This is a genomic window from Terriglobus roseus, assembly GCF_900102185.1.
In the GTDB taxonomy this organism is placed as follows: domain Bacteria; phylum Acidobacteriota; class Terriglobia; order Terriglobales; family Acidobacteriaceae; genus Terriglobus; species Terriglobus roseus_A.
Map to the genome: position 1 here is coordinate 861,779 of NZ_LT629690.1, position 922,746 is coordinate 1,784,524.

At 55.8% G+C, this 922,746-nt stretch carries 744 protein-coding genes, 3 tRNA genes and 8 pseudogenes (2 of these 755 only partly in view); 372 read left to right on the plus strand and 383 right to left on the minus strand.

Going from position 1 to position 922,746, the window contains the following annotated elements:
- From BLT38_RS03805 to BLT38_RS03825, 5 genes are all read right to left on the minus strand, one after another.
- On the minus strand, positions 1 to 566 hold the 5' end (the start) of the coding sequence (locus BLT38_RS03805) for a TonB-dependent receptor (protein WP_083343990.1). Its footprint begins 2,143 nt before the window's first position; only the first 566 of its 2,709 coding nucleotides appear in the window; the start codon lies at positions 564 to 566; its stop codon lies beyond the left edge, outside the window.
- 60 nt (positions 567 to 626) lie between these two features.
- On the minus strand, positions 627 to 1,394 hold the full coding sequence (locus BLT38_RS03810) for a phosphatase PAP2 family protein (protein ID WP_083343991.1): 768 nt from the start codon (positions 1,392 to 1,394) through the stop codon (positions 627 to 629).
- A 176-nt stretch (positions 1,395 to 1,570) separates the two neighbouring features.
- Positions 1,571 to 2,959, minus strand: coding sequence for an ATP-binding protein (locus BLT38_RS03815; protein WP_083343992.1), 1,389 nt, complete (start codon positions 2,957 to 2,959; stop codon positions 1,571 to 1,573).
- Entirely contained in the window at positions 2,956 to 3,654 is a 699-nt protein-coding gene (locus tag BLT38_RS03820) for a response regulator transcription factor (protein ID WP_083343993.1), read from the minus strand. The genes BLT38_RS03815 and BLT38_RS03820 overlap by 4 nt, the downstream gene beginning before the upstream one ends.
- A gap of 27 nt (positions 3,655 to 3,681) precedes the next feature.
- On the minus strand, positions 3,682 to 4,263 hold the full coding sequence (locus BLT38_RS03825) for a hypothetical protein (protein ID WP_197674928.1): 582 nt from the start codon (positions 4,261 to 4,263) through the stop codon (positions 3,682 to 3,684).
- Between the two features lie 153 nt (positions 4,264 to 4,416).
- Between BLT38_RS03825 and BLT38_RS03830 the strand changes: the two genes are divergently transcribed.
- The 3 genes from BLT38_RS03830 (at position 4,417) to BLT38_RS03840 (ending at position 11,243) form a co-directional block, all read left to right on the plus strand.
- The gene (locus BLT38_RS03830) at positions 4,417 to 5,022 is read left to right on the plus strand and encodes a protoglobin domain-containing protein (RefSeq protein ID WP_083343994.1); all 606 of its coding nucleotides are present in this window, start codon (positions 4,417 to 4,419) and stop codon (positions 5,020 to 5,022) included.
- Positions 5,023 to 5,649: 627 nt separating this feature from the next.
- The gene (locus BLT38_RS03835; protein ID WP_231966722.1) at positions 5,650 to 9,102 is read left to right on the plus strand and encodes a TonB-dependent receptor; all 3,453 of its coding nucleotides are present in this window, start codon (positions 5,650 to 5,652) and stop codon (positions 9,100 to 9,102) included.
- Positions 9,103 to 9,233: 131 nt separating this feature from the next.
- Positions 9,234 to 11,243, plus strand: a complete 2,010-nt coding sequence (locus BLT38_RS03840; protein ID WP_083343996.1) for a glycoside hydrolase family 97 protein — start codon at positions 9,234 to 9,236, stop codon at positions 11,241 to 11,243.
- Between the two features lie 50 nt (positions 11,244 to 11,293).
- On the opposite strand, the gene BLT38_RS03845 is transcribed toward BLT38_RS03840, so the two are convergent.
- The 8 genes from BLT38_RS03845 to BLT38_RS03880 all read right to left on the minus strand — a co-directional run bounded on the left by BLT38_RS03845 (position 11,294) and on the right by BLT38_RS03880 (position 28,202).
- Positions 11,294 to 13,666, minus strand: coding sequence for a glycosyl hydrolase family 95 catalytic domain-containing protein (locus tag BLT38_RS03845; RefSeq protein ID WP_083343997.1), 2,373 nt, complete (start codon positions 13,664 to 13,666; stop codon positions 11,294 to 11,296).
- Positions 13,663 to 15,888, minus strand: coding sequence for an alpha-galactosidase (locus tag BLT38_RS03850; protein WP_083343998.1), 2,226 nt, complete (start codon positions 15,886 to 15,888; stop codon positions 13,663 to 13,665). Before BLT38_RS03850 ends, BLT38_RS03845 begins: the two co-directional genes overlap by 4 nt.
- Positions 15,889 to 16,140: 252 nt before the next feature.
- Positions 16,141 to 17,085 (minus strand): hypothetical protein, encoded by a 945-nt coding sequence (locus BLT38_RS03855; RefSeq protein WP_083343999.1) that lies wholly within the window; start codon positions 17,083 to 17,085, stop codon positions 16,141 to 16,143.
- Positions 17,086 to 17,144: 59 nt separating this feature from the next.
- The gene (locus BLT38_RS03860) at positions 17,145 to 18,233 is read right to left on the minus strand and encodes a LacI family DNA-binding transcriptional regulator (RefSeq protein ID WP_083344000.1); all 1,089 of its coding nucleotides are present in this window, start codon (positions 18,231 to 18,233) and stop codon (positions 17,145 to 17,147) included.
- Between the two features lie 111 nt (positions 18,234 to 18,344).
- Entirely contained in the window at positions 18,345 to 19,778 is a 1,434-nt protein-coding gene (locus BLT38_RS03865) for a sugar porter family MFS transporter (protein WP_083344001.1), read from the minus strand.
- Between the two features lie 2 nt (positions 19,779 to 19,780).
- On the minus strand, positions 19,781 to 23,191 hold the full coding sequence (locus BLT38_RS03870) for a DUF5107 domain-containing protein (protein ID WP_231966723.1): 3,411 nt from the start codon (positions 23,189 to 23,191) through the stop codon (positions 19,781 to 19,783).
- A gap of 246 nt (positions 23,192 to 23,437) precedes the next feature.
- Positions 23,438 to 24,910 carry a sulfatase-like hydrolase/transferase gene (locus tag BLT38_RS03875; protein WP_083344002.1) on the minus strand — a complete coding sequence of 491 codons (1,473 nt, stop codon included), beginning with the start codon at positions 24,908 to 24,910 and terminating at the stop codon, positions 23,438 to 23,440.
- Positions 24,911 to 24,986: 76 nt separating this feature from the next.
- Positions 24,987 to 28,202, minus strand: coding sequence for a TonB-dependent receptor (locus tag BLT38_RS03880; RefSeq protein ID WP_172838135.1), 3,216 nt, complete (start codon positions 28,200 to 28,202; stop codon positions 24,987 to 24,989).
- 315 nt (positions 28,203 to 28,517) lie between these two features.
- On the opposite strand from BLT38_RS03880, the gene BLT38_RS03885 reads away from it, so the two are divergent.
- Complete coding sequence (locus BLT38_RS03885; protein WP_083344004.1) at positions 28,518 to 29,828, plus strand: hypothetical protein; 1,311 nt, start codon at positions 28,518 to 28,520, stop codon at positions 29,826 to 29,828.
- A 73-nt stretch (positions 29,829 to 29,901) separates the two neighbouring features.
- Entirely contained in the window at positions 29,902 to 30,693 is a 792-nt protein-coding gene (locus BLT38_RS03890) for a DeoR/GlpR family DNA-binding transcription regulator (RefSeq protein WP_269456843.1), read from the plus strand.
- On the opposite strand, the gene BLT38_RS03895 is transcribed toward BLT38_RS03890, so the two are convergent.
- The 12 genes from BLT38_RS03895 to BLT38_RS03950 all read right to left on the minus strand — a co-directional run bounded on the left by BLT38_RS03895 (position 30,690) and on the right by BLT38_RS03950 (position 48,507).
- On the minus strand, positions 30,690 to 31,640 hold the full coding sequence (locus BLT38_RS03895) for an ROK family protein (protein WP_083344006.1): 951 nt from the start codon (positions 31,638 to 31,640) through the stop codon (positions 30,690 to 30,692). The genes BLT38_RS03890 and BLT38_RS03895 overlap by 4 nt on opposite strands.
- 4 nt (positions 31,641 to 31,644) lie before the next feature.
- Positions 31,645 to 32,649 (minus strand): L-rhamnose/proton symporter RhaT, encoded by a 1,005-nt coding sequence (locus tag BLT38_RS03900; protein WP_083344007.1) that lies wholly within the window; start codon positions 32,647 to 32,649, stop codon positions 31,645 to 31,647.
- A 15-nt stretch (positions 32,650 to 32,664) separates the two neighbouring features.
- Entirely contained in the window at positions 32,665 to 35,550 is a 2,886-nt protein-coding gene (locus BLT38_RS03905; RefSeq protein ID WP_083344008.1) for a glycosyl hydrolase-related protein, read from the minus strand.
- A gap of 2 nt (positions 35,551 to 35,552) precedes the next feature.
- On the minus strand, positions 35,553 to 37,337 hold the full coding sequence (locus BLT38_RS03910) for a class I mannose-6-phosphate isomerase (RefSeq protein ID WP_083344009.1): 1,785 nt from the start codon (positions 37,335 to 37,337) through the stop codon (positions 35,553 to 35,555).
- Between the two features lie 324 nt (positions 37,338 to 37,661).
- Entirely contained in the window at positions 37,662 to 38,177 is a 516-nt protein-coding gene (locus tag BLT38_RS03915; protein ID WP_083344010.1) for a Dps family protein, read from the minus strand.
- Between the two features lie 152 nt (positions 38,178 to 38,329).
- Positions 38,330 to 39,286 (minus strand): MBL fold metallo-hydrolase, encoded by a 957-nt coding sequence (locus BLT38_RS03920; RefSeq protein ID WP_083344011.1) that lies wholly within the window; start codon positions 39,284 to 39,286, stop codon positions 38,330 to 38,332.
- Positions 39,287 to 39,825: 539 nt separating this feature from the next.
- On the minus strand, positions 39,826 to 41,487 hold the full coding sequence (locus BLT38_RS03925) for a TIGR03118 family protein (RefSeq protein ID WP_083344012.1): 1,662 nt from the start codon (positions 41,485 to 41,487) through the stop codon (positions 39,826 to 39,828).
- A 459-nt stretch (positions 41,488 to 41,946) separates the two neighbouring features.
- Entirely contained in the window at positions 41,947 to 43,431 is a 1,485-nt protein-coding gene (locus BLT38_RS03930; RefSeq protein WP_083344013.1) for a Dyp-type peroxidase, read from the minus strand.
- Between the two features lie 15 nt (positions 43,432 to 43,446).
- Positions 43,447 to 44,739, minus strand: a complete 1,293-nt coding sequence (locus BLT38_RS03935) for a hypothetical protein (protein WP_083344014.1) — start codon at positions 44,737 to 44,739, stop codon at positions 43,447 to 43,449.
- Entirely contained in the window at positions 44,736 to 45,974 is a 1,239-nt protein-coding gene (locus tag BLT38_RS03940) for a hypothetical protein (RefSeq protein ID WP_083344015.1), read from the minus strand. The genes BLT38_RS03935 and BLT38_RS03940 overlap by 4 nt, the downstream gene beginning before the upstream one ends.
- Before the next feature lie 69 nt (positions 45,975 to 46,043).
- Positions 46,044 to 46,484 carry a hypothetical protein gene (locus BLT38_RS03945; protein WP_083344016.1) on the minus strand — a complete coding sequence of 147 codons (441 nt, stop codon included), beginning with the start codon at positions 46,482 to 46,484 and terminating at the stop codon, positions 46,044 to 46,046.
- A 133-nt stretch (positions 46,485 to 46,617) separates the two neighbouring features.
- Entirely contained in the window at positions 46,618 to 48,507 is a 1,890-nt protein-coding gene (locus BLT38_RS03950) for a GMC family oxidoreductase (RefSeq protein ID WP_083344017.1), read from the minus strand.
- Positions 48,508 to 48,730: 223 nt separating this feature from the next.
- Here BLT38_RS03950 and BLT38_RS03955 point away from each other — a divergent pair, with 223 nt between their 5' ends.
- From BLT38_RS03955 to BLT38_RS03970, 4 genes are all read left to right on the plus strand, one after another.
- Positions 48,731 to 51,181, plus strand: a complete 2,451-nt coding sequence (locus BLT38_RS03955) for a hypothetical protein (protein ID WP_083344018.1) — start codon at positions 48,731 to 48,733, stop codon at positions 51,179 to 51,181.
- 221 nt (positions 51,182 to 51,402) lie between these two features.
- Positions 51,403 to 52,743 carry a TolC family protein gene (locus tag BLT38_RS03960; RefSeq protein ID WP_083344019.1) on the plus strand — a complete coding sequence of 447 codons (1,341 nt, stop codon included), beginning with the start codon at positions 51,403 to 51,405 and terminating at the stop codon, positions 52,741 to 52,743.
- A gap of 1 nt (position 52,744) precedes the next feature.
- Positions 52,745 to 54,007 carry an efflux RND transporter periplasmic adaptor subunit gene (locus BLT38_RS03965; RefSeq protein WP_083344020.1) on the plus strand — a complete coding sequence of 421 codons (1,263 nt, stop codon included), beginning with the start codon at positions 52,745 to 52,747 and terminating at the stop codon, positions 54,005 to 54,007.
- Positions 54,007 to 57,123, plus strand: a complete 3,117-nt coding sequence (locus BLT38_RS03970) for an efflux RND transporter permease subunit (protein WP_083344021.1) — start codon at positions 54,007 to 54,009, stop codon at positions 57,121 to 57,123. The genes BLT38_RS03965 and BLT38_RS03970 overlap by 1 nt, the downstream gene beginning before the upstream one ends.
- Positions 57,124 to 57,191: 68 nt before the next feature.
- Here the strand turns inward: BLT38_RS03970 and BLT38_RS03975 are convergent, their stop codons facing one another.
- The 3 genes from BLT38_RS03975 to BLT38_RS03985 all read right to left on the minus strand — a co-directional run bounded on the left by BLT38_RS03975 (position 57,192) and on the right by BLT38_RS03985 (position 60,362).
- Positions 57,192 to 58,202: a YncE family protein gene (locus BLT38_RS03975; protein WP_083344022.1), complete on the minus strand. Its 1,011-nt coding sequence runs from the start codon at positions 58,200 to 58,202 to the stop codon at positions 57,192 to 57,194.
- A gap of 79 nt (positions 58,203 to 58,281) precedes the next feature.
- The gene (locus BLT38_RS03980; RefSeq protein ID WP_083344023.1) at positions 58,282 to 59,682 is read right to left on the minus strand and encodes a sensor histidine kinase; all 1,401 of its coding nucleotides are present in this window, start codon (positions 59,680 to 59,682) and stop codon (positions 58,282 to 58,284) included.
- On the minus strand, positions 59,682 to 60,362 hold the full coding sequence (locus tag BLT38_RS03985; RefSeq protein ID WP_083344024.1) for a response regulator transcription factor: 681 nt from the start codon (positions 60,360 to 60,362) through the stop codon (positions 59,682 to 59,684). The genes BLT38_RS03980 and BLT38_RS03985 overlap by 1 nt, the downstream gene beginning before the upstream one ends.
- A 147-nt stretch (positions 60,363 to 60,509) precedes the next feature.
- On the opposite strand from BLT38_RS03985, the gene BLT38_RS03990 reads away from it, so the two are divergent.
- Positions 60,510 to 61,667: a hypothetical protein gene (locus BLT38_RS03990; RefSeq protein ID WP_083344025.1), complete on the plus strand. Its 1,158-nt coding sequence runs from the start codon at positions 60,510 to 60,512 to the stop codon at positions 61,665 to 61,667.
- On the plus strand, positions 61,664 to 62,869 hold the full coding sequence (locus BLT38_RS03995; RefSeq protein ID WP_083344026.1) for a hypothetical protein: 1,206 nt from the start codon (positions 61,664 to 61,666) through the stop codon (positions 62,867 to 62,869). Before BLT38_RS03990 ends, BLT38_RS03995 begins: the two co-directional genes overlap by 4 nt.
- 35 nt (positions 62,870 to 62,904) lie before the next feature.
- Here BLT38_RS03995 and BLT38_RS04000 read toward each other — a convergent pair whose 3' ends face one another.
- From BLT38_RS04000 to BLT38_RS04025, 6 genes are all read right to left on the minus strand, one after another.
- On the minus strand, positions 62,905 to 64,533 hold the full coding sequence (locus BLT38_RS04000; protein ID WP_231966725.1) for a DUF5597 domain-containing protein: 1,629 nt from the start codon (positions 64,531 to 64,533) through the stop codon (positions 62,905 to 62,907).
- A 24-nt stretch (positions 64,534 to 64,557) separates the two neighbouring features.
- Positions 64,558 to 66,009 (minus strand): tetratricopeptide repeat protein, encoded by a 1,452-nt coding sequence (locus BLT38_RS04005; protein WP_172838136.1) that lies wholly within the window; start codon positions 66,007 to 66,009, stop codon positions 64,558 to 64,560.
- Between the two features lie 88 nt (positions 66,010 to 66,097).
- A complete protein-coding gene (locus BLT38_RS04010) occupies positions 66,098 to 69,538 on the minus strand; it encodes a TonB-dependent receptor (RefSeq protein WP_231966726.1) in 3,441 nt (1,146 codons plus the stop codon).
- Between the two features lie 395 nt (positions 69,539 to 69,933).
- On the minus strand, positions 69,934 to 71,667 hold the full coding sequence (locus tag BLT38_RS04015; protein ID WP_197674929.1) for a glycoside hydrolase family 35 protein: 1,734 nt from the start codon (positions 71,665 to 71,667) through the stop codon (positions 69,934 to 69,936).
- A 226-nt stretch (positions 71,668 to 71,893) separates the two neighbouring features.
- Positions 71,894 to 73,465 (minus strand): sodium:solute symporter family transporter, encoded by a 1,572-nt coding sequence (locus BLT38_RS04020; RefSeq protein WP_083344030.1) that lies wholly within the window; start codon positions 73,463 to 73,465, stop codon positions 71,894 to 71,896.
- Positions 73,462 to 74,490 carry a LacI family DNA-binding transcriptional regulator gene (locus BLT38_RS04025; protein ID WP_172838137.1) on the minus strand — a complete coding sequence of 343 codons (1,029 nt, stop codon included), beginning with the start codon at positions 74,488 to 74,490 and terminating at the stop codon, positions 73,462 to 73,464. Before BLT38_RS04025 ends, BLT38_RS04020 begins: the two co-directional genes overlap by 4 nt.
- 175 nt (positions 74,491 to 74,665) lie before the next feature.
- On the opposite strand from BLT38_RS04025, the gene BLT38_RS04030 reads away from it, so the two are divergent.
- The 3 genes from BLT38_RS04030 to BLT38_RS04040 are packed head-to-tail and all read left to right on the plus strand — an operon-like array spanning position 74,666 to position 79,374.
- Positions 74,666 to 76,471, plus strand: coding sequence for a CRTAC1 family protein (locus tag BLT38_RS04030; RefSeq protein WP_231966727.1), 1,806 nt, complete (start codon positions 74,666 to 74,668; stop codon positions 76,469 to 76,471).
- Positions 76,472 to 76,486: 15 nt separating this feature from the next.
- On the plus strand, positions 76,487 to 78,826 hold the full coding sequence (locus tag BLT38_RS04035) for a tetratricopeptide repeat protein (RefSeq protein ID WP_083344033.1): 2,340 nt from the start codon (positions 76,487 to 76,489) through the stop codon (positions 78,824 to 78,826).
- Positions 78,826 to 79,374, plus strand: a complete 549-nt coding sequence (locus BLT38_RS04040) for a hypothetical protein (RefSeq protein ID WP_083344034.1) — start codon at positions 78,826 to 78,828, stop codon at positions 79,372 to 79,374. Before BLT38_RS04035 ends, BLT38_RS04040 begins: the two co-directional genes overlap by 1 nt.
- 27 nt (positions 79,375 to 79,401) lie before the next feature.
- On the opposite strand, the gene panD is transcribed toward BLT38_RS04040, so the two are convergent.
- Positions 79,402 to 79,764 (minus strand): aspartate 1-decarboxylase, encoded by a 363-nt coding sequence (panD, locus tag BLT38_RS04045; protein WP_083344035.1) that lies wholly within the window; start codon positions 79,762 to 79,764, stop codon positions 79,402 to 79,404.
- A 179-nt stretch (positions 79,765 to 79,943) separates the two neighbouring features.
- Here panD and panB point away from each other — a divergent pair, with 179 nt between their 5' ends.
- The 3 genes from panB to coaBC are packed head-to-tail and all read left to right on the plus strand — an operon-like array spanning position 79,944 to position 82,935.
- Entirely contained in the window at positions 79,944 to 80,858 is a 915-nt protein-coding gene (panB, locus tag BLT38_RS04050) for a 3-methyl-2-oxobutanoate hydroxymethyltransferase (protein ID WP_083346907.1), read from the plus strand.
- Positions 80,849 to 81,721: a pantoate--beta-alanine ligase gene (gene panC, locus BLT38_RS04055; protein WP_083344036.1), complete on the plus strand. Its 873-nt coding sequence runs from the start codon at positions 80,849 to 80,851 to the stop codon at positions 81,719 to 81,721. The genes panB and panC overlap by 10 nt, the downstream gene beginning before the upstream one ends.
- Positions 81,718 to 82,935 (plus strand): bifunctional phosphopantothenoylcysteine decarboxylase/phosphopantothenate--cysteine ligase CoaBC, encoded by a 1,218-nt coding sequence (coaBC, locus tag BLT38_RS04060; RefSeq protein ID WP_083344037.1) that lies wholly within the window; start codon positions 81,718 to 81,720, stop codon positions 82,933 to 82,935. The genes panC and coaBC overlap by 4 nt, the downstream gene beginning before the upstream one ends.
- A 6-nt stretch (positions 82,936 to 82,941) precedes the next feature.
- Here the strand turns inward: coaBC and BLT38_RS04065 are convergent, their stop codons facing one another.
- From BLT38_RS04065 to BLT38_RS04080, 4 genes are all read right to left on the minus strand, one after another.
- Positions 82,942 to 84,327, minus strand: coding sequence for an APC family permease (locus BLT38_RS04065; RefSeq protein WP_083344038.1), 1,386 nt, complete (start codon positions 84,325 to 84,327; stop codon positions 82,942 to 82,944).
- Between the two features lie 71 nt (positions 84,328 to 84,398).
- Positions 84,399 to 85,877, minus strand: coding sequence for an argininosuccinate lyase (argH, locus tag BLT38_RS04070; RefSeq protein WP_083344039.1), 1,479 nt, complete (start codon positions 85,875 to 85,877; stop codon positions 84,399 to 84,401).
- A 79-nt stretch (positions 85,878 to 85,956) separates the two neighbouring features.
- Positions 85,957 to 88,821 carry a TonB-dependent receptor gene (locus tag BLT38_RS04075; RefSeq protein WP_083344040.1) on the minus strand — a complete coding sequence of 955 codons (2,865 nt, stop codon included), beginning with the start codon at positions 88,819 to 88,821 and terminating at the stop codon, positions 85,957 to 85,959.
- 99 nt (positions 88,822 to 88,920) lie between these two features.
- A complete protein-coding gene (locus tag BLT38_RS04080) occupies positions 88,921 to 90,183 on the minus strand; it encodes an ROK family transcriptional regulator (protein ID WP_231966728.1) in 1,263 nt (420 codons plus the stop codon).
- A 246-nt stretch (positions 90,184 to 90,429) separates the two neighbouring features.
- Here BLT38_RS04080 and BLT38_RS04085 point away from each other — a divergent pair, with 246 nt between their 5' ends.
- The gene (locus BLT38_RS04085; protein ID WP_156785006.1) at positions 90,430 to 93,186 is read left to right on the plus strand and encodes a PIG-L family deacetylase; all 2,757 of its coding nucleotides are present in this window, start codon (positions 90,430 to 90,432) and stop codon (positions 93,184 to 93,186) included.
- A 34-nt stretch (positions 93,187 to 93,220) separates the two neighbouring features.
- Here the strand turns inward: BLT38_RS04085 and BLT38_RS04090 are convergent, their stop codons facing one another.
- Positions 93,221 to 94,054: a glycerophosphodiester phosphodiesterase family protein gene (locus tag BLT38_RS04090; protein WP_231966729.1), complete on the minus strand. Its 834-nt coding sequence runs from the start codon at positions 94,052 to 94,054 to the stop codon at positions 93,221 to 93,223.
- A 215-nt stretch (positions 94,055 to 94,269) separates the two neighbouring features.
- Between BLT38_RS04090 and BLT38_RS04095 the strand changes: the two genes are divergently transcribed.
- Together BLT38_RS04095 and BLT38_RS04100 are read left to right on the plus strand one after the other, a co-directional pair.
- On the plus strand, positions 94,270 to 95,463 hold the full coding sequence (locus tag BLT38_RS04095) for a sialidase family protein (RefSeq protein WP_172838138.1): 1,194 nt from the start codon (positions 94,270 to 94,272) through the stop codon (positions 95,461 to 95,463).
- 77 nt (positions 95,464 to 95,540) lie between these two features.
- Positions 95,541 to 95,945: a carboxymuconolactone decarboxylase family protein gene (locus BLT38_RS04100; RefSeq protein ID WP_083344043.1), complete on the plus strand. Its 405-nt coding sequence runs from the start codon at positions 95,541 to 95,543 to the stop codon at positions 95,943 to 95,945.
- 109 nt (positions 95,946 to 96,054) lie between these two features.
- Here the strand turns inward: BLT38_RS04100 and BLT38_RS04105 are convergent, their stop codons facing one another.
- Complete coding sequence (locus BLT38_RS04105) at positions 96,055 to 97,368, minus strand: TlpA disulfide reductase family protein (RefSeq protein WP_083344044.1); 1,314 nt, start codon at positions 97,366 to 97,368, stop codon at positions 96,055 to 96,057.
- A 507-nt stretch (positions 97,369 to 97,875) separates the two neighbouring features.
- Between BLT38_RS04105 and BLT38_RS04110 the strand changes: the two genes are divergently transcribed.
- The 6 genes from BLT38_RS04110 (at position 97,876) to BLT38_RS04135 (ending at position 102,821) form a co-directional block, all read left to right on the plus strand.
- Positions 97,876 to 98,397: a CHRD domain-containing protein gene (locus tag BLT38_RS04110; protein ID WP_156785007.1), complete on the plus strand. Its 522-nt coding sequence runs from the start codon at positions 97,876 to 97,878 to the stop codon at positions 98,395 to 98,397.
- Between the two features lie 10 nt (positions 98,398 to 98,407).
- Positions 98,408 to 98,836, plus strand: coding sequence for a CHRD domain-containing protein (locus tag BLT38_RS04115; RefSeq protein WP_083344046.1), 429 nt, complete (start codon positions 98,408 to 98,410; stop codon positions 98,834 to 98,836).
- On the plus strand, positions 98,833 to 99,270 hold the full coding sequence (locus tag BLT38_RS04120) for a c-type cytochrome (protein WP_083344047.1): 438 nt from the start codon (positions 98,833 to 98,835) through the stop codon (positions 99,268 to 99,270). The genes BLT38_RS04115 and BLT38_RS04120 overlap by 4 nt, the downstream gene beginning before the upstream one ends.
- A 4-nt stretch (positions 99,271 to 99,274) precedes the next feature.
- Positions 99,275 to 99,736 (plus strand): protein-disulfide reductase DsbD N-terminal domain-containing protein, encoded by a 462-nt coding sequence (locus BLT38_RS04125; protein ID WP_083344048.1) that lies wholly within the window; start codon positions 99,275 to 99,277, stop codon positions 99,734 to 99,736.
- Between the two features lie 240 nt (positions 99,737 to 99,976).
- Positions 99,977 to 101,404, plus strand: a complete 1,428-nt coding sequence (locus BLT38_RS04130) for a hypothetical protein (RefSeq protein ID WP_083344049.1) — start codon at positions 99,977 to 99,979, stop codon at positions 101,402 to 101,404.
- On the plus strand, positions 101,397 to 102,821 hold the full coding sequence (locus tag BLT38_RS04135) for a TlpA family protein disulfide reductase (RefSeq protein ID WP_083344050.1): 1,425 nt from the start codon (positions 101,397 to 101,399) through the stop codon (positions 102,819 to 102,821). The genes BLT38_RS04130 and BLT38_RS04135 overlap by 8 nt, the downstream gene beginning before the upstream one ends.
- A gap of 69 nt (positions 102,822 to 102,890) precedes the next feature.
- Here the strand turns inward: BLT38_RS04135 and BLT38_RS04140 are convergent, their stop codons facing one another.
- Positions 102,891 to 104,360 (minus strand): sulfatase, encoded by a 1,470-nt coding sequence (locus tag BLT38_RS04140; RefSeq protein ID WP_083344051.1) that lies wholly within the window; start codon positions 104,358 to 104,360, stop codon positions 102,891 to 102,893.
- A gap of 200 nt (positions 104,361 to 104,560) precedes the next feature.
- Positions 104,561 to 105,871 (minus strand): hypothetical protein, encoded by a 1,311-nt coding sequence (locus BLT38_RS04145; RefSeq protein WP_083344052.1) that lies wholly within the window; start codon positions 105,869 to 105,871, stop codon positions 104,561 to 104,563.
- 343 nt (positions 105,872 to 106,214) lie between these two features.
- Here BLT38_RS04145 and BLT38_RS04150 point away from each other — a divergent pair, with 343 nt between their 5' ends.
- Positions 106,215 to 109,664, plus strand: coding sequence for a TonB-dependent receptor (locus BLT38_RS04150; RefSeq protein WP_231966730.1), 3,450 nt, complete (start codon positions 106,215 to 106,217; stop codon positions 109,662 to 109,664).
- Positions 109,665 to 109,730: 66 nt separating this feature from the next.
- Here BLT38_RS04150 and BLT38_RS04155 read toward each other — a convergent pair.
- The 3 genes and pseudogenes from BLT38_RS04155 to BLT38_RS04165 all read right to left on the minus strand — a co-directional run bounded on the left by BLT38_RS04155 (position 109,731) and on the right by BLT38_RS04165 (position 112,955).
- Positions 109,731 to 111,085, minus strand: a pseudogene (locus tag BLT38_RS04155) (gluconate:H+ symporter).
- A gap of 3 nt (positions 111,086 to 111,088) precedes the next feature.
- Positions 111,089 to 111,481 (minus strand): RidA family protein, encoded by a 393-nt coding sequence (locus BLT38_RS04160; RefSeq protein WP_083344054.1) that lies wholly within the window; start codon positions 111,479 to 111,481, stop codon positions 111,089 to 111,091.
- A 22-nt stretch (positions 111,482 to 111,503) separates the two neighbouring features.
- Entirely contained in the window at positions 111,504 to 112,955 is a 1,452-nt protein-coding gene (locus tag BLT38_RS04165; protein ID WP_083344055.1) for an N-acyl-D-amino-acid deacylase family protein, read from the minus strand.
- An 84-nt stretch (positions 112,956 to 113,039) separates the two neighbouring features.
- Here BLT38_RS04165 and BLT38_RS04170 point away from each other — a divergent pair, with 84 nt between their 5' ends.
- The gene (locus BLT38_RS04170; RefSeq protein ID WP_197674930.1) at positions 113,040 to 114,296 is read left to right on the plus strand and encodes an amino acid deaminase; all 1,257 of its coding nucleotides are present in this window, start codon (positions 113,040 to 113,042) and stop codon (positions 114,294 to 114,296) included.
- A 48-nt stretch (positions 114,297 to 114,344) separates the two neighbouring features.
- Here BLT38_RS04170 and kdpC read toward each other — a convergent pair whose 3' ends face one another.
- The 7 genes from kdpC to BLT38_RS04205 all read right to left on the minus strand — a co-directional run bounded on the left by kdpC (position 114,345) and on the right by BLT38_RS04205 (position 122,266).
- Positions 114,345 to 114,899, minus strand: coding sequence for a potassium-transporting ATPase subunit KdpC (gene kdpC, locus BLT38_RS04175; protein ID WP_083344057.1), 555 nt, complete (start codon positions 114,897 to 114,899; stop codon positions 114,345 to 114,347).
- Between the two features lie 22 nt (positions 114,900 to 114,921).
- The gene (gene kdpB / locus BLT38_RS04180) at positions 114,922 to 116,964 is read right to left on the minus strand and encodes a potassium-transporting ATPase subunit KdpB (RefSeq protein WP_083344058.1); all 2,043 of its coding nucleotides are present in this window, start codon (positions 116,962 to 116,964) and stop codon (positions 114,922 to 114,924) included.
- 19 nt (positions 116,965 to 116,983) lie between these two features.
- Entirely contained in the window at positions 116,984 to 118,747 is a 1,764-nt protein-coding gene (gene kdpA / locus BLT38_RS04185; protein WP_083344059.1) for a potassium-transporting ATPase subunit KdpA, read from the minus strand.
- A gap of 2 nt (positions 118,748 to 118,749) precedes the next feature.
- Positions 118,750 to 118,836 (minus strand): K(+)-transporting ATPase subunit F, encoded by an 87-nt coding sequence (gene kdpF, locus BLT38_RS21100; RefSeq protein ID WP_083344060.1) that lies wholly within the window; start codon positions 118,834 to 118,836, stop codon positions 118,750 to 118,752.
- Positions 118,837 to 118,941: 105 nt separating this feature from the next.
- The gene (locus tag BLT38_RS04195; RefSeq protein WP_172838139.1) at positions 118,942 to 120,351 is read right to left on the minus strand and encodes an outer membrane beta-barrel protein; all 1,410 of its coding nucleotides are present in this window, start codon (positions 120,349 to 120,351) and stop codon (positions 118,942 to 118,944) included.
- A gap of 80 nt (positions 120,352 to 120,431) precedes the next feature.
- Positions 120,432 to 121,127, minus strand: a complete 696-nt coding sequence (locus tag BLT38_RS04200; RefSeq protein ID WP_083344062.1) for a response regulator transcription factor — start codon at positions 121,125 to 121,127, stop codon at positions 120,432 to 120,434.
- A complete protein-coding gene (locus tag BLT38_RS04205) occupies positions 121,124 to 122,266 on the minus strand; it encodes a universal stress protein (RefSeq protein ID WP_231966733.1) in 1,143 nt (380 codons plus the stop codon). Before BLT38_RS04205 ends, BLT38_RS04200 begins: the two co-directional genes overlap by 4 nt.
- A gap of 35 nt (positions 122,267 to 122,301) precedes the next feature.
- Here BLT38_RS04205 and BLT38_RS04210 point away from each other — a divergent pair, with 35 nt between their 5' ends.
- Both BLT38_RS04210 and BLT38_RS04215 read left to right on the plus strand, forming a co-directional pair.
- Positions 122,302 to 123,726, plus strand: a complete 1,425-nt coding sequence (locus tag BLT38_RS04210; RefSeq protein WP_231966862.1) for a sensor histidine kinase — start codon at positions 122,302 to 122,304, stop codon at positions 123,724 to 123,726.
- A gap of 154 nt (positions 123,727 to 123,880) precedes the next feature.
- Positions 123,881 to 123,955: transfer RNA gene (locus BLT38_RS04215), tRNA-Val, on the plus strand.
- 113 nt (positions 123,956 to 124,068) lie between these two features.
- Here BLT38_RS04215 and BLT38_RS04220 read toward each other — a convergent pair.
- Both BLT38_RS04220 and BLT38_RS04225 read right to left on the minus strand, forming a co-directional pair.
- A complete protein-coding gene (locus BLT38_RS04220) occupies positions 124,069 to 126,858 on the minus strand; it encodes a sensor histidine kinase (RefSeq protein ID WP_172838140.1) in 2,790 nt (929 codons plus the stop codon).
- A 429-nt stretch (positions 126,859 to 127,287) separates the two neighbouring features.
- Entirely contained in the window at positions 127,288 to 127,899 is a 612-nt protein-coding gene (locus tag BLT38_RS04225) for a response regulator transcription factor (protein WP_083344066.1), read from the minus strand.
- A 251-nt stretch (positions 127,900 to 128,150) separates the two neighbouring features.
- On the opposite strand from BLT38_RS04225, the gene BLT38_RS04230 reads away from it, so the two are divergent.
- On the plus strand, positions 128,151 to 128,609 hold the full coding sequence (locus BLT38_RS04230) for a DUF4126 family protein (protein ID WP_083344067.1): 459 nt from the start codon (positions 128,151 to 128,153) through the stop codon (positions 128,607 to 128,609).
- Positions 128,606 to 129,985, plus strand: coding sequence for an FAD-containing oxidoreductase (locus BLT38_RS04235; RefSeq protein ID WP_083344068.1), 1,380 nt, complete (start codon positions 128,606 to 128,608; stop codon positions 129,983 to 129,985). Before BLT38_RS04230 ends, BLT38_RS04235 begins: the two co-directional genes overlap by 4 nt.
- Positions 129,986 to 130,090: 105 nt before the next feature.
- Here the strand turns inward: BLT38_RS04235 and BLT38_RS04240 are convergent, their stop codons facing one another.
- Entirely contained in the window at positions 130,091 to 130,714 is a 624-nt protein-coding gene (locus tag BLT38_RS04240) for an RNA polymerase sigma factor (protein ID WP_083344069.1), read from the minus strand.
- Between the two features lie 777 nt (positions 130,715 to 131,491).
- Here BLT38_RS04240 and BLT38_RS04245 point away from each other — a divergent pair.
- Positions 131,492 to 132,223 carry a sugar transferase gene (locus BLT38_RS04245; protein WP_231966863.1) on the plus strand — a complete coding sequence of 244 codons (732 nt, stop codon included), beginning with the start codon at positions 131,492 to 131,494 and terminating at the stop codon, positions 132,221 to 132,223.
- 161 nt (positions 132,224 to 132,384) lie between these two features.
- Here the strand turns inward: BLT38_RS04245 and BLT38_RS04250 are convergent, their stop codons facing one another.
- Together BLT38_RS04250 and BLT38_RS04255 are read right to left on the minus strand one after the other, a co-directional pair.
- Positions 132,385 to 135,855 carry a TonB-dependent receptor gene (locus BLT38_RS04250; RefSeq protein ID WP_083344071.1) on the minus strand — a complete coding sequence of 1,157 codons (3,471 nt, stop codon included), beginning with the start codon at positions 135,853 to 135,855 and terminating at the stop codon, positions 132,385 to 132,387.
- A gap of 69 nt (positions 135,856 to 135,924) precedes the next feature.
- The gene (locus BLT38_RS04255; protein WP_172838141.1) at positions 135,925 to 137,274 is read right to left on the minus strand and encodes a polysaccharide pyruvyl transferase family protein; all 1,350 of its coding nucleotides are present in this window, start codon (positions 137,272 to 137,274) and stop codon (positions 135,925 to 135,927) included.
- A gap of 174 nt (positions 137,275 to 137,448) precedes the next feature.
- Here BLT38_RS04255 and BLT38_RS04260 point away from each other — a divergent pair, with 174 nt between their 5' ends.
- Positions 137,449 to 138,792, plus strand: a complete 1,344-nt coding sequence (locus tag BLT38_RS04260) for a hypothetical protein (protein WP_083344073.1) — start codon at positions 137,449 to 137,451, stop codon at positions 138,790 to 138,792.
- 69 nt (positions 138,793 to 138,861) lie between these two features.
- On the opposite strand, the gene BLT38_RS04265 is transcribed toward BLT38_RS04260, so the two are convergent.
- From BLT38_RS04265 to BLT38_RS04275, 3 genes are read right to left on the minus strand one after another with little or no spacing between them, the layout of a single operon-like run.
- Positions 138,862 to 142,032, minus strand: coding sequence for an efflux RND transporter permease subunit (locus BLT38_RS04265; protein ID WP_083344074.1), 3,171 nt, complete (start codon positions 142,030 to 142,032; stop codon positions 138,862 to 138,864).
- A gap of 23 nt (positions 142,033 to 142,055) precedes the next feature.
- Positions 142,056 to 143,234 carry an efflux RND transporter periplasmic adaptor subunit gene (locus BLT38_RS04270; RefSeq protein ID WP_231966734.1) on the minus strand — a complete coding sequence of 393 codons (1,179 nt, stop codon included), beginning with the start codon at positions 143,232 to 143,234 and terminating at the stop codon, positions 142,056 to 142,058.
- A 37-nt stretch (positions 143,235 to 143,271) separates the two neighbouring features.
- Positions 143,272 to 144,504 (minus strand): TolC family protein, encoded by a 1,233-nt coding sequence (locus tag BLT38_RS04275; RefSeq protein ID WP_231966735.1) that lies wholly within the window; start codon positions 144,502 to 144,504, stop codon positions 143,272 to 143,274.
- 298 nt (positions 144,505 to 144,802) lie between these two features.
- Between BLT38_RS04275 and BLT38_RS04280 the strand changes: the two genes are divergently transcribed.
- From BLT38_RS04280 to BLT38_RS04290, 3 genes are read left to right on the plus strand one after another with little or no spacing between them, the layout of a single operon-like run.
- Entirely contained in the window at positions 144,803 to 145,504 is a 702-nt protein-coding gene (locus BLT38_RS04280; RefSeq protein WP_083344077.1) for a response regulator transcription factor, read from the plus strand.
- A complete protein-coding gene (locus tag BLT38_RS04285) occupies positions 145,504 to 146,928 on the plus strand; it encodes a sensor histidine kinase (protein ID WP_083344078.1) in 1,425 nt (474 codons plus the stop codon). The genes BLT38_RS04280 and BLT38_RS04285 overlap by 1 nt, the downstream gene beginning before the upstream one ends.
- 36 nt (positions 146,929 to 146,964) lie before the next feature.
- Positions 146,965 to 147,276 carry a PqqD family protein gene (locus BLT38_RS04290; protein WP_083344079.1) on the plus strand — a complete coding sequence of 104 codons (312 nt, stop codon included), beginning with the start codon at positions 146,965 to 146,967 and terminating at the stop codon, positions 147,274 to 147,276.
- A 60-nt stretch (positions 147,277 to 147,336) separates the two neighbouring features.
- On the opposite strand, the gene BLT38_RS04295 is transcribed toward BLT38_RS04290, so the two are convergent.
- From BLT38_RS04295 to BLT38_RS04310, 6 genes and pseudogenes are all read right to left on the minus strand, one after another.
- Positions 147,337 to 150,219 carry a TonB-dependent receptor gene (locus tag BLT38_RS04295; protein ID WP_083346910.1) on the minus strand — a complete coding sequence of 961 codons (2,883 nt, stop codon included), beginning with the start codon at positions 150,217 to 150,219 and terminating at the stop codon, positions 147,337 to 147,339.
- Positions 150,220 to 150,291: 72 nt separating this feature from the next.
- Positions 150,292 to 150,681 carry a hypothetical protein gene (locus BLT38_RS04300; RefSeq protein WP_083344080.1) on the minus strand — a complete coding sequence of 130 codons (390 nt, stop codon included), beginning with the start codon at positions 150,679 to 150,681 and terminating at the stop codon, positions 150,292 to 150,294.
- A gap of 60 nt (positions 150,682 to 150,741) precedes the next feature.
- The gene (locus BLT38_RS21105) at positions 150,742 to 150,939 is read right to left on the minus strand and encodes a helix-turn-helix domain-containing protein (RefSeq protein ID WP_419865769.1); all 198 of its coding nucleotides are present in this window, start codon (positions 150,937 to 150,939) and stop codon (positions 150,742 to 150,744) included.
- Positions 150,906 to 150,980: a hypothetical protein gene (locus tag BLT38_RS21110; protein ID WP_419865770.1), complete on the minus strand. Its 75-nt coding sequence runs from the start codon at positions 150,978 to 150,980 to the stop codon at positions 150,906 to 150,908. The genes BLT38_RS21105 and BLT38_RS21110 overlap by 34 nt, the downstream gene beginning before the upstream one ends.
- A 235-nt stretch (positions 150,981 to 151,215) precedes the next feature.
- Positions 151,216 to 152,142, minus strand: a pseudogene (locus BLT38_RS04305) (sigma-54-dependent transcriptional regulator); the annotation flags it as partial.
- Positions 152,139 to 153,245 (minus strand): sensor histidine kinase, encoded by a 1,107-nt coding sequence (locus BLT38_RS04310; protein WP_231966737.1) that lies wholly within the window; start codon positions 153,243 to 153,245, stop codon positions 152,139 to 152,141. The pseudogene BLT38_RS04305 and the gene BLT38_RS04310, both read right to left, overlap by 4 nt.
- Positions 153,246 to 153,707: 462 nt before the next feature.
- On the opposite strand from BLT38_RS04310, the gene BLT38_RS04315 reads away from it, so the two are divergent.
- The 3 genes from BLT38_RS04315 to BLT38_RS04325 are packed head-to-tail and all read left to right on the plus strand — an operon-like array spanning position 153,708 to position 159,186.
- A complete protein-coding gene (locus BLT38_RS04315) occupies positions 153,708 to 154,859 on the plus strand; it encodes a TolC family protein (protein ID WP_156785011.1) in 1,152 nt (383 codons plus the stop codon).
- Positions 154,856 to 156,013: an efflux RND transporter periplasmic adaptor subunit gene (locus BLT38_RS04320; RefSeq protein WP_231966738.1), complete on the plus strand. Its 1,158-nt coding sequence runs from the start codon at positions 154,856 to 154,858 to the stop codon at positions 156,011 to 156,013. The genes BLT38_RS04315 and BLT38_RS04320 overlap by 4 nt, the downstream gene beginning before the upstream one ends.
- Before the next feature lie 2 nt (positions 156,014 to 156,015).
- The gene (locus tag BLT38_RS04325; RefSeq protein ID WP_083344085.1) at positions 156,016 to 159,186 is read left to right on the plus strand and encodes an efflux RND transporter permease subunit; all 3,171 of its coding nucleotides are present in this window, start codon (positions 156,016 to 156,018) and stop codon (positions 159,184 to 159,186) included.
- 93 nt (positions 159,187 to 159,279) lie between these two features.
- Here BLT38_RS04325 and xylA read toward each other — a convergent pair whose 3' ends face one another.
- The 9 genes from xylA to BLT38_RS04370 form a co-directional block, all read right to left on the minus strand.
- On the minus strand, positions 159,280 to 160,602 hold the full coding sequence (xylA, locus tag BLT38_RS04330; protein WP_083344086.1) for a xylose isomerase: 1,323 nt from the start codon (positions 160,600 to 160,602) through the stop codon (positions 159,280 to 159,282).
- Between the two features lie 23 nt (positions 160,603 to 160,625).
- Positions 160,626 to 162,125 carry a xylulokinase gene (gene xylB / locus BLT38_RS04335; RefSeq protein WP_083344087.1) on the minus strand — a complete coding sequence of 500 codons (1,500 nt, stop codon included), beginning with the start codon at positions 162,123 to 162,125 and terminating at the stop codon, positions 160,626 to 160,628.
- Between the two features lie 198 nt (positions 162,126 to 162,323).
- Positions 162,324 to 163,571: an ROK family protein gene (locus tag BLT38_RS04340; protein WP_083344088.1), complete on the minus strand. Its 1,248-nt coding sequence runs from the start codon at positions 163,569 to 163,571 to the stop codon at positions 162,324 to 162,326.
- A gap of 52 nt (positions 163,572 to 163,623) precedes the next feature.
- Entirely contained in the window at positions 163,624 to 164,772 is a 1,149-nt protein-coding gene (locus tag BLT38_RS04345) for a Gfo/Idh/MocA family protein (protein ID WP_083344089.1), read from the minus strand.
- 18 nt (positions 164,773 to 164,790) lie between these two features.
- A complete protein-coding gene (locus BLT38_RS04350; protein WP_083344090.1) occupies positions 164,791 to 165,843 on the minus strand; it encodes a sugar phosphate isomerase/epimerase family protein in 1,053 nt (350 codons plus the stop codon).
- A 28-nt stretch (positions 165,844 to 165,871) separates the two neighbouring features.
- On the minus strand, positions 165,872 to 166,897 hold the full coding sequence (locus BLT38_RS04355; RefSeq protein WP_083344091.1) for a ThuA domain-containing protein: 1,026 nt from the start codon (positions 166,895 to 166,897) through the stop codon (positions 165,872 to 165,874).
- Between the two features lie 17 nt (positions 166,898 to 166,914).
- Entirely contained in the window at positions 166,915 to 168,495 is a 1,581-nt protein-coding gene (locus BLT38_RS04360; RefSeq protein ID WP_083344092.1) for an acido-empty-quinoprotein group A, read from the minus strand.
- Between the two features lie 13 nt (positions 168,496 to 168,508).
- Complete coding sequence (locus tag BLT38_RS04365; RefSeq protein WP_083346911.1) at positions 168,509 to 169,357, minus strand: c-type cytochrome; 849 nt, start codon at positions 169,355 to 169,357, stop codon at positions 168,509 to 168,511.
- A 258-nt stretch (positions 169,358 to 169,615) separates the two neighbouring features.
- Positions 169,616 to 172,906: a carboxypeptidase regulatory-like domain-containing protein gene (locus BLT38_RS04370; RefSeq protein WP_083344093.1), complete on the minus strand. Its 3,291-nt coding sequence runs from the start codon at positions 172,904 to 172,906 to the stop codon at positions 169,616 to 169,618.
- Between the two features lie 488 nt (positions 172,907 to 173,394).
- Here BLT38_RS04370 and BLT38_RS04375 point away from each other — a divergent pair, with 488 nt between their 5' ends.
- Both BLT38_RS04375 and BLT38_RS04380 read left to right on the plus strand, forming a co-directional pair.
- Complete coding sequence (locus BLT38_RS04375; protein WP_083344094.1) at positions 173,395 to 175,131, plus strand: sodium:solute symporter family protein; 1,737 nt, start codon at positions 173,395 to 173,397, stop codon at positions 175,129 to 175,131.
- Positions 175,132 to 175,145: 14 nt separating this feature from the next.
- Positions 175,146 to 175,415: a hypothetical protein gene (locus tag BLT38_RS04380; RefSeq protein WP_052201051.1), complete on the plus strand. Its 270-nt coding sequence runs from the start codon at positions 175,146 to 175,148 to the stop codon at positions 175,413 to 175,415.
- 261 nt (positions 175,416 to 175,676) lie between these two features.
- Here BLT38_RS04380 and BLT38_RS04385 read toward each other — a convergent pair whose 3' ends face one another.
- The gene (locus tag BLT38_RS04385; RefSeq protein WP_083344095.1) at positions 175,677 to 176,201 is read right to left on the minus strand and encodes a low affinity iron permease family protein; all 525 of its coding nucleotides are present in this window, start codon (positions 176,199 to 176,201) and stop codon (positions 175,677 to 175,679) included.
- 71 nt (positions 176,202 to 176,272) lie between these two features.
- Between BLT38_RS04385 and BLT38_RS04390 the strand changes: the two genes are divergently transcribed.
- Complete coding sequence (locus BLT38_RS04390; RefSeq protein WP_083344096.1) at positions 176,273 to 176,875, plus strand: TonB family protein; 603 nt, start codon at positions 176,273 to 176,275, stop codon at positions 176,873 to 176,875.
- Positions 176,876 to 176,917: 42 nt separating this feature from the next.
- Here the strand turns inward: BLT38_RS04390 and BLT38_RS04395 are convergent, their stop codons facing one another.
- From BLT38_RS04395 to BLT38_RS04410, 4 genes are all read right to left on the minus strand, one after another.
- Entirely contained in the window at positions 176,918 to 177,592 is a 675-nt protein-coding gene (locus tag BLT38_RS04395; protein ID WP_083344097.1) for an endonuclease/exonuclease/phosphatase family protein, read from the minus strand.
- Positions 177,593 to 177,693: 101 nt separating this feature from the next.
- Positions 177,694 to 178,422, minus strand: coding sequence for a class I SAM-dependent methyltransferase (locus BLT38_RS04400; protein WP_172838142.1), 729 nt, complete (start codon positions 178,420 to 178,422; stop codon positions 177,694 to 177,696).
- A 135-nt stretch (positions 178,423 to 178,557) separates the two neighbouring features.
- Positions 178,558 to 181,362, minus strand: coding sequence for a DNA polymerase I (gene polA, locus BLT38_RS04405; protein WP_083344099.1), 2,805 nt, complete (start codon positions 181,360 to 181,362; stop codon positions 178,558 to 178,560).
- A gap of 95 nt (positions 181,363 to 181,457) precedes the next feature.
- On the minus strand, positions 181,458 to 181,793 hold the full coding sequence (locus BLT38_RS04410) for a winged helix-turn-helix transcriptional regulator (protein WP_083344100.1): 336 nt from the start codon (positions 181,791 to 181,793) through the stop codon (positions 181,458 to 181,460).
- A 93-nt stretch (positions 181,794 to 181,886) separates the two neighbouring features.
- Between BLT38_RS04410 and BLT38_RS04415 the strand changes: the two genes are divergently transcribed.
- A complete protein-coding gene (locus tag BLT38_RS04415; protein ID WP_083344101.1) occupies positions 181,887 to 182,318 on the plus strand; it encodes a DUF1772 domain-containing protein in 432 nt (143 codons plus the stop codon).
- A 65-nt stretch (positions 182,319 to 182,383) separates the two neighbouring features.
- Positions 182,384 to 183,367 (plus strand): DUF6607 family protein, encoded by a 984-nt coding sequence (locus BLT38_RS04420; protein WP_083344102.1) that lies wholly within the window; start codon positions 182,384 to 182,386, stop codon positions 183,365 to 183,367.
- 73 nt (positions 183,368 to 183,440) lie between these two features.
- Here BLT38_RS04420 and BLT38_RS04425 read toward each other — a convergent pair whose 3' ends face one another.
- The 4 genes from BLT38_RS04425 to queA all read right to left on the minus strand — a co-directional run bounded on the left by BLT38_RS04425 (position 183,441) and on the right by queA (position 189,051).
- A complete protein-coding gene (locus tag BLT38_RS04425) occupies positions 183,441 to 185,357 on the minus strand; it encodes an LVIVD repeat-containing protein (RefSeq protein ID WP_083344103.1) in 1,917 nt (638 codons plus the stop codon).
- Between the two features lie 3 nt (positions 185,358 to 185,360).
- Positions 185,361 to 186,041: a DUF305 domain-containing protein gene (locus tag BLT38_RS04430; RefSeq protein WP_083344104.1), complete on the minus strand. Its 681-nt coding sequence runs from the start codon at positions 186,039 to 186,041 to the stop codon at positions 185,361 to 185,363.
- 205 nt (positions 186,042 to 186,246) lie between these two features.
- Complete coding sequence (locus BLT38_RS04435) at positions 186,247 to 187,896, minus strand: S53 family peptidase (protein WP_083344105.1); 1,650 nt, start codon at positions 187,894 to 187,896, stop codon at positions 186,247 to 186,249.
- Between the two features lie 63 nt (positions 187,897 to 187,959).
- A complete protein-coding gene (queA, locus tag BLT38_RS04440; RefSeq protein ID WP_083344106.1) occupies positions 187,960 to 189,051 on the minus strand; it encodes a tRNA preQ1(34) S-adenosylmethionine ribosyltransferase-isomerase QueA in 1,092 nt (363 codons plus the stop codon).
- Positions 189,052 to 189,224: 173 nt separating this feature from the next.
- On the opposite strand from queA, the gene BLT38_RS04445 reads away from it, so the two are divergent.
- On the plus strand, positions 189,225 to 190,040 hold the full coding sequence (locus BLT38_RS04445) for a TIGR03435 family protein (protein WP_172838143.1): 816 nt from the start codon (positions 189,225 to 189,227) through the stop codon (positions 190,038 to 190,040).
- Positions 190,041 to 190,064: 24 nt separating this feature from the next.
- On the opposite strand, the gene BLT38_RS04450 is transcribed toward BLT38_RS04445, so the two are convergent.
- Complete coding sequence (locus BLT38_RS04450) at positions 190,065 to 190,505, minus strand: GNAT family N-acetyltransferase (protein ID WP_197674931.1); 441 nt, start codon at positions 190,503 to 190,505, stop codon at positions 190,065 to 190,067.
- Positions 190,506 to 190,587: 82 nt separating this feature from the next.
- On the minus strand, positions 190,588 to 191,235 hold the full coding sequence (locus BLT38_RS04455) for a response regulator transcription factor (RefSeq protein WP_083344108.1): 648 nt from the start codon (positions 191,233 to 191,235) through the stop codon (positions 190,588 to 190,590).
- A gap of 197 nt (positions 191,236 to 191,432) precedes the next feature.
- Here BLT38_RS04455 and BLT38_RS04460 point away from each other — a divergent pair, with 197 nt between their 5' ends.
- Positions 191,433 to 193,076 carry an FAD-dependent oxidoreductase gene (locus tag BLT38_RS04460; RefSeq protein WP_083344109.1) on the plus strand — a complete coding sequence of 548 codons (1,644 nt, stop codon included), beginning with the start codon at positions 191,433 to 191,435 and terminating at the stop codon, positions 193,074 to 193,076.
- A 2-nt stretch (positions 193,077 to 193,078) separates the two neighbouring features.
- Complete coding sequence (locus BLT38_RS04465) at positions 193,079 to 194,524, plus strand: ATP-binding protein (RefSeq protein ID WP_083344110.1); 1,446 nt, start codon at positions 193,079 to 193,081, stop codon at positions 194,522 to 194,524.
- A 66-nt stretch (positions 194,525 to 194,590) separates the two neighbouring features.
- On the opposite strand, the gene sdhB is transcribed toward BLT38_RS04465, so the two are convergent.
- From sdhB to BLT38_RS04490, 5 genes are all read right to left on the minus strand, one after another.
- On the minus strand, positions 194,591 to 195,394 hold the full coding sequence (gene sdhB, locus BLT38_RS04470; protein ID WP_083344111.1) for a succinate dehydrogenase iron-sulfur subunit: 804 nt from the start codon (positions 195,392 to 195,394) through the stop codon (positions 194,591 to 194,593).
- A gap of 75 nt (positions 195,395 to 195,469) precedes the next feature.
- Complete coding sequence (locus BLT38_RS04475) at positions 195,470 to 195,676, minus strand: hypothetical protein (RefSeq protein ID WP_083344112.1); 207 nt, start codon at positions 195,674 to 195,676, stop codon at positions 195,470 to 195,472.
- A gap of 16 nt (positions 195,677 to 195,692) precedes the next feature.
- Positions 195,693 to 197,471, minus strand: coding sequence for a succinate dehydrogenase flavoprotein subunit (gene sdhA, locus BLT38_RS04480; protein WP_083344113.1), 1,779 nt, complete (start codon positions 197,469 to 197,471; stop codon positions 195,693 to 195,695).
- Between the two features lie 76 nt (positions 197,472 to 197,547).
- Positions 197,548 to 198,399: a succinate dehydrogenase gene (locus BLT38_RS04485; RefSeq protein WP_083344114.1), complete on the minus strand. Its 852-nt coding sequence runs from the start codon at positions 198,397 to 198,399 to the stop codon at positions 197,548 to 197,550.
- A 202-nt stretch (positions 198,400 to 198,601) separates the two neighbouring features.
- On the minus strand, positions 198,602 to 199,210 hold the full coding sequence (locus BLT38_RS04490) for a non-canonical purine NTP pyrophosphatase (RefSeq protein ID WP_083344115.1): 609 nt from the start codon (positions 199,208 to 199,210) through the stop codon (positions 198,602 to 198,604).
- A 244-nt stretch (positions 199,211 to 199,454) separates the two neighbouring features.
- On the opposite strand from BLT38_RS04490, the gene BLT38_RS04495 reads away from it, so the two are divergent.
- The gene (locus BLT38_RS04495) at positions 199,455 to 200,792 is read left to right on the plus strand and encodes an inositol-3-phosphate synthase (protein ID WP_083346913.1); all 1,338 of its coding nucleotides are present in this window, start codon (positions 199,455 to 199,457) and stop codon (positions 200,790 to 200,792) included.
- A 273-nt stretch (positions 200,793 to 201,065) separates the two neighbouring features.
- On the opposite strand, the gene BLT38_RS04500 is transcribed toward BLT38_RS04495, so the two are convergent.
- On the minus strand, positions 201,066 to 201,866 hold the full coding sequence (locus BLT38_RS04500; protein ID WP_083344116.1) for a 3-keto-disaccharide hydrolase: 801 nt from the start codon (positions 201,864 to 201,866) through the stop codon (positions 201,066 to 201,068).
- 146 nt (positions 201,867 to 202,012) lie between these two features.
- Between BLT38_RS04500 and glgX the strand changes: the two genes are divergently transcribed.
- Both glgX and BLT38_RS04510 read left to right on the plus strand, forming a co-directional pair.
- Complete coding sequence (gene glgX / locus BLT38_RS04505) at positions 202,013 to 204,142, plus strand: glycogen debranching protein GlgX (protein ID WP_083344117.1); 2,130 nt, start codon at positions 202,013 to 202,015, stop codon at positions 204,140 to 204,142.
- A 92-nt stretch (positions 204,143 to 204,234) separates the two neighbouring features.
- Entirely contained in the window at positions 204,235 to 205,236 is a 1,002-nt protein-coding gene (locus tag BLT38_RS04510; protein WP_231966739.1) for a ThuA domain-containing protein, read from the plus strand.
- A gap of 96 nt (positions 205,237 to 205,332) precedes the next feature.
- On the opposite strand, the gene BLT38_RS04515 is transcribed toward BLT38_RS04510, so the two are convergent.
- Positions 205,333 to 205,836: a TlpA family protein disulfide reductase gene (locus BLT38_RS04515; RefSeq protein ID WP_231966740.1), complete on the minus strand. Its 504-nt coding sequence runs from the start codon at positions 205,834 to 205,836 to the stop codon at positions 205,333 to 205,335.
- A gap of 22 nt (positions 205,837 to 205,858) precedes the next feature.
- Here BLT38_RS04515 and BLT38_RS04520 point away from each other — a divergent pair, with 22 nt between their 5' ends.
- The 4 genes from BLT38_RS04520 to folE all read left to right on the plus strand — a co-directional run bounded on the left by BLT38_RS04520 (position 205,859) and on the right by folE (position 208,628).
- Positions 205,859 to 207,040, plus strand: a complete 1,182-nt coding sequence (locus BLT38_RS04520; protein WP_083344120.1) for a glycosyltransferase — start codon at positions 205,859 to 205,861, stop codon at positions 207,038 to 207,040.
- Between the two features lie 71 nt (positions 207,041 to 207,111).
- The gene (locus BLT38_RS04525; RefSeq protein WP_083344121.1) at positions 207,112 to 207,525 is read left to right on the plus strand and encodes a 6-pyruvoyl trahydropterin synthase family protein; all 414 of its coding nucleotides are present in this window, start codon (positions 207,112 to 207,114) and stop codon (positions 207,523 to 207,525) included.
- Positions 207,525 to 207,983: a 6-carboxytetrahydropterin synthase gene (locus tag BLT38_RS04530; protein WP_083344122.1), complete on the plus strand. Its 459-nt coding sequence runs from the start codon at positions 207,525 to 207,527 to the stop codon at positions 207,981 to 207,983. The genes BLT38_RS04525 and BLT38_RS04530 overlap by 1 nt, the downstream gene beginning before the upstream one ends.
- A 24-nt stretch (positions 207,984 to 208,007) precedes the next feature.
- Positions 208,008 to 208,628: a GTP cyclohydrolase I FolE gene (gene folE, locus BLT38_RS04535; protein ID WP_083344123.1), complete on the plus strand. Its 621-nt coding sequence runs from the start codon at positions 208,008 to 208,010 to the stop codon at positions 208,626 to 208,628.
- A 64-nt stretch (positions 208,629 to 208,692) separates the two neighbouring features.
- Here the strand turns inward: folE and BLT38_RS04540 are convergent, their stop codons facing one another.
- On the minus strand, positions 208,693 to 212,115 hold the full coding sequence (locus BLT38_RS04540) for a carboxypeptidase-like regulatory domain-containing protein (RefSeq protein WP_083344124.1): 3,423 nt from the start codon (positions 212,113 to 212,115) through the stop codon (positions 208,693 to 208,695).
- A 375-nt stretch (positions 212,116 to 212,490) separates the two neighbouring features.
- Positions 212,491 to 213,165: a PadR family transcriptional regulator gene (locus BLT38_RS04545; protein ID WP_083344125.1), complete on the minus strand. Its 675-nt coding sequence runs from the start codon at positions 213,163 to 213,165 to the stop codon at positions 212,491 to 212,493.
- 163 nt (positions 213,166 to 213,328) lie between these two features.
- Between BLT38_RS04545 and truB the strand changes: the two genes are divergently transcribed.
- On the plus strand, positions 213,329 to 214,204 hold the full coding sequence (gene truB, locus BLT38_RS04550) for a tRNA pseudouridine(55) synthase TruB (protein ID WP_083344126.1): 876 nt from the start codon (positions 213,329 to 213,331) through the stop codon (positions 214,202 to 214,204).
- Positions 214,205 to 214,214: 10 nt separating this feature from the next.
- On the opposite strand, the gene BLT38_RS04555 is transcribed toward truB, so the two are convergent.
- Positions 214,215 to 214,952 carry an arylesterase gene (locus BLT38_RS04555; protein WP_231966741.1) on the minus strand — a complete coding sequence of 246 codons (738 nt, stop codon included), beginning with the start codon at positions 214,950 to 214,952 and terminating at the stop codon, positions 214,215 to 214,217.
- Between the two features lie 66 nt (positions 214,953 to 215,018).
- Here BLT38_RS04555 and BLT38_RS04560 point away from each other — a divergent pair, with 66 nt between their 5' ends.
- Together BLT38_RS04560 and BLT38_RS04565 are read left to right on the plus strand one after the other, a co-directional pair.
- A complete protein-coding gene (locus BLT38_RS04560) occupies positions 215,019 to 215,741 on the plus strand; it encodes an ABC transporter ATP-binding protein (RefSeq protein WP_419865771.1) in 723 nt (240 codons plus the stop codon).
- Between the two features lie 3 nt (positions 215,742 to 215,744).
- Entirely contained in the window at positions 215,745 to 218,321 is a 2,577-nt protein-coding gene (locus tag BLT38_RS04565) for an ABC transporter permease (protein WP_083344128.1), read from the plus strand.
- Between the two features lie 3 nt (positions 218,322 to 218,324).
- On the opposite strand, the gene BLT38_RS04570 is transcribed toward BLT38_RS04565, so the two are convergent.
- On the minus strand, positions 218,325 to 219,347 hold the full coding sequence (locus tag BLT38_RS04570; protein WP_083344129.1) for an LLM class flavin-dependent oxidoreductase: 1,023 nt from the start codon (positions 219,345 to 219,347) through the stop codon (positions 218,325 to 218,327).
- Between the two features lie 81 nt (positions 219,348 to 219,428).
- Entirely contained in the window at positions 219,429 to 220,106 is a 678-nt protein-coding gene (locus tag BLT38_RS04575) for a MarC family protein (protein ID WP_083344130.1), read from the minus strand.
- 231 nt (positions 220,107 to 220,337) lie between these two features.
- Between BLT38_RS04575 and BLT38_RS04580 the strand changes: the two genes are divergently transcribed.
- Genes BLT38_RS04580 through BLT38_RS04590 form a run of 3 tightly spaced genes read left to right on the plus strand, consistent with a single transcriptional unit; the run spans position 220,338 to position 223,744 of the window.
- A complete protein-coding gene (locus BLT38_RS04580; protein ID WP_083344131.1) occupies positions 220,338 to 221,816 on the plus strand; it encodes a sodium:solute symporter family protein in 1,479 nt (492 codons plus the stop codon).
- A 17-nt stretch (positions 221,817 to 221,833) separates the two neighbouring features.
- Entirely contained in the window at positions 221,834 to 222,601 is a 768-nt protein-coding gene (locus BLT38_RS04585) for a 6-phosphogluconolactonase (RefSeq protein ID WP_083344132.1), read from the plus strand.
- A gap of 9 nt (positions 222,602 to 222,610) precedes the next feature.
- Entirely contained in the window at positions 222,611 to 223,744 is a 1,134-nt protein-coding gene (locus BLT38_RS04590; RefSeq protein ID WP_083344133.1) for an N-acetylglucosamine-6-phosphate deacetylase, read from the plus strand.
- 41 nt (positions 223,745 to 223,785) lie between these two features.
- On the opposite strand, the gene BLT38_RS04595 is transcribed toward BLT38_RS04590, so the two are convergent.
- From BLT38_RS04595 to BLT38_RS04610, 4 genes are all read right to left on the minus strand, one after another.
- A complete protein-coding gene (locus BLT38_RS04595; protein ID WP_083344134.1) occupies positions 223,786 to 224,715 on the minus strand; it encodes a sugar phosphate isomerase/epimerase family protein in 930 nt (309 codons plus the stop codon).
- Between the two features lie 55 nt (positions 224,716 to 224,770).
- Entirely contained in the window at positions 224,771 to 226,039 is a 1,269-nt protein-coding gene (locus tag BLT38_RS04600; RefSeq protein WP_172838144.1) for a hypothetical protein, read from the minus strand.
- A gap of 274 nt (positions 226,040 to 226,313) precedes the next feature.
- Complete coding sequence (locus BLT38_RS04605; RefSeq protein ID WP_083344136.1) at positions 226,314 to 229,583, minus strand: TonB-dependent receptor; 3,270 nt, start codon at positions 229,581 to 229,583, stop codon at positions 226,314 to 226,316.
- Between the two features lie 252 nt (positions 229,584 to 229,835).
- Positions 229,836 to 231,203 carry a hypothetical protein gene (locus tag BLT38_RS04610; protein WP_083344137.1) on the minus strand — a complete coding sequence of 456 codons (1,368 nt, stop codon included), beginning with the start codon at positions 231,201 to 231,203 and terminating at the stop codon, positions 229,836 to 229,838.
- Positions 231,204 to 231,497: 294 nt separating this feature from the next.
- On the opposite strand from BLT38_RS04610, the gene BLT38_RS04615 reads away from it, so the two are divergent.
- The 5 genes from BLT38_RS04615 to BLT38_RS04635 all read left to right on the plus strand — a co-directional run bounded on the left by BLT38_RS04615 (position 231,498) and on the right by BLT38_RS04635 (position 236,757).
- Positions 231,498 to 232,718, plus strand: a complete 1,221-nt coding sequence (locus tag BLT38_RS04615) for a glycoside hydrolase family 99-like domain-containing protein (protein WP_083344138.1) — start codon at positions 231,498 to 231,500, stop codon at positions 232,716 to 232,718.
- Complete coding sequence (locus tag BLT38_RS04620) at positions 232,696 to 233,142, plus strand: DUF302 domain-containing protein (protein WP_231966742.1); 447 nt, start codon at positions 232,696 to 232,698, stop codon at positions 233,140 to 233,142. Before BLT38_RS04615 ends, BLT38_RS04620 begins: the two co-directional genes overlap by 23 nt.
- 206 nt (positions 233,143 to 233,348) lie before the next feature.
- Positions 233,349 to 234,263: a helix-turn-helix transcriptional regulator gene (locus BLT38_RS04625; RefSeq protein WP_083344140.1), complete on the plus strand. Its 915-nt coding sequence runs from the start codon at positions 233,349 to 233,351 to the stop codon at positions 234,261 to 234,263.
- 837 nt (positions 234,264 to 235,100) lie between these two features.
- A complete protein-coding gene (locus BLT38_RS04630; RefSeq protein WP_231966743.1) occupies positions 235,101 to 235,784 on the plus strand; it encodes an alpha/beta fold hydrolase in 684 nt (227 codons plus the stop codon).
- A 121-nt stretch (positions 235,785 to 235,905) separates the two neighbouring features.
- The gene (locus BLT38_RS04635) at positions 235,906 to 236,757 is read left to right on the plus strand and encodes an alpha/beta fold hydrolase (RefSeq protein ID WP_231966744.1); all 852 of its coding nucleotides are present in this window, start codon (positions 235,906 to 235,908) and stop codon (positions 236,755 to 236,757) included.
- Between the two features lie 175 nt (positions 236,758 to 236,932).
- On the opposite strand, the gene BLT38_RS04640 is transcribed toward BLT38_RS04635, so the two are convergent.
- The 4 genes from BLT38_RS04640 to BLT38_RS04655 all read right to left on the minus strand — a co-directional run bounded on the left by BLT38_RS04640 (position 236,933) and on the right by BLT38_RS04655 (position 242,869).
- Positions 236,933 to 239,839: a glycosyl hydrolase family 28-related protein gene (locus BLT38_RS04640; protein WP_172838145.1), complete on the minus strand. Its 2,907-nt coding sequence runs from the start codon at positions 239,837 to 239,839 to the stop codon at positions 236,933 to 236,935.
- Positions 239,840 to 240,042: 203 nt separating this feature from the next.
- The gene (locus BLT38_RS20435; RefSeq protein ID WP_156785013.1) at positions 240,043 to 240,306 is read right to left on the minus strand and encodes a hypothetical protein; all 264 of its coding nucleotides are present in this window, start codon (positions 240,304 to 240,306) and stop codon (positions 240,043 to 240,045) included.
- Positions 240,279 to 240,773, minus strand: a complete 495-nt coding sequence (locus tag BLT38_RS04650) for a hypothetical protein (protein WP_083344143.1) — start codon at positions 240,771 to 240,773, stop codon at positions 240,279 to 240,281. The genes BLT38_RS20435 and BLT38_RS04650 overlap by 28 nt, the downstream gene beginning before the upstream one ends.
- Positions 240,774 to 241,018: 245 nt before the next feature.
- On the minus strand, positions 241,019 to 242,869 hold the full coding sequence (locus tag BLT38_RS04655; RefSeq protein ID WP_172838146.1) for a tetratricopeptide repeat protein: 1,851 nt from the start codon (positions 242,867 to 242,869) through the stop codon (positions 241,019 to 241,021).
- A gap of 179 nt (positions 242,870 to 243,048) precedes the next feature.
- Here BLT38_RS04655 and BLT38_RS04660 point away from each other — a divergent pair, with 179 nt between their 5' ends.
- From BLT38_RS04660 to BLT38_RS04670, 3 genes are all read left to right on the plus strand, one after another.
- Positions 243,049 to 243,780, plus strand: coding sequence for a hypothetical protein (locus BLT38_RS04660; protein ID WP_083344145.1), 732 nt, complete (start codon positions 243,049 to 243,051; stop codon positions 243,778 to 243,780).
- A gap of 48 nt (positions 243,781 to 243,828) precedes the next feature.
- Complete coding sequence (locus BLT38_RS04665; protein ID WP_083344146.1) at positions 243,829 to 244,455, plus strand: hypothetical protein; 627 nt, start codon at positions 243,829 to 243,831, stop codon at positions 244,453 to 244,455.
- 381 nt (positions 244,456 to 244,836) lie between these two features.
- Positions 244,837 to 245,826, plus strand: a complete 990-nt coding sequence (locus BLT38_RS04670) for an amidohydrolase family protein (protein WP_083344147.1) — start codon at positions 244,837 to 244,839, stop codon at positions 245,824 to 245,826.
- A gap of 505 nt (positions 245,827 to 246,331) precedes the next feature.
- Here BLT38_RS04670 and BLT38_RS04675 read toward each other — a convergent pair.
- Positions 246,332 to 247,084: a TetR/AcrR family transcriptional regulator gene (locus BLT38_RS04675; protein WP_083344148.1), complete on the minus strand. Its 753-nt coding sequence runs from the start codon at positions 247,082 to 247,084 to the stop codon at positions 246,332 to 246,334.
- A gap of 138 nt (positions 247,085 to 247,222) precedes the next feature.
- Here BLT38_RS04675 and BLT38_RS04680 point away from each other — a divergent pair, with 138 nt between their 5' ends.
- Positions 247,223 to 250,519: a TonB-dependent receptor gene (locus BLT38_RS04680; RefSeq protein WP_083344149.1), complete on the plus strand. Its 3,297-nt coding sequence runs from the start codon at positions 247,223 to 247,225 to the stop codon at positions 250,517 to 250,519.
- Positions 250,519 to 251,874 carry a lipase gene (locus BLT38_RS04685; RefSeq protein ID WP_083344150.1) on the plus strand — a complete coding sequence of 452 codons (1,356 nt, stop codon included), beginning with the start codon at positions 250,519 to 250,521 and terminating at the stop codon, positions 251,872 to 251,874. The genes BLT38_RS04680 and BLT38_RS04685 overlap by 1 nt, the downstream gene beginning before the upstream one ends.
- Before the next feature lie 379 nt (positions 251,875 to 252,253).
- Here the strand turns inward: BLT38_RS04685 and BLT38_RS04690 are convergent, their stop codons facing one another.
- From BLT38_RS04690 to BLT38_RS04705, 4 genes are read right to left on the minus strand one after another with little or no spacing between them, the layout of a single operon-like run.
- Positions 252,254 to 253,369 (minus strand): XdhC family protein, encoded by a 1,116-nt coding sequence (locus BLT38_RS04690; RefSeq protein WP_083344151.1) that lies wholly within the window; start codon positions 253,367 to 253,369, stop codon positions 252,254 to 252,256.
- Positions 253,370 to 253,394: 25 nt separating this feature from the next.
- Positions 253,395 to 255,680: a xanthine dehydrogenase family protein molybdopterin-binding subunit gene (locus BLT38_RS04695; RefSeq protein WP_083344152.1), complete on the minus strand. Its 2,286-nt coding sequence runs from the start codon at positions 255,678 to 255,680 to the stop codon at positions 253,395 to 253,397.
- Positions 255,681 to 255,694: 14 nt separating this feature from the next.
- On the minus strand, positions 255,695 to 256,699 hold the full coding sequence (locus BLT38_RS04700) for an FAD binding domain-containing protein (protein WP_083344153.1): 1,005 nt from the start codon (positions 256,697 to 256,699) through the stop codon (positions 255,695 to 255,697).
- A 13-nt stretch (positions 256,700 to 256,712) separates the two neighbouring features.
- The gene (locus BLT38_RS04705; RefSeq protein WP_083344154.1) at positions 256,713 to 257,375 is read right to left on the minus strand and encodes a (2Fe-2S)-binding protein; all 663 of its coding nucleotides are present in this window, start codon (positions 257,373 to 257,375) and stop codon (positions 256,713 to 256,715) included.
- Positions 257,376 to 258,244: 869 nt separating this feature from the next.
- On the opposite strand from BLT38_RS04705, the gene BLT38_RS04710 reads away from it, so the two are divergent.
- The 4 genes from BLT38_RS04710 to BLT38_RS20875 all read left to right on the plus strand — a co-directional run bounded on the left by BLT38_RS04710 (position 258,245) and on the right by BLT38_RS20875 (position 261,001).
- On the plus strand, positions 258,245 to 259,282 hold the full coding sequence (locus tag BLT38_RS04710; protein ID WP_083344155.1) for a LysR family transcriptional regulator: 1,038 nt from the start codon (positions 258,245 to 258,247) through the stop codon (positions 259,280 to 259,282).
- A gap of 165 nt (positions 259,283 to 259,447) precedes the next feature.
- A complete protein-coding gene (locus BLT38_RS04715; protein WP_419865772.1) occupies positions 259,448 to 259,759 on the plus strand; it encodes a hypothetical protein in 312 nt (103 codons plus the stop codon).
- Between the two features lie 14 nt (positions 259,760 to 259,773).
- Entirely contained in the window at positions 259,774 to 260,037 is a 264-nt protein-coding gene (locus BLT38_RS04720; RefSeq protein WP_047497119.1) for a VirB3 family type IV secretion system protein, read from the plus strand.
- The gene (locus tag BLT38_RS20875; RefSeq protein ID WP_156785015.1) at positions 260,018 to 261,001 is read left to right on the plus strand and encodes a hypothetical protein; all 984 of its coding nucleotides are present in this window, start codon (positions 260,018 to 260,020) and stop codon (positions 260,999 to 261,001) included. The genes BLT38_RS04720 and BLT38_RS20875 overlap by 20 nt, the downstream gene beginning before the upstream one ends.
- 37 nt (positions 261,002 to 261,038) lie before the next feature.
- On the opposite strand, the pseudogene BLT38_RS21065 reads toward BLT38_RS20875, so the two are convergent.
- From BLT38_RS21065 to BLT38_RS04755, 5 genes and pseudogenes are all read right to left on the minus strand, one after another.
- A pseudogene (locus BLT38_RS21065) lies at positions 261,039 to 264,200 on the minus strand (sensor histidine kinase); the annotation flags it as partial.
- A 460-nt stretch (positions 264,201 to 264,660) separates the two neighbouring features.
- Positions 264,661 to 267,246, minus strand: a pseudogene (locus tag BLT38_RS04735) (error-prone DNA polymerase); the annotation flags it as partial.
- Positions 267,247 to 267,385: 139 nt separating this feature from the next.
- Positions 267,386 to 268,417, minus strand: coding sequence for a recombinase RecA (locus BLT38_RS04740; protein WP_083344160.1), 1,032 nt, complete (start codon positions 268,415 to 268,417; stop codon positions 267,386 to 267,388).
- 668 nt (positions 268,418 to 269,085) lie between these two features.
- Positions 269,086 to 269,757 carry an SOS response-associated peptidase gene (locus BLT38_RS04750; RefSeq protein WP_083344162.1) on the minus strand — a complete coding sequence of 224 codons (672 nt, stop codon included), beginning with the start codon at positions 269,755 to 269,757 and terminating at the stop codon, positions 269,086 to 269,088.
- 1,525 nt (positions 269,758 to 271,282) lie between these two features.
- Entirely contained in the window at positions 271,283 to 271,498 is a 216-nt protein-coding gene (locus BLT38_RS04755; protein WP_083344163.1) for a hypothetical protein, read from the minus strand.
- Between the two features lie 120 nt (positions 271,499 to 271,618).
- Between BLT38_RS04755 and BLT38_RS20665 the strand changes: the two genes are divergently transcribed.
- The gene (locus BLT38_RS20665) at positions 271,619 to 271,873 is read left to right on the plus strand and encodes an AbrB/MazE/SpoVT family DNA-binding domain-containing protein (protein WP_083344164.1); all 255 of its coding nucleotides are present in this window, start codon (positions 271,619 to 271,621) and stop codon (positions 271,871 to 271,873) included.
- A complete protein-coding gene (locus BLT38_RS04765) occupies positions 271,870 to 272,325 on the plus strand; it encodes a type II toxin-antitoxin system VapC family toxin (protein WP_083344165.1) in 456 nt (151 codons plus the stop codon). Before BLT38_RS20665 ends, BLT38_RS04765 begins: the two co-directional genes overlap by 4 nt.
- A gap of 35 nt (positions 272,326 to 272,360) precedes the next feature.
- Here BLT38_RS04765 and BLT38_RS04770 read toward each other — a convergent pair whose 3' ends face one another.
- The 4 genes from BLT38_RS04770 to BLT38_RS04785 form a co-directional block, all read right to left on the minus strand.
- Entirely contained in the window at positions 272,361 to 272,855 is a 495-nt protein-coding gene (locus BLT38_RS04770; RefSeq protein ID WP_083344166.1) for a hypothetical protein, read from the minus strand.
- 34 nt (positions 272,856 to 272,889) lie between these two features.
- Positions 272,890 to 273,606: a hypothetical protein gene (locus tag BLT38_RS04775; protein WP_083344167.1), complete on the minus strand. Its 717-nt coding sequence runs from the start codon at positions 273,604 to 273,606 to the stop codon at positions 272,890 to 272,892.
- Between the two features lie 143 nt (positions 273,607 to 273,749).
- Positions 273,750 to 273,950: a DUF3738 domain-containing protein gene (locus tag BLT38_RS21115; RefSeq protein ID WP_083344168.1), complete on the minus strand. Its 201-nt coding sequence runs from the start codon at positions 273,948 to 273,950 to the stop codon at positions 273,750 to 273,752.
- A gap of 16 nt (positions 273,951 to 273,966) precedes the next feature.
- Positions 273,967 to 274,518 carry a DUF417 family protein gene (locus tag BLT38_RS04785; RefSeq protein WP_083344169.1) on the minus strand — a complete coding sequence of 184 codons (552 nt, stop codon included), beginning with the start codon at positions 274,516 to 274,518 and terminating at the stop codon, positions 273,967 to 273,969.
- 119 nt (positions 274,519 to 274,637) lie between these two features.
- Between BLT38_RS04785 and BLT38_RS04790 the strand changes: the two genes are divergently transcribed.
- The 5 genes from BLT38_RS04790 (at position 274,638) to BLT38_RS04810 (ending at position 279,045) form a co-directional block, all read left to right on the plus strand.
- Positions 274,638 to 275,456, plus strand: a complete 819-nt coding sequence (locus BLT38_RS04790; RefSeq protein ID WP_083344170.1) for an AraC family transcriptional regulator — start codon at positions 274,638 to 274,640, stop codon at positions 275,454 to 275,456.
- Between the two features lie 414 nt (positions 275,457 to 275,870).
- Entirely contained in the window at positions 275,871 to 276,260 is a 390-nt protein-coding gene (locus BLT38_RS04795) for a DoxX family protein (RefSeq protein WP_197674933.1), read from the plus strand.
- 579 nt (positions 276,261 to 276,839) lie between these two features.
- On the plus strand, positions 276,840 to 277,535 hold the full coding sequence (locus BLT38_RS04800) for a TetR/AcrR family transcriptional regulator (protein ID WP_083344171.1): 696 nt from the start codon (positions 276,840 to 276,842) through the stop codon (positions 277,533 to 277,535).
- A 241-nt stretch (positions 277,536 to 277,776) separates the two neighbouring features.
- Positions 277,777 to 278,568, plus strand: a complete 792-nt coding sequence (locus tag BLT38_RS04805) for a hypothetical protein (RefSeq protein WP_083344172.1) — start codon at positions 277,777 to 277,779, stop codon at positions 278,566 to 278,568.
- Between the two features lie 120 nt (positions 278,569 to 278,688).
- Positions 278,689 to 279,045, plus strand: coding sequence for a cupin domain-containing protein (locus BLT38_RS04810; protein WP_083344173.1), 357 nt, complete (start codon positions 278,689 to 278,691; stop codon positions 279,043 to 279,045).
- A 189-nt stretch (positions 279,046 to 279,234) separates the two neighbouring features.
- Here BLT38_RS04810 and BLT38_RS04815 read toward each other — a convergent pair whose 3' ends face one another.
- Positions 279,235 to 279,747, minus strand: a complete 513-nt coding sequence (locus BLT38_RS04815) for a ferritin-like domain-containing protein (RefSeq protein WP_083344174.1) — start codon at positions 279,745 to 279,747, stop codon at positions 279,235 to 279,237.
- A gap of 341 nt (positions 279,748 to 280,088) precedes the next feature.
- Between BLT38_RS04815 and BLT38_RS04820 the strand changes: the two genes are divergently transcribed.
- From BLT38_RS04820 to BLT38_RS04835, 4 genes are all read left to right on the plus strand, one after another.
- Positions 280,089 to 280,979 carry a manganese catalase family protein gene (locus BLT38_RS04820; RefSeq protein WP_083344175.1) on the plus strand — a complete coding sequence of 297 codons (891 nt, stop codon included), beginning with the start codon at positions 280,089 to 280,091 and terminating at the stop codon, positions 280,977 to 280,979.
- Between the two features lie 124 nt (positions 280,980 to 281,103).
- Positions 281,104 to 282,087 (plus strand): transaldolase, encoded by a 984-nt coding sequence (gene tal / locus BLT38_RS04825; RefSeq protein WP_083344176.1) that lies wholly within the window; start codon positions 281,104 to 281,106, stop codon positions 282,085 to 282,087.
- A gap of 488 nt (positions 282,088 to 282,575) precedes the next feature.
- Entirely contained in the window at positions 282,576 to 284,078 is a 1,503-nt protein-coding gene (locus tag BLT38_RS04830; RefSeq protein ID WP_231966746.1) for an ATPase domain-containing protein, read from the plus strand.
- Between the two features lie 543 nt (positions 284,079 to 284,621).
- Complete coding sequence (locus tag BLT38_RS04835) at positions 284,622 to 286,127, plus strand: PAS domain-containing sensor histidine kinase (protein WP_231966747.1); 1,506 nt, start codon at positions 284,622 to 284,624, stop codon at positions 286,125 to 286,127.
- Positions 286,128 to 286,270: 143 nt separating this feature from the next.
- Here the strand turns inward: BLT38_RS04835 and BLT38_RS04840 are convergent, their stop codons facing one another.
- Complete coding sequence (locus BLT38_RS04840) at positions 286,271 to 286,462, minus strand: hypothetical protein (protein WP_083344178.1); 192 nt, start codon at positions 286,460 to 286,462, stop codon at positions 286,271 to 286,273.
- A gap of 29 nt (positions 286,463 to 286,491) precedes the next feature.
- Complete coding sequence (locus tag BLT38_RS04845; protein ID WP_083344179.1) at positions 286,492 to 286,902, minus strand: exo-beta-N-acetylmuramidase NamZ domain-containing protein; 411 nt, start codon at positions 286,900 to 286,902, stop codon at positions 286,492 to 286,494.
- Between the two features lie 1,229 nt (positions 286,903 to 288,131).
- Between BLT38_RS04845 and BLT38_RS04860 the strand changes: the two genes are divergently transcribed.
- The 3 genes from BLT38_RS04860 to atpH all read left to right on the plus strand — a co-directional run bounded on the left by BLT38_RS04860 (position 288,132) and on the right by atpH (position 292,889).
- Positions 288,132 to 290,465 (plus strand): glycosyltransferase family 4 protein, encoded by a 2,334-nt coding sequence (locus tag BLT38_RS04860; RefSeq protein WP_083344182.1) that lies wholly within the window; start codon positions 288,132 to 288,134, stop codon positions 290,463 to 290,465.
- Positions 290,462 to 291,496 (plus strand): glycosidase, encoded by a 1,035-nt coding sequence (locus BLT38_RS04865; RefSeq protein ID WP_197674934.1) that lies wholly within the window; start codon positions 290,462 to 290,464, stop codon positions 291,494 to 291,496. Before BLT38_RS04860 ends, BLT38_RS04865 begins: the two co-directional genes overlap by 4 nt.
- A gap of 844 nt (positions 291,497 to 292,340) precedes the next feature.
- Positions 292,341 to 292,889 carry an ATP synthase F1 subunit delta gene (atpH, locus tag BLT38_RS21120; RefSeq protein ID WP_172838148.1) on the plus strand — a complete coding sequence of 183 codons (549 nt, stop codon included), beginning with the start codon at positions 292,341 to 292,343 and terminating at the stop codon, positions 292,887 to 292,889.
- 752 nt (positions 292,890 to 293,641) lie between these two features.
- On the opposite strand, the gene BLT38_RS04880 is transcribed toward atpH, so the two are convergent.
- Both BLT38_RS04880 and BLT38_RS04885 read right to left on the minus strand, forming a co-directional pair.
- Positions 293,642 to 294,079 carry a response regulator gene (locus tag BLT38_RS04880; RefSeq protein WP_083344184.1) on the minus strand — a complete coding sequence of 146 codons (438 nt, stop codon included), beginning with the start codon at positions 294,077 to 294,079 and terminating at the stop codon, positions 293,642 to 293,644.
- Positions 294,076 to 294,615 (minus strand): hypothetical protein, encoded by a 540-nt coding sequence (locus BLT38_RS04885; protein ID WP_047497074.1) that lies wholly within the window; start codon positions 294,613 to 294,615, stop codon positions 294,076 to 294,078. The genes BLT38_RS04880 and BLT38_RS04885 overlap by 4 nt, the downstream gene beginning before the upstream one ends.
- Positions 294,616 to 295,109: 494 nt before the next feature.
- On the opposite strand from BLT38_RS04885, the gene BLT38_RS04890 reads away from it, so the two are divergent.
- Complete coding sequence (locus BLT38_RS04890; RefSeq protein WP_047497072.1) at positions 295,110 to 295,823, plus strand: Crp/Fnr family transcriptional regulator; 714 nt, start codon at positions 295,110 to 295,112, stop codon at positions 295,821 to 295,823.
- 289 nt (positions 295,824 to 296,112) lie between these two features.
- On the opposite strand, the gene BLT38_RS20885 is transcribed toward BLT38_RS04890, so the two are convergent.
- Positions 296,113 to 296,592, minus strand: coding sequence for a hypothetical protein (locus tag BLT38_RS20885; protein WP_231966903.1), 480 nt, complete (start codon positions 296,590 to 296,592; stop codon positions 296,113 to 296,115).
- Between BLT38_RS20885 and BLT38_RS20890 the strand changes: the two genes are divergently transcribed.
- Together BLT38_RS20890 and BLT38_RS04900 are read left to right on the plus strand one after the other, a co-directional pair.
- The gene (locus tag BLT38_RS20890; RefSeq protein ID WP_231966866.1) at positions 296,482 to 296,709 is read left to right on the plus strand and encodes a Crp/Fnr family transcriptional regulator; all 228 of its coding nucleotides are present in this window, start codon (positions 296,482 to 296,484) and stop codon (positions 296,707 to 296,709) included. The genes BLT38_RS20885 and BLT38_RS20890 overlap by 111 nt on opposite strands.
- Positions 296,710 to 297,098: 389 nt before the next feature.
- Positions 297,099 to 297,812: a Crp/Fnr family transcriptional regulator gene (locus tag BLT38_RS04900; protein WP_047497068.1), complete on the plus strand. Its 714-nt coding sequence runs from the start codon at positions 297,099 to 297,101 to the stop codon at positions 297,810 to 297,812.
- A 425-nt stretch (positions 297,813 to 298,237) separates the two neighbouring features.
- On the opposite strand, the gene BLT38_RS04910 is transcribed toward BLT38_RS04900, so the two are convergent.
- The 3 genes from BLT38_RS04910 to BLT38_RS04925 all read right to left on the minus strand — a co-directional run bounded on the left by BLT38_RS04910 (position 298,238) and on the right by BLT38_RS04925 (position 301,078).
- Complete coding sequence (locus BLT38_RS04910; RefSeq protein WP_083346919.1) at positions 298,238 to 299,080, minus strand: acyl-CoA desaturase; 843 nt, start codon at positions 299,078 to 299,080, stop codon at positions 298,238 to 298,240.
- A gap of 817 nt (positions 299,081 to 299,897) precedes the next feature.
- Positions 299,898 to 300,599 carry an RES family NAD+ phosphorylase gene (locus BLT38_RS04920; protein WP_083344187.1) on the minus strand — a complete coding sequence of 234 codons (702 nt, stop codon included), beginning with the start codon at positions 300,597 to 300,599 and terminating at the stop codon, positions 299,898 to 299,900.
- A 32-nt stretch (positions 300,600 to 300,631) separates the two neighbouring features.
- A complete protein-coding gene (locus BLT38_RS04925; RefSeq protein WP_083344188.1) occupies positions 300,632 to 301,078 on the minus strand; it encodes an antitoxin Xre-like helix-turn-helix domain-containing protein in 447 nt (148 codons plus the stop codon).
- A gap of 420 nt (positions 301,079 to 301,498) precedes the next feature.
- Here BLT38_RS04925 and BLT38_RS04930 point away from each other — a divergent pair, with 420 nt between their 5' ends.
- Entirely contained in the window at positions 301,499 to 302,695 is a 1,197-nt protein-coding gene (locus BLT38_RS04930; protein ID WP_231966748.1) for a Gfo/Idh/MocA family protein, read from the plus strand.
- A gap of 31 nt (positions 302,696 to 302,726) precedes the next feature.
- On the opposite strand, the gene BLT38_RS04935 is transcribed toward BLT38_RS04930, so the two are convergent.
- Entirely contained in the window at positions 302,727 to 303,896 is a 1,170-nt protein-coding gene (locus BLT38_RS04935) for a PQQ-dependent sugar dehydrogenase (protein WP_083344190.1), read from the minus strand.
- A 136-nt stretch (positions 303,897 to 304,032) separates the two neighbouring features.
- Here BLT38_RS04935 and BLT38_RS21125 point away from each other — a divergent pair.
- The 6 genes and pseudogenes from BLT38_RS21125 (at position 304,033) to BLT38_RS04965 (ending at position 310,320) form a co-directional block, all read left to right on the plus strand.
- A pseudogene (locus BLT38_RS21125) lies at positions 304,033 to 306,716 on the plus strand (excinuclease ABC subunit A).
- Positions 306,646 to 307,050 (plus strand): inorganic diphosphatase, encoded by a 405-nt coding sequence (locus BLT38_RS21130; RefSeq protein WP_083344191.1) that lies wholly within the window; start codon positions 306,646 to 306,648, stop codon positions 307,048 to 307,050. Before BLT38_RS21125 ends, BLT38_RS21130 begins: the two are co-directional and overlap by 71 nt.
- Before the next feature lie 273 nt (positions 307,051 to 307,323).
- Positions 307,324 to 308,079 (plus strand): PIG-L deacetylase family protein, encoded by a 756-nt coding sequence (locus tag BLT38_RS04950; RefSeq protein WP_172838149.1) that lies wholly within the window; start codon positions 307,324 to 307,326, stop codon positions 308,077 to 308,079.
- Entirely contained in the window at positions 308,076 to 308,660 is a 585-nt protein-coding gene (locus BLT38_RS04955) for a class I SAM-dependent methyltransferase (protein ID WP_083344193.1), read from the plus strand. The genes BLT38_RS04950 and BLT38_RS04955 overlap by 4 nt, the downstream gene beginning before the upstream one ends.
- The gene (locus BLT38_RS04960) at positions 308,657 to 309,388 is read left to right on the plus strand and encodes a glycosyltransferase (protein ID WP_083346920.1); all 732 of its coding nucleotides are present in this window, start codon (positions 308,657 to 308,659) and stop codon (positions 309,386 to 309,388) included. Before BLT38_RS04955 ends, BLT38_RS04960 begins: the two co-directional genes overlap by 4 nt.
- Positions 309,389 to 309,504: 116 nt before the next feature.
- Positions 309,505 to 310,320: a hypothetical protein gene (locus BLT38_RS04965; protein ID WP_231966752.1), complete on the plus strand. Its 816-nt coding sequence runs from the start codon at positions 309,505 to 309,507 to the stop codon at positions 310,318 to 310,320.
- 7 nt (positions 310,321 to 310,327) lie between these two features.
- On the opposite strand, the gene BLT38_RS04970 is transcribed toward BLT38_RS04965, so the two are convergent.
- Entirely contained in the window at positions 310,328 to 310,699 is a 372-nt protein-coding gene (locus tag BLT38_RS04970) for a response regulator (RefSeq protein WP_083344195.1), read from the minus strand.
- A gap of 361 nt (positions 310,700 to 311,060) precedes the next feature.
- Here BLT38_RS04970 and BLT38_RS04980 point away from each other — a divergent pair, with 361 nt between their 5' ends.
- Positions 311,061 to 312,260, plus strand: coding sequence for a DUF2252 family protein (locus BLT38_RS04980; protein ID WP_083344197.1), 1,200 nt, complete (start codon positions 311,061 to 311,063; stop codon positions 312,258 to 312,260).
- 175 nt (positions 312,261 to 312,435) lie between these two features.
- On the opposite strand, the gene BLT38_RS04985 is transcribed toward BLT38_RS04980, so the two are convergent.
- The 3 genes from BLT38_RS04985 to BLT38_RS04995 all read right to left on the minus strand — a co-directional run bounded on the left by BLT38_RS04985 (position 312,436) and on the right by BLT38_RS04995 (position 315,333).
- Complete coding sequence (locus BLT38_RS04985; RefSeq protein WP_083344198.1) at positions 312,436 to 313,269, minus strand: hypothetical protein; 834 nt, start codon at positions 313,267 to 313,269, stop codon at positions 312,436 to 312,438.
- Between the two features lie 60 nt (positions 313,270 to 313,329).
- Positions 313,330 to 313,902, minus strand: a complete 573-nt coding sequence (locus BLT38_RS04990; RefSeq protein ID WP_083344199.1) for a ferritin-like domain-containing protein — start codon at positions 313,900 to 313,902, stop codon at positions 313,330 to 313,332.
- 123 nt (positions 313,903 to 314,025) lie between these two features.
- A complete protein-coding gene (locus BLT38_RS04995) occupies positions 314,026 to 315,333 on the minus strand; it encodes an NRAMP family divalent metal transporter (protein WP_197674935.1) in 1,308 nt (435 codons plus the stop codon).
- A gap of 289 nt (positions 315,334 to 315,622) precedes the next feature.
- Here BLT38_RS04995 and BLT38_RS05000 point away from each other — a divergent pair, with 289 nt between their 5' ends.
- The 5 genes from BLT38_RS05000 to BLT38_RS05020 all read left to right on the plus strand — a co-directional run bounded on the left by BLT38_RS05000 (position 315,623) and on the right by BLT38_RS05020 (position 321,956).
- Complete coding sequence (locus BLT38_RS05000; protein WP_083346922.1) at positions 315,623 to 317,371, plus strand: thiamine pyrophosphate-dependent enzyme; 1,749 nt, start codon at positions 315,623 to 315,625, stop codon at positions 317,369 to 317,371.
- An 82-nt stretch (positions 317,372 to 317,453) separates the two neighbouring features.
- The gene (locus BLT38_RS05005; RefSeq protein WP_231966753.1) at positions 317,454 to 318,524 is read left to right on the plus strand and encodes an enolase C-terminal domain-like protein; all 1,071 of its coding nucleotides are present in this window, start codon (positions 317,454 to 317,456) and stop codon (positions 318,522 to 318,524) included.
- Positions 318,525 to 318,526: 2 nt separating this feature from the next.
- Positions 318,527 to 319,483, plus strand: coding sequence for a hypothetical protein (locus BLT38_RS05010; RefSeq protein ID WP_231966754.1), 957 nt, complete (start codon positions 318,527 to 318,529; stop codon positions 319,481 to 319,483).
- Entirely contained in the window at positions 319,483 to 320,202 is a 720-nt protein-coding gene (locus tag BLT38_RS05015; protein WP_083344201.1) for a gluconate 2-dehydrogenase subunit 3 family protein, read from the plus strand. The genes BLT38_RS05010 and BLT38_RS05015 overlap by 1 nt, the downstream gene beginning before the upstream one ends.
- Entirely contained in the window at positions 320,199 to 321,956 is a 1,758-nt protein-coding gene (locus BLT38_RS05020) for a GMC family oxidoreductase (RefSeq protein ID WP_231966755.1), read from the plus strand. Before BLT38_RS05015 ends, BLT38_RS05020 begins: the two co-directional genes overlap by 4 nt.
- 62 nt (positions 321,957 to 322,018) lie before the next feature.
- Here BLT38_RS05020 and BLT38_RS05025 read toward each other — a convergent pair whose 3' ends face one another.
- Positions 322,019 to 322,912 (minus strand): SDR family oxidoreductase, encoded by an 894-nt coding sequence (locus tag BLT38_RS05025; RefSeq protein ID WP_083344202.1) that lies wholly within the window; start codon positions 322,910 to 322,912, stop codon positions 322,019 to 322,021.
- 208 nt (positions 322,913 to 323,120) lie between these two features.
- Between BLT38_RS05025 and BLT38_RS05030 the strand changes: the two genes are divergently transcribed.
- From BLT38_RS05030 to BLT38_RS05040, 3 genes are all read left to right on the plus strand, one after another.
- Entirely contained in the window at positions 323,121 to 323,789 is a 669-nt protein-coding gene (locus BLT38_RS05030; protein ID WP_083344203.1) for an HAD family hydrolase, read from the plus strand.
- 87 nt (positions 323,790 to 323,876) lie between these two features.
- On the plus strand, positions 323,877 to 324,620 hold the full coding sequence (locus BLT38_RS05035) for an SRPBCC family protein (protein WP_083344204.1): 744 nt from the start codon (positions 323,877 to 323,879) through the stop codon (positions 324,618 to 324,620).
- 38 nt (positions 324,621 to 324,658) lie between these two features.
- Entirely contained in the window at positions 324,659 to 325,882 is a 1,224-nt protein-coding gene (locus tag BLT38_RS05040) for a zinc-dependent alcohol dehydrogenase (RefSeq protein WP_083344205.1), read from the plus strand.
- Between the two features lie 102 nt (positions 325,883 to 325,984).
- Here the strand turns inward: BLT38_RS05040 and BLT38_RS05045 are convergent, their stop codons facing one another.
- Positions 325,985 to 326,401 (minus strand): response regulator, encoded by a 417-nt coding sequence (locus BLT38_RS05045; RefSeq protein ID WP_083344206.1) that lies wholly within the window; start codon positions 326,399 to 326,401, stop codon positions 325,985 to 325,987.
- 125 nt (positions 326,402 to 326,526) lie between these two features.
- On the opposite strand from BLT38_RS05045, the gene BLT38_RS05050 reads away from it, so the two are divergent.
- From BLT38_RS05050 to BLT38_RS05075, 6 genes are read left to right on the plus strand one after another with little or no spacing between them, the layout of a single operon-like run.
- A complete protein-coding gene (locus BLT38_RS05050) occupies positions 326,527 to 327,387 on the plus strand; it encodes an STAS domain-containing protein (RefSeq protein ID WP_083344207.1) in 861 nt (286 codons plus the stop codon).
- Positions 327,388 to 327,404: 17 nt separating this feature from the next.
- Positions 327,405 to 327,821 carry an STAS domain-containing protein gene (locus BLT38_RS05055; protein WP_083344208.1) on the plus strand — a complete coding sequence of 139 codons (417 nt, stop codon included), beginning with the start codon at positions 327,405 to 327,407 and terminating at the stop codon, positions 327,819 to 327,821.
- 31 nt (positions 327,822 to 327,852) lie between these two features.
- On the plus strand, positions 327,853 to 328,209 hold the full coding sequence (locus BLT38_RS05060; RefSeq protein WP_231966756.1) for an anti-sigma regulatory factor: 357 nt from the start codon (positions 327,853 to 327,855) through the stop codon (positions 328,207 to 328,209).
- A complete protein-coding gene (locus tag BLT38_RS05065) occupies positions 328,197 to 329,177 on the plus strand; it encodes a SpoIIE family protein phosphatase (protein ID WP_083344210.1) in 981 nt (326 codons plus the stop codon). Before BLT38_RS05060 ends, BLT38_RS05065 begins: the two co-directional genes overlap by 13 nt.
- On the plus strand, positions 329,170 to 330,945 hold the full coding sequence (locus BLT38_RS05070) for an ATP-binding protein (protein ID WP_083344211.1): 1,776 nt from the start codon (positions 329,170 to 329,172) through the stop codon (positions 330,943 to 330,945). Before BLT38_RS05065 ends, BLT38_RS05070 begins: the two co-directional genes overlap by 8 nt.
- Positions 330,946 to 330,947: 2 nt before the next feature.
- The gene (locus BLT38_RS05075; protein WP_083344212.1) at positions 330,948 to 332,426 is read left to right on the plus strand and encodes an ATP-binding protein; all 1,479 of its coding nucleotides are present in this window, start codon (positions 330,948 to 330,950) and stop codon (positions 332,424 to 332,426) included.
- Positions 332,427 to 332,545: 119 nt separating this feature from the next.
- Here the strand turns inward: BLT38_RS05075 and BLT38_RS05080 are convergent, their stop codons facing one another.
- The 3 genes from BLT38_RS05080 to BLT38_RS05090 are packed head-to-tail and all read right to left on the minus strand — an operon-like array spanning position 332,546 to position 337,205.
- Positions 332,546 to 333,313, minus strand: a complete 768-nt coding sequence (locus BLT38_RS05080; protein WP_231966757.1) for a LytR/AlgR family response regulator transcription factor — start codon at positions 333,311 to 333,313, stop codon at positions 332,546 to 332,548.
- The gene (locus tag BLT38_RS05085; RefSeq protein ID WP_083344214.1) at positions 333,313 to 334,428 is read right to left on the minus strand and encodes a sensor histidine kinase; all 1,116 of its coding nucleotides are present in this window, start codon (positions 334,426 to 334,428) and stop codon (positions 333,313 to 333,315) included. Before BLT38_RS05085 ends, BLT38_RS05080 begins: the two co-directional genes overlap by 1 nt.
- 44 nt (positions 334,429 to 334,472) lie before the next feature.
- Positions 334,473 to 337,205, minus strand: coding sequence for a TonB-dependent receptor (locus BLT38_RS05090; RefSeq protein ID WP_083344215.1), 2,733 nt, complete (start codon positions 337,203 to 337,205; stop codon positions 334,473 to 334,475).
- A gap of 746 nt (positions 337,206 to 337,951) precedes the next feature.
- Here BLT38_RS05090 and BLT38_RS05095 point away from each other — a divergent pair.
- Positions 337,952 to 338,137, plus strand: coding sequence for a type II toxin-antitoxin system HicB family antitoxin (locus tag BLT38_RS05095; RefSeq protein WP_083344216.1), 186 nt, complete (start codon positions 337,952 to 337,954; stop codon positions 338,135 to 338,137).
- 484 nt (positions 338,138 to 338,621) lie between these two features.
- On the opposite strand, the gene BLT38_RS05100 is transcribed toward BLT38_RS05095, so the two are convergent.
- Positions 338,622 to 342,152, minus strand: coding sequence for a carboxypeptidase-like regulatory domain-containing protein (locus BLT38_RS05100; protein ID WP_083344217.1), 3,531 nt, complete (start codon positions 342,150 to 342,152; stop codon positions 338,622 to 338,624).
- 177 nt (positions 342,153 to 342,329) lie between these two features.
- On the opposite strand from BLT38_RS05100, the gene BLT38_RS05105 reads away from it, so the two are divergent.
- The gene (locus BLT38_RS05105) at positions 342,330 to 343,841 is read left to right on the plus strand and encodes a sensor histidine kinase (protein WP_231966758.1); all 1,512 of its coding nucleotides are present in this window, start codon (positions 342,330 to 342,332) and stop codon (positions 343,839 to 343,841) included.
- 33 nt (positions 343,842 to 343,874) lie between these two features.
- Entirely contained in the window at positions 343,875 to 344,540 is a 666-nt protein-coding gene (locus BLT38_RS05110) for a response regulator transcription factor (RefSeq protein WP_231966759.1), read from the plus strand.
- Between the two features lie 422 nt (positions 344,541 to 344,962).
- Here BLT38_RS05110 and BLT38_RS05120 read toward each other — a convergent pair whose 3' ends face one another.
- Positions 344,963 to 346,555 (minus strand): outer membrane beta-barrel protein, encoded by a 1,593-nt coding sequence (locus tag BLT38_RS05120; protein ID WP_083344221.1) that lies wholly within the window; start codon positions 346,553 to 346,555, stop codon positions 344,963 to 344,965.
- A gap of 80 nt (positions 346,556 to 346,635) precedes the next feature.
- Between BLT38_RS05120 and BLT38_RS05125 the strand changes: the two genes are divergently transcribed.
- The 5 genes from BLT38_RS05125 (at position 346,636) to BLT38_RS05145 (ending at position 354,501) form a co-directional block, all read left to right on the plus strand.
- Positions 346,636 to 347,847, plus strand: a complete 1,212-nt coding sequence (locus BLT38_RS05125) for a sensor histidine kinase (RefSeq protein ID WP_083344222.1) — start codon at positions 346,636 to 346,638, stop codon at positions 347,845 to 347,847.
- Complete coding sequence (locus BLT38_RS05130) at positions 347,832 to 348,563, plus strand: response regulator transcription factor (RefSeq protein WP_083344223.1); 732 nt, start codon at positions 347,832 to 347,834, stop codon at positions 348,561 to 348,563. Before BLT38_RS05125 ends, BLT38_RS05130 begins: the two co-directional genes overlap by 16 nt.
- A gap of 567 nt (positions 348,564 to 349,130) precedes the next feature.
- Positions 349,131 to 349,631: a MarR family winged helix-turn-helix transcriptional regulator gene (locus BLT38_RS05135; RefSeq protein ID WP_083344224.1), complete on the plus strand. Its 501-nt coding sequence runs from the start codon at positions 349,131 to 349,133 to the stop codon at positions 349,629 to 349,631.
- A gap of 57 nt (positions 349,632 to 349,688) precedes the next feature.
- Positions 349,689 to 350,579 carry a hypothetical protein gene (locus BLT38_RS05140; RefSeq protein WP_156785016.1) on the plus strand — a complete coding sequence of 297 codons (891 nt, stop codon included), beginning with the start codon at positions 349,689 to 349,691 and terminating at the stop codon, positions 350,577 to 350,579.
- 307 nt (positions 350,580 to 350,886) lie between these two features.
- Entirely contained in the window at positions 350,887 to 354,501 is a 3,615-nt protein-coding gene (locus tag BLT38_RS05145; protein WP_172838151.1) for a carboxypeptidase-like regulatory domain-containing protein, read from the plus strand.
- Positions 354,502 to 354,664: 163 nt separating this feature from the next.
- Here the strand turns inward: BLT38_RS05145 and BLT38_RS05150 are convergent, their stop codons facing one another.
- Positions 354,665 to 355,102, minus strand: a complete 438-nt coding sequence (locus BLT38_RS05150; RefSeq protein WP_156785017.1) for a DUF6152 family protein — start codon at positions 355,100 to 355,102, stop codon at positions 354,665 to 354,667.
- A gap of 473 nt (positions 355,103 to 355,575) precedes the next feature.
- Here BLT38_RS05150 and BLT38_RS05155 point away from each other — a divergent pair, with 473 nt between their 5' ends.
- The 4 genes from BLT38_RS05155 to BLT38_RS05170 all read left to right on the plus strand — a co-directional run bounded on the left by BLT38_RS05155 (position 355,576) and on the right by BLT38_RS05170 (position 358,005).
- Positions 355,576 to 356,466 carry a hypothetical protein gene (locus BLT38_RS05155; protein WP_083344227.1) on the plus strand — a complete coding sequence of 297 codons (891 nt, stop codon included), beginning with the start codon at positions 355,576 to 355,578 and terminating at the stop codon, positions 356,464 to 356,466.
- Between the two features lie 67 nt (positions 356,467 to 356,533).
- A complete protein-coding gene (locus BLT38_RS05160; RefSeq protein WP_083344228.1) occupies positions 356,534 to 357,025 on the plus strand; it encodes a DUF6644 family protein in 492 nt (163 codons plus the stop codon).
- 13 nt (positions 357,026 to 357,038) lie between these two features.
- Positions 357,039 to 357,509: a DUF6644 family protein gene (locus tag BLT38_RS05165; protein ID WP_083344229.1), complete on the plus strand. Its 471-nt coding sequence runs from the start codon at positions 357,039 to 357,041 to the stop codon at positions 357,507 to 357,509.
- 25 nt (positions 357,510 to 357,534) lie between these two features.
- On the plus strand, positions 357,535 to 358,005 hold the full coding sequence (locus tag BLT38_RS05170; protein WP_083344230.1) for a hypothetical protein: 471 nt from the start codon (positions 357,535 to 357,537) through the stop codon (positions 358,003 to 358,005).
- Between the two features lie 43 nt (positions 358,006 to 358,048).
- On the opposite strand, the gene BLT38_RS05175 is transcribed toward BLT38_RS05170, so the two are convergent.
- A complete protein-coding gene (locus BLT38_RS05175; RefSeq protein ID WP_083344231.1) occupies positions 358,049 to 358,672 on the minus strand; it encodes a cytochrome c in 624 nt (207 codons plus the stop codon).
- A 20-nt stretch (positions 358,673 to 358,692) separates the two neighbouring features.
- Positions 358,693 to 362,190, minus strand: coding sequence for a TonB-dependent receptor (locus BLT38_RS05180; protein ID WP_231966760.1), 3,498 nt, complete (start codon positions 362,188 to 362,190; stop codon positions 358,693 to 358,695).
- A gap of 243 nt (positions 362,191 to 362,433) precedes the next feature.
- On the opposite strand from BLT38_RS05180, the gene BLT38_RS05185 reads away from it, so the two are divergent.
- Entirely contained in the window at positions 362,434 to 363,852 is a 1,419-nt protein-coding gene (locus BLT38_RS05185) for a sensor histidine kinase (RefSeq protein ID WP_083344233.1), read from the plus strand.
- Positions 363,853 to 363,854: 2 nt separating this feature from the next.
- Here the strand turns inward: BLT38_RS05185 and BLT38_RS05190 are convergent, their stop codons facing one another.
- Positions 363,855 to 364,511 carry a response regulator gene (locus tag BLT38_RS05190; RefSeq protein WP_231966761.1) on the minus strand — a complete coding sequence of 219 codons (657 nt, stop codon included), beginning with the start codon at positions 364,509 to 364,511 and terminating at the stop codon, positions 363,855 to 363,857.
- A gap of 264 nt (positions 364,512 to 364,775) precedes the next feature.
- Between BLT38_RS05190 and BLT38_RS05195 the strand changes: the two genes are divergently transcribed.
- From BLT38_RS05195 to def, 3 genes are all read left to right on the plus strand, one after another.
- Positions 364,776 to 366,089: a TlpA disulfide reductase family protein gene (locus tag BLT38_RS05195; RefSeq protein ID WP_083344235.1), complete on the plus strand. Its 1,314-nt coding sequence runs from the start codon at positions 364,776 to 364,778 to the stop codon at positions 366,087 to 366,089.
- Between the two features lie 86 nt (positions 366,090 to 366,175).
- On the plus strand, positions 366,176 to 367,063 hold the full coding sequence (locus BLT38_RS05200; protein ID WP_083344236.1) for an alpha/beta hydrolase family protein: 888 nt from the start codon (positions 366,176 to 366,178) through the stop codon (positions 367,061 to 367,063).
- Between the two features lie 50 nt (positions 367,064 to 367,113).
- Positions 367,114 to 367,731: a peptide deformylase gene (def, locus tag BLT38_RS05205; RefSeq protein WP_083344237.1), complete on the plus strand. Its 618-nt coding sequence runs from the start codon at positions 367,114 to 367,116 to the stop codon at positions 367,729 to 367,731.
- A 91-nt stretch (positions 367,732 to 367,822) separates the two neighbouring features.
- Here the strand turns inward: def and BLT38_RS05210 are convergent, their stop codons facing one another.
- Positions 367,823 to 368,320, minus strand: a complete 498-nt coding sequence (locus BLT38_RS05210; RefSeq protein ID WP_083344238.1) for an Lrp/AsnC family transcriptional regulator — start codon at positions 368,318 to 368,320, stop codon at positions 367,823 to 367,825.
- A gap of 227 nt (positions 368,321 to 368,547) precedes the next feature.
- On the opposite strand from BLT38_RS05210, the gene BLT38_RS05215 reads away from it, so the two are divergent.
- Entirely contained in the window at positions 368,548 to 369,462 is a 915-nt protein-coding gene (locus BLT38_RS05215; RefSeq protein WP_083344239.1) for a family 2A encapsulin nanocompartment shell protein, read from the plus strand.
- Entirely contained in the window at positions 369,449 to 371,326 is a 1,878-nt protein-coding gene (locus tag BLT38_RS05220; RefSeq protein WP_083344240.1) for a family 2A encapsulin nanocompartment cargo protein cysteine desulfurase, read from the plus strand. Before BLT38_RS05215 ends, BLT38_RS05220 begins: the two co-directional genes overlap by 14 nt.
- Positions 371,327 to 371,505: 179 nt before the next feature.
- On the opposite strand, the gene BLT38_RS05225 is transcribed toward BLT38_RS05220, so the two are convergent.
- Together BLT38_RS05225 and BLT38_RS05230 are read right to left on the minus strand one after the other, a co-directional pair.
- A complete protein-coding gene (locus tag BLT38_RS05225; protein WP_083344241.1) occupies positions 371,506 to 372,522 on the minus strand; it encodes an LLM class flavin-dependent oxidoreductase in 1,017 nt (338 codons plus the stop codon).
- Between the two features lie 7 nt (positions 372,523 to 372,529).
- Positions 372,530 to 373,531 (minus strand): ATP-grasp domain-containing protein, encoded by a 1,002-nt coding sequence (locus BLT38_RS05230; RefSeq protein WP_083346925.1) that lies wholly within the window; start codon positions 373,529 to 373,531, stop codon positions 372,530 to 372,532.
- A 275-nt stretch (positions 373,532 to 373,806) separates the two neighbouring features.
- On the opposite strand from BLT38_RS05230, the gene BLT38_RS05235 reads away from it, so the two are divergent.
- The 7 genes from BLT38_RS05235 to BLT38_RS20910 all read left to right on the plus strand — a co-directional run bounded on the left by BLT38_RS05235 (position 373,807) and on the right by BLT38_RS20910 (position 380,928).
- Entirely contained in the window at positions 373,807 to 374,811 is a 1,005-nt protein-coding gene (locus BLT38_RS05235; protein ID WP_172838152.1) for a methionine ABC transporter ATP-binding protein, read from the plus strand.
- Positions 374,808 to 376,292, plus strand: a complete 1,485-nt coding sequence (locus tag BLT38_RS20670) for a MetQ/NlpA family ABC transporter substrate-binding protein (RefSeq protein ID WP_172838153.1) — start codon at positions 374,808 to 374,810, stop codon at positions 376,290 to 376,292. Before BLT38_RS05235 ends, BLT38_RS20670 begins: the two co-directional genes overlap by 4 nt.
- A gap of 875 nt (positions 376,293 to 377,167) precedes the next feature.
- Positions 377,168 to 377,329 (plus strand): hypothetical protein, encoded by a 162-nt coding sequence (locus BLT38_RS20450; protein ID WP_156785020.1) that lies wholly within the window; start codon positions 377,168 to 377,170, stop codon positions 377,327 to 377,329.
- 502 nt (positions 377,330 to 377,831) lie between these two features.
- Positions 377,832 to 378,740, plus strand: coding sequence for a manganese catalase family protein (locus tag BLT38_RS05250; RefSeq protein WP_083344244.1), 909 nt, complete (start codon positions 377,832 to 377,834; stop codon positions 378,738 to 378,740).
- A gap of 358 nt (positions 378,741 to 379,098) precedes the next feature.
- Positions 379,099 to 379,488, plus strand: a complete 390-nt coding sequence (locus BLT38_RS05255; RefSeq protein WP_083344245.1) for a hypothetical protein — start codon at positions 379,099 to 379,101, stop codon at positions 379,486 to 379,488.
- Between the two features lie 395 nt (positions 379,489 to 379,883).
- Positions 379,884 to 380,480, plus strand: coding sequence for a hypothetical protein (locus tag BLT38_RS20905; RefSeq protein WP_231966762.1), 597 nt, complete (start codon positions 379,884 to 379,886; stop codon positions 380,478 to 380,480).
- A complete protein-coding gene (locus tag BLT38_RS20910) occupies positions 380,422 to 380,928 on the plus strand; it encodes a transglutaminase-like domain-containing protein (RefSeq protein ID WP_231966763.1) in 507 nt (168 codons plus the stop codon). The genes BLT38_RS20905 and BLT38_RS20910 overlap by 59 nt, the downstream gene beginning before the upstream one ends.
- Positions 380,929 to 381,034: 106 nt before the next feature.
- Here the strand turns inward: BLT38_RS20910 and BLT38_RS05265 are convergent, their stop codons facing one another.
- The 3 genes from BLT38_RS05265 to BLT38_RS05275 all read right to left on the minus strand — a co-directional run bounded on the left by BLT38_RS05265 (position 381,035) and on the right by BLT38_RS05275 (position 383,737).
- Positions 381,035 to 381,574, minus strand: a complete 540-nt coding sequence (locus tag BLT38_RS05265; RefSeq protein WP_083344246.1) for a DUF417 family protein — start codon at positions 381,572 to 381,574, stop codon at positions 381,035 to 381,037.
- Positions 381,575 to 381,668: 94 nt separating this feature from the next.
- A complete protein-coding gene (locus tag BLT38_RS05270) occupies positions 381,669 to 382,586 on the minus strand; it encodes an MBL fold metallo-hydrolase (RefSeq protein ID WP_083344247.1) in 918 nt (305 codons plus the stop codon).
- A 254-nt stretch (positions 382,587 to 382,840) separates the two neighbouring features.
- Positions 382,841 to 383,737 (minus strand): helix-turn-helix domain-containing protein, encoded by an 897-nt coding sequence (locus BLT38_RS05275; RefSeq protein WP_083344248.1) that lies wholly within the window; start codon positions 383,735 to 383,737, stop codon positions 382,841 to 382,843.
- 266 nt (positions 383,738 to 384,003) lie between these two features.
- Here BLT38_RS05275 and BLT38_RS05280 point away from each other — a divergent pair, with 266 nt between their 5' ends.
- The 3 genes from BLT38_RS05280 (at position 384,004) to BLT38_RS05290 (ending at position 386,343) form a co-directional block, all read left to right on the plus strand.
- Positions 384,004 to 384,402 carry a hypothetical protein gene (locus BLT38_RS05280; RefSeq protein WP_083344249.1) on the plus strand — a complete coding sequence of 133 codons (399 nt, stop codon included), beginning with the start codon at positions 384,004 to 384,006 and terminating at the stop codon, positions 384,400 to 384,402.
- Positions 384,403 to 384,475: 73 nt separating this feature from the next.
- Positions 384,476 to 385,531 (plus strand): radical SAM protein, encoded by a 1,056-nt coding sequence (locus BLT38_RS05285; RefSeq protein ID WP_231966764.1) that lies wholly within the window; start codon positions 384,476 to 384,478, stop codon positions 385,529 to 385,531.
- 29 nt (positions 385,532 to 385,560) lie between these two features.
- Positions 385,561 to 386,343, plus strand: coding sequence for a class II aldolase/adducin family protein (locus BLT38_RS05290; protein ID WP_231966765.1), 783 nt, complete (start codon positions 385,561 to 385,563; stop codon positions 386,341 to 386,343).
- Between the two features lie 67 nt (positions 386,344 to 386,410).
- Here the strand turns inward: BLT38_RS05290 and BLT38_RS05295 are convergent, their stop codons facing one another.
- The 6 genes from BLT38_RS05295 to BLT38_RS05325 all read right to left on the minus strand — a co-directional run bounded on the left by BLT38_RS05295 (position 386,411) and on the right by BLT38_RS05325 (position 391,796).
- A complete protein-coding gene (locus tag BLT38_RS05295) occupies positions 386,411 to 386,941 on the minus strand; it encodes a cupin domain-containing protein (protein ID WP_156785022.1) in 531 nt (176 codons plus the stop codon).
- A gap of 168 nt (positions 386,942 to 387,109) precedes the next feature.
- Positions 387,110 to 387,916 carry a GAF domain-containing protein gene (locus BLT38_RS05300; protein WP_083344251.1) on the minus strand — a complete coding sequence of 269 codons (807 nt, stop codon included), beginning with the start codon at positions 387,914 to 387,916 and terminating at the stop codon, positions 387,110 to 387,112.
- Between the two features lie 169 nt (positions 387,917 to 388,085).
- Positions 388,086 to 388,778 carry a VOC family protein gene (locus BLT38_RS05305; protein ID WP_197674936.1) on the minus strand — a complete coding sequence of 231 codons (693 nt, stop codon included), beginning with the start codon at positions 388,776 to 388,778 and terminating at the stop codon, positions 388,086 to 388,088.
- 1,302 nt (positions 388,779 to 390,080) lie between these two features.
- Complete coding sequence (locus BLT38_RS20455) at positions 390,081 to 390,233, minus strand: hypothetical protein (protein WP_156785023.1); 153 nt, start codon at positions 390,231 to 390,233, stop codon at positions 390,081 to 390,083.
- Positions 390,234 to 390,339: 106 nt separating this feature from the next.
- Positions 390,340 to 391,011: a DUF1345 domain-containing protein gene (locus BLT38_RS05320; protein WP_231966766.1), complete on the minus strand. Its 672-nt coding sequence runs from the start codon at positions 391,009 to 391,011 to the stop codon at positions 390,340 to 390,342.
- Between the two features lie 17 nt (positions 391,012 to 391,028).
- On the minus strand, positions 391,029 to 391,796 hold the full coding sequence (locus BLT38_RS05325; RefSeq protein WP_231966767.1) for a transporter: 768 nt from the start codon (positions 391,794 to 391,796) through the stop codon (positions 391,029 to 391,031).
- Positions 391,797 to 392,803: 1,007 nt separating this feature from the next.
- Between BLT38_RS05325 and BLT38_RS05330 the strand changes: the two genes are divergently transcribed.
- Complete coding sequence (locus tag BLT38_RS05330; protein ID WP_083344216.1) at positions 392,804 to 392,989, plus strand: type II toxin-antitoxin system HicB family antitoxin; 186 nt, start codon at positions 392,804 to 392,806, stop codon at positions 392,987 to 392,989.
- Positions 392,990 to 393,542: 553 nt separating this feature from the next.
- Here the strand turns inward: BLT38_RS05330 and BLT38_RS05335 are convergent.
- Together BLT38_RS05335 and BLT38_RS05340 are read right to left on the minus strand one after the other, a co-directional pair.
- Positions 393,543 to 394,376, minus strand: a complete 834-nt coding sequence (locus BLT38_RS05335; protein WP_172838154.1) for a TIGR03435 family protein — start codon at positions 394,374 to 394,376, stop codon at positions 393,543 to 393,545.
- Between the two features lie 428 nt (positions 394,377 to 394,804).
- On the minus strand, positions 394,805 to 395,098 hold the full coding sequence (locus tag BLT38_RS05340) for a putative quinol monooxygenase (protein WP_083344256.1): 294 nt from the start codon (positions 395,096 to 395,098) through the stop codon (positions 394,805 to 394,807).
- 567 nt (positions 395,099 to 395,665) lie between these two features.
- Here BLT38_RS05340 and BLT38_RS05345 point away from each other — a divergent pair.
- From BLT38_RS05345 to uvrA (BLT38_RS05370), 6 genes are all read left to right on the plus strand, one after another.
- Positions 395,666 to 396,412 carry an SRPBCC family protein gene (locus BLT38_RS05345; RefSeq protein WP_083344257.1) on the plus strand — a complete coding sequence of 249 codons (747 nt, stop codon included), beginning with the start codon at positions 395,666 to 395,668 and terminating at the stop codon, positions 396,410 to 396,412.
- A gap of 85 nt (positions 396,413 to 396,497) precedes the next feature.
- Positions 396,498 to 397,691: a zinc-dependent alcohol dehydrogenase gene (locus BLT38_RS05350; RefSeq protein ID WP_083344258.1), complete on the plus strand. Its 1,194-nt coding sequence runs from the start codon at positions 396,498 to 396,500 to the stop codon at positions 397,689 to 397,691.
- 214 nt (positions 397,692 to 397,905) lie between these two features.
- On the plus strand, positions 397,906 to 398,232 hold the full coding sequence (locus BLT38_RS20460; RefSeq protein ID WP_156785024.1) for a hypothetical protein: 327 nt from the start codon (positions 397,906 to 397,908) through the stop codon (positions 398,230 to 398,232).
- 63 nt (positions 398,233 to 398,295) lie between these two features.
- Positions 398,296 to 398,796, plus strand: coding sequence for a type 1 glutamine amidotransferase domain-containing protein (locus tag BLT38_RS05360; RefSeq protein WP_197674937.1), 501 nt, complete (start codon positions 398,296 to 398,298; stop codon positions 398,794 to 398,796).
- Positions 398,797 to 398,938: 142 nt separating this feature from the next.
- Positions 398,939 to 399,796, plus strand: a complete 858-nt coding sequence (locus BLT38_RS05365; protein ID WP_083344260.1) for an aldo/keto reductase — start codon at positions 398,939 to 398,941, stop codon at positions 399,794 to 399,796.
- A gap of 64 nt (positions 399,797 to 399,860) precedes the next feature.
- Positions 399,861 to 402,374: an excinuclease ABC subunit UvrA gene (gene uvrA, locus BLT38_RS05370; RefSeq protein ID WP_197674966.1), complete on the plus strand. Its 2,514-nt coding sequence runs from the start codon at positions 399,861 to 399,863 to the stop codon at positions 402,372 to 402,374.
- Between the two features lie 192 nt (positions 402,375 to 402,566).
- On the opposite strand, the gene BLT38_RS05375 is transcribed toward uvrA (BLT38_RS05370), so the two are convergent.
- Positions 402,567 to 403,163, minus strand: a complete 597-nt coding sequence (locus BLT38_RS05375; RefSeq protein ID WP_172838155.1) for a response regulator — start codon at positions 403,161 to 403,163, stop codon at positions 402,567 to 402,569.
- 212 nt (positions 403,164 to 403,375) lie between these two features.
- On the opposite strand from BLT38_RS05375, the gene BLT38_RS05380 reads away from it, so the two are divergent.
- On the plus strand, positions 403,376 to 403,942 hold the full coding sequence (locus BLT38_RS05380) for a TetR/AcrR family transcriptional regulator (RefSeq protein ID WP_083344263.1): 567 nt from the start codon (positions 403,376 to 403,378) through the stop codon (positions 403,940 to 403,942).
- Between the two features lie 93 nt (positions 403,943 to 404,035).
- Entirely contained in the window at positions 404,036 to 404,824 is a 789-nt protein-coding gene (locus BLT38_RS05385) for an SDR family oxidoreductase (protein WP_083344264.1), read from the plus strand.
- 392 nt (positions 404,825 to 405,216) lie between these two features.
- On the opposite strand, the pseudogene BLT38_RS05390 reads toward BLT38_RS05385, so the two are convergent.
- The 7 genes and pseudogenes from BLT38_RS05390 to BLT38_RS05415 all read right to left on the minus strand — a co-directional run.
- Positions 405,217 to 405,930: pseudogene (locus tag BLT38_RS05390) on the minus strand (YoaK family protein); the annotation flags it as partial.
- A gap of 132 nt (positions 405,931 to 406,062) precedes the next feature.
- A complete protein-coding gene (locus tag BLT38_RS05395; RefSeq protein ID WP_083344266.1) occupies positions 406,063 to 406,632 on the minus strand; it encodes a TetR/AcrR family transcriptional regulator in 570 nt (189 codons plus the stop codon).
- 90 nt (positions 406,633 to 406,722) lie between these two features.
- Positions 406,723 to 407,109 carry a glycine cleavage system protein GcvH gene (gene gcvH / locus BLT38_RS05400; RefSeq protein WP_083344267.1) on the minus strand — a complete coding sequence of 129 codons (387 nt, stop codon included), beginning with the start codon at positions 407,107 to 407,109 and terminating at the stop codon, positions 406,723 to 406,725.
- An 83-nt stretch (positions 407,110 to 407,192) separates the two neighbouring features.
- Positions 407,193 to 407,498: a hypothetical protein gene (locus BLT38_RS20745; RefSeq protein ID WP_197674938.1), complete on the minus strand. Its 306-nt coding sequence runs from the start codon at positions 407,496 to 407,498 to the stop codon at positions 407,193 to 407,195.
- A 38-nt stretch (positions 407,499 to 407,536) separates the two neighbouring features.
- A complete protein-coding gene (locus tag BLT38_RS20750; RefSeq protein WP_197674939.1) occupies positions 407,537 to 407,869 on the minus strand; it encodes a DJ-1/PfpI family protein in 333 nt (110 codons plus the stop codon).
- 92 nt (positions 407,870 to 407,961) lie between these two features.
- On the minus strand, positions 407,962 to 408,387 hold the full coding sequence (locus BLT38_RS05410; protein WP_083344268.1) for a DUF4437 domain-containing protein: 426 nt from the start codon (positions 408,385 to 408,387) through the stop codon (positions 407,962 to 407,964).
- Positions 408,388 to 408,448: 61 nt separating this feature from the next.
- Positions 408,449 to 409,012, minus strand: coding sequence for a carboxymuconolactone decarboxylase family protein (locus tag BLT38_RS05415; protein ID WP_083346929.1), 564 nt, complete (start codon positions 409,010 to 409,012; stop codon positions 408,449 to 408,451).
- Positions 409,013 to 409,144: 132 nt separating this feature from the next.
- Here BLT38_RS05415 and BLT38_RS05420 point away from each other — a divergent pair, with 132 nt between their 5' ends.
- Positions 409,145 to 409,453: a hypothetical protein gene (locus BLT38_RS05420; protein WP_231966769.1), complete on the plus strand. Its 309-nt coding sequence runs from the start codon at positions 409,145 to 409,147 to the stop codon at positions 409,451 to 409,453.
- Positions 409,420 to 409,593 carry a GreA/GreB family elongation factor gene (locus BLT38_RS20915; protein ID WP_231966867.1) on the plus strand — a complete coding sequence of 58 codons (174 nt, stop codon included), beginning with the start codon at positions 409,420 to 409,422 and terminating at the stop codon, positions 409,591 to 409,593. The genes BLT38_RS05420 and BLT38_RS20915 overlap by 34 nt, the downstream gene beginning before the upstream one ends.
- Before the next feature lie 854 nt (positions 409,594 to 410,447).
- Here the strand turns inward: BLT38_RS20915 and BLT38_RS05430 are convergent.
- The 4 genes and pseudogenes from BLT38_RS05430 to BLT38_RS05445 form a co-directional block, all read right to left on the minus strand.
- A pseudogene (locus tag BLT38_RS05430) lies at positions 410,448 to 410,942 on the minus strand (SOS response-associated peptidase).
- A gap of 281 nt (positions 410,943 to 411,223) precedes the next feature.
- The gene (locus BLT38_RS05435; RefSeq protein WP_083344270.1) at positions 411,224 to 412,264 is read right to left on the minus strand and encodes a hypothetical protein; all 1,041 of its coding nucleotides are present in this window, start codon (positions 412,262 to 412,264) and stop codon (positions 411,224 to 411,226) included.
- A complete protein-coding gene (locus BLT38_RS05440) occupies positions 412,249 to 412,998 on the minus strand; it encodes an ABC transporter ATP-binding protein (protein ID WP_331711421.1) in 750 nt (249 codons plus the stop codon). The genes BLT38_RS05435 and BLT38_RS05440 overlap by 16 nt, the downstream gene beginning before the upstream one ends.
- 381 nt (positions 412,999 to 413,379) lie before the next feature.
- Positions 413,380 to 413,952: a hypothetical protein gene (locus BLT38_RS05445; protein ID WP_172838156.1), complete on the minus strand. Its 573-nt coding sequence runs from the start codon at positions 413,950 to 413,952 to the stop codon at positions 413,380 to 413,382.
- 222 nt (positions 413,953 to 414,174) lie between these two features.
- Between BLT38_RS05445 and BLT38_RS05450 the strand changes: the two genes are divergently transcribed.
- From BLT38_RS05450 to BLT38_RS05460, 3 genes are all read left to right on the plus strand, one after another.
- The gene (locus BLT38_RS05450) at positions 414,175 to 415,671 is read left to right on the plus strand and encodes a winged helix-turn-helix domain-containing protein (RefSeq protein ID WP_083344273.1); all 1,497 of its coding nucleotides are present in this window, start codon (positions 414,175 to 414,177) and stop codon (positions 415,669 to 415,671) included.
- Between the two features lie 205 nt (positions 415,672 to 415,876).
- Positions 415,877 to 416,425 (plus strand): hypothetical protein, encoded by a 549-nt coding sequence (locus BLT38_RS05455; protein WP_083344274.1) that lies wholly within the window; start codon positions 415,877 to 415,879, stop codon positions 416,423 to 416,425.
- 392 nt (positions 416,426 to 416,817) lie between these two features.
- Positions 416,818 to 419,409 carry a hypothetical protein gene (locus tag BLT38_RS05460; protein WP_156785025.1) on the plus strand — a complete coding sequence of 864 codons (2,592 nt, stop codon included), beginning with the start codon at positions 416,818 to 416,820 and terminating at the stop codon, positions 419,407 to 419,409.
- A 48-nt stretch (positions 419,410 to 419,457) separates the two neighbouring features.
- Here the strand turns inward: BLT38_RS05460 and BLT38_RS05465 are convergent, their stop codons facing one another.
- A complete protein-coding gene (locus BLT38_RS05465) occupies positions 419,458 to 419,757 on the minus strand; it encodes a hypothetical protein (RefSeq protein WP_083344276.1) in 300 nt (99 codons plus the stop codon).
- A 1,374-nt stretch (positions 419,758 to 421,131) separates the two neighbouring features.
- Between BLT38_RS05465 and BLT38_RS05475 the strand changes: the two genes are divergently transcribed.
- Complete coding sequence (locus BLT38_RS05475; protein WP_156785026.1) at positions 421,132 to 421,542, plus strand: hypothetical protein; 411 nt, start codon at positions 421,132 to 421,134, stop codon at positions 421,540 to 421,542.
- 699 nt (positions 421,543 to 422,241) lie between these two features.
- Here BLT38_RS05475 and BLT38_RS05480 read toward each other — a convergent pair.
- Both BLT38_RS05480 and BLT38_RS05485 read right to left on the minus strand, forming a co-directional pair.
- Positions 422,242 to 423,192: a 2-hydroxyacid dehydrogenase gene (locus BLT38_RS05480; RefSeq protein ID WP_083344279.1), complete on the minus strand. Its 951-nt coding sequence runs from the start codon at positions 423,190 to 423,192 to the stop codon at positions 422,242 to 422,244.
- A complete protein-coding gene (locus tag BLT38_RS05485; RefSeq protein WP_083344280.1) occupies positions 423,192 to 423,656 on the minus strand; it encodes a PaaI family thioesterase in 465 nt (154 codons plus the stop codon). Before BLT38_RS05485 ends, BLT38_RS05480 begins: the two co-directional genes overlap by 1 nt.
- 87 nt (positions 423,657 to 423,743) lie before the next feature.
- Here BLT38_RS05485 and BLT38_RS05490 point away from each other — a divergent pair, with 87 nt between their 5' ends.
- Complete coding sequence (locus tag BLT38_RS05490; RefSeq protein ID WP_083344281.1) at positions 423,744 to 424,646, plus strand: LysR substrate-binding domain-containing protein; 903 nt, start codon at positions 423,744 to 423,746, stop codon at positions 424,644 to 424,646.
- Positions 424,647 to 424,698: 52 nt separating this feature from the next.
- Here the strand turns inward: BLT38_RS05490 and BLT38_RS05495 are convergent, their stop codons facing one another.
- A complete protein-coding gene (locus BLT38_RS05495) occupies positions 424,699 to 425,262 on the minus strand; it encodes a TetR/AcrR family transcriptional regulator (protein ID WP_083344282.1) in 564 nt (187 codons plus the stop codon).
- 108 nt (positions 425,263 to 425,370) lie between these two features.
- Between BLT38_RS05495 and BLT38_RS05500 the strand changes: the two genes are divergently transcribed.
- Positions 425,371 to 426,780: an amidase gene (locus tag BLT38_RS05500; protein ID WP_083344283.1), complete on the plus strand. Its 1,410-nt coding sequence runs from the start codon at positions 425,371 to 425,373 to the stop codon at positions 426,778 to 426,780.
- Between the two features lie 104 nt (positions 426,781 to 426,884).
- Here BLT38_RS05500 and BLT38_RS05505 read toward each other — a convergent pair whose 3' ends face one another.
- Entirely contained in the window at positions 426,885 to 427,352 is a 468-nt protein-coding gene (locus BLT38_RS05505) for a MarR family winged helix-turn-helix transcriptional regulator (protein ID WP_083344284.1), read from the minus strand.
- A 75-nt stretch (positions 427,353 to 427,427) separates the two neighbouring features.
- Between BLT38_RS05505 and BLT38_RS05510 the strand changes: the two genes are divergently transcribed.
- Positions 427,428 to 427,841: a cupin domain-containing protein gene (locus BLT38_RS05510; protein WP_083344285.1), complete on the plus strand. Its 414-nt coding sequence runs from the start codon at positions 427,428 to 427,430 to the stop codon at positions 427,839 to 427,841.
- A gap of 69 nt (positions 427,842 to 427,910) precedes the next feature.
- Positions 427,911 to 429,617 carry an SDR family oxidoreductase gene (locus tag BLT38_RS20755; protein WP_197674940.1) on the plus strand — a complete coding sequence of 569 codons (1,707 nt, stop codon included), beginning with the start codon at positions 427,911 to 427,913 and terminating at the stop codon, positions 429,615 to 429,617.
- Positions 429,618 to 430,003: 386 nt separating this feature from the next.
- On the opposite strand, the gene BLT38_RS05525 is transcribed toward BLT38_RS20755, so the two are convergent.
- Entirely contained in the window at positions 430,004 to 430,546 is a 543-nt protein-coding gene (locus BLT38_RS05525; protein ID WP_083344286.1) for an integrase core domain-containing protein, read from the minus strand.
- A 128-nt stretch (positions 430,547 to 430,674) separates the two neighbouring features.
- On the opposite strand from BLT38_RS05525, the gene BLT38_RS05530 reads away from it, so the two are divergent.
- Positions 430,675 to 431,775: a hypothetical protein gene (locus BLT38_RS05530; protein ID WP_083344287.1), complete on the plus strand. Its 1,101-nt coding sequence runs from the start codon at positions 430,675 to 430,677 to the stop codon at positions 431,773 to 431,775.
- Positions 431,776 to 432,126: 351 nt separating this feature from the next.
- On the opposite strand, the gene BLT38_RS05535 is transcribed toward BLT38_RS05530, so the two are convergent.
- Entirely contained in the window at positions 432,127 to 433,233 is a 1,107-nt protein-coding gene (locus BLT38_RS05535) for a hypothetical protein (protein WP_083344288.1), read from the minus strand.
- 237 nt (positions 433,234 to 433,470) lie between these two features.
- Here BLT38_RS05535 and BLT38_RS05540 point away from each other — a divergent pair, with 237 nt between their 5' ends.
- Complete coding sequence (locus BLT38_RS05540; protein ID WP_083344289.1) at positions 433,471 to 434,448, plus strand: hypothetical protein; 978 nt, start codon at positions 433,471 to 433,473, stop codon at positions 434,446 to 434,448.
- Between the two features lie 80 nt (positions 434,449 to 434,528).
- Here the strand turns inward: BLT38_RS05540 and BLT38_RS05545 are convergent, their stop codons facing one another.
- Positions 434,529 to 435,272 (minus strand): hypothetical protein, encoded by a 744-nt coding sequence (locus tag BLT38_RS05545; RefSeq protein WP_172838157.1) that lies wholly within the window; start codon positions 435,270 to 435,272, stop codon positions 434,529 to 434,531.
- A gap of 334 nt (positions 435,273 to 435,606) precedes the next feature.
- Between BLT38_RS05545 and BLT38_RS05550 the strand changes: the two genes are divergently transcribed.
- The 8 genes from BLT38_RS05550 (at position 435,607) to BLT38_RS05590 (ending at position 445,469) form a co-directional block, all read left to right on the plus strand.
- Positions 435,607 to 435,846 (plus strand): hypothetical protein, encoded by a 240-nt coding sequence (locus BLT38_RS05550; protein ID WP_083344291.1) that lies wholly within the window; start codon positions 435,607 to 435,609, stop codon positions 435,844 to 435,846.
- Positions 435,847 to 436,456: 610 nt separating this feature from the next.
- Positions 436,457 to 437,374, plus strand: coding sequence for a thioredoxin domain-containing protein (locus BLT38_RS05555; protein WP_083344292.1), 918 nt, complete (start codon positions 436,457 to 436,459; stop codon positions 437,372 to 437,374).
- A gap of 168 nt (positions 437,375 to 437,542) precedes the next feature.
- On the plus strand, positions 437,543 to 438,568 hold the full coding sequence (locus BLT38_RS05560; protein WP_269456835.1) for a PapG chaperone-binding domain-containing protein: 1,026 nt from the start codon (positions 437,543 to 437,545) through the stop codon (positions 438,566 to 438,568).
- Between the two features lie 23 nt (positions 438,569 to 438,591).
- Entirely contained in the window at positions 438,592 to 440,298 is a 1,707-nt protein-coding gene (locus BLT38_RS05565) for an aspartyl/asparaginyl beta-hydroxylase domain-containing protein (protein ID WP_083344294.1), read from the plus strand.
- A gap of 48 nt (positions 440,299 to 440,346) precedes the next feature.
- Complete coding sequence (locus tag BLT38_RS05570; protein WP_156785030.1) at positions 440,347 to 441,270, plus strand: hypothetical protein; 924 nt, start codon at positions 440,347 to 440,349, stop codon at positions 441,268 to 441,270.
- Positions 441,271 to 441,845: 575 nt separating this feature from the next.
- Complete coding sequence (locus tag BLT38_RS05580) at positions 441,846 to 442,145, plus strand: SDR family NAD(P)-dependent oxidoreductase (protein WP_172838160.1); 300 nt, start codon at positions 441,846 to 441,848, stop codon at positions 442,143 to 442,145.
- 428 nt (positions 442,146 to 442,573) lie between these two features.
- A complete protein-coding gene (locus tag BLT38_RS05585) occupies positions 442,574 to 444,148 on the plus strand; it encodes a hypothetical protein (RefSeq protein ID WP_083344298.1) in 1,575 nt (524 codons plus the stop codon).
- 388 nt (positions 444,149 to 444,536) lie between these two features.
- The gene (locus tag BLT38_RS05590; RefSeq protein ID WP_156785031.1) at positions 444,537 to 445,469 is read left to right on the plus strand and encodes an HNH endonuclease; all 933 of its coding nucleotides are present in this window, start codon (positions 444,537 to 444,539) and stop codon (positions 445,467 to 445,469) included.
- 254 nt (positions 445,470 to 445,723) lie between these two features.
- Here BLT38_RS05590 and BLT38_RS05595 read toward each other — a convergent pair whose 3' ends face one another.
- The 5 genes from BLT38_RS05595 to BLT38_RS05615 form a co-directional block, all read right to left on the minus strand.
- Positions 445,724 to 448,786 (minus strand): DEAD/DEAH box helicase, encoded by a 3,063-nt coding sequence (locus BLT38_RS05595; protein ID WP_083344300.1) that lies wholly within the window; start codon positions 448,784 to 448,786, stop codon positions 445,724 to 445,726.
- Positions 448,787 to 449,337: 551 nt separating this feature from the next.
- Complete coding sequence (locus BLT38_RS05600; RefSeq protein ID WP_083344301.1) at positions 449,338 to 450,030, minus strand: hypothetical protein; 693 nt, start codon at positions 450,028 to 450,030, stop codon at positions 449,338 to 449,340.
- Positions 450,018 to 450,506: a DUF1254 domain-containing protein gene (locus BLT38_RS05605; RefSeq protein ID WP_231966771.1), complete on the minus strand. Its 489-nt coding sequence runs from the start codon at positions 450,504 to 450,506 to the stop codon at positions 450,018 to 450,020. The genes BLT38_RS05600 and BLT38_RS05605 overlap by 13 nt, the downstream gene beginning before the upstream one ends.
- A 210-nt stretch (positions 450,507 to 450,716) precedes the next feature.
- A complete protein-coding gene (locus tag BLT38_RS05610; protein WP_083344302.1) occupies positions 450,717 to 451,223 on the minus strand; it encodes a hypothetical protein in 507 nt (168 codons plus the stop codon).
- Positions 451,224 to 451,255: 32 nt separating this feature from the next.
- A complete protein-coding gene (locus BLT38_RS05615; RefSeq protein WP_231966772.1) occupies positions 451,256 to 451,666 on the minus strand; it encodes a sulfatase-like hydrolase/transferase in 411 nt (136 codons plus the stop codon).
- A gap of 436 nt (positions 451,667 to 452,102) precedes the next feature.
- On the opposite strand from BLT38_RS05615, the gene BLT38_RS05620 reads away from it, so the two are divergent.
- Positions 452,103 to 453,881 (plus strand): ATP-binding protein, encoded by a 1,779-nt coding sequence (locus BLT38_RS05620; RefSeq protein ID WP_172838161.1) that lies wholly within the window; start codon positions 452,103 to 452,105, stop codon positions 453,879 to 453,881.
- A 44-nt stretch (positions 453,882 to 453,925) separates the two neighbouring features.
- Here the strand turns inward: BLT38_RS05620 and BLT38_RS05625 are convergent, their stop codons facing one another.
- The 3 genes from BLT38_RS05625 to BLT38_RS05635 form a co-directional block, all read right to left on the minus strand.
- The gene (locus BLT38_RS05625) at positions 453,926 to 454,321 is read right to left on the minus strand and encodes a response regulator (protein WP_083344305.1); all 396 of its coding nucleotides are present in this window, start codon (positions 454,319 to 454,321) and stop codon (positions 453,926 to 453,928) included.
- A gap of 580 nt (positions 454,322 to 454,901) precedes the next feature.
- The gene (locus tag BLT38_RS21135; protein ID WP_197674941.1) at positions 454,902 to 455,132 is read right to left on the minus strand and encodes a HipA N-terminal domain-containing protein; all 231 of its coding nucleotides are present in this window, start codon (positions 455,130 to 455,132) and stop codon (positions 454,902 to 454,904) included.
- Positions 455,129 to 455,452 carry a helix-turn-helix domain-containing protein gene (locus tag BLT38_RS05635; protein ID WP_083344306.1) on the minus strand — a complete coding sequence of 108 codons (324 nt, stop codon included), beginning with the start codon at positions 455,450 to 455,452 and terminating at the stop codon, positions 455,129 to 455,131. Before BLT38_RS05635 ends, BLT38_RS21135 begins: the two co-directional genes overlap by 4 nt.
- Before the next feature lie 510 nt (positions 455,453 to 455,962).
- Here BLT38_RS05635 and BLT38_RS05640 point away from each other — a divergent pair.
- Together BLT38_RS05640 and BLT38_RS05645 are read left to right on the plus strand one after the other, a co-directional pair.
- Positions 455,963 to 459,160 carry a TonB-dependent receptor gene (locus tag BLT38_RS05640; RefSeq protein ID WP_083344307.1) on the plus strand — a complete coding sequence of 1,066 codons (3,198 nt, stop codon included), beginning with the start codon at positions 455,963 to 455,965 and terminating at the stop codon, positions 459,158 to 459,160.
- Positions 459,161 to 459,186: 26 nt separating this feature from the next.
- Positions 459,187 to 460,428: an exo-beta-N-acetylmuramidase NamZ domain-containing protein gene (locus tag BLT38_RS05645; protein WP_083344308.1), complete on the plus strand. Its 1,242-nt coding sequence runs from the start codon at positions 459,187 to 459,189 to the stop codon at positions 460,426 to 460,428.
- Between the two features lie 255 nt (positions 460,429 to 460,683).
- Here BLT38_RS05645 and BLT38_RS20920 read toward each other — a convergent pair whose 3' ends face one another.
- Entirely contained in the window at positions 460,684 to 460,938 is a 255-nt protein-coding gene (locus BLT38_RS20920) for a helix-turn-helix domain-containing protein (RefSeq protein ID WP_269456836.1), read from the minus strand.
- 305 nt (positions 460,939 to 461,243) lie between these two features.
- On the opposite strand from BLT38_RS20920, the gene BLT38_RS05655 reads away from it, so the two are divergent.
- Both BLT38_RS05655 and BLT38_RS21140 read left to right on the plus strand, forming a co-directional pair.
- Complete coding sequence (locus BLT38_RS05655; RefSeq protein WP_231966775.1) at positions 461,244 to 461,990, plus strand: VIT1/CCC1 transporter family protein; 747 nt, start codon at positions 461,244 to 461,246, stop codon at positions 461,988 to 461,990.
- Positions 461,991 to 462,703: 713 nt separating this feature from the next.
- Positions 462,704 to 463,051, plus strand: coding sequence for a helix-turn-helix transcriptional regulator (locus BLT38_RS21140; protein WP_083344310.1), 348 nt, complete (start codon positions 462,704 to 462,706; stop codon positions 463,049 to 463,051).
- Positions 463,052 to 463,152: 101 nt separating this feature from the next.
- On the opposite strand, the gene BLT38_RS05670 is transcribed toward BLT38_RS21140, so the two are convergent.
- From BLT38_RS05670 to mutS, 5 genes are all read right to left on the minus strand, one after another.
- Positions 463,153 to 464,382 (minus strand): tyrosine-type recombinase/integrase, encoded by a 1,230-nt coding sequence (locus BLT38_RS05670; RefSeq protein ID WP_083344311.1) that lies wholly within the window; start codon positions 464,380 to 464,382, stop codon positions 463,153 to 463,155.
- 205 nt (positions 464,383 to 464,587) lie between these two features.
- A tRNA-Gln gene (locus BLT38_RS05675) sits at positions 464,588 to 464,661 on the minus strand.
- Between the two features lie 108 nt (positions 464,662 to 464,769).
- On the minus strand, positions 464,770 to 466,299 hold the full coding sequence (locus BLT38_RS05680; RefSeq protein ID WP_083344312.1) for an ABC transporter substrate-binding protein: 1,530 nt from the start codon (positions 466,297 to 466,299) through the stop codon (positions 464,770 to 464,772).
- Positions 466,296 to 467,483: an anhydro-N-acetylmuramic acid kinase gene (locus BLT38_RS05685; protein WP_083344313.1), complete on the minus strand. Its 1,188-nt coding sequence runs from the start codon at positions 467,481 to 467,483 to the stop codon at positions 466,296 to 466,298. Before BLT38_RS05685 ends, BLT38_RS05680 begins: the two co-directional genes overlap by 4 nt.
- The gene (gene mutS / locus BLT38_RS05690; protein WP_083344314.1) at positions 467,480 to 470,155 is read right to left on the minus strand and encodes a DNA mismatch repair protein MutS; all 2,676 of its coding nucleotides are present in this window, start codon (positions 470,153 to 470,155) and stop codon (positions 467,480 to 467,482) included. Before mutS ends, BLT38_RS05685 begins: the two co-directional genes overlap by 4 nt.
- Before the next feature lie 104 nt (positions 470,156 to 470,259).
- Here mutS and BLT38_RS05695 point away from each other — a divergent pair, with 104 nt between their 5' ends.
- From BLT38_RS05695 to BLT38_RS05710, 4 genes are all read left to right on the plus strand, one after another.
- A complete protein-coding gene (locus BLT38_RS05695) occupies positions 470,260 to 471,078 on the plus strand; it encodes a cytochrome C assembly family protein (protein ID WP_083346933.1) in 819 nt (272 codons plus the stop codon).
- Complete coding sequence (hemA, locus tag BLT38_RS05700; RefSeq protein ID WP_083344315.1) at positions 471,075 to 472,325, plus strand: glutamyl-tRNA reductase; 1,251 nt, start codon at positions 471,075 to 471,077, stop codon at positions 472,323 to 472,325. The genes BLT38_RS05695 and hemA overlap by 4 nt, the downstream gene beginning before the upstream one ends.
- Positions 472,326 to 472,413: 88 nt before the next feature.
- Complete coding sequence (locus tag BLT38_RS05705) at positions 472,414 to 472,671, plus strand: hypothetical protein (protein WP_083344316.1); 258 nt, start codon at positions 472,414 to 472,416, stop codon at positions 472,669 to 472,671.
- A gap of 4 nt (positions 472,672 to 472,675) precedes the next feature.
- Positions 472,676 to 472,894 (plus strand): hypothetical protein, encoded by a 219-nt coding sequence (locus BLT38_RS05710; RefSeq protein WP_083344317.1) that lies wholly within the window; start codon positions 472,676 to 472,678, stop codon positions 472,892 to 472,894.
- A 73-nt stretch (positions 472,895 to 472,967) separates the two neighbouring features.
- Here the strand turns inward: BLT38_RS05710 and BLT38_RS05715 are convergent, their stop codons facing one another.
- Positions 472,968 to 474,611: a hypothetical protein gene (locus tag BLT38_RS05715; RefSeq protein WP_083346934.1), complete on the minus strand. Its 1,644-nt coding sequence runs from the start codon at positions 474,609 to 474,611 to the stop codon at positions 472,968 to 472,970.
- A 141-nt stretch (positions 474,612 to 474,752) separates the two neighbouring features.
- On the opposite strand from BLT38_RS05715, the gene hemC reads away from it, so the two are divergent.
- The 3 genes from hemC (at position 474,753) to BLT38_RS05730 (ending at position 477,346) form a co-directional block, all read left to right on the plus strand.
- Positions 474,753 to 475,850, plus strand: a complete 1,098-nt coding sequence (gene hemC / locus BLT38_RS05720) for a hydroxymethylbilane synthase (RefSeq protein WP_156785032.1) — start codon at positions 474,753 to 474,755, stop codon at positions 475,848 to 475,850.
- Between the two features lie 3 nt (positions 475,851 to 475,853).
- Entirely contained in the window at positions 475,854 to 476,603 is a 750-nt protein-coding gene (locus tag BLT38_RS05725) for a uroporphyrinogen-III synthase (protein WP_083344319.1), read from the plus strand.
- Positions 476,604 to 476,698: 95 nt separating this feature from the next.
- Entirely contained in the window at positions 476,699 to 477,346 is a 648-nt protein-coding gene (locus BLT38_RS05730; protein WP_231966776.1) for a sigma-70 family RNA polymerase sigma factor, read from the plus strand.
- Positions 477,347 to 477,398: 52 nt separating this feature from the next.
- Here the strand turns inward: BLT38_RS05730 and BLT38_RS05735 are convergent, their stop codons facing one another.
- Genes BLT38_RS05735 through BLT38_RS05745 form a run of 3 tightly spaced genes read right to left on the minus strand, consistent with a single transcriptional unit; the run spans position 477,399 to position 479,327 of the window.
- Positions 477,399 to 478,256, minus strand: coding sequence for a menaquinone biosynthesis family protein (locus BLT38_RS05735; RefSeq protein ID WP_083344320.1), 858 nt, complete (start codon positions 478,254 to 478,256; stop codon positions 477,399 to 477,401).
- 52 nt (positions 478,257 to 478,308) lie between these two features.
- The gene (locus BLT38_RS05740) at positions 478,309 to 478,887 is read right to left on the minus strand and encodes a biotin transporter BioY (RefSeq protein WP_083346936.1); all 579 of its coding nucleotides are present in this window, start codon (positions 478,885 to 478,887) and stop codon (positions 478,309 to 478,311) included.
- 53 nt (positions 478,888 to 478,940) lie between these two features.
- Complete coding sequence (locus BLT38_RS05745) at positions 478,941 to 479,327, minus strand: hypothetical protein (protein ID WP_083344321.1); 387 nt, start codon at positions 479,325 to 479,327, stop codon at positions 478,941 to 478,943.
- Between the two features lie 125 nt (positions 479,328 to 479,452).
- Here BLT38_RS05745 and BLT38_RS05750 point away from each other — a divergent pair, with 125 nt between their 5' ends.
- A complete protein-coding gene (locus BLT38_RS05750) occupies positions 479,453 to 479,863 on the plus strand; it encodes an FtsB family cell division protein (RefSeq protein WP_231966777.1) in 411 nt (136 codons plus the stop codon).
- Between the two features lies 1 nt (position 479,864).
- Here the strand turns inward: BLT38_RS05750 and BLT38_RS05755 are convergent, their stop codons facing one another.
- The 4 genes from BLT38_RS05755 to BLT38_RS05770 all read right to left on the minus strand — a co-directional run bounded on the left by BLT38_RS05755 (position 479,865) and on the right by BLT38_RS05770 (position 482,025).
- The gene (locus BLT38_RS05755; RefSeq protein ID WP_231966778.1) at positions 479,865 to 480,455 is read right to left on the minus strand and encodes a hypothetical protein; all 591 of its coding nucleotides are present in this window, start codon (positions 480,453 to 480,455) and stop codon (positions 479,865 to 479,867) included.
- 73 nt (positions 480,456 to 480,528) lie between these two features.
- Positions 480,529 to 480,939 carry a hypothetical protein gene (locus BLT38_RS05760; protein ID WP_083344323.1) on the minus strand — a complete coding sequence of 137 codons (411 nt, stop codon included), beginning with the start codon at positions 480,937 to 480,939 and terminating at the stop codon, positions 480,529 to 480,531.
- Positions 480,940 to 481,166: 227 nt separating this feature from the next.
- The gene (locus tag BLT38_RS05765) at positions 481,167 to 481,514 is read right to left on the minus strand and encodes an STAS domain-containing protein (RefSeq protein WP_047486594.1); all 348 of its coding nucleotides are present in this window, start codon (positions 481,512 to 481,514) and stop codon (positions 481,167 to 481,169) included.
- 70 nt (positions 481,515 to 481,584) lie between these two features.
- A complete protein-coding gene (locus tag BLT38_RS05770) occupies positions 481,585 to 482,025 on the minus strand; it encodes an ATP-binding protein (RefSeq protein ID WP_083344324.1) in 441 nt (146 codons plus the stop codon).
- Positions 482,026 to 482,207: 182 nt separating this feature from the next.
- On the opposite strand from BLT38_RS05770, the gene BLT38_RS05775 reads away from it, so the two are divergent.
- From BLT38_RS05775 to BLT38_RS05795, 5 genes are read left to right on the plus strand one after another with little or no spacing between them, the layout of a single operon-like run.
- Entirely contained in the window at positions 482,208 to 483,479 is a 1,272-nt protein-coding gene (locus tag BLT38_RS05775) for a magnesium transporter MgtE N-terminal domain-containing protein (protein WP_083344325.1), read from the plus strand.
- A gap of 3 nt (positions 483,480 to 483,482) precedes the next feature.
- Entirely contained in the window at positions 483,483 to 484,535 is a 1,053-nt protein-coding gene (locus tag BLT38_RS05780; protein WP_083344326.1) for a CgeB family protein, read from the plus strand.
- Positions 484,532 to 486,088 (plus strand): GMC oxidoreductase, encoded by a 1,557-nt coding sequence (locus BLT38_RS05785; RefSeq protein ID WP_083344327.1) that lies wholly within the window; start codon positions 484,532 to 484,534, stop codon positions 486,086 to 486,088. Before BLT38_RS05780 ends, BLT38_RS05785 begins: the two co-directional genes overlap by 4 nt.
- Positions 486,089 to 486,130: 42 nt before the next feature.
- Positions 486,131 to 487,114, plus strand: a complete 984-nt coding sequence (locus BLT38_RS05790; protein ID WP_083344328.1) for an aldo/keto reductase — start codon at positions 486,131 to 486,133, stop codon at positions 487,112 to 487,114.
- The gene (locus BLT38_RS05795) at positions 487,111 to 488,361 is read left to right on the plus strand and encodes an Nramp family divalent metal transporter (protein WP_083344329.1); all 1,251 of its coding nucleotides are present in this window, start codon (positions 487,111 to 487,113) and stop codon (positions 488,359 to 488,361) included. Before BLT38_RS05790 ends, BLT38_RS05795 begins: the two co-directional genes overlap by 4 nt.
- A gap of 64 nt (positions 488,362 to 488,425) precedes the next feature.
- On the opposite strand, the gene BLT38_RS05800 is transcribed toward BLT38_RS05795, so the two are convergent.
- The 3 genes from BLT38_RS05800 to BLT38_RS05810 all read right to left on the minus strand — a co-directional run bounded on the left by BLT38_RS05800 (position 488,426) and on the right by BLT38_RS05810 (position 491,177).
- Positions 488,426 to 489,754, minus strand: a complete 1,329-nt coding sequence (locus tag BLT38_RS05800) for a M48 family metallopeptidase (RefSeq protein ID WP_083344330.1) — start codon at positions 489,752 to 489,754, stop codon at positions 488,426 to 488,428.
- 151 nt (positions 489,755 to 489,905) lie between these two features.
- The gene (locus BLT38_RS05805) at positions 489,906 to 490,394 is read right to left on the minus strand and encodes a (deoxy)nucleoside triphosphate pyrophosphohydrolase (RefSeq protein ID WP_083344331.1); all 489 of its coding nucleotides are present in this window, start codon (positions 490,392 to 490,394) and stop codon (positions 489,906 to 489,908) included.
- Positions 490,395 to 490,454: 60 nt separating this feature from the next.
- Positions 490,455 to 491,177, minus strand: a complete 723-nt coding sequence (locus BLT38_RS05810; RefSeq protein ID WP_083344332.1) for an HAD family hydrolase — start codon at positions 491,175 to 491,177, stop codon at positions 490,455 to 490,457.
- Positions 491,178 to 491,342: 165 nt separating this feature from the next.
- On the opposite strand from BLT38_RS05810, the gene trxA reads away from it, so the two are divergent.
- The gene (gene trxA, locus BLT38_RS05815) at positions 491,343 to 491,675 is read left to right on the plus strand and encodes a thioredoxin (RefSeq protein WP_047486616.1); all 333 of its coding nucleotides are present in this window, start codon (positions 491,343 to 491,345) and stop codon (positions 491,673 to 491,675) included.
- 78 nt (positions 491,676 to 491,753) lie between these two features.
- On the opposite strand, the gene BLT38_RS05820 is transcribed toward trxA, so the two are convergent.
- Positions 491,754 to 492,368, minus strand: a complete 615-nt coding sequence (locus BLT38_RS05820; RefSeq protein WP_083344333.1) for a nitroreductase family protein — start codon at positions 492,366 to 492,368, stop codon at positions 491,754 to 491,756.
- A 138-nt stretch (positions 492,369 to 492,506) separates the two neighbouring features.
- Between BLT38_RS05820 and BLT38_RS05825 the strand changes: the two genes are divergently transcribed.
- Together BLT38_RS05825 and BLT38_RS05830 are read left to right on the plus strand one after the other, a co-directional pair.
- Positions 492,507 to 493,505, plus strand: coding sequence for a YpdA family putative bacillithiol disulfide reductase (locus BLT38_RS05825; protein ID WP_083346938.1), 999 nt, complete (start codon positions 492,507 to 492,509; stop codon positions 493,503 to 493,505).
- A 21-nt stretch (positions 493,506 to 493,526) separates the two neighbouring features.
- Positions 493,527 to 495,434 carry a sensor histidine kinase gene (locus BLT38_RS05830; RefSeq protein WP_083344334.1) on the plus strand — a complete coding sequence of 636 codons (1,908 nt, stop codon included), beginning with the start codon at positions 493,527 to 493,529 and terminating at the stop codon, positions 495,432 to 495,434.
- A gap of 68 nt (positions 495,435 to 495,502) precedes the next feature.
- Here BLT38_RS05830 and BLT38_RS05835 read toward each other — a convergent pair whose 3' ends face one another.
- Together BLT38_RS05835 and BLT38_RS05840 are read right to left on the minus strand one after the other, a co-directional pair.
- Positions 495,503 to 496,750 carry an efflux RND transporter periplasmic adaptor subunit gene (locus tag BLT38_RS05835; RefSeq protein WP_083344335.1) on the minus strand — a complete coding sequence of 416 codons (1,248 nt, stop codon included), beginning with the start codon at positions 496,748 to 496,750 and terminating at the stop codon, positions 495,503 to 495,505.
- A 63-nt stretch (positions 496,751 to 496,813) separates the two neighbouring features.
- Positions 496,814 to 500,119: an efflux RND transporter permease subunit gene (locus BLT38_RS05840; RefSeq protein WP_083344336.1), complete on the minus strand. Its 3,306-nt coding sequence runs from the start codon at positions 500,117 to 500,119 to the stop codon at positions 496,814 to 496,816.
- Between the two features lie 188 nt (positions 500,120 to 500,307).
- On the opposite strand from BLT38_RS05840, the gene BLT38_RS05845 reads away from it, so the two are divergent.
- The 3 genes from BLT38_RS05845 to glyS all read left to right on the plus strand — a co-directional run bounded on the left by BLT38_RS05845 (position 500,308) and on the right by glyS (position 503,723).
- Positions 500,308 to 500,556: a hypothetical protein gene (locus tag BLT38_RS05845; protein WP_052200138.1), complete on the plus strand. Its 249-nt coding sequence runs from the start codon at positions 500,308 to 500,310 to the stop codon at positions 500,554 to 500,556.
- A gap of 66 nt (positions 500,557 to 500,622) precedes the next feature.
- Positions 500,623 to 501,609 (plus strand): glycine--tRNA ligase subunit alpha, encoded by a 987-nt coding sequence (locus BLT38_RS05850; RefSeq protein ID WP_083344337.1) that lies wholly within the window; start codon positions 500,623 to 500,625, stop codon positions 501,607 to 501,609.
- The gene (glyS, locus tag BLT38_RS05855) at positions 501,609 to 503,723 is read left to right on the plus strand and encodes a glycine--tRNA ligase subunit beta (RefSeq protein ID WP_083344338.1); all 2,115 of its coding nucleotides are present in this window, start codon (positions 501,609 to 501,611) and stop codon (positions 503,721 to 503,723) included. The genes BLT38_RS05850 and glyS overlap by 1 nt, the downstream gene beginning before the upstream one ends.
- A 67-nt stretch (positions 503,724 to 503,790) precedes the next feature.
- Here glyS and BLT38_RS05860 read toward each other — a convergent pair whose 3' ends face one another.
- Positions 503,791 to 504,423: a hypothetical protein gene (locus BLT38_RS05860; protein ID WP_083344339.1), complete on the minus strand. Its 633-nt coding sequence runs from the start codon at positions 504,421 to 504,423 to the stop codon at positions 503,791 to 503,793.
- 87 nt (positions 504,424 to 504,510) lie between these two features.
- On the opposite strand from BLT38_RS05860, the gene lptC reads away from it, so the two are divergent.
- The 12 genes from lptC (at position 504,511) to BLT38_RS05920 (ending at position 519,013) form a co-directional block, all read left to right on the plus strand.
- Positions 504,511 to 506,808, plus strand: a complete 2,298-nt coding sequence (lptC, locus tag BLT38_RS05865; RefSeq protein ID WP_083344340.1) for an LPS export ABC transporter periplasmic protein LptC — start codon at positions 504,511 to 504,513, stop codon at positions 506,806 to 506,808.
- A gap of 53 nt (positions 506,809 to 506,861) precedes the next feature.
- On the plus strand, positions 506,862 to 507,680 hold the full coding sequence (gene lptB, locus BLT38_RS05870; protein ID WP_231966779.1) for an LPS export ABC transporter ATP-binding protein: 819 nt from the start codon (positions 506,862 to 506,864) through the stop codon (positions 507,678 to 507,680).
- Between the two features lie 33 nt (positions 507,681 to 507,713).
- Positions 507,714 to 508,628: an NADP-dependent oxidoreductase gene (locus BLT38_RS05875; RefSeq protein WP_083344341.1), complete on the plus strand. Its 915-nt coding sequence runs from the start codon at positions 507,714 to 507,716 to the stop codon at positions 508,626 to 508,628.
- Positions 508,629 to 508,799: 171 nt separating this feature from the next.
- Positions 508,800 to 510,308 (plus strand): RNA polymerase factor sigma-54, encoded by a 1,509-nt coding sequence (rpoN, locus tag BLT38_RS05880; protein WP_083344342.1) that lies wholly within the window; start codon positions 508,800 to 508,802, stop codon positions 510,306 to 510,308.
- Positions 510,309 to 510,470: 162 nt separating this feature from the next.
- The gene (hpf, locus tag BLT38_RS05885) at positions 510,471 to 510,926 is read left to right on the plus strand and encodes a ribosome hibernation-promoting factor, HPF/YfiA family (protein WP_083344343.1); all 456 of its coding nucleotides are present in this window, start codon (positions 510,471 to 510,473) and stop codon (positions 510,924 to 510,926) included.
- A gap of 99 nt (positions 510,927 to 511,025) precedes the next feature.
- Entirely contained in the window at positions 511,026 to 511,940 is a 915-nt protein-coding gene (rapZ, locus tag BLT38_RS05890) for an RNase adapter RapZ (RefSeq protein ID WP_083344344.1), read from the plus strand.
- Between the two features lie 45 nt (positions 511,941 to 511,985).
- Positions 511,986 to 512,447 carry a DUF1569 domain-containing protein gene (locus BLT38_RS05895; RefSeq protein WP_083344345.1) on the plus strand — a complete coding sequence of 154 codons (462 nt, stop codon included), beginning with the start codon at positions 511,986 to 511,988 and terminating at the stop codon, positions 512,445 to 512,447.
- A gap of 136 nt (positions 512,448 to 512,583) precedes the next feature.
- Positions 512,584 to 514,446, plus strand: a complete 1,863-nt coding sequence (locus BLT38_RS05900) for an ABC transporter ATP-binding protein (RefSeq protein ID WP_083344346.1) — start codon at positions 512,584 to 512,586, stop codon at positions 514,444 to 514,446.
- A gap of 27 nt (positions 514,447 to 514,473) precedes the next feature.
- A complete protein-coding gene (gene gmk / locus BLT38_RS05905) occupies positions 514,474 to 515,160 on the plus strand; it encodes a guanylate kinase (RefSeq protein WP_083344347.1) in 687 nt (228 codons plus the stop codon).
- Positions 515,161 to 515,247: 87 nt separating this feature from the next.
- Positions 515,248 to 515,478: a DNA-directed RNA polymerase subunit omega gene (gene rpoZ, locus BLT38_RS05910; RefSeq protein WP_047486656.1), complete on the plus strand. Its 231-nt coding sequence runs from the start codon at positions 515,248 to 515,250 to the stop codon at positions 515,476 to 515,478.
- 74 nt (positions 515,479 to 515,552) lie between these two features.
- The gene (locus BLT38_RS05915; protein WP_083344348.1) at positions 515,553 to 516,566 is read left to right on the plus strand and encodes a uracil-DNA glycosylase; all 1,014 of its coding nucleotides are present in this window, start codon (positions 515,553 to 515,555) and stop codon (positions 516,564 to 516,566) included.
- Between the two features lie 110 nt (positions 516,567 to 516,676).
- Positions 516,677 to 519,013: a TonB-dependent receptor gene (locus tag BLT38_RS05920; protein WP_083344349.1), complete on the plus strand. Its 2,337-nt coding sequence runs from the start codon at positions 516,677 to 516,679 to the stop codon at positions 519,011 to 519,013.
- On the opposite strand, the gene BLT38_RS05925 is transcribed toward BLT38_RS05920, so the two are convergent.
- The gene (locus BLT38_RS05925) at positions 519,010 to 519,912 is read right to left on the minus strand and encodes a LysR family transcriptional regulator (protein ID WP_083344350.1); all 903 of its coding nucleotides are present in this window, start codon (positions 519,910 to 519,912) and stop codon (positions 519,010 to 519,012) included. The genes BLT38_RS05920 and BLT38_RS05925 overlap by 4 nt on opposite strands.
- A gap of 83 nt (positions 519,913 to 519,995) precedes the next feature.
- On the opposite strand from BLT38_RS05925, the gene BLT38_RS05930 reads away from it, so the two are divergent.
- Together BLT38_RS05930 and priA are read left to right on the plus strand one after the other, a co-directional pair.
- Positions 519,996 to 520,487, plus strand: coding sequence for a GNAT family N-acetyltransferase (locus BLT38_RS05930; RefSeq protein WP_231966780.1), 492 nt, complete (start codon positions 519,996 to 519,998; stop codon positions 520,485 to 520,487).
- Positions 520,488 to 520,797: 310 nt separating this feature from the next.
- Positions 520,798 to 523,278 (plus strand): replication restart helicase PriA, encoded by a 2,481-nt coding sequence (priA, locus tag BLT38_RS05940; RefSeq protein WP_156785263.1) that lies wholly within the window; start codon positions 520,798 to 520,800, stop codon positions 523,276 to 523,278.
- A 7-nt stretch (positions 523,279 to 523,285) separates the two neighbouring features.
- Here the strand turns inward: priA and BLT38_RS05945 are convergent, their stop codons facing one another.
- Positions 523,286 to 523,579: an HU family DNA-binding protein gene (locus BLT38_RS05945; protein WP_047486668.1), complete on the minus strand. Its 294-nt coding sequence runs from the start codon at positions 523,577 to 523,579 to the stop codon at positions 523,286 to 523,288.
- A gap of 192 nt (positions 523,580 to 523,771) precedes the next feature.
- Between BLT38_RS05945 and dcd the strand changes: the two genes are divergently transcribed.
- The 5 genes from dcd (at position 523,772) to BLT38_RS05970 (ending at position 529,296) form a co-directional block, all read left to right on the plus strand.
- Positions 523,772 to 524,326: a dCTP deaminase gene (gene dcd, locus BLT38_RS05950; RefSeq protein WP_083344352.1), complete on the plus strand. Its 555-nt coding sequence runs from the start codon at positions 523,772 to 523,774 to the stop codon at positions 524,324 to 524,326.
- Positions 524,323 to 524,964 (plus strand): response regulator transcription factor, encoded by a 642-nt coding sequence (locus BLT38_RS05955; RefSeq protein ID WP_083344353.1) that lies wholly within the window; start codon positions 524,323 to 524,325, stop codon positions 524,962 to 524,964. The genes dcd and BLT38_RS05955 overlap by 4 nt, the downstream gene beginning before the upstream one ends.
- A gap of 363 nt (positions 524,965 to 525,327) precedes the next feature.
- A complete protein-coding gene (locus BLT38_RS05960; protein ID WP_083344354.1) occupies positions 525,328 to 525,987 on the plus strand; it encodes a lipid-binding SYLF domain-containing protein in 660 nt (219 codons plus the stop codon).
- 112 nt (positions 525,988 to 526,099) lie between these two features.
- Positions 526,100 to 527,104 carry a VTT domain-containing protein gene (locus BLT38_RS05965; protein ID WP_083344355.1) on the plus strand — a complete coding sequence of 335 codons (1,005 nt, stop codon included), beginning with the start codon at positions 526,100 to 526,102 and terminating at the stop codon, positions 527,102 to 527,104.
- Between the two features lie 149 nt (positions 527,105 to 527,253).
- Complete coding sequence (locus BLT38_RS05970; RefSeq protein ID WP_083344356.1) at positions 527,254 to 529,296, plus strand: M1 family metallopeptidase; 2,043 nt, start codon at positions 527,254 to 527,256, stop codon at positions 529,294 to 529,296.
- A 65-nt stretch (positions 529,297 to 529,361) separates the two neighbouring features.
- Here the strand turns inward: BLT38_RS05970 and BLT38_RS05975 are convergent, their stop codons facing one another.
- A complete protein-coding gene (locus BLT38_RS05975) occupies positions 529,362 to 530,138 on the minus strand; it encodes a TIGR03435 family protein (protein WP_172838162.1) in 777 nt (258 codons plus the stop codon).
- Positions 530,139 to 530,372: 234 nt separating this feature from the next.
- Between BLT38_RS05975 and BLT38_RS20760 the strand changes: the two genes are divergently transcribed.
- Together BLT38_RS20760 and BLT38_RS05985 are read left to right on the plus strand one after the other, a co-directional pair.
- Positions 530,373 to 530,675: a DUF2809 domain-containing protein gene (locus BLT38_RS20760; protein ID WP_269456846.1), complete on the plus strand. Its 303-nt coding sequence runs from the start codon at positions 530,373 to 530,375 to the stop codon at positions 530,673 to 530,675.
- A gap of 119 nt (positions 530,676 to 530,794) precedes the next feature.
- On the plus strand, positions 530,795 to 531,808 hold the full coding sequence (locus BLT38_RS05985; RefSeq protein ID WP_083344358.1) for a metallophosphoesterase: 1,014 nt from the start codon (positions 530,795 to 530,797) through the stop codon (positions 531,806 to 531,808).
- A gap of 58 nt (positions 531,809 to 531,866) precedes the next feature.
- On the opposite strand, the gene BLT38_RS05990 is transcribed toward BLT38_RS05985, so the two are convergent.
- Positions 531,867 to 533,162, minus strand: a complete 1,296-nt coding sequence (locus tag BLT38_RS05990; protein WP_083344359.1) for a cytochrome P460 family protein — start codon at positions 533,160 to 533,162, stop codon at positions 531,867 to 531,869.
- 93 nt (positions 533,163 to 533,255) lie between these two features.
- Complete coding sequence (locus tag BLT38_RS05995) at positions 533,256 to 533,930, minus strand: response regulator transcription factor (RefSeq protein ID WP_083344360.1); 675 nt, start codon at positions 533,928 to 533,930, stop codon at positions 533,256 to 533,258.
- A 351-nt stretch (positions 533,931 to 534,281) separates the two neighbouring features.
- Here BLT38_RS05995 and BLT38_RS06000 point away from each other — a divergent pair, with 351 nt between their 5' ends.
- Together BLT38_RS06000 and BLT38_RS06005 are read left to right on the plus strand one after the other, a co-directional pair.
- Positions 534,282 to 536,522, plus strand: a complete 2,241-nt coding sequence (locus BLT38_RS06000; RefSeq protein ID WP_083344361.1) for a transferrin receptor-like dimerization domain-containing protein — start codon at positions 534,282 to 534,284, stop codon at positions 536,520 to 536,522.
- Between the two features lie 114 nt (positions 536,523 to 536,636).
- Complete coding sequence (locus tag BLT38_RS06005) at positions 536,637 to 537,158, plus strand: superoxide dismutase family protein (protein WP_231966781.1); 522 nt, start codon at positions 536,637 to 536,639, stop codon at positions 537,156 to 537,158.
- Positions 537,159 to 537,214: 56 nt separating this feature from the next.
- On the opposite strand, the gene BLT38_RS06010 is transcribed toward BLT38_RS06005, so the two are convergent.
- Positions 537,215 to 538,654 carry a phytoene desaturase family protein gene (locus BLT38_RS06010; protein WP_231966782.1) on the minus strand — a complete coding sequence of 480 codons (1,440 nt, stop codon included), beginning with the start codon at positions 538,652 to 538,654 and terminating at the stop codon, positions 537,215 to 537,217.
- Between the two features lie 43 nt (positions 538,655 to 538,697).
- Here BLT38_RS06010 and BLT38_RS06015 point away from each other — a divergent pair, with 43 nt between their 5' ends.
- Positions 538,698 to 539,504: an ABC transporter ATP-binding protein gene (locus BLT38_RS06015; RefSeq protein ID WP_331711405.1), complete on the plus strand. Its 807-nt coding sequence runs from the start codon at positions 538,698 to 538,700 to the stop codon at positions 539,502 to 539,504.
- Between the two features lie 48 nt (positions 539,505 to 539,552).
- On the opposite strand, the gene BLT38_RS06020 is transcribed toward BLT38_RS06015, so the two are convergent.
- The 8 genes from BLT38_RS06020 to BLT38_RS06055 all read right to left on the minus strand — a co-directional run bounded on the left by BLT38_RS06020 (position 539,553) and on the right by BLT38_RS06055 (position 547,712).
- Positions 539,553 to 540,107, minus strand: a complete 555-nt coding sequence (locus tag BLT38_RS06020) for a GNAT family N-acetyltransferase (protein ID WP_083344363.1) — start codon at positions 540,105 to 540,107, stop codon at positions 539,553 to 539,555.
- Positions 540,094 to 541,521 carry an argininosuccinate lyase gene (argH, locus tag BLT38_RS06025; protein ID WP_083344364.1) on the minus strand — a complete coding sequence of 476 codons (1,428 nt, stop codon included), beginning with the start codon at positions 541,519 to 541,521 and terminating at the stop codon, positions 540,094 to 540,096. Before argH (BLT38_RS06025) ends, BLT38_RS06020 begins: the two co-directional genes overlap by 14 nt.
- The gene (gene argG / locus BLT38_RS06030; RefSeq protein ID WP_083344365.1) at positions 541,521 to 542,858 is read right to left on the minus strand and encodes an argininosuccinate synthase; all 1,338 of its coding nucleotides are present in this window, start codon (positions 542,856 to 542,858) and stop codon (positions 541,521 to 541,523) included. The genes argH (BLT38_RS06025) and argG overlap by 1 nt, the downstream gene beginning before the upstream one ends.
- A 137-nt stretch (positions 542,859 to 542,995) precedes the next feature.
- Entirely contained in the window at positions 542,996 to 544,096 is a 1,101-nt protein-coding gene (gene argF, locus BLT38_RS06035) for an ornithine carbamoyltransferase (RefSeq protein ID WP_083344366.1), read from the minus strand.
- Positions 544,089 to 545,393, minus strand: coding sequence for an aspartate aminotransferase family protein (locus tag BLT38_RS06040; protein ID WP_419865739.1), 1,305 nt, complete (start codon positions 545,391 to 545,393; stop codon positions 544,089 to 544,091). Before BLT38_RS06040 ends, argF begins: the two co-directional genes overlap by 8 nt.
- Positions 545,390 to 546,172: an acetylglutamate kinase gene (argB, locus tag BLT38_RS06045; RefSeq protein ID WP_083344367.1), complete on the minus strand. Its 783-nt coding sequence runs from the start codon at positions 546,170 to 546,172 to the stop codon at positions 545,390 to 545,392. The genes BLT38_RS06040 and argB overlap by 4 nt, the downstream gene beginning before the upstream one ends.
- Positions 546,169 to 547,278, minus strand: coding sequence for an N-acetyl-gamma-glutamyl-phosphate reductase (gene argC / locus BLT38_RS06050; protein WP_083344368.1), 1,110 nt, complete (start codon positions 547,276 to 547,278; stop codon positions 546,169 to 546,171). Before argC ends, argB begins: the two co-directional genes overlap by 4 nt.
- Positions 547,275 to 547,712, minus strand: coding sequence for an arginine repressor (locus BLT38_RS06055; RefSeq protein WP_083344369.1), 438 nt, complete (start codon positions 547,710 to 547,712; stop codon positions 547,275 to 547,277). The genes argC and BLT38_RS06055 overlap by 4 nt, the downstream gene beginning before the upstream one ends.
- Before the next feature lie 275 nt (positions 547,713 to 547,987).
- Here BLT38_RS06055 and BLT38_RS06060 point away from each other — a divergent pair, with 275 nt between their 5' ends.
- The 3 genes from BLT38_RS06060 (at position 547,988) to BLT38_RS06070 (ending at position 554,880) form a co-directional block, all read left to right on the plus strand.
- Positions 547,988 to 552,517 carry a glutamate synthase-related protein gene (locus BLT38_RS06060; protein ID WP_083344370.1) on the plus strand — a complete coding sequence of 1,510 codons (4,530 nt, stop codon included), beginning with the start codon at positions 547,988 to 547,990 and terminating at the stop codon, positions 552,515 to 552,517.
- Between the two features lie 200 nt (positions 552,518 to 552,717).
- Complete coding sequence (locus BLT38_RS06065) at positions 552,718 to 554,478, plus strand: AMP-dependent synthetase/ligase (RefSeq protein WP_083344371.1); 1,761 nt, start codon at positions 552,718 to 552,720, stop codon at positions 554,476 to 554,478.
- 147 nt (positions 554,479 to 554,625) lie between these two features.
- On the plus strand, positions 554,626 to 554,880 hold the full coding sequence (locus tag BLT38_RS06070; protein WP_083344372.1) for a helix-turn-helix domain-containing protein: 255 nt from the start codon (positions 554,626 to 554,628) through the stop codon (positions 554,878 to 554,880).
- A gap of 1 nt (position 554,881) precedes the next feature.
- Here BLT38_RS06070 and BLT38_RS06075 read toward each other — a convergent pair whose 3' ends face one another.
- Positions 554,882 to 555,757: a metallophosphoesterase gene (locus tag BLT38_RS06075; RefSeq protein WP_083344373.1), complete on the minus strand. Its 876-nt coding sequence runs from the start codon at positions 555,755 to 555,757 to the stop codon at positions 554,882 to 554,884.
- A gap of 22 nt (positions 555,758 to 555,779) precedes the next feature.
- Here BLT38_RS06075 and BLT38_RS06080 point away from each other — a divergent pair, with 22 nt between their 5' ends.
- The 3 genes from BLT38_RS06080 to accC are packed head-to-tail and all read left to right on the plus strand — an operon-like array spanning position 555,780 to position 558,861.
- The gene (locus tag BLT38_RS06080) at positions 555,780 to 556,934 is read left to right on the plus strand and encodes a M24 family metallopeptidase (protein WP_231966783.1); all 1,155 of its coding nucleotides are present in this window, start codon (positions 555,780 to 555,782) and stop codon (positions 556,932 to 556,934) included.
- Between the two features lie 30 nt (positions 556,935 to 556,964).
- Positions 556,965 to 557,459: an acetyl-CoA carboxylase biotin carboxyl carrier protein gene (gene accB / locus BLT38_RS06085; RefSeq protein WP_331711406.1), complete on the plus strand. Its 495-nt coding sequence runs from the start codon at positions 556,965 to 556,967 to the stop codon at positions 557,457 to 557,459.
- A gap of 10 nt (positions 557,460 to 557,469) precedes the next feature.
- Complete coding sequence (gene accC, locus BLT38_RS06090) at positions 557,470 to 558,861, plus strand: acetyl-CoA carboxylase biotin carboxylase subunit (RefSeq protein ID WP_083344376.1); 1,392 nt, start codon at positions 557,470 to 557,472, stop codon at positions 558,859 to 558,861.
- Positions 558,862 to 559,241: 380 nt separating this feature from the next.
- On the opposite strand, the gene BLT38_RS06095 is transcribed toward accC, so the two are convergent.
- From BLT38_RS06095 to BLT38_RS06110, 4 genes are all read right to left on the minus strand, one after another.
- On the minus strand, positions 559,242 to 562,004 hold the full coding sequence (locus tag BLT38_RS06095) for an FG-GAP-like repeat-containing protein (RefSeq protein WP_083344377.1): 2,763 nt from the start codon (positions 562,002 to 562,004) through the stop codon (positions 559,242 to 559,244).
- 179 nt (positions 562,005 to 562,183) lie between these two features.
- Entirely contained in the window at positions 562,184 to 562,609 is a 426-nt protein-coding gene (locus BLT38_RS06100; protein WP_083344378.1) for a recombinase family protein, read from the minus strand.
- 169 nt (positions 562,610 to 562,778) lie between these two features.
- A complete protein-coding gene (locus BLT38_RS21145) occupies positions 562,779 to 563,714 on the minus strand; it encodes a TIGR03435 family protein (protein ID WP_083344379.1) in 936 nt (311 codons plus the stop codon).
- Positions 563,715 to 563,813: 99 nt separating this feature from the next.
- Positions 563,814 to 564,773 (minus strand): LysR family transcriptional regulator, encoded by a 960-nt coding sequence (locus tag BLT38_RS06110; RefSeq protein WP_083344380.1) that lies wholly within the window; start codon positions 564,771 to 564,773, stop codon positions 563,814 to 563,816.
- Between the two features lie 142 nt (positions 564,774 to 564,915).
- On the opposite strand from BLT38_RS06110, the gene BLT38_RS06115 reads away from it, so the two are divergent.
- A complete protein-coding gene (locus BLT38_RS06115; RefSeq protein ID WP_083344381.1) occupies positions 564,916 to 565,617 on the plus strand; it encodes an alpha/beta fold hydrolase in 702 nt (233 codons plus the stop codon).
- Positions 565,618 to 565,691: 74 nt separating this feature from the next.
- On the opposite strand, the gene BLT38_RS06120 is transcribed toward BLT38_RS06115, so the two are convergent.
- Together BLT38_RS06120 and BLT38_RS06125 are read right to left on the minus strand one after the other, a co-directional pair.
- A complete protein-coding gene (locus BLT38_RS06120) occupies positions 565,692 to 566,141 on the minus strand; it encodes a VOC family protein (protein ID WP_083346945.1) in 450 nt (149 codons plus the stop codon).
- A 14-nt stretch (positions 566,142 to 566,155) separates the two neighbouring features.
- Positions 566,156 to 567,097, minus strand: coding sequence for an aldo/keto reductase (locus BLT38_RS06125; protein WP_231966784.1), 942 nt, complete (start codon positions 567,095 to 567,097; stop codon positions 566,156 to 566,158).
- Between the two features lie 256 nt (positions 567,098 to 567,353).
- On the opposite strand from BLT38_RS06125, the gene BLT38_RS06130 reads away from it, so the two are divergent.
- Positions 567,354 to 568,835, plus strand: coding sequence for an outer membrane beta-barrel protein (locus BLT38_RS06130; RefSeq protein ID WP_083344382.1), 1,482 nt, complete (start codon positions 567,354 to 567,356; stop codon positions 568,833 to 568,835).
- Between the two features lie 49 nt (positions 568,836 to 568,884).
- The gene (thiE, locus tag BLT38_RS06135; RefSeq protein ID WP_231966785.1) at positions 568,885 to 569,487 is read left to right on the plus strand and encodes a thiamine phosphate synthase; all 603 of its coding nucleotides are present in this window, start codon (positions 568,885 to 568,887) and stop codon (positions 569,485 to 569,487) included.
- 81 nt (positions 569,488 to 569,568) lie between these two features.
- Here the strand turns inward: thiE and BLT38_RS06140 are convergent, their stop codons facing one another.
- Positions 569,569 to 570,891 (minus strand): acetamidase/formamidase family protein, encoded by a 1,323-nt coding sequence (locus BLT38_RS06140; protein WP_083344384.1) that lies wholly within the window; start codon positions 570,889 to 570,891, stop codon positions 569,569 to 569,571.
- A 258-nt stretch (positions 570,892 to 571,149) separates the two neighbouring features.
- On the opposite strand from BLT38_RS06140, the gene BLT38_RS06145 reads away from it, so the two are divergent.
- Together BLT38_RS06145 and BLT38_RS06150 are read left to right on the plus strand one after the other, a co-directional pair.
- A tRNA-Met gene (locus BLT38_RS06145) sits at positions 571,150 to 571,226 on the plus strand.
- A gap of 338 nt (positions 571,227 to 571,564) precedes the next feature.
- Positions 571,565 to 575,683, plus strand: coding sequence for an Ig-like domain-containing protein (locus BLT38_RS06150; RefSeq protein WP_083344385.1), 4,119 nt, complete (start codon positions 571,565 to 571,567; stop codon positions 575,681 to 575,683).
- Between the two features lie 158 nt (positions 575,684 to 575,841).
- Here BLT38_RS06150 and BLT38_RS06155 read toward each other — a convergent pair whose 3' ends face one another.
- The gene (locus BLT38_RS06155; protein ID WP_083344386.1) at positions 575,842 to 578,265 is read right to left on the minus strand and encodes an ABC transporter permease; all 2,424 of its coding nucleotides are present in this window, start codon (positions 578,263 to 578,265) and stop codon (positions 575,842 to 575,844) included.
- Positions 578,266 to 579,256: 991 nt separating this feature from the next.
- Between BLT38_RS06155 and peaA the strand changes: the two genes are divergently transcribed.
- From peaA to BLT38_RS06185, 6 genes are all read left to right on the plus strand, one after another.
- The gene (peaA, locus tag BLT38_RS06160) at positions 579,257 to 580,891 is read left to right on the plus strand and encodes a quinohemoprotein amine dehydrogenase subunit alpha (RefSeq protein WP_197674943.1); all 1,635 of its coding nucleotides are present in this window, start codon (positions 579,257 to 579,259) and stop codon (positions 580,889 to 580,891) included.
- Positions 580,888 to 582,315 (plus strand): quinohemoprotein amine dehydrogenase maturation protein, encoded by a 1,428-nt coding sequence (gene peaB / locus BLT38_RS06165; RefSeq protein WP_083344388.1) that lies wholly within the window; start codon positions 580,888 to 580,890, stop codon positions 582,313 to 582,315. Before peaA ends, peaB begins: the two co-directional genes overlap by 4 nt.
- Entirely contained in the window at positions 582,312 to 582,656 is a 345-nt protein-coding gene (gene qhpC / locus BLT38_RS06170; RefSeq protein ID WP_083344389.1) for a quinohemoprotein amine dehydrogenase subunit gamma, read from the plus strand. Before peaB ends, qhpC begins: the two co-directional genes overlap by 4 nt.
- Positions 582,657 to 582,711: 55 nt before the next feature.
- Complete coding sequence (locus BLT38_RS06175) at positions 582,712 to 583,860, plus strand: YncE family protein (protein WP_083344390.1); 1,149 nt, start codon at positions 582,712 to 582,714, stop codon at positions 583,858 to 583,860.
- 88 nt (positions 583,861 to 583,948) lie between these two features.
- The gene (locus tag BLT38_RS06180) at positions 583,949 to 585,718 is read left to right on the plus strand and encodes an ABC transporter ATP-binding protein (RefSeq protein ID WP_172838164.1); all 1,770 of its coding nucleotides are present in this window, start codon (positions 583,949 to 583,951) and stop codon (positions 585,716 to 585,718) included.
- Entirely contained in the window at positions 585,715 to 586,389 is a 675-nt protein-coding gene (locus BLT38_RS06185; protein ID WP_083344392.1) for a S8 family serine peptidase, read from the plus strand. Before BLT38_RS06180 ends, BLT38_RS06185 begins: the two co-directional genes overlap by 4 nt.
- Before the next feature lie 6 nt (positions 586,390 to 586,395).
- On the opposite strand, the gene BLT38_RS06190 is transcribed toward BLT38_RS06185, so the two are convergent.
- Together BLT38_RS06190 and BLT38_RS06195 are read right to left on the minus strand one after the other, a co-directional pair.
- A complete protein-coding gene (locus tag BLT38_RS06190; protein ID WP_083344393.1) occupies positions 586,396 to 587,424 on the minus strand; it encodes a hypothetical protein in 1,029 nt (342 codons plus the stop codon).
- A gap of 116 nt (positions 587,425 to 587,540) precedes the next feature.
- Positions 587,541 to 590,984, minus strand: coding sequence for a TonB-dependent receptor (locus BLT38_RS06195; protein ID WP_083344394.1), 3,444 nt, complete (start codon positions 590,982 to 590,984; stop codon positions 587,541 to 587,543).
- A gap of 899 nt (positions 590,985 to 591,883) precedes the next feature.
- Here BLT38_RS06195 and BLT38_RS21150 point away from each other — a divergent pair.
- The 5 genes and pseudogenes from BLT38_RS21150 to BLT38_RS06215 form a co-directional block, all read left to right on the plus strand.
- A pseudogene (locus BLT38_RS21150) lies at positions 591,884 to 592,072 on the plus strand (c-type cytochrome domain-containing protein); the annotation flags it as partial.
- 6 nt (positions 592,073 to 592,078) lie between these two features.
- On the plus strand, positions 592,079 to 595,159 hold the full coding sequence (locus tag BLT38_RS06200) for a DUF1553 domain-containing protein (RefSeq protein ID WP_231966787.1): 3,081 nt from the start codon (positions 592,079 to 592,081) through the stop codon (positions 595,157 to 595,159).
- Between the two features lie 13 nt (positions 595,160 to 595,172).
- Positions 595,173 to 596,720 (plus strand): DUF1501 domain-containing protein, encoded by a 1,548-nt coding sequence (locus BLT38_RS06205; RefSeq protein ID WP_083344396.1) that lies wholly within the window; start codon positions 595,173 to 595,175, stop codon positions 596,718 to 596,720.
- Between the two features lie 6 nt (positions 596,721 to 596,726).
- Entirely contained in the window at positions 596,727 to 598,133 is a 1,407-nt protein-coding gene (locus tag BLT38_RS06210; protein ID WP_083344397.1) for a c-type cytochrome domain-containing protein, read from the plus strand.
- Positions 598,130 to 599,179, plus strand: coding sequence for a hypothetical protein (locus BLT38_RS06215; RefSeq protein WP_083344398.1), 1,050 nt, complete (start codon positions 598,130 to 598,132; stop codon positions 599,177 to 599,179). The genes BLT38_RS06210 and BLT38_RS06215 overlap by 4 nt, the downstream gene beginning before the upstream one ends.
- Before the next feature lie 60 nt (positions 599,180 to 599,239).
- Here the strand turns inward: BLT38_RS06215 and BLT38_RS06220 are convergent, their stop codons facing one another.
- The gene (locus BLT38_RS06220; protein WP_083344399.1) at positions 599,240 to 600,334 is read right to left on the minus strand and encodes a tyrosine-protein phosphatase; all 1,095 of its coding nucleotides are present in this window, start codon (positions 600,332 to 600,334) and stop codon (positions 599,240 to 599,242) included.
- A gap of 65 nt (positions 600,335 to 600,399) precedes the next feature.
- Positions 600,400 to 603,867 (minus strand): carboxypeptidase regulatory-like domain-containing protein, encoded by a 3,468-nt coding sequence (locus BLT38_RS06225; RefSeq protein WP_083344400.1) that lies wholly within the window; start codon positions 603,865 to 603,867, stop codon positions 600,400 to 600,402.
- A gap of 237 nt (positions 603,868 to 604,104) precedes the next feature.
- Here BLT38_RS06225 and BLT38_RS06230 point away from each other — a divergent pair, with 237 nt between their 5' ends.
- On the plus strand, positions 604,105 to 606,255 hold the full coding sequence (locus tag BLT38_RS06230; RefSeq protein WP_172838166.1) for a PD40 domain-containing protein: 2,151 nt from the start codon (positions 604,105 to 604,107) through the stop codon (positions 606,253 to 606,255).
- A gap of 76 nt (positions 606,256 to 606,331) precedes the next feature.
- Here BLT38_RS06230 and BLT38_RS06235 read toward each other — a convergent pair whose 3' ends face one another.
- Positions 606,332 to 607,237: a sugar phosphate isomerase/epimerase family protein gene (locus BLT38_RS06235; protein ID WP_083344402.1), complete on the minus strand. Its 906-nt coding sequence runs from the start codon at positions 607,235 to 607,237 to the stop codon at positions 606,332 to 606,334.
- A gap of 595 nt (positions 607,238 to 607,832) precedes the next feature.
- On the opposite strand from BLT38_RS06235, the gene BLT38_RS06245 reads away from it, so the two are divergent.
- From BLT38_RS06245 to BLT38_RS06270, 6 genes are all read left to right on the plus strand, one after another.
- Complete coding sequence (locus BLT38_RS06245; RefSeq protein WP_156785033.1) at positions 607,833 to 609,722, plus strand: PQQ-binding-like beta-propeller repeat protein; 1,890 nt, start codon at positions 607,833 to 607,835, stop codon at positions 609,720 to 609,722.
- A gap of 72 nt (positions 609,723 to 609,794) precedes the next feature.
- Positions 609,795 to 611,699: an FG-GAP-like repeat-containing protein gene (locus tag BLT38_RS06250; RefSeq protein WP_083344405.1), complete on the plus strand. Its 1,905-nt coding sequence runs from the start codon at positions 609,795 to 609,797 to the stop codon at positions 611,697 to 611,699.
- A 481-nt stretch (positions 611,700 to 612,180) separates the two neighbouring features.
- The gene (locus BLT38_RS06255; protein ID WP_083344406.1) at positions 612,181 to 615,933 is read left to right on the plus strand and encodes a TonB-dependent receptor; all 3,753 of its coding nucleotides are present in this window, start codon (positions 612,181 to 612,183) and stop codon (positions 615,931 to 615,933) included.
- A gap of 84 nt (positions 615,934 to 616,017) precedes the next feature.
- Entirely contained in the window at positions 616,018 to 618,258 is a 2,241-nt protein-coding gene (locus BLT38_RS06260) for a PQQ-binding-like beta-propeller repeat protein (protein ID WP_083344407.1), read from the plus strand.
- Positions 618,259 to 618,290: 32 nt separating this feature from the next.
- A complete protein-coding gene (locus BLT38_RS06265) occupies positions 618,291 to 620,438 on the plus strand; it encodes a transketolase C-terminal domain-containing protein (protein ID WP_083344408.1) in 2,148 nt (715 codons plus the stop codon).
- The gene (locus BLT38_RS06270; protein ID WP_083344409.1) at positions 620,416 to 620,802 is read left to right on the plus strand and encodes a cupin domain-containing protein; all 387 of its coding nucleotides are present in this window, start codon (positions 620,416 to 620,418) and stop codon (positions 620,800 to 620,802) included. The genes BLT38_RS06265 and BLT38_RS06270 overlap by 23 nt, the downstream gene beginning before the upstream one ends.
- Before the next feature lie 54 nt (positions 620,803 to 620,856).
- On the opposite strand, the gene BLT38_RS06275 is transcribed toward BLT38_RS06270, so the two are convergent.
- The 3 genes from BLT38_RS06275 to BLT38_RS06285 all read right to left on the minus strand — a co-directional run bounded on the left by BLT38_RS06275 (position 620,857) and on the right by BLT38_RS06285 (position 624,520).
- Positions 620,857 to 622,398, minus strand: a complete 1,542-nt coding sequence (locus BLT38_RS06275) for a CoA-acylating methylmalonate-semialdehyde dehydrogenase (RefSeq protein WP_231966788.1) — start codon at positions 622,396 to 622,398, stop codon at positions 620,857 to 620,859.
- A 171-nt stretch (positions 622,399 to 622,569) separates the two neighbouring features.
- Positions 622,570 to 623,595 carry an SMP-30/gluconolactonase/LRE family protein gene (locus BLT38_RS06280; protein ID WP_083344411.1) on the minus strand — a complete coding sequence of 342 codons (1,026 nt, stop codon included), beginning with the start codon at positions 623,593 to 623,595 and terminating at the stop codon, positions 622,570 to 622,572.
- A 133-nt stretch (positions 623,596 to 623,728) separates the two neighbouring features.
- Positions 623,729 to 624,520 (minus strand): IclR family transcriptional regulator, encoded by a 792-nt coding sequence (locus tag BLT38_RS06285; RefSeq protein WP_083344412.1) that lies wholly within the window; start codon positions 624,518 to 624,520, stop codon positions 623,729 to 623,731.
- A 455-nt stretch (positions 624,521 to 624,975) separates the two neighbouring features.
- Here BLT38_RS06285 and BLT38_RS06290 point away from each other — a divergent pair, with 455 nt between their 5' ends.
- The 5 genes from BLT38_RS06290 to recR all read left to right on the plus strand — a co-directional run bounded on the left by BLT38_RS06290 (position 624,976) and on the right by recR (position 630,549).
- Positions 624,976 to 625,752, plus strand: a complete 777-nt coding sequence (locus BLT38_RS06290; RefSeq protein WP_083344413.1) for an SDR family NAD(P)-dependent oxidoreductase — start codon at positions 624,976 to 624,978, stop codon at positions 625,750 to 625,752.
- Positions 625,753 to 625,798: 46 nt separating this feature from the next.
- Positions 625,799 to 626,551, plus strand: a complete 753-nt coding sequence (locus BLT38_RS06295; protein WP_172838167.1) for an SDR family NAD(P)-dependent oxidoreductase — start codon at positions 625,799 to 625,801, stop codon at positions 626,549 to 626,551.
- Positions 626,552 to 626,757: 206 nt separating this feature from the next.
- Positions 626,758 to 627,855 carry a sialidase family protein gene (locus tag BLT38_RS06300; RefSeq protein ID WP_172838168.1) on the plus strand — a complete coding sequence of 366 codons (1,098 nt, stop codon included), beginning with the start codon at positions 626,758 to 626,760 and terminating at the stop codon, positions 627,853 to 627,855.
- 9 nt (positions 627,856 to 627,864) lie between these two features.
- Entirely contained in the window at positions 627,865 to 629,862 is a 1,998-nt protein-coding gene (locus BLT38_RS06305; protein WP_083344416.1) for a right-handed parallel beta-helix repeat-containing protein, read from the plus strand.
- Positions 629,863 to 629,943: 81 nt separating this feature from the next.
- The gene (gene recR / locus BLT38_RS06310; protein ID WP_083344417.1) at positions 629,944 to 630,549 is read left to right on the plus strand and encodes a recombination mediator RecR; all 606 of its coding nucleotides are present in this window, start codon (positions 629,944 to 629,946) and stop codon (positions 630,547 to 630,549) included.
- Here recR and BLT38_RS06315 read toward each other — a convergent pair.
- The 3 genes from BLT38_RS06315 to BLT38_RS06325 form a co-directional block, all read right to left on the minus strand.
- Complete coding sequence (locus BLT38_RS06315) at positions 630,546 to 630,854, minus strand: hypothetical protein (protein ID WP_083344418.1); 309 nt, start codon at positions 630,852 to 630,854, stop codon at positions 630,546 to 630,548. The genes recR and BLT38_RS06315 overlap by 4 nt on opposite strands.
- A gap of 230 nt (positions 630,855 to 631,084) precedes the next feature.
- The gene (locus BLT38_RS06320) at positions 631,085 to 632,968 is read right to left on the minus strand and encodes an ATP-binding protein (protein ID WP_083344419.1); all 1,884 of its coding nucleotides are present in this window, start codon (positions 632,966 to 632,968) and stop codon (positions 631,085 to 631,087) included.
- Positions 632,965 to 634,404, minus strand: a complete 1,440-nt coding sequence (locus BLT38_RS06325) for a sigma-54-dependent transcriptional regulator (RefSeq protein ID WP_083344420.1) — start codon at positions 634,402 to 634,404, stop codon at positions 632,965 to 632,967. Before BLT38_RS06325 ends, BLT38_RS06320 begins: the two co-directional genes overlap by 4 nt.
- A gap of 75 nt (positions 634,405 to 634,479) precedes the next feature.
- Between BLT38_RS06325 and BLT38_RS06330 the strand changes: the two genes are divergently transcribed.
- On the plus strand, positions 634,480 to 634,806 hold the full coding sequence (locus BLT38_RS06330) for a rhodanese-like domain-containing protein (RefSeq protein ID WP_331711407.1): 327 nt from the start codon (positions 634,480 to 634,482) through the stop codon (positions 634,804 to 634,806).
- Between the two features lie 30 nt (positions 634,807 to 634,836).
- Here the strand turns inward: BLT38_RS06330 and BLT38_RS06335 are convergent, their stop codons facing one another.
- The 4 genes from BLT38_RS06335 to BLT38_RS06350 all read right to left on the minus strand — a co-directional run bounded on the left by BLT38_RS06335 (position 634,837) and on the right by BLT38_RS06350 (position 638,566).
- Positions 634,837 to 635,961 carry a VWA domain-containing protein gene (locus BLT38_RS06335; protein ID WP_083344421.1) on the minus strand — a complete coding sequence of 375 codons (1,125 nt, stop codon included), beginning with the start codon at positions 635,959 to 635,961 and terminating at the stop codon, positions 634,837 to 634,839.
- A 45-nt stretch (positions 635,962 to 636,006) separates the two neighbouring features.
- Positions 636,007 to 636,933, minus strand: a complete 927-nt coding sequence (locus BLT38_RS06340) for a TIGR03435 family protein (RefSeq protein ID WP_172838169.1) — start codon at positions 636,931 to 636,933, stop codon at positions 636,007 to 636,009.
- A gap of 96 nt (positions 636,934 to 637,029) precedes the next feature.
- Positions 637,030 to 637,776: an ABC transporter permease gene (locus tag BLT38_RS06345; protein WP_083344423.1), complete on the minus strand. Its 747-nt coding sequence runs from the start codon at positions 637,774 to 637,776 to the stop codon at positions 637,030 to 637,032.
- Between the two features lie 4 nt (positions 637,777 to 637,780).
- The gene (locus BLT38_RS06350; protein ID WP_083344424.1) at positions 637,781 to 638,566 is read right to left on the minus strand and encodes an ABC transporter ATP-binding protein; all 786 of its coding nucleotides are present in this window, start codon (positions 638,564 to 638,566) and stop codon (positions 637,781 to 637,783) included.
- Positions 638,567 to 638,740: 174 nt separating this feature from the next.
- On the opposite strand from BLT38_RS06350, the gene BLT38_RS06355 reads away from it, so the two are divergent.
- The 3 genes from BLT38_RS06355 to BLT38_RS06365 are packed head-to-tail and all read left to right on the plus strand — an operon-like array spanning position 638,741 to position 642,558.
- Complete coding sequence (locus BLT38_RS06355; RefSeq protein ID WP_083344425.1) at positions 638,741 to 640,324, plus strand: ribulokinase; 1,584 nt, start codon at positions 638,741 to 638,743, stop codon at positions 640,322 to 640,324.
- A gap of 33 nt (positions 640,325 to 640,357) precedes the next feature.
- Positions 640,358 to 641,836, plus strand: a complete 1,479-nt coding sequence (gene araA / locus BLT38_RS06360) for an L-arabinose isomerase (RefSeq protein WP_083344426.1) — start codon at positions 640,358 to 640,360, stop codon at positions 641,834 to 641,836.
- 11 nt (positions 641,837 to 641,847) lie between these two features.
- The gene (locus BLT38_RS06365; RefSeq protein WP_172838170.1) at positions 641,848 to 642,558 is read left to right on the plus strand and encodes an L-ribulose-5-phosphate 4-epimerase; all 711 of its coding nucleotides are present in this window, start codon (positions 641,848 to 641,850) and stop codon (positions 642,556 to 642,558) included.
- Here BLT38_RS06365 and trxC read toward each other — a convergent pair.
- Both trxC and BLT38_RS06375 read right to left on the minus strand, forming a co-directional pair.
- On the minus strand, positions 642,555 to 642,989 hold the full coding sequence (gene trxC, locus BLT38_RS06370; RefSeq protein WP_083344427.1) for a thioredoxin TrxC: 435 nt from the start codon (positions 642,987 to 642,989) through the stop codon (positions 642,555 to 642,557). The two genes, BLT38_RS06365 and trxC, sit on opposite strands and share 4 nt — an antisense overlap.
- Positions 642,990 to 643,109: 120 nt before the next feature.
- Entirely contained in the window at positions 643,110 to 646,454 is a 3,345-nt protein-coding gene (locus tag BLT38_RS06375) for a TonB-dependent receptor (protein ID WP_231966789.1), read from the minus strand.
- A gap of 259 nt (positions 646,455 to 646,713) precedes the next feature.
- On the opposite strand from BLT38_RS06375, the gene BLT38_RS06380 reads away from it, so the two are divergent.
- From BLT38_RS06380 to BLT38_RS06390, 3 genes are all read left to right on the plus strand, one after another.
- On the plus strand, positions 646,714 to 647,421 hold the full coding sequence (locus tag BLT38_RS06380) for a FadR/GntR family transcriptional regulator (RefSeq protein WP_231966869.1): 708 nt from the start codon (positions 646,714 to 646,716) through the stop codon (positions 647,419 to 647,421).
- A 91-nt stretch (positions 647,422 to 647,512) separates the two neighbouring features.
- The gene (locus BLT38_RS06385) at positions 647,513 to 648,598 is read left to right on the plus strand and encodes a sugar kinase (protein ID WP_083344430.1); all 1,086 of its coding nucleotides are present in this window, start codon (positions 647,513 to 647,515) and stop codon (positions 648,596 to 648,598) included.
- A gap of 22 nt (positions 648,599 to 648,620) precedes the next feature.
- A complete protein-coding gene (locus BLT38_RS06390) occupies positions 648,621 to 649,274 on the plus strand; it encodes a bifunctional 4-hydroxy-2-oxoglutarate aldolase/2-dehydro-3-deoxy-phosphogluconate aldolase (RefSeq protein WP_083344431.1) in 654 nt (217 codons plus the stop codon).
- Here the strand turns inward: BLT38_RS06390 and BLT38_RS06395 are convergent, their stop codons facing one another.
- Together BLT38_RS06395 and BLT38_RS06400 are read right to left on the minus strand one after the other, a co-directional pair.
- Positions 649,275 to 650,600, minus strand: coding sequence for an MFS transporter (locus BLT38_RS06395; RefSeq protein ID WP_231966790.1), 1,326 nt, complete (start codon positions 650,598 to 650,600; stop codon positions 649,275 to 649,277).
- A gap of 83 nt (positions 650,601 to 650,683) precedes the next feature.
- Positions 650,684 to 652,549: an amino acid transporter gene (locus BLT38_RS06400; RefSeq protein WP_083344432.1), complete on the minus strand. Its 1,866-nt coding sequence runs from the start codon at positions 652,547 to 652,549 to the stop codon at positions 650,684 to 650,686.
- 179 nt (positions 652,550 to 652,728) lie between these two features.
- Between BLT38_RS06400 and BLT38_RS06405 the strand changes: the two genes are divergently transcribed.
- The 4 genes from BLT38_RS06405 to phoU all read left to right on the plus strand — a co-directional run bounded on the left by BLT38_RS06405 (position 652,729) and on the right by phoU (position 656,382).
- The gene (locus BLT38_RS06405; RefSeq protein ID WP_083344433.1) at positions 652,729 to 653,460 is read left to right on the plus strand and encodes a winged helix-turn-helix domain-containing protein; all 732 of its coding nucleotides are present in this window, start codon (positions 652,729 to 652,731) and stop codon (positions 653,458 to 653,460) included.
- A gap of 17 nt (positions 653,461 to 653,477) precedes the next feature.
- Positions 653,478 to 654,836 carry a sensor histidine kinase gene (locus tag BLT38_RS06410; RefSeq protein WP_231966791.1) on the plus strand — a complete coding sequence of 453 codons (1,359 nt, stop codon included), beginning with the start codon at positions 653,478 to 653,480 and terminating at the stop codon, positions 654,834 to 654,836.
- A gap of 122 nt (positions 654,837 to 654,958) precedes the next feature.
- On the plus strand, positions 654,959 to 655,717 hold the full coding sequence (pstB, locus tag BLT38_RS06415; RefSeq protein ID WP_083344434.1) for a phosphate ABC transporter ATP-binding protein PstB: 759 nt from the start codon (positions 654,959 to 654,961) through the stop codon (positions 655,715 to 655,717).
- A 2-nt stretch (positions 655,718 to 655,719) separates the two neighbouring features.
- Positions 655,720 to 656,382 carry a phosphate signaling complex protein PhoU gene (gene phoU / locus BLT38_RS06420; RefSeq protein ID WP_047488150.1) on the plus strand — a complete coding sequence of 221 codons (663 nt, stop codon included), beginning with the start codon at positions 655,720 to 655,722 and terminating at the stop codon, positions 656,380 to 656,382.
- Positions 656,383 to 656,388: 6 nt separating this feature from the next.
- On the opposite strand, the gene BLT38_RS06425 is transcribed toward phoU, so the two are convergent.
- From BLT38_RS06425 to BLT38_RS06445, 5 genes are all read right to left on the minus strand, one after another.
- On the minus strand, positions 656,389 to 658,293 hold the full coding sequence (locus BLT38_RS06425) for a type II secretion system protein GspD (RefSeq protein WP_083344435.1): 1,905 nt from the start codon (positions 658,291 to 658,293) through the stop codon (positions 656,389 to 656,391).
- Between the two features lie 18 nt (positions 658,294 to 658,311).
- The gene (locus BLT38_RS06430; protein WP_047488143.1) at positions 658,312 to 658,602 is read right to left on the minus strand and encodes a helix-turn-helix domain-containing protein; all 291 of its coding nucleotides are present in this window, start codon (positions 658,600 to 658,602) and stop codon (positions 658,312 to 658,314) included.
- A complete protein-coding gene (locus tag BLT38_RS06435) occupies positions 658,599 to 659,216 on the minus strand; it encodes a CvpA family protein (RefSeq protein WP_083344436.1) in 618 nt (205 codons plus the stop codon). Before BLT38_RS06435 ends, BLT38_RS06430 begins: the two co-directional genes overlap by 4 nt.
- Positions 659,217 to 659,218: 2 nt before the next feature.
- Positions 659,219 to 660,112 carry a phosphoribosylaminoimidazolesuccinocarboxamide synthase gene (locus BLT38_RS06440; RefSeq protein ID WP_083346950.1) on the minus strand — a complete coding sequence of 298 codons (894 nt, stop codon included), beginning with the start codon at positions 660,110 to 660,112 and terminating at the stop codon, positions 659,219 to 659,221.
- Between the two features lie 84 nt (positions 660,113 to 660,196).
- On the minus strand, positions 660,197 to 660,637 hold the full coding sequence (locus BLT38_RS06445) for a MarR family winged helix-turn-helix transcriptional regulator (RefSeq protein WP_083344437.1): 441 nt from the start codon (positions 660,635 to 660,637) through the stop codon (positions 660,197 to 660,199).
- A 57-nt stretch (positions 660,638 to 660,694) separates the two neighbouring features.
- On the opposite strand from BLT38_RS06445, the gene BLT38_RS06450 reads away from it, so the two are divergent.
- Positions 660,695 to 661,834 (plus strand): FAD-dependent oxidoreductase, encoded by a 1,140-nt coding sequence (locus BLT38_RS06450; RefSeq protein ID WP_083344438.1) that lies wholly within the window; start codon positions 660,695 to 660,697, stop codon positions 661,832 to 661,834.
- Positions 661,835 to 661,914: 80 nt separating this feature from the next.
- Here BLT38_RS06450 and smc read toward each other — a convergent pair whose 3' ends face one another.
- Complete coding sequence (gene smc / locus BLT38_RS06455; protein ID WP_083344439.1) at positions 661,915 to 665,772, minus strand: chromosome segregation protein SMC; 3,858 nt, start codon at positions 665,770 to 665,772, stop codon at positions 661,915 to 661,917.
- 403 nt (positions 665,773 to 666,175) lie between these two features.
- Here smc and BLT38_RS06460 point away from each other — a divergent pair, with 403 nt between their 5' ends.
- Both BLT38_RS06460 and BLT38_RS06465 read left to right on the plus strand, forming a co-directional pair.
- A complete protein-coding gene (locus BLT38_RS06460; protein ID WP_083344440.1) occupies positions 666,176 to 667,480 on the plus strand; it encodes a hypothetical protein in 1,305 nt (434 codons plus the stop codon).
- Between the two features lie 71 nt (positions 667,481 to 667,551).
- Complete coding sequence (locus BLT38_RS06465) at positions 667,552 to 667,884, plus strand: hypothetical protein (protein WP_083344441.1); 333 nt, start codon at positions 667,552 to 667,554, stop codon at positions 667,882 to 667,884.
- Here the strand turns inward: BLT38_RS06465 and BLT38_RS06470 are convergent, their stop codons facing one another.
- Positions 667,885 to 668,679, minus strand: a complete 795-nt coding sequence (locus tag BLT38_RS06470; protein WP_083344442.1) for a TIGR00282 family metallophosphoesterase — start codon at positions 668,677 to 668,679, stop codon at positions 667,885 to 667,887. It lies immediately after the preceding gene.
- 51 nt (positions 668,680 to 668,730) lie between these two features.
- Complete coding sequence (locus BLT38_RS06475) at positions 668,731 to 670,374, minus strand: sensor histidine kinase (RefSeq protein ID WP_083344443.1); 1,644 nt, start codon at positions 670,372 to 670,374, stop codon at positions 668,731 to 668,733.
- A 150-nt stretch (positions 670,375 to 670,524) separates the two neighbouring features.
- Between BLT38_RS06475 and carA the strand changes: the two genes are divergently transcribed.
- Both carA and carB read left to right on the plus strand, forming a co-directional pair.
- Complete coding sequence (gene carA, locus BLT38_RS06480) at positions 670,525 to 671,673, plus strand: glutamine-hydrolyzing carbamoyl-phosphate synthase small subunit (protein WP_083344444.1); 1,149 nt, start codon at positions 670,525 to 670,527, stop codon at positions 671,671 to 671,673.
- A gap of 80 nt (positions 671,674 to 671,753) precedes the next feature.
- A complete protein-coding gene (carB, locus tag BLT38_RS06485) occupies positions 671,754 to 675,032 on the plus strand; it encodes a carbamoyl-phosphate synthase large subunit (RefSeq protein ID WP_083344445.1) in 3,279 nt (1,092 codons plus the stop codon).
- Positions 675,033 to 675,104: 72 nt separating this feature from the next.
- Here the strand turns inward: carB and BLT38_RS06490 are convergent, their stop codons facing one another.
- Positions 675,105 to 675,590 (minus strand): hypothetical protein, encoded by a 486-nt coding sequence (locus BLT38_RS06490; RefSeq protein ID WP_083344446.1) that lies wholly within the window; start codon positions 675,588 to 675,590, stop codon positions 675,105 to 675,107.
- 89 nt (positions 675,591 to 675,679) lie between these two features.
- On the opposite strand from BLT38_RS06490, the gene BLT38_RS06495 reads away from it, so the two are divergent.
- Positions 675,680 to 676,747, plus strand: coding sequence for a dihydrodipicolinate synthase family protein (locus tag BLT38_RS06495; protein ID WP_083344447.1), 1,068 nt, complete (start codon positions 675,680 to 675,682; stop codon positions 676,745 to 676,747).
- Between the two features lie 22 nt (positions 676,748 to 676,769).
- On the opposite strand, the gene BLT38_RS06500 is transcribed toward BLT38_RS06495, so the two are convergent.
- The 6 genes from BLT38_RS06500 to BLT38_RS06525 form a co-directional block, all read right to left on the minus strand.
- Positions 676,770 to 677,744 (minus strand): tetratricopeptide repeat protein, encoded by a 975-nt coding sequence (locus BLT38_RS06500; RefSeq protein WP_083344448.1) that lies wholly within the window; start codon positions 677,742 to 677,744, stop codon positions 676,770 to 676,772.
- Between the two features lie 92 nt (positions 677,745 to 677,836).
- Positions 677,837 to 678,592 (minus strand): OmpA family protein, encoded by a 756-nt coding sequence (locus BLT38_RS06505; protein ID WP_156785036.1) that lies wholly within the window; start codon positions 678,590 to 678,592, stop codon positions 677,837 to 677,839.
- A 35-nt stretch (positions 678,593 to 678,627) separates the two neighbouring features.
- Entirely contained in the window at positions 678,628 to 679,965 is a 1,338-nt protein-coding gene (locus BLT38_RS06510; protein WP_083346951.1) for a PD40 domain-containing protein, read from the minus strand.
- Positions 679,966 to 680,069: 104 nt separating this feature from the next.
- Positions 680,070 to 680,846, minus strand: a complete 777-nt coding sequence (locus BLT38_RS06515; RefSeq protein ID WP_231966792.1) for a TonB family protein — start codon at positions 680,844 to 680,846, stop codon at positions 680,070 to 680,072.
- 30 nt (positions 680,847 to 680,876) lie between these two features.
- Positions 680,877 to 681,287, minus strand: coding sequence for an ExbD/TolR family protein (locus BLT38_RS06520; RefSeq protein ID WP_083344451.1), 411 nt, complete (start codon positions 681,285 to 681,287; stop codon positions 680,877 to 680,879).
- A 21-nt stretch (positions 681,288 to 681,308) separates the two neighbouring features.
- On the minus strand, positions 681,309 to 682,091 hold the full coding sequence (locus BLT38_RS06525) for a MotA/TolQ/ExbB proton channel family protein (RefSeq protein ID WP_083344452.1): 783 nt from the start codon (positions 682,089 to 682,091) through the stop codon (positions 681,309 to 681,311).
- Positions 682,092 to 682,334: 243 nt separating this feature from the next.
- On the opposite strand from BLT38_RS06525, the gene recN reads away from it, so the two are divergent.
- The 11 genes from recN (at position 682,335) to BLT38_RS06580 (ending at position 694,088) form a co-directional block, all read left to right on the plus strand.
- On the plus strand, positions 682,335 to 684,107 hold the full coding sequence (gene recN, locus BLT38_RS06530) for a DNA repair protein RecN (RefSeq protein ID WP_083344453.1): 1,773 nt from the start codon (positions 682,335 to 682,337) through the stop codon (positions 684,105 to 684,107).
- A gap of 367 nt (positions 684,108 to 684,474) precedes the next feature.
- Positions 684,475 to 685,485 carry a 4-hydroxy-3-methylbut-2-enyl diphosphate reductase gene (locus BLT38_RS06535; RefSeq protein ID WP_083344454.1) on the plus strand — a complete coding sequence of 337 codons (1,011 nt, stop codon included), beginning with the start codon at positions 684,475 to 684,477 and terminating at the stop codon, positions 685,483 to 685,485.
- 80 nt (positions 685,486 to 685,565) lie between these two features.
- A complete protein-coding gene (gene shc, locus BLT38_RS06540) occupies positions 685,566 to 687,599 on the plus strand; it encodes a squalene--hopene cyclase (RefSeq protein WP_083344455.1) in 2,034 nt (677 codons plus the stop codon).
- A 59-nt stretch (positions 687,600 to 687,658) separates the two neighbouring features.
- Positions 687,659 to 688,810 (plus strand): adenosyl-hopene transferase HpnH, encoded by a 1,152-nt coding sequence (gene hpnH / locus BLT38_RS06545; RefSeq protein WP_083344456.1) that lies wholly within the window; start codon positions 687,659 to 687,661, stop codon positions 688,808 to 688,810.
- A 2-nt stretch (positions 688,811 to 688,812) separates the two neighbouring features.
- The gene (locus tag BLT38_RS06550) at positions 688,813 to 689,265 is read left to right on the plus strand and encodes a hypothetical protein (protein ID WP_083344457.1); all 453 of its coding nucleotides are present in this window, start codon (positions 688,813 to 688,815) and stop codon (positions 689,263 to 689,265) included.
- 4 nt (positions 689,266 to 689,269) lie between these two features.
- A complete protein-coding gene (locus tag BLT38_RS06555) occupies positions 689,270 to 689,647 on the plus strand; it encodes a DUF6334 family protein (protein ID WP_083344458.1) in 378 nt (125 codons plus the stop codon).
- A gap of 72 nt (positions 689,648 to 689,719) precedes the next feature.
- Positions 689,720 to 690,202 carry a hypothetical protein gene (locus BLT38_RS06560; RefSeq protein WP_083344459.1) on the plus strand — a complete coding sequence of 161 codons (483 nt, stop codon included), beginning with the start codon at positions 689,720 to 689,722 and terminating at the stop codon, positions 690,200 to 690,202.
- Positions 690,199 to 691,203, plus strand: coding sequence for a hopanoid-associated sugar epimerase (gene hpnA / locus BLT38_RS06565; protein WP_083344460.1), 1,005 nt, complete (start codon positions 690,199 to 690,201; stop codon positions 691,201 to 691,203). Before BLT38_RS06560 ends, hpnA begins: the two co-directional genes overlap by 4 nt.
- Positions 691,200 to 691,889: a nucleoside phosphorylase gene (locus BLT38_RS06570; protein ID WP_083344461.1), complete on the plus strand. Its 690-nt coding sequence runs from the start codon at positions 691,200 to 691,202 to the stop codon at positions 691,887 to 691,889. The genes hpnA and BLT38_RS06570 overlap by 4 nt, the downstream gene beginning before the upstream one ends.
- Before the next feature lie 163 nt (positions 691,890 to 692,052).
- The gene (locus BLT38_RS06575; protein ID WP_083344462.1) at positions 692,053 to 693,132 is read left to right on the plus strand and encodes a zinc-dependent dehydrogenase; all 1,080 of its coding nucleotides are present in this window, start codon (positions 692,053 to 692,055) and stop codon (positions 693,130 to 693,132) included.
- 32 nt (positions 693,133 to 693,164) lie between these two features.
- On the plus strand, positions 693,165 to 694,088 hold the full coding sequence (locus tag BLT38_RS06580; RefSeq protein WP_083344463.1) for a diacylglycerol/lipid kinase family protein: 924 nt from the start codon (positions 693,165 to 693,167) through the stop codon (positions 694,086 to 694,088).
- Between the two features lie 4 nt (positions 694,089 to 694,092).
- Here the strand turns inward: BLT38_RS06580 and BLT38_RS06585 are convergent, their stop codons facing one another.
- The 7 genes from BLT38_RS06585 to BLT38_RS06615 all read right to left on the minus strand — a co-directional run bounded on the left by BLT38_RS06585 (position 694,093) and on the right by BLT38_RS06615 (position 703,278).
- Entirely contained in the window at positions 694,093 to 694,968 is an 876-nt protein-coding gene (locus tag BLT38_RS06585; protein WP_083344464.1) for a GNAT family N-acetyltransferase, read from the minus strand.
- A 65-nt stretch (positions 694,969 to 695,033) separates the two neighbouring features.
- The gene (locus BLT38_RS06590; RefSeq protein WP_083344465.1) at positions 695,034 to 696,158 is read right to left on the minus strand and encodes a hypothetical protein; all 1,125 of its coding nucleotides are present in this window, start codon (positions 696,156 to 696,158) and stop codon (positions 695,034 to 695,036) included.
- Positions 696,159 to 696,426: 268 nt separating this feature from the next.
- Positions 696,427 to 696,864, minus strand: a complete 438-nt coding sequence (locus BLT38_RS06595) for a VOC family protein (RefSeq protein WP_083344466.1) — start codon at positions 696,862 to 696,864, stop codon at positions 696,427 to 696,429.
- 64 nt (positions 696,865 to 696,928) lie between these two features.
- Positions 696,929 to 697,318 (minus strand): group III truncated hemoglobin, encoded by a 390-nt coding sequence (locus tag BLT38_RS06600; RefSeq protein WP_197674944.1) that lies wholly within the window; start codon positions 697,316 to 697,318, stop codon positions 696,929 to 696,931.
- A gap of 300 nt (positions 697,319 to 697,618) precedes the next feature.
- On the minus strand, positions 697,619 to 699,040 hold the full coding sequence (locus BLT38_RS06605) for a sigma-54-dependent transcriptional regulator (RefSeq protein WP_083344467.1): 1,422 nt from the start codon (positions 699,038 to 699,040) through the stop codon (positions 697,619 to 697,621).
- Entirely contained in the window at positions 699,033 to 701,948 is a 2,916-nt protein-coding gene (locus BLT38_RS06610) for an ATP-binding protein (protein ID WP_083344468.1), read from the minus strand. Before BLT38_RS06610 ends, BLT38_RS06605 begins: the two co-directional genes overlap by 8 nt.
- A gap of 301 nt (positions 701,949 to 702,249) precedes the next feature.
- A complete protein-coding gene (locus BLT38_RS06615; RefSeq protein ID WP_083344469.1) occupies positions 702,250 to 703,278 on the minus strand; it encodes a M20/M25/M40 family metallo-hydrolase in 1,029 nt (342 codons plus the stop codon).
- A gap of 24 nt (positions 703,279 to 703,302) precedes the next feature.
- Here BLT38_RS06615 and BLT38_RS06620 point away from each other — a divergent pair, with 24 nt between their 5' ends.
- The gene (locus tag BLT38_RS06620) at positions 703,303 to 704,007 is read left to right on the plus strand and encodes an alpha/beta hydrolase (RefSeq protein WP_231966793.1); all 705 of its coding nucleotides are present in this window, start codon (positions 703,303 to 703,305) and stop codon (positions 704,005 to 704,007) included.
- A gap of 257 nt (positions 704,008 to 704,264) precedes the next feature.
- Here the strand turns inward: BLT38_RS06620 and BLT38_RS06625 are convergent, their stop codons facing one another.
- The 4 genes from BLT38_RS06625 to pdxT form a co-directional block, all read right to left on the minus strand.
- Entirely contained in the window at positions 704,265 to 707,015 is a 2,751-nt protein-coding gene (locus BLT38_RS06625; protein WP_083344470.1) for an ABC transporter permease, read from the minus strand.
- A 12-nt stretch (positions 707,016 to 707,027) separates the two neighbouring features.
- Complete coding sequence (locus tag BLT38_RS06630; protein WP_047488051.1) at positions 707,028 to 707,360, minus strand: PadR family transcriptional regulator; 333 nt, start codon at positions 707,358 to 707,360, stop codon at positions 707,028 to 707,030.
- Positions 707,361 to 707,603: 243 nt separating this feature from the next.
- Positions 707,604 to 708,383, minus strand: a complete 780-nt coding sequence (locus BLT38_RS06635) for a cytochrome c oxidase subunit 3 (RefSeq protein ID WP_083344471.1) — start codon at positions 708,381 to 708,383, stop codon at positions 707,604 to 707,606.
- Positions 708,384 to 708,462: 79 nt separating this feature from the next.
- Entirely contained in the window at positions 708,463 to 709,068 is a 606-nt protein-coding gene (gene pdxT / locus BLT38_RS06640) for a pyridoxal 5'-phosphate synthase glutaminase subunit PdxT (RefSeq protein ID WP_083344472.1), read from the minus strand.
- A gap of 112 nt (positions 709,069 to 709,180) precedes the next feature.
- Here pdxT and BLT38_RS06645 point away from each other — a divergent pair, with 112 nt between their 5' ends.
- Positions 709,181 to 709,816, plus strand: a complete 636-nt coding sequence (locus BLT38_RS06645; RefSeq protein ID WP_419865742.1) for a nitroreductase family protein — start codon at positions 709,181 to 709,183, stop codon at positions 709,814 to 709,816.
- Entirely contained in the window at positions 709,813 to 710,784 is a 972-nt protein-coding gene (locus BLT38_RS06650) for an alpha/beta fold hydrolase (protein WP_083344473.1), read from the plus strand. Before BLT38_RS06645 ends, BLT38_RS06650 begins: the two co-directional genes overlap by 4 nt.
- A 1-nt stretch (position 710,785) precedes the next feature.
- Here the strand turns inward: BLT38_RS06650 and BLT38_RS06655 are convergent, their stop codons facing one another.
- Complete coding sequence (locus tag BLT38_RS06655) at positions 710,786 to 711,415, minus strand: UbiX family flavin prenyltransferase (RefSeq protein ID WP_269456837.1); 630 nt, start codon at positions 711,413 to 711,415, stop codon at positions 710,786 to 710,788.
- A gap of 130 nt (positions 711,416 to 711,545) precedes the next feature.
- Between BLT38_RS06655 and BLT38_RS06660 the strand changes: the two genes are divergently transcribed.
- Together BLT38_RS06660 and BLT38_RS06665 are read left to right on the plus strand one after the other, a co-directional pair.
- Complete coding sequence (locus BLT38_RS06660; RefSeq protein WP_083344475.1) at positions 711,546 to 712,601, plus strand: hypothetical protein; 1,056 nt, start codon at positions 711,546 to 711,548, stop codon at positions 712,599 to 712,601.
- 73 nt (positions 712,602 to 712,674) lie between these two features.
- Positions 712,675 to 713,727, plus strand: coding sequence for a linear amide C-N hydrolase (locus BLT38_RS06665; protein ID WP_083344476.1), 1,053 nt, complete (start codon positions 712,675 to 712,677; stop codon positions 713,725 to 713,727).
- A gap of 3 nt (positions 713,728 to 713,730) precedes the next feature.
- Here the strand turns inward: BLT38_RS06665 and BLT38_RS06670 are convergent, their stop codons facing one another.
- Complete coding sequence (locus tag BLT38_RS06670; RefSeq protein WP_083344477.1) at positions 713,731 to 714,315, minus strand: YkgJ family cysteine cluster protein; 585 nt, start codon at positions 714,313 to 714,315, stop codon at positions 713,731 to 713,733.
- 9 nt (positions 714,316 to 714,324) lie between these two features.
- Entirely contained in the window at positions 714,325 to 715,644 is a 1,320-nt protein-coding gene (gene purB / locus BLT38_RS06675; RefSeq protein WP_083346954.1) for an adenylosuccinate lyase, read from the minus strand.
- Positions 715,645 to 715,712: 68 nt separating this feature from the next.
- On the opposite strand from purB, the gene BLT38_RS06680 reads away from it, so the two are divergent.
- A complete protein-coding gene (locus BLT38_RS06680) occupies positions 715,713 to 716,906 on the plus strand; it encodes a tetratricopeptide repeat protein (protein ID WP_083344478.1) in 1,194 nt (397 codons plus the stop codon).
- A complete protein-coding gene (locus BLT38_RS06685) occupies positions 716,903 to 718,627 on the plus strand; it encodes a chloride channel protein (protein WP_231966794.1) in 1,725 nt (574 codons plus the stop codon). Before BLT38_RS06680 ends, BLT38_RS06685 begins: the two co-directional genes overlap by 4 nt.
- Positions 718,628 to 718,676: 49 nt before the next feature.
- On the opposite strand, the gene BLT38_RS06690 is transcribed toward BLT38_RS06685, so the two are convergent.
- The 9 genes from BLT38_RS06690 to BLT38_RS06730 all read right to left on the minus strand — a co-directional run bounded on the left by BLT38_RS06690 (position 718,677) and on the right by BLT38_RS06730 (position 725,156).
- Complete coding sequence (locus tag BLT38_RS06690; protein WP_083344479.1) at positions 718,677 to 718,937, minus strand: glutaredoxin family protein; 261 nt, start codon at positions 718,935 to 718,937, stop codon at positions 718,677 to 718,679.
- Between the two features lie 23 nt (positions 718,938 to 718,960).
- On the minus strand, positions 718,961 to 719,737 hold the full coding sequence (locus BLT38_RS06695; protein ID WP_083344480.1) for a glucose 1-dehydrogenase: 777 nt from the start codon (positions 719,735 to 719,737) through the stop codon (positions 718,961 to 718,963).
- A 22-nt stretch (positions 719,738 to 719,759) separates the two neighbouring features.
- A complete protein-coding gene (gene tadA / locus BLT38_RS06700) occupies positions 719,760 to 720,206 on the minus strand; it encodes a tRNA adenosine(34) deaminase TadA (RefSeq protein WP_083344481.1) in 447 nt (148 codons plus the stop codon).
- Positions 720,207 to 720,218: 12 nt separating this feature from the next.
- On the minus strand, positions 720,219 to 720,806 hold the full coding sequence (locus BLT38_RS06705) for a cytochrome P460 family protein (protein ID WP_083344482.1): 588 nt from the start codon (positions 720,804 to 720,806) through the stop codon (positions 720,219 to 720,221).
- A gap of 125 nt (positions 720,807 to 720,931) precedes the next feature.
- Complete coding sequence (locus BLT38_RS06710) at positions 720,932 to 721,969, minus strand: agmatine deiminase family protein (protein ID WP_083344483.1); 1,038 nt, start codon at positions 721,967 to 721,969, stop codon at positions 720,932 to 720,934.
- 10 nt (positions 721,970 to 721,979) lie between these two features.
- Positions 721,980 to 722,357, minus strand: coding sequence for a DUF6188 family protein (locus BLT38_RS06715; protein ID WP_083344484.1), 378 nt, complete (start codon positions 722,355 to 722,357; stop codon positions 721,980 to 721,982).
- Between the two features lie 17 nt (positions 722,358 to 722,374).
- Positions 722,375 to 723,286: a carbon-nitrogen hydrolase gene (locus tag BLT38_RS06720; RefSeq protein WP_083344485.1), complete on the minus strand. Its 912-nt coding sequence runs from the start codon at positions 723,284 to 723,286 to the stop codon at positions 722,375 to 722,377.
- Positions 723,287 to 723,446: 160 nt separating this feature from the next.
- Positions 723,447 to 724,493 carry a low specificity L-threonine aldolase gene (locus BLT38_RS06725; RefSeq protein WP_083344486.1) on the minus strand — a complete coding sequence of 349 codons (1,047 nt, stop codon included), beginning with the start codon at positions 724,491 to 724,493 and terminating at the stop codon, positions 723,447 to 723,449.
- Between the two features lie 99 nt (positions 724,494 to 724,592).
- Positions 724,593 to 725,156 (minus strand): pyruvoyl-dependent arginine decarboxylase, encoded by a 564-nt coding sequence (locus tag BLT38_RS06730; RefSeq protein ID WP_231966795.1) that lies wholly within the window; start codon positions 725,154 to 725,156, stop codon positions 724,593 to 724,595.
- A 308-nt stretch (positions 725,157 to 725,464) separates the two neighbouring features.
- On the opposite strand from BLT38_RS06730, the gene BLT38_RS06735 reads away from it, so the two are divergent.
- Positions 725,465 to 726,895, plus strand: coding sequence for a glutamine synthetase family protein (locus tag BLT38_RS06735; protein WP_083344487.1), 1,431 nt, complete (start codon positions 725,465 to 725,467; stop codon positions 726,893 to 726,895).
- Between the two features lie 110 nt (positions 726,896 to 727,005).
- On the opposite strand, the gene BLT38_RS06740 is transcribed toward BLT38_RS06735, so the two are convergent.
- Positions 727,006 to 727,587, minus strand: a complete 582-nt coding sequence (locus BLT38_RS06740; RefSeq protein WP_083344488.1) for a hypothetical protein — start codon at positions 727,585 to 727,587, stop codon at positions 727,006 to 727,008.
- Positions 727,584 to 729,539: an Ig-like domain repeat protein gene (locus tag BLT38_RS06745; RefSeq protein ID WP_172838171.1), complete on the minus strand. Its 1,956-nt coding sequence runs from the start codon at positions 729,537 to 729,539 to the stop codon at positions 727,584 to 727,586. The genes BLT38_RS06740 and BLT38_RS06745 overlap by 4 nt, the downstream gene beginning before the upstream one ends.
- A 540-nt stretch (positions 729,540 to 730,079) precedes the next feature.
- Here BLT38_RS06745 and BLT38_RS06750 point away from each other — a divergent pair.
- Positions 730,080 to 730,793, plus strand: a complete 714-nt coding sequence (locus tag BLT38_RS06750; protein WP_172838172.1) for an EAL domain-containing protein — start codon at positions 730,080 to 730,082, stop codon at positions 730,791 to 730,793.
- Between the two features lie 20 nt (positions 730,794 to 730,813).
- Here the strand turns inward: BLT38_RS06750 and uvrB are convergent, their stop codons facing one another.
- The 3 genes from uvrB to BLT38_RS06765 form a co-directional block, all read right to left on the minus strand.
- Positions 730,814 to 732,799, minus strand: coding sequence for an excinuclease ABC subunit UvrB (gene uvrB / locus BLT38_RS06755; protein ID WP_083344491.1), 1,986 nt, complete (start codon positions 732,797 to 732,799; stop codon positions 730,814 to 730,816).
- An 83-nt stretch (positions 732,800 to 732,882) separates the two neighbouring features.
- Positions 732,883 to 735,540 carry an ABC transporter permease gene (locus tag BLT38_RS06760; protein WP_083344492.1) on the minus strand — a complete coding sequence of 886 codons (2,658 nt, stop codon included), beginning with the start codon at positions 735,538 to 735,540 and terminating at the stop codon, positions 732,883 to 732,885.
- Positions 735,537 to 735,878, minus strand: coding sequence for a PadR family transcriptional regulator (locus BLT38_RS06765; RefSeq protein WP_083344493.1), 342 nt, complete (start codon positions 735,876 to 735,878; stop codon positions 735,537 to 735,539). The genes BLT38_RS06760 and BLT38_RS06765 overlap by 4 nt, the downstream gene beginning before the upstream one ends.
- 217 nt (positions 735,879 to 736,095) lie before the next feature.
- On the opposite strand from BLT38_RS06765, the gene BLT38_RS06770 reads away from it, so the two are divergent.
- A complete protein-coding gene (locus BLT38_RS06770) occupies positions 736,096 to 737,508 on the plus strand; it encodes a DUF418 domain-containing protein (protein ID WP_172838173.1) in 1,413 nt (470 codons plus the stop codon).
- Between the two features lie 12 nt (positions 737,509 to 737,520).
- Positions 737,521 to 738,975, plus strand: coding sequence for a DHA2 family efflux MFS transporter permease subunit (locus tag BLT38_RS06775; protein WP_083344495.1), 1,455 nt, complete (start codon positions 737,521 to 737,523; stop codon positions 738,973 to 738,975).
- On the opposite strand, the gene BLT38_RS06780 is transcribed toward BLT38_RS06775, so the two are convergent.
- Together BLT38_RS06780 and lexA are read right to left on the minus strand one after the other, a co-directional pair.
- Positions 738,972 to 739,685: an HAD hydrolase-like protein gene (locus BLT38_RS06780; RefSeq protein ID WP_083344496.1), complete on the minus strand. Its 714-nt coding sequence runs from the start codon at positions 739,683 to 739,685 to the stop codon at positions 738,972 to 738,974. The genes BLT38_RS06775 and BLT38_RS06780 overlap by 4 nt on opposite strands.
- Positions 739,678 to 740,283 (minus strand): transcriptional repressor LexA, encoded by a 606-nt coding sequence (gene lexA, locus BLT38_RS06785; protein WP_083346957.1) that lies wholly within the window; start codon positions 740,281 to 740,283, stop codon positions 739,678 to 739,680. The genes BLT38_RS06780 and lexA overlap by 8 nt, the downstream gene beginning before the upstream one ends.
- Positions 740,284 to 740,508: 225 nt before the next feature.
- Between lexA and BLT38_RS06790 the strand changes: the two genes are divergently transcribed.
- The 12 genes from BLT38_RS06790 to BLT38_RS06850 all read left to right on the plus strand — a co-directional run bounded on the left by BLT38_RS06790 (position 740,509) and on the right by BLT38_RS06850 (position 753,959).
- Positions 740,509 to 741,252 (plus strand): response regulator transcription factor, encoded by a 744-nt coding sequence (locus tag BLT38_RS06790; protein WP_083344497.1) that lies wholly within the window; start codon positions 740,509 to 740,511, stop codon positions 741,250 to 741,252.
- Positions 741,249 to 741,491, plus strand: coding sequence for a hypothetical protein (locus BLT38_RS06795; RefSeq protein WP_083344498.1), 243 nt, complete (start codon positions 741,249 to 741,251; stop codon positions 741,489 to 741,491). The genes BLT38_RS06790 and BLT38_RS06795 overlap by 4 nt, the downstream gene beginning before the upstream one ends.
- The gene (locus tag BLT38_RS06800; RefSeq protein WP_083344499.1) at positions 741,488 to 742,744 is read left to right on the plus strand and encodes a sigma-54 dependent transcriptional regulator; all 1,257 of its coding nucleotides are present in this window, start codon (positions 741,488 to 741,490) and stop codon (positions 742,742 to 742,744) included. The genes BLT38_RS06795 and BLT38_RS06800 overlap by 4 nt, the downstream gene beginning before the upstream one ends.
- A gap of 122 nt (positions 742,745 to 742,866) precedes the next feature.
- The gene (flgK, locus tag BLT38_RS06805) at positions 742,867 to 744,219 is read left to right on the plus strand and encodes a flagellar hook-associated protein FlgK (protein WP_083344500.1); all 1,353 of its coding nucleotides are present in this window, start codon (positions 742,867 to 742,869) and stop codon (positions 744,217 to 744,219) included.
- Positions 744,220 to 744,242: 23 nt separating this feature from the next.
- Entirely contained in the window at positions 744,243 to 745,124 is an 882-nt protein-coding gene (locus BLT38_RS06810) for a flagellin (RefSeq protein WP_083344501.1), read from the plus strand.
- A gap of 256 nt (positions 745,125 to 745,380) precedes the next feature.
- Positions 745,381 to 746,595 carry an endo-1,4-beta-xylanase gene (locus tag BLT38_RS06820; protein ID WP_231966796.1) on the plus strand — a complete coding sequence of 405 codons (1,215 nt, stop codon included), beginning with the start codon at positions 745,381 to 745,383 and terminating at the stop codon, positions 746,593 to 746,595.
- A gap of 85 nt (positions 746,596 to 746,680) precedes the next feature.
- A complete protein-coding gene (rpsO, locus tag BLT38_RS06825; protein ID WP_047487890.1) occupies positions 746,681 to 746,947 on the plus strand; it encodes a 30S ribosomal protein S15 in 267 nt (88 codons plus the stop codon).
- A 290-nt stretch (positions 746,948 to 747,237) separates the two neighbouring features.
- Positions 747,238 to 749,631: a polyribonucleotide nucleotidyltransferase gene (gene pnp / locus BLT38_RS06830; RefSeq protein WP_083344502.1), complete on the plus strand. Its 2,394-nt coding sequence runs from the start codon at positions 747,238 to 747,240 to the stop codon at positions 749,629 to 749,631.
- Positions 749,632 to 749,777: 146 nt separating this feature from the next.
- Positions 749,778 to 751,529, plus strand: coding sequence for a hypothetical protein (locus tag BLT38_RS06835; protein ID WP_156785041.1), 1,752 nt, complete (start codon positions 749,778 to 749,780; stop codon positions 751,527 to 751,529).
- A gap of 20 nt (positions 751,530 to 751,549) precedes the next feature.
- Positions 751,550 to 752,725 (plus strand): glycosyltransferase family 2 protein, encoded by a 1,176-nt coding sequence (locus BLT38_RS06840; RefSeq protein ID WP_197674946.1) that lies wholly within the window; start codon positions 751,550 to 751,552, stop codon positions 752,723 to 752,725.
- Between the two features lie 51 nt (positions 752,726 to 752,776).
- On the plus strand, positions 752,777 to 753,187 hold the full coding sequence (locus BLT38_RS06845; protein WP_083344504.1) for a hypothetical protein: 411 nt from the start codon (positions 752,777 to 752,779) through the stop codon (positions 753,185 to 753,187).
- Positions 753,188 to 753,206: 19 nt separating this feature from the next.
- Positions 753,207 to 753,959: a dienelactone hydrolase family protein gene (locus BLT38_RS06850; RefSeq protein ID WP_083344505.1), complete on the plus strand. Its 753-nt coding sequence runs from the start codon at positions 753,207 to 753,209 to the stop codon at positions 753,957 to 753,959.
- Position 753,960: 1 nt separating this feature from the next.
- On the opposite strand, the gene BLT38_RS06855 is transcribed toward BLT38_RS06850, so the two are convergent.
- The gene (locus BLT38_RS06855) at positions 753,961 to 754,767 is read right to left on the minus strand and encodes an ABC transporter ATP-binding protein (RefSeq protein WP_083344506.1); all 807 of its coding nucleotides are present in this window, start codon (positions 754,765 to 754,767) and stop codon (positions 753,961 to 753,963) included.
- Positions 754,768 to 754,772: 5 nt separating this feature from the next.
- Positions 754,773 to 755,552, minus strand: a complete 780-nt coding sequence (locus BLT38_RS06860; protein WP_083344507.1) for an MlaE family ABC transporter permease — start codon at positions 755,550 to 755,552, stop codon at positions 754,773 to 754,775.
- A 122-nt stretch (positions 755,553 to 755,674) separates the two neighbouring features.
- Between BLT38_RS06860 and BLT38_RS06865 the strand changes: the two genes are divergently transcribed.
- The 6 genes from BLT38_RS06865 (at position 755,675) to BLT38_RS06890 (ending at position 763,677) form a co-directional block, all read left to right on the plus strand.
- Positions 755,675 to 756,742 carry a zinc-binding dehydrogenase gene (locus BLT38_RS06865; RefSeq protein WP_083344508.1) on the plus strand — a complete coding sequence of 356 codons (1,068 nt, stop codon included), beginning with the start codon at positions 755,675 to 755,677 and terminating at the stop codon, positions 756,740 to 756,742.
- Positions 756,739 to 757,689 carry a squalene synthase HpnC gene (gene hpnC / locus BLT38_RS06870; protein ID WP_083344509.1) on the plus strand — a complete coding sequence of 317 codons (951 nt, stop codon included), beginning with the start codon at positions 756,739 to 756,741 and terminating at the stop codon, positions 757,687 to 757,689. The genes BLT38_RS06865 and hpnC overlap by 4 nt, the downstream gene beginning before the upstream one ends.
- Before the next feature lie 2 nt (positions 757,690 to 757,691).
- Positions 757,692 to 758,669, plus strand: a complete 978-nt coding sequence (locus BLT38_RS06875) for a phytoene/squalene synthase family protein (protein ID WP_083344510.1) — start codon at positions 757,692 to 757,694, stop codon at positions 758,667 to 758,669.
- Positions 758,666 to 760,051 (plus strand): hydroxysqualene dehydroxylase HpnE, encoded by a 1,386-nt coding sequence (gene hpnE / locus BLT38_RS06880; RefSeq protein WP_083344511.1) that lies wholly within the window; start codon positions 758,666 to 758,668, stop codon positions 760,049 to 760,051. Before BLT38_RS06875 ends, hpnE begins: the two co-directional genes overlap by 4 nt.
- A 141-nt stretch (positions 760,052 to 760,192) precedes the next feature.
- The gene (locus BLT38_RS06885; RefSeq protein WP_083344512.1) at positions 760,193 to 762,403 is read left to right on the plus strand and encodes a DUF1800 domain-containing protein; all 2,211 of its coding nucleotides are present in this window, start codon (positions 760,193 to 760,195) and stop codon (positions 762,401 to 762,403) included.
- Between the two features lie 26 nt (positions 762,404 to 762,429).
- Positions 762,430 to 763,677: a DUF1501 domain-containing protein gene (locus BLT38_RS06890; protein ID WP_083344513.1), complete on the plus strand. Its 1,248-nt coding sequence runs from the start codon at positions 762,430 to 762,432 to the stop codon at positions 763,675 to 763,677.
- A gap of 320 nt (positions 763,678 to 763,997) precedes the next feature.
- On the opposite strand, the gene BLT38_RS06895 is transcribed toward BLT38_RS06890, so the two are convergent.
- The 3 genes from BLT38_RS06895 to BLT38_RS06905 form a co-directional block, all read right to left on the minus strand.
- Entirely contained in the window at positions 763,998 to 764,420 is a 423-nt protein-coding gene (locus BLT38_RS06895) for a DoxX family protein (RefSeq protein ID WP_083344514.1), read from the minus strand.
- Between the two features lie 53 nt (positions 764,421 to 764,473).
- On the minus strand, positions 764,474 to 765,256 hold the full coding sequence (locus tag BLT38_RS06900) for a serine aminopeptidase domain-containing protein (RefSeq protein WP_231966797.1): 783 nt from the start codon (positions 765,254 to 765,256) through the stop codon (positions 764,474 to 764,476).
- A 669-nt stretch (positions 765,257 to 765,925) separates the two neighbouring features.
- On the minus strand, positions 765,926 to 767,158 hold the full coding sequence (locus BLT38_RS06905) for an arylsulfatase (protein ID WP_197674947.1): 1,233 nt from the start codon (positions 767,156 to 767,158) through the stop codon (positions 765,926 to 765,928).
- Positions 767,159 to 767,285: 127 nt separating this feature from the next.
- Here BLT38_RS06905 and BLT38_RS06910 point away from each other — a divergent pair, with 127 nt between their 5' ends.
- Complete coding sequence (locus BLT38_RS06910) at positions 767,286 to 767,594, plus strand: Rieske (2Fe-2S) protein (RefSeq protein WP_083344516.1); 309 nt, start codon at positions 767,286 to 767,288, stop codon at positions 767,592 to 767,594.
- 72 nt (positions 767,595 to 767,666) lie between these two features.
- Here BLT38_RS06910 and lysS read toward each other — a convergent pair whose 3' ends face one another.
- From lysS to BLT38_RS06925, 3 genes are all read right to left on the minus strand, one after another.
- Positions 767,667 to 769,415, minus strand: coding sequence for a lysine--tRNA ligase (gene lysS, locus BLT38_RS06915; protein ID WP_083346961.1), 1,749 nt, complete (start codon positions 769,413 to 769,415; stop codon positions 767,667 to 767,669).
- A 267-nt stretch (positions 769,416 to 769,682) separates the two neighbouring features.
- Entirely contained in the window at positions 769,683 to 769,886 is a 204-nt protein-coding gene (locus tag BLT38_RS06920; RefSeq protein WP_156785042.1) for a hypothetical protein, read from the minus strand.
- Between the two features lie 60 nt (positions 769,887 to 769,946).
- Positions 769,947 to 770,303 carry a hypothetical protein gene (locus BLT38_RS06925; protein WP_083344517.1) on the minus strand — a complete coding sequence of 119 codons (357 nt, stop codon included), beginning with the start codon at positions 770,301 to 770,303 and terminating at the stop codon, positions 769,947 to 769,949.
- Positions 770,304 to 770,413: 110 nt separating this feature from the next.
- On the opposite strand from BLT38_RS06925, the gene BLT38_RS06930 reads away from it, so the two are divergent.
- The 4 genes from BLT38_RS06930 (at position 770,414) to BLT38_RS06945 (ending at position 772,339) form a co-directional block, all read left to right on the plus strand.
- Positions 770,414 to 770,662, plus strand: a complete 249-nt coding sequence (locus tag BLT38_RS06930) for an ATPase (RefSeq protein ID WP_083344518.1) — start codon at positions 770,414 to 770,416, stop codon at positions 770,660 to 770,662.
- On the plus strand, positions 770,663 to 771,103 hold the full coding sequence (locus tag BLT38_RS06935; protein ID WP_231966798.1) for an ATP synthase subunit I: 441 nt from the start codon (positions 770,663 to 770,665) through the stop codon (positions 771,101 to 771,103). It abuts the gene before it with no gap.
- A 47-nt stretch (positions 771,104 to 771,150) separates the two neighbouring features.
- Complete coding sequence (gene atpB / locus BLT38_RS06940) at positions 771,151 to 771,882, plus strand: F0F1 ATP synthase subunit A (protein WP_083344519.1); 732 nt, start codon at positions 771,151 to 771,153, stop codon at positions 771,880 to 771,882.
- A gap of 151 nt (positions 771,883 to 772,033) precedes the next feature.
- Positions 772,034 to 772,339: an ATP synthase F0 subunit C gene (locus tag BLT38_RS06945; protein ID WP_083344520.1), complete on the plus strand. Its 306-nt coding sequence runs from the start codon at positions 772,034 to 772,036 to the stop codon at positions 772,337 to 772,339.
- Positions 772,340 to 772,409: 70 nt separating this feature from the next.
- Here the strand turns inward: BLT38_RS06945 and BLT38_RS06950 are convergent, their stop codons facing one another.
- A complete protein-coding gene (locus BLT38_RS06950; RefSeq protein WP_083344521.1) occupies positions 772,410 to 773,111 on the minus strand; it encodes a phosphatase PAP2 family protein in 702 nt (233 codons plus the stop codon).
- A 318-nt stretch (positions 773,112 to 773,429) separates the two neighbouring features.
- On the opposite strand from BLT38_RS06950, the gene BLT38_RS06955 reads away from it, so the two are divergent.
- Entirely contained in the window at positions 773,430 to 775,976 is a 2,547-nt protein-coding gene (locus BLT38_RS06955) for an ABC transporter permease (protein ID WP_083344522.1), read from the plus strand.
- 75 nt (positions 775,977 to 776,051) lie between these two features.
- Here the strand turns inward: BLT38_RS06955 and BLT38_RS06960 are convergent, their stop codons facing one another.
- The 11 genes from BLT38_RS06960 to BLT38_RS07010 all read right to left on the minus strand — a co-directional run bounded on the left by BLT38_RS06960 (position 776,052) and on the right by BLT38_RS07010 (position 788,792).
- A complete protein-coding gene (locus tag BLT38_RS06960; protein ID WP_172838174.1) occupies positions 776,052 to 776,879 on the minus strand; it encodes a TIGR03435 family protein in 828 nt (275 codons plus the stop codon).
- A 144-nt stretch (positions 776,880 to 777,023) separates the two neighbouring features.
- The gene (locus BLT38_RS06965) at positions 777,024 to 778,574 is read right to left on the minus strand and encodes an NADH-quinone oxidoreductase subunit N (protein ID WP_083344524.1); all 1,551 of its coding nucleotides are present in this window, start codon (positions 778,572 to 778,574) and stop codon (positions 777,024 to 777,026) included.
- A gap of 1 nt (position 778,575) precedes the next feature.
- A complete protein-coding gene (locus BLT38_RS06970; RefSeq protein ID WP_083344525.1) occupies positions 778,576 to 780,201 on the minus strand; it encodes a complex I subunit 4 family protein in 1,626 nt (541 codons plus the stop codon).
- A 17-nt stretch (positions 780,202 to 780,218) separates the two neighbouring features.
- A complete protein-coding gene (gene nuoL, locus BLT38_RS06975; RefSeq protein ID WP_083344526.1) occupies positions 780,219 to 782,267 on the minus strand; it encodes an NADH-quinone oxidoreductase subunit L in 2,049 nt (682 codons plus the stop codon).
- Between the two features lie 21 nt (positions 782,268 to 782,288).
- A complete protein-coding gene (nuoK, locus tag BLT38_RS06980) occupies positions 782,289 to 782,591 on the minus strand; it encodes an NADH-quinone oxidoreductase subunit NuoK (RefSeq protein ID WP_047487821.1) in 303 nt (100 codons plus the stop codon).
- 4 nt (positions 782,592 to 782,595) lie between these two features.
- A complete protein-coding gene (locus tag BLT38_RS06985; RefSeq protein WP_083346963.1) occupies positions 782,596 to 783,102 on the minus strand; it encodes an NADH-quinone oxidoreductase subunit J in 507 nt (168 codons plus the stop codon).
- A 100-nt stretch (positions 783,103 to 783,202) separates the two neighbouring features.
- On the minus strand, positions 783,203 to 784,255 hold the full coding sequence (gene nuoH, locus BLT38_RS06990) for an NADH-quinone oxidoreductase subunit NuoH (protein WP_083344527.1): 1,053 nt from the start codon (positions 784,253 to 784,255) through the stop codon (positions 783,203 to 783,205).
- A gap of 21 nt (positions 784,256 to 784,276) precedes the next feature.
- The gene (locus tag BLT38_RS06995; RefSeq protein ID WP_083346964.1) at positions 784,277 to 786,643 is read right to left on the minus strand and encodes a molybdopterin-dependent oxidoreductase; all 2,367 of its coding nucleotides are present in this window, start codon (positions 786,641 to 786,643) and stop codon (positions 784,277 to 784,279) included.
- A 13-nt stretch (positions 786,644 to 786,656) separates the two neighbouring features.
- Positions 786,657 to 787,979 carry an NADH-quinone oxidoreductase subunit NuoF gene (gene nuoF, locus BLT38_RS07000; protein ID WP_047487815.1) on the minus strand — a complete coding sequence of 441 codons (1,323 nt, stop codon included), beginning with the start codon at positions 787,977 to 787,979 and terminating at the stop codon, positions 786,657 to 786,659.
- A gap of 1 nt (position 787,980) precedes the next feature.
- A complete protein-coding gene (gene nuoE, locus BLT38_RS07005; RefSeq protein WP_047487812.1) occupies positions 787,981 to 788,490 on the minus strand; it encodes a complex I 24 kDa subunit family protein in 510 nt (169 codons plus the stop codon).
- On the minus strand, positions 788,487 to 788,792 hold the full coding sequence (locus tag BLT38_RS07010; protein WP_231966799.1) for a transcriptional regulator: 306 nt from the start codon (positions 788,790 to 788,792) through the stop codon (positions 788,487 to 788,489). The genes nuoE and BLT38_RS07010 overlap by 4 nt, the downstream gene beginning before the upstream one ends.
- A gap of 154 nt (positions 788,793 to 788,946) precedes the next feature.
- Between BLT38_RS07010 and BLT38_RS07015 the strand changes: the two genes are divergently transcribed.
- On the plus strand, positions 788,947 to 789,300 hold the full coding sequence (locus BLT38_RS07015) for a VOC family protein (RefSeq protein WP_083344528.1): 354 nt from the start codon (positions 788,947 to 788,949) through the stop codon (positions 789,298 to 789,300).
- 3 nt (positions 789,301 to 789,303) lie between these two features.
- Here BLT38_RS07015 and BLT38_RS07020 read toward each other — a convergent pair whose 3' ends face one another.
- From BLT38_RS07020 to BLT38_RS07055, 8 genes are all read right to left on the minus strand, one after another.
- Positions 789,304 to 789,729 (minus strand): hypothetical protein, encoded by a 426-nt coding sequence (locus BLT38_RS07020; protein WP_083344529.1) that lies wholly within the window; start codon positions 789,727 to 789,729, stop codon positions 789,304 to 789,306.
- Positions 789,730 to 789,861: 132 nt separating this feature from the next.
- Positions 789,862 to 790,380, minus strand: a complete 519-nt coding sequence (locus BLT38_RS07025) for a dihydrofolate reductase family protein (RefSeq protein WP_083344530.1) — start codon at positions 790,378 to 790,380, stop codon at positions 789,862 to 789,864.
- 39 nt (positions 790,381 to 790,419) lie between these two features.
- Positions 790,420 to 790,917: an AAA family ATPase gene (locus BLT38_RS07030; RefSeq protein ID WP_083344531.1), complete on the minus strand. Its 498-nt coding sequence runs from the start codon at positions 790,915 to 790,917 to the stop codon at positions 790,420 to 790,422.
- Positions 790,918 to 790,998: 81 nt separating this feature from the next.
- On the minus strand, positions 790,999 to 792,252 hold the full coding sequence (gene nuoD, locus BLT38_RS07035; protein WP_083344532.1) for an NADH dehydrogenase (quinone) subunit D: 1,254 nt from the start codon (positions 792,250 to 792,252) through the stop codon (positions 790,999 to 791,001).
- Between the two features lie 65 nt (positions 792,253 to 792,317).
- Positions 792,318 to 792,800: an NADH-quinone oxidoreductase subunit C gene (locus BLT38_RS07040; protein WP_083344533.1), complete on the minus strand. Its 483-nt coding sequence runs from the start codon at positions 792,798 to 792,800 to the stop codon at positions 792,318 to 792,320.
- The gene (locus tag BLT38_RS07045; RefSeq protein WP_083344534.1) at positions 792,801 to 793,211 is read right to left on the minus strand and encodes an NADH-quinone oxidoreductase subunit A; all 411 of its coding nucleotides are present in this window, start codon (positions 793,209 to 793,211) and stop codon (positions 792,801 to 792,803) included. It abuts the gene before it with no gap.
- 83 nt (positions 793,212 to 793,294) lie between these two features.
- Positions 793,295 to 793,522, minus strand: a complete 228-nt coding sequence (locus BLT38_RS07050) for a helix-turn-helix transcriptional regulator (protein WP_083344535.1) — start codon at positions 793,520 to 793,522, stop codon at positions 793,295 to 793,297.
- The gene (locus BLT38_RS07055; protein ID WP_083344536.1) at positions 793,522 to 793,944 is read right to left on the minus strand and encodes a hypothetical protein; all 423 of its coding nucleotides are present in this window, start codon (positions 793,942 to 793,944) and stop codon (positions 793,522 to 793,524) included. Before BLT38_RS07055 ends, BLT38_RS07050 begins: the two co-directional genes overlap by 1 nt.
- Before the next feature lie 144 nt (positions 793,945 to 794,088).
- Here BLT38_RS07055 and BLT38_RS07060 point away from each other — a divergent pair, with 144 nt between their 5' ends.
- On the plus strand, positions 794,089 to 794,739 hold the full coding sequence (locus tag BLT38_RS07060) for a hypothetical protein (protein ID WP_083344537.1): 651 nt from the start codon (positions 794,089 to 794,091) through the stop codon (positions 794,737 to 794,739).
- Between the two features lie 10 nt (positions 794,740 to 794,749).
- On the opposite strand, the gene BLT38_RS07065 is transcribed toward BLT38_RS07060, so the two are convergent.
- Entirely contained in the window at positions 794,750 to 795,667 is a 918-nt protein-coding gene (locus BLT38_RS07065) for a prepilin peptidase (RefSeq protein WP_083344538.1), read from the minus strand.
- Positions 795,668 to 795,772: 105 nt separating this feature from the next.
- Between BLT38_RS07065 and BLT38_RS20675 the strand changes: the two genes are divergently transcribed.
- Together BLT38_RS20675 and BLT38_RS07070 are read left to right on the plus strand one after the other, a co-directional pair.
- Complete coding sequence (locus tag BLT38_RS20675; protein ID WP_172838175.1) at positions 795,773 to 795,922, plus strand: hypothetical protein; 150 nt, start codon at positions 795,773 to 795,775, stop codon at positions 795,920 to 795,922.
- 158 nt (positions 795,923 to 796,080) lie between these two features.
- Positions 796,081 to 796,779 carry a hypothetical protein gene (locus BLT38_RS07070; RefSeq protein ID WP_083344539.1) on the plus strand — a complete coding sequence of 233 codons (699 nt, stop codon included), beginning with the start codon at positions 796,081 to 796,083 and terminating at the stop codon, positions 796,777 to 796,779.
- Positions 796,780 to 796,785: 6 nt separating this feature from the next.
- On the opposite strand, the gene BLT38_RS07075 is transcribed toward BLT38_RS07070, so the two are convergent.
- Positions 796,786 to 797,007 carry a DUF3185 domain-containing protein gene (locus tag BLT38_RS07075; protein WP_083344540.1) on the minus strand — a complete coding sequence of 74 codons (222 nt, stop codon included), beginning with the start codon at positions 797,005 to 797,007 and terminating at the stop codon, positions 796,786 to 796,788.
- Positions 797,008 to 797,492: 485 nt separating this feature from the next.
- Here BLT38_RS07075 and BLT38_RS07080 point away from each other — a divergent pair, with 485 nt between their 5' ends.
- The 3 genes from BLT38_RS07080 to BLT38_RS07090 all read left to right on the plus strand — a co-directional run bounded on the left by BLT38_RS07080 (position 797,493) and on the right by BLT38_RS07090 (position 799,305).
- Positions 797,493 to 797,972, plus strand: a complete 480-nt coding sequence (locus BLT38_RS07080) for a carboxymuconolactone decarboxylase family protein (RefSeq protein ID WP_083344541.1) — start codon at positions 797,493 to 797,495, stop codon at positions 797,970 to 797,972.
- Positions 797,972 to 798,457, plus strand: a complete 486-nt coding sequence (locus BLT38_RS07085) for an RrF2 family transcriptional regulator (RefSeq protein ID WP_083344542.1) — start codon at positions 797,972 to 797,974, stop codon at positions 798,455 to 798,457. The genes BLT38_RS07080 and BLT38_RS07085 overlap by 1 nt, the downstream gene beginning before the upstream one ends.
- 77 nt (positions 798,458 to 798,534) lie before the next feature.
- On the plus strand, positions 798,535 to 799,305 hold the full coding sequence (locus BLT38_RS07090; RefSeq protein WP_047493231.1) for a thiazole synthase: 771 nt from the start codon (positions 798,535 to 798,537) through the stop codon (positions 799,303 to 799,305).
- A 13-nt stretch (positions 799,306 to 799,318) separates the two neighbouring features.
- On the opposite strand, the gene BLT38_RS07095 is transcribed toward BLT38_RS07090, so the two are convergent.
- From BLT38_RS07095 to BLT38_RS07105, 3 genes are all read right to left on the minus strand, one after another.
- Positions 799,319 to 800,593 carry a hypothetical protein gene (locus BLT38_RS07095; protein WP_083344543.1) on the minus strand — a complete coding sequence of 425 codons (1,275 nt, stop codon included), beginning with the start codon at positions 800,591 to 800,593 and terminating at the stop codon, positions 799,319 to 799,321.
- Entirely contained in the window at positions 800,590 to 801,741 is a 1,152-nt protein-coding gene (locus tag BLT38_RS07100; protein WP_156785043.1) for a glycosyltransferase family 2 protein, read from the minus strand. The genes BLT38_RS07095 and BLT38_RS07100 overlap by 4 nt, the downstream gene beginning before the upstream one ends.
- Before the next feature lie 150 nt (positions 801,742 to 801,891).
- Positions 801,892 to 802,755, minus strand: coding sequence for an IclR family transcriptional regulator domain-containing protein (locus tag BLT38_RS07105; protein ID WP_231966800.1), 864 nt, complete (start codon positions 802,753 to 802,755; stop codon positions 801,892 to 801,894).
- A 161-nt stretch (positions 802,756 to 802,916) separates the two neighbouring features.
- Between BLT38_RS07105 and BLT38_RS07110 the strand changes: the two genes are divergently transcribed.
- The gene (locus BLT38_RS07110) at positions 802,917 to 804,650 is read left to right on the plus strand and encodes a bifunctional transaldolase/phosoglucose isomerase (protein WP_083344546.1); all 1,734 of its coding nucleotides are present in this window, start codon (positions 802,917 to 802,919) and stop codon (positions 804,648 to 804,650) included.
- Between the two features lie 80 nt (positions 804,651 to 804,730).
- Here BLT38_RS07110 and BLT38_RS07115 read toward each other — a convergent pair whose 3' ends face one another.
- Positions 804,731 to 805,399 carry a peroxiredoxin family protein gene (locus tag BLT38_RS07115; protein WP_083344547.1) on the minus strand — a complete coding sequence of 223 codons (669 nt, stop codon included), beginning with the start codon at positions 805,397 to 805,399 and terminating at the stop codon, positions 804,731 to 804,733.
- Positions 805,400 to 805,448: 49 nt separating this feature from the next.
- Here BLT38_RS07115 and BLT38_RS07120 point away from each other — a divergent pair, with 49 nt between their 5' ends.
- Positions 805,449 to 806,027: an HD domain-containing protein gene (locus BLT38_RS07120; RefSeq protein WP_083344548.1), complete on the plus strand. Its 579-nt coding sequence runs from the start codon at positions 805,449 to 805,451 to the stop codon at positions 806,025 to 806,027.
- On the opposite strand, the gene BLT38_RS07125 is transcribed toward BLT38_RS07120, so the two are convergent.
- The 4 genes from BLT38_RS07125 to ffh all read right to left on the minus strand — a co-directional run bounded on the left by BLT38_RS07125 (position 806,028) and on the right by ffh (position 809,635).
- Positions 806,028 to 806,480: a VOC family protein gene (locus BLT38_RS07125; RefSeq protein WP_083344549.1), complete on the minus strand. Its 453-nt coding sequence runs from the start codon at positions 806,478 to 806,480 to the stop codon at positions 806,028 to 806,030.
- Between the two features lie 103 nt (positions 806,481 to 806,583).
- Entirely contained in the window at positions 806,584 to 807,510 is a 927-nt protein-coding gene (locus BLT38_RS07130; protein WP_083344550.1) for a dienelactone hydrolase family protein, read from the minus strand.
- Positions 807,511 to 807,695: 185 nt separating this feature from the next.
- Positions 807,696 to 808,067: a nuclear transport factor 2 family protein gene (locus BLT38_RS07135; protein WP_083344551.1), complete on the minus strand. Its 372-nt coding sequence runs from the start codon at positions 808,065 to 808,067 to the stop codon at positions 807,696 to 807,698.
- Between the two features lie 173 nt (positions 808,068 to 808,240).
- Positions 808,241 to 809,635: a signal recognition particle protein gene (ffh, locus tag BLT38_RS07140; protein ID WP_083344552.1), complete on the minus strand. Its 1,395-nt coding sequence runs from the start codon at positions 809,633 to 809,635 to the stop codon at positions 808,241 to 808,243.
- An 89-nt stretch (positions 809,636 to 809,724) separates the two neighbouring features.
- Here ffh and msrB point away from each other — a divergent pair, with 89 nt between their 5' ends.
- From msrB to BLT38_RS07155, 3 genes are all read left to right on the plus strand, one after another.
- Positions 809,725 to 810,264, plus strand: coding sequence for a peptide-methionine (R)-S-oxide reductase MsrB (gene msrB, locus BLT38_RS07145; RefSeq protein ID WP_083344553.1), 540 nt, complete (start codon positions 809,725 to 809,727; stop codon positions 810,262 to 810,264).
- A gap of 8 nt (positions 810,265 to 810,272) precedes the next feature.
- The gene (locus BLT38_RS07150; protein ID WP_083344554.1) at positions 810,273 to 810,788 is read left to right on the plus strand and encodes a DinB family protein; all 516 of its coding nucleotides are present in this window, start codon (positions 810,273 to 810,275) and stop codon (positions 810,786 to 810,788) included.
- A 66-nt stretch (positions 810,789 to 810,854) separates the two neighbouring features.
- Positions 810,855 to 811,691, plus strand: a complete 837-nt coding sequence (locus BLT38_RS07155) for a TIGR03435 family protein (RefSeq protein ID WP_172838176.1) — start codon at positions 810,855 to 810,857, stop codon at positions 811,689 to 811,691.
- 49 nt (positions 811,692 to 811,740) lie between these two features.
- Here the strand turns inward: BLT38_RS07155 and BLT38_RS07160 are convergent, their stop codons facing one another.
- Entirely contained in the window at positions 811,741 to 811,947 is a 207-nt protein-coding gene (locus tag BLT38_RS07160; RefSeq protein WP_083346966.1) for a DUF3311 domain-containing protein, read from the minus strand.
- A gap of 39 nt (positions 811,948 to 811,986) precedes the next feature.
- On the opposite strand from BLT38_RS07160, the gene mazG reads away from it, so the two are divergent.
- From mazG to menC, 3 genes are read left to right on the plus strand one after another with little or no spacing between them, the layout of a single operon-like run.
- Positions 811,987 to 812,796, plus strand: coding sequence for a nucleoside triphosphate pyrophosphohydrolase (gene mazG / locus BLT38_RS07165; RefSeq protein WP_083344556.1), 810 nt, complete (start codon positions 811,987 to 811,989; stop codon positions 812,794 to 812,796).
- Positions 812,793 to 813,542 carry a GNAT family N-acetyltransferase gene (locus BLT38_RS07170; RefSeq protein WP_083344557.1) on the plus strand — a complete coding sequence of 250 codons (750 nt, stop codon included), beginning with the start codon at positions 812,793 to 812,795 and terminating at the stop codon, positions 813,540 to 813,542. The genes mazG and BLT38_RS07170 overlap by 4 nt, the downstream gene beginning before the upstream one ends.
- A 9-nt stretch (positions 813,543 to 813,551) precedes the next feature.
- On the plus strand, positions 813,552 to 814,661 hold the full coding sequence (gene menC / locus BLT38_RS07175; RefSeq protein ID WP_083346967.1) for an o-succinylbenzoate synthase: 1,110 nt from the start codon (positions 813,552 to 813,554) through the stop codon (positions 814,659 to 814,661).
- On the opposite strand, the gene BLT38_RS07180 is transcribed toward menC, so the two are convergent.
- Entirely contained in the window at positions 814,651 to 815,511 is an 861-nt protein-coding gene (locus BLT38_RS07180) for a hypothetical protein (protein ID WP_083344558.1), read from the minus strand. The two genes, menC and BLT38_RS07180, sit on opposite strands and share 11 nt — an antisense overlap.
- Before the next feature lie 135 nt (positions 815,512 to 815,646).
- Between BLT38_RS07180 and BLT38_RS07185 the strand changes: the two genes are divergently transcribed.
- Both BLT38_RS07185 and BLT38_RS07190 read left to right on the plus strand, forming a co-directional pair.
- Positions 815,647 to 815,982 (plus strand): bactofilin family protein, encoded by a 336-nt coding sequence (locus BLT38_RS07185; protein WP_083344559.1) that lies wholly within the window; start codon positions 815,647 to 815,649, stop codon positions 815,980 to 815,982.
- A 182-nt stretch (positions 815,983 to 816,164) separates the two neighbouring features.
- Positions 816,165 to 816,665 (plus strand): class I SAM-dependent methyltransferase, encoded by a 501-nt coding sequence (locus BLT38_RS07190; protein WP_231966801.1) that lies wholly within the window; start codon positions 816,165 to 816,167, stop codon positions 816,663 to 816,665.
- Positions 816,666 to 816,721: 56 nt separating this feature from the next.
- Here BLT38_RS07190 and BLT38_RS07195 read toward each other — a convergent pair whose 3' ends face one another.
- The 3 genes from BLT38_RS07195 to BLT38_RS20465 form a co-directional block, all read right to left on the minus strand.
- The gene (locus BLT38_RS07195) at positions 816,722 to 816,973 is read right to left on the minus strand and encodes a hypothetical protein (RefSeq protein ID WP_083344561.1); all 252 of its coding nucleotides are present in this window, start codon (positions 816,971 to 816,973) and stop codon (positions 816,722 to 816,724) included.
- A gap of 118 nt (positions 816,974 to 817,091) precedes the next feature.
- Positions 817,092 to 819,455 (minus strand): APC family permease, encoded by a 2,364-nt coding sequence (locus BLT38_RS07200; RefSeq protein ID WP_083344562.1) that lies wholly within the window; start codon positions 819,453 to 819,455, stop codon positions 817,092 to 817,094.
- Between the two features lie 110 nt (positions 819,456 to 819,565).
- Positions 819,566 to 819,730 carry a hypothetical protein gene (locus BLT38_RS20465; RefSeq protein ID WP_156785045.1) on the minus strand — a complete coding sequence of 55 codons (165 nt, stop codon included), beginning with the start codon at positions 819,728 to 819,730 and terminating at the stop codon, positions 819,566 to 819,568.
- A 71-nt stretch (positions 819,731 to 819,801) separates the two neighbouring features.
- Between BLT38_RS20465 and lnt the strand changes: the two genes are divergently transcribed.
- From lnt to BLT38_RS07230, 6 genes are all read left to right on the plus strand, one after another.
- On the plus strand, positions 819,802 to 821,343 hold the full coding sequence (lnt, locus tag BLT38_RS07205; protein WP_172838177.1) for an apolipoprotein N-acyltransferase: 1,542 nt from the start codon (positions 819,802 to 819,804) through the stop codon (positions 821,341 to 821,343).
- A 7-nt stretch (positions 821,344 to 821,350) separates the two neighbouring features.
- Positions 821,351 to 822,479 (plus strand): peptide chain release factor 2 gene (gene prfB / locus BLT38_RS07210; RefSeq protein ID WP_172838178.1). Its coding sequence is split into 2 segments (ribosomal slippage): positions 821,351 to 821,419 and positions 821,421 to 822,479, totalling 1,128 coding nucleotides; the frame shifts between segments, so codons are not numbered across the junction.
- A complete protein-coding gene (locus BLT38_RS07215) occupies positions 822,466 to 822,939 on the plus strand; it encodes an acetyltransferase (protein WP_231966802.1) in 474 nt (157 codons plus the stop codon). The genes prfB and BLT38_RS07215 overlap by 14 nt, the downstream gene beginning before the upstream one ends.
- A 34-nt stretch (positions 822,940 to 822,973) precedes the next feature.
- Complete coding sequence (locus BLT38_RS07220) at positions 822,974 to 823,516, plus strand: DinB family protein (protein WP_231966803.1); 543 nt, start codon at positions 822,974 to 822,976, stop codon at positions 823,514 to 823,516.
- A gap of 23 nt (positions 823,517 to 823,539) precedes the next feature.
- On the plus strand, positions 823,540 to 823,914 hold the full coding sequence (locus tag BLT38_RS07225; protein WP_231966871.1) for a CoA-binding protein: 375 nt from the start codon (positions 823,540 to 823,542) through the stop codon (positions 823,912 to 823,914).
- Positions 823,915 to 823,942: 28 nt separating this feature from the next.
- A complete protein-coding gene (locus BLT38_RS07230) occupies positions 823,943 to 826,051 on the plus strand; it encodes a protein-disulfide reductase DsbD family protein (protein ID WP_231966804.1) in 2,109 nt (702 codons plus the stop codon).
- Between the two features lie 495 nt (positions 826,052 to 826,546).
- Here the strand turns inward: BLT38_RS07230 and BLT38_RS07235 are convergent, their stop codons facing one another.
- The 5 genes from BLT38_RS07235 to hpt all read right to left on the minus strand — a co-directional run bounded on the left by BLT38_RS07235 (position 826,547) and on the right by hpt (position 833,076).
- Positions 826,547 to 827,065: a hypothetical protein gene (locus tag BLT38_RS07235; protein ID WP_156785046.1), complete on the minus strand. Its 519-nt coding sequence runs from the start codon at positions 827,063 to 827,065 to the stop codon at positions 826,547 to 826,549.
- Between the two features lie 1,395 nt (positions 827,066 to 828,460).
- On the minus strand, positions 828,461 to 829,768 hold the full coding sequence (locus tag BLT38_RS07240) for a carboxypeptidase-like regulatory domain-containing protein (protein ID WP_083344566.1): 1,308 nt from the start codon (positions 829,766 to 829,768) through the stop codon (positions 828,461 to 828,463).
- Positions 829,769 to 829,774: 6 nt separating this feature from the next.
- Entirely contained in the window at positions 829,775 to 830,182 is a 408-nt protein-coding gene (locus tag BLT38_RS07245) for a hypothetical protein (RefSeq protein WP_083344567.1), read from the minus strand.
- Positions 830,183 to 830,198: 16 nt separating this feature from the next.
- Entirely contained in the window at positions 830,199 to 832,415 is a 2,217-nt protein-coding gene (locus tag BLT38_RS07250) for a penicillin acylase family protein (protein WP_083344568.1), read from the minus strand.
- Between the two features lie 103 nt (positions 832,416 to 832,518).
- Positions 832,519 to 833,076, minus strand: coding sequence for a hypoxanthine phosphoribosyltransferase (gene hpt / locus BLT38_RS07255; protein WP_083344569.1), 558 nt, complete (start codon positions 833,074 to 833,076; stop codon positions 832,519 to 832,521).
- Between the two features lie 62 nt (positions 833,077 to 833,138).
- On the opposite strand from hpt, the gene BLT38_RS07260 reads away from it, so the two are divergent.
- Positions 833,139 to 833,966 carry a prolipoprotein diacylglyceryl transferase gene (locus tag BLT38_RS07260; RefSeq protein ID WP_083344570.1) on the plus strand — a complete coding sequence of 276 codons (828 nt, stop codon included), beginning with the start codon at positions 833,139 to 833,141 and terminating at the stop codon, positions 833,964 to 833,966.
- A gap of 13 nt (positions 833,967 to 833,979) precedes the next feature.
- Here BLT38_RS07260 and BLT38_RS07265 read toward each other — a convergent pair whose 3' ends face one another.
- The 7 genes from BLT38_RS07265 to ileS form a co-directional block, all read right to left on the minus strand.
- Positions 833,980 to 834,603 carry a M48 family peptidase gene (locus BLT38_RS07265; RefSeq protein ID WP_231966872.1) on the minus strand — a complete coding sequence of 208 codons (624 nt, stop codon included), beginning with the start codon at positions 834,601 to 834,603 and terminating at the stop codon, positions 833,980 to 833,982.
- An 89-nt stretch (positions 834,604 to 834,692) separates the two neighbouring features.
- A complete protein-coding gene (locus BLT38_RS07270) occupies positions 834,693 to 835,238 on the minus strand; it encodes a hypothetical protein (protein ID WP_083344572.1) in 546 nt (181 codons plus the stop codon).
- A gap of 7 nt (positions 835,239 to 835,245) precedes the next feature.
- Positions 835,246 to 835,758, minus strand: coding sequence for a hypothetical protein (locus BLT38_RS07275; protein ID WP_083344573.1), 513 nt, complete (start codon positions 835,756 to 835,758; stop codon positions 835,246 to 835,248).
- 36 nt (positions 835,759 to 835,794) lie between these two features.
- Positions 835,795 to 837,117 (minus strand): tetratricopeptide repeat protein, encoded by a 1,323-nt coding sequence (locus BLT38_RS07280; protein ID WP_083344574.1) that lies wholly within the window; start codon positions 837,115 to 837,117, stop codon positions 835,795 to 835,797.
- Positions 837,114 to 840,080: an excinuclease ABC subunit UvrA gene (uvrA, locus tag BLT38_RS07285; protein WP_231966873.1), complete on the minus strand. Its 2,967-nt coding sequence runs from the start codon at positions 840,078 to 840,080 to the stop codon at positions 837,114 to 837,116. Before uvrA (BLT38_RS07285) ends, BLT38_RS07280 begins: the two co-directional genes overlap by 4 nt.
- 55 nt (positions 840,081 to 840,135) lie before the next feature.
- A complete protein-coding gene (lspA, locus tag BLT38_RS07290) occupies positions 840,136 to 840,690 on the minus strand; it encodes a signal peptidase II (protein WP_083344576.1) in 555 nt (184 codons plus the stop codon).
- A gap of 5 nt (positions 840,691 to 840,695) precedes the next feature.
- The gene (ileS, locus tag BLT38_RS07295) at positions 840,696 to 843,560 is read right to left on the minus strand and encodes an isoleucine--tRNA ligase (RefSeq protein ID WP_083344577.1); all 2,865 of its coding nucleotides are present in this window, start codon (positions 843,558 to 843,560) and stop codon (positions 840,696 to 840,698) included.
- A 400-nt stretch (positions 843,561 to 843,960) separates the two neighbouring features.
- Between ileS and BLT38_RS07300 the strand changes: the two genes are divergently transcribed.
- A complete protein-coding gene (locus BLT38_RS07300; protein WP_083344578.1) occupies positions 843,961 to 844,935 on the plus strand; it encodes an energy transducer TonB in 975 nt (324 codons plus the stop codon).
- Between the two features lie 68 nt (positions 844,936 to 845,003).
- Here the strand turns inward: BLT38_RS07300 and BLT38_RS07305 are convergent, their stop codons facing one another.
- Genes BLT38_RS07305 through BLT38_RS07315 form a run of 3 tightly spaced genes read right to left on the minus strand, consistent with a single transcriptional unit; the run spans position 845,004 to position 852,641 of the window.
- Complete coding sequence (locus BLT38_RS07305) at positions 845,004 to 848,708, minus strand: UvrD-helicase domain-containing protein (protein WP_083344579.1); 3,705 nt, start codon at positions 848,706 to 848,708, stop codon at positions 845,004 to 845,006.
- Positions 848,705 to 851,458, minus strand: a complete 2,754-nt coding sequence (locus BLT38_RS07310; protein WP_083344580.1) for a PD-(D/E)XK nuclease family protein — start codon at positions 851,456 to 851,458, stop codon at positions 848,705 to 848,707. Before BLT38_RS07310 ends, BLT38_RS07305 begins: the two co-directional genes overlap by 4 nt.
- Before the next feature lie 7 nt (positions 851,459 to 851,465).
- Entirely contained in the window at positions 851,466 to 852,641 is a 1,176-nt protein-coding gene (locus BLT38_RS07315; protein ID WP_083344581.1) for an MFS transporter, read from the minus strand.
- A gap of 72 nt (positions 852,642 to 852,713) precedes the next feature.
- Here BLT38_RS07315 and BLT38_RS07320 point away from each other — a divergent pair, with 72 nt between their 5' ends.
- Both BLT38_RS07320 and BLT38_RS07325 read left to right on the plus strand, forming a co-directional pair.
- Positions 852,714 to 853,613 carry an SCO family protein gene (locus tag BLT38_RS07320; protein WP_083344582.1) on the plus strand — a complete coding sequence of 300 codons (900 nt, stop codon included), beginning with the start codon at positions 852,714 to 852,716 and terminating at the stop codon, positions 853,611 to 853,613.
- Between the two features lie 54 nt (positions 853,614 to 853,667).
- Positions 853,668 to 855,557 (plus strand): ABC transporter ATP-binding protein, encoded by a 1,890-nt coding sequence (locus tag BLT38_RS07325; protein WP_083344583.1) that lies wholly within the window; start codon positions 853,668 to 853,670, stop codon positions 855,555 to 855,557.
- 22 nt (positions 855,558 to 855,579) lie between these two features.
- Here the strand turns inward: BLT38_RS07325 and BLT38_RS07330 are convergent, their stop codons facing one another.
- Entirely contained in the window at positions 855,580 to 857,763 is a 2,184-nt protein-coding gene (locus tag BLT38_RS07330) for a S9 family peptidase (protein ID WP_419865743.1), read from the minus strand.
- 69 nt (positions 857,764 to 857,832) lie between these two features.
- Here BLT38_RS07330 and BLT38_RS07335 point away from each other — a divergent pair, with 69 nt between their 5' ends.
- The 4 genes from BLT38_RS07335 (at position 857,833) to BLT38_RS07350 (ending at position 860,835) form a co-directional block, all read left to right on the plus strand.
- On the plus strand, positions 857,833 to 858,345 hold the full coding sequence (locus tag BLT38_RS07335) for a DUF4142 domain-containing protein (RefSeq protein ID WP_083344584.1): 513 nt from the start codon (positions 857,833 to 857,835) through the stop codon (positions 858,343 to 858,345).
- A gap of 100 nt (positions 858,346 to 858,445) precedes the next feature.
- Complete coding sequence (locus tag BLT38_RS07340) at positions 858,446 to 859,291, plus strand: TPM domain-containing protein (protein WP_083344585.1); 846 nt, start codon at positions 858,446 to 858,448, stop codon at positions 859,289 to 859,291.
- 109 nt (positions 859,292 to 859,400) lie between these two features.
- Positions 859,401 to 860,024 (plus strand): LemA family protein, encoded by a 624-nt coding sequence (locus tag BLT38_RS07345; protein WP_083344586.1) that lies wholly within the window; start codon positions 859,401 to 859,403, stop codon positions 860,022 to 860,024.
- 403 nt (positions 860,025 to 860,427) lie between these two features.
- On the plus strand, positions 860,428 to 860,835 hold the full coding sequence (locus tag BLT38_RS07350) for a YybH family protein (RefSeq protein WP_083344587.1): 408 nt from the start codon (positions 860,428 to 860,430) through the stop codon (positions 860,833 to 860,835).
- A gap of 40 nt (positions 860,836 to 860,875) precedes the next feature.
- On the opposite strand, the gene BLT38_RS07355 is transcribed toward BLT38_RS07350, so the two are convergent.
- Positions 860,876 to 861,274 (minus strand): arsenate reductase ArsC, encoded by a 399-nt coding sequence (locus BLT38_RS07355; protein WP_083344588.1) that lies wholly within the window; start codon positions 861,272 to 861,274, stop codon positions 860,876 to 860,878.
- A gap of 20 nt (positions 861,275 to 861,294) precedes the next feature.
- Positions 861,295 to 862,173, minus strand: coding sequence for an arsenite methyltransferase (gene arsM / locus BLT38_RS07360; protein ID WP_083344589.1), 879 nt, complete (start codon positions 862,171 to 862,173; stop codon positions 861,295 to 861,297).
- A gap of 73 nt (positions 862,174 to 862,246) precedes the next feature.
- On the opposite strand from arsM, the gene BLT38_RS07365 reads away from it, so the two are divergent.
- The gene (locus BLT38_RS07365) at positions 862,247 to 862,657 is read left to right on the plus strand and encodes an ArsR/SmtB family transcription factor (protein WP_083344590.1); all 411 of its coding nucleotides are present in this window, start codon (positions 862,247 to 862,249) and stop codon (positions 862,655 to 862,657) included.
- Positions 862,657 to 863,751 carry an ACR3 family arsenite efflux transporter gene (arsB, locus tag BLT38_RS07370; RefSeq protein ID WP_083344591.1) on the plus strand — a complete coding sequence of 365 codons (1,095 nt, stop codon included), beginning with the start codon at positions 862,657 to 862,659 and terminating at the stop codon, positions 863,749 to 863,751. The genes BLT38_RS07365 and arsB overlap by 1 nt, the downstream gene beginning before the upstream one ends.
- Positions 863,752 to 863,875: 124 nt before the next feature.
- Here arsB and BLT38_RS07375 read toward each other — a convergent pair whose 3' ends face one another.
- A complete protein-coding gene (locus BLT38_RS07375) occupies positions 863,876 to 864,697 on the minus strand; it encodes an oxidoreductase (protein WP_083344592.1) in 822 nt (273 codons plus the stop codon).
- A gap of 109 nt (positions 864,698 to 864,806) precedes the next feature.
- On the opposite strand from BLT38_RS07375, the gene BLT38_RS07380 reads away from it, so the two are divergent.
- Positions 864,807 to 865,202: a winged helix-turn-helix transcriptional regulator gene (locus BLT38_RS07380; protein WP_083344593.1), complete on the plus strand. Its 396-nt coding sequence runs from the start codon at positions 864,807 to 864,809 to the stop codon at positions 865,200 to 865,202.
- Positions 865,203 to 865,343: 141 nt separating this feature from the next.
- Here BLT38_RS07380 and BLT38_RS07385 read toward each other — a convergent pair whose 3' ends face one another.
- Complete coding sequence (locus BLT38_RS07385; RefSeq protein WP_197674948.1) at positions 865,344 to 867,158, minus strand: arylsulfatase; 1,815 nt, start codon at positions 867,156 to 867,158, stop codon at positions 865,344 to 865,346.
- Positions 867,159 to 867,296: 138 nt separating this feature from the next.
- Between BLT38_RS07385 and BLT38_RS07390 the strand changes: the two genes are divergently transcribed.
- The 3 genes from BLT38_RS07390 to BLT38_RS07400 all read left to right on the plus strand — a co-directional run bounded on the left by BLT38_RS07390 (position 867,297) and on the right by BLT38_RS07400 (position 869,172).
- Entirely contained in the window at positions 867,297 to 867,884 is a 588-nt protein-coding gene (locus BLT38_RS07390) for a TetR/AcrR family transcriptional regulator (protein WP_083344594.1), read from the plus strand.
- 113 nt (positions 867,885 to 867,997) lie between these two features.
- Positions 867,998 to 868,801 (plus strand): SDR family NAD(P)-dependent oxidoreductase, encoded by an 804-nt coding sequence (locus BLT38_RS07395; RefSeq protein ID WP_083344595.1) that lies wholly within the window; start codon positions 867,998 to 868,000, stop codon positions 868,799 to 868,801.
- 74 nt (positions 868,802 to 868,875) lie between these two features.
- The gene (locus BLT38_RS07400; protein WP_083344596.1) at positions 868,876 to 869,172 is read left to right on the plus strand and encodes a putative quinol monooxygenase; all 297 of its coding nucleotides are present in this window, start codon (positions 868,876 to 868,878) and stop codon (positions 869,170 to 869,172) included.
- A 58-nt stretch (positions 869,173 to 869,230) separates the two neighbouring features.
- Here the strand turns inward: BLT38_RS07400 and BLT38_RS07405 are convergent, their stop codons facing one another.
- The 4 genes from BLT38_RS07405 to truA form a co-directional block, all read right to left on the minus strand.
- On the minus strand, positions 869,231 to 870,886 hold the full coding sequence (locus BLT38_RS07405) for a trypsin-like peptidase domain-containing protein (RefSeq protein WP_083344597.1): 1,656 nt from the start codon (positions 870,884 to 870,886) through the stop codon (positions 869,231 to 869,233).
- Between the two features lie 104 nt (positions 870,887 to 870,990).
- Positions 870,991 to 871,926 (minus strand): DMT family transporter, encoded by a 936-nt coding sequence (locus tag BLT38_RS07410; RefSeq protein ID WP_083344598.1) that lies wholly within the window; start codon positions 871,924 to 871,926, stop codon positions 870,991 to 870,993.
- Entirely contained in the window at positions 871,923 to 873,176 is a 1,254-nt protein-coding gene (locus BLT38_RS07415; RefSeq protein ID WP_083344599.1) for a M20/M25/M40 family metallo-hydrolase, read from the minus strand. Before BLT38_RS07415 ends, BLT38_RS07410 begins: the two co-directional genes overlap by 4 nt.
- Positions 873,173 to 874,027, minus strand: a complete 855-nt coding sequence (gene truA, locus BLT38_RS07420) for a tRNA pseudouridine(38-40) synthase TruA (RefSeq protein WP_083344600.1) — start codon at positions 874,025 to 874,027, stop codon at positions 873,173 to 873,175. Before truA ends, BLT38_RS07415 begins: the two co-directional genes overlap by 4 nt.
- Positions 874,028 to 874,288: 261 nt before the next feature.
- Here truA and BLT38_RS07425 point away from each other — a divergent pair, with 261 nt between their 5' ends.
- Together BLT38_RS07425 and BLT38_RS07430 are read left to right on the plus strand one after the other, a co-directional pair.
- Positions 874,289 to 876,445: a TolC family protein gene (locus BLT38_RS07425; RefSeq protein WP_231966805.1), complete on the plus strand. Its 2,157-nt coding sequence runs from the start codon at positions 874,289 to 874,291 to the stop codon at positions 876,443 to 876,445.
- Between the two features lie 84 nt (positions 876,446 to 876,529).
- The gene (locus tag BLT38_RS07430; RefSeq protein WP_083344601.1) at positions 876,530 to 878,650 is read left to right on the plus strand and encodes a thioredoxin domain-containing protein; all 2,121 of its coding nucleotides are present in this window, start codon (positions 876,530 to 876,532) and stop codon (positions 878,648 to 878,650) included.
- A gap of 68 nt (positions 878,651 to 878,718) precedes the next feature.
- On the opposite strand, the gene BLT38_RS07435 is transcribed toward BLT38_RS07430, so the two are convergent.
- From BLT38_RS07435 to BLT38_RS07445, 3 genes are read right to left on the minus strand one after another with little or no spacing between them, the layout of a single operon-like run.
- The gene (locus tag BLT38_RS07435) at positions 878,719 to 880,122 is read right to left on the minus strand and encodes an efflux transporter outer membrane subunit (RefSeq protein ID WP_083344602.1); all 1,404 of its coding nucleotides are present in this window, start codon (positions 880,120 to 880,122) and stop codon (positions 878,719 to 878,721) included.
- A complete protein-coding gene (locus BLT38_RS07440; protein ID WP_083344603.1) occupies positions 880,122 to 883,319 on the minus strand; it encodes an efflux RND transporter permease subunit in 3,198 nt (1,065 codons plus the stop codon). The genes BLT38_RS07435 and BLT38_RS07440 overlap by 1 nt, the downstream gene beginning before the upstream one ends.
- 3 nt (positions 883,320 to 883,322) lie before the next feature.
- Positions 883,323 to 884,570, minus strand: a complete 1,248-nt coding sequence (locus BLT38_RS07445; RefSeq protein ID WP_231966806.1) for an efflux RND transporter periplasmic adaptor subunit — start codon at positions 884,568 to 884,570, stop codon at positions 883,323 to 883,325.
- Positions 884,571 to 884,745: 175 nt separating this feature from the next.
- On the opposite strand from BLT38_RS07445, the gene BLT38_RS07450 reads away from it, so the two are divergent.
- Complete coding sequence (locus BLT38_RS07450) at positions 884,746 to 885,294, plus strand: TetR/AcrR family transcriptional regulator (protein WP_083344604.1); 549 nt, start codon at positions 884,746 to 884,748, stop codon at positions 885,292 to 885,294.
- On the opposite strand, the gene BLT38_RS07455 is transcribed toward BLT38_RS07450, so the two are convergent.
- From BLT38_RS07455 to BLT38_RS07475, 6 genes are read right to left on the minus strand one after another with little or no spacing between them, the layout of a single operon-like run.
- Positions 885,291 to 886,472 (minus strand): YncE family protein, encoded by a 1,182-nt coding sequence (locus BLT38_RS07455; RefSeq protein ID WP_231966807.1) that lies wholly within the window; start codon positions 886,470 to 886,472, stop codon positions 885,291 to 885,293. The genes BLT38_RS07450 and BLT38_RS07455 overlap by 4 nt on opposite strands.
- A gap of 1 nt (position 886,473) precedes the next feature.
- Positions 886,474 to 886,599, minus strand: a complete 126-nt coding sequence (locus BLT38_RS21020) for a hypothetical protein (RefSeq protein ID WP_269456838.1) — start codon at positions 886,597 to 886,599, stop codon at positions 886,474 to 886,476.
- A gap of 2 nt (positions 886,600 to 886,601) precedes the next feature.
- Positions 886,602 to 887,294, minus strand: a complete 693-nt coding sequence (gene ccsA / locus BLT38_RS07460; RefSeq protein ID WP_083344605.1) for a cytochrome c biogenesis protein CcsA — start codon at positions 887,292 to 887,294, stop codon at positions 886,602 to 886,604.
- Between the two features lie 41 nt (positions 887,295 to 887,335).
- Entirely contained in the window at positions 887,336 to 888,016 is a 681-nt protein-coding gene (locus tag BLT38_RS07465; protein ID WP_083344606.1) for a heme exporter protein CcmB, read from the minus strand.
- Entirely contained in the window at positions 888,013 to 888,498 is a 486-nt protein-coding gene (ybaK, locus tag BLT38_RS07470; protein ID WP_083344607.1) for a Cys-tRNA(Pro) deacylase, read from the minus strand. The genes BLT38_RS07465 and ybaK overlap by 4 nt, the downstream gene beginning before the upstream one ends.
- Positions 888,495 to 889,184, minus strand: coding sequence for an ABC transporter ATP-binding protein (locus BLT38_RS07475; protein ID WP_083344608.1), 690 nt, complete (start codon positions 889,182 to 889,184; stop codon positions 888,495 to 888,497). Before BLT38_RS07475 ends, ybaK begins: the two co-directional genes overlap by 4 nt.
- Before the next feature lie 66 nt (positions 889,185 to 889,250).
- Between BLT38_RS07475 and BLT38_RS07480 the strand changes: the two genes are divergently transcribed.
- Positions 889,251 to 889,781, plus strand: a complete 531-nt coding sequence (locus tag BLT38_RS07480; RefSeq protein ID WP_156785048.1) for a hypothetical protein — start codon at positions 889,251 to 889,253, stop codon at positions 889,779 to 889,781.
- Between the two features lie 2 nt (positions 889,782 to 889,783).
- Here BLT38_RS07480 and BLT38_RS07485 read toward each other — a convergent pair whose 3' ends face one another.
- Positions 889,784 to 890,269: a cytochrome c maturation protein CcmE gene (locus BLT38_RS07485; protein WP_083344610.1), complete on the minus strand. Its 486-nt coding sequence runs from the start codon at positions 890,267 to 890,269 to the stop codon at positions 889,784 to 889,786.
- A gap of 121 nt (positions 890,270 to 890,390) precedes the next feature.
- On the opposite strand from BLT38_RS07485, the gene thiC reads away from it, so the two are divergent.
- The 3 genes from thiC to BLT38_RS07500 all read left to right on the plus strand — a co-directional run bounded on the left by thiC (position 890,391) and on the right by BLT38_RS07500 (position 897,058).
- Positions 890,391 to 891,884, plus strand: a complete 1,494-nt coding sequence (gene thiC / locus BLT38_RS07490) for a phosphomethylpyrimidine synthase ThiC (RefSeq protein ID WP_255347728.1) — start codon at positions 890,391 to 890,393, stop codon at positions 891,882 to 891,884.
- Positions 891,885 to 892,581: 697 nt separating this feature from the next.
- Positions 892,582 to 894,111, plus strand: coding sequence for a serine hydrolase domain-containing protein (locus BLT38_RS07495; protein WP_083344611.1), 1,530 nt, complete (start codon positions 892,582 to 892,584; stop codon positions 894,109 to 894,111).
- A 61-nt stretch (positions 894,112 to 894,172) separates the two neighbouring features.
- Positions 894,173 to 897,058: a PD40 domain-containing protein gene (locus BLT38_RS07500; RefSeq protein ID WP_083344612.1), complete on the plus strand. Its 2,886-nt coding sequence runs from the start codon at positions 894,173 to 894,175 to the stop codon at positions 897,056 to 897,058.
- Positions 897,059 to 897,122: 64 nt separating this feature from the next.
- On the opposite strand, the gene BLT38_RS07505 is transcribed toward BLT38_RS07500, so the two are convergent.
- Positions 897,123 to 898,478 (minus strand): replication-associated recombination protein A, encoded by a 1,356-nt coding sequence (locus tag BLT38_RS07505; protein ID WP_083344613.1) that lies wholly within the window; start codon positions 898,476 to 898,478, stop codon positions 897,123 to 897,125.
- Positions 898,475 to 899,242 carry a TrmH family RNA methyltransferase gene (locus BLT38_RS07510; RefSeq protein ID WP_083344614.1) on the minus strand — a complete coding sequence of 256 codons (768 nt, stop codon included), beginning with the start codon at positions 899,240 to 899,242 and terminating at the stop codon, positions 898,475 to 898,477. The genes BLT38_RS07505 and BLT38_RS07510 overlap by 4 nt, the downstream gene beginning before the upstream one ends.
- 197 nt (positions 899,243 to 899,439) lie before the next feature.
- Between BLT38_RS07510 and BLT38_RS07515 the strand changes: the two genes are divergently transcribed.
- The 3 genes from BLT38_RS07515 (at position 899,440) to BLT38_RS07525 (ending at position 902,215) form a co-directional block, all read left to right on the plus strand.
- A complete protein-coding gene (locus BLT38_RS07515; protein WP_083344615.1) occupies positions 899,440 to 900,084 on the plus strand; it encodes an L-threonylcarbamoyladenylate synthase in 645 nt (214 codons plus the stop codon).
- 10 nt (positions 900,085 to 900,094) lie between these two features.
- Entirely contained in the window at positions 900,095 to 900,760 is a 666-nt protein-coding gene (locus BLT38_RS07520) for a YdcF family protein (protein WP_083344616.1), read from the plus strand.
- 165 nt (positions 900,761 to 900,925) lie between these two features.
- Positions 900,926 to 902,215: a YncE family protein gene (locus BLT38_RS07525; RefSeq protein WP_172838180.1), complete on the plus strand. Its 1,290-nt coding sequence runs from the start codon at positions 900,926 to 900,928 to the stop codon at positions 902,213 to 902,215.
- A 69-nt stretch (positions 902,216 to 902,284) separates the two neighbouring features.
- Here the strand turns inward: BLT38_RS07525 and BLT38_RS07530 are convergent, their stop codons facing one another.
- Positions 902,285 to 903,223 carry an anti-sigma factor domain-containing protein gene (locus BLT38_RS07530; protein ID WP_083344618.1) on the minus strand — a complete coding sequence of 313 codons (939 nt, stop codon included), beginning with the start codon at positions 903,221 to 903,223 and terminating at the stop codon, positions 902,285 to 902,287.
- A complete protein-coding gene (locus BLT38_RS07535) occupies positions 903,220 to 903,909 on the minus strand; it encodes an RNA polymerase sigma factor (protein ID WP_231966808.1) in 690 nt (229 codons plus the stop codon). Before BLT38_RS07535 ends, BLT38_RS07530 begins: the two co-directional genes overlap by 4 nt.
- Before the next feature lie 83 nt (positions 903,910 to 903,992).
- Between BLT38_RS07535 and BLT38_RS07540 the strand changes: the two genes are divergently transcribed.
- From BLT38_RS07540 to BLT38_RS07575, 8 genes are all read left to right on the plus strand, one after another.
- Positions 903,993 to 904,769, plus strand: a complete 777-nt coding sequence (locus BLT38_RS07540; protein WP_083344619.1) for a TlyA family RNA methyltransferase — start codon at positions 903,993 to 903,995, stop codon at positions 904,767 to 904,769.
- 88 nt (positions 904,770 to 904,857) lie between these two features.
- Positions 904,858 to 905,712 carry an NAD(+)/NADH kinase gene (locus BLT38_RS07545; RefSeq protein WP_083344620.1) on the plus strand — a complete coding sequence of 285 codons (855 nt, stop codon included), beginning with the start codon at positions 904,858 to 904,860 and terminating at the stop codon, positions 905,710 to 905,712.
- Positions 905,713 to 905,845: 133 nt separating this feature from the next.
- On the plus strand, positions 905,846 to 907,774 hold the full coding sequence (locus tag BLT38_RS07550; RefSeq protein WP_083346977.1) for a M61 family metallopeptidase: 1,929 nt from the start codon (positions 905,846 to 905,848) through the stop codon (positions 907,772 to 907,774).
- A 200-nt stretch (positions 907,775 to 907,974) separates the two neighbouring features.
- On the plus strand, positions 907,975 to 909,366 hold the full coding sequence (locus tag BLT38_RS20765; protein ID WP_083344621.1) for a BON domain-containing protein: 1,392 nt from the start codon (positions 907,975 to 907,977) through the stop codon (positions 909,364 to 909,366).
- Between the two features lie 166 nt (positions 909,367 to 909,532).
- Positions 909,533 to 911,527, plus strand: coding sequence for a peptidylprolyl isomerase (locus BLT38_RS07560; RefSeq protein ID WP_083346978.1), 1,995 nt, complete (start codon positions 909,533 to 909,535; stop codon positions 911,525 to 911,527).
- A 163-nt stretch (positions 911,528 to 911,690) separates the two neighbouring features.
- On the plus strand, positions 911,691 to 913,301 hold the full coding sequence (gene malQ, locus BLT38_RS07565) for a 4-alpha-glucanotransferase (RefSeq protein ID WP_083344622.1): 1,611 nt from the start codon (positions 911,691 to 911,693) through the stop codon (positions 913,299 to 913,301).
- Between the two features lie 43 nt (positions 913,302 to 913,344).
- Positions 913,345 to 913,527, plus strand: a complete 183-nt coding sequence (locus BLT38_RS07570) for a hypothetical protein (protein ID WP_083344623.1) — start codon at positions 913,345 to 913,347, stop codon at positions 913,525 to 913,527.
- Between the two features lie 6 nt (positions 913,528 to 913,533).
- A complete protein-coding gene (locus tag BLT38_RS07575; protein ID WP_231966809.1) occupies positions 913,534 to 914,061 on the plus strand; it encodes a 3-hydroxyacyl-CoA dehydrogenase NAD-binding domain-containing protein in 528 nt (175 codons plus the stop codon).
- A gap of 64 nt (positions 914,062 to 914,125) precedes the next feature.
- Here BLT38_RS07575 and BLT38_RS20475 read toward each other — a convergent pair whose 3' ends face one another.
- The 3 genes from BLT38_RS20475 to lpxB form a co-directional block, all read right to left on the minus strand.
- Positions 914,126 to 914,284, minus strand: a complete 159-nt coding sequence (locus tag BLT38_RS20475) for a hypothetical protein (RefSeq protein WP_156785051.1) — start codon at positions 914,282 to 914,284, stop codon at positions 914,126 to 914,128.
- Positions 914,285 to 914,585: 301 nt separating this feature from the next.
- Positions 914,586 to 916,574, minus strand: coding sequence for a M1 family aminopeptidase (locus BLT38_RS07580; RefSeq protein WP_083344625.1), 1,989 nt, complete (start codon positions 916,572 to 916,574; stop codon positions 914,586 to 914,588).
- A gap of 95 nt (positions 916,575 to 916,669) precedes the next feature.
- Positions 916,670 to 917,845, minus strand: a complete 1,176-nt coding sequence (gene lpxB / locus BLT38_RS07585) for a lipid-A-disaccharide synthase (RefSeq protein ID WP_231966810.1) — start codon at positions 917,843 to 917,845, stop codon at positions 916,670 to 916,672.
- 154 nt (positions 917,846 to 917,999) lie between these two features.
- On the opposite strand from lpxB, the gene BLT38_RS07590 reads away from it, so the two are divergent.
- Positions 918,000 to 919,064, plus strand: coding sequence for a YXWGXW repeat-containing protein (locus tag BLT38_RS07590; RefSeq protein WP_083344626.1), 1,065 nt, complete (start codon positions 918,000 to 918,002; stop codon positions 919,062 to 919,064).
- Positions 919,065 to 919,139: 75 nt separating this feature from the next.
- Here the strand turns inward: BLT38_RS07590 and BLT38_RS07595 are convergent, their stop codons facing one another.
- From BLT38_RS07595 to BLT38_RS07605, 3 genes are all read right to left on the minus strand, one after another.
- Positions 919,140 to 920,222 carry an inorganic phosphate transporter gene (locus BLT38_RS07595; protein ID WP_083344627.1) on the minus strand — a complete coding sequence of 361 codons (1,083 nt, stop codon included), beginning with the start codon at positions 920,220 to 920,222 and terminating at the stop codon, positions 919,140 to 919,142.
- Between the two features lie 3 nt (positions 920,223 to 920,225).
- Entirely contained in the window at positions 920,226 to 920,849 is a 624-nt protein-coding gene (locus BLT38_RS07600) for a DUF47 domain-containing protein (protein WP_172838181.1), read from the minus strand.
- 118 nt (positions 920,850 to 920,967) lie between these two features.
- On the minus strand, positions 920,968 to 922,746 hold the 3' portion of the coding sequence (locus BLT38_RS07605; RefSeq protein WP_083344629.1) for an ABC transporter ATP-binding protein. 219 nt of this gene lie beyond the right edge of the window; only the last 1,779 of its 1,998 coding nucleotides appear in the window; the start codon falls outside the window, past its right edge — the gene reads right to left on this strand; it ends in the stop codon at positions 920,968 to 920,970.

The window sequence follows — 922,746 nt, forward strand, 5'->3', positions numbered from 1 at the left end:
CTCGACTGTCCAAGGCCAACACCATTGCTGTTCGTGGTGAAGGTTCCTGGGGCCATCTGTACGGCTTCTCCAAAGTCGGACACCGGCGACGTAAAGTTCTGAATGAAGTGTTGTGTGATTGATGTACGTGCTGAGCGTGCATCCAGAGATGCATCCATAGGAGCGAGCGCTGCCGCGATGGAGTGTGTTGCATCTGCCTCGACATTCACCTCAGTAGAAACTGAACCGACTTGAAGAGTGACTGGCAGGTTCGCAGTCTGTCCGTTGACGATGCTGACTTGGCGCGAAGTGAGAGCAAACCCGTTTGCGACAAACTCCAAGGTATATGTGCCAGGGTTCAATCCTGAGATGCTGTAGCGGCCCAGCGTGTCTGTGGTGACGGTACGGCTGTTAGTGCCGCCCTCCGACGTGACGCGAACGGTTGCCGTCGTGATAACTGTCCCTTTCGCATCAAGAACAGTGCCAGTAACGGTTCCGTTCGATTGAGCCAACAAGGACGCTGTAAATAGCGTTGTCGCGCATGTTGCGAGCAGTGCAGCCTTGGAATGCGATTTCAGGATGTTCATGAGGTCTCCAAAAAGATGAAACGAACTCGATTGGCCCGATTCAATTCGGGCGAGATTTTGCTAGCGCGATGCGACTGCGGTAGGAAACTTTGCGTGTAGTTCCTCCCGCGCTGCATCCAGTCGTTGGCGAAACGCCGGGTTTGACATCAGGGAACCAAATAGGACGGCAGCAAGCTGACGGCCTGCAGCAAGATCGCTGGCATAATGCACGCCACAGACCAGGCGGTTGTGTGCGTAGTCGTCGGTGCGTGCAAGAATCTCGTCCCTGCGGCTAGGGATGAGTTCGGCCAACGTGTAGCCTTCGAGGTAGCCGGAAAGCGTATGCCCGCTCGGGTATGAGTTTGACGCCTCGGTGAGCTTGCACACCGGATGCAGGGTTTTGTCAGCCTGGTATGGCCGAGGGCGAGAGAACACAGTCTTCAGAGGCACGCTGGCCACGCTCTCTTCGTTGTGAACATCCGTTGAGAGTGCCGCAAGTATCGGAAGGTTTTTCGCTGTGAAAGACGCGCCAAAGATCGTGTGATAAACGAAGATGTCTTCTTCCGCGTCGTCTGCCTGAGCCGCGGCAACTTGTGCGTTTGTACGGTGGCTCTCAATCGCATGAAGTTCGCGAAGCTCGGAATCTGTAATAGTCGAATTTTGAGCAGGTGGATCTGCAATCAGCACGTTCAGGTTTAGGGTTGCGAGGTCGAGAAAACGCGAGGCATGGACTGCCTTGGTGTGCCCCGTCATCGAGTTATCAGTGCCAGTTCGGATCTCTTCTTGTGCGTGTAGTGCACCGCACAGAAGAAGGCTGGTGAACAATGAAATCGTTGTAAGTTGACGCATGACTGGAGCCGAAACTAGATTCCAATGTTGAACAAACAGAGAGTTATCAGTTACAGGAGCGTGAAAAGGCCGATGGCACAGGTATAGGAAGGCAGAATTCTGTTGAATTTAAGGTAGATTTCAGGTCTATTTCAGACCCTCTTAAGACCTCGCTCCGCTCGCGGAGTCGGCTGTAATCAGATGATTTCTACCGGTTGAACTGGGAAGCGGATGAAAAACGTAGAGCCGCGCTGTGGTTCGCTTTCCACTGTCAGTTCGGCGCCGTGCGCATCGGCAATCCAAAGTCCAATCGACAAGCCTAGACCGTTGCCTGCGCGTGATTTTCTTTCACGTAGGTCCGCCTGATAGTAGCGATCAAACACACGACGTCGTACAGACTCGGTCATCCCGACTCCGGTATCGCGCACGATTACGGATGGTTTGTTATCGGTGAGTAATACTTCAGCTCGGATTTCACCATCCTGTGGCGTGTAGCGGATGGCATTGTCCAGCAAGATGCCGAGTAACCGCTGTAACAGTACTTCGTCGCCTTCGACCACGACGGGCGTATCGGGAAGATACCAATCAAGCACAATACCGCTGGATTCCGCGAGATCCTCAAGGCGTCGACAACTACTCACTACGAGATCGCAGAGATCAAGACGTTTGAACTGCGCCTCGTGAATGAAATTGTCACTCTGCGACAGCGTGAGAAGTGCGTCAAGTAGCGTGGTTGCGGTACGGCATTCCACGACGATCCCCTCAAGATCTCGGCGATATTCCTCGTCCGTCCGAGGCCGGTTCAATGAGAGTTGGGCAGTGGCAAGCATCACCGTGATGGATGTACGAATGTCATGGGATGCATCGGCTGAGAACCGACTGAGACGCGATACCGCCGCCTCGAGGCGAGACAGCAACTGGTTCCAAGCAATGGCGAGTCTCTGGATTTCATCGCGCCCTTCGGGGACAGGGAGACGTTTCGATAGGTTTCCGATGCCAATCTCAAGCGCTGCGCTGGTCATTCGATCCACCGGTTTGAGCGCATGGCGGCTGAGAAAATAGCCGCTCACGACAGAGAGCATCATGAGCACCGGGAGGAGAAGGAACAATGCATTGCGATATTTGCGCAGAATGAAGAATTCTTCATCCATGGCTCCGCCGATGTAGAGCAATACCGAGCGACCGTTGAGCGTGAAGATGTGACACAGGACAAGAGCCTGTTCGCCGTTCAGGGTTACAGAACTGTACGTACGATCAATACAAGACTGCGCCGTTGAAAGCTTCCAGTCCGGCGCGTGATTTGTGGGGAAGAGCCATGTCCCATCCGAATTCCGGATAAAGATCAGGTTGCCCTCATGCGTGGCGGCGGTGAAGCTCCGAAGTAGTTCCTGCTCATCAGTGCCACTTCGGGTATGTAGCAGAGCTTTGAGACGATCTTCGCGACCTATGAGGTGGGTTTCTTTTCCTTGGACTGCAGCATAGTAAAGGATGCCGTAGGTCAGAGCTCCAAAAAGCACCAGGCCCGTGAAGGCAACAGCGGTATAGAGCAGCGCAAGGCGCGCACGAACAGAGATGCTGCCAATCAATGGGGAAGGCCTTCAACGGGGATTGCCTCAAAGATGTATCCGATCCCGTGAACGGTTCGAATGAGTGTCGAATCGGCATCTGTAGGGCGCTGCAGCTTTGTGCGCAGGCCGTGAATGTACACGTCCAACGTGTTTTCCTTCACGTCAGCGATGTCTCCCCAACCGGCCTCAATAAGCTGTTCACGTGATGTAATCAAGCCTTTCCGTCGCATCAGTGTTTCCAGCAACGCAAACTGCTTTCGTGTGAGTGAGATTTCCCTGCCGTCACGCATGGCAATTCGACGACTGCGATCCAATGTGACATCGCCAACATTCAGGATCGGAGGTTCGTTGCGAATGGTTCGCCGTGCAAGCGCTGTAACGCGAGCTAAAAGAATTTCTAGGATGAACGGCTTGACCAGATAATCATCGGCCCCAAGGTCAAAAGCACGCAGCACTTTGGGGACAGCATCTACCGCAGTAAGTACCAGAACGGGCGTCTTGCATTGTTTATTCCGGGCGCGTTCCAGCACGCTAAAGCCATCAATGCCGGGCAGAAGAATATCGAGTAGCGCGACATCGAAGACTCCATTGACGAGTGTGTCTACGCCGTTGCGTCCGTCATAGCAGATTGTCACGCGATGGCCTTCTTCGCGTAGTGCGCGTTCCACTAGCGCTGCGATCCGTGTGTCGTCTTCGATGACGAGAATGTTCATGCTGCACTGAGCCTTTGCGTCACAGAATTACTGCGGAGCAATCGTAAGATTTTCGTGAATCAGTTCTTGGGAATCGAGTTTCCCGGTCTTGTCAAAGTGCAAAACGACGACCCAGTCAAAGACCTCATCGGGCCATTTGGCCTCGGGCAGCAACTGAGCGGGTGATGCACCAAAAGCCTCCAGTAGCGATGGGATCTGTCCATGACGCCAGGAGATAAGCGGATACTTGCCGTGTTGTGTGGTCCGTAGTTCCGCCACAAGTCGTGGACTTTCCTTGGTACCAATGGTGGAGTGCAATTCCATGCCAGTAGAAGCATGTAGCGGCTCTAGCGTGAGTCGAGGCCGCATGCTCTCCTCTGAGTCGGCGCCGGCGTAAAGGCCGTCGATTCCGAAGCTCTCATCATGATTATGAAAATGCTGAAAGTACTGGACATATGCCCTGGCGCGAGCCTCTCCCTGAGGTGTTAGTTCTCGTCCCTTGAGGGGCTTCTCCGCATGCCGAACGATCAAGACAGTATTGTTTGCAAGGAAGTCAGGCGTTGATTGTGCAGCCGTGGTCGATGCTGAGATAAGAAAAGCAATTGCCACAGGTAGTAGGCGCGTGAGCATCAAGGTAGAACTCCAACACGGACAAAAGACCGATATTGGATTCTAGGAATGCTTTCCTTAAGCATTCCTGAAATCAGCTCACTGGAAACATGAAAAGACCATGAATATGTTTGTGTGCTGAAGGGGAGGAATTTAACTGTCCTGGAGACTTCAATGCAGAAGATTGCGGATTCGATTCCTGGATACGACTACGACACGCGTTCTATTCCAAAGAGTTCAGTCACTCTTCAAGAACTTGAGGCGCTCAAGGTTACCGCCGGGTTCACTGATGAGGATGTCCATTTCCTTCGGATGGCAGGAGATGTATTACAAGATCAGACCGAAGCGATTGTTTTGCACTGGCGTAGCGGCATCATTGCTGGCATTCCGAACCTTGCCAGACACTCTAGGAGTCTGGATAACGAGCCACTGCCGGACTACCTCGCAAAGAGCAACCTCCGTTTCAGACAGTGGATTCTGGATACGTGCTTCCGCGAATATGACCAGGAATGGTTGAACTATCAGGAAGAGATTGCGGTTCGCCACACGAGCTTGAAGAAGAACGCCGTTGATGGCGTTGAATCGACGCCATTCGTTCCTTACCGTGACATCGTTGCCTTTGTCCCCGTGCTTAACGAGACGATCCGTCCTTACCTGATTGCGAAAGGGCATCCCGATGACATCGTGACGCGGATGCACCTGGCTTGGCAGCGTTCTTTGCAACTACAGATCGCCCTTTGGTCAAAGATATATATGGGCCTCCAGACCTCCGAGTGGTAGCGCTCTCTTGAAGTGACTCGCAGCTAGCTGCGCCTCTCGACATCAGGTGTGGATCATCCATATCTGTTTCCGTTCGTTGGCTGATTGGGCGAGCCGAGGCTTGATCGTCAGCCTACAAAGAGTACATGCGAAGCAATAAACATCATCAGCCATACATCGCCGCCAAATGCTCGCATGCATAGATGGCGATACCCGCGTAGCGGTCCTCCCACAGATCCCTAACTCGATCCAAACCCCATGGATTCAGAGCCGGAGCGATCCATCCTGGACGGGGATGGACCACGTCCGGACATTCCCTCGATTTACTTCTGGACTTGCAGATTAGTCGGTGAGATTTTAGTAAACGTTATCGTACACGTAGAAATGCGAGCGAGATTACCCAATAATTTAAGAATCTAGTGATTCTTATTGACACTGTATTGCGTTAACGTATACGTTTTCCGGCTATGAGTGGTTGCCAAGATGCGCAGGCGTCCACTTTGAGAGGCCACCATGCAGACATTGATAACTCAGAGGTGCGAAGCGGCGCAGACCTTGTGTTTGGGCCTGTTGTTCGCATTTTTCGCGATCCTCCTCCCCACGGGGAAACTCCTGGCCCAGGTAGACCAAGGAGCAGTTACGGGAATCGTGTACGATTCCGAAGGTCGCGTCGTTCCTGGTGCCACGGTCACCCTGACCGCAGTGGATACCGGGCTTGCGCTTACGCAAACGACAAACTCGGCGGGGCTTTACACCTTCCAACCGGTAAAGATCGGTAGCTATTCCATCACCGCAGCCGCTGCCGGATTTGCGACGACCACACAACAAAACATCAAGGTAGATATTCAGTCTCGCGTGGGAGTCAATCTGTCTTTGAAGGTTGGTGGAGCGTCAGAGACGGTGACAGTTTCAACGGCTCCTCCTCTTCTCGAGACGCAGACGGGTGCCGTCGGCCAGGTTGTTGAAGCTAAGACAATCAACGAAACCCCTCTCAACGGCCGCAACTGGGTGTTCATTGCACAGCTAACGAATGGCGTCACTCCTTCGCTTGGTAATACACGCGGATCGGGTAAGGGCGATTTCATTGCCAACGGACAGCGTGCCACGCAAAATAACTTCATCCTTGATGGCGTCGATAACAACACGAACCTAGTGGACTTTCTGAACGGCGCCACGTTTGTGCAGCGGCCCCCACCGGATGCGTTGGCTGAGTTCAACATCCAGACGAGCAACTATTCCGCAGAGTTTGGACACTCCGCCGGCGCTGTGATGAACGCCAGCATCAAGTCTGGAACGAACCAGCTCCACGGCAATTTCTGGGAATACTTTCGTAGCGACAAGATGAATGCAAAGGATTGGAATGCCCTTTCCGTTCCGCGCTTTCATCAGAACCAGTTCGGTGCGACCATCGGGTTCCCGCTTATCAAAAACAAGCTGTTCTACTTCGGTGACGTTGAGGCAAACCGGATCACTAATGCGCAGGTGAATCGGCTTATGGTGCCATCTGCGTTGGAGCGGCAGGGCAACTTCACAGAGTTGCTGAATCCAACCGTCAGCGGTTTCAACCAGCCGATTCACCTGAAGCAACCGAACACCAACGGGGCGGCACCTTTGGGTGCTCCATGCGGAAACGCAGAAAACGTAATGTGCGCCGCAGATATCGATCAGAACGCGTTGAAGATTTTGAATATGTATCCCACTCCGAATAACGGATCGGGACTTCAACAGAACTATGTTCAGAATGTGCCGCGTCTGGACAGCACCACGCAATTTGATCAACGTGTCGACTGGAATGCTAGCCCAAAAGATCTGTTGTACGGACGCTTCAGCTATGTCCATCAGATCGTGAAGAGCGCCCTTCCTCTTGGTCCTGTTCTTGATGGCAGTGGTTACGGCGGATATATCCAGAGCAATCTTGCTGAGAACGGTATGGGGTCTTATACGCATACCTTCACACCGTCGTTGATCAATGAATTCCGGTTTGGTTACAACTGGGGCGTCTTCAACTTCGACACACCGAACGGCTTCAACGGAACCATCGCTAGCTCGCTGGGTTTCGGCAATGTTCCTTGCGTTCCCGGATTCTGCGGTCTTCCGTTGGTGCAGATCGGCGGTGCCGTTGGCCTGTCGCAATTCGGTTCCACCGGCACATCGCGCGAATCGCAGAACGTGTACCAGATTCTGGATAACCTGACCTACATCAAAGGCAAGCATTCGATGAAGTTCGGCGTGGCATTCCAGAATGTTCGTTTCTATTACACCTATGCGGACAGTCCTCGTGGGAACTTCACCTTCAACGGTCACTACACGAAGATCCCAGGAACGTCTTTGAGTTCCGGTGTCGCGGATTTCTTATCTCGACGTGTGGCCAGCGCGTACATCACGAACGCTCCAGGCATTCATGATCAGCAGTGGTACAACTCCGCGTATGCGCAGGATGATTGGCGTCTTACGCCGAACCTAACACTCAACATCGGTTTGCGTTGGGACTTTTATCAACCTTTGGCGGAGTCGCGGGATCGTCAGGCGAACTTCATTCCCACTGCGATTGGACAGGGGACTGGGGCGGGCGTATTCCAGTTGCCAACGTCGCAGAAGAGCGTGACGCTTGCACCGGAATTCATCAACACTCTGGCTGCAAACAATGTGCAGATTCAGTATGTGGGGAATAATCGCCTAGTTACCTCGCAGAACACAAACTTCGCACCTCGTTTTGGATTCTCATACAAGGCGAATGAGAAGACTGTTCTGCGCGGTGGTGTAGGTATCTTCTATGGTGGATTGGAGAGCAACGGCAACGGAAATTTGGGAGCAAACTATCCCTATAGCCTTTCCCAGAGCTTTCCTGAGCAGAGCTGCACCGTAGGGAACTGCTCGACACCATTCCCCTACACGTTGGAAACAGGGTTGCCGACGTTGACACCTGTTACTGCGGCAACAGGTTTTCCTGGTTTCCATTCCACTCCTGCAAGCCTGCAGACGCCATACACGCAGAACTACAGCCTGTCAGTGCAGTATGCGTTGTCCAACAACTTGGTTAGCTCGATTGCGTACGTCGGCAATGAATCTCGCCATCTGACAACCTACTTCGCGCAAAACTCCAATGTCGCGCTGTATCAGGCAGGATTGAATACACAGCCGTATCAGCCCTTCCCAACATTGGGCGGCATTGGTGCGACGGTGTACACCGGTTACAGCAGTTACAACTCGCTTCAAGCCAAACTGGAAAAGCGTTTTTCCAATGGGTTGAACTTCTTGGCCACTTATACCTGGGGCCATGCGATGGACAACACAAGTTCTTCAGGCGGCCTATCCACGGCTGTTGGAACCCGTACGTATTACCTGCTTGGTGGGCCTAAGTTCGAATACACCAACTCGTCGTACGACGTGCGCAATCGCGTCACGCTGAACGGTCATTACGAGCTTCCATTCGGACGTGGCCGGAAGTACATGAAGAGCAACCGCGCAGTGGATCTTGTGCTGGGTGGGTGGGAGATTAGCGACACCTTTACTGCACAAGGTGGAACGCCCTTCGGCATGGGAACAACTACATCCAATGTCGCCGGTGCAGGCTCTCGTCCGGTACTTGTAACCGATCCATTCCGTACGGGAGATCCAGGCATTCCGGGAACACTGGGAAGTAGCAGTACGCCATGCCCCACGCAAACGAAGACCAAGGCGCATTGGTATAACCCATGCTCATTGGCGGAGCCAATGGGGATGCTGAACGCGGGTAACTTGATCTGCGCTCCGGGATCGCCTGTTGGTACGGTGCAAAGCGGTGTGGCTTGCCGTTATGCATCGGGTGTAACTGATCCCAACCTGGTGGCACAGTTCCTTGGCGGCAAACAGAACATCGTCTATGGCCCTGGCTATTGGCGGAATGACGTATCGCTGTTCAAGAACTTCACCATCTGGCGTGAGCAGAGTCTCCAGTTGCGCGCCGATGTTTTCAACGTATTCAACCACCCAACCTGGGGCAATCCGGGCGTCCAGAACGATGACCCAGTATCAGGTGGCCGCATTGACGGTCCCAAGAGCTTCGGTGCAAACACTCCGGATGCTCGCTTTATCCAGCTTGCGGCGAAGTTCTACTTCTAAGCAGGAGTACCTCCAACTTGGGACAGAACGTAACGAGTTACGTTCTGTCCTTTCTTTGTGGTGGAATGCAAGTCAGTTTCTGCAACTGCTCCGACTTTATATAGCAACTGCGCAACGTGAGAGGACACGCAATGACGAAACACTGGGTTTTGATTGGATTATTTGCCTTGGGGGCGGTGCAGCAGACACATGCCCAGGCCAATCGTTTGCAGTCACCCGATGGGCGATTGGTTATGACGTTTTCTGTAAACACCTCGAAGCCGCTTTCAACGCAGGGAAGCGGACAGCTTCAGTATTCGGTTACGTTCAAGGGAAAGCCAATCATCGATGCTTCGGCAATGGGACTTGCACTGGATGATCAGCTTTCGTTGGGAGAGAACGTAACAATTGCAGATACAAAGTCATCGAGTGGGATCGACGACTATCCGCTCATGTTTTCAAAGGTGAGCCATGTTCACGATGCCTATAACGTGCTTTCGCTGACGGTGAGAGAACCCGGTTCGAACGGGCATGGCCGCAGTCTTGTTGTGGAGGCGCGCGCATACAACAGCGGTATTGCTTTCCGTTATCTGCTTCCCGCTCCGCCGCGTGGCAATACAGAGCTTCGTCTGCGGGATGAAGAGACGGAGTTTCGCTTTAGCCAGGACGACACCGCATGGGTATTGGCGCTACCGAATTATCGATCCAGCTACGAAAGCGAATATGTTCGCTACAACCTATCCGCGCTGAGCAATCAGGGCGGCGTTTCTAGCCACTTCCTCATCGGCATGCCTACGTTGCTGCACCAACCGGGTGATGCATGGATTTCATTGATGGAAGCTGATTTGGAAGGGAACAGCTCAGCCTACGTTACAAATCCCACTGGGAATTGGGCGGGACATATGCTGCGTGTGAAGTTATCTCCGCGATGGGATGATCCGTCATTTGCTGTTACCGGAACGCTACCTCATCATTCCGCGTGGCGCGTGCTTGGTATCGCTGATACACCGGGAGAACTGCTGGAGAGCAATCTGCAAACAGATTTGAATCCACCTAGCCGTGTGAAGGATACAAACTGGATCCAGCCAGGTAAGGCTTCGTGGAACTGGTGGGTTGATAACGTGAACGCCAAAGGCGAATCCGGAAATTCGCAGTTCACCACAGAGACGATGAAGTATTACGTGGATTTTGCTGCGAAGTCTGGCTTCCCGTATTTCTTTCTGGATGCAGGATGGTCTGGTGGAGACATCACCAAAATGAACGGAAAAGTCGATATCCCAGAGTTGGTGAAGTACGCAGCGACGAAGCACGTGAAGGTGTGGATCTGGCTCTACTCCACTGCTGTTATGGAACAGATGAAAGAAGCATTTCCTCTCTACGAGAAGTGGGGCGTTGCGGGCATGAAAATTGACTTTGTCAATCGTGACGATCAGGAAGGCATTCAGTTCTTCTACGACGTGGCACGCGAAGCGGCCGCTCATCATCTGATGGTGGATTTTCATGGATGTCATACGCCGTGGGGTATTATGCGCACCTATCCCAACGTGATGAGCTATGAGGCAGTACTAGGACTCGAGAACAATAAGGTGGGCAGGCGCGACAGCCCCGTGGATCGATCAGTTTTTGCATGGACGCGAGCCCTAGTGGGCCCCTTGGACTACACAGCGGGCGCATTCGACAGCCAGACAGAAGCCAGCTTTGTTGCACGCAATGCATCGCCTCAGGTGATGGGAACGCGTGCGCAGCAGCTTGCGTTGTATGTCGTGTATGAAAATCCTGTACCGATGGTGTCCGACAGCCCACAAAACTATGAAGGCGAAGCCGCTGCCGCGTTCCAGTTTTTGAAGGATGTTCCTACAACGTGGGATGAAACTCGCGTTTTAGGTGGAGATGTTGGCGAATACTCTATCGTTGCGCGACGCCACGGCAGCGAGTGGTATCTGGGCAGCACGACCAACTGGACACCGCGAGAGCTGAAGGTGCCACTGAAGTTTCTTGGCAACGGCAACTATACGGCTGAGGTGTACGAAGATGGCGCCGATGCGGCAACGCAACCGAAGCATGTCAACATCCGCAAGGCTTCCGTCGCATCGAATTCAACGCTCAATCTGAACCTTGCGCCAGGTGGCGGAGCGGCAATACGCTTCATTCCTGCAAAGTGAAGTTAGAGTGCCACGACAGAAAAGCGCGGCTTTAGGGCCGCGCTTTTCTGTTACTTGAACATCGTGGGACGCAGTCGTAGCGTCTCGTTTGCCGTTATATTGAACGATTTCACTGAGTCACGATAGCGAACGGGGATAGCTTCAGGAAAGCGGCTGCGAATGGCTGCATGGATCAGCGCGCCGTTCTGCCACGCAATGTCGACGGTATAACCTCCGCGTGCACATAGCCCTCGCACTTCGCCGTCGGGCCATGCGTCTGGCAGAGCGGGCAGAAGTTCAATTTCGCCTCGTTGCGATTGCATCAGCATCTCTGCCATTGCGGCTGTTCCACCGGTATTGCCATCGATTGCGAAAATGTTTTGTTCAGCCCCAGCGACACCGCCCTGAGAGAAGGTCAGCAAGTTATTGCCCGTGGCATGCGAGAGCAAATCGTTAAGATAGTGAACTGACTCATCACCCTTCAACAGCCGAGCATAGAACGCCATGAAATTGGCGCGACCCCATTCCGTCTGTTCCCAGTCTGGCGCCGCGACACGACGTTGAATTGTTATTTCTGCTGCGTGCGCCAGCGCGGGAGTGGTTCGAACATCCACTTGCGATTCCGGATAGAGAGACGTCAAGTGCGATGTATGGCGATGATTCGGATAGGCATCCTCAACGTCATGCAACCATTCTTGCAATTGACCATGGCTGCCAATTTGGAGCGGAGGTAGCTTTGCCTTTGCAGTCTTTACCCGTTCGGCGAGTGGCATATCGAAATTAAGAACCTTGCATGTTTGCTCGCAGATATCGAAGAGCGCAAACGTCATCACTCGATCCACAGTGGGCATCATGCTTTCACTGGCGTTGCCGCCACGCGGGTCTTTGAAAGCGTTTTCTGGCGATTCAGATGGTCCTGTTACCAGCCATCCATGCGTTGGCTCTGTAGCCATATATGCCAGGAAGAATTCGGCTGCGTCGCGAAAGATAGGGAAGGCCGTTTGCCGCAGGAACATTTTGTCATTAGTGAAGCGATAGTGTTCCCACAGTTGCAGCGAAAGCCAGATACCCGCAACAGGAAAATTGCCCCATCCCACGTCGCCCGGAGCAGTGTAGCCCCATGGGTTGGTAACGGTATGTGCAATCCAGCCAGGAGCGTCATACATCTCTCTTGCCGGTTTCTGACCCGCGCTGCGCAGGAACTCGAGGAAGCGGAAGAGCGGCGCCTGACACTCTGATAGATTGCAGACTTCCGCGGCCCAGTAATTCTGTTCTGTATTGATATCCAGGTGGAAGTCATCGGTCCACCCCATCGCAGCAGCGAGACCGTCATTCCAGATGCCCTGCAGAGCCAGCGGAAGATGTGAGTCAGCACGTGATCCTGCGATTGTGAGATAGCGCCCAAATTGAAAGAAGAGTGCGTGCAATCCAGGATCGCTTGCTCCCTTCTTCACATTGCTGATTCGCATATCTGTGGGCTTGTTGGCGTTTGGATCGTTGCCCAAGCGGAACGACATCCGTCGGAAGAGCGGCGCATAATCTGCGATGTGTGCTTCTTTCAGCTTCTCGTATGACAAGCTGCGCGCGGCTGTCAGAGTTTGTCGGCAGGCTGCGTTTGGATCGTTGCCACGGAAGGAAGTTGCGATCGCGATAAGGATGGTTGCAGTACGGGCTTCCTTGACCGTTATGCCATTGGTGTTACGTTCGGTATGTCCGTCTTGTGTGATGACTTCTACATGGATTTCGAAATCAACGCCAGACTTTCCGTCGCTATGCTTGGTTTCAACCGCCCTGCCGAGCAAGACCAAACGATTGCCTTCGGTGTGCGCCGTGAACGGGAGTTGTGACGCGGCGAAGTGAACGCGGAACGAGCTAGGATGCGCGATGCGATAGGCAATCAGCCTGTGAGCATGCGATGCAAATGCTTCTCGCGAGTGACTCTGTCCTCCCGATCGGAAGGATACTTCTGCCACGGCATCATGCAGAGTGAGTGTGCGGCGGTAATCCGTAATGGGATGAGACGGCGATTCGAAGTCGATTAACACATCGGGAAGCGGTAAGTTCGTGCCGAAGTTTGTAGCGCGGCCTGCGATATATTTGCGGCTTAGCTGCGTCGCTTCGACATATTTCCCATCAAACAGCAGCTGCCTAATCTCAGCAATATGCGCCTTCGCTTCTTGATTGACAGAATGCTCGTTAGGAGCCCCGGACCAAGCAGTGGAGTCGGAAAGCGCAAGCCGCTCTGTCGTTACGCCGCCGAAGATCATGGCGCCTTGATTGCCATTGCCCAGCGGCAAAGCCTCCAGCCACTGTTTTGCTTCCTGGCTGTACCAAAGGGTAGTTGCTGGGTTTGCGCTGGATGATGCTGGCGCTTGAAATGGCTTACCTGTGGCAATTGCGGCCGTAGCCGCAGCGCCTGCAATGAATTCGCGGCGCGTACTCAATGGCTTACTCCCTGCAATACAAATGCAGCTGCTTGAAAGTCGCCACGCAGCTCAATGTTGATTCCATGGTGCATCCAGTATGAACCCGTTGCTGATGCAGGCGTTTCGTCGCTAGCTTTGCCATAGATCGAACTAAGGCTATAAATACGATCCGGATCCAGGCCACGAAGAAAGACGCGCGGATAGGGATAGAGTTCCGTGCTCGAATGCAAAAAGGTAAAGAGGACTGCCTGCTGCTTGTCGCGCGACACGGATTCGGTAACTGCTTCTTCGCTGCCATCGGTGGGGTATACCAGGCGATAAAGCTCGCCTCGCTGCGCGGTCTCGCGGATGTTTTTGTACTCGGCAATCATCTTCTGCGAAGTGTTTAACTCTTCGGGCGTGAACTTCGTAAGGTTCGCACCAATGCCAAGCGAACCTTGCATCGAAGAAAGGAAGCGATAGGGGAGCGATAGTGTGCGTTGGTTTACCCATGTGGGCGAATCCGTAACCCAGGCCATCATGATGCCAGGAGCATACGCTTGGGTGAACCCATTCTGAATCCGCAGACGGTCGAAAGCATCCGTGTTGTCCGAAGGCCAGACTTCATCTGTTAAGCCAATCACTCCCAGATCCACGCGACTGCCACCGCCGGAGCACGATTCGATCTCGACATTTGGATGCTTCTTCCTTAGTTCCGCGAGGATGCCATAAAAGTTGTGAATGAAGTCCACATAGACATTCTTCTGTTCCTCTGGAGCAACAGCGGGCCAGCCGGGCTCAGACCAATTGCGGTTGTAATCCCACTTAAGGAAGGCAATATCATTCTCTGTAAGCAGCTTGTCGAGAAATGTGAAGACATACTGCCGCACGTCTTCGCGTGCAAGATTCAACACAAGCTGATTGCGGCCTTCGGTACGTGGTCGTCCGGAAAAGTTCAACGCCCAGTCAGGATGTTTGCGATACAAATCGCTATCAGGATTCACCATCTCTGGCTCGACCCACAGCCCAAAGTCCATGTGCAGAGAATGAACCTTATCGATCAGCGGTTTCAGGCCGTTGGGAAACTTCTGCGGGTTCACTGTCCAATCGCCTAGCCCAGCATGATCGTTGTTACGCGCTCCGAACCAACCATCATCCATGACGAAGCGTTCCGCTCCTATGGCTGCAGCTTTCTCCGCGAGTGCTTCCTGTCCGGCTTCGTCCACCTTGAATTCGGTTGCTTCCCACGAGTTGTACAGCACCGGTCTCAGTTTCTCGTGCGGTGCATGAGGAACCAGCGTATCCATCTCAAGACGGTGCATTCTTCGTGATGCATCGCCCAGTCCGTGTGAGGTATGACCCGCGTAGAACCACGGTGTTTCCAGTGTTGCGCCTGCCTTCAGGTGATAACCGAAGTCGAAGGGGTTATAGCCACCGGTGACGCGCACTTGTTGTACGGCATCCTGTTCCACCGCGATCTGCCACGAACCACCCCAGGCGAGGCCACCAAACCACACTTCGCCGTTCTCTTCCGTTGTGTCGTTCCTACGGATGGAAAACCACGGATTGTTCTGCGCACCGGTGGTCCCGCGACGGCTTTCGAGGATTGTCTTTCCTGGTTTTACATTCTGGTCGTTCACTGTCCACTCCCCAGCCCAGCGGCCAGAGAGATATCGCAGAATGTAGTTTGTCCCGCGTGGCAGGTTCCACGTCGCAGAGCTTGCAGATTCTATGATGAATGGCTTGCCCGTTCCGTTTTCAATGAGAGCGCGACGCCCCACAATGCCCGTTGCATCATCCACCTTGTACTGCAGCGTAACGACTACTGTCAGAGAAATATCTTTCATCTGCACGGAGAGCACACCATCATGCATGCTATGGCTTACGTAGCGTAGGTCAAGGTCGCGATTGCCGTCCGGGAAGGTGATCTTCAGATCTGGTTCGACATAAAGTCCACCACCCCATGCACCGAATTCCTGAGGCGTGGTATTCCGCGACGAATCGAAGGACGACATTCCCTGGGACGCCTTCGGAGACTGCGGATGATCCTTCTCAGATAGATGCTCTCCCCAGTAGATCGTCTGGAGGCGCTTGTCTTCATTCACTCCGAACTCATATGTCATGTCTCCTGCGTCAATGCGAAAGACATGACTCACGTCGTCCACGTGAATGGCGTCGGTTGGGCGCTGAGCGCATGCAGTGGTTGCAAGAGAGGCAAGGCAGGCAAAAGAGCAAAAACGGGCGGCAAATCTGCGGTGCATGAAAGCTCCTGTACGATCGTTCCGCTTTTGCGTAAGAGGAACGGTAACGTACACAATAATCCGACAGCATAACGCTAGACAACCACTTTCAGGTAAAAGTGCGTATGTCTGATATCACCGCTTCGTTTCGGCTAGCGGGCTTTCGAGTAATAGGTATCTCAAGCTTTCAGTGCTAGCCGTGTTCGTACACGATAAAGACCGAACTCTCGCGGTGGCTCTGGTGAAAAACAACCTGCCCAAAGGGTTATTTCATCATTTTGGAAACCGCTCAGGAGTATTGCGCACACCGAACGAGATCGAAAACTTGAATGCTTCTCCCGGCCGGAGGGACTTCGCCGCTTGCGCCTGTTGAGCTGCATTCAGGCTGTTGTGTGGTGATGTAGTAGGTTCTAGTGCTACGGCATATTGACGGTTGTCGCTTGCATTGTCCGGCCATCCACCATAGCAGAGCCAGATGCCAAGATAGGGAAGCGTTCCCGGATCGAACAGAACTTCAAGTGACTGTCCTGTGGAGTGGCGAAGGATGCTGCAGATCCCGTTGTCTACGGGCTCCGTGTAGAGCATGTCAGCGTGTCCTGTGTCTGCACTGCCGACTCGATCCAGCCTGACTCCTGATGCTGTAACGGGCCACGAAACCACATCGCCGCGGTTTCCCAGTCTGTTGCCGCGCGAGTAATCGAGCCGCAATGAGTGGACTCCAGTTGGCAACACGATGTGGTCACCTTGGTCCACCGCAAACAAGGGGTGGCAAGCGTAAACGAAGGATTGTGACCTACTGCCGACGTTCGTTACGAAATAGTCCACACGGAGCGTATCGTCGTTGACCGCAAGATGCTTCGTGAAACGCAGTGTGCGGCTGAAGCCGTCGGCAGAAAGCGTGATGCTGCGGTCGTCGGTATGTTTCACATCCCAAGGGAGCTGCCAGAAGTCGCCATGGTCAGGGGCAGCTCCTCCTTCCGTGGAAGCATCGCAACGAGCTACCGTAGGAAGGCATTCCTCAATTCCGGCGCATGGACCATTGCGAAATTCCGCATTCAGGCTTGGCTCAGGCGGTATGTGGTCCGGCTGCGTTTGCGTAAGAAATTCCAGCCCGGAGTAGGGGCTGCGCAATGATGCGATACGACCACCTTCTCGCGGTCGCACTTCGATTGCGAGGTGATCCGATTGCAGTATGTGGCGATCGACTTGAGATGGCATGGAGAGCTTTCACATACAGATGGCTGAACACAGCGACAGCCCGGTTACGACGTGAAGTATTACGGCAATTCGCTTTCGATCTCTTCGTCAATATCGACAATGTGGCCGGAGAAGAGCGGGAGATTGCTGCGGAAGACTACATGCGGAGCAAGTCGCACATATGGGTGTGACTTGTCATCGCCTCGTAGATAGCGGAGCAGCGCTTCAAATGCGACTTTGCCTTGTGTATAGGGGCGTTGGTAGAGCGTGGCCATTACCTTGCCAAACTCGATCAGCGGGATCAATTCCTGAAACAGATCCGTTGTAACGATCTGCACCTTGCCGAGCAGATTCAATTCGTCAAGCGCCTTAAGCACGGGCATGCTGTTCGCCGTGCTGAGATAGATACCCTGCGGATGATCCTTGCCGCGCATCAATGCAAGCGCTTGCTGGTACGCCTGCTTTGGTTGTTCATGGCTTTCCAATGCTGGCAGCAGCATCAAATGCGGAGCCTGTACCGCGAGCGTTGCTGCAAATCCGCGCAACTTCTCTGCGTGATCCATCGTGAACAAGTCGCCACTGAAAACCGCTACATTAGAGCGTTGTGGCAGTTTCATCGCCAGTAACTCTGCTGCGATGGAGCCGCTAACGTAAGCGTGTGCAGCTACCGATCCCATGCGGTCTGTGTTCGGGGCATCGCTCCCCACGCACATCATGGCAGTGCCACTACGCGAGAGCGTACGGATTAGCGAATCGAACTTGCGCGTGTCGCCAGGGAGAAAGATGATGCCATCGTAGTGGCGTTTCAGAGCACCTTCAAATGCTTCCACATCGCCTACGCCCAGCCGTGGATACTCGTGGAACTCAACGGAAACCTGAACGCCAACCGTCGCTGCCGCAGCAGCGCGAATACCTGCACGCACAGGGTCGAAGAAGTGCGAAATATGTTTAGGAAGAATCGCTGCAATGGAAAGTTTGCGATTTAGCTTCAACGCCTGTGCGGCGAGATTGGGCGTGTAGCCCATACGCTCCGCCATCTGCAACACGCGTGTCTTTGTCTTTTCACTAACGCCGGTTCGGCCGTGCAATGCGCGGTCCACCGTGCCGATGGACACATTGAGTGCTCGCGCAATTTCTTTGATTCCGGCTGTTCCTTTTGATTCAGACATGCTCTTCCTTGCTTACATAGCAATTGACAGGATGGGTGACATTGTCTCATTCCGCCAGAGAAGATATCTCGAAATTTCGATTCCCGAGATCTAAAGTGCCAAGGGCGATTCTCACTGTCGGGCCAGCGCCTGCTCAATCTGTTCCAGGCTGCGTCCTCTGGTTTCAGGGACGAAGAAAAACACCAGCGCCCATCCCAGAAGGCAGATCACGCCGTAGGTCCGGAAGATGCCGCCCGTCCCCAATGCCCGGTTCAACAAAGGGAAGGTATACGTCAAGGCGAAGGAGGCAAGCCATAGCGCGCTGACTGCTATGGAGACAGCCTGCGAGCGAACACGATTCGGGAAGATTTCTGCGATCAAGACCCAAGTTACTGGGGCAAGGGTCAGAGCATAACAAGCGATGGCGCTGAGTGTCAGAAACAAAATTGCGATGGCGGGCCAATGAGCCGTGTACGCGAACGAACATGCCAGGTGCGATATGCCGATGCCGACGCAGCCAAACAGCATCAACCAACGGCGTCCCACACGGTCTACCAACAGCATCGCGATGATGGTAAACACCAGATTGATTGCACCTGTGATGACGATGTTCAGCAGAATGTCATTCGCGCCATAACCTGCACTCTTGTAAACATCTGCTGCGTAGTTGAAAAGGACGTTGATACCTGTCCACTGCTGCAGAACGGCTAACGCGATGCCAATGAAAACAATGCGACGCACAGAACTATGGAGGAGTTCACTCCAGGTGGAAGGTCCGGCTGCACTTTCTTGCTTGATGGCAGTCTGAATGTTGAAACATTCAGCTTCTGCGTATGATCTGCCACCGATCTTCGCGAGTGTCTCCAGTACTTCTTTGTTGCGTCCACGAGTCAGCAGCCAGCGCGGGCTCTCCGGTATAACGAGCGATGCTACGGTGAACACCAACGACGGTATCACCACTGCCGTAAACATCCATCGCCAGCCATACTGAACATTCCATGAGGTCATCAGTTGTGCTGCGCTCAAGCCCGCGGGAATGGGACGAGCGATGCGCCAGTTCACGATCTGCGCTAGCAGAATGCCGATGACAATCGCAAATTGGTTGAGGCTCACCAATCTGCCGCGGAGGTGCGCGGGGCTGATCTCAGCGATGTACAGCGGCGAAACATTGGAGGCGAGACCAATGGCAACGCCACCTACGATGCGCCACGTGATGAAGGCCGACAGTGAATAAGACCATCCGGTTAGGGCAGACGAGACTGCGAACAGCACCGCTGCGACAAGGAGAAGGGGTTTGCGTCCCAGCCGCTCAGCGAGGGAACCTGCTGCAAGCGAGCCGATGAGGCATCCTACAAGTGCACAACTGTTCACCCATCCAATCAGCGAAGGGGATACGAGATGGAAGTACATCTCGTAGAACTCGCGTGCGCCACCAATGACAACCCAGTCATAGCCAAAGAGAAGTCCGCCAAGCGCCGCAACGATCGCAATAACCCAGACGTAGATGCTACGTGCCGCTGGTACAAGGATGGAAGACTCTGTTGTGTGTATGGCGGGACCTTGCATACTCAGCCTTCTTCCGATGCAAGGGTTGCAAGAAGATCAATTGCACCAGAGTGCGCACGATCTTTTGCGAGAACTTCTTCTAAAAGATGTTTTGCTTGCGCCTTGTTGCCCAATCCAAGCTGTGCTTGCGCATGCAGAAACTGTGCCGTGATGTTCTGGCGTTCCTTCAAATCTTCCTCAAAGAGCAGCATTGCCGGAAGTGAAGTTGCGAAGTAATCGATCTTCGGCGTCTCTGACTCGAGCTTCGTCGCATAGCCATCGATTGAATGAAAGATGTTGGCTGCCTCTCGCTCGCGTCCCAGCTCACACAATGCATTGGCAGTCCAGTATGTTGTTTCAGAGATGGATTGCACCTGCATTTGTTGGAAGTCACCCTTGTGATTCGCTGCTCGTTCCAGTGCGCAGGTTGCGCGTGCGGTATCTCCCGCAGCCGCCAGCGCAATGCCCATCCAGTAATCGATCATGCTCAGGTTCATCAACAGATGCTTGGCTTCACTCAGATTTTGCGGCGGGTTTGCTGCGAGTTCCAGCAGAGCGACTGCAGTGGAAGCCTTCCCATCGTTGAGGGCTTGTTTCGCCAACAGAAGGTTGGAGCGGACGTACTGCGTCAGCACCTGGCCTTCGCCACCCTCCCAAGGGCCGAAGCTACGACCCAGTAACAGATCGAGTGCACGCGTGGGGTGGCCGGTACTGTTTAGCAGCGTGGCTAACTCGTTGGAAAGGTCATCGCGCTGCTCTACCAGATCTGTGTGATCGAGAAGATTCTTCAGGCGTTCTTCCAACGGTGTGCCGATACGCTTCCACAACTGATCCTGCTCGTATGCGATACGAGCATCGTGGGGTGCTAGCGCACGGGCGTGCGCAAATGCGTTAACCGCACCCGCAGCGTCATGCTTCACGTTGAATCGTGCGAAGCCAAGGTTGCGCCAGGAAGTCGGAAACACAGGATCAAACTCCGTAGCGCGTTCCCAATGTGCGATCGCTTCGTCGTAACGGCGACGGTCATATAGAAAATTGCCAAGATAGTAGTAGGCATGCGCATTAACAGGGTTTTCAGCGATGACGCGCTGAAAGAGGAGCAGCTCTTCCAAGCGATTAGGGAAGACATAAGAAGGATCAGCGAGAGCTGCGTGCAGACTTGTTGCTTTCGCTTCGTCCTCACGGCCAAGTTGTCGGAGAATATCTGCACGCAGATACAGGCGAAGCGTGGAGCCGCCGTCGAAGTGATCCGGAACGTCTTCGTTGATTACTCGAAGAGCTTCTTCTAAGAGGCCAGCGCGCATCCAGTCGAATGCCAGATCGATCTGGCGTTGTGCGTCGGATGGTGCATGCCCGGATTGCAGAAAGCGGCTTGTTTCATCCAATGGATCGAGCGAACGTACCTGCGCAATGAGTGCCGCGGCTTCGTCAGAGCGGTTCAATCGCTGCAGTACGACAGCTTTTAGATTGAGCGCGTTTAGATTGTCACCTTCGGCAAGCAAGGAACGGTCAAGATGATCCAGCGCCTTTGCCCATTCCTTCCGAGTGCAATCGATCTCCGCCAGACGAAGATAGCCCGGACCGCGCCATGCTGCATTCCAGGTGCTCTTATAGAAGGCATCATAGGCTTCGTTGGTTCGGTCCTGGTATCGCAGCGTAAGTCCCAGGTTGTAGAAAGGCTCGCTATCACCTGGATTTGGGTTGCGTTTGGTTAAGCGAGCAATCGAGGTGCGCAGATATGCTTCTGCACGTTCAAACTCGCCGCGGCGCATGCAGGAACGACCAAGCGCGTGATTTGAGCGGCTGTCGCCGGGATCGCGCCGGATAGCTTCCAGCCAATATGGTTCAGCAGCACGTGTGGGATGACGATACTGTTCCAGGTGAAGGCCATTCAGAAAGAGTTCGTCACTGCTGATTACGTCTTGCGGTAGCGGTGGTTCCGTGGCAACGTCTGGTTGTTCTACCGGAACAATTTCTGCCGGGGCATACCGCATGAAGACGTTGTTGCTTTGCGATACGCGGACCTCAAGTGCATCGACAGCACCGTCTACTGCGGAGTGAAAGTGTCGGGGCTTTGTCGTGAGAAGATCAGCATCCCAGGCTGCTAATTCGACACCTTCTCGAAGCACGGAGATTCTGCTTGCAGGACGATCGGAAGTCACTTGCACATGAACGGTGACATTCTGGAGGTTCGTTTCCAGACGCAACGCTCCGTCGAGATTTGCAAGGTCCGGTGTGCCGATTTCGCTGATGGGATACCAGAACTGGCTAAAGGTTTTCGTCTCCCCGGGAGCGAGAAAGCTGAAGTCTGGTTGGTTGTCGGTATACACGCCTGACATTAATTCGATGTACGGCCCATCGCTATTCGTCAAGCTGCGATCCCACGCATATCCGAATTCGTGATTGCCCCACGTCCACTGCTTTTTACCGGGAGAGATATGGTGATTCGCGTAGGCCACGGTGCCTGTGTCTTCGGAATGGTCGTAGCCTCCGAAGAAGTCTTCGCGCGATCCTACGATCATGTAACTGGTAGGAACTGGGATGTTGGCATACCAGCCGAGATCGTTCGGAGGGTATGAGCCATCTGGTATGAACTGCGAGGGAAGTTCGTCAACGGGAACACCATTGCGTGCTCGCTCTGCGTAATCCACACCGTAGTAATGGCCTTTGCTGAGTGGATATTCCGTGATGGCGCGTTTGGCGTGGTCTGCAGCAAATCGCACATCGTGCGGAAAGAACGATTGATACTTCTCGTGCACACGCGTGGCCACGTTTGCCCACCACAAGAATGTCTGCGTGTCCTGCGTGCGGTTATAAAGACGAACCTTGACCTCAACATATGCCTTGCCAGGATGAAGGCAGATACCGTGTATACCCTTCATTCGTGCCATGGGGTCATGGTCACTGCACCAGATGGTCACTGAGCCGTCGTCGGACCGTTCGATGGAAACTTCCACCGGCATGAAGGTGGCAGGGCGGTGATGCTGTGGCCAGTTGAACTCCACGCCGCCGGAAATCCATGGGCCTGCAAGTCCCACGAGGGCAGGTTTGATCACATTCTGGCGATAGAAGAAGTCGTAGCCTGTGCGTTTGTCCAGACCGACGTGGATACGACCGCCGATCTCCGGCATGACCATCAAGCGCAGAAATTCGTTCTCGATGTGAACAGCCTGCCAGGATCGCATCTCCGGCTTCGTTGAGACGGAGTCAATCACGGGCAGGGGATACACACGTCCGCTGCTGCCTTGATACACGCGCTTCTCAAGGAATAGTGGATTGGTATCTGGCTTTGCCGGGAGATAGGTGAGCATGTCGACCGGCTCACTCCAAGCCTTCACCTTGCCTTGCTCTGATGATGGGGCGAGGGGCAGTTCAAGCTTTCCCGCAGTAATGGAGTCAGGCGACATCTCCTGGTTGAAGATCCGTTGCGTCATCGTTCAGAGACCTTCCCAAGTGCCAAAATCAATCCAGCCAGTTTCCAAGAAAGTACTCGGAAACGCACGTTATTCCAGAGCGTGTACGTTACCGTTAGCTGACTATAGGAGGTGGTCGTCGCACGTGTCAAGAAGAAAGCAGGGGCTTCCCATATTTCCTACGGGCGTTATCTGAACATGGATTGAAGAAATCTTTGTTTCTAAAGGCGAAAAGGAACGCACCCCATGCGTTCCTTTTTTCGTTTCTCAATCACGACGGTTTTCTGGCTCCCATGCCCATGATGGCAATGGACCTTTTACGATTCTCGGAACGGCTCCCGGGGGGGTCGTAACACTGCATACGCGGCCTTGCATCTCTTGCCACGCTTTGATGACATCGTCCGGGAATGTTGGGATAAGCGACTTTAACTCTCCCTGCAATCGCGCGACCACATCGGGGTGCTTCTTCGCCACGTCGTACGCTTCTGTTGGATCCAGATCAAGGTTGTACAACTCCGGATGAGGTAGCAGATAGTTTGTTGTAGAGCCGGGCCGGTCATTGATGTAAATCTGGCCGTCCGACTGCGCTACCCGCAGCTTCCACGATCCCACGCGGATGCAGTGAATATTCGCGTTCCCCACGGTTGAGAAGTAGATCACTGGCTTCTCTGGAGCAGGCGCACCGTGCAGGAAGAGTGCACTCGAATCCACGCCATCCAGTGGCAATTTTGGCTTTTGTAGGCCGCACCACGCACTCAACGTAGGCAGCAGGTTCAAGTGATTCGACCACTCCTGACTTACTGCTCCCGATGGTACATGCCCTTTCCATCGCATTAGGAAGGGAACTCGTGAGCCGCCTTCGAATGTAGAGGCTTTACGACCGCGTACCAGCCCCGGATTGCCTTGAAACCACGGTCCATGATCACTGGTGAAGATCACCACGGTGTTGTCGAGTTGGCCGTTGGTCTTCAATGTGTTCATCAATTGGCCCACACTCCAGTCGATCTCTTCGATTGAGTCTCCGACATCGCCAAAGTTCGATTTGCCGCGAAACGCCTTCGATCCGCGTGCGGGATCATGCGGATAGGAATATGCAAGATAGAGGAAGAATGGGCTTTTGCCTGTTTGGTTTAGGAGCTTTACAGCCTCTTCTGTGTAACGCGGCGTCAACTCATCACGATCGGTATCGGCCTCCAGTGATGTGGTGCCTCGCACGAGGGGTAGCGGCTGCATGTCGTCGCTGTAGGGAACGCCATAGAAGCTGTCGAAGCCGCGATCTGTCGGCCAGTGCCCGGCGATATCTCCCAGATGCCACTTGCCGATGCAATGTGTCTTGTATCCGCCTGCGCGAAATAGGTCGGCCATGGTTTGTTCTTCGCGATCCATGCCTGCCTGTTTCGGGAACAATGCACCCTTGGTGTGGCTTCGCGTGGCATAACGTCCTGTCAGCAACGAGGCCCGTGATGCTGAGCAGATGGGATGACCCGAGTTATGCCGCATGCAACGCATGCCGTCTGCGGCGAGGCGGTCCAGATTCGGCGTCGGGATTTTTGACCCATAACATCCCAAATCGCCGTAGCCAAGATCGTCACAGATCATCAGCAGCACGTTGGGTCGCGCCTTCGGCTTTGTTGCCTGTGCGGCGGCTCCCAGCGTGGGGGAAACGGCAACAGCGGCCATCGCTGGCGACACTATCCCCGCGGCCATTGTTTTTAGAAACGTACGTCGATCGTTGCTCATGCATCCTCGAAAATTCGACAACAGGAAACGGTGCAGGCCCGCGCAAACTAGCACGGGCCCACGCACTCCTTTGTTATTAGAAGGTCAGCTTCGCGGCAAATTGGAACTGTCGCGCAGCGGAACCTGCAGCAGTCGATGTGGTTACGCCAAAGTTTCCGCTTCCAGTGGCTACGTAATTGCCAGATGCATCCGGTGTCGAAGCATAGCTGGTAATTGTGCCGCCGGGCAGAGCAAAGTTCGCCGTGTTGGAGATGTTGAAACACTCCGCACGAAACTGTAACGCAAGCGCCTCATGAAGAGGGATCGTCTTAAAGAGTGACAGGTCGGCGCGACGCTGATTCGGTCCATACACCACATTGCGACCCACGTTTCCAGCCGTGCCAATTGGCTGCCGTGCAAACGCTGCCGGATTGAGGAAACCGGTCAGGACATTGCGGCTGGACGAATACAGCGACACGCCCTTGACCCGGTTGGGACGATCGGAAGTCACTGTCGGCAGGTTGATGTAGGCTCGTCCATTCTGTGTCACGTTGCTGGTGATCGCAAGTGGAGTTCCCGTCTGCCAGAACACGAGTGCGTTCACCTGCCAGTTTCCAAGGAACATATTTGCTACTTTGCCGCCACGGAACGGAATGGCGTAATTCGCGGTGGCAGCAATGCGGTGACGCACATCCAGTGTGGAGTTGCCATAGTCATACGTGCTGATGAGTGCTGGCTGTAGACCGTATCCGCCATCGCCTTCAGTGCCCTGGTTATTGGTGTTGTCCATCGCGTGTGCCAAGGTATAGTTCGCGTTCAAAGTAAGACCGTGGCTCAGGCGTCGCTCGAAACTGGTTTGCAATGAGTGATACGCCGAGACTGCAAAACTGCCGAAATACTGGATGGTATTTACGTTCGGCAACTGTGTTGCGTATCGCAGTGCGGGCACGATGCTGCTGCCGCTTGGAGCAGGCAGGTCATAGTTGCCAATCTGTGCATTCAGATGCCGGCCAAGCTCACCCACGTAACCCACCGTAATGACATTGCCGCCCAGGTCTTTCTGGAGAAGCAGATTGAACTGCTCCACATAAGCGTTGCGATAGTTGTATGGTTTGGCCCACACCGCGCCAGACAACGCAGTCGTGGAGACTGTGCTGGGGAATGCCTGAACTCCTTGTGACACTGGTGTGGTGCTGGTCAACGTTCCTGTAGCGAATGCGTATGGCGGATTCTGCAGATAGAAAGCGTTCTGCACGTCGTTTGCGTAGAAGCTCATGCCGAAACCGCCGCGCAGCACGAGTGTGGGTCTTGCCGTGTAGGCGAAGCCAAATCGAGGGGATACATTCGAGTAGTTCGTGCGAATGCCGCCTGTGCTGTTTACCGTCAATGTTGCTGTGTTCAGATCCAGATTGCTGAAGTAGCCGTCCTTCTCGTTCGGTGCAGTGAAGATGTCATACCGCACGCCCATGTTGAACGTGAGATTCGGCAACGCACGCCAGTCGTCCTGCACGAATGCGCTTTCTTCCCACGTCCGTACATGCGGACGCCGCGTTAGACCCTGGCGCTGATAGTTGAATGGCTGACCGTGGAAGAAGTTGGTGAGCGTGGCAATCGGTGTCGATCCGTTAAAGCTGATGGCTGGTTTGCCGTAGTTCTGTTGCAGGTTGCTCACCTGTCGACGAATGAGCGCATCACCAAATTTGATGGTGTGATTGCCGCGTACCCAAGTGACATTGCCAGCGTACTGATACGCACCTTCGTTTAACAATATGGGAAGGAATGTGGCGTCGCCCAGTCCTGTCCATCCGCCACCCGGCGAAACGGGAGCCAAACCATCGCAGCCGATGCAGCCATTTGCGTTGGGAATGTTATACGCGCCGCCGGTATTCAGGTTCTGTCCAGCGTTCAACTGGTTTACGTGATCGCGGAACAGAGTATAGCCAGCTCGCAGTTCTAACAGAAGATTTGGCGTGAAGGCATGGGTATAACCCAACTGACCGTTGTGCGTCGTGATCTCTGAGAGTCCCGGATAGGTCCCAGCCTGTCCGCCTGGACCAATGTTTCCGACCGCGGGTAATTGGCCAGGCATGAACGTGTTCACCTTGTTGTAGCTGTATCGGCCAAACAGAGTATCGCCGTTGTGGAAGTGCTGGTCGATGCGCAGGTCACCAAGCGTTGTATTTTGCGTTCTTGCAGGGTTGTAGAGGTAGTTGTTGGTTGGCACGCTGGTGCCGGGGATGAAGCTGGTGCCTGCCTGATTCGGCTTTGGATACAGCTTGAAATAAGCCAGCGCCGTTGAATCCAGTCCTGTCACTACAGGGCCGCCTACGTCAGAAAGATCGCCAGGATGGTCAATCTGATAAGCCGTGGGCACTGTGGAGGTATACACGGTTCCAGTGGCATCCACTTGCCGAAACTCCTCTAGATCCGCGAAGAAGAATGTCCGATCCTTGAAGATGGGACCGCCTACACTGCCACCGAACTGGTTCTGTCGCAGCTCTGGCTTGCGCGGCAACACGTTGGTCCGAGCAAAGTAGTTGCGTGCGTCGGTCTTGTCGTTGCGGAAGAACTCATATACCGAGCCGTGAAATTTGTTCGTTCCGCTCTTCGTCAGGATGGTGATCGCTGCGCCCGCCGTACGTCCGACTTCTGCCGTGTAAGTGTTTGTGTCCACACGTACGGTTTGGATGGCTTCTACCGAGGGCCGCAGAAGGATCAATCCCTTGAAACGCTCGTTATTATCCAGGCCATCGATCAGGTTGTTGTTCACCAGCTCGTATTGACCGTTTGCGGAAACTGATGATGATTGCCGCCGGTCATCCGGTCGCGTTCCGCTTGTCAGTGAGTTCGGTGCGCCCGCGTTCACACCAGGAGCTACCTGTACCAGTCCATAGACGTTGCGCCCGTTCAGCGGCAGCTCAGCCACCGCTTTGCTGTCGATGGTCGAGCCTACGTTCGTGCTGTCGGTCTGTAGAGCGGAGGGCTGGGTGGTAACCTCTATCGTCTCGCTGCTGCCGCCCGTTGCCATGGCTGCATCGACGCGAGCGCGATCTCCAGCGACCAGATCCAGGGACGAGTTGCTGAAGGTCTTGAAGCCCTGCACCGTTACCGTGAGTTTGTAGTTGCCCGGCTGAAGATGGGTGAAGATGTACCCGCCATTGTCGCCGGACTTCGCCTCCTGTGCGGCGTGCGTCCCGGTGTTCTCAATGCGTACCGTCGCATTCGGGATCACGGCTCCCGTGGAGTCGGTTACGGTGCCAAGGATGTCGCCGGTGACGACCTGTCCTGCTGCGCTCAGGGCGGCGGCGGACATGAGACATACGGTTGATAGCGGGAGGTAGATACGACGTGCTAATGTCAGTGCCACTGCCATTCGGGTGGCTTGATTCACGATTCGGGATGAAATTGGTCTACGGGTCAACACAGCCTCCAAGGGGTAAAGAGTTACGTCTGCCGGAACTTCCATGAAGGAGTTGCGGATCTCACGACGGAAATACGTTCGTTTGCGAAGCGATATGAAGTCTTCGTGAACAGCATTGGGATGTGGAATGGGAAGAAGAGGAGAATTAAAGAAGTTCTCGGGGAAGAGCAGGGAAGTGTTTGTTATTAAGGGAGATAGCGGCCAAGTATGAGTGTCACAAGTGACGCCGTTTCCCCGGGAAAACTGCAGCCGGAGCAGAAAGAGGCCATGCTCAGGTTGGTTGGAAGCAGCACGTTTGCTTCAGCCCCTCGCCTGCGATCGGTTCTGGAGTATCTTCTGCAGATCATGGACGAGGGTTCCAGTGAAGATGTCACGGAGCAGACAATCGGGCAGGCGGTCTTCCACCGTCCGGCGGGTTACAACGCCAGCGAAGACAACATTGTGCGTGTCACGATCCGGCACCTGCGTACTCGCCTGGACGAGTTCTATGCGAGTGAAGGTGCGTCGGAGACTCTGGTTCTAATCATCCCGAAAGGGAAGTATGTCCCTTCATTCGTCCAGCGCGATGTGGTGGCTATTCCGCAACCTGTTGCTGAATCTTTATCCCTTCCAGACCAAGTAGCCTCTGCGCCGCCGCCTTCTACCGATGTGAGGATTCCTCATCGACCGAGCCGTATGGTTTGGACATTTGCGGCGAGTGTGATCCTCGCGTTCGCGATTGGCTTTGGCGTGCGCTCTCTCTACGTGCAGAGCACACCCACGCAGGGCATCCTAGGTGCTCTTCTCCATAAGGGTGATACCGTCACCGTTGTCGCCGTTGACGGAAACCTCCAGGCGTATCGCGGTATCTTCGGACATCAGATAACGCTGGACGACTATATCCATCGCATTTATTCCCTGCCTGAGGAAACGGACTCCAATCCTATCCTTACGGGCGCTCGTCATATGGCGACGAACTCAGACCAGACAAACATCTCCTCTGCGATCATCGGTGTCGCTATACAGAAAAGTCTCGTCCAGCAACGCGTATTGATTCGGCATCCACACGACCTCTCTGTTCGTAATTTCCAGGGACCAGGAACGGTCATTCTGCTTGGTGGTCCGTGGAGCGATCCCTGGGGCCAGCTTTTTGAGAGCCGCTTCAACTTCCGGCTGGTCCCGCAGGCAAAGAACCCGGCAACGCCGGACGTCCAAAATCTGCACCCAGCATCCGGCGAGTCGACACTCTATCACCCGCATCAGGATGGCGCGTTGACTGTCAATTACGTTCGCATTGCCATCATTCCCAATCTGGATGGCGCAGGCAATGTCATCCTTCTGAGTGCTACTAGCGCGGAGTCGCTAGAGGCCGCGGGAAGTTATCTGCTCTCTACTGATTCCAAAGAAGAGTTACTGCAGCACCTTGGTGTGCGTTCTGCTTCGGAGCTTCCCCCTTCAGAATTCCTTCTGGAGGTGAGTGGCCTTAACTCAGTGCCTGAGAGCCACCGCATTATCGCTTTCAGGTTAGTTCACTCGTAGTACTTACCCGACCAGCGCGCCTTGATTCTTTGTCGTACGGCTAGCTCTCTTTGGGTCTGTTATGCTCACCGAAATGCCAAGAACATCGGACAAACTGCTCATTCGCCAAGATAAGATACTGAAACTTCTCCATGCGAACCGATCTGTCACGGTGGAAGAGCTTTGCCGAAGCCTGGAAGCATCCCTCGCGACGGTTCGTCGCGATCTGGAGCAACTGGAAAGTCGCTCGCTTTTGAAACGAACGAGAGGCGGCGCTATTCCGATTGGCCCGTTATTCTATGAGCCTTTTCGGAATGACCAGTCCTTTCAGGACAAGATCAGCAGCTTCGCAGAGGAGAAGCGCCGTATCGCCGCCGCGGCCGCGCAGCTTGTTTCGCGCGGCCAGACGATCGTGTTGAGCGGTGGAACCACAACGACCGAAGTGGTGCGAAGCCTGAAGACGCTTAGTGGCATCACCATTGTGACTAATGCCGTCAATGTTGCTATGGAGCTAAGCAATCACAAGGACATTGACGTCATTCTTACGGGCGGCTATCTCCGCGGTAACTGGTTCACACTTGTTGGTCCGATTGCGAATCAGGGAAGTGAGATGATCTTCTCCGACATCATGATCCTTGGAGTAGATGGCATCGATGCAAAGCTCGGTCTGACCTGCACGAACGCTGCGGAGGCTGAGCTTCTTCGTCGCTTGGCGAGTCATGCGAAGCAGAAGGTTGTGGTGTGCGATCGATCCAAGCTCGGTAATGTGAGTCAGTGGAGTTTGTGTGACACAAAGGAAATCCAACACATCATTACTGACTCGGGTGCATCCGATGATGCTGTCGCTCCCTTTGAAAAGCTTGGGATTCGAGTCAGCCGCGTCTAGCGACCTCTGCTAAGTTCCTCAAGTAAAGGAATGGCTGCGTAGAGCGGTGATCGGTTGCCGAGTTGAGCCTGAACAATCTTCACGTCTCCGGCTGGCGCCCATGCATGTCGCTGCACGTAAGCGTGGATTGCGGGCAACACATCGCCAGCCCGCGTAGAAACGCCTCCTCCGAAGACCATCAATTCCGGGCCATAGGCATGGACGAGACCTACGGCACCGACGCTCCACACATGGATGCAGTGTTGCAAAAGTTGTTGCGCCAACTCATCTCCTGCATCACTGTGTCGGAAGACAGTTTCGAAATCGATTGTTGTTTCGCGCGACAAGGCGCTCAGGTGGAAATCTGCTCTCTCACGTGCGATGAGCGGCAATGCCCAACCGGAAGCTTCGGACTCCATGCATCCAATAGCGCCGCACGTGCATGGTCTTCCGTCCAGGCGGACTGGAATATGCCCACCCAAATTGCCGCCCTGTGGTGCCGCCGTCCGCATCAACTTGCCGTTCAACATCACGGCACAGCCGACGCCTGTCCCCAGGGTAAGCATCACGACATCTTTACTTTGTTGCGCCGACCCCGCTACAGCCTCTCCCAGCAGTGCCATCCGGGCATCATTTTCCACTGCGATCGGCAGACCGAAAGCCTCGTTGCACCATGCTTCCAGATTGATTGTCTGCGCATCCGGATACTTATCGTTTACAGATGCGATTTTCCTCGCATAGAAATCAACGAGGCTGGGGAGACTCAATGCAATTCCCATGCAGTCGCTGGGCAGTAGTGCCACTTCTTGAAGCAGGGAGAGAACGGTATTGCGTATATCCGGCAGTAGCGGTGCCAAACCTCTAGTGGCTTTTACGGGTATGTCGCGCGATGTCAGAAGGCTGTGCTCGCGAACAATCCCAATCGAGACATGTGAGCCGCCCAGATCGATTCCAATTGCGTGCCGCATTCCTCTACACCGCCTTTGAGAACAAAAGGACCGCCACAATAAGCATTATGATTCCTGCGATCTGTGTTCGCAGCGGGCGCGATCCTGATCCGGCCCACTCGCCCGCGAACCATCCCAGAAACGAAGCCATGATGACGACGATTGACATGAAAGCCGGCCATCCCAGCACCGCTCCCAAGCCACCAAGCATGGTGCTGGCAACGCCATAGAGTATGGTGCTTCCAAACCACAGCACTGCCATGATGACGGTCATGAGCCAATAACCACCGGTTCCTTGCGTTCGGAAGTTATCTGCAGTGCGGTTCCTACGCAGGCGAAATGCGCTGTAAAGAATATTTGGCAGCGCCCCGCCAAGCAAAAGGGGAAGCCAGATCGCTATGAGTGATCCCGGTTGGCTAGCGCCATGCCTTGTGGCCATACCTTTCAGCTCATCAGAAAATGAAAAGCCGATATTCATTGCGCTCGCACAGAGACCGCTGAGAATGGCGAGAGATAATCCGCGTGAGAAAGATTTGGTAGCAGACGTCTGATCGAGTGCGGTTTCACGCAAGACTCCGGCCCATCCGCACAGAACCATGCCTAACGTCAGCACGGCTAATCCCGCGAAAAGGTACCCTCCGGCACGTGTCGACAATAGCGCAGCGTGCAACGAAAGAAACGGAACCAACGCACCCATTGCAGCTGAGATGCCCAGCACCAGAGAGAACGTTAAGGCAATGCCTATCGCATCGACACTCAGGCCGAAGAACACTTGGGCGACGCCCCAGGCCATGCCGCTTAACGCAACAACAGCCAACCTACTTAAGGGAACTTCTAATAAGCCTGAAAGAACATGAGGCACATAACACAGTGCTGTTACGCAGGGTAAGACGACGAGCGCGACGACTGACCAGACAAACCAGATGTTCTCCCACCGCCAGTGTGGCATGCGTTTCATTGGCAGCGCGAAGCTGCCGTTCATCACGCCTGCAATCACTAAAAGCAAGCCGCCGTGCCACGCATCCTGCATCTTCGTTTTCCTGGCCTAGACGTTGCGTTCCACGCGAATGGTGACTAACTGCCAACCGTAGATCGGAATGGAGGCATCGACGGCTTGAACAGTCTCTTCAGAAAGATTGCTGATCCATGTCTTGCCTGCATGGGCTCTGTCCGCCCACGTAAGCGTTGCTTGTTGCTTCTCTCCCGAAGAACAAAAGAGTCGAACGATCCAGGCTTTACCGTCATCACTTGGCTTCAGGCTCTGTACCAGTACTTCTTGCGGTGATACATGCAGCATCGGCTCAGAGGCAGACGCCGATCCTGATGCAGGCGCGGCAATTAGCGGCTGTGTCAGCCCTGTAGCGAAACGCTCCGTTTCGCTGCTGCTATTGCCCCGATGTGGGCGCAATGCATAACGGAACGTGACAGGTCCCTGCTGATACGCACGATAGTTTGTGCCCCAGTGATTGTTCATAACCCACGAATAAAACGTCTGCGTGGCCTCAATATGTTTACGCCACACAGCCGGATTCTTTTGGGATCCAAGCATCGTTGCAGTGATGCCACCAACCTCGAGCAAAGGCGCGTCGAGGGTCGCCCAGGTCACACCACGCACCTGAGAACTCAAATCCACCCAACGCCCTACAGGCAACCAGTTTTTGCAACTCCCCGAAAGCTGGTCGACTTCTGGTTGCATCACTGCAAGCGGAACATCGAGGGTCATCTTTCCATCAGGCACCTGCATGGGAAAGCCGAACTGAATGCTTTCCTTGCTGCCACGCTGAGCGAACTCACCACCTTGACCACCCTTGCCGGGATTCGGGTTCAACGCAGCGCGCTGTTTGTCTACAGTATTCTCCAGCGCAACGAAATCCATTCCAGCGACCAATCGAACACGCCGGGTGAGTCCGTTGCATGACGGAGCTGTTGTGCGAATGAGAACTGTCGCAACGAGAGGGCCAGGGTCTTCCACTGTGATCGTGGCTTTTCCGCTATGACCCAAACGCTCCGTGTCGTTGCCAGCCATGAAGAGGAACTGATTTGCAGCACCATTCTTTGTGTCAACGAGGTTTGCGGCATCGCCATGCTGCATGAGTTCTACGATGTCGCCTGTGTCTGGATGCAATTTCACACGCAGCTTCTCGTTTTCCAGCACATCTCCGCGCACGCTTACGGCATGGGCAGGTCGAGCAGGCTTCTTGCTGGATAAGCGGAAGCGCCGCTTGGTGTACGGAGCGATGCTTTCAACCCAGAGCGCTAATTCACCGGAAGCAAGACGTTGCGATGGCACTGCTTGACCATGCGCGTTCTCTACGTGATCTCCAGCGTGGGATTGCTCTTTTGTAAGCAACACTACTTCTGATCGAGACCATGAAGTGGCGTTGTATACATCGACTTCTGCGGCACTCGTTGTTGTGGATCCACTTCCGAGTGCGTCCGCCAGAAGCGTATCTGCATCTTTCGCGGCATCTACTGCGAAGGCTCGTTTCACGGCCCACTGCTTCAACGTGAACGGATTCTCAGAGTCGGACACGCTGCAGTAAGCACCCCAAGTGTGTTCTGAGTAGAGCAACACGTTGCGCCATGCTTCGTTGTACTTGTCGGGCGCATACGATTCTGGATGAAATGCTGCGGCCAACGCTGCGGCCTGCGTGATGCGTTCTGCCGCGTTGCGGCTCATCGCCGTCTCTAATGCAGACGACGCCGCACCATCTTCCCAATAGGGTGTTAAATCGCCGCGGTGCTCAGGTAGTTTGTCGCCATAGGCCTTCTCAAAAGCAGAGAAGGCTGTCTCCGTGGAAGAGATGTGGAACTTCGGCCACTCATACGTTTCGTTCCAACGCTTGATCCAGGGGCTCAGCTCCGGATCAGGTACAGCATTGTCACCATGACCAGACCAGCGAATGCACGAGATGTCATAGGGAAAGCCCACTTCATCCATGCGGTCCTGATACTTGTCGACCCACTCGTCGCCCAGCTTCATCACATGCGACATGGCATAGCCGGTCCACGGAACCCAGAACAGAATCCGCTCTTTGCCTGAAGGCGACACCCACCAAAATGGCTTGTCCTGCCACTCCACCATGAAGGTGCCAATGCGATCGAAGTAGTTGGGCGCTGCGGAGAAGTATCGGATACCTGCTTGTGCCATCGCCGTGACGGTGCCCCATGAGAAGCCAGGAACGTCGCTCATCATCGCGCTGCGCACGGGCACACCGCATGCTTTGCCAAGTTGCGTGCCAAAGCGAAACAACTCAACCAGCTCTTCTGGTCTGCACAAGCCAGTCAGCTCATTTGCGTACGATCCGTTGAGAGCGATCCACCCTTTCTTAATTGCGTCGATGAGAGCGGTACGATCACTCGCAGACCGGCGCTTCATAAATAAATCGGCGCCCCAAAGCACTTCGAGATTCCAGACGAAGCGAGAGCCTTCGGGGTACTCCGATGTCTTCCGTGCAAGCTCGATTCCTTGCACGATGTTATTGATCTGCTTTTCCTCAACGGCAGCCTGGAGATCCGTATAGCCCAGATCATGGTGCGAGTGTGGCAACACATACACCTTCATCTGACGAACAGGCTTCCGCTCGATCTCAGCGGCATGCTCCACACCGTCGATAGTTAATGAGACTCGGGTGCGTTGCGGCTTACTTACGGGTTCGACGAAGATCTCGAACGCCTGATCAGCACTCGCAAGCTTGCGACGGTCATGCTCTTCGCCGTCAATCTTCACTACAACTTCCGCACCCGCGCGTGCTGACGGAAGGGTAATGCGAACAGGCTGCATAAGCTTGCTGTTCTTACGAACGTAACCACGGATCGGCACAGCGATTGGCGGAGCGCTTTGTTCCAGCCCACGAGCCCATCCTTGCTGAGTTATCAGAGCGCTGCCCATCGCTGCCGTGAAGCCCTTCAACACATCACGTCGTTGCATCCCTATCTCTCCTTCACTCGCGATTGCTGTATGTCGTTACGCTCTCGGTCGGTACGCACATAAGCCTGTATTGTTGCCAGAGGTTTGTCGGTCTCCTGAAGTGGTCGCAGGGTGTATTCGCCTGCCGCGGCAGGAACGATGAAGGTTTCGCCGTAGTGCACGATCATCGGATCGAATGCTCCCGTCGGACTTTCCACGATCGCAGAATCGCCTTCGACAAGGTTCAGTACATGAAGATTGTTCCGCGTGTTGTGGGTGACGGGTTTGGTGAACCAATGCCGCCGTGTCTCGAGGAATTCCAGGGAATGAAGTCCCGTCCGTTCCTCCCGCCAGCCGTCACCTTCGGATATCTTCTGCGCAGGTTGCAGAAGTTCATCATTGACCCACTGCGTATCACGATTCCACTGGATATTCGCTAGCCCATGACGCAGATGAACTGGCCGTGGCTTTCCGTCGAGCCCGAGCCTCCCCCAGTCCCACAGCTTGAACGTGAAGATGTAGGGCGTGGCTGAAATCTCGAGTACAACATTGTCACGCCCAGAACAGTGGACTGTTCCGGCTGGAATCGAAAAGTGATCATGACGATGTGTTGGAATAACGTTTACCCACTGTTCTGCTTCCAGTGGCCTCTCGCCATCGTTCGCATCTTGTAGAGCGTGCGCAAATTCGTCACGGTCAACGCCCGTTCGCAGACCAAGAAACATGTGTGATCCTGGCTTACTCTCGAAGATGTAATAACTTTCATCCTGCGTGTAACTCATCCCAAAGTGCTCACGAATGTATTCGCGCAATGGATGCACCTGCAAGGAGAGATTGCCGCCGTCGACCGTATCAAGGAAGTCGAATCGGATAGGGAACTCAGCTCCAAATTCGTTGAAAACAACTGGTCCCAACAGTCCTTCTGGTTCCTCTGCGACCACGATTTGCGCTGGCACGCTGAGATGTTGTCCGCCGAAGTTCAGAAGAACGCTATTCTCCTCCGGAACGCAGTCGAAGCCCCAGGCATAGTTCTTGGGGCCTGCTGGCAGACCGAACTTCTCGCGCATCCATTGGCCACCCCATGGCCCCGGATCAAAAAACGGCACCACACGAAATGGCCTCCGAACGATGTCTTTCATCGCCTTACGCAACACATCACCACTCACCATGCGAGGCGTAGACGGATCATCGAGATCAACGAACCAGTCCATCGCAGCAAAGATTTCATGCCGCAGTGCATCACCAGCTCGCCAGTCAAGGAAGAACGCATTCTTGTAGAGCAGGCCAGGTGAGTCCGTTGCATTTTTAAAGCCAAGGTTGCCAACCTGATGAGCACGCTGCCGTGCCTGAAGCACCCAACGAGTGGTACTGAGATAGACCAGCAGATCACTTTTTGCCGCGACGCGCGAAGCTCCAGGACCGATGATGACAACCGGGCCCAGGTGATTGTCCACCCGTGCCTGAGCTTCCCGTAGCTTCGCTTCATCGAAGTAGGCATCAATCGTCCACGGACGCATGTATGCAAAGACTGGATCTTCTCCAAGAGTCTGAGCAAACTTCTCCCGCAACTTGTCGGGATGAAGAAATACTTCTTCGCTTCGTACGACGAGAGCCTGCGGGATAGCTTCGTGCAACGCTCGCAGAAGTTCATCCGCAATCACCCCGGGATAGCACTCGAGAACAATTGTGCTTTTAGCGGCAGACGTTGCAGACGCGAGCTTACTGACAACATCCGCGACTCCTTGCACGCATGAGCCAAGGGGCGCGTCGATATCGATCGTTGGGTTGAGTTCGTAGAAAGTTCTCATCCGCCCTCAGAGTCGTTCTATTGCCTCGTAAGCATCTCATATATGAGTGAAATACGCTATTTCGATCTAATGTTTTGCGTAAGCGATCATTTGCGCAAATGGGAAATGAGGACGAGGGTAAAACGGAATCAATGATGGTTTCGCAAGGGTAGATTTGGGAATTCGCATCGGTGAAATCCAGAGCGAATGCCTTGAGAGAAGTTCCGTTTCTTTCAGGAAAGATCAGAGAAGTTCTGATTCTCTTCGGGGTGAGAAGGGCGCAGAAAATGGCCTGGACTATCTTATGAACGAGTCCAGGCCATACCGATCATCAATCTTCTTAAATTAGTCGCGTGTTGCTTCGAACAGGAACCAGCTACGGCGTTGAGATTGATCAATCCAATTTTCTAGAAGGCTTGCAGTAGCGACATCACCAGCATCGTCACATAGCGCATGTACCGCTCGCATCGATAGAGTGAAGGCTTTCTCATCCTCATGCAATTCGCTCAGCATGTCTTTGGGCGTTACGAAGTCCGCATCGTTGTCCGGAATGCGGGCCAGGCGCGCAATGTGGCCGATTGATCGGATCGTCGTCCCTCCGAGTTTTCTGACACGCTCAGCAACGTCGTCTGTCATTGCAAAGATCTGATCACCATGATCGTCAAGCAGCAGATGGTAGTCACGGAAGTGCGGGCCACTCATATGCCAATGAAAATTCTTCGTCTTGAGATAGAGGCTGAAGGTATCAGCGAGAAGCGCGTTTAGTGCTCCGGTGATCTGTTTAACAGATTCGTGATCAATGTCCGAAGGTGTTTTTAACGGAGAGATTTGACGGTCTACAAGATCGCTTTTCTTTGACATTGGGTTCCTCGCAATATGGGGCCAGAAAATCTCTGGCCTCACAGCATCTTAAATAATTTGTTTGCAAACAGAATGATTCCGTCTCTCACGACTTGCCGTCTGAATGAGATGGCTCGCAGGTGCCTCAAATTCGATGTTGAGGCGGTTGAGTCTTAGACTCCGGCGTACACGAGTGTTGTGAAGAAGGACGGAGTGATCAGGAATTGTCCGAACTTCGCATCGTATGCCGCCGTTGGTTTTGCAGCTATTGTTTCCTGAAGAGAGCGGCCTTCTTTCTTCAGTTTTGCCACATTGTTCCTGATAGTCACGAGCATGGTGTGAAACTCTACAAGCCCAGCTTTATTGCCAATTGGGCCATGTCCTGGGACGACGATCATCTTGTCTGTCGCAGTCGCTACATTCCTTTCGGCAGCGCGGATCATTCCATCGATGCTGCCGCCGGTCGAATAGTCGATGAACGGGTAGATGCCATTCCACCACGTGTCTCCTACGTGAATGACGTCCGCCTGCTCAAAGACCACAGAGACATCACTGTCAGTATGAGCAGGCCCATAGTACTTCAGCGCGATATTGGTGCCATTGTGATGTTCGCTACGCTCAGTGCTGAATGTAGTTGTAGGAAGAGCGCCCGCGGGTGCCGGAGGAAAGGTCCACTGCCATCCCTCGACTCGTGTGGCAGTAGCTAAATGCTTCTTGGTATTTACGTGAGCGGTGATCTCAGCTCCAGCGGAATGCACCCAGTCATTGCCGTCCGTGTGGTCCGTGTGCCAATGCGTATTGATTAAGCGTGTGATGGGATCGGGGCTCAGGCTCTTGAGAGCTGCTGCAATGCGCTGTTTCGAAACAGTGAATCCAGAATCGATCAGAAGCTTTCCGTCCTTCCCCGTAAGAACTGCTATATTCCCACCCGAGCCTTCCAGAACGCTAATGTTTCCGCGGAGGGCGTGGACCTTGATCTCGGCCTTAGCGGCTTCCTCGATCATCGTCGGCACGATGCCTTTCTTCTGAGCGAAGACAAGGTGCGGTGCGAAGGCTGTAGCTGCTATGCCCGTTCCAGTTGAAGCAAGGAAGCGGCGCCGTGAGATGAGTAATCGCCTTTGATTGTTCATTGTTTTCTCTCTCAGATGATTTGTTGACGCTATTCCACGATGACAATCTTGTTAAGAAACCACGTTATTGCTTGGTCTCGTCTATACAGCTTTTGAGGGGCGTAGCCGCGACATCCGTCTTGGGAAGAACGGACTTCATGTGCAGAACGCAGGAATATCGCGGGAAGTTTAAGCGACCATCTCGATGTACGTGATCTGCTGTTTGTTATCGAGAAGCCTTTGATTGTGCACGCTACTGCTAATAGACCAAAGACCTCATATCTGTCATCACAAAAGTTATTCGCTGGAGTGCCGAATCCTTGAGGGATGCGAGCTGCTCTATCATTCGCGATGACCAGGATGCACACGCGCCGGTGCGAGTTTTGTTTAGTAGCCCGTCGGCCGATATTTCGCGACGAAAACTCCCCGCATCGTTATAAAGAGCGATCCCGGCCCAAGCGAATTTCGCTCTGGAGCCGGGATCGCTATCTTGACTGAAGTGTTCTCTTGAAATGAAGAGCGTTCAAGAGCCTGTAATTTAATTCATCCACGACTCAGAATTACTTCACGGTGAGTGCCACCGATGTCTGCTGTGTCACCGAGCCCGCTGTGGCAGCGATGGTGATGTTGGATGTTCCCGCTGGAGTTACCGGCGCTGGCGTCGGCGTTGTGCTCATTTGCGGTGAACTTCCGCTGGAACAGCCTCCGGCTGCTAGTCCGGACAACAACACCACGACCGTCAGCGCAGCAAGGCGCGATGCATTTGTGAGGCGGAGACGCTTGCTGATACCTAGCAGTGATGCGAACGGTAGAAGGAATGCGGCGAAGATTCCTGCGACTACAGGTTGCATCCCGCGTCTTTGTAGCGGCTGAAGAGCAGCAGTTTTGGTGTTGGTGGTGATGGTCGCAGTGACGATGGACGGAACCGTTGACGACACGCTGGCTTGCGATGGTGAGAAGCTGCAGGTGGCATTGGCGGGAAGGCCGGAGCAGGCCAGCGATACGTTGCCCGAGAAACCGTTCACGGATGCCAGACTGAGTTGAACCTGCGCAGTGCTACCAGCGGTTACCGTCGCAGACGGCGAAGCGGAACTGAAACCGAAGGTTGGTGTGGCGCCTGCGGTCGTTGCATTCGTAATCGTTGCGAACAGGCCGTGCTGTTCCTGATCAAGACCAGCAGTGAAGTAGACCGTGCTGGTGTCCCCACCCGCCACTGCAGTTGTACCGGTTACGGAAGTTCCGCCCGTCAATAGTTCCCAAAGGCTGGCGTACTTTAGGGCTTTACCGGTGCTGTCAATCAATTGTCCCTGGTATGCGAAGGTCTTCGGATCAAAGACGTTGATGATGCCGTCGCCGAAATTACCGATCAGCAAATCATTCGAAAAGATGCCGAAGTTTGCTGGCGCGTACGCGATTCCCCATGGAGCATTCAGGTTCCCGCCGGTTGCGACGCGACTTACAAAGTTGCCGGAGGTATCGAATACGCTGACTGCACCGTTGCCCGCTCCGTTGACGCTCAGATATGGTGCGCTGGCGGAGCGAAGTGCGTAGTTCACAAACACCTGCGTTCCGAGAACGTGGACAGAGAATGGAGCATATCCCGCTGGCAACGTGGGATCAACGAAATTACCTGCAAGCTTGGTCGGTGCGAATGTGCTGTCGTAGACCTCGATGGCGTTGCCGGTCCCGAAGTTTGCGGCAAGGATATAGCTCTTGCTGGTGACGCCACCGGAAGCAATATTCAGAATGGCGAGTCCTGGATAGGACGCACCGGCTGCGTTGTTGTTGATGGCGACCGTTGAAATTGCATTCGCCGTGCCCAGCTTCGAATTCCAACCAGAGATGGTGCCATCGAGAGTTGAAAAGAGGAAGCTGGCCTTGGTGCCGTTTGCCAACAACATACCAACTGCTCCACCCGTTGTGACAGAACCCGCAGGCAACCCTGGAGCGGTGTTCGGAGCAGCAGCGGAAGGCACAATCACCTTGAACGAAACAGTCCCCGCTGGTGGAACAACGTAGTTGTATCCGGTGTTCGCAGCGCTAATCCAGAACGTTCCGCTTGCACTAATGGCCCAGGGATTCTTGAAGTTGGGATCAGTATTGGTGGCCGTGACGGAACCGTCCGACAAGAGATTTGTAACTTTATAGGACTGACCGGCGATTGGAAGTGTGGCGGCAAGAATAGCGGCGGTGTGCAGCAAAAACTTTCGGATCATTTGCATGGAGACACCTTTTCGTTCGCATATAGCGACCAGAGAAAGGTAGGCCCGCACACGGCGCGAAGTGTCGCTATCGTGTCACACATACGTCATTTGAGCGTCATGTCATTGCAGGGAAGCAGGAACACGAGTCAGTTTATGTGCGCGAGGACTGACAGAATTGCCAGTCCTCGCACATCTGCTAGAAGCTGTAGCGGAGGCTTGCCTGCATAGAACGCTGGCCGGTTTTGCTGGTCAAAGGTGGAACTGGTGGGGTTAACGTCAGGAGCGGACCGGTCTCGAGTGGCGGCATGATTGGATTGTCGAACCCAATCTATTTCAACTTTCATCCGCAGTTCTAATCTCGGAGCTTACGGCACTCCTCATGTTATCTATTCTCAAGAGGCCAGCTTTGAATTGGCCTCTTTCATTGCGAGAGCAAACGATGTCGGCCATTTAAGTAAGAACGGCAGATTCCACTTGTTATTCGCGAGATTGTCCAATCGCCGTTAGGTAACGCAACGTGGCTAGCGAAGGTAGAAAGAAGTATGCACCACCACGTACGCGTACGAAACGGGGAATTCCCCCGACAGTTCTACGTTCCCCCAATTGTTCCGATGGCAGAGTGAAACTATCAGGCGGTGCAGCACCTTCAATGCGTTCGCGGCTACCCAGTAGCGGATCGCTTTCATCTGTGAGTGCGTCAAACTTTGTGCTCATCAACCAGGCACTTTGTAGGAACTCGAACTGCCGCGCGAGGTTGGCATTCAGGCACATGAAATGAATTCCTTCGTGTGTACTCGTTTCGTCTGTCTGTGTCGAAATAGGAGTGTTTTTGAATTCGCGACCGCGTCGAAGGATGCGGTGGAATCTTGACGAGGCCTTGGCATCAGAGTTCAAGGTTTTCTCGCCGAGGCCTAAAAGAGTGAGCAGCCGTTTAATGCCGCTGACCGGAGGTGAAGGCAGGTCCCCATTGCGCGGGTTTGCTCGGCGAATGTGCGCGCCAAACGGGCACTTCAGGCCGTCAGGGTCCGAAGCAAAATCAAAATGATTGCGATTATCATTCGTATCAACACCTGGAATGGGACTGCTGGATAGCGGCACCAATGGCGTGCCATCCTTTCTGCGTCCAACCATTGCTTCGGCCATCATTTCCGCAGTTGCTTCATCCTCAGAGTGTCCACGAATGAAACGCCAGAATTCGTCTACGTTTTGTTCCAGCGTACGAAGCACGAGATACGATCCGTTGCGCCCGAAGTCGCGCATGTTTGGCTGATCCTCTGCGACGGGAAGCAGATCGGCTGACGATGCGTCAGAAGGTAACAGTGGCCTATCGGTGTAGCGGTTGTATTCGTTGGGATAACCGAGCAGAACCTCGCCGAGAGTGATGCGGTTGGTGTAAGTATCCTCAATCTGTTGAGGAACTCGCGATCGCTCCCAATCGAGTTCCGGCTGACTCACTCCGTCTGTAAATCCGAACGGCTCTGTACCGCCGAGGTACGAAGTGTTGAGTTCACTGACAACGCGAAATGCTTCGTTCCACCCGCCTGACTGAATGGCTTCTTTCCACGCATCCAGTCCGCCTGGGCGGGCGTAGAGCATCACAAGCACATCGACCTTGTTGTTCTCAGATCCCCAGAACCACTGCTCAGGTGCGCTCTCGCCGACATCGCCCAATAACCGTGCACGAGCGTTGTTGTTCAAACCCGTTTTGAATTCAGTTGAGAATTGCGACAGCAAAGCGGATGAGCATCCAAGCTTCGTTAATCCCTCATACGTGAACGCAACCTGAAGCGCAGTCTGTGGAGCGTCAGAGAGTGCGACCGCATTGGTCACGGGAGCTGTTTCGATCCAGCCCCGCGTCTTCTCCGCGTCCTTGATCGTGGCCAGAAGGAAACAGCAGTCTGTTAATTTGCCGTAGCCAAAACGCACAATGCCTTGAATGGCTTCAAACTCAACCGAACCCATACGTCCTCGCTCACCTTAGATCAACGCTAGCCAAGCTGCTGCCTCTTTTTCGCTCATAGATTGTTTTTCCAGGCCCGCACGAATCAGCAGGTTGCGATGTTTATTCGCCGCCGTAAGTCCGGGATGCGCGTTGAACCAAACTTCGGTTGGCAACTGGTGTCTACGCAAAACACGCTTGAATGTTTGTTCGTCCTGACACCCATCCAGCAGCAACCATCTGGTGCGTGGATAGCCGATACCGTTGCTGAAAGTTATGTTCAGACCAAAGCCGACTTTATTGATGAAGTCGTCCATGTAGCTTTCCAGACTGCCGTCGTAGATGCTGGAAAATAGCATGCGCTGACCGCCATCCATGAAGACCCAACGTGCAAAGTGAATTGTGGAAACACGGGCAAGATTTCCGCTGTGGTAAAGATGACGCGCAGCGTAGTCAGTAAACAGAAGAAGAAGCCGAACAACCCACAGTCGCAACCGGCCAGGCTTCAAGCTACCGAAGACGTTGAATTGATTTGTAACGTCTTGGTTTTCCATCTCCAGAAGCTTTTCTGAATGATTCGGGTCGACCGGAGGCGCTATAGCGGGATCGTTCTTTTCCCAGTGCCGTATTTGCAGGATCAAGAAGGGAAGAAGAATCAGTAGAAGTGGCGAGAAGAGAAGAAAAACGACGGGAACGAGAATAAGATTCAATGCGTTTTGAATGCGCCACGCGATGGGAGTTGGTATAGGAGACGTAAGCCGAAGCTCACCCTGCGCCTTGGATCTATCTACTGTGGCTTGGAGAGCAAGTCGAACATTCTCTGCGGAATCCGCGCGCATGTCTTCCTTTAGCTTTTGCTTCAGAAATCGTCGCAGCGTTTCTTCTTCTCTTACCTGAACGACAGTGCGACCGCGCCAGTTTACGTAGGTTGCGGCTGCATCCGTCCGACTTGCATTGAGCCAGTCTCCTAAATCAGATCCATCTTTGTAGGTGGAGCAGTTGGTGAATAGCTTTACCAAGCCTGCTCGTGCTACGCGAACGAGATCGTTGCGAAACGTCGACTCTTCACCATCGATTTCAGCAAGAAAGACGAGATATTCAGGCAAACCGGTTGTGGGCAGACCATAGACTGCTCGGTCTGCGTTAGCAAGATCCTGCACTACGAGCAAACGTGCAAAGTGAAGCTGTGGGAAGGTGTGAAGCGGAATGAGATCGTTCTGCGGATCGTAGACACCTGGTTTCTTGTTCATACCGCAGAGAAGCTGATGAACTACCGCCGCAGCTCCGGGCCGAAGCGGCGCGGCGTACATTACGCTGGCCTGAGGCGTCATGGCAGATCACTCGGCGTCGGCTCAAAATGGGGCTCCGAATTCATGCGGTGCCGTAGCTCTGAAAGAGTGGCGTACATCACCTTGCGCGCTCGGCTTTGATTGCCAAGTGGACGATGGTCCGCGATACAGTGCCAGGGATTGAAGGAGAGAAGCCGCGCCATTTGTATGGCGTATGCGAAGCTGACGGCCTGCTGCGGTAAGCGCAATGTCGCCACCGTAACCCGCGGAGAGAGTTTTTCCGGCCACAACACACCTGCATTTTCCAGAGGCATTCGAAACGAATCGGTCTGAACTTGCACCTTCATTTCGAAGTCGACTGTTTCACTCGAAAGCCGACTTTCCAAGGCGAGGCGGAGATAGTCGTCGGGCGGTCGCCGAGGGAGGCGCGGAACCGGTGTACGGTGATTCGACGCAGGCCAGAATGAGTACTGCATCGCTTGGCCTTCGCCCATGAGGTAAGGGACACAACTGAAGTACGGCGCCTCCAATGGGCTACTTTGCGTCTTTGTCCACAGGCCTTGCATGAGCAGATCGAGGATATGGCTCTGCGTGAAATTCAGGAAGTGGTAGATGGATGCATTCTGTAGGCTGGCACGTTGAAGGTTTGCATTCGACTTTATGTCGCCTGTAACAAAGGTGGGTGTGCAGACCGCGAGAAAGTCCTGGGTGAACTTTTCTTCCTGCATCAGCTTTGGCCCCGGAACATCCATGAGCTTTACGCTAATGCTCATGAAACCTACGTCATCGATGTCGGGTGTGATGTAAGGGCCTGGTCCTGAAAAACGCACAAAGGCAGGGAAGGTACGGGCCTCGCCAAAGATGCCTTTCGCAAGATGAGTTGGCAATGCGTCGTGCACGATGAATTCACCGCGAACGATGCCATGAGTTTTTGTATTTCCTCCCCGCTCAAAACGTCCGGGTTTCCAGAGGCCAGTCATTTGTTGACGAAAGCTGGCGATAACATCCTGGTTAAATTCGTTTTCGTGGGGCAATAGCTTTTCTTCGGCCAGTGCCAGATGTTCGTTGACACGACGCGCGTTCATGAATGCTGTGGTCAAGCGCGCAACTGGGTCTCGCAGTGTCGCGTCGAATGCGGGGCGGAACCAAGGGTCGACACGCCGCTCTATCTGGATAAGACGGGTCAACACATCCGCTGTGATGTCTTTGATCCGTGAACCAGTTTGGGCCTTTGGGATTGGTTGGTCTGGATTGGCTTCGGCACGGGGATCAACCATCCACATACTCCCGAAACAGCGTTTCAAGTTGTCCTGAATCTGAGAGGACAGGCGGGTTTAGATAAGGACTTATGCCGCAGGAAATTGGAGCGAGAAATGAATCGTCCTCTTCGTGTCCCAATAGACGAGGCCAAGGTAAAGCTGCGGGGCAATGAGACGAATTTCATCGCGCACATGCTTCGCCAAGAGCGATGTCTTCGAATAATCGAGGATGATGCAGTCCTTCCCGTCGAAAAGGCTCGGGCCAACGTAGACCTGCGCAACGATTGCATTCACTCCCAGAGACGAGATGCGATTGGTCAACGTTCCGTGCTTGGCATCAAAGGTTTTTCCCTGCCAGGCAAAGATATTAACGATCGACGCAATGTCATGCGTGAACTTCGTACCGGGCGCAAGAATAGCCCTGCCATCGGCCTCACCATTGGGTATGGGGCCGACAGTGCCGCCTTTGAAGGCGTCGTCCAACTCACTGTCAGAAAGATTCAGAAGATCAGATGCGGAATAAGACATGCACACCACCTTGTTGCCCTATGGCAAACTCGCTACGAATGCGGCTGTGGGGACTGCTCAGGCAACACTATTCGCTTGATCCTTCTGTATGTCAATAAAAAACGGGATGACCACGCGGCCGGAGCTGAACAATCTATGACGAAGACGTGTGTGCATCCTGCAGGATGTCGGCTGCGGCTTTCTCTCCGATCATGTAAACCGGGCATGCCAGAAAGAAGCCCGGGATGCGTGGAAAGATTGACGCATCCACTACGCGTAGCCCTGCAGTCCCGTGCACTCTGAAGCGACTGTCAATAACGCCACCGCTTTCTGCATCTCCTATAGGACAAGTGCAGGATGCGTGATGCCCCCAGGCCTGCGCTCGAATATATTCACGAATCCGATCGGGTGTATCGATCGCTGTACCGGGAAATTCCTCTTTCTCAATTAGCCCTTTGTCTACTAACGACGAACTGATCGAACGTACGAATTCAAGTCCTTCAACAACCGCATTGAGATCTTCATCATTATCCGGAGTGCCTTCCTCGAAGTAGGCGAAATCGATCAACGGAGTGTCTTTGGGGTTGGCTGATCGTAGAGAAACGGTACCGGCGCGGTTGTTGGTGTGCGCCTTTAACACGGCCCATGTGAGGCAGTTTGAATCGGTAATGAATTCGCGAGAGTATCCGGGGAAGTAGCCTTTGAAGCTGCCGAGAAATGCAACACAGAAGAGGTCTGGAGCAATTCGATCACCGGAGCGGCGGAACACCGCAAGCACAGCGCCGTTTGTCGCATAGGCGCCACTGCGGCAACGTTTCCACTTAGCGAACTGCGGATCGGTGGTGTCAAACCGAGCATCCTTCAGGATGTGCCAAGCAGAGAATTTCATCCGGTACACAACGCTGATCTCGTACCTGTCTTGAAGATTCTTCCCCACGCCCGCAAGATGTTTTCGTAATGGGATTCCGAAGTGAGCGAGATGCTCCTGAGGTCCCACACCAGAAAGCATTAGTAGCTGCGGTGTATTGAATGCACCACCGCTTAGAATCACTTCACGGCTCGCGAAGATCGACTTACGCTCTCCTGTGGAGTCATTGGGATTGGCATGTGCGCGGTACAGCTTCTCGCCCTTCAGATATTCGACTCCGATGGCGCGATTCTCATCATCAAAAAGGATACGAGTCGCAAGAGCGTTCAACTCCACACGAAGCCGATCGGGATAACGCTTCTGCACATCAAGAAGTCGTTCACGTGTGCCATTCCGCGCGTGGCCATGTGTCGTTAATGGAAGATACCGAAGGCCAAATGCATCTTCTCCGCACGTCCGTGAGTCGTTCGGATCGAGCAGACTTTGCAGGAACCATCGCAGACGCTGCCTGAAATGGCCAAGCTCCTGATTAGCATTTTGCGCAGAAAATAGAATGGTATTCAGCAGGTCGCGGTTGGCGAGGGACAACATCGGGATAGCTTTTTCCGTGTGGAGCCATCCATTGAATCCGTGGCGAGAGGGGTTGAAACCGAAGAGAGCTGCGAACCGCAGAAGCGGAAGATAATGACAGTTCTCCAACTTCTGAAAGTGGCGGCGCATTGTTTTCGGATTCCAACCAGGGTCGCCCGTTAGAGCTTCAATGGCCGCCCAATCTTCATCTGCGGGATACACAAAGATCATCGCGTTGTGGGCTGTACATCCGCCCAGTGTTCCAGCCCGTGGATACAGGACTCCATCTACCGGCTTGCCGTCATAGTCCTTGCCGTATTTAGGATCTTTTTCCTGTTGCTGCTGATTCCGATAGTGTCGAACGAAGAAGTCCCAACGGAGCGCTTCATTCTCAGAGGCGAATGGATGAAAGCAAGGGACATCGTAGGTCGTGGGGAGTCGAGCAGCATCTGCATAAGCAGGATCTCCGCCCTGTAGCAATCGAGGGTCACCACCGGCTTCCAGTAACACCACCGTGTGCCCTGCCTCAGCCAGTCGTGCTGCCACAGTGCCGCCTCCGGCTCCAGAACCAACAACGATGTACTCTGCTTCGGCAATCTGGTCCATCGGTCTCCTCAAGACAATCGTTGCTAATGCTAGCCTCGTGCATCCGGCCGGGAACGCAAGTATGTAAAACACAGGAATTTGGGTATCAGGGAACTGCCGGTGCAATTCAGATTGTTGATTACATTGCGCTCTGCGTGTGGTAAAAAGTACACCTTCCTGGTTCGTTTCACTTCGTGGCGTTGAATAAGGCAGTATCCCCTACTTAGCCAGGTCCGGAGATCGCATGAGCGTACTGAAGCGTCTTGCGTGGGTAATCGTTGCTCTGGTTGTTTGCGCGTTGATTGTGGTGTACTTCTTTATCCACCCAATCATCCTCTTCCATCCCAAAGATGAAGCCATGCGCGCAGGTCGCGCCGCTGCATCGTTTCCGGCTGCGGATGAAGATTACTACCACGATATGGACGGCGCCATATCCCTTACTCCTGAAGAGATCAAGGGACGCAACATGTGGATCGCCTGGACGGGAGGCGACGACCGCCTCTGGGACACGCTGGCTACCACCAGCTTAGGCACGCTTGATTTTTTGAAGACCCTTTCTTCGCGTCCAGGGCTCAAAGCATCTCGCAGCAATCGGTGGGACTACTTGGGTCTTGTGAATGAGCCATGCTATATCCAGGCGACCGGACCCGATCCGAAACGATATGGGCTATGGCTCGATACGCGCGATCCCGCGTGCGGTCCCGAGCCTTTTGAAAACGAGGCCAAGTATCCCGGTGTGCAGCTTGGAGCGCGTGGCAAGAACATTCCAGCCGGTTCGTTTTATGGATACGCCACGGGCATCGTTGGCCTCAGACTCTTTCCCAACCCCGAGTTCGACGAAAAGGCGGCGAAGCACTGGGACCCGGTACGCTATTACACCGATCCCACGTACTACAACGACAAGAACCTCGTAAGGCCGTACCGAGTGGGTATGTCTTGCGGCTTTTGCCATGTGGGTCCGAATCCGCTTAAGCCACCAGCCGATCCAGAAAATCCCAAATGGGAGAACCTGAGCTCTAACGTCGGCGCGCAGTACTTCTGGATCGACCGTATCTTTGCGTGGCAGTCCGATATGAGCAGTTTTCCCGTGCAACTGTTTCATGCTTCACGCCCGGGAACGCTGGATACTTCGCTCATCTCGACCGACAACATCAACAACCCGCGAAGCATGAACGCGGTGTACGATCTGCCGTCGCGCATGGCAGCGGCGCAACGCTGGGGACGCGAGACGTTGCGAGGCGGTGAACAGGACAACAAACAATTAAACGACTTCATTTCGTCTGGTCCTCTGACGAACTTCTACCAGGCCCCGGACCTGGTAGAGACGCCACGCGTGCTGAAGGACGGAGCCGACTCAGTAGGTGTTCTTGGCGCGCTAAATCGTGTCTATCTCAACATCGGACTCTACAGCGAAGAGTGGACGAAGCATTTCCGTCCGCTTGTCGGAGGTCAGGATGTTAGTCCAATCCTGATCAAGACGGCGAATGAGAAGTCGGTGTACTGGCAGGTGACACAACAACAAACGCCCAACATGGCGTTGTTCTTCCTGAAGAGCACTGCGGGACATCATTTGAAAGATGCTCCTGGTGGCGAGGCTTACCTGACGAAGGATCAAGCTCAACTGGAGCATGGCAAGACTGTATTTGCAGATCGCTGCGCACGCTGCCATTCCAGCAAGATTCCTCAGCCCGCTCCGGGACTTGATCCGAACGGGTGCTCTGGTAAGGATTACCTCAACTGTTGGAATCGTTACTGGGCGTGGACGAAGACCGATGATTTTAAGACGAAGATGCAGGCCATCGTGCATCAGCCTGACTTCCTTGAGAACAACTATTTATCCACAGACCAGCGTGTTCCTGTAACGCTACTCAAGACCAACGCATGCAGTCCATTAGCCACCAACGCAATCGCGGGAAATATCTGGGATAACTTCTCCTCCAGTACGTACAAGGATCTTCCGTCTGCTGGAACCATCACCGTGTATCACCCATACACGGGTGAGCCGAGCCAGTATGTGCTTCCCGCAGGTGGGCGTGGATACACCAGGCCGCCTTCGTTGATAAGCGCATGGTCGACCGCACCGTTCCTACTGAATAACAGTGTCGGAACCTTTGACCCAAGCCCGTCGGTTGAAGCACGTATGCGATCGTTCCAGGATTCGATTGAAAAGATGCTGTGGCCAGAGCGTCGTGACAAAGACACTTTGCTCCCGGACAAGGTTCCAGGCGTGATTGACCGTACAACGCAGGAAAGCTATCTATCGGTCCCGGCCGGGTTCATTCCTCCTGCATTGCGACCATTGCTCAGTCCGGGCAGCAGGCTCTTGCCCGCCGTCTTTGGTGAAGATTCGATTCGTATCGGTCCTATTCCAGCCGGCACTCCTGTTGATCTGCTTGCAAACCTGGATCTGCTCGGCGAGGGTGTGAGCCCGGCGGAACGTCCGGCACGGCAGGAGCGAGTCGTGAAGCTATTGGTGAAGCTGAAGCTTGATCTTGCGAAACTGCCCGCTGGAGCTACCAACGAGCAGGCACAACAGGTATTCGCAAACCTGCTGCCGGAGATGCTCGCCCTTAGCAAGTGCCCAGACTACGTTTCCAACCGTGGGCACTACTTCGGCACAAGTTATGCGCACGAAGAGCCAGCTCTTACGGATGCGGACAAACGAGCACTGATCGAATTTATCAAGACCTTTTGAACCCGATGCGAAACGGCCATTGCACGCACAATGGCCGTTTTGTGTCTTGGTGTGAGCTGTATGAACGGCACTGTCTAGGCACGCCACCACTCGATGCCTCGGAGTGGCTCTGCCGATACGGTCTTCCTCATTCCGGCCGGTTTATTGCATACGAGGACGATTTCTCTCGATTGACGATGCCTTTTAAGCCTCGCTTAAGGTTTGAAAAGTACCGTTGCATTATGGAGTTCCGCGCGAAAGTTTCTTCAGGGATTGGCACCGTACTGATTGCCCTCAGTTCGATCAGTGTCGCCCAACAGGTGCAGGTAACAACGCCGAGGCATTTGACGCTGCCAGATGCCATCCAGCTGGCTAAAGCGAATGAGCCTACCTTCGCCACGGCGTTGGCTACGCAACAGAGCGCAAAGATCGATGCCTACCTTGCGAAGGCGGCGCTGTTGCCTTCCGCCACGTACCACAACCAAATGCTCTACACCCAGCCGAATGGGCAAACAAATCAGGGCGGGCAAGTGGGTGCGCAGGCTTCGCCGATATTTATTGCAAACAACGCGGTTCATGAGTACGTGAGCCAGGCTGTTGTCGACGAGAAGGTCGGCTGGAAGGGCATCGCAGATGCCCAGGTAGCGTCTGCGAATTCCGCTCGTGCGGCGGCAGAGCTTGAGGTCGCACGGCGTGGCCTCGTTGCAACAGTTGTTTCGCTTTATTACGCCGTAAGTTCTTCAGCGGCAAAAGCTCGGGTTCAGACAGAAGCCTTTGCAGAAGCGAAGGACTTCACCACAACGACACAGCAGCGAGAAGCTGCCCGTGAGGTTGCGCATGCAGATGTTGTGAAGGCCCAGTTGCAGATGCAGCAGAAGCAGCGAGACTTGAGCGATGCCAAGGTCGCAGAGCAAAAAGCCACGCTGGAGCTTGCTGTGCTCATGTTTCCTGATCCGCGCACTCCGTATACGACAGACCCGCCACCAGTATCACGCAACCTTCCCACCAAGGAAGAGGTTGATCAGGCAGCATCAACGAACAATCCGGAGATACGAAGCGCGCTGGCTGGATTACGAGCGGCGAATGCGGGTGTGACTTCTGCGAGGGCGGCGTATTTACCGGATCTGGGGTTGAACTTCACCTACGGAATCGATGCGCCTCAATTTGCAAAGCGGGGCCCGGATGATGTTCGCAATCTTGGATATTCCATCAGTGGCACCATCGATATCCCCGTGTGGGATTGGTTCTCAACTCAAAAGCGAGTGAAACAGAGTGAGATTCAACGCGACGCTGCGAAAGTGACACTAACAGCCGCACAACGACGACTCATCGCAACACTTGAGGAAAGCTATACGGAAGCGGCTGCAGCGCGTGATCAGCTCGATCTGCTGGACCAGAGTGTGGTGACTGCGGAAGAGAGTCTTCGACTTACCAAGTTGCGTTATTCGGCCGGAGAATCAAGCGCTCTGGAAGTTGTGGATGCGCAAAACTCGTTTCTTGCGGCGCGCACGGCACAGGCGGATGGCGTCGTGCGATACGAAGCTGCCCTTGCTTCACTTCAAATTCTTACAGGAACCCTCTGACATGATCTGCCGTTCATTCAAGCCAATTAAGCTCGTTGTTTCGTTGCTCTGTGTTGCGTCGATAGGTGGCTGCAAGAAGGCTGTGGACGAAGCACCTCCTGCAGTTGTTACCGTGGAAGCAGAGAAGCCCGAACGCGGAGAGATTTCCGAACATATTGCTGCAGATGCGACCCTATCGCCTCTGGCGCAAGCAGCCATTTCGCCCAAGATCACAGCGCCTGTGCGGACGTTTTATGTGCAACGTGGTTCAAAGGTGAAGGCTGGGCAGCTGCTTGCGGTATTGGAGAATCGAGATCTCGCAGGGCAGGCACTGGACAACCAGGGACAATACACAGCAGCGCAGGCTTCATTTCAGATGCAGACGCAGGCCCAGGTACCGGAAGACTATGCCAAAGCCGAGTTGGACGTTGCTCAGGCGAAAGCACAGTTGAAGTTGCAGGGAGAGATTGTTGCGGCGCGCCAAAAGCTGTTGCAGGAGGGGGCAATTGCCGGACGCGATTACGATACCGCGGTGGCGGCGCTTGCGCAGGCGCAGGTTGCATACGACACTGCGTCCAATCATCTTCATTCACTGAAGAGTGTTTCCAGCGAAGCCACGAAACGGCAGGCGCAAGGTCAGCTTTCATCCGCTAAAGGAAAGTATGAAGCCGCAGAAGCGCAGGTGTCGTACTCACAGATTCATACGCCAATTTCCGGTGTGGTGACAGATCGTCCTTTGTTTCCGGGAGAAACAGCCAATACAGGTACACCGCTGATCACGGTGATGGATACGTCATCCCTTTTAGCAAAAGTTCATCTTTCGCAGATCGTCGCACAGAGACTCAGTTTGGGAGATGGAGCATCAGTCACAGTACCGGGTGTTGATGAGCCTGTCACCGGCAAGGTCAATCTGATCAGCCCTGCGCTTGACCCTGGGAGCACGACGGTTGAGGTGTGGTTGAAGATCGACAATACCGCAGGAAAGTACAAGGCGGGAACTCCTGTTCACACATCCATCATCGGTCGCACCGTGCCGAACGCTGTGAAGATTCCGCTGGAAGCAGTTCTGACTGCTGAAGATGGCAGCAAGTCCGTCATGGTCGTAAACAATGACGGAACGGCGCACAAAGTAGCGGTACAGCTCGGAATAAATGATGGCGAAGATACGCAGGTAGTACAGGGGCTCAACGGCTCAGAAACCGTGATTACGAAGGGCGCTTACGGACTGGATGAAGGAACCAAAGTAAAGGTCGGCAAGCCTGGGGCTGAGGGAGAGGACAAGTAATGGAAGGTCGTCTTCTCGCAACAGATCAGAAGCCATACTGGCTCGTACGTTTTCGCGGACCGATCTTTTTCTTTCTGATCGTGCTGTCCCTTGCTGGAATCTATGCGGCGCAAAAGGTCCCGATCTCCGTGTTCCCGGACACCAATTTTCCGCGTGTAGTCATTGGTGTCGACAACGGTGTGATGCCCGTTGATCAGATGCAGGTAACTGTCACCAAGCCCATTGAAGATGCTGTAAATTCGGTGCCCGGCCTGGTAACAGTACGATCCAATACCAGCCGCGGATCAGCGGAAGTCAGCCTCTTCTTCGACTGGAATGTGGATATGTTCCGCACGCTGCAGTTGGTGGACGCAGCGTTAAGCAAAGCTCGACAGACCCTACCTGCTACAGCCACAATCACGACTAATCGTCTTACTTTTGCCACCTTTCCTATTCTTGGCTACAGCCTGACTTCAAACCGTCTTTCGCAGACGCAGCTATGGGAGCTGGCAACGTATCAACTAAAGCCCCCTATTAACCGTGTTGCCGGTGTGAGTACGGTCACGGTGCAAGGCGGTAAGGTCCCTGAGTTTCACATTGTGCCGAACATGGCACGTATGCAAACTGCCGGTGTCACGATCCTTGATCTGGTGAATGCAGTCCAGGCGTCGAACATTATTGATTCACCTGGTCTCTACGAATCGAACCATCAACTTGTCTTAGGGCTTGTGGGAGCTCAGGCGCATGACGCCTCTGAGTTGGGCCGGCTTGTAGTGAAGAGCACTAACAACGGTGTAGCGGTGCGTGTGTCGGATGTTGCTGCGGTGCAGCCGGGTGTGCTGCCGGTGTATACCGCTGTCACGGCTGATGGTATTCCGGCTGTTCTAATCAACATCACGCGCCAGCCATCCAGTAACACGGTAGCGGTGACAGACGCGGTTGCGGCACAGATTGAGGCGTTAAAGAAGAATCTGCCGCAGGGTGTGCAGCTCAAACCGTACTACGACCAATCGGAGCTTGTGCGTGAAAGTATCGGCAGCGTACGCGACGCCATTCTGATTGGACTGGGCCTCGCCTGCATCATTCTGTTTCTCTTCCTCGGAGATTGGTCTTCGTCTCTCGTCGCAGCATTGGTCATTCCCGTAACGGTGGCTCTTACGGTGCTTGTCTTGTGGGCGATTGGCGAGAGCTTCAATCTAATGACCCTTGGAGGACTTGCAGCTGCAATTGGCCTCGTCATCGACGATGCGATCGTGGTGGTCGAGAACATTGTTCTGCATCGAGATAACGGCGAGTCACGTGCAGAAGCGGCGCGGCTAGCGCTGAAAGAGATTGCGGTCCCACTTGTGGGCTCAACGATTACGCCAGTGGTCGTGTTCCTACCTCTCATTTCGGTCACTGGTGTTACGGGTAGCTTCTTTCGAGCACTCGCCATCACCATGACGATCTCTCTCCTAACCTCGTTGTTGCTTGCCGTAACTTGGACACCGGCGTTGAGCCTTGTTCTGTTGCGTCACACCAAGAAGGAGAATGTTTCCAACGAACACGAACAGCATGGTCGCGTGATGCAGAAAGTGCTTCACTGGCACGAGCGCGGACTTTCATGGGCATTGAGCCGACCGTTCTGGCTACTAGCGCTCTGCGGCGTGCTCATCGTGGGAACGTACGTTGGCTATCAGGCGCTTGGCTCGGACCTATTGCCTGAGATGGACGAAGGCGGTTTCATTCTTGACTACATCATGCCTGCCGGAAGTTCTCTCACAGAGACGAATCGTGTACTGGAACACGTTGACCGGATTCTTCACTCCATGCCTGAAGTGGAAAGCACTTCGCGTCGCACCGGCCTGCAGATGGGACTCGCTGCGGTGACTGAGGCCAACACAGGCGATATGACGGTAAAGCTGAAGAAGAATCGCAGTCGCGGAATTGATGAAGTCATCGCAGATGCCAGGGCTGAAATCAAGAAGACGGAACCGGGACTTGATGTGGAGTTTGTTCAGGTCCTTCAGGATATGATCAACGATCTGTCCAATGCGCCGGAGCCAATTCAAATCAAGCTCTATGCGAATGATCCAGTATTGCTCTCTGATGTTGCATCGCGTGTCGGTGAAGAGATTGGCAAGATTCCCGGCGTGGTCAGTGTTGAGAACGGTATCGAGAACACGATCAGTGGCCCCGCTACAAATTTTCAGATTGATCCAACCGTAGCTGGCCGTATGGGGTTCACTCCACAGGAAGCAGCTGAAGACGCAACATCAATTCTCGATGGAGTCACAACAACCGATCCACTGATCGCCAACGGGCGGCCATACACGGTTCGCGTCCGCTTGGGCGATGAAACCCGCAAGTCACTCGACGCCATTGAAAACACTGTATTCAACAGCGCCAGCGGCAAACTGGCAACGCTCGGCTCTCTGGCGCAGGTGACGCAGTTGCCACCGCAAAACGAGATTCGCCGTGAGAATCTACAGCGTCTGGTTGTGGTCACAGCACAGTTGCAAGGCTCTGATCTTGGCACTGCAATTTCAAAGGTGCAGCAGACGGTAGCGGCAATGCATCTGCCACCGACGGTCCACGTCGTGTATGGAGGGACTTACCAGGAGCAGCAACAATCGTTCCATGAACTGTTGCAAGTGCTGTTGATATCGCTTGCACTTGTTTTCGGAGTATTGCTAATCGAGTTTCGCAACTTTTCAGCTCCCATCGCGATTCTCTCGTCGTCGGTCCTTTCTGTTGGAGGAGTTGTACTTGCTCTGCTGATCACCGGAACAACGTTCAATGTGGCGTCGTTCATGGGCGTCATCATGGTGATTGGCATTGTGGCGAAGAACGGCATTCTGCTGCTGGATGCCGATGAGCGCTATCGGCATGAGGGCACATCTCCACGCGAAGCCATGCTGCATGCGGCGCAGCGCAGGCTTCGCCCCATCTTGATGACGGCGACAGCGGCAATTTGCGGTATGTTGCCCCTGGCGTTTGCCCTCGGCACGGGATCCCAGATGCTTCAACCTTTAGCGATTGCCGTCATCGGTGGTTTGGTGATCTCCATGGTGTTGAGCCTCATCGTCACACCAGTCATTTACTATCTGCTGACGGCAAAACGGCATGACAGCGAAGAACTGGAAGCCACGGCTTAATGCTTAGTCTGAAAAGAGAAGAGTCCCGCTAATCGCGGGACTCTTTTTGTTGGTTGACTTGTATTTTCTTAACGTGAAATCACCAGGATCTCAAAACTTCCCGGAAGCACCGTCGGCCTTGGATGAGGTGTCGCTGCAGTTGGTGCGGGTGCCGCGCCGTATTTCGCTGCCGATAAGAATATGCGGCCTGTTGCGGCGTCATACGCCATGGTTCGTGCGCCTTTCACCGTGGTCACAGTTTGAATCGTCGGATAGTTCGGCTTGGATGTATCCACAACCGAGACTGTTCCTTGTCCATTCGAAGAGAAGGCAAGGTGCAGCTTCCCATCGAAGCCCGCAGCATCTGGGCCGTCGCCAATTGATGCAAGACCAAGGAGCTTGCCTGAGGCGTAATCCGAGATGCCCATCTTGTTCCCGTCGCACACAGAAAAGAGGCGATGTTGGGCGCGATCAATTGCGAGACCCGAGGGAGATTCGCATCCGCTTAGTGGCCAAGTTCCAACAATCGTGTGGCTCTTAGCATCAAGCTTCACAATCTCGTTCTTGTCTTCAATGTTGACGTACACATATCCTTTTCCGTCACCCTGAGGGAACTCTGGCTTGCCGGGAAGTGCGATTGTTGCCACAACCTGATTGTTCGTCGCGCTCATCACGGACACATTCTTGCTTCGACCGTTAAATGCCCACACCGAATTCGTTACTGGCTCATAGGCAATCCCATCGGGGTTTGTACCAACCGGAACCGTGGAAATGATGCTGAGTGACGTGCGATCAAACACCACGATTGCATTTCCGCCACCATCGGAGATGTACCCAGTTTTCCCATCCGGGTTCAGTGCGACACCGTGAGTCCCCTTAAGACCGCTCACAGAGCCAATCAATTTGCCTGTGGTTGTGTCAAGAACCTCAACCTTCGGTCCGTGTGTCACGTACAGCCGATGAGCTGCATCGTCGCTAAGGAGATAATCCCACCCCCCCTCACCTCCAATGGCCCAATGATTACTGACGTGGTAGTTCTGAGCGGTGCAGATGAGGGGAAATAGAAAACAGGCAACGGCCCCAGGTCTTGAGAAGCGCATGTGGTTACTCCGTAAGCAAGATGCGCGCGACCACAAGGGCCGGCATCTTCGAGTGTTCTCCGCGCAACTTAATTCCTGCTTAAATCTCAGCCTGAATTGCGAGTAAAGGTAGTGTTACCGTGACCACGGCGCCTACATCTTTGTTGTTTGTAATGCGGATGCTTCCATGGGCGTGTTCACAGAGAGCCTTACAGATAGAAAGGCCCAGTCCGGTTCCTCCACTTTTTCGGCTTCGGGACGCGTCCCCGCGGTAAAAGGGATCAAAGAGATACGGCAGATCCGCTTCCAAAATCCCTGGTCCATAATCTCGAAAGCTCATCGAAACGGATCCATCCGTGAGCGCGACATTAATCTCGACGCTTGAGTTCTCAGGCGCGTGTTGAAGCGCATTCATCAGGATGTTGGAACAGAGAAGCGATGCATCCTCATGAGCCATGCCGACAAAGGCGGCTTCCGAGAGGAGTGGCCGTGTAACCGATACCCTCTTTAGTTCTGCAAATGCTTTTGCTTGCTGAATGCTCTCGTCAAGTGCCTCGATCAGCTCGCAGGATTCGGTTTCAGCCTGTACGCTTTGCTCAAGCCGCGCCAGAGTCAGCATCTTGCCGACTGTGGCTTCAAGCCTGGCGATATCCTGCATTCCAGATGCTAAGCCCGATTGGTATTCCTCAACTGTTCGTTCCCGCAAACCCAACAACTGCACGGACGACTTGATAATGGCGATGTCTGTCTTCAGTTCGTGCGCAGCATCACTTGTGAAGCGTCTTTGTTGTTCGAATGAGCGATGTAGACGTGCCACCGTTTTCTCGATTGCAGATGCGAGCGGCTGCAGTTCCGTGAAGCGCCTGCTGCTTTCTGGTGCAACAAATGCCCAGCGTTCCGTATCAATTTGATCCGCTTCTTCGGCGAGCTCACGGATTGGGAACAGGAACCGTCGTACCAGCCAGGATAAACAGAGCGCCGTGATGCCTAGCAGGGCAATGGTAGCGATCGCGAAGAATCGTGTCGCTTCAAACACGGCATGCCAGGCCCGTCCTTCCGGCATTCCATATCGAATCACAACATGGTGCGTAATTGCTCGCGGGCTTTCGGGATCGATGATGCGCTCACCCTGCAACGTGTAAAAACGGAAGGGACGCTGATGTACTCGAACCTTTGTTACGCCGCCGGGGTTCTGAGGAAATGCGGGCATGTCCCCCTGCGAGCCTAGGGTCTTTGAATCGTCCGCAACAACGGAATAAATGGCTTGGTCCGGAATAGAGACACCATGAGCGTCTAACTTGACGCTTCCATTTTGTGTCTCTGCTTCTTGAACAGCGCCGAAGAGCGCATTGGATGTTGCTCGCAGATTTGCATCCATTGCCTCGAAGCGAACCTTACGTTCATGATTCGTGACAATTCCGATGAGAACGACCGCAGCGAGAAGCTCCAGAAGCAACACGGTGAGAGTGAGCCTGCGGCTTAGCGATACGCGCGAATTCATCACTGGCTCTCTTTGCCCCGGATTCGGTAGCCCCGATGCCGCACCGTTTCGATGATGGATTCTTTGCCTGGAATGGTGAGCTTACGTCGCAGGTTAAAGATATGCACTTCAATGACGTTATCGGTGTGTTCCCATTCGAAGTCGTAGAGATGCTCAAGTAAGACTCTTTTAGAGATGATCGACTTGGTGTGGTGAGCAAGGTATTCCAGAATGCGGTATTCGGTCGGAGACAAATCGATGATCTCGCCAGCTCGTGTAACCGTCTGCTGCACCGTATCAATCGAGATGTCACCCACCTCTAAATTGGGAGTAGCCGTACCTTTTGAGCGTCGGATGAGTGCTTTTGAGCGGGCCATGAGTTCGCGAAGATCAAAAGGCTTGCCGATGTAATCATCTGCGCCGGCATTCAATAGTTCGATCAGGCTATCTTTGCCCTCTCGCGCCGTGAGGATTAGCACCGGTGTCTTGATGTTGGACCGGCGCATATTACGCAGAACAGTTGTGCCATCACGACCGGGAAGCATCAGGTCCAGAATGATCAAATCGTAGAGGTCTTGTTCTGCACAGTGCGATCCGTCGACTCCGTCCGCAGCATGGTCGACCGCGAAGCCCGCTTCTCGCAAAGCGGCCGCAATGTTTTCGGCAAGGCGCGGTTCGTCTTCTACTACGAGCACTCTCATGAATCTCAGTCTAGACCGATATACCTTAAGCAACGCTGAAGTTTAGGTTCTGAGGGCGCGGACAGAATCGGGAACCTTAGGCCGAAATTCCGGCGCTGATTCCGAAGTTGTCGATGCTGCTGTGCGCGGAGCATACTATCTGCGACTATGTTTCACCGATCGATCCTGCCACAGCAAATTGCTGCTTCGCGGAGAGACTTTCTGCGCGGTGCCATTGGTGCGATTTCCGCCAGCACGGTGCGTAGCGGTTTTGCCGCTCCGTTGTCGGGCATAGTGCAGCCGACGCAAAAGACCATCGTAGTGACCTTTGGCGGTGGGGCACGCGATGAAGAGACGTTTGCAGAGGAAGGGCAGGAGAACATCCCGAATCTTCTTCACACTCTTCTGCCGCAGGGAACATTCTTTACACAGGTGCGTAACGGAGGAATCCTCGGCCATTATGTTGCTACGGCGAGCATTGTTACCGGAGTGTACGAGCGATTCAATAACTTCATCGCACAGCCACCGCCGAACCCCACTTTGTTTGAGTATTATCGTCGCGCGTTGAAGCGGCCAGTGACGGACACATGGGTGATTGCGCCTAGCAATGGCTTCCAGAAGATTGGCGGCAGCAGCAATGCTCGCTTTGGACCGCAGTACGGTGCGGGCGTAATTCTACCCAAGCGTCTTCTCAGTACTGCCATGCAGAAGACGTCCACTGGAGCTGACCTGCAGCATCTGCTGCAGGATAACTACGAGATGCCCGAGTACCAGGTGCTGTCGACATCGCAGGATCGTGAGTTGCATCTGGAAGCACTCGAGTCCACCCTACGCCTCTCGGTGGCAGATTTTGTGAAGCATGCGCAGACGCTGGACAGTGCCGATGAACTCTCGTTGTTTATCACGCGACGGCTGATGGACCAGCAGGCGCCTTCGTTGATGATGTTGACGCTGCATGACATGGACGTGGCCCACTCTGGAGCCTATTCGTTGTACATCGACGCCATCCGCCGTGCAGACCGTCTATGCGCCGAGCTATGGCAGGCAGTGCAGTCGCACCCTGAATATCGCGACCGCACAACGGTGTACATCATGCCGGACTTCGGGCGTGATGCAGACGATGATCCATCCGGCAACGGTTTTCAGCATCACCGGACCGGCAGCGATATGGCGCGGACCACATGGCTGTTGGCGATGGGCCCTCACGTCCGGCAGAACGTCGTCGTGGAACGGCCCATCGAATCAATCGATCTGGTACCGACGGTGGGGTGCCGTCTTGGATTCAGTACGGACACACCCGGTCGCTGTATTGAGGAGCTGCGATGACGCCAGCGGATTTGCAGCCTGCAAATTTTGACAAGTATCCTCCTCTTGCACAGGCGTTCGCCATCCGGCATCTGGGATTGTTGCGTGAGTTGCCGATGAGCGTATGCCCATCATTCCTGGTGCAGATCATTGCGCTGGATACTCGTTTTCCCGTGGAGCGGGAGACGCTAGAGTGGCAGTGTGTTTCGCTGGAAGCCATGGAGCCTCAGCGTCGCGCTTCATTGCTGACCCCCTTACGAGTCATCACATTACCGCCGGAGCTTGAGCGAACAAATTGGGTGCATTCCCCCGGAACATTTGTGGAACAGATGACGGCTTCGCTTTGGTCCTCGGGGCAGATCAATGCCTTCCATGAGGCATCGCGTGCACTTTTCGAGGCGATTCCTGAAAAGACGGATACAACGGATAGGTTGTTATTCATTGTTCTGGGACAAGGAGCAGATGTCTCACGGTCATCGCTCATGCGGAAACTTGCACGACAAGGTATCCGGCTGGAGGGAATCGACGCGGCAAGTGTGAAAGCTCAGATGCTGGCGGAAGTAGCTGACCGAGCCAAACGAACGTCCGCGCCATACACACACTGGTATATCGATGGCGGTGTTGCGTGGGACGTTCCGACCTCTTTTGACCCGGTGGTAAGTACAAGTTATGCGCAGCTTGAGCCGCTCCGGAATCAAGTGCTGGCACAGATGAAATCGATTCTGCAGAGCGGACAGTCTGGCGCGGAGCAGATGCGTACACAGCTCTCGGAAATATCAGCACAAAGCTCTGGCAGTTCGCGCGTCACAACAGATCCGGTCTTACAGCGTTTCTATACAGAGCTATTCACTGAGGGCTCGGGAACGCAGATATTTAGCACGTCGTTCGTTCAATGGGCTGGCAGGGAACTGGCGCGTCGTGCGCAGCCTGCCACTGTGCTGTTACGGTATGGTCCGCGCCAACGCCACCGTGGATTGAACGAGATGGTCGAAGAGCCAGATTCGACGACGCCCGATCCAGAGGGCTCCCTGGTAGATGCAGAGATGAATGCGTTCTATAACTGGATCGCGATGAAGCGGATTACCGCACCGGGGCGCCTCACCACGTTAGCGTGGGCAGAGGGGAGTTCGCGTGCAGTGTTGATCAGTCCGGGCACGAAACCGAACACGATCTCGAGCCGCCCGCTGACCATATCGCAAGCGCTTCGTGCAAAGTACGTCTGAGATCAGGCACATACTCTGCACGAAGCGAATACAAGCTAGAAGGTTCCGAGCCGGATCTTCACAACAGTGTCGGCTCCGCGATGAAAGTTCAGACCACGGTCAGTCTGATCGCCATTCCACAGGCGCATTGGTTTCCATGTGCCGTTTTCGTAGCTACCTTCCTCAGCGGAAAGAATCTGCATACGGATGCCGGGCAGCTTTCCCTCTGTATGAAACGCGACGCTGCTCTCGATTCCCGTCACGAGGAACTCGTCAGGTCCAAGTTGGGCAACCAGCGCGCGGCCTTCATGGTTTGGCGTACCGGGGACACGCTGTCCATCTCGTTGCGGAAACCCAAACCGGACGGATGCTTTCCATTTGCCGAAGTCCAATTCCTGTTCCGGCCGCCCTGGCAGTTCCATTGCAGTTTTCAAGGCTCCCTGAAAGTTCAGCAGAGCAATCTGTCGTGCCATGGGATTCAACAGCGCATAGTTACGCGTGTGTGCTACCGGGCCTTCGCCTTCCTTGAAGGTCCATCCCGTGTCGTCAACGCCAAAGGGAGAGAAGCCGATGGCGCCATGTCCAAGTGCAAGGAAGAAGTACGGCGCATAATCGTCACCGTTACCTGTCTCCGGGATCCAGAGAGCGTTATCAGGTCTTGCGTATGTCTCCAGTACCTTCGTGTAGAACGCAGGATCAGAAGAGTAGACGTCAGGACCAATCGCATCGATCGATGGTGCCAGCGCCTTCCACAACGGAAGCATCCACTGCGTCGGCCCTCCAGATGGATATTGAATGCCCGGATTGCGTACCTGTCGTTCCGGAAGCTCTGCAATGGGATATGAGAGCCAAACGTTGCAATACATGGGAATGTTGAATTTCGCCTTGCCTGCCGCGGCGATTTCATTGATGTACTTCGCCTGGTGATAAGCCTGGAAGGTTTCGTCGGCGTCTCCGCCAAAGACTTCGCTCCAACTACCGGACTTCGTATGCAGCGCACGCGTAAGGTCGGCTGGCACCGCGCCGGCAAACTCACGATTCGACGCAGCGGAAAAATCGCGCGGCGATCCTATGATGCCGGACTCATTCTGCACCTGCACGAGAATGACGGTATGATCGCGCGCATCGATCTCGGCGAGATGCCCCATCAGGGCTTCAAAGGCATGTTTGTCGGCGTCGAGATTTGTCTGCGACTGCGCGGAAAGCACGTCGATGGGATCACCGCTCCGATTAAGCACGCGCGGATACTTTTGCGGATTCGTCTTCACCCACTCTGGAACGTAATGCATGTTTCCGTTCTTCCACGTTCCAAACCAAAGCACGACGAGGCGGAGATTGTGCTCGCGACTGCCTTTCACAAGCTGGTCGACAGATGAGAAGTCAAACTGGCCGGGATGAGGCTCAAGTTGTTCCCAATAGATTGGCGCCTCGATCGTGTTCGCGTGCATGCGTTGCAGAGCGGGCCATACTTTCGGAAGGGTAGAAGGCCATGTGCTTGAGTTGTTGATCTGAGCTCCCAAAACTAGGTACGGAGCGCCGTCAACAAACAATGCATGATGACCATCGTGCTCCTCCATGTGAGGAGCCTGCGATGTTTGAGCCTGGCTTGCAAAAGTGAATGCGCAACATACGGCGGCAACCATGAACCGCATGGTAAAGCGTTGCAGGGCAGAGAACTGAATCATCAAACCTATCCTTTCCATCGGTAGCTAGGGCTGTTTGTCCACAGTAAGGATGCGGACAATCTTCTGCATCCTCAGGCTGTTTGCGTCCTTATTTTCCTGGCGGTATTTCATCTCAAGCTTTACTTCTGCCACAGCCTCTTCGCGCCGTCCCATGCGGGTATATGCGCGCGATAGACGATAGTGCGCGTCAGCAAAATCGGGTTGCAGCGCGATGGCATGTTCCAACGATGTCGCACTTTCATTCCACTGATTGCGCGATTGCTGCAGAACTCCCATTTGATACCAGGCATCTGCAAGCTTCGGGTCTGCATGTAGCGCACTCTGCAGCAGATGTTCAGCTGCTTCTGTATCGCGTGTTTCCGTGGGACGCTGAAGGATGGCTGTGGCCGCGTAAGTTGCTGCGACAGCGTTCTCAGGATGCTCCTTTGCGAAGCTCTCCAGAGCAGCGCACTCCTGCAACGACGCGGCAGTTGTATCAGCGCAGCTACGCCCAAGCATATCCGCGGCCAGTGTGTCGTTGGGCGAGCGTAAGAGCATTGCGTAGAACTCTGGAGCTGCCAACGGATACATCGCGTTGTTGAAATAAGCTGCGCCGAGCGCCAGATGCATGCGCTGGCTCTCAGGAAACTTCTCTGTGCCATACTTCAGGATTTCGATGGCTGGCCCAAACGTGCGATGCTGCAGTAGCTCATTTCCATAGGCGACAATCATTTGCTCGGAAGGATCGAGCCTTGCGGCGGCTTCAAAGGAGCGGGCAGCTTCTTCGTAATCACCAGCGGCTTCGGCGGCTTCACCGAGCAATGCCAGGGCAGGAGCGGATTGCTTCAGACCGTCAGCTGAACGCAGCACATCACGCGCTTCAGATGCACGATGAGCTTGCAGAAGCGCTGACGCCCAGTCCATGCTCAATTCCAGCGGCATAGCTTGGCCACCTGCCGTGAGCGTTGCACTTGCTTTTTGAAAAGCAACCGCCGCATCGGCAGGGCGCTTCGCTTGCATGAATGCCGCCGCAAGAGCCAACTGCACATCCGCCCGATTCGGACTGCGGGATGCGATCCTTTGAAGCACAGGTAGAGCCGAATCCGCATCTCCAGTCTTCAGTTCTGCTAGCGCAAGATTGAATGCAATGGCGTCATCTGTGGGACGAAGAGCGTGGGCCTTACGAAGGAACGGAATCGCAGTTGTGATGTTCTCAGTTTCAGCCAATGCCATGCCTGCGGCGGCTTGCAGTTCAAATCGGCAAGGGTATTTCTTTGCGAGCGCGATGAGATCCGGCTGAGCAGAAGCAACATTATTGGCATCCAGATTTGCAAGCGCTGTGCGCTCTTTAGCCGCGTCTTCAGGTGTTATCGCCTTGGCTGCGCATGTTGATGCACTGGAGTGAGCGACGTTGCTCTTTGTGGAGGAATTCTGCGCAGCAGCCTGCACGCCTATGAGCGTGAGTGCAACCGAAGAGATGAGTAAGATGCGGCGCACGAACCTTCCGTACAAAACAAGATAGTTGCTTAAGCAGGAAATGCAGCCGGTCTCCCGGCTGCATTCCAGTGTAAGCAGAGCAGACGCGTTAGAAGTTGATCTTCGCTGCGAACTGCCAGAATCGTGAGTCTGGATAGAACTGTCCCAGACTGCGGGCTGAGGTGATTTGTCCACCGCCGGTTCCGATGTTGGCATCGGGGTTGCCGTAGGCAGGGGTGTTGAGCAGGTTGAAGTAATCGGCACGCAGTTGCAGAGAAGTTTCACGCCAGATGGTGAAGTTCTTGAACAGCGAACCATTGATGCGCTCGTAGCCCGGACCATACACCGAGTTGCGTGGCGATCCGAGGTAGCGCAGGGCAGCAAGCCCACTGACTTGTGTACCCGCAGGGACGGCTGGTGGATTTACAAAGGCGCACGGGTTATACCAGTGCTTTGGTGTCCGCGTCTGTGTGGGGCAGGAGTACCCAGCCAGATCGGTACGGCTCGCATCAGGTGATCCGCCGCCTTTGAACGGATTGCCGATGAGGTACGGGTGCGTGGTTGCACCGGCTTGTGTGGTGACACTGCTGTTCATGCTGAACGGATTGCCCGTCTGCGCGATGAACGTCAGGCTGTTGGTCCAGCCGCCAAACACCAGATTCATGAAGCCAGGATGGTTACCAAACTGGCGTCCCACACCATATGGGATGGCATACGAACCATTGATGGTGAAGCGTTGACGAACGTCGATCGGAGAGTTGCTGTAATCAGCACCGATGCCGATCAGGTTCGGGTTGCGATACCCCGCATCGCCAGTGCTGCCCAGCGGTGTGGGAGAGTTATCGAGTGCATGTGCGTAGGTGTAGCTGGCCAGGAAGCTAAGGCCATTGTTCATACGTTTATCCAGCTTTGCCTGGATCGAGTTGTAGTTAGAGGCTCCCGCATACGAGCTATAGGATGTGCCGCCGATCGTCGGGAACGGACGATACGGTGTTACGTCCACGCCGGGTGCCAACAGAGACACGGGGCCATTCTTGTCGGGGAACACGATGAGGTGGCGCGAGTTCGATCCGACATAAGAAACGCTGGCAGCAAGCGTACGCGACAGCGAATATTCAAACGATACGTTGAACTGCTGGCTGTAAGGTGTCTTTACCTGTGCATCCGAACCACGAAGGGTGGGATTCGATACGGAGTTCTGTAGCCCTGCATTGATAGCGTCCGTGAAGCCTCGCTCCAACGTAATGCCGTTGTTCTGGCAATTTGTCGTGGTGCAGGCTCCGTGCAGGGTAGTGGAGTTATATCCAGACTCAAATTCGAATGGATAGTTGAGACCAAGATTCGGGTAGTAGCCCGCGCTCTCGAGGCCACCGAAGAAGATACCGTACCCGGAACGCAGGACAAGGCGATCCGTAACCTTGTAGGCGAATCCGACGCGCGGTGCAAAGTTCGTCTTCTGCGGTTGAACCAGGAAGCGGTTGCCGGTGTACTGGATACTGATTCGGTTAGCAGCCAATGTATTTGTGAAGCTAGGCGCTAACGTTGTTCCGGCTTGCGAAGTAGGCAAGAGATACGTGCCCGTACCAGAACTGGCGCCGATGCTATTCGCAATGAAAGCAGCCTGGTGATCGTGGCGTTCCAGATAGGGTTGCGCATATTCATAGCGCAGACCCAGGTTTAACGTGAAATTCGGCGTGATCTTCCAGTCGTCCTGGAAGTAACCCGCTCGGATCCAGCGAACGTCGTCTGTAGTAGCGATGTTGGTTACATACGCTGTGTCCATGTTGTTGGTAAGGAAGTCAGCAACGCCGGAGCCGCTGTATGCGACGCCACCCACCGTCGGAGAACCCTGTGCTGCCGTGAACTTACCGGTGAAGTTGTAAGCACCGCGAGGTTCAATTGGCTGCAAAGTAGAGAAGCGAATGCGTTGGAAACTGACGCCGATACGCATGCTGTGGTTCCGAACGATCTTCGTGACGTTATCCAGGATCTGGTAAACGTTTTGATACTCGTTCGTGGGAGCCCATGTGGGTGAGCCGAAGGAGGAGATGCCGGTAACAGCAACGTTGGGCAAACCTCCGTTATTTGCACCACCGGGAATTCCGCCGAGGCCAATGCCGGCCGCAACGCCACTCGTGTTGGTGTTCGGAGGATTGAAACCGAAGTTGCCGTAGTTATAGCCAAACCGGATTTCGTTTACGAAATTCGGATTGAAAACGTGCGTTTCACTTGCCGCGAGTGCTTCGGACAGATTGACGATTGTGCCCGTGTCACCGAAGCCGCCGCCATCAAGTATGTTGCCGAACACCGGAGTGCGCGTGCCTGGCGTGTTGGAGTAGCTCGTACGAACAAACGCCTGGTCCTTCTGTGAAGCGTTGTAGTCCATACGGATGTCGAACTGCGTGGTGTTATCCACCGCGTTTCGGTTGCTGAAGAAGTTGTTGCTGATCAGACCATTCACGCTCTGATTGGGAGCCGGATACATCTTGAGGATGTTCAGAGCGGTCTGGTTGATCTGACCTGGGCATAGGACGTTGAGCTTGCCATTGCATGAAAGTGGAGTGGCAATGTTGCCGGAGTTGGGTTGTACAAGCTGCACGGGTGTGGCGCCGGTCAGGTTTGTGTTCAGTAGTTCCGAGAAATCGCCTTGCCGCATCAGCGCTGTCGGAACAGTGTAGTTTCCGCTCTCGCCAAAGATGATGCGGTTCGCTTCAGCATCGCCGAAGAGGAAGAGTTTGTCTTTGATGATGGGAAAGCCAATCGTTCCGCCAAACTGGTTCTGGCGATACTTCGGAACAACGCGATTGCCGAAGGATGCCCATTCGTGAATATCGAACGCATCGTTACGGATGTATTCCCATGCGGAACCGTGAATGCGATTGGTGCCTGACTTCACAGATACGTTGATGACTGCACCCGCAGAGTGTCCATATTCGGCACTGTAGGAGCCAGTCTGAACCTTGAACTCTGCCAGTGCTTCCGGTGGCGGCTTCACGCTGTAAGACGCACCGTTGAAGAAGTCCACCACGTTGACGTTGTTATCGACGCCATCAAGCAGGAAGTTGTTTTGCTCAGAACGCATGCCGTTGGCAGAGAAGTCACCCTTACCAGAACCACGCGAACCGTTGCCCGGCGCGATACCTGCGGAAAGCTGCGCGATGAAGACGTAATTGCGACCATTCAGCGGCGTGTCCACGATGGTTTGTGCATCCACAACCTGGCCCGTCGAACCGTCTTCGGTCTGCAGTAGTGGAGCTTCGGTGGTTACCTGAACGGTCTCCTCGGAGCCAATCGCAAGGCCAATGTTCACACCGGTACGTTCGCCCACGTGAAGTTGCACATTGTCCTGCTGCTTTGTGATGAAGCCGGGGGCAGCCACCTTCACGCTATAGCGTCCGATCTTCAAAGGCGAGAAGGTGTAAATGCCTCCCGCGTCGGTCTTATCGGATTCGGTAAATCCCGTGTCCACGTTTGTGACGGTGACAGAGGCGTTGGGCACGACTGCGCCCGACGGATCGGTCACTGTTCCGGTGATCGTGCCCTGATCCACTTGGGCATGAAGTGGGGGAATCGTGAGAAGTAGTGCTACTAGAAAAACAGCCCATATCCATTGCCTGTTTCCGCAATGGGTTTCTAAATAATCCCTGCTTGCTTTCATGCAAATTGACCTCAAACGGTAAGAGGAACAAGAAGTGATGCAGAGCCTCTGAATTCGTATACAAAAGGGCAGCTCAGAGCCTCTGAATTCGTATACATCTACGTGGCCAGAGAAACTACTCAGCCGAACGATACAGTGTCAAGTACATTATTTTGAGTCGTCTCAAAGGCTGAATGTGGGCTGTTGGCCTCTGTCAGGCAGGCGACTGTGCGTACACGACCAGCAAAAAACGGGGCGCACCCGAAAATGGGGTGCGCCGCTAAGTTTTTTACTGTTTTCAGGTCGGTTTATTGCGACTCACGGCTATGCGTTACGGAGCCGTACACAGGGTCTTGAACCGTGGTCAGCGATTCGTGTTGGCTATCGCCCTCAAGGTCAAACCAGGTGATGCGATTCGCTCCTGTGTGTAGCCATGGGGCCGGCGTATACAGGGTGAATTGCGGACCAATTGACCAGAAGCGACCCTGGTTGTGGGTGCCTAGCCAGAGTTGTCCTTTGTGAAGTCCACGCGTGTCGAGGAATGTATCCGCAGGGCGGTCAACCGTCATAGCGGTTCGAAAGAAGCAGGGACCAATGCAAGCGCTAGAGCGGAATTGCAGGTGTGAGAGATCCTGCATGGGAAGCGAGAACATCTCCCACTTCTTCACTTCTGTATCGCCTAGCAGCACCTTTCCCGTGATTCCAGTGCGTTCTGTCAGGATGGCGTGTGAGTAGTTGACGCGGCCTGTGTTCTCGACAAGAATGTAGAGCGCTGCGCCATCACGAATGCCTGAAGGCAATGTCACGGTGGACTGATCCAGTCTGCGGTCGAGAGTGCCGACCTGCTTTCGATCGACATAGACCACGGCGTAGTCATGAAGGCCGCTGATGGTGAGCGTACCTTTGGCGTGTGCAGGCAATGTGGAACGATAAAGCACGTAGCCGAAGTTCTGATCCAGATCTTCGAAAGTGAGTGGCGTTTCAGAATGTACGGGCTGAGGCAGATTGTCCCAGAGAGACGCCGATTCCTTTACTGCAGCGATCGGGAAGACACGACGTCCCGAACCTTTCGGCACTGGCATTGGCTTCGTGTGCGTTGCAGTCGCAATGGCTTGTTGCAGCAACGCGTACTTGTAACGAGGCGAGCCAGATTCATCCAGCGGCGCGTCGTAGTCGTAGCTGGTTGTATCCGGATGGTAGTCCTTTCCGGTGTGAGAATCTGCGCCGTTCATCCATCCAAAACTGCTGCCGCCATGGAACATGTACATGGAGACGGAGTAACCGTGCTCCAGCATCCACTGAAACTCCTGCGCCTCCTTGCGTCCGTCAGTTTCGTGATGTTCTTCGCCCCATTTATCGAACCATCCGGCCCAGTATTCACCCACCATGCGCGGTCCGTTAGGGCGATATTTCTCCAGCATTGCGGTGGAGGCGGCTGCGTTACCCGAGCCGAAGTTCACAGCGGCGGGAAGATCTGGAAGCGACCCTTTTGCAAGGTCTGAAGCTTGATTCGATGTGAACATGAGGCCATCGCCAAGCCCTGCACTCACCATGTCATCCTTCACTTGCCGTAAATAGTTCAGGTCGTCTCCGAAGGCTCCATATTCGTTTTCGACCTGGATGGCGATGATGGGGCCGCCGTTCTTCAGCAGGAGTGGCTTCACTTCGGTAGCCAATCGCTTAAACCAACGCCGCACGGCCGCATGGTATGCGGGATTTGTGGATCGCAAAATAAGCGAGCGGTCTTTCAGAAGCCAGGAGGGATAGCCGCCAAGTTCCCACTCAGCGCAGACGTATGGTCCGGGACGCAGGATCACATTCAAGCCTTCGGCCTGCGCTGCACGGAGAAACGCTGCGAGGTCATTCTGCCCGCTGAAATCGTAGACTCCGGGATGCGGTTCATGCAGGTTCCAGAAGGCATATGTGGTGATAGTGTTCAGCCCCATGGCCTTTGCTTTTCGTAGCCGATCGCGCCAGTATTCACGGGGAATACGCGGATAATGCATCTCGCCTGAAATGACCTGGTAAGGCTTACCGTCCATCAGAAAGTCTCGCCCGGAGACAGTGAAGGTATGAGCCGGCGCACGTTGCGCCTGAACATGTTGTGAAAGAGCTGGGAAGAAAACTAATGCACATACAGCAAAGGCAGAAACGCGGAGAACAGGCAAAGTCATTGGAATACCCGTAAATTGTGAAGATTGTATACGGATTCATCATTTGCGGTCCGACCAGTGATATCAGGGTGCGTGTATCGGCGCCCTCAGGCTGCTAGAACCACCGCACGTTGAACCAAACGCATGCGATAAGTAACAGCGCGGCCAGCAGCACAAGATATGCATTCGTGCGGGAAACAGTCACGGTGTTCCATTGAAGACGGCCAGCCGCAGCAACATGTTCTCGTGGGCTCATAAGCCATGCGGCAATTGCTGCGATCGTGAAGGCATAGACTGCGGAATGGAAATTGGCCGTCATTGTGCTGCCGTAGTGCAGCCATTCGCGCGAGACGAGCACAGAATGTGCGAACGAAAAGCTGGAACCCAGGAGAAAACCAAGGATGGCTCCACGTTCGTTTGTTCTACGCGTCAACATTCCCAGCAGAAATACTGCCCAGAAGGGTGCGGCGAACACGGAGAAGATCAACTGGATGTGTTCCATGAGGTCACGGAAGAGAAAATTCAGATACGAAGCCGACAAGCTCAGCAGCGTCGCAGCCAGAACTGCGAAGTGTCCCATACGGAGATAGTGGCGATCGTCACGGTTCTTGCAGATCGTGGTGCGATAGATGTCTTCCGTCCAAAGTGCAGCGAAAGCCGAGACGTTGGATGCGAGACTCGACATGAGACTTGCAGCAAGCGCAGTTAACCCCAGCCCTTGCAGCCATGGTGAATAGAGAACCGTCATCATCCGTGGCAGAGTGCGGTCATAGTGTTCCGCGGTTTGTGGCAGAACATGCAGGGCTGCGAGACCCGGAACAACGACCAACAACGAGAAGAACAGCTTGCCGAATCCAGCCCATAGGGGAACCTGTCGGGCGTCGTTCTCAGTCCGAGCGGCGAAGGCACGCTGCATCATGACAAAGTCCGTGCACCAGTAGCCAAAACCGAGTACGAAACCCAGACCTGCCACCACGCCGAAACCGTCCATGCGTGCTTGCGGTGCGAAGGCTTGCATACCGTGCCACAGGTGCAGGTTTTGCGACACATCGGATGGCCCAGGAAGGTGCAGAAAGTGAAAGCTGCGCAGGGCGAGTGGTAGCAGACCCGCCACGATCACAAAGAACTGGAAGAGCTCGTTGTAGATGGTGGCCCGTATGCCGCCGAGGAAGACATAGACGATTACGATGGATGCGCAGCAGAGAATGCCCCATTCAAACGTTATGCCAACCGTGACGGTAAGTACCTGTGCCATGGCATACAGGCTGATACCAGACAGCAGAAGCATGATGCATGCGGTGACACATGCGTTCAGCAGTCGCATGCGTGGCCCGTATCGCACCATCTGATATTCCGGGACGCTGGTGATGCCGTTGTGCAGATAGACCGGCATCATCCATAACGAAAGGAAGATCATGCCGGGGATGGCACCGATTAGATAGAAGTGAAACGCAAGCGCGCCGTAATGCGCAGCCATGGCGCTGAGGCCGACAATCTCCAGCGCACCGCAATTGGAAGCGAGATAGGCGATGATGACAATGGGCAATGGCAGAGCGTGCGAGGCATTCAGGTATTCGCCGGCCGTGGTGAATCGCCTGCGCGACTTCCAGCCGATCAGCATGGTGATGAGGCCGTATACGGGCAGAAACCAGATGCCTAAACCAAAGCGGGAAATTCCGGTGATCATGATTTCCGGCGCGATGTTTTGCTGGTCCGCTCTCTGCGCCGCGGTGCGCCCGTTGTCTCACGCACGATCAGTTCTGTTGGAACGGAAAGCTGGACGCCTTTGCTTTCAATATTGGCTTTTGAGAAATCGAGCGCCTCAAGGCAGACTCTCGCAAGTCGTTTGCGCGGTGTACGAATCGTCGATAACGGAGGCTGACAGACCTCAGTGAGAAGAATGTCATCGAGGCCGATGATGGAAAGATCGCGTGGAGCAGACAGGCCCAGTCTGTGTAATCCATGCGTGGCTCCCAGAGCTGTCAAATCGTTTGCTGTAAGGATTGCTGTGGGAGGCTCAGCTTCCTTCATCAAAGCGGTTACCTCACGTTCTCCACCGGAAACGCGGTAGTTTCCAAGGCGCATCAGCTCAGGATGCAAGGTTAGTCCTGCACCGCGAATGGCTAGTTTGAAGGCATTTGCACGGACCTCTGAGGTGTGAGGACCCTTCATGCCACCGATGTAGCCGACGCGAGTGTGACCCAGTGATACCAGGTGGCGGACAGCTTCCGCGAACCCGAGTTCATAGTCGATTGAGACATCGCTGCAGCCCACATGAACGGTTCTGCGATCCACCGTGGTTAGCGGAACACGTCGCCGCAGCAGCGGCTCGACAGACTGTGTATCGAACTCGGAAGCCATCAGTACGGCGCCGTCAACTTGCCGCATGAGCATCCGGCGGATGGACTTCAGCAGCTTCTCCGCTGTCTGCGCGCTGGTAAGAAGAACTTCGTGATCAATCTCAACCAGCAAATCTTCAAATGCTCCGAAGAACTCCGCGAAGAAGGGATTCAGCATATCCGGGACGATGAGTCCGTAGGTTTTGCTGCGCCCATACTTCAGCGTGGTGGCACTTGGATTGGGGATGAACTGGACTTCTTCCAGCACCTTGCGGACACGTTGCGCGGTGTCTTCGCGGACGATCGTGGAGCCGTTGATAACGCGCGAAACCGTGGCACTTGAAACTCCCGCCCGCCGTGCGATCTCGCGCATGTTCATATGGCATCCACTATAACCGGACATGTTTGGAACCGATTTGCCCGTTGTGGCGGGTATCGGGACCGTGATAGGTTCTATGCTCGTCTGCACATCACTGCTGCAATTTCTGATCGGCAGGCATTTCAGGACCAGGTGTGTTCCTTTGAGATTGCGCTTTTTGTGTTGCCTGATGTTGTCGTCCTTGGCGGTGGCCAAATGCCACGCGCAGGGAGGATCGTCCAGCGGACCACCGGCTGCGCCTGTCTATGGCGAGGACCACAAACCCATCACGGAAAGCGGTTTCGTTAAGTCCGGCCCCGTTGTTTTTAAAGAAGATGCGGCGACCGCGGGCCTGACGAGTTGGCACCACACCATGGGAACACCGGAGAAGTCATTGATCCTGGAGACGACTGGTTCGGGTGTGGCGATGATCGACTATGACCGCGATGGTTGGCTGGATCTCTACTTCGTAAACGGTTCCACGTGGGATGCGGAGAAGGGCAAGGCACGCGCGCCGCATGCCGCGCTGTTCCATAACAATCATGACGGAACCTTCACGGATGTGACAGCAAAGGCTGGCGTTGCGAATGATCGTTGGGGCTTTGGTGTCGCCGTCGGCGACTACGACAATGATGGTTGGCCCGACCTTTACGTTTCGAACTACGGTAAGAATCGGCTGTATCACAACAACCATGATGGTACGTTCACTGACGTTGCGGATAAGGCAGGAGTCACGCTCGGCAACTGGTCCACTGGTGCCACCTTCGGTGACTACGATGGCGACGGACGGCTGGACCTGTTTGTGCCCGGTTATGTTCATTTCGATATGAATCATCTGCCGCTGTCGGGCACTGCTGAAGTGGGATTCCTGAACTGCTCGTTTCGCGGAACGCACACGATGTGCGGCCCGAAAGGGCTTCGCGGCGAGCCAGACCATCTGTTCCACAACAATGGTGATGGCACGTTTACCGACGTAAGTGAAAAGGCTGGTGTCGCGGATAAGAAAGGGAATTACGGTTTCAGTTCCACGTTTGTTGACATGGATGGCGATGGCAAGCAGGATCTGCTTGTTACCGATGACTCATCGCCGAACTATCTGTATCGCAACAAAGGCGACGGCACATTTGAAGATGTCAGCCTGATCTCGGGCTTCGCGTTAAACCAACAGGGGCGCGATCAGGCCAACATGGGACTAGCGATTGGTGACTACCGCAACAATGGTTTGCTTGATCTATACACGGGTACTTTCTCTGACGATTACAAGCCGCTGTTTCGTAATGAAGGTGATTTGAACTTCTCTGAGATCACGCCGGAGATGGGACTTGCTGCGGCCACTTACCCTTTTCTAACTTGGGCGACCGGATTTATTGATTTCGATAACGATGGCTGGAAAGACATCTTCCTGGTCAATGGTCACGTATATCCGCAGGCGGATCATTCTGACTGGGGCACGTCGTTTCGACAAAGGCCGCTGTTGTTCCACAACACAAATCAGGGAACGAAGTTCATCATGATGCCGCCAGTTGTGGGGTCGGGACTTGCCGAAGTGATTCCGGGACGCGGTGCAGCGTTCGGCGATCTGTTTAACGACGGCAGGATTGATGTGGTGATTAACAATCTTGATCAGTCGCCATCATTGTTGCGAAATGTCGATAACAATACGAATCACTGGGTGGGACTACAGCTTGTAGGTTCAGGGAAGTCACCGAAGGACGCTACGGGAACAACGGTTTATCTGACTACTGGAAGCTTGCGGCAGCGTGGGGATGTGCTGAGCGGCGGAAGCTATGAATCGAATAATGATCCCCGCATTCACTTCGGATTTGGCAGTGCGAACAGCGTTGACGGTTTGGAGATTCACTGGACTGATGGAAGTGTAACGAAGCTTAAGTTGCCAGCGGTCGATCGCTTTTACACCATTGAAGAAGGGCGTGGGATTGTTGCTGGAGTGTACGATTCTCCTGCGCCAGTGCAGGCTGTTTCGAAAAACAAATAGACGAACACTATCGCTATGGAACGACGTCTTCATCCGCAAACCGCAGGTCGCATCCTTCTCGGATTCGGGATCCCCGCTCTACTTGTGTTCGCACTTCTTCCGGTTGGAAAGACGTTTGCAGGACAACAAAGTGCAACAGCAAATGGGGCTGCGGTACCTCAGTACACTACACCGGTTTATGTGCCTGCCACGATTCCTGCTCATGCGGAATTGAATCCAGAACGGAAGAAATGGGCTGACATGATTCGTCGGAGCTATGACTTTGGCGTGATGTCAGACAACATCTCGTTGCCCGGCAATGCGCAGGTGGAAGGCGGAGACTTTATTCAGCCAGGAGCTTTTCCTACTGCGCAGTATTGCGGATATTGCCACAAGGAAGCCTTTGCGGAGTGGCGTCAGTCATTGCATTCCAACTCATTCCGTACGCCGTTTTATCGCACCAGCGTCAATATTGTTATCAACACGAAGGGTATTCAGTTTTCGCGTCATTGCGATAGCTGCCACAACCCCATTGCGGTGCTTTCAGGAGCGTTGACGAAGAACTCGATGGTGGATCGTCGCTTTGATCAGGACGGTGTGACCTGCATGACATGTCACTCCATTGGCCAGGTGCAATCCACGCTGGGCAATGGTGGTTATGTGATGAGCGTGCCTTCCGTCATGACCGATGCGCAGGGCAATCGCATACCTGGCCAAGTGCCTTACAAAGATATCCTCGCGCATCCTGATCGTCATGCCGCTGCTGTGATGCGTCCGCTGATGAAGCAACCCGAGTTCTGTGCCGCATGCCACAAGGCGAATCTTCCTGACTCGCTGAATGAGTACAAATGGATTCGCGCTTTTACGACTTACGATGAGTGGCAGAACTCCAAGTTCTCAGAACAGAACCCGCTTACGTTTTACAAAGGGAACTACCTGGCCTGTCAGGGCTGCCACATGGAGCGCTTTGATGCAACTCTTCCAGAGCCCGGAGCCAAGCATGGCAGTTTTGCATCGCATCGCTGGACTGCAGGAAATACTGCAGTGCCAACGTACTACGGATTCAATGAACAGATCGACAAGACGCTCGCCTTCCTGAAACGCGGAACCTTCCTTAACGTTGACCTATTCGGTGTGAAGGTCAATGGCAGTAAGGAGCTTGTGGCACCGCTGGGCGAGAGGAACTTCAACGTAAAGCCGAATGATGTTGTGGAAGCATACGTTGTTGTCCAGAACAAGAACATCGGTCACTCGTTGATCCCTGAGGTACGCGATCTTTTTGAAGCATGGATGGAGTTCGAAGCCAAAGACGCTACCACTGGCAAGGTGATCTATCACAGTGGTTACCTCAAACCCGACGGATCGCTGGACGAATCAGCGCATAGCTTCACGAATCGTCCTGTGAACACTGGCGGCACTTTCGTCGACAACCATAAGGTGTGGACGATTCATTCCATGGCCTACGACAACACCGTTCAGGCGGGGCGCTCTGTCCTCGTACGTTACGAGTTCCGCGTACCGGCCGATGTGAAGCAGGGTGTTTCCATTACGGCCCGCGTTAACTATCGGCACCTTCGTCACAGTTATACCGACAACATCTTTGGTAAGGGGAGCGGCTACAAAGAATTGCCGGTTGTCGAAATCGCTTCACGCACTCGCCTTCTTTCGATGGGAGACAATCATCCGGAGCGCGCTGCTGCAGGTGATAATCCTGCGTGGATGCGCTGGAACAATCTTGGCATCGCGCTGCTGGATCAACTGCAGTATGGCGACGCTCTCAACGCCTTTCGCGAAGCCGTAAATCTGCATCCAAGCGATGCGGACGGCTATACCAACATGGCGGTCACAAACATTCAGTGGGAGAAGTTTGCACCAGCCCGTACTGCACTGGAGAAGGCTTTGGAGATAAGTCCAGGCAATGCGCGTGCCCTTTATTACCTTGCCCTAGTGGAGCGGCGTGACGGTAATACATCGCAGGAGATCGCGGATCTTAAGCAGGTCGTCGCGCAGTATCCACGTTCCATCGACGCGAGAAGGGAACTGGGCGTTTCTTACTACCAGTCCGGCGATCAGAAGAGCGCTATGGAACAGTTCCAAGCTTTGCAGAACATTGATCCCGATGACGTGGCGGCACATTACAACCTGTCGCTGTTGTATCGCCGCAATGGAATGAAAGACAGTGCCAAGCAGCAGGGAGCGCTCTTTGCTCTTAAGAAGACCGATCCTGGCGCCCCAACATACTCGCAGGATTTTCTGCGGATGCATCCGGAGATTTCTACCGAAAGCATTCCGTGGCATGTTCACTCGAGTCTGCATCACACGCATCCCACGGACGGCAGTGCAGTGACGGAAACACCATCGGGGAGTCTGCACTGATGCGCACTTCTCTGCGTTGGTTCACGTTGATGCTCTTCGTGACCCTTGTCCATGTTGCGCGTGGGCAATCATTGTGTCCGTGGCTGAATCAGGCAACCGCTGGCGGTGCTCTGGGAGCCGACGTGTCCATGCACGTTACGTTATTGCCACAGCCATCACATCCCGCAAGATCGCCACAGCCGGCATATCCAGCAAGTGATCCACGGCCAGACGGCATGTGCGAGTTCTCGACGCATGATCAGCGGTCGACTCTGCGGATCCAGGTCGCGACGATGGCCAATCCGAAGAAGCAGTATGAAGCTGCCATCCGATCTTCCTGCCCAGGCACATCCCATGTGTTGATCGGCGTGGGGAATCAGGCGATTACGTGCTCTACATCTAGCAACGGTGGAGTTGAGGACAGAGTGGTGGCATACGTCCGTAACCGCCTCATGCTATTGCGATGCAATCGCACATCCGTGACCACAATCCACTGGCAAGGGAGCGACGTAACCTCAGAAGCGGTTGTGCAGGCCCTCGCAGAGCAGATTGCCGGCTCCATGTACTGAAATTTCTACGCAAACTAACTCTGATCCCTATGCGTTGGGAAGTGGCTTATTGCTCTCATTCAAAAGAACGACACGAGGCGTGTGTTCTTTGGCGGCGCTTTCTGGCATCCATGAGAATGCCGCAATGATAATCAGGTCGCCTACCTGCGCAAGCCTTGCTGCCGCTCCATTCACCTGAATTTGCCCTGTGCCTGCGAGCTGGGGGATGGCATATGTTTCCCAACGTTGGCCGGTATTCACGTTCCACACATGTACGGCTTCGTTCACCAAAATGCCTGATTGATCAAGAAGATCCGTGTCGATGCCGATGCTGCCTTCGTAATGAAGATCCGATTGCGTCACCGTTGCACGGTGCAGCTTGGACTTCATCATCTTCACACTTGCTTCCATAACCCTCCGGCTAGTCGCTGCTCATGTGAGCGGTCGCCTGCCAAGGTTAAGTGTAAAACGTGTGTCCCAAAGACTCTACCCACGCCGAGGGGCGTGGCTTTGAACCTTCTTCTCTCCCGCAGCTATACTTGTGGTACGGGCTGCATCCGCACATTGACGGAGTGGCACCTGGAGTTGAGATGAGTCAGACAGAGATCAGGGACGCTCTGCGCCCCGCGGTTGTGACAAAGGTCACGCCGCAAACGCTATTGCAAAGCAAGCGCGCTTTTACTCCCCTTACAGCTCTCACAGCGTACGACTATCCGACAGCTCGACTGGCGGATGAAGCAGGAATCGACATGATTCTTGTAGGCGATTCCGTTGGTACAGCTGTTCTCGGATACGACAATACGCTTAGCGTGACAATGGACGACATGTTGCATCATGCACGTGCTGTGCGGCGGGGAACGCAACGCGCATTGCTTGTTGTGGATATGCCTTACGGCAGCTATCAAGTTTCAGTTGAAGATGCATTGAGAAACGGATTGCGCTTCCTTAAAGAGAGTGGAAGCGAAGCCGTCAAGCTGGAAGGCGGGATCGCTTATACACCGCACGTGAAGGCACTGACGCAGGCGGAGATACCCGTTGTTGGGCATATTGGTTTGACTCCACAGTCAATCCACCGCATGGGAGGGTATCGCGTGCAGGGGCTATCAGAGTCAGCTGCGATGCAACTGCGCGATGATGCGCTGGCACTCGAAGATGCTGGTGTGATTGCGTTGGTGCTTGAGGGCATACCGAGAGAACTCGCTGCTCAAATCACAGATTCGCTTTCTGTCCCAACGATTGGTATTGGTGCTGGCCCTGATTGTGACGGTCAAATTCTGGTGTTCCATGACTTGTTCTCTCTGTCGTTCACACGAAAGCCGAAGTTCGTACGCTCCTTTGGCGACGGTCGATTGCTGATGGAGCAGGGGATTAGAGATTTTCGTGATGCAGTTGTTGCAAGAACATTCCCGGATGATCGCGAGAGCTACCACATGCCCAAGGCCGAGGTATCTGGGGAACGTAGCGCTGCTTCTACGGAGCAAAGAGAATTGGCAGCATGCAAATAGTCTCATCGCCGTTGGAAATGCGTGCTGCTTGTAAAGCCTATCAACGCGCCAAGGAACAAGAGACGATTGGCCTGGTGCCGACGATGGGTGCTCTGCACGAAGGCCATCTTTCATTGGTCCGTGCTTCACGGCAACGCTGCGATCGTACCGTAGTCAGCATCTTTGTTAATCCATTGCAGTTTGGTCCCACGGAAGATTTGGCACGCTATCCGCGCACATTTGAGCAGGACTGTCGGATGTTGGAAGAAGAAGGAGTTGATTTCCTTTTTGCACCTTCGCCTGAAGAGATGTACTCACCTGGATCGGAAACCATCGTGGATGTTCCTGTAACTGGCGGACGGTTGGACGGTGCTTCTAGACCAGGACACTTCCGCGGTGTTGCTACAGTAGTCGCGAAGCTCTTCAATATCGTGCAGCCTGATTGCGCTTTCTTTGGAGAGAAGGATGCTGCGCAGGTTGCGGTGCTTCGCAAGATGGTTCGCGATTTGAATTTTGATCTGAATCTGATCGTTTGTCCGACCGTTCGCGAAGCAAGTGAATTGGCAATGAGTTCAAGAAATCGCTACCTCAACGAACAAGAACGCGTTGAAGCCAAAACCCTTTCGCGTTCACTTCGTGCGGTTGCTGATGTTGTACGGCAAGGGGAACGACGTCTTCCGGTGATACGTGAGACGCTGCGCGAAACTCTTGCTCATTCGAGCTTATTGAAGGTGGATTACGCAGATCTCGTCGATCCAGAGACCTTGGCGGCTGTGGAAGAGGATAAGTTGCCTGCTGAAACGCTTGTTGCTGTCGCAGGGTGGATTGGTACGACGCGTTTGATCGATAACTGTACGTTGCGGATCGATGGAGCAAACGAATGAAGGTCATCCTTGGGGTATGTGGGGGAATCGCAGCCTACAAATCTGCAGAGCTTCTGCGTGAGCTTCAGCGGCGTGGTGCAACTGTGCAAGTGGCGATGACTGAGAATGCAGAGCGATTCATCACGCCACTAACCTTTGCTGCGCTAAGCGGTTCAAAGGTGATGACGTCGCTCTGGCAGACCTCTCACAATGACAATTCTACGGGCGACGGAGAAGCTTTCGACATCGAGCACATTCAGGTGACTCAAGATGCTGATGTGTTGGTCGTGGCTCCGGCCACGGCAAACATGCTGGCGAAGATGGCGCATGGATTTGCAGATGATTTTCTATCGGCAGCCGCTTTGGCCGCCACGATTCCGATTGTGGTTGCACCCGCGATGAATCGCCATATGTGGGATCATCCTGCAACGCAAGCGAATCTGGAGATGCTACGACAACGTGGTGTCCACATCGTTGAGCCAGGCAGTGGCGAACTTGCTTGCGGAATGGTAGGTGCCGGACGGCTCGCTGAGCCGAGCGTGATCGCAGATCGCGTTTTCGCCGTGATAAAGCGTACTCAAGATCTGGTGGGTGAAACGATCCTGATCACTGCTGGAGGAACACGTGAGCCCATTGATCCTGTTCGATTCATCGGGAATCGTTCCAGCGGAAAGATGGGAGTGGCACTTGCTGAAGCTGCGTTAGATCGTGGTGCGAAGGTGATTCTTGTGGGTGCATCAATGGCTGTGCCTGCACCACCGCGATGTGAATCGATCCGAGTGACCACAGCGCAGGAGATGGAGGCTGCTGTCCTTAAGCTTCTTTCTGAAGCGTCCATCGTCATCATGGCTGCTGCGGTCTCGGACTATCGTGTGGTGTCTCCTGCGCCGGAAAAGCTTAAAAAGAAAGCCTCGCTCGAACTGACGCTGGAACCAACGCGAGATATTCTTCGCCAGATTGCGGAGCAGCGACAGGAAGGCACGATCGTTGTTGGGTTTGCCGCAGAAACGGAGAATCTACTTGAAGAGGGAAGGCGGAAGCTCCACGCGAAAGGCGCTGATTTGATTGTCGCGAACGACGTCTCGCAGGCAAACAGCGGATTCGAATCTGACGTAAATGAGGGCGTTCTCATCTCTCGTGATGCAGAGGAAGTTGTACCTCGGAGTTCAAAACGAGAGATGGCAGACCGCATTCTGGACTGGGCACGATCAGCTGCACGCGCTCGCACTATATGACCGGATTTAAGCGGTCTTTGGTCTGCGTTGAAGTAGATACCGTGTTGCATAGATCATGAGGCCGCTGATGAGCACCAGGAGTGCCAGACGGAACTCTGTGACGATCTTTGGGCGCGACAGCAGGATGAAGATAAATGTGCTGGTCGCAATGAGACTAGGTAGTGGGTAGAAAGGCATGCGGAATCGTCCGGCGCGTGTGCGTTCCGCTCTGTGCTTCGGAAGCAGAATGGCAATGCCTTGAAGTAAGAACTGAAAGACAATGCGCAGGACCACGAGCGATGCGATGACCTCCTGCAGTCGGAAGAGGCAACAGATCAACGTAACAAGGCAGAGCACACTAAGTGAGACCACCGGAAACCCGTGACGAGGGTGCAACTTTTTGAAGATGGCAGGGAAGTTTCCGTCTTGTGCAGCGGCGTAGGGGATGCGCGAGTAGCCAAGAAGAAGTGCATACACGGAAGCTAATGACGCAATTGCAATCAAGATGACAGCGATTGATCCGGCGGCATGTGCCCATGTGTGCGAAGCAAACGCCGTTTGTACGAAGACAGCCATGGTGTACTGTCGTTCGCCACTGCTGCTATGCGTAAGCGACTGCCACGGAAGAACACCTAGCACGCTGATATTCATCAAAAGATAGAGCGTGCCAACGATGACGATGGCTCCGATCACCGCGCGCGGAATGGTGCGGCTTGGATCGCGTACTTCTGCACCCAGAAAACAGACGTTGTAGTAGCCCCAGTAGTCGTATGCGGCGACCAGAAGGCCGGCTCCAAGACCACTGAAGAATGAACTGTTCAGATGAAAGGCGTTGGGGGGGAAGCTAAATGCGAGTGAGGGCGAGAAGTGTGTGAAACCTATTGCAATGACCCCGAGCAGAGTTGCGATTACGACACCGCCCAGAACACGCGTTACCGCACCAATCTTTCGAATGGGTTGGAAGAGGAGTGCCGTACAGATGAGACACGCGGCAAGAGCCAGAACGGTCTGCGCGGTGTGGCCAAAGCCAGGTAAAAACCACGTGGCGTACTGTGCGAAGCCAATACAACCAGAGGCGATGGAAAGCGGCGCAGAGAAGATGAGCTGCCACGCGTAGAGGAAGCTGAAAGCCCTTCCGATTTTGGGTGGGTAGGCTGACTTGAGATACGCGTAAGAGCCCCCGGCCTCTGGATATGCCGTGCCAAGCTCACTCCATGTGCAACCATCAGCAAGAGAGAGCAGTGCACCGAGCAGCCAGCCAAGCATGGCCTGCGGTCCTCCCATTGCGGTCACAATCAAGGGCAATGTGATGAACGGACCCACGCCAACCATATCAATGATGTTGGCGGAGAGTGCTCCCGTGAACCCGAGTTGTCGGCGAAGATGCGGCTCGGATGGATTAACTGCGTTCATCTGGCTCTCTGAATCAAGTAATGCAGGAAATGGTCGGGCTGGTTCCGTTTCGATAATCCTACAGCCGCCGGTCATCGGTGAGATTGGGTAATTAACTCGCACTCGCGTTGAAGCAACGTCTTCGCCTTTTCCAGATTGGCTCGTGTTGCGGCCAACCACTGCTCGTCGACTTGGAGTTGCTGAGATGCATGGTCGATCTGCGCTTGCATGGCTGACGATGCGGGGCCACCCGTAATGGTGCGGATGGCGACGAAGTGCTCTGGATCCATCGCTTGCCGCAGTTGCTGTTTCGTGATGTTGAGCTTTGCTTCCTGCGTGCGTCGGAAAAGATCATCCACGAAAACGGAAACATCATCAGATGTGGCAGATCTGACTGCAGCGGAGGTGATTGTGTGAGCGTCGTGGAATGAAATGCCGGTCTGGCGCACGAGAGTGTCGGCAACTTCTGTGACGGGCAGAAAGTTGCCGCCAGCGCGTCGTCGCATCTCCTCCGTGTTGAAAGTGGCTTCGGAAAGAGCGCCCGCAATCAGCGTGAGCGCACGTTGCGCATCAGAGAAGGCAAGCGCGACGAGAGGCTGCAGCGAATCTTCGCCGTCATTCATGTCGGCGAAGGGTGTGTTGTGCAGTGAGCTCAACACAGATTGCGACTCAGTAAGCGCGCGGGATGAAAGGATACGCACATGTTCCAGCGGAACCGGATTGCGCTTTTGCGGCATGATGCTGCTGATCTGTACGTATCCGTTGGATAGGCGCAGGAAGTTAAATTCAGCGGTAGACCACAACAACATGTCTTGTGTGAATCGACCAAGGCTAAGCATAGCCGTCGCCAATACACTGCATGCTTCAGCGACATAATCGACTGCGGCGATAGCCCCGTAGCTATTCACGACAAGACCGTTGAAGCCAAGCAGGCGCATGGTGAGGTCACGCTGGATAGGGAAGCCGGTGGTAGTAATCGCGCAGGCTCCCAGCGGATTGCGATTTACACGCGCGAAGCAGGCAATAAGGCGCTCTGCGTCTCGTTCCAAAACCTCGGCCATCGCCATCATGTAGTGGCCTAATGTCGTTGGCTGTGCTGGTTGGTTGTGTGTGTAAGCCGGCATCAACGCGTCGCGGTATTGTGTCGCAATCGTTAGCAGCACCGAGCGCAGCTTAAGAGAAGCGCCGAGGATGTTCAATAGATTGGACCTAAGAACCATGCGGTACATGGTTAGATCGATATCATTTCTCGAGCGGGCGGTGTGGAGTCTTCCAGCATGCTCTTGGCCTGCGATATCGGCGAGCTTCTTCTCGACCAGGAAGAAGAGGTCTTCGACTGAGCCGTCGTAGATGGTGGAGCGGAGCTCTTCTAAATTCAGTGCATTAATACCTTGCAGGCAGGCGGCTGCAGTATCGCGTGTGATGATGCCGCTGCGGTGGAGCATAACTGCGTGCGCGCGATCAATCTCTAATAAAGACGGAAGAAAAAGATGCTGTGCATCCGCGAAGATGTGCGCAAGGACTTGTTCACGGTAGACCGGAGCGGGGAAAGAGGACGTGACGTTCGACACGGGGTAACTCCACCGTTGCTGCTTGAATGAAAGAGGACTAAAGAGGAGCGGTGATTGCCGCTCCTCTTTATGTTGTGAGTTAGAACTGTACGGCAACGCCCCATTGCACGATGCGCTGTTCCAGCACGGTACTGCGGTTGATGGTGGGCGCCACACTGGTGGCGATACCCGTTGCAGCGGTTACTGCCTGTGTGTAAGAGATGTTTGTGACGTTGTTGTGATTGAAGATATTGTTCGCTTCTAGCAGGAATGAAGGAGCAATCCGCTCCCAGATCTTCGGGAAGGTGCGCGTATAACGTGCATCTACCTGATAGACAGAAGGGCTACGAAGCGTGTTGCGTCCAACGAAAGCTGGTCGGGCTATCGTCTGCGAGGCGTCGTTATAGAAAGTCTGGCTGGAGGCAAGAATCGTTGCCTGATCGCCTGACATTAGGTTTCCGAGGACTGACAGCATGTTGTGATTGGCAAGTTCACGGCCGAATTTATTGTTGAAGTTAAACTGCGGCTCTAGAACTCCCGTTAGATTGAATGCATTCGGATGATTGACGTTGGAGTTCCCGCGATCGAATTTACGGTTTAACGTGTTCGTGACATTTGCGTTCTGCTCAAATGAGTTCACGTCCGGTGCATCCGAAATGGTGTGCGACCAGGTGTAATTTGCATTCAATGACATACCGCGTACCGGAGCCATTACAAAGTTCACGAACATGGCATTGAAGCTTGAGTTTGCTCCGGATTCGACACGATTTACCTGGTTATAGCGGGCATCATAACGAGTAGCGCCGTTGATCGCACTGCTGAAGGTGGGACGGCCGTCTGCCAAAGAACCAGTTGGAATCCCGTTGATGTTGTGCATCCACATCAGGTTCCGGCCATTCGACATGATGTAGCCGACTGTGACGGATGTCTTATTCGTGATCTGTTGAGCGACCTGCAGGTTTGCGTTCCAGGTGTATTCGTTCTTGAACCTGGGGCTCACGGTTGTGACGTTCTGCGTTGCCACTGTTCCCACGCTGGATGGAATCGTTGGATAGGCAGGAGCCCCAGCGGTGGTGGGCGTATACGTGTACGACGACGTTCGGTTTGAGCCATCAAGGGTCAACGCATTCGCCCAAAGATCGGTTGGCGTCTGTCCGTAGAAGATACCGGACGAGAGCTTTACCGTCGTCGTATTGGTCGCACGATAGCTGAGGCCAAGGCGAGGTGCGAAGTCCGTGTTCGGGACGTTGAAGTTGCGAGAATCCGTATACGGCGCATTCGGATTAGCTTTCGGAGAGGCGAAGCGGTCCCAGCGCAGACCATATACCGCAGTCAAACGCGGGGATAAAGCCCAGGTGTCCTGAACATATCCACCGTAGAAGAGCGAAGCATACCCAATACCATTCGTATCGGTTTGCGACGCGAAGTTGTCATAGGAGTACAAGTTCGTGCCATTCTTCGCACTCAGATATGCAGCGACGGAAGCGAACGTATAGCGGTTATACGAAACCAGACGCTTACGGTTTTGAATCTGAGCCAGCAGGAATCCTGCCTTGAATGTATGCGCGCCGCGGATATAGCTGATGTTTTCAGATCCTGAGGGCTGCTTGTCGGTGTAGATATCGCCCGCGTTGCTGCTGCCATTGAAAGCCGCAATGCCAGTAATCACGATGGCTGGACCCTTTCCTGTAGAGGGGCCAGCAAAGTGAGTGTTTGTGCGGTATGGCACGGAGAAACGGAATTCGTTGAGCAGATGGTCGCTGATGGCCGAGATCCACTGAACGCCGGCCACGTGTGCGCGATCCGAATAGTCCACACCAGCGCTGGTGGCATTGATGCCACCGACCTGCGTGTTGAACGGGAAGCTGTTTTTGAAGTAGTTGTAGCGCAGGAAGACGGAGTTCTTGGAGTTGATGTTGTAATCAACACGAAAGTCCATGAAAGTTCCATGGAGAAGACCGGGCGCCGTAACCAATTCTGATGACGGAAGACCAATCGCCGTGGCATTTGCCTGCGTAATGGTGACTACTGATGGGCTTCCGCGAAGAACATGCTCATAGGATCCGAAGAAGAACAGCTTGTTCTTCTTCACGGGGCCGCCAACGTTAACTGCATGATCTTCCAGGATCAAGTTTGGCTTTGTCGGATTCGTTGCCTTGTTCTGTAACAACGGAAATGCCGTGGCATCCACCCACCGCTTGATGAATTCATACTTGCCGTGGAACTCGTTGCTACCTGAGTTCGAGATAACGTTGTACACATTTCCTGTCGTCCATCCATTTTCAGGCGCGGCCGGGTTCGAGATGGTTTGAACTTCCTTCACAAAGACATTGCCGATCGGGAAGAGACGCAAGCCGATACGATCCGCCTCTGTGTTTACCATGCCGTCCATCTGGTAGTTGATGCGATCCATCAGGCCGTTGGTGTTCAGCGTACGCGGAATGCCAAGCTCAGGATTCGGGTGGCCCGAAACGCCCGGCTGGAAGACGATGAAGTTATATGGATTGCGTGAGGTGAGCGGCGCGTTCTGAATTTCAGCGGTGGAAAGCGTACGCTCGACGTTCAAGTTCGTGGGATCGATTGACACATCGGATGCTTCCACTGTGACGGCAGTATCCGCGGAACCAACTTTAAGATCGCCATCGATTACGGATTCCGTACCCGCGTTTAAGTTGACTGCGGAAACATTTAGTGGAGAGAAACCAGGTGACGTGATCTTCACCGTATATGCACCCAACGGCAAATTGATGAGCACATAGTAACCATCGGATCCCGTGGTTACAGTGCGCTCTACGCCAACAGCGGGATTCGTAACAGTGACGGTTGCGCCAGCGATTGCTGCGCCACTGGGGTCAGAGACCCGTCCGCGAATGGTTCCGTTAATGGATTGCGACTGGCTCCATGCAGCGGGAGCCGTCGAAAAGAGAATTGCGCACGAGACAAAAATCCTGGACAGCCTGGACATGAAACTCCTCCTTGAAAAGAGACAAGACAATGAACCGGATGCTGCAACTGCGAGTAATGTGAGAAACGCCAATAATTGCTGGCGAACACCGTGAAACGGTTAGAACAGCAGCTGTGTTTCGGTAGCAGCAAGGGATTGCGCGATAGCTCCGAATAGTTGGGCTTTTGTGCCCAGAGACGAAGAACGCAACCTTGGCAAAGCGAAATCGTTTTCGCGTAAACATCGCTCTGTAGCGCTACAGAGCGCCGGATGTGCACCCACACCTCCACCCAACACAATCAGTTCGGGGTTGAAGAGGAGCGAAATACTGCTGAGAGCGTCCGCCAGTACGCGTGACGTATTCTCAAGAATCTGTTCGGCAGTGGTGTCGCCTTCCAGAGCAAGATCGAAGATCTGGGTTGCGCGCATCTGCATGCGTGCCCGATCGTTTATGCCTGCTTGCCGAAGAAGTTTCTTCCATTGCAATTCGACACCTTCGCCACCAATGACGCGTTCAAGCTGACCCGTATCGCGCATGCGGACGCGTTGGCGGTCCATCCCTACGACAGGGAGATAACCAATTTCGCCTGCAGACCAGTTCGCACCGCGATGGAGTGCGCCTCGCAAAAAGATGCCAGCGCCAACTCCCGTTCCAATCGCGATAAAGATGAAATCATCAACACCGCGCGCTACGCCTTCAGCAAACTCGCCCACGGAAGCAAGGTTCACATCGTTGTCAACGCCGGCGGAAATGTTTAGATCACGTTCCAGCAAAGTCTTAAAGGGAACGTCATTCCAACCCGAAAGGTTTGGGGCAGCCAATACAACGCCGCGATCAATATCTGTCATGCCGGGAGCACCGGCTGTGATGTGGAGAATTCTACGCTTTTCCGGAAGGCTGGCCATCATCGCGTCCAGTCCCTGACGGATATGGGCAATGACACCCCGTGGCGTTTTTCCTTTTTCTGCCAGCTTGTCTTCCCATTCGGCAACCGGATTGCCGTTCAGATCAGCAAGCATCATCCGTACGTATGTGCCGCCGATGTCGGCCGCTGCTACATAACCGTGCGATGCATTAAAGCGGAGCATTGCAGGCGGACGGCCTCCGGAAGATACGCCTTCTCCCCCATCCTCTACAAGTCCGCGCTCAATCAGGTCAGACACTGCAAGCGTGACCGTGGGAACAGCCAACCCTGAGATACGTGCCAGGTCAGCACGAGAGCAGGGGGAATGTTTGCGCATCAGGTGAAGCAGCAGGCGCTGATTGGTCTTGCGCAATTGCGCCGGACGCGCGGGCTCGCCCGTTACCTCTGTCTTGGTGCGCAGAGGGGCGGTGGTGCGAGTGGAAGGGCGACGGCGAGTTGGGACCAGGCGGCGTTTCACGGATTGAGAAGGATTATAAGGAATATTTAAAAAGTTGGTGAAAACTTTTTAATTGTCGTTTAGAAAGGTTGTCAACAAATGATTTCGTTCCGTCGGGCACGAATCGATGTGAGGGGGCAAGTGCGATCTATGAGGCGAATTGTGAGTGTTGAGAGCAGAAATAGAGCTGTACGCGCGTTCGTTTACTGTCTACCGCTTGCTGTTGTTGCGGTACAGGCGACTGCACAAACGCCTGTGACTGAGCCGATGAAGATTGCTGTTGACGCGTCCTACGCTCAGCCCTTGCCGATTGAGCGCGGTGCTCCGGGACTGGCGGAATCGCTACGCAAATTACATACGCGGGCAAGTCTCATCCAGATCAACGCTCACCCGGATGACGAAGACGGAGGCATGCTGGCTTACGAGAGTCGTGGAGTCGGCGCAGATGTATCGTTGCTGGCCTTGAATCGTGGCGAAGGTGGTCAGAATGTGATGACCGGCGACTTCTGGGACCAGCTTGGCATCTTGCGGACGATGGAGCATCAGGCGGCAAACCGTTATTACGGATCGCACCTGTTCTATACGCGTGTTGCGGATTTCGGTTTCTCAAAGACGCTTGAAGAAGCCTTGAAGCAGTGGAATCACGACCGCGTTCTGGAAGACGTGGTGCGCGTTGTACGAACGGTTCGCCCAATGGTGGTGACCAGTGTTTTTGCCGGATATGTTTCTGACGGCCACGGGCATCATCAGACCGCCGGTGTGATGGCTCAGGAAGTATTCAATGCTGCGGCCGATCCGAAGATGTTTCCGGACCAGATCAAGGAAGGCCTCCTGCCGTGGAAGCCGCTGAAGGTCTATGCACGCGTGCCATTTGCGCAGGTCACTCCGAAGGGCATCTTCGACTATGCAACCAACAAGTGGGAGCCAGTTGCATTTAAGAACTATGTGACCGGAGAGCCCATCCAGGGTGTTCCGTCGGTGACTCTGACTGTCCCAGAGAGTGAATACAACGCGTTGTATGGCCGCAACTATCTGCAGGTGGCGCGGGAAGGATTGAACGAGCAGAAGTCGCAGACGGGCGGCGTAGCCATTCCGCCACCGGGTAAATTCGACAGCCCATATCACCTTTACGCATCGCGCGTAACGGCAACAGTGCCTGCTCATGAGGAATCGTTCTTCGATGGCATCGACACATCGCTACCTGCGATTGCTAGTTATCTTCCGACCGGCGCACAAGCAGAAGTTCGCATGAAGTTAGAGGCGATCGCCGCGACCGTTGATGAGGCTACGCAGAAATACAACGCAAATGATCCATCGGCGAGTGCGCCAGCATTGGCAAAGGGCCTGTCGTTGACGCGTGGACTTATCGCCGAGTTGAAAGCGTCAAAGCTTCCAGATGAAGCTCGTTACAACGCATTGCATGAGTTGCAGATCAAGGAAGGGCAGTTTAACTTCGCGCTGGGACAGGCGCTTGGCGCTTCATTGCTGGCGAGTGTGCAGACGTCACTCCCAGGCCAGAGCCAGGGGCGATCTGGTCCCATGGGTGGGGGAGACAATGTTTTCTCCACTGCTTCCGGCAGTCCGACGGCGATTCCTGGACAAGCGCTGTTAGTGGGAGTGCATGTCGCCGCGCAGGGAAGCCAGCCATTGCAGGTGGATGCTGTGGCATTGTCACCCAATACGGGTGGCGAATGGAAAATGACGGAGCAGAAGGGAATCACTGGCTCTATCGCAGCAGGAACGGCGCAGGATGCGTATATCGCTGCGACTGTGCCACTGAATGCTCCATACACGGCGCCTTACTTTGAACGACCCAACCTCGAGCAGAGCTACTACAACCTCACATCGCCCCAATACGTCACGTTGCCTGTGATGTCCTATCCACTGACGGCGGTTGCTACGTACACCTACAACGGTGTGAAGGGCGAGCTTCGCAGTGTGGTGCAGACAGCGCATCGTTATAACGGTCTGGGCGTAGTGATGGAACCCTTGCTGGTTGCCCCAGCCATCAGTGTTCGGGTGACTCCACCCGCTGGCGTTATGCCTTTGAAGGCTGGCAGCGTATCACTCGATGTGACAGTGCATTCGGATGTTAAAGGGCCTGCGCAGGGGACGTTGGAATTGAAGCTACCAAGCGGATGGACAGCTTCTCCTGCAACGCAGACCTTTGCCACCAAACGCGATGGAGAAGATATGAATCTCCATTTTGTGATCACGCCGAAGAATGTGGAAGCGAAGACGTACGAGATTGCCGCGGTGGCGAAGTACGCTGGCAAGGAGTATGCAAGCGGCTTCCAAACCATCGGCTATGCCGGTATCACGCCCTATCCGCAGTACAGAGATGCGAAGTTCCGTACGACGGGTGTCGACGTGACAGTGGCTCCGAACCTGAAGATCGCTTACATCATGGGAACGGGCGAGGAGGTTCCGCAGTCGCTGAAGGATATCGGCATTAACGTAACGCAGCTGTCCAGTGATGACATTGCAAAGGCCGACCTCAACGGATACGACTGCATCATTCTTGGCATTCGTACCTATGCAGCGCGACCAGAGCTTCGCACCTACAATCAGCGCCTACTGGATTACGTGAAGAACGGCGGCGTGGTCGTAAGCGAGTATCAGTCGCCAGAGTACGAGCGGGACTTTGCCCCTTATGTGATTCCAGTGACACGCGAGGCGGAGAAGGTGGTGGAGGAAGATGCAAAGGTAAGCATCTTGAAGCCGAATGATCCTTTGTTTACCTGGCCAAACCATATCGTTCCCGCCGACTTCAACAATTGGGTGGAAGAGCGTGGCCACGGTTTTCCGGGGGCGTTCGATCCGAAGTATGTTGCGTTGACCGAAGTACATGATCAAGGCCAGGATCCACAGCAGGGCGGCCTGATCTATGCGCAGTACGGTAAAGGATATTACGTATATCTAGCCTATGCATTCTTCCGGCAGATGCCGGAAGGCGTGCCGGGAAGCTTCCGCATCATGGCGAATCTGATCAGTGCAAAGAAAAACCCCAATCTCTCGCACTGATTAAGTATCAGAGAGTTCCCTGTGCTCGGAAGTGCTAGTGCGTGGCTTGGCCGTGTAGGCGAAGATACGTTGCTAGCTCTTCCGGGCGATTTGTCTGGATGCCATTAGCTCCTTGGTCGATTGCTCTCTGCCAGAATTCGGGCGTATCGGCTTCGTCCAGGCGATCGACGAATATCTGTGCGTGTGCTTCTTTTGCGACCAGAATCGCTGGTTTCAGGAAGTCGTCGTTATCGAATGCAAGGACGGCGATCGGCATGGAATGCAAAAGGAATCGGCTTACATCAGCATTCTGCGCTTCGGGCATCAACCGCAGGGCTGGCAGAATTTTGTGCACTTCATATAGAAAAAACGAATTGCCGTAGATGACTACGTGATCCTGCATGTCGTGTCGGACGATTGTGTCCACGAGCTGCTGTGGATCGGCGTCTTTGGTGTCGACGTAGACATTGATTTTGTTGCGAGCAAGATCGAGAGCCTCGTCGAAGGTTGGGACCTTGGTTCCTGTGAATGATGGCGAAAACTTAACGCCCGCATCTAGTGATCGAATCTGGTCGAATGTGTGGCTCTTTACGTCTCCTTTGCCGTCGGTTGTCCTGTCGAGCGTCCTGTCGTGCATCAGAATCAATTTGCCGTCAGAGGTGGTACGCACGTCCAGTTCAAAGTAATCCGCGCCAGCATCCGCGGCGGCTTGAAAGGCCACCAATGTGTTTTCAGGGTGGTGCAGATGCTCTCCACGGTGCGCAATAACCACGATCTTTCCCGGTGCTTGAGCTAATGCAGGGGCTGGCCGATACGCAGCCTTAGGCGATTGAGCAAAAGGACTGTTAGTGCTCATGGCCAGAAAGAAAATGACAGTTGCGTTCAACACGAAGAGGATTCCTCCGAAATTTTGATCGAGCTCACGCGATAACAGATGCCAGTGCAGCGCTGTATCACGGATACTTTCATGCAGCGAGGAGTTCTATCCACTGGTTCATTCTCAAGAGCGGAGATTACAGGTTAATGAGCCCCAGTGTTCCGCGAGCGAGACTCGGATGGATACGATGTTGCGGTCCAGAGAATGATGAATCGGAGAGTGCCGAAATGAGGATGTATCGGATAGCTGCGGGCATGCTGTTGGCTTCATTGAGTGTGGCAGGAAACAGCCAGACGAAGAACGCGGAGTCGACGGCGGCAGTGGACGCTCCGGATGGTCTTTCGGCAACGTTATCTCCTGATAAAGATTTACCGAGGGCCAAGTCTGCCTTCCTTCCGGAATTATTTGCCTCCTCGCATGCTTCGAATTTGCTTCAACTTAAGAACGGCGATCTTCTTTGCGTATGGTTTTCGGGTACTGCGGAAGGGCAATCGGATGTAGCCATTGTTGTCTCGATTTTGCCCAAGGGATCAATGACATGGGGTAAGACTGTCCGGGTGGATCATGATCCGGCCAAGTCCTACCAAAACCCTGTTGCCTATCAGGCTCCGAACGGAGATATCTGGATACTGCACACAGCGCAGACAGCAGGCAAAGGACAGGCCGATGCGCAGGTTTTGAAGACTGTTTCCAAAGATGGCGGAAAGACCTGGAGCGCGCCTGTTGTTCTTTTCGCGGAAGCCGGGGCTTTCACGCGCCAACCCTTTGTTCATGGCGAACGCAACGACCTTCTACTTCCTACCTATTACTCAACCAGCGCAGGCATCACGAAGGGCGCGGAGACAAACTATCCCGTTGTTAAATTGAGCGCGGATGGAGGCCAGACATGGAAGGAGTGCGCTGTTCCCAAAGCTGAGGGCATGGTGCAGATGAGCATTGTGAAGCAGGCACCGGGACGTTATGCTGCGTTTTACCGCAGCCGTTTTGCAGACAAGATCCATCGTTCAACATCCACCGATGGCTGCAACTGGACGGCTCCCGTGCCAACGCCGTTACCGAATAACAATGCTTCCATTCAGGCGGCGAAGCTTCGTGATGGGAACATCGTCGTGGTGTTCAACAACACCTCTGGGCATAAACCGGGGCACGTGACCCAGTCGGGTGAACGAGTTCCGGTCTCGATTGCACTTTCCAGTGATGGCGGTGTTACGTGGAAGTATGTTCGCGATATGGAGACACGCGACAGCCATGCACCACTACCAAAAGGGCAGCGTATGGAATACAGCTATCCTGCGGTTCTGCAGCTTGCGAATGGAAAGATCATGGCGAGTTATACATATCGTCGCTTGGGGATAAAAACTGTTCTGATAGATGAGAACTGGATCAAGCAGGGCACTACAACGGGAGAGTACAAGCCGTAAGACTGCAAGTAACCAACTTCGAGCAAAATGCAATGAAGACGTGGCATCCTGCATAAGCGGCATGGAGGCAGCGGAAGATGGCTACGGTAAGACTATGGACAGACGATGATGTGGCAGCGGATGCGAGATGCAAAGCTGTGTTCGATGACATTCGCGCGACGCGCAAATCAGATTTTGTCAATAACTTCTGGCGGGCACTGGCCAATCAGCCGGACCTTTTGGAACAGACATGGGCTCGTGTGAAGAAGGTAATGATTGAGCCTGGGACGCTTGATCCGCTCACAAAGGAACTGATCTATATCGCAGTTTCCACGATGAATAGTTGCACGTATTGCACGCATTCACATACAGCGGCGGCGCGTGCCAAAGGGCTCACTGAGGAGCAGTACGCAGAGTTTCTTGCAGTAGTCAGCATGGCAGCTCATACCAATTCGCTTGCCAATGCACTCCAGATTCCTGTGGACAATGAGTTTCTTGCGTAAGAGCTGAAAGACGTTTCGTGTTGTATAAACTCAACGCTTCCAGATTGTTTGCATAAAGTAAGGTGGCGGCCAGGATTTCCGGGCCGCCACCTTTTCCGTATTGCTACGTTTAGTTCAGCTGCGCGCTTTGGCTGGGAACAGGTTGCGCAAGCATTTTCTCTACCAGTGTTGTGACTTCGTGTTCTAGCGCAATGTGGCCAGCAGTATTGCCCGGACCTGCAAAGCCTGCGTGGGTTTCCTTTACCAATCCATCACGACCGACAAAGAACGATGTCGGCCAGCAATTGAGATTGACGCCCTGCGGGATCTTTTCATTGAGCTGGTCCGTTGTTCCGGCAAGAAGCACGGGATAGGTGATGCCATAGTGCTGAATGAAGGCCTTCAGTCGAGATGAGTCGGTTTCCGGATCGCCCTGTTCAAAGTCGAGATTCACGATCTCAAGCCCTTTGGAATGAAAACGCTTATAGAGACTCACGAGAAGACCTGCTTCATCGTGGCAGTTGGGGCACCAGGAGCCACCAATTGCAACGATGACAACTTTGCCTCGGAACTGCGGATCTCTGTTAGAGAGCACCTTGCCATTCAGGTCAGGAAAGCTGAAGGCGAACGGAGCATTTGGGTCTTTGATAGATGTCTGTTGTGTCGTATCGGTAGGAGCAGGCAAGTTTAGCTTCCGTGCTTCGTCCGGCCGATGCGCGACGAATTCTGGAGACGAGCCATGCACTCCGCCGAGAAGGCTCTTCACCACGAGTGTTCCATCGGCCTGAGGTGTTACGGAATAGGCTGCGCCGCCTGCTGCAGTGAAATGACCGAGAGTGTAGCTGGTTCCATTCCATGTGCCCCATAGGCCGCCTGTGTCGCCGTCGATACGCTGAATCGCCGCTTTGATCACGGGTGATCTGCCGGTTGGCGGATCCACTCGAAGCTCCCATGCACCTTCACCCTTGTTGCTCTTTGTGGCGATCTCCCACGAGCCAGAGATATTCGGAGCGTTGGGAGATGAGGTTGGATCAGACAGCTTACCGATGCGTTTCGCTGTAAATGTCGAAGGAGGAGAGGGGCGCTTGCCCGGATGTGTTGCGCCATAGGTTCCTGTCAACGAATCACCTTCAAACGTAGCGTCGAGTGTGCGCGCGAAATAATCGAACGACGCAACGAGATGATTCCCTTCCAGCGTTACCGCACTTGCCGGAGATACATCGGGATTTGTAGCAGGGCCATTGAGAAATGCTGCTTCCAGCTTTGAACCGTTGCGCGTAATGCGGATGGTGACGGGAATTTCAGTGTCACGTACTTTTGCCACACCCTGCCACACGCCGGTTGTTAGTTTTGCTGGTGAGGTTTGTGCAAGCAACGCAGGCGTGAGCTGCACGAGAGACACAGCAGCCAAAGAGGATGCGAGGACGCGTCCAGAAAGCTTCATGACGAAGGCTCCGTTTAGATCAGGTTTTTAGGTGTGAGTCAGAAGATTTGGTCGTAAGACGCGCCCGCTCTTTCTGGGCCGCACAAACGACTGTGTGGTGCCTGCGTTAGCGGCAACAACAACACAGTCTGGAAGCAGTGTGCATGCGGTAAAAGTAAACAGCCTCTAGCTAGGAGTCAAGTAGACGCTTCAAGAAGGATCTAATTATCGAATGGAAAACTACACGAGGACGTTTATTTTTCTTTCAGTTACAGAGCTTAGTTACAGCGATGGAACATTCACTTTTGGCTCTTCAAGATTCTCGAGATAATCAACAGACTTGACATCTGTAACGCATGTGTTAACGTTTCTCACATGCGTACTCTCTCGCAGCTTTGTTGTTGCTTCCGATAGGTTTTCACCTATAGGTAGAGCGTCATGCGCCTACGAGTTTCGCTTCCCACACATCAATGAATGCCGACTGTGGCCCGCATTTGAGCGGACGCAGCTTATAGCGATTCAACGCTTTTGGCATTGCAATGCACAGGTGATTTCATGTCATCGTCTCAACGACGTTTCATATTTGTTGTAGGCCTTGCACTACTACTGGTTGCAAATCCGGTATCTGCCAGCGGAAGGAAGAAGGAACTCCGATCGTCTCCGGAACCGCTAGCGAAAGTGTATTTATTCAAAGCCGATCTGGATGGCGCAATCGCTTTGCCAGGTAATAGCGAGCCAGCAAGCGGAGACGTAGCCGCCACCTATGATGCGGAAACCCATGTTTTGCGATTTAATGCGCGTTTCCTCAACCTTTCTGGGCCGGCGACGAACGCGAAGTTCTTTTCGGCAGCGGCTATTGATCGAGTGGGGTGGGCCACGGTGGCAGCGGCGCGGCCGGACGCAAGGTTGGTAACGGGAACCGCGTGGCTTGATCAGGAAGAAGAACAGGAGCTTCTTGCAGGGCGTTGGTATTTCAATGTGGCAACCGAAAAGCATCCGAACGGTGAAATTCGCGGAGCCGTACGGTTAGTAAACAAAACGAATGAGTGAGGGAGAAAGAATGAAAAAGCTTCAGGTATTGGCAGCTACATTTGCAATCGGTTTCGCATCGCTTTCCTTGCATGCCGAGTCCATCAAGTTGAAGGCCACTCTTACCGGTGGTGAGGAAGTTCCTGCTAGGCAGGTGTCGGGAACAGGAACACTGACCGCAACGTTGGATACAGATACGAATACGTTGAAGTATCACGTGGAGTACCAGGGACTGACTGGGCCAGTCGTTGCGGCCCACTTTCACGGTCCCGCAGCTCAGGGCGTGAATGCTAAACCGCAGATTCCCGTGAAAGCACCCTTTGATAGCCCTGTCGATGGCACTGCAAGCATTACGGCGGATCAGGCGAAGGATCTGCTGGACGGGAAGTGGTATTTCAACTTGCATACTTCGGCTAACCCCGGTGGTGAGATCCGCGGGCAGGTTGTGAAGGCGCAATGATGCGATTACGCATGAGGCCGTGGTTTGTTACAGGCGTGCTGGGGCTGTCGTTTGTGGCGAAAGGGGCGATCACTTATCTCCATGCGGAGACCGGCTCATTCGCTCAAACCACAGCGCTGCCAAAGCCAACAAACCTAAGGGTGTTGCCTAAGGCCTCATCGCTTCCTGATGTCTACACACGTATGGCTCAGATTCAGAAAGACCTTGGCGTCGATTGCAGTTTCTGCCATGACCAGGATCCTGATTCCAAACAGGTCAACTATGCATCAGATGAGAACCCGAGGAAAGAGACGGCAAGGGCCATGATGCGTATGACTCAGGACATTAATGAAAAGTATCTGGGGGCACTGGGAGATCGACAATATTCGCCGCCTATTACATGCGGAAATTGCCATCTAGGGCAAATGCATCCGCCGCAATTTGAAGGGAAGTAATGAGATGAGAAAAGTACTTGCAGCACTCGCAGTTCTTCTAATCTCCACAGCTGGCGCTACCGCACAGCGACCAGGGAGCGTGCAGTGGAGTGCATCAGTGAAACCCTCAGCGCATGCGGGGGAATATGTTGTCGAATTGCATGCTGATGTGGAGAGCGGATGGCATGTGTACTCAGCGAAGCAGGCACCCGGCGGCCCGTTGCCGCTGGTGATCCGTGTGGAGCAGGGAGCGCCATTCTCATTGGATGGAGCGATCACAGGGAGCAATCCAATCCAGCATCATGATGCGAGTTTCAATCTTGATACCGAATACTTCACTGGAACTTTTCTTCTGGATGTTCCAGTGAAGTCCACAACGCAAGGCCCTGGAGATGTTCCTCTTGCTGTGCGGTTTCAGATGTGCAGCGATACAACATGCATGCCACCGCGAACGATTCATTTAGTGGCAAAGGTTAATGCTTCTTAGATTCGTTGAGTTGTTAATACGGGAGTCGAGATGAACAAAGGTTGTTGTTCCATCCACAACACGAATGACGAGAGGGTGAAGCGTATGCGCGCGCCATAAACGCCGCGCACGAATAACACCGCAGCCCGCTCGTCAGCTCATGCTGGAGCGGGCTTTCTGGTGGCTGCAATTTGTTGCACCTGCAGTATTGAAATCCACCTCGGCATTTGCCTGAGGTGGATTTTCTTTTGCGAGTTCGAAATGAAAGGCGGCAATACGGATATGGATAACAAGCGATCAGTTGGAAAGCGTGTGCAACGCAGCGTCGTAATGCCACTTGTGATTGCGGGCGGAGCTTTGTTGCTATCAAAGGCGCAGATCGCCGTGAAGAACCAAGGATACGTTCCTTTCAGCGACGCGCCTATCAACTATCGTTCCGAAAATCTTAATGACCCGGTGGCGAAGCTGCAGCAACGTCTTGATCGTGGCGAAGCGGCGTTGAGTTATGAGCCTGAGCACGGCTATCTCCGCTCTGTCTTGAAAGAGTTGAATATTCCAGTTGATTCGCAGACGCTCGTGTTTTCCAAGACAAGCTTTCAATACAAGAAAATCTCACCAGAGCATCCGCGAGCGCTGTACTTCAATGACGATGTCTACATCGGACAGGTCCACGAAGGAAAGGCGATTGAAGTTGTCTCCTTTGATCCGATGCAAGGTGCGATCTTCTACCTCTTAGACGAGCACCAGGTAGAAAAACCGAAGTTTGAGCGAGCAGAGCTTGATTGCACACAATGTCATATTGCTGCAGGAACGCGTGGTGTACCGGGGGTATTGCTGCGATCGATCTACCCGACGTCGACAGGAACGCAGGCTACCAGCACGCGATCTTTCATCACGGATCAAGAAAGCCAAATCAAGAATCGCTGGGGCGGATGGTATGTGACAGGGAAGTTCAGCTCCGCACCTGAGCTGTCGATTGGTAACTCTGTTGTGCCAGATGGCGATAACGCTGGCGATGAAAAGCTGACACTCATTGCGGCAAAGTTCGACAAGAAGAGTTATCTCACTGCGGATAGTGACGTTGTTGCACACCTGGTGCTGGCTCATCAGACGCAGGCGCATAACCTGATCACTCTTACAAACTACCGAACACGGATTGCAGAGTTTCAGGCTGCAAAGCCCAACGACGGTAAGCCTGTGGATGCGGCTTCTCTGTCCGAGAGCATTCGACAGCAATACGAACGCCCAGCCGAGCAATTGGTGCGCTACCTAGTATTCGCAAACGAAGCATCGCTTGCGGGCATGGACTTTGAAGCGGATGCGAAGTCCGATTTTGCCCGTGATTTTACTGCGCATGGGCCACGAGATGCGAAGGGCCGGTCTCTTCGTGATTTTGACCTGAAGGTGCATACCTTCCGCTATCCGTGCAGTTACCTCATCTACACAGAATCGTTTGACAACATTCCAGAGCCGGCGAAGGGGTATGTGTATCACCGGCTATTTCAAGTGTTGACCGGAGAAGACCAGAGCCAGGACTTTGCGGGCACAAGCCCTGAAGCAAAGCGCGCGGCATTGGAAATTCTGCTGGCTACAAAGCGTGGGCTGCCAGAGGAATGGCGGAGCTACGCGCAATCCAAGCGCCTGCGAATTGCGGCTCAGCCGGTTGGCTCGAGCCATATCCATGGCTAAGACACACCACGTTGTATCAACCACTCGCGAGGTCACTATGAAGACGATGCTGAAATACACAGGTGTTGCGATTGCCTTGGCAGGATTGGGCACAACCGCAGCGTTGGCACAGAACCCAACAAAGTCAATTGATGGTCGATGGGATGCTGCCCTGGTTCGACCGAATGGAGAGACTGTTCCGTTCCGGCTGGACATTTCTGGCAGTGGGAACAACGTCAAAGGCACTTTTTACAACGGATTCCAGCCGTTCGATAGTACGACCGGCGGTTCCTTTGCGAACAATGAACTAACGCTCAACATCGATCACTATCTCACTGCGATCCACGCCAAGTTAAACGGAGATCAGCTTGCAGGCGATGTCTCCACACAGAATCGTGCCTCGACCGCAGCGTATCAGTTCAAAGCCACCCGTCATGTAGATGAGAACGTGAATGTCTCAAACGTGCCACAGATTGGTGGAGCTTACATCCTGCCACTGGAAACACCTTCTTCGAAGGGCGAAAAGGCCTTCCACTTTATTGTGGAGCAGAGAGGTGCAGAGGTTGCTGCGACAATCCTTCGCGTCGATGGAGATACCGGCGCGTATACCGGAACTTATCACGATGGTAAGTGGCGTTTAAGTCATTTTGATGGTTCTCGCCCCGGTGTTATCGAAGTGACTCCACAAGCCGATGGTACGCTTGCGGTGGAGCAGAACCCCGGTTCGAAGCCGTCGGTGCAAAAGGCTGTTGCGGAGAAAACCGCGAGTGCCAAGGCATATGGTGAGGAGCCACCTGTCGATAGCCGCTATACGCCGAAGCTTGTGGCCTATCGTGAAGATGTTGCACGCGCAAAGGGCTTGCCGCAGCCTGAGAACTACAGCACTCATACGACTGTTCGCGATCAAAACGAGAAGTTCGCGTTTAACTTTCCCGACGTGAACGGAAAGCTAATATCCGAGGACGATCCGCGCTTCAAAGGCAAGGTGGTTGTTGCAGTTGTGACTGGTACGTGGTGCCCGAACTGCCACGACGAGGCGCAGTACCTTGTTCAGCTGGACAAGAAGTACCGGGACAAGGGACTAGCGATTGTTGCGTTGGATTTCGAGGAACCAGAGCAGCAGAGCGGCTTGGAGCGCGAGAAGGCTTTTGTGAAGCAGTATGGTGTGGATTACACCTACCTCATCGCAGGAGCACCCGCAGAGATGTGGGAGAAGGTGCCGCAGGCGGTCAACTTAAACACATGGCCTGCTACGTTGTTCATTGGGCGTGATGGTCACGTGAAGTCAGTGCATTCAGGTTTCGCATCGCCTGCCAGCGGTAAGTTCAATGATGAGCTGAAAGCAGAGTTCACCGCCACCATCGAGAAGCTATTGGCAGAAAAGCCCGCCCAGCAGACGGCATCTGTTGGGATCCAGGTAATTCACGAAGGCGAGTAGCTTAACCTATGCATAAATAAGAGCCGCCGGAATCGCAGTGATCCGGCGGCTCTTATTTGTATCTTGCTCTTAAGCTTTTCTTTCCGGAATTTCCGTTAGAAGCTTTGCGAGTCGGGCCTCGAGGTCTTTCTGAATCGCGGCATATTTCGGATCGCCATAAAGGTTATGGGCCTCGTTGGGATCGTTCTTAAGGTCGTAGAGTTCAAATTCCTGAGGCGATTGCGTATACCACTGAATGAACTTGTGTGTGTCCGTACGCACACCGCGGTGTGGTGCTACGTTTTCCGCGCCTGGGAACTCGTAGTAGTCATAAAGCCATTCCTTGCGCCATGCCGGGCCCTTGTTGTCTACAACGTCCAACATGGACCGGCCCTGGAACTGCTTGGGGATTGGAAGACCAACAAGGTCCATGACCGTGGGAGCAATGTCGACGTCCAACACCATCTCCTTCTTCACCGCACCGGCTTTCACGCGGTTGGGATAACGGATGGCCATGGGAACGCGGATGGATGGTTCGTGCATCAGGCGCTTGTCGAACAGGCGCCACTCACCCAAGAGATACCCGTGGTCTGAACTGTGAATGACGGCAGTGTCATCCATCGCCTTGGTGTCGTCTAGGTGCTTGAAGATGCGCCCCACGTTCTCGTCGATGGCAACAAGACCGGAGTAGTAGTCCTTGCATAGTTCTTCGATGGAGCGCACGGCATCGCCGGTGTCCGTGGTGCCAATCTTGTTGTCCGCTGTCTTGAACGGAGTGGGCTTGCCGGGATATCCCTTGAGGTCGTCATCGAACGATGCGGGCTTGGGAATCTTCACGCCGTTGTACAGGTCGAGATGGCGGCGCGCACGGAAGTACGGTGCATGCGGTGTCATGTACCAGAGGAGCAGGGCGAATGGTTTCTCGCGAGGCTGCTTCAGCCAGTCGAGAACGCGATCCGTGACGAAGTCATCGCAGTAGCCTTCGTTCCACACTTGGACTGGACCGATCTTGCCATTCTTTCCTTCGGCCATCTTCGGCTTGTAATAGTTCGTCGCCGGAGCATTTACGCCCAAGTAGTAATCCCAGTGCTTTTCCTTCATGCCGTTACGCATGTGTACCTTGCCAACAACGCAGGTTTCGTAACCGGCTTCGAGCAGATAGTCGGTGAAGACGGGAATGTCGGATGGCAGCGGTGTGTTGACTGTCTTGTTGTCCAGAGCTCCGGTGGAGCGTGACCACATGCCCGTCATGGCGGAGGCACGTGCTGGGGCGCAGAGTGCGTTCGTGCAGAAGGCGTTTTCAAACTTCACACCTTCGTGTGCAATGCGATCCATGTTTGGAGTTTTCAGCAGGGGGTGACCCGCACTGCTAAGGCAGTCCCAACGCTGTCCTTCTGTGTACAGGAAGATCAGGTTTGGCTTCTTGCCATCTTTCGCAGGTGCTTCTTCCTCTATGGGAAGTGCCCGTGCGAGGTTTGGTGCTACTGCTGCACCCAGTGCCGCCGCTGCGCCTCCCTGAACAAACTGTCGCCTATCAAACTGCTTGCCGATCGAATCCATGTTGTCCCTTCTCTAAGCCAAGTCTTTTCGCTGGACGATTCACAGCGAAATCGAATGCGGTTCTGTAGCGATAGCGGTTATCGCATATGGCTCTAAGTCAGTGCAACGGACATCGAAAGAAATGAAAAATCATAAGCCTTTTGTAATGAATGTTTAGCACGGTGTTGTCACCGTATTGTTCTGAGTGACACGGGTGAAAACTAATGAATATGGTAAGCGACGACTGTCGTGTTGCTGACTTCATCCTTCACGAAATCACTTCTCAACACGACTTCGAAGCCGTGGAGCTTCCCGTTGATGGTGGCAGCATTAAGGATGGGTTGCCACATGCGTTGCGTGAAGAGAAAGTGTTCCGCGGCATACACACTGCCCATGGTGGAACCGCCAAGGAGAAGGACATGTTCGTTCCCGCTGGGCGTGTCCGTCAGCGCTACCGTGGTCAATGCCTGGGCGTCGTTCTTCGTGATGATTGCCGCTTCACCGTTGCGCGGAGCACGGTTCACCACCTGAAAGGTGTAGTGCTCGTAACCGCGGTCCAGATGGAAATCAAGGTTAGAGTCGTAAATAGAAGACCACGGGTTGAATGTGGAAGTGCCGAGCAGGATAAGGTTGGCACCTTGCAGATCACCCTGGTTTACATCGCGTGCGTAACGAACCTCCACATCCTTGTCAGAAGTTGGGAGATTTAGACGGTAGGGAATACGCACCAGTTCCGAAGTGAGTTTCAGGTCGGCCATGGTGGCTGCATTCACTCGGGATAACAACCCCGGACCCTCTGGTGAAATTGCCTGGATGGCGGGATCGTTCTGATAACGCTGCTCCATATATACAAGCAAGGGAACCGGTTGATGCGTATATGCGGTGTATAGATTGAGTGCGGCATCGCCAGCAACAATCACTGTACGACGGTTTCCCTGAAAGAGTGTTTTCCATAGCAGCAATGAACCGTAGTCGCGTTCTGCCTGCGCTTGCCGGTTATGTTGCCATAGAAAAAATCCAACAATGGCGACAGCTAGAAGCGGGATCGCTGTCCAGAGCCAGAATCGTTTTCCTGCCTTCTGCAGGATTTGAATCGGATGCGACTCCGTTGTATCCCGCTCGGAAATATTTGGCTCGGAAGTAGACGTGGCGTCTTCAAACCGAGCCACATAACCACCTTTGGGAACAAGAATTCGTCCGGGGTTATGTTTGCCTTCGGTTCCGTAATACAGATCGAGACGTTTGCGAAGATGGCGAGCGCTACCGCGAACAATCGCATCTTCGCCTGCATTGAACCCTGGTGGGCGATGAAAGAAGTGGATACCAATCTGCTGTTCGCTCAGCTCATCTACATGACCGGCCCACGTACGTTCGCAGATGTGCTTGAGCAACGCTGCCAGTCGCGGTGATTTGGAAAACGTGTCGCTGTGAACGATGCGATCCAATTCTTCCGTGCGCGGATCGCAGTTGTTGCCATCCTGCATCGCCTGCGTTTGCGGCGAGCTGGTTTCGGGTATGATCTCTTTACTCACAGACAGCGATGTTTTCCCTCCTCCATCCCGTGCATCGCAGCTTCTCACACTGTTGTCGCTAGACACAAGAACACCCTCTCTTTCCTGAAAAATCCAAGAAAACGCAGGCAGCGCACGGTGACACGCACCGTGTCATAGCAGGTTTGACCTTTCCGGTTGCTGCTATGGCTCGTTAGATTCGTTGGGTTTTTGAAATCCAACGAGGATCGATGCGAAATTCGCTCGATCCCCTTAGCAATCACCCTTTTCGAGGTCAGACACTATGCATCGCCGAACTCCTGCTTTTTCCAGGCGCACCGTGGGCAGGGCGCTTTCGAACTCTGTTCTTTCTTTCTCTCTGGTCTTGCCGATTGGTCTAGCTGCTGTGACGGCGCTTCCTTCTGCAGCGCAGGTAGTTACAGCTTCTTTGCGTGGAACGGTTCAGGATCCTGCGGGCGCACCCATTGCGAATGCGCAAGTGAAGGTCGTTAACACAGCCACCAACGTTGCCACGGAGGCGCATACCGACGAGAACGGACGATTCGTCTTCGCCTCGCTGGAACCCGGCGGGCCCTACACACTGTCGATTGCTGCTCCGGGCTTCAAGACGAACCAGCGTACCGGCATCACCCTCACGGTAAGCCAGGTCGCTGATATCCAGGTGCCGCTTCAGATTGGTTCGGCCTCTGAGACCGTGGAGGTTCAGGCGGACGTCCCTCAGATTGAGACATCTACGGGTGCTATATCCGGATTGGTGGAGAATCGCAGCATCGTCAATCTCCCGTTGAACCAGCGCAACCCCTATGCACTGGTATTCCTCCTGCCGGGATCGGTTGGCAGTGTGGGAACGGCATACAACTCATCCAACATCTCCATCAATGGTGGTCGCCCGGGCAGCGCGGACATTCTGGTGGACGGCATTCCAGCATCGCCTCCTCTTGCAAACCCGATCAACGGCTTTGCTGTATTCCCATCCGTCGACGCTGTAGATGAGTTCAAAGTCCTGACGAACGGCTACAGCGCCGAGTTTGGTCGCAGCGGCAGCGGCATCATCAATCTGATTCTCAAGTCGGGTACAAACAAGCCACACGGCAGCTTGTATGACTTCGTGCGCAACTCGGCGATGGATGCGAACGACTGGTTCAGCAAGCTGAATAACCGCGCGCTTCCGCAGTTCACTCGAAATCAGTTTGGTGGAAGCATCCAGGCTCCTGTAGTGATCCCGCATCTGTACAACGGACGCGACAAGACCTTCTTCCTGTTCTCGTATGAAGGTTTGAGGCAGGGAACGGGAACATCCACAAACATGGTGGTGCCCACTGTAGCAGAGCGCACCGGCGATTTCTCAGCCAGCGGCCTTCCCGTAATCTATGACCCGACGACGACAGTGGCTGTTGGTAGCGCTTATACGCGCACAGCCTTTGCCGGCAACATGATCCCGAAAACCCGCCTCGATCCGGTGGCGCAAAACATTGTGAAGTACTGGCCGCTTCCGAATATTGCGAACGCTGCCTATGGAGCGAACAACTACTTCGCAACCGGCGTTAACCAGGTCAACATCAACACGTATGACGCGAAGGTGGACCAGGTCTTCAACGAACGCAACAGCATGTTCGCGCGCTATTCCGGCCGCCGACTTTCGCAGCCCGCAACGCTATTTGAGGATCCATCGATAGCCGTCGCGCAAAACAATGCAGGACAGCAACCGCAGAATTCCAACTCTGTTGCGGTAGATTACACTCGCACGCAGTCGCCTACGTTGGTGTTTGAAGCCCGTTACGGCTACTCACGCGTGGCGCTGGATTTCCGCTCGGTCAGCGATGGTTTCGATCCGTCGGCAAATCTCGGTATGCCCAGCTATATCTCAGCGAACGCTGATCATCTGCAGTTCCCGGGTATTGCTCCGGCAAATTATCAAGGATTGGGCAGCGCCGGGCAGGGAACTACGCGCCATGCAGGTTATGAAGCGCATCTCCTAGGCTTGAACATCACCAAGGTCAAGGGCAACCATGTCCTGAAGTTCGGTGGAGAAGGACGCCTTATGCGGGCGAATGATACCGAATCTGGTAATTCCGTTGGAGGCTTCTCGTTCCCCAAGACGCACACACAACAGAACCCCAATAATGCTGTAGGCGGTGATGGTTTTGCCAGCTTCCTCTTGGGGCTTGGCACAGGCACCATGACTATCAACAGCAAGGATGGCGCGACGCAGAGCTTTTACTATGCGGGCTACATACAGGACGACTGGAAGGCGAATTCGAAGCTGACCCTGAATTTGGGATTGCGTTGGGATGTGGAGATCCCGCGCACCGAACGTCATGATCGCATGGAGGTCTTCGATCCCAGTGCAACATCTCCTCTGGCGTCGGTGTATTCAGGAGCTAAAGGTGGTCTACGGTTTATGGGCGTGAACGGCGCAAGCCGCCGTCAGTTTGAGCCTCGCTGGAAGGACTGGGCACCCCGCTTCGGATTTGCCTATCAGGTGGATTCAAAGACGGCCATCCGCGGCGCCTATGGCATCTATTTCAATCCGTCGATGCGCGCCGCTGCTGCGACCATTGGCAACGTAGGTTTCAGCGCTTCAACGACCTTTGACGCGGTTCCGGGTAACGTAACACTTTCCGGAGCAACGCTTAGCAATCCCTTCCCGAATGGCATTGCTAAGCCTGTTGGTAGCTCGCAGGGACTGTCCACGGCGATTGGGCAGACGTTTGAAACGCCGTTAGCGGGCGACAACAAGGTGGGCTACACCCAGAGCTATGACCTGGATGTGCAACGGCAGTTGCCTTGGTCTGTGTTGGTGGAAGCAGCGTACGTGGGAAGCCACGGTGTTCACTTGAATCGTGCGGGTGAAAACGACTTCCTTCTGAACCAGCTACCCATCTCCGTCGTGCAGCAATACGGAACGGGACTGCAGCAGTCAGTTTCTAACCCCTTCTATGGAACGATCACCACTGGAACACTTTCGACGCAGACCATTGCGCGACGGTATCTTCTGGCACCGTTTCCTCAGTATGTGCAGGTGCAGGGGTCGTACCCAACCGGCGGTTTCAGCCAATACGATTCGTTTCAGTTGAAGGTGACCAAACGCGCCGCACACGGACTCACACTGCTGCTGGCATTCACAGGTTCGAAGTTATTTGATAACTACTCGAACATCTCAAACGTTGGCAATCAGGCCGGTGGCATACAGGACATCTACAACGCTGCTGGTGACCGCGCAGTATCTGCTAACGATGTCTCGCATAAGCTGACCATCAGTGGTGTCTACGAGCTTCCGTTTGGACGAGGCAAGCACTTCGGTGGCAATTGGAATCCCTTCGTGGATGCGTTCCTCGGTGGATGGCAAGCGAACGGCATTTACACACAACAAAGCGGATTCCCGCTTGCAATCACAACGCAGGACACGTCGCAGGCTGGCGGTAATGTGCTGCGGCCGAATCTGACAGGACAAGACCCTCGCACACACGGCCCCATTTCGCAGCGCCTTGGCACTGCGAATCACAAGGCCAATGGTGCTTACATCAATCCGGCAGCCTTCTCTCAACCTGCGGCGTTTACGTTTGGCAACGCACCGCGAACCATCAGCAATCTCCGTGCGCCTTCTTATGAAAATGTGGACTTCTCCCTCTTCAAGAACTTCACTTTGAAGAATGAACTCAAGCTACAGATTCGAGGCGAGGCCTTTAACGCACTCAACCAAGTGGTATTCGGCTCTCCTGTGACGAATCTTTCCAACGCGCAGTTTGGCCAGATCAGTGCTCAAAGCAATACACCACGACAGTTGCAGTTTGCAGCGAAACTGCTTTTCTAGGTGGTGGAGAAACAAAATGGTGGCGGCAACAGAATTGTTGCCGCCACCATTTCATTTGGTCGTTATTTAGTTAAGGATGAGTTGCAGCAAGCAGACTAAGCCGAAAGCGACCAGGGACAATATGGTTTCTACCACTGTCCATGACTTCAACGTGTCTGCGACCGACATGCCACTGTATTCCTTGACAAGCCAGAAGCCGCCGTCGTTCACATGCGAAAAGCCAGTTGCGCCTGCGCCGGTGGCAATCGCAAGAAACTCAGGTCGAACTCCCGTCATGGCAAGAGCCATAGGAGCGACGATGCTGCTGGCAGTCGCCATGGCAACTGTCGTGGAACCCGTAGCCAAGCGGATGAATGTTGCAAGCAGCCATGCTAAAAGAAGCAATGGAACATGCGTCTTCAATGCATAGCCGAGCAGCACGCTGCTGACTCCGCTGTCGATGAGACGCGGCCGAAGCCGCCGCCTGCACCGACCAACAATGTCACAGTGGCGGTGGGAGCGAGGCACTCGTTCGTAAATCGGAGTATTTGATCGCGCTTGAAGCCGCGGCGCAGGCCGAGTTGATACATGCTCAAGAGCGTCGCGATCAGAAGAGCTACGTCCGCATTGCCAAGGAAGTGCAATAGCAGATTCATGCGGCTTCCGATCGCGGTGAATTTATCTGCCCAACTGCCAACGAGCATCAACAGTACAGGCAGAAGGATCATCGACACGCTGGTGAGAAACGATGGAAGCTCACGCTTCTGGTCGGAATGCACGAACGCATCGCTCAGCGCCGTGTGCTGTGGCGCCGCGATGTGTTTTGAGATGAAGCCGGACCAGATGGGACCAGCAAGAATTGCGGCTGGGATGCCTACGAGCAGAGCCCACCCGATGGTCTTACCGAGATCTGCTTGAAACGCCGTTGCTGCCATCAACGCTGCAGGATGGGGTGGAAGTAGGCCATGCACCATCGCAACACCGGCGGCCATGGGAAGTAAGGTCGTGACGAGAGAGCGGTTCGTCTTTTTTGCCACGTTATAAGCGAGCGGCATCAGCAGGACGAGCGCGACCTCAAAGAATACGGGGATGCCAACGATGATGCCAGCGCACAACATGGCCCACGGAACATGCCGCGGTCCGAACGCATCCACAAGGCTTTGAGCGATACGCTCGGCAGCACCAGACTCTGCCAGCATCTTTCCAAGCATGGTGCCAAGTGCGACCACAATGGCGACATGGCCAAGCGTGTTGCCGAGGCCAGTCTCAAAGGAACTGACCACTTTGGGTAGGGCCATGCCTGAAGCTATGGCCAGTCCAATAGAGCACAGGATAAGCGTAAGAAACGGATTTAACCGCACCCACACGATGAGCAGGATCAACACAACGACTGAGATCGCTGCAGTGCTAAGCAAAAAGATCGAGTGGGTGTCGGTCATCATCCTTTACTTAGCGGGATCCTTGTAAGCAACACAATCGATTTCAACCTTGCAATCCACCACCATCTTTGTTTCCACGCATGCACGTGCCGGGGGATTTTCGCCGAAGTATTGGCGGAAGACGCCGTTGAATGCAGCGAAGTCGCGCGCATCATCAAGCCACACGCCACAACGAACGATATGTTCCGGACCGTAGCCTGCTTCTTCCACGATGGCCATCATGTTCTTGATTGCCTGGTGCGACTGTGCAACGACATTGCCAACGATGACTTCGCCATTCACCATGGGAACCTGGCCGCTGACGAACAGCCATCCATTTGCCTCCACTGCTCTCGCAAAGGGCATATGCGAACCGCCCTGTCCTTTACCGCCTTCTACTCCGTAACGCTTGATGCTCATACCTTCTCCTGTTGCAAATGGTTCATGCTGCATGCGATTGCCGCGGCAGGAACTTGCCACCGCGTTGTGTTGTGACTGTACCGTTTGTGATGGAAGCTATTCCGTTGACCCACACGTGATGAATGCCAAGGCTGGGTTGTGTTGAATCCGTCCACGTTGCTGCATCGCGCACAGTTGCCGGATCGAAGAGAACAAGGTCAGCGGCGAAACCTTCGCGGATCAATCCGCGATCACGCAATCCAAGCGTTTTCGCCGATAGCCCAGTCATCTTATGTACGGCAGTCGGAAGATCGAAGAGTTGCTCTTGCCGACTGTAGTATCCAAGAACTCGGGGGAACGTTCCCCACAGGCGTGGATGCGGACGTGGATCATGCGGAAGGCCATCGCTCCCGACCATCACCGCAGGGTGTTGCAGAACGCGCTTCACATCCTCCGGCGACATGTTGTGATAAATCGCACCGGCCGGCATCAGTGCTTTCGCGGCTTCGAGTTGTGTCTTATTCCATCCTGCCGCGATTTCTGCAAGTGACTTCCCTGAAACCTCTGGATGCGGCTCGCTCCACGTGATGCGAATCTCGATGCGCTCATCCACTTGGCGGAGATCAAGCATGCTGCTGCTGGCGGTGTAGGGATAGCAGTCGCAATGTACCGTTTGTTTCGCGCGAGCCTTATCCAGCAGGGCAAGGACATCACTTGTGCGTCCCCAGTTATCAGGGCCCGCGCATTTCAGATGCGAGATCAACACGGGTACGGGATGCGACGAGCGTCCCACCGCGAAGCTCTCTTCCATTGCATCCAGAATGGCAGCGGTCTCGCTGCGCATGTGCGTTGCGTACATGGCACCTGCGTTACTGAGAGGTTCGGCTACGCCAAGCACCTCTTCCAGTGTGGCGGAGTACGCCGAAAGATAAGCAAGTCCGGTGCTTAGACCCAATGCGCCATGCTGAAGTGCGTCTTGCAGTTGTGCTCGCATCGCGTTGACTTCATTGCTTGTAGCTGCGCGGTCGAGACGGTCAAGATGATTCGCGCGCAGTGTCGTGTGCCCTACTAACGCCATGACGTTTACGGATGGGTTCGCTGCGTTGACCGCATCAATATAGTCCGGGAAGCTGCGATACTGCATCATCGCTGGCTTTCCTAAGAGCTCCATCGGATCGGGAAGGGGATTGGCGGGTAGCACAGGTGATGCGCTGATGCCGCAATTGCCGACCACAACCGTGGTGACTCCCTGTGTCAATTTGGGCAGCATCGCTGGAGTTTCGATGACGCTGGTGTCGTCGTGCGTGTGCGTGTCAATGAACCCCGGCGACAGCACAAGGCCTTTCGCATCGACAGTACTTTCCCCGCGCCATGTGCTGTCTGCATCGACGCGTGCAATACGTCCCGCAAGTACAGCAACATTGCTTTCACGAGGAGCGGAACCGCTGCCGTCGATCAGAAGCGCTCCGCGGATCAGCAGATCACATTCCGGCATGGTGGCCTCCGCTGGTCTGGATTTGGTCGTCGGCGATATGCTCAAAGTTAGTCACAGATAAAGCATCGCAAATGTGGAGGCAGCTTGGCCAGCGAACAGATTTTCCCCAAAGGGCTCGGCGGTTTAAGAACCGAAGAAGAAATTGAGGCAGTGGGCACGCGCGGATGGAACTTGCTGCGTGAGGATTTGAGCCTACCAGCCGCTGTTCTGGTCAAGCCGCGGGTCGAACATAATCTCCGTTGGATGACGGACTTTGTTCACAAATATGGCGTATTCCTGGCGCCGCATGGCAAAACGACCATGGCTGCGAAGCTGTTTGCTCGCCAGATGGATGCGGGCGCATGGGGTATTACGCTGGCGACTGCGCAGCAGTGCGTGGTGGCTCACGCCCATGGTGTGCGACGCATCCTGATGGCAAATGAGCTTGTGGGGCGTGCGAATTTCGAACTAGTGAGTGACATTATTGCCGGTGGGACCACCTTTTATACGTTGGTGGATTCGCCCGATCTGGTTCATCAACTCGGATCGTTTTTCCAGGGCAAAGGACAGCAGCTTCGTGTGTTAGTGGAGTTGGGTGTCACTGGTGGGCGCACTGGTACTCGCACGGACGAGCAGACACGGGCAGTCGTGGATGCCATCGCGCAATGGAATGGCAGTCTCCTGCTGTGTGGTGTTGAGATCTACGAAGGTGTGCTGAAGGACGAAGCCAGCATACGTGAATATCTTGGTTGGGCCGTCGATACTGTGAAGCAATTGCAAAAGCAGGGAGCCTTTGCTAAGGGTGAGCGAGTGATCCTGAGCGGTGCAGGCTCTGCTTGGTATGACGTGGTGGCTGATGTCTTTGCCGCCGTCCGTGACGAGCTGGATGTTGTTCTGCGGCCTGGATGTTACCTGACTTCAGACGCAGGTATTTACCGTGTTGCACAGCGGGAGATCGGACAACGAAACGACATCGCTCGAGCGGTGGATGCGGACTGTGGTGCGACATTACAGTCCGCTCTGGAAGTGTGGGCTTATGTGCAGTCAGTACCGGAGCCGGGGCTTGCCATTGTGGGCATGGGGAAGCGAGATGTTGCTTTTGACTCGGGATTACCTGTAGCCGTCTGGCATTTTCGTCCGGGCGTTCATAAGGAGCCGTTGCGTGCTTCTTCCGCATGGGAGACAGTCAAGCTGATGGACCAGCACGCCTATCTGCATGTCCCGCATGATGCCGATATCAAGGTTGGAGACATGCTTGGGTTTGAGATATCTCACCCCTGTCTCACTTTTGATAAGTGGCGCTACGTCACGATGGTGGACGAAAGTTACAACGTACTGGAAGCCATACCGACTTACTTCTGATTTGTGTGTAGGCTCCAGCAACCTGGAGCCTACACACTTTCTGTTTGCTCAGTGAGCGGCGTTCGAGAGAGCTAGATTCAATGCAAGGACGTTGACTCGTGGCTCACCCAGAATGCCAAGCTGTCTTGGTTGAATCTGCCGTGCGATGAGTGCGTTAACGGTGTCCTGTGAGATGTGGCGCTGTTGCGCGATGCGTGGAGCCTGATAATACGCGGCTGCTGGGCTGATATCTGGGTCCAGACCAGATCCTGAAGCTGTCACCAAATCTACCGGAATTGGATTGCCCATAGACTCCGTCTTTACGCTAGCTGCGACACGATCCGTTAGTGCCTTGTTGGTCGGGCCGTAGTTCGATCCGGAAGAAGCGCTAGCATCGTAGCCCGTGCCTGCAGCAGAGGGGCGGCTGTGAAAGTAGCCGCCTCCTGTGAAGGGCTGTCCAATGATTGCAGAGCCTATGGTTTCGCCGTTGTGTGTAACCATCTGTCCATTTGCCTTTGCCTTCATGGTGAGCTGGGCAATTGCCGTGATGGCAAGCGGATAAGCGATGCCGAGAAGAAATGCCGTGACCACCGTATAGATACACGCGATTCGTATGAGTTTCATTTCAAGGTTTCCCTCTCTGGCGTTACGCCAGGTGCAGTGCAACAATGGCCATGTCCAGCAGCTTGATTCCGATGAACGGAACGATGATTCCACCCAAGCCGTAGACGATGAGATTGCGCTGAAGAAGTGCCGCGGCGGACATAGGACGATATTTCACACCGCGTAGAGCCAGCGGAATTAGACCAACAATAACCAGCGCATTGAAGATCACGGCTGACAGAACTGCCGATTCCGCATTGTGCAGGTGCATGATGTTGAGTGCGTTCAAGACAGGGAATACACCAGCAAACATCGCGGGAATAATCGCGAAGTATTTTGCGACGTCGTTCGAAATTGAGAACGTTGTGAGTGCACCGCGTGTCATGAGCAGTTGTTTGCCGATACCCACGATCTCGATGAGTTTCGTTGGGTTGGAATCCAGGTCAACCATGTTGCCAGCTTCTTTTGCGGCTTGGGTGCCAGTGTTCATTGCAACACCTACGTCCGCCTGAGCGAGAGCCGGTGCGTCGTTTGTGCCGTCCCCGGTCATCGCGACGAGTTTGCCTTCCGACTGCTCGCGCTTGATCAGGTCCATCTTGTCTTTCGGCTTTGCTTCTGCGAGGAAGTCATCCACGCCTGCTTCGCGCGCGATCGCCGCTGCAGTCAGAGGGTTGTCGCCGGTGATCATAATGGTGCGAATGCCCATGGCGCGAAGGTGATCGAAACGTTCCTTCATACCGCCTTTGACCACATCCTTCAGATGAATCACGCCAAGCGCGCGGCCGTTTTCGGCTACTACGAGTGGAGTCCCACCTTTTCTCGCGATCTCTTCAACAGAGATGCGGACGGCTTCTGGCATGGAAGAGTTGTGTTCGGAAAGATAGCGAGCGATTGCATCCACTGCTCCCTTGCGAATAGAACGACCCTCAACTTCAATGCCACTCATACGCGTGGTTGCAGAGAAGGGAACAAACTCCGCGTGCAACTCGCCTAGCTCACGCCCGCGAAGGTTGTACTGTTCTTTCGCAAGCACAACGATGGAACGCCCTTCTGGAGTTTCATCAGATAGTGAGGAGAGTTGCGATGCGTCTGCAAGCTGTTCTGCAGTGACTCCAGGTGCTGGCACGAACTCGGATGCCTGTCGGTTGCCGATGGTAATGGTTCCGGTCTTATCCAGCAGCAAAGTATTCACGTCACCCGCTGCTTCCACCGCGCGACCTGATGTTGCCAGGACATTGTGTTGCACCAGTCGATCCATACCTGCAATTCCGATAGCTGAAAGTAGGCCACCGATCGTAGTTGGAATGAGGCAGACCAGAAGAGAAATCAGGACAAAGGCTGTCTGCGGTGCGCTGGAGTAGATAGCGAATGGTTGCAGAGTAACCACTGCGAGTAGGAAGGTGATGGTGAGTCCTGCAAGCAGAATGTTCAATGCAATTTCGTTTGGTGTCTTTTGCCGCTCTGCACCTTCCACGAGGGCAATCATGCGATCCAAGAACGTCTCGCCGGGATTGGAAGTGATCCGGATCGTGAGAATGTCCGACAGGACGCGTGTGCCGCCGGTTACTGCAGAACGATCTCCGCCTGCTTCTCGAATCACTGGTGCGGATTCCCCTGTGATCGCGGATTCGTCGACGGAAGCTGCGCCCTCTGTGACTTCGCCATCGCCTGGAATCATTTGTCCCGCTGCAACTCGTACAACGTCACCTGAACGCAGGTGAGAGCTAGGGACCTCTTCGACTGTGCCCGACTTCGAAAGTCGATGAGCTGTTGTCTCTGACTTGGCCTGCCGTAACGCATCCGCTTGTGCTTTGCCACGACCTTCGGCCATGGCTTCTGCAAAGTTTGCGAACAAGACAGTGAACCACAGCCAAAGTGTGATCTGTAAGTTGAAGCGGAAGTGGCCATCGTGTGTGGACATGCTCACCAAGAGTAGGACTGTAGTGAGAATGCTGCCCAGCTCTACGACGAACATGACAGGGTTTTTCATCATCACGCGCGGATGAAGCTTTGCAAGCGCGTCCCATATCGCGCGACGCATGATGTTCGGGTCGAACAGGGAGCGGCGTTTTGCTTGACTAGACATACTTGTATCTCTTTCTCAGCTAGAAGAGTTGGCCGGCGCGCATCAGCAAGTGTTCCAGGATGGGGCCAAGCGAAAGGACAGGGAAGAAAGTGAGAGCGCCCACGATCAGGATCACGCCGACGAGAAGAATGGTGAACAACGGCGTGGTCACCGGAAATGTTCCCGAAGATGCAGGGACGATCTTCTTGTTCGCAAGATTTCCGGCGATGGCCAACATGGGAATGATCATCATGAAGCGACCGAAAAACATCGCGATGCCGAGTGTGTAGTTGTACCAGTGGGTGTTGGCGTTCAAGCCTGCGAAGGCCGATCCGTTATTTCCAGTTGCTGAAGCATAGGCATAGAGGATTTCGCTAAGGCCATGCGGCCCGTGGTTTGCCAGGCTGCTGAGACCCAGGTTCGGCATCAACACGGAGACAGCGGCAAATCCAAGAATGATCATTGGGAAGATGAGCAGATACAACATTGCCATCTGCACATCAAATGCTTCGATCTTCTTGCCAAGATATTCTGGCGTTCTGCCGACCATGAGTCCCGCAATGAACACCGCAAGGACGACGAACACTAACATCCCGTAGAGGCCTGCGCCGACGCCTCCGAAGACGACTTCACCCAGTAGGATGTTTGTCATCGGAACCAAACCGCCGAGCGGTGTGAAGCTGTCATGCATACCGTTGACGGCGCCGCAGCTTGCATCAGTTGTTACGGCTGCGAAGAGAGCCGAGTTCGTGATGCCGAAGCGGACCTCTTTGCCCTCCATGTTGCCGCCCGATTGCATCTGAGAGGCCTTGGCGTCGACATTGTGAATCAGCGGGTTGCCGTGCGACTCCGCCCAATATGTGGTGAAGGTTCCAGCGAACCACAGCACTGTCATTGCGCCGAGGATGGCCCATCCATGCTTCGGAGCCTTGACCATCTGGCCCAGCGTGACGCAAAGTCCAGCGGGCAACAAAAAGATCGCTAACATCTCCAGAAAGTTTGAGAGGGGAGTTGGATTTTCAAAAGGATGGGCGCTATTGGCATTGAAGAATCCGCCGCCATTGGTGCCCAGCATCTTAATCGCTTCCTGCGAGGCAACAGGACCTTGTGCAATGCTCTGCGTAGTAACTGTAGCGGGCTTGCCATCGCTGCCGGTCACTGTTTGTGATTCAACGAGCTTCACGGTGTCATAAGGCTTCAGGTTCTGAATAACTCCCTGAGAGACCAGCAGGAGTGACAGGACAATGGAAAGAGGAAGCAAGATCCAGAGCGTGCCTCGTGTGAGGTCAAACCAGAAGTTGCCAATCGTTTTGCTTTCCTTGCGCGCGATGCCACGAACGAATGCCATTGCGAGCGCAAGCCCGACAGCTGCAGACCAGAAATTATGCGTGGCCAATGCGAGCATCTGAGTGAGATAGCTCATGGTCGTTTCTGGTACATAAGACTGCCAGTTTGTATTGGTTGTAAATGAGATTGCTGTGTTCCAGGCGAGTGAAGACTCAACACCATGTAGATGTTGCGGATTCCATGGAAGACGCCCTTGCACTCTTTGAACAATGTAGGTAAGCAGCAAGGTCGCGGCACTGAAGATCAGCATGGCAAGGCCATACTTTGTCCAATGCATCTCCTCATCCGGATCAATACCAGAAACCCGGTATAGGATTCGCTCACATGGCCCAAGAATGGGATCGAGAAAGGTCTTGCGACGTTCAAATACTGCGGTCATATAGCTGCCTACTGGCTTTGCCAGTAAAAGGACAGCTGCGATGAAGATTGTGATTTGGAGCCAGCCGTTCAAACTCATGACTAGAACTTCTCCGGGCGAAGTAAAGCGTAGACAAGGTAGACCATCAGCAATGCCGACAGGGTGAGAAGAATCACATTGAGAATCATGGACGTGTTCCTTTGAGGCGGTTACAGCCGTGGACATACGCCACAGCAAGACTGAAGACGAATGTGAGTGAAACGATTGCAATGAGATCGAGCATCAATGCCTCCTTACCAACTGCCTTGTTTTGTGCCCCACCAATACATCAGCCCCAGTGTGGCGGTTGTTTGTGCATGGAGCAGGGAGCCTTCGGTGTCGCTGAGAAAATAGCGTTGATTGGACCAGTCGCGGCGGTACTCTGCGCGAGCAATAAAGCCTGGCGCAAAGGTACGATCAAGTGAAACGGTAGCCTCTTTGAGTGCTTGCGTGGTGCCGCTGAATAGGCCTCCACGATCGTCAAAGTATTCCGTGCGTGCGCCAAGATTCCAATCGTGTGGCAGTGCGTACTTAGCAGTAAGGCTGCCGATCACCACACGGCCCGGTTGCTGCTCTTGAACAGTACGATTCAAGACATAGTCGGCTTCGCCAATGAATGTCAGCTTTGTCGTCGGCCGCCAGGTGGCATAGGTGTCGAAGATGTGTTCACGCCCGTTAGGTGCGGGAGAAATGTTCGCGATGGGTAATCCCGGTGGAACGAGAGAAGGCGTCGTTGGAGAATTTGTCGATGGAAGAACATCACGTGCTTCCTGCCCAAAGTAGTAGTTCACGTTCCACGTCAGAGAAGATGCCGGATGCAGAGTGAAGAGGAAGCCCTGCGACTTGAAACCGTTAAAGTCTTCTGTCTCATTCGCACCATTCACTAGCCAATAAGTGAAGTTCAGCTTGGGAGTGAAGTTGTAAGACGCACGAAGGCCCATGTGGTAGAAGGGCAGATAGTCAAAGCTATAAGCGCGCGAATAGAGGATTTGATCTTTGCTGTAATTGCCTTCGTTCCCAAGTGAGCTTGCAAACTTTCCGAAGTCCAGTTGAATCCCTGTGCCGACGGGAGCCAGATAGGATCCGTAGCTCTGGAAGAGATTGCGCCATACTTGGGGACGCTGTTCGTTAGCAGGAGAGCCCTGTAGTGTTTCCGTGGCCTGCCCGAACTGAAGGTCAATGCGACCACCAAGACGGCTCTCCGGCGTTGGGAGATGTTCCACTACGAGATTCACCTGATTCAGTGAGAAGTTGTTGCTGGTGACGTCGAAAGCGCGCAACAGATTGACTCGGCCTACCGGCGCGTTAAAGTTGTAGCCGTAGTAACCATCTACGCCAAAGCTAAGCGTTGTACCGCGGAGAAAAGAAAGGCCGTGGGAATCGGTTGCTGTGATGAATGCTGGAGTGGTTTCTACGGCGGGCGGTGTTGCCGGAGCAGCGACAGATTCGGGAGAATTGGTCGTCGTGGAAGCTTGATGGTTCTCTGCTTCAAGTTGTTCTAAGCGGTCGGAAATTACTTTCAGCTGTTGCCGAAGACTACGTAGCTCAGCCTCACGATCGCTCTGTCTTGTGACCTCTTGGGTTGAGATCACTGCTTGTGCGGGGAGCGCGGTTGCCGATGCAAGCAGCATCAAGCATACAAGTCCTATCGTGCGGAACTTCATACCTGCCTCCTTGACCATTGAAGGCGAGGGGTGCGTAGAAAGTCCGTAGGGAATTCATAAAGAAGTTGTAAAACTGACCGCTAATCAGATGCGGTTGTGCCTTCCGCAATCAATCGATAGCCAATCCAAGGTTCGCTTTGGATGTAGCGCGTGCCTGCGCCACGATCCAATTTCTTTCTCAACTGGCCGATCAATACGCGAATGTATTCGGGTTGCGATTCTCCGGCTGGGCCCCAGATATGTCGAAGCAGAGCTTTGTGCGTCATCACCCGGCCAGCATTCTGAAGAAGGAAGACGAGCAACTCAAACTCTTTGGGCGTCAGATGAAGTTCAGTCCCTTTCAGCAACACACGATGCGCCGCGAGGTCCACCTCAAAATCACCTTCTTGTAAGGCGGTCTCTGTAGGAGCGGGCGGAGCATTACGCCTGAGCAATGCGCGAACTCGGGCGAGCAGTTCGTTCATGCTGAAGGGCTTGGTGAGGTAGTCATCCGCGCCTTCATCCAGTGCTTTGACTTTCATTGTGTCGCTGTCGCGCACACTAAGAACCAAGATGGGAGTAGTAGCTACCCCCCGAACGGCCTGTGTCAATTCCAAGCCATTCATCTCCGGCATCGATAGATCTGTGATGATGAGGTCCGGTCTGTGAGCCTCGAACTTCTCAAACGCTTCTAAACCGTTGCTTGCTGTTTCAACCTGATATCCGCTGCTCTGCAGAGAGGTACGGAGAATCAGGGTGATTTGTTTTTCGTCGTCGACTACAAGAATGCGATTCATTGTGCCTCTCGCGTGACGATGTGGAGATCAACATTGGGAGCTTCTGCCATAAATTTCTGCAATGCGTAGTAGTAGAGATAGGACCGTAAACCATGTGTTGCTGAACGGCCGACGATTGCTTGTGTGATCCGTTGCTCTCGTATGTATGCGCCCGTAATTTTCGCAGCATCTCCCGCAGGAAGGCTAACGATTTGCGCTCCAAGATGACGTGCAAAAGAGAAGCTGCTCTCAAGCATTTTTTGTCGTTCTTCTTCCGAGTCTCCGTCATCGCTGACATGGAGCACATAAAACTCCGCATCAAGGGCATCGGCTAGTCTTGCCCCACGAGCGATGAGGTCGCGTGCCTGCGGACCAGCGCTGATGCAGACGGCAACCTTTTCCGCCACAAGCCAATGCGATCCCAGCTTCTTCCGTTTCACGTACTCGTCGAGCGTACGATCGACTGCGCGCGTAACGCGTTGCAATGCCATCTCTCGTAGTGCAATCAGATTTCCGCGCCGGAAGAAGTTTGCCAGGGATCGCTCAATACGGTCTTGGGGGTAAATATCGCCGCGTTGCATGCGCGTCACGAGCGCTTCTGGCGTTACGTCGCTGATAACAATCTCATCGGCGCGATCCAATACCCAATCCGGAACCTGTTCACGAACGACCACGCCGGTAAGGGCCTGCACGCGAGGTGTCAAGCTCTCTACATGCTGAATGTTTACGGTCGATAGAATATCGATCTTGTTTTCCAGCAGGAAGAGAACATCTTCATATCGCTTGGCAAAGCGGCTGCCTTCGATGTTTGTATGCGCCAGCTCATCTACCAGAACCACTTGAGGGAGCCTGGCGAGAATGGCATCAACATCCATTTCACCAAACATAGTGCCTTTGTATTCCATTAGGCGGCGAGGAATTTGTTCGAGCTTGTCCGCCAGTTCTGCGGTGCCGGCGCGTCCGTGTGTTTCCACAACGCCAATCACGACATCTTCACCGCGGCTGCGTCGGCGGATTCCTTCGCTCAGCATGCTGAATGTTTTGCCGACACCAGGCGCATAGCCAAGGAAGATTTTGAAACGACCTCGTTCCTTTTCTGTCTCGCTGGAGTGGAGCCAGTCTTCTGGAGACTTTCTTCCGGGTTCATCCGTTTCAGGCACGCTGTACAATTCCCCGCATGAACTCACGACGCTTGGTGACAGTAACATACTGGCTGTCTACGTTTGGCGCTCTGGCCGTCATTCTACTCATATACGGCCTATGGCTTCACGTAAATCCGACGACCGTAGCTCTCACTTTGGTGCTCTATGTGTTGATTGTGGCCGCCCAGTTGAGGCTACGATATGCCGTCGTTGCATCTGTCGTTGCTACTGCTTGCTACAACTTTTTCTTTCTTCCACCCGTTGGAACATTCACAATTGCTGACCCACAAAACTGGTTGACTCTGCTTACTTTTCTTTCCACCAGCGTGATTGGGAGCAGGCTTTCGCAGACGGCACGAGACGAAGCGGACCAGGCAAAGGCGAGTCAGCGTGAGTTGGAAGTGTTGTTCTCACTCAGTCGCGAATTCCTACGGACGGACAAGTTGGCTGATATCACGGAGGCTCTTCCGTCTCTCATCAACATCGCCGCCCACGCACAAGGTTCAACCCTCTATCTGCTGGATGGGGATCGTGTATTTCAGGCGGGCGAGCAGCAGATTTCAGGAATCGAGATTTCACATTTTCGCCAACTTGCGCTGAGTTTGTCGGAGCCGGAAGTGCTGTCAGACGGAACCGTGCATGTGCCGATTCGTGCTGGTGTTCGTCCGCGCGGCCTGCTTGAAATTGTCGGACTGAAGCTGTCTCAAGAAACTTTGCGGGCCATTGGAGGACTTGCGGCAATCGCGCTGGATCGCGTTCAGGCGTTAGAAGAGATTGCGCGCAGCGAAGCTAACAAAGAGAGCGAACGCCTACGTAATCTGATTCTCGATTCGATCACGCACGAATTGAGGACGCCACTCACTTCGATCAAAGGTGCAGCGGGAACCCTATTGATGAGCCACGTAAGCGCAGAGGATCAGAGATCGTTGATCAAAATCATTGATGAAGAGGCTGACAGGATTAATCAGTTGGTGGGGCAGGCTGTAGAGATGGCTCAGCTTGAAGCAAGAGAAGTGCACATGGATGTCCAGCCGGTCGATTTCAAAGAGATAGTGGCTGAGGCAAAAGAAAATAGCGCTTGGATATGGGGAAGCCATCCTGTGGAGATATCCATTCCTCCATTGCCGAAAGTGGATGTGGATCCGAACATGATCGCGAAGGTGTTGTGCAATCTTCTGGAGAACGCGGCGAAGTATTCAGAGCCTCAATCCCCAATCCGTATTTCAGCAGAGCAGAAGGGAGGAATGATTGTGGCAGCGGTTGCGGATCGCGGTGTCGGAATCGACCCACTTGAGCAGGATCTCGTGTTTGACCGCTTGTATCGGTCACGGGAGCACAGCCAGAAGAAGCCTGGCACTGGGATGGGACTTCCCATCAGTCGCGCCATCATTGAATCGCATCATGGCACCCTCACCGTAACAAGCCAGAGGGGCTACGGGTCGGTGTTTAGCTTCACGCTCCCCATCCATAAGAATTGATATCGCTGGGCTTACCCGTTCATCAGCCCTGCGAGCCACATTCAGGGACGAGCCTGTGATATAAATTGAATATCCCAGTCCGGCTGGTATCCACGGACTGCTCTTCGTATCACGCTGTAACGAAATTAGTTACGCATCTAGAAGAGCCAAGATCGGGCGCATAACTCAGCGGTAGAGTGCCACCTTCACACGGTGGAAGTCGTAGGTTCGAATCCTGCTGTGCCCACCATTAAATCAATCACTTACAAACGCAGCCAAGTTCGCAAGGTTACGGAAGTTTCCCTTCGGTTCTCCCGTTGATCCAGAAGCTTTCATGGGCGCCGGAAATCCGCCAGCCATCGCTTAGTAGATTGCGCGAGAGAAGGCAGCCCGCAGGTTGCGTGACCAGCTTTGGCCTAGACCCACTTGCCGGTAGACACGTGATGCTGGAACCGTGATAGTGATCGTCGTGCCGCGGGAAAGCTGGCTGTGGATGTCGAGTGTTCCCCTCAGCGTTCGTGCTCTTTCTTTCATCCCTTGAAGACCCCAATGATTGACGAGTACCTCAGCCTTAATGCGGTCTTCTGGAATCCCTATTCCATCATCTGCGACAACGGCTTGAAACTCGAGTAGTGCGTAACGAAGAGAGATCTGGATTGAGTGTGCTTTGGCATGAATGACAGCGTTCCTCATGGCTTCTGTTACCACCAGAAGAATCTCTTCTTCAGTCTCAGCAAGCAACTCAGTCGGTTTGCCTTCAACCAGAACAGAAATACTTAACCCAGACCCTGCTGCAAGTTCTGCTGAGAGATGGCGAATGCGTTCCTGCAAGCTCGCATGCTCACTCTTGACCATTCGAAGACTGCGAACGCGGTCACGGCCTTCTGCAATCACCTTGTCACTGCTATCGATCGCCTTGTCCAGTTCCAACTTGGTCGCAGACCCGCTTGGCATTCCGTCCGAAAGTGCCTTCAGTTGCAATGTAAGTGCGAAGATTCCCTGCAACAGCGTGTCATGCAATTCTCGAGCGATCCGCTCGCGCTCGGAGAGTCTTTCCATGTGCAGGCGGTGCAGTCTTTCTCGTTCCTGGTGCAGTCGCAATTGCAGCATGCCGAACAAGGCGGAGACTCCAACGAGCACAAGAAGACCCCGGAACCACCATGTCTGGTAGAACGCTGGAACAACAATCAGTCCTTGGACGGCCGCGACGCTGCTCCAGTGCTGCCCATCTTCCGATGCGATGACTTCAAATTGATGTGATCCGGGCGCAAGCTTCGTATAAGAGGCCTCACGCACCATACCTGCATCCTGCCAGTTCTCGTCGACTCCGCTGAGATGGTAGCGAAAGCGGACGCGTGCAGGATCGTTTGCTCCAAGTGCGGTAAAGGCGATGGTAAGGCGCGCTGGGCGCGGTGGAATTCGCACACTCGACGATATTGGAAATTTTTTGCCTGAGGCAGTGACTGAGACGATAGCGACACTTGGCGGGATGCGGTTGCCCTTAGCGTTAAAGTCAGCCAGTGAGAGTGACGCGATGTCCTTTGTTGTTGCAAACAGAAGATGATCACCATCCAGGGATTCAACGAGCGAAGGCTCAGGGATACGCTCTGATGAAAGGCCGGGGAGACCATCATTGGAGTCCAGCCGCAACGCTCGAAACGCATGGCTATTAGATGAGATCCAGTCACGGACTTCCGACGCCGCAACATGAACGCCGCCCGAAAAGGTGTTGAGCCATAGATCTCCGTCAGAGGATTCAACGACTCCTGAGATTCGGCCAGGAAAATCTCGGTCTTGCCATGTAGGTTTTCGGAAGGCGCCATCTTTGAATAAGACCAGTCCGCCTCGGCCAGCGAGCCATACATGGCGATTTTTCACGGCCATGGTGGCTACTGAAACATTGAGCGATGCATCCTGAAAGCCAGACTGGTGATAAGCTGCCCCATCCCATTGGAACAACTTATTTGAGAATGCAATCCAGATATTGCCATCACCATCGGATGTCATCGCGCCCAGAACTCCAGGCCTTTTCTTAAGGATGTTGCTTTGGTCTTGCCACGCCCCTTCAGAAAAGCGGAACACGTCGCCACCACGCGTCATGATCCACGGATTATTTCCCCGATCAAATGCAATCGAGAGAATCGGTTCTGAATCTTCCTCAGGGTAGTTAACTACGTGAACTGTTTCAGACTCGACATAGCTGAGGCGGGGAGAACTTGAACTCGCACACCAGATTCTGCCGAGAGCGTCTCTGCGGAGAGTCAGTACTGATTTGATCGCTGGGTATGTCTTATAGACGCCATCTTTAGTTAACGACGTCAGTTCGGTTGTTGCATTTCCAAACCAGGTCTTATCTCCAGCCGCAACGACCGCGAACTCATCCTCAGACCTACCTTGAGTGGTGAGGGGTTTAAGCAACGTGCGATGGAAATTATCTAAACCTCCATTGGTCCCGATCCAGAGTCCACCGCTCTCATCAACGAACGGCCTCCAGTTGGTGCTGGACGACAGACCGTCGGATGGCAAAATTGCCTTCATTTGTTTTACGGATTGCAGTGGTTGAGGACCAGGCAATTGAATCAAGCCGCCCCTCGCCGCTATCCAGAGATTCCCGCTCTTTTCGAAGGTGAAATCACCAAATGGCGCAGTGAAATCGCCAAGCGTGGTTACGGGAGCGGAATGTGTTGGGGTGCCTGTGGGAGTTGTCAGTTGGCGAATGCCGCTTTGGTCAGAAATCCAGATGCTTCTGTCCGGCGCCTGGTGCATGTGCGCAACGCTGGATGCTGGAAGAGCGTCGTTACCCCACAGTTGAAATTTTTCGCTATTCGTCTGTCGGACGAGAAGAGAACCGTTCGATGTCTTGACCCAAACAACGCCCTTGTCGTCAACGAAGACGGAGGCGGGCATACCTTTCGGAACACCAGACTCTGGCCCGAGCAGTTTGCACGTTGTGCCGCTGAGATGGGAAAGCCCTGCAGCAGCTTGCATCCATAGGCTGCCATCATGGCCTTCAGCGATGCCATCGCCTACGACGGTGGGTGTACACCGTCGATCTGGAAACTCCTGGAGTCGTTCGTCGCGCCAGAGCAACATTCCGGCGGTGCGAGTGACTAGCCAGACGCCGCCCTCATGCGAAGGGAATGCAGACAACACATCGTTGTCGTTGACACGACCGTGCGTTACATCTCGCAGAGATTCGAAAGTTACACCGTCGAACCTACGGACACCCAGTGATGACGTGATCCAAAGGAAGCCGACGTTGTCCTGATGAACTGAGAAGACAGCTCCAATCTCACCATTAGAGGGCCAGGATACATGTCTAAAATTACCGATTTGATTGCGAGTTGAGAGCGGCTGTTGGGCTGGACACGCAAGACTAAGCGAAAGAGCTATGAATGCACTAAGCGTGGCGAGTCTGTTGAGAATGTAGAGCATAGTGCAGGAGGCCCAAAGCTCTCATTTGGCAGTCAGTTCCGTGTGTGCTGAGTGTAGCAGAGCGATCTCAATCGCGACCCTCGCCCTTGGGGCGTTTCAGAATGAGAAGAAAGAGGGGGTTGACTCCGGCATTTGAGATTAGGGATATCAGTGGAAGAAGCCGCGGCTCATTGCGATTGTCACAGCATGTGTCCGATCATTGGCATTCAGTTTGCCGAGGATGTTCTTCAGATGCCCCTTCACGGTGTGTTCGGAAAGATTGAGATCGTAGGCAATCATCTTGTTCGCTTTGCCAGCAGAGACGTGACGAAGAATCTCAACTTCACGATCTGACAGAATGTCTTCGCCCGCGTGCTCTGCCATCATCGCGGCGATATCAGCAGGAACTCTTTTCATGCCAGCATGTACGCTGCGGATCGTATCAATGAGTTCTGTGCGCAACATGTTTTTTAGTAGGTAACCAGAAGCCCCGGCCTGAAACGCGCGGAGTGCCTGAACATCGCCTGCGTACGTGGTTAGGACAATCATGCGGGCTCGTGGAAATTCGGCGCGGATCTCCGTAATAGCTTCGATTCCACTTTTGCCAGGCAATCGCAAATCCATCACGGTAACGTCTGGTCGATGGTTGCGAAACTGCTGGATCGCCTCTTCTCCAGTAGCTGCTTCCCCCACAACCGTCATGTCAGCTTGTGCGTTGATTGATGCAATGACACCTGCTCTGAGAAGCGGATGATCGTCGACGGCCAAGACTCGAATCATATTGCACCCCCAGGCGAAGATCGGGTGAGGCGAGTGTAGCAAAAGAGAGTGGTTCTTCGTGACTGGTATGGGGCAGAACAGAATGAGAAGAAAGAGGGGTTGACGTCGCCAACACGGACTGGTTCTCGACCGTGTCGATGTAGTCCCTCGAAAGAGCCGTTGTGTGGCTATCCGTATGAGGATTTGCAGATGCCCAGCTCTCACCTACCCTCCGAAGAGTCGGTACAAACCTACCTGCCAGGAGCGAAGCTATGTTCATCACACTCATTGTTGGAATTGTTGCGGGCTTACGTGCTCTGACCCCTCTTGCCGCAGTGAGCTGGGCTGCGAGGCTGGGAATTCTCCATCTCAACGGAACATGGATCGCATTTCTTGGCTACCGATGGTCTCCCTGGATCTTCTCGTTGTTGGCGCTGGCGGAGATCGTGAACGATAAGCTTCCGCAGACACCGAGTCGCAAAGTGCCCGTGCAGTTTGCGACAAGAATCATCACTGGGGCATTTGCGGGGATGGCCATCGGCACACCCGAGGGTCTTGGCATTGCTTTCGCAGTGGTGGGAGCGATTGGAGCTGTGATCGGAACGTTGGTGGGAGCATGGACCCGTGCAAGTCTGGTCAAGGCAATTGGAGGCCGCGATCTTCCGATTGCGTTATTGGAAGACTGTATCGCAGTGGGAACTGCGGCCCTGGCAATGAGCGTGCTTGGATGAGTCGTTCTTTTGACGCGATTGTGATCGGAGCCGGTCAGGCAGGCATTCCTCTTGCCGCACGGCTTGCCGAGGCGGGGCGATCCGTTGCTCTCATTGAGAAGCACATGCTGGGAGGAACGTGTGTCAACACTGGTTGTACCCCCACAAAGAGCATGATCGCGAGCGCGTACGTGGCTCATGCGGCGCGCAGAGCAAATGAATTCGGCGTGCAACTTCCTAGCTCGGTGAACGTTGATCTAGCAGCTGTAGTGAAACGCAAAGATGAGATCGTTGCACAGTCACGAGCTAGTCTCAGCACCTGGATCCAGAGCCTGCATGGGCTAGAACATATCGTTGGGAAAGCGCAGTTCGCTGACGACTTCACAGTCGTAGTCAACGGTGAATCACTGACGTCGAAACAGATTTTTCTGAACGTAGGCACTCGCCCTTCTTTCCCTGTGATGCCAGGGATTGATGAGATCAACCCACTCACCAGTGATTCAATTCTTCATCTGAAAGAACTGCCAGAACATCTTGTGATCGTTGGTGGGGGATATGTCGGGCTAGAGTTCGCCCAGATGTTTCGTCGGTTTGGAAGCGAGGTGACGATTGTCGAGATGAGCGATAGCCTTCTTCCGCGGGAGGATCGAGATTTCGCTGATGGGATAGAAGCAATCCTGAGTGGCGAAGGCATAACCGTTTTCACAGGAGCCAAATGCATCGCCTTCCAACGTGAAAACGGATTGCCGGCTGTCCGCTTTGAGAAAAATGCTGAACATCAACTGGTAAGTGGATCGCACGTTTTAGTTGCAGTCGGTCGCACACCCAATACGGACACGTTGAATCTGGTCAACACACAGATCGCTGCTGATGAGCATGGACACATCGTGGTGGACGAACACCTGGAAACATCCGTTCCTGGCGTGTGGGCTCTAGGCGACTGTAACGGACGCGGAGCGTTTACTCACACCTCATATAACGACTACGAGATCGTTGCCAGCAATCTGCTCGATGGTAAGACCCGGAGAGTCTGCGAGCGAATTCAGGCACACGCACTTTATATTGATCCTCCTTTGGCGCAGATCGGAATGACGGAGAGGGAAGTGCGAGTCTCTGGTCGCCGCGTTCTTATCGCAACTCGTCCTATGGTTCGTGTCGGACGAGCGGTTGAAAGAGGGGAAAGCCTGGGGTTCATGAAGGTTCTTGTAGATGCTGAAACTCACATGATTCTGGGAGCTGGCATCCTCGGGGTTGGGGGAGACGAAGCGATCCACGGCATGCTGGACATTATGTATGCGGGAATGCCATACACCACCATCACTCAGGCCGTTCATATCCACCCCACTGTTTCGGAACTTATTCCAACCCTTCTCGAAGATCTGAAACCTCTTGTTTAGAAAGTGGATTTTCTCCGGTTACATCGAATCGCTCAGCACTCCCGCGGCATTGATCGCTTTGGTGGCGTAATCCAAAAGCCGAATCAGCGCTGGAATTAGTGGAGCTCACCCGTTTGACGCTGTCGCGTTCAATGAAACAGACGGCTCCCTTAGCGCTGTCATGAGGTGGTGTCTTGCCCGAAACAGGCGAGATTTCGCAGCCGTCATGGTGAGTCCACGCTTTTTCGCCAGGACCGAGATAGGCAATTCCTCACGAAAATGATCGTGCACCACATCTCTGAATGTCTTGGGCAACTGGCGCATCGCAGTCCGGAGACGTTCCTTTTCTGAAGCATCCACACACAATCTTTCTGGCGTTGCACTCGGATCGGCAACTGTAAGCGAGCTGGACCCTTCCGGTCCCATGAGCTCGTCGAGGGAAGACACTGGCCGCGCCTTCTTCTGACGAAGGTGCATCAGGGACTGGTTGATCACGATCCTCGTAAGCCACGTAGAGAAGGCGGCAGTTCCTTCGAAGGTGTCGATTTTGATATACGCGCGAATCGACGCTTCCTGCACAGCGTCCTCAGCGTCGTCAATGTTCTTCAGAATTCCGAAGGCCGTCCGTCTCATAAGCCGGATATATCGCCGGAGAAGTTCGTCGAATGCGGTTCTGTCACCGGAACGCACCAGTTGAACGAGCGTCTCGGAGCTTGTCTCGCCGTAGGTGTGACTGTCTTGTCCAAACACTTGGAACCTCCTGGATGCACACTGAGGATGTCATCGGATGAGCCAGCGTTTTAGCCTCATTTGGGTGGTTCTGAAATGCCTTCTTCGGCGGATATCTATATTCACCGGGGAAGACGTGACCACAGTCGACACAACACGGCGATATTTGGGGAGGGACGCGTCGAGACCCCCTCACGGGATGTAAAAAGATATATCGCAATGCTTGGGGGCGCCTAACAACTTCGAAAGGAAGACTTTCGTATGTACAGGACGGTTTCGCAGAGGTAGCAGCCGAATATTTCCAGGTTTGCTGGGGCATTATCACAGAGTCCAAAACGGGACTCCCAGACGTCATCTGTGAACACTTCTGGTCACTGGCCAGGAACCATTCGTCACGTGTATGTATACCAAGTTCGGACTTTTCGAGACGAGGAATCCATGAACAAAAATATTTGGATTTAATTCGGATTAAGTATCTAAGAATGAGAGCTATAAGCGCAATTACTTCAAGTTTTGCATCGATTGCGATCGTCTCACTAAAACTGTTTAGTTAACAGTCATCCTCATATGGAAGGTTTTGTTTTTGTAACACAAAAGTTTTCCCTATTTGACCGCAGGTAACCGCCTGTAGAATAAGGATTAAATCGCTAGTAGACTTCGGAAGACATCCTTCAGGTGAACTGTGTCATCGATCAGGGTGGAGTAGACGGAGCAAAAAACTGGTTTTACATCACCCACCCTCTAAGGGGTTCTATGCTTCAACGTAGTGCATCGCTTAAGAACACAGCCTATCGAAATATGCGTGGACTCGCTCTCAGCACTGATACTCGCTCGAATGAATCCTTTGAATCCTTCGGGTACGACCATGTAGTTCCGTTAGACCTCATTCGTTCTGCGAATGCCAAAACTTCATCTTTCACGTACAGGGTCGTTAAGCGGTCTGTTGATTTGCTTGGCTGTCTCCTACTTCTTCCGGTAGTTCTTCCCGTGTTTCTGGCTGTAGCTCTCTTAGTCCGATTGAGCTCACCAGGTCCTGTTTTTTATCGTGAGATCAGGCGCGGTAGAAATGGGCGCGAGTTTGAAATTCTCAAATTTCGTTCGATGCACACCAAAGAACATCTTCGGGAAGTGCTTTCTTATAACGAATGCGAGATGACGCAGATGAAGCGCCGGCAGGAAGAGAAGCACATTGAGGATCCGCGTGTCACATCTATTGGCCGGTATCTTCGCAAATTCAGTCTCGATGAGGTGCCGCAGATCATTAATGTGCTGCGAGGTGAGATGTCGTTTGTAGGCCCCCGTCCGGTGGTATCGGCTGAGCTTGAGCGTTACGGCGTAAACGCTCATTTCTACAAGCTGCTGGTTCCTGGAATTACTGGTCTCTGGCAGGTTTCGGGGCGAAATGATGTGAGTTACGAGCAGCGAGTGCAGTTCGATGTGCAGTACTGCAGCGAGTGGAGCGCCTTGCTCGATATGTCGATCTTTCTTCGTACGATTCCGGCTGTTCTCAAGGGGAAGGGCGCTTACTAACGCTCAGAAGGCTGTCAACAGTCTGCTAGTGGCATAACCTTCATGTCATGTGCGGATACTGCTTGTGATCTATTTGAAAGGCCGGGCAAACGCCCGGCCTTTCCTGTTTGCACTCGACCGTAGCGAGTGAAAACTGCTACTGGCGCTTCGTCTTCGGGAGTCTAGAAAAGGATCTTTGCTCCCAACTGCACAATGCGCGCAGATAAGGCGGAGGTGATTGTGCCAAAAGTCGCGCTGGTATTGGTGCCTCCTTCCGCAGTGGGGTTGCTTGGATCAGCGGCGGGGCCAGCAACGAACGTTGTGTTTGGCTGGCCAAGCTGCGTGTGATTGAGAACGTTATAGGCTTCAATTCGAAACTCAAGACGCGCGCCGTGCGTGATGGGCGTTGTCTTGAAGATGGACATATCGAAGTTCGTCTGCGACGGTCCACGTGCATGTGAGTACGCACGAGGCGTATTGCCGAACGTATAGTCCGCAGGATTGACGAATGCAGCCGTGTTGAACCATTTGGAGGTGGTGGGATGATCCATCTTTACCTTCGCTCCCGGAAGCAGATTGGGACGCGTTGCAATACCTTGGTTGTTGGCTCCCGAGATCACCAACGGTCGTCCGCCTTCAAAGGTGAAGATGGTGTTGAACTGCCATCCGCCCACAAGGTAGTTGAGTGGCCCACCGCTGGACAGAAATTTCTTTCCTTTGCCAAATGGAAGATCGTACAAGCCTGAGACGGTTACCCGATGTGTGACGTCTTGCACGTCCACGCTGTAGTCGCCAGATGGATCGCGCCAGTTCTGTGGACCGTTCACGGAGTTGGTGCCTGCGCCCGGTGAGTTCAACAGGAGATCGAAGATGGGAACATCCATCAGCTTGCCGTATGTGTACGAACCAATGATCTGTAGACCGTTCGTAGCACGACGTGTGGCGGTCACATACAGAAAGTTGCCATTGTAGGACTGCGTGCGTGCATAGCTCTGATAGACGCCGCTGTAATACGGGAAAGGCTTGAGCAGATTTGCGCGCGTAATTGTGGATGCACCGAGCGATCCCGGCACCATGCCAGCATATGGATTCGAGACACTGGTGTTCAGATAGCTGGTTCCAAGGCTGAAATACTTCGGGTCGAGCGTGTTTTGATTAATGGTGTAGCTATAGGGGAAGTGGCGTCCTGCATTGCCCAGGTAGGTTGCTTCCAGAACGGTGTCGAAGGGAAGCTCACGGGATACCGACAGCGTGTACTGCTGCGATGAAGGATCTTTCGCTGCAGGCTGCACCACGTAAACGGCGTTACCTAAAAACGCTGTCTGGCCGCCCGCCGCGCCTAGTACTTGGTTAGGTGCGTAGGGCAGGCCGCCAGAAAGTTGAAACGCAGGGCCCGCCTTCGTGGCCGCGCTGTAGGACGTGGCCTGGCTGGCGAACCCATTGATATTACCAGCTGCTTCTGTGTAGTCCAGGCCCGCGTTCGGAGTGTAGTAAATGGCCGCACCACCGCGCAGCACTGTTTTGTTATCGTTCGTCAGCAGCAGGACGAAACCAAGACGTGGCCCCCAATCATTGAAGTTTTCATTCGCGAAGTTGGTGCCATAACCATGGCCTGCGTACTCTACCAATCCCATAAGCGCCGAGTTGGAACCGTTGGGTTTTGTGATATCGACATTGCTCAGGCCGTTCTTTTTTTCCTTTGCCTGTGGTCCGAAGTCATACCGAAGGCCGGCGTTGATGGTGAGTCTACGCCCCGCCTTCCAGTCATCCTGTACATAGCCTGCATAGTTGATTTTGCGCATCGCGATGCCTGCGGCCGAATTGTCTGAAGCGGTGGCTACAGCGCCTGCGAGAAAGCTGGCGAAGGCGCTTCCGGTTCCTGTAGTTGTGGTGGTGTTATTTCCAGCCGCAGTTTGTGTAGCGCTAAAGCTGAAAGAGTCTCCACCGTTCAACTGATAGTTGAATGCCTCTGTCCAACGGAAGCTAGCGCCCAGGTGGAACACGTGATTGCCGCGAATCAGCGTAACGTCATCCACCAAATCCAGTCCCGTATTTGTTCTAAAGCCATACGTGGTATTGAATGTTGCCAGGCCATTGCTCATTACAGGGCCAATCAACGGAGTGGGATCGGGCAGACCAATCTTGTTTGAGATGTTCTGCCCTGCTGTTGCGGATTGAAAGGGAAATCCATTGCGGATAATGCCGATCCGCGCTTCATTGATCAGATTTGAAGAAAAGACATGTGTCTCTGTCAGCAACGCATTCTGTGTCTGTGATTCGTCATTGCGATTGAAGTAGGCGCTGTAACCGCCGGGATTGTTGCCCGTGTTGTCATAGAGAGCATATCGAGCCACGATGTTGTCTCTATCGCTCATCTGGTAATCAAGACGACCCAGGATCAGTTTCTCTGTGCTCACGCCCTGCGGCCGGTTGATGTAGTTATTCGCATGCGTGCAGGGATCGTAGGTGCCGCTGGTATTGTTTGCCTGCGGGTAAAACATCTTTGAGAATGCAACAGCCACGGGGTCAAGATTTGTGATCTTGTTGCCGGGATACTGAGTGCGTGATCCTGTCGTGGTTGCTGTGCTCGGATTGTAGATCGGTACTGTTGTGCAGGCGCCGCTTGAGTTGCGCACTCCCAGATCGCTAAAGTCTCCGTTGTATTCCTGCGCTGTGGGCACTGTGGTGTACGCGGGCGTTTCGCTGATGTAGTGATAAGCTTCAAGGTTTGTGAAGAAGAAAAGTTTCTGTTTGATGATGGGCCCACCAACGGTGCCACCGTAATTATTGAAACGAACCTTTGGTTTCCCGAACGGCGAACGGGGAAATGCAATGTTTGCATCGAGCGCGTCGTTGCGAAAGAACTCATACAAGCTGCCATGAAACTGGTTACCACCGGAACGTGTCACAACGTTGATAACGCCGCCGGACGTGTAGCCAAACTGAGCGGGGATAACGCCAGTCATAATGCGGAATTCCTGAATGGCATCGGACTTAACATTCACACCAATCTCGCTGGTGTGTGAGTTGACGTTGTTGATGCCGTCCAACAGATTGCTGTTCTGTCCCGTTACACCGCCAGAAATACGAATTGCGGAGACTGATGTTCCACGGTTTGCAAATCCTTCACTCACTGCACCGAGATTCGATACGACGCCGGGTACCAGCGTGGCCAATGCAAGGGCACTGCGTCCGTTCACTGGCAACTGTTGCGACGCACGGCTGTCGATCGTATTGCCGATGGTAGCGTCGGTTGTATTCAATGCGGGAGGCAATGCGGAGACGGTAACGGTTTCAGTGGCTGCGCCAACCGCCAACGCTGCATCCTGCGTAACGTGCGCTGCGGCATCCAGAACAATGTCACCGCTTACAAGTGTGGAGAAGCCATCTTTGGAAACTTCTACCTTGTAGTGCCCGGCCTCCAGTGGACTTGAGGTGTAAGAGCCGTTATCGCTTGTGATCAGCTCCTGCCCGATACCAGTGCTCTGGTTCGTGATGTGAACTTTCGCTCCAGCAATACGCGATCCGGCGGAGTCGGTGACCGTACCGGCAATGGTGCCGCGCACCAGCTGTGCGCCTGCCGTATACAACATACTTACTGCGGCCAGCGCCAGAAGTGACAGTGCGGTCTTGTGTGACCTGAAATTGTTCATTGCGTCTGTGCTCCTTCGCCCGTGTCTGCGGGCCCAATGTGTGTCTCGTCGTGCGTCCTCTTTCGGGCGCTACGAACGCTTTGGTGTACCGGCATCCATCGTCATCAGCGCACTCTGCAATGCCTTACCCATGACCGCTTGTTTTGCATGTACGGTGTCCATCACCGAGAGTGCCTTGTGGCGTGCGGCCGCCGGATTTCCAAGGATGCCCTGCAGCACGTGCCACAACTCGTCAGCATTTGTTTTGTCTGCTTCAAACTGCCAGGCACCCGCGCCAAGATCGGGATACATCTGCCCCTTGCAGGTGTCTGTTGGCTGCCGGATGTAGAAAGCAGGTGTTCCTTGCACTAGCGCGATGATGGGCGAGTGGCATTCAAAACCGACGACAGCTGATGCCTGCGCATAAATAGCAGCGGCTTGGTCCGGCATCCAGAAAGTGTCGCGGAATACCAGCTTGTCCTTCAGCTCCGCAGGAAATCGATCAGCGATGTATTCCTTGCCCAGGGCAATCTGATAAGTCATCTCGGCGCACACCAGCACCTTATTTCCGGTAGCGCGGACGTAGCGGACGATAACGTCGAGAAGCATGTCCATATCGTGCTGAACATGTTCGGCATTGACCTTTGCTCTTGCTTCGTTCGGCGCTTGTCCGTTTTTCGGGTTGATGGTGTAGCGGAGTCGCGGTATGGCGCAGATAAACTTGTGCGACTGCAACCCGTGAGCTTTCATGTACGCATCACCGCGGGCGGTATCTTTCAAAGTCATGCCGAACTGCGTGTCCGGACCCATCTCCAACAGGGATGGGTGTACACCCTGTGCTTTCAGATATCCCAGCGATATGGTGTCGCGCGTGAACATAAAACTGCTCTGTTCGATCACGCGGCGAAAGTCCGGTGCGATAGATCCAGAAGGATACGCGAGGCTGGCAGCACGCGACTCAGCTAGCGTTCCACCCTCAAGCCACGGTCCGGGAATGCCCTGTGGGCTTGGGTCCGTGCTTACAGGAAACACGCCATAGGGTTTGCCAGTGCCTTTGCTCCAGGCCTCTACGTCGTGCCATGCCGGGAAACCCGATCCTGAACTGTGTAACAGGAAGCCAGCCTCTTGCCATGCTTCCGTCAGTTCCGGTGTGTCTGGTTTGCCATCGTGGACTGCGCCTTCCACGATCCGCAGGGAAGGGAAGTTATGTCTCAGAAACTCGCCTGCTCCCAGATCCAGCCCTCCCCGGCTTGGCCACAGGATGATTGGGCGTCCCGGGCAATAGCGTTGCACAATCTCAATGGCGCCGGGCGTGTGGCCTATGTCGCCAATGTTTACAGCCTGCCATCCGCTGCGCAGTAGGAGAGGGCGCATTGCCGGTGTCTGTGCCATCAGGTTTGCAGCACGCATGCTAACGGCAATAGCAGCGGCAGTTTTCAAAAATTTTCTTCGTTGCATTCGGGGCATGTCCTCGTTCGTTTCCGCACTTGCTGGCTGGAATGAGAGACAGTCTTCCGGTGTGCGGCTTGCATGAACAAGACAATTAACCGTATAAAGTTGTCCGTTCACGTGAACGATTCGCATTTGGCGCGGAAAATTGGCGGTTTTAGGAAAATGCAGACAGAAGCCACAGGCATTGAGGAGGAAGCCGCACGCCACCTAGTGGACGATGCCAGGTGGCAACTGGTGCAGCGGATCGTGCGCAGCCGCACCATGCGGCGTGCTGCGCATTTGCAGAAGATTCTGCTCTTCGTTACCGAAACTAGTCTCGTGGACCCGCATTGCGTCATCCGCGAGCAGGACATTGCCCAGCGCGTATTAGGTCGCAAGGATGACTTCGATCCTGCGTACGACACCATCGTCCGTGTCCAGATGGGACATCTTCGGCAGAAGTTGCAAAGCTACTTTGACGATGAGGGAGTTTCCGAGCCTCTGCGCCTGACACTGCCGCGTGGAAGTTACCGGACGATCTTCGAAGAGACGCTATCCGTTCCCGTCGCCAAGCAAGAAGAGGTGCAAGTCGCTCCTTCGAGTGCGCCTCCACTTGCGGAATCTGCACTGGCAGAAGTGCCTCCCACAAACGCTGAGCGCCATCGTTTCTCATGGCGTTGGGCCACCGTTGTCGCACTTGTGTTGTACGTCGTCGTTGCTTCTTTATTCTGGTGGCGGTCACGACGAGCCATCACGACAACAGATTCCTCGATTGTGGGCAGGATGTTTCCTTACTTAGCGAAGGGAAGCAAAGTATCGGTCGTCCTACCAGACACGTCACTGCTTCTAATTCAGAAGACTTTCTATACGGAAATTCCGGTCGAAACCTACACTCAGAGCACCAGTCGGACCGATCTTGCGTTGCAAGCCAAAGATGAGCAATTCCGTCAGCTTCTTACGCTTTTGGGGCGCGTCCGCACCACAACTTTGGATGAAGCTTCAGTAGGAACGGACTTTCTGCAAGCCTTGACGCGCGCTGGCTTGCAGGCAGAACTGCGTTACCCTCGCGATCTCCGTATCCGCGACTTTGGTCAGGGAAGCTATATCCTCATCGGAAACCAGCGCAGTGATCCGTGGGTTTCGCTCTTTGCCAGCAGAAGCAACTTTCAGTACACAGGTAGGCCAGTCGGGAAAAGTTATGTGTTCCACAATGTCAGCCCTGTAAAAGGTGAGCAGGAAGACTACGCTCCCATAGAAGGAGAGGTAGAGAGCACCAACTATGCCGACGTAACGCTGACCCCGAACTTCACCGATAGTGGTTATGTGTTGACGATCGTTGGTTCGGATGTTCCTGCGAACGAAGCTGCGGCACGTTTTCTTATGGGCGATGAACTGCCTCAGGAGCTGCAAGTGATCCTAAAGAAGCAGAGCCTTCGTAGCTTTGAACTGTTGTTGCGTGGCCACCATCTCCACGGAGAATCCAACGACAAATTGGCTATCGTCGCGTACCGTGTCACCAATCGCTAGCTTGATCGCTTAGAACGACACCTCACGAAAGTCGAAACCAGATCAGCTTGCGTGAGGTGTGCTGAAAGCTTATGCGTGTTGCTCGGAATCCTTGCGTCCATAGGCTAGATAAAAACCGGCTGGCACCAGGAAGATCGTTAGCAAAACGGAAAGCGTTAGACCTCCGATGAGCGCCTGAGCAAGGGGGGCATACGATTCACTGCCTTCGCCGAGTTTCAGTGCCATGGGGAGAAGCCCAATGAGCGTGGCGAGTGAAGTCATCAGGATGGGACGTAGACGCACGCGGCAGGAGAGTGTGATCGCCTCTTTAACTTGCATTCCCTGCGAACGTAAGTGATGCGCGAATTCCACGATCAGAATGCTGTTAGAGAGCGCGATGCCGGCAAGCATCACAACACCCATCAGCGACATGACATTCAGCGTGGTGCCCCAAAGTAGCAGGGCAAGGATGACTCCCGTAATCCCGGGAGGCAATGCCAGCAGGATGATGAAGGGATCAAGGAATGAGCGGAACTGTGCAACGAGAATCAGATAAAGCAGAACAACAGAAAGCGTTAGACCGATGGCAAAGCTTCGGAAGGACGCATTCATTGAAGTCACGCTGCCTGCAAGCGTCACGTTGATGCCGCGCGGTGGATTGGCTTCGTCTACGATCTTCTGAATTGCGGCCGTGATCTTACCAAGATCTTCTTCCTGTGGGCGCACGTAGATGTCCAGATTGCGACGAATCTGCGTGTGGTCCATCTCCGTGGGAGCATTGAACTGCTCAATCTTGGCAACCATGTCGAGGCGCGTAGGCTGAGTGATGTTCGTGCCATGTAGCGGAATGGCTTTCAGATCTTCCAGCGATTTGATCTGGCCTTCTTTGTACATGACGGTAAGGAAGTAGTTGTTTCCGCTATTGGGGTCGATCCAGATCGAGGGGGCGATCATCTGGTTCGACGTCAGTGCTGTGATGATGTTGGAGACAACTTCTTTCTCCGTTAGGCCAAGCTGGCTGGCACGCGTGCGATCCACCGAGATGCGGAGGGACGGATAGTCGATGTCCTGCGGTATATATACATCGGCAACGCCATGCACCTGGCGAATCTGCGACGCAAGTTTTTGCGCAAGTCCGAAATCTGCGGTCACATCGTTACCGGTAATGCGGACATCGATGGGCGCAGGAGATCCCATATTCAGCACACCATCCACCAGGCTTCCAGAGGAATAGAACGTCTGAACCTCAGGAATTTCCTTTGCAATGGCTGCTTTCACGTCGTCGATATAACGGAAGCTGCTGACCTTGTGACTGTCCGCTAGAGCGACTTGAGTGAATCCCGTATGCATGGCTGCATTGGGAGAGAAGAGAGCAGAGAAACCTGGGTCTACACCGATGTTCGTTACGACCATACCGAGATCATGTTTCGATACGATGCGTCGAACGATTGCTTCGATACGTGCCGCTTCTTCTTCAGTCGCTTCGAGCTTCGTACCAGAAGGAGCCTTGAAGCTGATGACAAACTGGCCTGCATCTGTGCGCGGGAAGAATGAAAGTCCCATCAACGGGAAGAGGCACAGAGAGACCACCAACAAGAGGCCGGCAGCCCCTAGAGTTTGCCATGGACGTTGCAGAACACGTTCGACAAGCCGGTCGTACCGATGCAGGACGGCGTCAAACCCGCGCGCGAAGGCAGCATTGAAGCGTGCCCACAGACCGTGATGGGTGCTCTTTGCATCAGGAGTAATTTCTGCTTCGAACTCTGACGATTCATGAACAACCTCACCATGTGGGCTTTTGATGAAGCGTGCGCAAAAGAGAGGAACCACGGTCAACGCGACGAAATACGAAGCGAAGAGTGAGATGACAACTGCAAGAGCTAGCGCGGAGAAGAGAAACTTGCTGACCCCGTACAGCATCGTGACAGGGAAGAAGACCACAACCGTGGTGAGCGTTCCGGCCAACACGGGAAGGGCAACCTCTTTACCGCCGTTCTCAGCGGCAACTTCAGGCGATTCTCCTTCTTCAAGATGACGGAAGATGTTTTCCAGAACGACGACAGAGTTATCAATCAGTCGCGAGAGTGCTAGAGCTAGTCCTCCAAGGACCATACTGTTGATTGAGCTCCCGGTCATCTTCAACACAAAGAACGTCGTCAACAATGACAAGGGAATAGAGAAGAATACGGCGACCGTTGCACGAAGACTCCCCAGGAAGATGAGAATCATCAAGCAGGTGAGGAACAGGCCGACGCCGCCTTCGTGAACCAGCGTTTCAATAGCTGTTTTCACGAAGCGAGACTGATCAAACTCAACATCTGTTTTGAGAGAGGCAGGAACGTCTACGAGCTTCTTCAGCGTGTCGTTCACACCGTTGACGATGGCAATAGTGTTGGAGTCGCCACCCTGCTTGAAGATGGGTAGATAGACACCGCGCTGTCCATTTACGCGAACGATGTTGTATTGCAGGCCGAAGGAATCCTGTGGTGTTGCCACATCGCCCACGCGAACAGGCGCTTGCCCCACCATCTTTAGCGGAACCTGGGCAATGTCTGATGCGCCTTTCAGCATGGAGTTGGTGTAGATGTTGTAGTCGTAGCGTCCGATCTGAACATCACCTGCGGGGAGGATGACGTTGGATTCGTTCACAGAGCGGACGACATCCATCGGGCTAAGCTGATTTGCCTCCAGCTTGTATGGATCGGCATACAGCATGATTTGTCGCCAACGTCCGCCGAACGGCTGCGTCACAGATGCGCCTGCAACACTTGCCAACTGATTACGAACGAAGTTCTGCCCCACGTCTTTGAGCTTGCTCTCGTTCAATCCTGATCCACTGAGCGTAACCAACGCGACCGGTGTGCTGGCAGCATCCTGCTTCAGTACGATCGGGGGATAGGTACCAGGAGGCATATCACGAAGATCGCTGCTGGCAAGCGAGGAGATGCTGGCTGCGTCCGCATCGGGATCTGTTCCCGCACGGAAGTACACCTTGATCAGAGACACGCCGGGAAGAGAACGCGACTCCATGTGGTCGATACCGGAAGCTAGCGTGAACTGACGCTCCAAGTGATAGGTGATGTTTGCCTCAATCTGCTGCGGTGGCATGCCAGAGTAAAACGTGGCTACGGCTACAACAGGCAGATTCACTGCAGGGAACATGTCCACAGGCATGTCGCCAATGCTGACGGCGCCAAGGATCATCATCACAAGGCACAGAACCACGATGAGGTAAGGATTGCGGATGGAAAAGGATGACATCGGCTTTCGCTGGCCCTCTCTGTTTAGCTGCCTTTGGTTTCGTACGCAGCGGGTTGTGCGTCCACACGCTGACCATCGGAAATGCCTGTGTGCCGTCCGACGATGACCTTGTCACCTTTATCGAGTCCGGAAAGAATCTCCACGCGATTTGCCGTCTGCAGCCCAACCTGAACCGTGACCAGGTGAACGATACCGTCGCGTACTACGTAGGCTTGTTGCACGCTGGTTCCTAATCCATCCACCGCATCCAGCGGCACGCTCAACGCTGCCGGACGATTTGCAAGATGAAGATGAACCTCTGCATACATTCCTGGGACTAAGGAATCATCAGGGTTTGGCACATCCACTTCGGTGTCCATGGTTCGTGTAGCTGTCTGCACTGAGTCGGCGTAGCGAGTGACTTTGCCCTGTAACTTACGACCTGTGCTCGTGACTTCTACATCCACTGTTTGTCCATTACGGATTTCAGCGACTGCATTGACGGGAACAGGAAGAACGAGTCGCAGTAGATTGTTCTGCGCGAGGCGCACAACAGGCATGGCCTGCGTCTGTGAGGAGATGCCTGCCTGGATCATGGAACCAGTGTTGGCATAGCGTTTGGTAACAACTCCCGTAAAGGGGGCACGAATGGTTGCGTATTGAAACATTGCCTGTGCACGCGAGTATTCCGACTGTGCTTGCGCCTTGCTCTGTTCTGCTGCTTTCAAGCTTGAGTTTGCGCTGGCAAGTTGTGCTGCTGCTTCGAGCTGTTTGGCCTGTGCAACGTCGATTTCTTGCCGAGGAACCAGACCTTGATCGCGTTTGGCAACATCGCTAATGCGTTTGAAAGACAATGTTGAGATATTTGAGTTTGCTTCTGCACGCTGGACTGCTGCTTGCGCCGTGATGATGTTTGCGTCGGCTGCAGATACTCCCGCTTTTGCCTTGGCTACGTCATCCTGAATTTCAGGTACTTCTAGAGTGGCAAGGATTGCGTTTTGCGCGACGTGGCTTCCTACGTCGACATTGATCGCTCTTACGTAGCCCGCGATCTTTGCCATCACGTCCACTTCCTGAAACGGGCGAAATTCTGCTGAAAGTACAAGGTTGTTTTCCAGACTGGCGGGGGCAGCGATGGCCACAGGAACTGTTGGCGTTACTGCTGTAGGTGCAGGTGCGGATTTGCAACCCTGTGATGTTGCAAGTGTGGTCAAGGCAGCCACAATCAAGCCACTTTTTTTTCTCACGATCGTTGCCCTCTCAGTTCAGGAGTCCTGTTGCGAAATCAAGCTCTGCGTGCCGTGACAGATAGGTATAAGTCGCATCGGCGGCGCTGATCTCGGCGGAAGTTTCATTCAGTTGTGCTTCGTTCAACTCGACAATGCTGCCCAGGCCCGCGTCATAGCGATCTTGCGCCAGCCGTAATGCTTCCTTGCTTTGCTGTACAAGCCGCGCCGTCACGTCGAGACTGCGATACGCTTCGTCCGCGCGGTACCATGCATCACGCACTTGTTCATTCACCTGCAGTCGCAAAGCCTCTGTATCGCGAGTGCGAGCGGTGGCTTCCAGTTGCGCTTCCGCACGCCGCGCCGCAAACAGGCCGCCATTGAAGACAGGAATATTGAGATTGAAGCCTGCCGCGGCATAGCTGTCATGCAGCGTGTGGTCGTGATATGGAACTTGCCCGGCTGCGCCCAGAACGTTCAGGGTGGGATAGCTGAGCCGCTTTTCCGATTGAGCAAACTCTTCTGCGGACAACTGCTGCGCGTGTGCAGCACTCAGGTCTGCACGCTGAGTCATAGCCTGTTGTAGTAAGTCCTCAGGTGTTGGGGGAAGAGAATCTGGAGTGATTGGTTCGCTCAAGTCAGCATGGATTACCTGAGGCTCTCCCATAGCGGTTGCCATGCGGGAACGTTCCTGCGAAACAGTGCTCTGGGCGCGAACGACCGCTAACTCCGCTTCGCTTTCCAATGCCTTCGCGAAGTTGACGTCGAGTGTGGAACGAAGTTCACTTTGCGCGAGTGCTTCTAACTGACGAGAGATAAGGTGGCGATTCTGTTGCGCAGCTTGCGCGGCTCGAAGTACAGCCTCTGCGCCGAGCACACCAAAGTAGGCTTCCCGAACGTTGAGTCGGACTTGTGCACGTGTCAAAGTTGCCAGATCGCTCTGCGCCGCAGAATGGTAACGCGTTGAACGGATCAGTGCGCTGGTGCGACCAAAATCGGTAACCAACTGTGAAAGGTTGCCGCCGTATGCAAAACGATCTGAAACCGCTGACGTGGTGATATTGCCCACGGCAGTGGAACTCCCAGTATCAGCAACCAGAGCCCCAGTCGCATTGAATGCGATTGTGGGCTGAAGCCCGGAACGGGCCTCACGGATGCGCTGTGCAGAAGCCCGTGCACGAAGCTGTGCGGCAAGCAAACGAGGCTGATTGGCTACCGCGATACTCTCTGCCTGAGCCAGACTTAGTGGACTTTGTGACGGAGGCATCCCAGCGGTCTGGCTCCATATTGGGCCGGGCAGAAAAAGGAGGCAGCTTGCTGCAAGTAAGTTTCGAAAAGACATCTGTCGTTACCGGCCTCCGCAGGATGTAATCGGGTAAGCGATGGGCGGTCGGATAATCAAAATTGTGGAGATTTGGCGCATAAACGCGGATGCTCCGGAGCAGATGTGCTCAACCGGAGTGGACCACTATCTTCCCTTACAAAGCCTGACAACTTTCTGACATTTCAAAATGGCACTTGTGTCTCTGTTCCACGTTGCGAAATGATGTGGAGGAGGGCAGGATATGACGCAGTCATCTTCGAAAATTCTGATTATCGAGGACGATCGAAAGATGTCAGATGCCCTTGTAACGGGCATTCAAGCGGCTGGCTATGAGGTCATAGCGGCGGGATCTGCAGAGGAAGGTTTTTTCCTTGTCCACAGTGAGCGTCCGGACTTGCTTCTTCTAGATCTCACGCTTCCTCAACGCAATGGCTTGGATATCCTGCGTCAACTTCGCAAAGACGGAACGGATCTACGAGTCTTGATCCTCACGTCGCACAATACAGTCGAAGATCGCGTCGAGGGTCTGAATACAGGTGCCGATGACTATCTCGGCAAGCCATTTTCATTTCCTGAACTGCTCGCGCGTATCGATGCTTTGCTTCGGCGTTTTCTACCATCGAAAGAGACTTCTACCCTCTCCATCGGAGATCTCTTTCTGGATCGCAAGGCAAGAACAGCGTCGCGCGGTGGAGATGTTCTTGACCTAACTGCGCGCGAGTTCGATCTTTTGCTGTACCTTGCAGAGAATCGCGGACGCACAGTCTCGCGCGAAATGCTGGCTCGGGATGTGTGGAGAGAGATGTCGCGCTTTACTCCAATCGATAACGTGATTGATGTGCAGATTGCGCGGTTGCGTCGCAAGGTGGACGACCCGTTCTCGATTAAGCTGCTGCAAACGATTCGTGGATTAGGCTTCAGTCTTAGGGAGCCTCTGCCCTGATGCGATGGCTGCCATCCAACCTTCGAACCAGACTGACGTTCTGGTATGTCGGTGTTCTGGCAGTGCTTCTTCTCGTGTATGCAGCAATCGTTTTTGCATTTCAATATGCGGTTCTGACCAAGCAAATTGTCCACGATGAAATCCAGGATGTAGTAACAGCAGAAGGGCTTCTCTACTTCGACTACGCTGGCACATTGCAGCTTCGTCAGGATTACTATTCACGGCCCCAATCGCGGCTGTTAGTCGACAGGCTGATGGAAGTGCGCGATAGCAGTGGTAGGGTGCTCTATCGCAGTCCCACGCTTGGCAACATGAGCTTAGGAGGGCCTGTTCGGGCCGGAGAAGGCGATGTTGATTTCAATGAACGTCTAGTTCGTCTCGCAGATGGCACTCATGTGCTTTTGATCAGCCATATCCATGGCATGAACGGCCAGCAATTGCTGATCCGCCTTGCCTACAGCATGGCTCCGCTTCGAGCACGCATGATCCAGTTTCTTGTGGTTTTGCTGATCGCGATCCCGGTTGCTTTATTGATTGCAGGGGCGGCAGGGCAAGCGATTGCAAAACGTGCTTTGAGGCCAGTAGAAGAGATGGCCATGCGCGCCGAGGGCATCACAGCAAAGAATTTGCACGACCGTCTAGAGGTTGTGAACCCGGAAGATGAATTAGGGCAGCTTGCATTGGTTTTTAACCATTTACTGGATCGCTTGGAACAGTCATTTGAACAATTGCAACGCTTCACTGCGGATGCGGCACACGAACTGCGAACTCCGATTGCGGCATTGCGGACCATTGGTGAGGTAGCCCTTCAAGATGAGTCCGGAGACGAGGTATGTAAGGAGGCGCTCAGCAGCATTCTGGAGGAGACATCCAGACTTAGCGAGACTGTCGATGCGTTGTTGCTTCTTGCTCGCGCTGAGACGACACAAGGTGGTCAGGAGCCTGAAGCGTGGCCGTTGCAATCTCTAGTAGATGAAGTTTTGAATCTGCTCGAAGTGCTTATTGAAGAAAAGGGGCTTCTCGTTGTTCAGGATGGTGAAGCCATTGGAAGGAGAAGCGTAAGGGCCGACCGTGGCCTGCTCCGGATTGCACTGATGAATGTGATTCACAATGCGGTTAAGTTTTCCCCACGTGATGGATCGCTTCGCATTGGTTATGCCCTGTGCGACACCGATTCGCAAGCCATTCAGGTTGCTGTTGAGGACAGTGGGCCGGGGATCGCGAATGGAGAGCACAAGCGTGTATTCGATCGCTTCTTTACGAGCAGTACACGAGATACTATTGCGCACACAGGTACAGGGTTAGGACTCTCGGTGTCGAAGCTCGTAATCGAACGCATTGGAGGAACGATTCACTTTGACAGCGCTGCTGAAGTGGGCGCGAGGTGTGTTATCTGCCTTCCGGAAGCGTCATCATCCGAATGAAGTTGCCAGATTGCGTCGTGCTGCAGAGCCTGCGTTATGCTGAAAAATATGGCGATAGAAATTCGCGGTGATAGCGTGATTCGTCGTGCTGAGGGATGGCTTAGCGCGTGGGTCGGAGAAGAGCTTGTAATGATGAGCGCCGATACAGGGACATGTATCAGCCTTTCGCCTACCGGTGGCCGCACATGGGAGCTACTGGAAACACCGCGTCAGCTAGATTCTCTGGTTGATGAACTGGTCCATGAATATGGCGCGACAGATGATGAAGTCCGCACGGATGTTTTGACGTTTCTTGAGCGCCTGCAAAAGGAAGGTGGCATCACCGTCGGAGAGTCAACCGCTGCTTGAGTTGAAGCTAGCAGGTAAGAGGCCGACAGTGTTCTGAGCACCGTCGGCCTTTCCGCTTTGTCAGAAGCTGATACGCAATGCAAGCTGCACGCTACGAGGATCCCCAACAGCCGTTGCCTGTCCAAAGGTAGCATTTGCAGTTGTGGGATAAGAACCTGTGCCCCACGTCGCATTCGGGATCATATCGTTGCGATGGTTCAATACATTAAAGGCTTCGGCGATTGTCTCCAACCGCCACCGATCCGTCACTGCAAAGGTGCGGCTAAGTCGCGTATTTAGGTTGAAAAAATCAAAGCCAGTACCTGTATTGCGTCCAATCATGGCTCCCCTGAGCGCCTCCGTGCAAGGATTTGTTCCGGCATTGGCCGTGAGGCTGTAACCAACTGCGCAAGGACGTTGTGTTGTTTGTTGCTTTGTTTGACCGCCGGTCACAATGTTGAACGGCAGGCGCGAGTAATACTGCAGAATGCCCCCTAACTTCCAACCGTGTGTCACGTGATTCCATGTGTTGTGTGAAGGAGACGTCGGAGAATTTAGTGTTGCGTCGAATACGACTCGATGGCGTTGGTCATCGTCGGAACGGCCACGATCTACGTTGAAGTCGAAGTTGTTGCTGGGAGAACTGAAGAAGAACTCGCCGACATTGTCCATGGCTTTGGACCATGTATACGAGATGCGTACGTTGCCCCAGGCGACGGGACGCTCGACGAACGATACGGCAAGCCCGTCATATGATGAGTCGAAGCGCCCATCATATGGCTTGATATTGCCGCGTGTGCTGTCAGGGCGGCTTCCATCAATGTTGATGTTTGTGTTGTAAGACGATAGCAGATGCAATCCACGGGAATGCTGATAACTGATCCCGAGAGACCCCGTACGGAATAGCTGCTGCTCCACACCGATGCTTGCCTGTTCGGAATAAGCATTCGAAATACCACGGTTCATCAAGGCGTAGCTGATCTTCGAGCCTGGATTTGGTGTAGTGGAAACATTAGGGAAGGCTGGCGCACCGGTATCGGTAGGGACGTAGCTGTATTGCAGAAGGCGTCCCTGAGAGGGATCGATGCTGTTATTCGCAGACAGTAACGCATTCGCGAGTGCGCGCAAGGGAATGCGGTCATAAAACAATCCGTAGCTTCCGCGGATTACCGTAGTGCGGTTCCTAAAGGGAGACCATGCAAAACCCACCCGCGGAGATAGATTATTCGTGTCGGTTTGGATGGTCTTTAGGAACTGAAGATCGTAACGAATCCCGATGTTCACTGTAAGCGCTTGTGTCGCTTTCCATTCATCCTGTGCATAGAAGCCGATGTTCGGATTGTTCTGTTGTATGAGGGGTGTTCCAAAATTCTGCGCGTATGACGAATACGTAGTGACACCAGACTGAAATGCACTCAGCGATGCGAAGGTATAAGAGCCCGCGATCGCCATAGGAAATGTAATTGTGTCGTCGTTAAATAGGAAATCAGCTCCCGTTTTAAAGGTGTGCTCTCCCCGTTGCAGCACAAGATTATCGACTACCTCGTAAAGAAGGTTTTTCCTTGCTGTCGGTGAAGATGAGAATCGACCAAATGTTGCTACGCCGCTGATTACCACTGCAGGACTATTTTGAGTATTTGACGGAGCATTCAAGCTATCCCATGTGAACTGGCCACGCGTTTCATTAAACGTACGAGGTGAAAGCATGGCCACATTGCTGATAGCAACGGTATGGTTTGTATCCATCACAGCGGTGCCGTAACTCACATCGGCAAGTGCGCCCGCACCGCGTGCATTGATTGCGTTTAAGCGGTAGTAGCTATAACGTGCGACGAACTGGTCTGCATCGTTAAACCGATGGTCGAGACGAATGAATGCGTTATCAGTGTGAACTGTTGTTGGATAAAGCGTTGTGGGCCCGGAGCTCACGGTAAGACGCGGCCCCGCGAACCCAATCGCATTCAAACGGGCATTTACAGCGGGGGCCTGGTTTGGGTTGATCGTGACGACTCCATTGGTATTCAGTCGTCGGCCTTCGTAGTTCCCAAAGAAGAAGGTGCGATCCTTCTTGAGAGGGCCTGACAGGCTTGCACCGTATTGGCTTTGTGTAAGTGGAAGCTTACTTTGAGAAAGCGCATTCGAAGCGTTAAGACGTTGATTTCGCAGGAAGCCGTACAGTGTTCCATGCAGATCATTGTCACCACTGCGAGTAACGATGTTGAAATAGCCTCCCATGGCACGGCCAAATTCGGCTTGTCCACCCGATGTAACCACTTGGAACTCGTGCACAACATCCATGCTGTACGAATTGCCTGTAAGGCCAGCAGCATCGTCGTTCGCAGAGAGTCCGTCAACAACGAAACTGTTTGAGAAGTTACGTTGGCTATTGATGGAATATCCCTGTCCAATGACGGGAGATGTTTCAGCGAATGTCTGTACGCTCGCAGTGTTTGTGGGGCTCACTCCTGGCGTAAGCAGTGCAAGATCCAGGTAGTTGCGTCCGCTATAGGGGAGCTGATTGACCTCTGCCTGGCTAACGGTTTCTGAAATCTGACTGCGGTTCTGTTCGAGAATTGGCGATTCCGCGATCACAGATAAAGTGGTAGCTTCAGTCCCCACGCTCATTTGGAGCGTGACGTCAAAGGAGCCTCCGACGGTGAGTTGTGTCGATGCAGAGATAGGGTTAAACCCCGAAGCCTGTGCGGTGATGGTGTAGCTTCCAGGAGCAAGATAAGGGATTCGAAAGCGTCCGCGGCTGTCTGTTGTTGCATTGAATTTAAGTTGCGTGGACGAAGCCACAGCAGATACTTGTGCTGCTGGAACGAGTGCACCGGTGCTATCGACGACGCGTCCGGTAAGGGAGCTGCTAGTAAGACTTTCCTGGCAAAGTGCAGGATTCGAGATTGCTACTGCCGCTATAGGAAAAAGGGCAGCAAGCACGAACGTGCGAGCAGGCCGAAACATGAAGATCTCCATGGGAAAAGGAAACGTGCCTTACACACGTCCTCTTCTCATGAAGTCAGTACGTGTGCGAAATCAGGCCTGGAGGTGAGAAGGTGGTCCACGTTTCCCGTGGCTATAGGTCGCATCAGCGAGGGAATAGATCGAGATCTGTGGGAATAAGGCCGAACGCGTGGAGCGCGGCGTGACATTGCTTGAAAACGCAGTGGAAGCCAGGGCATCCACGTGAACAGCAGTCGATCCCAACACACCACAGCATGGGCAATGATCCATGCGTGAACGTAATTCAATATGCGAAGCATGCTCGGTGGGAACGGAATCATCCTGCATTGCCATGCAATGATGTTTGGCAGCCTTGCGGCAGCAGGCAGGCAGCGTCGACTCGCTACTGGTCGCAGCCAGGAGCGGCGGAACAAAGCTGAATCCAAAGACGATCAGCAACGCCAATGCAAGGAGCTTACGCAATGGCCTCAGTAGAGCATGATCGAGACGGAGATGCAATTATCCTGTTTACCTAATTGGAGTTCAGGCTCGAATATCGCGCATGGATGTGTCTGATTCGTGGCCAGATGCCAAGCCATGTTTCTCCATGCGATAAATCAATGTACGGCGGCTGATATCGAGATATCGCGCCGCGTGTGTCTGATTGCCGTGAAACTTTTCAAGTGCGCGGCTGATCAGGTCTTTCTCTACCGCTTCCAGGCTGATGCCCTCTTCCGGCAGATCGGGCCATAGCGACGGAGCCTGCTGTGATGGACGTGCAATTTCTTCCGGTAAATCGTCTTCCGTAATCAGGCTGTGTGTTGACAGAACGATTAGACGTTCCAGAACATTTTCCATTTCGCGCACATTCCCTGGCCACCGATATCCCACGAGCCGTCTCAGAGCTCCTTGCGAGAGACTGATGTCGTTCAGTCCATGGCGTTGGCGAGAGCGCTCGAACAACTCTGCAAGGAGCAAAGGGATATCTTCGCGCCGTTCTCGAATAGGAGGGATGAAGAGCGGAACAACAGCAAGACGATAGTACAGATCTTCTCGAAAGGTTCCGTCTTCAACCATCGCTTGCAGGTTCCTATGAGTTGCAGCAATTACTCGAACATTGACCCGCGTCGGGTTGTTTGCGCCGATCTTGGAGATCTCACCTTCCTGCAATAAACGAAGAAGCTTCACCTGCGCGTCCAGAGGCAGTTCTCCGATTTCATCGAGGAATAGCGTTCCTCCATCCGCTGCTTCCACGCGTCCAAGGCGATCGCTTATGGCACCTGTAAAGGCCCCACGACGATATCCGAAGAGTTCTGACTCGACCAAATCGCGGGGGATCGCGCCACAATTGATGGCAACAAATGGACGATTATGCCTGCGGCTGTTGTGATGAATCGCGCGGGCAATCAGCTCTTTGCCTGTTCCTGTTTCGCCTTGAATCAGAACTGTGGCATCTCGCTCTGCCACTCGTGCAGCCTGATCAAGCACGCGAAGGAAGCTTTTCGATTGAGCGATGATGCCGCTAAATTCATAACGCTTGTCCAGCGCAGAGCGCAGAGTCCTCACTTCTTCCAGAAGATTCTGGCGCTCCATCGCACGACGTGCGACCAAAAGCAGTGCATCAAAATCCAGCGGCTTGGTCACATAGTCGTAAGCGCCGCTGCGCATCGCCTCAACAGCGCTTTCCACTGTTCCAAAAGCTGTCACGACAATGACCGTGGTCATCAAGTTTTCGCGTTGAATAAAACCGAGAAGCTCCATACCGCTTGTGGGCATGCGGAGATCGGTGATGACAAGCGGTGGTCTCTCCGATGCCAAAAGCTTGCAGGCTTCGTCGCCATCACTTGCCAGTGTCACCTCATAGCCAGCTTCTTCAAGCTGTATTTGCATGACGCGGCGAAGACTACTGTCATCATCCACGACGAGAATATGATTGGGCCTCATGACGTAGCTCCCACGAGGTTGGATGGAATAGGTGTCACAGTCAATGGAAGTTGGAGAACGAAACAGGCGCCCCGGGGTGAGTTGGACCTATACGTGAGAGCGCCGGCATGTTGCGATGCGATTGTCGCTGCAATTGCCAGACCTAAACCTGTGCCGTTCGTTTTTGTTGTAAAGAAGGGATCGAAGATTCGTTCTGCAACCTCTCCCGTGATTCCTTCGCCCTCGTCACTCACTTCAATGGCAAGATCAGTGACTGTGAGAGATGTTGTCATGTTCACGACACCATCCTCTGGCGATGCCTGAATCGCATTCAGAAGCAAGTTCAGTAATAGTTGCCGGATCTGTTCTGGATCGCAGGTTATTCTCTGTGGCATCGTAATCAGGTTCAGTTGCAGTTTGATATGGCGCTCAGTAGTCGCATGTTGTGCGAGTGAAGCGACAGAGCGCAGAAGATCGTTCGCTTCCACTTGTTGAAGTCGTGGGAGACGCGGCCTGGCGAAGATAAGAAAATTCGTGAGTAGCTTGTTCAGCCTCTGCGACTCTTTCGTGAGGATTTCAAGGCACTCCTTTTGGCTGCTCTCGGATGCCTGTCCACGGGAAAGAATGCCAGCAGCACCACTGATGCTCGCCAAGGGATTACGAATCTCATGAGCTAAACTGGCCGACAGTTGTCCCGCTGCAGTAAGTCTCTCTGTTTTCCGAAGACGTTCAATATTTTGCTGCAATTCGGAATGGACCGTCTCCAGTTCATGCTTGGTCGTTTCGACACGAATACGCAGTGCGCGTTCGCGGTCGGACAGAACCCCGGCGATGATGCCAGCAGCTCCAAATGTGCTCAATTCCACAATCTGGTCCTGCGCATCAGTTGGTGCGGCATGCCAATGGCGGTAGATAGAAGGTATCTGCAACACGATCGCAAAGAGAATTGTCTTGAGCGTTCCACGCCAACCGAAGAATAATCCAGCGAGCATGAAGGGAAGGATATTGAGGTGGTGGAGGATGTTATGAAGCCATTCTGCACGCGGTGGAATGATCCACGTAAAAACAGCCAATAGCACAACCAGGCACACGATCAGCACTGCCTTCATCCTGCTGGTTCGCATGCTCGGCATCGGCCTCATAACACTATTGTCCCACGCACCCTGTGAGCGCCAAGGCACTATCCGCTCGAGTCGTGCCGGGCGCGCGCGCCATCCTTGAGATACGAAGTGGGCTGAATAGAACACCGGCTTGGCCTGTGCAATTGAGTAGCCAATGCAGCGTACGTTTATCTCTTGGATGATAGCGCCCGTACGCGTGATATCGATGCGCTATACGGAACACTGCTGTCCCATATGGAACAGCCAGGCATTCGAGATTGGCTGAGAATGCTGCTGTTTCGCTGATATGGCTTTGGCAAGCGGATTGCGATCACCCTGTATGTGAACCGTTTTTGCATAGCTATAACGGGGGCTCTCGTTTCAGTCAGTCCTTTGCTCTCGGCACAATCTTTACCGCCTGGTGAGACAGCTGTAATCCCGAATTCCAAGACGGTCCTGTCGCTTACTTTGGATCAGGCGCTTGCTATGTCGCATGCCAACAGTCCCCGACTCAAAGAGGCGGAGGCGAACGTCGCGGTAGCTAAGGCTGGGATCACCACGGCACGTGCTTACAGTAATCCCAACTTGGAAGTGTTCGCAGGACGGCAGTATGCACGCCCCATCGCCACACCTGGGGTACCGGGCCTGCTTCAGCACTATGCAGGATCGCAGACCATTGAGATTCCATCAGAACGTGGGGCGCGTCGTCGTGCTGCGGAGCACACAAGTGAAGCGAGCCATTGGGCCGGGCAGGGAATCCTTCGATCTGTCGATGCAGATACGCGGCATGCGTTTTATGAAGCTCTTCATCGAAGAGAGGAGATTGCGCATGCAAACGAGAATTTGCAGCTAGTTAGAGACTTGCTTCGACGCGTGACAGTAGAGGTCGATACAGGTGAAAAGGGAAAACTGGAATTAACGCGTGCAACCGCAGAACTTGCACGTGCCCAATTTGCTGTGGGCAGTGCGCAGTTGGAATATGCGCAAGCGATCGCACGCCTACGAGCAGCGATCGCCGCCCCCGCGGGAATCGAACTCAACCCCCGAGGCGATATGGAGCCTCGTGTCGTGTTGCCTTCCTTCACTGACCTGCGTATGAGCGTGTTTCAATCGCATCCTGCTCTTCTGCAATCTGCGCAGGAACAGGAAGCGGCCAAGGCATCACTTGATCGGCAGAAGGCTCTGCGAATTCCTCAGCCAACTGCGTTTGCTGAGTTCGAGAATCAGCCTGATCTTCGCTTCTGGAGAACCGGTATCACCGTGCCGCTACCACTCTTTGATCGTAGAAAAGGTGCGATTGAAGAGGCAAAAGCCACGATCGCGCGCACAGATGCAGTCCAAGAACAGCGACAGATCGAAATTACCTCCGCACTTGAGCATGCCTATGAGCAATATCAGTTGGCGGATCAACAGGTTTCCAGCCTTGAATCAGGACCTCTGAATGCCGCAGAGAGTGCTGTGACGGCCGCACAGTCTGCATATCGATTTGGTGAGCGTGGAATCGTAGAGGTTTTGGATGCTCAACGAGTCCTCCAAAGCGTTCGAGGTGACTTACTTGACGCTCAGTACGCTCGCCAATCAGCTCTTGTCGACTTAGAAGAACTTGGCGCGGTAGCGCCTTCGGGAGTTACACCGTGAACGTAAGAGTTTCAAGATTTCAGATGATGTGCCTGTGTTCTCTCGTATTGCTTGCGGGATGCAAGCAAAAGGTAGCAGGGAAGAATGCATCGCAACCTCAGGATCCCAATATTGTCACGGTGAATGCGGGGCTGTCGAGCAGTCTGAAGGTGGGCACAGCGCAAACTACCGAAGTAACGGGCACGCTTCAGGTCGCGGCACATATAGAAACGGATGCGCGGCGTATCGCGCGCGTAGGATCGCCTGTTGCTGGAAGAATTCTTCGACTGATCGTCTTCGAAGGGCAAAGAGTGAATGCTGGCGCTGTTCTCGCCACACTGCACAGCACCGATCTATCCGATGCTCAAATGCAGTTTATTAAGGCGGAATCACAGCAAGGACTCGCAGCAGCCGGAGTGGCGCGTGCTGAACAACTCGTCGCAGCTGATGTTATTGGTCGGGCCGAATTGGAGCGCAGGCGTGCAGAACAGTTGCAGGCGACGACAGAGGTTGCTGCGTATCGAACGCAATTACGGGGCCTTGGGATGACTGAGGCTCAGATTCATCAGATGGAGACAAACCGCAAACTCAGTGCTGATTATCCGATTGTCTCTCCGCGTTCTGGGATTGTGTTGAAACGTGACATCACAGTAGGACAGGTGGTCCAGCCTGCAGATCCGGCTTTTACCATTGCTGATCTTTCCAGCGTTTGGATCGTGGCCAATGTTCCTGAAGAAGAGGGCGCAGTGCTGCGTCAGGGAATGGAGGTAGCTGTTCGCGTACCTGCGCTGCGCACGGAAGAAATTCACGGCCGACTCAGTTATGTTTCTCCAATCGTAGACCCCAATACCAGAACCATTGCTGTTCGTATGGATGTTCCGAACAGTGAGGGGTTGCTGAAGCCAGATCAACTTGCCAGCATGACCTTCACTGGAAGAAGCCAAAAGCAACTGACTGTCCCCAATACGGCTGTGGTGCGTGAAGAAGACAAAGATCATGTCTTCGTGCGCATTGGACCGGGGCGTTTCATTTTGCGTGAGGTGGTTCTAGGTGTGGAAGAGAATGATCGTCGCGCTGTTATCAGCGGTATCACGGCGACAGATTCCCTCGTCCTTGATGGAGCTTTCCATCTGAACAACCAGCGCAAGCAGGCGGCTATCAAGGGAGGCGAGTAAGTATGCTGCAACGCCTTATCGCAGGCGCTCTGCGGCAGCGTCTTATCCTTGTCGTCGTCTCGCTTGTTCTGCTCGGCTTCGGGCTCAATGCTGCGAAGCATCTTTCTGTGGATGCCTTTCCTGATGTTGCGAATGTGCAGGTCCAGATTGCAACGGAGGCAACTGGAAAAAGCCCCGAAGAAGTAGAACGCTTCGTCACCGTCCCCATTGAAATTGCTATGACAGGCCTGCCCGGCATGACGGATATGCGTTCGTTGAATAAGCCTGGGCTGTCTCTGATCACGCTTGTTTTTACTGATGAGAGCGATCTTTTCCGCGAACGCCAGATGATTTCTGAACGTCTGGCCGAATTGCGGGATCGGATGCCGGAAGGTGTAACGCCTGTACTTGGCCCAATCACAAACGCATTGGGCGAGGTGTATCAATACACGCTTGAAGTGCCTGGCGAAGCAGAGTCCAAGCATGTGTTGACGCAGGAAGAGCTTATCGAGCGGCGCACATTACAGGACTGGGTTGTTCGGCCACTTCTGCGTTCCATATCGGGTGTCGCGGAAATCAACTCCACCGGCGGGTTCGTTAAACAGTATGAAACGCTTGTCGATCCACAAAAGCTGCATTACTACAATCTGACGATCCATGATGTGAGTTCTGCGCTGTCGCACAACAATGCGAATGAGGGCGGCGGCGTTCTGCCGCAACACGCAGAGCAATATCTGATCCGCAGTGTAGGTCTCATTCGTGACCTCGATGATATCCGCAACATTGTTCTGAAAGAGAGTGGCGGCACGCCTGTTTATATCCGCGACGTAGCGGATGTCCGTATCGGAACCGAAGTCCGTTACGGCGCCATGATGAAGAACGGATATTCCGAGGCCGTGGGTGGCGTAGTGCTGATGACCAGTGGCGGCAACGCAAAGGAGATAGTAAGCCGAGTCAAAGAGCGTGTAGCAGAAATCAATGCGAAGCATATGATTCCTGACGGTCTTCAGATTGTTCCGTATTACGACCGCTCGCAACTTGTAGATGCTGCGATCCACACCGTTACAGAGGTGCTGGGCGAAGGCATTGTTCTGGTCGTAGTTATCCTTTTCCTCTTCCTGGGTGATCTGCGTTCCAGCCTGATCGTGAGTGCGAACCTCGTATTGACGCCGCTGCTGACATTCCTGGTCATGAATCACTTCCACATATCGGCGAACCTTATGTCGCTTGGTGGTCTCGCGATTGCGATTGGCCTCATGGTGGATGGTTCAGTTGTGGTTGTCGAAAATGTGTTCGGCACTTTGAGCCACGCATCACACAGCGGCCAATTGACGAGTCGCCGTGGAAAGTGTGACATGGTTCTGCGTGCCGTCGGAGATGTCGCGACTCCTACGCTATTCGGTGTAACCATCATCATTCTCGTCTTCCTCCCCCTGATGACTCTGGAGGGGATGGAAGGGAAGATGTTTGCGCCATTGGCATATACGATCGCCATTGCGCTAGCCATCTCTCTGTTGCTTTCTCTTACTCTTTCGCCGGTACTCTGCACTTATCTGCTGAAAGGTGGAAAAGAAGACGACACATGGTTGGTTCGCATATTGCGCCGACCGTACCAAGCTGTGCTCCACTGGGCTACCTCACATCGTGCATGGATGATCGGCGGTGTAGTGGTCTTGTTTATCGGTGCGTTGTGTCTGTTCCCGTTTTTAGGAACCTCTTTTATCCCAGAGATGCAGGAGGGAACGCTCTCCCCCAATGCTGATCGTGTTCCCAATATCTCGTTGGATGAATCACTGCGGATGGAAAAGCAGATGCAGGCGCTCATGCTCAAAGTGCCGGGTGTGGAGAACGTTGTCAGCCGTGTTGGCCGCGGTGAGTCACCAGCGGATCCTGCAGGCCCAAATGAAGCAGATGTGCTTGCTTCGTTGACGCCGTTTGATGAAAGACCGCGTGGCATGACACAGGACAAGATCGCAGAGCAGATACGCGAAAAGCTTGCAGCTCTTCCTGGTATCAATCTGGTGATGTCGCAGCCCATCAGTGATCGTGTGGACGAGATGGTGTCAGGCGTCCGTGCGGACGTGGCGGTCATGTTGTACGGTGATGATCTCGGTCTATTGGTTAAAAAGGCTGGTGATATCGCACGTGTAGCGAGCAGCATTACGGGCACTCAAGATACGCGCGTGGATCGTGTTGGTGGACAGCAATATTTGACCATCCAGATCAATCGAGGTGCGATAGCACGCTACGGACTTAATGCATCGGACGTGAACGAAGTGATTGAGACAGCGATTGCAGGAAAATCTGCAACGCAAATCTACGAAGGCGAACGCAGATTCTCTGGTGTTGTGCGTCTTCCTGCACGGCTACGCGACAGCGTGGAAGATATACGAGAGCTGCAGATCAATTCACCGGATGGGCCTCGTATTCCTTTGAAGGAACTAGCGGATGTGAAGGTCATGGAAGGCCCGGCTTTGATCAATCGAAGCATGGGCAAACGCCGCATCGTCGTGGGTGTCAATGTTCAGGACCGTGATCTCGGCGGATATGTGAAGGAGCTACAGCAAAAGGTCGAGCAACAAGTTCCGTTGCCCGCAGGCTATTTCATTGAATGGGGAGGACAGTTCCATAACATGGAGCGTGCCCTGCATCACCTGATGATTATTGTCCCCATCACTATTGCGGCCATCTTCTTTCTGCTGTTCGTGCTGTTTAAATCTGTTCGCTACGCCGCGCTGATCATTACGGTGCTGCCTCTCGCATCGATCGGCGGCATCGTGGGTCTGTTTATCAGTGGTGAATACTTGTCCGTGCCTGCGTCGGTAGGTTTCATCGCACTTTGGGGCATTGCTGTGTTGAATGGAGTCGTTCTTGTCAGTTACATCAAGAAGCTCCGTCTCGACGGAAAATCTCAGGCAGAGGCCATACGGGAGGGGACCGCACTGCGTTTCCGTCCTGTGATGATGACGGCGACGGTCGCGGCGCTAGGGCTTGTGCCATTTCTGTTCGCAACCGGGCCAGGCTCCGAGATCCAACGGCCTCTCGCAATCGTCGTTATTGGAGGACTGGTTACCTCCACAGCACTGACGCTTCTGTTATTGCCCGTTGTCTATCCGTTGTTCGAAGGGAAGGACGTCCCTCTCTTGGCTGAAGATGAGGATGACGTGCAGAACCCGGTGCCCTATGTTTCATAACGCAGGAACGCTGAGTAGTCGTGCCGTTCTACAAGGGAGAAATGCAAAGAGGCACAGCGTAAGCTGTGCCTCTTGCTGTTAACTGCGAAACGATTAGGAGTAGATGCGCCGCGCCAGGAGATTTTCAACCTGTTCCTGGCGTCCCGAACGTGGCTGAGGCTGAATACTGTTCTTCAGTGCATCGTCCGCAATCTCGTCCAGTGTCTTTTTGCCGTTAAGCATCGCCTGCGCTTCCGGTGTCTGCCAACCTGCATAGCGATCGGCAATCACCTTGTCGTAGGTACCTTCTTCGATGATGCTGGCTGCCTTGAGGAAGGCTCTAGCGCACAGGTCCACTCCGCCCACGTGAGCGTAGACAAGGTCTTCCGGTGTGAAGCTCTGACGGCGAACCTTTGCGTCAAAATTCATGCCACCCACACCCAGGCCACCAGCCTTGATGACCTGATACATCGCCATAGTCATGGTCCATAAATCGTTGGGGAACTGATCGGTGTCCCAACCAAGCAGGGCATCGCCACGATTGATGTCGAGCGAACCAAGGATACCAAGAGCACCAGCCGTAGCAATCTCATGTTCAAAGCTATGACCAGCTAACGTGGCATGGTTTGCTTCCAGGTTCACGCGCACTTCATTTTCCAGCCCAAATTTCTTCAGGAAGCCATACACCGTCGCGGTATCGAAATCGTACTGGTGCGACGTCGGTTCCTTTGGCTTCGGTTCAATGAGAATCTGTCCCTTGAAACCAATCTTGTGTTTGTAGTCGACGACCAGCGACAGGAAGCGGCCCATCTGCTCCAGTTCCTGCTTCATGTTGGTGTTCAGCAGCGTTTCATAACCTTCTCGACCGCCCCACAGAACGTAGTTTGAGCCACCAAGCTGCTGCGTAACATCCATGCAGTTCTTCACTGTCGCTGCGCACCATGCGAAGACTTCTGGATCAGGGTTGGTGGAAGCACCGGCCATGAAGCGTGGGTGCGAAAAGAGATTCGCAGTACCCCACAGGAGCTTCGTGTTCGACTTGCTGATTTTTTCGCCCAGATAATCCGCAGTTGTATGAAGGTTCTTCAGCGTTCCAGCAAGCGTTTCCTCTGCCGGTGCAATGTCTGCATCGTGGAAGCAGAAGAAGGGAAGATCGAGAACGCGGAAGAGTTCAAATGCAGCATCGGCCTTCACCTTTGCCTGTGCAATCGGATCGCCCGCTTCCATCCAGGGCCGATGAATGGTGGAACCACCGAATGGATCCGTGCCTGTCATCGCGAAGGAATGCCAGTAAGCAACGGCAAAGCGCAGATGGTCCTTCAGTGGCTTGCCCAGTACGACGCGCTCTGCGTCGTAAAACTGATAGGCAAGCTGGTTGGTGCTGGTGGCACCTTCATACTTCACGGTGGGCAGATCATGAAACAGCGTGTCAGACAAGGAATTCTCCAATCGTGAAGTGGTTAATTAGATGAGCCAGACTGCAATTCAGGATAGGCCGCAAAGAGGCAGGTGTCGTAGCGATATCTTGCGGCACGGTACAGAGAAAGACGTCCTTCGCGGGCTTCCGCAGTCTTGGATTCATCGACTTTCACCATGCGATCAGACAGCTCGACGAACGACGCAGGTGCTCCGTCCTGAACGGATTTTGCATGCATCGCCTGGATTGCGGCGCCAAGGCAACCTGCTTCATCTTCCAGGGGAACCTGAATCGTGGCACCTGTAGCATCTGCCAGCATCTGTCTCCACTGCTTCGATCGTGCACCGCCGCCGATTACAAGAATCTTTGTTGCAGGCTTGCCGTCCAGGATCAAATCAAGACCGTTAAGTATGCCAAAGGTGACGCCCTCAATCGCACTGCGTAACAGATTCGCAGGCGAGTAATTCACCGCGGAGATTCCGTGCAAGCTGCCCTGTGCGTTGGGAAGATCGGGAGTCCGTTCTCCATTAAGAAAGGGAAGGAAAGTAAGTCCGCCAGCTCCTGGCTCCGTGTCCGCAAGGATCGGATCAATGTCTTCTACGGTGAGACCCAGTAGATGCAACGTTTGCGTTACTACATTGGTCGCGTTCATCGTGCAGACTAATGGCAACCACCCGCCCGACGACGAGCAGAAGGGAGCCACACTACCGTTTGTGGCAAACAGTGGAGTATCGCGATACGAGTACACAGTGGACGAAGTGCCAAGGCTGAGAGTGACTACGCCTTCACGTACATTGCCTGTGCCAATGGCGCCCATCATGTTGTCGCCGCCACCGCTTGCAACAGTGCATTGTGGCGAGATTCCAAGTTCTGCGGCAACTTCAGGGCGAACCGTTCCAACAATCGCGTCCGCTCCTATAAGTGGCGGCAGCGCTGCGCGTAGAAGACCTGAGCCCCCATCAATCGCGTCGAGAATTTCTGCGATCCATGTGCGCGTTCTCACGTCAAAAAATGCTGTGCCAGAAGCATCGCCGTACTCTGCGACGATGTTGCCCGTCAGCCAGAAGTTCAGATATTCGTGTGGCAACAGAATGTGACGAATGCGTGCGAAGTTCTCCGGCTCATTTTCTTTGATCCAAAGCAGCTTGGAAACGGTGTAACCGGTGAGCGGCAGAATGCCATAGCGTTTCAGAACAGCGGATGCACCGCCCAGTTTCTCAATCAACGCAGCATTCTGTGCGGCGGTCTCTGTATCGTTCCAGAGTTTCGCAGGACGAATCACATTCTTCTGTTCGTCAAGAATGACAAGTCCATGCTGCTGACCGGATACGGAGAGTGCAACGACCTCATTCCCATTGCTGGAAACCGCCTGTTTCACAGAGGCGATAAGAGCATCCACCCACCAGCGCGGTTCCTGCTCTCGTGCTCCGTTGTCACGTTCAATCAACGCATGCTTTGCATAGCCGCGTCCATGCGCTTTGCCATCAGCGTCGATGAGAAGAGCCTTTGTGCCCTGGGTACCGCAGTCAATTCCAAGGTACATTTGCGTGCTTCCTCTCATACGTCGTGCTGGCTGTCCGCGGATTCCAGTGAAGATAGAAACGCCCGCGAAAGGCGATTTTGTTTATACCAGAAAATATATGTTTCAGCATAGGCGGTGTCAACGCGCAATACCGCGTTCTACCGCGAGAAATATTACTCCCATGGCGAGAAGTAATACGAGGCCTATTACTCTGTTGGATTAGGCAGGGATGGGCATGGCGCGTTCGTGTGTCGAACGGTGATAGCCCGCGTGCCGTTGCATCAGCATAGCTGCTCCTCCACTCAGACGTGCCAGTTCTGCATCGCCTGCGGCACGGAGTTGAGGCGGATCTCCAGCCAACATGGAGGCGGACATTTCGCGCTCAATGATGGGACCGCATAGATCCCATGCAGCGGTTATGTCGCCGACAACAAGAATCAACTCAGGTGAAAGCGTCGCGGTAACCATGCGTAGTCCACGGCCAAGCGCACGGGCCTGTTCTGTAACGGCTTCTTTCGCCAGCGCATCGCCATCTTCCATCTGGCGCAGCAGCTCATAAATGTTCTGAACTTTCTTACGGCCGCCTGCGTTGTAATAGCGAATTGCGGCACGAGATGAGGAGACCATCTCCCAGCACCCGTTTTGTCCGCATTGGCATTGTGGTCCTGCGGGGTCAACAGAGACGTGGCCAAACTCACCCGCCAGCCCGTTGTATCCAGACTGCATGTGTCCACCTGCAAGGATCGCGGCTCCCACACCTTCTGCTACGGCAACCAGCACAACGTTCTTAACGCCTTCCAGCCGTCCATACCAGAGTTCAGAGATGAGGCAGACATTCGCATCGTTATCGATCTCCACTTGGAGGCCGGATTCTTCCTCAAGCGCGGATTTCAGATCGAAGTCGTGCCACTTCATGTTTGGGGCAAGCAATACTCGCTGTGTGACCGGATGCATTCGGCCGGGCAGACTTACGCCGACGCCTTCGAATGATTTGGTGGAATGCTCTTCACGCAGGGCGCGCATACGCTTGCCAATCTGCGCGACGGTGCGGGCAAGATCGGAATAGGTAGGAATCGTTTCGCGTGAAAGAAAACGCCCACTCAGATCGACAACAGCAAGAATGGCGCGGTCAGGGCGTAAATCCAACGCGAACGTTACCATGGCGCTGTTAACGGAGAGCATGGTGGAAGGGCGTCCACGTGCTGCCTTGATGACAGCCCCCTCCTGCACCCAGTTTTCCTGCACAAGCTGCTCCACGATCTTGGAGACTGTGCTGGGACGCAATCCCGACAGACGCGACAGGTCTGCCCGGGCCAGCGGTTGTTTGAACCGGATCAGTTCAAGGATGATGTCGCGATTAATGTCTCGCGCGATTTCGCTGGAAGCCGGCTGCACCGAGGCAAGGTCGATCCTGCGAATGCCACGCATGGGACGAGTACCGTTTTGCCTTGGTGCAGAAGACTTCATGAGTGTATTTCCAACATGCTACGCCATTTGAATGACTTTTCCGGCGTTGTTGCTACAGCTTTGTCCAGGCCGACCCGTTTTCTGAGGAGGCGAGCACAGCATCAATGAAACGCATGCCACGAACACCGTCCTGCACATCCGGCAACAGCGTGGATATGGGATTCGGTTCACGGCCTTCCAGCTTTGCTTCCAACAGTTCAGCCAAATCTTTGTAGAGCTGGCCAAATGCCTCCAGATAGCCTTCTGGATGACCAGAGGGAACACGCGTGCTAAAAACGGCCCAAGGTCCGGCGGTCGGGCCACCACGCGTAATGGTGCGCGGCGCATCGTTCAGTGGTGAGTGGATGAGATAGTTCGGGTTTTCCTGATGCCACTCAAAGCTGCCAAGTTCACCGTGGATGCGAAGCGTGAGGTCGTTCTCGATGCCAGCGGCAATCTGCGATGCAATCAGGGAAGCCTTCGCTCCACCTTCAAAACGGATCATGGCCTGTACGTTGTCGTCGAGGCGACGGCCCGGAACGAATGTAGTCACGTCAGCAGCGATGGATTCCGCTTTGAGGCCCGTGGTGAAAAGGGCGATGTGGTAAGCATGAGTGGCAATATCCCCCAACGCGCCGCCCTTACCGCTCTTGGTGGGATCGGTGCGCCATTCGGCCTGCTTCGCGCCAGTTTGCTCTACGGGAGTGGAGAGCCAGCCCTGCACATAGGCGACATTGATCATGCGAATCTTACCCAATGCGCCGTCCAGAATCATTTCGCGCATCTGGCGAACCATGGGATAACCGGAGTACGTATGCGTCAGACCGAAGGTCAAGCCAGTCTTCTGCACGATCGAAGCCAGGTCCTCAGCTTCATCCACGGTCATCGTCATGGGCTTGTCGCACATCACGGGAATGCCCGCAGTGAGAAAGGCCTTTGCGACGGGATAGTGCGTGCTGTTCGGCGTAACAATGGCGACTACGTCGATGGGTTCTGGGTGCTTTGCTTCCGCCTCGGCCATCTCCTGATAGCTTCCGTAGGCGCGAGGAACGTGGATTTCTTTCGCGAAACTCTTTGACTTTTCCGGATCAGAGGAAAGGGCCGCAGCCACCAGTTCAAAGCGGTCGTCAAGGCGTGCCGCCATGCGGTGAACCGCGCCAATGAAGGCTCCGGGACCACCACCCACCATACCCAGGCGAAGACGTCGTTGCAGCTTTGCCATGATTCTTTCGATCTCCTCTTACAGTCCCAGCAGCTTGCGCAGCATGTTGTCGTCAGTTTCAGCACCAGCGAAGTCGTCGAATGCCTTATCGACGGCCTTAATGATGTGCTTCGCGATGAACGGAGCACCTTCGCGCGCGCCCTGTGAGGAATCCTTAATGCAGCACTCCCACTCCAGGACTGCCCAACCATCGAAACCATACTGTGTCAGCTTCGAGAAGATGGCGCCAAAGTCCACCTGTCCATCGCCAAGCGAACGGAAGCGTCCTGCGCGGTTTGCCCACGACTGGAATCCACCGTATACACCTTGACGCCCTGATGGGCGGAACTCCGCATCCTTCACATGGAACATGCGGATGCGCTCGTGATACAGGTCGATGTATTCCAGGTAATCCAACTGTTGCAGCACGAAGTGGCTCGGATCAAACAGCAGGTTGCAGCGCGGATGATTCTTAACTGCTTCCAGGAACATCTCGAAAGACGCGCCATCATGCAGATCTTCACCGGGATGAATCTCGTAGCAGAGATCGATGCCGTTTTCATCAAAGGTGTTCAGGATCGGCGTCCAGCGTTTGGCTAGTTCACCGAATGCTGTTTCAACGAGGCCCACAGGACGCTGCGGCCATGGGTAGAGATAGGGCCATGCGAGTGCGCCGGAGAAGGTCGCGTGTGCTTTCAGGCCAAGATTTGCTGAAGCCTTCGCGGCATATGTGAGCTGCTGTACAGCCCATTCTGTGCGGGCTTTGGGATTGTTATGAACTTCCGCCGGGGCGAAACTGTCAAAGAGCAGATCGTAAGCCGGATGCACGGCAACAAGCTGTCCTTGGAGGTGCGTGGACAGCTCGGTAAGCGCAACTCCATGCGATGCGAGTGTGCCCAGCACCTCGTCGCAGTAGGTCTTGCTCTCCGCTGCCTTCTTCAGATCAAACAGGCGTCCATCCCAACTCGGGATCTGTACGCCCTTGTAGCCGAGTGATGCGGCCCACTGTGCAATCTCGTTCAGGTTGTTGAAGGGCGCTTCATCGCCCGCAAACTGCGCCAGAAAGATGGCTGGCCCCTTGATCGTCTTCATGAAATCTCCTGCGGCGTTCCCGACAATATTACCGTTGCGGAGGTGCTTGTGTCGGCGTGCCGGGTGCAATGGCGCCAGGAGCGCCTGCCGGACGAGGTCCCATGGGGCGCGTTGGCATGGTCATATCCAGCGGATTTGCGCCCTTTGCAGCATTCGGATCCATCGCGGCCAGATCGGCTCGGAAGCTCACCGTATTTGCCGTGGGGAACGTCGCTGGCACAGCCTGTGTCACCTTGCCGGTGGCGGCCCACTCCACGCCACGCTGGAAGAGAACGACGGAATCCGTGGAGCTTTGCGCATACACGTCATGTCCCCATGCCGTGTGGAAGGTGCGTCCCTTGCCAAAGGTTGAGGTCATTACCATTGGTTCGTCGTCGCCGGTGCCATGGTTCGCGGGATCTGAATAAGCCGTGGCCAGCACGGTCATGCCGCCGGGGCCGCGTAGATAGCCATACAATTCATCGCCCATATGCATCCACGTTGTCGGCAAGCCGCGCATAACGGGGTTCTTTGTGTCGCGAACCGTTACGAGAAACGGCTTGCGTAGGCCATGCATGGCGTTGTGGCCAGTGTCTTCCAGCGGCACCATCTTGCCGTCCTTCCACACCCAATGCGAACCAGCATCTTCCTTGCGTCCGCGCCAACCACCTATGCCAATCATCTGGTTGTAGGCTTTCCAATGAGGAAAGGCATTGTCCGCCGCGTGAATGGTGACGAGGCCGCCACCGTCCTTCATGTATTGCTCGAAACTAGCCTTAACATCATCTGGCCAGCGCTCGTCTGGAGCGTCGTAGTTCAGCACAATGACGCCATACTTCTTCCAGTCCGGATGAAAGCTGCTGAAGTCAGCACCCTTCGGTGGGGCAGTGAGCACTTCCGTGTCGAAGATGCCAACCTCGTCGAGTTCCTTCTTCAGAACGGGCGTAATGGCGGCCCAATTGTGATACGGAGCGGCGCTTTCACCATCCACAATGAGAACGCGGATGTGCTGTGCTGCCCATGCCTGCCCAGCGCACAACACGCCAGCCATGATTGCCATTCCGAACTTCTTCATGGAACCGCTCCCTGCAGTTATTTCGCTGCCTTCTTCGTGCTTGTCGCTTTTGCTGCTGGAGAACCGGGCAGCATCCATGCATACATCACACCGCCACTGCTCATCAGCACAACTTGCTTGCCATCCAGTTCATAGCTGATCGGCGTGGACGAGATGTTGCCACCCGTACCGGAATGCCACAGCGTCTTGCCCGTGGCCGTATCCAGGCCAAGGAAGTTGCCGTCTGCATCGCCGCTGAAGGTCAATCCACCATCGGTTGTCATCACGCCGGAACCAGCGCGACGGCCAAGCTCATGCGACCAACGAATCTTGCCGGTTCGATAGTCGATGGCTTCCAGGACACCTTTGCTCCACACACCGTAATCAGCGCCTGCCCAACCGTAGGCTCCGTCTGCTGGTTTGCTGAAGTACACGCTGTAACTCGGCGACGCGCTCACAATGAACAAGCCAGTCTTGGGATCGAAGCTTGGCGAACGGAAGTTCGTCATGCCGCCTTCATCGGGTGCAATCAGGCGTCCATCCGGAGTCGGTTCCTTCTCGGGATCAGGAATGGGTTCGCCACGCTCATCGACGCCTTTGGACCAGTTCACTGGACCAAAGGTGGTCGTCACCAGCGACTTGCCATTCGTGCGATCAATCACAAAGAAGTAGCCGTTGCGTGATGCCTGCATCAGCACCTTGCGCTTCTGTCCCTTGAAGTCCACATCGGCAAGAACGGGAATCTCGACCGCATCCCAATCATGCGTGTCATGCGGCGAAGGCTGGAAAGCCCACTTCAGTGTTCCTGTATCCGGATCAAGCGCCACGATGCTGCACGTGTACAGGTTGTCGCCAGGGCGTGGCTTACCGTTGAGTACTGGTGTTGGATTTCCTGTGCCCCAGTACATCAGGTGCAGATCAGGATCATACGTACCGGTCATCCACACGTTGCCACCGGTCGTTTTACCCTTGGTGCCAACGGGATCAGTCGCTACCCAGTTCCATTGGGTTGCGCCCGTGTCTGGATCAAGCGACCGAATGAAACCCTGCAGGTTATCGAAGTCACCTGAAGCGCCTACGATCACATGATTGCCGATGATCAATGGAGACATCGTCGACCATTGCCCCTTGTTCGAATCGGCGACCACAACATCCCACAACACTTTGCCCGTCTTCGCATCGAGCGCCATTGCGTGTGCGTCGCTGGACATGTAGTAAAGCTTGTCCTTCAAGATGCTGACGCCGCGCTGGCCAATATGAAAAGCCTTGTTCGGCGGTGCAGTGAAGTGCCAAATGGTATGGCCAGTGCGCGCATCAATGGCCCAGATGTTGTCAGGCATCGTGAAGTAGAGAATGCCGTCAACGAGAATCGGCGTCGCCTTGATGGGCTGGGTCTGACCGGTCTGAAAGGTCCAAGCCGGCGTCATGTTTTGTACGTTGCCGGTGTTGATCTGCGTTAACGCGCTATGACGACGACCGCTGTAATCTCCGTGAAAGCCAGGCCAACTGTCCTTCGGCGGATTCTTCAACATGTTGGAATCAACAGATTGCGCGGATGCTCCCAGCGCACACACCGCAACCAGCGATAGGACTCGAACGCTCTTAAACAAATGCTTCACGGGAACCCCTGAATTACTTCAAAGTCTGGATGTAGGCGAGGACGTCGTGCATGTCCTTATCGGTGTACTTGCTCATGATCTCCACATGTTGCTCTGCGGGATTGCTGACCTTAAACGTCACCGCAGAGGCAGGCCAGGAGTGATACATGCCGAAGCTGTCCTTCATGCCGATATGAAATTCGTCCTGATACTCCAGCGGGCCGTCGTGTGTCTGGCCGCTCGCCGTCTTTACGGATACGGTGGCCTTCGCCTGCTTCGGATACAGCATCTGTTCCAACAATTGCAGTCCGCTATAGCGCGTGGCCACCTTGGCAAGATCGCCGGTTGCTGAATGGCACTTTACGCAGCCGCCGGTAGTTTCGAAGTACTTCTTGCCTGCCTCAGCATTGCCGGTGTGCAGGTCGCTCTCCTCCACACCTTTGCGGTTGCCGGTCTGCGACATCGCCTTGTCCTGCTGCGAGTGAATGAAGGCAACGAGGCTAAGAATCTCGGAGTCGCCAAGATTGAAGCGCGGCATGCCCTTGTCGAGCCGCCCATTGCGCACTACCTGGCCAATGCCTTCGCCCTCCTTGTCACCGGAGACGACCTTCGAACGCGTCAAGTCCGGGCCGCTCTCGCCGCCGCTCGCATCCTTGCCGTGGCAGAAGGCGCAGTTCTGCAGGAACAGCGTTCCACCGTTTTCAATCTGCTGCTCGGTGAACTTCGCATGTACCGGCATCGGTCCTTGCGATCCCACGGTGACCTGTGGCCGAGCGCCCTGCGGACGTGGTGCATTCGCGTTCTGTGCGGTGAGGTTGGGAAGGGAAGCAGATGCCATGGTCAGCAATGCGGCTGAAACGGCACATTTCGTCAACAGATTCATCACAAGGTTTCCGTTCTTGCGTATCCGTACAGCAATGACATCGACCGCCAGCTTATAGCCCAGGCAAATCGCAGACAAAAGTGAGCAGAAAAGATTTATTTCTCGTCTGGAAATATAGGGTGGCGTTGTCGCGTGTGTCAAGCAGAATAGCTATGAAAATAGCCTGTAAATAAAGGAAATAATGCGCCTGCTCTTTATTAAGCGAGAAGAAAAGAAAAGGCCCCGGATAATTCCGGGGCCTCCTGGAGGAACTGCTTGCTAGAAGTTGATACGGAGTACGAATTCCATCGTGCGAGGATCAGCCGTTGAGGTGATCTGCCCGAAGGAGTTCTGGTATGTTCCGGTGGCACTGTAGTTGGGTTGGTAGGTCCCGTTCGGTTGCACGGAGCCCAGAGTTGCACCTACGCCAAACGGCGAAAGATGGTTCGGCGCGTTGAACATCTCGGCGCGGAACTCTGCACCAATCGATTCATGGATGGGAATGTTCTTCTGCAGAGCGACGTCCCAGTTGTTGAACAATGGGCCTAGAATTCCGTCGTAATGCACATTGCCATATGTCCCGGCGGCGGGCTGAACAAACGCTGCATAGTTCAGATACTGCTTGCCATTATGCGCGTACGGGTTTGCCCCAGGAACAAGATTCGGGCGTTGCGCAACGCTTGCTGTCGTGACAAGGTTACCAGCGACCGAAAGTCCTGAAGGCTGAATGATGTTGATGGGAAGACCGTTAGCAATACGAGTAATGCCAGAGACTTGCCAACCACCCAGCGCTTTCTTATACCAGTCCTGTTCATGCTGCCAGAAGGGAAGCGGGTAAACATAGCTGGCCACAAATATTTTGGGTTGGTTGAAGTTGCAAGGGCCGTAATCCGCCGCGAGGCTCGTGCTGTCTTGCGGAGAGTAGTTGTAACCCGATCCGTTCGCGAGGCACTGCGACCAGGTGAACGCCAGTCCGACCAGTCCGCCTTTGTTAAAGCGGGTCTGCCACCGAGCTTGCAGTGAGTTGTAGTTGGAATGTGAACCGTTGGTGTATTGGTAAATTTCACCATATCCCTTGTAAGGACGCAGTGCATTACGAGCAACGCCAGGATTTGCCTGTTCTGTCCCTGCTGCACCCTGGTTCAAGTCCTTCACCCAGGTTAGGCTGGTGGAACGTGAACCCACGTAGTTCATCTCAATAGACGTGTTGTTAAATAGCTTGTGTTGAACGCCTATGCTGAAGTTGTGGATGCGCGGCGGATTGAGGTTGCGATCACCTGAGTTGCCAATGTTCTGCGGCGCGGCGGAAGTTCCGATAGAGCCGAGAGAGTCAGCGTTACCAGCGCTGGCGAGGTTGGCTACAGCTACGAAGGGCAACTGTGATGCGGCACCGTAGATGTAGTTGCCTTCGACACGCTCGTAAGACATGCCGTAGCCGCCGCGGATGACTGTGTCCTGCTTTCCGGTTAAGTCATACGCAAAACCCACACGCGGCGCAAACGTGTTGTATACCGTGTTGATGATTCCGCCCGGAAGATTATGGAACAGAGCGGTCACTTGTGGGTTGTTGTATACGCTCGGAGCGACGACCTGCTTGGCCTTATCGGAGAAACCGGTTCCAGGCAGGACCAGACCGTTGTAAGGAGAAGGGTTGTTTGTAATTAAGCCAGTGCTTCCACTAACCGTCGCTGCCTTCGTCGGATCGTAAAAATTCGGATCGAAGAACGCTGTGTTGTTCGGCCAACTGCTGATGGGCGGCATGTACTGCCACCGCAAGCCCATGTTCAGGGTCAGGCGACGGCTAAGAGTCCAGTCATCTTGGAAGTACGTTTCAAACTGCGTGAAACGAGCCTGAATCTGAGGAATATTGCTGCCTTCTGTGTAGCTGGCAAAGTTGCCGGCAACAAGACCGGCCAGATTTGAGAACGTGAACGCACCATTCAACTGCGGTGGTGCAGTCTGGTTCTTGCGGGCACGCCAGAAGTAAGCTCCTGTTTTCATGGAGTGATTACCCACCACGATCGATAAGTCATCCTTCAGGGCATAAATGCGCTGATAGTTATCGAACTGGCGTGGAGTCGTACCTGGATTTCCATAGCCCGATATAGTCGTCTGCGGGATATAGGTGGATGCGTTGTAGAGCGTCGCATACGTCATCCCGTAATCCGCGCGTTGGACCGATTTCCCAAATTGCGGATTAGGCCGAATGTTAACGCCTTCATTGATGATGTTGCCGGAGAATGAGCCCACGGCGGTATTCACCATCTTCGAATTGAATGTGTGTATCCAACGGGCATTGGACGTTAGGCCGGGAATCAGGCGGTCGTAGATGACAAAGTTGGTTGGGTTTCCGACGACCTTCACGTTGTCATGAACATAGGAACCGCTGAATTGGTTTTTGTCGTTCATGTGGTAGTCGATCTTGATCAGCCATTCTGATTGATCGTTATTGCCAAGACTCAAGTATCGGAAGTTACCGCTCGGATCTTGAAGAACGCTAGCTGCGATGGCGCGCCCTGTAGCGGTGCTTGGCCCCGTTGCAATTGCAGCTGCAATTGCGGCTGGAGTTGGAACGGTTACGTTCTGCACGGTGGAGGTGCGCAGCCGTTTGTACTCTTGTCCGGCAAAGAAGAACAGCTTTTCCTTGCTGGCGTTGAAGTGTCCAGGAATATAGATTGGACCACCTAGGGTCCATCCGAAATCGTTATAGCGAAGCGGTGCTTTAACCGGCGCAACACTGTACGAGCTCAGAGCCCGGAAGGGATAGGCCTGAATGGCATCGTTACGGATGTATTCGTAAGCGTTACCGTGGAAGCTCTGACCGCCGCTCTTGATGGCCACGGAAACAGTCGCACCCGACGAGCCTCCATAGCTGGCGTCGTACGCGGATGCCACGTTGCGGAACTGTTGTAGCGAATCAGGCGAGATGTTGACGAAGTTGTTGCCGCCACCGCCGTTGTCCTTGTTGTCCACACCGTCGATGAAGAAATTCATCGAGTCCGTACGGATACCGTTTACGGATTGCGAGTTGCCGTTAACGCCATACGTACCAGAGATGGCAAAACCACTCGCCACCGTCTGCGAAACACCAGGCTGCAGGGTGATCAACTGGATATAGTTACGGCCGTTGAGCTGGATCTGCGTCGCTTCCGTGCTTGTGACGACGCCGCCAATTTCGGCGGTGGTCGTCTGGATCATCACGCTTTCGGCTTTCACTTCAACCGATTCGCCCACGCCGCCGACTTGTAGTTGTACCGGCACAGCGGGCTTCGCACCCACGTCCAGGGCCACGCCGGTAACAACGGATTTCTTGAACCCATCCATTGTGGTGGAAATTGTGTATGTGCCCACAGGTAGGTTCAGGGCGTTGTAGAGGCCGTCCCCGTTCGTCTTCACCGTGACGGAGATTTTTGTTGCTTCGTTCGTGACCGTGACAGACGCCCCTGGAACGGACGCGCCAGTTGCATCGGTCACGGTTCCGGAAATGGATTGGCTATCGGTTACTTGGCCCCTTGCTACGCCTGCTGAAACGCAGGCGAGAACAATTGGAATGATGATTCCACGCTTCATGTGACCCCCCTCGAAATCCTTCCGCGTCTTGCATGCGCACCGCGAAAAGTGAAACCAGCGTGCAAACGAGGCTCCAGCTTTCTGGAGCAAGACAATCACTGGTTTTGTACGCGGCGCAAACTATATAGGAATCACGAATGCGCCTGTCAAGACGAAAATGAGGATTTTTGTTATTTCCCAGTGGGAGAATCGGGTCTTAATGGGAAGAAATCGATGTGATGCACAAAATCGTGCGCCGGAATTATTCCGTTTTGGATAGGCTCCGGGGACCGAAGAATAGCCCCGTGGTACGACCTTCTGAAGTATTTTTTGCGGCGAAGCGAATTATTGATAGTCGAGACTTCAGACCGGCTTTTTGCGGGTGATTACGGCGCAGGATGGCAGAAAAGCCGACGGTGGAGCGACAGAGCGGGGTGTGGCTTTATCTCCGTCTCTGGCGCGGAGACTCTCTTATGGGGCACACTGTCTGTCTCAAGGAGAAATAGGGAATGCCCTTTGCTCACCCTGTGATGGCAACGCTGCTTGCGTCACAGCTAACGAATCTTTCCGGGATCGATATTGTGATCCTCGCGCTGTACTTCGTCATGGTGCTGTTCATCGGCTTCTATGTGAAGGGCGGCACTAATACGAGCGAAGAGTTCTTTCTCGCTGGCCGTGAGATGACTGCATGGATCGCCGGACTCAGTTTTGTTTCGGCGAATCTGGGGTCTTTGGAGTTGATGGGGTGGGCGGGGTCTGCCTATCAGTACGGCATCCTGGCGACGCACTGGTATTGGATCGGCGCCATCCCTGCCATGCTGTTCCTCGGCATCGTGATGATGCCGTTCTACTACATCTCCAAGACACACTCGGTGCCGGGGTACCTGCAGCTGCGGTTTGGTGAGGGCGCGCGTGGATTGGCGGCCATCAGCTTCGGCCTTATGACCATCCTGATGAGTGGCGTGAACATGTACGCCATGGCTGTGGTCATGCAGACGGTGCTTGGATGGAACATCACCTTCTCCATCTGGATTGGCGCGATTACCGTAGCGATCTACGTGATGTTGGGTGGACTACGCTCGGCCATCATCAACGAGGTACTGCAGTTCGTCCTGATCTGGGCAGGTGCTGCGCTCATTCCTATCCTTGGGCTCATCGAGGCGGGCGGCTGGACCAACCTGAAGGCACAGATTGCCCATAATGTGGGTAGCAATGACTACACGCATCTGTGGTCTACGTTGGGTACCTTCAAGGGCAACCCGATGGGCATTCATTGGACGGGGATCGTGTTCGGGCTGGGTGCCATTGTGTCCTTCGGATACTGGACGACTGACTTCCTGGTCGTGCAGCGTGTACTGAGCGCCAAGGATCTGCGTGCAGCCAAGATGGCGCCGGTGATTGGTGCGGCGTTCAAGATGGCGGTGCCCCTTATCGTGATCGTGCCGGGTTTGTTGGCACTGGCAGTGCTCAAGAACCCGGATGGGTCGCTGATGCATCTGGTGCCGGGTGATGTGGCTCGCGCGACGGGGCAGCATGCGTATGACGAGGTGTTGCCGCTGATGCTGATCCGCTATTGCGGGCCGGGTTTGCTGGGGCTTGGTATTACGGCTCTGGTTGCTGGGTTCATGAGCGGTATGGCGGGCAATGTGTCGGCGTTCTCCACGGTGTGGACCTATGACATCTACGGTGCGTACATCAAGAAGGATGCTCCGGATAAGCACTATGTGTCGATGGGCCGTTGGTCGACTGTGATCGGTATGCTGGTGTCGATTGGCACGGCTTACCTTGTGGCTCGCGCGGGATCGATCATGGATTACGTACAGGCACTGTTCTCCTTCTTCATCTCACCTCTGTTCGGCACGGTGATTCTGGGCATGCTGTGGAAGCGGGCTACGAAGGCGGGCGGGTTCTGGGGCCTGCTGGCGGGAACCGTCAGCTCCATTGCGATGTTCACCTATGTGGAACTCGGTGGAAAGGCTGCGTTGGCGCACATCGCGCTGTCACCTGATGCGCAACCGATGGCTGAGAACATGTATCGCGCACTGTGGAGCTGGATTATCTGCGTGGTTGTGACCGTTGTCGTGAGCCTGATGACAACGCCGAAGCCGGATTCCGAGTTGGATGGTCTGGTTTATGGCGCTACGGTGATTCCACATGATGGTGCTCGCACACTCTTCCAGAAGCCGATCTTCTGGGCGGGCGTTGTGTCGGTTGTATTTATTGGCCTGAACATTCTCTTCTGGTAAAGGAGCGGGGAACGATGGAACACAAGACTGCTGATATTCATCACGTACACGCTTCAATCGAAGACAGAGATGTGAAGCCTAAAGAAACGTTGTCTCTTTGGTTTTTTGTCGGAGTGCTTTGCCTGATGTATGGGCTGGTGCTGACGCCGGTGGGAATCTATGAGTTCTCGCATCCGCCGAGCGTGGTGCTGGCAAACCTTCATGCGGCGTTCTGGTGGGGACTTCTGATGACGATCTTTGGAGCCTTCTATACGATCCGGTTTCGGCCGGGAAGTGGCAGATAGGGTGGGGTACCCCCTCCCCCCTGTTTTTCTAAAATCGTCTTTCCAAAGGGGTTAGGTTTTGGGGTGTCCCTAAAATCGTCATCCTGTTGGGGTTAGAGGCAAAATCGTCTTTCTAAATGACTTAGGGCCGCGATTCTCGCGGCCCTTTTCAGCTCTATTTCTATTGTAGAAAGTTGGTGGAAGTAATCTGCCAACTCTATTTCTTTTAGTTTGTTTAGCTTAAGTGGGTTAGGGTCTTGACAAGATTTTGACGGCTTCGCTTTAGGTCGCGTTGGCTTTTGCGGCGGCGGCTCGTTTGGCGCGGCGGTCTTCACAGGCGTCGCGGACGGCTTCGTAGCGGGCTTGGAGGTCATCGAGTTCGAGGTCGCTTAGGTTCTCGATGTCGATCATTTGGTTTTCGGCGTTGTCGCCGGAGCGGATGAGTTCGTTCAGTTTGAGATTGATAGCGCGAGCGTCGCGGTTTTGCGTGTTCTGGATGAGGAAGACCATCAGGAAGGTGATGATGGTGGTGCCGGTGTTGATGACGAGTTGCCATTCGGCTGAGTAATGGAACATGGGGCCGCTTGCTGCCCAGGCAACGATAAGCAGAACCGCTGCGGAGAACGCCCATTTGGAGCCGAGCCAGCCTGAAGACGAAGCGGCGAAGCGGCCGAACCAGTCGTTGGTGGTACGTACTTCTTCTTCTATGGGCTTCTGTGGCACGGCGAACACTCCCTGATCGTTTTGCGAAAGAACGATGCAGATGGTTTGTTTCTGATGGTGTGGGAAGGGTTGTAGGGCAGGCATTCGTGGCTTTCCTGGGAATGGCCTGCTGATTTTGTTCGTACGTCTAATCGTGAGGAGGCTACACTGCGGGCATGCGGCGTTTCGATGAGCTTCGGGGTGTTTGGCTTTCGGCGGGTACGCATGCGCTGGTGATTGCGGCTGTAGTGCTGGTGGCGGTGAAGGCTCCGCAGGCGGTGCGGGTGAAGCTGCCGGGGTCGGCGCATGGGACGCATACGTTGCTGACGTACACCATTGGTGGGCAGGAGAGTGTGGCGGCGAGTTCTGCCCCGAAGAAGTCTGCTCCAGCGAAGGTGAAGACGCCGACGATTGCGAAGGTGGCTCCTGCGCTGGTGCCTGAGGCGAAGCCGGAGACGGAGACGGAGAAGGGCGATGGCTCGTCCGGTGTCAGTGCGCTGGGTAGCGGCAATGTTCGGATTGCGATTGTGAAGGTGTTTCCGCGTCCTGCGCCGGACCTGAGCAGCCTGCCGCATGGCAGGGGCGGCAACGTGATCATGGACGCCGTGATTGATGCGCATGGCACGATTACGAAGCTGACGCTGGAGCAGGGACTGGGCGATCCGATTGATCAGCAGGTGATGGCAACGGTGCGGGGATGGAGCTTTGATCCGGCTACGCGGGATGGACAGCCGATCGCGAGTGAGCAGGAGATTGTGCTGCATTACGAGCGCGGTTAGTACTTCGTACCGTTCTCGACGCCGTCGGGATCAGGTTAGGGCTTACTCTGCGATCGTAAGAATGATGGGAGAATGGTCACTTAGCCTACTCCAATGAGTGGATGCGCCTACTGTCACGCTGCTTACTTTGGGTGCCCAATCTTCCGGAATGAAGATGTAATCCAGATGGAAGACGGAGCTCGACGACCATTGATGCCGGTATGTTTGCTCGAAGGTTGCGGACTGATTTTTCTCAGGGCAATCAGTTAGACCGAGTTGTGACATGCGTTCGACGAAGTCTATGTGGCGACGTCTTCCCTTATCGAACGATGCTCCTGCCTGACTGTTCAAGTCGCCTGCAAACACAACAGGGCGTGCGTTAAACCACTCGGCATGTTGATCTAGGAATAGGTGCAGGTGTTCGGGATAGCTTGAGCCGCCTTCTTTGCAGTTCCATGCAGCGATCAGGGTGAACGCTCTTGGTCCCAAGAGCTCTACGGCAGCGAAGGAAAGTAAGTCCGAGTTTTTAACGGACTGAACGCTGTAGTCATTGTGATAGATCATGCCGAGGCCGTGCTTGAGGTCGCCTCCTAGCCAAAGACTCTTGTAGTCATTCGAAACCAATTCGAGGTCTTGTTTTGAGCACTCTTGAATGACTGCTATGTCTGGTTTTTCTGCAAAAATAGCCTGAATTTTATCTGCGAGCCGCCAGCAGCAATTCCATGTCATGATCCGCATACTGCTTGCTTATCTCCGCTTCAGCTAATACCGCCTAGTTGAGGGAATTGTTTCCAATCCACAACTAGGCGGGTTATGTGAGGGGATTGAATGAGGCGTGGTTAGGATCTTGCAAGGAGCGCTTCGTGATCCTCTATCATGCGACTGCGCATGTGGCGGCGAATCCATGGCATGAGCAGTGATGCGACGCGTGCTTTTGTGATGACGCGGAAAAGAAGAGGATGTATCTGCCGATCCGTGAACATGTGAATGCCTCCGCTGGAGTAGCAGCGAAGCCCGAGCTGCGCAGCCATGGCTTGAAGTGTGCGTCGTTGATAGAACGCGATGTGCTGGCCAGTGGGAAAGGCGTAGTACCACCAATTGCGTGCCGGTGGTTCGCCTTCAAAGATTTCGGTAGAGAAGATGAGGGTTTTCGCGCCAGCGCGTGCGAGTGCTTCACGCACAAGGGCCATTGGATCGGGGGCGTGTTCCATGACTTCGAATGCGGTTACAGCAGCAAATGGGCCAGGGGCTTGAGAAGCGTCAAAACCAATGGCGAGAAGATTCTGACAGTATCGGTCATACCAGAAGAAGTTGAATCCCACATCGCGCATCAAGCGCACGAACATACCGTACCCGCCGCCGAAATCGAGAAAGCTGGCGTCGCGCGGTTGTGTGAAATAGAGCAACGCAGAGACGATGCGATTGAACTGATTATTGCGAAACACCAGGCCCGTGTCCGCGTTTGCGATGGCGCTGGTGTACGCTTCGTCGAGCCAATGGGGCTCGTCCGTTTGGAGGAATCCGCATGCCTGACAGTACCAATATGTGACGGTGTGCCGACGGAGCATCAATTCAGAAAATTGGTTTCGGCACGCTTGACCACAGATCTTACAGTTCATCGATTACTCACGAGTAGAGTGTTTTGCAGTGGTGCGATTTCGTTGTGCCAAAGATACATCACTGTGCTGTGGATAGGATTTTGGTCACTTCGCGTCGCGCCAGTTGGGGCCTTGGCCTACTTCGGCGACTATGGGGATGGAGAGCTGGATTACGCTCTCCATTTCTTTTTTGACTAAGGCGGCGACTGCTTCTGCTTCTTCTTTTGGGGCGTCGAAGAGGAGTTCGTCGTGGACTTGCAGGGTCATGCGGGTTTTGTAGTTGCCTGCGGTGAGTGCCTTGTCGATGTGGAGCATGGCTACCTTGATCATGTCGGCGGCGGTGCCTTGCAGCGGGGTGTTGACGGCGGTGCGTTCGGCGAAGCCTCGCATGTTGGGGTTGCGTGACTGAATGTCAGGGATTGGTCGCGTGCGGCCGAAGAGTGTGGTGACTTTGCCGGTGTTGCGCGTTTGTTCGAGCAGTTCTGTGATGAAGGTTTGCACGCCCTTGTAGCGGTCGAAGTAGGTTTCGATGTAAGTGCGGGCTTCTTTCTGATCGATGCCTAACTGCGCTGCCAATCCAAACGGACTGATGCCGTAGACGATGCCGAAGTTGACGGCCTTGGCGCGGTTGCGGGTTTCCTTGCTCATGGTGGCGGGGTCGACGCCGAAGACTTCCGATGCGGTGAGCGTGTGGATGTCGATGTTGGTGCGGTAGGCGTTGAGCAGGAGCGGGTCCTGCGAGAAGTGGGCCATGAGGCGGAGTTCGATCTGGCTGTAGTCGGCGGACAGGATGACGTTGCCGGGCTGTGCGGTGAAGGCTGCGCGAATTTCTCTGCCTAACTCAGTTCTTACTGGAATGTTTTGTAAGTTGGGGTTAGTGGAACTTAGTCGGCCTGTGGCGGTGCCTACCTGGTTGAAGGTGGTGTGGACGCGCGAGTCGGTGTCGACTAATAAGGGAAGTTGTTCGGTGTAGTTACTGCGTAACTTGGCTAACTGACGGTACTCGAGGACGAGGCGCGGGGCTTCGTGTTGTTCGGAGAGCTCTTCGAGGACGTCCTGCGCGGTGGAGACGACTTTGCCTTTGCCGTACTTGAGCGGCTTGGGGAGGTTCATCTCGTTGAAGAGGACTTCTCCTAATTGTTTCGGAGAGTTGATGTTGAAGGTGCGGCCTGCGAGGGTGTGGATGCGGGCGGCGAGGTCGTCCATGGCGACGGCGAGTCGGGTGTTCTGCGCGCGGAGGAGATCGGTGTCAATGCGGCAGCCGGCTTGTTCCATGTGCAGGAGCACGGGGACTAGCGGGAGGTCGATGTCTTCGTAGGTCTTGTTGAGTTCGGCTTCTTCGACTTGTGGGCGCAGTGTGGTGGCGAGTTGGAAGACGGCGCTGGCGGCTTCGGGCAGGATGTGGGGCGGTGGGGTTTGTTTCTTTTCTACCTGCGTGAGGGCGCGGTCGTTGAAACGTGCGGCGACGTCGCTGAGCTTGTGGCTGCCGTGCGTGGGGTTGATGAGGTAGCTGTAGAGCATGACGTCGTCGCGGACGTTTTTGATTTCGATCTTGGCGCGTTCGCAGGTGCGCAGGACGGCTTTGAGGTCGTGGACTGCTTTGGGGATTTTGTTGTTCTTTAGGGCTTCGCGGATGGGGGCTGCTATGTCGGTGTTTAGGTCTAGCAGGATGGCTTTGTTTGCTGTTGTGGCGAGGCCTACTGGCAGTGGTTCGGTTTGTGGTGGCGCGAAGGGTTTGGTTTCGACAGGGGTGGTCATCGCGGCGAAGAGGTCCATGTTGGTGGCGATGGGATCTTCGGCGGGGGATTCGGTGTCGAGTTCGGTTTCGGCGCCTGACTCTTCGGCGATGGCTTGCGCGTCTTCGGGGAAGAAGATGGCGAGGGTGTCGCTGGCGGCGAGGAGTTCGGTGATGTCTTGCGCGGTGGGGTTGAGGATGTAGTCGATCTTTTGCGCTTCGGGGGCGGGGAGGTCCTTGAGCAGCGTGGTGAATTCGAGTTCGGTGTAGAGCGCGCGGAGGTCGGCGAGGTTGGGCTCGGTGGCGGTGCTCATGGCTTCGAGCGAGTAGTCGACCGGCAGGTTGCAGTGGATGGTGACGAGCTCCTTGGAGAGCATGACGGTGTCACGGTTGTTCTGCAGGGATTCGCGCTGGCGTTTGCCCTTGATGCTGTCGGGGGTGTCGCGGGCGGCGTCGAGGGCGGCTTCTACGGAGCCGAATTGCTGGATGAGTTCGACGGAGCCCTTGTCGCCGATGCCGGGTGCGCCGGGGATGTTGTCGATGCTGTCGCCGCGGAGGGCCATGACGTCGATCACGCGCTGCGGTGGGACGCCGAGGACTTCTTCGACTTTGGCGGGGTCGAGGATGAGGTTGTCTTTCGTGGGGTTGAGGATGTGCACGCTGTCGGTGACGAGCTGCATCATGTCCTTGTCGGACGAGACGATGTAGACGGGGTGGCCCTGTTCGCTGAGGCGCTGCGAGAGTGTGCCGATGACGTCGTCGGCTTCGAAGCCTTCGTGCGCGAGGATGGGGATGCCGAAAGCCTCGAGCGCGCGGCGGATGTAGGGCTGCTGCTGCGTGAGGTCGGGCGGGGTTTCGGTGCGGGTGGCCTTGTAGCCGCCGTAGTCGACTTCGTCGAACTGCTGGGTCTTGATGTTGAACTTTTTGATGGTCTTCATCTGCGCCGCGGCTTCGTTGCGGTGGACGGGCGCGCCGCCCTCGTAGATGGCTGCGAGGTAGTGCGGATGGAAGTCCTGGCGCAGCTTGTTGATCATGTTGATGAAGACATAGGTGGCCGCGGTGGGGACGCCGGTGCGCGTGGACATGGGCCGCGACCGCTGCATGGCGTGGTACGCGCGGAAGATGAAGGCCATGGTGTCGAGCAGGTAGACGGGCGGCTTGGTTTCGTTCGGCATCGTCTACAAGTATCGCGCTTTGAGGCTGGTTGCGCTTGCGGGGCGTTCTGCTGCTCAATCGAGTTGTGTGCAAAGGGAAGAACGGGCGGGAAGAATCAGGTAGCGAGGTCTCGCTTCAAATGTTCTCTGCCCCATGTACACAGGGCGTCCAATACCGGGACCAGGGTCAGTCCGTATGGCGTGATCGAGTAATGGACTTTCAGGGGCAAGCCCTGTTCCTGATGACGTTCGAGAATTCCGGCTCCGGTCATCTCGCGCAGATGACGGAGAAGCATGCGTTCTGTGATTTCGGGGATGCTTTTGCGCAGTTCGTTTGTTCTCATGGGGCCGTCCAGCAGCCGCCAGAGTATGGTGCCTTTCCATCGCCCGTCGATCACGCTTAGCGTCACGTCGATGGGGCATGGAGAGATTTCTTTCTTTGAGACGCCCATTGATTGCTCCAACTGACGAATTTGTCAGTGCTGCTTTCTGCATCAGTACTCCATTGCAAAGCGTCTTTTGGGAAGAGTCAATGGGAGGCCTTCATGCACTTGTTCAACGTGGCGACCCTCTTCGTCGTTCTTACCCTGGTCGGCGTCGAGTTTTCTGTGTCTGCATTCACGAACCCTGCGGCGTCGCAGCTCGAACCTGAATCGCAATTGAAGCTGCTAAGCCGCTCTGCTCTGGTGTTGGGAAAGGTGATGCCCGTCTGGTACATGGCCTCTACCGTGTTGCTGGGGATTGAGACGTGGCTTTATTGGCACACGCCGGGCCGCGCAATCCTGCTTGCTGCGGATACGATCTGGATTCTTACTTCGGTGGCATCGATCGTGTTTCTGGTTCCGCTTGCTCGTCGCGTGGCGGAAGGTGATGCCGATTGGCAGCGGTTGAACCGGGTCTGGGATGGGAGACATCGGGTGCGCATTGCTGCCGTGGCCGCTGCGGCTGTTCTGCTTGCCTACGTCGTCGTGCGGTGAGTGGGAAAAAGGCGGATATAAATATGGGACTTAATTGATCCTAAATCGTGTAGTCTGTCTGCACTATGAACGCTCTGGTGAAGTTGGTCTCGTTGGGTTTGGTGTCGTCAGTGGCTTGCGCGCAGATGGGGCAGCTTGAGGCGGGGAAGAAGGCGATTCATGCGCGCACGGGCTGTTTCCTGGTGGACTACAGCTTTGTGGAGACAGAGACGCTGAAGCCGGGGTATGTCCGCGATAACCGTGTGTATGACGTGAACAAGGACAAGAGCGTGAAGGAGTGGATCATTGCCACGGAGATCTCACCGACGCGCGTGAAGCTGCAGCATGTGCTGCAGGGAGTGACGCTGAAGGGCGAACACATGCCCGGCGGCATCATTCGGCATACGGGTGAAGATTGGTCGTTCAATGCGTCGAGCCGGTTTGAGTATCAGGGGCCGAATGCGAAGGGCGAGGACACGTGGAAGACGATCCAGCTTGAGCCGAACCAATGGCTGCGTCGTGTGACGAGTCTGGATGATGGTTTGCGTTATCAGTGCTCGGCGGCGTGGACGACAGACACGGAGTATGCGAGCTGGAAGTGCGATGACATGGCGCCGATTCCGGGACGTGAGTATCGCGATATGAAGCGGAAGGATTATCAGGATCTGGAGCGTTCGTCGAAGCTGGTGGTGTATGACACGAACTGGCTGGAGCGCGAGGCGAACACGAAGATTGTGGATGCCGATGGCGTGAAGACTCCGCTGGTGAAGGAGCTTGGCAAGACCTGGTATGTGCGGCTGCCGGATGCGGAGTGCAAGGATGCGCAGGAGTTTGCGAGTCCTCGGCGTGTGGCTTTCTGGGACATTACGCGTGAGGCGTGGGATGAGGAGCTTGCGGGTGTGAACGCGTGGTCTGATGCGAAGACGGCGAAGGGTAAGGATTCGCGCTATGGCCGGATTGCGGATATGGAGGAGACGTGGATTCGCAAGGACCTTTCGCAGCCTGCGGTTCGTGCGGAGGCTAAGGACGCTGTGAAGAAGGTGATTGAGGAGACTCAGGCAGGGAAGTAAGTTTTGCTTGAGAGATTGGTAAATAGCGAAGGGGCGCGGCTGATTGGCCGCGCCCCTTTTGCTGTTGGTGCGTTTACTGAGCGAGGATTTCTGCCAGCGCGGTCATGCGGGAAGCATCGATGGGCGATGCCTTGGCCGAGTCCTTCTTGAAGGTGGCTGCGTAGGTCTTCAGCACCTTGGTGTTCTTCTTGTCCATTGCTGCATCGAGCGCGGTGGCCTTGTCCTGTGTGAGCACGTTGTCGCGCACAAGCTGGTCCACGTATGCCTTAGCAGTGATGAAGGTCTTGGGATAGACGGTCTTCGATGCCAACTGAGCGTTGTACAGGTTCAGGTGGATCTGTTCGGCTGCGGCGATTTCGTTGGCCGTGACGAACTTGGTTGGAGTGAGCTTGTACACGTCGAGACCACGGGCGATTTCTGCGCCGTAGACGTAGCCGTTGAACCAGTAGGACGACCATGTGCCGCCGTCGATGAACTTCTCGCCGTCAAGCGGTCCGCGATCGAAGTAAGCAATTTCAAACGGGTGCGTTGCGTCGGTGAAGTCCATGATGGAAATGCCACCCTGGTACCAGCTCTTCACTTCGATATCGCGGCCCGGGATGGGAACCAGATTGCCGTTGTGAGCGGTGCAGTTCTCCAGCTCAGTCTGCGGTGCGGGCATCTTGTAGTAGCTGCCGAGGGTGAGTTCCGCGCCCTTACGCGTGAAGATGGAGTCGGCGCCCCAGGTCATGGGATCGGTTGCGCGGCAACGCGGCTGCGAACCGCCGCCCCACTCGTCGTCAAAGATCAGCTTGGAGCCGTCGTTGTTCCAGAGAGCGGAGTGCCAGAAGGAGAAGTTGGGATCGGAGATGGCGGCGATGCGCTTGGGGTGTGCCGGATCCTTGATGTCCATGAGGATGCCGACGCGGGTGCATGCGCCAGCAGCGAGACCGATTTCAGGGAAGGCGGTGATGTCGTGGCAGCCGCTGACGGGCTGTGCCGCTGCGCCTTCGCCGTGAAGGTTGCCCACTGCGAGGCCATTCATTGCGCCGGTGTTGGGGTCAGAGAAGATGCGCGGGCTGGCGACAACCTTTGCCGTGTCAGGATGTGCGAGCGGCACCTGGATGACGACGATGGTGTAAAGCGCAGTGTTGGGATCTTCAATGCCGCCAGAGGAGCAGCCGGGCAGTTCTTCCGACGAACGGATGGGAGCGTAGCCAGCGACGTAGATGTAAACGTTGTCCTTGTCGTTGGGGTCGGTTACGAGGGTGTTGGTGTGCGAACCACGGCAGGTCTGCACGCCGGGAAGCTGCTTGGGGTTGGCGATGTCGCTGATGTCGAAGATGCGAACGCCACGGAAGCGATCCTTGCTGGGTGGCTCAGGAGCGCGGGGCGAACGACCGCCACCCGGAGCGCCTGCAGGACGCGCGGGCGGTGCCGGAGGAACGTAGCCAGCGGGTAGAGGAATGCCCTGCGTGCCGCAATCAACGCGGGCGCTGGTGGATTCGACGGAGATGAAGAGCAGATTGCCGTAGACGGTTGGATCGCCCTGCGGACCGGGGCACATCACGGAGGTCTTCAGCGTGGTCTTGGTGGGATCAGCAATGTCGTAGATGTTGAAGCCGTTGTAATTGCCGACGACGACGTAGTGATCCTTGAACGCGAGATCAGAGTTGGTGGAGCCGAGCTGCAAAGCGCGTACACGAGGCTTGCCGTCCGGGCCCAGGGGCGCGGGCGCTGCGGGTACCGGTGCGGGAGCCTTCTCCTGCGGTGTGGTGCCTGCAGCAAAGCCCGGAGGCTTGGGCAGGTTGAGCACCAGCTCCATACCCTGAGCGGCGACGCCTGCGTCTGTAACGCCACCCTTGAGGCCGACGCGGGGATCATTGGGAAGCTGCGGGTTGTTATAGACGGTGGGCTTTGCCGGCATGGCTACCTGCGCAGAGACCGCTGCGGTACCTGCTAGAAAGGCCAGTGCCAGTGCGGCGGTGTTCCACATCGTGCGTCGAGTCATCGCTTATTTTTTCTCCTTGGCCAACATGCTTTGCATCGTTTCGATTTCGGCGCGCTGCGTGACATCCACGTCTGCGGTGAAATCAAATAATTGCGGTTCCTGACCGCCGTCCTTCGTTTCAAACAACTCCTTCACCATGTTGAGAGCGCCGGTGTGGTGCTGGATCATGCCGGTGAGGAAAAGGTGGTCAAACTGTGCGCCCTTGGCGTTGCGCAGTGCCTGCATCTGGCGTGGTGTAAGCATGCCGGGCATTACGGCTGTGTCCATGTCTTGCTTGCCGTGGTCCATGTGCGACATGTCCATGCCGGGCATATCCATATCCATGTCCATGTGATTTTCCTGGACAGGCTTGCCGTAGAAGGAGAGCCAGCGCTTCATGAAAGCGATTTCGTCGCCCTGCGAGATGCTGATGCGCTTGCCCATCTCAAGCATCTGCGGGTTGGTGGTGCGGCCGTTCATCAGGCCGACCATCTCCACTGCCTGACTGTGATGGATGACCATGCCCTGCATAAAACCGAAGTCAGCGGATGTGGGTTCGTGCACTGCTGTTCCCACGGGATTGGTGATGACCTTATTGGGCTGGCCGGGAGCGCCCGGCTGCACCAGAGGCACCTGTTGTGCTGCGGCCATGCCCACACATGTGGACAGAACGAAGGCGCAGGCACACGAACGTCGAAAAGCCATGAAGACTACTCCCTACGCGTTCGCCTGCGGGTGTGCGAGGGCAAACGCGTGTATTGCGCTGACAACGCCACGAAGGGCGAGGGCAGACGAATGTATCCGGTGAAAGGAATTGTAAGAGGTGACGAGGGAGTGTGCGCGATTGTTTCAGCGCGATAAAAGAAAATGGCCGGGAGTGGCTTAGCCTCTCCCGGTCCGCGTAGAACTTTTATGCCTTTGCTCGGCTGGTTTTCTTTTTGGCTGATGATTTGGTTGCGAGCAGGGTGATGATGGATGCGGCTTTGGGAGAGCCGAGGCCTGTGCATGGGTCCCAGCCTTTGGCGGCTTTGAACGCTCCGTTGTTGCCGCTGGTGATGTCGCGGAAGGCCTTCTGCCCCGTGGTGCTGTAGAGCTTTGCCTGCGGGAGTCCTGCTGCGTTTTTGTTCGTTGCGTTGCTGAGTGCGATGAGACCGGCCCACAGCGGAGCTACGGCGCTGGTGCCGCCGATGACCATGTTCTGGCCGTCGACGCGAACCTGATAGCCGGTGGTGGGGTCGGCGTCGCCTGCGACGTCTGGAACGCCCCGGCCAGATTTGGTTGCGGCGATGCTCTTCTGCCAGGTGGGTTGCGGGAACGCGGTGCTGATGCCGCCGCCGGTTGCGCCTTCTTTGTTGGCGGTTTCGTTCCAGACGACTTCGCTGGTGATGGCTCCGTTGGAGGCGACGAGTTTGGTGCCGCCGCAGGCGAGCACGTTGGGGCTGCTGGCGGGGAAGTCAACGTGCTTCTTGCCGTCGCCTACGCCATCGTCTGATCCGTCGTCACCTGCTGCGGCGGTGACGGTAATGCCGAGCGCTGCGGCGTCTTTGCAGGCGTTGTCCAACGCGGTGAGCGCCTGAGATGTCCAGGAAGATTCCGGGCCTCCCCAACTGATGGAGATGATGGTGGGTTTGTTTGTGGTGTCGTGCGCGGCGGTGGCGATGGCGTCGACGAATCCCTGATCGGTGTTGGGTGCGAAGTAGACTGCGATGTTTGCGCCGGGTGCGACGGCTGCTGCGACTTCAATGTCGAGCATGACTTCGCCGTCTGCTCCGTTGGCGTTGCTGGGTGCGTTCTTGCCACCATCGACCAAGACGGCTTTGACACTGGGGGCGGCGATGCCGAGGGATTTGAAGTAGGCGGTGATGTCGGCCTGGCGAAATCCGCCGCCGAGTTCAATCAGGGCGATGGTTTGGCCTGTGGCTTTGGCGCTGGTAGGGAAGCCGTAGAGCTGCGCGAGTTGTGGTGGTGTGAATGAGGTGCTGGCGGCGGCGCGCGCCTTGCCGACTCGGTAGTGTGGTTTGGCCTGGGGGCGGTTATCCAGACCGAGTACGGCTTGCACGTGAGGCAGGACGGAGTCTGGAAGATAGATGGCGCCTTGCCGGATTCGCAAAGTCTTAGCGCCGACGGTGTGTTCCTGCAGCGTGACGCCGAAGGCATCCTGCATGTCTTTTACTGTGCCGGTGAGGTGAACGGTGCTGCGTGCGGGTTCGGCTTTGGATACGAGGTTGAATGCCTTTGCGAATTTCTGCACCGCTTTTACCGACGCTGGCGCGGCGGCGTGCGATGACTTGAACTGAGCGCGCGTGAGGTGTTTGCCTGCGACTGCGGCCTGCGTGACGGGCTTGGTTCGAGGCACTACGACTGACACAGTGATCTTCTTGCGACTGGATGCGGGCTTGGCCTTTGCAACAGCGGTCGCTCGCAACGGTTTTATGCCTGCCGCAGTTGTTGCGGGAGTGTCAGCTAAGGCTGCCTTTTCGCTACCGGGCAGTGGGCTGCGGGGTTCGTTGCGAAGATCGGCGAGTGCTGAAGGTGTCGTCCTGGCGGCACGTGTGGACATGGCGAGTAGCCTCCTGTGATGCGTGGCATCCATCAGGCGCAGAATATGCGTCCGGTTAGGAGACTAGCTTAGAAACATACAGTCGCCGTAAGAAAAGAAGCGATATTTCCCGCCTACCGCGTGTGCATATGCACGAAGGATCTTTTCACGGCCTGTGATGGTTTGGTCTTCAGTTTCAGCCAGCGCACTTACGAGCATGAGTAAGGTCGATTTTGGTAAATGGAAGTTCGTCAGCAGAGCATTGACTAACTGGAAGCGATGGCCGGGTTGCAGGAAGATGCTGGTGGTTCCGCTGTGTGGCTCAATGCGATTGATGGCGGCGATATGTTCGAGTGTGCGCGTGGTGGTGGTGCCTACGGCGATGATGCGTCGGCCTTCGGATTTGGCTTTGTTGATGGCGTCTGCTGTTGCTGCGGGTAGTGTGTAAGGCTCTTCGTGCAAGCGGATGTCTGCGAGGTCTTCTACGCGCACGGGCTGGAAGGTGCCGAGGCCTACGTGCAGGGTGATGTGTTCGATCTGCACGCCTCTTGCTTTGATCTGTTCGAGAATCTCGGGTGTGAAGTGCAGGCCTGCTGTTGGGGCTGCTGCGGAGCCGTGCGTGTTGGCGCCGGCGTAGACCGTTTGATAGCGGGTGCGATCTTCCTCTTCGTCTTCTTCGCTGCGATGGATGTAGGGCGGCAGCGGCATGTGGCCCAACTGCTCTAATGCGCCGAAGAAGTCTTGCGTGGGGGCGTACTGGAGTGTGCGTTCGCCGAAGTCGCCGGATTCGATGACTTCAGCTTCGAGTACGTTGTCGCCGAAGATGAGGTGCTCGCCGGTGGGGACTTTGCGACCGGGCTTGACGAGAGCTCGCCAGCGGTCGTTGCCGAGCGGTTGTGTGAGCAGGACTTCGACCTGACCGGTGGGCGCTGGGCTGTTGTGTTGCGTGCGGAGACCGGCGCGCCGAGCGAAGAGGCGCGCGGGGATGACTCGGCTGTTGTTGAGGATGAGCAGGTCGCCTTCGTTGAGCTGTGAAGGGAAGTCGCGGAAGTGGGCGTCGGTGTAGTTGCCGGTGTTGCGGTCGATGAGGAGCATGCGGCTGTTGCCGCGTTCTGCGGGAGGATGCTGCGCGATCAGTTCTGGGGGAAGATGGAAATCGAAGTCGGAGACGCGCACGTTCTTTATTGAAACAGCGGGGCAGTACGTCAGCAAGGTACTTCGTACGGTTCTCGATGCCTTCGGCGTGGTTGGCCTGAGAGATAGCTGCGTCCGGCGGAATGGATGCGTACGTAGTAAGTGGGGAACGATTGTCTTGCCCGTTCGTATTGTCTGGGCAGGTGGGAGAGTTTATGCGAAGAGTTGTTCTGGCAGGGGCTTTGCTGACGGTGGTTGGGTTGGGTTCCGTTGTCGCTGAGGCCCAGGTTGCGAAATCGCCGAGTTTTGAAGTGACGGTGGTTAAGCCCGCGAAGCCTGATGCAGATGGTGAGGATTGGGATTCGAACGAGGGCACTACGGTTATTCAAAACTATCCAGTCATCAAGCTGATCCGCAATGCCTATGGATTGAGTACTGTGTCGCAGGTGGTGGATGCTCCTGACTGGTTGAAGGATCAGCGCTTTGATGTGACCGCGAAGGTGGATGCGGAAGAGTTTCATCGCTTGAACACGCTGAGTGCGGACGAACGCGATAAGGAATTCAGCGACTTGTTGAAGAGCATGCTGGTAGAGCGCTTTGGCCTGAAGGTGCGGCCGGGCACACGGAAGATGCCGATGTATGCCCTTGAGCGCGTCTCTGCGACGACGCTGGGTTCGAAGCTTCAGCCTGTTCCTGTGGGCAAGGATGGCCGTGCGATCGGCGGACACCATTCCAATCGCAACGGAGGCCATTGGGAGGCGCAGGGAGTTTCGATGGAGGAGATTGCCCGCTTGCTCTCAGGTCGTTACGAGATGGGTGGTCGGCCCGTTGTCGATCGCACCGGTACAGCGGGGGCGTATCGCTTCACGATGGACTATGCGCCGGACAACGGAACGGGCGTGGCGCCGGACGCGACGCTGCCGGGCCTGTCGGATGCGGTGCGACAGGAGCTTGGGCTGAAGTTGGTGAAGACGGATGGCGACGTGCCTGTGGTGATTGTGGAGTCCGTGAAAAAGCCGGAACTGGATTAGGGTTCCGGCAGTTATTCATTCCTTCTAAGTGAGCAGTTTGCGGTATTGGATGAAGCCGCTTCGCTGGGCGACCTTCTCATAGAGCTTGATGGCTTCCGCGTTGGTTTCATGGGTGAGCCAATAGACCCGTGAAGCGCCCTCTTGGGACGCTCTTTCGTACACAGCTTCGATAAGTGCGCTGCCCACTCCCTGTCTTCTGCTGGATGGAGATGTGAAGAGATCTTGCAGGTAACAGTAAGGGCCTGTTGTTGCGCTGGAAAGATGGAAAAGGAAGTGAACGATTCCAATCAACTTGCCATCAGAAAACGCGCCCAGGGCGTACAAGGGAGCATTCGCGTCGTGGAATCGCGTCCAGGTCAATTCAGTTGTGTCTGCTTTGACTTCCATGTTGTAGAAGTCTTGATACGCAGCCCACAGCACCTGCCACTCTGCGCGGTCGGCTACTTGTAACAGTCTGATTTGCACTTAGCCTCACTTGGGAAAAAGTGAGTATAGCTGAAGCGAAGTTCGATCCGACCGAAGGCAGGTTTCCTGTAGTGGTGTGTTTTTACACGGAGAGAGCGCTGGTGGGAGTGACTGCTTTCGCGGCTGCTTCCGCCAGTGGGCGGTGATGCAATGTGAATAGTGCCAATTCGAGGCGATCACTGGCTCCGGTCTTGTCGTAGATGGAACGGAGATAGTTTTTGACGACCTGCTCCTTGGTTCCAATCTCTTCGGCAATTTGACGGTTCTTCCAGCCCTGCACAATGAAACCGACGATCTGCAGTTCGCGTGTGGTGAGGGCATCGCGAATGCGGCGTCCTGCACTGTCGTCTGCCTCAGCGACTGGTGCTTTGACAGCGCGTTCTCCGTTGAAGACGCGACGCACGCAGTGGAGGAGATCGTCTGTGGAGACGTGGCGTGAGAGCAGGCCGTCCATTTTGCGAACGATGATGGCTTCCGGCTCGTTGCCGTTGTCATGCAAAAGGATGATGCGGACACCGTTGGCGGAAGCGGCTGCGAAGGTCCTGTCGATGTCAGCGTCGAGTGAAGCTGCGAGGAGCAGGATGGCGTTTCGAGCAGGAGCAATGAGGGAAAGGAGTTCGTCCGGGGCGCCACATTGGCCCAGAACAATCATGTCGCTCTGTGAAGAGAGAACACGTGCCATTCCTGAACGGAAAATGGCCTGGTTATCGGCAAGCAGAATTCGAATCATGGCGTAATCGCAGAGTCTCGAAAAAATGGAACAGCTGGGGGAATCTTTTCGTGCTTAAACAGCTAAAAACTGTGTTGCCATGAGTATGCACCACGTTGTGCCGTTCCACGCGAAATAATTGCATCAGGGTACAGTACTGGAGAATCTAAAGCACGGTAGGCGGAGAAGACCCCGCTGGCCGTGGAACAGGAAGGCACATGGCACGACCGATTTTGTTCGCGGTAGATGACGACGTTAGCGTTTTGGAAGCCGTCGTCGGCGATTTGCGCCGCAAGTATGCGCAGGAATATCGCATTGTGCGCGCCGCCTCAGGGCAGGCTGCGCTGGATACATGCGATCAGTTGAAGACTCGCGGGGATGCCGTAGCGCTGTTCCTAAGTGATCAGCGTATGCCGGGCATGACAGGCGTGGATTTTCTAAGTCAGGCGATGGGGCTTTATCCCGACGCAAAGCGTGTTCTGCTAACTGCTTATGCTGATACGGAAGCTGCTATTCGTGCCATCAACACAGCTCGAATTCATTACTACCTGAATAAGCCGTGGGACCCGCCAGAAGATAAGTTATACCCGGTGCTGGATGACCTACTGTTTAGCTGGCACCAGGGTTATAAGCCGCCCTATGAAGGGTTGCAGGTGGTGGGTACGCGTTGGGGATCGAAAGACCATGCCGTACGTGACTTTCTTTCACGTAATCATGTTTCTTTTCGTTGGCTGAATCCTGATACCCAGCCAGAGGCGCTTGAGCTGCTGAAATCGCGCGGCCTGGATGATGCGAAATTGCCTGTTGTGGTGTTCTCCGACGGCACTTCCGCGGTGCAGCCGACTCAGATGGAGTTGGCAGGAAAGATTGGCCTGCGCGTGCAGGCGGAGAAAGAGCACTACGACCTGGTTGTGGTTGGCGCCGGGCCTGCTGGTTTGGCCGGTGCGGTGTATGGCGCTTCAGAAGGTTTGCGCACGTTGGTGGTAGAGCCGGATGCAGTGGGCGGACAGGCTGGATCGAGTTCGCGCATTGAGAACTACCTGGGCTTTCCGGATGGCGTGAGCGGCGATGAGCTGGCGCGTCGTGGATTTGTGCAGGCGCAGCGGTTGGGTGCGGAGTTTCTGACGCAGCGTGTGACCAAGATTCGCGTGGAAGACCAATATCGCTTTGTAACGATGGGCGATGGTCGGGATGTGAGCTGCTCCGCGGTGCTGCTGGCTACCGGTGTGAGCTGGTGCAAGCTGGACGTGCCCGGTGGCGATGAGTTGGTGGGCGCTGGCGTGTACTACGGTGCGGCACAGAGTGAAGCGCAGTCATGCAAGGACGAAGAGGTCTTTGTGGTGGGCGGCGCGAACTCCGCTGGGCAGGCTGCGATGAACTTTGCCCGTTACGCACGCAAGGTGACGATGCTGGTGCGCGGCAAGGGATTGGCGCAGAGCATGTCGCAGTACCTGATAGACCAGATTGCGGGGACTCCGAACATTACGGTCGAGACGGGAACAGAGATCACGCGCTTCTGTGGCACGGACCATTTGCAGGGCATTGAATTGCGCACGCCCAATGGCACGGATAATCGCGCGGCGACTTCTGTGTTCATCTTCATTGGCGCTGCACCGAAGACGGAGTGGTTGCCGACGGAAGTGGCACGTGACGATCGTGGTTTTGTATTGGCTGGGCCTGACCTGAAGCGTGTGGGGGTAGATCGCATGGGGGATCGCAATCCTTATCTGCTGGAGACGAGTGTCCCCGGCATATTTGTGGCGGGTGATGTGCGGCATGGTTCGGTAAAGCGTGCAGCCTCAGCGGTTGGCGAAGGCTCCATTGCAATTCAGTTTGTGCATCAGTATCTGGCGGGGTTCTAACTATGGCAACGACAACGGATTGTCTTGCAAACAGTGTCGAGTGGCAACGCGAAGCTCTCAGTGAGTTGAAGCGCGTGAAGCCGTTTGGTGACGATGTACCGGACGAAGAGTTGGCCTGCCTGGTGGCGGTGGCGCAGGACATGTATGTCGCTGCGGGCACAAAGATCGTCGACCAGGCAGACGACCTGCACTACTTCACGATCTTTACTGAGGGCAAGGCCCACGTCTCTCGCAAGGATGAGCAGGGTAATTACTTCTTCAGCAAGATCATGGAAGCGCCCTCGTTCATGGGTGAAGTGCCACTGCTGACCGGCATGCATTCCAACGTCACCGTCATTGCACAGACAGACATTCGTGGACTGCGTTTGGACGAGGAATCGTTCTGGGCCGGTATGTCGCACTGCCCGCACCTGCGCTCTGTGATTCTGGGTGAGCTGCGTATGCGGCTGATGGGCATGCAGACACAGCAGACTCAGCAAGCAAAGTTGGCCATGCTGGGCACCATGACTGCCGGACTGATGCATGAGTTGAATAACCCCGGCGCTGCGGCTCGTCGTGCGGCTTCTCAACTCCGCGATAACCTGCGCCACATGCATGAGATTGCGCGCTCGTTCTCAGAGCATGGACACACAGAAGAACAGCGTGCCTGCCTTACCGCGTTGCAGGAGCGTGCGCTGGCAGTGAAGAAGGACGTTTGCCTTAGCTCGCTGGAGCAGTCGGACGCGGAAGAAGAGATGGGCGAATGGCTGGAGTCGCACAACATTGCGAAGGCCTGGGACATTGCGCCTGTGATGGTGGCCAGCGGCATCAGTACGCAGGACCTGGATTGCCTTGCGGATGTTTTCCAGAGCAGCGAGCTTACCGCTCCGCTGGAATGGCTTGAGGCGAGTGCTTCGTCGATGCAGATGGTTACGCTGGTTGAGGAATCAGTGGCTCGGGTTACGGAGCTGGCGCAGTCTGTGAAGAGCTATGCGCATGAAGGGCAGACCGGTGAGCAGGATGTGGATGTGAACGAAAGCATCCATGCCACGGCTGTGATGATGAAGCACAAGCTACGCGAGAAGAACATCAGTATCCACAAGGAATTTGGTTCGAAGATGCCGAAGGTGCACTGCGTGTGCAGCGGTCTGAACCAGGTGTGGACCAATCTGCTGGATAACGCGATTGATGCTGTGCCGCAGGTGGGTGGGTTGATTACGATCAAGACCGCTCGTGTTGGTGATGAGATTCAGGTCACGATTGGCGATAACGGTTCCGGTATCTCCGCGGAAGATCGTGATCGCATCTTCGATCCGTTCTTTACGACGAAAGCAGCGGGTGTGGGAACGGGACTTGGGCTTGGGATTGTGCGTCGCGTGCTGGAAGGCTATGGCGGCCGCCTGACGCTGGAATCGGAGCCGGGCAAGACGGAGTTCACCGTACATCTTCCGGCTGAAGAGCAGAAGTAGAGTTTCGGTAAGACATAAGAAAAGGGCCTGCATAATGCAGGCCCTTTCTCGTTGCTGATGGAAGTGTTAGCGGGTGAAGAAGTCCTTGACCTGCTGGATGGCTACGTCGCGGCCCATGTCGCTGATGGCTTCGGTGAGCGGTAGCTGCTTGGGGCAGGCTTGTACGCAGTTCTGGGCGTAGCCACATTCCTGCACACCGCCGTCGCCTGCCAGGGCGCGGAGGCGGTCTTCCTTGAGCACTGCGCCGGATGGGTCGAGGTTGAAGAGACGGGCCTGTGCGATGGTGGCTGCGCCGACGAAGTTTGTTGAGTCGTTGAACTGCGGGCAGACTTCCATGCAGATGGTGCAGGAGATGCAGTTGGAGAGCGGGTAACGCTCTTCCTGAATCTGCGGGAACTGCTTGGGGCCAGCGCCGAGGTCGTAGGTGCCGTCGATGGGAACCCATGCCTTGACGGCCTTCAGGTTCTCAAAGAGAACGCTGCGGTCCACGGCGAGGTCGCGCACGACGGGGAACTTGCTGAGCGGCGCGAGGGTGATTTCGCCCTTGCCGTTCTCATGCAGCAGCGCGTCCACCAGAGCGGAGCAGGCCATGCGCGCTTTGCCGTTGATGAGCATGGCGCAGGAACCGCAGATCTCTTCGAGGCAGTTGGAGTCGTAGGCGATGGCGGTGGTGGTGGCGCCCGTCGCATTGATGGGATTCGCCGCGATGTCGACCAGCACGCTGGTGATGTTCAGGCCCGAGCGATAGGGAAGCGTGAACTCTTCCGTGTGGGCTGGTGCATCCGGCGACGCCTGCCGCTTGATGGACACCTTGAAGGTCGAGCCCGTGTAGGGCTTTGGCTTTTCGACATGTGCTGACTTCTTTGCCATGTTTCCTCTCGCTCCCGGACCTTGTGGCTCGGTGTCGTGCTTGTGTTGCTCAACCCTGGTTGCCCCGGGTTGTTGTTACTCGGACCCTTGGTCCGTTTCATCCTTGTTCGCCCGATATTCCCGGGCTTCGACATTGCCATCCGATGTGGTGACCGGATGCAATCCCTTGTCACGTATTGCCTGTCGCCTGCCGTCGATCCACTCGCCGAGGAAGAGAAAACCTCCGTAAGCGACGGCTGCGATGATTGCTGCTACTACCGCGAAGATGAAGTAACGGTTCATCTCCAGTTGGATGCCTCTAGGAACTGGTGTAGACGCGTGGGCGTGGTTTGATCCACTGCGTGTCGACTTCTTCGTAGGTGATGACCGGTGCGTCTGACTTTGCGTCGTATGCGGCCATGGTGGACTTCAGGAACTGTTCGTCGTTGCGGTCCGGGAAGTCCGGCTTGTAGTGTGCGCCGCGGCTTTCGTCGCGCTTCTCTGCGCCCTGTACGATGACGCGTGCGAGTTGCAGCATGTTGTAGAGCTGACGGGAGAAGGCGAACGATGTGTTGGCCCACTGGCTCTTGTCCGTCAGATTGATGTTGCGGTAGCGCTCGAGCAGTTCCACGATCTTGGCGTCCGCTTCCTTCAGGCCCGCGTTGTAACGGACGATGGTGGCGTGACGCGTCATGGTGTCGCCGAGTTCGCGCCACAGCTTGAAGGGATTTTCCGTGCCCTGGTTCTGCAGAAGGATGTTGTTGTACTCCATCTGACGAACCTTTTCGGCTGCGTGGCCGCCGTCGCCGGTCTGCGCGGGCAGGTTCTTCGCGTAGGTCATGGCCTGCGGGCCGGCAACGAAGCCACCGTAGATGCAGGAAAGCAGCGAGTTCGCACCGAGGCGGTTTGCGCCGTGGATGGAGTAGTCTGCTTCACCTGCGGCGAAGATGCCGGGGATGTTGGTCTGCTGGTTGAAGTCGACCCAGAGGCCGCCCATGGTGTAGTGGACGCCGGGGAAGATCTTCATGGGAACTTCGTGCGGGTCTTCGCCGACGAACTTCTCGTAGATTTCGAGGATGCCTTCGATCTTCTTTTCGAGCGTGGCGCGGTCGATGTGCGAGACGTCGAGGTAGACCATCGGCTGGCCGTCGATGCCCAGGTCCTGCTCGTAGACAATCTTGTGAATCTCGCGGGTGGCGATGTCACGCGGGACCAGGTTGCCGTATTTCGGATACTTCTCTTCGAGGAAGTAGTAGCGATCGGCCTCGGGGATGGTCTTGGCAGGGCGTGGGTCGCCCTTCTTGCGCGGTACCCAGACGCGGCCACCTTCGCCGCGTGCTGATTCCGACATGAGGCGCAGCTTATCTTCACCGGGGATGGCGGTGGGGTGCACCTGGATGAACTCGCCGTTGGAGTAATACGCGCCCTGCTGATACAGCGCGGACTGCGCGGAGCCGGTGCAGACGACGGAGTTGGTGGACTTGCCGAAGATGGCTCCGTTGCCGCCGGTGCAGATGATGATGGCGTCGGCGGGGAAGGTGCGGACTTCCATGGTGCGCAGGTCCATGGCGCAGATGCCGCGGCATACGCCGGTGCTGTCGATGACTGCGGAGAGGAATTCCCAGCCTTCGTACTTGGTGACCTTGCCTTCGGACTCGTAGCGGCGCACCTGTTCGTCCAGCGCGTAGAGAAGCTGCTGGCCGGTGGTGGCTCCGGCGAATGCGGTGCGGTGATAGAGAGTGCCGCCGAAGCGACGGAAGTCGAGCAGACCCTCAGGCGTGCGATTGAACGGGACACCCATGCGGTCGAGCAGGTCGATGATGGCGGGACCCTGCGCCGTCATGTTCTTTACGGGCGTCTGGTTGGCGAGGAAGTCGCCGCCGTAGACGGTGTCGTCAAAGTGCTTGTCGACGTTGTCGCCTTCGCCCTTGAGGTTCTTGGCAGCGTTGATGCCGCCCTGCGCGCAGACGGAGTGCGAGCGCTTGACCGGGACGATGGAGAAGAGGTCGACCTTGCCGCCGGCTTCGGCGATCTTCATGACCGCGGAGAGTCCGGCTAGACCGCCGCCTACGACGATGATGCGTGGTGTTGTTGCCATTCGCGCATTCCCTCAGGGGCGAAAGCCCCGTCGTTCTTAGTACTCATCGGCTCGACAGATGTCGGGCCATATCTAATTACTGCTGTGGCTGCGGCGCGTACTGCTGCGGCACCGCGCTCTGCGGGATTGGCTGACCGTTGCTGTCGTACTGCTGCACGGTCGGAACCTGATACGTGGGCACTACTGCTGGTGCTGAGTCGTCTGCCGGGGCGGGGATCACTTCCACTGCCGGAACCATAGGCGCTGACACGATGGCAGCGATGCTCCACAGACCGAGACCGCAGAGGATGACTCCGAATGCGGTGGTGGCATAGCCGAGCTTGCGGCGTGCGTCGTCGCCGGGGGTGATGCCCCACTTGGCGCAGAAGAGCCAGATGCCGTACGAGAAGTGGAAGCAGGTGGCGACCATGCCGATGACGTAAACCGCAACCATCCACGGGTTGGAAAGTTCGTACTGCACCTTCCAGTACGCGAGGCCCGGATGTTCCGGCAGGCTGACGCCGGAGAAGCGCTGGAACCAAAGATGCTGAATGATGTAGAGCAGGGCAATGATGCCCGAGACGCGCTGCATCACGTACATCCAGTTGCCGGCCAACGGATAGACGTTCACGTTGGAGCGTCCGCGGACGGCGATGAAAACGCCGTAGCCCGCGTGGAAGAGCAACGGAATAAAGATGAAGGCCCACTCCAGCACGCGCACGAGCGGCAGGCTGTTAAGGAAGAGAACCTGTTTGGCGTAGGCGACGGGGCCGTGCACGATCTCAAGGTTCGAGATGATGTGCTCGATCAGGAACGCGCCAATGGGGACGATGCCGGTGAGCGAGTGGAGTTTGCGCAGCAGGAACGAGTGTCCCTGGCCGGCGCGCAGCGGCTTCACGCCCTTGCGGTGTGCGTTATCGGGTGGTGCTACCCCTGCGACTGAGCCCATGTTCTTGCGCTACCTGCTTCCGTACAGATATTGCTTCCGCGCATGAGGAAACGGCCTCACTGCGGAAGAAAGGCACGCACAGTATCCGGCGTATGGAAAACACCCGTCAATGATGTGGTCGAAGCGGTGTTCGGTTATCGAATGAATCGGGCGGTAACCGAAATGAGACTTATTTGGTCGCTATTCATGCGGATACGAGAGATCAGCAGGCTCGCCACTGTCGTAAGAGAGAGCGGAGGGCGCGTCCGCGATGGCTTACGCGGAGGCGATCTTCGTCGCTGGCTTCTGCCATGGTGCCGTTGAGTTCCGGTGCGCAGAAGTAAGGATCGTAGCCGAAGCCGCGTTCACCTTGTGGTGCGGTGAGGATCTGGCCTTCGAGTTTGCCGAAGGCTACGGTTTCTACTTTGCCGTCGGTTGCGAGAGCGAGAGCGCAACGGTAGCGGCCGGTGCGGTTGGTCGCGTCTTTCAGGTTGTGCAGTAGCGCGGCGTTGTTGTCTGCGTCGATGCTGTTGCCTGTGGAGGGGAAGTTGAGGTCGGCTGCGTACCGTGCGGAGCGGACGCCGGGGAGGCCGTTGAGTGCATCGACTTCGAGACCAGAGTCGTCTGCGATGACCCAGTGACCGGGCGCGAACTTTGAGTAGTACGCAGCCTTGATGCGGGCGTTGCCTTCGAAGGTGGGTTCGTCTTCCGGTGGCGCGGGGATGTCTGCGAGGCCGGGTAGAGGTTGAATGTCGAAGCCTGGTGTGTCGGTTGCGGCGGTGCGGAAGTCGCGAAGCTTGCCTGCGTTGGATGTGGCTACATACAGAATCATGAGTTGTGCTGCCGTCCGGTTAGGAAACTTACTTGATCTTCTCATGTGGGTTTTCGCTGGCTTGCGCAAAAGAAATTTCAAGAAAATGAGACACCGATAACTTAACGGGACGTTATCGATAACCCTTGTGTTTATTGAATGAAATCAAGCTGCTGCGATGTTGCGCAATCGGGAGAGATGCTTCAGGTTGGTGTTGAAGGCAACGTGGTTTGGCGCGTTGCCCATGAGCATTGAGGAGAAGCAGATGGAGCAGGCAGCAACGCAGCCGAAGGCAACGGATATTGCACCCGCGAAGGGAAAACTGGGCGTGATGATGCCGGGTATGGGCGCGGTGGCCACCACGATGATCGCCGGTGTGGAAGCTGTGCGGCGCGGCATGGCGAAGCCCGTGGGATCGATGGCGGAGATGGGCACGATTCGGCTGGGGAAGCGCACGGAAGATCATTCGCCACTGATCAAGGACTTTGTTCCGTTGGCGAAGTTGGATGATCTTGTGTTCACGGGATGGGATATCTTCGGCGGCAACCTGTTCGATGCTGCGAAGACTGCGTCGGTGTTGGACCGCGATCAGTTGGAGGAGATGCGTCCGTTTCTTGAGGGCATTGAACCGATGCCTGCGGCGTTTGATCAGCGCTATGTGAAGCGGTTGGATCCGAAGAAGATCAAGACGGGAAAGAACAAGTGCGATCTTGCGAATCAGATCCGCAATGACATTGCAGAGTTCAAGAGCAAGACCGATCGACAGGTGATGATCTGGACTGGATCGACCGAAATCTTTCTCAAGGAGAAGGCAGTCCATCAGACACTGGCTGCGTTTGAAAAGGGATTGGTGGAAGACGACGAGGACATTGCGCCGTCGATGCTGTATGCGTGGGCGTGTTTGAAGGAAGGTGTGCCGTTCATTAACGGTGCGCCGAACCTGACGTGTGATATCCCTGCGTTGCGTGAGTTGTCGAAGCAGGCTGGCGCGCCGATTGCCGGTAAGGATTTCAAGACAGGGCAGACGTTTATGAAGACGGTGCTGGCGCCTGCATTGAAGGTTCGTTACCTGGGATTGAATGGATGGTATTCGACGAACATTCTGGGCAATCGTGATGGTGAAGTGCTGGATGATCCAGACAACTTCAAGACGAAGGAAGAGTCGAAGCTGGGCGTGTTGGAATACATTCTGCAGCCGGATAAACATCCCGACTTATATGGCGATATCTTCCACAAGGTGAGGATTAATTACTATCCTCCGCGCGGCGATAACAAGGAAGGTTGGGACAACATCGACATCTTTGGATGGATGGGATATCCCATGCAGTTGAAGGTGGACTTCCTGTGCCGCGATTCGATTCTTGCTGCGCCGCTCGCGTTGGATCTTTGTTTGTTTATGGATCTGGCTGCGCGTACGCCGAGTCTGAAGCATCTTGGGATTCAGGAATGGTTGAGCTTTTACTTCAAGGCTCCGGATGCTGCTCCTGGCATTCATCCTGAGCATGATCTGTTCATTCAGAGCATGAAGCTGAAGAACACGCTACGCCACGTTATGGGCGAAGACCTGATCACGCATCTTGGGCTGGAGTATTACTCGGAATAAGTGCGTCGATACTTCTCACACCAGCGGCGTAACATCTCAGTGGAGAGTGAGCGATGTTAAGGCTTCTGGACTCTGTGATCTTAATCGCGTGGTATGGCTTCGTTCTATGCGGATCCATCATGGCACTCGTCCGGATGAGTCGAGGTCAGGTTCATCACGGAGGACAGGCGGCGGGACTGCCTGAACGGTGGAGACGTTGGATGCTCGATGAACGCATCGAAGAGAAGTAGGTTTGAAGTTGAGCGGAGGCTGCCCTGCCGGCAGCCTCCTTTTTTATTGCAGATCTTTCAGCCACAGATTGCGGAAGGATATTTTTACCGTTCCCGAGCCTGCGGTTTGCAGCGCGATGAGGCCTTTTTCGCGAAGCTTTGTTGTGTCGTCGTCAATGAAGACGGCCATGACGTGGCCGTTGAGAATGTGTGTGAGGACGTGGCCGCGCGCGATGATTTCCATCTGATTCCATTCGTTGGGATGCCAGTAGCCACCGAGTTCTTCTCGCGTGCCTACGACGGCGATGCGTTCCATGGGCTTGCCTGTTTCTGCGTGGACGACTTCGCTGCGTGATGCGACGATGATGCGTCCGTGACCATCGACAACTTGTCCGGTGTAGTTGCCGATGAAGTTTGCATCGCATTGATAGCCGCCAACGATGTAACGCGGATCGGCCTGCGGCATGGCGGGTGCACCGGGACGTGGCGGCGTTGGTGGTGCGATGTAACTGCGATATTGAATGCCGCTGTCGGCGGTGACACCTTGCAGCTTGATTTCAAGACGCAGATCGAAGTCTGCGGGTTCCTTGCCTTGCAGGATGAGGAAGGTTTCGGGATTGCGTCCGCCTTCCGGCGATTTGTATTGGCCGACGATGGCGTTGTCTTCCACGCTCCATACTTTTGCATCGCCTGCCCAACCGGAGAGTGTGCTGCCGTCGAAGAGTGACGTGTAACCGTCGTGATTATTCCAGTCAGTTGGAACGGCTTGCGGTTTTGGTCCGCCTGTGGGACGCGGTGTCGCTGGTGATTGCGCCATGAGAGCTGCCGAAGAGAGCACGAGGACAGACGTGTAAATCCAACGCATTACCGGAGATTCCTTGCAGTGGAAGTTGATGAAACGACACCACTGTACGCGCGGCGGCGTTGCTGTGGAAAGTGCGCGCCCATCCCCTCAGAGCAAAGGTGCATCCCATAGGGGGATTTCGCAGACACAAAGGAATTGGAAAGTTAATGAGCCGAACTGTTCTTCCCGGCGTTCCCTATCCATTGGGAGCCACTTCTTCATCACGCGGCACAAATTTTGCGGTGTATTCCGAAAACGCAACTGGACTCTCTGTTTGTTTTTTTGATGAGGAGGACAAACAGACTGATTGCATTGAACTAAAAGAACGCACAGCCTTTGTTTGGCACGGGTTGGTGAAAGGCATTAAGCCAGGACAACGCTATGGCTATCGTGTGGAGGGTCCGTGGGAGCCGGAGAAGGGGCTACGATTCAACTCCGCGAAGCTGCTGTGCGATCCGTACGCGAAGGCGCTGACGGGCGAGGTGGATTGGAAAGCGCCGATCTTTCCGTATGACGTGATTAGCGGTGACGATCTGAAGAAGGATGATCAGGACTCTGCGGCGGGTGTGCCGAAGTCTGTGGTGATTGATCCGAAGTTTGACTGGGGGGATGATTGTCCTCCGCAGACGCTGCTTGCGGATTCAGTGATCTACGAGGTGAATGTTCGCGGATTTTCAAAACAGAATCCTATGGTGGAAGAGAAGCTTCGCGGGACGTATGCGGCTTTGGCGTCGGAGGCGAGCATTAACTACTTCAAGATGTTGGGTGTTACGGCGGTGGAATTGCTGCCGGTGCATCACTTCATTGATGAAGGCCACCTGATTGATCGTGGATTGCGCGATTATTGGGGCTACAACACGCTCAGCTATTTCGCTCCCATGTCGCGCTACAGTTCTTCGGGCGATACCGGCGGACAGGTGCGTGAGTTTAAAGAGATGGTGAAGAGCCTGCACGCGGCAGGCATCGAGGTCATCCTGGACGTGGTCTACAACCACACGTGCGAAGGCAATCGCCTGGGGCCGTCGCTGAGCATGAAGGGAATTGATAACACGACGTATTACCGGCAAGTGGTGGATAATCCGCGGTATTACATGGATTACACCGGCACGGGCAACACGCTGAACGTGATGCATCCGCAGGTGTTGATGCTGGTGATGGATTCTCTGCGCTATTGGGTGACGGAGATGCACGTGGATGGTTTCCGTTTTGATCTTGCGGCTACTTTGGCACGCGATCAGGATGGCGTCTCGAAGCTGTCAAGCTTCTTCAACGTCATCCATCAAGACCCGATCTTGCAAAGCGTAAAGCTGATTGCAGAGCCATGGGATGTGGGTGAAGGCGGCTACCAGGTTGGTAATTTCCCTGTGCTGTGGGCGGAGTGGAATGGTCGCTATCGCGATACTGTGCGCAGGTTCTGGAAGGGCGATGAAGGATTGTTGTCAGACTTTGCTTATCGCATTACGGGATCAAGCGATCTGTATCAGCAGGATGGACGCAGGCCATATGCGTCAATCAACTTTGTTACCGCGCATGACGGCTTCACGTTGACAGACCTTGTCAGTTTTAACGGCAAGCACAACGAAGCCAATGGCGATAACAATACCGATGGCGCCGACAACAACGATAGCTGGAACATGGGCGCGGAAGGGCCAACGGACGACGCAGGCATTAACGAATTGCGCGAGCGGCAGGTGCGTAATTTCCTGGCGACGCTGGTGTTGTCGCAGGGCGTGCCCATGATCTGCGGTGGCGACGAGGTGGGTCGTTCGCAACGTGGCAACAACAATGGTTACTGCCAGGACAACGAGATCACCTGGTACGACTGGAAGCTGGATCCTCCTCGCAAGCGATTGATGGATTTCACCACGAAGCTGATTCAGTTGCGCAAGAACCATCCGAATCTGCGGCGCAGGAAGTTCTTTCAGGACCGTACGATTCGAGGTTCCGTGGTGCGTGATATTGCGTGGTTCAACTCAAACGGCGAGGAGTTCCATGAAGAAGATTGGGGCGCCGGATGGCAGCGTTCGCTTGGCTTCATGCTGAACGGCAATACCTTAGGCGTTACGGATGAGGATGGTGTACCGCTGAAGGACAACAGCTTCCTGTTCATGGTGAATGCCGCGGCAGACGGCGTGGAGTTTACGTTGCCGCCACCGCCGGGAGACACGCCGTGGCACCAGGTCTTGGATACACAGAACGTCGATGATCCGTTTGCCGAATCCGATATCGGTGACAAGGTGATTCTGGGCGGGCGTTCGTTCCGGGTATTCTGCGATGGCCGACCGAAGCTGCAATAGCGCCATCTTGCGGTGATGTGGAGAAGCGGCGTTGACGCGCCGCTTTTCACATTGATACGGTTCAGAACGTTACCGAAATCCCTGGAGGAACCGTGATCCGTCCGCTTGCTGCTGTTGCCTGTCTGCTATTCGCCACCTGTGCTGTTGCGCAGGATTCCACTGTGCTGTTGAAAGAGAAGACGGTGCCCAGCCCGGGGCGTCCGCAATCGATTAAGGATGGCGTACAGATTCAGAAGTCGCAGTTGGAAGACTACGTGGCCATGCTGGATAACCTGCCGCTGACGGCTCCGGCAAAGCCGAAGCAGGCGCGCAAACTGCTGATCCTGTGCAAGGCTGCGGGCTTCTTCCATTCGTCGATTCCGCTGGCTGCGGAGACGGTGAAGGCGATGGGCGAGAAGACTGGCGCGTATACCGCGACGATCACCTACGATTCTGCTGATATCAATGCGGCGAACCTGGCCAACTACGACGGTATTTTCCTGGATAGCACCACGCTGGAATTCCTTGGTGATCCCAAGGACCCGGTAACCGATGCCCGTAAGAAGGCGCTGATGGACTTTGTGCGCAGCGGTCATGGCATTGCCGGCATTCATGCTGCGGGAGACACGTATCACACGGTACCGGCGCGTGATTCGGGGCTGAAGCCGGAGGGGACGTGGCCGGAGTTCAACAAGATGATTGGCGGCTTCTTTAAGTTTCACTGGGTGTATCCGCAGCCAGTTTGGGTGAAGATTGACGATCCGAAGAGCCCGCTGACCGCGATGTTCCATGGCCGCGAGTTTGAGGTGCACGACGAGATCTATACCTTCCTGCAGGAGTCGTTCAGCCGCAAGAACGTGCACGTGCTGACAAGTGTGGACTACTCGAAGATGTCCGCAGAGGACAAGGCGAAGGAGCCTGCTGCGACGAAGCGCACGGATGGCGACTACGCGTTGAGCTGGATCCATCGCGAGGGCAAGGGGCGCGTGTTCTACGAGGCGCTAGGGCATAGCGAACACATCTATGCCATGACGCCGATCATGACGCATGTGCTGGCGGGTATTCAGTACACGCTGGGTGATTTGCCTGCGGATGATGCGCCGAGCGTGAAGTAACCGGAATCCCACGTCTCAAAATCGAGACGTGGGGCACCCGCCTTCTGTTGTGCGAAGGGCCCGGCTAACGCCGGGCCCTTTCACGATTGAGGCGTTTTAGATTTTGTCGAGATAGTTCATGATTTCGGAGTTTGTCCACTCCTGCGGGCCGATGAATTTGCGGCGGATGTTGCCCTGGCGGTCGATCAGGAAGGTCTCCGGTACACGGACGGAACCGTACTTGAGGTTGGCTCCCTGCGTGCCGTCGCGGGCGCTGAGCAGGTTGATGCTGTATTGCTGCAGGAACTTGTTGTAGGCGTCGGGGTCGTCGTCAATTGAGACAGCGACGACCTGGATATCCGGGCGGAGGGCCTGGAGGCGCTGCAAGCTGGGCAGCTCGTCGATGCAGGGCGCGCACCATGTGGCCCAGAAGTTGAGCAGAACGACTTTGCCCCGGAACTTGCTCAGTTGGATGGACTGCGCACCGTTCTGGACGGTGAAATCAGGCGCGACTTCGGCGATTTGCTGAGGGTGGTCGCCACGGTTGCAGCCCGCGAAAAGGGCAGGGGCCAGCAGGCTGGCGGACAGAATCAGGGAACGGGAGGCGACGCGGAATCTCACGCTTCCTATAATACGAAGGCGCATGAGTGACGATCAGAACAAGACGCCGGATTTGACCAAACCGGCTCCGAAATTTGAGTTTCGCTTTGACGGTAGCCCTTCGGCCGCTTCGGCGCGGCGGGAGGCGGCTGCGTCCTCAAAGATTGTGGAAGATGAGCCTTCCACGCACGCCCTGACGGTGCTGATCCCGGCGCGGAATGAAGAGCTAAACATTAGCGGCTGCATGGAATCGCTGCTTCGGCAGAGCGAGCCGGGGTTTGAGCTGGGAAAGCACTGGCATCTGCTTGTGATCGATGACAGCTCGACCGATGAGACGTTTGCCATTGCGTCGAAGCTGGCGGCAGGGCGCGATGGGGTAGAGGTGCTTCGTGCTGAGCCGCTGAAGTCGCAGCGTAAGGGATTTACCGGGAAGAATGCGGCGTTGTGGCTTGGCGCGCAGCAGCCGGTGGCGCAGACGGCGAAGTGGCTGTTGTTTACGGATGCGGATACGCTGCATGAACCGAACTCGCTGCACAGGGCCATTGTGGAGGCGGAGCGGCACGATGTGGCTCTGTTGAGCTATTCGCCGAAGCAGATCAACGCGAACCTGGCGCAGCGCGCGGTGATGCCGCTGATCTTTTCGGAGCTTGCGAGCACCTATCCACCGAAGAAGGTGAGCGATCCTTCGAGTCCGATTGCGGCGGCGAATGGGCAGTTTCTGTTGGTGCGGCGGCAGGTGTATTTCGATATCGGCGGGCATAAGGCTGTTGCAGCCGAGGTGCTGGAAGATGTCGTGCTGGCGCAGAAGGTGAAGCGTCGGCATGCGATTCGTTTTCGCTATGCGGCGGAGGCGGTGTCGGCACGGATGTATCGGACGACGTCGGAGATGGTGGAGGGCTGGACGAAGAACCTGGCTCTGCTGTTCCGCAATCCGCTGTTCATGGCTTTTATTGCGCTGCTGAACTTTGTGCTGCTGCTGGGGCTGCCGCTGCTGCCGTTTGTGTGGCCGAACCTGGTGTATTGGCAGGTTCTGGCGATTGCGATTCTGTGGCTGCGGGTGGTGGTGCGGTACTTCGGACGGGTGGGGCGGTCGAATGTGCCGTTTGTGGATCGCGTGCTGAGTATTGTGGCGCTGCCGCTGTTTGCGCTGTTGCTGTTCCGGTCGTGGCAGAAGGTGAAGATTGCTCGTGCCGTGGTTTGGAAGGGGCGGGAGTACACGACTTAACTGCCTGTTGGGATTGATGTTTGCCCATGAAACGGTTCGGGGTGTTCCGACATCCAATACACTGACAAACGATGATTTACCTGACCCGCAAAGCCGATTTTTCTTCCGCGCACTTCTATCGCAACCCTGATTGGAGCGAGGAGAAGAACCTTGCTGTCTTTGGCAAGTGTGCCAATGCGAATGGCCACGGGCATAACTACACGCTGGAAGTGACGGTGGGTGGTGAGGTGGATCCGGTCACCGGATTTGTGGTGGACCTGAAGCTGTTGAAAGACATTCTGGAAGAGCAGGTGGTCAGTGTGTATGACCATCGCCACCTGAATTACGAAGTGCCGGAGTTTGCTTCGACGGTGCCGACTACGGAGAACATTGCGGTGGCGATCTGGCGTCGGCTGGATGGGAAGATTCCCAATGCGAAGCTACATCGCGTGCGCGTGTACGAGATGGATGACCTGTTTGCCGATTACTACGGCGAGGAGGCTTAATGGCTCCGCTGGCATACTTCTCGCGGCGCTATCGGTTTTCTGCGATGCACCGCCTCAATGCACCTTCGCTTTCGGTGGAACAGAATCGCGACACGTATGGGAAGTGCAACAACCCTTTTGGGCATGGGCACAACTACTTTGTGGAAGTGACGGTTGCGGGGCCGATTGATCCTGTCACCGGTTTTGTAGTGGATATGCCGAAGCTGGATGCGTTGGCGAGGCGTGAGTTGATGGACAGGTTCGATCAGGTTTCGATGAATGATGATCCAGTGTTTGCTAGTGATTTCGTGCCTTCTACAGAGAACCTGACGATTGAAGTGGAACGCATCTTCCGCAGCGAAGTGCCGAAGTTGGATGCGGCGGGAAAGTTGCGGCTGCATGCGATACGGATTGAAGAGACGGCGAACAACAGTTTCGACCTGCCGTCAGATAACAGGACGCAGCCGTTGCTTTCGTAGCTGCGCGTGAAAGAGTCTTGATTGATGGAAGATAGTCGTTTGGAGACACATACTGCTGTTGCAGATCCCACGCTGGAGCTGCATGCAGCGAGTACAGAAGACATTCACCGCGAATTACTGCGTCGGCTTGGGGAAGACCCCGCTCGCGATGGATTGATCAAGACCCCGGAACGCATCACGAAAGCGATGACGTATCTGACGCAGGGTTATGAACAGAGCGCAACAGAGATTCTGCGCGGTGCGCTGTTCGATGTGGACTATGACGAGATGGTCATTGTTCGCGACATTGAGTTCTACTCACTGTGCGAGCATCACATGCTGCCGTTCTTCGGCAAGGCGCACATTGCGTACATCCCCAAGGGCAAGGTGATTGGCCTGAGCAAGGTGGCTCGGCTGGTGGATGTGTATGCGCGTCGTCTGCAAGTGCAGGAGCGCATGACACGCGAGATTGCTGACGCAATTGTTGAGGCGATCCATCCGCAGGGCGTGGCTGTGATTCTGGAAGCGCAGCACCTGTGCATGATGATGCGTGGTGTGGAAAAGCAGGGAAGCATGACGTCTACTTCGACGATGCTGGGATGCTTCCGCGAAAGCGCGCAAACTCGGAATGAGTTTCTTTCATTGATTCGTCGGTCATCGATCTAAGCCGAGTGTCTGAAAAGAAGAATGCCCCGATCCTGCTTAGGATCGGGGCATTTTCGTTGGTTGGTTAGAACTCGATCTTCGCTTTCAACTGAAGAATACGAGGTGAGTCATCGCCGCCGACACCGCTGAAGATACCCGACGGGTTCACTGTGGAAGTGACCACAGCAAAGGATGTCGAGGAGAAGGAGCCGGTGGGGCGCGAGAAGTTAAGGTGATTCAGGACGTTGAATGCCTGAGCGGAGACTGAGAACACGCCGCCTTCCCAGTGCAGCGGGAAAGACTTTGTGACTGCAAGATCGGTGCTGATGTACTTAGGTCCGCGGAACGCATTGCGAACATAGGCTGCATTGACGGAAGCCACATTGCTCTGTCCTGGAAGAGAGCTGGAGAACTGTGACTTCTGCAAGCAGACCTGTTTGCCGTAGTTGCATGTAGCCTGACCGCCACCCAAATATGTAGGCAGAATGCTTCCGCCATACGCACCGTTTGTATAGGTGGAGATGGTGGAGGACAGCGCCGTGTCTACCGGTGTGAACGGAAGGCCAGAGTAGGCAAATGCCGCACCGGAGATCTGCCATCCACCGTAGAAGAAATTCTTGAACGGTAGACGATAGACGTAGTTGATGACCAGGTTATGACGTTCATCTGTGGTGGATGGTCCATAGCTCAGGTTCGGGTGATAGGGATCGACCGGAGCACCGATGTCTGTTGTGCCGGTTGCGGTGGAGGTGGAGAAACCATTGGCACCCGTATCAAGCTGCTTGCCAAGGGTGTATCCGGCGGTGATGAGGCTTCCGCTCAAACCAAACTTATGCGTCGCCGTGATGATGACGCCGTTGTAGTTTGAGGAGCCGCCCGAAGCGTAGTAGTACACCGTACCAAAGCGTGAGTCAGGCTGCGCTGTGGGCAGACCAACAATGTAAGGTTTGGCTGAGGTGGCTGCTGCTGCGCTTGCCGCGGGTGAGTACGCGTTCAAGCCCGCATTGGTATACGGCTGATGGAGTGCGTGGTTTCCGAGGTAGTTGATGGAGAGCACATCCCAACGTCCGAACTGCTTCTGTACTTCAAGGTTCCACTTCTCGATATACGTCATGCGGAAGTTGGGTTGCGACGTATAGACCGACGGTGGTGTGAAGAACTTCTGCAGTGCGGTGGGAAGGCTAGCCTTGATGCTGGCAACTGTTCCGCCGTTTGTGATGCCTGACGAGAAGGCTGAGTTCAATGCAACGGCATCGTTGAACAGGTTGCTGCCTTCCGTGTTGGCAAGGTTGTCGCCGCTGATGGAGGAGAAGGTGTTCTTCGTTGGCGGGTTCTTGGCTAAGCCTTCGAGAATGCTTCCGGCAAGACCGTCATAGAAGAGGCCGAAACCACCACGGACGACCATGCTGTCATGCATGATGGGCGGGTTGTAAGCGAAGCCGATGCGTGGCTGCCATTCGAGCTTCTGCAGTCCGTACAGCGTCTCCTTGTTGTTGAAGCTGTATGCCTGGTTGTATGGCACGGACGCGTCGTGGGTCAGTTGGAACCACGGCGATGACAAACGCGTGATGCAACCGCTCAAGCAGCTGATGTTGCCCTGATGTTCCAGTCGCAGAGCGAAGGAGAGGCTCAAACTGCGGAACGCCTTCCAGTTGTCTTCTGCGTAGGCTGCCCACTGGTTATAGCCAACCGGGTAGTTAGGACGCAACGGGAAAGCCTGCGTGAAGGTTGTGACCTTGCCGCCCGGCGTATCCACACCACCGTTGATGAAGGCGCCCATGGTTTGTGCGGAGATGTTAGGCACCGTGTTCGCGGTGAAGTAGTGATCGTTCTCCTTGATGTAGTAGAACTTGCCGCCAAACTTCAGTGTGTGTGCGCCAGCATCGAGAGCGAAGTCGTCCTGCACCTGAACGGTGGTGATGTTACGTCCCGTGGGGAAGCTTGCATTGCTGCCACCAAGGCCCGTCAATGAGCTATCTGCGAAGCCCAACTGTGCAGGGAAGACTGCAAGCGAGGCATTCAGATCTGCTGGTCCAAACAAGGCTCCGTACCAAAGGCCAGCAAGGATGACGCTGTTGGTGGCCTTCGTTCCGAAGATATGCGTTTCATTCAACTGGCCGCTGTGCTGGGGCTGAATGCTGATCGCGTTAAAGGCAGCGCTGACAGGATCAGTTGTTGTGGGCTGCGTACCGGAGTCGTGCTCGTAACGAACGAACATCTTGTCGTGCGGACTGAGTACCGCGTCCGTACGGAAGATCATCAGTGCTTCATTTGCGTATGTCGTCGCCGTTGACGAATAGTAGTTGGTGCAGGCACCGGCTGTGGTTCCGAGTGCTGCCATGTCTGTTGCATTCAACGTGCCGCAGCCCGTTGATAGCGCGTAAGCAGAGCTTGCATTGGGATTGCCGGTGGACGCGCCGGGTGCATTGACAGGCACACCGTGCGAAGCGCCAGCAGCGTTATAGATGTTGAACATATTCTGGTAGAACGGGATCGACTTCGACAGTCCGTTCGCGGCCAGCTTCTTTAACGTGTACGTCTGCAGGTTTTGCGATGGCAGAAGTACAGTGACGGGCGTTGCGGGAATGATGGCTCGCAGACCTTCCGCGTCGGCAAGGAAGAAGAGCTTGTCATGGCCGTCGAACACGTGAGGAATCACGACAGGGCCGCTGATCAACGCTGACCATTGGTTTGCATTCACAAATGAACGCGGCGTGATGTTGCCCGGACCTGCCTGCTTGTGCGCGTACGTGTTTGCGACGAGCGAACGTCCAGTCCAATACCAGCTTGCATTGCCATGCAGACGGTTGGACCCGCTCTTGGTGACAAAGCTGGCTGTTGCGCCTGCAAGGCCGCCGTACTGACCTGAGTAACCGTTTGCAATGATCGACGCTTCCTGCACGTCGTTCAGGCCCAGCGTGAGGTTTGACGCACCCGAGTTGTTCGCGTTGTTGTACGGGTCATTGAAGTTCTGACCGTCAATCTGATACAGCGTGCGGGAGCTGGTGCCGAAGCCCGTGTTGAAGCCAGGCGTGATCTTGGTTTCAAAGAGGAGGTTGTTGCCAGAGTTTGGAACTTCTTCCACCTGGATCTGGCTGACCGTTGTGGCAACGTTGCCGTTCTCTGCGTTGATCAGGCCAGCAACAGCCTGCACTTCGACGGTTTGCGATTCACTACCAACGGCGAGCTTCAAATCTGCAGAGGCTACCTGCGACGAGTTCACGGTGATGGTGGAATCCAGCTGGGCGAATCCAGACTGCTCGACATGAATGTCATAGAGTCCTGGTGCGAGAAGATCGAAGCGATAGGAGCCAGACCCAGAGCTTTTTACTGTTCGCGAGGTGTGCGTCTTCTGGTCAGTAAGACGGACGGTGGCACCGGAGATGACTGCTCCCGATTGGTCGCTGACTACGCCACCGATAGCACCAGTTGTTGTTGTTTGCGCAAACGCAACGGTTGCGCTCAAGGATAACGCCGTAACGGCAAAGAGTGCCGGAATACGACTCATTGCACTACCTCCTTCAATACGTTCAAAGTGAAGCGTGTCCGAGTGTCAGGAACTGCTCAGGTAATTGACCTGAACGGCGATTTTTGAATGAAGCAACAGGTATGGCAAAACCTTCCCGCAGGTACGCGGCAAAGGAAGCACATCGCAGCATGGCCGATGTACATAAGCAATCATGGCCAACCAGAACGGTGGCGCATGATGTGGCACTGAGTTTTGGGATTGCTGATTAGTTACTTATCACGAATGCTGCGTGAAATTTCAAAAAATGATTTCAGCGTTTGAAATTTCTGTGAGGACAGGCAGAGAGGGATTTGTTACATGGGGAAATACGTCAGGGTTCCCATGTGTGATGGGAACCCTGTTTGTTGAGAGCGATTAGATTTCGCGGATGGCTTTGGCTGCGTTCTGCAATAGTTCGGCAACCTTCCTAACTTGTTCCGGCGTGCTGTCGTCGCGGCGGATGCGGTCGCCGATTGCTTCGCGCAATGCACCCATGGCTTCCATGATCTCTGGCGAACGGCCGCGAGCAAATCCGCGTCCGGCAGCTTTCATCAGGTGTTCCAGTTCGTTCAGGCGTTCCTGATTTTCGTTCAAGAATGCCTTGCCCTCGTCGGTGACTGAGTAGACCTTCTTACCCGCTTCGTTGAGGGTGGCGACTGTGAAGCCCTGCTCCTCGAGCATGGTGAGCGTGGGGTAGATCACGCCCGCGCTGGGACGATAACCACCCGCCATAAGCTCTTCCAGTCGCTTGATGAGCTGGTAACCGTAAGCCGGTTCCTGGGCCAGTTCGCGCAGGATGACCAGACGCATCACGCCACTGTCGAACAGGCGTTCGCGTCCGCCACCAAAACCTCCGCGACCTTTGCCGAAGGGGCCGAAGCCCTCTCCGAATGGGCCTCGCGGTCCGCCAAAGCGTCCGTGGCGACCACCGGGAAAGAATCCTTCGCGGCCTTCTGCGTATTCTCCGGCAAAGCGGTCACCGCACCGTCCACGACGGTCTCCGCGATGGAATCCCCGAGGATCGGGGCAGTGCATAGAAAACTTAAACATTTCGTACCTCCTTCTCGCGATATATCGTGAGATATATCTTAGATACTCCCTCTCGTGTTCGGATGCAAGATATATCGCAGAATATTTTCACAGCTGCCGCAGGGTGAGCGTCAGGGCATCGTTCGGTTTCCCGAGGGAACGGTGGTCTAATGGAAAGGTTGCAATGAACGGCCTTCTGATTTTCGATAAACCCTCCGGACTCACCTCTCACGATGTTGTTTCGCTGGTACGGCGTGCCAGCGGGGAACGCTCTGTTGGCCATTTGGGCACGTTGGACCCTATGGCGACGGGAGTTTTGCCGCTGTTGCTGGGGAAATGGACCCGGCTGGCGCAGTTTTTCAATGCGGCCGATAAGCAGTACACCGGGACTATTCGCTTTGGTTTTGCGACGGATACCTATGACTCTGAAGGTCAGCCCGCGGGTGAGGCGCAGCCTTTGCGCGCTTCGCTGGAGGAATTGCGTGCGTTAAGTGCGCGTTTTCACGGGACGATTGACCAGGTTCCGCCTGTTTTTTCTGCCAAGAAGATTGGTGGAGTTCCGGCACATAAGCTGGCGCGGCAGGGCAAGGAAGTGGCCGTGAAGCCGGCGCGCATTACGATTCACAACTTTGAGCTGACGGGGCTGGAGGGCGATACCTCCAGCTTTGCCATGCACGTTTCATCGGGTGGCTATGTGCGTTCCGTGGCGCATGAGCTGGGTCAGCTTGCCGGTTGCGGCGCTCATCTGTCTTCGCTGCGCAGAACGCAGGCGGGTGTGTTCACGCTGGCGGATACGGTGACGCGCGAGCAGTTGATTGAAGCGGCAAATGCAGGTACGGTGCAGGAATTGATGCGGCATCCTCGTTCTGTGCTTCCGGAGATGCCTGCAGTGACTGCGGATGAAGGTTCGCAGACGAAGCTGCGCAACGGCATGGCGGTGAATCTGCCAGAGTTTTCTGATGCGCCGCTGGTGCGGATTTTCAGCGGTAGCAAGGAATTGCTGGGCATTGGCAAACGTGTGGCCGGAACACTGATCCAGCCACACGTAAACATTGCTTAGGATGCCAGCGTTACTTCTTCAGCATCGGTTGGATTAAGTTGAGGACGTTCTTTGCCACCTGCTTGCAGCCTTGCGCTGTGGGGTGAATGCCGTCTGATTGAATGCTGCCGGGCACTCCGTAAACATCCTGCAGAACGAATGGAAGCAGCGGTACAGAGTACTTCTTTGCGAGTACCGTGTAGGTCTCGTTGAAGTCCTTGATGTATGGCGCGCTGTACTGCGGCGGCAATGTAATGCCTGCAAGCGCTACCTGCGTACCTGTGTGGGTGAGGCGCCCAAGGATGTCATCGAGGTTCTGACGTGAGTTGGCCACGGGAACTCCGCGCAGGCCGTCGTTGCCGCCAAATTCCACGACTGTGATCGCGGGCTTCATGGCCAGAACGCGGTCAATCCGCGCCAGTGCGTCCTTGGTGGTGTCGCCACTGATGCCCATGTTGACCACGCGGTAGTGGTAGCCAGCCTTATCTAGCTCGCGCTGAAGATCGGCGGGATAGCTGCTGTCGACGTCGACGCCGAGCCCTGCGGTGAGGCTGTCGCCAAAACAGGCGATCACGGGCCGGCCGTCATCCACGTCATTTGTGGAGGCGATGGCCGCATCAGACTTCAATTGCATGGAGGCTGTTGGCGTAGCGCCACCGTTTTTGCTGTCGGTAGCACGGTCACGATGCTTGGGTTCGCAGCCCGTTAACAGGAACATTACTGCCACGGCAAACGTACAGATAAGTGTGAAGGGGGAACGCTGTATCATCGACCTCAACTCCGGCTCTCCGTTGTTGCAAACCATAGCAGATTCCGCCAGAAAGCGAGTAACCGCCTGACTTCGACGACTGCAGCCTCCAGTATCCGCGTAGATGATCTTCGCAAATCCATTCGCAATGGATCTCGTACGGTTGAGATTCTTCGTGGCATATCGTTCGATGTTGCGGCAGGCGAGTTTGTCGCCATTGTGGGCTCGTCCGGTTCGGGAAAGAGTACATTGCTCGGATTGCTGGCGGGACTTGATACGCCCACTTCAGGGAACGTGGTTCTGAATGGCACTGCGATCAGCTATCTGCCAGAGGACAAACTTGCAGAGGTGCGCGGCAAGCTGATTGGCTTTGTCTTTCAGAGCTATCAGCTAATTCCCACGCTTACGGCGCTTGAAAACGTGTTGTTGCCCCATGAGTTGAATGCGCCTGCGAGCGAGCAGAAGGCTGGCCGTGAACGCGCGATGGAGTTGCTGCAAGCGGTTGGGCTTGGTGAACGTGCGGAACATTATCCTGTTCAACTCTCAGGCGGAGAGCAGCAGCGCGTGGCACTGGCGCGTGCGTTTATTCTGCGTCCGCCGATTGTGCTGGCCGATGAGCCGACGGGAAATCTTGATTCCAAGAATGGCGCTCACGTGATGGACCTGCTGCTGGATCTGAATCAGCGTGAGGGCACAACATTGGTGCTTGTGACACATGATCCTGCGGTAGCGGCGCATGCAACGCGTGTGTTGACCGTGCGCGACGGGGAAGTGATTGCGGATGAACGTAAGTCCGTGGAGCAGGTGTAACCCGTGGCCGCGCTCTCCTGGACGACTGCAGCTCGGATCGCATCGCGCGAACTACGTGCTTCACGCGGCAAATTTCTGTTTGTCATTCTGTCGGTAGCGATTGGTGTTGCTGCGTTGACGGGCGTTCGTGGATTCTCCACCGCGTTTCGACAGACGTTAATGGTGCGTGCGCGATCCATTCTTGCGGGCGATCTTGCAGCACGCATGTTCCAGCAGCCAAGCGATGCTCAACAGAAACAACTGGAAGGGTTGACTGCAAACGGCACAAAGATGACTCCGGTAACGGAAATGGCGGCGATGGCTACGGCCGAGCATTCGCTGGACCCGTTATTGGTGGCGCTGAAGGCAGTCGATCCTGCGAAGTATCCGTTCTATGGCACGGTCGATCTACAACCAGCGATGCCGTTGCGACAAGCGATTGGTGGCGAGAATGTTGCCGTTGGCGATGATCTGCTGATTCGTTTGAAGCTGCATGTGGGGGATCGCATTCAGCTTGGCGATGCCACGTTGCGTATTGCTGCTGTTGTTCTGAGTGAGCCAGACAGACTCTCTGGATCGTTTGCCGCGGGGCCGCGCATTTTGTTGTCGTTGGATCAACTGGAACAGACGCACTTGATGGCTGCGGGTTCGCGTGCAGGCCAGCGCTATCTGTTCATGTTGCCCAAGCGCGATGATCGCGCTGTTGCAAAACTGAAGACGACGCTGGAAGGCTTCCTACCTGAAGCACAGATCACGGATTACCGTGAGACGAATCCTGCAATCACTATGGCGCTGGATCGCGCGACGGGTGTGTTGTCGTTGGTTTCGCTTGTTGCGTTGGTACTGGGCGCTGTGGGAGTTGCCATGGCTATGCGCACGCATCTGCTGGAGCGGATGGATTCCATCGCCATCATGAAGTCGCTGGGTGCGCGATCTTCCCATGTGCTTCGCATTTACCTGGTGCAGACGGTGCTATTGGGATTGATTGGTGGCGCTGTCGGCGTGGCATTGGGTGTGGGTGTGCAGCTTGTGTTGCCGTTACTGCTGGCGAAGCTGCTTGGAATTACTCCGGAGCTGCACATCGCTGTTTCTGCAATCGTTGCAGGACTGGTGACAGGTCTACTCACGACACTGCTTTTCACCATGCCGCCGTTGCTGGATATTCGTGGTGTTCGGCCCATCTTGATTCTGCGACGCAACGTGGATGATGTGGAAGAGAAGGGAACAGCTGCAAACATTTTCGCAAGAATCAAGGCGTCGTTTGCGCAGGTGGTTGCAGGTGCTTTGATCCTTCTTGGCATCACGCTGATTGCGACGACGCTTTCGGATTCAAAGGTTGTGGGACGAGTCTTCACGATTGGGCTTGCAGGTGTGCTGGTGGTGCTGTTGATCGCATCATGGGGTGTGCTTGCTCTTCTACGGCGATTCCTGAAGAGCACGCGAGCCTCGCTCAAGCCTGTTGTGCGTCATGGTCTGGCGAACCTATATCGTCCCGGTAATCCTTCTGCGGCTTTGTTGGCTGCGGTGGGACTTGGCGTGATGCAGATTGCCAGTGTCTTTTTTCTTTCGCAAGCGCTGGTGAAAGAGCTGCGACTATCCACGCGGCCCACGCTACCGAATGTATTTCTCATCGACGTTGCGCCCACCGAAGTGGAAGGCGTGACAGCGCTTCTAAAGTCACAACCCGGTGTTCATGGCGAGCCGGAAATGTTGCCCGTGGTGGCGTCGCGCATCATTGCGGTGGATGGTGTGAAGGCTTCTGAATTGAAGCTGGAAAACTTTCCTAAGCGCATGTTGCAATCCATCTCACTGACATGGGTGGACGAGATGCCGCCGGGAACGAAGGTGGTTCGCGGGGAGTTTTGGCATAGTGGCGATCCGCATCCGCAAGTGGCGATTGGGCAGCGCATGTCAGAGCGTCTGCATGTGCAGCTTGGCTCGCACATTCTGTTTGGAGCGCCGGGCGATCCGGATCATCCCATCAACGCGGAAGTCACGGCCATTATCAAGTCCGATGGACAACACGCATGGTCGCGTTCTGAATTTCTGTTACCGAAATCGGCGTTGGCCGGGCTGCCCGTTGTGTACTACGGCGGAGCGCATGCTGATCCCGAACGTGTGGGCGAGCTTCAACGTGCGTTGTTTGCGAAGTACCCAACGGTAACAGTGATTAACGTGGCACAGGCGATGGAGACGTTGCGCAGCGTGCTGTTGCAGGTGTCGCTCGTTGTCCAGTTTCTGGCAGGATTTTCGATTTTCGCGGGACTCGTGATTCTTGCGAGCGCTATTGCGGGAACGCGTTATCGTCGCATTCGTGAAGTGGTGGTGTTGAAAACGCTTGGCGCAACAAGGTCGCGTATTGCGACGATTTTCTCTATTGAGTTTGCGACGTTGGGTTTGGTCGCCGGTTTGGTGGGATTGGTGTTCGCAAACCTGACAGTTCGTGTGGTGTTGTCACGGCTTGATCTGGAGTATCACTTCCTGGGGTGGGTCAACTTGCTTTCACTCGTGGCTGTCATGGCTCTGACTGTGCTGACGGGATGGCTCGCAAGTTATCGCGTTCTCGGGCAGAAACCACTAGAGGTTCTTCGCGAAGAGTAGCGCCTATCGCCAGCCGAGTGCAGGCGCTACGTGCGTAAGAATCGATTCCATTACGTGTACGTTGTATTCCACGCCAAGCTGATTCGGCACAGTGAGCAGCAACGTATCGGCCTCTGCGATCGCTTCATCCTGACGTAATTGTTCCACCAGCTTTTCGGGTTCGGCTGCGTAGCTGCGGCCAAACACCGCGCGGGTGGATGCGTCCAGAAAGCCGATCTTGTCCTGCGAATTGCTGTCGTGCCCGAAGTAGGCGCGATCCATATCGTTGATCAAAGCAAAGATGCTGCGGCTGACGGAGACGCGCGGTGTGCGAGTATGTCCGGCCTGTTTCCACGCCTCGCGGTATGCACGAATCTGCTTTGCCTGCTGGATGTGGAACGGCTCGCCTGTTTCATCGAACTTCAGGGTTGAGCTTTGCAGATTCATCCCGAGCTTGGCTGCCCATACGGCTGTGGCGTTTGTGGCGGCTCCCCACCAGATGCGTTCATGCAGCGTTTGAGAGAAGGGTTCGAGCCGCAGAAGTCCTGGAGGATTGGGGAACATGGGGCGCGGATTGGGACGAGCGAAACCCTCTCCGCGCAAAAGCTGCAGAAAGACTTCGGTGTGACGGCGTCCCATGGCGGCATCATCTTCGCCTTCCTTCGGCTGATAACCAAAGGAGCGCCAACCATCGATCACCTGTTCCGGGGATCCGCGGCTGATGCCTAACTGAAGGCGTGACCCGGAGATGAGATCGGCTGATCCTGCATCCTCGAACATGTAATGCGGATTCTCATAGCGCATGTCGATGACGCCGGCGCCGATTTCAATGGTGCGCGTGCGCGCTCCGATCGCTGCAAGGAGAGGGAAAGGCGAGGAGAGTTGTCGCGCGAAGTGATGCACGCGGAAGTAGGCGCCATCTATGCCGATGCGCTCGGCTTCCACCGCCAGATCAATGGATTGCAGCAGAACATCCGCAGCGGAACGCGTTTGGGACTGAGGGGAAGGCGTCCAGTGGCCAAAGGAAAGAAAGCCGATCTTTTTCATGCTGACTCCGCAGATGGTTCTACATGGAAAGATGCCTGATCGCCCTCAAGGATTCATCACCGACGAGAGGCAGCGCTGCGATTAATGATGCAGCACCGACAACAAAAGCGTCGAAAGGCCGTTCCATGCGATTTGAACGCCAATGCACAGCAGGATGAAGGCAATGACGCGAAGAATGCCGTGAGCCGTGGAGGGGGAGATGGCTTTTGTGATCTTGGATGCGTAGGCGTAGCAAAAGTAGACCGCCGCGCTCAATACAACAATGGCGATGAATAGACCGATGTGTCTCAACACCATGACGCTTCTGTCACCCGTTGAGAATCGGGCGCTGAGAGTCAGCAGGACGACAAGGGTTCCAGGGCCGGACGTTACGGGGAAGGTGAAAGGGTAAAACGCCTTCTCGTGAAGATCGACCATTGCATGGCCAGCCGTTAATTGCGCTTCCTCGCGTTTGCTGTTCGTTGTGGCCTGCGAGTCCTGTTCGTTCAACACTGACCAACCGATTGCGGCGATGACGACGCCTCCGGAGACCTGAACGATCGGCAGTGAGATACCAAAGAAGTTAAGAATGGCCGAACCAAGCAGTTCGAAGATTCCCAGGAAGATGACGTTGTTGATCGCGATCTTCCGCGCAAGCGCCTTGAAGTCGACAGACGGGACATCTCCCACAAGACCAAGAAAGACCAGGGCCGACCCGAGCGGATTGATCAGTGGCAGTAAGGCGCTTAACCCAATCAGAAAAGAATTCCAGACCCGCACTCGGTGACCTCGTGACGATAATCCTAATGGTGATTGGTTTGGTTCGGAAGCGCAAATACTGTTTAGGGTGAAGTAAGGGCGCCAGAACTCAAACGCCATGCCTGCATACAAAGCACTTCAGCCTTCATGGTTACTAGTGACAGCTTCTTTCCTTTTTTGAGATTTGCTGTGCGCTGATGTGGGGTGAGACATCAGTAGTATGGATGACGACACAGGATTGCGACGCCTTAATTGAAGACACTTGACTGGATCACACTTGGTCTCTACTTCGTGCTGATGTTGGCCGTTGGCATCGCCATCCGCAGCCGCGTAAAGAACGCTCGGGACTTCTTTACCGCGGGGGGAAAGATGCCGTGGTGGTTGTCTGGCATCTCGCATCACATGTCGGGATATAGTGCGGCCGTGTTTGTGGGATATGCGGCCCTTGCTTATACCGAAGGATTCAGCCTTTATATCTGGTGGGCATGTTCCATTGCGCTTGCGCTAGTTATTGGATCGAGTGTGTTCGCCACCCGATGGGTTCGTCTGCGGTTGCACACGGGCATGATCTCGCCGCTTGAATATCTGACCGCTCGCTATGGGCATGGAACGAAGCTATGCCTGGCGTGCAGTGGATCACTGCTCAAGATTTTTGATGTAGGGGCTAAGTGGACGGCGTCTGCACTTCTCCTCCACATGTTTGCCAACGTCGACCTTGTGTGGGGTGTATTGCTTATTGGTGGGGTCACCTTGGTCTATTCGGTTATAGGTGGCCTGTGGGCAGATGCGGCGACAGATCTGAGTCAATTCGTGATCCAGTTGATTTCTGGGATCAGCATGTTTGTGGTGGTGATGCGGCATCTGGGCGGCGTGGGTGCCATTACAGGGATATGGCATAGCCTGCCTGCATCGCACCGGCAGCTCTTTCATGGACAGTACACCCCGGGGTTTGCGCTGACCTTTCTGTTGGTGAACCTGCTCTCGTATAACGGCGGAACCTGGAGTCTTGCACAACGCTTTATGGCATCGCCGGATGCTACTTCCGCGCGCCGGTCCGCGTTGCTTTCAGCCTCACTTTATCTTGTGTGGCCGTTGGTGCTGTTCTATCCCATGTGGGCTGCGCCGCTGCTATTGCCCGGCGCGGCACATCCTGAAGACAGCTATGCCATCCTTGCGCAGAGACTGCTTCCGCAGGGCCTTGTTGGGCTTGTACTGGCAGGGCTGTTCGCACATTCCATGGCGATGACATCTTCGGATGCAAATGCAGTCTCGGCGGTCGTTGTTCGAGACATTGCTCCTTCGGTGGTTCCTAAGGCATGGCTCGACAACGAAACGAAGCAACTCACCGCAGGCCGCATCTGTACGTTCAGTTTCCTGGCAGGCAGCATGATCATTGCACTTCTCGCCAATCACATGGGCGGAGTGCTTGGACTAATCTTGCTCTGGTATGGTGCATTGGTTGGTCCCGTAGCTGTCCCCATGCTGCTGGGAATGCTTCCGGTGTTCAAACGCTGTGGGGCGTTCTCTGCGATTTCGTCATGGCTATCCGGAGTGGCTACGTTTGCTGCGCTTCGATTGTTCGCGCCATCCAGTGTGAATGGACGCTCGGGTAGCTTAGTGTTATCGATCGGGGGGCCGGTGGTTGTTTCTTTAATTGTGTATATCCTGAGCGGCTTGATCAGGCCGAATGACAACCCACGCGCAGCCGCACTCCTGCTGGAACTTCGTTAGCCGGTATTGAAGACACTATGACAATCGCGACCTCAACGTTTAGCTGCAACATTCATGTCCTCACCAATCCCAAGGAACTGGGAGAGCTGGCCGCATCGGATGTGGCGAAGGAATTACGCGCCCTTCTGGCTGTGCAGCCGAAGGTACGTATGATCTTTGCTGCTGCTCCGAGCCAGAGTGAGATGCTGCATGCACTTGCGAGCGAAACCAACATCGAATGGTCACGCGTAGACGCATTTCACATGGATGAGTACGTAGGCTTGCCACTCGGAGCAAAGCAGCGCTTTGGAGAGTGGTTGAAGCGCGAGTTTTTCGATCACGTACCGCTCGGCGGTGTCCATTTGATTGAGCCCGGTGATGGTCCGGAGTTTGTGGCGAAGGAGTATGCGGCGCTGCTTGCAGAGTCGCCTATTGACATTGTTTGCCTTGGCATTGGTATGAATGGCCATATTGCGTTCAACGACCCACCTGCGGATTTTGAAGAGCCAAACGATGTGCGCGTGGTGGAGCTTGAACAGATGAGCCGTGTGCAGCAAGTTGAGGAAGGTCTGTTCCCAACCCTAGAGGATGTTCCCAAGTTTGCTGTGACTCTCTCCATTCCGAGGCTTCTTCGTGCGCGTAAGCTCTTCTGCTGTGTGCCAGGGGCTTTGAAAACCGCCGCTGTAACTCGGGCGTTTACAGGGCCGATTGATACCAGTTCGCCCGCATCGATTCTGCGTGAACACACGGGTTGCACCCTGTATTTGGATGTTCAATCCGCTGCAGGATTATTGAAGAAGGATTGATTAACTAAGATGCATTGCTACCGCGGTCGAGATCCCATCACGTTGCAACACCTGGAAGTTGAAGTGGATGGTGGCGCTATCACCGCGGTGCGCCCATGGTTGGAACCGTCAGGTGATCTGTGGCTGGCAGCTGGGTTGGTCGATCTGCAAGTGAATGGCTATGGTGGCATTGATTTGAATGCGGATGGCTGCGACGTTGCGGCCATTACACGTATGCTGGAAGTCGCCGGAACCACGACGTTCTTGCCGACGATTATTACCGCTGATATTGCATCCATGTCGTCAAGGCTGCGAGCGATTGCGAATGCGTGCGCAGGGAACAGCGACGTCGCGCGCGCTATCCCATGTATCCATGTGGAAGGTCCTTATATCTCTCCGGAAGATGGCTATCGTGGAGCGCATCCTGTTGCGGATGTACGCCCCCCTTCTCTTGAAGAGTTTGACGTACTGCAGTCTGCGGCTGATGGGCTGATCGGTTTAGTTACGCTATCTCCGCATTGGCCCGGCGTAGAGGAGTTTATTCGTGCTCTCCATGAGCGTGGTGTTGTCGTCTCACTTGGTCATACGGATGCATCACCAGACCAGATTCATCATGCTGTAGATGCTGGAGCAACGCTTTCGACGCACCTTGGCAATGGCCTAGCAGCAGTGTTGCCACGTCATAACAATCCCATCTTCACGCAGCTTGCGGAGGATCGTCTTACCGCAGCATTCATTGTCGATGGTGCGCATCTGCCTACGGATACGCTCCGTGTCATGCTGCGGGCCAAGGGAGTCGAACGCTCAATACTTGTATCGGATTCTGTTGCTCTTGGAGGAGTTACTCCGGGGCACTACCACTCGCACATCGGTGGAGAGGTTACTGTTCACGCTGATGGCACCATTCGCATGCGCGAGGGGGGATTGCTTGCAGGTTCCAGGATCATGTTGAAAGACGCAGTTGGTCGTATGTCCACCATGAGCGGTTGTACGCTCGGCCAAGCGATTCGTATGGCAACGAGCAATCCGGCAGACGCACTCGGTCTTAAAGCTGGTCGCATTGTTGTAGGTGCACCTGCTGATCTACTTCTCTTCCGTTGGAAGCGGGGAGATACGTCGTTGCAGGTGGAAGAGGTTGTAATACGCGGCGAACAGCTCGCCTAAGTCAGACGATCTTCATATTTGGAGTATGGGTGAAGGGTTATTTATCCCTTACCGTAGTTTGTTTCGATAAGACGCTGTAAGTACACCTTCGAAGCCAGAATGTCAGCCGTCTGCTGTGGGCCTGAAATCTCGCGCTCAATGGTGATCGTGCGCCTGTAATTTACTGCGTGAAGTCGTCGGAACAGTTCCGGAAAGTCGACTCTGCCTTTTCCGATTGCTACTTCTTCACCCAGCTTGTGTGGGTTAGTAGGGAAGAGGCCATCTTTCATATGCGTTCCACGGACATATTTCCCGAACACATCCATCGCATCTACCGGGTTGCCTTTGCCATATAGGATCAGATTGGCTGTATCCAGATTGACGAAGAAGTTTCCCGTCCCCACGTCCTGAATCGTGCGCAGAAGAGTAATTGGAGTTTCTTCACCCGTCTCGGCGAGCAGCATTACGCCCTTTGGCTTGCAGTACTCTGCGACCTCTCGAATTGCAGCGACAGCGGCTTCATACGCTGGACTTGTTGGCTCTTCCGGGATAAAGCCAAGGTGTGAATGGATTGCATCCACGTCGCAGGCATTCGCGAAATCTGCTGCGAGCTTGAGGGCGGCGATACGTTCCCTACGATATTCCGATGGGACGAGACCGATAGTGGAGGGGCCTCGGTCAAAGTCAAACACGCGTGGCCCGGGATTATGCTCACTTATCGCAGACACCGTGACGCCATACTTTTTTAGCGCGGCCTGCAATGGTTTCACCTGGCCAAGGTTAAGAGCGTCAAGGTAAATCTGGCAGGTAGTGAACCCCAATTCGTTCACGTGCTTGATGGTCTCTTCGACAGTACCTTTGCCTACTACTTTCGCAACAACACCAAGTTTCGGCAGGTCTGTGCTGGTTGATTGAGCAAGTGCCGGTATGGTGGCGGCAGCAAGACTAGCGGCGCCAAGTCTAAGAAAATTGCGGCGATCCAACGATGTCATAACAGGTTTTCCGTAGCGAGAAAGTGTAGTGTCCAAGCGCCTGCACAATGGGCCTTCAGACTGTGTTGTGCTTATCCGATTGCCAGATGGAGTAAATGATGTTTTCGTCTCCCGAGCCCTCTGGGACAGCCGGGCTGGGGTTGTTGGCGAAATACCAAGTCCGGTGGCCGAGCGGTAAGACTACTCCTCGTGAGCCAGGCATCTCTACGAAGCCGCTGGGGTCTGTTTTTCTCACCCAGTTATAGGCATAACGCAGCCACTGCGCGCGGTAGGCATCACTCTGGTTTGCATACCAGGAGATCTCGTCGTATCCCCAGAGCCAAGAGGCTCCCTTGACCGCTCGGCCAGCCGTCTGTCGAGGTTGGCCCGGATACTTAGAGACGCCCCAGTTGTCGAGCTCAACCAGGTACGGCAGGTGTTCACACGTCCAGCCGCTGTAAGTGCGCCCACCCTTGCTATGCAGATAAATGCTTTCGGCGAAGCCTACCTCCAGAGTCGCATCCTGAGCTTTGTCAGGATTCTCCTTGAGACGCAGAGGCATTGCGTGAAAGTCGAGCAGAAGCTCACCGTTCCGCACCAGGCCACCACCAGGTGTATGCGCATTGCACAGCACCATGCCACGACGTGCATGCTGTGCGGCGTAAGCGCGCACTAGTGCAAAGATCCGGGCATAGTGGTCCAGATGAGGATCGTTATAGTTCATGATCTCCATCTGCCCCCAGTGAATCCCCTCAAATCCCAGGTCGATGTATGACCTCGCAAGGAAGTAGAACCAGAGCTGTGTTTCTGTCTGGCTGACATCGGGCACGCTGGCGGTTGAGCTCCAATTGCGGCTGCGCTGCGATGGTGGGTAGAGGATCGCTTCATAGCGGAAGTTTCTCTTCTCAACAGGCAGGCCCAGCGCGGTGAAGGTCCAGTCAGGCACTGGCACCTGCTCTACTTCCGTGGAGACGATCTCAAAGATGCATGCCTCAAAGATGGCATCTGGGGAGATGGCGCGCACCAGCGCCATTTGCTTGCGGGCCAACTCAAAGTTCGCCAGAAGTTTGGATTCGCCGCCCCACAAGCAGATACTCCGACCCATGTATCGAGCGCCAATGTGCTTCAACATGCGGATGTTGTCCTGCGTGTTGCCAACAGCGCTCAGCAAGCCCTGCATCGTGATGGCTCGCGAGAGGTAGTTCTCCAACACCTCGCGCGAGATCGTGCGATTGAATTCATAATTACCTCGAGGTGTGCTGGATGAAATAAGGGCAAAAGCAGGCGCTGTCCACACGACCGCCGAAGCCGCAAGTGATGCAGTCAAAAACTGTCGTCTCTTCACAGACTCTCCTGGGATGGATGCGCCTAACGTTGCGATACGGTTGCAATTATCCGCATGCTCACAAGCGCCAAATCATCTTACGCCTCAGGCAAATTATGTGAATTCGAAATTCATGAGTGAACTGAGAGAGCTTTCCGGGAGGCCGTACTCGTCGCGTCGTGCGCCGACGAAGCCATCGTCGGTATGACCAGGCAATCGATGCACGATGATCCGGTCATACCGACTTTTGATGGTTCACTCTGCTGCACATTTCTTCCGTGCACATGCGGCCATGTCAGAAGGAGTATCTGAGTGCGAACTGCATTGATCGAGGGCTGTTGGTCTGCGATGTTGCTACGCCCAGAGTTGGTGAGGTGATGCCGCCACCGCCTGCGCTGAAGAGTGGATGGTTGAACAGGTTAAATGCTTCTCCGCGGAACTGAAGCTGGTGTTCTCCAATGATCTGGAAGTTCTTGATGACGGAAAGATTCGTTTGGAAAATCCAGGGCTGCCATCCTACGGAACGCGTTGTGCCGTACTGGCCGGCTGCAGGTTGCGCGAAGCATGCTGGATTGAAGATGTTGAATCGTGTGCGATGAAATCCTTGCATGGGATTGCAGGTTAGGTTCGCGTAAACGGAATGGTAAGGACTGGTATCCGCGTTGTTGTTTGCGGTTACGGTGATTGGCTGGCCCGATGCGAAGTACTGGAGGCCTGCGAGCTCCCAACCGCCAATGATCTCGCGATTAATGATGTTGTTTGAGTTCAGGAAGCGTTTGCCAGGACCGAACGGAAGGTAATAGATCGGACTGATGTTAATGTCGTTTTTCCGATTGAAGCTGGCGGGGCCATAGGTTAGCTCTGGATGATAGATCGACTGGATATCGCTGTTGTCGCCATCGATGCTGTTCAATGCCTTCTGGAACGTATAGGCGACCAGAAGCTGGAAGTCTCTGGAAAGTCTGCGATCAAGCTTCACACCTAACGCGTGGTAGTTTGCGCTGTAAGCATTGAGTTGGCCGTCGATGGGACCTCCGTTGGGGTAGGGACGGACATCAAGTTTGCCGGACGTATTTCCTGCAGAGAGCGCGATTGGCTGATTCAGATCAGCGCGTGCAGATTGGTGGCGAGTCACGTTGCCGAGGTACTGCACCGTGAGCATCGTGCTGCTTCCAAGCGTGCGTTCTACGTTCAGGTTCCATTGTTGGGTGGACGTGTCTTTGAGCGTGGGGGTGATGGAGTAACCACCCTGGCCTGGAACTGACGGCGGGTTGGCGATGAATAAGTTCTGAATGTTTACCGGCGATTGAATGTTCAGGCTATAGCTCTGTGCCACCACGTTGGGAGAGTAGAGCAGCATGAACTGCAGGTTGTTGTAGAGGATGGGCGCGTAGTAAATGCCATAGCCACCGCGGATGGCAGTGTGATCTGAGGCTTTGTACGAGAAGCCCACGCGCGGTCCCCAATCGTTATAGTTCGCGTTCCAAGCTCCGGATCGATTGGAGTTTGTTGCAAGCAAATAGAGAGCACCACGACCGTTCTTGTCCGTGGGCGGGTTGATGTAGTCGTAGCGCAGACCGAAGTTCAGCGTGAGGCGTGGTGAAGCTCGCCAGTCATCCTGAACGAATCCGGAGACGTCGAATTCGCGGAACGCCCCGGCTGAGTTGCCAGTCAGACCGCTGCCTCTGACAGGGAATCCAAGTTCTAGATCAGCTAGCGCATTGCCTTGATCCGATGCGCTGCGCTTGCCAGCGACGTACTGCGATGTTGCTGTTCCGTCGAAGGTGTAGTTGCCATTGTTCGTGACGACCCAATCACCATTGAACTGAACACGGATGAATTCGCCACCGAAGCTGATGGTGTGATTTCCGTGTGTCCAGGTGACCTGGTCTGTGAGCTGATACCGGTTCTGGATGGCGCCCTGCGGAGAGTATGGATCGCCGAGCGAGGTGTAGTTTGACACTGCAATTGCGGGCGGTGTCGATTGCTCCAGTAGAGGATTGAGGTTGTTTAGTCCGTAGAACGCGGCGTAGTTTTTTGCACCTGTTCCTTGCTGTGTGCGGAACAGATTGCTGCGGTTGTAGCCGACTCTGAACGCGTTGACGATGCGATCGTTGAAAATCTGCGTGTCTGTGATGGAAGCGTTCGTGCCTGTGAGGGGAACGCTGATACCAAACAGGCCGGGAGTGATGGTGGTTCCACCGCCCGAGTGGCTGTTACGAGCGACCGTGCCGAAGAGCTGGTTCTTCTGTGAAATGTTCCAGTCGCCTCGAGCAAGGTACTCGTCATAGTTGCTGCTCGACGGCAGATTGATCCGATAGTTGATGTTGTTCACGAGCGGGGCGTTCGGCAGCGGATAGTTTTGCAGCCACTGTTGCGCGAACGCGCTGATCGTAGGAATTTTGTTACCCGGAAATGGGTTGGAGGTTCCGGTTGCCGCGTTGTAGGTCGAGGGATCGTAAATGGTCGGATCAGCCGAGAAGTCCCCGCCGCGCTCTGCCAATGTAGGAACGCGATTCTGTGAGAGGCCCGAGGAGTGGCTGCGCAGACCGGAGTAGTCGAAGAAGCCGAAGATCTTGTTGCGATAGATGGGGCCACCGATGTTGCCGCCGAAGAGGTTGTAGCGCAGTGGTGCTTTGGTGGTCGCAAACCAGTTCTTTGCGTTCGCTGCGTCGTTCTGCAGGAAGTCGTACACGGTGCCATGGAACTTGTTGGAGCCGCTCTTTGTGATGACGTTGACCACGGCAGGTTGCCGGAAGATGGCAGGAGCGTTGCTGTAAAGCGTGTTGACTTCTTTCGCTGCCTCTACGGACGCAAGTATGTTTGCCGTCTGGGTAAGAAGGTTGGTGTTATCGATACCGTCTTGAAGAAACTGCGTCTGGTTCGGGCCCAAGCCGGAGAGGATGACTGCGTTGCTTGTCTGGCTATAGAAGCTCTGGTCACCGGCTGATGTGGAAGCGTCCGTGCCGGCCTGAGAAGCTGGTCCCAATGTGGCGATGCTGAGAATACTGCGTCCACCATTGGGAAGCGTGGTTAACTGCACGCTGTCCACGGAGGTAGCCAACTCATGGCTGTCTGTCTGCAGAGCGACCGATCCTGAGGAACTGGTTACTGTGACCTCGTCCGAAACGTTGCCAACCTTCAGGTGAACGTCCAGGTTGAGGCCACCCAGGGTCAGCGAAGCCGGAAGCACCGTTTTGGAGAACCCCTGTACGGCGACCGTTACGCGGTACGAGCCGACAGTTAACGAGGGGGCGGTATAGAAGCCGTTTGCGTCAGTCGTCACTACGCGTGTTGCGGTGGTTTCCACATTTTGAATGCTGACGGGAACGTTTGGCATCGCAGCGCCCGAGGCGTCCGTTACGGCTCCTGAGAGGGTAGCGAGGTTGGTCTGTGCGTATGCCTGTCGCTGGGGAATTACCAGAACGCATGCTGAAACCAGAGCTGGAAAAACAAAACTGGCAAGTGCCGCCACTCTTCGCTGTTCCGCACACCGCATCTGTGCCATTTTCTTTTCGCCGTCCGCTACCGGCCGCATCACTTCTGAAATGAACCAGGGTCGCATCTTTACCTCCAAATCACAGCAACTGTGAAAGACCTTTTTTATTGCTTCGGCAAGCTCTAAGGTCCGTCCGAATCGACTGTCAATATTCAGCAGGTGTGGTGTAGGTACGGTGCTGTACGGACGTGTCCTCTATATTCGTCAGTACCTTACGGGGCAAGGCATGCTTCGGCGTGACCGCAGGCGTAGGCCAATCGCGGACGTGAAATTACGTTTCGAGAAGGTGGTGCTGCCCAGTGTCAAAGACTGCGACAGCTACCAGACTTTGCTGGCAATCACTTGGACTGAAGTGGGAGCGCAATTTACCAATGAGGTGTGGAGGACCAGTTCGATGTTCTTGCTTAGAAGGTCTGACTTGGGGATACCGGATAAAGCCTTCATCTGTACGGGATCTGTGACGAAGTCTGCGACCGCGTGTGTTCCGCAGGTGGAAAGGCCGGCAATGGCCAGCACCGGAGCTCCAGCCTTTGAGTCCATCACCCGGAATACAAGAGCGTAGTCATCCATCATGCGTGGCGTCATCTCTGCCTTCAGAGGGTTATGCCACCGCCGGTGAGCGCCTGCTCGTTCGCGGATTCCAAAGCCCCGATCGAAATAAAACGGCAGACTCTCATTCATAACTCGCGTCCAGTAGTTATCAAAGGATCCGATCAGAATGAGCGGCGATCCTTTCAGGTCCATGTAGGGGAGGTCAGGACCGGATCGCATCACCGGAGTTCGGTTGTACTTGCTTAGAAATGCGGAGACTCGGATATCGGCGTACACCGAACCGGTGAGCATACCTTCGCCATACGAGAAGACCTGATTGGGGCCCATTTTCGGCAAATCGGCTGTGGGAGGCTCTGGTACGCGTATAGGCCAATAGAGGTCTGCGGGGGAGGAAGCTTCGTCAGCCGGAGATTCCGGTTCATAGACTGGCATGGTCCCGGTGTAGATATAGACGGGCTGCTTTCCCTTTATGATCGGTGCCCACAGCGCATCCATTTCTTGTTGTTGGGGACGCAGGAAGAACCACCATGCTCCCACCAGAACTACGGCGAGCACCGCGGCGATGGACGCCGCTTTGAAGCCTACCCATCTTCTGAAAGGCGACAGGGCCGCGGGAGGAGAATCGGGCGTCACGATCGTCGGCTGTGGTGTTTCGATCGCCGGGACGATGTTCGTAATCACCGGAATGGACATGGGGGCGGGCTTCGTTCCGCCAAGAAGCGACTGCGTGCGCTTACCCTTGGTGATCGGCCGGGACACGAACACAGGACGATATGTACCGTTCGGAATCACAATCTGGACGGAGGACTGCTCCGCAGCCGAACCCTCGTAGTACTGGGCAAGCCGTTTTCGGAGCAAACCCATACGGGAGCGAACGATAGGATCTTCGGTCGTGTCGTAATCGGGACGGCGGCCGAAAACGTAGATCCCAATCATCCGCTCCTTGAGGTTTTCGTCATTTCCCTTAATTGTCTCTTCGACTACGAATCGCAACAAGGTCTGCAATTGCTGGCTGTCTTTGAAGCGCGTGCTGCGGAGGATCTGATCTAACGTTTCCGCAATTTGTTCAGAGGAGTGTTCCAGTTCGCCCTGCGACCGTTCGCAGGTGGTTTCGATCTCGTTTATGGCAAGCATCGCTTCACCTCGAATCCCGTCTATCTCTCGGCAGCCACCGACAGACGTTGAATCGTTTCAGAGGAGCCATGATACAGCACCGCACCTGCACCGTTCCGGCAGGACGTTGACAGCACGAAGGTGCCTGTCTGAGGGTGGGAATCGTCATAGGACGAAACGAAACTGCCCCAATGTGCGGTGAAGGTTTCTATTCACCCTTGCCTCCTCAGACGGACGGCAAGGAAACCGGCACACATTCCCGTGGCACCGCTGTATTGAAACGAATCAAACAGAAGCGCCAAACGAAGGAGTTTTGTGCATCGTAGGGAATTCATTGCCAGGGCGGGCGCCACGCTGTTGCATGGTGGACTGATTGGAAGTCAAGCCGCCATAAAGCCGCCGAAGGCAGATGCCTGCATCACTGCGGCGTACTACTTTGGAAATTTCCATGTGGACCCTCGGAACGAGGAGGCTCACGGCAAGGGGTGGACGGAGTGGAATCTGGTCAAGGCTGCTACTCCGCGGTTCGCTGGTCATCATCAGCCAAAAGTGCCTCAGTGGGGCTACGCTGATGAGGCCACCCCAGAAGCCTTCCGACAAAAGATTGACGCAGCCAGTCAACACGGTGTCGACGCTCTGATCTTCGACTGGTACTGGTATGAGGATGGGCCATTCCTAAACGGCGCGTTGGGCAAGGGCTATCTGATGGCCCCAAACAATCGCGACGTCCGATTCGCGCTGATGTGGGCTAATCATGACTGGATTGATTTGCATCCCGCCAAGCTCGATAGCCCTGGGAAGGTGCAGTTTCACGGCGGGATTTCACGCAAAGCCTTCGACACGATGTGCGAGCGCGTCGTCCAACTGTTCCAACATCCCTCCTACCTCAAGCTGGATGGGGAACCTTATTTTTCTATTTACGAACTCTTTCGATTTATCGAGGGGATGGGTGGCGTCTCACAGGCGGCACTGGCACTGGATGCATTACGACAAAAGGCGCGTGCTGCAGGTTTTCCCGGCGTCCATATCAACGCAGTCACCTGGGGTGTGAAGCTTTTGCCGGGCGAAACAGAAGTACAAAATTTGCCACAACTCCTCAAGCAATTGCGAATCGACAGCACTACCTCATATGTGTGGATTCACCACGCCCAACTCTCACAAGAGTTCCAAACGGAATACGAAGACGTGCGACGACAGTACGAAAAGTACCGCGACAAGGCCTCTGACGACTTGGGTTGCATGTACTTTCCGAATGTAACGGTTGGCTGGGATGCCTCGCCTCGCACATGCCAGACCGATAATTTCCGTGTGAGCGGATATCCGTTTACATCGGTAGTCGTAAACAACTCTCCGCAAGCTTTCGCAGACGCTCTCCGTTCAGCCAAGAAATTTGCAGTGGAGCATCTACCCGCAGGCAAGCGTTTGGTCACGCTTAATTCATGGAACGAGTGGACAGAGGGTAGCTATCTGGAGCCTGACATGGATCACGGGACTGCCTATCTGGATGCTGTCCATGAGGTCTTTGGATCGTCCTAATCCAAGTTATCGCTCCAACGTCATCAAGCTCATCTTTGAAGGGGCGACTATCTTAGAGTCACGCCAGAAGAGAGGCCTCGTTCGAGGCATCGTTGGAACGTCACATAGAGAACCAAATGGAATTATGGAGTTCGCGCGTTTTGATCTTGGAGATGTCATCCGAAAAGAGAATGGGACGGAGACTCCAAGAGTTCTTCGTATCGTTGCAGGCAATCCGCTCATTATGAAGGAAATGGTGAAACACGTACCCGACGCCGGCTCCTATGCGCCCGTGGCCATCCTGATTGATGAACGTGCCGATGGAATCCATATCTCATACGACACTATGGTTTCGCATCTTGCTCCGTACGGTAACAGCGAAGCTCTCCGAGTAGCGACAGACCTTGACATCAAAATCGAAACAATCATGGCTGCTGCGAAATAGGTTCCTCGTAATTGATTGGTAGAGCGTCGTGGCACGTCGTTACTTGGAAAGTCGACAGCTCCATTGTGCCTCAGGCCACCGACGTCTCGAATTGTCACCATCTTGTAAAACAACCGTTTGTTCTTCGTACGACAGGTGATTGCAACGGCCTAACTAGTCCATAATCCCAAGTAAGTATCGGATCATGGAGCAGAGATACGTAGGACATGCAGTTACCTATTCAAGATCGAGCCTTCTGGGAGCGATTCGCAGAAGACTTATATGTCCGGGATATGCCCACTGCGGAACTCTGCGTGTCCCAACTTGCCCCGTCCACGTTCGGGAGAATCCGGAGCAGAGAAGGTTTACCGGAAGTCACGGAGGGACACGGGGCCGCACATGACTATCTGCTTGCGCTTCAGTTGGCGGAAATACCCTTTATCGAGCAACTCCTGGCGGCCAAGAAAGTATCGACGGGGTCTTATCCAGCTGGCGGTGTCAGTGTGATTCCTTTTGAAGAGCGTCCGAGAATTTTCCTGCCTGGGTCATTCGATACTTTGATAGTGCGGATAACGCAGGTCTCCCTCGACGAGATAGCCTATTCTCACCGGATCCCTCGAGTGGATCGACTAAGCCAGACGTTCGGACGCATGGATTCTGTCGTGCACAATCTGGGCCAAGTTCTCGTCTCGACATTGCAGCAACCGAACCATGCTTCGAAGTTTTTTGTCGACCATGTTTTACACGCGCTGAATTGTCACCTGGCTTTTTCCTATGGCGGCATTCCACCGGTGGCAACACATGTCCGAGGCGGCCTCACAGCGCGGCAGGTGAAGAGGGCGGCGGAGTTCCTCGATGCTCATTTGGATGGAGACATTGACCTTCGGCAGATTGCAGACACATGCTCACTTTCCGTGAGTCATTTCACGAGAGCCTTTAAGCAGACCTTCGGCAAGCCACCGTATCGGTGGTTGATTGAACGCCGGGTTGATAAGGCGAGAGATCTAATGGCAAACTCTCGGCTCTCGATCGCGGATATCGCTATGCAATGCGGATTCGCAGATCAATCTGGATTCAACCGTTCTTTCAAACGCATTCACGGAGTTACTCCGGGAATATGGCGTCGAACGGTCGTTAATTAAAGGTCGGGGTTGATATCTCGCGCTGAAAGATTCTTGTTGATCTCTGACGTGCTGCTGCCGCGGAGGCCGCGTCCCTTTGGGCCATAGGACGCGATGGCGAGTCCGCGGATGTGTCCTTAACAATGGGCATCCCTCCAAGAAAGGTCGGACGTATGAAGCAGCATCGCCAAACCGATAAACCTTGGTCTTTCTCTGAGCTCGTCCGTGATCCGACATTTCTTCTCTCGTCTTTGACTATCCCTGTGGTCTCACAAAATGAAACGGGTTGGCAACCAACTGTTCAATCACGTTTTGATCCCAATCATGGGGCCAAGTGAAGTGCTGAAATAGCCCAAGTGTAGAAGCATCGAATCTTTCCTATCGTCTGGTGAGCCAGCTTGACTCCGTGAACCACGACGTACTGGTGAGATTTGCACGACTACGAAAGGCACACTTTCCTCGGATTCGTGCAGGCGAATAGTCGGAAGATTCAACTCTAAAAGATTGTTGGTGTGCTCCCGTGCCATCGATTTCTAAGGATGCGGAGAGATGTCAATGTTCATAAGGATATTGGCCAGCTTTTGATGGTTTTTACCTATACCCCTCCGCGTGGCGATGGCTAAGCTCACCCCAATAGGACAGCAAATCTTTGGTACCGCTACACAGCTACGTCGTGGTCGGCCTATGCGTTATTCGTACAGACGATCAAGACTGTCGAGCCTGTGAGCCGGTCCCTGTCCAGGGAGTATGACAATGCAGATATTCAAGTTTGTTCGCAAGATGATGGCGTCATGCGCCTTTCTTTTCGCAATCCTTCCCAATGCCAATATGACGGGGCAAACGGCTTCAACAGGAGGAGTGAAGAACGTACTACTTGTCCACGGTGCGTGGGCAGATGGTTCCAGCTGGTCCAAAGTCATTCCTTCGTTGGAGGCCAAGGGACTGCATGTCGTCTGTGTTCAGATTCCTCTCACGTCGTTTGCGGACGACGTTTCAGCGACGCAGCGTGCGATTGCGCTTGAGGATGGTCCGGTCTTGCTAGTAGGGCATTCGTACGGTGGGGCTGTTGTCACGGAAGCCGGGAATGATCCCAAGGTCGCCGGAATCGTCTACGTGGCGGCGGTAGCTCCGGACAAAGGCGAATCCGCATTTGGATTGATTACAAGCGTACCCACTCCCGTCGGTACCGAACTGCGGCCGGATAAGAGTGGCTTCATAAAGTTGACACCTAAGGGAATTGCGGAAGATTTGGCACAGGACCTCTCGGCGAAAGAGATCTCGGTTCTAACGGCAACGCAAGTGCCTACAAGTGTCGGTGCAATGAAGGGAGAGATCACGACCCCAGCGTGGAAGTCGAAGGCCTCGTGGTACATCATCGCCGCAAACGACCGCACTATTTCCCCGCAACTCGAAGCTGCCGAAGCAAAGAAGATTGGTGCAGCAACGACTACGGTTGCCTCAAGCCACGTCGTTATGCTGGCTCAACCGTCGCAGGTCGCGAATGTAATTTTGGACGCGGCCTCGAAAGCCACCTCGAAGTAACGCTTCCGGGGCAGGTCTTTCGGGTGGAAGTCCTCCTTCTGTGAAGGCTTGCCTCTTGAGCTGTAGCTTTGGTTTCAGCCGTAGCCCCGCCCGCTCCTTCCGAGGTAGATGGCGCCGAGCAATGGCCTCAACAAAACGCAAAGACAAGGACGAACTCATGCTCCACAACTTCTACGTGAAGGGCGCTATGCGCTTTCTGATTCCAACAATCTCCATGGCTTTAGCGGGGTGCTCCTCTAGTAGTGTGCGAGGACTTCCGCCGGTGCAGGCTGCCGGTCCAACAGGTGTTAAAAACGTCCTGTTGGTGCACGGAGCCTGGGCGGATGGCTCGTCATGGAATCCCGTCATTACAAATCTCAACGCCGATGGATATAGCGTGACGGCCGTCCAGCTTCCACTCACGTCTCTCGCTGACGACGTTGCGACGGTCCAGCGCGCTCTTGCACGAGTCACCGGCAAGACGTTGTTGGTGGCACATTCCTATGCAGGTGTCGTCATTACTCAGGCGGGCAACGATCCGAAGGTTGCCGGTCTGGTGTATGTGGCCGCGTATGCACCTGACAATGGAGAGTCTGTAATGGACCTCAACGGCCAGGTGGCGGCCACGCCGATCATGAATGATTTGATACTCGATGCGAATGGTTACCTTACAATCACCGCTGCTGGCATGGCGGCTGACTTCGCGCCAGACCTTCCGCCCGAACAACAGACGACCATTGCCGCCACGCAAGGGCCCGTTTCCGCCCCGAATGGGTTTGGCGTAAAAGTGTCTCAGGTGGCATGGAAGAGCCTGCCCTCCTGGTATGTTGTGTCGAGCAATGACCACGTCATATCGCCGACTCTCGAAATGAATATGGCAAAGCGAATGAACGCGACGACAACGACGCTGGCATCTGGCCATCTCGCGATGTTGAGTCACACTGCAGACGTAACGAAGGTTGTGGAGACAGCTGCAGCTTCGCTGAGGCCCTAACGTCACCTAGACAGCAATGAGACATTGACGGGGGCGGATCTTCTGTCGTCCGGGAGTTAAGGAATTGGCATCAGCATGTTGGATGGCTGCAAGAACCTGTGCTCGCTCGAACCGATGACCGTCCTTCAGCGAAGGGACTTGGAAGGATTTGAGAGAGCCACCCGCGTTCTTCGAATTACTTTGCGGCTGCAGCCTTCAGCGTGATCCTGTATAGCGAAGATCGCGCTCCAATGTAAAGCGTGTTGCCGCTGATGGCCAACGAGGAAGGACGCTCCGGGATCTCCACCGTGCCCAGCAACTTACCCGCGCGGTCATAGACGAAGAGTTGCGCGCCGGCCACGTACACGTTTCCATCTGTGTCTTGCACCACGGACGTTCCACTGCGCGTGATGAACGTCATTGCGGTGAGATGTGTCAACGCGTCCAGTGAAACGCGGTACACCTTATCATCTTCTTCGCTGACTGCAAGTGCGCTCTCGCCAACGCGGAATGCTTTGAGTTGCACTGACTGCTGCACGCCCTTCCAGCTTCCACCAGCAATCACTGCCGTGTTTGTGCTCGGGCCGTAGAAGTAGCTGCGTGGCTCGTTCTCTGTTGCGCTGACCAGCGCCATGTTGCTGCGGCCAGAGTATACAAATCCCTGATGCGCCACGATGCGCTGGATGCTGCCTATGTCGTTGTGGAAGCCGACCGGAATTAGCAACTGGACATCTTGCTTCGGGCCGCCGTCGGTCAGTTTTGCTGTTGCTCCGGTCTTCGTGTTCACGCTATAGACAGCCTTATCGCGATCGACCGCAAGCAGCGTCTCACCGCTGCCCGGCCACGCAAGCACCATGGGCTCCGGAACGGTCCTGGTCAGTACCTTTGCGGTCCCGGTGGTCTCATCCAACTGTGCAACAGTCGCAAGCGTTGCATCTGCAAAGTAGAGCGTGCCCTGGCCATCGACGGTAAGACCGGATAGATCGCGATACCCCGAGATGAGCTTCTTCAACTCGGACGTGAAGATCGGCAAACGCATGGGCTTCAGCGGCGATTGCGGTGCCTTTGCGCGAAGCCGGAAGCTGGTGAAATCATGCGTCCGAATCCTTGTATCGTAGTCCTCGTCGATCAGACTGTTGTCAAAAGCCAAACGCGTCATGCTGAACACGTGGACATTCGCGAAGCGGATGTTGTCTGAATCCGTCGCCGTGGTGGCCGCAAGCTTCGGGATGACGTTACGTGAGACACGATAGTTGAACAGGTTCGCGAAGGTGATGTTCTTTGCGTTAACCAGCTCTACTGCAGTGGCGTCCGCGCCGTTGGGCTTTTCTTCCTCGGTCTGCAGTGCGTAGACCGTCCAGTTCGCGGCGTCATGAAACTGCACTTCGTTCTGCATATGGTGCTCGCACGAAATCTGGTAGGCAATGGAAGGTGTTTGCGTGTGTTCCACCAGCAGACCGGAGCGAGCTGTCGTGTCCGCCGTCCATACATCACGGAATAGTCCACCTCCTCCATCGCGCACCCATAAGCTGGGGTATTGCGAGGCCCGCATATCTGGCCGCTGCGCAATGGGCACAGTTGAACGCACGAGCTTTGGAGCGATGACCGGACGTGCTCGTAGACCGGCAGGGAAGTTGACGTCATGCATGAGTGAGCGAGGTCCGCTCCGCCACACCACACCTGCGGCACGCGGCGCAATGTCTCCGGTGAATACACCAAGACCGCTGACGATCTCGTGCCCGTTCTGTGCAGTCTCCAGTAAAGGCACCGCCGCCTCAGCGCCTATGAAATTGGCATCGTTATCCTGCACCATCAGCACGGCCGTTGCGGGATTCAGTCCCACTAGGACAGTGTCAGGTTTGGTATGCAGTGTGCCTCTTAGCCGATACATCCCGGTTGGAAAATACAAGACGCGATGTGAATCGATGGCGTGCTGCAGTGCTGCGGTATCGTCTGTGCCACCATCTCCCGTTGCACCAAGCGTGCGTACGTTTGTCCATTCGCTTACTGGCGGCATGATTGGAATGTCACTCAGTGGAAGACGTGGCGCGGACGTCAGACGCTTCTTGCCAGACACGGTCAACGCTAGTGCGCCTTCGCGTCCGTCTCCCAGAATCTGCTGACCGGCAGTCATGTTCGCGACGATGTAGTATCGATCCCCGCTGGGCGGCAAAGTGGCGGACTTCAAGGCTCCAACCGGGTCGGCGACCAACGTTGCTACGTGGTCGCACAGGATGTTATCGAGTGTGACCTGATTGTGCTGGCTTGTTGTGTCACCCAGGACGAAGGCGGTCCCGCTAATGTTCTTCAGCAACAGGTCCTTCGCATACAATTGCTCCGGCATGTTCTGCGGTGTCTCGATAGCGATGGGCGCGTCGCTGATCTCATCGCGCACCAACGTCATTCCCACTTCCTGCGTATGGATGGCTGCGCGCCGCTGTCCGTGGATGCGCGAGTCCATCAGCAGGAACTGCCAGGCTGGAGCGGTGCGGACACTCACAATGCCATACTCGCCGCCATCAATGTCCAGGTTTTCAGCCTGATTGCCGACGTCCTCCAATGCCGCGCGACCTTCACCTACGCTGAAGTGCATGTGATCCAGGAACGAGTGCTGCGCGACATGAAACCGCACTGCAATTGCTGCGGGATTGCCGCCACCAATCTCGAAGTCAATGTTGCTTAGTCCGCTGTAGAACGTGAATTCGTTCGCGTCCATGATGGCCGCACCCGCGGCGGGTTTGTTTGCAGCGAACTGCAGCATGTATCGGCCGGTACCGAGGAAGCCGTGGCCGCTTTGGAATCCAGGCGTATTCGGTGCCAGCACCATGACCGGCCGCCGTGCTCCGTATCCGAAGATACGAACGCCGGACCATAGGTAGACCGTCTTCGTTATGCGATAACGCCCTTGTGGCAGGAAGACGATGCCGCTGCCTGTGGTATCTGCAACCTTGTCGATGGCTGCCTGCAACGCCGCTGTGTCATCGGCAACACCGTCGCCATGCAGTTCACTCGCTGTCACGGCCAGGGCATCATCTGGCTTTGTAAGGTAAACGGATTGTGCCTGGGACCTTGCAGTGACGATCGACAGAAGAAGCAAAAGCAAAACACACATGCACGCCCTCAGAACCTAAAGTCCGCAACAGCATACGGGCGCGATGATAGAGGGGTAAAGGTTTGATTGTGGGGCCGAAATAAATACGCTGTTACACCAGAGCGGATGTCAACGATGACTTTTGGGCGATAATGGGCGCACCAAAGAAACATGATGACGAAAAGGCCTGCCACGTATCTCGGAGCGGCCGTGGCTCAGACGCTTGGCCATGGGAAGCCGGATTTCTTGTCGGGAAGAGTTTCCTGAATTACCGCAAGCGCGGTGGCACCCGTTCGACGCCGTTGCCCGATTTCTATATCGGAGCGCACGCGGCAATCGCCAATCTTGCTCTCCTGACGCGCGATATCAAACCTATTTCCCAACGCTTGAGCTCCTTGCGCCGTCAGCGAAATAAAGGGGCGTCCGCTGATCTCAATTGCAGCATAGGCAGCTAGTTTCGAGATCGTCGCGTTGGGCATGACTTCGGCGTCTTATTCCCATTCACCACAACCCAGCCATTATCCGCGGTAGGGTGTGTGGAACAGTGCACGTCGTGGATACCGGCAACCCAGAGTCCGCCGGTGGTATAGCCCTCCCCATAGGCGAACACCGAGTCCCCAGGCTTTGCAGATACAACGCCGTCAAGACTGTCGTTAATGGCAATCTGAATCTTTGCCGCCTGTCCATCGGGGAGCTTCACATTCACGGTGATGATGTGGTGAGAACCATGTTTGCCACCACTGTTCACACGAGTGCCCGCAGAGATGCCGCACGCCATGACGTTCTCAACGTAGCCCTTCGGATGTTCCTGAATCATGGTCTGCAGCTTTGCATTGACCTGAGGAGAACAGGTTGACGGCACGGGGACATCGCGCCCTTGGGCATGCATCAGGACGGGGCATAGGGCCGTTACGACCACCACTGCTGAAAATAGCTGGACACGCATACTGCAATTCTCCTCTTTTGGATATGAGAGCCTCATGCAAAAGTCGATTGCGGCGGAGCCGTCGTAGTCCGTTGCGCAAAGCCAGTTGCCAATACAAGGACAAATGCGGAACCGATGCCCCATGACTCACCGCGCCGCAAGACCCTTCGTTCGCATGCGGTCGATCATAGCGTGTTCCGATCTGGTGAGAACCTCTGGCCGTCCCAGCATCAGCCACTCCTAGAGCTTTCCCTTGATCTTGATGGTTATGGCAGTCCGACTCGATGTACCAAGTCGGCGAATCGGGGATCGCTACGGATTGGATCGAAATATGGATGACTTTTTAGGAACTGGAGGATATTCGATTTCTCTCTGTAAGCCTGCTCAAGCCAGTAGAACGCCTGTTCTTTGTCGTCAAGGCCCAAGTAAGCATTCACAAACGCACCCGAAGGAACGTAGCCCACAGTCTTGCGTTGGTTCAATTGTGCGAGGAGCCGGAGCGCATCGCTACGCCGACCTGCATGGGCATACGCTCGGATGAGAACGCCTGTCGCTGCAGGACTTCCCGAGAGGGATACTGCCTTCTCCAAGAAGGGGATCGCATCCGCCGGCTGATTGTTGGCGATCAGTGAGAACCCAAGGCCCGTAAGATCACTCACACTGTTAGGTTGTGTGGCCAATGCGCTACTTTCCTCGCGAATGGCTTCATCGTAATGGCGAGCCTGAAATAGGATCCAGGCCACGCTGCCGCCTGAGACACCGACGGGGTCTAGCGCCCGGGCGTGTTGAATCGCCGTTACGGCTTCGTCAGCACGTCCCTGACACACCAGCCATAGAGCGAACCATTGATAAGCTTCTGCGTTGTTCGGATTCAGTGCGAGCGCGCGCTTATATTCCGCTTGCGCTTCCGCCCAGTGCCATTCCTCCTGTAGAACGTTTGCCAGCATGACGTGGGCTTCTACTAGACCGGGATCAATTGCCAGGGCTTGTCTCGCGAAGTCAGCGACTTTGGGCCGTGTCTCTTCCGGAGAAACTCCTGCAGAGACCGTTCCGAGCATCGTGTAGGCCTCTGCCAACCCCAGGTAGGCTGGTGCGAATGCCGCATCTCTGTGGAGAGCGTCTTCGAAAAGAGGAATGCTCTGCTCAAGCTGAGCCCTATTGCCCTGCGCTAAAACAAACCGGCCTTTCAGATAGCTCTCGTAGACTTCAGGCGCAACAGGTTTCACGGAAGTAAGTCGCTGGCGTTCCTCTCCGGTTAGTGTCACTTGTACCTTTTCGGCGATGGACTGCGCTAATTCGCTCTCTAAGGTGAGTGCGTCGCTCATTTGACGGTCATAGGTTTCAGACCAGAAGTGCGTGTCTGTCGAGGCTCGGATCAGTTGTGCAGTCACGCGTATGCGGTCGCCTTCTCTGATCACAGAGCCTTCGACCACTGAGTCGACGCCGAGCATCCTCGCAATTTCGGGAACGGACATTTGTGGGGTCTTGAAACGCATTACGGATGTGTGCGAGACCACACGCAGCCCGCGGATACCCGCTAGGCGCCCGATGAGAGCTTCGGTCATTCCGTCGGCAAGATACTCCTGTCCTGGATCGCCAGACAGGTTTCGCAGTGGGAGCACAGCCAGCGAAGGAATTCTGGTCTCACCAATTTCTGTTGTCGGATGCCGAAGCATGAGCCACGCAGCAATCGACAGGCAAATACCGAAGACCACAGCGAGAGCAAACCAAAGGCGAGTTCCTGGCTTAACCCTGTGTTGACTCGTGGGGATGGCTGGGCCCGATTCTTCCGCGGGCGCGGCTTCGGGCTCATCAAGGCCAGCCTTTCTGCTCTGGATCCAGCAATCCAACTCTGCCGGCACGGCATAGACAGAGCCTCGCTTTTCGTGGAGATGCCGATGGACGGGCATCGCCTCCCGCTTCTCCCAGCGCTGAACTGTCGTGACGTCCCGTTCTAGATATGCCGCGATCTCTTTCCAGGAATCAAGCCGGTCTTCGATCGCTTTTCCAGCAGACGGTGTGTCGGGAGCCATCACGATCTCCAGAGGTCCGCAGGTCTGGCGGACGGGGAATTCGATTGTACCGCCGCCCTCAGAACGCACAGCAAAAGACGGCATTTGACTGTAACTCGATGAAATATACCGATTCAGCCTCTTACTGCTTGAGGTCGTCCGCCGGGGTGGTCCATCGTGTCTTCGGACGCCCCGTAGTTCCTGGAAGACGGGTCCGTCAGAGAACAACATTCCAGCACCACCGGCCCTGGTACTTCATTTCAGGGCAGCGAGAGAGGCACACGATGGGAACGTTCAATCTCACAGTCGATTCGATAGGCATCACCCAGACCCGCTCGAAACACGAGGACACGAACTACCTGGGCCTGTTGCTGAGGCTGGGAAGCCTGGATCCGATGTTTACGATTCAGCCCCTCAACGATATGAATAACGGCAATCATGTCGTTGATGTTTCAATTCCCGGGTTTGACTTCGGTCAGGACGACATTCTTGCTTTCAATTACTTGGTAGTGAATGCCGGCTCTACAAGCCCCGACCAGGCGAGGGCGGTATTGAAGGCTGCTCAGGCTGCGTGGTTGTCGGGCACTGGACCTGTTCCTCCTCCCCCTGCTCCTCACCTGGCGTCAGCCAACGGGATCGATACGGATTATCTCGTCGCGCAGTTGGCGGGTATTCTCCGATCTTCCTGCGACGGCATTGTTGCGGCGGAACAAAACCAGCTCGTCTTTAGTCAGTTGCCCATTTCTCATCTGACGTCACATCCCGGAACGCACTCTCCGTCCGGCTGCGGAAACAATTCCCAATACACAGTTCAGTGGCACATTGCTCCCGCCCAGGTGATGCCTCCATTGCAGACCAAGCAGGACGCGGACAACTTGAAGAACGCCGGCTTCAACGTACACGAGGCAGGAACCGGCCTGTACGTGCAAAACCAAAATCCCCAAGCCGGTGTCTGGATTGACTCCACAACCAATATCTCGGTCGCTCTCGGCACAAAGAAGCCAATAGCGAACTGACGCGCATGTGTCATCGGTCACGAACAACTTCAAGATTGGAGATCTTTCATGAAAAGCAAAGTTCTTGCTGTAGCAGTACGCGTGCTCTCCGTCCTCTTATTGGCTTCGACCGCACATCTCCGTGCCCAGGATCACCAACCACTACACTTGAGCGGCCTCATCAACGACTACACACCGCTGAGTGCTACCGTCAAAGGCAGCCCATGGGAAATGCACGGACAATGGTCAATGGACATTTACCCAGAGCGGGGTACCGCAGATTTCTCTGCGGATATGACAATGTCCGGCTATGGAACAATATCGACGGGCGCAGTCGACCCGACCCAACCCCTGGTGAACCCTCATACACATCACATCAGGTTGCAGAATGTCAGGATCTCCTCGGACATAAGTAATTGCCCGGTATACCTTCCGCCCGCTACCAAGATGGGCTTTCAATTGAACGACGTGGTCAAACTCTTGACCGGAAATGGAAGCATCGCTCCCTTCGAAACGGACCCGCCTTCGTCGACACTGCAGGTTTGCATCAGTGGAGGGGATGACGTCCGATACTCGCTTCCGAATTCGAATATCACTCTTGTCTTCGGAGGTCCGGCAACGACACATTTTGGATCGCAGGCCATCCATGGCGTCGTGCGTCCTGCCAGCGAAGAGGACGGTAAGGGACATCGGTAGTAAGCATGTACACAAATGCCTTCCGGATTACTGTCCGGAGGGCATCGTGTTTGTTCGTCAAACTAGAGATGCGAGCTCGATCGATCCGGGAAGAAACATTCGTGACCGGGCACATGTTGCAAGCTTTCGAACGACGCCTGATGCGGGCCGTTTGTCTCACATGAAATGCAACTCGTAACTGCGACGTATCAAAGCATTTTGTTTCGCCATATCAACGAAAAAATCTTGCCAACTATAAATACTGTGTTCCGGTGGATGGATTTCCATGCGTTAGGGCTCCCAATCGATATTGGAGAGTCGGGCGTGAGCGGAGGAAAAGATAGCACTCCTATGGCAATGCCTTCCTACCGAGGGAATTCAATTCTAGAGCTATGATTGGTCATGCATTGGCGCTTGTTCGGCTGCGTGCTTGTCTGCTGCGCGTTATTACACACGATCGTGCCTTCCAATGCGGTGGCGCAAACGGTCGATTGTCATCAGCATCTCTATAGTCCAGAGGCTGGCAAACGGTCCGGTCTCACCGATGGCATCAATGCAGAAGACCTGATCCGGGAACTCGATAAAGCTGGGATCAAACGGGCCGTCGCTTTATCGGCGGCTTATAGCCTCTCCAACCCGAATAAGCCAACCCTTGTGGACGAATATGCCAAGGTGAGGGCTGAAAACGACTGGACGGCCGCCCAAGTTCACGCTCATTCCGATCGACTGACCGGATTCTGTAGTGTGAATCCACTTCGACCGTTTGCACTTGAAGAGATCGATCGCTGTGCGAAAGATCCAAATCTTCGTACCGGCCTTAAGTTGCACTTTGGCAATTCTGATGTGGACGTGGACAATCCGGAAGACCTTGCTAAGCTTCGCAAGGTGTTTCGAGAAGCAAACACGCATCGGATGGCGCTGATCGTACACATGCATGCCAATGTCGATCACCATCGGCCCTACGGCGCTCGAGAAGCCTTGATCTTTTTGCGCGAGATTCTACCACAAGCTCCCGATGTCACAGTTCAGATTGCGCATCTCGCCGGTGCCGGTGGCTATGACGATCCGGGAGATGATGATGCGCTTTCTGTCTTTATCGTGGCTCTCCAGCAAAACGACCCGCGCGTTCGAAATCTCTACTTCGATGTCTCCGGGCTCGCGATACCGGGTACCTGGGAAGATAAATCGGCACTTCTCGCGAAACGTCTCCGCCAGATTGGGCCAGATCGTCTCCTCTATGGCAGCGATGCCTCCGTGCCCGGGAACAGGCCTGCTGAAGCTCTCAAGCGCTGGCACCAACTACCACTCACTCAATCCGAGTTTCGGCGGATTGAGAGCCATATCCCTCCTTATCTGGGGCACCCTTCTGATCACGAGCCATCGCGGGAATAGGACAGAAGCCAGTCCTCCCAACCGAGCGCGATCTTGCGTTCCATGGAGCGATGAATGCGACGACAAGGGCACAGCGCTCGGAACGGATAGATCATCGCGAGATAGTCTGGGTGGCCTAGTAGGGAAGAGAAGACTCCGAGCGGCGAAAGCAAAAGATTGATGCTCCATTTCTCCATGGGCTCAGGACGGGGGGCAGGCTCCCACCTCTAAAGACTCTCGAGTGTCGGAACGTATGCAATCGACATGACAATCTGGAAACCCATCAAACCCACCCACGGACCTCAGCAACTACTTAGCGACGTTCGTGCGGCTGTCGAAACCTGGAATTCCTTTGCGGAGTAGGCTGGACTCTCTTCGAGGATGGCAGACGAAGTGGCTGTAGACTTCGGAATCGTTTGATGGCCAGCAGCCGGTTTTCGGCACGTTTGGCGAACCTCTTACTCACTCGTGTCACGCAACAAGTGCATACAAAATAGGTTTCCCACTCGCATCACGTGTGAAAGACCTAGGACACATTTTGGTATCGATTCGACAGGGAGATTCGTCGTCCCAGAGGAGCGGGCTTCCGACCTTGATGGTGCGGGAAAAACATCCAAGCGAGCACAACGCTCAGAGTTCCACTGATCAGTGCCCCGGTACGCGTCCCGCGTCGTTGTCTCGGGTTGAGAACAAGTGCACGGACAGCGAAGTGAGTGAACTCCTCTTCGACACTCGCGTCGGAGGCTTTCATCTCTTTTAGCTTGTAGACATATTTCGCAATCGCGTAGCTGCGGGCCATGCCAAAGAGAATTTGAAAGGCAGCGGTCGGATCCATAGGGGCGATCTTTCCTTGCTTCTGCCTGCGTGCGATGTATTCAATCACTTCACGCTGCAATGTCTTTGGAAGGTGACATGCACGGTCCGCTTCTTCGTGGTAACCCTCGAGGATGGCGAACAGAACCAGTCGTTGCATGACAGGCTCCACGCGGTAGGCCTCAATCACGTAAGAGATCAACTTCCGAAACAGGTCCGTGTCCGCATTGCGGCGCATACAGTCGCGGATGTCATCATGCCAGCCGTCTCTACGCGATCGCTCTACGTAGTCGTGAATGACCGCGCGATAAAGGGCCTCTTTATTTTCAAAATGCTTGAAGATGAGCGCTTCATTGATCCCCGCGGCTGTGGAGATCTCTTTCGTCGTAGTGCCGCTAAATCCCTTTTGTGAGAAGAGGGTTGTTGCTTCCTCGATAATTTGTGCGCGTCTTTCAGGGCCCTTCATGTTTGTTATCCCTCAGCAGAACATAGAGACGGGAAGACGTGCAATTCGATTACAGAAAAAAGTAAGTGTTTACTGAATTTATGATTCAGTAACGATGACGACACCTTTGGTTTATCGAACGACTTTAGGGTCGCCCTCATGCGCAAAATACTTCCTTTGCTGGTCTGCCTTACATCTCTTCCAGTTGCAGCTCGTGCTCAGTTCGACACGGGCGCGGTGTTGGGAATCGTATCCGACGAAACCAAGCTTCCCATTTCTGACGTGAAGATTACTCTCGAAGATGTCACTCGTGGAACCCGCTCCGCGATTACGTCCGGTACAAACGGTGCCTTTCAGTTTCCTTCTGTCCCAATTGGCCGCTACCACATTCGTACGCAACATGCTGGGTTTGGCGAACAGGTTAGCCAGGACTTCGATCTCACGCTCGGTGCCCGTCTGCGTATCGACTTTGAGCTTCACCCGGAGCAGGTCAGCACTGTTGTGGAGGTGATGGCAGATGTGCCGCTTCTCCAGACAGAGAATTCGGATCGCGGTCAGACGATCAATGCGGCCCAGATTAGGGAGCTTCCGCTCAACGGCCGCTATTACTCTGACCTGGTCTTGCTGGGAACCGGCGTTATGCGTTCGCCGAGTTCCTACGGCTCCAGCAGTTCCTTCCGAGAAGGCTCGTTTAACGTGAACGGTCTGCGCAGCACGACCAACAACTTCGTTCTGGATGGCCTGGACAACAACTACTTCGGCACCTCCAACCAGGGCTTTGCCAATCAAGTGGTGCAGCCGCCGCCGGATGCGATCGCTGAGTTTCGGCTCATCACGAACAATCAGCCTGCGGAATACGGACGCAGTGGCGGCGGCACCATCATTGCGAGCCTTCGTAGCGGTACAAATCAGTTCCACGGCAATGTGTGGGAATTCATTCGTAACACCGAATTCAATGCCAACGGATACTTTAAGGCTGCTACTGGCAAGCCACGTTTGAATCGGAATCAGTTCGGCTTCACCTTCGGCGGTCCTATCTGGAAAGACAAGACGTTTTTCTTCACCGACTATGAAGGCTATCGCGAGGTCTCATCGACTGTAGCATCGGCCACGTTGCCCACAGTGGCACAGCGCCTTGGAGCGCTTGGCGTACCTGTCCGTAACCCGTATACCGGCACGTTGTACGCGGACGGGCGCATCCCCTCCACGGACATCATTCGTTTTGCCAGCACGGTTCTGGCAGCTCTGCCTGCTCCTACGTCCGCAACCAGTGGCGCAAACTATACCGGCTTGTACAGGATCACCGATAAACGCAACAAGGGTGATATCCGCATTGATCACTACTTCTCACAGAAGATTCGTATCTTCGGCCGCTATGATCAGAGCGCATTCAATGTCTTCGACCCGGGATTGATTACCGGCTTGGCAGGCGGTGGTGGTAATGGCAATCAGATCGTTCCGATCAAGGCTGCGGCTGGTGGACTCACCTGGACCTTAAGCGAGCGTACATTGGTCGACTTTGGATTTGGATTCTCCCAATCGGATGCAGGCAAGAGCCCGCCGTTGGCGGGTGGTCCCAGCATGCTGGAACTTTTCGGCATTCCAGGATTGCCTACGGACCCCGCATATACTGGCGGCATCTCGTCCGAGACACTCATCGGATTCAGTGCTTTGGGACGCCAGGCTACCAGCCCGCAGTTCCAGCACCCTACGCTGTATGACCCGAAGGTCAACTTCACGCACATCCTTGGCACACACACGCTGAAGGTAGGCGCAGAGTATCAGTGGTTGGGTGTGAGAACGCTTGATGTTAACCCGATCCTTGGACGTGACGTCTATTCCGCAATCTTCTCTGCGCCTGCGGTGGGCACGATTCTTCCGAATGGGACGACGGTTACTGCAGCACAGATCAATGCCAACCAGGCTTTGTATAGCCTTGCTGACTTCCTATACGGTGCACGCAACCAGTATCAGCTTGTCAATCCTGGCTACGTCAACCATCGTCAGCAGGCCACCTTCCTGTACGTGCAGGACGACTGGAAGCTGCGCAAGAATCTGACAGTCAACCTTGGTCTGCGCTATGAGTTGGTGACGCCTTTCTACGAGAGAGACAATCTGCTTTCGAACTACGACCCAACCACAAACTCGATGCTCCTGGCGAAGTCTGGTTCCATCTACGACCGCGCATTGGTCAACATGGACACAAACAACTTCGCGCCTCGCATTGGTGCTTCCTGGAGCGCAGACGCGAACACGGTGATCCATGGTGGCTTCTCCATGGGCTACATCAATACGAACCGTACGGGCACCAGCTATCTTGCCTACAACGCTCCGCGATTCATCCTTGCTACGGTGACGCAGTCTGATCCGCGGGCGTCGTCGTTCCGCAACACCCAGCAGGGCTTTCCCGCGGACTTCACCTCCTCGTCCAGCTTCAATCCGCGTAATAGCACGGTGCAGTACATTCCGCGCGATACGCCTTCCGGCCAGGTCCAGAGCTACTATGTCTCGGTGCAGCGTCAGCTTCCATATCAATGGCTGGTTGACGTGGGGTACGTTGGCAATAACTCAAAGAATCTGATCATCATTAACGACATCAATCAGGCTCGTCCGAATGCAGTGAATGAAAACACCAACGTCGAACTGCGTCGGCCTAACCAGTCCTTCAGTTCGATTGCGGCAACTCTTCCGTACGGAACCTCGAACTACAACGGTCTCCAGATTCGCCTTGAAAAGCAGGCCTCCAAGGGCTTTTACTTCCTGAACAGCTTCACATGGTCTAAGACGATTGACATTGCAGCGCAGGCCTTTGACAGCAACAACGGCAACGGTACAAGCGTGCAGGATATTAATAATGTGCAGGCCGATCGTGGCATCTCCAACTACAACCGGCCGTTCAACAATGTGACCAGCGTCCTTTATGAGCTGCCCTTTGGTCACGGCCGGAGTTATCTTGCCAATACCCCACGCGCAATTGACTATGTGTTGGGTGGCTGGGATCTGAACACGATCATCAACATGCGTTCGGGTGAGCCGTTCACCCTGTCCTACACTCCCAATGCGCAGCAGCAGGTTGTTCCCGTGCTTTCGGTTTTGGGCCGCAACAGCTATCGTCCGAACGTAAGCGGTTCATTGCTTGCGCCGGCTGGATCGCGTACTCCGAGCAACTACCTTAATCGTGCCAATGTTAGTGTTCCGCTGTACTATAGCCCGTTCGGCAACTCGGGCCGCAACACAGTGCGCGGATATGCCTTTTACCAGACTGACCTCGGCATTTCAAAGCGATTCCCGATCACTGAACAGATTCGGGTACTCTTCCGTGCAGAAGCGTTCAACCTGTTCAACCGTTCCAACTTCACCGCTCCAGATGGCAACATCTCGAATGCCACGTTTGGAGTCATCACCTCAACGTATCCTCCACGCCAGATGCAGTTCGCATTGAAGGTGCAATTCTAATGATTCTGAATCAGAGAATCTTCTTTGTCGTGGCAGTAATGCTGTCGCTTGCTTCACTTCCGACCTTCGGGCAGAACATCGCCCCGAAGGCGGAAGGGAACTACCCGATCGTCTTTGTTCACGGCAATGGTGACGATGCAGCGAAATGGGTAGGAACGATTTGGCTTTTTGAATCCAACGGCTATCCCAAAGATCGCCTCTATGCGATTCGCTTTTCCAATCCTGTCGCTCGTACAGACGACAGCAAACCGGAAGCCAATCGTTCTTCCACAGTGGACGCAGCCTCAGAACTTAGCAGCTTTGTCACTCGCGTACTACTTGAGACTCACAGCCGCAAAGTCATCCTGATTGGCAGCAGCCGCGGTGGCCTTACCATTCGCAACTACATTCAAAACGGCGGCGGACAGAGCAACGTTGCCGCGGCGATTCTTGCAGGCACGCCAAACCATGGAGTTCTTGTATCAACCGCCAACCTGAACGGAGAATTCAACGGAGGTGGACACTTTCTGACTGCGCTGAACCATGCGAACGACGATGGCAGTGAAGTGGTGGATGGTGTGCGCTTTCTGACGCTGCGTAGCGACAAACTGGACAAATATGCACAGCCCACAGGCGGTGCTTCTGGAGCGTCACAGGTGAGCACTGGTGTCACCTTCGAAGGTCCCGCATTGCGCGGCGCAACCAATGTTGTACTTCCCAATCTGGATCATCGAGAACTCGCGTTTGCACCGGCAGCATTTCGTGAGATGTTCCGCTTTGTTACTGGCACGGAGCCGAAGACGTTGATCGTGCAGCATGAGCAGACGATTCAGATCTCCGGTACGGTGACAGGCTTTACTGGTGTTGCACCAACCAATCTGCCAATGCAGGGAGTTCACCTGAACATTTATCCCGTCAGCAAGGACGGGGGTGACAGTGCCCCGAGCTATAGCATCACCACAGGTGCAGACGGGCAGTGGGGTCCCTTTACGGCCTCGTCGACTCAGGAATATTGCTTTGACCTGGAGTTCCAGGGACGTCACGTGCGCTATTTCAAGGCGCCTTTGTTACGCTCCACTGCGTTGCTAAACCTTCGCTTCCTTCCAGCACCACGCGACACAACCACCCATACGGCAAATACTGCATTGCTGTTTATCGCAAGGCCAGAAGGCTACTTTTCGGCTGGGCGAGATCCGGTCACGCTCAACGGGAAGTCTGTGTCAGAAGAACCTCAAGGACTCCCCGTTCGGGACTCTTTCCTGCTTGGTCTGCCGGATATACAGGCAGTAAGTGTCACCCTGCGAGGGGAACACATCATTGCGCAGCCATCGAAAGACATCGCCAATGATTTACCCATCGTCGATTTTCTCTGGTGACAGAGAGCGGGGTCGCCTAGAGGCGAGCGATCTCACTTCTGCGAAAACACTTCGCCATGGCTAAGGCAGTCATGCGAGTTCTAGGTGTTCAAAGAGGTTTTAGGAAGGCCGGAGAAGTTCTGCGGAAAGGAAATTGGTTGCCCCCCAGGGATCCTCATACGTTGAGAGCAAAGGCATTACAGGTCAATCAACGTGCCGTACCCGTATTCGTACCCCTCTGCACGTCTTGTCGTGGCTCAAGAAGTTCTCATCTCTTCGCATCCGACCCGACGTAGATTATCAAGTCACAGGACATCACCCGCGCAATCTGCTAGTCGCTTGCCCGATGCCTTCCTGTGATCAAGAGAAACTGCTGTAGACGTTCAGGGCTAACGCGGTTTCATTGCGTATTGAGCTCACATCGACTGAAGATCTGTCGTTCAGAGTCGACATCGACAAGGTAGCTCTGCACGCGATGCGCAGACAGCTTTTCCCGTGTTTGCGCCTTGCCACTGCAGACTGCCTGAGCCTCGGCGATGATCGCAAGTGCGATGTCTTCCGGTCCTTCACCGCCGATATCAAGACCGACCGGAGCGCTCACAACCTGGCAGCATTCTTCAATGGAAAGTCCGAGTCGAACCGCCGCGTCCCCCATGAGGAGCGAGCTGCGTTGACGCGAACCGAGAAGGCCCAAATATTTCGGACGTTTCGACAAAAGGGCGATTAAACAATCTCGGTCTTGTTCAAAGCTGTGAGTCATGATGACAGCAGCGTCATGATCACTGACTTCATGCAAGATCTCTTCTCGAGAGGAGGAGACCCTGACATGTCGTTCTGGAAATCGGTCAGCAGCCGCGAGGTGCGTCCGCCCGTCGACCACCGTAACATTCCAACCGAGAAGTGAGGCCATCGTCACAAGGGGCTTTGCGTCGTCACCGGCGCCAAAAATAAAGAGTCGTTGAGGTGGCTTCAGGTGTTCGCAGACAACGCCGTCGACTGTGAGCCGAGTGGGGCCAGAACTCTTGCGCTGAGCCTTCAGCACTTCCTCCTGTGAAAGTCCTGAACTTGCGAACAGTATTCTTCCGCCTCCATCAACGATGACTCGCCTCAGAGTGGTTGACGTTGACGGGAGCCATGTAACCACGAAACGTTCTTTGCCTCCGATGTGGTCTTCGAACGCGCGTAGTAGAGCTTTTCCTTCCTCTGAATCGAGCGGCTCAAGGAGTACATCGAGTACGCCGCCGCAGCCGAGCCCATACGGAACCTCCGATGCGGTATCAAAGACCGTCGAATAACGTTTTATCGCTGCTCCATCTCGAACGAGCCAAGTTGCCTTTCGAACCAGGTCCGCTTCCAGGCATCCACCACTGATGCTGCCTTCGTAGGAGCCATCCTTGCACACCAACAAGCGGGCTCCGGGTTGGCGATAACTTGATCCACTGACATGAAAGAGTGTCGCGAGAACGGAGCCATCGCCACGCTGCCACCGATCGATGATCTGTCGACGCTCTCTCATGTTCTAATAACCCTTCCTGGTTCTCTTAGGCCTGGTGTCGAGCCGCCCCATGCACGCCCAACAGGTCTTCAATGCGAACTGGAAGATTACGCACCCGAACTCCTGTGGCGTGATAGACGGCGTTTGTGATGGCCGCTGCAACCCCTGCCAAACCGATTTCACCGACACCTCGCGCCCCAAGAGGGTTGAGGTTGTAATCTGGATAGTCGAGGAATGTTACGTCGATCTCCGGGCAATCCGCACTGACGGCGACAAGGTAATCAGCAAGGCTCGCGTTGATTGGTGCGCCAGACTTCGGATCATATTCGGTGGCCTCAAGCATCGCCATGCCAACGCCCATAACGACCGCGCCTTCGATCTGATTCCGCGCCGCCTTTGGGTTCAGCATTCGTCCCGCATCAATCACGGTTACCACACGGCTTACTCGCAGCCGAGCAATTTCCGGCTGCCAGGTAATCTCCGCGAATTGCGCTCCATAACTATGAAACGAGAATTTGAGATTCGGATCGCCGAGCGTCCCCTGAGACTTGCCGGCTCCGCTGATCGACTTCAGTTTCGCCATCCGAACGATATCAGCGACAGGGACCTGGGTGGAGGGCTGATCCTTGACTCGAACGAAACCCTCCGCATACTCCAACGTCTTGGCGTCCTTGCCGTGAAACGGAGATTCGGGAGTCTTGACCGCGACCGCGAGTGCAGCTTCCGTCGATTTCTGTGCCGCTTCCAATACCGCAGGAGTTACTGAGGCCGTAGCCCAAGAGCCTCCACTGATCGGGCCCGGAGGCAAAGCGGAGTCGCCGAGCACCACATCCACTTTATGGAGAGGGACGCCCGTTTCATGCGAGACGATTTGTGCGATGGCCGTATACGTTCCACCGCCAATATCCTGTGTGCCGCACACGACACGCGCCGAACCGTCGGCCAAGAGATCAACTGTTGCTTGCGAGTCGGTTCGTGCTGCAATCCACGTGCAAGCAGCTACACCCCAGCCGATCGTCATGCCTTCGGCATTCTTCATGGAGCCAATGGCTGGATTGCGGCGCGCCCAACCAAACTTTTCTGCCCCCGTCGTTAGGCACTCTTTCAGGTGACGCGATGAGAAGGGCAGGCCTGTGCTTTCGTCCTTCTCCGGCTCATTCTTAAGCCGCAACTCGACGGGGTCCATTTTCAGTTTGACCGCGAGTTCATCCATCGCTGATTCCAGAGCGTAGAGGCCCGGAACCGCCCCCGGACCGCGCATCGAGGTTGGTGTCCCGACATTGCGACGCGCAAGTCCGCCTGTGACCAAAACGTTCGGGCAGGAATAGATGAAGCCAGTCGCTTCGCCGCAACCTTCGTCGTAGTCGTCTAGCATACTGGTGTGGTTCACATAGTCCTGCTGGATCGCCGTCATCTTTCCGGTGGTGTCGGCAGCGAGTTGTATCCGCTGATCGATCGCCGGACGATGGCCTACGCTTTGGAACATCATGCTGCGTGACACCACCAGCTTCACGGGCCGACCTAAATTGCGTGAGCAAGCTGCAGCCAAGAGTGCGTGCGGCCAGGGCCAGAGCTTTCCGCCAAAGCCGGAACCCAGAAACCGAGTGATGACCTGCACGTTTTCAGGAGGCACGCCGAGCATGGCCGCCATCACGTCGCGATGATTGACCACGGCTTGCGAGGTTTCATAGAGCGTGTACTTGCCGTCTTTATAAACCGCGACGGAAGCGTGCAATTCAATCGGATTGTGCGTCTCCGTGGGGATTTTATAAACGGCGTCGTGAACGACTTGACTGCTCTTGAGAGCATTGGCAGTGTTGCCACGCTTCGTCACTTCAGTTGCCGAAGGTGTCGTCAAAGCGGTACCGAGGAGCTTGTCTTCGATGCTCAACGATGCCTGGTTATAGCGGACTTTGACCGCTTCGGCAGCTGCCCGTGCCTGTTCTACTGTCTGCGCGACCGCGACCGCTACGTATTGACCGTAGTAGCGAACGACCTTGTCCTCTAAAGGAGGCCGTCGTTCATCGACAATCATGCTGAAGCCAGCAGCAGGCGGGGTTCGATACAAAGGTCCAAGGGTCTCGTGAGAATAGATTGCGATCACACCCGGCATCTTCTCGGCAACGGCTGTATCCATCTCCTGAATCGTGCCACTGCTGATAGTTGCGGTGACGGGCCACGCGTATAGCAGCTCAGCGAAATGATGATCGGAAGAGTACATCGCCTTGCCGGTGGTCTTGAGGGGGCCGTCAATACGTGGTGTGGCAACACCGATTACGCTGCTTTTCGTGATCGGCTGCTGCTGCGGTAGCTGTTCTTTATGTTGTGCCATCGCTCATCTCCCCGTCAGGCCTGCGCCACTGCTTGCGTCAGCGCATGTGTCAAACAGCGTTTGGCTAACTCGATCTTGAAACCATTTTGAGACTGCGATCTTGCGTTGCGCAGAGCTACGTCCGCAGCGCCACGAAAATTCGCCGATGTGGGAGACTTGCCTCTCAGAAAATGCTCTGCCTCCGGGCTTCGCCACGGGACTGTTCCAACGCCTCCCAGCGCTACACGGATGAAGTCGATATGACCATTCGTCGTTTTCAAAATGACCGCCGCCGAGGAGAGTGCAAATTCATAGGAGGCGCGATCACGCAGCTTGAGATAGTAACCCTTCGACCCAGGTATCGGAGCGGGAAGAGAGATATAGGTGATCAGATCTCCAGGCTCAAGCACCGTCTCACGATTTGGTGTCGTGCCTGGCAAGAGATAGAACTGCGTAATCGGGACTGTCCTGTCGCCTTTGCTACCCGTGATGTGGATGACCGCTTCAAGAGCTGTTAGCGCAACATTCTGATCCGAGGGATTGGTCGCAATGCACTGGTCGCTGGTGCCGAGTATTGCGAGCATCCGATTATGGCCGCCAATGGCCGGACATCCACTTCCGGGCTCGCGTTTGTTACACCCGAATGCCGTATCGCGGTAATACACACACCGCGTCTTTTGCAGAAGATTGCCAGCAGTCGTCGCCATGTTGCGCAATTGTGTCGACGCCCCACTGAGAATCGCCTGTGACAGGACGGGATACCGCTGTTTCACGGCGTCATGATTCGCAACCACGCTGTTGCGGGCAAGCGCTCCGATTCTGAGTCCACCATCCGTGAGTGGCTCGACCGTGTCGAGTGGGAGGTTGTTGATATCAACGAGCTGGCGAGGCGTCTCGACGTTCAGCTTCATGTAGTCAACAAGGTTGGTGCCTCCCGCAATGAAGCGGACCGGAGCACCTTGCTGCGCAGTCGACGAAGAGGCTTGCGCTTTGACTGCTTCTGGAACCGACCCTGCTGTGATCAAGTCAAATGGGTGCATGCTCAGCTCCTAATTAGGCAGTAGCATTACGACGGCAAGCCTGTACGGCAGCCACGATGTTTGGATACGCTCCGCAACGACAGATATTGCCAGAGAGCGCTTCTTTGACATCACTGTCGGCAGGTCCCCATGATTCACGCAACATCGCAGCTGCGCTCATAATTTGTCCGCTGGTGCAATACCCACACTGATATCCATCGTGTTCAACAAAAGCTGCTTGCAATGGATGCAGTTTGTCCGGTGAACCGAGTCCTTCGATCGTTGTGATCTCTTTGTTTTGCTGCATGGCTGCAAACAGAAGACAGCTATTGGCACGCTGGCCGTTGACATGAATCGTGCAGGCTCCGCATTGGCCATGGTCGCAGCCTTTTTTCGTGCCGGTCAAATGGAGCGTTTCCCGTAGTGTGTCGAGCATCGTCGCACGCGGATCGATCTCCACCTTGTGCATCTGGCCATTCACTCGAAGCGTGATCGGAACCGTTCCGGGAATCGAGTTCTCATGGGGCGCTTGCGCTGCCTGTGAGACAGAATCGACGACGGCTGCGGCGGCGAGAGGTGCTGCAACACCGGCTGTGGCTGTCGCCACTCCGGCAGCGCCTGCTCGCGTGAGGAACGCACGACGGCTTAATCGTTCGATAGCGGTTAACGGCTTTTGTTCGTCCGAGTGGTCCGACATGGTCCCCTCCGTTCGTTTAGCTTGCTCTGTTCCAAGGTTTTCTTGTGCGCCATACAGCGGCGAATGCAAAGATCTTCAATTCAATATCGCGCTGGCAGTGAGTAACCGCCTTGTGTGACCGTGAGTCTAGCCCCGCTTCCATTCGTTGGTCTACGCCACTTGCCGAGTTACATCCTTCAAGATCACTCGCACGCACGCTATTTAGATGAATATTCACGCGAAAACGTTCGACAGCGGGACATACAAAACGTGACTTCTGGACTGCGTTTGCCATTTCTCGAGAACGAAGCGATCGAGTTCATGGCTAACAGAAGATTGGTCCGCCTCCACGCGCGAGCGTTGCGCAAATGGTCAGGAAGTGCTCGACGAATTTCGGGTTCTTGTATCCGCTATGTGTGAGAGGTCGGTGGTATCCCACCCCACGGCCAGGACCACTCGCTAGCTACCAAAAGAATATGGAAATACGACAAGTGTTGCTACTGTATTTCCAGTCGCGGCTAGGCCTCCAAGCTTGCGTCCCAGTGATCAGTCCTGACTGATTCCGTCCTCGACAGTCTCTGACTGTCGTACATAGGGAGATAACTACCGAGTTGGTTACGGTGTTGTGGTGTGGGACGGCTTCTATCCAGATGTTAGAACGGCTGTGATTTATGCAGATTCCCAGCTGCCGTTCGGGTTTTGTTGGTGCACGAATCTGGTGATGGTCGTTCCTGAGGAAAAAGGCCCGCGTAAATTTGGCCGTTGTCGCGCCCGATACGTAAAATCCGGCGACGCTCTGTAACGATCAAAGAAGATCCACAAGTTCGCCATCTGTCCGTTCTCCGCCTCTCCTACCGCGCAACGCACGTTAAAACGGGACGACTGAACGAATGTACGATTGGGCCGAATTCAGGCACTTCCGATACCTTCTCGCAATCCTCGAGAAGGAGGGGTTTCGGGCTGCGGCGGAAGATCTTCGCACGGCACAACCAAACCTCAGTGTGCAGGCGCGACAGTTTCAAGAGAATGCATCGATTCGCCTCTATCGAAAGACGAAGAGCGGCCGCATCCGCATTACAGAAACCGGTATGGCGTTCATGACCCTCGCTCGCTTTCTCCTTGAGACGAGGCAAGAGGTGATTGATACTCTGATGGCGCTCGAACGCGGTGAACTCGGTTCCTTGCATCTGGGATACACCTCGCTTGCCGATCCGATCTTGTTTCGTGACTTGTGTGCTCTGCAGAAAGAGATTGCTCCCGCTTGTCAGATCCGTCTCAGTCACGGCGATACCGTGCAACTCGGCAAGGAAGTGCTGGAGAGAAGTCTGGACGCCGCACTGGTTACGCTGCCCATTGAGCATCCTGACCTCCGAGTTGAGCTATTGCGAAGTGACCGGTTGGTGTGTTGTCTTCGACGCGACGATCCATTGGCAATAAAGCTGGCGATTAAACCGCACGATCTTCAGGAACGGCTGTCAGTCCTGTTCCATCCCGATCGACATCCGGAGGCGCATGAACGTTTGCTGGAACTCTTCACGGATGCCGGTATCCAGATCAGAGAGTACTCGTGTGCTACGCATCCATCCGAGTTGCAGTCTCTTGTACGAGAGGGATATGGCATCGCCCTACTGCGAGAAGGAACAACTCTCGACGATGCGCTCACCACGCGTCCGGTTGCGGGAGTCTCGTGGACGGTTGACATGGCCATTATCTATCGCCGCGATACGCATTCCAAGTCTTTGCCGTTACTCGTCAAGAGATTGAAGAGAAACCTGGGCCTATCGAGAGTGCAAGGCTCTCCGAGTCGGGTCTCAAATGGTCATGCAACATCGACCGCAATGCGGCGGCTTCCGCAACCGGAAAAGACTGTTTCCACACAGCTGAATCTCCTCGATGCAATGGAAGGGAAGCGCGGCAAATGCGCATGACCGATACGAAGCAGCTATCCCCCGATAGCAAAGACGTATTGGACGGCATGTCCAGCTCCTCCTAATCTTCAGGCATATCTCGACTGCATGGAGTCGATGGAGGTGCCTATGAATCACAGACTTCGTATCGTTCGTTTCCTTCACTCACACCGCTTTAGACGACGTATGTTGAGGAACCTTCGTGAGTGTTACCGCACTCTTTTACCCCTTCTCGTTGCTTCCGTATGTGCCGGAATCGCACACGCACAAGGAACGATGGATTTCTCCGGCGCGCAGACCTTGATGGGAACGTTCAAAACGTTTGCCATGTATGCCGGGGCAGTTATCTGTTTGGGGGGCTTGATATTCGCCGGCATTCGCATGATGTCTGGACGATTTCAAGATGCAATTCCTGGTCTCTTTGGTGCGCTCTTTGGCGCCGGTGTGCTCGGCTGGGGAGCTGGTTGGATTGGCTCGCTCACCGGGCAGCAGATGTAGGAGGTACATCTGCGATGTCCCGTCGAGGAGAGCCGCAAGCAATCAATCAGGCATTGAACCGTCCGCGAGCCAAACTCGGTCTGGACCTCACGGCATGGATGGCGATCGTATTCGTCTGCATTACGGTTTTCCTCGTTGGGCTTCGTCTGCTGGCCATGATGGCATTTCCCACGTTGGCAATCGCTGCATGGCTCATCATCCGCAAACACCCGAAGATGTTTCAGCTTTGGGGACTCAGCCTCAACCAAAAGAGCTACTATGACCCGCGCAAACACTGAGCAGATCCGATCGGTTCCATGGTTCGCGAAAGCGGGCGCGGCGTGCAGCATCGTTCCCATTGCACGCTTCGTCAACGACCACATCTTCGCATTGAAGAGTGGTGGCTACGGATGTCTCTTCTCCCTGTCCGGACTGGACGAAGAAGGACTGACAGATCAAGAGCTGGATTCTCATCTCCGCATGATCGAGGGCGCGTTACGTGGCCTACCGGATGGCGCCTGCCTCTACCAATACACGCGTGTGCGTTCTGGGTTCGCTCTCCCGCGACAGAAAACCTATGGCAATCCCGTCACACAGGCCTTCGTAGATGACCGTCTCCATTTCCTCGAGACGTCAGCAAGCTTCCGTCGTATCGACCTGCACTGGTGCCTGACATTGGAGCCACCTACGGCGGGATCTTTCAAGCACAAGCCACCGGAACATGCCGGAGTCACTTCGCGCATGCTGGTTGAGCTCGAAAAATCCGCGAGCCTCCTTGTTGGCAATCTCACCAGCCTGATTGGATTGTGTGGGCTCGACAAACAACAGGCGTTCCAGTTTTTCAGCTATCTCTTCAACCTTGAAGATTGGGCTGAACCATCACAACTCACATCCGGTCTCGGAGTTGATCGGAACATCGTACAGAGTGCCGTTTCCTGGGAGAACGATCACCTGCGCGTTGGGAAGCGCTTCGTGCAGATGTATTCGCTGAAAACCACACCCGAAGCCTCACGACCCTGCCTGTTCTCGAGCCTGCTAGGACTCGACTGTGACAGCATCCTTTGTTCGACCTGGCGGCCGAAGTCTTCGGCGACTGCCCGCCATGAGATTGACCAACAGGAGAAGTTCATCAGCTTCTTCAAAGTGGGCGTGTTGTCTCGCGTGATGGCCGGCAGAGACACAGCCTCGCTTGACACAGGAGCCGGGGCGAAGGCCGCGACCGAGACTTGTCATAAACACTCGCTGCGGGAATACTCAGCGTGATCTCAGTACCGACACTCAATTCGCTCCACACCTCTAATGTTCCACCCACAAGTTTTGCGCGTTCGCGCATACCATGCAAGCCCCAATGGCCAAGGCGATGGTCAGGAGTTAAGAGAGAAGGATCGATCCCCATCCCATCATCTCCGACTCGGACTCTTAGAAATTGCCTGTCGTAACGGATTTCGATTTCAATCCTACGTGCATTGGCATGCCGGATCGAATTCCGCACGGCCTCTGCGATAATCCGATACACCTCGTCGCGTACTACCGGATTCATAGGTATGGGAGTACCTTCTGTTTGCACACGAACTTCGGGCTCTTGTTCGGCGGGTGAGCCGCTTAGGGTTAACCTTGCGAAATTGCTTACGGCTTGTTCGAGGTTGCTAGCAGACGATCCTGCGGACCTCAATTCATTTAGCGTGTCTCTGCCTTCCGTGATTGCCTGCGCGGTTTGGTCGATTGTTCTTTCCAGACGGAGTCTCGCTTCCTCCGGTTGTGTCGAGAAAACATTGAGGACAGTCTGTAGACGGAGAAGCAACGCGTGCAAGCTCTGGAGCAATGTATCGTGGAGATCTCGCGCAATCCGCGTCCTCTCATCGACCTGTGCCTCGATTCGGATGTTGACCTGATCTGCGAGTTGGCGCATCCGATAGCCGTATGCAGCCCAAATTATCAAAAGCGCTAACAGCACGTATGAGGTCCGAAACCATGCCGTATTCCACCAGGGGGGCAGGATGACAATTTCAAGCTCCGCCCCTGGGTCGCTCCATGCGCTGCTATTTGTGGCCCCTTGCACCCGAAAGTGATACGTCTTCGCGGAAAGGTTTGTGTACGTCACGGAGCGATTGTCGCTACCAACCTCATTCCATAAGGTGTCCAGGCCCTCAAGCTTGTAGCGATAACGATTGGTCAGCGAGTTCGAATAGGCGAGAGCAGCGAATGTCAATGTGAACGGAGTCTGCTTGTGAGTGAGCGTAATTTTCGACGTGTACGAAATGGCTTGAGGCAACGTAACGGGAGTGCTCACGTTGCCTAGCAACCTCAAATCCGTAATCACTGTGGGGGGAGCATAGTTACTGTCGGGAATCGCTTCGGGGAGAAAGGTAGTTGCTCCATTGAATCCCGCAAAAAACATCTGTCCGCGCATGGTGCGCAGGCAGTCGCCTCCATTCGCCATCTCTGGTCCAGGAAGTCCATCTGCAGCTGAAAAGTTACGGAACGTTTCTGTTCGCGGATCAAAGCTAGGGATCCCTCTCGTTGTCCCCATCCAAAGCTTCCCGCGAGAGTCCTCAGTAATGCAGGCGATCGAACTGCTCGCCATTCCATTTCGTCCGTCATAAACAGTAAAACGCTTAGTCGCCGGGTCGAACTTATTGAGGCCATTTACGGTGGCGACCCACATCACACCGTCGTGTGCGAAAACGATCGAATAAACGATGCTATCGCTCAAGCTTCCCGGAGCGTCACCGCTATTGAAGATCGTGAACTGCGCGGTCTTCGGATTGAAATGTTGCAAGCCAAAACCGTTTGTCCCAAGCCAGAGTTCATGTTGGGGATCCTCAGCCAGCGTCAAATAGATTTGCTCTCGAGCATGTGGATCGGCTTTGAACGTAGTGAAGCGCTCCGTTCGCATATCGAAGCGGTCAAAGCCATCGTAGGTCGCAGCCCATAACGTGCCGTCGTGAGCCACCAACAATCGATCAACCACGTTATTGCTTAGTGAGGTCGGGTCATTCTCCCTGTGTCGATAGCTCTTCCAATTGCCATTTTTGGGATCAAGGCGGAAAAGACCGTTGTTGGATGTGCCAGCCCAAATGAATCCATCATGATCTTCAACAACACTGATGACCTCGAAAATGACGCCAGGTTTGACTCCTGTGAATGCGGTTCTCTTGCCCGAAGGATCAATGCGGTACAGGGCTTCGGCTGTTCCGATCCATAGGTTCTGGTGACTGTCCTCGTAGAAACAGCCTGCTCCATTTTGCTTTGGGACCAGAGGGTGGAAGGGAAGCGGAACAGGAGAGAAGCGCTGTAGTCCACTGCCAGGAAGTCCGGCCCAAATGCTTCCATCGCGATCTTCGAATAACGCGATGACGTTGTTTTCTGCGAGGCTGGTGGCATCGTCTGGCTTGTGTGTGTAACTGAGGAACCGGTTGTGTTCACGATCCAACTTCAGAAGTCCAGATCCCTGTTTCGCCAGCCAGAGGTTTCCATGTCTGTCTTCCAACATTGCGTCGACACCGCTGTAGTCTGTGCTCGACGTGTCTCCTGGTCGAAATGTGTAGTAGGTAAGGACATTGTGTTCGCGATCAAATTTCGCCAGCCCATTCCCCGTTCCATAGATAATCCAGAAGCCACCCATGTGATCTTCATAGAACGAGAGATCGCGGGACGCAGTATGAAGAGGGATGGATAGCTTTATGTGCCCGGTTGCACGATCCAGTTCATACATGCCATAGGGTTCTCCAACCCAGAACCTACCGGTTTTGTCTTCTCCAGCGGCGACCACGTGATTGTCCGGGAGACTCTCAGGATCACTAGGATCGTGGGCGTAGATACGAATCGAGCCGTTCTTTGGATCAAGCCGATACAAGCCGCGGTCGGTTGAGAACCACAGCAATCCGTCATGATCCTGCGTGATCTGCTTCACTTTAGGAACGGGAAAGTGTGTGAATGTCTCTGTCTTTGGATTGAAGCGATCTACGGATTGCTCGCAGCCCAGCCAAAGCATGCCCTCACGATCTTTGAACAGCGCTTCGACTCGAACGCCACCTACGCTGTTCGTGTTCCCCCTTTCGTGCATATAGACCTTGAAGCTGTAGCCGTCGAAGCGGTTCAGGCCAAAGAATGTGGTGAACCACATGAACCCTTGATCGTCCTGAACGATATTGGTGACCCGGATCTGCGAAAGGCCTTGGGCCGTCGTGATGTGTGTGAAACGAATGTCTGTAGTGTCAACGATGGGAAGCTGCAACGTCGCAGGACTAATGTGGGCCCTTGTTGGTTCCGCGGAGACGCGATGATGCTGACTAGAACGACTACTAGACAGCAGGCAATACGGGCCAGAGGGAATATACCTATGGGGCCTCGAATTTTGCACCGCCGAAGAGCCTGTCTCCTGCAGTTCGGTGCAGCGCTTTTGGGAAAAAGGCTGGGTTTCGTCCAGCGAGTGTATTTGCACATGGAGAATGCCGTTCATCGCTTCCGAATCTATTCGATAGCCATAGAATGCCACCGGTCGGCACGAGTGGCTAGCCCAAACTTGTAGAGATATCCACTAGTGGAACGCCAAAACAATGCGAAGGAAATCTGAGAAGCCGCGCCGTCGATAGCAGACATACCTCGTCTGAGCAAGGTCCCTAAGAAGACTCCATTGCATTTACGGCGGTGAATCTTCATCGGTAGCAACATACCAAGGAACTCTTTTTGAGTGGAAGAGATCTGGGTATCGTGTCGTTAAGAAGCTCAACATGCGCTTCGCAACTCGTGCGCTGTGCTCGACCTCCTTTTCCCATTCTTCTCCTGCAAGCCCATCGCTGTGTGTGGCTTCCCATCGGATTGTGCGCATCCCCAAGATGAGTCCTGCCGTAATTACGAGGGCAGGGCCAAGTTTCTGTTGATCGACTTCATTCCGATATCCACCGACTTGTGAACCATTGTTAGTGGAAGTCATGCGAAGTCACCTCAAGACGGCCCACAGCACCATCAAGCGAGAGCTCTTTGAATGAACTCGCCATCACATGAATGATCGGACCTTCCTTCTGGAGAGGACCTTCTACTGCGATAAACTTTGCCGTTGTGATGACCTGTCGGTGTTGTTCGAAAAACTCTGGCCCAATGAAAACGTTGAAGACGCCTGTCTCATCGGCGACTGAGAGAAACACAACCCCGGATGCAGTCCCTGGCCGTTGCTTGGCGATCGCCAGGCCAGCAGTTCTAACATAGGAGCCGTCGGGGCGATGAGCGAGATCCACCGCCCTCAGATAGCCCCTACGTTGAAGTTCTTGGCGGCGAAACCACATCGGATGCGGACCTGTCGTTACGCTGCTGACGGCGTAATCTGCGACGAGTCGTTCTTCGGCTGTCATGGGAAGCAGGGGAGACTCATGGATTTCCTCCCGAAGCCATTGGCTTTGCTGCATGAGCAGCGGGCCTTCCAAACGGCCTGCTCGTTCGATCTGCCACAGTGCATCCCGTCGATGCACCACTCCATCCAGGGTGTTCAAAGCGCCGACATTTGCTAGCAGAGCTAGCTCCTTGCGGTTCAGTTGTGGAACTCGAAGAACGAGATCATCCACCGACTTGAATCGGGCTTGCTTTCTCGCTTGCACAATAGCCTCACTACACTGACTCCGTAACCCGCGGACGTATCCAAGACCAAGACGTAGCGATAGGGAATAGTCGGTCTCATGTTCGACAGAGCACGACCAATCTGAAATCTGAATATCGATGGGCTTCACACGCAAGCCGTGCCGTCGTGCATCTTCGACAATTACTGACGGACTGTAGAAACCCATTGGCTGGTTGTTGAGCATCGCGCAGGTGAAGGCTGCCAAGTACTTCACTTTGATGAACGCTGAAGCGTAGGCAATTAGAGCAAAGCTGGCTGCATGGCTCTCGGGAAATCCATAGAGTGCAAACGAGCTGATGTTTTGAATGATGGTCTCCTGCGTTTCGGTGTCGAGCCCATTCGCCGTCATTCCTTCGCGCAGCCGACCTTCGAGATTCTTCATACGCTCCCAAGAACGACGCATTCCGACCGCACGGCGAAGTTCCTCCGCCTCGGAGCCGGTGAAATTCGCAACGACCATTGCCATGCGCAGCAATTGTTCCTGAAAGAGGGGAACACCAAGCGTTCGCTTCAATGTGGATTCCAGCGAAGGATGTGGATAGCTCACTTCTTCCTGCTTCTGCCGCCGTCGCATATAGGGGTGCATCATCTTGCCGACGATTGGTCCCGGGCGAATGATGGCAACCTGAACCACCAAGTCATAAAACTTCTCGGGGCGATTGCGCGGCAACGAGGACATTTGCGCTCGGCTTTCAACCTGAAACATCCCGATCGTGTCCGCCCGTTGGAGTGTGCGATACACCTCTTCGTCTTCGGGAAGCTGGGCTAGATCGAGTGGCTCTCCGTAATGCTGTGGCACAAGAGTTAGACAATCTTTAAGAACGGCCATCATGCCCAGCCCTAAGAGATCGACTTTGATGATGCCGAGGTTGGCACAGTCTTCCTTGTCCCACTGCACAACGGTGCGTCCCACCATTGACGCGCGTTCGAGAGGGACGACCTTGTCGAGCGCTCCCTGGCAGATCACCATACCGCCGGAATGCTGTCCGAGATGACGTGGCAGATCCTGTACTCGCATGCAAAGTTCCAGATACTTTGCGATGCGCGGATGCTGCACATCGAAGCCAGCGTTCTGGAAGGAACGCGCCATCGTGTCGTTCGGCCCTTTCCACTCGTAGTTCGCAACTAAACCGGAGAGACGTTGCAGTGATTCTGGATCGAAGCCGAGAGCTTTGCCGACCTCACGTGCCGCCGACTTACCTCGATAGGTGATGACATTCGCAGTCATTGCTGCACCGAGTTGGCCATACCGTTGATACACATACTGGATGGCTTGTTCGCGCTTTTCTTCCGAAGGGAGATCGAGGTCGATGTCCGGCCACTCACCACGGCTCTCTGAGAGAAAGCGTTCGAAAAGTAATTCCATCCCAACGGGATCGATTGCTGTAATCTCCAGCGCGTAGCAGACCGCAGAGTTGGCGGCGCTGCCTCGTCCCTGAATGAGAATGCCGTGCTTCTTACAGAACTCGACGATATCCCACACGATGAGGAAGTAGCCTGCAAAGCCTAATTTTGCAATCAACTTCAGCTCATGTGCGACCTGCTTCTTTGCGCGTTCGAGGAGGCCTATATTGCGCTTCGATCCGTATCTCCGTGCGACGCCTTCTGCAACGCGTTTCTCGAGGAAGCTGTCCATTGTCTCGCCATCCGGTACCGGATAACGCGGGAATTCATATCCCAAAGCAGAGAGCTGGAAGTGGAGCCGCGATGAAAGTTCGACCGTGTTTTCAATCGCGCCAGGTACATCGCGAAAGAGAGCCGCCATGCGATTCGCTGGACGAAGATGGCGTTGATTATTGGAAGCTAAGAGGCGTCCGGCATCATCGAGACGTGTGTGATTGCGCACCGCGGTGAAGAGATCGGCAATTTCACGGTCGTATCTGGTTGCGTATTGAGGGCACACACGGTTTGCTGTGGAGCCTCTCCTTCGAAGACCACACACGGTTTCTCGCTCAGTTCTGGACGAAGGCGCAGAAGGGCTTGCGCAGGAAACTCTCGCGCATAGACGCACACGTAGAGTTCGGGAGGTGTCTTCATCTCGGCCCTACCCAACTTGCACGTTGCTGCCACCGTGCTTCTGTCGCACGTTGTGGAGGCTTACGCATCGGAATGACATTAGAAGGCGTTTGTGTGAAACGTTGGCGCAACACTTCCACTCGCGCATTCAGTCCCGTGAACACAGTTTGTTCTTCATCGGTGTCATCCATCGGATGCAGGCGAAGTTGCAACTCGGAGCTACTCTTCGCACACGGATATTGCGAGAGGAGAAGGATGCTGGATTGCGTCTGCTCGGCTGCTACACGATAACGATGCCATGTCGAAAGTTCGATACGCGCAGCGTATTCCGGTGCGATGCTGCCAAGGTCGAGCACGATTGCGCTGAATCCGCCTGTCTGAATCAAGAGATCGGCGGAACGCAATGCTTGTTCGATGGCATCGTAGGCATGGGCTCGACGATGCGTCCGTTTCGCAGTTGTGGCGGAGATCAGGCTTGGCTCGAAGGTTTGAGGAATAGGACGTGGCCTGGCAATCGGCTCTGCACAGCGAGCGGCAATGACTTCCTCACCCAAGAACCGATCCACAGCTGCGGAAAGCCCCTTCGCTTCGGATCGCGGATGGGTACCATGTCCTCCGCCGTGTAGACCCTTCGTCACTGCCTTTGGAGTGAAGCACGCGGACGGCAAAGAAAACTGTTTCGTCTCCTGTGCCTCGATGCGTTGCTGGACACCACAACGCACCCAAAGCAGGCGTCCCAGATCGACTCCTACAGACGCCGCCGAGGCGGGATGAAACGTGTTCGATGCATCGATCCAAGCGCAAACTCTTCCCGATGCCGTAATGGATGCAAGGAAGGAAAGGGCGACGGAAGATCTTCCGGAGCAGTCTTCCCCAACCAACTCCGTAAGAGCCCCGACAGGAAATCCGCCACCCACTAGCTGGTCCAGCGCAGTGATGCCAATCGGGTTCGTTGGGCGAATAGTCCTCGTGGTTGGTGTTAGCGCCGATGGAATTCGGGCTGCTAAAGCAGCCTCAACTTGTATCCGGATTGTGTTGGAGGAGAGCATGGCGTATTCGCCATATATTCGCCTATGGTGACGGGGAGACGTCAAGCAACTCTTGCACGCTTACATGTGCAAATGCTCTCTAACGATAAGCAATGAAAGAAGTAAAGATTTCTTGCTCGCAGGCTTGAATCAAGGTGCTTGTTTTCGTACGTAGCCCGATAATCCGGTGGGGATAGAACACCATAGGCTCCATCTGCGCTATCGGCTGTCATCTCTTAGTGGAACCTTTTGCATAGAAACAGGAGCGCTCACTCTCTCGGTGAAAACACAGGAGATTTGGCTCTCCTTCAGGTGCGTCACTGATGGTAAACACGTTTCTCAGGAGTAACTCACTCCGGCGACTCTTGTTTTGTCTACTGCTTGTCCGGGTTGGTATCGATGCGCCTCATGCCCACGGCGTCGATAAACCTGTCGATGTCGGTCATGGAGCAGACCAGGGTTCCGTCTGGGGTCTCGTAAGCAGAAAGCAGTTCGCTCGAAGTGGCATATAGTGCCCGTTCTCTGATGAGAGGAGAGCCGTCCCGATGAATGAAAGGATGCGCTACCTGGTGGCCATCCGAGAACGCGCTTAGTTCATAGGTGACGTCCGGCAATCTCTTGCCGTGTACTTCGCCATTTCGCCCTTCACTCACGTGCCACCGTCACAATCTGGGATGTGTTGCAGGCCATCATTTGCTATTCGGTTCCACGAACATCTCAACCTGTGTGTTGTCGGTGAGCTGTGCTGTCATCGCCTCCGCTTCAAACGGACGCAGCAGATCAATGGGTGGCCGCTCTGTCTCTTCGCGACTCAGCCATCGCGTGTAGTCGTTCGGGTGCAAGATTACAGGCATCCGTGTATGAATTGCTTCCATCAGTTCGTTCGGGTCGGTAGTGATGATGGTGTAGCTTTGTAACCACTCGCCAGTATCAGGATTCTTCCACGCTCCCCACAATCCCGCGAAGGCGAACGGGTGATCATCCTTCATCGCGATTTCGAACTTGGGATTATCTTTCTTTCGAATCTTGTGCCATTCATAAAAGCTGTCAGCGGGTACGAGGCAACGGTGAGAGGCGAAGGCTCTCCTCCACATGCCTGCCTTCTCGATGCCTTCCGCTCGTGCATTGAACGTGGTGGGTGGAAACTTCTCATCTGGCTTATGCCAAGAAGGAATGAAACCCCAACGGGCCATCACAAGGTCACGCTCGCCAGTGTCTCTATTCAACCGGATAATCGGCTGCATCGTGGTGGGTCGCACGTCGTCATCAGGGGGCAAAATAACGCTGTCTAGATGCCCGTTGACATGGAACGCCGTGGCGATGGCCTGCTTATCCGATTTCCGTTTGTAACGACCGCACATGAAGAATGAGACGCGTGAGCGTGGCGGATGAACTGTGGCCGAGCGAACGAGGGATGAAAGGTTCTCACAGACCTGGGGTGTGAGTCATCCCTCGTCATGGCTGCCACGCTCGCTGCTTTTGAAACAGTCTGTGCTGCGGTGCCCTTTGCTCGCTCCGTCTGAGCTTACTGGATGTGGGAGAGGGTTGGAAGACAAAAAAGTGGCGACTCGCATGGAGTCGCCTTCTCCCAGGTCTGTAACTCCCTCAGTGTTGTCGATCCCACTCGGTTGCGATAGTTACCAAGGACGCGGGACGTTTTCGCACCTCGCGGGCACGACCCAACACAGTGAAATCTTTGAGGGTGCTCACTTCTATCAGGAGCGAGCTTTCCACTTTCGCAGTGATATGAGCCCTACGGAGAAATAGACGGACAAAACGCAGTGAGGCCCACCGAAAAACCGGTGGGCCTTGTGGCGTTTTCGGCGAGCTCTAACCCGGGAATTTGTAGTCTCTGGATTTGGAGACGGACGGAGAGTGCGTGGACGATACGACGTACGTAAATGGTTTGTGCGAATTCGCAACGCTCGCAGGAGACGGTCCTTTCCCTTTGGGGAGCCTCGCCCATAGACCGCCGGAAAGCACGAAGAGCACAAGGAGCACGTCGTGAACTGGCCCCCAGTTCTGGAACGCTTCCTCGATGTCCGGCCAACTCACCGTACAATCTCGCCAAGTCAGTGAGGGAGGATTGTGAAGGATGACGAGTGGGTGGGTTGGGACGTCCAGCGGTGTGAGAGAAAGCGGTGGGCCCACGGAGATCGGTGGCCTATGGCTTGCAATCGGAGCAGATCTCGACGGTTGTGAGGGCCCGGCCGGGGCTTGCACTGGAACTTCTACGACAACGATCTTCGTCGTACCTGTAGATAGTTCGAGGTTCTTCATCGGAGGTTGCGGGAGAAGGGGATCCGATGGAGTCGTCTGGACGGGCACAGCGATCGGGCGACCAAGATGAATCACGGTAGGTTTCGGAAGATAGCCCGGAAGGCGATAGCCTTGGACTATTTCAATCGGGTGCGGTTGCTGAGGCGAACTGGAACCCGATTGCGCAAGGGTTACGGATATAGGCGCGAAGCAGAAGAAGCTGGTGATAGCGGCACTGGACTTTCTCATGACGCACTGACCTTTCGAGAAGAAGAAAAGAGATCTCGGTTCAGTCGTGTCCGCTTGGCGGTTGCATTTTCGTCAGCAGTTCGTCGACACGCTCAACCTCAAAAAACGTAGAAATTGGATGGGAAGTCGCTCCGTCTCAGACGAAAAGGAATCCAAGCGCAGTGTTGATTTGCGAGGGACCGCTCGCAAGAGCGCCACCCAGTGATCTTCTTCTACTCCTGAAGTTGTATACGGACGCATAACGCCTCATGAATGTTCGGTTTCAGACATGAGGATGAAGCGGATTTGGGGTTTCTTTGATCGAGAGTTGAGTCGTCTCCGTATTGTTCCGGCTCGAGCGCGGGTGAGGTCCGGGGGCCATTGTGGTACCGTCCCGAACTACAGGCCGAGATCGGCAACCAACTCCGCATTTGCTTCTACGGTAGCCACGGTTCCCATGTTTTCGTGCAGGGTGGAGTAGAAGGCTTCGAACTTTTCCGCGGCGTACTTCTTAACCGCGAAATTCACGTTGTTGGTGGCCGTATCGCGGTGGGGGCCGTCATCGAGCCATATCTCGGAGCGGCCGTGGTTCAGGCGCTTGGCATAGAGTGTCATTGCGTCCAGCCTATCGTGTCTGATACCGCGAGGAGGTCCGCCGCGCTCTTTTTATAGAGGAATCGCGGGAAATCCATCTGGTTCGCTGGAAGTATTACACTTACAGGTAGGAGTCTTACCATGCAGATCACAAGTAAAGGTCAGGTTACGATCCCGCTACACGTTCGCACACGCCTCGGTCTTCTACCCCATACCGAAGTCGAATTCGAAGTGATCGGCGATCATGCTCGGATCCGTAAGACGAAGCCTGTTTCGAGCAAGCGGGGAAGCCGTGCCCTGGAAGCGCTTCGCGGAGCCGCGGATAGACGTATGTCGACCGACGAGATCATGGCATTGACGCGAGGCGATGTGCCCCGGAAGCGGAAGACGAAATGACTTCCGCGTTGCGCAGTGTCGCTGAGCGTCTACGTCGTACCAACGGCGTCTTAGTCGACAGTAACGTGCTGTTGGATGTCGCGACGGACGATGTGACTTGGAGTGGATGGTCGTCGGATGCGCTCGCAGAGTGCCTTGAGTACTCTCGACTCTTCATAAATCCGATCATCTATGCCGAAGTCTCCGTCGGCTTTTCCACCATCGAAGCGCTGGACGTCGCGCTGCCTAGCGACATCTTTCAAAGAGCGCCATTGCCATGGGAAGCCGGATTTCTTGCCGGGAAGAGTTTCCTGAGTTACCGCAAGCGCGGTGGCACCCGCTCGACGCCGTTGCCCGATTTCTATATCGGTGCGCACGCGGCAATCGCCAATCTTGCTCTCCTGACGCGCGATGTCGCGCGGTATCAAACCTATTTCCCAACTCTTGAGCTGCTCGCGCCGTCAACGAAATGAAGTGGCGTCACGAGTCGCTATTGCGGCATCGGCAACTAGTTTCGAGATCGTCGCGTTGGGCATGACTTCGGTGTCTTATTCCCATTCACCACAACCCAGCCATTATCCGCGGTGGGGTGTGTGGAACAGTGCACGTCATGGATGCCGGCAACCCAGAGTCCGCCGGTGGTATAGCCCTCCCCGTAGGCGAATACCGAGTCTCCAGGCTTCGCAGATACAACGCCGTCAAGACTGTCGTTAATGGCAATCTGAATCTTTGCCGCCTGTCCATCGGGGAGCTTCACATTCACGGTGATGATGTGGTGAGAACCATGTTTGCCTCCGCTGTTAACCCGCGTGCCTGCGGAGATGCCACACGCCATGACGTTCTCAACGTAGCCCTTCGGATGTTCCTGAAGCATGGTCTGCAGCTTTGCATTGACCTGAGGAGAACAGGTTGACGGCACGGGGACATTGCGCCCCTGGGCATGCATCAGGACGGGACATAGGGCCGTTACGACCGCCAGTGCTGAAAATAGCTGGACACGCATACTGCTAATTCTCCTCTTCATGGTTATGAGAGCCTCATGAAATCACGGATGCGGTTGCCCAGGGCAGGATCTTCCAAGAGTCGTTGCTGCGCTCCAGAACGACCCAACGCCAATTTCCGCAGAGTCCACCGCAGTACATTCCAATCTCGGTCATGGCTAACGTGTGTGCACGATTAAAGTAGACAGCCGTAAAGCTGTGTAAGCCCGCAGCGCCTTTGAATTCGTCCGGCGTTGGAGGAGCTTGCATGATGTTGTTCTTCGGTGGGAGATAACCGAAAACATGTCTCCTGTATCGGTTCTGAGCGTCTTCATCCAAGAGATGAACCGGCAACTTCAAATGAAATTCCGTTGCGTCGAGTTGGTAGCGATCATGGCAGTGAGCATCGTAGTCGGCCAACACTTCGCCGAAGTCTGCCTGTCGAGGCTCGGGCGGGTGAACGTCCTGATGTGGGTTCAACATGCCAGCGGTCTTGCACGAACTATCGAGCGGCAACGCCTTCGTCGTGTCCTCCAACAACCAAAACGAGCGTGGAACATTACCCCATTCAATCTCTCTCCCAGGGAGGAGCTGTGAGTAAATTTCGTACGACTCCTTCACACGATCGGGTGGGATGGGAGTGGGAGTTGACTGCGGCGGAGCGGTCGTCGCCTGTTGCGCAAAGCTAGTTGCCAATACGAGGACGAACGCGGAACGGATGCCCCAATGTTTCACAGCGAATGCAAAACCCTTCGTTCGCATGGTGTCGATCATAGTGTGTTCCGATCTGGATACAGGTCGTGATGCCTGGTCGTGGAATGAGCCTTGAAGGTTGCGAAGAGCGTTCGAGCCCAATGTAAGGACGATCCAAGTGCCTAGTTCGGGTCGGGCCTTTCGATGTGGTCAAATGGTGAGATTCAATGCAGGGCCGCGCTTCGACGCGGGGCCAATCCAATTGGGGAGACGGGCAAGGAGGTCAAAGATTCAGTTGACAGATCGCGTCCATCTTCGATCCATGGCAGAGAAAAGTCGTATCGCCCAGTGAGTCCGGTCTTATTCTGGATCGGATAGCCTTTCGATATCCGAGCAAGGTATTCTGCGAATTCATCCATCGACATGCCAACGAATTCACGTCTACCAGGTTCTCGTACGTAAAAACCCTTTCCCAAGAGGAAGGGCCGTTGCTTTCTTACCGAAGTAGCCGATCAGGTAAAACGAGACGCCGAGAGCGATGATGTCCTTGTAGAGAAACAGGCCAAGGAAACTCATGTACCGCATACCGGTGATGCCTGGTACAGAAACGAGCGCACCTGGAGTGCTGAAGAGCATGGTGCTGGTCGTGAAGAACATAACCACACCCACAAGACCACCAAGAATACCCGCCTTCGGTTTGAAGTAGCCGACGATGATCAGGACTGCATAAAGCCATTCCGTGAGGCCGATCAGATCGGATCCGACATACGGTCCAAAGATCTTGAAATGCCACCATACCAGTGGGCTGTTAGAAACCAGAGGAATGATGCCTTCAGCACCGGAGCGAGTCATCTTGAAAGATCCTGCCCAAAGCAGCATCACGGTCATGCCAATGCTGCAGATCAGAAAGGCGATGTTGCGCTCCTCAACCCAAGCGGCGAACCGCACCAAACCACCCTCCAACTTTTTTTCCAACTCGCCTAACTGATTCATAATCTCGTTCCTTTCCGTCCGCCTGGGAGTTGTTTCTTCACACACCCGAGGGCAACTGACTAGATCATGCGATACGAATATCGAGATTGAGTGCCTTTGGCATACCTTATAGTCTCAATATGGATCCTCTGGCACCGTTTTTTGAACGGTTCGGACTCTCGGCACGAATGTTTTATTCAGGGAAGCAGTGTGGGATTTCTCCCGACCTGAACGAACCGACGGGATATCTCCACGTGCTGCGGAAAGGAACCTTAACGGTCTTTCGTCCAGACGCGCAACCATTGGTTTTGAGTACGCCGAGCATCCTCTTCTTCTCGCGTCCGCAACAACATCGTGTTCACGGCCCCGAAGACGAGGGTGCCGATCTGGTCTGCGCGACCGTTCGATTTGGCGTCGGCATGTTAAACCCTCTGACCGCGTCACTTCCGGAGCCGTTTGTTGTTCCGCTGGATACACTTCCCGAACTTGCTCCCGCACTGGAGCTTTTGTTTTCTGAAGCAAACTCCCAAAGTTCTGGGCGACAGGTCGCGCTCGATCATCTCTTCGAGTACGTCCTCGTGCTTCTGATGCGGTCCGCATTGAATGACCGTCTGCTAAGCAGTGGTGTCTTGCTCGGCCTTGCGGATGAATGTTTGCGCAAAGCAATCGAGGCGATGCACAAACATCCTGAGGCGCCATGGTCCTTGGAGCAACTGGCGCAACGCGCTGGAATGTCTCGGGCACGCTTCGCCGCTCGTTTCCGCAAGATTGTTGGCATAACGCCCTTCGACTACCTTACCGACTGGCGTCTTGGCGTAGCGCAAGCCATGCTGCGCAAAGGAAGTTCTCTCAAGCTCATCGCTGCAGCCGTGGGATATGCCAATGCGACGGCTCTCACGCGCGTCTTTAGCAAGCGCGTCGGAAAATCACCTTCTGATTGGCTTTCCGAACGAAATTGAGGTTCTATCTGTGAATGTCCTCTCTGAACATGACCTGTTGACGTTGGGTAGCCGTTCCTGATCTTCCAAAGAGCCAGTCCAGATTGTCGAGAGACAGGTTCTCTTGCCGATGTATTTCGAGAGAGCAGAAGGCGTTCGTGGAGGATTCTGTTGGGTCAACGGGATACGTTTCACTGCAGAGCCTAACTGAGTTCAGTCGCAAAGTTCCATTGGAAGGGCGTCGAAAGTTTCTCTGTAACTCCCGTGAGGCTCATAACGTCATACTGTCGCCGCATTCGACCCCAACCAACGGTGCGTGCACGTTTATGGAGGATCATGGGCAAACGACTCTTAACGACCAGTTCTCAACCTTTAGCGTTGGTTGCGAAGCAATGGAGCCCCTTGCCGTTGCGCTTAATCGTTGGCTAGGGCTTCATGAGTCACGGTTTCGCAAAGCTCTTCAAAGGTCCGGACGTTTTTGCGGGCATCCTTCTCACTCTCGGTGTGCCGATGCCGCATCTCATGGCTTGGGTGACAATCGGAATCGAAATACTTGGTGGTCTCGCCATACTGTTAGGCGCTTATGTCAGTTTCATAAGTGGGCCGATGATCCTTCTGCTCCTTGTGGCGATCTTTACTGTGCATTTGCCATATGGTTTCAGTTCGATCAAGCTGATGTCTGCTCAGGCTGGCAGAGCTCAGTTCGGACCGCCGGGCTATGAATGTGATCTGCTTTATATTGCCTGTATCGCAGGCCTCATACTTGGTGGTTCAGGACCGTTATCTCTCACCCCGAGAAAAGATACTGTCGGGGTCGCAGAATAGCTAATGTTGTCGATGCCATTCTCTTTCCGAAGAGCGTGTACCCTTGCTGTCTTCCGAGTCTTTTTGGTGATCATTGCAATCTGTCTGGCCATCGCGACTCTAAGCGGCTGCGCCTAGGCTCGATGAGGCTAAAACCAACAGCAACTCGTGAACCAGGGATGAAGACTACCCAGTTAATGCGAGTGTGGGCTTTGTCTCCATGAAGCATGGGGTGAGCGTCAACATCCAATAGCACTAGAAAATGAGGAGCCGACACTGTGTATTCGCCGTGTCGGCTTTATTTGCCCTCAGCATAGATGGAGCTTCAATCCGAATCCGCGTCGCGAATACGATCCGCTCAAGCAGATTGTCACCCTCCACGCACTAGCCTCAGACTCCAAACTCACAAGCTTGAACGTTCGTTGACGTCACCCTGTCCACTGTTTTTCGCAGTGGATCTGATGGAAAGAATCGCTTCATAGCTTGACTCTTTCCCAGAACCCTCCAGTCGGTTTCGCTTGCAAAAACGAGAAATCGACGGACCAAAGTTCAAAAATAAATTCGTTGCTGAGGGTGTGTATTAATGACAAATTCAGTGTCATGAATGAAGCGCGCGGTTATTCAAGCCCTCTCCGCAAGCAGCAGGCGGAGGATACACGTCGACGAATCGTTGATGCCGCGCTGGAATTGATTCAGGAAACTCGTCAGGAGACTTTGTCGCATGAACGCATTGCGAAGCGTTCGGAGATCGCACTCAGAACGGTGTATCGGCACTTTCCTACTCGTACGGAGTTACTGGATGCGGTCTGGCAGGAAAGTGATCGCCGCCTGCAATTGGCCCATTACCCGGATACGGAGAGCGACATGCTCGCTTCCTTGGAGTCTGTCTACGGCAATATGGATGCGCATCCGGGGCTCATCCGAGGGCTGTTGCATTCAAATGCGGGCCAGGAGATGCGGCGGCGCGACAACGAACGGCGCCGGCAGGGCGTAGTCAAAGCACTCGCGGATGCTACATCCCAGCTCTCTGAGGATGAGCGCAGGCAGGTGATTGCAGTTTTTCAATCGCTCTACAGCGCTCGCACTTGGGAGATGATGCGTGATCGCGCGCACCTGAAGGACGGAGAAGTCAGCAAGGCTGTTGGCTGGGCTATGCGGACGCTCCTGGATTCGCTCGCTCCGATCAGAAGCAGCACAAGAAGCCTGCGATCAAGACTGCAAAGGCTTCCACGAAGCCAGCCAAAGGGGCCTCGATACGAATCACTGAGACCCTCAACGGACGGCGTCGTCGACTGACATTGCATCTGCGCGGCTAACCACCCAACTCTTCGGACACCACCGTACCAAGTTGCTGGAGCGGCCGCAACTCTGCGTTCTCCGATCAGTCCGCTGCATCGGCGGTCTCGATCGACGCAGGCCACCCGTACTACAGCATTGCAAATCAATAGCGCCCCGCAGGGCGACGACCCCGTGCGCCCAGAAGCGCCTCACGACAAGAACAAGGCGGCCATCTTGCTGCCTCGAGGAGAGCAACATCATGACGATCTATCGAACATTCTTTGGAATAACTGCAAAAGCGCTTATCGTGTTCGCGCTTATTCCATATCCATCCTTTATGCATGCCCAGCTATGGTCCCCGCACCAGAAGTCCACATTGGTGGAGAAGCAACCTCAGATGCAGCAACTACCGCAGTCCGTCGGTGGTAGGACAGCAGTTGCATTTAGTAATGAGGATGGCACGTTGCCAATCTTCGCTGCGAAGAAGCCCGGTGTTGTCCGCATCGGCATGATCCTGCCGGTCAACAAGCTTGATGACAAGGGACCATTGAACGATGGTGAACCGTGGCGAACCGCCGAATTGCAGTTACTTGCGGGACCAACGCTGGAGGCGATTGCGCTCAAGTCGATCCTTCCCGAGCAGGCCCTCAAAGAAGCAGAGCTTCTTGCCTGCGACTACGTTTTGACGACCACGATCACACAGCAGCCGGTCCAAACACAAGGTCGCTTCAGCAGGCTCAGTAACATGCGGACGCTACAAGCTGCCGCTACTGCAGCGCAGTTCGTTCCTGGCGTCGGCTCGGGTGCCATCGTCGCTAACATGGCGGTCTCTACCTTAGCGTCTCAAGGCCGTCCTTCTTTGGCTGATGGTCTGCCTCAACAGGTAAAGGCAAACTCCGAGATCATCATGGAGTACAGATTGACCGATGCGCACTCCAAGATTGTCTTGTCGGGAACGGAAAAGCAACGGTCGGGCAGCGACGGTTACTCGGTTGTGACCGGGATGATCACGACGGTTGCAAGCAAGGTCGCGGCCGCAGCCACCCGTTAGCCGTTCAACGATCTATAACCTTCTTACACATCACAACTCAGAAAGGATTGTAATGAAACGCACTTTGACATCTTCGGTGAACCGGTTGAACTAGTCCTCACCAGCGACAAGACAAACGGGATGTTCTCCATCGGCCGCCAGACTTGTAAACCCGGCAGCGGAACGCCGCCACACGTTCATCAACATGAAGATGAGGTCTTTTCCGTGGTGACGGGACATTTCGAGATCTTCAACGGGGAATCGTGGACAGAGATTCCAAAGAACGGCATCATCTTCGCACCTCGTGGAGGCGTGCATTGCTTCCGCAACTGCGGCGATACAGATGGCACCATCCAATTCATCTGCAGTGGAGATCGGTTCGATATTTTCCTCGAAGGCTTATCGCGCTATGTCTTGCCGCAAGACGTACAGGCCATTGTGGATTATTCCGCTACCTATGGGATCACCTATCCAACGCTTCCACCGCCCTCCGCTTGAGGATGGTGCAAAGAGCGATTGAATGTTCCGCCGTCGGCTTTCCGTGGCAAATGCCTCACGGCTGCCTCCGGCAAAGAGGTTCTCATTACGCCTCGCACACGGAAGCCATTCTTCCCCATGCGCCATTGACTTACGAATCAGGCCAAAAGGGAAGCGGGCACCGCGATATCGTGGCACCCGCAAGAAAATTTATGCAGCTGCGGCAGCTTCCGAATTCTCTCGTTGGGAAATGGAAGTCAGCAACGAATCCGCATGCTTCTCTTCATTCAGCGTCTGCTCCAAGAGGCGAGCATGCTCAGAAAGGCCAAGAATCCGTGCCCATTCCCGCGCGGAGCCGTAGGAAGCAATCTCGTAGTGTTCGATCTTCTGTGCCGTCGCAAGCAGCCCTGCATCTCGAACGGGACCTTCGCTCGATTCGCTAACGATATTTGTGCCACTCGAAATCAAGGCCGTGGTGATGGGATCTTTCTTGTCATCATCGTCGTCCGTTAGTTCCGTCAGCATCTGCCTAAGACGATCAGCCTGTACCTCGGTTTCCTGTCGATGAGATTGAAAAGCCTGCTTGAGCTGCGTGTCCTGGGCATGCTCAATCATGCTTGCAAGACCCTTGACGATCTGCGTCTCCGTTGAGAGCAGGTACTGAAGCTGTCCTACGTAGAGCGAACGCAGGTCTTCATATTCATTCGGTGTAATTAGTCCCATATATTCTCCTGTCGGTCACGATCTTCCTGCTGAGAGCGCCTATACCGGTCGCAGGTTGGCTCAGACGGAAATACTTCGTGCGTCAAAGCGGCGCATTCCGTTTTTCAACGGCACACTATGTCGGGATCGCAACTTCCTACTTCGGCACAATGTCTGAAAGGAGACTTATAGAGATGATTGATTGACGCTATATCGATGGGACTCAATTTGTATGCCGGGAATAGGACTTACATGAAACTACTCTCTTTCGCACTTACATTCGGTTATAAGCTGAGGCGGTTTCCCCTGAGCTTTGCGCATCCCATTGTGTCAGCTCGATCGATTCGGTCAGGGAGACTTTCATGTATCACCACATTAAGAAGATGATGTATACCGTCAACGTCGGCACGCCGGACGTACGGTTCGGCAACATGTTACTCGAGCAGTTTGGCGGTGCCAATGGCGAACTCGCAGCTGCGATGCAATACACGATTCAGGGTTGGAACTGCGTGGATGATCTCGCGCGACGCGATCTGCTTCTTGATATCGGAACAGAGGAGTTGAGCCACCTTGAGGTAGTAGGCGCGCTCATTCGTATGCATTTGAAGCCGATGAAGGAGAATCGGGAAGCAGCCGAAGCGGATCCCCTCATCTGTATCGCGGGAGGCGGAGGAGTCGATTTACGCAACTCGATGGGAAACGCGTGGACAGCGGACTACTTGAAGATCACCGGCGAACTCGATGTGGATCTTCGAAGCAACATCGCGGCCGAAGCTCGCGCCAAAATCGTCTACGAGCGTCTGATCAATTACACCGACGATCCAGGTTCGATCGACACTCTACAGTTCCTCATGACGCGAGAAATCACTCATATGAAGGCGTTCTCGGCGGCGCTCGAATCGTTGGAAAAGTCGCCATTTTCAATTGGTCGTCTTGCGGTGACCCCCGGAATCGGCAGTGAGTATTTCAATGCATCCACAGGGGATGGAAACGAGGGTGAGACGGACATGCACGGACCGTGGCAGTCATCCTTCGGTCTTCATCCAGTGGAGTCGGAAATGAATGGGGGACCTGGACTATCCATCGGAGATATAAAAGGTATCGCTGGCCCGGAGGGCCGCGGAAAACAAGACAGTGGAGTCAAAGCTGCCACCGCAACGGACGTTTTGACTGTCGACCCTAAGCCCGTACCGCAGACTGACGCCGCTCAAACAGGTAAGCAGGCATTCCTAAGAGAAACTCCCACAAAGTAATGTCTTTGGAAGTTGTGTGCGGAATGGATCTTGGGTCCATTCCGCGTTCATCTTCAGTTGAAGTCAACGCATATAAACGAGCAGCTCCACCCGCTGAATCTCAGTTGGTTCAGAAAGGAAGTTCATGCCCACGATGCTCGAACAGCTCCGCACGATGACGACGGTTGTCGCAGATACGGGCGATATGAATTCTATCCGCGCATACGCTCCGACAGATGCCACAACGAATCCATCCCTGCTTGAGGCGGCGGCAAAGATGCCGGAGTATCAAAGTATCGTGGATGATGTCCTCCGCTCCGCCCGCAGGAAGGCGGGTACATCGGCATCGAGTGAAGAGGTATCGGCGGCCGCATTTAAAACGCTGGCTGTTGCCTTCGGTCGCAAGATCCTAGAGATCGTTCCGGGTCGTGTCTCGACCGAGATGGATGCGCGATTAAGTTTTGATCGTGAGAAGACCATCGAAGAAGCTCGGGATGTCATCCGTCAGTACGATGAAGCTGGCATATCTCGTGAGCGGGTGCTCATTAAGATTGCCGCCACGTGGGAGGGCATTCAAGCGGCCGGGATTTTGGAAAAAGAAGGAATTCACTGCAACCTGACTTTGCTCTTCGGCATTCATCAAGCCGTCGCGTGTGCTGAAGCTGGCGTGACCCTGATCTCTCCCTTCGTGGGGCGCATTCTCGATTGGCACAAAGCCAATACAGGCAAGACCTATACAGGTGCGGAAGACCCCGGGGTCAAGTCTGTGACGGAAATTTACCGCTACTACAAGAAGTTTGGGTACTCCACCCAGATCATGGGAGCGAGCTTCCGCAACCTCGACGAAGTCAAGGAACTAGCTGGGTGCGACCTATTGACCATTTCTCCCACGCTCCTTAGCAAGTTGGCCTTGAGCAGGGAGGAACTTCCTCGCAAATTGAATCCGCAGAGTGCAAAGGAATTTGATGTGGAGAAGTTGCCAATGGATCAACAGATCTTTGAGAGAATGCATGCCGCTGATTCCATGGCACACGAACAGCTAAGCGACGGCATTGAACGCTTTTCGAAGGCTCTGGAGAGCTTGGAAGCTCTTCTCTTGAGGCGTACGAGAGAGCTTGAATCAGACTAACGGAGCTATAACGGACACAGCGACGCTGCCTAACGCGGATCCATCGCCCCGGGAGTGACAGCTGTCAAATATCGCATCATCGGTTCGCCACGATCCCAGAGGGAAGCTTTGTTTTACTTGAACTGTCACCAGCGCATTTTCAATCGCGCACCCAAACGTTCATATTCGAGTGGAGACAGCCGTATCCAATACCGTGAAGCTTTAGTCTTCGAGCGAGCCAAGATACCGATACATCTCGCGTCGTTCCGCTAAGAAATGAGCCCTGCGTCTCAGTCTGATCGATCGAAAGTGCAAAAATACCGCAACTCCGGTGAGAAGCGCGACAACGACGATGGGTAGAAATTGCACAAACATCTTGCTTCCTCAGCGGACCGTAGGGATGGGTTGACGCCTAACGTATTTGATGCGGTCTGCGCTGGTCAGCTACGTCCGATTCCATATTTGTAGGAACACGACTTATCGAGTCGTGAACCCGCCGGATAGGGCTCATGCACTATTCTGGTGCCATGCCAACGGACTTCAACCTGACGCGACTCACTACCGGGGTCGCTGGACTCGACGACATTCTTGCAGGCGGCCTGCCTACTGGGCAGATGTATCTCCTAGAGGGCGATCCAGGAACGGGTAAGACAACGCTGGCAATGCAATTCATCCTCGAGGGCTTCCGGCAGGGGCAAAAGGGACTTTATGTGACGCTATCGGAACCTCGGGCCGAGTTGGAGCTCACCATGCGCTCGCACAGTTGGGAGCCCGCGGAGCTTCCAATCGTGGAGTTCCTGCCTGACGAAGCAAGCCTTTCAGCGGAACAGCAATACACCGTGTTCCACCCTAGTGAGATCGAACTCGCAGGGACGATCAAGAAGCTGACTTCGATCGTGGATCAAAGCAATCCTGACCGGCTCGTGATCGACTCCTTGTCCGAACTGCGCCTACTCGCAGATGACGATATGCGTTATCGCCGTCAGATGCTGGCGCTGAAGCAATACTTTGCGGGTCGATCCACGACCGTCTTGCTCTTGGACGACCTCACGGCCAAGGGGCGTGATTTACAACTGCACAGCATCGCCCACGGCGTGGTCAGGTTGGAAAAGATCAGCCGTTCCTACGGTGCGACCCGCCGCCAACTTGAGGTCATTAAACTGCGAGGCTCCAGTTATCGAGAAGGTTTCCATGACTACATCATCAAGACAGGCGGTGTGGAGGTCTTTCCACGTCTGATCGCAAGCGAGCACGGTGACCCCTTCGAGGGGGAGCGGATCAAGAGTTCACTGCCGGAGCTTGACGCCATGTTCGGTGGTGGCATCGCTCGAGGCTCTTCCACACTTTTCACGGGACCTCCGGGAACGGGGAAATCCTCTCTCGCGATGTTGTACGCCTATAGCGCAGCGAAACGTGGCGATCGCGCCATTGTTTATGCGTTCGACGAGGTATTGCGTACGGCGAAAGATCGAGCTGTCGCCCTGGGTATGGACGTTCACGCCGAGATTGCCCGAGGCACATTGGCGATGTCCCAAATCGATCCGGCCGAGCTATCCCCGGGGGAATTTGTGCACCAAATCCGATCGGACGTTGAAAAAAATGACACCCGGCTAGTCGTCATCGACAGCATCAATGGCTTCATGAACTCGATGCCGGACGAGCGCGATCTTGTCATGCATCTCCACGAATTGTTGGCATACCTTAATCAAAAAGGTGTTTTGACGTTGCTGATACTGGCCCAGCAGGGACTGGTAGGCACGATGCATGCACAGATTGACATCAGTTATCTCGCCGATACGGTAGTCCTGCTCCGCTACTTCGAAGCGAAAGGCGCGATCCGTCAGGTCATCAGTATTTTGAAACAACGTCTCGGACCGCATGAGCGCACTCTCCGCGAGCTCACTCTGGACAGCGATGGGCTGCGGGTCGGCCATCCTCTCTCAAATTTTCAGGGTGTCCTGACGGGTGTTCCCCAACTCCTCGACGCATCCAACGAGGGAGATGCTTCCTGATGACTTCAGTACTGGAATCGTAGATTCGACGCGAAACTTACTCGGACAGTTCCTCAACGACCGCACGCTTCGCCGTATCTCGGGTATCCCCGACGAGGGTGTGCGATGAGTATGACGGTGCGGGTAGCTGCCCCCAGCGGACGAGATGCAGAGTTGATTGTCTCAGTGCTCACACAGCATTTGATCGATGCAGAGATCTGTCCGGATGTCGCGTCACTCCTCGTGCGGGATTTCGACATCGGCCCTTTGTTAATCGCGGAAGAGTCACTGACTCCGTCGCTTATCTTGGCGCTCGCGAAATTTGTCAGCGAACAGCCGTCTTGGTCCGACCTACCGATCTTGGTCCTAACCATGGGCGGCCGTGACAGCGACAGAACGCGTACGCTTGATCGGGCTCGTATCCCGATTGGAACGACGGTTCTTCTGGAACGGCCGATTCGTACGGAAACCCTTCTCAGTAGTGTCAGGGCCGCTCTGCGAGCGCGGAGCCGGCAATACCAGGTACGGGACGCGATCGCAGAACGGGACCGAGTCATGGAGGAATTGCGAAGAGAACAAGAGACGCTTCGCACGGTCCTCGATAGCATGCCTGTGGGTGTCTCTGTCGCGCGTGCGAATGGCGAAATCTTCCTCACGAACCCCGAGGTCGCGCGCATCCTCCGTCATGAGCATTTGCCGACGCCGGATTTCGAGAGCTACTCCGACTGGAAGACATACCATGCTGACGGTCGAAAACTAGAGGTACAGGAATATCCCTTAGCCCAAGCGATCACGCGGAGAGAACCCATCCCGGGACAAGATTTCCGCTATCAAAGAGGGGATGGCACGATGGCTTGGATACGCCTATCAGCCTCTCCCATCCTCGGTCAAGAGGGAACGATTCTCGGCGCAGTCACGGTCCTTATTGACGTCGACGCGGAACGACAGCAACGAGAAAATCTGACACGGAGTGAAGAGCGGTTTCGGCTCTTGATCGAGCAGGCTAGTGTCGGCATCGTCATCGGCGATCTCACAGGACGCCTTACCTACATGAACCCACGCCTACTGGAGATCCTGGGCTATACGACTTCTGACTTGGACGCCGGGGCGGCCCGCTGGGATGAACTTACGCCGCCCGAGTATGCACGCCTTGATGAGAATGCAGTGGTGGAACTCCAGACGACAGGAACCGCACAGCCTTATCAGAAGGCATTCGTGGCTCGGGACGGAACCAAAATTCCGTTTCTGGTCGGAGCCGTTCGCATTCCGTCACAAGTTGCAGGTGAGAGGGAAGAGATCGCTGTTTTTCTGACCGATCTGCGCTCCCAAAAACAAGCCGAAGCGGCCCTGATCCAAAGCGAGAAGCTGGCTGCGGTGGGAAGGCTCGCAGCGTCGATATCTCACGAGATCAATAATCCCTTGGAAGCGGTAACGAATCTGCTTTTCCTGGCAAGTTCGGAACAGAACCCATCTCTGGTGAAGGACTACCTCGATCAGGCATCGCACGAACTGGCACGGGTATCACAGATCGCAGGTCAGACGCTACGCTTTCATCGCCAGTCGACCCGTCCCCGCGCCATGACGCCTCGCGAACTGCTCGATCCGGTGTTGGCACTGTACGAAGGGCGTCTTCGCAACGCCAACGTACGCTCCGTCTCAGAGCATCGTGGCGACCCAAAGTTCGTCTGCTATGAGGGAGACATGCGTCAGGTGCTGAATAACTTGATTGGAAACGCGATCGATGCGATGCGCGGCGACGGAACCTTGCGTGTCAGGAGTCGGGCAGCGAGAGACCCACGTTCTGATGCGAACGGTGTTCGCATCACGATCGCCGACACGGGCCTCGGCATGAGTGCGGCAACGCTCCATCGGATATTCGAACCATTCTTTACGACGAAGGGCATCAATGGCACCGGCCTGGGCTTGTGGATCTCGCAAGGCATCGTGCAGAAGCACCAGGGCAAACTTCGAGTAAGAAGTCGCACCGGTGGCGCGCATTCAGGAACGGTCTTCGCACTCTTCTTGCCCCTTGAAACGACGGCTACGGACTCCGGCGAATTGCTGTCGTAGAGCGAGGTTCTACGTGTTGCTGGACCGCTGCGTCGGCGTCGGGGTAAGGGTGCAGGGAGACCCAAAGAGGTTTCTCCCTGCCACTTTTTGCGGAGCAGACAGAGTGGCCCCGGACGAGCCGGGGCCGGAGAAGGATAAGCGTATTATGCCGCTTTCTTCGTGGTCTTTCTGAGCGCTGCCTTCTTCGACTTCACCGCTCTAGGCTTCTTGGGAGCAAAGACAGCTTCGGCCTCGGTCAATAGATCGGGAATATCCTGTGCCGGGATACCAACGTGATCGCTGAGGACGATACGCAGGGCAAGGCCGACCAACTTCTCGGCGGCCGTAGTGCTCATAGCCCGCACGGGAAGATCCTGCCTGCTGGCTATGAGTGATCTCGCCAACGCGATCCGTGGGGAGCCAAGATCAATAGAGAAGATAACGAGCGCGAATTGCCTCGAACGCAATCCAATTCGGATTGCCATCCTGCTGATATCGCTCGTGGGTCGGTCCCTTTACGAATCTCCTCAAGTGCTGACTTATTGAGCAACAGGCGATCAACGCGATCGAGTTGGAATTGTTGCGGATAGAGCTTCCATAGAGCCGACACCGCCTCCATACCGAGTTCCTGCGCGTCGAGTGCATTGCGATCATTCACGATGATTTCGACGCCTTCAACACGTTTGCCAATGTAGGGATAATGCTCCGATCCGTTTGGAACATAAGTGACTGGCATGAAGCTTACTCCAGGGATTTTTCGGGCCTGCAGATACGCTGCTAACTCCGTTGCATGAATCCAGGGGCACCAAACCGGACGAACGGGGGCTCGCCAGGCCCGTTAACATTCACATTCGCGCCTTCGATTAGTCCGGTGCCCGGATAGAGCATTTCCGTATTCACTTCCACGGAACGCTTTTATGCAGGGGCGTGTGAAAGCCTTCGAACTTCTCCGCTTTATATCTCTCCATCGCGAGCTTCTTGATGCCTCATCTGAGGCAAAACAAGAGCTGCTCTTAAATTCCAGACGCATGCTTGAGATCAAGATCGATCCGGGGCGGCACGGCAAGCATGTCTTTGCATCGTTGGAGTATATTCAGATTGGGTAACCAGTTCAGCCCTATAAAACAGGTCAAAAATCTTGGCATACGGTGCAGTCATCGCTTCGGTGGGCTTGTCACGACAAGGAACTAGGACCTGAAGCCTAAAGAAAATCGCGGTGCTTACGGTGCTCTAAGGTACTGATTCACACGTGGTTCCGAATGTTGTCCCCTTGCTAGGGACGAATACGGATTGCCCTTCCCGGCACGCTCGTGAATAACGGCGTACAGTTACGTATAGAGTCCTTCTCGCCTTCAGCCTTCACGGCATTGCTCCAGACGAGCGTCTTTCAAGCACGCCACAGTCTCGGAGTCCTCATGAGTGTTCCTCGTAGCAGCGACGTCTCAAAGCATCTTGCGCGTAGCCCCAAGCGCAAAGGAATTGTTCTGCCATTTCCAACATCGCATGTTCCTGCTCGGGACATTCATACGGATGAAATGACAGTAAAAACGGAGGAACAACTCCTCGTGGGTGACTTACAAGCGACTAAAGAGACAGACGGATCTGAGCTTCTACCGGAAACGAGATAACTCTGTGAAAACAGGGGTATCTCAGTTTTGGATTGAGATCCGTCGTTGCTCAACGAACGAGATAACGACCTACACGGCCAGCGGGCGTGGAATCGGCGTGCCGGGGCGGTCCCTTAGCTATACGTTCCAAAGTTATGCCGATCTAAAAGACGATCTGGATAACCTCGGAATCAGCCTTTCGTGGATCGCAGACCGCCAACTCCGTGGTGGACTCCATGCAGCCGTCGAATGTGATGAACGAACGCTGTGCCTGCTTGGGATTTGGGACCCGGTCGCAGCGTGAATCCTAACGGGATCGAGGATGTGCCTGATGGCAGATTCCATAACGTAGGAAACCTTACAAGCCCGCCCGGGCTTTTGCTCTTCCTCCTAACGCTGTCGAATTTCGAAAGCTATCATGTCCAATGAGATCGCTCCTGCACTCTGTGAGCTCGGCAATTCACAGTCGTTGCCGCTCCCCACGCGAATCGCGTTTATCGGCAACTACTTACCCAGGCAATGCGGCATCGCGACATTCACCACGGACCTTTGCACCGCAATCGCACAAGAGTTTGGGGAAGAGAGGCTGTTCGCGATTCCAGTCAACGATCCGGGAGGGGACTATCAGTACCCCGAGCGAGTTCGCCTTGAATTAGAGCAAGAGGACGTTAGCTCGTATGAGCGCGGGGCTGACTTTCTCAACTTCAATGGGAACGATCTCGTGTGCTTGCAGCATGAATACGGCATCTTCGGCGGCCCAGCGGGTTCCCACATCCTGGCGCTGCTTCGGAAGCTGCGGATGCCAATCGTTACAACCCTACATACAGTGCTGCGAGAGCCGAACCCAGATCAAATGGCGAACCTTCGAGAAATTGCGAGGATCTCCGACCGAATCGTGGTGATGAGTCAGCATGCGGTAGATCTTCTGGAAGAAATCTATGACGTCCCTGCAAGCAAGATTGACTTGATCCCGCATGGGGTTCCCGATCTTCCGTTCAATGACCCGAACTACTTCAAAGATCGTTTCAACGTAGAAGGCCAGTCGGTTCTTCTCACATTTGGTTTGCTCTCTCCAAACAAAGGAATTGAGAACGTACTCCGTGCCTTGCCCGCCATCCTGAGAGAAAACGCGGATGTGGTCTATATCATTTCGGGTGCCACCCATCCTCATGTCAGAAGGTCTGAGGGAGAGGCCTACCGGACAGGGCTTACAGAGCTCGCGAGCTCACTCGGGGTCAGTGAACACGTGATATTCGATAACCGCTTCGTGAGCAATGAAGAGTTGATGGAACACGTAGGCGCGGCTGACATCTATATCACTCCCTATCGGCAAGAGGCGCAGGTTGTCTCGGGTACGCTTGCGATCGCGTTTGGTGCAGGGAAGGCAATTATCTCGACACCTTATTGGCACGCCAAAGAGTTGCTTGCCGATGAGCGAGGGATCATTGTCCCATTCGACGATCCGGCTTCCATCGCTGAAAGCGTAAACATTCTGCTCGCGAACGACGCGTTACGGCATCAGATGCGCAAACGCGCCTACCTTTATTCGCGCGGAACAACATGGAAAATGACTGCGCAGGCGTACATGGCCACCTTTCAACGAGCGCGATCGGAGCGGATGTCAAGGCCGAGGCCAGCACCTCGCGATGCGGAAACCATAGCCTTAGATCGACTGCCATTTCTCAACACGAGCCACCTTTTCGCCATGACAGACGACACCGGCATTCTGCAGCATGCCATCTACTCTCTGCCGAACAATTCAGAGGGCTACACCACGGACGACAACGCGCGAGCACTCATCGTAGCCAACGCGTTGAATGCATCTCCTCTATCGAGCAGTGTCGAGTATGAAACATTGTCCTGTCGCTACATGGCTTTTCTATGGCTTGCCTTCCGTCATGACACTGGTCGGTTTCGGAATTTCTTGAGCTACGGGCGAACGTGGTTAGAAGAGACCGGCTCCGAAGATAGTCATGGCCGTGCGTTATGGGCGATCGGTACCGTGCTTGGCACTTCGAGCCATGTCGGGCTTCGTGGCGCAGCCGGCAGGATGTTCCAGGCTGCTGCCGCCTCTAGCCTTACCTTCAGTAGTCCACGCGCGTGGGCCTTCTCAGTGCTTGGTATGCAGGCTTATCTCGATTGGTTTCCCGGTGACCGGTTGATCCAAGGTTGGAGAAACGTCTTGGCAAACCGTCTGTTGAGCATCTTCGATCAGACACGCGGCAATAACTGGTATTGGTTTGAGAAACACTTGTCCTATTCCAACGCTCGCTTGCCGCAGGCGCTTCTCCTCGCTGGATGGAAGAGTAGCAACAGGCGGATGGTAGAGGCTGGCACCGAATCTTTGAGATGGTTACTGGCAGAACAACATCGTGAGAGCGATAGCGTGTTTGTTCCCGTGGGATCGATGGGATTTGCTGCTGGCTCGAAGAAAGAGAGATTCGATCAGCAACCCGTCGAAGCATGCGCGACGGTTTCAGCGTGCATGACCGCGCACCAGATTAGCGGAGAGCAGTCCTGGCTCGATGAGGCAGGAGTTGCTTTCCGTTGGTTTCTTGGCGAGAACGATCTCCAGGTTCCTCTCTACGACGCCGCGACAGGTGGCTGTAGGGACGGCCTGCATCCAGATCGTGTTAATGAGAATCAGGGAGCAGAGTCGACTCTTTCGTTTCTTATGGCACTTCTTGAACTGCGTGGCCTGGAACTTTCCAATGAAACGCAACAGCTTTCTGAAATGAGTGCATCGCTTTGAGTTCTACAGCCCCGATCAGCTTTATCTCGGCCCACACGGACCGAGAGACAGAACGCCTCAGCACACTTGCGAACGAACCGCTGTTTCAGCGGCATTCTGCGAACCCGATCCTCGGCCCCAATGATTGGCCCTATCCCATCAATAGCGTTTTCAATGCTGGCGCCGTCAAGCTGCCGGATGGAGATACGCTTCTGCTATGTCGTGTTGAGGATAGGCGAGGACTCTCTCATCTCTGTGCGGCAAGGTCCGCAAACGGCATTGATAGATGGAGGATTGATCGGACACCGACCATGCCCGCGTTGCCGAAGGAATTTCCTGAAGAGATATGGGGTGTCGAAGATCCACGCATCACGTATGTCCCAGAACTCAAGCAGTTCGCAGTTGCGTACACATCGTTTGCTCGCGGAGGTCCGGGAGTCTCCCTGGCCCTGACATCAGACTTTGTTACGTTCGATCGTTACGGTGTCATCATGCCACCTGAGGACAAAGACGCAGCACTGTTTCCAAGGAAGATCAATGGAAAATGGGCCCTGATACATCGTCCAATGACGGCGCTTGGCGCTCATATGTGGATCTCTTACTCTCCTGATCTTCGACATTGGGGAGACCACATGGTGATGCTCGAAGCGCGGAAAGGCGGGTGGTGGGACGCAAATAAGATAGGGCTTTGTTCACCTCCCATAGAGACAGCAAAAGGGTGGCTCGTGATTTATCACGGCGTTCGTACTACCGCATCTGGAAGCATCTACAGGTTGGGGCTGGCCTTGTTTGATCTCGACCGCCCTGAAGTATGTCTTCAACGTGGCGACGCTTGGGTATTCGGACCAGAAGCTCCTTATGAACGAAATGGTGATGTGAAGGATGTTGTCTTTCCTTGTGGACAGGTTGTTGAAGACGACGGCGATACGATCCGTCTTTATTACGGTGCCGCAGATTCCTATATGGCCGTGGCCACAGGGAGTATTCGTAAGCTGCTCTCGTGGTTAGAAACGAATGCACCAATTACTTTGTCTGATGGAACTGAATCGTAAGACGCACCACATATCAGGGCTGAAAAGCGCGCAGACTGAAACAAAGAGCGTAAGCTCAGCGCAGTAGCTATTTTTTCTCGCCTCCAGCAGTACCATCGCTTCGCTTCAGACGAGCACCTCCCAAGCAAGCAACTGGACCTCTGGTGTAGACATGAGTCGCAGAGACAAGTCTGACGTACATAACCACCTTTCCGCCTCGCGCAAGCACTCGCCGTTGATTTCGCTCACCGATCGGAAGACCAATGCAACTCCTCAGGCGATCACGGCAGAAAAGCCTTCGCTGGTTTTGGTTAAGAAACCAGTTGGTCGATTAATACTGCCGTTAATGGAAGATCAAACCGGATGACTACAGGTTCCGTTTTCTTTCGTTCTGGCACTCGCTTCCCAAGAAACTTTAGTCTTCCTGACAAGCCGAGCTATGCCGGTTGGAGTAACTCCGAGCTTGAGTCCGCATACAAGGTGGACCAGCGGATCCGCGAACTGGGATGGCACTTCATGTGGTTAGCGCTATATTCCACGAGGATCGGAGTTGGACGTAGTCGAACTTCGGCACTCGATAAAGCGATCCGTTCAGGCCTCGAGGATCTCAAGCCCCGATTCAATACAGCAGAGCTGATGGATGTAAGGGTGAGAAAATATCCGGGATTTTACGTCGCAAAGGTAAAGCTGGCCGCCCGACACATTCAGGAGTGGGCGTCCCTCGGGCTGGTCGACGAGGCGGTCTTCAGGATCGCTCCCGATCTAGTCAACGGTTAGGCGACTCGAGACCTTCGCTGTCGAGTGGGAGCGTTCGAATTTGTAGAGTCGCAAGCAGTCTTCATGGAGATCGTCGGTCATGGAAATAATGAGCTCATCTCGAGCATCGCGATACGGACGAGCATTCCTCGGAGCCGTGCGCCACCAAGAAGGCGATGCTTCATTGGAGACGCATGTAAGAAATTTGCGTGGATTTGCTGCCGTACTGAGTGCGTCTGCAGAATTACAGAAGGCGCTGAATTCGCGATGGGTCACTGCGCCAGAGAGACGTTCTGTCATCGCCTCCCTCTGTGATCGATTGGAGACGGGGTCGTTCACTCGCAATCTCCTCTTCATACTAAGTGATCGGCACCTTATGCGAAGCCTCTCTATCATCGTGGACTCTATCGATGCGTTGTCCGATGAGATAAGGCACGTCGAACGGGTTCAAATTACGACGTCACGTCAACTTGCTGAGACAGAGATGCAGTTGCTTCGGACGCAGATTGCCTCGCAAAGAGGATCCACAGTACGGCTCATTCATATCGTAGACCCGTCTGTTCTTGGCGGAATCCGCATGCAGATTGGGGCTCAGGTATGGGACGACACGGTCAAACAACGGTTGGCAACTCTTCTTGCCACTTTGAAAGCAGCCTGAAATCACGGTGAATAAGATGTCCAAAAAGACTGACACTGTTAAGAACATTCCTAGCTGGTATCCAACGGCAGGCGAAATCCTACAGACGCAGCGTGCGCAGCTTGATAGATCAAAACGAGAAGCAGCAGCATTCGCATCGGAAATGTTCAACCACCATGATCGTCCCTGGTGGAAGCGTCTTTTTGCGAGGTGATTCTGGCTATTTTCTCGGGTAGCTTGCAACAATAGTCTGATGCTTGCTCGGAGGGCCCTCAGCTTTCGCTGCGTGGTATCTAAACGCTTCAAATCCATCCGTTGTCCCTTGGTTGTATCCGCGCAGTTCAACGCACCACCTCACAACGGTCTTCTGGAGTTTCGCATGCGTTCAGCCGAAACATTCCGCTCTCTAGAGCAGATATCAAATCGCTTCATGCTGTGTCAGGTCATCTCCCAAAGTGTTCGTCTTATTCATAGAGGTGGCTTTCCGATCGAGGACAGTGTTTCTGAAGCGTTGCGGGGTATTGAGGCAGGCAGGATCCGGGGCATAAGCCGATTTCCTGGAACATCGGTCCCGTCAGAACTGCATACTACTGTTCTCTTTGGTTTGCCCGAACTGCTCTAGGGAAGGAATTCGTTATCGCCAAACGAGGCCGACCATGGCGATTCAGTCTCAAGCCCACTAATCGAAGTTAACTACGAAGCCATTAGATGCTCGCAATTACAGACTGTATAAACGGCACCTGCTTTCAACTTCATATGAAGTTGTTCGTTTTCTAATGAGACGAGGTGAGCTCTGCCGGCAACACGCACGGCTCACCTGTCTCAAGCATCTGCCCGATCTGAAGCAGTAGGTCTGTCGGATGCACCGGTTTCGTCAAGAGTAGGAAGTCATGTCCCGCGTTGCGAGCTTCTTCTAGAAGATTTGCTGTGGCAGCCTGGCCGGAGAACAGAAGGACTTTGCATCCGGGATGTTGCGCTTTCATTTGGATCGCGAGTTCGATACCAGACAATTCCGGCATTGCGACATCAGAGATTAAGAGATCCGGAACGAGATACTGAGCAGCTTCTAGAGCGTTCAGTGGATTCGTGTACGGCGAGGCGTTGAAACCCTTCTGGCACAGGATGATTGCCAGGGTTCTCGCGATCGTGGACTCATCGTCGACAACAAATACCCGCATCGTTCTTCCGACCGTGGTGAGATTCACGCTCATCGGAAGCCGCCCGACTCGAGGAGAGTGGGATGTTCCATCCGATCTACTTCGCGTGAGTATAACGAATCGTGGTCGGTCAGCAAGCGGTCTGAGAACCTTTGTTGCATTGCTACTTTTTCGTGGAAACCCTGAAAGAGCACCTCGACAACTTTCCTTCTCCCAAAAGCTCTGGCCTGGGACAGAGACGCACGGTAGTAACTCAAAATGGAATGATCAAGCAGCAGAAAAGCATCAATTGGATCAGCGCTACGCGATGTCCTTTCCACGACGAAAAGCGTACCTGGCATAACTATTCCTGGATACTTAGCTTTGGCCGTGGGAGTTATAGCATGGTCGTGCGAACATTCGAGATAATCGAACAAATCCTCAAGCCGAAGAAGATGCTCTTCTGTCTCGTCAAAGTACTGATCTAGCAGACTGGATGGAAAGCAGGGCATGGAATGAGGTATAAAAAGCTCTGCTGACGCCCTGAGAGCGCGATATTCCTCACCATACAGCAAACCAAGCTCATCAAGCAGCGCACTCTTAGCATTCATTTCCAATCCCCTTGAGCGTTGCAGCTTTCGTTAACCGGAGCGCCTTTTGCAAAAGCGCGCTCGCGGAGAACGAAAAGGAGCGGCATCGGAAACACACGCTCTTGAAAACAAGGCAGGAACCTATCGTTCAACCAGGTATACAGCCGGAGAGGAAGCAATTAGCTTTACATTGCCCCCGAGTTGAATCGGGGATGCGCCATATTTCTGCGTCTCTAATTCTCCGTTAGGGTCTCCCGGGAGTGTCACTGTTCCAAGTCTCTATACCCGGCCTGAAACGGTCTGTGCGACTTCACACATTTGAATAAAAATAAACCCTCCGGGCGAGGAGTAAGGATGTTGTCTTCGTGGGGTGGCAACGCTGACTTCCTCTGCAAATTCTGTTTTCCGGCGGCTTGCATCCAATGTGACATAGGTTACTTAGGCAATGTGAGTTGCGTTCGGCAATTTTCAACGCCTTTCACCCCTTAAACCCGCGCACATGATCGGACGGTCAAATGCACAACCTCACATTTGCCAACACCTTGCTGAAGCGTCTCCCGCCGAGTACCATCGCTCGACTCAATCTCCATCGCGTCGATCTCCCTCGGGGACGGGATCTCGCCGTCATTGGTGAACGCATTCAGTGCCTGTGTTTTTTGGAACAAGGCATTGGATCGATGACCACCTGTTTCGAGAACGGGGCGCAGGTAGAAGTCAGCATGTTTGGGTACGAGTCAGTGATTGGCGTCTCTGCACTGATGGGGGTTAAGCAAAGTCTGAATCGCGTATTCATGCAGCTCGCTGGAACCGGTTATACCTGCAATCTACAGACTGCATTCGTGGAATTCGAGAGCAATGCTTATTTTCGAGGACTAATGCTGCGTTTCGTCCAAGCTCAGCTCACGCTCGCCATGCAAAATGCTGCATGCAACTCCTCTCACAGCTATGAGCAACGCCTAGCGCGTTGGCTGCTAATCTGTTCGGAACGAGCGGCTCAAGACACCCTTGAATTGCCACAAGAGTTTGTTGCGGAGATGCTCGGTAGCACGCGTTCGACCGTCTCGATAGCGGCTGCTCACCTCAAAGCCAAGAGGCTCATAGACTATAGCCGCGGACACATCCGCCTGATCGATAAGCGTGGACTGGAAGCCGAGTCCTGTGAATGCTATCGAGTGGTTCGAAATCATCTGGAAAGCTTCGCTCAGTTCGATACTGAGTTCGTCACATAGCGCGATCGCGTGCTGCCCGTGAGGGAATGCAGGAACAAGATATTCCAGTAGTGCTCTTGACTAAGTCAGCCAAGTGACAGACAGCTGTTGACACCGAACATACGGTTGGAAGCGGAGCCATCGCATCTGCTCCCGTCAGAAGTTTGTTCGCCGCCGGTTCTCTAGGCAATCTCTTGCGACGTGACGAAGGAGTTGCGTGCGCCAGACGACGAATGAGCTTCTGCAGAGGTTGCCGCGCGTTTATCGTCAAGCACTCATCGCCAGCATGGAAGAGGTATCCCTTCCCGTCTCAACGGTACTTTTCGAACCGGGAAGAGTTCCGACTCACGCGCACTTCGTTCTTTCGGGAGCCATTTCCGTCGTCGATTCTTTTCAGAGCGGCGATGGCGTCGAAATCTTTTCGGTTGGGCGAGAGGGACTTGTTGAAGCGACTCATCTTCTGGGTCAATCGACTTCTCCTGCAAGAGCCGTGGTGCAGATTGAGGGCCGGGCAATCCGTTGCCGGCTCGGTGAGTTGCAACTTCAATTCACGGAATATCGGCCGTTGCGATCTGTGGTGCTTGCGTACGTGCAAAGGCGTAGCTTCATCTTGGAGCAACTGTCTGCGTGTAATCGCCACCATGAAGTTGATCAGCGCATCGCTCGATGGCTGCTCATGATGCAGGACCGCCTGGGTGCGCAGAACTTTCCGATTACCCAGGATGTCCTTGCGGAACTGCTTGGTACGCGCCGAACGACAGTCACACGTGCCGCACGACGACTGCGGCATGAGGGAGTCATCAGTTACAGCCGCGGTGACATGAAAGTTCTTAATCGCAGAGGTCTGGAGCGAAAGGCATGCGAATGCTACGCCATCGTGCGGCGACTTGCCGCGGAAGGTAGATAGCTGCGTGGCTCTCGATTCACGGACCTTGTTTTCGGAAAGGACTGTCGCGTAAGAAAACAGGCGCACATTGCGAACGTTGGCAGACTCCGCTTACAAATCCAGAATATGCCACGCACTTCACTCGATTTGAGATTTGAACACGCATCCATAAGTGCGAGTTCGCACGGACAGACCTGTACTCACTGAGACACACTTCAGTTACCGCACCGAAGTTCACAGGCGTGTGGTCTGGACCGAGTAGGCAGATGAACTACAAAGTGTGACGTCGAGTGTCCGCAGCGTAATGCCCGACATGGGCTTTCGTGAGACGTAGGCACCTCAAGAGAAGTCGGCGATTGCAATATCTTCCTTTCTTAAGCATCTGGCCAACCGAACAGAGGAAGGGAACGATGCAGAGACAGGAGTTCCGGAACACAATACTTCAGCACCTACACCCAGAAACGATTCGGAGACTTCAGCTTCGTTCAATAGAACTGAAGCTTGAACAGGATGTAGAAAGCCCGGGCAAGAGTATCCGTAATGTGGTCTTTGTCGAAGAGGGCATTGGATCCATGACCAGTGTGTTCAAGGACGGGTTCGAGGTCGAGATCGGGATGTTCGGTTACGAGTCCGCGATTGGCGTTTCTGCTCTCATGGGTACAAAGCAAAGCTTGAATCGCGTGTTTATGCAACTTGCCGGCCACGGATATTCATCAGCACTCGCTACAGCAATGGAGGAGTTCCGCCGCCACGGAGATTTCCACGATCTGGCACTTCGCTACGTGCAGGCTCAACTGACTCAAGCCACGCAGTCCACAGCCTGCAACGTCCATCACAATCATGAGCAACGGCTTGCGCGATGGATTCTTATCTGCTCTGATCGTGCCCAGAAGGACATCTTGAAGCTGTCACAAGAGTTCTTGGCGGGGATGTTGGGAAGTGCCCGACCCACTGTTACCATCACAGCGCGAAAGCTAAAATCTCTAGGACTTATCACGTATTCCAGAGGAATAATCCGCATTCTGAACAGGGAGGGACTCGAGAAGCAGGCTTGTGAATGCTATCGCCTCGTAAAGAGCCACCTTGATAACTTCGCGGAGTTCGACACAGGTTTCACAAGCTGACGGATTCATGTCGCGGTGTCTACCACTCGACGTCTCCCTCCTTGAGCATTGCGCACTCGGGGAGTTTAGAGAAGAGAAACGCGTCGGAATAATATCCGCACGCGCCATTCTCGAATTGGATCACCAATCCATCATTCAATCTGTCTACCACTGCGATACGGGGAGCAGAGCTCAGAGGATTTGAGAGGTCGATTGAAGTTTCCATGAATTAAGGATCATCTCATTCCTTATCTCCGCGCTGTCACCCAACTTGCATAAGGCGAAAAGCAACGGTCCTAATCGTGTGATCACACCATCGGTTTCGCACTGTTCGCCATTGTTCCGTAGTTTCTTTTACTCCGGATCCTATCTAGGCTCTCGAAATTTTTGCATACGGGCCACCTGCAGATCTCCATGGGAGGCCCAGCAGTGTTTGAGTGACAAAACTATCCCTCAGACAGCGATCGTGCCTTCACGTCCCAAGCCAAACCCATCGCTTTGAGCAGGCAGATGCCATACCAATTCAGGTCAACTTCGTACCAGGCCAGGCCGTGGCGCGATGACTGGGGATGTGCGTGGTGGTTGTTGTGCCAGCCTTCACCGAACGTCAGGAGCGCAACCCAGAAGCTGTTCCGTGAGGAGTCGCCGGTGGCGAACCTGCGCGATCCCCACATGTGCGTTGCGGAATTCACGAGCCAAGTGGAGTGCAAGCCGAGCACAGTCCTGAAGAAAATCCCCCAAAGCAGGAAGGGCCAACCCCCGAGAGAAAGCAGCAGGACTCCAAGTATGGTCATTGGTACCCAATGCCATCTGCTAATCCAGACGTGGAAACGATCCTTGCGGAGATCCGGTACGTAAGGCAAGAGATCAGCGGCATCATTGTGCATGGTTTGCCCTGTGAGTAGCCAGCCTACGTGCGACCAGAAGCCTCCATCGTGGGGAGAGTGTGGATCGCCCTCCTTGTCGGTGTTCTGATGGTGTTTCCGATGCGTGGCAACCCAGAAGATTGGTCCGCCTTCCAGAGTAAGCGTCGCGCAAATAGTCAGGAAGTACTCGACGAATTTCGGAGTCTTGTACCCGCGGTGCGTGAGCAGTCGATGATACCCCACGCCGATACCCAGACCGCCCGCCAGCCACCAAAGAAGTAAGGAGAACAAGAAGGCCTTCCATGTAAAGAAAAACAAGGCGGCGATCGCCCCAAGGTGGAAGGCTAACAAGATGAGGCTGGTAGCCCATACTACTGGCTGTTGAAATGTGCGGTCGTACTTGGCTGGTAGCAGCGATGCCATGGAAATCCTCAGTAAGTAGGACGCTTCGTCTGTCATCCGCTGAGTGGTATGACGGTAATAGTTCCGTAAGGCTTGCGCAATCGCCATCGCCGTTCAAGGCAAATAACTTCCGCCAGGCGCGAGAGGAGCGATCAACCGGTGCTTCTTTAATCCCTGAGGGCTTTGCAACTGTTCCGCAGCGAGCTCTTTGATGAGAGAACCATTTCCGGCGCTCGTCTCAAGGAGATTGTTCCCGATCATATAGAGGTAAACAAGACAATGGAGCGATGAGAGCTACTTGAGAGGTACGTGATACTGAAGAACTCAGTAGTCGCGTTCAAGAATGCCCCGAGACTTTTCTGAGTTGAGCCAAGGCGTCTTGCCAAGCGCGTTGTACGCGAAGGTCCCAAGATGCACGCATCCTCTCGCGGCCAACTTCTTTTCAGCCCAATCTTTCGTTTCGCGACATAGTCCGAGAATCTCCGTCAACGAGCTCCAATCATGCTGGAACGTTCGCGCTTGTGACGTGTCGTGCAATTGGGGTGACGGGGCGACGCTTACGCTTACGATGGATGTCTCGTTGGATGCAGTCACGATAATGTCGATGATCGGAAGGGGGTTCGACATTCGGAAAGCGTACGAACTCTGCAAAATATTTTGCAAGTGAATCTCGGAGACACTTCGGGGATAGGGGAAGAAACAATACGGGATGTTGAGAGCGTGAAACGGAGATGGTGAGGCCGAAGATTTCAGGCTATCGTGCTCGCACCGGCAACTGTGTCCAAGAAATGCAGAAACTACTCCGTACCATCTTCTTCTGGAATGAAGACTTCCAGTGCTATCGGGATTGCTGCAAGGGGACTTCATTCACTTCTTGCCGGTAATGATCCAGTTTCCAATGAAAGGAGAGGAGATATCGTTTGGCACGCCGGGGGCGATAGACCAAGGCAGGGCGAAAGCAGACTAGGCAGCGACCACCCCTCTTGCGTACGCTGGGGTACAGGATGCCATTGGACTTCTCTTTTAGAACTGTCTGCGCGAGCTTCTGGGACTCCCCGTAGCATTCCGGAACAGGTTCTGGAGCGAGGCATGTTGCGTAATCAGCGGCAGGCTCCAACGCGTGAAACTCACCGTGAAAATCCGCAAGCCAGTCGTCATACGTCGACGAATCAGATTCGGGGATACCTGTCGCTGTTTCCGGAACAATGATTTCCGCGAGGCGCTTGGCCTTGTGATAGCTGACTTCTGCGACCGATGTCTCCAACCTGTCTGCGGCGTACCACGCACCTCGGTCCGGACCGTTGAAGCGTGCTCCGTTCGGACTCGGATGGAGGAATGCTGCGCGGACGATGTGAGCGTTGGGAATCCCGTAGACCAACTCATAAGTGCTAATCCCAGGAAGTCCGAACTGTTCACCCTGGATCCGGTCATTCGTCGCTCCATCCAGGCGGATCAATTTCTGGAGCATGTCGTCATCGTCAGCCAGATCATCAAGAACCGTACCCGCTTCGCTGTAACGCGAGGGGAGTAAACGATGCATTCCACTTCGGTCGATCTTCCGGAGTGGAGGTGTCACTGGCCACCTCGCCATGCATCCAGCATCCGCCGCACCTCGATCATTCCGGGTTGGCCCCGTTGAATCATGTAGGCGAGCGGTGTGCGTCCCACGAAGACCGGTCCACGATTCGCAAGAGTGATCCAACGATCCGCCCAGGGTTTTCCAAAGTAGATATTCAGGGCCTTATAGATTCCGATCAGCAGTGAGATTCGGGTCAACGTGTCTTGATCGAGCGTACGCTTCGGGTTCGTCTTCCATGCGTGGAAAGTCGACGACGCCAAACCTCCGAGAAGGGAACGAGAGTCCTCTTCATTCAATCCCCACTTTTTCCGGAGATTCAGGAACGCTTTGATGGCAGCGGACGAAAGCTCCGCTCGTTCGGCTGTATTGCTAAGATCGGCACCCGATTCGAAATCGTAGCCGGCGATTCGGGGCAAGACAAGGGAAGCAGCGGTTGCCATAGCAAATCTCGCTTTCGAGAGTAATTATCCTCGAAAACGAGATGCGCGGCAAGCAGTCTAGATAAGCAATCTGGGAGGATCATAATCCGCCTAACGAGCCTCCGATAGACCGGGGCAGAGTCGAGCATTTGTCGCAGTTCCAGATAACTGCAGAAGATTTTCTTGTGAGTTGAACACCTCAACCCACGGTACGATGGCGAGCAAAAGATTCATGAACAGCACAGTCTTGGAAGGCGGGTTTGACGATGAGCGGCCCGAAGTGACGTGCGTTCGTATCGTCTCAAGAGCACCAGATCGCCATCTGTCTGGCTATGAGCTGGCATCCCATGGTGGATGGACACTCCGCGGGATCTTTTCGTCGACGTATCTTCTTCTTCTCGCCGTGCTTTTTTGCGATCTGCTTCTTCGGCGATTGCGGGCATGGCAGCGGTGGTACCCAGCGCGAGTGGCCAAGCGCAGAAGCCGAATGAGGCGAATGATGTCCAGTTATCGCAGATTCATGCTGCAACCGAGGCTCCAGAGAAGGCCCCGGGGCCATTCCTGCCCGTGAATCGCCGCGTGGGCTTTGCGATTGTTGGGCTGGGACGTCTTTCGCTCAATCAGATTCTGCCGGCGTTCGCAACAAGTGACTACTGCAAGCCAGTTGCTCTTGTGAGCGGAGATCGTCCGAAGGCGCTCAAAATTGCGGCGCAGTACGGCATTGCCGTGAGTCACATCACCGATTACGCCGGCTTTGAAAAACTGAAAGAAATGTCCGGTGTGGATGTGATTTATATCGTGTTGCCAAATGGAATGCATTACGAGTTCGTACTTCGCGCGGCAAAGATCGGCAAGCACATTCTCTGCGAGAAGCCGATGGCAAACAGCACCGCACAGTGTGAAGAGATGATCGCTGCCTGTCAACGAGGGAACGTGAAGTTGATGATCGCGTATAGGCAGCAATATGAGCCGATGAATCGGGCTTTGGAAAAGGCAGTGCGAGAGGGCAAGCTAGGAAAGCTACGCAGCATTGTGGCTTCAAATTCGCAGAATGAAGGCGATCCAACGCAGTGGCGGCTCAACAAGCAACTAGCTGGCGGGGGAGCGCTACCCGATGTTGGGATTTATTGCTTGAATGCAAGTCGTTTCCTCTCGGGAGAAGAGCCGAACGAGGTAATCGCAACTCTGGTGCAGCCCAAAGACGATCCTCGTTTCAAAGAGGTCGAAGCGCGGTGCGAAGTGATCGCACGGTTTCCAAGCGGTATGACCGCAACATTCACAAGCGGGTATGACGTGCATCGCTCGGCATTCTTACGGCTCGAGGGAACCGATGGCTTTGCCGAGGTGGATCCAGCCTTCGGATATCACGGTTCAAAGCTTCGCTTCACGAAACTGATGGACGGAAAAGACACCGAACTACATCCAGCGATTGAGGAGAAAGATCAGTTTGCCCTCGAGATGGATCACATGGCTGTTTGCGTCCTGCAGAATCAGCAGCCACGCACAGGTGGTGAGGAAGGGTTGCAAGATCAAAGAATCATCGAGGCGATCTATCGCTCTGCAAGAGAAGGGCGCCTCACTTCTATTGAGGCGCCCGCAGGTGCTACACGTCTTGGCATTCTGCCGCCGCTTGAGTAGCGAGCGGCAGGGCCGCTAGGACTCTCGGGGATTATCGCGAATAGGTGATTCGATAGAGAATCCCATTCTGCTCATCGCCGAGCAGGACGCTTCCGTCTGCCATTTGCGCCAAGCCAAAGGGGCGAGCAAACCGAGCCCATCCACTACCACCTTGGGTCTGCATCAGAAAGCCATCGACAAACGGCGTGATTGTCTTGGCGACGCTACCTTCAAAATGAATGCGAACCACTTGGTAGCCGCTGGGTGGGTTGGCTCCCCATGAGCCGTGCATGCTGGCCAGCGCATCCCCGTCGAAATCGGACGGCAGCCCCGTTCCTTTGAGGAAGATCAGTTGCATGCCGGACGCGTGGGCATTCCAAGTCAAAACTGGAAGGGTTGTTTTCGCGGCCCATTGATCGAGAGTGGCGCCATGGGGTGGTGTGAGATAAAGGTTCTTGAGACCGTTGCCAAGGATGTACGGCCAGCCGTACTCCTTGCCCTGTTCGATCTCGTTCAACTCTTCACGTTGCTCCTGATCACCCATCCAATCCACGCCATCGTCCCACCCATACAAGTCCTTGGTGCCGGGCTTGAAGTTGAATCCAATCGTGTTGCGAAGCCCGGTGGCAAAGGTCTCTCGACCGCTACCGTCCAGGTTGTAACGCTGCATCGTACTGTTGATGTGATTCCGTTCCTCGCAGGTATTGCAGGTACTCCCGACCGAGACGTATAGCTTGTTGTCCGGTCCCACCGCGAGCGTCCGATCCACATGTTGTCCAGCGTCCGGCAAGTCCGTAATCAGAAGCTTCGATGCCCCGAGCGTTCCGTCGGGATTGAGCGGTGCGGCGTATACCTGCTTGATCGTGACGTAGTACAGGATGCCGGCATGGATCACCATGCCGTGCACATTTTCCAGTTCGAGAACCTTCTTCTTCTTACCTCTGCCATCTATCATCGTGATTGTTCCCGCATCGCGGCTGCTGACGTAAATGTTTCCAGCTTCGGAAACTACGACGACCCGAGGACTATCCAATTCTTCGACGAATTTGGCGATATGAAAACCCGCGGGCAGCTTCAGTCTCCCGATATTCTCCGGCGTGGCGGTCAGCGGCGCTGGCAGCACTACGTTGACGGTGTGACTATCACGCTGTGGGTTCGGCATCGTCTGTGCCGAAGCCGACAACGCGAGAGCGGTGAAGAATACAACCGGAGTGAGTTTCATGCAGCAAGGGATGCGAACTCGCCCGAACGATGTTGCCACGGGCTCTCACTCAATGCTGGTGCCTTCCATGCGGTGGAATAGCACTTCCCGAATCGTTGAGGTGGCGCACGGGTGGTACGTTGCATCCTATGAATTTATGAATGACGCTCGGAGTCGAGCAGAAGGCGCACAGACAACCGGAATGATTCGCGTGCGAGGTGCGCGCGAACATAACTTGAAGAATGTCGACGTGGATATTCCGCGAGATGCGTTGGTCGTGTTTACCGGCGTTTCAGGATCGGGCAAATCGTCTCTTGCGTTTGGAACGTTGTATGCCGAAGCGCAAAGGCGTTATTTGGAATCGGTATCGCCCTATGCTCGTAGGCTTTTCCATCAACTGAGCATTCCCGAAGTTGATTCCATCGAAGGTCTTCCCCCAGCCGTTGCTCTGCAACAACAGCGAGGAAGTGGCACCACGCGGTCTTCGGTTGGAAGTGTGACGACACTTTCGAACCTGTTTCGCATGTTGTATTCAAGAGCTGGGAACTATCCGGCCGGCCGCCCGATGCTTTATGCCGAATCGTTCTCACCCAATCGGATTGAGGGGGCCTGCCCAAAGTGCAACGGGACCGGCCGCATCTACGAGGTGACCGAACAATCCATGGTGCCGGACCCATCGTTGACGATTCGCGAGCGTGCCATTGCTGCGTGGCCTACTGCGTGGCAGGGGCAGAATCTACGTGACATCCTCGTCTCCTTAGGCTACGACGTCGACACACCGTGGAAACGGCTTCCCGCCAAAGAACGGAAGTGGATTCTGTTCACGGACGAGCAACCAACAGTCCCAGTGTATGCAGGGTTCACGCCCACTGAAACTCAGCAAGCATTACGACGCAAGCTAGAGCCGAGTTATATGGGCACTTTCACCAGCGCCCAGCGTTACGTGATGAAGACCTTCTCAAAATCCCAGAGTGCCATGATGAAACAGCGAGTCGCGCAGTTCATGCTCAGCAGCGAATGTTCTTTGTGCCACGGCAAGAGGCTCCGAACGGACGCACTGGATGTGACATTCGCAGGCATGGACATTACGCAGATGAGCCGTCTGCCGCTAAAACAATTGGCAACGATCCTGCAGCCCTTCACTACGGGGAGTTCGAATGATTTTGCCAAGCACGTAGAAAAGGCAGCCGCGGCGCAACGCATCACGCAGGATGTCGTGAGTCGACTCGAGGTATTGATCGAACTCGGTCTCGGCTATTTGGATTTGGAGCGAAGTACACCGACACTGTCCCCCGGAGAACTTCAGCGGCTCAGACTTGCGACACAGTTGCACTCAAATCTTTTTGGTGTTGTGTACGTGCTGGATGAACGATCGGCTGGCCTGCATCCATCCGACACAGAGACGCTACTCCACGCACTCGCGGCGTTGAAGAAGAGCGCAATTCGCTCTTCGTCGTCGAACACGAAGTGGACGTCATCCGGGCTGCCGATTGGATTGTGGATGTCGGGCCTGCAGCCGGAGCATACGGTGGTGAGGTGCTCTACAGTGGACCGCTAGCAGGACTAAAGGGTGTCGGCAGCTCCGAAACCGCCAAGCATCTCTTTGCGAACGCCGCAGCTTCCGTAGCTGCACGAAGAAACCCAAAACAATGGCTACGTCTGGAAGGTGTGACCCGTAACAATCTCCACCAGGTTGCTGTATCGATTCCGCTTGATGTTCTGGTGGCGGTCACTGGTGTGTCTGGATCGGGGAAATCCACCCTAGTCAGCCAGGCTCTAGTGGATCTCATTGCGGCGCATCTCGGCCAACCAATTGAGGATGGAGAGGAAGACGACGCTCTCGCTGCACACCCCTCAGTGGTTCTAACGCAGGGAAGAATTCTGTCCGGCATGGAAGGTATACGTCGATTGGTCCGCGTCGATCAAAGACCAATTGGACGAACGCCGCGTTCCAACATCGCCACGTATACCGGTCTGTTCGACGAAGTCCGAAAACTCTTCGCATCAACGAAGCTGGCACGTACACGGAAATATGATGCAGGCCGCTTCTCTTTCAATGTGACGAAGGGGCGCTGCGAGACCTGCAAAGGAGAAGGGCAGGTCTGTGTCGAACTACTTTTTCTACCGAGCGTATATTCACCGTGCCCGACCTGCCACGGTGCGCGCTTCAATGCCAAAACACTCGAGGTGACCTGGGGCGGCAAGAACATCGCAGAGGTTTTAAACCTGAGGGTCGATGATGCAATCGTATTCTTCGACACGTCCCCATCCGTCCGTCACTCATTGCAAGTCTTACACGAGGTCGGATTGGGTTATCTCCGATTGGGACAACCTGCGACCGAACTCTCCGGCGGAGAAGCCCAGCGCGTGAAATTAGCGACGGAGTTGCAGCGTGCCACCCGCGGGAACACGATCTACGTTCTCGACGAACCAACCACAGGCCTCCATCCTGCGGACGTAACACGGCTGCTACGGCAATTGAACGAACTTGTGTCTGCGGGCAATTCGGTGGTGATCGTTGAACACGACATGCACGTTGTCGCGGCGAGCGATTGGGTCATCGACATTGGTCCCGGCGCGGGTGAAGAAGGTGGAACGATTGTCGGAGAAGGAACTCCCGAGCAAATAGCCCACATCTCCGGGAGCAGAACGGCGCCTTACATCCGGAGTCGGTTGGGGATTTCGGGGCGCATCAAGGGCGCATCCTACAGAAGACAGATCGTGATTCCTTCGGAGACGACAATGAAATCCCTTAGCGAATCCCACCAAATTGAAACCGCTTCCAGACGGAGGCCAAAGCATCCAAGTCATCGTCGAAACTCCCGCACGAAGTCGAAATAAGTTCGCGTTTGATCCCGATCAGGAAATCTTCACGCTCAAGAGCGTTCTTCCAGCCGGCATGGTCTTCCCCTATGACGGCTTTCTGCCCGGGACCGAGGGAGGCGATGGCGATCCGGTGGACGTGCTTCTTCTCATGGATGAGCCAGCGTTTCCTGGAGTCGCCGTCAGAGCTCGCCTCATCGGCGTGATCGTGAGCGAACAGGTTGACGGCAAGAAGAGGCTTCGTAACGACAGGCTAGTTGCGGTATCCGAATCGACCCATCAATACGCAAAGATCAAACCTTATCCGATCTCCCGAAGAAGTGGATTCGCGAACCGGAGACGTTCTTTGTGAACTATCACGGACTCGAGGGCAAGAAATACAAGTTGCTTGGCTGCAAAGGCCCCAAACAGGCTTTCGCATCATCAAAACCAGCCGGAGCAAGTAGGGGCGAGTTGGGAAACATCGCTGAAGCAAAGTCATCTGATTTCGATCCGAATCAGTTCCGTAACTGACGGAGTGGGTTTATTCTCGGAAACCTCCAGACACCCGGGAACGATCTGCAAGCCCATGCGTTGATGGAATGGTTTCGCTGAGCCTGCCATACCTTGGGTAGACACTTCAACTTTGGATAGAGCACTTCAGGCGACGTTCGATCGATCTCAGCGCATCACAGACAGCGTGATTGTGCCGATTACTGATGACCGGATTTGGCGCGAGAATCTTGGTACTTTAAGGCCTCTTGATCTGCCGACGGGGCCAATTCTCGTGATCGCTCCGCATCCCGATGATGAGACCCTCGGAGCGGGTGCTCTGATTGCCACTCTGTCCGCGCAAGCGACGAGAGTGATCGTCGTTGCAGCGACGGATGGGGAGAATGCATATGACCTTCCTCCGGCAGGCCGAATCGATCTTGGCCTCATTCGCGAGCGCGAACAACGCAAGGCTTTGGGGCTGTTAGGTGTGCAACCGGATTCGGTGATACGTTTGCGCCTAACGGACAGCGGCCTTATGGGACAGCGCTCCGAGTTGGAACGCAGAGTCATGGAGGTTGCAGAGCCAGGGATGACAATCCTTGCTCCGTGGCAAGGAGACTTTCACCCTGATCACGTTGCATGTGCCCATGTAGCGTGTTCTGTTGCGCAAGCAAAGGGACTTGCGTTGATATCCTACTTTTTCTGGACATGGCACCGTGGATCTCCAGAGACATTGGACGGACTGCCGTTACGGAGATTCATCCCCACCTTCGATGCTCGGGCAGCGAAGGCACAAGCCATTGGCCAGCATCGTTCGCAGTTCGAGAGCGAATCCGGCGATCCTATCTTGAATGACCGTCTTATTGCCCCGATTTATTGGGACTTCGAGGTCTTCCTTTCTGCATGAGTACACCCTCGACATCAAGCGCAGATTTCTTTGAAAACAAGTATCGGCAAGCCCCCGATTTTGACCCTTGGAGGTTTGCGACCTCGGAGTATGAACTCAGTCGCTACCGAGTCGTTATGCAGGCACTCGAGGGACGTATTTATAAACATGCATATGAGCCAGGCTGCTCCATTGGTGTACTCACTCAGCAGCTTGCTTCCGTCTGCAAGACGGTCGATGCGTGCGACTTTTCAGCCACTGCTGTGGATGTGGCGCGAGAACGTTGCCGTGATCTTCCGGGCGTAACGGTGCGTTGTGCATCACTCACCGGAAGTCAACCCTGGTCGAAGTTCGATCTCATCGTGCTGTGCGAGATCGGCTACTACTTCACCGCCGACGCTTGGCAGAAATTGGTGGAGAACATGGTTCACGCTATGAGGCCGGGAACAGTGGTGCTTGCTTGTCACTGGCTTGGGGAATCTGAAGATCATGTACAGCGCGGGCAAGAGGTGCATGAAGCGATATCGCATCCTCTGCTCGTGGGCACGCTGAGTAGCTGCTATGAAGGATTTCGTTTGGACCGATGGATACGAACAACATGAGACTGCCTACTGAACCTGCTATCGCATGGCATTTTGCCGTAATCATTCCGGCCTGTAACGAAGAGCAACTCCTTCCGTGTTGCCTTCGCTCTGTTGCCACAGCACAAGCCCAGCTGCCGTCGGAGGTGACTTCCGACGTTATCGTCATTGCGGATAGTTCCACCGATGACACGGCAAAGGTGGCGAGAGACCTCTTAAGCGGCAATGGTCTGGTATTGGAGATCGATCTCGCGTGTGTAGGCGCTGCACGTTCGCTCGCTGTGACGGAGGCTCTTGGTCGGTACACTGGGCCATTGAGCTGCTGCTGGATTGCGAACACAGACGCAGACTGTGAGGTCTCGCCAACATGGCTTGTCGACCAACTTCGCATCGCGCAACGGGGATTTGAAGCCGTTGCAGGCATCGTTGATGTGCGTGACTTCTCCGAACATCTTTTCTTTGTTGAGGAACGATTTCGGAAATCTTATCGAATCGAACCCGACGGGACACACCCACATATTCACGGTGCGAATCTGGGTGTTCGAGCGGACGTTTATCAGATGGCTGGAGGATGGAGTCCTCTGATGACGGCTGAGGACCACGACCTTTGGCGTCGCTTGGCTGATTGCGGTGCACGACGCCTGAGCGATGCCAGTCTGCAGGTGATCACAAGCGGTCGTCGAGTGGGGCGAGCGCCGATGGGATTTGCGGGCGCACTTGCCGCACACAATGAAATGGTAGCGGCATGACGGGTGAGCATCTTATCGATCGCTTTCGATCGCTAACGGATGTCCGTCTAGCTCGGCCTGGGATTGGAAAGACTGCGGTTCGCCATGATGCGATTTTTGCTGCAGGGCGGGAAGATTTGAGTCTTGCGAAGTTAATTGAGGCCCATTGGGACGCCGTCGCGATTCTTGAGGAGGCTGGTCAGGAGCCAAAGCAGGGAATTGCCTATGCCGTTTGGGCTAGTGAGGTTCCAGGTAAACCTCTTTCTTTGCGCGACGGGATGCTTCACGGTCAGAAGGACTTTTGCAGTGGTGCCACCCTCGTGGATCGCGCTCTTGTGACAGCAGGTCCTGTCATCGTAGAAATCGATCTCAACTCAGCGCCCTCACAATTAACGATCCGAGAAGATGGCTGGAAGACCGAAGCATTTCGGATGACGCACACTGCGTCCCTAACCTTTGATCACTTTCCCATCGTGTCGATTGTCGGTGATGACGATTGGTACACCAAGCGTGTGGGTTTCTGGCAGGGAGCGTGTGGTCCGGCCGCAGCATGGGCCGGAGGTGCCGCGGGGCTTGTCGATTATGCCTTTTCCAAAAGACGAGATGAACCGCATTCGATGGCCCACTTGGGTGCCATGAGTGCGGCAGTTATAGGGATGGAGTATGTGCTGACTGGAGTAGCAGGACATTTCGATGCTATGCCCACAGAACCGGCAATGATTCGAGCTCTCACAGTACGGCATCTCATCGAGGCGGCCTGTACTGATATCTTGCAACGGTTTGGCAGATCTCTGGGCCCCGCACCACTTGTAAAGCATGTGGAGGTTGCGAGGCGCTATGCGGAGTTGGAACTTTACCTGCGCCAGTGCCACGCGGAGCGCGATCTGGAATCGCTTGGGAGAGCTCTCAACTGCATTGGCGCCTTGCCTGGATCAAATGGGCTGTTCGCATAGGTTCAGATCATTTGGTCTGTTTTCGCCGCATGATGCAGCCCAACAACACTGACGTGAGCGTTGTTGTCTCAAACGGGAAGGTAAGGAAAGCGTCGGAGCCGTGAGTGGAAACGGGTGAGCCTTCCGCCGTCAGAAGTATGATCGCGACGCTCTGCATGGATGGATCGTCGCGAAGCATGGTCATGACTTCGACTCCGTCCATGTCCGGCATATGCAGATCCAGCAACACTGCATCAGGGCGGAGAGATCGTGCGCGAGCGATACCTTCTGTTCCGCCGAATTCGGCATAAGCTTCAAAACCCTGAAGCGTGAGTAACTCCGCCAGTCCCTGGCACCGGGCACGGTTGTCGTCGATAACAAGGACGTTGTAGGCCTTCATAAGACATTGAGTTTATAAAATCCTTTCCTAGATTCCTATCCCACCACTAGCGCGCCACAGAAAGGCGCTGATCGCTTGTAGCGTTGAAGTCATGCATCGTAGGGGTGGTCCAAATCGAGAATCGTCGCAAGCAGAGGACGCCCAGCTTTAATTGAATGGGAAAACTCTCTGCGTTACTCAACTCCTCATCGCAGAAAAAGATGAGGCAATGCATTATCCCAACTAGGAATATGTCGGAATCTGCCTTGGGCAGAGCGGAGGAATCTCCCATGCGGACGAGTAATTTGCTACCAAGGGCCGATCGTCTCAAGCTCGCCAGCACCCCTCCGCATTTCACTGATGATTGTTGTAGAACTAACTGATGGCTCAAGTCGCGTCTTCCATCAAGCCCCGAGATCGGTCGAAGGTTCTTAACGCAAATCGTCAGGCGAAGATGGCTCAGTCTGCCCACGCCTATGTTCGCGGAAACACGCTCCAGTTTTACGAATGGTTGAAAAAGGATTCGGCCAAGAGCATTCCGGAGGGCCCGCCGGTCTGGATCTGCGGGGATTGCCACGTGGGGAATATTGGACCGCTGTCCGATTCGGACGGCAAAATTGAAATCCAGATTCGCGATCTGGACCAGACGGTTGTCGGAAACCCTGCTCATGACTTAGTGCGGTTAGCGCTCTCGCTGGCAACGGCAGCACGCGGGTCCGATCTGCCGGGCGTCACTGTCGTCAAAATGATGGAACAGATGGTCGAAGGTTACGAACGGGCTCTCGTCGCTCCGAACACAACCATCAAAGCCAACAGTGACGATCTTGCTCCCATCCGAAACGTACTGGAACAATCACGCCGCCGTCGCTGGCATCATCTTGCTGAAGAAAGGATCGAGGATGTTAAACCCCAGATCCCCCTCGGAAAGCGATTCTGGATGTTGGAAGAGCAGGAGCGCGTCGCGATGGATGAACTGTTTCGTGATGAAACGGTTGTAGCGAAAATTCTGGCATTCAAAGGCCGCAGGCCGGGATCAAAAGTATCCGTAGTGGACGCTGCCTATTGGATGAAGGGATGCAGTTCGCTCGGTCGACTCCGCTTTGCTGTTCTTCTCAGCATTGGCAAGAAAGCCGACCGAACCCACTGCCTGATTGACCTTAAGGAAGCTACTTGTGCTGCTGCACCGAAGGTCGAAATGACCATCCGCAACGACGCGGAGAGAGTGGTGACGGGAGCGTCGAATCTCTCTCCGAACCTAGGCCAACGAATGTTAGCAGTCCCGCTTCTCGGGAAAAATCTTGTTATGCGCGAGCTAATGCCGCAAGACCTCAAATTCGATCTCGATCGCCTGACCCAGCAAGAAGCTATGGCGGCGGCTCGCTATCTCGCAGGAATCGTGGGCAAAGCTCATGGTCGGCAGATGAACCGCAAGACGCGCCAATCGTGGCTCGCCAAGTTGGAGAAACAACACTCGAAAAGCCTGGATGCCCGGAACTGGTTGTGGTCAAGTGTAGTTTCGCTAATTGCAGACCACGAAGCGGCTTATCTGGAACATTGCAGGCGATACGCGAGTTCCTCCTGACAGCTCCCTCAGCGTGTGCCGAAGGAGCAGCTTTGGTGCGCCGTCACGGAACTGTCTGATGGAACTAGCGAGAGAACAGTGCAATCAGGAGCACTATCGGGATGGGAACACCGAGCAACAATAATAGAATTGAGCGCATTTCATTTCCTCCGAAATTCCGAGCCGTTGGACCGCCTTAGATGGTGATTACACGGTCGCGCTGACGCCCGCCGACCGTCGCGGCGAAGCTGGCACTGAAGGCTCCGATAAGAAGCGCCAGGAATGTCCATAGAAGCGAGTGGGCAGTTGCTTTCCGAAGTTCGTCAGCGGATTGTTGTGCGTTCGTAAATGCATTGGAAACTCGTTGCTTCGCATCCTGTGGTGATATTCCGGTCTGAGTAGAAACGACTTGTTCCAGATAGGCTTGATCCTCCGTGGGCAAGCTCCCCTTTTGCAATCCGTTCGCAAAGATGAGAGCGACTTCAGAACGGATTGCATTTCCGACGGGATCTGTCTTTGCTCCGGAATTCCGAAACAAGCTATCGACGAAGTATGCGAAAGAACTGTAAGCGGAGCCCGAAACCTTCTCTGCGTCACCCTTGGAAGATACGGACGCTCCGACCATGGTCGTCGCGGCCGTAGCCAAGAACGCTGCGGTCACGACGAGAGCGGTGGACCAGGCCAAAAAGCCGTGTGCGGTGTCACGGAAGTAGACCTCATCCGTGTGGACTGACGTCCATTTCGTGCGCAGCCTTCCGGCCAGATAGCCGCCCATCGCCGAGCTCAGAATCTCCATCACGATCAGCCACATGATCGCCGAATGTCCGATGCCCGACGCCGAGACCCCGGTGTTCGACCACGGTGAGACGGACGAAAGGCCCAGGCCGGCTCCAAGAGCGAGCAGAATCAGAACCAGGGCAGCGGTGACGAAGGCCCCAGCAAAAACCGCGGACCACGATACGCCGGAAGCATTCGCTTCGGGCTGTCCGTGGGTCGTCGAAGAATAGGAACTCGCTATCGGTTCGGACATTGGCGGTCTACTTTCTGGCGCACATATAGGCGCGGTATAGTTGCGTGAAACCCCGATAATTTATAGGTCTCGTGAGGCCTTGGTTTCGTCTTCCTTGCTTTTCTTCGCGGAGTATTTCTCTTTGCCCGTTTTGGGTTTTGGCTCCGGCTCTGGCTCCGTGGAAGACCTTCTGATGAGCGGTACGCCGATCTTCGTGATCTTCTTAGCGGCTGCGAGCTCCTCCCGCAGATTGGCCGTCAGCAGTGACACAATCTTGCGCTCGCCCAGTCCCTGCGCCATCGCAATGCACGCCTCATAGCCCGCGATCTCGTAATGTTCCGTACGGAGCGCGGCACCGACGATTCCCACGTCGAAGGAAGCCCCTTCTTCGTCCTTCTCCAGGGCGTCTGCACCCTCTTCAATCACGCCTTCCATGCCGTTACAGTGTTGGCCAGTCGGTTTCTCACCAAGCAATGCAAAGACGCTCCTGAGCCGCAAGACTTGGCCCTTGGTCTCTTCCAGATGCGATTGGAAAGCTGCCTTGAGCGCCTTATCTTTCGCGCCCTTCGCGAGCTTTGGTAGAGCCTTCACGAGTTGGTTTTCCGCGCTGTACATATCGCGCAATTCATCCAGAAGTACTGTCTTCAATGCCATGTCAGGTCACCATCGGTTGATCTAGTTACGTTTTAACCAATGGTGAGATGCAGAATTGGACCGGATGGAGCGCTTCACTTACTGGAAACCGCAATCGGTCAATTAACGACTACGTGCCGTCGATCACATCGAAGATACGATGAGGCCGATGGCAGCGGCGGTCATGATTAGGGCGCACGTCCAACCAAGGCATTTCATGCCGATGGTGTTCGTCCGGTTGCCCATCACCTTCCTGTCGCTTGTGAGCAGGACAACCATAACAACGAGGGGAGGTGCCAAAAGGCCGTTGAGGATAGCTGACCAGAAGAGCATCATCACTGCGTTCAAATGAGCGAAGTCCAGCGCGAGACCCACCGCGATCGAGACCCCAATAATTCCATAGAATTTCCGAGCGAGCTGGGGTTTGAGGTTCAGCGATGCCGCTCTCCATCTCGCACCCTCTGCGACTGCGTAGGCGCACGAGCCGGCAAGAACTGGGACCGCAAGCATCCCCGTCCCGATCATACCCAGGGTAAAAAGCCAATATGCTCCTCCGCCAGCCAAGGGGCGAAGCGCTTCCGCCGCTTGCTTAGCGGTCTCGATATCTTTATGACCGTGAGCGTTCAGCGTCGCAGCCGTTGTCAGGATCAAGAAGTACATCACGACGTTGGAGAGCAGCATGCCCGTCACCACATCGAGCCTCGCCGAGCGAATCTCTGCGTCGGTAGAACCCTTTCGTTGTGCGACCGTGGTTTTTCCATGCGCACGATCTTCCTCCACCTCCTGCGCCGCCTGCCAAAAGAAGAGATAGGGCGAGATCGTGGTTCCGAGGATCGCAACCAACACGGCGATGTAGGCCTTGCTCCATTCAATGTGTGGGACGAAGGTCGAATGGGCAACTGTGCGCCAGTCAGGATGGGCGAGGAACGCAGTAATGATGTATGCGAAGAGAACAAGCGTTAGCCATTTGAAAATCCGGGCCATCAGGCGGTACGACGTCCAGAAAAGAAGGGCGACGATTGCGGCTGCAAAGAGCGGTGTCCAGTAATACGAAGGGATACCGGTCATCATTTGCATGGCGTCGGCCATGCCGCCCAAGTCCGCGCCTATGTTGAAGATGTTCGCGATGATGACCAGCGAGCAAGACAGCCACAGAACCCATCGCGGGTAACGGTTGCGAATCACACTGGCCAGACCGCAGCCTGTCACCATGCCCAGCTTGGCGCACATGAACTGAACAGCAGCCATCAGTGGGAAGGAGAGCAGCGCCGTCCAGAGCGTCGCGTATCCAAAGGACGCCCCGGCAACGGAGTAAGTCGATATCCCGGAAGGATCGTCGTCAGCAGCTCCGGTAATGATGCCGGGTCCGAGTTCCTTCAGGAATTGTTGAAGGCCATTCGGGGCCGATCCCTCAATTGCCGAGCCGTCCGTTGAAACGTCTCGTTTCGTCACGTCTCATGGTACGGGATTCGAGTTAACGGATACTAACATAATGCCTTAGTTGGACCAACGACGTCTGCCGGGCTCTGTCGCAGGCGAAGTAGATACCGAGCAGCGGTCCGCAAAAAGGCACATCAGGTTCCGCCACCTATCTTGGCTACCTCTCGTCGAACCTTGGAGCTTTCGGAACACGCTGGCGATTACGATCATCAGGTTCAGAAGCGATTTAACGCCATCGGTCGTCCTGTAGAAAACGCGGCGATGTAACTCATCATCCATTTTGGCGACGAGGTGATTGAGCGTGGATGCATCGGACGTACTGGTAGAACGGCTAATCGCTTGGGGTGTGGATACGATTTTTGGGCTGCCCGGCGACGGCATCAACGGCGTGATGGAAGCGCTTCGGAAGAAGCAGGACAAGATCAACTTCATCCATGTTCGGCATGAAGAATCCGCTGCGTTTATGGCCTGCGCTTATGCGAAGTTCACCGGAAAGATCGGTGTGTGTCTGGCAACGAGCGGACCTGGCGGAATCCATCTGCTGAATGGTTTGTACGACGCAAAGTTAGACGGCGCACCCGTGTTGGCCATCACCGGTATGCAGTTCACGGATGTTACCGGCTCGTTCGGTCAACAGGATGTGCAGTTGGACAAAGTCTTTATTGATGTTGCTGTTTATAACGAGCGCATCATGAGTCCCACGCATGTTGAGTCAACCATGGACCTGGCAATCCGCACGGCGATCACTCGGCGTGGCGTAGCGCATGTGACGATTCCCATCGACACCCAGATGATGGAAGTGAAAAGTTCACAGCGTTCTGAGCGCAACGTGGCCCATCACAGCAATGCCGTCTATGCGATCGCAGGGAATAAGCCGGTCGAAGGCGACCTGCAATCTGCAGCTGCTGTTTTGAATGCCGGAAAACGCATCGCAATTCTTGCCGGAGCCGGGGCATTGCATGCAACCGAGGAATTGTTGCAGATCGCTGAACTGCTGGGAGCACCCATTGTGAAGCCGTTGTTGGGGAAGGCAACCGTGCCAGATGATTCGCCATATACAACAGGCGGAATTGGCCTTCTTGGAACGGCTCCCTCACAAGAGGTAATGGAAAACTGCGACACGCTGCTCATGGTCGGCACAAGCTATCCCTACATGGAGTATCTGCCCAAGCCCGGCGATTGTAAGTGCGTGCAGATTGACGCGAATGCACAACGAATCAGCCTACGGTATCCGACCGAAGTGGGTCTCGTGGGTGACAGCAGGAAGACCCTTCGTGAGCTGTTGCCGCTGTTGCGGCACAATGACTACCGCAAGTTCCTGGAGCAGGCTCAGACCGGTATGAAGGATTGGAACAAGATCATTGAAGCGGAAGGTACAGATCCCGCTTCTCCCATGAAGCCGCAGGTGGTGGGTTACGAACTGAGCAAGCGTACGCGGGAAGACGCGATTATCGTCAGTGACAGCGGTACAAACACTACCGTGTGGGCACGTTACATGCACGCGAAGCGGGGACAAAAGCATTCATGCAGCGGCAACCTGGCGACCATGGCGGGCGGTATGCCCTACGCGATTGCGGCTCAGGTTGCATATCCAGATCGACAGGTGATTGCAGTGATTGGCGACGGCGGCTTCACCATGCTGATGGGCGAGATCATCACCGCGGTGACCTATAAGTTGCCTATCAAGTTCGTCATTATCAAGAACAATACGTTGGGCCAAATTAAATGGGAGCAGATGGTCTTTGAGGGTAACCCCGAATACCAGTGCGACTTGCTTCCCATTGACTTCGTCTCGCTTGCACGCTCAGTCGGTGCGGAAGGTATTCGTATCGACGAGCAGAAAACAGCAGGAGCGAGGTTTGATGAGGCCTTGGCGATGTCTGGTCCGGTGATCATTGAGTGCGTGGTTGATCCATTAACGGCGATGCTGCCTCCCAAAATCACTGCAAAGCAAGCATTGAAATTTACGGAAGCATTGGCGAAGGGCGAACCGAACCGTCTTCGCATTGCGCTGACTGCAGCACATGACACTGTTAGGCAAATTGTGTAATTAAGCATCGCGGGATGGGCGACCGTCCGGCGATTCGTATAGGCATGCCTTGAATAGTTCTGCTCAGATTAGTAGCGATACCGTGAGCGCCTACGTCATCCCGACGGACGCACCGGAAGGTGACGGAACTTTTGCGTGGAATTCCACCACGCTTATTCTTGTGGAATTGAAGTGTGGCGATGTCACAGGTCTTGGCTATACCTACAGCCACAAGGCTGCAGCTTTGCTTGCCAGAGATTTGATCGACAAGGCTGTGGCTGGATCAGATCCATTCGATACCAATGCCATCTTTATGAAGATGCGTTACGAGCAGCGTAACTATGGGCGCGAGGGAGTTGCGGCCACTGCGCTGTCCGCGGTGGACGTCGCCCTGTGGGACCTGAAGGCGAAGTTGATGGGGCAGCCACTCGTTCGGGCGTTGGGGCAGATGCGTGATTCCGTGCCAGCCTATGGCTCCGGTGGATTCACGACCTATACGGATGCGCAGTTGCAAGAGCAGTTGAGCGGTTGGGTAGAGCAGGGAATACCGCGCGTGAAGATGAAGATAGGAACTCATCCTGAAGAGGATTTGCACCGAGTTGCTGTTGCTCGCGAAGCTATCGGCGATGATGCCGAGTTATTTGTTGACGCGAATGGCGCGTACTCGCGCAAGCAGGCCATGGGATTCGCGAAGAAGTTTTCAGAGGACTACCGAGTGACGTGGTTTGAAGAACCTGTAAGCTCCGACGACCTTGCGGGCTTGTGCCTGTTGCGGACTGAAGGGCCTTCGGGAATGGATATTGCCGCAGGCGAGTATGGTTTTACCGCAATGTATTTGCAACGCATGCTGGATGCGCAGGCGGTCGATGTTCTTCAGGCCGATGCAACGCGCTGTGGAGGCGTGACTGGCTTTATAGATGTAGCAGCACTCTGTGACGCGCACCCGCTTCCTATGTCGGCACATTGTGCGCCAGCGTTGCATACGCACCTTGCTTGTGCCGCCCGTCCGTTACGCCACGTGGAATATTTTCATGATCACGTTCGTATCGAGCGCATGTTCTTTGATGGATTTCGAGAACCGATGCAAGGAGCCCTGCACCCCGATCTGTCGCGCCCGGGATTGGGTATTGCTTTCAAGCACAAAGATGCGGAACAGTTCCGCGTGGACATATAAGTATGCGATTGCTGCCAGCGGACACTTCGCCGCGAGCCATGCTCCATATGATTCCAGAACCGTTGCGTCCTCCGTTCGCGACCGTGCTTCGACACATACAGCACGGCACGTTTCAGCGAACGCTTTCATTGATGGTGGCTGGTTCGAGTGCAGTGAGTGCGATGGAAGTGGGATATGAGCACTATCGCGGTAGCTATTCCAACCCGGTGATGTACACGCCGGTGTTGTTGTCTAGTGCATTGACACTGGCGAGTTGTGCCTCTGTCTTCTCGCGGCAGATTGCCAGAACGTGGATGCGCTATCTCTCATTCCTGACCTTGGTCGATGGAGTGATCGGCTTCGGATTTCATATTCGTGGTGTAGCTCGCAAACCAGGCGGCTGGCGTATGCCCGTAGTGAATATCGTGATGGGGCCACCGTTGTTTGCACCATTGCTTTTCGGAACCGCCGCATATTTAGGAGTGATCGCCTCGTACCTACAACGGGAAGAGGACGAAGGCGTCGGCCAGATCACGACGGACGTGTTTTCCCGTCGTTACAAACAGGATTGGCGAGAGGACATTCGTACCGGTCGCTTCCAGAAGCATTTCTGCGTTGTGTGCGCCATCGGTACGTTGTGTTGTGGAGGAGAATCCTGGTGCTCGCACTATAAGGACAACTTCAAGTACGGCGTGCAGTGGTCCCCGGTGTTGTTGACGCCGATCCTTGCAGGATCTGCACTGGCCGCAGTGAAGAGCGAACGCGGCGCCAACACACTTCTGCCATTGGCCTCCGCAGCTGCGATAGTGAATGGGATTGTGGGAACTGGGTATCACATCCGTGGCATCCTTCGCCGGTCGGGTGGTATTAAAAAGCCGCTGTACAACACGCTGTATGGGCCACCAATCTTCGCGCCGATGCTGTTTGCGGCAGCCGGATTGCTTGGGATGATGGCATACCTCATGCGACGGGAGAGGTAATGAGCGATCCTACGAAGAACTCAAACGAGGAGCAGGCGCTTCCGCAAAGAGTGCAGCCAGGCTATTACCCCGGCTGGAATGTTTTGTCGCAGTCGGCATACTGGGACGCAGCCACTCGCAAGGTGGTGGAAGAGCGCATGGGACCACCCAAACAGCTTCGCTTTTTCCATGAGGCGGAAGCACAAGCAATGACGGCGATACTGGATCGAATTCTGCCACAGGACGATCGTCTGCCTGCTCAGCGTATCCCCTTGTTGCCATCGCTCGATGCACGACTCTTTGAAAACCGTATCGAAGGCTATCGCTATGAAGACATGCCCAGCGATCAACAGGCGTATCGATGGGCTGTGGAAGCCATGGATCGAATGGCGCTTGAAGTTTTCAATGGCTTATTCGCGGAACTCACGTCGCACTCGCAAGAAGTATTGTTGAAGTCTCTCCACGATGGGGAGCCTATGGGTGCGAAAGACCTGTGGCAACGCATGAATGTCGAGCGTTTCTGGACATTGTTGCTCAACGACGCATGTGCCGCATACTACGCACATCCTTGGGCGTGGAATGAAATCGGTTTTGGTGGACCGGCGTATCCACGCGGCTACATGAGGCTGGAAGAAGGCGAGCCGGAACCGTGGGAGTTCGTGGAACAACGCTATGAATGGGCAGGACCTACGGGAAGTTTGAGCGACTTGGATCGCGGCGGATTGGCGGGTGAGGATTGAGTTCCTTCGACAACGACAAGCCGCTGTTCGGAGCATTCGAAGCACCGGCGGATGGTCTTCATCATCTTGGCTCTATGCAGAAGATCGTGATTCCGCGTCGTCGATGGCGAAACGAGGATGAAGTCGATGTTGCGATTGTCGGAGTGGGCGCCGCAGGCGGCGTGCTGTTGCAGAGACTCGCACGAGCTGGACTGAGTGTTGTGGGGTTTGAAGCCGGGCCGTTCTGGGACACGGAGCGTGACTGGGTCAGTGATGAAGCAGGCTCACGCAACCTCTACTGGAATGATCTTCGCATCACGGGCGGAGAGCATCCCTTGGCGTTGGGCAGCAACAACAGCGGCAAGGGAGTAGGCGGAGGCAGCGTTCATTGGGCAGCGTTTGCACCGCGCTTTCATCCTAGCGATTTCGAAGTCTACACGCGCGATGGTGTAGGCGCTGACTGGCCGTTGAGTTATGAGGAGATCGAGCCGTATTACGAGTTGCTCGAGCGAGAGATGCCAGTCGCCGGGCCCGCGTACTATCCGTGGGGTAAGCCACACGGATATCCGTACGCACCTCATCCAATGGGTGGTGTCGGTGACACGCTGGTTAAAGGCTGCACGAAACTCGGCATCGGCGTATCAACGGGTGGGCCGGTCGCCATCCTGTCTGCGTCTCGAGGGGATCGTCCGCACTGTATCTATCGCGGCTTCTGTATCCAGGCATGCAAAGTAGGTGCCAAGGCGTCCACGTTGATCACGCATGTTCCGGATGCACTCAAAAGTGGTGCGGAGATTCGTGATGAGAGCATGGTCTCTCGTATCTCGATCAACAAGCATGGTCGCGCAGACGGAGTGGTCTATTTTGACCGCGAAGGCCGTGAGCATTTTCAAAAGGCACTTATCGTCATCGTGAGCGGTTACGCCATTGAAACGCCACGGTTGTTACTGAACTCCGCATGCCCCGGCCACGAGCGTGGGCTCGCCAATTCAAGTGGCACACTCGGTAAGTATCTGATGGCTCAGGCGGGAAATGTGATCGCTGGACGTTTCGACGAACTGATCCGTATGTACAAAGCTCCTCCCGCACATGCGCTGACAGAAGAGTTTTACGAAACCGATCCGAAGCGTGATTTCGCACGCGGCTTCGCGGTACAGACCGTGGGGCCGCTGCCAATAGCATTTGCCAAACAGATGGCGGCAGCGAAGGGTGTGTGGGGATGGGGACTTCGCCGGACCATGATGGACTATAACCACTGGTCGGCACTTGGCCTTCTTGGCGAAATCCTTCCATGGGAAGAGAACCGTGTGGAACTTGCGACTGGCGCGGATCAGAAGGATCGCTTTGGCTTACCTGTTGCAAAAGTTTCGTTCACTCTGCACGACAATGACAAGCGCATGATCGAGTTCGGCAAGAACAAGGTGATGGAGATTATGCGTGCAGCCGGTGCCGCGGAGGTCGTGCAGGAACAGCGCTATGCCCATCTTGTGGGCGCGGCCCGCATGAGTTCCTCTCCACATAACTCGGTGTGTGACAAATTCGGTCGTACTTGGGACGTGAACAATTTGTTTGTGATGGATGGCAGTGTGATGCCAACACAGGGTTCGGCGAATCCAGGCCTGACCATTCAGGCTCTGGCAGCTCGCACTGCGGACTACATTCTGTCGCAGAAAGATTCCATCATCAACGACATGCCACGCGATCTGAAAACCCCGCCAGTTCGCAAGTCCTTGTGTCCTCCCGGGACATTTCGAAGCGGCATTCCGCACTTTTGAAACGACTCGGGCCTTGCCAATACAAGGATGTGGCAAGGCCCGGATGATGGAGGAAGTCAGACTTAGCCGATCTCAAGACCACCAGTCGCGCCGTAAACTTCTCCCGTGACGTAGCTCGATTCCTGTGACGCCAGCAGTACGTAGAGGGGAGACATCTCGACCGGCTGGCCAGCTCGCCTCATCGGCGTCTCCGATCCGAATTCAGGAATCTTCTTTTGCGGTTGACCACCGCTAATTTGAAGTGGGGTCCACACTGGGCCCGGTGCAACGCAATTCACGCGGATTCCGTCTCCTGCAACCTGACGAGCAAGGGCACGGGTGAACGCGAGGATTGCTGCCTTGGTGGGAGCGTAGTCCAGCAGAGACGGGCTCGGATGGGTCGCCTGAATCGATGCCGTCGTGATGATGGAGCCACCCTTCGGCATGAGCGGGAGCGCGGCTTTGCAGATCCAGAACAGGGCGAACACATTCACCTCGTAGGTCTCTTCCAATTGGTTAGTTGTGACATCCGCGATTTTCTCAACTGCATGTTGTCTGCCAGCAACAAGCGCAAGAATGTCGAGACCACCAAGTCTCTTGTGGGCCTGAGCGACCATCTTCTTACAGAAGCTTTCGCTGCGAATGTCACCCGGAATGGCGATGGCCTTGCGCCCTTCCTTTTGAATCAGGGCGATGACCTCTTGCGCGTCCGGCTCCTCGCTTGGAAGGTAGTTGATGGCAACATCTGCCCCCTCGCGCGCGAACGCAATCGCTGCTGCGCGTCCGATGCCCGAATCGCCACCGGTGACAAGCGCTTTCCGATTCGGAAGACGTCCATTCCCGATATAGCTGGTCTCGCCATGATCGGGTCGCGGTGTCATCTTCTTTGCAAGCCCGGGCACGGTTTGTGGCTGTTTCTTGAACTTGGGCGTTGGGTACTGCTTTGTGGGGTCCTGCAAGGTATAGATGTTCGCCATGACAACTCCGGATGACAGGATGCTGAGTAAATGTCGTAGGGTGTCAGCCCGACGGCATTGCTTCAACGCATACGATGCGGATTGTTCGCGATTTCGTTGTGGACGAAGGCGGTGTACGCACTATGTTTGATGGCCTACGTGCATCGTGAAATGGCGGGACATAGGAGTGGCCAGTTCCGCATCCAAGAGTTGTTGCACTGGAGGCGATATGGCACTGAAGGCTGTTCTGTGCGATCTCGATGGAACTCTCTTAGATAGCAATGCCTTTCACGCCGAGGCCTGGCAGCGTTCGCTTCAGGAGTTCGGATACACGGTGTCCTTTGAGGATGTCGTGAAGCAGATTGGCAAGGGCGGCGAATATCTTCTGGAATGTTTTGTTCCCAAGAGCGAGCTTCCGTCGATCGAAAAAGATATCAATGCGTTTCGGAAGAGATTGTTCCACCGGGAGTACATCGACCGCATTGTTCCGTTTGCAGACGCCCGTCGTTTATTGGAACGAATGAGGCAGGAGGGGCTGCGAATTGCTGTGGCCACATCCAGCGCAAAGGACGATCTGGAAGCATTCAAAACGCTCCTCAAGATTCATGATTTGGTGGAAGAGGACACAACCGCCGATGACGCAGATAAACCGAAGCCCGAACCAGACATCTTCCAGGCGGCGCTGACGATGCTGAAGCTGCAGCCGTCAGAAGCAATCGCGCTCGGCGATACACCCTGGGATGTGGAGGCGGCAAGAAAAGCCGGCATGGACACGATCGCAGTACAGTCCGGTGGCTGGACCCACGAAGAGTTGAAAGATGCAGGTGCGGTTGCCGTGTATGTGGATGTCGCTGACCTGTTACGGAATTTTGATACCTCACTGTTGTGCGTCCGATGAAAGTCGAAGCATCAAGCCAGGGAAGCGAAGGTTTCTACAGGCCACGCTGCATGCTTATAGGGCGTCGTAGGTTTGCAGGGGTTGACCATGGCAGAGCTTGCGGTGACGTTTCCACGGAAGGGTGTCGACTATATTCCTTTGCCACGTAGTAGTGACAAAGAGCATGTGACGGTTCATGCTGTACAGACAATTGCAGCTCAGCCGGAGCACATTTTTGATTTGTACATCCGTGCCGAGGCGATCCCGATTTGGCAGGAAGGTGTTATCTCTGTCTCGCGAACTGAGGATGGGCATTTTCATTGGATTGTCGAGGAACCCACCAGTGGTGCGCAGACGGAATTCAACAGCGAGATCGTCTCTTCGGTTCCAGGTGAACGTCATGTGTCACGGGTACTCGATGGCCCGTTCGCGGGCAGCACAGATTCGTTGACGTTCGAACTGCATGCGCATGGGCGAGGAACGATCGTTACGTGGGTAAGCGAATTCAAGCTGCCTGCTGCCAACGTATCGAACATCGTTGGCAAGATCGCTTCTCGAGGCCCACATCAGGCTGTAGTCGAGAACCTTCGACGCTTGAAACAGGTGATTGAGAGCGGCGAGATACCCAGTGTGGAAGGCCAGCCCTCAGGGCCGCGAGGCGTCATCGGACGATGGAAACGGTTTCTTATGGGTGAAAACCTTCCAGTGCCGCCCGGCACTTCGGATCGAGCGAGGCCACGTGATCTGCCACAACAAAATAGCGAGAGCCAAGCTCCGTGGGTTGTCGTCGGCATCGGCATAGCTGCAGGAGTAGCAGCGTGGTACGGCGTTCGTTCTATCCGTTCACTGTAAGAAGAACCGAATCAGCACGTAGTGCAGGGAGCATACCGATGAAGGCAGTGTGTTGGATGGGAAGCGGCAAGGTCGAAGTGCAGACAGTAGCAGACCCGACCATTATCAATCCAGGGGACGTCATCCTCCGTGTGACTCGTACCGCAATCTGTGGCAGCGATCTCCATCTCTATGACGGTTACATCCCTTCCATGGAATCGGGCGACATCCTCGGGCACGAATTTATGGGCACCGTGGAAGAGGTTGGGAGTGAGGTAAAGAAGCTTAAGGTGGGCGACCGTGTCGTTGTGCCGTTCACGATCGCTTGCGGCAACTGTTTCTTCTGCAAGAAAGATCTATGGTCAGCGTGCGACAACTCCAACCCGAATGCGCGTGTTGCAGAACAGTTGTACGGCTACAGTGGTTCCGCACTATTTGGGTATTCCCATATCTATGGTGGGTTTGCTGGAGGGCAGGCGCAGTACGTGCGTGTGCCGTTCGCGGATGTGGGTCCCATCAAGATTGAAAGCGACATTGAGGACGAAAAGGTTCTCTTCCTCTCGGACATTTATCCCACGGGCTATCAGGCAGCGGAGAATGCCAATATTCAGCCCGGTGACAATGTTGCCATCTGGGGGGCAGGCCCGGTAGGGCTTTTCGCTGCTGCGAGCGCGCACATGCAGGGTGCAGGGCAAGTCTTTGTTATCGACCGCTTCCCGGAACGCCTAGCCCTGGCGCGTGACTACTGTGGCGCTACGGTAATCGACTATTCCGATGGCAAGAGCATCGTCGAAGCCCTGCGAGACCTGACCGGCGGCGTCGGTCCAGACAGCTGCATTGACGCTGTCGGCATGGAAGCACATGGCACGGATGTGTCAGCGCTGTACGACAAGGTAGAACTCGGCCTGATGCTGGAGACGGACAGGCCAACTGCACTTCGTCAAATCTTGCAGAGCGCCCGCAAGGGAGGCACCATCTCCATCCCTGGTGTCTACGGCGGCGTCCTCAACAAGCTCAACTTTGGTGCTGCCTTCGGCAAGGGCCTCACGTTGAAGATGGGCCAAACGAACATGCACAAATATCTGCGGCCTTTGCTTGATCGAGTGGAGCAGGGGCAGATCGATCCTAGTTTCTTGATCTCTCATCGCATCGGCATTCAGGATGTTCCAGGCATGTACAAGATATGGCGGGACAAGAAGGATCGCGTTACGAAAATTGTGATCGATCCTTTTCGGGAGAGCGGCATTGAAAAGATGTCCGTAATCGTTGGACCGGGTGCGTAGCGACGCCGAACGAACAAAACTTGTCCACTCTCTGCCACCAGTCGTGAATCACACGCTCGTGCGGGAAGAACGGTTGTCCCTTCCATTCACTCACGGAGCGACCTACTTCGAATCCTTCATTCTGCGAATCACCGCTCCGCGAATGACGCTCGTCAGGTGATCGATATCGATGGGATAACTCAAGAAAGAGATAGCCCCGAGGTCAGCGGCCATGGACCGCGCAGACTGCGTGTCGTAGGTCGCGGAGTGGAAGATCACTGGTATCGAACGCGTCGACGGATCCGATTTGAGGATCTTGCAGACTTCGAATCCCAAAACATCCGGCAGGTGAATGTCTAAGAGAACGACATCTGGAATGTCTTCTTTCGCTGACTTCAGGGCCTCGGCGCCAGAATGGGCGTGCAAGACTTCAAAGCCGGATTCGCTCAGGTGACGACCCAGCGAATACTGATGAGTCTGGTTGTCGTCCACGAGAAGCACTCGCGGCAAAGCCGGCACGGGAATGTGTTGGTTATCCATCAGACGAAGACAGCTACCATTCTAGCGAGCAAATCCTTTGTCTCATAGACATTTAATCCCTCTGGTCGTGTCCGGAGCCCGTGGATATACTAGGGCGTCGTCCTATCTGCCGAAAGAGGTCCGTTGTGAGCACATCCAAGATTGCTGAAATACTTCGCAGGCATGAAGCCGCTTTGCTAGACGACTGGACGCGCGAGCAGAACCAGACAAAGGATTCGAGTAAACGTCTGCCGGAATCCGAAATCCGGTCCCAGTCCCGTCGTTTCCTTCAGCTTCTTCAAGAGGCGTCAACCCGCGGGAATGTCGTTGAAATTGATACCGACGCATTCAAAGAGGTTCGGAGATTTCTCGAAGAGATATCGGCCAGCCGCGCTCAACTTGGATTCAGTCCCAGCGAGACGGCGCTATTTGTGTTCTCGTTCAAGCAGCCTCTTTTTGCCCAAATTCGGGCATCACTTCCGTCCGCAGAAGAACAAATCGAGGAAGTCTGGAATGCGACTCTACTCCTCGATAAGCTCGGCCTCTTTACGACCGAGGCATACCAGAGGTCGCGGGAGACTATCATTGCGCGTCAGCAGGAAGAAATGATGGAGCTTTCCACTCCCGTCGTGAAACTCTGGGATGGAGTGCTTGCATTGCCGATCATCGGCACTTTGGACTCGAGCCGCACACAGACGATCATGGAAAATCTGCTGGAGAAGATTGTCGACACTGGAGCGGAACTGGCGATCATCGATATTACCGGCGTTCCGACGGTCGATACGCTAACAGCGCAGCACCTGCTAAAAACAGTGACAGCGGCGCGGCTGATGGGAGCGGAATGCATCATCAGTGGCATTCGTCCCCAGATTGCCCAGACGATCGTGCATCTCGGTGTGGAGTTGGGTGACATCGTCACGAAGGCGAGCCTCGCTGACGCTTTCCGAGTTGCCATGCAACGCACGGGCCATGTTGTCGTGCGTAAGAGTGCAATCACAAAGATCTAAGACAGGAGAAGCAGCCCGTGGAACACATACCTATTCTTCGAATGGGAGAGTTTCTTCTGATCACCGTGCAGGTGGACATGCACGACCGCCTTGCTCTGCAATTGCAGGATGATCTCACAGAGAAGATTGTTCAGCATGGCTCACACGGTGTGTTGATCGACATCTCTTCACTTGAGGTGGTCGATTCCTTCATTGGGAGGATGCTCGGAAACATTGCATCCATGTCCAGAGTTCTGGACGCTCAGACGGTAGTCGTGGGAATGCGCCCGGCGGTCGCAATCACGCTTGTCGAGCTCGGAATGTCACTGCCAGGTATCCGGACTGCTCTTACGGTAGAACGTGGCATGGAAATTCTGCGGTCCGATCTAGCGAATGCCCGCGCGGAATTCGTGGCCGAGGGGGACGGAGATCCAGATGGAAGTACTGAAGTCTGATTCTCTTCCAGTTCGGACGTCGGAAGACATCGTGATCGTTCGAACTTCCGTTCGAAAGCTTGCGACCGAATTGCGGTTTGGAATCGTCGATCAAACGAAGATCGTCACGGCCGCCAGCGAAATCGCGCGTAATACGCTCGATTATGGCCGGGGCGGAGATCTGCAGATGCAGTCTCTCGTGAATGGAACCAAGAAGGGCCTGCGTTTGATTTTTGCCGATCAAGGACCCGGTATTCGTGACTTGGACCAAGCGCTCACCGACGGTTTCACGAGTGGCAACGGAATGGGATTGGGGTTGGGCGGAACCCGCCGTTTGATGGATGAGTTCGAAATTGCATCCAAGTTGAACGAAGGGACAACCGTAACCATCACCAAATGGAGCCGCTAACCCAAACTACCGTTGTCGCGATACAGGATCAGTCTCAAGTCGCGCTCGCCAGACGAACGGCCACAGAATTCGCGAACATCGCGGGGCTGGACGAGCAACGAACGTCAGCGGCCAACATTGTGGCTGTAGAACTCGCGAACAATCTGTTGCAACATGCTGGCTCCGGCCAGATCTATTTCAGCTTCTCGGCGCCATCGGGCTCGTTTGAAATCGTCTCCGTCGATCACGGTCGCGGTATGACCAGCGTCAATCGTTGTCTCGAGGACGGCTTTTCAACCTCCTCCACTCCAGGTCTTGGGTTGGGAGCGGTGCAACGGTTTGCATCGCGTTTCGGAGCGTTTTCCGTTCCCAACCGCACCACGGTCGTCTCTGCCCAGATGACAGATGCAAGACCGCAGTTCGATTTTGGAGTGATCTGCATTCCGATCCAGGGGGAGACGTTAAGTGGAGATTCCTGGGCCGTATCCGAGGATGGCAGTACATTCCTGGTGGTAGACGGCCTGGGACATGGGATATTTGCATCCGATGCTTCCAGGATGGCAACTTCAATTTTCCTGAAACATCAATCATCGACACCGAAACAGCTTCTGGAAATGATGCACAGTGCTATGCGTTCCACTCGTGGAGCGGCAGCGGCAATCGCGCAGATCAATCGGACGGAAAGGAAAATCAACTTCGCTGGCATAGGGAACATCGGTTGCATGATTGTGGGACAGGAGCGGAACCAAAGTCTTGTGTCACACAATGGAACGCTTGGTCACCAGATGCGTCGTGTTCAGGAGTTTCAATACTCCTATCAACCTTCAGACGTACTGCTTATGCAGTCCGACGGGCTGACCACGCAATCGAAGCAAGGGATACCACCCCACCTTATGTCGCAGCCGCCGTCGGTGATTGCGGCATTTCTGTTTTCCGAGCAGCTTCGGGGACGTGATGACGCGACCCTTTTGGTGAACCGGCTTGGCTAAATCGACGACATCGCGACTCCTGACTGTGAATCTGTCCGTCGAAACGGACTTTTTGCTTGCGCGGCAACGCTCGAAGCAGATCGCTGAATTCCTTGGTTTTGAGGCTCAGGACCAGACGAGAATTGCAACGGCTGTATCCGAGATCGCCAGAAACGCATATGAATACGCGGTCGGTGGTCTCGTTGAATTTCATTTCGATCGAGCGGGACAGCCTTCCCTTAGGATCGTGGTCCGTGACAAGGGATCGGGCATCAAGCAGTTCGATCAGGTGTTAGATGGAACCTATGTTTCGTCGTCAGGAATGGGTCTGGGGATAAGCGGTTCTCGCCGTTTGATGGACGATCTGCAGTTAGACAGCTCGGATGAGGGGACCACGGTTGTAATGCGGAAATTCTTGCCGCGTGCCATAACCGTCCCAACGATCAAAGAGCTTGGCGAAAAGATCGCCTCGATCGCTCCGCAAGACCTTGGTATGGCTGCTCATGCCCAAAACCGAGAGATGATCCGGCTCTTGGGAGACCTTCGCGAACGTGAGCGAGAGCTCTCTCAACTGAATCAGGAACTCAAAGAGACGAATCGTGGCGTGATGATGCTGTATTCGGAGCTCGAGGATCGGGCCATTGAGTTGCAGCAGGCATCGGAAATGAAGACCCGCTTCATCTCGGGTGTGACGCATGAGTTGCGTACGCCGCTGAACTCGATTGTTTCTCTTTCGGGTCTGTTGATTCGGCGTATTGATGGAGAACTCAGCGCGGAGCAAGAAAAGCAAGTTCAATTCATACAGCGTTCTGCTCAGAACTTGACCGAAATGGTGAATGATCTTTTGGACCTCGCGAAGATCGAAGCCGGAAAGGTGACGCCACGACTTAGCGAGTTCACAATCGAGGAGTTTTTTGCTGCACTTCGCGGCATGTTCCGGCCACTGGCCACGAATGAAAACGTGCAACTGCTGATTGACGAAGCCGACGCTGTCAGCACCAGACTTTACACGGACGAAGCGAAGCTCTCGCAGATTTTGCGAAACTTCATCTCCAATGCACTGAAGTTCACTGAGCGAGGCGTAGTTCACGTTCGTGCGAAGCTGGTAGGCGACGGCGGCATTTGTTTCTCAGTTCGAGATACAGGCATTGGTATCGCTGGCGAGAACAAAGACGTGGTGTGGCAGGAGTGGGGACAGATTGAATCTGCCCAGCGTCCGAAATACAAGGGAAGTGGTCTTGGCCTGCCGCTTGCACGGCAACTTGCGACCCTCCTCGGTGGCACAACCTGGTTCGAGTCAAAGTTGGGGGAGGGCTCCACGTTTTATGTGGAGATTCCAACGGCCGTGGCGCCGTTGATTGAACCTGTTGTCAGACCGGAACGTGACGATGTGATTCTCATGGTCGATGACGATGAAGTTGCACGATACATTTTGCGGAGGAATCTTGTGACGATGACCTCCGCGAAACTCCTGGAAGCCTCCTCGCTTGTTGAAGCCCGCAGATTGCTTGCATCACACACCGTCAGACTCATCTTCCTGGACATTGTGATGCCAGAAGAGAATGGACTCTCGTTCGCGGAGGAGCTCCGGATGCTTCCAGGTAAGGAAGAACTTCCCATCGTTCTTGTCAGTTCCAAAACTCTTACGCCGGACGAGCAAACATTGATCGAACGGCACAATCTCATCTACATCAACAAGGACCGTGGCGATGCGGAAGATCAGAGAGTCGCGCTCGAGCGGGTGTTGCTCAATCTGGGTTTGAATGATCTGCACGAAACCGAAAGGTAATAGTGATCTATCACGAGAAGCGCCCGATCCTTTATGTAGACGATACCGTTGAACAACGGTACGCAATGCGGCGCATTCTTGAGACCGAAGGCTTTAGTGTCTTCGAAGCCGGGAGCGGCAAAGAGGCGCTAACGTACCTTGGCTCTCATCTCGCTTTGGCTGTGGTGGACGTCAGATTACCCGACATAAGTGGTTACGAACTCTCTCGCAAGTTAAAACAAGCGGAACCTAACCTTCCGATTCTGCAGGTTTCGGCCAGCTTCAGCGATCCCAGTCTTCGCGTTGAGGGATTCTCTGGTGGAGCTGATGCTTATATCGCGCAGCCGGTTCATCCCGCCGAGATGGTGGGCCTTATTCGTCGGATGTTGCGAACATCGGAAGCAGAAGAAACTTTGCGATTCCTCGCGTCAATCGGACCAGGTATTACCGCAAGCCTTTCCACGGAAGAGACGGCTGATAACTTCTCACGGGTGGTAGTGCCAGGCTTTGCCGACCGTTGTTACATTCATCTTCGGGAAGCTGGCAACACACCCGCTTGGATCTGGCCGCGTAGTGAGACGCTCAGCGAAGCATTGCAGAGGCAATTAGAGCGCGTTGCAAAGCAGGCCACAGTGGAGCAATCGAACTCTGATCAGCTGTTCGCTCCGCTGACGATCAACGGCGAAGGACTTGGGGCGATCATGTTCGAACTCGATCGCGGAAGGGCCTATACGTCGACAGATACGATCCTTGCTTCGGATCTCTCTAACCGATTGGCTCTCGCTCTCCAAAACTGTCAGCTGTTTGCGGCCGAACAGTCCATTCGATCCGCGCTTGTGCAATCTGAAAAGCTTGCCACCGCAGGACGGATGGCAGCTTCCATCGCCCATGAGATCAATAATCCTCTCGAGGCTCTGACGAATCTCCTTTTCATCATCGAACAGTCTCCCGATGTTCCGCCATTCGCACGGGAGACCGCGACAGCTGCCTTGGGAGAGGTCACGAGACTAGCCCACATCACGCGACAATCCCTGGGCTTTTATCGAGAGTTGCGTGCACCTGCTGAATTGGACCTTTCAGAGAGCGTTTCCGAGACAGTCGAACTCTATCGGAGACGTCTAATCCAAAATCAAATCGAGGTCCGTTTGGATTTGACGCCAGGAGTGTTGATTCAAGGGATCAAAGGTGAGATTCGTCAAGTGATCTCAAACCTTCTGGTAAACGCGATGGAGGTTCTGTCTCCAGGTGGAACCATTTGGGTCAAAACGTTTCCGCGAGGCGAGACTGCGGTATTGGAAATCTCAGACGACGGTCCAGGTATCCCCGCTGAACTTCAAGAGAAGGTGTTCGAACCGTTCTTCACGACGAAGCAGGCAACCGGAACCGGTCTGGGCCTCTGGATCACCCAATCGATCATTGAGAAACACGGAGGCTCAATCAGGCTGTCTCCCAAGAACGGTCTAGGTACGAAGTTCGAGATTGAGTTTCCAAGTCGGCGATAGATCCGCACTTATATTGCAGAGTCGTTCGGTTTGCGTTTTCATCATTTGTCGACCGAGGGTCAAGAACAGACATGCGGATGCCGCGAGTCCCGACCGTCGGGCGGTGACAATGTCTTCATCTACTCGAACAAAAAACGCGCGTGGATGCGTTGCCGCCCACTCCTACTGATCTTGAGTGCGAGGCCAGTTCGGAGAACGACGGCTCCCTCACCCTGTCCTTCCCGAAACACTTCTTTGATCTGATCGATCCGAACGATCGTAGAACGATGGATCCTTAGGAATTTCTGGGGATCCAAGCGCGACTCAAGATCGGTCACCGTTTCCCGAATCATGTAGGACTGCCCTCCAACATGCAGGCAGCAGTAGTACTCCGCAGCCTCAATCCAGTCGATGTGTTCAACGGGTAGCAGTATCTCCCTTGGCCCATCTTTCACCAGGAGTCTGTCTGCATATGCCTGTCCGGCTTTGTTGCTCAAGGCAGCCAGCATGTGCTTGATCTGTTCCTGCGTGAGAGCAGCGGCCTTCGCGCGATGTCTTTCACGGACACGTGATAGGGCAAGTTCCAAACGCTGTTCTTCGACGGGCTTCGTCACGTAGTCGACGGCGTGGACTTCAAAGGCACTCACCGCGTATTCATGAAACGCTGTAGTGAATACCGTGTATGGAAGATGTGCTGGACCAATCTCGCGAACGACATCGAGGCCACTGACCTTGGGCATTTCCACGTCCAGAAAAAGCAGATCCACTGAATGTTGTTTCAAATAGTCGATAGCCTCTGCACCGTTGCGGCACTCGGCGACAACGTCGATGTCGGCGTGAGCAATAAGCAGTGTGCGAAGAAGATCCCGGGCGAGAATTTCATCATCCACAATGACTGTACGCAGCATCACGCTGGTACCTCCTCATAAGGAATGCGGATTGAGACTTCGAACCCCCCGGAGGCAATGGGCGACGCTGTGAGGTTGTGAGATTCGGGATAGAAGAATGCAAGCCGTTCTCGAGTATTACGAATGCCGATGCCATGTCCCTCGCTGGCGACGGTCTTAGTGCCTAAGCCATTGTCGCGAACCAGAAGGAAAAGTTCATTGCCGACACGAGTTGCAGAGGTTTCAATAATGCCACCCGTCTCGGATGGAGCGATACCATGTTGTACCGCGTTTTCGACGATGGGTTGCAGGATGAACGATGGAACAAGACACCTGCGTGCATCTTCACTTGCATGAATGTGGACGGTGAGTCTATCCGCAAACCGAAGCTGCTGAATCGCGAGATAGCTCTCGACCAGCCGCAATTCTTCCGAAAAGGGAACTTTTTCGGGGACCTGCCGTTGGAGCGCTGGTCGGAGGATAGAATTCAGGTGCGTGAGAGTCCGATTCGCCTCGTCGTTCCTGCCTTGCGTCACAAGACTCTTGATCGCATTCAGCGTATTGAAGAGAAAATGCGGCTCCATCTGCATCTGCAGCGCGCTGAGCTGAGCCCGTGATAACTGACGTTCCAACGCAAGCCTCTGGATCGCATCGGCTTGGCGCTGAGACTGCATGCTCAGGGTGGCAGAGACAGCGAACAGGAAACAATAGTTCAGCATGTCGAGTCCGAAGCGAGACAGCGTGACATAGTTTAGTTGCGCGTAAGCTGTCTGCCATGCCGGCCACACATCGCCAACCCGTAGACTCCATTGAATGAGATGGAGGTGGGCGTAACTCACAAGGCAACCCACGATGAGTTGCAGCGAGACTGAGCGAAGTGAAAACGTAAGGCTAATGGGATAGCGATGTGCGTTACGCCACATTACCCAGGCCACGAGCGCCCACCATAACCACATCACTGCACCAAAGAAGATGGAAGGCAGGACGGACATCTCAATATGGTGTACGAGGAAGTAGGTATGGCAATAATTTGCTGTGATCGCAGCAAGGATTACTGTTGCCGTCGAGACGAGTAGTACCCCGCGACCATGCAATGTGGAACCGATGAAGACGTTGTTCTCGTGCAGTGATGCCATGCCGCCTCTCAGGGTGGAGATATCGTACACCTTTGCATTCAGGCTCAGAACGAAAAGCGTGCTCCCAGCTCGAGACGACGACCGTCTTCCGCAGTGAGTGGTTGACTGAAGTTTGGAGAGGAGACGACCGTTCCCACAGCCGTCACCCGAGTGCGGTTCAGAACGTTTCCGGCCCGCAAGTTGAGTGTCAGTAGCCGTGGATTCTCCCTTTTTGCGGACTGCAATCGGAAAGCCTTGCTGAGGTTTGCGCTGAAGTGCGTGATGGAGGGCATTCGTCCTAGGTTGTAGGGCACATTCCCGTTCACGGTGTTGGTGGTCATCAGCCCCCACCGAGTGCTGTAAATGCCTGTACCAGGAGCGGTTGCGAAGGAGGGACGATCGTTAAACGTTCCGTCCCCATTGCCATCCGTTCCAGTGGTGATGTTGAAAGGGATTCCCGGGAGCCAATCAAAGTACGATGAAAGAATGATGCCACGAGGAAGCGTAAGAACCTCATTGATCGAGAGGCCGTCACGCGCCATCCAATCGGGACGTGCGGAATCGCCACTCGTGCTGTAGGTGGATTGCGGAGTTTCCGGGTTCTGCTGAAAGCTCACGTACCAATAGGTGATCTTGGAGTTCAACCACTTCAGGTCATGCTGGTCCAACGAAGACGCGAACCACCATCCCCGATAGTGACCGTTGTTCTGATACTGGAAAATATTCACGCTTGGTGTGATGGGACGCGGCGCGGATAGCGCGGAGATTGGATCTGCTGGCACTCCGACGCTGCTTTCAACCTGGGGCGCGTTGATATTGATTTTGCGGGTGAGCTGCCATTCGGATACCGAATTGAAATCGGAGCTCCACCGCCAATGATGGGCGAACTCATGTTCGATACCCGCTCGCGTTCGGAAGCCCGGAGTGCTGCGCAACTGTGGAGACGCGCTATAGACAGTGCTGATGGCGACCGAGCCCGCAACAGCAGTCAGCGGGGAGGCATAGTCTGGGGAGTAAATCAGTCTTTGCTGCTGCCGCCCTGTGCCCAAACGGTCAATATCGGTGAGCAAAGCGAGGCTTGTAGATGAGCTAAAGAGTCCGGCGCGAAGATGAATAACCCAGCTTTGCTTCTTGTCTGGAGAAAAGGAAAGACCAAGCCGGGCCTGCATATTTCCATAAGTGGCGGGATTGGTCTGCAGCTGATATCGCAACCCACCATCCAGCATCAACCGCGGATTGAGCTTGATTGCGTCCTGAATAAAGAGACCGATATTCCATTGCGCAAACGAGACGAGCGGATTGCCCGTTGTGATGAGATAGGTGGTTGGATTGCCGCCGGGGAGCGACAGAAGAGCGCGTTGGTATTGCTGCGCTGCAGTAATAGTCGTAGTCGCTCCGGTCGGATTGTTGTTCGCATCAAGCACGGGCCCACTGCCGCCGCCGAAGGTATAGGCTCCGTTGAACGCATTTGGGGTGTAGTTATGCTCAAAGACCCCGAGGGATTGCAAGCCCATCTTGATGGAGTGCGCTCCGCGTGCCAGAAGCAGGTCATCGTCTATTTCGAGATCGCGCTCGCGAGTATTGAGCCCCTGAGTCACCGCACCACCACCAGTGAAATCTCCTGACACTTGGAGCGATGGCGCGGTTGAGTTGGGCGTGTACGCCATTCGCTTCCATGTGTAGCCAATTCGGGTTTCGTGCAATAGATTCCCACTGACGGTCTGGGTGTTGTGAAACCGAAGATCATACTCGTTCACGAGGCTGGAGTATCCAGCTTCAGCAAGCGTGAGACCTCCAACACCCTGATTGCCGCGACTGTTCACATTTGCAGAGTAGGACAAGGACACCGTGTCCTTAGGCGTGGCCTGCCAGTCGCCACGTACAGAACCGATCCAAAGACGCTGCGGTGTGGGAACCGTTTGATTGAGAGGAACCGGGTTGAAACTGCCGTCGAACGTGATGGCGTTGACGATGGCAAACTCGTCAATGTCACGTTTCTCCAATGCGGCGGAGAAGTCCGTTTTGCCTCGACCGATGGGGCCTGTCAGTTCAAAACCATAGCGGTGCTTGCCTGCGGGAGTCGAAGAGACGGAGAGAGGATCTTTCGCGTTGAAGATTGGATTGCTATTGGTATAGAAGAACGCCCCGTGAAACGCGTCTGCCCCGGGCTTTGTGGTGATCTCAACCCGCCCACCGTGGATTTGTGGGGACTCATACTCCGCTGCGAAGACGTCGGGATTAATGCGTATGGAAGCGATGGCGCTCTTCGGTGGCAGAGCGCTTCCATTCTGAAACCCATCAACAGCGATGAGAGTTGACGTTGCCGGATTGCCTCCACCGTTCGCTGCCATCGATTGCAATTGCGCCACGAGGTCGTCGGGATCGTCTGGCAACTGCTCAATTTCCTTGGCGCCAAGAACTAAAGTTCCCGCGCCGTTCGTATCGTCCAGCGTCGGGGCATCAGCATCAACTTGCACGGAACTTTGGACGTCGCCGACTGATAGCCGTATTGACAGATGCGCCGTACTGCCCAAGGAGCCGTCAACGCGCGCGGATGCCGTTCCAAAGCCCGTTGCAACTGCCTCGACTGTCGAACCGACAGGAACACACGTCAACACGAACTGCCCTGTCGGACCCGAGGTCACCGATGCGGCGTTTGCCCTGACATTGGCACCTGGTATCAGCGCACCCGATAGGTCGGTAACCACACCTTCCACGCGAACCCCATCTCTACATGGTTCTTGTGCCTGGGAAAAGTGCGGGGTAGTGAAAAGAAGGATTACCCAATATCGCGGCATAGTCTCATGCTCCCGATATGGAGAATCCGCTAAGAACGATATCCAATCCAGCACTTTGCAACGAACGAACAGATAGGCAGGACAGATGGACCTATACGCCTGCGAGTATCGAGACTCTTCTTCGTCTCGTTGTGCAACGCGCCAGGAAAACCCTCTTCGGTTTCTACCGGACTCTTATTCCGCTCATCATGCCAGTATCCGCCCGCTGGCCCGCGCGGCCGAAACCGTTCTGCCTTCTAGACCTTCCCTGAGTTGAAAGTCGGAGGAACACATTACTAATTGTCGTATTTCGTGACGATCGGTTCGCATCCCGAGGTCGCAGGTACCAGTCGATGGCGTCTCCGTCTTTCAACCCCTTAGGTTCGGAATGTACTTCAGGATGGGAGTTTCGAAAGACCCGCAACATCTCTGCTGAATATTCCTGTACGACTTCGGGATGTTTGTCCGCGACATCATCGGGATCCGAGACCGGATCAAACAGCTCGACCTAGCGTCCAGGAATTGAATTGGAAGTGAGATAGCCATCCATCCGCACTCGTTTCCCGCTACACCGAATAAGTTTCCAACAGTCTGTTTTAACGCACGCCTCTTCGTTCTCCAGATACTCGTGGTTTTGAGTGAGTTGGTTCGGTGACGTTGTCTATGATCAATCTCTCCACGGGAAGGTTTGTCACGCGTAGCTGGAAATCGAGTTGCTCACGGACGGCATCAGGAAGAGTGCCGCAACTAAGGGGCGGAGAAGTGTGATGTCTGAAGTTCATGTCAAAATGGCCGGATACGATGCAGTATTCGAACAGGCGGTTGATGGAAGTTGGAGAGGAACGGTACCAGACCTCCCGGCGATCCTGACAAGCGGTCCCACTCTCGGCGAGGTCAAGGCCAACATGCAGGAAACAATCGGACTTTGGCTGGAGAATGCGAAGCGATCCTAATGCGTACGCTTCAAGTACCTCTAGGAAATGAATCGTCAATCGGATGTCGACAAAGAGCAGGGCTCTAAGAGAATCGCTACGGCATTCTGTACTGGAGTGCGCCGCTTGTAACGGGGTGATTCGGGTTCGTGATCTCCGCAATTCGTAACTGATCCACTCGTAGACAGCAACTCCGAGAAGTTCGCCTGACCGTTTTCGCCGACGCTGAGAAGTTTTTGAAGGCCCACTCGACCCGATAAGTTCAAGCCGCTCTTCCCTGGTCGTCGTACGTGGCTACGATGTCCATGGAGTGACTTGCAACAAACTTCTGGCTTGTGACGATTTGATTTTGCGAGCGATCGCAGAGAGGCAATTTTCTCCCGGTCTCTAGCGCTCTACGTCTTCGACTCCAGTGCGACGAGAGTAGCTCGATCATGCGTGTCAGTGATTCCAGTTGCGGAGGAACCGCCGCGGCAAACGTCACGGCGGTTTCCTACCAGTATTCTCAGAACTGAAGGCGCATTGCCACTTGTCCGGTTCTGTTCCCCGCGTTCTCTGCGGTCTGCGCAGCCGACAGAACGCCAAAGGTTGACGGGTTATCAATCTGTGTTGCCGGAGGAGCGAAGTTCGTGTGATTCAGCACATTGGTAAAGCTCGATTCGAATCGCAGATGGACACTTTCGTGTATCGCGAACTCCTTTGCGGTAGCAAGACTGATCGCGATGGTGCCTGGACCTTGCAGCATGCCTACCGCTGCATTTCCAAAGCGTCCTGCTCCCACTGGTGTTGCGGAGAAGGCGGACAGATTGAAGTACTGCTGCCGTGATTGGCCACGATAGAGGTCACGTGAGATCACATCCGGACGGAGTGTCGCCGCACGGTTCGTGATATTGGTGTTGGACTGGTCGTTGGTCTGTGGTTGTCCAGCACCGGTGTTTGGGCAACTTCCATCGCTGCTTGCAGTTGATTGACAGCCACCAGGGCTGATGCTGGGTGTGAGCCATTGGCCGGTCTCTAACAACGTCACTGTATTGAGGTCCCAACCTCCGAACACCCGGCTCATCCAGCCAGAGCTGAGATGTGCTTTGCCAGACCCAAATGGCAGCTGGTATACGCCAGTGATCAGTGCGCGATGCCGCCTGGTGCCGGAGACGTTTCCATAGTTGTTGCCAACATGGAAGCGATCGGTGATCGGGATGCCGTAGTTGACTTCACCGGCAAATGCTGTCGGCGTGTCACCTTGATTGTCCGCAAGATTCTTTGCCATCGTGTAGCTGGCGTCCAATGTTAAGCCCTTGCTGCTTGTATGACGCTCTTCCAACTCAAGCGCATCATAGTTGGCTCGACCGGCATTGAAGGTACTGAAGAGCTCAAACCAGTTCTGGTACGGTGCACGTGGATCGACATAGGGACTTGCCGTCGTGGTGGCATAAGGAGTCTTGCTTGCCGCGATCTGATTCAGGTCTTCTGTGATACTGAGCCGATAGGTATGCATGCCTACGTAGCTCGCGCGAAGCGTATCGGCTTTGCTTACCTGATGTTCTATCGTAAGGTTCCACTGATTCGACTGCGGATCGCGATACTTGGGATCGACACCCTGATCGAGACTGCCTCCGCCGTATTGTGTTGTGACTGTGGAGGGAGAAGTCTGCGGGAACTGAATGGCCGGATGCGTTCCCGATGCGTCCGTCACGAGTAAGTTGGTGTAGGTGTGAAGGTTTGACGTGGGGTTACCGCTGTTGTTGAAGGACAACGGGCCAAGGTTCGTCATGGTAAAAATTCCGAAGCCGCCGCGAATGACCGTTTTTATATCGTTGAACGGGCGATATGCAAAGGCGATGCGCGGTTGCACGTTGCCCCAATACGTGTTGCGCAGACCGCGAGGAACGCCAGCCTGACTTGCCGTCTTGTAGTTTGTGCAGGGAAGCGCGCCATAGCCAAGGTTACAGGCGTTGAACGATTGCTGAAAGGCAAGGTTTGAGTTCTGAAGATTCTGTTGCTTCAATGTGTCAGCAAGAGCATCAGGAACGATGATGCTGTTGGTACGCTGGTCGAAATTAGCCGCGTCGCCATCAAGGAGATAGAAGGGTGGCAAGACAGTCCAGCGTATGCCAGCGCTGATAGTCAGTTCCGATGTGACTTGAAACTCATCCTGCAAGAATGCGCCCGTCTGCCATGCGCGGCCGGCAACGTCGGGGCTTGATACCGCGAAGAAAAGATTGGTTGGTGCACCGATCAGGAAGTCGCCGAAGGTATTGCCGGTAAACGTGGACTGGAAGGTGAACTGACCAAAGTCGTCGGAGGGCAGGAACAATTCCACATCCTGATAACGCACGCGGCGAATGTCGACGCCCGCCTTGAAAGTATGTTTGCCCAATGCAAGCGTAACGTTATCCGAGAACTGAACCGTGTTCGATTTCGTTATGCCTGTTTTATCGCGACCGATCTGCGTAAAGCCTGTGCCGTTGCTGAAGTTGAAGGTCGGAAACGCGTTGGTATTGGGATGTTGACTGGTGTCGACGCCCTGCAGGTCAAGCTGATGCAATGCATCAATACCCTTGATACCGAAGTTCACGTTGGTGAGGACATTTGTGAAGCCGAAGCGAAACTCATTTAGCAGATGCGGCGTGATCGTGTAGGTGTGAGAGACGAGAAGGCTTCGGTTGTGAATGCTATCCACATCGTTTGGCAACAGCGGATTCGCAACATTCGGTGTAATGTTTTTGCGGCTGAAACGTGCGTAGAAAGACTGCTTGCTGTTTATGGTCTGATCGATCCTGAGATCGGCGCCATCCGTGCTGGCGGGTGTTGATTGGAAATGCTCGTAGTTATAGTTGGTCTGCCCTGAGACATTGGGCAACGGATAGTACGCGAGCAATGCCTTTGCTGTTGGGCTGATCCTGCTTGTTGCAATCTGCGGGCCTCCAAGATCCGAAAGGTCGCCATTGCGTTCTGTCTGCGTGGGTACAAGGAATTGTTGTGCAACGGATAGTCTGCGGCGATTGCCCTCGTAGGTGGCAAAGAAGAATGTCTTGTTGTGGCCGTCATAGAGATGCGGCACAATGATGGGGGCCCCGATGGAGCCACCAAAAGTGTTGAAACGCTTCGGCGCTTTGCCACTGAAGCCGTAAGGCGACGCATCAAGTGCATCATTCTGTAAATACTCAAACAGGCTTCCGTGGTAACTGTTGCCACCGCTCTTCGTGACGAAGGTTACGTCACCCACCTGAGAGAATTCCGCATTGTTGTTGAAGGCCGTGATCTTCATGGCCGCGATGCCTTCCTGCGAGGGATAGGCATCCTGCAGAGCACCGTTCGAACGCACGTTCGCGGTTGAGATGCCGTCCACGGAGAAGTTCACCATGGAAGAGCTAGCTCCCCCAATGGCAATGTTGCCGGAGCTATCTGTCTGTACGTTGGGCGAAAGACCAAGTGCGCCGATTGGACTGGTGGTGCTAGCCCGGTTGTTCAGCGGAAGCTGCGTCAACTCCAAGTTGCTTTTCTCATCACCAATTGCTGCGTTTTCCGTATTGATGACGGCACTGCTCGCTTCTACGTTGACCACTTCGCCGTTTGAGGATACGGCGAGCATCACCGGGATGCGAAGCTCCTGCCGTGCCGCAAGGGTGACGGAGGACATGATCGAATCAGCAAATCCATCACTGTGTACAGTCACACGGTATTCGCCGGGCTTGAGATTTTCGAGGTTGAATTCGCCAGCGCCGTTACTCGTCACAATGTGGTCGGTGTTTTCTGCCATGGAGTGCACCGTTACCGTAGCTGAGGGGACGACTGAACCAGTTGCATCCTGCACGGTGCCCCGTACGGTTCCGAAGGTTGATTGGGCATTGGCGACAGTGGCCATGGCAAGAGAGAGTACGACAGCCTGTAATCCGTCCTTACGGAGCGAGCACTTGGTCGATGAGCCGTGGCTCGCACGCTTTACGTGGATGAGCCAGCGAAGATACGCGACTGAGGTCGTCGAAACCGTACCTGTGCGGTGCGTATCGCCCTCCTTCTGAATTGAGTTCTGCATGAAAAGCCTCCTTCGGGTTAAGACCCCGATAAGGCGATTTCAAGACAGAAGAGATCAGGAAGGCATAAGGATCGTCGTAGGAATCGTAAAGAATGTGAACTATTTTCGGAGCAGCAGGATTAGGCATTTCGGGATGCAAGACAGGCACTCGCCGCATGCCTCGTCTTCGAGTGAGGGTTGGATCGCTTCAAGGCTCGATGTGTAGCGGGAAGGGCTTCTTTACGGACTTTTTATGCGCTCCATCGCTATTCTTGCGTTGTCATGGTCTCGATCAGAGAGCTGCCCTTTAGATCGATTGTTTGGGCTCTAGGCGGCAGTCTGATCGTGTTGGTAACGGGCTTTCTCTCTCTCGCCCGCGCCTTTGAGCCTTCGGTCACTATCCCGTTGTACTTGCTACTGACGGTTATCATCGCGTGGCGAGCAGGTTTTGGGGCTGCGGTTGTTGTTGCAACGTGTGCCACCCTGGGTCTGGATTTCTTCTTTACCGAGCCTCGATTTTCCTTTGTGGTCGCGTCAAGACAGGACGTATTCTCTCTCCTGATCTTTGCGGCTGTATCCCTTCTCATAAGCCATCTGTCGCGGCGTATTCGAGCGAATGCTGATCGGCTTGGGCATTCAGAAGCAGAACAGCGTGCCCTCTACGAGTTATCTCGCAGTGCACTTCTTCTCGATTGGAAAACGTGTGTTGATGAACAACTGTGTTTTCTGATTCAGGAGCGCATGAGACTCAAGGGGGTTGCACTTTGGGATGAACGTGAAGCTACGTTCACTTCCTCTGGAGATACTGGCCACGCTTCGGATCGTTTACTAGCAGCCTTCCGAGCAGAGAGGAGCTATGATCTCCCGAACCATCTTGAAAGTGTTCGTATCCTGCGATTTGGAGTTCGCTCGGTCGGTGCGATGCTCTTTCGTGGGGATATCGATCAGCTTACTGCCGATTCCATTGCCACATTAGTCGCCACGCACCTTGAACGCATTCGCGCATTGAAAGCGGAGGTGGCAGCGGAATCGCAGTCCGTATCGGAGCGCTTGCGTACCGCTGTGCTTGATGGCCTGGCTCATGCGGTCAAGACTCCGTTAACCACGATCATTGCATCCAGTTCTGGTCTTCGTGAGATTGGCAGCTTGTCCACTCTTCAAAACGAACTTGCCCGAGCGATCGAAGAACAGGCCTCGTATCTAGCCGATTTGACGGATCGTCTCCTGCGAACTGCGAAGCTCGATAACGCGACCGTCTTGCTCAAACTCCAACCGACACATCTTGAGGGTTTGATTCATGCTGCCATCGGAGAATTGAGGACGGCATATGATACGTCCCGTATTCATATTGTCGGCGAGACCGATTTTGATGTGTCCGTCGACCCAGAGCTGTTTCGGATGATCCTCGTCCACGTGTTGGAAAATGCTCTGAAGTATAGCGTTGGTGCGACTTCGGTCACGATGCGTGTCGGGGTAACAGGCAATGCCTTGATCTTCTCCGTTCACAATGAAGGCTCATACGTTCCGCTAACGGAACGAGAGCTTGTATTCCAGAGGTACTACCGGACCGAGTCGATGCAGCATCGTGCGCCCGGAACAGGTATTGGGCTGTCTGTGGCGAAACAGGCCGTCGAAGCCCACGGCGGTCGCATTTGGTTGGAGAGCGATCAAGATGCGGGCACAACATTCCTTATCACGATTTCCATCTAGGAGATCATTGTGCATCAAGGATCAGTATTGATCGTGGAAGACGATTCTGCTCTTCGACATACCCTCTCCAGCACGCTGAGTGCTCTGGGATTTGAAGTACGCGACGTGTCGAGTGGCGAAGCAGGGATCGAAGAATTGAGACATCATCAAGCGGAAGTTGTGCTGCTGGATCTCAATATGCCTGGCATGGGAGGTATGCAGGCGGCAGCCAAAATGCGTGGAACTTATCCCGGACTCGGAATCATTGTCCTGACCGTCAGGGACCGTGAGGAAGACAAAATTCAAGCTCTTGATGCCGGAGCGGATGATTTTGTGACCAAGCCCTTTCGCATTCCTGAACTGGCCGCTCGGATTCGGGCCGCGGTACGTCGCTCTCGAACCTCCACAGATGAACCTGTGACCCACTTGAAGTCAGGCGACATTCACCTTGATCTCACTGCGCATCGTGTCACGAAAGCCAACGAGGAAGTGCACCTGACGCCAAAGGAGTTTCAGCTTCTTTCCGTACTTATGCAGCATGCCGGAAGCCCTTTGTCTCACCATAAGCTTCTATCCACCGTATGGGGACCGGAGTATGGAAATGAGCGGGAGTACCTTCGTACATTTATCAGTCAACTTCGTCGAAAGCTTGAGAAGGATCCATCCAACCCGGAATATCTACTCACTGAAAACTACGTTGGGTATCGATTCAGCGTTTAAGACTGAGAAACCGACACTCTTCGCTCATCTGTTTGTCGCACCAAGCCCATGTGATCTATAGGGCTTGGTGCCGCTTGTTCGTGCGATAGTTCATAGTCAGGTGAGAAGGCCGCGAACGACACAACCACTCAGGAAAAGTCCCGTCGCGAGCAGGAGTACCCCGCTCACGCAACGAGTCGAGGTGCTCAGTTGTCCTTGATTGATCACTTTGAGTGCTCGCTCTTCGCCAAGAAAAGCTGCTAATGCCTTAGCCATGGTTTGAGTTCTCATCATCTGACAGCCGAGGGCCAACAACAGACATGCGAATGCCTCGATACCGAAATAGGCGAATAGGTTTAAGAGAAACATTGTCGGCCCGAAGCACCTTTCAACTCATGGCGAGGATGGGAAGACGATGACGGAGAGGGCAGGGGAAGGAGGTGTTACCACGCTCCTTTCTTTCCTCCGTACCACCAGACCAAGCCCAGAGTCGCCGTGTCCTGATGATTCACGTGGGCTCCCGCGGTGCCGCGCGGAAAGAACGCCTGATTGCTCCAATCTCTCCGATACTCCAGCATGGCTTGAAATCCGTCACCAAAGTGATGGGTGTAAGTTGTCGTCACTTCCTTGAGCGCCTGGGTTGTTCCGCTAAACAGACCGCCGCGGTCCGAGAGATATTCGGTGCGTGCCGCCAGCGAGGAAGACGGTGTCAACTGATAGCTTGCATATACCGCGCCGCCATCTGTATGCGACGGTGCCGAGGATTTTCCCGGTGCAGCATTTGCCCATTGACGTTGGATCACGTAATCCGCTTCTCCACCCAACAGGAACTTGGGCGTCACTTGCCAACTGGCATAGGTGTCGAAGATGTGCGTCTTACCGTTCTGCGGGTCGGCAATCGGAGTAAAGCAAAGCCCCGGTTGCAAAGGGGCAGTGCCACAGTTGCTGGAGGTCGCCACGTCAGGATGCTCCTGGCCCAGGTAATAGTTCACAGTCCAATTGATCGCCTTAGTCGGTGTCAGGTTGAGTCCGAACATTTCGTCCTTGAAGGAATTGAAAGGCTCTGTCTGCTGCGTGCCGTTGGTTAGCCAGTAGTTGAACGCGACTTTGTCGTTGAGTTGATAATTCGCACGCAAGCCCATGTGATAGAAGGGCAAGAAATAAAAGTAGAACGATCTGGTGTAGTTCAGCTGGTCCTTCGTATAGTTCGCCTCGTAGCCCAGCGAGCTGGCCCACTTTCCGAAGTCGACAGTCAACCCTTTTCCGAGCGGCGCAACGTAACGGCCGTAGGCTTGAAAGACGTTGCGATAGATATCAGGACGATTCTCATTCGCGGGATTGCCTTGTAATGTAGCAGTCGCTTGTCCAAACTGAAGATCCACGCGTCCTCCGAAGCGCCGACCTTCTTCGGGTGCCGTCGGCAGCTCAAAGATCACACCTGCTTGATTCAGACTGAACGCGTTGCTGAGAACGTCATACGCGCGCAATGAATTCACGCGGCCTGCCGGATGGTTAGTGTTGTATTCGTAATATCCATCCAAAATCACGTTGACCGTCGCTCCCAATGGCAAGGACAAAGAGCTTTTGGGTACCGTATCGATCGCCGGTTTGGGTTGTTCCAGTGTTGCGCTGGTTGTCGTCTCTTGGGTAATGGGCGACGTGCGTGTATGTGCTTTGTGCAGCTCGAGAAGCTGTTTCTTTAGCTGGTCCAGCTCATTTTGCAAATCTTCGACTTTCTTTTCGAGATCGACCGCATTGGCGGCCTTCGGCGGGTCGTCTGCCGAATTGCTTTGCGCTGACGCAGCCAAAGAAGTGAACAGAATTGCCAGCGTGACGACGGCGGTTCGCCCTGGGTAGGAGTAGCTTGTACGCTCTGGAATGTGGTCGTTTTCCGTCGTGGCTTCGTTCTGGTGATATTGCGAAGTCCTGAATCGTTCGCCATCAACATGGAAGTGGTGCAACACCCAAATTAGGAAGGAAAGTACAACCGGGCCCAACACGAATGCTAGAACCTGGGCCAGGGGAACAGTTTGCATCAAAGGCCTCCAACTACAGCCTCATTACAGGTCCGAACGCCATATCAGAGACGTTAAAAGTTCATATGGAAGTCATATGAATGCTGACTGCGCCGATTGCATACAATTATCCTGAGCGCGGTTTCACTATGCAGATTTTGTCCTACCTCTCTCGTAAGAACATCGCTCTTCGTTCCTTCCTGTCTGTGTTGTTTATCTCCGGCCTAATTGGGGCGCTAGCTCCTCTTCACCGGGCGCTGAGCGTGACTACCATCGGGTTCACTCTGTTGCTCGGTGTCTTGTTCATCTCAATCCATATGGGGAGCAAGCCGGCGTTGGCTGCGAGCGTCGTCGCTATGCTCGGATATAACTTCTTTTTCCTGCCACCTCTCTTAACGCTGACGATTGAAGACCCGCAGAACTGGGTGGCGCTTGCCGCCTTTTCGATCACCGCAGTCGTAACCGGCCAACTCTCAGCGCATGCACGACAGCGTGCCCTGGAGGCAGAGGAAGCTCGACTAGAGTCCGAACGCCTTTACCGGGAACTCCGTTGTGCCTTTGAGATCGCAAGCCAAACTGAAGCGATCAAACGCAGCGAGCAAATGAAGTCGGCGCTACTGGATGCTGTTACCCACGACCTGCGGACACCGCTGACATCGATCCGCGCAGCCGCAACAACCTTGCGTAAGGCATACGTCTCTGGTCAGCACATCGAGAGCGAATTAGAAGAAGAGTTGATCGGTATGGTCGATGAGGAAAGCCTGCATCTTGACCAACTGATTAGCAACTTCGTTGAGTTGGCGCGCGTGGAGTCGGGCCACATGCTGCTCAAGACAAGTTGGAGCTCTCTTCAGGATGTAACGGGTGTTGCTGTCAAACGGGCGGAGAGAATGAGCGGTGAGCACGCGATCGTGGTTGAGATTCCCGATACGTTGCCGTTGCTGAATATTGATGAGCGCGCGCTTTCTGAAGTGGTGTATACGCTCATCGACAACGCTAAGAAATACTCGCCTCCCAGGTCGAAAGTAACTGTCACTGCAAGAATGTCTGAATCGGGCATTGAGGTGTCTGTTCATGATGAAGGAATCGGCATAGCGGCCGAGGATGCAACACGGGTCTTTCAGAAGTTCTATCGAGGCGATGAGACGCGTGTCAGCGCACCCCATGGACTAGGCGTAGGCCTCTCGATCGCTAAGGCGATTGTCGAAGCCCACGGCGGTGTCATCTGGGTGGATCAGCCAGGCGGAGCGACGGGCACGACGATCAAGTTTCATATCCCGGTGCGCGAGGAGAGTCTATGCCTACCCAATTAATGACCGCGCGGCGACGCGTGCTGGTGGTCGACGACGAATCTTCCATCACACGAACTCTCCGCGCCAGCTTTCTGGCGAATGGCTACGACGTGCGAACTGCTCACGATGGGGTTTCCGCACTCAACGTCTTGGAAGACTGGGATCCTGAAGTCGTTGTGACAGATCTGACCATGCCAGAAATGGATGGCGTTGAACTCTGTAAACGAATTCGGAGTTATTCGTCCATTCCGATCATCCTGCTATCGGTACAAGACGCTACAAGTGCGAAGATTCGCGGTCTCGATGCGGGTGCGGACGATTACGTGACCAAGCCCTTTAGCATCGATGAGCTACTGGCGCGTGTCCGAGGTTCTCTTCGACGCCTGGACGCCTTAAGGACGTCAGATTCAACGTCAACCGAAACCAAGATGCTGCGCACCGGTGATTTCAGTGTCAACACTCTCACCCGTCATGTGACGGTGAGCGAAATTGAAGTGAAGCTCACGCCGCGAGAATATGACCTGTTGTTATTTTTTCTGCGAAACGTGGATCGCGTCCTGACGCATTCTTCGATTATTCAATCGGTCTGGGGACCGTACAGCACGCATCAGCAAGAGTACCTTCGTGTTCTTGTGGCCACTCTCAGAAAGAAGATTGAACGTGATCCGAACCATCCACGGTATCTGCTTACCGACCCGTGGGTCGGCTATCGCCTGAATCCTAATCCCGAGGAGTGATTCAGCCCTGCGTGATTTTGCGGCGGCAGTATTGTTTGGTTCTGCACGATGCAAATATTGGCCCTGTGTCTCGGAGCTCTCCATTAACGACCAACATCCGGTGGGGCGTGTGGCAGCCACGCAAGAGGATAGGAGCATAAGCGAATCCGCCTTAGGATTAGTATTCGCACGGAGATCCATTTAGTGTGAAAGGGCCAAGAGCTTTAGTTCTTTGCTTGACAGCAATGCGAACCTTATCTACTCTTCAGCCATGCAACCGTTCGCACTTCGTTGTTGTAGCTCCCGATAGGTACACACCTGCGGTTGAGCTTATTCACGCCCGAATATAGCAAAACTCCAAATACTTCTATAACTAACTGACTGTCGATCGCGCGGCGTCTCCTTGCGCTGTGCTCGCTCTTGCCCTTCACAGTTCTTGATGAAGTTTGCTGAATTCTCTAGATACAGGCTAGGGAATTCGTTTTGCGGACCTATGGGGAAAGCTCGAAGCACGTGCGCCCTTGATGCCGGGATACCACCGACGTTCAGAAGGAAAGCCACAATGCACTTGTAGGAAGAGGGGAGACGATGGCCTACTCCAATGCAGAACCGCTAACTGAACGAAAGAAGAGACGACAGAACACGGGTAGGGTTTCTACTTCCGAGGACCGAGATCTCGCCGCAGCGTTACGTTCCTCGATCCTTCGGATCGAACGGAACATCCGCAAACGTTCGCGGTCAATGGGGCGTTCCGCAATTGAGCTTCATGTCCTGGAGGCACTTGATCGACACCCTGGGATCACGCAATCGGAGCTGGCGCAACTTGAACACATGAGCCGGCCGTCGATGGGGGCGCACATCAGAAAGCTGCATGAGTGCGGATACATAAGGATTGCTTCGATGAAAAAAGTCAGCGCTGGAAATCCAGCCCAGCTTCACCTGACAAATCGCGGCCGGGCCTTCGTGCGCAGAGCAGCAAACCCGGGGAGAGATTGGCTGACACAACGTCTCGCTCTGCTCAAGGTGAGCGAGCATAAGCAGCTGTCACTTGCGCTCGACTCGCTTCAATCAATCATTGCGGATAAGTAAACGGTCGTTGACCGCTATTGAAGTTTTCAATTCACCAGTGCACTAGGAGAAATGTGAATGGGAAGTAGATCAAGGAAGTATGCTCTAGCGTTGGCGACGGTTGCCATGGGAATCCTTTCTGCAGTTGGAACTGCGTATGCTCAGGAAGCTCAGGCCAATCGTGGTCGCCCAGCGCAGACCGAGACCGATGTTCCGAAAGGACCGACACCACGTCTTGGAACTCACCCGAATTTGTCAGGGTACTGGACCACATCGCGCTCGGCAAAAGACAAACCCATAGGGAATCTCGGCAAGGATTATCCGGGCTACAAACTCCCGTTTACACCTGCAGGCGACGCGGCGCACAAATACAACGTGGAGCACACCGTCGATCCGGAGGCATTGTGCATTCTCGGAGGCATTCCACGGCACAACGCGAGCGGCCTTGGATTCCAGCTATTGCAGGGCGAAGATCAAACTGCTTTCCTTTATGGATATACGACCTATCGCTTTGTCCCCGTCGATGGGCGAAAACATGCCGATGATCCGGATCCCACATACTTCGGAGAAGAGATAGGTTCTTGGGACGGCGATACCTTTGTCATTGATTCGGTTGGATTCAAAGGGACGCAGACGTGGGCCGACGAGAATGCAGATCCGCACAGCGATCAACTTCACGTTGTCGAGCGTTGGACCAGGCCAGACCTCGGACATCTTCATTTGGAGATGATCGTAGAAGATCCAAAGTTCTATACCGAGCCGATCCACTTTCAACGCACCTGGCTTCTTGGGAAAGCAGGGCAGCAGGTGCATGAATTCGCTTGCAGTGAGAACAACGTAGATGCACCGCATATTGGCCCCGGGCCAGGATTTATTGGGCCAGATGGTCAAAGGGGATATGAGAATCTGGCTCCCTTGCCGCCGCCACCCTCCAAAAATCATCCAGCGGTCACCTCCATTCCTGAATAGGACGACCTGATTTTCGCTATGAATCTCATACTGCTCGCCCGCGTCAGACCATATCAACTCATGATGGTTACACGTATCTTGTCTTCTTCCGGTTGTTGTCGCTAGTTGTGCGCTGTTGAGGTGATGGCAGGTGTGTCACTGCCATCATCTCCGGACGCCTTCATCCCGCGTGTCGCTTCCTGTCAAGGAACAATTCATCGCTATTCCCGCGCTCAACGCGTGCGGAACAAGAGCGTGCGTGCATTGCCGGAAAGGCCAACGTAGACGGAAACACTTGAAAAGGAGATTCGTGATGCTAGATCGAAGAATGTCAATAATTTCGGGGGTGGCGGTTGCGTACGTTCTTGGAAGTGGACTGCTCTCGTCCCACGCTCAAACAAACTACGGCAGTGTCCGCGGAGTCGTTAAGGATTCCCAAGGCGCAAGCATCACGAATGCGAAGGTCACTCTCACGTCAGAGAGAACCCATACGACTCGTGACGTTTCTACCAACGGAGGAGGTATCTATTTTTTTGGATCACTTGATCCGGGCCGATACACCGTTCGCGTGGTCAGCGACGGATTCAAGACAAGTGAAACAAATGTTGCGGTGGCCATTGGTGCTACCGCCTCGGTTGATGTGTCGCTGGTGGCTGGTGGCTCTGACCAGTCGGTCACAGTCACTGCAACTTCCGAAGAGGTCCCTAACCGAACGAACGCGACGAACGGACAACTCTTCGATGAGCGAAAACTGCAAGATCTTCCCAATCTAGGACGCAATCCATTCATTATGGATAAGCTCGACAATAATGTCGTTCCTACTGGGAATCCGCAGCAAGCACGTGCGGAAGATCAGAACATGACCTCGTCTGTTTCTATTGCCGGAGCGCCTATCGGAACAAACGGATACGTTGTGGATGGAATTCCTACTTCGACGTCAGCTGGGATTGTGACTTTTATTCCTTCTCTCGAAGCGGTGACGGAAGTTAAGGTTCAAGCCAATACGTATGACGCAGAAGCCGGTCGGGTTGGAGGAGGCCTCTATAACGCCACGCTCAAATCGGGTAGCGGTCGTCTTCACGGAGTCCTATACGGCGAAACACGGCAGACAGGATGGAGCGCCAATAGCTTCTATAGCAATCTGACCGGTGCACCGCGTCCCGGACAAGCGACTTACCTTTATACCGGGGCTTTGGGAGGTCCGCTTCCCATCGACAAGATCCCGGGTATCGAACGTGTTCCTCTGATTCGCGGAAAGTATTTCTTTTGGGTGAGTGAGGATGGATATCGGCAACAGCAGCCTTACGCAGCGAGCAGCACGGCAGTATTCGTCCCTAGCGCTGCGGAGCGCGTTGGAGATTTCACTGCAGAAGGCAATCCCGGTCGCATAGAGCCCATTCTCTATGATCCGACGACCTACCCACGGAAACAGATCGTCGGTCTTAAGAATGGAGTATCCACGCCGAACTATATCCCGGGCAGTGGCCTAACTCTCAACGCGATTGGGCAGTACATTGCGAATGCGTATCCTCCGCCCAATGTGACATTGAACACTTCGCAAGCGTACGGTACGGGGAACCGAGCGCTTCCGTACGATTCGCTCAAAACCCGGTCTGATATGTACAGCGGCAAGCTTGATCACCAATTCAATGATCGCTGGAACGCCGCCGCTTCCTATGTTCACCTGGCGACGCAAGAGCCGAGCGGAAGTGTGCTTCATGTGGCCGCGCAGGGAACTGGTGTCCTGACGCGATACATCGATGCGACTGCCGTGAACAACACGATCGTGCTGAGCCCGACGACCCTCTTAAATGTTGCGTATGGTTTCAATCGTTACTACAGCACCTCGCCGCAATATTCCAGCGGTTTCAATCAAGCAAATGGGTTTGGCGGGATTGGTTTCCCGGCAGGTTTCGTGAGCCAACTCCAGTCCGAAAGCTTTCCTACGATCTCTCCAAGTGGAGCAGCTACTCTTGGCGGTGCAAACAGCGGTCCCACAATCAACTACTCACGCAATTTCGTCGTAGGACTTACGAAAACAGTGGGGAAGCATAACCTGAAGGCGGGCTACGTATACCGTGCGTTGAGGCTGTATACACAGAGCTTCTCGGGTGGTAACGGCAGCTATATCTTCAATGGCCAATACACTTCCGCCAACGGAGCAAGTGCGACGACGGCAGCGGGAAGCTCGATTGCTGATCTTCTTCTTGGGGCTCCGTCCGCCGCATCCATCACCATCAATGCTCCCAACACGTTACAGCGTGCTAACTATAACGCCATCTATGTTCAGGATGATCTGAGAGCGACCAACGATCTCACCTTGAACGTTGGTGTTCGGTTTGAGTTTGAGCCGGGTCAGGATGAGGCACACAATCGCAACATCGTCGGGTTTGATCGATCGGTTAACAATCCGTTGCCGACGACAGGCTCGCCACTTCGCGGAGGCGTAATGTTTGCGGGGCAAAACGGATACACCACACGGTGCTGCTCTTACGGTGCAGTGAAGGTGTCGCCTCGATTCGGTGTGGCATATTCTTTCGATCGACGAACAGTGATCCGCGGCGGGTTTGGGTTGTTCTACTCACCCGTTGCGCTGACGAATTATTCCCCAGGCTACAGTCAGACAACCACTTACTCGACAACGAACTTGACCGGGGCGGTCGCGGCGAGCAGTCTCGGGTCGGGAGGTTATCTCTCCAATCCCTTCCCAAGTGGCCTGCTGCAACCGACTGGAAATTCATTGGGTTATCTGACGGGTGTGGGCGGCGCAATTACGGCCATCGATTCTGCAAGACGCTATCCGTTCGTACAGCAATACTCCGTTGATCTGCAGCGTGAGTTACCGGCCCGTGTGTTGTTCAAGATCGGATACGTTGGCGCGCGTGCAAGAAATTTCCCCAATACCGTGAACATCAATCAATTACCCAATAGCGCGTTGGCAGGAGCAAACGGCACATCTTTGGCGACATCTGTAACCAATCCCTTCTATGCTTCATCAGTTGGCGGTTACCCGTCGACCGGCGTCGTGGCGCAGAAGACAGTACCCAGAGCCCAACTGCTTCTGCCGTTCCCGCAGTTCACATCCGTCACGCTCTCCGAGAGCAATGGTTATTCGCGGTACAACTCACTTGCAATCAAAGCCGAACGCAATGTGGGCAAGAACCTGGTTCTACTCGCGACGTATACGTGGTCTTCCAATTGGGACAGTATCTATTCGTCGATCTCGGCACCGGCGACGAGCAACAATCTCAATGCAACGAGTGGCCCGCAAGACAACACCAATACCGATGCTGAGTATGCGCGTGCTTCGGACAACGTGCCGAATCGTTTCACCTTCGTAGTGCAATACAACCTGCCATTCGGACGGGGCAGAACGTTCCTCGGTAATGCAAACCGTTGGGTGGATGCAGTGATCGGGGGATGGCAGATCAATGATGAAACGATCCTTCAGGACGGTGGTCCACTCACGATCACTCAGACCAATCTCAACAGTGCCTCACAGTTTGGAACGACGGGGGTCGGCGGTTCAGTGCAGCGACCGAACCTAGTCCCTGGGATTCCTATTGCGAAGAGCGGACGTCCGCAGAGAAGACTAGGGCCGCAACAGAATGGCACGGAGACTTACTTTAATACCGCTGCATTCACCGTTGCTCCGGCATACACCTATGGCAATGCACCGCGCACACTTCCCGTGTACGGTCCTGGCTATAGCAACTCGGATATCTCCCTCAATAAGAGTTTTCCTTTTGGGGAGAGAGTGAATGTGCAGTTCCGCGCGGAAGCGCTGAATGCATTCAATACGCCCGAATTTGCCGCGCCCGTGGCGGTGCTTCCCGTGAACACCGCTACGCAAACCGTGATTTCTGGCTCAACCTTCGGTCAGATCACGTCGCAAATCAATTACTCGAGAATCATCCAGCTAGGAGGCCGCCTGAGCTTTTAGGTGCAGTGGCAGGAAATAACAAGGTCGGCAGTACGAATCTACTGTCGACCTTCTTATTTTCATGATGATTCGATTCCGACTTAAAAAAAGCCTCTGCAACGTTCCCTGATCTTAGGAACGTTGCAGAGGCGCTTGGGGCAGAATTGAAAATGATGAGTGTGCGTTAAGACTTCTTCTGTGGGAGCTTGGCGCCGGAGCCGTCATCACCAGGGCCGCCATCACCAGGCGTACCGCCGTATATATTGCGACCATCGGGAAGTGTGACGCGGCGACCGTCGATCAGATGTGAACCATCCTTCGCGCGATATCCATCAACGACGATGGTGTCGCCGATCTTCAAATCTCCCTTGCCCAGGCCACGACGAGAAAGTGCTCCAGGGCCGGCACCTTCACAGCCCCAGTTCGTCACGTTGCCTTTCGCATCGACCACGTCTACATAGAAATATGAGTGTGGGTTGGTCCACTCAACACGCGTGAGTTTCCCAACTAACCGTACAGGTTTGGTGCCGTCAAACTCCGCGGCGAACGAGTGATGGGCAAATGCGGGTGCAACAACGATTAACCCAGCGGCGAGCGTAGCTGCAAACAGCTTGGCCTTCATAGAAGGTCTCCTTCGGATGTGTTGTTTTCGGGATGAGCAGAGCACAAACGTGCAACGGGCTCACAATGCCGATTGTGAGCCCATTAAGAAACGCGAATTAGCTTAGGAAGCTAACTTAACGACACAAGTGGGCACAACACCGGCTCAGGGAGAGGGTGTTACAACAACGCGCCTGCTGACTTGGAATCATGAGCAAACTGTAACTCTGAAGGTGAAGCATGTCAACGTTTCGGCTTGACGGAAGTCTTCCAGTGTCTTATTGTTCGCTCATGCACACGATCCTCATCGCGAATTGTTGTCGCCCGACACAGTCACAGATTCGCGGAGTGATCCAGCGCATGGTGTAGTCACACCACAGCGCATTTCCTCAAAGAGCTATCTTTCGCGAATCCGCCTCTTGTGCGGGATTGTCGGCCATGTCCGTCCGCATAACGTTGCGGCTTCGCATGACCTGATCCCCGAAGGAGATCGACGTGTTCACTCGTCCCACCAAGCTATTTCTCATTGCTGTGCTTCTCACATCCTCTGCGGTAGCGCGAGCACAAGATCAGGGTGTTCAGCCCGGTAAGCCAAGACCATCCAGCCCATTTGCGGTAGACGAATCGAAGTTGGCGAAAGGGCCAGCGCCTCGTTCAACCGACGGACATCCTGACTTTTCAGGCTATTGGCTACCGTCTCGCAAAGATCGGCCATCAGGCAATATTGGCAAAGACTATCCGGGCTACAAGCTTCCGTTTACCGAAGCCGGTCGCGCGGCTTTGAAGCACAACGTCGAGCAGACTGTTGATCCGGAAGCACTGTGCGTGGTCGGTGGTATCCCACGGCACGACGCGAGCGCTTTGCCGTTCCAACTGTTGCAAGGGAAGTCACAGGTCGCGTTTCTTTATTGGTACACAACGTATCGACTTATCCCTTTCGATGTGCGCAAGCACGAGGATGATCCGGAGCCTTCCTTTTTTGGCGACGAGATCGGATGGTGGGAGGGCGATACATTCGTGATCGATTCGACGGCTTTCAAGGAAGAGCGCACATGGATCGACGAGAATGCGAATCCGCACAGCGATCAACAACACACCGTTGAGAAGTGGACAAGACCTGACGTTTCGCACCTGCACTTGGAACTGACGGTGACGGATCCCAAGTTCTACACGGAGCCGCTCCACTATCAGCGAACGTGGCTGCTTGGGAAACCTGAGCAGCGAGTGCATGAATATTCGTGCGCTGAGGATAACGTTGACGGACCCCATATTGGACCTGGTCCGGGACCCATCGGACCCGATGGTCAACGTGGCTACGGTGTCTTGGCACCGCTACCTCCGCCTCCGGACAAGGATCATCCAGCGGTTACAAATATCCCGGAATAGTCACTCCACTCAAACGAAGGGGCGAGAGCGATTAGTCTCGGCCCCTACGATCTAGAAGGTTGATGCTTTGAATTGGCTACAACATCTTTGCCAACTGTTGTACGACTCGCATTTCGGGACCTACATCCGAGAGAGTGATTATGCGTTCTCAATCATTGAGTCAGTGCATGTATTGGCAATCACCTTACTCGTTGGCACAATCGCCCTGCTTGACCTCCGGATGCTTGGCGTCGTGTTACGGGGAGTTTCTGTGACCCGCATTGCGCGTACTGTGTTTCCGCTGACCTGGTCCGGATTTCTTGTCATGTTTGTCTCTGGTTTCTTGTTGTTCTGGGCAGAGGCGGCGAAGAACTATGGTAATCCAGCATTCCGTATCAAAGTGCTCCTGCTCCTGCTTGTGGGCGTAAATCCCTTGATCTTCCATACGACCATCTACCGCCGCGTACATGAGTGGGAACAGCTTGATGTGTCTCCGTGGAGGGCGCGTGCAGCGGCGATTGCTTCCTTAACACTTTGGAGCGGCATTATCGTTGCTGGCCGCATGATCGCTTACTTCTGACAAAAGGATTCACATGCTTTCCTGGTTTATTGCTCTCAGCCATTCTCCCCTTGGGCAGTACATGCAGAACTCCCGGTGGGGCTTCGCGGTAGTGGAGGCGATCCATCTTCTCGGCCTTGCGGTATTGGGGGGAGTCATCCTCATCGTCGATCTTCGCTTGCTCGGACTGATTCTTAAGAGCGAGCATGCGAGAACCGTTTCGAGGGGTCTGAGCAAGGTGCTACTCATCAGTCTTACCGTAATGATTCTGACCGGGATTGCACTGGTTTCAGAAGAGGCTCTGAAGTGCTATCACAGTCCCGCGTTTCAGTGGAAGATGGCGTTACTAGCAGCTGTTCTCCTGTTTTATTTCACCCTGCACCGTGCCGCCTTACTGCGCACCGAGAAGAATCAGGTTGATGCATGGTCACGTCTTGCGGGCATCGTGTCGATCACGTTGTGGTTCGGCGTTGGAGTTGCTGGCCGCGCTATCGGTCTGTTGTAAAAGAGTTTCTTTCTGGAGGTGAGTGATGAAGCTGAATCCCGTAGGAAGTACATCGTTGCTGGCTATAGTTGTCGGCGCTGGGTTGTTTTCCGGTTTCTCTTCGCGACCTGTTCTTGCACAGACATTGACTGTAACGCCAAAGCCGGTGACCGTGGAATGGGTGTACCGGGTCAAGTACGGCTACAAGGACGAGTGGTGGGCACTGTTCAAGAAGAACCAGATTTCGGTTCTAGAGCGGCAAAAACAGCTTGGCTATGTCAAGGAGTACACGGTTTATGCTCCGAGCCTGCATACCAGCGAAGACTCGCGCTGGGATTACCGCATCGTCATCGTCAGGGCGTCAGCAGACGCTCCGCAGGGACTGTCCGAGGGAGAGATCGCAAAGCAGTTATTCCCTGACCAGACGACTTATAAACGAGAAGAGAATCGTCGTTGGGAACTAACAACTAATCACTGGGATCTTCCGATTCATGTTGTGAATCTCTCGGCGCAGTAAGGTCCACAACAAAGGGCTCCGTATATCAACGGAGCCCTTTGTTCTAACGACGTCCGATTGCGTTCTTCTCAAACTCACTGGTCGATGGCAAACGAAGCGGCTTGGTTCGCGGATACCAGTATGCTGCGTGGCATGCTTCGCATGCGGCGTCTAAGGCTGCGCCTGCGGCCAACACTCCCTGGGCGTCACGACTACGTGCCGCGATAAGAGCCGCGTTCGACGCCTCTTCCAAGCGCATCGCTGCGGCTTTGAACTTAGCGGGATCCGCATCGATGTCAACACGAATTTGCACTGCGGTGCGTGTACCCGGTGTATCGGCGTCGGCTAGTTTGCTATGCGCATTTTCACCGACTGGGAGCTTTGGTGTCTGGAGGCGTTTGGATCCCGCAATCAAGCCCTGCGCGTAACCCGCGACCTTTTGCCACTCTGCGTCGTTCTTCGGGGCTTTAACTTGTATCCCCATTGCTGTTTGCGATGTGCCAATCGATTCCCACAGTGCATCCGCTGAAGGGTCGACTAGAAGATCCATCGTTTGTTGAATGCTTCCAAGCTTCACTGCTGTCGAAGGGACTGATGGCGTTTGGCGGTTCGCAGCAATCGCGGCCATGCCAATGGAAAGGACAGCACTGGCGGACGCGATGCGAAGGTAGGTTGCATTGACAGGCATAACAAAGCTCCTTGTGGTGTTTAGAACGAGAGACGTGTTGCGATTTGCAACAAGCGAGGTGACGCGGCACTTACAATCTGTCCGAAGTTTGGATCGCCCATCTGGCCATTCACGGATGCCGGACCGTAGAACTGCGCGTGGTTGAACACGTTGAATGCCTCCAGACGGAGAGCGAGAGAACGAGTGTCTCCGAAGTGGGTGATTTTCTCTAAGGCCATATCGAAGTTCTCGATGCCGGGACCGTAAAACATCCGTCGTTTCGAATTCCCAAGTTGGCCGAGCGTCTCCTCCTGGAACAGGGCGGTGTTGAAGGCTGGTAGTCCGTTGCGACCATTCGTGTTGATCTTCAATGGCCCGGGTGTCATTTGAGGCGTATCCAGCAGGTAGTTGTTAGCGCCGTTGCCAAGTGTGCCAAGCAGGGAGTTGTCGGAGTTGTCGTACAACGTGATGGGGAACCCCGTGGCAAATCGTGCAGTGCCAGAAAGGCTCCAGCCACGAGTCAGTTGATTGCGGAAGGCGTCGACAAAGGGAAGAGCCCACGTATAAGTCGCAACGAAACTATGGCGTTGATCCCATGCAGAAATAGCGCGGCTATGGCGAGTATCGATCGGGTTAAGCTGTTCTCCCAGATTTGATCCCTGATCAATTGACTTCGCGTATGCATAGCTCACGAGAATCTGTGAGCCATTGCGTTTGTAGCGAAGCGTCGACTCCAGTGCGTTGTAGTTTGAATTTGCGATCGAACTGTCGGAAGTATTTTCTCCATAATTTGGACCTTGCCCTACACGTGTTCCCTGAACAACTTCTCCGTGGCTGTTGCTATAGGCTGCGTCCTCACCAAATGGACCGCAGCCCGGCAGGCTCAGGCATAAGGCGGGATCACCGGGATTAGCCGATACCAGGGCGAGAATGTGGTGGCCTTGATTGCCGACGTAGCTCATGGTGAGTAGTGCGTTTGGTGTGAGTTGTCTCTGTAGGGAAAGCATGTAGCTTTCAACGTAGGCGGCGCGGTTGTTGTGATCAAAGAACGGATCGCCAGCGATGGGAACAAAGTTCGACCAGTCCACGGATGTGTCTGGGTTCGAAGTCGATACCGAATGGCTGGGGAACGGGAAGGGAAATCTCTGTCCGTTATCTACGCCTGAAGCGGCGGTTATGAAAGGCGTGGCGAGTAACGGAGGCGCGGGGCTTAGATAGTTATAGCCAAACGGCGGGACGGCATACATGATTCCCGCGGATAACCCAGGAAAGGCGGTGTAGAACATACCAAAGCTCGCTCGGATGCTGCTTTCTCCTGGACCTCCAAGGAGGGTACGCAACAACCCTTGCTCTGCTGACGGTGAGTAGGCAATACCAACTCGTGGAGCGAAGTTGCGGTAACCTACGGGAGCAATCGTGTGCGGTACTCCTGGATCGCCCGCAACTACCATGCCTTCCGGAGCTCCGGGGAACAACTTCGATTGGGTGCCAGCGATATAGGTCTGGAGTTGGTTGTACTTCTCCCACCATGGAAAGATCACATCCCAGCGGAGTCCGGCGTTGATCGTGAGATCTCTGCGCGCACGCCAATTGTCCTGCACGTATAGACCGACATAACGATTCCTAAGATAGAACGGCTGTCCGGACGATTGCGTAAAGTTGCTCGCGACTCCCAATAGAAAGTCAGCGTACGCGGAACCTGTCTCGGTACCGTTGATATTGAACGTCCCATTGAATGTTGCGTTGGGGTGTTCGTTTACCTGGTCCGCATGGAACTGTCCACCGAACTTCAGCGTGTGTGCGCCCATGACATGCGACACGCCGTCACCGATGTAGTACGTGTTATTAGCCTGAGTGAGATTTGTGATTGGAACGCCCATCACAAAGGTTGGGAAGGTGATGTTCTCAATACCCTCAAATGGCGGTGCCTGAACGGAGATTCCCGGCGTGTTCGATCCTGTAACAAACCCTTGAGATGCAAGACTGACACCGAGTCCACCCTGAGGTTCGCCGATGATGTTGGCGTTCCGCAGAAATCCCAGATGAAATTCGTTTACGGTGCTAATACCCAGCACCTTCGTATGTCCGAACGTGAAGACCTGGGCTCTACCAATGGTGAGTGCGTTGAAGCCAGGGATACTCGCTCCTGCCACCGAACCCGGGTAGGGGTTGTCGAGATGATAGTCATCGATGAAGTAATAACCCGTGAATTGGCCCCACCGGTTATTGCCATCCAGCCGGAACGCACCCTTGGTGTCTCGTACGCTCTGGGAGTATGCGGCAGTCGAGAATTGATTCGTGCCACTGTTGGGAGAGGGTATGTACTGCAGCAAGTTCTTTGCTGGTGTCGACCATGCACTTTGCGGAATCACACCGTCGAGAAAAACACTGGAATACGGTTCTCCAGTTGCGACTGTGCGGCCAAGCTGTTGCGACAAGAGTGACGCGAGGTAAGGGCCACTGACGTTTCCGGTGAGCGCATTTTGATTCCCCTCCAGAAAATTGCCACTTCGCTGTGCAGCAGAAGGAACAGAGATGTTTCCGGTCGAAATGCCCTGTGTTGTTCGCGTGCCTTGATAGTCGGCAAAGAAAAAGAGTTGATCGCATTTGATCGGGCCACCGCCAGCACCTCCAAACTGATTTTGGCGATACACCGAGCGAGATGGATCGAAGTATCCTCGTGCGTCGAGTACTGTGTTTCGGAAGAACTCAAACGCCTCTCCATGGAATTGACTGCTTCCGGATTTACTGACAACCGTTATCATGCCGCCGTTATAGTTGCCGTATTCGGCGTCGAAGTTCGTCGTGAGCACGCGAAACTCTTCAATCGAATCCAGGTTCGGGATGACAGAAGTTCCGCCATTCATGTGTTCCTGAACATCGATGCCATTTACGAGAAAGCCATTCGCAGACTCTCGTTGCCCATTGATGGATAGATTTCCGGGATTTAGATCGCCTGAAGGATCGAGGCTTCCTGTAACGCCGGCCATGATGACTGAGCTGGGGAGCAATGTCGATACGGGTGCCACTCCTGGCTGTATGGCCAACAAATCGGTATAACTCCGGCCGTTTAAAGGTACAGAGGTCATTTGTGCAGCCGAGACCACCTCACCTAGATGTGTGGCTGATGTTTCGACCTGATTCTCCGTGTTGGCGGTCACTGAAACGGTATCCGTACGTTGAGCAATACCAAGCGAAACGTCGACACGAACGGCTGCGTCGGTATCGATCGCAATAGCCGTCCTCTTCTGCGACGAGAAACCAGTCGATTCGATTGACAATTCGTACTGGCCGACGGGGAGACTCGGAAATGCGTATAGCCCCTGTTTGGTTGAAACAGTTTTCCAGCTTATGTGTTGCGCGGTATTCAACAGCGTGAGATGGGCGCCTGCGATCGAGGCACCAGAGCCATTTGTGATAGTTCCTGCGATGCTGCCGCCATTTCCGGCATGGATCGTCGGGATGAAGAGAACGAACGAAACAGGGCACAATGCGCCCAGAATCTTGCGGTAGTACAAAGCCTGCTCCAAACGAGCCACGCGAAGGCTCAACCGAAATTCAGTTGATGAGGGAAGGGGACGAGGAGGGAGGTTTAGGAAAGATGACAACAGCGCCGCGGAGCGCTGTCGCTGAGACACATCTCAAGCCTGCGATGTAGGAACGGATTGGCAGGCGAGAACATGACTATCTCTAGAAGTAGCAGGTGTTGGGACGTCAGGGAGCCTATCTTTTGGCCATATCGAACCATTCGCGGCGATACGATGAACCAGGAGACGAACTAAATGATTCGTTGGTGGCTCAAGCAGCGCCCACAGACAGTGCTTTTCGCTGCGGTATTGTGTGTGACTGCCATCGCCTTGTGTGATTGGCGTATTACCTTCAACGCGACCTTGGGGTTTCTCTATATCTTCCCGCTAGCGATGCTTGGAACGATCCTCCGTGTTTGGCAGATCATCGGCATGGCGATATTTTGTATGACACTTTCCAGCGTGCTGGATCCATTTTCGATGGACGCACTGGTCCCGCGAAGCATCCTTATCTTTCTGACTCTGGCAACGGTCGGACTGCTCTCGCGGCAAATTGCAACCGGCTATCGCTCCGAGATGGAAAGCCTGACGCGTCTCCAGGATGAGGTTGAAGCTCGAAAGGTTGAGATCGCATCGCGCTTGGCGGCGGAGGAGCAACTCGACTTTCTGGTGCAGAGCAGCCCCGCAGCTGTGTTCACCGTATCTGATAGTGGCGAGATTCTGATCGCGAACCCGGCGACACATGCCTTGTTGGATGTTCCGGCGGGCAGTCTGTGTGGGAGCAGGATCGGCGACTACATTCCGGAGCTTGCAGCCGTACCGTCGGTGGATGAGACAACGACTGTCTATCGTACGGAAATGCAGACTCATGGACGTCGTCGCAACGGTGAGGTTTTCGTTGCCAACGTATTTTTCTCAACCTATCGGACTCCGGCAGGACCGCGCTTAGCTGCTCTGGTTGTGGATGCATCAGAAGACCTCCGCGAGCGAGAGGAGGCTAGCCTGGAACAAATGCTGACCGGATCACACATCTTGGTAGCTGCCGTGTCTCACGAGATTCGGAATGTCTGTGGCGCAATCCGAGTAGTGCACGAGAATCTTTCTAGAAGTGGCATCCTCAACGGCAATCAGGATTTTGAATCTCTTGGAGCGCTCACGAAGACTCTGGCGAGGATTACATCGTTGGAGCTAAGGCGCTCTACTGGCGGCGCTGCACACAACACCTTCAATGCGCAAGATGTCTTGACGGACTTTCGGATCGTGCTCGAGAGGTCATGTGCGGAGTTGGATATCACGCTTGCTTGGGATGTTCCCAGCGACTTGCCACTTGTCCGGGCAGATCGACAATTGCTGATGCAGATTCTGTTGAACCTGACAAAGAATAGCCAGTTTGCGCTCGAAGGTGTGGACGACAAATGGATCAGCGTCTCAGCCCGGCACCATGGGAATTTCATCGTGATTGCGGTAGATGACAATGGCCCCGGCATCCCTGTTGGGCGGTCGCTTTTTGAGCCCTTGCAGAAAGGGGCACACACGACTGGTCTCGGCCTGTATCTATCCAGGGCGTTTGCACGATCGTTTCACGGAGAACTGCGACACGTCCCAACTAGCAAAGGATGTTCCTTCGTTTTGGAACTCCCTCTTGTCGGGCGATCGGAGAACTCGGGGAGCTAGAATTAAGCCCTGAGAGCTTGGGCATCAAGTGATCTTTCCAGCGCAATGCGGACCAGTTGACTTCGCGTTCTAACGCCGGTCTTATGGAACAGTTGTTGCAATGTCGCTTTGACGGAGCTTTCCGACACGCCGATGCGAATTGCAATCTGTTTGTTGATCAAGCCTTCGAATACACCACGCAGGACTTCCTGCTCGCGAGTCGTCAGTCGATCACTCAAGCCAACATGACTGGGGTGAGCTGAAGCTTGAATCTCTATCGGATCCAACCAAGGCTTCCCCAATGCCACGGTTCGGATCGCTTCCAGAAGTGTGGCAGGAGACCCTTGCTTATGGAAAATTCCACCAATACCCGCATCACGAAGAAGACGAGCCTCCAAAGGACTCACACCTGCAGTGACCAGCAGAACGTTGCAACTGTAGCCATTGGTGCGTATGGCTTGAAGGAGTGAGCCTCCCGTGTCATTCCCCAGGTCGAAGTCAAGAAGAACGAGATCAACGCGACGATCCGCGAGGACTGGCAGAGCCTCTGCCACCGTACTGCACTGCGCCACCAACTCAAATTCTGATTCCGTCGCTAGCAGCCGAACCAGACCTTCCCGGAACAGGAGATGGTCGTCCAAAAGCAATAGTCGGGTTTGATCTCTGCTGGCAGCACTCATGTTGGTCGAGTCGGTTTCTCGTATGCAGAGAATAAACCCCTCAGGCATTGGTCGATCTCGGCTGCGGGGAATTCTCTTATGGGTGCTTGACCGTAGGCAAAACTCAAGTTATGGTTTTGCCATGCACGCTATCTCCAGACTGTGTTGTTGTTGCCGCTAACGCAGGCACCACACAGTCGTTTGTGCTGTCCGTACAGAACGGGCGCGTCTTACGACCGAAGTTTCTGATCACACTTACAAGTTGACCTAGACGGAGCCTTCGCCATGAAGCTTTCTGGCCGTGTCCTTGCATCCTCTTTGGGTGCATTATCTGTCCTTTCCTTCGCATCCATTAGCGGCGCGCAAACAGCATCGCCCAAAAGCGTTGCAGGCACCTGGCAGGGAGCTGCCAAGGTCCGCGATACGGAGATTCCGATCACGATTCGGATTTCTGACCGTGCGGGAAAGCTAGAGGCTGCGTTCTTGAACGGCCCCGTGAGCAATCCGGATGTATCGCCGGCTTCCTCAGCAAAACTTGATGGGAATCATCTGGTTGCATCGTTCGACTACTTCGCTCGTACGCTCGATGCCACCGTTGACGGTAATTTGCTGACGGGAACCTATGGTGCAACGCGTCCGGGTAAACGTGCTTCAGCTCCGACGACGTTCACAGCGAAGCGTGTCGCGAAGTTGTCGGATCCTGTTGCCGCGCCGAACGCTCCCAACGTCTCAGGTTCCTGGGAGATCGCAACTAAGAGCAACAAGGGGGAGGCGGCTTGGGAGCTTCGCGTAGATCCTCCTAGTGCCAAAACTGCCGTTATTAAGGCTGCAATTCAGCGCATTGATGGTGATACGGGCGGTTTGTGGGGAACGTGGGATGGGGCCCACTATACATTGACTCATTTCACGGCCGCTGGCGGTGCAGGCTACATCGTGACACCTCAGAGCGACGGGACGCTTGCGGTGCGAAGCCTTCTTGGGCCCGTTCATGATTCTGCCTCGGATCTGATCGCGCGCAAGCCAGAAGAGGCGCGCAAGCTGAATCTTGGCTCTCCAACCGACACGACGCAACAGACGACTGTGAAGGACCCGAATACACCACTTGCATTTAGTTTTCCGGATCTGAACGGCAAAGTGATTTCAAACACAGATGCCCAGTTCAAAGGCAAGGTCGTGATCGTTGCTATTGGTGGATCGTGGTGCCCGAACTGCCATGATGAAGCGCCCCTGCTTGTTAGTTTGTACAAGCGGTTCCATGCCAAAGGGCTAGAGATCGTAAATCTTGATTTTGAACAGGGCGATCCAGAAACGGATACGTCTCGGTTGAAGGCATTCATTCAGCACTATGGCATTACCTATCCCGTACTGGTGGCTGGCACTACGGATCAGCTGAGCGAAAAGATTCCTCAGGGGCAGAACCTCAACTGCTGGCCGACGTCATTTTTCATCGGTCGTGACGGACTTGTGAAAGAAACGCATGCAGGGTTTGCTGGTCCAGGGAATACAGCTGGCCATCTCGCTCTGGAGCATGAAGTGACCAAGCTCGTTGAGAAGCTGCTTTCACAGCCCGTAGCAACGCAAAAGGCTGCGTTGAATTAGCAAAGTTGGAGGCGATCTGATATGCCTGATCGCCTTCAACTTTGGTTTACCGAGTCGTCCAATCATTTCGAAGGATGCAGTGAACGATGCGAACGTACCTACTGACTGGAATCCTGTTATCTGCAAGTACTCTACATGGACAGACAACTTCTTCGATTGCGGCCGATCCACCTGCGGACTCTCAGCATCCATCATCGCTGGTGGAGATTGCTGTGCCTTCCCACGGAGCACAATTGCTCGGTGCGCTTTATCTTGCGTCCGGGAGTGAACCGCATCCCACAGCCATCATTTACCACGGGTTCCCTGGCTATGAACAGAATCTGGATCTCGCCCAGACACTGCGTCGCGCTGGCTATAACGTACTTGCCGTTCACTACCGGGGAAGTTGGGGCATCTCTGGAAACTTCTCTTATCAGCATGTGATTGAAGATGCCGATGCGCAGGTTCAATGGGCGACGTCTCCCGAAGTAGTCGCAAAGTACCGTATTGATCCCAAGCGCGTTGTTGTGATCGGGCACTCCCTTGGCGGCTATGCGTCGCTTTCTGCGGCCGCGCATAATCCATCGGTGGTTGCTGCTGTTTCCATTTCCGGTGCTTCCTTGGGGACGCGGTTTGTGGGATTAAAAGACGAAGACAAAGAACAGGCAGTTGCAAAGGCTTCAGCACGCATTGACCCAACTGACCTGCTCCCGCTCGCAGGCACTTCGGCAACCGCACTGAGTGGCGAGGTTTTCGATCACCGAACGGAATGGAACTTTCTGAAACTTACGCCATCGCTGGGCAAGCGTCCGATCTTGCTGATTACGGCAGCCGATGGAACTGGCCCGAACAGCGCAACTTTGCTCCAGGCTCTCAAGGCGCAAGGAAACACTGCCTCCACACAGGTTGAAGTAAAGACAGATCATCCATTTAGTGATCATCGCATCGCACTGCAGCAAGCGATCCTGGATTTCCTAAAACAGTCTGTCCGCTGACGTGACTCGACCCTGAATGTTTGAACTCATAATGAGGAGGGCGGGTATCGATGAAACTCAAGATCGCGCAGGCCGGAGAGCCCGTTCTTCGCGGTCCCGCACGTCCGTTGTCGGCTGAAGAGATTGGCAGCGAGAGAATTCGTGAGCTGATCGATCTAATGCTCGAAACGTTGCGAGACGCACCGGGCGTGGGGCTCGCTGCGCCTCAGATTGGGGAACCGCTACAACTTGCAATTGTCGAAGATCGCGCGGAATACCAGTCGAGTCTAACGGAGGCGGAACTCAACGAACGGGGCCGTCGTCCTGTGCCCTTCCATGTTTTGATCAATCCCAAAATTGAATTGTTATCACCGCCGGAGGTGAGCTTTTACGAGGGGTGCCTGAGCGTATCTGGCTTTGTCGCTCTGGTGCCGCGAGCTCACCGGGTGAGGGTGAATGCCCTCAATGAGCTTGGCAATCCAATCGAGATTGTGGCTGAGGGATGGTATGCACGCATCCTGCAGCATGAGATCGACCACTTGCAGGGGACACTGTACATCGACCGCATGTGGAGTCGAAGTTTCTGTTCTATCGATCAATACACGCGTCACTGGAAGACGAAGCTCACGAGTGACGCACGAAAAGAGTTCCGCCCTGCAGCCGCTGCAAACGGTCTTACTACTGCATAACGTTTCGCTGAGTTCTCTAATGTTGCCGAAGGCATAGTTGAACGACAAGGCAACTGCGTGATGACGTAGAGAAGCTACTGAGAAGGGAGGCTTAAGCAGTTCCAGTCTTGCGCGTTCGTTTTTCTCCGGGCAGAGTTGGCAGGACGCTGTTCCAAGGCACGGGCGATGCAAGAATCATCGACGTGTTCGTCGCGACGTACGGCATCATCGCGTCGATGACTTCTTCCATATGTCCCACATCACGGAGAGCCACTTGCACCATGAACGACTCAGCACCAGTAACACGGTGACACTCCAGCACCTCAGGCAATGTCTTAATCAGTGCGGAGAATTTTGTTAGCCGATCTCCGGCGATCGTGACTTTTACAAAAGCACGGACTGGGAGGCCTACCTTTGCTGGATCGACGATCGCGCGATAACCGAGAATGATTTGATTCTCCTCAAGTCGCTTGACGCGTTCAATGACAGCAGGTGTCGAGAGGCCAACGCGGCGTCCCAACTCAGCGAAAGGGATGCGTGCGTTGGTTTGAAGCTCTGCGAGGATGTCTCGATTAATTGTGTCAACGGGCGATTCTGGCGAGGCGATCATTTGGGCTCCATCGTGCAGGTGATCATTACAAACGCCTGCTTCATAGTATTAGGTTAAGCCTGCATAAGGCCGTTCTTTATATCTAATTTTCCACGAAATACCATATATGCGTCATTCTTTGTGCACTTGACCCTAGCTATCATCGGAAGTGATTTGGAGCTGTCTTGCAGGAAAGAATGCAGACAGATCGACAGAAATCTTAAAAACGCATCAAGGAGAACACTCCCGTGGCCACAAACGATACACGTCGTGCAGTCGGAGACGCAGCAGCACGCCAGCTAGCGAATACAACGAAGACAGCCCCTCAACTCGGCGCCATTACACCGCGTTGGCTCGTGCAACTGCTCTCCTGGATTCCAGTGGAGTCGGGTACGTTCCGTGTCAACAAGGTCAAGAATGACTCCGAAATTGAAGTTGCCTGTGGCTCGCGTGATGAGCGTGAACTGCCGGAGACTTTTGTTGATTATGAGGAGAAGCCTCGCGAGTACACACTGAGCGCCATCTCGACCGTTGTCGATGTCCACACACGCGTCTCCGACCTGTACAGTCATCCGCATGATCAGATTCGTGAGCAGTTGCGGTTAACCGTAGAGAAGGTGAAAGAGCGCCAGGAATTCGAGCTGATCAATAATGCAGACTATGGCCTGCTGAGTAATGTCGATCCGGCGTTCAAGGTTCAGCCCCGCGCTGGCTCACCGACTCCGGATGACATGGATGAGTTGATCTCGAGGGTGTGGAAAGAGCCCGCATTCTTCCTTGCACATCCCGCGGCTATTGCGGCGTTTGGTCGCGAATGCACACGTCGCGGCGTTCCTCCGCCGACGACAACCATGTTCGGATCGCCGTTCCTCACATGGCGCGGTTTGCCCATTGTTCCTTCCGATAAGTTGACGGTAACCGAAGGCAAGACGAACATCCTATTGCTGCGTACAGGTGAGAAGAAGCAGGGCGTTGTCGGCTTGTTTCAACCCGGGCTGCCCGGTGAGCAGACTCCTGGCCTCTCGGTTCGTTTCATGGGGATTGATCGCAACTCCATGGCGTCCTATCTCATTTCGCTTTATTGCTCAGCGGCCGTCCTCACTGAGGACGCACTTGGTGTGATTGAGAACGTTGAAGTAGGCAACTACTATGACTACCAGTGATCAGGACAAAGCTCGTGGCTTCGCGCCAATAGTAGTTGAAGGCGCAGGTGGGGACCCGCGAGGTGCAATGTCGTCCGCACCAGCGGGTGCTTTGGACCCAGCGATGCTTGCGCAGATGGCGAATGAGTTCTTTCGTTCGATGCCAGGGCCGCTGAGCCAGGTTGGTGGTGCGCAATCGGCAGTCATTGTGCCCAGCATGGTGCCACAGTTCGGAGGTACGCCTTCGTCCATGTTCACTGGTGCTCCGCTTGACAAGCTGCCGAACGAAGCGGATGTGCATCGACAGTCGAGTATCGATACGTCGGGCTTTCGGCCTGAGCTTTCGGCTGCTCCTGCATCCGTGAATGCGGCTCCGTTCACGGATGCACGGTTCCCTCCGGCACCATCACTTGATGCTGTTTCTCCGTTTGGACAGCCTGCGTTTGAATCACCGTTTCCACTCTTCGATGCGGCAGTGCCTTCTATCCCTGGACTGAGCGCGATGCCAACGGAAGACGATGTAAAGGCTGTCCTGAATTCCGTGTCGTCGTTGTATTTTCTGCAGGACGCCGGAACTCTTTCCAAGCCCGCTTCGACAAAGTCTGCTTCAGCAAGCAGTGCAGAGATATCTCCTTCATTGCTTCCGGACCTCCACCTACCACGCGGGCAGTTTGATGTGAATGCCGTGCGTAACGACTTTCCCATCCTTAAGGAACGCGTCAACGGCAAGCCTCTTATCTGGCTTGACAATGCAGCCACAACGCAGAAGCCCCAGAGCGTGATCGATCGTCTCTCGCACTTCTATGAGCACGAGAATTCGAATATTCACCGAGCAGCACATGAACTTGCCGCTCGAGCCACTGACGCGTATGAGGATGCCCGCGAGAAGGTTGCACACTTCCTGAACGCCCCTTCTACCAAGGAAGTCGTCTTCGTTCGTGGCGCAACGGAAGCTATCAACCTCGTCGCGAAAAGCTGGGGACGTCGACACATCGGTAAGGACGACGAGATAGTCATTAGTTGGATCGAGCATCATGCGAACATCGTTCCGTGGCAGATGCTTGCTGCGGAAACGGGCGCACGCTTGCGTGTCGCTCCGGTCGACGATGATGGGCAGATCCTGTTAGATGAATACGAGAAGCTGCTCAACCCAAAGACGCGCCTTGTATCGATCACTCAGGTAGCAAACGCTCTTGGTACGATCACGCCGGCGCGGCAAATGGTGCAGATGGCGCATCGCTACGGAGCGCGTGTGCTTGTGGACGGAGCGCAGTCGGTATCGCACATGAGCACGGATGTGCAGGCGCTTGACTGCGACTTCTTTGTATTTTCCGGTCACAAAGTCTTCGGGCCTACGGGTATCGGTGTGCTTTACGGCAAGCCGGATGCCCTTGCGGAGACACCTCCCTGGCAAGGCGGCGGCAACATGATCGTTGACGTTACGTTTGAGAAGACGATCTATCATCCACCACCGGCGCGCTTTGAGGCTGGCACAGGAAATATTGCCGATGCCGTCGGACTTGGCGCCGCCATCGACTACGTTGAGCAGCTTGGCATGGAGAACATTGCTCGTCACGAGCATGATCTTCTCATCTATGCAACCAAGCTGCTGCGGACGATTCCTGGCTTGCGGCTAATTGGCACAGCCAAGGAAAAGGCAAGCGTCCTTTCCTTTGTTCTCGAGGGTTACAAGACGGAGGAGGTCGGCGCTGCATTGAACCGCGAAGGGATTGCCGTACGTTCGGGCCATCATTGCGCGCAGCCCGCACTTCGTCGATTTGGTGTCGAGACAACAGTGCGACCTTCACTAGCGCTCTACAACAACTACGACGATGTCGATGCGATGGTTGCCGTTCTACGCAAGTTGAAAAACACGGAAGCGTAGACGGCCCCGATAGATGAGAGAGCGTCGACGATTTGCCGGGACAGAAGCGACACTTCTGTCCCGGCTTTCTTCTAGCGGGAATCATTGTGACTGATTGGGTGTGCTTGTCCGGCGGTGGAGCAACGGCGCAAGATGGTCATGGCCGCCTGGAACTGTGTGAGCCGCAAAAGATATAGCTCCTACTGGATGACGGCTTGGCTGAAGCGTTCCATCTCTTCCAGTTGCGGGCTGAACTGCAGTAGCAGCAGGTTAACGCCAGCTTCTTCGAACTTTCCTACTTGTTCCTGGACTTGATCCGGCGTGCCATACAGTTTGGAGCGAAGGCCTCGGTTAGAAACGGAATATTCTTCGATCGACATCTTCTGCTCAAGCTGGGTACCTTGCAGCCACTGCTGATAGTTGGCAAATCCGCCCGCGTTGTCGTTGACATTGGTGATCCGGTTCAACTCGTTCTGAACGTCTTGCTCAGAGTCACGGACAAACGCGTATCCAGCTAGGCCGAATTGCATAGGAGGCAGATCGAAGCGTTCTCGACGTTCGCGCATGTCCGCAATCTTTGCGGCAACGTATTCCGGTGAATCACCGTGCATGACATAGGCGTCGCATTTCTGTGCGATGAGATTCTTTGCAGCTTCCGATTCGCCACCGGCATAGATGACAGGTCGGGGAGAGCGCACTGGCTTCGGCTGAAGGACTGTGTCTTCCACCCGGTAATACTTGCCACTGTGGGTGTAGTGATCCTGCGTCCACAGGCTGTTGATCACGTCGAGCCATTCCGAAGTGCGGCCGTAGCGATCGTCGTGCTTCTCGAAGTCCACGCCATACATCCGCGCTTCCTGTTCCCACCATGAGGAGACAACGTTCAACGCGAGTCTTCCGTTGCTGATGTTGTCGATGTTTGCAGCCTGTTTCGCCAACAGAGCAGGGGAGTGAAATGTGGGACGAACAGCCACCATCAACTCTAACGACTCAGTGATTGCTGCCAAAGCGGCGGCAGTGGACCAGGCATCGAGGCTCGGTGCTTCTATACCCTTAATGTCGTTGAGGTTCAGCTCCGCAATAAGTGAAAGATCAAAACCGATCTGCTCGCTACGACGGGCGAGGCGGCTGACATAGTTCCAGCTTGCCTCCATGCCTTCATCTTCCACATTGCGAAGCCAGCCACCGAAGACGGGCATCCAGTACCCGAAGCGCATCGAGTGATTAGACGGCACGCTTCACCTCTTCGATGAGAAAGTCTGCGAGGTTCTCAACGGGGTTGAAGCCGATCACACGCGGAGCATCCGCAACGAAGTTTGAGAGAGCATTGACGTCGTAATAGTAGATCTCGCCGTCACGATCGTCGACGATGTATTCAATACCACCCACATCAATGCCCGCAGCCTGCACAATGCGTTCGATCTTAGCGATCACCTCTGTTGGCGGAGTATAGCCTTCGACCTTCAGGCCTGATTTAGCTGCCTCCAGCACGCAGGCGTTGTTGAGTGCCTCGCCCCGCGCTGTCTGGCAAATGTCTGCGGGGCACAGGTCGAATGTTTCGCCATTGAGATAGACATGGATGGCATAAAGATACTTGCCTCCGAGTGTCTCAACGCGCGTGATGTAGCCTCCGCGTGCGGGAACAAATTCCTGTACAAGAGCGACATTGTCGTAGCCCAGATCAATCGCCCCAGTGCGGATACCTTCTTCCAACTCGGCCTTCGTGTTGAAACGAACGATACCTTTGCCGCTACCGCCAATGTTTGCCTTCACAATGATCGGGAAGCGCAGACCTTCTGAAGCAGCGAGTGCCTGTTGTGGGGTGTGAATAATTCGCGAGTGGAGATACCGGATACCAAGTGAACGTAGCAGCGAGTGCTGGGCAGCTTTTGAGACCTCATAACGAAACGCCTTCGCACCATTGATGACTCGGACGCCGAGCAAGTCCAGATGGTCAAGATAGGCGAGTGTGTGAAACATTCCAGATTCATTCCCGCGGCTCTTTGCTGACGGGCTCATACGGTTGAACAGCACTCGGAATGGGACGTCCGCACCAATGTCGTAGAAAGAGTCTGGAATGTAGACTTTGCTAAACGGAAAGCCACGCTTCTCCAACTCCGTGAAGATCGGATTGAACCACTGCGGATGTTCGTAGAGAAATGCAAGTGGTGCATGCGATGAGAGGTTGGAGGTTTCTTCGAGAGTAGGAGCAGCGATAGCAGACATGGATTCTCCGGCAAGCAGCGAAAAAGCTTCACTGATAATCATAGCTGGTAATGGCTCCAGAACATGTCTACGCGGTTGACTACAAGGCACGCTGGCAGTACGGTGAGTTGTAGTGGTGTTTTCGATCCAAATCGTGCGCTGTCGATCCTCGATCCAGTGCTAATTTGAGGCTCTCTGGCCGCCGGCCGGGAGCCCTTTGAACACCCTCATTCACGACATCCATTAAGAATCCAATGCCCGCAATCAGCCTTGAAGGCGTACGGAAATCCTATTCCTTGGCGCAAGTCGAATTTCGCGCTCTCGATGACGTGTCCTTGTCAGTCGAGGCGGGCACTATCCAAGGCATTATCGGCTTCAGTGGATCGGGGAAGACTACCCTACTGCGGTGCATTAGTCGGCTCGAGAGAGTCGACGCGGGCCGTGTCGTCGTGGACGGTGCTGATCTCGCACATCTGGATGGCGCCGCCTTACGCATCGCGCGTCGACGATTGGGCATTGTCTTCCAGCAATATCACCTTTTGCGTTCCCGAACGGTTGCGGAGAATGTGGCATTGCCGCTGGAGCTTGCTGGCATAGGCAGAACCGCCATCGCGGCTCGCGTTGGAGAGCTATTGGAATGGTTCGGCCTGAACGGAAAACGCGACGCATACCTGTCACAGCTTTCCGGTGGTCAGAGGCAACGCGTGGCAATTGCGCGTGCCCTGGCAACGAAACCAGCGGTGTTGCTAAGTGACGAGCCAACGTCAGCACTCGATGCAGAGACTACGGCTTCCGTTCTGGAAACACTGCAGCGTGTACGGGATGAGATGGGTATCACGATCATCCTGGTGACACACGAACTCAATGCAGTACGGGCCATTTGTGACAAGGTCGCAGTCTTGGACCACGGGCGTATCGTTGAGCAGGTTTCGGTACCGGACCTGTTTTTGAGGCCGTCCAGTGATGCAGCACGAAGATTGTTGGGGTTGCCAAATTCTCCTGATTACGTGCGTATGCTGATAGGAGAGAGCAAGCTCCCCGCTGACTCCATTCTGCTTTCGCTGCAACTTGCAGGTGCAAGTGCAGAGTTACCGCTTCTTACGCAGGCCGCGCGATACTTCGGCATTGACCTTCATGTCGTGCATGGGGAGGTTGGACGCCTCCGCGATGTCCCATATGGAAACCTCATCGTAGTAGCTCGTGGTGAAGCTGGTCCCATAGCCCGTGCAGTCAAGTTCCTTAGAGAAAACGGTGCAGCTGTCAACCCTCTCGATTCTCATGACGGAGGGAATCGCGCATGAAGAATCTGCTCGCACTCTTGTGGGAACCGACGCTGCAAACGCTCTACATGGTGGGAATCGCCGTGTTGCTGAGTGGTGTGGGAGGATTGTTCCTTGGCATCGCTCTGGTCACTACGGCGCCAGGACGAATCCTCCAGGCACCGTGGTTATATCGAGTTTTAAATGTTGTGACTAACGTGGGCAGAAGCGTTCCATTCATCATCCTGCTTGTTGCGATCTTGCCGTTCACGCGTTGGTTAATCGGAACTGCAATCGGAACGTCCGCGGCGATTGTGCCGTTGGTCGTCGGCGCCATTCCATATGTCGCAAGATTAGTCGAATCGTCCCTGCTGGAGGTCGACTATGGTGTGATCGAAGCCGTGTTGACGATGGGCGCAACACCCTGGCAGGTGATTCGTAAGACTTACCTTCCGGAAGCCGTTCCGGCGCTCATACGTTCTATGACTATCGTCACAATCACCCTGATCAGTTACTCCGCGATGGCTGGTGCGATAGGCGGTGGAGGACTTGGTGATCTGGCCATTCGTTATGGATATCAAGGGTTCCGCGCGGATGTAATGCTCGCGACTGTAATTGTGCTGGTCCTCCTGATCCAGACGGTTCAGTTCGTAGGAGATAGTGCTGCGCGTCATTTCCAGCACACCGAACCGTCAGCTAGAAAGAAATCAATCAAGCAAGGGCTACCCGCGATTGTCGGTTCTGCAGTGTTGCTCTTGGGAGCAGCTGGTGGTCTCTTCCATTCGCAGCGACCTCAGGGGAGCAATAGACCTCTCCGTGTCGGCGTAAATCCCGTGCCGCACGGAGAAATCTTGCAGGCCGCGTTGCCACTGCTGAAACGGCAAGGCCTTGATGTAGAGATTGTTTCGTTTAATGACTACGTCCAGCCCAATCTCGCCTTGGTGTCCGGGGACATCGATGCGAACTACTTCCAACATGTCCCGTTTATGGAGAACTTCAACCACGCGCGCAACGCACATGTCGTCTCGGTAGGGAAAATCCATATTGAGCCTTTGGGAATTTATGCAGGCCGCTCGAGGTCTCTGAACGCGCTCCCGGAACACGCGATCATCACGGTTCCAAATGACCCGGCAAACTCGGGACGCGCGCTGTTACTACTGCAGGCTGCAGATTTGCTTCAACTACGTACCGGATCCGCTGTGGGAGCGACAGTACAGGACATATCCCAGAACCCGAAGCACGTGCAAATCCGGCTTCTGGAAGCTGCCCAGCTACCCCGCTCGTTGCAGGACGCCAACGTAGCTGTGATCAACATGAATTATGCGTTGGCTGCGGAGCTTGATCCAACGAAAGACGCTCTTCTTCTAGAAGGCTCTGCTTCCCCGTATGCGAACGTTGTTTCATCACTTGCGGATCGCACAAATGATCCCCGTATCCGGTTGTTGGTGAAGACATTGCAATCTCCTGAAATGCAAGCATTTATCCGAGACCACTACCGCGGAGCGGTGCTTCCAGTGCAATGACAGGAAATGAGCGTAACCGACACCAGATAAAAGAAATAACGGTGTTGAAGTGATTTGTGACTATTCCTCCTAAAAGAGGCTTTCTACGCCTGGCTGGACGCGAGTCAAATGGACCAACAGTGATGTTTCAGGCGAATTGACGGATTGTCGACCGGTGAACACCGAATCGGTGTTGGCGGAAGGCGACGGAACAGCGTTCAGGTGTTCGGTTGAATCCGCATGGAGGAGATCTGAGACTATTGTCCAGAAACGCTCGGATGCAGCCGGTAAGCTAGCTGTTAAGCGAAGGATTGTAGGGACTACTCGTTTGGTGATCTAAGTTCTAAATTTCCAGTTTCCAATTTGGAAATCGGAGAGTAGCATTTTCATACGCAAGGCCAAGACATCGCGATTTTGTTGAAACTGGTGCTGGCCAAAGGAAAACCCACGCTTTCCAAAGACCTCGCGCGCGAACTTTTTCTTTCTCCTTCCGAAGTGTCCAAATCGCTTCAGAGGAGCAGGGAAGCCGGGTTGCTCCACACAGACGACCGGGCCAAGCGAGTGAATCGCCCCGCTCTCTTGGAATTGCTGCTCCATGGCTTTAAGTATGTCTTTCCCGCACAGAAGGGGGGACTGACGCGTGGCATACCCACCGGCACCTCTGTCGAGCCACTCAGTGCGGCATTTCCCCCGTCAAGTGAACTTCCTGCAGTTTGGCCTTACGCGTACGGGACAGTACGAGGTCTCTCTCTAAGCCCTCTGTATAAGGGAGCCCCTCAAGCGGCCTTGCTGGACAAAGATCTTTACTCCCTCTTAGCGCTGTGCGACGCCATACGAGATGGCCGCGCACGAGAGAGGAATCTGGCGGGCTCTATGCTGAAGGAAGCTCTGAGCGCATGAGCGACGATCCCAACCTGCCGCTGCTGCAAGAGGCTGCGGCTAAGCTCAAGCCATTCCTTGGTGAAGTCGTGTTCGTGGGAGGAGCCACGCTCGGTCTCTTCGATCGCCCTACATGTTCGACAGAAAGTGGACTGACGAACGCTCAAACCGGCTGTTAGTCCTATTCTTCGACGACGGGCAGCACTTAACGGAAATTTTAAAACGTTCGTTGCGAAACCGAGCTTGGCACTCCTCTCATTCTCCACACCAGTGATAAAGCATTGGATGCCGAAAGATGTCTCGAATAACTTGCTTGTGCCGCTTCGTAATAGAAATGTCGTATCTGCGGTTAATTGGCTCGCTCTTACCGTGAATCTCACCGTCTTGGCATCAAACCGTAGGAGTCTGACACAGAATAGAGCGAAGCCGACGGCCACAGCACACTAACGTGCAGCGGGGTGAACCACTATGGCCGTCATGATGCAGGGGTCTTATTGGGATGCGATGACAAGTCAGAATTCATGGCTCCCCTCGCGGCTACTCCGTTTACGTCCCAGTCAACGACTAGATCCCATGACATCTTCTCGTCCGAGTTTATTGAACGGCCAATTCTGGCATCGTCCTGCAACCTGCTCTTGACCCATTCAAGCAAGGGCTTCTGTTCTTCGAAAGTTGGCCACCATGTATCACCACATTAAGAAAATGATGTTCACGGTAAACGTCGGAACTCCGGACGTGAGATTTGGCAACATGCTCTTGGAGCAATTCGGTGGCGCGAACGGCGAACTCGCCGCAGCCATGCAGTACACAATCCAAGGTTGGAATTGTGTTGATGACTTGGCCCGTCGCGACCTTCTACTCGACATCGGAACTGAAGAGTTGAGCCACTTGGAAGTCGTCGGTGCTCTGATTCGTATGCATTTGAAGCCGATGAAGGAGAACCGCGAAGCCGCTGAAGCTGATCCTCTGATTTGTATTGCTGGAGGTGGTGGGGTGGATCTTCGCAATTCGATGGGCAATGCCTGGACATCGGATTATCTGAAGATAACCGGAGAACTCGACGTAGACCTGCGCAGCAATATTGCAGCCGAAGCGAGGGCAAAAATCGTGTACGAACGGCTTATCAACTACACCGACGATCCCGGCTCAATCGACACCCTCCAGTTCCTGATGACGCGCGAGATCACGCACATGAAAGCCTTCTCCGCAGCGCTGGAGTCTCTTGAGAAATCTCCTTTCTCGATTGGACGGCTCGCGGTTACTCCAGGCATCGTCGACCAATACTTCAATGCTTCGACGGGAGAAGGGAATGAAGGTGAGATCGATATACGCGGCCCTTGGCAGACTTCCTTTGGTTTAAAACCAGTCGAGTCAGAGATGGTTGGCGGCGCTGGATTATCGGTCAAAGATATCAACGGTGTCGCGGGTGCAGAAGGCAGGGGAAAGCAGGACAGCGGGATCAAGGCTTCTACGGCTACCGCTGTTGTCAGCGTAGATCCTAAGCCGATTCCAGGTAAACACGCGGCTCAGAGTGGCAAACAGGCAACTCTCAAAGGCGAGAATGGCAAGCGGAAAAAAACGTCAAAGTAATACTCGTTGATCGATCAGTCCGAAAGTATCGATGAATCAATGATTTCGAAAGGATCAAGTCATGGTCATCGTAGTTTCCGCACTCGGCACTTTGTCATTTTGCCCATGAAAGAAGGATATCGACGCAGGCCTTATCAAATCGATGGAGTGCACAAAACCGTGCCGATTCCGCCCGCACTGAGCACACTGAGTTGATCGATGGAATCGGCTTATTTGTCGCCGCGGTTCGTCGTAAACCGGCTTAGATCTACTCGCCATGTAAAGATGTCCACCACGTGAATGCTATCTCTTACTCGGAGCTGGGGCGTACGGTCGCCGAGTGCGTTATGGCATCGAAGACGTAAGAGGTACCAACTGAATGCGAATCACACGTAATGCAACAATCTTCGCAATGAGCATAATCGCTGCTGCGGGATTTGCCCAAACATCGGGCACCATCAAAGGCACTGCGCAGGGCGCGGGTTCCAACACCTCGCAAACCGACCAGTCGAAGGTTGGCGGCTCCCAGCATCGCAAACAGTCGAAGTCCAAGATACCTGATCAATCGGGTACGAACGGATCGATGTCAGGCAGTAGTGCCACACCGAAAGACGATATGGTTCCCCAGCGCAGCAACGGCGACTCTACGAATGGGAGCACCTCGCCAACCACATTGCCTAGCGGCAGTACTAGTCCTGAGGGAAGCGCGGCGCCCAACACAAGCGCACCGAACGGCAGCACACCGAACGGATCGACGACACCTCGGTAGGCCACCAGCTTGCACGGATCGGGGGCCGGGCGAATAGCCCGGCCCCCCGTCTTTTCATGTTATGTGCGCTCTGCCTGAATCACGATCCAGGACGTTCCTATGAACGCAGTTCAAACGCAGGTTCTCGGAAACAAGATTGTGAGAAAAGAAAGTACTGAGAGATGACTCAAGCGGAAGCAGCAACTCGATCACTTGCCAGACGCATCAAGAGGGGATGAGCTGAGTTCTCGTGCTAGGCAGATGCGTGGTGTCGATGCTGGGCAGTGTAAGGCCGTAGGGATCGAAGCGCACGACCAATGCCTTGTCTTGACGTAGGCGAAGGTTGCGCCACCGGGCTCCAATGTCACTGATTGCTGAGTTCCCGTACCCGATCACTCACGAATAGCAGTGAGCGATTGATCGTTCTCTCAAGGAGCGCGATCGTTTTCGAGGGAAACCTTGATCGTTCAACAGTGCATCAAACTTCTGCCGCGGGCGCCGATGAAACCTCTTGCGAGTCGATAGAGATCGCCCTTCCCCAGGAAATTGATATGAAGATCAAGTCCGAATTTGAGATCCGGTTTCACATCCAAAAACAAACCCCAATCGTTGCTGTATTACACGTCCACCCTTGCGTCGAGAGCAAGCTTCTCTCCGCTGACACTCTCAAGGTCGAGCAGATTGTTGCAGCGAATGAACCGCTAGAGCCAACTCTCTTGCATGTGTCGCAGTACATCGACAGCTTCGGAAATCGCTGTTCACGTTTCGTGGCTCCAGCGGAAGTGATTTGTCTTTATGGATCCAATGTAGTGGAAGTCTCCGATACATCTGATCGGCAGGAGGAGGGACTCCTACAGACACCCATAGAAGACCTTCCAGACGAAGCGCTGCAGTTTTTGCTGGCAAGCCGCTATTGCCAGGTCGACGAATTCGGCGCCATTGCTACGGAGCTTTTTGGTAGCACTAAGACCCGTTTGGGAACGCGCCGCCACAATTCGCGACTGGGTACATGACAAAGTCACCTTCAACTACCAAGCCGCGCGATCGACCAAGACAGCGATGGACGTGTTCACGGAGCGCGTTGGAGTGTGTCGCGATTTCCAACATCTAGCGATCACACTGACTCGCGCGCTAAACATTCCGGCTCGCTATGTTACTGGTTATCTGGGTGACATTCGCGTGCCCTATGGGGGAGCCGGGGATTTTGCCGCTTGGTATCAGATCTGGATCGATGGTCGTTGGTGGGACATGGACGCTCGACACAACACACCTCGGCTGGGACGCATCCCGATGGCTTTCGGCAGAGACGCTGTGGACGTGGCTATCACCACGAGCTTTGGAGCGGCTGAATTGACGCACTTCTATGTTGAATCGAACGAGGTCGATTGTGACGGACGTCGTGTGCCACTCACAACGAGCGCCGATCCCAGTGCTGACTCTCCAATTACCCCTGCGATCTAGTTGAAACGTTCTTCATCCCCACCTCCGTGGGAAATTCCTTCCCACAACGCCTTTTCCATGCGTTGTTGTGTGCAGATGCGCGTCCTTTATCCCGAAGTGTTCTTAGCTATGAATCCGTTCTGGCCTCGTCAAGCATCACCCTACGGCCGTAATAGCTGATGAAGTACAACGAAACACCGAGAGAGATCACATCTTTGAAGAGGAATAGTCCCAAGTTATTCATGTAGCGGAACCCTTTCCACGCAATGGTCGCGTCCGGAGTCGAGACGAGCATCGTGCTGGTGATGAAGAACATGATCGTGGTTATCAGAGCTCCGATGAGGCCAGCTTTCGGACGGGCATAGCCGACGATGAACAGCAGAGCCGCAGTCCACTCAGTGGCTCCGATCATGTTCGATCCCATGTAGGGCCCGAGCAACTTAAATTGCCACGAGATCAATGGGCTGTTTGAAACCAACGGAATGATCCCCTCGGCCCCGGGCTTGGTCATCTTGAAAGCTCCGGCCCAAAGAAGCATGACGATCATGCCAATGCTCAACACCCAAAAGGGCAGGTTACGGTCCCCGACCCACAGCGATAAGCGAATGAGTGGGCCGCTGGGCACGATTTCATCGCGAGATTCCTGTATGGATGAGGCACTGTTCATGTTCACCTTCCTTTGTTTGAGGGTTCTTGGCACAGACGACGTGTCTTAGCGGACCGCTAAGACAATAACTCTTGCTTCTTGAGAATCAATAAGACTACGTAATCGTGCTTTGCAGATGACTCCATGCAGCGGGGATGTTGACCGTCTTATGGGCCCAGTCAAAGAGGCTGTAGTCCCCGTAGTGAGCCATGGCGACTGCATCCTGGATCTCCTCTGCGGAGCGGCCCTCATCGATGGCCTCACGTACCGCTTGGTCGAGTTCCTGAAGATACTTGATGGGGAAATCGATGTCCGATGCACGCATGGGCTTGCCATGCCCAGGAATGATCGTTGCGTCCTCTGGAAGAAATGTCTTCACGCGATTAAGAGTCTCGATCGTGTCATGATGCCGGCCTTCTAAAAGCCAGGGAAGAGCGGGCGATGGCGCTTGGATCATGTTGCCTACCCATAGCACCTTTGCATCGGGCACCCAGATGACAAGATCTCCCGGTGTTTGCGCGAACCCGAGGTGGCGTATTTCCACCATTCGGCCACCCAGGTCAACAGTGATCATTTCCGATACAACAACGTCAGCACTGCGTGATTGAACCCGTTCAATGCCTTTGCCCCGGCCCATGAGCCCCAGCATGAAGTTGCGATCGTCTTCGAAGTGCTCATCCATATAGCGCTTGGTGGCGGGATGCTGAACGATGACCGTACTTATCGGGAAAACATAATTCCCGTAAGCATGATCTCCGTGATAACTCGTATTCACGAGAAACCGAATCGGTTTGTTCGTCTCCTTCCTCACCAGGCCAATGAGTTGCGATGCGAGATCGCCATTGAGCATAGATTCTATGACCAAGACGGATCGTTCGCCGATCACGAATCCGGCTGTCGTGGCCACATGATCTTTATCAAACACGTCGTCTGGCAATACGGCGAACACACCGGGTGACAGTTCTTTGGAGGTGAGATTGACAAGGGAAGCATCCCACGGTGGTGTGGCTGCCCGGTCAGTTTCGTTGCTCATGATTGTTCCTCCTATCGCGCATCGTTTATTAGCAGGTCCTTTTTAGGCACCGCGACCATCTGCCTCATCGCCCACCCTCATTTATGCGAGACGTCAAACTCTTTAACGTGGACAACACTATGGTCGCGCTCGCTCTGCATAAGGCGTCCCAGCAATTTGAGCGGCGCGATGGGTCAAGTTGATCAAGTCTGAAGTCGGATGTATGTCACAAAGAGGCTAAAAATGTTCCGAAATAACTTTGGCTTCGGCGACTCTCATTGAACCTGGTCAATCCAACGACGCGGAGTTATGCCCGTGATTGTTCGAAAGATTTTGGTGAAGTGACTCTGGTTTGCGAAGCCAGCCATCTGAGCGGCTACCGCAATGCTTTCTTTCTGAAGAAGTAGCTCTTGAGCAAGAGCGATCCTCCGTTGCATGAGCCACTGGTGCGGCGAGATTCCTAAAGAAGTTTTGAAGCTGCGACCGAAGTGAGAACACGATAAACCGACCACGGCCGCCAGTTCGTCAAGGTGCAACTCCCGGACAAAATTAGCCTCCATATAATCCAAACTTCTTTTCAACATCGGACGCGAAAGTCCTCGCTGTTCTGACGGTTGCACAGTGCGGCTCACCGTGAAGAAGCTCGCCATAAGGGCTGTAGTCAGGCTCTCGCCACAAAGCGAAGACCCACCCGCCGGTGCGTGGCACTCGTCCCATAGGAGAGCGGCGATCTTACGAACCCGTTCGTCGTAGATCAGGAGGACGGGTTCACTCCATTTGTGCCGGTCAAACTTATCCCCCAGCATGGCTTCAACGGCAGGCAACTGAAAGCGAGCGCGCAAATCGCAGACAAGATTTGTGGAATCGCCGAACCCCCAAATCTCGGCATGGGATGGGATGTACATCGAAAAGCCCGCATCATAGCGTGTGCGGGCGAGAGGAGCATTGATTCGCTTCCTTGGCTCGCAGAATCCTCCACCACCTTGCCGGAGGATGACTGAAACTGTCGCCTGATCCGAAGCAAAACTTTGCCACGACTTCTTAGCGGAGATGTTCTGCGTGATGCAGTGGAGATCGATCCCCAGCCATTGCTGTTGCTGGACCGCGAATTGAGCTAAACCATGCGGCGATTTGAGCTCGAAAGACACCGCCCATTTTAGTGCATATGTCATTCTCAATCGCAGGCGTCAAGTGATGCTCAAGCACTGCACCCCGCACTCGGCGGTGAGCGTCAAGCACCTCCCCTTGATGGTCTCCAGGTTCGTCAGCACACCTCGCAGACCGAAAGCCCCCACCTCTATCCGTCCCTGAATGAGTACGTCGGCGGTTTTGAGTCCATCCAGGATGGATTCGACAGCCATGTACGGTTATCTGCTGTGCATGGGATGAGTTCATCGGTTAACCGCAAAGCGTAGAATCGAAGCTGCAGGGCGAAACGATGAAAACGGCCACCATTCCGGCGCTGCACCGAATCGATGGCATGTCCAATCTATGGACTGCCGGAAGTCGAGGCGCTCTCCTGTTCATTGGTCTCGTCTTGTTGGTCATGCCCTGGACCGAGCATTTCTGGAACTTTGACGGCTTCCTGAACGGTGGTCAGGATTTCGAGTTTGGTCTGCTTGCTATCGCCACGATGTTCTGTTTTGTGATGGTCATGATGCAGCACGCCAAGTGTTCCTTCAGAGCGACGTTGTGTTTAAGGAGATGGCTGTCGATTGTGCTACAGCACAACGATCCTGTTGTCACGGGATCGTTCATGGGCCTCAACTCAATTCTCCATACCGTCCCATTTCCGAGTCCATCCCTTCGCCAATGCACGCTCCCCCTACAGATCTGATTCCTTCCCAAGCGCCCACCTTCGAACGGCTCATTTGAGTCATGGTGAATTCCTGCAACAGGACTAATCACACTTGTGGATCGTCTTGGGGGATGTAATGAAAAAGTCTGAAGTGCTCAAAGCTTGGGCCAGTATCCTGTCTGGCCGTGCTCCGTCTCTCTCGATCGAAATTACCAAAGAGTGCCCCCTACGTTGCCCCGGGTGCTATGCCTTCGACGCTGCCCATCTTGGTAGTTTCACTCAGCTAAGTCAGCTCTCGGACTTTAAGGGAGACGAACTCGTTACTCGCGTTCTCGCTCTTCTTGATGAATTGAAACCGCTCCACGTCTCTCTGGTCGGCGGTGATCCATTGGTTCGCTATCGGGAATTGGAGCAACTGCTTCCACAAATCGAGGCTCGTGGTATCCACACTCAGGTTGTTACAAGTGCCTTCCGAGTGATTCCATCGCACTGGAAGGACTATACGAAGTTGAATGTCGTCGTTTCGATTGATGGCCTCCAACCCGAGCACGATGAGCGCAGAAAACCAGCTACCTATGAGCGGATTCTGAAGAACATCGTCGACGCACAAGTCACAATACACTCCACGATCACGTCTCAGATCGCTTCGCGTCCAGGTTATCTGGAAGAGTTTTTGGCGTTCTGGAGCGCCAATCCTTCTATCCGGAAAATCTGGTTCAGTCTGTTTACGCCGCAGCGCGGCGCAACGGATCCTGAGATCCTGTCGCCAGTTCAGCGAACGGTTGTTATGAACGAGTTGAGACGGTTACGCCCTCTCTATCCCAAGCTTGACATGCACGATATCGTCATCGATGAGATTGCAACGCCACCCTCCAGTCCAGAAGAGTGCATCTTCGCTCGAACAACAGAAACAATCTCTGCGGATCTCAAGACGCAGATCACGCCTTGTCAGTTCGGAGGAGACCCCGATTGCTCGCAATGCGGCTGTATCGCTTCGATGGGACTAGCCGCAGTCGGCCACTACAGAGTTCTTGGCGGACTCACTGCTGGTCATCTCTTCATGGCGTCAGACAGAATCGGAAAGGGATGGCGTAAGGCGCGAGGGACTTTCTCGTCCAAACGTGCCACGCAGACGAAATCAGTGCCATTCAAAATTCTGTCCAATTAATCGCAAAACGAAACGAACAGGAGGGAGTTTTGAACGAACGCGAATGCACTGTAGAACAGGGATTGAGGCGCGATCTGAAAAAGTTCAGCAGGTGGCTCTCTCGCCTGGGATTTACTCCCGGAACTTCGGGCAATCTTTCGGTACGTCTCGACTCTGAACGACTTCTCGTGACTCCGACCGGCGTCAGCAAAGGTCTGATCAAAGCTTCTGACATGGTGATTGTCGATCTCGATGGACGTCTGATCGCAGGCACACGAAAGGTCACAAGTGAGATCGCCATGCATCTCGCGGTATATCGGCAACGAGCGGACATCCATGCCGTCGTCCATTCTCATCCTCCGATTGCGACGGCTTTCGCCTGCTCTGGACGAGCGCTCAATGAACCTCTCTGCCAAGAAGCGGTCATGACCGTGGGACGCGTGCCTCTGGCACCCTATGCAACTACCGGCACCGATGAAGTGGCGGCGAGTATGCGGCCTTTCCTCACGGATCATGAGACAATCCTGCTCGCAAACCATGGCGTGGTCAGCTACGGGACGACCCTTCTCGATGCATTCATGAAGATGGAGACGGTTGAGCATCTTGCACAGGTAGGTCTCATTGCCCATCAACTAGGCACTGCTCAGCCTCTTGGGGCAGACCAGATCGACCGGCTCCAAAGTGCCCGATCGAAATATGTTCACAACGCCCAAGAGATGTATTTGTCACCGCAACAGGAGGGCCGTAACGTTGTGTTATCCGAAAAGGTAGCGAATCACACTCTGATCGGTGCCCAAGTTGGTGGCCTGAAAACGAACGAATTGTCTTCCTGACAGCAGTGGCTGGAAACCCCCGAATCTACCGTCTCAATCTCGCCACTTTCAAGAAACCGTTAAGCGACTAAACGCTGAGAGGCGGCCCAACTCGTTCCAGGCCATAAGCTTTCACAACATCGGGGTCAGTGGGTAGCTTGCCTGTCTTGCCAAAATCACGGAAGAACTCCTCCATTCGCCCTGCCGGTGTAAATGCGATCAAAAGCTTTCCCGGCGTCTCGCCGACCTGTGCCCAAACATGCGGAACCTTTCTCGGCATAAGTACGGAGTCACCCGGTCTCAACGTCAACTTTTGGTCGCCGATCTCGACGCGGAATTCTCCCTCCATCGCGTATAGCCATTCATCCTGAGCCGGATGCACATGGCGGTAGGGGCCACCTTTCGTCAGATTGGAATGTTCCATGATGAATAGACCACCTTCGGTGTCGGCGGGAGAAGCCTTGAAGGCTATTTTGCTGAACCCTAATGTGTGTGTCTCGCCCAAGCGATCCGCACCGGCAGCAACCGTCCTGGCTTTCGATTGCTGCGGGAGCGACTGCGCCAACGCGAAAGAAGGTACAGAGAGAGCGCCCATCTTAACGAAATCACGTCGTTTCAAGGTACCTCCTAAGAGTCTTTCCTTTTGATATGAAGCAGAGCCTGGTACCCAACGGGCGTCCCCAGCAAGAATACGCTTCCCGGCGCAATCCTTCCTGGTTGATGATGGAAAGCCGACGTATTGGGACTGATGACTCGCGATATCGGATCGTGAGCTAGTCGACGGCTGTTAGGTAGCTTTATTGGGAAGTTCAAGAAGACGCCTCGCCAACGACGTGAGTCGTTCGAAGTCATTCTCTAATTTCAGGGCAAGGGTCTTCTCGTCACCAACGCCGTCACGTTGTTTCGCGATGTAGAGGACGTTCGTCAAAGACTGCAACGGATTATTGATTTGGTGGGCGAGGTCGTTCGCCATGGAAACAGCGGCCGCCGCGGCGGCTTGATTTCGCAACTTTTCTTGTTGTCGCTGCTGGCGAATACCCATCGCTGCGAAGTTCGCAAGAACCTGCATGAGGTGCAGGTCTTCAATATCGAATGCCTCGTTTCGTGCGTGCGAGAGGATGAAGATCGTTCCACGCGTCTCCTCGACGTCCCACGGAAGAAGTATCCCATCTTTGACAGGCGCAGCCTCTACGCCAAGAATGTCAAAAAATCGTTGATCGACGCGGAACAGCTGCGGCGTTCCTCTTTCAAGTGAGACTGAACATGCGCTTGGCGTGCGCGGCAGGACCGCATTTAGAAAAGGAGAGTATTCACCTGCGATCGCCACCCAATGGTAGAAGGCTTCGTCGGTCTTGTTTTCGCGTTCAATGCTTATCCCCGCGCTGTCCGCACCACAAAGGCGAACAGCCGCATCGACAAGCTCTTGAAGGATCGTTTCGGGCCTCTGGACGAAGGCCATAGCAATTCTGTGCAGGCCTTCCATCTGCATCGAGCTGTCGCGTCGGTGGACGCGTCGCTTCGCATAATACGACTCGTCAGAAAGGTCCACGACCTCAAGGCCAGCTGCTTCGAGTTGAGCGGGGGTCTGCAGCATGGACTTCCTTCCAATTGTATCTGCAGAGCAGATTGTACCGAGTTGAAGCTCCCACTCTGGGTGCTTTGAGCCGCCTCGCTTCACTTTGCGCTCGCTGTCAGGTAACGACAAACGAGCCTCCCGTCATCTGTCGATTGCTGACGAGCGCCCGATTTTCGGAAGTCACGCTCTAGGTTCTCTCCCCCGGACACGTATCAGTTCGACTAGTCAGCTGGCCCAGCAAAGAGGATCGGGTTTTCGTCCGGATCCGAAACGATGAAGGTTCGTGCACCCCAGGGCTCCTTCTTCCACCCCAGGGCTCCTTCTTCAATGTCTGTTGGAATAGAACACCCGCAGCCTTGAAAGCTAAAAATAAGTTCTTGATTTCGCTCGCAGTGGCAACACTGATCGAAGCAGAGAGAAGACCTTCTCGCTTGCGAACGTCGCCAACAAAGACGGGTTCGGAAAACAGCCGCAAGTTCAAGCGGGCGTTGTCTCGTCTGACCTGCGCATAAAACGATGGACTGCCGTAGACGAACTCCACGTTAAAGCCGAGTTTTTCTGCGTAGAATTCGCATGATCGTTGAACATTCGCAACGAAAAGCTGCGCTTCAATGAAGGCGAGAATAGGAACGAGCGGTGTTTGTTTCGGTGCATCGCTCATGGCATGTGCTCCTGACAGAAGCGCCCGCCAACTGTCTTGTCGCGCAACAAGCTCCTGGGCATCCGCGAATTTGAAAGCCGATTCCAGGATGTCCACGTCTCCCATAGAACGGAATCGAGGCAGCGTAGACCTGATCTGAGCCGCGACGGGGTAGTACCAGTCGTGGTGCCGGGGCAGATACTGTTTGGATTGCTTCTTGAGGTTATCGATGTTCGGCATAGGCGCAACTCTGCTCGAATATCGTAGGCAGGCGTTGCCCTTTCGATCTACCGTCGCGCCCTACGCAGCAAGACAAGATTCGCTGCGGCATGGTTCCTTGTCAACTCCTAATTGTAGTGTGTCTCCGTAAGAGCGAAACTCCCCATAAACGAGTTTCTCGGACGCAAGGATTATGGCGATGCCTGTTGGTCTACCTCTTATCCGGGTCGGTATCGCTACGGTTCATACCCACGGCGTCGATAAACCGGTCAACGTCGGTCAAGGAGCAGACCAGGGTCCCGTCTGGTTTCTCGTAAGCAGAAAGCAGTTCGCTCCAACCGGAATACAGCGCCCGTTCTCTGATGAGGAGAACCCCCTCCCGATGAATGAAAGGGTGCGCCACCTGTTGGCCGTCCGAGAACGCATTTAGTTCGTAAGTGCCGTCTGGCAATCTCTTGCCGTGTACTTCGCCATTTCGCCCTTCGCTCACCTGCCACCGTCACAACCTGGGATATGTTGCAGAGAATCATTGCAATGCCGTTCGACGAATATCTTTTGTCGGTGGAGTACCGCCGTCATCATCGCTGCTTCAAAGGGACGCAGCAGATATTCCTAACGTTCCTCGTGGAGGCCCCTCACCGGTCCGCTACCCCTAAGCTCGTGCCGGTCAGCGTAGTAACAAGATCCTTCATAGCCACCAGCACGAAAGGTAAGTGTTCGCCGAATGAGTTCTGGTGGTAACTCCTGGCCAGTCCGAATAACCCATTCGGTCAATCCATTCCTTCCGTACTCGACAAGAACCGCGTCTCGCACCGGAATAGGGCGTTCCAGTCCCAGGAGCGTCAGGGTCGGTAAGGGAATCATGCGACGCGTACTCATCGCCAACTCGTCCTTTCGCAGAATTAAATCAAAGCGTGCCAGATGGCAAGCCGACCGGCAGGCCTTCTGGAGTTTTGACGCTTTTTTTCGTAGCAAAGGAAAGCTGCTACGGCAGACGTTCGACAGAAAGAAGTCTGGTCTGTCGAAGCCTCAGCAGTTCCAATCCGTTCGTTCTAGCCTGAGTTCCAGGATGATTCCTTCGACGTCCTCTACAGGGTGGATCATGAGGTTTCTATCGCTGGCCAATTCAACGGGGATCGAGCGGCCTTGGCTCGAGAATTTGGCGATGCACGGGTTCAGAACTTCGGCTGGGATCGGAGGGGATGGTTTGGTAAGCTGGCATTCCTCAATAAACACAATCACCGCGAAATGATTGTCTGTAACCCTGCTGCTTTCTATTGTTCCTCGTTTCTTTTCCGGCATGATCATGAGATGCGGGACGCATTATTCTTCGTTGGATTCGGTAAGCATCTCGTCCCGTTTGTTGCCGGTTAGATCCGCTGTCATCTCATCGGCTTCCAAAGGACTCAATAAGTCGGTCAGCGACAGGGTGGTCTCCTCGCGGCTCACCCAACGCGTGTCGCTCTTCAAATGCACGATGACGGGGATTCTAGTGTGGTTGCTCTCGATCAGGTCGTTGAGGGTCTTTGGTGATGATTGTTTCCGTTAACGAGTCATTAGTGGGAGTTCGGTTGAAGGTGGCTCAGCTTCCGCCAAGAATGTTGATACTGAACGCAATCACTCCTAGATTGAAGACGAAGGCACCGAAGGAGTGAAACATCACGATCCGGCGGAGCTTGCGTGATGTGATGTCCACGTCGGAAGTTTGGAATGTCATTGCGAGACAGGAAGAAAAGTAGAGAAAATCCCAGTAATTGGGTTCCTCCGTTGCGGGAAACGACGCGCCCCCGACATCGACACCATCTTTGTTCTGCCTGTAGAAGAGATGCGCGTAGTGAAGGCAATAGACAAGCGTGCTAAACAGCCAACACAGAGTGAGCGTCGTTACGATAAGGATCACGTCCGCAGTTTTTGGTCTGCCTTGTTGCGAAAGCTCCCTGCCGACAGCAACGAGGACCACGCAGGTAACCACGAAGGCGATCAGGAGCAGGACGCCCCGGTTCGCGTCGTTCTTCTTGGCCGATTCGCGCATCTGTCGCGCCTCATGACGAAACAGGGCGACACAGAGCAGAGCAAAGCAGAGAGACGCGATATCGAAGGCAATCATGACCCCGTCTACGCCGCCGAGCGTCGGACATGCAATCGCGCAACCTCCAATGGCGATGATCCCGAACCAGATGAACGGCCAGGGCGCGAATATCTCGCCGACGCCGGATTTCCTAATCCTCATTTGATCAACTCCAGAGTGCCACACCGCTGCAAACGTTTCACTTACTTAGATGCCGAATCGCCTTGCAGCCTGCGCCCGAAAACCATGGCTAACGTAACGCCCACCCTGGCGGAATGGTTGGTGACGCCGAAACGCATGCCTCCATCGATACCGACTGAATCTCGGAGCTTTCGGTAGAAGCCGGTGAAAACGTATGTTCCGGGAGGAGTGTTGGATTGACCTTTGTTCTGTCCGAAGACTTCAGAATAAAGTCGCGTGTTTTCGTTGAGGTGATAGCTGACCGCCGCAGACTGCTGACCACCATAGGCGCATCCCGTCGCGTCCTGGCAATCGGATTGAACTAGCGAGCCGTTGAGCATCACATCGACGATGCCGCCCTTGCCGTAATGATGGTTCAAGAGCATCGTGACCTGCTGGCCATATCCCTGCAAAGCCTGGTCCGATGCGGTCGGCAACTCGGCTTCGTATTGCAGAGCCAAGCCTGGCGCCGCATGTCCATTGCGTTCCTTTTCGAGTACGACCTTGGCGCCGATCTGAATCGTGCCGACGCCTCTTCCTTTTTCGTCTTCGTCCTTACGATATGCGTAAGGCGACCACCCAAAGTCAACGCGCAGACGCTCTAAAGGCACATACGTCGTCAGCAGACCTAAAGTGTCTTGTCGACCAGGAACGGCGTGCGGGTAGGTATCAAAACCAACTTCCACTTGCAAAACACCCTTGCCCTGAATCGCCGCGCTGTTCGCCACCGTCGGGCGCGTCGGGTTTAAGTCCAATGCTTGAGCTTGCGATCGGATCGAGAGGAGCGCCACGGTGAAGGTGGCTGCAATAGCGCAAGGATTGAGCGAAGACCACATACAAACTCCGACTACGGATAGACGTAAAGGGTGGGTGCCGGATCTGGCGGAGAACATCGTTGGGCAGTGTCCCGCGAGTTTCGCGGAGAATGAGATCGGATCATCCGTAGATGATGGCGCACCGCTCGTGCCGCGACATGTCGACAGAATCGTTGTGGACGATGATTGTTTCTCGGCGCATTAAGGACTCGCATGCGAATCGGTCATCGCCATTCTCCCCAAAGCGCGCACCTTCTATTCTTTTAGGGCATTCAGGTATCGGCACATTTCCCGGCGCTCGGACAAGCGTTGTGCCTCCCTTCGGAGAGCCCTGGTTCGCAGTTGCAAGCATGTGGCAGCTCCAACCAGGACCAACGTAAGAGCAGCGATCCAAGGCGATAGGATGGGCACACTTCCTCCCCAGCGCGTGATGATGTGAACGCGCCACTGGTTGGATGCACGTGACCCGTCTGCGAGTCACTAAGCATTGACGGAATTTGCAAATCGGGAAGTCCCTCTCTATTGAGCGATAGAAGTTCCGTAGAAGCTTGGGACGACGAATTCGTCTCGTGTTTCCGCGACGGACGGAAATAGTCCGCACCAAAGCTCTTCTGGTGACGAGAACCGACAACGCGGCGCCGGACAGGTCGGGGCCACACAGAAAGACAGTTGCGTCAGGCCGCTCTCTTCGCGGTCTTTTTTGCGGCGGTCTCTTTCGGTTTCATCGCCCTAGGCTCCTTGGGAGCGACGACGGCTTCGCCAGACACATCGACCGGTGTAGCCGTGCACGGGAACGATGGAGGGCGTGATGCTAAGGAACGGGAGACGACACGTCTATCCATCTGAGTTCGTGCGGGAGGGGGTGCAGTGCAGGCCATTACGGCTGACACATGAGCCAGTGCTTGACACAGACGAATAGCATCTGCAACCTGCTTGTTCTGGGTTGAACAATGGTGTTACTAACTAAGGGGCGGAGAAGTGTGATGTCTGAAGTTCATGTCAAAATGGCCGGATACGATGCAGTATTCGAACAGGCGGTTGATGGAAGTTGGAGAGGAACGGTACCAGACCTCCCGGCGATCCTGACAAGCGGTCCCACTCTCGGCGAGGTCAAGGCCAACATGCAGGAAACAATCGGACTTTGGCTGGAGAATGCGAAGCGATCCTAATGCGTACGCTTCAAGTACCTCTAGGAAATGAATCGTCAATCGGATGTCGACAAAGAGCAGGGCTCTAAGAGAATCGCTACGGCATTCTGTACTGGAGTGCGCCGCTTGTAACGGGGTGATTTGGGATCGCGATCCCCGCAATGCGTAACTGATCCACATGTTCCTTACTCAAGGAAGGAGGCAGGTAAACTCCGGAGAATGTGTATAGGCCAGTGGTGTTCGCGTCGTAATGAAGCGCTGCATGAGGCGCTTGGATATAGAGGAAGTCACGTCGTTTCAAAACATGCCATTTCTGGGCAGGCTGATTAAGAAGTAAGCTCCTGCAAATCACCAGTCCTGAATGGAAGGTGCGGCAGGGCGAGACCTATAGGCACTCACAAACGCCAATTTCTCGCTTCAAGTGCCGGCAGAGAGTGGATTTTATTGATTCCCTAACGAATGCCTAAGGTTGACCGTTTATCGGAAGTCGCCACGAGTTGGCCACCGCATCTGAGGATAGGTTTCGAGACGCCTCAACATTCAGGAGTCATAGGATTCTGAAATGAATCGAGCTTTAATTGGGTGAAGGCTTCTCTACAGAATCGACAACAATAGTCTGCACGGGCGCCTTACCGCGCAACAACTTCAATCCCATCTGCTCGGCTAAAGCCTGGTCCGGCGGTAGACCAAAATCGATATCTGCAGTTGGTAATTCTGAACTGGCGTTGAAATGCACCGTAAAGTTGTACGTCCCGTTGAGATTCGTCTGATCCGCGACCGGAGCCTTTAGGTAGTAGCTCATGAGACCCGCGAACTGGCTCATCTTTGCACCGTGCCCGGTGACTACGAGGTCCGTGATGGGCCCACCCGAAGAGATCCCAGAATTGTCGGATTCCTCTGCCGCCGAGATTAAATTGGCTGCACTTTTCACACTCGTAAGAAAGTAGGTCAGCCCCGGCCGTTCTTCTATGTGATATTGCAGGCGAAATCTGTTCTGCAGCAACTGCAGAAGCATACGCCGTTTGTCTGCTGTTGCTTCTTCATCGGGCAAGCTAGCAAGCCGGCGGCTGACCTCTTCATCCGAACTTGCATGTACGCCGAAGTTCTCTCGGTCCAGCCAGTCTGGAACTCCCGCAAGCTGGTATCTGAAGTTGACGCCAAATGCCTCGGCAATCAGCTGACTCAGCCGCATGACGGCATCAAGGCGACCCACATGACTAGGATTGTTCAGATGCTGCCTGGCCGGAGCACTGGGAGCCAACTCATGGATGCTGGCTACATCAAACTTGAGCGCGATATCTTCATGTCTTTCGTCTGGATACCCGGCGGCTTGCTCGCTTGTCGGTGGAGTATTCGGCTCGTATAGAGAGCAGCCGATATCATCGCAAAAATGATGAAAGTTCGGCACTTCGTTGGCATGAGGGACACTCCACAAATGACTTTCGCTTACAAGAAAAGACAGGTTTGAGTTCGGCTTCCGAATCTGAATCAGAGTTAAAGCGGACGCGCTCTAAGCGTGATTGAACAATACACAAGACCTTGAGTATTTGCTCTGTCTTGACGCGGACAGCCGCTACCGGCAATCACATCCGCTGGGGTAGCTGTCACTGCCGCCGTAATCTGCCCGGGCGTTCTCGATTGATGACAACAGGGCGAACCTCTACTTGGTCTCAGCGGATTGATGACGGATGCCGACTTATCGGTACCAATCGCAGATAAAAGGACGAAACAGGCACGTAGACAAGGAAATGGCTTTCGCTCAATTCGCATATTCTTCGCGCGAGCGAGGGGAAATGGCCTTCCTCAAATGTTTCAAAAATAGGCTACTGAACAGCGCTATTTCGTTGCGAGAAGGTCAGCCATACTTAACTGAGGTTTAGCTGCGAAGAGTTCTTCTGCTTTGTCGAAGAGTGCTTTGGCCACCTCGCCCGTCAGGTGGGCGTTGCGTCCATCCTCATCAGCGAAGGTATCGAAGATCCCGAAGCTTGTTGGTCCCGTCTGGAACGCGAACCAGGCTGACGTGCCAACTTCCTGCAGAACAAGCGGCTGAGCAGATTTCAAAAACTCTGCGACTTCCTGTTCCTTGCCTGGCTTTGCTTCTAGTATTGCCAAAATTCCAAAGCGATCCATATACCGGCTCTCTTTCTGTTTGCTCGTGAAATACCGAGGGACACTTTGTTGCGACAGCAAGTGTCCCTAACGAAAGGCGTGAAAGAGACTTGCATGCTTGCCATGCCGCCGTCCACGAACGACTCTACTCCTATTACGTAGGAGGAGTCGCTCAAAAGCAGGAACAGGGCATTCCCTGCGGTCATTGAGAGCTGCTGGTGGAGAAAACGAACGAATTTCTAAATGGGTGTTCAGTCAGACTGCGGGTTGCGGATAAGCGCTCGGCGGAAGCACAGAGAACGGACGACATTTGGCCTGACACACATTATTCGGTGGAATGTTAACAACCCCGTCGGAGCAGAAGCCATCTAGCTAACTGTCGCGAGCAGATGTTCCAGCGACTAGACCCGAGCCCGATACGAGTTCGGTACCCAGCGGGTACGCAACCGCGTCGGGATGGCTTCCTGCCGTCAGCACGATCGCGAATATCAGGTCACCACCTCCATCGCAAAGCGCTCCTAATCCTCTCGCGAGCTTCGGCTCGCCACCGATGCGATATCTTCGCCTCGAGCACGGAAGGAGTCTTGCATGCAGCAGTCTTCTACCTCCTCTAACAACCTCTCCAGTCAGTTGCCGTTCGGTCCTAAAACCCTTGTGCTTGGCGCGGTAGCGCTTATCGCCTATGGCCTGACGCGGCGTTCCAAGGCCGGCACCGCCATTGCAGCCGCCGGCGGCCTGCTCGCTTACAAGGCAGCGCAGTCTCCACCACCTCAATTCAAGACACACGCAATCTTCCTGGTAATCTCCTCGCCCAATCAGGCATATGCATTGTGGCGGAACTTCGCAGGCCTACCACGCTTCATGGTCCACCTCAAATCGGTTCGCGAGGTCGGCGGAGATCGTTCGGAGTGGATTGCTCTTGGGCCCGGCGAACGCGAGATCCGTTGGAATGCAGAGATCACGGAAGACACAGTAGACAAGCGGATTGCTTGGCGGTCCCTTCCCAACTCCGACATTGCGACAAGTGGCTCGGTGGAGTTTCGTCCCGATCCGCAGAGCCGCGGCACCTTTGTCACCGTAAATGTGGGATACACACTTCCCGGTGGTTCGCTCGCGACTGGACTCGCTGCCATCTTCGGCAAGAGTCCAGACTTCGTTGTGCGCGAGGACGTTCGACGTTTCAAGCAGTTGCTCGAGACCGGCGAAGTGCCGACAACGCGTGGCCAATCGCATGGTCCACGCGGTATTCACGGTCACACCGAACAACTTCTCTTCCGTGAGAAGAGCAACCTCCCGGACCCACAAGCCGCGTCTGCGTACAGCCAATCGGCTTAGGGCTCGAACATCCCCATTACGACGTGCCTACTCCACCTGCGGCGCGTGTGTCTTCCTGTTCTCTCGATCCGTAAAGGAGCTTCCAATGAAAGCTGTCTGCTGGATGGGCAAAGAAAAAATGCAGGTGCATGATGTACCTGATCCCAAGATCCTCAACCCTCGCGATGCAATCGTTCGCATCACCAGCACCTGTATCTGTGGTTCTGACCTTCACCTCTACGACGGCTTCATCCCCACAATGGAACAGGGCGACATCATGGGCCACGAGTTCATGGGTGAGATCGTCGAGGTCGGCTCTGGAATCAGCAAAGAAAAACTGAAGGTCGGAGACCGCGTCGTGGTTCCATTCACCATTGCGTGCGGGAGCTGCCAGCCATGTAACGATCAACTGTGGTCCTGCTGCGACAACTCCAATCCCAATGCCTGGATTGCGGAAAAGATGATGGGCTACAGCCCGTCCGGACTATTCGGTTACACGCACATGCTGGGTGGCTATAGCGGCGGACAGGCGCAGTATGCTCGCGTGCCCTATGCCGATGTTGGTCCCCTCAAAATACCGGAAGGCATCCCAGACGAGAAGGTGGTCTTCCTATCAGACATCTTCCCAACTGGTTATATGGGTGCAGAAAACTGCAATATCCGCCCGGGAGACACCGTCGCCGTATGGGGTTGCGGCCCCGTCGCGCAGTTTGCGATTCGCAGTTGCTTCCTGCTCGGCGCTGGACGGGTGATCGCCATCGACCGCGTACCAGAACGGCTGGAGATGGCGCGCGCAGCCGGTGCAGAGACATTGAACTTCGATCAGGACGACGTGCTAGACGCCTTGCACGACATGACCGGCAATCGCGGTCCTGACGCCTGCATGGATGTGGTGGGCCTGGAAGCGTCAGGTCATGGCGCAATGTATGCCCTCGATCGGGCGAAGCAGATGGCACGCATTGAGACGGATCGTCCCACGGTGCTTCGTCAGGTCATCATGGCGTGCAAGAAAGGTGGAACGATCTCGATTCCCGGCGTCTACGGGGGCTTCGTCGACAAAATCCCGATGGGTGCTTATATGAACAAGGCCATCACCATGAAGACAGGCCAGACGCACATGATGCGTTACATGGGACCACTGCTTGAACGTATTCAACGGGGTGAGATTGACCCGTCGTTCGTCATCAGCCACACATTGCCGTTGGATCGCGCGCCAGAAGCCTACCGCATGTTCCGCGACAAGCTGGATCGTTGCACGAAGATCGTCTTGAAACCGTGGGAACAGACAACAGCCGCCTAGCGCGGCCAGGTGAGAGGAAACGTATGAACACGACACAATCAGGAAATAGTCTCGCCGTTGTTCCGAAGGTGATCAGTCCTACGGTGCACGGGGTCATTGACTACTGTCATGCTGCTTTCTTCTTCACGGTAGGCGGGCTCTCGGCTCGGGCTCGAAACAAGGGCGCCGCTCGAGCCGCGTTCGCCACGGGTGGCTTCATCCTTGTGCAGTCCTGTTGACCGACTATCGCTTTGGCGCCAAACCAGTCTTCTCGTTTGAGACCCACGGCAAAATGGACACCGTCTTTGCCGCAAGCTCCTGGATGCTGCCGCTGCTCTTCGGCTTTAAAGACACAGCCGCGGCGAAAATTTTCGAGGGCAATTCACTTGTAGAAGCTTGCGTGGTGGCCGCTACAGACTGGAGCAGCGAACGGGCCCACAGGGGAGCGAGTGGTCGCCTAGATCGCGCCGAACGCGAGGCTTCAACAGCTTACAAAGGGAATAAGAAGAGGAGTACGTATGGGAATTTTCGGGTTTGGTACAAAGCATCGGCTCAGCGGTAAACGCATCGCCATTCTTGCCACGCAAGGGGTCGAACAAGTCGAACTTACCAGCCCCGAAAGGCCTTGGAGAAGGCCGGCGCTATTGTGGAATTGGTGTCGCCGCAGAAGCTCGTAAAGGGCGGAAAGATCAAGGCGTGGAACCTCGTCAAATGGGGCGACTCATTCAAGATCGACGTGGACCTATCGGGTGCCAAGGTCTGTTCCTATGATGGGCTGCACCTGCCGGGTGGCGTGATCAATCCAGACATTCTGAGGACGGACACGGATTCGGTCGATTTCGTTCGCAGCTTCTTCGAAGCAGGCAAGCCTATCTCCTCGATCTGTCATGGCCCCTGGATGTTGATTGAAGCTGACGTAGTTCGGGGAAGAACCTTAACGTCTTGGCCATCATTGAAAACGGATATTCGAAACGCCGGTGCAAATTGGGTGAACGAGGAAGTTGTAGAAGACCGGAAGCTGGTCACAAGCCGAAGTCCGAAGGATCTTCGTGCATTCGACAAGAAGATCGTAGACCTCTTCGCGAGTGTCGCTGGTCCAGCAGAAGGTCAGCAGGCCGACGGCTAACTTCATCGCGAACCGGCGACTACGTTGCGGGATGGAACTCGCCGCACGAGACACAGAGGCTCGCCTTTCGGCATTCACGCCTGTGCACCGAGCTGCGCTGAGTCACGGTCATCTGCCCTGGCTAGAAAGCGGGAGAGTCATCATGAGAGCAACAGGACAAGCAATCGCTCGCACCACCAAACTTCCATCAGGGGATGTTCTGCCCATACTTGGGCAAGGCACGTGGCATTTCGGAGCAATTCCAGGGCGGCGCAAGGATGAGATCGCGGCATTGCGCACCGGGCTCGATCTCGGCATGAGCCTCGTCGACACGGCCGAAATGTACGGCGATGGAGCAGCCGAGGAACTAGTTGGTGAGGCAATCGCCGGACGCCGTGGTGAGGTTTTCCTCGTCAGCAAGGTACTACCGCAGAATGCTTCGCGGAACGGCACCGTCGCCGCTTGCGAGCGCAGCCTGAGCCGCCTCCACACAGATAGGCTGGACCTATACCTTCTCCACTGGAGAAGCAGCTACTCGCTTAAGGAAACGATTGAGGCCTTCCAGGCTCTCTTGCAGGCGGGCAAGATTCGATGCTGGGGTGTCAGCAACTTCGATGTTTCCGACATGGAGGAGTTGGCCGGTCTTTCTGGCGGGTCCGATGTTTCAACGAACCAGGTGCTTTACAACCTCACCCGTCGCGGCATCGAGTTTGATTTGCTGCCTTGGTGTCACCAGCGCACTATGCCGGTCATGGCCTATTCACCAATCGAGCAAGGACGGATGCTGGGTCATCCCGAACTGCAAAAGGTGGCTGAGCGACACAGCGCCACCCCGGCCCAGGTAGCTCTCGCCTGGATACTCCGTGACAAAGAGGTCATCGCGATCCCACGTGCTGGCGAGCCAAGTCACGTCCGCGAAAACCGCGGGGCAGTTGACTTGCGCCTGTCAGAGAAAGATCTAGAAGAACTTGACCGAGCGTTCCCGCCGCCCCGGCGAAAGGTTCAGCTCGAGATGTTGTGAAGCGATGCCCGTATGATGCAAACACGAGACCGAAGCATCCAACCTAGCATTGGAGGGGCGATTGATCAGCGGCGATCCCAGTAAAGGTCTCGTGCAGGTGCGCGGAGCTCGAGAACACAATCTGCGCAACGTGGACCTGGACATTCCGCGTGATGCACTGGTCGTGTTCACCGGCGTTTCAGGCTCGGGCAAGTCCTCTCTCGCGTTTGGAACACTGTACGCCGAAGCGCAACGACGGTACCTCGAGTCGGTGTCGCCCTATGCCCGCCGACTGTTTCATCAGTTGACTGTTCCGGCGGTTGACTCGATCAATGGGCTGCCGCCTGCTGTGGCTTTACAACAACAACGGGGCGCACCAACGACGCGATCGTCCGTCGGTTCGGTCACAACCCTCTCGAATCTCTTGCGCATGCTCTATTCAAGGGCGGGCGATTATCCAAGCAATCAACCTCTCCTGTACGCAGAGTCCTTTTCTCCGAACACGCCTGAGGGTGCCTGCCCGAAGTGCCACGGGCTTGGGCGGATCTATGAAGTCACCGAACAGTCGATGGTGCCAGACCCATCGCTCACGATTCGAGAGCGCGCTATTGCGGCTTGGCCAACCGCTTGGGGTGGCCAGAATCAGCGCGACATACTCGTCTCGCTTGGATACGACGTGGACAAGCCGTGGCGAGAGCTATCCGGAAAGGACCGAGACTGGATCCTGTTCACGGAAGACCAGCCGCAGGTGCCTGTATATCCGGGCTTCACTCCTGAGGAAACAGCTAAGGCCGTCCGCCGCAAACTGGAACCCGGATACATGGGCACGTTCACCAGTGCCAAGCGCCACGTCTTCAGCACGTTCTCACAGACCCACAGCGCGATGATGAAGAAGCGGGTCAGCCAGTTCATGGTCGCCACGGACTGCCCGGTGTGCCACGGCAAGCGCCTTCGCGGTGAATCGTTATCTGTAAAGTTCGCTGGGCACGACATCGCGGAGATCGCCTCACTCCCACTCAAGCGTCTTCATTCCGTTCTCCAGCCATTTGCAAAGTCTGGGGGGAACGCGCACCAGTCCAACCCTGAAAAGACAGAAGTCACAAAGCGCATTACGGGCGAACTCACCGAGCGGCTCTTGGTTCTGCTCGACCTGGGTCTCGGCTATCTTTCCCTCGAACGCAGCACACCGACCCTGAGTCCGGGAGAACTGCAGCGTCTCCGACTTGCGACACAGTTGCATTCCAACCTGTTTGGTGTGGTCTACGTGCTCGACGAACCGTCGGCAGGTTTGCACCCGGCCGATACGAGGGCCTTGCTTGATGCACTCGACGTACTCAAGAAAAGCGGAAACTCACTCTTCGTAGTGGAACACGAGTTGGAGGTCATTCGCCGCGCCGATTGGATCGTGGACGTTGGCCCGGGTGCTGGAGAGAAAGGCGGTCAGGTTCTCTACTCCGGTCCTTTGCCAGGACTCCGTCACATCGGTGCTTCGGAGACAGCCCGGCACGTCTTCTCCGCCGCCACGACGATTCCGAGGATGCGACAAGAGCCGAAAGGCTGGCTAGAGTTGAAGGGCATCACCCGTAACAACCTCCAGAATCTGGAGGCGCGGTTTCCTATCGGCGTCTTCACTTCCGTCACAGGCGTCTCGGGATCTGGAAAGTCCACGCTGGTCTCACAGGCATTGGTCGAACTCGTTGCGCGAGATCTCGGGCAAAACGTGCCTACCGAAGACGAAGAAGCGGATGCGCTCGAAGACCGTCCCGCTAAGGCAACGGAAGGCAAGATCGCCGGAGGTCTGGAGCACATCCGCCGTCTCGTTGTGGTGGACCAAAAGCCGATAGGCCGGACGCCGCGCTCCAACATGGCGACGTACACCGGCCTCTTCGACCACGTGCGGAAGCTCTTCGCTTCCACAAAGCTTGCGCGGTCTCGCAAGTATGACGCGGGGCGCTTCTCGTTCAACGTTGCCAAGGGACGTTGCGAGACATGCTCGGGGGAGGGATTCGTTTGCGTGGAGCTTCTCTTTCTCCCTAGCGTGTACAGCCCTTGTCCTGTCTGCCATGGCGCACGCTTCAATCAGAAGACTCTCGAAGTGCGGTACCGGGAGAAAAACATCGCGGACATACTTGGGATGACCGTAGAAACGGCAGCGGAATTCTTTGCTGATGAGCCTGCGATTTCGCGATCACTTCAGGTTCTGTTGGATGTCGGACTCGGCTATTTACGCCTTGGACAAGCGGCCACGGAGCTTTCCGGCGGCGAGGCGCAACGAGTCAAGCTCGCCACGGAACTGCAGCGCATTCAGCGTGGTCAGACGCTCTACATATTGGATGAACCCACGACCGGACTGCACCCTTCCGACGTAGAGCGTCTACAGCGTCAACTGAACCAACTCGTGGAGGCTGGCAACACGGTGATCGTGGTCGAACACGACATGCAGATCGTCGCGAGCAGTGACTGGGTAATCGACGTGGGGCCGGGCGCAGGCGATGAGGGTGGAAGGATCGTCGCGGAGGGGCCACCTGAGGTGGTTGCCAACGCCAAAGGAAGCAAGACCGCTCATTATTTGCACGACCATATGAAACCAAACACTTGAAATTACCTAGACTCCTGTCTTACAGCCATTCTCAATGGGACCGCTTCAAAACATCTACCTGATTCGTTATGCAGGCAGAGACCGACGTTCAGAGGCTGAATCGCAACGACGGTGCGGAACGATCTTTAGGGATCCTTCTCCTCGCTTCAGCCAACTAAGCGCATGGTACAGGTAGAAACTTTGGGCGTAACGCTAGGAAATACGGCTTGTGTCCAGTGGCGACAGCAAAGCACCGACAATCTCAAATCGGATGGTGCAAGAGCAGAAGTCGCATTCAACCTCGTTGACACCCTTGGGTGGGCTTGTGACAGGGAAGGTCCGAAGACAATCCGTGCATGTGACCACAACGGCTTCGTTGCTGTTCTTGACCCAAACGGCCGCCTTCTGGGGCTTGCCCACCTTGGGTCGCGTTGGCAACTCGCACAAGAAATCTTCGATCTTGGCGAATAGATCTTGCGGCTTGTACTGACCCTTTGGAAAGAATGCATCGGCGAGCACGCTTTCCGGGACTGTTAGCCCAGTGAACTCCCCCGAAATCACGATGACTGGTATGGACGGAAATCTGCGGCGAACCACCGATAGGAACTCAAATCCGTTCATATTCGGCATGCGCAGGTCCGAGATGATGACGTCGGGCAACGATCTCTTCAGTGCAGCGAGGCCTTGGAAGCCATCTTCCGCGCCCAGGACCTCGTATCCCTTCGATTCGAGCATGTGACGCGCTACTTCACGTAGCGCGGGATCGTCTTCCACGACCAGAATCCTGTATGGGAATGAAGCTGAAGACATGTGTGCTCTTTCGTGGAAGGAGGGGGACCCTACAGCATGATGATAGTCCGTCGTCCTTGAGAGGCTTCCTCTGTGTCGCTTGGGATCTTCCATACTGGTTCTGCGGGGTTAGATGGCTCGAGCCAAGCCTACTTACCATTTCAATCGTTCACCGCGGGACATTCAGACGGTCGTTATTGACTGTCTAGACGCTTACATAGTACATTCCATCTATGCCGAGGCCTCGCAGCGATGACAAGCGGAAGCGAATTCTCAATGCGGCAACGCGCGTCATTGTCACACAGGGACTCAGCGCACCCACGATGGGCATCGCTAAAGAAGCTGGCATCGCGAACGGCTCCCTTTTTACCTATTTCGAGACAAAGTCGGAACTTTTCAATCAGCTGTACCTGGAGTTGAAGCAGGAAATGGCATCAGTCGCCATGAAGGACTTCCCGACAGAGGCTGATCTTCAAGAGCAGTTCTTCCACATCTGGCGAAATTGGGGTAACTGGGCGGTTCGCTCTCCCGAGAAAAGGAAAGCACTCGCCCAACTCACTGTGTCGGAGGAGATTACGTCAGAGACCCGGATCGCTGGGCACAGGCTGATGTCTTCCATTGGTGAGCTGCTGGAACGCATCCGCAGCGCCGGCCCCATGCGCAAGGTTCCCATGAGCTTTGTTATCGCACTCATGAACTCGGTTGCGGACGCAACGATGGACCAGATGATTCAAGATCCGAAGCATGCAAAGACGCACTGCAAGAATGGGGTGGAAGCTTTGTGGAGAATGCTCGCTTAGTTGCTGTGTACGTAGATGACTGTCCAGACAGAGTTCTAACAGGTCAAGCAACTTCATGAACGATAAACACCATGTAACGACAGGAGTGATTCCATGAAAATGTCCAACAATACGGTACTGATCACCGGTGGCACCAGCGGCATCGGCTACGCACTCGCTGAACTGTTCCTCAAGCGTGGGAATACAGTTCTCATCACTGGAAGGACAGAAGAGAATTTGGCTATAGCTCGCCAGTCACTGCCTGGCGTTCTCACTTATCGCAGCGATGTGGGTGATCCCGCAGCAATCAGGCAGCTCTATGCGGACGTGGCCGCCGCGTTTCCGAACATCAATGTCCTCATCAATAACGCAGGGATTGGTTTGAAGCGTAACTTGAACGACACGACGGTCCCACTCGAGGATTTGAACAGAGAAATCGCAACGAACCTGACAGGTCCCATTCAGATGATTCAGCAGTTCCTGCCCCTGCTCAAACGCCAGCAAACCGCTGCGATCGTAAACGTCAGTTCGGGTCTCGCGTTTGTTCCCTTGGCGGTGAAGCCGATCTACTGCGCGACCAAGTCGGCCATGCACTCGTACACGCAGACTCTTCGTGTGCAGTTGAAAAATTCATCGGTCAAGGTCATTGAGCTTGCGCCACCCGCGGTGAAGACCAACTTCAACAAGGGGCAGGAGGAATTGAATTCATCCTCAGCCATGGACGTTAACAAATTCGCCCATGAGTCGATGCGCGGCTTGGAGAAAGGGCGACAAGAAATACTCCCGGGGCTAAGCCGTATGGCACGCCTGCTAGGGCGCTTGGCCCCTCAGGCAGTCTTTATGAAGGCCGAGGCCGAGCAAATGGTCGCGGAAGGAGAAAGGCTCTCATGGAGCACGCGCTAGTACGTCACAGATATCCGTATCGACAAACGCCGTTAGCGTCAGTTGGAGATCGCTCCCCCCAAACCGACATATCGGTAGTGCGCGTCACCTGATCTCGTGCGCCCTGAAATCTTCCCTCTGAACTTAGAGGATCGGAGGAGCTCGGACTTGGAGATGAACGTTTGACTCGTTAAAGATTCGCTTGAAGACCACATGCTTCAGGCGAGAGTTCTTCTGAACCAGATCACGCACGACAATTTATCGTCCCTCTGAAGCCCAGTCGAGCACTTTCGTTATGGATGATCTTGGCCATAATTCGGTATTACCGGGAGAACCTATTCCTACTCTGAGTAATGAAACGCAGTTGTCGTCGTGAGTAGGGCAAGCCGTTAGCTTGCCCCTGCGTTCTGACCTCTGAAATCGTCGATGACGGGCATCAGCGCTAGCGCGAGGAGCAGGATCGCGAGAGGAAGCGTGAAGAGGAACCCGGCGTGCTTGAACCCCACCGCTCCGATGACGCCGCCTGCAAAAAATAGGGCGATCAATGAAGTCAGCAGATTCAAGGTTGCGAGTTCCTCTGTGACATTCACATCAGGATGCGAAGAGGCTGACGAGATTCGGCCGATGGCGATACCGATGTCAGTGACCATTCCCGTCAGGTGCGTGGTGCGGATAACCGAACCAGAGATCTTCGTGATCATGGCGTTCTGAAGTCCCATCGTAAAGCAAAGCAGGATAACGGTTCCGAGGCTGCGAGAACCGGTAAACTGTTTCCCTGTAAAGCCGAAGACCGTCATAAGGACGGCTTCGGAGAGCAATGGCAGGGCGTATTGGCTGTAAAGAGCGCGGCTTTTTCCCCAGCGAATCAGTACGGTACTGCCATAGGCTCCGCAGAAGAACGCGAGTACGGCAGCGAAGCTATCCCACACCAACGAGAGGTTTCCGCTAGCCAGATTGTCAGCAGCAGCCGACACGATGCCGGACATATGCGAGGTGTATTGGTGCACGGCTAAAAAGCCTCCGGCGTTGGTAGCGCCCGCGATCAAGGCGAGATAGCGCGCAAGGTGGCGATTCGCTGCGTCGGAACGCGTCGTACTTGTTAACCGGCGAAGGTAATGAAGAGGCATATACCATCTTCGCAGTTTCGCTCACTCCGCCCTTCTACATGACGTGTGGAACGCCGTTCTCGGAAGCAGCGCCACAGATACCAAAGAGAGAAGGCGCACTGAAGGGGACCTAGCCTGTTACAGACCTCAATCTCACTTCGAAGGCTTCGTGAGGTCGGTCAGAACATTCATCGCTCGCTCGAACGGTTTGCAGTCGCCTGTGGCCGCATGAAGGATCAACGATCCCTGCACCCTCGAAATCCAATCCTCAGCGAATTGACGTGCCTTCAACTCAGTCATGCCGCCCTCACGGGCAAGATGGGCCACGGCGTCCGTCCAATTGGCGAAAATCTCTCTCGCGAGTTTCTTACCAGCGGGGCCGATCTCTGAAACGGCAAGCCTTCCCAGGACACATGGGTTCTTACCACTGGCATAAAGCTGGTCAAGTGCGGCGACTATCTTTCTTACTCGCGTTTTCAGTGGTTCGCTGGACTTCGCCACGTCAGCGACCGCCGTCTGAATGAATGTCCTGCCCTGTTCGAGAACGGCTTCTGCCATCTGCTCCTTCCCTCGCGGGAAGTGATGGTAAAGGCTTGATTTTCCAAGACCCGTCGCCTGCGACAGGTCTGCCAGAGATGCGCCTTCATACCCTCGGTCTTGAAAGACTACGAAGAGACGTCCAACGATTTCGGCCTTCTCTTTCGCGTCTAGGGCTGCAGGCATGCGTACATCCTCCGTACAGATCGTTCGTTCTTTACATATCGTAAGCGATGGAAAGGAGACATGCCCTCTCAATCGCTGGAGGGCGAGTTCCTAGGTGGTTGATTCTTCGGCAATGAATTGCTCGTACTCGGCCGCAGACAGCGTTTCACCTGCCGTAGCGTCTTTCACGGCAACTTTGATGATCCAGGTGTCATTGGCATCCTGGTTGAGTAGCTCTGGCTTCGTCTTCAGCGCTTCGTTGATCGCGGCGACCTCGCCTGAGACAGGCGAGAAGACATCGGTCACTGATTTCACGCTCTCGATGGAGCCAAATGCGGTGTCGGGTTGAACGGTCTGTCCCACATTCGGCAGCTCGACAAACTTGATGTCACCAAGGGTGTCTTGTGCGTACTCCGTGGTGCCAACGGACGCGGTTTGTCCTTCGAGGAGTACCCATTGGTGAGACTTGGTATACCGGTAGTTCGCGGGATAGCTCATGATGCGTCTTCCTTTCCGTGATGGTAGTTGCGCCAAAGGCGCGATTAGAGTCAGCTGTGCTTCAGCTTCCGCCTGTGACAGCGTTACGCGATGCGGCTTGCGAGGACCTTCACACGTTCACGGCCGTCGCCGAGAAGCCCATCCATCTGTGCGGTCACCGCAGCGCGGACATGCTCGGGAGCTGTCTCCAGACGACCAGCGTTGAACGGCGGCGCGGGAGCATATTCAAGCCCTAACTGGACACACTGAGCGACATCCGGTCCACGAAGCTCAGCGATGAGCCTCAGCGCAAAATCCGCGCCAGCCGTCACTCCTCCTCCTCCGGTCAGCACATTACCGTCGTGCACGACGCGTGCCGAATCAGGTACAGCCCCGAACTCTGAAAGCATGTCTCGCCATGCCCAGTGACAGGCCGCGTGTCGACCTTTCAGCAGACCCGCCGCCCCAGAATGAGCGACCCTGAGCAAACGGAAGTCACGTACTCAGCAGTTTGAGCCAGGCGGCGGATGCTGGAGAGGTATCGAGGGTCTTCCATCGCCTGAATACAGCCCAGGCCTCCCGGAACACAGAGCACGTCGCAGCGTTCCACAGATTCCAGATCAGCGAGCTTCGCGAAGGAAAGCCCTTGTGATGCCACGGGCACGCCGCCTACAGACGCGACAATCACGGTGATGTCGGGCACGATCGACAGGAACTGATGCGGTGCGGTGAAATCAAGCTGTGTGACCTCGTCATAGACGGGAATGACAACGGTGGTCATATGAGTTCTCCCTTGCGAATGGACCGGATTGAGGCCGATGGAGCGAATCATCGCTCCATCGGTTCTACGTGCTTGCTTGCTGGCGGCGGTGGCTACTTCTTATTGGCCGTCTCATCGATGACGTAGTCGAACTTGCCCGGCTGCACGATAAAGAAGAGGCAATCCGTCTCAGACAGGCACTCCGTTACGTGTGCCTCTTCGCCACGCTGGAACCAGTAGGAGCCCTTCGGCAACGGCTCGGCTTCGGCACCGACCGGATGATTGGAACCAACGCCCTCGACCACTACCGCGAAATAGTCTTCGGTGTGCGTATGGACCGGGCTCTTGAATCCGGCAGGCATGCGAACGAACGTGCCGTGACGACCGTTCTGCAAATCGCCGTACGCCGGGCCTGCACGCAATTCACCCTTCTCTGTCTTCACGCCTGTGTTGATGAAGGAGATCTCACTGGCTGGCACACTGACGGACGGACCTTCGTGGATAACGGGCTTGGATGTCGAATTCTCTGAGTTGCTCATGGACCTTCTCCTCTTTCAGAGTGATTGCTGGTTTGGGTGGACGGGATGTTGTTGCGCGGCTTTACTTGGCGCTCTGCTCGTCGTAGTTCGTCTTCAGCGGTGTCACGATCGAGTCGATGTCGGTCTGGAAGGTGTTGTTGAAGAGGTTCGTAGTGAAGCTGAACGCAGTTTCCGCAACGATGTCGATGATTTCTTCGTCCGTGAATCCCGCGGCACGAACGGCCGCGAAGTCGGCATCGGTGACGTGGCCACGGTTTTTCGCAACCCGGTAGGCGAACTGCACAGCCGCATCGGCTTTCGGATCGGTCGAGTGACCCGTACGGTTCAGTTCCATGTCCTCTGGCGACATCTTGTTGAACTTGCCGCCGACGTAGGTGTGCACCGAGAGGCAGTAATTGCAGCCGTTCACCTCGGCAGTCATGATGTGAATCCGCTCGCGGGTGTTATGGCCGAGGCTTTTGCCCAGGGTCGCGTGCATGTTGGCTTCGGCGCTCAGCACGTCCGGGGAACGGGCGATCAGGCTAAAAAAGTTGGGGGTGACTCCGAGGTTGCGCTCATAGCGTTCGAGGATCGGCTTGGTTGCTGCGGGGGCGGTTTCTTTGGTGGGAATTTCAATGCGGGCCATGTTGGTTTCTCCTTGGTATGGCGTCCTCACTGCGGCGCCGTGCTGATCTAGAAAGACTGTACCGAACAATCGGTACAACTGCAAGGCGAGGATATAGAAAAGAGACAATTCTGACATAGGCGTCCTGCGGTCGTGGAAGTCGTCGCATGGGCCGCGGGTAACGGGGATCGCAGTGAAAACGCCGACTATCAATATGGGAAACGACGACTGCGGCAGATTGACGGACGGATTCGCTTCTTGACGAAACGAATCGAAGCCGCGGAAGTCGTCGATCCAGAAAGCCCGAGAGCGGATCAGCAGGCAAAGCGGGCCTTCTTCGGATCCGCGGTGCGCTATGCAAATGCTGCGGGGCTCGAACGGGCGGTGAGCTCGTCGGTACGGATGAAGTCGATCTTGACCGCAACCACATCAGTTGGGCGTCTCCGCTCGGGCGGGCACTAACGGGAGCGGCACCAGACGACGAGATTATTCTTCGCGCGCCTGGTGGAACCGAAACTCTAGCTGTGTTAGAGGTGCGGTACGAACCCATTTCAGTGGAACCGTTCCGAGAGCCCTCGAATCCGATAGATCGACTACGCTAGCTTGAGCTGCGTTCGGTTTATCGCGTTCTCAAATGCCTCAATTCTTAGTCCACTCAGCAACACCCAAAACCGCCGCGGCCAGTGCACTTGGCTTCGTTCAGTACTTCTCATCAGCGAACACCCGCGACTCACTGCGGCGGTCGAACATGCCTCGGATGACAGACAAGTCTTCATAGGTGCGAATGGGCCAGCGGACTTGTGGAGCTGCTCTCCAATGAGATTTACAACCCAACCATTACGCGATAAGACTCCACAAAGACGAGGTAGTTCTTAAAATACGAGCGTCACGAGCGGGCTCGTGGCCGGGGTAGGGCTCCAGGATGCGCCCACAACTTCAACAAGACTTTTCCGCTGTCGCGTCTTCGAATGCTTGATCCACTTGGGCCACCCATGCCTAAAGAATAAGCGAATGAAATGGCGAATATTGAACCGCAAGATATTAGGGCTGGTGGATGGATCAGGAAGGCCACTCAATGCGCTTAAGCTTAAGTTCCTCGATGTAGCCGTCAATGTCATCCACTGGGTAGATCAGAATGTAGCCCCCCGCAGGACAGACCGAATGCGGCGCACGTCGTTGAGAAAATTTGTCCCTACAAGCCTGCAAAACAGCTCCCTGGATGGGGGCAGATGTTTCTGTGATCTGAGCATCATCGATGAAGACGACGACCTGGTAATGACCACGGGATACCCTCGTGCTCTGAATAAGCCCGGCTCTCATTGCCCCACCGAGACGAAAATTGCCATGGCTGCATTGTTGCCTCCTTCGGACGCAGGCTTCTGTCACCTAGATCACATAGCTTTGGAAATCTGCGAATCACCAATTGGAGTGCCTTGCTCAGAGCACTGTGCAGGCCTCACTTACTGTTCGGCTCTACGAACATCTCGTCCTGCCTGTTGCCGGTAAGGTGCGCCGTCATTTTCTCGGCCGCGAAGAGGCGCAGTAGATCAACCCGCGGCTGCTCTGTCTCTTCGCAACTTAGCCAACGTGTGTAGTCCTTAGGCTGGAGAATGACGGGCATCCGGTTGTGTATCGGTTCCATCAAGTCATTGGGGTCTGTGGTGATGATGGTGTAGCTCTGTAACCAGTTGTCTGTATCCGGGTTCTTCCAGACACCCCACAACCCGGCGAAGGCAAAGGGCTTCATCGCGATTTCAAACTTGGGATTGTCCTTCTTTCGAATCTTCTGCCACTCTTAAAAGCTATCCGCGGGAACAAGGCAGCGGTGAGCAGCAAAGGCACGTTTCCACATCCCTGCTTTCTCTATCCCTTCAGCGCGAGCGTTAAACGTTGTGGGCGGGAACTTCTCGTCGGACTTGTGCCAGGATGGCACGAAACCCCAACGCGCCATTACGAGGTCACGCTCTCCAGGTCCTTATTGACTCGGATGATTGGCCGCATCGTAGTGGGCCGAATGTCGTCATCGGACGGGAGTATGACGTCGGCGAGTGTGCCGTTCACCTTGAAGGCGGTGGCAATGGCCTATCCGATCTCCGTTTGTAGCGACCGCACATACTACGTCAGATGCATGCCCGAGCGGACTGTGCTGGATAACTTCCGACAAGCCGACTTTACAGGACTAATCTGGGCTGGATGAGTGCATTGGCGATTTTGCACGATTCCAAAATGAGACTAGGCAGCCAACGAGCGTTTCCAGAGCACTTCGCCCCCGAATATGGAGACTAGATAAACAGCGAAGGCTACGCCAACGCCCCAGAGTCCCGCTCTTGCTGCTCCGACACCAGCGGAGCCACTCAGGAACAACTGGGCGAGTCCGAAACGGAGGTCCCCTCCAACGAAACGCCATCTACGCTGGTTCGCCTGCTGTGTCAGCGACGGGTATCGTCCGACTGCGATAGCAACCAGGCCAACTGCAACACCTGTTCGTAGACTTAAGAGTGAAACCATCACTGCGAGCGAGAACAAAAACGTCATGTCCTGTATGACCAGTAACTTCCAACCTGCCAATGGTAGAAGGCGATAGCGCAGCAAAGCTCGCCCTCCATCCAGACGGAGCATGCGTTGCGCTACCGTGCTCACTGCAATACCCACAAATAACGACAGCATAGGAAATGCTTCGGGTTCTGGTGCCCGCGCAAACAGCCGATACAAGGTCCCGATAACAGCAATGAGCAGCGCGACCCAAAAATCGAGAGTTCCTCGCAGTCCTCGCCACGTTTCTTGCGCTATTCCGCCGAGTCTGAAAGATTTCCTCGAGGTGCTGAGGCTTGCATGTGTTCGTGATTTGATTGGGAGACGACTGACCGCGTAAACCGCTATATGGACGATGAGCGCCAGCAGAACAAAAAGTGAAGCGATCGCTAAGCCCATCCAGAACAGGTAGCCGAAGAACAACACGATGAATGCTGGATTGAACGCAAAACTTACTGAGCTGAGCAACAGTTTTTGTCTACTTGTCAGTGGCCACATAGCGACCCGCTCCGCAGGCAATCGATGCTGGGTATCCACCGAAAAGGTAACCAGCAGAGGCGCAAGGAGAACAATCTGAAAAAACAACGTGCTCCAGAAGCTCATCTTCCTTGTCCCCCCGCTTGCAGAGACAATGAGGAGGATGCAGAAGAGGAAATTATTGAAGCGCACGGAGGAGATGCTGCCTAGTTCCTTCAAGCTCAGTTTTCGCAATAAAGACAGATGAGCTAGGATCTGAGCCAATCCGGCACCTCCGGCTGTGGCCTGCCAGCGATGCTGAAGTACACCTCCTCGACTCCTGCTTCTGTTGTCGACGGGTCGAAATCCGCTTCAACTCGACCTTCGTAAAGGATGACTACGCGGTTAGCTATCTTCTGCACGGTAGACAGTATGTGAGAGGTGAGCAAGATCGTGGTGCCGCTGCGGGAGAGTTGGCTGAGCAGCATCTGGATGACTGTTGACGATGCGGGATCGATACCTTCAAAAGGCTCATCCAGCAGCAGGACGTTAGGCTTGTGCAGAAGGGCCATGGCTAAGGCGGTCTTCTTCCGCATTCCAAACGAACAATTACGTGCAGCCGTGTTGCGGCCTTGTGTGAGGTCGAGGAACCCTATCAGATCAGCGGCTCGAGTTGCCGTTTCGCTCTTCGTGAGTCCATAAATGGGGCCAACTGCCATCAGGTTCTCGATGACCGTTAAGGACTCGAACAGCCCGAGCCCCTCGGGCAGTACACCCAAATTCCGCCGAATGCTAACTCCATGATCCCGGAAACCCAATCCGCCGATGAACACGGAACCACTGTCTGGCTCTTCTAATCCTGAGAGCAGGCGTAGCAGCGTGGACTTGCCGGCACCGTTGGCCCCTAATAGGGCACAAATGCCTGGTTCTACAACGAGGTGTATACCTCGGAGAACGGTTTTAGAGGCATAGTTCTTCGTAGCAGCTCTGCAGTCGATCACTCTGTTTTCCCTACTCACCGGTAAACATACCCGGGCGAACAGCTTTTCTGAGTATTCCGCAACCGAATCAACATCCGGGAGGATAGCCTGCAATCCGGAAGCAACCCTCGATTGAGGCTAACAGGCCATGCACTCACTCACCTCAGGCTCGAACTGTAACCTGACCAGTAACGAGAAACGCCCTTCTCGTCACCACAACAAATACGTGAGGAGTTCCGTTAACCTTGTTCCGTGTGATTTAAACAGTTAGTGATCAGGCGATGTCCTCGAAGTGCGAGGACATCGCCTTTGTATGGCCTATATAGAAGGTGAAGGATACACGCCTGCTTCTGAAGCAGCTCGAGTCTAAACTGACAGGCACGAACTCAAGCGCGTACTCATCCGTTCAGCAGAGGCTCTTCAAATTGCAATTCGAGTCGCGGTGATAGTGCCTTGTATCTCGACGGGGGTCGCGCTTCCGTCCAGATTCCAGACCTTGAAGGTGAAGGTGCCACTGTACGTCTTTCCATTGGGAGCAACCGTGACGCTCTCGTCCACGGTGAAGTAGTTGGTCGCTGTCGCAGTGGGCGTCGCCGCGTTGAAGAGCCAGCCCGTGTGATGTAGTTCCACCGTCCGAAAGCTCGTTGATTTCCAAACTCCCATGCAGACGTTGCCGCCGGCTGGGCTCAGAAAGGCGCTCTCGACTTCCGTTCCATCGATGTGCCAGCTCTTAAAGCTGTCATTGAATACCTCGTTGTTGGCAGAGTTCGTGTAGATCGCGTGCCACAAGCCGATGACCGAGGGCGGATAGGCAAGTGGTTCCTCTCTCCCGAACGAAAGCATCGGCATTTTCGCACTTTGACCTTTGAACCCGTCCATTGCGCCGCATGCGGCGTGTGCCTGCGTGACGGAAACCAAGAGACAGAGAAGGGCAAGGACGGGGGGAAGCGTGAGGCACCGCTGTAGTCGGCGCATGGAGGATAGACGATTCATGAAGGCTCTCCTGGGTTTTGACGGGGTTTGGGTATTCCGTCTGAAGTGATGAGGAGAGCCTGCAGCATGGGGGATTTCCAGGCAATGGCGGAGAGGAAACTTCTACCTCACCGCGTAACTTCTTGTCAGGCGTCACCTTGCAAGAAGTTATGCCCAAGGATCACGTCTTGCGTTTTCTTTTCACGGTGATACTCTAGGCCCGAGCGCCACCCCCTTAATGTCATGCCCACCTCACAATCGCAGAGGGCACTTCGTTTTGGTCTCTTCGAGCTTGATCTTCAGGCTCGCGAGTTGTATCGCAGTGGCATACGCATCCATCTTGCGCCGCAGCCGTTCGATCTCCTCCAAGCACTCACAGAAGTTCCAGGCACTGTGGTCTCACGCGAAGATTTACAACATCGCCTCTGGCCTCCGAATATCCACGTCGACTACGACCATGGGCTGAATAAAGCAGTGCGCAAGTTGCGAGAGGCGCTCGGGGACTCTGCCGAGTTGCCCCGTTACATTGAGACGGTCCAAGGTGTTGGCTACCGCTTCATCGCTCCCGTCACCTCGCCGACGTCATCTTTGCGTGAAACAGAGCATCTCTCGGAAACCGTTCTCACTGTTCGGGAGCCAGTTCCGATACAGTCTGTTTCCGAGCGTCGATTGGGGTGGACAGTATTCGCCACTCTTGGTACGGGTCTGGTGCTTGCAGTGATCGCCATCGGAGCCGTTTCCTTACGGCTCCACGCGCTTCGACGGGCGCAGGGAACATTGGCGCCGGGAGTGCATTCGCAAGCGGAAGCAGCCTATCTACATGGCCGGTACCTCTGGTTTGGAGAGAAACCGCTGGCATCTTCTGACTACTTCAAACGGGCGATCACTCTGCAGCCAGACTATGCGCCGGCCTGGGCTGGAATGTCTCTGTTCTATGGCGCGGCATTGGTTCGCGGCCGCCTGGATCCGGCGGAAGGGCTCGGATTACAGGAAGAAGCAGCCTCGCGATCTCTCACACTTGCGCCTTCGCTGCCCGAAGCTCATCTGGCGTCGTGTGGCTCAATCTTTCTCAAGACCTGGCAGTTCGAAGAAGCGAATATCGAATGCAAGCGCGCGCTGCAACTCGATCCCAATAACGCTGAGGTCTACCATTTCCAATCCAAGATGTTGGCCGCTGTCAATCGCCCACAGGACGCGCTCAGCCTTCAGAAGGTAAGTACCCGTCTCGATCCATTATCCCGCCCCTGGGCCCTCGGCCAGGCACTTCTTCAAGCGCGTCGTTATAACGAAGCGCTTTCCGAAACCCGCGCTCGTCTCGAATCTTTTCCGCATGACTCCGCGTTGCTTTATCTGATTGCGGACATTTACCGCGAACGCGGAAACGCAGCTGAATCCGAGGAATTCCTGGAACAGTCCTATCGGGAAAGTGGCGATGAAGTTTCAGCTACGCAGATTCATCGAGCATTTCGTGCAGGGGGCAATAAGGCCGTCTTGCAGTGGGATCTCGATCGCATGTTGAATCACAACGTAGACGCGTACGTTTCCCCGGCGCAATTGGGACTCGCATATGCCCGGCTGGGTGACCAGGAACGTGCTCTGAGCATGCTTCAGCGAGCCCTTGAACAACACGCACCCGACTTGCTGTGGATCCGTTGGCGCCCGGTCTTCGATACCTTCGCCTCAGATGCGAGATTCCAGCGGATATTGCAGCAGCTACCAGCAACGGAGCGTTTTCCGTGACCGAAGCCAAGCGGAGTGACTAGGGCTCTGCGGTTCAGCTTGCTTGCGGTCGCCTTGCGTCATCGATCAATCCCCACGAGCCGACATCTCTTCAGCAACACCCAACTGAAGAAATCCGGTATTGACCTAAGGTTTGAGATCTCGGGCTACCGATGACACGAGTCCGCCGCCAGTTTAGACTTTCCTCGCTGTGGGGAGGTGTCCATTGAGGAGCGAAGACGGTACGGTAGAGGCAGAGTTGAGGCACCAAGTCGAACAATTGGAACTCTGGAAGCAATTGGCCTGGTGCAACATAATCTTCACGCTATTGCTCGCCTCTTGGATGATCTGGGGAAGTTTCAAGTCAGAGAACGCGGTTCATGGGGAGATGCGCGTACATCGAGTCGTTGTCATCGACGACGCAAATAAGGAGAGGATCGTTATCGCTGCCCCTCTCAAGGAACTTCCCGTCGTAAATGGAAAAACAAGCAAGCGCAGAGTTGGTGTCTCAGCGGCAATCCAATTCAAGGAGGCCGACGGTACCGAGCGAGGGGGCATCGCTCTTGAAGATGATGGATCATTCATGTTTGGCATAGACGATGAGCGCGGACGAGAAAGAGCCCATCTCTTCTACATTCCAAACCGTGGGTCAGCAGTGTATCTCCAAGCACCTGGGGCAAAAACAGTCTCCTTGGCTGACCCGCCAGCCAACGCTGGTCAGCCGGGTTTGCAGATTGTTTCAAGTGACAGGGCAATCACCAAACAGTGGCCGTAGAAAATCGCCTGGCGCTCGCCCAATAAGTCGGCATCTCGGCTCCATCTTGTTGACGGTCCAGATTGTGTATCGATGGCGCAGCAAAGGGGGAAAGCCACGCCAGAAGGAGGCAAAACAGGAAGCTTGTCTCCTACCCTGATTCCATCACTGTTCTAATCGTAGGCATGTGGCAACCGACAGGCTTCGAATTCCCATCGGCCGGCCCGAGGTTTCGTCACCCCGGCATTCAGAGGCCGCTCTGGCTGCCTAACCGGGATAAGCAATTCGGAAGTCCACATCTCTTCTGCGTGTCGATCCCTCGGTGATCACCGAATCAGATGTATGTCTTCCTCACGCAATCCATGAATCTCCCCGAAGCATCGGGAAACACTTCAAAGGTCAGCGAGCACTCTATGTCCACAAGTCTCGGTACGATCCCGCGCAACATGTTGAGCTCCGAAATCCGCATCGGCCCCTGCTTCCCGCTGAGCGTCTTCTTCCTTCTGATTCTCGCTTTCTCAGCGTCTGCCCCGTCGCAGGATCGCCCTAGTGATCCGGGAAATCCAAGGCGCAGTGAAACCTATATCAATGGCGTCCTTGGGTTCAATGGCGATCCTCAGTTGGCGAGCCATTCTCTCTATTACTTCGACAACAAGACGCCTGATCCCGCGCACCCGCCGCACACCTATGTGACTCGCCCACTCGGTACCTTGGAAGACTGCAATTTTTTGAATAAAGGCAGAAACGATGCTATCGGTACCGATGTTTCGCAGTGGACTGTCGGTGCCTGTCATCTCCGAAGCATTCGTTCCTGGGGGGCGGGTATCCGCCAGGGCGAAACGTTGAAGATGTATTGCTTCGGTGTTGGCGACTGCATGGCACGCTATTGGTATTTGAACTTTTATGGAGGCATCCAGGATGCTAGCGGTGAAGGAGTCCGTGGCGATGCGATTCATGTCGTCGAGGGGCTGGACGATGCCAGCGGAACGGTCGACCGTACCTACACGGGATTCGGAATCACCAAAGTCAAGTTAAGCGGCAACTACGCCTCGGCGGGTGTAGGACACTACTTTGTCGATAAAGTGTCCGCGAAGTCGTCCGGAGCGATTCTTTCTGGATCGAGCTCCCACGGCATCGCGATCGTAACCACCACCGCGAAATTCGCGGTTTCCAAGTGGATGGGAGACGCAGATCTCCCGACGACCTTCTCCGCGATCAACCTCGATGCTCCAAAAACAAATCTGTTCACCTTCACAACATCCATGGGAGAGTCTGGTCTTGTAACGGTAGGGAGTCATGTCTGCCTGGCCTCCTCTGTCTCGAGCAGTGGGGAAGAACTGCTCGTGCAATCTGCCTCTGTCCGCGGAAGACGTGTGACGCTGGGGCTCGCGAACAAACGAGTCGTGGGTGGATATACAAATGTTGCTCTTGGATCGTGTGATGCGGTCGATCTCGTTTCCACGCGACTTCAGACCGCGACTGGTTTGATGAATCCCCTGATGGTAGTTGGCTATCCGTCTGCACACCAAATGATGGTGGCATGGTGGGGCAAAGGTGGATTCCAGAATAATTTTGGAAACTATCTTCTTCCGGGAACCTCATGCGAGGTCACTGTGTCTCAGAGTGGTCACAAAGTCAGTGCAATGCTTGGAAACATCGGAAGGCCGAACGCGAACTACTGTAACGGCGGATTCTATGCACAAAACACAACGGCTACCATCTCCGGGACCGACGACTTTGATGGACCGGTCACGCCGAGCTATGCCGACAGTACAAATGTTAGAGCGCTGACTTGGACGTCGGAATCGACCAAGACAACTCGGGCGGAGAAGGGCACGATCTCACTGGGCAATGTTCCTGGAACCTTCACCATCTATCCGATGGCAATTGTTGGGAACGTCTGCGACGACAACACGACGAACCCAGTCAGTGCGAACAACGAGACGTATAAGCAGGCGTGTCTTGACGGAACGATTGATCTCGAAGACAACAGCATCAACATCGCGGCGGGTGATCCTTGGGAGATTCCCCACTACAACGCCATCCGCAGCAATGGCTACTTCCTGAATTTCCGACAAGACACGATGCCTTTTCAAACTGTGCCATTCGCCATCGTCGCAGGAGGCGCGGGCATCGAGAGCACGATTATGGATATTGTGAACCCAACACCGGACGCCTATGTCGGTAGCGGTGGGCGTCAACAGGCCCCGCCTTCGGTCATCACCTTCCGCGGGCCCAATGGTGGTTTCGTCAATACGTATGCTCCCTCCTTCCCCGACCATGCGGTGATTGATATCAACTGTGCTACTTCAAGGATTTCCTTCACGGGGCAGGATTGTGCGAACACACCGAGCTTCGAGGTCTTTAGAGTAAGAAACCGATCAAAACAAATGCAGATTCACTATTACCCATCCTCGGGTGACGCGATGTTTGAAATCTTTGGCGGAACACTTGGATTTAATACTCCGATCCAAGTTGCCAATCTCGATCCAGCGACCAGGACAACGAAGGCTGGCGCGCTGTACTACAACAGCGCCTCACAGCGATTGCGTGTCTCCGATAGCAGCTTCACCTTCCACGACATCGCCTTGCGCGATGACGCAGTCTTGAAGACTGGCGACACCATGAAGGGGCCGCTCCTATTAGCTGGGAATCCGACCTCACCTCGAGAAGCCGCCACGAAAAGCTATGTAGACAGCCGTCTGGAAGGCAAGGCGACCGACTACTGGTGGTCGCAAGACGTATCCGGATGTTCAGCGATGAGGGATTCCGTAGGAGCCACCTGTAAGGGAAACATTGCAACACAAGGAACAATGTCCGATTCGAACTGGTTCCTACAATGCACCGCCAGCAGTCCGAATCTTCCCGCTCTCGTCGTGACGGATGACGGATCGAGACCGACCGCACCGGGCGCATCCATCCATCTATTTGTTCTTGTCTCCGCGGTGAGCGATGGGAGCGGTACCTTTACGCCGCGGGTCGATTGCCATGCCCACCATAACTAAAGAAGTGAAAGTCCTTTCCGTTCCGGTTTGTTTAGTACGAGGCAGACCTCATAGGCTCGCTGCATCGATGGCGCCCAAAATTATTTCTGGTCCAGAAGCGTCATACCGACGAGTTGAAATGAACCCGTCGATGTCGCTCACTGAATGAATCACGGTTCCGTCGGAGTTCTCCTCGACGTGTAAGAGCTCGCGCCAATCGGAATACACAGCACGGCCTTTAAACAGAGCCACTCCGGGATGGTGGATGTAGGGGGCGGTCATCTGCACGCCATCGAGAAAGGCGATCCATTCGTGGCTACCATCGGCACGTTGTTTGCTGTGAATCGTTCCGTTCCGTTTCCCGATCATAACGCCAGCCTATTTGCTGTTCGGCTTCGCGAATATCTTAACCCGCCGCTAGCTTGCGAGCTCAGCTGTCATCTTCTCCACTTCGAAGGAACGCAGGAGAGCAATGGGTGGCAAGTTCCGTCTCTTCGTGATCGAGCCAGAACACATGTGGACACAGAACGACGAACACGCAGGTGGAAATGGACTCCGATAGATCGTTGATAGCCAATAGGATCGCGGCGTAGCTCTGCAGAGCCGAATAGGGCAACCGAAATCGAACGTGCGAATTACGGCTCGAGAGAACTCAGATACCGGAACATTGCCCACCGTTCCATTAAACTTTGTGCCCTACGCCGAATGGAACGCTCTCGAAGATAGAGCGCCAATCCAACCCCAAAGAACGCTGTGAGTTCAAAGGGAAGATACGATAGGTGCGATAGCATGGGGTCCCTTTCGTAAGCTCGGAAATGGCGCTTAGAGATGTCTGCTTATCGGATGCTGGACGCGGCCCAATCGATTTTGCGTTGAGCAGTTTCTTTGGACGAAATTTTGAATCTTTTGCAAAACCAGAAATACTTGGGAAAGGAAGTCTCCTCCCGCGCTGCGACCGCTTCGCGGTTTTCGCCTCTGACCTCTGGGGGATGTCCCTTCCCGCAACGCCCTCAGTTGTTATGCGCAACCCGCACGATTTTCGAAACTCAACCTTGCCGAGGACTCCTCCCTAGCGCAAGAGGTGATCCTCAGTCTTCCGTGCCATCGACTTGTGCAGACCTCCGCAGCGCTTCGTCTTTTCCGCTTCAAGCCGAATCGCTCTTTCTGGGGGGAGAGCGTAACACCACTAAAGGTCCAGAGAGGTCACCGTCTCCGCATTGGCTTCGATCGAAGCCACGTTTCCCAGGCTTTCATGCGAGGTCGCGTAGAAAACCTCAAACTGATCTGCCGCGTACTTCTTAATCGAATAGTCAACGTTGTTGGTCGCGGTGTTGCGGTGCGGACCATCGTCGATCCAGATTTCGGAACGGCCGTGATCAAGGCGTTTGGCGTATAGGATCGTGGTTTCAGTCTATTGTTTCCGCTGGGTCCTCTCCTCGACCCACTCCTCGGTGTGGCACTCCGCATCTGTAACGCCACTAGGCTTATTGCAATTGTGCCCAATTCGCACTCATAATTGCGACACCCCAGAATCGCTTGCCGCGAGGTCAGGTTATGCATCCGCTCCTATCAATCGCTGAACGGTTGAAGAACTGGGCACAGCCGGTGAGTTCTCTTGTTTCAGCCTGTGCGGTGTTTGCCGCTGGACTCTGGTTCATCTCATCAAACAAATTTCGTGGGCGCATCGAACTCGAGGTCGACGCCAGGATCTTTCCGCTCCCTCAAAATCAAGACGCGAAAGTCTTGGAGATCCTGATTCGGCTCGACAACAAGGGATTCGTCGATCACAAGATAAGAAAGCTGAATGTATCCGTGCATGCGCTTAGCTCAGAAACTGCCCTGAACACAAACCAAGACACGGGAGCGCTGCAATTTGACAAGATTCTCCTCAAAGACACGGATATCGTTCCTGAAAAGCTCGCGTTCTTCTTCGTGCGTCCGGGAGTACACCAGATTGTCTCTCACGTGGTCCCGATCGAAGGGAATGTTTCTCTCATCAGCATCCGGGCGAGATTTGACTACGATCGTAAAGGCTACTATCCCCACACATCGCGCCACATCTTTGCGACTGTAAGTGATAACGGGCCATGCGCCGTCCCTCGCGTGTTGAAGACCTTCCCATTCAGCGGGATGGTTGAAACTCCAGATTCGTAGCAGCTAATCCGTTCGACGAGATCAAACCCAGGTACCCAGCCTGCCCCTCAAGAGATCGGATCTTCCAATCGCAGGATGACGTTATAGGCGGGAGGAGTATCCTCCCACGTTCCGACCTCTTCGCGTTCTTCACCCCCCACTTCTGCGGGACGTTCCCTCGCGCAACGCCCTCCCTAAAAGTTGTTGTGCGTTGGCACGCACTCAATAAGGAAACCAAACCCTGCTGAGGTGAGAGCACCGGGAGATGATTTACGTCTTGTACCGGGGAGAGAGTTTACAAGCCCCTTGCGGTGGAAGTGGCTCTGTTCTTGGCTAAGGGCTAGGCGAGCCCGGTCTCGAATAAGAATATCCCCCGCCGCCGAAGCGTTGGGAATGTGGGAATCGCGCAGGGATTTCCAAGAGGAGTGGGAAGGGTGGAAAACCGGCTCTATCGTTTTCCATGCTTTCCACTCCTCGTCATTTCCAACGCTTGCCGTCCCTCCTTCGAGTAGAGACGGAGGGTGACCAACTGACGACAACGGCGTTTCCCGTTACTAATCCGCGCAAATCGTTTGAGCGAGGGCTCAGCCAGTGCATCAGCCTCTATTCAAGAAACTGGCATCTTGAATGATGTATGAACGTAAAGGGTAACGTTGGGCACCATGGTCGATGGACACTTCTCTCCGCTACGCTCTATAGGTGGGATCGATCTCGCAAGACCTAGCAGGCCCTGTGTAGCGGTGGGTCTCCACGCCTCAGGCGCTGAATGTTCTCTGCTACCGCTGCGGCGATCATGCCGAACGAAGACTCCGTCACTCCGCCTATATGTGGGGTCGCGATTACATTCGGAAGCGTGAGGATGGGATCGTGCGCTGGCAGAGGTTCCTCCCAGAACACATCAAGCCCAGCCCCAGCAAGATATCCCGCGCTAAGTCGCGCGTAAAGCGCCTCGCCGTCGATCACGCCGCCGCGGGCCACATTCACCACATAGGCGCCTGGCCGCAGTGCTGCCAACTCCCTCACGCTCAACATCCCCCGCATCTCTTCGGTGTAGCGCATGCACAGGACAAGGACGTCCGTCTCAGCGAACGCCTTCTCACGATCCTCCACGTAGAAGTGTCTTGAAAGATGGAATCGCCTGGATTTCTCTTCAGACACTTGTCTGCTGATGCCGATCAGGTTCACGTCAAAGGCTTGCAGCATCTTTGCGAGCGGCAGAGCAATGGCTCCCAGACCATAAAGACAGACGGTACGTCCGGCCAACATCCTGCCCGTCGGAGAACCAAGCACACCAGCACGAACGTTAGCCTGCGCCCTGGGGAGATCGCGCAATAGCGCAAGTATGAGAAGCATCGCGTGTTCCGCAACGGACTCGGCATTGCCTCCTGTTGCAGGAACATTCGATACAAAGATGCCTTTGCGTCTCGCAGCTTCGATGTCCACGCCTTCCAGGCCCGCACCCCATTGCTGTATCAAGCGGAAAGAGCCCTTCGCTATGATGTCTTCTCCAATACGCTGCATTTTGGGGATTACAACATCGACTCCCTTCAGATGCTGTGCAACCATGCTTCCGGGACAGACGATGATCTCATCCTTCGCTGCCGGGTCCAGATGCTCACGCAGATACTCAGGCGCGTCCGGAAATGTATCGCCACAAAAGAGAATGCGCACTAAGCGACCACCAATTCTTCGGCCTTGTAGATCTCACTGCGCCCACGACTACGATCAGCTTCCAGTGTCATCATGGTTGCGGATACTCGCGCAATGATCCGTCCATCCTCATCGGTGATGTCGCACTCATAGAAGCTCAGCGTGCGTCCCTGCTTCACGACATGTGCCGAGGCTCGCAAACCACCAGCTAGCGCTGGACGCAGATAGTGGATGTTGCTCTCCACCGTTGTTGCCGTGTGATTCTCTTCGATAGAGGACAGATGGGCGAGGCCGATGGCTGTGTCGGCAATGGAAAAGATCGCGCCGCCGTGTGTGTAGCCGAAGACATTGTGCAGAGAAGTGGAGCAGGACAAAGTGACCACGGCTTCGCCTTTGCCAATCGATTCAACGCGAAAGCCCAAAGTTTTCCCATAGGGCATCATAGCGTCGTCCTGCTGCAGCAATCGGTTTAGTATTTCCTGCATTTTTCCTCCAGTCACTCATTCAGAGTAGGAACAACACAGCCATAACGTCCAATATCTAAACGGGCTATAGTTGATATTCTTCGGTATATGAGTGAAGATCTCGATTTCAGGCAGATGCGATACTTCCTCGCGGTTGCAGAGACACTGCATTTTGGGCGTGCCGCAAGCACCCTTCGCATCGCGCAGCCGAACCTGAGCCTTCAGATCAAGAAGATCGAACGCGCTCTTGGACACGCACTCTTCAGTCGCACCACGCGCGGCGTCGCACTCACGCCTGCTGGTGAGTTTCTGGCTGCGAGGATAACCAGTCTACGCGGCAACTTCGACGATGCCATACGCACCGCCAGACGTATCGGAGAAGGCGCGGAAGGAACACTTTCGATTGCGTTCAGTGGTTCCGCAATGTACGGTCGGCTGCCGTTCGTCCTTGATCACTTCCGCAGGACATATCCCAATGTCGAAGTTCAACTGCGGGAAATGTATGCGCATGAACAGCAGCCGCTCTTGCTGGATGGCGCCCTCGACGTGGGATTCATTCGAGATGGTGCGCGTATTCCCGGTCTGAGGATGACGGCACTCTCGAAAGAACCGTTTGTGGCTGTGCTTCCGCAGTCTCACAATCTGGCAGTGGAGCGCACTCGGATTTCTCCGAGCGCTCTGCGCAACGAAGCCTTCGTGCTGTTCACTCCGCGCATAGCTCGGCTGGCATTTGAGCGTACCTTGGCGGTCTGTACCATGGATGGATTTACGCCGAACATCGTGTTGGAAGCTCCCCAGTGGGTCACAATTGTCAGTCTGGTCGCCGCCGGTATGGGAGTATCGATCGCTCCCGCAAACGTGGCTCGTCTCAATATTCCTGGCGCGGTGTTCCGTCCCCTTCGCTCAAGAGAAACATCTTCGATCGATCTCTGGACGGAATCGGCTGTGCGTAATCCTTCAGCGTTGCATCTCCAAAAAATAGCGAAGGAAGAATTCCGTAAGGCGGTTTGATAGCGTATCGCCCTTTTTCCTAATTTCGGGCTCGTCTGAACTCGGCGACGATTTACGCTGGCAGTAGTCCGGTGGAACGATACGATTCGATGAGACCGTCATATAAGGCGATGTCATTTCTACTTCTCGCGACGAGTTGAGCTCCCACGATTCCTGAGTAGATCGCACGGGCCCTCTTATCAGCTTGTCGCGGCGTAGCTACCTTGGCGGCAATGATCGTCTTCTTCAGCCATTCGATGTTCACGTCGGCGAAGGTTTGAACTTCCACTCGCACCGCTTCCGGGACGTCATCGAATTGAGCAGACATGAAGCTGCAGAGGCAAATACGGTTATCGTTTTCCAGTGCCCAACGAAACGTCTTCGGGTATTGACGCAACGCGTCCAGCGGGCTGGCGGAGTCCCGCAGTAATCCGTCGAGATAAGCCGCTGAATCCTCCCAGTACCGCTTCGCCACCGCTGCAGCCAGGTCCGCCTTACTGGGAAAGTAGTAGTAGATGCTTGCGGCCTTTATGCCCACCTGTTCGGCCAAATCACGGAAGTTCAACCCCGCGTATCCGTGAGCTTGAGCGACAAGCTTAGCGGTGGCCAGGATCTCTTCTCGCGCGTTCAGACTCATATGACCTCCACAGCTGCCAAAGAAATTCTCATCGATTTTGAATCTACCATGTGGCAGGTTGAATCTCAATGCTAGTCACCTGTCATGTGGCAGGTAGGAGGGAAGAGAATGAGCACAGAACTGATTTATGCCGACGCGACGAAGTTGGCCGAACTAATCCGCACCCGCGAGCTATCCCCGGTAGAGGTAGTCCAGGCTCACCTTGACCGTATCGCAGCCGTCGACCCCAAGGTGAACGCCATCGTCACCCTTGCGGACGACGCACTCAGGAACGCGAAAGAAGCGGAAGCAGCCGTCCAGCGCGGAGAGACACTCGGACCTCTGCATGGTGTGCCTTTTACGGCCAAGGACTCGATCGATACGGCACAGGTGCTCACACAACGCGGTTCGCCGATCTTCAAGGGAAGAACGCCGGATACGGATGCTACGGCGGTAAAGAGACTCAAAGCTGCAGGTGCGATTCTTCTGGCGAAGACGAATCTCCCTGAGTTCTCATACGGCATCGAGAGCGACAATCTTCTTAGCGGCCGAACGAACAACCCATGGAATCTGGAGATGACTCCTGGCGGCTCAAGCGGCGGTGAATCGGCTGCGATCGCTGCGGGGATGTCTCCTCTTGGCTTGGGCACGGACCTTGCGATTTCCGTGCGTGGGCCCGCAGCTCATACGGGTATCGTTTCTCTCAAGGCGACGCATGGCCGCGTGCCGATGACCGGGATCTGGCCGCGAGAGCCGCGGCGATTCTGGCATGTCGGGCCTATGGCGAGGAGCGTTCGCGATCTTCAACTCGCCTTTTCGCAGCTGTCCGGTCCTGATGGGCTTGACGGATTCTCAAGTAGCGCAGTTCCCTTTGATGCCGGCATCGGGGGCGACAGGAAGCGTGCCCTTCGAGTGGGCTGGCTCGTGGAGCCAGGCTATGGCCCTATCGACCGTGAGACGGCATCGACCGTGGAAGCTGCTGCGGAAGCGCTCAAGGCCTTCGGACATAGCGTCGAGTCGGTCCGCATCCCGGCTTTGGAACGGGATTTTGGATTCGACGTGTTCAGCCGCCTGCACGTGCTAGAGATGAAGCCAGGAGTGCAGCAGATCACTGCGGGCCACGATGAAAGTGAGATCGGGACTATGGCCCGGTTCATGCTCTCCCTGCCAGACACCCCCGCCGCCGATTACATCGATGCGGTGCAGGGTGCCGAACGTCTGAAGGACGGTTACGCAGACTACTTCTCGAAGTACGATGTCTTGCTCACTCCCGTCCTGCCCACACCGTCGTTCAAGCACGGTCAAAGCGAGCTTTCGATCAACGGCACAGCTACGAGCGTCATGGGCATCATGAACGTGACCTCACATCTCAACGTCACCGGTCTGCCGGGCGTAGCCCTGCGCTTTGGGACGAGCAGTCAGGGAATGCCGATCGGTGTGCAGATCGTCGGCGGATGGCAAGCCGAGTCGACCATCCTTCATGTCGCCTCTCAGCTAGAAAAGATAAGCCCTGTCCGCGAACTGCGTCCGGTGCTGTAAGGACTCGGAACCTCGGGATGCACGCAGGAGCTTGCCTCCAGTCTTGCGTGCATCTGGAACTTTGGTGAGAAGGCAGCGGCCATCAGAACAAGCCGCATGCGGTGTCAAGCGATCTGTGTTTCCGCCTCGGCGCACTCTGCCAACCGGTGAAGCTCTCCAAGGAGCCTTTCATAGGAGTCCTTTCCAAACCGTGAGATGACGTCGCCCTGCAACTCAGTCCACCTTGCATTCGCATCGTCAAGCACTCGGCGGCCCGCCCGAGTAAGTTTCGCTGTGCGGAAGCGGCTTCCTTTGCCGTCTACCGACGTAATCCAACCGTCGCGAATCATCGGATTCAACGCCCTGTAAAGAGACGTGCGATCCATCTCTAGTTCCTCAGCGACGCGAACCAGCGGCTCACCGGTGCGACGGGCAATACAGCGCAGGACAGCCTGCTGCGTGATATTCAGGCCAGCCGGAGCGACGCCCCTGTCGTAGACACGACCAAGAACGCGAGACAGTTTCTTAACAGTTGTGCAGGCGCACTGCGTTTCGCCCCGCGGCAATGATGTATACACATCCCAATTGTACATTTCATCGTCGAATGCGCTAAAAAGAGAATCCCATCATGATGCATATACATCACAAGGTGAAAAGAGAGGAAATCCATGTCAGCTATCCAGCCGCCGCAGCAGGACCATAATCCGGTCCAGACCTCCATCACGATGGTGTCCAAAGATGTAGCCACTGATGCCGGAGAGCCTGTTCGATATCTCTCAACCCCCAATCCAGAGGTCTCGTCCATGATCCTGACATTGCCTGCCGGCGGGAAGACCGACTGGATGACACATCCCGTGCCCGGCTATGTGTACATTCTCGAAGGCGAGCTCACGGTTGAGTTTGTGGATGGAACTCACGTCACCTTCAAGGCCGGCCAAGGGTTCTTGCAGGCACGCGCGAAGTGGCACCGTGGCGTGAACAGCGGTCAAGGCCAGATGCGATTTCTTGCAGTCTTCTTCGGAGAGAAAGACACCCCCGTGATTGTCAATCCGCCAAAGGGCGCGCTGGTAGACGCAAAGTAGAACGCACACTGACCGCTAATTGCTAGATCAAAGATTCGCCCTAAGTCGGAACCGGAGACATCGCAACAAATGAAGGTATTCATCGTATTCGCTCACCCGAGCGCCGCATCGCTCAATAGCACGCTCAAGAACGAGGCGGTACTCAAACTTCAGGAAGCGGGACACGAGGTCCAGGTCTCGGACCTGTACGCCATGAAGTGGAAAGCCGTTGCAGACGAGGACGATTTCCCGCAAAGGGATAGAGACAAGCCCTTGAACTACGAGGCCGCATCGGGAGTGGCTTATAACGACGGGACTCAATCCGCCGATGTAGCTGCCGAGCAGGCGAAGCTCTTATGGGCAGAGGCGGTTGTCTTGCAGTTTCCCTTGTGGTGGTACGGCATGCCCGCGATTTTGAAGGGCTGGGTAGAGCGCGTGTATGCCAAGGGGTTTGCGTATGGACGAGGAGTACATGGCAAAGCCAGCTATGGGGAGCGGTACGGCGAAGGCATCCTGCAAGGCAAGCGGGCGATGGTTTGCGTAACTGTTGGCGGACGTGTAGCCCACTATGGCCCGAGAGGGATTGGTGGCCAGATCGATGATATCTTGTGGCCGATTCAACACGGTGTTCTGTTCTATCCCGGCATGACGGTCGTTCCGCCAACGACTTTCTATGAGGTACGCAAGGCGAACGAGGAAGCCGTTCGCTCCTTCTGCACCCATTACGTTTCCAGGCTGCTTTCGATCATGGAGACTGACCCCATCCCTTACCGCACGCAGAACGGCGGAGATTACGACGCGTACCAGACCGTGCAGCCAAGATTGCCTGGTGAAGGCGCAGGTCAGTTCATCCATCAGAGCGGTACACCGTTCGTGGCAATCTTGAAACGTCTGGTCCCGAGGAGTTCACGCCGGTCCATTTTGCGCGAAACTCGCGGAGTTCTGAAACCAGCGGAAGATGAAGGAGAGCGCATGACAAACGAAGAGATCCTAAAAGGCACCGTCGTCAAGAATTGCCCATCATCATCATTGAAGGGAGAATCCATGGAGTCTACGTTGGCTGGGAAGGTCGCGGTCATCACCGGCGGTAGTGAAGGGATCGGTCTTGCTTCGGCACAGCATCTTGCCGCACGAGGTGCTGTGGTATTCATCACAGGTAGGCGCCAATCAGTGCTGGATGAAGCTGCGTCCAAGATTCCGGGCAGTGTCATCACTATTCAGGCTGACGCTTCCAAACCAGCGGAGTTGAAGCATGTATTTGAGGTGGTCCGGAACTCGCAACAAAAGCTCGACATTCTGGTGATCAATGCGGGTGTGCAGACCAAAGAAATGCTGGGTTCGATCACCGAAGAAGCACTCGACTACCAGCTATCGATCAATTTCAAAGGTGTCATCTTCACGATGCAGGAGGCTCTGCCCCTGCTGGTCGATGGCGCTTCTGTAGTTCTACTCTCGTCAAGTACGGCTATCAAAGGCTTGCCTGCGCGAACGGTCTACTCCGCAACGAAGGCGGCTATTCGCAGCTTTGCGCGGACATGGGCGAACGAATTGAAAGATCGTCGCATTCGTGTAAACGCTCTCAGTCCCGGCCCGATCATGACGCCCGCTATCCAAGCTAGCTTCCTCAATGAAGAGTCTAAGCAGGCCTACAGGACCCAGATTGCAGGTGCCGTGCCGCTCGGGCGTACCGGACAACCAGAAGAGATGGGAGAAGTGGTGGCCTTTCTGGCGTCCGCCGCCTCCAGCTTCATCAACGGTGCCGACATCCAGGCGGACGGTGGATTTGCCCAAGTCTGATTTATGAGCTGGATCGGGAGGGGTTCGAAGCCTTCATGCCATTAGTAGATATTTACGCGCGTCACCACCAAAGCAGTTACGGACCTTGGCTGGGAATGATACATCGGTTTCTCGCCACAAAAGCACTGGCAGCATCTTTCTCAACGCCCTTCTCCGGCGACTGCAACCGCGCCTTTGCGTTCCCGGACTGTCAGTCAGAACAAAGCCAAAGCCCCCACTGAAAAAATGGTTCGCCGGAAATGTATGGCGAGACCTTTGCCGAACTCCGGCAGAAGTTGCACGCCTGATTAGTCCTGTGAAGTCGGCATTTGGTAAGTAATCCAGCGCCATTGAAATCGGAGCGGGATTCAGAGCCAGATTCTGACCCTCCATCCCGCCCCCCGAGGTCACGGACGAAGCCCTGGTCGAAACCGCAGGTCGTTGACATCGAACTCGCCCACTTCCAGGTTGCAGAAGTAGATTTTGTAGAAGTGGTCTTCAACCTTTTCCAGTCCGATGTCTTCGCCCCGGAAGACCTCGCTGATGAAGACCCTGCTCTTATGCCAGCTGATATCGCCTGCATCGTTCACCCGTCGCGTCTGGAAATGAGCGGGATAGACATAGGCCTTTGTGTAGCGTGGTAAAAGCCGCGTGCTTGGAGCGTAGAGGCTTCCCGGCGTCTCGTGATTAAGCGCTTCATGAGGTCGCTCGTAGTTGTAGACGCGTCGAAATTCATCAAATCGCTTCTGTTGCGCACGGATTGTCTTGGCGGAAGGGCTTGTGGTGTCCTGCTTCAGCGTCCGGTGCATGCGTTCGTGTCGACCGTTTTGCTGCGGCTTACCCGGCTGAATACGTTCATGAACGATACCGAGTCGTTGCCACTCCAGTGAGAGCCGGGAGAGGCCAAGGATACCGGTGCCGGAGAACGGCGCGCCGTTGTCGGTACGGATGCGCTCAGGAACGCATCACCGCCAGTCATGCCAACGCGATTGCTCGTCTACCCGAAGAACATCAGGCCGATGCCTTTCATAACTGCTGGCGTAAGGACTGGCAGGACAACGAAGCGCATCTCTTACCCGTGCGGCATCTCGACGCATGGATCGCCGACAATCTCTTTCTCGATCTTGCCGACGCCCCGTTTGATCGTGAAGACATAACCCTCAATGTGGAAGCGGGTGCCTGTCTCACTTGCCCGAAACGCAGCGGCTACAACACCAGTCTCTTCGCGGACGTATCCGGCGACCAATGCCTCGATAGCGCGTGCTATCAGTCGAAGGTCACGGCCCACATCGCGGTGGTGTTGGTGGATCGTCCCGGTCTCGTGCAGATCGAAACCTCGTGGCGTCCTCCACAGCAACAGGTGCCGGGTGCATTGAACAAGAACGCCTATCGCATGCTCGATCTTCCGGATAACCCGGATGCGGATTTGCCCTGCAGCACGACGCGTACCGCGCTCATCGTCTACGGGCGTGGCATTGGGAACACGGTCATGGTCTGCACCGACAACGACTGTCCGGCGCATGATCCCGCAACCGCTGCCCGTATCGGGAAAGAACGGGCCGAACATCCTGCGCCGGTGGCCGCGCCTGCTGAGGACGATGAGACGGAAGAAGAACGGCAGGCAAGGGAAGAAGAGAACGAACGGCAAAAGCGGGAGTACGACGCAGAAGCGGAACGGCGGCGTGTGGAACGGGAAGAAGCCTTTGAACGAGAACAGAAAGAATATGAGGCAGAAGCAAAACGTCGCGAGGAAGCCTATCAAGCGCGCCTTGTTACGTTGGAACGAATCATCGAACACGCGCCGCTGGTCTTCAATTCGGATCAGTTACGTCTCTTGATTAAAATTCTCCTTCACGATGCGCCGTATGGCTTGTTTGAGGAGGCTGCGGAATACTTTACGTCGGACGATGAAGATCACGGCAAGACCGACGACGAACTTCTCACCGAAGCGCTGAGCGTGTGTGTCGATGAAAAGCTTCCCGCGTTCCTGTTGCGGCTGCTTCTCTCCGAACATCGTTCGTTTCCGTTAGGCGAACAGACAGATTGGTTGGAGAAAGCCGCTGCTCTCTTCGCCCCTGTGCCAGAGGAGCCCGCGCGTTCTTCGAAGAAGAAAGAGAAGGGAAGCAAGAAATTAACAGCATCCCGTCTCCGGAAGTCCGCATCCGATCAGGCAGCATAGAGTGTGACAGAATTTTTCCGTATTGGTCATCCCGGCAAATGTCCGGGATGGCCTTTTCTTTGCCTGCGCGGGGCGCCGGGAGAACCCTCTTCGGTTTCTCCCGGACTCTCATCCCGCGAACCCCCGCCCTTCCAACGTCCTTTTGGTACGAGAGCCTGAGGACGGAAAGATCAGGAAATTCACACATGAACTGGCAATGTGGCGGCTGGTAGGCCTGCGTCATCTTCATCGAGATGGGACACTAGATCCGACCTAAAGATCATTTGGGTCTTCTGGGTGCCCTGTTGGTTGGCTACGCAGCAACGAAGGATCGAAGAAGTGTTCGCAGTTCGAATTGGGTGCAGACAGGGTTTATAAAATGAAGCCCGTTGTCCGACCAACTGAGACAAAATGATGCCTCAGATCGACGTACTTACCCTTTGCAACATCCCATGCGGCCTCCGGGTATCGTCGCGAATAGGAGGCGAGAGACATAGCGAAGCAACTCCGATTTTCTCTGAAACCGCGATCTATATAGTGGGCGCGTCCATCTCGCCAGCGGCCTTGTCTGACTGCGTCGGCCACGTCGCGATGTTGTTGGAGATAATAACATTCATCAAACTGCTCCAAATAACCTTGCAGATCTCTCTCCACCCGAACGGCCTCGTTCAACGAAGTGGATAGTTCATCTGACGGGACATGTTGCCACATCCCATTTATCGCTCCGTGAGCGATGTGAAGCTCTTCGGCAAATACAGAATAGTTCAGCGGAAACAAATAGAACCGATAGCGGGGATCTCGAAGAGGTAACAGATCAACCGGTGGGTATTGGCGCGGGTTTAGCAACCCGTTGACGGGGAAGTAGATATTTGTCGCATAGGAAAGCCATGAGGAAAGCCACGAGAAGGTACTAACCGCAGGTACGATATTGATTGAGTTTCGAATGCTCTCGAAATCTTGCAATGCCCCTCCGCTGGGAACAAATTCTGCGCTTGGAAAACTCCGTCGCAGACTCATTGAATAATCATCGTCGCCCAACTGACCCAGAAATACAGGTTTCAATCCCGTACTTGCTAACAACTCTTTATAAAAGGCGATGGGGTGGACAACGTAGTGAGGGTGAACTGCCCGTAGGACTTCAGCTCCGCGAATGTTGCAAACTAGGTAGTCATCCCCAAAGCAGGCCGAATTGACGGGCTGTCTCCTAAATAGGTTCCGACTGAACTCAAGGGAGGGAAGGTTTTCCATCCTTTGCCCGTATCCCTTGAAGAGCAACCGATCAGCTTCGCCCGACTCACATATGGCTTGCAGCCGCTTCCGATCAATGTGATGACGACCGTGGAAAGAAGAATCTTGTCGTCCATGCGAGGCGCGGTGATCCAGTGACGGTATACGAATATTCCATTCGTCAAGCACGATGTCGGACAACTCGAGACCATGGTCCTGGGAAATCTTGTTGGCGACTAAGACTTGGATCATGCGATTACCCAGTCCACCGCGTGGAAGGACACTAACTACCGGTCGTCGATTGGACATGGGCATGAGAAAACTCGGGCCTCGACGCTTCAAAGTATCACCAAATGGTGCGGTTCCGGACGTATACTCACGTTATTACAAAGTGCAATTAGTGAATAACCTTTGAATATCGTATTTTCTTCACGTGGACGAGGCAGGGGACACGCCACACGAGACCTCGCGATTCTAAGAGAGCTTCGGATGATTGATCCGAGCATCACGTCATGCTTTCTATCTTACGAAGCCGGTGCCAAGGAACTACGCGAAGCAGGCGAATCGACTTTTGATCTCGGTCTGCCAGAAAGAAATCCCTTCTCGGAGACCGTTGTCCGAACAGCGCAATTACTGGATAGACTCCGTCCATCAATCGTGATTGCGCAAGAAGAACCCGCCGCCCTCATTGCTGCGCGAATCTTTCGTATTCCTGCGATTTTTTCGACGCATTGGTTTCCTCTCAAAGAGGATCCTTACAGTCATCATTTGTCCTATGCTGACAAGATCCTCTTTATGGAACGGGAGGGCTTGTTTATAGAGCCACAGGAAGTCGTTGGACGAGTAACCTACACTGGACCTATCGTCCGTCAAGTCCGTCCGACAACTGGGGGTTCGAAAGCTGTTCGTCGTCACTTGGGACTAAAGGCTACCGACCCACTAATTCTTGTGCTCCCGGGAAGCCCCCCTGAGGATAGGGAGCCAATCGCTCAGCTCATCCTAGATGCCTTTGACTGTCTACCTGAACCCCAAAAGGCTCTGGTGTGGGTGTCGCCAAGAGATATTGAGAAAGTGACAGCGTCGGCCGGTCCACGAAGGAATGTTCACGTCATGAGCAAAGTCTCCAATCTCGATGACGTAATCATTGCTAGCAATCTGGTGATCACCAAGGGAACATACAATCTGACAAACGAGATTCAGCTCCTGGGGCGCCCTTCGATTGCTTTGACACATAGATACAACCCGATCGACGACTACTTTGTACGGCACAGTCCTCAAGGTCACCTGGTCGATGTCCGGGAATGCAATTTGCAGGAGTTCGTCCGTTTACTTTCGGCTTCTCTTCTCCAGAATCCAGTCTTTGAAGCCACGTCGATCCCTCGAAGTGCGTTTGGCGGTGTCTCCCGTGCTGCTGCCGAAATCTACAAGTTCTTACGTCAAACGCCTCCCCAAACTACTCCGAAATGAGGTCACAAGTTTTGAGGATGACCTAGATAATGATGCGGCTTTCAGCAGTAGGCTTGTAGATGTCTTAGCTCGAATTGGCCCTATTGGGAAGGCTGCGCGCTTTCTGACAGGGCCGTGAGCCACTCCGCCAGTTTGCGCGAGATTACAACTGAATGAGCGCGTTTGGTTGTAACCTTCGCTTTGTCCGCGTACTCCTGGATAATCGGCTGGTGTTGCGGGGTACGATCCGACGGAACGCGAAGATCTACCTGTTCATTGAGCAACACGGCTACGATGGTCAGGGCGTGCGCTTCCCCCATCCACTGCGGGACAGACAAAGAGCGATCAGATTGAATCTGGTCACGCTTCTCGTCAAGGAGTTTGGCCGCATCCTGGGGCTCAAGCTGTCCTGATGAAATGCGTCCGAGTAGCGGCTGCGCAAATAGGAGACCGTCGCGCAATCCCTGTCGCATCGCATAGAGATAGGCAATCCCGTCCGGGGTTCCAAAGGTGCTCCCGTCCGCGAAAATCGCACCGATGATGCCTCCCTCGCATTGCGATACAGCGTCGGGAATTTTGATCGATTGGGCTTTGCCTGGATCGACAACAACATCAGGATTGAAGTTCATAAGGGCATCTTGATTCTTTTCGAATACCTGCGGGTGTCCCGAAGCAACTGGTGGACATTCGATCCGAACTCGATAGGCTTCTAAGGGGATTGCCGTCGAATTGGTAACTTGAAGCTCCCAGCCGGAAGTCGTTTGAACCCTACTCTCTGTGGGCCGTTTCTCTTGCGCATTGGCAGTCAAGAGAATAGGCACCACTAGAGCAATACTGGACAGCAATCGACAAGTCATACTTAGATCCTTTCTTCAATCACAGAATGCCCTATATGGATATGGACCATCCGGAGACATGGAGTCTGATCCAGGGTTGGAATTCTGGCAATTGCCGGTGGTGCACCCAGTGCCCGAGTAATAGTAATGGCTAGTGATTGTCCAAGTTCCGACGATAGTATTGTCGGCTTGGGGATGCCAGCCGTTGTAGTGCACAGTGGGTGGTGTGATCGGGGTGGTGATTGGGTTGTTGCTACAGTCATTTCCGTGCGCCGTGGAAAAGCCGTAGCCACTCTCTTTGGTAGGTCCATCTTGTCCAGGAACCGATGGAGTTGCGTCGATCATGAGATCCCAGTTGATCCAGAAGGGAGTGTTATCGCTATCAATCCATGAGACGTCTGTCGCGCTCGTGCACGAATCGCCATTTGTGATCCTGAAGTACGCTGGATTATCGCTTAGCCCTCCCGAATACCGAGAAAAGGGATATGTGTCCGCATGGCACGTGATTGTGTATGAATCGGGAGACATCGAAGAGGAGATATACAAAGTCGCCAGCCCCGATCCATCCGTTATCACCGTCTGATAGCTCGTGCCGGTCGTGAGTCCAACTAAAGTGCACGTGATCGTCGCTCCGGAAACTGGTCCCGACCAAAGCGCAGGGTAAGTTATGATGTTCGCGGCTATCGAACCGGTGCCGTAAAGAATGGTCGGAGAAGACACGGTAACGGTTGTGATTACTGCATAAGTGCCCATCTGCGCTGATGTTGCCAGTGATATCAAAAACAAGACGACTAGCACACCGATTTGTCGTATCCGTGGCATGCGCTGCCTCCAATTTCTATGTGCATCACAGAACATCAGAGTTCTACACATACCCCTCTTCTATGTCCAGAAAATATTTGCGGACAAATGACGCCAGCGATGTCGCATTCCCAAAAGAGAACTGATTAATTCGCTTCCTCTTGATAGAAGAGATAAGAATAATCAGCGATTCCGGGCTTTTTGGGTTAATACCTCCAGAGCGAAATAAAGACAGGTGAGACCACGACGAAGGATTCCGAATCACTTTTTGCTTGTAAAAATTCTTTCTGTGCCCCTACTATGTTTCGCGAAAACAAATGTCAGATGGTTGGCCAATCGGAGCGTGTCGGTGCCAACCTACTCAAGAACCTTCGCCCGTATAGAGAGGCAGTATGTCCTGGAAGATGGTGCAATTACTGCTGAGCGCGGTGATGATACTTTTGGGTGCCGCAATGCCGGTTTATGCCAGTGATTGCGTAGCGCCCACTAAGGCCGAGCTTGACGCTGCACAGGCCTACTTTATTAACAGGCAGATAGTTCCGGTGACTGTGACCATCGCAACTGAAGCGCTCGAGCCGAACGACGAGTGCTTCTGGAAGATACGATTCTATTCGCGCTCATCTTCTCAATCGGCGACGTGGTTTCTATCTCCAGATCATCGATATCTGTTGCCCGCACTGTACGACTTGTCTTCAAAGCCCACGTTGCAAACGTGGAAAAAGAACGCCCGGCTGATGGATCTCCTTAGTTCAGGAAATCCTCCGATGGTAGGATCTGCAACTGCGCCGGTAGAGATCGTCATGTTTTCAGACTTCGAGTGTCCATACTGTCGGCAGCTTGAGAAGACAATGAAGGAAGAGATATTACCGCGATACGGGAACAAAATCAGAATTGTGTTCCGGCAATTTCCCCTTCAAACCCATAGTTGGGCGCACGAGGCGGCCCTTGTGACGAGTTGCATTGCCCGTGATGACGTTCCGACGTTCTGGCAGGTTAAGGAATTCATTTTCTCGAATCAAGAATCCATTACCGAAAGCAATCTTGTGCCGCTGATTGCCCCTCTGCTCAAGCAACGGCCTAACCTAGAACCTGAGGCCCTTGTTAGGTGTTCCCGTAGCCAAGAGACGCAAAGGTTGGTGGATCGGGATATGGAACTCGGCACGCAAAACGGCGTATACAGTACGCCCACCCTATTCATTAATGGCGTGTTAATGCGGGGAACGGGCGAAATTCAGAGACTGAACCCTCTAATCGAGGCGATGATCGCTCAGACCTCTAATGCAGCTACACAGGGCAGTAATCCTCATTGAGTCTAGAAGTGCCGATACAGGAGTATAGAAACCATGCTATTCAACCGGACATACGGAATAACGAACGGCGTTATTTGCGGTTTCGGGACGATCGCAATTCTCTGGTCGTCTTTGGCGAACTGTCAGACTCTTCATGCGGGCCCCCCCTCAAGTACGATGTCCTTGCCTATGTCGGGTCCAGAAAATGCTACACGGCCGACTTACGAGCATGGGAAGCTTATGAGATTTGTTCGTTCTTCCAGCAATGGATGGGCAAATAACATTTCGATTACAGATGCAGTCACTCAAAAAACAACATCGCTTCGATTCTGGCCCGCCAAAGTCCAAAACATGACGATCGTTGCCGTTTCCTATGGAGAAGACCAAAAGTTGTCGGTATCTGCGCACACCATGACTCCAACAGGACCGCAGTCATATCTATACACCGTGGATCAGGATGGAACAGCAATTCAGACGACGCCCACTGAAGATTACCTCGCTACGAGGATCGTGAGGATGGCCGATGGTTCGACATGGACACTGGGAATCGCCCATGCACTTCAAGAATCCACATCGAAACAATACAAAAACTACGATGCGTTCCGACACTATGCTGCTAATGGACAACTCCTGGAACACCTGTGGCCGCGGTGGGGAGACGACATTGATATTGTGACGAGCAGTACCCGCGAAGATGGTTCTAGGGTATTGATTGCGCACTCAAAGACTGGGATGCCGGACAAAACATTCGGGCCACCGTTCTTCGGTCCAACTTCTGGCTTTGCTCGACCAATGAGCTTGTTCATGGTGAACAACGGCGACAACGTCGTGATTTATGACGGCGTTAACTCGAAGATACATCTGTGGCAATCGAAGTTAAAGAAACTCACAAGTTGGAAAATTAGCGAGAGACTTTCCGGGATGAGCGTGAACGGGTTGGCTCTGCTTTCAAATGGAACAATTCTTGCGAGTCGAACTGGAGTTAGTGCGAATTCCAATGCTAGCGCAGGGGATGCGCACGCGGGCTTGTTTTCGCTTAAAGTGCTGAGCAATAGCTTTGCCACTTGGAGTCCAGTAAAAGTCGAGGGACGCGGGATGGCTACAACGGGGGACTTTCGGGTTCTCGGAAGCGATAACGGAAAGTTCGTATATGTTGATGCGGCGTTGTTTCCTCATCAGGCCGCTTGGGGATCAATTGAATCGACCCAACCGTAGGACATGAAGTGCCTAAGCGATTGATGTTTCAGTCGGAGCTTCAAAGGACAGATGTGATAGATCTACTCCCAGGTCGGTGTAATGAGGGGAAATTGCCCTTCGATTTCCTGATAGGTCGTGGCGCAACGCACTTGCGACACGCCGGTAGTCGTTCGCTGTTAGATCATCTCGATGGAACGCGCCGATTGCTAGAAGTTTGGAAGCAAGACTTGCATCTTCAGCATGCAGGTTTGTTTCACAGCGTCTATTCTACTGAAAGCTATCATCACAGCCTGATCCCGCTGAGCGAACGAGACACAATAAGAGAGTTGATCGGGGAGCAGGCCGAACGATTAGCTTATCTATTCTGCGTTGTTCCACGAAGCCAATATCTAAGCTTGGCGCGCTTTGGACCGCGAGAAGCCAAGCAGGTACGCCTTCATGATACAAATTTCGCCGGTGATGTAGTAGTTGGCGTGGACGACGTACGCGATCTAGTCACGCTATATCTAGCCAACATCGTTGAGCAACCGAATCCAGAGACTCCCCGGTTCGGAAATTGGTTACAAGATGTCAGTCAGGCGGCCGCCGCTCTCCGCTCGTTTGGAGCCGGTGATCGGCGAGACCCTCTCCCATTTGTTAGGGAACTGGATCGACCGGAATGTTGTGAGTTTCGGTACCAGTACCTTCGTGGTTGTGACGCACTCTCCGACGGGCTAATAGATGAAGCAATCGATCACATCGAGAAGGCTTTGGTCATCTGTGACTGGCTACCGGATCCCTGGCTGATTTTGGCCATAGCGCAAGCTGGCAGCAACGGAGAGGAGTGGCACGTGTCCAGCCGAAAAGGATTCGATCTACTGAATCGATGGGGCACTGCATGGGACCGGAACATCTCCCATCGATTGTGGGATGAATTTGGCGCAACTCTTACATCTCGAGATGGTCTTGCTTCGATGAGACCGAAGCTGATCGATCAACACATGGTGGGGCGTAAACGGTTGGTGCACAATTGCGGAGAAGGACCATGGCCAGGCAGGTTCATGGACTACCTGCAGAGTATGTCCTCCAATGGGGACCAACAAATGTCCGGTTGGTATCCATCGTTGCCGAGCAAACCGATTTACGAGTCACGAGCGTTATCGATTTCAAGGTTGCTTGAGGATAATTTCCCAAAAATCAAAAGCGAAGTAGAAGAACTATCGGGTCTAAGTTATCACCGAGAAGCAGAGCCGATTCCTCGAAAGGGAGATTGGGATGTATTTTTCCTGTACGAACAGGGACGCAGGAATGATCTGAATTGCTCTCAAGTTCCCACGATCGCGAAGATCATCGACAAACATCCCGCCGTACGGCGGGAATCGGGGCTGGTCTATATCTCTCGACTAGGTGCAAATTCAAATGTAGCTCCACATAATGGTCCCTTAAATTCTCGTTTGCGGCTGCATCTGGCGTTGAGGGTGCCCGCAGGGGATTGTGGTATGAGAGTTGGCAACGAAACACTCAGGTGGAGCGAAGGAGAATGCATCGTTTTCGATGACTTTGTGGAACACGAGGTATGGAATAGGACAGATCAAGAACGGCTCGTACTTTTAATGGATCTCTGGCATCCAGAGCTTACAGATACAGAGCGCGAGGCGATTGATATTCTCCAACGATTTGGAAATAAGCGCGGTTTCGCGATTGCAAAGTATTGGGAGAGAAACCGCGCCGCGTGCACTAATGGCAAAGCACCTCTAGAGGAAGACTAGAAGATAATCGTCCAGCTTCATGTGAAACTCGAGAATTTCGGAGAGGCAATGAATATGAATCGTAGAAATTTCTTATGGAGTTCGTTGAGTACTGCGTTTCTTGCAGGGATGAACTCGCCGCAGGCCTCAAGAAGCCGCATGTCCCCAGTTAACGATTCGAGCCCGGAAGTTTACTCGTTCGTGAAACCATCGGATCCGGGCTTCGAGCGGCTAGTCAATGCGTCCTTTCCAGGCATACTAGAACTGCCTGAGTGGCAGACTCATCGACGCAAACTTGTTCTTGTCCGGAATGGAACGAGCTTCGATATTTATGCTCACTCAGTCACCTGGTCAACAAACCACGATCTTGCACAGAAAAAAATCTACCGACGAACCTATATGTCACGCCCCGCACTGAATGACAAAGCCCTTGGCAGCGGCTGTAGACCGCTCTTGAAGCCTGGCGAAAGCGGAATCGTGACCCCCTTGGTTTTCTGTTCAAGTGGTCGATATATGGACAACGGCTTTAAGCTTGCTCTGGAGAAAATTGGAGATCGACACTCTGATGGTCAAGCGTTCTTGGCGGCAACTGCCGAGGACGAAGTGAATTGGAGCACAGACGGGGCAGTTTTCGATAACATCGCGATTGCTCCTCCCAATTCAAGAGGCCTTCTACATCTACTCGCACGTTTTGATGGAGAAAGGGAGGCAGCACAAGAAGCTCTTCTCGCCATTCAGAATGAAACTGACCCGTTTCATGCAATTACAGCATCACGGGGCTCCTCTAAGTCGTTCCAACATGCGTCAAGGTCAACATCGGCAACCTTCCAAAGAGCGAAGCGTGAGATGAGCGTAATGGTCAAAGTCGGCTTGGAGCAATTGGGAAGTGAAGCACTCCAACTGAAGCTCAGCAATCTACTCTCACGCCCCAAACTATACCCGCAAAGTTCTGCTGGGCTGTTTTCCGCTGATGGAATTTCCGTGGTTATCTAAACGAAAGGAAGAGATATGTCAGAGCCCCGCCTGAACAACGCCGTTACTACTAAGGATGCCGTAGCTATTCCAGAGACCACCCGCGAACCCATTAAGTTCGCCGAGAACTTAACAGAAGTGAACGATAATTTTTTCTTTGAATGCGGTGGCGATGGGGGAGGGGACGGGGGCGACTACGGAGATGGAGATTGGGGAGATGGCTGTGTCCCCGGATGGGACCCGGGTTGTGGTACGTGGTGCTGACGGTCCCAACCAGACCTGCTACTTTAGGCTGGAAGCCTCTTAGAAAGGCAACTTACGCTCCGTTGTTCGGTTTGGACTGTTTGGCACGATCTAGAGTGTCATCCGCTGACCTGCATGTTGCTGAAATTACGTCATCATGTTGATTTGATTCCTACAGGCCCGATCGGAGCGCGATTTCTCATGAGGCGACGTTGTCCTTTTGATCTCTTGATTCAAACCTCTTCGACAGTTTAGATATCTCGAACCATTTACGCTCGGGCAAAGTGGGAGAGTAAGAGTTGCCATCGTAACTGGAGCGGCGCAGGATATCGGACATCGCACTTCCGAAGTTTTTGGCTCAGGTTGGTTATGCCCTTTTACTGCTCGATCTGCAGCCCTGCGAACCGGTACTCGCGCTGCGTGCGGCGGGCTGTGACGTTGAAGGATTCACTGGCGACATCGCTGACGAAGCTTTCATTGCCTTGGCGGTCAAGGTCATCATGGAGCGTTGGGGCCGAGTCAACGTTCTTGTCAACGATGCGGGCATCGGTTTCATCGCTCCCGCTGAGACGATTGAAGCTCCTGCCTTTCGACGCGTGCTACCTCCAAGCCGTGAGTTGACTCCAAAATCCCAGAACCATGGCGAGCGATGATGGAGTACTGGAGGAAGTAGGGAAAATTGGACGATTTCGGGATATCGAATCAAATGAGCATCCGGACGAGGGGGAGCCATGTTGCGTAGCGATCGATTGCTTCGCAACTTAACCTACGTTTTAGGGGGCGAAGCGGAGTTTTTTCGATCTTACTTCTCCCAAGCTTGTTAGATGCTGCATCGGACTAGGTCGAGCGGACGGTTGAATAACTACCTTAGAGGTGCCAATCGGTTCCAACTGTGGGAAGTCATAGGAGAGACAATTTCTTAGTCTGGAAATCCATTAACTCGCAATCGACAGCTTGTTTACTTGGGTGCCGTTTCCTAGCCTTGATAGATTAATAAAGTTTTGTCGCAAACATTGGCGCTGCAGGTGATATAAAGTGGCGTTCCCGCCTGATCGACTTTACAGCACTCTTAGGAGACCTCATGTCGGGCTTGCTCCGTATTGCATTGACGTCGATAACTATCTGGCTCTCGACGCTTTCCGCATGCTACTCGCAGCAATATATGAAGGCCGTGAGCAATGTTGACGATGCGAAATTCGATAGCTGGGTGAAGAGACACGAGATTTCTAAATGCAGAGCCGTGGCTCCTGCAGCTTACCCGGATGGTCCTGGAGAGGTTATGGTCAGCCCGAAGCCATCGGGAGTCTGTTACTGGGATATCGATCGTACCGCTGAGGTCGCGCCCCCACCACTGTCGCTTCACGCAAGAACCCGTATCGTTGTGCGAATCAAACACCCGCGTCCAGACGAGTCAATCAACCCTAGCGTTGTGTACGCGAAGATTGCTCCTCCGAGCCCTGGAAATGATGTGCTAAAGAATGCGGTGAATCCTCTTCAAACGATCCAACCGTCTCCTGCCGTTGGAACCAGAATGTTTGACAAGTCTAATCTGCCGAGTGCAACCCTATGTGATACGAAGCGGGTGGGAGTGAGTAAGACCGCGGCCCAAGCTTGTCAAGCCTATCTAATCAACACGGTAAATTCGATTCTCGTATCAGTCAATCATGCAAATGCGGCATTGGCATGCTTCGAGAATTATCAGATTGCACAACCGGCAGCATCGCCCGAAGTATTGGTGACGCCTCCGTCGATAGCAGCCTACAAATGCGATTCGACCGTTCAGATCGATCCGGAGGAGAAGGGCACAACTAAGCAAGCAAACTTCGCTTATCAGAAGGCGTTAGTGAAAGCCGAGATGGAGAAAGCTATTTCGCTCCTACCGCCAACAGGGATCTTCAAAATCTTCGACAACTACATACAGGGAAAATCGGACAGCTTCACAGACGAGATTGCGGGAGACGCGCCGATCAATTCGGGGATTTTAGCAGTTCAGAGTGCTCAAGCAACACTACAACAGAACGATTTCATCATGATGCAGATCCCAGATTCGGTTCCAAGTCGGTTCTATTACTATGATGTGCCGGCTCTGACAGCTGCTACGGCGACAATCACTGCCACCGAAGTGATTAGCAAGGCATCGAACACGATCTCCACTTGGACAGCGAATGCCAATTCTTACAATATTGTCTTCTCTGCCGGGCTTGGGTTCGCGAACCTCGTGAACAGGTCATATGCGAATACTCCGCAAGTGAATAACGGGAAACCGGTTCTGGACGACAAGGGCAATACGGTTGCGATCGTGACCGAGACAGATACGCGTCTTGCGGTGCTTGCCCCAGAGGTACTCGGTAGCTATCTCCTGCCGCTTCCCCGAAAGGCCTATACCCTCTGCTCGTTCGGATGTTCGCTGCTTGTGAGTGGAGGGTTGGGGGCGAACCTTACATCCAAGACAGCAGACTTTGATACTGGTATCTCACTGCGCCTGTCGGACTTCCTTCTCACGCCCGCAATTCACTTTGGTAGAGAGCAACGTCTTATCAATGGAGTTACAGTCGGGGAGCAGATAGGAGCGGGGGCCCCAAGTACGCTTGCAACTCAAAGTAAGTGGGTGAGGAAATTTGGCTTTGTTCTCACTTATAACATTCCTTTGCTTTGATTGCAGAGCTTTCTACTCAGATCTTTTGATCTGTGCTATCCAGCTGATGATACAACGTCAATCCGTTACAAAAAGATTTGCTAGTTGTGGTGCATTTAGCGATCCGCCAAAGCAATCAAAGGAGATACTACAGGTGGCTGGCTGAACAGCCGTTATAGTTGCCATGTGATTAGCGGCGGACGCAGGTGTCCTGCTTCAATCGGGATTAACCGCTTTGTTTATTTAGGTAAGAAATACACCCTCCTCTCCTGGTCAGAGCGGCCGGCCTGTGGACCCCTTTATTGAGTGAGGACAACGAGTCGGCAACCCCTTCGTTTTGTCGGATCACTCGTGGCTCGTCGGTTGATGTTAAGTTGTACGACTTGATTGAACTGGATAGGCTCTGGCTGTGCCAAACGTCGACGACTATGCAATGTGGCTAAAGGATGAATGGCCCCTTGATCGATTCGAGGGATGGTCACGCGAGTATGGGCCGGTTCGCCATACCGTCAGTCCTGTAGCGAGAGAGACGCCGGTACTCTTCACGTTCTGGTCCTCATCGGATACAGAGTTCCCATCGTTTGTGAAATCTACCATTTCGCGACGGTATTTTGCATTCGCCAGTTGCGTTCAATGCGGTGCGATGATGGGCGTCTTTCAGACGCGCATCATCAAACGAGTTGGCGATCAAAGGCTCTACTTCGCGTGCGAGTGCGGACATCCGATTTGGCAGATGTGCTATCGGCACTTTGAGGTGGCACTGAATGTCATGGAGGACAGTGCCAAACGATATCGACGCAAACACCTACTGGCTGAAGCCGGAGGCCGACATTACGAAAAGGACATCGCTGAGATACTGGTTAAGCAGAAAAGGCGTTGCATCTACTGCAATCGTTTATTTGGCGCCTATCTAGCACCGACAAGAGATCACCTTCTTGCATTAACCCACGGCGGAGGGGATTGGCCTCTGAACATTGTGCTGGCCTGCCGCAGCTGCAATTCGAGCCGCTGCAATCTGCCGTTTCGGACCTACGTCCGCATGCTTAGCCCTACGCAGAACAAACGGATTCTTGCCCATCTGGTCAGGCGTCTAAGTGATCTTAAGGATGACGCAGCAACGCGGCAGGGTTTGGATTGCTTCGATTTTGCGCTGAGGCTCAATGACACCAAGAGTCTGCGCTTCAAGATGATGAAACATAAGCCTGCAGCGCGTCGAAACCTTATGCTCAACAAGCTCTTTCCTAACAGCGCCATTGGAGTTCAGAAGGCTTACATTTCGGTGCTGAAAAGAGAGATCGAGAGGAACTCCACCTCACCTACTTCACAACCCAGTCTCTCGTGACCATCGACGCCCTACTCACCTTGTTCCCAGCGTTGCATCAGGTAAACGCCGCCGTTCGGACCATCTCAATGGTCTACAACGAGATAACTGAGAGGCGTGCGCCGGTGCTTGATCGCAAAGCACGCTTGAAGACTGGGTTCGACAGTTGGAATTTGGTTCATTGCATGCAGACGAATCGAGGTCCAGATGCGGAATCGCAACGGCCACCGATAAAGGTCGATTGTGGACTTAATCGGCAAGATAGAAGCAGGCTCTCAATCGCAGAAGACTCTCAAATCGACTTGTAGCTGAGAACAGTTCGCATTAAGGCTCGAAAGCAGATAAACCACCTGACCGGAGACTGGAGTCCACTGATTTTGGTTCCGAAGTTGTTCCAATAAGCTGTCTTTACTGAGGCTGGCCCCCAACACAAGCCATACCTCCTTTTTCCCGTCCGGATGGTCGAGCACGTCCGAACGAATCTTCTCCCAAAGAACTTCGCCCTCCGGAAGAGTGGCAGTTCCCCTTCTCCATCGGAGCACTTTGGTTGTGGACCAGAGGGCCTTGCGATTCCATCGTGCGATCTCCGGAGGTTTGGGACCGGACCTAGCTAAAACGCCCAAATTCTTCAGTGCTTGGGCCACGACGACGTGAAGTGCAGAGGCGGATACCTGATTCTCATCGCCATGCTTTGCATGTATAAGGCTGATTCTCCGGTGTCGAAAGCTGACACAAACGAAGTCCGCGATCTCTTTGCCAAGGTCGTCGCAGAAAACGAAATCAGCGTCCGGGAAATGCGTCGCAATGAGGCCATCTTCGTTCCGCCAATCGATCACGCCAAATAGACTTGATTTGACCCAGCTCCGCTGTTTCGCCCGCTGTTGCCCCTTCTCGCTTGTTACAGTTTCCAGAACGCTCTCTGTCGTGAGAAGGCCGCCCAGCCGATCCTCAGCAAACGAGTAATCGATCTTATAAAAGGATTGCGCGTTATAGAAAATATCCGGTTCCCTCATCGCAACCGTGAATTGTTCGTCGTTATTGTTCAAAAAACTAACTGCCCCATGCGATTCTTTTCCTTCTCCTTCGGTTACGAAGACACCTGCATTCCAACGCTCTCCTTGAACAATGAATCGATTTGTCTTGGAGTGATAAACGAGGGCGAACGTGTAGTGTTGTTCTTGTTGAGGGCCAACCAGTCTGCAGAAAATGACGGTGCCACGAAAACGAGGATTACCTGAATCGTCGTTGTCAACGGAAAGCTTAATGATGGTCTCTTTGGGCCACAATGCATTTCCTGCCTCATCCATCATTTCCGCATCTCCCTCAAAAATGTTAAGGACAAGGTATGTGGCTTGGATCGTCATCGGCGGTTCCGCTGGCGCAAGGTATCGCTGAAAGAATTCGGGAAGTCGTCTACGCTGGGACCGAATCAAAGCGGCGAAATCTTTGGTCCACGAAACAAACTGATCGAGACTGAACTCGTTTCGATCGACGGCATATAGCTGTTCAGAAATTCTCCCTCGAGAAAATCCAAGATAATGCCGTCGCGGGGAATCGGTCACCCTCTCGGGTGGAACGGTTGCACGGACGTTCATGCACATAAAGATTGAATCTGTGAGTTGAGGAGAAGTTGCCGCGAGATCACTGGAGGATATCGTTGATCGTTTTATGCTTGGTCCGGCTGGCCACGGATTCTGTAACGATACTCCGTGGGGTACCGACTTCTCTGTGAGGACCTTTCCAAGGTCACTTTGGTTCAATTTTCTTGTGTGCTCATTCACATATACGTCTGGGTATCTTCCTTCCGTGTCCGTGAGAAATAATAGTTTGTTGTGTGAAACCGCTGCCATCGCCCCTAAACGGATTTCGTACTGTGATCCGCTAATGAGAACCGGAGAGTTCGAAAACATCGCATAGGTCCAGAGACGCGCGTCGTCTGCTCCCGTTTCATATCCCAGGGCAGGGCCGAGAAGAATGCAGTCATCTAGTTGGAGAAAATCAGAAATGAAAGCCGAACACTGATCCCAATCAAATGAATTCAAAACTGTGCGCACTACCGCGCTTGGAAGTAGTCGGATCTCGTTTTTGAGGCTTGGCTCTCCGGGTTCGAATCTGCGCCGGAATTGACCGTCGAAATATTCCATGTCTGGTTGCGCCGACAACAATCCGTGCAGGAGATTTCTGTAACGGAATGGATCGTTAAGGCCAGGTTGTGTTTCGAAAGCTCGATAGTTGTTCCACGAACGTTTAATTGGAAGAGTGGACGAATACAAAACGATCGCGGGGTTGCTATCTCGTGTTTGGCGACGAAGGATACGTCCGATCTGCTGAATAAGTTTTCGATCGTTCCGAATGCGATTTAGGATGGCTAGAACGCGAAACCGCTTATCGTCCAAGCCCTCCGTAAGCTTATTCTGGTGCACCCAAACATCGAAATCCACTGAGCGAGGATCTGGAGTGTCTTGTTTGAGCCACGTCTCTTTCTCTTTTCCGAATCGGTCGTGGATACCAACTGCGTTGATTCCGAGCACTCGAAGCCGCTTTGTCACCGACTTCACCGTCGCCATGTCCCCGCAGCAAACAATCGCTCTCGCATCGCGAGAATGTTTTGTTTTCCGTAACACAGTCCAGAAAGTATTGAATTCAGCGCACCACGGAGTTAGGTCGCTCGGTCTCCGAGGTTCAGGGGCTTTCATTTCTTGCAGGGTCAATGATCGGATGATTTGATCGCGTTCGGCATCTTCGTGCGTGTAGTGGAAGATATGCTCCGGGAGAACTCTGAAGAGTTTGAGGTCATTCCGATATGGAGTCGCAGTGAGAAGTAGAGTTGGGACGTTAAGCTGCTTGACTGCCTGGCCCCATTCGACCGCCGGCTCATAGTGGCCTTCATCGACAAGCACCTGCGAAAGCCTCGCCGCCAATGCGTCATAGGATGACCTGTAGCGCTTGAAAAGAGAAATGAGGGTCGTGAATGTTGCGACCAGGACGACATGCGCATCCTCCTTGCCCAAGACCTCATCAACATTGCTCGGTAACAAACGCAAAACCCTTGGCGCCGGGCTAGGCCGCCACTCGGAAATGTTCCAAAACCTCTCTCTTAGGTCTCCAATCAACTGAGCGCAAAGATTTGCCCATGGGGTCAAGACAAGGGTCCATTTCGGAGGCGGAAGTGCAACGGAAAGCACCGCAATCACACCGGTCTTTCCGGTTCCGGTAGGCATCCGAATTAAGGAAGCAGTTGAAGGCTGCTCGTGGCGAAGCAGACGAATGGAAAATGCGATTGCCTTCTTCTGGTGATCCCAAAGCTTCGCTTCAAGTGGTTTTGGCAGAGTATTCATGTTTGTACCTGACACGACACTGATATGTCGGCCATCAAGTTGACTTCAAGGTTGCCGACATATACCTGTTCGAATGATCGAGGCACACGCCGATCCATCACTTTAGGGTGCTTTCAAGAGAAGAGTCACGATATCAGGCGAATGGCATCAGGGATGGAGCCCTGCGGCCTCTGAAATTGTACTGTCCGCGAGGGCTGAGAAGAGGAATTGAGTATACGGGCTTGTCGCCAGAAATGGTCGTCGTTTTCGCCGCCAACGCACTCGTTGTTACCGTAGTAGTCCAGCAGGTCGATCTATCCCTGGGCACATAGACTTTACACTTGCGCACTTTCTTCGTTTGGGGGGGGAACGATCTGCTGACATAGCCGCGTCCGGAAAAGCGATCCAGCCAAACAGCCTTAACAAGCGTTGCACTTATGACCATTGATACTCAACGTTCTATGCAGATAGAACGTTGAGTATCAATGCGTGTTCTATTTCGCACCACAAAACGAAATAGAGATGCGAGGCTTCGCAGACCAACACGTTCATGGGTACTTCTTGAGGCCAAATCAGGCAGCATTCGCTACCGCATTTTCATTATTATCAAGCATCGTTCGAGATGCTACCAAATGTCCGAAGGCATATGGTGGTGCAGTCGCAGAGACTGTCTCAATATCGACTAAGGCCAATGCGGAACACGCGATAACTTCATAAGCTTGTCCACCATTGAGTCGACGCATCAGTTCAGCCAGTGCTTGACATGCTGCGATCTGCCCAACGAAGGGGACAGCAACCGTTCGGGAGGCGAGCTGAGCCACCCCGCAGGCATCGAGTCCCTTCTCTAGTAGTGCTTGGTAGGCAGGCAAGTGGGAGACCTGAGTACCTGCAGTACCCACTTGGGCGGACCACAAATCGGAGGCTTTTCGGGAGGCGGGAAAGGTGTGTATCGACATGCTTCGGAAAGCTTCTGGCCCTCCTCCTAACCCAAACTCAACAACAAGACCGAAACCAACCGCCTCTAGTTGAGCGCGAGCCATTGCGTTGTCGACGCCACAGAGTGCGACGCGCGGATCCTCTGGTCCAAGCTTCATCCACGTTCCGAATGGGCGTTCCTCCAAGGAAGTTAGAAATCCGCGTTCTTCCAGCCATCTACCGACGGCTCGGGCCTTCTTCTGGCCTGCCTTGGTCACATCGGAAAGCAAAGATGTACTCCAGTTGGACTCAGTGATTACATCGAAATCGTTAAGAATCAGCTGGACCATACCTTTGTCAGCAAAAGGTAGACCTTGAGCCGTTTGCCATAAGCAAGCGCCTTCGCGATGTCCGCATCGCCATGGCTGGAAAGGTTCGAACGGAAGAGGGCGTATCCACCGAAGGTATCGGATTGGACCGTGATATATCCGGAGGGTTGAGTGCCTTTCCACCCCGGTGGCAAAACGAGGTATCGTCCGCCCTTGCCCAGATCAGCACCGATCAATCCTGCGTCTTCCAACGGCATCTGCCACACAGTATCGATGTTGGCTGCAAAAGCTCCAGTATCCGCCGGAGGAACGTCGATCACGAGTGGCCCTGCATCCCTTGTGTTGAAGAAGATCATGAAGTAAAGCGCATCTGGATTGGGCGTAAGTGTCTGGTTGTTCCAGTCCATTGGCCTTGACCAGTAAACAATCTCGTTTTGTTTCGAGGCCGTTTTGGTGAGCATCTCCTGCAGCATGAGGTCGTAATTGACGGCGGGCATGCCCCAGACAACTGCCTGTACGGCGCGGGCTCGGAGAACAGATTCTTTTACATCCCCGTGAGTGTCCTGAGCAGACATTACCGGGGTTGCCTGTTTGTTTTGTCCTTCGCATTCGGAGACCGAAAGCATGAAGAACGCCGCTGCTATCGATAGCGCGATTTTGGAAACTATTTTCTCCATTGGCTTCTCCTCAAACGTTAGGAAACATAACTACTGTGCAATAGCTCCATCGAGGGTGCTGTCAATCCCTCGCACGGCCATCACCGCACCCACAAAGCAGACTGCAAGGCAAACTCCCTGCACACCCAGCCATAGGTCTTTGCCTTCATGAATTGGCGTGAAGTAGAAGTCCGGCCACATATGATTGACCACGAAGTAAAACAGATACCCCGCAACAAACTCCCCAAGGATGCCGTAGAAGCAAAGTGGCAGAGCCATCTTCACTGTTGCCGTCACCGGCACCGCGGAATCACGCGCACACATCCGGAAACAAAGCCCAAAGGCCACCATCGCAAGGCTGCCCAGCTGCGTGTCATAGACCGCCAGGGTCCACGGGCAGCCCCACCACAGCGTCACGTTCTTCAGAAATGCTTCATGCACTTCCTCCATTGCACCATGCATGTAATGCGCCCACGGTCCAAAGCCGATGAACAAGCCAAAGACAAACAGCCAAAGACCACGCCGCACAAATTTAGAGCCCAGTTCCATCGTCGTCATGAGGGCTGTCCCTTTCGTTTAACGAGCGTGCTTTACAGCAGTCCAGTGGCCGCATGTGATCTCTTCCTTGGGCCAGTAGTTCTACATCTCATCAAAGCCATGTGCGGTGGGAAGATCTCGGGCTTGTCCCCGAGATGCCACTTGCCCAGCATGACTGTCGAATAATCGGACTTCTTCATTGCTTCCGCCACGATTGGCGTCAGCGCGGTTAGGCCATTCGGATCACCCGGCACAAGCACGGAAGAAAGCGAGCTGCGAATGGGAACTCGCCCCGTGATGAACGAGACGCGACCCGCTGTACAGCTGGCTTGACCGTAGTAATTCACGAGCCGCATACCTTCAGCGGCCATGCGGTCGAGGGTTGGGGTCGGTGCACCTCGCATCGCGCCTCCGCCATAGCTCCCAAGGTCACCCCGGCCAACATCGTCAGTCGTGATCACCATAAGGTTTGGCTTCTTACCTGCGCCGTCTGAGAGCAAGTTCCCGTCAATAAAGCGACGGCACAAACGCTGTTTGCCAAACGTGTAATCCACTTGATCGCGATGCTCATGAGATTTCCACCTTTAGGTTTCTCGATTGCTACTGATCCGGGAACCGCTAAAGACAATGGTGCAGAGCTCGCGGTCCCGAACTTATCTTGAGATACATGACCAACCACGGGGCTGAGAACTGTAACAAAGTACAGTGTGGCGTGGCATCAGGGTGGGATGATTTCGGAGTTGCCGGCCTTTGACCTGCTGAATTCCTAAAGCCGATGTGTCCTTCTGAATGGTTATGCAAAACTACTGCCCGCATTTCCAGTCCGATACTCAATGGCGGCGGGTCTTGAGACTTCCGGACGGCCTCTATCCTTCGACGCAAGGTATAGTTTTGCCATCCATGACAGCTAGTCGATACTTCGTCCTACTGTTGGCCTGTTTTCTCTTCGTTGCCACCGCGGCTCACGGTGAGCATTTGAAGAATGTCCTTGTCCTGCACATGGAAAACTCACATACGCCTGCGAACGCCGCGGCATCTCGCGCTATCCAAGAGGTCTTCGGACGCGACCCTACCGTTCAAATATTTGAAGAGTATCTTGATGAAGATCGCCTGGGCGTGGAGGGTGCGGCGATGGCCGATGTCTTTGCCCGCAAATATACCGGACAACGCTTCGCTCTCATCATGACGGTTGGGCCGCCGGCACTCCGGTTCCTCGCACAATACGGAGAACAGCTCTGGCCATCCGTTCCGAGAGTGTTTGCTGACGTCGATGGCAGGCCGGCGCAGCTTCCGCCGAACACTACCGGCGTGTACGGTTTCTTTCGCTTCGCGCCCACCCTCGACTTGGCACTTCGATTGCGGCCCGACGTGCAACACGTCTTCTATATAGGGGGCGGCGCCTCAGGAGAGATTGCGCGCCGGATCATTGCACAGAACGAGTTCCGCCCCTACATGGGGCGACTGGACTTCACCTACATAAACGGTCTTCCCCTGCCGCAACTTTTGAATCAACTCTCCGGTCTGCCTCCACACAGCGTTGTAATCTACACGACATTCTTCAAAGACAACGAGGGGAATACATTCGTCACTGCCAACCTTGCGCCCGTGATTGTCGCTGCTTCGAATGCCCCAGTGTATGGAACCCTGCAGGGCGTTCTGGGGAGCGGAATTGTAGGGGGCAGCCTATTCGATTTTGGGCCGCAGACTCATGCAGCGGCTGAGCTCGGGCTGAAGATCCTTCGCGGTACCCCTGCCACTTCTTTGGCCGTTGAGGAGGGCCCTCCCAACAAGGTCGTGGTTGACTGGCGGCAGCTCAAGCGATGGTCGATTCCAGAGAGCAACGTACCACCGAACGCCACGATCATGTTTCGCGAGCTCACCCTATGGGAGCGCTACCGAGACTACGTCTGGATCGCTGCCGGGGTGCTGATTGGTCAGACGCTTTTGTTGATGGTGTTGTTCCTCCAAGTGCGAGCTCGACAACGTTCCAATGTGGCGATTCGTGGTCTGACGATGCGGTTGGTTCATGCAACCGAGGATGAGCGTAAGCGCGTCGCCAGCGAACTGCATGACGACATTGGCCAGCGGCTTTCGCTATTGTCAGCTCAGCTTGATTCCATGGTCATCCGATCTGGAAATGAAATCGAATCGCAAGAACTGAAGGAATGCCTTCACGAGGTAGATGCTCTTGTTACGGACGTGCACGACCTCTCGCACCAGCTGCATTCCTCGCAGGTGCAGCATCTTGGCTTAGATGTTGCTCTGCGGAATCTATGCAGAAGCATCGCTCAGCGAAACAATCTGAACATCGTGGCGGAGTGTGCCGATCTCCTCCCGGAATTACGACCGGACGTCTCGGTCTGCCTCTACCGCATAGCGCAGGAAGCTTTAAACAACATCGTGCGCCACAGTGGTAGTGACCGGGTCGAGATAAGCGTTAGCGGAGCAGGAGGCCGAGTCACGATGATCGTGAAGGACTTTGGCCATGGGTTCGAAGCAGCCAAATCTCCTGCTGGTCTTGGCCTTGTAACGATGGAGGAGCGCCTGAAGGCGATCTCCGGCACTTTTTCAGTGTCTTCTAAATTGGGGGTCGGCACCACGATCAGTGCTTCGCTACCCTTGCGCGAAGCAGTTGCGGGGCACAAGACAGAAGAGACGCAACGCGGCTCTGCTGCTTGATCATGCTTCTCACCTTAGGATTCGTTCCTCAGCTGTTTTTCAACTCAGCGGACAAGTCTGGGAGTCATATACTGCCTCCCCGCTAGCACTTCCCGAACAGCATGTACCAGCTCAGAACTTGCCGACTTCTTGAGCACATAACCATGCGCCCAACCGCTCAAGGCACTCGCTGCGATCTCTGGATCCTCGTTCATCGTAACGATAAGCAGTTTCGTATGCGGTGCGAACTCAGCCAATTGTCGCCTGGCTTCGTTTACTTCGAACGACGGCATCGAAAGATCAAGCGTGATGAGGTCAGGCCGCAACAGCATAGCCTCGCGCAAAAGAGTGCGACCGTCAGACACGATACCAAGCACCTCGAACTCCGGTTCAAGCAGCTTCCGAAAAGCCTCCGCAAGTCGGACATAGTCTTCTGCAATAAGAATCCGCTGTCGAGTCATTGCAACCCTTCTTACAAAAGCAGTCCGCTCATCGACCAAAGTCTTTGGACGATGAGCGGCGACATCCTTAACAATTCTAGCCAAAGCGACAATAAACGGACTACCGAACGATCCGGTACTGTCACTGTGGACAGCAATTTCAATTGGAAATCGTTATTGGTGTATTCGGAGCGTACATTTTGCGACTTCTTCTAACGGGCACATTAGACTTTGGATAGAGGCTTCCTTTAGTCCGAGCACCTACATCGCGAATGGACTCAGAGTTGACTAGGATTTTGCGGGCCGAACCGGTGTCGCACAGCGAGGTTGTATTTTGTGCGAGGGAATGCCTGAGCCAGACCCGCGGAGTCTGGCTGTGGCGTCAGTCCCACACTATCGTGAACACCTTCGGGGATGCCGCGCACCCGAAGGTGTTTCGAGCTTGGACTCGCAGGAGCGATCCCCTCTTTCCATACTCTTGGCGCAACGACTGTGTGGTGGTTGAGAGGATCGATCTCACCCGCCATCATCTGCGACCACTATGTCGCCTTCTCGAATCACAGAAACAGCACAAAACTTTGCAGAGAAGTGGGACAACAACCTACACTTGCCGGGCTAGAGGGAAGACCGAAATAGGTCGGCCTGGGAAGGGCAGGGAACGCGAACGTTTGCGCCGGTCCCCGACAGGCATGGTCAAGGGCGCTAATTCGATCTCGCGGCGTTTCCATGTCGGTTCATGTTCAAAGACATAGCACCCCAACGTCGGATCTGCCGTGGTCGCGCCTACACGCTTGCCCCAAAGAAGGACTTCGATGACATCGACCGGTTTCACGAAACCCTCGTTCTTGTGCCCGAAGCGCGCCGCACTCGCTGTCGTGGTTTCGAGCTACGGAGTAAGGCTAATGGACTCACCGTGGGAGTCGGAACGAGCAGGTCCAATCCATCAAGGGAATCGAGTGCCTTCAGGACTCGCAAGAACGTCTCGATCGTGGAACCCCTCCCGGATTCGAGATTCCTCAACGCCTTTTCAGAGATGCCTGCCCTTTCAGCCGTTGAAACTTGATCCAGGTTCCTGGAAAGCCGCAGCATTTGGATGCTGTTTCCTAGTTGTGTCTGAAGCTCTTGGATCGACTTGAAGGACGAATCTGCCATAACGGCATACTAGTGCCGATTATCTCGAGAAAGTCAAATAAGTGGTAGTTATCTGCCGCTTATGTATCAATGTGTGGGAAAGCGCTTGGATGCTTGACACGTTCAACGTGAGGCATGTTTCCTACTGGTGTTTGAACAAGCAAGTTCCGCGCCATAGAGGGTTTGCTTCAGAATCAAGCGATTGATGCGGAGCGTTCGAAAGATGTGCCTCTTTACACAGAGCTTTCCACATTCGGACAAACTTCGGTAGTTCCTTTAAGCCTGCGATGCAGCCCTATGCGTGTCAATAAGCATTTCCTCGGCGCTGAATTACAAACCCTGAAATCTGGTCGTCAAGAACATTTCGAAATACGAAGCCATACCTGATCAGACAATGTCAGCGTTATAACGGCATCTCTCATGAGCATTCCCAGTGAGGGGCCACCCTCGAGAACTGGCGAATCGCTCATCGTACCGAAATGCTAACCTGCGAAGACAACTGAAACTCACACCGTCGAAGGAGAACTTCGTATGTCTGTGTCCCTCCCCCGTAAAGCGTTTCTTCTCTCTCTCCTATTCACTCCGTGTTTCAGCGCAGTGATGACTCCGGTCTCGCTCCATGCGCAGGTCTCAACCGGGGATGTCGTAGGCAATGTAAAGGATTCCAGCGGCGGCATCATCGCGGGGGCCAAAGTCACCCTCACGCAAACCGATCGCCAGGATGTGAGAACAGGTACTACAAATGGCTCGGGTGACTTCGTATTCAGTTTGCTTCCAAGCGGCAGCTATTCGCTGACGATTGATGCGCCGGGCTTTGGTCGTTATGAGATCAAGTCGTTCGTCGTATCTGCCGGTGACCGCCGCCGTATGGACGCGACACTTTCGATCGCTGGAAATCAGCAGCAGATCGATGTCACTGCAAGCGCCCCGATTCTGGATGCTGACTCGAGCAATCTCAGTACGCAAGTCGACCAGCGACAGGTTGAAGATCTACCACTGAACGGACGCAACTTCGTACAACTCGCTCAGCTTGCTGCGGGTGCCAATGAGGGCACTTCGTCTGCCATCTCGAATGGAAACCGTCCGGATGATCGCCGACAGACATCGGCCGTCGTTGCGAATGCACAGTCTGACACCTTGAACTACCAGATGGTGGAAGGCATCGACAACAATGAAGGAACAGTGGGAACCATCGGGGTACGTCCATCCGTGGAAGCCATCGCGGAGTTCCGCGTGATCACAAATGTCCCCCCGGCCGAAGTTGGGAAGACACCCGGTGCGATCGTGAACCTTATCACCAAGGCCGGCACCAACCGGTTTCATGGCTCGGTTTATGAGTTTGTGAGAAATGACATTTTTGATGCGCGGAATTTTTTTGCGACTGCTGTGGTTGTGCCTCAGAAGCCACGTTTCCGACAGAATCAATTTGGCGGCAGTATCGGCGGTCCACTCGTTCGGCAGAGAACCTTCTTCTTCGCCGACTACGAAGGCTATCGGCGGATTGACGCGACAAACGCGCTTGTGAACAACCAGGTCCCGACTGCCTATGAGGTCGCTCATCCTGGCGACTTCTCCGATCGCGGGGGACCTGTGTTGACTCCCACACAAATCAACCCAATTGCGACGAAGTATTTTGCTCTCTACCCAGCACCAAACAATGGGGCAACCACGTTCACCTCCTCCTATCCCCAAACGCAGAACAGTACGACCGCAGACCTGCGCGTTGACCACAGGTTCAATGACAAGAATAGTCTGTTTGGCCGCTGGACCTATAACAATGTGAGCACCATCACCCCAAGCGCTCTCCCGGCTGTCGGAGGCGTCGACCCAGGCGGGTCCGTATCATTCCCCGGCCCGGCGTCACAACAGGCACAGCAGTGGCTGCTGGACTATACGCACACATTTACTCCTCGGCTATTGCTGGAGTTGAAGGCTGGATATACACACATCAGCAATGTCTCTCTGCCTCTGAATTACGGAAAGTACTTCGGCAATGCATTCGGCATCGTGAACTCGAATGTCGATATCTTCACCTCCGCGTTGCCCACCGTTTCTATAACGGGCTACGCGCCATTGGGTGTCTCGTCATCGCTTCCGCTGTTCGATCGGACCAATACCTTCCAGTACAGCGGGACACTGATCCAGGTGAAAGGGCGGCATTCTCTCAAGTACGGTGCAATGCTGATCCGTCGTCAAATTTTCAATGAGCAGCCAACCTCCGGCTCCGGAGCGTTCAGCTTTACGACGAGTCCGGCTTCAACAACGGTGTCCACTGTGACCCCGCTGGTGAATCTTCTTCGCGGAAATGTTTTTCAGGTGTCGCGTGTCGTGCAGCTTTTCCCGCGCTACTTGCGCAGCTTTGAACCGAGCCTCTTTATCCAGGATGACTGGAGAGTGACAGATAAGCTCACGTTGAACCTTGGTATGCGATACGACATTCTCACCCCGGACAAGGACAAGTACAACCACATCTCGCATTTCGATCCTGTCTCGGGAACCTTCCGCGTTGCAGGTAGCGGCGCATCCGATACGGCGGATATTAAGACCGACTACAAGTCGATTGCTCCACGCTTTGGCCTCGCCCTCAATGCGACTCCCCGTACGGTATTGCGCTCGGGGTATGCGATTGTATTCTTCCGGGACAACACCGGCCCATCGGTACCGTTTGCGGATCCACCGTATGTGGGGACCTACCAGCCGAACCAAAACTCCACCAATTTTTCCGACCCACTTCCATTACCCACGCAAGCGTCAACGACCACACCATCGGGCGCTCTACGCGGCATGGCATTGAACTATTCGAATTCCTATGTTCAAGAATTTAATGCCAACATTCAGCGCGAACTCGGTTTGAGCACCGTACTGACGGTGGCATATGTGGGTGAGTTGGGGCGCTCCTTACGTACTTCGCCGAATGTGAACCTTGGACCATTGGGACAAAGTGTGGCGATGGGTACGCGTCCGTTCGCGTCGAAATACCCAAATGTTACGGATATCTACAATATCCAATCCAACGGTGCCTCGAGCTATCACGCCCTCCAAGCCACTGCAGTAAAGCGCGCCGGTCATGGGTTAACGGTGCAAGCAAACTACACCTGGGCACACGCGTTGGGGAACACCCAAGGCTTTTCGGCAGGGGGGCTGTATACAAGCGCAGATCCGGCACACTTTGCGACGGTTGAGTACGGAAACAGCGAATTAGATGTACGCCATCGGATTGCGATGATGTTGAATTATCGGCTGGCATTTGCGGACAAGCTCTCTGGCTTTGCTGCTGCTGTGGCAAAGGGATGGCAGGCGAATGCGATTGACGTATGGGAAACAGGGCAGCCCTTCACGGTCTTGAATTCCGCTCCTCGGACGAATACGGGTGTTGGCTCGGATCGGCCGAATCAGATCGGCGATCCAAATACCGGACCGAAGACCAACAGCCGCTGGTTCAATACTGCCGCCTTCTCCGCCCAACCATTGGGAACCTTGGGGAGCACCGCAAGGAATAGCCTGTACGGTCCGCATTTCCGTCATTTCGATCTCTCGTTGTTCAAGGACTTTGCGTTTTCAGAACGGGCGGAACTGCAGCTCCGAGCAGAAGCATTCAACCTTACCAATACGCCGAACTTCGGACAGCCGGGATCGACTCTGGGGACCGCCACGTTCGGAGTGGTGAACTCACTTCGTACCAATGCACAAGGACGGCAGCTGCAGTTTGCGGCACGCCTCACCTTCTAGCGATAGACGGATCGGAGAGAACGAATATGAAATATTGGAAGATCGGAATCGTCGCGCTGCTCTGTGTGGCCCCCCTCTCTGCTCAGGTAAAAACAGGCATCGACGTGTTGGAAGACGACCACTTCTCGCAGTTGAAGCAACTGGTTTCGAAGCATGGGGGCCATCTTCGGCTCGGCGTGCTGACCAACCCTGTAGGCATTGACGGGCACGAACGCAGAACCATTGATGTTCTACGCACCGATGCTCCGGCTGCTGTACGTGGCCTTACTGTGACAAAGCTGTTCAGCGCAGAGCATGGTATCAATGCTGCGGTGGACAACGTGCACATCGTAGAGGATAAAGATCCCTCTAGCGGTTTGCCGATAGTCAGCCTTTTCGGAGCCACGGAGGAGCAGCGCCATCCGTCGAAGCAACAACTGGAGGACCTCGACGCGATTGTGATCGATCTCCAAGACGTCGGAGTTCGATACTGGACCTTCCAAACACTGGTCAAGTATTTCGTTGAAGCATCTGCGGCGAATCACCTCAGCGTGGTCGTACTGGACCGACCCAATCCTGTAAACGGTCTCGATGTCCAGGGGCCTTTGTCGACACAGGGCAGAGAGAACTATGTCAATCCGATCTCGGAACCCATGAGACCGGGAATGACGATGGGAGAGTTGGCACAGTTCTTCAATGGCGAGGAACACCTCGGAGCTGATCTCACGGTGATCAAGATGGCAGGGTGGAAGCGCCAGGATTGGTGGGACGATTCTGGGTTGCTTTGGGTAAATCCATCCCCAAACATTCGTACCCTTACACAAAATTTGGTCTACCTCGGCACGGGACTGCTTGAGGGGACGAATGTAAATGTCAAAGGTCCGACGGAGCCGCCCTTCGTACGCTTTGGAGCGCCATGGATCGTAGCTACCGATTTAGCGCGCTATTTGAACAACCGGAAAATACCCGGCGTAACCTTCATGGCGATCTCCTACGTTCCGACTGGCGAGGAACATTATCCCTATCGCGGACAACGTGTCGAAGGGGTTGAGGTAATCGTGAACGATCGCTCAAGGGTCGATGCTCCCGAACTGGGCATCGAAGCGGTATCCGCGTTGTGGAAACTCTATCCCAAAGACTTTCAGATCGACCGCGTGGATAGGTTACTCCTCAACAAGAGCGTGTTGGAGCAGATTAAGAAGGGAGTCGATCCGCAGGACATTGCAAAGGGTTGGCAGCAGGAGCTCAATACGTACAAGGTCAAGAGAGCCAGATATTTGATCTATTGAGTCTGTACCGTCGAAGGATACCCTCGGGGTCCAGATCGTACGTTCGGAAGTGGGAATTGTTATTGAACCTACACCTCCGGATTGTCGGCGGTTCGGCGTGCTGTTTGAGAAGCTGAGGTCGGTCGCGCCTGAACTCCGAGGATTGCACGAAAGTAGCAGCGAACCGGTTGGGGGCGCTTAGCAGCCACCTACCAGAGCGTTACCGCCACAACTTCAGGTGCCGTGGGAACTCCATCGGCCTCGGAATGTCAGTTGTCACAATCGTGCTTCGCTTACAAGACCGTTAGCCTTGAGTGCACGAATATCCCGAATCGGCGGGAGCCCAAAACAGCGGCTGTACTCGCGGCTGAATTGGCTAATGCTCTCGTATCCGACTTCGTATGCAGCGGTCGTTGCATCTAGGCCATCCATCAGCATGCGTTCGCGCGCGGTTTGCAGTCGCAGCATCTTCTGATACTGCAAGGGACTCATCGAGGTCAGTGCCCGAAACTGATGGTGAAGCGTAGACACGCCCGTCCGTCCTGTATGAGCGAGCTCTTCGACACTCAACGGTTTTCGTGAAGTCCGCGCGAAGCCAGGAGATTGCTCGTGCGGTTCGCTGAACGAGATCCCGCGTGTTGCTATGGCGCGTAGCCGGCTGGCCTGAGGGGTTTTGTGTAAACGGTAGATAATCTCACGTTGGATCAAAGGACTCAGGACTCAAAGCACTTGGAGACGATGCGAGCATTGCAATCCTCAACGAAGTCATTGCTGACGAGCGAGAGCACTACAGTATCCTCGGAAATCTCATTCGCTCGCGGGGTACGTTTCCGCCGTTGTCACCGGAAGAGGCAAAAGCGGCTCTCGGTGAACTCGTCGCCGCGCGAAACAACGGGAAAAGGCAAACTGCGGCATGGATTGGTGACGCAATCTACGGGGTTAATGATGGACTGGGCTCAATTTTTGGTATTGTTTCAGGCGTTTCAGGAGCGACACTCGGCAATAGTCATTTCGTCCTGATCGCAGGCATGGCTGGGATGATTGCAAGTGCTTTGTCGATGGGGTCTGGAGCGTATCTGGCGTCGAAGAGCGAACGGGAGATCTACGAAGCGGAGTTCGCACGAGAGAAAACAGCTGTGGAAGTGAATGAAGCTGAAGCCCAACAGATTTTGTCCTTGAGTTATCAGATTCGCGGACTGCCGCCTAAGGATGCCGAACGGTTTGTTCATCATCTATCCAGGAACAAAGCGCAACTCATCGCCGCACTTGCAAGAGAACAGCTGAACACCACAGAAGAAGGATTAAGTGAGCCAATTGTGTCGGCCATCTCAGGAGCGCTGTCGACCGCTATCGGTGCGTTTATACCGATCATTCCATTTTTCTTCTTGAACGGGATTCCAGCTGTCATTGTGGCAGCGATCGTTTCTCTGCTTGCTCACTTCGTGGTGGGCGCCGCAAAGTCCCTTATCACGATTCGCTCTTGGTGGGCGAGTGGTTTCGAAATGACTTGGATTGGAGCCCTTGAGGGGGTTGTGACCTACGTCATTGGCATCGGTCTAGGGAAACTAGGTGGAGCTTCGTAAATCAAACTGTCGCATTCAATGTTGGGCGAAACGCCTCTCATCGCAAAGCAGATCGATATCCAGTCGATAGCATCAAGGTATCTGGCACTATGACATGGCTATGAAGTGACACCCTGAGTCATGCCAACACGTCCGACAAATTCGGCGCTTTCGCCATGGTTCTCTGCGGGCAGCGTATTTGTACGTATCTGTTATTCAGTAGTTTGAAGTGGAACCCTGGATGTTTTGGGTTCGACTCTTAATGGATAGTTGTAGGGGGAAGAAACGAGAAGGCTTCACCGCAGGTCAGAGACTCCGAAACTCTCTTCTGAAAAGTAACGAACTGTTGAGTGCGCGATGAACGCTGAGAACCGAAGGACTATTTCGAGATGTATGCGTTTAGTCCCACTGTAACTGGCTTGCCATCGACCGTGGCATCCGTTACGACGTTCCCACCGCTCGTCGCTACTAACATCGTCTTCCCGCTTTTTGATTTTGTTGGTGTCTCCAGCATGGAGATTCTGATGACGAGTTCGTTTCCTTCGATCGTTACCTGCATTGATATCCTTTCGCCTCTTAAGATTGTGGTTGCATCGATGTCGCGTCGCACACCAAACCGATGCGTCCGACGAATCAGCCGATAAATAAAAAGTATTAGACCATGGCGTATGGATGTTTCACGCTGAGAGTCTCAGGCGTTCGCGGACGCCAAAACGACTTACGGAGAACTCTTTATGGCTTCAAACCGTGGTGATCGATCTCCCCTCGTAGGTTCTCTTGTCCCCTTGACGAAAGAAGAGATCGGGACCGATGCGCACTCGCATGTTCTGCGCGGTCGTGGTCGATTCCTTCGATTGCCACAGGTGACGGATACCGTTGGACTGTCGAAAACAAGTATTTACGAAATGATCAAACGAGAAGCGTTTCCGTCTCCGGTTCCGATCGGAAAACGCGCAGTGGGGTGGATTGAAGAAGAAATCAGGGGGTGGGCGGAGGAACAAATTCGTCTCAGAACTTTGCAACGTCGCCATTCAACCAAGGCATTGGATCAAACGGTTCGGGGCATCAGGAAGACGGCCTAGCATCGCGAATTGTTTTCAGCGGACATCCGAACCGGCAGCCTATATGCCGTTCACGGATTTATCCGTGACTCCACAGTTGGTCTAGTCACTCCACCATTGGTCTAGCTTGCCAGCGCTGCAATTCCTTTGGCCAACTGCGTGTCGACATAGTCCGCCCACCATTGCATCATCTTCGCTCGTTGCTTGATATATTTCGCTTTGTTGTATGCGCCTTTGACCTTGTTCTCTTCAACATGAGCGAGTTGCATCTCGATCCAGTCCTCTTCGAATAGGTTCGACTCATACAAAACAGTCGACGCAACTCCTCGAAAGCCATGCCCGGTCATTTCGCCCTTGTATCCAAGACGATAGAGAGCGAATAGGATCGTGTTGTTGCTCATCGTCTTGTCCTTATCATTCGCTCCAGGAAACACCTTCGTTCCATTCCCTGTGCGAATCGAGAGATCTCGGAGAATCGTGACGGCTTGGTGTGGCAACGGCACGATGTGAGAACGTCTCTTCTTCATGCGCTCGCCTGGGATTTCCCATTTCTCTTTATCAAGCTCGAATTCGGCCCAGTCCGCTTCGATTAGCTCCGCTGTTCTTACCCAGAGGTAGGCCATTAAGCGCATCGCGTAGATGGTCAGAAGGTCGCCCTTGTAGGTCCACATCTTCGCCAACAGCTGGGGAAGATCGCTTTCATCCACCCTCGCGAAGTTCACCTCCATCGCCGGTTTCAAGATGTCGGATGGCTTGAAGTCGGCTGCTGGGTTACGCGTCGCCAATCCATTCGCAATGGCGAACCGGAAGATCTGTCCAATGGTTTCTTGGGCGCGTTTCGCAACATCGCGAGCGCCGCGGCCCTCAATCGCAAGCACTAATTCGCGAACGTCGGCTGCCTTCACGTCGTCGACAAACTTGTGCCCAATGATGGGGAAGACGTCGGCTTCAAGACGGCGCATGACCTGAGCGGCATGTCGGGGTGATTTGCCAGTGGCCCAAGTGGCCCACCACTTCCGAGCCACCTTCTCAACGCTGCTTTCCGTCCGACGAAGGAGTGTTCTAGCGTGTTCTTCTTTTGCTGCTGCGTCTACCTTGCGCTCTTCCATTGGGTCAACACCGCCAGCCAATGCCTTCCGAGCTGCGAAATGCAGATCGCGGGCCTCCTTGAGCGATACAAGAGGGTACTCGCCTAAGGCCATCATCTTCTCTTTGCCTTCGAAGTAGTAGCGCCATCGCCATAACTTGGAGCCAGACGATGTGACGAGAACACAGAGACCACCACCGTCAGTCAATTTGTATGGCTTGGCAGCGGGCTTTGCGTTCTCGATTTCTCGAATCGTAAGTGCCATGTCTGCCTCCAAATCGCGGATATATGCGATACCCGCAATTCGTCCCAACTATACCCGCATCCGTACCCGCAATAAAGTCAGGCTCTCTCCGCACGACTAAGAGCCATTTCGAACGACAAAATTGCGCAAAACCTTGTATTTATGAGGTTTTTCGACGTTCGGAGAGGTTTTAGAGAGTCCGGGGAAGTACACCAGAAAAGGAAATTGGTTGCCCCCCAGGGATTCGAACCCCGATTAGACGAGTCAGAGTCGTCGGTCCTACCATTGAACGAGAGGGCAACACAGATACGGAAGAGCTTCCGCTTGCTTGTGTAAGCGAGTCGCTTGCGCGTCTCAACTGACTTTCTAAGTGTACGAAACAGTTGCGATTGAGTCAAACCGCCGGGGTTAGTTCAGTGTGGCTGTGCGAAGCCACCCGAAGCTTCCCGCTGATGCTGGCACAATGCCCTGCAGGCGCCTGGTGTGGACCACGATGTTATCTGGCGACCACAGCACCAATGTTGGCTCATCCTCTGACAGAATGCGCTGCAATTCCAGGTAAATCGTCCGGCGTTTTGTGTTGTCTATTTCCGCTGCGCCTTGGGCAATCAAAGCATCTACACGTGGGTTACTGTAGTGGCCACGGTTGGAGCCTTTAGGAGGCATCATCGCAGAACTGTAGGCGTAGCGGAAGATATCCGGGTCTTCGTTAGAGCCTACCCAGCGCAACACGTACATCTGGAATGCGCCCTTGGTGACGTCAGAGTAGAAGGTGCCAAACTCGTTCTGGCGCAGGGACAATTCGATGCCCGCATCGCGCACTTGCTGCTGCACGACTGCTGCTAGCAGACGCATCGTATCGTCAGTGGAGCTCTTCAGCGTTAGATGAATCCGTGTTCCGTTTTTATCTGCGTGATAGCCCGCTTCTTCTAAAAGCTGTTTTGCTTTTGCAATGTTGTGTGCATAGCGGGTGAGGGAATCGTTTGCATTCGGCGCAGCCCAGTGGCCGTTCGGTAGTAGTGTGTCCTGCGACTCGGCCTGTCCGTGGTACAGCGCCTGAATGATCGCGGGGCGATCGACGGCGTAAGCAAAGGCTTGCCGGACACGCGGATCGCGTAGTTGTGGATCGGTTGCATTGAAGGTGATGTAGAGCACGATGGAGCCGGGCTTCGCTTCGACAACGAGGCGAGGATCCTTTTGCATTACGGCAACCATGTCGCCCGTGAGTGCGTTGGAGGCCGCGTCGGCAGAGCCTTTCTGCAGTTCCAGCGCGCGGGTGATGGCATCGGGGACAATGGCGAAGCGCACACGCGGAATTGTTGGAGCGCCTCCCCAATAGTCTGGATTGCGCGCCAGAACCACTTCCTTATCCTGCTCTTCGCTGACAAAGCGAAATGGACCGGTACCGATGGGATGGTCGCCCATGTTTTGTCCTGCACCCTTCTCGACAACGGCGCTGAGCTCATCGCTCATGTTGAAGAGAAGGCTGGCGTCAGGCTTTTTCAGGTGAACGATGCAGGTATGAGCATCGGGAACTTCCGTGTGATCGACGCTGGCAAAGTTGCCGCTCTTGGCGGTGGTGATGGCACCGTTATGCATCGAGTCGATCGACCATGCGACGTCGTTTGCGTCAAGTAGCTTGCCATCATGGAAGTGCACTCCATCGCGGATGTGCAGCACAAGTGTTAGCGGATCGCGCCATTCCCACGAAGTGGCAATCGCGGGTTGCAGGTTGTAATGCTGATCCTTGCGAACAATGGAATCGAAGAGTAGCGCGCCGATGTGTTCCGCCTGCGCATCGGAACCGATACGAATATCAAGATTGGTCGGTGAGTTTTCAATATCGATGACAACGGTGTCACGGTCAGGACGTTCGTGGCACGCGGCCAACGGCAGGAGACTCAGCAGAAGCGCAATGCAGCTGACGCGCTTCCTCATGGCAGCGTGATCCTTCCCAAAATTGCGGGCCTTGTGGCTCCGGTTGCGGAAGGGACGTTGCCGGGAAGTTCATGCCAACGCAGCCAGGCCAGGAGTGCGAAGGCCATGGCTTCTTTTGCTTGTGAAGGGACGCCGAAATCATCGGTGGTGCTAACTGTGACGCCGAGCGGTTCCAGGCCGTTGCGCAGCATTTTCATCAGCGTTACGTTCTTTGCTCCACCTCCTGCAACGATGTAGTCCGTGGATTGTGCAAGGGGGGCGTTCTGTCCCAGGAAGGGCCAGACGATACTGCGATACGCGGCGAGGATGCTTTCCGCTGTGAGTGCCGTCGCGGTGGCGATGACGTCTTCGTCCTTCGCATTATGCTGACGGCAGGCAGCGATGAAGCGTTCCACATAGGTCTTGCCGAACTCTTCACGTCCGCAGCTCTTTGGTGCTGGCAGATGGAAGTAGGGGAGTTTCAATGCGTTAATAAGCACTTCATGGATCACGCTTCCACGCTTTGCTGTTACTCCATTGCGGTCGTAGCTTTTGCCAAAGAGTTGCTGCATGCAGGCATCGATCACCATGGAGGCCGGGCCGCTATCAAAGGCGAGAAGCTTGTCTGTGCCTGTGGGAATCGCTGTCATGTTTGCAATGCCGCCAAGATTTTGCAGAACACGATTGCGCTTGGCATGTGCAAAGAAGACACGATCGAACATGGGTACCAGTGGTGCTGCTTGTCCTCCTGCAACCATGTCAGCAGGTCGGAAATCGCTGACCACGGGCAGACCCGTGCGTGTCGATACTTCGCTTGCTTCACCAATTTGCAGTGTGCAGCGTAGTGGCTCTCCTAAAAACTTTGCTACAGTTCCTTGGTGATAGATCGTTTGTCCGTGCACACCAGCGAGTTTGGCGCGGATGCCGCTTTGTTCCTGCGCCTGAGTGATGCAGTCGCCATAAAACTCGCCGAGCCGCCAATGCAACCGGGCGAATTCCGCTGTGCTCATCGCAGGTGCATCCATCGAGGCAAGCACCGCTTCGCGAAGCTTCTTTGGATAAGCGAACTCTGTATGTGAAAGCAGCTTCAACCGCGGTTTCGCAGCATCTTTTGTGGGCGTGATGCGGACGAGCGCAACATCCACGCCATCGGCAGATGTACCGCTCATTACACCCGCTACGATCATCGCTTTCTGCGTCTTCATTCGGCAATCTCCCGCTTCAGTTCGGCAAGCAATTGCAGCGCCTCCATGGGCGTCATGCGGTCTACATCGAGCTCGCGAACACGATCCACAACGCGCTGCGACAGTGGTGTGAAGATGGTCATCTGCATCGGTGGTGCTGTTGGCTGCGCGGCTTGTCCGGCTGCCGCGATGGATGCTGACTCCGCCTTCTCATGCATCTTCAACACGGCGCGAGCGCGTGCGATGACTTCTCGTGGCAGGCCTGCAAGCTTGGCGACTTCAATGCCGTAGCTGCGGTCTGCTGCACCGCTCTCTACGTGATGCAGAAAGACAATTCCTTGCGGCGTTTCGCGGCAGGCCACGCGCAGATTCTTCAACCGTGTCAGCTTCTCTTCCAGCAGCGTGAGTTCGTGGTAATGCGTTGCAAATAGTGTGCGCGCGCCAATGCGTTCGTGCAGATGCTCGACCGTAGCCCATGCGAGCGAGAGGCCGTCGTACGTGGCAGTTCCGCGCCCCATCTCGTCCAGCAGAACAAGGCTGCGACGCGTTGCGGAGTTCAGAATAGCGGCGGTCTCAGTCATCTCCACCATGAAAGTGGAGCGTCCACGCGCAACGTTGTCGCTGGCACCGATACGCGTGAAGATGCGGTCGACAAGTCCCAGCTTCATCGCCGCGGCAGGAACGAACGAACCGCTCTGCGCCAGGATGACAAGAAGCGCGGCCATACGCAGATAGGTGGACTTACCACCCATGTTAGGGCCGGTGATGAGCGCCAGAGACGGGCCGTTGTCGCTGTCGAGATAGCCGGAGTTGGGAATGAAGCGGCCCGTGCCGTTCTCTTCCAGTCGAAGTTCGACTACGGGATGTCGAGCCTCTGCAAACTCAAGGACGGTGCTATCTGCGATTACTTCTGGCTGTGTCCATCCGCGCAGCGCGGCGAGATGCGCGAAGTTTGCCAGCAGATCAATCTCAGCAAGGCGTCGAGCCGTGTCGCGCATACGCGGAGCTGCGTCGAGCACTTCACGTCGCAATGCGGCGAAGATGCGGCGCTCGATTTCTCCCAGCCGTTCCTGCGCTGTCAGGATCTTGCGTTCGTAATCCTTCAGCTCAGGCGTGGTGAAGCGCTCCGCGTTTACCAGTGTCTGCTTGCGTTCGTAATCCGTAGGGACGTTGGCGAGGTTCGCCTTGGTGATCTCAAGGTAATAGCCGAAGACGTTGTTGAAACGAACCTTGAGGCTGCCGATGCCGGTGCGTGTGCGTTCGCGTTCTTCAATGGCCGCGATCGCTTCGCGTCCACTGCGGGAAAGGCCACGCAGTTCGTCGAGTTCGGCGTCTACTCCGGGTTGAATTGAGTCGCCTTCACCAAGACGCAGTGGTGGTTCTTCAACAATCACTTGCGCAATGCGAGTGCAGACGTCGACGAGCGTATCGAAGTTATTCTTGAGCGCCGACCAGCGACCATCTTGTAAATCCTGCAGTGCGTCATGAATGGTGGGCAATGTTGCCAGTGTGCGTCCAAGGGCAACGACCTCGCGCGGTCCTGCAGAATCCAGCGCAAGACGTGCTAGCAGTCGTTCCAGGTCAAGCACGCCTTCCAATGCACGACGCAGGCGTTCACGTGCGGCCAGATCATTCTTCGCCTGTGCGACCGCTTTGTGCCTTGTTTCGATCTCTTCTGCATGGATGGAGGGCCGCAGTATGACTGCACGCAGAAGGCGTTTGCCCATCGGCGTGCGGCAGGCGTCAAGCGCGTAGCACAGCGTGGTCTGCTGATTCTCACCGCTGAACAATGGCTCAACGAGTTCCAGATTCCGCACGCTGACCGCATCCAGCTCAAGGCATGTGGTGCGCTCGTAGAAACGGGGCACATCGAGATGCTCGATCTCTTCATGTTTCGTCGCGCGCAGATAATGCAGCAGCGCACCAGCTGCAATCCCAGCAGACGTTTTACCTGCGAGTCCAAAGCCTTCCAACGAATGCGCGCGATAGTGGTTTTGCAGCAACGGCAAAGCGTACTCGCTGGTGAAGACCCAATCCTCTACCGGTGTGCGCGTGCGGACACCGGAGAGCAGATCGGCTTCGGTATCGTCTTCGCCGTTTAACTCGGCTTGCCCACCGCCCAGATGCAGACTGGCAGGCAAAAGGATTTCGCGCGGACGATTGCGTGCGACTTCTTCCAGCGCAAGATTAACCGCGTTCGCACCGCGAAACTCCGTGGTGCGGAACTCTCCAGTGGAGAGGTCCAGCATGGCCACGCCGGATGATTTGCGATCTGCGCCGACTGTTAGTGCGGCAAGGAAGGTGTTCTCGCTGGCGGCTGCTGTGGGATCAAGCGCCGTCCCGGGCGTCATCACGCGTGTGACTTCGCGTTTGACGATGCCCTTTGCCAGTTTGGGGTCTTCCATCTGCTCGCAGATGGCAATGCGATAGCCCTTGCGCAACAAGCGTTGCAGGTAGCCTTCCGCGGCATGATAGGGGACACCGCACATGGGCTGCTGGCGTTCGCGGTCGCGCGCGGTAAGGGTCAGTTCCAGTTCGCGGGAAGCAACAATCGCGTCGTCGTAGAAGAGTTCGTAGAAGTCGCCCATGCGGAAGAACAGCAGCGCATCGGGGTGCGCGGCCTTGGCGGCGGCAAACTGCTGCATCATGGGCGAAAGCTTGTTGCCTTCGACGGTGGTCTTTTCCGGGGGCATCTCTTCCGTCAGGATACCGTTTCGTGGGCCCTACCGCCTGTGGAGGACCGGGGGCGAAACATCGCAAACGGTATACTAGATGGTGGCCGCAGGCCCGCTTGTTCGTGTCCATTTTCTGGCTCAAAGTCGCTGTTGTACTGTATGGCGTTGCCTCGCTGGCGGTGCTGCCTGCCGTGCTGTACGACCGTCCCCGGTGGCGGGCTGTGGCCATCCCGGCTACGGTAGCGGCGCTGCTGTTCCATTTCGTCTCCGTTGCGGAGATGCTGCGGTCGGCCCACCATCTTGTCCCGGTCAACGCGAGTGAGATTCAAGCGGCTTTGGGGCTGCTTCTGGCTGCCGCGTTTTTGCTGGTCTATGCGGCCTACCGGACGCTGACAGTGGGCGTGGTGCTGCTGCCTGCCGTGTTTCTGCTGGGACTACTGCCAGCGTTTGCGCCGGGCACGCGCGACATCACCGTGCCGTTCATGAATTCCGCATGGTTGTGGCTGCATATTGGGCTGCTGCTGGCCGCTTACGCTGCGCTGTTTGTCAGTGTGCTGGCATCCGTGCTGTACCTGATCCAGGAGCGCCGACTGAAGTCGCGTTCTCCGCGCGGCATCCTGAGTAAGCTGCCGCCGCTGGAGACCACAGATCAGATTGCGCTGAAGTCGTTGCTGGTGGGCTTGCCCTGCATGACGGCGGGTCTGCTGATCGGTACGGCGCTGGCGCAGATGACCTACGGCGCGTCGTATTTCCGCGATCCAAAGGTTCTGCTCAGCTTCACCATGTGGATTGCCTATGTGGCGATGATTGCCATTCGTAAATCCAGCGGTCTGCGCGGACGCCGCGCCGTGTGGCTGTCGTCATTTGTGTTCTTCATCATGCTTGCCGTGTGGTCAGCGGACCAGGTGAGCAGCGTTCACCAGTTTGCGGGGCGCCCGTGAGCCTGAGCCTGCTGGGAGTCAATCACAAGAGCGCCCCGATTGATGTACGTGAGCGACTGGCCATTGCGCCGGACCAGCTCGCCGATGCAATTCGTTCTCTGGTGCAGCATCCTGGCGTACACGAGGGGTTGATCCTCTCCACCTGCAACCGTGTGGAACTTCTTACGGAGCATGAGTCGGCGAGCGATGTTCGTGCATTCCTGTCGGATTACTTTTCAGTACCACAATCCACGCTGGCGCCGCATTTATACGAGTTTCGCGAGGATGAGGCGGTACGCCATCTGTTCCGCGTGGCGTCGTCGCTGGACAGCCTTGTTGTGGGTGAGCCGCAGATTCTGGGCCAGGTGAAGGAAAGCTATTCCGTTGCGCGGGAAGTGGGGGCTGTCTCTTCGACATTGGAACGCCTGCTGCAGTCTGCGTTTACGGTTGCCAAAAAGGTCCGTACCGAGACGGAGATTGGCTCATCCTCGGTCTCCATCGCCTCGGTTGCCGCCGACCTTGCAAAGCAGATCTTCGGGTCGCTGAAAGGGAAGCAGATCCTGCTGGTGGGAGCAGGCAAGATGAGCGAACTCGCTGCTCGTCACCTCATTGCGCAGGGAGCTACCGGCATCCTCGTCGCGAATCGCACGCCGGAACGGGCGCAGAAGCTTGCTGAGCAGTTTCACGGCCTTGCTGTGCCATTTGCCGATCTGCAACAGCACGCGCCAAAGGCCGACATTATAGTGACCGGTACCGGCTCACATAAGCATCTGTTCAATGTGCGAGACGCGCAGGAGATTCTGCACAAGCGGCGCGGGCGCCCCGTATTCTTTATCGACATTGCGGTGCCACGCGATGTTGAGCCGGCCGTAAACGGCGTAGACGGAGCATTCGTTTATTCCGTGGACGATCTGCAGCAGGTGGCCGCAGAAAATCTGACGGCACGATCGGAGGAAGCCGCAGCCGCCGAGCGCATCGTCTCCGACGAAGTCAGTCGGTACCAGCAGCGGTTGCAGATTTTGGATGCCGTGCCTGGAATTCTTGCGCTGCAGCAACATGCTGAACAGTTGCGCTTGGCCGAACTGGACCGTGCACGCGCCAAACTTGCTGGTCTGTCAGCAGAGCAGCAGGAAGCCGTGGAGGCCATGACGCGCTCCATGATGAACAAATTCCTGCACGCCCCCATGACCGGCCTGCGCAAGAGCGCAAATGATGGTGATGCAGTCGCGGTGGACATTATCCGCCGCATGTTTTCGCGCGATCGCTAATTTTTCATTGTGGCGCATTTTGCGCTCTCCCCCGAAAGCTCCTTCGTTCTGAAACTCTCATCTCAGGAGAGAGTGGAGGTGACGAGCCGTGAATAATGCACAATTCCACGAACCCAGGGGCTTTGGAGAACACGCACGTGGTGTTGCTGCTGAGCGAGCCCATGAAATGGGTTGGGATCTAAATCAGGAACAACGCGCCACGCCGCTGAAGGGAACCCAAAACTCCTACGGCGGGACTGATTACGATTACGGCGCACAGGACTTCGGCGATGAACCGCTCAACATGGGCGGCAATCGGCCAGAGGAGATCAAGAAAGCGCTCGATGTTCTAACGAAGGAGGACTGAGCCTATGGCATCCATCGACAATACGAAGATGCATGCGGGCCGCGAGGATGCGGTACCCGGAAATGACAAATCGCACGCACATTCTTACGCGGCGCACCTCGGATCGCAGGGTAGCGTGAAGGCCTCGCCGGTTAACGTGGGCAAACAGGGATTGGAGACAGATGCAATCCGGCAACCACCACAGGACCCCAGGCGAAACGGTAAAACGCATCATCGCCAATAGTTTTTTGTCATCGCTATAAAGAAAGGCGGCCCTTCGATTGGGCCGCCTTTCCTCTTGCTGGCTGTTCAAGCATTTACATCACCACGCCGCTGTCCTTCGTCGCATCGTCTTTGTGTTTATTTTGCTCATCCGGCGATTTGTGATGCAGGTCCAGGCCGAAGTGCGGCTCGTCCTCGGTTCCGGTGATCTTCACTGGAATCTCTGCCCCCGCGCCATTGTGATGAAAGAACGGATCAACGGGCTTTAGCAGAAAGCTCTTCCACTTTGAGGCGATCATCTCTGACAGCTTGGCTTCGGTGCGCACCTTGCCGAAGAAATCAAACTGCTTGCCGTCCATGCTGTATGTGCCTTGCAGGTTTACTTCGCCGCCGGGCAGTGTGTAGTGCAACGTGGAAAATTCCAGCCTGCCATTACGACTGACAAGTTTGCCCTGCATGTTGGAAGACACATCTGGAGCACCGGGTTTGGCCGCTTTCGGATCGCCCTGTGCGCGCAGACTCAGCATGTCCACCTTGTCCTGCACCTTTGGGTTAGTGAAATGGATGTTGCGCAGGGTGAATCCGCCGTTCATCTCCAGCTTTTTGGTCACGCTTTCCTTGCCATAAGGAATGCGCAGATGCATCTTCATGCCGATGTTGCTTTGCATGATGGGCGGTTTGGTTTTCACCGCAAGCATCAGGAAGTCGCGCAAATGGCCGTTAGGAATGTTTATATCGAGATCGGTGATGTGACCTTTGCCTTTCACATTGACGACAGCTCCAGCGCAGCTGAACTCAGAGTCGCCAAGCTTTGCATTGACAGGTTGCAGATAGGTGTCGCCACTGGTGCCATCAATGATGGCGTGGAAGGTGGTCTCTAACGGCATGGGATAGTCCGCGGTATCCAGCGTGAAATTCGGTGTGTGTGTGACGCCGTCCGCAACAATGCGATCAAGCTGGCCGTCGAATTTTCCTGTCGAAGACAGCATCCCACCGATGCCCTTGATCGTTCCCAGATCGGCATTGTCGAAGGTGTAGTTGCCATTTACGAGCGAATCGCCGGGCTCTTCGTTGTTCCACGGACCAAAGTCACCGGTTGCGTGAATATCCCCTTTGGGAATCGCGTTCACAAGCACCGCGTCATACTTCCACGGACGATCCGGACCGACATCACGCATACGAATGTGTTGCAGCTCAAAGTGCTTCGGATCCTTATCTGGCTTGAAGGTGCCAATGATCAGGTGTGAGTTCTCCACCTCAATCTGATCGACAAGAATCTCAATCTTGCCTTTTTTCTTATGCGGATTCGGAGGTGCCGCGGCACGAGCTTCCCGTGGCGGAATGTGAATCTCCATGCCGCTTACATAGACTGTTCCAACGTGGGTTGGCTTCACAAATAAGCCACTTAGGGGAGCATGGAAACGAAAGTGTTCCATCGCAATCAGTGGTTCTGTTGCTCCCGCTGCCACGACGTCATCTGGTGCATAGATGCGCAGCCCGGTGCCAGAGACTTGCAGACCTTGCATCAGCGAAACATCCAGCGTGTCCAGCTCCACGCGGCTGTTGAATCGAGTACTTAGCGTGTCAATCACACGGCCCTTCAGGATGGGACCCGCGCGATGCACCATGATGTTGCCAACGACGATCAAGACAGCGAGGACAATCAGTGCGCCAATTGCTATCCACCGCCAGACCCCACGCCGTTTTAAAGGCGGGCGTGCTGCAGTTTCCTCATTCACCACGAACTTCCTCCAGCCGCACAGCTTTTGCCGGGATGGACAAAATCGACAGCTTGTTTGCTTCTGATGCAAAGGATGGTCGCGGGGTATAGCCGCGGTGCGGGAGTGGGCAGGCGTTCCGGGCCGCAGTATGATCACTCCATGCACCTGCGAATTGGTTCCCGCGGCTCGCGGCTCGCGTTATGGCAAAGCAATCACATCGCTGCGCACCTGCGCGCGCTGGGACACACCACTGAGATTCTGATTATCCGCACGACGGGTGACCGTATGCAGGACCCCGCCTTTGCCGCGACGATCATCGGCCCTGATGGCAAAACACCAGCGAATGTCGACGGCAAAGGCATCTTCATCAAGGAAATTGAAGAAGCACTTGCGGCTGGAACGATTGACCTTGCGGTCCATTCGTTGAAAGATCTTCCAACGGAGTTGGATGCGCAGTTCACGCTGGCGGCGATTCCGGAACGCGCCGACCCGCGTGATGTTCTGCTAGTTCCGGACTGGTTGCAGATTCACACGCTGCCTGCGAATGCGCGTATTGGCACGACATCACCACGTCGCATGGCGCAGTTGCGCGCTCTCAATCCAGAGTTCCAGTTTGTCGCGATCCGCGGCAATATCGACACACGCATCCGTAAGCTGGGGCGCGGTGATTGCGATGCGTTGGTATTGGCTGCCGCAGGAATTGATCGCCTTGGAACAAGGCTGTTGAAGCCAGTGGAGCTTGATCCGCGGCATCCAGAGTTTGGTCGTCCGCCGCACATCGAGTGCATTACGCATCCGGATCACGATCATCTTGCCGATCATGACCACGGTGATGAACTTCCGGGACAGGCGGATTGGATTCGTCAGCGTTTTGATCCAGAGATGCTATGTCCTTCACCGGGGCAGGGTGCTCTTGCGATCGAGACACGCGCAGGTGACACAAGGACCATTGCCGCTATCCAGGTGCTGGACGATGCGACGACGCGTTATGCCGTGGAAAGCGAACGCTGGCTGCTGCATGCGCTAGGCGGAGGATGCTCGTTGCCCGTTGGCGCACTTTGCATTCAGGAACAGGGCCGCGCAAAGCTTCATGCAGTAGTGGCAGCGCCCGATGGCGAATGCGTAGTGACTGCGACGCTATACGCGGCAGAAGGCGAATCCGCACAGAGCTTCGGCTCGCGTGGTGCCCAGACGCTAGTCGAGCAGGGCGCGCGCGAATTGCTGGCGGAAGGCTTTGCCGGGGTGGAGGCCGAGTAACGCTTGGCTCCCCGTGTTCTGGTCACACGTGCCCCGCACCAGGCATCGGCGCTGGGAGATGCACTGGCCGCGCATGGTCTGCGCGTCGCTTCCGTACCCACCATTGCGCTCGCTCCTCCCAGCGACGAGTACGCCACGCTGGACCGCGTTCTCGTCCGTCTGGATGAGTTCGATTGGATTCTGTTCACCTCTGCGAACGCAGTTGCTGTCTTCGCAGAAAGGCTTGAGGATGAGGCTGTTCCGTTAACCTGCGGCATCGCCAGCATTGGCGCGGCTACCAGCAAAGCATTGCGCGACGCGGGCTTTCCTGTGCGTCTGCAGGCGCAGACAGCCATCGCAGAGTCTCTCGCGAAATCGCTGTTACCACACGCCCGTGGTGCCTCCATGCTGCTGGTGCGCGCAGAGCAGGGAAGAGACGTCCTGATCGAAATACTCGAAGAGGCTGGCGCTGAAGTCACTTTGGCCCCTGCCTATCGCACAGTGATTCCTACGGAATCGGTGGAGCGGTTGAAACGCGAACTGCCTACGGTAGACGCCATCACCTTCACCAGTTCCTCTTCGGTGCAGAACCTGTTTGCGTTACTCGATGCTGCCGGTCTGACTCTGTCCAAGGAAATGGTGCTGGCATCCATTGGTCCTATTACCACCGCATCGCTCAAGGAGCAGGGACTGAGGCCCACGGTAGAGGCGCGAGAGGCCACCGTAATATCGCTGGCTTCCGCGGTTGCGACGGCGCTCCGACATCGCGCATAAAAATCTTTGGAGACGGGTGTAAGGTTCGCTCGCTGGCTGCGTGTTTCTCAGTGAGCCGCAGATTACGGCTCTGAAGGAGAAACCAATGAAGTGCAATGAATGCCAATGCGGTGAAGTCTGTGTCTGCGTCATTTGTGGATGCAAGCGGAATGGTTAGTTCCTCAGGCGGCTACGGAACATCTCATTCTGTAGCCGCTGCCATGCCTGTAACCACACAATTCGACACACTTCTGGAACACCGAGCGCAGTTTCTTGCGTTTTTGGAGCGTCGTCTGCATGACCGCAATAAGGCAGAAGACATTCTGCAAGCGGCCTACATCCGTGCGCTGGAACACGAAGGCAATGTGCAGGAGCATGAGTCGGTTGTGGGGTGGTTTTATCGAGTCCTGCGTAATGCGGTGATCGATTCGTACCGCAGACACAGTGTGGAGAACGAAGGTCTCGCAGTGCTGGCGAGAGAGATGGAAGATGCCGCTACCCCGCCTGTCGACCTGCGCGATGAGGTGTGTCTTTGTTTGAAGTCGGCGGTGGATTCGCTGTCGCCTGACTATGCGGAACTACTGCGCGAAGTGGATCTTGCAGATGAACCGCTTGCTGCCTATGCCCAGAAGCGAGATTTGACCAGCAACAACGCCGCAGTGCGAGCGCATCGTGCGCGTGCGGCTTTGCGCAAGGCGTTGATCCGTTCCTGCGGAGCCTGTGCGGAACATCATTGCGAAAACTGCACCTGCAAACGCTGTTAATGAAGAAAGGCATGGCTTGCGCCATGCCTTTTCTCGTTCCTGGTGAATCGGATTAGTCGATGAAATCGACCTTTGCCTTGTGTGGGATCACGCCGCGCTCATAACCCATGTCCAGCAGCTTCTTGATGGCTTCACGTCCGTCGTCGCCGTAGTTCAGGGTGCGCTCGTTCACGTACATGCCCACAAACTTGTTGGCCAGGTTTGGATCCAGATCACGCGCAAACTGCATGGCGTATTCCAGAGCTTGCGGACGGTGATCCAGCGCGTGCTGAATGGAGTCGCGCAAAGCCTGCGTGGCAATGTGCATGGACTCCGCACCCAGCGAGCGGCGGATAGCATTGCCACCCAGCGGCAACGGCAGACCATCAGTCTGTTCGCGCCACCACTGGCCCATGTCCAGAATCTTGTGCAGTCCGTTATCGCCGTAGGTGAGCTGACCTTCGTGGATGATCAGGCCCGCTTCGAACTCGCCTGCAACCACGCGTGGAATGATCTGGTCGAACGGAACGACCTCATACGCCACTTCCGGATGGAAGAGACGCAGCGTCAGGAATGCAGTCGTTAGTTCGCCCGGAACAGCGATCTTCAGCTTCTTCACTTCGTCCGTTGTGTACTTGCGGGGAGCCACGATCATCGGGCCGTAGCCTTCGCCCACTGAGCCGCCACACGCCATCAGGGCGTATTCGTCCTGCAGGTAGGGGTAGGCATGGAAGCTGATGGCGGTCACGTCATAGTACGGATCGTGAATGGCACGCTGGTTCAGCGTTTCAATGTCCGTAAGAACGTGGGTGAACTTGTAGCCGGGGACGCGGACCTTGTTCGTTGCAAGGCCGTAGAACATGAATGCGTCGTCGGAGTCGGGGCTGTGGGCCACCTTGATCTCTTGTACGCCTGTCGGGGTGGTGCTCATGAAATGGTTTGTCCTTCAGGGTGTTCAGGTAATTGGGGGAGGAAGTTACGACTTAACGACGAGCCACAGCGGTGGCCATGCCTGCCGCAGCAAGAACCTTGATGGTGTCTGCCAGAGCAAACGGAGCCACAGCGCCACCGAGCGCCACGGAGAAGGGAACGTGCAGCGACACGCTGAACCACGCGGAGCCGCAGGCGTAAACCAGCAGCATGGCCGCAGCGCCCGCAGCAGCAAAGCTGACGTAACGGCGCGAACGCAGCGCAGCAGGAATACCCGCAATTGCTGCTGCCAGCGGATATGCGAACAGATAGCCGCCTGTAGGCCCCAGCAGGCGTGCCACGCCGGGCAGACCAGCGGTGGTGAAGACCGGCATACCTGCCGCGCCTTCAGCCAGATACAGAGCCAGCGCGGCGAATCCTGCAGTTGGTCCCATCAGCATGCCCACCAGGATCACCGCAAAGGGCTGCAACGTGAACGGAACTGGCGTGAACGGCAGAGGTACAGAGATGTGTGCGCAAAGCGCGATGAACAGGCTTGCGGCCACAACAGCCGATGCCTGCAGCGCAAACGATACCGAACGCGACTCGCCCGCGATGGCGGGACGCAGAGAAGACAGAGAGATACGTGACATGGGCCAGGTGCCTTTCATTTCTGATTGTACCGGCTGTTACGCGTGATGCGAGATCAACGGTATTCGGGCCTCGAAAGAGTCCCCGTTGGACGACGTACCCCACCTGCGGGTGTAACGCCAACATCAGGATCGCGCAGGTCGCCCAGATTTTCATTGAAATAGGCGCGGTCAGGCCGTTTGTGTAGTGGAGAATCCGGCGTGTCGGCGGCGGGCGTTTCTTTTTGCAATCCTTGCCCACGGCTGCGCGTCCGTACCGATTGCGATGACGCCACGACGCCGGCCGCCAGATCCATGCGTGGATGCTGCCGTTTCTCCCGCACGGCGGACTCAGATCGTGCGGGAGAAGAGGAAGTCGTCTTACGCATGCTGCGCCACAACGCAACGATGCTCAGTAGCAAAACAACGCAACATGCGGCGGCAATTTCAGCGAGCGTTTGCATAAAGACCAGCCGAGAATACAACCACCGCACCGGGTTCTCAAAGCAGGAGAGCCGCTTATACCGGATTTGGCCTCATGGATAGCATTTTCACCGTAAAAAGGAGGTATCGAGTGGGGTGCCACCTCTTGCATCGCACTGCATCCACGCATCTACTGGAAGAAGTGGAAACGCAGCAAAAAACGACGCAGCTCCGCGGATTCGCAGCCACTCTAGGCCGCATCTGTGAGGCTTTCTACGGAAACCGACGCCGCCTGGCGACGGGCGCGGCGGCATTGCTGGCCATCATGGTTGGTTACCACGTCGTCTTTGGAAAGAATGGCCTTACGGCCTATCAGAATAAGCGCCACGACCTGCGTGATCTGCAGTCACAAAGTCAGCAGTTGGAGCAGGACAATGGGCGACTGCGCAGCCACGTGGAACGCCTGACGAACAATCCGGATGCCATTGAGCATGAGGCCCGCGAGGCGCTGCACTACGCGCGTCCCGGCGAAGTTATCTACACTCTGCCTTCGGATCAAAAGCCCGCTGCAAAGTAACTCAGTCCACGTGCAGTGAACCGTCCAGATCGACGGTAAGACGATCCTTCGTCACCAGCATCGAATGTACCTTCAGCGAATCCAGCGCCACGTTATAGCCGGTACTGTCCTTTGATTTTGCCAATGCCGCACGTAGTAGCTCTGCCGCATTTAGCTTCATGCTGGCGGGCAGTTTGCGCTGCAGGAAGGGAACCAGCAGGAAGTCGAGTTCCTTGTTGCCGGTGAAGCGGTCCACCCGTGCGTCGCGGAATCCGATGGATTCACCCTCAGCCTGCGGGACTACGGAGACGTCTGCCATAGTGTTGAATCCCACACCCACACACTTGCCAAAGACGCCGGCACCCAGACGCGAGTGCGTGCTGACATGCACCACCACGCGGTCGTCCTGGAAGCTGACGGTGGCCTGATCGATATACACGTAGCAAGCAGAATTGCGGTCGCCGCGCAGGTAGTAGCGGGCGTCCGGAGCATTGAAGAGTTGTTCTTTGAGGGTCCGTTCCAGCGCCGCCGCAGAGACTTTCAATTCAATGGCGCGGGCGTTCAGGGTAAGCAGCGACATGAGCAACAAAACCGGGAGCAGAAGGCGCTTCACAATTCCTAGAATAGCGCTTCGCAAGATAGCTGTAGAGGGGCTACCGGGGCCCGGTGGGGGAGTCAAACTGCGTTTATTTGCCGCCGAATGTTTCCACGTCGCTCGAGGTCGCAGCACCACCTTCTGAGAGCGCAACAGGAACCGTGGAGGGTGTCGTCTGCGAGGTGGGTCCAAGGCCCAGCTTGATCAGCGCGCGCGAGTCCGGTACCAGCTTGGTCTGCCAGCCGTTATCGCCCTGCAGCTTCTGCATGGCAGCCTGGCTTTCGGCATCCCAGTGGCCGCTGGCTTCCTTCAGGTAGCCAGCCTTCACCAACGCCGTCTGTATCTGCGCGGCGCGGGTGTCGTCCATGGCACGCTGGTGCGGTGCGGCGGTCTGGGTCTTCTTGTGTTTCGCTGTAGGGCCCCGCTTCACGCGAGAGGCCTGCAACGGGAGAACGGAAGAGAAGAGGAGCAGAGTCGCAGCGGACGCCATATAAAAGCGCATGAAAACCTCTAACAGCTGAATTTCTTATCCCGCAATGTGGACCGTTTCACCCACACTACACACTGAAAGAACCCCGGCGCAACCCGAATGTGGCGGGAATGTGAACGTCCTTTGGGGACGGATTGCGCCATAGGTACAAATCGGCGGAAGTTGGCGTTCGATAGAAATTTCACAAAAAAAGAGGGTCGCTCCAAGCTGGAGCGACCCTCTTTTTGTATTTGCTGAAATTAGCGGGTGAAAGAACCCACGGCGTGCGTTTCGTCGTCCCGGACGTCGAACACGGTGTACAGCTTGGTGATCTGGAGCAAATCCTGCACCTTCTTGGTCAGGTTCAACAGCTTCAGCTCGCCGCCCGCGTTCTTTACCGAGGTGTAGGCGGAAACCAGCTCTCCGATACCCGAGGAGTCGATGTAGGAAACATCGCCCAGGTTGAGGAGGATGTTCTTGTCGCCCTTCGCGACGAGATCGCGGATGGTGTCACGCAGGGTGACGGAGCCTTCGCCCAGGGTGATCCGGCCGCTCAAGTCGAGAATCGTAACGCCGTCCACTTGGCGCGTGCTTACCTTGATGCTCATCGTCTGTGTGCTCTCCTGCCGAAGGAATCGGCGAAATTGAAACTTGGGAAATCTGCGGTCGTTAAGTGGTTCAGGCTGCGTCCTGCGCGGGAATTCGGTGCTTAATAAGTGTCAGCTCAGTTCCCGGGGACAGTTGGCGAAAGTGTACCTCATCCATGAAGGCGCGCATAAGGAACACCCCGCGTCCCGAGCCGCGGAGGATATTCTCCGGCGAAAGGGGATCGGGTATGGCTTCCTCATTGAAGCCGGGACCCTGGTCGCTGATGCGAATGACAAGGTCATCGTCATTTGCTTCAAAGCTGGCCGTCACTTCCTTGTCGCTGCTGTAGCTGTTGCCGTGGATGACGGCGTTCACGGCTGCCTCGCGGACGGCCATGGCGATGTTGGAAATGTCGTCTTCCGCGAATCCGGCGCGGTTGGCGAAGGATTCCGCCTCCTGCTCCACACGATCCACGGTATCCAGCGTGGACGGCAGGGTGAAGGTTGTCCGTGTTGTAGGTGTATTGGGCAACGTGTCTCGGTCCCTGGCCGCTTGGTCTTGCTGGCAGTGTGCTTTCCCCGCGCAGGAATGTCAAGGCGCTTACGCACACGATTGTTACGGACCGGTGATTTCGCCGATCGCGATAGCTTCGATAGACTGCCGGAAGGGCATTCAAAAAGCACCAGATTCCGGGCAGAGAGGAGCGGTGACGCATGAACGAACAGCTGGTTCGCCGCACGAGTCTCTCCTCGCTGCTGGGGTATCCCGTACGGGCGCATGACGGAAGCGTCCTCGGGCGTATTGCCGAGCTCGTCGTAGCGACCGAGGACTCCGGAACGCACATCAGCACACTGCTCCTGACGGCTTCTGGCCGGTTGCGTAATGGCCAGGTCTATTCCGTTCCTCTCACCGCGTTGCGTTTCAGCCATACCGGCGAGCTTCACATCAGGCAGGATGCAGATCAGCCGCAGGCCGTGGAGATTCCGCATAGCTCCGTGTTGTTAGAGCGCGACCTGCTCGACCAGCAAATTATTGACGTACATGGCCATAAAGTGGTGCGTGTCAACGACGTCGACCTCGTATGGGAGACGCACGATGAACTCCACCGCCTGCGCATTGCAGAGGTGGAAGTGGGCATGCGTGGCGCGGTTCGCCGCCTGCTCCGTGGCCTGCCATTGAATGCGGTGGATGCGATGGCGCATCGCTTTCAGCCCCGCGTCATTCCATGGGAGTTCGTCGATCTCATTGACCGCGATCCTGCTCGCCGCGTGCGTTTGAAGATTGAAGGCGACCGCCTCTCGACCATGCATCCGTCAGACATCGCGGACATCCTCGAAGAGCTCGCACCCGCAGAGCGCGAGGCAGTGTTCGGCTCGTTGAATGAAGAGATCGCAGCCGAAGCACTGGAAGAGGTCGATCCAAAGCTGCAACGTTCACTGCTGGAGGGCATGGAGTCCAGCCGCGTTGCGGACATCGTAGAAGAGATGGATCCCGGTGCCGCAGCAGATCTTCTTGCAGAGCTGCCAGAGGAGCGTTCCGAAGAAATTCTTCTTGAGATGGAACCGGAAGAGCGCGCCGAGGTCGAAGAGCTGCTGGAGTTCCCGGAAGATTGGGCCGCAGGCCGTATGACCACGGAGTATGTGGCCGTTCCCGAAGATGCGGATGTGCACCAGGCAATCGAAGCATTGCGCAGTTTCGAGGGCGATCTGGATGCAGTGAACGAAGTCTTCCTTCTGGACAGTGATGGTCGATTGAAGGGCGCTGTGACGTTGTCGAAACTTGCACTCTCCAACGGCGAAACGAAGCTGATCGATGTGAAGGAAGCACACTTGCACACATGTTCCATTGATGCTGGAAGCCGCGCTATTGCTGAGCAATTCGATAAATACAACCTGCGTTCGCTTGCCGTGTTGGATCACGACCGTCAGCTCGCAGGTGTTATCTATCCGGAACACGTGATTGCTCTGCTAAGGGCGGGGCACTAAAGCATGAGGATTCTTTACGCCGGGCAGATTACTTCCTTTGATTCCGCGTGGTATCGCATTCTTGCGTTGCGCCGAGAAGGCCATGAAGTTTTCGAACTGAACACCCTGGATTACCGTCAGCAAAATCCTTTGCTGCAGAAGATTGAATTTCGACTCGTCTGGGGACCAGAAGTTGAGCGCCTGAATCGCGACATCCTGTCGATGGCAGAAACCTTGAAGCCAGACGTGGTGTGGGCAGACAAGGTGCTTTTCATGAAGCCCTCCACGCTGGAGCATTTGCGTAAGAAGGGCATCGTCACTGTCTCGTACATGATTGACAACTTCTTCGGCCCGCGCCGCGACCCGGGTTGGAGGCTGTACGCCAAGACCATCCCGTACTACGACCTGCACTGCACGCAACGCGACGTGAATGTGACGGATTACAAGAACGCCGGCGCACGCGACGTCATCAAAATCCAAACAGCCTATGAGCCAACCATCCACTTCGCACCGCCGGAGGGCTGGAGCGATCGTGAACGCGACCGTGATGTTTCATTCGTGGGTACACCGTACGATCAGCGCCCAGAGTTTCTTACACGACTGGCAAACGAAGGTGGCTTTGACGTCGCGGTGAATGGCGGGTTGGTGTGGAAGCCAGCACTGGAACGTGTGGGCGGTGTTGCGTTGTATCGCGGTAACGGCGAACTGCGGAACGACGACTATCGCGAAGCGATCTGGCGTTCGCGTATCAATCTGTCATTCCTCACGCATTCCAATCAGGATGAGTTCGTTCACAAGAGTTTTGAGATTACAGCGTGTGGAGGATTCCTACTGGCCGAGCGTTCTGCCGGACACGCAGCGCGATTTGTGGAAGACGAAGAAGCTGTGTTCTTCACTGGGTTGGAAGAGTGCATTGAAAAGGCACGGAAGTATCTGCATGACGAACCGGCGCGTACACGTATTGCACATGCGGGCTGGCAACGCGCTCTGAAGTCCGGCTATGACAACGACACGCAGGTGCGCCACATTGTGGAACGGCTGGAACCATTAGTGAGAGAGATGCAGGGAGCGGCATGACGTTCGATCTGGAGAAGCAGCCATTCACCAACGAAGCTTCCTATGATGTTTGCGTCATAGGTGCTGGCGCGGTGGGCATTGTGCTTACCGTGCGATTACTGCGTGCCGGGAAGCGTGTGCTGCTGGTGGAAAGCGGCGGAACTGTCTTCGAAGACGCTTCGCAGCAACTCTATCGCACAGACGTAACGGCGCAAGCGCACACAGGTGTTCACGTCGGACGCTTCCGTACATGGGGTGGCACCACCACGCGATGGGGCGGTCAGATTCTGCCGTTGGAGCCCATTGATTTTGCACATCGGGACTGGGTTCCGCATAGTGGCTGGGACGTGTCACGCGAAGAGCTGATGCCGTTTTATGCGGAAGCGATTCAGTACGAAGGCCTGGGTGCTATCGGCGAAGACGCCGCGGTTTGGAAGGCTCTGGGCATGTCTAAACCTCAGCTTGGACCGGATCTTCAACCGTATTTCACGCGTTGGCTCAAGCAACCAAACTTCACGAAAGTCCACGGCGCGGAGATGGCGTCTTCGCCCAATCTCACTGTGCTGGTACACGCAAATCTGGTGGATCTGGAGCGCGCGGAAGATGGTGCACACATCCGCGCCGCAATCCTTCGCAGCCTGAATGGCACCACCGCGCGTGTAACTGCAAACGAGTTCGTACTGGCCACCGGAGCCATTGAAACCTCGCGCTTGCTTCTTCATCTGGAAGAGCAGCATGGATCTGTGTGGAACCCGAATGGCCTTGTCGGGCGCGGCTTTCAGGATCATGTGGACTGCGACGTAGTGGATGTGGAACCGCTGAATCGCAATCGCTTTTTCGAAGCGTTCACCAACGTGCTTCTCAATGGCTACAAGTTTCACCCGAAGTTTCGCCTGACAGCGCGCGCGCAGGAGCAGCACAGAATTCTAAATGTCGCGGCGACCATGGCCTTTCACGACGACACAGAAGAGCGTGGCGCGGCAGTGAAAGCCATCGGCAAGCGCCTGCTCTATCGCCAGTGGAAAGACGTAGACAGCACGCAGGTTTCCGCGTTGATGCAGAATCTGCCGCTGTTGTTCCGGCAGACGTGGGCTTATGCAATGCGTCATCGCGTGTACGTGGCTCCGGATGCGCGCATCACCATGCGTGTGCACTGCGAACAACAGCCCGATACTGAGAGTCGCATCACGCTCACGGAGGATCGTGACGCGCTGGGCATGCGCCGCACCAGCCTGCGCTGGGTTATTTCAAAGTTGGAACTGGACACCATGCGGACCTTCCTACAACTGACCGGTGACGAACTGGCGAAGCAGGGGATTGCGCGCTTGAAGCCGCGCATTGATCTCACATCGGACGAAGCGATGCGTGCGCACTGCGACGATGGTCTGCATCACATTGGTGGCACGCGCATGTCCGCGGACCCTGCGAAGGGCGTAGTCGATACCAACCTGTGCATGTGGGGAACCAAGAATTTGCGACTATGCAGCGCCGGCGTCTTCCCAACCGGCGGCTATTCCAACCCTACCCATACAGCCCTGGCACTGGCGTTACGCCTGGGTGCAACGTTGGCATAGTCCTAAACCGCACAGGAAACGCTTAGGGGATACTGCATAAAGATGGTCGATACGATTCAACTCGCGGACACCGGAAGACGCACAACGCGGCTTGGCTTCGGTGGGTCCAGCCTGATGGGCAGCATGGATCGTCGGCAGTCGCTGCGCACCTTGGAGTGGGCTTTTGACGCGGGTATTCGTCATTTTGATGTTGCGCCAATGTACGGCTATGGCGAAGCCGAGGCGTGTCTCGGCGAGTTCCTTTCGCGGCATCCGGGCGAGGTCACTGTCGCGACAAAGTTTGGTATACCTCCCGCCAAGCATCCCGGCATGATCGGCACCGCACGCCGACTTGTAACTCCGTTGGTCAAGGCGATTCCTGGATTGAAGAAGCGCGCGCAGCGCGTGGCAAAAAGCGTTGCCGGTCCGCGCGAACCGCGTGACCTATCGCCGCAGAAAGCCGCTGCATCGCTTGAGAAGAGTTTGCGCGATCTTCGTGTGGAACGCATTGATCTGTTCCTGTTGCATGACGCAACAGCAGAAGAAGTACACAGTGCGGCGTTGCTGGAGTTTCTGCAAACGGCCAAGACTGCAGGCAAGATTGGAGCATTCGGCATCGGCACGGATCGCGCGCACGTCGAGGCCATCCAGAATGAAAGCCCCGGTTATGCGCAGGTAATCCAGTGTGAGTGGTCTGTCTTTGATCCGACTCGTTCAGACGCTGCTTTCCGCATCCACCATCGTTCGCTTGGTGACAACTTTCGATGTCTGCAGCAGTGGTTGTCCGTATCGCCACTTCGGATGAAGGAATGGTCTACAGAAGTGAATCAGGATCTATCGGACGGAGGCATTCTCAGCGAATTGATGATGCGCGCCGCTTTGCAAATGAATCCCTCCGGCTTGCTGCTGTTCTCGTCGAAGAATCAGAAACACATCTCGGAGAACGCGGCGTTTGCTGCGCCCTCGCCAAGAGATAAAGCGGCCCGCAAGCTTTACGAGAAGGTGCAGCAAGCTACTGATTCTATCCACGCGGAGTGTGACGCGTGAAGTGGCTGAAGGTCTGGCGTTACCGCATCCTGTTCTTCCTCGCCGCACTTGGCCCAGGCTTCATCACGGCCAACGTGGACAACGATGCTGGCGGCATTTTCACGTATTCGCAGGCGGGTGCGCAATATGGCTACTCGCTGTTGTGGACGATGATTCCCATCACCATTGCGCTCATTGTGGTGCAGGAGATGTGCGCGCGCATGGGCGCGGTCACCGGTAAGGGGCTCAGCGATCTCATCCGTGAAGAGTTTGGCCTTCGTCTGACCTTCATCATCATGCTGTTGCTCGTGGTGGTGAACTTCGGCAACGTCATCGCTGAGTTCACGGGTATTGCGGGCGCGCTAGGTCTCTTTCATGTCAGCAAATACATCGCTGTGCCCGTGTGTGCATTCCTGGTATGGGCACTTGTTGTGAAAGGTGACTACAAGAGCGTGGAGAAGATATTTCTCTTCGCCAGCGTGGTCTATCTTGCTTACATTGCAGCAGGCGTGCTCGGCAGACCCGACTGGCACACGGCATTGGTCGAGACGGTAAAACTGCCTGATCGTTCCCTGTGGCACGACCGCAATTACGTGTACATGACCATCGGCGTCATCGGTACCACCATCACGCCGTGGATGCAGTTTTACCTTCAATCGTCCATCGTGGAGAAGGGCGTGACGGTGAAGCAGTACAAGGCCACGCGTCTTGACGTGACGATTGGCTCCATCTTCACCGACGTTGTTGCGTGGTTCATTGTGGTGGTGTGTGCCGCCACGTTGTGGATTCACGGTGTACGCAACATCAATGTCGCAGCCGATGCCGCAGAAGCCATGCGGCCCATCGCAGGCGACTACGCATTCCTTCTCTTCGCTGCGGGTTTGTTCAATGCATCCTTGTTTGCGGCGTCCATCCTGCCGCTTTCCACTGCGTACACGGTCTGCGAAGGTCTCGGCTTTGAGAGTGGTTTGGATCGCACTTGGAAACAGGCGCCAGTCTTCTATTGGCTGTACACCATCCTCATCGCTGCAGGCGCAGCAGTTGTACTCATCCCAAACTTCCCATTGGTGAAGATGGCCGTTCTGTCACAGGTGTTGAACGGCCTGCTGCTACCTGTGGTGATGTATTTCATGTTGAAGCTGATCAACAAGCCAGAGCTGATGGGCGAGTATCGCAATCGCACATGGTTTAACGCCATCGCGTGGATCACGGGCATTTTGGTCACGGGGCTATCGCTTTTACTGGTGTGGCAATCGATACGGGGATAATCAGCAATCAAACAAAATAAAAGGCGCCGCATTTGACTGCGGCGCCTTTTATTTTGAAGAAGCTTTACTGCTTCGGAAAATACTTCGGCGCGTAGCCATCGGCCCATGGGTCGTAATGAGCAGCGAAAGCCGCACGGCGGCCGATGCTGGGATGACCGTATGTCCAGAACTCGAGAAACTGGTTTGGATTCGGCAGGTCATAGCTTGTGTCGCCCAGTACCTGAAACGCTCCACGCGCCGTCTCCTGCGGATTGGTGACGATACCGTGAATGGCCTCCATGCCGTATACGTCCGCCGCATGTTCCTGCGAACGTGACAGGGTCGAAGTAATCGGTTCAAGGAAGAAACTGAACAGCGAAAATGCCAGCAACAGCACGGCAAGCGCACCCCAGTCGTTCTGCGTTGGGATGCCCCACGAAGCTCCAAAACGACGGATGGCCCATTGCACAAACAGGTATCCCAGGTAGAGCGTGATGAACGTGATCACCATGCTGACCAGGATGCCGCGCACAATGTGATGCAGCACGTAATGCCCACTCTCATGCCCGAAGATAAACAGGATTTCGTCCGGTGTTCCCTTGGCAATTGACGTGTCCCACACCACCACACGCTTTGATGAGCCAAAGCCCGTCACATAGGCATTCAGCGTAGTCACCTTTTCCGACGCCTTCATCAGGAACATGCGATCCGGCGGAATGTTCATGTGACCGCGATCCGCCACATCTTCCAGTCGCTTCACCAGTTCAGGATGCGATTGCTGCAGAGGCTCAAACTTGTTGAACAACGGATCAATCACATACGGCGTAATGAAGATGCCCGCCAGCGTGATAGGAATGGAGACAATCCAGAAACCAAACCACCAGCGACGCGGAAATTTGCGGATGAACCAGAACAGCAGCATCACCAGCAGAATTCCGATCACCAAAGCAATCCCAGCACTTTTCGCCTGGTCGCCCAACCAGCTTCCCCAGCTCTGCACACTCAATCCGTACTTCAAACTCAACCAATGGCCGTAGACGCTGAATGGCGCATCCAGAAAACCTGTAATCACTACAAACAGGAGCAGGAAGGTGGCGCCCTGTAGCCAGCGGTTCTTGAAACGCGACGTTGCTGTCCGCTGCATCCACCCCACCACTCCCAGTGCCATCAGTGCCAGGGTGTACACCAGCGACCAGATGGAGGTGGCGAAGTGCAGCACCGTACCTACCTTGTCCAGATGCTGGGCCTTGACCAGGTCTGCAGGCTTCAGTGAGTACGACGGAATGTTTCCGCCCTCAGGCGAAGAATCCAGTTCATGCTGCGCCGCGTCGTTCGCCAGCTTTTCAGCAGGTGTGGTGGCGGCGTGAAGGGGAACAGCCACAAGGAGCAACAGGAACAGCAGGAATCGACGCATTGCCGGTTTATAGCAGAGTTACGAACCACTCTGGCCACATAGTTTTTCTGGCCAAATATGACGGAGTATCCGCCCCGTAAACCTCAAAGCCTGCTCTTCACTCAGAGCTTTAATGTGTTTATTTAAACAACTGTATTTTAAGGTTTTAAATCTAGACTTTGAGTTTGCCTTCGGCCAGATCATGAATCATGCCTAGGTCAGCGGCTAGGAAGTCATACTCGGGAAGGGCTTCAAGTCCAGACCAGCGAATTTGCTGGAAGATCCGATTCTCCAGCTCCCCGGCAAAGCTGCGGACACGGAAAAACTGGATATCCACTGCGCCGCCGTTGCGGTAGTTATGGCGGACGCGGGTCAGCAGGGGTCCAATCTCCGCGTGGATGCCCAGTTCCTCATTCAGCTCGCGGCGTAGCGCCTCTTCTGGGCCTTCACCGGCTTCAATCTTGCCGCCGGGAAACTCCCACTTCAGGCTCATCGGTTGATCGGCCTTTCGCTGGCAGATCAGTACTTCCTCCGCGCCATCAGGGCCAGGACGAAGGATGAGCGCGGCCACCACAAGGCGAACGGTGCGAGGTAAACGCACTGCGTTTTCCCGCTTTCCGTCGAGCTTTCGAATGGCAGCTTTCTTCTTCAAGCCCTGCATCCCTCTGGCGGCGAATTGCACCACCGTCACAGCAGTGTAGATGCTGAAGGGCCACTGGCCCTAGCCTTCGGTCGCCGGATAGTAAACGTTCCAGCCGAGTTCCGCCGATTTTTCCGCCAGCGCCACGGTCGGATTCACCGGATAGGGATGCTTTGCCATCTCCAGCATGTGCAGGTCATGCACGCTATTGCCAAAGACTGCGTCCGGGTGCGTCAGTCCTACACGGCGCAGGGCTTCCGCTTTGCCCTCGTCCGAGGGGATGTCCAGGATCGTCTCGCGCACGATGCCGTCTTCCACCGCAACACAGGCCGCTAACACGTGATCCGGCGCAATACCCAATTCCCGTACACCCTCTTCAATCATCCAGTTATTCGTGGACGATACTGCCCAGATATCCGTCCCACTGGCCTGTAACTCCTTCAGAATGGCGATCATCTCCGGAAAGAAGTGAGGCTGCACATGGTCTACGAAGTACTTTGCGGCCGATTCACGCAGGGCTTTTTCGGAAATACCGGCGTAGATGGAGGTCATCTCTCCACAAATGGCAATTTCGCCCACTTCTCCGCGGTTGTAGAGGGCATGGCGGTCCAGAATGTGGCGCGTCGCCTCTCCGGGCAGGAGGCGTGTGGCAATGGTCCAGTGCATAAATCCGGAGCCGGCATCGCCCGGCCAGAGGGTGCCGTCAAAGTCGAAAACGGCGGTGCGAGGGCGTGCATCACGCACATTTTGCAGGAATTCGCTACGGTTGAAGCGGCGAGGGCTGGCGCTTATAGCCTGATTCATGCTTCTATTGTCGCAAGGCTGGATGAACCCTGCATGCACATACAGGGGTACACCTGAAGCGTTTTTGTGCTGGGTGCATCTATTCTTAAGCAGGAACGATCGCGAGACCCCCGCTAAGGCGGGTAATCCGGTCGAGCGAACATTCCCGGGAGAAGAGGCAAATCGATGGCAGGACAGTTTGTAACCGAAGTGAACGACGTGGACTTTGAACAGCAGGTGCTGAAGAGCGAGACGCCCGTCCTGGTGGACTTTTGGGCCACCTGGTGCGGACCCTGTCGAGCACTCGCCCCTGTCGTGGACCAGGTTGCCGGTGAGTACGAAGGCAAGATCAAGGTCATGAAGATGGACGTGGACCGCAACGCAGCCACGCCGGGCCGTTATGGCATCCGCGGTATCCCCGCGCTGCTGCTCTTCAAGGACGGCAAGGTAGCAGAGCAGATTGTTGGCTACGTGCCCAAGGACACCATCGACAAGACCATCGGCAAGGTACTCGCGTAAGCTGAGTCGCACGCCAAGAGGTTGCAGAAAAAGGCCCGGAGCAGATGCCCCGGGCCTTTCTGCGTTTGTAGTCGCGGTTTAGAACGAAGCGGCCTTTTCCCAATCGCTGAAAACGTATTCAGCAAGGCGCTTGCGGGAACGTGGCGAGGTCTCCGCGGCACGGTACTTCTCTGGAGCATCTTCCGGCTTGCCCAGATAGCCCAAGGCCCAGCAGGCACCTGCTTCAAAGTCGTCTGGCACACCGAACGATGCGCGAAGCGTCTCTTTGTCGAATCCGCCCATGCCGTGCGTGTGAATACCCATGGAGATGGCTTGCAGCGTAATCACTGCGGAAGCCGCACCTGTGTCGTGCAGGCAATAGGGATTGGGCTGGCTATTGCTGGAGAAGGTCTTCTTACCGAAACTGCAGTACAGTACCGGGGCTGACTGTGCCCAGGATTGGTTCGCCGGCACCAGAGCGTTGAAAATCTTCTTGTAGGTCTCGTCGCCCTTGCGGCCCACCAGAAAGCGCCACGGCTGTTCGTTGCTGCTGCTCGGAGCCCAGGCGGCGGCAGCAAAAATGCTCTTCAGATCGGCATCGGAGATGGACTTGTCCGCGAATGATCGAGGGCTCCAGCGAGCCAGAATCAGGTCATGAACAATTGCTTCCGGGGTACCGTGTTTCAGCTTTTCCAATGCGGGAAGGTCAGACATGGCTTTTTCCTTTTGAGGGCGAAGTGATTTCTGTTTGGATGTCGCGGACGATGGATGTGATGCGCGTCAGCTTATGGCGTGTGCGATGACCGATGAATGGCGCTTGCGATCTGCGCACAGCATGATTCAATGGTCTGTATGTCCGACATGTTGTTCGATGTGCTGGTGATAGGGGCAGGACCCACCGGGCTGGCGTGCGCCATTGATGCACAGAAGGAAGGCCTGCGCGTGGTTCTGGTGGACAAGGGGTGTCTGTGCAACAGCCTCTTCCATTACCCGGCGCATATGACGTTTTTTACCACGCCGGAGTTACTGGAGATTGGCAATATGCCCTTCAGCAGCCCCAACCAGAAGCCCACACGCAGTGAGGCGCTGGAGTATTACCGCAAGGTGGCAGAGCATTACGCTCTGGATGTGCGGCAGTACCATCACGTGGACCGTGTGAGCGGCACAGACGGCGATTTCACCGTCCACACCACAGATCGTTTTGGACGCGGTCAGGACTTCCACGCGAAGAAGCTGATCGTCTCCACGGGCTATTACGATCTGCCGAACTACCTCGGCCTCCCAGGCGAAGACCTCAACAAGGTTCATCACTACTACGACGAGCCACACCCGTACTACGGGCTGAATGTACTGGTAATCGGTGGCAAGAACTCCGCAGCGATTGCGGCGCTGGATCTGTGGCGCCACGGCGCGAAGGTGACGCTGGTGCATCGCGGCGAAGCCATGCACCGCCACGTGAAGTACTGGATTCTGCCTGATATCAAAAACCGCATTGCAAATGGCGAAATTACCGCGTATTTTGCGTCAACTGTGAAGCAGATTGCGGAAGACACCGTTACGCTGAATACACCGGAAGGTGAAATTACCCTTGCGAATGACTTCGTGTTTGCACTCACGGGATACCACCCGGACTTCGAATTCCTGGAACGCATGGGTGTCACGCTTGACCCGAACAACAGCCGTTGCCCGGTTTGCAATGTGAACACCTTGGAGTCAAACGTAAAGGGAATCTACATGGCCGGCGTTGTCGTTGCAGGAGAACGCACCAACGAAATCTTCATTGAAAATGGCCGCTTCCATGGCGCTCTCATTGCGCGGGACCTGGCTGGCAAATTACTTGGCAAGTCGTAACAGGAAAGGGAACGAAGAACGATGATGCGCTGGGCGCCGAAGACGATCATGGGGCAGTTGATCGCCGGTACGTTGTTGGTGCAGCTCGTCGTGTTCGGCGTCTTCCTGAGCTTCAGCGTGCGTGATCAGTTCCGCGAAAGCCGGGAACGCGATCGTGTCCGGCTACAGCGGCAAAGTACCATCATCGCCGCGTCGCTGGCAGAGCCGATGCAGCAGCACAACGACGAGATGATCGACGATGTGATGCACGAACTGCCCATCGCTGCTTCGTTAAAAGGCGTTCGCGTGACGGATGTACACGGCACGGTCCTGCGTAACACCAGCGACGAATTGCCGATGCAGCTTTCAGACCGCGAACAGAAGCTGCTACCAAAACTGCTTTCTGGCCGTAAGTATCTCCGCGTGATGTCTGATCAAGGCAACGAGGAAGGCGCACAGCCGATCGTCTCGGACGGATTGGTGCGCGGCATCCTCTGGGTCACGCAAGACTCTGCGCTCACCATGAACACGCCCAAGCGCGTGCTGCAAAGCCTGTTGATCTACTTTCCGTTTGCGCTGCTGGGCAATGTGTTGCTGGTATGGGCGCTGACCGCCACGCTGGCCCAGCCGCTGCGTCAACTGCGCCGTGCCACTTTGCAATTGCGTAACGATCCCAACGACCTGTCAGCGTTCCCGTTATCGGTTCCGGTGGTGGCTGCACAAAACGAAGCAGGCGCGCTGCTCAACAGCTTCAACGGCATGGTGAATGAGATTGCGCGTCAGCGTCGTGGCACTCAGGAAACGTTGAACCTGTTGGACGCCATGCTCCGCACTGCTCCAATTGGCTTTGCGTTTTACGACCGAGACTATCGCTACATCCGCATCAACGATCGCTTGGCAAAGATGCACGGCGTGCGACTGGAGCAACACCTCGGCCGCCGTCTGCGTGATCTGCTTCCCGCAGCCGAAGGAGAGGTCAACTCATTGGCGCTGGAGTCGGAACAGCTTGTAGAACAGGTCTTCCGCACCGGAGAAGGCATCGCCGAACAAGAGCTCAGCGGCGAAGCGGTGGGCGACACCTATCCGCGAATTTGGCTTGCAAGTTACTTCCCAGTGTTCATTGGCGAAGAAGTCCGTTGGGTGGGCGTTATCGTCACTGAAGTAACGGAGCGCCGACACGCGGAAGAAGCCATGCGTCGCAGTGAGAAGCTCGCAATCGCCGGACGGCTTGCGTCTTCCATCGCGCACGAAATCAACACTCCGTTAGAAGCCGTAACGAACGCGCTCTATCTTCTGCGCAACAACCCATCGCTCGACGTACAGGCGCAGGATTGGGTGGCGCTGGCGCAGACAGAATTGGAACGCGTCGGAGAGATCACGCAACAAACGCTGCGGTTTCATCGCCAGTCCTCAATCGCCACAGACATTGAGGTGACGGAGATGTTGCGCAGCGTGTTGCTCCTGCACACCGCGAAGTTGCGGTCGGCGAAGGTACAGACGGAGCTGCGGCTGGAAGAACAGGCGCTCCTGTTTGGCTACGCGGGAGAGCTCCGCCAGCTCTTTGCAAACCTCGTTGGTAATGCGATTGACGCGATGCCACAAGGCGGCCGTCTCTTCATTCGCGCGCGCACCATGCGCCACAATGACAGAAGGGGCGTTCGCGTCACGATTGCGGACGAGGGGATGGGAATGTCGAACGCTGTGCGGCGTCGCATCTTCGAGCCTTTCTTTACCACCAAGGACGCCAGCGGCACGGGGCTTGGCTTGTGGGTCAGTGCGGAGATACTGGAGAAGCATCACGGAGACATGCTGGTGCGCAGTCGTCAGGCAAAATATCGTGGCGATGCCTCTGGCACAGTGTTCTCGCTGTTCTTCCCGTGGGATGGCGTGCCACGCGGCCCGCGCATCGTGCAATCATCCGCCCAAGTGCTTGCGGATCATCTCGTCTAAACGCTTGCAACGTAAACGTGCATAGAAAAGCCCGCCATTGGCGGGCTTTTCTATGAGGCAAAGAGTAATTACGGCTTCTGCGGCGCTTCCAGCTCAGGAGCCACTTTGGTTCCTTCCTGTACTGCATCCGACGGTGACAGGATCACATGATCGCCCTTTTCCAGTCCGCTGAGGATCTCCACACTGGTGCCGTAGTCGCGGCCAAGTACAACGCTGTGGAGGTGCGCAACGTTGTTCCCGTCCACGGTGTATGCCTGCGGCCCAGCGGTACGAACAACCAGGGCATTGCCTGGCAGCAGGACCGGCGGACGCGAATTCTTCACAGCGAAAGTCACCGTCGCAAACATGCCGGGAAGAATCTTGTTATCGGTGTTTGGCAGATCGATTTCCGTCAGCAGCGTGCGCGACGCCGGATCAATCGAAGTGGACGAACGTGTGATGGTGCCGGAGTAAACGTGGCCCGGAAGCTCGCGGAAGGTTACCTGCGCCGTGGATGCACTCAAGGCATCCGGTGCATTGCTCTGCGGCACATTCGCGAAGACGCGAACCATGCCTGACTGCGCAATCGTGAAGAGCTGCGTCACGCTGTTGGCAGAACCGGAAGTGATCAACGATCCGTTGTCGATAGAACGTGACAGGATCACACCGGTAAACGGAGCCACCACGCGCGAGAACGAAGCCTGTTCTTCCAGCGACCGTACATTCGCTTCACCTGCTGCGATGTTTGCCTTGGCCGCTTCCACGGTTGCATCATTCGCGCCTGACTGAGCGTTGTAGTTGTCCAACGCCTCCTGCGAAATAACGCCTTCCTGGTGAAGCTGCTGGCCGCGCGTATTGTTCAGCGTTGAGAGCTTCGCATTCGCCTGTGCCTGCAGTAGCTGCGCCTTCAACTGAAGCAGGGCGGCGCGTGCCTGACGCAGTGATTGCTCGGTCTGCGGATCTTCAATGGTCGCGAGCAACTGTCCGGCCTTTACGTGGTCGCCAATGTCCACATAGCGCTTGGAGATGTAACCCGAAGTACGTGCGTAAATGGGAGTCTGTGCAAACGCCTGTACCGTGCCGGGCAGTTCCAGTTTGCTGCTGGGCTGTCCTAGACCTACGGCCACAACGGCAACGGGCGGTGGCCCGGAGACATCGCGTGCGCGGTCTTCCAGGTCATTTTGATGATGCAGCTTCGGAATTAGAAAGGCGACGCCGACAACCGCAAGCAGAAGGAATCCACCCGCTGCGGCGACAAAAGGACCTTTGCCCGTGGGTTGTTGAATGGTGGCGGAATGCCCGGTCATTGCCGGATCCTGTGCGATGTTCTGGGCCATGCTCAGCGGGCTCCTTCAAACGTGTTGCGGTGGCAGTTCAAATAGGTTGAAAGCTGTTCAGCGTTACGCATGGGAAAACTCCTCTTCGGGCTCCGGCAACTCTTCCGTCTGGAGGTGGCTAGGAACCTTCTTGCGCAGCAGAGAATAGAAGATAGGAACGATGACAAGCGTTGTCGCGGTGGCCACCAGCAGGCCGCCAATTACGGCGCGTCCTAGCGGAGCATTCTGTTCGCCGCCTTCGCCCATGCCCAACGACATGGGAAGCATGCCCAGGATCATGGCCAGCGCGGTCATCATGACAGGACGCAGACGTGTGAAGCCCGCAGCTGATGCAGCCTGAATACTGTTCAGGCCCAGTGATCGCTGATCGTTGGCAAAGGTCACCATCAGGATGGAGTTTGCCGTTGCCACACCGATGGTCATGATGGTTCCCATAAGCGACGGCACAGAGAAGGTAGTACCGCTTAGGAACAGCATCCACAGAATGCCGCAGGCGGCGCCCGGCAGAGCCATCAGGATGATGAACGGATCAAGCCAGCTCTGGAAGTTGACCACCATCAGCAGGTACACCAGCAGAACCGCGAAGATCATGCCCAGGCCGAGTCCTGTAAAGCTGTCCTGCATGCTCTTTACCTGACCGCGCACCGTAATGGTTGCGCCCTTGGACAGCTTGCCGCTCTGCACCGTGTAGGTCTTCAGCACCTTCTGGATGTCGCGGTTCACACCGCCCAGATCACGGCCCTGAACGCTGGAATACACGTCATATACCGGCTGAACGTTGTAGTGGTTTGTGATTGCCGGGCTTGCACCATGCTGGATCTGAGCCAGGTTGGAAAGGAACTGCGATGCCCCCACCGGCGGCGCACCAGCATTGGTGGCTCCCTGCGTTGTGGTCGTGCCGTTGGAGATAGGCAGATTGTTCAATTTATCTACAGAATCCAGCGTCGTGGGCGGCACCTGTACCACCACGGTGTAGTTCACACCGTTCTTCGGGCTGAGCCAGTAGTTTGGCGCTGCGATACCTGATCCTGAGAGCGCTGTCAGCATGCTGCCCGCAACGTTCTGCTCGGTCATGTTCAGCAACTGTGCGCGCGAGCGATCCACGTTGACACGCAACTCCGGCGCATACATCACCTGGTGAACGTGAGCATCCACCACGCCCGGAATCTTTGCAATGTCCGCACGAATCGCCTGAGCCGTCGCGTAGTTGGCATCGGCCAGACGTCCGCTCACCTGAATGTCAATCGGAGCAGGCAGGCCAAAGTTCAGGATCTGGTTCACAATGTCCGAAGCCTGGAAAAAGAACGTGGTCTGCGGGAATTGTTTGCGCAGTGTCTCACGCAGCTTCTCGCGATAAAGCGCAGTGGGCTTATGCTTTTCCTGATTCAGCGAGACAAGAATCTCGCCGTCCTGCACGTCTGTGAGGGCGCCGTCACCAAAGGCCAGATTGAATGCGCCATTTGGCGTTCCGATGTTATCCAGAATGCCGTCCAGCTCGTTCGCCGGAATGGTCGCACGGATGACATCCTCCACCTGGGCAAAGATGGCTTCCGTCGCTTCCAGACGTGTTCCGGGAGCAGTGCGAACATGCAGCCGGAAGCTTCCCGCGTCCACGTCCGGGAAGAAGTCCTGACCGATGAACGGCAACAGGCAGGCGGACAGCACGATGAACAGGCCGAAGCAACCAAGCGAAAAGCCAGGATGCACCAGCGCCCAATCCAGCAAACGCTGGTACCGCGATCGCAACGCCTCGAACACGCGGTTAAAGGCAAAGTGCGTACGCCAGATAAACCCCAGCCCGCGCATCTTCTCATCAACCGCTGCCTGCTCTTCCGCAGACAGGGGATGGTCGCCATGGGACGCTTCCGCCAGCGAGTAAACATCCACTTCCTTCGCCAGCAGGAACTTCACCATGGTGGGCACCAGCGTTCGCGACAGGAAGTACGAAGCCATCATGGCGAAAACCACCGCCATGCCCAGCGGCACAAACAGGCTCTTGGCTGCGCCGGTCAGGAAGACCACCGGAACAAACACAATGCATATTGCCAGTGTGGAAACGAATGCCGGAACCGCAATTTGCGCAGCGCCGTCCAGGATGGCAGGTTCAATTTCCTTGCCCAGTCCCAGGTTGCGGTGGATGTTTTCAATTTCCACCGTAGCGTCGTCGACCAGGATGCCGACCGCCAATCCCAATCCGCCCAGTGTCATGGTGTTCAGCGTCTGCCCCAGGAACTTCAGGCAGATCACCGACACCAGGATCGACAACGGGATCGACACCGCGATGATCACCGTCGAGCGCCATGATCCAAGGAAGAGCAGGATCATGATGGCGGTCAGGCCAGCGGCAATGGCGGCTTCCTTCACCACGCCTTCCAGCGCCGCACGCACAAAGATCGACTGGTCAAACAGGATGCGGATTTCCGGCGCTGGCGGCGGCACATTCGCCAGAATGCGCGGGAGCACCTCTTTCACCTTTGCCACGATGTCCAGCGTCGACGACGAGGAAGCCTTCAGAATCGTCATCAGCACGGCGCGTTGGCCGTTGTAGCGAACGATGGATTGCTGTGGAGCAGAACCCTCGTGAACTGTCGCCACATCGCGCATGTACACGGTCGCACCGTTGACCTGCTTGATGGGAATGTCGTTCAACTGCGCGGCAATCTGTGGCGAGGCATTCGTACGGACCACGTAGTCGCGGTCCTGAATCTTGATGTCGCCTGCGGGCAGAATCAGATTCTGCGCAGTCAGCGCATTCACCACGTCCTGCGGCGAAAGTCCCTTCGCATACAGCGCGGAGGGATCGAGGTCCACGGCCACCTGGCGGATACGTCCGCCGTACGGCTGCGGCACCTGCGCGCCCTGCACGGTCGCCAACTGCGTACGGATGAACTGCGAACCCACGTCGAACAGTTCGCTCTCTGACAACTTATTCGACGAAGCGACCGCCTGCAGAATCGGCACGTTCGAAGCGGAGAACTGCAGAATGAACGGCGGCGTGGTGCCCGGCGGCAGGATACGCAGAATCGTCTGGTTGACGGCCGTTACCTGCGCCACCGCGGCTTCCACCTTCACGCCCGGCTGGAAGAAGATCTTGATGATGGAGATGCCGTTAACCGACTGCGACTCAAGGTGCTCAATGTCGTTTACGGTCGTCGTCATGGCGCGTTCACTGATCGTCGTGAAGCGCTTCTCCATCTCATCCGGACTGGTGCCGCTATAGCTCCACACCACGGTGACGACGGGAATGTCGATGGTGGGGAAAATGTCCGTGGACATGGTCTCAATGGAGACAATGCCAAGCACAAGGATCAGCACGCTCATCACCACGAAGGTGTAGGGGCGCCGAAGGGCAAGGCGGACAATCCACATGAAGGACAGCTCCGAAAGGAAAAACGTGCGTTAGAGAAATGCGGGGAATACCGCTAGGCACCATTGTGCCAAATTTGCAGGGACCTTGCGGGAGTTTCCTTAGTGTTTTCTCTAGACGAACGAGTCAGTACTTACGACTCAAGCCGTTTTGCGACATGTCTTTGCGTTGTGGGGCATAGAATGAATCCATGGCACGCGGATGGGAGAAAGAAGACGTGGACGCACCAGAACCAACTCCAGCAGCAAAGCCGGCTACGGCGGCAGAACAGCAGCGCACGGAACGTGAGAAGAAGCGCCGCGTGCAGGAGCTTGAGCTGCAGCGCGAACGCGTCCTCAGCGAGCGCACCTCCAGCCCACATCGCCGTTCCGCTCTTGAGGCAGCCCTGCTTGAGATTGAGCGTGAACTGGGTGAACTTGGCTGGGGCATCCATATCTGATCAGGGGCTTTCCTGAGCGTCTCGCGATAAACTTACGGGAACGCATCAAGGAGTACGCACCCACACATGTCTGCCGTAGCAGAAACAGCCGCGACCACGCCGCGCCGTAGCGTGATGACTTTTCAGGAAACATTATTTGCCCTGCAACGCTTTTGGGCGGAGCAGGGCTGTGTCCTGCAGCAGCCGTACGACACGGAGATGGGCGCAGGCACCATGTCGCCGGACACCTTCCTGCGTGTTCTTGGCCCCACACCGGTTCGTATCGCCTACGCGCAGCCCTCGCGCCGTCCGGCAGACGGTCGTTATGGCGATAACCCCAATCGCCTGTACAAGCACACCCAGTTTCAGGTCATCCTGAAACCGCCACCTGCCAACATCCAGGAGCTCTACCTCAAGAGTCTTGAGGCCATCGGCATTGTGCTGGCCGAGCACGACATCAAGTTTGAAGAGGACAACTGGGAATGGCCCGTGGGCGGCGCCTGGGGCGTCGGCTGGCAGGTCATGATGGACGGCCAGGAGATCACGCAGTTCACCTACTTCCAGCAGTGCGGTGGCATGGATCTGGACCCCATCAGCGGCGAGATCACCTACGGCATGGAACGCCTGACCCAGTTCCTGCAGGACAAGGAATCCATCTACGACATTGAGTGGGCGAAGGAGCCGGACACCGGCAAGATCACCACCTACGGCGACATCCGCCTCTACGAAGAGCAGCAGCTCTCGGCCTTTGCGTTTGACCACGCAGATGTATCGAAGCTCTGGCTGCATCTTGAGAATTACGAGGCGGAATGCCTCGGCCTTCTGGAAGCCTTCAAAGCGCTGCCGGAAGATGCGGATGAAGTCGCGGTCAAGCGTTTCCCCGTGCTTGGCGCGTATGAACTGGCATTGAAGTGTTCGCAATTGTTCAACCTGCTGGACGCACGCGGCGCCATTTCCGTAACGGAGCGCGTGGGCATCATGGCTCGCATCCGCACGCTGATTGTGGGCGTGGCGAAGATCTACGCGGAGCAGGTGGAACGCCTTGCTGCCTTGAAAGAAAAGGCTGGTGCATAGTGGCAGAGTTTCTGTTTGAGATTGGATTGGAAGAAGTTCCCGCACGCATGTTGCCGGGAGCGGAAGCAGAACTGACGAAGCGTGTCAGCGACCTGCTCACGCGCGAACGTCTCGTCGAAGAAGGCTTCTCGGTTGAGAGCTACTCCACGCCGCGCCGCCTGGCCGTATGGGTTAAGGGTGTGATCGCGCAGCAGGCCGACGCAGAAGAAGAACTCGTTGGACCGCCGGTAAAGGCTGCCTACAAAGATGGCCAGCCCACCAAGGCTGCAGAAGCCTTCGCGGAGAAGGCTGGTATCCCAGTCGATCAACTTCGCACCATCACCAACGCCAAGGGCGAATACCTCGCAGCTACCGCAAAGCGCGCAGGCAAGTCGTTCTCTGAGGTTGTTCTCGCGGAACTGCCAAAGGAAATCGCGGCCATGTACTGGGCCAAGAACATGCGCTGGCGTCCGTTCCTGCCAGAGCGTTTCGTGCGCCCCATCAAGTGGATTCTCGCGCTCCTCGACGGTGCAGTCCTCCCCGTGGAATGGGCAGGCATCACTGCGTCCAATGTCACTTATGGCCACCGTGTTCTCTTCGGCTACGAGCCCATCACCATCGCCGCGCCCGCTGAATACGCGGACAAGCTGTACCAGGCGAAGGTTATGGTCAACGTGGAGCATCGCCGCGAACGCATCCGCAAAGACCTCGACAAAGCCACGCGCACCGTTGAGGGCGCTCGCTGGCGCGAAGACCGTCCGCTGGTTGACAAGGTAACGCATCTGACCGAGTGGCCCACCGTCCTCCTCGGCAAGTTTGAAGACGAGTTCCTGGCCCTACCAGAAGAAGTTCTCGTAACGGTCATGCGTGACCACCAGAACTACTTCGCGCTTGAGAATGGCGAACACATGCTGCAGCCGTATTTTCTCGCCGTGCTCAATACAGAGCCAGTGGGCGAGGGCGTTGAGATCATCCGCCACGGCAACGAACGCGTTCTGCGCGCCCGCTTCAACGACGCACGCTTCTTCTACGAGTTCGATCAGCGCATCTCGCTGCAAGAGCGTGTCGAACTGCTGAAGAACGTCACCTTCCAGAAGGAACTCGGCTCGTACTACGCGAAGATGGAGCGCACCAATGCGCTCGTCGTCACGCTGGGCCAGTTCGTGCGTGAACGCGCGAATGCGCAGCGTGGTCAGGGCCTGAGCGTGAAGCTGGATGCACTCACCACTGCTGCAACGCTGGCCAAGGCCGATCTCACCACCGAACTGGTGAAGGAGTTCACCGAGCTACAGGGCATCGTGGGTGGTCTATACGCGCGTGCCCAGGGTGTGGACGAAGCCGCTGCTATCGCCATCTACGAGCAGTACCAGCCCGCAGGTATGGAAGACGCCGTCCCATCCACCGTTGAGGGTCAGTTGCTCTCGATCGCGGACAAGGCAGACACCATCGCCGGCATGTTCGGTCTCGGCATGCAGCCAACAGGATCGAAGGATCCCTTCGGTCTGCGTCGCGCGGCCAACGGCATCGTCAAGATCCTTGCGGAAAGCGATCTGCCGCTGACGCTCGGCGAAATCGCAGGTGCTGCCACGAATAACGACACCCTCTGCGCCAACGTAAAGAGCTTCCTTAGCGAGCGCCTGGAGTGGTATCTCCGCGATATCCGCGGCGGAGCCTACGACGTGGTGAAGGCCGTCATGATCACTGAGCCGGACGACGTACGCGATGCCATGAAGCGCGTTGATGCCGTCTCCGCTGCACGCACAGGTGCAGACTTCGCCGCTATCGCTGCAGCATTCAAGCGCATGAAGAACCTCGTCGAACAGGCGAAGGCCAAGGGTGAAGTGTTCACACCCGGCTCCAAACACGAGTTCCTCACCGAACCCGTGGAACGCGCACTGGCGGAAGAAGCTGGACGCCGCGCCGCATGGGTGGAAGGTCTGCGCAAGGATGGCGACTACACGCTCGCTCTCGCCACCATCGCAGAGCTTCGTCCCTTCGTCGACGCCTTCTTCGACAAGGTGATGGTCATGGCACCCGAACCGCAACTGCGCGCCGCACGCCTGGGCCTGCTGCTGCGCATTCTGATGGACTACAGCAAGGTCGCAGACTTCTCAGAGATCGTGATCGCGGGCTAAATGCTCCAATGAAAAAGAAACGCCTTCCAGTTCTTCACTGGAAGGCGTTTCGCTTTGCAAAAGAGAATTAGTTCACGCGCTGTAACGTAGCAATCAGCTTCTCTGCCAGCGGCTCACCGCTCTCGGTCCAGAGCAACCGCGATGAAATGCCGCAGTGCTTCTCGACACTCAGCACAAAGGCCAGCAGCTTCTCCACGTTCTGCTGCAGACGCTTCTGTCCGTCCTCATCCAGATCGTTTTCATCCTGCACCCACGGCGTATCCAATCCGAAGTCCACGCGGATGTGTCCGTTCTGCTCGTAGCTGGCGTCGTCAAACTCCGGCCCAAAGCCGATGATTTTTACGGTCGCCGGTTCCAGCCGCCAGGTGCTGTCGAAGCCCTCGGCGCCTTCTTCCGGCTGCCACAGTTGCCACTTGACCTCAAACTCATAGGCCATGTCGTCATGAAGCTGTTCGGTGGCTTCGGCGACGGCATTCTTCGCCAGCGAGTCATCCGAATCTTCAGATCGGTCGTCATTCACAAAGATGCGTTGAAACACCGGCGACTCATTCCACCCAAGCGGAATAGCAGACGCCACGGCAATGCGTCCGTGGTTGTCTGCCACCTTGGCAAACTGTTCCAGGACAGCGGTGAGCTTCTCCGGCAGAGAAGCAAGACGGAAATTCGGAAACCAGAGGCTTAGATAGAGCTGATCGGCCATAACCAATATTGGATGCTACTGCACGGAATGCGTTTCATGATGCGGAAAACGGACACACACCCCTGTTCCCTGAGAAGATAAACAGCAATGGCAATGGGCAGCAGACGGGGCAGGGCAGGCGGCATTTCGGTGACGCGTCTTCGCCGTTGGCTCCTCGTCGGCGTCATTGTCCTGCTCGTGGCTCTGGCGTCGTTCATCGGCATCGCCCGCTACAAAGCCCGCAAGTTCCTGCATGATCTGCCCGCAAAAATGGGCATCGACATCAAATCGCAGGCCAATGGCTTCACCTATTCGCAATCCGTAAAAGGCCACACGCTGTTCACGCTGCACGCGGCCAAAGCCATCCAGCGGCAGAACGGCAAGACCACGCTCCACGACGTCGCCATCACCTTGTACGGCCCCGAGGGTTCGCACGAAACGGACAGTATCCGTGGCGCTGAGTTTGAGTACGACCAGAACAATGGCATCGTGAAAGCCATGGGCGAAGTACATCTCGACCTGGCATCGCCCGCCAACGCGCAACAAAACCCCAGTGCGAAACGAATCTCGGTAACCACCAGCGGTCTGGTCTTCACCCAGAAAGAGGGCGTCGCCACCACCGACCAGCCGCTGCACATTGAGTACGGCGATTTGCATGGCACGGCCACGGGCGCTGATTACACAACAAGCACCGGCCTTCTCAATCTTCATTCCGCCGTGACCATGGATGGCACGCAGGACCGCCAGCCAGTCCACCTGACCGCAGCTTCCGCTCAACTCGACCGGAACCAGCGCCTCGCCACGCTACACACTGCTCTCGTGCGTACCGGCGAGATGGATGCGCAGGGCGACACGGTCGTTCTGGATGCGGGCCCATCCGGCGGCATCGACGAGATCCGCGCCGACGGCCATACGTCTCTACAGAGTGGCGACGGCATCCGCGCACAGGCTCCGAAGCTCGTCGCCAAAATCTCGGAACAGAACAAGCCGACGTTGGTCACCATGTCCGGCGGTGTTACGTTGTCTCATCCTGAGGGCAGCGGTTCCGGACAAACGGCTGTGATGCACTTCGATGCGGCAGGCAATGCGAAGACAGCGGAACTCACCGGCGGGGTTACGCTTGACCATCATTCGGCCACATCGCTGGATCACCTCACGGCTGACAATCTCGTCGCAGACCTCGCGCAGGACGCTACGCGCCACACGCTCCTGAAGGACGCCACTGCCACAGGCCACGCGCAGCTTCATTCCACCACTACAGGAAAGCCAGCAAAAACAACCGCAGTCTCTGGCGACACGCTGCATGCCATCATGGCAGCCTCCGGCAAGAAGCACTACGTTTCTTTGCTGACCGGCAGCGGCTCCACGCGACTGGATGAAGACGACGGCGCAGGCACCACACGCACCAGCACCGGCGACACCCTGCAGGTAAAGCTACTGCCACCCGGAGCCGGGAAAACCGCGTCGTCCGTGCAATCGGCAACGCAGGATGGCCGAGTGACCGTCAACGCGAAGTCGCCTGCGAAGAATGGCAAGGCTGCATCCGAAACTCACGCAACCGCTTCCCACGCTGACTTCGATGGCGCCACCGGCAAACTGCTGCTCACCGGCGCGCCCAGCGTCACAGGCGATGGCATGCAGATCGCTGCTGACCACATCACACTTACCCAGGGCAGCGGCGATGCCGAAGCGACGGGCGGCGTCCGTGGCGTCTACCAGTCCAAGCAGAACGATCCCGTACACGTCACAGCGGAACACGCCACCGTCGCAGGGTCCGTTGCAAAATTCTTCGCTGGAGCGCATGCCGCACGCATGTGGACGTCGTCATCGCAGATGGAAGCGCCGGTCATCGAAGTGGATCGCACCACCAACCGCCTGATGGCGCATGCCCCCTCCGGTTCTCCCGCAACAGGCACAGTCCATCTGCTGCTGCCTGCATCTGCCGCTGGTAAGGAAAAATCCAGCGGCGTGGTGCGAATCGTCGGAACAACATTGCTCTACGTTCCCGCAGAAGGCGCTCACCTCGCTCATGCGGACGTGACCGGCGGCGTCACCATGCAAACCTCAGGCGCATCGCTTGCCGCACGGCAGGCAATTGCCACACTGTCCGGTACCACGCCAGGCGTTCTCTCCGGCAGTGTGCAGCAGATTGTGGCCACCGGCGCAGTCAACATCACGCAGCCAGGCCGCACCGGTCAGGGCGAACGCCTTGTATACACCGCTGCAGACGAGCGTTATGTCCTCACCGGAACCCCGCAAAACCAGCCCAAGGTGATCGACTCGCAGAAGGGAACCATCACCGGAACCACCCTCACACTGCACGGCGGGGACAACAACGTGGAGGTGGAGGGCGCAGGTACGCACCGCGTCCACACCGAGGTGGAAGCCAACCCGCAGAAGAAGTAATCCGCATCCAAAGACTGAATCCTCAGTCCTTTAGATTTCGTCTAAAAGTTTGCATGGGATCAGCTACAGGTACATTGGAGATGGAGGGGCGGGGCGAGTCTTCGTCTTCTGGCTTGGAACTTTTTGAATCCAGCGCGGCGCAGACGCGACACACGCTTTCCACGGACGGCATCGCCAAGAGCTATGGCGGTCGCGAAGTCGTTCGCGGTGTCAGCATCAACATCACGCAGGGTGAAGTCGTCGGCCTTCTCGGTCCCAACGGCGCAGGCAAGACCACCAGCTTCTACATGATCGTGGGCCTCGTGCGTCCCGACTCCGGCAGCGTCACCGTTGCAGGAGAAGACATCACCCGCACGCCCATGTATCTTCGCGCGCGCAACTTCGGTATCAGCTACCTGCCGCAGGAACCCAGCGTCTTCCGCAAACTCACGGTGGAAGAGAACATCCTCGCCATCCTTGAGACGCAGCGCCTAAGTTGGGAACAGCGCCGCAATCGTACCGCGCAACTCATTGAGCAACTCAACCTGGGCCACGTGCGCCGCACGCAGGGCTATGCGCTCTCCGGTGGTGAACGCCGCCGCGTTGAGATTGCACGTTGCCTCTGCATCGACCCCAGCTTCATCCTGCTGGACGAGCCCTTCAGCGGCATTGACCCCATCGCAGTACTTGACCTCCAGCAGATCATCTTCAACCTGAAGAAGAGCGGCATCGGCGTACTCATCACGGACCACAACGTCCGCGAAACCCTCAGCGTCACAGACCGCGCCTACATCATCGCGGAGGGCCGCATCTTCCGCCACGGCACGCCCGGCGAATTGGGCCGCGACGCGGAAGTGAAACGTGTATACCTTGGTGAAAGCTTCCGCCTCTAAAATCTAATTTCGCTAAGCAAAGGAACGAGCGCCATGGCAGACATGAAAGCGATGGAGTTCACAGAAGAGCTGCATCTGCAGCCGGTCCAGCGTCCCGTTCCTGAGCCAGAAGCCGGTGAAATATTGGTTCAGGTCCTTGCCTCTGGCGTCACCCCGACCGAGAAGCTCTGGTATCCCACCACGCACAATGCCGATGGCACCACGCGATCCAAAGCGATCCCCGGCCACGAGTTCTCCGGTATCGTTTCGGCCGTAGGTGAAGGTGTTGAGGACTATCGTCCGGGCGACAGGGTCTTCGGCATGAACGATTGGTTCGCAGAAGGAGCCACGGCGGAGTTCTGCATCGCCAAGCCAGCAAACCTTTCCCTCAAGCCATCTTCGCTCTCGTCTGTCGAAGCAGCGGCCACCCCGATCGGCGCGCTCACGGCTTGGCAAGGCCTGCATGATCGCGCAAAGCTGCAAAAGGGCGAACGCGTCCTCATTCATGGCGCAGCGGGCGCTGTAGGGCTGTTCGCTATCCAGCTTGCAAAGTTGCAGGGCGCATATGTGATTGCCACGGCGTCTGGCACAAACATCGATTTCGTAAAACAGCTTGGCGCTGATGAAGTCATCGACTATCGCCAGCAACGCTTCGAAGACGCGGGTAAGGTTGATATCGTCTTCGATACCGTGGGTGGCGAAACGCTGACCCGCTCATGGAGTCTTCTCTCGCACGGCGGCAGGCTGGTAACGATTGCCGCAGACGCGGAATCGACCACGGATCAGCGCGTGAAAGACGCCTTCTTCATCGTCGAACCGAAAGGCGATGAGCTTTCTTCTCTCGCCAAGTTGTTTGATTCCGGCAGGTTGAAGGCGTTTGTGAAAGCCGAACTTGCCTTGGATGAAGCCGACGAAGCTTACAGCGGCGCGCTAACCGGCAACCCCGGCAAGCTGGTCATCCGGATCTGATTTCCTCATCCCGATCCGGAATCATTCAAAAAAGAATGAATTTGCAAGCACGTTGCTTGCCATTTGGCAGTCCGTGGCGCATCGTTTCGGAGTAGACTTCGAAAGGCAACGGTTACCCTGGTCTGTCTGGGCCAGGATTGCCGACCTTATTTGGCTACGGAGAAATAGTCTTTGCTGCTTCAGCCCAAGTTGAACCTTCGAGTTGCTCAGCGCCAGGTGCTCACACCTGGGCTGGTCCAGATGGTGAGCGTACTAGCGCTCAACAAGCTGGAACTGAAGGAGATGATCAACGCTGAAGTTGTAGAGAACCCTGTGCTGGAGGAGATTGAAGATTCCTCCGCAAGCTTTGAAGAACTTGCCGGACGCGAAGGCGATCGCGAACTCTCCGCAGAACAGCAAAAGACCGAGGCCGAGCGAGAAGAGAAAGACCCATTCGATGAGATCGACATGGGCGAATATTTCCAGGAGTATCTGGATCCCGGCTTCCGCGCCTCTGGCCCATCGTTTGAAGAACTCGATTCACCTTCGTTCGAAAACTTCCTCTCCAAGCCATCCACGCTGACTGATCATCTGCTGTGGCAACTCGGCGCCATGACACTGCGGCCGGAACTGCGCGCTGCGTGCGAAGTGGTCATCGGCAATCTGGAAGACAACGGCTACCTCACCGTCGATGACACAGAGCTCGCCTCGCTCGACGAAAACGGCCACGCCACGCCCGCCCTCATGGCAGAGGCAAGAGCTGCCGTGCAGACGCTCGATCCCATAGGCATCGCCGCCAAAGATCTGCGTGAGTGCCTCCTGTTGCAGATCCGCGCTGCCCTCAGCGACACGGACGACGCTATCCTCGACGAGGAAGAATACGAGGCACGCCAGAGCGAGCTCACAATCGCCTGCAGAATTGTCACGGATCACCTGCAGTTGCTGCAGAAGCGCGATCTTCGCGAACTCACCCGACTTCTCGGTGCAACGCTCGATGAGGTACAGGCTGGGATCGACGCCATCCGTTCGCTCGATCCACGTCCCGGCCAGCGTTACAACCAGCAGGAGACGCGGCTCATTGAGCCAGACGTGGCTTTCGTGAAGCGCAACGACGAGTGGCAGGTTGTGATGAATGAGGACGATCTGCCTACGCTTCGCCTCAACGCCGGCTATCGCAAGATGCTGCGCCAGAAGGACACTGAGCGTGAGGTGAAGGAGTACGTCAAAGAGCGCTATCGCTCCGCCATTCAGCTCCTTCGCAATATTGAGCAGCGCAAGAACACCATCGTTCGCACATGCGACTCCATCGTCCGCCGCCAGCAGGATTTTCTGGAACACGGCGTGGACTCCCTCCGCCCCATGATGATCAAAGAGGTGGCGGAAGAAATTGGCGTACATCCTTCTACCGTGTCGCGAGCTGTCGCGAACAAATATGTGCACACCCCGCAGGGAGTGTTTGAGCTGCGCTTCTTCTTCAGCGAGGGCGTGAACGGACCCGAAGGTGGCGATCTTCCTCTCATGCTGTTGAAGAAAAAGGTTCGCAAGCTGATTGAGGAAGAAGATCCGAAGAAACCTTTGACGGATGATGCACTGGCCAGTGAGCTTCAGCGGCAGGGAATTCAGGTCACACGGCGCACAGTGGCGAAGTACCGCGAGGATATGAACATTCCCAGTACACATCAGCGCCGCAAACGCGACTAGCGGATCGGCTGCGATCCACAGGCTGCGTCAACATACCAGTTGACGTGCCGCCTTCAGGGGACTACAAACACATCTCAAGGCGCCGGGATTAACGTGGCGTTCACAGGCTTCGTTGCCAAACAACCCCGGCATCTTACCCAAGAGGTGAAGGAGGTAAGCAGCATGGATCTTGAGATCACCGGCAGAGGCACACAGGTAACAGCAAAACTGCGTGCGCAGGCAGAAGAGGGCTTGGCGCGCATAGAAAAAATCCTTGGACCGAAATGTATGGCCAAGGTGGTGCTCAGCTGCGAAAAGAATCGCTGCGAGGCGGAAGTCACGGTGCGTAACACCATCAGTACTTTCTCCTCACATACCTCGGCAAAAGATGTTGAGGTTGCCTTGAAGGACGCTTTGGACAAGGTGGAAATGCAGGCCGTGAAGGCGCGCAAGAAAGTTGTCACTACGCGCCATCATCCGGACCACGACGCCACCGGAACCATTCGCCGCCAGACTACGGATGCGGGCGAAGTGACATCAGTCAAGAAATCGCCGGCGACAAATAAAACCGGCGTAGGAAAGGCCATTGCGGCCATTGAAGACGGAGAGATCGACACGGAGGAAGTCGAAGCCGCCTGACAAGTTCTGAGTTCGTTAACGGGAAGAGGCATTCCATCGCGGATGCCTCTTTTCATTTTGCGTCACTCGCACGTCGCTGGGCGATGCTAGCATTTCCGCATGGCTGAACCACCGTCAGGCGGCACCCCGGTAGTGGGAAGTAAGGAGGGAACGCCTCATACTCCCGGACGAGAGCTGGTAGTACTCACAGGTCTTTCCGGTGCGGGCAAACTCTCCGCGCTCAAGGCATTTGAAGACCTTGGTTACTACGCAGTCGATAACCTACCGCTGGAACTGATTCCGCAGTTTGCCGAACTTCTGCGTGGCTCAAGTGAATTTACGCGAGCGGTTCTGGGCGTCGATGTACGCGAAAGCTCTATTGAGAACTTTCCGGGCATCCTTCATGCTGTACGCGGTCTGCTTCCCACCACGGTGGTCTATCTGGAGGCGTCAGACGACGTATTGGTACGTCGCTATTCCGAAACGCGACGCCCGCATCCTCTTCGTCGCGATGAGTTGGTTTCAGAAAGCATCGCATCCGAACGCAAGCGTATGGAGCCCATCCGGAATGTGGCCGATGTTCTTCTCGACACGACGCATTTCAACGTGCACCAGTTGCGCGCTCACATCACCACGCAGTTCAGCCGTCGCGAGGGCGAACAGAGACTGCTCATCACAACGCTTAGTTTTGGCTTCAAGAATGGCGTGCCTGCTGAGGCAGACCTCGTCTTTGACGTGCGCTTCCTGCCCAACCCTCACTTCATACCGGAGTTCCGTCCACTCACCGGTCGCGACGAGCGCGTAGCCAAGTACGTGATGGATTTCCCGCAAACTCAGGAGTTCCTCGACCGCACAGCAGACATGTTGTTGTTCCTTCTGCCGTATTACGTCACGGAAGGGAAGAGCTACCTGACCATCGCATTCGGCTGCACCGGCGGACAGCATCGTTCCGTGGCCATCGTGGAAGAGATGAAGAAGCGCCTCAGCGACGCGGGTTACCACGTGAAGGTCTCGCACCGCGACATGCCACGATAACGCCTTCAGAGTGAGGTCTCGACTTCCAAATGGAGTCTGTCTGAGATGAAAAACCTCTTCGACCCAATTGTGCTGGAGGAAACAAGGCAGCGCGTTCTGGATCTGCGTCCAGAGAGCAAGCGGCAATGGGGCAGCATGGATCTCGCTCAAACGCTTGCCCATTGCACCTCAGGCGTTGAAATGGCGATGGGTGCTATCCATCCCAAGCGTGCACCATTTCCGGCTAGCTTGATCGGCGTGCTTATCAAGCCGTTGGTCTTCCGCGACGATAAGCCGATGCGTCGTAACTCGCCCTCATCGCCGGAGTTATTCTCCGCGAACCCAACAGAGCTTGACTGCATCCGTGAGCGCTCTCGGCTTATCGCTGCAATTGACGATTTCGCCAGCCACGGTCCTGAAGGGTGCTCCCAATACCCACACCCGTTTTTCGGACCACTCAAGCCAGAACAGTGGGCCATCCTCATGTACAAACACCTCGATCACCACTTGCGCCAGTTCGGTGCTTAAAGCTGCTGGCCGGAAGTCGAAGAATCTTCTTTCTTTGTCCTCTCTGAGCTGTCTCGGGAACTCTTACGTATGACACGTGAACGAGTAAGATAAAACCCGTGCTGTACATGACACTTTTAATGGCCCGGCCCACGCAATGAAACGCATTCTGCGCCTGTTGTGGTATCTGCGCCCTTATCTGCCCTTCACCCTGCTGTCCGTGGTTCTCATGGCCATCGTCGGCGCCATGGCTGCTCTGCGCCTTCTGCTGGTCAAGCCCATTCTTGACAACGTGCTCAGCGCGGATCTTCAGAGCACCAAGATCCTTGTCTTCGCCGTTCCACACACCCACTGGGTTATCAACCTGCAGTACTTCGTGCCGAACCACTTCCACAATGCCTGGACGATCGTGGCCTATGCGCTCTTCGTCTCGGCGGTAGTGAAGTCCATTTGCGACTACGTCGGAACGTATCTCATCAACTATGCCGGCTTCGGTATGATTACGGACCTGCGCAACGACTTGTACGGCGCAGTCCTCAAGCGTTCCAGTTCCTTCTTCCAGCGGTACACCACGGGCGCTCTGCTCTCCACGTTGATCAATGACATTGAACGAGTGCAGATCGCCATGTCCACCGTGCTCAGCGATCTCCTGCAGCAGTTCTTTACGCTTCTCTTCACGGCATGTGTTGTGGTCATCGCGGGTGGCAAACTCGCGTGGATCCTTCTCGGTTTCGTGGTGGTGATCTTTTTCTCCATACGAAAGATCGGTCGCGGCGTTCGAAGGACCACTCGCGGTGGACAGGACCGCCTCTCAGATATCCAGAATCTTCTGCATGAAACGCTCACCGGCAACCGCATCGTAAAGGCCTTCGGTATGGAGACGTGGGAGATGGCGCGCTTCCGCCGTGCCGCACGTACGCTGTTCCGGGCCAACATGCGCGCCATCGGCATCAGCTCCATCTCCTCGCCGCTGATGGATGCGCTTGGCTCCATCGCCATTGCGCTGCTGTTGTTCATTGGCCGCAACCGCATCGTGCACCACCAGATGACGGCGGGCTCATTCATCACCTTCCTCATCGCGGTCTTCGCACTCTACGATCCGGTTCGCAAATTCGCGATGTACTACAACAGCTTCCAGCAGGCGCTGGGAGCCAGCGAAAAGATCTTCCACTTTCTCGACGAACGCGACGAACTTCCCGAAAAACGTGACGCCATCCGTCTCGAAGGTTTCCATGAAGGCGTCCGCTTCAACGACGTTCGCTTCGGCTATCGCGATGAAGAAGACGAAGAGAACTTCCACGAAGTTCTTCGCGGTATCAACCTCTATGTGCAACGCGGCGAGGTGATTGCGCTCGTGGGCCCCAGTGGCGGCGGTAAGTCTACGTTGGTGAACCTCATCCCGCGCTTCTTCGATCCCACAGACGGCAGCATCACGCTCGACGGCAACGATCTGCGCGACGTACAACTCGCCAGCCTGCGCAAACTCGTCGGCACCGTCACGCAGGAGACGGTGTTGTTCAACGACACCGTCCGCAACAACATTGCCTACGGCCAGCCTGACGTTCCCATGGAACGCGTTATCGCCGCAGCGAAGGCAGCGCTTGCACACGACTTCATTGAACGTATGCCCGACGGCTACAACACCGTCATCGGCGAAAAAGGTTTCCGTCTCTCCGGCGGCGAACGCCAGCGTCTCGCCATCGCACGCGCCATCCTGAAGGACGCGCCCATCCTCATCCTTGACGAAGCCACCTCCGCACTCGACGCAGAGAGTGAATCGCTGGTACAGGAGGCGCTTTCTAACCTGATGGTGCACCGCACGGTGTTGGTCATCGCGCATCGCCTGTCTACTGTGCGCCGCGCGGATCGCATCCTCGTGGTGGAGCGCGGACAGATCGTGGAAACTGGAACGCACGCAGAACTACTCGCACACGGTGGTACGTATCACAAGCTCTACATGATGCAGTTTGCAGGAGACGACGCAGCACCCGACACTCCGCTACAGCCGCAGGGCGTATAAACTCACTTCAAAAACGGACGAACGACAATGGCAGGCATTCTCTTCATCATCTCTGCGCCCAGCGGCTCCGGTAAGAGCACGCTCGTGGGCGAACTGCGAAAGTACGTGGAGGGGCTGGAATTTTCCGTCTCATACACCACCCGCGCACCGCGCGGCAGTGAAGAAGATGGACGCGAATACCACTTCACCACGCGTGAAAACTTCGAACGCATGATCAAGGAAGATGCCTTCCTTGAATGGGCAGACGTCTTCGGCAACTACTACGGAACAGCGCGAGCCGCTCTGGCACAGGCCGCGAGAAATGATCACGACCTTCTGCTCGACATCGACGTGCAGGGCGCGCTGCAGGTGATGGAGCGCATGCCCGAAGCGGTATCCATCTTCATCCTGCCTCCCAGCCCCGGTGTTCTTGAAACTCGTCTACGCAATCGCAGCGCGGCGGAACGCATGACCGACGAAGCGGTGATTGAACGCCGTCTGCGTCAGGCGCACGGCGAACTTGAGCATGTGTCGAAATATCGTTTCGCTATCGTGAACAATGTGCTCGACACAGCAGCAGCGGAACTTCGCGCTATCGTGTTGCAAGCACGAGGTGTTGCCTCGCAATCGGATGTTGCATTAGCGAACGGATGCCGCACTCAGATATCACCAGAAGGTGTACGTCAGGTGCTGGAACAGTTCGCTGCTGCACCACTCACGCCCGCAACAAAGTAACCGTTTCGTCTACTTCTGATAAAAATCTTCGCGCCGTTTCATGCCATCTGGGTTACAGTTGCCTCATGCGGTACGGAGGCAAAGGGAATGAACGAATCTTCGCAAGCCCTGAACGGTATCGACGATGCTCTGCTCAATAAGTACAGCCTGGTAAAGGGAGCTGCACGCCGCGCGCGTCAGCTTCAGTCCGGAGCTGCCCCGCTTGTTCACACCAACAGCATGAAAGCCTGCCGCGTAGCGCAGGACGAAATCCGCAGTGGATCTGTGCGGTATTTCGTAAAGCCTTCTCCGAAGGCCATTCTTCCGTCCGCACTGTAAGTTCCTGTGTAGCGGAGGGTCCGGTGCACCGCCGTCCACAGGGCGAGAACGTTGTTGCGCTCTAGAATGGACACATGGACGGAAGCGCTGAATCACTGCGCGGGTACCTTGAGTACCTTCGCGACTTAGGAATTTACGACGTGTATCGCACCAGCGATCCGTCAGACGATCCTGCGCTTGCAGCATGGTGGAAGTCGGTTGCCTCGCCCGTAGCGCCTCCTGCATCGGCAACTCCTCAACGTCCTGCAAACTCAAGCGTTCCTGCTCCACAGCGGCCAGCCGCGCCAATACAACGTCCCGCTCCATCACCCACGCCGCAGCGTCCGCCGATGCCATCGAGTAATCGCGCGCCGGATATTGTCATCACACCTCCCGCAGCCGCGGCTGCACCGCCGCCCGCATACGACTTCGATCAGGCCCCCGCGCCCACAGGACAGTTCGCTCCCCCTGCCATGCCTCTTGTCAGCTTCAACAAACTTGCGCCCCTACCCACAGAACGCGTCGCGCCTGCAGACAAAGTCGCAGCTCTACAAAAAGTCCGCGACACAATCGGTGACTGCACGCGTTGCCCACTGGCCTATGCCGGCCGCCACAACATCGTCTTCGCAGACGGCGACCCCAACGCCGAGCTCATGTTCGTGGGCGAAGGCCCGGGAGCCGACGAAGACGCTAGCGGCACTCCCTTCGTAGGCAAGGCAGGGCAGTTGTTGAACAACATGATCAACGCCATGGGCCTCAAGCGCGAACAGGTGTACATCGCGAACGTGGTGAAGTGCCGCCCGCCTCAGAACCGCACCCCGGAGCCCAAGGAAGCCAACACCTGCTCGCCATTCCTTCTGCAACAGGTAGACATCGTGCAACCGAAGGTCATCGTCGCACTCGGTGCCACGGCAGCAACGTATCTGCTCGGCGTAAAGCAATCGCTGGCAAACCTGCGCGGCCAATGGCACGACGTTCGCGGAGCCAAATGCGCCGTCACCTACCATCCCGCCTTCCTCCTGCGCGATCCCCGCCAGAAGGGCGAGGCCTGGAAGGATCTCCAGCGCGTCATGGTGGAACTGGGCCTGAAGCCACCCGCCCGTAGCTAGCCCCACAGAACATAAAGTGCCAGGAATTCCTTCTTCTCAGAAGAGAAGACTTGGCATTCTCTCGATGCATGAGTTAGGCTTGCCTAAAGAGCATTTAGGTATACCTAAATATGCGTCACTCACGAAGCCTTATCGCCGCTGTTCCGCTCGCTTGTTCACTAATCGCCTCTGCCCAAAAGCCAACCGTGCAGACAGAAGTGACAGTCTTCGCGGACGAGGAGCAACCACTCGTCAACAGCCCCTCCGCGCAACAAAAACTGAATGCGAAACAGCTTGAGGCCGTGCCCATCTTCAACGCCTCCACGGGATTTACTGACATCCTCACACGCACCACACCCGGCGTGGCCGCGGACGCGAATGGTTTCGCGCACCCCCTCGGCGAACACGCGGACACCTCCATCTCGCTTGACGGCCAACCCATCACCGACCAGATGGCAAAAGTTTTCTCCAACCAGATCGACCCCAACATCATTCACAGCCTCACCGCCACAACCGGCGCCCCTCCTGCAGAGTTCGGCGACAAGACCAGCCTCGTCGTAAGTGTCACAACAAAGTCCGGCATTGCTCGCAAGCCATTCGGCACGCTCTCCACCACCTACGGAAGCTTCGGCACCTGGTCAGAAAATCTTGCATTGGGCGCAGGAGGCCAGCGCTGGGGAGAGTTCCTCGCCATCGGCGCAAATGGCTCTGAACGTTTTCTCGACACGCCAGAATTCATCCCCTTACACGCCAACGGAAATGGCCAGGGAGCCTTCAACCGTTTCGATTTCCATCCCAACGCAGCGAACCTGCTTCATCTCAACCTCGGCGTCGGACGCTCATGGTTTCAAACACCCAACAGCTACGACACCGCCGCAGCAGGGCAGGACCAACGCAGCCAGATCCGCAATGCAAACATCGCTCTCGGCTGGACACACATCTTCACGCCATACTTCCTGACCAACTTCACACCCTTCTACCGCCACGATGAAGCGCAATACTTTCCATCCGCGAATCCATTAGCTGACGCCACCGCAACACTCGCGCAGAATCGAACACTTACCAACACCGGCTTCCGCCTCGAAGGCGAATACATTCGAGGCCCCCACACAGCAAAAGTAGGCAGCACCTACTGGCACACGCTGCTGCACGAGCGCTTCGCCGTCGCCCTTACCGATCCGCTTTACAACGCACTGTGCGTTGATGCCTCTGGCAATCCCGTAGCAGCATCTGGTATCGATTCCACCAGCCAATGCACAGCCGCCGGATACAACATCAACTCCAACTTCCTGCCCAATCTCTTGGCCTATGACCTAACGCGCGGCGGTTCACTCTTCCGCTTCAACCAATCCGCAGACGTAGTGCAAGCCGCGTTCTACATGCAGGACGAAATCAAACTAGGCAACTGGGTACTCAGCCCCGGCCTGCGCTACGACATCTACAACGGCCTAAGCCACGGAAACCAACTGCAGCCACGTTTCGGCATCGGATGGCGAACACCATGGACACACACATTGCTGCGTGGCTCGTACGCGCGACTCTACGAAACGCCGTACAACGAGAACCTCATCTTCGCCAACGAAAGCTCTGCAAACAGCACCGGCAAAAATCCATTCGCGAGCTATCGCTCTGAACCCGTTCGCCCGGCAACACGCAATCAATTCAACGCAGGCTTCGAGCAGGCTTTCGGAAACCATCTCAGCGTCAACGCCGATTACTACTGGAAGTTCACGCGCAACGATTTCGATTTCGACACGCTCTTCAATACGCCCATCACCTTCAGCGTCGCGTGGCGTAAATCAAAGATCGACGGCCTTGCCATCACAGCCAATCTGCACGACTGGCACGGCATCAACATCTTCAGTGTCATGGGCCACGTCCGCTCACGATTCTTCACACCGCAGACAGGCGGCCTCATCTTCAACAGCGTGCCATCCGCACCCGTCTTCCGCATCGACCACGGCGAAGAGTTTGAACAGGCAACCGACATTCGCTACGAGTTTCCCGCGCGCCTCATCGGAGAGCATCACCCGTACATCTCCGGCATCTGGCGTTACAACAGCGGTCTCGCTCTACCGGACACAGTGCCCACGTATCTCGATGCCTTGAATCTCACCGCAGACGAACAATCGCAGATGGGCCTTCACTGCGGCAACAACTACGCCACACCAACACAGGCAATCCGACAGTGCAGCGCCGCAACCTTCGGTGCAACACGCATCCGCATTCCAGCCTTTGGCACAGAAGACGACGACAGAAATCCCGTACGCGTCACCCCGCGAACGCTAGTCGATCTCACAGCAGGCGACGACCGCCTCTTCCGCTTTGAGCACGTAACAGTAGGAGCGCGCATAGCCGTACTGAATGTTGCGAACAAGATCGCCCTGTACAACTTCCTCTCCACCTTCAGCGGCACACATTTCGTCCCGCCAAGAACCGTGCAGGGCAGCCTCCAGTTTTCTTTCTAAGCCTTCGTCCGACCAATGGTGCGAGCCATGCGCGCAAATCCCTGCACAATCGGCCGCTGCTCACCCTTGCGAAACGCAAGCTCTACATTGCTAACCTCGGTAGCGCCGCGCAACGGAACATACACCACACCTTTCTCTGCGATGGTCGCCACGCAGGCCGGTGCAATGGAGACACCAAAACCCGCTGCCACCAACCGCACAATGCTGAGCCAGTGCGATGCCTCCTGCACCACACGAGGCCGAAATCCGGCATCACCGCAAAGCGATAGCGGCTTATCAAAAGCCACACTGCCTGCCACGCGCGAGTAAAACACGAAAGGCTCATCACGCAGCACCGAAGCATGAATCGTCCGCTGATTCGCACGTGGGTGCTTACTCGGAAGCACGGCAAGGTAGCGCTCTGTAAACAACGTCTCAACTTCCAGATCCGGCTGCGGATCACTGTCCCGCAGAATACCGGCATCCAGCGTGCCATCCAGAAGCCCACTGGCAACGCGCGATGTGAACGATTCATGCAGATGAATCTGCACAAGCGGAAAAGCAGAACGATATTGCCGAAACACAGCAGGCAACGTAGCCAACATGCTGGACCCGACGAACCCAACATTCAATCGCCCACTTTCACCGCGAGCAATGCTGCGTGTCTCCTCAAGATCAAGCCGCACATTGCGAAGCGTGCGATGCGCACGCTCCAGCAAAACCTCACCCGCTGAGGTAAGTGACACAGAGCGAGAAGTGCGCGTAAAAAGAGGCGATCCCACAATCTCTTCCATGCGCCGGATCTGCTGAGAAAGTGCAGGCTGCGCCAGGTAGAGCTTCTGCGCCGCGCGACCAAAGTGCAGCTCCTCTGCAACCGCTACGAAGGAACGAAGATGCCTCAACTCCAGATCGGAATCCATGCATCCAGCTTATCAATCGCATTGATTATGCAATTGGACATGCCTGATCGAGATGGTTACGGTGGAGTTGTGAGAGAGAAATGATGACAGACCTAACCCTGCGCCCAATGAAATCACAGTCGGATGCCAACGCATTCCGCGCCTTGAACGAGGCATGGATCACAAAACTGTTTCGTCTGGAAGAGAAGGATCGCACCACACTCAACGACCCGTACAACACCATTCTCGCCAAAGGCGGCCAGGTGTATGTCGCGGAGCTGGACGGACGCATCGTCGGAACAGCCGCATGGGTTCGTTATGCCGAAGGCATCTACGAACTCTCAAAGATGGCGGTGGATAGCACGGTCCGCGGGCAGGGCATCGGCAGAAAGTTATTGCTTTACATGATCGACCAGGCACGCTCTTTGGGCGCCCGTACCGTGTTTCTCGGCAGCAGCAAGAAGCTGCAGAATGCCGTGCACCTCTACGAAGCCGTGGGCTTCCACCACGTCCCTCCGTCTGAGCTGCCGGAGATGAAGTACGATCGCGCCGACGTCTTTATGAAGATGGAGATGGCGCCACTTTCCGGCGCTTAACGCGAGGCTCCTGCGCTGCTGGAGGATCTATACCTTCAACCTCCTCCGGCACTTCGCGTTTGTATTTCAATGAGTACCGATTCCGAATCTGGCGGCTGATGTACGTACTCAACCCCGCACCTGCACGTGCAAGCTGCCGCATCACCTTTAAATGCAGGCGACCGGTGGCGGCAGGCGTGTACACATACACGTCGCCGCTCCGAAACTGGATGTGCATCGCGTCATTATCAAACGCGTACGCCACGACACCGCTGGCGGCATGTACCTTCCGGTACGGTTGAAACGTCACTTGGCTCATACACTAGAAGATGTGTCTTTCTTCGTAGACGTCGCCTTGCCTGTTCCGTTAGACAGGTCTTTTACATACCGAGTCGACGGTGAGGCGCCTGCCATCGGGGCGCGCGTACTCGTACCCTTCAGCGGACAACGGCTGATGGGCGTAATTCTGCGCGTGCATTCGCAGGAACCCGAAGGTGAATTTGAGGTGAAACCGGTGCAGCAGGTGCTGGACGACGCCTCGCTCCTGCCCGACGATCTGCTGCGCCTGGCGGAATGGATCGCGCAGTATTACGTCGCTCCTTTGGGCGAGGTCCTGCGCGGCATGCTGCCCCTCACTGCGGAAATCCGTCGCGTGTTTCTCTATCGGATTGCCGAACAGGGCCGCCGAGTTCTGTATGAGGGCGCAGAAAAAGGTTCGTCGCGCCGCTCAAAGCTGTCGCCGGAGGAACAAAACCGCGAATACGCCGTACTCAACGCGCTGGAAAGCGGCAACGCACTGAAGCTTGCCCAACTTCGTTCCGCCACAGGAGCAGGGAAGGCGCTGCTGGAAGGCATGGTGCGCAAGCGTTGGCTCTCGCGAGAAGTTGAGGCCGACGAGCGTGATGCACGCCGCACCGAACGCGTCGCTGTCCTCGTGGAAGACGCGCGCCTCCCCAAACTGAATGACAACCAGATGCGCATCCTCGCGGAACTCACCGCGGTCGGCGGTCGCATGCCGGTGCGCCATCTGCGCGACCTTCCTGTGCCCGATTCCACGCTGACCACGCTCGTACGCCGAGGTCTGGTCGTCATTGAAGACGAGCCACTCGCATTCCATCTCGGCGGCGTGCATGCCGAAGGCAAAAAACACGCGCACGAACATGCCTTGAACGAAACACAGATGGAAGCCCTCGCCTCCATCGCAGCATCGCTCGCGGAAGGCAGCTTCAAGCCGCATCTGCTTTATGGAGTCACTGGCAGCGGCAAAACAGCGGTGTACTTCGCAGCCATGCAACGAGTCCTGGCCACCGGCAAAGCCGCCCTGTTGCTGGTGCCTGAGATCGGCCTCACGCCCGCCATGGCCGGGCAGATGTACGCAGCCTTCGGTGATGAAGTGGCTTTGCTGCACTCGCAGCTTTCGCCAGACGAACGCGCCGAACAGTGGCACCGCATCCGTCGAGGTGAAGCACGCGTCGTTGTCGGCACACGCTCCGCAGTCTTCGCGCCCGTGCCATCGCTCGGCCTCATCATCGTCGATGAAGAGCACGACTCCAGCTACAAGCAGGAAGAAACCCCGCGCTACCACGGTCGCGACGTGGCCGTCATGCGCGCCAAACTGCTCGACATCCCGGTCATCCTCGGTTCAGCCACACCGTCATTGGAGAGTTGGAACAACGCACAGACCGGCCGCTACACGCTGCTGAAGATGGAACAGCGCGTAGCCAACCGCCCATTGCCTGAGGTCGAACTCGTCGACATGCGCGCGGAGTTTCAGCAGACCGGCGCAGAACATCTCTTCAGCCGACGCCTCATCGAAGAAACCCAGGCCACACTCGACCGCGGCGAACAAGCCATCATCCTGCTCAACCGCCGCGGTTACAGTTACGTGGTCATGTGCCGTTCCTGCGGCGAAAAGATCGAGTGCGAAAACTGCGCCATCGCCATGACCTTCCACAAGCCGGTTCACGGCACGGACCTTCACGCTGAACCCGGCGAACGCCTCGAATGCCACTACTGCGGCTTCCGTCGTAACGTGCCCAAGGCCTGCCCCAAATGTTCCAGCGAGCACCTCTATTACATGGGCGCAGGCTCGCAGCAAGGCGAAGAGCGTTTGCAGGAAATCTTTCCCTCCGCACGCATCGGCCGCATGGATCGCGACACCGTCCGCGGACGCGGCGACGTGGAACGCCTCCTCCAACGCCTCCACTCCGGCGAGATCAACCTGCTCGTAGGCACGCAAATGATCGCCAAGGGCCATGACATCCACGGCGTCACCACCGTCGGAGTCGTAGGTTGCGACCATGCGCTCGGCATGCCGGACTTCCGCGCCGCAGAGCGTGTCTTCCAACTACTCACCCAGGTCAGCGGACGCGCCGGTCGAGGCGAAAAGCCGGGCCGCGTTCTGGTGCAGAGCTATCACGTGGACCATTACGCCGTCCGTTGCGCCGCCGCGCACGACTATGAAGGCTTCGTGCGCCGGGAAATGCAGTTCCGCCGCCCGTTCTTTTACCCGCCCTTCGGCGTCCTGACCAACGTATTGATCCAGTCGCAGGACATGGGCGAGGCGATGCGGTGGAGCGGGGAACTGGGCCGCTGGTTCAATACCGCATCCGTGCCGGGCGTAAGGATGCTCGGCCCTGCGGCAGCGCCGGTCTCACGCCTGAAGCGGATCTACCGATATCACCTGCTGCTCAAAGCGCAGAGGCGCAGCGACCTGCAGGCTGGTCTGCGCAACATGCTGCGCCACGCGGAATACAAGGGCATCCCGCGCAACGCCATCATTGTGGATGTCGATGCGATCAGTTTGATGTGAAGAGGAGCTACTCGGCTTTAGCTGCCAGTGGCTTATCCAATTCCTGCAGGTCTTTGCCAGGCTTGAATCGCACGGCGCGGCCGGGCTCAATGTCCACTTCGGTTCCGGTGCGTGGATTACGTCCGATACCAGTTTTCCGAGGTTTCACTGTGAAGACGCCGAAACCGCGAAGTTCGATGCGGTCACCAGCGGTAAGCGCTTTTTTCACGCCCTTCAAAATGTCTTCCACTGCCTGTTCGGCACGTGTTCTCGGTAGACCGGTACGGTCGACGACTCGCTGAATCAGGTCCTGCTTGATCACGGATTTGCTTTCCCTTCCAGTGTCGGAGCGGCCATGGGCAACCGGCGCATTGTCATGATGTTAGGAAGGCCTTTGGCCCCTGTCAACATTCTCCTGAATCCTTTGTCGACAAAAAAGATCAAAGCGCCCGATTGTCGTAAGATGACACAAACAGCAGAGTTACGCATGGCGTACCCTCGCGGCAGGAGTGCAATGTCGATCAAGAGCGATAAGTGGATCCGGGAGCAGGCAACAAAGCATGGCATGATTGAGCCGTTCAGCGAGAAGCAGGTCAGCAAGGGCTGCATCTCTTACGGGCTCTCGTCCTATGGTTACGATCTGCGCGTGTCCAACGAATTCAAAATCTTCACCAACGTGAACAGCGCCATCATCGACCCCAAGGCGTTCGACGAGCGTTCTTTCGTCACGGTGGAAGCAGATAGCGTGATCGTTCCTCCCAACTCCTTTGCACTCGCCCGTTCCATTGAATACTTCCGCATCCCCCGCGATGTCCTCACAATCTGCGTCGGCAAGTCGACCTATGCTCGCTGCGGCATCATCGTGAACGTCACGCCGTTCGAACCGGAATGGGAAGGCTACGTCACCCTCGAAATCTCCAACACCACACCGCTTCCGGCAAAGGTCTATGCAAACGAAGGCCTCTGCCAGATTCTCTTCTTCCAGTCGGACGAAGTGTGTGAAACCAGCTACGCGGACCGTTCTGGAAAGTATCAGAGGCAGCAGGGAATTGTGCTGCCGAAACTGTGACTACGTCCGGCCAATCGGTGAGCGGTAGGCTGCGCATCGGTGTGGTCAGTAGCGATGCTTTGCGCATCGAAGGTCTTCGCGCCATCCTGGAAGAGACCTGCGACATCGTCCCCATGACAGCGCCGGAAACTCTTCGCGACAACGATCTGGCGATGGTGCTGATCGACGTCCCTGAAGATGATCTTCCGGCCCTCATGTCCACTCTCCGCCGCGCACGTCCCGGCCTGCGACTCATCGTCCTCGGCACACGCAGCGACCCCGGTTTCATTCAGAAGGTCGTCGCCAGCGGTGCCAAGGGCTATCTCCTGCACACCGCAAACCAGCGGGAAATCACCATGGCTGTTGAAGTCGTGGCCGATGGTTCCATCTGGGCGCCACGTAAAGTTCTTGCAAGTCTGATCGACACCATCGCGCCGACCGAAGGTCGAGCACCTGAGGTTCGCCTGACGCCGCGAGAACAGGAAGTCATTGAGCTGCTCATCGCTGGCCGTGCCAACCGCGAGATCGCGGCCACGCTCGGTGTTGAGACAAAAACCGTCAAAAGCCACGTGGGCCGACTCCTCCAGAAGTTCGGCGTGCCCAATCGTGTTGCGCTCACGGTCCGTGCGCTTGAAATGCAAATCGGTCGAGAACTCTAAAATTCTCTCCTCGAAAAATTGAGACAAAATGCCTGATTTATGGGCAATATTTCAATTTTGGTTGAGTCATTGAGGGGCTTAGGCCCTCCGTAACTTGAACATTGTCCTTGCGGACCTCATCCTAGCTTTACGTAACACAGACCTGGGAGAAGAGGGGCTGGCGGCGCGGGTGCGAACCTGATCGACAGCCCCCATTTTTTACTCTCACGGACTCTCCCTCCCCCACATTTCATCCGAGTACAACGTTCTCCGTCGTCCATTCATCCCACTACATGAATTGACAGTAGCGGCTGATGTTAATGGCTGCTACGGATTGGGTGGAATACTGTGATCAATCGATGGAAAGCTGCTTTGTGTTCGGCAATGGTGGTTGCCGTAACCATTCCGGCCATGGCTGCCGATAAGGCAAAGCTTGATGAACGTCTAACCGACTCCCAGAACATCATCAACGAGATTATGGCGACGCCGGATAAGGCTATCCCGTCATCCATCCTCGGCGGCGCTTCATGCGTTGTGGTGATTCCTGCCTACAAGAAGGGCGCATTCATCGTGGGCGCTCAGTATGGTCAGGGCGTAGCCACGTGCCGTACCGGCCACGGTTGGAGCGCACCGGTCTTCGTGCAGCTCACCGGCGGCAGCGTGGGCTTCCAGATTGGCGGTCAATCGACTGACCTGGTGCTCGTCGCCATGAACCAGAATGGCCTTCAGCACATGCTGGCGAACAAGTTCAAGATCGGCGCGGATGCCGCTGCAGCTGCCGGCCCGGTAGGCCGCAACGCACAGGCGGGAACCGACTGGAAGCTGAACGCGGAGTTCCTCACCTATTCGCGTTCCAAAGGCCTCTTCGCAGGTATCAACCTTGACGGCACGGTTCTGTCGCAGAACATCGATGACACCCGCGAGTTTTACGGCACGGCGACCCCGTTCAAGACCATTCTGAACGGCAACATCCCCACGCCGCCGGACGCACGTCCGTTCGTCGGAACCGTGGCGAAGTACTTCATCGCCACGCACAATAAGTAGGTTTCCACCTTGCGGCTGACGCTCCTTGAGCGTCAGCCGCTTTTTTATTGTTCGGCACTGGTCGAAACCAAAGGCGATCCTGCATCATCTACAAAGACAGGTCCCCCTGGTTATGCCTATCGCCGTCGCATTCTTCGAACACTATGCCTACAGCATCCTCTTTCTCTGGGTGCTGGTGGAGCAGCTTGGCATCCCCGTGCCATCGGTGCCTCTGCTCGTGGCGGCGGGGACCCTGACAGCGACACATCGCATTCATGCTGTACCGGTCATGGCGTCCATCCTGCTCGCCTGCCTGTTTGCAGATTCGTTGTGGTATTACCTGGGTGTTCGTTACGGCGGCCGAGTGGTCAAACTCGTGTGCCGCATGTCGCTGGAAGCCTCCACCTGTGTCAAAAAGACGGAGAGCTCCTTCAGCCGTCACGGCGCCACCACGCTTCTCTTTGCCAAGTTCATCCCCGGCTTGTCGACGGTAGCGCCGCCCATCGCCGGGCAAACAGGCATGCCGTATGCCCGGTTCCTCGCGTACGACCTCGTAGGATCGGCAATCTGGGCCTCAGCATACGTTTTCGGTGGACGTTTCTTCGGCGACTTCGCAGAGAAGCACGCCATGCTGGTTCACCTGTCCACGCGATTTGGCTTGTTGATCTTTGTGCTGGTGGTTCTTGGCTTTATCGCGCGCCGCATCTGGTCGCAGCGCCAGTTCCTGCGCGATCTGCAGAACTCGGCCATCACCGCTACCGAACTAAAAAACCTCATGACCATGGCTGAATCAGGCGATGCCCGTCAGCCGTTCATCGTTGACCTGCGTCATCCTCTGGATTACCTTCCAGACCCGCGTGTGCTGCCGGGCGCTCTCCGCATCAGCCCCACGGAGTTGGAGAAGCACTGCCACCTGCTGCCGCGCGACACGGACGTGGTGCTTTACTGCACCTGCCCGAACGACGAAACGTCCGCCACACTGGCCAAGCGTCTCCAGCGCCTCGGCGTGCACCGCGTGCGTCCGCTGCGCGGAGGCTTTGAAGGCTGGCGCGACGCCGACCTCCCATTGGTCCCATACGACGAACAGAAGCCTCGGGAAGCTGCGCCGGAACTCATCGAAGCCGCAGCCGCTGCATAGTTTCGTTCCTGCGTAGTTCGCAAACCTATCTTCTTTCGGGAATGCGGCGTAATCCCACGACACCTCGTGGGAAATCGCAATATCCGCCTTGCCGCGCACGCTGCAAGCTGTTCTGATAGAGCCACACTCGTTTCAGGAGCAGTCCCGCCATGCAGCACTCCCGTGCCATGCGTCGCAGCGTCATCGCTGCCGCCGTCGCCTTTACTGCCACACTTGCCCTTGCACAACCGCCCGAGGGCCAGCAGCGTCGTCCACAGCTACCTGACACCGGCGGCCCATCCGCCACGTACGATCCGCTGAAGACCTTCGCGCCTTTCCAGATGCCGCAGACGGCCAACATCTATCGCAGCGGCAACGGCGCACCCGGTCCCAACTACTGGCAGAACCAGGCCGACTACGAGATGCACGCCAGCATCGACACGGCCACGCAGACACTCAGCAACGACGAGACCATCACCTACACCAACAACTCGCCGGACACGCTGAACAGCCTGTGGCTGCAGGTCGAACAGAACACCTATCGCCTCGACGCACGCGCCCGCAACTTCGCAGGCGGCAGCCGCCGCGCACCTGCCGATCAGTTCACCGAAGGCACTGTGTTTGAGTCGGTGGAACTCATCGCCAACGCCAAGGGTGCAAAGCCTGAGAAGGCGACATACATCGTCAGCGACACGCGCGCCCGCATCGATCTGCCCACGCCGCTCGCTCGCAACGGCCAGATCAAGATCCACATCAGGTACCACTACAAGGTGCCGGGTCGTTGGGGTGGCCGTACCTCTGTCGACAAGTCGCGCGACGGCTACGAAATCTACGACATCGCGCAGTGGTATCCACGCATGTGCGTGTATGACGACGTTCGTGGATGGGACACGCAGCCCTACCTCGGCAACGAGTTCTACACCGAGTTCGGCAACTACGACTACTACGTCACCGTGCCCTCCAACATGCTCGTCGCAGGCAGCGGCCTCCTCGTTAACGAGAAGGATGTGCTGACGAAGAAGCAACAGGACCTTCTCGCCAAGGCGCGCACGTCTGACGCAACAGTCGTCATCCGCTCCGTCGACGAGATCAAGGATCCCAACAGCCGCCCGAAGAAAGACGGCACGCTGACCTGGCATTACCACATGGACCGCACCCGCGATGCCGTCTTCTCGGCCTCAGCAGGCTTCGTGTGGGATGCCGCAAAGATCAATCTGCCCGCAGGTAAAACAGCTCTCTCGCAGAGCTTCTATCCAGCGGAATCCGCCGACCCTGACGCATGGCCTATGGTGACGGAATACACCAAGGACACGGTTGAAAACTTCTCGCGCGACTGGTACCCGTACCCGTGGCCCGTCATGACCAACGTCGCCGGCTTCTCCTCCGGCATGGAATATCCGTCGATGGTCTTCGACGGCATCCGCGACAAGGGCAAGGGCAGCTTCGTCGTCACCGCGCATGAAGTGGGCCACACATGGTTCCCCATGATCGTGCAGAGCAACGAACGCCGCGACGCATGGATGGACGAAGGCTTCAACACCTTCATCGACATCTACGAGTCGGACTATTACAAGAACGGCAAGTACGCGCCCAAGCGTGACGGTGAATACGCTCCCGGCCCTGACTCACCCGCGGATCAGATCGCCAAGGTTATCGCAGATCCGCAAGCGCCCACCATCCTCTCGCGCGCAGACGCCATCCGCGAAAAGTATCGTCACCCCGTCACGTACTTCAAGTCAGCAGAAGGCCTGTGGCTGCTGCGTGAAGACATCCTCGGCCACAACGTATTCGATCGCGCCTTCCGCAAGTACGTCAGCGACTGGGCCTTCAAACACCCCACCCCGTCTGACTTCTTCCGCGAGATGGAATCAGAGGGCGGGGAAGACCTCAGCTACTTCTGGCATGGCTGGTACGAGAACAACTGGTCGCTCGACCTCGCAGCGAAGGACGTAAAGTACACCGACGCAGCCGACCCATCCAAGGGGGCAAAGGTCACCATCGAGCAGAACGGCCAGCTCGTTCTACCCGCATGGGTCGTCGTGAAGTACGAAGACGGCACTGACCTCAAGATCAAGCTGCCAGCAGAAACCTGGCTGCAAAAGGCAAAGTACGACCTGGCCCTTCCCACCACCAAGAAGATAGCCAGCGTAACCATCGACCCAGACCAGCGCATCCCGGACAGCAACCGCAGCAACAACACAGCAAAGCCGTAAGCGAACAGCAAAGCAAAGCAAAAGCCCCGTCCATCTGGACGGGGCTTTTGCTTGCGTGACGAAAATCAATTCGCTGAAGGCTTCTCTGCGCTCTCAATGACCAGCACATTCGCCGGTGCCTTCACCGGCAAGATCTTCAATCCAAGTTGTTCCTGAATCGCCGTAAACATTCCAGGAGGAGCATCGGCATCGCCTGCTGCAACACCATCTGGCGTCCACCGCAACGAGAAGTCATAGTGCCCATCCAACCCAGTCTGATCCACCAGGGGACGATCGAACTCACTCTGCATACCCAGCAGAAAGGTCGTCATCGTCGTGTTCTGAAACTGCATCCTGCCTTTGCCATTGCCATTCTGATTCGGCAACGCATTCGGATCGGCCTTACTCTTCTCCAGCTTCGGACCGCCCTTGGCCACGGTCAACGCATAAACCGGAATCTCGCGTTGCTCGCGCTTGAACTTCAATCCAAAACGATCCGCCAACAACTTCTGCACCATCACCTGCACATCCGGCACGCTCAGCTTGCCTTCCTTATCCGCAACACCGTCAATGGTCCATCGCGCTGTATCGAACCAGTCCGGAGCATTCACAATCTGTTTTGGATGGACTGAATAGCCAATGACGATCAGCGTCGTCACATCCTGATTCTCAATATTCACGCGGTTTCCGCTCACATGAAATCCACGATTCCGATGCATCGGTTCAGTAGGCTTAATGGTTGCCACTTCAAAAGTAGGTGCAGCGGTCGGCGTGGTTGCGACAGCCTGCGCATGAAACGGAATAGAGCACAGCGCAGTAAAAAGTACGCATGCGGCAGCAACAGCAGAGCGTCGAGCATTCATGATGAAATCCATTTCGGAAAAAGGGCTAGTACCCACTCTTACGCACGCCGTCGCCTTCCAGTTCCGTAAAACATTTCTGCCAACAGAAAGCGCGGCCAAGATACTCTGAATCCGCCCTAAGCGCACATCATCACATGCCACGCAGAAAATCCAATCCACCACGCAGAGTCATCTGCCTCTGCGTCCTCGCCATCATCATTCCGCTTGGCCTAGCAGTGCGATACGCGCCACTCCATCTGCCATGGTTCTGGTCAAAGTACCTCGGCTCCATGCTGTGCCGTTGCGGTCTACTGGCTCATCGCCATGCTTCTCCCCAGACTCCGCCCAGCATCATTAGCAATCATCGCGTCCGCGATCGCACTCATCACAGAGTTCTCACGACTCGTCCCCGAGCCACACATTGACGCGTTCCGCCTCACGCTCGCAGGACGACTTCTGCTAGGCCGCTACTTCGCATGGCCCAACATCCTCGCCTATCTCATAGCGATCGCAATCACAGCAACGGCGGACAGCAGATTCGATTCACGCCGGTCGTAACCAACAGCGAACTTGCGATACAGAAAAAGCAAAGCGAACATAAGCGCTTTTCTCCATCAATTCGCGACACCGTAATCCACCGCTGGTATAAGGATGCCCAGAAGGGAAACCCCGAACCAATGGATTTGCAGATCACTCGTCGCCGCTTTTTGCAGCAGACAATCGGCTTCAGCGCCGCCGTACTCGCCTCGCAGGCAATACCTGCCATCGCTGCGCAGCCGCATGGCGAAGCCGATCTGCTTATGGTCGGCGATTGGGGATACGCACGTCCTGCCGCCCAGGAACTCGTCGCCGCAAGCATGGTGAAGTACATAAAGTCGCAGCGCCTTCATCCGCAGGCACTCCTTATGCTCGGCGACAATTGGTACGACGAGTTGCCCGGTGGTGTTGATTCACCCCGCTGGAAGACGCACTTTGAAGACCTCTATCCCGCCAACGTCTTCCCCGGCCCGGCCTACGCCATCCTCGGCAACCACGACTACCAGATGTACCCCACCAGCAAGGTCGAAGCGGAACTCGCTTACGCGCGTCGCCCGCACACACGCTGGACCATGCCTGCCAAGTGGTACAGCTTCGATTTCCCCGCGAAGAAGCCGCTTATCCACTTCATCGCGCTCGACAGCAACATGCCGCACGAGATCAAACCCAACCCCGACGGCACGCCGAACATCAACTTCACACTCACCGAAGAAGAGCGCGTTGCCCAACTCGCATGGCTTGAGAAAGAACTCGCTGCACCGCGCCTCACGCCATTCACCATCGTCATGGCGCATCACCCCGTGTACACAGACGGCCCACACGGCGACCACGCCATGCTCATCCGCGATTGGGATCCGCTGTTGCAGCGCTATGGTGTACACGCGTATTTAGCAGGCCACGATCACGATCTGCAGCATCTCGAGTTCCACGGACATCCCACCAGCTTCTTCCTATCCGGTGGCGGTGGCGCTGATCTTTACGATTTGAAGATCACTCCAGACAAGCGCGGCCCGTGGGCGCAAAAGGTCAACGGCTTCAGCCATCTCTCGGTGACTGAGAAGCTCCTCACACTACGTCACGTGGATGCTGCGGGCAACACGCTCCACGCCATGACGAAGACACCAGACGGCAAGACCTCTGTGATTTCGGCGTAGATCAACGAACACAACAACAGGTGCATGGAATCCCCATGCACCTGTTGTTGTGTTTTCACTAAGGCAGTGAAGCAGGCTTCAAACTCAGCAGAAGCTCTTTGCGCTCTGCAACGAAGTTCGCGGCAGATTCCACCTTCGTCCACTGCGGTCCCGCGAACTGCTGATAGTCCGCACCATTCGCAAGAAACTCCACACGCACCGGGCTATCCGGAATCCTCCCGCCAAACCAGTGCGGATCGTCGCGCTCTGCCCACGTAACCAGCGCGACTACAGCGCCAGCGCCATGTTGTAAGGCTGCATCATTTCCATACAAAACAGAGATTGTTTTCTTCACCGGATCGGAAAGCATCGTCATCGGCTTCCAGGCCAGCGGCTGATAGGGAAGCGATGTAGGCAATGTCACTGAGTGGTTGTTCACCACCTCTGTGCCCGGCACAGTCGCAGCAGTCATCGGCAACGTGTACACGTAGTCGTCACCCTTGACCGGCAAATGGCAACTCGTGCATTCCTTCACAAAGCTCGCGTCTTTGCCATAGGGCTTCAGATCAAGCCCACGCCATCGGCCCCAACCCCATCCCTCTGTGGACGCATACTTCTGCGCATCCTTCACCATCAGTTCCACTTGAATAAAGTCGCCCACGCGAAGCGTTCCATCAGCGTTCGCTTCCTGCTTCCACGCAATCTTCGCCAGCTTCGCGCCATCCGGCCAAGGGGAGATCTTTCCCTCAGCCACTGCCTTTGCGGCAACATCGTTGCCCAGAATGAAGCGGAACGTATGGTTGTCACCGCGATCGGTAAAGCTGATCGGTTTCCACGTTGCAAACGTTGGTTCAAACGCAAGTCCATTCCATTCTGGCTTCACGCTGTCCAACGCAACGCGCGGCATCATCGCAGGCGCAGCATTCGTATCGGTAGAAGCGGGAAGAGGACCCCAAGGCGACAGATAATCCTTCAGCGTCGCAAGCTCGTCTGGTGTGACTCGTGCGTCCTTGTGCAGTGCTAGAAAGCGCGGCAGTGGCATCGCTCCAAGCTGAATCATGTTCACGGCTTCGTACAGCGTCGCCTTCTGCACTGCATCCGGCTTGCTTCCCAGCGTTGAGAAGTTCAGGTGCTCACGCGCTTCAAGAATGTCCTTCCGCACAAGAAAGTAGGCCGGCTCTGGTTGATCAAACCACGCAAGTCGGCGTTCGTCGGAATGGCAGCTGTAGCAGTCTTTACGCAGGATCTGCCGCACATTCTCAGGCGCATGAATCTCGGCTGTGGCGGGCTTACTTGGAATAGACGGCCGCACCAACTGCGCAATCAAAAACAGAACCGCAAGCACCAACACAACTCGTACCAACTGCTTCAACATAGTCTCCCTCAGCACTGTGTTTGAACTCTATGTCACCCCAGACCTTAGGGCTATGCGAAATATCGCGCTACTTCGAAGCATGAGATTCGGTGTTTAACTCCGCGGCTTGAGCCACTCTTCGGAATGTTTCTCCAGCGCCACTCGCACCAGTTGGCTTCGGGTTCTCACGCCTGCTTTATGAAACAGTTCTTGGATGCTCGCTTTCACCGCTGTCTCTGACACTCCCAGCTCCGCGCCAATCTCTTTGTTGCTCAGGCCGTCCAGAATGTGTTGCAGAATCTGTTGCTGTCTCACAGTCAACGCGGGAGCATGCATCTCTGCACTCTGTCTTACTGGGGTAGGCAACTGACGCAACGCACTCTCATCCCACCATTGATTTCCCTCAGCCACCGCGCGGATGGCATGGAGCAGGTGACGAGGATCACCGTGTTTCAACACCACGCCTGAGACTCCAACATCCAGCACGTCATGGAGCTCGGTTACATCCATGTCGCGTGTTACCAGCAGAAACCGCGCAGCAAGGCGAAGCTGTGACAGTGCTTCAAGCAATTCCTTCTGATTTTTCTTTCCTGATTCGTAGTCCAGCAGAACCACGTCCACATCCTGCTCATGCAAGGCATCGTGCAACTCCGCCAAGGTCGCACAATGTCCTACTACGGTCACGTCGGGCTCGTGCAACACGGAACTCACAAAGCTCTCGCCAAAGAGCGTATGGTCGTCCACAACCAACAGCCGTATGGGACCTGTCTCCACTTGGGTCATCCTCATCGTTTCGGCTTCACCCCATAACGGCGGGTGCGGTTTCGTACAGACCGGTATTCCAGGCCACACTCGAAAGAGCTGTCAAGCCCCTCTCCGCATAACCTTATTACCATCAGTCACCTGCGGCTGCCGGTAATTCATTACAAACTTGCTACACTGGATATGCACCCGAAAATTTAAGCTGACTTTGCTTCTGCACGATGAAAGCTAAGTCTTTTGTTAAGACGATTTTGCCTCTAAGTCCTTACGGCAGACGATTTTGCGGCGTCCCCGCAGGTATCTCCCGTAGAATGACGATTTTGCAAAAACAGGGGGGAGGGGGGTACCCCTCCAGTCCCAGGGAGTGCTTCCAGAAAAATGCGCCGACTCGCCGCTGCCTCGCTCGCCCTTCTGCTTCCTATCTCTGCTGTTACGCAGGAAGCTCCAAAGCCCATCCTTGGCTTCACTCCTCAAAGCGCGCAGACAGAGCGACAGCTTGAGTCGAAGTTCCTCACGCTGCCGGACGCAAAGCGCATCTCCGCGAACATGCACAAGCTCGCGGGACATCCGCACAACGTTGGTTCCGCTGCGCAGCGCGCCAATGCGGAATGGCTGGTCGAGCAGTACAAGTCCTGGGGTTGGGACGCCAAGATCGAGTCCTTCGATGTGCTCTATCCCACGCCAAAGGTGCGCGTGCTGGAACTCCTCGGCAGCAAGCCCTATAAGGCCAGGCTGGAAGAGCCGCCCGTTCCGGAAGATCCGTACACGCAGGACAAGAGCCCCGCAATGCCGCCGTACAACATCTACGCGGTCGACGGCGATGTCACTGCGCCGCTCGTCTACGTGAACTACGGCATGAAGGCCGACTACGAAGAGCTGGAGCGCAACGGCGTCTCCGTGAAGGGCGCCATTGTCATCTCCCGTTACGGCGGCGGCTGGCGCGGCCTCAAGCCCAAGCTCGCGTACGAGCACGGTGCTCTCGGCTGCATCATCTACTCCGATCCCGCCGATGATGGCTTCGGCCCCGGCGATGTCATCCCGACAGGTCCCATGCGTCCGGAATGGGGCGTGCAGCGCGGCTCCGTCGCAGACACCACTCTCTACGCAGGCGACCCACTTACTCCTGGTGAAGCCTCTGTCCCCGGCGTAAAGCGCCTAGCCATCAAAGACAGCAAGGTCATCATGCAGATCCCGACGATTCCCATCTCGTGGGGCGATGCCAAGCCGCTGCTGGCGCAACTGGACGGCCGCACAGTGCCCGCAACGTGGCGCGGCGCCTTGCCCTTCACCTACAAGTTCGGGCCCAGCAAGGAGAAGGTCCACCTGAAGGTGGAATCCGACTGGGGAACCAAGCCTGTGTTGGACGTCATCGCCACGCTCAAGGGCAGTGAAGAGCCAGATACGTGGATCGTGCGCGGCAACCACTATGACGGTTGGGTCAACGGTGCAGACGATCCCATCAGCGGCGAGTCCGCCCTCATGGAAGAGGCTCACGCACTGGGCGAACTGCACAAGCAGGGCTGGAGCCCGAAGCGCACCCTCGTCTACGCCGCATGGGACGGTGAAGAGCCCGGTCTTCTCGGCTCCACCGAATGGGCAGAACGCCACGCCGACGAGCTCACCAAGCATGGCGCTGTATACATCAACTCCGACGAGAACGGCCGCGGCTACTTCGGCGGCAGCGGCTCCCAGAGCTTCGAGCTCATGGTGAACGACGTCACCCGTGAGATGACCGACCCTGAGACTGGCAAGAGCGTATGGGATCGCCAGAAGGCCGCAACACAGACGGGTCGCGGTCGTCGCTCCGGTGGCGACGGCGCTGGCCGTAAGACCATCCCCTTCGGTCCTGCAGGCTCCGGCTCTGACTACGCAGGGTTCATCGACCATCTCGGCGTAGCCTCCATCAACATCGGCTACGGTGGTGAAGACCGCGGCGGAACCTACCACTCCGCCTACGACACACCGTGGCATTGGGACCAGTTCGCCGACAAGGACCAGGTCTACGGCAAGCTCTTCGCCCAGACTGCGGGAACCATCGTCCTGCGCATCGCCAATGCGGATGTCATGCCATACAACTTCACCGAGCTGGCGTACACGGTGAAGGACTATGCGGACAACCTCAAGGCTGAGGTGAAGACGATGCAGGCGGAGTCCACGCAGCGTGACCGCGCCCTGAAGTCCGGCGCATACACCCTGGCGAACGACCCCAAGAACTCCCTCACACCACCGCCAGCGCTGCCCATGCCTCCCACGTACGACTGGACCACGCTGGACGCCGCCATCACCAAGCTGTCCACTGCATCCACTCGCTACGAGGGCCTGGCGGCGAAGGCTGTGACACTCTCAGCGGCCCAACGTAAGACCCTGAACGATGGCCTGGCAGTAAGTGAGCGTAAGCTGCTCTCCGACGCTGGTCTACCGGGACGCCCATGGGTGAAACACCTCATCTACGCCCCCGGCACCTACACCGGCTACGGCGCCAGCACCCTACCCGGGGTACGTGAGGCCATAGAAGCAGGCCGTTTTGACGAAGCGAAGCAGCAATTGGATGTTCTGGTAAAGAGCCTGAACGATGAAGCAGACTTCATCGATTCACTCTCCACCCAAATCGGTCAGTAGGGAATCCAGCAGCATCTAAGCGGAGAGCGTATCGTTATCACGTAGCGGCAAGGCGTGATGAGGGAACGCTCTCCGCTTTACCATGGAGCGAAGACTCAAAGGGAGATTCAGAGTATGCAGAAGTCGTGGATGGCAACAGTGGTTTTGGGTGCATGTAGCCTGACTGCATTCGCAGTGGCGCAGAAGCCCGTGAAGGTTGAGTTGAAGGACCCCGCTGGCAAGGATGTAGGTACCGTAGAGTTTGCCAAGAAGGGTAAGACTGTCGACATGAAGGTGTCGTTGCACGATCTTCCGGCAGGCGAACATGGTATCCACGTTCATGCAGGTGATGCCTGCACCGCGCCGGACTTCGCCAGCGCCAAGGGCCACCTCAACCCGGACAACAAGCACCACGGCTACCAGAACCCTGAAGGCCATCACGCAGGCGACTTCGCCTCCAGCGTGAAGGTCGGCGCTGACGGCAAGGGCAAGGCTACGCTGAGCAATCCGGATATCTCGCTGGACACCGCATCCATGTCATCCATCTACGGCAAGACTGTAGTGGTGCACGAACTGGTAGACGACCAGAAGACTGATCCGGCAGGGGCATCAGGCAAGCGCATCGCCTGCGGCGTTATCCCCGCTGCTGCCATGTAAGCGGCACATCGCCTCGTAGGAACTACCAACTGCGGACTTCGGTCCGCAGTTGGCGTTTATGTCAGTCGCAGCCTCGGCAACCCCATATCCACGGCAGCCGCAGACGCAGCATGCCACCCACACATGCCATGCACTCCTCCACCCGGAGCCGTAGACGACGAGCATAGATACACCCCTCGTATCGGCGTCCGATGCCGCGTCCGCAACACAATCTGCTTCAGTGTCATGGCTCCGCCGGTAATGTCACCACCCAACAGGTTCGGGTTCCATCGTTCCATGTCGGTTGCCGTGCGCACATGCCGCGCAAGGATGGTGTTGCGGAAGCCTGGTGCGAACCGCTCAACCTGATCCTCGATACGCTGAGAGAAGTCCTCCGTCGAGCCATTGGGCACATGGCAGTACCCCCACGCCGTATGCATCCCCGCAGGCGCACGCGTCGCATCGAATAGGCTCGGTTGTGAAAGAAGAACATACGGACGATCGCTCGCAATAGCGTTCCGTCCGTCACGCTCAGAAGCAGCAATCTCTTCAAAGCTGCCGCCAAGATGCACAGTGCCTGCACGACGCGGCAGCTCAGACTGCCATGGAATCGGTGAAGAGAGTGCCCAATCAACCTTGCACGCACCCGGACTCAGTTGCACAGCTGACAGCACCTTCGCTTCTGATTGGGAAAGTGCATCGCCAGCTAGAGATACAAACTGGCGCGGCGTAACATCCAGCAGCAGAGCGTCCGCTTGTGGCAAATCACGTAACGACGCAACCGGATGTTGCAGCACAATCTCCGCACCAAGCTCTTGCAGCAGTGACAGCATGGCATTGGCAACGCTCTGCGAGCCACCGCGTGCAACAGGCCAGCCTGTACTGTGCGCCGCTGCTGCCAGAACTAACCCTTCACCCGCACTTGCCGTCATCTCCAGTGGAACAGCGGCATGTGCAGCGAGCCCTGCGAAGAGTGCTTTGGCTCGTGTTGTCCTTAAGTGATTCGCGAGGTTCCGAGCAGAGTGCAAAGCGTCCATTCCAAGTCGAGCCATGCGGAACGGGTGACGCGGTATGCGCAACAAGGGTGATAACGCATCCTGCAGCAAAGATGGCCATGAAGCCAGAAGTGGACGCATCCACTGGTTCCATCGCTGTGCGTCTTCGCCCAGTAAAGATGCCGTTGCGTTGACATCATGCAGCAACGCCACTGAGTCGCCGTCATCCAGAGGATGCGCAACGGGAACGTCTGGTTCTATCCATGTAAGTCCGTGTTGTTCCAATGGCAGCGTGCGGAGGAACGGTGATGCCTTTGCCAGTGGGAAAACACCAGCACCTGCATCGTGAATGCATCCCGGTAGCGTCAGCGCTTCTGAGCGCAGACAGCCACCTGCTTGTGCTGCTGCCTCGAAGACGGTGACATGAACACCGGCACGTGCAAGTGCGATGGCCGCTGCCAAGCCATTTGGGCCACTGCCTACAACCGCCGCACTCTTGCTGCTGTTCATGCCTCTGATCATTACACTGAATCTACGAGCGCTGTCGCGCCGTATGGAGTGAGTGTTGTCTGCTGAAGAGCTGAAGCCTTTCCTTTCGTTCCGCAACGTGAATGTGATGCGTGGTGAACGCACCATCCTGCACGATATTCATCTGGATATGCGACGTGGCGAACGCATCGCCATCCTTGGCCCAAACGGATGCGGCAAGAGTACGCTCATCAAGGCCATGACGTCAGAGATCTATCCATTGGTGCAGCCAGGAATGCACGTAGAGATCTTTGGTCGTCAGCGCTGGGACCTTACGGAGCTTAAACGTAAGCTCGGTGTTGTGACGTCGGAACCGCCAAGTAAATCCGCACGTCACACCACGTCGTTTGACGCAGTATTGACGGGCTTCTTCTCATCCGCAACTCTATGGCCGAATCTTACCGTGACGGACCAGATGCGAGAGCTTGCAACTGTTGCCATGAAGCATGTGGGAGCAGATCAGTTTGCACAGCAGGAACTGGGAACGCTCTCTGCGGGGCAACAGAAGCGCGTGATGATTGCGCGTGCTCTAGTGGGAAGCGGCGATACTCCAGAGGAGCGGATGTTGTTGATGGATGAACCGTCAAATGCCTTGGATATTGCAGCACAGGCCGAATTACGCAACACCATGCGCAGTCTCGTGCAGCTGGGGACTGGATTGATCCTGGTGACGCATCACATTGCGGACATTATCCCAGAGATCGATCGTGTACTGATGATGCGCGATGGACGCATTGTCGCAGATGGATCACGTGAAGAGATGATCACGGAAGGCAAGCTCTACGATCTATTTGGTGTTCGCGTGAACATCACGGAGAAGGATGGCTATCTGCACGCATGGTAGTGGCGTGCAGGAAAGAAGTAAGGCGGCCTTTGCGGGCCGCCTTTGCTTTTAGTGATCGGTGCCTGTGAAGGCAATCTGGAGTGGAACCAGCTCCGGTTGCTTAATTTTGGCAGGGCCAAGAACTGCAACGCGAGGAACTGGGCCGCGCAACATCGCCACTTCGTCGCATGCGTGCAGACGCGGGCACTTCTGGCAATCTTTGTAGATTTTGTCCGGCAACGCGGTCCGATCCATCGTGGTGCGGAAGCCGTAGCGGAAGAAGAAGTCAGGAATGCGCGTGAACAGGCAGACGGTTTGCACGCCGTGGTCTTCCGCTTCCTGAAGAAGGGCCTTCAGCAGCATGCCACCCGCGCCTTGTCCCTTGGCCTCTGGCTTCATCACGATGGAGCGCACTTCAGCCAGATGCGGGCCGTACAGATGCAGCGCGCCGCAGCCGAGAAAGACACCGCCTTCGCTTTCGGCAACATAAAAGTCACGTACGTTTTCGCATATCTCCGCGTATTGGCGGCGCAGTAGCGTACCGTCGCCGGAGAGCGAGTTGACCAGTTCGAAGATGTTGGCCGCGTCCTGTAGACGCGCCTTTCGAACACTAGCCGAGGGCATGTTCTGTCTCCATCTGGCGCTTGAGTTCTTCAATCCTCTTCTGCGCCGAAGCGAGTGATTCTTTTACCTGGTGGATCGCCGTGCCACCGATAACGTCGTGGCAGTCCAATGTCGCTTCCAGCGTGATGGCTTGCTGGAAGTCATCGCCGAACTCTTCACCGAACTGCTTTAACTCTTCCACGTTCAGATCATTCAGTTCGCGGTTCGTATCGAGCGCGAAACGAACTGCATTGCCGATCTTCTCATGCGCTGTGCGGAACGGAACACCTTTGTAAACCAGATACGTTGCAGCAGCCATCGCATTCAGATAGCCGTGTGTTGCAGCGTTCTCCATGCGGTCGAAACGAAACTGAAGTGCCGCGGTAAACGGAGCAAGCAGCGGCAGCATTCCATCCAGCGTTTCGGCAACTTCAAAGGTGGCTTCCTGCGTCTCCTGCATGTCCTTGTTGTAGGCCAACGGAAGTCCTTTGATGATGGTGGCAAAGGTGGTTGCTGCGCCGAGCAGACGTCCGCTCTTGCCGCGTACCAGCTCAGTCAGATCGGGGTTCTTCTTCTGCGGCATAGCAGATGAACCGGTGCTGAATGCTTCAGGAAGTTCGATGAATCCGAACTCTGCGGTTGCATGCAACGTGATCTCTTCTGCGAAGCGCGACAGATGCAGGCCGATGGTTGCTGCGGTTTGCGCAAACTCCAGTGCGAAGTCACGGTCACTGGTTGCATCCATGCTGTTCGCGGTCGGAGCAGTGAAGCCGAGTTCCTTTGCGGCGATGGTGCGATCCAGCTTAAGCGTTGCGCCCGCGATCGGGCCGGAACCGAGCGGGCAGAAGTTCATGCGTGCGCGTGCATCCTGCAGACGCGTGATGTCGCGCATGGCCATTTCAAAGTAAGCCATGAGCCAATGCGCAACCAGAACAGGTTCTGCACGCTGCAGATGCGTGTAGCTTGGCATTGCATGTTCGCCCGCAGATTGAGCGAGCGCGAGCAGGGAAGCAGCCCATGCTGCAAGATTCGCGATTGCGCGGTCAAGTGCACTGCGAACATACAGGCGCAAGTCGGTAGCGATCTGTTCGTTGCGGCTACGGCCGGTGTGCAGCTTCAGCGCAACGATGCCGATGCGTTCCTTCAGTTCAAGTTCTACGAAGTGATGAATGTCTTCGGGAACATCGCTCTTCAGGTTCAGACGCTCGTTTGCGAAGTCATCCGCGAGTGAGTCGAGCCCATTCAGAATGGACTGCAACTCAGCATTGGTGAGGATGCCTGCGGCAGCAATAGTCTTTGCATGCGCCTTGCTGGCCGCAGCTTCCTGTGGCAACAAGCGCCAATCAAATGGGAACGAACGCTGCCACTGCTCGAATGCTTTGTTCAACGGCTCGCGGAAACGGCCTGACCACATCTTGTTTGCTTCGTTCGCCATTACGCTTCTTCCGCACCTTTGAGCTTGGGCATCTCTGAGCCGCTGCTCAGAGAGATGAGGCCGCTGGCAGCGTACGTCGCTAGCTTGGCACGCGTGTCCGTGATGTCCAGGTTCCGCATGGTGAGCTGGCCAATGCGGTCGCGCGGAGAGAACGATGATTCCGTCTTCTCCATCGATAGACGCTCAGGAGCAAACGTCAGGTTGGGGCTCTCCGTGTTCAGGATTGAGTAGTCGTTGCCCCGGCGCAGTTCCAACGTGACTTCGCCAGTGACAGGACGCGCAACCCAGCGCTGCGAAGCTTCACGCAGCATGATCGCTTGCGGATCGAACCAGCGGCCCTGGTAGAGCAGGCGGCCCAGCTTGCGGCCATTTTCGCGGTACTGTTCAATCGTGTCTTCATTGTGGATGCCGGTGATCAGGCGCTCATACGCGATGAAGAGCAGTGCAAGACCCGGCGCCTCATAGATGCCGCGGCTCTTTGCTTCGATGATGCGGTTTTCGATCTGGTCAGACATGCCGAGACCGTGGCGTCCGCCAATGCGGTTGGCCACCAGCATCAATTCCACGGGGTCGTTGTATTCCTTGCCGTTCAACGCAACAGGAGTGCCTTCTTCAAAACGGACGCTTACCTGTTCACGCTTCACATCCACATCGTCGCGCCAGAACGCCGTGCCCATGATGGGCGCGACAATCTTCATCGAGCTATTCAGGAACTCGAGATCTTTGGCTTCGTGCGTTGCGCCCAGGATGTTGGAGTCCGTGGAGTACGCCTTCTCCGTCGACATTTTGTAATCGAAGCCAGAGCGGATAAGGAACTCACTCATCTCCTTGCGGCCACCCAGTTCATCGATGAACGTGGCGTCCAGCCAAGGCTTGTACACCTTCAGGTCCGGGTTCACGAGCAGGCCGTAGCGATAAAAACGCTCGATGTCGTTGCCCTTGTAGGTGGAACCGTCGCCCCAGATGTTGACGTCGTCTTCCTTCATCGCCGTGACCAACATTGTGCCAGTAACGGCGCGGCCAATGGGCGTGGTGTTGAAGTAAGTGACGCCAGCCGTGGTGACGTGGAATGCGCCGGACTGTAATGCGGCGATGCCTTCACGGACAAGTTGCGCACGGCAATCGATCAGTCGAGCCTTCTCTGCGCCGTACTCCAGCGCCTTGCGCGGGATCGCGTCGTAATCGGATTCATCCGGCTGTCCCAGATTCGCGGTGTAGGCGTAGGGGATTGCACCCTTCTGCTTCATCCAGTGCAGAGCCGCGGAGGTATCCAGGCCGCCGGAGAAAGCGATGCCGACCTTCTGGCCGGTGGGAAGCGATTCGAGAATGACGGACATCAGTGAGGCCTTTCGTGCAGGTATTGCCAGCGTGTGACAGCCCGGCAGCGCTTCGTACAGCGTGGCCGGGCCTGAATCTTTCCGGGAACTTTAGTGTAAGTCAGCGGCTACAAATGTGTTTACAGCCGCTGTGAGGTCTATGCGAGGGTCCGACGGCGCTTGCCGTTTACGCCGCGGTCGCGTGGAATACGCTTTGCTCCGCCCAGAAGCATCAGCAACAACGCCTTCTGCGAGTGCATACGGTTTTCTGCCTGATCGAAGACCACCGACTGTTCACTGTCGATGACGGCATCCGTCACCTCCTGTCCGCGATGTGCGGGCAGGCAGTGCATGAAGATGGTGTGATCCGTGGCATGCGCCATCAGAGCTTCATTTACTTGATAGGGCTTGAAGATCGGCGTGCGCTTGGTGGTCTCATTTTCCTGGCCCATGGAGATGCAGACGTCTGTGTAGATTGCATCTGCGCCCTCTACTGCCTTGATGGGATCATGCGTCAGAGTGATGGTTGCGCCGGTGTCCTCGGCGATGGCCATCGTCTTGTGAATGATCTCCAACTTCGGTTCGTAGCCTTTGGGAGTTGCGATGGTCATGTGTGCGCCCAACAGAGCGCCGCAGAGCATCAACGAATTGCACACATTGTTGCCGTCCCCAACGTAGGTGAACTTCACACCTTCTGCTGTGCCAAAGCGTTCTTCAATGGTCATGAAGTCCGTGATGGCCTGGCAGGGATGCTCGTAATCGCTGAGTGCATTGATCACGGGAACCTTGCTGATGTCGGCGATCTCGGTGACTGTCTCGTGCGCATAGGTGCGCAGGACAATAACATTCATCCAGCGTTCCAGGTTATGCGCCACGTCTGAGAGCGATTCACGCTCGCCGAGCGGCGACTGTGTCTGGTCGTAGAAAATTGCGTTGCCGCCAAGCGTGTTGATGGCTGCTTCAAAGGTGAGGCGTGTACGCAGCGATGCCTTTTCAAAGATCAGCACCATCTGCTTGCCATCCAGCGCGTGTTTGAAATCTTCCGGATGCGCCTTGACTGCGTGCGCCAGCTCCATGATGGCAGCCAGTTCCTGTACGGAAAGGTCGCTCATGGAACAGAGGTCCCGACCGCGCAGACTCTTCGCTGCTTCGGTGAAACCTGCGTCGGATTGAATGCCAAGCGCAACCTTCGGCTTTGGCATATCGAGTACGTCGGAAGCGCCTGAAGTGCCTCCCATAACAACTGTCTTGCTACCCATGGACCTGTTCCTCTGCGAGTGCGGCCTGTGCCGTCTCAGCATCTGCAATGAGGCTGCTCAATGCAGCAATCGTTTCGTCAACATCCGCCTTCGTAATCAGATAGGGAGGAAGGAAGCGCAGCACGGTTTCGCTGGTGCGGTTGATCAGAATGTGCCGTTCAAACAGCATCTTGTCCGCAACCTCTTTTGCGATCTCCGCAGACTTCATTTCAACACCGATCATGAAGCCGGCACCGCGCACTTCCAACACGCTGTCATGTCCCGTAGCAAGCGCACGAAGCTGCGCGATGAAATAATCACCCACTTCGGTTACATGCGCGAGAAGACGTGACTGCTGAATCTCATCAATGACGGCGATCGCAACAGCGCAAGCCAGCGGCCCTCCACCAAAAGTGGTGCCGTGCATGCCTGGCGTGATGGCGCGCGCAGCTTCTTCTGTGCACAGCATTGCACCCATCGGCAGGCCACCTGCAATCGGCTTGGCCAGCGTGGTCACATCCGGCTGAATGCCGTAGTGCTGATACATCGTCCACTTGCCGGTGCGACCCATACCGCTCTGAATCTCGTCACAGAGCAGCAGAGCGCCGCTGCGGTCACACAGTGCACGTGCGGCAGAGAGGAACTCCTTCGAGACGGGGTGAATACCACCCTCGCCCTGTAGGCACTCCAACGCAATCGCGCACACGTTCTCGTCGAAGGCTGCACGCAGTGCATCCACATCATTAAACGGAACGAAGATGACGTCCGGCATCACCGGGTTAAACGGCTCGCGATACTTCTGCTTGTGCGTCGTGGCAACGGAGCCCATGGTACGGCCGTGGAAGCTGTGCTCCATGGCAATGAAACGCGTACCAATGTTCTTGCCTTCGGCGCGCAAAACACCTGCGTGCGCACGGGCCAGCTTCAACGCAGCTTCCCACGCTTCCGTGCCGCTGTTGCAGAAGAAGACGCGATCCATGCCGGTGATCTCTGTCAGCTTGACAGCAAGCGTGGCAGTGCCCTGGTGATAGAAAAGGTTCGACGTATGAAGCAGGGTCGCAGTCTGCTCGTGGATAGCCTTGGTGATCGCAGGATGGCCGTAGCCAAGCGCGGACACACCGATGCCACTCAGTAAGTCCAGATATCGGTTCCCAGCATCATCAAACAGGTGCACGCCTTCGCCGCGCGTGAGGAGAATCGGGTGACGGTCATAGGTCTGAAGCAGGAGCTTCTTCTCCGCGGCCTGGGTAGCAACAAGGTTCATGTCTGCTGCGCCTCCGTTAAGGATGATGTCGTCGTGCTGATTGAATTTGTTCATGCGACCATAACCTCCGTTCCGTCGTTCACGCGCGAACTGATCAGGTCCGGCAATACCTTTGCCGCCTCGGCAGGTAAGATGCGAACGCGCTTCACGCCGCCCAGCAGGGCATCACGGCAGGCATTCAGCTTTGGCAGCATTCCGCCTGAAATGACGGCTTGTTTCTCGAGTTGCGGGATTTCTTTCAGTGACAACCAACGCATCACCTGGCCATCCGCACCCTTCACGCCAGGAACGTCGGTGAGAAAGATCAATGCGTCGGCTTTTGTCGCAACAGCGGTTGCGCTCGCCATTTCATCGGCGTTGATGTTGTAGTACTCGCCGTCGAAACCAAGCGCAATGGAACTGATGACGGGCACGGCGCCCATCTTCCAGATAGCATCCAGCCAGCGCGGATCGGTCGCCGCAATTTCACCAACGAAGCCGAGGTCCGGTGTGGTCTGCTTCTTGCGTGCGCGGAACACATGTCCGTCACCACCACAGATGCCCACAGCAGCTTGTCCCTGTTGACCCAGCGAAGCGACTAATGACTTATTCACGCGGCCTGCCAACACCATCAACGCAGCGTCACGCGTTTCCGCGTCAGTCACACGCAGACCGCTGATGAATTCACTCTTCTTACCCAGTGCCTGCAGCGTCTTAGTCAACTGAACGCCACCACCGTGCACGATTGCCACCTGATGCCCGTCCGCAACCAGTTCCGCGATGGCCTTGCCAATCGCGTGAAGTAGTTCCGGCTTCTCCAGAGCGGCACCCCCAAGTTTCACGACATACTTCACAGGAGTCCCTCCGATTCCTTCCAACCACACATCACATTCAAGTTCTGAACAGCCTGTCCGGAAGCCCCTTTGAGGAGGTTGTCCAGGCAGGAAACAACAACGAGCCGCTTACCATCGGGCGCAAGCTCAAATCCGATATCGCAATAGTTCGTACGTGCCACGTGCTGAATCTGCGGCAGATCACCTGAGCGATGAACTCGCACCATTGGGCTGCCAGCGTAGAAATTGCGCAGCACTGCTTCTACTTCCGCGGCAGATTTCTTTTCGTTCAACCGCAGATAGATGGTCGACAGAATGCCGCGTGGAATGGGCAGCAGATGTGGTGTGAACTGAATCTGATCGCTGCTCAATCCAAGCTGTTCCAACATTTCGCCGGTGTGCCGATGTCCGAAGACCGCATATGCCGAAAGATTGTCAGCGGCATACATGAAGTGTGTTTTCGCCGTCGGTGCTTTGCCCGCGCCACTCACACCACTCTTCGCATCGCACACAATGCCGTGTTCCACATCGACGATCCCGGCGCGGATAAACGGTGCGAGCGCCAGGATGATGCTGGTGGAATAGCAGCCGGGATTCGCGACAAGGCGTGCTTCACGAATCTCGTCGCGATGCAGTTCCGGATTGCCGTAGACCGCTTCTTCCTGCAGCTTTGCAGCGAGTACAGGATTGGCATCGTGCAGCTTGTACACGGCTGCGTTTGCAGCGTCATGCAGACGCCATGCACCGGATAGGTCGATGACGCGCATTCCCGCTTCCAGTGCGAATGGAACCCACTCGCGCGACTGTTCATGCGGCGTCGCAAGGAAAAGAATCTCTGTGCCGCTGTCGCGCAATGTCTCCCATGTGAAGGGAACGACTGCGGGGGCGCTAATTTCGTTATGCGCAATGTGCGGATGCAGATCGTATACCGTGGTGCCGTCCGCTTCAGAGCCCATGCGACCAAGGAAGATTGGCTGCGTCTCGCGCAGGCGCGGATGGTTCAACAGCAAACGCGCAAGTTCGCCACCAGCGTAACCAGTGACGCCTGCAACGGCGGTGCGAACGGTGGAACGTGGGAGCTTCGCCAGCGTAGCCAGCGGCTCCGTTTCATACAGTGCTGTGCTCATCCGATCAACTCTTCCATGCGCGTCTTCAGCGCGGCAGCGCCTTTTGAATCGGCGCAGATGACAAGGACCGTGTCGTCGCCGGCAATCGTTCCCAGCATCTCCGGCCAATCTTCGTAATCCAGTGCCGCGGCTACGGGCTGCGCTCCACTGGTGCGTGTGATGAGAACGAGAAGATTTTGAGCCTGTTTTACTTCCAGGCCAAAGTTGAAAAGTGTTTCCTTGATGCCGGGATCGTCATCCTCTTCATCTAAATCGCCCGGGAGCGCATATCCATTCGGTCCCTTGTAAACGCGAAGCTCATGGAAATCGCGAGAAAGCGTCGCTTGCGTGACAGTGAAACCGCGCTTCTGCAGCTTCTTGCGAAGCTCATCCTGACTGACGATTGCGGTCGTCACCAGAAGCTCGCGAATTGCTGATTGGCGCTGCTGTTTCATGAAGATGCCTCACACCCGAAGAAGATAGCTGCCGTTGACCTGTGGTGGGGGCGGTAGCGAGAGAATTTAAGAGCCGTCTCCCGGCTATGCATTGGATGCATGGCGCAAATTCGCCGATGCATAAGTATGCATAAACATGTATAAATATACAGAGCCCTACCAGTCAAGACTTCCCGTTGTGCATTTCCGCTACGTTCGCGGGAAATGGTTAGGCACCCTTACAGAAAGACTGCGTTTCCGCTATCCGGCGGTGTTTTTGCGCAGTAGAATGAGCTATGGCTACCCAGATTTTGCCGACCCGTTCTGAGGTCACGAGTGCCTGTCGTCCAGTGCGCTCGCTTGTCGACCCGCGTTTTGACCACGACTCCTGTGGTGTTGGATTTGTTGCGGATTCCGGAAATAAACCGTCACACAAGGTGCTTACAGACGCCCTGACGGCACTTGCCCGCCTGGCTCATCGTGGTGCTGTGGCTGCAGATGGTAAGAGTTCCGATGGTGTGGGCATTATGACGGCGGTTCCGCGTGCGCTTCTGCTGGCTGCAACTGGCGTGACGCTTGCTGATGAAAGGCCGCTGGGCGTTGGCGTGGTCTTCGTCAATGAGAAGGGTGCGAATACCTGCGATGTGCTGGAAGCATGCCTGGTAGAGCAGGGTCTTACGGTACTGGCATGGCGCGATGTTCCGGTGAAGCCGGAAGTGCTGGGTGAGATTGCTCTGGGAACCATGCCGGAAATCCGTCATGTATTAGTGACGGCAGATGTTGAAGATTTGGAGCGCAGCCTGTACCTGGCGCGCAAGAGCTTTGAGCGGAAGTTTGAGGCAGGCGAAACGTCCGGTTATGTCGCTTCACTTTCCACGAACAAGATTGTTTACAAGTCCATGTGCAGCGGACGCTTGCTGCCGGAATTCTTTCCTGACCTGCAGGATGCTGGATATGTGACTCCGTATGCGCTGTTCCACCAGCGTTATGCGACGAACACCACGCCCGCGTGGCATCGTGCGCAGCCGGGTCGCATGCTGGCGCACAACGGTGAAATCAACACCGTGTGGGGCAATCGCGCACGCATGGAAGCTCGTTACTCCACGCTGCCTGCAGAGTGCCAGCCCATCCTGACGAAGGACGGCACGGATTCCACATCGCTCGATGAAACCGTTGAGCTGCTGACGCGTAATGGCTACAGCATCGCTGAGGCGATCCGTGTTCTGCTGCCGCCTGCGGTGACCAACCGTGATTCGGCGTTTCTGAAATATCACCGCGACACGATGGAGCCGTGGGACGGTCCTGCTGCGCTAGGATTTGCCGATGGTCGCTACGTGGGCGCTGCGCTCGACCGCAATGGTCTCCGTCCGAGCCGCTACGCCATCACAACGGATGGTCTCGTTGTTGCTGGTTCGGAAGCTGGTTTGGTCGATATCGATCCAGAAACGGTGCTTCACAGCGGACGTCTTGGCCCCGGTCAGATGCTGGTAGTCGACCTTGAAGCGAAGAAGATCTACGAGAACGATCAGTTGCTGGACCTGTTCGATGAGGACGGCTCTTACGCAGCACTGATCGACGATCTGACGATTTCAGCGGAGTGGGTTGATCTGCCACCGACTGATTTCGACGCCATCGCCCGCGCACAGAAGAGCTTCGGTTACACGAAGGAAGATGTGCGCATGATTCTGACGCCGATGGCAGCGGACGGCAAGGACGCAGTGTGGTCCATGGGCGACGACACTCCGTTGGCTCCGTTGGCACGCACACCGCGTCCTATCTATGCCTACTTCCGGCAGCGCTTTGCGCAGGTGACCAATCCGGCAATCGATCCTCTGCGTGAGGCCATCGTTGTCTCTCTCCATACCCGTTTAGGACCGTGGTCGCACATGCTGGACAAGCATGCGACATTGCCCGGTATGTCGCTGGGATCGCCGTTCCTTTCCGTGGGCAAGCTTGATGCTCTGCGTCAGGGTAAGTATCCGCATAGCGATACGCTTCGGTTGCGTGAGTTGAGGTGTGTATTCAACAAGGACTTCTCACTGCAGGTCGGCATTGAGGCTCTGTGCACCAACGCTGTTGAGTTGGTCAGCTCCGGTGTTGAGATCCTCCTACTGAGCGATCGGTACGCTGATGCCGATAACCTGCCAATTCCGATGGCCATTGCCGTCAGCGTCGTGCATCACGCGCTGGTGAAGGCAGGCCTGCGCACTGCCACTGGCATTGCGGTGGAAGCAGGCGATGTGCGTGATGTACATCATGCTGCTGTGCTGATTGGTTATGGCGCGGGTGCAGTGTGTCCGTGGTTGGCACTTGAGACGGCACGTGCAACGGCCGGTGCCGACGGCGATCCGAAGGTGCCGGAAGTGAAGATGCTGAAGGCCTTTGATGCTGGTCTCGCAAAGATCATGTCGAAGATGGGCGTCAGCGTGGTGGACAGCTACCGCGGTGCATATCCTTTCGACATTCTTGGTTTGGGCAACGAAGTGGTGGATCGCTGCTTCCCGAACACTCCTGCTCCCATTGGCGGTGCCGGATTTGCCCAGATCGAGCACGCTATCCGTCAGAACTGGGGAGCACCTGTATCCGACGAGCTTCAGGCGAAGATCGACCTGCCGGACTACGGTTGGGTGAAGTTCCGCAAGGCGGACTTGGCGGAACCGCACGCGTGGGCGCCGTCGCACGTGAAGGCGTTGCAGTCTGTTGTGGGATCGGCACGTAACGTGGCTCTCCCGGAAGATCCGGCGAAGGCATTCCAGATTTACTCGTCCGCCGTGGATTCCAGCAATGATCCCACGGTGTTGCGTGAGCTGCTGGAGATTTCTCCGGCTGGTGCGGAACTGCCATTGGATAAGGTGGAGCAGCCTTCCTCGATGTACAAGCGCTTCATTGCTTCGGCGATGTCGCTTGGTTCACTGAGCCCTGAGGCGCACACCACCATCACCATTGCGATGAACACGCTTGGCGGTAAGAGCAACACGGGTGAAGGTGGCGAGGACTCTGACGTCTACCGTACGCATCCTGGCAACCGTCGCGTGCCGCAGCCTGGTGAGGCTGCCGCGTTTGTGAACAAGCCTGCGCAGGGCGGTGTTGCTGTTGCAGAGCCGATGGTTGAGGCTCCTGCAATTCATTCGCTGCTGAACAATCGCATCAAGCAGGTAGCCAGCGGACGTTTCGGCGTCACGGCAGAATACCTTGCTCATGCGGAAGAGATTGAGATCAAGGTGGCGCAGGGAGCCAAGCCCGGTGAGGGCGGCCAGCTTCCCGGTCACAAGGTTTCTGGTCTCATTGCGCGTCTGCGTCATGCGCAGCCGGGCGTGCCTCTGATCTCGCCGCCGCCGCACCACGACATCTACTCCATTGAAGATCTGGCGGAGTTGATCCACGACCTGAAGCGCGTGAACAAGCGCGCTGCTGTGGGCGTGAAGCTGGTTTCAAGCTGTGGCGTAGGTACAGTCGCAGCCGGTGTTGCGAAGGCGTATGCGGATTACGTAGTCATCGCGGGCAACGTGGGTGGCACAGGCGCTGCGGCGCTTTCGTCGATCAAGTACGCTGGCAATCCGTGGGAGCTTGGTCTGGCCGAGGCGCAGCAGACGTTGATGGCGAATGGTATGCGTGGACGTGTTCGTCTGCGCACAGACGGTGGTTTGTCCACCGCACGCGATGTTCTGATCGCAGCGCTGCTCGGCGCGGATGAATACGCCTTTGGTACGGCGGTTTTGGTTGTGCTGGGCTGTGATATGGCTCGCCAGTGCCATCTGAACACGTGCCCCACGGGCATTGCTACGCAGAAGCCAGAGCTTCGTGCTCGCTTCCGTGGCAAGCCGGAGCATGTAGTGCGCTTCTTCCAGCAGCTTGCAGGCGATCTGCAGCAGTTGCTGGCGCGCTACGGCCTCGCCTCCATCGAAGACGCAATCGGACGCGTCGACTTACTACAGCAGGTGCGTGCCGACGGCGGTCTGGATCTCTCTCCGATGCTGGCACAGGTTGGAGAAGGTCCGCGCAAGTGGGCTGGCATTCGCAACGATCGCCCGGAGAGCCGTCCGGCCTTGGATGAGCCGTGGGTGGAACCCGCGCTGGCGGCGGTGGTGGAAGGCAAGCCGTACGAGGTCATGGAGGTCATTGCCAACCGTGATCGTGCTGTAGGCGCTCGTATTGCTGGTGAGATTTCAGTGCTGCGTGCCAAGGCGGAATCGCCAATGCCGGTGCCGGATATCAATATCAACCTTGTTGGCACCGCCGGGCAGAGCTTTGGCGCATTCGCCGTCGAAGGCATGCACCTGACTCTAACCGGTGAAGCGAATGACTTCGTTGGTAAGGGGCTTAGCGGCGGAGAAATCGTCATCCGTGCACGCGGCATGGCGGTTGGAAGCGGTGGCCATCACGTGGTGCTGGGCAACGTTGCACTGTACGGCGCAACGGCAGGCAAACTGTTTGCTGCGGGCTATGCAGGCGAGCGCTTCGCCGTGCGTAACTCCGGCGCTACAGCAGTCGTTGCAGGCGTGGGTGATCACGGCTGCGAATACATGACTGGCGGTACGGTTGTCGTTCTCGGCGAAATCGGTATGAACTTTGGCGCAGGCATGACCGGTGGTATCGCGTGGATTTATGACGTGGATGACACTGTTCTCTCGCAGACGCGTTACCACGCAGAGTTCTTGCAGGCGGTCCCATTTGACGAGGTCGAGGCAGAAGCGCAGGCAGAACTCAAGGCTCTTCTGGAAGAGCACGCCGCCAAGGCAGGCAGCACACGCGCAGCGCGTATGTTGGCAGATTGGCCGGCTTACTCCCCGAGGTTCCTTCGCATGGTGCCGTTGCCGCAGGCCTGAGTCATTTCCCAAAAACAACGAAATGGACCCGGTTTTACCGGGTCCATTTTCTTTTAGGAAGTACTTCATACGGTGATGGTGTGGACGGTGTTTGCTCCAAGCTCATGTCTTCAGCGAGATTTGTCATCCAACCCTACAGAAGATTTTCTGCTTCCATGTAGGATGACCGTTGGGCTGATACATGCCCTGTTGGGAGTCGCATGGACCTGCGTACGCTGAACGACGTTTTTCTGAATGCCACTTCGCGCGGCAGTGAGCGCGCCATACTTACACCCGTTGGCGACCAGTGGGAGGCCATCTCCTGCGACGCTTTGTACTGGAGCACGCGACGCCTCGCGGCGTGGCTGCAATCGCAGGGAATTGCGAAGGGTGATCGCGTTGGTCTGATTGCAGAAAACCGCTGGGAATGGGCTGTGACAGATTTCGCGTCCTTGACCATCGGTGCTGTTGATGTTCCCATGTTTCCCACGCTTACTGCGGACCAGACAAAGGCGCAGCTTGTCGATAGCGGTACAAAGATTGTCTTCGTCTCCACGCAGGATGTTGCGAAGAAAGTCGTGGGTACGGGATTCGCGGGAACGATCGTCTCCATGGACAGTGGCGAAATCGGAATTCCTTTTGCTGATCTTGTGAAAGGTGAGAATTCTTCTGCGCGTGATGCGGCATTCGATCAGGCTCTGGCGTCTGTGCAACCGGAAGATATGGCCACCATCATCTACACCTCCGGCACCACCGGCGATGCAAAGGGCGTGGTGTTGTCGCACGGCAACATCGCTTCCAATCTCTCGATGACCACGGAGCTATTTCGCTTCGGACCGGATGACCTGATGGTGTCGTTCCTGCCTCTGTCGCACGTAACGGCACGCCACATTGATTACCTGTTCTATGCGGAGAATGTCACGCTGGCATATGTCAACCGTCCAGAGCGTGTGCTGCCTGCTATGGCCGCTGTGAAGCCGACGATCTTTGTCGCGGTGCCGCGTGTCTACGAACGCGTGCGTCAATCCGCAGAGGGCAAAGCGTTGAAGGCGGGTGGTCTAAAGGCGAAGATCTTCCAGTGGGCGATCAAGACCGGCGCAAAGCATCGCGACAAGGTGGCGCAAATGCAGGGCGAGCCTTCGTCGCTGGCATGGAAGATTGCAAACAAGCTGGTGTACAGCAAGCTGCGTGAGGCGTTCGGTGGGCGCGTGAAGGTCTTTGTTGCCGGTGGTGCTCCGCTCGGCATCGACCTGGCGCAGTGGTTCGCGTCGGCGGGCATTCCAATTCTCGAGGGTTATGGGCTTACCGAGACGTCTCCCGTCATCGCCGTCAATCTGCCAGGTCGCAACAAACTTGGCACTATTGGTCCCAAGTTGAAGAACATCGACGTGCGCTTTGCAGAGGATGGAGAGTTGGAGGTTCGTGGTCCCAGCATCTTCAAGGGCTATTGGCAAAAGCCGCAGCAGACTGCGGATGTCATGGATGGCGAGTGGTTCCGAACGGGCGACATTGGCAAGATCGACTCGGAAGGCTTTCTCTCCATCACTGACCGTAAAAAAGAACTGATCAAGACTGTGGGCGGCAAGTTTATTGCGCCTCAGCCGATTGAGAACAAGCTGAAGGTCTCATCGCTCATCGGCTTTGTGGCCCTGCAGGGCGACAAACGAAAATACGTCGCTGCGATCGTTTCTCCCAACTTTCCAGTATTGGAAGAGTGGGCCAAGCAGCAGGGAATCAACGCATCGGATCGCAGAACCTTAGTTCAGGATGACAACGTCATTAAGCTTTATCAAAAAGAATTTGATCGAGTGAATCAGGAGGCTGCGCCATGGGAAAAGGTGAAGCGGTTCCGGTTAGTGTCCGATGAATGGACAGTGGATGGCGGTGAAGTAACCCCCAGTCTGAAGCTCAAGCGGCGTGTCGTTGCTGCTAACTATGCGAAAGAAATCGAAGCAATGTATAGCGGTGCGGATGCGGAATGAAATAGCTAACTTACTCGTTGCGTTCCGGAACCCCGATAAATGACACAACCAGAAGAATTTGCTTGTACCGGAACTTGGAAAGCTGTACAAGTATGGGGCCGGGAAGCTGTGACTTCCTGCGAATCCTAAATCTCCTGGGAAGAAACCATGCCGAACGCCGCAGAAATAGCTATTCGCGAAGTCATGGATATCCGCCAGGCAGCCGGATATCTGGGAATCAGCAGCGACACGCTGTACCGCTATGCCTCGGAAGGATTTGTGCCCGCGTTTAAGCTGGGAAACCGCTGGCGGTTCAAGAAGACCCTGCTCGATACATGGATGGATCGCCAGTCAGGCATCGTGGCACCTGAGCCGGTAACAGTGAAGGCTGAAAGCAAGAAGCCAGCACGTTCCGCAAAATAGTTCAGGCAGGTTGCAGCGTAAGCAGCGTGAGTTCTGGTGGGCAGTTAAACCGGAATGGTAGGTGCATGCAGCCGAGGCCGCGATTTACATAGACCTGCATCGCAGAATCGCCCACCTTGTGCAGATCCTCCACATATTTCTCACCCATGGCAGGCAACAGGATTGGCGGTAGGAACGGAAGCCGCACCTGTCCTCCGTGTGTATGGCCCGCCAACATCAGATCTACATCGTAGTTCTGAGAAGCAACGGTGTCGGCAAAATCCGGTTCGTGTCCCAGCAGGACGATCGGTTCGTTCGGTTTTCTTTTTGGCATAGCGAGCGCGAGATTGGGCACGTCGAAGTAAGCATCAGCAATGCCGGAAACCCAGATTCTTTCGCCTCGTCTTTCAAGTGATGTGAATTGGTTCAATAACAGCTTGAGGCCGTTGCGACCAAGCGCATCGGCTACGTCTCGCTTAATCGGCGCATCATGATTGCCAAGAGAGCAGAAGCGTATCGAGCATTTAATCTCGCTCAGAATTTCGGCGCAGGCGTATGCATTCGGGACTGATTGGTTGCGGTTGTCGTCCTTGACTGTGGTGACGAAATCGCCTGTGAGCGCAACCATGTCCGGCGCAAGTTCATTCACCCGCCGAACGGCATGGCGGACGAAGAATGATTCGTCATAGTTATGAAAGTGGAAATCACTGAGCTGTGCGATGCGGAAGCCGTGAAACGGAGCAGGTAGATTGCGGATGTAAACCGTGCGCTCCACGGTCATGAGCAAGTGCCGTTCAATCTCGCCAGCGTAAAGGGTTAGACCACCTGCGGTAAGCGCAGCGCCCGCGAGAAACCGTCGTCGCGTAAGGTTTTCTATTGCGCTCTTCCGCGAGGACATACGTCATGATACCGGCTCAGCCATGCGACAGGGAAACACCTGGCATCGTATCCTGTTAAAGATGATGCATCGCGGACGTATCCGCCATCTGGCACAGGAGTTGCGACGCCGGTCGATACCGTCGCTGTTGGTTACAAACCTTCCAGACGTCCGTTATCTAACGGGCTTCACAGGATCAAATGCCGCATTGGTCGTGGTGGCTGAGCCGCGTGTGTCTGCGCGACTATTTACCGACGGCCGCTACACAGTGCAGGCTAAGCGCGAAGTGCAAGGCGCGACTGTTCGCATCGCTCCGAAATCCGCACTTGCAGAGGCATGCGATTGGGCGGAGCAACATGCGGCCCGATGTGGTTTCGATCGCAGCCAAACTACTGTCGCCGCCTTGGCTTCTATGAAGAAGTCCCTAGGAAAGAGAAGCTTTTTCGTTCCCGCGGACGGCTTGATCGCAGCGTTGCGGATGGTCAAGGATGCCATTGAGGTGGATTACATGCGCCGAGCGGCGTCTTTGACTTGTTCGCTCTACGAGGGGCTGCTCGGGTGGATTGAACCAGGCATGCGGGAGCGAGACATTGCTGCTGAGCTTGAACACCGCGCACGTCTGTCCGGTGCGGAAGCCATGAGTTTCGAAACAATCGTGGCTTCGGGTGAACGCAGCAGCCAGCCACATGCCCGTGCCACCCAAGCGCACATCTCTGCGGGAAACCTGGTCACACTCGACTTTGGCATTGTTCTGGATGGTTATTGCTCTGATATGACCCGCACCTTCGCTGTGGGATACGGTGAAAAGCCGGTGCCGCCAAAGGCAAAAGTGCGCTGGGCAGAACAGCGCGAAGTATTTGGAGCGGTTCTTGCTGCACAGCAGGCCGGGGTTAACGCAGTGCGTGCAGGTGCTACCTGTGGCGAGGTGGATCGTGCTGCGCGATCCGTTTTGGAGGCGGCAGGGTATGGAAAATACTTCACCCACTCCACCGGACATGGCGTCGGACTGGAAATTCATGAGGTTCCCCGGGTAGGGAAAGACAGTAAAGACGTTCTGAAGGCCGGAACCGTGATTACAATCGAACCCGGGGTGTATCTGCCCGGACGCTTCGGCGTGCGCATCGAAGATTCTGTACTGGTCACTGAAGATGGCGCCGAGGTGCTGACCCCCGCACACAAAGGCTGGATGGAACTGTAACGCCGACACAGCAAGGCAGGCATAAGGAAGATGATGGAACAGAACGATTTGCAGGAACTTCGCGAGCTTGTCTCCTTCTTGAAGGACAACGGAATCGCCGAATTTGATCTTCACCGCGGAGAGCAGCATGTCCGCATCAAGTTTTCGCAGCCTGCGGCACCGATCGCGTTCGATCCGGCGCAGTTTGCGCATTTTGCGGCTGCTCCGCACGTAGCCCCGGCACCCGTAGCGGCCGCTCCGCTGGCTGTTCCTGCGCCTGCAGCGGCGGCTTCCCCGGCAGAGGTGCTGCACGAGGTGAAGTCGCCCATCGTGGGTACGTTCTATGAGAGCTCCGCTCCTGGTTCTGCTCCGTTCGTGAAGGTGGGTGACACCATCTCCGTTGGCCAAGTGGTGTGCATCGTGGAAGCCATGAAGCTCATGAACGAGATCGAGAGCGACGTTGCCGGTGAAGTGGTGAAGATCCTCACTGAGAACGGGACGCCCGTGGAATACGGTCAGCCGCTGTTCGCGGTACGGCCGCGGTAAGGACGTGGGCATGTTCAAGAAGGTCCTGATCGCAAACCGTGGCGAGATCGCGCTGCGTGTTATCTCGGCTTGCCGGGAGCTTGGCATCCGTACGGTGGCCGTATACTCCGAGGCTGACCGCAACAGCCTCCATGTCCGCTTTGCGGATGAGGCTATCTGCATTGGTCCGCCACGTTCGGCAGAGAGCTACCTCAATGTTCCCGCAGTCATCTCCGCTGCGGAGATCGCGGATGTGGATGCCATTCATCCCGGTTATGGCTTGCTGAGTGAGAACGCCAACTTCGCCGAAGTGTGCCGCGCGAGCAACATCAAGTTCATCGGACCGCGCCCTGAAGTGACGCGCATGATGGGTGAGAAGTCCACCGCCCGGCAGACGATGAAGGCGGCTAACGTGCCTATCCTGCCGGGGTCCGATGGTGTTATCGGATCGGTGGAAGAGGCGCTGCAGTGGGCTGCGGATGTGCGCTACCCGGTGATCCTGAAGGCTGTGGCTGGTGGCGGCGGACGCGGTATGCGTATCGTCCGTTCGGCTGACGAGCTTCCCGGTTTGTACAACCAGGCATCGACCGAGGCGCTGAACGCCTTCGGCAATGGCGACCTGTACATGGAGAAGTTCATCGAGCGTCCTCGCCACATTGAGTTCCAGGTGTTGGCGGACGAGCATGGCAACGTGATGTCGTTGGGCGAGCGTGAGTGCTCTATTCAGCGTCGTCACCAGAAGCTGATCGAGGAAGCTCCGTCGCTGCAGATTACGCCGGAGATCCGTACGCGTCTTGGCGGCGTGATTGAACGGTCGCTGCGTGAGATCGGTTACTGGAACGCTGGCACGATCGAGTTCCTGATGGATGAAGATGGCGAGATCTACTTCATCGAGATGAACACGCGTATTCAGGTTGAGCATCCGGTTACGGAGTTGATCACGGGCATCGACCTGGTGAAGGCGCAGTTGCGCATTGCATCGGGTGAGAAGCTACCGGACATTGTGCCGGCTCGTCCGACGATCAATGGCCACGCGATCGAGTGCCGCATCAACGCTGAACATCCTGAGAAGTTCACTCCTTCCGCGGGCAAGATCACGGCTTGGAATGTGCCGGGCGGAAATGGTGTTCGTGTGGATACGAACCAGTACCAGGAAGGCGTTGTTCCGCCTTACTACGACAGCATGATTGCCAAGGTCATCTGCCATGGCAAGGACCGCGAAGAGGCGATGAACCGCATGCAGCGCGCTCTGAGCCAGTTTGTGGTGGAAGGCATTCACACGACGATTCCGCTGCAGCAGAAGATCTTCAGCGATCCCGACTTCCGCAAGGGTGACTTCGATACGAAGTTCATGGAACGCTTCTTTGAAAAGGAAGCTGCACGCAAGAAGGCGGAAGCGGAGAACGAACCCACAGGTGCATAAGCAGGGAGGGTACCCCCCTCCCCCCCGTTTTTCTAAAATCGTCTTTCTATTGGGTTTACGGTTCTGGCGTCGCTAAAATCGTCTGCCCATTGGAGTTAGAGGCAAAATCGTCTTTCTAAAAGAGTTAGGGCCACGCGCAAGCGTGGCCCTTTGTCTCTAGTTCTATTTTAGCCGTTTGACGGAAATACCATGCCAACTCTATTTGCTGTGGTTTGTTGGGTTTAAGTGGGTTGAGGACTTGACAGCATCAATCTCTCTTTCTCAATCAGGCCCGGATGTCCGCTTTTGCTTCAGGTCTATGAGTGCATTGGCCTGTTGTCTCCAACCAAGTAGTGGTCGTTGCCGGGACTCCGACCTTTCAGGCCTTCCGATCGGGAAATTTATTGGATGGTAACGGTGAATGTAATGGTGTGGATGGTTGTGCCGCTAGTAGCGGTGACCGTCAGGGGGTACGTTCCGGCGACGGGGTAGAGGGTTTGGGGACCGGAGGGCCCGCTAGAGCGAATGGAATCTCCGCAGCCGACGACGGAGAGCAGGCCGGCAAAGAGGCTAACGGCGAGGAAGAGCGAGCCTCCGCAAATGAGGTGACGCGGCCTCGGGATGGCGCTCCCCACTCTGCGACGGCGGGTGAAGACCAGAGCGAATATACCGAGGGGCAGAGTTCCAGCGACGATGGCGGTGGACGCGCCGGGATTCAAGGGAGACCGACGGGGTGTCAGAGATGCGGACTGGACGTCGGCCTGGAGAGTGAGAGTGGCTGTGGCGGCGCCACCGGTAGGCGTGACGCTGGGGGAAGAGATCGAGCACGTGGAGTTGGTGGGTGCACCGGTGCAGGTGAGGGAGGTCGCGGCCGAGAAGCCATTGAGGGGTGTAAGAGAAATGGTGGTGGTTGCGGCGGAGCCGTGGGTGACGGTAGCCGTGGGAGAGGACAGCGACAGGGAAAAGTCGGCCGCGGCGACGGCGTCGGTGATGATGAGCGTGGTCGGGGGGGTGGTCTGCTCTTGCCCTACGTGAATGCCGGGGAAATAGACCTGGATGGCGTGAGACCCCACTGCAAGAGTGGACGTGATGTACGAGGCAACACCGTTGACCAGCGTCACACTCGCAAGGTTCTTACCCGAATCGATAAACGTGACGGAGCTAACCGGCGTTCCATAGTTCGCAGTCACAGTCGCTCGTAGCGTGACTGCCTTGCCGAATGCGGCTGGGTTGGGTGTGACTGTCAGCTGGATGGTTGTCGTGTCGTTCGAGAGGATATTCAGAACCGCCCCCCCGGACTGGCTGGGAGCATAGAGAGAGTTACCGTGGAAGACGGCGACGAGTTCGTGAGCGCCAGCGGCAAGGGAGCTCGTGGTGAGGGTCGCGGTATTGCCCATGAGTGGCAGAGTAGCGATGGCTTTATAGGGTGGAAAGCCAACTTCGTCGACGAGATCAACGGAGCCGGTAGGATGACCGCTAGAGGCTGTTTCCGTAACGGTGAATGTGATAGGTATACCCGACACGAAGTTAAAGAAGTATGAGGGGTCGGCTCTAAGGTCGGGAGAGACGGTCAGGTCGGTGGCTGTCTGCAGCGTCGGCGCAATAACCTGAGTGTCGTGCAGAAAAATCTGGGCGGTGTTCTGGCCGGACTCGGTGGTTACGAGGTCATTGAGACCGTCGCCATCAAGGTCAGTGATGACGGTTGCGGAGTTACCCCAGGCAGTAGCCGAGAGCCCTTCAAGTAGTGAATTGGGCGCGCGGAAAGTGCCGTCGCCGTTGCCAGCGAAGATGAGCAACGCGTTTCCCGTATCGTTCGCGATGACATCGGGAGTTCCGTCGCCGTCGACGTCTCCAACGGCGACGGTCAGTAAGTAGGCCAGATCCCCGGGTGCCGTAGTGTTCTGAGGCGCGAGAAACTGACCGGGATGGGCGGGATCTCCAAGGTATACGGAGAAGAAGCTACCCTTGCCTGAGACCACCACGTCCGGGAGACCGTCGTGGTTGAGATCCTGCACCGCGATGCTATTGATAAGGGCGGGCGGGCTACTAAAAGCGGGAGCGAGGAACTGCCCGGGATGGGTTGGGTCAGCCAGGAAGACGATAAACTCCCACGTGATGCTGCCTGCAGGCGTGTTGCTGTTATCCGACGGCGCGCAACGCACGATAAGATCAGGCCAGCCGTCGCCGTTCATGTCCGCCGCATTGAGACCAACGACGTCGTAACCGGAAAACGATGAACTGGTGACGCTTGAGGTGAAGGTGCCGGGTGCGGACTGCTGGTTCAGCGCGACAGTAATGCCGCTGGGATTCGCGGAGACTGCATTCCCCACGACGTAGGCAATGTCCGGCAGGCCGTCGTGATTGAAGTCTGCAATGGCAATGGGAGTTCCATGCCCCTCGACCACCTTCGTCGCCGGAAGAAAGGACCCCGGTGACGCGGGATTGTTCCGGAAGAACAACGTAAGTTGGCCACCTCCGCCTGTAAAGACCAGGTCGACAAGACCGTCGGCGTCGAGATCGACGGCGAGCACGCGGATGAAGCCGTCGAGGTTGTTGGCAGTAATTGGTAGGTTGGCAGGCGGGAGAAAATGGCCGGGTTTGTCGGCAAGCGAGACGGCCAGGGCATCGGGATAGCCTTGCACGGTGGCGATATCGGGGATGCCGTCGTTGTTGAAGTCTGCAACCACGGCGCCCGCTAGCTCGTTATAGGCACTGCTGACGGAGAAATCGATCGTCTGGGCGTAGCGAAGGGCGCTAGTGGAGGTGTAGTTCCCTGGAGTAACTGTGAGGGCGACGGGGGAACTGGTTGCGGCGGCGTTCGCGGTAGTGGAGTGAAAGGTAGCGCTGAGTTGGTGGGTTCCGGGAGCAAAGATGTGGTGCAGGATCGCTGTCCCCGGTGTGAAACCGGTCCCGGAGGTACTCACTAGCTGGAGGGTCTGAATCTTCTGAGTACCGTCAAGAATATCGACCGTGCCGAAGCGAACGGGACCAGCTGAGTCGGTGACAGTGACCGTAGCGATGGTGGGTATAGCAGCGGCCTGGGTAGCGGGAGAGTTCAGCGCGAGCGAAATGGTGACGGGGTTCTGCCCGGCAGCGGCGCAAAGAGAGATAAGGAAGAAAGGTACGGTCAAGGCGCGAAAACAAAGCAAAGCAGAAAAGCGCATCGTACAAAGATCTCCGACGGGATCACCCAAGCAATTGTGCCTCGGCGAGTCTAACCTTTGGTTAGACAATCAAGAAAGCACTAATTGCTTCGGAGTCTATTTCGCAAGATCGTTTTGGGAAACTATGACAAGTTCTATCCACACTATCCGTCCCAACTGACACAGAATCACCAAAGCACTCACCGAGAGAGCGAGCGCTTTCGCTTGTCTTCTGCAAAGAGTCTGGGGCCGACCTCTATCAGTCTTGGCATCATTTTGTGTAAGCTCACGCGATCCCACGGAGCGTTGGTGCGAGTGCGCAGTCCTTTTTCGTTGAGGTCACTGACGATCTGGGAATAGGAGAAATCCTGGCTCAGCAGATCCATCATCTGCCTCAAGACTGCATTCTCGTAAGGGTCGATCTCCAGACGCATGCAATCGTCGGAGAGTCGGAGACCGTAAGGAATCTCTTCTGCGTGTTCCGGTTCGTGAGGTGTTTCCGATTCCGGAAGTTCTCGACGCCACTCGATTGAAACCAACTGCCATCCGGCCTTCTGGCGGTCGGCGATGAGAGCCGGGCTGAAGGGGCCGGAGAACCTGTCCTTGACTCGTTCAAAGTAAGGCATGTGTTTCCTCCAGGCTTTGGACGAGCAATCGCCACGCCAAAGTATTTTGCTTCAGAATCAAGTGATTGATCCGAGATTGCTTTCGAAAGCTGTGCATCTGCGGACGGAGCTGTTCGCATGCGGACAAATTTCTGACGTTCCTCTAGGTCTGCGATGGTGGCATGGAGCCTCAGTCTGGTGTGGGTTCAGAGATATGATCGATCAGTACGATCCTGACTGGTCCTGTTCCGCTTTCTAATCGCACTCCGAGCTGCTGCGCTACTGCCTGAATCAATGTTGGAGCGCCATCGTCAGCGCCTGGATCGACGCGAGGACTTCCACTATCGGGTCGAAACTCTAGTGTTAGATCGTACTTACCGGTCAGTCCTGTCCCGTCTACGATCGGCTTAGTGTCCAGACCGGGTACCCCGATCCCTGCCAAAGCCCGGACCCCGTCAACTACGGTCGTGTTCGTTATACCAACGTGTAGCAGCCCTCCGGATGTGTAGTACCAACTAAATCCGCAGTTCGTGACTGATGGAGTTGAAGGATCCGGTGCTTTGCCCACCGAAGCGTCCCCTTGCGTTGAACAATTGGTCCCCTCGGTATGCGGATGTATCTTCGGTCCGAGTAGGCCGGGCTTACTCAGGACAACTTTATTCACCGCGCCCTCTTTGGTGAACTCATGAATCTCTAGAGCGAACCGATCTGCCAGCATAGTCCGGAACATCTCGCGCAGTTGCTCGTTCGTGGGCTGGCCCTCAACTCGAAAGGTCACTCTATAGATCTGCTTTTTCACCCAACCAGGCTGCTTTTCGAATGCTGCTTTGGCCTCACTTATCTGCAATCGGTAGGCCCAGGAGATCGTCAGCCAGACCGCTCCCGCCATCGTTTGCAGCCCGTAAACTGGAGCCGTCTTATCCCGGATAAATGCTGGGATGAATGGGATCGAGCCAGGAGGAGCGGGCTTTATCGACACCGTCTCAAAGGCTAACGGAGCTGCGGTTGGAGTTGTTGTTTCTTGCTGCGGTTGAGCGGGCTGAGGCACTTGTCCATGGAGGCTGCAGATTGCGCATGCCACGAGCAACAGCGTTGCTGCCGTTCCTTTTCCTGTCATACCGTTCATCCCGTTTGTCGATCGGTTTACTAAGTGTCAGTACTGACGTATGGACGAACGACTTCAAGGTTTGTAAACGACGGAGTGGATTCATGCTTCATCGATTTTCTATCGGGGCTTTCCTCGGCGAAGAACTCTGGCGGTTGATTCCGCGCTGTTTAGAGGACGTGCGACGACGTTGGATTCGCGAGAGGCATGTTCGTCGGCCCACTGAAGAAATTTTTTAAGTAGTGGGGAAGTGTTCGACTTGTTGTATCCCATGACGAGATCGATGGTTGGGACTTCGCCGTGCAGAGGCCTCGCGACTACTGACCGGATGAGTGCATTTTGTACGTAGGACGGCAATAGGGTGAAGCCGCCTGTGGATGCTACGAGCGACATGCCGCCTGAGAGAGTTTCGGCGTCGTAGATTTGCTTGAGTTTGATGCCAACTCTTGCGGCGTATTCCTCGATGACAGTTTTGAGAACGGGAGCGGCGCGTGCTGTGCTGATGAAGTCTTCTCGACAGATGTCTTCCGGGCGGATTGCTTTGTGCCGCGCGAGGCGATGGCGAGCAGGCAGGATGGCTACCAAAGGTTCGCTTGTGAGGAATTTGAAATCGAGGCCTACGGTTTTTGTTTCACGGCGTAGCAGGGCTACATCGATTTCGCCCTGCATTAATGCATTCGCGAGTTCGGGTGATGATTTTGTTGTGATGGTGAGGTCGGCACCGGATGCGTCGTCGCGCAAGACACGCAGTGCTTCGGTTAGCCAGATGACTTCCTGACCGGGAAGGAAGCCTAAGCTGAAGCCTGGTTTGTGAGGTCGCTCCGTGTTTCTTGCAGCTTCGCACGCAACGTCGATCTGCATGAGTGCGAGTCTTGCATGATCGAGGAAGACTCGACCTGCTGCGGTGAGTTCAATGCCTCTGGCTTTGCGTTCGAGGAGCTTTACGCCGAGTTCCATTTCAAGGTCGCGAATCTGTCGACTGAGTGATGGTTGTGCGGTATGCAGTCTTCTTTCAGCGGCCTGTAAGAGACTTCCTTCTTCAGCTACGGCAATGAAGTAACGCAGATGGCGAAGTTCCATTTGGGAGACCCCTCTAGCTATGCGCAATAAGCATAGCTCAAACAATCAAAGTATTTGTGCACGTGATTGGAGAGGACCACTCTATGGCCAACGGAGAACGCATGATGCGTTCTCCGGAATTTCAAACTTGAGGAGTAACACCATGTCAGCACAACAGAAACTCGCTATCGTTTTTTGTCACGGGATATGGGCCGATGGCTCGTGTTTCAGCAAGGTCATTCCTGCGTTGCAGAAGGATGGCCATGAAGTGATTGCAGCGCAGTATGGCCTGGATTCGTATGAAGGGGATGTGGCTGCGATCAAACGCACGCTGAATCGCGTGGGAAGCCCAGTTCTGCTTGTGGGGCATTCCTATGGTGGCGCTACGATTACGGCTGCCGGTGTGGATGAGCGTGTGGCGGGATTGGTTTATATCTCGGCTGTTGCACCGGATGCAGGTGAGACGGTGCAGAACCAATTGGACAAATATCCTTCAGACATTTTTTCGCGTGTGGAGGTGGCAGATGGGCGTGCATGGCTGGTCCCGAGCGGCACCGAGTTCTTTTGCGGAGACTTGTCCGCTGAAGAGCAGAAGCTGGTTTGGGCAACGCATTATGCGCCTGTTGCTGATTTGTTTCAGCAACAGAAGCTTGATGCCAACGGCGTTGCGTGGAGGACGAAGCCTAGCTGGTTTGTTCTGGCGAAGAAGGACCACACTGTGCATCCTGACCTGCAGCGGTGGGTGTCAAAGCGTATGGGCGCAACTGTGACGGAGGTGGAAAGCAGTCATGTGCCGATGCTCTCCATGCCTGATGTTGTCATTGATGTGATTCGCAAGGCTGCGAAATCACTGGAAGGGAAGTAAATCTTCTTAGAAGCTGTAAGGCTTCTTGACTACGACAGACCGCCTCATGACGGTCTGTCGTATTTGGGTCGCTACTAGCCGTACATCACGCCTGCATGGCTTTGGCCTACTTCGATGAGGTAGCCATCGGGGTCGCGGATATAGCAACGTATCTCACCGTATTTGTCGATGGGTTCTGTGAGAAAGTCGGCTCCACGGCTCTTCCATAGCTGATACGACGCCTGCATATCTGCTACGCGGAAGTTCATGAAGCTGTTGATGTGGTCGGGGTCAGGTGTGCTGAGTGTGACGGTGGGTTTGTCTGGTGTGGGGCCGCCGCCGACGTTCAGGATCATCCAGATATTTGCGAGTTGAAGGTAACAGGGGGCGTTGCCATCGCCGAGTGTAAGGATGCGAGCTCCGAAGACTTTTTCGTAGTAACGGGCGGATCGCTCAATGTCACTCACGGTGAGAAAATGCGCGATGCTGAGGCCTTCTTTGGGAGGCATTTCAAAACTGTTCTGTCCGACTTGTATGTCGCTCATGGAGTGTTCCTTTTTCATGCTGAGGCGTTGCGTGGAATGAATCCTGGAACGCCAGTGTTGACTACGTTGTTGAGACGTTCTCTTGTCTCGATGCGATTTATTTCGTCGATGGCTTCCGACGGAAGAGGAGAGATGTTGAAGTTCTCCTGTGCGCGGTCTGCAGATTTTGGTGTGGTGAGCAACGCTGTGCCGCGTTGAATGGCCCATGCGAGCAAGACCTGCGCGGGTGTCTTGCCTACGCGTGTGGCGATCTGCGTAACCACCGGATCTTCAAGCGGGCCTGGCCTTGCTCCATGGCCTAACGGTGCGAAGGCGAGGAGCACGATGTTCTTCTCTTTGCAGAACTGGAGGAGTTCGTCTTCCGGTAGATAGGGATGCGATTCCACCTGTACGACTGCGGGCTTGATTGTTGCTGCGTCGTAGAGAGGCGCTAGCTTTTCGAGCGTGATGTCTGAGAGACCGATGGCGTTGCATCTGCCTTGTTCGACGAGGTTCTCAAGGGCTTTCCACGTGTCGAGCAAGGTGATGCCGGTGTCGTAAATGACATTGCCGGAAGCATCGCGCGGATCCTGATTGTCGCCGGGCTGAAATGCGTATGGCGTGTGGATGAGGTAGAGATCGAGGTGAGTTAGCTTGAGCCTTTCAAGACTGGCTTCAAATGCGGGGCGCACGCGTTCTGGTCGATGATTACTGTTCCAGAGTTTTGTGGTGACGAAGATGTCTTCTCGCTTGAGGCCAAGCGTCGTCATGCCTTCCCGCAGAGCATTGCCAACCTGGCTTTCATTCTTGTAGCGCTCAGCGCAATCGAAGTGTCGAAAGCCCGCTTTCAACGCATCGCGTGTTGCGCTGACGGTGAGGGCTAAATCAGGTATGAGAGTGCCAAAGCCCAGAGCCGGCATGAGGCCGCTACCATCGCGCAGGGTTAATTTCGTTGTCCGAAATTCAGCGTCGGTCACGTGTCCACCTCGGTGGCCAAGGATCAGGATTTGGCCAAAGTCTACGCTTCCGATGTCAGAAATGGCGCGGCAGGAGTGTGAATGATCTGCCAAGGAATGCCAACCAATACCTTGGTTGCATGGTTCTGCTGTAAAGCCGGTGCATAGTGCTGCGCGAAAAGCTGATATGACGAGCTTCCGTATCGTTGTTGGCGCAGTGTAAGCTTGTGTCCTCTTCGTATCAGCATTGATTTTTTTACTGTAAGGACTCACAAGCATGATGTCTGGCAGGACCCGGACGCTGCATGCCGGGGCGATTGCCTTTGCCAGCGTCTTGATGGGCGGAATGTATGCTCAGCAGCCCGTAGAGCAGCCTTCGCAACAGCCTCAGATAGTTTCTGGAACGAACGATTCCAAAGATAATTTGCCGGATGCGCAAACGGTGATTCGCGGGAATTTTCTGCAGCGCCTTGGTCGCTTTTATTGGGCGGATTGGCGCGGCAAATTGCCTGCTGGGCCAACGCCTGCTCGACGTGCTTTCGATGCGCCACTGGATAGTCCTCCGTATCCTGCAGGGGATTGGAGCTATGGTGGGTCGCCTACGATTGGCGTGCCGGATACGGGTGTGTATCCGCTGATGACTGCATTGAAGCTGGATAACCATCGCACCAAGGTTTATGGATGGGCGAAGGGCACTTATAACCAGAGCACCAGTCACGACAGCAACTATCCGTTGACGTTTGCGTCGTCACCGAACACCGCGCGTCTGCATCAGGTGGTGACGTTTATTGAACGGCTGCCGGAGACAGTGCAGAACACGCACTTTGACTGGGGATTCCACGTTACCGCGCTGTACTACGGTGTGGACTATCGCTTTACGACGACCAAGGGATATCTGAGTGGGCAGTTGTTGGCGGATGGTCGTACGTATGGCTATGACCCTTTGATGGAGTACGCGGATCTTTATTTTCCCGTGAAGGATGGCTTGAACATCCGTGTGGGGCGGTTTCTTTCTTTGCCAGGATTGGATTCGCCGCTGGCTCCGAACAACTACACGATGACGCGTTCACTTGTGTACACGGCTGAGCCTGTGACGGAGACGGGCGCAGTGGCTACGTTGAAGTTGAACAAGCAGTGGCTGGTGCAGTTGGGAATGTCTGCAGGGCATGATGTGGCACCGTGGTCGAGTGATCATAAGCCTTCGCTGATTGCGTGCTTGAACTATTCGACTGCAACGAATTATGACAACGTTTACGTCTGCGCGAATGGCATTAATGACGGCAAGTATGCGTATGACAACGTGCAGCAGTATGACGCGATATGGGCTCACAAGTTCAACGCGAAATGGCACATGGCAACTGAAGCGTGGGTGATGTACGAGCGCGATGTGCCGAATGTGGCGAATGATGTTTCGAATCCGGTGCCGCCGGAGAGCGGTACGTTGGGCGCTGTGTGCGCACCGGGGATGTTGCGTTGTTTTGCTCCTGAGTATGCAATCGTTAGCTATCTGAACCGTGAGATCAGCCCTTCGTTAACGGTTGGATTTCGTTCCGACCTGTTGAATGACAAGAAGGGGCAACGCACTGGTACTGCTACGAAGTACACGGAGAACACGCTGTATGTGAACCGGTATTTTGGCAGCACGTTCCTGGCGCAGTCGGATCTGCGATTTGACCATTCGTGGGATAAGCGCGGGTACAACGGCGGTAAGGCGCGGAACCAGTTGGTGTGGGGTATCAGCCTGGTGTATCGATACTGATCGCTGGTGGTTATAAGCTTCAGTTGTGGCTATGACTAGGGATTTTCGGTTGCCGCGTTTGTACGCGATTCTGGATGCGGAGAGTTGTGCGCGGCGTGGGCTTGCTTTGCTGGAGACGGCGAAGGTGTGGCGCGATGCGGGTGTGACGCTGATGCAGTATCGCGACAAGGTGGCGACTGATGCTTCGGTGTTGGAGAACGCTGCTCTACTTCGTTGTGTGTTTGAGGGAGTTGATGCGACGTTGATCCTGAATGATCGTGTGCATTTGTTTGCTGAGTCAGGGTTTGATGGCGTGCACGTGGGGCAGGGAGATGCCTCAGTCGCGTCTGTTCGTGAAGTGATTGGGGCGGATGCGGTGTTGGGTATCTCCACGCATAATCCTGCGCAGTTTGCGGACGCGGATTTGTTGTCTGTGTCTTATGTGGCGGTGGGGCCGGTGTTTGCTACGTCCACGAAACTGGATGCTGAGCCGGTTGTTGGGCTGGACGGTGTGCGTTTAGCTCGTTCGTTGACGCGGAAGCCGCTGGTGGCGATTGGCGGGATTACGCAGGCGAATGCGGCTTCAGTGCTTGAGGCGGGCGCGGATTCGGTTGCGGTGATTTCGGGGTTGCTGGATGGGGATGTTCGCGGCTTCGTTGCAGCACATCGCTAGAACAGCTGTTCTAAAGCAAGGAAGCGAAGCAGATTTCTCTGCTTCGCTTCTTTTCATTGCTCTTAATGCTGCAATGGATTGTTACGGTGTTGCCGGCTTGGTAAGCGTTGCGAGTTTGCTCTTGGCCATCTTCAGAACGACGCCTGCGTTGCGGTCGGCGGCCTCGCTGATTTTGTATTCAGCTGCTGTGCCGAGGACCATGGCGAACTCCTGCGGGGTGAGTTTGTATTCCTGCTCGAGGTAAGCGGACATGGTCTCTGTGGCGTCGGCGAAGGCCTGGTCGATGGAGCCATCGAGACCTACGGCCATGATGTGCGTGTCGGTGTCTACGAAGACGCCGGGGATGCGCTTGCCCTTGAGAACCTCGACCTGAACGGTGACGTCGAGCGAGGTTTCAAGGGCGTCGCCGGTGGTTTCGCCGTCGCCCTGAAGTGCGTGACCGTCGCCGAAGAAGAGCAGGGCACCGGGAACGCGGACGGGCAGGAGTACGGTTGCACCTTCGGTGACTTCATTGAAATCCATGTTGCCACCGAAACCGCCACTGTCGCCGGTGCGGATGCCAGGGTCCGAGCTGTCACCCGGCGCGACGGCGACGCAGCCGAGCATGGGGCGCACCGGGACGCTGTAGTGCTGCATGTGTGGCCCGGGCTTTTCCGGGGTGGCGGTGTTGTTGGCGAGATCGAGATGCCAGCGGACTTGGTCCACCTTGTTCTGCGATTTGGCCGCGAGTCCAGATGTGTTGGCGCGAGGCACGATGCCATTGGTGCTCATGGCCCAGTCGCGGTTTAGGCGAAGTTTGCGAATGTGGACGACGAGTGTGTCGCCCGGCATGGCGCCGTTCACGTAGAACGGCCCTGTTTGGGGATTGCCACCGAGCGAACGCGGTGTGCCAGTCGGGTCGTTGCCACCTGCGTCGACGGTCCATGTGTGCAGGGTGTCGCCGGGATTGATCTTGAGGACTGGTTCGTATGCGCTGGAATATTGGCGACGGAAGACGGTGGGTGTGAACTCGTGTGTCTGCGGTGAGCCGGAGGCTACGCTGGGCGGGACTTCGCGGACAGCTTTAAACGTATGCGTGGTGGGATGGTCGGCGGTCATGTTCTGCGCCCAGACCATGGTGCCAGTGATGGTATCGCCAGCGATGGTTGCGGTCACATCTTCGTAGCCAACGCCGCCAGGATCCTTGGCGTGGAAGATGAGCTTGCCATCCTTGATAGTGCCCTCGAGCTTGTCCCCCGCGTAGTTGCCAGTGATGTGATCGCCCTTCTGTTCCAGCGTGAGTCCCCAAGTGGTGGGTGTGCCGAAGGTGTCGAGAGTGAGAGTCCACTTGCCAGCAACAGTCGGTTGCTGTGCCAGGGCGGGAATGGTAGCAACCGATAGGAAGAGAAGGCTGGCGATTTTCATAAGTGCTCCGTTGGGATTCGTTACTGATAGGTACGGAAAGAGCAGTAATTCCGCCGTAATTTTCTTCGTGATTTTTACGCTTCGTCGTTTGCAGGCTCAAACGCGGAGCGATGCGGGGCTTTCTCCGCTGTCGACGGCTTAATCCTTTTTGATGAATGGGATGGAATCATATGAGATTTCATCGAGGCAATGCCGCGACAGTAAACGGACGATGAACGCGACCTTGACCTAAGGGACCAATCGGACTATATTCATAAGTGCGGGGTGGAGCAGCCCGGTAGCTCGTTGGGCTCATAACCCAAAGGTCGCAGGTTCAAATCCTGCCCCCGCAACCAATTACATAAAACGATACCCCCACGTAAGAGAGTTTGTATTTCTCCGTGAGGGTTTTCTAGTTTTTGGCCACAAGATTCTTCGCCGCTAAGAGTCCCTCAAACTACTTTCCTTTGACCACACTCTCTGGATGATTTCAGGTAATGGGTTGGAAGTATTCTCGCCGAAACGCTTCGGCTGCCGCGTGGAACCACACGAATCATTCGTGTAGCAGTGCACGCCTCTCTGTGTGGTGACCCGGATATTCATGCGTGTGCTCGCTCCTTAGGTTGAGAGAGACGCTATTGCGAGATCGATTTTCGACCTCGCGAAGCTACTCTTTTTCACCCGCGAGACTCCGATGAACGCTTTCCGACTACGCCAGTTTTCTTCGTCTTTCCTGATGACGCAACTGATGATTGTCCTATCAATTGCGATGCCGCTTGCCGCGCAGAGCTCCTCACCGCAATCCGATACGGCGCCAATTACGCGTCTTCAAATATCGAGCACATCGGCGAGCAGCGGGTCAGCTGTTGTGAACATCAAGATTCCGTCATCGGCCGGTTCGGCCGCGCTGAAGGTTCATCTGAACGGACACGATGTAGGAGCGCGCTTCACCAGTGGGGATTGTTCGAATGCCACGTGCAAAACGGCTACATTGGCGATCTCCGATGGCCTGCACACAGCAAAGAATGTTCTTACAGTGGACGCGGGTAATGGGCTTACCTCTCGTCTGCGCTTCGATGCTCAGGGCACATCTGCTTCCGCGGTGAGTGCAGGTACGAAGGTGCACGCTTTGTCATCGATGAGTGCGCAGGCTGTCTCTTCTGGAATTGCGACTCCCTTTGTACCACCGACGCTGACATTCAGCACCAATAACGCGGGCGGCTGGAAGGGCAGTGGTTTTTGGTTCACGATAGGCACGCAACAGTACCCAGTGGCCACACCGACAAACTGCACAGGAGCCACCTATCTAGTCGAGGTTTTGGATCGCCAAACACTTGCGGAAAGTACATCGACTCCTCCGCAGTGCCAGGCCAGTGCATCCGCTCTGAACACTTATCTGAAGACGTTGAACAGCGGTGATCTTGTTGTTTTAGGCACCCTGCAGGGCAAGAATGCAGACGCAGGTTTGGATACGTCTCCGATTGGAGGCTCAAATCATGGAGGCTCCATCGTAACCGGCTACCCCGCCGGATACATGGCAATCGGTGTAGGACAGGCGGCTGCAGGTACAGCGTACGAACCGTATTACACCATCGCCTCGGGCTATGAACCCGTGCCTCCATTTGCTAATGGCACTCTGCAGGAAGATGCCTACGGAAACTACAACTTTCAAGCCTCGCAAGTTGTGGAGTACACGGTGTCGCCGAACGACCCATCGTATTTGACGGCGAACAATACCAGCGTAGTGAGCATTCAAAACCTCAATGGCGGCTCCATCCAGTTCAATGTGTATTCGCCAACGCCAGGTAGCGCTAATGGCTACTGGTTGCTCACTGTTTCTCGCAATAGCCTAAACACCTACCCCTACGCGTGCACACCCAGTGGAACGTCGCAGGATGGAACGACCATGTACTTTTCGGGTTGCGGCAAGTTTTACAACACGGGCAACAGCGACGCAACGGTGGCACAGGCAGCGTATGCATCGTTGGCGACTGATCTTAGCAGTGTGAACTCATGGCAGCTTGCCTTCCTCACTACGGTGGGACAGCCAGCCTATGGCACCACAAACTGGGACGTTGCTGGTTTCACCAGCTATGGTGGCACCGGTAACGGATATCAGAGCTTTACCAATGCCATTGCGCAACTGGGTGGAACACCTGGTTTGACGGAGTCGCTGCTATCGCCAACCAGCGCCTATACGCTGATCGCATCACCTGGTATCGGAGGGCCACTTGCGGGTGGTGCCGTTGAATCCACGACACAGCTTGCTGCTCAAGGGCAGACCGGTCTTGTACACGGCATTCTTGAACGCAACCTGAATGGCCTGTTTCAACCAGAGCAGACGAACCAAGAGACTTTCTCACTGTTCCAGGCTAAGGGAGGCGTCAACAGTCCTGAGTTCAAGCTGACGGAAGCAGCCCTGCAACAACCCGTTGATTGGCCTTCCAGCAGTTCCGGCACTGTTCTTAAAACTGGAACATTTACTGCTGACACGACCGCCGGCCAGGTTGCAGCGTATCGCTATCTGAGCTACATCCTCATTGCGAAAGTTTATTTCCCCGGTATAAGCCCGACCGCGTTGCATTTGGATGACATCCATTACTTCTTCACAGGTTCACTTAACACGACTGTCAACTATCACACCTTCGATGTCCGCACGATTCAGTGGCCTACTACACAAAGCAGTGGAATGTATGCTGTTCCTTGCGACTCTGTCAGTGGAAATACCTGCACCGTCAACATCTTCGGTCAGAACGATCCGCTGGTGTTTACACAAAATGACTTCCAAGCAGTACAAGCGCAGCTGTTCAATGAGATTGTGTACCTCACGAATACACTGCAGTTCATGGTGACTGGATCGACCAACATGAAGGATGTGGTCGCCGCAGGTAGTTCGAATGCTGGTATCGCTCTTACAGGTGCGGCGTCGAGCATTCTTGGTAGCAAGCTGCTGCCAGCGCCTCCAGCCACGGTGATTAAGACGAGCTGGCAGAACATTGTTTCCATGCTGGGCGGCGTTGCTTCTCTGGCCTCCGCGTTTCCTGGTTATGGCTCTCTGCTTGGGATTGGTGAAGACACCATTAAGGCACTGAGCGCAGTCACCACTGCGACTGGTGGTATCGCGGGCATTGCGGCCGGTGCAGGGCAGATCACCTCTTCCGATACATCCTCAAGCCTGCCTAGTTCGTTCGCACACTTCGCAACAACGATTGGCAACCTGGCGAATGGCAGTATGCAGGGCCAGTTGAGCAGCGGCTTTGACACGGTGACAGACAGCATCACGTCGGACTGGGGTCGCTTGTCCATCATTGGACCTATGACGATCGATCCCTCCAACACGGTGTTCTATGCACCGAACCAGGTGGGGCAGACGGTTGCAATTCAATCGCTCACCCAGGCGGCATCGCGCAGCTTTTATCTGGCGCTGTTACCCAGCTTCTACTCAGTGCAGTACTGGCAGGGAGTTTCCGGCGATCGAAACACTCCCGGCAACAACATCCCTGACATGGGTTACTTCTCCAGTGATGGCAACTCGTACTACACGTACTTCTGCTCAGCGTTCTATCTCAACCCACAGAAGAACAGCAATCCGGCAGAGCCGAACGATCCGCTGACTGGTCTGGGCACCATCGCAGCCAACACGAGCGTCTGGTATCCCTCCGTCTCCGGTACGCCGCAGAACTTCCAGTGGGACTACTCCAAGTATCCGATCGACTATTACGTGATCGGCGGCACGGTCGCAAATTCCGGCAGCGATTCGCCGTTCATTCAGACACTTGATCCGACACTGGGAGCGAACCTGTTCACAACGGCAGGGTTGAACATGCCCATTGATGAATTCGTCACGCAGCAGGGGCCTATGTCTTCTGTTTGGGACAACGCTGCGACCACAAATCCGGCGGGGCATCGGTCAGATACTGTCTGCAATGCGAGAATCTTTCCTACGGCGGGTAGCGGCAACTTTCCTGTCGAACCAGGATACGGAAAGAGCGTAAGCACTGTACCGCCAGCCATCAGTGAGGCGCCGACCACTACGCTGCTCACAGCGCCGACCACCAGCGTGTATGGGAGCCCGGTTGTGATCTCTGCGAAGGTTGCTACCACCGGCGGGCCAGTAACAGTTGGAGAGATCTACTTCCAGGACAACGGCGTGACCATCGCAACTGTGTCACTCGACAGCACGGGAACGGCGTCTGCGACTCTGGCTATGTCGGCGGGTACACACTCGCTGCAGGCGAAGTATGGTCGTGTTGATCCGTATGCAACGTCGTCTTCTGCAATCGCCGTGCTCAACGTGTATGGTGCTGCTCCGGATCTTAATCTGTCGCTCTCAGGCAACACGCTGAGTTCTACAAGCGGTAGTACATCGCAGGCACTGACGTTGCAGATCACCTCGCTTGCAGGACTTTCGGGACAGGTTGCATTTAACTGCTCAGGCCTTCCTGTTGGTATGACATGCAACTTCACACCGGCTTCCACGATGCTTGCCGCTAATGGTACGGCTACTAGTTCGTTCACGGTCAGCGGGACGGTCTCCAGCAAGTCATCTGTGGGTGCATGGAATACTCTGTGGCTCTCGGGCCTGAGTGCACTTGGCCTGCTGTCCTTGTCGGTTGGCTTCCGTAAGCGCTCCGCTCTTGCTTCGAAGCTGCTGCTTGTGTTCGGCGTTGGCATCTTCAGCATGGGAGCACTTACGGGCTGCGCGGGATCGTCCTCCGGAAACACGCAGCAACCGGCGGTTGTCACCATGCAGGTGATTGCAACATCGGGTAGTGTCTCACGCAGCCTGCCAGTCACGATTACGGTGCAATAGCGGGGGATTGCTGGCGGTCTTTCCTGGAGCCGCCAGCAACACCACGGACAACAGGCAAGGACGTACTCCAATTGGATGGGCAATAAACCATGACAATCTGCTTTTATCGTTCGTGTGAACGATAAAGGCAGTGTTCCGATCGGTAATTGCAGGCTTGGTTATTCCGCTCTGAGTGCTTGCATTGGTTGGACTGAGGCTGCTCGACGAGCCGGTATCATGCAGGCTAGAAGCGCTGAAACGAGAAGCAGCAGTGCAACGGATAGGAAGACCGATAGGTCGATTTTGCCCATTCCATAGAGCGTTTTTTGCATTCCCCATCCCACGAAGTATGCTCCGACGGCGCCCACCGATAGGCCGATCGCTGCAAGTGCCATGCCCTCTCTAACGATGAGTCCGACGACGTTGCGTCGACTTGCACCGAGCGCCATACGTAATGCGATCTCGTGGGTTCGCTGAGCGATTGAGAACGAGATCACCCCGTAGACTCCGATGGATGCCAGGAGTAACGCGACCACAGCAAAGACAACGAAGAGGATGAGGGTGAAGCGATCGTTTGAAAGAACCCGGTCGTGAATCTCTTCCATCGTGCGAGGTTCAGCCAACGCGATGTCAGGGTCTACTCGATGAACGGCTTCCGCAATCGAATGAACCATAGCAGCAGGGTCAGTTGTTGTTCTGACACCAATAGCGGAAGCGGGCCAGGGGATTTGCCAGAAAGGGATAAGCATTTCTGGATTTCCTTCAGCCCTCTCGCGGCTATGGACATTGTGATAAATCCCGATGATTTGCCATTCTTGCGGTGCGCCAAGTTTTGTAACGCCTGGTATGAGCTCTTCCACAGAGATGCGAGTGGATAGCGGGTCGGTGTCCTTGAGGTACTTCTTTGCGAAGTCCTCGTTGACTACAGCCACTTTGACGGAAGAGGCTGCATCCTGATCCGTGAACGAGCGGCCCCGCGTTAGGGCGATGCCGAACGTTTGGAAATAGTCAGGTGTCACCATTCCGTACCCTGTGTTCGGACGCATGGATGGGTCATTGAAGGCTGGCTTTCCGACAATGGTGAATGGCATACCAAAGCCAGGGCCGTAGAGAGGCGTTCCGGTTTCAGCGGAGACTGAGGTAACCCCCGGCACTGAATGGATACTGGCAAGTATCTGGCGGTAATAAGTAACGACTCGTTGCGGGTCTTTTGACCTCGTCTCCGGTACGGGAAGATAGAACGTCAGAGCGTGATCCGGACGGATGCCCAGGTCTACATCCAGAAGTTTGACGAAGGAATGAATGGCGAGCCCTGCGCCTGTCAGCAATGAGAGTGCGAGAGCGAATTCGCCGATTACGAGCATCTGCCTCAAGCGGTGGTGCCCAACGCTGGTGCCTGTTCGGCCGCCTTCTTTGAGAGCTTCTCCTGGATCAATACGTGATGCATACCAGGCTGGAGCGGAGCCGAAGAGAACTCCTGCGAGCGTTGTCGCGGCGAGTGTGAAGAAGAGAACGGGAAGATTGAGATGTAAGTCGGCCTCAGTGGGAAGCGTGTTCTGCGGCATTATGGCGACTAACGCCTGTAGCATTGCCCATCCCACACCGATCCCAAGGATTCCACCGACCGCCGCGAGGAGCAGGCTTTCCAGTAGGAGTTGTTCGAAGAGCATCTTTCGGCTCGCTCCGAGAGCGCTACGGACTGCGAGTTCCTTTTGGCGGCTCATGCCTCGAGCTAGAAGCAGATTCGCTACATTGACGCACGCAATCAACAGGACAAAGCCGACAGCGCCCAACAGAATCCAGAGTGTCTGCTTGCGCTCAGAGGGCAGGAAGTCGTTCTTGAGTGGTTCCACGAACGAACCCCATCCCTTGTTGCTCTTTGGGTACGCTTCAGCGATGTGGGAGGTGACGGAATCCATATCCGCCTGTGCCTGTTTGAGCGTGACACCGGGCTTCAGACGTCCGATCGAGAGCAGCCAGTGGAAGTCGTGGTTCAATTGTTCCGGTTTGAAGACGAGCGGAACGATGAGTTGGGCGTCGTTGCGATCAGCTACCCCGGGAGCGAGAATACCGACTACGGTGTAAGGCTCAGTGTTAACGTGCATGGTCTTGCCGACGAGACTGCTGTCAGAACCGAGGTGGGACCAGAGCTTATGCGTCAGGATGACGACGTGATCTTTGCCTTCCTTTCCTTCTTCCGGAAGGAAGTCGCGTCCGAGGAAGAACGGGTTTCCAAGCATGTTGTAGTAACCGGGAGTTACCTGCATGCCGTCTATGTTTTCCGGGACATCCTTGGTGGCGATGTTGAAGGACCCGCCGGTGAAGGCGCTCAGCGTGGAAAATGAGCGGGATTGATTGTTCCAATCAGTGTAATCACCCGCCGAGATGCCATTGTGATAGGTCTTAATCTTTGACCAAACAACCACTAGTTGCTCAGGGTGCGGGTAGGGAAGTGGGGCGAGCAGAGTTGCGTAATCGACCGTGAAAATAGCAGTGTTGACGCCAATTCCAAGAGCTAATGTCAGAAGGATCGTGATCGTCAATCCTGGACTTTTCCAAAGAAGCCGTACGGTATGGCGAAGGTTGCGCAACAAACTCGGCATCGACGATCCTCACTCGCTTTTGGTCGAATTCATACTACTGATTCCTTCGTTCTCGAGTAACAACTTGCATTTAATCGTTCAAGTTTCGTCTCGATAGCTCGCGCGAGGCATGCTTTCCCATCGAATCATTTGCTCTGCACGGGAGGGTAGCTGTCACACTCCACATCACAAGGGACGTATCGATCAGAAAGTAGTTATCCATAGCCCCGGGAAAGATTTGCCGTTTGTGAGAGCTTTAGAGACTGCGGTAGCAGTGGGGGCGTTGGATCCGCGCTTGATGGGAGGGTTCGAGCTGCTCGAAGGATGAGGATGCCTTGCGGTTGTCCCTCTCGGATGACTTCCTTGATTGGATCGATCCGCACGATGAGACCTGTTTGAGGGATGCGTCGAGCAGAGATCCGGAAGGGGAGTGGTCCATCGTGATGATGGTTTTGCTCTTAATCTCACACGCAATTATCTGCCGTCTTCGATAGTTAGTTCAGATTCCTAACCACCATGCAAACTTTTGTTGACAGCCCACTAGGGGTTTGCTACATATGAACCAGTCCTCACCAAACAGTTTCTTGGGATAGCACACAGAGAAAAGAACATCCTCTCTGAACGCTCGTCCGCGCGTCCGCATCCGTAGTTGTTGCTTCTCGCCGATGCCCCTCTCTGCTCGCTTGTTCGTCGGAGCTGGCCTCGGCACCGTTGTCTCCAACCGTTGCTGTACCAAGAAGGAAAACTGCCGGGCTGTTTCTGCCCGACCGTCTGTAGTCCGTTTTCAGCAGGCCGCTGTTCTCTTTTGTTCCTAAAGGATCAAAGGAATTCCGTATCTCCGCGATTGCGAAAGGGTCGACTGATGTACTGTTTTTCAACACGCCAAATTCGATTGTCGTTGCTTGCCTTGCTGCTACTCGGGAGTTTCTCGTCGAGCAGCCTTGCCCAGAGGGGAAATCGCGGCGGTGGGGGCGCTCAGCAGGAGGCCAAGCCGATAGAAGGGCTGATCCCTGTGACCGATCCGCTGGTTGTTTCCAAGTGTGGGACGTGTCACACAGCGGACGCGAAGGGAAATCTGACCCGTATCTCTGCAGTGCGCACCACGCCTGAAGGTTGGGAAGAGGCGATTAAGCGCATGGTGCGCTTGAATGGTTTGCAGCTGTCACCAGACGATGCTCGCAAAATCCTAAAGTATCTCAGTGATAGCCATGGGCTGGCCCCGGAAGAAGCTGCTGAAGTGCAGTACTTTGCGGAGCATCGCATCATCGATGAGAAATTTCCGGACGCTGCGGATACACGACGTGCATGCGCTTCTTGCCACGCCATTGCAAAGCCGTTGAGCTGGCGGCGCGCTCCAGAAGACTGGGATTTGCTGAAGAATATGCATCTTGCTTACTTCCCGTCGATTCAGAATTCGTTTGGAGGCGGACCCGGTGGTGGTGGCGGAGGAGGAGCGCAGGGCGGAGCTCCCGCTGCGGCTGCAGCGCCGGCCGGAGGTGCTCCTGCAGGACCTCCGCGGACAGCAGTGGATACTGCGCTTGCGTATATCAAGAAATCCGCTCCGCTGACGACTCCTGAGTGGTCAGCATGGGCTCCTAATGTGTCGACTCCGAAGCTCAGCGGCGCCTGGACGTTGACGGGATATATGCCGGGTAAAGGGAAGTTCTTCGGACGGACCAAGATTACTGAGACACCGAGCGGCTATACGACGCATACGGAACTCTCATTCCTAAAGGGCGGCGAGGTGACTTTGGATGGCTCCTCGCTTATCTACACAGGGTATGCGTGGCGTGGACGCGCCAAGGGACCGGCAAAGATCGAAGGTATCGATATGCCGTCTGGCTTGCGCGAAGTAATGATGTTGTCAAAGGATCAGACCGCGATCACAGGGCGTTGGTTTTGGGGTGTCTACCAGGAATTTGGAATGGATGTGACTCTGCATCGAGAGACACCGGCGCCAGCAGTATTGGGAACGGATGTGTATTCGCTCAAGGCTGGTGTCACGGACGCTCCTGTAACGGTATATGGTTCACATCTCAGCACGTCACTTACACCTGCGGACATTGACCTTGGCAAGGGTGTGACGGTGACTAAGGTTGTGAGCGCAACACCTGACAAGCTGACGCTGACTGCCAGTGTTGCTGCGGATGCAGTACCAGGGCCGCGTGTGATCTCTGTCGGTGGAGTGATTCTGCCGTCAGCATATGCGGTGTACAAGAAGATCGATCATCTCAAGGTATTGCCAGTCACATCGATGGCGCGGTTGGGCAGCGAACCGCATGCCAAGGGTTACATGCAGTTCGAGGCGATTGCCTATACCAACGGACCGGATGACAAGCCGAATACCGATGACGACGTTGCTCTTGGTCCTGTGCCAGCGACGTGGGCAATCGAAGAATTCATCTCTGCCTACGGTGATGACGATGTGAAGTACGTGGGGAAGATTGATCCAGCGACCGGTTTCTTTACTCCAGGATCCGATGGGCCGAACCCCGAGCGTAAATCACAACGCAATAACTACGGCGACGTGTGGTCGGTTGCTCGCTACACACCACCGGGAGAAACGAAACCCCTCATTGGCAAAGGCTATTTCATTGTCACTGTGCCGCAGTATGTGCAGTGGGATCAGCCGGAGGTGGCGCAATGATGTATTCCAAGTCTCAAGTGCATACCTTTCGAGGGGCGGAGCATGACTTCGCCTACCTTGTTCCCAGCGGCGGCATTGTGGCGTTGGATGGCATCTCCACGGAAGTATTAAAGCGCCTCGAAGACCAGCCAATGTCACGTGAGAGGCTGATCGTTGAGCTGGTCGAAAGTGGTTACAGTTACGCTGAAGCCGCGGAGTGCGTTGATGAGTTGCAAGAGGTCCGTGCCATTCAGGATGGACCTGCTGTATACGAGCCGTCACAAGCGCTGCCAGAAGACTTTCCTCTGCAGAGCATTGTGCTGAACGTAACGAATCAGTGCAATCTGTCCTGCTCTTACTGTTATGAGTTCGGAGAAGACAAGATTGCTACTCCTGACGGTAAGAAGAAGTTTATGGACATGGAGACTGCGAAGGCCTCCGTGGACTATCTCCTTGATGAGTCAGGTGATCGTCCCAGTGTTCACATCACCTTCTTCGGTGGCGAAACACTGATGAACTTTCCGCTGATGAAGCAGGTGGTCATCTACGCGCGAGAAGAGGCAACGAAGCGTGAACGTAAGGTGGAGTTCAGCCTGACGACGAACGCGACACTGCTCTCTGAGGCTATCGTTGATTTCCTGGTGGAGCATGGCATTGGCGTGACAGTCAGTATGGATGGCACGCGAGAGATGCAGGACAAGTTTCGAATCTTTTCCAATGGTAAAGGCAGTTACGACATCATCAAGCCGAAGGTTAAGAACCTGATCTCTAAGCATCGTGCACGGCCTGTTGGTGCGCGAGTGACGATGACTTCTGGCGCGATGGACGTGCGCGCTATTTATGACCATTTGAAGGGCGAGCTTGGATTCCATGAGGTTGCATTTGCGCCTGTGACCACATCGCCAGATCGGTTGTACTCCATCGGCGAGCCCGGCATGGGACGCGTTCTGGAGCAGTTCAGTGATCTGGCGGACGAGTACCTGGCGTATGCGTTGCGTGGAGAGCATCATGGCTTTTCTAACGTGAGTGATACGTTGGCAGAACTCCACCAGGGCGTAAACAAGTCTCTGCCATGCGGTGCGGGGCTGGGCATGGTTGGGGTTGGCCCTTCTGGTGACATTGCTCCTTGCCACCGCTTTGTGGATTCGGATGAACACGCAATCGGCCACATTTCTGAAGGCATCGACAAAGAGAAGCGCGCTGACTTTCTTGGCCGAGGCAATGTCGACACAAAGTACGACTGCCATTCGTGCTGGGCAAGACCGCTATGTGCGGGCGGTTGCCATCATGAAGCTTTTGTCCGGTATGGCGATACGGGCCATGCGAACCTTCACTATTGCGATTGGATCCGTCAATGGACGCATAAGTGCCTAGAGATATACGGCGCTATTGCAGAGAAAAATCCAGCATTTCTACAGCACTTTGAAGAGAGGAAGACTGCATGAAGCATCTGCACGCCATCAATAAAAAGGCACATCGGATCGCGGCTCAGGTTGAAGCAGAAAAGAGCGACGTCATCGCGTTGCAGCGAGGAGGCGGAGCTCAGCAGGCATTACCACACGTCCCCATGGGCTGCTCGATCATCTTCTCTCCAGGTTGGGAAGTGGATTCGGCCGGTGGAACCGCAGGTCTTTGCCAGCCTGTGGAGCGCGATATCTACGACTGCTATGTGACCTGTTTCTGGCCGGCGCAGGTGCCGGATCACATGAACAACTATCCCGACTGGACAAGCAAGTGCGCGCTTGCCACGAAGGATTGGCGCAGCATGGACATCGTCTTCCCATAAGGCACCGTTGGTTACATCTTCCGCTTTTTACTGCATTTGCTTTGAGAGGAGCATCATGCGTTTGATTGTGAAATTTGCCGCCGTCGTCACTTTGCTATCGAGCACGGTTTGCTTTGCTGAACTTCCAAAACCGACGAAGTCGACGAAACCAGCGGAACCACAGTTGATGTATCTGGGCACGTGGCCGCATGCCATTCGTGTCATCGACATGAACACTGAGAAGGTTGTCGACACGATCGAGCTTCCTACGGATATCGCGCGTACGTTGGTGCTCTCTCCAGACAAGACGAAGTTGTACGCTTCGAGCTTGCGTGACAACTGCATTGTGACGATCGATCTGAAGACTCGCAAGGTGATCGACTCGTTCTCGTTGAATACGCCGACGGAACAGAACCGTATTGCGGGTCTTGGTGTCGATCCTAACGGCAAGCTGATGTATACCCAGATCACCACTTTCATCAAGAAGAGCGATCGCTTCGAGGTGGAAGATCCTAAATGGGCCGTCATTGACCTGGAACAGAAGAAGGTCACACGCACCGTTCCAGTGCCGCAGGCAGAGCGTAACGCAGGTGGTGGCGGTGGTGGTCGCGCTCCGTATCGCATATCGCCGGATGGAAAATTTCTCTATGTCGTTCGGCAGAATATTCAGATCTACAACACATCGGACTTCAAGTTGGTAAAGACGATTGATCTTGCCAGCACGGCTGCACCGCCGGGTACGGAGACACTGTCGTTGAATCTGATGGATGATCCGAATGCGCCGACGGGACGTATCTGGGGCATCTTCAACTCGACTGATCCCTATGTGCACCGGGCGATCTTTGGTTTTGCGGACATTGACTTGTTCAATGGTGACTATCAGCTGACGCCGATTGCGCCGAGCGAAGGCAGCTTGCAGCCCATGATGATTACGCCGGATCACAAAATGGGATACACCGTCTTCACGTCAGGTACGCACGGTGATCGCATCACCGAGTTCTGGGCGTTTGATCTGGATAGCAAGAAGATCGTGGCACGCAAAGAATTCCCAGGACGCACGCGTCTAGCGGCATTTGGTATGTCAGCAGATGGCAAGAAGCTGTTGATCTACAGCGCGGGCTACGAAGTTGAGGTGTACGACACGAAAACCATGGCGTTAGAGAAGTCGATTGACCTTGGTGGTGATACGACATCGAACCTGATCGTGATGCCGTTCCATCCGTAAACGGATGTTTTGTAGACATGCAGGAGGCGAGTGGTTGAAGTGCACTTCGCCTCCTGATCTATTTTCCCCAAGCGTTGGAAGCAGGATCATGCAGCAGAAGGAAAGAGCTTCAATTCCGTACCGTCAGTATCGGAGAGCGATGGTGTTTGTCGCGCCCTTCTGGCGAGGACTGACGTTTGTTTTGCTGCTCGGCCTATTCTCGACGGTTGTCAGTCTTGCCCAGCCATATATCTCCCGTCTGTTGATTGACAATGCATTACTGCGCCACAACATGTCAGCGTTGTTGCGGATTGCATTTCTGATGCTGGCAGTAACTGTTGTCGGATTTGTGGTGAATGCTCTATCGAATTACGTCTACACCCGCGTCTCCGCAGAGAGCCTGTTTCAGATGCGGCTTGCAGTGTTTGAGCATTTGCAGAGGCTCTCGCCCCGATACTTTGCGCGGCAGAAGCTCGGCGATATTGTCTCGCGCATTAACAACGACATCGGTGAGGTGCAGCGCGTCTGCTCAGACACGTTGCTCTCCGTCTTCTCCAATGTGCTGTTCCTGGTGGGTAGCCTATTCATGATGGCGTGGCTGAATCCACGGCTTATGCTTGCAAGTGTTTGTTTGCTGCCGATCAGTATTTTTGCTCTGCGTCATTATCAGAATCGTTTGATGATTCACACCGCGGAGCTTCGGCAACGCAGCTCAGACCTCGGCAGCTTTCTGATTGAAGCCATCATGGGACTGCGATTGATTGTGACTTCAACCGCAGAACAGCGCGAGACTCAGAAATTCCGCAATCACAATAGCCGTTTTGTGGCGTCGCTGCTTTCAATGCAAATGACGTCGTTCTATGCAAGTGCATTGCCTGGCACAGTCCTTACGCTCTCGACTGCCATTGTGTTCCTATACGGCGGAAGTCTGGTGATCCATGGGGCGCTGACTGTAGGAGCATTTGTTGCCTTTTTGGCATATCACGTGAAGCTACTCGGCCCGGTGCAGAATCTTCTTGGTATCTACACCAGTCTGCTCACGGGTGGCGTGTCTCTGGCTCGTGTGTTTGAAGTTCTCGACGTGCCGGTGGAGGTGATAGAAGCCAATGATCCCACTTCGCTAGTGCCGCTGCAGAGTGAGATCCGACTGGAAAATGTGAGCTTTCGCTATCTACCGAACGTGCCTGTTTTAGAAGATGTGTCGATGCGTTTGCGGAAGGGCCGGCTGCATGTGTTGGTAGGGCCAAGCGGCGCAGGTAAGTCAACTGTGGGTGATCTGTTGGTGCGGTTCTTCGATGTACACGCTGGGAAGATCACGGTAGATGGCGAAAACATCCGCGACTTTTCGCTATCCGATCTCCGCAGCATGATCGCGGTCGTGGAGCAGACACCTTATCTATTCCACGCTTCGGTTCGTGAGAATATCGCATACGCTCATCCTGAAGCGACCATTTCTCAGATACACGAAGCGGCACGGCAAGCGGGCATTCACGAGTTTCTACAACGCTTGCCGGAGCGCTATGAAACGATGATCGGCGAACGTGGCTCTACGCTCTCTGTTGGTGAGCGTCAACGTATTGCGCTGGCACGTGCTCTGCTTCGCGATCCACAGGTGCTGGTGTTGGACGAGCCAACTTCTGCACTTGACCCGGAGGCTGAAGCGATAGTGACTGATGAATTGACCAACAACCTTCGCGGCCGGACAACGTTGGTGATTACACATCGTGCGTCGTTGGTGCATGCTGCTGACTATGTATTTGTTCTCAGCGGAGGTCGAATCATTCAAGAAGGAGCGCCGCACGCCCTGCCGCAGGGCGACGGTGCTTGGGTGCAAAGCTTTGGTCGCGAGACGGTCCAGGTGGAAACGGCGACAGTATGAGTAAACCGGTTCGCATTGCGATCTTAGATAGCGGTGTTGCGGTGAATCATGCACATATCTCTCGTCCAGTGTCTGGTGGCGTCACGATCACCTCTGACGGCATTTCAGAAGGATATGCGGACATGCTCGGGCATGGAACTGCAGTATGTGCGTTGATTCAGGCTATGGCACCAGAAGCGCAGGTATTCTCGGTAAAAGTATTCGATCGAAGACTGGCGACCACAGCATCTATCGTTATGCGTGCGATTGAATGGTGTCTGGAAAACAGCATGGACATTGTGAATCTAAGCCTCGGCACTGCAAATTCCGATCATCGGCAACAGTTTGCTGCTGTAGTCGACAGGGTGTGTGTGGCAGGGGCAGTCCTGGTCTCTGCTTATGAGGTGAATGACACTTTGATGTTGCCGGGATCCATGCGCGGTGTCGTGGGAGTGGTGGAAGACACAGCGTGCGAACGTGAAGAAGTTCGCGTGTTGCCCGGAGACCCACGGCGGGTGACAGCTTGTCCCTATCCATTGGACATTGCAGGTGTACCTCGCGAACGCAATCTTCGTGGTGTGAGCTTTTCTGTCGCACATGTGTCTGCGCGGCTTGCGTGCTTGAGAGCTAACGATGCGCGCACACCATGGGAAGAGCTTCTGCGTGGTGCGTCTGTCGCAACAGCGGTTTGATTCGCGTTACGGCCTATCGATCGGAATGAGATCTCGCCCGACTAATCGATAGCGTGGTGGAGATGCTTGCGTGAGCAACGTGGAGAGATACTGCGCGCCTTTGTTTAGCACGTCCACCTGTTCTCGCCAGAAATCGCTTGTGCCGCCGGATTGATAGAACTGCAGGCAGACTTCAAGGTGTCGTGCAAAGCCCAGGCAGAGACGGCTTTCATAGTGTTCCGCTAACTCTGCAATGGGGTGTCCTGCTAAGCCAGCACGTATCACCGCTGCAGCTAAAAAAGCTTCCCGAATGGCATTGCCTGCTCCTTCTCCACAGAGCGGATCGAAGCTCATTGCCGCACTTCCACACGCAATGATTCCAGGCTCAGTAAGTGTGAGTGCAAGTTGCGACGACGCGGGAACGAGCGCAGAAGTTGGTGTCACAGAATCTAGTTGATGAGAGATAAGTCTGCTGTCCTGGAGAAGTACTTGTGGCGTATCCCCGACGGCCATCAGGGTTGCTTGTCCTTCACCTCGCGGCAGCAGGAAGAGCCACCCGTTGGTCGTTGATTCCACCCAGCAAGCATCGTCTGGAGCAGTAGGAAGAAGCTGCGCGACGGCGATGTGTGCATAACGTTCACCAACACGCAGCGCAGATTCAATGGAGGCGTTCGAGCCGAGGGTCTTTATCTTCCATGCGCATCCCTCGGACTCAACATGATTGCGGTCAAAAGATGTTTGATCCCATAGCCGTTCCAACAGAACGTCTTCTGGTGCTACAAGCCCGAGATGAGGAAATGACACTGCCTCCTTTGCATTGCCCCAGAGCACAATACGACGCCGAATTGGAAGGAAGCCGGCGTACAGCGCATCGCCTGCATCTGCAATAGGAAAGATTTCGTGCAAGAGATACTGCGTGGCCTGGCTCAGCAGAATGGCTGCAACTTTAGGTCGTTGGGTTTTCTCGCCGATGCAAGCGACGCCAGCGTCGCGTAGAAGGCGTGTCAAGCAAACAGATGCGATGCCATCACCCTCCATGCAAACCAATGCACTCATGCTTTCTGTTCCTTATGACGAGCATGTCATAGATATGCCAGATCGTATGTCTATCTCCAAAAAGAACCTGCGAGGGAGGCCCTCGCAGGCTGAGGAGGTAGTACAACACAAATCGGCTAGAAGGAGAGGCGGCCTGTCAGCATCATGGAGCGAAGGCCAAGATCACCTGCTGTTTGCATAGCCGTGGAGACACCGAAAGAAGAAGGTGTTCCAATGACGACCGCCGGATCAGCATAGTTGTGGCGGTTAAAAAGGTTCTGTACCTGGACTCCGGCATCCAACCTGATCTTTTCGGTGAAGGCCAGTCCCTTCATAAGGGTTATGGAAAGCGAGCTGGCTCCATTGCCAACAAGACTTCCAACGGCGGTGTTTCCTTGACGTCCCGGAGTCGCCGCTGTGGCCGAAGCCATCACTGGCTGATACGCCGCAACAGAGCTTCCGTTTAAGTACGCAAGACGATTACGAGCGCCGCAGGATGTGCAGCTATACGGCGAAACGCCTGGCACGACGTCGGGACGGATGGTGTATCCCGAGCCGTAGCCCGCGTTATTCGCAGTGCCTGTGGGATCACCCTGTGCAGATGTCTGTGACGGCGTGAGGAACGCTCCGCTTTGGCCAACGAAGAAACCGCTAAGCGACCAGTTGGAGACGGCCTTATTGACGATGAAGTTGGATGTTCCGAGCAGGCTCTGTCCACGTCCGAAGGGTAAGTTATAGAGGAACGATGCAAGATAGCGATGCTTGCGTGTTGAATTCGGAACGTTGCCGTAATCCTGCATTGGTTTGTAAACGTTGGTGATGGTGTTGTTGGAAAGATTGCGTGCAAAGGTATAGCTGGTCTGGAACTGCAGACCCTTCGTCATGCGATGGTTTGCTTCCAGGGTAAGAGCGTTGTAGTTGGTTTGAATTACATTCTGCAGGAAGGTGATGTTTCCCAAGTAGGGGTATGGCTCTTGTGACTGTGCAGGTGCAGCCGCGCCTGCTGCCAAAGACTGATATGGGATCTGATTGATGCTGGAGAGATTGTTGAGCTTCTGCGCATGGTTACCCATGTAAGTCACCCGCACACCAGTGTCAAAGCCAACTGACTGCTCCAGTGTAAGGTTCCATTGCTGCATGGTTGGGTCACGATAGTTAGGAGTCTGTCCGTAGGAAAAGCTCAGAGCAGAGGATGCAGAAGGTGTGGTGGCGAATGGTGTGGGGAAGGCCAACACAGGTGCGCCATTGGAATATGTATTCGTATAGTTGGCCACTGCGCTGGCACTGACAGCCCAGCCCGCATTTACTCCCTGTCCCAGCGGGGCTACAACGAACTGGCCAAGGCCACCACGGACGACGGTCTTATCGTTGTGAAGTGGACGCCATGCAAAACCAAAGCGTGGTGCAAAGTCAATTTTAGTTGGGTTAGTAAGGCCGCGTCCCAGCCCAGCCTGTGCTGCTGTGATGATCGGGTAGGGGCTGACGGAAGTTCGGAACTGCGCGATGACGTTGTTTTGCACTGCGTAGTCACTGGGCACAACCACCGCACCGCGGACGGTTTGACCGTTAGACGTCGAGTAGTAATCCGTGAGGAAGTTTGCTGTGTTGTCGAACTTGTCAGTAAACGGCGGATGGTATTCGTATCGCAGGCCATAGCTAAGCGTGAGTGAATTCGTGACTTTGAAATCGTCCTGCATATAGAACGCGTAGGCATTGGCGCGGCCATTTTGGTCTGGCTTCAGAACGTCTGTGACGGTCGTGGTGTCAGGGATGCCTTGCGCGAATTGGGCTACAGCCGCAACCGTCGTCACGGTAGAGGGAGCGCCTGCTTGCATCATCTTTGTGCCCACGGCACTGGTTGTTTGAAATACGTAACGACCAAGCCGTGTGCTTCCGAAAACATTGGAGCTGTATGCATACATGCGGCGAAGATCGCCGCCAAACTTGACCGTGTGGCGTCCATGTGTCCAGGTCATGCTGTCTGTGAATTGGTAGGTGTTGCTGCTACGAATGCTGCTGCTGCCAGTGATGCTGGTCAGTCCCGTGATCGTAAGACCGGGTTCCGCTGCAACAGATGTTGGCAAAAGATTGGGGATACCCTGGATGCCCGCGTTGGCGATCACAGATGAGTTTGAATTGAAGCTGGATGCCGAGATGTACTTACTTAAGCCTGAGCGAAACTCGTTGAATAAATATGGCGTGAGGATGTAGTTGTAGGCCCCGGTGAGGCTCGTGTCTTTTTCGGGTGTTGAGATTGTGCCACCCAATCCGCTGTTCAAAGCACTCTGTACAGAACGCTGTTTGTAGCTATAGCGCACATATGCCGTCTGTCGAGAGGTGAAGGTTTGATCAAACCGCGCGTCGCCCTGCTCCGATCCAATCGGCGTATTAATGTTGGTGGTGTAGTTGTTTGCAAGTTGTCCGACCGAACCCGTGTTGGGCGTCGGGTAGTACGTGTTCATTAAGTATTTGGATGTGGAGCTCCACTGCGAGACAGGGATCTGGTTGCCCGACCATGGCGTGATGCCGTCAGCATGGTAAAGCTGCTTGGTGAATGCGGAGAAGTCTCCGTTACGTTCCGCAAGGGTGGGAACGCTTAATACCGCGGTGGATTGGTTAGGACGGCGCAGCCCTTCGTAACTTAGGAAATAGAAAGTCTTATCCTTGCCGTTATAGAGCCAAGGGATTTTTACAGGACCACCGTAGAACCCGCCAAAATCATTCAGAACAAGATTGGCTTTGTTGGTCGGTGTGAAAGGGCTGTTGGAGTTAAACCCCTTTGACTGATAGTTATCAAAGGCCTGGCCATGTGAGTTGTTATTGCCACCCTTGGATACTGTGGTGATGTCAGTCGTGCCGCCGAACTCTGCCGCATTTGCATTCTGGCTCACCCGGATTTCTTCGATCGCATTGAACGAGGGAAACATTTCCTGCGCCACGCTGGCGGAGTTCACGTTCATGGTGCTGATGCCGTCGACAGTGATGTTCATCATGGCCTGTGTTGCGCCTGCGACGTTCAGGTTGCCGCTGGAATCCTGAGTAACGCCTGCTTGTGTTTGAAGTGTCGAGTAGGGGCTCGTTGAACCACCCTGAATGGAGGAGATTGCAATGGGAAGAGTTGTGAGTTCAATGCCTTCGCGAGTCTGTGCGATGTTGGGGGTGTCGGTATTGATGACGGCTGCGGCAGCCTGCACGGTGACGGATGTGTTCGCTGCACCGATGGTCAGAACGCCATCTGCACGCCGAGTTTCACGCGATAGCAGTGTCAGATCCGTGAAGGTCAGTTTGGTGAATCCGGAAGCTTCAATCTCGATCGTGTAGTCGCCCGGTTCTATGTTCAAAAGCTCATACTGTCCCGCTTTGTTGGTTACATCCACAACAGATCTGCCTGTTTTCACGTTGCTCAAAGTCACTTTGGCACTCACGATCACAGAACCTGATGGATCCTTAACCGTGCCGACGAACGATCCTGTCGTGGATTGTGCGTGTGCGGTGTTCGGGGTGGCAATGGCGCTGAGAGAAAGCACTGCGGCAAACGACACGGGGAGAACCCGTCCGGAACGGAATGTAAAAACAGACATGCATCAACCTCATATGGGCAGTGGACTGTGTTGCGAATTGCGAGACGACAGAGACGATTTCCAGTCAATCAACGCGCCATGGGGACATGACGCGGCGCAGCAGGCACAACGGTACGACGCAGCACAACGAGTCGGGCATTTGACGAAATGCCTGTGAGATGCGGGATGCAAGCGGTTAGCAAACAGCGCGCCAGCTATGCACGTGGACCTAGCCAACAAGCAATACAGCTCTCCGGATGTTCGGCGGAGCGCTTTGGATTTTTGAGGTGTCTGACTCCAGAACTTAGCGGCAGAGCCGCGACGTGTCAACGAAAAAGTGAATGTTCGTTAAGAAAACTAACTACAAGAAGCCGCAGCCACTAGCTGAAAGTTCGAAGTTCTCACTTCGTCATCGCGCTCGCTCTTGGAGTTGAAGGTAGTTAGGTTAGTTAATAATAGAAGTGCTAGAGAGGCTGTGCTTTGTCCAACTAGATGGGAAGGCTCCAGCAAAGCTCTATGCTTGTGCAGACTTTTCTGCACCGGTTCCTTTTGTTTCGAGCCCGAGCTCTACAGAGACGGTAGAGTGACCTGTCACGATGAAGAAGAACGAATCGGCTGCTCCGTAGACATCCTGAGTTTGCCTACCAGTCCCAAGAGGGATGGACGTTCGTTCTCGAGAGGGGTTCCGCCCGGTCGCATGGGGGAACCGTTCACGACTGTAAGAGGACGGTGCACGTCCTTGTTCCAAGGGTTTAAGATTACCGTCCGTGGAACGGCTGCTCAGACTTTTGTCGACGAAATCTCCCGTCTCTGGGCGATGGCTGGTGGTCTGCCTTCTGGCGGCTGGACTCTCCGGGTGTAAGGGCAAACCTGCGCGCGTGGCGGGAGATGCTGGGGGGAACCTAGATTTCAACCGGGACGTGCAACCCATCCTTGCCAGCAATTGCTTTAGTTGCCATGGTCCTGACCCTGGGAACCGAAAGGCTGGACTCAGGCTTGATCTGGAGGAGTCGGCTTTTCGGAAGCGGCCGGGACATCCAGACGCGATCGTCCCCCATCATCCGGAACTGAGTGAACTTGTCAAACGGATCGAATCCAAGAATCCGCACTACCTGATGCCTCAGTCTGCGCAGGGCGATGCCAAGCCGATGAAGCCGGAAGAAATTGCGGTGCTGAAGGAGTGGGTGAAAGAGGGTGCGGTCTACCGCCCGCATTGGGCTTTTGAGGTTCCGGTCAAAGTGCAACTGCCGCAAGTGAACAATGCGGCATGGGCCAAGAACCCCATCGATCGTTTCGTCCTGGCGAGTCTGCAGACGGAGGGGTTGAATCCGTCTCCGGAGGCGGACAAGCGTGCGCTCATTCGTCGTGTCACGCTCGATCTGACCGGCCTGCTGCCCGACCCGAAGGAGGTCGAGGCGTTTGTGAAGGATGCATCGCCGGATGCGTATGAACATGTGGTGGACGCTCTGCTGGCGCGACCGTCGTATGGCGAAGCGCGCACACGGTACTGGCTGGACTACACACGCTATGCGGATACGTACGGAATTCACTTCGATAACAATCGCTACATCTCGCCGTATCGCGACTACCTGATCCGCTCCTTCAATCTGAACAAGCCCTATGACCAGTTTGCGATGGAGCAGATTGCCGGCGACATGATGCCGTCGAAGACACTGGATGCGATCATCGCCAGCGCCTATGTTCGCTCGGGTATCAGCAGCAATGAGGGCGGGGCGATTCCTGAAGAGTTGCGCGTGAACATCGCTCGCGAACGTACCGAGGCTTATGGTGCGGCGTTCCTTGGTCTCACAGTTGGCTGCGCCGTATGCCACGACCATAAGTACGATCCCACCACGCAAAAGGACTTCTACTCGTTAAGCGCGTTCTTCAACAATATGGAAGAGCTTCCTTTCAACGGTGACGCGCCGAATTGGGCTCCGGTGGTACGGATGCCGAAGCCGCAAAACGAAGCAGCATATGACCGCGTGTGGGCGAAGCGAACAGAGCTGCAGAGTGATGTTAATCAGGCTCGTGCAGACGAGCGCGGCATGGTCTCCGCGTGGCTTGCATCGCGGAAGGATCTGCCGACTCCTGTGTCACCGGATGCGATGCAACTTCGCCTGCGGCTTGATGAGGGAGGCGGAGAGGTACTGAAGAACTCGGCGCCTCATTCTATGCCTGCGGAGTTTGCCATTGGTAAGAACAAGCCGCAATGGGGAGAGAACACCTTCCTATGGCCTGATTTCCGTCTAGATACGACGACTCGTATAAGTCTCGGCCAGACCGGCGACATGGAGTGGAATCAGCCGTTCTCTGCAGGCGGTTGGGTGATGCTTCGTATTGCGCCCAGTTTCAGGAACGTGCTCGGAACACTGCTTTCCAAAGTGGATAGCAACAACCAGATGCGCGGATGGGACCTGTTCGTAAATCGCGGAGTTCTCAACCTTCAACTGGCAGACGAAGGACCGACCGGTCTTGTCGTGAAGGATCCCGCACCGGTGAAGGCAGCACCGCAGGCTTTTCATTATGACGATCCTCATCCTCGTCCCAAGCCAGCGCTCAAGAAGCCTGATCCTAAGAAAAAGATGGCAGCGGCACCGCCTCCAGAAGGGAAGAAACCGGGCCGTGCGATCCGTGTCGCTGCGGTAATGCCCATCCCTTCCGATGGCTCGTGGAAACACATCTTCTTTACCTACGATGGTTCGGGGAAGGCTGCGGGCATCAAGCTTTACGTTGATGGCAAGCCGATAGCGACGACAATCATCGTGGACAATCTCCGCCCGAACGATAAGGTTCAGCCGCCTACGATTCGGACGCAAGCGCCCATGATGCTTGGCTGGCGCTATCCCGAGGGCAATCCTGCACACGACACGCGGTATCAGGATCTTCGACTGTATAAGCGCGCTCTGACGACGGATGAGATCGCTCGGCTGCCCTATGAAGACTATGCTGCCGAGTTGGCGGCCGGGCAGACCACACAGTGGAATGCGGATCAATGGCACGCAATGGGTGAGTTCTATCTGAACCACGTCAACGCGGACACGATGGCCAAACAGGCTGAAATCGCAAAGCTGGACGGCGAACTTGCCAAGTTATCGGAGGGTGGTGAACTCTCCATGGTCTCCGCTGAAAAGTCTTCGATCCCATATGCTGATGTTCTAACGCGCGGTGTCTATAGCGCACGTGCAGAACGTGTTGCTGCCAACACACCGCACTATCTTCCCGCATTGCCTGCGAACATGCCGCATAATCGTCTGGCACTGGCGAAGTGGACAGTAAGTCCTCAGAATCCGTTGACCGCTCGAGTTACGGTCAATCGTATGTGGTACGAAGTCTTCGGTACTGGACTGGTGGAGACCACGGAAGACTTTGGCATCATGGGTGGTCGTCCTTCGCATCCCGAATTGCTTGACTGGCTTGCCGTCGAGTTTCGCGAGAGCGGATGGGACATGAAGCACATGTACAAGTTGATGGTGATGTCTGAGGCCTATCGCCAAAGTGCGGTGTCTCGACCCGATCAACTGAAGAGAGATCCCCGAAACCTGTTGCTGGCGCATGGTCCGCGCTTCCGCATGGATGCCGAGATGCTGCGCGACGTCGCGCTTCAGAGCAGTGGTTTGCTTGTGAACAAGATAGGTGGCCCAAGTGTGAAACCGTATCAACCTGCGAACGTGTGGGAGCAGGTAAGCTATCCAACGGCCGACACGGCGAAGTATGAGCAGGACCATGGTGACGCACTCTATCGTCGCAGCATGTACACCTACTGGAAGCGAATGGCTATCCAGCCAGACATGGATGCGTTTGACGCGCCGATGCGTGACGGAGCGTGCACACGCAGACAGCGAACGGACACGCCTCTGCAGGCGTTGGTCACCATGGATGATGTGCAGTGGGTGGAGGCGTCCCGAGCGCTTGCACAGCGCGTTATCAAGCAGGGCGGTCGTCAACCGGAGCAACGCATTCGCTTGTTGAGCAACATCCTCCTTGCTCGCGATCCGTCTCCAAAAACAACGGCAGTATTGATGGCCTCGCTCGACAAGATGCAGAAGCATTATGCGACGGATGTGAAGGCTGCAGATCAGCTCGTCGCCGTCGGCGAAATGAAGCGTGACACGTCGATTTCTGCGCCGGAGCTTGCGGCATGGACTATGGTTGCCAGTGAAATGTTGAACCTGGACGAGACGTTGACGAAGTAATGAGGGACGGAAAATGAAACAACATCCTCTCTGCACGGATAACGAACACGAACTTGATGTCTCGCGCCTTGCGCTGCCAGCGGAGGTCCGACGAGAGTGGGCATCGCTGCAGACACGCCGTCATTTCCTGGGTCGTGCGGGTAAGGTGATGGGATGGGCGGCAATGGCGAGCCTCGCCGGTGACCGTTTGTTGCAGACGCATGCGTCTAGTCCGAAAACACCAGCAGGCGCACCCGGTCCCGACGAACTGAAGCTGCCGCATTTCGCACCGAAGGCCAAGCGCGCGATCTATCTGTTCATGTCTGGTGGGCCGCCACAGCTCGACTTGTGGGATTACAAGCCGAATCTTGCTGCGCAGTACGACAAGGACATTCCTGATTCTGTTCGTGGAGCGCAGCAGGTGACCGGCATGACCGCGGGCCAGGCGCGTTTCCCCGTTGCACCCTCTCATTGGGACTTCAAACGCTACGGTCAAACGGGCACGTATGTCAGCGATCTGTTGCCGTACACCAGCAAGCTTGTAGATGACCTCACGATCATCAAGTCAACCAACACGGACGCCATCAATCATGAACCCGCAATCATGCTGATGAACACGGGCAACATGAACGCGGGTAAACCATGTTTGGGTGCATGGCTGGCTTATGGGCTTGGCAGCATGAACGATAATCTGCCGACTTTCCTGGTGCTTCAGACCAAGCTGAATCCCAAAGAGAATAATCAGCCGGTATCGTCACGCTTGTGGAGCAGCGGGTTTCTTTCATCGGAGTACGCGGGCGTGGGTCTGCGCTCCGCAGGTGACCCGGTCTTGTACATCAACAATCCTGATGGTGTGGACAGCACGACGCGCCGCCAAATGCTGGATGCTGTGAATCAGATCAACCGTGAGACATACGAAGAGGTTGGCGATCCAGAGACGAACTCGCGAATTGCGCAATATGAGATGGCGTACCGTATGCAGACGTCCGTGCCGGAGCTGGCCGACCTGAGCAAGGAGCCACAGACGACGTGGGACTTGTACGGCGAAGAAGCAAAGGAACCAGGCACGTTCGCATACAACTGCCTTATGGCGCGGCGTATGGCGGAGCGTGGAGTGCGCTTCACACAGGTCTACAAGCGCGGTTGGGATGTTCACGGCAACGTGGTGGGTATGCTGCCGCAGCTGTGCGGTGAAGTGGATCGCGCCTGCTATGCGCTGGTGACCGATCTGAAACAACGTGGATTGCTGGACGACACGCTGGTGATTTGGGGTGGTGAGTTCGGCCGCACGGTGTACAGCCAGGGCGGCCTGTCACGCGAGAACTACGGCCGTGATCACCATCCGCGCTGTTTCACCACGTGGATGACTGGCGGTGGCGTACGTCCCGGTATCTCTTACGGAGAGACAGACGATTACAGCTACAACGTTGTGAAAGATCCAGTGCCGGTGCGCGATTTCAATGCGACGATCCTTCATTGCCTTGGCATTGATCACAACAAGCTGACGTACAAGTTCCAGGGGCTCGACCAGAAGCTGACGGGGACCACTCCCGCAAACGTGGTGAAAGGTCTTCTGGCATGAGGGCGCGTGTCCGCTAACAAAATTCTTTGGAAGGACAAGACCGCTCGCAGACGATGGATAGCAGCAATTGTGCTGTCGCTGTTACTGCTTAGTCTGCCATGGATCGTTCGGTTGAACGGCCAGCCGCACGCTGACTGGCAGCAGTTCCTTGGACGCTTTCATCCTCTTGCGGTACATCTTCCGGTAACGCTCATACTGCTGGTGCCGTTGCTTGAACTTGGTGGTAGGCGAAAGCCCGCGTTGCGCGAGGCCGCAGGTTTTGTTCTCGGCCTGGCATTCGTGGGCTGCATCGCATCGGTGATGCTGGGCTATCTGCTTGCCTTTGGGAGTGGCGCAGCTGGTCCTGGGGTCACGCGCCACATGTGGGGAGGCATCCTGCTCACGGTATGCACCATGCTGTGTTTGCTGACGCGACCCTTATGGTCAGCGTCTGCTGCAGATAAGGTTTACCCTGCGTTGCTGGTGAGCACACTGATCGTGATGATGTGGGCCGCACACCAGGGCGGCTCACTCACGCATGGCAGCAATTACCTGACCGTGTACGCGCCACGCCCGATCAAAACAATCGTCTCCCTTGGTAGTTCGAAGGCAAAGAGCGATTCGTTTTACGTGCAGCACATTGATCCGATTTGGGACAATAAGTGTTTGTCCTGTCATGGTGACGGCCAGGTGAAGGGCGGCTTACGCATGGATACCTTCGAGGCACTCATGGTGGGCGGCAAAGACGGCCCGGTAATCGTGCCAAACAAGCCGGACGATAGTTTACTGCTCAAGCGGGTGACACTTCCGGAAGGCCACAAACAGTTCATGCCAGCGGAGGGGAAACCACCACTCAGCCAGGAGGAGATTGCATGGATCAGGGCATGGATTCAGCAAGGCGCATCCCCCGCAGCTACAAATCTTGCAGGCATCTCGATTCGAGAACAGCGTGACATTCCGCTTGAGCCGGTGGGGGACTACAGCGCGTTACAGCCTGAGATTGATCGCATGAAGATTGCTCCCGGAGCAAAGCTACTCACTGTTTCCGCAAAGCCGTCTGACGGCTTGATACTCAACACGCTCGATGTTGCGGCGAGCTTTGGCGATGCGCAACTCACGCAGTTCGAGAAATACGCTCCGTACATCGTCGAGGTCGATCTTGCGAGAACCGCCGTTACAGACGCGAGTTTTACAACGCTCGCCAAATTTACACACCTGCGCGCGATTCATCTGGACAACACAAATGTTACCGGAAGCGGCCTTGAGGAGCTTGCAGCGTTGAAGCACTTGAGCTATCTCAACCTGAGTGGGACGAAGATTACAAGCGAAGGCGCCTCGCGATTGAAAGCGCTGCCCAGTCTGCAGCATATCTATCTCTTCAACACACCCGCACAGCCTTTGACTCAAGCAGCAGAAGTGAGGAAGACATCATGAGCAGTGCATCCAAGTGGACACGTCGGAGCTTCCTGGCCGGTTCGGCCTCGGTAGTCGTCGCCAACAGATTGAGTCAGCCACAGACAGCACACGCACAGGCGGCTTCGCCGACAACCGCAATCACCGGCAACGGAGAATGGGTATACCGCACCGTGAACAACTGGGGCACGCTGCCTGCTGGAACCATCTACGGTGGTACACACGGCGCGATTGCTACCGACGTTGCAGGCAACATCTACGTCGCCACGCAAAGCAACACAGGTGTCCTCGTATACTCGGCTGATGGCAAGCTGCTACGCAGCATTCTCAAGGACTACCCTGAAGTGCATTCCATGGTGCATCAACAGGACTCCGACGGAGAACGCTTTCATGTGACAGTGCAGAAAGGGACGCCAGAAGCGAACTGGCTCTATCTCACTGTCAAACCGGACGGCACGGTATTGAGAAAGATCACAGCGCCGCAGGAGGCGGGCTTTGCAGCACCGAATGCATGGCGCCTGACTGCAGCGGTGCCCGCGCCCGATGGAGATCTCTGGATCGCAAACGGATACGGCGACTCGCGCCTGTTTCGTTTCGACAAGAACGGCAACTACAAAGCGGCATACGCGGGCAAAGGAAACGCAGACGGTATGTTCCAGTGCAGTCATGGGCTTGCCGTCGACACGCGATATGACCAGCCGTTACTGCTCGTCTGTGATCGCGAGAACCGCAGGCTTGTACACATGGACTTCGATGGAAAATTCGTCCGCAACATTGCCTTGCACATGCGTCGCCCTTGTCAGGTGAGCTTCTATGGTGAACATGCAGTTGTCTCCGAACTTGAGGGCCGTGTCACGATCCTCGATAAAGACAACGCCATCGTGGCATTTCTCGGTGATAATCCGGATCGCACGATGTGGGCAAAATACGATCTGAACCCTGCATCCGTCGCACCCGCGCTTTTCAGCGCCGCGCACGGCTGTCTTATAGATTCATCCGGCAACATCTATATCTCCGACTGGAACAAGACCGGCCGCGTTTCAAAGTTGGAACGTATGACTGCATGAATGGCGAAGAGCGCGCCGGGAGAACCTCCTTCGGTTTCTCCTGACGCGCTCGTTTCACGTCTATTGTTCGGTTAGACGCTCCCGCAACTGCGCGACGTCAACATCTGAGACGTGCAGAGCTGTGCGGCGGTAGTTGTCGAAGCTGCCGTACTTTTCATCGATCTGACGAAGAGTTGACTTTAGATACTCCGGATCGGCGGCGATCATGACTTTTTGCTGCTCAGGCGTCAGGTTCTTCATGGAGTTCTGAGTGCTTGGTCCGCTCGCTGCCATCATCTTCTTCATGTCCGCACTGTTCTTGCCCACGTATTCGTTGGTAAGAGCGTAGTCTGCCAACACTGTCTCTTCCGGTACTCCCAGCATCAGAAGCACGAATGCGCTGAAGACGCCGGTGCGGTCTTTACCGCCCGTGCAGTGATACAGCAGCGGCAGGTGATCGTTTTTCAATTGCTGAAAGACTGTCGCGTACTGTTCTGCAGAGTGGAATGCGAAGTTGCCGTAAGTGGAAGTCATTGCCTTGCGCAACTGTTCCGGTGTGGCATTCGGATCGAATGCCTGGCGTACAGAGGGTTCTTTACCGGGTTCTTGCGGCCTGGCTCCAATGGGAAGGCTGATCTGCTCTACTGAGCTTCCTGGAATCCATGTTTCTGCTGCGGCCTGCGCTTCTTCCTTCGTGCGGAAGTCGCACACAACACGGATGTCGAGAGCGGAAAGATACTTGTAGTCTTCCGGCGTGAGATACGTCAGTACACCTGAACGATAGAGCAAGCCCCAACGCACTGTCCGGCCGTCCGTCGTCTTGTAGCCCCCAATATCGCGGAAGTTCGGCGTACCATCCAACGGAAGGTGGCGAATGGAGACTTCTCTCACTTCGCCGGTGTTTGCCTTCAGGTAGAAATACATGCGCTCGTGCGGTTTGCCTGCGTGCAGCGTAATTGTGTTTTCTGATGTGCTGCGCAACGGAGCGGATGCGGGCACTTTGTTTGCCTCAGTGCCTGCGAGAATCGCAACGGACTTTGTGTTGCCTGTGAGAGTGTAGGACAACTTATATTCGTCCGCGCCTGTTTGAACGCACTTCAGATTGATGACATCGGCGTGTGCAGCGCTGGTGACGGCGGAAGCAAGAAGTAGCGCATAAAGATTACGAAATTGCATGGAGGATTCTCTTTCTGGCGGCGTTGCGGATGGCCGCAACGTCGCCTGTTTTGTACTTGTGAGTTCTAGAAGTTGAAGCGGAGGCTTGCCTGGATTTCGCGAGGCAGATTCGACTGTGTGAGGAAGATCTGGCCAAAGCTTGTGGACGCGATGCTGGTGTTCGGTCCGGCAAACTGAACACGGTTGAAGGCGTTGAAGAACTCAACCTTGAAGTCGAGCGCCATGGCATCGTGTAACTGGAAGCGGCGCGACGCGAGCATGTCGAAGTTGTTCGTTCCCGGCGCGCGTACACCTGCGAGATAACGTGGCGCGTTGCCGAAGGTGTACGGAGCGGTTGTGGTGAATGCTGTCGGATTGAAGTACAGGCTGCCGTTAGTCATCTTTCGTCCACCCGGTACTGCGGTGGAGATACCAGTTACTGTCGGACGCATCGATGTACCGCCACCAAAGCAGTTGCAGAAGTTTGGCGACGACACCGTCACTGGCAGGCCGCTATCGAAGGTGTAGAAGCTACCGACCGTGAAGCCGCCCAGCACCTGGCTCATGACACCGTGCGACAGGAAAGGCTTTCCGTGTCCCATCGGCAATTCATACTGGCCGCTGATGCGCAGTACATGGGTGAGGTCCTGCGACGAGATCGAGCGGTCGCACGAGGGGCAGTTGTTGTCCTGGAACTGTGCCGTTGTGAAGTAATCTCCCACGTTGTCGAACATCTTGCTGAAGGTGTATGCAGCCAGCAGCGAGAAGCCCTGTGAGAAGCGGCGCTCCAGCGAAACCTGGAATGCGTTGTAGTTGGAGGCGCCCACGCCAGTGGTGGCTGTCATGTTCAAGAATTGCGGATGCGGACGAAGCAACTGTCCACGCTGCACCGTTGCCTGGCTGAGGATGGAGGTCTTATCCGTGATAACGCCGTAGAAGGGATTCGCAACCGTGGCCAGCAGATTTGAACCAAGCGACAGATTGCTATCGGAGAGTTGGTTGAAGTTCACCGGCTGGTAGAGGTGCAGACCGTTGTTGGCGGCATAGCCAGCTGTGAGGACAAGGTTGCCTGGCAACTGACGCTGTACGTCCAGCGACCACTGTTCGTAGTAGCTGATGTGCTGCTGACGTTCTGAGCCGGTGATGTTTTGGCCCAGGTTAGTGTTCAGTCCCAGCGAGTTGCCACTGGGCTGCGTGAGGCCATTCGGGAAGGGATTGGTCAGGTTGAATTGCGGCGTTACGCCATCAGCAAGTGTTGGATTCGACGTCGTTACAGCGGCGTAGCCAATGCTGGAGTTCGCCAGATCCACTGGAGGTGCATGGAAGATACCGAAGCCGCCACGTACCACTGTCCGTTCGCCTGCACGATAGGCAAAGCCAACGCGCGGATCGAAGTTAAAGTGCTGTGTGTTTTGCAGGCGGCGACCGTTTCCATTTGTGCCAGTGAATCCCGGACCGCCGGTCAGCGTGCCCAGAGAGCTCACCTGATTGTTCAGTGGTGATGCGCTGGTCAGATCGAGATAGACGTACTGGTTCTTTGCTTCGAGATCCGGTAGCTCAAGGTTGTAACGCAGACCGTAGGTCAGCGTGAGCGCGGGAGTGATGTGGAATTCATCTTGCGCGAATCCTGCGAAGTATGGATGGCTGGCAACGAAGGAAGGAGCATAGCCGCTGCTGACTGTAGCCGCTCCGAGCAGAAGATCTGCAGCGCCGCTACCTGAGGTTCCCACTGCTGCCTGCGGATTCGGTCCACCCGTGTAATTGCCTGCGGCCGTTACTGTGACAAGCTGTGCGATGTTCAGGCCAACGGAGAAGTGGCGGAAGTCAAAGCCGTACTTGAGTGAGTGACGGCCCAACAGCTGCGTGAGCGATGCTGCATATTGCCATGTGGTGCCGTAGTCCTTTTCCAGACCGCCGGTGGCACCCATGGAGCTGATGCGCGTTGCGGTGACTGTTGGAAAGGTTGTGGAGGTTAGTCCAGCAGTCACGTTGCTGTTGAAGCCGAGGGTGCCCGGATCAAATCCGAGTGAAGCAGGCACGCGATTCGATTCCTGATGCGCGTAGAGGATGTGGTGTTCAAACACCAGTCGCGAATTCAGAATGAACATGTGATCCAGCATCATGTTGTAGCCAGGCAGGCGTTGGTTTCCCGGCTCAGGGCTGAAATGGTTTCCAAAGGGATCGGGATAGTTGTTGTTGCGCTGGAACCAGTTGAAGCGGCCATAGATGCTGTGACGATCCGAGATGCGGTGATCGACTCGCAGATTGACGTTGTTTTGATTGCTAGAGGTCGTCGCATTGGAGAAGAAGTTGTTGGTGCTGCTGTAACCCTGACCGGCGCGGTTGGGCAGCGGATAATTTCCCAGGATGGCGAGACCGGTTGCGTTCAGGTAGTTCTGCGGGATGACGTTCCCAGCGAACGGAGTACGGATGTAGCGCGTGGTGCCTGCTGGCGCAGTCGGATCAAGGCGCGTGGTCCGCGGGTCATACATCGTGATCAGCGTTCCGTTTGAGTCCGTCGTCTGGGAGAAGTCGCCTTTTCTTTCCAATGCTGTGGGAACGGTGCCGAGGTACGATCCAGCCTGGCTCTGACGAAGGCCTTCAAAGGTGGAGAAGAAGAAGGTACGCTCGCGTCCGTTGTACAGGTGGGGCAGGATGATGGGACCGCCCAGCGCGTAGCCGAACTGATTGCGTTGGAAATGTGGCTTTGCGGTACCCGCTGCGTTTGCGTTGTAGCCGTTTGCGTCGAGCAAGCTATTGCGGAGGTATTCGAATACGCTGCCATGGAATTGGTTGGAACCGGAACGCGTGGCGAATGTGACGATTCCGCCGCTGGTGCGACCCCATTCCGGAGCGTAGGCGGTTGTCAGCACCTTGAATTCCTGGATGGAATCTACCTGCGGAACGGCCGCTGCAGCGTTGTAATCGTAGGTGGTGGTGTTGGCCGCGCCGTCGAGCAGGCTTTCCGTCGTGGCTAACTTCGCACCGTTGATGCGGAAGGTGTTCGTGTATGCCTGGCTCTGTTCGTTGTTACCGGACTGTGAATTGTAAGCCGTGACGCCCTGCGCGAAATTCACCAGCTGCAATGGATTACGTACGTTGAGCGGCGTGTTCTGCACGAACTGGCTTTCGATCACGTTGCCGCGATCTGGGTGATCCGTAACCAGTTCAGGGGCCGTCGCGGTGACTTCCACAGATTGTGCTTCGCTGGCAGCCTTGAGAGAAATGTCAACGCTGCGTGAAGATCCCACTTCGAGCGTTAGATCACTGACGGTGTAGGGTGCGAAGGTTGGCGCCGTTGCACGCAGGGTGTACTTACCGGCGTTCAGCGGCGGCAACAGGAAGTAGCCCTCACCGTTGGTATGAACGCTGACGACGGCATTTGTTGCGGCGCTGGTGACGTCTACATTGGCGTCGCGGATTGGCGCACCGGAGGCATCTGTGACGTGGCCGCTGATCGCGATGCTCTGCGCCACGGCTCCCGGGACGAATGCCAGAAACGCTGCACTGAGGACAGGACCGCGAAGGAGCAGGGAATTTCGCTGGAAGATCATGCGCCAAGGTTGCCTTGGCCACAGGTAGGAAATCGCCGTAACGCGGGTAAAAGAGGGTTACGCTGTTCAACTCTGATTAACAGACGGTAACTAACCTTGAATGGCATGCCGCAAAATCAGGAAATCCTGGCACAGTTGGACCGCATTCTGCGGTCGAATGTTTTTGCCAATGCGGCGCGCTCTTCACAGTTCCTCTCCTATTGCGTGACTTCGAAGATCCATGGGGAGAATTGGAGTTTGAAGGAGACTTCCATCGCGATGGAGGTCTTTCTACGCGAAGCCAGCTATGACCCGAAGGTGGATCCAATTGTCCGTGTCCATGCCCGACGCGTCCGCGAAAAGCTGGCTCACTACTACCGAACAACCGGACGTGGCGATCCCATTCTGATCGAGTTACCCAAGGGGAGCTACGTGCCACAATTTCTGTGGGCACATGGGGCGCATTCACCGCTGTTGCAGCCGGAGAGTGAACCGAAACCTCTGGGGATAGCTCGCGAGATTGAAGAGGAGATCGCTGAATCTCCAATACGATCTGAACCCGTTGTAATACCAGTTACCCAGGCAATTCCAACTCTTCCAGTGGAAGTCCGTTCCACACCACGTGCTTCGCATCTTCGATGGATTGCGCTTTTCTCATCCCTCGCTCTCGTGATCGCATTCGTCGCGTTCCTCATAATCAAGCGAGGCGATAAGAGCCATCCAACCAGTACAGTCACCAGTCCTCAATCGCTCCGCCCTGTCGATCTCCTGCCTCCTGACGCAGTGGATGTGGCGTGGTCGCCAGACCAAAAGAGCGTGGCCTTTGTTCAGGCCGATGGGCATAACCGGACATCTGTGTACGTCATGGAATTTGGGCCAGGGCGTGCTCCACGGCGTTTGACTCATGGTGTGGGAAATGAATATCGGCCAGCATGGTCACCGGATGGCCAGCAGATCGCATTGATACGAAGCCCCGACGACGTGCGTTTTGTCATTGTGCGCGTTGGGACGGCAACAGGTGACGAGACTGTGACAGGGCCTTTCACGGCCAACCTCGGTGTGAGTCTGTACCATCCAGTCCTTGACTGGTCGCCGGATGGCAAATATCTCCTGACTTCCAACCAGGTTTCCCCGAACGTGCCGTCGCGATTGCTGCTGTTGAGGATTGCGGATGAGGCACGCATTCTTCTCACCTCTCCGCCTATACGCTCTGCCGGTGATCTGGAGGGAAAGTTCTCGCCAGACGGCAAATACGTTGCTTTTCATCGCGGTGGGCTGGGCGATCTATACGTGTTGCGGCTGAACGGGGAAAGCGCGAGCGAGATACGCCAATTGACTGCGGATAATCGTGGTGTTCGCGGCATAGCGTTCACAACCGATAGTAAAAACATCCTGTTCGCATCAGACCGCACGCAAAACGATGTCTTCAGCATCTACAAAATTCCAATTACGGGGGGAACTCCAACGCCCGTTTCCCCGGATGGTTTCGTAGCAGTTGAACCTGTCGCGCTAAGTCAGGACGTTCTCGCCTTTCGGCATGTCGATCTGGCAATGGAGTTTGTCGAACATCACGGCAATGCGACTCCTGCTCCACTGTTTCCCGGCAACGAGATCGACGAAGCCCCTGCTTATTCGCCGGACGGAAACACCATCGCGTTCATTAGCACTCGTTCTGGAGCGGAACAGCTTTGGCGCTTCCGTCGCGGGGACAAAGCGCCGGAGCAATTAACGCATTTTTCAGGAGAAGGCTTCCTGTTTACACCCCATTGGTCGCCGAGTGGAGACCAGATCACCCTCGGCTTTCGCGAGAACGGCGCGACGAACATCTATGTTGTGAACGCGAAGAGTGGTGAGGTAAGAAAACTAACGAACGGACGCAGTCGCAACTTCAACCCCGTGTTTAGCAATGACGGCACATACATCTTCTTCTCTTCTAACGAAGATGGAACTCCGCGTCTATGGCGCATCGCCGCCGACGGAAAGCGTCCTGCCGAGCCACTTTTCACGCAGGTTGTTTCCAACTTTGCAGCCTCTCCGGACGGTAAATGGCTCTACTACATCGACTATCTTGATTCACTTCGGCTTTGCCGCCTTAATCTGTTCGATGGCACAACCGAGGCGATGCTAAGCATTGATGCAAGGCCCGTTTTCACGAACAGTCTTGTTGTCACGCGCGAGGGCATTTACGTCGCTGTTGCCAAGCCTAATGAACCGTACGTTCGTATCGAACGCATTGACCCGACCGACAAATCGCAGCGCACGATGTGGCGCATTCCCGCATCGGGTGAGAGTCTCCCGATAGTTACTCCAGGGTTTGATGTAGCACAGGATGGCAGCCGCCTGCTGGCGACCCGCTTCCTCCGACACAACTCCACCGTGTTCACGACGCAATTGTCAGCACAGCCATAAACTGCCACACTCATTGATGTCGGCTAACGTTGCAATTAGCACTGCTCTGGACATGTCCAAAGGTACTGTCAAGGTATTAGCTTCGAAAGTTGACTCCTTGCGACTGCAGGTAGTGCTTGCTTTCCTGCACCAGCTTCAGGGGAACGAACGACTCTTTGCCGTCGTAGTCGAGTTCTACCATGATCATGCCCTTCAGTTTTCGGCCTGCCATTAGATCCAGCACTGCTGGTACGTTGACCTTGCCCTGTCCTAGCGGGCAGTAACCGGCGAAGTGATCGTCCTTGCCGTTCCAATCCTTCAGGTGCATGTGTTCGATGATGGGAAGGAAGTCGCGGACGACTACGGTTGCGTCGGAGCAACCCTTTGTGAGTTGGCCAATATCGGGACCGAAGCGAACATATTTGGTGTTCACGGAATGGAGAATTTCGTAAGTTTCGTCCTTCGATTCCACGCAGGTCCCGGTGTGCTGATGCAGCGCGGCGGTGATTCCGATGTCGGTTACGGCCTGGCAGATTTCATTGAGCGAGGCCACGATGGTCGACTTGTGCTGAGAGAAGTCATACGTCTTCCGATCCACTGCATTGGGCCCGATGACGGCAACGCGTCCGCCGTACTTCTTAACGATGCTTGCCCAGCGTACGGCCTTGGCAATCTCTTCTTTTCTTGCTGAAGCATCGGTCAGGTTCAGGGCACAGTACGCAGAGATTAATGGCAGAGAATGAGCCTTCAGCACGGCACCCAAGCCGCCTGGCTGCTGCTCCCAACGTTCCAGTACTTCGCCGAATGTTTCGAATCCATAAAAGCCTTCGCCACCAATATCAGCGATTGCTGTGGCGACATCTTTGTTGGACCACGTGATCGCTGTGTGTCCTACAACGATGTTGCGTTTGCGAGGTGATGCGAAGAGGGAATCTGGGTTAAGTGCTGCAAGGCTGGCAGTAAGCACGGCTGATTTGCAGAACGTGCGGCGGTTTAACTCCATGCTGTTTCTCCCGTACCGTCGGCATTGTGGCCGGCGTGAATACTATTGGATCTGATTTTTAATGAACGGTTGGTGTGGTCGTCGTGTTCGGATTGGGTGTTGCAGGGAAGCTGGCTGCAAGATAACGACCGACTGTGACGATCTCTTCATCGCTCAGTTCCGCACCTCGATTCACCATTTCATCTACTGTGGCTGACCATTCTGCGGCAGTGGCACGCTTGCGAGAGATCGTTCCCGATGTGTGGCACGTGGTGCAGGCGCGTTGAACAACAGCCTTTCCTTCACCTGGTGGGAGATCGGACGAAGCAGTCTGAGGCGCCTGAGATTGCGCATAGGTGCTGATACACAGGGTGATGACCAGGAGAAAGGCGGCCCACAGCCACGCCCAGAAGCCTACCCTACTGTGCGCCTGCCAGTTATATTTCCTTCGATCTGATTGGAGGGAACTTGTTGCTGGATGCATTCAAAGCTCACTTCTGATGAAACCCAATGGAAAGGATTGCGTACGTGCTTGACTTTCCTGAACACGGAGATTTATACACTTGTTCACTCTCATTAAGCAACTTACATTGCATAATACGCAACAAGGGGCTCTGTGTTTAATAAGTATTTGTTCTTCTTCTCCGTTCTGGCTCTGGTTTCACCGATGAGTGGTCAGAAGGGTACGGATTGGCCTATGTATGGTCACGACACATCCAGCATGCGTTTTTCGCCACTGAAGCAAATCAATGTGGCGAATGTGGGTTCGTTGAAGCTTGCCTGGAGCTTTGATATGACTGCGCCCGTGACGACATCCACTGTGACGACAGCAAGTGGAAGAAGAATTGTTCGCACATCGAAAACGACACCGCTGGTGGTTGGCGACGTGATGTATTTTTCCACTCCGTTCTCTCATGTCGTTGCACTGCATGCCACGGATGGAACTGTGATCTGGGATCACACGCTGCCAGCCAATCCGGCGTCGAGAGGAATCTCGTACTGGCCCGGTGAGGGAAGTGATGGTCCTCGCATCTTTATTGGAACCTCCAACGGGAAGTTGTTTGCACTTGATGCGAAGACCGGTGAGGCGGTGAAGGCATTTGGTGACGATGGTGCTTTGAATGTGCGAGTTGGTGTTGCGGATAAATATCCGAATGCACACTATGGCATCTCATCTCCGCCTGCGATCTTCAAGAATCTTGTCATTACTGGATGCCAGTTACAGGAGATGCCCAGCAAAGGGCCGAGTGGTGACGTCCGCGCATGGGACGTACGAACGGGCAAACTGGTTTGGACATTCCACACGCTGCCGCGTCCTGGTGAAGCGAACCATGAGGTATGGCAGGAAGATCAATGGAAGGATCGCTCCGGGTTGAATGTATGGGGGCTGATGACGGTGGACGCGCAGACCAGCACGATTTTCATTCCGCTGGGAACACCTACGACCGACTTCTATGGTGGTGATCGTAAAGGGACGAATCTGTATGGTTCGTCGCTTGTTGCTCTGGATGTGGCGACCGGAAAGTTGAAATGGTTTTATCAGACAACGCATCACGATAACTGGGACTATGACATTACGGCTGCGCCTGTTCTGTTAGATGTTCATCGCAACGGAAAGAAGATTGAGGCCGTGGCGCAGAGCACAAAGCAGAGTTTGCTCTTTATCCTTGATCGCAAAACGGGCAAGCCGATCTTTGATGTTGAGGAAAGGCCCGTGCCCGCAGATAATGTGCCACCGGGTGATAAGCCTTCTCCGACCCAGCCATTTCCGGTTAAGCCCGCGGCATTGAGTCTGAATCATTTCGAAGGCACAGATGCTGAGATGGCAAAGCTGACTCCAGAGCACGATAAGGCTTGCAAAGACTTGCTTGGCTTGGAGGGCGGTGTCCTGATGGGAGGCCCATATGCCGAGTATGGCCCCAAGTTGCGTATCGTGTTTCCGGGATGGACGGGTGGGGGAAATTGGGGCGGAACTGCGTTCGATCCGAAACTTGGTTTGCTCTTTGTGAATTCCAAGAGTGAAGGCATGCTGAGCAAGTTGGTGAAGGAAAAAGACGGGACATATAGTCGTGTCGGCCCAGATCATCCGCCAGCTGGTGTCAAAGACCTGTTTCAAGTAGGACCGTGGCCTTGCCAGGCACCGCCGTGGGGTGAGTTGAGTGCCGTGAATGTGAGCACGGGTGAGATAGCGTGGCGTATTCCTTTGGGATCATACCCGGAACTTGATGCAATGGGGATTCCAACGACTGGTAGGACAAATACCGGTGGACCAATCGCAACAGCAGGTGGCCTTGTTTTTATCGCCGCAACAGAGGATCAGAAATTCCGTGCCTTTGACGCTCACAACGGTAAGAAAGTATGGGAGACAACTCTGAACTCAAACGGGTTCACTGTTCCAATTTCCTATCAGGGTGCAAATAAGAAACAGTATGTCGTAGTCGTTGCAGGTGGTGGCAATGGTGCCACACCGGCTCATCCAACTATCTATGCCTATGCTCTTCCATAACTCGCTGACTAGTTCATTCAGGTAGCAGGCAAACTTAGCAATAAGCAACGCTGATTTCTGGAGTAACTTCTTATGAAGCATCTCGCCACTTTCTTGCTATTCCTTAGTACTGTATGTTTCACGTTGAACGTCGAAGCGCAGTCCTTTCAGCCAGATATTCGGTATCAGAGCAACACATTGCATGCGTGGTCATCGAAAGGGAGCGGATCGTGGCAGCCAGAGGGCGATAGCATTGTCGGGCATGGGGGCGCGAATGGGGCATGGCTCCTTTCGGACAAGTCTTATCAGGATGTTGCATTTTATGGTGAATTCCGTTGTGGCAATCCTTGCGATGCAGGATTTCTGTTGCGTGCAGAGCCGACTCCTGATGGTGGATTGAAAGGTGTTCTTGTTTCCTTCAGCGGAAGCTCGCTTCCGACATTTGCTGTGTCCATTGATCGCGATGGCAAGATCGTTCGAAGGGACTTGTTAGCTCGCGGTGGCTTGCTGCAGCGGGTTACACCTCCTCCAGCGAAGCCACAGGCAGCGGTTGCACCTCGACCGAGGAATGCGAATACTGTTGTGTTGCCTTTGCATGCTCCTGATACGTCATTAAAAGTCGGCGATTGGAATCGTGTTGAGAGTTTCTTTGATGCGAATACTGTTCGATCTTTTCTGAATGATGGGCATCAGGAAGGTGCGATCTCAGAAGAGGGCTACGGACGCATTGGGTTGTATGTCGGCAGTGGAAGCCAGATTAGTTTTCGGAAGCTGGCACTAAAGGATTTGAATCGTAAGGTTCGCGACGCTGAGAAGGTCGGCGATGGTTTCCGCAAGCAGAAGCTCAACGATTTCTATTACTCGTGGGGTACGGCCGCTGCTGACTTCAACCACGATGGCGTGCTGGACATTGTTTCCGGACCTTACATCTATTACGGTCCTGATTACAAAACATCGCGTGAAATATGGCTGGCTCTTAGCTCAAATCCCACGACAGAATTTGCTACTGATTCGACAATGGAGTTTGCTGCAGACTTCAACGGCGATGGATGGCCCGATGTGCTGACGGTGATGTTTGGTAATGGCCCCGGCATCCAGCTCTATATCAATCCCAAAGGAGAGAATCGCCGCTGGGATAAGTACACAGTTGGCTCAGCCGTACAAAGCGAGATTGCGGTTCTGCGCGATGTTGATGGTGATGGCAAGCCAGAGCTGGTGTGTTCCGGCGAAGGATACGTTCGTTATCTGAAACCCGATGCTTCCGATCCTACAAAGCCCTGGACGATTCATAACATCTCTGAGAAGGGATATGGCGCTTCACATGGCATTGGCGTGGGAGATGTAAACGGCGATGGTCGCATGGACATCATCGATCCGTTTGGATGGTGGGAGCAGCCTGCACAGAACGCTGCAAATGTTACCTGGACTTATCATCCGCAAGCTTTTGCAAAGTATGGTCGCGGCATGATGGGAGGCAGCGTGATGGCTGTCTACGACGTGAACGGTGATGGACTGAATGACATTGTTACGTCACTAAATTCTCACGGCTGGGGACTTGCCTGGTACGAGCAGAAGCGTGAAAACGGAAACATTACTTTTGTCGAACACATGGTGATGGATGATTTCACAACTGCAAATGCAGGGAATGTGACCTTCTCCGAACTGCACGGATCTGGTTTTGGGGATGTAGACGGAGACGGTCTTACCGATTTCATTGTTGGGAAAAGATACTTTTCGCATCTGGATACGAACCTTGATCCTGATCCACGAGATGCTCCAGTTCTCTATTGGTACAAGACGGTGCGCGATGCGAAGGCACCCGGCGGCGCGAAGCTGGTTCCTGAGCTTATTGATACGCACAGTGGCGTGGGATCAGATGTACTCGCCGTTGACCTGAATCGCGACGGTGCATTGGATATCGTAACGTCGACGCGTTTTGGAACAGAAATTTACTGGAATACCCGACCCAAACGATCGGGTCGTACAAAGGAAAAATAGATAACGGTAAACGCCAGCAAAGTCATGGCGGGCAGAGGGATGAGACAACGCGCAGTTTATTTTCGTCGTTACATTACCTCCTTTGAAGTAATGTAACGACACCAATTTCCTCGCAGACGATAGAGAGCCTGCGTGCACATGCGCCATTGATATCGCGGCAGCAATTTCGGCGAAGATACCGATTACGCTTGTGCACCCGTGCACGTAAAGAAGATTGCACATCTCTAAATCGCGGAGCGATGGCAGCCGCTTTTTTCAACGCGGAAGAGACACGAGTATCTTCCTTCGTTGTGAAAACGGCTGTGTTTAGTCGCATGCGAGAGGACAGTTTTGTTGCGTGTTCTCAAGCGTCAGCAAGCATTACAGCAATCGTCTGAAAATATTTTTTAATCCTTGACGAATTCTGTTTAACGTTGCTAGCCTTCTCTCGTTCACGCAATAAGAATTGCATAATACGCAACACGTAGCTGGAGGCCAACCGATGTACTACAGGAAGAGTTTTGGATCGGCAATCGCACTTGCCGCAGTACTTGTCTCATCTGCGAGCGCACAGATTCGATCCGCAACAATCACCGGAACAGCTATCGACAGCACCGGCGCCCTTTTGCCCGGGGCCAAGGTGACCGTGACGAACGAAGCTACCAATGAAACTCAAACGACAGATGCTTCGAGCTCCGGACAATACACCATCCCGTATCTTGCCGCTGGTAAATACACCGTTACGGTGAGCAAGGGCGGCTTCCAGGATTTCAAGGCGAAGGGTGTTGTTCTGAACACTTCGCAGACAGTCAAAGTGGATAGCACGCTGTCTGTTGGAGGCTCAGTAGAGCAGGTGGAAGTGAATGCTTCCGCGGCTCAGATTCAGACGGAAAGCAGTACCGTGTCTGGAGCTGTTGACGCTCAGACGATTGAAGCTATTCCGAATATCACGCAGAATCCGCTCTACTACGCGACGCTACAGAATGGCGTTCAGCCTCGCAATACATCGGCAAGCACGCAGAATCTGAATTCGTTTGGTGTGGGTGTTGCAGGACGCGCTCAGTTTTCCGCGATCGGTGTGAACGGTGGTCGAGCCTACGAGAATGACATCCAGCTTGATGGCCTTCCGATTACGGGTAATGGCTTCAACGAAGCAGCGATCGTACCGAACACCGAAGGCATTCAGGAAGTTCGCGTGATTGCGAATAACTTCACCGCGGACTATGGCCGTGGTGATTCCGTGATGGCAATTACGACGAAGTCTGGTGGGAATGCGTTTCACGGACAAGTGTCATACATGATTCGTAATGAAGCCCTGAATGCAAACTCGCCCGGTAATAAGGCACAGGGAATCCGCCGTCCTGCATTCAAGGTGAATGACTTTGGCGGCGCCATTACAGGACCTATCTGGCGTGATCGAATCTTCTTCTCGTCCAGCTATCACTATCTGCGCTTTAATCAGGGGCAGACGTATCTTCAGACCGTGCCTACGGCTCTGGAGCGCGTGGGAGATTTCAGCAAGACTTTCCAGCAGGATGCGAACGGAAACCCGGTTCCGGCATTGTTGTTTGATCCATTCAACGTGACGCAGCGCGGCACGAACCTGTATGAACGTGCGCAGATTCCAAATTCAATCATTCCGAATCCGAATCCGTATGCGGTGAAGATGTTTAGCTACTATCCGCTGCCGAATCGCACGCCGGATGATGTCTATAACACCAACAACTTCACGGCAACCGTAGTGAATATGGTGCGCCGTCAGTCATCAAACAACCGCCTTGATTTCAAGTGGGGCCGTCATTCGTTCTATGCAAGCGGCGGTATCGATTATGGAACGATCTCTCAACCTCGTCCGTTTGGGACAGCTCCGTTTAACAACGCGCCGACGACTACGCAGGATCAGAATCCGTATGCTCAGATCGGTGACACGATTACGCTTTCTCCCACGCTGTATGTTGACGTACGCTATGGCGTGACAAGAATCAACACCTACAACTACGCAGGTAATCATTCCGGATTTACTGATTACGGTAGCTTTGGAATTCCTACGGCAACACAGGCTTTGTTTGCTCAGCCTGGTGCTGCGCCCGTTGTGAGCCCTGCGGGATTTGGTGGCAGCGGTGGCGGCAGCAATTGGTCTGCACTTTCAGCTGGACAGTTCGCCAGCAAGGCAGAGCATCAATTGGTCCACGCTATCAATGGCAGCGTGACGAAGGTCGCAGGGAAGTGGACCTACAAGGTTGGTTCCGAATATCGTGTGATGCTGGCCAACTACAACGACTTCGAAGAGGCATCTGCGAACATAGGTGGTTGCTGTGCAGCAGATCCCGGAGGCAACTATTCTTTCCGGTATGTGACTGCAAGTGGTGGTCAGGCGCCTGGCAATACGAGTCCGAATCTGCAAGGAATTTCAGGTGCAACGATGTTGCTGGGCGAAGGTGTCTGGTTTGTTCGTCCCGGAGCCAATCTGAAGCCAGCATATGCAGCAAAGTACTTCGCGGTGTATTCGCAGAACGATTGGAAGGTGCGACCGAATCTGACCATCAACCTTGGTCTTCGCTGGGATCTGCAGCCCGGACCTACCGAGCGCTATAACCGGCTGTCCGGCATCGACTTCACACGGAACAATCCGTTTGGCAGCAAAGGCGTGATTGCCTTCCCTGGAACGAATGGCTACAGCAGAAACCTGTGGGATACGGAATACACGGACTTTCAGCCTCGTGTCGGGCTTGCGTACCAGGTGCATGAAGGGACTGTGATTCGCGGCGGATTTGCATTTGCCTATCTGCCAAGCAATACCGGTTACTTCTCAAGCCCGAACGATTACGGTGGAACGCCATTCTCTCCAGGCAATCAGGCGTTGCCATTTGGTACAAACCCACAAGGTGTTCCTGTGACGCGATTCACTGATGCCTCTCCACTTGTTCCAGCAGTTGGAGCGAATGCTGCTGCACCGCAGGTGTATGGAACAACCGGAGCTTATTTCGATCGGCACCTGAAGAACCAGTTGATGAAGCAGGGAAATGTCTTCCTTGAACAGGCCTTTGGCAAAGGTGGCGGCTACCTGTTCTCGCTTGGATGGGCAGGATCCTATGGCTCGAACCTGACAACGCGCAATCAGCCGTTTGAGACGCTGCAGTCTGTCGACCCGTCTACTCTTGCGAACTATCGTAGTCAGTACATCGCAAACAATGGGACGTCGAATCCGGCAACGGCATTGGTGCAGAATCCGTATCAGCCAACTGGTGGCCAACTGCTCCCGTTCCAGAATGCTCTTGCTGGTTCAACGATTCAGCAGTTCATCCCACAGACACCTTATCCGTTGCTTTACGGAGCGTTTCTCAACGGTTCAAGGGGCTACTCCAACTTCAACTCGTTACAGGCTTCGTTGCGACACAACTTCCAGTCTGGCTTCAATATGATTCTGAATTACACCTGGAGCAAGGAACTGGATTATTCAGTTACTGGTATTGAAGATGGCCAGGGTGTGAATGCTGGTGGTTCGCTTGGAACTCCTGATCTCTTGAACAATGGACTCAATCGCAATTATGGTCTTGCTGATCAGCCACATCGTCTTGTCGCCACGTTGATCTACAAGTCGCAGTTCGGGAAGGATGGGAAGTACGCTCTTGGGAACGTTGTCGGACGTGTGCTCTTAGGAGGATGGAGCTTTGGCAGCGTGATCACAATGCAATCCGGCATGCCGGTGGTTTTAAGCTTCTCAAACAATGGATCGCTGACATCTCGACTGGATCGTGTTGCTGGACAGAATGTTGTCCTCCCGAAGGAGTTCCAGAAGCGGTACAACGGCTCGACGACGGTGACACTTCCTTGCGGGAAGACAGTCACGCCCGCTAAGTACTCATTGCTGAAATACAACGCTTGCGCTTATTCCAGCCGAACGCTTACAACTCCTAACGGAAGCATTGTGCAGGATTTGTATTGGGTTGGAAATCACGCGCAGACGGATGGCAATATCCGAACCAACAGCCGTTACAACGTGGACTTCAGCCTTCGGCGTAGTTTCCCGCTGTTTGAACGGTTCCAGCTAGACGTTGCGGCAGAAGCAACGAATCTTCTGAACACTGCGGAATACAACGGAGCCTATGTCGGAGGGCTTGGATCACCCAACCTTGTGAACAACGCGAGCAAGGGGCTGATTCCCGGTCTGGGCACGAGCAGCACGTTTGGAACCGTGAATATGAATGCCTTTGACCCGAGGCAGATTCAGATGCACGCACGTTTGGTCTTCTAACTGTGTAAGCACCCCGTGCGCTAAACGGTGCACGGGGTGTTTGTCGTGAGATTTGTAAGTAAGAATGCTTAGGGAAGAGACTTCATGCAATATCGCAAGTTCATCGGCGCGAGCTTATGCGCATCCGCAACCTTGATGGTGGCACTCTCCAGCGAACGTGCGACTACTGTCCGTGCGGAACAGCACAAACGGTATGCTGACTGGTCTCAGTTCGAAGGCAGCTCGGATGCATCGCAGTATTCTTCTCTGAAACAAGTCAACAAGACGAACGTTACCCAGCTCCAGCAGGCATGGTTTTATCCCGCAGGCAACAACGGTTTGCTCTTTGGCTCAAACCCTATCGTTGTTGATGGCGTGATGTTTGTGTTGGGGCGCAGCAACCGTATTGCGGCTCTGGATGCAGTCACGGGTAAAGAGATCTGGGTGTATGACACACAGAATCCTCGTGGCATTACTAATCGTGGTCTCACGTATTGGAAGAGCGACGATGGGACGGATGCCCGCATCCTGTTTGCAAGTAATAACGAATTACATGCGTTGAACGCGAAGACTGGAACTTTGATCACCTCCTTTGGAGTGAATGGGAGTGTGAATCTAAAAGAGGGGCTGGGCCGCGATCCGTCGAAGGTTCGATCCATCCAGTCGAGTACGCCTGGGAAGATATTTGGAAACCTCATCCTTATGGGATCGGCTCCTGGCGAGGACTACGGTTCACCTCCGGGAGATATACGTGCTTATGACGTGATTACGGGCAAGCTGGTGTGGAGTTTTCATACGATTCCGCATCCGGGTGAGTTTGGTTATGACACCTGGCCGGCAGATGCGTGGCAACACGAAGGTGGCGTGAATACATGGGGAGAATTCTCGATTGACGAGAAGCGAGGCATTGCTTACTTCCCACTTGGATCGGCCACATATGACTTTTATGGTGCGGACAGAAAGGGCATGAATCTGTTCGCAAATTGCATCCTTGCTTTGGATGCGAAGACCGGAAAGTACCTTTGGCACTTTCAAACTGTGCACCACGACTTGTGGGACTACGATCTGGCGGCGTCGCCCAAGCTGATTACGGTAAAGCACGACGGCAAGGTTGTTGATGCGCTTGCGGCTGCGGGAAAGAATGGCTTTCTGTATGTGCTGGATCGTGTTACGGGTAGGCCACTGTGGCCTATTGAAGAACGTCCTGTACCGGTTTCAACAGTGCCGGGTGAGCAGTCTTGGCCAACGCAGCCTTTCCCCACTGTAGTGCCACCGTTTGTGCGGCAAAGCTTTACTGCTGATGACATTAATCCATATATCCAGGAACCTGCAGAGCAGGAGAGATTGCGGAAGCTGGTACGTGAGGCCAAGAACGACGGCTTGTTCACTCCGCCATCGTTGCAGAACACCATTCAGGCTCCTGGAAATGGTGGTGGTGCGAACTGGGGCGCGCTCGCTGCTGATCCCGATGCGGGCTTTGTTTATGTTCAAGCCAAGAACGCACCGTCATTGTTGAAGCTGGAGCCACGAGCGCCGCGTCGCCCGATCCAAGGCCCTCCCTCCACAGTTGGCTTGGTGCTTTACAAACAGAATTGCCAAGCATGCCATCTTGCGGAGCAGCAGGGGCAGCCACCCGTTATCCCATCACTGAAGGGTGTTGTAGAACGGATTGGCGCGTCACGTGTGAAAGAGACCGTGCACAACGGGCAATCACCGATGCCTGCATTCGCTGATTTCACAAACACCGATCTTGATGCGTTGGTTGCGTATCTCGAGAGTCCGTCGACGGCTAAAGCTCCTCCGAATTTAGAGGCGTTACTGGCGCCACCACCTAAGACCGCTGGTCAGCGTTATTGGACAGGCTACGGATATATGGATTCGGAAGATGGCCTGCCTGCTATTAAGGGACCGTGGTCGACGTTGACTGCATACGACTTGAATCGCGGCAAGATCGCTTGGCAGGTTCCTCTTGGAGGCATTACGCGCCTTGAAGCGAAAGGGATTAAGGGGACTGGAAGTTACTGGCCTCGTGGCGGCGTTGCGGTTACGGCTGGTGGACTCATCTTCTCTGGAACGAAGTCCGATTCCAAGTTCCGCGCTTATGACAAGGACACTGGAAAGGTTTTGTGGGAGAAAGAACTTCCTGCAGCACCGGAAGGCATTCCTGCTGTGTATGAGGTGAATGGCAAGGAATACATCGTGATCAGCGCAAGACCTGGAACAGTTCTTGCTGGAACGGATGTAGGAGCTCATCAGAACAGTGATGGTCCGCTTGCAAAGGAGACGTCGGGGGATGCGGCGCCTTCGCAGGGATACTACGTGTTCGCTCTGCCAGCAAAACGATAAGTGATTGCAACGTACAAGGGCTCTGGAACAAGATGAAAACTGGAACACTATTCGCTTTTGGAGAGGCTTTGCTCTCCCAGCCTCACTACTTGATTCGCGAAGGGCTTTTGCGGCTGCTTGCGATCAAGGACTCTGATATACGATTGCTGACGCTTTCTCAGAGTCGGACTGCTGTCGACAATGGACTGCATGCAGGTGGAGCATTCTCCGCCACCATTCCCATGGTGGCATTGTTCTATGGTGGGTTTCTTTCACTTGATATCGAAGATCCAACGCGACGCGGTCAGGATATCTTCACGTTGAGCAAGGGGCATGCTGTTGCAACACTTGCTTCTATCTATGCGGAGATTGGTTACTTCGATGCGACGTTACTAGCGCACTCGCGCTCGCACCATAGCTTGCTGAATGGACATCCAGGGCCCGTGCTGCCTGGCATTCACATTGCCACCGGACCAATGGGACAGGGTATCGGCGTAGCGCAGGGATTTGCGATTGCAGGGCGTACTAGCCCACGTTTTGATTCCTATGCAATGGTGGGTGATGGCGAACTGCAGGAAGGGACCTGCTGGGAGACCATTATGTATGCGGGCCAAAGCCATCTGGATAATTTGTGTGTTCTGGTTGACCGAAACCATGGTCAGCTTGATGTTCACAACCGCACGCTTTTTCCGATGCCGGAGCTGGATGAAGTCTTCCGCTCCTTTGGATGGAATGCGCATAGTGTAGACGCAACACAATACGACGGTGTTGTGGCCGCGTTGGAGCAATTCCGTTATGGGCCACGCAATGGTAAGCCGACAGCCATCATCTGCAGTACGACGAAGGGCTACGGTGCGTTTAGTGACTTCATGAACAAGCATAAAGTCACTACTGCCGAAGCGCTGTTGGATCAGGAGGCTGAGTTACAGCGTGCACGTCGCGCGGAACGTGTTGCAGAGTTTCAAGAGCTGTTGGTCAAACTTGACGACACCCAGGAAGACAAGCGCATTGCCCAGCTATTGCGACGTGCCGCGAAAGACACGCATCTGGATGAATCCAACAATTTCTCGCAAGTGATTGGCCCGGTACTTACGCGTCGAGCTCAGGTGCGTTTGAAGGCGGTGCAATACGATGATGCTGCTCTGCCGCGATTGGATCGCGGAAAGCAGTACACAGCCGCGGAGATTGTCACCGCAGCGATGAAGGTCTTCGCGCGCGACCGTCGCGTTGTGTCCATCGATTCTGATCTTGCATCCACCAGTGGTCTGGAAGCCGGTGTGGCTGCGGTGGATCAAGCTCGCGCATTGAATGTGGGTGTTGCGGAAGCCAACATGATGTTGATTGGCGAAGCTATGGCCGCACTTGGACAGCAGGTATGGACCAGCACATTCTGCCCATTCTTTAACTGGCAAGTGATGCGACGCATCGCAGTGGGACAGCAGGAGAGGTTCGAGGCGATTGCAGCGACCGATGGGTGGCTGAGCGAAGGTCATGGTCTTGATCTGACGTTTCTTGCTACGGCGGCCAACTTCGAAACACGTACGAACGGCGCTACACACATGGGCAACGATGACATCACCACGTTTGATGCTGTCGGACATCTGAAGATCATTGACGTTTCCTGCCCGCAGCAGATGTTGTCGTTGATGAAGTGGGCGATGCAGGGCAACAAAGGCTTGCTGTATGTCCGAGTTATGCGTACTGCATCAGCCGTCTTGTATGGGCCGGAGTACACCTTCGAGTTTGGGACGGGCCATATTCTGAAGCAGACAGAAACCGATACCGTTGTGCTTATTAGTAGTGGACGTGGAACACATGAAGCTATGGAAGCCGCGGGTCTTTGCGCAGAGCAGGGAGTCGGAGTGACTGTGGTGGATATGCCTTCCATCGATGAGGAGTTGTTATTGCAACTGCATCGTTCGAGAAAGAAGATGATCTTCGCTGAGCAGAACAACGGTTATATATGGCAGAACTATCTGAAGGTTCTTTATCGTCATCGTGAGTTCCATCCATCTTCCACTGTATTTACGGTGAATACGCTCGATGCGCATGGCAAGCCGCAGTTCATACACTCCGCAACGTATGAAGAGTTGGTGGAAGTGTTTGGACTTTCAGGAGCGGCTCTAGCCAGAAAAGTATTGGAAGTGGGCGGTGAGCCGGAAAGTGAGGAATCCAGCCATGGCATTGCCTATCGTGCATGAAAGCGACATCGAGGCACTGGATCTGCCTGGGAGGATGTTGCGCTGGGTTGTAACGAAAGAGACCACTGGGGCAGAGCATTGCAGCGTGGCCATGATTGAGGTACAGCCCGGTCAAAAGGTACGGCCAGCGCACTCTCATCCTCACGGCGAAGAGGTGATCTATCTTGTCAGCGGTAGCGGACGCGTATGGATTGACGGAGAGATCGGTGAGGTGCGCACAGGCAGCATGGTTCTTTTCCCTCAGGGAAAGCCGCATATGTTGCAGAACACGAGCGATGAAGTAATGAAAGTTGTCTGCTTCTTTGCGCCGGCGACAAGCCTGGATAACTACCAGATGTTTGAAGGTCTTGGTTTTCAGGACTAATGTTCTGTGTCCCCATGGGCTCCCAGATGGGAGCCCATTCTTTTTGGGGCATTCTTAGCCGAGTGTTGGCATCGTGGTATCTACACCTACGCGGATGCCTGTGGGCCAGCGAGCAGTGACTGTTTTAACGCGCGTATAGAAGCGGACGCCTTCTGGGCCGTGCATGGCATGATCGCCAAACAGTGAGCGCTTCCAGCCGCCGAAGCTATGGAACGCCATTGGCACAGGAATGGGAATGTTTACGCCCACCATGCCCACCTGAACCGCATGTGTGAAGGCGCGAGCAGTATCTCCGTCCCGTGTGAAGATGGACGTGCCATTGCCGAACTCGTGTTGATTGATTAGGTCCAGCGCGGTCTGGAAGTTATTCGCACGCACAATGCCTAGCACCGGTCCGAAAATCTCGTCCTTATAGATGCTCATCTCCGGCTTCACATGATCGAACAGGCAAGCGCCTAAGAAGAAGCCATCACCCTTTGGCAGTGCGGAGTTGCGGCCATCTACAACCAACTCTGAGCCTTCCTGCACGCCTGTGTTGAGGTATCCCTTTACGCGCTCAAGATGCTGCTTTGTTACGAGCGGTCCAATATCGGAAGTGGCTTCCGTTCCGGGTTCTATCTTCAGCATGGCAATACGCTCCAACAACTTTTCACGCAGTTCGTCCGCTGTGTTGTTGCCTACAGTCACAGCGATTGAGATTGCCATGCAACGTTCACCGGCGGAACCGTAGGCAGCTCCAACGAGCGCGTCGGCTGCTTGATCCAGGTCGGCATCGGGCATCACGATCATGTGATTCTTTGCGCCGCCGAGTGCCTGCACGCGCTTTCCTTTTGCTGTGCCGCGTGTGTAGACATACTCTGCGATGGGAGTTGATCCTACGAAGCTGATCGCCTGCACATCCGGGTGATCCAACAGCCCATCCACGGTTTCTTTGTCGCCGTGAAGTACGTTGAATACACCGTCTGGAAGGCCTGCTTCTTTCAGGAGTTCGGCGAGGATGAGCGCGGCACTAGGATCGCGTTCGCTTGGCTTTAGGATGAATGTGTTGCCGCAGGCCAAGGCCACGGGGAACATCCACATTGGCACCATGGCTGGGAAGTTGAATGGTGTGATGCCTGCCACAACACCCAGCGGTTGCCGCATGTTCCAGCTATCGATTCCTGTGCCTACCTGCTCTGTAAATTCACCTTTCAGTAGTTGAGGGATGCCGGTGGCAAATTCAACAACTTCCAGCCCACGTGTTACTTCGCCCTTCGCATCGGAGAGGACCTTGCCGTGCTCCGATGTGATGGCTGCAGCAATGCGATCGGTATTCTTTTCCAGCAACTCGCGAAAACGAAACAGGATGCGTGCACGGCGCAGCGGAGGAAATGCCGCCCACTCTGGAAACGCCGCTTTGGCAGCCGCTACGGCACGTTCAAGTTCCTTGGCATTTGCCAAAGCGAGCCGCGCTTGTACCTGGCCTGTTGCTGGATTGTAGATATCGCTGAAACGGCCCGATGTACCGGGCACAGCGGCGCCGCCGATCCAGTGGGGGATCACACGTAGCGAAGCAGTTTCTGCAGTCAAATCAGGAAGAGTGGCGGTATTGGACACGGCGAAAACCTCGGAAAGTCGTTTCGGAGATTGTCTTCCTATTGTCATAAATACGCAATAGTAGTTGCGTAATACGCAATATGCCTCAATGCAAAGCAGTACTTACAAGATGATGGGGACAGCATCTCTGCTGTCCCCATCGATCGTCTGCGCGAAATTGCATCAGGATAGTTAGTGGGATTCGTTCCAGTGGACCATCGGCAAGCCCGGTGCAGGCGCGCAGAAATAGGGAATGCTTTGGCCACGTAACGAACCGATGTAAAGGGTCTGTAGGTCTGCTCCTCCGAAGGTCACACTTGCCATCCAAGGGGCAATACCGCGACCGGTTGCGAAGAGCACATCCTGCGTGACTGCACCCGCAAGAAATTGTTGTTCCAACGCGTCGACTTTCGCTGGGTCGCCCTCATCCAGGAACACACGCAGATCGCCCTGAGGAGTGAGCGCCCACAACTTATCGGAATAGACGCATGTTCCCCAAAGATTGCCAATGCTATCGAATGCGATTCCATCTGGCCATGCCCCCTTGCCCAGGCTTGATGGGCCAAAGACTTCAGGAGTACCCAGAGTGCCGTCTTCATGAACTCGCATACGGCGGATGTGGCCGCCGGTTGTTTCTACGGCGTACATCCACTCTTCATTGGCATCCATACGGATCTCATTGGTGAACTGAAATCCATCTGCCATGATCCGGAATTTTCCGTCGATGTAACGCGCAATGTATCCGTCATACAGGTCAGTGCGCAGTGCGTGCATCCAGTTCTTGATGCGTGTGGAGACGGTGATCCAGATACGTCCCTTCGAATCGCGGAGAACGAAATTGACCTTGCCAATCGCTTCACCTTCAATGCTGTCCGCCAGCACATGTGATTCGCCGGAGCGTGTCATCACTTCAAGGCGATCCGTGCCAAAGTTGGAGATGAGAATATCTCCATTTGGAGCGAATGCCAGACCGTTGGGCAGAGTGCCGGTCAGGTAACGTGTGGCTTCGTCGCCAGCATCTGCGAAGTAGTCGGAGATGCGCTGCGTCACGATCTCCTGCGTGCCATCATGCCGCATACGCACCACACCGCCGCGAGAATCTGCAGACCACAGTGTTCCATTGCGTTCTGCGAGGATGCACTCTGGGCGCTGTAAGCCTTCGCCAATGTACTGCAGGGAATTCGTGTCGATACCGAAATCAAGAATGGGATTAGACATGCCGCAATCCTTCGTAATGCTCGATCTGGCGGCATGAGTTTCAATCCGCCGTATTGCACAATGTGCAATATAGATTGCAAGGGTAGCACGAAGCGAGAAAGAGGGATGAGCTATGAGGCGGGGTGAAGAGGAACTACTCGGACTGCTCGGAAGTGTTTAGAAGGGCCGCAATGCCCGCGGCTACACGCAGAACCTTCTTGCTGTAGCTGGGATATTGCTCTTTCAGGAAGCGCGAGTCTGGCGCCGAGATTCCAATGGAGCCGACGATCGAACCATCTTCGAGACGGATGGGGGCAGCGATGCAGCGCATGCCAGCGGCGTATTCACCTTCGTCCGTCGCGTAGCCGCGAGTCTTGATTTCGTGGCACTCTTCCAGCAGTGACTTAAGGCTCGTAATGGTGTTTTTCGTGTGCCGCGTGAGTGCTCCCTGACCGAACTGCGACTTTAGCTCGCGCTCGTCGGCATCTGCCAAAAGAGCTTTTCCGTGCGCGGTGCAATACAGTGGCACCAGTTCGCCAGTTTGGCCTGCAACTGCGATGACGTGGTTTGCATGGGCCGAATCGATAAAGAGTGCGCTCTTGCCTTCTCGGACGGCCAAGTGCGCTGTTTCGTTCAGATCGTTTGCCAGCGCCTTCAGTTCTTTATGCGCTACGCGGACCAGCATGTTGCTCCAATCGTATTGGTGTGACAGCGTCCACATGGACGGCCCGAGAATGTAGTCCTTGCGACCCGGGGGGCAGGAGAGAAAGCCACGGCGACGAAGGGTGTGGGCCAGTCGGAAGGCGCTGCTACGGTCGACTTCCAGTGCTTCCGCCAGTTCCGACAGTGTTACCGGCTGCTTGGAAAGCGCCACCATCTGGATGATGGTTAGGCCGCGGTCAAGGCTTTGGATGAAAGGGACGAGCGGTGATTTCTTCGGAGCCATGGACCTTGCCTTGTTGAGGCCCACAGACTCCCGCCATCTTTCGGAAATATCACGTTAAGTGCCATTCCCTGAGGTATGTGCCGGTGAGAAAGCCTGGGGCGCTTCTCAGATTCTGCCTCCACCATATCACCCTGCTATGCCGTCATGCGAAGGCGTGGCAGCTGCTCGCTAGATGCCCCTACGCCCATACAAGATCGCCTTCTTCCCGTGCAGCCATTCGTTTTGATGGCGTCCAGAAGGAAATCTTTACTGCATACATCTAGGAGATGCTGGCGAACTGGACGATTGCCCTCAAGCGCAATCAGAAATGGCTCTTGGTATGGCGATAAACCGGCTCTTGTAGATATTGCGATAACCGAGCCTTGACGCTTACGAGATGGAACGTTAAGATTTGCTCGTTGCACAATACGCAAGTAATTAAGTGAAATACGCAACGATCTGATTTCGGAGTGCAGATGGATTACTCGAGCTTCAACTTACAAGACAAGGTTGCCATCGTAACCGGCGCATCGCAAGGCATCGGGCGTGCCATCGCCCTGGGGCTGGCTCAGGCAGGAGCGAATCTGGTTCTTTCCAAGCACCCCGGACCTCGGCTGGAAGAAATACAGAAGCTCAAGCAAGAGATTGAAGCACTTGGTCGGCGTGTTTTGATTGTTCCGGCAGATGTTGGGGTAGTAAGTGACGTTCAGAAGTTAGTGGATAGTGCCGTCACCGAGTTTGGACGCGTTGATATCCTTGTCAATAATGCGGGCTGGACGGGGACCGGACCTGCTCTGGATGTCAGCGAAGAAGAGTTTGATAAGACCATTACGGCTTCGCTCAAAAGTGTCTTTTTCGCTTCGCAGGCAGCGGCTAAAGTGATGTTGCCTCAGGGAAGTGGTCGCATTATTCAGATTGGATCTAACTTTGGTGTTATCGCGTTTAAGAACCGCGCGCTCTACGCTGCAGTGAAGGCCGCCGTGCATCATTTAGCGAAATCGCTTTCGTTGGAGTGGGCACAACAAGGTGTTCTGGTAAACGTTGTTGCGCCATGCATCACCGAAACGGAATCACGTAAGAACATTCTCGAAAAGCCTGGCTATAAAGAGTGGGCGACACAGGAGATGATTCCGCGGGGCCGTTGGAACCAGCCTGAAGATCTGGTGGGCGCGGTGTTATTCCTGGCGAGTCCTTTCGCCGATATGGTGGTAGGACAAACGCTGATGGTTGATGGCGGCTGGACGATCCACTAACGAGTACACGTGAACTCCTAAACGAGAGATGACGACGAGGACGAAGATGAAGTTGGTGGGTAAGATCGCGCTTGTGACAGGCGCAGGACAAGGTATTGGTAAGGGGATTGCTGAAGTTCTTGCCGACGAAGGCGCAGACATTGTCATTAATGACATCTATGCCGATGAGCGCTGCGAGGTGCTAGCCGATGCCATTCAAAAGAAGGGAAGGCGCGCGCTCGTCGTTGCTGGCGATGTAAGTAAGCGAGCAGATGTGGATCGCATCTTCGATGCTGCGTCAGACTTCGGTCCTATTGATGTGCTGGTCAATAACGCGGGGATCGAGACCATCATCCCGTTTCTGGAACTTACGGACAAGCAGTGGGAGGAAGTCACTGAGGTCAACCTTAAGAGCCAGTGGATGTGCGCGCAGACTTTCTGTAAGCGCGCAATCGCAGAGGATCGCGAGGGCTCAATAGTGAATATCGGATCGATTCAGGCGGCTCGTGTGTTGCCAGGCCGTACACACTATGCTCCAAGCAAACTGGCGATTGAAGCGCTTACACGCAACATCTCTGCTGAGATGGGGTACTACGGCATCCGTGTGAACTGCGTTCATCCCGGTCTGATTGATACCCCAATGATTCGTTGGGTACTGGAAAGTCCGGAGATCCTACCTGGGGTCGTAGGACAGATTTCGTTGGGACGTCCGGGGCAGCCGCTAGAGGTTGGAAAGGCCGTTGCATTCCTTGCATCGGATGATGCTTCGTACATTACGGGCCAATCCATCTATGTCGATGGCGGATGGGTCGGTAAGTAAATTGCGATTCCCTGTGCTTCGACAGGACGCATCCGTATCGTACTGAAGCTGTTACAACAACATTCTCAATAGACACAGAGTTAACGCCTTCATTGCAGCGACTTCGACGGGTATGCTGGATGCCACGTAGCAAAGCGTTGCGAATGGGGTGGAGCTTCATGTATCGATGCGGGATGCGAATGTTAGCGGCAGCATGTGTAATTTGGGTGGGAACTGCCGGTGCGCAGTGGGTTCCATCACACGCGACCGATCCTGGAGTGCATCCGGTAGGTGAGTTTATTTACGCGCCCGCAACGGTAACCCCACAGTGTCATGCATCAACGGTTGTCGCGTTGAAGGATGGCGACCTGCTGGCTGCCTGGTTTGGCGGCAAGGCAGAGCGTGCGCCGGATGTTGCCATCTATACCGCGCGTAAACACAAGGGTGTGTGGTCCGCACCGGTTGAAGTGGCTCGTGAGAAGAATGGCGATCAGGGAATCCCCACGTGGAATCCGGTCCTGTTTCATACGAGCGATGGCAAGCTGTGGCTCTACTACAAATATGGTCCCAGCCCCGACACGTGGGCGGGCAAGCGTATGGTGAGCACGGACGAGGGCAAGACATGGTCTCCGAAGGAGAATCTTCCCGATGGCGTACTTGGGCCGATCCGGGCAAGGCCGTTGGTGTTGCCGAACGGTGTAATCGTCAGCGGTTCTTCAAATGAAGGTAAGGATGGATGGCGCGTATTCATTGAGCGCAGCGCCGACGGTGGCAAGTCATGGAAGCGCATCGGCCCTCTGACCATCAGCCGGGAAGACGATGCAGCCGCGAAACCATGGCCTGATCCTCCATCGGACTCGCAGGAAGTTCGCGAGAAGGACAAGGCGGCTCGCCCTTACTCGGGCATTATTCAGCCATCTGTGATTTCGCTGGGTGGCAAGCATCTGCGGTTCTATGCGCGTTCAAAGACGCTTGCGTCGCGCATCGTCGTTTCCGATTCGACGGATGAAGGTCTTAGCTGGTCCACGCCGCATTATCTTGATCTTCCGAACAACAACTCGGGTCTGGATGTCGTTGCTTTGAAGGACGGTCGCGAGGTAATGATCTTCAACGACACCACGCGTGGACGCTCTCCGCTGAATCTTGCTGTGAGTACGGATGGAGAGCATTTCCGGATCTTCGCCACGTTGGAACAGGGCGAAGGCGAGTACTCCTACCCTGCGATTATTCAAGGAAACGACAAAGCGCTGGAAATGACATACACATGGCATCGCACAACGATCAAGCATGTACGCCTGGAACTTGCGCAGGTTCCCGCTAAATAAGGAGGCACCATGCACCTTCGTCATCCGGTACGTTTCGTCCTGCGGTGGCAGTGGTTCGCATGGTGCTTGATCCTCGTTTGTGCAGGTATTTGTAGCGCACAGGACGTGGTGTATGTCTCGCCTACAGGTAAGGACGAATGGAGCGGGAAGCTTGCCGATACGAACACAGCCGGCAATGACGGTCCATTGCAAACATTGGAAGCAGCGCGTAACCATGTGCGTGCTTTGCGCCAGCAAAAATATGCAGGCACCATCCACGTCATCCTGCGCGGCGGCACTTACTCGTTGGAGCGCACCTTCGAACTCCGGCCCGAAGATTCCGGTCTCTCTTCCGGACCAACCATCTACGAGGCATATCCGCACGAAGAACCTGTGGTGAGTGGCGGTGTTCGTGTAACCGATTGGACGGAGACAGCCAAGAATGTATGGCAGACCTCTCCAGGCTTCGCGACTACGCAACTCTTTTGGGATGGCCTGCGACTACCGCGCACACAGACACCAAAGAATGGTTATCTGCGCATGGTTGGGAAGACCAATGCGGATACTCAGTTTCAGTTGCAATATGACAATGACGATATCCCTTCCGAGTGGGCAGGGACCGGCGCAGAGGTCGTCTTGTACATTGCGTGGTTTGAGGCGCGTTATCCCATCCTTGCAGTGGATACGGTTCACCGCATCGCAACTCTTGCTGGATCTGCAAAGGGATCGGCGTTTGAATCGCAGGCGCGGTACATCGTGGAAAACATTCCTGGTACGCCTGAGGTTGCTGATACGTGGCAGCAGGATAAAAAGTCGAATGTCATCCAGTTGCATGAGAGACCATTTGAGTCACTGCGCAATGCTGAAGTGATCGCTCCTCGATTGACTTATCTGATGGATGTGAAGGGCACGAACGGAACACCTGGCCGCGTCCATGACCTGCGTTTTTCCGGCATTACGTTTGCATACTCTCGCTGGCGGATGACTGAAAGCGGTCTGAAGAGCAATCAGGCCGCTGACATCGCAGAAGCTGCCATAAACTTTCGCGGAACGGACGACATAACCGTCGATCATTGCACTTTCCACGGTATCGGCGGCTACGCGCTCGCGTTTCTTGGTGGGAACCAGCACGCCATCATTGATCACAATCATTTTTTCGATCTGGGTGCTGGTGGCATTCGCATTGGAGAGGGTGTCGTTCCCAAGGGGCCGGAGCAAGTCTCTTCTCATCACGTCATCACCAACAACGAAATCGATCATGATGGTCTGGTTTATCCATCGGCTGTTGGCATATGGGTTCTGATAAGTGGCGACAATGTCATCGCGCACAACCATCTGCACGATCTGACTTACTCAGCTATTTCGGTCGGCTGGAGTTGGGGTTATAGCCCCGTACCTGTAGCGAATAATCGCATCGACCATAATCTGATCCATGACATCGGTACAGTGCTCAGCGACCTGGGCGGGATTTATATGTTGGGTGTGCAGCCTGGCACGCGTATCGATCACAACCTGATTCATCATGTTGGCTGCTTCACCTATGGCGGTTGGGGTATCTACCTGGATGAAGGTTCTACAGGCATCACTGTTGAAGACAACATCGTGTATGAAACACAGAGCGCGGGTTTCCACATTCATTATGGTCGCGACAATGTTGTTCGAAATAACATCCTGGCATTCAACCGTGACTATGCCGCGCGACGCACACGTTCTGAAGGTTTTCATGCGCTGACCTTCGAGCGAAATATCGTCGTTCTCTCAACGGGGTCAGTTCTGGATGGCGTGTGGTCCGATGGCAACGTAACGTTGGACAAGAATCTGTATTGGAACGCGCGCCATGCGCCCATGCAGTTTGCGGCAAATACATGGGAACAGTGGCAGGCGAAAGGGAATGATTCCCAATCCGTCATCGCGGATCCGCTTTTCCGTAATGCAGCTGGTTATGATTTCAGTCTTCTACCCGGATCACCGGCTCTCAAGTTAGGTTTCCAGGCGATTGATCTGACAGATGTTGGGCCCCTGCAATAGGCGGCAAGGTCACGATGCAATGGGGGCCGTTCGCATTGCCACCGTTTTATCCGCTGATAGGATGAAGCTCGCAGGTGTTGAATGGAACGATTTGCCCAACCTATGGCGCGGCTGATTGAGGAGCTGCGTAAACTTCCCGGAATCGGGGCCAAGTCAGCCCAGCGGCTGGCGTTTCACATCCTGCGCGCGCCCGGGGAAGAGGCGTCAGCGCTTGCGCAGGCCATCCAGGAGCTTCGGGCAAAACTGCGTTTGTGTTCTGTTTGCAACAACGTCACGGACGTTGATCCGTGCGTGTACTGCTCCAGCCCCACGCGCACTCATGCGACGGTCTGTGTTGTTGAAGAACCCACGAACATTAGCGCGATTGAAAAGACACGCAGCTATAACGGCATCTATCACGTGTTGCATGGAACGCTCTCGCCACTGAATGGCATTGGCCCATCGCAGCTTCGTACCGCGAACCTTTTCAGCAGACTTGGTGGTATCGAAGAGATCATCCTTGCGCTATCGCCTACGGTGGAAGGTGAGGCCACCTCGCACTGGCTTGCAGGGGAACTGCATCGTGCGGCAGCAGACCACCCATTGCGTATCACGCGTATCGCCACCGGCATCCCTGCTGGTAGCGATATCGAATATGCAGATGAAGTTACGATGAGTCGCGCCTTGGAAGGCCGCCGCGAACTCTAACCCAGAATCTCGTCCAGGATGACCTTGGCCTTTGTGCCAAGTGTGCGTGCGCCTTCCATATCCTGCTTCTTCCATGCGTCGGCTGCCTGCTTCAGGAAGAGCCGTGCCTGTTCCACCTGCTGCGTGTGCATCGCGATCGCATATGAAGACAGAGAGGCGAGTCTGCGGTTCTGTGTGCGGAGCAAGTCTTCTGTCTGATGTCGGAACTGCCCATTGTTGGATTCACCGCCGGTGGTCAACTCCCCAAGATCGGCAATACCGGATGGTGCCGCAGAAGCTGTCTCAATCGGTTGGTTTGCCGTCATTGGACGCCTACGTATGGGAAACCGAACAGGTGGCTCTGTTGTAAGAGGGACATCCGCCGATGTAATGAGTGGTACTTCCGGTAGAGGCTCCGTGGGATGTGTCGGGGGCGGAACACTGACGACAGGTGTTGGCGGCGGCGGAGGAGGTACAGCCGCAGCGATCACACGCTTACTGCATCCAGCCAATGGAAGAGCCAGGATTAGCGAGGAAGAGAGGCATACGGTGCGGTTCATGCCGTCACCGCCGGTACAGAAGTGGCCGCATTGCGGCCGGCCAACGGGAGTCGCAGGGTGAAGGTGGTGCCGTGGGCAGCCGACGCAGCATCCGCATCGGAAGCAACGGCAATCACGCCTCCATGAAGCTGCATAATGCGATACGTAAGAGCCAGGCCGATGCCGCTGCCAGTTGCCTTAGTGGTGAAGTAGAGATCGAAAATACGGTCCAGCTTTTCTGGGGGAATTCCTGTTCCAGAGTCGCGAATCGAAATAACGGCGCTGCCACGCTCCCGCGAGACCTGGATCTGAATCGCACCGCCTCCGGGCATAGCTTGCATCGCATTTAATACGATATTCAACAATGCCTGCCGCAGCAATTCGGCATCTGCAACAACGCGGAGGGATGGGCCCGGAGTGCCTTCCGCAATCGCAATGGCGATTCTTGCTTTCTCCGCCTCGGCTGCCACAAGTTGCACCACGGCCTGCACAACAGGCAGCAGATCCTGCTCCAGGAACCTGGGTTCCATTGGTCGTGAAAAGTCAGCGAGCGTCTGCACCACGCGATCCAGCCTGCCCATCTCGCTCGACAGAACATCCACGTGCCGTTGCGCACCTTCTGCATTCGCACCCGAAGCCAGTTTGCTGCGAAGCAGTTCCAGATGCACCACCATTGCGTTGATGGGATTTTTGACTTCGTGACCCACACCAGCCGTCAGGCGTCCGATGCTTGCCATGCGACGCGCTACTTCAATTTCGCGTTCTAATTCCTCTTGCGCTGCCACATCGTGCAGCGTTAGCAACGCGCCAGGTGCGTTGCCGGGGAAGTAGTCGAAGGAGAGCTCTACCGTGCGGCCATCGGATAGAACCACAGGTTGTGAACGAACGCTGCGCCGTTCCGTCACCAGGTCAGCCAGCAACGCGCCAATCGCTGTGTTGCGCGGGAAGATGTCCGTCAACGGAGCGCCTAGTTCGGCATCCTTCCCCGGCGGCAGGAAATAGTGCATGGCTTCGCTGGCCATGATCACGCGAAGATCCGCATCGATCAGCATCACGCCATCCTTCAGCGTCTGCAGCATGCTGTTCAAATTGGTGGCCATCTCAGTGCGTGTCTGTTCGCTGGTGCGGATGCGTTCATCCAGACGACTGATGGAGGAACTGACACGTTGTACGGCGTCGCTATTCTGCGTCTCTTCGGTTTGTACGCCCGCTGTGCCGGAAAGGACGTCCAGTTCACGGCTGATGTCTTCCAGCGGTCGCATCGCTGCCGTGGAAAGAGCAGCGGCCACGAGCAATGCACCTCCAAGCGCGAAAACGCACACCATGGCGGCATCCCGCAGCCAGGGAGCATAAGCATTGCGCAGAAGTGTGGAGCGCACACCGAGATGTGCAGTAAGGAACGGTTGGCCGTTCCGCTCCATCGGCAGGCTCATGTCTAGTGTTTCCGGATCGCCAAAGAGCAGTGCGCGCTTTTGAAGCAGGGAAGCGTTCGTCACAACTGAGATGTCGCGCCGGTGCGGTTGTTGTGCATTGAGTAGGGCGGGGTCGCTGCTCACCAGAACGCGACCGTTCGCGTCGGCAAGATACGCATCCTGAATGCTGGGGGAGTAACGGACGAATCCGTTCAGCGTCTCAGCCAGTGCATCGTCATCCTGCAGCGCGGATTCAATGGCCGTCTGCAATGCCTGTTCGCCAACTTCTACAGGAGGGTGGTCACGCAGGCCATTCTGCAGTGCTGTACGGGTTGCAGAAAGCATCTCATGCACCAGCACGCTGTTCGACGACTCTGTCTGCGCAATACGTTCGCGCAGAATCTCAGACAGGAAGACAAGCGACAGCACCACCGTAAGGGTGAAAGTGAAAAGCAGGGTGGCTGCTATCAGTTTGAGACGAAGCCTCATGACTCGAGGACATCCTTGTCTTCCAGTGCGTATTCCTTGAGTTTATTTTGCAGTGTTTTCGAGCTGATTCCCAGAATTTCAGCAGCGCGCGTCTTGTTATTGCGTGTCGCTTCCAGCGTTTTCAGGATGAGTTGCTTTTCCGCCTCATCAACCGTCATGCCAACGGAAAGATGCACAAAATCGTTGCTATTCGCGGGTGCTGAGAACGTCGTGGCCGACTGCGTGAGATGAGCTCCGTGCGCGGGCGGTGTGTGCTGTTCTTCACCGAAGCCCGGCGGTAGATGCGACACATCAATCGATTTGCCGTTCGCAAGAATTACAGCGCGCTCAATGGTATTGCGCAGTTCACGCGCATTGCCGGGCCAGCTATAGGCCATGAAACGATCCATCACAGCGCGGGAGATTCCCGGAACCTGCATGCCGTGGCGATCATTCATCTCCTGCACCATAGCTTCTGCCATGGCAGGAATGTCTTCCTTGTGGTCGCGCAGGGAAGGCATCTGGATATTGAAGACGTTCAGACGATAAAAGAGATCCCCCCGCAATTCGCCGCTGGAAACGGCCTGATGCGGGTCTTTATTCGTAGCCGCAATCACACGCACGTTGACTGGAATCTCATCACGCGAACCCAGGCGGCGGAGCTTGCGGTCTTCCAGTACTCGCAGCAGCTTTGACTGCGTGGCCGCAGGCATTTCGCCGATCTCATCCAGGAGCAACGTGCCTTCTTCCGCAAGTTCAAAGCATCCGGCACGACGTTCCTGCGCACCTGTAAATGCGCCCTTTTCGTGTCCGAAGATCTCACTTTCAATCAGGGTTTCCGGGATGGCCGCGCAGTTCACCGCAACGAACGGCTTATTCCGGCGGCCGCTGAACATGTGCAGCGCACGCGCAGCCAGTTCTTTACCGGTGCCGCTTTCGCCCGTGATCAGAACACTGACATTGTTCGGAGCAATGCGCTCAATCAGGTGGAAAATCTCTCGCATATGCGGCGACGATCCCACCAGAGGCCCCAAACGGCCATTTTCTTCAGAAGAGATCTCTACTGCGCTAATCTCTTCGTTTGTTTCTGCTTGCTGCTGCGCATTCTGCAGGATGGTTTTCAGGCGCTGCGGATCGACCGGCTTCTGCAGGTAGTCATACGCGCCCATGCGCATCGCATCCACTGCGGATTCAATCGAACCCTGCGCGGTGAGAACCACAACGGCGACCTTTTGCTGGGGCAGTTCGCCAATGCGGTCCAGCAGTTGCAGGCCGTCCATGCGGGGCATCATCAGGTCCGTGACCACCACATCGGGCGACCAGCGCACCACCAAGTCAAGCCCCATTACGCCATCCACCGCGGTCTCGGTGCGATAGCCCCAGGAAGCAATCAGTTCTGCCAGGCCGGCGCGTGCGTTCGGCTCATCTTCAACGACCAGTACCTTGGTCTGTGCCACTCAGTAATAGACCTTTCAACTTAAGTTCAAGGGTAGGATGCGCTTCTCGTCTGGAAGTTTGCGTATGCTTATTCTGTGCTGCCCTATGAAATCAGTGTCGCAGAGGTTGCGCAGATGCGCGCATCCCAAACCCCTTTTGTTCTGTTGGACGTTCGCGAACCATGGGAGATTGAAACCGCGCATATCGCCGGGAGTAAAGATATTCCTATGAATGACATACCTGCGCGGGCCAACAACGAGCTGGATCCGGATGCGCATATTGTCGTCCTTTGCCACCATGGCGCACGATCATTGTCTGTAACTGCCTGGCTGCGCCGCGAGGGCTACGACAACGTGCAATCCGTGGCTGGCGGCATTGAGCAGTGGTCGCGGGAGATCGACAACAGCGTCCCGCGCTACTGATTTTGCTGGATTTTCGCAGGAATCAGAGGCTCAGGGCTCATCGTAAAAAGCTGAATCGGTGCTGACTGAGATATCGGGTCGGCCAGATACCGTGACTCGGATCGCGTGATGCTCATGCAGTGTGTGGGCTGCTTGGGCGTCAAACGCGACGGAGTAGTACGGGGTCGCGTCTGCCAAACCTGATCGAATCTGATCGCCAAGGCTCCCGTGATCCATCACAGCGCCTCCGGTGTGGATCGCAAATACCTGGAGAGACAGATTTCCAGCTGTCGCCTGATGTTCGGATGTGACGTCCGCAAGAAAGCCTTTATAGCCGCTGCCGGAAGCATGCGGGTAGCCGACGTTGTAAACCGTAATCTGCGCTGCTCTCAGCGCGTTGGTAAGGGCTACGACACTGTCAAAGTAGCCCAGTTGTGTTCGAGCGCTGTCGCTGGTGAATTCCGATTCTGTGAGCATTGGCCAGCCGCGTCCCAGCCAGAAGAGCAGGCACCTTCCGGGAGAATCCTGCTGCCAGTGGGCTAGATATTCAAGAGCCGGGATGGAACGCTGAAACCTGCGGTTGAGATTCGAGAGCTGTTGGCTCCTGGCAGCGCCGTCGCTCTGTTCTTTCTTGATGGTCGATAATTCGACCGAGTTACTTCTGCCAAACGCAGACGTGTCATAGCCTTCCTCCATGTGCGAGGTCAGCGGCAGCTCTTTCAGTTGGGCCGTAAGACTCGCCGAATCGCGAGTTGCTTCTCCGACTGAGGTTGCGGCATCTGTCACCAGGGCAAGCGAAGTTGGATAAGGGAGCGTGCCGCTCGTTGATTCCAGAAAGGATTCCAGGGACTTTTGCTGCTCTGTCAGATCTTTCCGAGAATTGTTCACGGTGTCGAGTACGACAACGACATGAACCGGCTCCAGCGAATGCAGGCCTGTCATCTCCCTAAAGGATTCCAACGGTTGAGGCTTCCCGTTGTCCAGCAGAACGATGTCCTGTTGCGACAGATGTGACGCGGGAGCGCCGGAAGCATCTTTCATCACAAGGTTCAGAATGATGTGATGTTCTGCTCTCCACTCGGCCTTTCGATCCTCAAGCGACTTCAGATGCGGCTCGTGTTGCTGCGAAAGTAATGGAACGCAAAGCAGTAAAGCCGCAGCTGCAAACCGCATCATTCGCCCCTCTCGGTCTCATAGTACTAAGTCCGTTTTGGATAGGGTCTAGTCGGCGGTCGGCTCAGCGATGTTGTCGATGGTGATGATGCGGACGCTCCCAGTGGACTTCTCCAGCTTCATTCCAAGCTGCTTTTCTAGCGCCTTCGTCAGGGTGGGGCCTCCACCGGCGTCTTCCGCTCCCGGGGCTGCGCTTGGGCCGCCAATCTCGGGATGAAACTCCAACGACATGTCGTAAGTGCCGGTAAGGCCCGTGCCATCGACCGTGGATCGCAAGGCGAGTCCACCTGCCATGCCGCCCACGCCACCAATCAGCTTGCTCGCGTCGGCCATCGAGACGTCCACCAGGCCAAGGTGGAATATGCCATCAGGCAGGCGATAGAGTGTCAGGCCACACTTCGGTGTCTCGTGTGAGCCGGGTTCCGGAGCCTTACTGAACTTCACGCCGCCCGTTTGAGGAACGCAGGTTTCCCCAACAGCATGAGGCTTGATCTGTGGGCCGAGTACGCCGGGCTTGATCAGGACAAGTTTATTGACAGCCATCTCTTTGCTGTCTTCATGCGTCTTGAGCGCGAACCGTTCGATCAAGAGGGTTCGCGTCATGGTGCGAACCTCTTCAAGACTGGCTGAACCCTCGGGCCTGGCGACAATCGTATACATCCGGCTTCGGGTCCAATCAGGCAGTTTGTCCATGGTCGGGTTCATCTGCCCGATTTCGGAAATGTTGAGTGCAAAGGTGAGGAATGCCGCCGCTGGCGCAGTCATAGTCAGCAAGCCAGGCGGTGGTGGCACTTTTCCGATTCCAGGCAACATCCAATCCAGTCCCTCGGGACGGGCTCCCGGCGCTGCGGGCCGTACAGATGCTGTTTGGAATGCAAGTGGCTTGGACTCTTGTGCGTCAGCCGTTGCAACGGTGCCGGGAAGCATCGACAACGCAATCAGGCACGCTGCTGTTCGGATGTTCGAGAGAATCATCGATTTTCTCCATGGTGAAACATGCAGTTCTACGTGTACTAGTACGGATAGTACACGTAGAACTGCCATTGCAACAGAGAAATTGAAAAGGGGCGGCTATACCTCAATCTTTGAGAACAGGTAAGCGCCCAGCACCAGGAAGCCACAGGTGATCGCAGCCAGAATGCCTGCATCCAGCGCCGGAGAGAATTGCCAGTGATTGATCAACGCCCCACGCAGGCCGTCCACACCGTAGGTCAATGGGTCGAGATGGGTGATGACCTTCATGACGGGGCCAAGATTCGCCAGAGGATAGAGCGCGCCGCTAAGGAAGTAAATGGGCATGACCAGGAAGTTCATCACCAACTGGAATCCCTGCATGTCTTTAATCACAGAGCCAATGGCCGTTCCCAGCGCGGAGAACAGCATGGCCACCAGGAAGACAAAGACAAACGCATAAGGAAGCGACAGCCAGTGTTCTGGTCGGAAGCCAAAGAGCAGGCAGATGAGCAGCACCAGCGTGCCCTGAATCATGGCAACGGTTGCGCCGCCGAGCGTGCGTCCGGTCATAATTTGCAGACGCGACACGGGCGCTACCAGCGTTTCTTTCAGGAATCCAAACTGACGATCCCACAGCATGGCGATGCCGTTGAATACGGATGAGAACAGAATGGTCATGCCGATGATGCCCGGCGCGATGAATTGCAGATAGCTACCCAGACCTGCCTGTCGAAAGACGGGGCTGAAACCCGCTCCAAAGGCAAACAGGTAGAGGCAGGGCTGCGCCAGCGAAACGATCACCTGCACGCGCGAACGGATATAACGCTTCAGTTCCCGAAGCCACAGAATGTAAATTGCACCCATCGTCCTATCGCCTCCACATCTGGGCCATCTGCCGCAGGCCAGCCTTTGCGTCCGCACCTTCGTCACGCAGCGACGAACCCGTCAGCGCCAGAAATGCCGCTTCCAGTGATTCCGTGTTCGTCTGCTCCTTCAACTCTGCCGAGGTCCCCTGAGCCACGATGGAGCCGTGATCCATGATGGCGATGCGATGCGCCACACGGTCGGCCTCATCCATGTAATGCGTCGTGAGAAAGACGGTGGTCTTCTCGCTCTCGTTCAATGCCTTTACATGTGTCCAGAGCTGGTTGCGGCTCTGCGGATCAAGGCCCAGCGTGGGCTCGTCCAGGAAGAGAATCTTCGGCGTATGAAGGAACCCGCGCGCAATCTCCAGCCGGCGCTTCATGCCGCCGGAGAAGGTCTTCACCATGGCATCCTTGCGATCCCACAGTTCGAAAGTCTTCAGCAACACTTCAATGCGTTCGGCACGGACTTTGCGCGGCACGTGGTACAGCACGCCGTGCAACTCCATGTTTTCCCAAGCGGTTTGTTCCTGATCCAGGCTGGGGTCCTGGAAGACGATGCCAAAACTCTTCCGTGCCGCAATCTGGTTGCGGTTGGGGTCTTTGCCATCCAGTTCAATGGTGCCGCTGGTGGGACGCAGCAGCGTGGTCAGCATCTTGATGGTGGTGGATTTTCCCGCGCCGTTCGGCCCGAGGAAGGCGAAGATCTCGCCCTGTTCCACGTCAAAGGTAATGTCCTTCACGGCGGTGAAATCGCCAAAGGTGCGGACAAGATTTCGTACACGGATCATTGTGCGTATCTCCCGTGGGGCTGCAGACAAGCCTGAACAGTATCGCTCTGTTGCCTCTCGCAAAACGCGTCATGACAGGAAAATGTTCCCGGCTGCCGTAAGGTGTGACAATTCTTTCCGCAATCCGGCAGACTGTTACGGACAACAACGCTTTACTCTGGAAAACCTTCGAAAATGGCCATCGTAGCTGGAGCAGATTTTGGAACACTCAGCGTCCGTGTGACGCTGCTGGACAGTGAACGCGGACGCCTGGGAACAGCCTCCGCATCGTATCCGTTGAATCGCAAGCGTGACGATCCGGATTTCGCCACGCAGTCCCACGTCGCGCAGATGGACGCGCTGGTGCAGGCCACGCACGAGGTGTTGGCGCAAACCGGCGTGAACGGCGCGGATGTACAGTCCTTCGCTTTGGACACCACCGGGTCAAGCGTCGTTCCTGTCGACGCCTCGATGCAGCCGCTGGACGACTACTACCTGTGGTGCGATCACCGTGCCCTGAACGAAGCGCAGGAGATCACCGCGCTGGCCCACGAACGCGGTCTTGAGGCCATTGAGTGGTGTGGTGGCGTGTACTCGCACGAGTGGGGATGGGCGAAGCTGCTCCATTGGCTGCGGCATAACCCGGAGAAACGCGCGCAGTTCGCGTCGGCCTTTGAGCATTGCGACATGGTGGCCGCAACGTTGAGCGGCATTACATCGCCACGCGATGCGAAACGCAGCGTTTGCGCGTTGGGCCATAAGTGGCTTTGGAATCCGAAGTGGGATGGTTTCCCGCCGGAGGAGTTCCTTGTTGCCGTTGACCCTCTGCTCGCCGGCGTCCGCGAAAAGCTGCAGGGCGAGGTGCTGACCTCAGATCATCTTGCTGGTCATCTCGACACGGCGTGGGCAGAGAAGCTAGGTCTAAAGGCGGGTATCCCGATTCCTGTTGGCGCTTTCGACGCCCATTGGGACGCCATCGGAGCTGGCTGCCGTGAAGGGGATGTCGTCAACGTCGTTGGAACATCTACCTGCATCATCGCCATGCAGCCAAAGACGACGTTGATCCCCGGCGTATGCGGGGTTGTGCCTGGTAGTGTGCATCCGCAATACACCGGCGTTGAGGCGGGCCTGTCTGCCGTCGGCGATATCTTCGATGCCATCGCGAAACGTGCTGGTACCGATGTAAAGACGCTTTCGCAAGGGCTGGAAGCCTTCCGCGCAGGGCAGACGGGCTTGCTTCGTCTCTCTTGGGACAACGGTGACCGCACTGTGTTGGTGCGTAGCGATCTCGGTGGCATCACTCTCGGATGGAACCTGGTCAGCACGGCGCAGGACGAGTTGTTCGCAGCGATTGAAGGCACCGCATTCCACACGCGCATCATCCTTGAGCGTATGGGGGAACATGGTGTCCCGGTGGAACGCGTCATCAACGGTGGCGGCATCCCGCAACACAACCCCACGCTGAACCAGATCTACGCGAACGTGTTCAACAAGCCGGTGCTGGTGCCTGCTTCGTCCACGACAAGCGTAGGCGCAGGCATCTTTGCGCAAATGGCTGCGGGTTCGTTTGCGACTCTCGAAGAAGCGCAGGAGCGCATGTGTCCGCAGTACAAGGTCTATGAACCGGACCCGGATGCGGTGGTGATCTACCAGCAGTTGTATCCGCTGTATCGCCGCGTCTACGAAAGCTTCGGCGATCGCAGCGCTGCGCCACAGTCGTTGACGGAAGTACTGCATGATCTCCGTGAGATTGCAGCCAGAAGCCGTGGCGCACACTAAAAGCCGTTATCCTGCTCATGGAGAAGTTGGCACATGAGCAAGAATCCGCTTGAAGTGTGGTTTGTTACAGGCAGTCAACATCTGTATGGCCCCGGTCCGCTGGCACAGGTGGCAGAAAACGCCGGCACGATTGCATCTTCGCTCGACGGGCAAGATGCAATCCCTGTGCGCGTGGTGGCAAAGCCTGTCATGGTTTCGGCGGACAGCATCCTGAAGCTGTGCCAGGAAGCAAATGCTGCGGATAACTGCATCGGCCTGGTGTTGTGGATGCACACCTTCTCACCGGCCAAGATGTGGATTGCCGGACTGAAGGCGCTGCGCAAACCCTTCCTACATCTGCACACACAGTTCAATCGCGAACTGCCGTATGCCTCCATCGACATGGACTTCATGAATCTGAACCAGGCGGCGCACGGTGATCGCGAATTCGGATTCATAACGGCGCGCCTGCGCCTCGCACGCAAGGTGGTCGTTGGCCACTGGAGCGATGCTGAGACTGTCAACGAAATCGCCACATGGACACGCGCTGCGCTAGGTTGGCATGAATCGCAACATCTGAAGGTCGCACGGTTCGGCGACAACATGCGCAACGTTGCTGTGACCGAAGGCGACAAAGTCGAAGCGCAAAGTGTCTTTGGCTATACCGTCTCCGGCTTTGGCATCGGCGATCTCACTGAGCGCATGAATGCTTTTAGTGATGCTGAGGTTGCCGCGCTTGTACAGGAGTATCGCGATACCTACACGATCACGTCGCAGCATGATCGCGCCGATTCGCTGACAGTATCGGCACGCATTGAGCTTGGTCTTCGAGCGTTTCTCACCGAAGGCGGCTTCGGCGCGTTCACGGATACCTTCGAAGATCTGCACGGCATGCGCCAGTTGCCCGGCATTGCCACGCAGAGGTTGATGGCTTCTGGCTTTGGTTTTGGCGGTGAAGGCGATTGGAAGACGGCGGCTCTGGTTCGCATCATGAAGGTCATGGCGCAGGGACTTTCCGGTGGCACGTCGTTTATGGAGGACTACACCTACGACTTTGCAGGAAAGCCCTCCATCCTGGGTTCGCACATGCTGGAGATTTGCCCGTCCATTGCGGAGAGCAAGCCTTCGCTTGAGGTGCATCCTCTCGGTATTGGTGGCAAGGAAGATCCGGTCCGCCTCGTCTTCAACTCACCGGCGGGCCCAGCGATTGTCGCCAGCATCGTGGATATGGGCAATCGCTTCCGCATGATCGTGAATGAGATCGATGCGGTGAAACCCGCTCACGATCTGCCAAAGCTGCCGGTGGCACGTGTATTGTGGCATCCAAAGCCAAGCCTGAAGGTTGCTGCTGCTGCGTGGATCTACGCAGGTGGTGCTCATCACACTGGCTATTCGCAGGTTCTGACGATGGAGCACATGGCAGACTTCGCGGAGATCGCAGGTATAGAACTGGTGCGCATCGACGAAGAGACCAAGCTGCACACCTTCCGCAATGAACTTCGCTGGAACGACGCAGCCTACAAGCTGCTGTAACGGGAGATGGGATGCTGTTAAAGGAACTACGCGAAGAAGTATTGGAAGCAAATCTGGAACTGGTGCGCCGCGGCCTGGTGCTTTACACCTTTGGCAACGCTTCGGGCGTCGACCGTGAGCAGGGACTCGTCGTCATCAAGCCGTCTGGTGTGGACTACGGCAAGCTCAAACCCGAGCACATGGTTGTAACCACCATGGACGGCGAAATCGTCGAAGGGAATCTGCGGCCGTCTTCTGATCTGGATACGCACACGTTGCTATATCGCGAGTTTCCATCGATCGGCGCTGTGGTCCACACGCATTCTGACTATGCGACGAGCTTCGCACAGGCCGGTTTGCCTATTCCCGCGCTCGGAACCACGCATGCTGATTACTTCTACGGCCCTGTGCCGGTGACAGCGGCGCTCAGTGACGAAGCGGTTCAGGGCCGTTACGTTCATGAGACAGGTCTGGCAATTGTCGAATACTTCCGCCAGGGAGAAGACGGTCAGCCCATCGACCCACTCGCTGTTCCTGCGTGCCTTGTCGCGGGTCATGCGCCGTTTGTCTGGGGACGGAACGCCCATGATGCCGCACATAACGCCGTGGTTCTTGAGGCCGTTGCAAAGATGGCCTACCAGACGCTGACGTTGCGGGCGAATTGCGAAAGTGTTTCAAAGGCTTTGCTGGATCGCCATTACTTCCGCAAGCACGGCGCATCGGCAACTTACGGACAGTGCTAGGCTGCTGCGTCCTGCAGCCATCGCACCATCTGCGACGTGTCGACTAAGCCTGCCTGCTGACGGACGAGTTCGCCATTGCGAAAGATAGCGAAGTTTGGGATACCGCGGATGTTGTACCGCGCCGAAAGCTGTGGGTTTGCCTCGGTGTCCACCTTCACCACCAAGCCGCGTCCCGCCATCTGTTTCGCAGTCTCTGCAACATAAGGCGCTGCCATGCGGCACGGTCCACACCACGCGGCCCAGAAATCCACCAGCACGGGCACGCGTGCCTTCTGCAGAATCTCATCGAAGAGCGCCACATCGGCGGCGATAGGCTCACTCACGGCAGGCAGCGGCTGTTTACAGGAGCCACAACGCCCGGTATCCGCGAGATGCTGCACCGGGATGCGATTCTTGGTTCCGCACGCTTGACAGGCTCGAATCACTGGCATCTCTTCCTCCCGGCCTACAAGAAACATCTTTATCTTCGACGAGTAACGAAATCAAGTCGTTTCAAGGATGCATAGAAAGGCCCTGCCGAAGCAGGGCCTCTTGTTGGTCCAGACACGTGTTTAGAACGAAATGCGACCGCTGAAACGAAGCGTACGGTTGCTGGTGGACAGCACACTCTGGATCTGGCCAAAGCCGCTGTTGTTTACGTCGGCAACGGGCTGTCCCCATTGCGGTGTGTTGGTTACGTCAAAGCTCTCAGCTTTGAACTGGAACTTGAACTCACGCCAGATGGGAATGTTGCGGGTGATACCCACATCCAGGTTGAAATAGCCGGGACCGCGAACAGAGTTGCGGCCAACATTGCCGTTAGCGTTTGCGTTGGGCAGCTTGGTGAAGTTGCCGTTGTTCACGAAGTAGTACGGGTACGTCGTTGATCCCGTGGTGTAGCGCGTTCCTGAGATTGTCGGTTTTGACACCATGTTCGGAACGACGGTGTCGCCGTTGCCGTTCTGCGATCCATCCGTGATCTGGAACGGTTTACCGCTGTAGTAAGTCGTGATCGTGTTCAAATCCCATCCGCCCAAAAGGATTCCCGCGAAACCGGATTGAAAGAATTGGCGTCCGGGGCCGAAGGGAAGTTGATACACCGTCCACAACGAATTCATGTGCGGGCGGTCATAGCCGGATAACGCGAAGTTCCGTTTGAACAATCCCTGCGTGCTGAAAGCCGGTGTACCCAGGGTGGAGTCTGCATCCCAGTTGTTCATGTACTTCGAAAACGTGTAACTGTAGCCAAACTGCAGTGACCGCAACTGACGATCCGTTAGCTGTACCTGCAAGCCGGAATACTCTTCATCTCCAAGTGGCAAAACGTTGAGGATGGTTCCGGTATAGCGCAGGGCACCGCCGGGCGCATTCGCATTTGCGAAAAGGGGACGGCTGGCAGCGCCAAGCGGACTCACGCCACCCGCATTGATGTCGATACCTTCGACCTGCCGTACGTGATGTGTGCCAACATAGCCAGCACTCACTACAAGGTCATGCGCAAGGTCGCGATCGATAAAGAGGTTCCAGGCTTCGATATAACCACGGCGCCATTTCTGCGGGGCAGTTTGTGTCGTGTAGTTATAAGGCATTGGAACGATGCCGCTGGAGATGTCAGGCGTAGTGATCGTCGGGATGCCAGCCGTCAGTGTTCCGCTGGGCAACGTGTTCATGTTTGGCGCGGCGGCGTTGGCTCCCGTCAAAGAACCCGCCGGAACGTAGTTATTGGAACCAGTGTTATTCAGTGTGATCAAGGCAGGATAAGCATCGCGGAAGAAACGGTAGTTTTCCGGGTCAACGGTGATGCCCGCGCCAGAACGGATGACGGTCTTTTCATCAATGCGGTAGTTGATGCCAAAGCGGGGAACGATCATGCCCCAGCCCACATTTTCGCCTGTGTCTGTCGGGATATTGCCGCGTCCACCAATCAACACATTGCTTGTCGCCGGGTCGAAGCGAAAGACACCGGTGTGATCGCGATTCGCAAATGGATAGTACTCATAGCGAAGGCCATAGTTGATGGTCAGGTTTGGCGTTGGTTTCCAGGTGTCCTGCGCATAAAAGCTGAACACTGAAAAGCGAGGACCGTTCGGCTGGAATGTCTGTACCGTCTTACCAATTGCCTGTGGCATTCCGAGCAACAGGTCGGCAACGGCTCTGTAGTAGTTGGGGCCATCTGCTGCTACGCCACTGTTATTGCCCGTCACACCACCAGTGAATGTGAACTGGCCGCGCGGACCGGCATTATTCGCCTGCAAGTGATTAATCGCGGAGTGCACATACTCGCCGCCGAAGCGGAAGTTATGCTGCCCGTGAATGTAAGTTCCATTCAGATTGGCGACATATTGCATGTCGCGGAACTGAAATGGATTCGACTGGATGTAATTGCCGAAGCTGGAATTGTTGGCAACAATGAAGCCTGGTGTACCCGACTGGAATGGCGTAGATCCATTTGTGCCCGGAATACCGAGAGTGTCCAGGCCAACGTTCGTTCCATAGTCCGGTGCCTTCGAGGCGAGGTTAATACGAACAAAGCCAGCATTGGCATCGATCAGGAAGTTCGGTGTAAAGGTGTGCGTTGCACCAAGGCCAACGTTCTGGATCATGCCCGGTGCAGTACCCGGCTGTCCGCCATCCCATGTGTTGCCGATAGCATTGCCCAACGCTGGCGGATCAATGATCAGCGAACGTCCCGTCGAGTAGCGTCCAAAGAAAGTCGTCTTGGATGTCGGGTTATAGCTAACCTTCGCGTCGTATGAGGAGCGGTCATATTGCAACACGGCGCCGCCGGGATAGTTACCGGAAGTTCCCCCGACTTTCTCCGTAGGTAGCAGAGCAAGAATCTTCTGCGCTGCGGTGCTCAGACGCCCTGCGGGAATGACATTACCTGCAAATGGAGTACGTCCGGACCCGTTAGCGTTGCCTGTAGTGGGGTCGTAAATCGTGGTTCCTGTGCCTGCAAAATTTCCATTGCGCAAGGCCGCCAGGGGAACCGTCATTGCGGAGCCAGTCTTGAACTGTCGCAGCGAAACGCGGTTGTAATTGAAGAAGAAGAACAGCTTGTCCTTGATGATCCGGCCGCCGATGTTGCCGCCGTACTCGTTGTAAATGTTCTTTGGTGTGATCGGTGTCGTCGTATAGCGAGTGAAATACTGGCGCGCATTGAATTGCGCGATCGAGTTGTACTCCCAGATACCGCCGTGGAAGTTATTTGTGCCGCTCTTTACGATCAGGTTCGCGGCAATACCACCGGCCGCACCCTGTTCCGCGTTGAAGCTATTCGTGACGATGTTGGCAGATTCGATGGAATCCGTCGGCGGAATGTACGCCACTACGGACTGTAGCCAGGGATAACCCACGGCGGCGCCGTCAATCTTGGTGGAGTTCACCGTGTTCACAATGCCGTTTGCTGTAACGGCTTGCGTGCGGCCGGGGTTACCTGCCTGCGAGTTGTTTTCCGTCGGCGGAGGAACGCCCGGAATCAACCGATACAGTCCCTGGAAGTTACGACCGGCGGTCGAAGTCGTGGGCAGTTCCTGTACTTGCGTCGGTGAAATTTCATAATTCACGTCGGCGCGCTCGGTCTGCAGAGCTGGCGGCGCCGTATTCACGTTGACGGATTCGGTCACATTGCCAACAGTCAGCGCCACGTCGATGCGGCGGGTCTGGTTCGCGCTGATGGGGATGCCCTGTGAGGATGATGTCCCGAAGTTTGCCGCAGTAAAGGTGACGTTGTATGTGCCCGGAGGCAGGTCCGTGAACTGATAACCACCGTTGCTATCGGAGGTTGAGGAACGCTTGAAACCGGTCGCGGGGTTTTCCGCCGTGACTGTCGCTCCAGGAACCACGGAGCCTGTGGCATCGGTCACCACGCCCGTCAAACCGCCGTAAAGGGTCTGGGCATAACCGGCGACAGGCATCAGGAGAATCGGCGTTGCTAAAGCGAAGGAGCGTAAAACGCAGGATGTGCTGAGCTTAAAGGGCATAGGGAACCGGTCCACCTTGATTAGCTAAAGCGTGCGAACTATAGACCGGCCAGGATTCTGTGGTCAACGCTTTTTTAGACGACAGGTGAAGCGGACCTATACAATAGGTCGTCGGAAGCGCTTCCGAATTATTCCCAGGGAAGTGATATATCTTCTTGGTCTTACGTCGTTCGGAGTGGCATACTTGCAAACCATGGCAGCGGAACGCATTCCAATCAACACGCTAGCGTCGCGAGTAACGGATTTTGTCTTCGAGTACATACGGGAGAATGGCCTCTCCACGGGCGACTCGCTTCCATCCGAACTGAAGACCAGCACAGAGCTGAAAGTCAGTCGCGGCGTGGTGCGAGAGGCGTTTCATTCTCTTGAAGTTGCCGGGATTATTGAAAAGGGAAACGGTCGTTCGCCCAAGGTTGGAACGCTGGACAGCGGTTTTCTGACGCAACTTTTGCTTCATGCCGTTTCCACGCAGCAGATTTCGACCGAGCAGGTGATGGATGTCCGCACTGCTGTTGAAGTGCGATCGGCTGAATTGGCGGCTCTGAGGCGCTCTCGAGCCGATATCCAGCAATTGCGGGCGGCCATCACTGGCATGAAGCAATCCATAGAGAATGCGTCAGATTTCGTGGAGCACGACGTCAGTTTTCACAGCATCATCAACCGCGCCACAGGCAATCTATTGGTGGATGTGATCGGTTGCGCGATGCACGGTTGCATGCGCCAATCGATGCGCAGCGGCATCCTCCAGAGGCGAAAAAAGACGGAGATGTTGGAGGTCGTTCAGGCCCATGTCCGCATCGCGGATGCTATTGAAGATCGCGAACCGGCCAAGGCGGGTATGTGGATGAAGCGGCACTTTGCCGACGCGAGAAGGGCTCTCCGGCGAGCGCAAGTCGTTTAAATCATTTCTCCAACCTGTACGATAGGTAGTGACGTTTTGTGAAGGGTGAAGCCGCAGTTTCAGATTGCGGATGCTAGGTGAGACTGAAGTCATGGCACTCGATTTACGTTCGTCTTCTACCTGTCGATGGGACTTGCTGAGTCTCGGCGAGGTGATGCTTCGCTTTGATCCGGGTGAGGACCGCATCAGCCGTACGCGCAATTTCCGCGTGTGGGAAGGTGGCGGCGAATACAACGTGGCGCGTGGATTGCGTCGCTGCTTTGGCTTGCGCAGTTCGGTGGTCACGGCGCTCGTCGATAACCCCGTTGGCAGGCTAGTGGAAGACCTGATGCTGCAGGGCGGTGTCGATCTGAGCCACGTACTCTGGACAGAATTCGACGGCATCGGCAGCGAAGCGCGCAACGGCATTTACTTTCTTGAACGTGGTTTCGGCAACCGACCCGCCATGGGCATGATGGACCGCGCTCACACCGCCATTGCGCAGATCAAGCCGGGCGATGTGAACTGGGATGAGATCTTCGGGCAGGAAGGCGTTCGCTGGTTTCACACGGGCGGCATCTTCTGCGCGCTGTCAGATTCAGCCGCTGCTGTGGCACGTGAGGCGATGGAGTCAGCGAAGCGCCACGGCGTTGTGGTCTCGTTCGATTGCAACTATCGTCCATCGCTTTGGCGCGATCGCGGCGGACGGATTGCTGCCAGCCGTTTGAATCGTGAACTGGCGCCTATGGTCGATGTCTTGTTTGGTCATGACGGAGACCTGTCTGCTGAAATCTGCGAGGCATCTGGCGGACCGCCGTGGCATGACAGTGCAAGTTACGCGGCGATGGCGGAACGGATTCAAAGCGAGTTTCCGAATATCCATGTCATCGCTACGACAATGCGCAAGGTGCGCACAGCCAATCGAAATGACTGGGGCGCGTTTGCGTGGATGGATGGTGTGGTGGAGGAGAGCATCCGCTATCTGGATCTTGAGATTCTGGACCGCGTTGGCGCAGGCGATTCTTTTGCCTCCGGCCTGCTCTACGGCTTGATGGAAGGCAAAGATCTGAAATGGTCGTTGGATTGTGGCGTAGCTCATGGAGCGCTGACCATGACGACTCCGGGTGACAGCTCTATGTCCACGCTGACGGAAGTGATGCATGCCATGGATGGCAAGGGGAGCGGCGTGCAGCGTTAGCGCCTGTACGAGGAGAAGAAGTATGAAGAAGACTGAAGTTCTGCAGGCGATTCGTGAAGTTGGTGTACTGCCCGTTCTGCGCGCCAGTTCTGTTGATACGGCCATGCAGCTTGCCGAAGCGATTGCAGAGGGTGGCGTTTCTGCAATGGAAGTGACCATGACCGTGCCGGGCGCCATCGAAGTAATCCGCCGCCTGGTGAAGGATCGCCCAGACCTGCTGGTTGGCGCGGGAACGGTGCTGGACCCTGAGACCGCGCGTATGTGCATCGCAGAGGGTGCGCAGTTTGTCGTGAGCCCCGCCATCAATCTGGAGACGATTGCTCTATGCCATCGCTATTCCATCGCAGTACTTCCCGGAGCACTTACTCCCACAGAAGTTGTGACTGCGTGGCAGGCTGGTGCGGACATCATTAAGGTGTTCCCGGCCAGCGCCATGGGCGGTGCGAAGTATCTGCATTCGCTGAAAGCCCCACTGCCGCAGATTGAACTGATCCCAACGGGTGGCGTGAATGTGTCCACTGCGAAAGACTTCCTTGCAGCAGGAGCATATGCATTAGGAGTTGGTGCGGATTTGGTGGACGAAAAGGCCTGCTTTGAAAAACGCCTGCACGAAGTCACTGGAGTTGCCGCAAAGTATGCAGGCATCGTGCGCGAATTCCGCGCGGCGAACGCGTAGTTACTTCACTGAGAGTTCGACTGCTGCTGCGGCTTTCACCGGCCTCAGCAGCAGGATCAATACTCCTGAGAGCAGCAGCGATACAGACATCAGCAGATAGCCAGCCTTCGAACTGCCCGTTGCTCCCTGCAGATAGCCCACAAGATAACTTCCCAGGAACGACCCCAGCGCGCCCATACTGTTGATGAGCGCCATCACTTCTCCCGCAACATTCGCAGGCAGCATCTCCGGAATGATCGCGAAGAACGGGCCGTACGGCGCATACATGCATCCACCGGCAACGATGAGAAATCCGAAGGCAATCCAGAAGCTTGTATCCGCTGCCAGATACGACCCGAAGAAAGCGCCTCCCGCCAGCAGAAGATACGGCCACACAAATCGCGAACGCGTGGATGCGCGATCACAGAAGTAGCTGTTGATCAGCATCAGCACAATGCTTGCAGCGTAGGGAATCGCGCTCAGAAGGCCAGTAACACCCATGCCTGTCGCAGAGCCTTTGTGCACCATTACGGGCAGCCACAGCACAAAGCCGTAGACGCCGATGGACCACAGTAGGTATTGCACTGACAACAGGATCACGTTCGGATTGCGCAGCGCCGCAGCCATGTTCGGAACGGCTGGCAACGACGATTGTTCCGCCGCCAACACCATGTTCAGTTCCAATCGACTTTCGCTGGTGGTCCAGTGCGCGTCCTGCGGCTTATCGCGAACGATGGCGTACCAGATGAATCCCCACAGCACGGACGGCAGACCTTCGATGATGAACGTCATCTGCCATCCAAAGGCGCGAATGATGTAGCCGGTAATGGCCGACATCCAAAGCACAGTAACGGGATTGCCCAGCAACAGAATGGTGTTGGCGCGTGAACGTTCTGAGCGCGTAAACCACTTCGTCAACAGGATCAGCATGCCGGGCAGAATGAAACTCTCTGCGGCACCAAGCAACAGCCGATCAATCGCCAGCAGGGGATAGCTGCGGATCACTCCGGTCAACGCTGCAAGAATGCCCCACGTGCAAAGCGCCAGCGCAATCAGCAGCCGCGCACTGCGTTTGCGCGCATAGGCTGCACCGGGAATCTGAAACAGAAAATAGCCAAAGAAGAACAGCGATCCCAGCAACGCCGATTGCGATGCCGTGATGTGAAGTTCATCCGCCAGCCCGGCAGCCGCGCCAAAGCCGTAGTTCGCGCGGTCCACATATGCAAGGCTGTACGTGACAAAGACAGCGGGGATGATGACGAACCATCGCCGCCGCATATCGGGTCGATTCGCTATCTCAGGACGCATCGACCTTGCAGCGCCATGCGGAGCATCGTCAAAGGGCATTTGGCTACAGCTCTCCTGAGAAAGGCGGTGGCAGGTCTCGACGAGGGTATCGTCCTGCTCTTCACACCGTCAAGAAAGCTGGATTAGCTTACGTGAACCACAGGCCGCCGCTCTTGCTGCGGAATCGCGCGACGCAACACCTCATGCGTCAGTGGTGCCGTATCGCCTTCGCCCAGGAAGAGGAAACGCATGATGTTCACCGCGGGACTGACTTCCGTCCAGCGGAAATATACATGAGGAACTTTGCCCGTGCGTTGCTCCAGGTAGATCAACAGCGCCGCAATTGAATTAGCAATGACAGGGCTGCGCGCGCTCAGAATGCGATGCCGTCCCACGCGCCGTCCCGTCACTTGAAGAGTCTCAGAGAAGTCAGACGCATCGCCGCGAATCACTTCGAAGAAGAACATGCATTCCTGATTGGAAAGATTGTGAAAGTGGCGAATCTTCCAGTCGGCCACATCGAGCACCTGCTCTGCATCTCCTGCCTCAGGGCCGCGCGCCACCAGGCGGATGATTTGATCCTGGTCCTCTTCCAGAATGGCTTCCGCCTCAGGATCCAACTGCACGTCCGAGATACGAAGTTCCGTGGAGCGAAACGCACGGGACACAAAGGAAGAAAACAGAATGGACGCGATGAAGATGGAAGAAATCTTCAAGCCTTCCGGTCGTTCAATGATGTTTGCGATCGTCGTGTAGGTGAAGATGGCTGTCGTTGCCATGAAGATGTAACGCAGTCGTTTTACCTGCACGTTCAGCATCACGGCCACAGAGGCAGATGTGATGAGCACCAGTACGCCGGTTGCGTAAGCTCCACCCTGCGCGTCGACATCCGCATGGAACAGAATGGTGACCAGCGTTGCAATGCCCATGAACACCAGCACCAGAGGACGCGAAGCACGTGCCCATTCCGGAGCCATGCCGAACTTGGGTAGATAACGCGGAATCAGGTTCAGCAATCCAGCCATGGCGGAAGCGCCGGCAAAACCAAGAATCAGGATGGTGACAAGGTCGTAGGTTGTGCCGATCACATTTCCGGCATAGTGGTGTGCCAGCCACGCCATGGCGCGTCCGTTCGCGTCTCCGCCGGGCTGGAATGCCGCAGGTGGAATCAACACCGTGGTGATGACACTGGTAGCGATCAGGAACACGCTCATGATTGCCGCTGCTGTCACCAGCAGATGGCGTGCATTTTTCACGCGTTCTTCCTGATCTTTTGCCTTAATCAGGGGCATAACCGCCACGCCGGTTTCAAATCCGGAAAGGCCTAGTGCCAATCGAGGGAACAGCAGCAGCGCGATGCCAAACATCATCCATGGGCTCTGATGCCGGTCCGCAATGGCCATCCGCCAGCCATGCAGCGTCTCTGGATGATGCAGAATCTCACGCACTCCCGCCACCACAACTACCGCGTTCAGCACGAGGTAGCTTGTGACGAGCAACACCGCAACGCCGATGGCTTCTTTGAAGCCCTTCAGGAAGATGCCGCTGAGAATTGCCAGAATCAGCAGCGTGACCACCACCTGGTGGTCAACCCACGCGGGCATCAGCGGGTTATGGATCAAGTGGGCCGCGCCGTCAGCTGCGGACAGCGTCATGGTGATGATGAAGTCCGTTGTCGCGAACCCCAGCAGAATCAGCACGAATATCTTGCCGAACCAAGCAGGGAACAGCGACTGCAGCATCGCAATCGAGCCCTGGCCATATGGGCTGGCCTGGCAAACGCGCCGATAAATTGGCAGCGCGGCAAACAGCGTAACCAGCACTAACACCAGCGTAGCCAGCGGGGATAAGACACCTGCGGCCAGAAAAGCAATGCCCGGCTGGTATCCCAAGGTGGAGAAGTAATCTACTCCGGTCAGGCACATCACCCGCCACCAGGCATTTTGTGCCTCCGGTTGGTGCGCGCTCGGTACGTTCAGGTCGGCTAGCAGCCAGTCAGGAAAGCTCATTGATTGTTGGGAGTATCCAGCCAAGTATAAGGTTGGTTTCGAATTAGGCTACCCGGCGGCAGGTTCCGGCGCACTTTCTACTAACGATTTACCGTCCATTTGCAATTGCCCACTGCAGTTTGCGCTACGCTGATTGCGGGTACCGCCTGTTACCGGGGTACAGGGAGACTGCAATCAGCGTGAGCCAGACTATCTTTTTGCTGGAAGACGATGCGGATATTAGCCGGTTAGTCCGCTACCAACTGGAGGCGAACGGATTCATCGTCCAGGCCTTTGCGAATGCCGGAGAAGTGCTTCCGGCAGCCGAACGGAAGGCTCCGGGACTGTTCCTGCTGGACATCATGGTGCCTGGTGGCGATGGCCTGGATCTGTGCCGCCGTCTTCGCCTGAATCCTGCACTGAGCTCCATTCCAGTGATTTTCCTGACCGCGCTGGCTTCTGAGAGCGATCGTGTCCACGGTTTGGAATTGGGCGCAGATGACTACATCACCAAGCCCTTCAGCACGCGCGAGCTTCTGGCTCGTGTAAAGGCTGTACTGCGCCGCTTTGAGCGGCATGAGCCTGCGGAAACCATCCGCATGGGCGACATTGAGATTGATAGCGGCGCCATGCAGCTTCGCGTGCGCGGAGAAGTGGTCACCACCACCGCAACCGAGTTCCGCCTGCTGGATTATCTTGCACGTCATCCAGGACGCGTCTTCAGCCGCGACCAGTTGCTGGACGCCGTTTGGGGCGATGCTCGCTTCGTCACGCCGCGATCGGTTGACGTATACGTGCGCCGCATCCGCGAAAAGATTGAAGACGACGCCGAAGATCCGCGTTACCTGAAGACGATGCGCGGCGCGGGCTATCGCTTTGAGCGTCCGGACCGCATTGCGCAGACGCTGACTGTAGCCGCTGTCACGGAATAAGAACGTAGACTCCGTAAGTGACGCGTCCGTTGCACAATCCGCTGATAGCACTCTTGCTCGCTTTGCTGGCGGGTGTTGCGCTCCTGTTGTTGGTGGCGCAGCATCCCGGCTGGCAGTGGGCCGCTGTGACTCTCTTTGCTGTGATCCTTCTGCTTTGCGGCATGGCGGTACGAAGCGCAGTGCTGCGCCGTGCCGAGGCTGCAGCAAAGGCCATTGCGCAGATTGGTGCTGTACCCGCGCAACAGATCTCATCCGGCTCTGGCGAATCGGTTCGCATCTTGCAGCCGGTGTTTTCCGCAGTAAGAAGTTCTGCGGAAGCCGTCGATCGTGACCGCGAACGCCTTCTTGAAAGCCGTCACCAACTGGAAGTGCTTCTTGAGGGCATGCAGGACGCCGTGCTCGGCCTCGATACGGCTGGGCGAGTGCAATGGAGTAACTCCGCGATGCAGCGTCTTATGCAGCGTGAAGGACCGGGTGTTTCCGTTCGTCATGGACGCGCACTGGTACACACCTTCCGTGATCCCGCAGTACTCGCCTGTGTGCAGGGAACGCTCGACAACGGAACAACCCAGGAATGCCGTAGTGAACTCCTGCTGCATGGCAGCGTCTTTCATGTAACGGCCTCGCCGCTTCCTGGCGGGGGCGCAGTCGTGGTGTTACGCGACACCACACGCTTTGAAGCCGTAGAGCGGCAGCAACGCGACTTCGTAGCAAATGTGTCGCATGAACTACGCACCCCCCTCACTTCCATCGTTGGTTACGTGGAAACGGTTTTGGATACTGAACCGCTTTCGCCCGCTGCGAATGAATTTCTGGAAACAGTGCTGAAGAATGCGTCACGCATGCACCGCCTGACGGAAGACCTGTTGATGTTGGCAAAGGTCGAGCGCGGCGATGTGATTCTTGATCCTCTGCCCATTTCGGCGGAACTCCTCGTACGCGACGCTCTGCGCACAGTCTCCGGAGCGCCGTATGCCGAAGACGCGAAGCTCGAAATCGGCGAAGCCACAGAGCAGCGCGTCATGGCCGACGAACACGCGGTCCTTCAAGTGCTGGGCAATCTGTTGGAAAACGCCTTGAAGTATTCCTCCGGTATGGAGCGTATCCCGCATGTAGTCGTGAGCGCTCGCTCCCTTGAGGATTCGGTGCAGTTCTCTGTACGCGACTTCGGCCCCGGTATCGCGTCGGAACACCTGCCGCGTCTCTTTGAGCGTTTCTATCGCGTCGAAAAGGCGCGTTCGCGTGAAAAGGGTGGCACCGGCCTGGGCCTCTCCATTGCCAAACAGCTGATTGAGCAACATGGCGGTCGTATCTGGGTTGAGAGCGAATTAGGCAAGGGAAGCACCTTCCTGTTCACACTCCCGCTGGCCTCCTAAAAGATTGGGAGAATTGCCGTTAATTTTCTAAGCGCTCCCCGACGCGCATTGACACTGTGTTCATGCTTCTCGGGTACTCTTGATGCACGGATTCGTGTGCATTCCGTGGCGGGAGCAGAAGCGTGGGCGTTGCTATTGCCGTTGACAATTTGAACGCGTGGTACGGCAAGACTCACACGCTGAAGGGCATCACGCTGGAGATTGCGGCAAACTCCGCAACGGCGCTGATCGGACCCTCAGGGTGCGGCAAAAGCACGTTTGTACGCTGCCTGAATCGTCTCCATGAGACGGCCCCACATGCCCGCGTGGAAGGCACCATCCGCATTGGCGACGAAGACATCTATGACGACGCTTCGCCTGTCGAAGTGCGCCGCCGTGTCGGCATGGTGTTCCAGCGGCCCAACCCGTTTCCCACGATGTCCATCTATGAGAATGTGGCGGCTGGTCTGCGGCTGGGCGGCGTTGCCAAGCGCGCGGAACTGGATGAAGTTGTGGAGCGTTCGCTGCGGCAGGCTGCGTTGTGGGAAGAGGTAAAGGATCACCTCCGCACCAAGAGTGGCGCCAGTCTTTCTGGTGGTCAGCAGCAGCGTTTGTGCATTGCACGCGCTCTCGCGGTTGATCCCGAAGTGTTGCTGATGGATGAACCCGCCAGCGCGCTCGATCCTGTCTCCACGGGCAAGATTGAAGATTTGATCTTTGAGTTGAAGGACGATTACACCATCGTCATCGTCACACACAGCATGCAGCAGGCGGCGCGCGTGGCAGAGGATACCGGCTTCTTTCTTTCGGGGGAACTGGTCGAGTTCGACAAGACCGACCGCATCTTCACCAACCCACGCGACAAGCGAACCGAGGATTACATTACAGGGAGGTTCGGCTGACGATGCGTAAACGCTTTCATCAATCGCTGGACGAACTGAAGGAAAAACTGCTGGTCATGGCAGGCTTTGCGGAGCAGGCCATCCAGCGTTCCATTGAGGCATACCGCACACGCGACCCCGAATTGGTGGAGCTGGTGCGCCGCAGCGAACCTGCCATCAATCGGCTCGAACGCGAGATCGACTCCACCGCGCTAGACCTTCTCGCCATGGAACAACCCATGGCCGTGGACCTGCGCTTCATTCTGTCCGTCATCCGCATCAACGGTGACTTGGAACGTGTCGGCGATCTGGCAGTGAACATTGCTCTCCGCGCCGGAGAAACGAACGATCTGCAACCGGTGGATCTGCCGGTCGACATTCCTCGCATGGGAACGCTCGCCGCCGCAATGATTCGCAAGGCGCTGGAAGCGTTTATTGACGGCGACGCGCAGCTTGCCGAAAACGTCCTCGCACTGGATGACGAGGTAGACACGCTGAACTCTGCGGCCTTCCACGCTCTCTCCAACGTGATCCGCAACCAGCCGCAATACACTTCGCAGGCGCTGCACGCCATGCTGATTGCGCGCAATCTGGAGCGCGTAGGCGATCACGCCACTAACATCGCGGAAGATGTCATCTTCTGGGTAAAGGGACGCGACATTCGTCACGCAGCGCCCGCTGCATAAAAGAAATTAGTCCGTCTCAGGCCGTGATTGCAGTGGAATGTAAGGTCCGCGAGCAGAGGTGTGCGCATGACGCGTAATGTGCGGCGTCACCAGCACCACCAACTCACCAGTAGACTTACTGCCGTTCTTATTCGTGGTGCTCTGAAATCCCGGAAGTTCGCTTAAACCAGGAAGCCCGGTAACTGCGGCAATCTCCGTACTGGTGGTCTGGCTCATCATCATCACCGTATCGCCGTCGTGCACGGTCAGATCCGACGAGAACTGCCGACTCGCCAGAATCGGAATGCCGTTGAGTGACGTTCCGGCAAGCGCGGTGATCTTGATATCGAGATGCGTGGAGATGTCTCCCGTCCATTGAATCTTGGGATTCGCAGTGAGCGTGATGCCCAGATCCTCGTACTGCACCTGCGGGATAACGGAACCGTTGCTGATGGAACTGGATCCGGTGTACTGCGCCAGCAAACTGGCAAGACTCACGCCGTTCACGGATGTATTGGCGGCGGATGTGCTGCTGGCAATGTCGCTGTAAAGCGATGTCTGGATGGGATAACGCATGCCAGCTTTAAAGATGGCGTTCTGCATGTTTCCCGCGCGTATCTGCACATCTTCCAGCGTGCGAGCGTCGCTGGTGCTAAGAGCAAGATTGAACGTAGGAGAGTTCGCCGTTGTCACGCCAGTCGTCGTCGATCCACCGCCAAACACAAAGAACGTGTTCGTCAGGTTAGTGGAGCCGCTGACACCGGCCACGAATACAAGGTACGCGGCGATCTCCACATTGCTTGTGCCGGACGGAATCACGCCATTCGCAATGAGCTGTTCCACCAGCGAACTATTTGAGGAGATGATGTTCTGCGCTTCCGTGGCCAGGTTGTAAGCGGTGAACGAACTTGGCAGCACCACGCCCAGATTCCGCATGCGCGAATGGTCCACGGAGTAGACCTTCACATCAAATACAACGTCGCTCTGGCCGCCCATCAGGTCGGTGAAAATGCGTTCGGCAGCATCGGCAAGGTCCGCAGGACCACGCACAACAATGGCGTTCTGTCCCGCATCCACAGTGACCTTATCCAGCTTAAGGATGGTCTGCGCAATGCTCACGAAATCCTTGAGCTGATCGGCTGCATATCCAGGAAAGAAATAGGCTTCCTCTACCAGGCGTTCAAGCCGTTGATGGTTCGTCTGGGTGTCCTGAGCCAGGAAGATCGTGTTTTCATCCAGTGGTACAAACATGGTGTCACTGGCCAACCCCAGCACCTGCATGGCTTCGGCGAAGTTCGCGTCGTCGACATCGATGCGGTAGTCCTTCGTCTGCAGGTCCGGATCAAGCACCACCCGCAGGCCATAATCGCGCGCTACCGTTTCTGCCAACGTCTGGAGGTTGCCACGCTGGTGATAGCTGTGCCGCGAAGCATTGTGAAGCAGCGTAATGCTGCTGGCCAGCCGCTCAGTGCGAATGGGATGAAGGTCGACAGGCGGAGCGTGTTGCACAACCGCAGGATTCGTCGCATCCAGAGACCGTGCCTGTGCCACCAGCGCATCCGCAGCGGCAGGATTCGTAGTTCGCTCTTTCGCAGCTTCGTGAAGCAGGTCGGTCAGGCGATGTTCGCGTGACAGTAGCAATGCCTGCAGGTACTCGCTGCGTAGGGGATTGCGCGCAACGGCCTGCGCAAAGAGTTTCTCAGCTTGCGGTAAGTGCCCATCCTGCAGTTCCTTGGCCCCGGCAAGATACGCATTCTCAGCTGCATCACGATCCTTTTGCGACGGCTCTTTCGGCTTTCTCGCTGCGGGTTCCTGAGAGTCAGGAGGAAGATTCGGGGTCCGCTGCGCAAGCACGGCGGGGGCGCAAAAGGGCGCAACAGCGCAAACGCCTGCCAGCAGACCGCCAGAAATCAGCTTGGATGCAGTGACCACTGCTTGGTTAGACGCAGCTCAACGAACGCGGGCGATCGTCTGCAGCCGCGGCGTTCCTGCTGCGCGCTCGCTGCGTGCCGGACGCTTCAAGCCGTTGCGAATCTGCGCGGTGTCCATGTTCAGCTCCGCCAGCGTACGGCTCAGCGTGTTGCGGTGCATGCCCAATTCTTCAGCGCTCTTGCACTGGTTGCCGCGGTGATTGATGAGTACCTGAAGAAGGTAACGGCGCTTGAATTCGCGGACAGCGTCCTCATAGGAAATGCCATCGGCGTGCATTTGTGCCACCAGTGCGTCCAGTTCGCGCTTCACTCGTACTTACCTCGCTCAGATGGCATGGTGCGGACTACAGCAGGCGTCCACTCGTCTGCAGCCGTCCTGGCATGGGTCAGCCAATCGGTTGCGGAGAGTCGTCTGCCAAAGTCACGCGGCACAACGAAGGATATCCCATGTGCGGCCGGAAGCAAATAGGGAAGCAAAAGAGATGTTTGTGCCGCAGGTACGCTCCCCAGAAACGGAGCTACCGGCAACAGCGCCGCTGCCAGTAGTAAAACACCCCTGGCAAAGCCAAAACAGGCCCCACCCAGCCGGTCCAGAAAGCCAAGACCCACCGCTGAACACGCCCCCCGCAGCGCCCGTCCCACCAGCGCGGCCACCACGATTACCCCCACCAAAATCAGCACAAACGCCGCCACTTCGGCCAAAGACGACTGCGTGACCCAGCGATGGAGCCACCCCGCCAGCCGGTGGCAGTACCAGAACGCCAACAGCACCCCAGCCAGAATCCCCACCAGCGAAACGACGGACCGGATCAATCCGCGCAGGAACGCCATCACGGTCGAAATCACCAGCACTAGCGCAATGCACCAGTCCAATGGGTTCATGTGTCCCAGTCCAGCCGCCGCGCCATGGAGAGCTTCGTTCATCGTTATTCCGGCAGCTTTGCCTTGCCCGTAAGCTGCATGAAGGCCTGCAGATACTTCAAACGCGTCTCGGTCACAACTTCCTCCGGCAACGACGGCGCAGGAGGCTGCTTGTCCCAGTGAATCTCTTCCAGGTAGTCGCGGACGTACTGCTTGTCGAACGAAGGCTGCGCTCCACCCGGCGCATAACCACTGGCCAGCCAGTAGCGCGACGAATCCGGAGTCAAGACTTCATCGGCCAGCACCAGCATGTCGCTGCCATCCTTGGCAGGAACAAAGCCAAACTCAAACTTTGTATCCGCAAGGATCAGGCCTTTGCTCTCCGCGTACTTGGCAGCGGTGCTGTAGATGGAAAGCGTCAGCGTCCGCAGAGTCTCGGCCAATTCGCCGCCAACGGTTGCCACCACCTGATCAAAGCCGATGTTCTCATCGTGCCCGGTATGGTTCTTTGCTGCGGGCGTGAAGATCGGCGTCGGCAGGCGATCACTCTCGCGGAGTCCCGCAGGCAGCGGAATCCCGCATACCTCGCCGGTACGCTGATAATCCTTCCATCCCGATCCGGAAAGGAAGCCACGCGCCACACACTCCACCTGCACCATCTTTGCTTTGTGCACGATCATGCTGCGGCCACGGAGATAGTTGCTGTACTGCTGCAGGTCAGCGGGATAGTCGCGCACGTCGGCCGTCAGCAGATGGTTCGGCACCAGGTTGCGTAGATAGTCGAACCAGAAAAGGGAAATCTGCGTAAGCACCTTACCCTTATCCGGGATCATGCTGCCCAGCACGTGATCAAACGCAGAGATGCGGTCGCTGGCAACAAAGAGCAGCCGGTCCGGTCCGGCCTCATACAGGTCGCGCACCTTACCGCTCAGAATCGGTTTCCGGTCACCCAGTGGCATTTCACTCATACACACCAGTTCATCACTTTGGCGCAACAAGGGAAAGCCCCGTCTGCTGAGGCTCGGGGAAATGAACCAGAATTGTTACTTGCCCAGTTCCTCTTCCATGTTGTCCACCATGCGTTGCAAAAGCTGCTGCAATGTGTCCACTTCTGCCTTGGTGAACCCTTGCAATGAGATCTGACGACCTTCCATCAGAACATCGCGTGCCGCTTCAGAGCGCTTGAGTGCTCGCAGAGTGATTGAAATCAGGCTGCTGCGGCCATCTTTCGGGTCGGGTTTTCGAACAATCAGGCCATCGCGCTCCATGCGGTTCAGAAGCTGCGCCATGGTGGGCTGCTCCACATGCAGCAGTGTGGCCAGTTCTCGCTGCGACAGCGGGCCTCGTTGTTGCAATGCTCCAAACACCGGCACCTGAGCCACAGCCAGACCCATTTCCTGCAGACGCGGTTCCAGCCAGCGATTGCTCATGCGCGCCATGCGTTGGATGAGTTGACCGGGGCCCGGAGAAAATTGCGTATCCATGAATCGTTTCCTGAATACACATAGTATCCTATGTATAATGAATAGGAGGCTATGTAAATGAATGCACGCATTGCAATCGTCGGTGGAGGACCCGGAGGGTTAACACTGGCACGCATCCTCCATCAACACGGCAGGGAAGTCACCGTACTGGAACGCGAAGCCTCCTTTGTTTACCGGCCTCAGGGCGGCTCACTGGATATCCACGCGGACAGCGGCCAGATCGCACTGGCAAAAGCTGGGTTGACGGGGGAGTTTCAGAGCATCGCGCGTCATCAGGATCAGCAGATGCGGCTATATGACAGTGAATGCACGCTGCGCCTGCTGGATGAAAGTTCCGAAGGCGAAAGGCCCGAGGTGGATCGCGGCCATCTGCGGCAGATGCTGCTCGATTCCTTGCCGCATGGAGTAGTGCGTTGGAATCAGCATGTGACGTCTGTAGAGGCGCAACCGGATGGAACTTGTGATGTCATTTTTGCGGATGGAAAACGAGCGCGCTACGACCTGGTGGTGGGCGCCGATGGCACTTGGTCAAAGGTGCGGCCTGCACTCTCATCTGCGCGTCCGGAATACAGCGGTATCGTCTTTGTCGAACTCGGCATTCACGATGTGGACCGGCGTCATCCTGCTATCGCGAAACTTGTTGGGCATGGCATGACGTTTTCTCTCGGCGACAGCATGGGCCTGATGATGCATCGCGACGCGAACGCACACATCGGTTTCTATGCAGCGTTTCACGGCCCCGTCGATGTCTATGCGGGAAAAACAGAGTCTCAAATTCGCGCAGAATTGCTTCAAAAGTTCTCCGGATGGGGCAGCAATCTGACCAGCCTGATCGCCAAGAGCGATGACGTGGTTGGCGCACGTGGAATCTACTGGCTATCGCCGGGACATCGCTGGAAACATGTGCCAGGCATCACGTTGATCGGAGACGCCGCCCATGTGATGAGTCCCTTTGGCGGCGACGGTGCGAACTTTGCGCTGCAGGATGCGGGTGAGCTTGCCGACGTTCTACTTCAGAAGGATTGGAGGGATCAGCTTTCGGTCTTTGAAGAGGCTATGGCAAAACGCTGCGAAGGCCCGGCCGCGGCAGCAAATGCGGCCATCCTGAAAGCGTTTTCTCCAGATGGATTCACGCATAGCTTCAACATGATGCGGCAGCTTATCCCAAAGGCAAGAGCGTTTCCTGCAAAGTCATAACGCGGTGATACGCATCAGTTTGAAGGGGCCCAGCTTTAGCCGGGCCCCTTCGATGTTTTGGTTTCTGTAGTGGATGGAACTTACGCTACCGCTCGCCGTTCCGCCTTGTTCATGTTTACGCTCACGATCTTGCTCACACCGGGCTCCTGCATGGTGACGCCGTAGATCAGGTCGGCTTCACTCATGGTGCGCTTGTGGTGAGTAATGACCACGAACTGCGTTTCCTTACTCATTTCGTGGATCAGGCGTGCGAATCGGCCCACGTTCGTTTCGTCCAGCGGTGCATCGACTTCGTCCAGCACGCAGAACGGGCTGGGCTGGAACTGGAAGATACCAACCAGCAGCGACAGGGCAGTGAGCGCCTTTTCTCCACCGGAGAGCAGCAGCACGTTCTGCAGCTTCTTGCCCGGAGGCGATGCGATCAGGTCGATACCGCTCTCTGCCGAATTCGATTCGTCAGTGAGCTTCATCAGCGCCTGTCCGCCACCAAACAGCTTCACAAACATGTCGGAGAAGTTCTTGTTGATGATGGCGAACGCCTCATCGAACTTCGTCTTGCTGATCTCGTCAATTTCCTTGATGGAGTTCTGCGTGTTGTCGATGGCGTCCAGCAAGTCTTTGCGCTGAGTCTCAAGGAATCCATGGCGCTGCTCGGCTTCAGCAAACTCTTCCAGCGCCATCATGTTCACCGGACCCATCGCTTCCAGCTTGCCCTTCAGCGTGCGCGTCTCTTCTTCGGCCGTGTCAAGCGCCTCTGCGTTGATGGCCTCAATCGTCGTGTCTGCACGCAGTTCGTCTGCAGGCACATTCAGGTCGTTCAACGACTGCGCTTCCAGATGTTCAATCTCGCTGGAAAGGCGTGCAATCTTGGCCTGCAACGTAGCGCGTTGTTCACGCAGACCTTCAATCTCCGTACGCAGCGTGCGAAGCGTGTTGTTCTTCTCTGCAATCTGCGCGCGTAGAGCAGATGCTTCGGCGGTCAGGCGATTGGCCTCTGCGTTCAGTTGCTCGCGCTGTGCCGTCAACTCTTCCTGCTGAGCCTGTAACGCAACGGTCTCTTCTTCACGACGAGCCTGTTCCGCTGTGGCGCCTGCATTCTGTCCTTCCAGATGATGAATGCGCTGCTGCGTAGTGTTGCGCATGCGCTCATTCTGCTCGAAGTTTGAAGACGCATTGCGGCGACGCTCTTCCAGTCCCGCAAGTGCGGCAGCAGCAGCGGCTGCGGCAGACTGCGCCTCTTCACGCGCACGACGCAGATCATCCGTACGCAGCATCGCTTCGTTGATGCGTACTTCAATCGCTTCGCGCTCGGCGGTCAACTGCGCGGCCTCAGCCTGCTTGCGTTCAATCAATTCCTGACGCTGCGTCCGCGCATCGCGATTGCGTTCTGTGTGCAGCGACCAATCCGCAAGACGACGTTCAATGCGCGCCGCTTCCGATTCCATCTGGCGCAGGGCAGCGCCACTGTTAGCGGCTTCACGCTCGGCATCGCGGCGTTCGTTGCTCTTCACTTCAATGGTCTGCTGCAGTTCCTGAATATCGCGCGTCAATCCCGCAACACCGACTTCGCTTTGCGACAACTCTGCCTGAACCGATTCCAGCTTCGTCTGGATCTCACGCAGTTCGCGCTTCAGAGCCAATGGACCTTCCGCGCGCGCCTTACCGCCGGTGACGGTCACGTTGTGGAACGTTTCGCCCGAAGGAGCGAGGAAGAACGCTTCAGGATTCTGCACGGCAAGTTCGCGTGCAGTGTCGGTGTCAGGAGCGATGTATCCCTCGCGCAGCTTCGGCAGAATCACTTCCAGCGAACGTCCGAAGCCATTCAGTACCTTGATGCAATCCTTCAGCGGACGCGCTCCACGAAGGTCGCTACCTACACGGCTTGCCATGCCTCCGGTGTACGCAGTCGCATTCTCTTCATGCACCAGGAAGGTCGCGCGGCCATCGACGGAAGTCTTTAGCAAACCAATGCCGGCGCTGGCAGAATTCCAATCCTTCACAACGATGTAGTTCAGCTCTTCTTTGAGGAACTCGTCGACGACAGCGCTGTACTCATCTTCCACTTCAAGGAATTCAGCAAGCGTTCCCACCGGGGCAACAGAGGTGCTGACACCATTCGTCTTGAACAGCTTCTTAACCGTGTCGTTGCTGTAGCTGTGGTCGCGGATAAGTGCGTCAAGAGAGTTGCGGCGACCTGTCAGTGTGGCAGCTTCTGCGCGCAGATGATCGCCCTTGCGACGCGTCTCCATCTCTTCGTTGCGCTTGTTGCTCAGCTCAATGCGGAACTCTGCAATCTCCGCTTCCAACCGCTTCAGACGATCGGTGACAGACTCGAAGCTCATGCTCACCTGGCCACGCTGTTTGCCCAGCGCATCCAGTTCAGCCTTTGCCTGTTCGCTTTCGGAAACCAAACGTTGTGCTTCACGTTCAAGCCCAGCAAGCGACTCAGCAGCCTGCGCCTCTTCACGATGCACATTGCTGATGCGCTGCATCAACTGCATGGAATGATGGCGTCCCTGCTGCGCATCGCGATCCGCGGAGTTCACCTCCGCCTGTGCTTCATTCGCTTCTTGCTGACGAGCCTGCGCCGTGTGGCGAGCCTCTTCCGTATCGGCAGTTGCCGTTTCAAGGAACTTTTGCAGACCTTCGCGATCCGCAGCCAGCGCTTCCATCTGGTGCTTCAACTGCGCCAGTTCGTCGGTGCCGCTGGCAATGCGCGCAGCAAGATCGTTGATGCGGTCATGATTGCTGGCAATGCGCGATGTCGCGCGTTCCAGTTCAATGCGTGTTTCGTTGGTGCGACCCTGCGCCACACGAATCTCTTCATCCAGCTCATAGCCACGCGCGACGCTTGCAGAGTGCTCTGCATCCAGCGCTTCCAGCGAAGCAGCCTGTGCATCAATCGTCTCGGTCAGCTTGGCAATCGTTGTTTCCGACGCGTTGCGATCTTCATCGTGCTGCGACAAGCGCGAACGGAGAACAATGCGCAGTTTGCCGCGCAGTTCATCACGAATCTGGCCATAGCGTTCGGCCTTCGCAGCCTGACGCTTCAGTGAAGCCATCTGCCGCGTCACTTCTTCGAAGATGTCATCCACGCGGGCCAGGTTCTGCTTGCTCGCTTCCAGTCGCAGTTCCGCGAGACGCTTCTTCGTCTTGAAGCGCGTGATGCCCGCGGCTTCTTCCAGAATGGAGCGGCGATCCAGCGGTTTGGACGACAGCAACTGACCGATCCGTTCCTGCCCGATGATGGCGTAGTTTTCGCCCGAAAGACCGGTACCGAAGAAGATGTCCTGAATGTCACGCAGGCGGCAGATCTTGCCGTTTAGCAGATACTCCGATTCACCCGAACGGAACAGGCGACGCGTGATGGTGATTTCACCCGCGCGTACCGGAGCGCGGTTAAATTTGCGTCGACGAATTTTCAGAACGACAGGCGCAACGGGCTCACCGTTCTCGTCGGTGGTCGCACTCTGTGGAGCGTCCACTTCAATTTCTTCGGAGTCTTCGCCAACAGGTATCGGACCGGGCTGCGCGTCAGCAACAGCGGCCGCAGTGTCGGCAGAGCGGGCGTCGCGTTCGCTCTGCTCGTCCCAGTCGCTCACTTCCGCGGGACGATTGCCTGCAGACGCAATGCTGATGGCATCGCCACTGTCGCTGGCGTCGTACACATCGGGGTCCACCAGCGTCAGCGACACTTCGGCCATGCCGGTGGGTTTGCGGTCACGCGTTCCGGCAAAGATGACGTCTTCCATCTTGATGCCGCGAAGACTCTTGGCACTCTGTTCGCCCAACACCCATGTGATGGCGTCAGAGATGTTCGATTTGCCGCAGCCGTTGGGACCAACGATGGCGGCAATGCCATTCCCGCTGAGCTGAACGTCCGTGCGGTCGCAGAATGACTTGAAACCGAGAATCTGAACGCGCTTAAGCTTGAGCAAAGGGGGACCTCCGCGCCGCCTGTTCCGGCGGCATCCATGTGTATGACTTGAGGCTAAGCGCCTACAGGGGCGGAATCAAGCGAGATACAGGGTCTATCTTGTGGATAAGAGGTCCCTAAACCCAACGGGAAGGGGTGGCTACGTATATGTGGCGTATTTCGGCTCCCAAACAAATAACCGGGAGAAATGTTTGAAAACAGGAGCACCATTTCGAATCCGGTTCGATAATCGGCATTCTCATACGTCAAAATAGGCGTGATTCAACACACGTTTAAAGAGGGTTCTTCAGAATGCATACCTACACCTGATACATTGCTTGCATCTATTCAAGCCTGTGCGACCTACAGAAGCACGGTAGTGCTCTGAATTGAATACAGATCGAAAAAAGAACAGGGAGAGTTCGATGAAGAAGGCATTTCTTGCCTCGATGCTGGCAGTTTCCTGCGTTTCCGCAGTAGCTGTGACACCGATGTTTGCCCAGGCAGCACAGGGACCTCAACTCTCGCAGGACGAATACGCGGATTACCAGAAGGTGATCACGGCCACCGACGGCGCTACCAAGGCCGCGGCTGCTGAGGCGTTCCTGACGAAGTATCCCGCGTCCACGGTGAAGGGTACCGTGCTTGAACAGTTGCTGGCTGGCTATGCTGCCGCTAACAATGCGCCGAAGGCGCTCGATGCCGCAGATCGTCTGCTGGCTGTTGACCCCAACAACATTCGCGCTCTGGCGCTGGAAACCAGCCTTCTGAAGGCGCAGGGCGACTCTGCGACGGATCCCGCCGCCAAGCAGGCTGCCTATGACAAGGCTGCAGATGCTGCCAGCAAGGGCCTCAAGGTAACAAAGCCCGCTGCTGTCGCAGATGCAGACTGGACCGCCATCACCAAGCAGGTAACACCCTACTTCTATTCGGCCATCGGTATCGATGCGCTGACCAAGAAGGACTCGGCAGGCGCAATTGCTGCTTACACCGCAGAACTGAAGTCGGTTGACCCGGCCGCTACACAGCAGCCCGGCCAAATCCTTCAGGACACCTACTTCCTGGCTCAGGCATACTACACCAGCACGCCGCCGGATTACCTGAACTGCACGTTCTTTGCGACCCGCACCGCGACCTTCGCACCGGACCAGTTCAAGCCCACCTTCCAGCCGCTGGCAACCTACTGCTACAAGAAGTTCCACGGCGCAGAAGATGGCTATGACGCGGTGAAGACAGCAGCAGCAGCCAGCGTCTTCCCGGCGCCGGAATTCGCCACCAGCGTTAAGCCCGCTCCCACCCCTGCAGACACTGTGAAGCAGGTGCTGGACAGCACTCCGGACGTAACCAAGCTCGCTCTGGGTGACGTGGAATACATCATCCAGAACGGCACAGCAGATCAGGCACAGAAGGTGTTTGATGGCTTCAAGGGCAAGGAATCGAAGGTTCCGGGTAAGGTTGTCAGCATCACCGACACCAACCTGCAGCTTGCCGTTTCCGATGACGCGAAGCAGGCAAACCCGCTGGTTGCCGACTTCACCATCACGCTGAAGGAAGCTCCCAAGACGGCTCCTGTTGCCGGCTCGGATGTCAACGTGGATGCAACCTTTGACTCGTACACGCAGAAGCCCCTCATGATCACCATGACGGGTGGCGAGATCGAAGCGAAGGCCGCCGCAAAGCCTGCAGCAAAGGCAGCACCGGCTCACAAGGCAGCTCCTCGCCGTCGCTAGAACGCATACAGCAGAACCACGAGAGGCAGCCTACGGGCTGCCTCTCGTTTTTTGAAGAGAAGGGATGGTTTATGCCAACCAATCGCACCACAAATGTGCTGCTCGGTCTGATTGCAGGCGCTCTCATGGTGCTTGCAGCACGACCTTACATTGCGCCAACCTCTGTCCATGCCGACGCCGACTCAGCGGACCCGATCTATGTCGAACCGGGTGTCCACATGATCCGCATAGCCAAGGGCGGCGGTCAGGTGCTGGGAAAGGTCATGGTCAATCTGCGCACGGGCAATGTGTATGGCTTCCCAACCACAACGTCTGACCCATACCCGGCCTCGCCTCTGGACAACAAGCCCCAGGTATCGCACGCCATTCCTCTGGGCCGCTTTGCGCTAGAAGAGGCCCGCTGATCACTCACCCAGCAGGATGCGACGGATGCCATAGGCGCGGCCTGTGGCGCCATCGCATTCCACCAGTGTCGCGGCCATCTTCGGGTTTCCTTTGGCTGCCTCAAACTTCGCAGGCTGGCCTGTCAGAAAGCGATTGATCACAGCCTCGCGCTCCACCCCAATCACTGAGTCATACGGCCCGCTCATGCCCACGTCCGTCTGGTAAGCGGTGCCGCCGGGAAGAATGCGATCATCCGCGGTTGGTACGTGCGTATGCGTGCCGACCACTGCGGTAACGCGACCGTCCAGATACCATCCCAGCGCAATCTTTTCGCTGGTGGCTTCGGCATGAAAATCGACAAAGATAACGCGGCTGCGGATGCCATTCAGTAGCTCGTCAGCCTTGCGGAACGGATCATCATTCTGCGACATGAAGACGCGGCCCTGCAGGTTCACCACGGCGTAAGTCTGCCCGGTGGGTAGCTCGCCTTCGTACACGCCAAATCCCGGCGTCTTCGGTGCGAAATTTGCAGGCCGGAGAATGCGCCGCGGACGGTCATGCGAATCCACGGGAACCTTCAGATAATCCAGAAGTTCTTTCTTGTCCCAGAAGTGGTTGCCGGTGGTAATGACATGCGCGCCCAGATCGAATAAATCGTCAGCAATGCTGGGCGTCAGGCCGAATCCGCCAGCGGCGTTTTCGCCGTTGATGATGCAAAGGTCGACAACGTTGGATTCAAGCACATGGCCGATGTGCTCGGCGACAATACGGCGGCCGGACGAGCCAAAGACATCGCCCACAAAAAGAATGTTCACTTGAACAGTGTTGCAGCGGTGAGGTCTGCTCGGCAAGGTGCCCGCAGAGAATCAGACGACTGCAGATGTGAAGGGAAGAAACAGGCGGAAGACGGTGCCACTGGATCCTGGTTTCTGACTGCTCTTGAGCCGCAACACGGCCTCATGCCGATCGACAATTTCCTTGCTCACCCATAGTCCCAGTCCGTTTCCAGCCTCGCCCTTCGTGGTGAAGAAAGCGTCGAAAAGGCGCTTCTGAACGATCGGAGGCATACCGGTTCCCGTATCGGCCACCACGATGTACACGCCCCTGCGTTCTTTTCCGTCCTGCCCTTCGTGCGAACGCAGGTAAAGGCGTCCTCCGTTAGGAGGGAGGGCGTCGATAGCGTTGGTGATCAGATTAGCCAGTACCTGCCGGATCTCTCCGTCCAGGCAGCGGACAGGCTGCGCGGCGTACCAGCGTTCTTCCAGTTGCACGCCGTGTTTGAATAAGCGGCCCTGCAGAACGGAGATCACACTCTCAAACAACTCGTGAACCGTTACTCTCCGAGGTGCAGTGGACTGCTTGTAGAAGCGCAGGGTCTGCGCACTGATCACAGAAACGCGCGAAAGCTCTTGTTCTGCGGTTTGAAGATAGTGCTGGATCTCCGTGATGTCGTCGCTATGCTGCGATAAATAAAGCAGGTTCGTAATGGATTCCAGGGGATTGTTGATCTCGTGCGCGATGGACGCTGCAAGCCTGCCGACTGCCGCCAGCTTTTCGTTCTCAAGCAGAGCCAGCTCTGCCTGCCGCCGCTCGTGGATGTCCACATTAATGCCGATCATGCGAAGCGGCGTGCCATCGTACGCATAGAGAAAACGAGCCTGTCCATGCAGCCATCGCTGCGTGCCGTCAGGTAGGCAGGCGCGGAAATCGTAACCAAAATCGCGTTGTTGCGTTTGCATCAAGGCATTGATTTCGTTTGTGACACGTTCTGCATCTTCTGCCACAACACGGCGCTGCCAATCCTGAAAGCTACCTTCGAATGTGCCCGCAGGAACGCCGTAAAGAGCCTCCAGCTGCGGCGACCAGGTGATCTGGTTGTCCTGAATGCTCCAGTCAAAGACGCCTGCATGTCCGGCCTCCAGGGCCATGTTCAATACTTCGCGAGCTTCGATCGCCCTCCTGTCGCTGCGGATGCGGATGATCGACTCCCACACGCGATTCGCAACAGCCTGCAGCAGCGCGATTTCATCCGCGGTCCAGACACGCGGCTCCTTGCAGTGAAGCGACATGGCTGCCAGCAGCACACCGCCGCGTTTGACTGAGACGCAGATCACCGAACGAACTTGCGGTACGCGGAAAGCTTCCAGCACAGCCTGCGTGCTCCAGTCCTCCTCGGTGTCGTAGACCACGTAAGGCTCGCCTGCCCGCATGCATCTAAGGCACTCCAGTGAAAAATCATGGAATGCATAACGCCCCACCATGGTTCGCGCGTCGTTCAGGTAGTTGCCAGTCAGGTTGAAGGTGTCTTCGTCTTCTTCCACATCCGCAAAAGCGCAGCGATTCACTCGCAGGAATTCGCCCAACAGCGTGGCAGAGCGCAGAACGATCTCTTCTGGCGAAAGAAGACGGCGCGCAGCCTCGTCAATTTCCGCGAGCAGACGCACGCGGTCCAGCAGATGACTTTGGTGTGAGTCGTCTGTTAGTGACGACGGGATCGGGCGAATCGGCATCGTTTCAGGGGGGTTCTTTCAACTAGGTTGAGATGCAGGTCTCAGTTTGCCAGATGTGCGGCGCTGCTTTTCCGCCAAAAGGTCAGGCCGTGTTGGGTTTCGGGGCCAAAGGCTGGTAGAATCGATTGAATCCACTCCTTTGGAGAGGCAATGCAAGCCATTCTAGCGCTCGAAGACGGGCGCATCTTCCGCGGAAAAGGCTTCGGCGCCCCAGCCGAACGCGTCGGGGAAGTCGTTTTCAATACTGCATTGACCGGTTACCAGGAGATCTTTACAGATCCCTCCTACGCCGGGCAGATTGTCGTTCTCACGAATCCACAAATCGGAAACTACGGCACCACGCCGAGCGACGACGAAAGCACGAAGCCCTATATCGAAGGTCTCGTAGTTCGTGAGTTCTCTCCGGTGTCGTCCAACTGGCGTTCCACGCAGGTCACTGACGAGTACCTGGAAAGGAACAGCGTTCCCGTCATTGCTGACGTGGACACGCGCGCCATCGTTCGTCATCTTCGCGCCAACGGCGTGATGCGTGGCGTCATTGCCACCTTTGAGAAGGACGCTGCTGTCGACACGGATGCTCTCGTGGCGAAGGCACGTTCTATCCCCAAGATGGACGGCACGGATCTTGCCAGCAAAGTCACCACAAAGCAGACCTACGAATGGTCTGCGGCGACAGAGCGCAATGAAACAGGCGACAAGCTCCTTCCGGCAGCCATTGATGGCGGACGTGAAATGCATGTCGTCGCTTACGACTTCGGCATCAAGCAGAACATTCTGCGTATGCTGGCGCGCGAAAACTGCCGTGTAACGGTGGTTCCCGCAACCACGCCTGCAAGCGAAGTGCTCGCGCTGAATCCTGATGGAGTGTTCTTCTCCAACGGGCCTGGCGATCCTGAGCCGCTGGACTACGCACAGAAGAACGTGCAGGAACTGGCAGGGAAGACGCCGATGTTTGGTATCTGCCTTGGTCACCAGATCTTTGGTCTCGCGCTCGGCGGCAAAACCTACAAGCTGAAGTTCGGTCATCACGGTGCGAACCATCCCATCAAGAACCTGGAAACAGGCAAGGTGGAGATTACGTCGCAGAACCATAACTTCGCTGTCGATCCAGAATCACTGGACGAGGGCAACGTTGCCATCACACACGTGAACCTGAACGACCAAACCGTGGCAGGCCTGAAGCACAAAGAACACCCCATGTTCAGCGTGCAGTATCACCCCGAAGCCAGCCCCGGTCCGCACGATTCGCACTACCTGTTTAAGGACTTCCGGAAGTTGATGGAAGAGTGGAAGAAGTAACAAAAGGGGCATCCTGAGGATGCCCCTTTTCATGAGAGCTTGTGTGTCTGGCCAAGCAAACAGCAAGAGGGAAGAGATAGATGCCACGCAGAAATGACATCGCAAAAATTCTGGTGATCGGCTCCGGGCCGATCGTCATCGGCCAGTCTGCCGAGTTCGATTACTCCGGCACGCAGGCCTGCAAGGCTCTTAAGGCCGAAGGCTACGAAGTAGTACTGATCAACAGCAACCCCGCGTCGATCATGACTGACCCTGAAGTGGCCGACCGCACCTACGTCGAGCCGCTGACGCCGAAGTATCTGGAAGAGATTCTCCGCGTTGAAAGCGAACTCCTCAAAGAGAGCGGCAAGCCTGGCGTCTTCGCTGTTCTGCCCACCGTGGGTGGACAGACCGCGCTGAACCTGGCTGTTGACCTCGCTGACGACGGCACGCTCGACAAGTACAACGTCGAACTCATCGGCGCGAAGCTCGACGCCATCAAGAAGGCTGAAGATCGTCTCCTGTTCAAGGATGCGATGAACAAGATCGGCCTCGACATGCCGCAGAGCTCGCTGGTGAATAACCTGCGCGACGGCCTCGACTTCGCACAGAAGATCGGCTTCCCCTGCGTTATTCGTCCGTCCTTCACGCTCGGCGGATCAGGCGGCGGCATCGCCTACAACCGCGAAGAACTGACAGAAATTCTGTCGCGCGGCCTCGACCTCTCGCCCGTCACCGAGTGCTTGCTTGAAGAGAGCGTTCTCGGCTGGAAGGAATACGAACTCGAAGTTGTTCGTGACCTCGCCGACAACGTCATCATCATCTGCTCCATCGAGAACTTCGATCCGATGGGCGTGCACACCGGCGACAGCATCACCGTCGCACCCGCGCAGACACTCACGGATCGCGAATATCAGCGCATGCGCGACGCAGCCATCGCCGTCATCCGCGAGATTGGTGTCGAAACGGGCGGCAGCAACGTGCAGTTCGCTGTGAACCCTGCCAACGGCCGCATGACGGTCATCGAGATGAATCCTCGTGTATCGCGTTCGTCGGCGCTCGCATCGAAGGCCACCGGCTTCCCGATTGCAAAGATCGCTGCCCGCCTCGCCGTTGGTTACACACTCGACGAACTGCAGAACGACATCACCAAGGCCACGCCTGCCTGCTTCGAACCCACCATCGACTACGTCGTGGTGAAGATTCCCAAGTGGCAGTACGAGAAGTTCCCCGGCACGGAAGAGACCCTCGGACCGCAGATGAAGTCGGTCGGCGAAGTCATGGCCATCGGCCGTACCTTCAAAGAAGCCCTGATGAAGGCGATTCGTTCGCTGGAAACAGGTAAGAAGGCATCCGCTGCTGACATCGAGCCGCGCCGTCTCACGCAGCGTCTCGTCACGCCGCACCCTGAGCGTCTGCGCTACATCCTGTACGCGTTTGAACGTGGCATGACCGTGCGTGAAGTTGCTCGCCTCACCACCATGGACCCATGGTTCCTGTACCAGGTGAAGCAGGTAACAGACGAAATCCGTGGACTGCACGGCAAGATGCTCGACAGCCTCGACGCCGACCAGCTTCGCGATGTGAAGCGCATGGGCGTCAGCGATGACCTCGTCGCAACCGCACTGAACCTCGATGGCAAGGACGCAGCGAACCAGGTTGCTGAGCTGCGCGCGAAGCATGGCATTCAGCCTGTCTACAAGCTCGTCGACACCTGCGCTGCAGAGTTCGAAAGCTTCACGCCATACTTCTACTCCTCCTACGACGAGGAAGACGAAGCGATTCCGACCGCAAAGAAGAAGATCATCATCCTCGGCAGCGGTCCCAACCGCATCGGCCAGGGCATCGAGTTCGATTACTGCTGCTGCCACGCATCGTTTGCTCTGCGTGAAGACGGTTACGAGACGATCATGGTCAACTGCAATCCGGAAACCGTCTCCACGGATTATGACACCAGCGACCGCCTCTACTTCGAGCCGCTGACCTTCGAAGACGTGCTCGCGGTCTACAACCACGAAGCTTCGGGTGGTGCTGAGATCGGCATGATCGTGCAGTTCGGCGGCCAGACTCCGCTGAACCTCTCGCTGCCGTTGAAGGCTGCAGGTGTACCCATCATCGGTACATCGCCGGAATCCATCGAACTTGCTGAAGACCGCAAGCGGTTCCAGAAGCTGATCGAAGACCTGAAGATTCCGCAGCCCGCAGGCGCCATCGCAACCAGCATCGAAGAAGCTCTTGCTGGCGCGAACAAGGTCACGTACCCCGTGCTCGTCCGTCCCAGCTTCGTGCTCGGTGGCCGCGCCATGGTCATCGCGTATGACGATGAAGCCATCGTTCGCTACATGAACACGGCCATCGAGTATTCGCAGGAACGCCCGGTCCTCATCGACCACTTCCTCGAAGACGCCACCGAAGTCGACGTGGACGCGCTCTGCGACGGCAAGGACGTCGTCATCGCTGGCATCATGCAGCACATCGAAGAAGCCGGCATTCACTCTGGCGATTCCTCCTGCGTTCTGCCTTCGGTCGACCTCACCGCCGACGTGCTCGATCAGATTCGTAAGTACACGCGTCAGCTTGCCCTCTCGCTGAACGTGATCGGCCTCGTGAACATCCAGTTCGCCATCCAGCATGGCAAGGTTTACGTCATTGAAGTGAATCCGCGCGCATCGCGTACGGTGCCCTACGTTTCGAAGGCAACGGGCCTGCCGCTGGCAAAAATCGCATCGCGCCTCATGACGGGCCGCACGCTGGCAGAGCTTCTGCCGCAGCAGCTCGCATCGGGCAAGGATCTCGACACCGGCAACCACTACTTCGTGAAGTCGCCTGTCTTCCCGTGGGGCAAGTTCCAGGGCGTCGATCCCGTTCTCGGACCGGAAATGCGCTCCACCGGCGAAGTTATGGGCGTTGCCGAAACCTTTGGCGAAGCCTTCGCCAAGGCGCAGATCGCAGCAGGACAGAACCTGCCCACCAAGGGCACGGTCTTCCTCAGCGTCAACGACCATGACAAGGCAAACGTCATTCCGCTTGCGAAGCAGTTCGTGGAGATGGGCTTCCACCTCGTCGCCACACACGGCACCGCAGACATCCTTAGCGATGCCGGCCTGCAGGTCGAGCGCGTTCATAAGGTGAAGGAAGGACGTCCCAACGTCGTCGACTTCATCAAGGGCGAACGCATCCAGCTCATCATCAACACGCCACGTGGTCAGGACAGCATCTTTGACGAGAAGGCAATTCGTCGCGCAGCCGTAACGGCACGCATCCCCTCCATCACCACGCTTGCTGCGGCACGCGCGGCAGCAGAGGGAATCGCAGCGCTTCAGCGCGGCCAGATCAGCGTGTACACGTTGCAGGAGCTGCACGCTTCGCGCACTGTCTAACAACGACCGAACCAAACACGAAGGGCCTCCGCCATGCAGCGGAGGCCCTTCGTGTTGATCCCAAAAGAAATGCTATTCGGAGAGATTGCGCGCCAGCTTCGCGCCAATCGCATACCCGATCATCGACAGCGGAATCCACGTTCCGATGAGGATGCCGTCGCCGCCCAGCAGGCCGCTGTTCATTTCAATGGTGAAGAAAGTGCGCCACAGCTTGTCCACGGCACCGCAGCCGTTGCACAGGCCATTTCCGGTGGGCAGATCCAGTGTGTACACACAAACCACCAGGAAAAACAGAAGCCCCGAGATCCAAATGTGCGACGCAACGGTTCCCGGAACCATGCGGCCCACGACAAAGCCCGCGCCCATAGGAACGACCAAAGCCAGCACAGTGCAGATGATTTTTGGCAACGATGCTTCGGGATCGACGTGCAGCAGCCAGAACACCGCAACAATGACGACCAGCACCAGGACCGCCAGCAGCGTGTGCAACGCAAACCAGCCTGCCTCGCGCGCCAGGTCTCCCGTCGTTTTATTTCCGCGAATCTCTACTGATTCCATCGACCTCTACGTTAGCTTTTCCTGCGCCGATTGCAAAGAGTCAGGCGGGAAATTCCTTATGCAGGCATCGTTGGCGATACCATAAAGACATGTTGTTTGAAGGCGTTCACGTTCCGCTCGCAACCCCGTTTTATCCTGATGGCCGGCTCAACCTCCGCAAACTGGAGCACAATGTGCGCCGCTACTCGCTCACGCCAACCAGCGGCCTGATCGTGCTTGGCCCCAATAGCGAGACGGCATCGCTCTCAAAAGACGAACGCATTCAGGTGCTGAAGACCGTCGGTGCAGAGGCTGCAAAGGAGAAGGTCCTCACCGCAGGCATCAGCCTTCCCAGCGTGTACGAGTCCATCCAGCTTGCCGCAGCCGCCGCAGCCGCGCGCTTTGACGTCGTGCTGCTCGCCACTCCCGTGGAGTACACCCAACTGCTCTGGAATGACGCAAACGCCACCACGGCCCTCCTGACGTACTTCCAGGCCATCGCTGACGCATCGCCACTGCCCATCCTTCTTCACTCGGATGCTGACCGCGTAGCGCTACCAATCGAACTCATCGCGCAACTCGCTTCTCACCCGAACATCATCGGTGTGCTGGAACAGTCCGCGCATGTCAGCCGCGTGACGCAGATCCGTGAAGCCTCGGTAGACGTAAAGCACACGGCCACCACGACCATTACCTTTACAGCAGCCACAAACCGCATGCTCGCAGTGGAGCAGCCGGAAGTTGTGATCGCAGGAACCTTCGTCAGCGCTACGGCACTCACAGGCGGCACTGCTGTAGCCACCGCGCCTCCGGTGCCTGCATTGAAGACGCGTACCCGCGAAGTTGGTTTTCAGGTTCTCTGGGGTGCAACAGCGGATGCAGACGTGGCCCTCCGCGCAGGTTCCGTGGCACTCGCCATGCCCATCGCTGCATCCGTACCGCAGGCTGCGTTTGAAGTGTGGGCTGCATGGAAAGACGGCAACCCTCGTCTGCTCGAAGAAAAGCAGGGCAGACTCGCCCGCGCAGAGCAGGGAATACTCGCATGGGACACGCCATCCATCAAGGCAGGCAGCGAACTCTCCGGCTACTTCGGCGGTCGTCCGCGGTTGCCGCTTCTGTCCGTAACGGCAAACCGCGCAGAAGAGATTGCTTCTCTCCTACGCGGCATGAACTCCTAAACAATTGGGAAATCTGCGGAGCTTAACGGCTCCGCGGAACCACCGTGACACCCAACGCATTCAGCTTGCTGCGCGCTGCAGTAGCTTCCTGCGTGTTGGGATAACGCTGGATCAGCGAACGCAGCTCGCGCACACCTGCATCCGTCTGCTTCATCGCCAGCAACGACTCGCCCTTGCGAAGCTGGGAAACAGCAGTCTTCTGATTCCCCGGATACTGCTCCGCAACCTTGTCATAGTTCTTCGCGGCTGCGGAGAAGCGACCGGCCTTGTAATCAATCTCACCGAGATAGAAGTACGCATTACCCGCCAGATTCGAATCGGGATAGTACTTGATCACGTCATTGAACTCAGCCGAGGCCAGCGTGTACTTCGCGCCGTTGTAGTCACTAAAGGCCGTGCGGTACAGATCTTCCACCGGGGGCGCAGCAGGTGCGGTGGGCAGCGCGGGTGCTGCTGTTGCTGGGATAGCCGCAGAAGGCTTGCCGTTACGCACGATCGGGGCAGCAGGCGCATTGCCTGCCGGAGCGGGAGTATCGGTCGTCATGGGTGCGCCACCGCTGGCAGCTCCACCACCACCCGAATCCAGTTTCGCGCTGATGCTTTGCTGCTGGCTCTGCACATCGCCAATGTTCTTCTCAATGCGGCCAAGGCGAGCCTTCAGCTCATCCAGCGAGTCGTTCAGCGACTGCATCTGCCCGGAGAGCTGTTCCACGTTCTTGCCCGTGCTCTCGCTCTGCGCACGCATCTGGCGCTGCACGCCGTCCATGGTCTGCGCCATCTTGTTCACGGCGTCGGTTGTCTGCTGAATCAGATCTTTCATCACGCCCATGCGTTCGTCGTTGGACTGTTGCAGGCGTGCAATAGCGTCCTGCAGCGCGCGGACCTGTGTCTGCAACTCCACCATGTCCTTGTTTGCAGCAAAGGCGGGAGTCGGGGCAGTGAACAGGACAGCGGCAAGTGCAAGCGTAGCGGGCACAATGCGAAGTGTGCGGTGCATGGGATGGTTCCTCCACGTAAGAGAACGCATGGCGGGCTTGTACTCCCCGCCATGCGTTCGTGCTTTACCAGATTAAGTGAAATTGCAGTTGTTTACCGGTCGATGTTGAACTGCGCGCGGCGATTCTGCTGCCAGCACGATTCATTCTGTTCGGTGCAGAACTGCTTTTCCTTGCCGTAGGAGATCACGCGGATGCGGCTTGCCGAAACGCCCGCATTTACCAGAGCGGTCTTCGCGGCGTTCGCACGGTTCTCGCCCAGCGCCAGGTTGTACTCAGCGGAACCACGCTCATCGCAGTAGCCGCCAATCAGCAGCTTGATGTCCGGATGCTGAGTCAGATACGTGGAAGCCTGCTGCGCCGCGGTGTGGCCTGCGGGATTCAGGTCGTAGCTGTCGTAGTCGAAGAAGATATCCGGCACGGCAGCGTGGAACGCAGCATCATCCGGCAGATTCGACGACGTACCTGCGACGGGAGCAGCAGGCACACGCACAGTCACACGGAAATTCGCATCTGCCGTACCGCCATCACCCGTTGCCACCAGGTGGAAGTTCGTGGAGTTCGACGGCGTCACGTTGGTCGTTCCGTTCGGATTTACCGGTCCAACACCATCAATCGAAACCGACGTCGCGTTCGTCGTGTGCCACGTCAGAACAACGGACTGGCCCAGGTCGATCGTCGCGGGTTCTGCGGTCAGCGTCGCGGTCGGCGCAGCAGCAGGTGCAGCAGCCGGCGGTGCGCTATATGGCGGCGGCGCGCTCTGCTTCTTATGGCAGCCTGCCAGCAGCAGCATGGCGGCCATCGCAGTGGTCACAATCGATTTGGTGCGGGTTGTTTGCAATCTCATCATCTCTCCTCAAATTCGTTGATCGGCAGCAAAAAACTTCAGCGGAAACTCCAATTGGGCATGTCGCTTCCGGTGCCAGCAAGCTTGTGCTTGCCAGTACCATCCGCCAGCATGGTCCAAACTTCTGCGCGTGCGCCGGAGCCCACGGCAAAAACGATGTGGCGGCCATCCGGCGACCATGAGGGGAAGTCGCAGCGGCCTATGCCGTTCGTGAGCTGGATCCAGCGCTTGCTGGCAATCTCCATCACGTAAATGTCTTGTCCACCTGGCGCGCCTGGACCGTATTTACGATCCCATGCAAAGGCCAGAAATTGTCCGTTGGGAGACCACGAAACTGACGTGGCATACCCGCCATCGGTCATGCGCTGCAGGCCAGCGCCATCCGCGTCCATGATATACACCTGCGGCAATCCGCTGCGTCCGCTGATGAACGCGATCTGCGATCCCGTCTTCGGATTCCATGTGGGCGAAACATCGGGTCCACGCGAGTTCGTTACTCGTTTCGCCCCGCCACCATTGGCATCGGTGATGAAAATCTCAGGATCGCCCGTGCGTGAAGACGAATACGCAAGCTGCCCATTCGACGACCACGCCGGAGATAGATTCGTTCCACCACCCGAAGGGAAGCTGATCGGACGATTCAGCAGTAGCGAATACATCCGGATCTGAAATCCATCCTTGCCGAGCGATGAAAACGCAATGCGCGAGTTATCAGGCGATACGCGCGGCGAAAGCGAAATGGTGCCCAGGTGCGTCACCGCATGAGCATTCGCGCCGTCGTAATCCATCGCCCAGATTTCTTTGTTGCCGCCGGCTGCGCGCACAAAATAGATCTTGCTCTCTGCAATTCCCGGGATACCGCCGCCCAGGCGCAGAATGATCTCATCCGCCAGCTTGTGTGCGATGGTGCGTGCGCCATTGTCGTCACCGGCTTCGGTGTACTGCTTGCCCAACACCTGCGGATACTGCGCATTGTGCGTGTCGTCTACGTACGCGTTCACAACCACGCGATTGTTTGCAACGCTCAACGAGCCGAACGCAACATACGCCGCACTCACCGGCGCTGCGGTCCACTCATCCAGGTGCATTTCCTGCGGCGTGCCCGGCATCGATTGCGGTTGCAGACTCTTCGATACAAGATCGAACACACCCGCGTTCTGCAGGTCGTTGAACAGCACAGAATCGAAGGTTTGTTTCAGGCTGCCGGCATCGGCAGAACCTGCGCGAAAGTTTGCTGCGGCAATGCGGATGCGGTCTGCACCCGTGTTCGTTCCAGTGAAGACATTATCCTGAGCATGCAGCGCCGCGGAGCTGAACAACACCACTGCCGCGACAGCAGCCATCTTTACGAAACTCAAACGTGTGCGATTCACCATCGTTGTCCATGGTAGACGCATTGGCATGAAAACGGTGTGGACAAGGTTCCCACACGGGTACGGAATTTTCTCCACACCGCGCTCTGAGTGCTCATGCGTACCGGTTAGTTGCCCTTCGGATCAAAGTAATACTGCACATTGATGTACGACCCGGAATAGCCATCCGGCAGAGGCCCAAACGTGTCAATGCGTTGCAGCGCACGCAGAGCGCTGGCATCAAGGGTGGTATCACCGCTCGGTTTCGCAATCTGAATGTTGGACGGCGAGCCATCGCGATTCACACGAAAACTGATCCACACACGATGCCCCACAGCACCGCTGTCCAGCGTCTGCGTGTACCACTGCTGCGCAACCTTCTGCGTGAGCTGCCGCACGTAATACGCATAACGCTCGCCAAATGCAGAATCCGACACGTTAGTGGCCGATGTCCCCGCACGATTCTCGACAGACGTCATCGCCATCTTCAGCCCGGCAGTCTCACCGGAAGTCGCTTTATCCGGCTGCTGTTTTGTGGGTTGCGGCTTCTGCGGCGGCACAGGCGCAGGCTTCTCTGCAACCTTCGGTGGAGTCTTCTTGTCCGGTTGTTTCACCGGAATCGGAATATCGGTAGGCTTCGGCGGAAGTTCTGCAGCAGGCGTCGGCGGCGGAGGAGCTTCACTCGGATTCTCACTCGCCAGCACGTTGTCTTCCTTCGGCTGTACACGCGGAGGCAGCGGCAGGGAATTCACCATCGTCGCCTGCACCGCACCTGTAATCTCAGCTTTGTCGCCCCACTTCTCTCCGTGATTGCGAAAAACGTATCCCGCAGCCAGCACTCCACCAATCACCACGCCATGCAGCACCAGCGACACCACGAAGTTTTGCTTCGTGCGCTGCTGCATCCGGGTTGGCTCCATCGTTACGGGCATCGGTTATTTCTCAATCGGCCTTGTCACAATGCTGATGTTCGTAATCCCCGCCTGCTTCACCGCATCCATCACAGAAGCAAACGCGCCAAACGGAACCTTCTGGTCCGCGCGCAGATAGATCACTTTTTTAGACGGATCACCCTTGGTGCGCAGCAGATTCGGCAACTCGGCAAGGTTCACCGGCTTGTCCTGCAAATAGACGCGCTGCTCATGGTCAATCGTCACCACGGTGCGTTCGTCCGTAAGCTGATTCACCGTTCGTGTCTGCGGCACAGCCACCTCAATGCCGCTCTGCAACACCGGCGCAGTCAGCATGAAGATCAGCAGCAACACCAGCACCACGTCCACCAGCGGTGTGATGTTGATCTCTGCAAGCGAAGAGCGTGTGCGTCCGCCGCTACTGGAAAATGCCATCGCGTTCTCTCTCCGAAAGCTTTAGTTGGTCTGCGAAACGCGGCGACGCGGATCGTCCTGCCCGGTCTGCGGAGCAGCCGCTGCAGCATTCTCCAGCGCATTCAAAAGTTCGCGACCAAAGTCATCCATGCGTGCAGCAAAGTCCTTCACGCTCGCGGTCAACTGGTTGTAGCCAACCACCGCAGGGATAGCCACAACAAGGCCCGCGGCAGTCGTGATCAAGGCTTCACTGATACCCGGCGCAACGGCGCGCAATGTCGCAGCGCCCTGCGTTCCCAGGCCATGAAACGCATCCACAATACCCATCACGGTGCCCAGCAATCCGATAAACGGAGCCACTGCCGCAATCGTCGCCAGCCACGTCAACTGCGATTCCAGATCGGTCATCGCTTCGCTGCTTGCAATCTGCGCAGCGCGTTCCACTGCAACAGGATTGCGTGGGAAGCCGCGGCCACCCGTCTGCCGCTGGTACTCCTCCACAATCTCTGAAAACACATTCACCAGTGGTGAAGGCTTGTACGTGTCGGCAACGGTCGCAATCTCACTCAAGCGCGACGATTTGCGGAAAGCACGCAGAAACTGCTGTCCCTTGGCGCGTGCACGTCGGAACGAGCCCCACTTTGTCAGCATGATGGTCCACGAAACAATCGACAGCAACAGCAGCAATGCCAGCACCGAAAGAGCTACCGGGCCGCTGTTGTGCAGCATTTCCATCAATGCAGAAGAGTTGGCGGCATCAGGGGGTGCAGTTGCCGCGTTAACCGGTGTGCTGTCCTGCAGGAGAAGTGTCAGAAGAAGACTCATAGCTTGCTCGCAGTGTATCGACTCTTGCTGTGGGATGAAGGTGAGGGAGAATCTTTTCAGGTGCATCTTCGGCACAAGCAGGCCGGAAAGTCGCAAAGAATCAGGGTCTTCTCAGCCAAGACTTTGAGTTTTGCTTTCTTGTCATGACGGGCGAGGAACTCCTTTTGCCAACGTCCACAGCAAAGAAATGTAATCTGATCACCAATCCATCCGTGCTATTCTCGGCGCGAAGAGAGGGCGAAGATGCTCCTTGAGCTGCGTGCGGAAAACTATGCTGTCATCGACCACGCTGTCGCCACCTTCGGCAACGGCCTGAACCTGCTCACGGGCGAAACCGGCGCGGGTAAATCCATCCTCGTCGACGCTCTCGCCCTTCTCATGGGCGGTCGCGCCGCCAGCGATGTGGTGCGTCATGGCGCAGAAAAAGCCGTTGTCTCCTGTGTCTTTGAAGCCACAGCCGGAGCCGAGGCCATCCTCGAAGCCAACGGCATCGATGTCGAAAGCACTGAGATTCTTCTTCGCCGCGAAGTGAATGCATCCGGCAAGGGCCGCGTCTTCCTCAACAACCAGCCCGCCACGGTCGCAGTTCTTCGTCAACTCGCACCCGAACTCGCGTTGGTGCACTCGCAGGCCGAAACCATGGGCGCGTTCGATCAGGCGCAGCAGCGCGGCCTGCTCGATCGTTTTGCCGGCGTGAATACCAACACCGGCCTGGGCAAAGATCTCGTCATCGACCTGCGCGAACGCCTCAAATCGCACAAGGGCCTGGATGTGACACAGGCAGGCGAAAACATCCGCACCGCCTACGCACTCTGGCGCGATGCGCGTGAAGAACTCGACCGCCTCTCTGCCGATGAGCAGGAGCGCCTGCGTATGGTTGATCTGTGGATCTTTCAACGCGGCGAAATCGCCGACGCCAACATCGCATCCGCGGAAGAAGACGATCAGTTGGAAGCAGAGAAGCGTGTCCTGGCCAACGCGGAGAAGCTCTACACCGCCGCGATGAACGCGCAGGAAGTTCTCTACGAGAACGAAGCCAGCGCGGAATCCTCGCTCGCCGCTGCACAAAAGCATCTCGAAGAACTTGCGCGTTACGACCCATCGTTCACCGAAGCCGCAACGCAGATCGCCAACGCTCGTGCCGCTGTCGCTGATATCAGCGAAACCGCCCGTCATTACGCGGAAAACATCAACGCTTCACCGGAACGTCTCGCTGAGATCGAAGACCGCCTCGCCGCGTTGGATCGCCTGAAGCGCAAGTACGGCAAGACGCTCGCTGAAGTCATCGCGTATGGCGACGACGTCTCCGCAAAGCTGAACGAAGTAGAGAATCGCGAAGCACTCATCGAACAAGCGAAGAAGACGCTCGCGGAATGCGAACACATCTACACCTGCGTCGCACAGGACCTGACAGAGACGCGCACTGCCTCTGCGCGCAAGCTGGAAAAGCTTGCCGAGCAGCAGATCAACGATCTCGCCATGCAGGTGCGCTTCCGCGTTGAAGTCGCCCCGCAAAAAGAACAGAGCTTCTGGACCGCCATGGGCTGGGACCACGTCGAATGCCTCATCGCTACCAACGCCGGTGAACCCCTCAAGCCCCTCGAAGAGATCGCCTCCGGTGGCGAAATGAGCCGCGTCATGCTGGCACTGAAGGTTTCCGTGGAAGAGGGCGGGGCAGACCGAACCAAACGCCGCATACCCCTGCCACGCACGCTCGTCTTCGACGAAATCGACATCGGTATCGGCGGCCGCGCTGCGGAAGCGGTCGGCGCCAAGCTGAAGGCTCTGTCAAAGCACCAGCAGGTTCTCTGCGTCACCCACCTGCCGCAGATCGCTGCCTTCGCTGACCAGCATTTCCTCGTCGAAAAGTCCGAAAAGGAAGGCCGCACCCGCACCCAGATCCGCCAGATGAAGGACGAGGAGCGCACCGGCGAAATCGCCCGCATGATCTCCGGAGCGACCGTAACGGAGACCAGCCTGAAGCACGCGGAACAAATGCTCAAAGCCAGCCGCTGACCGCGGCAACCGGAAATCGTGGGAACCAATCCAAGTCATCACGGACTTCACAGCAAGAGGAGATTCCCCGATGTCCCACGATCCAAAGAAATGTGCGCACACCGCCTGTAGCTGTACCGTGACCGAAGGCAAATACTGCTCGCAATACTGTGAAGATGCGGCCAAAATAGCACCCACGGCCATCGCGTGCCACTGCCCTCATAACGGTTGCGAAGGCAAACTTTAAGGTTTTGACTGCTGCAGTTACGTCCAGCGAGACGCCGGTGCGCCAAATCGCGCCACGGTGCTTTGTCGTAGTTTCGTCAGATTGCACCACAACAGGTTCAAATCACTGCGTCCGGGGTTTACTTCGCGGTATACTTTACCTGTGAGCACTCTGACCCTCGACCCGCCTGTATCCACCGAAAATGAAAGCGCCCAACAGAAGCGCGTTCTCCTGCTGAAGCCCCGTGGTTTCTGCGCTGGTGTGGTGCGTGCTGTGGACATCGTGAAGATCGCGCTGGATACCTTTGGCGCTCCGATCTATGTGCGCAAGGAAATCGTTCACAACCGTTACGTCGTGGATGACCTGCGCCAGAAGGGCGCTATCTTCGTCAACGAACTGGACGAGGTGCCCGAGGGCAAGCGCGTGATCTACTCCGCGCATGGTGTGTCACCGGCTGTTCGTGAACGTGCGAAGGAGCGCGGCCTCAAGGTCATCGACGCCACCTGCCCGCTCGTTACAAAGGTTCACGTCGAAGCCATCAAGTTTGCCAAGCAGGGCTATTCGCTCGTCCTCGTTGGTCACCGCGATCACGAAGAAGTAGAGGGCACGGCAGGTGAAGCACCTGAGGTCACCCAGGTCGTTTCCACGGTTGAAGAAGTGGAAGCTCTCGTGGTCCCCGATCCAGACAAGCTCGCGTACCTCACCCAGACGACGCTTTCGCTCGACGAAGCGAAGTACATGATTGAGGCGCTGAAGAAGAAGTTCCCGAACATCGTTGGACCGCACGCGCAGGACATTTGCTACGCGACGGAAAACCGCCAGACGGCGGTGAAGAATGTGGCACACGGTGCAGACCTTGTGCTGGTCGTCGGTTCGAAGAACAGCTCCAACTCCAACCGTCTGGTTGAGGTTTCTGAAAACCTCGGTACCAAGAGCTACCTGATCGACAAGGCCCAGGACATTCAGCCCGAGTGGCTGGAGGGTGTTGAGAAGGTGGCCATCACGGCAGGTGCATCTGCGCCTGAAGTTCTCGTACAGGAAGTGGTCGCTTATCTGCAGGGCATCGGTTACGGCTCGGTCGATGAGGTTGAGGTCATGCCGGAGAATGTTCGCTTCGGTCTTCCGCCGGAAATTGTTCGAGCAATTGCTCCGGCGCCATCACCGGCTGCGTAATAGTAGTCGGAAGGTATCAGTAGTGCTCTCGCAGTTGCAGTAAGCAGCATCGCTCGGCACGGGGAATACGTCTAACAATAATGCAGGATCAAAATTACAGACCGGGAACGTCGGCGGCAACCGAAGCCGGCGCGGCACAGCCACGTTTTGGGCGCATTGATCTTGGCCTGGACCATGTGCGCTCCGCCGTCCGCAAAGCTGCGGACTGGCTACTCTCTCAGCAGCAGCCTGATGGCCACTGGTGTGGCGAACTTGAAGCTGACGTCATGCTGGAGGCCGATTACATCTTCATGCATACGTTGCTTGGAACCGGTGACCCCGGCAAGATGCAGCGTGCCGTGAATGAGATTCTTCGCCACCAGAATGAAGATGGTGGTTGGAGCGTCTATCCCGGCGGCCCCTCGAACGTAAATTACGGCGTCAAGTCGTATCACGCGCTCAAGATGATGGGCTGGTCCGCAGATCACCCCGTCATGGTGAAGGCCCGCGAGTCGGTGCTGTCCCAGGGCGGTGTGGTGGAATGCAACACCTTCACCAAGATCTATCTCTGCGCATTCGGTCAGTATGACTACGATGCAGTCCCGGCTATTCCGCCGGAGATCGTTCTCTTTCCGAACTGGTTTTACTTCAACATCTACGAGATCTCTGCCTGGTCGCGTGGCATTCTGGTGCCGCTCTCGATCATCTACGCGAAGAAGCCGCTGAAACTTTTGTCGCCGGAGCAAGGCATCGACGAACTCTTCGTCGGCGGCCGCAAGAACGCTGATCTGCATCTCCGCTGGGATCGCAAGAAGCCCATCTCGTGGCGCAACTTCTTCCTCTTCTGGGATCGTGTCGCTCACCTAGCAGAGCGCGTCCACATCCGTCCATTGCGCAAGCGCGCACTGAAGAAGGCAGAAGCCTGGATGCTGGAGCGCTTCGAAGGCTCTGACGGCCTCGGCGCCATCTATCCCGCCATGCTCAACGCGATCGTTGCGATGCGTCACCTCGGCTACTCGCTGGATGACCCGCAGATGATTCGCGCGATGGACGAGTTTGAAAAGCTCGGCATCGACAAGCCCAACGGCGAAGCGAGTTACCCCACGCCTACGTTCCGCATGCAGCCCTGCCTGTCGCCCGTATGGGATACGGCGCAGGTCGTATCGGCGCTCGGTTCAGCTGACATTTCGCCCACTGACCCGCGCATGATTCTCGCGGCAGACTGGCTCTTCAGCAAAGAGAGCCGTCACAAGGGCGACTGGGCGCAGAAGGTCAAGAACGTCGAACCCGGCGGCTGGGCATTCTTCTACAACAACATTCATTACCCTGACGTCGACGACACGGGTGAAGTTCTGCTTGCATTGAAGGCAGTCGATCATCCGCACGAACGTCAGCAGCATGAGATCGCTCAGCGCGCCATCAACTGGGTCTTCGGCATGCAGTGCAAGAACGGTGGCTGGGCATCCTTTGATCGTGACAACACGAAGATGATCTTCCAGTACATCCCCTTCGCCGATCACAACGCGATGCTGGATCCACCAACGGTGGACATCACCGGACGCATCCTTGAGACGCTGGCTGCTTACGGCTACACCCGTCGCGATAAGCGCGTGGAAGCTGCGGTGCAGTTCATCCTGAAGGAACAGGAGTCTGACGGCTCGTGGTTCGGTCGCTGGGGTGTGAACTACCTTTACGGCACCTTCCTGGTGCTGCGCGGTTTGGAAGCTATCGGCTTCGATCAGAACGAACCGGCAGTGCAGCAGTCTGTTGAATGGGTCCGCTCCGTACAGAACACCGACGGCGGCTGGGGTGAGTGGTGCGCAACGTACGACGATCCGGGAACACGCGGCGTCGGCCCATCCACTCCTTCGCAGACAGCATGGGCTCTGCTCGCGCTTCTCGCAGGTGGTGACACCCGTTCTGACTCGGTGGCCAAGGGCGTTCGCTGGCTCGTCAATCAGCAGCAGGAAGACGGCACGTGGAGCGAACTTATCCCGGGCCGCAACGGCGAAAGCTACTACACCGGCACAGGATTCCCCCGCGTGTTCTATCTGGGGTACCACCTGTACAAGCAGTACTTCCCGCTGCTGGCGCTCACGACCTACGATAAGGCGATGCGCGCTCCCGCGGAATAGAGATTCGTAACACCAGTTTGTAATTGCTGGGGCCGTTTGCCCCGGAGGAACTTAGACCTATGGCAATTCCTGTATCTCAGGCATGGACGGTAGCGACCTACGTTATCAAGCAGAAGCTCGCGGGCCGCAAGCGTTATCCCCTCGTGCTCATGCTGGAGCCGCTCTTCCGCTGCAACCTGGCGTGCGCCGGCTGCGGCAAAATCCAGTACCCCGCGCACATCCTCAAGGCAGAACTCACCCCCGAGGAATGCTTCAAGGCTGTTGAAGAATGCGGCGTCCCGATGGTATCCATCCCCGGCGGCGAACCGCTTCTGCATCCCCGTATGCCGGAGATTGTTCAGGGCCTCATCGACCGCAAGAAGTACGTGTACATGTGCACCAACGCGCTTCTGCTCAAGGAGAAGCTGCACCTCTTCAAGCCGTCGAAGTACCTCTCGTTCTCCGTGCACGTCGACGGTGAAAAGGAACACCACGACTTCGGTGTCTGCCGCGAAGGCGGTCACGACATCGCCATGGAAGGCGTACGCGCCGCTGTGGCTGCGGGATTCCGCGTCACCACCAACACCACGCTCTTCGACGGTGCCGATCCGAACTCTGTTCGCCGCCACTTCGATCAGTTGATGGAAGCAGGCGTGGACTCCATGATGATCTCGCCCGGCTACACCTACGACAAGGCGCCGGACCAGAAGCACTTCCTCGGTCGCGCACGTTCGCGTAAGTTGTTCCGCGCACTGCTGTCGAACCGCAAGAAGCGTTGGCAGTTCAACGCAAACCCCATCTTCCTGGAATTCCTGATGGGCAAGCGCGAACTCACCTGCACCCCGTGGGGCATGCCGACGTTCTCCATCTTCGGATGGCAGAAGCCCTGCTACCTCCTGCAGGACGGCTATGCCGACACCTTCCAGGAACTGCTGGATGAAGTCGATTGGGCTAACTACGGCACCGAAAGCGGCAACCCGCGTTGCGCCAACTGCATGGTGCACTCCGGTTATGAAGCTTCGGGCGTGAACTACACCTTCGGTTCGCTGAAGGGCCTCATCGCTACGGCCAAGGCCATGTTCGGCGGGCTGTACGAAGACCCCGATGCACAGAAGCTGCTGAACGACTGGAAGCCCACCAACCACGGCCAGCTCGTGCAGATCGGCTCCGGCATCCTGTCGGCTGAGTCTGAACGCGTGAACCATTCTGAATCGCTGGTGGCAGGGGACTAAGCATGGCAACCGAACAGCAGGAACACCTGAAGATTGAAGAACTGCAGCAGCTCAGCCCTGACCAGATTGAGGTCATGGCTGGCCGCGACCGCGAAAACCTCGAAGGCTGGATCCCGGCTCTCGCCACTGAGGCAGAGATCAAGGACGCGCTCGAAAAGGCATTCGACTATCGCGGCGACGTCACGCTCACGCTCAAGTCCGGCGAAGTCATTGAGGGTTACCTCTACGACCGTCGTCAGGGTAAGACGCTCGACGATTCGCTGGTCCGCATGATGCCGTCCAAGGGTGAAGACAAGTCCCGTCGCAACATTCCGTACAGCGAAATCGCCGCACTGAACTTCAGTGGCCGCGACACCGCCGCTGGCAAAACCTTTGAAGCCTGGGTCAAGAAGTACTGGGAAAAGAAGGCAGCAGGCGAAAAGAACATCCAGATCGAACCCGAAAAACTGGACTAATTTCATGAGCGAGAATCTGCAGCCTTTCCTGCAAGCGCAGGGCAGGCAATTGACCGCAGTCCTCAGCAACGACACCGGCGAAGGCGAGGAGATACTCCTCGCCTTCGGTGCCGATGCCCTCATCTTTCGTTGCAACGAGGACTCCGACGCCATCACCATCTCCTTCGAACCCATCCCCGAGCTCGATGACGCTGACGACCTCACCACAGACCCGGCATGGAGCCGCTTCATCGGCAAGGAACTCTTTACCGGCTGGCTCATGCAGAACCAACAGGGCTACGCAGACGGAGCACTTCTCAGCTTCGACGGTGTAGTGCCTGAAGTTGGCTTGAACGTCGTAGCGGCTGCCTTTGAAGTGTTGGAGATTCGTCAGCGTTCGTAGTGTGTGACAGATCTTTGTTGTAAAGACTTCAACTGGAATGTGGCTGGAATAATATTGGTAAGCAGGCGCCTTATGGAAAACAAGTCCATCCGAAACTTCTCAACGTCGGTAAGATGGGCATCGCTGTGTGCGATTTGTTTTTGGACTCCTGATATTTTGATTCACCTGATTAAGACAGATTCATCTCATCAAGCTTGGCTGGTGACAGCAGTCTGTCCAGTTGTTTTTCTCCTAAGCTACATAGGGCTAATCTTCTTCTCTAGGAAACAAATAAATGCGCGTCACGCTTTTTTTGTAATGGTGGGAATATGGTGCTCTGGGGGAATTGCAACAATGATTGCCGCCTCTTCCGGAGGTGGTGGTTTTGTCTCCAGTTATAAAATTGCCATGGGGATTTCTCTATTAGGTGTTGTGTTTCCCCCGTTTACACTCTTCTTCACCACTTATGACGGTAGTTTGTTTGCCCTTTCCGTCGTTTCTATCCTTCTGATTCTTGACGCGGCATCGGGCGCTGCGGAATACATGAGAAGCCTGTTCCATCCCGCTACTGCATGAACGTCTTCCTCACCGGTGCCACCGGCTTCGTCGGTAGCCACGTAGCGCGCGCCTATGCTGCACAGGGCGCAAACCTCCGTCTACTCACGCGCAACAGCAGTAACCTCGCTTCTCTCGAAGGTATTGCCGCAGAGACCGTCACTGGCGACCTCCGCAACGCACCAGCGCTCCGCAGCGCTCTCGAAGGTTGCGATGCGCTCGTGCACGTCGCCGCCGACTACCGTCTCTGGGTACCCGATCCAGACGACATGTACAAGGCAAACGTAGAAGGCACACGCGAACTTCTCAAGTTGGCCCGCGAAGTTGGCGTGCAACGCGTCGTGTACACCAGCAGCGTTGCCACAATGGGCTTCACAAAGACAGACACCATCGTCAACGAAGACACGCCCGTCTCCGAAGCCGACATGATCGGTCACTACAAGCGCAGCAAGTGGCTGGCAGAGCAGGAAGCCATCGCCGCTGCGCGTCTCGGCCAGTACGTGATGATCCTCAACCCCACAACACCCATCGGCCCGCTCGACCGCAAGCCCACGCCCACGGGTCGCATCATCGTCGACTTCCTCAACAAGAACTTCCCGGCATACGTCGACACCGGACTCAACCTCGTGGACGTCGAAGAGATCGCACGCATGCACGTCGAAGCACTCGACCGTGGCACTCCCGGCGAACGCTACATCCTCGGCGGCGAAAACCTCACGCTGAAGCAGATACTCGACCGCATGGCAGCCATCAGCGGTTTGCCATCGCCCAAGCACAAGGTGCCGCACGCCGTTGCCATGGCCTTCGCCTTCTTCGACGAAAACATCACCGGCAAGCTTCGCGGCAAAGAACCCCGCGCCACCGTTGAAGCCGTCCGCATGGGCAAGAAGATGATGTGGGCCGCATCAGCGAAAGCAGAGAAAGACCTCGGCTTCCAGGTCAAACCCATCGACCACGCGCTCAAAGCAGCCATGGAGTGGTTCGTAGCGAATAACTACGCTCCTCAATACAGCAAAGCATGATGAACGACGCCATCGTCATCATCGCCGCAATGCCCGGCGAACTGAAGCCGCTCGTCCGTAGCTGGGCCGCACTCGAATCCGTGAACGGAGTCGACGGCTGGCAACACCCCGCAGGCCCCATTATGGCCTTCGCAGGAGGCATGGGCGCCGCAGCAGCCACACGAGCCTTCGCCCGCGCCACGCAGGTCTGCCAACCGCTCACCATGCTCTCCGTAGGCTGGGCTGGCGCACTCCGCGAAGAGATTGCCCCCGGCAGCGTCATCAAAGCCAGCATGGTGCGCGACCTCAACACCGGCGAAATGTACGCAGCCGAAGGCAGCGGCGGTCTGCTGCTCACCTCATCCCGAGTCGCCAGCCGCGAAGAGAAACACCGCCTCGCTGGCACATACGACGGCTCCGTCGCCGTCGACATGGAAGCCGCCACCCTCGCGCGCCTAGCACTAGCCAACGGTCTCGGCTTCCGCGCCATCAAGGCCGTCAGCGACAGCCTCGAAGAAGAACTGCCGGACATGAACCCGTTCATCACGGCGCAAGGCAAATTCGCCACAGCACGCTTCGTCGCACACGTCGCCACAAAACCCCGCTACTGGAGTGCGCTTTCGCAATTCGGCAAACAGGCCAGCCTCGCCGCCAATAACCTCTGCAACGCCATAGCCGACGAGATCGGCATCGAACGCCCCCGTTAGCACTTCGTGCCGTTCTCGTCATCGCTTCGCGTAGTGCGAGCACTATGTGTTGGGAGGCACGACTTTAGTCGTGCCGGTGCAACGTTGATTAAGAAAGGGCTTTAGCCCCTGAGGTCAGTTCGTTGCAACCTGCAGGAGTGCAAGCAAACTCGATACACTAGTCATGAACATGGAAGCCACACCCGCAACGCAAAAAGCCGCTGTCTACCGCGCCGTAAACGACGTCCGCATCGAAGAAGTCCCCGTCCCGCAGATCGGCCCCGGCGAAGTGCTGATGAAGATCCATACCTGCGGCATCTGCGGCACCGACCTCAAGAAGATCCACACCGGCTCGCACTCCGCACCCCGCGTCTTCGGCCACGAGATGAGCGGAACCGTCATCGCCGTCGGCGAAGGCGTCACCAACTTCAAGCCCGGCGACCGCGTCATGAGCTTCCATCACATCCCCTGCGGCACCTGCTATTACTGCCGCAAACAAACCTTCGCGCAGTGCGAGACATACAAGAAAGTCGGCGCAACCGCAGGCTTCGGCGAACCCTCCGGCGGCGGCTTTGCGGAGTACATCCGCGTCATGGATTGGATTGTCGAAAAGGGATTAGTTCACATACCGAACGACATCCCGTTCGAGCAGGCCGCATGGATCGAACCCGTCAACACCTGCTACAAGGCCATCGAACTCCTCGACCTGAAGGACGACGAAACGGTCCTCGTCATCGGCCAGGGTCCCATCGGCATCCTGCTCGCAGCACTCGCAAAACGTAAAACACCGCAAGTGCTCACCAGCGACCTCTACGCCGAGCGCCACGCCGTCGCAAAGACCTACGGCCTCGATCATCCGCTCGACGCCAACAGCGACGTCATCGCCGAATGCAAACGAGTCACCGAAGGCCGCGGCGCCGACGTCGCCCTCCTCGCAGTTGGCGCAAATAGCCTCATCACGCAGGCCATGAACGCCATCCGCCCCGGCGGCCGCGTCTGCCTCTTCGCACAGACCCAACACGGTGAAGCCCCCTTCGATCCCGCCGCCGTCTGCATGGACGAAAAGACCCTCATGGGCTCTTACTCATCCTCAGTCGCCATCCAGGACGAAGCCATCGACCTCGTCTTCAACGGCTATCGCGACGGTACCTTCGACCTCACCAAACTCATCTCCCATCGCTTCACGTTGGAAGACGCAGTGAAGGGAATCGACCTCGCCTCACACCCGGTAGCCGATAGCATGAAGATCGTCATCCAGCCGTAACCACTTCCAATCGCGGTTCCCTCCGGAAAACAATGCGCGGCATCCTGCTCTACAACCCGGCATCCGGAACATCACACGCCAGACGCGCAGCCGTCGTCGAAGACGTGGCAACAAGACTTCGAAGCCACGGCTACGAACTTGAAACCCTCGCCACCACACATCGTGGCAGCGCAGGCGATCAAGCAAGGGAAGCCATCGCAAACGGCGCAGAAGTCATCTTCATCTGCGGAGGCGACGGCACAATCCACGACGCCCTCCAAGGAATCGCAGGAACCACCGCAAAGCTAGCCATCATCCCGCTAGGCAGCGCAAATGCCCTTTGCCGAGAACTCGGTATCCCACTGCATCCTTTGAAAGCAGCCGAGGCCTACCAACAGACATCGCAAAGAGATTTACAACTAACGCGCTGCAAGACACCGCAAGGCGAGCGTCAATTCCTCATCATGGCCGGCGCAGGCCCTGACGGCGCATTGATGTACCGCATGCTCACCGCATCCAAAGGCAAGCTAGGCCGTTGGACATACGCAATGCATGCGCTGCATCTCCTGCTACGCGCACGCTTCCATAAGTTTCAAGTGCGCTATGAAACGCTCGATGGCATATCTCACACAACCTCAGCCATTAGCGCAATGGCACTTCGCATCGGCAACCTCGGCGGCATCTTTCCCGGCATCGCACGCGGCGCTTCATTAGACAACGCGCACATGCGTCTCTTCCTTGTAAAGCCACCAGCAATGCTGGGTCTGCCATTATGGTTCCTCTTCTCCTGGCTGCATCTCGATCGCTGGAACCCATATCTTCAAACAGCAGACGTCCGCGCATTCCATTGCGAATCATTAGAGAACAAGGTCTACGCACAAGCTGACGGCGAATGGATCGGAACACTCCCGCTCTCAGCAGAACTCGACGAACAAACAATAACGCTCCTTATACCCAGCACAGAAGCGAAGCGCTAAAAACTCAGAAGACGATCGATGGAAGCCACGCGCCAGCGGGCTCGTTATAAAACCCGGTACTCATCAACGTCATCGTTTGAACCACACGCAACCCATTCGCAAGACACCATCGCAATAACGCACTGTTGCGTGAAGGCACGAGCACTCCCGGCCCCGCAAACGACTCCACAGAAGCAAGCAACGCCTGCATATCAACATTCGTCTCCGCCGTCGAATGTCCAAAGAAACCAAGGTGAGTCGAGTATCCAGTCACACGATTCCCACGTTCCACCACGCGCGCAGATCCTTCTCGAATCGCATGTGCCAACTCCGCTTCACGATCAAATCCATGCACGCGCCGTGCCAGTGCATTGCAGTCTGCCTCGTCTGCAGGAAGCGCCGCTCGCACAACACATCCAGCAACACTTCGTTCGCGAGTCTGCCCTTGCAAACACGCAAGTGGTTCACGCACATCAAAACCAAGCGAGGCATACAGAGACAATGAACGATTGTGATATGCAGCCTGCACAAGTCGCACGCCTGCTGCGCCGTTCCGTTCCGCACGCTCCAGCACGGCCTCCATCAACTTGCGACCCATGCCAGCGTTCTGCACCTTCGGATCAATCGTGATCGGACCCACACCGTAGATCACAGCGTGCTCTGCAACAACGTTGCTACCCACAATGCGGCCGTCGCTCTCTGCAACCACGGCATAGAAACCCGGCGCAGAAAACATCATGGAAAGCAGCCCAACGCCAACTTCTGGTCCCGGCAGATCGCAGGGAAATCCGTGAGCCGCACTAATCGCAGCAAAGGCGTCATAGCAAATCAGCCCACACGTATGCGCGTCGTCAATGGTGGCTGTTCGAATCTTGATCTCAGGCGATGCAATGGAAGACATAGTTACAGATACTCGATTTATTTATAACTTCATCGTTACTCTAAAGCTTGCGGATAAGCGAACCCTTATCGAAAAGGCCCAACAGGAGCTTCGCCCGTATGCATCACGTCCTCCAATGTTTCCGCGGCAATCTTCGGTTCTTCCGTCTGCTGCTGTGGCTTTGGAACATCGCCGTTACCGTTGTTCGTGCCGTCTTGGACGCCCTGCCCACCTTGATCGCCGTCGGCTTTATCCGTTCCATTCGGCGCCGCGCCATTCCTGCTCGAGGGCGGTAGTGGACTAGCCGGTCCTGGATCTTTCACGGACAACACTTTCTCGCTAAGCCGGTCAAGACTATCCGGCACCAATCGCTCAGCAAAGCCGGCCAGGAACGCCCACACAAACAGCTTCCCGTATTCGGCACTTGAAGAAAGCTGCAATGGATAGAGCGATGAGGCATGCGCAATGTCTGGTGGCATAAACGATGGAAACGCAATGCCCTGCAGAATCTGTCCAAGGAACATCAGCATCAACAAGACTGCAAAGATGCCGCCCAGCATGGGCGAAAGCCACAGATAGTAGCCTGAGATATCCAGCCCAAGAACACTCACCAGTGGATCACCATCGCTCGGAATGTTCTGCATCCGTCGCTGTGAACTAACGAATCCACCAATGATTCCGCAATAAATAACACCAAGCAAAGTCATCAACGAATGATCATGCTGAAACTTGTACGCGGCCAATCCCAGGAATGCCGTATACAGAACAACGCACCAGATACATGCCACCGTAAGCGATTTACGGATGCGCTCGCGCTGCGGAATCAGTGAGTAATACCAATGCAATATGTCGAGAACGCGACTCAGATCGGCACGAAGCAACTCGGCCTTGGCGGGAGTATCGGTTCCCGATGGCACCCCTGAATCAATGTACTTCTGGTAGATCGTGGGCGAGGCAATACTGCGTAAACGCTCGCGCATGATCCACGCATTGCGCTCCACCATATCCGTCGGCAACAACGAGAAGACGACGCTTTCCAAAAGGAAGATATCGCCCCACGTAAGATCGTCGGGTCGCTCACGAGACTTTTCAATCACTCGGTCTGCGCGTTGATCTGGAATGTTCAGGTTCACGTACAGCGCAACAATATGATCGAAGTAAGACCAACCATAAGGGGGCACGGTTGGTGGATCACGAAGATTCAATACCACCCCGAGCCGCCGCCACAACTTACGCCCGAAAATCATGGGAACACCCCATGTGAATTGTGAGTAGATTCCAACACGGCTGGCGCCCGCGCACGCCATCAATCCGTGTGAGACGGCAGACTAACGCAGGGCAAACTAAATACCAACACAATTTTTTGCGTGCTTCTGGCCTGTGAACACAGGTGTCGCAGGTTGTAAGTGAACCTTAGGGAAGTTAGCTCGACTTATGGAACCCGCTACTTAATTTTGAATAGTGCTGGCACCATCACCGTTAGTTGAGTTCCTGCGCCAGTCCAATCAGAATCCCCTCGGGGCCGCGGAGATAGCAGAGCAAATACGAATTCTGATAACGCACCACTTCACCCACAAGCTGCGCGCCGCGCATGCAAAGCCTCTCAAGCGTGTCATCAAGATCATCCACGGCAAACATCACGCGAAGATAACCCAAGGCATTCACCGGCGCATTGCGATGATCTTCAACAATCGCTGGCGTAACCAAGCGCGAGAGCTCAATGCGGCTATGCCCGTCCGGCGTGCGCATCATGGCAATCTCAACACGCTGATCAACAAGTCCCGTGACACGTCCTGCCCATTCGCCTTCAATCGTTGTTCGTCCTTCCAACACAAGGCCTAGTTCGAGAAAGAACGCAATCGCCTCATCCAGGTCTTCAACGACGATGCCAACGTTATCCATCCGCTTCAATGCCATGCCGCGACTCTACAGGACGTTTGTTACAAGCGGCAACGGGCCTTACCAACGTTAAAGCCAATTGCTAAGAGTCGGTTGATGACGCAAATGGATCGTTGGTACCTCTCACATACGCCGCAGCGTCTTGGAAGTTGCGGCCAATTCTTTGGGCTTTGCTGAGAATCCAATCCGCAGTCTCCGCAGGGAAGATCTCCTTGGTCGTCTCGGAGAAGAGAGTCAACCACCGTTCAAAATGTTCGGGGTCAAGACCAAGTCCTATGTGGCGCATTGCAGGGTCGCCTTTGTACCTGCCACTGGTGAGCAACACCGTTGACCAGAAATCCTTCAACAGGGAAAGATGATGCGGCCAATCAGAGACGATGGCGTTGAAGATAGGGCCAATCTCGGGATCGATTCGAACCTTGGCGTAGAAGGCCTCTACCAGGTTCCCGATTTGCTCTTCCGTGATCTCCACAATCAATAACCTAACGTAGCCACAGGCAGCACACGACCAGGTCCGGCAGTCGAAATTCGGTGTCAAGCCCCCATGCCATCTAAACCCAACAAATCAAATGAAATAGAGCTGGCATGTTATTTCAGGGGAATCACTACAATAGAAAACAGGGGTGGGCAAAGGGCATCAAGCCTAAGGCTAACCCCTTTAGAAAGACGATTTTGCCTGTAACCCCAATGGGCAGACGATTTTACAAGCACCATCGCCGTAAACTCAATAGATAGAAGATTTTAGGGAAACAGGGGGAGGGGGGCTACCCCTCTACTCCCGGTCCTTACGTTTCTTGATTTCCACGTTCAGGCGCTTGATCTTCTGGTTCAGCGTGCTGAGCGGAATCTTCAGGAACTCCGCGGCTTCCGTCTGGTTCCAGTTGCAACGTTCCAGTCGATCCGAAATGATGCGGCGCTCAATCTCTTCCATGATGTCGAAGAGACTGGAATCTGCCTTCGTGTCCAGAGCAGCAGCGGTGTAAACGGTTCCACTCAGCTGCTGCGGAAGAATCTCCAGCGTGACCGTTGGTGTGGACGACAGAACAACACCGCGCTCCATCGCGTTCTCCAGCTCACGCACGTTTCCGGGCCACTCGTAATCCATCATGGCGCGCAAAGCATCAGGAGCAAGCGTACGCAACTCAAAGCCGTTCTCGTCGCTATAGCGCTTCAGGAAGTGCGCTGCCAGTAGCGGAATGTCTTCACGACGCTGACGCAGCGGCGGCAGATCCAGGTTGATGACAGACAGGCGATAGAACAGATCCTCGCGGAAGCGTCCTTCCTTCACTGCTGTCTGCAGGTTCACGTTCGTCGCAGCCACAATGCGGACATCAACGGCGATCTCCGTCGTTCCACCCACAGGAAGGAAGCGGCGCTCCTGCAACGCACGCAGCACCTTCGCCTGCGTATCAAGCGGCATGGTGCCAATCTCGTCCAGGAACAGGGTTCCGCCATCAGCAGCCTCGAACAGGCCCTTCTTCGTAGCGATGGCTGACGTGAAGGCACCCTTCACATGGCCAAAGAGCGTGGACTCCAGCAGGTCCGTTGGAACCGCGCCAGTATTGATGGCCACGAACGGCTTGTCATGGCGTGGTGATGCGGTGTGAATGGCCTTGGCAATCAGCTCCTTGCCCGTACCACTCTCACCCTGGATCAACACGGTGGTCTTAGCCGGAGCCACCTGCGCAACCGTGTCCAGCAGCTTCGCCATCACATCGGACTTGCCCACGATGTTGTCGAAGGAGTAGCGCTGCTTGAGCGTGCGGCGAAGCTGTGTGACTTCCTGTAGTGACCGTTGCTTGGCAATGGCGGTGCGGATGTCGGCGAGTAGCTTCTCGTTATCCCACGGCTTCTGTACGAAGTTATCCGCGCCCGCGCGCAGAGCATCGACCACATTCCCGACCGTGCCATAAGCGGTGATCATGATCACCGGAAGCTCCGGCCGCATGCGCTTGATACGAGGCAGCAGATCGATGCCGCTCTCACCGGGCATCGAGAGGTCCAGCAGCAGCAGATCGTACTCGTTGGAGGAGAGCATCTCCAGGCCGGACTGGCCTTCAGGAGCCATCTCTACTGTGAAGCCCTCAAAGGTCAGCAGCGTCTCCAGGGAGTCGCGGATTCCGGCTTCGTCGTCGATGATGAGGATGCGTGCGCCCAGGGCGTTGCTAGTATCGAGTGTTGCTGCCTCAGGCATTCACTGTCCTTGTGTCCCGTGTAGTGTCCAGAGGGGTCTCGTCGGAACTGCCGACGTTCTCCACCGGGAACTCCAGTGTAAACGTCGTCCCCGTACCGACCTTGCTATCCACATGGATCCGCCCCTGATGCTCCTGTACGATGCCGTAGGACACGGACAGCCCCAACCCGGTGCCCTTGTGCTGGCCCTGCCGAGGCGCGTTCTTGGTGGTGAAGAACGGGTCGTAGATACGGTGCAGATGCTCCGGCGCAATGCCACTACCGGTATCCGCAATACGAAGGGTGACATTCCGACCATCGTCGAAGCTGGCAACGCGGATGGTGCCACCACCACCTTCATTCATGGCATCCTTCGCATTCAACAACAAATTCAGGATCACCTGTTGGAGTTTGCCATGACTTCCATAGATCTTCGCCAGCGGAATCTGCAGGTCAATATCTACGTTGACCTTTGCCGTGCGTAGCTGGTGATCGATCAGAGTGAGCGTCTCACGTACGACCGAGTTCACATCGAGTGATGCAAACACCGTAGAGCTGGTACGTGAGAAGTTCAGCAGGTTATTGACGATCTCACTCGCGCGGAAGGTCTGCTGTGTGATCTTCTCCAACACAGGAGCCAATCGCTGATCGTCGCGCGTGTGCTTCTGCAGCATCTGCGCATAAGACGAGATCACTGCGAGAGGCGTGTTCACTTCATGCGCAACGCCCGCAGCCAACAGGCCGATAGAAGACAGCTTCTCAGCCTGCGTTAACTGGCCTTCGAGACGTGTGCGATCAGTGATGTCTTCCATCATCACCGTAGAACCGACGGAGACAAAGTCGCGTGTGAGCAGCGGTGCGATGGAGATATTCGCGGTGCGGCTTTCACCGGTCTGCAGATCCAGCTTCACCTTGGACAAGTGGTGCGTTCCGGGCTCATTCGCAGCCGCAAGGAATGTATCAAGGAACTCTGGTGAGAAAATCTCCGAGACGTGCTTCCCGATCACCTCAGCGCGCGATAGTGCGTACAGCACTTCCATCTCGGTGTTCCAGCTCTCTACGCAGTTCTGCAGATCGAGCGTGAAGATGCCCACCTTGATAGATTCAACAATGTTCTCATTGAACTCCTTCAGGCGCTCGAACTCGTTGATCTGCTTCTCGAGACGATTGAAGAGCTGCGCATTCTGGATGGCAATACCGATGTAACCCGCGAGTGACGCGAGCAGTTCCATGTCTTCCGACGAGAGGAAGTCGCCTTCTTGTGTACGTCCGAGGCCAATGATCGCGATAGGGCGATTGGAGTGTCCATTGCGTCCAAATACACGGCAAGGAAGGTAGTAGTTCAGGTCTAGCAGGGAAGCCACGCGTTGTTCAGCCGGTTCCAGATGGGGTAACAGCTGGGGGTTCTCGAAGAAGATGTGTTCTTGCGATAACAGTCCGAAGTTCAGGAAGGAGTTATGCGAGAGTTCTTCGGGGAGATCGGCCAGCACATTGTCTGGCATGCCATGCGAGGCTGCAAGCGTGAATGTGCGTCCGGCACCATCATCTGCGGCTACGAACACAGCCACACGCGACACCAAAAGCGTCTGAGACAAACGTTCAACGACTGAGCGTGACAACGTTGTAAGGTCGGTTTGTGACGAGAGGCCGCGGCTGAACTCGATCAGCGTCTCGCGATAGTCATAGCGTTTGCGATCAAAGAGACGATCTACGCGCGCCTGAATTGCTGCCTTAATGGGCTCGAAGATAAGTGCGGTGGCGATGATGCCAGCCATTAATCCCCAGACCCGCAGGTTGGGCAGCCGCGTATGTACCAGTTCACCTGTCAGAGCAACGACGCCGAAATACACGCCGACCAATGCAGCCGTTGCCAGCGTGTAGGTCACACCACGCTTGAAGATGAGGTCCGTATCCATCAGTCGGTAACGGACAATCGCCCATGCAAAGGTCAATGGCAGGAAGATTAGGGTGAAGCCGGCTGCGCGTGCCATGCCCAACGGCACATCCGCATCGGCAAGATACGGAATGGCGTACAGCACGGTGAATGGCACCACTGAGAGCAGAGTTCCGCGCGTGAGCCACTTCAACTGTTGGCGCTCTAGCGGCTTATCCGCTGCGCGATAGCGGAAGAAGAAGACAGTCGCTGCGATGACGTAGTACAGAGCCAGATAGCCTACACCGATCTGATCCAGTCGATGCTTCAGACGTTCCGTTGCAGACCACAGTTCAATGGCAACGACTTGAAGGCTGAAGATCAATGCGCCTGGAAGATACAGGAAGACGACGAGCGCCTTGCGACGCAGCGAGATTGCGCTTTCACCGAACGAGACCGCGAAGTGAAGGAACACGGCAGGTTGTAGCGTGCCAGCCAGCAATGCGCCCCAGTAGCAGATCCAGTCCAAGGTGTCGAAAGCACCCGTGTAGCGGAAGCTGTATAGGACACCGCTCACCAGACAGAAGACGTAGAAGTGCATCGCCTTGGGCGCGGTCCAACGTCGCAGTAGAACGTACATGCCGATGGCGAGGTAAGCCATGGCGATCAGTCGCAGCCCTTGGTTGCGGCTGTGGTCGGTGGGTTCCAGGATGACGGGAACGTCTAGCGGTGCGTTGCCGCGCACGAGGGAGTACGTTACGCGGCTATAGGTTCCGACGCGGTGCATCTCCCGTTCCAGCGGGGCGACGGTGAGAGTCTTATGCCCATCGGCGGCGACGAGGAGGTCGCCTTCGCGTACACCGGCACGGTGTGCCGGAGAGGTCAGGGGGACGCGCTCGGCGTGTAGGCCGCCGTCGGATTCCAGCCACCACACGCCGTCAGTCGGTGCGTCGTAGGAGCCTTCCTGTAGGAAGTTAGCGATGCCAAGGGCACAGACCAGCAGCGTCACGAGCGCCAACACTACGGCGGTCACGCGGGTTTGAAGCGCCTTGCCCATCTCCTCCAGGATCCCGGGTACAGGTTAATTAGTAAGGTATATGCAAGTTGGTGGCCAATCCACAGCGGCCAGCGGAAGGCTGTTCACGCTGTTGCCATCGCAGGAATCATGTAGCTGTGTCATCTTCATGATACGCGCCAGAGCAGATCAGAATCCCTCGCAGCGGAAACATCTACCAAATCCCATAGATAGCGATAGACCACAGAGTTCACGAAGGTCAAACAGCACACACAGAAACCTGTCCTGTGAACTTCGTGTCTTCTTCGTGTCTTCTTCGTGAACTCTGCGGCCAGCGTTCCGGCTAGAGCTGCTTCGAAAGCTCGCTTGCGAGTTCCGCGTACTTGTCTACTGCTTCGAGGAGTTCGGACTTCAGAACTTTTTCGTCGGGGGTGTGGGCTACGTGGATGGTACCGGGGCCCAGCAGGAGGGGTTCTCCCCAGTTGGTCAGGGAGGAGATATCCGTGGCGTACTTGGCGATCATGGTCTCGAAGCCGGGGAGGCGCTTCATACGTACCGCCGCCAGGTCGAGGGCGAACTTCACGTCACAGCGGTTGCCGACGACGCGAGTGATTGTGTCCTTGACGATCTGGGAGTCGCCGATGGTGCGGATGAGGACGTGGGCTTCGGCGGCGTCGGGGATGACGTTGGGGGCACGGCCCCCGCTGATGAGTCCCACGTTCAGGGTGGACTCACCGATCTCGGGGTCGACCGGCAGTTGGGTGCGGGAGAGTTCGTGGAGGACATCCACCAGCTTGTCGATGGCGGACTCGCCTAGTTCGGGATAGGCGGAGTGGGCCATCTTGCCGCTGGCACGGAGTTCCACGCGCAGAGCGCCCTTGGTGGCGAGTGCCAGGCGGTTGGATGTTGGTTCACCGTTGATGAGGAAGCGGGAGCCTTTGCCGTCACGGTTGGCTACCTTGGCGCCGGCGGAGTCACGCTCCTCACCTACTACGTAGAGCAGGCCGACTGGAATGCCGCCCTTGTGCAGCTTCTCCGCGCCTGCTACCTGCGAGGCGAGGATGCCTTTGGCGTCGCAGGAGCCGCGGCCGTAGACGTAGGTGTCGTCCTCAGAGGACGGGAAGTATGGCGGGACCGTGTCGAAGTGCGTGGAGAGGGTGATCTTCGGCTGTGTGCCGGGCATCTTCGCATAGAGGTTGAAGCGTTCGTCCGTGGCTCCGTTGACGCCCGGTTGTTCCACCGGTTGACGTTCCACTTCGTAGCCAAGGCCCTGCAAGTACTCGTGCAGGAAGAGTCCGCACGCTCCCTCAAAATAGGTGGTCGACTCGATGTCGACAAGCTGACGCGTCAGCGCAATAGGATCGATTGCCATGGCCTAAGGATACCCGACAGCCAAATGGCATTCGGGCCAGTTAACATGGGTGTGATGGCCGGAACGATACAGACTGTTGAGACTCTACGCGGACCCGCGGGACGACTTGAGGCGCTGCTGAATGTGGGCGCTGCCGATGCCGCTTACAGTGCGGTGGTGTGTCATCCGCATCCTCCTTCGGGCGGCACGATGCATACGAAGGTGGTCTATCACGCGGCGAAGGCGTTCTCGCACTTCGGTGTTCCGGTGCTGCGGTTCAACTTCCGTGGAACCGGGTTGAGCGAAGGCACGCACGACAACGGACCGGGCGAGATTGCGGATGTGAAGGCTGCTCTCGATTGGCTACAGCACGAGTACGGTTTGCCGATTCTGCTGGCTGGATTTTCGTTTGGCGCAAACATCGGCTTTCGGGCGGCTTGCGGGGATGACCGGGTGAAGGGGCTGGTGGGGCTTGGGATGCCGTTGCAGGCCGGTGGCCGGAGTTACTCGTATGAGTTCATGGCGCACTGTAACCAGCCGAAGCTGCTGCTGACCGGAGCGCAGGATCCGTTTGCACCACGCCTCGTGATGGAGAGCTACTTCGATGAGGCTGGAGGCGACACCGAGATGCAGTGGATTGAGGGTGCAGAGCACTTCTTCGCTGGTGTTCCGGGATCGCCTCAAGCGAAGCTGGATCGGATGCGTCTGGCGATGCAGGATTGGCTTGGGCGGAAGTTTTTCGGGCTCTAGGGTACCCCCCTCCCCCCTGTTTTTCTAAAATCGTCTTTCTATTGGGTTTACGAGTTCAGTGGCTGTAAAATCGTCTGCCCATTGGGGTTAGAGGCAAAATCGTCTTTCTAAAGGAGTTAGGGCCACGCTTTCGCGCGGCCCTTTTCTCTCTGGTTCTATTTTAGTGGTTTGGCGGAAATAGCATGCCAACTCTATTTCTTTTGATTTGTTAGGGTTGAATGTTTTTGGGGCTTGACAGCTTTCCGAGGCAGTCGGGTTCACTCCATTCTTAGGGCGTCCATGGGATTGATGGAGGAAGCGCGTTGCGCCGGGATGATGGCGGCTATAGCTGCTGCGATGGCGAGGATGACGACCGAACTGGTGATGACGATGGCGTCGAGACCTGCAATCTCATAAAGCTGCGATTGAACGAAACGGACGCAGAGCAGTGCCACCGGGATGCCGATGAGCATGCCGAGCGCGGTTTGAATGGTTGCGCCACGCAGGATCATGAGCATGACGGTGGAGCGGTTTGCACCGAGGGCCATGCGGACACCGATTTCCTGGTTTCGGCGGACAACGGAATATGCAGTGACGCCGTACGATCCGATGGCTGCGAGCAGGAGTGCGAGTCCACCGAAGAGCATGGTCAGTCGTGAGATCAAGCGTTCTTCGGTAAAGTTTGCGGCGATCTGTTGGTCGAACGTATCGAAGCGCACCACGGTGAGGTCGGGGTTAATGGATGCGAGCGTGTGCTGCGCGATGGCTTCCATGCCGTCGACAGGATGGTCTGTGGCGACAACCAAAGCGCCGGCGTAGAGGGCGTCATCCTTGTCGATGGGATCGGTTCTTGATTCCGGTTCCTGCATGGTGGGAATGAAGAACATGAGGTGATCCTTCCATCGCACGTTCTGATAGATGGTGTCTTCCACAACGCCGACGATCTCCCACGCGTTATTGGTATCCGCGCCGGGGAATCCGAAGTGTTGGCCGATGGGGTTTTCGCCGGGTTGGAATATTTTGCGAACGAAGGTTTGATTTACGACCGCAACGCGAGGCGCGGTGGGTGTATCGCGTTCATTGATGCCGCGGCCCATGAGGACGTGAGTCCCCACGGAATCGAAGTAGTCGCCGTTGATGCGAATGACGGATGAGATCGCTCCCTTCTGAGGATGTGCGTGTGCCTCTATTCCCCAGCCGTTGTTGTTGTCTTCCATGGGTGTGTATGAGGCGATGCCGACTTTTGTGACACCGGGTAATGCATGGAAGCGGTCTTCCATGGTGTGGTACAGCGCATCGAGCTGAAACTGTGTGTAGCCCGCTGCCTGCGGGTTGATGTGAATGATGTAGCGATTGGTCGCGTTCAGTTTCATGTCAGAGCCTTGCAGCTTCTTGAGGCTTTGAAGGAACAGACATGCAGCGATGAGCAACACGAGTGAGAGCGCGATTTGAAAGACAACCAATCCCTTTTGCAGGAGTGATGCGCCGGAAGTGGAGGTGCGGGAGCTGCTGCGAAGCGCGTCTGCCGGTTGGGTTCGTGATGCGTTCCATGCTGGTGCGAGGCCGAAGAGAATGCCGGTGACGAGTGACAACGCACAGGCAAAGCCTACGACTGCAAGCGACGGTGTTGCGTGGACAGGAATGCTGGCGGCATCAGGGAATGCGAGCGCTAGCAACATGCGTGTTCCTGCATAGGCCACGAGTAGACCTGCGATGCCGCCAAGGATGGCGAGAAGGACGCTTTCTGTAAGTAGCTGGCGGATGATGCGTGAACGCATGGCACCGAGCGCAGTGCGCACGGACATTTCTGTTGTTCGCGCGATGCCTCGCACCAATAGCAGGTTCGCAATGTTGGCGCAGGCGATGAGAAGTACCAGACCTGCGGTGGCCATGAGCAGTTTTAGATGATCACCATACTGTTCCTTCATGGTGGTGATGCCAGCGCCGCCGGGAGTAAGTGTGATGTGGAGTCTGGTGAGTTTCGCCTTGTCATGGTCGGGAGAGAAACGACCTACTGCGACAAGTTCATTGCGAAGTTCCGCGGTGATTTTCTGTTGTAACTGGGCGAGGTCCGTGCCGGGTTTGACACGACCGATCATGTACAGCCAGTTCTGCTTCGGATTGTGCACGTAAGGCACATTCGCCAGTGCGGGCATGGTCTCGATGGGCAGGTAATACTCAGGCGGGTTGCGGATGAGTCGATCGCCGAAGAAGTTACGAGGCGCGATGCCGATGATGGTGACGGGCCGTGTGTTGACGCGGAAGGTGCTGCCGATGACAGTGGGGTCGCCCTGGAAGCGTGTCTGCCATGCTTCGTAACTGATGACTGCGGTGGGCTGCGCTCCTTCTTTGTCGTCAGCTTCTGTGAAGAGACGTCCTGCATGGGGTTGCAGACCGAAGGTACGGAAGTAGTTGCCGGAGACGAATTCACCTGCGACCGAGCGCGGTGGATCCTGTGTGCCTTCGCGTCGCACGACGATGGGACGATAGCCGAAGCCCGCCTGCATGGCGGCGAGCTCTTCAAACTCTGGCGTGTTCTTTTTTAAGTGCTCGTAGGCATCGGTGGAGAAGTACGACATGGAGTCGCTCATGCCCATGCCGACGCAGCAATCGTTGGTGTCGCCGAGGCGCACGAGCAATGCGGGATTTGCGACGGGGAGGTCTTTTTGCAGGACTGCATGTACGAGTGTGAAGATGGCCGCGTTGGCACCGATGCCGAGAGCGAGTGTTAACAGCGCGGTGATGGTGAATGCAGGCGTTCGACGAAGTTGTCGAAATGCGAAGAGGATGTCGGCACCGATGGTTTCAAGCAGGTTGGTGCCTCGGGATTCGCGACAGTTTTCTTTCACCTGGGTCATGCCTCCGAATTCAAGTCGTGTTCTGCGGGTGGCTTCCTGCTGGGACATGCCGGAACGCATGTGTTTTTCAACCTGCTGATCGAAGTGGAAGCGCAGCTCTTCATCGAGTTCGTTTTCGACGGTGGTCCTGCGAAACAGGGCTCGTAGACGAAAGATCAGATCGCTGAACATATGCGCTCCTCCTTACACGGCTTCAAGAACCTGGGCTACCGCTGCGGTGAGCTTTGCCCATGCTTCCTTTTCAACTTCGAGTTGATCGCGGCCCTTCTTGGAGAGTTCGTAGTATTTGGCGCGCCGGTTGTTCTCAGTGGTTTGCCACTTGGCCTTGATGAGGCCGCGGCGCTCGAGGCGATGGAGTGCGGGGTAGAGCGAACCTTGCTGGATGCGGAGTGCGTCGCTGGAGAGTTGTTGCACGCGTTCCGAGATGGCCCAACCGTGTTGTGAGCCGAGCGCGAGTGTGCGCAGGATCAGAAGATCGAGTGTGCCTTGTGGGAGGTCTAAGTAGTCGCCAGCCATGCTTCCCCTTTCACTTCGACAGAAGAGTACATGGGGTTGTTGTAGAAGTGCAAGGGGAGAGTTTGAAGATTCGTTGGCGGGGCTATAGAGCAGGCCGTTGGCCCTTGTTTGCCTGCACGGACTTACACCTAGGCCTTCGGCCTAGGCTAATATCTGGTCGCGCCTTTGGCGCTTAGGGCTTCGGCCGTTCGTGGGCCGTGGCTTTGCTAAGCGTTGTTGGGTTGGTCAGGTTTTACGGAGTGTTTATTGGCCCCAGATGAGCAGGGCGAAGAGGAAGATCCAGAGGACGCCCATGGCGTGCCAGTACCATGAGGTGCTGTCGACCATGATCTGGCGGGATTGGATTGTCTTCAGAGAGCGCAGGCCGACGATCGCGGCGACGAGCATGAAGATGCCGAGGATGAGATGGATGCCGTGGATGCCGGTGATGAGGTAGAAGAAGCGCGATGACGGGTTCGCGGAATAGCGGATGTGCTGCGCGAAGAGCTGTCGCCATGCGACGATCTGTCCCCATACGAAGGCTGCGCCGAGGAGCGTGGTGGCGATGAGCCAGGGGAGCGCTTTGCGGCGTGTGGGGCTGCCGAGGCCAAGCCATTCTTCCATGACGTCGATCTCGCGGAAGACGCAGCGGCGTGCGAGTTCGATGGTGACGGAGGAGAGGATCAGGACCGCTGTGTTGAGCCAGAGGATGGACGGGATGCCGATGGGGATCCACGTGCGGACGTAGTGGTTGTAGGCGTCGATGTGCGCGGCGTGCTTGGTGACGAAGAACGCGCTCACGAGCGTCATGAAGAAGATGAGGTCGCCCGCGAGGAACGAGAAGACGGCGAAGCGGTAGGTCTGGAGTTTTTCGCGAGGGCCTCGACGGCCTACGGGGTTGTTGCTCCAGTTGTCGCCATCGCCACCACCACCGGTGTGTTTGGGCTCGATGGGTGGGAGGCGTCCTCCGCCGATGTCGGCTTCGTCCGGGCGCCGGGGTGGGAGCTTTTCGACGACCTCATCGGGATGGAGGATGGTAGGCATGGGTGCACAACGCCGTTATGGCCTTGATAGTACTCCGCAAATGAGCCGCGTGCATGTGACGTGGCTCACAGTGGCAAGGTTATCCGTTGTGCGCGGCGCGGACGGAGTCGAGGAAGAGTTCGTGGACGCGCTTGTCGGTCGAGAGTTCGGGGTGGAACGTGGCCGCTAGAAGATGGCCTTGGCGGACGAGGGTGGGGGAGCCGTCGCGTTCCGCGAGCGTTTCGACGCCGGGGCCAGTCTGGGTGATGCGCGGCGCGCGGATGTAGACCATTTCGAATGGGCCACCGGGTAGGGTGGTTTCCGCTTCGAGGATGCGGGAGTCGTTCTGGCGGCCGTAGGCGTTGCGTTCTACCGTGACGTCGAGCGCGCCGAGGGACTTCTGCTCGGGGTGGGTGACGTGTTTGGCGATGAGGATCACGCCGGCGCAGGTGCCGAAGGTGGGCTTGGACTGGACGAATTCCTGGAGCGCGTCGAAGAAGCCGCCGCGTTCAAGCGCCTTGAGGAAGGTGGTGGATTCGCCGCCGGGGATCACGAGGCCGTCGATGTTTGCCAGTTGCTCAGGCTTGCGGATGAGGACCGTTTTTGCGCCACATTGCTGGAGCATACGGGCGTGCGCGTCAAAGGCTCCCTGAAGCGCGAGAACGCCGATGGTTGGCTGGAAATTGGCGGTAGAACTGTCGGCCATGGTTCATGATAGCTGCATTTTTCTTTTGAGGAGTGAGGTGTGCCGCTGAAGTCGTAAGCCTGATGTGGATGGTTTGCCCAACTGCCGTTACACTGTGGCGGTGAGTGAGTCTTTGAAATCTCTCCCGGATGCCATCCGCGAACGTCGCAGCACGCCCTCGTTCGATGGCAGCCCGATTCCGGCAGAGGATATCCGTACGATTTTGGAGGCGGGGATTGCCGCGCCTTCTGGGTATAACGTTCAGCCGTGGCGGTTTGTCGTGGTGCAGTCGCCGGAGCAGAAAAAGAAGCTGCGCGCGGCCTGCTACAACCAGGCCAAGGTTGAAGAGGCGTCCGTGGTGATTGCCTGCTGTGGCGACGTGGATAGCTGGCGTCGTGATGCGGACGATATTGTTCGCATGGGGTTGGAAGGCGGCATGAGCGAAGGCTATGCCTCGCAGTTGAAGAGTTACGTGGAGAGTTATCTTCTGAGTTTGAATGCCGACCAGATGCATGGCTGGCTGAACAAGCAGGTAACGTATGCCGCGGCCTACATGCAGTTGACCGCCGAAGTGATGGGCTATGACACGGCTGCCATGGAAGGCTTTGAACAGAACGAAGTGAAGGAAGCTCTGCGGCTGCCCTTGAGTTACTGGGTGGTGTCGCTGCTGGCGATTGGAAGATTGAAGGGGCCGGATAAGTATGACGGCGGCCGCTTCGATCTGAATCATGTGGCCTTTGCGGAAGAGTTCGGGAAGCCGCTGCGGTGAGGCGCGGCATCACAATCGCGCTACTCGGAGTTGCGGCGTTGGTGGCCGTGGCGGGCGCCTATATTTACTGGAACCCCTTATGGCTGGTTGACCGGTCAGTGAATATTTACCTGCGCGGTAAGGGGATTCAGCACCATTACGTGATGGTGGATGGCTACCGGATTCACTACCTGGAGGCCAAGCCTGAGGGGAATGGACCTGAGAAGCCGGTGCTGCTGGTGCATGGGCTGGGGGCTCGCGCTTCTGACTGGGCGAAGATGATTCCCGATCTGGCCAAGAGCGGGTACCACGTCTATGCGCCGGATCTGTTGGGGTATGGCGATTCGCCCAAGCCTGCCGATGGCGATTACACGCTGGATGGGGAAGAGCGCATTGCCACGGATTTTCAGCGGGCGTTGAAGCTGGAGCAGGTGGACCTGGGCGGTTGGTCCATGGGTGGCTGGGTTGCCATGAAGATGGCGCTGGATCATCCAGAGATGGTGCGGCGGTTGATGGTGTATGACTCGGCGGGAATGTACTTTGTTCTGGACTTTCCGCCTTCGCTATTTTCTCCGCATGACCGTGCCAGTTTCGATGCGCTGATGGACAAGATTGAGCCGAGCCGTTGGCGTACGAAGATTCCCTCGATCATGATTCCGGGGATGATCCGGCGTTTTCAAGAGAATCAGTTCATCGTGCAGCAGACGTTTGGCAGCATGTTGCATGGGCGGGAGTTGCTGGACTTCCGGTTGAGTGGTCTGAAGATGCCCATGCTGATTGTTTGGGGCACGGAGGATCGCCTGATTCCGCTGGATGTGGGACTGCGCATGCATGATCTGGTGCCACAGTCTGTATTCCTGGGCGTGAGGAAGTGTGGTCATCTGACGGCAGCCGAGTGTGCGCCGCCGGTGGTGGACGAGACGATCAAGTTCCTGAATGCCGACCCACCGCTATCACGTTCTACCAGTTACGTGGACGCGCCGCAGTAGCCTAGTCTTCCTTCCAGCGGTAGGCGGAGGGTTGCGGAAGGCCGATGTGGCCTAGTACGCGACAACTGAATTGACGAGCTATGTCATCCAGGGTCGACGGCTGAAAATACATGGCGGGGATTACGGGGTAGATGACTGCTCCGGCCTCTGCCGCAAGAGTCATGTTGCGCAGATGGATGCGGTTGAAGGGCGTTTCGCGAACGCAGAGAATCAGCGGTTGCTGTTCCTTCAAGGTGACATCTGCGGCACGATCGATGAGCCGTGCAGCCATACCGTTCGCTATGGACGCGAGCGTTCCCATAGAGCAGGGCAACACAATCATGCCGTCCGATGGGTGACTGCCGCTGGCAACCGGGGCGGCGATGTCGTCATTGCGAAACACCGTGAACTTACTGGAAGGCGGGCCATCAAGGAGTGTTTCCAGAAGCGAAGCGCGACCGCCGGTGAGGTTAAGTTCTTCTGTAACAACCCGCAACGCGTGATCCGACGCGATGAAGTGGACGGTTTCTACGCGATCGTCTGCGTTGAGAAGCCGAAGCAGATGCGCGGTGAAGAGCGCTCCGCTGGCACCTGTCATAGCAACTGTCAGGCGCGCCCCCGTGAGGTCGCGGCTTTGAGAAAATGGACTCACGCCTTCGATTATCGTCGAAAGCCAAAATTTTCACCGGAACATGCTGTTCCAGATTGCGTCTTAAAGAGTAGGCCGCGCCCCCCAAAGGCCGCCGCACAAACCATAGCCCGACGTCCTGAAGGAGATGCCCATGCCGCGATTGCGACAGGCCGCTAACTTTCTCGCCGCCGCACTGTGCCTTGCGCTTTTTGCGCCACTGAGTGCGCACGCCAACATCAGCCTGTTGGTGGAGGAGCCGTTTGGAACTTTCGGCGGGTTTAACCCTACCGGACACGCCGCCGTGTATCTGGATAATGTTTGCGCCGATTCGCCGACTCGGCTGAGACTGTGCCACACCGGCGAGATGGGTGTGGTGATCAGTCGTTATCACCGCGTGGACGGCTATGACTGGGTTGCCATACCGCTGATTCCATATCTGTATGCCGTGGAAGATATCGAGGACGTGCCGGAGACGGCTACGGTAACGCTGGAGAAGGAGTTGCGCGACCGCTATCGGCGGGCTCATCTGTTAAGTCTGGCGCCGAGCAAAGAAGACGGCAGCGCACCCGGTGGCGAATGGATCCAGTTGATTGGATCGTCGTACGATCGCCGCATCTTTGGTTTTCAACTTCTGACGACGCGGGAACAGGATGAGGGCATTATTGCCCGACTGAATGACAGCCACAATCGAGGCCAGTTCAACCTGTTCTATCGAAACTGTGCGGACTTTGCTCGATCGATCCTGCGGAGTACGTTTCCGGGATCGATTCCAAGGAATTCCATGGCAGACTTCTGGCTGACCACCCCGAAGCATCTGGCTCGCTCGGTGACGAAGTTTGGCGCCAAGAATCCTGAGCTGAAATTCCACACCTTCCAGATTCCGCAGGTGCCGGGCAGCATTTCGCGCAGCCGAAGGGTGGATGGGATTGCTGAATCGCTGGTGCGGTCAAAGAAATACATTGTGCCGCTGGCGTTTTTCTCGCCTACTACGGCTGCGAGCCTGATGGCCGCATATATTGGCACCGGGCGTTTCAAAATGCCGAAGGACGCGCCTCTCATGGCGGAGTTACAAACGCCATCGCAGCCTGTGGGCATCATGATTGCAGATGATCGGATTCAACTACCAGTAACCCCACCGCCGTTTGTTGAAGCTAAGATGTGTTCCACTGTGGTTCCATTGCTTGAAGCTGAGGGCGGCGGCAACTGACTTGCTTCGATAGCAGTTTGTTTGTTGCCTGAGATTTCGAGCGTTGTACTACTGGGAGGTTGTCGTGCGTCTCATGCGTTCGTTGGTCTCTGCGTTTCTATCTACCTCATTGTTGTTGCCTGTTCCGGCCTCTGCCTGCACGCGTGCGGTGTATCACGGTGCGAATGGTGAGGTGATCACCGCGCGTTCCATGGACTGGAAGGTGGATGTTGGTACGAACCTTTGGGTTCTGCCGCGTGGTATGGAACGAAGTGGTGCTACAGGCCCACGTTCACTTCACTGGACATCGAAGTATGGCAGCGTGATCGCGAGCGGATACGACATCTCCACTACGGATGGCATGAATGAAAAGGGCCTGGTGGTGAACCTGTTGTGGTTGGCTGAATCGGAGTATCCGAAGTTTGATGGAAGTAAGCCGGGACTGGCGATTTCGCTTTGGGCGCAATACATGCTGGACAAGTATGCGACGGTGGCAGAGGCCATTGATGCGCTTGAAAAAGAGCCGCTGCTGGTGGCCACTGCGCAGGTGCCGGGCGAAGAGAGGCTGGCGAATCTGCATATGTCGATGTCGGATTCGAGCGGCGATAGTGCTGTTGTGGAGTATGTGAAAGGCAAGCAGGTGATTCATCATGGTCGGGAGTACCAGGTGATGACCAACTCGCCGACCTATGATGAGCAACTGGCGCTGACGTCGTATTGGAAAGAGATCGGCGGCACGACGATGTTGCCGGGAACGAATCGGGCTGCTGATCGCTTTGCGCGTGCCTCGTTCTACATCAATGCGATCCCGAAGGCCGAAGATCCGGATATGGCTTTGGCCAGTGTGTTCAGCGTGATTCGCAATGTGTCAGTGCCATTCGGGATTACGACGCCGGATCAGCCGAATATCTCGTCGACGCGCTGGCGGACGGTGGCCGATCAGAAGCGGCTGGTTTATTTCTTTGAGTCGGCGCTGACACCGAATGTGTTCTGGGTGAAGCTGAGCGATATTGATTTCTCGCATGAGACGGGCAAGGTGATGAAGCTGGATCTGGGTAAAGACCAGAGAAACACTTATGCCGGAAATGCCGCGAAAGACTTCAAGGAAACGAAGGCCTTTTCGTTTATGGGGCTGCCGGACAAGTAGCCGCTACTGATCCTTCAGCGCGAAGGCGACGATGGTGGTGCCGGTGATGCCGGTTTGTTCGTCGAGTGTGGCTTCGAGCGCAGGGTCGGGTAGGTGCAGTTCGGCCGCGGCGATGGTCTCTGTTGGCGCTCCTACAAAACACAGTTCGCAGACGCCGAATCCATCTTCTTCTGTGCGGACGGGCGGGCCGAAGGTGCGGCAGGTCATGGGCCGATGCGCGTAGAGATCGCAGGTGCCGGTGGCGGGATCGAGGACAGGACAGACGGCTTCATTGGCGAAGTCTTCGAATTGTTCGAGGGAGGCCTCGTCTTCGTAGAGGATGCCGGTGGCGGTGTCGCCGGGGAAGTCTGGGCTTAGGTCTGCGATGGATTGTTGAACGCGTTCTTGGATGCGTTGTTGCCTGTCTGGTTCGGTGATGCGGAAGCCTTCGCGGAGGCGTTCTGTGTCGAGCGGGCCGATGCGGAAGACGCCGGTGCAGCATTGGCTGCATCCCGGACGACAGGCCAGCCATGGGCCGCTGCGACGGGTTGCGTCTGCGAGGGCGGCGTCCATGAGCTGGATGAGTTGACTGTCGTCGGGGGGCACCATGGCTGGCTCTTACTGCGCCTGGAGCTCGCTTAGGGGCTTGCCGAAGACGCGTTCGAAGATGGCGGGGACGTTGTTGAGGCGGCGGTTCACGTCGAAGGCGCGTGCGATGCGTTCGGGCGAGAGCAGGCTGGTGATCTGCGGGTCGGCGGCGACGAGTTCCTTGAAGACGAGGTCTTCTTTCCATGCCTTCATCGCGAGGGTCTGGACGGTCTTGTAGGCGTCTTCGCGGAGCATGCCGGCTTCTGCGAGGTCGAGCAGGAGCTGGCCGGAGAAGACGAGGCCGCCGGTGAGGTTCAGGTTCTTCAACATGCGCTCGGGGTAGACCATGAGCTTGTCGATTAGGTTGGTGGCCTTGCTGAGGGTGTAGTCGGCGAGGGTGGTGGTGTCGGGCAGGATGACACGCTCAGCGGAGGAGTGCGAGATATCGCGCTCGTGCCAGAGGGCAACATCTTCAAGTGCTACTTGAGAGTTTGCGCGCATCACGCGGGCAAGGCCGCAGATGTTTTCGCAGGTGATGGGGTTGCGCTTGTGCGGCATGGCGCTGGAGCCCTTCTGCTTTTCGCTGAAGAACTCTTCGGCTTCGCGGACTTCGGTGCGCTGCAGGTGGCGGATTTCGGTGCCGATCTTGTCGAGCGAGGACGCGATGATGGAGATGGCGCCGATGTATGCGGCGTGGCGGTCGCGCTGGAGAACCTGTGTGCTGACTTCAGCGGCCTTGAGGCCGAGGCGCTTGCAGATTTCTTCTTCCAACTGAGGGGTGACGGTGCCGTAGCTGCCGACTGCGCCGGAGAGCTTGCCTACGCGCATGTCTTCAGCGGCGGCAGTGAAGCGCGTGATGTTGCGCTGGCACTCGGTGTACCAGAGGAGCAGCTTGAGGCCGAAGGTGGTGGGTTCTGCGTGGACGCCGTGCGTGCGGCCGATGCAGGGTGTGAGCGCGAACTCGATGGCGCGGCGCTTGAGGACGTCAGACAGCGCGTGCAGGCCTTCGAGGATGGTTGCGGATGCTTTCTTGAGCAGCAGGGCTTGCGCGGTGTCGACAACGTCAGTGGAGGTTAGGCCGAAGTGCAGCCAGCGGGATTCGGGGCCGACCTTTTCCGCGACGGCGGTGGTGAAGGCGATGACGTCGTGGCGTGTCTGGAGTTCGATTTCCTGGATGCGGGCGATTTCGAAGTCGCCCTTGGAGCGGATTGCCCTGGCGGCTTCCTGGGGGACGATGCCGGCGTCGGCGAGGACTTCGCTTGCGGTCGCTTCAACTTCGAGCCATGCACGGAACTTCGATTCGTCGGACCAGAGCTGGCGCATGGCGGGGCGTGTATAGCGATCGATCAAGGGAACGTACCTCTTTGGCGTGGTGGCCGGGATAAGCGCAGGCTGCGCGCGCGCTACCATTAAGTTTAATGGACGCACGAAGTCGCGATGTCGTGGTGGCACCTTTACCGTCGCAGGTGCAGGCCGCACGACGACGCCAGATGGTGAGAGACGGCCTCAAATTCCTGACACTTACGGTTGTTGCGCTGTTGATGAGTGGCGTAACGACGCTGCTGTTTCGCAGCTTTGAGTCGCACCGGGAGGTTCTGGCGGTGCGATGGGCGGAGCGTGGGCAGGAGGCGCTAGCTGCCGGGAAGCCAAAAGAAGCTGTTAATGCTCTGCACACTTCACTAGGGTTTCGACCCGATGTTCGTGAGAACCAGCTTGCCCTGGCGCGTGCGCTGGCGGCGAGTGGGCGCGTGATTGAGGCAGAGAATTACTTTTTGAACCTGTGGCAGACGCAGCCGGGCGATGGCGGCATCAACCTGGAGCTGGCTCGGTTGGTGCGGCAGCAGGGCAGGCCGTTCGATGCGATTCAGTATTACCGGGCCGCTGTGTTCGGTACATGGAACGGCGATGGTCCTGCGCGTCGGCGGGATATTCGGCTGGAGTTGTCGAGCTACCTGGTGGAACTGGGGCAGGGTAAGGCGGCTCGCGCGGAGTTGTTGATTGCGGCGGGGAATAATCCGGATGCGTCTTCGCAGCTTCGTATTGGTGAGGCGCTTGAAGCGGCAGATGCTCCGAAAGAGGCTGCGACAGCTTATCGCAATGCGATTGATGACAAGACATATGCTGCGACCGCGCAGGCGAAGCTGGGCGAGCTTTGCTATGCGCAGGGTGACTATGCGTGCGCTGCAGAGGAGTTGACGCGCGCTTTGCGCAAGCCTTCGTGGACGGTGGAACAGAAGCAGCGCATGAGTACGTTGCAGGGGAATGCGGAGCGCATGCAGGCACTGGCGCTTTCGCATGATGTGCCCTCACAGATGCGCGCGGAGCATTTGTTGGACGCGTCGCGGATTGCGATGGCGCGCGTGAATGGATGCCTTGTGCAACATGCGGAACAGGCTGACATGATGCAGTTGCAGACGCAGTGGAAGGACCTGGATACGGCAAAAAATCGTGTAGAGCTGCGGCATGACGACGATGTGCAGGATCAGTATCGGAAATTGATTTTCAGTAGTGAACGGAGCGCGGCCAATGTTTGCGGCGCGCCCAAGGGGGACGATGCTTTGTTGCTTTACCTGGCGGACCATCCGGCGACGCAGTTCGGAGGTCAGTCATGAGCGCTCAGGAACCGGCAGTGGTTTTGCAGGAGATGGAAGCGGCCGCAGAGCAGCAGGTGGAACATTCTTCGAAGCGTGAAGGACGACTGTTTCTTCTGCTCAGCATTTTTATTGGATTGATCTCTGGCCTGCTGGTGGTTTCTTTCCGCATGGCCATTGAGTGGCTGACGGTGTTGCTGCAGGGATCGGCGCCTGCGCCGCACCAGTTGCGGTTGTTGATTGTGCCTACTGTGGTGGGTGTGGTGCTGGGCTTGATGACGCGCTACGTCTTTCCGGATGTGCGCGGTTCTGGTGTGAACCAGACCAAGGCTGCTCTGTACATTCACAACGGCTACATCTCGACCAAGACAATGATTGGCAAGTTTCTGCTTGCTGCTTTGTCGATTGGATCGGGGCAATCGTTGGGGCCTGAAGATCCTTCGTTGCATTTGGGTGCAGGTGTGGCTTCGCGCATCGGGCGCTACGTGGGATTGTCTCGTGCGCGTATGCGACTGTTTGGGCCGGTGGGTGCAGCGGCAGGTCTTGCAGCGGCGTTCAATGCACCGATTACTGCTGTGCTGTTTGTGATTGAAGAAGTCATCGGCCAGTGGACCGCGGCGATTCTTGGATCGATTGTTTTGTCCGCTGTTTCTGCCGTTGTGGTGGCGCGATGGTTCTGGGGATCGCAAGCGATGTTCCGCGTTCCCAATGTGAATCTGCGTGATCCGCGCGAGTTGATGGCCTACGCAGTGCTGGGTGTGATTGGCGGATTTGCATCGCTTGCGCTGACACGCGCGTTGGAATATCTGCGGCCTCGTCTGCGGAGTCTGCCTGCGGATCGACAGGTGTTTGCGCCTGCGGTTGCTGGTTTGTTTGTTGGGGCGATCGCGTATCTTGGTCTGCCGCAGGTGTTGGGTGTGGGCTATGGCACGATGGATGCCGCCATGCACGCGGAGTATACAGTTGGGTTTCTGTTGTTGTTGGCAGGGATCAAGCTGCTGACGACTACGTTCTCATTTTCATCGGGTGCGCCGGGTGGATTGTTTGCTCCTGCGTTGTTCATTGGCGCGATGCTGGGTTCTGCGGTGGGAACGTTTGAGCACCACTTCTTTCCGTCGCTTACTGGATCGGTGGGATCGTATGCGTTGGTGGGCATGGGCGTGTTCTTTGCAGCGTTCATTCGGGCGCCGCTTACGAGCGTGTTCATGATCATGGAGATGAGCGGCAACTACACGATTGTGTTGCCGGTGATTGTGTCGAACACGATTGCGTACATCATTTCGCGTTCGTTGCAGCCGGTTCCGATCCTTGAGGTGTTCACGCATCAGGATGGTTTGTATCTGCCGTCGCTGGAAGAGGAGCGCGAAGACACCGAACTGCGCGTGGAAGATGCGTTGCGGCCTGCGGATGTACCGGTGCTGAATGGCGGCGAGATGTTGAAGGAGTTGAGCGAGAGTGCCGTTGCTTCCGTTGTGCTGATCCGTTGCAGCGATGGTTGGTATGCCGCGCGGCAGACGGAGATGCAGGATCTGTTGCAGGCGGCGCAGATCAATGGCGACAAGACGCTGGAGCAGAGTGTGGCTGCCCGCAGGACGCCGATGCTGTTTCCGGATCAGCCGCTGGCGCATGCTTTGCCTTACTTCAAGAACTGGCCGTTGCTGCCTGTTTCCAATCGCGCGATGCGAGGCGTGGTGGAAGGTGTGGTGACGTTGCAGGATGTGTTGGACCGTTACCAGCAATAAGAAACGCCCTGCGAGTGCAGGGCGTTTCAGTATCAAATCGAGGGTGAAGTTATCCCGGTTGCTGGATACCGAACAGGGTCGACATCTCATCGAAGAGGAAGCCCTTGCCGGGGCGGTATGGCTGAATCCATTTGCCGTCGATGACGAATTGCGGGATGGCCTTCTTGCCTACGTTCTGAACAAGTTCATCAACAGCGCCGGGAGTCTTTTCAATGTTGACTTCGGTGTAGGGGATGTTGTGCTGCGTCAGGAAGCGCTTGGCGACGAAGCAGTCGCGGCACCAGTCAGCGGAATAAACCTTCAGATCCATAGTTATAGTTTACTCCTTTGTCACTATTGCTCGTGATAGTTGCGGATGAGTCCGCCGTCGACGAAATACGTGGAGCCAGTGACGTAAGCTGCTTCGTCGCTGGCGAGAAAGGCTGCGAGCGCAGAGACATCGTCCACTGTTCCCATGCGGCCCAACGGGATGTTTTGCAGTAACGCATTGAGCTTTGGTTTGTCATCCAGCAGAGACTGATTGATGGGTGTGATGATGGCGCCGGGCGCTATGTTGTTGACCGTAATGTTCTTTGGGCCGAGTTCCACGGCGAGGTCGCGCATGAGCATGCGTACGCCGCCCTTTGCTGCGCAGTAGCTGGCGAAGTGCGGGAAGACCATGTCTTCATGCACGGAGGAGATGTTGATGATGCGGCCAGGCATGTTCTTTGCAAGCAGGTTCTTCACGAAGGCCTGCGTGGTGAAGAAGACGCCCTTGAGATTCACGTTCAATACGAAGTCGTAATCCGTTTCCGTGACATCGACAAATTCCGATCCTTTTTCAACGCCCGCGTTGTTGATGAGGATGTCGAGCTTGCCGAAGGCTTCAATGCCGGATTGAACGAGCGATTGGCAATCAGAGACTTTGGAGAGGTCAGCCTTTACGCTGATTGCTTTGCGGCCTAATGATTCGATCTGCTGCTTGGTCGTGTCTGCGCCTTTGGGATTGCCGGAGTAGTTGACGACGATGTCTGCACCGTCTTTTGCGAGACGGATGGCGATGCCTTGACCGATGCCGGATGACGAACCAGTGACGAGTGCTACTTTGCCTGCGAGTTTGCCTTCGCTCATGCGGAGTTGGATGCAGAGAAGGCTATCGGCGGGCTCGAAAAAAGTTGGTGAGCATGGTGCTGCAGTCTTCGGCGAATATGCCGGAGACGACCTCAACACGATGGTTGAGGCGCGGATGATTCATCACTTCGAGCACAGAGCCACAGGCGCCTGCCTTGGGGTCGGCTGCTGCGTAGACGAGGCGGCCGAAGCGTGCGTGGAGGATGGCTCCCGCGCACATGGCGCAGGGCTCTAATGTGACGACGAGTGTGCAGCCGGTGAGCCTGTAATTGTGCAGGTGTTGCGCCGCATTACGCATGGCGACGATTTCAGCGTGGGCCGTGGGATCGTTGTCGCGGATGACGCGATTGTTGCCGCGGCCAATGATCTGGCCATCGAGAAGGACGATTGCGCCGACGGGAACTTCGCCTTCTGCCTCAGCGGCGTGCGCTTCAGCGATGGCTTCGTACATGGCTTCCTGATCGGTCATCTACTTCTGAGTTTACTTGGTTGCTGCGGGTGTTGATTCGGCGCGGTAGACGTCGCTGAGGGTGTCCTTTTGTTTCGCGATGGGAAGGGCGGTTGGATAGAACTGCGTGAAGCTGGTATCGACTGCGCCGTGCGATTCGTGGCAGGTGTAGCAGCTTGCGGGCTTGGGAACGAGATGTTCTGCGCCGTCTTTGCCGCGCACGTAGAAGAACCATTCGTTGCCGCGCTTCTGATGGATTTCCAGGCCGCTGACTTCACCGTTTTGTGTGTGGCCGCCCTTGTTGATGGAGGTGTTTTCTTCTGCGGTGCGGTTCTCAAGGACGAAGGTTGTTCCGTCGGGCCAGTGGCCGGTTTGCTTGAAGGATGTCCACGCTTCCGGATTGACGAAGACGTTGTCAAAGACGGAGTGATGTTCCTGCGTGAGTCCGACTGCGCCTGGTGCGGCGTACGTCATGTCAATGCCGCTGGTCATATAAATCCATTCGCGATAGCTGGCGGGAATGGCGATGGATTTTTCAGGCTGCAGTGCAGCATCTACGGTGTGTGCCGCGACGATGAAGATGCAGAGAAACGATGCTGCGGCCAGGAAAGCCTTGTGCATGATGATCTCCGATACGGCTGATTGGCGAGGACACTTTCAGATTACATGCAGTGACGCGCGCACAAAACGAAACAGCGCTCGCGATGGATTCCTCTGCGAGCGCTGCGTTTTCTTTTGTGTCGTGTTTATGCGGGCTCCTGCTGCGTCATGCAATGCAGAGCGCCGAGTCCCCAGATGAAGTCGCCGCAGTGGATGCCGACGATTTTGCGGGTGGGGAACTGGTCCGCGAGGATGTTGAGTGCGATGCGGTCGTTCGCGTCGTTGAAGGTTGGGACGAGGACGAGGTCGTTCGCGATGTAGAAGTTGGCGTAGCTGGCGGGCAGGCGTTCGCCGTCGAAGATGACCGGTGCGGGCATGGGCAGTTCGATGACGTTGTAGGGCTTGCCGTTGGGCTGACGGAAGCTGCGCAGACGGTCGAGATTTTCGGCGAGCGGCAGGTGATTTTCGTCGGCGGTGTTGTGCTCGGTGGCGGCGACGATGGTGTCAACGGCGGTGAAGCGTGCGATGTCGTCGACGTGGCCGTGCGTGTCATCGCCTGCGCAGCCGCGGTTGAGCCAGAGTACCTGGTCGATGCCGAGGTAGTCGTGGAAGCAGGTTTCAAGCTGCTGCTTGCTGATGCCCGGGTTGCGCTGCTGGACTTCGCTGAGCAGGCACTCTTCGGTGGTGAGCAGGGCGCCTGCGCCGTTGACGTCGATGGAGCCACCTTCGAGGACTACGCGATGATCACCGATCATGGGCTCGAAGCTCTTCATGGCGTAGTGCTTGGCAACGTGCGAGGGGATGAGGTCGTCGTTGTGCCAGTTGGGGTACTTGGCCCAGGCGTTGAACTTCCAGTTGGTGATGGCTACTTCGTTAGCCTTCTTAACGAAGATGGGGCCGCTGTCGCGAAGCCAGATGCGGTCTGTCTTCCAGAGATGGAAGTGGATGCGTGCGAGGTTGGCGCCTGCGCGGGTGAGGATGCGCGTGGCGACTTTTTGTGCGCGCTCGTCGTTAACGAGGATGTTTACGTCTTCGACCTGCGAGAGGTTCTTGACGATCTCCGAGTAGACCCAGGGGATGGGCTGGAACTTGCCGGGCCAGTCTTCGGCGTTGTGCGGCCATGCGATCCAGGTGGAGGTGTGTGCGTCCCACTCTGCGGGCATGCGGTAGTCAGTATTGCTCATAATTCTTGTCCTAAATGACGATTGTGCGGTCGCCCTGTGTAATGGTGACACTTTCGAATTGGTCGCTATCATCATGGAGCTTTATAGCGGTGCCATTCGAGAATTTGATCTTGAGTGTACGGTCGTCTTCGATGGTGAAGGACGAGCAATTGGTTCCGAGACACTGCAAGAGCGTGTCGGCGTGTTTCAAGAAGCTCTTATCGTCATTCCAAGGTGTCCCGTCAATCGTGGTAGACACGCGTGACTGGACACCGATGGAAAAGTTCGACTTCGTACCGTCAAGACCGGCAGAGAAATTGAGGATCAGATCGTATTTGCCAAAACTGACCTGAGTTAACTCGGTCCCTTCGTAACAGTTCGTTTGCATTGCCATGTCGAACCGATACATCACCGACTCCTAAGTTCTTAAAGCAGAAAGCGCTTGGTGATGCCTTCGTAGGCGTCGATGCGGCGGTCGCGTAGGAAGGGCCAGTGCTGGCGCGTGACTTCGACGAGTGCGGGGTCGAGGGTTGCGTAGAGGATTTCTTCCTTGTCGTGCGAGGCTTTTGCGATGATGCGGCCGAAGGGATCGGCGATGAAGCTGCCGCCCCAGAACTCGAGGCCTGCGCCTTCCGGGCCGGGCATGCTTACGCCTTCGTGGATCACGTCGCCCTGTTCATGGCCAACGCGATTTACGGCGCATACCCACACGCCGTTGCTGATGGCGTGGGCGCGCTGCGTGGTCTGCCATGCGTCGTACTGAGCTTCGCCGTACTCTTCCTTCTCGCTGGGGTGCCAGCCGATGGCTGTGGGGTAGAAGAGGATCTCTGCGCCCTTGAGTGCGGTGACGCGTGCGCCTTCGGGATACCACTGGTCCCAACAGACGAGTGTGCCGATGTTGCCAGCGGTGGATTCGAGTGCGCGGAAGCCGAGGTCGCCCGGTGTGAAGTAGAACTTCTCGTAGTAGAGCGGGTCGTCGGGGATGTGCATCTTGCGATAGACGTCCGCGATGTGGCCGTCGCGTTCGATGGTGACGGCAGTGTTGTGATACAGGCCCGGCGCGCGGCGCTCAAAGAGCGATGCGATGACGACGACCTTGTTGTCTCGTGCGATTTGCGAGATGCGTTCGGTCGATGGGCCGGGGATGGATTCGGCGGTGGCGAAGAGTGCATGGTCTTCGCGCTGGCAGAAGTATTGTGCGCGGAAGAGCTCCGGCAGGCAGATGAGTTCTGCGCCGTTCTTCGCGGCTTCTTCAATGCGCGCTGCGGCTTTATCGAGATTCTTCTGCGTGTCGGGCTCGCAGCTCATCTGGATGAGGGCTACGTTGGTCTTCTTCATCTTGCGGTGCTCCCTTCGTGTAGGGCGGACTCTGGCCCTTGGTCCAGTCTGTGGCGCTTGTAGCATCGATTCTTCTATTGCGTGTAAACGCTGGTTGAATGCCTGGTTCGCGCTTTGCGCGGATGCCCACATCTCAGAATCGAGATGTGGGGCATCCGGTTTAGCTCATGATGGCGCGGATGTCTGCTGCGAGTTGATCAACGCGCGCTGGGTCAGTGTCCCAGGCGAACATGAAGCGTGCGCCGCCACCGATGAAGGTGTAGAAGCGCCAACCGCGATCGCGAAGTTGTTGCAGATGCGGTTCGCTTGCGAGCAGGAAGACAGCGTTGGCTTCCACGTCAAACATGATGCTGGCGTTGGCTACATCTGCGATGGCGGCATGCAGGCGCTTCGCCATGGTGTTGGCGTGTTCGCCATTGCGCTTCCATGCGCCGCTTTCCAGCATGCCCACCCAGGGTGATGAGAGATAGCGCATCTTGGAGGCGAGCTGGCCTGCCTGTTTGCAGCGATAGTCGAAGTCTTCCGCGAGGGCGCGGTTGAAGAACAAGATGGCTTCACCGACGGCCATGCCGTTTTTGGTTCCACCAAAGCAGAGAACTTCCACGCCGGACTTCCACGTCATCTCTGCGGGTGTGCAACCGACGTGCGCGATGGCGTTGGCGAAACGTGCGCCGTCCATGTGCAGGTGCATCTTCAACTCGCGTGTGGTTTCGCTGATGGCTTTGAGCTGATCGAGCGTGTAGACGCGGCCTGTTTCCGTGGACTGTGTGATGGTGACAGCTTTGGGGCGAGGGAAGTGAATGTCCTGACGCGAGGTGGCGAGGGTTCGGATGGCTTCGGGAGTCATCTTGCCGTCGATGGTCTGCGCGGTGAGGAGCTTGCTGCCGTTGGAGAAGAACTCGGGTGCGCCGCACTCGTCGGTTTCCACGTGCGCTGTCTGTGCGCAGATGACGGAGTGGTAGCTCTGGCAGAGCGATGCGAGCGACATGGAGTTGGCCGCGGTGCCGTTGAAGGCGAAGAAGACTTCGCAGTCTGTTTCGAAGAGATCGCGGAAGAGGTTGGAGGCCCGTGCTGTCCATGGATCGTCACCGTAAGGGGTGGCGTGGCCGTGGTTGGCTTCCTGCATGGCAGCCCATGCTTCAGGGCAGATTCCGGAGTAGTTGTCGCTGGCGAACTGTTGCGAATTATCAGTGCTGATGTGGCTCATCTCACCTCATTCGATGAAGCAAACGTGCTTCTCGATGGACAGAGAAAGAGCGCTGGCTTGTGGCCAGCGCTCTTTGCAGATTCCAGTTGCTGCGGAGCGCTACTTCTCCTCGTCATCCATGATGAGGATGGCGGCGGCGATGGTGGTGGTCCACAGGCCCTTCTTGTCGCCAACGGCTGACTGCGTAACGTTTGCCGTGCGGACGATCTTGTTGGAGATGCGGTAGATTTCCTTCTTCTCGTCCCAGCTCTTGTCGGGATCGAACTCCACATCGAGGGTGGTGGCGAGCATTTCTGCTGCCAGCTCTTCCGCGTAGTCACCGGCCTGATCTTCGGTTTCGCCGAAGCTGTGGTGCTCCGAGAGATAGCCGTAGGTGTTGCGATCGGTGGGGATAGCCACGCCGATGGATGAAACGCAGAGGCGGTGTGCTTCACGCGTGCTGTTTTCCGCGACCACTGCAAAGACGACCTCGCCGGGGTTCAGGTACTTCAGACCTTCCTTGCGGGTAATCAGCTTGCACTTGGGCGGGAAGATGGACGACACACGCACCAGATTCTGTGCCGCGATGCCGGCGTCGCGCAGCGCCATCTCAAACGACGTCAGTCGTTCCTTGTGCTTTCCTACGCCCTTCGTGAAGAAGATGCGCTTCGGAACCATGTTCATGCCCAATGTAGTCGTAGCCTCCAGACTGATTCGAAGACTGCTGCGATAAGCAGAAGCCCAAATGAAATTATCACACGTTGGAGGCTTTGCCGGGGCGTTTGGGCAACGAGATTTGCGGGAATCGCAAATATTTACATGCGCGTAAGACGGCCTATTTTTTCGTACTCCAGAACGTCAATCTTCAGTAGGGCTTTGTGCCGAATTTCTGCTAATTTAAGAATCGGTGATTCACCGCCTTTTCACACCACATCTGTAGCGAAAACCTACCGGGTACTGGCAAAGCCAGCCTGGGGGAACTAAGGAGTCGTATGTCCGGCAATTACCGCGATTTTCTCGAACTGTCGTATGCAGAGCTCGAAGACCTCAACCTTGCAGCTAAGGATCAGCGCAAGAAGCGCGTAGCAATCGACAAGATTCAGGAAGAGCGTCTGAAGTACCTGACGGACACGAAGGGCATTAAGGCCGTCACGGTGCTGTTCAGTGACCTGGAAGGTCGCCTGCACATGCTTGACTATGACAAGAAGTTTCTGGTCAACAGCTATGACAACCTGACCTTTGATGGTTCCTCTATCCGTGGCTTTACGGCGCAGAAGGAATCCGATCTTCGCCTTGGCCTGGACTGGAACGCGTTCTACTGGACGCCGTCGGATGTCTTCGGCACCGGCAAGGTCATGGTCTTCGGCGAAGTCATCGATAAGAACGGCGCGCCGTATGCTGCCGATCTGCGCGGCATCCTGAAGCAGTATGCGAACAAGATGTATGACGAGAAGGGCTACACGCTGAACGCTGCGAACGAAGTTGAAGGCTTCCTGTTCGAGGGCGTGGATGCAGAGCGCAGCTATCACAAGACCGGCTCGTTTGAGTACGTGAACGCTGGTGGCTACTACCACTCGCTGCCTGGCGATCCGCTGCGTGAGTTCATTGACACCGCTGCGGAAGTACAGCGCGCGATGGGCTTCGAAAACGAGAAGGACCACCCGGAAGTGGCTCCGTCGCAGTTCGAAATCAACTACACCTATGGTGATGTGGTTTCTGCTGCTGACCAGATTCAGCTGTACAAGCTGATCTGCCGCCAGGTGGCTACGCAGATGGGTATGACCGCATCGTTCCTGCCCAAGCCGGTTACCGGCGTGAATGGCAGCGGCATGCACACCAACGTTTCCATCACCAAGGACAAGAAGAACCTCTTCTTCGACAAGGCCGGCGAAGAGAACATGTCGGATCTGGCATGGAGCTTCATCGACAAGATTCTCACGCACGGCAATGACATCTGCCTGCTGCTGAACTCGTCAGTGAATGCGTACCGCCGTCTTGATCCGCACTTCGAAGCTCCGAACCAGATCAAGGCTTCGGCTACCGATCGTGGATCGATGGTTCGTATTCCCATCGGCAACGAGAAGTCGGCACGTGTTGAGGTTCGTTCGGTTGGTCCGGATGCGAACCCCTACGGCGTGCTGTACTCGGTCTTCAAGACCGGTCTCGACGGACAGGTTGGCAACATTGAAAACCTGCGTCAGGCTGCTCGTTACCTGCCGGACAACATCTACACAGCCATCGAGAACTTCCAGGGATCGGAGTGGATCACGAGCCTGCTGGGTTCGGATGTGAAGGAGCGCTTCGCTGAGCTGAAGAAGGCTTCAGCAGATCGTTGCCCGCGTCTTCTGGGCACGGTGGTCAAGGGCAGCGAAGTCCAGTTCCACCACGAAGTCTACAACCAGCTCCTCTGGGGCCAGTTCTAGTGCTTCGGTACTTCGTACTGTTCTCGACGTGCTTCGCACGTGTTCGTTGTAGCAGCTAAGAGATCAAGAGCCCGGCTTCGCGCCGGGCTTTTTGATTTTTGTGGTGGTTTTTAACGGCGATTATTCGGTAGGTGGATGCGGAAGACTACGCCTGCACCGAAGCGGATGTTTCGTTGGCGATCATCGATGCCGTTGGGTAGGTTGGTTTGCAGATAGTCAATCTGCACCGGGCGCAGAAGGACTGCGTGGCTTAACGGGAGATCGATGCTTCCGCCGATTGCCATTGCGAGGTTTGTTGAGGTGTCTGTGTGCGTGTTGGTGGCGACGATGAAGTCGCTATCGAAGCCGCGCACTGCACCGAAGAGCGCCTGTGCGTTGATACGGATGCGATGGATCGGCACGGTATAGCGTGGGCCTGCGAGCAGCGTGATTTCGCTGAGTCCACGTGTGCTTGCGGGAACACGATCGACGGTGCCGCCAGCGGCTTCTACTACTGCGCGTACATGAGGCAGGATGGGAATGGAGGCTTCAATTGCACCTCCTTGAAGGATGAAACATCCGCAGCTTCCTGGCGGTGCATTGGCTGCGGTGGCCGAGTATCGAAGGCCTACCTGCAGAGAGTTGTCGTGCATTTGCGCGTGTGCTGCGACGCATAACGATGCGGCAGCAAAAAGTGAAACAACAAGCTTCATTGCGTGAGATCCAATTCCACCGGGACGGAGTGCGTGAGCGTGTCGCCCACTACGCCTGTGGTGGTAGCAGTGATGGTGCAGTTGTAGCGGTGCGTGTTGTCTGCGGGATTGGTAATGGAGGTAGTGCGAAAACCGCCGCATCCTTGCAGAGAGAGTGTGCCGAGGATGAGAAGGAAGGCTGGAAGGCGCTTGCGTTTGGGCGGGAAGATGCCGAGTAGAAGCAACGCGCTGAATATGCCGGTGGGGATTGATGGATTGCGTGCGAGTGTTGCTGGGAGTTTGATCATCAGCGATACCGCGATGGGGTCGCCTGCGAGGGTGAAGGTGGATGGTGTGAAGGTGGCTGTGGCACCACTGGGCAGACCGCTGATGGTGAGTGTTGTTGTGTGATTCAGCGTGCCGTTCAGCGGTAGCAGCGTGATGGGGATGCTCACTGAGTTGTTGGCACCGCCGCTGTAACTGGTTGCGGATGTGGTGAGAGAGAAATCAGGCGCTGCGACTACTGTCTGCGTAATGGATGTGGAGGTGCTGGTGGCGTAGGCACTGTCGCCGCTGTAGATGGCTCGGAGTGTATGTGTGCCGGCAGTGAGCGATGCGGTGGAGAGTATGGCTGCGCCGGCAGTCAGCTGCACTGTGGCGATGTTGTTGCTGCCGTCCTGAAAGATGACGTTGCCTGTGGGAGGCGTTAACAGCGAACCTGCGACCGTTGCTGTGAGTTTGATCGGTGCCCCGGAATAGCTGATGGAGCCGTCGCTGACGAGAGCGATTCGCGATGTTGCCAGGTTTGTGCCGGGTACTCCTATGCCTGTGAGTCGCAGCATGGAGGGCGGTGCTGAGGAGGATTGGACCAGGCCGATTGTTTGCGCGCTTCCGTTTGCTTGCGGAGTAAACGCTAACTGAAGGGAACACTGCGCCTTTGCGGCGAGTGTGAAAGGCGGCGTGCTGCAGTTGCCGTTTGAGGCTATGGAGAATGCTGGCGACAGTGTGACTGACGTGATCAGGAGCGGCGTGTCTGCGGCGTTCTGTAGCAGCAATGTCTGCGTTGCAGAGGTTTGCCCGATGGGGATGCTTCCGAAGTCGAGCGAGGGAAGTGCGAGACGCTGCACCTGGTGGTTACGGCGGTCACTGATGGCGATGTCGCCGTTAGCATTTGTTGCAACGGAAGAAGGGGAGTTGAGAGCGCCGGTTGCGAGCGTGCCCTGCTTACCGTTGCCAGCGAGATTGTTGTTTGCCGTGGTTGAGGTTTGCAGGACTTGTTGGAGTTGCGCGTCGGCAACGACGATGTTGCCTGAGGCGTCGAGGGTCATGCCCTGGGGACTACGGAAGGTTGTGTTGCCATACGCGCTAATGGTGCCGTCGGGTGAAAGCATGCGGATGCGGCGGGCATCGGTATCGGCGATGAGGATTGCGCCGTTGTTCAGAACCAGTAGAGATGCGGGTCTGCGGAACGTGGCATTCGTTGCGGAGCCTCCATCACCTGAATCGCCTTCTTTGCCTGTGCCAGCAACGGCGACGATGTTTCCGTTTGCGGCGATGCGGCGGATGCGGTGATTGCCTGTGTCGGCGATGAGGAGAGTGCCGTCAGAGTCGAGGGCTAAACCGCTCGGATTGCGGAGCTGGGCGATCTTAGCGGGGCTGCCGTCGGCGGAGTCTCCGGGCTTGCCATTGCCCGCAATGGTGGTGATAGTTCCGTCGGGTGAGACGCTGCGGATGCAATGATTTCCGGTATCGGCAATGAAGAGTGTTCCATCGGATTTGAGCGCGATGGACGTGGGGCGATTGAGGAGAGCTTTGGTGGCTGCGCCGCTATCGCCGTCGTAGCCTTCGCGTCCAGTTCCTGCGACAACGGTAAGTTGGCCTGCGGGAGTGATGCTGGTAACTATGTTGTTTCGACTATCTGCAACGAACAGATTGCCTGTCGCATCATAAACGACCGTACGAGGGGTTCCCATGCGGGTTGTAGTGGCATTTCCAGCGGCGGTTCTGCCGTCGCTGCCGTTGCCACTCAGGGTGGTTATTGTGTTGCCAGAGTTCAGAACCAGGCGAGTTTGTGACGGTATGGAAAATGCTATGAAGAGCAGAGCAAACGCCAATATGTGTCGCGAGCATCGGATGACACAAGGCACTGTACTGCGAATGTGGCCACGAATTATGGGGGCCACCAGGGGACTCAGCTTCATGGATTCAGGAGATTATCGCAGTTTTTGGGAGTCACGATCGAGGTACTAACACCTTTGGTACATAGTGAAGACCCACCTTTGGGGGTTAGCCTTACTACCAGCCTTGTAATTCGCATTGATTCCCAAATCGGGAACGAATGCTGGATGATTAAGGTGTGAGCTGGTCTTAAGGATTGCTGTTACTCACGTTGGAAGAGGCCAGTCAGGAGCATGCAAGATTTGGAGTACCAATACTGGGTGCGTGAACAGGAACGCAGATTGCGAACTGCATCCCACTCGGGCCGCGTACGCGGTGGTATACCGAAATTTTCTATGGCTTTTCAGCCGATCGTGAATGTCGCCAGTGGTGCGATTTACGGTTACGAGTCGCTTGTGCGCTCTGAGAGCGGCGACTCCGCTCATAGTGTTCTTTCGCGTGTGCCCACGGAACATTTCCATACCTTTGATCGCGCATGCCGTTCGAAGGCAATGTCTGAGGCGATCCGTTGCGGATTCCTCGAGACGGGCCCAACGCGTCTTTGCGTGAATGTGAATCCAAACGCTGCGATCAATGAGGCAAGCGACCTTCGCCGTACGTGCGATGAGGCCGCCGAGATGGGCTTTCCGCTGGAACGGCTTGTGCTTGAGTTGGTGGAAGACGAAGAGATCTGGGATCTGGCGAAGCTGAAACCCATCATCGATGAGTATCGCGAATACGGCGTGAAGGTGGCGATGGATGATTTCGGCGCGGGTTATTCCGGCCTGAAGCTGCTCTCGCGGCTGAAGCCCGATGTGATTAAGCTGGATATGGCGCTGGTGCATGCGATGGATGAAGACCGCACGTCGCAGGTGATTGTGAAGGCGATTGTGCAGGCTTGCTTTGAACTGGGTATCGTCACCATTGCAGAGGGCGTGGAGCGATATGACCAGGCAATGCGTCTGCGCGATATGGGAGTGGTGTTTCAGCAGGGCTATTACTTTGCCCGGCCCGCCTTTGAGGCGCTTCCCACTGTCCAGTTCGAGTTGCCAGAGTTGCAGATCGGTTAAGCGATCCGCAACCCCTCTTTCTAAGCGAAGAAGAACTCTTTTGTGCGCAGTTCCTTGATGGTGTCGCGCAGCTTCGCAGCCTTTTCAAATTCAAAGTTCTTTGCGGCTTCGCGCATCTCGGTTTCAAGACCGGCGATGTGCTTGTCCAGTTCCTGCTGCGATGCGAAGTCCTGCACGGATGCGTCGGTGGTGACATCGACGTAATCGGCCTCGGCGATGCCCACGAGCGCTTCTCCGATGGGACGTACGACGGACTGTGGAGTGATGCCGTGTTCTTCGTTGTAGGCTAGCTGCTTTTCGCGGCGTCGGCTGGTTTCGTCGAGTGCGCGGCGCATGCTGTCTGTCATGTTGTCGGCGTAGAGGATGGCGCGACCGTTGAGGTGGCGAGCAGCACGACCGATGGTCTGGATCAGTGATCCCTGCGAACGGAGGAAGCCTTCCTTGTCCGCATCGAGGATGGCGACGAGCGAGACTTCCGGAAGATCGAGGCCTTCGCGGAGAAGGTTGATGCCGATGAGGACGTCGTATTCACCTTTGCGTAGGTCACGCAGAAGTTTGACGCGTTCCAGGGTTTCGATTTCTGAGTGCATGTAACGGCACTTCACTCCGACTTCGGTGTAGTAGCCGCTGAGATCTTCCGCCATGCGTTTGGTTAGTGTTGTTACCAAAACACGTTCGTTCTTGCTGACGCGATCGCGGATTTCAGCGAGCAGGTCGTCGATCTGGCCCTTGATGGGACGGATTTCTACTGGCGGATCGACGAGACCTGTGGGACGGATGATCTGTTCGGTGACGACGCCTGCGGCCTTGGTGAGTTCGTACGGGCCGGGTGTCGCGCTGACGTAGATGATCTGGCCGGTGCGGTTCTCGAATTCGTCGAAGGTGAGCGGACGGTTGTCCATTGCAGAGGGCAGACGGAAGCCGTAGTCAACGAGATTGCCTTTGCGCGAGCGGTCGCCGTGCCACATGCCGTGAAGCTGCGGGACGGTGACGTGCGATTCGTCGATGAAGATCATGAAGTCGCGCGGGAAGTAATCGAAGAGTGTCGGTGGCGGTTCGCCGGGGAGGCGTCCGCTGAAGTGACGCGAGTAGTTTTCAATGCCGTGACAGTAGCCGACGGACTTGATCATCTCAAGGTCGAAGCGCGTGCGTTGATGGATGCGTTGCGCTTCCACCATGCGACCTTCTTTCTCAAGCTGCGCTTCCCATTCGGTAAGTTCCTTAACGATTGAATCGATCGCGGCGGACTTGCGTTCAGGCTGCACGACGTAGTGAGACTTGGGGTAGATGGGCAGGCGCGCGTACTTCTGCTTGACGGTGCCGAAAAGAGGATCGATCTGTGAGAGTGAATCGATCTCGTCGCCGAAGAGTTCAATGCGATAGGCAAGCTCGTCGTAGGTTGGGTAGACCTCGATGATATCGCCACGCACGCGGAAGGTTCCGCGGCGGAAGTCGCCTTCGTTGCGCTCGTAGAGGATTTCGACGAGGCGGCGTGTGATGTCTTCGCGGCGGATCTTCTGGCCCTTCTCCAGCAGCATCAACATGCCGTAATAGGCTTCCGGTGAGCCGAGGCCGTAGATGCAGGAGACGGATGAGACGATGATGCAGTCGCGGCGTTCGAAGAGAGAACGGGTTGCGCTGAGGCGCAGCTTGTCCAACTCATCGTTGATGGTGGCTTCCTTCTCGATGTAGAGGTCGCCGCTGGGGATGTAGGCTTCGGGCTGATAGTAGTCGTAATAGCTGACGAAGTATTCGACGGCGTTGTTGGGGAAGAACTGTTTGAACTCGTGATACAGCTGCGCGGCGAGTGTCTTGTTGTGCGCCAAGACGAGGGCGGGGCGGTTGGCGGCTTCAATGACCTTCGCCATGGTGAAGGTCTTACCGCTGCCGGTGACTCCGAGGAGAACCTGATGCTTCTCTTCGTCGCGCAATCCCTGCGTGAGTTCGGCGATGGCCGTAGGCTGATCGCCCTGTGGTTTGTAGTCCGTCGCGAGCTGAAAATCCATCCATTTAGTTTACCGTTTCTTCGCCTTTTTGCGGTGAAGATGCGGCTCGCCCAATGGATGGACTTTCTCCGGTATTCCGGGTTTTATTCCGTGCGCAGCGCATCCATGGGATTGGCGGTTGCTGCTTTGCGGGCCGGTAGAGCGCTGGCCAGGAAAGATGCCAGGCCAAGTACGACGCATGCCGCACCGAGAGTGAGCGGGTCCCAGCCGGAGACGCCGAAGAGAACAGACTTGAGCAGTGAGGCGGCGAGGACAGCGAGCAACAGGCCGCTTACGATGCCCGTGAGGCTGAGGCGTCCAGCTTCACTCAACACCATGGCGTAGATGGATTCGCGACGTGCGCCCAGCGCCATGCGGACGCCAATTTCGCGGGTGCGCAGAGAGATGGAGTAGCTGATGACGCCGTAGAGTCCAACGGCGCAGAGCAGGAGAGCTGCGATGGCGAATGCGCCGGAGAGCCAGGCTGCGCCGCGATGCAGTGTGGCGCTTTGTGAACTGTCGATGCGGTCGCGCATGGTCATTGCGTCGCTCAAATTGAGGTCGGGGTCGACGGAGCGGACGACTTTGGGGATGGCAGCGATGACTGCGGATTCTCCAGAGGCGACGCGAATGGCCAGAGCCGTCTGATCGGTGTTTTGATATGCCGAGTCATACGCGGCCGGCCAGATGGGATCGTCGAGGGAGCCTTCATGCAGATCGTCCACAACACCGACGATGGTCTTCATGGATTTGGGCTCAAGCGTGGTGTTGCCATACGTCTTGCCGATGGGGTTCTGGCCGGGGAAATACTTCTCCGCGAAGGTGCGGTTGACGACTGAAACAAGCGGCTTGTCTGCGGTGTCCTGTTCGGAGATGTAGCGGCCTTTCAACAACGGTGTGCCGAGTGCCTGGAAGTATGTGGCCGAGGCGTTGCGTTCGTTGATTTCGATGTGTTTCCCGTCGTAGGGACGATCCGGAAAGCGAATCCATTCGGTGTTGCCATTGAAGTTGACGGGCTGCGAATTTCCGAAACCTACTGCGGTGACGCCGGGGATGGCGCGCAGCTTTTCAACGACTGCGTGCTGCATGGCGTAGACCTCAGGATCTTTTTCGTATTTCTTTGTGGTTCCGGTGACAACGACCGTTACAAGATGATCCGGGTTGAAGTTGAGATCCGTATGGAGCAGGTTCGCAAGGCTGCGTGAGAGTAGTCCTGCGCCCGCGAGCAGTACGACTGCTACCGCAACCTCTGCGATCACGAGTAGTGAGCCAACGCGATTCCAACTGAGGCTACCGGAGCCTGTACCGGCACTGCCTTCTGCGATGGCGCGCTGTAAGGCGTTCCATGAGATGCGCACTGCTGGCATGAGCGTGAAGAGGACGATGGCTCCGATGGCTACGGTGAGCGAGAAGAGTAGCGTGTCGCGGTTGATAGAGACTGCGTCGAAGAACGGCATCTGGTCACGCATGTTCTTGGGCACCAGAAGCATGATGGAACGGACGCTTGCGATTGCGAGCACGAGGCCGGTGGCTGCACCTGTAAGAACGAGTGTGACGCTTTCTGTTGCGAATTGACGGAACATGCGTCGGCGTGTGGCGCCGAGTGCGGTGCGTAATGCAAATTCGCGGCGGCGGCTTTCTGAACGTGCGAGCAGCAGGCTTGCCACGTTTACGCATGCGATGAAGCAAAGCAATAGTGCTGCAGAGAGCAGAACGTAGAAGACAGGACGGATGTTGCGAACGACCTCTTCTGTGAGCGGCTGGGCGATGCCACCCTGACCGCGATTGGAGTCAGGGTACTGCTGTTCCAGCCGATTGGCGATTGCTTTGACTTCCACGTCGGCCTGCTGGAATGTGATGCCGGGGTGCAGACGCGCTACGCCGTTGAGCGAGTGGCAACTGCGACGCGCTTCACAGTCACCAGTCTTTGGTGCGATGGCTGTCAGAAGTTGTAGACGGCCTCGCGGTGCGAATTGAAATTTCTCTGGGAGGACGCCAATGATGGTGTACTTGTCGCCACTCATTTCAATCGCGCGGTTGATCACGCTGGGATCGTTGTGGAAGCTGTCGCGCCACAGATCGTAGCTGATCATCATGACCTTGCCAGCGCCGGGAAGATTATCCGACGAGGTGAAGTCGCGGCCTGCAGCGGGATGTAGCCCAAGCGTCGACAGGAAGTTGGCACTGACACGGATGGCTGGCTGGAAGACGAGGCCTTCGCCAATGCGCATCTGGTATCCGGCATAGCGCCACACTGCGAAAGACTCGAAGCTCTTGGCCTGCTGATTCCAGTCCTGGTAGTCCTGCCAGGAGAGGTTAGCGGGCCCCATGATCTCAACCGTCTCAGTTACCCATGCCAGGCGTTTTGGATCGTGGAAGGGGAGCGGCTTGATCATGGCCGCGTCAACAAAGGCGAAGATAGCGATGCTGGCGCCGAAGCCGAGCGCAAGTGTGAAGATGGCAGTAAGAGTGAAGCCGGGCTTGCGTTGAAGTTGACGCAGGGCAAAGCGGAGGTCTTGAAGGAACTCTTCAACCGAGGGCAGTGTGCGACGATCGCGAACGGATTGCATGGTTTGTTCCAGTCCTCCTAATTGCAGTAGCGCCTGACGACGCGCTTCTTCGTGCGAGAGACCGCGGAGTTCGCCGTCCTCTGTCATCAATGCCAGATCGTGTGCGAGTTCCTCGCGCATGCTGGGTTCGCTGGACGGAGCTGTCCAGAGACCGCGCACGCGGATGAAGAAAGCACGCAGAGCGGCGATCATTTTGCAGCCTCTAAGGCCAGGAAGCGAGACATGATTTCGCTGGTCTGCTGCCAGCTCTTTGTCTCGGTGGCGAGGCGACGGTGGCCGGCGCGGGTGAGGGAATAAAACTTGGCGCGGCGGTTGTTGTCCGAGTTGCCCCACTCTGCTGCGATGTAGCCTTCCTGTTCCAGCTTTACGAGCGCGGGATAGAGCGTGCCGTAGTTGAGTGCAAGGAGGTCGCCGCTGGTTTGCTCAATGCGACGCGCGATGCCATAACCATGTTGAGCACCCATGCTTTGCAGGGTTTTCAGCACCATCAGGCTCAGGGTTCCTTGCCATACGTCCGCGCGTTCGTTCATCGAGATCTCCTATAGGGAACCCATAGGGACTCCTATGGTTATCCAATAGAACACTGCGGCATAAATTTGGCAAGGAGATTCTCGCCGGTTTGCCTTTGTTGTTTGCTGTATACGCTGTTGAGATTGCCAAAGTTCGCGGAAAATTTAGGTGTTTTGCGGGGTAAATTCGGGTGTACTCTGCGTGCATTATCTTCTGCCGTTTGTACAGGAGTTCCGCATGGCGACTTCGTCTCTCGCGTTTGATGAATCAGCACTGCCTGCTGGCGTTGCGGAAGAGCTGGCTGGGCCGCCCGAACCATCGCTGGGCCCGGTATCTCGTCAAGAGCGCATTGGTGCGTTGGATGTGCTGCGCGGATTTTCGCTGATGGGCATCCTGATCATGAACGTCACGGATTTTGCCTATGGCTATACCAACTACCTGGTGCCGTTGAGCATGCTTTCGCCTGTGTTTAATGGGCCACATGCAAAGGCAAATACTGTTGCGTGGATGTTGCGCTGGGTGCTGGCTGAAGGCAAGATGCGCGCAATGTTCAGCATGTTGTTTGGCGCAGGCGCGGTCTTGTTGACGGAGCGAGCGGAACGGCGCGGTGGCGGCGATCGTGTGGCGGACATCTATCTTCGTCGCAATATGTGGCTTGTGTTGTTCGGCATGCTGCATGCGCTTCTGATTTGGAATGGCGACATTCTTTTCTGGTACGGCATTACGGGTTTGATCTTCCTGTACCCCATGCGCCACTTGAAGTCCAAGACGCTGCGAAGGACCGCGGGATGGTTGCTGCTGGTGTGGGTACTGGCTGCGGGGATTGGGCGTAGTGTGGGCGCGTATTACACGAACAAGGGTGGCGTTGATGCCATTGCCAAGGTGCATGCTGGCAAGACGCTGACGGAGAAGGAACGCAAAGACATTGTGGAGAAGGTGTCGCAGGACAAGGACTGGAGCCGTCTGCGCGTGGATACAGAAAAAGATATTGCCGATCACAAGAGCTATGCCAAAGCGCTGGCTGCTGATGCGAAAGACGCGATCAAGTCAGAGCAGGCGATTCAGTTTGCGTTTCCGGATGTGCTGATCTTCATGCTGCTGGGCATGGCGCTGTACAAGAATGGATTTCTTACTGGCGAGCAACCCACGAAGGTGTACGTGTGGACTGCGGTGATCGGCTATGCGATTTCATTGCCGCTGGGTGCGGCCGGGGCGATCATTGCGTGGAAGAGCGGTTTTGAGATTGTGAAGTCTACGATCTGGCTTTTTGCTCCCTACGATGTTTGTCGTGTGAGCGGTGCGCTGGCGAATGCCGCGTTGATTCTGTTGATTGTGCGTGCCGGTGCTTTGCGTTGGGCTACGAAGGCTGTTGCCAACGTGGGGCAGATGGCTTTGTCGAACTACCTGGCGACCAGTGTGATCTGCCGCTTCCTGTTTGTGTGGGGGCCAACGCACTGGTACGGCTACATGACGTACTACAAGGTGTATTACGTGATGGCGGGAGTTTGGGCGTTCAACCTGATCTTCAGCGCCATCTGGCTGCGCTACTTCCAGTTTGGTCCCGTGGAGTGGGCGTGGCGTTCGCTTACGTACTGGCATCGCCAGCCGATGAAGCTGCGTGTGGCGTCTGCGGAGACGGCCGCGGCTTAGTAAACTAAGAGCTTGGCGAACACTTCAAAGAGAGTCGAAGACCCGTCCACGCTTCGTGGTCATGCGCTGGCTGTTGCGTTGCTGGCAGCAGGTGCGCTGTTTATGGAGAACCTGGATGCGACGATTATCGCGACCGGGTTGCCAACGATGGCGCGTGACTTCGGCACGTCTGCCATTGCTGTGAATGTTGGTATTACGGCATACCTGTTGACACTGGCGATTTTCATCCCGGTGAGCGGGTGGGTAGCAACGCGGTTTGGCGAGCGGCGCGTTTTTACATCGGCCATTCTGATCTTTACCTGCGCCTCTGCTTTGTGTGGGCTTAGCCATACGCTGCCGTTGTTTACTGCTTCGCGCGTGTTGCAGGGTATTGGCGGGTCGATGATGGTGCCCGTTGGGCGGTTGATGGTGCTGCGCGCTTCCACTAAGGCGCAATTGATGAAGGCGATTGCTTATACGATCTGGCCTGCATTGGTGGCACCGATCCTTGGCCCTCCGTTGGGTGGATGGATTCTGTCGTTTACGACGTGGCCGTGGATGTTTCTGCTGAACGTGCCGATTGGTGTGGTGCTGTTTGCGTTGGCGCTGAAGCTGGTTCCGAAGGATCGCGAGACGGTTCGTGAGAGTTTTGATCTACCCGGGTTTCTGCTGGCGGGGTCCGCTTCCTTCTGCCTGATGTACCTGCTGGAGTCGCTGGAAGTGCAGCATGCTCCGGGGATGCAGGCGGCGGTGCTGCTGGTGCTGACTATTGTGTTGTCAGGGGCATTGGTGTGGTGGCTGCGTCGTGCTGAAAAGCCACTGTTTTCACTGGAAGTGTTTCGTATTGAGACATTCCGCGTGTCGAATGGCGCTGGATCACTGTTCCGGATGGCAGTGTTTTCCGTACCGTTCCTGTTGCCGCTGTTGTTTCAGGAGGCATTCGGTCTGAATCCGCTGGAGTCGGGATCGTTGACGATGGCGGTGTTTGCGGGGAATCTTGCAATGAAACCGCTGACTGGGCCACTGCTTCGTCGTTATGGCTTTCGGACGGTTTTGCTGTGGAATGGGACGTTGACTGCGGTGGCGCTGGTGGCTTGCGGATGGCTTCATGCAAACACGCCGAAGGTGATCACGCTGCTTGTCCTGTTTGCGGGAGGACTTGGCCGGTCGATGGAATTGACTGCATTGACGACCATGGGATTCGCGGACCTTCCGGAGAAGCTGAAGAACAGCGGCACCACGCTGGCTACGACGATTAACCAGATGACGACGAGCCTTGGTGTGGCTGTTTCTGCACTGGCTCTGCACGGAAGCGCACTGATGCGTGGTGGTGCGAGTGCCTTTGATTTTCGCGTGGCGTTTTGTGTGATGGCGGGCTTGGCAGCGTTGAGTTTGCCTTCGTACTGGACGATGCATCCTGCGGCGGGTGCGGCAGTGAGCGGAAACCTGATTCGGCAGGAACGGGAAGCGACGCCCGCGGAGGGTTAGGGTAGAAGCGCCTGCAGGGCGTCGAGCCATTTGGTGGGGCTATCCACCATGGCATCCGGGCCCGCTTCACGAAGTTTTTGAGGTGCCAAGCCGTAACTGCATCCGAGGCAGAGGACGCCGGCGTTGCGTGCAGTGGCAACGTCTACGTGGGAGTCGCCTACCAGAACGGTTCGTTGTGGGGATACCGGGCGGCCCAGCATTCGGGATGCTTCTTCCATCAATGCCTGCATGCCTTCGGGATCGGGCTTCTTGGTTGGGAAGCTGTCGCCGCCGTAATTGGCAAAGAAAAACTCGGACAGTCCGAGACCAGAACAGATGACGCGCGATGGGCGATATGGCTTGTTGGTAAGAATCGCCATCGGAAGAGATGGCGCAGCCGCACGAATCTTGCGAAGTTCACTGATCACGCCAGGATAGACGTAGGTGAAGTCGAGATTATGCGCGCGGTAATAGTCCAGGAAGAAGGGAATCGCTTGCGCGAAAGCTACTTCGTCCATGCCCCCGGTTGCTTCTAAGGCACGGCGGACGAGCATGGCAGCGCCATCGCCGATGAACTCTGCGATGCGGTGGGGTGGAAGTTGTTCGCGGCCCAGGAAGGCGAGGGTTGCATTGACCGACGCTGCTAAGTCTTGCTCCGAGTCAATCAGGGTCCCATCGAGATCGAAGACGAGAAGATCGCAGCGCAATTCGCCGCTGGTTTCCTCAGGCATACTTGCGCAACATGCCGAGGACCTTACCCTGGATCGCAACACGGTCCGCCGGAGCGAAGATGGGGGCCATCTCATTGTTGGAAGGCTGTAGGCGGATCAGGTTGCCTTCCTTGTAATAGCGCTTCAGCGTGGCGTCGGAACCGTCTACGAGCGCAACGACAATCTCACCTTCACGCGCTGTATTGGTGCGCTCTACCAAGACATAGTCGCCGTTGACGATGTGTTCGTCGCGCATGCTGTCGCCACGAACTTCAAGGGCGAAGACTTCGCGGTTGCCGATGATCTCAGAAAGGGAGATGGATTCCGCAGTTTCAATGGCTTCCACGGGCCGGCCAGCGGCGATTCTGCCCATGAGGGGCAGACGCTCGTTCCCCTTGCGTGAGTTCCTTGGAGAGAGAACATCGATGGAGCGGCTGCGATTATGAGCGCGCTGCAGGAGGCCTTTGTTGTGCAGATTTGTGATGTGTTTGTGCACCGTGGCAAGCGAATTCAGGCCAAGACCAGCCGCAATTTCTTCATAGGAAGGGGAGTATCCCTTGCGCTGGGTAAAGCCGGAGAGGAAGTCCAAAACCTCTTTTTGTCGCCGCGTAATCGCCATGGCTGAAATTGTAGCGAATAAAAAGCGAACTGCAAGGTAAAAGTTTCTTGAACCAAGAAAGCTAATGGGTGGTGCAGCCGTTCCCGATGTGGTACGACTCGCTGGCACCATTCTCACTGAATCATTGTTTTGTTCTCATCTGCGCGTCATCTTGGATTGCAGATCGGACGCCGGATTGGAAAGTGCGCCCGCTATAGATGGACAAATTACGCAGGAGACAGAGCAATGAGAGTGATGGTGGCAGAGGATGATGGGGCACTTTCTGTGTTTCTTAAGAAAGCGCTTGAATTGGAAGGGAATACGGTTCGCCTAGTAACAGATGGGGCCGGCGTATTAGAGGGCATTGAGGAAGACATGCCTGACCTGTTGGTGCTGGATCTGGGGCTTCCGCGGATGGATGGCGTGGATGTGCTGCGAGCACTGCACGGTCAGATCGACCTAATGTCCGTCCTGGTGTTGTCAGGTCGTTCGCAGCTTTCGGAAAAGATTGAATGTTTGAACCTGGGCGCGGATGACTATCTGTTGAAGCCGTTTTCCATGTATGAGTTGCTGGCACGTTGTAAGGCGATTGGTCGGCGGCGTATGGGATCCTCTGCTGGTTTGTTGCAATGCGCGGGATTGCGTATGGACCGCATTAAACGCAGTGTTTCCTATCACGAAGAGTTGCTGGACTTCACCTCAAAGGAATTTACGTTGCTGGAGTACCTGCTGCTGCAGAAGGGACGCGCTGTATCTCGTCGTGAACTCCTGCAGAATGTGTGGCAGATGTCGCCGGACGCCGGAACGAATGTGGTGGATGTTTATGTGAACTATCTCCGCCGTAAGCTGAGCGCAGTGGGCGCGTCGGGTTTGGTGCAGACGATGCGTGGCGAGGGATATGGCATTGCCGCGAAACAGAACGACGGTTTGCCGCGATTCGCAACCATGCCTATTGACGCTCGTTATCAAACGGCGTTGGAGGTTGCATGAACCAGATGGAGTTGACCATGGACGATGCTGCATTGGAAGAACTGGATGACGCAATCCACGCCTTGTCACAGCCTTTAACCGCGCTGTTGTTTGCTGTGGAGATGGCTGCTCTCCGCACGACACCCGATGAGATACAGGACGCATTGAACACTGCGCGCGCCGAGTGCCGCCGGGCAGTGGCGGAGTTGGAGCGAGTGCGTGAAGCCGCGGCGCGTCTTGAGGCGGGAGGGTCGCGATGAATTCAGTCGTGGCGGCGTCTGTTCAGCAACGTTCTGTGGTGTTGGTCACTCCGGATACGGAGTTGCGGCATAAGCTTTCCTCTTTGCTTTCAGATATGCGTTGGCAGGTCTTTCCAGCTTCCGGAGGGGCTGAGGCGATGATGCATCTCGGCAGCCTGGAGCCCGAGGCCATGATTGTGGATCACTGGCTTCCGGACCTGGATGCGTCGGAGTTTGCTGAGTATGCGGCGACGGTTTGTCCTGCGACGGATATGTTGCAAATGGATGGTAGTTGCAACGGTTCTAAAGTGCGCAGCGCGCGGCGTAACGAGCTTCTTCATGCGTTGCGAGAGGCGCAAGAATGCTGCGTGGAGAGAACACCTGCAACCGGTGGATTTGATGGTGCGGCCTGGCTTCATGCGCCTGTTACGGTGCCCTTTGCTGCGCCGATGGCGGTGGTGAAAGAAGCGCTTCCTGAGGTTGCTGAAGAGGTCAAGATGCATCTTCCGGAGTTTGTTGGAGACGCTTTGAAGATGCGGGAGTTGGCGCAGCAGATCCGCTTGGTCGCCCCACATGCAACTGCGAATGTTCTTGTGTTGGGAGAAACGGGAACAGGAAAAGAGTTGGTTGCAAAGGCCGTGCACCGGTTGAGCCCTCGTGCAGGAAAGCCGTTTGTTGTGTTGAACTGTGCGGCAATTCCGGAACACCTGTTGGAAGCTGAGTTGTTTGGCCATACGCGCGGAGCGTTTACAGGGGCGGTTTCTTCGCGCATGGGGCGCATAGAAGCTGCGCATGGTGGAACGCTTTTTCTGGATGAAATTGGAGAGATGCCGCTGCCGTTACAGGCGAAGATGCTGCGGTTTCTGGAGAACGGCGAGATTCAGAAGGTGGGTGAAAACGAGCCTATCCGTGTGGATGTGCGCATTGTTGCGGCGACGCATCAGCCTTTGGAAGAACTCGCTCGTGATCGGCGGTTCCGACCGGATTTGTATTATCGGCTTGCTGTATTTCCCGTGGAGATCCCGGCATTGCGGGAGAGGCGTGAAGATATCCCCATGCTGGTGGAACACACATTGCGCAAGCTTGGCGATAGCATGCCTCGTAAATCGATCAGCAGCGAAGCTCTTTCGCTATTGATGGAGCTTGACTGGGCAGGCAATGTTCGTGAGCTTTGCCACATGGTCCATCGCGCAGTGATTCTCTGCGGCGAGGAAGCGGGTATTCGGCCAGAACATATTCTGCTGCCGGGACGTTTCTCGGCGATGCAACATTAGAAAACTCGTAAACGAAACACATGTTGCAGTTAGGCCGCTCACAGGAGCGGCTTAACTCTTGGCCTTCTACGTGCATTTATCGGCAGTAAGTTGAAGTGACTTTAGTCAGGAGGGAGGGATTCATGCTTGAGATGCCAACAGCCGATGCACTGGAGCGCTATCTGACGCTGACCACGCAGCAGATGAAGTTGACTGCGACGAATATGGCGAATCAAAATACCGATGGCTACACGCGCCGTGTTGCGAGTTTTTCCAATAACGATACCGTGAATGTGAACGGTATTTCGACCAGTTCCGGCGTGTCAGCGACTGTTACAGCACAGCGGGACCGTGTTCTGCAGCGATCTTTGCAGCAGGCGACAGAGGCTTCAAGCGCCAGCAGCGCACGGACCACGGCGCTTGATAATCTGCAATCGTTATTCATGATCGATAGCTCTGGTGATGATGCGTCTGGAATCGGCGCAGCAATCAGCAACTTCTTTAACAGCATGACCTCACTTGGGTCGTCGCCTTCAGATACCAATACGCGGCAGACGGCGTATACCGCTGCGCAAGCGCTAGTGACGACGATGAACCGCACGGCGTCGCAACTTTCTTCACAGACGTCATCGCTCAATCAGCAGATTGGCACGTCTGTGGACCAGGTCAACAGCCTGCTCACGAATATTGCGTCCTTGAACAAGCAGATTCAGCAATCGGGTGGTCAGGATACGGATGGTTTGCAGGACCAGCGTGACCAGGCTGTTCTCTCGCTAGCAAAACTGGTGGATGTGAATACGGTCACGGCAACCGATGGAACAGTGAATCTGTCATTGTCCGATGGGACGCCTCTGTTAAGCGGAACGCAGGCGATGAACCTGAGCACGGCTACCGTCAGTGGCAACTTGCACATTCTTTCGAACGGAAACGATGTAACGAGTTCTGTTTTGTCAGGGAGTATCGGCGGCTTGCTGCAGGTTCGCGATCAGGATATTCCTGCGGTGCAGCAACAACTGGATGCGGTCGCCGTTGCGATTTCATCTGCAGTGAATGCCCAAAATGCCGCAGGGACTGATGCCAATGGAAATGCTGGAGGCGACGTCTTTTCTGGCAACACGGCTGCAACGCTGAGTATGGCTATCAGCAGTGGTGGCGGCATTGCCGCATCGTCGGATGGAAGCAACGCTACAGCGATTGGGGCTGTGGCATCGCAGGCAATTGTGGGATCGATGACCGCGTCTGGAGCTTTTTCCACGATGATCACATCGTTGGGGCAAACGGTTTCCGGTGCCAGTACTACAAAGTCCGCGAACGATGCCGTGCTGACACAAACCTCAACGCAAGTCGCGAATGTGTCGGGTGTCTCGTTGGATACGGAAGCCGCAAATCTTACACAGTATCAACGTTCGTATGAGGCGGCGGCAAAGGTGCTGTCGATTGCGAATGAGCTAATGGCGCAGGCGATCAATCTTGGCCAGCAAACGACGGTGTCGTAACGCGACCAGCGGGAGAATGATTCATGTTGAATAGCACCACCTCACTACAGCAAATGCTTGCGTCGCTCTCGAATCTGTCGGATCAGCAAACGCGCATCTCGCAGGAGATGTCTTCTGGCCTGCGCATCACTTCATTGGGGGATGACCCAGTGGCGTCGGGGCAGGCGGTGACTATGGCTGATGCATTGCGCCAGGATGCGGCCTTCTTGTCGACTGCCAGTAGTGCAACCAATCGCATGCAGACCGCGGACACTGCTTTGGGTTCTGTCGTGTCGCAGTTAACGTCGGCTATCAGCACCGCGACGGGAGCGTTTAATGACACAGGAAACGCGACGACCCGTGCGACTGCTGCGCAATCTCTGACGTCTATTCGTGACACGATCGTCTCGCTTGCGAATAGCAGCTATGGCGGGGCTTATTTGTTCTCTGGATCTTCGGCCGTGACTCCGTTTACGGAAGATGCGTCTGGGAATGTGACCTATACCGGCAATACAGACGTTACGAGTGTTGGGTTGACGTCAGGTGGCACAGTAACTACGTCTCTTACCGGGAGTGATGTTTTTACGGCATCGGGAGCATCGGTCTTTGATGCTTTGAATAACATCATCACCGCGTTGCAGAGTGGAACAACAACGGATGCTACATCACTTGTGGGTGGATTGCGGGATGCGTTGAATAATGTCATCTCGCAGCGTTCGACTTTGAATTCGGCCCAAAGCCGTATTTCGGGTGAGAGCGACTACATCACTGCGCAAAAGACCAACCTTCAGGCACAACAATCCACGCTGTTGTCTGCCGATACAGCGACGCTCGCGACGGAGCTTTCGGCGGTGACAACGCAGCGCTCCGCGTTGTTGAGCACGATTGCAGCCGTGCAAAAGGGAAGCCTCTTCGACTACCTGTAGCGGCAGTGTCATGCCGATATCCGGTACACTCGGCATGTGATTGGTGCGCTCAGTTTTCTATGGAACAGCACACGCGGAGCTAGGTTGCGTCCGTGGCGAAGCCCTTATCTTCTATGGCGCATTGAGACGTACTCCGGTATGCACGCAGAGGAGATTGGCGCGAAAGACGTAATGCGTTTCCTCTGGCAGGAGAAATGGCAGTTCCTGCGATTCCTTCGATGGACTGACGAGATCCGCAAAGAGAGCAAAACTCCTCATGCCTGATTCGCGTTCATTCAGTCGCAGAGAGTTGCTGCAGGGAGCTTCGGTGGTTGCGACCTCTGCAGCTATGACGACGTTGACTGGATGCGGCCCGAAGCGGATGTCGGGCTCCGCGCATGGATTACCGGGAGTGGACGTCAGCGGGCCTCACTCGTTGAAGGCACATGCGATGGATGCGCGAATGCTCTTTGGCTTCGCCGTCAACATTCAGAAGTTGCGTGACGATGCTGGGTATCGCGCTCTGGTAGAGCAGCAGTGCAGCATTATCGTCGCGGAAAATGCGATGAAATGGCAGGCGCTGCGGCCAGCAATCGATCAGTTTTCTTTCGCAGACGCGGATGCGTTGGTGGAATTTGCCTCCCGCCGTCACATCCGTCTCCGCGGGCATAACCTCTGCTGGCATGAGGCATTGCCGGAGTGGTTTTCCAGACAAGTGACGGCGGTGAATGCGCGCCAGTTGCTGCGGGAGCATATCCGCACTGTGGCTGGTCGCTACGCCGGGCGGATGCATTCGTGGGATGTGGTGAACGAGGCGATCGAGGTGAAAGATGGTCGTCCCGACGGCCTTCGGAACACACCCTGGCTGCAGCTGATCGGCACTGACTACATCGAGATGGCATTTCGGGTGGCGCGCGATGCCGACCCGTCGGCGTTACTGACGTACAACGAGTACGGGATAGAGCAGGAAACGCAGGAAGCCGCTATGAAGCGGGCTGCGGTGCTTTTGATGTTACGGCGGTTAAAGCAACGCAATGTGCCGTTGGACGCGGTTGGTATTCAATCCCACTTACAAGCGCAACCCGCGTACGGTTACGGGGCTGGTTTGCGGCGGTTTGTGCAGGATTGTCGTGAGATTGGTCTAGAAGTCTTTGTTACGGAACTGGATGTGAACGACCGCACTTTGCCTTCGGACGTTTCGGCGCGGGATATTGGGGTGGCTAGTCGTTATCGCAGCTATCTGGATCTGTTATTGCCGGAAAGAAACGTGACGGCTGTATTGACGTGGGGCGTTTCGGATGACGGAACATGGTTAAACAACGGCAAGGATCGGGCGAGGGAAGATGGCTTACCCCAACGTCCTCTGCTATTTGACGATCATCTGCGCGCCAAACCGGCATTTGTAGCTGTTCGGGATGCTTTTGATGCACGGCGGCAGACGGGTGCCTTGCGGAGTACCCCAACACAGCAGAAACCACTGCCGAAACTGTAGGTTGGCTTTGGCGAATCTTCGCCCCAGTGGTATCCTGTTGCGTAGACCAATTCGGCTTTATTGAAATCAGGAGCACTACAAGACAGTGTTGGCAACAGTTAAAAAGAACGAGATTATCAGCAAGTATCGTGTGCACGATACCGATACCGGCAGCCCCGAAGTGCAGATCGCTATTCTGAGCGAGCGCATCGGCCAGTTGACCGAGCACTTCAAGACGCACAAGAAGGACCATGGTTCGCGCCGCGGCCTGCTGATGCTGGTGTCCAAGCGCCGCAGCCTGCTGGATTACCTGAAGAAGAACGACTCCGACCGCTACCGCGAAGTGATCGCGAAGCTCGGCATCCGTAAGTAAATCTTCCTTCAAGTTATTCCGAGGGCCGCTTCTCGTGCATTCATTTATCGGGAGCACCGTATCTGCTGTGCCGGGACGTTATCGTCCCGGCTACACGCTCTTTCAGAGGAGCGTGAACGGTTGAGCCTGCCCTTCGGCACATCCAGTATTTTGTTCCGGACATCGTCTGGAATGACCCTCGCATCGTCATTTTCAAGAATTTCGCGCCACGCAGGCCACCGTGCCGTGCGTGCGCATGCGCACGTCTGCGCAAATAAGTTTCCATATACCAAAAAGAGAGAATACCCGCTATGAAGCAGGAGATTACCGTTGAACTTGCCGGTGGCAAGAGCATCACATTTGAAACGGGCCGCATTGCCAAGCAGGCATCGGGCGCTGCCTTTGTAAGCAGCGGCGACACCGTTATCCTGGCAACCGCCGTTGGCGCTCCGGAGCCGAAGGAAGGCATCGACTTCTTTCCGCTGACCGTTGAGTATCGCGAAACCAGCTACGCCGGTGGCCGTATCCCCGGCGGTTTCATCAAGCGTGAAGGACGCCCTTCTGAGAAGGAAATCCTCACCTCGCGTCAGATTGACCGCCCCATTCGTCCCCTGTTTGCTGAGACTTACCGCAACGAAACCCAGGTGGTTGCGTTCGTGTACTCCGCGGATAAGCAGAATGATCCCGACGCAATTGCCATCAACGCAGCATCCTGCGCTCTGGCTCTCAGCGACATTCCGTTCCTTGGCCCCATCGGTGCGGTTCGCATCGGCATCGTAGACGGCGAGTTCATCGTGAACCCCACCTATGAGGAGCGCGGTAAGAGCCTGCTGAACATCATGGTTGCCGGTACGAAGGACGGCATCACGATGGTGGAGTCTGGCGCGAAGGAAGTTTCGGAAGACAAGGCTGTTGAAGCGATCGAGTTTGCTCATGGGCAAATCAAGCTGATCTGTGCTGCTATCAACGAGCTAGCTGCAAAGGCTGGCAAGCAGAAGCGCGCTGTTGCAGAAGCAGAGGACCTGTCCGGCTACTACAACGAGCTGAAGTCGCAGGTAGGTGAGCGCCTGACCGATGCTCTGGACACGCAGAAGTATGGCAAGACCGAGAGCTACGCGAAGATCGCTGAAATCAAGAGCGAGTTGAAGAAGGCTCTGCCGGAAGGCGATGCTGCCGCTGCCAAGAAGCTGGGCAAGGTCTACGAACTGTTGCGCGAAAACATCTTCCGCGAGCAGGTTCTGAAGAACCGCATTCGTCCCGACCGTCGCGCTTTCGATGAGGTTCGCAAGATCGATATCGAAGTGGGCGTTCTGCCGCGCACGCACGGTTCGGCGTTGTTCACCCGTGGCGAAACACAGGCCCTGGTTACTGCAACACTCGGTACCGCAGACGATGCGCAGCGCCTGGAAACCTACGAAGGCGAAGTGAAGAAGCGCTTCATGCTTCACTACAACTTCCCGCCGTATTCCGTTGGTGAAGTTGGACGTATGACCGGTACTGGTCGCCGGGAAATCGGCCACGGCGCTTTAGCTTCGCGTGCGATTGAAGCAGTTCTGCCGGATGAAAAGTCCTCGCCCTACACGCTGCGCGTGGTGTCAGATATCACCGAGTCGAATGGTTCCTCGTCCATGGCTTCGGTCTGCGGCGCTTCGCTGTCGCTGATGCAGGCTGGCATTCCGCTGAAGGCTGCTGTTGCTGGTATCGCTATGGGCTTGGTTAAGGAAGGCGACGACTACGCTGTCCTGACCGACATTGCTGGTGCGGAAGATCACTACGGCGACATGGACTTCAAGGTGGCCGGAACGCGCGAGGGCATTACCGCGCTGCAGATGGACATCAAGATCATGGGCATCACGCCGCAGATCATGCGTGAGGCTTTGGCGCAGGCCAAGGCTGCTCGCCTGTTCCTGCTGGACAAGATGGATGCGGTGATCGCGTCGGCTTCGGAAGAGAAGTCGCGCTACGCTCCGCAGATCAAGACCCTGCAGATTCCGACGGACAAGATTCGTGACCTGATCGGACCTGGCGGCAAGGTAATCCGCGGCATTATCGAAGCCACACAGGTGAAGATCGACGTGGACGACAGCGGTAAAGTCGATGTTTCGTCGAGCGATCCGGATGGCCTCGCACGCGCGATCCAGATGATCAGTGATCTCACGGCTGTTCCTGAGCCGGGTAAGACCTACCTGGGCAAGGTAGTTCGTCTGGCAGAGTTCGGTGCATTTGTCGAAATCTTCCCCGGTACGGACGGCCTGCTGCACGTTTCTGAAATCGCAGAGCATCGCGTAAAGGACGTGAAGGACGAACTTCGTGAAGGCGATCAGGTTCTTGTGAAGGTACTGGCAATTGAAGGCAACCGCATCAAGCTCAGCCGTAAGGCTGTTCTGAAGGAGCAGCGTGCAAAGCTTGGCCTGCCTGAGCCAGAGACGGAACAGGCAAGCAGCGATCGCGGACCACGTCCGCCTCGTCCGGCAGCACCCGCACCGACGGAGACCATCACGCTGGAAGGCGGCGATGACTTCGACGAGGATGATGATTTGGACGAAGAGGGCGAGGATGAAGGTGATGAGTCCGATGCAGCGAACCCGGATGCTCCGTCGCAGAACGCAGGCGACGCAGCTCAGGCGCAGCGTCGTCGTCGCCGCCGTCGTGGTGGACGTCGTGCACCTGGCGCTGGCGGTAACAACGGCGCACCTCGTGCGTAACTCTCATTGATTGAGATAAGAGAAGACCGCGGCAAAATGCCGCGGTCTTCTTCTTTTGACCTTGTCGCAACAGGCAGCACCGCTACATAAGCTATCCTGAAGATGCTTCCACTGTGCTCCCCATCTTTCAAACCCCTGGAAGGCGCGTGAACGCTTCAGCTATACGAAAAGTCCTTTGGATATACCTCCTGCTGCTGGTGCCGCTGGCTTGGTTTTCTGCGCAATATGATGGCTACGCCATTGATGGAGACGCCGTAGCCTACATGGACTTGGCCGACTTGATCCGTGGCCATAACTTACACGCGGCAGTAAATGGTTATTGGCACCCGTTGTATCCAGCGTTTCTGGCTGCGGCGCAGACGATATTCCATACGAACCGATGGAATGAACTGGGTGCCTACTACGCGGTAAATGTCTTCATCTTCTTTCTCGAAGTGGGGAGCGTACTGCTTCTGGTGCACGGACTGGTGAGTCTGCGCAAGCGTCTGGCGCCCGCCATGGAGAGCCTGCTCTCTTTCGATCTGCTTTCGCTGTTTGGTCTTTCGCTTCTGGTGATTGCAACCACGCGAGAGCTCTCGTTGGACAAAGTTCGCACAGATAGTCTTCTGCAGGCGTTGATCTTCGGTGGTGTGGGACTGTTGCTGGAAGCTCTGGCTTCAGAGGGCAGCGTGGCGTTTGTTTATGCGGGATTGATGGGGCTGACGCTAGGGTTTGCGTATCTGACAAAGTCCTTCGCATTCCTACTGGCACTCTTGTGTGTAGCTACGCTTGTGGCATTCTCTGTGCTGTTTTGTAAGCGACGTATTCCGGTAGCACTTGCGCAAAGCGTTGTCGCATTGGTTCTATTTGGCGTTGTTGCTGGACCATACATCGCAGCGCTTTCCCGGCAACATCATCGTTTCGATTTTGGTGACTCTGGCAGTTTGAACTACATCTGGTATGTCTCCGGCACAGAGAAGATGCATCTGCAGCAGCGAATGACGGACTCATTCGGCTCTGCCACGGTCGAGTTGAAGCATCCTGAGCAAGAGTTGATGCGCACGCCCGGAGTCTACAGTTACACGCAAATGCAGCACGGGACGTATCCACCGTGGTTTGATCCAACGTACTGGAATGATCACATTACGGCGAAGTTTTCTCTGTCGCGTTTGATGGCACGTGATGAGCGCAACGTCGTTCTGATCTTTCGCTACCTCTTCAATCATCCAGAGCCGCTGATTCTGTTGCTGGTTCTATTGCTGACGTGTGGAAGGCTTAACTGGCGCGGGCGTTACGCGTGGCCGATAGTGGGATTGGGCATCCTGATATGGGCAATTTATTCCCTCGTGAATGTCGAAGAGCGATACGTCACAGCCGCGTATCTCCTGATTCTGATCGGGCTCTTCGGCGTGTTCGAAAGACGCGAACGATATGAGAGGGCTTCACTGATTGTGCCTTCTGCAATATTGCTTCTGTTTGCACTGTTACCTTTGGGAGCGATGGCGCGACAGGCAGCCGAAAATCGACGGCAACTTTCGATCATCGGACAGGTACCGGCATGGCGTGATGCGCAGATTTTTGGTGCAGCAGAAGGACTGCAGGCCATGGGGTTGAAGCCTGGCGACAGCATTGCCTGCATTGGAATGACTGCCTGCGTCAACGATTTTTACTGGGCGCGTGCGGCCGGTGTTCGTATTGTTGGTGAGATTTATGCGCCTGAATCAAAGCATTTGGCCACGCAATTGGACACGATGCCGTACCGCCAACAGGCATTGGATGCTCTTCGCAGCCAAGGGGCAAAGGTGATTGTGGGCGCGTTTGATCCAGGAGAGATGAACACTAACCACCCCGCCACGGAAGGGTGGCAACGGCTTGGCGAGACGAGGTACTACGCTCTTCGTTTAAGTCCGAAGTCCTAAGTCATGCCATGATGAATGCAATGAGCTCACAAGAAGCCGCACATACAGGTTCGTTGGAACTCACAGTTGTTATGCCCTGCTTGAACGAGGCTGAGACGCTTGCCGTTTGCGTCGATAAAGCAATGGCAGCACTGCGTGATAACAACATCGCGGGAGAAGTGGTGGTTGCGGACAACGGTTCCACCGACGGCTCGCAACAGATCGCCACAACTCACGGTGCGCGGGTAGTTAATGTACCTATCCGTGGTTACGGGGCCGCGCTGAATGCGGGCATTCTTGCTGCACAAGGCAAGTATGTGTTGATGGCGGACGCGGACGACAGCTATAACTTCACGCACATCCCGCGCTTTTTAGAAAAACTTCGCAACGGTGCAGATCTTGTTATGGGCAATCGCTTTGCCGGCGGGATTGGGCCGGGTGCGATGCCGCCGCTTCATAAGTATCTTGGTAATCCGGTTTTGAGTTGGATGGGACGTACGCTGTTCCACACACCTGTAGGCGATTTCCATTGCGGTATCCGTGCTTTCAGTAAGAGCGCGTACGAATCTCTCGCACTGCGCACCACCGGCATGGAGTTTGCCAGCGAGATGGTGGTGAAAGCGTCGCTGCAAAAACAGAACATTGTTGAAGTGCCCACGACGTTGCAGAAGGATGGCCGCAGTCGTCCTCCGCACCTGAAGACATGGCGTGATGGATGGCGTCACTTCCGGTTTCTGTTGTTATATTCGCCGCGTTGGTTGTTCCTGTTTCCTGGCCTCACTCTGATGCTTGGCGGTTTTGGATTGATGGCGTGGCTGATGCCTGCTGAGCGTCCGCTCGGGCATGTCAATCTGGGCGTAGATACGTTGGCCTATGCGGCTGCGGCGGTGTTGTTAGGTTTTCAGCTTGTCTTCTTTGGTGTTGCGGCCAAGGTGTTTGCTATAACCGAAGGGCTTCTTCCGGAAGACGAAAGCTTTGACCGGTGGTTTCAATACATCACGCTGGAGACCGGTTTGATCGCGGGCGTGTTGCTACTCCTGGTCGGTATTGGAATTGCGGCCTCTTCGGTCGTCGGGTGGGCACATACGGGCTATGGCCCGCTGCCTCCGGTGGAGATGATGCGTCGCACACTTCCTGCCATGTTGTGCCTGATGTTGGGAACGCAGGTGTGCTTCGGCAGCTTCTTCCTCAGCCTTCTGGGCCTGCGTCGCCGGTAAACGGCGAACGCAGGCTTTGCACAAGCCTGTTTTGTTTACACTAGGCCGCAGATGGCAGCTTCGATGTACATCGTCGTTGAGGGAGACGATCCTGGCTTCGACACGTTCGTAAACGGTCGCGCACTGGCTCGCAATGAAGATCCGCTAGAGCGTCTGGCGATTCACCTTGGAGTACGCCCTCTCATTGACTTCTTCTCTGCGGATGACAACGCCATGGCGCTGTTGCTGGAAGAAGGCGCGGGAGACCCAGAGCTTCAGGGAAGGCTGCTTCCACCGCAGTGGTTCAGCGGACATGAGGGTTTGGCTACGGTGTCGCCCATGCTGCAAGCCTTGCAGGAAGACCCTGCGCTGATCGGCAGCGAAGGTGAGTTCATTCGCGAAGAGCTTGAAGAGTATGAGACCGTTCTTCGCAAGGCGGCGGATCGCGGCGTGCGATGGCATCTTGCGGTGAGTTTTCGGTAAACAAAATGGAGATGGAACTGTGATCCTTGCACCGCATGAAGATGTAACTCTTGAGACTCCTTACGGCCCCATGCGCACGCATATTGTGCGTCCGGCAGCTCCCGGTAAGTATCCAGGGCTCGTGTTTTATTCGGAGATCTTCCAGATCACAGAACCCATCCGCCGCACTGCCGCGTTACTTGCAGGACACGGCTATGTCGTCGCAATGCCGGAGGTTTACCACGAGTTTCTGCCTGCCGGCGAAGTGTTGGCGTATGACCAGGCTGGCAGTGATGTGGGCAACAAGTACAAGTATGAGAAGGAACTGGCTAGCTATGACGCGGATACGCGTGCGGTTCTGGATCATCTGAAATCGCGTGAGGATTGCACAGGCGAGCTTGGCGCTATTGGTATCTGCCTTGGTGGTCACTTATCGTTCCGCGCTGCCTTTGAGCCCGATGTGCGCGCTACGGTTTGTTTCTATGGCACGGACATTCACAAGGGATCGCTAGGCAAGGGGCAGAACGACGATTCGTTAGCGCGTGCTGCGGAGATCAAGGGCGAGTTGCTGATGATCTGGGGCCGTCAGGATCCGCACATCCCGCTGGAAGGCCGCCGGACGATCCTCAATCGTTTAGATGAACTGAATCTGCGTTTTGCTTGGCACGAGGTGAATGGAGCGCACGCGTTCATGCGTGATGAGGGCGCTCGTTATGATCCGGAGCTAGCAATGCATCTGTATCGCGAGACGCTGAATCTCTTTGCACGCCGATTGGGACAGGGCGATCGATAGGCTACGAGAGGAAATTCTGTAACCACGGGTCTTCGCTGTGAGTTAACTCCAGCGTGGACCCGTCGAAGACGACCCGTCCTTCGTTCAGCACCAGAAATTTTGTGTTCTGATCCACACCACCATCCGGGATGAGTGTTGCGGACTTTGTTGCACTATCCCAATGATGCGTGGCCAGGAAGAACGCGTCTTGGAGGCGATGCGTAATCATCAGGGAAGTCGTATGCGATTCGTCACGCTGCTTCAGGATCAGCTCCACAATGGTCGTGGATGTGATGGGATCCAGGCCGCCGGTAGGCGAATCGTAAAGGATCAAGTCTGGTTTGGTGATCAGCGCTCGCGCGATCGAAACGCGTCGACGCATACCGCCCGAGAGTTCTGATGGAAATTTGTCGATCGCCTGGCCCAGTTCCACGAATTCCAACGCCTCTTCGACTCGTTTGTGCGCTTCGGCTGGATCGACGCCTTCTTCGTTCAGACGATAGGCGACGTTGTCTTCCACATCCATGGAGTCAAACAAGGCAGACTCCTGAAAGACCATGCCCACCCGACGCCGCATCTGGAAGAGTTCCTGCTGCTTCATCGTGGTGACCTCCTGACCGAAGACGCGGATACTGCCGCTGTCCGGTGGGATCAATCCGTTGATGATCTTCAGCAGGACGCTCTTACCGCCGCCTGCAGGCCCCAGCAGGACACACGTTTCACCGTTATTCAGCGTGAAGCTGACGTCATCGAGAACACGATTGTTGTCGAAGGCAATGCTGACGTTACGAACCTCAAGCACTGGCTCCTTGGGTTTTTCTTCGGGCATGATGGTCACCGCCCGAAGATGCCGATGGTCAGTCGGCTAATGAGAAAGTCCACCACGATGATCATCACGGAAGACACGACTACGGCCTGGGTGGTCGCTTTGCCTACTCCCTGGGTTCCACCCTTGGTGCTCATGCCGAAGTAGCAGCCGACTGTGGCAATAATGAATCCGAAGAAGACAGGTTTCATCATGCCCTGGACCACATCGCCGTAGTTCAGAGCGCGGTAACTGGTGCGCCAGTAGGAGTGTCCGTTCAGACCCAGCATAAAGACGCCGACAAGGCCACCGCCCAGCATTCCGACCGCGTCCGAAATGACCGTAAGCCAGAAGAGCATGAAGACTGTAGCGGAGACGCGCGGCGCGACGAGTTTGCGGATGGGGTCGACGCCTAGAGCACGCATGGCGTCGAGCTGTTCCGTCACCTTCATGGAGCCAAGTTCGCTGGCCATACCCGAGGCGTTACGGCCTGAAACCATCAGACCGGTCAGCACAGGGCCAAGCTCCTTCACCATGGAGAGCGCAACGAGTGTGCCCGTCATGGAGACGGCGCCAAATTCTTTAAGCGACGAAACGGATTGCAGGGCCAGAACGCAGCCGGTGAAAAAGCCCGACAGGATCACAATTGGCAACGATCCGATGCCGATGGAGTCCATCTGCGTGAAGATGTCAGAAAAGTAAATGGGACGCGAAAAGAGAGATGCGATGGAGCGACCGCAGAGCAGTGAGTACTCCTGCACGGACCACAGCTTGTCTTTTGTAAATTCAGTTGGCGAAACAAACTTCATCCGTGGTCGCTGGCCTGTCCTTAAAAGTTTGGAAGTCCCGGTCAAGGTATCAGATGCGGAGAAACGAACATCCGTTTCGCATCCCCTGCTTAAGCATGCAACAGGTGAGAAAATAGTAACGAATGGCAAAGACGATGCAAGCCGTAGTTCTCCATGGCAGGGAAGACCTGCGGCTGGAGACGGTTTCTGTTCCAGAAATTGGTCCCGGAGAGCTTTTGGTGCGCGTTGGCGCAGCCTTGACCTGCGGTACGGACCTGAAGGTGTTCCGCCGCGGATACCACGCGAAAATGCTGGTCCCCCCCACGCTTTTCGGCCATGAGATTGCTGGAACTGTTGTGGCAATGGGTGAAGGAGTCGCCGGTTTTAAGCCGGGTGATCGTATTGTGGCGTCCAATTCGGCCCCTTGCGGTGCCTGCCTGTTCTGCCGTCGCGATCAGCCGAACCTGTGCAGCGACCTGCTGTTCAACAACGGCGCGTATGCCGAATACATCCGTATTCCGGCGCGCATTGTCGAGAAGAATACACTTCACATCCCGGATGGAGTCCCATTTGAGCATGCAGCCCTGATGGAGCCTCTGGCATGCGTCGTTCTGGGGTTGGAGCAGTGTTTTCCCAAGCCCGGTGACACGCTCGTGGTCATCGGAGCAGGTCCGATTGGACTTATGTTTATTCGCACGGCACACATCAACGGATGCCGCGTGATTGCCGTAGTGAAGCGCGACGACCAGATTGCCAGCGCAAAGCGGTTTGGCGCAGATGAAGTTGTCCAGATAGCCGAAGGTGTCGATACGGTCGCTGCTGTGCGCGCGCTGACGCCTGAAAATGAAGGCGCAGACATCGTGGTGGAGTGCGTCGCCACGCCTTCAACCTGGGAACAGTCCGTGGACATGGTGCGCAAGGGCGGCACGGTGAACTTCTTTGGTGGCCCGCCCAGCGGCACGGTTGTAGCGCTGGATACCAACCGCCTGCATTACGGCGACATCACGTTGAAGGCCACGTTCCATCACACTCCTGCAACCAACCGTCGTGCCTTTGAATTGATCACGAGCGGGCGTATGCGTGCGGAAGATTTCATTACTGCGACTGCATCGTTGAGTGATGTGCCGGATGTTTTCGCGAAGATGTTGGTGCGCAGCGACAATCGCATGCTCGACATCAAGACCGCCATCTTGCCAGGGAGCGCGGCATGATTTCCGTTGCGGAACAGCGTCTGGAAGGCGCTCCGGTGGAACTGTTGGAACCTGCCACGCGGCCTTCTCTGGAGGAAGCGCAGGCGTGGTGCAAGGCGCTGGCAGAATCGCATTACGAGAACTTTCATGTAGCCACGGCGTTCCTGCCGAAACCGCTGCGTCCGCATTTTCATGCGGTTTATGCCTTCTGCCGCGTGTCAGACGATCTGGGTGATGAAGTCGCCGACACGGCAACAGCAACGCGCTTGCTGCATACGTGGCGCGAGATGTTGGACGAGTGCTACGACTCTCCCGAGTTGTCGCGGCATCCTGTCTTCGTCGCTTTGCGGCCCACGATTGTGGCATGTGATCTACCGAAGAAACCGTTCGCTGATCTCATTGCCGCATTTGAGCAGGACCAGGTAAAGACGCGGTTCGCCACGTTGGCTGAGGACGAAGAGTACTCGGTGTATTCAGCAAACCCTGTGGGGTCGTTGGTGCTGTATCTGTGCGGCTATCGTGAGCCCGCGCTGCATGCATTGAGCGATAAGACATGCACCGCGTTGCAGCTCGCAAACTTCTGGCAGGACGTGGGCGAGGATCTTAGCCAGCGCAACCGCATCTATCTGCCGCAGGATCGCATGACGAAGTTTGGTGTTAATGAAGCTGATCTTCGGAGCGGACGCGAGACGGATGGATATCGCGCCATGCTGCAAGAGCTTTGTGCGGAGACACGCGCCATGCTGCTGGAAGGCGCGCCGTTGATCGATCGTGTTGACCGCGAACTTGCGGCGACGCTGCGGCTCTTTACACAGGGCGGCCTTGCCATTCTGGATGCGATTGCAGCTATCGGATACAACACGCTCAGTCAGCGACCAGAAGTCAGCAAGAGTGCAAAGTTGAAACTGTTGTTGGGCGCCGGACTAAGCAAGCTTGGCGTGCATCGGGGATCGCGAGGGCTTCGCTGAGAATGCAGCGCACGGTACAGCTCGAGGCGGCGTATGCGGAGTGCTGCGCGATAGCCAAGCGGGAAGCGAAGAACTTCTACTATGGCTTTCTTGCGTTGCCAAAGCATAAGCGCGAGGCAATGTGCGCTGTCTATGCGTTTATGCGTCGCGCCGATGACATTAGCGACGATGAAAGTTTTTCGCTCGAAACACGCCGCATCCAAATGGCAGGATGGTTGGCCTCATGGAATGGATTTCGCAGTGCTTCCTTTCACGATGAGTCGCCAGTACTACCGGAAGACAAGCGCGATCATGCTGTCTTTCTAGCGGTCGCAGACGTGCAGCAGCGCTTTGGCGTATCAGACGAGCTGTTGGAGCAGCTTATTGCTGGCACAACCATGGACCTGAAGGCCGAGCCGCCGCAAGGTGTTGTTCGTCTGCAATTGGATGGGCGCACGGTGGATGTTTACGAGACCATGCAGGCATTGGAAGGTTACTGCTATCTGGTCGCGTCAGTTGTTGGTCTTACAACGATTCGCATCTTTGGCTATCGTGATCGCGTTGCAGACGAGTATGCGGAAAAGATCGGTCTTGCGTTTCAGCTAACGAATATCCTGCGCGATGTGAAGGAAGATGCAGAACGTGGCCGCGTGTATCTTCCGGAAGATCTGTTGGCGAAGCATCAATTGACGCCGCAGGATGTTCTCACAGCGTCTGCCAGTGGCACGATGCGTCCTGAGTTACGTGCACTGCTGGCCGAAGTGGGCGCTCGTGCAGAGAAGTACTATGCCGCAACGGAGGATCTGATTCCGCTACTTGATCGCGATAGCCGGCCAGCCATGCGAGTGCTCACTTCGATCTATCATCTGCTTTTAAAGGAAATCGTCGCGCACAACTATGACGTGCTGCAGCAGCGAGTGAGCGTATCCACTGGGCGCAAGCTGCGTGTGCTGGCGGGCGGTATGGTGCGTGCGCTACTTGCTCGTGGAGGAACGGCGTGAGTGTCGCGTCGTTTGACGTTGTTGTTGTCGGTGCAGGATTGGCGGGTCTTGCCGCAGCATCTTCTTTGTCTGCTGCAGGTGCCTCAGTGCTCATCCTGGAGCGAAAGCCCTTCGTTGGCGGTCGTGCGTATTCCTATGAGCATCCGACTCTGCACGAAGAAATTGATTGCCAGCATGTGCTGCTGGGATGCTGCACCAATCTGATTGATCTTTGTGTGAAATCCGGCGTTGCAGATCGCATCCGTTGGTATGACGAACTAACCTTTCTACAGCCAGGAAATGCGCCGCGTACACGATTGAAGCCGGGTGGTATGCCTGCGCCTTTTCATACTTCGTTTGATTTCTTGCGTGCCCCCATGTTGTCCATGAGAGACAAGATCGCGATTGCACGCGGACTGATGGAGTTTCTGCGCGGCTATCCGCAGAACGATAACGAGAGTTTTGCCACATGGTTGAAGCGCACCGGACAGACGGAAGGTGCGATCAAGCATCTTTGGGAACCGGTCATTGTTGGAGCGTTAAACGATAGTTTTGAAAACTGTTCAACGAAGTACGCGGGCCAGGTCTTTCACGAATCGTTTTTGAAATCAGCAGAAGGCGGGCGTCTCGGAATTCCAACTCTGCCGCTGTCGCAGTTCTATAGTTACGTGGCGGAGCAGTGTGTGCGGCAAGGCGCGGAGCTTCGCCTGTCGCAGTCAGTAACGGCGCTGAACCGAGATGGTGATGCGTGGCGTGTTAGTACCTCCGAAGGTGACTTCGCTGCGCACAACGTGATTCTGGCAACCAACTTCCATCAAACGGGCAGCCTGTTGCCACAGACGAATCTCGCATTTCAGAACTTCAAGAATGCCCCCATCACAACGGTTCACCTGTGGTTTGATCGCCAGATTACGGAGTTGGACCATGCCGTGTTGTTGGATACCGGCATCCAATGGCTCTTTCATAAGTCGCGCATTCGTGGCTGGGCAGAGGAACGCGGAAGCTATTGCGAACTGGTAATCTCCGCATCATTTGAGCAGCTTCATCAAACGCGTGAGGCCATCTTTTCCAACGCGCTTCGTGAACTTGCAATGTTCTTCCCGGCGGTGAATGAAGCCAAGTTGGTGAAGAGCGGCATCTTGAAAGAAGCGCGCGCCACCTTCTCCGTCACGCCGGGGCTCGATGCGTATCGTCCAAAGCAGGAAACCGGCGTTCCCGGCCTGTTCCTTGCGGGAGACTGGACCGCGACAGGATGGCCTTCCACCATGGAAGGCGCCGTACGCAGCGGGCGGCTGGCGGCAGAAGCATTGAGCCGTTCCGCCGGTCAGAATCTACGGTTCTTCGCGCAGGAACCACAGGCGGCCGGGCTGATGAAATGGATCGCCCCCGCCAGTAAGTTATAGGCTGCATGTGTCTTAGCTGTGTAGCCAGGGATTGGCGCACAGATCTCTCGCAAAGTTTCACTTTTCCGCGCAACAATCATTAGAACAGGTGGGTCAGTAGAGATATGGCGAGCCTGCGTGCTTGTCGGAGGTAATCACCCGATGCGTGCCTCGAACGCTTTCCGTGCTGGTCTTTCTGCGGTTCTCTGTGGCACCTTAGCGGCGCCGGCTATGCCAGCGGCGCCGCGAATGGACCCGGTGCGACCTCTGGATAAGAACGCACGTGCCGAGTTGATGCTGCAACGCTTTACCTTCGGCCCCACAGCATCCGATCTGCAAAACATTCGCAGCATAGGCATTGAGGCATGGTTTCAGCAACAACTGAATCCGCAGAACATTTCTGACACAAGCTTTGAAACACGTATGGATGTCTACCCTGCATTGCGCATGACTCAGGCGGAACGGCTCCAACGGTATCCAGAACCTGCGACGATCAGAGTGCTTGCGCGTAGCGGAAGGCTGCCTGCTGATCCCGAACTGCGAGCGATTGTTAGCGATCAGGTGGAGTTCTATCAGATGGTGCAGGACAATAAAGCCGCCAAGGGGCAGCAGGCTGCTAACAGCATGGCTGCTTCTATGATGAGCGGCGCGGTCGAAAAGCCTATGCAGCAAAGTGCTGCGCAAGCTCAGGCTCAAGCTGCGGTCGCCAATCTGGAACAGACCACACCTGCGATGGAAAAGCCGCAGGTAGATTCCATTCTGTCTCTTCCCCCGAATGACCGTTACATGGAACTACTGCACATGCCGCCAGCAGAGTTGATTGCGTTGCGCAAGGGAGCACGCGGTCCTCTGGAGGCAAAGTTGGTGGATGGCATGTCGCCTCTTCAGAAGGAAACGCTTCTGGCTCTTTCGGGAACCAATCGCATGATCAATGCGGAGACCCAAGGCGCGCGTTTGTTACGCGATATCTATTCGCAGAGGCAACTAGAAGCTGTAATGACCGACTTCTGGCTGAACCACTTCAACATCTTCAGTGGTAAGGATGGTCAGGAGCCTTCACTCATCCCGCAGTACGAACAAACGGTTCGCGATCATGCGTTGGGTCATTTTGAAGATCTGCTGGTGGCGACAGCACAAAGCCCTGCGATGCTTCGTTACTTGGATAACGCCACCAGCACGGGTCCAAATTCGTTGGCCGCACAGCGGGAGCGCCGCAATCCAAAGAACAAAGCGAACTCTGGCTTGAATGAGAATTACGCACGCGAACTCATGGAGCTGCACACGCTTGGTGTGAACGGTGGCTACACGCAAAAAGACGTTACGGAAGTTGCGAAAGTGTTCACCGGCTGGACGCTGGAACGTCCTTACGACGGCGGCGACTACTCCTTCAATCCGAATCGTCATGAGCCTGGCAATAAGACAGTGCTGGGTAAAACGATCAAGTCGGGCGGCGAGGACGAAGGCCGTGACGTACTTCATCTGCTGGCCACGAGCCCGGCGACAGCACACTTTATCAGCGTAGAAATAGCGCAAAGATTTGTAAGTGATGCGCCGGCGAAAGCAATGGTGGATCGCATGGCGCAGACGTTCTTGAAATCCGATGGCGATATCAAAGCTGTGTTGTTGACCATGGTGCATTCACCGGAGTTCTTCACCACAGCAACTGTGAATGCGAAGTTGAAGACGCCGCTGGAGTATGTGACAAGTGCCGTGCGCGTGAGTGGTGCAGAAGTGACAAATCCGTTGCCACTAGTGCAATCACTACAGCAGCTTGGTATGCCGTTGTATGGCTGCATGCCACCCACTGGTTACAAGTGGGACGAAGAGACATGGTTGAGTTCTTCTGCATTGATCAATCGCATGAACTTCTCATTGGCTCTTGCGACGAACCGCATTGGTGGTGTGAACGTAGATTGGACGCCCGTGCTCACAGCTTCAGGTGAAGCGCTGATGCATCCTGTTGCTATGACTTCAACTACATCATCTGATCCAGATGCGATGCGCAAGGAATCGTTGTTGGAAGCGAAGTTGTTTGAAGTTCCAGTGAGTGCCCAGACACGTTCTGCCGTTATCTCTCAGGGGAACGACAACGTAGCGGCTCAGGCTTCGCAGCAGTTCTCACAAACGAACAACGGTCGCGTGCTCACGCAAGCAGAGAAAGATGCGCAGCAACAGGACAAGTTGGACGAAATGATGACGGCGCGTCGGAATGGTATGCAGCCTGCGAAGACAGCAGGCGGAGTAAAGGGACAAGCAGTTGTGCAGCGCGGTCTTGGTGCAACACCGGCAAAGATGGGGCCACCGCCTACAGATAGACAGGCTGCAGCAATGGCTGGGCTTCTCCTTGGCTCTCCTGAATTTCAGCGGCGGTAATAGGGATCGCGAAACGAGGTAACGCAATGTTTTCACGGCGGGCATTTGTAAAGAACGGCGCTCTTGCACTGGTGGGTACTGCAACCGTTCCGCAGTTCCTGGTGCGTTCCGTTATGGCAGAACAGGCTGCTGCACAGGCTAATGGAAAGAAGCTGGTGGTGCTGTTCCAACGTGGTGCAGCGGATGGCCTGAACATCGTGGTGCCGTATCGCGAGAAGAACTACTACGCGATGCGTCCGAACATTGCGATTCAACCGAACGAAGTGTTGGATCTGGATGGTCAGTTTGGATTACACCCCGCCATGGCTCCGCTGTTGCCGCTGTATCAGAAGGGACATCTTGCGGTGGTGCATGCAGTGGGTTCACCGGATACAACACGGTCGCACTTCGATGCCCAGGACTACATGGAGAGCGGCACACCTGGCATCAAGAGCACGCAGGATGGATGGTTGAACCGTGCGTTGCAGGCCGAGCACATTGATCCTAAGGTGGCTACGGCATTCCGTGCGGTGGCGCTCGGTACACAGGTGCCTCGTACGTTGCAGGGACGTTTGCCTGCGGTGGCTGTGTCGAACGTGGCTAACTTCTCGGTAGGGAATAGTCAGGGAGCGCAAGCGGCGGCTGTGTCGAATGCCTTCCAAGAGATGTATGCCGGAACGCACGACCGGATTCTGAGTGGTGAGGGGCAGGAGACGTTTGAGGCAGTGCGAATGCTGAAGGCCACTGATCCAGCGCACTATCAACCTGCGAATGGCGTTGTGTATCCGAACACTGCCTTTGCCAACAGCCTGAAGCAGGTGGCGCAGCTGATGAAGGCCAACCTAGGCGTGGAAGCGGCGTTTGCCGACATCAATGACTGGGACACGCATCAGGCTCAGGGAGCGGTGCAGGGAAGGCTTGCCAACCGCCTGAGGGAGTTCAGTGAGGCGATTGCGTGCTTCTGGAATGACATGGGGCAGGATGCCGAACACATCACGCTGGTGACCATGAGTGAGTTTGGTCGTACTGCTCGGCAGAACGGCACAGGCGGTACAGATCATGGACATGGCAACGTGATGTTTGTGCTTGGTGGCACGATTCGTGGTGGCAAGGTTTACGGTGAATGGCCAGGATTGGAAGAGCACCAGTTGAATGAGGGACGCGATCTGGCGATCACAACCGACTTCCGGCAGGTATTGGCCGAAGCGACGCAGCATGCGTTGGGAACGCGCGATCTTTCCCAGGTATTTCCAGGCGCCAAACTGGGACAGGATCAGTATCTACAGTTCGTTTAAGGATGGTTACAAAGCAGGATGTTTGCTGGTGGAAATATCGTCGTCTGATATGTCACGACGTATTCACTTAGGTTCCTGTAAAAGCGTATAAATAGCCGCGCAACCTTTAGTCGAATTTTGCGTCTTATTGGTTGTAGTCGGCAGTTAGCCGGGGTCACCCTCTACGACGCCGGTTTCACCTATCCGCAACAAATCTTCCCACCTTTTATGTAAGGCTCCCAGAGTATCGGGAGCCTTCACTTCTTGTGGCGTATGTGTGGGTGGCATGGGGTGGTGCGTGATGTGGGTGTCGTTAACGTGCCTATGGTGTCAAGTGGGTGCTACTCGAGGCCGAGGCGGCGGTCGAGGGAGAGCATGCCCGCACCGAAGGCGGTGGCGATGAGTGCCAGTACTCCGATGGCGAGCGGGTACTTGGAGGCGTCGTATGCCGGGTATGTGACCTTGGCGATGCCGACGATGAGGGTGATAGTAGTCAGCGCGCCGAAGAGGCGGGTCAGCAGGCCCAGCAGGATGCAGAAGCCACCCAGGAACTCAGACAGTGCGGAGACCGTGCCGAGCCATGCAGGCATGCCCAGCGTCATCACGTAATGGTTCCACTTCTCGATGGCGGAGAAGAGGTTGTTGCCGTGCAGACCGCCGTGCGGAATGACCTTATGCCAGCTTGCCGAGATGAGCGCCGCGCCCAGAACGAGGCGCAGGACAAGCAAGGCAAAGGGTTGCAGACGGTCGAAGAATCGGCCCATGAAAACACACCTCTCAAAGTCAGGCTAAGGTGTTTTCGCTGTGTTTCTTGCAGCTATTTCGTTGTGGGTGCCAACACCGGCACGGGGCCACCGGGTAGGGTGCTGTCCAGGAAGCGGGCTAATGCAGCCTTCTCCACGGCGGCGTCGTGGGTGGGTACCTCGACCGTTAGCTTGGGGTCGGCGGCGCCCTGGTAGATGGCGGTGCGGGCCTTATCCAATGGGCCTACGGTGTAGAGCAGCTTGGGTGCAGCCAGGTGCTTCAGGCCGTCGAGCGGGAAGCCGTCGTGGAAGACCACGCTCATCGGGTAGAGCAGGACTCGGGCATCGGCGCGGACACGGGTTTCTACGGATGGGTCGGCGTTGTAGGCGATCAGGCCTGCGCCGGGACCGTAGCTCTGGAGCAGTTGCGTACCGATGGAGGCTCCGATGCCGCTGCCGAAGACCAGTATGTGGTTGGGCTGGATGTGGCGCGTTCCGGTGAGGTATTCCCAGGCGGAGACGGCGTCCGCCAGCATGCGCTCCTGGCTGGGATGCGGACGCTGCGCGCTGTTGCCGTAGCCGCGGTAGTCAAAGGCCAGGACGTTGAGGCCGAGGTCGCGCAGGGCGGCGATCTGTGTGCCGTCGGCGGCGTCAAGCTGGCCGTCGGCTCCACGGAGGTAGATGACAGCGTAGGAGGCGCGTGGCGATTCGTCGTTCGCGGTGATCCATTCACCGGAGAGCTGCGGCTGGCCGCTGGTATCAGGGCCGAAGCGGAGCTTCTCGGAGGCTAATCCGGTGCCTCCGTTGGCGTTACGTGTGGGATGAAGGACAAGCTGCCATGCACCCATGTAGATCATTGCGCCCATTGCCAGATAGGCACAGACGAAGGCCGCGCCAATGGTGAGGCCGAGCATCTTGAGGAGCCAACGCGGATCGATAACCTGGACGGTTTTGGGTGGGTTCTGCTGCTTTTTCTTCGACTTCGCCATTCGTTTCCCATGGTATCGCGTGGGTACCCCCCTCCCCCCTGTTTTCGTAAAATCGTCTTTCTATTGGGTTTACGTTTTCAGTGGCTGTAAAATCGTCAGCCCATTGGGGTTAGGGGCAAAATCGTCTTTCTAAACGAGTTAGGGCCGCGCTAAAGCGCAGCCCTTTTCTCTCTGTTTCTATTTTAGTGGTTTATGGGAAATACCATGCCAACTGTATTTCTTTTGGTTTGTTGGAGTTGGGTGGTTGTGGGGCTTGACAGCGTTTCGAGTCTTAGCGTTTTTGCCTGATATTGTCTTTGTTCATTTCGGAGGGACATAAGGATCAGGCGTCCCCATTCTGATGGGTGGGTATTGTTTTAAGCTTTGCTCCCATTCCGCAAGGATTTTGGTTAACGGGATACCGACCCAGGAAACTTTGGCTCCGACGTCGTGCTCCTCTTTGAGGTCAGTGAGGAGATTGATGATTTTTGGCTCAGGAAGCGTAATGGGCGGATCGTACATGCGCTCCTGCCAGATGAGGTGGATCTTCCAGTTGCGCTACTTGACTGCGGTGAGGCGATCGGCGACGTAGGCGGGGAAGCCTTCGCGGTTTGAGTTCTCCTGCTTGCCAAGGAAGAAGTCGAGTTGGTCGATGCCGTCGATGGGACGGTCTTTGGGGACATCGGCACCGGCTACGCGGGCGAGTGTGGGGTACATATCCACGATGTGAACGATCTCATTCGACACCCGTCCTGAAGGAATATGACCCGGCCAACGAATGATGAAGGGCGCGCGCAGTGAAGCTTCCATTGCTGTGAAGTAGGTGCCGCGCCATGGGCCGGGGTCGCCCTGCCATGGCTCCGTACCTTCGGGGCCGTTGTCGCTGGCGAAGACGACAATCGTGTTGTTCTCAATGCCTGCATCGTGGATGGCGTCGAGGATTTGTCCTGTGCGGTAGTCCATTTCAGCCAACGTATCCGCCCAGTCGCCGTTGCCGGTTTTTCCGGCGAACTCGGGATTGGGGATGACTGGCATGTGAACCATGGATGAGGAGATGTACGCGTAGAACGGCTTGTGTTCAGCCGCGTTGCGTTTGATAAAGGCAACGGCGTGGTTGGTGATTTCAGCTTCCATGGTGCGGCGGGTATCGAGTGTGAGTTCGCCGACCTTCTTTGCTGGTTCACCTTTCCGTGCGTCGTAGATGGGTTCGAGCGGAGCGATCTTCGAATCCCATCCCTGCTTGTTGCCTAGGGATGGCCACATGCCCCGTGTCTCATTCTGTGCGGGCCACATGGCTTCGTCGTAGGTGCGAGGGATGCCGTACCACTCGTCGAAACCCTGATGTGTGGGCAGACGTGTCTCGTCGCTGCCAAGGTGCCATTTGCCCCACATTCCGGTGGCATAGCCTTTGGCGGAGAGCAATTCTGCGATGGTGATCTCCCACAGGGTGAGGCCGTCGGCCTGACCTCCAACCGGTACGGCGTATGTGCCCGAACGGATGGAGAAGCGGCCGGTCATGAGCGCAGAGCGAGAAGGAGTGCATTGGGCTTCGACGTTAAAGTTGAGCAGCCGCGTACCTTCGCTTGCTAACTTGTCGATGCGTGGTGTGGGCGCGCCACGGAGAATGCCACCTCCGTAGACACCGAGTTCTCCATAGCCAAGATTGTCGACGAGGATGAAGACGATGTTCGGCTTTGCGGCGGGTGATTGCGCGTTGAGTGTGAAGCAGGACAGCAGGCACGCAAGGGCCGCACAAACATGCAGAATTCTGTGTCGTAGAGGCGGGTGCATGGTCACTCCGACGTGTCTCTGAAATTTTGGAGCGAGTCTTGTGATGGTGCACCTGATAGATATGACAGCTTGTATGGTCTCTTCGGCTTGGCATCCGGCTTCGCTAGGATGGAGGTAGGAGTATTGGATGGCGCAGTGGGTTCGTTTGTGTGCGGCGGGAGATGTGCCGCAGCCGGGTAAGGTGGGGCAATACGAGGCGCAGGGTGTGGATGTTTGTCTTGCGAATATTGGCGGAGAGCTGCATGCCATGGATAACTGGTGCCCGCATCGGCGCGGACCTCTTGGAGAAGGCTGGGTGGAAGGGGATCGCGTGGTCTGTCCCTGGCATGCCTGGGGTTTTGAGGTGACCACCGGAAATTGCCCCGAAGAGAAGGGGCATGTGGATGTGTTTCCTGTTCGCGTGGATGGGGATGAAGTGTTAGTGGATATCGCTTAGAGATTCGGCGAGTTTGAAATGCAGAAACGGCCTCTTGCGAGGCCGTTTCTTATTGTTTGGTTTTGTTGGTTGTTATTTGGTGTCTTCCTTGTCCTGCGCTTTCTTTGAGGGGCGTAGGAGGGGGAAGAGGATGACGTCGCGGATGGAGCGCGAGCCGGTTAGAAGCATGGTGAGGCGGTCGATGCCGATGCCTTCGCCGCCGGTGGGGGGCAGACCGTAGCGGAGGGCTTTTACGTAGTCCTCGTCCATGTCGTTGGCTTCTTCGTCGCCTGCGTTCTTCTGGGTCATCTGATCTTCGAAGCGGCGTAGCTGGTCTTCTGAGTCGTTCAACTCGGAGAAGGCGTTGCCGATTTCAAAGCCGCCGATGTAGAACTCGAAACGTTCGGTCCAGTCTTCGTCATTTGGTTTCACCTTGCTTAATGGCGAAACCGCGAGTGGAAAGTCGTAGATAATGTGCGGTTGAACGAGATGCTCTTCGGCAACGGCTTCAAAGATCGCAGCGATATGCTTGCCGATATTGCCGCCGGAAACCGATACCGTTTTCGATTCCGCGATAGCATGCCGAAGATTTTTCAGCTTCTGTGTGTCCAAGGTTGCGTCGCTGGGGAATTGGACGTTCTCTACGAAATAAAGGAACCTAGCTGCGTTATCTAGATCGATGTTTTGAATCGCTGGAGTCGCTTCTGCCGGCCAATACTTAACAATCGCCTCTCGCATTGATAGGCGGGTCCACTTGCCGAGGTCGATCTGGACCATTTCGCCTGCGCGTGGGCCCTTTGGTAGAGGGAAGTCGACTACGGTGGTGCCGTTCACTTCGTTGGCTACGAAGGTGACGATCTCTTCCGTGAGGTTCATCAGGTCGTGGTAGTTGGCGTAGGCCTGGTAGAACTCCAGCATGGTGAATTCGGGGTTGTGCTGGGTGCTGATGCCTTCGTTGCGGAAGTTGCGATTGATCTCGTAGACGCGGTCCATGCCGCCGACCACGAGGCGCTTGAGATAGAGTTCCGGCGCGATGCGCAGGAAGAGTTCCATGTCGAGCGTGTTGTGGTGCGTGACGAAGGGACGTGCTGCTGCGCCGCCTGCGACGGGCTGCATCATGGGCGTTTCGACTTCGAGGTAGCCGCGGTCGTCGAAGAACTTGCGGAGTGCTTTGAGGACTTGTGCGCGCTTAACGAAGACTTCGCGTGCGGGGAGGCGCCTCATGCTGGCCGTTGCTGCGGCGATGGCTTCGGGGTTCTCGTTGTCCGTTACGGACTCTTCGGTGGCTGGTTCAGCGGCGTCTTCGCCGGTGTCCATGAAGAGATCGACGTAGCGCTGGCGGTAGCGCAGTTCGATGTCGGTGAGGCCGTGGAACTTGTCGGGCAGCGCGACCATGGCCTTCGAGAGGAAGGTGAGCGATTCAACGTGGACGGTGAGTTCGCCGGTGCGTGTGCGGAAGAGGAAGCCGGTGACGCCGATGTGGTCGCCGAGGTCGAGGAGTTTGTAGAGCTCGAATGCGGGTTCGCCGACGTCGTCTTTGCGGACGTAAATCTGGATGCGTGCACCGTTGTTCTGCAGAACTGCGAAGCCTGCCTTGCCCTGGCGGCGATGAGCCATCACCCGGCCTGCGATGGCGACGTGGGGCTTGTCGGCTTCGAGGAGTTCGCCTGTGGTGTCGGCGAAGGTACCGATGATCTGCGGCGCGGTGTGGGTGAAGGCGAAGCTGTTGGGGTAAGTGGCTTCGAGCCGCGACAAGCCTGCTTGTGCGCCTAATTCGGCGATCTTGTCGAGTTTTTCCTGGCGCTCTTTGAACAGGCGCTCTTCAAAGTCGGATGCGAACAACAACGGTGAGCCTCTTTCTCTACGAGGCTCAGTATAAATTCGTACCGTTCTCGACGCGCTCGGCGCGTGAACGAACTTCGTTCGTTTGAGCTTCGCGTTGCGAAGCTGGCCACATCTCATGATGCCCAGATGTGGGGCACCAGTTTCTGTAGTCAAAAGCACGACGCACTCGTGGCTTTGTCGAGTGCGTCGGGATGCTTCGTGTTGTATTCGAGTGACGGGCCGTTGAGGACACGCGCGGAGCGCGTCGAGGACCGCACGAAGTGTCTACGTTGCCTTGCGCTGGAAGCTGGTTTTCTTGAAACCAGCGGATGCGGACTTGCCGCCGCCAGCGTTGCCGTGGCTGAAGTTCTGCTTGCCGCCGCCGTTCTTCTGGGCTTCCAGCTTTTCGCGGAGGGCCTGCAGCTTCTGCGCCTTGGGGCCGAGGCCGGTGGCGCGGGGTGCGGTTGGTTTTGGTGTGTCAGTACTCATGGGAAACATCGTAGCGACGTATGAAGCGGGGTGCAACGTATGCCGCTACGACTTTTGGGGTTAGTAGGCGCCTTCGGCTCGACGGAAGCCACTGTTGTAGCCGCGGAGGTAGGCGTTGCGATAGGTGTCGCGGTAGACGGGGTAGGGGCCGAGGCGGCCGTCGTAGCCGGGAGTGGTGGCGTAGCGACGGTCGTATTGCGGGCGGTAGGCGGCGCGTTGGACGAGGTCTCGAGCGCCGTCGTGCTGGCCGTCGCGGAAGCCGTTTTGTTGGGCGATCTGGACGATGGGGCCGGGGCCGTATGTGGGCGGTGGAGGCGGAGCAACGGCGACGTAACGCGGCTGGCTGGCGCAGCCGGTGAGCGCGAGCATGGCGGCAAGGGCGAGGGAAACAGTGGTGGCAGTGCGAATGAGTGACATGCGAAACGCTCCTTTGCGTCACTGGTTAGGACACAAAGATTACGGAAGGTTGTGAGCAACTTTGCGCGTTGTGCGGGGTACGCGCGAGGCGTGATGTAATGGAGGTCGCGATGAGCGGAGACGGCAACATTCCGGGCAAACCGAAGGGCGCGCTGGGCGATCTGGTGAAAGCCGAAACCATGATCCAGCTTGCGCTGGCGCTGCCGATTGGCTGCGTGGTGGGCTGGCTGCTGGGGTCGTTGGTGGACCATCACTATGGCACTCGTTATGGCGGGATTGTGGGCATCGTGGTGGGGGCCGTTGGCGGGTTTATCAAGATCTTCCAGACCGCGCAGAAGTATATGAAGGACAACAACTAAGTGGAACCAACAGAGATTCCCGCGGGTTTTACGGACGCGGATGCGCGCGAAGTGATTGCGCGTGCGGTGAAGATTGTGGCCGTGATGGCGGCCGTGTGTGTGATTCCGGCGTGGGTTAAGGGCGGCTGGAAGTCGGCTTTGTTGCTGCTGATTGGCGCGGCGATTGCGGGCAGCGGATTGTGGGAGTGGCGGCGTTTGATGGCGGCGTTGACGGCGAAGATGGAGCCGCTGCCGGGCGAGCATATTGTGGGTGCTCGGAGGCCTTCGATCGGGTTCGCGCTGGTGGGGTTCTTTCTCCGTTTATTCGTCGTCGTGGCCGTTCTGTATGTTAGCCTTAAGTATCTGAATGGCTCCGCGCTGGCACTTGCAGCGGGTCTTGCGATGGGTGTAATTGCACTGACGATCGAAGGCTTGCGGCTGTTGCGTAGCGGTACGATTTAGGGGCTTCAGACAAAGTTTTCAAAGGCCCAGGCCGACAAGAAAGAATCATGCCGGAACAGCTCGTTTTCACTCGATTTTTGAATGCGCATTTCGCCGGTCCGGTGGATGCGCTGCTGCGTGCAGTGCACGTGAAGGTGGTCTTCCCCGAGGCCCCGATTTCAAATGCAGTTGCGATGGAGATCATCGTTGGACTGCTGCTGATTGCATACTTTGTGGCGGTGCGGGCCAGCCTGAGCGTGGACAAGCCGAATGGCATTGCTCACTCGGCTGAGATGGTGCACGAGTTTGTCTCCGGACAGGCTGAGAGCATTGTGGGCCACGGCTACGAAAAGTTTGTGGGCTACCTGTCAGTGCTGCTGCTGTTCATCCTGGTGATGAACCTGCTGGGACTGATTCCGGGACTGATGTCGCCTACGTCGAACCCGGTGGTGCCACTTGGCATTGCACTGGTGACGTTCATCTACTACCACTACCATGGCATCCGTTCGAACGGCGCTGGCTACATCAAGCAGTTCCTGGGACCGGTGTGGTGGCTGGCTCCGCTGATGTTCATCATCGAAATCGTTTCGCACTGCGCACGTGTTCTGTCGCTGACAGTTCGTCTTTACGCGAACATGTTTGCGGGTGACCTGGTGACGCTGGCGTTCTTCTCGCTGGTGCCGATCGGTGTGCCGCTGGTGTTCCTGGGACTTCACCTTGGTGTGTCGATCATTCAGGCGTATGTGTTCATGCTGCTATCGACGATTTATCTGAGCCTGGCTGTCAGCCACGAACACTAGAAACGAGCCTGCGTTGGCAGGTGACTAAGCTTGACGTCGATGGAGCAGTCTCCGCTATCGATGGGTTTCATCCGAATAAGCGTGAGGGGGTCAGCACGGTGAACCTCAACCACCAACTCATTCGGCACTTTGGAGATATTGGAGTACGACCATGAAGGTTATGAAGTACGTATTTATGACGCTGGCTACGCTGCTGATTGCATCGCCGGTGTTCGCGCAGACGGGTGCTGATGCATCGTCGAAGGGCCTGTTCTACATCGCTGCCGGTATCGGCATGGCTCTGGCTGCTGGTCTTTGCGGCCTGGCACAGGGCAAGGCGACCGCTTCGGCTGCTGAGGCTGTTGCTCGCAACCCCGGCGCACGTCCGGCAATCTTCACGTTCCTCATCCTCGGCCTGGCCTTCATCGAATCGCTGGCTCTGTTCACGTTCGTGATCATCTTCCTCAAGGTTGCGTAAGCAACCTGCCGCGATCGCGGTTTGGAAAAGCCCTCGCTTCGGCGAGGGCTTTTCTGTTTTCGAAGACGCGTTATTTCCTGCGAGGAACGTGGTGGTGGGCTCGGTAGACGTAATGGCCGATGAGCCAGCCCACGCTGGAACCGATGAGAACATCGGATGGAAAGTGTTGCTGACCGAGGACGCGGGTGAGGCTGACGCCGGTTGCCGCTGTGTAGATGCCGAGTTGCGCCCAGGGATTGTGATATTCGCCTGCGATGACCGCGGCGGATGACCATGCGATGACGCTATGGCCAGAGACAAAAGACGAATCCAGTTTGGATGGCGCGGAAAAGAAGTTGCCTCTTGCGTTGTCGATGTAGGGACGTTCGCGGAAGGTGACGACCTTAACGAGTTCACCCACGGCATACGCTTCCGCTAAGGCCTGGGAGGCGAGAATGCCGGTTTCGCGAGAGCGTTCGTCGCCTTTGATCTTGCCCCATGCGTACATGCCAACAGGTGTGGCGATGGAGGTGTACAGCAGACCGTCGGATACGTTGACGGCGGTTTGATTTAGAGAGGGGTTGCTACTGACGACATTGCGCATGGTGTGCGTGTCGGTGGCGAAGGCTGCACCGGATGCGCCTGCGAGTGGGAGTAGCCACGCCAGGTCACGGGTGCGGATGTAAGCGGGAGAAGTGAAGATGTGCACAGCATCAGAGGCCATGCTTTTCGGGAGACCGAGGAGTGTGACCTCAGGGTGGGGTTGGTCTTCGAGGGGGATATGCTCGGACATTTGTCCCTGCTGCGACTGCGGCGCGGAGTACAAGGGCGCATCCGGGAGTGCCGGACCAGACTGCGCGTATGCGCCTAAGGCCGCAGTGAAAAGGGCGAGGGAACAGGAGGAAGAAACGAAGGCTCTTGAAATCACATGTTCAGATTGCTGTGCCGGGCCTTAATCCTTGCTGAATGTTCAGGATGTGATTGAGAGCGAATTGCTAAGTGACGAAATTAACTTTTGGGATTCCACAGTTAGGCTCCTTGTGGCGCGAAATGGCGTCATCGGTTTTGGCGTAATCCTGCGTAGCTAACTTTCAAACGGGAGAGTTAACGGATGGCTGCTTTTGCGGATGACGTGCGGTATGGAATCAGGAGACTGCGGCGTTCGCCGGGGTTTGCAGCGACGGCTTTGCTTACGCTGGCATTGGGCATTGGCGCTACTACAGCCATTTTTACTCTCATCTACCAGGTGATTCTGCGTTCCATGCCGGTGGAACATCCCGAGCAGATTTACAAAGTCGGCAAGGAGATTGAGTGCTGCGTGGATGGCGGGATGCAGGATGACTGGCGTATCTTCTCCACGGATCTGTATCGCACCTTCCGCGACCATGTGCCGGGAGCGCAGGACATGGCGGCGGTGCAGGCTGGATCAACCACGGTATCCGCGCACCGAGCGAATGAGACGGCCACGCAGCCCGTGGAAATCCGAATGGTATCAGGGAACTATTTCGATGTACTGAGAGTGCATCCGTTTGCTGGACGCTTGATTCATCCGGATGATGACCATGAGGGCGCGGCGCCGGTGGCGGTGTTGAGCTATCCCGTGTGGCAGACGAAGTTTCATGGAGACCCGAGCATTGTTGGGCAGACCTTAATTCTGACGGGACATGCGATCACCGTTGTGGGCATTACGGCGGATGGATTTTTTGGAGATCGTAATTCCGCGGACCCTGTTGGTGTATGGATCCCGGTGGCGCAGGAGGCTGTGTTTTCGGTTCGGGCACTTTCGAAGCAGCCCGCTTCGCATTGGATGGATTTGCTGGTGCGTGTTCCTGACGCGACCAAGGTGCCGCAGATTCAGAATGCGATGCGTGGGACGCTGGTGCAGTGGTTGCTGGCGAATCGTGATCCGCAGTCGCGCGATACGGTGGAACAGATTCGTAAGCAGACCACGGAACTGGCTCCGGCGAGTGGTGGCGTCAACGATCTGCGCAACGATTACGAGAAGAGCCTCACGATGCTGCAGATGATTGCGGGCTTTGTTCTGTTGATTGCGTGCGCGAACCTAGCGAACCTGATGCTGGTGCGCGGTGTGGCGCGTCGGCAGGAGTTGAGTGTGCGGTCGGCGCTGGGAGCAAGCCGGAATCGTTTGATCCGCGAGATGCTTGTGGAGTCCGTGCTGCTGGCGGTGACTGGTGGAGCGCTGGGCCTGATGGTCGCGTACGTTGGCGTGAAGGGCATTCTGGCGCTGGCCATGCGCGGCGCGGAGATTGTTCCTGTGAGCGCTTCGCCTTCGTGGCCGGTGCTGGGATTTGCGTTGGTGTTGTCGACGTTGACGGGTGTGTTGTTTGGAATTGCGCCCGCACTGATTGCTTCACGTACGAATCCTGCTGAGGCATTGCGTGGTGCGAATCGCGCGACGGGGCACAGTGGTGGTTTGCAGAAGACTCTGGTCATATTGCAGGCAGCATTGTCTGTGGCGCTGCTGAGCACGGCTGGTTTGCTGATTATGAGTTTGAACAAGCTGGAGTCACAGAACTTCCGCTTTGAGACCAAGGGCAGAGTGATTGCGTTTATCGATCTGGCCGCAGCGGGATACAAGTACGAACAGCTTGATGGTTTGTATCGGCAGATTGATCAGGCGTTCGCGGGGCTTCCTGGTTTGCACGATGTTTCGTACGCGACTTACGGGCCGATGGCATTCAACAACTGGGGCACGGGTGTTGCCGTGGAAGGCGGCAATCCTGATGACAAGCTGAATGCGAGCTATTCGTCCGTGAGTCCGCACTTCTTTGATGCGGTGGGTCAGAAGCTGATGCTGGGCAGGACTTTTACGGAACATGATTCTGTGACGACCACGCATGTTGCGGTGGTGAACCAGCAGTTTGTGAAGAAGATGCTGAAGGGCGCGTATCCGATTGGCAAACGGTTTGGCGAAGACCGCAGAATGACTGGCGAATTTCAGATTGTGGGCGTGGTGGATGATTCGAAGTATGGGAATCCTTCACGAGAGACGCGGCCGATGTTCTTCACGCCGATGAACCAGACGTCAGACTACAGCGGCATTAATGCTCCTGCGACGGAGATTGAACGAGCGACAAAAGGCGAGCAGTTCAAGCACTTTGCTTCAAACCTGATTGCTCGATATGACGGTGATCCTTCGATTGCGACGGCGACGATTCGGAGGATTCTGAACCAGATCAATCCGGATATCGCGGTGACGAGGCTGACGACGTATGACGACCAGGTGAGCAACTACTTCACGCAACAGAAGCTGGTGGTGCGGTTGACGACGATCTTTGGGACGCTGGCGCTGTTACTGGCTTCGATTGGACTGTATGGTGTGACGGCGTATGGTGTGGAGCGCAGGATTCCGGAGATTGGCGTGCGAATGGCGCTGGGTGCGGATCGCAGCAATGTGGTTCGGCTGATCCTGCGCGGTGCGGCAATTCAGACGGCGATTGGTGTTGCTGTGGGGATTCCGCTGGCGCTGCTGGCGGGGCACTTTCTGCAATCGCAGTTGTATGAGGTGAAGGGCATCAACGTGAGCGCGCTGCTGGTGGCGTGTGGCGTGATGATTGTGAGTGCTCTGGTGGCGAGTGCGGTGCCTGCGGCGAAGGCTGCGAACGTGGAACCGATGACGGCGCTTCGGATGGAGTAGATTCGCCGGTGATTTGGAACGAAACGCGACTCCTGATGTATGGGAGTCGCGTTTTTGTCTTTAGCTTCAGGCCGCTTAATTTTCGGACGGCGTTTCGATGTGGTCGATGACCATGACTTGAATCGAAGTTTTTGTGGGAACGAGCTTGAGTCCGAGCTGCTCCTGCATCGCGGTGTAGATGCTCGTTGGCGTGTCTGGATTGGAATGAGCGTGTGTTGCGTCTACCGGGCAGTAGCTCTGCGATTCGTCGGGTAGCCATTTGAGCTCGAAGTCGTATCGGTCCTGCAGGCCGGTTTGATCGACCACGGGCTTGTCGAGGAATGCTTCCTGCATGCCTTTGGCTACGTCTGTTAGCGAAGCATTGCGGACTGTGAGAACGATCTGGCAGTTGTATGAAAAGCCTGTGCTGTCGCCAGGCTTGCGCGTGGTTCGTATGAGCTTTGGACCGTTGTTGGCGAGCTGGATGGCGTAGGCGGGGAGTACGCGGGACTCGTAGTGGAATGCGAGTTTGAAACGAGAGATGAGCAGCTTCTGAAACATGAGGCGCGACTGAGCGAGGTTTGGATGACCTGCGATGTCGGGCACACCGTCAATGTCGAAATGTGTTTCGAAGATGGGCGACGCACCGTTGATGATTTGCTTCTGGTGCAGGCCGTAGGAAAAGGCGATGAGTTCACCGAGCGGAAAGTTGAATGCGGCGATGTGGCGTCCGTTATTTCGAATGCCCATGCCGCGTGGGACGGAAGTGTCGCTTGGTTTAATGACGGCGACGTCGAACGATGGATCTGCATCGGAGGGCATCGGCGACGGTTGCGATGCTGTGTTTGATTGTGCGGGTGTGGTGGCGGAAAACGAGAGCAGCATCAGCAGGGAGATGAGCGTGAGTCTTGTCAGCGACAGCATTGCTTTCTCCTCGCGATTGCGCGCAACTAACGTTATCAGTCTGTGAGGTTCATTCGACATGGACCGAGTCGTCTGCGTATCTGAGCACAAACGAAAGATGGAGCGCCGAAGCGCTCCATCTCTGGTTGGCTGTGTTTATGCAGCTTAGCGCAGGGCGGCTGGGTCGTTCACCGTGTTCTGTGTTGCGTCGCCTGCGGGTGCTGTTGCGATGGCTGCTGTGCGCGCCGTGGCAACGAAGCGTCCGGGCCATACACCGAGCACCAAGGTGGCGATGACGGCGGCAGCGAGAGCAATGTAGCCGGGGAAGCGGCGACCGTCCTCTTCTGTGAACAGCGTGTCCGGACGACCTGCGGCGGTGAAGCTGCCGGAGGTGGGTTCGTTGGGCTGCGGTGTGCTGTACAGGCGGATGATCAGGCGCAGGTAGTAATAGCAGGCGACGCCGGAGTTCGCGAGGCCGATGATGGCGAGCTTCACGTGGCCTGCGTGCAGGACGCCGGTGAAGACGTAGAACTTGGCGAAGAAGCCGCCGGTGAAGGGAATGCCGATCATGGACAGCAGGAAGAAGCTGAGTGATGCGCCGAGGACGGGGTGGCGGAGTGCCATGCCGGTGTAGTCTTCGCCGGTGCGGACGGTTTCCTTGTAGCCGGAGATGAGCGTGATGACGGTGAAGGCACCGACGTTCATTGCGGCGTAGGCAGCGGAGTACACCGCGGCGGCTGCGATGCCATCGGTGGGCAGCGCGGTGAAGGCGCAGATGAGGTATCCGGCGTGTGCGATGGAGGAGTATGCCAGCATGCGCTTGACGTCTCGCTGCAGCAGGGCACCGAGGTTGCCGATGCACATGGACAGGGTGGCGATGACAGCCATGAGGATGGACCAGCGCGGCTGGTAGATGGCGTAGCCCGAGAACAGGACGCGCAGAAGGACAGCGAAGGCTGCGGCCTTGGGTGCGGTGGACATCATGCCAACGACCGGCGGCGGCGCTCCCTGATAGACGTCCGGGGTCCAGACGTGGAAGGGAGCCGCGGAGACCTTGAAGCCGATGCCGATGATGATCATGGCGACGGCGACGATGGCCAGCACGGGAGTGTTGGTGTTGGTGATGACGTTGGCCACAACGTTGATGTTGGTGGAGCCGGTGGCGCCGAACGTCAGGGCGATGCCGTAGAGGAAGAATGCCGTAGCGAAGGAGCCGAGCAGGAAGTACTTCAGCGAGCTTTCTGTCGCGGTGGCTTCTGTCTTACGGTAGCCCGCCATGATGTACGTCGAGATGGATGAGATCTCAAGTCCGATGAAGACCATGAGCAGCTCTGTCGAGCAGCACATGAGCATCATGCCGACGGCGGCGAAGCAGCTTAGGGCGTAGTACTCGCCTGCGTGGCTGTTCTTGCCGTCGAGGAAGTCAAGCGAGGACAGCAGCGAGACGACGACCACGAAGCAGATGACGACCTGGAAGAAGACCGAGTAGGCGTCGACGCGGATGGAGTCGCTGAAGGCATTCAGGATGCCCAGGTGGAGCTGCCATAGCGTGAGGCCGGTGGTGATGAGCGTGCCGAGGACAGCGAACCAGCCGAGCGAACGGCGGGACTTGCCAGCAGGCAGCAGCGGCTCCACCAGCATGATGATCACACCGACGAGGGTGAGGACATACTCCGGCAGAAGGGCCGTGACGTTGTTGGAGAGCGATTCGAGCATCTTAGCGTGCGTCTCCTGTGCGGATGGCCGAAGCAACGGCAGTGGTGTTGGCAGGGAGGCTCTGCGAATACGTCTCGGCTTCTACCTTGCGGATGGTGTCCGCGGGAGCAGGTGTGTAGCCGGAGTAGTGGACGCCGAGCGGATCAAGCGAACGCGTGAAGGTGGGCGAAGAGAGGCCCATGTAAAGGAACAGCGCAACCAGCGGCCACAGTGCGAGGTGTTCACGCGGGGTGATGTCCCATCCAGTTGTTTCGGATGTGGTGGCACCGAGGTTTGCGTAGAAGACGCGCTGAATCATGGTGAGGAGGTATGCCGCGGCGAAGATGACGCCGGTGGTGGCAATCGTCGTCCAGAGCCACGGGCATTTGGTCAGCGTGTTGCCAGCGGTGCCGGAGAGGATGAGGAATTCACCGACGAAGCTGTTCAGCATGGGCAGGCCAACGTTGGACAGTGCGGTGATGACGAAGAGCGTGACCATCCACGGGAGCTTGCCTGCGATGCCGCCGAGTTCACGCATGTCGTAGGTGCCGTAACGCTCGTAGAGGAAGCCCATCAGAAGGAAGAGCGCGCCGCCCGAGATGCCGTGGTTCAGGATCTGGTACATGCCGCCGTCAAGGCCGTTCACCGTGAAGGTGAAGATGCCCAGCGTGATGAAGGACAGGTGGCCGAGGGTGGAGAAAGCGGCGAGGCGCTTGAGGTCGTCCTGGATGAGAGCGACGCATGCGCCGTAGACGATGCCGATGGCACCGAGAGCGATCATCAGCGGAGCGATGCGGTGCGACTGCTCCGGGAAGATGCCGAAGGAGAAGCGCAGCAGGGAGTAGAGGCCGATCTTACCGGCGAGGATCATGACGGCTGCGGTTGGCGCTTCGCTGATGGCGTCAGAGAGCCAGCCGTGCAGCGGGAAGATGGGAATCTTCACGGCGAAGGCGATCAGGAAGGCCAGGGAAGCGAGCCACATGCCGGCTGAGGTGCCGTTGATGCCGTGGTTGGCTGCAAGCGTGAGGAGGTGCGGGATCTGGAAGGTGCCGGTCTTGGCGTAGATCCAGATCACGCCTACGAGAAGGATCGCTGAAGGGATGAAGTTGTACAGGAAGTACTTCATCGCGGCCTTCTGACGGTTGCCGGTGCGACCGTAGATGGCGATGAGCAGCGTCATGGGGACCAGGGCCAGTTCAAAGAATGCATAGAACAGGAAGAGGTCCAGCGACATGAAGAGGCCGAGGATGGCCACCTGCTGCAGAAGGAACAGCGAGTAGAACAGCTTCTGGCGGCTGGCGATCGTGCGCCATGAGGCAAGAACGCCGAGCGGAGCAAGGAGGCCGCTGAGGACGATGAGCCACATGGAGAGGCCGTCAACGCCGACGTGATAGTGGATGATCGGCGAGGGAATCCAGATGCGGTCGAACTCGAAGGCGAAGTTCAGGACGCGGCTGCCCGGTGCGATCACCGTCTGCGCCTGGTGGAAGTTGACGGGCAGGTGCAGTGTGAAGAAGAAGGTAAGCAGCGTGATGATGAGCGCTACCCACTGGTGCGATTTACCGCGCTGTGGCAGAAGCGCAAGAATTGCGACTCCGGCCAGCGGCGTGAGGAGAATCAGCGTCAGGATGAGGTCGTTTATTGTCATTGGTCCTCGCGCTCTCCTTACTTGAGGTGCAACGCCGCTTTAGTGGCGTGCTCGGTCAATGCGGTGTAGGTCATCAGCAGGATGACGGCTGCGGCTCCGGCAGCAAGCCATCCAGCGTAAGAACGAATGTTGCCGGACTGCATGCGGCGTGTGCCGTTGCCCGCCTGACGGGTGAGGAATGCTGCAAGGGCCCCGCTGCCGCTGACCAAACCGCCGTCAACCAGCGCGCCGAGGATGAGGCGCGAGAAGACAAGGATCGGAGTGACGACGGCGTAGTGATAGATCTCGTCCACGTAGTACTTGTTGGAGACGAGCTTGTACAGCGGGTTGTTTGTAGCCTTTGCGCCAAGCGTGCCGGGCTTCTTGTAATAGAAGAAGTACGCTGCGAGGAAGCCTGCGAGCGCGGTCAGCAGGGAAACAGCGGCGAGGCCGAGTTCCATGCCGCGTGATGCAGTTTCTTCTGCTGCGGCGTGTGCGCCTTCCATCGCCGGTGCGAAGACCGGAGCAAGGAAGTGGCCGATTTCATCGTGGCCGAACTGCGCTGCGGGAACACCAACCCATCCACCGATGATGGAGAGTACGGCGAGGATCGCGAGAGGTCCGAGCATGACCCAGGGCGATTCGTGCACGCCGTGATGGCCGTGTGCCGACTGGCTATCGTCGTGCTCCTGTTCGCCTGCGTGAGCCGCATGGCCGTGAGCTTCGCCGAGGTTGTGCTCGTCAAAGCGCTCTGCTCCGAAGAAGGTCTTGAACCAGAGGCGGAACATGTAGAACGAGGTCAGACCTGCGGTGATGAGGCCGACGGCCCACAGCAGGTAGTGCAGCGGGTTCTCCGTGTGGGAGAAGGTCTGCCAGAGGATCTCGTCCTTGGAGAAGAATCCAGCGAAGGGCCAGATACCTGCGATGGCGATAACGCCCATCGTCATGGTCCAGAAGGTGACGGGAATGCGCTTGCGCAGGCCGCCCATGACTCGCATATCCTGCTCGCCGGAGAGGGCGTGGATGACAGAGCCCGCTGCGAGGAAGAGCAGTGCCTTGAAGAAGGCGTGCGTCATGAGGTGGAAGACTGCTGCGCCGTACGCCGCAACGCCGCAGCCGAGGAACATGTAGCCGAGCTGCGAGATGGTGGAGTACGCGAGAACGCGCTTGATGTCGTGCTGGACTGCACCGATGGTCGCTGCGAAGAGAGCCGTTGCCGCGCCGATGATGGCGACTACGCCGAGAGCGAAGGGCGAACGATCAAACAACACGTGCGAGCGGGCTACGAGGTAGACGCCTGCCGTGACCATCGTTGCGGCGTGGATCAGTGCCGAAACTGGTGTGGGGCCTTCCATGGCGTCTGGGAGCCAGACATAGAGGGGAATCTGTGCGGACTTACCAGCAGCACCAACGATCAGCAGCAGAGCGATGGCGGTGAGGAAGCCACCGTGCAGTTCCGGCTGACGCTGGATGGCAGCGAAGACCTGCGTGAAGCTCAGCGTACCGAAGTGGTTGATGAGCAGGAACATTGCGAGGAGGAAGCCGAAGTCGCCGACACGGTTGACGACGAATGCCTTCTTGCCTGCGTTGTTGGCGGAGGGCTTCTTCCAGTAGAAGCCGATGAGCAGGTAAGACGCGAGGCCCACGCCTTCCCATCCAACGAAGAGGAGCAGGAAGCTCTCAGCCAGCACCAGCGTCAGCATGAAGAACATGAAGAGGTTCAGGTAGGCGAAGAAGCGCCAGTAACCCTCGTCGTCTGCCATGTAGCCGGTGGAGTAGATGTGGATGAGGAAGCCGACGCAGGTGATGACGCCGAGCATGATGAGCGTGAGGTGATCGACCGTGAGGGCGAAGCGCACGCTGAATGCTGCGGTCTCAATCCATGGGCGCGAGGCTGCGGTGATCTGAAGCACTTCATGCGAGCGCATGTAGAACCAGAGCCACATCCACAGCAGGGCCGGGATTGCGGTGAAGAAAAGTGCGATAGCTGCGACACCGGCCTTGGGCAGCTTACGGCCAATGGTGCCGTTCAGCAGGAAGCCGGTGAAGGGAAGCAGCGGGAATAGCCAGAGCAGATGTGCGGGCATCGGTATGTATCTCGTCTCCGCTTAGTTCTTGAGCAGGTTGATGCGGTCCACGTCCAGCGTCTGGCGCGTACGGAAGATAGCGATGATGATGGCGAGACCGACGGCGGCTTCGGCGGCGGCAACCACCATGACGAAGAAGACGAAGATCTGACCGTGCACGGCGTGATGCACGTGCGAGAACGCAACGAACGTCAGGTTCACGGCGTTGAGCATGAGCTCAATCGACATGAAGACGGTGATGATGTTGCGCTTGATGAGGAACGAAGCAATGCCGATGGTGAAGAGCACCGCGGCAAGAACCAGATAGGCGTAGATGGGCACCATGTGTTTAGTGCTCCTTCCGTGCGAGAACCACAGCGCCAAGGATGGCGACGAGGATAAGGATCGATGTGACTTCGAAGGGCAGCAGCAGGTCAGTGAACAGCGTCTTGCTGATCTCAACCATGTTGTTGACGCCGCTGTTCAGATGGCCACCGAGATTGACGGAACCCAGGGTGTCCTTCTCATGGAAGAACGTATAGCCGAGGAGAGCGACAACGCCGATGGCTCCCGGGATACCCGCGAAGTAAGCGGCCTTTGAGCCACGGGTTCGGTCTTCTTCACCTGCGTTGAGCAGCATGATGACGAAGGTGAACAGCACCATGATGGCGCCGGAATAGACGATGACCTGGGCGGCCGCAAGGAACTCCGCTCCCAGCGTCCAATAGATGACGGCGAGCGACATCATGACGACGATGAGCGAGAGTGCGGAGTTGATGGGGTGACGCTGAAACAAAAAGTTCAGCGCACCGGCCACACAGAGCACCGCAAAGATGATGAAAAGCGCGAGTTGCATCGTTCCGGCAAGTCCTTCGATCTGTTGCAAGAAGCGGTTAAAAGGCAGTTTGCTGGGGTTTCGGTTCCGTGTTGATTGTAACCGAGGCCCTGCAGTGGGTTTACCCCTTGAAGGCCAGCACCAACGCTGTACCTACGATGTTGAGCATGGAGAGTGGCAGCAGCCACTTCCAGCCGAAGCTCATGAGCTGGTCGTAACGGAAGCGCGGCAGTGTGGAGCGCACCCAGATGTAGAGGAACAGGAAGCAGAAGACCTTGAAGACGAACCAGAGCACGGGGAAGAGGTGCATCAGGATCGGGCCACCGAAGGTTTCCGGCAGCAGGTTGCCGAGCGGGGAGGACGCGCCGCCGAAGAAGAGCAGCGTAGCCACGCAGGAGACCGTGATCATGTTCGCGTATTCCGCCATGAAGAACATGGCGAACTTCATGGATGAGTACTCGGTGTGGTATCCGGCAACGAGTTCCGATTCGGCTTCGGGAAGATCGAACGGGGCGCGGTTGGTTTCCGCGTAGGCCGCCATCAGGTAGATGAAGAAGCCGAGGAACTGAGGCCAGATGTTCCAGCTCAGTAGACCGTGCGTGGCCTGGGTGTCAACGATGTCACGCAGGCGGAGCGAACCGGAGCGCAGAACTACACCGACGAGCGAGAGGCCGAGTGCGAGTTCGTAGCTGATGACCTGGGCGGAAGCGCGCAGAGAGCCGAGCAGCGAGTACTTGTTGTTCGAGGACCAGCCGGAGAGCGCGATGCCGTAGACACCGATGGAGGTGATGCCGAGAACGACCAGAAGGCCGATGTTGATGTCGGAGATCTGGAAGAGGTCAACGCCGTGGTACACGAACATGTTGCCGAAGGGAACGACGGCGATGGAAACAAGAGCGCAGCCGAGCGCGATGATGGGCGCGAGCACGAAGAGCGGGCGCTCTACCGCGAAGGGCATGAGGTCTTCCTTGAGGAAGAGCTTGATGCCGTCAGCCAGCGGCTGGAAGAGGCCGAAGGGGCCGACGCGGCTGGGTCCCCAGCGGTTCTGGATGAGGCCGATCAGCTTGCGTTCGAGCAGAACCGTGTACGCCACCGAGGTGAGCGTGATGACCAGGACCACTACGATCTTGAGGATCGTGAGCAGGATGAAGATTTGCGTGTCTGTCAGATGCATCGCGGCTGTCTTATGTCCTTATCAGTCAGCCGGGATGCCGGCGGGTTCTACAGCGTACTTGTCAGCCAGTTCGGTCAGCTTGGGCGAGTAACGACCCAGGGTGCCGGAGGTGAAGAGGGTGTCGTCAGCGGGCAGGATCAGGTCGCGGCGTGCTGGTGCGATCTGAATGAGATCTGCCGGAGCTGCGGGCGACAGGTGCTGGTCGTTGCCGCTGAGAAGCTGCAGACGGAGCAGGTCGTAGCCTGGAACTAGGCGCTGGATCTCGTCGAGAACCGCAAACGGATCGAAGGGCGAGAGCTTGGGCTCAAGGTTGTTGCTGGTGAGCCATACCGCGTGACGATCAGCTTCGCCAGCCTGTGCGCCGCGGGTCTGACCCAGGTCGGCGCGGAGTCCGGTGGACTTTTTGCCGAAGGGAACGAGTTCGCGGATGTTTGCGCCCATGGCGTCGGCCACGCGGACGATCAGTTCCAGGTCGGTGCGGACACCGGCGCGATCGCTGGCCTTCTGTACGAGTTGTAGGTCGCCGTAGCTGTTGGTGACGGAGCCGGACTTCTCGTAGAGGTTGGCGCAGGGCAGGATGACGTCTGCGAGCTTCGCGGTTTCGGTGAGGAACATCTCGTGCGTGACGACGAAGGTGTTCTTCAGATACTCGGGTTCGATGGAGTAGCGGCCTACGGGGTTCGCGTTGACGATGTAGAGCGCGCCGAGATTGCCAGCATTAGCTGCGTCGAAGATGCCGACGAGGTCGAGGCCCGGCGTTGCGTTGAAGCGTTCGCCGTACTCGGCTGCGAAGTTGTGCTGGCCGTTGAGCGGCTGGTAACCGGGCAACATGTCGGGCAGCAGGCCCATATCGGCTGCGCCGTGCGCGTTCACGTAGTCGCCGAGCAGTGCGAACTTGGTGTTGGGCAGCGAGAGGCCGAAGTCGATGAGGCGCTTGAGGGCTTCGCCACGCAGTTCGTCACCGATGAGGATGACGAGCGACTGCTCTGCCTTGACGGCGTCGCGCAAGGTGTTGAGGGCCGCGTCGCTGGTGCCGTTGGCGAGAGCTTCAACGGCTGCGCCGTAACCGAGTTCGTCGATCTGCGCGAAGTTCTTTGCCTGACGACGGAGCTTGATGGCGCGGTGGTTCACGATAAACAGCTTGGCGCGGTTCAGGCGAACGTTGGTGCGCAGGTTCCATGCGGTCAGAGGAGCTTCGTTGGTGGGGTCGCCACCGACGAGGAGGATTGCAGGAGCGTTCTCGTTGTCATGCTGCGAGGCGAAGCGGTCGCGGTGGCCTGCGAGTGCTGCGGCGAGCGTGACGTAGTCGGCGGTGCGGTGATGATCAATGTTGTTGGTGCCGAGGACCGTGCGTGCGAACTTCTGCAGCAGGTACGCCTCTTCATTGGTGAGGCGGTTGCCGCCGATGACGGCGGTCTGCTTGCCCGAGTCGCGGATTTCAGCGAGCTTCTTGCCGGTGAAGGCGAGAGCCTCGTCCCAGGTGACGGTCTTGAATTCGCCGTTGGCCTGGCGGAGCATGGGCTCCGTGATGCGCTGGGGCGAGTTGGCGAAGTCGAAGCCGTAACGACCCTTGTTGCAGAGGAAGTCGCCGTTGAGGCCGGACTTATCGCGGTTGTCGCCGCGCATGATTTCGCTGCCGTCAGTGGTGGAGCGCACGCCGAGGGTGGTCTTGCAACCATCGCCGCAGTGCGTGCAGATGGTGGCGACGTGGTTCATCTCCCACGGGCGCGTCTTGTAGCGATAGGTGTCTGAGGTGAGCGCGCCTACGGGGCAGACGTCAATGCACATGCCGCACTCTTCGCAGTCGAGCTTGGCGAGGCCGTCTTCAGTCTGCGATGAGGGGATGTTCGGTGCGATGACGGCGGAGGAGCCGCGGTTCTGGATGCCGAGAGCGTAGACGTCCATGCCTTCGCCGCACATACGGACGCAGCGGTAGCAGAGGATGCAACGCGGACGATCAAAGTAAACCGTGGGCGACCACTTCTGCTCTTCGCGGTGGTTCTTCGGCTCGGTATAGAACGATTCAGCCGCGCCGTACTTGAAGGTCATGTCCTGCAGTTCGCACTGGCCACCTGCGTCGCAGACGGGGCAGTCGAGCGGATGGTTGCCCAGCAGGAGCTGCAGCGTGGCCTTGCGAGCCTGCGCGATCTCCGGCGTCTCGGTCTGCACGATCATGCCTTCCGCGACGGGAGTGGTGCAGGCCGTCTGCAGCTTGGGCATCTTCTCAATGCGGACGACGCACATGCGGCAGGCCGCCTGGAGCGACAGGCCTGGGTAGTAGCAGAAGGCCGGGATCTGGATGCCCGCGGCCTTGCAGGCGTCGATGAGCAGCGTGCCCGCGGGTGCGGTGAGCTGCTGGCCGTCTACGGTAAAGGTTACGTCTGGCATTCCGTCCTCGAACTTAGTGCGCCGCGCCGATGAGTTCATCGGTGGTGATGAAGGCCTTCTCGGTGCGATGGCCCTTCAGATACTCTTCAAACTCGCTGCGGAACTTCTTCACGAAGCCGAGCGTGGGCATGGCTGCTGCGTCGCCGAGCGGGCAGAAGGTGCGGCCCATCATGTTTTCGGCGAGGTACTGGATGTTGTTAATGTCCTTGATATTGCCGCCGCCGTTGTAGAAGCGGGTCATGGTCTTCTTGATCCAGTCCGTGCCTTCGCGGCAGGGGATGCACCAGCCGCAGGATTCATGCTGGTAGAACTTGATGGTTCGCAGAGCGAATTCCACGATGGAGACGGTTTCGTCGAGAACGACGATGCCGCCGGAGCCGAGCATGGTACCGGCCTTGCCCATCTGGTCGAAGTCGAGACCTACGTCAATTTCTTCCGGCAGAAGGACCGGGCAGGATGATCCGCCGGGGACGACAGCCTTGAGCTTGCGTCCGCCCTTCACGCCGCCTGCGACGTCGTAGATGGCCTTCTTCAGGTTGTAGCCCATGGGCAGCTCGTAGACGCCGGGGCGCTCGACCATGCCGCTGATACCGAAGAGCCGCGTGCCGCCGTTACGTTCGGAGCCGAGCTTGGCGTATGCCTCGCCACCCATCAGGAGGATGTGCGGTGCGGAGGCGATCGTCTCTGCGTTGTTGATGACGGTGGGACCACCGTAGAGGCCGACGACAGCAGGGAACGGAGGCTTGATGCGGGGAACGCCACGCTTGCCTTCCAGTGATTCCATCAGCGCCGACTCTTCACCGACTTCGTATGCGCCTGCGCCGGACTGCGTGACGATGTCGAAGTCCACGCCTTCCTTGCCGAAGATGTTCTTGCCCAGGAAGCCCTTGGCGTATGCGTCTGCGACAGCCTTTTCGACGATCTTGAGCAGGTAGCGATACTCGCCACGCAGATAGATGAAGCCCATCTTTGCGCCGATGGCGAGGCCCGCGATCATGGTGCCTTCAATGACGGCATGCGGATCGTGCAGGAAGATGACGTGATCTTTGCAGGTGCCGGGTTCGGATTCGTCGCCGTTGACGAGAACGTACTTGGGTTTGTCAGACTGCTTGGGAACGAAGGACCACTTGAGGCCGGTGGGGAAGCCTGCGCCGCCACGACCGCGAAGGCCGCTGGCCTTCATCTCATTGATGACCCACTCGGAGCCGCTCTCAATGGCCTTCTGCACTGCCTTGTAGCCATCGAGTTCGAGGTACTTGTCGATGTCTGCCGCGCCTGCGCCGAAACGGCGGGAGAGGACTTTGACTTCATCGGGATGTGAGACGAGAACGGGCATGTTACTTCACGTCCTTTCCGCGGCCTGCTGCGTAGTCTTCGAGGATGACGTCGACTTTCGCGGGCGTTAGGTTTTCGTGGAAGTCGTAATTGACCTGCATGGCAGGAGCCCAGCAGCAGGCGCCGATGCACTCGACTTCTTCGAGCGAGAAGAGACCGTCTGCGGTGACTTCCTTGTGCCCGATGCCGAGCTTGGCTTTGCAGTGATCGAGAATGTCGTAACCGCCGACGAGCATGCAGGAGATGTTGGTGCAGACCTGCACGTTGTACTTGCCAGCGGGCTTGGTGCGGAGCATGGAGTAGTACGAGAGCACGCCGCGAACGTCCAACTCGAGAAGGTCGAGACGCTGGGCGATTTCAGCGACGACGGCGTCGGAGACATAGCCGACCTCGTCCTGCGCATAAAGCAGCATGGGAACAAGAGCCGAACGCTTGACGGGATACAAAGTGACAAGTTTGTCGAAGCGCGCGGCCGTGGCCGGCGAAAAGATGCTGTCGGTTACGGTGCTCACACGGTAATTATCGCCGATGCAAGACGTTCTGCGAACAGGTCCATCTCATCTTCGTGGTCACCAACGATGGCACGCCCGTTTTCCGTGAGTTTGAAGGGCTTTGAATCGCCTTCACTGGTGCGGTATTCGTCTTGCGTGAACTGCATCCAGCGCAATCCATAGCGGACCAGAATGGTCGTATCGGAGACTTCGACGACGGCGTGATGTTCGCGCCCTAACGAATGAACGGCAGAGTACGAACGCAAGAGGGAAGCCCAGGATGTCCAGAGTTCGCGATGAAGTTGTGCGGTAATGTCGCTCACCTCTTCACGCTATCGCATCTCTGGCGCTAGGATGTGGATGTTCCTCGCGAGGCGACATTCCTGCTGCTTCTACCTGCACTGCGAAACCTTCTCGCCGTGGCGCGGATGGGGGCTGACCTGCGAGAGTGTGCTCAAGAAGCACGGAGGTCAACCCATGGCTAAGAATCAGTTTTCGTACCTTGAATTGCCCGCGACGGATGTGGCGTCGTTGAAGTCGTTTTATGGAAACGTCTTTGGATGGACGCATCAGGACTGGGGCCCGGACTATGCCACGGCGCATGGATCGGGGCTGGAAACGGGCTACAACGGCAGCGACGAGGGCCGGTCAAAGGCTCCGCTGGCGATGGTGGAGACGGACGAGATTGAAGCTGCCGCAGAACAGGTGAAGGCTGCTGGCGGCAAAATTACGCAGCCCATATTTCAGTATCCCGGCGGACGCCGGTTTCACTTCACCGATCCTGCAGGAAACGAACTGGCTGTGATGCAGCCGGATAAACCACACTCTTAAGGCTTAGGCGGCAACCTGGCGGCGTTCCGACATGACGGACACGCTGGGGTGCTTCTGCGTGTCTTCCGCGACCTCGTCTGTGAGGAGGTTCCAGCCGTCGTAAGTACCGTTCATGCCTGTGGCGGTAAGTACCATGTCGGCTACGAACTCTTCACGGACGGCGTCGCGCAGGCTGCGCTTGACGCCAACGCGGATGCCCCAGCGGCCATTGGCTTTCCGTTGCGGGTCGCGTGCGAGGAGACGTGTGCCTTTCGCGAAGAGCGCCTTGCTGAGGGCGTAGGCGCAATCCCGATCCGGACACGAGAAGCACAGGACCAGCGAACGAGTGACTTCGACGTTGTACTGCTGGTCGATCAACTCCTTGATGCGAACAGTGTTGTTCGCCGACTGCTGATCAAAGTTTTCCTTCTCGCGCAGGTGGGTGACCATGATTTTGCCCTCGTGTCTGCAAATGTGATGCGGGAGGAGCTATGTAGCGTTTCTTCTTTTATGCGAATGTTTATGCGGTTGTAATGCTATCGACCAGTAATGACGCGCGGAAACGCTGTTTTGACGACCACGCTACTTACGGATCTCATAGATGGCCGAAATGATGCCAGATTTATAAACCCGATGCGTTGAGAGCGTCAGCATGGTTGGGCTGTAGGGAGACGGCATGAGTGGCGTTCCACTACCGAGGAGAACTGGAATGATTGTGGCGCTGATCGAATCCACTTCGCCGAGGTCGAGCAAATGCCGGAAGAGCGTTCCGCCGCCCATCAACCAAATGTCTTTACCTGATTGGTTTTTTAGAGACCTGATCCATGAACTGGTTAGTTCTGGCACGATTGTCACACCGGGATGGTCTTTCGTCACTAAATTCTTCGAGAAGACGAAAACCGATTTGCCGCTAAAGGTTGATCGACCGAGTCTTTGCATCGCGGCCTCATAGGTTTTTCTGCCCATGAGCAGGGTGTCGAATTGTGCCCAGATCGCAGTGAAGTCAATCTCTGGATCGATTGTGATCCAGTCCACTTCGCCATTTGGGCCTGCGATATAGCCGTCTAAACTGACGGCAACTCCGTATTGAACCTTTCGCATAGGCGGGCTCGAAGGAAAGAATTGGCGCCTCAATCTTAGCTAAGGCTGCGGACGGATAGACACGATGTTCAGTCCTTCTTCGGCCTTCGGAGGTTGGAAATAGCCGCAGATGATGCGGAATTCCTCTTCCGTGGTGCTGGCGAAATACAGGCCTTCGGGCTTTTGCTCGTTTCTTGTCTGGAGGCGTCGAAGGCATTCTTCTTCATCGACATCCAGAAAATGCAGGAGATGAGGTGCTTTCGCTTCTTGGGAGAGGTTTAGAACCCAAGCTCTGTCTGTGATTCGATTGCCTGCGAAATCCAGCACTACGGACGCGCCTGCTTTGAGTGTGTCGACGATTAGTGGCGCCATGACGATGCGGCATCGCGCGGACCACTTCAGGTAGTCCTGGAAGGATGTGATTCCGTCGGAGAGTTGCGAGAGCCAGAGGTCCTCGCAGAAGAAGACCGCGTTGTGTTCGGTGGCGAGCTTTCGAGCCAGCGTAGTTTTACCAGCGGCGAGTCTGCCTGAGATGAAGTGAAGTGTGCCTGGATGCATCGTCTTCTACTCCGGATTGCATTTCAAAGAGAAACCCCACGCCTCATTGGAGACGTGGGGTTTCCGTTGAGGCGTGAGACGTTAGCGGTCGATTTCGCCGAGAACGATGTCAATGGAGCCGATGACGGCTACGACGTCGCCGAGGAGCTTGCCTTTGCACATGGTTTCCAGCGACTGCAGTGTGGCGTAGCTGGGGTTACGCATGTGGCAGCGCAGGGGCTTGGCTGTGCCGTCAGAGACGACGTAGTAGCCCATGACGCCGCGGGGTGATTCCACCGTCTGGAAGACTTCACCGGCGGGGACTGCGAAGCCCTCGGTGACGATCTTGAAGTGGTGGATGAGCGATTCCATCTGCGTCTTCATCTGCTCGCGGTTGGGCAGGATGATCTTCGGCGCGTCGGCCACGATGGGGCCTTCGGGCATGCGATCAAGCGCCTGCTGGCAGATCTTTACCGACTCATACATCTCTTCGAGACGGATGACGTAGCGTGCCCAGACATCGCCTTCGGTGCGGATGGGTACCTTGAACTGGTACTTCTCGTAGCCGGAGTAGGGCATGTCGCGGCGGAGGTCCCAGTCCACGCCTGATGCGCGAAGCGGTGGGCCGGTGACGCCGAGGGCGATTGCGTCCTCGGGCGAGAGGTAGCCGACGCCCTTGAGGCGGTTGATCCAGATGGGGTTGCCGCTGAGCAAGCCTTCGTACTCGGCGATCTTCGACGGCATGATGTTCAGGAACTTCTGCACGCGGGCGAACCAGTCGATGGGCGGTTCCATGGAGAGGCCGCCGATGCGGAAGTAGCTGGTCATCATGCGCTGTCCTGCGACGGCTTCAAAGAGGCGGAGGAGTTCTTCGCGCTCGCGGAAGCAGTACAGGAAGACGGTGAGCGCGCCGATGTCCATGGCGTGCGTGCCGAGCCAGACGAGGTGCGACTGGATACGCGTGAGTTCGTTCAGCAGGATACGGATGGTCTCTGCACGTTCCGGAATCTCAAGGCCCAGGAGCTTTTCAACCGCCAGCACGTAGGCCAGGTTGTTGGTCATGGGGCAGAGATAGTCGATACGGTCCGTGAGGGGAACGACCTGCTGGTAGAACTTGGCTTCGGTGGTCTTCTCGATGCCGGTGTGCAAGTAACCGATGTCAGGCGCGAGGGAGACGACAGTTTCGCCGTCGATCTCAAGCACGAGACGGAGCACGCCATGGGTGGACGGGTGCTGCGGTCCCATGTTGAGGACCATGGTGTGGTCGCGCGAGGGGTCCTGGTTGTGGTGGCGCGCGTCTGCTACGACGTCGTCCACACCGGGGTTGATCATGTCAGGAGCGGCTACGGGTGCCATCTTGCCTCAATCCTTTTCAAGAGCGAACGCAGGGTTCGCAAGGTTGCCAGTAAAGTACGCGGAGTTTAGCGGTAGCCCTCGACGGGGTAGTCCTTGCGCAGCGGATGGCCCTTCCAATCGGTGGGCATCATGATGCGGGTCAGGTTCGGGTGGCCGACGAGGCGGATGCCGAACAGGTCCCATATCTCGCGCTCGTAAAAGTTGGCGCTGGGCCAGACGGAAGTGATCGAGTCGATGACCGGATCTTCACCATCGAGCAGGGCCGCGAGGCGGATGCGCTGCTTCAGCCCCATGCTGACGATGTGGTACGTGACCTGGAAGCGCGGCTCGCTGGGGTACCAGTCGACTGCCGTAACGTCCTCGAGGAAGTTGTAGCCAGCCTTCTGCACGGCAGTGGCGGCGGCGACGATGTTCTGAGGGGCGACGTAGATGGTGAGTTCGTCGCGATCAAACTTGGCCTTCACGGCGAGGTCCGCAAGCGCGACTACGGCCGGGTTGTCGGCCATGTGTTCGCGAACGGCTTCGAGGGAGAGGAGAGCTTCTGCCATTTAGAGGTCCGCCTTGTCGGTGCTCCAGTCGAGCACGCCCTTCTTCCAGACGTAAAACAGGCCTACGGCGACGAAGCCGAGGTACACGATCATCTCCCAGAAGCCGAAGAAGCGCGATCCTGTGATGTGGGGGAGCTGGCGATAGATGACCGCCCAGGGAAGCATGAAGACGGCTTCCACGTCGAAGAGGATGAAGAGCATGGCGACCATGTAGAAGCGGACCGAGAAGCGTCCGCGGGCGTCGCCGACGGGCTCCATACCGCACTCGTAGGCGCCTGCCTTGACCTTGCTGGCACGCTTCTTACCGATGAAATACGATCCGACGACCATGCCGCCAGCGAGGCCGACGGCCACCAGCAGCTGGAAGGCCAGCGGAAGGTAATTCCAGATATAGGGATGTGACGTGTTCATGCCATCCTCTGAATTTTCTTTAGTTCCGATTCTGATTCTAGTCGCAAGTGAGGCGAGGCGAAAGACAGCGAACCATCAGGGTGTCAGCGTTTCGTCTTTCCGGCTTGATTTGGCTGATATTGGAAGACCTGTTCCAGCGGAACTGCAAAGACGGTTGCGATGCGGAAGGCGACTTCGAGTGACGGGGAATACTTGTCGGCCTCGATGGCGATTACCGTCTGGCGGGTGACGCCGATGCGGTCGGCGAGATCCTGCTGCGTCATGGAATGTTGTCCGCGCAGGTCGCGGATGCAGTTGCTGATGCCCGCCATTAGACGGCTCTCCGATAGGCGATGAGCTGGGTGACGATGCGGACGACATCGGCGAGAACGAGCATGCCGAACATGACGGAGAGAAAGTGGATGGCCATGTGTTCGGCGTGCAGCCCAACCGACGCGGCATGAAGCCAGAGCATGCCAAGGGCAACGACAACAAAGCTGACGAAGGCCAGATATCCGGCGCGGTAGCCGCGAAGGCGGATGATGGCATCGCGCTCGTCCTGCAGACGGTTCCGTGTGGCTGCGGCGATAACGATCTGCAATATGATCTGCACCACGATCAAGAGCAACAGTGTTCCGGCAATGCGTCCGAGTGTGTTCGTGCGCCCGTTTTGCATGACATACGGGACGTAGACGGCGACGTCGGCAAAGAGCATTCCGTAGAGTGAGCGCTCTTCATAAGTGAGGCTTGGCATGGTCGGCTCCGTGTCAAAAATATTTGACATGGATGACGCTACGACTGCTGTGATCTTGTGTCAAATATTTTTTACATTTCCATGTGTAACTTGCCCTTACCAAGGCATCCGTGACAGGCGAACGCGCTTACGTGATGATTGGATATGCACGATTTTCCGCGTTTCATCGAAGGCATATCCGTTCATTGGTGGCCGCTAATGAGTTGCGGAATTTTCACCGCGCTGTCGTTCATTGCGGCGTTTAAGAACAAAGACAATCGCTGGGTTTGGAAGTCCATAGCGGTTGCAGCAGCTGTCCTTCTATTCGTGTCCACTTATCTCGCTTGGGATGATGAGTACAAGAGGGCTGAAGCAGTATATAAACCTGAGGCATCGCCAACGATCACCGTAAATGTTCCACCGGCCACGGTTCCTATGTCCAAGCCGCACGAAGACAAACCGCCAGCCAAACCTCACGTTACGTTTCATCAAGATGACATGCCGAAACTGGCTCAGCAGCCTTATTTGGGATTTCCGACGATTGCCGTCGAAGTGACCATGCACGGCTACGCAGAGTCTCCTGTATTCGAAGTCACATGCAAGAAAGCGTGCCTCTTTATTCAAGCTCAGTATCTAGGAGGCGCAACGAAGATCGTGCAAAAGAGTACTAATGGAAATTCGCAGTTTGTACTCCAAACGATCATTCCGGCTTTTATGAAGGATGGAGACCAGACGGAGATACAAGTCCGCTCAAATGATGATGAGCGGATAGAAATCGCCGGAATCCGATTATTGCCTAGTGGAAGCTTGAAGTGAGCCACATTGGCTAACGGAAGAGAGCTAAGTATGCGTCGGCGATTGTTTGGCCGTAGAAGGCTGCGAAGAGGCCTGCGACTGCGAGGAAGCTGCCGAAGGGGAGTCTTGTTGCGGTGTTTGCTTTGCCTCGGATGAGCAGGAGAACGGCATACAGCGTGGCGAGGAAGATGCCGAGGGCCAGTGCCAGTGCTGTTGGTGCGAAGCCGAGGAAGGCGGCGATCATGGCGAGGAGTTTGGCGTCGCCGAGGCCCATACCGTTGCGCTTGCGGAGTGCTTTGTAGAGGGCGCGGATGGCGTAGAGCAGAAGGAATGCTGCGACGGCTGCGAAGATGTGGCTGAAGATGTGGAACTCTGGCCCGGTGAGGAAGACGTTGCCGGTGCTGCGGCCTGCGTTCGCGCTGTTGATGTTGATCTGATGTTTGAGGACGACGTCGTCCTGCTGCGAGTCGAGGAAGAAGGCCTGCATGCAGGTGATGGCAATGCCGACGAAGATGCCGCCGTAGGTGAGGTCGCTGGGCAGGATGTGTTCGCGCCAGTCGGTGACGGCGAGGCCGATGAGGAACCATCCGAGGCAGGCGGTGGAGAAGCAGCGGAGGGTGAGCTGCATGATCGGGTCGAAGTCAGCCGGAAGCGGATGGGTGAAGGGCCAGAAGCTGGCGATGAACCAGAGTGCGACTGCGAGTTCTACTGCGGGGTAGCGCCAGGAGATGGGCTCGTGACAATCGCGGCAACGACCGCGGAGTAGTAGATAGCTGAGTAGTGGGATGTTGTCGTACCAGTGAAGCTGCGCGTTGCAATGTGGGCAGCGGGAGCGCGGTGAGACGACTGACTCGTCTGCGGGAAGGCGAACGATGCAGACGTTGAGAAAGCTGCCGAGCGCGAGGCCGACGATGCCTGCGAGCGCGGGAATGATCCAATGGGACGGCACGGATTTCAGTATAGGTGTGGGTGTTGTTGGGCTGTTCGAATATGGGCGTGATTCGGCGTCTGTATGCAAGGCTTCGCGGCGAAGTGCGAGGGCGTCTCACGCTGCATGATTCGCAAACTTAAATCCGGTGAATTTCGTATTTATTCGCGCAAGTTGGATGAGAAGACGGGCAAGCGCAGAAACCTGGGAACGTTCTCTACGCGTGAGGCCGCTGAGAAGCACGAACGTGCGATCCAGTACTTCAAGCACGGCTGAGGCGATGTGTAGCCGCAGTTAAGATGAGGGGGATGTCATTCAATTCCTGCTTCCTCTCACGGGTTTCCGCGCTGCTTTCGTGCGCGCTTTTGTGCTGCGTGACTTGTAAGGCCCAGACACCTAATGTTGTTCCGGATGCGAATCCGGGGCGGCCTACGGTGTCTACACCAGCGACGCTGACGCCGGTGGGATATCTGCAGTTTGAGACTGGCGGCTTGTATGCTCGCCATTCCGGTGAGTTCTCGACTCGCTTCGAAGTGAATGAAGTGGTGAAGCTGGCGGTGCATGAGCGACTGCAGGCTTTGTTGCTGATTGAGCCGGTGGTGAAGTCGACGAAGTCTTCTTCAGATTCAGCGAAGCCCGGCGAAGTGTTTGTTGGAGCGCAGGGCGTGTTGATGAAAGGCGCAGAAAGCCGTCCGACGCTTTCGGCAAGTTACATCTATCGCACGCATGCGAGTCCTGCGCCGGAGCTGGATTATGGGACCTATCGCCAGGGTTTCATGTTGTTGTTGAGCGGCGATGTGAAGGGATTCCATGCGGATCTGAACGGGATGTTGAACGAGCAGATCAGCGATGAGACAGGTGCGCGTCGCGGTCAGTTTGGGCAGTCACTTGCCGTGTCGCATCCTGTGGGGCGGTTCATTGTTTCGGGCGAGTTGTGGCACTTTACGCAACCGTTGGTAAAAGGGAACGCCGTCGGCAATCTATGGTCGGCGGCGTATCCCGTTCGTAAGAATCTGGTGGTGGATGCAGCGTATGAGCATGGGCTAACCAGCACTTCCACGCGCTGGCAGACGACTCTTGGGATTAGCTATCTGCTGCCAAAGCAGTTGTTGCCGTGGAAGCATAGGGGCTAATCCGGCCTACTTGCTGCGTGCGCCTGCTACTGCGAGGCCAAGGCCAGCGACGATGAGAACGCCGGAGACAACGGGGCCAATGGGGAAGGAATGCTCCTCCGTGTGGCTGACCTGGATGGGGCCGAGTTTGGCGTCCTGCTTCTTTTCTTTGAATGAAAATCCGCCTGTGATCAGCGTGATGATGCCTGCGAGAACCAGCACAACTCCAACAATGGTGAGACCCTTCATGGAAACCCTCAACTTTTCTGAATTCAATGACCGGGTTTCTGAGACGTGGCAGAACGTGGCGGGGATGCCTTTGGCTGGCGGATTCCGGCGCTCGCCCGGCCTTGCTAACGGTTTTCGGCAGGCGTAGTCTCACGCTTACACGGGAAAGGAGGATGATCCAGCCTATGAAATGTGGAAGTAGTTTATGTGGTTCAACACGTGAGGTGACTGAGGCCTAGAGCGTTCCGCTCCAGACCTGGCTATCTTGCCGAATTATGCATGACTCCCGCCAATATGGGGGATTTGCACGGCTGACTCCGCCGAGGCCCTCCGAACGAGTGGACGCCTCAGGTCAATCTCAACAGTTCACCGAATATGAGAAATGGCCCGCATGCCTATCCGGCGCGGGCCATTTCTTTTTTGTTTCTTTCTTGCATCAGGGGTCTAGAAGGCGCATCCTAATTACGGATAGTAAATATCCGTATATGAAAAGTGAGGCTTTACCCATGTCCCTTCGCATTGACTACGCACACCAATCGCCTGAGTTGTTTCGCAAGTATCTGGAGATGAGCATGGCTCTGAAGAAGAGCAGCATCGACGAGAAGCTGAAGTCGCTGGTGGAGATTCGCGCTTCGCAGTTGAATGGCTGTGCCTTCTGCCTGGACATGCATGTGAAGCAGGCCAAGATTGCCGGGGAACGCGAGTTAAGGCTTTACCATGTGAGCATCTGGCGCGAGAGCAACCTGTTCACACCGAAGGAGCGAGCGGCGCTGGAGTGGACCGAGGCGGTGACGAAGCTGGGCGAACACGGCGTAAGCGATGAGATTTTCGATTCGGTTCGGAAGGAACTTTCGGAGAAAGAATTGACGGACCTGACCTTCGTTTTGATGGTGATTAATGGCTGGAATCGTGTGTCCGTTGCTTTCCAGGCGGTGCCGGGATCGCAGGATGAGGCTTACGGTCTGACGGCGGCAGGGCTGAGTTAATGCAACTTCGGAATCATGTGGAATGGGCTTTGCACTGTTGCGCGATTCTGGCTGGATTGCCGGAGGGCAAGTTTCTGCCTGCGAAGGTGCTGGCGGAGTTCCATGGGGTTCCGAAGGAGTATCTGGCAAAGGCGCTTCAGGCGTTGTCGCTGGCGGGGCTGGTGGAAGGAACACTTGGCCCCAATGGCGGCTATCGTCTGAAGCGTGCGCCGGAAAACATCACGTTTCTGGACGTGGTGGAGGCGGTGGAGGGGAAGGCTTCCACGTTTGTCTGCACGGAGATTCGTGGGAATAATCCTTGCCGCGAGCCGGGATATTGCGACACCAAGCCTTGCGGCATTGCGCGGGTGATGTGGGATGCGGACCGGGTATGGCGGGAAAATCTCGCCAGTGTGCGGATGTCGGATTTGATGGTTACTCTGCTTGAGGATGTGCCGGCTGACCAATTGGCGAAGAATGCCGAGTGGTTGGCGGAACGTAGCTGACCTGACAAGACGCCTTTTGCGTTTCTGGTGACGCAGGACACTGCATAAGCATGTGAACCGCTCTTAGAATGGAAGGCATGGAACCTCTCGTCATTGCAGGCAAGGCATTTCAGTCGCGACTGATTGTTGGAACAGGAAAGTACAAGGATGGACCGGAGACGCGCGATGCCATTGAGGCGTCAGGTGCGGAGATGGTCACGGTTGCGGTGCGCCGTGTGAATCTGGACCGGTCGAAGGAGTCGCTGCTGGACTTTATTGATCCGCAACGATACTTCCTGCTGCCGAATACGGCAGGTTGCTATACGGGCGAAGAGGCGATCCGCGCCGCTCGTCTCGGGCGCGAAGTGGGTATCTCCGACTGGGTGAAAATTGAGGTCATTGGCGACAAAAAGACCCTGTATCCGGACGTAGCCGGGACACTGTTAGCAACTGAGGTTCTGGTGAAGGAAGGCTTTACGGTTCTCCCTTATACCTCTGATGACATTGTATTTGCGAAGCGGTTGATCGATGCTGGTGCGGCTGCCGTTATGCCGTTGGGAGCGCCGATCGGATCCGGGCTTGGTTTGCAGAACACGGCGAACCTGCGCATCCTGCGGGAAATGATCACGGAAGTTCCGCTGATCGTGGACGCGGGTGTTGGAACGGCTAGCGATGCGGCTGTTGCCATGGAGATGGGATTTGACGCGGTGCTGATGAATACGGCGATTGCTGAGGCTCGTGAGCCGGTATTGATGGCTGAGGCCATGGGCAATGCTGTGCTGGCAGGACGGCAGGCTTACCTGGCGGGTCGTATGCCGCGGCGCTTGTACGCTTCGGCGAGTTCGCCGTTGGAAGGCGTTTCACGGTAGGTCTTAACGAGGATCAGGCGGAAGCCAGTGCGCGGGGATGAGCCTCAAGAGGCTGCACCTCGTGTACTGGCTTTGCTTCTTTGACCAACAGCCAGTAGCCGGCCGCGAAGGTGAGCAGGATCAACGGGCCGTCTAGGGCTTTGCGGATGAGCCAACTGTAGATGGCGAATGCGTTCAGGACTACGAATGCGAGGACCTTCAGGCTGTAAATGAGCCCGGGGCGAGTCGTGCTTCGTGCGACGCGCCAACCGATGATTGCTAAAGGAAGTGTGACGGCTGCAGCGTCGTATTCCATGATGCGCGGATTCAAGAGCAATACACCGACGAGAAGCACGGGACCCCATTGCTGAAGCGTGATGCGTCCACGATCGTAGAGGCGCGCACCGTAGAAAAGTGCTGCGAAGACGGGTGCTGCGTAGGCTGCGAAGAAGAAGTAGCAACCGGGAGCATAAGGGATGCCGCGCTTATAGAGGAAGCTGCTGAAGAGGCCGGCGGGGCTGCAACCGAAGTCGTGATTGAAGCTGAACTGGAGTTCTACTGCCTCAAGATAATGGCGGAAGAGCGATGGCATGAATACGGGTTGCAACGCATACAGGCCGACTCCTGCGGTGATGACGCCGAGGGTAGGCAGCCAGTTCTTCTTGCTGGAGAGCGGCGCGATCAGGATCAGTGAGAGCATGGGCGCTTTCACGCAGGTGGCGAAGAGAATCACTGCGTAAAAGGGAATCCATTGGCTGCGTCGCCAACCGAGCAGGGCCGTGGCGAAGATGGCTCCGTAGAGGATGTAGGCGATATTGCCGCTGAGGATGACACCGTTGGCGAGCAGCCCCGGGAAGAAGAGGGCAATGCCAGCGAGGTACAGCACGCAGGGTATTTCTGTTGTTTCTGCGAAGGTGACGCACACTGCAACAGCGCCAAGTGCACCCGCGAAATAGACCAGCCAGTACAGGATGATGAGGAACGTGCGCGGCAGGTGGCCAAGGGCCTTCAGCAGTGGGAGGGTGATGGGTGCGTAGACGTAGCTGTATGGCGGCGTCTGGTCGTTGGCAAGCTGTCCGTTTGCTGCGAGTTGCTGATGGTGTTGCTTCTGGATGTCTGTTGCGTCCTGGTACGGGTCATGGCCACGATCCATGCTGATGAGCGCGTGGTTGTAAACCTGCATGTCCCAGGCTGTGTCGTCGACCGAGGCCCAAATGGGCAGAGCAATTGCAGCAGCGAGCCACAGGATGCGGACGCCGAGGGGGATTCGTTTCCAGAGACTCCAGAAGCGTCGTGCGAAAAGACTCAATGCGTGACCTCAATGTTGCCTGCGATGGCAGGATCATAGGCTGGCCGCGCATCTGCAGAGTGGCGACGGACAGGCCATGTTACGAAGCTGCTCACCGATAGATTCCAGACAGACGCGATCATGATGCCTGCAAAGCCTGCCACCAACCACTCAACGCCGGACTGCCAAAGGGCGCGGGTAAAGATGAAGTTGGCCCATGCGCCAAACGAACATGTGACTGCGAATCGCATGATTCCCGGCAGAAGATGTTTGCCCTTCAAACGTCGGTCGCGGAAGGTGATCCGGTTGTTCAGAAGGAAGTTTTCAGACATCGCCAGGAAGGTGGCGATGATCTGTGCGGTGAGGAAGTGAACATGCCTCGCGTCCACCAGATAAAGCAGCGTGAGCAGGTGAAGAATAAGCCCGATGCAGCCGACCAGCATGAACAGTGTGAGATGCACGGGGATGACGTCGCCCAGCATCTTGTTCAGCACGAGGAAGAGATACTCGATGGCCACCGCTGCATCTAGCTTGCTTTCGCCATGAGTGCGAGCGCGGAAGGTGTAACCGACTTCTGTGAGGCTGACCGGGCGGCGTGCGGAACTGAGCATGTCGACCAGGATTTTGAAGCCTTCGCCGCGGACGTCGCGCACCACTTCCATGAGGAAATTCCGACGGATGAGGAAGAAGCCGCTCATGGGATCAGAGAGTTTGCAGCGGCATATCGTCTGGCTAAGGCGTTGTCCCGCGCGGCTGAGAAGAATGCGCGTCTTGCAGAACTCGCCCATGCTGCCGCCATCAGAATTGCGGGTGCCGACCACGACATCGTGCGAGCCCTGTTGCAGGCATTGGACCATGCGCGGAAGAATGCTGGAGTCGTGCTGGAGGTCGGCGTCCATGACGGCGAGCAGCGGCGCCTGTGAGGACAACATGCCTTCCATGCAGGCAGAGGAGAGTCCACGGCGACCGATGCGGTGAATGAGTCGAACACGAGGGTTCGTTTTTGCGTGGGCGGAGACAACGTCTGCGGTGCCGTCGACGGAGTCGTCGTCTACGAAGACGACCTCCCAGTTCCAGCCTTCAAGGGACGCAGATAGCTCCCGGATCAGGAGAGGGACGTTCTCCCGCTCGTTAAAGGTTGGTACTACGACACAGAGTTCAGGTGTCAAAAACGCCTCCACCGGATACAGCCCCCGTGTGCCAGCAAAAGCTGGATTCGGGCTGCTGTCTAAGGGAGACGTGAGTGGAAGGAATTGGATTACACCCCAGGCCGGGAGGAATCTTCCCGAGCCTGGGTAATTTGTTCCGAAATGGCTGGATTAGCGGAGAAAAACGCTCAGTTCGTTCGCGGCAGCTCGCAGATAGGGCAGGAACTTAGCCTGCATCTCCATCATGGGCATGCGCGGGGCATGACCACTGAGGTTGATGGTTGCAATGACTTTGCCGCTTGGTGCGTAGACCGGTACGGCCATAGAGCGGAGGCCGACTTCGTATTCCTGGTCGCAGACTGCGTAGCCGTTGCGGCGAACGTTGCGCAGGAGCATGCGGAGTTTTTCGACCGTGTTCACCGTACGAGGTGTGAACGGCTTCAGGACCACGCGGGACAGGTAACGCTCCACTTCGTCTGGCGGCTGCGACGCGATGAGGACTCGGCCCATGCTGGTGCAGTAGGCGGGCAGGCGGCTGCCGATGTGAAGATCGACGCTCATGAGCCGCTGCACCTGTGTGCGAGCGATGTACACGATCTCATCACCGTCGAGCGTTGCAACGGAGAAGCTTTCGTTCAGCTTTTCACTCATGCGTTCGAGGATGGGCTGCGCGGCAGAAGAGAGCGTGTTGCTGACGGTGTAGGTGTGGCTGAGCGACAGCATCTTTGGGCGCAGGGAATAACGCTGGCCGTCTTCAGAACCTACGTAGCCGAGTTTGTTGAGCGTGTAGAGACAGCGACGAACAGCGGCACGGCTGAGGCCGGTTTTGTTCGCAAGCTGAGAGATGGTCATCTGCGGCATTTGCTGTGTGAATGTCTCCAGCACTGTCAGACCACGAGCCAACGATGTCATGAAGTTGGCATCGCCCTGGTAGATCTCAAGAGCCTTTGCGGGAGAGACCTTTACAGGGGCCGCGGGAACGGCAGGAGTGCTGGGGAGGACGGCAGGCGAGTCAAGGACAGCAGAGTCAGACACTAGGCACCTCATGCAGTAAGCGTTCGAATAACGCGCAGACGAACGATAAACGCACTTTCAGTGTAACGCCGCTGCGGATTCACTGCAATTCTTCGCACCTGTTCACTGTCAGAAAACATCGACACGTTAGAGAGATAGAACCGCTCTAGAATGGAGACACTATGAGCTCGCTCGAACTTCAGGTTTCGCTTCCTTCCGCGCTGCAAAGCACCGTTGCTTCTACCGCTGCCGATTGGCAGAGTGGCAACAAACTGGGCCGTCTTTTTGCAAAGGACGCTTCGCTGTGGACCAGCGGACAGGGCTCTGATGATGAGTCGATCTGGCTGGGCTGGCTGGATATTGTGGAGCGCCAGTTGGGCGATCTGCAGTCGTTTGCTGCGCTTCGGGATGATGTGAAGGCTGCTGGCTTTGAGCATGCGCTGCTGCTGGGCATGGGCGGATCGTCGCTTTGCCCGGAAGTTCTGTCGCTGACCTATGGCCATCAGGCTGGCTTCCCGAAGTTGCACATTGTTGATTCGACCGATCCGGCGCAGGTTGCAGCCGCGCGTGCCGCCGTAAACCTAAAGAAGACGGTTTGCATCGTGGCTTCGAAGTCGGGTTCGACGCTGGAGCCGAACATTCTGAAGGATTACTTCTTCAGCGAGATGCAGAAGGAAGTGGGCGCTGCCGAGGCGGGCAAGCACTTCATCGCGATCACCGATCCGGGCAGCAAGATGGAAGCAGTCGCGAAGGCTGACGGTTTCCGTCACATCTTCTACGGCGATAAGACTATTGGCGGTCGCTTCTCGGCGCTGTCGAACTTTGGCATTGTGCCGGCCGCTGTGGCTGGTTTGGATGTGCCGAAGTTTCTACAGGAAGCCAAGCGTGGCGTGGATGCGGCACACACCGCAGAGATCACGAAGAACCCCGGTGTTCTGCTGGGTATCATCCTGGGCGATGCGCACAATGCAGGCCGCGACAAGCTGACGTTCTTCACGTCGCCGGAGATTTTTGACCTGGGTGCGTGGCTGGAGCAGTTGATTGCTGAATCGACCGGCAAGCTGGGCAAGGGCATTACGCCGGTTGATCGCGAGACGATTGGTGCGCCGAGCGTTTACGGCAACGATCGCGTGTTTGCATATATTCGCCTCAGCACCGCAGACAACACAGCTCTTGATGCGAAGGTGGATGCGTTAGCGGCTGCTGGTCATCCTGTTGTTCGTTTCACGATTGACGATGTGTATGAGCTGCCTGCGATCTTCTACATCTGGGAGATTGGTGTGGCTGTTGCCGGTTCGGTGATGGGCATTAACACCTTCAACCAGCCGGACGTGGAAGCTGCGAAGATCGAAACGCGTAAGCTGACCGACGAGTACGCTGCAACGGGCAAGCTGGCTGAGCATGAGCCGATTTTGGATGTGGACGGCATCAAGCTGTTTGCGGATGAGAAGTATGCGCTGACGCTTTCGACCACTGCTTCCGGCAAGACGCTGACCGACTACCTGAAGGCGCATCTGGCGCAGATTAAGCAGCACGATTACTTTGCGACGCTCGCCTACATCGAGATGACGCAGGAGCATGAGGACCTGATCCAGAGCTTCCGCATGAAGGTGCGTGACGACAAGACGGTGGCTACGTGCCTCGGCTTTGGACCGCGCTTCCTGCACTCGACTGGTCAGGACTACAAGGGCGGACCGAACACGGGTGTGTTCCTGCAGATCACTGCCGATCATGCAGTGGACCTGGCGATTCCGAATGCGAAGTACACGTTCGGTGTTGTGATTGATGCGCAGGCCGCGGGCGATCTGGCTGTGCTGCAGCAGCGCGGACGTCGCGCTCTGCGTGTGCATTTGGGTGCCGATGTGTCGAAGGGATTGGATCAGCTTGGCCTGGCGATCACGGAAGCTCTCGCGTAATTCACTTTCAGAACAACAAGAGCCGGATGCTTTTACGAAAGCATCCGGCTCTTTTATTTGGTAATGATGAAGTGCTGTTGTTAGATCGCGGCGAGCACTTCTTCCGGTTCGGGGCGAACGCGGAAGTCAGCGTGGGCTTGAGCGAATCGAATTGTTCCGTCTTGACCGATGACGAAGGTGGCGGGTAGCGGCAGCTTCCATACGCTGTCATCCGGCGCGGCCATGATGTTTTTGCCGCTATTGATGAACGGGATGTTCACCAGGATGGAGCGATAGTAGCGCTGTAGCGTCATCGATACGGCATAGGCAATGCCGAACTGTTCTGCGAGCACGCTGTTTGCATCCTGCAGCAGAGGGTAGGGAATGTCGTGCTGCTGGACGGTGAAGTCGCTTTGACGAAGTGTCTGCGGTGAGATGCCAACGAGCAGAGCGCCACGTTCGCGTACCTGGGGATAGAGGTCGCGCCAGACTTCGAGCTCGGTAATGCAGTAAGGATCCCAGCGGCCGCGGAAGAAGTTGACGATGACCGGCCCGAGCGCAAGCAGATCAGAGGATCGAACGATCTTGCTGCTGACGGCGTCTGTTAGCGCGAAGGATGGAGCCTGTGACCCCACGGGCAGGACGCGGTCTTCAATGCCGGTGCTGAAAAGTTCGGCAATGGCCTGCTCGCTGATGGCAAGCCGTTCAGGCTGCACCAGCTTTCGCGTGTTCTGTGTAATTTCATCGAGCTTGTCCTGCAAAGCGGCCATAACTCATTGTCTGATGTTTCTGTGTTTTGCTTCAACTAAGCTGGAGATTATGCAGCAGGCGATTGAGTTCATTCTGGAAGTAGAAAAGCTGAAGACGGTAACGCGGAAGGTAAAGCCGCTGGGGCTGGAGCGATATGAAAACTCCGCGGAACATAGCTGGCAGCTTTGCCTGTTTGCCTATTCGCTGGAGAGCTATGCAGCAGAGCCGGTGAATATGAACCATGTGATCCGCATGCTTCTGGTGCATGACATTGGGGAGATTGATACTGGTGACACGATGGCGTTTGTGGAAGGCGGATGGGTGGAGCGCAAGCGCGATGAACTGGCTGCGGTGCGACGCATCTTTGGCATTTTGCCTGCGGATAAGGCTGCGGAGTTGGAATCGCTATGGCAGGAGTTTGAAGCAGGAGAGACGGCAGAGGCACGGTTTGCGAATGCGATCGATCGCGCGATGCCCGCGTTGTTGAACCTGAACAACAATGGCCAGAGCTGGAAGGAAAACGGCATTAGCTATGACCGTGTGGTGAAGCGTATTCGGGGACAGATTGAGGAAGGATGCCCGGCACTTTGGCAATACATGGAGCCGCGTCTTGCCGAAGCGAAAGAACGCGGCTTCTTCGGAGCGTAGTTATTCTTTTGCGGCAGCTTCAAGATCGGCAATGATGAATTTCTTCATGCTCATCATGGCCTGCATCCCTTTGGGTGTCTTCACCAGATCGAAGATATTTTCCGGGACGATCTGCCACGCCAGCCCGAACTTGTCTTCCAGCCAGCCACAGGCAACTTCCTGACCACCGTCGGCCGTTAATTTGTTCCAGTAATAGTCAATCTCTTCCTGGTCCTTGCACATGACCACGAAGGAGATGGCTTTGGTGAAACGAAATTCGGTGTCGCTGTTGAGGGCGGTGAAGGAGAGGTCTTCCAGTCGGAACGAGATAGTGAGAGGTTTGCCACCGGGGCCAGGGAGGCCGCCTGTCTTCTCCGCGTCAGGAAAGACAGAGATATAGAAATCAACTGCTGCTTCTGCGTTGCCGTTGAACCAGAGAAACGGTGTGATCTTGTGCGTGGTTGTAATGCCCATGAACTGGTCGTCTCCTTAATGTGGACATTGTACACATTGGCATATACGAAAGGGGACAGTGTTTCGCTGTCCCCTTTGTTTGTGGGTGTGAATTTTCGTGTGACTACATTCCTGCCATGTCCATGTCATGGCACTGGGTGGTTGTCGCCTTCGCTGTTACCACGCGCTTTGCAGGCACAGGGGCTGGAGTGCGCAGGGAAGAACGCTTCTTTGTCGGTGTGGTGTTCAGCTTCGCCAGCTCTGTGGTGAGGCGTGCGAAGCCCTGTTCGCGTGCGGTCTTGTTGCCTTCGACCGTGTTGGTGGGGTCGACACCGGCGCGCATGAAGCCGTGGCCTGCGCCGTCGTAAGTGACGGGATCATACTTCTTGCCTGCAGCCTTCATTGCTTCGATGGTCGCGGGGATGGTGGCGTCGATGCGCGCGTCGTTACCACCGTAGAAGCCGAAGACGGGCGCGTTGATTGCAGCCATGTCTGCGGTTGCTGGTGGTGGGCCGTAGAAGACGAAGGCTGCGTTCAGGTCCTTGCGATGCGTGGCGAAGGCGAAGCTCTTACCGCCTCCCCAGCAGAAGCCAACCGAAGCGAGTTTGCCGTTGGCTGCGGGCAGCTTGGTAACGTAGTCGGCTGCGGCGTCGAGGTCGGCCATCACAACTGCGTTATCCAAACCGCTGACAGCCTTGGTGACCTGATCCTGCGAGGGGAAGCTGTCCGTACCACCGCCGTTGGGACCCATACCTGTGAGAACATCTGGAGCGATGACGATGTAGCCTGCTCCGGCCAGGTCATCTGCCATGCTCTTGGCCCAACCGCTGAGGCCGAAGATCTCAGGGATGAGGACGATGGAGGTGGCCTTGGTCTTCACCTCGGGATAAACGACGAAGGCGTCGAGCGGCTTGCCGTTGGCCTGCAGCTTGACGTACTCGTGGTGGCGCGGGGAGGCGTCGAGGCGCTTCACAGCCCAGTCTTGTGCGTGTGCAGCGGCTGTGGTTCCAAAAAGGATGGCGGCGGCGAGGGCGAACGCGCGGAGTCTCATGCGTTGGAGTGTAGGGCGTTCGGCGTGGAATGCGCAATGGGATTTGTGGGTTGTGACAAGGCTTTGACAAGCAAAAATGGCATTCGGGATCTTGGCTTGATTCCGAATGCCGATTGTCCGAATCGTATGACCACTTTCACCGCAAGCCCACACCGTAATTGGGATGTGGGCCACCGGCTTTGTGTTTAAGGCAAAGGCTTTGGACCGGATGGGGGAAACGTCGTGATGCTTACGATCTTGCCTTCGGGGGAGAGTCGGAGAGAGTCGTGGCCTTTGGCGGGAACGCTTCCATCGGCGAGAACGAGCGCCCATGTGAAGAGAGCTACATCGTGGTGTGAGGACATGTCTTCCACGGCAAAGTGTGCTCCCGGAAACTTCTTCCGAAAGCTTTCCATGTCGTTCAGGATTGCTTCGCGGCCACCCTGGAATTCGGGCGTCAGGTATTGGATGGAATCGTCAATGATTTGAGCCAGTGCTTGTTCTCGTTCTTCGCTCGATGCCAGCTTCCAGGCTTCGGCGTAGGTCTCGTACAGATTCCAGATCTGTTGCTTTGTCATTCGCGCTCCTTGCTGCAAGCTCCCCGTTACGTGGAAAGATTCATCACGGAAGAGGCTTCAACAGGAAGAAGTGTACGAACGGTCTGCTGACAGCATTGTGTCAGTAGGCCTAAAAGGAGAAAGGTGACATAGGAGTTTTGATCCCATGTCACCTCTCTTCTTTTTGCTTATGTCTAGCGGCCGAAGCCACCGCCCATGCGGCCCATTTGTCCCATCTGGCTCATCAGGCGACGCTGCATCTTGCCACCACCAGAGCCGAGGCCCTTGAACATCTTTCGCATCTGGCCGTACTGCTTCAGCAACTGGTTCACTTCCTGAACGGAAACACCGCTGCCTTCTGCGATACGACGACGGCGTGAGCCGTTGATGATTTCGTGGTCGATGCGTTCTTTCTTCGTCATCGAGTTGATGATGGCTTCAGTGCGGGCGAGCTGCGAGTCGTCCACGTGTTCTGCGGCCTGCTGCAGACCCTGGAAGGGGCCGACAGAGGGCATCATCTTGAGGATGGACTGCATGCTGCCGAGCTTCTTAATCTGGCGAAGCTGGTCGCGGAAGTCTTCGAGGGTGAAGCCGTCACCGCTGAGGGCCTTCTTGGCGAAGTCTTCTGCCTTGCCGCGGTCGAGCTTTTCTTCAGCGCGTTCGAGCAGGGTGGCGATGTCGCCCATGCCCATGATGCGCGAGACGATACGGTCCGGGTGGAAAGCCTCAAACTGCTCCGGCTTTTCGCCGGTGCCGAGGAACTTGACCGGCGCGCCGGTGACGTTGCGAATGGAGAGTGCCGCGCCGCCGCGTGCATCGCCATCCATCTTGGTGAGGATGACGCCGGTGATGCCGAGCTGCTTGTGGAAGGCGTCGGCGGAGTTGACGGCGTCCTGTCCGGTCATGGCGTCGGCCACGAAGAGGATTTCGCTGGGGTTGAGGGCAGCCTTGAGCTGCTTCATCTCGTCCATTAGCGCTTCGTCGATGCCGAGACGTCCGGCGGTGTCGACGAGGAGGATGTCGTTGCCGAAGTTGCGGGCTTCGCGGAGGGCTTCCTTGGCGAGACGCAGGACGAGCGGCGTGCCAGCTTCTTCGTCGTTGATCTTGCCGGTGTAGATCTGCGCGCCGACGGCCTTAGCGACGATGGCGAGCTGCTCACGCGCGGCAGGACGGTAGACGTCGACCGAGACGAGCATGGGGCGGTGGCCGCCCTTCTTGAGCCATGTGGCCAGCTTGCCGCTGGAGGTGGTCTTACCGGAACCCTGCAGGCCAGCCATCAGGATGACGGTGGGGGGCTGCGACGAGAACTTGAAGCGCGCGGTGTCCTTGCCGAGGATCTCGATCAGTTCGTCGTTGACGATCTTGATGATCTGTTCGGTGGGGGAGAGCGCGGTGGCCACCTGCGTACCGAGAGCTTTTTCTCGGATGTGGTCGATGGTGGCTTTGACGACGTTCAGATTGACGTCGGATTCGAGGAGCGCGAGGCGAATTTCGCGCAGGGCTTCGGAGATGTTTTCTTCCGTGATGGTGCCCTGACCGCGGAGGTTCTTAAAGGCGCGCTGCAGTTTTTCCTGAAGATTCTCAAACATGGCTTGTCACTTTTAAGTTTAGCAGTGGGGGCGGCTGGCAACATCTGTCCGTGGTTTTGAAGCGTCTATCTAAGAGAGAAGGTGACGCGATGAATCGACGGAACTTCCTACAGAATGCGGCGGTTTTTGGCGCTGCGGTGGCCGTTGGGTCGCGCTTTGCGGCGGCGAGCGGACCTGCCATGGTGAAGATTGCGACCTTTGACGCGGACGGCAAGCCGACTGGCGTGCAGACGGTGGCAAAGGTGCAGAAGTCGGATGCGGAGTGGAAGAAGCAGTTGCAGCCGATGCAGTACGCGGTGGCCCGGCATGCGGAGACAGAACGTCCGTACAGCGGCGCGACGTGGAATGAACATGCGCATGGCGTGTTTCGTTGCGTGTGCTGCGATCTGGCGCTGTTCCGGTCTGAGACGAAGTTTGAATCGGGCACAGGGTGGCCGAGCTTCTACCAGCCCATTGCAAAAGAAAATGTGAGCGAGAAGATAGACATGACGCTGGGCATGGAACGGACGGAGGTGCTGTGCCGGCAGTGCGATGCGCACCTGGGCCACGTATTTGATGATGGTCCACGGCCTACGGGGATGCGTTACTGCATGAACTCTGCGGCGATGACGTTCCACAAGACGGCATAATCAGCGGTATGGCAACTGTGGAACCGTGGCTGCGCGGAACGTTGAGTGAGATTGAACCGGTGCGGCGGGCTGTTCTGCATGCCCTGGAACTGGCCGAAGAAGATGTGTTGCGGTGGACCGAAGGTCTCGATGACGAGACGCTTGAAATGGAGCCGATGGGGCTGCCTTCCGTTGCGTTTCAGATGCGGCATATTGCGCGGAGCATTGACCGCTTGCTGACCTATGCGGATGGACGTGGTTTGTCAGAAGAGCAGATGGTTGCCCTGCGATCGGAACACGTTGCCGGGGCGAGTGGGGATGATCTTCGGCGTCAAGTTATAGAGGCGATTGCGAAGGTGCGTCCGTTTGCGATGCGGTTCTCGCAGGATCAATTAAACGAGTCGCGTGGGGTTGGGCGCGCTGGTCTGCCCACGACGCTGGCGGGGTTGCTGATTCACATTGCGGAGCATACGCAGCGGCATGTTGGACAGTTGATTACTACAGCGAAGGTGGCTGCGGCGTTGAAGGATGCTCAGGGGAGTTGATGGGAAAGATGCGGGCCGTGTTCAGTACAATCCTCAGCTGAATAGTCTCTTCAGGAGGTGGTCATCGTGAACGTTACTCGTTTGAGTGGTCTCCTCGCTTCGCTCCCGATCATTTTTAGTTTCAGCGTTGCCTCTGCTCAGGAGTCGTCTCCGGCGCCCTCGTTTGATGTGGTCTCTATCCGACAAGTGAGTTCAAGCGCACAACGCAGCAGTGACCAACCAGACATGGAAGTCCGGGCGAATGGATGGCGGTTGAACGATGAGTCGTTGTTCGCCGCGATTCTTAACACCTACACCCCGTCTGTAGGAAACGCGGCTTTTTATACCGTGAAGCAAATCCAGGGTGTTCCCAACTGGGCCATGGATGACTTGTATGTGATCGACGCTCGGATCGGAGAGAGCGACCTCGACAGGTGGCAAAACCCTGCTACTCGGGCTGATTTGCTTCACTCCATGATGCGCTCGATGTTGGCGGATCGGTGCAAGCTTGCTGTCCACCGCGAGTTAAAAGAAGTGCCGATCTATTCTTTAACGCTGACTAAAGATGGGCCCCAGTTTACTGAATCTGTTCCGGGGGCCAAGCACCCAACTGGCGGCCCCATTCCCGGGGGCGGTGAGTTTATTCCCAGCGACGGCCAGGGTGTGATGCACTTCTACGGAGCGTCTCTGAGCGCCGTTGCGGGAGTGTTGTCCAACATGATGGGACGACCGGTGCAGGATGCGACGGGACTTACGGGAAAGTACGATATTTCACTGAAAATGGCGTCGTTGGATTCGCCCGCTGGCAGCTCCGGGTTGTCTGTTTCCGAGGTAGCAAAAGACCTCGGCCTCAAACTCGTTCCCACAAAGGGGCAGGTCGAGATTTTGGTCATCGACCATATTGAGAAGCCATCTGAGAACTAGACAGGCATAGATGATCCTCGTCTACACGCGTGTGCTTCGCGCAGGAAAGCTAATCCTTCACCAGCTTGTAGACCAGGCCAAGGATGGCCGTTGCGATGAAGACCCATAGCAATTGGTACCAGTAAAAGAACGGAAAGCCGAAGAGCGTGGGGGTCTCGCGGTTATAGAGGCCGGGGAAGACGAGCGCGATGACGGGCAGCAGCAGGAGCCACAGCCATCCGCGGTTCCGCTTTTCGTTTTCGACTGGTTCCTGCATGCGCCAAGCATAGCGCAGATGCATTGATACGATGAAGAGATGAGTGAAAGCACGTCAGCGAAAGCTGGAGATGCATTCCGTGAAGCCGCAGCGATTATGGCGCGGTTGCGTGGTCCGGGCGGATGTCCGTGGGATCGCGAGCAGACCTTCGATTCCATCAAGCCACATACGTTGGAAGAGACCTACGAGGTTTTCGACGCGATTGATCGGCGTGCCTGGGGCGAATTGCGCGATGAACTTGGTGACCTGTTGTTGCAGGTACTGTTCTACGCGCAGATGGCCGAGGACGAAGGGCATTTCAACATTGACGACGTGGTCCGTGGGTTGAGCGCGAAGCTGGTGCGACGGCATCCGCATATCTTTGGCGACGTGGTTGCCGAGACAGCAGGCGACGTCGTTCAGACGTGGGATGCCGTGAAGCAGAAGGAGCGTGAAGGCAAGCCAGCGAAGGATGATGGATTGCTGGGCGAGGTGCCGCGCTTCGTGCCCGCGCTTGTTGAGGCTCGCAAGCTGGGGTCTAAGGCTGCCAAGGTCGGCTTTGATTGGCCGGATGCCAGCGGCTTATTGGACAAGGTACAGGAAGAGATCGCCGAGGTTCGTGAAGAGATGACGGCGAACCCTAATCCCGATTTGCTGGAAGAAGAGATTGGTGATCTGTACTTTGTGCTGACGAATCTTTCGCGGCATTTGCATGTGGATCCAGAACAGGCGTTGAAGAAAGCGAATACCAAGTTTCGCCGGAGATTTCGCGCGATGGAGCAGATGGCCGGTGAAGAATTTGCGGCATTGCCGCTGGACGAAAAAGATGCGCTTTGGAATAAGGCAAAGCTCAAGGAGAAGAGCCTGTGAGTGAGCTTCGTGTGGAGCAGTTGCATACGTTAGAAGAGTTTGATGCCTGCGTTCATTTGCAGCAAAAGACCTGGCAGTATTCCGCGGGTGAGTTACTGCCGCGTCGGGTGTTTTTTCTTGCCGATAAGTTAGGCGGACACGTGCTGGGTGCGTGGGACGGCGATACCTTGGTGGGATTCAACTTAGGCTTAGCTGCTCAGCGCAATGGCATGGGATATATCCATTCGCAGATGTTGGCAGTATTACCGGAGTATCGCAATAGCGGCCTGGGGCGCACGATGAAGCTTCGGCAGCGCGATATTGCATTGGAGCAGGGGATCAAGCTGATTGAGTGGACTTATGATCCGCTGGAAATAAAGAACAGTTTTTTTAACCTCGCGCGTCTGGGTGCTATTAGTCGGAGATATATTCCGGACTTTTACGGGGCATCGTCATCGCCGCTACAAGGTGGTTTACCTACGGATCGCCTCTATGCGGAATGGTGGATTGATTCGGATCATGCAAAGCGCGTGATGGCACGCGAGCCGATCAAAGAGATGATAGTTGCCAGTGTCTCTGTACCTGCCCAGATTTATGCGTGGAAGGCGGATGGTGACAAACATGCCGTGGAGACGCAATCACGGGTGAGGGAAGCGTTAGAGCGGCATTTTGCTGAAGGGCTTTCTGTCATTGGTTATAACCGCGCCGAAGACGGCACCGGTGTATTCCTGCTCGGATCAGCGCCGGCTGAATTTCCAAAGTATTAGGAGTTGATGATGAAGATTGATGCGATTGTTCTGCGCGAAATCAAGATGCCGCTTGTGCATCCCTTCCGTACCAGCTTTGGTTTGACGACGGATCGTCGCATTCTTCTGATTGAGTTGCAGAGTGAAGGGTTTACTGCGTGGGGCGAGTGCGTTGCGGGTGAGCACCCATTCTTTTCTGACGAAATGATCGATACCGCGTGGTTCATCACAGAGCATGAACTGGCGCCGCGGTTGGTGGGTAAGGATATTGCAGCAGGACGTGATGTTCCGTCACTACTGTTGCAGGTGCGTGGACATCGCATGGCCAAAGCTGCGCTCGAGAATGCTGTTTGGGATCTGGAGGCTCAAGTCAAACAAATATCTCTGGCGAAGCTGTTGGGCGGCACGCGCGAGAAGATTGCCTGCGGTGTTTCTATTGGCATGGAGATGGATATTCCGAAACAGCTTGACCGCGTTGCGAAGGAAGTTGCCGCGGGATATCAGCGCATTAAATTGAAGTGCCAGCCGGGCTATGACTCGGAGATGTTTGCTGCTGTACGTGAACGGTGGCCGGATATTCTTCTGAGTTGCGATGCGAATTCTGCTTATAAGTTGAGCGATGCGGATCACATTGCATCATGGGACCAGTACAAGCTGCTGATGATTGAACAGCCGCTCTGGTACGACGATTTCTATTTCCATGCGCAGTTACAGAAACGCATTCATACCGCGATCTGTCTGGATGAATGCATTCGCAATTCGCGTGATGCTCAGGCTGCATTGGAATTAGGCAGTGGTCGAATTATCAACATCAAGGTCGGTCGCGTGGGCGGCTTTACGGAAGCGATTGCTGTGCATGATGTGGCGCAGAAACACGGCGTGCCGGTGTGGTGCGGCGGAATGCTGGAGAGTGGCGTTGGGCGTGTGCAGAATATTGCACTGAGCAGCTTGCCGAATTTTTCGCTGCCAGGCGATGTCTCCGCTTCTGCACGTTATTGGACAGAAGACATTATTGAGCCGGAAGTTACTGTCAGCCGCGAAGGTGAGATTGTTGTTCCTCTGGCTGCAGGCCGTGGTTATGAAGTGCGACGAGATCGCGTGGAAGCGCTCACAGTTCGGCAGCAGCGCATTACGGCTTAACGGCAGGGATTGCCAGGAGGGTATTCACCGCATCGTGTACCGAAGGTGCGGTTGGAAGAAAGCGTACGTCTGTAACAGTCAGTGTTTGTTGATACGGCGCAACATGCACCATTAGCTCGCGGAGTTTTACATCCATCTTGATTTCCGAGAAGGCGTCGTGCGTAAGGCTGACTGGTTTCTGCTCATAAGAGAGGGTGCCGCCCTGGTAGACACGCGCCAGGATGCCGAACATGAGGTTCAAGTTCTGAATAATGCGTACCTCGATACGCGTTAGATGGTGCGTTTCAGCGTCGATCCAGATGCGTCCGGCAATGCCCATGAGCAGTGACTGGGTTGTAGAGCCAGGATGAAATTGGGGGTTGGGAGCGTAGTCAAGAACGACCTGCTGCCTTGGATAATTCGGAAGCTGTGGCTGTCCCGCAACGGGCGTGAACAGCATGGCTTTGGGCAGCGTTTTCATCAGCTCAATGCCATACTTATCGCTGCTTTCAGATTTCTGGCGGCGCTTGCGGACGTCCTCCGGTGTAAGTGCGCGAAGACGTGCCAATTCACCAGTTTCTTCTTCAGCTGTTAACGGACGTCCTTTAAACGTAAGGGTGCGGGAGATATTGCCGTCCTCGGTCTCGATGACTTCGCGGATGCTGTCTTCTTTTTGATCAAGGCGATGGATGCGATATTGCAAACCCCATCCGCGATGGTGGAAGTCGTCCAATTGGAATTGGACCGCCTGCTGAAGAATGGCGGAGATTGAAGACGGGCTGAGAGATTCTTGTGCCCGTGCAGTAAAGCTGGAGAAAAGACTGGTCATGACCAGCCACACAAAGTACTGATTCCGAACGATTCTCAACATGGGCGACGTCTAACTCTGCCGTAGGATGCCTTCCTAGCCTACTAGGTGACTTTGCAGATGCGGACTCAATCTCGCGTTGCCGTGCAGCCTGCACTTGATTAGACTCACCGGGAGGTCAAGAGGAGAGTGCGGACGATGGCAGTAGAGGGAGCAACGGTTCTGGGAAAATCGATTCATGTAAGCGGTGAAATTTCCGGTGCGGAAGATGTCATCGTTCATGGCAAGCTGCAGGGCAGCGTTTCGCTGAAGGAAAGCCGTCTAACAGTGGGTCCAGATGCTCAAGTAGATGCGGAATTGCACGTGCACGACGCGATTTTCATGGGCGAAGTGAAAGGCAATGTAACGGCGACAGGGCGAGTAGAGCTACGCAAGGGAGGCTCGCTGATGGGCGATCTCAACGCGGCTCGGTTGTCGATCGAAGAAGGTTCAGCGATTCAAGGAAAAGTCTCGCTTAGCGGTACGAAGGAATAGCGCTTTCGTTTTAAGCGCAGCGATTAACCGGACAAAATGCGCCGGAGGCAGAACTGGGGGTAGATGTGCGTCTATTTGGTGGAAGCGAATCACGTGGATCGGGAACGAAAGCGAGTGCTCGCATCCCCAGGCCTTCCAGTGGATGGACCCAGCTCCAGAAATCGCTGCGCGAACAGGAAGGTTTGCGAATCCTGGATATCGGTCCCACGTCGTCTACGAATATCAACTTCCTTACAGCGTTGGGGCACAGTGTGTACATGGCGAATCTCGTGGAGGATGCTATCGATCCGAAATGGGCGCAGCCGGATGCAGACACGCCTTTTCCTGTAGAGGATTTTGTACGTCAGAATCTGGATTTTGGCGACAGGCTCTTCGATACGGTGTTTTTCTGGGATGTTGCTGATTACTTCCCAACTGAATTGCGCGCGGCAGTCGTGAACCGTATTCATGAGGTAATGCAGCCTGGTGGGCAACTACTGGCCTTCTTTCATGTCAAGCCTGAAAGCGGGCTACAACGCTACCATCTGCGTGACGACGCCCAAGTCGATACCCAGTTTGCCGCGGAGGCCGAGGTGCGCAATACGCTGACCAATCGGCAAATTGAACAACTCTTCAACGAGTTCACGAGTTATAAATTCTTTCTTGCAAAAGACAATCTGAGAGAAGTGCTTGTAACTCGATAGGCAAGACAAAAGGGGAAGCCGATGGCTTCCCCTTTGTCTTGATCAATATTCCGATATTACTTCTGTGACTTGCGGGTTTCAGCCCAACGCTTCTTCTGTGCGTCGGCAATTCGCTTACGCGCCTCTGCGCTCAAAGTGCGCTTCTTGGGAGTCGCCTTGGAAGCAGATGTCGTGATGCTCTTGCGTGGACGTCCCACAGCCTTCTTTACCGCCGGGGCAGCACTGCTACCGCCAGCAAGCAATGCACGCGCCTGCTGCAGCTTTGCAATCTGCGCATCAATCTCTGCAAGAATACGATTTACTTCCAAGAAAACCCCCCGAAGAGCATAAATGCTCATTGAGACAAAGTTTAGATCAAAGACTGCCTATTTGGATACAGATTGGAGTAACACAAATCAAGACATAGGTAATCACTTTGTTGTCAGATTAGAAACTATCTGTACGGGATGAAGTAAGTGAATAGCCCGGATTTTCATCCGTATCTTCAAAACGGGAAACTGCTCCCAACCCTCGTCGCTGGCTACCGTCGTCAATCGCTGCCCTTAACTGCTGCGATGTTACTGTGCGATCGTTCGCATAGGATGCCGCAAGGCGAGTCAGCGCAAAGGACACAATGTCAGAGTGATGCAGATCATCCATGTGCGGATCTCGCCGCATATTCAGCCAGAGACGATGTACAAGTTGGACATCGCTGGCCGGAATAGTGGGTGCGTGAGGACCAATATGAAAACTCTCTGCCTCACCCGTTGGTGGTACGACATAGAAGGTGAATTGGCGTTTGGGTTCAGGTAATGCTTCCCACGCCTGGCCTACGTGATAGGCCTGCTCTTGAGCCGTTAATTTCGTGGATAGACCAGAAACTACCGCGGCTACGTCTAGAGAATTTGCCGTGCGAACAATGGCGGCGAAGATATCTCCTGCAGGAACTACCACTAGACCAATATGTTTGCCAAAGCTTTCTGCAACGGAGACAGCCTTAGTGAACAACATTTGTTCGTGCTCGCTGAAGAGCTGCTCAGAAGCGTCAACATATTCGGGCCCGCCTGCGCCCATCATTCGTGCCGCGAGAACGACGATGTCCTGTTCTTCCGTATCGGTGCGCGCCAAAGCCCATTTCAAAGCATGCGGAGTAGCAGCATCGCGCATGGTTACCAATACGCCGCCTGGACGAATGGCAAGATCATCACGACCGACTTCTTCCGAATGCTCTAACTGGAAGTGTTCCTTCATCTGACGTTCTGTTTGTTTATGACGGCGTTTGTTATCCCGTTCCGACAAAGAGAAGATGATGAAGAATCCGATGGCGAAAATAATTCCGCTAACTGTAGCTACTGATTTCGTAAAGAGGTTCACGACAGCTGTGGTGAACAGCACGAGGAAGACACAGAATAGGCCAATCGGCAGTTCGGTCTTACCAATGCGAAGGTTCACGGGAACCTTCGCGCCACGTTCGCCCTTATATTTCCAGCGAAGAACGAGCATTGCCAGCGCATTGAAGGTGAAGCTCCAAATGACGCCGAAGGCGTACGCTTCGCCGATCATGATGACGTCGCCGCGCGTTACTACGATGACGAAGAGCTGAATCAACGCCACCATGTTCACGATGCGGTAGCTGGTGCCGAAGCGCTTCTGTGGCTTGCGGAACCAATCCGCTAGTACGCCATCTTCTGCCACGCGCATAAGTACGCCCGTGGAGCCCACGATGGCGGTGTTCACGGCGCCGCCCAGAATCATGAAGCCGACGATCACTACGAAGACTCGGAAGGCAACGCGGAGCGCCAGCGGGCCGACCATGTACATCGCCATGCCAGCGATCAGGTTGTCACGGTACACGCTGACACGAACGCTGTCAGGAATGAGCATGACCGCCAGTAGAGAGCCCAGCCCAGTGAAGACCATGCTGTAAATGGCGATGACCAAAGCAGCGCGCTTAAGGTTCTTCAGCTTAGGATGTTCAATTTCGCGATTGACTTGTGCGAGCGATTCTTCGCCAGACATCGCCAGCACTGAGTGACCGAAGGCCATTAGGACGCCGAAGAGTCCGAGGTTCTTCGCGAACTGAGTGTTTTTCAGGAAGCCCAGAGCATCGGGGCTGAACTTGAAGTTTGCGGGTGTCGGGAACGGAGGTAGGGTGGCTCCGTTGTGTCCTACGCTGAACAGTCCCCAGCCAATAAGAATGATCACCATCACGGTGGTGACCTTCATGATGGTGAGAGCCTTTTCGCTGGATTCTTCAATGCCCTTGATGTTCTGCCACCAGAAGAAAAAGGTGATCAGAACGGCGATGAACGCCGAGGTATGGTTCACATTGAACTGGTGCGGTACGCCTGCTGCGTTCACAGCCCAATGGTGATACCGGGGTGAAGCTGCGGCCTGAGAGAGCAGGCCATTAAGAAGACCGACGATATATTGTCCGGCCGATACGCCTGAGATGGGGCCTGTGAGGACGTAATCGAACATCAGCGCGGAGACGCTGACCTTGGCGAAGGTGCCCCCCAGAGCCTCCTTCACGATGCGGTAGACGCCACCGCGTGTGTACATGGAACAGCTCTCCACGTAAACCGCTCGCACCGCATAAGAGAAGAACATGGTGCCCAGGATGAGCCAGGGGGCGGATTTGCCAACCGCCTCTTCCGCGATGCCACCCGCATAAAAAGCCGAAGATCCAAGATCGTTGAGAACGATGGCGGCCGCTCGCCAAAAGGAAATGAAGGTCAGCATCACAGAGGATGCGACCACGAGGCGAACACGATTCGGAACGGGTGGTGTGTAAGTGCGTTTCGACGCCATCTTGTACCGGGCCTGTCCGCTTAATGTGCCAAAGAATGCGCACACGCGAAAAAGCGCCCAGCGGTGAGTCTACTGCTGGCTGGGATGGCAGTCAATGATGTCGTGTCAGGTTAGTGCAGATTGTCTGTTGCGCTGTCTTGTTCGCCGTTGTCCGAAAAGAAGTCGTGCATGTCTTTGACCAGGGTGATTGCGACAACAATGGCCGAACCTCCCATACCGATAAGGAACATGGGGATGAGCACGTGGGACAGTCCGCGGATGATCAGATCCAGCATCGATGTTCATTGTAATCGCAACACGGGGATTGGCGAGGGGTGCTAGACTCCACGCGATGCGAGTCCTCTCGATGCGCGCTCTTGTTGCGCTTCTTCTGACCAGTTTCCTGCAGGTTGTGATTTTTCCCGTTGCCGGGCCACTGCCGGTGTGGCGCGCCGCCTTCTCGTGGTTCGCACTGGTACCGCTGTTGTGGCTTCTATTGGTGGAGGGCCGCGGGTGGAGCGCATGGAAATGCGCCGCTGTTGGCTATGCGAATGGTGTGCTCTGGTACCTGGGGACTTGTTACTGGGTCTACTCCACCATGCACATCTACGGAGGACTACCGTCTCCGGTCGCGGCGCTCGTGATGGTGCTGTTCTGTCTTTATTTAGGGCTTTACCACGCGCTGTTTGCGGGCTTATTGGCCGTGGCGAGAAGAGCGGGGATTACAGTGGCGCTGATTGCTGCGCCGTTTTTATGGATCGGGGTCGAGCTGGCCCGCGCGCGCATCACCAGTTTTCCCTGGAACCTTCTGGGCTACTCGCAGGTTGATAGCTATGCATTAACCCGGCTGGCTCCGCTGACAGGTGTTTACGGCATCAGTTTTGTGTTGATGGCGGTGAACGCGGCGATTGCTGCGGTGGTTGTATTGCCACGCAGGCGCATTCCTACCGTGATTGCATTGTGCGGTGCTGTGTTGGCGGCGGGTGTGCAGAATGTGGGCGGATGGATGGCGCCTCAGCGTCAGGCCGGTTCACAAAAGGCCGTGTTGATGCAGCCAAATCTTTCCGTGGGACAGGAAGAGACGGAAGACGCTGCGACATTGGCAAGAAACTTTGCAGGCCTGTCCGTGCAGGCAGCTTCGTTGGACGATTCTCCAACGCGCATCGTGTTATGGCCGGAATCTCCTTCGCCGTTTTATACGAACCGGCCCGACTTTCCAGCGGTCGCAACTCAACTTACTGAGGCAGTACACGCACCGTTGATTGCCGGATCCATTGGCATAGAAGCGGCTCCGAATGAACGACGCGGCTACCACGTCTATAACTCGGCGGCGCTATTCGTTCCGAACCAGGGATATGTCGGGCGATACGACAAGATTCATCTGGTGCCATTTGGCGAATTCACTCCGTACGCCAGCTTATTTTCCTTCGCGAGCGGATTGACGCAGGCCGTGGGCACTTTTGATCGAGGAAGCAGCCGAGTGCCACTGGGCGCGGACGGTCATCGTTATGGCGTCTTCCTTTGCTACGAATCCATCTTCAGTGACGAAGTGCGACAGTTCGTGGCAAACGGCGCCGAGGTGCTGACGAATCTTTCTGACGATGGCTGGTATGGCGATACCAGTGCACCCTTCCAACACATCAACATGGCAAGGATGAGGGCGATTGAGAACCATCGCTGGGTATTGCGGGACACCAACAATGGCATCACGGCTTCGATTGACCCGAACGGACGCGTGGTGGAGCGCATGGAACGCCATCAGCGCGGCGCTGCTGCCATGCACTTTGACTATCTTCACGACATTACCTTCTACACCCGGTTCGGCGATGTCTTTGCGTTTGTATGTGTGGGGATCGCGGTAGTGCTTTTGCTCTATGCGGTGACCCGGCAGAACATCGCGATAGACTGAAGAAGTTATGTTGACCGATCTTGAATACCAATACTCCCCGGTTCGTGCCCGCGTGCGCGATCTGCGGGAGTATCTTTGACTCGCCCAAACTCAAACAGCAACTGGAAGCCGTTGAGACGCAGATCGCAGATCCTGCGATCTGGGCTGATGCTGCACGTTCGCAGCCGCTGATGCGCGAACGGAAACGCTTGGAAACATTGCTTGCCGACGATGCGGAGTTATCGCGCCGCAGTGAGGATGTAGAGGCGTACTTCGATCTGGCGCGTGAAGGCGAAGACGTAGAAGCCGATCTATCCAAGGCGATCGAAGAGATTGATCGCTTTGCCGAAGAACTCGATGCGAAGACGATGCTCTCGCAAGAGAGCGATCCGTTGAACGCTATCGTCACGGTGCACCCCGGTGCAGGCGGAACAGAAAGCCAGGACTGGGCGGAAATGCTGATGCGTATGTATCTTCGCTGGGCTGAACGCAACGGTTTCAAGACGGAAATCAACGAAATTCAAGATGGCGATGAAGCAGGCATCAAGTCGGCAACATTCACCATCATTGGTGATAACGCCTTTGGTCTGATTAGTGGCGAGACAGGTGTGCATCGGCTGGTGCGTATCTCCCCGTTTGATTCGGCCAAGCGCCGTCATACTTCGTTTTCGTCTGTCTTTGTGTCGCCTGAAATTGATGACTCGATTGTGATCGACATTAAGCCGGATGAGCTTCGTATTGATACGTATCGTTCCGGTGGCAAGGGCGGACAGCATGTGAATACCACGGACTCCGCGGTGCGTATTACGCATCTCCCGACGGGGATTGTTGCTGGTTGCCAAAACGAACGTTCGCAGCACAAGAACAAAGAGAAGGCGATGAAGATGCTGCGGTCGCGCCTTTATGAATTTGAACTTGAGAAGAAGCGTGCAGCGAGCAAGAAGCTAGAAGATTCGAAGCTGGATATCAACTTTGGATCGCAGATTCGTTCCTATGTTCTGCAGCCCTATCGGATGGCAAAGGATCTGCGCACACGCGTGGAAGTAGGCGATGTGGACCGCGTGCTGGATGGCGATCTTCAGCCATTCATCCGCGGCTATCTCAAGATGCGTCGTGAGGGCAATATCCCCGCAGCGATGGTCGATGACATCGATTGATTCAATGGTTCTGCGGCGTAATGAACGAACGATAAGGCGATCGACGGAAAACGATGTAGATCGTGTTCTGGAGATATGGCGAGACTCCGTCGACGCGACACATCATTTTCTTTCGAAGGAAGATCGTGTTGCCATTGAGGGAGAGGTTGTCTCGTTCCTTCCGGACGTACCGCTTTGGGTCGCCGTCGATGAGAAGGACAGACCTCTGGGCTGGATGCTGCTTGACGGAGATCGCATGGAAGCATTGTTCATTGATCCGGTGAGTCGTGGCGAAGGCGTGGGCCGTGCGTTGGTACAGCACGCGCTATCGCTGCGCTCTACAATCTTCACGGACGTCAACGAACAGAACTTGCAGGCCGTTGGATTCTACGAGCATCTTGGCTTTGTGCCGATTGGACGTTCGGAACAAGATGGGCAGGGGCGTCCTTATCCCTTGATTCATCTGTCCTCCAACTCCTAAGAGCTATGACAACCAGCTATTTCACGTTAGAAAGATGTTTCTCCGTGAAGTAGCTGGCATCCAATGCTGCATGGTTAACTCCGCGCTGGAATCCGAACTTAAGAAACAACTCAAGGCGCTGCTGGATGGTGGGCAGGCGCACGCGAAGCTGGATGATGCAGTATCCAATGTGCCTTTTGATGTGCAGGGGAGAGTGCCAGAGGGATTGCCGTATTCACCCTGGCAGTTGCTGGAACACATTCGCATTGCGCAGAAGGACATCATCGAATTTAGCGACAACAGTGACGGCAGTTACAAAGAACTGAAATGGCCTGATGATTACTGGCCCAAGTCTCCGGAGCCGCCCGATGAGAAGGCATGGGATGCCAGCGTAAAGTCGCTGAAAAGAGATCGTGCTGCCTTTGAAAAGCTGTTGGCTGAGCGCGATTTGATCGAGCCATTTTCATGGGGTGATGGTAGCCAGAATCTGTTGCGTGAGGCTCTCTTGATTGCAGATCATGAGGCGTACCACACGGGCGAACTGGTGATGGCGCGACGTCTTCTGGGTGCATGGAAGCCGAAGAAAGGGCACGCGTGAACTCATCGGAAGATATCGAGAGGATGCTAGTGGCTAAGACGATTGCGGTTGTCGGCCTATCAGACGATCCGACGAAGGCGAGCCACTTTGTATCTGCTTATATGCAACGGGCGGGGAAGAAGATTCTGCCAGTGAACCCTGCCGTCACGTCGGTGCTGGGTGAGACAAGCTATGCATCCCTGAGCGAACTTCCTGAGAAGCCGGATGTTGTGAATGTATTCCGCTTACCCAGGGCGATTCCCGCGATTGTCGACGAGATGATTACGCTTGGGTTAAAAGCTCTGTGGGTGCAGCAGGGAATCCGAAACGAGGAAGCCGCTCGTAAGGCCGAAGCAGCCGGTATTCATGTCGTGATGGATCGTTGCATTATGGTTGAGCATCGGATGCGTACGCGCTAAGATGCGTCGCGCCACTACAATGAATGCAATGCACTCACTCCGTAGATTCCGCCTCCTTGCCGCCCTTTTGCTAACCCTATTTCCGGGTTGTCTTTTTGCGCAGATTGGAACTGTGGTGGGCAATGGCGGGCCGGGGCCTGCCAAGGCTCAGCACCTTACAGTGGAGATGATCTCCGCCGGCCCACAGATAGCCGCCGAGGGAACGCAGACGGTGGCGTTCGTCTTCTCCATGGAGGAGGGGTGGCATGTGTACTGGAAGAACGCCGGGTTTGCCGGGTTTCCTCCTAAGGTGAAGTGGACGGTGCCGGACGGCATTACCGCTGGGCCCCTGCAGTTCACCGCGCCGGATCGCTTGCCGCTGGATACGACCGTGGACTACGGCTACCAGGATTCGGTGGCTTATCCCGTGACGATCGAGGCGGGGAGCAAGCCCAAGGTGGACAAGAACGGCAATGTGCATCTTGGCGCCGAGATCAGCTGGCTTGTATGCAAGCAGGTCTGCATTCCCGGAAGGGCGAACCTCGGGCTGGACCTGAAGGTGGCTCCGGTCAGAACGGCCGTCAGTCATGACGGTGAGAAGGTGGGCGAGCTTGGTGCGGCGCTGAAGGGGATGCCGAAGCCATTGCCGCTTAGCTTCCGGATTAAGGCGACCACTGCAGGGGACAGTATTGTCCTGACCGCGATTACCGGCACGCGCGAGACGGATGCCGAGTTCTTCCCAGCAGAGCCGGATGTGATCGCCGATGTGGCGCAGATCGAGACCGACATCCTGGACAACGGAGCCCAGATCCACTTCACTCGCTCGCCGAACGCCAAGACTCCGCCGAAGCAGTTAATCGGTGTACTGAAGCTGGCCACAGAGGAGAGCTACGAGATCGATGTACCCATCATGCCTGGGCCTCCGCCGGTTCATGCGGGTTCAGGGAAGCTGGGCACGGCAACGGCAGTCGGCGCTGCTGCGCTGGCGTTTCTTGGTGGTGTACTGCTGAACCTGATGCCGTGTGTGTTCCCGGTGCTGTTCCTGAAGGCGCTGTCACTGTTACAGACCCGGTCGTCACAGAAGCAGCATGTGCGTGCACATGGCGTGGCGTACACGCTGGGTATTGTGGCGTCGTTCTGGCTGGTGGTTGCGGCGCTGTTGGCGTTGCGTGCTGAGGGACGTCAGCTGGGCTGGGGATTCCAGTTGCAGTCGCCGGGATTTGTCGTAGTGCTAACCAGCTTCCTGTTCTTCTTCGCTCTGTCGCTCGCAGGCATGTTCGACTTTGGCCTGTCGCTCACGAGTGCAGGTGATTCGCTGACCCAGAAGGGCGGTTACACGGGTAGCTTCTTTACCGGTGTGCTGGCGACGGTGGTGGCTACGCCTTGCGTGGGACCGTTTATGGGAGCGGCGATCGGGTTTGCCCTGGCGCAGCCTGCTCCTGTGACGTTCCTGGTGTTCACTGCGTTGGCGCTTGGTCTGGCAGCGCCTTACATGCTGCTGACTCTGAATCCCACTTGGGTAAGGCTGCTGCCGAGGCCCGGTGCTTGGATGGATCTGCTGAAGCAGATCACTGCGTTGCCGCTGTTCATCACGGTGATCTGGCTGGTTTACATCTACGGTCGTTTGTCCGCTGCGAATGGCATCTTTGCCATGTCGATGCTGCTTGGTGGATTGATGTTGGTGGTGATTGCGGCTTGGACGCTTGGTCGCTGGCCGGTTCGTAAGTGGAGTACAGCAGTTGCTGCGGTACTTTGCGTGCTTGCCATCGCCGTGCCGCTGTATGCTTCGCGCGAGACCAAGAGTGCTGTGACCTGGCAGACGTTCGACGCGGATGCTGTTGCCAAGGCGCGTTCGCAGGGCAAGGCAGTGTTCGTCGACTTCACGGCTGCGTGGTGCTTGTCGTGCCAGGTGAATGAGCGTGTGGTGCTGAAGTCCGACGAGGTGGAGAAGCAGTTATCGCAGCCGAACGTGGTTGCGATGAAGGCCGATTGGACGCAATACGACGCGAAGATCACCACGGCATTGCAATCTGCCGGACGCGATGGTGTTCCGACGTACATCGTTTATCCGGCGAACCCATCTGCACCGCCTGACATTTTGCCCGAGGTGCTTAGCAAGAGTGTTGTGCTGGGTGCGCTGGAGAAGGATTTGAAATAGCAGGTTGGAGGGTACCCCTCCCCCCTGTTTTTCTAAAATCGTCTTTCTATTGGGTTTACTGTTTGGGTGTCGCTAAAATCGTCTTCCCATTGGAGTTACAGGCAAAATCGTCTTTCTAAAAGAGTTAGGGCCGCGCTTAGCACGGCCCTTTCCTCTTCTGTTTCTATTTTAGTGGTTTCAGGGAAATAGTATGCCAAGTTTATTTCTTTTAGTTTGTTGGGGTTGAGTGGTTCAGGGACTTGACAGCACTTCGTGCGGTTCTCGACGCCTTCGGCGTGGACCAGCCGCGTGCTTCTTCGAGGCGCTCGGGGTGGAAGATATGCTCCTGTTTGTTTTGGTGGCGGCGCGGTTTTCAGTTCTTCTTGTAGCGCCTGCGTCGGCGTGGCGTTTCCGAGGACATCGTCTCATCATTAGCTGCTTAAATCACGCGGAACGACGTGGCCTGAACTCCTCCCGTATCCCTCTGGTGACGAGAACGGCGTTTCTCGGGACCTATCAGCGAACGTTCATGTCCTCTGCGATTTGCAGAAGATCTGGATGACGTCGCAGCGTTGGAGAGATCAGCTGTCGATCAAGCTCTACCAAGATGCTTCCTACGGCCAACGCCAACTTTTTGAATTCATCGTCGGGTTCAACGCCTTTGGCGCGATCGAGAATCTCCTGTAGAGCCATGTCACAAGTTTTTACTGAGTCTAGTAGCTGACGAGCTTGTGCCGGGATGGAAAAGAGATTGTTGGGATTGTCCGTAGTTGTACTCACTTCGGTCGGAGCATCTGAATCCCCGTCTGCGAGAATTGCGATCTCAACTTTGTCACCTGGGACGAGTGGAAAGCCTCCCCATGTTGAATGAGTCGTGTTCGGCTCAGCAGATGTGTCGACGGCGTTGAGCCAGACTCGATCATTCGACTCGGATTCAATACCATTGCTCAGACTGACATGAGCTCCGAGCCAGCCCGCGGCTGTCAAAGAAGCGCGAACTTTATGTTGACCATTTACCGCTAGTGAGAGTCGCATAGTCGGATTCTAGTCGTTACGCGCGAAGACCCGCAGCCGTGAACCTTTCCGTTTTTGCCTATCGCGCGGAAGAGGGTTCCACCTTGTAACCTCGCAGCACCTATCCACGCGTCACCGCATGATTGCGTAGGTCGCGCAGTTGCTTTCCACAATGTGCAGCGAGGAGCTTGTTACCCTGTGCAACGAGGTCGGGGCTGAGGAGTCCACAATCTGAAGCTTCGTATGTGAGCCTGCGAACGGCTGCAAGTCGCAAATTGATGGTTGACGGGGCGTAGCTACGCTGCTCCAAAGCGATGCGGTAGCGGGTCACGACTGTTTGTTGAAGGCGAGACGCGGCTCTGAACAGTACCACTCGGTGAAGTCGCGGATCGCATGTTCATATGACCGTCGCGAGTTTAAGGATGGAAGGCTGTTGAGGACCGCTGACTTTGAATAATCGAGATCGGGGAGCTTGAGGACACTCTTGGGCCTCTTAACTCTTTTCGCCATACTGACGGCCTCCAGCCGTGCCGAAAAGAATTTCTCAGAATGATCGGGCCTCATAAGTCGGCTTGTCGTCCGCAATCAGTCCCGCAAAATATCGCTCGGTGAGTTTCGTAAGAGGCTCGATCTTGCTGCTTCACTTCGTTTCGCCTGGAATGACGGCCTTGGCTGTAGGAGATTCGCTTTGCGAAGCTGGTTTGAGGTTATGGCTGAAGAGATTTTGGGCTGAGCGAGAACGATAGAGCGGGCCTTTGGCCCTTTGTTTTCGCGGGTGCTGGCCTACCTAGGCCTTCAGCCTAGGCTAATATCTTGTCGCGCCTTTGGCGCTTGCGTTCGTTGTTGCGCTTACTATTTCGTCGTGGCCATGGCGTTTGATCGCTGCGCGATACCCAGGTTAGCTTCGCGAAACCTGGGGCACCCCGGTTGCTTTGGGGATACCGTTTTGATCCCACGTCTCAAAGGCGAGACGTGGGGCACCCACATTCTCGTGGGGGATAGGAATGCGGATCCTTCGGCTTCACTTCGTTTCGCTCAGGATGACGGCCTTTGGCCGTATGAGCATCGCTTTTGCGAAGCTGGTTTGTTTTTGTGGCTGAAGAAGATTTGGGTCTAGCGAAACGATAGAGCGGGCCTTTGGCCCTTTGTTTTCGTACGAGACCGTCTACCTAGGCCTTCGGCCTAGGCTAATATCTGGTCGCGCCTTTGGCGCTTGATTCGTTGCCGTGTTGGCTGTTTCGTCGCGGACATGACGCTTGTTGCTGTGGTTTGTGTGTTGTTGAGATTTTCTTTTGTATTGCGGCGGCTGAGGGCTATAGGCAGCAAGGGAATTGCTGTTCGATGGTTTTCTTGCTCACGATAAAAAGCCCGTCATCCTTTTTCGGATGACGGGCTTTGTTTGGAAGTGCTTTGTGGCTATGCGTTCTTCTGACGTTCGAGTGCGTTTTGCAGAACGATCTCAAGTGCTGGCTTTACGCGGGCGTATTGCTCTTCTGTGATCTTGCCGGTCAGCTTGTCGCTTTCCAGTTGGAAGAGTTCGTCGCGCAGGACGCTGAGAAGGTTGGCGGGAGCCACGTTGGCGTGCGACGGGACAACGGAGGCCGTGGTGGGGCCGTTGCCTGTGGCGGGAGTGGTTGCCGTTGCTTGCGCGTTCTGCGGACGCGAGAGCAGGAAGCCTGCGCCTGCCGCGAGAAGGAGACCCACGCCTGCGATGATCCACCACTTGTACTTGGAGAGCGGATCGGGAGTGTCGATGGGGTTGCCGAGGCCGCCGCCGGGCTTCTCAGCCGATGGGCCGGTGGGCTGTGCCTGCATGGGGCCTTGCGGTGCGCCTGCTGCGCCGGGCTGTGCGGGTGAGCCTTCGGTGGTGTCGGTGGGCTTGGGGAGCTGGCCGTTGCCGCTGACGGTGAACTCTGCCACGTCACCTGCGGCGAGGTTGCGAGCGACGAAGGTCTGCGCGTCGACCTCATCCTGGATGGGCGCCCAGGGGGTGCTGCCGCCGTCAAACTTCATCTGCTTCGGCATCATGACGATGACGTTGTCTGCAGGCATGACGGTGGTGGGGGTGAGCTTCATGCTGCCGGAGTAGGGCACGTGATAGCTGACCTGAAACTGTGTCTGGCCGCCGGGACGGATGGCGAAGTTGAAGCTGTAGTGGCCCTTCTTTGCCAACGGCATGGGCTGCGACTGGACGGTCATGCCGCCGGGACCCTGGGCTGCGCCGCCTTCGATGACTGCGCCATCGGGAAGGGTGAAGTCAAAGGTGGCTTCCGGGGAGAACTGCGTCCTGGGCGGTGTGGATTCGTTCTTGAGGAAGAAGTGCTGCACGATGCGCAGGTTCTTGTTTTCAGTGTCGGTCTGCAGACGCATGACGTCCGCTTCGAGGCGCACGCCGGGAACTTTGGCGGCGACGCTGTAGACGTCGATGTCGACGGAGGTGGTTCCCGGAGGTGCTGGCTTGAAGTAGTTCGCGCCCTCGTGGGTGACGCGGACGAGGTGGATGCCTTCGTCGGGGACGTCGAGCGAGAAGTGGCCCTTGGCGTCAGAGGTGGTGTGCGTGGCTTCCTGCATGCCCTGCGCAAGGCGGATGAGCGTGACGGTGTCGCCAGCGGACGGCTTGTTGATGGTGCCGTTGGTGACGGTGCCGGTGATGGTGCTGGCGGCGAATGCGGAGAACGGCAGCGCGAGGAGCGCCGCGAGGGCTTTGAGTTGGAAGTGACGCATCGCCTTTTAGTTTAACTGCGATGGGGCAGATTGCCGACTGATGAGGGCTTGTCTGTCCGCCCGAACTTTTAAGCGCAGCCCGAGAAGTAGCCAGCTTACACCGGCCACGATAAACAGCCGTGGCTGTTTATCGACTACAGCCGATACGCTAAATCCGACAAGGGCAATTGCGTAACCGGCGATCTGCAGCACTTCAAGATTTAGAAAGCGACAAGGGCGGTCACTGTGCGCGGTTCGCCAACGAAACCAGATGTAGTTTCCTGCAATCGCAATGACGAGAGTCAGAACAGCGAGCTTCCAGTATTTGAAACCGGAGGACAAAAACACTGCCGAGACTACTAAGGCGCCTAGATTCCAAGCCGCAATCGGCACAACGGATTGCAATCGTTTAAGAAAGGCAATGTCTCTGTCCATAACGCGGTCCTACAGTTTAGAAGACTTCCTTCGAGCTTAGATTTGCAAGGATTTCTTTGCGGGTGCGCCATACGTCGCGCCACTGTTTCTTTTCGGCGAGTGGTAGTTCGTCGGTGTGGAAGGGCGAGCCGAGCTGCGAAGATTCGCCGTAGTAGACGAAAGTCTTGGCTTGCTTGACGCCGGTTTTGCTGAACTCGAGCGCTACGGTGAAGCCGTCGCCGTGGACGGGGGTTTTGGTGCCGTTGAGCATGGGGCCCCAGGTAATGACGCGGAAGATGCCGAGGTTGCCGGGGCCGCCGTTGCCGGGGAGGCTGACGCCGTTGATGGCTTCGCCGCGCGGGGCGGAGGTGTTGCCGTCGGACTGGCCGTTGATTTCAAACTTCATGACTTCGCCCCAGGGGCGGTCGGGGGCGCCGTAGGTTTTGGCGGTTTCGTCGTAGGCGGCGTCGAGCATCTGCGCGGCGAGTTTGGGGTCCTTGATGCCGCGTGGGGTGGTGAGTGGCTGGTTGTAGTCGTAAGGGACGGCGAAGTTCTGCATGGACTTGGGTGTCTGCATGCCGACGGTGGGGCCGATGAACTTCTGCGCCCAGACGTAGAAGAGGAATGCGCCGCGGGAGTTGGCTTCGGTGGTGTGGTCCCAGTTCTTGAGGATTTCTGCGGCCTTCTTTGCCTTGGGTGAGCCGTATTGCGCGACGGCGGATTGCAGGTCGTCCATCATGCGGTCGGCCATCTCCATGCGGGTGGAGAATTTTTTCTGCAGCAGCATGTCGAAGGTGAATTTCTTGTCTTCACTGAGCATGCGCAGCGCGCGGTCAGAGCGGAAGAGCGGGAAAAAGGATGAGACGTATGCCGGGTACTTTGCGCGGTCGATCATGGTGGGCCATGCGGCGTCCCATGGTGGCTGGTTGGAGTTTTGTACGTAGCCGCTGGCGGGGTCGACCTGTTTGGGGAGTTCGTCGTAGCTGAGGATGCCGTGGGGCTTGGTGGTGGAGATGGAGCCGTCGACGGGCTTGGTCCACATGGCCCAGTCGCCGGTGCGACGTGGGACGTTGGCGTTGAAGAGGTATTCGATGTGGCCGTCGCGGTCCGCGTACAGGATGTTGTACATGGGGACTTCGAGGCGCTTGAGTTGGGTTTGGTACTCGGCGAGGTTGTGCGCGGTGTCCATCTTCCAGTACTGCTCGAGGAAGAAGGGCTTGTCGAGGCCAGCGGCGTAGAGAGCGATGGGAATGCCGTTGTCGCGACGGACGATGGGGCCGTGGACGGTCTTCTGTACCTGCACGATTTCGGTGGTGAGGCTGCCGTCCTTCTGCTTGATGCGGAAGGGATATTGTGCGGTTTCGTACTTGAGGACTTTGCCGTCGTAGAGGTAGCCGCCGTCCTGTTCCTTGATGGCGAATTGCAGTGCGCCGTTGTTGGTGTTCACGGTGTTGGTGATGGCGACGTAGTCCGAGAAGCAGAAGCGCATGACGGGCAGGCCGACCTGCGATGCGCCGAAGAGATTGATACCGGGCGCGACGAGTTGCGCTTCGAAGTAACTCTGTTCGCCTGCCATGGCGAGGTGCGGATTCATGAGCAACATTGCGTTGCCGCTGGCGGTGTGCGAGGGGGCGATGGCCCAGCCGTTGGAGCCGTCCTGCATGTCCATGTTGGTGGGCGAGTAGGGCGATTCAGGCATGCGGAGTTCGGCTGTTTCGGTGTCGCGCGCGTTCATGAGGCGGTTGCTGGCGACGAACTCGAAGTTGACGAAGTGATGCGTGTGTTGGACGATGTCGAGCGCGGTGATGGGCAGGACTTGTTTGGCTTCGGCGCTGAGTTTGTCGGGGTGCTTGGCGGCGTAGGCGTTGATGCCAGCGGCGAAGGCTTCGAGGTAGCTGCGGAACTCGGGTGTCTGCTGCGAGAGCCACAGTTGTGAGCGCTTGGGGACTTCGTTAAGCAGGACCCAGCGGTCGGTCTTGAGGTTTTTGTCTCCGTCGCCGGGCCCGTAGATTTCACTGGAGCGGCCGCGTGATCCGGCCATGACGTGCATCAACAGTTCGCCGTGGGCTTCGGTCTGCGCGTAGCCGTAGAGGTAGAACATGTCCTTGGTGGACTTGGCGAAGATGTGTGGGACACCCCATTTGTCCCAGAGGATCTCAGAGCCTTTCTGCGGTTTGTACTTGGGTTGTGCAAGAGCAGGGAGGCACGCGGCTGCGATGAGGGCAGCAGAGAGAATACGGCGGCGCAAGGGCATGGACGGCTCCTCGTGTGTCGCTGAGATGAATGGGGTACTGAGGGGAGATTAACAGATGGGGGATATCTGCAAGAACCGCCATCTGTGCGATGGCGGTTCGTTGTTATGCCTTGTCTTCAGGGAAGAGGCGGATGTCTGCTACGTTGCGATACTTTTCTGCGTAGTCCATGCCGTAACCAATCACGAAGCGATTGGGGATGCTGAAGCAGACGTAGTCGGCTTCGATGGGAACGAGACGACGCTCTGGCTTGTCGAGGCAGGTGGCAATCTTCAGCGATGCGGGCTTGTGCTGGAGCATGAGGCGACGCAGATAGCTGAGGGTGAGGCCGGTATCAAGAATGTCTTCCACCACGATGACATGCTTGCCTTCAATGGGAGTGTCGAGGTCCTTAATGAGCTTGACTGCGCCACTGGAGGTCTTGCCTTTGCCGTAAGAGGAGACGGCGACGAAGTCGAAGGTGTTGTCAACTTCAATGGCTCGCGCGAGGTCAGCGAGGAAGATTGCGGCTCCCTTGAGCACGCCAACGAGGACGATGTTTTCGCCTTTATAGTCGTCGCTGATCTGTTTGCCGATGGCTTTGACGCGCTCTGCAATCTGGTCTGCGGAAAAGAGAATCTCGCACTCGGAGGCGGGAACTGCGGGTGTGGTGGGTTGTGCCATGAGGTATAGCGTAACCGATTGACGCCCTGTACGGTTCATCCCCGATATACTGGGTGAAGCGCATGTTTCCGTATCTTCACCTCGGCTCAGTCACTCTGGGCACCTTTGGCATCCTGATGTGGCTTGCGGCCGTGACTGCGGCCTGGGTGCTGCACCGTTCCTTTGTCCGCGCCGGCGTTACGGCAGATGCGATTGTGGTGGTTGCCACGGTCATGATTGCCGGTGTGATCGGCGCCAAAGTCTGGCACGAATTGCAGAATCCCTTCGCGCTGCGTATGCAGATGGAAGAGATCATCCTGCCCGGATGGCATGAGCCGGGACAGGTGATTCTGCGTTTCCTGCATTGGTTCCAGGCAGGGTTTGCGTGGTTCGGCGGTCTGCTGTTCGGCGTGGGAACGCTGATGTGGCAGGGACGTTCGCTGAAGATTGGCGCTGTCCGCATTCTTGATTTTGCTGCTCCGGCGGCTGCTGTTGGCTATGGTGTGGGGCGTATTGGCTGCCTTACGTCTGGCGATGGCGACTACGGCATTCCAACGAAGCTGCCGTGGGGCGTGCATATTCATGACGATGCGCTTGATCCGCCGCAGCCCAATCCTCCGGATCTGCTGGTTCATCCGACGCCGGTGTACGAGTTCTTGTTTTCGATAGCGCTTGGCTGGTACCTGTGGGTGCGTGGACGGAAGAACCTGCCCATTGGACAGCTCACCGGCGAATACCTTGCCATTAGCGGCGTGGGCCGTTTCCTGGTGGAGATCATTCGCCGCAATGAGAAGCTCTATTTCGGCATGAGCAACGCGCAGGTGGCTGCACTGCTGACGATTGTGATTGGGTTGATTCTGATCGTGCTGGCAAAGCGTCACCCTGCGACCGAAACTGCCGCAGCCGTCTAAGAACCGTTTTGAACTAAAGCTGTTTCAGAAAAGCCTTCGCCTCTTCCAGTTCGGGGAACAAACGTTCCTCGGCCTGGAATTCGCGCGAGTGGACGCAGCGTCGCCCGGCACGCACACGTACTGGATGCTTCAGGTGAAGCATCTCGTGGTACATGAGATATTCAATCGCGTAGCGCGGCACCTTTGGGCCGTCGAAGACGCGGCTGACCACGATGGTGTTGTGTGCGGCGTCGTAATGGCCAAGCATTCTGCGGGCGCGATGCGCGCTCCATGTGAGCACAGGGCGTCCTAAGAGACCATGAAAGAAGCGACGGTTGACGGTTTCGAAGACCTCTTCCAAGTCGTAATAGTGACCTACGTGGGTGTGAATCTGTTTGCGGCCACGAGTCTGGCGCGCCTGTTCTGCCTGTCTGCTTACTGCTTCTGATTGCGTGTACCGGCGGTAGCGATCGTTGTGGAATGCCTCAATCGGCTTGCGGTAAAGCTTGGCGAGAAGGATGTGTGCGATGGCCTGCAGGACGGAGGGCGGAGCGCCTTCGAGCAGGTCCGAGAGACTGACATGCAGGCGACCTTCGCGCAGGCGGATGGTGGTATTGAGTGAGACGAATCGCCTGAATTTGATTTCAAACGGAGGCATGGGCGCACGCGGACGGAGATCGCGATACGCAACCTGGAAGATCTGTTGCAGTTCCAACTGTGTCACTACCGGTAGTGTAAATGGCCGCGTTATTCGTGATGAATTTCGCCTACGCCACCGGGGTTGGCGTTCTTATCCGGCGGATGCGCTTTGAAGTAGGCAGCCTGTGCCGGGATCATTTCAGTCACTTCAGCTTTTACGTCTGCGACGGTCTCCAAAGCGAGCTTCCGGGTTAGCTCATAGCTCTCATCTACTGGAGGCTGTTTCAGTACGCTTTCCCAACGCTCCATCGCGGTGACGAGTTTGGGGAGAGGCTTTCGTAGATCGCGATGCGCCTTGTCGTATTCCTCAAGGTTGTCTTCAAACTCGTCGACCAGTCCGGAGATATCTTCCATGTTCTGCTTGAGGTCTTCGCGACGGCCCTGCGCGCGTTTGTCAGCCAGGATGGACTGCATGCGCTGCACACGGGCTTCAATGATCTCTTGAAAGACGACCACGCGATGCGCCGGGTCAGCGGCGGCATCGCGGATCTTTTCTTCTTCTGCTTCAGAGATGGCCGTGGAATGCCTTTGGCCATGCGCGGAAAGAGCGCACAGCGCTATCCATCCACATATACGGAGAACGCGCTTCGCCACTATTTTCTTATTTGGCAAAGACCGCACTCAACAACGATGTCTGCGCCTGATCCAGTCGCTTGAGAGCCGACTGCACCACGGGCTTCATATCGCCAGAAGCTCCACGCACCAGATCCTTCAATCGTCGATTGGTGGTGTGCAACAGCATTTCAGCCTTTTTCAAGCCTTTGCTGTCGAGCTTCATGGTGATTTCCATCTGCGCCGTGCAGGCTTCCAGTTGTTTCAGCGTGGCCTGCGCGTGTTCATCGTCACCGTCAGCAATCTGTTTCGTAGCCAGCAAGCTGATCTTGTCCGCCAGATCGGCGAACAGTTGCATCTGATCGCGCGGGGCCGCTTGTTCCGCGCGCAGTTGCAGCGTGGCAATCATTGTGGGGTCGATTGTTACGAGGTTATCCGCTGCATGCAGAGCCAGCGGCATCAAGGCCATCATTGCACCGCAGCATGCGGCGGCGCGGAGTCGCGAGGGAAGCGAATGGGGAATTGCGTGAGACCGGAACTGCGAGGGCACTGCGAACTGCATAGCACACCTCCCCAAAGCCGGGGCACATACGGAGGCCTACTTGGTCGTTCTTGTCAGGATTTGCAGCCGCTGCTGCGCCTGCCATTCCTGATCCGGATACTTACCACCAGACTGTGACAGAAACTGGCGGTATGCATCTGCCGCCTGCTTCGTGTGATGCAGAGTATCATGCGCCGTTGCCGCCAGAAATGTAAAGGGGGGAGATGAGGGTGCCAACGGTTCCCGGATGGCTAGCGCTTTCAGAACCGTGACGGCGTCCTTGTTCGAGGAGGCTGCGAACGCCAGTTCTCCTGCTGCCTGCGCCAAAGCAGCCTTGGAAGGGAATTTATCCGATTGGGAGACGGCCTTCTGGAGCAGCGGTTCGGCTTCCGGAGAGCGCCGGAGTCGGATCAAGGTGTCCGCTGCCTCCGACATGAGCGTTACATCGTCAGGCGAGGTTTTCAGGAGAGCTGTGTAGATGGGCTCGGCCTTTTCCGGGGCACCTGCGGCGGAGTACGCTCGCGCGAGGAGCATGGCTACGGCTACGTTTTCGGGCTCGTCTGCATGGAGCGATTGCAGTGCGGGCAATGCCGTTTCCGGCTTTCCTTGCAGCAGTTGTTCCGATGCACGTTCGGCCATGAGGGCGTGGTTGCCGGGATGCTGTGCGTGTGCGCTGGTCAACACCTGGTCGGCCTGGGCGAATTTCTTTTGTTGGGTAAGCGCTCGGGCGTAACCCATGGCCACGTCGACGCTGGCGGGATTGAGCGAGAATGCGTGGGAGTAGGCCTGTTCCGCGGCTGCGTCGTCACCCATGGCTTCTGCGATTTCGGCGGCGGTGGCGGCATCGTCTGGTGTTTCAGGTGTGTACTTCAGGGCCGAGAGCAGATCGTTGCGCGCCATGGTTGGGTTCGATTTGAGATCGATTTCCGCGAGGGCTCGCCAGGCGCGTGCCAGCAGGTCCTTTTCTGCGCTTTCGATCTTTGTTGCGGAACGTAGTTGATCTTCGGCCTTTGCCGTTTCGCCCATGCGTGCGTAGAGCAAACCCAACGATACGTGTGCACCTGCGTCGTCGTTCTTCAGTGCGATGGATTTAGCGTAGGCCGCGGCGGCTTCTGCGTCGTGGTTGAGAGCATCTTGCGCGAATCCCAGGTCATAGAAGACGCGGGCGTTGGCCTGCGACTCGGTTGCCAGCGGCGTTAGCAATGTGACTGCGTCGGCGTACTTGGCGTTGGCGATGGCGTCTTCTGCCTTGGCAAGCGTTGCCTGCGAAGCGGAGGGCGCAGCTTGCTCTTGCGGCACTGCGGATGTGGTGCCGGGAGGCATTTCCATTTGCGCTGCTACGGGAAGGGAGAGCAGCAAGGCTGCCGCGAGAATCTTCATGCTACTGCGCCTTCCAATACGGGTTTCAGGAAGCGTCCGGTGTAGGACTCGGGGACACGCGCGATCTCTTCCGGTGTGCCGACTGCTACAACCTGGCCTCCGGCGGAGCCGCCTTCCGGGCCCATGTCGATGATCCAGTCGGCGCTCTTGATGATGTCCATGTTGTGCTCGATGACGAGCAGCGAGCCGCCACCGTCGATCAGCTTGCGGAAGGCTTGCAGCAGTGTTGCTACGTCAGCGAAATGCAGGCCGGTTGTTGGTTCGTCGAGGATGTAGAGTACTCGGCTTGCGGCCTTCTTCGTTTCACCACGTGGTGAGGTGGAACGGATGTTCGCGAGGTGAGAGGCGAGCTTTACACGCTGCGCTTCACCGCCGGAGAGTGTTGTTGCCGACTGTCCGAGACGGACGTAGCCGAGGCCCACTTCTTCGAGGACCTGCAAGCGATCCACGATCTTCGGATTGCCCGCGAAGTAGTGAACTGCGTCACGCACGGTCATGTTCAGCACGTCGTGGATGTTGCGGTTTTTGTACTTGATATCGAGGATGCCGGGCTTGTAACGGGTGCCGTTGCATTCTTCGCAGGGGAGTTCGACGTCGGCGAGGAACTGCATTTCGACGGTGACGGTGCCGTCGCCTTCGCAGGTATCGCAGCGGCCTCCGGGGACGTTGAAGCTGAATGATCCTGCGGTGTAGCCCTTGCGACGTGCATCCGGTTGCGACGCGAATAGTTCGCGGATGGCGTCGAAGGCCTTGATGTAAGTGACAGGGTTGGAGCGCGGTGTGCGGCCGATGGGCGATTGGTCTACGAGGACGACTTCGCGGATGAAGTGTGTTCCTGTGATCTCGCGATAGAGCTGCTGGACGTCGCTGCTTACGCCTTCTACGCCGAGGGAAAATTCAAGCGCGCGATGGAGCACCTGGTGGACGATGGTGCTCTTACCGGAGCCGCTGACGCCGGTGACGACAGTTAACATTCCTAACGGAATTTCGATGTCGACACCGCGCAGGTTGTGAATGCGTGCGCCCTTGAGCTTGAGCATCTCGCGTGTGGGTTCGCGGCGCTCGGCGGGGACGGGGATGCGGGAGCGGCCGGAGAGATACTTGCCGGTGATGGAGTGGTCGTCTTTGCGAATTTCTGCGACGGTTCCGGTTGCGAGTAGTTGACCGCCGAGTTCGCCTGCGCCGGGGCCTAGATCGATGAGCCGGTCGGCGCTGGTGATGACGTCGGGATCGTGCTCTACGACGAGGATGGTGTTGCCGAGGTCGCGGAGTTCGTGAAGGATCTTAACCAATTTGGCGGTGTCGCGCGAGTGCAGGCCGATGGAGGGTTCGTCGAGCACGTAGAGAGCGCCGACGAGGCGTGAGCCTAGTGACGTTGCGAGTTGGATGCGCTGCGATTCGCCACCGCTTAGCGTGGAGGAGAGGCGGTCGAGCGTGAGGTACTCAAGGCCTACCTGTTCGAGGAAGCTGATGCGTTGGCGAACTTCTTCGAGGATCTTTCCGGCGATTTCGGTTTGTGCTGGTGACAGCTTTAGTCCGTCGAAGAAGGCTCGGGCTGCACTGATAGTTAGACCTGCGGCTTCGCAGATGTTCTTTTCGTTCAGCAGAACTGCGCGTGCTTCTGCACGCAGGCGTTGGCCACGGCAGTCGGGGCATGGGGCGTAGCCGCGGTACTTGGATAGAAAGACGCGGACGTGCAGCTTGTACTTCTTCGTATCGAGCAAGCGGAAGAAGCCTCGGATGCCGGGGAAGCCGGTGCCGCCATCCCAGATGGCGTTTTGCTGCGCTGGTGTCAGGTCGTACCAGGGTGTTTTCAGCGGGATGTTGTTGGCCTGCGCGAAGCGCTTCATCACGCCGTGGTATTCGCGGTACTTTGGCTTCGTCCACGGATCGATTGCGCCTTCATCCAGCGTCTTTGACTTGTCGGGGATGATGAGGTCGGGATCGAAGTCGATGGTGTTGCCGAAGCCCTGGCAGCGCGGGCATGCGCCGTATGGGTTGTTGAAGCTGAAGAGACGCGGCTCCGGGTCGCGATAGGCGCGATGGCAGTTCACGCACTCGAATGCGGCAGAGAAGCGGAGGCGCTTTGGTTCGCTTTCATCGCGAGGTGCAGTGAGGAAGACAATCTCACCGCTTTCGCGATAGCCGGTTTCAATGGCGTCGACGATGCGCGAACGTACGTCCGCGCTCACGCTGAGGCGGTCGGCGAGGACGTAAATTGGCTCGCTGAAGTTGAGTTCGAGCAGTGATTCCGGGGTGGAGAACTCTACGATGTTGCCGTTTTGGAAGAGGCGATTGAAGCCCCGGCGGCGCAGTTCCACGAGCCGTTCTTTTAACGGTTCAGAAGGATCGACGATCGTCTGCTCTGCGGCCTTTGTTTTCTTGGTTGCTACCTTCTTTGGTTTCGGCTTTGGAGCTTCTTCCTCGACAGGGAGTGCGAACTCCTGCATGGGCTCCAACACGACTTCGCGCCGGATGATGGGGAACAGCGCGTAGAGACGTGCGCCTTCTTCCATTGCAAGCACGGCAGCGGCGATCTCATCGACCGTGTCGCGCTTGACGATGCCGCCGCAGTGAATGCAGGTGACTGTTCCGCAACGCGCGTACAGCAGTCGCATGTAGTCGTAGATTTCTGTTGCGGTGGCTACGGTTGAGCGCGGATTGCGTGTCTGATTTTTCTGCTTGATGGCGATGGCCGGAGCGAGGCCGTCCATGTGTTCGACATCGGGCTTTTCGATGCGCTCCAGAAACTGACGTGCGTATGCAGAGAGTGACTCCACATAGCGGCGCTGTCCTTCGGCGTACACCGTGTCAAACGCAAGCGAACTCTTACCTGAGCCCGACACACCACTCACGACGGTGAGCATGTTGTGCGGGATGTTGACGTCGATGCCCTTGAGATTATGCGTGCGTGCGCCACGGATCACGATGTGATCGTTGGGGGATACTGCTTTTTGTTCCACTGCGACGCTGCCCTCTTGATCAGAGTGAAGCGGAGTGGATGGACCTGTTTTCTTTTCAGGCGCCACGAACTTCTCCTTCAGATGCAGACGACGCTGTTTCTTCCTGCGGCCAGATCATCTCTGCCAGCAGCAGCACGGCGCCTACGCAGATGGCCGAATCTGCAACGTTGAAGTCTGGCCAGTGGTAGGTGCCGATGTGTACTTCGAGGAAGTCCACCACGTAATGCAGCACGGCGCGGTCGTACAGATTGCCGATTGCTCCACCGAGAATCAAGGCGAAGCCAACGCTTGCGGCAGACCACGTCTTGCCATAGCGCCACAGCAGGAACGTGATGCCAAGGGTTACCAGCAGCGAAAACACCACAAGCCCAAGACGCACCGCCATGGGAGAAGCCGAATCCGCGAACATGGAGAACGCCGCGCCGGTGTTCAACACATGCGTGATCCGAAACACCTTCGGGATTACGATGATGCCGGTGCCGCTTTCAATGTGTGTCGCGACAACAATCTTCGTGATGCGGTCCAGCACGATGACGGCGACTGCGATAAGCAGCAGCCACCATCGCGCGTCACGCGATGTCCTGGATTTGGAATGCAGTATCTCGCTCAAGACATTTACTCCTGTGCGTAGGGTTGAAAGGCGATCTTCTCCAGCGCGTCGGCGCAGCGGGCGCACACGGTGGGATAGCGGCCTTCGTCGCCAACGTCATCGGTGTAGCGCCAGCAGCGTTCGCAGCGTGTTCCTTCGGCCTTAACAAAACGAGCCTGCAGCGGCGCGTTATCTACTTCCTTCAGGACAACCTGCGATACGCCGAACAGCTCTGGCAACTGACGCTCATACTTCGACAACGCAGCGGCGATTTCGCCCGCTGGCACCTCGACTTCAATGCGAGCTTCGAGTGCTTTGCCGATCTCCTTTGCCGCGCGTGCAGCTTCCAGGACCTTCAGAGCAGCTTCACGGACGGTGCGGATTTGTGCCATGTCCTTCAACAGTTCAGACGAAGCAGGGGCGAGATCAGAAGCAGAGGGGAACTCTGCGATATGAACGCTCTTGGCGCGACCAGCTACCTCTGGCAGATAGCCCCACACCTCATCCGCGGTGAAGGAGAGGATGGGAGCGATCAAGCGCACGAGGGTTTCGGTGATCTTCCATACCGCAGTCTGCGCGCTCAAACGACGCGTATCCTTCGGAGCCAGCGTGTAGAGGCGGTCCTTCAGTACGTCGAGGTAGAAGGCTGACAGTTCCGAGTTGCCGAACTCGTTCAGTGCATGGAAGACGCGATGGAATTCGAATTCGTCGTATGCCTTGCGAACCTTCTCGACGAGCTCGGATGCGCGCGCCAGCATGTACTGATCAAGCGCCTCCATCTGATCCCATGCCACTTCGTCGGTCGCTGGAACGAAACCGTCGAGGTTGGCGAGAAGGAACCGGAAGGTGTTGCGCAGCTTGCGATAGATCTCTTCCGCAAGGCGCTTCATCAGAGGGACGGATGCGATGACGTCTTCGCGGAAATCGACCGATGCGACCCAAAGACGAACGATGTCGCCGCCGAGTTCGTCCATCACCTTAACGGGATCGACGCCGTTGCCGAGCGACTTCGAAAAGGCACGACGCTGCTCATCCAGTGTCCAACCGGATGTGGCTACGTACTTGTACGGTGCGACGCCGCGGATACCAACGCTGGCAAGCAGCGACGAATGGAACCATCCGCGATGCTGATCACCGCCTTCGGTGTACATGTCAGCGGGGAAGCGAAGTTCCGGTTCGGTTTCGAGCACGGCATGCCACGATGAACCCGATTCGAACCAGACGTCGAGGATGTCCATCTCTTTGCGGAACTCTGTGTTGCCGCACTTGCAAGTTGTTCCTGCGGCCAGGAGTTCTTCGGCGCTGTACTTGTACCAGGCGTCGGCGCTTTCGGCTTCGAACTTCTTCACGATGGACGCGTTGATGGCGGCATCGTTCAACGGCTCATGACATTTTTGGCAGAGGAACACGGCGATGGGCACGCCCCAGATGCGCTGACGGCTGACGCACCAGTCAGGACGCGTGGCGATCATGTTGCTGATGCGTTCCTGGCCCCATGCGGGGTCCCATGTGACCTTGGCGATTTCATCGAGAGCGCTTTGGCGGAAGGTGCGGCCATCGGGCATCTGCGTTTCCATGCCGATGAACCACTGTTCCGTGGCGCGATAGATCACGGGCCGGTGGCAGCGCCAGCAATGCGGGTAGCTGTGATGGGTTTCGCCCTGCGCCATGAGCATGCCGCGATCCTTCAGCAGCTCGATGATGGGCGCGTTTGCCTTGTGGACGTTGAGGTTGTCGTATTCGGGCAGACCGTTGCGGAGGCGTCCTGCTTCATCAACGTCGCACGCCTGACTCAACGCATATTTCTTGCCGGTGGCAAAGTCGTCCGGGCCGTGCGCTGGCGCGGTATGAACGCCGCCGGTGCCTTGTTCGGTGGTGACGTACTCCGCCATGACGCCGAGGATTTCGCGCGGCAGGAAGGGGTGCGCAAAGGTTGCGCGCTCCAACTTTTGGCCATGGAAGCGTGCGAGGATTTCAAACGCAGGCAACTGCGCCGCAGTACTCAGCGACTCAAGCAGATCCATTGCAACGATGTACACGTTGCCTTTGCCCCATGTGGCGTTGTCTTCTGCAATCTGGATGGCCGCGTATTCAAACTCGGGATGGAAGGCGATGGCGAGCGATGCTGGCAGCGTCCACGGAGTGGTGGTCCAGATGAGGCCGAATACATTGAGGTTCGCCAGCGCGGGATCAATCTTCTCCGGAGCGGAGGTCAGCGGATAGCGCACGTAAACGCTGGGCGACGTGTGCATTTCGTACTCGACTTCCGCCTCAGCGAGCGCGGTTTTGTCGTGCATGCACCAGTAGACGGGGCGCAAACCCTTGTAGACGAAGTTCTTCTCGAAGAAGGCGTAGAAGGTTTCCAGGATGCGCGCTTCGTAGCCGAAGCTCATCGTGAGATAAGGATTGTCCCAGCGGCCTAGCACGCCCATGCGGACGAACTGCGACTTCTGCAGATCGACGTACTTCTGCGCATATTCGCGACACTGCTGGCGGACGGTCAACGCGTCCATTTCCAGCTTCTTGCGGCCGAGCTGCTCGTCGACTTTGATTTCGATGGGCAGGCCGTGGCAGTCCCAGCCGGGGACGTAAGGTGCGTCGAAACCGGCCATGGTCTTCGACTTCACAACGAAATCTTTAATGCACTTGTTCAGCGCATGGCCGAGGTGGATGGCGCCATTGGCATACGGCGGGCCGTCATGCAGGATGTATTTTTCGCGGCCTTCGCGGCTCTGGCGGATTTGACCGTACAGGTCGGAGTCGGTCCATCCCTGCAGGCGCGCCGGTTCATTGCCGGGCAGGTTGGCCTTCATGGGGAAGGCGGTTTTGGGCAAGTTCAGCGTATCTTTCAACTGAACGGGCAACTGCTGCGGCGTATTCGCCTGATCCATCCTGTTCCTCGTGGGCCCTGGCTTTGACGCACCAGCACTTACGGCCAGTCGCTCCCGTCACAGCGCCCAAACTTCTATTGTAAGCGGTGTTGTGTCATCGCCGGAACAATGGGAACTTCTGCATTCCACACTTCGTATTTCCGCGTTGTGACTTATGCGGGGTTTCGCGCGTCAAACAGGTACACGACAGTTGGCGCTGTTGTGTGCCCGGACCTGACGCCGGGGTATTCGCTTTTGTACAATGCGGACGGACGCCAAAGACGCCGCACCCTGGCTTGTGTACTCTGAAATCCGGCCACTGATTTTGTGAGCCGGAGGATCAAAACGAATCCGGAGCACCGGCCACAGAAAGTTTTCCGCACGCGGTTGAGGCGTGCCGAGTGATAGAGATCAAGAGGCGATGGCGACAATACTTCAGGAACCGCCCACAGAACATAGCCGCCGTACCGACGCCGGACCGAACCTCGGCGAACCGGAAGAGTTGAAATCTACCAGCCCGTTCACGTCGCTGGTGGACAACATTAAGGACGTCTTCTTTCCGGAGAAGCTTCCGCCGCTTGTTCTTGAATCGCAGCCGATCGCCGTCGATAACCCGATGGACGTCAAGCGCGATCCGAAGTCGACGGCGGTGGCTGTCGTTGTCCACGCGCTTATCTTCCTTCTGATCTGGTACATCGGCAAGAAGGTCATCACTGTTGTGGTGGCCAAGAAGCCGCAGCTTACCCAAGTTTCATTTGACACACCGGCACCCCAGCCTCCGATCAAGGCACCTGCCAAGCAGGCCATGGGTGGTGGTGGCGGTGCTCACGATATTGCTCCGGTGACGCAGGGACGTCTGCCGAAGTTTGAGGCGCACCCGATTGTGCCGCCTTCGAATCCACCGAAGATTGAGCCGAAGCTCACCGTGGATCCTTCCATCAACGTGCAGACGGACCTGCACATGACGAACAACAACATGCCGAACCTGGGCATTCCGAATGCGCCGAATGTTGGCGTGGCATCGCTGGGCAATGGCAGTGGTGGTGGTTTGGGCAGCGGCAACGGCAATGGTCTTGGACCTGGCAGCGGTGGCAATACCGGTGGCGGTGCTTACCGCATTGGTGGCGATGTTTCTGCTCCTGTGCTGATCTACCAGGTGGATCCGGAGTTCAGTGAAGAAGCTCGCAAGGCGAAGTTCCAGGGTGAGGTGCTGGTGCACCTGATTGTGGATGCGCAGGGTCGGCCTACGAACGTGAAGGTGATTCGTCCGGTGGGTATGGGACTGGATGAGAAGGCACGCGAGGCAGTGGCGCAGTACAAGTTCCGTCCGGCTCGTAAGGGCGGTCAGCCTGTGCCGGTGGAACTGAATGTGGCTGTGAACTTCCAGATCTTCTAACGAAGTTCAGAAACGAAATAAGAATGCCCGCTTCCTCTGGATGCGGGCATTTCTTTTGCTTTGAGCGCTTATCCGAAGAGTGAGTATTGGCCGTCTTTATCTGGTTCTGCTTCTGCTGCTTCTGCAATGGGAGCGGGTGTCTCTGTGGTGGTTGTGTAGGGCCACCAGATGAGGCGATCCATCAGCGGGTAGAAGAGAGCGAGATGAATTGGGGTTTCCGGCGGTAGAGTGAGGCGGCGGACTTCGGCGTAGGTGCGGAGTTGCGCTTCGTAGGCGGCGCGTTCTTCTGCAAGATAGGCGTTGCGGGTGGACTCGGTTTCGTTGGGACCGGTGCGGTCGCCGGTTTTGAAGTCGATGATCCAGAAGACGTCGTCGCCGGATTGATTTGGTTCTTGTCCGGCGAAGAAGCTGCGGTCGAGACGGATGCGTGTTTCTGAACCGGCGTCGCCGGTGTGCCATGCCGACTCACCGGAGGCGGCGGTGTGTGGCGTGAGTATCCAGCGACCCTCTGGACTTTGCAGTGTGGCCGTGAGGGCTCGGAGGACTGTGCCTGAGGCTCGTTCCACTACTGAGGGTGGTAGCGAGCCTGCGCGAAGCGTGGCGCGGACGGCGGGTTGCCAGGATTGCACTGTGTGGAGCAGGGAGTGTGCGGCTTCGGCGACGGTTTCGCCGGTAGCGGTTCGTGTTGCGAGTTCGTTGGAGAGGCGGTCTACAAACGCGTGGATGGCGTTGCCGACGGCTCGTGCTCCAAAGGTTCCGGCTGGGCGAGCGAATGGTTGCGGGGCGGGAGTGTCGTCTGCGCTCGCAGGCATTGTCGCGCGGAGACGTTCTACGGCGTGAACGTCCGATGGAAGGCGCTGGATGTTTGGGAGCTGGACTTCACGCGCTGTTTTGGGAGCGGGGAACGGGATGAGTTCTGCTGCCGCTGCGAGGGCGATTGTTTCCGCTTCTGCTTCTTCTGTTTTTTCGGCTTCGGTGACGACGGGGATGACGACGTAGTTCTGCGCGGCTGGCCACGCTGCTTTCAGAAGCGTGCCGGCGCGGTTGATGATTTCGCCCTTTTGAGAGAGCTCTGGCGAGGCGAGGAGATGCAACGAGGTGCGAGCGCGTGTGACGGCTACGTAGAAGAGTCGCTTGATTTCAGCGTAGGTTCGCGCGCGTTTGCGGGTGCGGATGAAGTTCAATAACGCGCCGGGCTCGCCACCTTTGCCGGGGAGGGGCGCCATGAGGACGTCGCCGGAGCCGTCCTCGCCTCGTGTGGGTAGTTCAAGCCATTCCAGTGCGGAGTACGTATCGCGCGTGGGAACGCGGTGAAGGCCGGGGACGATGACGGTGTCCCATTCGAGGCCCTTAGCGCGGTGGATGGTCATGATGTCGATGGCGTCGGGCGCGTTGCCGGAGCGTGCGAAGAGACGGTCGAGGCGTCGGTTGAGGTGAGGCAGAGTGAATGCCTCGCCCTCTGATTCCATGGCGTCGAGAACGCGCAGATAGTCCGCTACGTTTTCGCGTTCGGTGGGTGTTAGATAGAGGTCGCCGCCGAGAGAACGCCATGTGCGTTCCACGCGGTCTGCGAGCGATTCCGTGCCCGTGTGACGGAGCGCTCCGTCGAGAATGTCGAGCGTGCGGATGACGCGTTCTTTTGCTTGTTCCGGAAGAGCTTCTGCGCGTTCACGCAAACGGTGGCGCAATGATTCTTTGCGATGTTCGGGATGATCACCCGCAGCGAGCGTGTGCAGGTGTGCGAGTTCAATGCCGCACCACGGAGCGCGCAGAAGCGCCAGCCATGCGATGCGATCGGCCGGATGGAGCAGGGCACGCGTGATGGCGACGAGATCGAGAACTTCCTGTTGCTCTGCGAGGGGCTTGAGATCGACGGCGCGATAGGGGATGCCTGCTCTTTCAAGCTGCTTCGCAATCTCGATGACGTGATTGCGAGCGCGCGTTAGAACAGCTGCTTTGAAAGGGAATTCTTTGGTATCGCCATCGTCGATGCGACGCTGTTTTTCCTGCTGCCATGCAGCACGCGCGGCCTTCACCACTGCGAGCGTTTCGCGAGCTTCGCGGCGGATGGCGAAGCGGCGGTTGCGGCGATTTTCTGCGAGATCGGAAGAGGTGGGAACGGCCTCGATGGTCCAGTCCATACCTTCGCCGGGTTGTGCGGGATTGGCGGCGGTTGCGTCGTGAAATACGACGTCGCCGTCGGCGGGATGGTCCGAAGGGAAGATGGCGCGGAAGGTTTCATTGAACTGCGAAACGATGTGGCCGCCGGAACGGAAGTTGGTTGTCAGCGGCAGAACTTGAAGAGGGATGTCGCCCAATCTTGCATCGGACATGCACTTTTGGAAGCGGTCCACGCGGGCCTGACGAAAGAGATAGATGCTCTGCTTGGGATCGCCGACGAGGAAGACAGTCTGGCTGCGGCCATCCCATCCTGCGGTGAGTTGTTCCAGAAGGTCGTATTGACCCGAGGAGGTGTCCTGCATTTCGTCGACGAGGAGATGGCGGAGGCGTGTACCGAAGACTTCGAGCAGACCGCTTTCCTGGGTTTGCAGAGCGGCTCGCGCGGAGAGCGCTATCTCTGTGAAGTCGCAGACTTCTTCGCGGGCGAAGAGCAGTTTTAACTCAACGAGAGCGTGTTCGAGGAGACGGAAGAGAGCCTTGGAGACTCGCCATTGATCTTCCGGGTAGGTGGCTTCGGGCGCGAAAGCTCGTACTGCGTCGACGCGGCGGAAGAGTTCGTCGCAGGCGATCTCTTCGAGGATGGTTTTGAGGCGATCCGCATCGTCTTTGAAGAGTTTTGTGCCGATGTGATTGACGCTGAATGCTGCGCGGAAGCCATCTGCTTTAAGCATGAGTCGCGCTAGGGCTTGCCAGTGTTGAAGATCGTCCACGGTGCTGCCGGGCCGATTCTGGCGACCAGCGCAGGGCAGCAGCGGGTTGGGCTCGTCTTTGTAACCGGGCTCAAAGGCGTGACGCTCGGCGATGCGCGCGATCTCGTTGAGAGTGTCGTCGTCAAATCCTTCGCAGGCTTCGGCGAGTGCCGCTTCAATCGTTCTGCGCAGAGACGCGTTCAAGCGTGGCAGCGTGACATTTTCAAGATGTTCTTCTGTGAGGCGTTCGCCGAGAGGGATGAGGCTGCCCCATTGGTCGCGCGTGGCGAGCATGTCAGCGAGGACGCGTTCGCAGAACGGAAGGTCGCCATCGCGATGCAGGAGTACGGTTTCAATTGCCGCATCGAGAACTGGATCACCACCGCCGAAACGCATCATCACGGCGTGTGCGGCTTGCAGATAGAACGGTCGTGGGTCGGTGACAGGGCTGACTGATGACATGCCGCCGGAGGTGATTGGTAGTGCTTGCACGATGAGTGCGCAGAGCGAGTCGATGGTGCGGATGTTGAGAAGATGCGGGCGGTCGAGGATGCGCCAGCCACGTTCGCGGTCGCGCTGCAACGCGGCTTCGGCCAGTTGATGGGTGAGTAGCGCGAACTCGTTTGTTGGAGGTTCGGTAGCGATGCTGGCAGAGCGGAGCGCCTTCAGAACGCGCTCGACCATTTCAGCTGTGGCCTTCGTAGTGAAGGTGAGCGCGAGGACTTCGGCGGGGTCGTCTACGGTGCCGAGCAGCTTGAGGAAACGCTGAATCAGCAGCCCCGTTTTGCCTGAGCCTGCGGGTGCTTCCACGATGCATGATGAGGTGATGTCTAACGCGGCTTCGCGTTCTCGTAGATCAGCAATTTGTTGCGAGGGCGCGGCGGTGGGGAATGGGACGATCATGCTGCGCCCTCCTCTTCCGTTTCCTCCAATGTGTCGTCATCAGGTTCGAGACGCGTTACGTCTACTCGGCATAGCAGGCGGCTGGGGCAGCGCTTGCAGGTGGTGAGGTAGTCCTTGGGTTCGACGACGGCCTCGCCGCGTGCGAATTCTTCTGCAAGTGCGGTGAGGTCGCGCTGCCACTCTTCCATGCGTTCCTGAAAGGTGGGTTCGGTGCGTCGACCTTTCGAGGCCTGATCGCCGAGGAGAGCGCGGTCTGCGAGCATCTCTTCGAAGTTCATACCGAACTTGCCGACACGGACGCGTCCGAAGGCGATGCCCTGGACATCGGGGATGCCGCTGGCGATGGCGTACAGCGGGAGCTGAGGTGCGTCGGGGCGGTCGCCAAACCAATCCTTGCGTTCGGCTGCTCCGGTTTTGTAGTCGACGAGTAGCGTGGCTTCGCTGCCGTCCGCGAGCGGAATGCGGTCGATACGGTCTACGCGAAGATTCATGGCAAGCGGTCCGATGTGCGCTTCGTCCACCTCGACTTCCATGCCTTCTACCCAGAATGGTTTGCGAAGGGATTCGAAGTCGAGCCAGTCGGACAGCAGACGATGAAGACGCTTGCGTTGCACTTCAACATAAGCGCTGTCCCATCCGGCGGCTGGGCGCGCGGGTAGCGCCTGTGCGATGCATTCGGCAAGCAACGTGTCGCGTGCTGTGGTGCCATCGTTGTATCGCGTTTTGTTGAGTGCCGATAACTGTTCGTGCGTCTTGCAGTTATCCCAGAAAAGTTGAAGTGCGGTGTGCACCTCGTCGCCCCGCTCGCCGGCAGAGAGACCAGCTTCAATGGTTTCCATTTCGCGAGTTTGCAGACGATGCAGTGCGAAGGCACGGAAGCCGCATTGAGCTTGTTCGGTGAGGATTCCTACGCCACCCGATGCGATGCCAGAGAGGTTGGGTAGTGAGAGAGTGTCAACGTGCTCTTCCAGCAGGATTGAGGTTGAGGCACTGGAGACGGAAGCGTTCTCACGTTGCATGCCAGGAAGGGAAGAGATCAGCGGCGATGGGCGAGACTCTCCCTCGGAACGCGCGGCGGCGTAACTAAAACATGCTCCGGCGGCGCTGTTGAGGCAGCGCAGGGTGATCTGCCGAGCGGAGTCTTCGTCGACGAGAGCGTCTGATCCGGGCATGTTCCATGTGCGCTGAAAGCGCGCTGGGAGCAGTGGGCTGGCTGAGATGCGTTGCGGCCAGGTCTGTTCGTCGGCGTGAAGAAACCAGAGGAAGTTGCTGGTGCTGCCCGCGGCTTCGGTGGGTGTCATCACCTGGATGGGAGCGCTGGTGTTTTCGGGGGCAAAGACTGTTTCGTTGAGCGTTGCGGTAAGCGTATCCAGCCATTCTGCGAAGGTGATGTGGCCGCCGAGGAGGTCGAGTGTAGCGACGCGATCGAGTGTTTCGTTCCAGCGCTGTTGTGCCTGGAATTCTGCGCTGTTTAGATCGGCTCCGGGCCATTCCGCGGTCTGCAGCAGCTTGCGAGCGCCGTCGGAGAAGCTGGCAAAGCTGTGTGTGGCCTGTGTCCATTGGGCTGCTGCTTTTGCGAGCTCTTCGAGGTGGTTGGACGTGAAGGGATCTTCCTTGTGCAGAAGGCGCTGCGCTTCACGAAGGGTGATCGTGCCGCTGAGGCCGGTGGCGCTGCGAAATTTGCGTGTGTTGCGCAGTGTCCAGGCTTCCAGTTCTGCTCCGCGTTCAGGGGATGGAGCTAGCGAGAAGAACGGGCTTCGGAGAATTGCTCCTGCATCTTCGACAGAGACAGCGGAGGCGCACCAGCGCAGCAAAAGGAGAGCGTCCGCGACCATGGGAAGTTGAGGCAGCGGTCGTCCCGTGGAGAACTCGTAGGGAGAGTTGCTGTGGGGCTGCGTGACATCTTCCAACCAGGGGGCAACGGTGGCGCGGAGAGCCCGTTCCAGCACTGGTCGGCATTCCTGCAGATCGGGCACGACGATGGCGATGCGCGCGGTGGGAGTGGTGGTTAGCGTGGCGCTTGCCCATTGGCAACACGCTTCGATTTCTGCGTGGAGGTCATTACAGCGAACGAGCGTTGGAGGTGTTTGCTGCGGCATGTGCGCGGGAAGATGCTCGATGGCTGCGCCTGCATGCTCCAGCGCGTTCAGCAGAGCTTGCTGCGATGGCAGCAGCGCGTCGAAACCGTAAAGGATGTATTCCTTCTCCGGCGTGAGGACGTTGCGACGGAAGAGGCTGCTGAGTTCTACGTCCAGATGCGAGGTGGGCAACAGTTGTTCACTTTGGCAGGCGCTTAGAAAGTCGCGATACCAGCCGTGGAAGGCTGCTGCATCAGAGAGTGTGTTCGAGGGTGTGCGGGCGAAACTGTCTTCAAGGTCATATGCGCCGAGAAGTCGAAGAGCCCGACTGCATTGCCGAGCAACGGAGCGTGCGGACTGGAGGCCAAGATCGCCGGAAGCTTCCAGTATTCGCATCCATAAGGATTGTTCTTGCAGGCTGTTCAGCAGTACGGCTTGGACGTGGCCGTGGAGAATGGCTTCGTTCCAAAGGGATGAGGTCCAGCCGCTCCATGAAAAGACGCGCGCTGGTTGCCATGCGCTTAATCCCTCTGCGCGGCGTTGGGCGTCGTAGAGCCGCGTCAGGGTACGTGCCGACCGTACGTTTGGTGTGAGGAGTGTCGCGCCACGCAGCATGGCCGCCATCAGGTCGCCGAGGCGGTTTGGTAGCAGATTCGCTGCGGCGACTGACATTCTCCTTTTATACGCTTTTCGCGTGTGTGGAAGAGCGGGTAAAAACCGCCAGAAGGATCAACAGGAGCAGTCCCGTGATCGGTATCGCGAGGGCTGTGCGCAGCGAACCAGTACTGCGAGAAACTACTCCGAGAAGCAGAGGCAGAATAGCTGCGCCGATTCCGGAGAGGGCGATGATGATGCCGGTTTCACGAGCCGATGCTCCACGACCGAGCATTGTCGAGAGAACCAACGGAAACCATGGTGCGAGCGAGAGTCCGAGCAATGCGGACAACAGCGTGATCGACATTGCTCCACTGGAACGGCTCAGGAGCGCAACGATTGCAGTGGCTGAGCTCAACGTAGCGATGAGGAATACGCGTTCGCGAAGAAACTTCAGCAATAGCGGCGCGAGTGCGCGTCCGCCGGTGATGCCAATCCAGAGTGCCGTTGCGCCTAATGTGCTGATGCGTAGAGTGGCGTTGCCGTAGCGGGTCCCGAAGGTGGTGATCCATCCGCTGAGGCATGTCTCGACGCCGCCGTAGAGAAGAAGCATTGCGGCAAAGGAGAGGAATGCGGTGCGGGGTAGTTGGCTTTTGGTTTGCTGCGTCTGTTCTTGCTCTTGCGAAAGGCCGCCACGAACAGACCATGCAGCCCATGAAAGGACGATGACGAACAGCACTGTGACAGCGCCAAGAACAACCGGTAGCGATATGGACGATAAGATGCTTCCGAGAAGGAAAGGCGCGGTGACTGCACCGAGGCTCCAGGTGAAGTTGATAAGTGCCAGCGCGGAGCTTCGCTGTTCTTGGAAACGCTGTGCTGCCAAAAGGTTTACCGATGTGAGCATTTGGCCCACACCGAAACCGAGGGGGACGAGTGCTGCCGCATCCCAGAGAACGCCTGCATGCAGCCCGGAGCATAGCGCCAGGAATAGGAAGCCAGCGGTTGCGGCGGCTAGTCCCCGAACGAGACAGTAGTACAGGCGATGCGACGTGGTGATGCCACCGAAGAATGCGCCGATAAATTGTGCCGTGAAAAAGAGGCCGCTGCCGGAGTCGGTGGCGTGGGCGCTGGCTGCGAGCGCCGGAAGGACAGGGCCAAGGAAGACGGTGCCGAATCCTGAGAACAGCATGGCCGCGTGAAAAAGTGAAAGAGACGGCTCCGGCGTGCGCTCGGCTGGCGCAGCCTGTAATGCGGGCATGGTTCCTCCTGGCTGGCCGTCGCCCTTTGGCGCTCGACTGCCTGTTACCTTTCGCAACGTATCATGGATAGTATGAAGTGGTTTTTCCGGAATGCTGTTTTTGCCGTTGTTCTGATTGCGGTTGCAGGGCTGGCGGGCTGCGGTAAGTCGACGGAGCGGCTGGGTAGCGCGACGCAGACCTTCACCATTAAAGGCACTGTGCTGGCTGTGGATCAGGAAAAGGGAGAACTCACGCTGCAGCATGACGCTGTTCCTGGCTTCATGGAAGCCATGACCATGCCGTACAAGTTGGAGCGACCTGAGATGGCGAAGGAGTTTCATCCCGGCGACATTATTCGCGCGCGTTTGTTGGTGGATAAAGATTCCGACGGCATTTATCACCATCCACGGCTGAATGAGATTGCCATTCTGGCGCAGAAGCATCTTGATGTGACGCCGACGGCGAACTATCACGTTCCCACGAAGGGTGATGCGATCCCTGATTTTGAGATGACAGATCAGGATGGAAAGCCATTCCGCTTTGCTTCGTTGAAGGGCAAAGCAGTTTTGTTGACGTTCATCTACACGCGTTGTCCCATTGGGGATTACTGCCCGAAGATGAGCCGCAACTTTCAGGCGATTCGCGGCATGATGCAGAACGATGCCGCCGTGCGCGACCATGCGGATTTTGTTTCTGCATCGTTTGATCCTGCGTTTGATACGGCAAGTGTGTTGCGTGCCTATGGAAAGAACTACGTGGGCAGCAATGATTTTTCGCACTGGCAGTTTGTTCGCCCGAAGGATGACAAGACTCTGAAGGCGATGGAGCAATTCTTCAACCTGGGCGCCACACCGGAAAGCAACGGCAGCCTGACGCATTCATTATCGACAGTTTTGATTGATCGTGACGGGCATATCTCAGAGTGGTTTCCGGGCAACGCGTGGAGCCCTGCGGATGTCTACGCAAAGATGAAAGCACTTACCGCGAAGTAACGCGCGGCTGTTTCAACGATCGCAAAGACGCCCATTAGGGAGGGGCACAGACACATGGGTTCTATGGGATCGATGGGTGGTGGAAGACATCTTCATAATGCGGAACGCACTGCGCGGAATCCTTCACGTGCTATTTCTGCGGAGATGACGCGCAAGAAGAAATTACCTCCTATGAAGCGTGTATTGCCGGAGGTGATGAAGCTGGTGAAGCCGCGGCTTCCGCTGCTGATCTTCAGCTTTTTTGTTCTCATCATCAATCGCGTATGCGGGTTGGTGCTGCCTGCGTCGACCCGGTTTCTGATTGACAACGTGATGCGGCAACATGAGATGTCGCTGTTGCCAAAGATTGTTGCAGCCGTTGCAAGCGCGACGATTCTGCAGGGCATTACGACCTATGCGTTGACACAGACGCTATCCAAGGAAGGACAAAAGCTGATCGCAGAGATGCGTGTGAGAGTTCAGGCGCACATCGGCAGACTTCCGGTGAAGTACTACGACGAGAATCGTTCGGGCACGCTGGTTGCGCGCATCATGACGGATGTGGAAGGCGTGCGCAACATCATTGGCACCGGCCTTGTGGACTTTGTGGGTGCGCTGCTAACGGCGGGGCTTTCCTTCATCTATCTGATGCGACTCTCCACTGGCATGACGCTATTGAGCTTTGCCATCTTGGGCATGTTCGGATTGGTGATCTTCCGCGCGTTCAAGGTGATTCGTCCCATCTTCCGTGAACGCGGTGCCATTAACGCTGAGGTCACGGGAAGGCTTACGGAATCGCTTGGCGGTGTACGCGTGGTGAAGGGGTATCACGCAGAGGCAGCAGAGGCGAAGGTGTTTGCTGCGGGTGCAGAACGTCTGCTGAAGAACGTGATCAGTTCGCTGACGGCGCAATCGGTGATGGCGCTTACATCGCAGGTGATGATGGGTGTTGTTGGTGCGCTGATTATGTATCTTGGCGCGCGTCAGGTGGCATCAGGACATCTCACGACTGGCGGCTATGTCACTTACACCATGTTCCTGACGTTCATGGTGGCTCCGCTCATGAGCATGGTCAACATTGGCACGCAGATCACAGAGGCGCTGGCTGGTCTTGATCGTACTGCGGAGATCATGAATGAGCACGACGAAGATGCAGCGCCGCGCAGGTCAACAGAACTTGGCCCTATTACCGGCGACGTGATCTTTCAGGATGTTCACTTTGAATATGAGCCGGGCAAGGAAGTGTTGCATGGCATCACCTTTGAAGCAGAGCCTGGTTCTGTGACTGCGCTGGTGGGATCGTCTGGCTCTGGTAAATCGACCATCATCTCGCTGGTGTGTGCTTTCCATGATGCGACGACCGGACAGGTGCTGGTGGATGGGGTGGATCTGTCGACGGTGCGCCTGGATAGTTTCCGTTCGCAGTTAGGCGTGGTGTTGCAGGAGACTTTCCTGTTCGATGGAACGATTCGCGACAACGTGAAGTTTTCACGGCCCGATGCAACGGAGGAACAGTTTCTGGAGGCTTGCCGCATCGCACGTGTCGATGAGTTTGCGGAGAACTTCGCTGAAGGATACGAAACGATTGTTGGTGAGCGCGGTGTGAAGCTATCCGGCGGTCAGCGGCAGCGTCTTTCGATTGCCCGCGCGATCCTTGCCGATCCTCGTATTCTCATTCTGGATGAAGCGACAAGTTCACTGGATTCCGAGAGCGAAGCGATGATTCAACAGGGCCTGAATCACCTGATGCAGGGCCGTACGACCTTTGTTATCGCACATCGTTTGAGCACGATTCGCAATGCGAACCAGATTCTTGTGATTGAAGCGGGAAGAATTGTCGAGCGCGGCACACATGCAGAGCTGTATGTGCTGCATGGTCGCTATCGCGAGTTATATGACCGCCAGCATGGTCTGGAGCAGAATCTGTTTCTTGCGCCCGGTGAAGAGCCTGTGCCGGTGGAGTAACCAGCACAGGCATTTCACGTCGTTAGTCGATGGCGAGTTCGCGCAGGATGAATGCGTAATCCATTGCGATTTCTTTCAGGTAGTCGTAGCGACCGGAAGCTCCGCCGTGACCTGCGTCCATGTTGATGTGAAGTAGCAGCGGGGCATCGTTGTTTGTTTTCAACGTGCGCAGCTTCGCCGTGAACTTCGCGGGTTCCCAGTACATCACTTGCGAATCGTTCAGGCTGGTCTTGATCAGTGTTGCGGGATATGCGCCTGCAGACAGATTGTCGTATGGCGAATAGCTGCGCATGTAAGCGAAAGCATCGGGCTCATTTGGATTGCCCCATTCCTCGTATTCGCCAACAGTAAGCGGAAGCGATGCATCGAGCATCGTGTTCATCACGTCGACGAAGGGCACATGAGATAACACGATGCGGAAGAGATCAGGCCGCAGGTTGGCAACGGCGCCCATCAACAGACCACCTGCGCTGCCGCCTTCAATGATGACTTTGTCGTTTGCGCCGTAGCCTTCGGCGACGAGATGTTCCGTGCAGACGATGAAGTCGGTGAAGGTGTTGCGCTTGTGCATCATCTTGCCAGCGTCGTGCCATGTGTCGCCCAGGTCGCCGCCACCGCGGATGTGTGCGTATGCCATCACAATGCCGCGATCCAACAGCGAAAGACGGCTTGATCCGAAGCCTACTGGAAGTGCGTATCCGTACGAACCGTAGCCATAGACGTAAAGAGGATTGGTGCCGTCTTTGTGGAATGTGTCGCGGCGATAGACGAGCGAAACGGGGACTCTTACACCATCAGTCGCGATGGCCCAGATGCGTTCCGCGGCGTAGCGTGTACGGTCGAATCCGCCTGGAACTTCCTGCTGTTTCAGCAACGTGCTTTCGTTGGTGTTGACGTTGTACTCGTAGACCGATGCGGGTGTGACAAGCGAGGTGTAGCTGTAACGGAAGCTGTCGGTGTCGAAGATGCGATTTACGCTGAGGCCAGCGGAGTACGTGGGTTCAGGGAAGGCGACGGTGACCGGATCAGCAGCTAGCTTTTCGCCGTTATACCGAAAGACACGCATTCTATCGAGGCCGAGAACTGTTTCCGATGCGATTGCGAAGTTTTGGAAGACGTCGAAATCTTCGAGCGGAACTTCCTTGTCTTCCGGTAGCAGTTCTTTCCAGTGTTCGCGTGATGGTGTGGTGACTGGCGTTACGACAATGCGGAAGTTCTTTCCGGTGTCGTTGGTGCGGATGTAGAAGAAGCCATCGCGATGATCGGGATAGTATTCCTGATCGTTGATGCGTGGTGCGATCAGCGTAAATTCTGCCGTAGGTTGCGATGCATCTGCGAAACGGTATTCGCTGGTAGTGTGCGAACCGGATTCAAGGAAGAGATACTTGCGGTCGCGTGTACGTCCAACGCCGACGTTGAAGCGTTCGTCTTCTTCATGAAAGATCTGAACATCGCTTGATTGCGGTTCGCCGAGCGTGTGACGGAAGACACGATCCTGACGTTTGGTTTGGTCATCTTCCGTGCTGTAGAAGAGAGTTGTTGAATCGGCAGCCCACGCAATGGAACCTACACGCGTGGCGGTATCGGTTAGGTCGGCGCCGGTGCTGAGGTCGCGGATGTGTAGTGTGTACTGACGGAAACCAGTGTTGTCTGTGGTGTAAGCCAGTAAGGTGCCTGAGGGGCTAATACCCAATGCGCCAAGCGACATGAACGGCTGGCCTTCGGCTAACTTGTTGACGTCGAGGATGACTTCCTCTGTTGCGTTTGCGTCGTAGCTTTGGTCGGATGCTGAAGCGCGGCGGCAATAGATGGGGTATTGAAGACCCTCGATCGTATGCGAGTAGTAGTAATAACTACCGTCGCGATAGGGAACGGAGGTATCCGTTTCTTTGATGTGCGTGAGCATTTCGTCGTACAGCGTCTTCTGCAGATCCTTCGTGGAAGCCATCACCGCTTCGGTGTAGGCATTCTCGGCTTCGAGATATTCGCGTACTTCCGGCGCATCCTTTTCACGTAGCCAGAAGTAGTCGTCTTCGAGCGTGGTGTTGTGAATATTTGTGGGGTGCGGTTTGCGCGTGGCGACGGGAGGCTTAGCGTCCTGCTTGGCGGCGTTTAGAAGGTTGCTCATCACTTTCAGGATACGCAACGACTGACTGTGGTTTCCATCAAGACACAATGGCGTGGTCTGGCGCGGCAACGGCGCCATCGGGAATTCACTCTATCTCGCGTGAAGACGCGGGAACTGCAAACAAAGCAGACCGCAAGGAGAACGACCATGAACATTCGGACGATCGCACTTTCGGCAGCACTGTTTGCATGTACCGTACCGGCAGCTTTCGGGCAGGCGTTTAGCGATCAAGACAAGAGCTTCCTTAAGGATGCCGCGGAAGCCAATCTGGCTGAGGTCAAAGCGGGCGAACTGACCGTGAAGACGACGAAGAACCCGGACGTCAAGATGTTCGCGCAAAAGATGATCACCGATCATCGTGCGCTGTACAACGGGATGAAACCGGTGGCTGCCAAAGCTGGTGTGACTCTTCCAACATCACCTTCGATTGGCGAGGATGCAACCTATGCCAAGCTGAAGATGCTTACCGGTGAGACATACGACAAGAGTTATGTGAAGTCGATGGTTGAGGATCACCACCAGGATCTGGACAAGATGAAGCAGGAGAATCAGGCGACAAACAATCCTGACATCAAGAAGCTGACGGAACATGCTTCTACTGTGATCGCCGAGCATACGAAGATGATTGATGGCATTGCCGGGAAGATGGGCATTCAGTAAGCCACACTTTTCAAACGACAGAGTGAGGCGGATGCACGCGATGCATCCGCCTTCGTGTTTATGGAACCATTTGCCATGCGGGGGCGTATCATCATTCGTGATGGCTAGACGCATCCTGCGGTACTGGGGCTTTGTCGTTGCGGTTGTGCTGCTCGGGTGGGTCTTCCCCGCAGTGGCGGAGACCGTTAAAGACATGCCGATGCCCACGGCATATGTGAACGACTACGCGGGCGTTCTGAGTGATTCCACCAAATCTGACCTGAACGATCAGTTGCGTGCCCTGGATACACAGGCGCATGCGCAGATGTTTGTTGCGATCATTCACAAGATCGAAGGCGCTTCTTCGCCTGCCGAGTTTGCGAATGAGCTGTTGGCGAAGTGGAAGCCGGGGCAGAAGGGGCAGGACCGGGGGGTGGTACTGGTCGTTGCCGTGGATGACCATAAGTACCAGTTCGAGATTGGGTACGGGCTTGAGGGCATTCTGCCTGACGGCAAGACCGGCGACATTGGCCGCGATATGGTTCCTGACCTGAAGACGGGGAACTATAACGGCGCGTTGCGCACGGCGGTTGGTGAAGTCTCGGATGTGATTGCCAAGGATGCGGGTGTGACTCTGAACACTCCGCAGCCGGTACAGACGTATCGCCGTAAACAGCGCAGTTCTAGTCCGTTTTCCGGCATTCTTATCTTCCTTGCCATTCTTTTCTTCATCTTCCTGGCTTCGCGTGGTGGACGTGGGGGTGGGGGGCGGTATGGTGGTGGCGGTGGCGGCGGAGGGTTCCTTACCGGGATGATCCTGGGCAACCTGCTGGGCGGTGGCCGACGTGGCGGTGGTTGGGGTGGTGATGACTCCGGCTGGGGCGGCGGTGGAGGCGGCGGTGGAGGAGGCTTCAGCGGCGGCGGTGGCGGAAGTTCGGGTGGAGGAGGCGCTGGCGGTAGCTGGTAGCTCCTAGCCGGGGGCATGGTAGATGGTCACTCCTGGCAAAGGGATGGTGTTGGCGACTCGTATGGCAAAGACGCGGTAGCAGGTAGAAGACGCGGAGCTGGTAATTGACATGCCAAAGACATTGGAAGGTAGTACAACAGCAGGAACAAACGGGGGAACGATGAAGAAGGGACTGATTGGCATCATTGTGCTGGTGGTTCTGGTTGTGCTGGTAGGTATGAGCTATATCTCCGCGCGCAACTCCATGGCAGTGAAGAGCAACCAGGTGGATGCGGCGTTCAGCGCTATTGACGTGGATCTACAGCGGCGAGCGGACCTGATCCCGAACCTGGTGGCCAGCGTGAAGGGCTATGCCAAGGTGGAGACGGACGTTCTGACCAAGATTGCAGAGGCTCGCAGCGGCCTGTTGCAGGCTCGTACACCGGATGAGAAGCTGGCGGCGAACGATCGCCTATCGACTGCCATTCTGCCGTTGACGCGGATGCAGGAATCTTATCCGGACCTGAAGAGCAACCAGCAGTTCATGCGGCTGGAAGATGAACTGTCGGGCACAGAGAACCGCATTGCCGTGACGCGCAAGCGCTATAACGACGCGATTCTGGACTACAACAACACCATTGCAGTGTTCCCGAACAGCCTTTGGGCTTCCATTGCAGGGTTCAAGCAGAAGAACGGTTATTACCAGGCTGATCCGGGATCGAAGGCCGCTCCAAAGGTAGATTTCGGTAGCTAGCTTGTTGGGCAATCAGAAGGGAAGGCGAGCTTTCGGGCTCGCTTTTCTTTTCGATTGTTGGGCTGGGTCCCCCCTCCCCCTGTTTTTTCTAAAATCGTCTTTCTATTGGGTTTACGTTTTGGCTGGCGCTAAAATCGTCTGCCCATTGGGGTTAGAGGCAAAATCGTCTTTCTAAAGGGGTTAGGAGAAAAGCAGCGAGTTAGCTCACCAGCAACTTCGTTCGCTATTTCTATTTTAGTGGTTTGGTGGAAATAGAATGCCAACCCTATTTCTTTTGATTTGTTGGGGTTAAGTGGTTTGGGGGCTTGACAGGATTTTCTGGGAGCGAACGCGCTTCCTTTCACTGTGGCCCCCTGCGCGATTGCCGATAGATTTTATTTACTTTTTCTTTGGTGGGAACAACATGCATGAGACGGGCTTGAAAGAAGAGTCGCATGAAGCGGAGATTCGGCGCGCCCGCGAGAATTCCAATCGTGCGATTGCGCGACGGAATCTGGTGGGTGTTGGAGCATCGCTTGGCGAAGACTATGTGGGAGTCATCGGCGATGGGACGTTCGTCTCATCGCGCGCCGAGTATCTCCGGTTGTTTAAAGCAGGCTTCGATCGACCGAAGGAGGGCATGGCCTATGTGCGCACACCTGAGGTCATCCATGTAGCAGACGATCAGGCTTTGGCTGCCGAGCATGGAAGTTGGGTGGCAACTCTGCCTTCTGGTTCCGTTGCGTATACCGGTAGCTATTCTGCGATGTGGCGACGAACAGCGGCTGGCTGGAAGATTCGATCAGAGATGTTTGTCACCCTTCGTGGCTAGCGGCGTTTGCTGGAGAACGGGCTTTGGTCGCTGGAGTTTCCTACGAACCGCTCTCTTGCTGTAATAGGTTTTCGATTCTTTGCTTCACTTCGTTGCGTATCTCGCGTACCTGTTCGATGCGAAGTCCTTTGGGATCGCGTAGTGGCCAGTCGTCACGGCGTAGTCCTGGGACATATGGGCATTTTTCTCCGCACCCCATGGTGATGAGGAGATCGGCGTTGCGAGCGAGTTCTTCGGTGAGTTTTTGCGGTTGCGCGTTGCTTAGGTCAATGCCGACTTCGCGCATTACTTCCAGCACCTCAGGATGAACACGCGTACCGGGTTCTGTTCCTGCCGATATCGCACGCTCTTTGGATGGGTCTGCTAGTGCGTTGAAGAATGCAGCGGCCATCTGTGAGCGACCAGCGTTGTGAACACAAGCGAAAATTACAGTCTTCATGATTTCTGTTCTCTCAGCGGTTAAGTGCGGGGCTTGATGGCGTAGATCTTTACGCTGGCAGCGGCCTGATTTACGTCATAGGTGTCGAGCAGCGCAGACAAGTCATCATGCAGACTGGTGGCCGTTGGTTCAGGTGTGCAGCATGCTTCCTGAACCACGGCAAACGGGTTGGACTCATTCATGGCGGGGGAGCAGCATCCCGCCTGGTTTTCAACTTTCTTGTATGCGTTCAGATCGGAGCCGCTGTCGACGATCTCGACGTACTCGAAGCCTGCTTTCAATAGTTCTTTGCGATACGTCTCGATGCGGATTGCTCCCGCGATGCAACCTACATAGGCGGCGAGGCTTGTCGCGATAGCCTCTGGAAGCTCCTTCTTCAGCGCGATATCGCTCACTGCCAAGCGCCCTCCGGGCTTGAGTATCCGTGCGATTTCACGGAAGACCGCGGGTTTGTCAGGCGCAAGGTTTAGAACGCAGTTGGAGATGACGCAATCGACAGAAGCGTCGGGCAGCGGAATGTTGTCGATATTGGCCAGGTGGAATTCGACGTTGGTGTAATCACCCTTCTCCGCATTCGACCTTGCACGTTCAATCATTGCGGCTGTCATGTCGATGCCGATGGCCTTGCCTGTTGGTCCGACCTGTTTTGAAGCGAGGAACACATCGAGCCCACCGCCGGAGCCTAAATCCACAACCACTTCGCCAGTTCTCAGGTTTGCGGTGGCTGTTGGGTTACCGCAGGAGAGTCCCATGTTGGCTTCCGCGGGGATGGACGTTAGTTCTTCAGCGCTGTATCCGAAAGCTTCTGCAACTGCCTTTACACCCGCGTGATTGCTGGAGAGAGTACTCACCGCCACTGCGCCATACTTTGCTTTTACCGAATCGAGAATCTCTGACATGTGTGCCTTATATATCCGCTAAGGCGAATATATGTATTGCGAACATATTCGTCAATGCGTATATATATAAAGCATGGCTCGTAAAGCGGAATTCGACATGGAGCAGTTTTTTCAAGCGCTAGGCGATAGGACACGTCTGCGATTGCTCAACCTGATGGGGGAGCAGGAAGTCTGCGTCTGCTACTTCGTGGAAATTCTTGATGCGCCACAGCCAAAGATTTCGCGGCATCTTGCTTATCTTCGCAAGGCTGGAATTGTTTCAGCGCGACGCGAAGGTAAGTGGATGCACTATCGCATTGTGATGCCTGCGCATATTGGTGCGACACAGATTCTTAAGCAGACACTTGCTTCGTTAAAAGAAGAGAAGACGATGCAGGTGGATAAAGCGCGACTGAGTAAGGCCTGCTGCTCTCCGGCGAAGTACGCACTGGATGGAGCGCCAATCCCTGCGTCAATTTCTGAGCCGTGCTGCGAGACCTGCTAATGGCCACCGCCTCCTTTACCAATGGCCAGATCTGCGCTCCTGCAGTGCGCAAGCGACTTTCGTTTCTGGACCGTTTCCTAACGCTATGGATTTTTCTTGCGATGGCGATTGGCGTTGCAATCGGTCACTTCATGCCGTCGTCTGCGGCTTTCGTGAATCGTTTCCAGAGCGGAACGACAAACATTCCAATCGCCATTGGACTCATCGTGATGATGTTTCCGCCGCTGGCAAAGGTGCGCTACGAAAAACTTGGTGAGGTGTTTCTTAACAAGCGCGTGCTTGGTCTTTCGCTGGTGCAGAACTGGTTGATTGGGCCGGTGCTGATGTTTCTGCTTGCCATTCTTTTTCTACGTGGCGAACCGGCTTACATGCGTGGCTTAATTCTGATTGGGATTGCGCGCTGCATTGCGATGGTGCTTGTGCGGAACGAGCTGGCAGAGGGCGATACAGATTATGTCGCTGGGCTTGTCGCCATCAACAGCGTCTTTCAGGTGCTGTTTTATAGCGTGTATGCGTGGATGTTTCTGACGGTTTTGCCGAAGTGGTTCGGGCTGACTGGAAGCGTTGTTTCGATTGGCATTGCCGATATTGCGAAGAGTGTTGGACTGTATCTTGGTGTGCCATTTGTTGCGGGATTTGTGACACGCTTTGTGCTGATACGAGCGAAAGGTGAGGAGTGGTATAGGACTCGCTTTGTGCCGCGCATCAGTCCGCTCACGCTTGTGGCGCTGCTGTTCACCATCCTTGTGATGTTCTCGCTTAAGGGTGACTTGATTGTGCGGCTTCCGCTGGATGTGGTGAGGATTGCGATTCCGCTGGTGATCTACTTCCTCATCATGTTTCTTGTCAGCTTCTTCATGGGCAAGCAGCTTGGGGCGGACTATGCACAATCTGCTACGTTGTCGTTCACTGCGGCAGGCAACAACTTTGAGTTGGCGATTGCTGTTGCTGTAGCTGTCTTTGGTTTGAACTCAGGTGAGGCATTTGTTGGTGTGGTTGGGCCGCTTATCGAGGTGCCCGCGCTGATGGGGTTGGTGAAGGTGGCCTTCTGGCTGAGAGGCAGACTGTTTACCGGCCTTGATGGAAAACTATAAAGACGAAATCGGGTGTTAGGTAGGCTAGTCGATTTCTTTATGGCCAAAAAAAACCGGTGTTTCTACGTGCGCAGGAACACCGGTCCCTCCCTTGTTGTTTCATGTTTTGAAAATCTAATTTGGCTTATTGCATGGTTTTCATGAGCACCCAATCCATCATTCGATCCGGGAGGAGCCACTTCAAAAACAGGATGGGACCTGCCATATAACCTCCGTGATAGCGCGCGCTTGGCCGCTTGCTCTTGAGTGCCTTCAGCAGAAGATCGGTGATGACCTGGGGCGGGGGCATTGTGCGTTTCAGAATCGGTGAGTTCATCATCACCTTCACCAGCGGACCATATGCGCCCTGGCCTGAATACTGTTCCGCCGAGCCGAATGCGATGGGGCCCCATTCCGTCTCTATGCCTCCCGGTTCGATCACGACGACATCGATGCCGAACTGCCGGACTTCCATGCGGAGAGTGTCGGAATATCCTTCCAGCGCGTGCTTCGACGCGTAATACCAGCCACCTAATGGTCCCGCAAACTTTCCGCCAATCGTTGAGATGTTCACGATCCTGCCGGACTTCTGCGCGCGCATGTGTGGCAGCACAAGTTGTGTAAGACGAGCTACGCCGATCAGATTGACTTCCATCTGCCGTCTGGCCACATCCATTGGCACGTCTTCCAACGCACCCATCTGCCCGTAACCTGCGTTGTTGACGAGAACGTCAATGCGTCCTTCGTCGCGAATGATGCGGTCTATGGCAGTGGTCATCGCTGCGTCGTCTGTGACATCCATCTCAAGAGCAACACCGCCGGCGGATTCGATGTCGGCCATTCTTTCCACTCTTCTAGCCGCGCCATACACCTTGTAACCGTTCTGAAGAAGCTGCAGTGCAAAGTCCTTACCAATACCCGAGGATGCCCCTGTTACGAGAACGACAGGTTTCTCTTTACCGCTCATTCTTTGCTCCTAACTGGCAGACTGGAACCGCCATGTTGCGAGTATGCTGTGGTCAGTATCAAATGGCAATAAGGCACCTTTTTGGCTGATACTTACCTTGAGGTAACTAATGGCGATTGATTGGGAATATGCGAATGCGGCCTGCGAAAAATTAGGACCGGAGAGGGACTCGGTTGCGCGAGAGGTCGTTAACCAGATGGCCGAGAAATGGACATTGTGGACGATGGCCGTGCTTGCAGAAGCTGACGCACCGATGCGATTTTCTCGCGTCATGGAAAGAGTTGAAGGTGTAAGCCAGAAGTCGCTTACAAAGACACTGCGTCAGCTTGAACGAGATGGGCTGGTAACGCGCGTTGTATTTCCCGAGGTGCCGCCGCGGGTGGAATACACCATTAGTCCGTTGGGCATTGCGATGCTGGAGCAGGTTCACCCGCTCTGGATGTGGACTGTCAAGAATCTGGATAAGTTCGAGAAGGCAAGACGTCAGTACGACAAGAAGAGATAAGAAAGAGAGTTAGCAGAAGTACCGTGCCAACTCTCTTTCTCCTGATTTGCGGGGCTCGGGGGGTAGTTCTTTCTCCCAAGAACCGCCCGTGTTTATTCGTGTGATCCGGCAAATGCCGTCTGCATTTCGTGCAATTTGGTTTCATCGGCAGGGCTTAAGTTCATGGGGCCCAGCTCGATGTCGACTCGGTTGATTTTGCCAGTGAAGGGGTAGGGTGTATTTGGCAGCTTCAACCCACCACAGATCCTGCAGTTGGCGAAGCTTTTCAGGGTATTTCTTGGCGAGGTCGTTTGCCTGTGAGAAGTCCTCATCGAGCTTGTAGAGTTCCCATTGCGCTGTATCGGGATCCCAGTTTGGACGATTCGATTCCCAGGGGACAAAGGAAGGCGAGGATGCCATCCAGCCGTCGTGATAAAGACCGCGGTTGCATGCGATCTCAAAGTATTGCGTCTTATGACGGCTTGGGGCTTTGGCGTCTTCAAAGGTGAAGGCAAAGCTGACACCTTCGATTGGCTTTTGCACCACACCATTCAGCTCGCGTGGTGCGGTGATTCCGCAGACCTCATACAGCGTGGGCACGATGTCGATAACGTGTGTGAATTGCGAGCGCACACCGCCTTTGTCCTTGATGCGGTCGGGCCAGGAGATGATCATGGGGTTGCGTGTGCCACCAAAGTGGCTCGCTACCTGCTTGGTCCACTGGAATGGCGCGTTCATGGCGTGCGCCCATCCTGCGGGGAAGTGATTGAAGTGCTTTGGGCCACCGAGCTCGTCAATGACCTTGATATTGTCCTGCCATTTTTCTGAGAAGCCATTGAAGAACAGGTTTTCGCAGAGTGAGCCATCGAGGCCGCCTTCTGCGCTCGACCCGTTATCGCCTGCGATGTAGATGATGATGGTGTTGTCGCTGCCGGGAAGTGCTTTTACGGCGTCGACGATGCGGCCGAGTTCGTAGTCACACTGTGCGCCGTAACCAGCGAAGACCTCCATCATGCGTGCGTAGAGGCATTTCTGATCGGCGTTGAGAGAGCTCCATGCTGGCAGGCCTCTGGAGCGTTCGGTGAGTTTGGTGTCTTTGGGGACGACGCCGAGTTTCTTTTGGCGTTCGAGCGTTTGTTCGCGGTATTTATCCCAGCCCTCATCGAACTTGCCCTTGAACTTATCGATCCATTCTTTCGGAGCGTGGTGCGGAGCGTGAGTGGCGCCGGGCGCGACGTAGAGGAAGAAGGGACGGCTTGGTGCAATGCTTGTGGCCTGTCGGACCCAAGCGATGGACTTATCCGCGATGTCTACGGTGAGGTGATAGTCGGGATCCGTGGAGCGAGGAACGAGATTGCGATTCTCGTACAGGATGGGGTCCCAGTGATTCATGTCGCCCGCGTTGAAGCCGTAGAAGTAATCGAAGCCGTGACCGTTGGCCCAGCGATCAAATGGCCCGGCGGCGCTGGTGTCCCATGGCGGCGTGTTGTGATTCTTGCCAATCCATGCGGTCATATAGCCGTTCTGGCGCAGGACTTCACCGATGGTGCCGCAGCTCTTTGGCAGGATGCAGGTGTAACCGTCGTAGCCGGTGGCAATCTCAGTGATGCCGGCGAATGCTGCGTCGTGATGATTGCGGCCAGTGATGATTGACGCGCGCGTGGGGCTGCAGAGAGCCGTGGTGTGGAAGCAGTTGTAGCGCAGACCTTCACCTGCGAGGCGATCCATGGTGGGCGAGGGGATGCCGCCGCCGAAGGTACTGAACTCACCGAAGCCGCAATCGTCAATCAAGATGAGAAGGATGTTGGGCGCGCCTTCGGGAGCTTGTACAGGCTTGGGGAATTTGGCTGGATCGGAATCGAGATACGTGCGGCCAATTTCGCCGGGGAAATGAAAGTCAGGACGAGGAAGGATGTTGGGTGTACCTGCAGCACCCGCTTCAGGAGCTGCACTTGCTGTGATCTTCGATTTCGCCATTGGGTTTCCGTCCCTTCACGGAAACGCTAGTGCGTCGAATTTCTACGAACAACTGATGGTTTTTACAGGCGGCCGCCTGATTCAAGGAATGTGGAGTCTAGGAAGAATCCGAGGGGTGGGTAGACTAGTCTATTCTTTATGGCCAGCAGAACCACACGCGAGAATTTGATTGAAGTCGGTCTGGAGTTGGTGCGTTCGGCGGGGTATTCCGCTACGGGAATCAACCAGATACTTGAGGTTGCCAAGATTCCGAAGGGGTCGTTCTATCACCACTTCTCGACGAAAGACGAGTTTGTGATGGAGGTGATCCGGCGCTATGCGACCGGTGAGCTGGATCGTCTGGAACGCAATCTGGATGATTCGACACGCTCGCCGATGAAAAAGCTGCGTCGTTATTTCAAGGACCTGATGGCGACCTATGGGCGGCGCGGTGGGCCGATTGCAGGATGCCTTCTGGGCAATTTGAGCCTTGAGATTGGCGGACAGAATGCCGAGATCCGGAGCCTGCTGAGCACGATCTTCGATGCCTGGCAGAACGCCTTGGCGAAGACGCTGCGGGACGCGATTGCTGCAGGCGAACTGCCCAAGACGGCGAAGGCAGATGATCTGGCTGCGCTGCTGGTGAATGGATGGGAGGGCGCGCAGGTGAGGGCAAAGGCTGACCAGAGTGATAAGCCCCTGGAGTTGTTCTTCGACAACACTTTTAACGTTCTGCTGAAAGGCTGAAGTTTTTCATATTTTGCGAGAGAAAAGATTTTCTGAATCAAAGAACAGACTGGTCTAATCAATTCAAATGTGACCGGGATTACGGCCAACTTAACGAACAAGAGGTGAATGAAATGTCTTCCGCAAACTCCAAAGGTGCAGTCGTGATTACCGGTGCATCGGGCGGTATTGGTGCTGTTTATGCTGATCGTTTTGCAAAGCGCGGATATGATCTGTTGCTGATTGCGCGTGATGGGGAGCGCCTTAACAACGTTGCCGACACGGTGTCGAAGCAGAATGGCGTGAAGGTCGAGACGCTGGTTGCGGACCTTACTGATAAGCCTTCTTTGCTTGCAGTTGAAGCGAGACTTAAGGCCGACAAGAATGTGTCGATTCTTGTGAACAATGCGGGCTTTGGTGGCACGAAGTCTCTTGTCGACTCGGACGTGGATGAACTTGAGAACATGATCTTCCTGAATGTGACGGCGCTTACTCGCCTGACGTCTGCAGTGCTGCCTAACCTGATTGCGAAGAAGGCCGGTGCGGTGATCAATGTTTCGTCTGTTGTGGCAGTGAATCCTGACGCGCTGAACGGTACCTACAGCGGATCGAAGGCCTATGTGTTGAACTTCACGCAGTCGCTTTTCAATACGCTGAAGGATGCGGGTGTACAGGTGCAGGCGGTTCTGCCGGGCGCCACGAGAACAGACTTCTGGGATCGCGCTGGTCTGGCGGTACACAATCTGCCGGAAAAGAATGTGATGAGTGCCGAAGATTGCGTTGATGCATCGCTGGTCGCGTTTGACGAGAAGGAACTGGTTACGATTCCAGCGTTGCCGGATGTTGAGGTATGGAACCGCTATGAGCAGGCGCGCCTGGCGCTGTATCCGTTCCTGTCGAGCAAGGACGCGGCTCCTCGCTACACGACGAAGTTCTAATCGCAAGGCAAACGAGAGCTGCTGAAGCTCTCGTTTTGCCTCTACTGGTGTTGTGATGGAAAAGGGTGAATGTCATGAAGGATGGAAAGCTGTATCTGCTTGCGGAGTTTTCGGTAAAGCCTGAGGTGCTGGAAGAGACCAAGAATATCTTTTCTACGCTTCTGCCTATCGTGCTGAAGGAGCCGGGATGTGAGGCGATGTATACGACCTCGATTGAGGGTGCCCCGAACAAGCTGGTGTTCTTTGAGATCTTCTCGTCGGAGGAGGCACACAGGTTCCATATGGCTCAGCCGTACACGCAGAAGTTGGGTGCGGATCTGGAAGGAAAGCTGCTGGAACCGATGAAGATTACGAAGCTGAATTCCTTCTAAGTTGGCATAAGAAAAGCCGGGCTGATTAGCCCGGCTTTCTTTTGTTGCTGATTGCTTCTTACGGCAACTTTCCACCGACGAAGCTGCTGCCGTTGCGGCTGTTGACCGGACGCACTACGAAGACCACGTCATCGCCCGAGCGGAGCTTGGAGATGGTGGATTCGAACTCGGGCAGAGTCGGGGTGGCGTGACGGTTGACTTCGGTGATGATGTCGCCCTTTTGCAGCGGCAGGTCATCGGCGAAGGTGCCGGGCTTGATGTTGGTGATCATCACGCCGCCGGAGATCTTGAGACGGCTGAGGATCTCGGCAGGAACGGCGCTAACCGACATACCGAACTTGTCCTGAGCGACGTTGGACTTGGGCGGTGTGTTCGGGCTGCTGTCGTCGTCGGAGTCGTCTCCGTTCATGGCGGCGGTGGTTTGAGCACGGTCGCCGATGGTGACGGTTACGTTGCTTTCCTTGCCATCGCGCAAGTAGGTGAGGCGAGCGGTTGAGCCGGGGCGACGGGGCGAGACGTTGGAGACGAGATCGTCGCCGTCCTTAACCGGTGTGCCGTCGATGGCGGTGATGACGTCCTGTGGCTTGATGCCAGCCTTGGCTGCCGGGCCACCGGGGGTGACGGTGGAAACCAGAACGCCGCCCTTGGCGAAGCCGTAGATACGGCTGACCGCGGAGGAGATACCGGGCTGGAAGCTGATGCCGATGGAGCCGCGAACGACCTTATGCTCTGGCGAGATGAGGTTGTTGTAGACGTTGATGACAGTGTTCGACGGGACGGCGAAGCCAACGCCCACGGAACCCATGGACTGGGTGTAAATGGCCGTGTTCACGCCGACGACGGAGCCGGACATGTCGAGCAGCGGGCCGCCGGAGTTGCCGGGGTTGATGGCTGCGTCGGTCTGGATAAACTTCTGGAACTGGCTGCCTGCGCCCGAGGGATCGACACGGTTCTTGGCGGAGACGATGCCCGCTGTGACGGTCTGCGAGAGCGAGAAGGGGCTGCCGATGGCGAGAACCCAGTCGCCGACCTGTGCGCCGTCGGAGTTGCCGAGCTTCACGGTGGGCAGTGAGCCCGGGACGTCGATCTTGATGACGGCGATGTCCGTTTCCTTGTCGACGCCGATGACGCGGGCCGGGTGGCCGGGGTCGTTTTCGGGATCGGTGGTCAGCTTGACGTAGATGCGGTCGGCTTTGTCGACAACGTGGTTGTTCGTGACGATGTAGCCGTGCGGGTCAACGATGAAGCCGGAGCCGAGTGCGTGGCGTTCGCCGCCTGCTGGGCCGCCCTGATCGTCGTCATCATCTCCGTCGCCGCCCTGGCCATTGCCGCCGAAGAAACGGTTGAAGAAGTCCTGCATGTCGTTCTGCTGCTGGTCGTCATCGCCCTGACCCTGACCCGGTGCGCGGCGACCACCGCGACGGGCGCGCGGATTGGTGACCTGCTTGGGCAGCGATTCGGTGTTGATATTGACGACCGCAGGGCCCACTTCCTTGGCGATCTTGGTGAACTGATTCGGCTCCGCGACCATGCCGGGAACCTTGAGCGGCGTTGCGTCGGAGGTGTCGTTCTTCTTCTGCTGCATTGCGCCGTGAACGGTGCCGGTCATCACTGAGCCAGCGATGACGCCGGCTGAGAGGGTTCCGAGCAGCACGAACGACGTCGCAAGACGATTGTTGCGAATCCGTTCTGAAAAGGTCTGGTTCGATGCCATGAAAGGGTATTCCTCGTTCTTCCTTGGAGCGTACGTGTCGCGAGATGCGGCACCTCAGCGGATTAGACGCCTCCGCACTGAAATTGTATGCGTGGAAAGGGGTGTTATGCAGCGTTGGCTTCGGGTTGCTCAGAGACTGGTTGTGATGACAGCAATTCGCTGGCGATGAGACTGATGAGAATGAGCGCCGCGCCGAGACCGGAGCGAAGGGTGAGTCGCTCTCCGAAAAACAACAAAGCTGTCAGGAGAGCGAAGGCGGGTTCGAGTGCGAGGAGCAGAGCCGTGTGGCTGGCCTGCAGGTATTGCTGTGCCCATGTCTGGACATAGAACGCTGCCGCTGTTCCGACCAGAGCGCAGAGCAGCATGGCGAAGATGAGGTATCCGCTGATGTCTATGCGGGGTGTTTCTACCAGAGGCATTGCGAGCGCGAGAAAAAGAGCTGCGAAGCCGATTTGGAGGGTTGCGAGTTGGGACGCGGGGATTTGTCGGGCTAAGTGCGACAGCGACAGCAGATGCGCGGCGAATGCGATGGCGCAGAGGAAGCTGAGGAGGTCGCCCAGGTGAAGTCCGTGAGTGAATTCGCTTAGCGGCAGATTGGCAGGTGTGGTGAGTAGGACGATGCCTGCAAATGCTCCGGCGGCTCCAAAGAGGGGCACGATTCCGGGGCGGGGTGCGCCGGGCGGACGGAGTTTGGGGACGATGCAGAAGAGCGGCACAAGAACAACGACTAGCCCTGTGAGAAAGGCGCAGCGAGGTGCTGTGGTGGTTTGCAGGCCGGTGGTTTGCAGGGCGTAGCCGAGGGCGAGGAAGAGTCCAGCGACAGCACCTGCGCGGATGGCCGAACGGGAGAGGTTTCGCAGATGGCGGAGATGGACGACTGCTAACGCGATACATGCGAGCGTCATACGCAGGGTGTTGAAGAGTAAGGGCGAACAGTCGCGCAGGGCGTTCTGCACCACGCTGAAGGTGGCTCCCCAGACGAGAACGATGGCGAGCAGGAAGGCGTGAGCCAGGAGGGATTGGCGGCGCGTGACGATCATGAACGCTCGTCGCATTCGGCGGCGTTTATGCCGGCGTAGCCGCAGAGGTCGAGCAGAACGAGAAGGACGCGGCGGAGGGCGAGATCACGTCCCCGGGTGTCATGCCATTCATTGGTGGTGTGCACGCCCCCAGCGAGGCCACCGGCGCCGATGGCGACAGCTTCGCGGCCGAGGGAGAGCGGGATGTTGGCATCGGTGGAGCCGAGGCGTTCTTCGGTGCGAAGGCGCAGATGGCGGTCGGCGGCGTGGATGCTGGCGAGTAGACGCGAATTAGGCGCGAGTTCTCCCGCGGGACGGTCGCCGATGAGGGTGATGGTTGCTTTCAGGGTTTCGCGGTGAGAGCGCGGGATGGCGAGCATGGCGTCTTCGACGGCGCGGTAGAGACGGACTTCCAGCGAGAGGATCTGGTTGGCGTCGGTGGAGCGGATGTCGAAGGTGGCGGAGGCGGATTGAGGGACGGAGGTGACCGATGTGCCTCCCCGGATTTCGCCGATGTTGAGCGTCGTTCTCGGTCGCGAGGGGAGTTTCAGTGCGGCGAGTTCGCTGATGGCCTGCGCGAGGATGACGATGGGGTTGGGCAGAGCGGAGTCAGTCCATGCGTGGCCGCCGGGGCCGGTGATTTCGACACGGAAGCGTCGGCTGCCGAGGGCTCGGGTGACGACGGTTTCATTGCCTGCGCCTTCGAGTGCGAGCGAGCCGCAGATGCGTGATGCGAAGGGTGACCCTTTGAAGAGATGACGCATGCCGCGGAGGTCGCCCTCGGCTTCTTCGCCGGTGTTGGCGGCGAAGAGGATGTTGGCGGCGGGGTCGATTTCCGCGTGGCGCATGGCGGCGGCGATGGCGAGAAGTGCGGCCAGGCCTGCGCCGTTGTCAGAGATTCCAGGGCCGATGAGGAGCGATTCGTCTTCGCGGATGTCGAGTTCGGTTTCGGCTGCGAAGACGGTGTCGAGATGCGCGGATAGCAACACGACGGGGGATGTGCCGTCGTCTTCGTGAAGAAGGCCGAGCGCGTTACCTGCTGCGTCGATGTGGACGTTGGCGAGGCCGAGTTCATTCATGCGGTCGACAAACCATGCAGCGCGTGTGGCTTCACCGAAGGGCGGCGCGGGGATGGCAACGCATTCCTTCTGCCACGCGCGGAGGCGTGGTTCATGCAGATGGAACCAGCCGAAGGCGCGATGGACGGAGCGGTCCTGAGCGATCTGAGCGATGCGGGCGAGCGGGAGGAGTTCGCGGTCACGAAGAATCATGCGGAGGCCTCCTCTGTCGTTGGATGGTCGCGATAGACCACCTGCATCATGTGCAGCCCCTGTGGGGGTGCGGTGGCTCCGGCGGCGTCGCGTTTCTTTGCGGTCAGGATAGCGGGAATGCTGTCGGCGGGGATGCGGCTGGCGCCGATTTCAACGCAAGTGCCCACGATGTTGCGGACCATGTGATGGAGGAAGCCGGTGCCGGTGACTCGGTAGACGAACAGGTCGTTGTGGAGGAGCCATTCGGAGGCAAAGATGGTGCGGATGTTGTTCAGTGGTTCGCCGGATTCCTCGGCTCGGCGTTTGCGATCGGGGTCGCGGGCGGCGAAGGAAGAGAAGTCGTGTGTGCCGATGAGTGCGGCTGCGGCTTGTTGCATGAGCTCCAGGTTTAAGGGCCAGCGGCAGTCCCATGCGTAACGCGCAATGTGTGGCAGGCAGATGCGTTCTTCGCGGCTGCCGGGAGTGCGGCGGGGGAAGATGCGGTACTCGTAGGTCTTGTTGAGGACGTTGGCGCGGGCGTGGAAGTCTTCCGAAACGGATTCGCAGGTGAGAATGCGGATGGCGGAGGGAAGTCGACGATTTAATGCGCGGTGGAGGCGATCTGCAGGAATGTCCGCTTTTAACGTGAGCGAAACAGTCTGGCCCGAGGCGTGGACGCCGGTGTCGGTGCGTCCGGAGCCCTGCGGGAGGGTTTCTTCGCCGATGGTTTCGCGAAGGACTTCCGCGAGGGTACCTTGGATGGTTCGCAGGTCGGGCTGGATCTGCCATCCGAAAAAATCCGTGCCATCGTACGCCAGCGTGAGCCGGAAGGTGTGTATTGCGGCTTCTGGCTGGGTCGTGGGATCGGGCATGGCGAGAGGTCCGCGGGAACATTGCGGATGTTTCGAACGTACCATGCACGACTATGCCGTGCGGCATGGCCGGTGGTTGGTATACTTTGACTTCCGAAGGGAACACGGGCGTACAGGTGGCCTGCGAACGGGTTCAGCCAGCAATCCAATGGATTGAACTGTGCTGATAACCGGCCGCATGTAATTAAGGTGCGTCCGAACGGGTCCGGTGAACGTCTTCCTTAGGAAAGACTTTCCTCACAGTTGTTGGAGAACACAGGCGTGAAAGCAGGAACATTGCAGGGAGCGGCCGGAATTGCGCTGCTTTTCATGGGAACACTTGGCCAGGAAGTGGCGTTGGCGCAGGCTGGGCAACAGCAGGCTCCTCCGGCTGGCACGCAGACAAACCCCACGGCACCTGCCCCTCCACAGGCGCAGCAGATCACTACGACCGGCGCGCCAGGTATCCCACAGGCTCCTGAACCGGCGCATCCGGGACCGCTGTTTCTGCGTGAAACGGGCAAAGATTACAGCAATCTGAAGAGCCATTGGAAGAACCCGATTGCTCCGTATACGCCCACGGATTACAACTCGCCGCGCCTGAGCAATACGCCTCGGCTGGGTGATCTGCTGAAGGACGGCAAGATCTACCTGAGCCTGTCCGATTCCGTGCTGCTGGCGCTGGAAAACAACTTCGATATTGAGATTGCCCGTATCAACCTGGACATTGCAGATACTGACATTCTGCGCGCCAAGGCTGGCAGCACGCTGCGCGGTGTTTCCACCGGTATCGTGGCGAACACGCTGGGCGGTACCTCAACGACTGTGACCGGTGGTGGTGGTCCTGGCGGTACGACGACTTCTTCGGGTGGTTCGGGTACGGGTGCTTCGGGACTCGTGCTGTCGACCAACGGTGGAGGTCCTACGCCGTTGAACCGCGACCCGCTCGTTACGGGCACGTTGCAGTATGAGAGCGCGATTTCGCCTGGTGGTACGAGCATCTTCAACCCGAACTCCACGACGACCGATACGGCGACGTACAACTTCGGCTACCAGCAGGGATTCCTGACCGGTACGCAGTTGAATGTGACCTTCAGCAACTCGCGTGTGACTTCGACTTCGTTTCTGAGCGCGTACACACCACAGTTCAACTCGTCGTTCAAGGCGACGGTTACGCAGAACCTGTTGCAGGGCTTTGGCCCGTGGATTCAGGGACGCTTCGTGGTGCAGGCGAAGATCAATCGCCGTATTACGGATTCAGCCTTCCGTCAGCAGTTGATCTACACCGTGACGCAGGTTGAGAGCATCTACTGGAACCTGGTGAGTGCGTACGAAGACGTTCAGGCGAAGACACGCGCACTGGAACAGTCCACGAAGCTGGCACAAGATAACCGTCGTCAGCTTGAGATTGGAACGCTGGCACCGCTGGATATCATCAACAGCGATCAGGCTGTAAGCACCGATCGCCAGGCGCTGGTGACCTCGCAATCAAACCTGGAGTATCAGCAGTTGCTGATGAAGCAGGCGATTGTGCGCGATCTGAATGATCCGCAGCTTGCGACGGCTCCGGTTATTCCGACGGACCGCGTGAGCCTGGAGCGTTTGCCGGAAGAAGATACGCCTATCGAAGACCTGGTGAAGCAGGCTTACGTGAACAATCCTTCGATTGAGCAGGCAGTGCTCAATATGGAGACCAACAAGATCACGATTCGTGCGGAAAAGAATGGTCTGCTGCCGACGCTGAATGCCTATGCGTTCTACGGTGGTACAGGTATTGCCGGTACGGCGAACCCTGCCAGCTCGGCATGTACGAACAATCCGACGCTGCCGAATTGCGGTCTGGGTAACTTTGGAGCGTATGGCACGGCGTTCTCCGGCGCATTCAACAACAGCGCCCCGGATCGCGGTGTAGGTGCGACGCTGAGCATTCCGATTCGCAACCGTCCGGCGCAGGCTGACCAGGCCCGTTCGCAGATGGAATATCGCCAGGCGCAGATGCGTTTGCAGCAGCTGTACACACAGACGCGGATTCAGGTGATCAACGGGCAGTATGCGTTGACGAATGACCGTGCGAGTGTGGTGTCTGCACAGGCTACGCGTGACTATCAGGCACAGGCTCTGGATGCGGAACAGAAGAAGTTCCGGTTGGGGTCGTCGACCACGGCACTTGTGCTAGCACAGGAACGTGCGTTGGCTCTTGCTGACAACACCCTGATTACAGCGACTGCTGTGTATGCACGTGATCGTGCTTCGCTGCAGCAGTTGCTGGCGAACACGCTGGAGCGCTACAACATCAACATCGAGCAGGCAGCTTCAGGCACGATGAGCGCAGCGCCGGTGATTCCGGGATTGACGGCTCCGAAGGATCCGGCTCCACCGGCTCCGCTGACGAATACGCCTCCGCCGTTGCCGCCGTTCCAGATGCCGCAGCAGAAGTAGGTTTCACAAAACCAGAACAGAAGAGGCAGAGGGCATTACGCTCTCTGCCTCTTCTGCGTTTGCGCGCAAAGTACACTGGAAGAAATGTCTGAAATCGTTGCAAACGCGCTTTCCTCCTCGTCTTCTTCGTATCTGCGCTCGGCTATGCACCAGCCTGTGCAATGGCTGCCGTGGGGGCCTGAGGCCTTTGAACGTGCACTGGCGGAGGACAAGCCTGTGCTGCTGGATGTGGGCGCAGTGTGGTGCCACTGGTGCCATGTGATGGACCGCGAATCGTATGAGAATACGGAGACAGCGGCGCTGATCAATGAACACTTCATTGCGGTGAAGGTGGATCGTGATGAGCGACCGGATGTGGATACGCGTTATCAGGCGGCAGTGGCCGCGATCAGTGGACAGGGTGGGTGGCCTCTGACGGCGTTTCTTACGCCTGATGGGCGGCCTTACTTTGGCGGCACATACTTTCCGCCGGAAGAGCGTTATGGGCGTCCGTCGTTCCGACGTGTGTTGATGACGATGGCTGCTTCTTACCAGAATCAGCGTGAGGATGTTTTTGAGTCTGCTTCGAGCGTGATGGAGGCAATTGAGCAGGGCGAAACGTTCTCAGGCGCGATGAGTGATCTGGAGCGTGATGGCGCTGGGATTGCTTTGCTGCATCGCATGATGGATTCGGCTTTGAAGCAGTTCGATCCGGTGCATGGCGGCTTTGGGTCGGAGCCGAAGTTCCTTCATCCCGGAGCGATCACGATGCTGACCGATGCGGCTTCGCGCGGTGAAGCGAACGCGGCGCAGTGTGCGGAAGCTGTATTGACGACTCTGAAGAAGATGGCGCGCGGTGGTATCTACGATCAGCTTGGCGGCGGGTTCCATCGCTATTCAGTGGATGAGCGATGGATTGTGCCGCACTTCGAGAAGATGAGCTATGACAACTCCGAAATGCTTAGGAGTTACTGCCATGCGTTTCAGACTTTCGCGGATGCGGAGTGCGCGGCGGCGGCGCGGGGCATTATCCAGTGGATGGACGAGTGGTTGTGTGATCGCGAGCGTGGCGGATTCTTCGCTTCGCAGGACGCGGATCAGTCGCTGGATGACGATGGCAATTACTTCACATGGACGCGCGCGGAGGCTGCGGAAGTTCTCACTCCGGAAGAGTTAAAGTTTGCCGAGGTGTATTACGACATTGGCGCGGTGGGTGACATGCATCACGATACTTCGCGCAATGTGTTGTTCCGTCCCATGACCTTGGAGAAAGCTGCGGAACATGCCGGAGTGGATGCGACGCTGGCACCGATGATGCTGAAGATGGTGCGTGCGAAGTTGTACCAGGCTCGGTTGAAACGGCCTACGCCATTGATTGATCGCACGCTGTACATCGGCTGGAATGCGATGTGTATTTCTGCGTTTGTGACTGCGGGTCGCGCGTTGCAGATGCCGAAGGCGATTGCGTTTGCGAAGAAGTCGCTCGACCGCGTGTTGGCTGCTGCGCTGCAGGATGGCGTGGTGTCGCACGTGGTGGCTTATGCCGAAAACGTGAATGCGGCTGCGAACGTGCCGGGTGTGCTGGATGATTCTGTCTTTCTTGCTCATGCCTGCCTGGATGTTTGGGAGACGTGTGGTGAGCAGGCGTATTACCTTGCTGCGGAGCAGATTGCGGAGACGCTGTTACGCCGTTTCTATGATGGTCGTGGTGGTGGGTTCTATGACACGCCTTCGGATGCTGCAGAGTTGATTGGTGCTTTGATCACGCGGCGTAAGCCGATTCAGGATGCCCCTACGCCTGCTGGTAATCCTGCTGCGGCGATGTTGTTGCTTCGTCTGCATGAGTTGAGTGGCAAGCAGGTGTATCGCGATAACGCGCAGGAGACTCTGGAGACGTTCGCGGGCATTGTGGAGCACTTTGGTTTGTATGCGGCGACGTTTGCGTTGGCGTTGGGACAGTTTTCTCGTCCGCCGGTGCAGGTGGTGATTGTGGGCGATGGTGAGGAAGCTGCACGGTTGGAGTTGATTGCGTTGACGCCGTTTGCGGTGAACCGCACCGTGATTCGCGTGAAGGCGGAGCAGATGGATGCGTTGCCACCCGCGTTGATGGAGACTGTGGCGAAGATGCCTCGTGAGGAAGGCGTGTATGCGTTGGTGTGCAGTGGCATGACGTGCCATCCGCCGATACGCGATGTGGAGGAGTTGATTACTGCATTGCAGGCGTAATGATATTCAAGAAACGAAGAGGCCAGGTGATGATCACCCGGCCTCTTCGTTTTGTCTAGTTGCGAGTGTTACTGCCAGCCGCCACCGAGTGCCTGGTAGAGCTGCACCAAGGAAACTGCTTCGCCCTGTTGCGCGCTGATGAGGTTCAACTGCGCATTGAAGAGTGAGGAGTCACTGACGAGAACTTCCAGATAGGTTGCGGCGCCCGCCTGATAACGAACGCGTGCGAGACGTGTTGCGTCCTGCGCGGCTGCGACAAGCTTCTGCTGTTCTTCACGTGCGGAACGTTGTTTGTTTACCGCGATGAGGGCATTCGATACATCGCGGAAGGCACCGAGAATGGTCTTCTGATAGGTGAGGACCATCTCTTCCTTCTGTTGTTTCGAAAGCGCATACTGCCCGCTCAGTTTGCCACCTGCGAAGATCGGCTGCGCGAGCGAACCGATGCCGTAGATGGTGCGACCGGATGGGTCAAAGAGGTTGGAGAAGCTGTCTCCGCCGAGACCTGCGGAGAAGCTGATGGAGAGCTGGGGGAAGAACTGCGCCTTCGCCACGCCGACGTTTGCGTTAGCTGCCTTCAGCTGTGCTTCCGCCTGCTGGATGTCCGGGCGACGCTCCAACAATTGCGAAGGAACACCTACAGGGAGATCCCGCGGCACAGGCGCGAGTGCAGATGGATCTGTATGCGCGACTGTACCCGGAGTCTGGCCCAGCAGGAGACGCATTGCGTTTTCCTGCTGCTCACGCTGCTGTTCCAGCGTAGGGATAGCGGAAGTAGCACCGTAAAGAAGCTGTTCTGCCTGACGAAGATCCGAGAGCGGAGCGCGGCCGCCATCGGTCAGCGCACGAGTGAGACGAACAGAATCCTGCCTGGCCTTCAGCGTGTCTTGCGCGACGGCAATCTGCTGGTCGAGCGAACGCAGCGTGAAGTAGGTGGTGGCTACCTGGCTGACAAGGGACATGCGCACCGCGGAGCGTGCCCAGTCCTGCGCGATGAGTTGATCGCGTGCGGCTTCTGTCTGTTTGCGATAGAGGCCCCAGAAGTCGGGTATCCACGCAGCGGAGAGATTGAGGCTGCCTGCGGTAATTGGCGAGCTAATCGTATTGCTGAGAGAATCCGGCAACTCCGCACCGATGCCCGAACCGCCAGCGTTGAACGTAGGGAATTGATTGGCGCGTGTGATCTTCACCTGCGACTGCGCTTCCAATACTTTCTGCGCTGCGATGCGCAGATCGTAGTTGGCTGCAAGCGCCTGCTGGATGTCCTGCTGCAGTTCGGGTTCGTGGAAGATTTCGCTCCACTTGCGATCGCCGATGGATTGCGTGGGATCGCTGGAGACGACTGCTTCATCCGCGCCGCGGAATGCCGGTGGTGCCGGCACCTGCGGGCGCGTGTACTTGGGACCAACGTTGCAGCCAGTGGTGGCAATCAACGCAAGAGATAGAACAGATGTGATTGCTGGGTGTCGCATTAGTGGTGACCTCCATCTGCGGCAGCCGCGGCTACGGGATCAAAATCCGGCTTGGAATCCATCGTTGTACCCTTGCCACCCCTGCCGAAGCGATGTGAGAGGTATTCCACGACGGAGAAGGTGACCGGCACCATGAGTACACCGATGATGGACGACAGCAACATGCCGCCGATCACCACGGTTCCCAGGATGCGTCGTGACACTGCGCCCGAGCCAGTTGCTGTCCACAGGGGAAGGCAACCGAAGACGAAGGCGAAGCTGGTCATGAGGATGGGACGGAAGCGAAGTCTTGCAGCTTCCAGTGCGGACTCTGCGATGGACTTGCCTTCCTTGTAGCTGATGACTGCGAACTCCACGATCAGGATGGCGTTTTTTGCCGAGAGACCGATCAACATGATGAGACCGATGGTGGCAAAGATGTCGTTTTCCATGGAGCGCATGCTGAGCGCAAGATACGCACCCAGGATGGCGACCGGTGTGGAGAGCAGAACGCTGAAGGGAAGTGTCCAGCTTTCATAGAGCGCCGCGAGAATGAGGAAGACGAAGAGCAGAGACAGACCGAAGACAACCCATGTGGGTACGCCCTGTGCGGCTTTCTGTTCCTGGTAGCTCATGCCGGTGTAGTCATAGCCCATGCCTGCTGGCATAGATTGCTGGAAGGTTTCTTCCAGTGCTTTACGCACCTGTCCTGAGCTGTAGCCCGGAGCGCCTGTAACGTTGAGCTGCGCGCCATTGTGTTCGTTGAATCGAAGGACGAACTCTGGTCCATTGATCTTCTTGACGTGAACGAGAGAGGCAAGAGGCACCTGACTGCCGTTCGCGCTGCGCACGTAAAACTGATCGATGTTGTCGATCTTCGTACGTGAGCTTCCTTCAGCCTCGACATAGGTCTGCCACTGGCGACCGAAGCGGTTGAAGTAGTTGACCAGGTAGCCACCCATGAAGGTGGACATGGTGTTGTAAACGCTGGACAGATCCACCTGCTGCTGGATTGCCTTTTCGCGATCGACTTCGGCATACAACTGCGGTACTGCCGGTAGGTAGGACGGGATGGCCGCGGCGATTTCGGGACGCTTCTTGAGCGCGCCGAGATAGGCGAAGAGGTTTTGCGTTAGGAAGTTGGGATCATCGTTACCGGATTGATCCTCAACCACCATGGTGACACCACCCGAAGTACCGATACCGGGAATTGCGGGGGGCGGGAAGCTGAACGCCAAGCCTGCAGGATTGCCCATCAGCTTTTGTCCGACGGAAGCCTGGATGGCTTCAATCTGTTCTTCCTTCGTCTTTCGGTCATCCCAGGGTTTGAGCGAGACGAAGAAGAAGGCGCTGTTGGTGCTTTGTACCTGTGTGAGCAAGCTGAAGCCGTTGACGGCAACTACACCGCCGATACCAGGCGTTGCAAGCAGAGCCTTGGTGACTTCCTGTGCTGCTTTATCGGTCTGCTGCAGGCTCGAAGCATCAGGCAATTGCAGTGCTGCGAAGAGGTATCCCTGATCTTCCTGCGGGATAAATCCTGTTGGAAGTCGCGAGCCCATAAAGACAGCCACCACTGCGATGATCGCGAGCGCCACCATCGTGAGGGCGGACTTGTGGATGAGTACGCGCGATGTGCCGACGTAGGCTTCCGTGGTTCGACCGAAGACACGGTTGAACCAAGCAAAGAAGCGACCAAGCAGACCGGGCTTCTTCTCCTTGTTCTTCGGCTTCAGCAAGAGTGCCGCGAGAGCCGGTGAGAGCGTGAGAGCGTTGAATGCCGAGATCAACACCGAGATAGCGATGGTCACAGCAAACTGCTGATACAGACGTCCCGTAATGCCGGGGATGGCTGCCGTTGGGATGAACACCGCAGCAAGGATGAGAGCGATGGCGACGACGGGGCCGCCTACCTCTTCCATAGCTTTGATGGTCGCGTCTGTGGGCGACATGCCCTCTTCGATGTGATGTTCTACGGCTTCCACCACGATGATGGCGTCGTCAACGACGAGACCGATGGCGAGTACGAGGCCGAAGAGCGACAGCGTGTTGATACTGAAGCCCAGCAAGGGGAAGAGGACGAATGTACCGATCAGTGAGACAGGCACGGCCAGCAAAGGAATGAGCGTTGCGCGCCAGCCCTGCAGGAAGATGAACACCACGATGATGACGAGTGCCAGAGCGATGGACAGCGTCAGGATGATCTCGTGGATACCGGCGCTAACGGCCTTGGTGGTGTCCAGCGGTACGTCGTACTTGATGCCCGGAGGGAAGGTCTTCTGCAGTTCGTCCAGCCGCTTACGAACCTGTTCTGCCACCTGCACGGCGTTGGAGCCGGGCAGCTGGTAGATACCCATCATGCCGGCGGGTGCGCCGTTGTAGCGTGCCGAAAGGCTGTAGAGCTGTTGTCCGAGTTCAACGCGTGCTACGTCGCGCAGATGCAATACCGATCCATCGGGATTGGCACGCACGACGATGTTTTCGAACTCTTTCTCATCAACGAGACGGCCCTGAGTGCGCACCGTGTAGGTGAACTGCTGTCCCGCGGGTGTGGGTTCGCCACCGATCTGTCCGGCAGGGTTCACGGTGTTCTGTGTGCCCAAGGCAGTAATGACGTCGGTTGCGGTGACACCGAGATTGGCCAGCTTGGCTGGATCAACCCAGATACGCATGGCGTACTGACCACCGAAGACCTGCACACGGCTGACACCGGGTACACGTGCAATTTCGTCCTGCACGTTAATGATGGCGTAGTTGGTGAGGAACTCTTGATCGTACTTCTTGTCGTTGGAGTTGATACCAACGAGCATCAGAGGCGAGGTGAGCGCCTTCTGTACGGTAAGGCCCGCAGTGTTTACCTGTGCGGGAAGCTGAGCCTGAGCCTGCGATACACGGAGCTGTGACAGGATCTGGTCGGTGTCCGCATTCGTCTTAACGTCGAAGTCAACGAAGACCTGTGTCTGGCCGTTGTTGGCATTCACCGAGTACATGTACAGCATGTTGTCCACGCCGTTCATCTGCTGTTCGAGCGGTGTGGCAACGGCCTGTGACAGGGTTCTGGCATCGGCACCGGGATAGGTGGCCTGCACCAGGATTTCCGGCGGCACGATATCAGGGTATTGCGACGTGGGCAGCGTGAGCATGGAGACCATGCCGACGATGACCGTGATGATGGCGATAACGATGGCGACAATGGGTCGCCGAATAAAGAACTTTGACACGGACTACCTCGCTTCCGCGGGTGTTGCGCTGGCAGGAGCCGGTGCGTGCGGTGCAACAGGCACGCCTTCCTTCAGCTTCTGCAGGTTGTCCACGACGACACGAGAACCGGAGGCAAGGCCAGAGGTGATGATGAAGTCTTTACCCGACTCCGCACCGACCTGCACCGTAACAACGTGAACTTTGTTGTTTGCGTCGACGGTGAAGACCTGCTTCATGCCCTGAGTGTCGGTGACTGCGACCTGCGGTACGGTGATCGCGTTGCGACGGATCTCAGTGTTCGCGGAGACGCGGCCGAACTGACCGGGACGTAGCAAGTTGTTTGGGTTCGGGAAGACTGCAGCGATACGAATGGCGCCTGTCTGCTGATTCATCTGACGATCGATGAAAGCAATCTTGCCCTTGTGCGGGTAAGTATCGCCATTCGCCAGAGTCAGCGTCAGCGGCACCTTGCCAGCATTCTTCAGCAGATCCGCGTCGGTGCCGCCATTGCGTCCCATCAGAGCGAGATATTCGCTATCGCTGATGGAGAAGAACACCTTGACCGGATCAAGCTGCGAGACCGAAGTGAGTGCAGTCTGCGGCGAGACGAGGTTGCCGATCTGCGTGACGGCCTGACCGGCAACGCCAGAGATGAGGGAACGCACCTTGGTGAAGCCGAGGTTGATCGTCGCTGTTTCTTCCGCAGCGCGTGCTGCTGCGATCTGCGCCTTCGCCTGCTGCACATTGGCTTCGTTTTGCGCCTTGGTCTGGACTTCCTGATCCAACTGGCTCTGTGCGATTGCCTTTTGTTCTGCAAGAGGGGTGTCACGTGTGACGTTAATCTCGGCCAGCTTCAGTGCTGCCTGAGCCTGACCCAGCGCGGCTTCTGCAGATGCAACCTGGCCCTTGGCCTGATCGAGTGTTGCCTGGAATGGGCGAGGATCAATCTCAAACAAGACCTGGCCCTTGCTGACGACAGAGCCTTCGCGGTAGTCCTGACGGATGAGGTAACCCGTCACCTGCGGCTGGATCTGCGCGTTCACGAAGCCATCCAGTGTGCCCACCCACTGGTTGTTCAGGGCAACATCCGACGGCTGTACCGTGACAACGGAAACAGGAAGTGGCCCCATCTGTGGCGGTGCGGCTGGCTTGCTTTCGCAGCCTGTTGCCAGCAGCACAATGCTTGCTCCGGCAAGAATGAAAGCCGCACGGGAAGCGCTCTGTGCGAGGGGAGTGCGTTGGTTCACGCGGCTGACGGCCGGCATGGTCATGAATGCTCCTTGGCGAAAGATCCTGCGGCTGGACGTTCTCACAGAAAACATACGCGCATGTATCTTTCACATACGATGATGCATCGAATAGCGGGGATTCAATAAGTTGCCTGTGAGAAAAGTCACTCCCGAACATCGTACGCAAGAACGAGCCATCCGAACACGGGAAGATTTGATGGCTGCGGCTCGGCGCGTCTTTGCGCGAGATGGGTTTGAAGTGGCTCGCCTGCAGGATATTGCGCAGGAAGCAGGAAAGACGCGTGGCGCGCTTTATGACCACTTTAAAGACAAAGAAGATCTCTTTTTCGCGTTAATCGAAGAGAACATGGAAGCGGACGGAGAATTCTACCGCACGCGCCTTACACCAGAATCATCGCGAGAAGAGCGTGTGGCCGCGCTTGTGGATCACATGGAAGCGATGTTGTGCGATCGCAAACGTGTGATGCTTTACCTGGAATTCAAAATGTACGCCATTCGGCATCCGCATAAGCAGAAGCGTTTGGCGGAGCTTCACCAAGCACTGTGCGTGAAGGGAATGGATTCCAAGTTGCACCTCGTGCCAGAGCTGCATGAAGACAACTCGCAAAAGCGTCGAGCGATCTTTGCTGCGTTTGGCGCTGTATTGGATGGCCTTGCATTGAATCTGTATTTCGATCCCGGAGCGCTGTCTCAGGAAGAAGTGCGTTCGCGCATTGAGCAGATGGTGCGCGAACGCGTTGTTTAGCGCGCCTTGTATGCCTTGATGGCGATGGCAACAGGATGTGGTCCCGCAGGCAACATAGTGAACAACTCAGGACCACGTGTCGCACGTGTGCGAATGACTGCTACGTCCGCACCGCGTGAGTCTGCAACCAGCAAGACAGGTTGTCCGGGAGACATGGCCATGGCATCCGGGCCGGGGCCGGTATGGATGCTGTTGGACATTCGGCCATCATCAATGGAGTAGAGATTCACGGAATCCGATCCATTGGCCGCGACCCATAGCGATGTATTGTCTGCAGCGACCATGCCATGCGTAGGCTGCGTGCCGATGAGATATGTGCCGCCTACTTCGTTCGTATACGTCGAGATTTCGCTGATGCTGTCAGAGCCGTAGTTGCTGACGAAGATCTCGCCGCTGTCGGGTTTCAGCGCAATGTGTCCGGGCTGTTTGCCAACGCGCAGCCGCGCTAACAAGTGGTCCTGCATGGATGCGGGGTCCTGCTTGGCTTCCCATGAACCGGGTGCAGAAGAGAGATTGACGGCCATGACTTCATCATTGCCGGGGCAGGTGATGAATGCCTTGGAAGAGTCGCTGAGGATGGCAATATCTGATGCGCCGGAGCACTTGTCGTAAGTGGAACGAAGCTTCAACGGGTTGTCTTCACTGATGGCGTAGACAGAGACGGAACCCGCTCCACGATTGGCTACAACAAGCGAACGGTTGTCAGGCGATACTCGCACCACTGCAGGCTGAACGCCAGCGGCTGCGGTTGCAATGCTGCGATGTGTTGCGAGATCGATGACACTTACGGAGTTGGAATCTGCGTTGGCAACGTAAGCGCGCTTGCCTGTGGGGTCAACGTCAATGCCAGTGGGGCCGCGTTGCACACCGATGGTGGCGGCAATGGAATTGTTGTCCGCGTTGATAGCGGTGACGGTGCTGCTGCCAGAGTTGGTGACGTAGACTTCGTTGCGCGTGGGATTCACGGCGATGGCACTCGGTGATGCGCCAACCTGCAATGTGCGGTCGGCACGGAAGTTCACCAAATCGAGTACCGTCACGGTGCCGACAGCGTTGTTCGCGACGTATGCGTATTCGCGGTAGTTGTCTGCGAGCTGAGGGAAACGCATGCGGCGACATCCGGTTGCGAGAAGCAACAGCGGCAGGGAAGCAAGAGCGATGGAGCGGCTTACGTTCACGTTACGATTGCTTCCGATTCACTGCGGACCAGCGTGCTGCAAGCCAGATGACTAAGGCAATGTTCGCAACGGCAACGAGGATGTAGGCGGCCCAGAGGAAGTGCATGCTGTTAACGGTGGGTTCCATGCTTATGCCTCCAGTGCTTCCATGGCTGCGCGTTCTGCGATCTGCTGTTCACGACGAACGATGGCGTAACGCGCCCAGATGAGGGTGCATCCCCAGAAGAACCAAGCCGCAAGATTCCAAAGGAAGGCGGGCCACATGCTTGGGTCCAGCGAGCCTTCGCCGGTTAGTACCGGAGCTGGATGCTGCGTGCGCCACCAACGGATGCTCATGAATACGATGGGAACATCAATGCCAGCGAAGACGCTGAGAACTGCTGCGATGACTGGGCCCTGGCCGCTGGATGAAAAGCTGCGAACAAGCAGATAGCTGACGTAGAGCAGGAAGAGCATGAGTGCGCTGGTGAGGCGAGCATCCCATGCCCACCAAATACCCCATACCGGGCGTCCCCACAACATGCCGGTTGCAAGCCCGAGGCCAACATAGAGCACGGTGATTTCGGCTGTGGCGATTGCCAACGCATCCAGCTTCAGAGCGAGGGAATGATTCTTACGGCGCGCCCACAGGTAGCCGATCGACGCGATCATGTTGACGTACGGGAATATCTCAGCAGAGATATTGATGGGTACGTGCCAGTAAAAAATCCGGTAGATCGACCCCATGGTTGCTTCTACAGGGGCAACGAACACCGCTTCGTAGAAACCCCACGCGAGCAGGGCCACGCTCAGACCGCACAACATCCAGAAGAGACGCTTCATGATCGTCTTCCAGTCTACCGTCTTCGCAGATTTGCGGGGCGTTATTCGGCGTGAAGGACGGTTTCGAAGAGCAGGATGCAGGCGGTGGTGAAGATGACGTCAAACCCGAAGATGAGTCGCACCCACATGCCGGGTTCGAAATCGCCGGTGATGACGGCGCTAGTGGCCTGCGTAACGCCAAGCAGAGCAGGGATGGAAATGGGAAAGAGTATCGCCGGTAGCATCAGTGCGCGGTTGCGGCTGCGCAGTCCAAGTGCGGCAAAGAATGTGCCGTTCGCGACAATCGCCCATGTCCCCAGTGGCAGGATCAGCCAGAGCCACTTGAGTTCGCCGAGCGGGTGCAGGTTGTAAAAAACGATAAAGACCGGCGCCAGGACGGCCTCGATGGATGCCACGAAGAGGAAGTTGGCCAGAGCCTTGCCGAGGAAGAGCGCGGACGGTGGTGCGGCGCTCATGCGGTGCGCGTCCATGACCTGATTGCGGCGTTCGCGTTCCCAAGAGATGTTGAGCGAAGTGGTTGCTGCGAAGAGTAAGCCTACCCACAGCAGGCCACCGCTCATCTGTCGAGCCATGGCGGGATAGCCGGTGGGGTCGAAGGCCATGGCGAAGGCCACGGCGATGAGCAGCGTGAAGAAGAGCATACCTGCGACGGCTTCGCGACTGCGCCATTCAAGCTGCAGGTCTTTCTTGAGGTGGAGCCAGACGGTGCGGAGATAGATCACTCGACAGTCACCCCATCTTTGGTCAGGTCGGCGACAGCGGCTTCGGCGGCGCGGATGTAGTCAGCGGGTGCGAGCAGGAGTTGCAGACCGCGCGTACCTGCGGAGACGCTGATGGTGTCGAAGAGTTCCAGCGTTTCATCGGCGAATGCTCGGTACGCCTTCTTCGCGCCCATAACGGTGACACCACCGCGGATATAGCCGGTGAGTGGTTCGACGTCTTTCAACGATGCGAGTTCGGCTTTCTTGGCTTCTGCTGCTACGGCGAGCTTTTTCAGATCGAGTTCGCTGTTGCCGGGAACGACACCGAAGACATATTCACCATCGTTGAGTCGGCAGAGGAGTGTTTTGAATACCTGCTCGACGGGCATGTTGATCTTGCGTGCAACTGTGCCTGCGGTGAGATCGTCGGGGTTGACTTCGTACTCGCGGGTTTCGTACTTGATATTCAGTTTGTCCAGCAGGCGCGCGGCGTTTGTCTTCATGCCGCAGCCTCAGCCTCTGGCGTAACGATGCTGCCATGGCGCATGTGGATGACGGAATCAGCGGCGTGCTGGACGAGTTCGAACTGATGCGTTGTGACGATGACAGTGCGCTTGCGTCCGCCTGCGAGTGGCCATGTGCGGAAGTCGAGGAGAAGCGTGACGAGTTCCTTTGCGCCAGTGACGTCCATGTTGCTGAAGGGCTCGTCGAGTAGCAGAAGTTCGGGATCGCTGACCAACGCGCGCGCCATTGAGACGCGCTGGCGCATGCCCTGCGAGAACTGCGATACGGGACGCGTCAAGAAAGGATCGATGCCGACTGCACGCAATGCCATTTCTGGTGAACCAACGCAGTCGCACGTTGCGCCGGGATTCTGAAGGCGCAAGAAGTAGCGCAGGTTTTCCATCGCGGTCAGCTCTTCGTAGAGCATGGGCGCGTGGCTCATGTAGGCCATGCGATGACGCTCGTTGAAAGGCGTTCCGCCCAGTGTTTTCACCGTTCCTGATGTTGGGGTGATGAGTCCGGCAAGCGTGCGGAGGAGCGTGGATTTGCCTGCGCCATTGGGGCCGAGAAGGACATGGAATCCACCCGATTCAAAGGTGCAGGAGACACGCTTGAGCGCGGCAAAGCTGCCGTAGAGCCGGGAGAGGTTTGTGACCTCTGCTGCCAAATTGGGAATGGACTGCATCGGCTTTCAGTATAAAGTGCGGAATCTGCTTGAGCTTGGGTTGAAAGCGTCGTTAGAGTGTTGGCCATGCCAGAATTGAAGTCTTCCCACGATCCTCGGATCGTTCTTCCGCCTCCACGTCTGCATTGGGGTTGGGTATTGGCCCTATCCGTCCTTACACGCAGCTACTTTAATTCGATCTGGATGATTGTGCTGGCCAATTGGGTACGCAAGGTAACGGGTCGCAAAGACGCGTTGATCTGGACCATTGTGAATGTGGCCGTTATACCCGCGGTGTTCCTCATCGCGGTGATGGTGGGAGCCACAATTGGACTCATGTCGCGCGGGCAAGGTATTGGCGACACTCGCGTGCTCTATTACTCGCTGATAGCTTTTGGGATGATCGCTGTCTTAGGCAGTTACACCACCGCAGCGTTCAAGTTGAGGAGTGCGCTGGAAGAAGCGACCGTTGGCCTGGCATTTGGCGGCGTGATGACATTTCTGTTCAGCGGCACGTACTTTCAGTACTTCCTGCACGACTACGTCGTTCCGGATGCCGAAGAACTGTACGGAGCTCTTCCGACGCCACCAGCTTACGTGCCGCCGCCTACGGTCTAAAGCTACTTCAGAGGCGCAACAAGGGTAGCTGTTGGAGCGGCGCTCGGAGTTCCGGCGGGTTGGGTGCCGGGCTTGGCTCCGTTGGGGGCGGGGGCGTACTTGCTGGCGCACTTGGCCTGGAGTTCGGTGGCCTGGAAGACGCCGTCGCGGCCGAGGTGGCCCATGGCTAGTGCCTGGGCATCGTCCTTAAAGGTGTCTGGCGGCGGTTCCGTGCCCTGGTAGTTCACGGAGAGTTCCTTGCCTTGTTCCAGCAGCACGAACTGGGCGTGCGTGCCTGTGCGCTGGATGGAGCCGGGCTTCACGTTGCCGGCTACGCGCAGGTTGCGCTTGTAGGCCTTCTGGCCCATGGTCTGGAGTTCGCCGATGGTGCAGTAGTAGCTGGTGGCCTTGCTGTCACGCGCGCCCGCAATGGCGAGGAACAGCACAGCACCGACGATGACGACGGTGGCGACGATGACCTTGACGGAGGAACGGCCTGACTGGGACATAAGCTACCTGCGATTCTACTCCTGCACCTGTGGCGATGCTACGGTTACCGGACTGGCGGAGGCGATGTTTGGCCTACATTGACGATATACTTCGCCTTACAGCTATGCCGAGAAATGGCATCTGGGCAGGAGACACGAATCCATGAGCACATCGACGAACGGGCACAAGCATAACGGGAACGACTACACCGTTCCAAAGCCGCGCGAGCAATGGATTGTGAACCGCAAGGCTGAAGCCGCCAAGACCGGCGACTGGAACATGAGCCAGATGCACTTCGCGCGTAAGGGCCTGATCACGGAAGAGATGGCTTACGTTGCGCACAAGGAGAAGCTGGAGGCCGAGTTCATCCGGCAGGAGATCGCCAAGGGAACGATGATTATCCCGGCGAACATCAACCATGTTGAGCTGGAGCCGATGTGCATTGGCGTAGGTTCGCTGTGCAAGATCAACGCCAATATTGGCAACAGCGCCATCACCAGCAATGTGGATGAGGAGCTGCGTAAGCTGCATACCGCTGTTCACTATGGCGCGGATACGGTGATGGACCTGTCGACCGGTGGCGATATCCCGATGATCCGCGAGGCCATTCTGCGGCATTCGCCCGTGCCCATCGGAACAGTGCCGTTGTATGAGGCGCTTTCGCGTGTGAAGCGTGTTGAGGATCTCAACATCGACATCTACATGGACGTGCTGGAAGAGCAGGCGCAGCAAGGCGTGGACTACTTCACGATCCATGCTGGTGTGTTGATCCAGTATGTGCCGATGGTGTCGAAGCGCATCACAGGTATCGTGTCGCGCGGCGGCGCGATTATGGCGCAGTGGATGACGAGCAATCACAAGCAGAACTTCCTGTACGAGAACATCGAACGCATCCACAAGCTGATGGCGAAGTACGACGTCAGCTACTCGTTTGGTGACGGCCTGCGTCCAGGATGCGTTGCCGATGCCAGCGACGAAGCGCAGTTTGCCGAGTTGGCGACATTGGGCGAGTTGACGCGCAGTGCGTGGAAGCATGATGTGCAGGTGATGATCGAAGGTCCTGGCCACGTGCCGATGGACAAGATCAAGGAGCAGGTGGACAAGGAAGTGGAGCTTTGCGATGGCGCTCCGTTCTACGTTCTGGGACCGCTGGTTACCGACATTGCTCCTGGCTATGACCACATCACCAGTGCGATTGGTGCGGCGATGATTGGCTGGCACGGCGCGGCGATGCTCTGCTACGTGACACCGAAGGAACACCTCGGACTGCCGAACGAGAAGGACGTGAAGGACGGCATCATCGCGTACAAGATTGCGGCTCATGCTGCGGATATTGCGCGGCATCGTCCGGGTGCGCGTGATCGTGATGATGCGATCAGCCACGCTCGTTACACGTTCGACTGGGATGCGCAGTTTGACCTGTCGCTTGACCCTGAAACCGCTCGCGGTATGCACGATGAGACACTGCCCGACGACTATTACAAGGAAGCGGCGTTCTGCAGCATGTGCGGACCGAAGTTCTGCTCGATGAACTGGTCGTCGAAGGTCGACAAGTACAACGAAGAAGTTCATGGACTGAAGAAGCCGGAACTGACCCAGATCATGACGGAGCAACTGGTTTCGTTGCGCGGATAGTCAGGGAGAGGGGTACCCCCCTCCCCCCTGTTTTTCTAAAATCGTCTTTCTATTGGGTTTACGGTTTGAGTAGTTGTAAAATCGTCTGCCCATTGGAGTTAGAGGCAAAATCGTCTTTCTAAAAGAGTTAGGGCCGCGCTTAGCGCGGCCCTTTTGCTGTCTGGTTCTATTTTAGTGGTTTCGCGGAAATAACCTGCCAACTCTATTTCTTTTGGTTTGTTGGAGTTGAGTGGCTTAGGGGCTTGACAGGGCACTTCGTGCGGTTCTCGACGCCTTCGGCGTGGCGTTGGCTGTCATTCATCGCGGTGCGGGTGGCGTAGTTCCAGGAGCAGCACCGGGAGGAAGCAATGCGGAACCGGACGGCCGCGGATGGTGAGGTTTTTGCGGGCTGCATGAACGCTTCCGCGTTCGTTCATCCAGTGCATCTTGAAACTACGGAGCCGAAGATGGCTCTGAGTTTTCCATCGGTGTTCACTCTCGGACAGTCCTGATTATCGTTTGCAATTATTTTCTGCGATCGTCGTCCCATAGAACATCGAGTGGAGTACGCACATTCCCATAGAAGTTCTAGTGGAAAAGCCGATGGACAAAGCCAATTCAACATCAACCGAAGTAATAATCGTGACCCTTGGCAGATCCCGGGTCTCTTTGCAACGCTCTTCGAACGCACTAGAAGATCTAGTCCTCGCGAGGCTCTATGCGCAGAATTGAGTGGTCTCAACGTACCTGCTTGCTCGTCATCGCATCCGTAGCAATGTCGCTGCTGTATCGGGCGCAAGCACAACAGCCCGCACCCAGTGCTGGCACACAGACTGAGATTTCTCATATTGAGAATGGGTTACTGCCTTCTGTGATTATCAAAGGCCAGCCTGTGGCCGGAATGCTCCTGACCGACAGGATGCGCTACTACCATGTGCCGGGTATCAGCATTGCCTACTTCGATCATGGAAAGATCCAATGGACAAAGGCTTATGGTGTTGCCGACGTACAAACAGGCCGTTTGGTAACCCCGGAGACACTCTTTCAGGCGGGCTCCATCAGCAAACCGATTGCCGCGCTCGGCGCGCTTAGCCTGGTACGAAGTGGCAAGCTCAAGCTTGATGAGAATGTAAATGACGAACTTCGCTTATGGCACGTTCCTGAGAATGAGTTCACGACAAACCAGAAGGTGACGCTTCGCAGACTCCTTAGCCATAGTGCAGGCGTGGGTGTTCATGGATTTAGCGGCTACGAAGTGGGGCAGCCGCTACCCACGGTGGTTCAGATACTGGATGGCTTGAAACCAGCAGCCTCACCACCGGTGCGCGTTGAGGCCGTGCCTGGGTCGGTATATAGCTATTCAGGCGGCGGCATGATGATCGTCCAGTTGCTGATGATGGAGAAGACGGGGAAGAGCTTTCCAGCAGTTATGCGCAGTCAGGTGCTTGGCCCCATTGGCATGACTCACAGCACGTATGAACAGCCACTGCCGTCCAATCTCGTCAGTAGCGCAGCACTGGGATACGGATCACATGGTTCGCCTCTCCCCGGTGGTTTCCACGTCATCCCCGAGATGGCTGCTGGAGGCTTATGGTCGACGCCCTCCGACCTTGCGCGCGCAGCAATTGAAATGCAAAAGGAATATGCCGGAACATCCGATAGGATTCTGACGCAAGCTTTGGCGAAGGATATGCTGACTCGCCAGAAGGACAATTGGGGTTTAGGTTTCGAAGTTGAGAAGCCGGGTGCAACGCCTCGTTTTGATCATTTCGGTGTGAATACAGGCTTCGTCTCCGTGCTGGAAGCGTATCGCGACCAAGGACAAGGAGTCGTGATTATGACCAATGGACAACAGGGAGAAAAGCTTATTACAGAGCTTCTTCGTGCGATTGCCCATGAGTATGCCTGGCCGGATTTTCAACCTGCCGAGCATACGTTGATCAAACTTGATCCGGCTTTGCTGGAAGGGCTGCAGGGAACTTATGATCAAGCCGATAAGGATGGGCAAGACAAACTAACGGTCACAATCCGAGACGGGAAACCCTACATGTCTGGCTCCTACAGTGTGGGGTCGACCTATCATTTTGGATTTTCGGAGCCATTTGAGCTACTGCCCGAAACGCGCGACCAGTACTTCACCTTGCAGACAGGTGCTGCCAGCTTTCGCTTTGAAAGGACCAGCGAAGGTCGAGTGGATCGTTGCATCGTGATTTCAGGAACGAATCAGCGTGACGCCAAGAAACTATGAGTGACAATTGCCATTCATGATCTGTTCATGGTTGCTTCGTACACAGGAGAAAGGAGTAGCTATGCGTCTGAGGTCTTCCTTCACAGGTTCTACGGTTCGTTTGTTTTCAGCCTGTCTGCTGATTGGTTCTGGTTTGGCCTGGGGGCAGGCGAAGCCTGCTCCCGCCAAAGGCAGGGATTTCGATACGGCTGCCCCGAAAGAAGAAATCATGGGGACGGGGAAGGCTGCAGCGGGTGCAAACTCTGAGGTAGGCAGCCCGAATCGCACGGTGGGACCGCAGCGGGATGGTTCGATTGTTGTTTCCGACAACCAGGTGCTGACGCCCGCGGGCAAGATTGTTGAGATGGGCACGCCGGTACGCGTGAAGGCAATCGCGCTCAATCCCAATCGCATGGTTCATAGTGCGGCTGTGCTGCTGATGGGGTCGCCGCAGCCGATCATCGTATTCGATACGGTGGCGGGAAAAGTGTTGCAGCGCTTTACGCCTGAAGACGCTGGGGCAACTGCGAAGGACACGACCACCGGATCCTTTACGGGCATTACGTATTCAGCGGATGGATCGAAGCTGCTTTTCAGCCAGGACAACAACCACGTTGTGATTACGAAGGTGGACAAGAAGACAGGTCTGCTTAGCAGCGAGCAGCGAGTGAAACTGCCTGAGCCGCCTGCGGATGGGCGCACGTATCACAATGCGAAGTCGATCAATCCGGGGGGCATTGCATTCTCAGCGGATGGTAAGCGCGCTTATGTTGCGCTGAATGTTGCGAACACGCTCGGCGTGATTGACCTTACATCGTCTCCTGCAAAATTGATTGCGCAGATTCCTGTTGGCAATGTGCCGAACAGCGTTGTGGTGAGCGGTAATTATGCCTATGTGACGAACGAAGGTGGGCGTCCCGCTACCGGTGAGGACTTCACCAACGATTCTGACGGTACAGCGATCGTAGTGGACCGGAAGGATGCTTTTGCGATCACTGGTACGGTGTCTGTTGTTGACCTGACAGCGGGCAAGGAAGTGAAGACCATCCCTGTTGGTTTGCATCCGGTGGGCATGGCGATCGCTGGCTCCAAGCTTTATGTCGCGAATGCTTATAGCGATAGTCTTTCGATCGTTGACCTTCAGACCGATAAGGTGATGCGCACGATTAGCCTTAGCGTGCCGATTGGAAGTGGTGCGTTTGGCGCCGGTCCCAATGGCGTTGCCGTTACGGATGATGGCAAGGCTTACGTAACGCTGGGGCAGGCGAATGCTGTTGCGGTTGTGAACCTGCAGGGGCGCGAACCGAATCCGGTTGTTGGTTATATTCCGACGGCTTACTTTCCAACTTCCATCACGTATGACAAGGCACGGAAACAGATTCTGGTGGCCGATGACAAGGGGCTGGGATCACGCGGTAATACGACGATCAAAGAAAATGTGGTCGGCTACAACACGCATGGCGATATGGGTGTCGCAAATCTGATTGCGGAACCAAACTCTGTGGAGTTGGCGAAGTTCAGCAAGCAGGTGTTCGATAACAATCACTGGAACCTGACGACGAACATTGAAGTTGGGAAAGAGTTCATTGATCCGCGGGCTGTGGCGGTCGCGGTGCCAAAGCATATTGGTGAACCTTCGCTGATCAAGCATGTGTTTTTGATCATTAAAGAGAACCGCACGTACGACCAGATGCTGGGTGATGTGAAGTGGGGCAATGGATCGCCTGAGTTGGCGATGTTTGCTTCTGCTGTGCCGAATCAGCATGCGATGGTGAAGCGGTTCCCGCTGTTGGACAACGTGTATGCGCCGAGCCGTCAGTCGGCAGATGGTCATCCGTGGATTGGTATGTCGGGCTCGTTTTATTCCAACGACATTCTGTCGCCGGATTGGATTCGTTCGTATCCGGGTGGTGGTGCAGAGGATCCATTAACGTATACGCCCATGGGATTTTTGTGGACGGGGCTCGAGGCTAAGGGACTAACCGCGAAGCTGTATGGCGAATGGAGCAGCGGCGCTACGATTGCGCATAAGTCCGATGGCTCAGCGTATACGTGGACGGATTTCTATAACACTTCGCTATGCAAGGAAGGGAAGGCTCCGGCTTCCAGTTGCGTTGTTCCGGATGATGCTATTCATGTGAGTTCGGTGATTCCGTCTGCGGCAAAGATCATGGACCCGCACTATCCGCCGTTCAACCTGAATATTCCCGACCAATATCGCGTGGATTACTGGATCAAAGATTTTCAGGCGATGGATTCCGCGGGAAAGGTACCTAACTTAACCATTCTTTGGCTTCCGAATGACCACACGGCGGGTGCTTCGAAGGGAATGCCTGATCCGATGAGTTATCAGGCGGACAATGATCTGGCGCTTGGCCGCATGGTTGAAGCGATTAGTCACAGCAAGGTGTGGGGAGATTCGGCCATCTTTGTTGAGGAAGATGATTCGCAGGGTGGCGCGGATCACGTGGATGGACATCGTCAACCGGTCTTTATCATCAGCCCCTACACGGTTGCGTCGCAGACGCCTGGTGAGGGCAAGGCGATTCACACGACGTATACCGCAGAGAACATCAACCGGACGATTGAAAACATTCTTGGCACGCAGCCGTTGACGCAGTTTGATCTGGTTGCTTCGCCGATGTTTGACGCGTTCCAGAACACGCCTGATCTGACCCCGTATGACGTTGTGCCTGCAGTTCTGCCGCTGGATCATGGGCCTGGGTTGAAGGGGGCTCAGGCTGTTTCATCGAACCCGATGGAGAAGGCCTGGTTCAAGGCTACGGCGACGGTGATGAAGGGTAAGTACGACAAGGCCGATGCGGTTGAGCCGAACTTCCTGAATCATTCCACGTGGTATGTGGTGACGGGATGGGCGCGTCCCTATCCCGGGGAAGATAAGGTGATGTTGCCCGGGCCGTTGGTGAAGGTTGCGAAGAAGTACAACGGCGATGGGGACGACGACTAAGTCGGATCTACAGTAAGTAACTACTTGAAGGACAGCCCGCATATAGTCTGCGGGCTGTCCTTTGTTACTTACGCTTGTTGTTTTGATTTGCAGCTTCGGCTTTGGCGCGGGCGATTTCTTCCATGCGTTGCGATAGCTGGCGTTCGCGGCCTTGATCGGTGGGGCGATAGTAACGGCGATCTTCGAGGCCTTCGGGTAGGCATTGCATGTCGGCGACTTTGCCGGGGAGATCGTGCGCGTACTGGTAGTCCTTGCCGTAGTTGAGGTTCTTCAGCAGGCGTGTGGGGGCGTTGCGCAGATGCAACGGGACGGGTTGTGCGCCGGTGGCGTTCACGTCTGCTGCAGTCTCGTTGAAGGCGACGTAGACGGCGTTGGATTTGGGTGCGAGCGCGAGATAGACGACGGCCTGTGCGAGTGCGAGTTCGCCTTCGGGTGAGCCGAGAAGATGCATTGCCTGTTGAGCTGAGAGCGTGAGATTGAGCGCTTCTGGTGCGGCTAATCCGATGTCCTCTACTGCCATGCGGACGACTCTTCTGGCAACGTACATGGGGTCTTCGCCTGCGGCTAACATGCGGCGGAGCCAGTAGAGCGAGGCGTCGACGTCGGAGTTGCGCACGCTTTTGTGGAGCGCGCTGATGAGGTCGTAGTGCTGCTCGCCGTTCTTGTCGTAGAGGAGCGTGCGTTGCTGGAGGGCGTCGCCTACGGCTTCGCGCGTGAGCGTGGTTTCGCCGCGTCCGATGAGCAGCGATGCGGCGGTTTCGAGGGCGTTGAGAGCGTAGCGGGCGTCGCCGTTGGAGAACGATGCGATGGCTTCGAGAGCGCCTTCGGCTGCGGTGAGTTGAAGGCTGCCTAGGCCGCGGTCTTCGTCGGTGAGGGCTCGTTGGAGGAGCGCTACGATCTCTGCGTCGGGGATGGATTGCAGGACGTAGACGCGGCAACGGGAGAGCAGTGCGGCGTTGACTTCGAAGGATGGGTTCTCTGTCGTGGCGCCGATGAGACGGATGGCGCCGCGTTCGACGAAGGGCAGGAAGGCGTCCTGCTGGGCCTTGTTGAAGCGATGAATTTCGTCGACGAAGAGGATGGTGCGGGAGCCGGAGGCGGCGGCGCGTTCCGCATCGGACATGACCTGCTTGATTTCTTTTATGCCGGATGTGACGGCGGAGAACTCGATGAAGGTGGCGGAGGTGGTGCGCGCGATGATTTTTGCCAGCGTGGTTTTGCCCGTGCCGGGAGGGCCCCAGAAGATCATGGAGCCGGGTTCGCCGCGGTCGATGGCGAGGCGCAGGGGTTTGCCGGGGCCGATGAGGTGTTTCTGTCCGGCGAATTCGTCGAGCGTGGTGGGGCGCATGCGCTCGGGTAGCGGGATGTCGCGGCGGTTCAGCGGTGTGGCGGGTTCGAGATGGGCGAAGAGGCTGCTCATTTGAAGTTCCTCTGTTGGGATGCTTCGTAGAGCAGAAGGGAGCCAGCTACGGCGGCGTTGAGGCTTTCTGTGGGGCCGGTGGTGGCTAAGGTGATTTGCTTGTCGCAGATGGTGAGCATTTTCTCGGAGACGCCTGCGCCTTCATTGCCGATGATGAGGGCGATGGTGCCGCGGAGGTCGGTGGCGTGGGCGGCTTCGCCGTCTTTGGCTACTGCGGCCAAGAGTTGGGTGTCTACGGCTTTGAGGGCTGCGAGGAAGTCGGCATCGCAGCGCGGAAGCGGGACGCGGAAGGCTGCTCCGGCGGCGGCGCGGAGGCATTTGCCGTTCCAGGGATCGACGGTGCCGGGTGTGAGGGCGACGGCGGAGGCTCCAAAGGCTTCGGCGGAGCGGATGAGGGTGCCGAGATTGCCGGGGTCCTGCAGGCCGTCGGCGATGAGGATGAGGTCGCCGGTGCGCGGGGCGTAGGGGAGTTCGGGGCGTTCGAGGAGAGCGGCGGCGCCTTGGGCGTTTTCGGTTTCGGTGGCGGCCTGGAAGGCGTCGGGGCTGAGCAGCAGGACTTCGCGGGCGGCGTCTTCCGGGAGGTCGCGCAGGAGGTGCGCGTGGTCTTCGCGGAGGTAGAGGGTGTCGAGTTGCAGGCCGCTGGCGATGGCCTCGCGGATGAGATGGAAGCCTTCGATGCCGATGCGGTCGGACTTGCGTGTGGTCAGCGCAGCGCGAAGCGCTTTGACGCGGGCGTTGGTGCGGCTTGTGATTCGTTCGGGCATTGCTTCTGGTAAGTGTATCGAGGCTTTCGCTTTGGCATTTGCGGTGATGGATGGGAAGGCGGCTTCGGCTCGTTCCGGATGACGGCTTTCGGTGGTTTGAGCCTTGATACGGATTAAGTTATTGTGGCTGCTTGCGTTCCCGTGTGGTTTGGGCGATGCTGCGGGTTGAGGCTCTTCGCGGAGCTTCGGGAGTGTGCATGTCGGCAGAAGTGTTGCGGATTCATCCGGATGAACCGGAAGCGGAGCTGGTGGGCTATGTGTCGCAGTGTGTGGAGCGTGGCCAGGTGGTGGCGCTGCCCACGGACACGTTCTACGGTTTGGCCGTAGACCCGGTGAATCTGCGTGCGGTAGAGCAGATTTACGAGTTGAAGAGCCGCGCAAAGCATAAGCCGTTGTCGCTCCTGGTGGGCAGTACTGCACAGGGATACGAACTGGCCCGGGGACTGGATAGCGCCTTTGACAAGCTTGCGGAACGATTCTGGCCGGGGCCGCTGACGATCATTGTGAAGGCTGGTTCGAAGCTGCCTTTGAGGGTGACGGCGTATACCGGCAATGTGGCGATCCGTGTCCCGGAGGCTCCCATTGCACGGGCCGTGGTGGATCGTTTGGGACTGCCGATTACGGCGACTTCCGCGAACCTGGCCGGGCATCCTGAATGCTCCAATGCGCGGTGCGTGCGGGAGCAGTTGGGCGATAAGATTCCGCTGATTGTGGATGGTGGACCGACGGCGCGGACAGTGCCGACGACGATTGTAGATCTGAGTGGCGGCGGCAACTCGTGGATGATTTTGCGTGAGGGTGCGATTCCCACGCATGAGATTGCGCTGGCACTGCAGCACTAACGAAAGGCACATGGCACGACGACACGGAAGACGGCAAAATGGCGGCGGACATCCATTCCGAACGCTGCTGGTGGTGATCGCGCTGATTGCCGCAGTGTGGTTTGCCAGTTTGTATGTGCGCATTGACCGTGTGGCACAAGAGGATCAGGCAGCGCCTTCCGATGCGATTGCAGTGTTTGGTGCGGCGCAGTATGTGGGGCGTCCTTCGCCGGTGTATCACGCTCGGCTGGACCATGTGGTGAGCCTCTATAACCACGGAATGGCGCCTTACATTGTGACGCTGGGCGGCTCAGGGGATAAGAAGAACGGCCTCAGTGAAGGCGACGTTGGGCGGAACTATCTGCTGGCGAACGGCGTGCCATATGACCACATCATTGCCGAGACGGTGTCCCTGGATACGGGACAGCAGGCGGATCAACTGGCGCGCATTGCCCGCGAGAACCAATGGAAGCGCGTGATTGTGGTCAGCGATGGAACGCATCTGTTTCGGATACGGGCGTTGTGCGAACGTGAGGGGCTGGATGTGTTGACTTCGCCGCGCGCGCCTTACGGAAACTTGTCGACCTGGGGTCATGTGACACGGGTTGCGCATGAAATGTTGAGCTACACCTTCCTTCGTCTTCACGTGGAAGCTGGATGGGCGAAACGGTGGATGGAAGGGAAGGAAGAGGCATAAAACATGGTTCGTTCTGTCGTTGCATCGATGACGATTTGAGAACAACTTCGTCTCTTGGTTGAGGAATGCATTACGGGCATCTGGAAAGGTGCCGGGGTTGCGCCCTTATATCCGTTACAATCTGAAGATGGCGGGGCCGCAGTGCTCCCGAAGCAGGAGCAGCGTTTGGTTTCACTTCCACGTCAGGTATTTCGCGTAAGCGCGGCCAGTTTGAGCGCAATTGCGGTGTTGGCCCTTGCCGGTTGCGGCAATAACTATCGGCCAGTTGTCAGCGCGATCAATCCGGTTGGGCCTTCGACCCAGCCGCAGGTCTATGCCACAGCGATTGCCGATCCAGGCAATGGCAATGATGGTTTGGCCACTGTAATCAATGTTTTCGGCGAAACCGTGGCCGCCACGGCTTCTGTTGCTCCGAGTCCGTTGTACTTCACGGTGGACTCTGGCGGGCAGGCGTACGTCATCCATAGTGGCAATTCTGTTATCGACTCATTCAGCGCTGCCGAAGGTCTGATGACCACGACCGTGAAGCATTCGTCGCTGGCGCAGAATGTAAATCCGACGCAGATTACGACGAACGGCACGGCTGGACCGGTGTTCATCATCGAACCTTCGACCAGCAAGGTTGCCGTACTGTCGGCAGGAACCCCGCCGACGATCCGTCAGGAGCTTCCGGTACCGGCGAATCCCGTGTACACGATTGCTAACCCTTCCGCGACGCGCGTGTACACGCTGAGCCAGGGCACTACGCCGGGTACCAGCACGGGTACGGCGACAGCGATTGAGGCCGGTACGGGAACCGCGAACAATGCGATCTCCGCAAGCATTCCTGTGGGTATTAGCCCCATCTACGGTGTGATGACGCCGGATGCGCGTCGCGCGTTTGTGTTGAATCAGGGTAGCGGCACCGTTACCGTGATCAACACTGTGGGCAATAACCTGGATAAGACCATCACCGTTGGATCGAACCCGATCTGGGCGGATGTGGCTCCTGCGGTGAATGAGATTGCCGTGCTGAACAAGGGCACTGGAACGTCTGCTGGTTCGCTGAGCATCATCAACGTGGCGCTCTGCAACCAGGTTGCGCTGCCGGGCAATGCAGCCTGCGACCCGAACAATCCGGCGGATGCCGCGAATTTCGGCACCGTACTTTCAACGGTTCCGGTGGGCGTGAATCCTGTCCAGGTTGCGATTCTGTCTGACCTGAGCAAGGCTTACGTTGCGAATGCCGATGGTACGGTCACAGTTGTGGACATGAACACCATGGTGGCTACCAAGACCATTACCGTGGGCGGTTCGCTGAACTGGATTCAGGCTGTTGCGGGCAATCCTACCGGCAAGATTCTGGTGACTGCAGCGGATACACAGACGCTGACGATGATCCGTACGGATACAGACGTTGTGACGTCGACCATCCAATTGCAGGGTAAGGGTATTGGAATCCGCGTCTCGCAGTAATTCCTAGACCGCTAAAAAGGGGGACCCTTCGGGGTCCCCCTTTTACTTTGTGCTGATTGTGTTTTTGGCTTATGCGCCGATCATGAGAATTGGCAGCGTAGGATTCTTCGCTCCACCTTCTTCTTCCATGGTGACGCCAAACGTACCCGCAACGACGCCCTTGGGAATGTCAGGCAGAACGATGCTGGCGTAGCCGCGTTCGTCAGGACGGAAGGTGCCTGCGGGGATGGGCGTGCGCCCTTCGCCCACGGGAATGAGCCAGAGTTCGTAGACCTTGCCTGCGGGCACCTGGTCGAGGTTTGCGCCCTGGAAGATGAGCGAGCCCGTTTCTGACACGTACGTGACGCGTGCGTTGGGAATGGGCTGGGAGCTCTGCTTGGTGAGCTGGAAACGCTGTGCTGCGCTGTTGCGAAGTACGTCGAGAACGCGCAGGGAGTTGTCCGACTCGGAAGCGATGCGTGTTGCCTTCGCGTTTGCAGCGGTGGTTGTCTCTTGAAGCGATTCGGACTTGTGCCACATGGTGAAGGTGCTTACAGCGAGACCCGCAGCCAAGGCCCATCCTGCCCATGGCAGAAGCCTGGAAAGCAGGCCGCTCTGCGGCTCATCTTCCTGGAAGGAGCGGAAGGGCAGCGAGGCCTCTGGAGACGGCGTATAGCTGTCATCACGGATGGCGCTGAGGCGATCAGGCACGGGTTCCGGCGCAAGAATTGGATCGGTTGCGATGGTGTGCTGCGCGGTGGCGCGATCTGCGACTGAGTGAACAGCGGAGGCGGACTTCTTGCCGCGTGCAATCTGTTTCAGCAATCGTTGACGGCAGAGTGCGGGCGGCGTGTGCTGTTCCGGCGTGAGTGACAGAAGAATCATGTCGCCACGAACGTTGGCGAGTTCTTTGCGAGCTTCCGGGGAGTGCTGCAGAAAATCCTGAAGACGCGTTTGCTCTTCCGGGGCCAGCAATTGCAGGGCGAACAGGTAAAGGTCTTCAGCGGTGACGGGTTGCTGCCGGATCATAGCTGCATCGCCTTTCTGAGCTGAAGGAAGCCGGTGCGGATCCGTGTTTTCACGGTGGCAGCAGGTTCGCTTGTGAGCTCGGCGATTTCTGTGTGGGTGAGGCCGTCGAAGTAAGCCATGTCAAGCGCCTTGCGCTGCTCGGCGGGCAGACGTAGCAAAGCTGCACGGGTGCGTTCAAGTGTCGCGGTGCGATCCGCTTCTTCTGCGAGCCGGACTGCTGCAGGCAGTTGGAACTCTTCGACCTTTGCGTCTGTTTTCTTGCGGCGCAGCGTGTCCAATGAACGATTGCGAGCAGACACGGCAAGCCATCCGCCAAGCGATGTGGTTGCGTCGTTGTACGACTCTGACTGGCTCCAGAGGTTCAGGAAGGTCTCATGCAGGACGTCTTCCGCAGCGGACGGATCACGCAGAACGCGGAGAGCTACGGAGTAGACGAGCTTGGAATAGCGGTCGAAGAGTTGTGCGATGGCCGCTTCGTCGCCACGTTGAACGCCGCGCAGGAGGAAGTTGTCATCGCTGGCCGGAAGCACTTCGCTTTCGCGGGCGAAGGAGCGCGCGAAAGGTTCCGCAGGATTAGGGCGCGGTGTGATGTTGCCGAAAGAAAATTCTGATGATGCCATGGGCGTGGAAGAAGTCAGCGCATCCTCAGTCGGTGTGCGTTTCCAGAACTGGATGCGAATCCGCAAAGGCGACCTGACCTCCCGTTGAGTGTAACCCGCAGGTGTGGGCTTTGCGCAATCTCTGCGAGGATGGAAAAGGAGGCAGAAGCATGGCAAAGGTTCGTTTGGATAAGGCATTGGTAGAGCGAGGGCTGGTTCCTTCGCGAGAACGTGCCGCGAGTCTTATCCTGGCTGGCCGTGTGCTGGTGGACGAACAGAAGCAGACCAAGGCTGGCTTTGCGATGGCTGAAGATGCAGCGATTCGCATTCTGGGTGAGGACATGCCGTATGTCAGTCGCGGTGGATTGAAGCTGCGCGGCGCGTTGGATCACTGGAAGATTGATCTTGCTGGACGGCTGTGTGTCGACATTGGAGCTTCTACCGGCGGCTTTACGGATTGCATGTTGCAGGCTGGTGCAGTGGCTGTTCTGGCGGTGGATACAGGCTATGGACAGCTTGCGATGTCGTTGCGGAATGATGCGCGTGTGAAGTTGTTGGAGCGCACGAATGCTCGGCTGCTGGAGCCTGGTGCTCTGTTGCAGGAGGCGTCGTCGTTGGCTGGTGATATCGTGCCGAATTTCTTTTCCATGGATGTTTCGTTTATCTCTGCGTCGCTGGTGATTGCGGCTGTAGTGGCTGCTTTGACGAAGCCGGAGTCGAAGTGGGTGGGCGAGTGTGTGGTGCTGGTGAAGCCACAGTTTGAGGCTGGCCGTGAATGGGTGGGTAAGGGCGGTATTGTGCGTGATCCAGAGGCCTATCGCATTGCGACAGAGCGCGTGAAAGAGGCGATCCGTGTGGCTGGCGGTGAGACGGTAGAGGTGATTGATTCGCCGATCACGGGGATGGAGGGGAATCGGGAATTCCTGTTGTACGCGCGATTTGGATGAGCGATCGGGCACATGGCTTGTCTTTCGAACGATGATGAACTTGGTTCGTAAACGCGCTGCTGGTTGGGGCCAAGTACACTAAACAGGCATGCAGCACGTTGCCATTATTTCGAAACCGCAGAAGCCGGAACTCTTCACACTGTTGCCGGAGCTCATCTACTTTCTGAAAGAGCGCGGGTTTGAGGCGCATCTGGATGAGACAAGCGCGGCGTATGTGAAGGAACACGGCATGGTGCGTGACACCATGGCTGGTTGTTGTCCTTCCTTGGTGATTGTGTTGGGTGGCGATGGCACGCTGCTTTCCGCGGCGCGTGCGTTTGCCAAGACGGACACGCCGATTCTGAGCGCGAATCTTGGTTCGTTAGGATTCCTAACGGAAGTGCCGCTGTCGGAAATCTATAAGACATTCGATGCCTGGCAGGAGGGTTCCTGCTCCGTGGATCAGCGCAGCATGATGCATGCGGAGCTGTGGCGCGATGGTAAGGTGTACCAGGCCTGGGATGCTCTGAATGATGTGGTGATCAGCAAGGGCGCGATTGCGCGTATGGGCGATTACTCCATTCAGATCGGCGGCCAGAGTGTGGCTCGGTTCCGTGCGGACGGTGTGATTGTTGCCACACCTACGGGATCGACGGCGTACAGCCTTGCGGCGAATGGGCCGATTGTGATGGGCAGCGTGGATGCGATGGTGGTGACGCCGATCTGTCCGCATCTGCTGACGCTTCGCCCGATTGTGACGCCGGCGGATACGGAGATTTGCATCTCGGTGGTGGGAATTGCGGACCAGACTTTCCTGACTGTGGATGGGCAGGAAGCCGTGGAATTGAAGCTGTCAGATGAGTTACATGTCCGTCGCTCGCAGTATTCCGTGCGGCTGATTCGGTTGGGCGAGCATGGTTTGTTTAATGTGCTGCGGTCGAAGCTGAAGTGGGGCGAGCGGTAGGCCGGTTTTTCGCGTGAATTGGAATGACCGGCGTTGGCGTGGCTGCAGCTGTCATTACAGGATGTAGCATCAATGCAGACGCGATTCCTTCTGAGTTCTTCCTCGCGTATTTTCTTTTCGAGTTTTGCCTTTCATGTTGAAACAGTCCCGCAGTCTTGTTGCCGCCGCAGTGCTTGCGTGCGGCATGTCTCTTCATGCGCAGAAGACGCCGATTCAGATCACGGCTGATCTGACCGAGGGCGTTCGCCACCTGTATCACGCGGAGATTGATATTCCGGTGAAGCCGGATTCGACTGCGGACCTGATCACGCCGAAGTGGATTCCGGGAACACATGCTCCGGGTGGTCCGATTGGCGCGATTACGGGCATGGTGTTTACGGGTAATGGCGAGACGCTGAAGTGGCGTCGTGATGACGTGGAGCTGGCCGAGTTCCACGTGACGGTGCCGAAGGGTGTGACGAGCATCCATGCGCACCTGGACTGCATTGTTCCAGGACGTGTGACGTCGAAGATGAGCGTGCTGGAGTGGGAGCACCTGATGCTGTATCCCGCGCATGTACCGGTGAAGGAGATTGCGATTCAGCCTTCTGTGACGGTGCCTGCGGGATGGGGTACGGGCACCGCGCTGAAGCCGGTGGGTACGGTTCCGACGCCCAAGACGACGGGCGTGCTGGAAGGCGCGCATACGCCTCCTGCTGATGCAGTGACGACGAAGTATGACGTGACGACGGTGGAGCAGTTGGAAGATTCGCCGGTGATCACGGGCAAGTATTTCCATGAATTCGCGCTGGCTCCGGAGATCACGCCGAAGCATTTTCTTGACGTTGTAGCGGATGAGCCGGATGACGCGAAGATGCGTCCGGAGACGCTCGCTGAAATTGGAAACCTGGTGCGCGAGGCCGATGCGAACTATGGCTCGCATCATTACAACGAGTACCACTTCCTGCTGACGCTCTCAGATCGCGCAGGCGGCGAGGGGCTGGAGCATGGCCAGTCTTCTGACAACGGCACGGGCGAAAAGGGCTTTGCGGACGATGTGCACCAGTTGGCTGAAGCTGACTTGCTGGCGCATGAATTCACGCACTCGTGGAACGGCAAGTATCGTCGTCCGGCGCGGTTGTACCAACCGGATTTTGCGACTCCGCAGCAGGGCGACCTGATGTGGGTGTACGAAGGCATGACGCAGTACTGGGGCAACGTGCTTGCAGCGCGTGCGGGCCTGAAGAACGCCGAGGGATATCGTGATCTGCTGGCGCTGTCTGCGGCGCAGTTGGATTACAAGCGTGGCCGCAACTGGCGTTCGACGGAAGACACGGGCATTGCAGGAAGTTTGATTCGCGGCGGCAATCCGCAGTGGATGAACTGGCGTCGTGGACAGGATTACTACCAGGAAGGCGAACTGGTCTGGCTGGATGCGGATACGTTGATCCGCAAGCTGACGGACAACAAGAAGTCGTTGACGGACTTCGCGAAGATCTTCCTGGGCAAGGGCGGCAACACTGGTCCGTTGATTGTTGGTTATGAGTTCCCGGAGATTGTTGCCGACCTGAACGAGGTGGTGAAGTACGACTGGGACAAGTTCCTGCGCGACCGCATCAATGGCGTCGATCCGCAGGTGGATCTGGATGGTATTGAGCGCGGCGGTTACAAGCTGGTTTACCAGGATCACCCGAGCAAGAGCGAACGGATGCTGGCAGGAAGCCGTCGCGGTGGTTTGAATGTCTGGTACTCGCTGGGGATTCGCGTGACTGGCGAGGGCGTGATTGGTGACGTGCTGTGGGACGGCCCCTCGGACCGCGCAAAGCTGGCGCCGGGAGAGAAGATTGTCAGCGTGAATGGGCAGGCTTTCTCTGCCGATGCTCTGAAGGCTGCGATCGTGAAGGCGAAGGCTGATCCTGCGCCGATCCATCTGCTGGTGCAGCAGGAGGACGCGATTCTGCCGGTGGACGTGAACTATCACGATGGCGAGCGTTATGCCGTGCTCGTACGGCAGGAAGGCACGCCGGCCTATCTGGATGACATCATCAAGCCGCTGACGAAGCCTCAGACAGCGACGAAGTAGAACATCAACAAACAAAAGAAAGCCCGTCTGCTAGATTTGCGGACGGGCTTTCTGCTTGTTGAAAGGCCGAAGTTTGCGCTTGTTGGCCGGTGTTCGTTTGGCAACGAGAGATTACCGCAACTTCTTACTAGAAAGTGCGTTCTAACTGATACGGGCAGGCTGCGACGATCGAGCGGCCACAAGCCCGGCGGAGTTGAGTTATGCAGTGGAACCTTGCCGCACGTACTTTGGGATCGCTCGCGTTTGCGGCGGTCCTTGCCGCGCCTGTCGCGGGATTTGCCCAGTCTCAACCCGCTTCGACTGCTACGCAGAGCGGAAAGCTAAGCGATGCGCAGGTGGAAGCGGATGTTCTGAAGGCGTTTGCCGCGGATAATCGCCTGGCAAACCAGTCGATTAACTCATCCACAGTATTTGGAACCGTGACGCTGACCGGTTCGGTGACGGATGAGGCCTCGCGCACGGCTGCTGAACAGGTGGCGTCGCATGTGCAAGGCGTACAGAAGGTTGTCAGCCAGTTGACCGTGGGTGCTCCGGCGACTGCAACGGCTGATCCTGCCGATGCGAATATGTTGCCGTCCGACGGTTCGTCGCTGCCTGCAGCGCAGGGGCAGATTATTGCCGCGCAGCATCCACAGACCGATCCGGCGAATGGAAACCAGCAGGGCTATGCCCAGCCGCAGGATGGACAGCAGGCTGCTTCGCAGATGCCGGATGGCGACCCGAACAGCTATCCGTTGCCGGGACAGGAGAACGCTCCGCAGCAGGGAGCGCAGCGTCGTTTGTACTATCGCGACTATCAGCGCCAGATGGCGCAACAGCAGCAGGGTGGCTATCCGCCGCAGCAACAGCAGGGCTATGCCCAGCAGCCGCAGGGCCAGCCTGGTGGCGTGCAGGTGACGGTGCCCGATGGAACGGTGTTGCCGGTGCGCATCAATCACTGGATCTCCAGCGGCAATGCGCAGCCGGGATCGACGTTTGACGCATTTGTAACCAACGACATTTTGGCTGGTGGTCAGATTGCGATTCCTCGTGGTGCGACGGTTGAAGGAACAGTTGTAGATGCAAAGGGTGCAGGCGTTCTGAAGGGTCGTGGCGAATTGACGCTGCAACTGACGGCGCTGAACCTGGGTGGACAACGGATTCCGTTGCAGAGCCAGCCGTTTGTAATCAACGGACATGACAAGAGCCTGCAGTCAGTGAACTCGACGCTCATTGGCGGTGCGGTTGGTGCGCTATTTGGTGCGGCGATCGGTGGCGGAACGGGCGCGGCGATTGGCGCGGGTGTTGGTGGTGCGGCTGGTCTGGGCACGTCGGCGGCTTCTGGCGGCGGTAATGCCAATGTTCCAGCGGAGGCGATGCTTCAGTTCCGTCTGGTAGCGCCGGTGCAGTTAGTGACCGTGTCCGAGGCTGAGATGCAGCGGTTGGGCGGCTATGCAGGACCGGCGGGCGCGTATCCGCAGGGTGGCCCGGGACCGTACGGACGGCCGTATCCGGCTGTGGGTGTCGGGGTTTATGCAGCGCCGTATCCCTATCCGTATCGGTACTATCGGCGCGGATACTATTACGGGCCTGGCCCGTATTACCGGTACTAATTTGAACCAGATAAGGGCCGCAGCAGAAGATGCTGCGGCCTTTTTGTGTCTTCGCTCGGCTATACTTTCGTAAGCGTTCGTCCGGGAGGACGAATGCATGCGCGCGTATGTGTTTGTTCGCGCAACATATCCCGATTCACTCTTGAAGGGTTTCCGTCGAAAGCCAATGATTCGTTCTCTGCAGAAGGATAACCGTGTAACAAAGGCGATTTTCGCCGTAATCATCGGCGTCGCCACGCTTTCGATGGTGCTCTACCTTGTCCCCGGTCTGTATGACGGTCTTTCTGGCGCGCCGCAGGGCGTGTACGCCACGGTGCGTAAGCCGGGCTTCTTTGGCCGTTTTAGCGACGCGACGGAGATCAAGTCGACCGAAGTTTCTCAGGTGGCGCAGAATCTGGCGCAGCAGCAGAACCTGCCCGCACAGTATCTGCCGTTCCTGATGCCGCGCTTTGAGGCGCAGGCACAGCAGTTGCTGATTGCACAGGCGATTGAAGATCGCGAGGCGGAGCGCCTTGGTCTGAACGCAACTGCTTCCGATGTGCAGAAGGAATTGCAGACCGGCCAGCTTGGCCAGTTCTTCTTTCCGGATGGCAAGTTCATTGGCGACGACAAGTATCGCGAGTTTGTGACGACGCGTCTTGGCTTTGCCAGCGTTGGCGAGTTTGAAGAGAAGGTTCGCCAGGAGCTGACGGGACGCAAGCTTCAGGAGTTTGTCACGGCAGGCGCCGTGGTGAACGACAACTCTGTTCGCGAGATGGTTCGCAAGCAGGACGCGAAGGTTAAGTTCGATTACGTGGTGGTTTCTTCCGCAGATATTGCGAAGACGGTGAACCCGATCGACAGCGACCTGGAGAAGTGGTTCAACACGAACAAGGCACGTTACGCGACCGCTGTTCCTGAGAAGCGGCAGCTTGCATACATCCCCGTGACACTGTCGAACCTACCCGGTGGCAAGCCGCAGGTAAGCGATGCCGATGTGCAGGCGTACTACAACGCGCACAAGGCTGACTATCACGTTGATCAACAGGTGAAGGTTCGTCACATCCTGATCTCTGCTCCGCAGGGCGATGCCCAGAAGGATGCAGCGGCGAAGGCCAAGGCACAGGGAATCCTGGACAAGATTCATGCCGGTGGCGACTTTGCCAAGTTGGCGCAAGAGAACTCGGACGATCCGGGATCGAAGACGCAGGGTGGCGAACTGGGTTATGTGAAGGCCAATGGCCAGATGGTGAAGCCGTTCCAGGATGCCGCGATGGCTCTGAAGGCTGGCGAGACATCGGGCCTCGTGCACACGACGTTTGGTTATCACATCATCCAAGCTGAGGCTCGCGATGAAGCTCACGACAAGTCGTTGAGCGAGGTGGCTGGCGAGATTCGTCCGATTCTGGAACAGCAGAATGGAGCGAAGGCTCTGCAGGCGCTGACTGGACAGATTGCGAATCAGGCTGCGAAAGAGGGCATGGACAAGGCCGCTGCTGCGCACAACCTGAAGGTGACGACCTCTGGATGGCTGACCAACAGCGATAGCATTCCGGGACTGCCGGATAGCGCGCAGATGATGCAGGCCGCGTTCACAGGCAAGAAGGGCGATTCGCCGCGATTCGCTCCTGCGGGTGAAGGCACTTATGTTGTGTTCCAGACTGTCGATGTGCAGGCCGCGCATGCGCCCACGTTTGCTGAGTGGAAGGACAAGCTGCTGAACGACTATCGCAGCGAGCAGGTTCCGCAGATGTTGCAGGCGAAGCTGCAGAAGCTGAGTGATCAGGCAAAGCTGCTGGGCGATCTGCATGCGGCTGCGAAGGAAATGGGCCTGCCGGTGAAGTCGTCGGATCTGGTCGATCGCACGGGCAATGTACCGGATGTGGGATCGATGGGCGGTGCTGCTGCTGTCGTGTTTGACCTTGCAAAGGGCGGTATCAGTGCTCCCATTGCAAACGGTGAAAACGGCGTGGTGGCGCAGGTGACGGACAAGCAGGAGCCTTCGGCTGAGGAGATTGCGAAGGCGTTCCCGGCTCAGCGTGACAAGCTGGTTGAGCAGCAGCGCGCGGAACTGTTTGGCGTTTACATGCAGACGCTGATTGACGATTACACGAAGAAGGGCGCTGTGAAGATTCATCAGAAGCCCACACCGCAACCGGCTGGTTTGCCGATTGGCCAGTAGTTCTTCGTAATGAAATGAAGGCCGGACTCAGATGAGTCCGGCCTTTCTTTTTGCGTTTGTAACGAAGGTGGAATGACCATTCTGGTACTGGTGGGGTAAATGACGTCACGCTGCGGTTGGCCTCGCGTCGTTGCACCGTAAAATCGCATCACACGATACGGACATGATTTCTGAGCGACTTTCCGGCGTTTTATTGCACGTGACATCGCTGCCTTCACAGGGCGGCATTGGTGATTTTGGCCCCGCTGCCTATGCGTTTGTTGATTTTCTTGCGGCGGCTAAACAACGGCTATGGCAGGTGCTGCCGCTGAATCCGGTGGGGTATGGCAATTCGCCGTATTCCGCCGTTTCTGCGTATGCGGGAAATCCTTTGCTGATCAGCCTGGAACATCTGCAACGCGATGGATGGCTGTATGCCGGTGAAGCCGATGGCCTTGCAGGAACATATGGGCCGGTGGACTTTGCGCGCGCACAGGCTGAAAAACTGCCATTGATTGAACGTGCTGCGAGACGTTTCTTAAAGCGTTGCAGTACGGCTGATTGTCAGGCATTCGAAGCTTTTCGTGAGAACGGTAAGGGATGGCTCATCGACTACGCGCGCTTTACGATTCTGCGGCGGAAGTACGATTACCGGCATTGGAATGAATGGCCCGCGGAGCTTGCTGCGCATGATGACGCTGCGCTGGAGACCTTCGACAAAGAGAATCGCGAGGCGATGGAAATTGAGTTCGCCGTGCAGTTCCTGTTCATGCGGCAGTGGGAGACGCTGCGGGCATTCTGCACCAGCCGTGATATTCGCGTGATGGGCGATATGGCGATCTTTGTGTCGTATGACTCGGCGGATGTCTGGGCGAACAAGGAAGTCTTCGATCTGGACGAGCATTACAAGCCGATTGCTGTGTCGGGTGTTCCGCCGGATTACTTTTCAGAGACAGGGCAGCGGTGGGGCAATCCACTGTATCGCTGGCGCTACCTGGAGCAACACGGATTTCAGTGGTGGATTGATCGCGTAAAGCGGCAGATGGAGTTGTACGACCTGCTGCGGCTGGATCACTTCCGCGGATTTGAAGCGTACTGGCGCATTCCTGCGGAAGAAGAAACAGCGATGAATGGCGAATGGATTGAAGCGCCGGGACACGCGTTGTTCGATCGTTTGAAGAGTGCGTTGGGTGGATCGCTGCCGTTCATTGCGGAAGATCTTGGCGTGATTACGGACAAGGTGGATAAGCTGCGCTGCGATTTTGACATGCCTGGCATGCGTGTCTTGCAGTTCGGATTTGCAGGCCGTGGAGCGCATCTGCATCTGCCGCACAAGTACGACCGCAACACGGTTTGCTACACCGGGACGCATGACAACAACACCACGCTGGGCTGGTGGCTGGAAGCGCCTGAGATGGATCGGAAGAACCTGCTGACGTACCTGGGGCCGCTGGCGCATCCGAATGATTGCGTCTGGGCCATGATTCGTTGCGCGGAGCGTTCGGTGGCGTCGATTTGCATTGTGCCGCTGCAGGATCTGCTCCATCTTGGGTCGGAAGGCCGAATGAATACTCCAGGAATTCCGGAGGCGAACTGGACGTGGCGCTATCTGCCTGAACAGCTGCATCCCGACATCAGCGTGCAGCTTCGGCACATTACGGAAGAGTGCGATCGCGACGCGTACATTCCGGAAGAAGTGCTGGAAGATGTTGATTCGCCACCGCCGCCGGAGGCCCTGCATGACCAGAGCGGCGAGCAGCAGGGAACCCAACCTGAGGCGCTGGCCAGCGCATAGCGTCGTAATCGAATAAACTTCTTAGGAAGGAGTTTCTTACACGATGCCGCTGTCCGGTGAAGCGATCCGCACCATGAACTACGTTGACGATATTTCGGTAACGCTGCGCCGCATTCTGGCCGTGTTGCCTTCTCTTACCGAAGAGGAGCGCAGCCGCGTTGCAGAACACATTCAAAAGTCTGAGCCGAGCTATGCGTCGGTCGTCGCTGCGATTGAAGCGAAGTAAGACGCGTTGAACACGGAACAAAACATGCACGGCCCGCTGACGCTTGCACTGATTGGTGCAGGCAAAGCGGGCCGTTCGCTTGCCGCTGCGGCGGTGAAAGCAGGGCATCGCGTGGTGCTGGAAGACGTGATGCCAGCGAAGTTGCGCGAAGCCTTGGAAGAGATTCCTACCGAAGGCATGCCGGGCACGCTGGAGACGGTGACCACCGTGGAAGATGCCGTGCGCGAGGCCGATCTGGCAATTGATTTTGTGCCGGATGAGTTGGAGTCGAAGCTTGAGATCGTCTGCATGGTGGACCGCATGGCTCCGCCGAAGACGATTCTCTGCATTCAGACGCGGGCTTTGAACGTGACTGATCTTGCGGCTTGTACGTATCGCGCAGATCGCTGCGTTGGATTGGCGTTTGATGATGCTTCCGCTTTGATTACGCGAGGCGAGAAGACGTCGGACGAAACGATGCAGTTGGTAGAGGCTTTTGCGCGATCATGCCGTGAGGCAGTGGCGTTGCGCGAAGAGTCGCCGATTTTGCTTTAAGCAAAAAGCAAGGCCCTGAACGTCTTCAGGGCCATCATGGTGGACTCGACTTCAGTCCTGATGTTCAGCGATGAGCTGTCTGCTGCTGGCCCGTGGGACGCGGTGCGCTGTTGTGATAGCTGGGTGCGCTATCGTGAGTGCGCGGTGAGCGGTCGTGCTCCTGGGCGGCAATTGCAAGCGGTGTGGCGAGGGCAAGTAGAACTGCGGCGATGCGATACGTCATGGGAAATACACCCCTTGATGAGTCGGGCGCCGTCGAGCGGTCGCGGCCTTTGCCAGACTCGGCTTGGGAAGCGGGATACTACGTACCGGGTCCGTTCAAATCTCCGGTACGGCTGGCCTTATGCCAATCTTTTGAAGTCGGTGTCCCGGGTGTCGACGCCCCGGTCCTGACCAACTTCGGTACACATTTCTAGACGCTCTAGATCGCTCGAGGATTCATGTTTTCGCGGCGCTGTTGCCCATGATGGCACAGCAAAGGGACGCAGCTTTACGCCACGTCCCCTAATCCCAATGAAGTCAATTTAGTCCGTTGCGCGTGGGCGTTCGTAGGGCTTTTGCAGCAGCGCACGCGCTTCGTTAATCGCGCCTTGCGTGTTGTCGTTGGTCTGAACGGCGAGCCGATATTCCTGTACCGCGCGGTCGCGCTGGCCGGTGATATCAAAAATCTTGCCGAGGCCAATGTGGCTCCAGACCTGTGTCCAGCGCGGGTCGCCATCACCACGCAGAGCGTCGCGATAGCTGTTGGCTGCGGATTGGTAGTTACGCTGCGTGAAGAAGATCTCTGCGATGCGATAGGTGGCCAGCGAGGAGTTCTTGTTGGTGTCGAGAGCTTTCTGGTACTCAGCGAGAGCGCCGATGAGATCGCCCTGCGCGACAAGCTGCTGGCCCTTCAGAACAGCAACGCGGACAGCGAGGTCGGGCGTGCTCTTGAGAATCCAGTTGTCGGGATCGATGACGATGCGGCGCGGACGACCGAAGGTTTCAATCGTGTAAGCGGAGTCGGTTCCTGAGACATCAATCTTGCGCGTTTCTGTTTTGCCATCGGTTTCGATGCGAAGGTCGACGGGCATGCGGAAGAGGTCCAGGTCTTGTGCAACAGCACCAACAGTACGGAAACCTTTGCCCCCGCCGAGACGATAGACCGTGTACTTGTTCTGGAAGGTGGGCGCTCCGGTGCCGTCCAGCCATTGCGCGAAGAACGGCGTCAGATTGGTGCTGTCGCCTGCGGTAAGCTTCGCGATGTTCTCGAGATCAGCCGTGCGCACAGGTTTGTCGCGATAGGTGGAGAGCAGGTTCTTCAGGAAGGTGAGGAACTTGTCGTCGCCGAACTGGTAGCGCAGCATGTGAAAGACCATGGCGCCCTTTTCCAGCGTCATGGATTGGAATTGTGGCGAGAAGGGATCGATGCGAGCGAGCGTGGTGAGTGGCTGCGTGTCGTATGCGAGCGCGCCTGCCTCAATGTCGAGCATGGCGCTCTGCAATGCAGTTTTGCCGCCGTTCTCTTCCAGGTTCATCAACTCGCCGTAGCGCGCCATGCCGTTGGTGATCCATGCGTCGTTGAGCGTGGCGGGGCTGATGGCTGAACCGAACCACTGGTGCGCGATGGTGTTGGCGAGAAGGCGGTGGCTGTTCTTGTCGCCGATGCGATTGCCCGCAATGGCGATGACTTCCGGGCCCCACGAGGCGCTCACGGAGTCGTCAGGAATTTCAACGATCTGAAGGATGCCGGATTCAGGTGCGCCGAAGCTTTGGGTGAAGAACTCCTGCTGCTGTGCTGCGGTGGCGGCGTACTCGGCGGCGTTGGCCTTGTGCTTCTCCGTTACGTAGACGGATACCTGGCGGGCGTCCGCGGTTTTGATGGCGGGAAGGAATTTGCCGATCACCAGTGTTCCGGGAAGACCTGGTTTGTTCCAGAGGAAGTCAAACTCGGTCTTCTTGTCCGGCATTGCCTTCTTGGCAACAAAGCCACTGGAAACAGCGGTTTCGCCGTCCGGCACGGTGACCTTCAGGTCCATGGTGAAGCGGTTGGTGTACAGGCCAACCATGGGGAACCAGCGTCCGGGATAGAGCAGGATGGAGACGGGATCGGCGATGGCGGCCATCTTGATGCCTTCCACCGGACTTGTATCCTCGTCTTTCAGAATGCCAGCGTAAGCGAATGTAAACGTGGCACTTGTGCCGCTGGCCATGGGCGCAGGAAGGGATACGGTAACTGTGGAGCGACGGGCGTCGCGATCGCTATCGAGCGGCTTGGCCGCTGGGCCGCCGGTGATTTTGGTGATCCGCAAACCGTTGTTCAGCTCAAAGGTGGCGGAGGTGATGTCCTGGTTCGCCGTGAAGGTGACCTGTGCCGTGGCGGTCAGACGCTGCGCTGTGGGGTCAACCTCGGCCGTGATGGCATAGCCGGTGACGTTGATAGGCTGTCGCGTGGAGCTCTGCGCAAAGGCAGCGGAGCCTAGCGCGAAGAGGGCGGCGCTGGCAAAGGCGAGTGTCGTGCGAATCGCAGGCATGCTGGCAGAAATCCTTTTGGTGCAGGGACAGACTAGCCCCTTCTCCAGAGCTGTCAAACGGTTAGACGCAGATCGGCGGGGTGTGTTGTGAGGGATCAGGAGAGCGCCTCCAGAACGGCGTCGCGCAGACTCTCAATGGCGGTATGGTTCGTGGGGCTCAGCAGACGGCGCCGGACCTCGGCCAGCGCTTCGATCTGCTCTTCGCGTTGGGGCGTGTCAGCGAGGAGAGGCTTCAGCGCTGCGGCTACGTTTGCGCCGGTGAACTGATCCTGCAGAAGCTCTGGAACGACGCGGCGCTTTGCGATGAGGTTGACCATGGCAATGGGGAGATTGCCGTGCTGGTCGACCTCTGCCGGGATTTCCGGCGGGTATTTGACCAGCGCTTTTGCCATGCGGAAGGTCAGGTTCGATACGCGATAGACCACCACGAAAGGCGTGCCGATGACAGCGGTCTGAACGGTTGCTGTTCCGCTGGCGACCACTGCGGCGCGGCTATGCATGAGTGCGGCTCTTGCGTCATCCACCAGATGAAATGAGCCACTCCTTGCATGCGAACGCATCTGGTCACGGCGGTCATGATTCACAGTGGGAGCTACGGGGATGAGGTATTCGTAACCGTCGCCAAGGAGCATGGCGGCTTGAACAAGTCCAGGCAGATTGGCGTCGATTTCGCCACCACGGCTACCTGGTAGAAGCGCGACCCATGGCTTGAGAGGATTCAGAGCATAGCGTGTGGCGTACGCTTCGCGCGTGATCGTGGGCAGCGGTTGTTCAGCGAGCGGATGGCCTACAAACTCGGCTTTGACGCCGCGATTTTCATAGAAGGGCTGCTCGAAGGGAAAGATGGTGAGCATCTTTGAGACGCGTTGCTGAACCCACCGCAGACGCTTACGCTTCCATGCCCACAGTTGCGGCGACACGAACCAGATGACTGGTACACCCATTTGCTTGAGGTGTTTCGCGAGGCGGAAGTTTACGTCCGGGAAGTCGATGAGGACAGCGACGTCGGGACGCTGTTTCTTTATCGACTGCACCAGCGCGTTGTAGCTGCGCAGGATGGTGGGGATGTGACGCAGGATCTCCGTGATGCCCATGACGGCGACGTCTTCCGCGCGGATGACACGTTCCTGGCCGACGGCTTCCATGGCTGTGCCACCGAGGCCTGTGAATCGAGCTTCAGGCAGAACTTCGCGGAGGGCTGTGATCAGCTCTGCGCCGTAGTGATCGCCGGAGGCTTCGCCTGCTGAGAGAAAGATGAGGGGACTCTTCACGCACCTACAGTCTAGTAGCTGGAGCGTGAAAGTACAGATAGCAGGAACATTTGGCCTCAACAGAAAGAAAAATTTTCTGTGCAACATCCCCGGCGCAGCCGTGTCTTCACGTTTGTCCCGCAGCCATGCTGCGAACAAAAGGGAGACGATTCTGATGAAGACGTTCACACGCACTGCCACTCTTGCAGCCATAGCTGCTTTCGCTGCCGCCGTTCCATTGGCGCAGCATGCTTCCGCGCAGTCTTTTGCGATTGGGATTTCCATCCATACGGCACCGCCGGTATTGCCTGTGTACGTGCAGCCAGCCTGCCCGCAGCCGGGTTATATGTGGACGCCGGGATACTGGGCTTGGGGTCCTGAGGGCTATTACTGGGTTCCGGGTGTGTGGGTGGCTCCGCCGCGCGTGGGTGTGTTGTGGACGCCGGGCTACTGGGGTTTTGAGAGCGGCGCGTATCTGTGGCATGCAGGCTACTGGGGACCGCATGTTGGCTTCTATGGCGGCGTGAATTACGGCTTCGGTTACGGTGGCGTTGGCTTCGGTGGCGGCATGTGGGCTGGCAACGTCTTCCGCTATAACACTGCTGTGGTGAACGTGAATACGACGATCATTCACAACACCTACATTGATCGCACGGTGGTTCACAACACGGTGGTCAACCGCACCAGCTTCAATGGTCCTGGAGGCATTTCCGCACGGCCCACGCCGCAACAGATGGCCTTCAATCGTGAGCAACATTTTGGTGCCACAGTGAACCAGCAACAGCACCAGAACTTTGCATCGCAGGATCGGAATGCGTTTGCGCGGAACAATGGTGGCCGTCCACAGACCGTGGCGATGACGAACGTTGGCGGCAACCGGTTTGGTGCACAGGGACGTCCTGCCGCTGGACCGGCAATGAATCCGGGTGCGCGTCCCGCAGGACAACCGAACGGAGCTCCTGTGCAGCGCGGCTTCGCCAACAACACGGTGAACAATCGTGAGGTGAATCAGCAGCAGCGCGTTGCGAATGGCATTGATAGCGGTCGCATGTCACCGGGCGAAGCAGCGCGAGCGGAGAATCGTCAGCAATCGATTGATCGCCAGGTGCGGCAGGATCGTGTTGCGAACGGTGGTCGGATGACGGCTCCGGAGCGGCAGCAGGTGAACCACGAACAGAATGCGGCAAGCAGGCAGATCAGCCGCGAAAACCACAACGAGGCGCATGGACCGCGTCGTTAAACAACACTGAAAGTAATAGGGCGCGCTTAGTGAATAAGCGCGCCCTTCTTTATTGCACGATGCCGATGCCGATGCTTAGTGAATGGCGACTGCGCCACCGAGCCATGCTTCCAACGTGACGTGGAGCAGGTAATAGGTGATTGCTCCGACGAGAGCCGCGCCCGGGAAAGTCAGAATCCAGCCGTAGATAATGCGTTTGGCCCAGATCCAGCGGACAGCATGAAGACCACGTGTGGCACCGACGCCCGAGATCGCGCCGCCGATGGCGTGGGTGGTGGAGATGGGAACCTTCGCAATCGTGGCGAGACCGATGGTGATGGCAGCGGCCATTTCAGCGGAGAAACCACCCATGGGGCGCAGGTGCGGTGTGATGCGCGAACCCATCGTCTTAACGATCTTCCATCCACCGATCATGGTGCCGGCGGCGATGGCGGCGTGGCAGGACAGAATGATCCAGATGGGAATTTCATGGTGGCGGCCCAGCAGGTTGGTGTGGCCTTGTGCGTACTGACCGTAGCCGGTGGCGACGAGTGTGGCCACAATGATGCCCATGGTCTTCTGCGCGTCGTTGGTGCCGTGACCGAGCGAGTATGCACCCGCGGAGATGAGTTGCAGGCGGCGGAACCAGCGCGCGGCATCCTCACGCGGTGCCTTATGGCTGCTCCACGCCACGATGTGCATGATGATGTAGCCGAGCACCATACCGACGAGCGGAGACAGAATGAGGAAGATCAGGATGGAACCCCATCCTGAACCCCATCCCGTAAAGAGAATTGCGCGGTAGCTGCCGAACGATGCAATGGCCGCGCCTGCCAGTGCCGAGATGATGGCGTGCGAGGAGCTGGTGGGCAGAGCAAGATACCAGGTCAGCAAATTCCAAAGAATGGCGCCGATAAGGCCAGCGAGGACCACGTAAATGGTCATAGCTTCCGGCCGAATAAGGCCACTGCTGATGGTGTGCGCTACGCCGGTGCCGAAGACAAACGCGGCCACAAAGTTAAAGATGGCGGCCCACAAAACAGCCTGCGGCGGTGTGAGCACGCGCGTGGTGACGATGGTGGCGATGGAGTTCGCGGCATCGTGCACGCCGTTGAGGAAGTCAAACCCCAGAGCGATGACGACCGTAATGATGACCAGGAGCAGAGGTGCTGCGTGCATGCGTCAGTCGTTCTTTAGAAGAATGCGCTCAATGGTGCGGCCAAGGTTGTCGAGGAGGTAGATCGCCTCAAGCATCAGGTCGTGCACTTCGCGCTTTTTCATGACGGAGATGGGGTCCGGCTGGCCGCTGTACAGCTCCAGAAGAAACTTGTCGCGGCTCTGACGGGCGGCCTCTTCCTGGCGACCGATTTCGTCAAGATTGCCGCGCAGCTCGCTGAGCTTTGCCTTCTTGCGCAGGCGATTCAGCGTGGCTGAAATCTCCGATGCCATGGTGTCAATGGCTGTGGTGTGCGTGCGCAGCGAGGGGTGCATCTCCTCAAGCCGGTACAGTTCCATGCGACGGCCAGCCGTGGCGATGACGGCGATGGCTTCGTAAATGCGGCTGGTGAGTTCGAGGATGTCTTCGCGATCGAACGGGGTGATGAAGGCGGTATCGAGCCGGAGAAGCGTTTCGCGCATGACGCGGTGTGCTTCATGTCGGCTCTGCTCCATTTTGGCGACGTGACCGTTCGTGCCGGGCCAGAGATTCATGCTTCCAGCGAGTTGGTCAGAGACCACCACCAGGCATTTGCCAAGCTGTTCAAAGTGGTCAAAAAAACTTCTGTCCTGTGGCATCACGCTGAACATGCTTGCGTTCTTCTCCTCCTGCGTTGCGTTTCTGAGCGCAGGCACCCGGGCAAGAATAGCGCACCGGGAGGGGTAAATCGTAGTGTTGTGTTGGTTTTTTGCAGAACTGTAATAAATGTCAGTCGCCGGGCTGGAGCCGCAGTGCATCGGCAGCCAATGGGACCGCGGTGGTTTCCTGATCTTTGTACTGGAGTTGGTATAAACGCCAATACAAGCCACGGTGAGCCAGGAGCTCGTTGTGGGTACCGCTTTCGCGCAGCTTGCCTTTGTGCATGACCAGAATTTTGTCAGCACGCTGGATGGTCGATAACCGGTGCGCGATGACGAAGGAGGTCCGGCCAACGATCATCTTTTCCAGCGCGGAACGGACACGGAGTTCGGTGTCGGTATCGACGGAGGAGGTGGCTTCGTCGAGGATCAGAATCTCAGGTCGATGCGCGAGGGCGCGTGCGAAACTGATGAGCTGCTTCTGGCCGGTGGACAGGGTGGCGCCGCGCTCCTGCATGGGCTCGTTGAAGCCCTGGGGCAGGGTGCGGATGTAGTCGCCGATATTGACCTCGTCGGCGGCGCGCTCCACTTCGGCGTCGGTGATCCATTCGGAGCCGAGGCGGATGTTGGACTTGACTGTGCCGGTGAAAAGGAAAGCGTCTTGTAAGACGACGCCGAAACGACGGCGCAGGGCATCCAGCGGCATCTGGCGGACGTCCATACCGTCGACAAGCACGCTGCCGGACTGGACATCGTAAAAACGCATCATCAGAGCAGTGATGGTGGTCTTGCCCGCGCCGGTATGTCCGACGACTGCCGCAGTTTCACCCTTGGCGACGTTGAACGAGACGCCGCGGAGAATCCATTCGATGTCAGGAATGTTGGCCAGATCTTCGTCCGTTTGCGCGAGGGTGAGGGCGGACTTCTGATCGTCAGTCAACGTCTGGTAAGTGAACCAGACATTCCGGAACTCGATGGAGCAGGGTTCGCCGTGAGGCGGCTCGACGGCGGTGGCAGGGGAGACGATCTCCGGCTCAGTATCAAGCAGCTTGAAGACGCGCTCGCTGGCGGCCATGGCGGCCTGCAGAATGTTGTACTTTTCGCTGAGATCCTGGATGGGACGGAAGAATCGCTGCGCGTATTGCATGAACGCCAGCAGTACACCCACCGTGACGGCGCGGCCAAAGAACGATGCGCCGTGCAGAACGCCGAAGCCGCCCTTCCACAGCACCATGGCAATGGCGATGGTGCTCAGCAGTTCTACGGCGGGGTAGTACAGCGAATACGCCTGCACCTGGTCCACGTAGGCGTCGCGATGTTCCGCGTTAATGAGGGTGAAGTCATCGTAAGCACGCTGTTCGCGATTGAAGAGCTGCACCACGCTCATGCCGCTGACGTGTTCCTGTGTGTAGGCATTGATCTTGGCAATGGCTGTGCGGATGCGGCGATAACTGCTGCGCACAGCGATGCGGAAGAGGCGCGTGGCATAGCCGATGAGCGGCAACACCGAAAGCGTGAGCAATGCCAGCGGCCAGCTGAGCCACAGCATGATGCCAACGATGAAGATCAACACGAATACGTCTTCAAAGATGGCGAGCACGCCGCTCGTGAACATTTCGTTCAACGCGTCGATATCGCTGGTGACGCGGGTGACGAGTCGGCCTACGGGGTTGCGGTCGTAAAAGCCGACGTGCATGCGCTGCAGATGGCGGAAGATCTGCGAACGCATGTCAAACATGATGCGCTGGCCAGTCCATTGCATCAGGTAGGTCTGCATGAATTCCAGCGCGTAGCTGAGCAGCAGGGCGCAGAGATAAAGCGCAGCGCATTCGGTGATGCCGACAATGGGTTGCGGGCTGAGATGCCGTGCGAACCAGCCGGGGACAAACGTGGTGTTATGGCCGGTCAT

Coding starts and splice junctions, on each gene's coding strand:
- BLT38_RS04030 (WP_231966727.1), top strand. CDS start 74,666: ATGTTGTCGTCCTTGGCGGTGGCCAAATGCCACGCGCAGGGAGGATCG.
- BLT38_RS06205 (WP_083344396.1), top strand. CDS start 595,173: ATGAAACAACATCCTCTCTGCACGGATAACGAACACGAACTTGATGTC.
- BLT38_RS04990 (WP_083344199.1), bottom strand. CDS start 313,902: ATGGCATTGAAGACAGTACTTCTGGATGAATTGCGCGATATGTACAGC.
- BLT38_RS04415 (WP_083344101.1), top strand. CDS start 181,887: ATGCACTTGTTCAACGTGGCGACCCTCTTCGTCGTTCTTACCCTGGTC.
- BLT38_RS07560 (WP_083346978.1), top strand. CDS start 909,533: ATGATTCGTTCTCTGCAGAAGGATAACCGTGTAACAAAGGCGATTTTC.
- BLT38_RS04695 (WP_083344152.1), bottom strand. CDS start 255,680: ATGGCACAACATAAAGAACAGCTACCGCAGCAGCAGCCGATCACGAAA.
- BLT38_RS06740 (WP_083344488.1), bottom strand. CDS start 727,587: ATGAAGCTTGTTGTTTCACTTTTTGCTGCCGCATCGTTATGCGTCGCA.
- BLT38_RS05080 (WP_231966757.1), bottom strand. CDS start 333,313: ATGCTGCGTACAGTCATTGTGGATGATGAAATTCTCGCCCGGGATCTT.
- BLT38_RS06635 (WP_083344471.1), bottom strand. CDS start 708,383: ATGCCTACCATCCTCCATCCCGATGAGGTCGTCGAAAAGCTCCCACCC.
- BLT38_RS04650 (WP_083344143.1), bottom strand. CDS start 240,773: ATGCGTGTCCAGCTATTTTCAGCAGTGGTGGTCGTAACGGCCCTATGC.
- BLT38_RS05595 (WP_083344300.1), bottom strand. CDS start 448,786: ATGAATACTCTGCCAAAACCACTTGAAGCGAAGCTTTGGGATCACCAG.
- BLT38_RS04860 (WP_083344182.1), top strand. CDS start 288,132: ATGTCCAATGAGATCGCTCCTGCACTCTGTGAGCTCGGCAATTCACAG.
- BLT38_RS05095 (WP_083344216.1), top strand. CDS start 337,952: ATGTCTGAAGTTCATGTCAAAATGGCCGGATACGATGCAGTATTCGAA.
- BLT38_RS05165 (WP_083344229.1), top strand. CDS start 357,039: ATGCTTTCCTGGTTTATTGCTCTCAGCCATTCTCCCCTTGGGCAGTAC.
- BLT38_RS05465 (WP_083344276.1), bottom strand. CDS start 419,757: ATGATCGGGAAACGGAACGGAACGATTCACAGCAAACAACGTGCCGAT.
- BLT38_RS05555 (WP_083344292.1), top strand. CDS start 436,457: ATGTCCTGGAAGATGGTGCAATTACTGCTGAGCGCGGTGATGATACTT.
- BLT38_RS04250 (WP_083344071.1), bottom strand. CDS start 135,855: ATGAACAATTTCAGGTCACACAAGACCGCACTGTCACTTCTGGCGCTG.
- BLT38_RS06855 (WP_083344506.1), bottom strand. CDS start 754,767: ATGCCCGAAGAAAAACCCAAGGAGCCAGTGCTTGAGGTTCGTAACGTC.
- BLT38_RS07545 (WP_083344620.1), top strand. CDS start 904,858: ATGCAGCACGTTGCCATTATTTCGAAACCGCAGAAGCCGGAACTCTTC.
- BLT38_RS06225 (WP_083344400.1), bottom strand. CDS start 603,867: ATGATCTTCCAGCGAAATTCCCTGCTCCTTCGCGGTCCTGTCCTCAGT.
- rpoZ (WP_047486656.1), top strand. CDS start 515,248: ATGAACGAATCTTCGCAAGCCCTGAACGGTATCGACGATGCTCTGCTC.
- BLT38_RS07375 (WP_083344592.1), bottom strand. CDS start 864,697: ATGAGCGGTAAAGAGAAACCTGTCGTTCTCGTAACAGGGGCATCCTCG.
- BLT38_RS03935 (WP_083344014.1), bottom strand. CDS start 44,739: ATGACGCCTCAGGCCAGCGTAATGTACGCCGCGCCGCTTCGGCCCGGA.
- BLT38_RS04040 (WP_083344034.1), top strand. CDS start 78,826: ATGCGCACTTCTCTGCGTTGGTTCACGTTGATGCTCTTCGTGACCCTT.
- BLT38_RS04465 (WP_083344110.1), top strand. CDS start 193,079: ATGGCAACGACAACGGATTGTCTTGCAAACAGTGTCGAGTGGCAACGC.
- BLT38_RS06195 (WP_083344394.1), bottom strand. CDS start 590,984: ATGTCTGTTTTTACATTCCGTTCCGGACGGGTTCTCCCCGTGTCGTTT.
- BLT38_RS04525 (WP_083344121.1), top strand. CDS start 207,112: ATGATTTACCTGACCCGCAAAGCCGATTTTTCTTCCGCGCACTTCTAT.
- BLT38_RS07265 (WP_231966872.1), bottom strand. CDS start 834,603: ATGCCTCCGTTTGAAATCAAATTCAGGCGATTCGTCTCACTCAATACC.
- sdhA (WP_083344113.1), bottom strand. CDS start 197,471: ATGGCAACAACACCACGCATCATCGTCGTAGGCGGCGGTCTAGCCGGA.
- BLT38_RS21020 (WP_269456838.1), bottom strand. CDS start 886,599: ATGGAACCCACCGTTAACAGCATGCACTTCCTCTGGGCCGCCTACATC.
- hpt (WP_083344569.1), bottom strand. CDS start 833,076: ATGGCACAACCCACCACACCCGCAGTTCCCGCCTCCGAGTGCGAGATT.
- BLT38_RS07350 (WP_083344587.1), top strand. CDS start 860,428: ATGCATGAGACGGGCTTGAAAGAAGAGTCGCATGAAGCGGAGATTCGG.
- BLT38_RS03825 (WP_197674928.1), bottom strand. CDS start 4,263: ATGCTCACGCGCCTACTACCTGTGGCAATTGCTTTTCTTATCTCAGCA.
- accB (WP_331711406.1), top strand. CDS start 556,965: ATGATGGAACAGAACGATTTGCAGGAACTTCGCGAGCTTGTCTCCTTC.
- BLT38_RS07590 (WP_083344626.1), top strand. CDS start 918,000: ATGAAGACGTTCACACGCACTGCCACTCTTGCAGCCATAGCTGCTTTC.
- BLT38_RS06735 (WP_083344487.1), top strand. CDS start 725,465: ATGTCCGGCAATTACCGCGATTTTCTCGAACTGTCGTATGCAGAGCTC.
- BLT38_RS05270 (WP_083344247.1), bottom strand. CDS start 382,586: ATGAGCAACGAAACTGACCGGGCAGCCACACCACCGTGGGATGCTTCC.
- BLT38_RS06730 (WP_231966795.1), bottom strand. CDS start 725,156: ATGAACATGGTTCCGAAGCGCATCTTCTTCACGAAGGGCGTAGGAAAG.
- BLT38_RS06885 (WP_083344512.1), top strand. CDS start 760,193: ATGCGTGCCTCGAACGCTTTCCGTGCTGGTCTTTCTGCGGTTCTCTGT.
- BLT38_RS05900 (WP_083344346.1), top strand. CDS start 512,584: ATGAAACGCATTCTGCGCCTGTTGTGGTATCTGCGCCCTTATCTGCCC.
- BLT38_RS05820 (WP_083344333.1), bottom strand. CDS start 492,368: ATGTCTGACCTTCCCGCATTGGAAAAGCTGAAACACGGTACCCCGGAA.
- BLT38_RS05625 (WP_083344305.1), bottom strand. CDS start 454,321: ATGACTCGACAGCGGATTCTTATTGCAGAAGACTATGTCCGACTTGCG.
- BLT38_RS04680 (WP_083344149.1), top strand. CDS start 247,223: ATGCGCAAAATACTTCCTTTGCTGGTCTGCCTTACATCTCTTCCAGTT.
- BLT38_RS06525 (WP_083344452.1), bottom strand. CDS start 682,091: ATGAGTCTTCTTCTGACACTTCTCCTGCAGGACAGCACACCGGTTAAC.
- BLT38_RS05385 (WP_083344264.1), top strand. CDS start 404,036: ATGAAAATGTCCAACAATACGGTACTGATCACCGGTGGCACCAGCGGC.
- BLT38_RS07130 (WP_083344550.1), bottom strand. CDS start 807,510: ATGAGACTCCGCGCGTTCGCCCTCGCCGCCGCCATCCTTTTTGGAACC.
- BLT38_RS06985 (WP_083346963.1), bottom strand. CDS start 783,102: ATGCAACTCGCGCTTTTCATCATCTTTGCGGTGCTCTGTGTGGCCGGT.
- BLT38_RS05150 (WP_156785017.1), bottom strand. CDS start 355,102: ATGAAGGCCAAGCTGTTTGCAGCTACGCTCGCCGCTGGGTTAATCGTT.
- BLT38_RS21115 (WP_083344168.1), bottom strand. CDS start 273,950: ATGTCGATGGATGAATTCGCAGAATACCTTGCTCGGATATCGAAAGGC.
- BLT38_RS04880 (WP_083344184.1), bottom strand. CDS start 294,079: ATGAGCGTGAATCTCACCACGGTCGGAAGAACGATGCGGGTATTTGTT.
- BLT38_RS07495 (WP_083344611.1), top strand. CDS start 892,582: ATGCGCAGAATTGAGTGGTCTCAACGTACCTGCTTGCTCGTCATCGCA.
- BLT38_RS05120 (WP_083344221.1), bottom strand. CDS start 346,555: ATGCAAACTGTTCCCCTGGCCCAGGTTCTAGCATTCGTGTTGGGCCCG.
- BLT38_RS05495 (WP_083344282.1), bottom strand. CDS start 425,262: ATGAGTCTGAACGCGCGAGAAGAGATCCTGGCCACCGCTAAGCTTGTC.
- BLT38_RS07300 (WP_083344578.1), top strand. CDS start 843,961: ATGGCGACAATACTTCAGGAACCGCCCACAGAACATAGCCGCCGTACC.
- BLT38_RS04355 (WP_083344091.1), bottom strand. CDS start 166,897: ATGAAGAAGTTCGGAATGGCAATCATGGCTGGCGTGTTGTGCGCTGGG.
- BLT38_RS05330 (WP_083344216.1), top strand. CDS start 392,804: ATGTCTGAAGTTCATGTCAAAATGGCCGGATACGATGCAGTATTCGAA.
- BLT38_RS04025 (WP_172838137.1), bottom strand. CDS start 74,490: ATGCGCGAGATCGCACGGCGGGCGGGAGTTTCAAGTGCCACGGTTTCG.
- BLT38_RS06070 (WP_083344372.1), top strand. CDS start 554,626: ATGCCGAACGCCGCAGAAATAGCTATTCGCGAAGTCATGGATATCCGC.
- BLT38_RS06500 (WP_083344448.1), bottom strand. CDS start 677,744: ATGCACCGCACACTTCGCATTGTGCCCGCTACGCTTGCACTTGCCGCT.
- BLT38_RS04675 (WP_083344148.1), bottom strand. CDS start 247,084: ATGAAGGGCCCTGAAAGACGCGCACAAATTATCGAGGAAGCAACAACC.
- araA (WP_083344426.1), top strand. CDS start 640,358: ATGAGCAAGAATCCGCTTGAAGTGTGGTTTGTTACAGGCAGTCAACAT.
- BLT38_RS07215 (WP_231966802.1), top strand. CDS start 822,466: ATGACATCGATTGATTCAATGGTTCTGCGGCGTAATGAACGAACGATA.
- BLT38_RS05490 (WP_083344281.1), top strand. CDS start 423,744: ATGAGTGAAGATCTCGATTTCAGGCAGATGCGATACTTCCTCGCGGTT.
- BLT38_RS07235 (WP_156785046.1), bottom strand. CDS start 827,065: ATGCGACTCTCACTAGCGGTAAATGGTCAACATAAAGTTCGCGCTTCT.
- nuoH (WP_083344527.1), bottom strand. CDS start 784,255: ATGCATCTGACAGACACGCAAATCTTCATCCTGCTCACGATCCTCAAG.
- BLT38_RS06860 (WP_083344507.1), bottom strand. CDS start 755,552: ATGAAGTTTGTTTCGCCAACTGAATTTACAAAAGACAAGCTGTGGTCC.
- BLT38_RS06895 (WP_083344514.1), bottom strand. CDS start 764,420: ATGGGCCGATTCTTCGACCGTCTGCAACCCTTTGCCTTGCTTGTCCTG.
- BLT38_RS06010 (WP_231966782.1), bottom strand. CDS start 538,654: ATGATCAGAGGCATGAACAGCAGCAAGAGTGCGGCGGTTGTAGGCAGT.
- msrB (WP_083344553.1), top strand. CDS start 809,725: ATGAATCGACGGAACTTCCTACAGAATGCGGCGGTTTTTGGCGCTGCG.
- BLT38_RS05960 (WP_083344354.1), top strand. CDS start 525,328: ATGGTGGTTGCCGTAACCATTCCGGCCATGGCTGCCGATAAGGCAAAG.
- atpB (WP_083344519.1), top strand. CDS start 771,151: ATGCCGGAACAGCTCGTTTTCACTCGATTTTTGAATGCGCATTTCGCC.
- BLT38_RS05600 (WP_083344301.1), bottom strand. CDS start 450,030: ATGGTCCAGCTGATTCTTAACGATTTCGATGTAATCACTGAGTCCAAC.
- BLT38_RS04800 (WP_083344171.1), top strand. CDS start 276,840: ATGAATGAAGCGCGCGGTTATTCAAGCCCTCTCCGCAAGCAGCAGGCG.
- BLT38_RS05190 (WP_231966761.1), bottom strand. CDS start 364,511: ATGAGTGCTGCCAGCAGAGATCAAACCCGACTATTGCTTTTGGACGAC.
- trxA (WP_047486616.1), top strand. CDS start 491,343: ATGGCAGGACAGTTTGTAACCGAAGTGAACGACGTGGACTTTGAACAG.
- BLT38_RS20435 (WP_156785013.1), bottom strand. CDS start 240,306: ATGCCCAACGCGACGATCTCGAAACTAGCTGCCTATGCTGCAATTGAG.
- BLT38_RS07240 (WP_083344566.1), bottom strand. CDS start 829,768: ATGCGTCACTTCCAACTCAAAGCCCTCGCGGCGCTCCTCGCGCTGCCG.
- kdpC (WP_083344057.1), bottom strand. CDS start 114,899: ATGAAACTCATACGAATCGCGTGTATCTATACGGTGGTCACGGCATTT.
- BLT38_RS06150 (WP_083344385.1), top strand. CDS start 571,565: ATGAACGCTTTCCGACTACGCCAGTTTTCTTCGTCTTTCCTGATGACG.
- BLT38_RS04495 (WP_083346913.1), top strand. CDS start 199,455: ATGGAGCAGGCAGCAACGCAGCCGAAGGCAACGGATATTGCACCCGCG.
- BLT38_RS04520 (WP_083344120.1), top strand. CDS start 205,859: ATGAGTGACGATCAGAACAAGACGCCGGATTTGACCAAACCGGCTCCG.
- BLT38_RS03965 (WP_083344020.1), top strand. CDS start 52,745: ATGATCTGCCGTTCATTCAAGCCAATTAAGCTCGTTGTTTCGTTGCTC.
- BLT38_RS06780 (WP_083344496.1), bottom strand. CDS start 739,685: ATGCCTGAGGAAACCAGCGGCGAATTGCGCTGCGATCTTCTCGTCTTC.
- BLT38_RS07180 (WP_083344558.1), bottom strand. CDS start 815,511: ATGTTGAGAATCGTTCGGAATCAGTACTTTGTGTGGCTGGTCATGACC.
- BLT38_RS04265 (WP_083344074.1), bottom strand. CDS start 142,032: ATGTCATCCTTTTCCATCCGCAATCCTTACCTCATCGTGGTTCTGTGC.
- lptC (WP_083344340.1), top strand. CDS start 504,511: ATGGCAATGGGCAGCAGACGGGGCAGGGCAGGCGGCATTTCGGTGACG.
- BLT38_RS05510 (WP_083344285.1), top strand. CDS start 427,428: ATGTCAGCTATCCAGCCGCCGCAGCAGGACCATAATCCGGTCCAGACC.
- BLT38_RS04665 (WP_083344146.1), top strand. CDS start 243,829: ATGAAAAGCAAAGTTCTTGCTGTAGCAGTACGCGTGCTCTCCGTCCTC.
- BLT38_RS05925 (WP_083344350.1), bottom strand. CDS start 519,912: ATGGATTCCGATCTGGAGTTGAGGCATCTTCGTTCCTTCGTAGCGGTT.
- BLT38_RS05845 (WP_052200138.1), top strand. CDS start 500,308: ATGGCACGCGGATGGGAGAAAGAAGACGTGGACGCACCAGAACCAACT.
- BLT38_RS04280 (WP_083344077.1), top strand. CDS start 144,803: ATGACGCAGTCATCTTCGAAAATTCTGATTATCGAGGACGATCGAAAG.
- BLT38_RS05570 (WP_156785030.1), top strand. CDS start 440,347: ATGAATATGAATCGTAGAAATTTCTTATGGAGTTCGTTGAGTACTGCG.
- BLT38_RS05920 (WP_083344349.1), top strand. CDS start 516,677: ATGCGTCACTCACGAAGCCTTATCGCCGCTGTTCCGCTCGCTTGTTCA.
- ybaK (WP_083344607.1), bottom strand. CDS start 888,498: ATGAAGACAAACGCCGCGCGCCTGCTGGACAAACTGAATATCAAGTAC.
- BLT38_RS20465 (WP_156785045.1), bottom strand. CDS start 819,730: ATGCTGGATCTGATCATCCGCGGACTGTCCCACGTGCTCATCCCCATG.
- BLT38_RS05535 (WP_083344288.1), bottom strand. CDS start 433,233: ATGATCCAAGTCTTAGTCGCCAACAAGATTTCCCAGGACCATGGTCTC.
- BLT38_RS07060 (WP_083344537.1), top strand. CDS start 794,089: ATGCACGATTTTCCGCGTTTCATCGAAGGCATATCCGTTCATTGGTGG.
- BLT38_RS07435 (WP_083344602.1), bottom strand. CDS start 880,122: ATGCGACACCCAGCAATCACATCTGTTCTATCTCTTGCGTTGATTGCC.
- BLT38_RS07260 (WP_083344570.1), top strand. CDS start 833,139: ATGTTTCCGTATCTTCACCTCGGCTCAGTCACTCTGGGCACCTTTGGC.
- BLT38_RS03925 (WP_083344012.1), bottom strand. CDS start 41,487: ATGCAAATGATCCGAAAGTTTTTGCTGCACACCGCCGCTATTCTTGCC.
- BLT38_RS05780 (WP_083344326.1), top strand. CDS start 483,483: ATGAGGATTCTTTACGCCGGGCAGATTACTTCCTTTGATTCCGCGTGG.
- BLT38_RS06380 (WP_231966869.1), top strand. CDS start 646,714: ATGGCAGCGGAACGCATTCCAATCAACACGCTAGCGTCGCGAGTAACG.
- BLT38_RS07085 (WP_083344542.1), top strand. CDS start 797,972: ATGCAACTTCGGAATCATGTGGAATGGGCTTTGCACTGTTGCGCGATT.
- BLT38_RS04625 (WP_083344140.1), top strand. CDS start 233,349: ATGCAGTTACCTATTCAAGATCGAGCCTTCTGGGAGCGATTCGCAGAA.
- BLT38_RS06305 (WP_083344416.1), top strand. CDS start 627,865: ATGCACCTTCGTCATCCGGTACGTTTCGTCCTGCGGTGGCAGTGGTTC.
- BLT38_RS07040 (WP_083344533.1), bottom strand. CDS start 792,800: ATGGCAGAAGCTCTCCTCTCCCTCGAAGCCGTTCGCGAACACATGGCC.
- BLT38_RS06970 (WP_083344525.1), bottom strand. CDS start 780,201: ATGACAATAAACGACCTCATCCTGACGCTGATTCTCCTCACGCCGCTG.
- BLT38_RS07365 (WP_083344590.1), top strand. CDS start 862,247: ATGGCTCGTAAAGCGGAATTCGACATGGAGCAGTTTTTTCAAGCGCTA.
- BLT38_RS05930 (WP_231966780.1), top strand. CDS start 519,996: ATGACAGACCTAACCCTGCGCCCAATGAAATCACAGTCGGATGCCAAC.
- BLT38_RS07390 (WP_083344594.1), top strand. CDS start 867,297: ATGGCCAGCAGAACCACACGCGAGAATTTGATTGAAGTCGGTCTGGAG.
- BLT38_RS05265 (WP_083344246.1), bottom strand. CDS start 381,574: ATGAACAGTGCCTCATCCATACAGGAATCTCGCGATGAAATCGTGCCC.
- BLT38_RS03870 (WP_231966723.1), bottom strand. CDS start 23,191: ATGACGCAACGGATCTTCAACCAGGAGATGTCGCCTGACTCCATTACT.
- BLT38_RS05255 (WP_083344245.1), top strand. CDS start 379,099: ATGCGAATCACACGTAATGCAACAATCTTCGCAATGAGCATAATCGCT.
- BLT38_RS06040 (WP_419865739.1), bottom strand. CDS start 545,393: ATGAACAAATTCAATCAGCACGACGACATCATCCTTAACGGAGGCGCA.
- xylB (WP_083344087.1), bottom strand. CDS start 162,125: ATGTACCTTGGAATTGACTGCGGTACCCAGGGCACAAAGGCTCTTCTC.
- BLT38_RS07050 (WP_083344535.1), bottom strand. CDS start 793,522: ATGGCGGGCATCAGCAACTGCATCCGCGACCTGCGCGGACAACATTCC.
- BLT38_RS06595 (WP_083344466.1), bottom strand. CDS start 696,864: ATGGCATTGAAGCGGATGGATAACGTTGGCATCGTCGTTGAAGACCTG.
- truB (WP_083344126.1), top strand. CDS start 213,329: ATGAACGGCCTTCTGATTTTCGATAAACCCTCCGGACTCACCTCTCAC.
- BLT38_RS07475 (WP_083344608.1), bottom strand. CDS start 889,184: ATGCAGTCCATTCCCAATTTGGCAGCAGAGGTCACAAACCTCTCCCGG.
- lnt (WP_172838177.1), top strand. CDS start 819,802: ATGCGCGCTCTTGTTGCGCTTCTTCTGACCAGTTTCCTGCAGGTTGTG.
- BLT38_RS03955 (WP_083344018.1), top strand. CDS start 48,731: ATGAGCGTACTGAAGCGTCTTGCGTGGGTAATCGTTGCTCTGGTTGTT.
- BLT38_RS06790 (WP_083344497.1), top strand. CDS start 740,509: ATGAGAGTGATGGTGGCAGAGGATGATGGGGCACTTTCTGTGTTTCTT.
- BLT38_RS06705 (WP_083344482.1), bottom strand. CDS start 720,806: ATGCACAAGGCTTTCCTGGCCGCAGCATCGTTTCTCTGCATCTTCATC.
- BLT38_RS06315 (WP_083344418.1), bottom strand. CDS start 630,854: ATGACGGCAAACCAACCGATTGAGACAGCTTCTGCGGCACCATCCGGT.
- BLT38_RS05765 (WP_047486594.1), bottom strand. CDS start 481,514: ATGAGCATCAAGGTAAGCACGCGCCAAGTGGACGGCGTTACGATTCTC.
- BLT38_RS04900 (WP_047497068.1), top strand. CDS start 297,099: ATGCAGAGACAGGAGTTCCGGAACACAATACTTCAGCACCTACACCCA.
- mutS (WP_083344314.1), bottom strand. CDS start 470,155: ATGCCCCCGGAAAAGACCACCGTCGAAGGCAACAAGCTTTCGCCCATG.
- BLT38_RS04410 (WP_083344100.1), bottom strand. CDS start 181,793: ATGGGCGTCTCAAAGAAAGAAATCTCTCCATGCCCCATCGACGTGACG.
- rapZ (WP_083344344.1), top strand. CDS start 511,026: ATGGCTGAACCACCGTCAGGCGGCACCCCGGTAGTGGGAAGTAAGGAG.
- menC (WP_083346967.1), top strand. CDS start 813,552: ATGAAGATTGATGCGATTGTTCTGCGCGAAATCAAGATGCCGCTTGTG.
- BLT38_RS07410 (WP_083344598.1), bottom strand. CDS start 871,926: ATGATCGTCACGCGCCGCCAATCCCTCCTGGCTCACGCCTTCCTGCTC.
- BLT38_RS20890 (WP_231966866.1), top strand. CDS start 296,482: ATGCAGGACCGCCTGGGTGCGCAGAACTTTCCGATTACCCAGGATGTC.
- BLT38_RS04815 (WP_083344174.1), bottom strand. CDS start 279,747: ATGGGACTAATTACACCGAATGAATATGAAGACCTGCGTTCGCTCTAC.
- BLT38_RS04620 (WP_231966742.1), top strand. CDS start 232,696: ATGAGGTCTTTGGATCGTCCTAATCCAAGTTATCGCTCCAACGTCATC.
- BLT38_RS04015 (WP_197674929.1), bottom strand. CDS start 71,667: ATGGACGGTAAGCCTTACCAGGTCATTTCAGGCGAGATGCATTATCCG.
- BLT38_RS05135 (WP_083344224.1), top strand. CDS start 349,131: ATGGCCTACTCCAATGCAGAACCGCTAACTGAACGAAAGAAGAGACGA.
- BLT38_RS04985 (WP_083344198.1), bottom strand. CDS start 313,269: ATGTCCGAACCGATAGCGAGTTCCTATTCTTCGACGACCCACGGACAG.
- BLT38_RS06255 (WP_083344406.1), top strand. CDS start 612,181: ATGTACTACAGGAAGAGTTTTGGATCGGCAATCGCACTTGCCGCAGTA.
- BLT38_RS07230 (WP_231966804.1), top strand. CDS start 823,943: ATGCACTCACTCCGTAGATTCCGCCTCCTTGCCGCCCTTTTGCTAACC.
- BLT38_RS20450 (WP_156785020.1), top strand. CDS start 377,168: ATGAGCGACGATCCCAACCTGCCGCTGCTGCAAGAGGCTGCGGCTAAG.
- BLT38_RS06945 (WP_083344520.1), top strand. CDS start 772,034: ATGAAGGTTATGAAGTACGTATTTATGACGCTGGCTACGCTGCTGATT.
- BLT38_RS06515 (WP_231966792.1), bottom strand. CDS start 680,846: ATGCAGCAGCGCACGAAGCAAAACTTCGTGGTGTCGCTGGTGCTGCAT.
- BLT38_RS06905 (WP_197674947.1), bottom strand. CDS start 767,158: ATGCACCCGCCTCTACGACACAGAATTCTGCATGTTTGTGCGGCCCTT.
- BLT38_RS05800 (WP_083344330.1), bottom strand. CDS start 489,754: ATGCGTCGATTCCTGCTGTTCCTGTTGCTCCTTGTGGCTGTTCCCCTT.
- BLT38_RS03840 (WP_083343996.1), top strand. CDS start 9,234: ATGACGAAACACTGGGTTTTGATTGGATTATTTGCCTTGGGGGCGGTG.
- accC (WP_083344376.1), top strand. CDS start 557,470: ATGTTCAAGAAGGTCCTGATCGCAAACCGTGGCGAGATCGCGCTGCGT.
- BLT38_RS05990 (WP_083344359.1), bottom strand. CDS start 533,162: ATGTTGAAGCAGTTGGTACGAGTTGTGTTGGTGCTTGCGGTTCTGTTT.
- BLT38_RS04715 (WP_419865772.1), top strand. CDS start 259,448: ATGTTGAGGAACCTTCGTGAGTGTTACCGCACTCTTTTACCCCTTCTC.
- BLT38_RS04790 (WP_083344170.1), top strand. CDS start 274,638: ATGGATCCTCTGGCACCGTTTTTTGAACGGTTCGGACTCTCGGCACGA.
- BLT38_RS06580 (WP_083344463.1), top strand. CDS start 693,165: ATGCGCGGCATCCTGCTCTACAACCCGGCATCCGGAACATCACACGCC.
- BLT38_RS06155 (WP_083344386.1), bottom strand. CDS start 578,265: ATGCCGAGTTTGTTGCGCAACCTTCGCCATACCGTACGGCTTCTTTGG.
- BLT38_RS04920 (WP_083344187.1), bottom strand. CDS start 300,599: ATGCATCGTTTACTCCCCTCGCGTTACAGCGAAGCGGGTACGGTTCTT.
- BLT38_RS20665 (WP_083344164.1), top strand. CDS start 271,619: ATGCAGATCACAAGTAAAGGTCAGGTTACGATCCCGCTACACGTTCGC.
- BLT38_RS05175 (WP_083344231.1), bottom strand. CDS start 358,672: ATGCCTGTCAATGCAACCTACCTTCGCATCGCGTCCGCCAGTGCTGTC.
- BLT38_RS05610 (WP_083344302.1), bottom strand. CDS start 451,223: ATGACGACGATGGAACTGGGCTCTAAATTTGTGCGGCGTGGTCTTTGG.
- BLT38_RS06055 (WP_083344369.1), bottom strand. CDS start 547,712: ATGAAACAGCAGCGCCAATCAGCAATTCGCGAGCTTCTGGTGACGACC.
- BLT38_RS07220 (WP_231966803.1), top strand. CDS start 822,974: ATGTTTCTCCGTGAAGTAGCTGGCATCCAATGCTGCATGGTTAACTCC.
- BLT38_RS03980 (WP_083344023.1), bottom strand. CDS start 59,682: ATGAATTCGCGCGTATCGCTAAGCCGCAGGCTCACTCTCACCGTGTTG.
- BLT38_RS05410 (WP_083344268.1), bottom strand. CDS start 408,387: ATGAGCAACTCAGAGAATTCGACATCCAAGCCCGTTATCCACGAAGGT.
- BLT38_RS06270 (WP_083344409.1), top strand. CDS start 620,416: ATGGCATTGCCTATCGTGCATGAAAGCGACATCGAGGCACTGGATCTG.
- BLT38_RS05620 (WP_172838161.1), top strand. CDS start 452,103: ATGACAGCTAGTCGATACTTCGTCCTACTGTTGGCCTGTTTTCTCTTC.
- BLT38_RS06250 (WP_083344405.1), top strand. CDS start 609,795: ATGAAGCATCTCGCCACTTTCTTGCTATTCCTTAGTACTGTATGTTTC.
- BLT38_RS06950 (WP_083344521.1), bottom strand. CDS start 773,111: ATGTCCGAGCATATCCCCCTCGAAGACCAACCCCACCCTGAGGTCACA.
- BLT38_RS07080 (WP_083344541.1), top strand. CDS start 797,493: ATGTCCCTTCGCATTGACTACGCACACCAATCGCCTGAGTTGTTTCGC.
- panC (WP_083344036.1), top strand. CDS start 80,849: ATGCAAATAGTCTCATCGCCGTTGGAAATGCGTGCTGCTTGTAAAGCC.
- BLT38_RS07335 (WP_083344584.1), top strand. CDS start 857,833: ATGAACATTCGGACGATCGCACTTTCGGCAGCACTGTTTGCATGTACC.
- BLT38_RS05100 (WP_083344217.1), bottom strand. CDS start 342,152: ATGCAGAACTCAATTCAGAAGGAGGGCGATACGCACCGCACAGGTACG.
- BLT38_RS04820 (WP_083344175.1), top strand. CDS start 280,089: ATGTATCACCACATTAAGAAGATGATGTATACCGTCAACGTCGGCACG.
- BLT38_RS07595 (WP_083344627.1), bottom strand. CDS start 920,222: ATGCACGCAGCACCTCTGCTCCTGGTCATCATTACGGTCGTCATCGCT.
- BLT38_RS03990 (WP_083344025.1), top strand. CDS start 60,510: ATGTTTCACCGATCGATCCTGCCACAGCAAATTGCTGCTTCGCGGAGA.
- BLT38_RS04830 (WP_231966746.1), top strand. CDS start 282,576: ATGCACTATTCTGGTGCCATGCCAACGGACTTCAACCTGACGCGACTC.
- BLT38_RS04655 (WP_172838146.1), bottom strand. CDS start 242,869: ATGCCGTCTTTTGCTGTGCGTTCTGAGGGCGGCGGTACAATCGAATTC.
- BLT38_RS06065 (WP_083344371.1), top strand. CDS start 552,718: ATGGACCTGCGTACGCTGAACGACGTTTTTCTGAATGCCACTTCGCGC.
- BLT38_RS04125 (WP_083344048.1), top strand. CDS start 99,275: ATGAGAAAAGTACTTGCAGCACTCGCAGTTCTTCTAATCTCCACAGCT.
- BLT38_RS07540 (WP_083344619.1), top strand. CDS start 903,993: ATGGCAAAGGTTCGTTTGGATAAGGCATTGGTAGAGCGAGGGCTGGTT.
- BLT38_RS06875 (WP_083344510.1), top strand. CDS start 757,692: ATGCAGCGCACGGTACAGCTCGAGGCGGCGTATGCGGAGTGCTGCGCG.
- BLT38_RS04290 (WP_083344079.1), top strand. CDS start 146,965: ATGCTGAAAAATATGGCGATAGAAATTCGCGGTGATAGCGTGATTCGT.
- carA (WP_083344444.1), top strand. CDS start 670,525: ATGCAAGCCATTCTAGCGCTCGAAGACGGGCGCATCTTCCGCGGAAAA.
- BLT38_RS06265 (WP_083344408.1), top strand. CDS start 618,291: ATGAAAACTGGAACACTATTCGCTTTTGGAGAGGCTTTGCTCTCCCAG.
- BLT38_RS05895 (WP_083344345.1), top strand. CDS start 511,986: ATGAAAAACCTCTTCGACCCAATTGTGCTGGAGGAAACAAGGCAGCGC.
- BLT38_RS06610 (WP_083344468.1), bottom strand. CDS start 701,948: ATGGGCAAGGCGCTTCAAACCCGCGTGACCGCCGTAGTGTTGGCGCTC.
- BLT38_RS07185 (WP_083344559.1), top strand. CDS start 815,647: ATGGCAGTAGAGGGAGCAACGGTTCTGGGAAAATCGATTCATGTAAGC.
- BLT38_RS06365 (WP_172838170.1), top strand. CDS start 641,848: ATGCTGTTAAAGGAACTACGCGAAGAAGTATTGGAAGCAAATCTGGAA.
- BLT38_RS04960 (WP_083346920.1), top strand. CDS start 308,657: ATGAGACTGCCTACTGAACCTGCTATCGCATGGCATTTTGCCGTAATC.
- BLT38_RS06345 (WP_083344423.1), bottom strand. CDS start 637,776: ATGGGTGCAATTTACATTCTGTGGCTTCGGGAACTGAAGCGTTATATC.
- BLT38_RS05035 (WP_083344204.1), top strand. CDS start 323,877: ATGGCAGAGCTTGCGGTGACGTTTCCACGGAAGGGTGTCGACTATATT.
- BLT38_RS05220 (WP_083344240.1), top strand. CDS start 369,449: ATGACTACCAGTGATCAGGACAAAGCTCGTGGCTTCGCGCCAATAGTA.
- hpnA (WP_083344460.1), top strand. CDS start 690,199: ATGAACGTCTTCCTCACCGGTGCCACCGGCTTCGTCGGTAGCCACGTA.
- lptB (WP_231966779.1), top strand. CDS start 506,862: ATGGGATCAGCTACAGGTACATTGGAGATGGAGGGGCGGGGCGAGTCT.
- BLT38_RS04105 (WP_083344044.1), bottom strand. CDS start 97,368: ATGAAGCTTTCTGGACGCGTCCTCGCATCCTCTTTGGCTGCTGTGTCT.
- BLT38_RS04100 (WP_083344043.1), top strand. CDS start 95,541: ATGGCTACGGTAAGACTATGGACAGACGATGATGTGGCAGCGGATGCG.
- BLT38_RS07160 (WP_083346966.1), bottom strand. CDS start 811,947: ATGCAGGAACCAGTCGAAAACGAAAAGCGGAACCGCGGATGGCTGTGG.
- BLT38_RS06320 (WP_083344419.1), bottom strand. CDS start 632,968: ATGAGGCTTCGTCTCAAACTGATAGCAGCCACCCTGCTTTTCACTTTC.
- BLT38_RS05860 (WP_083344339.1), bottom strand. CDS start 504,423: ATGGCCGATCAGCTCTATCTAAGCCTCTGGTTTCCGAATTTCCGTCTT.
- nuoD (WP_083344532.1), bottom strand. CDS start 792,252: ATGGCACCCGTAGCCGCTCCTGACATGATCAACCCCGGTGTGGACGAC.
- nuoF (WP_047487815.1), bottom strand. CDS start 787,979: ATGCCCGTTCTCGTCTCACATCCCGATGAAGTCAAAGTCCTCTCCCGC.
- BLT38_RS04530 (WP_083344122.1), top strand. CDS start 207,525: ATGGCTCCGCTGGCATACTTCTCGCGGCGCTATCGGTTTTCTGCGATG.
- BLT38_RS06445 (WP_083344437.1), bottom strand. CDS start 660,637: ATGGATACGCAATTTTCTCCGGGCCCCGGTCAACTCATCCAACGCATG.
- BLT38_RS06340 (WP_172838169.1), bottom strand. CDS start 636,933: ATGATTCTCTCGAACATCCGAACAGCAGCGTGCCTGATTGCGTTGTCG.
- BLT38_RS04285 (WP_083344078.1), top strand. CDS start 145,504: ATGCGATGGCTGCCATCCAACCTTCGAACCAGACTGACGTTCTGGTAT.
- BLT38_RS07055 (WP_083344536.1), bottom strand. CDS start 793,944: ATGCCAAGCCTCACTTATGAAGAGCGCTCACTCTACGGAATGCTCTTT.
- BLT38_RS03910 (WP_083344009.1), bottom strand. CDS start 37,337: ATGAGAACTTTCTACGAACTCAACCCAACGATCGATATCGACGCGCCC.
- BLT38_RS06375 (WP_231966789.1), bottom strand. CDS start 646,454: ATGCCTGTCGCCGGTTATGCCCAGACCCTTTACGGCGGTTTGACGGGC.
- BLT38_RS06350 (WP_083344424.1), bottom strand. CDS start 638,566: ATGATCCGTGTACGAAATCTTGTCCGCACCTTTGGCGATTTCACCGCC.
- BLT38_RS07020 (WP_083344529.1), bottom strand. CDS start 789,729: ATGGTCACCCACCTGCGCGAGAAGGAAAACTTTGATCAGCAGTCGGCG.
- BLT38_RS04490 (WP_083344115.1), bottom strand. CDS start 199,210: ATGATTCTGTATGTAGCCACATCCAACGCAGGCAAGCTTCGCGACTTC.
- BLT38_RS04445 (WP_172838143.1), top strand. CDS start 189,225: ATGCGAAGAGTTGTTCTGGCAGGGGCTTTGCTGACGGTGGTTGGGTTG.
- BLT38_RS06605 (WP_083344467.1), bottom strand. CDS start 699,040: ATGCCTGAGGCAGCAACACTCGATACTAGCAACGCCCTGGGCGCACGC.
- BLT38_RS06215 (WP_083344398.1), top strand. CDS start 598,130: ATGAGCAGTGCATCCAAGTGGACACGTCGGAGCTTCCTGGCCGGTTCG.
- BLT38_RS05345 (WP_083344257.1), top strand. CDS start 395,666: ATGCAGCAGTCTTCTACCTCCTCTAACAACCTCTCCAGTCAGTTGCCG.
- BLT38_RS07355 (WP_083344588.1), bottom strand. CDS start 861,274: ATGAAGACTGTAATTTTCGCTTGTGTTCACAACGCTGGTCGCTCACAG.
- BLT38_RS04035 (WP_083344033.1), top strand. CDS start 76,487: ATGGAACGACGTCTTCATCCGCAAACCGCAGGTCGCATCCTTCTCGGA.
- BLT38_RS20670 (WP_172838153.1), top strand. CDS start 374,808: ATGAAGAATCTGCTCGCACTCTTGTGGGAACCGACGCTGCAAACGCTC.
- BLT38_RS04910 (WP_083346919.1), bottom strand. CDS start 299,080: ATGGCATCGCTGCTACCAGCCAAGTACGACCGCACATTTCAACAGCCA.
- BLT38_RS06625 (WP_083344470.1), bottom strand. CDS start 707,015: ATGTTCAGCGATCTGATCTTTCGTCTACGAGCCCTGTTTCGCAGGACC.
- BLT38_RS03850 (WP_083343998.1), bottom strand. CDS start 15,888: ATGCACCGCAGATTTGCCGCCCGTTTTTGCTCTTTTGCCTGCCTTGCC.
- BLT38_RS06175 (WP_083344390.1), top strand. CDS start 582,712: ATGCGTTTGATTGTGAAATTTGCCGCCGTCGTCACTTTGCTATCGAGC.
- BLT38_RS03880 (WP_172838135.1), bottom strand. CDS start 28,202: ATGTCCGCCGCCGCCCTGAGCGCAGCAGGACAGGTCGTCACCGGCGAC.
- BLT38_RS07120 (WP_083344548.1), top strand. CDS start 805,449: ATGCAGCAGGCGATTGAGTTCATTCTGGAAGTAGAAAAGCTGAAGACG.
- BLT38_RS07125 (WP_083344549.1), bottom strand. CDS start 806,480: ATGGGCATTACAACCACGCACAAGATCACACCGTTTCTCTGGTTCAAC.
- BLT38_RS04000 (WP_231966725.1), bottom strand. CDS start 64,533: ATGATTCAGTTCTCTGCCCTGCAACGCTTTACCATGCGGTTCATGGTT.
- BLT38_RS03905 (WP_083344008.1), bottom strand. CDS start 35,550: ATGCAACGACGTGATGTGTTGAAGGGCTTCACGGCAGCGATGGGCAGC.
- BLT38_RS04890 (WP_047497072.1), top strand. CDS start 295,110: ATGCACAACCTCACATTTGCCAACACCTTGCTGAAGCGTCTCCCGCCG.
- truA (WP_083344600.1), bottom strand. CDS start 874,027: ATGCCCGATCCCACGACCCAGCCAGAAGCCGCAATACACACCTTCCGG.
- BLT38_RS03900 (WP_083344007.1), bottom strand. CDS start 32,649: ATGCAGGATGCGTGGCACGGCGGCTTGCTTTTAGTGATTGCAGGCGTG.
- ccsA (WP_083344605.1), bottom strand. CDS start 887,294: ATGAAGCGTCTCTTCTGGATGTTGTGCGGTCTGAGCGTGGCCCTGCTC.
- BLT38_RS06930 (WP_083344518.1), top strand. CDS start 770,414: ATGAGCGGAGACGGCAACATTCCGGGCAAACCGAAGGGCGCGCTGGGC.
- BLT38_RS03970 (WP_083344021.1), top strand. CDS start 54,007: ATGGAAGGTCGTCTTCTCGCAACAGATCAGAAGCCATACTGGCTCGTA.
- BLT38_RS05185 (WP_083344233.1), top strand. CDS start 362,434: ATGATTCGTTGGTGGCTCAAGCAGCGCCCACAGACAGTGCTTTTCGCT.
- BLT38_RS07325 (WP_083344583.1), top strand. CDS start 853,668: ATGGGTTCTATGGGATCGATGGGTGGTGGAAGACATCTTCATAATGCG.
- BLT38_RS04570 (WP_083344129.1), bottom strand. CDS start 219,347: ATGAAAAAGATCGGCTTTCTTTCCTTTGGCCACTGGACGCCTTCCCCT.
- BLT38_RS07115 (WP_083344547.1), bottom strand. CDS start 805,399: ATGGCCGCTTTGCAGGACAAGCTCGATGAAATTACACAGAACACGCGA.
- BLT38_RS20475 (WP_156785051.1), bottom strand. CDS start 914,284: ATGACGTATCGCATCGCCGCAGTTCTACTTGCCCTCGCCACACCGCTT.
- BLT38_RS05380 (WP_083344263.1), top strand. CDS start 403,376: ATGCCGAGGCCTCGCAGCGATGACAAGCGGAAGCGAATTCTCAATGCG.
- BLT38_RS05585 (WP_083344298.1), top strand. CDS start 442,574: ATGTCGGGCTTGCTCCGTATTGCATTGACGTCGATAACTATCTGGCTC.
- ffh (WP_083344552.1), bottom strand. CDS start 809,635: ATGTTTGAGAATCTTCAGGAAAAACTGCAGCGCGCCTTTAAGAACCTC.
- shc (WP_083344455.1), top strand. CDS start 685,566: ATGCAGGATCAAAATTACAGACCGGGAACGTCGGCGGCAACCGAAGCC.
- BLT38_RS07385 (WP_197674948.1), bottom strand. CDS start 867,158: ATGGCGAAATCGAAGATCACAGCAAGTGCAGCTCCTGAAGCGGGTGCT.
- BLT38_RS03895 (WP_083344006.1), bottom strand. CDS start 31,640: ATGCGGCACGCAATTGGAATCGATCTGGGCGGCTCACATGTCTCGATT.
- BLT38_RS06435 (WP_083344436.1), bottom strand. CDS start 659,216: ATGAACGAAGCTCTCCATGGCGCGGCGGCTGGACTGGGACACATGAAC.
- BLT38_RS04065 (WP_083344038.1), bottom strand. CDS start 84,327: ATGAACGCAGTTAATCCATCCGAGCCGCATCTTCGCCGACAACTCGGG.
- BLT38_RS05805 (WP_083344331.1), bottom strand. CDS start 490,394: ATGCAGGGCTTGAAGAAGAAAGCTGCCATTCGAAAGCTCGACGGAAAG.
- BLT38_RS05460 (WP_156785025.1), top strand. CDS start 416,818: ATGTCCACAAGTCTCGGTACGATCCCGCGCAACATGTTGAGCTCCGAA.
- BLT38_RS05915 (WP_083344348.1), top strand. CDS start 515,553: ATGGACGGAAGCGCTGAATCACTGCGCGGGTACCTTGAGTACCTTCGC.
- BLT38_RS07090 (WP_047493231.1), top strand. CDS start 798,535: ATGGAACCTCTCGTCATTGCAGGCAAGGCATTTCAGTCGCGACTGATT.
- BLT38_RS04585 (WP_083344132.1), top strand. CDS start 221,834: ATGACAATCGCGACCTCAACGTTTAGCTGCAACATTCATGTCCTCACC.
- BLT38_RS06920 (WP_156785042.1), bottom strand. CDS start 769,886: ATGAGTACTGACACACCAAAACCAACCGCACCCCGCGCCACCGGCCTC.
- BLT38_RS05550 (WP_083344291.1), top strand. CDS start 435,607: ATGAGATCCCAGTTGATCCAGAAGGGAGTGTTATCGCTATCAATCCAT.
- BLT38_RS06260 (WP_083344407.1), top strand. CDS start 616,018: ATGCAATATCGCAAGTTCATCGGCGCGAGCTTATGCGCATCCGCAACC.
- BLT38_RS07485 (WP_083344610.1), bottom strand. CDS start 890,269: ATGTCCCAGTCAGGCCGTTCCTCCGTCAAGGTCATCGTCGCCACCGTC.
- BLT38_RS05090 (WP_083344215.1), bottom strand. CDS start 337,205: ATGCCGCGATATTGGGTAATCCTTCTTTTCACTACCCCGCACTTTTCC.
- BLT38_RS05995 (WP_083344360.1), bottom strand. CDS start 533,930: ATGAGGATGACCCAAGTGGAGACAGGTCCCATACGGCTGTTGGTTGTG.
- BLT38_RS07450 (WP_083344604.1), top strand. CDS start 884,746: ATGGCTGCGGCTCGGCGCGTCTTTGCGCGAGATGGGTTTGAAGTGGCT.
- BLT38_RS03930 (WP_083344013.1), bottom strand. CDS start 43,431: ATGGGTTCGGTTGAGTTTGAAGCCATTCAAGGCATTGTGCGTTTTGGC.
- BLT38_RS07150 (WP_083344554.1), top strand. CDS start 810,273: ATGGCAACTGTGGAACCGTGGCTGCGCGGAACGTTGAGTGAGATTGAA.
- BLT38_RS06395 (WP_231966790.1), bottom strand. CDS start 650,600: ATGCCCTTTGACGATGCTCCGCATGGCGCTGCAAGGTCGATGCGTCCT.
- BLT38_RS05395 (WP_083344266.1), bottom strand. CDS start 406,632: ATGCCTGCAGCCCTAGACGCGAAAGAGAAGGCCGAAATCGTTGGACGT.
- BLT38_RS04310 (WP_231966737.1), bottom strand. CDS start 153,245: ATGCGAACCAGCAGGATGAAGGCAGTGCTGATCGTGTGCCTGGTTGTG.
- BLT38_RS07310 (WP_083344580.1), bottom strand. CDS start 851,458: ATGTCAGTCGCCGCAGCGAATCTGCTACCAAACCGCCTCGGCGACCTG.
- BLT38_RS04350 (WP_083344090.1), bottom strand. CDS start 165,843: ATGAAGACGATCAAGGGGCCAGCCATCTTTCTGGCGCAGTTTGCGGGC.
- BLT38_RS06095 (WP_083344377.1), bottom strand. CDS start 562,004: ATGCGCTTTTCTGCTTTGCTTTGTTTTCGCGCCTTGACCGTACCTTTC.
- BLT38_RS03860 (WP_083344000.1), bottom strand. CDS start 18,233: ATGTCTGAATCAAAAGGAACAGCCGGAATCAAAGAAATTGCGCGAGCA.
- BLT38_RS04935 (WP_083344190.1), bottom strand. CDS start 303,896: ATGAAACTCACTCCGGTTGTATTCTTCACCGCTCTCGCGTTGTCGGCT.
- BLT38_RS04970 (WP_083344195.1), bottom strand. CDS start 310,699: ATGAAGGCCTACAACGTCCTTGTTATCGACGACAACCGTGCCCGGTGC.
- BLT38_RS04805 (WP_083344172.1), top strand. CDS start 277,777: ATGACGATCTATCGAACATTCTTTGGAATAACTGCAAAAGCGCTTATC.
- BLT38_RS06995 (WP_083346964.1), bottom strand. CDS start 786,643: ATGCCAGACGTAACCTTTACCGTAGACGGCCAGCAGCTCACCGCACCC.
- BLT38_RS07320 (WP_083344582.1), top strand. CDS start 852,714: ATGAAGTGGTTTTTCCGGAATGCTGTTTTTGCCGTTGTTCTGATTGCG.
- BLT38_RS06620 (WP_231966793.1), top strand. CDS start 703,303: ATGGCATTCGGGCCAGTTAACATGGGTGTGATGGCCGGAACGATACAG.
- BLT38_RS06750 (WP_172838172.1), top strand. CDS start 730,080: ATGGCTTTTCAGCCGATCGTGAATGTCGCCAGTGGTGCGATTTACGGT.
- BLT38_RS06925 (WP_083344517.1), bottom strand. CDS start 770,303: ATGTCACTCATTCGCACTGCCACCACTGTTTCCCTCGCCCTTGCCGCC.
- BLT38_RS06060 (WP_083344370.1), top strand. CDS start 547,988: ATGGCTACCCAGATTTTGCCGACCCGTTCTGAGGTCACGAGTGCCTGT.
- BLT38_RS05970 (WP_083344356.1), top strand. CDS start 527,254: ATGCAGCACTCCCGTGCCATGCGTCGCAGCGTCATCGCTGCCGCCGTC.
- BLT38_RS04720 (WP_047497119.1), top strand. CDS start 259,774: ATGTCCCGTCGAGGAGAGCCGCAAGCAATCAATCAGGCATTGAACCGT.
- BLT38_RS04810 (WP_083344173.1), top strand. CDS start 278,689: ATGTTCTCCATCGGCCGCCAGACTTGTAAACCCGGCAGCGGAACGCCG.
- BLT38_RS03945 (WP_083344016.1), bottom strand. CDS start 46,484: ATGTCTTATTCCGCATCTGATCTTCTGAATCTTTCTGACAGTGAGTTG.
- BLT38_RS05275 (WP_083344248.1), bottom strand. CDS start 383,737: ATGACATATGCACTAAAATGGGCGGTGTCTTTCGAGCTCAAATCGCCG.
- BLT38_RS05640 (WP_083344307.1), top strand. CDS start 455,963: ATGTCTGTGTCCCTCCCCCGTAAAGCGTTTCTTCTCTCTCTCCTATTC.
- BLT38_RS05010 (WP_231966754.1), top strand. CDS start 318,527: ATGCGATTGCTGCCAGCGGACACTTCGCCGCGAGCCATGCTCCATATG.
- BLT38_RS06795 (WP_083344498.1), top strand. CDS start 741,249: ATGAACCAGATGGAGTTGACCATGGACGATGCTGCATTGGAAGAACTG.
- BLT38_RS06900 (WP_231966797.1), bottom strand. CDS start 765,256: ATGATCTACATGGGTGCATGGCAGCTTGTCCTTCATCCCACACGTAAC.
- BLT38_RS05485 (WP_083344280.1), bottom strand. CDS start 423,656: ATGCAGGAAATACTAAACCGATTGCTGCAGCAGGACGACGCTATGATG.
- BLT38_RS05680 (WP_083344312.1), bottom strand. CDS start 466,299: ATGAGGAAGCGCGTCAGCTGCATTGCGCTTCTGCTGAGTCTCCTGCCG.
- BLT38_RS04395 (WP_083344097.1), bottom strand. CDS start 177,592: ATGCGGATCATGACATGGAATTGCTGCTGGCGGCTCGCAGATAAAATT.
- BLT38_RS06680 (WP_083344478.1), top strand. CDS start 715,713: ATGGACGCACGAAGTCGCGATGTCGTGGTGGCACCTTTACCGTCGCAG.
- BLT38_RS04705 (WP_083344154.1), bottom strand. CDS start 257,375: ATGTCGGACCACTCGGACGAACAAAAGCCGTTAACCGCTATCGAACGA.
- BLT38_RS06120 (WP_083346945.1), bottom strand. CDS start 566,141: ATGAGCGACATACAAGTCGGACAGAACAGTTTTGAAATGCCTCCCAAA.
- BLT38_RS04345 (WP_083344089.1), bottom strand. CDS start 164,772: ATGGCAAAGCTGCAACGACGTCTTCGCCTGGGTATGGTGGGTGGTGGT.
- BLT38_RS07505 (WP_083344613.1), bottom strand. CDS start 898,478: ATGAGCAGCCTCTTCGCCCATCTCGAACCCGCCACACCGCTGAACCGC.
- BLT38_RS07250 (WP_083344568.1), bottom strand. CDS start 832,415: ATGCCCTTGCGCCGCCGTATTCTCTCTGCTGCCCTCATCGCAGCCGCG.
- BLT38_RS05280 (WP_083344249.1), top strand. CDS start 384,004: ATGAAAACGGCCACCATTCCGGCGCTGCACCGAATCGATGGCATGTCC.
- BLT38_RS04590 (WP_083344133.1), top strand. CDS start 222,611: ATGCATTGCTACCGCGGTCGAGATCCCATCACGTTGCAACACCTGGAA.
- argC (WP_083344368.1), bottom strand. CDS start 547,278: ATGAGCACAGCACTGTATGAAACGGAGCCGCTGGCTACGCTGGCGAAG.
- BLT38_RS03810 (WP_083343991.1), bottom strand. CDS start 1,394: ATGCGTCAACTTACAACGATTTCATTGTTCACCAGCCTTCTTCTGTGC.
- BLT38_RS03830 (WP_083343994.1), top strand. CDS start 4,417: ATGCAGAAGATTGCGGATTCGATTCCTGGATACGACTACGACACGCGT.
- BLT38_RS04885 (WP_047497074.1), bottom strand. CDS start 294,615: ATGAATGCTAAGAGTGCGCTGCTTGATGAGCTTGGTTTGCTGTATGGT.
- BLT38_RS06115 (WP_083344381.1), top strand. CDS start 564,916: ATGTCAGCACAACAGAAACTCGCTATCGTTTTTTGTCACGGGATATGG.
- BLT38_RS20875 (WP_156785015.1), top strand. CDS start 260,018: ATGACCCGCGCAAACACTGAGCAGATCCGATCGGTTCCATGGTTCGCG.
- BLT38_RS06670 (WP_083344477.1), bottom strand. CDS start 714,315: ATGGTGCCCCCCGACGACAGTCAACTCATCCAGCTCATGGACGCCGCC.
- BLT38_RS03950 (WP_083344017.1), bottom strand. CDS start 48,507: ATGGACCAGATTGCCGAAGCAGAGTACATCGTTGTTGGTTCTGGAGCC.
- BLT38_RS04385 (WP_083344095.1), bottom strand. CDS start 176,201: ATGCCTGCCCTACAACCCTTCCCACACCATCAGAAACAAACCATCTGC.
- BLT38_RS05685 (WP_083344313.1), bottom strand. CDS start 467,483: ATGAAGACGCAGAAAGCGATGATCGTAGCGGGTGTAATGAGCGGTACA.
- BLT38_RS06585 (WP_083344464.1), bottom strand. CDS start 694,968: ATGTCTTCCATTGCATCGCCTGAGATCAAGATTCGAACAGCCACCATT.
- BLT38_RS06285 (WP_083344412.1), bottom strand. CDS start 624,520: ATGGCTCCGAAGAAATCACCGCTCGTCCCTTTCATCCAAAGCCTTGAC.
- BLT38_RS04770 (WP_083344166.1), bottom strand. CDS start 272,855: ATGCGTGTCCAGCTATTTTCAGCACTGGCGGTCGTAACGGCCCTATGT.
- BLT38_RS05840 (WP_083344336.1), bottom strand. CDS start 500,119: ATGTGGATTGTCCGCCTTGCCCTTCGGCGCCCCTACACCTTCGTGGTG.
- BLT38_RS04555 (WP_231966741.1), bottom strand. CDS start 214,952: ATGATACAGCGTTCCCCCTTCACACTTATCTGTACGTTTGCCGTGGCA.
- BLT38_RS05300 (WP_083344251.1), bottom strand. CDS start 387,916: ATGCTGCAGACCCCCGCTCAACTCGAAGCAGCTGGCCTTGAGGTCGTG.
- argG (WP_083344365.1), bottom strand. CDS start 542,858: ATGTCCGTCATTCTCGAATCGCTTCCCACCGGCCAGAAGGTCGGCATC.
- BLT38_RS06080 (WP_231966783.1), top strand. CDS start 555,780: ATGCGACAGGGAAACACCTGGCATCGTATCCTGTTAAAGATGATGCAT.
- BLT38_RS05250 (WP_083344244.1), top strand. CDS start 377,832: ATGTATCACCACATTAAGAAAATGATGTTCACGGTAAACGTCGGAACT.
- BLT38_RS06865 (WP_083344508.1), top strand. CDS start 755,675: ATGGCAAAGACGATGCAAGCCGTAGTTCTCCATGGCAGGGAAGACCTG.
- BLT38_RS06520 (WP_083344451.1), bottom strand. CDS start 681,287: ATGGCATTTTCCAGTAGCGGCGGACGCACACGCTCTTCGCTTGCAGAG.
- BLT38_RS06180 (WP_172838164.1), top strand. CDS start 583,949: ATGCAGCAGAAGGAAAGAGCTTCAATTCCGTACCGTCAGTATCGGAGA.
- BLT38_RS20675 (WP_172838175.1), top strand. CDS start 795,773: ATGATTCGCAAACTTAAATCCGGTGAATTTCGTATTTATTCGCGCAAG.
- uvrB (WP_083344491.1), bottom strand. CDS start 732,799: ATGGATTTTCAGCTCGCGACGGACTACAAACCACAGGGCGATCAGCCT.
- BLT38_RS05125 (WP_083344222.1), top strand. CDS start 346,636: ATGCTGACTGCGCCGATTGCATACAATTATCCTGAGCGCGGTTTCACT.
- BLT38_RS07345 (WP_083344586.1), top strand. CDS start 859,401: ATGCCAAAGACATTGGAAGGTAGTACAACAGCAGGAACAAACGGGGGA.
- BLT38_RS06440 (WP_083346950.1), bottom strand. CDS start 660,112: ATGCCACTGGGTGACCGGAAACCGATTCTGAGCGGTAAGGTGCGCGAC.
- arsM (WP_083344589.1), bottom strand. CDS start 862,173: ATGTCAGAGATTCTCGATTCGGTAAAAGCAAAGTATGGCGCAGTGGCG.
- BLT38_RS04260 (WP_083344073.1), top strand. CDS start 137,449: ATGCAGACAGAAGCCACAGGCATTGAGGAGGAAGCCGCACGCCACCTA.
- BLT38_RS07430 (WP_083344601.1), top strand. CDS start 876,530: ATGTCTGAAATCGTTGCAAACGCGCTTTCCTCCTCGTCTTCTTCGTAT.
- BLT38_RS07280 (WP_083344574.1), bottom strand. CDS start 837,117: ATGAAGATTCTCGCGGCAGCCTTGCTGCTCTCCCTTCCCGTAGCAGCG.
- BLT38_RS04160 (WP_083344054.1), bottom strand. CDS start 111,481: ATGAGCATCAAGCGTTACGGAGTAGAAGGCGGTAAAGGACAGGGCGGT.
- BLT38_RS05560 (WP_269456835.1), top strand. CDS start 437,543: ATGTCGGGTCCAGAAAATGCTACACGGCCGACTTACGAGCATGGGAAG.
- BLT38_RS05825 (WP_083346938.1), top strand. CDS start 492,507: ATGTCCGACATGTTGTTCGATGTGCTGGTGATAGGGGCAGGACCCACC.
- BLT38_RS03885 (WP_083344004.1), top strand. CDS start 28,518: ATGAGTGTCACAAGTGACGCCGTTTCCCCGGGAAAACTGCAGCCGGAG.
- BLT38_RS05500 (WP_083344283.1), top strand. CDS start 425,371: ATGAGCACAGAACTGATTTATGCCGACGCGACGAAGTTGGCCGAACTA.
- carB (WP_083344445.1), top strand. CDS start 671,754: ATGCCACGCAGAAATGACATCGCAAAAATTCTGGTGATCGGCTCCGGG.
- BLT38_RS04540 (WP_083344124.1), bottom strand. CDS start 212,115: ATGAGTCGTATTCCGGCACTCTTTGCCGTTACGGCGTTATCCTTGAGC.
- pdxT (WP_083344472.1), bottom strand. CDS start 709,068: ATGGCCGACAGTTCTACCGCCAATTTCCAGCCAACCATCGGCGTTCTC.
- BLT38_RS07500 (WP_083344612.1), top strand. CDS start 894,173: ATGCGTCTGAGGTCTTCCTTCACAGGTTCTACGGTTCGTTTGTTTTCA.
- BLT38_RS05445 (WP_172838156.1), bottom strand. CDS start 413,952: ATGAATCGTCTATCCTCCATGCGCCGACTACAGCGGTGCCTCACGCTT.
- BLT38_RS05635 (WP_083344306.1), bottom strand. CDS start 455,452: ATGGCAGATTCGTCCTTCAAGTCGATCCAAGAGCTTCAGACACAACTA.
- BLT38_RS07340 (WP_083344585.1), top strand. CDS start 858,446: ATGGCTAGACGCATCCTGCGGTACTGGGGCTTTGTCGTTGCGGTTGTG.
- BLT38_RS06690 (WP_083344479.1), bottom strand. CDS start 718,937: ATGGATCTGAAGGTTTATTCCGCTGACTGGTGCCGCGACTGCTTCGTC.
- BLT38_RS06770 (WP_172838173.1), top strand. CDS start 736,096: ATGGCGACTTCGTCTCTCGCGTTTGATGAATCAGCACTGCCTGCTGGC.
- BLT38_RS07305 (WP_083344579.1), bottom strand. CDS start 848,708: ATGATCGTCCCATTCCCCACCGCCGCGCCCTCGCAACAAATTGCTGAT.
- BLT38_RS06840 (WP_197674946.1), top strand. CDS start 751,550: ATGAGCTCACAAGAAGCCGCACATACAGGTTCGTTGGAACTCACAGTT.
- BLT38_RS20755 (WP_197674940.1), top strand. CDS start 427,911: ATGAAGGTATTCATCGTATTCGCTCACCCGAGCGCCGCATCGCTCAAT.
- BLT38_RS04370 (WP_083344093.1), bottom strand. CDS start 172,906: ATGAAGCGTGGAATCATCATTCCAATTGTTCTCGCCTGCGTTTCAGCA.
- BLT38_RS03995 (WP_083344026.1), top strand. CDS start 61,664: ATGACGCCAGCGGATTTGCAGCCTGCAAATTTTGACAAGTATCCTCCT.
- BLT38_RS05565 (WP_083344294.1), top strand. CDS start 438,592: ATGTTTCAGTCGGAGCTTCAAAGGACAGATGTGATAGATCTACTCCCA.
- BLT38_RS06555 (WP_083344458.1), top strand. CDS start 689,270: ATGAGCGAGAATCTGCAGCCTTTCCTGCAAGCGCAGGGCAGGCAATTG.
- BLT38_RS04930 (WP_231966748.1), top strand. CDS start 301,499: ATGGCAGCGGTGGTACCCAGCGCGAGTGGCCAAGCGCAGAAGCCGAAT.
- BLT38_RS05645 (WP_083344308.1), top strand. CDS start 459,187: ATGAAATATTGGAAGATCGGAATCGTCGCGCTGCTCTGTGTGGCCCCC.
- BLT38_RS05760 (WP_083344323.1), bottom strand. CDS start 480,939: ATGCGCTTTTATATGGCGTCCGCTGCGACTCTGCTCCTCTTCTCTTCC.
- BLT38_RS07330 (WP_419865743.1), bottom strand. CDS start 857,763: ATGGCGCCGTTGCCGCGCCAGACCACGCCATTGTGTCTTGATGGAAAC.
- BLT38_RS06685 (WP_231966794.1), top strand. CDS start 716,903: ATGAGCGCTCAGGAACCGGCAGTGGTTTTGCAGGAGATGGAAGCGGCC.
- BLT38_RS04980 (WP_083344197.1), top strand. CDS start 311,061: ATGGCTCAAGTCGCGTCTTCCATCAAGCCCCGAGATCGGTCGAAGGTT.
- BLT38_RS06955 (WP_083344522.1), top strand. CDS start 773,430: ATGGCTGCTTTTGCGGATGACGTGCGGTATGGAATCAGGAGACTGCGG.
- gmk (WP_083344347.1), top strand. CDS start 514,474: ATGGCAGGCATTCTCTTCATCATCTCTGCGCCCAGCGGCTCCGGTAAG.
- BLT38_RS04955 (WP_083344193.1), top strand. CDS start 308,076: ATGAGTACACCCTCGACATCAAGCGCAGATTTCTTTGAAAACAAGTAT.
- BLT38_RS05670 (WP_083344311.1), bottom strand. CDS start 464,382: ATGGCACTTACGATTCGAGAAATCGAGAACGCAAAGCCCGCTGCCAAG.
- BLT38_RS03855 (WP_083343999.1), bottom strand. CDS start 17,085: ATGCCATCTCAAGTCGATCGCCACATACTGCAATCGGATCACCTCGCA.
- BLT38_RS06745 (WP_172838171.1), bottom strand. CDS start 729,539: ATGGGAACCCCTCGTACGGTCGTTTATGATGCGACAGGCAATCTGTTC.
- BLT38_RS04775 (WP_083344167.1), bottom strand. CDS start 273,606: ATGATCGACACCATGCGAACGAAGGGTTTTGCATTCGCTGTGAAACAT.
- BLT38_RS03820 (WP_083343993.1), bottom strand. CDS start 3,654: ATGAACATTCTCGTCATCGAAGACGACACACGGATCGCAGCGCTAGTG.
- BLT38_RS06200 (WP_231966787.1), top strand. CDS start 592,079: ATGCCTCAGTCTGCGCAGGGCGATGCCAAGCCGATGAAGCCGGAAGAA.
- BLT38_RS07570 (WP_083344623.1), top strand. CDS start 913,345: ATGCCGCTGTCCGGTGAAGCGATCCGCACCATGAACTACGTTGACGAT.
- BLT38_RS04840 (WP_083344178.1), bottom strand. CDS start 286,462: ATGAGCACTACGGCCGCCGAGAAGTTGGTCGGCCTTGCCCTGCGTATC.
- BLT38_RS06810 (WP_083344501.1), top strand. CDS start 744,243: ATGTTGAATAGCACCACCTCACTACAGCAAATGCTTGCGTCGCTCTCG.
- BLT38_RS05835 (WP_083344335.1), bottom strand. CDS start 496,750: ATGGCCCAGAACATCGCACAGGATCCGGCAATGACCGGGCATTCCGCC.
- BLT38_RS04430 (WP_083344104.1), bottom strand. CDS start 186,041: ATGGCTTTTCGACGTTCGTGTGCCTGCGCCTTCGTTCTGTCCACATGT.
- BLT38_RS06715 (WP_083344484.1), bottom strand. CDS start 722,357: ATGTATCGGTTCGACATGGCAATGCAAACGAACTGTTACGAAGGGACC.
- BLT38_RS20750 (WP_197674939.1), bottom strand. CDS start 407,869: ATGACCACCGTTGTCATTCCCGTCTATGACGAGGTCACACAGCTTGAT.
- BLT38_RS04115 (WP_083344046.1), top strand. CDS start 98,408: ATGAAAAAGCTTCAGGTATTGGCAGCTACATTTGCAATCGGTTTCGCA.
- BLT38_RS07045 (WP_083344534.1), bottom strand. CDS start 793,211: ATGAACACGTCACATCCCTATATCTGGAATTACCTTCCGCTGGCCTTC.
- BLT38_RS06460 (WP_083344440.1), top strand. CDS start 666,176: ATGAAGAAGGCATTTCTTGCCTCGATGCTGGCAGTTTCCTGCGTTTCC.
- BLT38_RS03875 (WP_083344002.1), bottom strand. CDS start 24,910: ATGAGCAACGATCGACGTACGTTTCTAAAAACAATGGCCGCGGGGATA.
- BLT38_RS04365 (WP_083346911.1), bottom strand. CDS start 169,357: ATGAATCTGTTGACGAAATGTGCCGTTTCAGCCGCATTGCTGACCATG.
- BLT38_RS05875 (WP_083344341.1), top strand. CDS start 507,714: ATGGCAGACATGAAAGCGATGGAGTTCACAGAAGAGCTGCATCTGCAG.
- BLT38_RS05735 (WP_083344320.1), bottom strand. CDS start 478,256: ATGAGCACCACCCCGACAGGCGTACAAGAGATCAAGGTGGCCCACAGC.
- BLT38_RS07380 (WP_083344593.1), top strand. CDS start 864,807: ATGGCGATTGATTGGGAATATGCGAATGCGGCCTGCGAAAAATTAGGA.
- BLT38_RS04455 (WP_083344108.1), bottom strand. CDS start 191,235: ATGATTCGAATTCTGCTTGCCGATAACCAGGCCATTTTCCGTTCAGGA.
- hpnC (WP_083344509.1), top strand. CDS start 756,739: ATGATTTCCGTTGCGGAACAGCGTCTGGAAGGCGCTCCGGTGGAACTG.
- BLT38_RS06385 (WP_083344430.1), top strand. CDS start 647,513: ATGGCACTCGATTTACGTTCGTCTTCTACCTGTCGATGGGACTTGCTG.
- BLT38_RS06760 (WP_083344492.1), bottom strand. CDS start 735,540: ATGATCGCCGCTCTGCGTGCTTTCTTCATCCGCGTGCGCGGTCTCTGG.
- BLT38_RS07550 (WP_083346977.1), top strand. CDS start 905,846: ATGTTGAAACAGTCCCGCAGTCTTGTTGCCGCCGCAGTGCTTGCGTGC.
- BLT38_RS07395 (WP_083344595.1), top strand. CDS start 867,998: ATGTCTTCCGCAAACTCCAAAGGTGCAGTCGTGATTACCGGTGCATCG.
- BLT38_RS06000 (WP_083344361.1), top strand. CDS start 534,282: ATGCGCCGACTCGCCGCTGCCTCGCTCGCCCTTCTGCTTCCTATCTCT.
- BLT38_RS07405 (WP_083344597.1), bottom strand. CDS start 870,886: ATGGCATCGAACCAGACCTTTTCAGAACGGATTCGCAACAATCGTCTT.
- BLT38_RS05030 (WP_083344203.1), top strand. CDS start 323,121: ATGGCACTGAAGGCTGTTCTGTGCGATCTCGATGGAACTCTCTTAGAT.
- BLT38_RS04325 (WP_083344085.1), top strand. CDS start 156,016: ATGCTGCAACGCCTTATCGCAGGCGCTCTGCGGCAGCGTCTTATCCTT.
- BLT38_RS04195 (WP_172838139.1), bottom strand. CDS start 120,351: ATGAAGTTCCGCACGATAGGACTTGTATGCTTGATGCTGCTTGCATCG.
- BLT38_RS20745 (WP_197674938.1), bottom strand. CDS start 407,498: ATGCTTTCAGAGTTCGGGGCTGTACCTGATTCGGCACGCGTCGTGCAC.
- BLT38_RS05830 (WP_083344334.1), top strand. CDS start 493,527: ATGATGCGCTGGGCGCCGAAGACGATCATGGGGCAGTTGATCGCCGGT.
- BLT38_RS04485 (WP_083344114.1), bottom strand. CDS start 198,399: ATGGGCTCAGTCGCAGGGGTAGCACCACCCGATAACGCACACCGCAAG.
- BLT38_RS07530 (WP_083344618.1), bottom strand. CDS start 903,223: ATGATCCGGCAGCAACCCGTCACCGCTGAAGACCTTTACCTGTTCGCC.
- BLT38_RS04200 (WP_083344062.1), bottom strand. CDS start 121,127: ATGAATCGCATTCTTGTAGTCGACGACGAAAAACAAATCACCCTGATT.
- BLT38_RS04435 (WP_083344105.1), bottom strand. CDS start 187,896: ATGTCCACACGTGCCGCCAGGACGACACCTTCAGCACTCGCCGATCTT.
- BLT38_RS05230 (WP_083346925.1), bottom strand. CDS start 373,531: ATGTCTGCTATCGCTGCTCCTACTCTCGAAGAAACCTCCAACCTCTCA.
- BLT38_RS04095 (WP_172838138.1), top strand. CDS start 94,270: ATGAGGATGTATCGGATAGCTGCGGGCATGCTGTTGGCTTCATTGAGT.
- BLT38_RS05540 (WP_083344289.1), top strand. CDS start 433,471: ATGATTGATCCGAGCATCACGTCATGCTTTCTATCTTACGAAGCCGGT.
- BLT38_RS20885 (WP_231966903.1), bottom strand. CDS start 296,592: ATGCCGCAGTCGTCGTGCGGCACGTGTGACTGTCGTTCGGCGCGTACC.
- argH (WP_083344364.1), bottom strand. CDS start 541,521: ATGGCGAACGAAGCAAACAAGATGTGGTCAGGCCGTTTCCGCGAGCCG.
- BLT38_RS07600 (WP_172838181.1), bottom strand. CDS start 920,849: ATGTTCAGCGTGATGCCACAGGACAGAAGTTTTTTTGACCACTTTGAA.
- BLT38_RS06695 (WP_083344480.1), bottom strand. CDS start 719,737: ATGAGCGAAGGCAAACTCGCAGGCAAAGTAGCACTCGTCACTGGTTCG.
- BLT38_RS05145 (WP_172838151.1), top strand. CDS start 350,887: ATGTCAATAATTTCGGGGGTGGCGGTTGCGTACGTTCTTGGAAGTGGA.
- BLT38_RS06800 (WP_083344499.1), top strand. CDS start 741,488: ATGAATTCAGTCGTGGCGGCGTCTGTTCAGCAACGTTCTGTGGTGTTG.
- BLT38_RS21145 (WP_083344379.1), bottom strand. CDS start 563,714: ATGAACGGTATGACAGGAAAAGGAACGGCAGCAACGCTGTTGCTCGTG.
- lexA (WP_083346957.1), bottom strand. CDS start 740,283: ATGGCGATTACGCGGCGACAAAAAGAGGTTTTGGACTTCCTCTCCGGC.
- BLT38_RS06235 (WP_083344402.1), bottom strand. CDS start 607,237: ATGGAGTTAAACCGCCGCACGTTCTGCAAATCAGCCGTGCTTACTGCC.
- BLT38_RS07520 (WP_083344616.1), top strand. CDS start 900,095: ATGGCACGACGACACGGAAGACGGCAAAATGGCGGCGGACATCCATTC.
- BLT38_RS04660 (WP_083344145.1), top strand. CDS start 243,049: ATGGGAACGTTCAATCTCACAGTCGATTCGATAGGCATCACCCAGACC.
- BLT38_RS05975 (WP_172838162.1), bottom strand. CDS start 530,138: ATGAATGCTCGACGCTCTGCTGTTGCTGCCGCATGCGTACTTTTTACT.
- BLT38_RS21140 (WP_083344310.1), top strand. CDS start 462,704: ATGGCTTCAAACCGTGGTGATCGATCTCCCCTCGTAGGTTCTCTTGTC.
- nuoL (WP_083344526.1), bottom strand. CDS start 782,267: ATGCCCGCACATCTGCTCTGGCTATTCCCGCTGCTTCCCTTCACCGGC.
- BLT38_RS05305 (WP_197674936.1), bottom strand. CDS start 388,778: ATGCCGAACATCGATAACCTCAAGAAGCAATCCAAACAGTATCTGCCC.
- BLT38_RS07135 (WP_083344551.1), bottom strand. CDS start 808,067: ATGACAAAGCAACAGATCTGGAATCTGTACGAGACCTACGCCGAAGCC.
- panD (WP_083344035.1), bottom strand. CDS start 79,764: ATGGAAGCAAGTGTGAAGATGATGAAGTCCAAGCTGCACCGTGCAACG.
- BLT38_RS04295 (WP_083346910.1), bottom strand. CDS start 150,219: ATGTTTCGGCCTGCTCGCACGTTCGTGCTTGCTGCCCTTTTTCCTATA.
- BLT38_RS04140 (WP_083344051.1), bottom strand. CDS start 104,360: ATGGATTCGATCGGCAAGCAGTTTGATAGGCGACAGTTTGTTCAGGGA.
- BLT38_RS04245 (WP_231966863.1), top strand. CDS start 131,492: ATGCGTGGACTCGCTCTCAGCACTGATACTCGCTCGAATGAATCCTTT.
- BLT38_RS03940 (WP_083344015.1), bottom strand. CDS start 45,974: ATGGTTGATCCCCGTGCCGAAGCCAATCCAGACCAACCAATCCCAAAG.
- ileS (WP_083344577.1), bottom strand. CDS start 843,560: ATGGATCAGGCGAATACGCCGCAGCAGTTGCCCGTTCAGTTGAAAGAT.
- BLT38_RS05745 (WP_083344321.1), bottom strand. CDS start 479,327: ATGCAAACGCTCGCTGAAATTGCCGCCGCATGTTGCGTTGTTTTGCTA.
- dcd (WP_083344352.1), top strand. CDS start 523,772: ATGTCGATCAAGAGCGATAAGTGGATCCGGGAGCAGGCAACAAAGCAT.
- BLT38_RS05605 (WP_231966771.1), bottom strand. CDS start 450,506: ATGCCCGCCGTCAATTACGACCTCATGCTGCAGGAGATGCTCACCAAA.
- BLT38_RS07415 (WP_083344599.1), bottom strand. CDS start 873,176: ATGATTCTTCGTGACCGCGAACTCCTCCCGCTCGCCCGCATCGCTCAG.
- BLT38_RS06335 (WP_083344421.1), bottom strand. CDS start 635,961: ATGATGCGGTTTGCAGCTGCGGCTTTACTGCTTTGCGTTCCATTACTT.
- BLT38_RS07245 (WP_083344567.1), bottom strand. CDS start 830,182: ATGGACAGAGACATTGCCTTTCTTAAACGATTGCAATCCGTTGTGCCG.
- BLT38_RS06295 (WP_172838167.1), top strand. CDS start 625,799: ATGAAGTTGGTGGGTAAGATCGCGCTTGTGACAGGCGCAGGACAAGGT.
- BLT38_RS04545 (WP_083344125.1), bottom strand. CDS start 213,165: ATGTTTAAGTTTTCTATGCACTGCCCCGATCCTCGGGGATTCCATCGC.
- hpnH (WP_083344456.1), top strand. CDS start 687,659: ATGGCAATTCCTGTATCTCAGGCATGGACGGTAGCGACCTACGTTATC.
- BLT38_RS07275 (WP_083344573.1), bottom strand. CDS start 835,758: ATGCAGTTCGCAGTGCCCTCGCAGTTCCGGTCTCACGCAATTCCCCAT.
- BLT38_RS04225 (WP_083344066.1), bottom strand. CDS start 127,899: ATGATTCGAGTCTTGGCCGTCGACGATCATCCGCTTCTCAGAGCAGGT.
- BLT38_RS06490 (WP_083344446.1), bottom strand. CDS start 675,590: ATGGAATCAGTAGAGATTCGCGGAAATAAAACGACGGGAGACCTGGCG.
- atpH (WP_172838148.1), top strand. CDS start 292,341: ATGAGCTCATCTCGAGCATCGCGATACGGACGAGCATTCCTCGGAGCC.
- kdpF (WP_083344060.1), bottom strand. CDS start 118,836: ATGATTCTCAATGTGATTCTTCTCACCCTGTCGGCATTGCTGATGGTC.
- tadA (WP_083344481.1), bottom strand. CDS start 720,206: ATGACCGATCAGGAAGCCATGTACGAAGCCATCGCTGAAGCGCACGCC.
- BLT38_RS05810 (WP_083344332.1), bottom strand. CDS start 491,177: ATGAATCAGGCTATAAGCGCCAGCCCTCGCCGCTTCAACCGTAGCGAA.
- BLT38_RS04605 (WP_083344136.1), bottom strand. CDS start 229,583: ATGCGACCCTGGTTCATTTCAGAAGTGATGCGGCCGGTAGCGGACGGC.
- BLT38_RS05170 (WP_083344230.1), top strand. CDS start 357,535: ATGAAGCTGAATCCCGTAGGAAGTACATCGTTGCTGGCTATAGTTGTC.
- BLT38_RS05225 (WP_083344241.1), bottom strand. CDS start 372,522: ATGCGCTTCGGGTACTGGATGCCCGTCTTCGGTGGCTGGCTTCGCAAT.
- BLT38_RS04380 (WP_052201051.1), top strand. CDS start 175,146: ATGGAACACAAGACTGCTGATATTCATCACGTACACGCTTCAATCGAA.
- BLT38_RS06505 (WP_156785036.1), bottom strand. CDS start 678,592: ATGATGAGATTGCAAACAACCCGCACCAAATCGATTGTGACCACTGCG.
- BLT38_RS04425 (WP_083344103.1), bottom strand. CDS start 185,357: ATGACTCGACGCACGATGTGGAACACCGCCGCACTGGCACTGGCCTTT.
- BLT38_RS07445 (WP_231966806.1), bottom strand. CDS start 884,570: ATGACCATGCCGGCCGTCAGCCGCGTGAACCAACGCACTCCCCTCGCA.
- BLT38_RS04420 (WP_083344102.1), top strand. CDS start 182,384: ATGAACGCTCTGGTGAAGTTGGTCTCGTTGGGTTTGGTGTCGTCAGTG.
- BLT38_RS04795 (WP_197674933.1), top strand. CDS start 275,871: ATGAGTCACGGTTTCGCAAAGCTCTTCAAAGGTCCGGACGTTTTTGCG.
- BLT38_RS05415 (WP_083346929.1), bottom strand. CDS start 409,012: ATGGCCCGCATTGAAATTCCCACCAAAGAAACCGCCCCCGCAGCAACC.
- BLT38_RS06355 (WP_083344425.1), top strand. CDS start 638,741: ATGGCCATCGTAGCTGGAGCAGATTTTGGAACACTCAGCGTCCGTGTG.
- BLT38_RS06450 (WP_083344438.1), top strand. CDS start 660,695: ATGAATGCACGCATTGCAATCGTCGGTGGAGGACCCGGAGGGTTAACA.
- BLT38_RS03920 (WP_083344011.1), bottom strand. CDS start 39,286: ATGAACAATCAAAGGCGATTACTCATCTCACGGCGCCGCTTCCTTGCT.
- BLT38_RS05740 (WP_083346936.1), bottom strand. CDS start 478,887: ATGTCACGTATCTCTCTGTCTTCTCTGCGTCCCGCCATCGCGGGCGAG.
- BLT38_RS03985 (WP_083344024.1), bottom strand. CDS start 60,362: ATGAGAGTGCTCGTAGTAGAAGACGAACCGCGCCTTGCCGAAAACATT.
- BLT38_RS04700 (WP_083344153.1), bottom strand. CDS start 256,699: ATGCACCCATTTGACTTGATCACAGCAGGGTCGGTTCCAGAAGCAGTC.
- BLT38_RS04685 (WP_083344150.1), top strand. CDS start 250,519: ATGATTCTGAATCAGAGAATCTTCTTTGTCGTGGCAGTAATGCTGTCG.
- tal (WP_083344176.1), top strand. CDS start 281,104: ATGCCCACGATGCTCGAACAGCTCCGCACGATGACGACGGTTGTCGCA.
- folE (WP_083344123.1), top strand. CDS start 208,008: ATGGAAGATAGTCGTTTGGAGACACATACTGCTGTTGCAGATCCCACG.
- BLT38_RS04610 (WP_083344137.1), bottom strand. CDS start 231,203: ATGCTTGCCATAAACGAGATCGAAACCACCTGCGAACGGTCGCAGGGC.
- BLT38_RS07200 (WP_083344562.1), bottom strand. CDS start 819,455: ATGGCGTCGAAACGCACTTACACACCACCCGTTCCGAATCGTGTTCGC.
- BLT38_RS07315 (WP_083344581.1), bottom strand. CDS start 852,641: ATGCCCGCATTACAGGCTGCGCCAGCCGAGCGCACGCCGGAGCCGTCT.
- BLT38_RS06710 (WP_083344483.1), bottom strand. CDS start 721,969: ATGAGCAATACTGACTACCGCATGCCCGCAGAGTGGGACGCACACACC.
- BLT38_RS05350 (WP_083344258.1), top strand. CDS start 396,498: ATGAAAGCTGTCTGCTGGATGGGCAAAGAAAAAATGCAGGTGCATGAT.
- BLT38_RS06290 (WP_083344413.1), top strand. CDS start 624,976: ATGGATTACTCGAGCTTCAACTTACAAGACAAGGTTGCCATCGTAACC.
- BLT38_RS05850 (WP_083344337.1), top strand. CDS start 500,623: ATGTCTGCCGTAGCAGAAACAGCCGCGACCACGCCGCGCCGTAGCGTG.
- BLT38_RS06820 (WP_231966796.1), top strand. CDS start 745,381: ATGCCTGATTCGCGTTCATTCAGTCGCAGAGAGTTGCTGCAGGGAGCT.
- BLT38_RS04230 (WP_083344067.1), top strand. CDS start 128,151: ATGTTCATCACACTCATTGTTGGAATTGTTGCGGGCTTACGTGCTCTG.
- nuoK (WP_047487821.1), bottom strand. CDS start 782,591: ATGGTGCCCATCTACGCCTATCTGGTTCTTGCCGCGGTGCTCTTCACC.
- BLT38_RS04595 (WP_083344134.1), bottom strand. CDS start 224,715: ATGACATCGTTGGATCGCCGCAATTTTCTTAGACTTGGCGCCGCTAGT.
- arsB (WP_083344591.1), top strand. CDS start 862,657: ATGGCCACCGCCTCCTTTACCAATGGCCAGATCTGCGCTCCTGCAGTG.
- BLT38_RS07015 (WP_083344528.1), top strand. CDS start 788,947: ATGGCTAAGAATCAGTTTTCGTACCTTGAATTGCCCGCGACGGATGTG.
- hpf (WP_083344343.1), top strand. CDS start 510,471: ATGGATCTTGAGATCACCGGCAGAGGCACACAGGTAACAGCAAAACTG.
- BLT38_RS05065 (WP_083344210.1), top strand. CDS start 328,197: ATGGAGCCGCTAACCCAAACTACCGTTGTCGCGATACAGGATCAGTCT.
- BLT38_RS04755 (WP_083344163.1), bottom strand. CDS start 271,498: ATGACACTCTATGCCAAGCGCCTGAACCACGGCCGCTCCGAGATATGG.
- BLT38_RS03975 (WP_083344022.1), bottom strand. CDS start 58,202: ATGCGCTTCTCAAGACCTGGGGCCGTTGCCTGTTTTCTATTTCCCCTC.
- qhpC (WP_083344389.1), top strand. CDS start 582,312: ATGAAGCATCTGCACGCCATCAATAAAAAGGCACATCGGATCGCGGCT.
- BLT38_RS05790 (WP_083344328.1), top strand. CDS start 486,131: ATGGTCGATACGATTCAACTCGCGGACACCGGAAGACGCACAACGCGG.
- BLT38_RS05505 (WP_083344284.1), bottom strand. CDS start 427,352: ATGTACAATTGGGATGTGTATACATCATTGCCGCGGGGCGAAACGCAG.
- BLT38_RS03960 (WP_083344019.1), top strand. CDS start 51,403: ATGGAGTTCCGCGCGAAAGTTTCTTCAGGGATTGGCACCGTACTGATT.
- BLT38_RS06280 (WP_083344411.1), bottom strand. CDS start 623,595: ATGTCTAATCCCATTCTTGATTTCGGTATCGACACGAATTCCCTGCAG.
- BLT38_RS05365 (WP_083344260.1), top strand. CDS start 398,939: ATGAGAGCAACAGGACAAGCAATCGCTCGCACCACCAAACTTCCATCA.
- BLT38_RS04710 (WP_083344155.1), top strand. CDS start 258,245: ATGTACGATTGGGCCGAATTCAGGCACTTCCGATACCTTCTCGCAATC.
- BLT38_RS07075 (WP_083344540.1), bottom strand. CDS start 797,007: ATGAAGGGTCTCACCATTGTTGGAGTTGTGCTGGTTCTCGCAGGCATC.
- BLT38_RS06765 (WP_083344493.1), bottom strand. CDS start 735,878: ATGAACGAACGCGCGGACGTATGGCAAGGAACCCTGAGCCTGATGGTG.
- BLT38_RS05615 (WP_231966772.1), bottom strand. CDS start 451,666: ATGGTGATCACGACTGACGATGTTGGCCGGGGTGACCTTGGGAGCTAT.
- BLT38_RS05085 (WP_083344214.1), bottom strand. CDS start 334,428: ATGGCATCACTGCACGAGAACAACGTCTTCATCGGTTCCACATTGCAT.
- BLT38_RS06005 (WP_231966781.1), top strand. CDS start 536,637: ATGCAGAAGTCGTGGATGGCAACAGTGGTTTTGGGTGCATGTAGCCTG.
- BLT38_RS05210 (WP_083344238.1), bottom strand. CDS start 368,320: ATGATCGCCTCGCCAGAATCGCCCGTTGACACAATTAATCGAGACATC.
- kdpA (WP_083344059.1), bottom strand. CDS start 118,747: ATGAGTTTGAACGGCTGGCTCCAAATCACAATCTTCATCGCAGCTGTC.
- BLT38_RS06890 (WP_083344513.1), top strand. CDS start 762,430: ATGTTTTCACGGCGGGCATTTGTAAAGAACGGCGCTCTTGCACTGGTG.
- BLT38_RS06220 (WP_083344399.1), bottom strand. CDS start 600,334: ATGCAATTTCGTAATCTTTATGCGCTACTTCTTGCTTCCGCCGTCACC.
- BLT38_RS06965 (WP_083344524.1), bottom strand. CDS start 778,574: ATGCTCGAATCGCTCTCCAACAACGTCACGGCCCTTCTGCCGGAGTAT.
- BLT38_RS06020 (WP_083344363.1), bottom strand. CDS start 540,107: ATGCCCTCGGCTAGTGTTCGAAAGGCGCGTCTACAGGACGCGGCCAAC.
- BLT38_RS06570 (WP_083344461.1), top strand. CDS start 691,200: ATGATGAACGACGCCATCGTCATCATCGCCGCAATGCCCGGCGAACTG.
- kdpB (WP_083344058.1), bottom strand. CDS start 116,964: ATGTCTAGTCAAGCAAAACGCCGCTCCCTGTTCGACCCGAACATCATG.
- BLT38_RS07515 (WP_083344615.1), top strand. CDS start 899,440: ATGTCGGCAGAAGTGTTGCGGATTCATCCGGATGAACCGGAAGCGGAG.
- BLT38_RS06660 (WP_083344475.1), top strand. CDS start 711,546: ATGCCGCGATTGCGACAGGCCGCTAACTTTCTCGCCGCCGCACTGTGC.
- BLT38_RS04120 (WP_083344047.1), top strand. CDS start 98,833: ATGATGCGATTACGCATGAGGCCGTGGTTTGTTACAGGCGTGCTGGGG.
- BLT38_RS06190 (WP_083344393.1), bottom strand. CDS start 587,424: ATGAGTGCATTGGTTTGCATGGAGGGTGATGGCATCGCATCTGTTTGC.
- BLT38_RS06550 (WP_083344457.1), top strand. CDS start 688,813: ATGGCAACCGAACAGCAGGAACACCTGAAGATTGAAGAACTGCAGCAG.
- BLT38_RS06630 (WP_047488051.1), bottom strand. CDS start 707,360: ATGGCTGGCGACTACTTAGACCTCCCACAAGGCACACTCGATCTTCTG.
- BLT38_RS03865 (WP_083344001.1), bottom strand. CDS start 19,778: ATGCAAGGTCCCGCCATACACACAACAGAGTCTTCCATCCTTGTACCA.
- BLT38_RS05965 (WP_083344355.1), top strand. CDS start 526,100: ATGCCTATCGCCGTCGCATTCTTCGAACACTATGCCTACAGCATCCTC.
- BLT38_RS04635 (WP_231966744.1), top strand. CDS start 235,906: ATGGCCTCAACAAAACGCAAAGACAAGGACGAACTCATGCTCCACAAC.
- BLT38_RS05130 (WP_083344223.1), top strand. CDS start 347,832: ATGCCTACCCAATTAATGACCGCGCGGCGACGCGTGCTGGTGGTCGAC.
- BLT38_RS04475 (WP_083344112.1), bottom strand. CDS start 195,676: ATGAACCGTTACTTCATCTTCGCGGTAGTAGCAGCAATCATCGCAGCC.
- BLT38_RS07030 (WP_083344531.1), bottom strand. CDS start 790,917: ATGCATCCAGGCACACTTCACTTCATCTCAGGCAGACTCGCCGCTGGT.
- BLT38_RS06185 (WP_083344392.1), top strand. CDS start 585,715: ATGAGTAAACCGGTTCGCATTGCGATCTTAGATAGCGGTGTTGCGGTG.
- BLT38_RS04315 (WP_156785011.1), top strand. CDS start 153,708: ATGTCGCATGCCAACAGTCCCCGACTCAAAGAGGCGGAGGCGAACGTC.
- BLT38_RS04075 (WP_083344040.1), bottom strand. CDS start 88,821: ATGTCCAGGCTGTCCAGGATTTTTGTCTCGTGCGCAATTCTCTTTTCG.
- coaBC (WP_083344037.1), top strand. CDS start 81,718: ATGAAGGTCATCCTTGGGGTATGTGGGGGAATCGCAGCCTACAAATCT.
- BLT38_RS05375 (WP_172838155.1), bottom strand. CDS start 403,163: ATGTCTTCAGCTTCATTCCCATACAGGATTCTGGTCGTGGAAGACGAT.
- BLT38_RS03890 (WP_269456843.1), top strand. CDS start 29,902: ATGCCAAGAACATCGGACAAACTGCTCATTCGCCAAGATAAGATACTG.
- polA (WP_083344099.1), bottom strand. CDS start 181,362: ATGCCGAACGAAACCAAGCCGCCCGTCTACCTGCTCGACACCATGGCC.
- BLT38_RS04785 (WP_083344169.1), bottom strand. CDS start 274,518: ATGAATCAGTTAGGCGAGTTGGAAAAAAAGTTGGAGGGTGGTTTGGTG.
- peaB (WP_083344388.1), top strand. CDS start 580,888: ATGATGTATTCCAAGTCTCAAGTGCATACCTTTCGAGGGGCGGAGCAT.
- pnp (WP_083344502.1), top strand. CDS start 747,238: ATGAAGCAGGAGATTACCGTTGAACTTGCCGGTGGCAAGAGCATCACA.
- trxC (WP_083344427.1), bottom strand. CDS start 642,989: ATGCCAGTGATTCGAGCCTGTCAAGCGTGCGGAACCAAGAATCGCATC.
- BLT38_RS04460 (WP_083344109.1), top strand. CDS start 191,433: ATGGCACGACCGATTTTGTTCGCGGTAGATGACGACGTTAGCGTTTTG.
- BLT38_RS06575 (WP_083344462.1), top strand. CDS start 692,053: ATGAACATGGAAGCCACACCCGCAACGCAAAAAGCCGCTGTCTACCGC.
- phoU (WP_047488150.1), top strand. CDS start 655,720: ATGCGTAAACGCTTTCATCAATCGCTGGACGAACTGAAGGAAAAACTG.
- BLT38_RS06960 (WP_172838174.1), bottom strand. CDS start 776,879: ATGCTGTCGCTGACAAGACTCACGCTCATCTCCCTGCTGATGCTGCTC.
- recR (WP_083344417.1), top strand. CDS start 629,944: ATGGAACGATTTGCCCAACCTATGGCGCGGCTGATTGAGGAGCTGCGT.
- panB (WP_083346907.1), top strand. CDS start 79,944: ATGAGTCAGACAGAGATCAGGGACGCTCTGCGCCCCGCGGTTGTGACA.
- BLT38_RS05025 (WP_083344202.1), bottom strand. CDS start 322,912: ATGGCGAACATCTATACCTTGCAGGACCCCACAAAGCAGTACCCAACG.
- BLT38_RS04340 (WP_083344088.1), bottom strand. CDS start 163,571: ATGAAGTCTTCTGCACCAAGGCAAAACGGTACTCGTCCCATGCGTGGC.
- BLT38_RS06130 (WP_083344382.1), top strand. CDS start 567,354: ATGATGTCTGGCAGGACCCGGACGCTGCATGCCGGGGCGATTGCCTTT.
- BLT38_RS05340 (WP_083344256.1), bottom strand. CDS start 395,098: ATGGATCGCTTTGGAATTTTGGCAATACTAGAAGCAAAGCCAGGCAAG.
- BLT38_RS06720 (WP_083344485.1), bottom strand. CDS start 723,286: ATGAAGAAGACCAACGTAGCCCTCATCCAGATGAGCTGCGAGCCCGAC.
- BLT38_RS04135 (WP_083344050.1), top strand. CDS start 101,397: ATGGCTAAGACACACCACGTTGTATCAACCACTCGCGAGGTCACTATG.
- BLT38_RS07480 (WP_156785048.1), top strand. CDS start 889,251: ATGCCAGAATTGAAGTCTTCCCACGATCCTCGGATCGTTCTTCCGCCT.
- BLT38_RS06075 (WP_083344373.1), bottom strand. CDS start 555,757: ATGTCCTCGCGGAAGAGCGCAATAGAAAACCTTACGCGACGACGGTTT.
- BLT38_RS05140 (WP_156785016.1), top strand. CDS start 349,689: ATGGGAAGTAGATCAAGGAAGTATGCTCTAGCGTTGGCGACGGTTGCC.
- BLT38_RS06910 (WP_083344516.1), top strand. CDS start 767,286: ATGGCGCAGTGGGTTCGTTTGTGTGCGGCGGGAGATGTGCCGCAGCCG.
- BLT38_RS06390 (WP_083344431.1), top strand. CDS start 648,621: ATGAAGAAGACTGAAGTTCTGCAGGCGATTCGTGAAGTTGGTGTACTG.
- BLT38_RS04925 (WP_083344188.1), bottom strand. CDS start 301,078: ATGGCAACCGCTGCTTCCCTTGTCTTGCCCCGAATCGCCGGCTACGAT.
- malQ (WP_083344622.1), top strand. CDS start 911,691: ATGATTTCTGAGCGACTTTCCGGCGTTTTATTGCACGTGACATCGCTG.
- argF (WP_083344366.1), bottom strand. CDS start 544,096: ATGGGTAGCAAGACAGTTGTTATGGGAGGCACTTCAGGCGCTTCCGAC.
- BLT38_RS06665 (WP_083344476.1), top strand. CDS start 712,675: ATGCGTTCGTTGGTCTCTGCGTTTCTATCTACCTCATTGTTGTTGCCT.
- BLT38_RS06560 (WP_083344459.1), top strand. CDS start 689,720: ATGGAAAACAAGTCCATCCGAAACTTCTCAACGTCGGTAAGATGGGCA.
- BLT38_RS06845 (WP_083344504.1), top strand. CDS start 752,777: ATGGCAGCTTCGATGTACATCGTCGTTGAGGGAGACGATCCTGGCTTC.
- BLT38_RS06475 (WP_083344443.1), bottom strand. CDS start 670,374: ATGCCGATTCGCCCGATCCCGTCGTCACTAACAGACGACTCACACCAA.
- BLT38_RS04235 (WP_083344068.1), top strand. CDS start 128,606: ATGAGTCGTTCTTTTGACGCGATTGTGATCGGAGCCGGTCAGGCAGGC.
- hemC (WP_156785032.1), top strand. CDS start 474,753: ATGCACCTGCGAATTGGTTCCCGCGGCTCGCGGCTCGCGTTATGGCAA.
- BLT38_RS04750 (WP_083344162.1), bottom strand. CDS start 269,757: ATGTGCGGTCGTTACAAACGGAAATCGGATAAGCAGGCCATCGCCACG.
- BLT38_RS04130 (WP_083344049.1), top strand. CDS start 99,977: ATGAAAGGCGGCAATACGGATATGGATAACAAGCGATCAGTTGGAAAG.
- BLT38_RS07025 (WP_083344530.1), bottom strand. CDS start 790,380: ATGCGAAAGGTTCAATACGGAGTTGCCGTCAGTTTAGACGGCTATATC.
- mazG (WP_083344556.1), top strand. CDS start 811,987: ATGAGTGAAAGCACGTCAGCGAAAGCTGGAGATGCATTCCGTGAAGCC.
- BLT38_RS05040 (WP_083344205.1), top strand. CDS start 324,659: ATGAAGGCAGTGTGTTGGATGGGAAGCGGCAAGGTCGAAGTGCAGACA.
- BLT38_RS06615 (WP_083344469.1), bottom strand. CDS start 703,278: ATGGCAATCGATCCTATTGCGCTGACGCGTCAGCTTGTCGACATCGAG.
- BLT38_RS06110 (WP_083344380.1), bottom strand. CDS start 564,773: ATGGAACTTCGCCATCTGCGTTACTTCATTGCCGTAGCTGAAGAAGGA.
- BLT38_RS04165 (WP_083344055.1), bottom strand. CDS start 112,955: ATGCCGGAATGTGATCTGCTGATCCGCGGAGCGCTTCTGATCGACGGC.
- recN (WP_083344453.1), top strand. CDS start 682,335: ATGCTCCTTGAGCTGCGTGCGGAAAACTATGCTGTCATCGACCACGCT.
- BLT38_RS06465 (WP_083344441.1), top strand. CDS start 667,552: ATGCCAACCAATCGCACCACAAATGTGCTGCTCGGTCTGATTGCAGGC.
- BLT38_RS05985 (WP_083344358.1), top strand. CDS start 530,795: ATGGATTTGCAGATCACTCGTCGCCGCTTTTTGCAGCAGACAATCGGC.
- BLT38_RS06510 (WP_083346951.1), bottom strand. CDS start 679,965: ATGGTGAATCGCACACGTTTGAGTTTCGTAAAGATGGCTGCTGTCGCG.
- BLT38_RS04390 (WP_083344096.1), top strand. CDS start 176,273: ATGCGGCGTTTCGATGAGCTTCGGGGTGTTTGGCTTTCGGCGGGTACG.
- BLT38_RS07580 (WP_083344625.1), bottom strand. CDS start 916,574: ATGCCTGCGATTCGCACGACACTCGCCTTTGCCAGCGCCGCCCTCTTC.
- flgK (WP_083344500.1), top strand. CDS start 742,867: ATGCTTGAGATGCCAACAGCCGATGCACTGGAGCGCTATCTGACGCTG.
- BLT38_RS05195 (WP_083344235.1), top strand. CDS start 364,776: ATGAAGCTTTCTGGCCGTGTCCTTGCATCCTCTTTGGGTGCATTATCT.
- BLT38_RS05775 (WP_083344325.1), top strand. CDS start 482,208: ATGAACGAACAGCTGGTTCGCCGCACGAGTCTCTCCTCGCTGCTGGGG.
- BLT38_RS04690 (WP_083344151.1), bottom strand. CDS start 253,369: ATGAGAGAGCGTCGACAGATCATCGATCGGTGGCAGCGTGGCGATGGC.
- gcvH (WP_083344267.1), bottom strand. CDS start 407,109: ATGAGCTATCCCGCGAACTACCGGTATACCAAGTCTCACCAATGGGTA.
- BLT38_RS04400 (WP_172838142.1), bottom strand. CDS start 178,422: ATGCTCCGTCGGCACACCGTCACATATTGGTACTGTCAGGCATGCGGA.
- BLT38_RS05710 (WP_083344317.1), top strand. CDS start 472,676: ATGGCATCCATCGACAATACGAAGATGCATGCGGGCCGCGAGGATGCG.
- BLT38_RS04500 (WP_083344116.1), bottom strand. CDS start 201,866: ATGCGTTGGATTTACACGTCTGTCCTCGTGCTCTCTTCGGCAGCTCTC.
- BLT38_RS05015 (WP_083344201.1), top strand. CDS start 319,483: ATGAGCGATCCTACGAAGAACTCAAACGAGGAGCAGGCGCTTCCGCAA.
- BLT38_RS07110 (WP_083344546.1), top strand. CDS start 802,917: ATGAGCTCGCTCGAACTTCAGGTTTCGCTTCCTTCCGCGCTGCAAAGC.
- BLT38_RS05045 (WP_083344206.1), bottom strand. CDS start 326,401: ATGGATAACCAACACATTCCCGTGCCGGCTTTGCCGCGAGTGCTTCTC.
- BLT38_RS04275 (WP_231966735.1), bottom strand. CDS start 144,504: ATGCCTCCGTCACAAAGTCCACTAAGTCTGGCTCAGGCAGAGAGTATC.
- BLT38_RS06140 (WP_083344384.1), bottom strand. CDS start 570,891: ATGAAAATCGCCAGCCTTCTCTTCCTATCGGTTGCTACCATTCCCGCC.
- BLT38_RS05785 (WP_083344327.1), top strand. CDS start 484,532: ATGACGTTCGATCTGGAGAAGCAGCCATTCACCAACGAAGCTTCCTAT.
- def (WP_083344237.1), top strand. CDS start 367,114: ATGAAACTCAAGATCGCGCAGGCCGGAGAGCCCGTTCTTCGCGGTCCC.
- BLT38_RS06400 (WP_083344432.1), bottom strand. CDS start 652,549: ATGAGCTTTCCTGACTGGCTGCTAGCCGACCTGAACGTACCGAGCGCG.
- BLT38_RS06495 (WP_083344447.1), top strand. CDS start 675,680: ATGTTGTTTGAAGGCGTTCACGTTCCGCTCGCAACCCCGTTTTATCCT.
- glgX (WP_083344117.1), top strand. CDS start 202,013: ATGAGCCGAACTGTTCTTCCCGGCGTTCCCTATCCATTGGGAGCCACT.
- BLT38_RS04085 (WP_156785006.1), top strand. CDS start 90,430: ATGAAGATTGCTGTTGACGCGTCCTACGCTCAGCCCTTGCCGATTGAG.
- BLT38_RS05730 (WP_231966776.1), top strand. CDS start 476,699: ATGAATGCCAATGCGGTGAAGTCTGTGTCTGCGTCATTTGTGGATGCA.
- BLT38_RS07510 (WP_083344614.1), bottom strand. CDS start 899,242: ATGCCCGAACGAATCACAAGCCGCACCAACGCCCGCGTCAAAGCGCTT.
- BLT38_RS07225 (WP_231966871.1), top strand. CDS start 823,540: ATGCTAGTGGCTAAGACGATTGCGGTTGTCGGCCTATCAGACGATCCG.
- BLT38_RS04020 (WP_083344030.1), bottom strand. CDS start 73,465: ATGATCACCGGAATTTCCCGCTTTGGTTTAGGCATCTGGTTTCTGCCC.
- BLT38_RS04740 (WP_083344160.1), bottom strand. CDS start 268,417: ATGCTCTCCTCCAACACAATCCGGATACAAGTTGAGGCTGCTTTAGCA.
- BLT38_RS07400 (WP_083344596.1), top strand. CDS start 868,876: ATGAAGGATGGAAAGCTGTATCTGCTTGCGGAGTTTTCGGTAAAGCCT.
- BLT38_RS04375 (WP_083344094.1), top strand. CDS start 173,395: ATGCCCTTTGCTCACCCTGTGATGGCAACGCTGCTTGCGTCACAGCTA.
- BLT38_RS05450 (WP_083344273.1), top strand. CDS start 414,175: ATGCCCACCTCACAATCGCAGAGGGCACTTCGTTTTGGTCTCTTCGAG.
- BLT38_RS04670 (WP_083344147.1), top strand. CDS start 244,837: ATGCATTGGCGCTTGTTCGGCTGCGTGCTTGTCTGCTGCGCGTTATTA.
- BLT38_RS05200 (WP_083344236.1), top strand. CDS start 366,176: ATGCGAACGTACCTACTGACTGGAATCCTGTTATCTGCAAGTACTCTA.
- BLT38_RS04765 (WP_083344165.1), top strand. CDS start 271,870: ATGACTTCCGCGTTGCGCAGTGTCGCTGAGCGTCTACGTCGTACCAAC.
- BLT38_RS20765 (WP_083344621.1), top strand. CDS start 907,975: ATGCAGTGGAACCTTGCCGCACGTACTTTGGGATCGCTCGCGTTTGCG.
- sdhB (WP_083344111.1), bottom strand. CDS start 195,394: ATGGCAAAGAAGTCAGCACATGTCGAAAAGCCAAAGCCCTACACGGGC.
- BLT38_RS03915 (WP_083344010.1), bottom strand. CDS start 38,177: ATGTCAAAGAAAAGCGATCTTGTAGACCGTCAAATCTCTCCGTTAAAA.
- BLT38_RS06100 (WP_083344378.1), bottom strand. CDS start 562,609: ATGCCTTACTTTGAACGAGTCAAGGACAGGTTCTCCGGCCCCTTCAGC.
- BLT38_RS06725 (WP_083344486.1), bottom strand. CDS start 724,493: ATGAGCCACATCAGCACTGATAATTCGCAACAGTTCGCCAGCGACAAC.